This window comes from Bradyrhizobium sp. USDA 4541, assembly GCF_024171085.1.
Classification (GTDB): Bacteria; Pseudomonadota; Alphaproteobacteria; order Rhizobiales; family Xanthobacteraceae; genus Bradyrhizobium; species Bradyrhizobium australafricanum.
Genome location: NZ_JALJZF010000001.1, coordinates 3,624,183 through 4,540,620, shown reverse-complemented (window position 1 = coordinate 4,540,620; position 916,438 = coordinate 3,624,183). Strand labels below are relative to the sequence as shown.

818 protein-coding genes, 3 tRNA genes, 2 other RNA genes, 58 pseudogenes, 1 riboswitch and 1 other annotated feature (2 of these 883 only partly in view) are annotated in these 916,438 nt (G+C 63.1%); of the genes and pseudogenes, 345 read left to right on the top strand and 536 right to left on the bottom strand.

Annotated features, from left to right (window positions below):
• Positions 1-909, bottom strand: partial view of a calcium-binding protein gene (locus J2R80_RS21365; RefSeq protein WP_141343215.1) — the 5' portion only. It extends 705 nt beyond the left edge of the window; 909 of the gene's 1,614 nt are visible here — the first part of the coding sequence; the start codon lies at positions 907-909; the stop codon falls past the left edge of the window.
• A gap of 280 nt (positions 910-1,189) precedes the next feature.
• Between J2R80_RS21365 and J2R80_RS21360 the strand changes: the two genes are divergently transcribed.
• The 3 genes and pseudogenes from J2R80_RS21360 to J2R80_RS21350 all read left to right on the top strand — a co-directional run.
• Positions 1,190-2,767 carry a winged helix-turn-helix domain-containing protein gene (locus J2R80_RS21360; protein WP_141343216.1) on the top strand — a complete coding sequence of 526 codons (1,578 nt, stop codon included), beginning with the start codon at positions 1,190-1,192 and terminating at the stop codon, positions 2,765-2,767.
• A 205-nt stretch (positions 2,768-2,972) separates the two neighbouring features.
• Positions 2,973-3,404: pseudogene (locus tag J2R80_RS21355) on the top strand (tyrosine-type recombinase/integrase); the annotation flags it as partial.
• 164 nt (positions 3,405-3,568) lie between these two features.
• Positions 3,569-4,603: pseudogene (locus J2R80_RS21350) on the top strand (IS91 family transposase); the annotation flags it as partial.
• A gap of 521 nt (positions 4,604-5,124) precedes the next feature.
• Here the strand turns inward: J2R80_RS21350 and J2R80_RS21345 are convergent.
• Together J2R80_RS21345 and J2R80_RS21340 are read right to left on the bottom strand one after the other, a co-directional pair.
• Positions 5,125-5,583, bottom strand: coding sequence for a hypothetical protein (locus J2R80_RS21345; protein ID WP_076825986.1), 459 nt, complete (start codon positions 5,581-5,583; stop codon positions 5,125-5,127).
• A gap of 301 nt (positions 5,584-5,884) precedes the next feature.
• Positions 5,885-6,400 carry a DUF3124 domain-containing protein gene (locus J2R80_RS21340; RefSeq protein WP_141343433.1) on the bottom strand — a complete coding sequence of 172 codons (516 nt, stop codon included), beginning with the start codon at positions 6,398-6,400 and terminating at the stop codon, positions 5,885-5,887.
• A 165-nt stretch (positions 6,401-6,565) separates the two neighbouring features.
• Here J2R80_RS21340 and J2R80_RS21335 point away from each other — a divergent pair, with 165 nt between their 5' ends.
• Positions 6,566-8,281, top strand: a complete 1,716-nt coding sequence (locus tag J2R80_RS21335) for a SulP family inorganic anion transporter (RefSeq protein ID WP_141343434.1) — start codon at positions 6,566-6,568, stop codon at positions 8,279-8,281.
• 196 nt (positions 8,282-8,477) lie between these two features.
• On the opposite strand, the pseudogene J2R80_RS21330 reads toward J2R80_RS21335, so the two are convergent.
• The 6 genes and pseudogenes from J2R80_RS21330 to J2R80_RS21305 all read right to left on the bottom strand — a co-directional run bounded on the left by J2R80_RS21330 (position 8,478) and on the right by J2R80_RS21305 (position 12,215).
• Positions 8,478-8,919 (bottom strand): annotated as a pseudogene (locus tag J2R80_RS21330) (hypothetical protein).
• 20 nt (positions 8,920-8,939) lie between these two features.
• Positions 8,940-9,071 (bottom strand): annotated as a pseudogene (locus J2R80_RS21325) (transposase); the annotation flags it as partial.
• A 159-nt stretch (positions 9,072-9,230) separates the two neighbouring features.
• On the bottom strand, positions 9,231-9,752 hold the full coding sequence (locus J2R80_RS21320; RefSeq protein WP_141342280.1) for a hypothetical protein: 522 nt from the start codon (positions 9,750-9,752) through the stop codon (positions 9,231-9,233).
• A gap of 207 nt (positions 9,753-9,959) precedes the next feature.
• Positions 9,960-10,703, bottom strand: a complete 744-nt coding sequence (aqpZ, locus tag J2R80_RS21315) for an aquaporin Z (RefSeq protein WP_141342279.1) — start codon at positions 10,701-10,703, stop codon at positions 9,960-9,962.
• Between the two features lie 579 nt (positions 10,704-11,282).
• The gene (locus J2R80_RS21310) at positions 11,283-11,735 is read right to left on the bottom strand and encodes a hypothetical protein (protein WP_253589755.1); all 453 of its coding nucleotides are present in this window, start codon (positions 11,733-11,735) and stop codon (positions 11,283-11,285) included.
• Between the two features lie 276 nt (positions 11,736-12,011).
• Positions 12,012-12,215 carry a LuxR C-terminal-related transcriptional regulator gene (locus J2R80_RS21305; RefSeq protein ID WP_141342277.1) on the bottom strand — a complete coding sequence of 68 codons (204 nt, stop codon included), beginning with the start codon at positions 12,213-12,215 and terminating at the stop codon, positions 12,012-12,014.
• A 361-nt stretch (positions 12,216-12,576) separates the two neighbouring features.
• On the opposite strand from J2R80_RS21305, the gene J2R80_RS21300 reads away from it, so the two are divergent.
• Both J2R80_RS21300 and J2R80_RS21295 read left to right on the top strand, forming a co-directional pair.
• Positions 12,577-12,762 carry a hypothetical protein gene (locus J2R80_RS21300; protein ID WP_141342276.1) on the top strand — a complete coding sequence of 62 codons (186 nt, stop codon included), beginning with the start codon at positions 12,577-12,579 and terminating at the stop codon, positions 12,760-12,762.
• 44 nt (positions 12,763-12,806) lie between these two features.
• Complete coding sequence (locus J2R80_RS21295; protein WP_246786702.1) at positions 12,807-13,307, top strand: hypothetical protein; 501 nt, start codon at positions 12,807-12,809, stop codon at positions 13,305-13,307.
• Positions 13,308-13,433: 126 nt separating this feature from the next.
• Here the strand turns inward: J2R80_RS21295 and J2R80_RS21290 are convergent, their stop codons facing one another.
• On the bottom strand, positions 13,434-14,186 hold the full coding sequence (locus tag J2R80_RS21290; protein ID WP_141342275.1) for an outer membrane protein: 753 nt from the start codon (positions 14,184-14,186) through the stop codon (positions 13,434-13,436).
• Positions 14,187-14,723: 537 nt separating this feature from the next.
• On the opposite strand from J2R80_RS21290, the gene J2R80_RS21285 reads away from it, so the two are divergent.
• Together J2R80_RS21285 and J2R80_RS21280 are read left to right on the top strand one after the other, a co-directional pair.
• The gene (locus tag J2R80_RS21285) at positions 14,724-14,975 is read left to right on the top strand and encodes a hypothetical protein (protein WP_141342274.1); all 252 of its coding nucleotides are present in this window, start codon (positions 14,724-14,726) and stop codon (positions 14,973-14,975) included.
• Positions 14,976-15,109: 134 nt separating this feature from the next.
• Positions 15,110-15,802 (top strand): potassium channel family protein, encoded by a 693-nt coding sequence (locus J2R80_RS21280; RefSeq protein ID WP_141342273.1) that lies wholly within the window; start codon positions 15,110-15,112, stop codon positions 15,800-15,802.
• 425 nt (positions 15,803-16,227) lie between these two features.
• Here J2R80_RS21280 and J2R80_RS21275 read toward each other — a convergent pair.
• A pseudogene (locus J2R80_RS21275) lies at positions 16,228-16,656 on the bottom strand (transposase); the annotation flags it as partial.
• Here J2R80_RS21275 and J2R80_RS43490 point away from each other — a divergent pair.
• Together J2R80_RS43490 and J2R80_RS21265 are read left to right on the top strand one after the other, a co-directional pair.
• Positions 16,636-16,719, top strand: a pseudogene (locus tag J2R80_RS43490) (hypothetical protein); the annotation flags it as partial. The pseudogenes J2R80_RS21275 and J2R80_RS43490 sit on opposite strands and share 21 nt — an antisense overlap.
• 30 nt (positions 16,720-16,749) lie before the next feature.
• Entirely contained in the window at positions 16,750-17,256 is a 507-nt protein-coding gene (locus J2R80_RS21265; protein ID WP_253590608.1) for a GntR family transcriptional regulator, read from the top strand.
• Positions 17,257-17,438: 182 nt separating this feature from the next.
• Here the strand turns inward: J2R80_RS21265 and J2R80_RS21260 are convergent, their stop codons facing one another.
• From J2R80_RS21260 to J2R80_RS21250, 3 genes are all read right to left on the bottom strand, one after another.
• Positions 17,439-17,753 (bottom strand): hypothetical protein, encoded by a 315-nt coding sequence (locus tag J2R80_RS21260; RefSeq protein ID WP_141342271.1) that lies wholly within the window; start codon positions 17,751-17,753, stop codon positions 17,439-17,441.
• Positions 17,754-17,947: 194 nt separating this feature from the next.
• Positions 17,948-18,385 carry a hypothetical protein gene (locus tag J2R80_RS21255; RefSeq protein WP_253639337.1) on the bottom strand — a complete coding sequence of 146 codons (438 nt, stop codon included), beginning with the start codon at positions 18,383-18,385 and terminating at the stop codon, positions 17,948-17,950.
• 296 nt (positions 18,386-18,681) lie between these two features.
• A complete protein-coding gene (locus J2R80_RS21250; RefSeq protein ID WP_141342269.1) occupies positions 18,682-18,891 on the bottom strand; it encodes a helix-turn-helix domain-containing protein in 210 nt (69 codons plus the stop codon).
• A 169-nt stretch (positions 18,892-19,060) separates the two neighbouring features.
• Here J2R80_RS21250 and J2R80_RS21245 point away from each other — a divergent pair.
• Positions 19,061-19,338, top strand: a pseudogene (locus J2R80_RS21245) (DNA -binding domain-containing protein).
• 806 nt (positions 19,339-20,144) lie between these two features.
• Here J2R80_RS21245 and J2R80_RS21240 read toward each other — a convergent pair.
• The 3 genes from J2R80_RS21240 to J2R80_RS21230 form a co-directional block, all read right to left on the bottom strand.
• Positions 20,145-20,321, bottom strand: coding sequence for a hypothetical protein (locus J2R80_RS21240; protein ID WP_194295329.1), 177 nt, complete (start codon positions 20,319-20,321; stop codon positions 20,145-20,147).
• A 141-nt stretch (positions 20,322-20,462) separates the two neighbouring features.
• Positions 20,463-21,335: an alpha/beta fold hydrolase gene (locus tag J2R80_RS21235; RefSeq protein WP_141342267.1), complete on the bottom strand. Its 873-nt coding sequence runs from the start codon at positions 21,333-21,335 to the stop codon at positions 20,463-20,465.
• Between the two features lie 40 nt (positions 21,336-21,375).
• A complete protein-coding gene (locus J2R80_RS21230; protein ID WP_253589753.1) occupies positions 21,376-23,862 on the bottom strand; it encodes an alpha/beta hydrolase in 2,487 nt (828 codons plus the stop codon).
• A 128-nt stretch (positions 23,863-23,990) separates the two neighbouring features.
• On the opposite strand from J2R80_RS21230, the gene J2R80_RS21225 reads away from it, so the two are divergent.
• The 5 genes from J2R80_RS21225 (at position 23,991) to J2R80_RS21205 (ending at position 27,404) form a co-directional block, all read left to right on the top strand.
• Positions 23,991-24,917, top strand: a complete 927-nt coding sequence (locus J2R80_RS21225; protein WP_253639336.1) for an alpha/beta fold hydrolase — start codon at positions 23,991-23,993, stop codon at positions 24,915-24,917.
• Positions 24,914-25,519, top strand: a complete 606-nt coding sequence (locus J2R80_RS21220) for a hypothetical protein (protein ID WP_076825997.1) — start codon at positions 24,914-24,916, stop codon at positions 25,517-25,519. Before J2R80_RS21225 ends, J2R80_RS21220 begins: the two co-directional genes overlap by 4 nt.
• A 92-nt stretch (positions 25,520-25,611) precedes the next feature.
• On the top strand, positions 25,612-26,259 hold the full coding sequence (locus J2R80_RS21215) for a CoA transferase subunit A (protein WP_076825998.1): 648 nt from the start codon (positions 25,612-25,614) through the stop codon (positions 26,257-26,259).
• Between the two features lie 3 nt (positions 26,260-26,262).
• Positions 26,263-26,913: a 3-oxoacid CoA-transferase subunit B gene (locus J2R80_RS21210; protein WP_076826000.1), complete on the top strand. Its 651-nt coding sequence runs from the start codon at positions 26,263-26,265 to the stop codon at positions 26,911-26,913.
• Positions 26,914-26,945: 32 nt separating this feature from the next.
• Positions 26,946-27,404 carry a MaoC family dehydratase gene (locus tag J2R80_RS21205; RefSeq protein WP_057016850.1) on the top strand — a complete coding sequence of 153 codons (459 nt, stop codon included), beginning with the start codon at positions 26,946-26,948 and terminating at the stop codon, positions 27,402-27,404.
• Positions 27,405-27,421: 17 nt separating this feature from the next.
• Here the strand turns inward: J2R80_RS21205 and fabI are convergent, their stop codons facing one another.
• The 4 genes from fabI to J2R80_RS21185 are packed head-to-tail and all read right to left on the bottom strand — an operon-like array spanning position 27,422 to position 32,632.
• Entirely contained in the window at positions 27,422-28,213 is a 792-nt protein-coding gene (gene fabI / locus J2R80_RS21200; protein WP_076826002.1) for an enoyl-ACP reductase FabI, read from the bottom strand.
• A complete protein-coding gene (locus J2R80_RS21195; protein ID WP_076826004.1) occupies positions 28,210-29,424 on the bottom strand; it encodes an acetate/propionate family kinase in 1,215 nt (404 codons plus the stop codon). The genes fabI and J2R80_RS21195 overlap by 4 nt, the downstream gene beginning before the upstream one ends.
• Before the next feature lie 5 nt (positions 29,425-29,429).
• Positions 29,430-30,395 (bottom strand): phosphate acetyltransferase, encoded by a 966-nt coding sequence (locus J2R80_RS21190; protein WP_253641002.1) that lies wholly within the window; start codon positions 30,393-30,395, stop codon positions 29,430-29,432.
• 26 nt (positions 30,396-30,421) lie between these two features.
• The gene (locus J2R80_RS21185; RefSeq protein ID WP_141342265.1) at positions 30,422-32,632 is read right to left on the bottom strand and encodes a DUF3141 domain-containing protein; all 2,211 of its coding nucleotides are present in this window, start codon (positions 32,630-32,632) and stop codon (positions 30,422-30,424) included.
• 116 nt (positions 32,633-32,748) lie between these two features.
• On the opposite strand from J2R80_RS21185, the gene J2R80_RS21180 reads away from it, so the two are divergent.
• Positions 32,749-33,267 carry a GNAT family N-acetyltransferase gene (locus J2R80_RS21180; protein WP_076826007.1) on the top strand — a complete coding sequence of 173 codons (519 nt, stop codon included), beginning with the start codon at positions 32,749-32,751 and terminating at the stop codon, positions 33,265-33,267.
• A gap of 937 nt (positions 33,268-34,204) precedes the next feature.
• Here the strand turns inward: J2R80_RS21180 and J2R80_RS21175 are convergent.
• The 4 genes and pseudogenes from J2R80_RS21175 to J2R80_RS21165 form a co-directional block, all read right to left on the bottom strand.
• Positions 34,205-35,792: pseudogene (locus J2R80_RS21175) on the bottom strand (DUF3300 domain-containing protein).
• Positions 35,793-35,942: 150 nt separating this feature from the next.
• Positions 35,943-36,071 carry a hypothetical protein gene (locus J2R80_RS43285; protein ID WP_256527858.1) on the bottom strand — a complete coding sequence of 43 codons (129 nt, stop codon included), beginning with the start codon at positions 36,069-36,071 and terminating at the stop codon, positions 35,943-35,945.
• Positions 36,072-36,290: 219 nt separating this feature from the next.
• On the bottom strand, positions 36,291-37,097 hold the full coding sequence (locus J2R80_RS21170) for a cyclic nucleotide-binding domain-containing protein (protein WP_309143766.1): 807 nt from the start codon (positions 37,095-37,097) through the stop codon (positions 36,291-36,293).
• A gap of 69 nt (positions 37,098-37,166) precedes the next feature.
• On the bottom strand, positions 37,167-37,415 hold the full coding sequence (locus tag J2R80_RS21165) for a hypothetical protein (RefSeq protein ID WP_141342263.1): 249 nt from the start codon (positions 37,413-37,415) through the stop codon (positions 37,167-37,169).
• Between the two features lie 243 nt (positions 37,416-37,658).
• On the opposite strand from J2R80_RS21165, the gene J2R80_RS43745 reads away from it, so the two are divergent.
• Both J2R80_RS43745 and J2R80_RS21160 read left to right on the top strand, forming a co-directional pair.
• Positions 37,659-38,090 (top strand): zincin-like metallopeptidase domain-containing protein, encoded by a 432-nt coding sequence (locus tag J2R80_RS43745; protein WP_375162656.1) that lies wholly within the window; start codon positions 37,659-37,661, stop codon positions 38,088-38,090.
• 198 nt (positions 38,091-38,288) lie between these two features.
• Positions 38,289-38,555, top strand: coding sequence for a DUF3892 domain-containing protein (locus J2R80_RS21160; protein ID WP_141342262.1), 267 nt, complete (start codon positions 38,289-38,291; stop codon positions 38,553-38,555).
• Positions 38,556-39,483: 928 nt separating this feature from the next.
• Here J2R80_RS21160 and J2R80_RS21155 read toward each other — a convergent pair.
• Entirely contained in the window at positions 39,484-39,729 is a 246-nt protein-coding gene (locus J2R80_RS21155) for a hypothetical protein (RefSeq protein ID WP_141342260.1), read from the bottom strand.
• Positions 39,730-39,933: 204 nt separating this feature from the next.
• Between J2R80_RS21155 and J2R80_RS21150 the strand changes: the two genes are divergently transcribed.
• Together J2R80_RS21150 and J2R80_RS21145 are read left to right on the top strand one after the other, a co-directional pair.
• Positions 39,934-40,311, top strand: coding sequence for a hypothetical protein (locus J2R80_RS21150; RefSeq protein WP_253589749.1), 378 nt, complete (start codon positions 39,934-39,936; stop codon positions 40,309-40,311).
• A 98-nt stretch (positions 40,312-40,409) separates the two neighbouring features.
• Entirely contained in the window at positions 40,410-40,667 is a 258-nt protein-coding gene (locus J2R80_RS21145; protein WP_141342258.1) for a hypothetical protein, read from the top strand.
• 820 nt (positions 40,668-41,487) lie between these two features.
• Here the strand turns inward: J2R80_RS21145 and J2R80_RS21140 are convergent.
• The 3 genes from J2R80_RS21140 to J2R80_RS21130 form a co-directional block, all read right to left on the bottom strand.
• Complete coding sequence (locus tag J2R80_RS21140; protein ID WP_253589748.1) at positions 41,488-41,691, bottom strand: cold-shock protein; 204 nt, start codon at positions 41,689-41,691, stop codon at positions 41,488-41,490.
• A 342-nt stretch (positions 41,692-42,033) separates the two neighbouring features.
• Positions 42,034-42,279 carry a hypothetical protein gene (locus tag J2R80_RS21135; protein ID WP_141342256.1) on the bottom strand — a complete coding sequence of 82 codons (246 nt, stop codon included), beginning with the start codon at positions 42,277-42,279 and terminating at the stop codon, positions 42,034-42,036.
• Positions 42,280-42,841: 562 nt separating this feature from the next.
• Positions 42,842-43,273, bottom strand: a complete 432-nt coding sequence (locus tag J2R80_RS21130; protein ID WP_141342255.1) for a hypothetical protein — start codon at positions 43,271-43,273, stop codon at positions 42,842-42,844.
• Between the two features lie 226 nt (positions 43,274-43,499).
• Here J2R80_RS21130 and J2R80_RS21125 point away from each other — a divergent pair.
• Positions 43,500-43,719 (top strand): annotated as a pseudogene (locus J2R80_RS21125) (hypothetical protein); the annotation flags it as partial.
• Here the strand turns inward: J2R80_RS21125 and J2R80_RS21120 are convergent.
• Positions 43,683-43,820, bottom strand: a complete 138-nt coding sequence (locus tag J2R80_RS21120; RefSeq protein WP_246786700.1) for a hypothetical protein — start codon at positions 43,818-43,820, stop codon at positions 43,683-43,685. The pseudogene J2R80_RS21125 and the gene J2R80_RS21120 sit on opposite strands and share 37 nt — an antisense overlap.
• 287 nt (positions 43,821-44,107) lie before the next feature.
• Here J2R80_RS21120 and istA (J2R80_RS21115) point away from each other — a divergent pair, with 287 nt between their 5' ends.
• Positions 44,108-45,415, top strand: a complete 1,308-nt coding sequence (gene istA, locus J2R80_RS21115; RefSeq protein ID WP_253638727.1) for an IS21 family transposase — start codon at positions 44,108-44,110, stop codon at positions 45,413-45,415.
• Positions 45,415-46,274 (top strand): annotated as a pseudogene (gene istB / locus J2R80_RS21110) (IS21-like element helper ATPase IstB). The gene istA (J2R80_RS21115) and the pseudogene istB (J2R80_RS21110) overlap by 1 nt, the downstream one beginning before the upstream one ends.
• Here istB (J2R80_RS21110) and J2R80_RS21105 read toward each other — a convergent pair.
• The 3 genes from J2R80_RS21105 to J2R80_RS21095 form a co-directional block, all read right to left on the bottom strand.
• Complete coding sequence (locus J2R80_RS21105) at positions 46,259-46,450, bottom strand: hypothetical protein (protein WP_253639334.1); 192 nt, start codon at positions 46,448-46,450, stop codon at positions 46,259-46,261. The pseudogene istB (J2R80_RS21110) and the gene J2R80_RS21105 sit on opposite strands and share 16 nt — an antisense overlap.
• A gap of 45 nt (positions 46,451-46,495) precedes the next feature.
• Positions 46,496-47,038, bottom strand: a complete 543-nt coding sequence (locus tag J2R80_RS21100) for a relaxase/mobilization nuclease domain-containing protein (RefSeq protein ID WP_253589747.1) — start codon at positions 47,036-47,038, stop codon at positions 46,496-46,498.
• Between the two features lie 399 nt (positions 47,039-47,437).
• Positions 47,438-50,659 (bottom strand): adenylate/guanylate cyclase domain-containing protein, encoded by a 3,222-nt coding sequence (locus J2R80_RS21095; protein ID WP_253625962.1) that lies wholly within the window; start codon positions 50,657-50,659, stop codon positions 47,438-47,440.
• A 679-nt stretch (positions 50,660-51,338) separates the two neighbouring features.
• Between J2R80_RS21095 and J2R80_RS21090 the strand changes: the two genes are divergently transcribed.
• Positions 51,339-52,214 carry a tyrosine-type recombinase/integrase gene (locus tag J2R80_RS21090; protein ID WP_253589745.1) on the top strand — a complete coding sequence of 292 codons (876 nt, stop codon included), beginning with the start codon at positions 51,339-51,341 and terminating at the stop codon, positions 52,212-52,214.
• A 717-nt stretch (positions 52,215-52,931) separates the two neighbouring features.
• Here the strand turns inward: J2R80_RS21090 and J2R80_RS21085 are convergent.
• Positions 52,932-53,138 carry a hypothetical protein gene (locus J2R80_RS21085; RefSeq protein ID WP_141342846.1) on the bottom strand — a complete coding sequence of 69 codons (207 nt, stop codon included), beginning with the start codon at positions 53,136-53,138 and terminating at the stop codon, positions 52,932-52,934.
• 436 nt (positions 53,139-53,574) lie between these two features.
• Positions 53,575-53,778, bottom strand: coding sequence for a hypothetical protein (locus J2R80_RS21080; RefSeq protein ID WP_076834276.1), 204 nt, complete (start codon positions 53,776-53,778; stop codon positions 53,575-53,577).
• Between the two features lie 840 nt (positions 53,779-54,618).
• Between J2R80_RS21080 and J2R80_RS21075 the strand changes: the two genes are divergently transcribed.
• Positions 54,619-55,713, top strand: a complete 1,095-nt coding sequence (locus J2R80_RS21075) for an amidohydrolase family protein (protein WP_253639333.1) — start codon at positions 54,619-54,621, stop codon at positions 55,711-55,713.
• Between the two features lie 61 nt (positions 55,714-55,774).
• Here J2R80_RS21075 and J2R80_RS21070 read toward each other — a convergent pair whose 3' ends face one another.
• Entirely contained in the window at positions 55,775-56,044 is a 270-nt protein-coding gene (locus tag J2R80_RS21070; protein ID WP_253639332.1) for a hypothetical protein, read from the bottom strand.
• Between the two features lie 132 nt (positions 56,045-56,176).
• Positions 56,177-56,848: a Crp/Fnr family transcriptional regulator gene (locus J2R80_RS21065; protein ID WP_233442927.1), complete on the bottom strand. Its 672-nt coding sequence runs from the start codon at positions 56,846-56,848 to the stop codon at positions 56,177-56,179.
• Here J2R80_RS21065 and J2R80_RS21060 point away from each other — a divergent pair.
• A complete protein-coding gene (locus tag J2R80_RS21060) occupies positions 56,838-56,990 on the top strand; it encodes a hypothetical protein (RefSeq protein WP_233442928.1) in 153 nt (50 codons plus the stop codon). The genes J2R80_RS21065 and J2R80_RS21060 overlap by 11 nt on opposite strands.
• A gap of 215 nt (positions 56,991-57,205) precedes the next feature.
• Here the strand turns inward: J2R80_RS21060 and J2R80_RS21055 are convergent, their stop codons facing one another.
• The 5 genes from J2R80_RS21055 to J2R80_RS21035 are packed head-to-tail and all read right to left on the bottom strand — an operon-like array spanning position 57,206 to position 61,758.
• Entirely contained in the window at positions 57,206-58,042 is an 837-nt protein-coding gene (locus J2R80_RS21055; RefSeq protein WP_253639331.1) for a phosphodiesterase, read from the bottom strand.
• 3 nt (positions 58,043-58,045) lie between these two features.
• Complete coding sequence (locus tag J2R80_RS21050) at positions 58,046-59,110, bottom strand: ABC transporter ATP-binding protein (RefSeq protein WP_253589743.1); 1,065 nt, start codon at positions 59,108-59,110, stop codon at positions 58,046-58,048.
• Positions 59,107-59,892, bottom strand: coding sequence for an ABC transporter permease (locus tag J2R80_RS21045; protein ID WP_028336858.1), 786 nt, complete (start codon positions 59,890-59,892; stop codon positions 59,107-59,109). Before J2R80_RS21045 ends, J2R80_RS21050 begins: the two co-directional genes overlap by 4 nt.
• A 4-nt stretch (positions 59,893-59,896) precedes the next feature.
• Positions 59,897-60,712, bottom strand: a complete 816-nt coding sequence (locus tag J2R80_RS21040) for an ABC transporter permease (RefSeq protein WP_076834043.1) — start codon at positions 60,710-60,712, stop codon at positions 59,897-59,899.
• A gap of 38 nt (positions 60,713-60,750) precedes the next feature.
• Positions 60,751-61,758: an ABC transporter substrate-binding protein gene (locus J2R80_RS21035; protein WP_253589742.1), complete on the bottom strand. Its 1,008-nt coding sequence runs from the start codon at positions 61,756-61,758 to the stop codon at positions 60,751-60,753.
• A gap of 192 nt (positions 61,759-61,950) precedes the next feature.
• Between J2R80_RS21035 and J2R80_RS21030 the strand changes: the two genes are divergently transcribed.
• Together J2R80_RS21030 and J2R80_RS21025 are read left to right on the top strand one after the other, a co-directional pair.
• The gene (locus J2R80_RS21030; protein ID WP_253589741.1) at positions 61,951-62,433 is read left to right on the top strand and encodes an alcohol dehydrogenase catalytic domain-containing protein; all 483 of its coding nucleotides are present in this window, start codon (positions 61,951-61,953) and stop codon (positions 62,431-62,433) included.
• Positions 62,430-63,083, top strand: coding sequence for a zinc-binding dehydrogenase (locus tag J2R80_RS21025; RefSeq protein ID WP_253639330.1), 654 nt, complete (start codon positions 62,430-62,432; stop codon positions 63,081-63,083). Before J2R80_RS21030 ends, J2R80_RS21025 begins: the two co-directional genes overlap by 4 nt.
• Before the next feature lie 36 nt (positions 63,084-63,119).
• Here the strand turns inward: J2R80_RS21025 and J2R80_RS21020 are convergent, their stop codons facing one another.
• From J2R80_RS21020 to J2R80_RS20985, 8 genes are all read right to left on the bottom strand, one after another.
• Positions 63,120-63,824 (bottom strand): ABC transporter ATP-binding protein, encoded by a 705-nt coding sequence (locus J2R80_RS21020; RefSeq protein WP_253589739.1) that lies wholly within the window; start codon positions 63,822-63,824, stop codon positions 63,120-63,122.
• Between the two features lie 3 nt (positions 63,825-63,827).
• On the bottom strand, positions 63,828-64,598 hold the full coding sequence (locus J2R80_RS21015; RefSeq protein ID WP_092082954.1) for an ABC transporter ATP-binding protein: 771 nt from the start codon (positions 64,596-64,598) through the stop codon (positions 63,828-63,830).
• Positions 64,595-65,581, bottom strand: coding sequence for a branched-chain amino acid ABC transporter permease (locus tag J2R80_RS21010; protein WP_076834050.1), 987 nt, complete (start codon positions 65,579-65,581; stop codon positions 64,595-64,597). Before J2R80_RS21010 ends, J2R80_RS21015 begins: the two co-directional genes overlap by 4 nt.
• Before the next feature lie 9 nt (positions 65,582-65,590).
• A complete protein-coding gene (locus J2R80_RS21005; RefSeq protein WP_076834052.1) occupies positions 65,591-66,475 on the bottom strand; it encodes a branched-chain amino acid ABC transporter permease in 885 nt (294 codons plus the stop codon).
• 53 nt (positions 66,476-66,528) lie between these two features.
• Positions 66,529-67,782 carry an ABC transporter substrate-binding protein gene (locus J2R80_RS21000; RefSeq protein WP_076834054.1) on the bottom strand — a complete coding sequence of 418 codons (1,254 nt, stop codon included), beginning with the start codon at positions 67,780-67,782 and terminating at the stop codon, positions 66,529-66,531.
• 68 nt (positions 67,783-67,850) lie between these two features.
• Entirely contained in the window at positions 67,851-70,241 is a 2,391-nt protein-coding gene (locus J2R80_RS20995; RefSeq protein ID WP_253639329.1) for a xanthine dehydrogenase family protein molybdopterin-binding subunit, read from the bottom strand.
• Positions 70,238-70,723 (bottom strand): (2Fe-2S)-binding protein, encoded by a 486-nt coding sequence (locus J2R80_RS20990; protein WP_253589738.1) that lies wholly within the window; start codon positions 70,721-70,723, stop codon positions 70,238-70,240. Before J2R80_RS20990 ends, J2R80_RS20995 begins: the two co-directional genes overlap by 4 nt.
• The gene (locus tag J2R80_RS20985) at positions 70,720-71,601 is read right to left on the bottom strand and encodes a xanthine dehydrogenase family protein subunit M (protein WP_253641001.1); all 882 of its coding nucleotides are present in this window, start codon (positions 71,599-71,601) and stop codon (positions 70,720-70,722) included. The genes J2R80_RS20990 and J2R80_RS20985 overlap by 4 nt, the downstream gene beginning before the upstream one ends.
• Positions 71,602-71,770: 169 nt before the next feature.
• Between J2R80_RS20985 and J2R80_RS20980 the strand changes: the two genes are divergently transcribed.
• Positions 71,771-72,868, top strand: a complete 1,098-nt coding sequence (locus J2R80_RS20980) for an LLM class flavin-dependent oxidoreductase (protein WP_253589736.1) — start codon at positions 71,771-71,773, stop codon at positions 72,866-72,868.
• Positions 72,869-72,880: 12 nt separating this feature from the next.
• Positions 72,881-73,756, top strand: coding sequence for a polysaccharide deacetylase family protein (locus J2R80_RS20975; RefSeq protein WP_253589735.1), 876 nt, complete (start codon positions 72,881-72,883; stop codon positions 73,754-73,756).
• 6 nt (positions 73,757-73,762) lie between these two features.
• Here J2R80_RS20975 and J2R80_RS20970 read toward each other — a convergent pair whose 3' ends face one another.
• The 5 genes and pseudogenes from J2R80_RS20970 to ltrA (J2R80_RS20950) form a co-directional block, all read right to left on the bottom strand.
• Entirely contained in the window at positions 73,763-74,449 is a 687-nt protein-coding gene (locus J2R80_RS20970) for a TetR/AcrR family transcriptional regulator (RefSeq protein ID WP_253589734.1), read from the bottom strand.
• Positions 74,446-75,000, bottom strand: a complete 555-nt coding sequence (locus J2R80_RS20965; protein ID WP_076834073.1) for a flavin reductase family protein — start codon at positions 74,998-75,000, stop codon at positions 74,446-74,448. Before J2R80_RS20965 ends, J2R80_RS20970 begins: the two co-directional genes overlap by 4 nt.
• 10 nt (positions 75,001-75,010) lie before the next feature.
• A complete protein-coding gene (locus J2R80_RS20960; protein WP_375162655.1) occupies positions 75,011-76,186 on the bottom strand; it encodes an acyl-CoA dehydrogenase family protein in 1,176 nt (391 codons plus the stop codon).
• Between the two features lie 397 nt (positions 76,187-76,583).
• Positions 76,584-76,679 (bottom strand): annotated as a pseudogene (locus J2R80_RS20955) (GNAT family N-acetyltransferase); the annotation flags it as partial.
• A gap of 578 nt (positions 76,680-77,257) precedes the next feature.
• Complete coding sequence (ltrA, locus tag J2R80_RS20950; RefSeq protein ID WP_253639328.1) at positions 77,258-78,634, bottom strand: group II intron reverse transcriptase/maturase; 1,377 nt, start codon at positions 78,632-78,634, stop codon at positions 77,258-77,260.
• Positions 78,635-79,399: 765 nt separating this feature from the next.
• Here ltrA (J2R80_RS20950) and J2R80_RS20945 point away from each other — a divergent pair.
• Complete coding sequence (locus J2R80_RS20945; RefSeq protein ID WP_253626143.1) at positions 79,400-79,585, top strand: hypothetical protein; 186 nt, start codon at positions 79,400-79,402, stop codon at positions 79,583-79,585.
• A gap of 100 nt (positions 79,586-79,685) precedes the next feature.
• Here the strand turns inward: J2R80_RS20945 and J2R80_RS20940 are convergent, their stop codons facing one another.
• On the bottom strand, positions 79,686-79,988 hold the full coding sequence (locus J2R80_RS20940; protein ID WP_057020638.1) for a hypothetical protein: 303 nt from the start codon (positions 79,986-79,988) through the stop codon (positions 79,686-79,688).
• Positions 79,989-80,201: 213 nt separating this feature from the next.
• Here J2R80_RS20940 and J2R80_RS20935 point away from each other — a divergent pair, with 213 nt between their 5' ends.
• Positions 80,202-80,462, top strand: a complete 261-nt coding sequence (locus J2R80_RS20935; protein ID WP_076834079.1) for a hypothetical protein — start codon at positions 80,202-80,204, stop codon at positions 80,460-80,462.
• A gap of 29 nt (positions 80,463-80,491) precedes the next feature.
• Here the strand turns inward: J2R80_RS20935 and J2R80_RS20930 are convergent, their stop codons facing one another.
• Positions 80,492-80,845 carry a phasin gene (locus J2R80_RS20930; protein WP_016847366.1) on the bottom strand — a complete coding sequence of 118 codons (354 nt, stop codon included), beginning with the start codon at positions 80,843-80,845 and terminating at the stop codon, positions 80,492-80,494.
• 217 nt (positions 80,846-81,062) lie between these two features.
• Here J2R80_RS20930 and J2R80_RS20925 point away from each other — a divergent pair, with 217 nt between their 5' ends.
• On the top strand, positions 81,063-81,248 hold the full coding sequence (locus tag J2R80_RS20925; protein ID WP_018272817.1) for a hypothetical protein: 186 nt from the start codon (positions 81,063-81,065) through the stop codon (positions 81,246-81,248).
• 13 nt (positions 81,249-81,261) lie between these two features.
• Here the strand turns inward: J2R80_RS20925 and J2R80_RS20920 are convergent, their stop codons facing one another.
• The 3 genes from J2R80_RS20920 to J2R80_RS20910 all read right to left on the bottom strand — a co-directional run bounded on the left by J2R80_RS20920 (position 81,262) and on the right by J2R80_RS20910 (position 83,927).
• The gene (locus J2R80_RS20920; RefSeq protein WP_253589731.1) at positions 81,262-81,465 is read right to left on the bottom strand and encodes a hypothetical protein; all 204 of its coding nucleotides are present in this window, start codon (positions 81,463-81,465) and stop codon (positions 81,262-81,264) included.
• Positions 81,466-81,608: 143 nt separating this feature from the next.
• Positions 81,609-82,742: an alpha-hydroxy acid oxidase gene (locus tag J2R80_RS20915; RefSeq protein WP_168856027.1), complete on the bottom strand. Its 1,134-nt coding sequence runs from the start codon at positions 82,740-82,742 to the stop codon at positions 81,609-81,611.
• Between the two features lie 165 nt (positions 82,743-82,907).
• The gene (locus J2R80_RS20910) at positions 82,908-83,927 is read right to left on the bottom strand and encodes a GlxA family transcriptional regulator (protein WP_253639327.1); all 1,020 of its coding nucleotides are present in this window, start codon (positions 83,925-83,927) and stop codon (positions 82,908-82,910) included.
• A 42-nt stretch (positions 83,928-83,969) separates the two neighbouring features.
• Here J2R80_RS20910 and J2R80_RS20905 point away from each other — a divergent pair, with 42 nt between their 5' ends.
• From J2R80_RS20905 to J2R80_RS20890, 4 genes are read left to right on the top strand one after another with little or no spacing between them, the layout of a single operon-like run.
• A complete protein-coding gene (locus J2R80_RS20905; RefSeq protein ID WP_253639326.1) occupies positions 83,970-84,704 on the top strand; it encodes a hypothetical protein in 735 nt (244 codons plus the stop codon).
• Positions 84,704-85,996 carry an MFS transporter gene (locus tag J2R80_RS20900; RefSeq protein WP_168856029.1) on the top strand — a complete coding sequence of 431 codons (1,293 nt, stop codon included), beginning with the start codon at positions 84,704-84,706 and terminating at the stop codon, positions 85,994-85,996. The genes J2R80_RS20905 and J2R80_RS20900 overlap by 1 nt, the downstream gene beginning before the upstream one ends.
• 40 nt (positions 85,997-86,036) lie before the next feature.
• Entirely contained in the window at positions 86,037-86,777 is a 741-nt protein-coding gene (locus tag J2R80_RS20895; RefSeq protein WP_225645894.1) for a YqcI/YcgG family protein, read from the top strand.
• Positions 86,774-87,094: a cupin domain-containing protein gene (locus J2R80_RS20890; protein WP_141339794.1), complete on the top strand. Its 321-nt coding sequence runs from the start codon at positions 86,774-86,776 to the stop codon at positions 87,092-87,094. Before J2R80_RS20895 ends, J2R80_RS20890 begins: the two co-directional genes overlap by 4 nt.
• Before the next feature lie 25 nt (positions 87,095-87,119).
• On the opposite strand, the gene J2R80_RS20885 is transcribed toward J2R80_RS20890, so the two are convergent.
• A complete protein-coding gene (locus J2R80_RS20885) occupies positions 87,120-87,302 on the bottom strand; it encodes a hypothetical protein (protein WP_016847357.1) in 183 nt (60 codons plus the stop codon).
• 25 nt (positions 87,303-87,327) lie between these two features.
• On the opposite strand from J2R80_RS20885, the gene J2R80_RS20880 reads away from it, so the two are divergent.
• Entirely contained in the window at positions 87,328-87,513 is a 186-nt protein-coding gene (locus J2R80_RS20880; protein ID WP_016847356.1) for a hypothetical protein, read from the top strand.
• A gap of 247 nt (positions 87,514-87,760) precedes the next feature.
• Here J2R80_RS20880 and J2R80_RS20875 read toward each other — a convergent pair whose 3' ends face one another.
• From J2R80_RS20875 to J2R80_RS20860, 4 genes and pseudogenes are all read right to left on the bottom strand, one after another.
• Positions 87,761-89,023: a CaiB/BaiF CoA-transferase family protein gene (locus J2R80_RS20875; RefSeq protein ID WP_253641000.1), complete on the bottom strand. Its 1,263-nt coding sequence runs from the start codon at positions 89,021-89,023 to the stop codon at positions 87,761-87,763.
• A 293-nt stretch (positions 89,024-89,316) separates the two neighbouring features.
• Positions 89,317-89,739 (bottom strand): GFA family protein, encoded by a 423-nt coding sequence (locus tag J2R80_RS20870; protein WP_026193083.1) that lies wholly within the window; start codon positions 89,737-89,739, stop codon positions 89,317-89,319.
• Positions 89,740-90,093: 354 nt separating this feature from the next.
• Positions 90,094-90,654 (bottom strand): annotated as a pseudogene (locus tag J2R80_RS20865) (hypothetical protein).
• A 381-nt stretch (positions 90,655-91,035) separates the two neighbouring features.
• On the bottom strand, positions 91,036-91,272 hold the full coding sequence (locus J2R80_RS20860) for a GcrA family cell cycle regulator (protein WP_092082973.1): 237 nt from the start codon (positions 91,270-91,272) through the stop codon (positions 91,036-91,038).
• A gap of 128 nt (positions 91,273-91,400) precedes the next feature.
• On the opposite strand from J2R80_RS20860, the gene J2R80_RS20855 reads away from it, so the two are divergent.
• The 3 genes from J2R80_RS20855 (at position 91,401) to J2R80_RS20845 (ending at position 93,792) form a co-directional block, all read left to right on the top strand.
• On the top strand, positions 91,401-92,039 hold the full coding sequence (locus J2R80_RS20855) for an XRE family transcriptional regulator (RefSeq protein ID WP_057020536.1): 639 nt from the start codon (positions 91,401-91,403) through the stop codon (positions 92,037-92,039).
• 161 nt (positions 92,040-92,200) lie between these two features.
• Positions 92,201-92,476: a hypothetical protein gene (locus J2R80_RS20850; protein ID WP_168856034.1), complete on the top strand. Its 276-nt coding sequence runs from the start codon at positions 92,201-92,203 to the stop codon at positions 92,474-92,476.
• A gap of 164 nt (positions 92,477-92,640) precedes the next feature.
• Positions 92,641-93,792 (top strand): OpgC domain-containing protein, encoded by a 1,152-nt coding sequence (locus J2R80_RS20845; protein WP_253639325.1) that lies wholly within the window; start codon positions 92,641-92,643, stop codon positions 93,790-93,792.
• A gap of 86 nt (positions 93,793-93,878) precedes the next feature.
• On the opposite strand, the gene J2R80_RS20840 is transcribed toward J2R80_RS20845, so the two are convergent.
• The 10 genes from J2R80_RS20840 to J2R80_RS20795 form a co-directional block, all read right to left on the bottom strand.
• Complete coding sequence (locus J2R80_RS20840; RefSeq protein WP_253639324.1) at positions 93,879-94,733, bottom strand: CoA ester lyase; 855 nt, start codon at positions 94,731-94,733, stop codon at positions 93,879-93,881.
• Positions 94,734-94,736: 3 nt separating this feature from the next.
• Positions 94,737-95,192, bottom strand: a complete 456-nt coding sequence (locus J2R80_RS20835; protein WP_016847346.1) for a MaoC family dehydratase — start codon at positions 95,190-95,192, stop codon at positions 94,737-94,739.
• Positions 95,192-95,968, bottom strand: coding sequence for an enoyl-CoA hydratase/isomerase family protein (locus tag J2R80_RS20830; protein ID WP_076834108.1), 777 nt, complete (start codon positions 95,966-95,968; stop codon positions 95,192-95,194). Before J2R80_RS20830 ends, J2R80_RS20835 begins: the two co-directional genes overlap by 1 nt.
• 16 nt (positions 95,969-95,984) lie before the next feature.
• A complete protein-coding gene (locus J2R80_RS20825) occupies positions 95,985-97,184 on the bottom strand; it encodes a CaiB/BaiF CoA-transferase family protein (RefSeq protein ID WP_253639323.1) in 1,200 nt (399 codons plus the stop codon).
• 110 nt (positions 97,185-97,294) lie between these two features.
• Entirely contained in the window at positions 97,295-98,011 is a 717-nt protein-coding gene (locus tag J2R80_RS20820; protein ID WP_075968245.1) for an ABC transporter ATP-binding protein, read from the bottom strand.
• A complete protein-coding gene (locus J2R80_RS20815) occupies positions 98,008-98,766 on the bottom strand; it encodes an ABC transporter ATP-binding protein (RefSeq protein ID WP_253639322.1) in 759 nt (252 codons plus the stop codon). Before J2R80_RS20815 ends, J2R80_RS20820 begins: the two co-directional genes overlap by 4 nt.
• Positions 98,767-98,768: 2 nt before the next feature.
• On the bottom strand, positions 98,769-99,548 hold the full coding sequence (locus J2R80_RS20810) for an SDR family NAD(P)-dependent oxidoreductase (RefSeq protein WP_076834115.1): 780 nt from the start codon (positions 99,546-99,548) through the stop codon (positions 98,769-98,771).
• Positions 99,545-100,573: a branched-chain amino acid ABC transporter permease gene (locus J2R80_RS20805; RefSeq protein WP_038383496.1), complete on the bottom strand. Its 1,029-nt coding sequence runs from the start codon at positions 100,571-100,573 to the stop codon at positions 99,545-99,547. The genes J2R80_RS20810 and J2R80_RS20805 overlap by 4 nt, the downstream gene beginning before the upstream one ends.
• Positions 100,570-101,472, bottom strand: a complete 903-nt coding sequence (locus tag J2R80_RS20800) for a branched-chain amino acid ABC transporter permease (protein WP_253639321.1) — start codon at positions 101,470-101,472, stop codon at positions 100,570-100,572. The genes J2R80_RS20805 and J2R80_RS20800 overlap by 4 nt, the downstream gene beginning before the upstream one ends.
• A 98-nt stretch (positions 101,473-101,570) precedes the next feature.
• Entirely contained in the window at positions 101,571-102,830 is a 1,260-nt protein-coding gene (locus J2R80_RS20795; RefSeq protein ID WP_038383532.1) for an ABC transporter substrate-binding protein, read from the bottom strand.
• Positions 102,831-103,001: 171 nt separating this feature from the next.
• Here J2R80_RS20795 and J2R80_RS20790 point away from each other — a divergent pair, with 171 nt between their 5' ends.
• From J2R80_RS20790 to J2R80_RS20770, 5 genes are all read left to right on the top strand, one after another.
• Complete coding sequence (locus J2R80_RS20790; RefSeq protein WP_253639320.1) at positions 103,002-104,498, top strand: AMP-binding protein; 1,497 nt, start codon at positions 103,002-103,004, stop codon at positions 104,496-104,498.
• On the top strand, positions 104,495-105,139 hold the full coding sequence (locus tag J2R80_RS20785) for a TetR/AcrR family transcriptional regulator (RefSeq protein WP_253639319.1): 645 nt from the start codon (positions 104,495-104,497) through the stop codon (positions 105,137-105,139). Before J2R80_RS20790 ends, J2R80_RS20785 begins: the two co-directional genes overlap by 4 nt.
• On the top strand, positions 105,136-105,909 hold the full coding sequence (locus J2R80_RS20780) for an SDR family NAD(P)-dependent oxidoreductase (protein ID WP_253639318.1): 774 nt from the start codon (positions 105,136-105,138) through the stop codon (positions 105,907-105,909). Before J2R80_RS20785 ends, J2R80_RS20780 begins: the two co-directional genes overlap by 4 nt.
• Positions 105,910-105,918: 9 nt before the next feature.
• Positions 105,919-107,841, top strand: coding sequence for an NAD(P)/FAD-dependent oxidoreductase (locus tag J2R80_RS20775; protein WP_253639317.1), 1,923 nt, complete (start codon positions 105,919-105,921; stop codon positions 107,839-107,841).
• Between the two features lie 506 nt (positions 107,842-108,347).
• Positions 108,348-108,977: a 2-hydroxychromene-2-carboxylate isomerase gene (locus J2R80_RS20770; protein ID WP_253640999.1), complete on the top strand. Its 630-nt coding sequence runs from the start codon at positions 108,348-108,350 to the stop codon at positions 108,975-108,977.
• A gap of 39 nt (positions 108,978-109,016) precedes the next feature.
• On the opposite strand, the gene J2R80_RS20765 is transcribed toward J2R80_RS20770, so the two are convergent.
• Together J2R80_RS20765 and J2R80_RS20760 are read right to left on the bottom strand one after the other, a co-directional pair.
• Positions 109,017-110,027 (bottom strand): glutathione S-transferase N-terminal domain-containing protein, encoded by a 1,011-nt coding sequence (locus J2R80_RS20765; RefSeq protein WP_253639316.1) that lies wholly within the window; start codon positions 110,025-110,027, stop codon positions 109,017-109,019.
• Entirely contained in the window at positions 110,024-111,520 is a 1,497-nt protein-coding gene (locus J2R80_RS20760; protein WP_253639315.1) for a M81 family metallopeptidase, read from the bottom strand. Before J2R80_RS20760 ends, J2R80_RS20765 begins: the two co-directional genes overlap by 4 nt.
• Before the next feature lie 186 nt (positions 111,521-111,706).
• On the opposite strand from J2R80_RS20760, the gene J2R80_RS20755 reads away from it, so the two are divergent.
• Together J2R80_RS20755 and J2R80_RS20750 are read left to right on the top strand one after the other, a co-directional pair.
• Positions 111,707-112,501: a class II aldolase/adducin family protein gene (locus tag J2R80_RS20755; RefSeq protein WP_141339807.1), complete on the top strand. Its 795-nt coding sequence runs from the start codon at positions 111,707-111,709 to the stop codon at positions 112,499-112,501.
• Between the two features lie 960 nt (positions 112,502-113,461).
• Positions 113,462-113,866, top strand: a complete 405-nt coding sequence (locus tag J2R80_RS20750) for a response regulator (RefSeq protein ID WP_076834133.1) — start codon at positions 113,462-113,464, stop codon at positions 113,864-113,866.
• A 74-nt stretch (positions 113,867-113,940) separates the two neighbouring features.
• Here J2R80_RS20750 and J2R80_RS20745 read toward each other — a convergent pair whose 3' ends face one another.
• A complete protein-coding gene (locus J2R80_RS20745) occupies positions 113,941-114,141 on the bottom strand; it encodes a hypothetical protein (protein ID WP_016847327.1) in 201 nt (66 codons plus the stop codon).
• Positions 114,142-114,293: 152 nt separating this feature from the next.
• On the opposite strand from J2R80_RS20745, the gene J2R80_RS20740 reads away from it, so the two are divergent.
• Together J2R80_RS20740 and J2R80_RS20735 are read left to right on the top strand one after the other, a co-directional pair.
• On the top strand, positions 114,294-114,488 hold the full coding sequence (locus J2R80_RS20740) for a hypothetical protein (protein WP_016847326.1): 195 nt from the start codon (positions 114,294-114,296) through the stop codon (positions 114,486-114,488).
• Between the two features lie 423 nt (positions 114,489-114,911).
• Positions 114,912-115,214 (top strand): DoxX family protein, encoded by a 303-nt coding sequence (locus tag J2R80_RS20735; protein WP_253639314.1) that lies wholly within the window; start codon positions 114,912-114,914, stop codon positions 115,212-115,214.
• 880 nt (positions 115,215-116,094) lie between these two features.
• Here the strand turns inward: J2R80_RS20735 and J2R80_RS20730 are convergent.
• From J2R80_RS20730 to J2R80_RS20720, 3 genes are all read right to left on the bottom strand, one after another.
• On the bottom strand, positions 116,095-116,277 hold the full coding sequence (locus J2R80_RS20730; RefSeq protein ID WP_018272863.1) for a hypothetical protein: 183 nt from the start codon (positions 116,275-116,277) through the stop codon (positions 116,095-116,097).
• Positions 116,278-116,771: 494 nt separating this feature from the next.
• The gene (locus J2R80_RS20725) at positions 116,772-118,178 is read right to left on the bottom strand and encodes an adenylate/guanylate cyclase domain-containing protein (RefSeq protein WP_253639313.1); all 1,407 of its coding nucleotides are present in this window, start codon (positions 118,176-118,178) and stop codon (positions 116,772-116,774) included.
• Positions 118,179-118,571: 393 nt separating this feature from the next.
• The gene (locus J2R80_RS20720) at positions 118,572-119,099 is read right to left on the bottom strand and encodes an invasion associated locus B family protein (RefSeq protein ID WP_159109496.1); all 528 of its coding nucleotides are present in this window, start codon (positions 119,097-119,099) and stop codon (positions 118,572-118,574) included.
• A gap of 216 nt (positions 119,100-119,315) precedes the next feature.
• On the opposite strand from J2R80_RS20720, the gene J2R80_RS43280 reads away from it, so the two are divergent.
• The 3 genes from J2R80_RS43280 to J2R80_RS20710 all read left to right on the top strand — a co-directional run bounded on the left by J2R80_RS43280 (position 119,316) and on the right by J2R80_RS20710 (position 121,092).
• Entirely contained in the window at positions 119,316-119,444 is a 129-nt protein-coding gene (locus J2R80_RS43280) for a hypothetical protein (protein ID WP_256521342.1), read from the top strand.
• 64 nt (positions 119,445-119,508) lie between these two features.
• On the top strand, positions 119,509-119,973 hold the full coding sequence (locus J2R80_RS20715) for a GNAT family N-acetyltransferase (protein ID WP_253639312.1): 465 nt from the start codon (positions 119,509-119,511) through the stop codon (positions 119,971-119,973).
• 84 nt (positions 119,974-120,057) lie between these two features.
• A complete protein-coding gene (locus J2R80_RS20710; protein ID WP_253639311.1) occupies positions 120,058-121,092 on the top strand; it encodes an AI-2E family transporter in 1,035 nt (344 codons plus the stop codon).
• On the opposite strand, the gene J2R80_RS20705 is transcribed toward J2R80_RS20710, so the two are convergent.
• The 7 genes from J2R80_RS20705 to xoxF5 form a co-directional block, all read right to left on the bottom strand.
• Complete coding sequence (locus J2R80_RS20705) at positions 121,089-122,834, bottom strand: metallophosphoesterase (protein ID WP_253639310.1); 1,746 nt, start codon at positions 122,832-122,834, stop codon at positions 121,089-121,091. The two genes, J2R80_RS20710 and J2R80_RS20705, sit on opposite strands and share 4 nt — an antisense overlap.
• A 39-nt stretch (positions 122,835-122,873) precedes the next feature.
• Entirely contained in the window at positions 122,874-124,013 is a 1,140-nt protein-coding gene (locus J2R80_RS20700) for an epoxide hydrolase family protein (RefSeq protein WP_253589715.1), read from the bottom strand.
• Positions 124,014-124,324: 311 nt separating this feature from the next.
• Positions 124,325-125,278, bottom strand: coding sequence for a hypothetical protein (locus J2R80_RS20695; RefSeq protein WP_253639309.1), 954 nt, complete (start codon positions 125,276-125,278; stop codon positions 124,325-124,327).
• A 137-nt stretch (positions 125,279-125,415) separates the two neighbouring features.
• Positions 125,416-125,979 (bottom strand): S-(hydroxymethyl)glutathione synthase, encoded by a 564-nt coding sequence (gene gfa, locus J2R80_RS20690; protein WP_016847312.1) that lies wholly within the window; start codon positions 125,977-125,979, stop codon positions 125,416-125,418.
• A 33-nt stretch (positions 125,980-126,012) separates the two neighbouring features.
• On the bottom strand, positions 126,013-127,122 hold the full coding sequence (locus tag J2R80_RS20685) for an S-(hydroxymethyl)glutathione dehydrogenase/class III alcohol dehydrogenase (protein WP_024580243.1): 1,110 nt from the start codon (positions 127,120-127,122) through the stop codon (positions 126,013-126,015).
• Positions 127,123-127,172: 50 nt separating this feature from the next.
• Entirely contained in the window at positions 127,173-127,655 is a 483-nt protein-coding gene (locus tag J2R80_RS20680; RefSeq protein ID WP_076834145.1) for a c-type cytochrome, methanol metabolism-related, read from the bottom strand.
• Positions 127,656-127,778: 123 nt separating this feature from the next.
• Positions 127,779-129,584: a lanthanide-dependent methanol dehydrogenase XoxF5 gene (gene xoxF5, locus J2R80_RS20675; RefSeq protein WP_253639308.1), complete on the bottom strand. Its 1,806-nt coding sequence runs from the start codon at positions 129,582-129,584 to the stop codon at positions 127,779-127,781.
• Positions 129,585-130,004: 420 nt separating this feature from the next.
• Here xoxF5 and J2R80_RS20670 point away from each other — a divergent pair, with 420 nt between their 5' ends.
• Positions 130,005-130,979 (top strand): helix-turn-helix domain-containing protein, encoded by a 975-nt coding sequence (locus J2R80_RS20670; protein ID WP_016847804.1) that lies wholly within the window; start codon positions 130,005-130,007, stop codon positions 130,977-130,979.
• Positions 130,980-131,009: 30 nt separating this feature from the next.
• A complete protein-coding gene (locus tag J2R80_RS20665) occupies positions 131,010-131,444 on the top strand; it encodes a YkvA family protein (protein ID WP_253639307.1) in 435 nt (144 codons plus the stop codon).
• Here J2R80_RS20665 and J2R80_RS20660 read toward each other — a convergent pair.
• Positions 131,441-132,805: a histidine kinase gene (locus J2R80_RS20660; protein ID WP_253639306.1), complete on the bottom strand. Its 1,365-nt coding sequence runs from the start codon at positions 132,803-132,805 to the stop codon at positions 131,441-131,443. The two genes, J2R80_RS20665 and J2R80_RS20660, sit on opposite strands and share 4 nt — an antisense overlap.
• Positions 132,806-132,986: 181 nt before the next feature.
• On the opposite strand from J2R80_RS20660, the gene J2R80_RS20655 reads away from it, so the two are divergent.
• Entirely contained in the window at positions 132,987-133,607 is a 621-nt protein-coding gene (locus tag J2R80_RS20655; RefSeq protein ID WP_016847801.1) for a response regulator transcription factor, read from the top strand.
• A gap of 30 nt (positions 133,608-133,637) precedes the next feature.
• Entirely contained in the window at positions 133,638-134,477 is an 840-nt protein-coding gene (gene fghA, locus J2R80_RS20650; RefSeq protein ID WP_253639305.1) for an S-formylglutathione hydrolase, read from the top strand.
• Positions 134,478-134,666: 189 nt separating this feature from the next.
• Here fghA and J2R80_RS20645 read toward each other — a convergent pair whose 3' ends face one another.
• Positions 134,667-135,185: a DUF3280 domain-containing protein gene (locus tag J2R80_RS20645; protein WP_253625932.1), complete on the bottom strand. Its 519-nt coding sequence runs from the start codon at positions 135,183-135,185 to the stop codon at positions 134,667-134,669.
• Positions 135,186-135,331: 146 nt separating this feature from the next.
• Here J2R80_RS20645 and J2R80_RS20640 point away from each other — a divergent pair, with 146 nt between their 5' ends.
• From J2R80_RS20640 to J2R80_RS20615, 6 genes are all read left to right on the top strand, one after another.
• Positions 135,332-136,513, top strand: coding sequence for an ABC transporter substrate-binding protein (locus J2R80_RS20640; RefSeq protein ID WP_253625931.1), 1,182 nt, complete (start codon positions 135,332-135,334; stop codon positions 136,511-136,513).
• Between the two features lie 5 nt (positions 136,514-136,518).
• Positions 136,519-137,496: a YVTN family beta-propeller repeat protein gene (locus J2R80_RS20635; protein ID WP_253639304.1), complete on the top strand. Its 978-nt coding sequence runs from the start codon at positions 136,519-136,521 to the stop codon at positions 137,494-137,496.
• Entirely contained in the window at positions 137,493-138,314 is an 822-nt protein-coding gene (locus J2R80_RS20630; RefSeq protein WP_253589710.1) for an ABC transporter ATP-binding protein, read from the top strand. Before J2R80_RS20635 ends, J2R80_RS20630 begins: the two co-directional genes overlap by 4 nt.
• Complete coding sequence (locus tag J2R80_RS20625; protein WP_028336929.1) at positions 138,311-139,159, top strand: ABC transporter permease; 849 nt, start codon at positions 138,311-138,313, stop codon at positions 139,157-139,159. Before J2R80_RS20630 ends, J2R80_RS20625 begins: the two co-directional genes overlap by 4 nt.
• Complete coding sequence (locus tag J2R80_RS20620) at positions 139,156-139,773, top strand: hypothetical protein (protein WP_253589709.1); 618 nt, start codon at positions 139,156-139,158, stop codon at positions 139,771-139,773. The genes J2R80_RS20625 and J2R80_RS20620 overlap by 4 nt, the downstream gene beginning before the upstream one ends.
• Positions 139,774-139,915: 142 nt before the next feature.
• A complete protein-coding gene (locus J2R80_RS20615) occupies positions 139,916-140,212 on the top strand; it encodes a copper-binding protein (protein ID WP_016847793.1) in 297 nt (98 codons plus the stop codon).
• A 27-nt stretch (positions 140,213-140,239) separates the two neighbouring features.
• Here the strand turns inward: J2R80_RS20615 and J2R80_RS20610 are convergent, their stop codons facing one another.
• Both J2R80_RS20610 and J2R80_RS20605 read right to left on the bottom strand, forming a co-directional pair.
• The gene (locus J2R80_RS20610) at positions 140,240-140,794 is read right to left on the bottom strand and encodes a PQQ-dependent catabolism-associated CXXCW motif protein (protein WP_253589708.1); all 555 of its coding nucleotides are present in this window, start codon (positions 140,792-140,794) and stop codon (positions 140,240-140,242) included.
• The gene (locus tag J2R80_RS20605) at positions 140,791-141,672 is read right to left on the bottom strand and encodes a substrate-binding domain-containing protein (RefSeq protein WP_076834162.1); all 882 of its coding nucleotides are present in this window, start codon (positions 141,670-141,672) and stop codon (positions 140,791-140,793) included. The genes J2R80_RS20610 and J2R80_RS20605 overlap by 4 nt, the downstream gene beginning before the upstream one ends.
• A gap of 203 nt (positions 141,673-141,875) precedes the next feature.
• On the opposite strand from J2R80_RS20605, the gene J2R80_RS20600 reads away from it, so the two are divergent.
• Positions 141,876-142,766, top strand: coding sequence for a quinoprotein relay system zinc metallohydrolase 2 (locus tag J2R80_RS20600; RefSeq protein ID WP_375162654.1), 891 nt, complete (start codon positions 141,876-141,878; stop codon positions 142,764-142,766).
• A 43-nt stretch (positions 142,767-142,809) separates the two neighbouring features.
• Complete coding sequence (locus J2R80_RS20595; RefSeq protein WP_253639302.1) at positions 142,810-143,634, top strand: quinoprotein dehydrogenase-associated SoxYZ-like carrier; 825 nt, start codon at positions 142,810-142,812, stop codon at positions 143,632-143,634.
• A gap of 121 nt (positions 143,635-143,755) precedes the next feature.
• Here the strand turns inward: J2R80_RS20595 and J2R80_RS20590 are convergent, their stop codons facing one another.
• On the bottom strand, positions 143,756-144,097 hold the full coding sequence (locus J2R80_RS20590) for a hypothetical protein (RefSeq protein ID WP_371852187.1): 342 nt from the start codon (positions 144,095-144,097) through the stop codon (positions 143,756-143,758).
• Between the two features lie 149 nt (positions 144,098-144,246).
• On the opposite strand from J2R80_RS20590, the gene J2R80_RS20585 reads away from it, so the two are divergent.
• Genes J2R80_RS20585 through J2R80_RS20570 form a run of 4 tightly spaced genes read left to right on the top strand, consistent with a single transcriptional unit; the run spans position 144,247 to position 147,013 of the window.
• Entirely contained in the window at positions 144,247-145,179 is a 933-nt protein-coding gene (locus tag J2R80_RS20585) for an ABC transporter substrate-binding protein (protein ID WP_168856108.1), read from the top strand.
• Positions 145,180-145,181: 2 nt separating this feature from the next.
• Positions 145,182-145,919: an ABC transporter permease gene (locus J2R80_RS20580; protein WP_057020570.1), complete on the top strand. Its 738-nt coding sequence runs from the start codon at positions 145,182-145,184 to the stop codon at positions 145,917-145,919.
• A complete protein-coding gene (locus tag J2R80_RS20575; protein WP_076834171.1) occupies positions 145,909-146,619 on the top strand; it encodes an ABC transporter ATP-binding protein in 711 nt (236 codons plus the stop codon). Before J2R80_RS20580 ends, J2R80_RS20575 begins: the two co-directional genes overlap by 11 nt.
• 40 nt (positions 146,620-146,659) lie before the next feature.
• Positions 146,660-147,013 carry a hypothetical protein gene (locus J2R80_RS20570; protein ID WP_076834173.1) on the top strand — a complete coding sequence of 118 codons (354 nt, stop codon included), beginning with the start codon at positions 146,660-146,662 and terminating at the stop codon, positions 147,011-147,013.
• Positions 147,014-147,018: 5 nt separating this feature from the next.
• Here J2R80_RS20570 and J2R80_RS20565 read toward each other — a convergent pair whose 3' ends face one another.
• From J2R80_RS20565 to J2R80_RS20550, 4 genes are all read right to left on the bottom strand, one after another.
• A complete protein-coding gene (locus tag J2R80_RS20565; RefSeq protein ID WP_168856069.1) occupies positions 147,019-147,255 on the bottom strand; it encodes a hypothetical protein in 237 nt (78 codons plus the stop codon).
• Positions 147,256-147,372: 117 nt separating this feature from the next.
• Entirely contained in the window at positions 147,373-148,257 is an 885-nt protein-coding gene (locus J2R80_RS20560) for a hypothetical protein (protein ID WP_375162599.1), read from the bottom strand.
• A 223-nt stretch (positions 148,258-148,480) separates the two neighbouring features.
• Positions 148,481-148,561 (bottom strand): pyrroloquinoline quinone precursor peptide PqqA, encoded by an 81-nt coding sequence (gene pqqA / locus J2R80_RS20555; RefSeq protein ID WP_009031067.1) that lies wholly within the window; start codon positions 148,559-148,561, stop codon positions 148,481-148,483.
• Positions 148,562-148,896: 335 nt separating this feature from the next.
• A complete protein-coding gene (locus tag J2R80_RS20550) occupies positions 148,897-149,295 on the bottom strand; it encodes a calcium-binding protein (protein WP_253589705.1) in 399 nt (132 codons plus the stop codon).
• Positions 149,296-149,488: 193 nt separating this feature from the next.
• Here J2R80_RS20550 and J2R80_RS20545 point away from each other — a divergent pair, with 193 nt between their 5' ends.
• From J2R80_RS20545 to J2R80_RS20530, 4 genes are all read left to right on the top strand, one after another.
• Positions 149,489-149,734, top strand: coding sequence for a hypothetical protein (locus J2R80_RS20545; protein WP_246786780.1), 246 nt, complete (start codon positions 149,489-149,491; stop codon positions 149,732-149,734).
• Positions 149,735-149,958: 224 nt separating this feature from the next.
• Positions 149,959-151,623, top strand: a complete 1,665-nt coding sequence (locus tag J2R80_RS20540; RefSeq protein WP_253589704.1) for a methanol/ethanol family PQQ-dependent dehydrogenase — start codon at positions 149,959-149,961, stop codon at positions 151,621-151,623.
• 79 nt (positions 151,624-151,702) lie between these two features.
• Positions 151,703-151,990, top strand: coding sequence for a cytochrome c (locus tag J2R80_RS20535; RefSeq protein WP_229188856.1), 288 nt, complete (start codon positions 151,703-151,705; stop codon positions 151,988-151,990).
• The gene (locus J2R80_RS20530; protein WP_253589703.1) at positions 151,987-152,943 is read left to right on the top strand and encodes an ABC transporter substrate-binding protein; all 957 of its coding nucleotides are present in this window, start codon (positions 151,987-151,989) and stop codon (positions 152,941-152,943) included. The genes J2R80_RS20535 and J2R80_RS20530 overlap by 4 nt, the downstream gene beginning before the upstream one ends.
• A 12-nt stretch (positions 152,944-152,955) precedes the next feature.
• Here J2R80_RS20530 and J2R80_RS20525 read toward each other — a convergent pair whose 3' ends face one another.
• From J2R80_RS20525 to J2R80_RS20475, 11 genes are all read right to left on the bottom strand, one after another.
• Positions 152,956-153,864, bottom strand: coding sequence for a flagellin (locus tag J2R80_RS20525; RefSeq protein ID WP_253589702.1), 909 nt, complete (start codon positions 153,862-153,864; stop codon positions 152,956-152,958).
• A gap of 16 nt (positions 153,865-153,880) precedes the next feature.
• Positions 153,881-155,656: a flagellar hook-associated protein FlgK gene (flgK, locus tag J2R80_RS20520; RefSeq protein WP_253589701.1), complete on the bottom strand. Its 1,776-nt coding sequence runs from the start codon at positions 155,654-155,656 to the stop codon at positions 153,881-153,883.
• 27 nt (positions 155,657-155,683) lie between these two features.
• Positions 155,684-156,139: a hypothetical protein gene (locus tag J2R80_RS20515; RefSeq protein ID WP_038379117.1), complete on the bottom strand. Its 456-nt coding sequence runs from the start codon at positions 156,137-156,139 to the stop codon at positions 155,684-155,686.
• 19 nt (positions 156,140-156,158) lie between these two features.
• A complete protein-coding gene (locus J2R80_RS20510) occupies positions 156,159-156,413 on the bottom strand; it encodes a hypothetical protein (RefSeq protein ID WP_253589700.1) in 255 nt (84 codons plus the stop codon).
• Entirely contained in the window at positions 156,410-157,699 is a 1,290-nt protein-coding gene (gene flgE, locus J2R80_RS20505; RefSeq protein WP_076834185.1) for a flagellar hook protein FlgE, read from the bottom strand. The genes J2R80_RS20510 and flgE overlap by 4 nt, the downstream gene beginning before the upstream one ends.
• A gap of 19 nt (positions 157,700-157,718) precedes the next feature.
• On the bottom strand, positions 157,719-158,378 hold the full coding sequence (locus tag J2R80_RS20500) for a flagellar hook assembly protein FlgD (protein WP_076834188.1): 660 nt from the start codon (positions 158,376-158,378) through the stop codon (positions 157,719-157,721).
• Positions 158,379-158,615: 237 nt separating this feature from the next.
• Positions 158,616-159,122, bottom strand: coding sequence for a hypothetical protein (locus J2R80_RS43480; RefSeq protein ID WP_076834190.1), 507 nt, complete (start codon positions 159,120-159,122; stop codon positions 158,616-158,618).
• A 103-nt stretch (positions 159,123-159,225) separates the two neighbouring features.
• Positions 159,226-159,669 (bottom strand): flagellar export chaperone FliS, encoded by a 444-nt coding sequence (gene fliS / locus J2R80_RS20490; protein ID WP_016844632.1) that lies wholly within the window; start codon positions 159,667-159,669, stop codon positions 159,226-159,228.
• Entirely contained in the window at positions 159,669-161,366 is a 1,698-nt protein-coding gene (gene fliD / locus J2R80_RS20485) for a flagellar filament capping protein FliD (protein WP_253639301.1), read from the bottom strand. The genes fliS and fliD overlap by 1 nt, the downstream gene beginning before the upstream one ends.
• A gap of 63 nt (positions 161,367-161,429) precedes the next feature.
• Positions 161,430-162,254: a flagellin gene (locus tag J2R80_RS20480; protein ID WP_028336954.1), complete on the bottom strand. Its 825-nt coding sequence runs from the start codon at positions 162,252-162,254 to the stop codon at positions 161,430-161,432.
• A gap of 140 nt (positions 162,255-162,394) precedes the next feature.
• Positions 162,395-163,096, bottom strand: a complete 702-nt coding sequence (locus tag J2R80_RS20475; protein WP_076834197.1) for an RNA polymerase sigma factor — start codon at positions 163,094-163,096, stop codon at positions 162,395-162,397.
• Positions 163,097-163,763: 667 nt separating this feature from the next.
• Between J2R80_RS20475 and J2R80_RS20470 the strand changes: the two genes are divergently transcribed.
• The 3 genes from J2R80_RS20470 to J2R80_RS20460 are packed head-to-tail and all read left to right on the top strand — an operon-like array spanning position 163,764 to position 168,304.
• Positions 163,764-166,112, top strand: coding sequence for a hypothetical protein (locus J2R80_RS20470; protein WP_309143765.1), 2,349 nt, complete (start codon positions 163,764-163,766; stop codon positions 166,110-166,112).
• A gap of 58 nt (positions 166,113-166,170) precedes the next feature.
• The gene (locus tag J2R80_RS20465; RefSeq protein WP_253639299.1) at positions 166,171-167,529 is read left to right on the top strand and encodes a hypothetical protein; all 1,359 of its coding nucleotides are present in this window, start codon (positions 166,171-166,173) and stop codon (positions 167,527-167,529) included.
• A 40-nt stretch (positions 167,530-167,569) separates the two neighbouring features.
• Positions 167,570-168,304 (top strand): formyltransferase family protein, encoded by a 735-nt coding sequence (locus tag J2R80_RS20460; protein ID WP_253639298.1) that lies wholly within the window; start codon positions 167,570-167,572, stop codon positions 168,302-168,304.
• 9 nt (positions 168,305-168,313) lie between these two features.
• Here the strand turns inward: J2R80_RS20460 and J2R80_RS20455 are convergent, their stop codons facing one another.
• The 3 genes from J2R80_RS20455 to J2R80_RS20445 all read right to left on the bottom strand — a co-directional run bounded on the left by J2R80_RS20455 (position 168,314) and on the right by J2R80_RS20445 (position 173,809).
• Positions 168,314-168,535 carry a hypothetical protein gene (locus tag J2R80_RS20455; protein WP_168856081.1) on the bottom strand — a complete coding sequence of 74 codons (222 nt, stop codon included), beginning with the start codon at positions 168,533-168,535 and terminating at the stop codon, positions 168,314-168,316.
• A gap of 364 nt (positions 168,536-168,899) precedes the next feature.
• Entirely contained in the window at positions 168,900-170,354 is a 1,455-nt protein-coding gene (locus J2R80_RS20450; RefSeq protein ID WP_253639297.1) for a short-chain fatty acid transporter, read from the bottom strand.
• Between the two features lie 53 nt (positions 170,355-170,407).
• Positions 170,408-173,809 carry a molybdopterin-dependent oxidoreductase gene (locus J2R80_RS20445; protein ID WP_253639296.1) on the bottom strand — a complete coding sequence of 1,134 codons (3,402 nt, stop codon included), beginning with the start codon at positions 173,807-173,809 and terminating at the stop codon, positions 170,408-170,410.
• Positions 173,810-173,952: 143 nt separating this feature from the next.
• On the opposite strand from J2R80_RS20445, the gene J2R80_RS20440 reads away from it, so the two are divergent.
• On the top strand, positions 173,953-174,630 hold the full coding sequence (locus tag J2R80_RS20440) for a GntR family transcriptional regulator (protein ID WP_076834210.1): 678 nt from the start codon (positions 173,953-173,955) through the stop codon (positions 174,628-174,630).
• A 37-nt stretch (positions 174,631-174,667) separates the two neighbouring features.
• On the opposite strand, the gene J2R80_RS20435 is transcribed toward J2R80_RS20440, so the two are convergent.
• From J2R80_RS20435 to J2R80_RS20400, 8 genes and pseudogenes are all read right to left on the bottom strand, one after another.
• Positions 174,668-175,828 carry an acyl-CoA dehydrogenase family protein gene (locus J2R80_RS20435; protein ID WP_253639295.1) on the bottom strand — a complete coding sequence of 387 codons (1,161 nt, stop codon included), beginning with the start codon at positions 175,826-175,828 and terminating at the stop codon, positions 174,668-174,670.
• A gap of 121 nt (positions 175,829-175,949) precedes the next feature.
• Positions 175,950-176,717: a crotonase/enoyl-CoA hydratase family protein gene (locus tag J2R80_RS20430; RefSeq protein WP_057020591.1), complete on the bottom strand. Its 768-nt coding sequence runs from the start codon at positions 176,715-176,717 to the stop codon at positions 175,950-175,952.
• A gap of 20 nt (positions 176,718-176,737) precedes the next feature.
• Positions 176,738-177,520: an SDR family NAD(P)-dependent oxidoreductase gene (locus tag J2R80_RS20425; RefSeq protein WP_028336964.1), complete on the bottom strand. Its 783-nt coding sequence runs from the start codon at positions 177,518-177,520 to the stop codon at positions 176,738-176,740.
• An 18-nt stretch (positions 177,521-177,538) separates the two neighbouring features.
• Positions 177,539-178,789: an acetyl-CoA C-acetyltransferase gene (locus J2R80_RS20420; RefSeq protein ID WP_253639294.1), complete on the bottom strand. Its 1,251-nt coding sequence runs from the start codon at positions 178,787-178,789 to the stop codon at positions 177,539-177,541.
• 215 nt (positions 178,790-179,004) lie between these two features.
• Positions 179,005-179,268 (bottom strand): annotated as a pseudogene (locus tag J2R80_RS20415) (helix-turn-helix domain-containing protein); the annotation flags it as partial.
• Positions 179,269-179,278: 10 nt separating this feature from the next.
• Entirely contained in the window at positions 179,279-179,686 is a 408-nt protein-coding gene (locus J2R80_RS20410; RefSeq protein ID WP_253639293.1) for a hypothetical protein, read from the bottom strand.
• 803 nt (positions 179,687-180,489) lie between these two features.
• Positions 180,490-181,701: a CaiB/BaiF CoA-transferase family protein gene (locus J2R80_RS20405; protein ID WP_253639292.1), complete on the bottom strand. Its 1,212-nt coding sequence runs from the start codon at positions 181,699-181,701 to the stop codon at positions 180,490-180,492.
• Positions 181,702-181,703: 2 nt separating this feature from the next.
• The gene (locus J2R80_RS20400; protein ID WP_092083035.1) at positions 181,704-182,471 is read right to left on the bottom strand and encodes an enoyl-CoA hydratase/isomerase family protein; all 768 of its coding nucleotides are present in this window, start codon (positions 182,469-182,471) and stop codon (positions 181,704-181,706) included.
• 249 nt (positions 182,472-182,720) lie between these two features.
• Here J2R80_RS20400 and J2R80_RS20395 point away from each other — a divergent pair, with 249 nt between their 5' ends.
• Entirely contained in the window at positions 182,721-183,797 is a 1,077-nt protein-coding gene (locus J2R80_RS20395) for an AraC family transcriptional regulator (protein ID WP_253639291.1), read from the top strand.
• Here J2R80_RS20395 and J2R80_RS20390 read toward each other — a convergent pair.
• Both J2R80_RS20390 and J2R80_RS20385 read right to left on the bottom strand, forming a co-directional pair.
• The gene (locus J2R80_RS20390; protein ID WP_158074242.1) at positions 183,760-183,912 is read right to left on the bottom strand and encodes a hypothetical protein; all 153 of its coding nucleotides are present in this window, start codon (positions 183,910-183,912) and stop codon (positions 183,760-183,762) included. The genes J2R80_RS20395 and J2R80_RS20390 overlap by 38 nt on opposite strands.
• A gap of 15 nt (positions 183,913-183,927) precedes the next feature.
• Complete coding sequence (locus tag J2R80_RS20385) at positions 183,928-184,125, bottom strand: hypothetical protein (RefSeq protein WP_253639290.1); 198 nt, start codon at positions 184,123-184,125, stop codon at positions 183,928-183,930.
• A 92-nt stretch (positions 184,126-184,217) separates the two neighbouring features.
• On the opposite strand from J2R80_RS20385, the gene J2R80_RS20380 reads away from it, so the two are divergent.
• Positions 184,218-184,981 (top strand): IS5 family transposase gene (locus tag J2R80_RS20380; protein ID WP_141343516.1). Its coding sequence is split into 2 segments (ribosomal slippage): positions 184,218-184,553 and positions 184,556-184,981, totalling 762 coding nucleotides; the frame shifts between segments, so codons are not numbered across the junction.
• Here J2R80_RS20380 and fahA read toward each other — a convergent pair.
• From fahA to J2R80_RS20365, 3 genes are read right to left on the bottom strand one after another with little or no spacing between them, the layout of a single operon-like run.
• Positions 184,967-186,133: a fumarylacetoacetase gene (gene fahA, locus J2R80_RS20375; protein WP_253639289.1), complete on the bottom strand. Its 1,167-nt coding sequence runs from the start codon at positions 186,131-186,133 to the stop codon at positions 184,967-184,969. The two genes, J2R80_RS20380 and fahA, sit on opposite strands and share 15 nt — an antisense overlap.
• Before the next feature lie 37 nt (positions 186,134-186,170).
• Positions 186,171-187,865: a cation/acetate symporter ActP gene (gene actP, locus J2R80_RS20370; protein WP_256527854.1), complete on the bottom strand. Its 1,695-nt coding sequence runs from the start codon at positions 187,863-187,865 to the stop codon at positions 186,171-186,173.
• Positions 187,862-188,179: a DUF485 domain-containing protein gene (locus J2R80_RS20365; RefSeq protein ID WP_083715219.1), complete on the bottom strand. Its 318-nt coding sequence runs from the start codon at positions 188,177-188,179 to the stop codon at positions 187,862-187,864. The genes actP and J2R80_RS20365 overlap by 4 nt, the downstream gene beginning before the upstream one ends.
• A 627-nt stretch (positions 188,180-188,806) precedes the next feature.
• Here J2R80_RS20365 and J2R80_RS20360 point away from each other — a divergent pair.
• Together J2R80_RS20360 and J2R80_RS20355 are read left to right on the top strand one after the other, a co-directional pair.
• Positions 188,807-189,004, top strand: a complete 198-nt coding sequence (locus tag J2R80_RS20360) for a hypothetical protein (RefSeq protein WP_076834229.1) — start codon at positions 188,807-188,809, stop codon at positions 189,002-189,004.
• 267 nt (positions 189,005-189,271) lie between these two features.
• Entirely contained in the window at positions 189,272-189,436 is a 165-nt protein-coding gene (locus J2R80_RS20355) for a hypothetical protein (RefSeq protein WP_158074243.1), read from the top strand.
• Positions 189,437-189,736: 300 nt separating this feature from the next.
• On the opposite strand, the gene J2R80_RS20350 is transcribed toward J2R80_RS20355, so the two are convergent.
• Genes J2R80_RS20350 through J2R80_RS20325 form a run of 6 tightly spaced genes read right to left on the bottom strand, consistent with a single transcriptional unit; the run spans position 189,737 to position 197,157 of the window.
• Complete coding sequence (locus J2R80_RS20350; RefSeq protein ID WP_253589684.1) at positions 189,737-190,963, bottom strand: Zn-dependent hydrolase; 1,227 nt, start codon at positions 190,961-190,963, stop codon at positions 189,737-189,739.
• Positions 190,960-191,790 (bottom strand): type 1 glutamine amidotransferase, encoded by an 831-nt coding sequence (locus tag J2R80_RS20345; RefSeq protein ID WP_141339851.1) that lies wholly within the window; start codon positions 191,788-191,790, stop codon positions 190,960-190,962. The genes J2R80_RS20350 and J2R80_RS20345 overlap by 4 nt, the downstream gene beginning before the upstream one ends.
• A gap of 3 nt (positions 191,791-191,793) precedes the next feature.
• Entirely contained in the window at positions 191,794-192,966 is a 1,173-nt protein-coding gene (locus J2R80_RS20340; RefSeq protein ID WP_057020603.1) for an iron-containing alcohol dehydrogenase, read from the bottom strand.
• 9 nt (positions 192,967-192,975) lie between these two features.
• Positions 192,976-194,361: an aldehyde dehydrogenase family protein gene (locus tag J2R80_RS20335; RefSeq protein ID WP_253639288.1), complete on the bottom strand. Its 1,386-nt coding sequence runs from the start codon at positions 194,359-194,361 to the stop codon at positions 192,976-192,978.
• A 34-nt stretch (positions 194,362-194,395) separates the two neighbouring features.
• Positions 194,396-195,763: a glutamine synthetase family protein gene (locus J2R80_RS20330; RefSeq protein WP_253639287.1), complete on the bottom strand. Its 1,368-nt coding sequence runs from the start codon at positions 195,761-195,763 to the stop codon at positions 194,396-194,398.
• A gap of 50 nt (positions 195,764-195,813) precedes the next feature.
• On the bottom strand, positions 195,814-197,157 hold the full coding sequence (locus J2R80_RS20325) for an aspartate aminotransferase family protein (protein WP_253589682.1): 1,344 nt from the start codon (positions 197,155-197,157) through the stop codon (positions 195,814-195,816).
• A 352-nt stretch (positions 197,158-197,509) separates the two neighbouring features.
• Between J2R80_RS20325 and J2R80_RS20320 the strand changes: the two genes are divergently transcribed.
• From J2R80_RS20320 to J2R80_RS20310, 3 genes are all read left to right on the top strand, one after another.
• Positions 197,510-198,331 (top strand): DeoR/GlpR family DNA-binding transcription regulator, encoded by an 822-nt coding sequence (locus J2R80_RS20320; RefSeq protein ID WP_253589681.1) that lies wholly within the window; start codon positions 197,510-197,512, stop codon positions 198,329-198,331.
• Between the two features lie 13 nt (positions 198,332-198,344).
• Positions 198,345-199,370, top strand: a complete 1,026-nt coding sequence (locus J2R80_RS20315; protein ID WP_253639286.1) for a helix-turn-helix domain-containing protein — start codon at positions 198,345-198,347, stop codon at positions 199,368-199,370.
• Positions 199,371-199,437: 67 nt separating this feature from the next.
• Positions 199,438-200,229, top strand: a complete 792-nt coding sequence (locus tag J2R80_RS20310) for an inositol monophosphatase family protein (RefSeq protein WP_168856097.1) — start codon at positions 199,438-199,440, stop codon at positions 200,227-200,229.
• 26 nt (positions 200,230-200,255) lie between these two features.
• Here the strand turns inward: J2R80_RS20310 and J2R80_RS20305 are convergent, their stop codons facing one another.
• Positions 200,256-201,212, bottom strand: a complete 957-nt coding sequence (locus tag J2R80_RS20305) for a choline/ethanolamine kinase family protein (protein ID WP_168856098.1) — start codon at positions 201,210-201,212, stop codon at positions 200,256-200,258.
• Entirely contained in the window at positions 201,209-202,165 is a 957-nt protein-coding gene (locus J2R80_RS20300; protein WP_253639285.1) for a phosphotransferase family protein, read from the bottom strand. The genes J2R80_RS20305 and J2R80_RS20300 overlap by 4 nt, the downstream gene beginning before the upstream one ends.
• A gap of 201 nt (positions 202,166-202,366) precedes the next feature.
• Here J2R80_RS20300 and J2R80_RS20295 point away from each other — a divergent pair, with 201 nt between their 5' ends.
• A complete protein-coding gene (locus J2R80_RS20295) occupies positions 202,367-203,773 on the top strand; it encodes an amidase (protein ID WP_253639284.1) in 1,407 nt (468 codons plus the stop codon).
• Positions 203,774-203,777: 4 nt separating this feature from the next.
• On the opposite strand, the gene J2R80_RS20290 is transcribed toward J2R80_RS20295, so the two are convergent.
• The 4 genes from J2R80_RS20290 to J2R80_RS20275 all read right to left on the bottom strand — a co-directional run bounded on the left by J2R80_RS20290 (position 203,778) and on the right by J2R80_RS20275 (position 209,164).
• Positions 203,778-205,598, bottom strand: a complete 1,821-nt coding sequence (locus tag J2R80_RS20290; RefSeq protein WP_253639283.1) for an ABC transporter ATP-binding protein — start codon at positions 205,596-205,598, stop codon at positions 203,778-203,780.
• A gap of 1 nt (position 205,599) precedes the next feature.
• The gene (locus tag J2R80_RS20285) at positions 205,600-206,517 is read right to left on the bottom strand and encodes an ABC transporter permease (protein ID WP_057020612.1); all 918 of its coding nucleotides are present in this window, start codon (positions 206,515-206,517) and stop codon (positions 205,600-205,602) included.
• A gap of 2 nt (positions 206,518-206,519) precedes the next feature.
• A complete protein-coding gene (locus J2R80_RS20280) occupies positions 206,520-207,500 on the bottom strand; it encodes an ABC transporter permease (protein WP_092083050.1) in 981 nt (326 codons plus the stop codon).
• 101 nt (positions 207,501-207,601) lie between these two features.
• On the bottom strand, positions 207,602-209,164 hold the full coding sequence (locus J2R80_RS20275; protein WP_057020614.1) for an ABC transporter substrate-binding protein: 1,563 nt from the start codon (positions 209,162-209,164) through the stop codon (positions 207,602-207,604).
• A gap of 341 nt (positions 209,165-209,505) precedes the next feature.
• Here J2R80_RS20275 and J2R80_RS20270 point away from each other — a divergent pair, with 341 nt between their 5' ends.
• The 3 genes from J2R80_RS20270 to J2R80_RS20260 all read left to right on the top strand — a co-directional run bounded on the left by J2R80_RS20270 (position 209,506) and on the right by J2R80_RS20260 (position 213,630).
• Positions 209,506-210,315: an HAD-IIA family hydrolase gene (locus J2R80_RS20270; protein WP_253589679.1), complete on the top strand. Its 810-nt coding sequence runs from the start codon at positions 209,506-209,508 to the stop codon at positions 210,313-210,315.
• On the top strand, positions 210,315-211,295 hold the full coding sequence (locus tag J2R80_RS20265; RefSeq protein ID WP_253639282.1) for a phosphotransferase enzyme family protein: 981 nt from the start codon (positions 210,315-210,317) through the stop codon (positions 211,293-211,295). The genes J2R80_RS20270 and J2R80_RS20265 overlap by 1 nt, the downstream gene beginning before the upstream one ends.
• 175 nt (positions 211,296-211,470) lie before the next feature.
• A complete protein-coding gene (locus J2R80_RS20260) occupies positions 211,471-213,630 on the top strand; it encodes a N,N-dimethylformamidase beta subunit family domain-containing protein (RefSeq protein WP_253589678.1) in 2,160 nt (719 codons plus the stop codon).
• Positions 213,631-213,815: 185 nt separating this feature from the next.
• Here J2R80_RS20260 and J2R80_RS20255 read toward each other — a convergent pair whose 3' ends face one another.
• The gene (locus J2R80_RS20255) at positions 213,816-214,919 is read right to left on the bottom strand and encodes an MFS transporter (protein WP_076834249.1); all 1,104 of its coding nucleotides are present in this window, start codon (positions 214,917-214,919) and stop codon (positions 213,816-213,818) included.
• Between the two features lie 169 nt (positions 214,920-215,088).
• On the opposite strand from J2R80_RS20255, the gene J2R80_RS20250 reads away from it, so the two are divergent.
• Both J2R80_RS20250 and J2R80_RS20245 read left to right on the top strand, forming a co-directional pair.
• A complete protein-coding gene (locus tag J2R80_RS20250; protein WP_076834251.1) occupies positions 215,089-215,982 on the top strand; it encodes a LysR substrate-binding domain-containing protein in 894 nt (297 codons plus the stop codon).
• Positions 215,983-217,041: 1,059 nt separating this feature from the next.
• Positions 217,042-218,352: a patatin-like phospholipase family protein gene (locus J2R80_RS20245; RefSeq protein WP_244558998.1), complete on the top strand. Its 1,311-nt coding sequence runs from the start codon at positions 217,042-217,044 to the stop codon at positions 218,350-218,352.
• A 69-nt stretch (positions 218,353-218,421) separates the two neighbouring features.
• Here the strand turns inward: J2R80_RS20245 and J2R80_RS20240 are convergent, their stop codons facing one another.
• The 4 genes from J2R80_RS20240 to nagA all read right to left on the bottom strand — a co-directional run bounded on the left by J2R80_RS20240 (position 218,422) and on the right by nagA (position 224,074).
• Complete coding sequence (locus J2R80_RS20240) at positions 218,422-221,781, bottom strand: adenylate/guanylate cyclase domain-containing protein (RefSeq protein ID WP_253639281.1); 3,360 nt, start codon at positions 221,779-221,781, stop codon at positions 218,422-218,424.
• 228 nt (positions 221,782-222,009) lie between these two features.
• Positions 222,010-222,435, bottom strand: coding sequence for a DUF4440 domain-containing protein (locus tag J2R80_RS20235; RefSeq protein ID WP_253639280.1), 426 nt, complete (start codon positions 222,433-222,435; stop codon positions 222,010-222,012).
• A gap of 301 nt (positions 222,436-222,736) precedes the next feature.
• On the bottom strand, positions 222,737-222,898 hold the full coding sequence (locus tag J2R80_RS20230) for a hypothetical protein (protein WP_158074244.1): 162 nt from the start codon (positions 222,896-222,898) through the stop codon (positions 222,737-222,739).
• Positions 222,899-224,074 carry an N-acetylglucosamine-6-phosphate deacetylase gene (gene nagA / locus J2R80_RS20225; RefSeq protein WP_076834254.1) on the bottom strand — a complete coding sequence of 392 codons (1,176 nt, stop codon included), beginning with the start codon at positions 224,072-224,074 and terminating at the stop codon, positions 222,899-222,901.
• 119 nt (positions 224,075-224,193) lie between these two features.
• Between nagA and J2R80_RS20220 the strand changes: the two genes are divergently transcribed.
• From J2R80_RS20220 to J2R80_RS20205, 4 genes are all read left to right on the top strand, one after another.
• Positions 224,194-225,120, top strand: a complete 927-nt coding sequence (locus tag J2R80_RS20220; protein ID WP_253639279.1) for a BadF/BadG/BcrA/BcrD ATPase family protein — start codon at positions 224,194-224,196, stop codon at positions 225,118-225,120.
• A 31-nt stretch (positions 225,121-225,151) separates the two neighbouring features.
• Positions 225,152-226,108 carry an N-acetylmuramic acid 6-phosphate etherase gene (locus J2R80_RS20215; RefSeq protein ID WP_253639278.1) on the top strand — a complete coding sequence of 319 codons (957 nt, stop codon included), beginning with the start codon at positions 225,152-225,154 and terminating at the stop codon, positions 226,106-226,108.
• Positions 226,109-226,119: 11 nt separating this feature from the next.
• Entirely contained in the window at positions 226,120-227,118 is a 999-nt protein-coding gene (locus tag J2R80_RS20210; RefSeq protein ID WP_253589671.1) for an SIS domain-containing protein, read from the top strand.
• 72 nt (positions 227,119-227,190) lie between these two features.
• Positions 227,191-227,358: a hypothetical protein gene (locus tag J2R80_RS20205; protein ID WP_156436544.1), complete on the top strand. Its 168-nt coding sequence runs from the start codon at positions 227,191-227,193 to the stop codon at positions 227,356-227,358.
• A gap of 20 nt (positions 227,359-227,378) precedes the next feature.
• On the opposite strand, the pseudogene tenA reads toward J2R80_RS20205, so the two are convergent.
• From tenA to J2R80_RS20175, 6 genes and pseudogenes are all read right to left on the bottom strand, one after another.
• Positions 227,379-228,057 (bottom strand): annotated as a pseudogene (tenA, locus tag J2R80_RS20200) (thiaminase II).
• 723 nt (positions 228,058-228,780) lie between these two features.
• Entirely contained in the window at positions 228,781-229,563 is a 783-nt protein-coding gene (locus tag J2R80_RS20195) for a C13 family peptidase (protein WP_244559000.1), read from the bottom strand.
• Between the two features lie 140 nt (positions 229,564-229,703).
• Positions 229,704-230,471, bottom strand: coding sequence for a DeoR/GlpR family DNA-binding transcription regulator (locus tag J2R80_RS20190; protein ID WP_076834264.1), 768 nt, complete (start codon positions 230,469-230,471; stop codon positions 229,704-229,706).
• A 151-nt stretch (positions 230,472-230,622) separates the two neighbouring features.
• Positions 230,623-231,621 (bottom strand): 4-hydroxythreonine-4-phosphate dehydrogenase PdxA, encoded by a 999-nt coding sequence (pdxA, locus tag J2R80_RS20185; protein WP_057020626.1) that lies wholly within the window; start codon positions 231,619-231,621, stop codon positions 230,623-230,625.
• A complete protein-coding gene (locus J2R80_RS20180) occupies positions 231,618-232,925 on the bottom strand; it encodes a four-carbon acid sugar kinase family protein (RefSeq protein WP_083715223.1) in 1,308 nt (435 codons plus the stop codon). The genes pdxA and J2R80_RS20180 overlap by 4 nt, the downstream gene beginning before the upstream one ends.
• Positions 232,926-232,954: 29 nt before the next feature.
• A complete protein-coding gene (locus J2R80_RS20175; protein ID WP_253589670.1) occupies positions 232,955-233,995 on the bottom strand; it encodes a 2-keto-3-deoxygluconate permease in 1,041 nt (346 codons plus the stop codon).
• Between the two features lie 618 nt (positions 233,996-234,613).
• Between J2R80_RS20175 and J2R80_RS20170 the strand changes: the two genes are divergently transcribed.
• From J2R80_RS20170 to J2R80_RS20150, 5 genes are all read left to right on the top strand, one after another.
• On the top strand, positions 234,614-235,144 hold the full coding sequence (locus tag J2R80_RS20170) for a hypothetical protein (RefSeq protein WP_253589669.1): 531 nt from the start codon (positions 234,614-234,616) through the stop codon (positions 235,142-235,144).
• A gap of 1,359 nt (positions 235,145-236,503) precedes the next feature.
• A complete protein-coding gene (locus J2R80_RS20165; RefSeq protein ID WP_253639277.1) occupies positions 236,504-238,093 on the top strand; it encodes an ISL3 family transposase in 1,590 nt (529 codons plus the stop codon).
• Between the two features lie 84 nt (positions 238,094-238,177).
• The gene (locus J2R80_RS20160; protein WP_253639276.1) at positions 238,178-238,612 is read left to right on the top strand and encodes a hypothetical protein; all 435 of its coding nucleotides are present in this window, start codon (positions 238,178-238,180) and stop codon (positions 238,610-238,612) included.
• Positions 238,612-239,064 carry a hypothetical protein gene (locus tag J2R80_RS20155; protein WP_253639275.1) on the top strand — a complete coding sequence of 151 codons (453 nt, stop codon included), beginning with the start codon at positions 238,612-238,614 and terminating at the stop codon, positions 239,062-239,064. Before J2R80_RS20160 ends, J2R80_RS20155 begins: the two co-directional genes overlap by 1 nt.
• The gene (locus J2R80_RS20150; protein ID WP_253639274.1) at positions 239,061-240,092 is read left to right on the top strand and encodes a CBASS cGAMP-activated phospholipase; all 1,032 of its coding nucleotides are present in this window, start codon (positions 239,061-239,063) and stop codon (positions 240,090-240,092) included. Before J2R80_RS20155 ends, J2R80_RS20150 begins: the two co-directional genes overlap by 4 nt.
• 50 nt (positions 240,093-240,142) lie before the next feature.
• Here the strand turns inward: J2R80_RS20150 and J2R80_RS20145 are convergent.
• Positions 240,143-240,448 (bottom strand): annotated as a pseudogene (locus J2R80_RS20145) (IS21 family transposase); the annotation flags it as partial.
• On the opposite strand from J2R80_RS20145, the gene J2R80_RS20140 reads away from it, so the two are divergent.
• Positions 240,339-240,959, top strand: a complete 621-nt coding sequence (locus tag J2R80_RS20140) for a hypothetical protein (protein ID WP_253641118.1) — start codon at positions 240,339-240,341, stop codon at positions 240,957-240,959. The pseudogene J2R80_RS20145 and the gene J2R80_RS20140 sit on opposite strands and share 110 nt — an antisense overlap.
• On the top strand, positions 240,956-241,513 hold the full coding sequence (locus J2R80_RS20135; protein ID WP_253639273.1) for a hypothetical protein: 558 nt from the start codon (positions 240,956-240,958) through the stop codon (positions 241,511-241,513). The genes J2R80_RS20140 and J2R80_RS20135 overlap by 4 nt, the downstream gene beginning before the upstream one ends.
• Before the next feature lie 575 nt (positions 241,514-242,088).
• On the opposite strand, the gene J2R80_RS20130 is transcribed toward J2R80_RS20135, so the two are convergent.
• From J2R80_RS20130 to J2R80_RS20115, 4 genes are all read right to left on the bottom strand, one after another.
• Positions 242,089-242,358 carry a hypothetical protein gene (locus J2R80_RS20130; protein WP_253639272.1) on the bottom strand — a complete coding sequence of 90 codons (270 nt, stop codon included), beginning with the start codon at positions 242,356-242,358 and terminating at the stop codon, positions 242,089-242,091.
• Between the two features lie 10 nt (positions 242,359-242,368).
• Entirely contained in the window at positions 242,369-242,707 is a 339-nt protein-coding gene (locus tag J2R80_RS20125; RefSeq protein ID WP_253639271.1) for a DUF3768 domain-containing protein, read from the bottom strand.
• A 300-nt stretch (positions 242,708-243,007) separates the two neighbouring features.
• Positions 243,008-243,889 (bottom strand): serine hydrolase, encoded by an 882-nt coding sequence (locus tag J2R80_RS20120; protein ID WP_253639270.1) that lies wholly within the window; start codon positions 243,887-243,889, stop codon positions 243,008-243,010.
• A 70-nt stretch (positions 243,890-243,959) separates the two neighbouring features.
• Positions 243,960-244,946 carry a protein NO VEIN domain-containing protein gene (locus J2R80_RS20115; RefSeq protein WP_253639269.1) on the bottom strand — a complete coding sequence of 329 codons (987 nt, stop codon included), beginning with the start codon at positions 244,944-244,946 and terminating at the stop codon, positions 243,960-243,962.
• Positions 244,947-245,260: 314 nt separating this feature from the next.
• Here J2R80_RS20115 and J2R80_RS20110 point away from each other — a divergent pair, with 314 nt between their 5' ends.
• From J2R80_RS20110 to J2R80_RS20100, 3 genes are all read left to right on the top strand, one after another.
• Complete coding sequence (locus tag J2R80_RS20110; protein ID WP_253639268.1) at positions 245,261-245,728, top strand: DUF6650 family protein; 468 nt, start codon at positions 245,261-245,263, stop codon at positions 245,726-245,728.
• Positions 245,729-245,768: 40 nt separating this feature from the next.
• Entirely contained in the window at positions 245,769-246,533 is a 765-nt protein-coding gene (locus J2R80_RS20105) for a hypothetical protein (protein WP_253639267.1), read from the top strand.
• 216 nt (positions 246,534-246,749) lie between these two features.
• The gene (locus tag J2R80_RS20100; protein ID WP_253639266.1) at positions 246,750-247,355 is read left to right on the top strand and encodes a hypothetical protein; all 606 of its coding nucleotides are present in this window, start codon (positions 246,750-246,752) and stop codon (positions 247,353-247,355) included.
• 454 nt (positions 247,356-247,809) lie between these two features.
• Here J2R80_RS20100 and J2R80_RS20095 read toward each other — a convergent pair whose 3' ends face one another.
• Positions 247,810-248,166, bottom strand: coding sequence for a hypothetical protein (locus J2R80_RS20095; RefSeq protein WP_253639265.1), 357 nt, complete (start codon positions 248,164-248,166; stop codon positions 247,810-247,812).
• A 192-nt stretch (positions 248,167-248,358) separates the two neighbouring features.
• Entirely contained in the window at positions 248,359-248,631 is a 273-nt protein-coding gene (locus J2R80_RS20090) for a hypothetical protein (RefSeq protein WP_253639264.1), read from the bottom strand.
• A gap of 429 nt (positions 248,632-249,060) precedes the next feature.
• Between J2R80_RS20090 and J2R80_RS20085 the strand changes: the two genes are divergently transcribed.
• The 4 genes from J2R80_RS20085 (at position 249,061) to J2R80_RS20070 (ending at position 259,728) form a co-directional block, all read left to right on the top strand.
• Positions 249,061-251,916 carry a hypothetical protein gene (locus J2R80_RS20085; protein ID WP_253639263.1) on the top strand — a complete coding sequence of 952 codons (2,856 nt, stop codon included), beginning with the start codon at positions 249,061-249,063 and terminating at the stop codon, positions 251,914-251,916.
• Positions 251,917-251,935: 19 nt separating this feature from the next.
• The gene (locus J2R80_RS20080; protein WP_253639262.1) at positions 251,936-256,321 is read left to right on the top strand and encodes a hypothetical protein; all 4,386 of its coding nucleotides are present in this window, start codon (positions 251,936-251,938) and stop codon (positions 256,319-256,321) included.
• A gap of 66 nt (positions 256,322-256,387) precedes the next feature.
• A complete protein-coding gene (locus J2R80_RS20075; protein ID WP_253639261.1) occupies positions 256,388-259,207 on the top strand; it encodes a VCBS repeat-containing protein in 2,820 nt (939 codons plus the stop codon).
• A gap of 86 nt (positions 259,208-259,293) precedes the next feature.
• A complete protein-coding gene (locus J2R80_RS20070; RefSeq protein WP_253639260.1) occupies positions 259,294-259,728 on the top strand; it encodes a hypothetical protein in 435 nt (144 codons plus the stop codon).
• A gap of 378 nt (positions 259,729-260,106) precedes the next feature.
• Here the strand turns inward: J2R80_RS20070 and J2R80_RS20065 are convergent, their stop codons facing one another.
• Entirely contained in the window at positions 260,107-260,475 is a 369-nt protein-coding gene (locus tag J2R80_RS20065) for a hypothetical protein (RefSeq protein ID WP_253639259.1), read from the bottom strand.
• 781 nt (positions 260,476-261,256) lie between these two features.
• Between J2R80_RS20065 and qatD the strand changes: the two genes are divergently transcribed.
• The 4 genes from qatD to J2R80_RS20045 all read left to right on the top strand — a co-directional run bounded on the left by qatD (position 261,257) and on the right by J2R80_RS20045 (position 266,587).
• Entirely contained in the window at positions 261,257-262,030 is a 774-nt protein-coding gene (qatD, locus tag J2R80_RS20060) for a Qat anti-phage system TatD family nuclease QatD (RefSeq protein ID WP_253639258.1), read from the top strand.
• A gap of 315 nt (positions 262,031-262,345) precedes the next feature.
• The gene (locus J2R80_RS20055; RefSeq protein WP_253639257.1) at positions 262,346-262,744 is read left to right on the top strand and encodes a hypothetical protein; all 399 of its coding nucleotides are present in this window, start codon (positions 262,346-262,348) and stop codon (positions 262,742-262,744) included.
• Between the two features lie 1,171 nt (positions 262,745-263,915).
• Positions 263,916-264,878 (top strand): DUF3616 domain-containing protein, encoded by a 963-nt coding sequence (locus J2R80_RS20050; RefSeq protein ID WP_253639256.1) that lies wholly within the window; start codon positions 263,916-263,918, stop codon positions 264,876-264,878.
• 116 nt (positions 264,879-264,994) lie between these two features.
• Positions 264,995-266,587, top strand: coding sequence for a phospholipase D-like domain-containing protein (locus tag J2R80_RS20045; RefSeq protein ID WP_253639255.1), 1,593 nt, complete (start codon positions 264,995-264,997; stop codon positions 266,585-266,587).
• Here the strand turns inward: J2R80_RS20045 and J2R80_RS20040 are convergent.
• Complete coding sequence (locus tag J2R80_RS20040) at positions 266,563-266,982, bottom strand: hypothetical protein (protein ID WP_253639254.1); 420 nt, start codon at positions 266,980-266,982, stop codon at positions 266,563-266,565. The two genes, J2R80_RS20045 and J2R80_RS20040, sit on opposite strands and share 25 nt — an antisense overlap.
• On the opposite strand from J2R80_RS20040, the gene J2R80_RS43740 reads away from it, so the two are divergent.
• From J2R80_RS43740 to J2R80_RS20030, 3 genes are read left to right on the top strand one after another with little or no spacing between them, the layout of a single operon-like run.
• Positions 266,878-267,351, top strand: a complete 474-nt coding sequence (locus J2R80_RS43740) for a hypothetical protein (protein WP_375162653.1) — start codon at positions 266,878-266,880, stop codon at positions 267,349-267,351. The two genes, J2R80_RS20040 and J2R80_RS43740, sit on opposite strands and share 105 nt — an antisense overlap.
• A 50-nt stretch (positions 267,352-267,401) precedes the next feature.
• Complete coding sequence (locus J2R80_RS43735) at positions 267,402-267,773, top strand: hypothetical protein (RefSeq protein ID WP_375162598.1); 372 nt, start codon at positions 267,402-267,404, stop codon at positions 267,771-267,773.
• A 30-nt stretch (positions 267,774-267,803) separates the two neighbouring features.
• Entirely contained in the window at positions 267,804-268,676 is an 873-nt protein-coding gene (locus J2R80_RS20030) for a S1/P1 nuclease (RefSeq protein WP_253639252.1), read from the top strand.
• A 65-nt stretch (positions 268,677-268,741) separates the two neighbouring features.
• Here J2R80_RS20030 and J2R80_RS20025 read toward each other — a convergent pair whose 3' ends face one another.
• The 3 genes from J2R80_RS20025 to J2R80_RS20015 form a co-directional block, all read right to left on the bottom strand.
• Positions 268,742-269,725: a hypothetical protein gene (locus J2R80_RS20025; RefSeq protein WP_253639251.1), complete on the bottom strand. Its 984-nt coding sequence runs from the start codon at positions 269,723-269,725 to the stop codon at positions 268,742-268,744.
• A 391-nt stretch (positions 269,726-270,116) separates the two neighbouring features.
• A complete protein-coding gene (locus tag J2R80_RS20020) occupies positions 270,117-270,278 on the bottom strand; it encodes a hypothetical protein (protein ID WP_253639250.1) in 162 nt (53 codons plus the stop codon).
• 578 nt (positions 270,279-270,856) lie between these two features.
• Positions 270,857-271,213: a hypothetical protein gene (locus J2R80_RS20015; RefSeq protein ID WP_253639249.1), complete on the bottom strand. Its 357-nt coding sequence runs from the start codon at positions 271,211-271,213 to the stop codon at positions 270,857-270,859.
• 345 nt (positions 271,214-271,558) lie between these two features.
• Here J2R80_RS20015 and J2R80_RS20010 point away from each other — a divergent pair, with 345 nt between their 5' ends.
• Positions 271,559-273,238, top strand: coding sequence for a DUF262 domain-containing protein (locus J2R80_RS20010; protein WP_253639248.1), 1,680 nt, complete (start codon positions 271,559-271,561; stop codon positions 273,236-273,238).
• A 430-nt stretch (positions 273,239-273,668) separates the two neighbouring features.
• Here the strand turns inward: J2R80_RS20010 and J2R80_RS20005 are convergent.
• The 8 genes and pseudogenes from J2R80_RS20005 to J2R80_RS19970 all read right to left on the bottom strand — a co-directional run.
• Positions 273,669-273,783: pseudogene (locus J2R80_RS20005) on the bottom strand (IS3 family transposase); the annotation flags it as partial.
• Positions 273,753-274,151: an NAD(P)/FAD-dependent oxidoreductase gene (locus tag J2R80_RS20000; protein WP_253641117.1), complete on the bottom strand. Its 399-nt coding sequence runs from the start codon at positions 274,149-274,151 to the stop codon at positions 273,753-273,755. The gene J2R80_RS20000 and the pseudogene J2R80_RS20005, both read right to left, overlap by 31 nt.
• Before the next feature lie 35 nt (positions 274,152-274,186).
• Positions 274,187-274,351 carry a hypothetical protein gene (locus J2R80_RS19995; protein WP_253639247.1) on the bottom strand — a complete coding sequence of 55 codons (165 nt, stop codon included), beginning with the start codon at positions 274,349-274,351 and terminating at the stop codon, positions 274,187-274,189.
• A 291-nt stretch (positions 274,352-274,642) separates the two neighbouring features.
• Positions 274,643-276,199, bottom strand: a complete 1,557-nt coding sequence (locus J2R80_RS19990; protein ID WP_253639246.1) for an aspartate aminotransferase family protein — start codon at positions 276,197-276,199, stop codon at positions 274,643-274,645.
• 2 nt (positions 276,200-276,201) lie between these two features.
• Positions 276,202-276,402: a hypothetical protein gene (locus J2R80_RS19985; RefSeq protein WP_253639245.1), complete on the bottom strand. Its 201-nt coding sequence runs from the start codon at positions 276,400-276,402 to the stop codon at positions 276,202-276,204.
• A pseudogene (locus J2R80_RS19980) lies at positions 276,399-277,363 on the bottom strand (formylglycine-generating enzyme family protein). The gene J2R80_RS19985 and the pseudogene J2R80_RS19980 overlap by 4 nt, the downstream one beginning before the upstream one ends.
• Positions 277,364-278,267: 904 nt before the next feature.
• Positions 278,268-279,357, bottom strand: a pseudogene (locus J2R80_RS19975) (IS630 family transposase).
• 253 nt (positions 279,358-279,610) lie between these two features.
• Entirely contained in the window at positions 279,611-279,823 is a 213-nt protein-coding gene (locus J2R80_RS19970) for a hypothetical protein (RefSeq protein WP_253639244.1), read from the bottom strand.
• A gap of 86 nt (positions 279,824-279,909) precedes the next feature.
• Here J2R80_RS19970 and J2R80_RS19965 point away from each other — a divergent pair, with 86 nt between their 5' ends.
• Positions 279,910-280,131, top strand: a complete 222-nt coding sequence (locus tag J2R80_RS19965; protein ID WP_253639243.1) for a hypothetical protein — start codon at positions 279,910-279,912, stop codon at positions 280,129-280,131.
• 2 nt (positions 280,132-280,133) lie between these two features.
• Here the strand turns inward: J2R80_RS19965 and J2R80_RS19960 are convergent, their stop codons facing one another.
• Positions 280,134-280,379: a DNA -binding domain-containing protein gene (locus J2R80_RS19960; protein WP_253639242.1), complete on the bottom strand. Its 246-nt coding sequence runs from the start codon at positions 280,377-280,379 to the stop codon at positions 280,134-280,136.
• A gap of 229 nt (positions 280,380-280,608) precedes the next feature.
• Here J2R80_RS19960 and J2R80_RS19955 point away from each other — a divergent pair, with 229 nt between their 5' ends.
• Complete coding sequence (locus J2R80_RS19955; protein ID WP_253639241.1) at positions 280,609-280,911, top strand: helix-turn-helix domain-containing protein; 303 nt, start codon at positions 280,609-280,611, stop codon at positions 280,909-280,911.
• Between the two features lie 289 nt (positions 280,912-281,200).
• Here J2R80_RS19955 and J2R80_RS19950 read toward each other — a convergent pair.
• Positions 281,201-281,802, bottom strand: a pseudogene (locus J2R80_RS19950) (LLM class flavin-dependent oxidoreductase).
• A gap of 308 nt (positions 281,803-282,110) precedes the next feature.
• Between J2R80_RS19950 and J2R80_RS19945 the strand changes: the two are divergent.
• From J2R80_RS19945 to J2R80_RS19935, 3 genes are all read left to right on the top strand, one after another.
• Entirely contained in the window at positions 282,111-282,317 is a 207-nt protein-coding gene (locus tag J2R80_RS19945) for a cold-shock protein (protein WP_253639240.1), read from the top strand.
• Between the two features lie 35 nt (positions 282,318-282,352).
• Positions 282,353-282,664, top strand: coding sequence for a hypothetical protein (locus J2R80_RS19940; protein WP_253639239.1), 312 nt, complete (start codon positions 282,353-282,355; stop codon positions 282,662-282,664).
• 797 nt (positions 282,665-283,461) lie between these two features.
• Complete coding sequence (locus J2R80_RS19935; RefSeq protein WP_253639238.1) at positions 283,462-283,857, top strand: helix-turn-helix domain-containing protein; 396 nt, start codon at positions 283,462-283,464, stop codon at positions 283,855-283,857.
• A gap of 720 nt (positions 283,858-284,577) precedes the next feature.
• On the opposite strand, the gene J2R80_RS19930 is transcribed toward J2R80_RS19935, so the two are convergent.
• The 3 genes and pseudogenes from J2R80_RS19930 to J2R80_RS19920 all read right to left on the bottom strand — a co-directional run bounded on the left by J2R80_RS19930 (position 284,578) and on the right by J2R80_RS19920 (position 287,573).
• A complete protein-coding gene (locus J2R80_RS19930; protein WP_253640997.1) occupies positions 284,578-285,420 on the bottom strand; it encodes an ABC transporter ATP-binding protein in 843 nt (280 codons plus the stop codon).
• A complete protein-coding gene (locus J2R80_RS19925; protein ID WP_253639237.1) occupies positions 285,420-286,148 on the bottom strand; it encodes an ABC transporter permease in 729 nt (242 codons plus the stop codon). The genes J2R80_RS19930 and J2R80_RS19925 overlap by 1 nt, the downstream gene beginning before the upstream one ends.
• Positions 286,149-286,151: 3 nt before the next feature.
• Positions 286,152-287,573 (bottom strand): annotated as a pseudogene (locus J2R80_RS19920) (ABC transporter substrate-binding protein).
• A gap of 470 nt (positions 287,574-288,043) precedes the next feature.
• On the opposite strand from J2R80_RS19920, the gene J2R80_RS19915 reads away from it, so the two are divergent.
• Entirely contained in the window at positions 288,044-288,736 is a 693-nt protein-coding gene (locus tag J2R80_RS19915) for a Crp/Fnr family transcriptional regulator (RefSeq protein ID WP_253639236.1), read from the top strand.
• Here J2R80_RS19915 and J2R80_RS19910 read toward each other — a convergent pair whose 3' ends face one another.
• From J2R80_RS19910 to J2R80_RS19895, 4 genes are read right to left on the bottom strand one after another with little or no spacing between them, the layout of a single operon-like run.
• Complete coding sequence (locus J2R80_RS19910; RefSeq protein WP_253639235.1) at positions 288,737-289,699, bottom strand: HEAT repeat domain-containing protein; 963 nt, start codon at positions 289,697-289,699, stop codon at positions 288,737-288,739. It abuts the gene before it with no gap.
• Position 289,700: 1 nt separating this feature from the next.
• Entirely contained in the window at positions 289,701-289,934 is a 234-nt protein-coding gene (locus tag J2R80_RS19905) for a ferredoxin family protein (RefSeq protein ID WP_027584110.1), read from the bottom strand.
• 17 nt (positions 289,935-289,951) lie between these two features.
• Positions 289,952-291,688, bottom strand: coding sequence for a fumarate reductase/succinate dehydrogenase flavoprotein subunit (locus J2R80_RS19900; protein ID WP_253639234.1), 1,737 nt, complete (start codon positions 291,686-291,688; stop codon positions 289,952-289,954).
• Between the two features lie 9 nt (positions 291,689-291,697).
• Positions 291,698-291,991, bottom strand: a complete 294-nt coding sequence (locus J2R80_RS19895) for a gamma-butyrobetaine hydroxylase-like domain-containing protein (RefSeq protein ID WP_253639233.1) — start codon at positions 291,989-291,991, stop codon at positions 291,698-291,700.
• 198 nt (positions 291,992-292,189) lie between these two features.
• On the opposite strand from J2R80_RS19895, the pseudogene J2R80_RS19890 reads away from it, so the two are divergent.
• A pseudogene (locus J2R80_RS19890) lies at positions 292,190-293,355 on the top strand (IS21 family transposase); the annotation flags it as partial.
• A 1,442-nt stretch (positions 293,356-294,797) separates the two neighbouring features.
• Here J2R80_RS19890 and J2R80_RS19885 read toward each other — a convergent pair.
• The 9 genes from J2R80_RS19885 to J2R80_RS43470 form a co-directional block, all read right to left on the bottom strand.
• Positions 294,798-295,841 carry a hypothetical protein gene (locus tag J2R80_RS19885; RefSeq protein ID WP_253639232.1) on the bottom strand — a complete coding sequence of 348 codons (1,044 nt, stop codon included), beginning with the start codon at positions 295,839-295,841 and terminating at the stop codon, positions 294,798-294,800.
• 79 nt (positions 295,842-295,920) lie between these two features.
• Positions 295,921-297,891 carry a glycosyltransferase gene (locus tag J2R80_RS19880; RefSeq protein ID WP_253639231.1) on the bottom strand — a complete coding sequence of 657 codons (1,971 nt, stop codon included), beginning with the start codon at positions 297,889-297,891 and terminating at the stop codon, positions 295,921-295,923.
• Positions 297,891-299,096, bottom strand: a complete 1,206-nt coding sequence (locus J2R80_RS19875) for an HlyD family secretion protein (RefSeq protein WP_253639230.1) — start codon at positions 299,094-299,096, stop codon at positions 297,891-297,893. The genes J2R80_RS19880 and J2R80_RS19875 overlap by 1 nt, the downstream gene beginning before the upstream one ends.
• A 1,261-nt stretch (positions 299,097-300,357) precedes the next feature.
• Positions 300,358-301,656 carry a bifunctional diguanylate cyclase/phosphodiesterase gene (locus J2R80_RS19870; protein ID WP_253639229.1) on the bottom strand — a complete coding sequence of 433 codons (1,299 nt, stop codon included), beginning with the start codon at positions 301,654-301,656 and terminating at the stop codon, positions 300,358-300,360.
• Between the two features lie 972 nt (positions 301,657-302,628).
• A complete protein-coding gene (locus tag J2R80_RS43405; RefSeq protein WP_305884547.1) occupies positions 302,629-304,032 on the bottom strand; it encodes a GGDEF domain-containing protein in 1,404 nt (467 codons plus the stop codon).
• 285 nt (positions 304,033-304,317) lie between these two features.
• On the bottom strand, positions 304,318-304,641 hold the full coding sequence (locus J2R80_RS19860) for a hypothetical protein (protein WP_253639228.1): 324 nt from the start codon (positions 304,639-304,641) through the stop codon (positions 304,318-304,320).
• 1,535 nt (positions 304,642-306,176) lie between these two features.
• Complete coding sequence (locus J2R80_RS19855; RefSeq protein ID WP_253639227.1) at positions 306,177-306,800, bottom strand: hypothetical protein; 624 nt, start codon at positions 306,798-306,800, stop codon at positions 306,177-306,179.
• A 1,323-nt stretch (positions 306,801-308,123) separates the two neighbouring features.
• A complete protein-coding gene (locus tag J2R80_RS43475) occupies positions 308,124-308,804 on the bottom strand; it encodes an HD domain-containing phosphohydrolase (protein ID WP_309143764.1) in 681 nt (226 codons plus the stop codon).
• Between the two features lie 192 nt (positions 308,805-308,996).
• Complete coding sequence (locus J2R80_RS43470) at positions 308,997-309,182, bottom strand: hypothetical protein (RefSeq protein WP_309143763.1); 186 nt, start codon at positions 309,180-309,182, stop codon at positions 308,997-308,999.
• Positions 309,183-309,671: 489 nt separating this feature from the next.
• Between J2R80_RS43470 and J2R80_RS19845 the strand changes: the two genes are divergently transcribed.
• Positions 309,672-309,950, top strand: coding sequence for a helix-turn-helix domain-containing protein (locus J2R80_RS19845; protein ID WP_253640995.1), 279 nt, complete (start codon positions 309,672-309,674; stop codon positions 309,948-309,950).
• Between the two features lie 727 nt (positions 309,951-310,677).
• On the opposite strand, the gene J2R80_RS19840 is transcribed toward J2R80_RS19845, so the two are convergent.
• Positions 310,678-311,571, bottom strand: a complete 894-nt coding sequence (locus J2R80_RS19840; RefSeq protein ID WP_253639226.1) for an ArdC family protein — start codon at positions 311,569-311,571, stop codon at positions 310,678-310,680.
• A gap of 1,000 nt (positions 311,572-312,571) precedes the next feature.
• On the opposite strand from J2R80_RS19840, the gene J2R80_RS19835 reads away from it, so the two are divergent.
• A complete protein-coding gene (locus J2R80_RS19835; protein ID WP_253639225.1) occupies positions 312,572-312,823 on the top strand; it encodes a hypothetical protein in 252 nt (83 codons plus the stop codon).
• 299 nt (positions 312,824-313,122) lie between these two features.
• Positions 313,123-313,407 carry a DNA -binding domain-containing protein gene (locus tag J2R80_RS19830; RefSeq protein ID WP_253639224.1) on the top strand — a complete coding sequence of 95 codons (285 nt, stop codon included), beginning with the start codon at positions 313,123-313,125 and terminating at the stop codon, positions 313,405-313,407.
• Between the two features lie 263 nt (positions 313,408-313,670).
• Here the strand turns inward: J2R80_RS19830 and J2R80_RS19825 are convergent, their stop codons facing one another.
• Positions 313,671-313,862, bottom strand: coding sequence for an integrase core domain-containing protein (locus J2R80_RS19825; RefSeq protein WP_375162597.1), 192 nt, complete (start codon positions 313,860-313,862; stop codon positions 313,671-313,673).
• Positions 313,863-314,118: 256 nt separating this feature from the next.
• Here J2R80_RS19825 and J2R80_RS19820 point away from each other — a divergent pair, with 256 nt between their 5' ends.
• Positions 314,119-315,357, top strand: a complete 1,239-nt coding sequence (locus J2R80_RS19820; RefSeq protein WP_253639223.1) for an IS4 family transposase — start codon at positions 314,119-314,121, stop codon at positions 315,355-315,357.
• Positions 315,358-315,365: 8 nt separating this feature from the next.
• On the opposite strand, the gene J2R80_RS19815 is transcribed toward J2R80_RS19820, so the two are convergent.
• Together J2R80_RS19815 and J2R80_RS19810 are read right to left on the bottom strand one after the other, a co-directional pair.
• Complete coding sequence (locus J2R80_RS19815; RefSeq protein WP_253639222.1) at positions 315,366-316,634, bottom strand: IS256 family transposase; 1,269 nt, start codon at positions 316,632-316,634, stop codon at positions 315,366-315,368.
• 74 nt (positions 316,635-316,708) lie between these two features.
• Complete coding sequence (locus J2R80_RS19810) at positions 316,709-317,032, bottom strand: transposase family protein (RefSeq protein ID WP_253640994.1); 324 nt, start codon at positions 317,030-317,032, stop codon at positions 316,709-316,711.
• Positions 317,033-317,694: 662 nt separating this feature from the next.
• Between J2R80_RS19810 and J2R80_RS19805 the strand changes: the two are divergent.
• Positions 317,695-317,859, top strand: a pseudogene (locus tag J2R80_RS19805) (transposase domain-containing protein); the annotation flags it as partial.
• Here the strand turns inward: J2R80_RS19805 and J2R80_RS19800 are convergent.
• Together J2R80_RS19800 and J2R80_RS19795 are read right to left on the bottom strand one after the other, a co-directional pair.
• Entirely contained in the window at positions 317,840-318,409 is a 570-nt protein-coding gene (locus J2R80_RS19800; RefSeq protein WP_253641116.1) for a hypothetical protein, read from the bottom strand. The pseudogene J2R80_RS19805 and the gene J2R80_RS19800 overlap by 20 nt on opposite strands.
• A 171-nt stretch (positions 318,410-318,580) precedes the next feature.
• On the bottom strand, positions 318,581-319,864 hold the full coding sequence (locus J2R80_RS19795) for a PHB depolymerase family esterase (protein WP_253639221.1): 1,284 nt from the start codon (positions 319,862-319,864) through the stop codon (positions 318,581-318,583).
• 337 nt (positions 319,865-320,201) lie between these two features.
• Here J2R80_RS19795 and J2R80_RS43730 point away from each other — a divergent pair, with 337 nt between their 5' ends.
• Both J2R80_RS43730 and J2R80_RS43725 read left to right on the top strand, forming a co-directional pair.
• Positions 320,202-320,474, top strand: coding sequence for a transposase family protein (locus J2R80_RS43730; RefSeq protein WP_375162596.1), 273 nt, complete (start codon positions 320,202-320,204; stop codon positions 320,472-320,474).
• Entirely contained in the window at positions 320,443-321,135 is a 693-nt protein-coding gene (locus J2R80_RS43725) for a transposase (protein ID WP_375162595.1), read from the top strand. Before J2R80_RS43730 ends, J2R80_RS43725 begins: the two co-directional genes overlap by 32 nt.
• 171 nt (positions 321,136-321,306) lie before the next feature.
• On the opposite strand, the pseudogene J2R80_RS19780 reads toward J2R80_RS43725, so the two are convergent.
• A pseudogene (locus J2R80_RS19780) lies at positions 321,307-322,008 on the bottom strand (IS6 family transposase).
• Positions 322,009-322,319: 311 nt separating this feature from the next.
• Positions 322,320-323,357 carry a zinc-dependent alcohol dehydrogenase family protein gene (locus J2R80_RS19775; RefSeq protein ID WP_253639220.1) on the bottom strand — a complete coding sequence of 346 codons (1,038 nt, stop codon included), beginning with the start codon at positions 323,355-323,357 and terminating at the stop codon, positions 322,320-322,322.
• A gap of 14 nt (positions 323,358-323,371) precedes the next feature.
• Between J2R80_RS19775 and J2R80_RS19770 the strand changes: the two genes are divergently transcribed.
• Positions 323,372-323,641, top strand: coding sequence for a hypothetical protein (locus J2R80_RS19770; RefSeq protein WP_253641115.1), 270 nt, complete (start codon positions 323,372-323,374; stop codon positions 323,639-323,641).
• Here the strand turns inward: J2R80_RS19770 and J2R80_RS19765 are convergent.
• Positions 323,638-324,474 carry a hypothetical protein gene (locus J2R80_RS19765; RefSeq protein ID WP_253639219.1) on the bottom strand — a complete coding sequence of 279 codons (837 nt, stop codon included), beginning with the start codon at positions 324,472-324,474 and terminating at the stop codon, positions 323,638-323,640. The two genes, J2R80_RS19770 and J2R80_RS19765, sit on opposite strands and share 4 nt — an antisense overlap.
• Positions 324,475-325,705: 1,231 nt before the next feature.
• On the opposite strand from J2R80_RS19765, the pseudogene J2R80_RS19755 reads away from it, so the two are divergent.
• The 9 genes and pseudogenes from J2R80_RS19755 to J2R80_RS43720 form a co-directional block, all read left to right on the top strand.
• Positions 325,706-326,074: pseudogene (locus J2R80_RS19755) on the top strand (SMC-Scp complex subunit ScpB); the annotation flags it as partial.
• Between the two features lie 439 nt (positions 326,075-326,513).
• On the top strand, positions 326,514-326,696 hold the full coding sequence (locus tag J2R80_RS19750) for a hypothetical protein (RefSeq protein WP_253639218.1): 183 nt from the start codon (positions 326,514-326,516) through the stop codon (positions 326,694-326,696).
• A complete protein-coding gene (locus J2R80_RS19745) occupies positions 326,693-327,511 on the top strand; it encodes a glycosyltransferase (protein ID WP_253639217.1) in 819 nt (272 codons plus the stop codon). The genes J2R80_RS19750 and J2R80_RS19745 overlap by 4 nt, the downstream gene beginning before the upstream one ends.
• Before the next feature lie 133 nt (positions 327,512-327,644).
• A complete protein-coding gene (locus J2R80_RS19740) occupies positions 327,645-328,043 on the top strand; it encodes a hypothetical protein (RefSeq protein ID WP_253639216.1) in 399 nt (132 codons plus the stop codon).
• 64 nt (positions 328,044-328,107) lie between these two features.
• A pseudogene (locus J2R80_RS19735) lies at positions 328,108-328,359 on the top strand (transposase); the annotation flags it as partial.
• 279 nt (positions 328,360-328,638) lie between these two features.
• On the top strand, positions 328,639-328,956 hold the full coding sequence (locus tag J2R80_RS19730; RefSeq protein WP_253639215.1) for a hypothetical protein: 318 nt from the start codon (positions 328,639-328,641) through the stop codon (positions 328,954-328,956).
• 425 nt (positions 328,957-329,381) lie between these two features.
• Entirely contained in the window at positions 329,382-330,050 is a 669-nt protein-coding gene (locus tag J2R80_RS19725; RefSeq protein WP_253639214.1) for a ParA family protein, read from the top strand.
• Positions 330,051-330,261: 211 nt separating this feature from the next.
• Entirely contained in the window at positions 330,262-331,047 is a 786-nt protein-coding gene (locus tag J2R80_RS19720; RefSeq protein ID WP_253639213.1) for a hypothetical protein, read from the top strand.
• Between the two features lie 152 nt (positions 331,048-331,199).
• Complete coding sequence (locus J2R80_RS43720) at positions 331,200-331,601, top strand: helix-turn-helix domain-containing protein (protein WP_375162594.1); 402 nt, start codon at positions 331,200-331,202, stop codon at positions 331,599-331,601.
• A 332-nt stretch (positions 331,602-331,933) separates the two neighbouring features.
• Here J2R80_RS43720 and J2R80_RS19715 read toward each other — a convergent pair.
• Both J2R80_RS19715 and J2R80_RS19710 read right to left on the bottom strand, forming a co-directional pair.
• A pseudogene (locus J2R80_RS19715) lies at positions 331,934-333,055 on the bottom strand (IS66 family transposase); the annotation flags it as partial.
• Positions 333,056-333,534: 479 nt separating this feature from the next.
• Positions 333,535-333,664: pseudogene (locus J2R80_RS19710) on the bottom strand (IS481 family transposase); the annotation flags it as partial.
• A gap of 873 nt (positions 333,665-334,537) precedes the next feature.
• On the opposite strand from J2R80_RS19710, the gene J2R80_RS19705 reads away from it, so the two are divergent.
• Positions 334,538-336,211, top strand: a complete 1,674-nt coding sequence (locus J2R80_RS19705; RefSeq protein WP_253639212.1) for an outer membrane beta-barrel protein — start codon at positions 334,538-334,540, stop codon at positions 336,209-336,211.
• A gap of 1,046 nt (positions 336,212-337,257) precedes the next feature.
• On the opposite strand, the pseudogene J2R80_RS19700 reads toward J2R80_RS19705, so the two are convergent.
• Positions 337,258-338,260, bottom strand: a pseudogene (locus J2R80_RS19700) (IS91 family transposase); the annotation flags it as partial.
• A 170-nt stretch (positions 338,261-338,430) separates the two neighbouring features.
• Here J2R80_RS19700 and J2R80_RS19695 point away from each other — a divergent pair.
• Genes J2R80_RS19695 through J2R80_RS19675 form a run of 5 tightly spaced genes read left to right on the top strand, consistent with a single transcriptional unit; the run spans position 338,431 to position 341,623 of the window.
• A complete protein-coding gene (locus tag J2R80_RS19695) occupies positions 338,431-339,663 on the top strand; it encodes a tyrosine-type recombinase/integrase (protein WP_253639211.1) in 1,233 nt (410 codons plus the stop codon).
• The gene (locus J2R80_RS19690; RefSeq protein ID WP_253639210.1) at positions 339,663-340,049 is read left to right on the top strand and encodes a hypothetical protein; all 387 of its coding nucleotides are present in this window, start codon (positions 339,663-339,665) and stop codon (positions 340,047-340,049) included. The genes J2R80_RS19695 and J2R80_RS19690 overlap by 1 nt, the downstream gene beginning before the upstream one ends.
• Positions 340,046-340,228, top strand: a complete 183-nt coding sequence (locus tag J2R80_RS19685) for a tyrosine-type recombinase/integrase (protein ID WP_375162593.1) — start codon at positions 340,046-340,048, stop codon at positions 340,226-340,228. Before J2R80_RS19690 ends, J2R80_RS19685 begins: the two co-directional genes overlap by 4 nt.
• A gap of 10 nt (positions 340,229-340,238) precedes the next feature.
• Positions 340,239-340,556, top strand: a complete 318-nt coding sequence (locus J2R80_RS19680; RefSeq protein WP_309143809.1) for a tyrosine-type recombinase/integrase — start codon at positions 340,239-340,241, stop codon at positions 340,554-340,556.
• Positions 340,553-341,623 (top strand): tyrosine-type recombinase/integrase, encoded by a 1,071-nt coding sequence (locus J2R80_RS19675; protein WP_253639208.1) that lies wholly within the window; start codon positions 340,553-340,555, stop codon positions 341,621-341,623. Before J2R80_RS19680 ends, J2R80_RS19675 begins: the two co-directional genes overlap by 4 nt.
• Before the next feature lies 1 nt (position 341,624).
• Here J2R80_RS19675 and J2R80_RS19670 read toward each other — a convergent pair.
• Positions 341,625-341,822: pseudogene (locus J2R80_RS19670) on the bottom strand (transposase zinc-binding domain-containing protein); the annotation flags it as partial.
• A gap of 8 nt (positions 341,823-341,830) precedes the next feature.
• Positions 341,831-342,705: pseudogene (locus J2R80_RS19665) on the bottom strand (tyrosine-type recombinase/integrase).
• Positions 342,706-343,197: 492 nt separating this feature from the next.
• Here J2R80_RS19665 and J2R80_RS19660 point away from each other — a divergent pair.
• Together J2R80_RS19660 and J2R80_RS19655 are read left to right on the top strand one after the other, a co-directional pair.
• Positions 343,198-343,274: transfer RNA gene (locus J2R80_RS19660), tRNA-His, on the top strand.
• Between the two features lie 1,369 nt (positions 343,275-344,643).
• On the top strand, positions 344,644-344,904 hold the full coding sequence (locus tag J2R80_RS19655; protein WP_253639207.1) for a hypothetical protein: 261 nt from the start codon (positions 344,644-344,646) through the stop codon (positions 344,902-344,904).
• A gap of 316 nt (positions 344,905-345,220) precedes the next feature.
• On the opposite strand, the gene J2R80_RS19650 is transcribed toward J2R80_RS19655, so the two are convergent.
• A complete protein-coding gene (locus J2R80_RS19650) occupies positions 345,221-345,400 on the bottom strand; it encodes a hypothetical protein (RefSeq protein ID WP_253639206.1) in 180 nt (59 codons plus the stop codon).
• 353 nt (positions 345,401-345,753) lie between these two features.
• Between J2R80_RS19650 and J2R80_RS19645 the strand changes: the two are divergent.
• Positions 345,754-345,933 (top strand): annotated as a pseudogene (locus tag J2R80_RS19645) (IS481 family transposase); the annotation flags it as partial.
• A gap of 266 nt (positions 345,934-346,199) precedes the next feature.
• On the opposite strand, the pseudogene J2R80_RS19640 reads toward J2R80_RS19645, so the two are convergent.
• Both J2R80_RS19640 and J2R80_RS19635 read right to left on the bottom strand, forming a co-directional pair.
• Positions 346,200-346,595, bottom strand: a pseudogene (locus tag J2R80_RS19640) (reverse transcriptase domain-containing protein); the annotation flags it as partial.
• 518 nt (positions 346,596-347,113) lie between these two features.
• Positions 347,114-347,379: pseudogene (locus tag J2R80_RS19635) on the bottom strand (transposase); the annotation flags it as partial.
• Positions 347,380-347,697: 318 nt separating this feature from the next.
• Here J2R80_RS19635 and J2R80_RS19630 point away from each other — a divergent pair.
• The 6 genes from J2R80_RS19630 to J2R80_RS19605 all read left to right on the top strand — a co-directional run bounded on the left by J2R80_RS19630 (position 347,698) and on the right by J2R80_RS19605 (position 352,431).
• A complete protein-coding gene (locus tag J2R80_RS19630; protein WP_253639205.1) occupies positions 347,698-348,216 on the top strand; it encodes a pilus assembly protein N-terminal domain-containing protein in 519 nt (172 codons plus the stop codon).
• A gap of 287 nt (positions 348,217-348,503) precedes the next feature.
• A complete protein-coding gene (locus tag J2R80_RS19625) occupies positions 348,504-348,854 on the top strand; it encodes a transposase (RefSeq protein WP_253606702.1) in 351 nt (116 codons plus the stop codon).
• Positions 348,851-349,195 carry an IS66 family insertion sequence element accessory protein TnpB gene (gene tnpB / locus J2R80_RS19620; RefSeq protein ID WP_027583889.1) on the top strand — a complete coding sequence of 115 codons (345 nt, stop codon included), beginning with the start codon at positions 348,851-348,853 and terminating at the stop codon, positions 349,193-349,195. The genes J2R80_RS19625 and tnpB (J2R80_RS19620) overlap by 4 nt, the downstream gene beginning before the upstream one ends.
• A 74-nt stretch (positions 349,196-349,269) precedes the next feature.
• On the top strand, positions 349,270-350,862 hold the full coding sequence (locus J2R80_RS19615; protein WP_253604517.1) for an IS66 family transposase: 1,593 nt from the start codon (positions 349,270-349,272) through the stop codon (positions 350,860-350,862).
• 246 nt (positions 350,863-351,108) lie between these two features.
• Positions 351,109-351,648, top strand: coding sequence for a YfbU family protein (locus tag J2R80_RS19610; protein ID WP_253639204.1), 540 nt, complete (start codon positions 351,109-351,111; stop codon positions 351,646-351,648).
• A gap of 612 nt (positions 351,649-352,260) precedes the next feature.
• On the top strand, positions 352,261-352,431 hold the full coding sequence (locus J2R80_RS19605) for a hypothetical protein (protein ID WP_253639203.1): 171 nt from the start codon (positions 352,261-352,263) through the stop codon (positions 352,429-352,431).
• 113 nt (positions 352,432-352,544) lie between these two features.
• On the opposite strand, the gene J2R80_RS19600 is transcribed toward J2R80_RS19605, so the two are convergent.
• The 6 genes and pseudogenes from J2R80_RS19600 to istA (J2R80_RS19575) form a co-directional block, all read right to left on the bottom strand.
• A complete protein-coding gene (locus J2R80_RS19600) occupies positions 352,545-353,090 on the bottom strand; it encodes a hypothetical protein (RefSeq protein WP_253639202.1) in 546 nt (181 codons plus the stop codon).
• A gap of 289 nt (positions 353,091-353,379) precedes the next feature.
• Positions 353,380-353,640, bottom strand: coding sequence for a hypothetical protein (locus tag J2R80_RS19595; protein ID WP_253639201.1), 261 nt, complete (start codon positions 353,638-353,640; stop codon positions 353,380-353,382).
• 351 nt (positions 353,641-353,991) lie between these two features.
• A pseudogene (locus J2R80_RS19590) lies at positions 353,992-354,588 on the bottom strand (integrase core domain-containing protein); the annotation flags it as partial.
• 70 nt (positions 354,589-354,658) lie between these two features.
• Complete coding sequence (locus tag J2R80_RS19585; protein WP_375162652.1) at positions 354,659-355,297, bottom strand: hypothetical protein; 639 nt, start codon at positions 355,295-355,297, stop codon at positions 354,659-354,661.
• A 437-nt stretch (positions 355,298-355,734) separates the two neighbouring features.
• A pseudogene (locus tag J2R80_RS19580) lies at positions 355,735-355,863 on the bottom strand (IS630 family transposase); the annotation flags it as partial.
• Positions 355,864-356,278: 415 nt separating this feature from the next.
• Positions 356,279-356,848 (bottom strand): annotated as a pseudogene (gene istA / locus J2R80_RS19575) (IS21 family transposase); the annotation flags it as partial.
• Positions 356,849-356,981: 133 nt separating this feature from the next.
• On the opposite strand from istA (J2R80_RS19575), the pseudogene J2R80_RS19570 reads away from it, so the two are divergent.
• Positions 356,982-358,584 (top strand): annotated as a pseudogene (locus J2R80_RS19570) (ISL3 family transposase).
• Here the strand turns inward: J2R80_RS19570 and J2R80_RS19565 are convergent.
• Both J2R80_RS19565 and J2R80_RS19560 read right to left on the bottom strand, forming a co-directional pair.
• Positions 358,577-359,047 (bottom strand): annotated as a pseudogene (locus J2R80_RS19565) (transposase); the annotation flags it as partial. The pseudogenes J2R80_RS19570 and J2R80_RS19565 overlap by 8 nt on opposite strands.
• An 82-nt stretch (positions 359,048-359,129) precedes the next feature.
• A complete protein-coding gene (locus J2R80_RS19560; protein WP_253639199.1) occupies positions 359,130-360,398 on the bottom strand; it encodes an IS256 family transposase in 1,269 nt (422 codons plus the stop codon).
• A 149-nt stretch (positions 360,399-360,547) separates the two neighbouring features.
• On the opposite strand from J2R80_RS19560, the gene J2R80_RS19555 reads away from it, so the two are divergent.
• Positions 360,548-360,982 (top strand): pyridoxamine 5'-phosphate oxidase family protein, encoded by a 435-nt coding sequence (locus tag J2R80_RS19555; protein WP_253639198.1) that lies wholly within the window; start codon positions 360,548-360,550, stop codon positions 360,980-360,982.
• 734 nt (positions 360,983-361,716) lie between these two features.
• Here the strand turns inward: J2R80_RS19555 and J2R80_RS19550 are convergent.
• The 5 genes from J2R80_RS19550 to J2R80_RS19530 form a co-directional block, all read right to left on the bottom strand.
• Positions 361,717-362,763 (bottom strand): ATP-grasp domain-containing protein, encoded by a 1,047-nt coding sequence (locus J2R80_RS19550; RefSeq protein WP_253639197.1) that lies wholly within the window; start codon positions 362,761-362,763, stop codon positions 361,717-361,719.
• Positions 362,754-363,629 (bottom strand): 7TM domain-containing protein, encoded by an 876-nt coding sequence (locus tag J2R80_RS19545; RefSeq protein WP_253639196.1) that lies wholly within the window; start codon positions 363,627-363,629, stop codon positions 362,754-362,756. The genes J2R80_RS19550 and J2R80_RS19545 overlap by 10 nt, the downstream gene beginning before the upstream one ends.
• Complete coding sequence (locus J2R80_RS19540) at positions 363,626-365,233, bottom strand: gamma-glutamyltransferase family protein (RefSeq protein WP_253639195.1); 1,608 nt, start codon at positions 365,231-365,233, stop codon at positions 363,626-363,628. The genes J2R80_RS19545 and J2R80_RS19540 overlap by 4 nt, the downstream gene beginning before the upstream one ends.
• A 16-nt stretch (positions 365,234-365,249) precedes the next feature.
• Positions 365,250-366,302, bottom strand: a complete 1,053-nt coding sequence (locus tag J2R80_RS19535; protein ID WP_375162651.1) for a KamA family radical SAM protein — start codon at positions 366,300-366,302, stop codon at positions 365,250-365,252.
• Between the two features lie 288 nt (positions 366,303-366,590).
• Complete coding sequence (locus J2R80_RS19530; RefSeq protein WP_253639193.1) at positions 366,591-367,166, bottom strand: AMP-binding protein; 576 nt, start codon at positions 367,164-367,166, stop codon at positions 366,591-366,593.
• A 401-nt stretch (positions 367,167-367,567) separates the two neighbouring features.
• On the opposite strand from J2R80_RS19530, the pseudogene J2R80_RS19525 reads away from it, so the two are divergent.
• A pseudogene (locus tag J2R80_RS19525) lies at positions 367,568-368,620 on the top strand (IS3 family transposase).
• Positions 367,851-367,967 (top strand) — a sequence feature (AL1L pseudoknot). (Overlaps the previous pseudogene by 117 nt.)
• A gap of 1 nt (position 368,621) precedes the next feature.
• Here the strand turns inward: J2R80_RS19525 and J2R80_RS19520 are convergent.
• Positions 368,622-368,906: a DUF2169 domain-containing protein gene (locus J2R80_RS19520; RefSeq protein ID WP_253639192.1), complete on the bottom strand. Its 285-nt coding sequence runs from the start codon at positions 368,904-368,906 to the stop codon at positions 368,622-368,624.
• Positions 368,907-369,579: 673 nt separating this feature from the next.
• The gene (locus J2R80_RS19515; RefSeq protein ID WP_253639191.1) at positions 369,580-370,695 is read right to left on the bottom strand and encodes a reverse transcriptase domain-containing protein; all 1,116 of its coding nucleotides are present in this window, start codon (positions 370,693-370,695) and stop codon (positions 369,580-369,582) included.
• Positions 370,696-371,503: 808 nt separating this feature from the next.
• On the opposite strand from J2R80_RS19515, the gene J2R80_RS19510 reads away from it, so the two are divergent.
• The 3 genes and pseudogenes from J2R80_RS19510 to J2R80_RS19500 form a co-directional block, all read left to right on the top strand.
• Complete coding sequence (locus J2R80_RS19510) at positions 371,504-371,905, top strand: transposase (RefSeq protein WP_253639190.1); 402 nt, start codon at positions 371,504-371,506, stop codon at positions 371,903-371,905.
• On the top strand, positions 371,902-372,249 hold the full coding sequence (gene tnpB / locus J2R80_RS19505) for an IS66 family insertion sequence element accessory protein TnpB (RefSeq protein WP_092084175.1): 348 nt from the start codon (positions 371,902-371,904) through the stop codon (positions 372,247-372,249). The genes J2R80_RS19510 and tnpB (J2R80_RS19505) overlap by 4 nt, the downstream gene beginning before the upstream one ends.
• Positions 372,250-372,281: 32 nt before the next feature.
• Positions 372,282-372,908 (top strand): annotated as a pseudogene (locus J2R80_RS19500) (IS66 family transposase zinc-finger binding domain-containing protein); the annotation flags it as partial.
• Between the two features lie 136 nt (positions 372,909-373,044).
• Here the strand turns inward: J2R80_RS19500 and J2R80_RS43715 are convergent.
• Genes J2R80_RS43715 through J2R80_RS19490 form a run of 3 tightly spaced genes read right to left on the bottom strand, consistent with a single transcriptional unit; the run spans position 373,045 to position 374,239 of the window.
• A complete protein-coding gene (locus tag J2R80_RS43715) occupies positions 373,045-373,242 on the bottom strand; it encodes a hypothetical protein (RefSeq protein WP_375162592.1) in 198 nt (65 codons plus the stop codon).
• Positions 373,197-373,904, bottom strand: coding sequence for a reverse transcriptase domain-containing protein (locus J2R80_RS19495; protein ID WP_309143808.1), 708 nt, complete (start codon positions 373,902-373,904; stop codon positions 373,197-373,199). Before J2R80_RS19495 ends, J2R80_RS43715 begins: the two co-directional genes overlap by 46 nt.
• A complete protein-coding gene (locus J2R80_RS19490; protein WP_253639188.1) occupies positions 373,880-374,239 on the bottom strand; it encodes a hypothetical protein in 360 nt (119 codons plus the stop codon). The genes J2R80_RS19495 and J2R80_RS19490 overlap by 25 nt, the downstream gene beginning before the upstream one ends.
• Positions 374,240-374,857: 618 nt before the next feature.
• Between J2R80_RS19490 and J2R80_RS19485 the strand changes: the two are divergent.
• Positions 374,858-375,863: pseudogene (locus J2R80_RS19485) on the top strand (IS66 family transposase); the annotation flags it as partial.
• Between the two features lie 472 nt (positions 375,864-376,335).
• Here the strand turns inward: J2R80_RS19485 and J2R80_RS19480 are convergent.
• The 3 genes and pseudogenes from J2R80_RS19480 to J2R80_RS19470 all read right to left on the bottom strand — a co-directional run.
• A pseudogene (locus J2R80_RS19480) lies at positions 376,336-376,572 on the bottom strand (ISNCY family transposase); the annotation flags it as partial.
• Between the two features lie 15 nt (positions 376,573-376,587).
• Positions 376,588-376,848, bottom strand: a pseudogene (locus tag J2R80_RS19475) (AMP-binding protein); the annotation flags it as partial.
• A complete protein-coding gene (locus tag J2R80_RS19470) occupies positions 376,845-377,105 on the bottom strand; it encodes a hypothetical protein (RefSeq protein WP_253639187.1) in 261 nt (86 codons plus the stop codon). The gene J2R80_RS19470 and the pseudogene J2R80_RS19475, both read right to left, overlap by 4 nt.
• On the opposite strand from J2R80_RS19470, the pseudogene J2R80_RS19465 reads away from it, so the two are divergent.
• Positions 377,098-377,537 (top strand): annotated as a pseudogene (locus J2R80_RS19465) (transposase); the annotation flags it as partial. The gene J2R80_RS19470 and the pseudogene J2R80_RS19465 overlap by 8 nt on opposite strands.
• 75 nt (positions 377,538-377,612) lie before the next feature.
• On the opposite strand, the gene ltrA (J2R80_RS19460) reads toward J2R80_RS19465, so the two are convergent.
• Entirely contained in the window at positions 377,613-378,866 is a 1,254-nt protein-coding gene (ltrA, locus tag J2R80_RS19460; protein WP_253639186.1) for a group II intron reverse transcriptase/maturase, read from the bottom strand.
• A 562-nt stretch (positions 378,867-379,428) separates the two neighbouring features.
• Between ltrA (J2R80_RS19460) and J2R80_RS19455 the strand changes: the two are divergent.
• Both J2R80_RS19455 and J2R80_RS19450 read left to right on the top strand, forming a co-directional pair.
• Positions 379,429-380,345, top strand: a pseudogene (locus J2R80_RS19455) (IS5 family transposase); the annotation flags it as partial.
• Between the two features lie 287 nt (positions 380,346-380,632).
• Positions 380,633-381,196, top strand: a complete 564-nt coding sequence (locus J2R80_RS19450; protein WP_253639185.1) for a DUF2326 domain-containing protein — start codon at positions 380,633-380,635, stop codon at positions 381,194-381,196.
• A 219-nt stretch (positions 381,197-381,415) separates the two neighbouring features.
• On the opposite strand, the gene J2R80_RS19445 is transcribed toward J2R80_RS19450, so the two are convergent.
• From J2R80_RS19445 to J2R80_RS19425, 5 genes are all read right to left on the bottom strand, one after another.
• A complete protein-coding gene (locus J2R80_RS19445) occupies positions 381,416-383,161 on the bottom strand; it encodes an oleate hydratase (RefSeq protein ID WP_253639184.1) in 1,746 nt (581 codons plus the stop codon).
• Between the two features lie 43 nt (positions 383,162-383,204).
• On the bottom strand, positions 383,205-383,966 hold the full coding sequence (locus J2R80_RS19440) for a glucose 1-dehydrogenase (protein WP_253639183.1): 762 nt from the start codon (positions 383,964-383,966) through the stop codon (positions 383,205-383,207).
• A 26-nt stretch (positions 383,967-383,992) separates the two neighbouring features.
• Positions 383,993-385,612, bottom strand: coding sequence for an oleate hydratase (locus J2R80_RS19435; protein ID WP_253639182.1), 1,620 nt, complete (start codon positions 385,610-385,612; stop codon positions 383,993-383,995).
• A gap of 987 nt (positions 385,613-386,599) precedes the next feature.
• Positions 386,600-387,370 carry a hypothetical protein gene (locus J2R80_RS19430; protein WP_253639181.1) on the bottom strand — a complete coding sequence of 257 codons (771 nt, stop codon included), beginning with the start codon at positions 387,368-387,370 and terminating at the stop codon, positions 386,600-386,602.
• Positions 387,333-388,172 carry a nodulate formation efficiency C protein gene (locus tag J2R80_RS19425; protein WP_253639180.1) on the bottom strand — a complete coding sequence of 280 codons (840 nt, stop codon included), beginning with the start codon at positions 388,170-388,172 and terminating at the stop codon, positions 387,333-387,335. The genes J2R80_RS19430 and J2R80_RS19425 overlap by 38 nt, the downstream gene beginning before the upstream one ends.
• A gap of 1,115 nt (positions 388,173-389,287) precedes the next feature.
• Between J2R80_RS19425 and J2R80_RS19420 the strand changes: the two genes are divergently transcribed.
• Together J2R80_RS19420 and J2R80_RS19415 are read left to right on the top strand one after the other, a co-directional pair.
• Positions 389,288-389,551 (top strand): hypothetical protein, encoded by a 264-nt coding sequence (locus J2R80_RS19420; RefSeq protein ID WP_253639179.1) that lies wholly within the window; start codon positions 389,288-389,290, stop codon positions 389,549-389,551.
• Positions 389,552-390,171: 620 nt separating this feature from the next.
• A complete protein-coding gene (locus tag J2R80_RS19415) occupies positions 390,172-390,432 on the top strand; it encodes a hypothetical protein (protein WP_253639178.1) in 261 nt (86 codons plus the stop codon).
• Positions 390,433-390,991: 559 nt separating this feature from the next.
• Here J2R80_RS19415 and J2R80_RS19410 read toward each other — a convergent pair.
• The 5 genes from J2R80_RS19410 to J2R80_RS19390 form a co-directional block, all read right to left on the bottom strand.
• On the bottom strand, positions 390,992-391,339 hold the full coding sequence (locus tag J2R80_RS19410; RefSeq protein WP_253639177.1) for a hypothetical protein: 348 nt from the start codon (positions 391,337-391,339) through the stop codon (positions 390,992-390,994).
• Positions 391,340-391,489: a hypothetical protein gene (locus tag J2R80_RS19405; RefSeq protein WP_253639176.1), complete on the bottom strand. Its 150-nt coding sequence runs from the start codon at positions 391,487-391,489 to the stop codon at positions 391,340-391,342.
• Positions 391,490-392,247: 758 nt separating this feature from the next.
• Positions 392,248-393,801: a hypothetical protein gene (locus J2R80_RS19400; protein WP_253639175.1), complete on the bottom strand. Its 1,554-nt coding sequence runs from the start codon at positions 393,799-393,801 to the stop codon at positions 392,248-392,250.
• Positions 393,802-393,805: 4 nt separating this feature from the next.
• Complete coding sequence (locus tag J2R80_RS19395; RefSeq protein ID WP_253639174.1) at positions 393,806-395,608, bottom strand: hypothetical protein; 1,803 nt, start codon at positions 395,606-395,608, stop codon at positions 393,806-393,808.
• A 371-nt stretch (positions 395,609-395,979) separates the two neighbouring features.
• On the bottom strand, positions 395,980-396,408 hold the full coding sequence (locus tag J2R80_RS19390; protein ID WP_253639173.1) for a hypothetical protein: 429 nt from the start codon (positions 396,406-396,408) through the stop codon (positions 395,980-395,982).
• 1,269 nt (positions 396,409-397,677) lie between these two features.
• Between J2R80_RS19390 and J2R80_RS19385 the strand changes: the two genes are divergently transcribed.
• From J2R80_RS19385 to J2R80_RS19375, 3 genes and pseudogenes are all read left to right on the top strand, one after another.
• A complete protein-coding gene (locus tag J2R80_RS19385; RefSeq protein ID WP_253639172.1) occupies positions 397,678-397,875 on the top strand; it encodes a hypothetical protein in 198 nt (65 codons plus the stop codon).
• 568 nt (positions 397,876-398,443) lie between these two features.
• A complete protein-coding gene (locus J2R80_RS19380; RefSeq protein ID WP_253639171.1) occupies positions 398,444-398,902 on the top strand; it encodes a GNAT family N-acetyltransferase in 459 nt (152 codons plus the stop codon).
• A gap of 1,242 nt (positions 398,903-400,144) precedes the next feature.
• Positions 400,145-400,619: pseudogene (locus tag J2R80_RS19375) on the top strand (transposase); the annotation flags it as partial.
• A gap of 16 nt (positions 400,620-400,635) precedes the next feature.
• Here J2R80_RS19375 and J2R80_RS19370 read toward each other — a convergent pair.
• The 6 genes and pseudogenes from J2R80_RS19370 to J2R80_RS19345 all read right to left on the bottom strand — a co-directional run bounded on the left by J2R80_RS19370 (position 400,636) and on the right by J2R80_RS19345 (position 407,213).
• Positions 400,636-401,817 (bottom strand): IS4 family transposase, encoded by a 1,182-nt coding sequence (locus J2R80_RS19370; RefSeq protein WP_253639170.1) that lies wholly within the window; start codon positions 401,815-401,817, stop codon positions 400,636-400,638.
• Positions 401,709-402,068: a transposase DNA-binding-containing protein gene (locus tag J2R80_RS19365; protein ID WP_253639169.1), complete on the bottom strand. Its 360-nt coding sequence runs from the start codon at positions 402,066-402,068 to the stop codon at positions 401,709-401,711. The genes J2R80_RS19370 and J2R80_RS19365 overlap by 109 nt, the downstream gene beginning before the upstream one ends.
• Before the next feature lie 438 nt (positions 402,069-402,506).
• Positions 402,507-403,361, bottom strand: coding sequence for an IS21-like element helper ATPase IstB (gene istB / locus J2R80_RS19360; RefSeq protein WP_225649584.1), 855 nt, complete (start codon positions 403,359-403,361; stop codon positions 402,507-402,509).
• Positions 403,361-404,671 (bottom strand): annotated as a pseudogene (istA, locus tag J2R80_RS19355) (IS21 family transposase). Before istA (J2R80_RS19355) ends, istB (J2R80_RS19360) begins: the two are co-directional and overlap by 1 nt.
• A 140-nt stretch (positions 404,672-404,811) precedes the next feature.
• Positions 404,812-405,198 carry a hypothetical protein gene (locus tag J2R80_RS19350; protein ID WP_253639168.1) on the bottom strand — a complete coding sequence of 129 codons (387 nt, stop codon included), beginning with the start codon at positions 405,196-405,198 and terminating at the stop codon, positions 404,812-404,814.
• Between the two features lie 581 nt (positions 405,199-405,779).
• The gene (locus tag J2R80_RS19345) at positions 405,780-407,213 is read right to left on the bottom strand and encodes an IS701 family transposase (protein ID WP_253639167.1); all 1,434 of its coding nucleotides are present in this window, start codon (positions 407,211-407,213) and stop codon (positions 405,780-405,782) included.
• A 426-nt stretch (positions 407,214-407,639) separates the two neighbouring features.
• Between J2R80_RS19345 and J2R80_RS19340 the strand changes: the two are divergent.
• Positions 407,640-408,070: pseudogene (locus J2R80_RS19340) on the top strand (transposase); the annotation flags it as partial.
• A 177-nt stretch (positions 408,071-408,247) separates the two neighbouring features.
• Here J2R80_RS19340 and J2R80_RS19335 read toward each other — a convergent pair.
• Complete coding sequence (locus J2R80_RS19335; RefSeq protein ID WP_253639166.1) at positions 408,248-409,207, bottom strand: LysR family transcriptional regulator; 960 nt, start codon at positions 409,205-409,207, stop codon at positions 408,248-408,250.
• A gap of 1,690 nt (positions 409,208-410,897) precedes the next feature.
• Between J2R80_RS19335 and J2R80_RS43710 the strand changes: the two genes are divergently transcribed.
• On the top strand, positions 410,898-411,113 hold the full coding sequence (locus J2R80_RS43710) for an ATP-binding cassette domain-containing protein (RefSeq protein WP_375162591.1): 216 nt from the start codon (positions 410,898-410,900) through the stop codon (positions 411,111-411,113).
• 218 nt (positions 411,114-411,331) lie between these two features.
• Positions 411,332-411,433: a hypothetical protein gene (locus J2R80_RS43705; protein WP_375162590.1), complete on the top strand. Its 102-nt coding sequence runs from the start codon at positions 411,332-411,334 to the stop codon at positions 411,431-411,433.
• A gap of 980 nt (positions 411,434-412,413) precedes the next feature.
• Here J2R80_RS43705 and J2R80_RS19325 read toward each other — a convergent pair.
• Positions 412,414-412,860 carry a hypothetical protein gene (locus J2R80_RS19325; protein WP_253639165.1) on the bottom strand — a complete coding sequence of 149 codons (447 nt, stop codon included), beginning with the start codon at positions 412,858-412,860 and terminating at the stop codon, positions 412,414-412,416.
• Positions 412,861-412,957: 97 nt separating this feature from the next.
• Positions 412,958-414,292 carry a recombinase family protein gene (locus J2R80_RS19320; RefSeq protein ID WP_253639164.1) on the bottom strand — a complete coding sequence of 445 codons (1,335 nt, stop codon included), beginning with the start codon at positions 414,290-414,292 and terminating at the stop codon, positions 412,958-412,960.
• Positions 414,293-414,715: 423 nt separating this feature from the next.
• Between J2R80_RS19320 and J2R80_RS19315 the strand changes: the two genes are divergently transcribed.
• Complete coding sequence (locus J2R80_RS19315) at positions 414,716-414,934, top strand: hypothetical protein (RefSeq protein WP_253639163.1); 219 nt, start codon at positions 414,716-414,718, stop codon at positions 414,932-414,934.
• 44 nt (positions 414,935-414,978) lie between these two features.
• Here J2R80_RS19315 and J2R80_RS43700 read toward each other — a convergent pair whose 3' ends face one another.
• The 15 genes and pseudogenes from J2R80_RS43700 to J2R80_RS19245 form a co-directional block, all read right to left on the bottom strand.
• Complete coding sequence (locus tag J2R80_RS43700; RefSeq protein ID WP_375162589.1) at positions 414,979-415,212, bottom strand: hypothetical protein; 234 nt, start codon at positions 415,210-415,212, stop codon at positions 414,979-414,981.
• Positions 415,213-415,251: 39 nt separating this feature from the next.
• Positions 415,252-415,892: pseudogene (locus tag J2R80_RS43695) on the bottom strand (type II toxin-antitoxin system HipA family toxin).
• Between the two features lie 642 nt (positions 415,893-416,534).
• Positions 416,535-416,792, bottom strand: a complete 258-nt coding sequence (locus tag J2R80_RS19305; RefSeq protein ID WP_253639162.1) for a DUF2274 domain-containing protein — start codon at positions 416,790-416,792, stop codon at positions 416,535-416,537.
• Positions 416,789-417,997 carry a TrbI/VirB10 family protein gene (locus J2R80_RS19300; protein WP_253639161.1) on the bottom strand — a complete coding sequence of 403 codons (1,209 nt, stop codon included), beginning with the start codon at positions 417,995-417,997 and terminating at the stop codon, positions 416,789-416,791. The genes J2R80_RS19305 and J2R80_RS19300 overlap by 4 nt, the downstream gene beginning before the upstream one ends.
• Entirely contained in the window at positions 417,988-419,067 is a 1,080-nt protein-coding gene (trbG, locus tag J2R80_RS19295; RefSeq protein WP_253640989.1) for a P-type conjugative transfer protein TrbG, read from the bottom strand. Before trbG ends, J2R80_RS19300 begins: the two co-directional genes overlap by 10 nt.
• Complete coding sequence (gene trbF, locus J2R80_RS19290) at positions 419,064-419,753, bottom strand: conjugal transfer protein TrbF (RefSeq protein ID WP_253639160.1); 690 nt, start codon at positions 419,751-419,753, stop codon at positions 419,064-419,066. Before trbF ends, trbG begins: the two co-directional genes overlap by 4 nt.
• A gap of 3 nt (positions 419,754-419,756) precedes the next feature.
• Positions 419,757-421,118, bottom strand: coding sequence for a P-type conjugative transfer protein TrbL (gene trbL, locus J2R80_RS19285; protein WP_253639159.1), 1,362 nt, complete (start codon positions 421,116-421,118; stop codon positions 419,757-419,759).
• Complete coding sequence (trbK-alt, locus tag J2R80_RS19280; RefSeq protein WP_253639158.1) at positions 421,115-421,435, bottom strand: putative entry exclusion protein TrbK-alt; 321 nt, start codon at positions 421,433-421,435, stop codon at positions 421,115-421,117. The genes trbL and trbK-alt overlap by 4 nt, the downstream gene beginning before the upstream one ends.
• Positions 421,436-421,446: 11 nt before the next feature.
• Complete coding sequence (gene trbJ, locus J2R80_RS19275) at positions 421,447-422,202, bottom strand: P-type conjugative transfer protein TrbJ (RefSeq protein ID WP_253639157.1); 756 nt, start codon at positions 422,200-422,202, stop codon at positions 421,447-421,449.
• On the bottom strand, positions 422,199-424,637 hold the full coding sequence (trbE, locus tag J2R80_RS19270) for a conjugal transfer protein TrbE (protein WP_253639156.1): 2,439 nt from the start codon (positions 424,635-424,637) through the stop codon (positions 422,199-422,201). The genes trbJ and trbE overlap by 4 nt, the downstream gene beginning before the upstream one ends.
• A gap of 7 nt (positions 424,638-424,644) precedes the next feature.
• Entirely contained in the window at positions 424,645-424,920 is a 276-nt protein-coding gene (locus tag J2R80_RS19265; protein WP_253639155.1) for a VirB3 family type IV secretion system protein, read from the bottom strand.
• Positions 424,920-425,258: a TrbC/VirB2 family protein gene (locus J2R80_RS19260; RefSeq protein ID WP_253639154.1), complete on the bottom strand. Its 339-nt coding sequence runs from the start codon at positions 425,256-425,258 to the stop codon at positions 424,920-424,922. Before J2R80_RS19260 ends, J2R80_RS19265 begins: the two co-directional genes overlap by 1 nt.
• Positions 425,255-426,205 carry a P-type conjugative transfer ATPase TrbB gene (trbB, locus tag J2R80_RS19255; RefSeq protein ID WP_253639153.1) on the bottom strand — a complete coding sequence of 317 codons (951 nt, stop codon included), beginning with the start codon at positions 426,203-426,205 and terminating at the stop codon, positions 425,255-425,257. The genes J2R80_RS19260 and trbB overlap by 4 nt, the downstream gene beginning before the upstream one ends.
• A gap of 423 nt (positions 426,206-426,628) precedes the next feature.
• Positions 426,629-427,216: a ribonucleotide-diphosphate reductase subunit beta gene (locus J2R80_RS19250; protein ID WP_253639152.1), complete on the bottom strand. Its 588-nt coding sequence runs from the start codon at positions 427,214-427,216 to the stop codon at positions 426,629-426,631.
• The gene (locus tag J2R80_RS19245) at positions 427,213-427,755 is read right to left on the bottom strand and encodes a ribonucleotide-diphosphate reductase subunit beta (RefSeq protein ID WP_253639151.1); all 543 of its coding nucleotides are present in this window, start codon (positions 427,753-427,755) and stop codon (positions 427,213-427,215) included. Before J2R80_RS19245 ends, J2R80_RS19250 begins: the two co-directional genes overlap by 4 nt.
• Positions 427,756-427,795: 40 nt before the next feature.
• On the opposite strand from J2R80_RS19245, the pseudogene J2R80_RS19240 reads away from it, so the two are divergent.
• Positions 427,796-428,067, top strand: a pseudogene (locus J2R80_RS19240) (IS6 family transposase); the annotation flags it as partial.
• A 198-nt stretch (positions 428,068-428,265) separates the two neighbouring features.
• Here J2R80_RS19240 and J2R80_RS19235 read toward each other — a convergent pair.
• The 15 genes from J2R80_RS19235 to J2R80_RS19165 all read right to left on the bottom strand — a co-directional run bounded on the left by J2R80_RS19235 (position 428,266) and on the right by J2R80_RS19165 (position 440,512).
• Positions 428,266-429,219 (bottom strand): class I SAM-dependent methyltransferase, encoded by a 954-nt coding sequence (locus tag J2R80_RS19235; protein ID WP_253639150.1) that lies wholly within the window; start codon positions 429,217-429,219, stop codon positions 428,266-428,268.
• 769 nt (positions 429,220-429,988) lie between these two features.
• Positions 429,989-430,420: a CopG family transcriptional regulator gene (locus J2R80_RS19230; RefSeq protein ID WP_253639149.1), complete on the bottom strand. Its 432-nt coding sequence runs from the start codon at positions 430,418-430,420 to the stop codon at positions 429,989-429,991.
• 7 nt (positions 430,421-430,427) lie between these two features.
• Positions 430,428-432,410 carry a conjugal transfer protein TraG gene (locus J2R80_RS19225; RefSeq protein ID WP_253639148.1) on the bottom strand — a complete coding sequence of 661 codons (1,983 nt, stop codon included), beginning with the start codon at positions 432,408-432,410 and terminating at the stop codon, positions 430,428-430,430.
• Positions 432,411-432,451: 41 nt separating this feature from the next.
• Complete coding sequence (locus J2R80_RS19220; protein WP_253640988.1) at positions 432,452-434,191, bottom strand: VirD2 family relaxase/mobilization nuclease; 1,740 nt, start codon at positions 434,189-434,191, stop codon at positions 432,452-432,454.
• 354 nt (positions 434,192-434,545) lie between these two features.
• Positions 434,546-435,454 carry a lytic transglycosylase domain-containing protein gene (locus J2R80_RS19215; protein ID WP_253639147.1) on the bottom strand — a complete coding sequence of 303 codons (909 nt, stop codon included), beginning with the start codon at positions 435,452-435,454 and terminating at the stop codon, positions 434,546-434,548.
• A gap of 4 nt (positions 435,455-435,458) precedes the next feature.
• Positions 435,459-435,794 (bottom strand): DUF736 domain-containing protein, encoded by a 336-nt coding sequence (locus J2R80_RS19210; protein WP_253639146.1) that lies wholly within the window; start codon positions 435,792-435,794, stop codon positions 435,459-435,461.
• A gap of 34 nt (positions 435,795-435,828) precedes the next feature.
• Positions 435,829-436,374 carry a S26 family signal peptidase gene (locus J2R80_RS19205; protein ID WP_253639145.1) on the bottom strand — a complete coding sequence of 182 codons (546 nt, stop codon included), beginning with the start codon at positions 436,372-436,374 and terminating at the stop codon, positions 435,829-435,831.
• Positions 436,371-436,889, bottom strand: coding sequence for a DUF2840 domain-containing protein (locus J2R80_RS19200; RefSeq protein ID WP_253639144.1), 519 nt, complete (start codon positions 436,887-436,889; stop codon positions 436,371-436,373). The genes J2R80_RS19205 and J2R80_RS19200 overlap by 4 nt, the downstream gene beginning before the upstream one ends.
• Positions 436,876-437,139 carry a hypothetical protein gene (locus J2R80_RS19195; protein ID WP_253639143.1) on the bottom strand — a complete coding sequence of 88 codons (264 nt, stop codon included), beginning with the start codon at positions 437,137-437,139 and terminating at the stop codon, positions 436,876-436,878. Before J2R80_RS19195 ends, J2R80_RS19200 begins: the two co-directional genes overlap by 14 nt.
• Complete coding sequence (parA, locus tag J2R80_RS19190; RefSeq protein ID WP_253639142.1) at positions 437,136-437,774, bottom strand: ParA family partition ATPase; 639 nt, start codon at positions 437,772-437,774, stop codon at positions 437,136-437,138. The genes J2R80_RS19195 and parA overlap by 4 nt, the downstream gene beginning before the upstream one ends.
• Positions 437,771-438,856, bottom strand: coding sequence for a replication initiator protein A (locus J2R80_RS19185; RefSeq protein ID WP_253639141.1), 1,086 nt, complete (start codon positions 438,854-438,856; stop codon positions 437,771-437,773). The genes parA and J2R80_RS19185 overlap by 4 nt, the downstream gene beginning before the upstream one ends.
• Before the next feature lie 13 nt (positions 438,857-438,869).
• Positions 438,870-439,121 (bottom strand): AlpA family transcriptional regulator, encoded by a 252-nt coding sequence (locus tag J2R80_RS19180; protein WP_253639140.1) that lies wholly within the window; start codon positions 439,119-439,121, stop codon positions 438,870-438,872.
• Positions 439,122-439,327: 206 nt separating this feature from the next.
• Positions 439,328-439,843, bottom strand: coding sequence for a DUF2285 domain-containing protein (locus J2R80_RS19175; protein ID WP_253639139.1), 516 nt, complete (start codon positions 439,841-439,843; stop codon positions 439,328-439,330).
• Positions 439,844-439,904: 61 nt separating this feature from the next.
• Positions 439,905-440,114, bottom strand: a complete 210-nt coding sequence (locus tag J2R80_RS19170; protein WP_253639138.1) for a transcriptional regulator domain-containing protein — start codon at positions 440,112-440,114, stop codon at positions 439,905-439,907.
• A gap of 134 nt (positions 440,115-440,248) precedes the next feature.
• Positions 440,249-440,512, bottom strand: coding sequence for a DUF2285 domain-containing protein (locus tag J2R80_RS19165; protein ID WP_253639137.1), 264 nt, complete (start codon positions 440,510-440,512; stop codon positions 440,249-440,251).
• Between the two features lie 217 nt (positions 440,513-440,729).
• On the opposite strand from J2R80_RS19165, the gene J2R80_RS19160 reads away from it, so the two are divergent.
• A complete protein-coding gene (locus tag J2R80_RS19160) occupies positions 440,730-440,963 on the top strand; it encodes a helix-turn-helix domain-containing protein (RefSeq protein ID WP_253639136.1) in 234 nt (77 codons plus the stop codon).
• Between the two features lie 155 nt (positions 440,964-441,118).
• Entirely contained in the window at positions 441,119-441,532 is a 414-nt protein-coding gene (locus J2R80_RS19155) for a hypothetical protein (protein ID WP_253639135.1), read from the top strand.
• Between the two features lie 114 nt (positions 441,533-441,646).
• Here the strand turns inward: J2R80_RS19155 and J2R80_RS19150 are convergent, their stop codons facing one another.
• The 10 genes and pseudogenes from J2R80_RS19150 to J2R80_RS19105 form a co-directional block, all read right to left on the bottom strand.
• On the bottom strand, positions 441,647-441,970 hold the full coding sequence (locus J2R80_RS19150) for a DUF736 domain-containing protein (RefSeq protein ID WP_253639134.1): 324 nt from the start codon (positions 441,968-441,970) through the stop codon (positions 441,647-441,649).
• Between the two features lie 606 nt (positions 441,971-442,576).
• Entirely contained in the window at positions 442,577-443,002 is a 426-nt protein-coding gene (locus J2R80_RS19145) for a hypothetical protein (protein WP_253639133.1), read from the bottom strand.
• Positions 443,003-444,017: 1,015 nt separating this feature from the next.
• Entirely contained in the window at positions 444,018-444,947 is a 930-nt protein-coding gene (locus J2R80_RS19140; protein WP_253639132.1) for a DUF2493 domain-containing protein, read from the bottom strand.
• Between the two features lie 331 nt (positions 444,948-445,278).
• Entirely contained in the window at positions 445,279-445,623 is a 345-nt protein-coding gene (locus tag J2R80_RS19135) for a toprim domain-containing protein (RefSeq protein ID WP_256528018.1), read from the bottom strand.
• 722 nt (positions 445,624-446,345) lie between these two features.
• Positions 446,346-450,678, bottom strand: a pseudogene (locus tag J2R80_RS19130) (strawberry notch-like NTP hydrolase domain-containing protein).
• Between the two features lie 270 nt (positions 450,679-450,948).
• Positions 450,949-451,362, bottom strand: coding sequence for a hypothetical protein (locus J2R80_RS19125; RefSeq protein ID WP_253639131.1), 414 nt, complete (start codon positions 451,360-451,362; stop codon positions 450,949-450,951).
• Between the two features lie 100 nt (positions 451,363-451,462).
• Positions 451,463-453,604: a ParB/RepB/Spo0J family partition protein gene (locus J2R80_RS19120; RefSeq protein ID WP_253639130.1), complete on the bottom strand. Its 2,142-nt coding sequence runs from the start codon at positions 453,602-453,604 to the stop codon at positions 451,463-451,465.
• A 170-nt stretch (positions 453,605-453,774) separates the two neighbouring features.
• Positions 453,775-454,152: pseudogene (locus tag J2R80_RS19115) on the bottom strand (DUF932 domain-containing protein); the annotation flags it as partial.
• A 74-nt stretch (positions 454,153-454,226) separates the two neighbouring features.
• Positions 454,227-456,083 carry a reverse transcriptase domain-containing protein gene (locus tag J2R80_RS19110; RefSeq protein WP_253638496.1) on the bottom strand — a complete coding sequence of 619 codons (1,857 nt, stop codon included), beginning with the start codon at positions 456,081-456,083 and terminating at the stop codon, positions 454,227-454,229.
• A gap of 610 nt (positions 456,084-456,693) precedes the next feature.
• Positions 456,694-457,512: pseudogene (locus J2R80_RS19105) on the bottom strand (DUF932 domain-containing protein); the annotation flags it as partial.
• Between the two features lie 575 nt (positions 457,513-458,087).
• Here J2R80_RS19105 and J2R80_RS19100 point away from each other — a divergent pair.
• The 3 genes from J2R80_RS19100 to J2R80_RS19090 all read left to right on the top strand — a co-directional run bounded on the left by J2R80_RS19100 (position 458,088) and on the right by J2R80_RS19090 (position 460,563).
• Positions 458,088-458,363 carry a hypothetical protein gene (locus J2R80_RS19100; RefSeq protein ID WP_253639129.1) on the top strand — a complete coding sequence of 92 codons (276 nt, stop codon included), beginning with the start codon at positions 458,088-458,090 and terminating at the stop codon, positions 458,361-458,363.
• A gap of 330 nt (positions 458,364-458,693) precedes the next feature.
• Positions 458,694-458,978, top strand: a complete 285-nt coding sequence (locus tag J2R80_RS19095) for a hypothetical protein (protein ID WP_253639128.1) — start codon at positions 458,694-458,696, stop codon at positions 458,976-458,978.
• Between the two features lie 58 nt (positions 458,979-459,036).
• Complete coding sequence (locus J2R80_RS19090; RefSeq protein WP_253639127.1) at positions 459,037-460,563, top strand: hypothetical protein; 1,527 nt, start codon at positions 459,037-459,039, stop codon at positions 460,561-460,563.
• Positions 460,564-460,894: 331 nt separating this feature from the next.
• On the opposite strand, the gene J2R80_RS19085 is transcribed toward J2R80_RS19090, so the two are convergent.
• The 6 genes from J2R80_RS19085 to J2R80_RS19060 all read right to left on the bottom strand — a co-directional run bounded on the left by J2R80_RS19085 (position 460,895) and on the right by J2R80_RS19060 (position 466,463).
• Positions 460,895-460,970, bottom strand: a tRNA-Lys gene (locus J2R80_RS19085).
• Positions 460,971-461,134: 164 nt separating this feature from the next.
• Positions 461,135-461,725 carry a Spy/CpxP family protein refolding chaperone gene (locus tag J2R80_RS19080; protein ID WP_028332421.1) on the bottom strand — a complete coding sequence of 197 codons (591 nt, stop codon included), beginning with the start codon at positions 461,723-461,725 and terminating at the stop codon, positions 461,135-461,137.
• A gap of 162 nt (positions 461,726-461,887) precedes the next feature.
• Positions 461,888-463,171 (bottom strand): TRAP transporter large permease, encoded by a 1,284-nt coding sequence (locus tag J2R80_RS19075; RefSeq protein WP_092090549.1) that lies wholly within the window; start codon positions 463,169-463,171, stop codon positions 461,888-461,890.
• Positions 463,171-463,743 (bottom strand): TRAP transporter small permease, encoded by a 573-nt coding sequence (locus J2R80_RS19070; RefSeq protein ID WP_057020631.1) that lies wholly within the window; start codon positions 463,741-463,743, stop codon positions 463,171-463,173. Before J2R80_RS19070 ends, J2R80_RS19075 begins: the two co-directional genes overlap by 1 nt.
• A 320-nt stretch (positions 463,744-464,063) precedes the next feature.
• On the bottom strand, positions 464,064-465,068 hold the full coding sequence (locus J2R80_RS19065; protein ID WP_028342401.1) for a TRAP transporter substrate-binding protein: 1,005 nt from the start codon (positions 465,066-465,068) through the stop codon (positions 464,064-464,066).
• Positions 465,069-466,109: 1,041 nt separating this feature from the next.
• A complete protein-coding gene (locus J2R80_RS19060) occupies positions 466,110-466,463 on the bottom strand; it encodes a DUF2200 domain-containing protein (RefSeq protein WP_057020632.1) in 354 nt (117 codons plus the stop codon).
• A 311-nt stretch (positions 466,464-466,774) separates the two neighbouring features.
• Between J2R80_RS19060 and J2R80_RS19055 the strand changes: the two genes are divergently transcribed.
• Entirely contained in the window at positions 466,775-467,728 is a 954-nt protein-coding gene (locus J2R80_RS19055) for an MBL fold metallo-hydrolase (RefSeq protein ID WP_253639126.1), read from the top strand.
• Between the two features lie 692 nt (positions 467,729-468,420).
• Here the strand turns inward: J2R80_RS19055 and dapD are convergent.
• From dapD to glp, 4 genes are all read right to left on the bottom strand, one after another.
• Positions 468,421-469,392 (bottom strand): 2,3,4,5-tetrahydropyridine-2,6-dicarboxylate N-succinyltransferase, encoded by a 972-nt coding sequence (gene dapD / locus J2R80_RS19050; protein WP_253589664.1) that lies wholly within the window; start codon positions 469,390-469,392, stop codon positions 468,421-468,423.
• A 232-nt stretch (positions 469,393-469,624) separates the two neighbouring features.
• Entirely contained in the window at positions 469,625-472,411 is a 2,787-nt protein-coding gene (gene fdhF, locus J2R80_RS19045; protein ID WP_375162588.1) for a formate dehydrogenase subunit alpha, read from the bottom strand.
• A 36-nt stretch (positions 472,412-472,447) separates the two neighbouring features.
• The gene (locus J2R80_RS19040; RefSeq protein ID WP_253639125.1) at positions 472,448-474,160 is read right to left on the bottom strand and encodes an NADH-ubiquinone oxidoreductase-F iron-sulfur binding region domain-containing protein; all 1,713 of its coding nucleotides are present in this window, start codon (positions 474,158-474,160) and stop codon (positions 472,448-472,450) included.
• Positions 474,161-474,366: 206 nt separating this feature from the next.
• Positions 474,367-475,620, bottom strand: a complete 1,254-nt coding sequence (gene glp / locus J2R80_RS19035) for a gephyrin-like molybdotransferase Glp (protein WP_253589663.1) — start codon at positions 475,618-475,620, stop codon at positions 474,367-474,369.
• A 184-nt stretch (positions 475,621-475,804) separates the two neighbouring features.
• Here glp and J2R80_RS19030 point away from each other — a divergent pair, with 184 nt between their 5' ends.
• Positions 475,805-476,689 carry a formate dehydrogenase accessory sulfurtransferase FdhD gene (locus tag J2R80_RS19030; protein ID WP_082653657.1) on the top strand — a complete coding sequence of 295 codons (885 nt, stop codon included), beginning with the start codon at positions 475,805-475,807 and terminating at the stop codon, positions 476,687-476,689.
• Positions 476,682-477,314, top strand: a complete 633-nt coding sequence (mobA, locus tag J2R80_RS19025) for a molybdenum cofactor guanylyltransferase MobA (protein WP_253589662.1) — start codon at positions 476,682-476,684, stop codon at positions 477,312-477,314. The genes J2R80_RS19030 and mobA overlap by 8 nt, the downstream gene beginning before the upstream one ends.
• Before the next feature lie 115 nt (positions 477,315-477,429).
• On the opposite strand, the gene J2R80_RS19020 is transcribed toward mobA, so the two are convergent.
• The 13 genes from J2R80_RS19020 to J2R80_RS18960 all read right to left on the bottom strand — a co-directional run bounded on the left by J2R80_RS19020 (position 477,430) and on the right by J2R80_RS18960 (position 491,826).
• Positions 477,430-478,068, bottom strand: a complete 639-nt coding sequence (locus J2R80_RS19020) for an HD domain-containing protein (protein ID WP_253589661.1) — start codon at positions 478,066-478,068, stop codon at positions 477,430-477,432.
• A gap of 188 nt (positions 478,069-478,256) precedes the next feature.
• Positions 478,257-479,249, bottom strand: coding sequence for a LysR substrate-binding domain-containing protein (locus tag J2R80_RS19015; RefSeq protein WP_092090324.1), 993 nt, complete (start codon positions 479,247-479,249; stop codon positions 478,257-478,259).
• A gap of 962 nt (positions 479,250-480,211) precedes the next feature.
• Positions 480,212-481,771: a 2-isopropylmalate synthase gene (locus tag J2R80_RS19010; RefSeq protein ID WP_038383406.1), complete on the bottom strand. Its 1,560-nt coding sequence runs from the start codon at positions 481,769-481,771 to the stop codon at positions 480,212-480,214.
• 409 nt (positions 481,772-482,180) lie between these two features.
• Positions 482,181-483,194, bottom strand: coding sequence for a phosphatase PAP2 family protein (locus tag J2R80_RS19005; protein WP_253639124.1), 1,014 nt, complete (start codon positions 483,192-483,194; stop codon positions 482,181-482,183).
• 92 nt (positions 483,195-483,286) lie between these two features.
• The gene (locus J2R80_RS19000; RefSeq protein ID WP_057015076.1) at positions 483,287-484,228 is read right to left on the bottom strand and encodes a polyphosphate kinase 2 family protein; all 942 of its coding nucleotides are present in this window, start codon (positions 484,226-484,228) and stop codon (positions 483,287-483,289) included.
• Positions 484,194-485,204: a branched-chain amino acid ABC transporter permease gene (locus tag J2R80_RS18995; protein ID WP_229190073.1), complete on the bottom strand. Its 1,011-nt coding sequence runs from the start codon at positions 485,202-485,204 to the stop codon at positions 484,194-484,196. Before J2R80_RS18995 ends, J2R80_RS19000 begins: the two co-directional genes overlap by 35 nt.
• On the bottom strand, positions 485,201-486,082 hold the full coding sequence (locus J2R80_RS18990; RefSeq protein WP_057015074.1) for a branched-chain amino acid ABC transporter permease: 882 nt from the start codon (positions 486,080-486,082) through the stop codon (positions 485,201-485,203). The genes J2R80_RS18995 and J2R80_RS18990 overlap by 4 nt, the downstream gene beginning before the upstream one ends.
• Before the next feature lie 232 nt (positions 486,083-486,314).
• A complete protein-coding gene (locus J2R80_RS18985) occupies positions 486,315-487,019 on the bottom strand; it encodes an ABC transporter ATP-binding protein (protein WP_092090331.1) in 705 nt (234 codons plus the stop codon).
• A 4-nt stretch (positions 487,020-487,023) separates the two neighbouring features.
• Positions 487,024-487,797, bottom strand: a complete 774-nt coding sequence (locus J2R80_RS18980) for an ABC transporter ATP-binding protein (RefSeq protein ID WP_229190070.1) — start codon at positions 487,795-487,797, stop codon at positions 487,024-487,026.
• Between the two features lie 22 nt (positions 487,798-487,819).
• Positions 487,820-489,130, bottom strand: coding sequence for an ABC transporter substrate-binding protein (locus J2R80_RS18975; protein WP_253639123.1), 1,311 nt, complete (start codon positions 489,128-489,130; stop codon positions 487,820-487,822).
• Between the two features lie 176 nt (positions 489,131-489,306).
• Entirely contained in the window at positions 489,307-490,071 is a 765-nt protein-coding gene (locus J2R80_RS18970) for a substrate-binding domain-containing protein (RefSeq protein ID WP_253639122.1), read from the bottom strand.
• Between the two features lie 15 nt (positions 490,072-490,086).
• Entirely contained in the window at positions 490,087-490,788 is a 702-nt protein-coding gene (locus J2R80_RS18965; RefSeq protein ID WP_253639121.1) for an NUDIX hydrolase, read from the bottom strand.
• Positions 490,789-490,800: 12 nt separating this feature from the next.
• Entirely contained in the window at positions 490,801-491,826 is a 1,026-nt protein-coding gene (locus J2R80_RS18960; RefSeq protein WP_253639120.1) for an ABC transporter substrate-binding protein, read from the bottom strand.
• A gap of 190 nt (positions 491,827-492,016) precedes the next feature.
• Between J2R80_RS18960 and J2R80_RS18955 the strand changes: the two genes are divergently transcribed.
• On the top strand, positions 492,017-492,466 hold the full coding sequence (locus tag J2R80_RS18955) for a cupin domain-containing protein (protein WP_253639119.1): 450 nt from the start codon (positions 492,017-492,019) through the stop codon (positions 492,464-492,466).
• Between the two features lie 220 nt (positions 492,467-492,686).
• The gene (locus J2R80_RS18950; protein WP_253639118.1) at positions 492,687-494,012 is read left to right on the top strand and encodes a 4Fe-4S binding protein; all 1,326 of its coding nucleotides are present in this window, start codon (positions 492,687-492,689) and stop codon (positions 494,010-494,012) included.
• 72 nt (positions 494,013-494,084) lie between these two features.
• On the opposite strand, the gene J2R80_RS18945 is transcribed toward J2R80_RS18950, so the two are convergent.
• Positions 494,085-494,969 (bottom strand): SDR family oxidoreductase, encoded by an 885-nt coding sequence (locus J2R80_RS18945; RefSeq protein WP_253639117.1) that lies wholly within the window; start codon positions 494,967-494,969, stop codon positions 494,085-494,087.
• Positions 494,970-495,061: 92 nt separating this feature from the next.
• Between J2R80_RS18945 and J2R80_RS18940 the strand changes: the two genes are divergently transcribed.
• Positions 495,062-495,895: a helix-turn-helix transcriptional regulator gene (locus J2R80_RS18940; protein ID WP_253639116.1), complete on the top strand. Its 834-nt coding sequence runs from the start codon at positions 495,062-495,064 to the stop codon at positions 495,893-495,895.
• Here J2R80_RS18940 and J2R80_RS18935 read toward each other — a convergent pair.
• From J2R80_RS18935 to J2R80_RS18925, 3 genes are read right to left on the bottom strand one after another with little or no spacing between them, the layout of a single operon-like run.
• Positions 495,892-496,677: an ABC transporter permease gene (locus J2R80_RS18935; protein ID WP_253639115.1), complete on the bottom strand. Its 786-nt coding sequence runs from the start codon at positions 496,675-496,677 to the stop codon at positions 495,892-495,894. The genes J2R80_RS18940 and J2R80_RS18935 overlap by 4 nt on opposite strands.
• A complete protein-coding gene (locus tag J2R80_RS18930) occupies positions 496,677-497,492 on the bottom strand; it encodes an ABC transporter ATP-binding protein (protein WP_057015064.1) in 816 nt (271 codons plus the stop codon). The genes J2R80_RS18935 and J2R80_RS18930 overlap by 1 nt, the downstream gene beginning before the upstream one ends.
• A 34-nt stretch (positions 497,493-497,526) precedes the next feature.
• Positions 497,527-497,694: a hypothetical protein gene (locus tag J2R80_RS18925; protein WP_168857129.1), complete on the bottom strand. Its 168-nt coding sequence runs from the start codon at positions 497,692-497,694 to the stop codon at positions 497,527-497,529.
• Here J2R80_RS18925 and J2R80_RS18920 point away from each other — a divergent pair.
• Positions 497,693-498,616, top strand: coding sequence for a ketopantoate reductase family protein (locus J2R80_RS18920; protein WP_253639114.1), 924 nt, complete (start codon positions 497,693-497,695; stop codon positions 498,614-498,616). The genes J2R80_RS18925 and J2R80_RS18920 overlap by 2 nt on opposite strands.
• On the opposite strand, the gene J2R80_RS18915 is transcribed toward J2R80_RS18920, so the two are convergent.
• Positions 498,592-499,389 carry an IclR family transcriptional regulator gene (locus J2R80_RS18915; RefSeq protein WP_253639113.1) on the bottom strand — a complete coding sequence of 266 codons (798 nt, stop codon included), beginning with the start codon at positions 499,387-499,389 and terminating at the stop codon, positions 498,592-498,594. The genes J2R80_RS18920 and J2R80_RS18915 overlap by 25 nt on opposite strands.
• A 130-nt stretch (positions 499,390-499,519) precedes the next feature.
• On the opposite strand from J2R80_RS18915, the gene J2R80_RS18910 reads away from it, so the two are divergent.
• The 7 genes from J2R80_RS18910 to J2R80_RS18880 are packed head-to-tail and all read left to right on the top strand — an operon-like array spanning position 499,520 to position 505,438.
• The gene (locus J2R80_RS18910) at positions 499,520-500,755 is read left to right on the top strand and encodes an ABC transporter substrate-binding protein (RefSeq protein WP_375162650.1); all 1,236 of its coding nucleotides are present in this window, start codon (positions 499,520-499,522) and stop codon (positions 500,753-500,755) included.
• A gap of 56 nt (positions 500,756-500,811) precedes the next feature.
• Positions 500,812-502,161, top strand: a complete 1,350-nt coding sequence (locus J2R80_RS18905) for an aromatic ring-hydroxylating dioxygenase subunit alpha (RefSeq protein WP_253589652.1) — start codon at positions 500,812-500,814, stop codon at positions 502,159-502,161.
• Positions 502,158-502,964, top strand: a complete 807-nt coding sequence (locus J2R80_RS18900; RefSeq protein ID WP_076824289.1) for an SDR family NAD(P)-dependent oxidoreductase — start codon at positions 502,158-502,160, stop codon at positions 502,962-502,964. The genes J2R80_RS18905 and J2R80_RS18900 overlap by 4 nt, the downstream gene beginning before the upstream one ends.
• A gap of 32 nt (positions 502,965-502,996) precedes the next feature.
• Positions 502,997-503,590 carry a 3-phenylpropionate/cinnamic acid dioxygenase subunit beta gene (locus J2R80_RS18895; RefSeq protein ID WP_156436025.1) on the top strand — a complete coding sequence of 198 codons (594 nt, stop codon included), beginning with the start codon at positions 502,997-502,999 and terminating at the stop codon, positions 503,588-503,590.
• A 39-nt stretch (positions 503,591-503,629) separates the two neighbouring features.
• Positions 503,630-503,812: a hypothetical protein gene (locus J2R80_RS18890; RefSeq protein ID WP_035632139.1), complete on the top strand. Its 183-nt coding sequence runs from the start codon at positions 503,630-503,632 to the stop codon at positions 503,810-503,812.
• 23 nt (positions 503,813-503,835) lie between these two features.
• Positions 503,836-504,231, top strand: coding sequence for a hypothetical protein (locus tag J2R80_RS18885; RefSeq protein ID WP_253639112.1), 396 nt, complete (start codon positions 503,836-503,838; stop codon positions 504,229-504,231).
• Positions 504,232-504,241: 10 nt separating this feature from the next.
• On the top strand, positions 504,242-505,438 hold the full coding sequence (locus J2R80_RS18880) for an FAD-dependent monooxygenase (RefSeq protein WP_253639111.1): 1,197 nt from the start codon (positions 504,242-504,244) through the stop codon (positions 505,436-505,438).
• 24 nt (positions 505,439-505,462) lie between these two features.
• On the opposite strand, the gene J2R80_RS18875 is transcribed toward J2R80_RS18880, so the two are convergent.
• The 4 genes from J2R80_RS18875 to J2R80_RS18860 all read right to left on the bottom strand — a co-directional run bounded on the left by J2R80_RS18875 (position 505,463) and on the right by J2R80_RS18860 (position 507,821).
• The gene (locus J2R80_RS18875; protein WP_016844297.1) at positions 505,463-505,735 is read right to left on the bottom strand and encodes a DUF3551 domain-containing protein; all 273 of its coding nucleotides are present in this window, start codon (positions 505,733-505,735) and stop codon (positions 505,463-505,465) included.
• 115 nt (positions 505,736-505,850) lie between these two features.
• Positions 505,851-506,123: a DUF3551 domain-containing protein gene (locus J2R80_RS18870; RefSeq protein WP_057015057.1), complete on the bottom strand. Its 273-nt coding sequence runs from the start codon at positions 506,121-506,123 to the stop codon at positions 505,851-505,853.
• A 39-nt stretch (positions 506,124-506,162) separates the two neighbouring features.
• On the bottom strand, positions 506,163-506,834 hold the full coding sequence (locus J2R80_RS18865) for a hypothetical protein (protein ID WP_229190056.1): 672 nt from the start codon (positions 506,832-506,834) through the stop codon (positions 506,163-506,165).
• Between the two features lie 150 nt (positions 506,835-506,984).
• Positions 506,985-507,821, bottom strand: a complete 837-nt coding sequence (locus J2R80_RS18860; protein WP_026193124.1) for a hypothetical protein — start codon at positions 507,819-507,821, stop codon at positions 506,985-506,987.
• 230 nt (positions 507,822-508,051) lie between these two features.
• On the opposite strand from J2R80_RS18860, the gene J2R80_RS18855 reads away from it, so the two are divergent.
• The 3 genes from J2R80_RS18855 to J2R80_RS18845 all read left to right on the top strand — a co-directional run bounded on the left by J2R80_RS18855 (position 508,052) and on the right by J2R80_RS18845 (position 510,759).
• The gene (locus J2R80_RS18855) at positions 508,052-508,267 is read left to right on the top strand and encodes a hypothetical protein (RefSeq protein ID WP_016844293.1); all 216 of its coding nucleotides are present in this window, start codon (positions 508,052-508,054) and stop codon (positions 508,265-508,267) included.
• 147 nt (positions 508,268-508,414) lie between these two features.
• Complete coding sequence (locus J2R80_RS18850) at positions 508,415-509,203, top strand: ATP-binding cassette domain-containing protein (protein WP_076824282.1); 789 nt, start codon at positions 508,415-508,417, stop codon at positions 509,201-509,203.
• Positions 509,200-510,759: a glycine betaine ABC transporter substrate-binding protein gene (locus J2R80_RS18845; RefSeq protein WP_253639110.1), complete on the top strand. Its 1,560-nt coding sequence runs from the start codon at positions 509,200-509,202 to the stop codon at positions 510,757-510,759. Before J2R80_RS18850 ends, J2R80_RS18845 begins: the two co-directional genes overlap by 4 nt.
• Positions 510,760-510,858: 99 nt before the next feature.
• Here J2R80_RS18845 and J2R80_RS18840 read toward each other — a convergent pair whose 3' ends face one another.
• Complete coding sequence (locus J2R80_RS18840; RefSeq protein WP_057015052.1) at positions 510,859-512,571, bottom strand: sulfatase-like hydrolase/transferase; 1,713 nt, start codon at positions 512,569-512,571, stop codon at positions 510,859-510,861.
• A 171-nt stretch (positions 512,572-512,742) separates the two neighbouring features.
• Positions 512,743-513,450, bottom strand: a complete 708-nt coding sequence (locus J2R80_RS18835) for a TetR/AcrR family transcriptional regulator (RefSeq protein WP_057015051.1) — start codon at positions 513,448-513,450, stop codon at positions 512,743-512,745.
• Positions 513,451-513,558: 108 nt separating this feature from the next.
• On the opposite strand from J2R80_RS18835, the gene J2R80_RS18830 reads away from it, so the two are divergent.
• Positions 513,559-514,179: a hypothetical protein gene (locus J2R80_RS18830; RefSeq protein WP_253639109.1), complete on the top strand. Its 621-nt coding sequence runs from the start codon at positions 513,559-513,561 to the stop codon at positions 514,177-514,179.
• Positions 514,180-514,191: 12 nt separating this feature from the next.
• Here the strand turns inward: J2R80_RS18830 and J2R80_RS18825 are convergent, their stop codons facing one another.
• Both J2R80_RS18825 and J2R80_RS18820 read right to left on the bottom strand, forming a co-directional pair.
• Complete coding sequence (locus tag J2R80_RS18825) at positions 514,192-514,425, bottom strand: hypothetical protein (protein ID WP_076824274.1); 234 nt, start codon at positions 514,423-514,425, stop codon at positions 514,192-514,194.
• Positions 514,426-514,453: 28 nt separating this feature from the next.
• Positions 514,454-514,819 carry a lysozyme inhibitor LprI family protein gene (locus tag J2R80_RS18820; protein ID WP_253639108.1) on the bottom strand — a complete coding sequence of 122 codons (366 nt, stop codon included), beginning with the start codon at positions 514,817-514,819 and terminating at the stop codon, positions 514,454-514,456.
• Between the two features lie 156 nt (positions 514,820-514,975).
• On the opposite strand from J2R80_RS18820, the gene J2R80_RS18815 reads away from it, so the two are divergent.
• Both J2R80_RS18815 and J2R80_RS18810 read left to right on the top strand, forming a co-directional pair.
• A complete protein-coding gene (locus J2R80_RS18815; RefSeq protein ID WP_253639107.1) occupies positions 514,976-516,010 on the top strand; it encodes an adenylate/guanylate cyclase domain-containing protein in 1,035 nt (344 codons plus the stop codon).
• A gap of 193 nt (positions 516,011-516,203) precedes the next feature.
• Positions 516,204-517,310 (top strand): DUF2336 domain-containing protein, encoded by a 1,107-nt coding sequence (locus J2R80_RS18810; RefSeq protein WP_253639106.1) that lies wholly within the window; start codon positions 516,204-516,206, stop codon positions 517,308-517,310.
• A gap of 154 nt (positions 517,311-517,464) precedes the next feature.
• Here the strand turns inward: J2R80_RS18810 and ilvC are convergent, their stop codons facing one another.
• The 9 genes from ilvC to miaA form a co-directional block, all read right to left on the bottom strand.
• Positions 517,465-518,484, bottom strand: a complete 1,020-nt coding sequence (ilvC, locus tag J2R80_RS18805; protein WP_253639105.1) for a ketol-acid reductoisomerase — start codon at positions 518,482-518,484, stop codon at positions 517,465-517,467.
• A 150-nt stretch (positions 518,485-518,634) separates the two neighbouring features.
• Positions 518,635-519,243, bottom strand: coding sequence for a LysE family translocator (locus J2R80_RS18800; RefSeq protein WP_057015047.1), 609 nt, complete (start codon positions 519,241-519,243; stop codon positions 518,635-518,637).
• A gap of 7 nt (positions 519,244-519,250) precedes the next feature.
• A complete protein-coding gene (locus J2R80_RS18795; protein ID WP_253639104.1) occupies positions 519,251-520,126 on the bottom strand; it encodes an EamA family transporter in 876 nt (291 codons plus the stop codon).
• 35 nt (positions 520,127-520,161) lie between these two features.
• Positions 520,162-520,857, bottom strand: a complete 696-nt coding sequence (locus tag J2R80_RS18790) for a class I SAM-dependent methyltransferase (protein WP_028332477.1) — start codon at positions 520,855-520,857, stop codon at positions 520,162-520,164.
• A gap of 3 nt (positions 520,858-520,860) precedes the next feature.
• Positions 520,861-521,403 carry an acetolactate synthase small subunit gene (gene ilvN / locus J2R80_RS18785; protein WP_016841057.1) on the bottom strand — a complete coding sequence of 181 codons (543 nt, stop codon included), beginning with the start codon at positions 521,401-521,403 and terminating at the stop codon, positions 520,861-520,863.
• Positions 521,404-521,424: 21 nt separating this feature from the next.
• Positions 521,425-522,411 carry a threonine dehydratase gene (locus J2R80_RS18780; protein ID WP_253639103.1) on the bottom strand — a complete coding sequence of 329 codons (987 nt, stop codon included), beginning with the start codon at positions 522,409-522,411 and terminating at the stop codon, positions 521,425-521,427.
• A 188-nt stretch (positions 522,412-522,599) separates the two neighbouring features.
• Positions 522,600-523,763: an IS4 family transposase gene (locus tag J2R80_RS18775; protein ID WP_057015126.1), complete on the bottom strand. Its 1,164-nt coding sequence runs from the start codon at positions 523,761-523,763 to the stop codon at positions 522,600-522,602.
• A gap of 146 nt (positions 523,764-523,909) precedes the next feature.
• On the bottom strand, positions 523,910-525,685 hold the full coding sequence (locus J2R80_RS18770; protein WP_168857166.1) for an acetolactate synthase 3 large subunit: 1,776 nt from the start codon (positions 525,683-525,685) through the stop codon (positions 523,910-523,912).
• 442 nt (positions 525,686-526,127) lie between these two features.
• Positions 526,128-527,057, bottom strand: coding sequence for a tRNA (adenosine(37)-N6)-dimethylallyltransferase MiaA (miaA, locus tag J2R80_RS18765; RefSeq protein WP_253640985.1), 930 nt, complete (start codon positions 527,055-527,057; stop codon positions 526,128-526,130).
• Between miaA and serB the strand changes: the two genes are divergently transcribed.
• Positions 527,056-527,961, top strand: coding sequence for a phosphoserine phosphatase SerB (gene serB, locus J2R80_RS18760; RefSeq protein ID WP_253639102.1), 906 nt, complete (start codon positions 527,056-527,058; stop codon positions 527,959-527,961). The two genes, miaA and serB, sit on opposite strands and share 2 nt — an antisense overlap.
• A 97-nt stretch (positions 527,962-528,058) precedes the next feature.
• Here the strand turns inward: serB and J2R80_RS18755 are convergent, their stop codons facing one another.
• The 12 genes from J2R80_RS18755 to J2R80_RS18700 form a co-directional block, all read right to left on the bottom strand.
• Positions 528,059-529,555 carry a Do family serine endopeptidase gene (locus tag J2R80_RS18755; RefSeq protein ID WP_253589639.1) on the bottom strand — a complete coding sequence of 499 codons (1,497 nt, stop codon included), beginning with the start codon at positions 529,553-529,555 and terminating at the stop codon, positions 528,059-528,061.
• 267 nt (positions 529,556-529,822) lie between these two features.
• Positions 529,823-530,023, bottom strand: coding sequence for a DUF2065 domain-containing protein (locus J2R80_RS18750; protein ID WP_028332483.1), 201 nt, complete (start codon positions 530,021-530,023; stop codon positions 529,823-529,825).
• Between the two features lie 94 nt (positions 530,024-530,117).
• Positions 530,118-531,017 (bottom strand): protease modulator HflC, encoded by a 900-nt coding sequence (hflC, locus tag J2R80_RS18745; RefSeq protein WP_253639101.1) that lies wholly within the window; start codon positions 531,015-531,017, stop codon positions 530,118-530,120.
• The gene (hflK, locus tag J2R80_RS18740; protein ID WP_028342342.1) at positions 531,014-532,153 is read right to left on the bottom strand and encodes an FtsH protease activity modulator HflK; all 1,140 of its coding nucleotides are present in this window, start codon (positions 532,151-532,153) and stop codon (positions 531,014-531,016) included. Before hflK ends, hflC begins: the two co-directional genes overlap by 4 nt.
• Positions 532,154-532,297: 144 nt before the next feature.
• A complete protein-coding gene (locus J2R80_RS18735) occupies positions 532,298-532,810 on the bottom strand; it encodes a dihydrofolate reductase (protein WP_168857170.1) in 513 nt (170 codons plus the stop codon).
• Positions 532,810-533,295 carry a GNAT family N-acetyltransferase gene (locus tag J2R80_RS18730; RefSeq protein ID WP_253639100.1) on the bottom strand — a complete coding sequence of 162 codons (486 nt, stop codon included), beginning with the start codon at positions 533,293-533,295 and terminating at the stop codon, positions 532,810-532,812. The genes J2R80_RS18735 and J2R80_RS18730 overlap by 1 nt, the downstream gene beginning before the upstream one ends.
• 20 nt (positions 533,296-533,315) lie before the next feature.
• A complete protein-coding gene (locus tag J2R80_RS18725) occupies positions 533,316-534,110 on the bottom strand; it encodes a thymidylate synthase (RefSeq protein ID WP_028332488.1) in 795 nt (264 codons plus the stop codon).
• Positions 534,111-534,284: 174 nt separating this feature from the next.
• The gene (locus tag J2R80_RS18720; protein ID WP_253639099.1) at positions 534,285-535,265 is read right to left on the bottom strand and encodes a tripartite tricarboxylate transporter substrate binding protein BugD; all 981 of its coding nucleotides are present in this window, start codon (positions 535,263-535,265) and stop codon (positions 534,285-534,287) included.
• 132 nt (positions 535,266-535,397) lie between these two features.
• A complete protein-coding gene (locus J2R80_RS18715; RefSeq protein ID WP_018272999.1) occupies positions 535,398-536,912 on the bottom strand; it encodes a tripartite tricarboxylate transporter permease in 1,515 nt (504 codons plus the stop codon).
• 7 nt (positions 536,913-536,919) lie between these two features.
• On the bottom strand, positions 536,920-537,420 hold the full coding sequence (locus J2R80_RS18710; RefSeq protein WP_057015038.1) for a tripartite tricarboxylate transporter TctB family protein: 501 nt from the start codon (positions 537,418-537,420) through the stop codon (positions 536,920-536,922).
• 93 nt (positions 537,421-537,513) lie between these two features.
• A complete protein-coding gene (locus J2R80_RS18705) occupies positions 537,514-538,047 on the bottom strand; it encodes a chromate transporter (protein WP_253639098.1) in 534 nt (177 codons plus the stop codon).
• The gene (locus J2R80_RS18700) at positions 538,044-538,655 is read right to left on the bottom strand and encodes a chromate transporter (protein WP_057015036.1); all 612 of its coding nucleotides are present in this window, start codon (positions 538,653-538,655) and stop codon (positions 538,044-538,046) included. The genes J2R80_RS18705 and J2R80_RS18700 overlap by 4 nt, the downstream gene beginning before the upstream one ends.
• A gap of 88 nt (positions 538,656-538,743) precedes the next feature.
• On the opposite strand from J2R80_RS18700, the gene ssrA reads away from it, so the two are divergent.
• From ssrA to J2R80_RS18670, 6 genes are all read left to right on the top strand, one after another.
• Positions 538,744-539,100: a transfer-messenger RNA gene (gene ssrA / locus J2R80_RS18695) on the top strand.
• A 148-nt stretch (positions 539,101-539,248) separates the two neighbouring features.
• Positions 539,249-539,770, top strand: coding sequence for an SspB family protein (locus tag J2R80_RS18690; RefSeq protein ID WP_057015035.1), 522 nt, complete (start codon positions 539,249-539,251; stop codon positions 539,768-539,770).
• Between the two features lie 167 nt (positions 539,771-539,937).
• On the top strand, positions 539,938-541,356 hold the full coding sequence (gene fumC / locus J2R80_RS18685; RefSeq protein WP_194295303.1) for a class II fumarate hydratase: 1,419 nt from the start codon (positions 539,938-539,940) through the stop codon (positions 541,354-541,356).
• Between the two features lie 274 nt (positions 541,357-541,630).
• Positions 541,631-541,819, top strand: coding sequence for a DUF4169 family protein (locus J2R80_RS18680; protein WP_016841076.1), 189 nt, complete (start codon positions 541,631-541,633; stop codon positions 541,817-541,819).
• A complete protein-coding gene (locus J2R80_RS18675) occupies positions 541,816-542,091 on the top strand; it encodes a ribbon-helix-helix domain-containing protein (RefSeq protein WP_024580116.1) in 276 nt (91 codons plus the stop codon). Before J2R80_RS18680 ends, J2R80_RS18675 begins: the two co-directional genes overlap by 4 nt.
• 56 nt (positions 542,092-542,147) lie before the next feature.
• Positions 542,148-542,501 (top strand): VOC family protein, encoded by a 354-nt coding sequence (locus J2R80_RS18670; protein ID WP_076824248.1) that lies wholly within the window; start codon positions 542,148-542,150, stop codon positions 542,499-542,501.
• A 64-nt stretch (positions 542,502-542,565) separates the two neighbouring features.
• Here J2R80_RS18670 and J2R80_RS18665 read toward each other — a convergent pair whose 3' ends face one another.
• Together J2R80_RS18665 and J2R80_RS18660 are read right to left on the bottom strand one after the other, a co-directional pair.
• Positions 542,566-546,273 (bottom strand): AsmA-like C-terminal region-containing protein, encoded by a 3,708-nt coding sequence (locus tag J2R80_RS18665; RefSeq protein WP_253639097.1) that lies wholly within the window; start codon positions 546,271-546,273, stop codon positions 542,566-542,568.
• A gap of 200 nt (positions 546,274-546,473) precedes the next feature.
• Positions 546,474-547,706 (bottom strand): cytochrome P450, encoded by a 1,233-nt coding sequence (locus J2R80_RS18660; protein WP_225643645.1) that lies wholly within the window; start codon positions 547,704-547,706, stop codon positions 546,474-546,476.
• A 157-nt stretch (positions 547,707-547,863) separates the two neighbouring features.
• Between J2R80_RS18660 and J2R80_RS18655 the strand changes: the two genes are divergently transcribed.
• Positions 547,864-548,475, top strand: a complete 612-nt coding sequence (locus J2R80_RS18655; RefSeq protein WP_168857176.1) for a TetR/AcrR family transcriptional regulator — start codon at positions 547,864-547,866, stop codon at positions 548,473-548,475.
• Positions 548,476-548,479: 4 nt separating this feature from the next.
• On the opposite strand, the gene J2R80_RS18650 is transcribed toward J2R80_RS18655, so the two are convergent.
• From J2R80_RS18650 to J2R80_RS18600, 11 genes are all read right to left on the bottom strand, one after another.
• Complete coding sequence (locus tag J2R80_RS18650; RefSeq protein WP_253639096.1) at positions 548,480-549,772, bottom strand: MFS transporter; 1,293 nt, start codon at positions 549,770-549,772, stop codon at positions 548,480-548,482.
• 170 nt (positions 549,773-549,942) lie between these two features.
• Entirely contained in the window at positions 549,943-550,581 is a 639-nt protein-coding gene (locus J2R80_RS18645; RefSeq protein WP_076824193.1) for a hypothetical protein, read from the bottom strand.
• The gene (locus tag J2R80_RS18640) at positions 550,541-551,182 is read right to left on the bottom strand and encodes a hypothetical protein (RefSeq protein ID WP_253639095.1); all 642 of its coding nucleotides are present in this window, start codon (positions 551,180-551,182) and stop codon (positions 550,541-550,543) included. The genes J2R80_RS18645 and J2R80_RS18640 overlap by 41 nt, the downstream gene beginning before the upstream one ends.
• Before the next feature lie 41 nt (positions 551,183-551,223).
• A complete protein-coding gene (locus tag J2R80_RS18635) occupies positions 551,224-554,463 on the bottom strand; it encodes an adenylate/guanylate cyclase domain-containing protein (protein WP_253639094.1) in 3,240 nt (1,079 codons plus the stop codon).
• Positions 554,464-554,687: 224 nt separating this feature from the next.
• Positions 554,688-555,434 (bottom strand): ABC transporter ATP-binding protein, encoded by a 747-nt coding sequence (locus J2R80_RS18630; RefSeq protein WP_253639093.1) that lies wholly within the window; start codon positions 555,432-555,434, stop codon positions 554,688-554,690.
• Positions 555,415-557,214, bottom strand: coding sequence for an ATP-binding cassette domain-containing protein (locus tag J2R80_RS18625; RefSeq protein ID WP_253639092.1), 1,800 nt, complete (start codon positions 557,212-557,214; stop codon positions 555,415-555,417). The genes J2R80_RS18630 and J2R80_RS18625 overlap by 20 nt, the downstream gene beginning before the upstream one ends.
• Entirely contained in the window at positions 557,214-558,071 is an 858-nt protein-coding gene (locus J2R80_RS18620) for a branched-chain amino acid ABC transporter permease (protein ID WP_038383339.1), read from the bottom strand. The genes J2R80_RS18625 and J2R80_RS18620 overlap by 1 nt, the downstream gene beginning before the upstream one ends.
• Positions 558,072-558,090: 19 nt before the next feature.
• A complete protein-coding gene (locus J2R80_RS18615) occupies positions 558,091-559,287 on the bottom strand; it encodes an ABC transporter substrate-binding protein (protein WP_225164325.1) in 1,197 nt (398 codons plus the stop codon).
• A gap of 161 nt (positions 559,288-559,448) precedes the next feature.
• Positions 559,449-560,432, bottom strand: coding sequence for an NAD(P)-dependent oxidoreductase (locus J2R80_RS18610; protein WP_253639091.1), 984 nt, complete (start codon positions 560,430-560,432; stop codon positions 559,449-559,451).
• Between the two features lie 12 nt (positions 560,433-560,444).
• Complete coding sequence (locus tag J2R80_RS18605; RefSeq protein WP_253639090.1) at positions 560,445-562,301, bottom strand: TRAP transporter large permease subunit; 1,857 nt, start codon at positions 562,299-562,301, stop codon at positions 560,445-560,447.
• 9 nt (positions 562,302-562,310) lie between these two features.
• Positions 562,311-563,342 carry a TRAP transporter substrate-binding protein gene (locus tag J2R80_RS18600; protein WP_057015024.1) on the bottom strand — a complete coding sequence of 344 codons (1,032 nt, stop codon included), beginning with the start codon at positions 563,340-563,342 and terminating at the stop codon, positions 562,311-562,313.
• A 159-nt stretch (positions 563,343-563,501) separates the two neighbouring features.
• Between J2R80_RS18600 and J2R80_RS18595 the strand changes: the two genes are divergently transcribed.
• The 3 genes from J2R80_RS18595 (at position 563,502) to J2R80_RS18585 (ending at position 567,199) form a co-directional block, all read left to right on the top strand.
• Positions 563,502-564,242, top strand: a complete 741-nt coding sequence (locus tag J2R80_RS18595; RefSeq protein WP_253639089.1) for a FadR/GntR family transcriptional regulator — start codon at positions 563,502-563,504, stop codon at positions 564,240-564,242.
• Between the two features lie 445 nt (positions 564,243-564,687).
• Positions 564,688-565,419 carry a cytochrome c biogenesis CcdA family protein gene (locus tag J2R80_RS18590; RefSeq protein ID WP_016846251.1) on the top strand — a complete coding sequence of 244 codons (732 nt, stop codon included), beginning with the start codon at positions 564,688-564,690 and terminating at the stop codon, positions 565,417-565,419.
• A gap of 91 nt (positions 565,420-565,510) precedes the next feature.
• A complete protein-coding gene (locus J2R80_RS18585; protein WP_253639088.1) occupies positions 565,511-567,199 on the top strand; it encodes a SulP family inorganic anion transporter in 1,689 nt (562 codons plus the stop codon).
• 298 nt (positions 567,200-567,497) lie between these two features.
• Here the strand turns inward: J2R80_RS18585 and J2R80_RS18580 are convergent, their stop codons facing one another.
• The 3 genes from J2R80_RS18580 to J2R80_RS18570 form a co-directional block, all read right to left on the bottom strand.
• On the bottom strand, positions 567,498-567,890 hold the full coding sequence (locus J2R80_RS18580; protein WP_057015020.1) for a hypothetical protein: 393 nt from the start codon (positions 567,888-567,890) through the stop codon (positions 567,498-567,500).
• Positions 567,891-568,126: 236 nt separating this feature from the next.
• Positions 568,127-569,506, bottom strand: a complete 1,380-nt coding sequence (locus J2R80_RS18575) for a Spy/CpxP family protein refolding chaperone (protein WP_253639087.1) — start codon at positions 569,504-569,506, stop codon at positions 568,127-568,129.
• Between the two features lie 124 nt (positions 569,507-569,630).
• Positions 569,631-571,055, bottom strand: coding sequence for an FAD-binding oxidoreductase (locus J2R80_RS18570; protein ID WP_253639086.1), 1,425 nt, complete (start codon positions 571,053-571,055; stop codon positions 569,631-569,633).
• Positions 571,056-571,215: 160 nt separating this feature from the next.
• Here J2R80_RS18570 and J2R80_RS18565 point away from each other — a divergent pair, with 160 nt between their 5' ends.
• Entirely contained in the window at positions 571,216-571,704 is a 489-nt protein-coding gene (locus J2R80_RS18565; protein WP_028332516.1) for a thioesterase family protein, read from the top strand.
• 42 nt (positions 571,705-571,746) lie between these two features.
• Here the strand turns inward: J2R80_RS18565 and J2R80_RS18560 are convergent, their stop codons facing one another.
• Entirely contained in the window at positions 571,747-571,920 is a 174-nt protein-coding gene (locus tag J2R80_RS18560; RefSeq protein ID WP_016846258.1) for a DUF1328 domain-containing protein, read from the bottom strand.
• 292 nt (positions 571,921-572,212) lie between these two features.
• Here J2R80_RS18560 and J2R80_RS18555 point away from each other — a divergent pair, with 292 nt between their 5' ends.
• From J2R80_RS18555 to J2R80_RS18535, 5 genes are all read left to right on the top strand, one after another.
• Positions 572,213-574,804 carry an ATP-dependent helicase gene (locus J2R80_RS18555; protein WP_253639085.1) on the top strand — a complete coding sequence of 864 codons (2,592 nt, stop codon included), beginning with the start codon at positions 572,213-572,215 and terminating at the stop codon, positions 574,802-574,804.
• Between the two features lie 90 nt (positions 574,805-574,894).
• On the top strand, positions 574,895-575,308 hold the full coding sequence (locus J2R80_RS18550) for a hypothetical protein (RefSeq protein ID WP_057015016.1): 414 nt from the start codon (positions 574,895-574,897) through the stop codon (positions 575,306-575,308).
• Positions 575,305-575,997: an OmpA family protein gene (locus tag J2R80_RS18545; RefSeq protein WP_076824165.1), complete on the top strand. Its 693-nt coding sequence runs from the start codon at positions 575,305-575,307 to the stop codon at positions 575,995-575,997. The genes J2R80_RS18550 and J2R80_RS18545 overlap by 4 nt, the downstream gene beginning before the upstream one ends.
• A 447-nt stretch (positions 575,998-576,444) precedes the next feature.
• Entirely contained in the window at positions 576,445-577,368 is a 924-nt protein-coding gene (locus tag J2R80_RS18540) for an ABC transporter ATP-binding protein (protein ID WP_092088660.1), read from the top strand.
• Positions 577,365-578,126, top strand: a complete 762-nt coding sequence (locus J2R80_RS18535) for an ABC transporter permease (RefSeq protein WP_028342160.1) — start codon at positions 577,365-577,367, stop codon at positions 578,124-578,126. The genes J2R80_RS18540 and J2R80_RS18535 overlap by 4 nt, the downstream gene beginning before the upstream one ends.
• 211 nt (positions 578,127-578,337) lie before the next feature.
• Here J2R80_RS18535 and J2R80_RS18530 read toward each other — a convergent pair whose 3' ends face one another.
• Positions 578,338-578,667, bottom strand: coding sequence for a hypothetical protein (locus J2R80_RS18530; protein WP_018273009.1), 330 nt, complete (start codon positions 578,665-578,667; stop codon positions 578,338-578,340).
• Between the two features lie 300 nt (positions 578,668-578,967).
• Here J2R80_RS18530 and J2R80_RS18525 point away from each other — a divergent pair, with 300 nt between their 5' ends.
• On the top strand, positions 578,968-579,765 hold the full coding sequence (locus J2R80_RS18525) for a L,D-transpeptidase (protein WP_253639084.1): 798 nt from the start codon (positions 578,968-578,970) through the stop codon (positions 579,763-579,765).
• A gap of 317 nt (positions 579,766-580,082) precedes the next feature.
• Positions 580,083-580,931 (top strand): alpha/beta hydrolase, encoded by an 849-nt coding sequence (locus tag J2R80_RS18520; RefSeq protein WP_253639083.1) that lies wholly within the window; start codon positions 580,083-580,085, stop codon positions 580,929-580,931.
• Between the two features lie 92 nt (positions 580,932-581,023).
• On the opposite strand, the gene J2R80_RS18515 is transcribed toward J2R80_RS18520, so the two are convergent.
• Positions 581,024-581,581: a DUF308 domain-containing protein gene (locus tag J2R80_RS18515; RefSeq protein WP_253639082.1), complete on the bottom strand. Its 558-nt coding sequence runs from the start codon at positions 581,579-581,581 to the stop codon at positions 581,024-581,026.
• Positions 581,582-581,714: 133 nt separating this feature from the next.
• On the opposite strand from J2R80_RS18515, the gene J2R80_RS18510 reads away from it, so the two are divergent.
• Positions 581,715-582,302 carry a TetR family transcriptional regulator gene (locus J2R80_RS18510; protein ID WP_253639081.1) on the top strand — a complete coding sequence of 196 codons (588 nt, stop codon included), beginning with the start codon at positions 581,715-581,717 and terminating at the stop codon, positions 582,300-582,302.
• A gap of 46 nt (positions 582,303-582,348) precedes the next feature.
• On the opposite strand, the gene J2R80_RS18505 is transcribed toward J2R80_RS18510, so the two are convergent.
• Positions 582,349-584,613 (bottom strand): spermidine synthase, encoded by a 2,265-nt coding sequence (locus tag J2R80_RS18505; RefSeq protein ID WP_253639080.1) that lies wholly within the window; start codon positions 584,611-584,613, stop codon positions 582,349-582,351.
• Between the two features lie 179 nt (positions 584,614-584,792).
• Between J2R80_RS18505 and J2R80_RS18500 the strand changes: the two genes are divergently transcribed.
• A complete protein-coding gene (locus J2R80_RS18500) occupies positions 584,793-586,394 on the top strand; it encodes an NAD(P)/FAD-dependent oxidoreductase (RefSeq protein WP_253639079.1) in 1,602 nt (533 codons plus the stop codon).
• Between the two features lie 262 nt (positions 586,395-586,656).
• Here J2R80_RS18500 and J2R80_RS18495 read toward each other — a convergent pair whose 3' ends face one another.
• Entirely contained in the window at positions 586,657-586,821 is a 165-nt protein-coding gene (locus tag J2R80_RS18495; protein ID WP_016841571.1) for a Flp family type IVb pilin, read from the bottom strand.
• A 170-nt stretch (positions 586,822-586,991) separates the two neighbouring features.
• Between J2R80_RS18495 and J2R80_RS18490 the strand changes: the two genes are divergently transcribed.
• The gene (locus tag J2R80_RS18490; protein ID WP_253639078.1) at positions 586,992-587,876 is read left to right on the top strand and encodes a 50S ribosomal protein L11 methyltransferase; all 885 of its coding nucleotides are present in this window, start codon (positions 586,992-586,994) and stop codon (positions 587,874-587,876) included.
• Positions 587,873-588,379, top strand: coding sequence for a hypothetical protein (locus J2R80_RS18485; protein WP_253639077.1), 507 nt, complete (start codon positions 587,873-587,875; stop codon positions 588,377-588,379). The genes J2R80_RS18490 and J2R80_RS18485 overlap by 4 nt, the downstream gene beginning before the upstream one ends.
• A gap of 18 nt (positions 588,380-588,397) precedes the next feature.
• Here the strand turns inward: J2R80_RS18485 and J2R80_RS18480 are convergent, their stop codons facing one another.
• Positions 588,398-588,583: a hypothetical protein gene (locus J2R80_RS18480; protein WP_253639076.1), complete on the bottom strand. Its 186-nt coding sequence runs from the start codon at positions 588,581-588,583 to the stop codon at positions 588,398-588,400.
• Positions 588,584-588,773: 190 nt separating this feature from the next.
• Here J2R80_RS18480 and J2R80_RS18475 point away from each other — a divergent pair, with 190 nt between their 5' ends.
• A complete protein-coding gene (locus tag J2R80_RS18475; protein WP_253639075.1) occupies positions 588,774-590,603 on the top strand; it encodes an aminopeptidase P family protein in 1,830 nt (609 codons plus the stop codon).
• A gap of 298 nt (positions 590,604-590,901) precedes the next feature.
• Entirely contained in the window at positions 590,902-592,179 is a 1,278-nt protein-coding gene (locus J2R80_RS18470; RefSeq protein WP_253639074.1) for a multidrug effflux MFS transporter, read from the top strand.
• Positions 592,180-592,268: 89 nt separating this feature from the next.
• Here the strand turns inward: J2R80_RS18470 and ligA are convergent, their stop codons facing one another.
• Positions 592,269-594,419, bottom strand: a complete 2,151-nt coding sequence (ligA, locus tag J2R80_RS18465; RefSeq protein WP_057015005.1) for an NAD-dependent DNA ligase LigA — start codon at positions 594,417-594,419, stop codon at positions 592,269-592,271.
• Between the two features lie 124 nt (positions 594,420-594,543).
• On the opposite strand from ligA, the pseudogene J2R80_RS18460 reads away from it, so the two are divergent.
• Positions 594,544-594,830: pseudogene (locus J2R80_RS18460) on the top strand (GIY-YIG nuclease family protein).
• Positions 594,831-594,925: 95 nt separating this feature from the next.
• On the opposite strand, the gene recN reads toward J2R80_RS18460, so the two are convergent.
• The 19 genes and pseudogenes from recN to rsmH form a co-directional block, all read right to left on the bottom strand.
• Positions 594,926-596,599, bottom strand: a complete 1,674-nt coding sequence (gene recN / locus J2R80_RS18455; protein WP_076824138.1) for a DNA repair protein RecN — start codon at positions 596,597-596,599, stop codon at positions 594,926-594,928.
• Positions 596,600-596,612: 13 nt separating this feature from the next.
• Positions 596,613-597,521: an outer membrane protein assembly factor BamD gene (locus J2R80_RS18450; RefSeq protein ID WP_028332540.1), complete on the bottom strand. Its 909-nt coding sequence runs from the start codon at positions 597,519-597,521 to the stop codon at positions 596,613-596,615.
• A 258-nt stretch (positions 597,522-597,779) separates the two neighbouring features.
• A complete protein-coding gene (gene lpxC, locus J2R80_RS18445) occupies positions 597,780-598,742 on the bottom strand; it encodes a UDP-3-O-acyl-N-acetylglucosamine deacetylase (protein ID WP_168858441.1) in 963 nt (320 codons plus the stop codon).
• A gap of 349 nt (positions 598,743-599,091) precedes the next feature.
• On the bottom strand, positions 599,092-600,882 hold the full coding sequence (gene ftsZ, locus J2R80_RS18440; RefSeq protein WP_253639073.1) for a cell division protein FtsZ: 1,791 nt from the start codon (positions 600,880-600,882) through the stop codon (positions 599,092-599,094).
• Positions 600,883-600,971: 89 nt separating this feature from the next.
• Positions 600,972-602,288, bottom strand: a complete 1,317-nt coding sequence (ftsA, locus tag J2R80_RS18435; protein WP_253639072.1) for a cell division protein FtsA — start codon at positions 602,286-602,288, stop codon at positions 600,972-600,974.
• Positions 602,285-603,295 (bottom strand): cell division protein FtsQ/DivIB, encoded by a 1,011-nt coding sequence (locus tag J2R80_RS18430; RefSeq protein WP_168858443.1) that lies wholly within the window; start codon positions 603,293-603,295, stop codon positions 602,285-602,287. The genes ftsA and J2R80_RS18430 overlap by 4 nt, the downstream gene beginning before the upstream one ends.
• Positions 603,235-603,529 (bottom strand): annotated as a pseudogene (locus J2R80_RS18425) (D-alanine--D-alanine ligase); the annotation flags it as partial. The pseudogene J2R80_RS18425 and the gene J2R80_RS18430, both read right to left, overlap by 61 nt.
• Positions 603,530-603,627: 98 nt before the next feature.
• Complete coding sequence (locus tag J2R80_RS18420; protein ID WP_057015000.1) at positions 603,628-604,614, bottom strand: D-alanine--D-alanine ligase; 987 nt, start codon at positions 604,612-604,614, stop codon at positions 603,628-603,630.
• 107 nt (positions 604,615-604,721) lie between these two features.
• The gene (gene murB / locus J2R80_RS18415; RefSeq protein WP_076824233.1) at positions 604,722-605,642 is read right to left on the bottom strand and encodes a UDP-N-acetylmuramate dehydrogenase; all 921 of its coding nucleotides are present in this window, start codon (positions 605,640-605,642) and stop codon (positions 604,722-604,724) included.
• A 2-nt stretch (positions 605,643-605,644) separates the two neighbouring features.
• Complete coding sequence (murC, locus tag J2R80_RS18410; protein WP_076824133.1) at positions 605,645-607,048, bottom strand: UDP-N-acetylmuramate--L-alanine ligase; 1,404 nt, start codon at positions 607,046-607,048, stop codon at positions 605,645-605,647.
• A 120-nt stretch (positions 607,049-607,168) separates the two neighbouring features.
• Complete coding sequence (gene murG, locus J2R80_RS18405; protein ID WP_253639071.1) at positions 607,169-608,269, bottom strand: undecaprenyldiphospho-muramoylpentapeptide beta-N-acetylglucosaminyltransferase; 1,101 nt, start codon at positions 608,267-608,269, stop codon at positions 607,169-607,171.
• A 35-nt stretch (positions 608,270-608,304) separates the two neighbouring features.
• Positions 608,305-609,456: a putative lipid II flippase FtsW gene (gene ftsW, locus J2R80_RS18400; protein WP_028342184.1), complete on the bottom strand. Its 1,152-nt coding sequence runs from the start codon at positions 609,454-609,456 to the stop codon at positions 608,305-608,307.
• A gap of 248 nt (positions 609,457-609,704) precedes the next feature.
• Entirely contained in the window at positions 609,705-611,105 is a 1,401-nt protein-coding gene (gene murD, locus J2R80_RS18395; RefSeq protein WP_253639070.1) for a UDP-N-acetylmuramoyl-L-alanine--D-glutamate ligase, read from the bottom strand.
• 109 nt (positions 611,106-611,214) lie between these two features.
• Complete coding sequence (gene mraY / locus J2R80_RS18390; RefSeq protein ID WP_016846578.1) at positions 611,215-612,321, bottom strand: phospho-N-acetylmuramoyl-pentapeptide-transferase; 1,107 nt, start codon at positions 612,319-612,321, stop codon at positions 611,215-611,217.
• Between the two features lie 10 nt (positions 612,322-612,331).
• A complete protein-coding gene (locus J2R80_RS18385) occupies positions 612,332-613,765 on the bottom strand; it encodes a UDP-N-acetylmuramoylalanyl-D-glutamyl-2,6-diaminopimelate--D-alanyl-D-alanine ligase (RefSeq protein ID WP_253639069.1) in 1,434 nt (477 codons plus the stop codon).
• Positions 613,762-615,219: a UDP-N-acetylmuramoyl-L-alanyl-D-glutamate--2,6-diaminopimelate ligase gene (locus J2R80_RS18380; RefSeq protein ID WP_253639068.1), complete on the bottom strand. Its 1,458-nt coding sequence runs from the start codon at positions 615,217-615,219 to the stop codon at positions 613,762-613,764. Before J2R80_RS18380 ends, J2R80_RS18385 begins: the two co-directional genes overlap by 4 nt.
• Positions 615,220-615,268: 49 nt before the next feature.
• Positions 615,269-617,026: a penicillin-binding protein 2 gene (locus J2R80_RS18375; RefSeq protein WP_050385389.1), complete on the bottom strand. Its 1,758-nt coding sequence runs from the start codon at positions 617,024-617,026 to the stop codon at positions 615,269-615,271.
• 11 nt (positions 617,027-617,037) lie between these two features.
• Positions 617,038-617,487, bottom strand: coding sequence for a hypothetical protein (locus J2R80_RS18370; protein ID WP_035632058.1), 450 nt, complete (start codon positions 617,485-617,487; stop codon positions 617,038-617,040).
• 2 nt (positions 617,488-617,489) lie between these two features.
• Complete coding sequence (gene rsmH, locus J2R80_RS18365; RefSeq protein WP_168859068.1) at positions 617,490-618,485, bottom strand: 16S rRNA (cytosine(1402)-N(4))-methyltransferase RsmH; 996 nt, start codon at positions 618,483-618,485, stop codon at positions 617,490-617,492.
• Positions 618,486-619,065: 580 nt separating this feature from the next.
• On the opposite strand from rsmH, the gene J2R80_RS18360 reads away from it, so the two are divergent.
• Together J2R80_RS18360 and J2R80_RS18355 are read left to right on the top strand one after the other, a co-directional pair.
• On the top strand, positions 619,066-619,932 hold the full coding sequence (locus J2R80_RS18360; protein ID WP_076824121.1) for an N-acetylmuramoyl-L-alanine amidase: 867 nt from the start codon (positions 619,066-619,068) through the stop codon (positions 619,930-619,932).
• Positions 619,933-620,052: 120 nt separating this feature from the next.
• Entirely contained in the window at positions 620,053-620,280 is a 228-nt protein-coding gene (locus tag J2R80_RS18355) for a hypothetical protein (protein WP_016840052.1), read from the top strand.
• Positions 620,281-620,360: 80 nt separating this feature from the next.
• On the opposite strand, the gene J2R80_RS18350 is transcribed toward J2R80_RS18355, so the two are convergent.
• The gene (locus tag J2R80_RS18350; RefSeq protein ID WP_168859069.1) at positions 620,361-621,596 is read right to left on the bottom strand and encodes an RNA polymerase sigma factor; all 1,236 of its coding nucleotides are present in this window, start codon (positions 621,594-621,596) and stop codon (positions 620,361-620,363) included.
• Between the two features lie 94 nt (positions 621,597-621,690).
• Complete coding sequence (locus tag J2R80_RS18345; RefSeq protein ID WP_168859070.1) at positions 621,691-622,044, bottom strand: YciI family protein; 354 nt, start codon at positions 622,042-622,044, stop codon at positions 621,691-621,693.
• A gap of 228 nt (positions 622,045-622,272) precedes the next feature.
• On the opposite strand from J2R80_RS18345, the gene J2R80_RS18340 reads away from it, so the two are divergent.
• A complete protein-coding gene (locus J2R80_RS18340; protein WP_168859071.1) occupies positions 622,273-622,428 on the top strand; it encodes a hypothetical protein in 156 nt (51 codons plus the stop codon).
• Between the two features lie 7 nt (positions 622,429-622,435).
• Positions 622,436-622,636, top strand: coding sequence for a hypothetical protein (locus J2R80_RS18335; protein ID WP_057014987.1), 201 nt, complete (start codon positions 622,436-622,438; stop codon positions 622,634-622,636).
• 236 nt (positions 622,637-622,872) lie between these two features.
• Here J2R80_RS18335 and J2R80_RS18330 read toward each other — a convergent pair whose 3' ends face one another.
• A complete protein-coding gene (locus J2R80_RS18330) occupies positions 622,873-623,307 on the bottom strand; it encodes a PAS domain S-box protein (protein ID WP_168859072.1) in 435 nt (144 codons plus the stop codon).
• A gap of 105 nt (positions 623,308-623,412) precedes the next feature.
• Positions 623,413-624,312 carry a LysR family transcriptional regulator gene (locus J2R80_RS18325; protein WP_253639067.1) on the bottom strand — a complete coding sequence of 300 codons (900 nt, stop codon included), beginning with the start codon at positions 624,310-624,312 and terminating at the stop codon, positions 623,413-623,415.
• A 145-nt stretch (positions 624,313-624,457) separates the two neighbouring features.
• Here J2R80_RS18325 and rnpB point away from each other — a divergent pair.
• Positions 624,458-624,872: RNase P RNA component class A (gene rnpB, locus J2R80_RS18320), an RNA gene on the top strand.
• 168 nt (positions 624,873-625,040) lie between these two features.
• Here the strand turns inward: rnpB and J2R80_RS18315 are convergent.
• Complete coding sequence (locus tag J2R80_RS18315) at positions 625,041-626,492, bottom strand: GntP family permease (protein ID WP_057014985.1); 1,452 nt, start codon at positions 626,490-626,492, stop codon at positions 625,041-625,043.
• Between the two features lie 4 nt (positions 626,493-626,496).
• Entirely contained in the window at positions 626,497-627,516 is a 1,020-nt protein-coding gene (locus J2R80_RS18310; protein WP_057014984.1) for a patatin-like phospholipase family protein, read from the bottom strand.
• Between the two features lie 223 nt (positions 627,517-627,739).
• Between J2R80_RS18310 and J2R80_RS18305 the strand changes: the two genes are divergently transcribed.
• From J2R80_RS18305 to J2R80_RS43690, 3 genes are all read left to right on the top strand, one after another.
• Positions 627,740-627,919 carry a hypothetical protein gene (locus J2R80_RS18305; protein WP_057014983.1) on the top strand — a complete coding sequence of 60 codons (180 nt, stop codon included), beginning with the start codon at positions 627,740-627,742 and terminating at the stop codon, positions 627,917-627,919.
• A gap of 158 nt (positions 627,920-628,077) precedes the next feature.
• Positions 628,078-628,605 carry a hypothetical protein gene (locus J2R80_RS18300; RefSeq protein WP_253639066.1) on the top strand — a complete coding sequence of 176 codons (528 nt, stop codon included), beginning with the start codon at positions 628,078-628,080 and terminating at the stop codon, positions 628,603-628,605.
• A gap of 323 nt (positions 628,606-628,928) precedes the next feature.
• Positions 628,929-629,150, top strand: coding sequence for a DUF2721 domain-containing protein (locus J2R80_RS43690; protein ID WP_168859075.1), 222 nt, complete (start codon positions 628,929-628,931; stop codon positions 629,148-629,150).
• Here J2R80_RS43690 and J2R80_RS18295 read toward each other — a convergent pair.
• Positions 629,131-629,859 carry an alpha/beta fold hydrolase gene (locus J2R80_RS18295; RefSeq protein ID WP_168859076.1) on the bottom strand — a complete coding sequence of 243 codons (729 nt, stop codon included), beginning with the start codon at positions 629,857-629,859 and terminating at the stop codon, positions 629,131-629,133. The two genes, J2R80_RS43690 and J2R80_RS18295, sit on opposite strands and share 20 nt — an antisense overlap.
• Positions 629,860-630,066: 207 nt before the next feature.
• Here J2R80_RS18295 and J2R80_RS18290 point away from each other — a divergent pair, with 207 nt between their 5' ends.
• A complete protein-coding gene (locus J2R80_RS18290; protein WP_168859077.1) occupies positions 630,067-630,810 on the top strand; it encodes a sulfite exporter TauE/SafE family protein in 744 nt (247 codons plus the stop codon).
• Positions 630,811-630,874: 64 nt separating this feature from the next.
• Here the strand turns inward: J2R80_RS18290 and J2R80_RS18285 are convergent, their stop codons facing one another.
• From J2R80_RS18285 to J2R80_RS18275, 3 genes are all read right to left on the bottom strand, one after another.
• A complete protein-coding gene (locus J2R80_RS18285; protein ID WP_168859078.1) occupies positions 630,875-632,674 on the bottom strand; it encodes an ABC transporter ATP-binding protein in 1,800 nt (599 codons plus the stop codon).
• A 502-nt stretch (positions 632,675-633,176) separates the two neighbouring features.
• Positions 633,177-634,766, bottom strand: coding sequence for a DHA2 family efflux MFS transporter permease subunit (locus tag J2R80_RS18280; RefSeq protein ID WP_168859079.1), 1,590 nt, complete (start codon positions 634,764-634,766; stop codon positions 633,177-633,179).
• A gap of 47 nt (positions 634,767-634,813) precedes the next feature.
• Positions 634,814-636,049 carry an HlyD family secretion protein gene (locus tag J2R80_RS18275; protein ID WP_375162649.1) on the bottom strand — a complete coding sequence of 412 codons (1,236 nt, stop codon included), beginning with the start codon at positions 636,047-636,049 and terminating at the stop codon, positions 634,814-634,816.
• A 239-nt stretch (positions 636,050-636,288) separates the two neighbouring features.
• Between J2R80_RS18275 and J2R80_RS18270 the strand changes: the two genes are divergently transcribed.
• Positions 636,289-636,930 (top strand): TetR/AcrR family transcriptional regulator, encoded by a 642-nt coding sequence (locus J2R80_RS18270; protein ID WP_168859081.1) that lies wholly within the window; start codon positions 636,289-636,291, stop codon positions 636,928-636,930.
• Between the two features lie 267 nt (positions 636,931-637,197).
• Positions 637,198-638,040 carry a GNAT family N-acetyltransferase gene (locus J2R80_RS18265; protein WP_253639065.1) on the top strand — a complete coding sequence of 281 codons (843 nt, stop codon included), beginning with the start codon at positions 637,198-637,200 and terminating at the stop codon, positions 638,038-638,040.
• Between the two features lie 182 nt (positions 638,041-638,222).
• Here J2R80_RS18265 and J2R80_RS18260 read toward each other — a convergent pair whose 3' ends face one another.
• A complete protein-coding gene (locus J2R80_RS18260) occupies positions 638,223-640,895 on the bottom strand; it encodes an alpha/beta hydrolase fold domain-containing protein (protein ID WP_168857525.1) in 2,673 nt (890 codons plus the stop codon).
• Positions 640,896-641,306: 411 nt separating this feature from the next.
• Complete coding sequence (locus J2R80_RS18255) at positions 641,307-642,011, bottom strand: SDR family oxidoreductase (protein ID WP_057014974.1); 705 nt, start codon at positions 642,009-642,011, stop codon at positions 641,307-641,309.
• Positions 642,012-642,151: 140 nt separating this feature from the next.
• Between J2R80_RS18255 and J2R80_RS18250 the strand changes: the two genes are divergently transcribed.
• The gene (locus tag J2R80_RS18250; protein WP_057014973.1) at positions 642,152-642,970 is read left to right on the top strand and encodes an extracellular solute-binding protein; all 819 of its coding nucleotides are present in this window, start codon (positions 642,152-642,154) and stop codon (positions 642,968-642,970) included.
• Here J2R80_RS18250 and J2R80_RS18245 read toward each other — a convergent pair.
• The 4 genes from J2R80_RS18245 to J2R80_RS18230 form a co-directional block, all read right to left on the bottom strand.
• The gene (locus tag J2R80_RS18245; RefSeq protein ID WP_016845814.1) at positions 642,944-643,642 is read right to left on the bottom strand and encodes an ABC transporter permease; all 699 of its coding nucleotides are present in this window, start codon (positions 643,640-643,642) and stop codon (positions 642,944-642,946) included. The genes J2R80_RS18250 and J2R80_RS18245 overlap by 27 nt on opposite strands.
• Positions 643,643-643,701: 59 nt before the next feature.
• Entirely contained in the window at positions 643,702-644,085 is a 384-nt protein-coding gene (locus J2R80_RS18240; protein WP_050425581.1) for a response regulator, read from the bottom strand.
• A gap of 113 nt (positions 644,086-644,198) precedes the next feature.
• Positions 644,199-645,434 carry an extensin family protein gene (locus J2R80_RS18235; RefSeq protein ID WP_168857524.1) on the bottom strand — a complete coding sequence of 412 codons (1,236 nt, stop codon included), beginning with the start codon at positions 645,432-645,434 and terminating at the stop codon, positions 644,199-644,201.
• 124 nt (positions 645,435-645,558) lie between these two features.
• Positions 645,559-646,047 carry an autotransporter outer membrane beta-barrel domain-containing protein gene (locus J2R80_RS18230; protein WP_229192769.1) on the bottom strand — a complete coding sequence of 163 codons (489 nt, stop codon included), beginning with the start codon at positions 646,045-646,047 and terminating at the stop codon, positions 645,559-645,561.
• 59 nt (positions 646,048-646,106) lie between these two features.
• Here J2R80_RS18230 and J2R80_RS18225 point away from each other — a divergent pair, with 59 nt between their 5' ends.
• From J2R80_RS18225 to J2R80_RS18210, 4 genes are all read left to right on the top strand, one after another.
• Positions 646,107-646,919, top strand: a complete 813-nt coding sequence (locus J2R80_RS18225) for a hypothetical protein (protein ID WP_168857522.1) — start codon at positions 646,107-646,109, stop codon at positions 646,917-646,919.
• Positions 646,920-647,654: 735 nt separating this feature from the next.
• Entirely contained in the window at positions 647,655-648,269 is a 615-nt protein-coding gene (locus tag J2R80_RS18220; protein ID WP_253639064.1) for an inner membrane-spanning protein YciB, read from the top strand.
• 141 nt (positions 648,270-648,410) lie between these two features.
• The gene (locus J2R80_RS18215) at positions 648,411-648,737 is read left to right on the top strand and encodes a hypothetical protein (RefSeq protein WP_063790043.1); all 327 of its coding nucleotides are present in this window, start codon (positions 648,411-648,413) and stop codon (positions 648,735-648,737) included.
• A 154-nt stretch (positions 648,738-648,891) separates the two neighbouring features.
• Positions 648,892-650,478 (top strand): FecR domain-containing protein, encoded by a 1,587-nt coding sequence (locus tag J2R80_RS18210; RefSeq protein WP_168857520.1) that lies wholly within the window; start codon positions 648,892-648,894, stop codon positions 650,476-650,478.
• Between the two features lie 91 nt (positions 650,479-650,569).
• Here the strand turns inward: J2R80_RS18210 and J2R80_RS18205 are convergent, their stop codons facing one another.
• The 3 genes from J2R80_RS18205 to J2R80_RS18195 all read right to left on the bottom strand — a co-directional run bounded on the left by J2R80_RS18205 (position 650,570) and on the right by J2R80_RS18195 (position 652,308).
• Positions 650,570-651,397 carry a class I SAM-dependent methyltransferase gene (locus J2R80_RS18205; RefSeq protein ID WP_233475622.1) on the bottom strand — a complete coding sequence of 276 codons (828 nt, stop codon included), beginning with the start codon at positions 651,395-651,397 and terminating at the stop codon, positions 650,570-650,572.
• Between the two features lie 119 nt (positions 651,398-651,516).
• Positions 651,517-651,924, bottom strand: a complete 408-nt coding sequence (locus J2R80_RS18200; protein WP_168857518.1) for a hypothetical protein — start codon at positions 651,922-651,924, stop codon at positions 651,517-651,519.
• Positions 651,925-652,002: 78 nt separating this feature from the next.
• Positions 652,003-652,308, bottom strand: a complete 306-nt coding sequence (locus J2R80_RS18195; protein WP_057014965.1) for a nickel-binding protein — start codon at positions 652,306-652,308, stop codon at positions 652,003-652,005.
• Positions 652,309-652,472: 164 nt separating this feature from the next.
• Here J2R80_RS18195 and J2R80_RS18190 point away from each other — a divergent pair, with 164 nt between their 5' ends.
• The gene (locus J2R80_RS18190) at positions 652,473-654,278 is read left to right on the top strand and encodes a winged helix-turn-helix domain-containing protein (protein ID WP_253639063.1); all 1,806 of its coding nucleotides are present in this window, start codon (positions 652,473-652,475) and stop codon (positions 654,276-654,278) included.
• On the opposite strand, the gene J2R80_RS18185 is transcribed toward J2R80_RS18190, so the two are convergent.
• Entirely contained in the window at positions 654,279-655,079 is an 801-nt protein-coding gene (locus J2R80_RS18185) for an NUDIX hydrolase (RefSeq protein ID WP_253639062.1), read from the bottom strand.
• Positions 655,080-655,200: 121 nt separating this feature from the next.
• A complete protein-coding gene (asd, locus tag J2R80_RS18180) occupies positions 655,201-656,067 on the bottom strand; it encodes an archaetidylserine decarboxylase (RefSeq protein WP_057014963.1) in 867 nt (288 codons plus the stop codon).
• Between the two features lie 34 nt (positions 656,068-656,101).
• On the opposite strand from asd, the gene J2R80_RS18175 reads away from it, so the two are divergent.
• Complete coding sequence (locus J2R80_RS18175) at positions 656,102-657,766, top strand: aminotransferase class III-fold pyridoxal phosphate-dependent enzyme (protein ID WP_253639061.1); 1,665 nt, start codon at positions 656,102-656,104, stop codon at positions 657,764-657,766.
• 399 nt (positions 657,767-658,165) lie between these two features.
• Here the strand turns inward: J2R80_RS18175 and J2R80_RS18170 are convergent, their stop codons facing one another.
• From J2R80_RS18170 to J2R80_RS18160, 3 genes are all read right to left on the bottom strand, one after another.
• Positions 658,166-658,783, bottom strand: coding sequence for a hypothetical protein (locus tag J2R80_RS18170; RefSeq protein WP_253639060.1), 618 nt, complete (start codon positions 658,781-658,783; stop codon positions 658,166-658,168).
• A gap of 242 nt (positions 658,784-659,025) precedes the next feature.
• Positions 659,026-659,715: a methyltransferase domain-containing protein gene (locus J2R80_RS18165; protein WP_057014960.1), complete on the bottom strand. Its 690-nt coding sequence runs from the start codon at positions 659,713-659,715 to the stop codon at positions 659,026-659,028.
• Positions 659,716-659,748: 33 nt separating this feature from the next.
• Positions 659,749-660,804 carry a glycosyltransferase family 1 protein gene (locus J2R80_RS18160; protein WP_168857513.1) on the bottom strand — a complete coding sequence of 352 codons (1,056 nt, stop codon included), beginning with the start codon at positions 660,802-660,804 and terminating at the stop codon, positions 659,749-659,751.
• 138 nt (positions 660,805-660,942) lie between these two features.
• Here J2R80_RS18160 and J2R80_RS18155 point away from each other — a divergent pair, with 138 nt between their 5' ends.
• Positions 660,943-662,325 (top strand): TAXI family TRAP transporter solute-binding subunit, encoded by a 1,383-nt coding sequence (locus J2R80_RS18155; RefSeq protein WP_253639059.1) that lies wholly within the window; start codon positions 660,943-660,945, stop codon positions 662,323-662,325.
• Positions 662,326-662,442: 117 nt separating this feature from the next.
• Positions 662,443-663,225, top strand: coding sequence for a sulfite exporter TauE/SafE family protein (locus tag J2R80_RS18150; RefSeq protein WP_076824231.1), 783 nt, complete (start codon positions 662,443-662,445; stop codon positions 663,223-663,225).
• Between the two features lie 23 nt (positions 663,226-663,248).
• Here the strand turns inward: J2R80_RS18150 and J2R80_RS18145 are convergent, their stop codons facing one another.
• Entirely contained in the window at positions 663,249-664,469 is a 1,221-nt protein-coding gene (locus J2R80_RS18145; protein WP_253589609.1) for an acyltransferase, read from the bottom strand.
• A gap of 253 nt (positions 664,470-664,722) precedes the next feature.
• On the opposite strand from J2R80_RS18145, the gene J2R80_RS18140 reads away from it, so the two are divergent.
• The 3 genes from J2R80_RS18140 (at position 664,723) to J2R80_RS18130 (ending at position 668,660) form a co-directional block, all read left to right on the top strand.
• On the top strand, positions 664,723-665,412 hold the full coding sequence (locus J2R80_RS18140) for a L,D-transpeptidase (protein ID WP_253639058.1): 690 nt from the start codon (positions 664,723-664,725) through the stop codon (positions 665,410-665,412).
• Between the two features lie 190 nt (positions 665,413-665,602).
• Complete coding sequence (locus J2R80_RS18135; RefSeq protein WP_253639057.1) at positions 665,603-667,171, top strand: DUF4403 family protein; 1,569 nt, start codon at positions 665,603-665,605, stop codon at positions 667,169-667,171.
• Positions 667,172-667,445: 274 nt separating this feature from the next.
• Positions 667,446-668,660 (top strand): ABC transporter substrate-binding protein, encoded by a 1,215-nt coding sequence (locus tag J2R80_RS18130; RefSeq protein WP_253639056.1) that lies wholly within the window; start codon positions 667,446-667,448, stop codon positions 668,658-668,660.
• A gap of 119 nt (positions 668,661-668,779) precedes the next feature.
• Here the strand turns inward: J2R80_RS18130 and J2R80_RS18125 are convergent, their stop codons facing one another.
• From J2R80_RS18125 to J2R80_RS18115, 3 genes are all read right to left on the bottom strand, one after another.
• On the bottom strand, positions 668,780-671,848 hold the full coding sequence (locus tag J2R80_RS18125; RefSeq protein ID WP_253639055.1) for a glycoside hydrolase family 38 C-terminal domain-containing protein: 3,069 nt from the start codon (positions 671,846-671,848) through the stop codon (positions 668,780-668,782).
• A gap of 181 nt (positions 671,849-672,029) precedes the next feature.
• Positions 672,030-672,557 carry a PRC-barrel domain-containing protein gene (locus tag J2R80_RS18120; RefSeq protein WP_253639054.1) on the bottom strand — a complete coding sequence of 176 codons (528 nt, stop codon included), beginning with the start codon at positions 672,555-672,557 and terminating at the stop codon, positions 672,030-672,032.
• 337 nt (positions 672,558-672,894) lie between these two features.
• A complete protein-coding gene (locus J2R80_RS18115; protein WP_028344225.1) occupies positions 672,895-673,272 on the bottom strand; it encodes a PRC-barrel domain-containing protein in 378 nt (125 codons plus the stop codon).
• A 274-nt stretch (positions 673,273-673,546) separates the two neighbouring features.
• On the opposite strand from J2R80_RS18115, the gene J2R80_RS18110 reads away from it, so the two are divergent.
• Positions 673,547-674,284, top strand: coding sequence for a response regulator (locus J2R80_RS18110; protein ID WP_018273044.1), 738 nt, complete (start codon positions 673,547-673,549; stop codon positions 674,282-674,284).
• 2 nt (positions 674,285-674,286) lie between these two features.
• A complete protein-coding gene (locus tag J2R80_RS18105; RefSeq protein ID WP_253639053.1) occupies positions 674,287-675,642 on the top strand; it encodes an ATP-binding protein in 1,356 nt (451 codons plus the stop codon).
• Positions 675,643-675,671: 29 nt separating this feature from the next.
• Here the strand turns inward: J2R80_RS18105 and J2R80_RS18100 are convergent, their stop codons facing one another.
• The gene (locus J2R80_RS18100) at positions 675,672-675,869 is read right to left on the bottom strand and encodes a hypothetical protein (protein ID WP_028332600.1); all 198 of its coding nucleotides are present in this window, start codon (positions 675,867-675,869) and stop codon (positions 675,672-675,674) included.
• A 372-nt stretch (positions 675,870-676,241) separates the two neighbouring features.
• Between J2R80_RS18100 and J2R80_RS18095 the strand changes: the two genes are divergently transcribed.
• From J2R80_RS18095 to J2R80_RS18065, 7 genes are all read left to right on the top strand, one after another.
• Positions 676,242-676,766, top strand: a complete 525-nt coding sequence (locus tag J2R80_RS18095) for a lytic transglycosylase domain-containing protein (protein ID WP_253639052.1) — start codon at positions 676,242-676,244, stop codon at positions 676,764-676,766.
• A 108-nt stretch (positions 676,767-676,874) separates the two neighbouring features.
• A riboswitch (TPP riboswitch) is annotated at positions 676,875-677,016 on the top strand.
• On the top strand, positions 677,004-678,017 hold the full coding sequence (locus tag J2R80_RS18090) for an FAD-dependent oxidoreductase (RefSeq protein WP_253639051.1): 1,014 nt from the start codon (positions 677,004-677,006) through the stop codon (positions 678,015-678,017). It overlaps the preceding riboswitch by 13 nt.
• Positions 678,008-678,205: a sulfur carrier protein ThiS gene (gene thiS / locus J2R80_RS18085; protein WP_076824056.1), complete on the top strand. Its 198-nt coding sequence runs from the start codon at positions 678,008-678,010 to the stop codon at positions 678,203-678,205. The genes J2R80_RS18090 and thiS overlap by 10 nt, the downstream gene beginning before the upstream one ends.
• A gap of 194 nt (positions 678,206-678,399) precedes the next feature.
• Entirely contained in the window at positions 678,400-679,182 is a 783-nt protein-coding gene (locus tag J2R80_RS18080; protein ID WP_076824053.1) for a thiazole synthase, read from the top strand.
• Entirely contained in the window at positions 679,169-679,777 is a 609-nt protein-coding gene (locus J2R80_RS18075; RefSeq protein ID WP_253639050.1) for a thiamine phosphate synthase, read from the top strand. Before J2R80_RS18080 ends, J2R80_RS18075 begins: the two co-directional genes overlap by 14 nt.
• A gap of 133 nt (positions 679,778-679,910) precedes the next feature.
• Positions 679,911-681,776: a phosphomethylpyrimidine synthase ThiC gene (gene thiC, locus J2R80_RS18070; protein ID WP_253639049.1), complete on the top strand. Its 1,866-nt coding sequence runs from the start codon at positions 679,911-679,913 to the stop codon at positions 681,774-681,776.
• Between the two features lie 322 nt (positions 681,777-682,098).
• The gene (locus J2R80_RS18065) at positions 682,099-682,494 is read left to right on the top strand and encodes a hypothetical protein (RefSeq protein WP_253639048.1); all 396 of its coding nucleotides are present in this window, start codon (positions 682,099-682,101) and stop codon (positions 682,492-682,494) included.
• Between the two features lie 112 nt (positions 682,495-682,606).
• Here J2R80_RS18065 and J2R80_RS18060 read toward each other — a convergent pair whose 3' ends face one another.
• A complete protein-coding gene (locus tag J2R80_RS18060) occupies positions 682,607-684,274 on the bottom strand; it encodes an NAD(P)/FAD-dependent oxidoreductase (protein WP_253639047.1) in 1,668 nt (555 codons plus the stop codon).
• Positions 684,275-684,427: 153 nt separating this feature from the next.
• Here J2R80_RS18060 and J2R80_RS18055 point away from each other — a divergent pair, with 153 nt between their 5' ends.
• Both J2R80_RS18055 and J2R80_RS18050 read left to right on the top strand, forming a co-directional pair.
• Complete coding sequence (locus J2R80_RS18055; RefSeq protein ID WP_168857501.1) at positions 684,428-684,823, top strand: hypothetical protein; 396 nt, start codon at positions 684,428-684,430, stop codon at positions 684,821-684,823.
• A 475-nt stretch (positions 684,824-685,298) separates the two neighbouring features.
• The gene (locus tag J2R80_RS18050) at positions 685,299-685,814 is read left to right on the top strand and encodes a mismatch-specific DNA-glycosylase (protein WP_253639046.1); all 516 of its coding nucleotides are present in this window, start codon (positions 685,299-685,301) and stop codon (positions 685,812-685,814) included.
• Positions 685,815-685,961: 147 nt separating this feature from the next.
• Here the strand turns inward: J2R80_RS18050 and J2R80_RS18045 are convergent, their stop codons facing one another.
• Positions 685,962-686,396, bottom strand: coding sequence for a hypothetical protein (locus tag J2R80_RS18045; protein ID WP_028332611.1), 435 nt, complete (start codon positions 686,394-686,396; stop codon positions 685,962-685,964).
• 207 nt (positions 686,397-686,603) lie between these two features.
• On the opposite strand from J2R80_RS18045, the gene J2R80_RS18040 reads away from it, so the two are divergent.
• The 3 genes from J2R80_RS18040 (at position 686,604) to J2R80_RS18030 (ending at position 688,000) form a co-directional block, all read left to right on the top strand.
• Positions 686,604-687,053: a YeeE/YedE family protein gene (locus tag J2R80_RS18040; protein ID WP_057014944.1), complete on the top strand. Its 450-nt coding sequence runs from the start codon at positions 686,604-686,606 to the stop codon at positions 687,051-687,053.
• A 67-nt stretch (positions 687,054-687,120) separates the two neighbouring features.
• Positions 687,121-687,600: a DUF6691 family protein gene (locus J2R80_RS18035; RefSeq protein WP_253639045.1), complete on the top strand. Its 480-nt coding sequence runs from the start codon at positions 687,121-687,123 to the stop codon at positions 687,598-687,600.
• Positions 687,601-687,604: 4 nt separating this feature from the next.
• On the top strand, positions 687,605-688,000 hold the full coding sequence (locus J2R80_RS18030) for a RidA family protein (protein WP_076824036.1): 396 nt from the start codon (positions 687,605-687,607) through the stop codon (positions 687,998-688,000).
• Between the two features lie 169 nt (positions 688,001-688,169).
• Here J2R80_RS18030 and J2R80_RS18025 read toward each other — a convergent pair whose 3' ends face one another.
• Positions 688,170-688,931: an SOS response-associated peptidase gene (locus J2R80_RS18025; protein ID WP_253639044.1), complete on the bottom strand. Its 762-nt coding sequence runs from the start codon at positions 688,929-688,931 to the stop codon at positions 688,170-688,172.
• A gap of 62 nt (positions 688,932-688,993) precedes the next feature.
• Between J2R80_RS18025 and J2R80_RS18020 the strand changes: the two genes are divergently transcribed.
• The 5 genes from J2R80_RS18020 (at position 688,994) to J2R80_RS18000 (ending at position 691,486) form a co-directional block, all read left to right on the top strand.
• The gene (locus J2R80_RS18020) at positions 688,994-689,494 is read left to right on the top strand and encodes a hypothetical protein (RefSeq protein WP_057014940.1); all 501 of its coding nucleotides are present in this window, start codon (positions 688,994-688,996) and stop codon (positions 689,492-689,494) included.
• Between the two features lie 42 nt (positions 689,495-689,536).
• Positions 689,537-689,956: an NUDIX hydrolase gene (locus J2R80_RS18015; RefSeq protein WP_057014939.1), complete on the top strand. Its 420-nt coding sequence runs from the start codon at positions 689,537-689,539 to the stop codon at positions 689,954-689,956.
• Positions 689,957-690,040: 84 nt separating this feature from the next.
• The gene (locus J2R80_RS18010; protein WP_076824032.1) at positions 690,041-690,418 is read left to right on the top strand and encodes a TIGR02301 family protein; all 378 of its coding nucleotides are present in this window, start codon (positions 690,041-690,043) and stop codon (positions 690,416-690,418) included.
• Entirely contained in the window at positions 690,408-691,064 is a 657-nt protein-coding gene (locus J2R80_RS18005) for an HAD family hydrolase (protein WP_057014937.1), read from the top strand. The genes J2R80_RS18010 and J2R80_RS18005 overlap by 11 nt, the downstream gene beginning before the upstream one ends.
• Before the next feature lie 155 nt (positions 691,065-691,219).
• The gene (locus J2R80_RS18000; RefSeq protein WP_028332620.1) at positions 691,220-691,486 is read left to right on the top strand and encodes a hypothetical protein; all 267 of its coding nucleotides are present in this window, start codon (positions 691,220-691,222) and stop codon (positions 691,484-691,486) included.
• A 65-nt stretch (positions 691,487-691,551) separates the two neighbouring features.
• Here the strand turns inward: J2R80_RS18000 and J2R80_RS17995 are convergent, their stop codons facing one another.
• Complete coding sequence (locus J2R80_RS17995) at positions 691,552-692,886, bottom strand: dihydroorotase (protein ID WP_253639043.1); 1,335 nt, start codon at positions 692,884-692,886, stop codon at positions 691,552-691,554.
• Between the two features lie 127 nt (positions 692,887-693,013).
• Between J2R80_RS17995 and J2R80_RS17990 the strand changes: the two genes are divergently transcribed.
• The 5 genes from J2R80_RS17990 (at position 693,014) to J2R80_RS17970 (ending at position 698,563) form a co-directional block, all read left to right on the top strand.
• On the top strand, positions 693,014-693,892 hold the full coding sequence (locus J2R80_RS17990; protein ID WP_076824024.1) for a folate-binding protein YgfZ: 879 nt from the start codon (positions 693,014-693,016) through the stop codon (positions 693,890-693,892).
• Complete coding sequence (locus J2R80_RS17985) at positions 693,889-694,515, top strand: DNA-3-methyladenine glycosylase I (protein ID WP_057014934.1); 627 nt, start codon at positions 693,889-693,891, stop codon at positions 694,513-694,515. Before J2R80_RS17990 ends, J2R80_RS17985 begins: the two co-directional genes overlap by 4 nt.
• Complete coding sequence (locus J2R80_RS17980; RefSeq protein ID WP_253639042.1) at positions 694,512-695,123, top strand: HD family hydrolase; 612 nt, start codon at positions 694,512-694,514, stop codon at positions 695,121-695,123. The genes J2R80_RS17985 and J2R80_RS17980 overlap by 4 nt, the downstream gene beginning before the upstream one ends.
• Positions 695,124-695,242: 119 nt before the next feature.
• Positions 695,243-695,749: a tyrosine phosphatase family protein gene (locus tag J2R80_RS17975; RefSeq protein ID WP_038383011.1), complete on the top strand. Its 507-nt coding sequence runs from the start codon at positions 695,243-695,245 to the stop codon at positions 695,747-695,749.
• A 108-nt stretch (positions 695,750-695,857) separates the two neighbouring features.
• On the top strand, positions 695,858-698,563 hold the full coding sequence (locus J2R80_RS17970) for a DUF2339 domain-containing protein (RefSeq protein WP_253639041.1): 2,706 nt from the start codon (positions 695,858-695,860) through the stop codon (positions 698,561-698,563).
• Between the two features lie 24 nt (positions 698,564-698,587).
• Here J2R80_RS17970 and J2R80_RS17965 read toward each other — a convergent pair whose 3' ends face one another.
• From J2R80_RS17965 to J2R80_RS17930, 8 genes are all read right to left on the bottom strand, one after another.
• A complete protein-coding gene (locus tag J2R80_RS17965) occupies positions 698,588-698,821 on the bottom strand; it encodes a DUF6894 family protein (protein ID WP_016844381.1) in 234 nt (77 codons plus the stop codon).
• 139 nt (positions 698,822-698,960) lie between these two features.
• The gene (locus tag J2R80_RS17960) at positions 698,961-699,539 is read right to left on the bottom strand and encodes a hypothetical protein (protein ID WP_253589605.1); all 579 of its coding nucleotides are present in this window, start codon (positions 699,537-699,539) and stop codon (positions 698,961-698,963) included.
• A 186-nt stretch (positions 699,540-699,725) separates the two neighbouring features.
• Positions 699,726-700,712, bottom strand: a complete 987-nt coding sequence (locus J2R80_RS17955; protein ID WP_253639040.1) for an MDR family oxidoreductase — start codon at positions 700,710-700,712, stop codon at positions 699,726-699,728.
• A 47-nt stretch (positions 700,713-700,759) separates the two neighbouring features.
• Positions 700,760-702,004: an MFS transporter gene (locus J2R80_RS17950; protein ID WP_253639039.1), complete on the bottom strand. Its 1,245-nt coding sequence runs from the start codon at positions 702,002-702,004 to the stop codon at positions 700,760-700,762.
• A 190-nt stretch (positions 702,005-702,194) separates the two neighbouring features.
• Entirely contained in the window at positions 702,195-703,673 is a 1,479-nt protein-coding gene (locus J2R80_RS17945) for a cell wall hydrolase (protein ID WP_253639038.1), read from the bottom strand.
• A 123-nt stretch (positions 703,674-703,796) separates the two neighbouring features.
• The gene (locus J2R80_RS17940; protein ID WP_253639037.1) at positions 703,797-704,009 is read right to left on the bottom strand and encodes a hypothetical protein; all 213 of its coding nucleotides are present in this window, start codon (positions 704,007-704,009) and stop codon (positions 703,797-703,799) included.
• Between the two features lie 788 nt (positions 704,010-704,797).
• Complete coding sequence (gene ppdK / locus J2R80_RS17935; RefSeq protein ID WP_253639036.1) at positions 704,798-707,719, bottom strand: pyruvate, phosphate dikinase; 2,922 nt, start codon at positions 707,717-707,719, stop codon at positions 704,798-704,800.
• 91 nt (positions 707,720-707,810) lie between these two features.
• Positions 707,811-707,966, bottom strand: a complete 156-nt coding sequence (locus J2R80_RS17930) for a DUF3096 domain-containing protein (RefSeq protein ID WP_016844375.1) — start codon at positions 707,964-707,966, stop codon at positions 707,811-707,813.
• A gap of 234 nt (positions 707,967-708,200) precedes the next feature.
• Between J2R80_RS17930 and J2R80_RS17925 the strand changes: the two genes are divergently transcribed.
• Positions 708,201-708,560, top strand: a complete 360-nt coding sequence (locus tag J2R80_RS17925; RefSeq protein ID WP_076824009.1) for a DUF1236 domain-containing protein — start codon at positions 708,201-708,203, stop codon at positions 708,558-708,560.
• 135 nt (positions 708,561-708,695) lie between these two features.
• Here J2R80_RS17925 and J2R80_RS17920 read toward each other — a convergent pair.
• From J2R80_RS17920 to J2R80_RS17880, 9 genes and pseudogenes are all read right to left on the bottom strand, one after another.
• A pseudogene (locus J2R80_RS17920) lies at positions 708,696-709,795 on the bottom strand (hypothetical protein).
• A 138-nt stretch (positions 709,796-709,933) separates the two neighbouring features.
• Positions 709,934-710,305, bottom strand: a complete 372-nt coding sequence (locus tag J2R80_RS17915) for a GFA family protein (protein ID WP_082653649.1) — start codon at positions 710,303-710,305, stop codon at positions 709,934-709,936.
• The gene (locus tag J2R80_RS17910) at positions 710,305-710,901 is read right to left on the bottom strand and encodes a bifunctional 2-polyprenyl-6-hydroxyphenol methylase/3-demethylubiquinol 3-O-methyltransferase UbiG (RefSeq protein ID WP_253639035.1); all 597 of its coding nucleotides are present in this window, start codon (positions 710,899-710,901) and stop codon (positions 710,305-710,307) included. The genes J2R80_RS17915 and J2R80_RS17910 overlap by 1 nt, the downstream gene beginning before the upstream one ends.
• Positions 710,902-710,904: 3 nt before the next feature.
• On the bottom strand, positions 710,905-713,001 hold the full coding sequence (glyS, locus tag J2R80_RS17905) for a glycine--tRNA ligase subunit beta (RefSeq protein ID WP_057014923.1): 2,097 nt from the start codon (positions 712,999-713,001) through the stop codon (positions 710,905-710,907).
• Positions 713,001-713,936, bottom strand: a complete 936-nt coding sequence (locus tag J2R80_RS17900; protein ID WP_057014922.1) for a glycine--tRNA ligase subunit alpha — start codon at positions 713,934-713,936, stop codon at positions 713,001-713,003. The genes glyS and J2R80_RS17900 overlap by 1 nt, the downstream gene beginning before the upstream one ends.
• 244 nt (positions 713,937-714,180) lie before the next feature.
• Complete coding sequence (locus tag J2R80_RS17895) at positions 714,181-714,372, bottom strand: hypothetical protein (RefSeq protein ID WP_026193154.1); 192 nt, start codon at positions 714,370-714,372, stop codon at positions 714,181-714,183.
• A 116-nt stretch (positions 714,373-714,488) separates the two neighbouring features.
• Positions 714,489-715,400: a S49 family peptidase gene (locus J2R80_RS17890; RefSeq protein ID WP_057014921.1), complete on the bottom strand. Its 912-nt coding sequence runs from the start codon at positions 715,398-715,400 to the stop codon at positions 714,489-714,491.
• A gap of 296 nt (positions 715,401-715,696) precedes the next feature.
• Positions 715,697-716,500, bottom strand: coding sequence for a tRNA1(Val) (adenine(37)-N6)-methyltransferase (locus tag J2R80_RS17885; RefSeq protein WP_253640984.1), 804 nt, complete (start codon positions 716,498-716,500; stop codon positions 715,697-715,699).
• 16 nt (positions 716,501-716,516) lie between these two features.
• Positions 716,517-716,744 (bottom strand): DUF2007 domain-containing protein, encoded by a 228-nt coding sequence (locus J2R80_RS17880; RefSeq protein WP_026193157.1) that lies wholly within the window; start codon positions 716,742-716,744, stop codon positions 716,517-716,519.
• 135 nt (positions 716,745-716,879) lie between these two features.
• On the opposite strand from J2R80_RS17880, the gene J2R80_RS17875 reads away from it, so the two are divergent.
• Positions 716,880-717,890 carry a polyprenyl synthetase family protein gene (locus J2R80_RS17875; RefSeq protein ID WP_253639034.1) on the top strand — a complete coding sequence of 337 codons (1,011 nt, stop codon included), beginning with the start codon at positions 716,880-716,882 and terminating at the stop codon, positions 717,888-717,890.
• A 55-nt stretch (positions 717,891-717,945) separates the two neighbouring features.
• On the opposite strand, the gene J2R80_RS17870 is transcribed toward J2R80_RS17875, so the two are convergent.
• Positions 717,946-719,190 carry an IS4 family transposase gene (locus tag J2R80_RS17870; RefSeq protein ID WP_244558664.1) on the bottom strand — a complete coding sequence of 415 codons (1,245 nt, stop codon included), beginning with the start codon at positions 719,188-719,190 and terminating at the stop codon, positions 717,946-717,948.
• A 367-nt stretch (positions 719,191-719,557) separates the two neighbouring features.
• Positions 719,558-720,397 carry an AraC family transcriptional regulator gene (locus J2R80_RS17865; protein WP_253639033.1) on the bottom strand — a complete coding sequence of 280 codons (840 nt, stop codon included), beginning with the start codon at positions 720,395-720,397 and terminating at the stop codon, positions 719,558-719,560.
• Positions 720,398-720,635: 238 nt separating this feature from the next.
• Here J2R80_RS17865 and J2R80_RS17860 point away from each other — a divergent pair, with 238 nt between their 5' ends.
• Both J2R80_RS17860 and J2R80_RS17855 read left to right on the top strand, forming a co-directional pair.
• The gene (locus J2R80_RS17860; RefSeq protein ID WP_229193007.1) at positions 720,636-721,877 is read left to right on the top strand and encodes an ABC transporter substrate-binding protein; all 1,242 of its coding nucleotides are present in this window, start codon (positions 720,636-720,638) and stop codon (positions 721,875-721,877) included.
• Between the two features lie 223 nt (positions 721,878-722,100).
• The gene (locus tag J2R80_RS17855; protein WP_057014917.1) at positions 722,101-723,204 is read left to right on the top strand and encodes a mandelate racemase/muconate lactonizing enzyme family protein; all 1,104 of its coding nucleotides are present in this window, start codon (positions 722,101-722,103) and stop codon (positions 723,202-723,204) included.
• A 177-nt stretch (positions 723,205-723,381) separates the two neighbouring features.
• On the opposite strand, the gene J2R80_RS17850 is transcribed toward J2R80_RS17855, so the two are convergent.
• Complete coding sequence (locus J2R80_RS17850) at positions 723,382-723,753, bottom strand: hypothetical protein (RefSeq protein WP_057014916.1); 372 nt, start codon at positions 723,751-723,753, stop codon at positions 723,382-723,384.
• Between the two features lie 194 nt (positions 723,754-723,947).
• Between J2R80_RS17850 and J2R80_RS17845 the strand changes: the two genes are divergently transcribed.
• Complete coding sequence (locus J2R80_RS17845; protein WP_057014915.1) at positions 723,948-724,172, top strand: hypothetical protein; 225 nt, start codon at positions 723,948-723,950, stop codon at positions 724,170-724,172.
• Between the two features lie 90 nt (positions 724,173-724,262).
• Here the strand turns inward: J2R80_RS17845 and J2R80_RS17840 are convergent, their stop codons facing one another.
• From J2R80_RS17840 to J2R80_RS17830, 3 genes are all read right to left on the bottom strand, one after another.
• On the bottom strand, positions 724,263-724,400 hold the full coding sequence (locus J2R80_RS17840; protein WP_168857487.1) for a hypothetical protein: 138 nt from the start codon (positions 724,398-724,400) through the stop codon (positions 724,263-724,265).
• A 31-nt stretch (positions 724,401-724,431) separates the two neighbouring features.
• Complete coding sequence (locus J2R80_RS17835) at positions 724,432-724,866, bottom strand: cupin domain-containing protein (protein WP_057014914.1); 435 nt, start codon at positions 724,864-724,866, stop codon at positions 724,432-724,434.
• Between the two features lie 320 nt (positions 724,867-725,186).
• Positions 725,187-725,843, bottom strand: coding sequence for a glutathione S-transferase family protein (locus J2R80_RS17830; RefSeq protein WP_168857485.1), 657 nt, complete (start codon positions 725,841-725,843; stop codon positions 725,187-725,189).
• A gap of 171 nt (positions 725,844-726,014) precedes the next feature.
• Here J2R80_RS17830 and J2R80_RS17825 point away from each other — a divergent pair, with 171 nt between their 5' ends.
• Together J2R80_RS17825 and J2R80_RS17820 are read left to right on the top strand one after the other, a co-directional pair.
• Positions 726,015-727,235, top strand: coding sequence for a polyhydroxyalkanoate depolymerase (locus J2R80_RS17825; RefSeq protein WP_253640983.1), 1,221 nt, complete (start codon positions 726,015-726,017; stop codon positions 727,233-727,235).
• Positions 727,236-727,429: 194 nt separating this feature from the next.
• On the top strand, positions 727,430-728,224 hold the full coding sequence (locus J2R80_RS17820) for an extracellular solute-binding protein (protein ID WP_253639032.1): 795 nt from the start codon (positions 727,430-727,432) through the stop codon (positions 728,222-728,224).
• A gap of 166 nt (positions 728,225-728,390) precedes the next feature.
• On the opposite strand, the gene J2R80_RS17815 is transcribed toward J2R80_RS17820, so the two are convergent.
• From J2R80_RS17815 to J2R80_RS17790, 6 genes are all read right to left on the bottom strand, one after another.
• Positions 728,391-730,127, bottom strand: coding sequence for a bifunctional protein-serine/threonine kinase/phosphatase (locus J2R80_RS17815; RefSeq protein WP_253640982.1), 1,737 nt, complete (start codon positions 730,125-730,127; stop codon positions 728,391-728,393).
• A gap of 60 nt (positions 730,128-730,187) precedes the next feature.
• Positions 730,188-731,006 carry a formate/nitrite transporter family protein gene (locus J2R80_RS17810; RefSeq protein ID WP_137480433.1) on the bottom strand — a complete coding sequence of 273 codons (819 nt, stop codon included), beginning with the start codon at positions 731,004-731,006 and terminating at the stop codon, positions 730,188-730,190.
• Between the two features lie 428 nt (positions 731,007-731,434).
• Positions 731,435-732,181 (bottom strand): transporter substrate-binding domain-containing protein, encoded by a 747-nt coding sequence (locus J2R80_RS17805; RefSeq protein WP_253639031.1) that lies wholly within the window; start codon positions 732,179-732,181, stop codon positions 731,435-731,437.
• 157 nt (positions 732,182-732,338) lie between these two features.
• Positions 732,339-732,764: a DUF4399 domain-containing protein gene (locus J2R80_RS17800; protein ID WP_057014908.1), complete on the bottom strand. Its 426-nt coding sequence runs from the start codon at positions 732,762-732,764 to the stop codon at positions 732,339-732,341.
• 37 nt (positions 732,765-732,801) lie between these two features.
• Positions 732,802-734,346, bottom strand: a complete 1,545-nt coding sequence (locus J2R80_RS17795) for an SUMF1/EgtB/PvdO family nonheme iron enzyme (protein ID WP_253639030.1) — start codon at positions 734,344-734,346, stop codon at positions 732,802-732,804.
• Positions 734,347-734,545: 199 nt separating this feature from the next.
• A complete protein-coding gene (locus J2R80_RS17790; RefSeq protein ID WP_253639029.1) occupies positions 734,546-735,736 on the bottom strand; it encodes an MFS transporter in 1,191 nt (396 codons plus the stop codon).
• 74 nt (positions 735,737-735,810) lie between these two features.
• Here J2R80_RS17790 and J2R80_RS17785 point away from each other — a divergent pair.
• Positions 735,811-736,622 (top strand): annotated as a pseudogene (locus tag J2R80_RS17785) (helix-turn-helix domain-containing protein).
• 158 nt (positions 736,623-736,780) lie between these two features.
• The gene (locus tag J2R80_RS17780) at positions 736,781-738,133 is read left to right on the top strand and encodes a malonyl-CoA decarboxylase (protein ID WP_253639028.1); all 1,353 of its coding nucleotides are present in this window, start codon (positions 736,781-736,783) and stop codon (positions 738,131-738,133) included.
• 143 nt (positions 738,134-738,276) lie between these two features.
• Here the strand turns inward: J2R80_RS17780 and J2R80_RS17775 are convergent, their stop codons facing one another.
• The 9 genes from J2R80_RS17775 to J2R80_RS17735 all read right to left on the bottom strand — a co-directional run bounded on the left by J2R80_RS17775 (position 738,277) and on the right by J2R80_RS17735 (position 748,058).
• Positions 738,277-740,640 carry a TonB-dependent siderophore receptor gene (locus J2R80_RS17775; RefSeq protein ID WP_253639027.1) on the bottom strand — a complete coding sequence of 788 codons (2,364 nt, stop codon included), beginning with the start codon at positions 740,638-740,640 and terminating at the stop codon, positions 738,277-738,279.
• A 300-nt stretch (positions 740,641-740,940) separates the two neighbouring features.
• On the bottom strand, positions 740,941-742,002 hold the full coding sequence (locus tag J2R80_RS17770; RefSeq protein ID WP_253639026.1) for a hypothetical protein: 1,062 nt from the start codon (positions 742,000-742,002) through the stop codon (positions 740,941-740,943).
• Positions 742,003-742,186: 184 nt separating this feature from the next.
• Entirely contained in the window at positions 742,187-743,356 is a 1,170-nt protein-coding gene (locus J2R80_RS17765; RefSeq protein ID WP_253589603.1) for a mandelate racemase/muconate lactonizing enzyme family protein, read from the bottom strand.
• Positions 743,357-743,491: 135 nt separating this feature from the next.
• Positions 743,492-743,752: a DUF3297 family protein gene (locus tag J2R80_RS17760; protein ID WP_253589602.1), complete on the bottom strand. Its 261-nt coding sequence runs from the start codon at positions 743,750-743,752 to the stop codon at positions 743,492-743,494.
• Complete coding sequence (locus tag J2R80_RS17755) at positions 743,749-744,225, bottom strand: glutathione peroxidase (RefSeq protein WP_168856944.1); 477 nt, start codon at positions 744,223-744,225, stop codon at positions 743,749-743,751. Before J2R80_RS17755 ends, J2R80_RS17760 begins: the two co-directional genes overlap by 4 nt.
• Before the next feature lies 1 nt (position 744,226).
• Positions 744,227-745,618 carry an amidase family protein gene (locus J2R80_RS17750; RefSeq protein ID WP_168856943.1) on the bottom strand — a complete coding sequence of 464 codons (1,392 nt, stop codon included), beginning with the start codon at positions 745,616-745,618 and terminating at the stop codon, positions 744,227-744,229.
• A gap of 71 nt (positions 745,619-745,689) precedes the next feature.
• The gene (locus J2R80_RS17745) at positions 745,690-746,256 is read right to left on the bottom strand and encodes a c-type cytochrome (protein ID WP_253639025.1); all 567 of its coding nucleotides are present in this window, start codon (positions 746,254-746,256) and stop codon (positions 745,690-745,692) included.
• A 111-nt stretch (positions 746,257-746,367) separates the two neighbouring features.
• Positions 746,368-747,639 (bottom strand): sorbosone dehydrogenase family protein, encoded by a 1,272-nt coding sequence (locus J2R80_RS17740; protein WP_253625783.1) that lies wholly within the window; start codon positions 747,637-747,639, stop codon positions 746,368-746,370.
• A 161-nt stretch (positions 747,640-747,800) separates the two neighbouring features.
• Complete coding sequence (locus tag J2R80_RS17735) at positions 747,801-748,058, bottom strand: DUF6894 family protein (RefSeq protein ID WP_028332662.1); 258 nt, start codon at positions 748,056-748,058, stop codon at positions 747,801-747,803.
• A 319-nt stretch (positions 748,059-748,377) separates the two neighbouring features.
• Here J2R80_RS17735 and pqqA (J2R80_RS17730) point away from each other — a divergent pair, with 319 nt between their 5' ends.
• The 6 genes from pqqA (J2R80_RS17730) to pip all read left to right on the top strand — a co-directional run bounded on the left by pqqA (J2R80_RS17730) (position 748,378) and on the right by pip (position 752,901).
• The gene (gene pqqA / locus J2R80_RS17730) at positions 748,378-748,458 is read left to right on the top strand and encodes a pyrroloquinoline quinone precursor peptide PqqA (RefSeq protein WP_035635412.1); all 81 of its coding nucleotides are present in this window, start codon (positions 748,378-748,380) and stop codon (positions 748,456-748,458) included.
• Positions 748,459-748,618: 160 nt separating this feature from the next.
• Positions 748,619-749,548 carry a pyrroloquinoline quinone biosynthesis protein PqqB gene (gene pqqB / locus J2R80_RS17725; RefSeq protein WP_253639024.1) on the top strand — a complete coding sequence of 310 codons (930 nt, stop codon included), beginning with the start codon at positions 748,619-748,621 and terminating at the stop codon, positions 749,546-749,548.
• Between the two features lie 20 nt (positions 749,549-749,568).
• Positions 749,569-750,324, top strand: a complete 756-nt coding sequence (gene pqqC / locus J2R80_RS17720; protein WP_253640981.1) for a pyrroloquinoline-quinone synthase PqqC — start codon at positions 749,569-749,571, stop codon at positions 750,322-750,324.
• A 66-nt stretch (positions 750,325-750,390) separates the two neighbouring features.
• Positions 750,391-750,699: a pyrroloquinoline quinone biosynthesis peptide chaperone PqqD gene (gene pqqD / locus J2R80_RS17715; protein WP_057014898.1), complete on the top strand. Its 309-nt coding sequence runs from the start codon at positions 750,391-750,393 to the stop codon at positions 750,697-750,699.
• Positions 750,696-751,940 carry a pyrroloquinoline quinone biosynthesis protein PqqE gene (pqqE, locus tag J2R80_RS17710; protein ID WP_253639023.1) on the top strand — a complete coding sequence of 415 codons (1,245 nt, stop codon included), beginning with the start codon at positions 750,696-750,698 and terminating at the stop codon, positions 751,938-751,940. Before pqqD ends, pqqE begins: the two co-directional genes overlap by 4 nt.
• Positions 751,930-752,901: a prolyl aminopeptidase gene (pip, locus tag J2R80_RS17705; protein WP_076823966.1), complete on the top strand. Its 972-nt coding sequence runs from the start codon at positions 751,930-751,932 to the stop codon at positions 752,899-752,901. Before pqqE ends, pip begins: the two co-directional genes overlap by 11 nt.
• Before the next feature lie 66 nt (positions 752,902-752,967).
• Here the strand turns inward: pip and J2R80_RS17700 are convergent, their stop codons facing one another.
• On the bottom strand, positions 752,968-755,349 hold the full coding sequence (locus J2R80_RS17700) for a caspase family protein (RefSeq protein ID WP_253639022.1): 2,382 nt from the start codon (positions 755,347-755,349) through the stop codon (positions 752,968-752,970).
• Positions 755,350-755,533: 184 nt separating this feature from the next.
• Between J2R80_RS17700 and J2R80_RS17695 the strand changes: the two genes are divergently transcribed.
• From J2R80_RS17695 to J2R80_RS17680, 4 genes are all read left to right on the top strand, one after another.
• Positions 755,534-756,205 (top strand): DUF4286 family protein, encoded by a 672-nt coding sequence (locus J2R80_RS17695; RefSeq protein ID WP_253639021.1) that lies wholly within the window; start codon positions 755,534-755,536, stop codon positions 756,203-756,205.
• Between the two features lie 289 nt (positions 756,206-756,494).
• Positions 756,495-758,294: an FAD-dependent oxidoreductase gene (locus tag J2R80_RS17690; protein ID WP_076823960.1), complete on the top strand. Its 1,800-nt coding sequence runs from the start codon at positions 756,495-756,497 to the stop codon at positions 758,292-758,294.
• Complete coding sequence (locus J2R80_RS17685; protein ID WP_018273082.1) at positions 758,264-760,111, top strand: 2-oxoacid:acceptor oxidoreductase subunit alpha; 1,848 nt, start codon at positions 758,264-758,266, stop codon at positions 760,109-760,111. Before J2R80_RS17690 ends, J2R80_RS17685 begins: the two co-directional genes overlap by 31 nt.
• The gene (locus J2R80_RS17680) at positions 760,108-761,163 is read left to right on the top strand and encodes a 2-oxoacid:ferredoxin oxidoreductase subunit beta (protein WP_057014892.1); all 1,056 of its coding nucleotides are present in this window, start codon (positions 760,108-760,110) and stop codon (positions 761,161-761,163) included. The genes J2R80_RS17685 and J2R80_RS17680 overlap by 4 nt, the downstream gene beginning before the upstream one ends.
• An 82-nt stretch (positions 761,164-761,245) precedes the next feature.
• Here J2R80_RS17680 and J2R80_RS17675 read toward each other — a convergent pair whose 3' ends face one another.
• The 4 genes from J2R80_RS17675 to J2R80_RS17660 all read right to left on the bottom strand — a co-directional run bounded on the left by J2R80_RS17675 (position 761,246) and on the right by J2R80_RS17660 (position 767,564).
• Positions 761,246-762,442, bottom strand: a complete 1,197-nt coding sequence (locus J2R80_RS17675) for an ABC transporter substrate-binding protein (RefSeq protein ID WP_309143762.1) — start codon at positions 762,440-762,442, stop codon at positions 761,246-761,248.
• A 252-nt stretch (positions 762,443-762,694) separates the two neighbouring features.
• A complete protein-coding gene (locus J2R80_RS17670) occupies positions 762,695-764,239 on the bottom strand; it encodes a SpoVR family protein (RefSeq protein ID WP_057014891.1) in 1,545 nt (514 codons plus the stop codon).
• 4 nt (positions 764,240-764,243) lie between these two features.
• Entirely contained in the window at positions 764,244-765,512 is a 1,269-nt protein-coding gene (locus tag J2R80_RS17665; protein ID WP_076823957.1) for a YeaH/YhbH family protein, read from the bottom strand.
• Positions 765,513-765,620: 108 nt separating this feature from the next.
• A complete protein-coding gene (locus J2R80_RS17660; RefSeq protein WP_038382967.1) occupies positions 765,621-767,564 on the bottom strand; it encodes a PrkA family serine protein kinase in 1,944 nt (647 codons plus the stop codon).
• A gap of 497 nt (positions 767,565-768,061) precedes the next feature.
• Here J2R80_RS17660 and J2R80_RS17655 point away from each other — a divergent pair, with 497 nt between their 5' ends.
• The 8 genes from J2R80_RS17655 (at position 768,062) to J2R80_RS17620 (ending at position 776,832) form a co-directional block, all read left to right on the top strand.
• Positions 768,062-768,679, top strand: a complete 618-nt coding sequence (locus tag J2R80_RS17655; RefSeq protein ID WP_253639019.1) for a hypothetical protein — start codon at positions 768,062-768,064, stop codon at positions 768,677-768,679.
• Between the two features lie 52 nt (positions 768,680-768,731).
• On the top strand, positions 768,732-769,178 hold the full coding sequence (locus tag J2R80_RS17650) for a DsrE family protein (RefSeq protein WP_253639018.1): 447 nt from the start codon (positions 768,732-768,734) through the stop codon (positions 769,176-769,178).
• A gap of 217 nt (positions 769,179-769,395) precedes the next feature.
• Positions 769,396-772,242 carry a bifunctional transaldolase/phosoglucose isomerase gene (locus J2R80_RS17645; protein ID WP_253639017.1) on the top strand — a complete coding sequence of 949 codons (2,847 nt, stop codon included), beginning with the start codon at positions 769,396-769,398 and terminating at the stop codon, positions 772,240-772,242.
• A 12-nt stretch (positions 772,243-772,254) separates the two neighbouring features.
• Positions 772,255-773,238, top strand: coding sequence for a phosphogluconate dehydrogenase (NAD(+)-dependent, decarboxylating) (gnd, locus tag J2R80_RS17640; protein WP_168856930.1), 984 nt, complete (start codon positions 772,255-772,257; stop codon positions 773,236-773,238).
• A 29-nt stretch (positions 773,239-773,267) separates the two neighbouring features.
• Positions 773,268-774,761 carry a glucose-6-phosphate dehydrogenase gene (gene zwf, locus J2R80_RS17635; RefSeq protein ID WP_253639016.1) on the top strand — a complete coding sequence of 498 codons (1,494 nt, stop codon included), beginning with the start codon at positions 773,268-773,270 and terminating at the stop codon, positions 774,759-774,761.
• Position 774,762: 1 nt separating this feature from the next.
• Positions 774,763-775,515, top strand: a complete 753-nt coding sequence (gene pgl / locus J2R80_RS17630) for a 6-phosphogluconolactonase (protein ID WP_253639015.1) — start codon at positions 774,763-774,765, stop codon at positions 775,513-775,515.
• Between the two features lie 28 nt (positions 775,516-775,543).
• Positions 775,544-776,032 (top strand): gluconokinase, encoded by a 489-nt coding sequence (locus tag J2R80_RS17625; protein WP_057014886.1) that lies wholly within the window; start codon positions 775,544-775,546, stop codon positions 776,030-776,032.
• Complete coding sequence (locus tag J2R80_RS17620; protein WP_092085690.1) at positions 776,029-776,832, top strand: HAD family hydrolase; 804 nt, start codon at positions 776,029-776,031, stop codon at positions 776,830-776,832. The genes J2R80_RS17625 and J2R80_RS17620 overlap by 4 nt, the downstream gene beginning before the upstream one ends.
• A 361-nt stretch (positions 776,833-777,193) precedes the next feature.
• On the opposite strand, the gene J2R80_RS17615 is transcribed toward J2R80_RS17620, so the two are convergent.
• Complete coding sequence (locus J2R80_RS17615; RefSeq protein WP_076823940.1) at positions 777,194-779,002, bottom strand: glycoside hydrolase family 15 protein; 1,809 nt, start codon at positions 779,000-779,002, stop codon at positions 777,194-777,196.
• A gap of 15 nt (positions 779,003-779,017) precedes the next feature.
• Positions 779,018-780,967 carry a 4-alpha-glucanotransferase gene (gene malQ / locus J2R80_RS17610; protein WP_229189655.1) on the bottom strand — a complete coding sequence of 650 codons (1,950 nt, stop codon included), beginning with the start codon at positions 780,965-780,967 and terminating at the stop codon, positions 779,018-779,020.
• A 203-nt stretch (positions 780,968-781,170) separates the two neighbouring features.
• On the opposite strand from malQ, the gene J2R80_RS17605 reads away from it, so the two are divergent.
• The 6 genes from J2R80_RS17605 to treY are packed head-to-tail and all read left to right on the top strand — an operon-like array spanning position 781,171 to position 795,189.
• Positions 781,171-783,120 (top strand): maltotransferase domain-containing protein, encoded by a 1,950-nt coding sequence (locus J2R80_RS17605; RefSeq protein WP_253639014.1) that lies wholly within the window; start codon positions 781,171-781,173, stop codon positions 783,118-783,120.
• Between the two features lie 10 nt (positions 783,121-783,130).
• Entirely contained in the window at positions 783,131-786,436 is a 3,306-nt protein-coding gene (gene treS, locus J2R80_RS17600; RefSeq protein WP_076823934.1) for a maltose alpha-D-glucosyltransferase, read from the top strand.
• Positions 786,433-788,580 (top strand): 1,4-alpha-glucan branching protein GlgB, encoded by a 2,148-nt coding sequence (glgB, locus tag J2R80_RS17595; RefSeq protein WP_253639013.1) that lies wholly within the window; start codon positions 786,433-786,435, stop codon positions 788,578-788,580. Before treS ends, glgB begins: the two co-directional genes overlap by 4 nt.
• Before the next feature lie 3 nt (positions 788,581-788,583).
• Positions 788,584-790,656, top strand: a complete 2,073-nt coding sequence (gene glgX, locus J2R80_RS17590; RefSeq protein WP_253639012.1) for a glycogen debranching protein GlgX — start codon at positions 788,584-788,586, stop codon at positions 790,654-790,656.
• A complete protein-coding gene (treZ, locus tag J2R80_RS17585) occupies positions 790,653-792,404 on the top strand; it encodes a malto-oligosyltrehalose trehalohydrolase (protein WP_253639011.1) in 1,752 nt (583 codons plus the stop codon). The genes glgX and treZ overlap by 4 nt, the downstream gene beginning before the upstream one ends.
• Before the next feature lie 4 nt (positions 792,405-792,408).
• A complete protein-coding gene (gene treY / locus J2R80_RS17580) occupies positions 792,409-795,189 on the top strand; it encodes a malto-oligosyltrehalose synthase (protein ID WP_253639010.1) in 2,781 nt (926 codons plus the stop codon).
• Between the two features lie 9 nt (positions 795,190-795,198).
• Here the strand turns inward: treY and J2R80_RS17575 are convergent, their stop codons facing one another.
• Positions 795,199-795,507 (bottom strand): polyhydroxyalkanoic acid system family protein, encoded by a 309-nt coding sequence (locus J2R80_RS17575; protein ID WP_253639009.1) that lies wholly within the window; start codon positions 795,505-795,507, stop codon positions 795,199-795,201.
• Positions 795,508-795,675: 168 nt separating this feature from the next.
• On the opposite strand from J2R80_RS17575, the gene J2R80_RS17570 reads away from it, so the two are divergent.
• Complete coding sequence (locus J2R80_RS17570; protein ID WP_076823921.1) at positions 795,676-795,840, top strand: DUF3309 family protein; 165 nt, start codon at positions 795,676-795,678, stop codon at positions 795,838-795,840.
• A gap of 79 nt (positions 795,841-795,919) precedes the next feature.
• On the opposite strand, the gene ligD is transcribed toward J2R80_RS17570, so the two are convergent.
• Positions 795,920-798,562 (bottom strand): DNA ligase D, encoded by a 2,643-nt coding sequence (gene ligD / locus J2R80_RS17565; protein WP_253639008.1) that lies wholly within the window; start codon positions 798,560-798,562, stop codon positions 795,920-795,922.
• A 116-nt stretch (positions 798,563-798,678) separates the two neighbouring features.
• Between ligD and J2R80_RS17560 the strand changes: the two genes are divergently transcribed.
• Positions 798,679-799,566: a Ku protein gene (locus J2R80_RS17560; RefSeq protein WP_253639007.1), complete on the top strand. Its 888-nt coding sequence runs from the start codon at positions 798,679-798,681 to the stop codon at positions 799,564-799,566.
• Between the two features lie 112 nt (positions 799,567-799,678).
• On the opposite strand, the gene J2R80_RS17555 is transcribed toward J2R80_RS17560, so the two are convergent.
• The 7 genes from J2R80_RS17555 to J2R80_RS17525 all read right to left on the bottom strand — a co-directional run bounded on the left by J2R80_RS17555 (position 799,679) and on the right by J2R80_RS17525 (position 808,273).
• Positions 799,679-799,921, bottom strand: coding sequence for a DUF6496 domain-containing protein (locus tag J2R80_RS17555; RefSeq protein ID WP_225161094.1), 243 nt, complete (start codon positions 799,919-799,921; stop codon positions 799,679-799,681).
• A 148-nt stretch (positions 799,922-800,069) separates the two neighbouring features.
• The gene (locus J2R80_RS17550; RefSeq protein ID WP_057014875.1) at positions 800,070-800,759 is read right to left on the bottom strand and encodes a response regulator; all 690 of its coding nucleotides are present in this window, start codon (positions 800,757-800,759) and stop codon (positions 800,070-800,072) included.
• On the bottom strand, positions 800,756-803,467 hold the full coding sequence (locus J2R80_RS17545; protein WP_253639006.1) for a sensor histidine kinase KdpD: 2,712 nt from the start codon (positions 803,465-803,467) through the stop codon (positions 800,756-800,758). The genes J2R80_RS17550 and J2R80_RS17545 overlap by 4 nt, the downstream gene beginning before the upstream one ends.
• Positions 803,468-803,506: 39 nt before the next feature.
• A complete protein-coding gene (locus tag J2R80_RS17540; RefSeq protein ID WP_057014873.1) occupies positions 803,507-804,112 on the bottom strand; it encodes a K(+)-transporting ATPase subunit C in 606 nt (201 codons plus the stop codon).
• Positions 804,113-804,225: 113 nt separating this feature from the next.
• On the bottom strand, positions 804,226-806,337 hold the full coding sequence (gene kdpB / locus J2R80_RS17535; RefSeq protein ID WP_253639005.1) for a potassium-transporting ATPase subunit KdpB: 2,112 nt from the start codon (positions 806,335-806,337) through the stop codon (positions 804,226-804,228).
• A gap of 23 nt (positions 806,338-806,360) precedes the next feature.
• Entirely contained in the window at positions 806,361-808,064 is a 1,704-nt protein-coding gene (gene kdpA, locus J2R80_RS17530; protein ID WP_157345482.1) for a potassium-transporting ATPase subunit KdpA, read from the bottom strand.
• Positions 808,065-808,183: 119 nt separating this feature from the next.
• Positions 808,184-808,273 (bottom strand): K(+)-transporting ATPase subunit F, encoded by a 90-nt coding sequence (locus tag J2R80_RS17525; protein WP_016846764.1) that lies wholly within the window; start codon positions 808,271-808,273, stop codon positions 808,184-808,186.
• 491 nt (positions 808,274-808,764) lie between these two features.
• On the opposite strand from J2R80_RS17525, the gene J2R80_RS17520 reads away from it, so the two are divergent.
• The 6 genes from J2R80_RS17520 (at position 808,765) to J2R80_RS17495 (ending at position 813,180) form a co-directional block, all read left to right on the top strand.
• Positions 808,765-809,229 carry a hypothetical protein gene (locus tag J2R80_RS17520; protein ID WP_229189644.1) on the top strand — a complete coding sequence of 155 codons (465 nt, stop codon included), beginning with the start codon at positions 808,765-808,767 and terminating at the stop codon, positions 809,227-809,229.
• Positions 809,230-809,242: 13 nt separating this feature from the next.
• Complete coding sequence (locus J2R80_RS17515; RefSeq protein ID WP_028332704.1) at positions 809,243-809,518, top strand: hypothetical protein; 276 nt, start codon at positions 809,243-809,245, stop codon at positions 809,516-809,518.
• 174 nt (positions 809,519-809,692) lie between these two features.
• Positions 809,693-809,947 carry a hypothetical protein gene (locus J2R80_RS17510; RefSeq protein ID WP_057015086.1) on the top strand — a complete coding sequence of 85 codons (255 nt, stop codon included), beginning with the start codon at positions 809,693-809,695 and terminating at the stop codon, positions 809,945-809,947.
• Between the two features lie 21 nt (positions 809,948-809,968).
• Complete coding sequence (dapA, locus tag J2R80_RS17505; RefSeq protein WP_253639004.1) at positions 809,969-810,898, top strand: 4-hydroxy-tetrahydrodipicolinate synthase; 930 nt, start codon at positions 809,969-809,971, stop codon at positions 810,896-810,898.
• Positions 810,899-811,012: 114 nt separating this feature from the next.
• Positions 811,013-812,422: a nodulation protein NfeD gene (locus tag J2R80_RS17500; protein ID WP_253639003.1), complete on the top strand. Its 1,410-nt coding sequence runs from the start codon at positions 811,013-811,015 to the stop codon at positions 812,420-812,422.
• Complete coding sequence (locus J2R80_RS17495) at positions 812,419-813,180, top strand: slipin family protein (RefSeq protein ID WP_253639002.1); 762 nt, start codon at positions 812,419-812,421, stop codon at positions 813,178-813,180. The genes J2R80_RS17500 and J2R80_RS17495 overlap by 4 nt, the downstream gene beginning before the upstream one ends.
• Positions 813,181-813,398: 218 nt before the next feature.
• Here J2R80_RS17495 and J2R80_RS17490 read toward each other — a convergent pair whose 3' ends face one another.
• Both J2R80_RS17490 and J2R80_RS17485 read right to left on the bottom strand, forming a co-directional pair.
• Entirely contained in the window at positions 813,399-813,563 is a 165-nt protein-coding gene (locus J2R80_RS17490; RefSeq protein WP_253639001.1) for a hypothetical protein, read from the bottom strand.
• Position 813,564: 1 nt separating this feature from the next.
• Positions 813,565-813,840, bottom strand: a complete 276-nt coding sequence (locus J2R80_RS17485; RefSeq protein WP_253639000.1) for a hypothetical protein — start codon at positions 813,838-813,840, stop codon at positions 813,565-813,567.
• 263 nt (positions 813,841-814,103) lie between these two features.
• Here J2R80_RS17485 and J2R80_RS17480 point away from each other — a divergent pair, with 263 nt between their 5' ends.
• Both J2R80_RS17480 and lon read left to right on the top strand, forming a co-directional pair.
• A complete protein-coding gene (locus J2R80_RS17480; protein WP_028332710.1) occupies positions 814,104-814,511 on the top strand; it encodes an Hsp20/alpha crystallin family protein in 408 nt (135 codons plus the stop codon).
• Positions 814,512-814,522: 11 nt separating this feature from the next.
• Complete coding sequence (lon, locus tag J2R80_RS17475) at positions 814,523-816,901, top strand: endopeptidase La (RefSeq protein ID WP_253638999.1); 2,379 nt, start codon at positions 814,523-814,525, stop codon at positions 816,899-816,901.
• Between the two features lie 81 nt (positions 816,902-816,982).
• Here the strand turns inward: lon and J2R80_RS17470 are convergent, their stop codons facing one another.
• From J2R80_RS17470 to J2R80_RS17450, 5 genes are all read right to left on the bottom strand, one after another.
• Positions 816,983-817,231, bottom strand: a complete 249-nt coding sequence (locus J2R80_RS17470) for a hypothetical protein (protein WP_028342462.1) — start codon at positions 817,229-817,231, stop codon at positions 816,983-816,985.
• A gap of 151 nt (positions 817,232-817,382) precedes the next feature.
• On the bottom strand, positions 817,383-819,038 hold the full coding sequence (locus tag J2R80_RS17465; RefSeq protein ID WP_253638998.1) for an OFA family MFS transporter: 1,656 nt from the start codon (positions 819,036-819,038) through the stop codon (positions 817,383-817,385).
• Between the two features lie 325 nt (positions 819,039-819,363).
• A complete protein-coding gene (locus J2R80_RS17460; RefSeq protein WP_057014863.1) occupies positions 819,364-819,633 on the bottom strand; it encodes a sulfurtransferase TusA family protein in 270 nt (89 codons plus the stop codon).
• Positions 819,634-819,687: 54 nt separating this feature from the next.
• Positions 819,688-820,215: a molybdopterin-guanine dinucleotide biosynthesis protein B gene (gene mobB, locus J2R80_RS17455; RefSeq protein ID WP_028332715.1), complete on the bottom strand. Its 528-nt coding sequence runs from the start codon at positions 820,213-820,215 to the stop codon at positions 819,688-819,690.
• A 177-nt stretch (positions 820,216-820,392) separates the two neighbouring features.
• Entirely contained in the window at positions 820,393-820,695 is a 303-nt protein-coding gene (locus tag J2R80_RS17450; protein ID WP_253638997.1) for a hypothetical protein, read from the bottom strand.
• 473 nt (positions 820,696-821,168) lie between these two features.
• On the opposite strand from J2R80_RS17450, the gene J2R80_RS17445 reads away from it, so the two are divergent.
• Both J2R80_RS17445 and J2R80_RS17440 read left to right on the top strand, forming a co-directional pair.
• Positions 821,169-821,480, top strand: coding sequence for a hypothetical protein (locus J2R80_RS17445; protein WP_016847487.1), 312 nt, complete (start codon positions 821,169-821,171; stop codon positions 821,478-821,480).
• Positions 821,481-821,665: 185 nt separating this feature from the next.
• On the top strand, positions 821,666-824,227 hold the full coding sequence (locus J2R80_RS17440; protein ID WP_253638996.1) for a fused MFS/spermidine synthase: 2,562 nt from the start codon (positions 821,666-821,668) through the stop codon (positions 824,225-824,227).
• A 436-nt stretch (positions 824,228-824,663) separates the two neighbouring features.
• Here J2R80_RS17440 and J2R80_RS17435 read toward each other — a convergent pair whose 3' ends face one another.
• Complete coding sequence (locus J2R80_RS17435; protein WP_253638995.1) at positions 824,664-826,613, bottom strand: molybdopterin biosynthesis protein; 1,950 nt, start codon at positions 826,611-826,613, stop codon at positions 824,664-824,666.
• A gap of 9 nt (positions 826,614-826,622) precedes the next feature.
• Complete coding sequence (locus tag J2R80_RS17430; protein ID WP_253625757.1) at positions 826,623-827,744, bottom strand: molybdopterin-binding protein; 1,122 nt, start codon at positions 827,742-827,744, stop codon at positions 826,623-826,625.
• A 185-nt stretch (positions 827,745-827,929) separates the two neighbouring features.
• Between J2R80_RS17430 and J2R80_RS17425 the strand changes: the two genes are divergently transcribed.
• On the top strand, positions 827,930-829,141 hold the full coding sequence (locus J2R80_RS17425) for an ABC transporter substrate-binding protein (protein WP_375162587.1): 1,212 nt from the start codon (positions 827,930-827,932) through the stop codon (positions 829,139-829,141).
• 126 nt (positions 829,142-829,267) lie between these two features.
• Here the strand turns inward: J2R80_RS17425 and J2R80_RS17420 are convergent, their stop codons facing one another.
• Positions 829,268-830,236 carry a TAXI family TRAP transporter solute-binding subunit gene (locus J2R80_RS17420; RefSeq protein WP_057014857.1) on the bottom strand — a complete coding sequence of 323 codons (969 nt, stop codon included), beginning with the start codon at positions 830,234-830,236 and terminating at the stop codon, positions 829,268-829,270.
• Between the two features lie 119 nt (positions 830,237-830,355).
• On the opposite strand from J2R80_RS17420, the gene J2R80_RS17415 reads away from it, so the two are divergent.
• The 5 genes from J2R80_RS17415 to J2R80_RS17395 all read left to right on the top strand — a co-directional run bounded on the left by J2R80_RS17415 (position 830,356) and on the right by J2R80_RS17395 (position 835,683).
• The gene (locus J2R80_RS17415) at positions 830,356-831,324 is read left to right on the top strand and encodes a tripartite tricarboxylate transporter substrate binding protein (RefSeq protein ID WP_057015085.1); all 969 of its coding nucleotides are present in this window, start codon (positions 830,356-830,358) and stop codon (positions 831,322-831,324) included.
• Positions 831,325-831,517: 193 nt separating this feature from the next.
• Positions 831,518-831,593 (top strand) — tRNA-Ile (locus J2R80_RS17410).
• 301 nt (positions 831,594-831,894) lie between these two features.
• Entirely contained in the window at positions 831,895-834,771 is a 2,877-nt protein-coding gene (locus J2R80_RS17405; RefSeq protein WP_253638994.1) for a TM0106 family RecB-like putative nuclease, read from the top strand.
• Between the two features lie 125 nt (positions 834,772-834,896).
• A complete protein-coding gene (locus tag J2R80_RS17400; RefSeq protein ID WP_309143761.1) occupies positions 834,897-835,331 on the top strand; it encodes a DNA-binding protein in 435 nt (144 codons plus the stop codon).
• Positions 835,321-835,683 (top strand): hypothetical protein, encoded by a 363-nt coding sequence (locus J2R80_RS17395; RefSeq protein WP_253638992.1) that lies wholly within the window; start codon positions 835,321-835,323, stop codon positions 835,681-835,683. The genes J2R80_RS17400 and J2R80_RS17395 overlap by 11 nt, the downstream gene beginning before the upstream one ends.
• Positions 835,684-836,108: 425 nt before the next feature.
• On the opposite strand, the gene J2R80_RS17390 is transcribed toward J2R80_RS17395, so the two are convergent.
• Entirely contained in the window at positions 836,109-836,906 is a 798-nt protein-coding gene (locus J2R80_RS17390) for a helix-turn-helix transcriptional regulator (RefSeq protein WP_253638991.1), read from the bottom strand.
• 160 nt (positions 836,907-837,066) lie between these two features.
• Between J2R80_RS17390 and J2R80_RS17385 the strand changes: the two genes are divergently transcribed.
• Both J2R80_RS17385 and J2R80_RS17380 read left to right on the top strand, forming a co-directional pair.
• On the top strand, positions 837,067-837,258 hold the full coding sequence (locus tag J2R80_RS17385; protein WP_092085983.1) for a hypothetical protein: 192 nt from the start codon (positions 837,067-837,069) through the stop codon (positions 837,256-837,258).
• Between the two features lie 246 nt (positions 837,259-837,504).
• Positions 837,505-837,675 carry a hypothetical protein gene (locus J2R80_RS17380; protein ID WP_229190519.1) on the top strand — a complete coding sequence of 57 codons (171 nt, stop codon included), beginning with the start codon at positions 837,505-837,507 and terminating at the stop codon, positions 837,673-837,675.
• A 115-nt stretch (positions 837,676-837,790) separates the two neighbouring features.
• On the opposite strand, the gene J2R80_RS17375 is transcribed toward J2R80_RS17380, so the two are convergent.
• The 20 genes from J2R80_RS17375 to J2R80_RS17280 all read right to left on the bottom strand — a co-directional run bounded on the left by J2R80_RS17375 (position 837,791) and on the right by J2R80_RS17280 (position 856,278).
• Positions 837,791-837,976 carry a hypothetical protein gene (locus tag J2R80_RS17375; protein ID WP_210262651.1) on the bottom strand — a complete coding sequence of 62 codons (186 nt, stop codon included), beginning with the start codon at positions 837,974-837,976 and terminating at the stop codon, positions 837,791-837,793.
• A 334-nt stretch (positions 837,977-838,310) separates the two neighbouring features.
• On the bottom strand, positions 838,311-839,294 hold the full coding sequence (gene dhaK / locus J2R80_RS17370) for a dihydroxyacetone kinase subunit DhaK (protein WP_253638990.1): 984 nt from the start codon (positions 839,292-839,294) through the stop codon (positions 838,311-838,313).
• Positions 839,295-839,331: 37 nt separating this feature from the next.
• Positions 839,332-839,754, bottom strand: coding sequence for a hypothetical protein (locus J2R80_RS17365; RefSeq protein WP_253638989.1), 423 nt, complete (start codon positions 839,752-839,754; stop codon positions 839,332-839,334).
• Positions 839,747-841,363 (bottom strand): phosphoenolpyruvate--protein phosphotransferase, encoded by a 1,617-nt coding sequence (ptsP, locus tag J2R80_RS17360; RefSeq protein WP_253640979.1) that lies wholly within the window; start codon positions 841,361-841,363, stop codon positions 839,747-839,749. The genes J2R80_RS17365 and ptsP overlap by 8 nt, the downstream gene beginning before the upstream one ends.
• A 1-nt stretch (position 841,364) precedes the next feature.
• Entirely contained in the window at positions 841,365-841,667 is a 303-nt protein-coding gene (locus J2R80_RS17355; protein ID WP_253638988.1) for an HPr family phosphocarrier protein, read from the bottom strand.
• A 31-nt stretch (positions 841,668-841,698) separates the two neighbouring features.
• On the bottom strand, positions 841,699-842,091 hold the full coding sequence (gene dhaM, locus J2R80_RS17350) for a dihydroxyacetone kinase phosphoryl donor subunit DhaM (RefSeq protein WP_028163196.1): 393 nt from the start codon (positions 842,089-842,091) through the stop codon (positions 841,699-841,701).
• Positions 842,088-842,711 (bottom strand): dihydroxyacetone kinase subunit DhaL, encoded by a 624-nt coding sequence (dhaL, locus tag J2R80_RS17345; RefSeq protein WP_057021013.1) that lies wholly within the window; start codon positions 842,709-842,711, stop codon positions 842,088-842,090. Before dhaL ends, dhaM begins: the two co-directional genes overlap by 4 nt.
• 21 nt (positions 842,712-842,732) lie before the next feature.
• Positions 842,733-843,758 carry an ABC transporter ATP-binding protein gene (locus tag J2R80_RS17340; protein WP_229190523.1) on the bottom strand — a complete coding sequence of 342 codons (1,026 nt, stop codon included), beginning with the start codon at positions 843,756-843,758 and terminating at the stop codon, positions 842,733-842,735.
• Positions 843,751-844,848 (bottom strand): ABC transporter ATP-binding protein, encoded by a 1,098-nt coding sequence (locus tag J2R80_RS17335; RefSeq protein WP_253638987.1) that lies wholly within the window; start codon positions 844,846-844,848, stop codon positions 843,751-843,753. Before J2R80_RS17335 ends, J2R80_RS17340 begins: the two co-directional genes overlap by 8 nt.
• 4 nt (positions 844,849-844,852) lie before the next feature.
• Entirely contained in the window at positions 844,853-845,071 is a 219-nt protein-coding gene (locus tag J2R80_RS17330) for a hypothetical protein (RefSeq protein ID WP_057021016.1), read from the bottom strand.
• Entirely contained in the window at positions 845,068-846,045 is a 978-nt protein-coding gene (locus J2R80_RS17325) for a carbohydrate ABC transporter permease (RefSeq protein ID WP_253625754.1), read from the bottom strand. Before J2R80_RS17325 ends, J2R80_RS17330 begins: the two co-directional genes overlap by 4 nt.
• Positions 846,042-847,016: a carbohydrate ABC transporter permease gene (locus tag J2R80_RS17320; protein ID WP_141339626.1), complete on the bottom strand. Its 975-nt coding sequence runs from the start codon at positions 847,014-847,016 to the stop codon at positions 846,042-846,044. Before J2R80_RS17320 ends, J2R80_RS17325 begins: the two co-directional genes overlap by 4 nt.
• 66 nt (positions 847,017-847,082) lie before the next feature.
• Positions 847,083-848,441, bottom strand: a complete 1,359-nt coding sequence (locus J2R80_RS17315) for an ABC transporter substrate-binding protein (protein ID WP_253638986.1) — start codon at positions 848,439-848,441, stop codon at positions 847,083-847,085.
• A gap of 675 nt (positions 848,442-849,116) precedes the next feature.
• Positions 849,117-850,154, bottom strand: coding sequence for a tagatose 1,6-diphosphate aldolase (locus J2R80_RS17310; protein WP_076823861.1), 1,038 nt, complete (start codon positions 850,152-850,154; stop codon positions 849,117-849,119).
• A complete protein-coding gene (locus tag J2R80_RS17305) occupies positions 850,151-851,038 on the bottom strand; it encodes a sugar kinase (RefSeq protein ID WP_253638985.1) in 888 nt (295 codons plus the stop codon). Before J2R80_RS17305 ends, J2R80_RS17310 begins: the two co-directional genes overlap by 4 nt.
• 68 nt (positions 851,039-851,106) lie before the next feature.
• On the bottom strand, positions 851,107-852,180 hold the full coding sequence (locus tag J2R80_RS17300; protein WP_253638984.1) for an ABC transporter ATP-binding protein: 1,074 nt from the start codon (positions 852,178-852,180) through the stop codon (positions 851,107-851,109).
• 6 nt (positions 852,181-852,186) lie between these two features.
• A complete protein-coding gene (locus J2R80_RS17295; RefSeq protein ID WP_253638983.1) occupies positions 852,187-853,191 on the bottom strand; it encodes a zinc-binding dehydrogenase in 1,005 nt (334 codons plus the stop codon).
• Between the two features lie 7 nt (positions 853,192-853,198).
• Positions 853,199-854,026 (bottom strand): carbohydrate ABC transporter permease, encoded by an 828-nt coding sequence (locus tag J2R80_RS17290; RefSeq protein WP_028335651.1) that lies wholly within the window; start codon positions 854,024-854,026, stop codon positions 853,199-853,201.
• Positions 854,027-854,030: 4 nt separating this feature from the next.
• A complete protein-coding gene (locus J2R80_RS17285) occupies positions 854,031-854,918 on the bottom strand; it encodes a carbohydrate ABC transporter permease (RefSeq protein WP_253625748.1) in 888 nt (295 codons plus the stop codon).
• A 58-nt stretch (positions 854,919-854,976) separates the two neighbouring features.
• Positions 854,977-856,278: an ABC transporter substrate-binding protein gene (locus J2R80_RS17280; protein WP_253638982.1), complete on the bottom strand. Its 1,302-nt coding sequence runs from the start codon at positions 856,276-856,278 to the stop codon at positions 854,977-854,979.
• Positions 856,279-856,459: 181 nt separating this feature from the next.
• Here J2R80_RS17280 and J2R80_RS17275 point away from each other — a divergent pair, with 181 nt between their 5' ends.
• From J2R80_RS17275 to J2R80_RS17260, 4 genes are read left to right on the top strand one after another with little or no spacing between them, the layout of a single operon-like run.
• Positions 856,460-857,494, top strand: a complete 1,035-nt coding sequence (locus J2R80_RS17275; RefSeq protein ID WP_057021071.1) for a LacI family DNA-binding transcriptional regulator — start codon at positions 856,460-856,462, stop codon at positions 857,492-857,494.
• A gap of 15 nt (positions 857,495-857,509) precedes the next feature.
• Positions 857,510-858,244, top strand: a complete 735-nt coding sequence (locus tag J2R80_RS17270) for an SDR family NAD(P)-dependent oxidoreductase (protein WP_057021024.1) — start codon at positions 857,510-857,512, stop codon at positions 858,242-858,244.
• Positions 858,241-858,501 carry an SUMF1/EgtB/PvdO family nonheme iron enzyme gene (locus J2R80_RS17265; protein ID WP_057021025.1) on the top strand — a complete coding sequence of 87 codons (261 nt, stop codon included), beginning with the start codon at positions 858,241-858,243 and terminating at the stop codon, positions 858,499-858,501. The genes J2R80_RS17270 and J2R80_RS17265 overlap by 4 nt, the downstream gene beginning before the upstream one ends.
• Before the next feature lies 1 nt (position 858,502).
• Positions 858,503-860,293 (top strand): chloride channel protein, encoded by a 1,791-nt coding sequence (locus J2R80_RS17260; RefSeq protein ID WP_092086040.1) that lies wholly within the window; start codon positions 858,503-858,505, stop codon positions 860,291-860,293.
• Positions 860,294-860,303: 10 nt separating this feature from the next.
• Here the strand turns inward: J2R80_RS17260 and J2R80_RS17255 are convergent, their stop codons facing one another.
• The 3 genes from J2R80_RS17255 to J2R80_RS17245 are packed head-to-tail and all read right to left on the bottom strand — an operon-like array spanning position 860,304 to position 863,777.
• Complete coding sequence (locus J2R80_RS17255; protein ID WP_028335658.1) at positions 860,304-861,026, bottom strand: GntR family transcriptional regulator; 723 nt, start codon at positions 861,024-861,026, stop codon at positions 860,304-860,306.
• Positions 861,027-861,054: 28 nt separating this feature from the next.
• On the bottom strand, positions 861,055-862,650 hold the full coding sequence (locus J2R80_RS17250; RefSeq protein WP_253638981.1) for a GMC family oxidoreductase: 1,596 nt from the start codon (positions 862,648-862,650) through the stop codon (positions 861,055-861,057).
• A complete protein-coding gene (locus J2R80_RS17245) occupies positions 862,650-863,777 on the bottom strand; it encodes a mandelate racemase/muconate lactonizing enzyme family protein (protein WP_253638980.1) in 1,128 nt (375 codons plus the stop codon). The genes J2R80_RS17250 and J2R80_RS17245 overlap by 1 nt, the downstream gene beginning before the upstream one ends.
• Positions 863,778-863,899: 122 nt before the next feature.
• Here J2R80_RS17245 and J2R80_RS17240 point away from each other — a divergent pair, with 122 nt between their 5' ends.
• From J2R80_RS17240 to J2R80_RS17230, 3 genes are read left to right on the top strand one after another with little or no spacing between them, the layout of a single operon-like run.
• Positions 863,900-864,655, top strand: coding sequence for an ABC transporter permease (locus tag J2R80_RS17240; protein WP_225163506.1), 756 nt, complete (start codon positions 863,900-863,902; stop codon positions 864,653-864,655).
• The gene (locus J2R80_RS17235) at positions 864,652-865,461 is read left to right on the top strand and encodes an ABC transporter ATP-binding protein (RefSeq protein ID WP_253638979.1); all 810 of its coding nucleotides are present in this window, start codon (positions 864,652-864,654) and stop codon (positions 865,459-865,461) included. Before J2R80_RS17240 ends, J2R80_RS17235 begins: the two co-directional genes overlap by 4 nt.
• Before the next feature lie 21 nt (positions 865,462-865,482).
• Complete coding sequence (locus tag J2R80_RS17230; protein ID WP_057021030.1) at positions 865,483-866,478, top strand: ABC transporter substrate-binding protein; 996 nt, start codon at positions 865,483-865,485, stop codon at positions 866,476-866,478.
• Positions 866,479-866,501: 23 nt separating this feature from the next.
• Here the strand turns inward: J2R80_RS17230 and J2R80_RS17225 are convergent, their stop codons facing one another.
• The 10 genes from J2R80_RS17225 to J2R80_RS17180 form a co-directional block, all read right to left on the bottom strand.
• Positions 866,502-868,010 (bottom strand): glycerol-3-phosphate dehydrogenase, encoded by a 1,509-nt coding sequence (locus tag J2R80_RS17225; protein WP_253638978.1) that lies wholly within the window; start codon positions 868,008-868,010, stop codon positions 866,502-866,504.
• On the bottom strand, positions 868,007-868,735 hold the full coding sequence (locus J2R80_RS17220) for a class II aldolase/adducin family protein (RefSeq protein ID WP_253638977.1): 729 nt from the start codon (positions 868,733-868,735) through the stop codon (positions 868,007-868,009). The genes J2R80_RS17225 and J2R80_RS17220 overlap by 4 nt, the downstream gene beginning before the upstream one ends.
• Before the next feature lie 17 nt (positions 868,736-868,752).
• Positions 868,753-869,793 carry a 2-hydroxyacid dehydrogenase gene (locus J2R80_RS17215; RefSeq protein WP_253638976.1) on the bottom strand — a complete coding sequence of 347 codons (1,041 nt, stop codon included), beginning with the start codon at positions 869,791-869,793 and terminating at the stop codon, positions 868,753-868,755.
• On the bottom strand, positions 869,786-871,366 hold the full coding sequence (locus J2R80_RS17210) for an FGGY-family carbohydrate kinase (protein WP_253638975.1): 1,581 nt from the start codon (positions 871,364-871,366) through the stop codon (positions 869,786-869,788). Before J2R80_RS17210 ends, J2R80_RS17215 begins: the two co-directional genes overlap by 8 nt.
• 2 nt (positions 871,367-871,368) lie before the next feature.
• A complete protein-coding gene (locus J2R80_RS17205) occupies positions 871,369-872,484 on the bottom strand; it encodes an ABC transporter ATP-binding protein (protein ID WP_253638974.1) in 1,116 nt (371 codons plus the stop codon).
• Between the two features lie 12 nt (positions 872,485-872,496).
• Positions 872,497-873,600 carry an ABC transporter ATP-binding protein gene (locus tag J2R80_RS17200; RefSeq protein WP_253638973.1) on the bottom strand — a complete coding sequence of 368 codons (1,104 nt, stop codon included), beginning with the start codon at positions 873,598-873,600 and terminating at the stop codon, positions 872,497-872,499.
• Positions 873,601-873,604: 4 nt separating this feature from the next.
• Positions 873,605-874,462 (bottom strand): carbohydrate ABC transporter permease, encoded by an 858-nt coding sequence (locus J2R80_RS17195; RefSeq protein ID WP_253638972.1) that lies wholly within the window; start codon positions 874,460-874,462, stop codon positions 873,605-873,607.
• Positions 874,463-874,476: 14 nt separating this feature from the next.
• A complete protein-coding gene (locus J2R80_RS17190) occupies positions 874,477-875,406 on the bottom strand; it encodes a carbohydrate ABC transporter permease (RefSeq protein WP_210262648.1) in 930 nt (309 codons plus the stop codon).
• Between the two features lie 117 nt (positions 875,407-875,523).
• Positions 875,524-876,963 carry an extracellular solute-binding protein gene (locus J2R80_RS17185; protein WP_028335671.1) on the bottom strand — a complete coding sequence of 480 codons (1,440 nt, stop codon included), beginning with the start codon at positions 876,961-876,963 and terminating at the stop codon, positions 875,524-875,526.
• Between the two features lie 29 nt (positions 876,964-876,992).
• Complete coding sequence (locus tag J2R80_RS17180; protein WP_076823802.1) at positions 876,993-878,009, bottom strand: sugar-binding transcriptional regulator; 1,017 nt, start codon at positions 878,007-878,009, stop codon at positions 876,993-876,995.
• Between the two features lie 134 nt (positions 878,010-878,143).
• Here J2R80_RS17180 and J2R80_RS17175 point away from each other — a divergent pair, with 134 nt between their 5' ends.
• The 3 genes from J2R80_RS17175 to J2R80_RS17165 are packed head-to-tail and all read left to right on the top strand — an operon-like array spanning position 878,144 to position 881,330.
• On the top strand, positions 878,144-879,424 hold the full coding sequence (locus tag J2R80_RS17175) for an FGGY-family carbohydrate kinase (RefSeq protein ID WP_253638971.1): 1,281 nt from the start codon (positions 878,144-878,146) through the stop codon (positions 879,422-879,424).
• Positions 879,421-880,290, top strand: coding sequence for a TIGR01459 family HAD-type hydrolase (locus J2R80_RS17170; RefSeq protein WP_253638970.1), 870 nt, complete (start codon positions 879,421-879,423; stop codon positions 880,288-880,290). Before J2R80_RS17175 ends, J2R80_RS17170 begins: the two co-directional genes overlap by 4 nt.
• An 11-nt stretch (positions 880,291-880,301) precedes the next feature.
• On the top strand, positions 880,302-881,330 hold the full coding sequence (locus tag J2R80_RS17165; RefSeq protein ID WP_253638969.1) for a class II aldolase/adducin family protein: 1,029 nt from the start codon (positions 880,302-880,304) through the stop codon (positions 881,328-881,330).
• A gap of 21 nt (positions 881,331-881,351) precedes the next feature.
• On the opposite strand, the pseudogene ilvA reads toward J2R80_RS17165, so the two are convergent.
• The 5 genes and pseudogenes from ilvA to J2R80_RS17140 form a co-directional block, all read right to left on the bottom strand.
• Positions 881,352-882,883: pseudogene (gene ilvA, locus J2R80_RS17160) on the bottom strand (threonine ammonia-lyase, biosynthetic).
• Positions 882,884-883,188: 305 nt separating this feature from the next.
• The gene (locus tag J2R80_RS17155; RefSeq protein ID WP_253638968.1) at positions 883,189-884,379 is read right to left on the bottom strand and encodes a Xaa-Pro peptidase family protein; all 1,191 of its coding nucleotides are present in this window, start codon (positions 884,377-884,379) and stop codon (positions 883,189-883,191) included.
• Positions 884,380-884,397: 18 nt separating this feature from the next.
• Positions 884,398-885,816, bottom strand: coding sequence for an MFS transporter (locus J2R80_RS17150; RefSeq protein WP_253638967.1), 1,419 nt, complete (start codon positions 885,814-885,816; stop codon positions 884,398-884,400).
• A gap of 18 nt (positions 885,817-885,834) precedes the next feature.
• On the bottom strand, positions 885,835-886,626 hold the full coding sequence (locus J2R80_RS17145; RefSeq protein ID WP_253638966.1) for an alpha/beta fold hydrolase: 792 nt from the start codon (positions 886,624-886,626) through the stop codon (positions 885,835-885,837).
• A gap of 11 nt (positions 886,627-886,637) precedes the next feature.
• Positions 886,638-888,257: an FAD-dependent monooxygenase gene (locus tag J2R80_RS17140; protein WP_253638965.1), complete on the bottom strand. Its 1,620-nt coding sequence runs from the start codon at positions 888,255-888,257 to the stop codon at positions 886,638-886,640.
• Positions 888,258-888,366: 109 nt separating this feature from the next.
• Here J2R80_RS17140 and J2R80_RS17135 point away from each other — a divergent pair, with 109 nt between their 5' ends.
• From J2R80_RS17135 to J2R80_RS17105, 7 genes are all read left to right on the top strand, one after another.
• Complete coding sequence (locus tag J2R80_RS17135) at positions 888,367-889,263, top strand: LysR family transcriptional regulator (protein WP_253638964.1); 897 nt, start codon at positions 888,367-888,369, stop codon at positions 889,261-889,263.
• Between the two features lie 245 nt (positions 889,264-889,508).
• Complete coding sequence (locus J2R80_RS17130; RefSeq protein ID WP_253638963.1) at positions 889,509-890,882, top strand: SRPBCC family protein; 1,374 nt, start codon at positions 889,509-889,511, stop codon at positions 890,880-890,882.
• Positions 890,882-891,397: an aromatic-ring-hydroxylating dioxygenase subunit beta gene (locus J2R80_RS17125; protein WP_253638962.1), complete on the top strand. Its 516-nt coding sequence runs from the start codon at positions 890,882-890,884 to the stop codon at positions 891,395-891,397. The genes J2R80_RS17130 and J2R80_RS17125 overlap by 1 nt, the downstream gene beginning before the upstream one ends.
• Positions 891,398-891,404: 7 nt before the next feature.
• Entirely contained in the window at positions 891,405-891,731 is a 327-nt protein-coding gene (locus J2R80_RS17120) for a non-heme iron oxygenase ferredoxin subunit (RefSeq protein ID WP_253638961.1), read from the top strand.
• A 37-nt stretch (positions 891,732-891,768) separates the two neighbouring features.
• Entirely contained in the window at positions 891,769-893,082 is a 1,314-nt protein-coding gene (locus J2R80_RS17115; protein ID WP_057021050.1) for an MFS transporter, read from the top strand.
• A 77-nt stretch (positions 893,083-893,159) separates the two neighbouring features.
• On the top strand, positions 893,160-893,672 hold the full coding sequence (locus tag J2R80_RS17110; RefSeq protein WP_076823768.1) for a MarR family winged helix-turn-helix transcriptional regulator: 513 nt from the start codon (positions 893,160-893,162) through the stop codon (positions 893,670-893,672).
• 94 nt (positions 893,673-893,766) lie between these two features.
• Entirely contained in the window at positions 893,767-894,048 is a 282-nt protein-coding gene (locus tag J2R80_RS17105) for a hypothetical protein (RefSeq protein ID WP_057021052.1), read from the top strand.
• A 128-nt stretch (positions 894,049-894,176) separates the two neighbouring features.
• Here J2R80_RS17105 and J2R80_RS17100 read toward each other — a convergent pair whose 3' ends face one another.
• The 18 genes from J2R80_RS17100 to J2R80_RS17015 all read right to left on the bottom strand — a co-directional run bounded on the left by J2R80_RS17100 (position 894,177) and on the right by J2R80_RS17015 (position 915,736).
• The gene (locus J2R80_RS17100; RefSeq protein ID WP_253638960.1) at positions 894,177-896,279 is read right to left on the bottom strand and encodes an adenylate/guanylate cyclase domain-containing protein; all 2,103 of its coding nucleotides are present in this window, start codon (positions 896,277-896,279) and stop codon (positions 894,177-894,179) included.
• A 21-nt stretch (positions 896,280-896,300) separates the two neighbouring features.
• Entirely contained in the window at positions 896,301-897,326 is a 1,026-nt protein-coding gene (locus J2R80_RS17095) for a transporter (RefSeq protein ID WP_375162586.1), read from the bottom strand.
• Positions 897,327-897,375: 49 nt separating this feature from the next.
• On the bottom strand, positions 897,376-898,395 hold the full coding sequence (locus tag J2R80_RS17090) for a DUF1254 domain-containing protein (protein WP_253638959.1): 1,020 nt from the start codon (positions 898,393-898,395) through the stop codon (positions 897,376-897,378).
• Positions 898,392-899,855, bottom strand: a complete 1,464-nt coding sequence (locus tag J2R80_RS17085; protein ID WP_253638958.1) for a DUF1254 domain-containing protein — start codon at positions 899,853-899,855, stop codon at positions 898,392-898,394. The genes J2R80_RS17090 and J2R80_RS17085 overlap by 4 nt, the downstream gene beginning before the upstream one ends.
• Positions 899,856-899,896: 41 nt before the next feature.
• The gene (locus J2R80_RS17080) at positions 899,897-901,330 is read right to left on the bottom strand and encodes a DUF1254 domain-containing protein (protein WP_253638957.1); all 1,434 of its coding nucleotides are present in this window, start codon (positions 901,328-901,330) and stop codon (positions 899,897-899,899) included.
• 15 nt (positions 901,331-901,345) lie between these two features.
• Positions 901,346-902,287 (bottom strand): HlyD family secretion protein, encoded by a 942-nt coding sequence (locus J2R80_RS17075; RefSeq protein ID WP_253638956.1) that lies wholly within the window; start codon positions 902,285-902,287, stop codon positions 901,346-901,348.
• Positions 902,287-902,529: a DUF3302 domain-containing protein gene (locus tag J2R80_RS17070; protein WP_057021056.1), complete on the bottom strand. Its 243-nt coding sequence runs from the start codon at positions 902,527-902,529 to the stop codon at positions 902,287-902,289. The genes J2R80_RS17075 and J2R80_RS17070 overlap by 1 nt, the downstream gene beginning before the upstream one ends.
• The gene (locus J2R80_RS17065; protein ID WP_253638955.1) at positions 902,526-903,584 is read right to left on the bottom strand and encodes an HAD family phosphatase; all 1,059 of its coding nucleotides are present in this window, start codon (positions 903,582-903,584) and stop codon (positions 902,526-902,528) included. The genes J2R80_RS17070 and J2R80_RS17065 overlap by 4 nt, the downstream gene beginning before the upstream one ends.
• Complete coding sequence (locus J2R80_RS17060) at positions 903,581-904,975, bottom strand: BatD family protein (protein WP_253638954.1); 1,395 nt, start codon at positions 904,973-904,975, stop codon at positions 903,581-903,583. The genes J2R80_RS17065 and J2R80_RS17060 overlap by 4 nt, the downstream gene beginning before the upstream one ends.
• Positions 904,972-906,492, bottom strand: a complete 1,521-nt coding sequence (locus J2R80_RS17055; RefSeq protein ID WP_253638953.1) for a VWA domain-containing protein — start codon at positions 906,490-906,492, stop codon at positions 904,972-904,974. Before J2R80_RS17055 ends, J2R80_RS17060 begins: the two co-directional genes overlap by 4 nt.
• Positions 906,485-907,483, bottom strand: coding sequence for a VWA domain-containing protein (locus tag J2R80_RS17050; protein ID WP_253638952.1), 999 nt, complete (start codon positions 907,481-907,483; stop codon positions 906,485-906,487). Before J2R80_RS17050 ends, J2R80_RS17055 begins: the two co-directional genes overlap by 8 nt.
• The gene (locus J2R80_RS17045) at positions 907,476-907,967 is read right to left on the bottom strand and encodes a DUF4381 domain-containing protein (protein ID WP_253638951.1); all 492 of its coding nucleotides are present in this window, start codon (positions 907,965-907,967) and stop codon (positions 907,476-907,478) included. Before J2R80_RS17045 ends, J2R80_RS17050 begins: the two co-directional genes overlap by 8 nt.
• Positions 907,960-908,946: a DUF58 domain-containing protein gene (locus tag J2R80_RS17040; protein ID WP_253638950.1), complete on the bottom strand. Its 987-nt coding sequence runs from the start codon at positions 908,944-908,946 to the stop codon at positions 907,960-907,962. The genes J2R80_RS17045 and J2R80_RS17040 overlap by 8 nt, the downstream gene beginning before the upstream one ends.
• Positions 908,947-908,954: 8 nt before the next feature.
• Entirely contained in the window at positions 908,955-909,989 is a 1,035-nt protein-coding gene (locus J2R80_RS17035) for a MoxR family ATPase (RefSeq protein ID WP_245311888.1), read from the bottom strand.
• A 4-nt stretch (positions 909,990-909,993) separates the two neighbouring features.
• Complete coding sequence (locus J2R80_RS17030; protein ID WP_253638949.1) at positions 909,994-912,528, bottom strand: fused MFS/spermidine synthase; 2,535 nt, start codon at positions 912,526-912,528, stop codon at positions 909,994-909,996.
• A gap of 68 nt (positions 912,529-912,596) precedes the next feature.
• Entirely contained in the window at positions 912,597-914,240 is a 1,644-nt protein-coding gene (locus tag J2R80_RS17025; RefSeq protein ID WP_141339640.1) for an arylsulfatase, read from the bottom strand.
• Between the two features lie 2 nt (positions 914,241-914,242).
• On the bottom strand, positions 914,243-915,262 hold the full coding sequence (locus J2R80_RS17020) for a formylglycine-generating enzyme family protein (protein WP_253638948.1): 1,020 nt from the start codon (positions 915,260-915,262) through the stop codon (positions 914,243-914,245).
• Between the two features lie 21 nt (positions 915,263-915,283).
• Complete coding sequence (locus J2R80_RS17015; RefSeq protein WP_253638947.1) at positions 915,284-915,736, bottom strand: hypothetical protein; 453 nt, start codon at positions 915,734-915,736, stop codon at positions 915,284-915,286.
• A 546-nt stretch (positions 915,737-916,282) separates the two neighbouring features.
• Here J2R80_RS17015 and J2R80_RS17010 point away from each other — a divergent pair.
• Positions 916,283-916,438 carry the 5' portion of a helix-turn-helix domain-containing protein gene (locus J2R80_RS17010; protein ID WP_253638946.1) on the top strand. 798 nt of this gene lie beyond the right edge of the window, so only the first 156 of its 954 coding nucleotides appear in the window; it begins with the start codon at positions 916,283-916,285; its stop codon lies beyond the right edge, outside the window.

Below are 916,438 nucleotides of genomic sequence, written 5' to 3'. Positions count from 1 at the left end.
GGTCACATTGGCGCCGTTGAACACCAGGGTGTCGTTGCCGTCACCGCCGTCGACTTTGTCGCTGCCGTCACCCGGATTCCAGACGAAGGTGTCGTCGCCCGCGCCGCCGAACAGCTGATCGTTGCCGCGGCCGCCGATGATGGTGTCGTTGCCGTCACCGCCGAGCAGCGTGTCGTTGCCGTCGCCACCGGTGATGGAGTCGTTGCCCGCACCGCCGTCTACGGTTAGCTTGATCAAGCTGGAAAGGCCGTTTCCGGCGGTGAAGACGTCGTCGCCGCCATTCATGTCGAGCACGATGTTCTCGGTGGTGCCGATATCGAGCGAGAACGGCGCCGGGCTGATGCGATCGAATCGTACGCGGGAGCCGTTGGCGGTGAGGGTGAAGCTTTCGGCGCCGTTGCCGCCGTTGACCTGGGCGGTGTCGATGCCGTCGCCACCTTCCATCAGGTCGGTGCCATCGCCCGGATTCCAAACCATGAGATCGTTGCCGGCGCCGCCGAACATCTGGTCGTCGCCCGCGCCGCCAACCAGCGTGTCGCTGCCTCCGCCGCCGAACAGCAGGTCGTTGCCGCCCTTGCCGATCAGGGTGTCGTCGCCCGCGCCGCCGAACAGCCGATCGTTGCCGGAGCCGCCGGTGATGACGTCGTTGCCGGCGCCGCCGAACAGCTGAGCTGCCGGGAGTGCACCGTTGGCCTCGTCCAGCGCGATTGTGTCGTTGCCGCCCGTGCCGAACACCTGGATCAAGGAGGTGTTAGCGACCGTCGAGGTGCCCCCCGTGACCGGGACCGCGCCGCCATTCACGAGGATCGTTCCGGCCGCGGAGCGACTCACGGTGATCGAGTTGTTGAGATTGTCGTCGAACACCGACAGCAGGCCGGTGGTCGGAGAAAAGCCAGCTTTGATAGCCATGGTCGTCATCCTTCCAGAGGTTTCATGCCCCTTGACCGATACTTAGCCGCGAAGAGGATGACAGGCTTGAAGCCGGTCTTGAGAACGCCGTGATTTGCCTGAAGAAGCCCTGCTGATTTCCTGATTGTGCTATTGTGATCGGGCCGTGATCGGGCCGTGATCGCCTGAGCCCCCAGCCGGACGCGGCAAACGCCGCGGCGCACCAAAGACGGTTGCAACCACGGTCGATGCGGTCCAAATCGCGACAGGCCGTTGCGGCAGTCCGGTCCAGGATACGAGCATGCAGTTTCATTTCGCCGATTACGTGCTTGATACCAGCGCCCGCGAGCTGCGGCTCAGGTCTGAACTGATTGCAGTCGAGCCCCAGGTCTACGACCTTCTGCTCTACCTGATCGAGAATCGCGATCGCGTCGTCACCAAGGACGATCTAGTCGCTTCGGTGTGGGGCGGCCGCGTCACCTCGGATGCGACGCTGACCAGCCGCGTCTATGCCGTGCGCAAGGCGGTCGGCGACAGCGGCCAGCAGCAGAAGCTGATCCGCACCATTTCGCGCAAGGGTCTGCGCTTCGTCGGCGAAGTGCGCACGCCGCCGATGGACGACGAGCTCGGAGAGCTTTGCGCGGAGCCGGACTTGAACAAATCCAGCGAGCGAATTGCGGCATTACCTCTGCCTGACCGTCCCGCCATCGCCGTGCTGCCTTTTACCAACATGAGCGACGATCCGGACCAGGATTATTTCTCCGACGGCATCAGCGAGGACCTCATTACCGCGCTCTCGAAGCTGCGCTGGTTCTTCGTGATCGCGCGCAACTCGTCGTTCGCTTACAAGGGCAAGTCGGTCAACATCAAAGAGGTCGGGGAGACGCTCGGCGTCGGTTATGTCATCGAAGGCAGCGTGCGCAAGGAAGGCGATCGCGTGCGCATCACCGCGCAGCTCAACGACGTCGCCACCGGAAGCCACCTGTGGGCGGAACGTTACGATCGCAGCCTCGCCGATGTGTTTGCCGTGCAGGACGAGATCACCGAGGCGATCGTTGCGTCGATCGAGCCGCAGCTCTATGCGGCGGAGCATTTTCACTCCAAACGCAAGACCCCGGACAGCATGGACGCCTGGGGTCTGGTGATGCGGGCGATGTCGCATTTCTGGCGGATCACGCCAGCCGACTATGTCAAAGCCCAGGAGCTGCTGGAGAAGGCTATTGCGATCGATCCGTACTACGGACAAGCGCTTGCCGTTCTGTCCGCCAGCCACACCTTTTGCGCCTACAATGGCTGGAGCGAGATGGCGACGTCGGTGCCGATTGCGGAACGCGCGGCGCTGGCGGCAGTCCGCGCCGACAGCGAGGATCCCTGGGCGCATCATGCGCTGGGTTGCGTTCATGTGCTGCTGCGACGTTTCGACGAAGCGCTTGGCGAGTTTGAGCTGGCGCTGAAGCTCAATCCAAGCTTTGCGCTGGCACTTAGCGTGTACGGCCTGGCGCTGACGTTCAGCGGCCACTGGGAGGAAGCCGGCGTCGCCACCACGAAGGCGTTGCGCCTCAGCCCGCGCGATCCATTTGCGGCGATCTACAACGGCATCGCCGCCCATGCCCAGTTGGTCGGACGAAATTACGAGGAGGCGATGCGCCTGGCCGGAGCCAGCATTCGGCTTCGCACCGATCATGTCTCCGGCTACCGCATGCTGACTGCGGCGGCTGCGATGGCCGGACGAGGCGAAATCGCCACGGCTGCATTGCAGGAACTGCTCCGCAGACAGCCCGATTTCTCCCTAGCCTGGATCGGGAAGAACTTGCCGTTCAAATACGAGGCCGACCGCGAGCACTATCTGGAAGCCTTCCGCCGGGCCGGCTTGAGTTAGCTTGTGCTCTTCCTGGGCTCAAAGTACCACAAATCAGGATGACCGGCAAAACCCCTCCCCGCCAGCCGCAATTTCGCAGATGGGTCAGAGGACTAAACCGCTCGCGCGGTAGGACGCCGCGGCTGGCGGCACGGCCAAGACGATAGCGCAACGGGGCGTCCTGTCTTGAGATCGAGGGGTTCTCACTCAAGACAGGAGCATCGCCATGACCGACGAGGCAATGAGCCCGTTGCGCCGGCGCATGATCGAAGACATGACGATCCGCAAGTTGGCCCCGAAGACCCAACATGACTACGTGCAAAGGGTCAAGAACTTCGCCGCATTTCTCGGGCGATCACCGGATACGGCGACCTTCGAGGACGTGCGCCGCTATCAGCTACATCTGACGGCAAGCGGCGTTGGCGCGCCGACCATCAACCAGACCGTCTCGACGCTGCGGTTCTTCTTTCGGGTCACACTCAAGCGCCACGAGATCGTCGAGCATACCCATGTCATTCACGAGCCGCGCAAGCTGCCGGTGGTACTGAGCGTGGAGGAAGTGGCACGGCTGCTCGATGCCGCACCGGGGCTCAAATACAAGGCGGCGCTGAGCGCGGCCTACGGTGCCGGGCTGCGTGCCAACGAGGTCGTCTCGCTCAAGGTCTCCGATATCGACAGCAAGCGGATGATCATCCGCGCGAGCAGGGCAAGGGCGGCAAGGACCGCAATGTCATGCTGTCGCCCAGCCTGCTCGCGCTGCTACGGGCCTGGTGGAAGATGGCTCGGCCGCAAGGCTGGCTGTTCCCTGGCCGTGACCCGGACTGCGCCTACACGACGATCGCCTACAACTCCTGCCGCAACCGGCATTGCCCGAAGTGCCAAGGCGCCGCCGCAAAGGAGTGGCTCGCCGATCGCGAGGCCGAGCTGTTGCCCGTGCCGTACTACCACCTGGTGTTCACACTCCCAGGAGCGATCGCCGACATCGCCTGCCAGAACAAGGCCGTCCTCTACGACCTGCTGTTCAAGGTCTCGGCCGAGACCATGCTGACGATCGCCGCCGATCCGAAGCATCTGGGGGCCAGGATCGGCATCACCTCCGTGCTGCACACCTGGGGCTCGGCGCTGACCCATCACCCCCACGTGCACATGATCGTGCCGGGCGGCGGCATCTCGCCCGATGGTCAGCGCTGGGTGTCCTGCCGGCCCGGATTCTTCCTCCCCGTGCGCGTGCTCTCCCGCCTGTTCCGGCGATTGTTCCTTCAGAAGCTCGTCGCCGCCCATCAAGCCGGCCGCCTGAGCTTCTTTGGCGACAACAGCCAGCTCGCTGATACCCCATGCTTCGCAGCCTTCCTGGCGCCGCTGCGCAAAACCGAGTGGGTCGTCTATGCAAAGCGTCCGTTCGGTGGACCGGAGGCGGTGCTGGCCTATTTGTCGCGCTACACCCACCGGGTTGCCATCGCCAACAGCCGCTTGATCGCTTGCGACCAGCAGCGCGTCACCTTCAAATGGAAGGACTACCGCATCGAGGGCCGCGATCGATACAGGCAGATGACGCTCGCCACAGACGAGTTCATCCGCCGCTTCCTCATCCACGTGCTGCCCAAGGGCCTTCACCGCATCCGCCATTACGGCCTGTTCGCCAAAGGCGCTTGCGCCGACAACATCGCACGCGTCCGCGAGCTGCTCACCGGTGCAAAGCCTGAAGCCAATCCCACCGCGGCTGCCGTCGATGCCAACAAGCCGGCTTGCCCATGCTGCGGCGGTCGCATGATCATCATCGAGGTCTTCGAGCGCGGTTGTACGCCACGGCATCGGCCGACAGCTCCAACGAACCGCATCAGGATCGACACCTCATGACCACGTCGCTGTCCTGCAAATCTATTCGTAGTGCTCGCTGCCTCTCGGCCAGCCACGGCAGAGCGCGCTCAGATATCCACCGCCCGCCACAACGCGCTCGACAATTTGTCGAGCTCGACACCACCCGCCGCGCATTCGCCAGCCGATTCACCCTCGAACACCTCGTTGCATCGGCTCGATTCAAATCAGCCAATTCGCCCGCGGCAGTCAAATCCCCATAGCGCCTGCGGCACCGCCTACGTTTCCCTTAAGCGCGGTTTCCTCCCTTGGAGGCTTTCGGACGCCGGCCGCCGAATGTGCCGCGCCGTCAGTCATGCGGCCGGCATCCGAAACCCTTCACAAAAGCGCCGTTCGGAAGCTCGGCACCCGCTTCCGGTCTACCCCGACAAGCTGACAATTCAGGGGGCGCCCGGAACTTCGCATTCGGGTCACTTCCGGCCTCATGCGCCACAGCAAACTGCCCGACTACTCGATCATCTCGTCGACGTGGGCGGGACCGTATTGGAGCCGACCGAGAAGGTTCAGCGCCCAACCGATCCTAACGCATCGAGGTAACACGGTTGGTACATCGCCTGCAGTTGCTTGCCGCGCAGGAAGATCATCTGCGGCGTTAACCCGCCGCGCGCGGCGATCCACCGCCGCACCGATGTTGGATACATCGAATACAGCATCATAGTTGCTTCGCGATTGGTGAAGGTGCGGCCGTTGATGCCGAAATCATAGGCGGCATGGAAACCAAGCGCCGCACGCGAGGTCACGCAGATTTTGTCGTGAGGGACTGCGCCGAGGACGATGGTGCAGGCCGAGGCACAGAGACCATCAATGATCACGGATTGTCCGGATGAGCGCAGGCGTTGAAATTTGGTGATGTAGCCTCCGATTTGACCACCCCGATCATCAGCAATGCGGACTGCCGCGTGACTTGCCCCGACACCCGCAAGCAGGAGCGCTGCCGCAAGCAGACACCTTACGAACTTCATTATCCCTACCCTGGTTCGAGCAAGCCGATTTGATCGTTTTGCGTGATGCGCGAAACAGCAAAACCGTCCTTCTAGTTCGTGGCTTTATCTAGGCAGAACTGATCCAAGAAGCGCCCCGCCTCGGGATCAGCAATGGCGCGGTCCGGTTCCATTCGCGCTGCTTGTCCGGCGCACTCCGCGTCGTAGACAGCGCCGTGCAAGCTGAATTCCGCTTTACCCCGATAAGCGGGCATCTCGCAGTCCGCCCCCACTTCGCATTAGGACCGATAGGCGACATGCCGGGCACCGATCCAAGTCCCTCTCAGGGACGGCTCACCTTTCGACCGACTGAAACGAAACTGTGGCCCTGAGTGCCCGGGCCTCCGATCATGATCGCTTCCAAATAAGGCTCATCAATTGCTTCCGGCGACGACCAATCGATTACGAAATTTGCGCCCAAGCCACCGCGAATGTCTTGTTGTGGGATCACAATTTGGATTGCGCCGTAGGGCTTTAGCGCGATCGCCCGTGGCAGATATCTGTCGATCACCTGACCATCAACATTGAAATAGTCGATCCGCTCGATGACAAGCGTTCCCGTTTCCGACGTATTTTGAACCGAAAGCGTCACGGACAGGTCGAGCCTGGAGGATCCGTCCCGGACCAATAGGCTTGAATGCGCTGGGACGTAAATTCTTCCTCGAAGTGTTGAAGGCTCGCGCGGCAAATCAACAAGTGAGCCCGCAAATTTCGATAGAGGAGCTGGGAGATCAGGTTGTGCTCGCGCTCCAGACACCGCTAGGAGCAACAGCGCTAGGAAGATTGCTGGCTTTCTCATCTGTTAATCCATCGCCGTGGTACAGATCCCGGTCGGGTCCGAGTGATTGGAACGTGGGCACCTTGGGATGGGCGACATTGACCCAAATCAACGTTGCGGGACATTCACCTGCGCAGCTTGACTTGTGTGGCTTGCGCCCCGGCGCACCTCTACCCGTGACCCGGCATGATGGATCGTCTAACGCGTATTGCGCCCGGATTGATCAAACTCTTGTCCTACAGATTTGCCGAAGACTTTCGGCATGATCTGTTGGCAGGAGTCTCCGTTGCCGCAGTGGCCTTGCCGGTCGCGATCGCCTACGCGCAGCTGGCGGGCTTCAATCCAGTCGTGGGGCTTTATTCGAGCATTCTGCCGCTAGTCGCGTACGCCATCTTCGGCACTTCACGGCAAATGATCGTGAATCCCGATGCAGCGGGGTGCGCTATGGTCGCTGCCGCTGTAGCTCCGCTGGCGGGCGGAAATTCCGAATTATACTGGTCGCTGGCGGTCGCAGTTACGTTTCTGGCCGGCATATTCTGCATTGCAGCGAGTTTTTTTCGGCTCGGAGCGCTGGCGGAATTTCTCTCCAAGCCAATCCTTGTCGGACTCTTGAATGGAGTCGCAATTTCGATTTGCCTCGGGCAAGTCGGCAAGCTTCTCGGCTTTTCCATCGAGTCCAAACGGATCATTCCGCAGCTGTTCGAAATCTTCACCAAGCTGCCTCAGACGCAGGTTCCGACGCTGATCGTGGGAGCGGCAAGCCTGGCAATATTGCTTGGGCTGGCGCGCTGGGCGCCGCGACTTCCGACTGCTCCACTCATATTGATCGCTGCCGGCGCGGCGGTCGCCCTGTTCGGGCTGGACCGATATGGAGTTGCAATTCTAGGGCCGGTCCCCGGCGGTGCGCCGCCGTTGCGATTGCCCAGATTTCCTCAAGACGACATACCATCCCTACTTGGCAGCGCGGCGGGGTTGGCTCTCGTGCTGTTTTCGAGCGGCATGTTGACAGCGCGCAGCTTTGCATCGAAGGGTGGGTACAACGTCGACGCAGATCGTGAATTGGCAGCTTTTGGTGCTGCGAATCTCGCCTCTGCCTTATCTCAAGGGTTCGCCGTAACCGGCGCTGACTCGCGCACGGCGGTAGCCGCTGCAGCCGGCGGCCGCACCCAGGTGACTGGCCTAGTGGCTGCGGTGACGATCACTGCAGTGTTGCTGTTTTTGACCGGCCCCTTACGATATGTGCCGATTGCGGCCTTGGGCGCACTGCTTGTTTTCGCTTCAATTTCGCTATTCGACACACGAACGCTACGCGAAATCTGGAGCATCGATCGTACCGAGGTCGGCTTGGCCGTGATCACTACGCTGGGAGTGGTCGCGCTGGGGGCCATCAACGGAATCCTCATCGCGGTGGGGTTGGCCCTGGTCCGCTTCGTCAAGTTGACCGCACGGCCCAGAGACGAAGTCCTGGGAACAGTCGACGGGCTTCCCGGCCTGCATTCGATCGACCGACATCCGGACGCCAGGACGTTTCCGGGTCTCGTGCTCTACCGCTTCGATGGCCCGCTTACCTTCTTCAATTCCGATTACTTCAAGACGAGAGCGCTTGCGGCAGCCGAGGCCGCAGGCCCGGAACTTCGATGGTTTGTGATTGATGCAATTCCAGTCAGCCAGATCGACATAAACGGTCTGTATGCGCTTCGCGATTTGCGGGAAAGGCTGGAAGCGCGCGGAGCGTCCCTGATACTAGCCGGGCGCAAGGCCGAGTTTCTCGACTGGTTTCGGGAAGCCGGTCTCTACCGGCCGGAACATGAAACATGGATCTTCCCCACGCTACGCCAGGCCCTGAAGGGCTATCGGCAGGCGGAGCAACGCGTCGCACCGCTTAAGCAGGACGATCTGTGAACTTCCGATCTGGGTCAAAAGCGCCGTTCGGAAGCTCGGCCACCCGCTTCCGGTCTACCCGACGAGCTGACAATTCAGGGGGCGCCCGGACTTCGCATTCGGGTCACTTCCGGCCTCATGCGCCGCGGCAAACTGCCCGACTACTCGATCATCTCGTCGGCGTGGGCGGGACCGTATTGGAGCCGACCGAGAAGGTTCAGCGCCCAACCGATCCTAACGCATCGAGGTAACACGGTTGGTACATCGCCTGCAGTTGCTTGCCGCGCAGGAAGATCATCTGCGGCGTTAACCCGCCGCGCGCGGCGATCCACCGCTGCACCGATGTTGGATACATCGAATACAGCATCATAGTTGCTTCGCGATTGATGAAGGTGCGGCCGTTGGTGCCGAAATCATAGGCGGCATGGAAACCAAGCGCCGCACGCGAGGTCACGCAGATTTTGTCGTGAGGGACTGGCGCCGAGGACGATGGTGCAGGCCGAGGCACAGAGACCATCAATGATCACGGATTGTCCGGATGAGCGCAGGCGTTGAAATTTGGTGATGTAGCCTCCGATTTGACCGCCCCGATCATCGGCAATGCGGACTGCCGCGTGACTTGCCCCGACACCCGCAAGCAGGAGCGCTGCCGCAAGCAGTCACCTTACGAACTTCATTATCCTACCCTGGTTCGAGCAAGCCGGATGCCATTAAGGACACGACGGTCATTCACCCGCGGTACGCCGCGCGGCTTGTTCGGCAGCATTGGCTTGATGGCGGCCCATTCTTCGTCACTGAGTTTGTAGCGCATAACACCCTCTCGATCACCGGCTTGAACCACGGCTCGGGGGGAAGGCTCAACTTCGCTCGTCAAAAGGAAGTTCGGACGCTATCCGCCCAAAAGCAGACGTCTTATGCTCGCTTGGAGCTTTGGCGCTCATGACCCATAGCGGGGGTAGTCGATTTTCGTTCACGGGCTTGTCAAGGCGACCGTCTTTCTGGGGCTACGGACAGGCGCCACTTGGCGAGCGCTGGAAGAGCAGTTCCTCAGCTTCGCCAGTCCGTCGGTCACCGTCCGACCTAATTGTTCGATCGCTTGGTCAGTGAGGATCGACTTCGCGCTTCCGAGCCGATCGACGCTGACATTCAAGTCGGTCAGCGCGTCCCTCAGCTGCCCCATCTCGTGTTGAAGCGCTGGGTGTTCTCCTGCCTTGATCTCCCGAAGGGTATTGCCAAGCGTGCGGACTTCCGCCGTCAGGTTTCGCAGATTCGCCAGTACGTCTTTCGCTGGCAGATCGACCTTCGACAGTGCGGCTTCGGTCATTGTTGCGACGACGTTTTCAGCGAATTGGTTGATGCGCGCAATCGCGACTAGCGCAACAATCGCAGCGACAATCACCAGGATTGCCGTCGCATTGATCAGCGCCAGCAGCAACTGCGCAGGGAGCCTCCACAACCGCGCGGAAATGCCATTGCCCTCGGGCTCGGCCATGGTTGCCTCCGGTTATGTCTGATGCCGGGCTCTTCCTTAATCGCTCGGTCCGGCGGTGGCCGCGACCACACAGACGCGCTCCCTGCGTAAAAAGGTTACACCTGTGTCTCGGTCCTCTCGAGCCCTCCCGGCGAGATGACTGCCGTGAACGAGAGTCCGCCCGGGCGCGCTTTCTCGCACCGTTTAACACCACAAACACCTGCTGCTTCATTCCGCGGGTGCCGTCGGGGCAATGCCGGTGATCTCTGCGGAAGGCTGCTCGCTCAGTCGGCGATATGCAAAACCGCCGAGTGCACCACCCACCAGCGGCGCCACCCAGAACAGCCAGAGCTGCGCCAGCGCCCATCCGCCCACAAACAAGGCCGGCCCGGTGCTGCGGGCCGGGTTCACCGACGTATTCGTGATGGGAATACCGATGAGGTGGATCAGCGTGAGCCCGAGTCCGATCGCAATAGGAGCGAAGCCGACCGGTGCCTTTCCGTGCGTCGAGCCCATGATGATGAACAGGAACATCATGGTCAGCACCACCTCAGCAAGAAGGCAGGAGAACAGGCCGTAGTGACCTGGTGAGTGCGGTCCATACCCATTGGCCGCGAAGCCCTTAGCGAGGTCGAAGTCCGGGCTACCACTGGCAATTACATACAAAACAGCTGCCGCAATGATGGCGCCAACAAGCTGGGACAGGACATACGGGCCAATGTCATGCGCCGGAAAGCGGCCGCCCGCCCATAACCCGACGGTCACGGCGGGATTCAGATGGCATCCGGAAATATGACCGATGGCATAGGCCATTGTCAGCACTGTTAGTCCGAAGGCGAGCGACACACCCAAAAGGCCGATGCCGACCTCAGGGAAATGCGCCGCAATCACCGCGCTGCCACAGCCACCAAACGTCAACCAGAACGTCCCGGTCGCCTCCGCTGCACACTTCTGAATTGTTCCGCTGTTCATCGACTCCTCCCAGAGTTATCGCCCCGCCGCGGCCGAGTGTCACCGAAAAGGTGCGACCGACGCCGCCCCATTCGTAAAACAGCGAAATCACGCAGCGCCAGCCGCGAGATGATCCAGCTTGTTAGCGTGCTGCGCTGGCTCCTCGATCAGAGCTTACTTTGACCCAGTGCTCGCAGCCCCGGTCGTCGTGTCTGAGCCTCCACCCCGCCGTGTCTCACGTCGCTCGTGACGACCTGTACGCCGGGTTTCCCGCCGTTCATGGCGGCCGCTGCGCCGTTCCTGACGGCGTTCCATCCCAGCAGTCTGGGCCTCGGCATCAGAGATCATAATGACCGGAAGCATTGTTCCCGCGCCAAACGCGGCCGCGACCAAGGTGAGAACCTTTCGGCGGGAGACGCTATTTTCGCTCATGATACGAACCTCCTGCACCGCAAGAAAGTTGACAAGATTGGAGGACTGCGCGCTTTCGCCCTTGATTTAAGTCAAACGATTGCGCGTCCACCACATCGGTTGTTCTTGAGGTTGGTCAAGGTTTCGCGCGATGACGCAGCCGTCATTCATCGCCATCATGTAGCTGGGTCACCAGACATAGCTGTCAAACCACCCATATCGCGGCCGCCGCTCCGCAAAGAATGCGTAATTCGGCGGTGCGTGTCTCCTTGCATGTGCGTACTTTTGGGACGGCTTGGCTGCTTTCGATTTGGGAACTGACAACTTTGGCCGCTCGATACCGGATGGCCGCATCTGGGCGAAGGCCGCTCGATTTCCCGGCGACGCCTCGGCAATCTCGACTGGGACTGGGGCTTGGGCTGGATCAGGATCATCCTGCGCGACGTGCTCGGGAACGATGATCGGCCGGCTCGTATCGTACACGACGAGGTCGGGCAGCTTCTCCATCGAATGGATGCGAATGGCCGGGCGAACGGAGTTGGATCGCTCTGCCACCGGCGAATTCGGCAGATAGGCACCCAAGAGAAAGAGGAGCGCGAGCAGCGCTCCGCCGACATGCAGGAAATATCGCGCCAGTGGCATGGATCGCTCCATTGGCCATTGTGCACATTGCCAGGCTTCATGATCCGAGGGGGCCACCTGAAGCGTGGCTCATGGCACCGCGTCAAGCGGCGATGGGCCGCAAGATCGCTCCGAGATGCGCATGGTCGGTACCAATTTCATATTCGATAACTTCAGCACCGTTGACATGGATCAAGTGTTCTCATGATCGAAGCGAACCCACGGGTGGAGTTCGAACGTAAGGATGCCGAAGCGGGACGTCACTCGCCGTCGATGCGTCCAAGTGAAGTCGATAATCTAAGGTTTGGGCCAGCGCGCATGCTGGCTCGCCCACGATGCAAGGTCAGCTTCCGATTGAATTTGTAACTTCTCGATCAACCGTTTGCGCTGGCCACAGACTTGCAGCGGAGTACCGCCGATCTGCACGGCGATTTCACGGTCGGTCTTGTGCTGGGCCATTCTTCGCAAAAGCAGCTCTTCGCGGGGCGTCAGAATTAACATCGTCGCTTCCCTGCTCCATCCCCCAACAACTTTATGGAATCCTTCTGCTGACCGAAACTGGCAAATCGGTCAGAACCGTTGTCTCGATGACATGCAGTTGTGCCAATCGGCACGGCGGTTGCAAATTTGCTGGCAGGATTACTGCCGCGGGTGCATACTTCTCGCAAGGGAAGTTGTCATGCGTATGCCGGGGGCCAACATTGGGTACCGGTTGCACGGGACTTCCGGCATCAGTCCGGTCGCCCCCAAGCGCGGTCTTGTACCTTCAGCCAGCACACAAGCACAGGTTCGCGGCCGCTCACCGCGCGCGTCCGGCACGAAGCACAGCAGACAGCCCGTATCTCCTGAGCGGGTGCTTGACGTGCTCAACAAACCCGCGGCGGCATTCGGAATTCCGCGGAAGTATCCGGTTGAACTCCGGTTGAAGGCAGCCCAGCGCTGGTTTCTCGCGGCACTCGACCGCGAAGCCTTCTTTAGGGCGGTCGCGGTGGGCGGCGGGTTTCTTTCAGCCGCGCTCACGGCGTACGTCGTATTAGCGGATCGCTGATTTTGGAGTGGAGCCAATGGAGTAACTAACGCTGGAGATTCGACATGACGCAGAGACTTGTCAGAAATACTGCAATTGCGCTCTCGACGTTCGCTTGTGCGACACTGCTCTCCATCACCTGGTCTGAGCAAGGTGGCATTTCGGCGTCAGTCGAAAGTGCCCAGGCGCGCGTGGGCCGACCGCTGACACCCATGAGCGTTGCGGGAGTTGCCCGTCGTCACACGCGGCGCGCCGTGTACGGATATGGGTACGGGCATCGGCACTATGGTTATGGCGCGGGAATCGCCGCGACCGCAGCAGTCGCCACGGCCGCCGCTGCCGCGCCGGCCTATTCCGGATGGGGCACAGGCGATTGGGGCAATGCCTATGCCGCCCAGACTGATCCTCACTTCGGCCAACCTTACTACCCGGCACGGGCCTATCATGGGATCAGCCCGTACTACGGCTATGCCGGATGGACGGAATACAAGGCAGCTAATGGCATCGGCTGCGAACCCGGTACGATGACGAAGATGGCTGACGGCCACATGTACGTCTGCCAGTGACGTCGGCACAACGGCACGGCAAGAGGGCGGCTCCCTGAGCCGCCCTCTTGATCTTCTGATCATCGAATTGACAAAAAAGCCCCGGACGACGCCGGGGCTTCGAGTTTGCTGAAGACCACCAGTTGGTCAGTAACGCGCCGTAACCGGCGCCGCGTATCCACCAAAGCGGTAGTTGATGCGCACCGTGACCATGTCCACGTCTTGGCTGATACGGTCGTTGAGTACGGCCGCAAGGCGCGGATCGGCCACGGAGAAGGAGTTATTGGCGTGTCCCATCCACAGATGGTCGTATTCAACACCGACCGACCAGTTCGGTGCGAAGCCATACTCCCAGCCGACACCCAGTGCGCCGCCCCAGCGCGTGTTATCCACCGAGACCAGGCCGATCCCGGTGGTGTTGTCGAATATCGTGAGGCGATTGCTCGTCACGGCCGCGCCGCCCTTCACGTAGAGCAGTGACGCGTTCCATGCCCAACCGAGTTGGGCCGTGAAGAGGCCGATGCCGTCAGTTTTAACCGTGGTTGAAAGCGTCGGATTGAACAGGCTGACGCGCGTGTTGCTGAGGTCGGCCCAATCACCCTGCGCTTCCAATCCGAACACAAACTGATTGGATTGCCAGCGATAGCCAATTTGCCCACCGGCGAGGCCGCCCGAACGATCACGGCAACCGCTTGCGACTGTTCCTGCGAGCGTGACGAAATCCACACAATTGTGGCTTTCACCCCAGCCGCCATTGGCACCAATGTAAAAACCGCTCCAGTTGTAGATCACGGGAAGCGGGGCCGGTGGCGGCGCCTTGACAGCCATATCGGCTGCCGACGCGGAAGTTGCCATGCCGAGCGCAATCAAACCTGCAGTACCCATCAACAGTTTCTTCATCGCATTGTCCCCTTCCGGCGTCGTTGCAATGACTGCCCGGACGACGGCCGCTAACTATGTTGCAAAGGTTGTGCTTGCATTCCCATTCCACCTGTCAGCCTAATCGATTTGGAGCCGACGACGTGTGCCAGGACTGCAACAGTTGCGGCTTTTCAGCAATCATATGCACGCTACTGTGCAGACTTTTGTGCCACACGACGGCTGGGGAAGCTTGTATCGGCGTCGAGTTGATCCCGAGAGCAGATCAATCCGTGCGGCTAACAAAGTCGCGAACCGCATCGCCAAGATCGAGCAAATGATCTCTAGGCGGGTGCCTTGACGTGAAGCCCTTGCTCAAAGTCGTGCAAACGGTGTGCGATCGCACGCCATGCGTCGAATGTCGCGCGAGCGGACAGAATTGGATGAAGTTCAGTCCGTGGAGCGCAATCAGGCAACGACATTGATCTACGTCAACGTCACTCATCCTTTGCCACTCACGATAACCTTTGGCCGCACCTGAAGCGGCCCATTCCCTTTCGGTTCGCGAGGAGGAGCGCCATGCATCTTTCGACCAAACCAATGACAGTTGCGGGAATTGCAGCCAGCCTCATGCTGGGATTTGGAAGTCTCACTCTCAGTTCAGCACCGGCCAAAGCCGTCATTTACTGCCAGTACGTCGGTTATCCGCATGGTTGCGTGGCGAGGGCCGGCGTCGTGCTCGCGCCGCGTCCAGTGGCGCGAGCTGCGGTCCGCCACAACGCCGGCGGCAATCTAAATGGCGGCGTCAATCGCGTTGGGGTGCGGCGGTAAAGCACTCGTTTGCAGGTCACGACCTTGGCGGCAGACGGCAGCCGGGTTCGTGACCGCGCGCGAGACGCGCATATTTGCGTACACCGCGTGAAGTGACAGAGGGCGTTACACGTCTCACGCCATTAGAGCATAGAATGGTCGCCGGCCCCAAAAGCGAGATGAGCCGACTACGGGAAACATATACCGACCGGCTGCTGACGCTGCTGGCCCTACTGCTCGCGTTCGAGATGTTTGTGGTTGCGCCGCTTCACGCCGTGGGCATCTTTGCCTTTCAAGGTCTGGCGATTGTTGCGTTGCTGGGTATCATAGCCAGCATGATCGTCATTTCCGACCATCCAGCGGCGCTCGCCATTATGTCGGTCTGCTTCGCCGCCAATGTCGCGGTCTTTCTGGTACGTCTGTTTTATCCCCCATGGCCCTATAACGTATTGTCTTTGGCTGCTGCATGGCTCGTCATCGCGGTCACGCTCGGCGCGGTTGTCGCACAAGCCGTATTCAGAGGCGGCCCCGTCACCTATCATCGAATCGTTGGCGCGATCCTGCTGTATCTCCTTATCGCGCTCGCTTTTGGGACGCTGTTCATATTCGCCGGGTTCACGCTTCCGGATGCGTTCAAGGAAATCAAGTTCGAAGACAATCCAGCTCTTGCCAGTTCGGCCTTCTATTTGAGTTTGGTCACTCTAACGTCGACGGGATACGGCGATATTGTTCCGGTGCATCCGATAGCGCGAAGCCTGTGCAACATCGAAAGCATAATTGGTCAGCTCTATCCAGCTACGCTATTGGCGAGGCTTGTCACCCTCGAATTGAGCCGTAGCGGGCATTAGGGTCGGTCCGGCCGATTTGCACGAAAGTCGTTCGAACCTGTGAGAGGCATTGCCCTTCCGTCTCTACTATTGGCCCGACTCGGATCTGCAGCGATGTCCGCTTTCGCACCGCTGTGGGCCACAGCAGACATCAAACGTGCGCTCGATTCAACGAGTACACGTCCTTCTGTAATGGGCCCGATGATGTCAAGCCTCCCGAATGAACGTCACGCCGCCGAGCTCATGCTTCTGTCCGTGGTCAACGCCTGGCCGCCACATCATGCTGTCAGAGGGCGCGGTGAGCCTATCTAGATGCGCGTGGTTCGTCGTCAGATGACGACCACTGGGCGTGTAACGGCTTCACCGGATCCACCGTCCCGGCGACGGGACTTCGGGCACCGGACTTCAGTTCAGCCCGGTTGCGTTCCTGATCTCCTCCACGTCTTCTATGCTGCGATCGGCCTCGCTTCGGTCCATCGGTAAGTTGTGCCGTCGACCCAGATCCGATGCAGGATCACTGCAAGCTTGCGTGCCAGGGCGACTTTTGCACGCTTCGAACCTCGCCGCTTGGCGACGTCCATCCCCCAACGCTTGAGTTTTGAGAACCGCGTTATGCGCGATAGCAGAACGTTGGCGGCTTCATACAGCACTGTGCGCACTGTTTCGTCGCCGGCCAGCGTAATTCCGCCCGTGACGTCCTTTTCTCCCGATTGGTATTTCTTTGGCGTGAGCCCGAACAGCGCGCCTGCCGCCTTCGATTTCCCGAGGCGATGAGGGTCATCAATCGCCGATTTGTAGGTAATGGCCACCAGGGGACCAACACCTGGCACGGTCATCAGCCGACGACAGACGGCATCGTCACGCACCGTTGCCAGCACAGCCTTCCCGAGCGCGACCTGTGCGAACGGCTCCAGATCGCGCGCACACCGCTGCGCGAGGCTCTCAAGGTGCTCGCCGCCGAGGGTCTCGTGCAACTGCTGCCCAATCGCGGCTCGCGTGCGGCAAAGCTGACCGACAAGGACATGCGTGACCTCTTTGAGGTCTGCCAGGGCCTCGAGGCGCTCGCCGGTGAACTCGCCTGCGAGCGCATCACGGACGGCGAGATCGAACAGATTGCCGCCGCGCAAGCGGCGATGGCGCAGCATTATCGCGGCGGCGATTTGATCGAGTACTACCGCTGCAATCGCGCCATCCACGAAGCGATCGTCACCGCCGCCGGCAATCCTGTGCTGGCCGGACTCTATGCTTCTGTCACGGCCCGCATTCGCCGCGCCCGCTACGTCACGCCGATGACGCCGCAGCGCTGGGCGCTCGCCGTCATGGAGCACGAAGCGATCCTCAATGCCTTGCAGCGGCGCGACGGCACAGGCCTCTCCCACATCCTGCGCGCCCATCTCCGCCACAAGCGCGAAGAGGTTTTGCAGGCCGGATTTGCCGAAACGGACAGTGGCGACCTCACATGGCGCAGCGCGTGAGAATTTGCGTCGGCCGTCGAAAGGACAATCGAATGATTAGAGCGCGCGTCAGCGGCAGGCTCTGGTCTAGCCGTCACCTTAACACATTACCAACGGGCGCTTTGCTCGAGGTCGAAACGGAGACGGGCACCAGGTTGATCGCATTCGATCCGCTCGGCTGCGCGGACGGGAAAGCGTGCTGGTCACGCAAGGTTCGGTAGCAGCGGGATGATATAGTCGTTGGCGCATCGTGCGGCGCGATCGACGATCTCGGCATAGAGACTTGCTCTCATAGCCTTGATCTCTTGTTCCTGGCGCCTTTTGTCGTGAAACGTAACCGCGCCGAAGCTAACGGCACTGCCAACGATCGTGCCGACTAAGCCAATCAATGCCGCGCTGAGATTTCCGCCGATGGACAGGCTCATCATCAGTGAGCCAGCCGCTACTACTCCCGCAAGGCCGGACAACGCGATCAATAGCACTAGGTGTTGCCGGTACGGGTTCGGTACTGTCGGCATCGCCTCCTCCGACGTTAGTCGTTGATCGCGGTGCCCGACGCCAACCGCGCATCAGTCGGCTGTGCGTGGCTCGGAGCAACGTAACCGATCACACCTGACCATCTGACATTAATCAAACCGTCAGCGGTCTGGACGCGTAAAAAGTCGTCGCCAGAATGAATGAAGTTGGTCGTAACTTCTGTATCGGTATGAATTTATCGACCCCAGCTGCCGTTTTCTGTAATGCGCTTAATAGCAACGGTGCTCGCTGCCCATACGCTCGGGTCCGGATGCTCGATATGCTTGATGTTCTCGATGCCGAAGACCTGCCCCGTAGCGCGAAGAGACATTACCAACTCTTCCGCGTATTTGATCGTCGGGAGGGCTTGCTTCCTGCTGCTCTCGGACAGGGCGGCCTCAAGAACTCCGAGCACGGCACCGGCTCCAACGGCCCATGCTGGCGATCCAATGAAACCCAAGCCGGTGGATACGCCGCCCATTTTTTGCGCGGCTTGCGCGCGCAAGCCCGCGATCTTTGCGAGTTGTTCGGCTGGATAGAGTTCGATGGCACGCACCTTCAGCGTTTGCCCTGACGAAAGCAGGAGCAGAGCGTGTTCTAAGGACGGCGACGGCGGAGAGGAAATGGATGACATGGAAATCGCGAAATCGGAGGAGAATAGAACAACTGTCGAAAATGCTAAAAACCTAGCCGCAACCGATGGTAGTGTACAAGCGGCGTGAGGCTGATTTCCCATTCACCCGGAAGGTTACGGGGTTGGATTGCAGGGGTCCGCCCTTTGCCGGTGCAGCGGAAATGAAGTCCTCTTCCCGGTTAGCCACCCCCAGCAAAACGCTAGGCGGCCAATGGCGCCAATTGCAGGAATATGGGACGAGCAGCACAATGCCGTTCAAGGAAGTACTGCTTGTTTTGAAAGAGGCTTTGGGAGCTTCAATCCGACAGTAGTCTAGACAGCGGTATCGCAAGAACGTCTGCGATGCGCGCCATCACCAATAAACTCGGGTTACGCTTGCCGCGTTCAATTCCGCCCACGTAAGTCAGATCGATCTCGGATTCAAAGGCCAGTTCTTCCTGAGTCATTCCTCGCTGTTTGCGAAATTTGCGAACGTTCCTGCCAACAATTGCGCGCCAATCCTGCATTGTAGGATCGGGCATTGCCGGGTATATAGTCTCTAGGGAATATAGTCCATATTTTGCGTTTTTCGTATGAGCTCCGTTGCCTGCGTCGAGTGCCGTCTTAAGCGACTCGCCAAGCTTCTGTGCTCGTGACGAACATCTCTGAATGGATGCGCATTCAACGAGGATCCCAATGCGAAAACCGCCGATCGATCCCACTATCGCTGACGTCGCTCCGGTCGACGCAACGCTCACGGTCTACGATGAGCAGATCTGCACACCTATCTTCGTTTACTCGATGCTGATGCGGGCGGCACTGATTGGCGCGAAATCACACAGACCTTGCTGCGCATCGACCCCGGCCAAGAGCCAGACCGTGCACGCAAAGCATTTGAGAGCCATTTGGCCCGTGCCAAATGGATGTCTGAGTGTGGATACCGGCAGCTGCTGCGCGGCGGAAACTCCAATTAGGGAATCGGGTGACCTAAACGCTCCGAGGAGCGAAGGCTCCGTCGCGAGGGGTGCTCAGCTCGCACCGAGCCTTACCTGCCTGGCCGGCCGATGCCGGGCCGGCGATATCCGGTCAAGGCCGCCAAAGCGGGGACGCGAAGCGCCAGCCTTGAGGGGATGGCGCCGGTCCGACCCACTCGCACCCGGCAGGCAACGCCATCGCGATGTCACAAACCAAGTCCGCGTTTCCGTCCAAATGTCGCTCGATACCGCACCCCGCACGAGCGTCGGGTCACTTTGCCGAGCTCCCAAGGCGCATCCCGATCGCCTGGCGGGGCCACGTCGCGATGACGTGGCTGTATTCTGGGTCTATGGTGCGCTCGGAGGGCGTTCGCATTTGCCGCGATTTCAGTGCTTTGCCGGAAGCGGCGACGTCGCAGGGAGCATTTCCGGCGTTTGGGTGCCTTTTAGGCCGAAATCGCAGGGCTGGCTGCTGGAGAATACAACCTGGCCCAATTGCCCGGAGCCCGTAGTTCTACGGGTGGGATGGACGCGGCCTTGAATTAACCAAGGGAAATCTTTCGGGGTGGGTTTTCAAACCGACCCACCACCGCACCCGCCCGCTCAACGCGCCGTAGGCCAAATGGCCGAGCAGCGGATTTCTACTGCGGGTTGCAGGTTCGAACCTTGCCGGATCGTCAGTTCACTCGCCCGAGCGCAGCGGGTCTGTCAACCGCGTTGAGCATCGCTGACTCGTTTCCGGCCAAAAGCTCAGGAGCCGGCGACGTCACGGGGGTTCGTTCGGGCTACCACAACAACGAGTTCCCCTAGTCGCGGGTGCGTTTGAGCCGATCCAGGCGCAGCCTCTGCGCTCTCATGCGCCTTATTTCTTCGTCGAGCGCGCTCATTTTCTCGTCATGACGTTCGTTCTTCGACTTCGGCTCATCGCTATTTCGCAATTTCTTTAGCGCCTTTTCGACCGAGAGTTTTGGGGTGTCAGCCATTGATCCTCCGAAGCGATCCCTTCGATTCAAATTGGAGCTAGCAACAGTCAGTTGAGGTTCGAAGCGAGCAGGCCTTCTTCTGCGGCATGCCGCTTCTAATCGCCCGTCGACCGAACCAAGGATTTCGGATCTTCACGAGTTTCACCATCGCTGGTCGTTCAGGCCACCAAACCAGGCGCCAAAATAGCCGGCATAGAGTGGCGGCATTTCCAGGTTCATTGAGTGGCCGACGCCCGGGACGACGACCAACCGGCAGTTCGGCATCGCCGCCGCCATGGTCCGGAGGTCGGCGGGCGCGATCCAGCCGTCACCTTCGCCCCAGACGACGAGATGTGGATGCCGGATTTCGGGCATCCGCCGCTCGAGCTCGCGGCTTTCCCGCTCGCGTGTCAGATTGACGGGCGTGCCGATCCATATTCCCTCGGAGACGCCAAACGTCTGCTCCAGGATACGCTCGAACAGGGCTGGGATCGCGCCCAACCCCTCTCGGAACACCGGCACCGCATTCGGCGCCATGCTGTCCGGAAGGAACAAGGAAGAAGCAGCCGTCGCCATCATAGCGCGCGTCACCTCGCGGCTCGCCATCATCGCGCGGAACAGCCCGATCTGCTCCGCGTTGAACGCGAGCCCGAGTGGCGTCACGGGATCGAGCGCGAATACCCGGCCAAACCGCTCCGGCCGCATCAGCAACATGCGCGCCGCGATGATGCCGCCGGTGGAATGCGTCGCGAGATGACAGAATGGGATCTGCAGAGCATCCAGCGCCGCCAGCATGTCGAGCGCATGTTGCTGCATCGAGTAGTTGGTATAGCCCGGCGTCGCGGCCGGGCGATCGCTGTCGCCACAACCGCGCCAGTCGATTCCGATGACCCGAAGGCCGCTCGGGAACAAGGGGGCGGCGAGCTCGATCCAGTCCTTGCTGGCGAGATTGCCGTGGATGAAGACGACCGTGGTTTCGCCTTCGCCCCACTCCCGCCAGCCAAGGTCGACCTCTCCGGCACGCACTTTGGGCATTGCTACAGTTTGATCCTCTCGTTGCAACTCAGCCTGCTGGTCACTTATTCAATCCGGCTGTCGGATTCGGTCCGTCCGGCGTCGGCGCAACAGCCATCGCCGACACCACGCCGTTGATAATTCTGTCCGTCTCGAGCGGCGAACTGGTGTCGAGATTGCCGGTCATCACGAAATCGGTCACGTCAGCCGGAAATTCCACCGGATTGTCGGTGTGGATGAAATGACCGGTGTCAGGATAGATTTTCAGGATCGGCCGGTTGTTCGCGCGCGTCATCCGCGTCATGAACGGGGTGATGATGTCGCGACCGAGGTCCTTCAACCCATTAAAGGGCGTTCCGGGAATGAACGGCTCCTTGTCGCCGAAGGCCAGGAAAATGGGCACCTTGATGTCGGTCAGCCGCCGATACAGGTTCTTCGGATCATCCTGCTGCAACTCCGATACCATACCGTAGATGTCGAGAATGTACACGTTGGCCCATTGCTCGAGCTCCTTCGGGTTGCCCTTGATGAGGCCGATACGCTGCTCGGTATGCAACCGCGCATACTCGCTGTCGTTCATGAAGTAGCCACTCTTGCTGCGCCCGACCACGCCGGTAGCGGGATCGCGCTTCTTGAAATAGAAGAAGTCGCGAATGTTCTGCTCCGGCCGCGCGATTTCGTTGGCTAATACCTGGGTCGGCCCCCAGACATCCTTCCACTTGTCGAAGTTACCCGCGAGCGAGGCGTCGAACAGCTTAGCCGTCTTGCCCGGTGCAATCGTTACCTCGCGCGGATATTCCTCGAGGCCCGCGGGCGCCTCGAGAATGAGGCTCTTCACCGCGTCCGGATATGTCAGCGCGTAGCCGAGGATCAATTGGCCGCCCAGGGAATGGCCAAGGTAGGCCGCTTGCTTGACCTTGAGCTGGTTGACGATCACGTCATAGACCACTTCACGCATGTCCTGCATGGTCCGCGCTGGGCTCTTGTCGAGATTGCCCGGGCCCGACATGCCGTAGTGCGGCAGGTCCGGCGCGATCACGCGCAACCCACTGCGCAGGGCGTACTGCATGATATTGCCGTAGTGGCCGGCGAACGCTCCCTTGCCGTGGATGATGACGAGGACCTTCGGATCCTTCTCGCTGCCGTAGTATTCATCCATGTAGCCGATCTGCCAGATCGTTCCTTTGGCGTCCTTAGCATTCGCGTATTTCACCGGATAGGGATAGGTGACGTAGTCCTTCCAGAAGGATTTCTTCGGATCAATGTCGGACGCCACGCCCGGCGTGCGGAAGTTCTTGTCGACGAACTGCTGCGCCTTGTCGAGGCTGGCGACGTCATCCATGAACGCCACGAATTTCGGGTCGTTCTTGTGGCCATTGATGATCGAGAACACGCCGTAATGCGCGACCGGGCTCTCTTCGGCGATCAGGTCGGCGCCCGGGATGTTTTCGACCGCTTTCTCGGCAAGCTTGAAGTTGAGCCACAGGTCGTTCTTGATGTGCATGACCAGAGTGCGCGACTGGATGCGACCGAGGTCATTGTTGATGTTGTGAAGCTCGCCCACGCGGTTGCGCCATACGAGGTCAACAGCGTCATAGAGCTTGGAACGATTGATCACGTTGAGCCCGGCCTTCTCGTTCGGCGGATCCCAATAGAAAATTTCCGGCTGCACCGCGGTGAACGCCTGCGTAGTCCGGTATGAAAGATCGTAACCGGTCAGACCCAATACCGACCAGCCGAACGCCATGCCCATCAGCGGGTGCTTCTCCTTGGGCAGGTTGTAGTAGTCGCCCTTGGTCTGCTGCCAGACCGGATCCGACTCGATCGCCGCCGTCATCAATTGGAATGTCCAGTTGCCGACGGGATCTCCGGCGTCCGATTGTGTCGTGCCGCCGATCGGCATCAGCGCACTGACATATTCCGGATGCATGACGCCCCAGACATAGGTCTGCGTGCCACCCATCGAGACGCCGGCCGCGAGCGCGACCCTGGCGATCTTCAAATGATCGCGAAGCATCCGGTAATTCGCCTGCACCATGTCGTAGTAGGTGTACTGCGGAAACTTGATCCCGAGGCCATCCGATGGCTTGCTTGCGCCCCAGGTCCCGAGCGGATCGACCATCACGACATAATAGCGGTCGGTGTCGATCGGACGGCCGGGTCCGATGATCGGAACGCCACCCGACAGCGCGGCGCCCTTGACCCACTGCTCATACATGTCGGTGGAGTCGCCCGAGTAATATGAATTGATGACAACGGCATTGGTGATCTCGCCTGCGGCGTTGCGCCGCGGCTTACCGACCGCGATGTAGGCAGTGCGCAGCTTACCGCCACCGAGCGATTCAAGGGTCACGCCACCCTCGCCGCCATTTTCCCACTTGGACGGATTGGCCAGGTCATACTTGCCGCCGAGCTTGAAGTCGGCAATCTCGTAATATTGCTTCAGGCCATCATGCTGGACTTGCGACGAGCGGCGCGTGAACGGTTGGGCAGCCGCAACGGATGCGCTTACGGCAAGCAATAGCAGGCCAATGAAAAGACGCCTCATGGAATGCCTCCCTGACCGATTTTGGGAAGGTTCCGTCGGGACCGCGCGGCCGACGTTGACCTAGGTCAAGGGTGCGGCTGGGCGCGCACCACAATTTGACACCCGAAAGCATTGAGCAAGTGAAGCGAATGCCGTTTCTCTCGCATGGCTCGCACCGCATCCGTTATGAACTAGACGGTGCCACGAACGCGCCGGCCTATGTGCTCGTCAACGGGCTTACTCAATATTCGGAGCTCTGGGCGGCCTATCGGCACACGCTGGTTGGCAAAGGATTTCGTGTCGCCACTTTCGATCTGCTCGGTCAGGGCGCCTCGGCCAAACCAGAACTGTTTATCAGCCAGGATGATCAGGTTAAGGCGCTTCGGCTCCTGATTGATGAACTCGGTGATGGCCCGATATTCCTCAGCGGCATCAGTTTCGGCGCACTGATCGCGCTGCGCTACGCGATCTTGCACAGCAACAGGCTGTCGGGCCTGGTGCCTATGAGTGCCTTCGCAGAAATGTCGCCGCAACTTCTGCTGCTTGGCAATGCGCTGCGCACCGGGCTGATCTTGGGCGGAACCAGCTATTTGCAGGATTTGTTGCTTCCGATGAATCTCTCGGACTCCTGGCTCAAGCCTCTGCTCGGCAATCTCGACGCGGTGAAGCGACAGGGCTGGCTAATCAATGACGTTTATGCGGTGCAAAACTTGATGGAATCCTTCCTCGACTTCCAGCCGCTGACACCACAACTGGCGTCGATCAGGACGCCAACGATGATCCTCAACGGAGAATTTGACTTCCTCACGCCGCGTTCGCTTCACGAAACCCTGCGCACTCACATTGCCGACAGCTCACTAGTCATCATCCCCAACGCTTACCACGCCTTCACCCTCGAGAAGGCCGCACTGACGGCCGACCTGCTCGCACGCTTCGCCGAAGACGTCCTAGCGGGGCGCTGGCAGGGTAAGCAGACGGTATGGATCGCACCCGACGACGCCGGTGGCGAGATGATGCCCTTCCCGGCCGGCTTCGACCACCTGCGTGCGATTCCGGTGCCAAGGGCTACGTCATGAACCAGTTCCTTGGCCCGCTCGATTCCTCCGGTCGCGTACCGCCGCTACAGCAAACTCGGGTGGCATCATTCCTGGTCTCGGTGCATGGCGCGCTTGCACGACAGTTGGCCCTCGCCTTGCCGGGCCAGTTCAAGGCCGGCTGGCAAACCGAATTGAACACACAGTTGCATCGCGAGACGGAGATCGTTTCCCTTCTCCTGCGCGCCACCTCGTGGACGCCTGATGTCATGGCCTTCTACAACACGCTGATATGGGAACTGGCTTGGGCGCCCAACCCGGTTTCCAGAGTTGCCGATCGCCGGCTTGCCACGACAATCGACATTGCGGCCCTCGGGCATGCCGCGCACGGCGCCATCCGGCCCGCCGCCCTGTTGCCGGTCGAGGCGTCGGCAGATGATCCTTTTGTCGTGGCGTTGCGCCGGATCGAATTTGAAAGCAGCCGGCTGATCCAGGCCCAGATCCATTTTCTGAAAGGTGACGATCTCAAGCCCGTCCGCGACGCCGTCAGCGCGGCCGTGAACGATCGGCATCGACAGGTGCGCAAATTGTGGGCGGAGATGCTGGATAGCATTGGGATTAGCCACCGCGCCGACGGCGAATGACGCGGGCCTTGACCCAGATCAACGTAGCCGCTTCGCCAAACGACAGTGTTCACCGGGATATCCCGCCTCGGATCAATTGCCGGAGCCCAATCATGAAGGCCGTATCCGCCGAAGAAGCTGTTGCGATGATTCCGAACAACGCGCGCATCATGGTCGGCGGCTTCATGGGCGTGGGCACGCCGGAGCGCCTGCTGGATGAACTGGTCCGACAGAAGAAATCGGGCCTGTCACTCATCAGCAATGATGCGGCCACTCCCGGCAAGGGTGTCGGCAAGCTGTTCGACGGCACCCAGGTGTCGAGCATGATAGGAACTCATATCGGGCTGAATCCGAAAGCCCAGCAACAGATGCTGGGCAAGCAGATCACGGTCGACCTTATTCCGCAGGGCACCTTTGTCGAGCGGATCCGCGCCGGCGGATGCGGTCTTGGCGGCGTCCTGACGCCCACCGGCGTCGGCACGCTTGTCGAGGAAGGCAAGCAGAAGATCGAAGTCGACGGCAAACCATATCTACTGGAGACCGCGCTGCGCGCCGATTTCGCGCTCGTCCACGCCTTCCTGGCCGACTACGCCGGCAACCTGTCCTATGCCCTCACCGCGCGAAATTTCAATCCAGTGATGGCGATGGCGGCCGACACGGTGATCGTGACCGCCGAACATATTGTTCCGGTCGGCGTGATTGCTCCGGATCACGTAATCACGCCGGGACCGCTGGTCGACTATCTCGTTGCGAACGGGTGAGCCATGGATGCACAGACCATCATTGCGCGTCGCGTAGCGAAAGAACTGCGGCCGGGTAACCTCGTCAATCTCGGCATCGGAATTCCGACCCTGGTTGCGAACTACGTTCCTGCAGGGCTCAACGTGTACTTCCAGTCCGAGAACGGCCTGATCGGCACGGGCCCAATTCCCGAGCAGGGCATGGCTCATCCGCTGCTGACCGATGCCGGCGGCAAGCCGATCAGCGCCTTGCCGGGCGCGGCGACCTTCGATAGCGCCATGTCGTTCGGCCTGATCCGTGGCGGTCATGTCGACATCACGGTGCTCGGCGGCCTGCAGGTCGACGCCACGGGGCATCTGGCTAACTGGATGATCCCGGGCAAAATGGTGCCGGGCATGGGCGGAGCCATGGACCTCGTCAGCGGTGCCAAGCGGGTCATCGTCGCCATGCAACATGCGGCAAAAGGAAAGTCGAAGATCGTGGCCAGATGTAACCTGCCGCTGACGTCAGCGCGACCTGTCGACCTTGTCGTGACAGATATGGCGGTCATCGCCTTCCCCGGCGGCAAGGCGACCCTGCTGGAAACGGCGCCGGGCCTGACGGTCGCCGAGGTACTGGCGGTGACGGAGGCGGAACTCGCAATTCCCGATGCCGTTCCCGAAATGGCATTCTGACGAAAGCGAGCCAGAACAGAGCGAGAAGGACTATGCGGATATTCAACGGATTTGGCGAACTCAAGTCGGCGGTCGGCACCGAGGTCGGCATCAGCGAATGGATTGAGATCACCCAGGAACGCATCAACAAATTCGCCGACGCGACCTGCGACGAGCAGTGGATTCACGTCGATCAGGAACGCGCGAAGGCCGAAATGCCCGGAGGTAAGACCATCGCCCACGGCCTCTTGTCGCTGAGCCTGACGCCGATGTTCATCCGCTCGGTGATGGGCCTGAAGGGGTTGAAGAACACGCTCAACTATGGCGCGGACCGGATCCGCTACCTGGCACCGGTGCCCGCCGGATCAAAGTTGCGCGGTCGCGTCGGCATCGCGGAAGCCGAAGACGTGCCGCCGAATGGGCTGAGAGTGCACTACCGCGTTGTGATCGAGATGGAGGGCGGTGCCCGCCCTGCCTGCGTAGCGGAGGTCATCGGCCTGCACTACAGCTGACCCCGAGCTTACGTGCGTCAATCGATGATATGGTAGCCTCCATCGACGTAGAGCACGTCTCCCGTGATCAGCTTTGCGCCGTCGAGGGCGAGGAACGCCGTGGCCTTGCCGACGTCGTCGATGCTGACGAGGCTGCGCGTCGGTGCCTGCGACTGCGCCTTGTCCATCAGCTCATCGAATTCGGGAATGCCGGATGCTGCGCGCGTGGCAAGTGGTCCTGGCGAGATGGCGTGGACCCGAATGCCTTTCGGCCCAAGCTCGGCCGCGATGTAGCGCACGGCTGCCTCAAGCGCCGCCTTCGCGACGCCCATCACATTGTAGTTCTTCACCACCATCTGGCTGCCGTAATAGGTCATGGTGAACATCGTACCGCCGTTCTTCATCAGCGGTTCGGCGAGATGGGCCATGCGCATGAACGACCAACAGGACACGTCCATGGTCTTCTGGAAGCCGGCGCGATCCACATCGACCACACGGCCATGCAAGGCGTCCTTCGGTGAGAACGCGATCGAGTGAAGCAGGAAGTCGAGCTGACCCCACTCCTTCTGGATCCGCTCGAACACTTTCTCGGTCTCGCCCTCGACCATCACGTCAAGCGGCATGAAGATCGGCGATTCCAGCGCCTTGGCCAGCGGTTCGACGTGCTTCTTGGCCTTTTCGTTCAGGTAGGTGACGGCGAGTTCGGCGCCGAGCGCCCGAAACGCCTTGGCACAGCCCCAGGCGATCGATTGGTCATTGGCGATGCCGACGATCAATCCCTTCTTGCCCTTCAGCGCGACACTGGTCTCAGGATAAACCGGGATGGTCATGACACTCTCTCGCGTTTAGGATTGGGCGATGGCTGGTTCATGAGCAGCGTCAGCGTATGCTGCGCGATCATCAGTTCCTCATCGGTCGGCACGACGAATACGGGGATTCGGCTTTCGGGTCCGGAGATCCTGGTCGCGTGCCGCGCATTCTCGGCGGGATCCAGCGCGATCCCAAGCCAGGACAGCCTCTCGGCAATGCGAGCACGGATCGAAACGGAGTTCTCACCGATCCCCGCGGTGAAGACGAAGCCGTCGAGTCCCTCCAGCGCGGCTGCCAGCATGCCGGCGTTAAGGCCAACACGGTAGACGAAATAATCGATCGCAAATGCAGCTTGCGGGTCTCCGCTTGTCTCGAGCTCGCGCATGTCGTTGCTGACGCCGGACAGTCCCTTTAAGCCGCAGTCGCGGTAGAGAAAATCCTGCACCTTGGAGGCCGACATTCCCTTCTCGGTGAGCAGGTGCAGGACGACACCGGGATCGATCTGGCCGGGCCGCGTTCCCATCGCGAGGCCGTCGAGCGCCGTAAATCCCATCGTGCTCTCGACGCTCCGGCCTGCCCGCATCGCACACATCGAGGCGCCACTGCCGAGATGGGCCACGATCACACGTCCAACCGCGACCTCCGGCGCCACCTGCGGCAGCCGCTTGGCCACATATTCGTATGACAGGCCATGGAAGCCGTAGCGCCTGACGCCTTCGGCGTACAGCTGGTGCGGAATGGCATAATGATCCGCCAGCGGGTCATGATCACGGTGGAACGCCGTATCGAAGCAGGCCACCTGCGGCAGGGCCGGAAAATTGGTCAGCAGGGATTTGATGGGCGCCAGATTGTGCGGCTGATGCAGCGGCGCCAGCTGCGCGTAGCGTTCCAGCCGCGACACGACCACAGGATCGATCAGCACCGGGTGCGCGTAATCCGGGCCGCCGTGAACAACCCGATGGCCTACGGCCACAGGGTTGATGTTGAGTTCCTCCCTCAGCCAGGCTCCCGCGACGGACATGGCGGCAGGAACGTCGGCAACCGCTTCGATCGGATAGGCGCGGTCGGCCAGCGGTTCGCCACTTGAGCCGCTGGCGCGCATTCGCGGCCGGCTGCCGATGCCGTCCATCTGGCCCTTCAGCTGCCGCCGCAGCCGGCCCTCGCCTTCCACCGCGAAGACCTGGAATTTCACGCTTGAGGAGCCGGCATTGACGACGAGGATCGTATCCATGGCAGTCACGCGGCGGCGATCGGAGCACGGCGACGCCGGGCATCCGCGTAAAGGCATGCAACCGCGGCTGACGCCATCCGTGACCGCGCCGAATCGGCACGCGACGTCAGCACCACCGGCACCCGCGCGCCGAGCACGATGCCGGCGCCATCGGCCTTGGCAAAATAGGCCAGATTCTTCGCCAGCATGTTGCCGGACTCGAGGTCGGGCACGACCAAGATTTGCGCCCGGCCGGCGACCTCCGACCTGATCCCCTTGATCCGCGCCGCTTCCAGGTCGATCGCATTGTCAAAGGCCAGCGGACCATCGAGCAGCGCGCCGGTGATCTGTTTGCGGTCCGCCATTTTGCAGAGCGCGGCCGCTTCGATGGTCGATGGAATCTTTGACGTGACGGTCTCGACCGCCGACAGGATCGCCACCCGCGGTGTCGTGCCGAAACCGGCCTCATTGTAGAGATCGACGGCATTCTGGATGATATCGCGCTTGGCGTCGAGGTCCGGGAAGATGTTGATGGCGGCATCGGTGACGAACACCGTTTCGGCGTAGGCCGGCACGTCCATCACGAACACGTGGCTGATGCGCCGGTCGGTGCGCAGCCCACCGACCTTTGCCGTCACGCTGCGCATCAGTTCATCGGTGTGGAGGCTGCCCTTCATCAGGACTTCGCCTCGCCCCTCATGAATCAACTCGACGCCCCTGGCCGCGGCAGCAGCCTCAGTTGGCGGCGTATCAACGATCTCATAGCCCGCAATATCAATATTGTGCTTTGTCGCGGTATCCCGGATTCGCGCGGCCGGACCGATCAGAACCGCCTTGATGATTCCAGCCTCGGCGGAGTCGATCGCCCCTCGCAGCGAGCTTTCATCGCAGGGATGCACCACGATGGTGGAGACCGAGGGAACGCCCTTCGCGGCGACGATGAGGCGATCATATTTCGATCCCGGCTGGGCTTCGTTCGGTCCGGCTGCCATGACACCCATCGCTCCGCTCTGAATTGCTATGATGCCCGGGCTTTCGGATCGAAAGGGACGGTGTTGTCGTAACCGTCGAGCCCGAACAGCCCGGCGACCTGCTTCAATCGCCTGGCCACTTCACCGGATATCTCTGCGCTTGCCGACAACACGTCCTGAATGGCGGCAAACGCCCTGCGGCGCTCGTCCATGCTGTCCGGCAATAGCCTTGGAATGGCCGCAAGTGCGGCCTCCCGATCAAGCAGCAGCATGAAGAACTGCTCGCGGACCAACATCTTGAACTCCGCGAGCGTCACGCGCGCGGCCTCATCGGCCTGGCGAAGCCGCCGCAGCGCTTCGAGGCTGCGCTCGTCCACCATGCCCCGGGCCGATCCGACGTAAAGCAAGGCCCGAATGCCGGCCTCTCGCATACCACCGGAGCCGATCCTGGAAGTCAGCTCCGCTACGCGAGCTTGCAAGAGCTCGCGGTGCTTTGGATCCATGTCGCGGCGTTGGGAGGGTGTCGACTGCGGATCGACCCCGACCGCGGCCTGCAGCGCCGGCGAGCCGTAAACGGCAAGGAACATCGCCTCGCTTAGTGCCTCCTGCGAGTCACGCCACTGATCGAGCGAACTGACGATCTGCTGCGATACCCGCTCCTGGAACGCCAGGAACGGATTGTCCTTGGCGACGGGTTTGCGGTCGTCGCGCGCTTTCTCCGCGGCGCTCTCCACCATCTTCATCCAGGGGTTCTCGCTGCTGAACGCCTCGTATTGCAGGCGGAGCGGATGCCAGTTGCGCATCATCTCCGCCATCTGTGGCGTCACCATCGATTTGACCCAGGGCTGCACGTATTTCTGATAGGCGGCGAGATTCATTTCCGAGACACGCTTGGCAGTCTCGAAACGCCGCTCATCCTCCGGCGAGTTCCCGCCCATCGCCCGGATGTCGTCGAGTGTGCGGGCCTCGCAGCGCATCACCCACTGCCCGACCGCAAGCTCATCATTGAGCGTGTCGGATCCCCTCGCCTCGAACGTCGCTTCGTAAAGGCCGGGCGGCAGCACGTCGATCAGGTCGATGTTGCTTGAGAACTCCGCGTGCTCCTTCTTGGCCACGCCACCGGAAACGAAGATGCCGAGATGGCCGACCGTCTCATGCACGGTATAGACGATGGTCTGCCCATGTGCCCTGATCTCGTCGACATCAGCATAAAGGTCCAGAATCCAGTGCAGCGCCTGTTGCGGAGGCGTGATGTTGTCCCCTTTCGAGCAGAACACCACGATCGGCGAACGAATCTTGCGCAGATCGACCGTGGTCCCGTCGGACATCTTGACCCGGCCGGCACCCAGGTTGTTGCCGATGAAGAGTTCATCGACGATGAACTGGATCTCCTCGGCATTGAGGTTGACGTGCCCGCCCCACCAGCGCTCGAATTCGAGATAGCGGTCGGCCTCGGTGTCGACCTTGGAGTAGACGTTGTACTGCTTGGTCCAGAGCGTGTTCGACGGATTCTGATTCTCGAAGTTCTGCACCAGCCAGGCACCGTCAAACTTGCCGGCGCCGAGGTCGCTGGAAAGCGCGGTCAGCCAGCTTCCGCCGAGCAGTCCGCCGGAGTAGCGCATCGGGTATTTGCCGTGTACGCCAGCCCAATAAGCGAGCGGCGCGCCCGCCACGATCACCGGACCGAACAGTTCCGGCCGTAACGAGGCGAGGATCATGATCGCCCAGCCGGCCTGGCAGTTCCCGATCACACATGGTTTCCCATCAGCCTCGGGATGCCGCTCGATGACCTTTTCGATGAAGATTGCTTCAGCGTGGGCAATGCGCTCGATGGTCTGGCCCGGCATTGGCTCGGGCAGGAAGCCGATGAAATAGCAGGGATGCCCCGCCTTCATTGCGACGCCGATCTCACTATCGGCTTTGAAGCCGCCGATCCCCGGTCCATGGCCCGCACGCGGGTCGACGACAACGAATGGCCGCCGCTTGAGGTCGATTTCCACACCCTTGGGCGGGATGATGCGCACCAACGCATAGTTGACCGGCTGCTCGAGCGTGCGACCGTCCAGGATGAGCTCGGCTGCATAGCTCAGGACGTGGGGCGCCGTCTGGGCAACATGCTCGCGATACTGATCGCCGCGCTGCCGCAGTATGTCCAGCAGCAGTACGCTACGCTGCCCGGCATCCACCATATATTCCACGGCCTTGGCGACGACCCCTGACATCGGGCCGCCCGGGAGTTGCAGATTGTCCAGCGACATCGTTTCGGTCCTTCCGCCGACAGTCCGATTGAAAGCGTCACGCGCACCGGATCGTTGATTTAGGTCAAGCCACGAGCCCCAGCCGTACGTCTTTCTTGCGCCGGGAGGATAGGCTGATGCCCGTGCCTGAGAATTATGCAGCGAGCGAACGCCTGCGCGATGGCCGGAGCGTCGAGATCCGCATGTTACGAGCGGACGACCAGGACGACATGTTGGCCGCCGTTGGCCGCACGAGTAGCCAGTCGCTGCAACGTCGCTTCTTCGGCCCCAAGCGAAGCTTCTCAAAGAAGGAGGTCGATTTCTTCATGAACATCGATTTCGCCAATCACGTCGCCTTGATCGCGCTTGCCGACGAGGACGAACACGAGGTGATCATCGGCGGCGGTCGCTACGTCGTCATGGATCCCGGAATGGCCGAGATCGCCTTCGTGACCATCGACGACTATCAGGGACAGGGCGTCGGCACCTTGCTCATGCACCACCTCCTCATCCTGGCGCGCACGGCTGGGCTCGAGCAGCTCGTCGCCGAAGTCCTGCCAGAGAACACGGCGATGCGAAGGGTTTTCGCCAAATTTGGCTTTCAAGTCCGACGCGGAAGGGATCCCCAGGTCATTTGTTTGGCGCTACCGCTGTAAGCGCGAGGCTCTTCGCCGAGGGTTGTAAGCCGACGATGCCGCCCGCAAACTGCTCAGTGACCCCGAAGGAACTTGCCATGAGGAAAGCGCCTACAGACGATCGAGCCAAGAGCAGCCCCCCGATCGTCCGCCGCACCGAAACACGCGACACATTGGAAACAAATGCCATTCAACCGAGCATCGAGATCTGGGACTGTGCGACCTTCAACTTGACTGACTGGCTCCGCGAGAACGGCACTTGGCAACCCCTTCTCAAGAAGCCGCGAGTCTAGCCCTTGCGTGCCATCAGTTCTTGTCATTCCGTGCCGGACATTTGGACGCGAATGCATCCGGGTTTCCTGCACGAATAAGGCCGCCAACTGAGGCGGCCGTGCTGTTTAACTCAAAAAGTTGGGCGCGCGTGCTGGGGCGTCTACCGGCCCGGGCGGCGGCGCATGTGCGCCAAGTGCCTTACGGCAAGAACATCGCGATGCCGATGATGACGAGCGGGCTTAGTCCAAAGAGTACAATACAAAAGCTTCTAAGGAGATCACTGCCCATGACCGCAACTCCTGCGTTGCGGTTGGGACTCTACACATCCGATCGAACGCGGTTGCATAGTGCAATCACCGCCACCTCAATTGGAGAAACAAACTTGTCTGGATCAAACGCGCATGCGCGAAATGAGCGCGAATTGCAACGCAGGAATTTATACACCCACAACACTGAATAGGCTTCTCGATATCTCTAATGAGAGCATCGGCCTAGGCTTGGTTGCCACAGGGCTAAAACCCAAACTAGGTCGCTCCAAAAAATCAAAGCGGACCACTGTGGATGGAAACAGGCCAGCACGTTCAAAGCTGGGGTTGCCGGTTGGTTCGGCGATCCAGCCCCGATCCGCTGGCTAGTTTAGGGCCAGCGAATCCGCGCTTGGAGCAGCCGACCGTGGGCGCGGTCTTCAGCGCGGCAGCGCGCCAGTGTTCGGCAGCACGCCTCCGGACGCGGCCCAACCACCATACGACCGAAACTTGAGGCCGAGCCGGGAATAGTAGACACGCAGATATCCGTCGCGGCCGCGTGTGACCGCGTCGGGTCTCACCGCCTCCACTTCCTGAGCGATCACTCCGACATAGGTTTTGTCGCTGCCGTTGTATGCGAAGCGGTAGTAACCGAGACCGTTGTCGAGCCGACCGAGCAGCACCACGTCGTGCTTGAGATTGATGTCCGATCGCCGCCCGCCGCCACGGCCGCCACCACCCCTGAACCCGCCGCCACCGCGAAACCCAGCCCCACGAAATCCCCCGCCTCCGCGACCACCGCCGCCTCGGAATGCTGCAGCTCGATGTCCAGCGCCAGCGAACCGCGCACCGCCGCCGCGGCCCGCCGCTGGCCTGAAATGGGCAGCTCTGGAAACTCCACGGTGCGCCACACGACCACCAGATCTTGCGTTCCTGGCAGCCGTCGAGCGGTTACGCGCTTGGCGGTTGCCGGCCGTCCTGCCCGCGCCTGCCTGCCTGTTTGTTGCTCGGCCGCGGTCGGAGCGTTGAGCGCGGTCGGCGCGCTGGGCCCGGTCTCCGACGTTCGGACGATCGGCGCCTGCCCGCACTCTCTGCCGATCGCCACCGGGCCTCTGATTGTCGCTGCCGAACCTCTGTTGCAGGCTCGAATTGTTGTAGCGTGCACCCTGTCGATGCCTTACGTCGTGTTGCCAGTGCTCGACGCGAGCGCCGCGATTGATGTCGATTAGCTCCACCAACCCAGTTGACCCGGCTGCCGCCCCACCATCCGCCGCCGCCCCAGTAGCCACCGGTGGCCCACCGCCCCAGTGCGTAGGCTGTGCCGAAGGCAACGCCGGCTGCGATGATGCCGGCACCGATGTAGTCGGGATAGCCCCAATAATAGGGATAAGCGGGATAGTCGGAGTAAGGCCAATCGCCGAAAACCACCTGCGGTTCGTAATAAGGAACGTAGATGCTGTCAGCCACGGCGGGCTCAATGTAGATGAACTGCCGGTTCTGCTCTGCTTTTACCGTCACTGTCTGCTCTTTCGTGGTGACCAGCTTCTTCCGGTCGTAGGCTTTTGAACGCAACCGCTGCACGGCATCCATCACGTCCTGTTGCTGAGCCAAAAACGCTTCGCCGAGCTTTTGCGTCCATTCGAGCCGCTCGTTCATCATCTGAAGTACGGACGGTGTCGCAATCAGCGCCTTGACGCTCGCGTCCCAATCCTGCTTCTCCGCCGCGGCCTTGAGGGCATCTCCCTTGAGGTTCTTGTTCTGCTTCATCCAGCGATCCGCGTGCACCACTTCCAGCGGATAGGTCGATGCCATCAGCACATTCGACATTAGCGTATCGGGATACAATGCAATGGGCGCTACCAGCGCCTCGAGCTCAGCCGGCTTTAGCGCCGGCTGCTCGGGAACCGGCGCGGGTGCATTGCTCGGCGTTTGCGGCCCCTGGTCGTTTGTCTGTGCTCGCGCAGGAAGGCCGACATGCAATAATCCGAGGAAGGCGCATATCCAGCATATTGTTCTGATGATCCGCATGTCGCGCGTCCCTCCTCATAACAACGGCGAACCAGCAACAGCATCCAGTGTCCCTGTCACGCGTTCTTGACTTAGATTAACGTGGCTGCCTGCCGCGCGTATTCCCGAAGGGAACGGAGCGACGATCCGTTCCTCCACCCGCCTAGCGGCTCAGTTCATCCGCTCATAAGCGTCGGCAAGAAAATGGTCGAAGCTCTCGATCCGAATGAGACCGAGGCGCGGATACTCCATGTCCGTGACGATGTAGAGCGCGACCGTCAGGGTTCCTGCAAATATCACCATATGTATCCAACTGCGCCCCGCGTTCGCCGCCATGCCGAAACCAGCGAGCAGTGAGCAACCGAGACCAAGCCCGAACTAAGGCGGCGCACGCTCGGTCCCGGGCCTCGCTGACGTCCGGTTCTCGCCTTTTCGCGCGCCCTGGTACGCTGCACTAACCCGTCGGGGAACCGTCTGTTGGATACCCGCCTCCATTGAGTTTATCGAGCCGGACCGCCGTCAGTTCGCGGAGCCCGTCTGCACCGCGATCCTGTTCTGCGCAATGATGGCTTCGGCCCGCGCGAGATTTTCCAGTAGGCGCTGGCTGGTCAAGACAAGGAAGTAATAGCCGAACTGCGGGTTCTGGAAGTAGATCTCGAGCAGCTTTTCATAGGTGATGGTTAGAACGTGGCCGTCCTCGATACATTCGATCGTCGCGGTCCGGCGGTTGTCAGGCGTGAGGAAGCCGAGTTCGCCCATCAGGCGGCCCGGCGGAACATCGACGTTGATTTCGACGACCCGGAATCTGCCGGTAACTGTCAGCAGCATTTCGTTGGCTGCGTCACCTTTCTCCATCAAGATATCACCCTTGCGATACTTGCGCTGGGTCATGAACGGCTTGAGCCACTCCATCGACATGTCGCCCTGTGTTGCAGCGCGCGCCTTCTTCACGAGAGCGAGCATTTGACGAAGGCGGTAGGCGTTGATGGGAACCATCAGGAGATAAAGAAGAAATGTCGTGACGGCTCCAGTGAGCGCACCGAAGATGGCGAAGAATACGCAACCGATCATGTTAGCGACCCGGAGCGGCACCATGGTCTGCGTCAGCAGGGTGGCGACAAAGAAGATCGCGCCGACCAGGGCGAACATGTTTGCCAGGGTGATGTTGTGCAGAACGATTTCCAGCAGCCGGCTGAAGATGGCGTCCCAGGTCACGTTGTTGGGATCGAGCCCCATCTGAACCAGAATCTTTGCGAACCTGAGGTTATCGGTTGCTGCATCTAGAATGCGGTCCAGCATGCTGGACACGTCTGCGCTAAGCATCATTTGGTTTCGCCAATGTGTGAGCCAATACCGGCAGCGGCTATTCCGGATGAAACCATTGCGCTCGTCAACTCAAACGAAGGACTCGGCGCGAGCGAGATAGAGTACAAATAGGAATCCGGCGACCGTCGGCAGCACCACCAGCAAGCCTCCTGCCAGCGCCACCCGAATTATCGCATGCGTCACCAGCGCGAGGACGGTGCGACCCACCAGCGCTTGGGCAAAGACCGCTTCCAGCGCATCGGTGCCGCCAATGAAGCCTTTGCCGATCGCCGCGGCTACAATGCTGGCGAGGACGGAAAAGCGCTTTGCGCGCCTCACGAACGGCTTCTCAAAGAATCTGGATCACCACGCAGCAGTCGTGAGCCTGTACGTGGCTCACTACAATCTGTGGCCGGTGCATGAGGCGGTGCGCACCACGCCAGCAGTGGCGCTTGGCGTTCGCCAAGCTCCCGAGGTGTATCGCGATCGTCCGGCGTGGAGTTCATCACCGACGTTGTATCGTGGGTTTATGGTGCGCTCGCAGGGCGTTCGCATCTGCTGCGATTTCAACGGCTTGTGCCGATGACGAGGATCGAAAGGGTTCTTCCAGCGAGTGGCATTCCGGTGCACTACGAGGCGACAGACCAAACCGGCCTATTACCCCGCACGAGGCAAAGTCATGATGCCGGCCTATTCCGCATTCGATTCGGACGACGACTTTGTCTCGACGTTGGCCACGAACCGATCCACGCCACTGGGCACCAGTTACGATTGAACCACAAGTTCAACGCGAAGGTGTTCAGCAATGCCAAGGCGGCCGAGGAATGCGTCGCCGAACTCGGTAGTGCGTTCATAGCGGCTCACTTCGGTTACAGCTATATCGAAGCCCAGTCCCCAGCTTGCAGCAAGGCTGGCTCGAAGTCCTCAAGGGCGACAACCGGGCTATCTTCAGCCTTGCGTCCTACGCCTCCCAGGCGGCCGACTGGCTGCTGCAGAAGGCCATGGGGTGGATGAGACCACGCCAGCGGTCGAGCAGCCAAAGGTTGAAGATGCAATAAGTGAGCACTCCGATTTTAAACGCCGCTGCTGCGGCACACATTAGAATGGGGGAAACGACGCACCACTCGTTTTGATACCAATGTCCTATTTCCATCTCCCTCTAGTTGTGGCTCCAAATTGAGCTTTCGAAGAAGAGCTAATTGGGAGGGGAAATTGCCAGACGTACAGGTGACCTGCATCAATAAGCAGCCACGAAACGATCCGCACGAGGGCATCACGCATCTCGGAGGCATCAACTGGAAGTGGCCGCGATCACAAGTCATCCAATCAATTGAAAGCGGGGCCAACACATTCTTCACGATGGTCGGCGGCAAGCGAGCCGACGTGGGAGTCGTAAATGGACCGAACGGCAAATATGTTCGGACCCATGCTGACGGCTACTACAACGACAATCTCTTAGCCCTGCCGGAGTGTCGATGAACTTGTCCTGACCGGGTTGCCTACATCGCGCAATGTGCTACACGGCGCTCCTCTCAATAAGGAGCGCCACGTGGCCAAAAATAGAAAAGCAATTCGCCGCAAGTGGACAACGGACGAGGTTCGCGACCTTAAGGCGTTAGCGAAGCAAAAGTTGGGCGCAGCGAAAATCGCAAAAAGGCTAAAGCGCACGAAGAGCGCTACGATCGCTAAGGCGTTTATCCTAGGCGTGTCGCTGGAGACGCGAGGTTAATTCCCACCACGGCAAACCAAACGGTGCTAGAATTTGCCTGCCCACGTGAGTCGGGGACATCTAAGATGACTTCAATTATCGAATGGGGACCGCTCCAGAGAGCGACGAATGCCCTCCACCAGCCCGTGATCTGCCGGAACTTCGATGTCAGGTCGCGAGATGGCTATGTCAGCGGACAAATCGTTGTCGACGACACATCCGATCCTGCCGCAATGTCGGAATGCGAGAGCCGGCTAGCCTTGCTGCTGAGAGACGCCGTCACCGATCTTGGCCGGTAAGTCAGTCCAGCAAGTCGTCATCATCCTCGGCTGACAGCGAGCGCCGCCACACTGGTAGCTTTCGTCGTGAGTGGCGCTGATGCCAGCCGAGGAAAAGTAAACCCGATTGGCAACCACCAAGCTGCACCACCCATAACGTCACGCCGTCCGGCGCATGTGACACAATTCGCCGAGTGCGGCAGTTGTGTTCTTCGTCACGCGCTTCGTCTACACGCGCAGCAGCCGCCACCTTACATTCATGGCCGCCTATCCAGCATTTGTCGCGATTGACAAGTAAAACCCGATTGTCGTGACAGACAATATGGCGAACGTAGACCACCCGTCTCACCGTCTTCGCTGCACAGGCTGCGTGTTTCGGCAATTTCCGGACACCGATTTCGGTAATTCGCGGACGGCGATTTCAGTAATTCCGGGCCAGGGATTCCGCTAAATCGCGGACAGTTGCGCGAGGTTGGTTTTCGGGAGCGCCGTTCAGGCACGCGAAGATTCGGAACCACATCCAGGTGGTTTCAGATTCAGACAGGAAGCCGGTTACCAACTCCTCGGCGAAGCGCTGCACCGCCAGCGCGTCCTCGCGATACTCTGGCAGCTGGCAGGTAATCTGACTTGCCTGTCGGCGACGCCAATCCTGCGGTTGCTCGCTCATCCCATTGCTCTCTGCTGCCAGTCTTGGCTGCTAGCTTGTTCGTACAGGTATTCATGGTCGGCTATTCCGGGCTCGGCGGGACACACTGATGAGCGTGGCCAGGGAGCTCTCCCGACGTCGGCGGTTGGACCAGGTAGTTCAGCAACCAAAACGAACGTGAGGTGTTTTAGAATCGGGCGACTTTCTAAAAGCTGGGAGAGTCCGATGTTTAGGAAAATCCTAATCTCACTGATCGCAGTTATCGCCGTGGCGTTTGCACCGACTGCTGCCTCTGCGCGTGGAGGCTTCGGCGGCGGCGGTTTTCATGGTGGTTTTCATGGCGGATTTGGTGGCGGCGGCTGGCGCGGCGGTGGTTGGCGCGGAGGCGGGTTTGGAGCGGCCGCTGTTGGACTTGGGATAGGTCTGGGCTTGGCGGGTGCCTACGCTGCCTACGGTTACCCCTACGGATACGGCTACCCGTATGGGTATGGCTACGACTACGGGTATGGCTACGGTTATCCGTATGGCTACGGCTACCCGTACAGCGCCAGTTATGGCTATTGCCTCGCAACAGCCAGCCAGCAGGAGTATACTTGCTATTAATAGCGAGCCAGCGGCTCATCCTGCTTGAATGTTGAGACAATCGCGACCTGCCGATTGGGGAGCCGCGGGTGCTTTGCCCGGCAAATGTGGAGGGTAAAATGGCCCTGCACTTCAGCCAGGTCTGGACTGGCGATTTGGAGATGTGGATCGCAAGCAGCGACGACTACTCATTCGTTATCAGCAACGAGAGCCGGAGTCGACCCGGGTTGCATGGAGAGCCGGGCTTTGTTGCGTCATATCGCCCCGACTTTCTGAATATGCCCGCAGCTCAAGTGTCCGGGTCGCCCTTCGGCACGTTCGCTGAAGCCGAGCGGGCCTGCAATGCGTTCTTGGGTCGCCTCATTATCGAAGGATGATAGCCGCGCCGTTACCGGCTCCAGAGAATTCGGCTACCAACTAATCGTCAGTCAGAGAAGGTCTGCCGTGCTGAGAGCAATCTTCATTACGACTTGTCTAGTTGCAGCGTCGCCATCGGTTGCCCAGCAGGTGCGGGTGATCACCGGGGACTTTGAGCATGTATACGGACCTGGTGGTGAGGTCCTCGACGATGCCGAGATGCGTGCACGAAACCAGCGGGCTTCTGAAAAGATTCAGATTGAAAAACAGCTCGCGATTGAGAGGCGACAAATCGAGGCCGAGCGACTCAGGCGTCGGTCAGACCAAGAGGCTGCTCTCGCCTACGATGCAACTGCTCCGACGTGGGACTCAACATACGGCGGCTGGTTTTTCGTTAATCGCCATCGGGGCCACCTGAGGATAGGCGTCTCGCCGAGGATGGGCCCGAGGATGGGCGGCTCGCGAACGGCGCCGTAACCAAGCTGACCTCCCCGGCGCTCCGAGGCCAATCGCCGGCTGGTCGAGATCGGGCTGAAGGCGAAATCCAGTGAACGCACGCCGCCGAACGGCAAGTTCGAAAGGGCTGCTTTCGCGCGTCTATGCTGTAACGATCGTCAGATCGTTTGGCACTCGGCGGCTGGGGGTTCGCTCATAGAACGCCAAACATCGCCGAGCATAGAGGACTTCCACCTCCAAGCTGTCGTTCATACTCGGCACACATGAGAATGGCCCCGACGCCGGCGCGTCGGGGCCGCATTTCAATCTCCCGCAGTCGGGGTTGGGCAACTGAAACCACGGAAGCATTGAATTGAACCCGGGCGCTGCCACTTGTTCCCGGTGTCAGCCCACCCGCAGATTTTCGGCTGACGTCTTGCCGCGGTTTTCCCGCTCTTCGTAACTGACCTTTGCACCCTCGTTGAGGCTGCTCAGTCCCGCCTTCTCAACGGCCGAAATATGCACAAAGACATCCTTGCCACCGTTGTCAGGCTGGATGAAACCGTAGCCCTTCGTCGGGTTGAACCACTTCACAGTACCAATCGCCACTAGACAAATCTCCTTTGAGGAATGGCGGCAGCCTAGTTCGACAGCGCGGCATCCCGCAAGGCCCAATACGGGACCGTTGGCAACAGTATAAGTACGGTAACGTTTCGGAGGAGCGGGTGCGCCGCCCCGCTTGTCAGCTCCTCGATTTTCTTGGGACCGCTAGGCTTCGGAGCGACCTACCGCGCAACCACTGCGCAGCATTGACCTGCGTCATACGGGCGTGACGAGAGTGCTGTTACCGTTGCTGGCATTGCTGACCAGCTGAAATTCCGCGGCCGGGACAAAACATTTCGAGCCCAGCGGCGTAGTTTCTCGGGAGATTAGTTGGGCGCTGCAGGCCACTCATTCGAGCGGTAGGGAAAGTGTCGGCAGCGGCTTATTGCCCTGCTCGCAACCTGTTCGCCCCTTGGGCGGTAGACTCGGCGTTGAGGCATCCGCGGCAGTCTCGCCCATGAAGTGGGTCAAATTAACGTCCGATGACCACTCCACATAACCAACGACCGCAAAAGCAACCGCCGCCACGATGACAATACTGACCACCGAAGCGGCGGCTGTTGCCGACCAGCTTTGGCTTTTGAAAAACGGCATCACGATTCTCCGACACCGAGCTGCCACCCGGCGCTTGCGTTAGATCAGCTCGCGATTATCGAGTGTGAACGGCCTCACATTTCACGCGCACTTGATCCTGAGGCAGCGCTTTACTGAGGCGGCGGCTTCGTCGAGCCTGTCATTCCCCTGTGGCATTGGTCGTGCAGCACACTTGAGGCTGGCGATTTCAGTGTCCCAGTTCAGGAAGAAAACGCCGCCGGGCGTGTATTCGTGAGACCGGCGGCGTCTTTTCCTGGGACCTTTATACTGGTCCTAAGTTGACTGCCGCACGGGCGATCGTCTGCCTCAGTTGGTAGTGCCAGCCATCCGGGCCAATGGTGTCGGTGTCGGGCCACTCGTCGCCCTCATCTTCCATCTCGTTCGCGTACCGGAGCACGGCGGCGATGCCGGCAACGGTCGTGGGAATCGTTGACGCCAGTTCCCACGCGGCGGCTCGGGCCGCGTGACAACAAGCCTAATTGTTGTCTTGGGCGTCATTGCCAGCGACAAGCACAACTTGGCAGAGGCTGATCGGCGCCGCGCGTGCCTCTGACCGAACCGCCTATCTTTTGGTGCGTCTTTGCGGAGAAGGAGCCGCTGGGGTTGCCTGCGCTGGGCTTTCAGCCCTTGCAGATTCCAGCGAGTTAACTCGCGCGCTTAGCGCACCGAGCTGGTCGGATATTAGCTTCTGCTCGCCCTGCTGAGCGGAAGTTTTCTGCTGAGCGTCACCGATCTGAGCAGCCTGCCTTTTTTGGCCGGCTTCAATCCCCTGCACCGCCTGTTGGAGAGACGCTAAAGTCTGCTTCATCTCCGCAAGGGCCGGATCCGGTGGAGGTGCGACGGCCGCGCGCTCTTGCGAGGCTGCAAACTTTGTCGCGTTGCTGTAGCTCATCCAAAGCGCACCGCAAGCGACGATAACGGCGAGAACAGCTATGAGCAGCGGAAACGACGATCGCGCCTGTGCATCGCCGGGCGTTGACGAATCGGCGGTCATGAGAAGTTCCCCGATTTGGACAGATGGAAGAACTATCCAATCTCCGGTTTGTTCCGGAGTCACTTGGTTCTGGCAATGACGGCAACCCCGTAGCCTCGCCGCATCACTGCCGACATCATGACGCGTCCACTTCTCCACAGCCACGACACGCTATAGCCGTGCCCTGTTCCGCGCCTCAACTCATTGATAATTTGCGTGGCCACCCTCGGCCTGCTCTCTAGTCAGGATGGGCTCGAAATCTCGGGAGTACATGTTCGGAGCAACGGTCAGGCACCTAGCCGAGCGCGCCAAGGAAGCCCGGCTCGAGGCCGACACCGTCGCCTGCCGCGTGGAATGCCCGCATGCTCGCCTTCCAGGGGCCGGCCCAGCCATCCCCTGCCCTCGGTGATGCGCTCAACGCCGGCTACCGCTACCTTGAGGTCAAATGCCTTGGCTGCGGGACGAATACGTCATCGAAAATGACGACACCGACTGACTGACCGTACTTGGCCGAAAACTTGGCCGATGCCTCACCGGGGCGCCCGACCGGCCGGGCGATAATTGTCACGCCTGGCGCGTCGCACGGGACGACACAGCATTTACTGCTGGACTGTCCAAACGGATCCAGCGAGGCGCGATGCCGCCGCGGCTAACGCTCCGGCGCGCCCCGGCCCGGCTCGGGCTGTTCCGTTTCCTTTTCCTTGGCCAGCCGCTTTTCGTGGCCGAGATAGACCCTGTCGCGCAACGTCAGCGGCCGGTCATTCGGCATCGCCTCAAGTGTCGCGCGCCATGGAAAACTGCCCCCTCGGCGTCATGAGGAATTGCCCCCTCCTCGGATAGCTGAGGAGAGAGCGAATGAACGAGGAACGAATCACTAGAGGCTCGCCGTGGAGTGATCCACGGGGGCAGGTGATGAAGACGCCGGATGACGTGGCGGAGATGTTGCGCCTAAGGGCGTGCGGGTGGGGTCTGAAGCGGATTGGGCGCCAGCTGGGCTGCAGCCATCACACGGTGAAGGACTACGTGGCGGCGGGCGGGGTGAAGCCGTTCAAGTCGCCTGAGCGGCCGAAGCTGCTCGACGGCCTTGAGGGTTGGCTGCACGAGAGGTTCATTCGCCATCGCGGTAATGCTGACGTGGTTCGCCAAGATCTGTTGGCCGAGAAAGGCGTGGAGGTAAGCCGGCGAACGCTGCAACGCGCCGTGCAGCCCTATCGCCAGGCGCTGAAGGCGGAGGCGCTGGCGACGACGAGGTTCGAGACGCCTCCTGGCCGACAGCTGCAGATCGACTTCGGGGAGCGTCTGGTCGAGATCGGCAGGGTGAAGGTCAAAGCATTCGTGTTCGTGGCAACGCTCGGGCATTCGCGACGGCTGCATTTGCGTGCGTTCCGGGCGGAGAAGCAAGAGCACTGGTTCGCCGGGCTCGAGAGCGCATTTACGACCTTCGGCGGCGTGCCGGAGGAAGTGCTGATGGACAATCCACGCGCGCTCGTCGTGCGTCACGACGCGGTGAGCCGGTCGGTTCAGTTCAACGACAAACTCATCGCGTTTGCGAAGCATTGGGGCTTCCGTCCACGCGCCTGCGCGCCATATCGGGCACGCACGAAGGGCAAGACGGAGAATGGCGTCGGCTACGTGAAGAAGAACGCGATCGCGGGGCATTCCTTCGTAAGTTGGGAGGCATTCGAGGCGCATCTCGCCAAGTGGGAGCGTGAGGTGGCGAACGTGCGTATCCACGGCACGACCGGCGAGGCGCCGATGGTTCGCTTCGTACGCGACGAGGCACACCGGTTAAAACCGCTCGGCGGGCAGCCCTCGTTCGGATCATTGCGCGAACTAACCCGGGTCGTCGGCAACGATTGCGCCATCGAGATCGACACGAACAGTTACTCAGTGCCGTGGCGCCTAATTGGCGAGCGCGTGGCGGTAACGGTCGCGGCCGGCGAGGTGCGGATCCGCCATGGATTGCACCAGGTAGCGGTCCACAAGCAATCGGAGGGGCGCCGGCTGCGGATCGCCGATCCCGCCCATCTCGATGGTGTTGCCGGGCGCAATGGCGCGGTCCGCCGGCCTGAGATTGCGGCGGCGGTGCCGGGGTCGTCTCCACCGCCTTCGTTGTTGCGTCCTCTTGCCGAATATGAAGCCGTGATCGGGGGAAGCTTCTGATGACGCGCGCAAAGAAGGCAACCGAAGTACCGACTGATCCCCTTGATGCCATGCTGGCGCGATTGCAGCTCTCCGGCATCCGCGATCAGCTCGATAGCTTGCTCGACGAGGCGGCGCGCGCAAACTTGTCGGCGCGTGAGACGCTGATCCTGCTGTGCGAACGTGAGATCGCGCGCAAGGATCATCGCCGCATCGACATGGCGCTGAAGCTTGCACACTTCCCGGCCGTGAAGGAGCTTGCGGGCTTCGACTTCGAGGCGCAGCCGTCGATCGATCCGAAGCAGATCCGCGACCTGGCCGCGTCACGTTGGATCGCCAACGGAGAGAACGTGCTGCTGCTCGGCCCGCCGGGCGTCGGTAAGACGCACTTGTCGATCGCGCTCGGGCGAGAGGCAATCCTGGCCGGGTATACGGTGCAGTTCACCACGGCGACGACGCTGGTCGCTGGCCTTGCCAAGGCGCATGGCGATCGGCGCCTGGACGAGAACTACTCGCGCTGTCGAAGCCAAAGCTACTGATCGTCGACGAGCTCGGCTATCTGCCGCTGGAGCCCGACGCGGCCCATCTGTTCTTCCAACTGGTCAGCCGGCGCTACGAAACTGGTGCCATGCTGATCACGTCGAACCGCAGCGTTGCCGAATGGGGCACCGTGTTCGCCGATCCGGTGGTCGCCACCGCGATCCTCGACCGGCTCCTGCACCACAGCTACGTGTTGACTATCCGCGGCGACAGCTACCGGCTCCGCGCCAAACGGAAGAGCGGCCTCATCAAGCCGCCGCCCGCCGGTGACGGCCCTCCGGTCGGCTCCGCCTCCCTCCGTCCCGTCACCGACGGAAGCAACCTTCAACCAAGATCATAACCCGATGGTGGGGGCAGTTCTTCATGACGCAAAGGGGGCAGTTCCGGATGGCGTTTGACATCAAGAAACCGCGTGACGTTTTCCGACAGCGCCCGGTCGCGCGCATCAGGACTGTTGGCCAGCGCCCGCGCCACCGTCGCATAGGCGGTCCGCACCCCCTGATGCTTCGCGCGCATCTTCTGCTCCCAGGGGTGCTCGTCCCGCCCTGGATTCTGTTTCCGTTAGTCATAATCCTGTCTGAGCTCGCGGATCATGTCGTGCCGCACCCGAGCCTCCCCGCGCTGCTCCATGCGTGGCATTGCCGTCGCATAGTCGCGCATCCCGACCCCGCGCGCGTAGCGCGGTGTGGCCTCGGCATCGATCCCGCGGTGCCGCAGGCATGCCGCAAACTTCTCCCGGTACTCGTGCAGCTGTGACTTTCGCGGGTTGAATGTCTTCCCTTCCCGGTCTCGGCCGCGCACCGTGACATGGGCATGCGGATGCGCCGTGTCGTCGTGGAAGCACACCACGATATCGACCCGCGGCCGCAATTCCTTGTCGACAAAATCGGTCACCGCATCCCTGAACTTTTCCCGGTCACTTCCCTTCGGTAGCGACAGCACCATGTTGACCGACATCGGCGCCTTTCGCAGGCTCTTGTTCTGCGCCGTCACCTCCGCGCTATCGGCCCAGTCCGCGTGCAGCTCTCCGACCGCTTCCTTCCCTTTCATCGGCCCGTAATCGGATTGCATCTCCACCTTGCCATTGCGGGTGATGTAATCCAAATGTGCCCTCAGATGTCCGGCATCCTTGGTCCGCCCCGACACCTTCACAACCACCTCGGGCGCCTAGCGAACCAGCCGCTCCAGCCGCGTCTTCGAGGCCGGCGATACCCCGAGGCGTGGCCCGCCGCTGCCGCCCGACCCGGCGCGATGAGGACTTGGTCGATGCATCGGTAGCAAAGCGGCTCCTCCAGGCCATCATCGACAATCTGCCGGAGCCAGTTCCCGGGGGGAGGCCGGTTCACACGATCGGCATTCCGGCGGCACGATCCGGTTGCGGGGATTGCCGCAATTTGTCTGGGCGCGGGGCGGCGCCTATACGTTCCTGCCGAGCCTTTCGGCGATCCGCTTTTTGGGATCGCAGATGATGTGAGTCGACCACAGGCCGGGGGTCATTCGGCACTAGTTCAACACTCTCACCAGGTCATCAGCCTCGCGCAGATCGCGGGACGTTTCCGCGGATGCAAATTTCGCCCGGATCGATATCAGCAGGTCTCGTGCTTCGGCGCGTCCGGATGCGCTCTCGCCGGCGCTGACCAAGCGCGCGATGCTGATCGCCGTGCGCAATTCCCAACCGACCGCCCCGAGCTTCCTGGCAGAGGCAAGCGAGCGTTTGAACAAGCGCATGGCAGCCCGGTCGTCTCGCGATGGTTCCCGACACAGCAGCGAGCCGTGAATCCGATAAATCTCGGGAGCCGCCCAGCGCTCGCCGGTTTTCTTCATCAGGGACTCAGCCGAAGCAGCGAAACTTCGAGCCCTTTCCATCTGCCCGATCCGTCCGAATTCTGTGGCGAGCAGAATTCGATAGAGTGGCATCTGAATGCACCGGTTCTCGGCGGGTAGTCTGCCGAGCAAGCCGCATAATTGTTCGAGCACTTCCGGCGCGGGGCCTCGTGCCGCCAACGCAGCGGTGGCCCACAATGGGCCGATGACCCGGTACATCGGATAGCCATACTCGTCAGCGACCTTCAGACCGCGCTTGACGCTGGCGAGGTTGGCCGCGAGATCGCCCTCATACCAGTGGTCGGCGACGCCAAGAATGGAGGCAAAAGCTTGCATGAACGGATGTCCGATCTCGTTCGCGAGCTGGCGCGCCGTCACACAGCACTCTCTGGCCCGCCCCGGGCGGCCCAACAACCATTCGATGTGTCCGGAATAGACAAGCGATACGATCAATGGATCATGCTGATAGATCTGGACCAGCTTGCCGTGCTCACGCGGATCGTAGCGAGCGCTGACCAGAGCCGCGAGCTCACTTGCCTGCTCCAAACGACCAAGAAAGAAATTGGCGATTACGGCAGCGGTGTAGGCCATGAGGGCAGCCTCGTCGTCGCGCCACTCTTCTGCCCGCCGGACGAAATCGTGCGCGTTTTCGAGGCCTTTGGTGAGCTCGCAGTTGACCAGCTTGGCTATGGTACTTCCCCACAGCACCGTCGCCTTCTCGCGAATGGTGCCATGGCTCGCGCAAAGCTTGAGTGCACGACTGTAGGGGCCATAGACGTTGGGATCGGACCACCCGGCATTGGCTGTGTACGCCATCGCCAAATTGGATTGCAGCGCGATTTCAGCCTCGAAGCGCCGCGGTGACGCCGGCATCTTGGGTATCAGCGAGAGACCTTCGCGAAGATGAGCCACGGCTTCCTTGGTGGCAGAGCTGCGGAGCGCGGATTTGCCCGCCTGAAGCCAGGCCTCGATCGCTTCCGGAATGTTGCCTGCGCGTGCATAATGATAGCCTAACACCGCCGGCTGGCTGCTTTCTCCAATGGCGGCTTCCTGCAGCAGCCACGATGCGACGCGCGCATGGAGCTCACGCCTTTCCTCCTTGAGCAATGAGGAGTAGGCGACTTCCTGTATCATCGCGTGCTTGAACGTGAAGACCTTACCTTGAGACTCTTCGCTACGATACACAATCCCGGCTGTCTCGAGCGCCCGCAACGCGAGTTTCAGCGTTTGGCCCTTGCCTGGAAGCACGCTGAAAATGCCATCATAGTTGAAGCGCCTTCCGAAAACAGAGGCGATCTGGGCGACGCGCTTGGCAGGACCGAGACGATCAAGGCGCTCCATCAGTGAATCGTGAATGCTTGCCGGCACCAGGGTCTCCGGCAACTTCCCGCTCGGCGCAGGGCTCTCGGCCGGCCGCGGGATCGCGCCGGCATCGACGATGGCGCGTGTGAACTCCTCGACAAAGAGTGGCACGCCGTCGGTTCTTTCCACGATCTGGCTGGCAATCCTGCGCGGCACCAGATCGCTGCCCGCCACGGCCACGACCATCTGCTCGCATTCATGCACTGCCAGCTTTTGCAGAGCAATCCGCCGAATTTCCGGCCCTGTCAGCCAGTCGGCCCTGTAATCATCGCGATGCGTGATCAGGACCATGATCCGCTCGCCGGGACAGCGTGCGATCACGCGCACCAGCAGTTCGATGGTGGTTGGGTCCATCCACTGGACGTCCTCGACGATTCCGAGGATCGGCTGCTTGCGCGAGGCTGCGAGAAGAGCATCGACGAACATCTGCAAGGCACGCTCGCGCTCCGCGGGAGATCCGAGATCCGCGGGTTCGTATCCCGGGCATGCGGGTATTGATAGGACTGCTCCGTAGTAACGAAGCGCCTGCTCGACATCAGTGACGGCTCTTGCCAAAAGCGAGCGCAATTTTGCCAATGCGAGTTGAGCGTCGTCGGTGTCCTGGATGCCGGTCGCACGTGTGAGCCGCTCGATTTCCGGGGCAAGCGGTGTGTTGACGTGGAATGGTGAGCATTGCAGCGATAGAACATCACGCGGAGACGCATCAAGGGAACTGCGAAACTGGCGGATCAAACGTGACTTGCCGATGCCGGGTTCACCGGAAATCACACCGACCTGTCCCGAGCCGGCGAGGCTCTTCTGCCACATCTCGGCAAGCAACGTACTTTCGCCGGTTCGGGCTATCATCGGGGCGAGAGGCGACCTCCGCGCTCGGTCGAACCTGCTCTCGCTGGACGCAAGCGCCTCTGCGCGCCAGGCTTCGACAGGCTCCTCGACGCCCTTGAGTGGTCGTCTGCCAAGCGGCACGTAGCTGAACGTTCCGCGAGTCAGCTCGTAAGTGCTTGAGCCAACCACGACGCCGTTCTCGCTGGCGAGCCCCTGCAGACGGGCAGCGACATGTGCCGAACTACCGAACACTTCCCGCCGATCGGGCGGCTCGCCGGGCACGCTGCCGACGACGACGACCCCGGTATTGACCCCGACGCGCACGCCGAGGCGGACAAAACTGCCATCCGACAGCAGAAAGTTGTGATCCTTGATCGCCGCGGCGACCGCCAGCGAAGCGCGGACCGCGCGCTCAGGGTCATTTTCGTGGGCTTGCGGGACGCCAAAATACGCCAGCAATCCGTCGCCAATCATTCTGGCGATATGACCGCCGTAGCGGCGAATCTGCTCGTCGCAGATATCGCGGTAAGTTCTGATAACCGCGAAGAACTCCTCGGGATCGATCCGCTCGCTCAGGGGTGTCGAGCCGACGATGTCGATAAATACCACGGTGAGCTGCCGGCGTTCGGCATGCAGAGCTTCATTCTCGACATTCGGCGGCGCCTGCGTCCGCTGAAGTCCGCCCGAACGATCGGGCTTCGGCTGGCTGCTCATGACCCACCGTGTTCAGTTTCCGCCGTGCCGGGAGGCAAGGTCGACGGCAAGCCGCGTCAGGTTGACGCTGCCGAGCGGCCTGTGCTCGGGCAAACAGTTCCATGGATTGAACACCATGTTCCCGCGGCCGTACAGCGCATTCTGCGTCAAACCCTGCCCTGGAGCGGCAGGTGTCTCAGGCGCACTAGCCACTCTAGAGGACGGGGCCACCACCGCGAAGCGCCCTCGACGTCATCCGACGTGGCGGCGTGCTGTACCCGTATGGAGAAATCGAACACGACGTCATCGCCCCCTTGATGCGTACGCGAGTCCAGAACCCTCACAAGCGCTTTCTGGAGAAAGCTTTTCGATGGGCCAACACGCAAACGTCCACCATCTGGTGTCCTCAATTTGACCACCGGAAGGACCGACCAAATAGCGCGCGACCTTGCGTTCGCCGATCTTCGGCTTCGGGTCACGAACGTCGCCCTCTGCAATAGACGGTGGCTTGTCGATTTCCGCTATACCCCGTTGGCGACCGAAGTCGTGTGGCGGCGCAATATGTCGCGAAGGCACAAAGGACTAAACCGCTCGCGATAGGACGCCGCGGCTGGCGGCACGGCCAAGACGATAGCGCAACGGGGCGTCCTGTCTTGAGATCGAGGGGTTCGACAACCTCACTCAAGACAGGAGCATCGCCATGACCGACGAGGCAATGAGCCCGTTGCGCCGGCGCATGATCGAAGACATGACGATCCGCAAGTTGGCCCCGAAGACCCAACATGACTACGTGCAAAGGGTCAAGAACTTCGCCGCATTTCTCGGGCGATCACCGGATACGGCGACCTTCGAGGACGTGCGCCGCTATCAGCTACATCTGACGGCAAGCGGCGTTGGCGCGCCGACCATCAACCAGACCGTCTCGACGCTGCGGTTCTTCTTTCGGGTCACACTCAAGCGCCACGAGATCGTCGAGCATACCCATGTCATTCACGAGCCGCGCAAGCTGCCGGTGGTACTGAGCGTGGAGGAAGTGGCACGGCTGCTCGATGCCGCACCGGGGCTCAAATACAAGGCGGCGCTGAGCGCGGCCTACGGTGCCGGGCTGCGTGCCAACGAGGTCGTCTCGCTCAAGGTCTCCGATATCGACAGCAAGCGGATGATCATCCGCGTCGAGCAGGGCAAGGGCGGCAAGGACCGCAATGTCATGCTGTCGCCCAGCCTGCTCGCGCTGCTACGGGCCTGGTGGAAGATGGCTCGGCCGCAAGGCTGGCTGTTCCCTGGCCGTGACCCGGCCCAGCCAATGACCACACGCCAGCTCAACCGTGCCTGCCACGCCGCCGCCCAGATGGCGGAGATCAACAAGCGCGTCTCGCTGCACACCTTGCGGCACAGCTTCGCCACCCACCTGCTTGAGCAGAACATCGACATCCGCGTCATCCAGGTGCTGCTCGGCCACGCCAAGCTCGACACCACCGCGCTCTATACCCGCGTCGCCACCAAGACGATCAGCGAGGTCATGAGCCCGCTGGAGCATGTCGGCGAAACTCGTTCCGCCTACTATGCCCTCTGCTGACTTCTGCACTGCGGTCAGATCGCCTTACGACGACCTCAGTCTCGTTGCCGAGACGCAGCGCAGATCTCCCGAGGTAAGATCGACCGCCTTCGCCGCACGCCCGCCGGATTTACCACCCCGGCCCTTGATGACCGTGGACTTCGCGATCACGTGCTCGCTCGTCCGGCCGGGTAGGCCTCGTTATCCGGTTTTTGTCCATCGGGCCGCGGCTTTGCTCCACGCTTCCTTCAGACCCCACCTCGCGATGACGCCCTTGCGCTTCGCTAATCCTTCACCGTCATCAGGCTGGATAGAGGACTTCCACCTCCAAGCTGCCGGTCATGCTCGGCACACACAGAATAGCGCCCCGTAGGGCGCCTCGTACCTCACGTATTGAGGGCCACTCAGTACACCGATGCAGTCAGCATTGGCATGACGCCGAATGATGCCTGCCACACCCAATAGACGGGCCTGCATTTCACTTTCAAACTTCTGATGATGTGCGTCTAAACAAGCCCCCGCTCCACCGCCATGCGCCGCGCACCAACTTCAAGGTAGAGCCGCGCCGCACTGATCGACGTATCGCGGTCTGGCCCGTCCAATAACCGACAGAAGTGCGCTCTGCGCCATTCTTTAATGCGACGCAGCCGGCGCCGCATATGCGCCGGTCGTTCGGCGGCGATGTCTTAAGGTGGGCCGTCATTCCCTGCTCCCAGAGCGGCACACCATATCTCGGGATCAACGATTCAGCTTGCCGTATTTTTCTGCAACGGCATACATCGCTTCGTAGTTTTCGCGTCGCAACTCGCCAGAGTAAGCAAAGCCATTTCTTGTCGCAATGTTCTGCAGCGTCCGATAGTAGCTAGGCAAGTTCGTGTTGACCGCCTCCACGATGCGAGGGACGAGAGTCATATCCCTAGATTGTCGGTCAACCTGATCGGCCAACTGCCGGGTCGGGTGGCAGTCTTGATCGAATTAGTCTCCGCCGGGTCGCTCGCCAAAATGGGAACTTCCGGGGACACGGCGGGAGACTTTCGGCCGTCTGGGCTCGGAAGCAGTAAACGCCGAGATGACGGAGACCGACGCGATCCGTAGAAGTCAGCCATTTTGGGCCTATTCTCATGCATTTTCAGGCGCTTGCCTGATAGCGGGAGGAATCGAACCTCCGAATGGCGGAATCAAAAATCCGCTGCGGTCAACGCCGTTCGTCAAACGATAAGAAGTCGCACGGCGAACGTACCGTCGTCTTCAAGACGGCACCGGTCTATTTGCGTCGGTAACACCACCATTGACTTGCAGGCGCCTCCGATTGGATTCCCGCCCTCGGACCTCAGGGGAAATTTGATAGCCACCTTAGTCTAGTGACGTCTTCTGAAGATAATCAGTTTTTGGTCTGATTCTGACTCTGAAGAATATGCATTTCTGCTCGCGCCAAGTGCCGACGAAGTGCGGCAATTGCCTGAAGGCTCACCTCGAAGGCGACGGGGCCCATCTCCTTAGTCTCCAGTCGAATGGCAGCATGTCCGTCGGAACGCAACATCGTCTCCGAACCAGTCACATTCAGGATCACCAGGTTTCGGTCCATTTTCCCTCCCATCGAACCCGTCTCCTCACGAGGACGTTTCCTCGTTGCCTAGACGAGGCAGTGCTACCGTCGGCTTGGCTTCGGCGTAAGCAGACCCTATTCCGCCTCGCTTCATTCAACTTAGCATGAAATCGCCGTTCCGTTCCGCCAACAGACTACGCGGCTCCGCCGCACACCGCTGGATCGCGTCGGCTCTTGAGAAAATCCCGCTATTGGTCGTTAACAGGAAATTCGTCTCAATTGACCAAGCATCTACGTTGACAGCTAGTAAATGCGGTGAAAGCAAGATTAGTGGATCATGAACGAGCGGATGGCGACCGACGGCGGTCTGTCGCGGTTTCAGTCCGACGGGGAACAGACGATTTTGGGGGTAGCGCCAGAAAACCTTTGATGTCCCACATCAGCGCGAAATCGCGAGAGGGCTGAGTGGCCTTTGGTCCAGAAGGCGAGATTGCTGGCGGCGCCAATCCGCTCGAAAAGCGCTCGCGAAAGTGGCGATAGTGATCAATGCCGTCACTTGCATGCTGAACGGTGCGGTGCGGTCGTGATATTGGCATTTGTCGTGTTCGCGACCTGATCAAAGTCGATCGAGGGTGACGTATTGCCGATCTGACTGAATGCTATCCATTACACGGCGACTTGCCCGCAAACAGCGCAATGGCACGCGCAGGCGTATTGCAGACGAAGTGCCGAAATGGCGCGACATCATCGCAAAGGCGGGGATCAAGCCGGTCTGAGCAGATCAACATTGCGCGACACGCACAGCGTGTGATCTTGCGAGCACTAGCCAGCATCCCTACGCTCCCCGTCCATAACAAAACAACTAGGGAGGCGATCGTCATGACTACAAGGCGGGATTTCCTGAAAGCGGGAGCAAATGCGGCGGCAGGCGTCGTGTTCTGCGGCTGCGGGCTCGTCCACAACGCAAATGCGCAGCAACCGCGCCAGCAGTTGCCGGTCACGGTCAACGGCAAACGTGTCAAGACGATCGACATTCACGCGCATTGCCATTTCCGCGAGGCGGGCGCGCTGCTCGGCGCGGACGCCGGAAAATATCAATTGCCGCCGGTCAACGGCGCCAGCGAGGCCTTCATCGAAATCGACAAGCGACTGGCTGCAATGGACGCGCAGGCCATCGACATGGAGGTGCTTTCGATCAATCCGTTCTGGTACGACCGCGACCGCGATCTGGCCGGAAAGATCGTGAAAATCCAGAATGAAAAGCTCGCCGAACTCTGTGCCTCGAAGCCCGACCGGTTCGCGGCGTTCGCCTCGCTGACGCTGCAGGCACCGGACCTTGCGGTGCAGGAGCTGGAAACGGCGGTGAAAAAGCAGGGGCTGAAGGGCGCTGCGATCGGCGGTGTCGTCGACGGCGCCGAATTCTCAAATCCGAAGTTTCATCCGGTATGGGCCAAGGCCGAGGAACTCGGCGTTCCCTTGTTCATCCATCCGCAGGGCGTGCCCGAGCTCAACAAGCGGCTCTCCGGCAATGGGTGGCTTGGCAACACGATCGGCAATCCGCTCGAGACCACGATCGCACTCTCCCATTTGATCTTCGAGGGCACGCTCGATCGCTTCCCGGGGCTGAAAATCATCGCCGCACATGGCGGCGGTTATCTCGGCTCGTACGCCGACCGCTCGGACCATGCCTGTCTGGTTGGACCCAAGGGATGCAATCCGGAGATCAAGCTCCAGAAGGCGCCGGCAGAGTATCTCAAACAGATTTATTTCGACTCTCTGATCTTCACGCCGGAGGCGATCAGGCACCTCGCCGCCCAGGTCGGCGCCGGCCAGATCGTGCTGGGAAGCGACTATCCCTATCCATGGCAACTGGCACCGGTCGACCACATCTTCGCCTCGTCGTCGCTGAGCGACGATGACAAGGCCAATATTCTCGGGCGGACCGCAGCAAAGCTGCTTGGAGTAGCCGCGTGAGGACGGCTTGCTGTTGGACAAGCGCCTGTCGTCGCGCCTTGCGCGACGACGGCATCAACGATCAGTAGGCCTTCACCGTCCGGATCTCGCTGCCCGGCCGCACCGTTGGTGCCACCTGCGCGATATTGGGTATCGGATCAGTGTAGACGGCGTCGGTTCCGACGAACTCCGCTTGCACCGCGTCCGATATCCATCTGACCGCCGCCGGGCGACTGACCAGCATCCCGATCAGCGCAACGATGACGAGCAACGGCAGCGCGACAAGCTTGATGCTGAAGCTCTGGTAATTGTGCTGTGGGTTCTGCCGCCGCTTGTCGAAAGAGCTCTGCATGGATTCCTCCATATTGTGCTCCCCTGATGCGTCACTTACCGCAGCGCACGCAAGGCCGATGTGAATGGCTTCACAGGCCTTGTTCAGCTCACCGTTTCGTGAAATGCGCGACCGACCGGGCAGCCGGCGCGACTACTCGCCGTCGTTCGCCCCGGCGTCGACCAGCTCCTGGAGGGTCTCGCGCTTCAACACGACGATCGCGCCATGCTCGAGCCTGACCCAACCGCGTATTGCCCACGCCCGGAGCTGCTTGTTGATGCTCTCGCGCGTCATCCCGACCATCTCGCTGATCTCCTGCTGGGTGATCGAGATGGTGCGTCCCTGCGGCTTGTGCTTGTCGCTCAGTCGCAGCAGCGCGCTGGCCAGACGGCCGGGCAGGTTCTGCAGGATGACCTGCTCGACCTGATCGCTGGTCCGGCGCAGTCTTTCGCAAAGCAGCTCGATGAACTTCATCGCAAGCGTCGGCTGGCTGCGCACGAACGGAATGAACTCGCGCCGGTCAATGACGAACAGCTCGCAATTGGTGTTGGCGGTGGCATCGGCCGTCCGCGACAAGCCGTCGAGCAGCGCGATCTCGCCGAAGATCTCTCCGGCCTCGATCAGGTTCAAAATCGCGTTGCGACCATCCGGCGACGAGATGCTGATCTTGACCGTGCCCGAGATCACCGCAATCAGGCTGGTGCCCGGATCGCCCTTGGAAAAGATCGTCGTGCCCCGCTTCAGCGTGGTGTGCTTGGCGTAGCGGCAGAGCTGATCGAATGCTTCGGGCTCGAGATCGGCGAAATAGGGATGCTTGCGCAACACCGACAGCTTGTTGTTCGAAAACAACGGCGCGCCGGAAGTTCGTTCTATGGGCGGCGCTCCGGTCATCGTGATCCAGACTGATTGTGTTGCGTTCAATCGGCCCGCCAGCACAGCGGACGCCGACAAAGCCATCGATCAATGAAAGCAGACAGAAGTATAGCCCCCCCGGGGGCCCACAGCAACAAAGGGACCGAGCCGGCGCATTGGGAGGCATCCAAGGTACAATTTGGAATAAATCTGCGTCGATGCAACGCTCAATTGCAGGCGACGGGCTGCCCTTGATCTGACATGCCCGACCGATCCGCGACAATCTCGCCTGGCAAGATCCCGTCGGTGCGAGGGGTCAACGCGGCCAGCTCACAGCAGCTTGCCGTCCGGCCCAAAGAACGGATGCGGCCCGTCAAACTGACCGATCGGGACCTGGTGCGTGACCAACTGTCCAAAATCCGGACCGGGAAACCACGTGTGCAAATGAAATGCCGGCGGTTCCACCTTGAACGACGGTTCGCGGAGCTGTCCGAGGTCCAGGTCAACCGCATGGTTCGGCGCGGGGCACAATGTCGCGGGAATCCCGGCGAAGGAGGTCAGCATGGCACGATGGACGTGCCCGCAGCCGATCAAACGCACCCGCGGATGGCGCCTGACGATTGCTGCCAGTTCTGCGGCATTGAAAAGGTCCTGGCGGTCCATGTGCCAGATGCCGCCCTTGAACGGCGGGTGATGCAGGAAAAGCAGCGCGGGCCGGTCTGCTGCCGCCAGTGTCGCGTCCAGCCATTGCAGCGTCGACGGCTCGAGCATGCCATGAGGCTTCCCGGCAACGCTTGAGTCAAGCAGCAGCAGATCGAGGCCATTCACCTCGATCTCCTGGTCGAGCGGGCCTGTCGCGTGAACATAGGGTGCGGCAGGAAACGCGGCGCGCATCCACGCACGCGAATCGTGATTGCCGGGAATTCCGGCAAACGGAACGCGCAACGGCGCGAGCAGTCGTTTGAGATGGTCGTATTCCTCGACCGACGGCGTATCGACAAGGTCGCCCGAGATGACGACGAAATCGGGCGCCGGCTCGAATCCATTGATCGCCACCACGCAGCGTTCAAGCGCCTTCGCGGTATCGACCCGGCCATAGGCCAACGCTCCCGGCGGCTTGATGTGGAGGTCGGAAATCTGGGCGATGAGGACCGGTTTCGACGGCATCGATCAATCTCGTGGTTCGGAAGGGAGCAGACGGACAGCGTCGGGCGCGATCGAAAGCCCGACACGATCGCCGATCCTGGCTTGAATCGTGTTGGGAGCGTCGACATTGAGCGGCTTGCTCGATGCATCACTCACGACGAGCCGCTGCCGGTCGCCGATGAAGCTGACGGAATCGACGAGTCCCGAGAGCAAACCCGCGCCCGCCTCCGTCACGCGAATGGTTTCGGGGCGGATCATGACGGTCGCGTTCGCGCTCGTCGCTGCACCCTCGATCGGCAGTCGCCCGCCGGGCAGGATCAATGCCCCGTTCTCGACCGGAGCCTCTACAATGTTCGCCGCTCCGATGAACTCCGCCACAAACCGGTCCTTCGGCGCGAAGTAGACCTCGCGGGGCGTACCGATCTGGGCGATTGCGCCTTTCCGCATCACGACAATCCGGTCGCCCAATTCCATGGCTTCGGACTGATCGTGGGTGACATAGATCGTCGTGATCCCAAGCGCTCGCAACAGCCGGTTGAGCTCGCTGCGCAGCCGGTCCCGCAACGCGGCGTCGAGCGCGGTCAAGGGCTCGTCGAGCAGCAAGATGCCGGGCCGGATCGCGACGGCGCGCGCCAGGGCGACGCGCTGACGCTGGCCGCCCGAAAGCTGGTCGATGCGGCGATTCTCCAATCCCGTGATGTTCGTCAGAGCAACCAGCTCGGCGACGCGTGCGGCACGCTCGCCCCTGGCAACACCGCGGATCTTCAGCCCGTAGGCGATATTGTCCGCCACCGTCATGTTGGGGAACAGGGCGTAGGACTGGAACACCATCCCGACATTGCGCCGCTCGATCGGGACCGAGGTCATGTCCTTGCCGTCGAACAGGACCTTGCCGCCGACATCTGGCAGCTCGAGGCCCGCGATGATGCGCAGCATCGTGGTCTTGCCGCAGCCGGACGGCCCAAGCAGCACCAGCGTCTCGCCACGCGCAATGTCGAGGGTCGCGGGATCGAGCGCGCGCGTGCCGTCGGCAAAGGTCTTGCCGCACGCCTCAATCCGCACCGCTGCGCCATGCCCGGCCGTGCTCATCGCTTGTGATCCCTGTCGGCCAATAGCTGCATTGCGACCAGCAGCGGAATGATCATCACGAAGAAGATCAACGTATAGGCCGACGCCACTTCAAGCCGCATCGAGGCGTAGCTGTCGGCGAGCCCGATCGGCAGTGTCTTCGTCAACGGCGTATGCAGCATCCAGGTCAGGTTGAATTCGCCGAGCGACAGCGTGACCACCATTAGCGCGCCGGCGAGAATTCCGGGTAGCGCGTTCGGCACGATGACGTCGCGGAAGCGTCGCCATGGCGATGCCCCGAGCGAGGCCGCCCCCTCATCCAGCGTCTTGATGTCCACGGTCGCGAACACCGCCATCACCGACCGCACCATGAACGGCATGGTGAAGATCACGTGTCCAACCAGGATGAATAGCCAGGAACGGCGAAAGTCGCCGAAGCTGCCATAGGCGAGCAGCAGTGCGAGCGCTATCGCAAGCCCGGGGATCGCCAAAGGCAACGTGATGATCTCCTCGACGATGCGCGCAAGCCGGCCTCCCCGCGCATGCAGCGCATAGGCTGCGGGAACGCCGGCAAGCAGTGTGACGGCAAGGGTCGCGAATGCGATCACGAAAGAGAGCAGGATGGTGCCGGCATAGAGCTCCCAGACCTGCGCGACCCATTGCAGGGTCACGCCGGACTGGATGCCCCGGAAGTAGTTCACGGTGACGCCGGCGGAGATCGAAAGCCCCGCAGGCACCACCAGGAATGCCGCCACGAGCAGCGTGAAGATGAACTGGCCGGTGAAGATCAAGCGATCGCGCATGCGTTCACCCGGCCGCCGCGACCGCGCTGCCGCTGAACGAGCGGGCGAGCGCGAGGATGAGCCAGGTGATCAGGCCAAGTCCCACCGACAGCGCGGCCGAGGTCGCGAAATTGGCGGCCAGCGTGAACTCGGTATAGATCAGCATCGGCAGCACATCGATATTCGTCGCCAGCGTAAACGCAGTCCCGAAGGCGCCCATCGCGGTTGCAAATGCGATCGCGCCGGACGCAACGAAGGCCGGCGCCAGCGCCGGCAGCACGACGTCACGCTGGACCGCCCAGGGGCTGGCGCCGAGCGAACGCGCGGCTTCTTCCAGACCGACATCGAGCTTCTGCACGGCCGCCATGATGGTCAGGATCACGCGCGGGATCGAGAAGTAGAGATAGCCGAGGAACAGCCCGTAGATCGAATAGGCGAAGACGAACTTCTCGCCGAAGATCCGGTTCGACAGATCGCCGATCAGCCCCTGCCGCCCCGCCAGCAGGATGATCATGAAGCCGACCACCACGCCGGGAAACGCCAGCGGAAAGGTCAGCATCGCGATCAGCACGGCCCGGCCTGGAAAGCGGTGCCGCTGCAGAAACATTCCGGCGATCGTCGCCACGATCAGCGTGACGACGGTCGTTGCCGCCGCCAGGAGCACGGTATTGATCAGCGTCGCGCGATAACGAGATTCGGTCAGGATGGCGAGATATCCGGCGAGCCCATGCGGCCCTTCGGCGCCTGCGACAACCAGCCGTGCCATCGGCAGCAGGAAGAATGCCGTGGTCACGACCGCGAGCGGCAGCAGGCAGAGCCAAACGAAGGATTTTTGCGACATCGGAAGAATGGTGCCCCGGCGAAGGGCACCATATTGCCTCAGCGAACCTCGGCGAGATAGCGGTCGACGAAGGCTTTTTGCACGTTTTCCATCTCGCCCCAGTCGACGCTCTTGGCGCGGGCATAGTCGCTGTCGGGGAGGAATTTCCCCTTCACGGAAGCCGGCAGCTCGATCGGGCGGGCCGGACGCAGATAGGCATTGGTCCAGATCGCCTGCCCCTTGTCGGACAAGAGATAGTCCATCACCTTCTTGGCCTTCTCCTTGTCGGGCGCGTTCTTCACGAGACCAACGACATAGGGAAACACCACCGATCCCTCGCAGGGAATCACAAACTCGAAGTTGGCCTTCTCCGAATATTTCGCGCGATAGGCATTGAAGTCGTAGTCGAACAGGATCGGCATCTCACCGGAGACGACGCGGGCATACGACGTCTGCTTGGGTACGATCGGATCGTTCTTGCGCAGCTCCTTGAAGAAGCTGATCGCCGGATCGAAGTTGCCTGGCGAGCCGCCGAGCGCCAGATTGACGGCGACCGCGCCGACATAGCCGACCGCCGCCGACGACGGATCGAGATAGCCGACCATCCCCTTGTAGTCGGGCTTCAGGAGATCCTTCCAGCAGGCCGGCACCGGCTTGCCGCCAAGCGCATCCTTGTTCACGAACAGGCCGAGCGTGCCGGAGTGGATCGTGGTCCAGTAGCCATCCGCGTCCTTGAGGCCGGCCGGGACCTGATCCCAATGCGCCGGCTTGTAGGGCTCGAGCGCGTCCTGCGCCTTGGCCTTCATGCCGAAAGTCACGCCGAAATAGCCGATATCGCCGACCGGATTGCTCTTCTCGGCCAGGATCTGAGCCAGCGCCTGGCCGGAATTCTTGTTGTCGTGCGGGATATCGTAGTTGAGATCCGCCTTGATCGCCTTCAGCATCGAGGCCCAATCCGCCCATTCCGGCGGACAATTGTAGCAGATCACGTCCGCCGCCCTGGCGGATTGCCACGGCGCGATCAGCATCAGCGCCAGCAACGCAAGGACAAGGCGGACGGTCTTCATGGGAGGCTCCGGTCTGGGAGAGGATGCAAAGAGGATTTCAACATCAACCGGGCGACCAAGTATAGGCCGCGTATGAATGTTTTGCGACGCGCTTGCTGCCGTGCAGCAAATGCAACGGCTCCGATGCCGACCATCGGGTGCTCGCGGCAGCCACTGGTTTCGCGCTAGGCTGACGGCCGAAAGAGGAAGCCCATGTACCAGCCGCCCGGCGTCAACACATCGCCTGATCTGCCCGTTCCCGGCCTGATGCAGGCCTGGGTCCTGGGTGACCCCGGCCAGCTCCTGCTTTGCGAAAAGCCGACGCCGGTCCCCGCGCGTGCCGAGGTGCTGGTGCGCATCGATGCGGTTGCGATCTGCGCCACCGATCTCGAAATCATCCATGCCGGGTCGCCGGCAAGCATTGAGGGCGGCCTGCCCTTCAACAAGAACTTCACGCCGGGCCACGAATACATGGGCACGGTCGCCGCACTCGGACCGGACGTTGACGAATTCAGGATCGGCGAGCGGGTCAGCGTCGAGATCCATGCCGGCTGCGGTCAATGCAAACGCTGCCGCCAGGGCATGTACACATCCTGTCTCAACTATGGAAAGCCGGAGGCTTTACGACCGACGGCGGATTCGCGGAGTACGCAGTCAACCACATCAATACGCTGGCGCGCGTACCGGATAGCATGAGCGATGCGGAGGCGACGCTCGTGGTGACCGCAGGCACGTCGATGTACGGCTTGACGGAATTGGGAGGATTGGTGGCCGGCGAGAGCGTCGTGGTGATCGGCCCGGGGCCGATCGGACTTCTCGCAGTTGCCGTGGCCAAGGCGCTTGGCGCAAGCCCGGTGATTCTGACAGGCACGCGCAACAAGCGGCTGGCGATCGGCGGGGAATTGGGGGCCGACCGCGTCATCAACATCAACGACGAAGACGCCGTTGAGGTCGTGAAGCAACTAACAGGGGGAATCGGCGCGGACTATGTCGTCGAATGTGCCGGCACCGAAGCGACTCTCAACCAGGCCATTCACATGACCAATCGTGGCGGCAAGATTTGTCTGGCCGCCTTCCCACACGAGGCTGCGACGCTGGACATCGCGCATCTCGTGCGAAACAACATCTACGCTTACGGGATCCGCGGCGAGGGCCGCAGCGCCACTCGCCGCGCCATGGAATTGATGGCAGCGAAGCGGTTCGACGCGACAAGGATCCACACGCATACGTTTCCGCTGGAAGACCTGCCGACGGCGCTCAGATATGCACGGGATCGCGTGGATGACGCGATCAAGGTCGTCGTCACCACCCGCAAGGTCGACGCGATCGCGCGCGCTGCGGAGTAAGGTCCGTTCGCGCCGGCGGGAGACCGGAAAGCCCGCTCACACCGAACAATATCGCTCCTTGATCTCGTCGTCGGCCAGCAGGGCCTGCGCCGAGGCCTGGTGCACCACTGCCCCCTGATCAAGGACGTAGGCACGATCGGCGATGCCAAGCGCGAGCTCGACATTCTGCTCAACCAGCAGCACCGTCGTTCCCTGTGCCTTCATGTTGCGGAATAGCTCGAACATCTCGTCGACCAGGACCGGCATGATGCCCTCCGAAGGCTCATCCAGCATGATCAGGTCGGGCTTTGCGATCATCGCCCGCGCGATCGCCAGCATCTGCTGCTCGCCGCCGGACATCGTGACCGCCTCCTGGTCCATGCGCTCGGCCAGCCGTGGGAATATCATCGCGATCTCGTCGATCAGCTCGGCTTCCCGCTTCTTCGCCGGCGACGCTACCAGCCCGAGCCGCAAATTTTCCCGGACCGACAATCCCTGCACAATCCGCCGCTCTTCGGGAACATAGGCAAGTCCCAGCGCGAAGCGCACATGCGCCGGCCGGCTCAGCAGCTCCTTGCCCTTGAAGGTGACCGAGCCGCGCGTTCGTCCCATCAACCCCATGATCGATTTCAGCGTCGTCGTCTTGCCGGCTCCATTGCGACCGATAAGGCAGACGATCTCGCCTTTGGTCACCTCGAGAGTGATGTCCTGCAGCGCGTGACTTGCGCCGTACCAGGCATTGAGCTTGCTGATCTGCAGCATTCGTCAATGCTCCCGCTGGCCGAGATAGACGCGCTTCACCGCCTCGTTCTGCCGGACTTCCTGCGGCGTTCCTTCGGCGAGAAGTTCTCCGTGATGCAGCACGAGGATGCGATCGCTGATCCCGAGCACAAGCTTCATCTTGTGCTCGACGAGGATAACCGTACGCTCCTTTGCGAGCTTAACGATCAGATCCATCATGGTCCGGGTCTCCTCCGGACTCATGCCGGCCGTCGGCTCGTCCAGCAACAGCAACCGGGGTTGGCTGGCAAGCGCCATGCCGATTTCCAGCGCCCGCTGCTCGCCATGGGCCAGCGTCTTGGCGGCACGTTCGCGAGATTCCCACAATCCGACCAGGGCAAGCAGCTCGTCTGCCCGCTCGACCAGCTCGGTCAGGCGTGCGCGGGGACGCCAGATATCGTATCTCGACACCAGCGCCTGCAGACCGACGCGGATGTTTTCACGCGTCGTGAGCTGCGGAAACACGCTGGTGATCTGAAAGGACTTTGCGATCCCCATATGCGCAAAACGATGCTGCGGCAGGCCGGTGACATCCTTCCCCTCGAATTCAACGCTGCCTTTGGTGGGCGCAAACGCGCCGCACAGCAAATTGAAATAGGTGCTCTTACCGGCCCCGTTCGGACCAATAATGGAGGTGATCGCCCCTCTGGAAAACTCCGCCGAGATATTGTTCAGCGCAACAAACTTCCCGAACGTCTTGCCGACGCCCCTGGTACGCAGAATGATTTCCTCGGTTTGGCGTTCCGCGGCGCTCATCGCCTGCCTCGCGCGATCAGTGTGCCCCAGATGCCGGCGGGGAAGAACAACACGCAGGCAATGAAGATGGCGCCAACGATCAGTTGCCAATGAACCGTCCACACGGAGACCACGTTCTCCAGGACCAGGAAGACGGCGGCACCGATCATCGGCCCGAAGAATGTCCCCATACCGCCCAGGAGAGCAATCATCACGACCAGGCCCGAGGTCTCGTAGTGCAGGATCTCGATCGGAACGATCGACAGATGCAGCGCCTGCAAGGCTCCCGCGAGACCGCAGAAGCCGCCAGACAAAACGAAGGTCAGCAATCGGGTCTTGGTGACGTCATAGCCTGACGCGCGGGCGCGCATCTCATTCTCCCGCACGGCCTCAATGACGGCGCCAAATGGCGAGGCGAGAATGCGCGACATCACGAAAAACGCGGCAATCACAAAAGCCGCGATGACATAGTAACGGATCATCGGATTGATGAAGTCGAGCCGCAGGCCGAACAGATCGATGGTGCGGACATTGATGCCGCGGAGGCCGTTTTCGCCACCGGTCAGGTCAACCGCCTGATAGAACAGGTAGTAGACACATTGCGACAGCGCCATCGTTACCATCGCGAAGTAGATGCCGCGGGTCCTGATCGCGAGCACGCCAATCAACGATGCCATCAACAGGCCGCCGGCGATCCCGGCCGCGATGGCCGCATACCATGGCCAGCCAAAATGCACGATGGCGATGCCACAGAGGTAGGCACCGGTTCCGAACAGCGCCGCGTGACCAAACGACAGCAGACCGAGATAACCAAACACGAGGTTGAAGCCGACGGCATACAATCCATAGATCAGGATGTTCACCGCGAGAGCCGTAAACGGCATCAACAACGGGAAAATCAGGATCACCGCGGCCACGATGCTGGCGCGATGCCGCGTTGCGAATTCGTACCAACTGCCCGTTGTGGCACGAGACTGTTTGACGGATTCGGTGGCTCCGGTCATCCCTGGCTCTCAGCTCATCAATCCGGCGCGGCCGAAGAAGCCTTGGGGACGAACGATCAGGACGATCGCCATCAGGGCAAAGATCGAAACCTTGGCCATCTCGGGCGCAAACAGCGACGTCATGCTGACCACCACACCGACGAGGAGGCCCGCCAGTACGGCGCCACCGATCGAACCCATGCCTCCTACGACCGTAACCACGAAAGCCTCGGCGAGAATCGTGCCGCCCATCTCGGGAATGACGCCTTGAAGCGGGGCAGCCAGCAGCCCGGCAAAGCCCGCAATCGCGGTGCCTATCCCGAACACGATCAACCAGACCCTGGAAACGTCGACCCCGAGGACGCGGACGATTTGCGGATCGCGCGCGCCGGCGCGGATAATGAGTCCGAAGCTGGTCTTCTCCAGAAACAGCCAGAGCGCTAATAGGACAACGGCCGTCGCGCCGATCACGAACAGGCGGTAAAGTGGAAAATATCCGACACCGATGTCGACAGCCCCCTGCAGAAGCTCAGGCGTGTCGAAGGGATAACCGGTCTTGCCGAAGGCAATGCGCACGCATTCGACCATGACGTAGCTCAGCCCGAAGGTCAGCAGCAGCGGATAATCGATGCCGCGGCCGTAAAGCGGCCGGATCAGCACGCGCTCGACGGCAAGGCCGAACAGCCCGATCAGAAGCGGTACCGCCAGCAAGCAGAGCCAGAAATTGCCGCCGATCGAAATCAGGTACAGCCCGACATAGGCGCCGACCATGTAGAACGCGCCATGGGCGAAGTTGACGACGGTCAACATCCCGAAGATCAGCGAGAGGCCGATCGCAAACAGCACGTAGATCGCGCCGAGCGCCAGCCCAGCGAATAGTTGCAGTGCAATCAGATCAAAGCTCAGGCCCGCCATTTGTCCCCCCCCTCAGCACGCGCACCGCTCCGCGGTGCGCGCCGGCGCATGGCTCAGCTCTTGTGGCCAAGCGTGTCGCAGGTACGCAGGTTCTTCTCGTTAGGCTCTTCGGTCGATAGAACCTCGAACACATCTGACTCGTTCTTCATGTCCTTGGACTTCGACTTGATCACGAGCACCGATTGCACCGATTGGTGATCGCATTTGCGATAGTATTGCGGCCCCTTGTAGTAGTCGTACTTCAGAGCCTCCAGTGCCGCGACGACCTTGTCGGTCTCCACGCTGCCCGCGCCCCTGACCGCCTCGAGCACCGTCCGAACACCGCCATAGCCTAGCGCACCGTAGTCGGTAGGCAACTTGCCGTCATACATCTTGCGGAACGCGTCGTTGAACGCCTTGGTCGAGGCGAACTTGTCCTCGATGCCCCAGAAGAACGAGCAGCCCCCGACGACGCCTTCGAATGCCTGGGGGCCCGCCGCAACGCGACTGGCATGCGACAGCAGCGGCGCGATGATCTGGATCGATTTCTTGATGCCGAAGTCGGTCGCCTGCTTCAGCGCGATCTGCTGATCGCGGCCGAAATTGCTGATGCATAGAATATCGGGCTTGAGCGCCTGGAGACGCGGCAGCAGGGTCGAGAAATCCGTCGTTCCAAGCGGATGACGGATGTCACCGAGGTTCTCGATGTTGAACTGCTTGCCGACCTCGAGAAAGCCGCGAACCATCTCGTGACCATAAGCATAGTCCGCCGTGAGAAACGCCACCTTCTTGCCGAATTTGGTGAAGGCGTAGCGCCCGACCGCCCCTGACGTCATGTGCGGGTTCAGCGCTTCGTGGAACGTGTATTTGCTGAAATCTGCCGCTTCGTTGATGGCGTCGGACTGGCTGATCGAATTGAAGATGACGCCGCGTTCCTTGGTGACGTTGTTGATCGCGAGCTGAACCGCCGCGGACAGACTGCCGACGACGAAATTCACCTTCTCCTTCTCGACCAATTCCAGGGTCCGCGTCGCCGCCTCACCAGGATTCAGCTTGTCGTCACGCACGACGAGCTCGGCCTTGCGGCCGTTGAGACCGCCGGCATCATTGAACTGGGTGACAGCAAGCTGACCCGCCCGCACCTGGTCCTGGGCCTCGGCACCGTATGGACCGGTCAAAGGAACCGGGAAGCCGATCTTGATGGGCGCTTCCTGGGCCTGAAGCAGATTGATGCGAAAAGGCGAGACGGCGAGAACGGCGCCGGCGCTTGCCGTCGTCAGCAGACGACGCCGTGATATCGATCCAGCTTTGGTGACCTTCTTCGTCATGACTATTCCTCCCCAAGAACTGTCTGCGTTTTTGCTTATGGTATTATCGTTGCCCGGAACGTCTCCACTCAGATCCGTCCCAGGGCGGTCAGGATAACCTGAGGCGTGAGCGGAATCTCGGTAATTGTTGCGCCAAGCGGCCGGAGCGCGTCATTGACCGCGTTGGCAACCGCTGCTGCCGCGCCGGCCGTCCCCGCCTCTCCAGCCCCTTTGGCTCCCAGTTCCGATTCCTGCGTCGGAGACACCACGTGGCCGACCTCGATGTCGGGCATCTCGCCGGACATCGGGACCAGATAGTCCGCCATATTGGCATTGGTCAGCTGACCGCGTTCGTCGTAGATGCACTTCTCGAACAGCGCCGCGCCGAGCCCCTGCACGACCCCGCCCCGGATCTGCTCGTCGACCAGTCGCGGGTTGATGATGGTGCCGCAGTCCTCGACAACCCAATGCTTCAGCAGCTTGACGAACCCGCTCTCGGTATCGACCTCGAGCCATGAGGCCTGAACGCCGTTGGTGAACGCAAAGGGATATTGGCGCGGAACGAAATGCCGGGTCGCCATCAATTCGGGCTGGATGCCGGGCGGCAGGGTGTCCGGTCGAAAATAGACGATCCGCGCAAGCTCGTGCAGTTCGATGCGCGGCGCGCCGTCGGCGGCGTTGACGATACCGTTGTCGACGATATCGAGCTCGGCCGGCGTCGATTGCAGGATGGCCGCGGCGACGTCTAGGATATTCTCTCGCAGGCCCTTGGCTGCCTGCAATGCAGCTTCGCCGCCGATGCCGGCACCGCGCGAGGCCCAGGTGCCACCGCCATAGGGCGTGTGGTCGGTGTCGCCCAGGATGACGCGAACGCGTTCCATCGAAACGCCAAGCACGCTGCCGACGATCTGGGCCGTCAGCGATTCCGACCCTTGCCCCTGTTCGGTGATGCTGGTCTGGCAGATCACCGACCCTTGCGCGTCGAGCCGGACCGCAACGCCATCCTGCGATGAAATTTTCGCGCCGCCCACGCCGTAAAAGGCAGCGCTGGGATTGGTCACCTCGATGAAGCTCGCGATTCCGATGCCTCGATGGACGTTTCTGGCGCGCAAGGCCGCTTGCTCAGCGCGCAACGCGTCGTAATCCATCATCTGAAGCAGCTTGGTCAACGAGGCGTGATGCGAGAGTTGCTCGAACTTCATGCCCGAGGGTGATGCACACGGATAGGCATCGTCGGCGATCAGATTGCGCCGCCGGATTTCGACGGGGTCCATGCCGATCCTCGCGGCCGCCAGATCGACCAGGCCTTCGGTGACCGAACAGGCGATCGGGTGTCCGACCGCCCGGTACTGGCACATTACGTTCTTGTTCTGGAAAACGACGCGCGCCCGCGCCCGATAGTTCGCCGTGACATAGGGCCCACCGACCAGATTGACCACCTGATTGGCCTCGATGGCGCTGGTGCGCGGATACATCGAGTACGGGCCGATCCCCGTCAGGTCGTCGATCTCGAAGGCCGTAATCATACCGTCCGGCCTGACCCCGATCCGTCCCCTGCATCGATGATCGCGGGCGTGGATGTCCGTGTTGAAACTCTCGACGCGGTCCGCCACGAACTTGACTGGCCGACGCAGCAGCTTGGACAGCGCGTAGGTCGCCATTTCGTCGGCGTAGATATGGACCTTGATGCCGAACGAGCCGCCGACATCCTTGCAGACCACCCGGACCTGCGCTTCCCTTAACCCAAGATGCAGCGCCGCAATGTTCTGCACCATATGGGGCGCCTGCGTGCCCTGATAGATCGTGAGCCGTGCCTCGGCCGCATTCCAATCGGCAACGACGGCCCGCGGCTCAAGTGTCACGCCGGTGTGGCGCCCGAATACGAAGTCGGCCTCGACGAGTTCGGACCCCGACAATGCATGATCGACGTCGCCGGCGTCGAGCGTCCGCTCAAAGGCAAGATTGTCGCCGAGCGCAGCATGAATGACGGGAGCTGCCGGATCGAGCGCAGCACGCATGTCCGTGACCGCCTCGAGCTCCTCGTAGTCGACTGAAATCTGCTCCATGGCATCTTCAGCTGCAGCACGGCTGGTCGCCACAATCGCTGCAACGGCCTCGCCCTGCCAGCACACGCGGTCGACCGCGATCGCGTGTTGTGGCGCTGACTTCAGTCCCTTCAGGTGCGAGAGCACCCCGACCCACGGCGTGATGACCGCTTCAAGTTCACGACCCGTGACGATGGAAACGACACCGGGCATACGCCTTGCCGCCTCGGCGTCGATCGCTGCGATTTTGGCGTGGGCATGTGGCGACCGTAGAAAAACCACATGCGCCATCCGCGGCAATTCGAGATCACTGACATATTGGCCCCGCCCCTGCAGCAACCTGTCGAGGTTCGGCCGCGGTACGGTCTTGCCGATGTAGGAATTCGGGCGATCAAGCACCGAAAGCGTGACTGCTGGCGCCCGCGTCACCGTCATGCGCCCCGCTCCGCGCGCGTCCTGGCTGTCGCCTCCACCGCATCCACGATGGCCTGATAGCCTGTGCAGCGGCAATAGTTGCCGGAAAGATGCTCGCGGATCGCTCGACGATCAGGCACGGACACATGCTTCAGCAGGTCCTGCGCCGTGATCAGCATCCCAGGCGTGCAATAGCCACATTGCAATGCATTGCGTTCGCGAAATGCCGCCTGAAGATCGGCTATCTCACCGCTATCAGACAGCCCCTCGATTGTCTCGACTGACGCGCCCTGCGCCTGGACCGTCAGCATCAGACAGGAGCGAACGATCTCGCCATCGAGCCGGACCGTGCAGGCGCCGCAAACGCCGTGCTCACACCCAACGTGGGTTCCGGTCAGCTTGAGATTTTCCCGGAGGAAATCAGCAAGATTGAGCCGCGGCAAGACGAAGGCGTCGATGGGTTCGCCGTTGACCTGAAGCGAGACCGGTACCGGAGCGTTCACTTGCCGACTCCCGTTTCCAGTTCTGGCCGTGCCAGTAATGCTGCCACGCAGCGCCGGAGCAAGACCGTCGCGAGGTGTCGACGCATGGCCGCGGTCGCCTGCTGGTCCTCCTGTGGATCGAGTTCATCGGCCAGTGCGGCCGTCGCCTCTGCGAGCAAGGCGGGAGTTACCCTTGCATCGATCAGTTTGCCGGCGGACGCTGCGAGCATTGGCCGGTCGCCAACCGCAAAGAAGCCGAGCCGAAGAGCTGAAAACCTGCCGGCCGCAACGACAGCATGGGCGGCGAGCCCAACGACAGCGTAGTCGCCATGCCGCCGGGCATACTCCTGAAAGAAAAATGTCGAGCCTTGGCCTGCGACCGGCACCTCGACCGCGACAAGCAACTCGTCCGGCAGTAGCGCGGTCTCGTAGATTCCCCTGAAAAACTCCGTCGCAGCAATCCGGCGTTCGCCGGCCGAGCCCCGAACAACGATCGTGGCGTCAAGCGCCACAACACAGGCCGGCAGCTCCGACGCAGGATCGGCGTGAGCGAGGCTGCCGCCGATCGTTCCGCGATTGCGAATTGCGGGATGGGCAACGTGGGCAACGGCATCGCGCAACAGCCGCGCGTGCAGTGCAACCTCCGGCGATCTGAGCAGATCGACGTGCCGGGTCAGCGCGCCAATGACCAGCACGTCTCCCCTCACGGTGATGCCGCGCAACTCGGCGAGGCAGCCGATATCGACCAGAATGTCCGGAGACAGGAGCCGCAGGTTCATCGCCGGCATCAGGCTCTGACCACCCGACAGAACCTTCGCCTTGTCGCCGTGCATGGCGAGCAACTCCAGCGCGTTCACGACGCTGGTCGCGCGGGCGTAGGCGAAAGCCGCAGCTTTCATGTGGGCATGGCCTCCCGGGCCCAATTTTGGTTTGCCCGATTAGAGGGCCGCCCTCTTCAAAGGTCAAGCTTGTTTATCGAGTGATTATTTGTGCGGCAGGACTTGTCTTCGCCTCGGGAAGGCCGCAGGTTCCTTGCCAACTAAAGTTCAAATCGCGGGGAGGCGGATCATGAAGCTCGGTTTTTTTACGATGCCGATCCATCCTCTCGACAAGGATTGGCGGCAATCGCTCCGGGAGGATCGCGAGGCCTTTCTGCTCGCGGACGAGCTCGGGTTCACCGAGGCGTATGTCGGCGAACACGTCACCGACAAGGCCGAGAACATCACCTCCAGCATCGCCTTCATTGCCTGGCTCGCAGCCGCAACCAAACAGATCAAGCTCGGAACCGGTACGATCAACATGCCAAACACGCATCCGGCAGCCATCGCAGCGTCCGTCGCCATGCTCGATCACATGCTTGATGGCCGTTTCATCCTTGGAATCAGCCCCGGTGGATTGCTGTCCGACGCGGAGGTTTTCGGCAATCTCGATGCCGACCGCAATGCCATGTTCCTTGAGGCCATCAACCAGGTTCTTGATATCTGGGCTGGTAAACCGCCCTATGATCTGCAGGGCAAATATTGGAACGTCTCGGTCAAACGGACTCTGATCGAGGACATCGGCCAGGGAATCGTCGCTCGCCCCTTGCAGGTCCCTCACCCGCCAATCGTGGTGACCGCGGTTGCGCCATTCTCAAAGGGCGTCACGGAGGCGGCGGCGCGCGGCTGGGATCCGATCTCGGCCAACTTCCTGATGCCGGCCTGGGTGAAGAGTCACTGGCCGAAATATGTCGAGGGTTGTGACCGCGTGAACCGGGTAGCCGAGCCTGCCAATTGGCGTGTCGCCAAGAGCGTGTTCGTGGCAAAGGATGCAGCAACCGCGAAGGCCTATGCCACGTCATCAGACAGTCCGTACGTGTACTATTATCACCAGTTGTTCACGAAGCTGAAGCGCAGTGGCCGGCTTGAGTTGTTCAAGACGCGACGGGATCAAGCCGACGCCGAGGTCACACTGGAATCGATCTGCGACAAATTGATCATCTACGGCACGCCCGAAAGCGTGGCTGACCAGTTGCTGGCGTTCCAGGAAGAGATTGGCACCTTCGGAACCCTGCTTTACGCCGGCAAGGACTGGAAAGATCGCGAGCTTGGCCGTCAATCGATGATCCTGATGGCCGAGAAGGTCCTGCCGCGGATCAATGCCACCGCTGCCGGATCATCGACGTGAAGGAGGTTCGACATGGCCTTTACTGATCGCATTGCGTACCAGGCGCAGGTCGACCGACCGAAACTGACATTACCTGACGGCAAGAAGCTTGCCGTGTGGGTTATCCTCAATGTCGAGGAATGGCGCATCGACAATGCGATGCCACGCACCGTGCTGAGCCCCCCGATGGGCCAGCCCCTGCTGCCCGACGTGCCGAACTGGTCGTGGCATGAATACGGCATGCGCGCCGGCTTCTGGCGGCAGTTCAAAGCTTTGACCGATCGAAAGATACCGGTGACGCTGGCTGCGAACGCCAATGTTTGCAACAGCTATCCGCGTGTGGCGTCGGCGGCGCGCGAGGCGGGCTTCGAGTTCATGGGACATGGGTTTGTTCAGGGCCCGATGCACAAGGTCGAAAATCAGGCGGACGCAATCAAGCGCGCTGTCGACACGATTGCTGGATTTACCGGCAAGCCGCCGCGATCATGGGAAAGCCCGGGCCTGACCGAAACAGAAGAAACGCTCGATCTCCTGCGCCTCAATGGGATCGAATACGTGGCCGATTGGGTGATTGACGATCTCCCCCAGGACATCGCCACGCCGCACGGCACCGTGACGACGATTCCCTATTCGGTCGAGACCAACGACATTGTCATTCACGCGCTGCAACACCTTCCGTCGGAACAGTTCCTGACGCGCTGCACTGACCAGTTCGATCGGCTGTACCTCGAGGGCGCAGAGAATGCGCGGATCATGGCCATCTCGGTGCATCCCTACATCACGGGCGTGCCGCACCGTATCAAGTACCTGGAGGCCCTGCTCGACTACGTCATCAGCCATGACGGCGTCGCCCTCATGACGGCAAGCGAGATCGGGGATTGGTATCGGGGTCAGATGGCGACAATGTAGCGCGGGTCAGCCGACGACCTTGACCGGCGCCCGTCGACGATCGGTCGCGCTCTCGGCCATCCTCTCAAATCCCGCGAGGAAGATATCCAGCGCATCACTGATCATCTGCGCCTTGTCCTCGAGGACAGGCGCTTCGTAGATGTACTTGCGTACGCCATAATAGAAGATGCCGCCGTGAAATACCCAGGCCAGCTCGAGTTCTGCGGCGCTGGGCCTGCCTTGCGTCGCGAGGCCGGCGTCGTGGCGGCATTCCCGGAGAATGCGCGTCAGGATCTTGTCCTTGACCATGCCTACATACCAGCGATTGATATCGAGGCCCTTCAGGCCGGAGTAGAGATAGATCCGGAGCCATCTTCGATTGAAGATCGCGTCGGTATAGATTTCGTAAAATTCCTGAAGCCGCACGCGGAGCGGACGTGACCGATCCGAGAGCACCTTCTCCCAGCCGATTTCAAGCGGTTCGAGATATACCTTGCGGTAGACCTCCTTGATGAGATCGTCCTTGCTCGGAAAGTAGCGGTAAAGCAGCGGCTGCGTTACGCCGAGCTTGTGAGCAAGGGCGCGCGTGCCGCCGCCAAATCCCTCCTCCGCAAATAGCTCGGTTGCCTTGGTAACGAATTCACTGCGACGATCGACGGCTGATAGTCGCCTCTGCTTGGCACGAACGCGCTTGACGGGCGTCTTTCGATTCATGATGTCTTGTCACCACCCTCAGCCAAAAACCCGCCAAAACCTCCGCGCGCGAACACCAGCGGATTGTTCCGGTTATAGGCGTAGGCTTCCACCGCGCCCAGGAAAATGACGTGATCCCCGCCATAGTAGCGGTTGGCGGCACGGCACTGGAAATTCGCGACCACATCGGCAAGCACGGGAGCATTCCCGAGGCCCGGCGTCCAGCTCACACCCGCGAACTTGTCACCCGACGATCTGGCAAACTGCACCGCCAGCGCCTGTTGCGACGCGTCTAGAACGTTGACCGTAAAATGGCTGGCATTCTGGAAGATCGGCAGTCCCTGCGAAAACATGCCCAGGCTCCACAACACAAGTGGCGGATTGAGCGACACCGATGCAAAGGAATTACAAGTAATTCCATAGGGCCGACCTTCAGCCGCCATCGCGGTGACTATCGTCACACCTGTTGCGAACGTACCGAGCGCATTGCGGAAATCACGGGGATCGATCGCCGAACTATCGCTTGCGAGCTCACTGGCGGGATCCAGCGGATGTTTGGGCGAGTCGGACATCCGGCTTACCTCAAAGCGTCAGGTTTTCAGACGGCAGCCCCAGAGCCACCCGCCCGTAATTGGTGCCCGCCGCGTCAAAATTGAACGCGAGATGCGAATTCACCGCGTGCGCGTCGCGGAATTGGCGCTGCAACGCTCCCGAGGTAAACAGGCTGCGTGCGCCGCCCGCCGCAAATAGAAGAGACACCGCCTCGGTGCACAAATTGACCGCGAACGCACCGTCGCGCCGAAGCTTCGTCTTCGCTGCAATGCCCGGAATATCGCCACGCCGGACCTGCGCAAGTGCCTCAACGCAGTTCGTGCGCATGATTAGCCGCGCGGCATCGATCTTCGCCGACGCCTCGGCGATCTTGATCTGTGTGCTTTGCAGGTCCCCGATCTTGGCCCGGTTATATGTCGAAGCGCGGTGTCGCGCGATCTCGACATAGTCATCAAGGCAAGCCTGCGCATTTCCCAAACCAACCCCGGACAACACATAGGGAAACAACGAAAAGACTGGAAGCATGTAGAGCGCATTCGGATTGACGATACTGCCCGGCGTCGCACCTCCCGCAAGATCGCTGACGGCAACGGTCATATGCTCGGGAACGAATGCGTCGGTGACCCGCACGTCGTTCGATCCCGTTCCGCGCAAGCCAGCCGCATTCCAGGTGTCGTCGATACTGTAGTCCCGCCTGTTCAACAGGAATAGCCGATACTCGACACCGTCGGCCTCATCATCCGAGGCGACCACGCTCGCGAGCATGTTCCATCCGCAGGATTCCACCCCGGACGAAAACGGCCAATGACCATTCAGAACATATCCGCCGCTTGCCTTCCTCGCACGACCTGCCGGGAAGACAAAGGAAGACGCGATCAGCGCATCCGGATCCTCTCCCCACACCGCGCTCTGCGCTTCGGGCGCGAACATAGCCAGCATCCAGTGGTGACTTGCAAGGTTGGCAAAATTCCAGGAGACCGAGGCGTCTCCCTGCCCGAGCGCATCGGCGCAGTCGACCAGGGCAACATAGTCGAGCTCGCTGCCTCCGACGCGCTTGGGCTGCAGGATCCGGAAAAGGCCGCTGTCAAGCAAATCCCGCTCGGTCTCCGGCGGCAATCTGCGCAGCTCTTCGGTCCGCGATGCCCGTTCGCGCAATGCCGGAACAAGCGCTTTGGCTCGTGCGACCATGACCGAATAACGATCCATATCCGGGCCTGGCTGTACCTTCGTGTCGAGCCCGCGGCCAACCTCAACCATGGTCTCTTCCTTCGTTCGATCTCCAAGACATTTGCGCGCGCGATCGAGCCGTCAACTCAGTTTATCGATCGATCACCAGAGATCAAGGCGCGCAAGCCTGCATTCCGCGAATTCAGCGCTCAGGATCCACGACTGCCGCAGGGCGCCCATTTGAGGAAACGCTTCCAGCGATGCTTCGTTCGCACTGCAGAGGCCCATTCTAGCATCCCCACGCCCAAAATTCGATGCCGGCTACGACCGCGGCTTGTTACCCATGGCCAGAAACGCAAAAAACCCCGATCGCCGAAGCCACCGGCGCTCAACGTCATCGAATTGTTCGCGACAACCCGAACCCACGTCGCAGGATCTAGACGAGTTCCTTCCTCCAATACAGCGTGTGCTGCCATGCCCAGGGCGAGACAGGTTCGAACAGCCGATATCCTCGCCGGATAAAATCATTGGCCAAGAAGATGTACTCGCTCGGAGCCGTGTCGCAATCCGGATCAGGATCAGGCAACACCGCACGAAAATGCGACCGTGGGAACGTCCGTCTGCTCGCGTTTGGGATGCGGGCGCTCTGAATGAACTGGATGATCTCGGCGCTCATGCAAGCTCCCACAACGCGATGGCAACCAGATCCCGCGAGCGCGAGCGATATCAGATAGGCGGTCATGCAAACCTCGTTGATCGGCCGTCAGCGCGCGATGCGGCCATGGCATGAATGTGCGGCAGATCGCGCAGTGGGCGGCGATCTTTGGGGCGCGAACCTTCGCCCTGACGAGTGGGGCCGCGGGCGGCGCCGGCTTTCGCCGCGCCGCAGGACCGGCGCGTTCGCGCGCACCAGCCAATTCGTTCTCTTTTCAAGGGGTCCGGACGGCGGCGCGTTTGCGACACTCAGGCGACGGGCTGGGAGGATGTGGCGTCGTGACGGTGCGGTCACCGTCCGATTGGTGAAACGGCAATCGGGATAGGGGGAAGCCTCGCGGCTTCTCCCCTCCCACACCACCGGACATACGGGTCCGTATCCGGCGGTTCGGTGGATTATGCGGGCTGCTGTGCCGCGACGGAAGCCAAGCCGAGTGCCCTGAAGAACGCGATTGGCATGGCGATGGTGAGCGCGGGGCTGTTCGCGAGCCGCCAAGGGCCATGCGGGCTGCCGGCGGTTTGTGCCGCCAGATCCCGGCCGACGCCGCAGCGTCGCAGCTCGGCAAAGCGAGTGTCACCGCGCTTCCATTGTTTCCAGGCGATGGCGCGCAACCGCCGCCTGAGCCATTCGTCAAGTGTGCGCAACACCGACGGGGTTTGGCAGATGCCGAAGTAGCCGCGCCATCCGATCAGATAGCGCGATAGTTCCTTGGCAATCTGCGCGAGGCTTCGGCCGCAGGTGCGTCGTGTCAGTCCTCGGACCTTCGCCTTGAAGCGGGCAAGTGCCTGCGGCGCGATGCGCCGACGCGGTTCTTTCCCACCGATAAAGCTGAAGCCCAAGAACTTGCGAACGCTCGGTTTGGCGACCGCGCTCTTGGCTTTGTTGACCTTGAGCTTGAGGCGCTTTTCGAGGAACCGTTCGATGCCCGCCAGCACCCGCTCGCCCGCCTCCCGACTGCGCACATAGATGTTGCAGTCATCGGCGTAGCGCACGAAGCGATGGCCGCGTCTTTCCAGTTCCCTGTCCAGCACATCCAGCATCAGGTTCGACAATAGCGGCGAGAGCGGACCGCCCTGCGGCGTACCCTCTTCCGTCGGACTGACCAGCCCTCTCTCCAGCACACCCGCATTCAGGAATCCGCGGATCAGCTTCAGGAGGCGCTTGTCAGTCACCCGCTTGGCAACGAGCCTCATCAGGATGTCGTGGTTGACCCGGTCGAAGAACTTCTCCAGGTGGATGTCCACCACGAAGCTGTGGCCGGCCGCAATATACGTCTGCGCCCGTTCCACCGCCTGATGCGCCGAGCGCCCCGGCCGGAAGCCGAAGCTGGTCTCGGAGAACGTCCCGTCCCAATCCGCCTGCAGCACCTGCATCACCGCCTGCTGGATCAAGCGGTCGAGCACCGTCGGGATGCCGAGCGGCCGCAGGCCGCCCGACGTCTTCGGTATCTCCACCCGCCGCACCGGCTGCGGCTTGTAGGTGCCCTCAAGCAACTGGGCTCGGATCGCTAGCCAGTGCTCCTTCAGGTGGGCCGGCAACTCATCGACGGTCATCCCATCGACGCCCGCCGCGCCCTTGTTGCGCGTCACTTGCGCCAACGCCGTCTTCAGGTTCTCACGCTCGATTACCGCTTCCATCGACGGCCCTGCGGCCGCCGGGCGTTCGAGGGCGGTGGCCGCCGCGCGCGCTTCGGACTCTTGGGCGGCGGCGTTCGGGGCTTCACCCTTCGCTCCGGTGCCCAAGTTCAGCTCGACCTGATTCTTCTGCCGCATGGCTCGCGCGAGATCACCGTTCTACTGGCCACTTCCACCGTTTGGGCCTTCGACGGCACGCCACCGCCTACTATGCCCGCTGCTGACTTCTGCGCTGCGGTCAAGTCGCCTTACGACGACCTCAGTCCCGTTACCGGGACACAGCACAGACCTCCCGAGGTAAGACCGACCGCCTTCACCGCACGCTCGCCGGATTTACCACCCCGACCCTTGATGACTATGGACTTCGCGATCACATGCTCGCTCGTCCGGCCGGGTAGGCCTCGTTATCCGGTAATTGTCCATCGAGCCGCGGCTTTGCTCCACGCTGTCTTCAGACCCCACCTCGCGATGACGCCCTTGCGCTTCGCTAATCCTTCGCCGTCATCAGGCTGGATAGAGGACTTCCACCTCCAAGCCGTCGTTCATACTCGGCACACAAGGAAAAGCCCGCCGCGGATTGCTCCGCGCGGGCTAACAATTTCTGATTTTCGGATTATGACCCTGAGTTGCCCGACGTGTCAAACCTATTTCGGGCTGAATGCGACCGGTAAAATGCGATGCGTCGGCTTCGATGGTGAGAAACCGCCTTGAGCGAAAGTTTGGGCATTGATCCGGAATCGCAGCGCAGGCCGGTGCCAAGCGCCTATGCTTGCTGCGATGATGTCAGTGTGCCCGACGCGTCAAGCGGACAGCTCACAATATTTGGATCGACATCAATACAGCTTTTGGCTCGCGTCGGTCGAACTGATCCGCGCCGCATTTGATTGCAAGGAGGAAGCGTCGATGTATTTCGTTGCTGCCGTGCTCGCGGTCCTGTCCGGCCTGTTCTACGCCGCGGGCCATCATCAGATCGGCTCTCTCGGCGTCACCATGTGCAAGTATGGCGGCATGTTCTGCGACAGCCCGGTGCTGGTTCTCGTTGGTGCAGGATTTGCAGCAGCGTGGGGCATGCTGGTCAGCATTCGCTGATCATCCCGCGACATTCCGACGATGATTTTGTGCCGCTGATTTGCCCGACGTGTCAATTCCCGCGCCCTGCGTCGGGATGTGATCCCACGAACGCCCGCAGCTATTGCGGCGTGCTCGGGTTTGCCGGATGAGCGGGCTTTGGGCCGGGTGGATCAGGCTCGATCGGTGCCTTGGGCTCGGTCGGTATGACCTTTGCGCCAGCGGCTCGCGCCGCCTCGCCGGTCGTTGAGTAGTTAGCCGAAGCGGCCGGCTGCACGTTCGGCTTGTTCCACGGGCCGTGATCCACGATCAGCATGCCGAGCACGCCGAGGATCGCAACCACGGCCGCCACCAACAGCGGTGTGCCACCATGCCGATTTCGATGCTTGACCGAACCGCCATCTGCAATGCCATGCGCCTGCATTGTCATCATCGTCTCCTCCACGGAAACAAGCCGCGACCCGCGCGTAAGTTTCCGGTTCCCCGATGTGAAAGCGAGACATGTCGGTGGAACCAATCCACCGCTGCGGAATTTCTCCGATATGTGGCCGCCATCGCCGTGCAAAACGTGCGGATAGCAAAGGCGTTGGTCACCTGACGTCGGTCACCTGGCCTTCAATAAATCGCGGCACGGCACATGAGCTCCGAAACACCCGAGTTCCCGCTTCAACCCACACTCGGTGAACGAGCGATCGACACCGCGACGGACGTCTCGCGTACGATCACGGAGGTGTCGGATGGACTCCGAGCCGCCGCCGATCGCCTCAGCGATGCCATCGCGACCTCGCGCCGACCGGGCGGCGCCCTGGCCATCGTGAGTGCGGTCACGCGCGAAGCGCCGCTCGCAAGCCTGTTCGTCGCGTTTCTGCTCGGCGTCGCCGTCGCGCGCCGGCGCTAAAGCGTCGATGGGGCCGCGAACGCCGTGTCCTAGAACTTGCCCTTCGTCGCGTCCTTGGTCGCCGACATCACGCTACCGCTGATCTGGCGCATGTGTTCGCCGGCATTGGTGAACTGGCTGCGCAGGAATTCCGACTGGATCCGCATCGCCTCCTGCAGATCCGTTGCGTGCACGAGCTTGCGCGCATGCTCGAACGCCGCCTTCATGTTCTGCTCGGTGAACGACAGCGCCTGTTTGGAGATCTCGGTACCGGCGCCCGGCATCGACGTCATCGACTTGCTCGCGGCATCAAAGAACAGGCTGAAGGCCTGTTCGGCCTGGTCGATGGTCTTTTCCGCGAGATCGCGCAACTCGGCGGGAACTTCAAGCTTAGGCTCAATCATGATCGCGCCCCCTGAAATAAGCGTCCGGTGAGGTTAGCATAGATTGTGACGGCGTCAGCGCCGGATCGCGAGCAATGAAGACCCACCCGCTCCGGCCAATTGAGGAAAAATTACCTAGCCGCGACCGACAGCCGATTCCAATTATGTCAGCACTGTGGCATAGTGATTCGGCTTCTTCGTCGGTCGCGTTCGCGTCTCTGGGGAATAAGGGGATCCGATGCTGCGCGCCGTTCGTCCGACACCGACCTGCACCCGGTTCAAGACCAGCATAGAGATGCCGTGCATGAAGTGCGGCACGCAAATGCGGCTTGCCTTGATCGAGCCGCGCGACCAAGTCTACGACGTGCTGACCTATCAGTGCACGCCTTGCAATTCCGGTGAAAGCTTCCTGAATGCGCGCTAGGCTGCGCGCATGTTCAATCGCTCAGCACGGCGGCTCCCGCCTCCGTCAGCCCGGGCTCGTCGTCATGCAGTTCGACGAGACCGAGCTCAGCGAGGATGTGCAGATCCTCGTCGCTGACCGGTGACAATTTGAGCCTGCCGGCCTGAATATCCCGCAAGGTCCAGCGCAAGCCGATCGCGCGCTCGAGTGAAAATTCCGCGAATGGATTATCTGCCATCCGCCTCGACTAGTGCGGCATTTGGATCAGACTTTGTCTTGCCGCGGCGGCTTCATGGACACCACAGATTGATCGCGGCTGGCGCGATCGAGGCGCACAAATGCCTCGACCGCGCCAACGCTTCATGCATTGCCCGCAGCGGCTCAGTAGCGGTAGGGATCGATATCGAGAAGCGGGAATGCGCTGAACACGCTCGGCAGATTGGTCGGCATCGCCGGATGCAGGTAGGATTTGTCCAGTTCGGCAAAGCTGGTGACGCCGAGCAGACCGAGGCAGCGGATCACCTCGTCCTCCAGCAGTTCAAGCATCCGGACAATGCCGGCCTCACCGGCCGCGGCGAGCGCCCAGCACTGCAACCGGCCGATGCCGACAAGATCAGCGCCCGAAATGATAGCCTTCACAATATCGGTGCCGCGGCAGAACGAGCCGTCGACCATGATCTTGGCACGGCCCGCGACCGCCTGAACGATCTCGGGCAGGACATGCATGGACCCACGGCCATGGTCGAGCTGTCGGCCGCCATGATTTGAGACGTAAATCCAGTCGACCCCGTGGTCGAGGGCGATCTTGGCGTCTTCGGCGGTGGCGATCCCCTTGAGGATAAGTGGAATCTTGAACTTGTCCTTGATCAGCTTCACCGTCCGCCATTCCAGCCCCTTCTGGAAATCGCCGCCGGTGGCGCGGATGCGGCTCTCGCGGACATAGCGCTTGGCTATATCGCGCTCGCGCCGGCTGTAATGGGCAGTGTCCACCGTGAGGCAGAACGCGGCATAACCGTTGTCGATGCTGCGGCTGACCACATCCTCGACAAAGGCATCGTCGCCACGCACATAGAGCTGGAAGATGCGAAGCGCATCCGGTGCCGCCCTGGCGGTGTCCTCCAGCCCGGGCTCGGAAACCGAACTCAGCATGTGCGCCGCGCCGAACGTTCCCGCTCCACGCGCGACGGCCGCGCCCGCATCCGGATCGAAGATCTCGAGCGCGCCGACCGGGGCGATCATCACGGGAAGCCGGAGCTTGCGTCCGAATACCGCGGTAGAAGGATCGACGTTGATGACGTTGCGCAGGACGCGCGGCCGGAACGCGATCTCGTCGAGCGCCATTCTGTTGCGGCGCATCGTGGTCTCGGTCTCCGAGGCGCCGACGATGTAGTCCCAGGCGTTCTGATTCAGCTTGGCGCGGGCCTTTCGCGCGAATTCGTGCAGGTTCTGGAATTCCTCGCCGCTGGCGCCGAGTTCGACATTGCGCGCCTGTCGAATGGGGGTCCCGTCATTCATGGTGTTTCTTCTCCCGATTTGGCCGGCACATTAGCCGCAGACAAACCGGAAAAGCTACCACCTTGCGCCACGAATCCGGCCAGCGAAGGCCAGCTATTCGCTCGTGAGATAGATCGGTTCTCGACGCGACGCGGTTCGTATCCAGACGACCTCGCCCGAGGCGAGCTAGCTGCCCGAAAACCGGTTTCGGTACTCGGTCGGCGATACGCCGAGGTGGCGCAGGAAGGCCCGCCGCATTCGCTCGTCATCGCCAAATCCCGCGCGCTTGGCGACCTCGACCACGCCGCCGATCTGGCGGCTTTCGAGCAGCAAGCGCGCCGTCTCCACCCGCAGCGCCTCGACGCCGCTTGCGGGTGTCATGCCGGTGCGGCTGACATAGGTCCGGGCAAAGGTGCGTGGCGACATCCCCGCCTTTTCCGCGAGAGTCTCGACCTTGAGGTCGCTCGTGATGTTCTCGATGATCCAGGCGTGCAGCGCGCTGAAGCGTCCCTCGACGTCCGATGCCTGGGCGGCAAGGACGGTCGAGAACTGGCTCTGACCGCCCGGCCGCTTCAGAAACACCACAAGTCTGCGCGCGACATCGAGCGCGATGGTGTGGCCGAAATCCTCCTCGATCATGGCGAGCGCCAGATCGATGCCGGCGCTAACCCCGGCCGATGACCAGACCCGTCCGTCCTTGACGAAGATCGCGTTGGGCTCAACCCGGATATTGGGAAAGCCATCCTGCAGACGAGGACAATAACGCCAGTGCGTTGCCGCCCGCTTGCCGTCCAAAATCCCGGTCCAGGCCAACGCAAATGCGCCAAGGCAAACCGACGCGATACGGCGCGCCTTGGGCAGCGCCTCCGCGATCCAGTTCATCAACTTCGCGTCGTTGCGAATCTTCCAGATGCCGGGCCCGCCGGGGATCACCAGCGTGTCGACCTCGCCGGGCGCAATACTGTCAATCGGCGCCGTGTCGATCATCATGCCGACATCGGTCGGGACCAACCCGCCGGAGGTCGACAGGTAGGACAGCGAGTAGTCCGGTCCCGGCAGCTCGATTGCTTCCAGTTCTGCAAACACCTGCGCCGGTCCCGAGATGTCGAGCAAGGTCACACCCGGAAAGGCAACGATCGCGATCCGCCGCGTCGCTTTCTTGTCGCGCGGCTCAGGCCGGGGCGCTTTGGCAGTTTTCGAGGGCATATTGTCCTTTAAGCCATTCGAGGCTGCCCTGTATAGCTCGCAATGGAATTCTGGAGTTCTGCCATGTCGCGAAATCTGGGCAGCGGATACGAGGCGATCAAATCGCCTTGGACGGATTACGCGATCTACAGTCTACCCGATGCCTCCCGGGTCGAAGCCTGCGACCGTCAGCCGCTGATGGACGCCATGAACGGCATCATTGCCGTCAACTGGCAGGCCACCGAGCCGCACTGGACAACAACCTCCTCGCCCTTCGACAAGAAGTATAGCCTGATCCTTGTCTACGATCGGTCTGGCCTCATTGCCTTCTCGGTCTACCGCATCCTGCAGATGTCGGCCGGACTCGGAATCTATCGCAGCGGCACGGAAGTGCTCCCGGCGCACCAGGGCCGCGGCTTCTACGGCTTCTTCACAGCGGAAGTCCTGAAATGCTCCGGCGCCGCCGCGAGAGCCGAGGGCAACGTGCTCTACGGCTGGCGAACCCGCAACCCGATCGTCTGGGCAGCGAACGCTAAGATTTGCGAAAAAGTGACTCCATCTTTGCTCGACGATACGCAGGATCTCGCCCTGCAGGCGGCCTGTATCGAGATGTGCACCTCGCTCTATCCGGGCAAGCCGCTCGAACTGCCCGACATGATCATGCGTGGCGCTTACGGCCACATTAAGCACCATCGGCAGGCCTATCATGGCACCGCGTCGCTGGTCGATGCCGCGATGTCGCGGAAGATTCCGAATTCAGCGGATGCCCTTTTCTCGGTGGGTTACGCGAGGGTGTGATGTCGATGCTCGGACAACAAGCTGTTTATGCCCCGACGTCGCGCTTCACCGATCGCGCCTATCTCGCGTGGACGGCGGTGGCCATCGCCTACGCCATCGCCTTCCTGCAGCGCGTATCGCCGCAGTCGGTCAGCCTCAGCTTCATGCACGACTTCAACACCGACGCGGCCGGCGTTGCGATGCTCGCCTCAAGCTACTTCTGGGGCTACACCTTGATGCAGATTCCGGCAGGCCTTCTGGTCGACCGTTACGGCGTCAAGCGCGTCGTTCTCGTCAGCATGATCGCCTCCTCGCTCGGCAGCGCCGCGTTCGCGCTAGCACCGAACCTGCTCGACGTTTTTGTTGCGCGCCTGATCGTCGCCTGCGGCGATGCGCTGGTCTTCACCGCACTCCTGAAGCTCGTGGCACAGAGCTTCGCGGATGAGCGGTTCGGCATGATGTCGGGCATCTCGCAGGTCTCGGGCTATGTCGGGGGCGTGATCGCGACCACGCCGCTCGCAGCCGCGGTCTCAGGGTTCGGCTGGCGGGCCTGCTTCCTGTTCATCGCCTGCATTGGCCTCGCCAACCTGGCTTTCGCCAAGCTCGCGCTCAAGCCCGATCCGGCCTCGCACAGCAACAAGACGCTGAAGGGCGTGGTGATCGCCGCGCGGCAATCGCTGGCCCATGTCGCGAACTGGGGTTGCGCAATGACGTTTGCGTCGCATTTCGCGGTGGTGACGACGCTGTCGGGCGTCTGGGGCATTCCGATGGTCGCGCACTTCTTCCATATCTCCCCGACAGCCGCCGGCACGCCCCTGCTCGCCTTCATGATCGGCAATGCGCTCGGCTCGATCTTCCTGGGTCACGCCGCCGATCGCGCCGCGGCGGCGCTCGATCGCGCGCTGATCGGCATTTGCGTGCTGCGCATGCTGCTGATCGCGATGTTGCTGCCGCCGATCGCCCAGACATTTGGACTCGCCTACGTCACCGTCGCGTTCACTGCCTTGGGGCTCGTCGCCGGGGGCACCGTCCCGCTGGTACTGAAATGCGTCAAGAAGCTCTACACCGCCGATCTGATCGGTGTGGGCGCATCCGTGAACACCACAGCCGCCGGAATTTTCGCCGGCATCTCGCAGCCCATCATCGGCTTCGCGATGCTCGCCGCCAGCAACGCCTCGGGGACCGACGCCGTACACAACACGGCCGCGATCGGCGACGGCGGCTACAGCGCCTTGATTGTCATTCTGCTTCTTATGTCGCTGCCGGGCATTGCCGGGCCGCTCTTGATGAGAAGCAAGTTGATAGCTCGTTAGTGTCGTTATGAGTGTAGGGGGTGTTATGGAGCGCTTGTTCTTGAGAAAAGGCGAAGTCGCGGCAAACTTTCCGGTCAGCAGCTGGCAGAGCGTGATGTTCTCCGAGTTTGAAGCGCAGATGAGCAGCGAGGCAAGGCCGTTCCCTTGCGTGTTCGGCGTGACCGGACATCGCCAGGATCAGCTCCGCTACCTTTTCCTCGATCCGTATGATGTGGCGGTGCTGGGCGAGCAACTCGGGCAGTATGTCTCGCAGGCGCGCTCGTTCGGTCCCAACACTTCGTTGATCGTGTTCACGCGGCCCCGCCCGGTACAGACACTCGATGCCTATTATCGCAAGATGTGGCTGACGCTCGACCAGCTCGCGCGGCTGGACAAGAACCCGTGGCCATCAGAGATTCCGGAACAGATCGACCATCCGATGTGGGAGTTCTCGTTTGCGGGCGAGCCGATCTTCGTGGTCTGCACGACGCCCGCGCATGTGATGCGGCAGAGCCGCCGGTCCAGCGCCTTCATGCTCACGTTCCAGCCGCGCTGGGTGTTCGACAAGATCCTCGGGACGGAGAAGGCCGCGAACGCTGCGTTCGCGGCGGTGCGAAAGCGCCTGATCCCGTACGACAGCGCAAGCCCCTCTCCGCTTCTTGGCCGCTACGGCGCAACCGACGGCCGCGAGTATCTGCAGTACTTCCTGCACGACGACAACCATGCGAGCTCGGGCTGCCCCTTCGCCAAGCTCGCGCAGAACAAGGCTCAACCGATCGCGAACAAGGAGCAGGCAGCATGACCCAGATCATCGCAGGCACGAAGACTGAATTTGCCATCGCCCCGGAGATCCTGGACCTGCTCCCGGCCCAGGGCTCGGTCGAGCTGCAGCATGATGCGGCCGGCAAGGTGCATCAGTTCCATACCCATCCGGTCGACGAGATCCTGATGATCATCAGCGGCCGGCTGAACTTCATCTGGGATGGCGGCGAGCGGGTGGTCGGCGCCGGCGATACCATCCTGCTGCCAGCCGGCACCCGGCATCAATCCGAAGCGCTCGAGGGCGGCGCAATCTACGTGATCGCGACGCAAGCGCCCGCCAAGCCAATGAACAGCTGACGCACAGGAAAGATTTGCGAGCACCTCAGGACAGTGAGGGATCGCGCGGCGGCTCAACCGCCAAACGTTCGACGAGCTCGATGACCTCGGAACGCTGGTCGGGCGCAAGTCGAAGGAAAGCCTTCAACAGTCGCAGGCTTTCCAGTGTTTCGCTCGATGGAGCTCCGAGCTTCTTCTGCAGCTCCGCAACGTATGTGGGATTTTTCATCTCGCACCTTAAGTGAGGATTACGAATGGCATACCCAGGTAAACGTGAAGGCTTGGCCCAGAAGGTCGACACCGCAGCACAAGAGGCCGAACGCCTCGGCCTGACCACGGCAACCCTCATCCTCCGGATGGCACGCCTCGAGATTGATCGGGCGGAACCCGAGGAAGTTGAAAGTATGCCAAGGAACAACTTGCGCAGCAAGCCGAACTGAGTTCCCGAAACGGACCAGCTTCAAGGCCGCCGGCGACGCGCCGGGCCTGCGACGCCTGAAAGACATCTCGCCAGGCGAGAGGCTTTCCTCTCGCCTGCTGTCAGGTTGTTTTGCGAATAGTTGATCTTTTGTGCAGGCTGAGCACGCTGGAGCGTTTTCAAGCGAAGCGGATACCGGTTCGCGTCAAGGAAGCGCGTCAAACTGGAATCTAGAGCCCCGTTCCGATTCCATCGGAACGGAAAAGGCTCTAGCCGGTGTTGCCTGCCTTGCCGAACGCGCCGGCCTCAGCCAGCGCGGCGATGCGCCGGTCGTCGTAGCCAAGCGTCTTGCTCAACACGTCCTTGGTATGCTGACCGAGCAGCGGAGCCGCAACAGGATCAACGGTCGGCGTCAGGCTCATATTGACCGGAGACTCGATGTTCGGAACCGAGCCGGCGGTTGGATGCGCAATCCTGCTCAGGCGATGCCGGTCGCGCACCTCGGGCGCGTTGAACCCCTCCTCGACCGTCCGCAGATAGCCAACCGGAATGTTCGCCTTCTTCATCTTCGCCATCCAGTTCTCGAGCGTGTCGCCCGCAAACACGCTGGCAATGATCGCGCGCAGCTTCTCCTTGTTGGCCGTGCGCGCCTTGCGGTGAGCAAACTCGGGATCGGTGACGAGATCCGGGCGTTCCAGCACGTCGGTGACAAGCCGGCGATACAGCCGGTCATTGGCGCAGGCCATGTAGAGCGGACCATCGGAGGCCCGGTAGACGCCGACGGTCGGCGAACCGTTCGGAGAGTTGCCGAAACGGCCGGGATTGTTGCCATTGATGAGATAGGCCATGCCGTAGAAGCCGGTCATTGACACCGCGGTGTCGATCAAGGCGACCTCGACCTGCTGACCGCGACCGAGCCGATCGCGCGCAATCAGCGCCAGCAAAATGGCGTTGCAGGCCGACATGCCCGTCGCCATGTCGACGATCGGCGGCCCGGTGCGCACCGGCTCGCCATCCGGAAAGCCGTTGAGCGACATGAAGCCGCTTTCGGCCTGCGTGATCGGGTCGAAGCCCGGGCGCAGCGCGAAATCGCCTTTGCGGCCATAGGCGGAGATCGAGCAATAAATCAGCCGCGGGTTGGTCGGCGCCACCGACGCATAATCGAGACCGAATTTCTTCATCACGCCGCCGGAGAAATTCTCGACCACGACGTCGGCCTTGGCAATCAACGCGCGCGCGACATCGAGCGCGGCCGGATTGTTGAAATCGAGCGCAATGCCGCGCTTGTTGCGGTTGAGGCTCAGATACGCCGCGCTCTCCCCGCCGATTTCGGCGTGCTCATAGGCGCGCGTGTCATCACCGCCGTCCGGATTCTCGATCTTGATGACTTCGGCCCCGAAGTCGGCCAGCGTTTGCGTGCAGGCCGGGCCGGCCACGACGCGGGTGAAGTCGACGACCAGCAGGCCGTCGAGCGCCGTCGGAACTCCCTCCCCGCGCGGCGTGCGCCCCGGCAATTCTGGTCTGGTCATGATCTGACGCTTCCTCTGTTATTTTGTCAGGCGAAATACGACGGTCCCTGCCAAGACCGGCACTGCTCGCCTTTTAGCGGAAGCTCGTCAGCAAAACCAAACCCGGATTTTGCAGGGCGGGACCTTCGTCCGACATGGCTGTCGATGGCCAAAGACGACCCGGCGGCCGCCGACATGGTCGGGCGCCTCGCACGCGAAGCAAGCCTGCCGGATACCGATTTGTGGGGGCGGAGCCCATACGCAAGCGGGTGGCGGCACGCCGCCGCCACCCGCTTTCGTGATGGGGAGCCTTCGAGCTATTCGGCGATCATTTCGCCGGAGCCGCCGAACTCAGCCGGAAAATCCTTCAACTTCGGCAGGCCGTCGCGTATCTGCAGCACTGCCTCGGAATAGTTGACGTGAACCCCTGGGCTGAATTTCAGCGTCGGGATCGTTGCGGTGAACACGTCGACGAGCCCGAGCGTCGGGTGGTTGGTCATCAGGTGACCGCCGCACTTTGTGCAATATTTGCGCTGGCTCATCGCGGTCTTCTCGAACGTCGCGATGTGGTCGGCGCCCTTGGTGACCTCGACCGCCTCGGGCTTCCAGAGGCTGAACGCATTCACCGGACCACCGGACCAGGAGCGGCATGAACGGCAGTGGCAATAGCCCATTGCCTCAGGCTCTCCGCTGACCTTGAGTTCGACGGCGCCACAAAAGCAGTTTCCAGTGTGATTCATCGGTCGGTTCTCCCTTGGGTTATTTTGATTGGGCTCAGCGTCGGCATCGATCCACGTTGCTCGTGGTGTTCGTGATGCAGAGAAGATGTAGACAGTGCGTAGCCGCGGCGAACTCCCTTGCGTGGACGTACCAGACCCTTCTCGCGCGAGAGGCTCGAATGCAGTCCGGTCGTCGACGCGACCGAAGTTACATGAGAGTCCGCGCCGCTGTCGACCATCTTCACAGCCTTGGCCGGGCCAATCCCGACCGCACACAAGGAAGGAGTTCAGTGTGAGGCAAGGCACAGTCATGCGATGAGGGCTACCGTGCCGGATTCCTGCGCGGCAAACCGGCACGTCAGCAATCACGTCAGATCAGCGTTGATGGTCCTTCACCGGAACCCTGCTTGCCGTCGCAAGCCCGTACATCAGCGCCAGCCGATCCAAGCATTGAGACGCCGCGCAAAATAGTCCTGCCAGCGCTGCGTACACAGTCGGCGCCGCTGTCCAACCTGCTCCATGGTCATGCCGAGAACCAGGACATCGTGCAGTGGCGCCGAACCGTCGGCGCCGAGTTCATGCTCGGCGCGATTGAGGCGCAGCGTCGTCTGGCGCCGCCCCTCGGTGATCGGCTTGCGTCGCAGGCCGCGATCGACGAATTCGCGCGTCGTATCCACCGCGCTCGGCCTTTTGCCAGTCGTTTTGGAACGCCCGGCCACTCCGATATTGCGTATCGTCGATCAGGCGGTGCGCGTGCAACCGGCCGAGCGGATCGTTGCGGATCGAGCGAAAAGCAACGATCTTCTCGCCTGGCTCGAGCGCAAGGGGATCGTCGACGTCGACGGTCGCCACCTCGGCATTAAACGGCAGATCCTGGGCACATCGATCGTGCGCTCCGGCGGGATCGTACGGCTTCCGGCGCTTGGCTCGCGGCATTGGTAACCTCCAAAATGTCTGATGATGGGCGCGCGGAGGCTTCCGCGCGATCGCAGTTGCGGACCAATGTCCGTCGGTCAGGTGATGAATTGCCTCAACCGGCCCCGATGGGCTTGAAGCTAGTCGGCGCTCAATACCGGCCTCGTGGCCTCAGGATCGCGACTCGTGTGAAAATGCGGCGTGCAGTAGCTCAAGCCCGACCGGCACGGATGACCGCAGAAGGTAATGGTCTCGCCGTCGCTATCCCGCCATAGGGATAGCGGCAGTCTCCGGGCTTGAGGTCGAGCAGCGAAAGATGCCGCGGCACGACCGCCGCGCAACGAAGCTGCGGCATCTCCACCGTTTCAGTGAAGATCTTTGGCTCGCGAAGCAGATCCGGCGTCAGTTCGGCGCGCCCTTCACGCAGCCGCCTGATCCTTCGGAGCCCGGCAGGGACGGCTCGGGCCTTTCGAGGCCCGCCAACCCCATGCGCTGCGCTCGGCTGAGCGCCGCGTTGCGCGTATAGGCCGTATTGAAGGTAGCGTTGATCGTGTCAGCGATTTTCGAATAGGACAAGCCGCGGGCGCGGAGATCCTGCAGGGCTGCCGAATGCTCCGGCAGCCGGTTCATCATTTCCATTCCAAATTCCCATTTCTGTCATTCCGCCGGCGCCTCGCATACCTTCCGATATTCCGAAGAAAATAGTCAAGCTTGTTTCTGATAATCGTAACGGATATAGTCTCTCCGGGTTTGGGAAAGGATGAAACATGCTGGACGCGGCGCTGATCGAACGAGCACTGGAAAAGACTGGGAAGAGCAAAGGCGGGCTTGCCCGCGCGATGGGGGTTCGGGCCGGGGCGGTCTCCGAAATCCTGTCGGGAATAAGGTTGATCAAGGCATCCGAGATTGCCCCGATCATGGAGTATTTGGAGCTGAATTCGGTGCCGATCGTGGGCCGGGTCGGCGCCGGCGCCTCGATCCAGCCGGAGCTTGAACAGGTCCCGCCGGAGGGTCTCGGCGAAATCGAGCTTCCATTCCCGATGACGGAGGAGACCGTCGCTTTCGAGGTCTCAGGCGATTCGATGCTGCCGAAATACGAGAACGGCGACGTCATCGTGGTGTATCGCGAGCAGCGCTATCCGCTGTCGAGCTTCTACGGAGAGGAAGCTGCGGTCCGGCTGAAGAGCGGCGAGCGGTATCTGAAGACGATCGAACGCGGCAGTTCGTCCGGCACCGTCAACCTCAAGAGCTTTAATGCCAAGCCGATCAACGGCGTAAAGCTCGAATGGATCGGCGAAATCTGCGTCACCCTGCCTCGCGGCCAGATCGAAAGGCTGCGCGGCAAGTCGGTGGCGAAGGGTCGCAAATCTGCCCGGACGCAGGGCGGGCGATCGTCCGAGAAGTAACCGCGCTGCTTCAGGGACCGGCCGGACCGATTCGGACGCCTTCGGGACGAATCGGTCCGGCCATGCATGCCTGAATTTCGGTTTTCGACAATTCACCTTGACATACTTCCGATTATCGGAAATAATGCGCAGTAACAGTCAGAACATCGAACGATCAGGCAATGCAGTATTTCGTCGTGATGATCGACTATGGCCGCCGTGGCCGCGAGGCGATCGTCGATCCCAAAATGACACGACGCGACGTCGTCTCACGAATCGCCTCGGGCGAATATACGAACATCAGCTTCATTCACGAGATTGCCGAGCGTTCGGTCGAGGATGTCACGGACGACCTGCTGGCCGAGGCCGCCCTGCCGGAGCTCCCCGTGACCGGCGCGAACCTGCAAGCCAATACGCTGGATCACACCCGCGACCTGCGCAAACACGAACCGGTCTGACACCGCTCACGGGTTGATTGCGAAAACGTGATCTTTCTTGAGCGGGCCACTTGGCCGGAACCCGAAACGGACTAGATAGGGTTCACGCAAAGTCTATTCGGACCAGGCGCGGGTTCCCTCTAGACTAGCGATTCGTTTCTCGGGCCGGCAAATTTCAGCTTCAGATGACTTCGACAACAAACGCCGAGATCGCGAAAGCCGATGGCGATCTCAGGATCGCGCTGCTGCTTGGCATCGCAAACTGGTTTCTGTTTCTGGACCATATTCCGCACAACGTCGTCGGCGCGCTGACCATGCGCAACTTCGGCTTCAGCGGCGCAACCGACCTTTTTGTATTCGTCGGCGGCTACGCCGTGACGCTCATCTACGCCAGGATGACGCTGGAACGCGGATTCCTGGTGGCCGCAACCCGCATCTTCAAGCGCGTATGGCAGCTCTATGCCGCCTATATCGTTCTGTTCGTGATCTATGTCGAGTTGATCAGCTATGTGGCCACCCGGACCGCGGCGCCCGAGATCATCAGCGAGTTCAACATCACCGGCTTCATCGATCACCCGATCCGGACGTTGATCTACGGCCTGTTCCTGCAGGCCAAGCCGCTCAATCTCGACGTGCTGCAACTCACCATTGCCTTGATGGCGTTCCAGCCCGTCATCGTGTTCGGGCTGTTGTACGTGCCGAACGCGACGGTCGTCGCGTCCGTGACCCTCTACGCGGCCGGCCGGCTGCTCAACTGGAACCTGTCGTCATATCCGTATGGCGACTGGTACCTCAATCCGTTCTGCTGGCAATTGCTGTTCGTGATGGGCGGCTGGCTCGCGCTGATCGGCGCGCGATATGCGCCCGCGATCCGCGCGATGCAGGCGGCTCCCGCGCTGCGCGCCATGGCGTTGCTGTATCTGCTGTTCGCCCTGACAATTGTCTCGATCAGCGATATCCCGGCACTCGCGCAAATGATGCCGAGTGGGCTGAGCGATGTGCTGCTGCCAAACGACCGGGAGGAGATCGCGCCTCATCGCATCCTGCACTTCCTGGTCCTGACATTCCTGTTCAGCTGGCTGGTGCCGCGCGATTGGGAAAACCTGCGATCTCCCGCCTTGCAGCCGATCATCAAGTGCGGCGAGGAATGGCTGGCCGTGTTCTGTGCAGGCGTCTTCCTCTCATTCGCTGCGCACCTGATCTTGATTACGGGCCCATACTCACTGGCAAGGCAGGTCGCGGTCAGCATCGCCGGTATCGCGGCGATGACGGCCGTCGCCTACTACGTCTCGTGGTCGAAGCAGCAGGACGGCAAGTCGGCCGTCGCTCATTCCTGATTCCTGCGGTTTAGTCGATCGCCAGCGACCGTCGCAGCCGCGCCTCGCTATCGCGCAACATCGCGGTGTCTGGCCCGCCTCCCCGACTATTTCCTGCGCGACGCCAGGATCTTCTCGGCGGCGCGCAGATGCGGCTTGTCCAGCATCTTGCCGTCCATCTTGGCGACTCCCGATGGATTATTGGCGAACGCGGCGATCACCCGCTCCGACCATGCGATTTCCTCATCTGTCGGCATGAAGGCCGCATTGACGACGTCGACATGCTTGGGGTGGATCACGGCCTTGGCGAGGAAGCCATCCTGGCGCGCGGCGACCGCCTCGGCCTTCAAAGCATCGAGATCGTTGATGTCGGTCGCGATGGTGTCGATCGCGACGACGCCGGCGGCGGCCGCGCCGATCAGGCAGAGATCGCGCGCCAGGATGAAGGGCGAGTGATAGCGGCCATCACTGCGGTTGCGCGTTGCCCCGAGCGAGGCCGCGAGATCCTCCGCGCCCCACATCATGCCCCACAGCCGCGGGCTCATGTTCTCGAAATCGAGGATTTTCAGCACCGCCCGCGCCGTCTCGGTCGCGACCGTCACGATCCGGGTGGTGCCCTGCGCGATGTCAGAGGCGGCCTCGAATGCGTCGAGATAGAGCGCGAGCCGGTTGACGTCGGCGGCACCGGCGCATTTCGGCAGCACGATGCCATCGGGTTTACCGGGCATCACGGCGGCAAGATCGCCGAGCGTCAGATCGGTGTCGAGCGCGTTGACGCGGACATAAAGCTTCTGCTCCGGATTGCGGGCATCGAGCATCTGGCGCGTGATGCCCCGCGCAACCACCTTCTGGTCCGGCGCGATGGAATCCTCGAGGTCGAGAATCAGCGCGTCGGCCGCGGTCTTCTTCGCGCTTTCATACTTCCGAGTGCTATCACCGGGAACGAACAGGAACGATCGCATCGCTTACGCCTTCGGCTTGCAGTGCATCAGGCCGGTGCGGCGGCAGCTCGCCACCACCTCGCCGCGCTGGTTGGTCATGGTGTGCTCGAACTCGACAATGCCCTGGGTCGGCCGCGACTTGCTGGCGCGCTTGCCGATGATCCTGGTGTGCGCCTTCAGCGTGTCGCCGTGAAACACCGGCTTCGGGAACTTGACGTCGGTCATGCCGAGATTGCCGACGGTCGTTCCCAGCGTCGTATCGTACACGCTCATGCCGATCATGATGCCGAGCGTATAGAGGCTGTTGAACAGCCGCTGGCCGAACTCGGTCTTCTCGGAGAAATGCGCGTCGATATGCAACGGCTGCGGGTTCATGGTCAGGAGGCTGAACATGGTGTTGTCCATCTCGGTCACGGTTCGGCTGAATTCGTGATGGAATTCCTGTCCGATCTCGAACTCCTCGAAATACAATCCAGCCATTACCGTCCCTTGTAGTTGGGCGTCCGCTTCTCGACGAACGCATTGAGCCCTTCCTGGCAATCTTCCGTCGATGCGACCACAACGAAGCTTTCCGCCGTGTTTTCCACCGAGCGGCGGAAATCGGCATCGACCGCGCGCATGAAGGCGTCGCGGCCGATCTTCATCACGATCGGCGATTTCGCCGCCAGCTTGCGTGCGATCTCGCGAGCCCGCGCGAGCGCGGTGCCCTTCGGCACCACCTCGCTGAGCAGCCCCATGCGAAAGGCGGTCGCGGCATCGAAGGGCTCGCCAAGGAACAGCGGGCCGAATGCCTGGTGCTTTCCGACCAGCCGCGGCAACTGCACGAAATGGATCGCCGGGATCAGGCCGACATCGATCTCGGGATAGCCGAAGGTCGAGCCGTCGCCCGCGACGATCATGTCGCAGGAGATCGCGATCGTCATGCCCCCGGCGCGCACCGCGCCATCGATCGCCGCAATGGTCGGCTTGCCCATGCGATACTGCGTATCGTTCAACGCAAAGTATAGCCGCTCGAGAAATGTCTTGGTCTCGATCGCGGGCTTGCCCCTGACGATGTCGAGATCGAGGCCGGCGCAAAACACCTTGTGAGCGCTGCTGATGATGACGGCACGCACCGCGTCGTCGTCGCGCGCTTTCGCCAGCGCCGCCAGCAGCGCATCGATCAGGGGAATGCTGAGTGCGTTGACCGGCGCGCGATCCAGCACGATCTCCGCAATCTGGTCGGTGACCGAGTAACGAACGAGGTCAGTGCTCATGATGTATTGCCTCCCGTTAGCTCTTGGTCTGCCGCACGGCGCCCGAGAGCAGCAGGCCATCGATCTCGGCGGAACCGAAGCCGGCCTCCGTCAGCACGGCGCGGCTATCCTGCCCGACGTCAGGCGCGGGGCAAAGGTGATCCTCGGACAGGCTCGCGATCCCCGGCGTGCGTGGCGTGTAGACCGCGCCGACGCCGGGTGTGTCCTGGCGCACCGATGCCCTGGTCGCCTCGACATGGACGTTGCGCAGCCATTCGCCGGGATCGAGGATCCGCTCGGCGATGATATCGGCCGCATGCAGCCGGGTCAGCCAGGCGTCCGTCGCCTGGGTCAGGAACACCTCGCGCAATTGCGGGATCAGCGCGTCGGCCGCATCGGCGCGCCGGGCGAAGTCGGCAAAACGCGGGTCGGCGGCGAGATCCTCACGGCCGATCGCACCGCACAGCCGCTTGTATTGCGGCTCGTTCACCAGGGTGACCATCATCCAGCCGTCCCGGGTCTGGTAGGTGCCGGCCGGAACGTTCAGCGCGCGCGGCGCGCCGCCCTCGAGGATGAACTCCGCCACCTTGTGGCCGAGCAGCGCCGACGTCGACTGGCAGAGATTGACGTCGATCCAGCGGCCGGTGCCGACGGTCGCACGCGCGAACAGCGTCGTGGCGATGGCCTGGAACGCATAGACGCCGGTGACGACGTCGGAAATCGTGGTGCCGACCCGATGCGGCACGCCATCGGCGCCGAGATTGACCGAGACCAGCCCCGAGAACGCCTGCGCCACCGAATCCGAGCCGGGCCGCTTGGCGTACGGGCCGCTCTGCCCGAAGCCGCTGACCGACAGATAGACCAGGGCGGGATTGTCGCGCGACAGGCCCTCGTAGCCGAGCCCGAGCCGCTCCGCGACACCGGGACGAAATCCTTCGATGAGCACGTCGGCCTCGCGCGACAGCCGCTGCGCGATCGCGATCCCGTCCTTGTGCTTCATGTCGAGGCACAGGCTGCGCTTGCCGCGGTTGTAGACCGCCGACAGTGTTGTGTGATTGCCGTAGGTCGTGCCGAGATAGCGCGACCAGTCGCCCTCCGACGGTTCGACCTTGATGACGTCGGCGCCGTAGACCCCAAGCAGCATCGCGCAATAGGGCGAGGCAATCCCCTGCCCGAAATCGAGTACCTTCAGCCCGCGATACGGCGCTTCATGCGTCGGCGTCAGCTTGCCCGCCATTTGTCCTCCCATCGCTGTCGAAGTGCCCTGTCCTTTGGGCATGATCCCGGCGCAAACGCTGCGCGCTTGTCGCGAGGGAAAACCGCTGCGCGCTTTTCGCGGATCATGCCCTACAGCGCCAGATAGCGCTGCCGGATGTTGTCGTTGGCCTTCAGCTCTTCGATCGAGGATGTGTAGACGATCTGTCCCTTATCGATAACCGTCGCGTGGCTCGCAAGGCCAAGGCAAAAATGCATGTTCTGCTCGGCGATCAATACTGTGGCACCGGTGCCGCGGAGCTGCCGCAGCAGTTCGCCGATGCGCTGCACGATGATCGGCGCCAGCCCCTCGCTCGGCTCATCCAGCAGCAGCAGCACGGGATTGCCCATCAGCGTGCGGGCGATCGCCAGCATCTGCTGCTCGCCGCCGGAGAGCCTTCCGGCGATCCGGTGCCGCAACGGCTCGAGCAGCGGGAACACGTCATAGACGCGGCGGATCGACCACTCGTCCTCGCCATCCGGCCCCTTCTTCTGGCCGATGACGAGATTGTCCTCGACCGTGTGCTCGGGAAAGATCTGGCGGTCTTCCGGCACGAAGCCGAGCCCGGCCCGCGCGATGTGATGCGGCCGCATTCCCGAGACCACCTGGCCGCGCAGGGTCACCCTGCCGCGGTGCGCCGGCGCCAGCCCCATGATGGCCTTCATGGTGGTCGACTTGCCGGCGCCGTTGCGGCCGAGCAGCGCCATGGTCTCGCCCTGCCGCACCGACAGGCCGACGCCGAACAGGATCTGGCTGGTGCCGTAATAGACGTCGAGGTCCTCGACCTGCACCACCGGCTGCGCGCTCATGCCACCGCTCCCGCGTGGTCGTCGCTGCCGAGATAGGCCTCGATCACGGCATCGTTCCTGCGGATCGCGTCCGGCGTCCCGGTCGCCAGGATCCGCCCGTAGCACAGCACGACGATTTGGGGCGCGATCTTGAACACGATGTCCATATCGTGCTCGATGAACACGACGGTGATCTTCTGCTTCTCCCAGAGCTCGCGCACCTTGTCGATCATGCGCCAGCGCTCCTCGGTACCCATGCCCGCGGTCGGCTCGTCAAGCAGCAGCACCTTGGGCTCGAGCACCAGCGCGAGCGCGATATCGAGCAGCTTCTGGTCGCCATGCGACAGCGTCGCCGCGGTCCGGTTGCGCTTCCCGGCGAGGCCGAGCAGCTCCATCGTATGCTCGGCGCGGTCGCGCGTCTCGGCCAGCGGAAACCGGCGATGCATCACGCCGGCGCGGCGCTGATCGGCACAGACTGCAGCGAGCATCGTCTCCTCCACCGTCAGCGACGGGAAGATGCTCGCGACCTGGAAGGCGCGGCCGATGCCATGGCGCACGATCTCCGGCGGGGCCTTGCCCGCCATGTCGACACCGTTGAGCAAGATCTGCCCGGCATCAGGCTGCAGCGCGCCCGTGATCAGGTTGAAGAATGTGCTCTTGCCGGCGCCGTTGGGGCCGATCACGGCAATGAGCGAACCGTCAGCGAAGTCGAGCGAGACGTTGTCGGTCGCCTTGACGCCGCCAAAGGATTTCGAGAGCCCGCGAATTTCCAGCATGACTAACCGCTCGCCTCCCGCAGACCGCCATAGGTGCTCCACGATGTGCCGGCAAGCCAGCCGCAATCGACCGGCACGTTGGCGCCGGTCATCGCGGAGGCCGCGTCGGAGGCCAGAAATGCGACGACGCGGCCGATCTCCGAGGGGTCGACGAGGCGGCGAAGTGCTGCATTGGCAGCCAGCGCCGAGACATCCCGCTCGCCGCGATCGATGGCATTCTTCAGCGCCGGCGTCAGCGTATAGCCGGGGGATACGGCATTGACGCGGATGCCGGACGGCCCCCATTCGGCCGCGAGGCATTCGGTGATGGCAATCACCGCCGCCTTGGCGGGCGCATAGGCATGCAACGGCATCGAGCGCATGCCGGCAATCGAGGCGATGTTGACGATGCTGCCGCGCTTGCGCGCGATCATCTGCCGCGCAAAGGCAACGCAGGCGACATAGGTGCCGCGCTGGTCGACACGCACGACGTCGTCCCAGGAGGTCATCGGCAGCTCGTGCGGCCGGGCCGGCACCTGGATGATGCCGGCGCTGTTGACCAGCACCGCGACCGGGCCGCAGTCGCGCTCGATCGCGGCCGCACAGGCCTCGATGCTGCGCTCGTCCGCCACGTCGGCCGCAAACGCCTTGCCACCAACTTCCGCCGCAACCGTCTGCGCCTTGGCGAGATCGCGGTCGAGAACGGCGACGAGATCGCCGGCTGCTGCGAGCTCACGCACGCACGCCGCGCCGATGCCGCTGGCGCCGCCGGTAACGACGCTGATCCGCGTCTGTGCACTCATGGCGCGCGCTCCCCGGCCTCTCCGCGACGCTGCGCGAACCATTCGACGACAAAGTCCATCAAGCCCTTTCGCAGGCCAATGGCAAAGAACAGGATCACGATGCCGAGCACGATGCCGTGATACTCGGTCAGGCGGGTAACGGTATCGTTGAGGATCAGCAGCAGCACCGTGCCGACCATCGGTCCGAGGAAGGTTGTCACGCCGCCGAGCATGTTGATGAAGATGCCCTCGCCCGAGATCGTCCAATAGGCGAACTCGGGATAGGCGCCGGAGACGAACAGCGCCATGATGATGCCGCCGGTCGCGGCGAACAGCGCGGCGAGCACAAAGATCGTCAGCTTGGCACGCCAGACATCGATGCCGATGAAGCTCGCCCGCGTGGCGTTGTCGCGGATCATGCGCAGCGTGTAGCCGAACGGCGATTGCGCGATCTGGCGCATGAGCAGCAGGCCGATCACCAGCAGGGCACAGCTCGTGATGTAGAGATGCAGATGATTCGACAGATCGATGCCGAGAAACGGCGGCCTCGGGATCCCGCCGCGCAGGCCCTGGTCGCCGCCGGTCAGCGATTGCCACGACAGGATGGTTGAGTGAATCAGCATCTGAAATGCCAGCGTGACGAAGGCGAAGTAGATTTCCTTCAACCGCACGCAGATCGCGCCGATGACGACGGCGACGACCAGGGTCATCGCCAGCGTGGCGACGAAGGCCACCGGGATCGGCACGCCGGTCTTCTGCATCATCAGCCCGAAACCATAGGCACCGAGGCCGAAGAACATGCCGTGGCCGAACGAGATCAAACCGGTATAGCCGACCAGAAGGTTGAGCGACGTCGCGAACAATCCATAGGCCGCACAGCGGATCACGAAGTCGAGCAGCTGCTTGCTGCCAAAGATGAACGGCAGCAGCGCGAGCAGGACAAAGGCCACGAGCGCGATCAGCACATCGCGGTAGCGCTGCGGCCTGGCGTCGATCCGGGCAACATCGAGGGGCTGCGTGCCCTGCCCGGCCTGCAATTCGGTCATGCGACCTCCTTGCCGAACAGCCCGGTCGGGCGCGAGACCAGCACAATCACCATAAACAGATACATCAGCCCCTCGGTGAACAGCGGGAAGCCGAGCGATCCGAAGGAGCGGATCAGGCCGATCAAAAGCGCGCCGATCAACGCGCCGAGGATCGAGCCCATGCCGCCGATCACGGTCACGATGAAGGACTCGATCAGTACCGAGAAGCCCATGCCCGGTGTCAGCGAGCGCACCGGCGCGGCAAGCGCTCCCGCCAGTCCCGCCAGCATGCCGCCAAGCGCAAATACGCCGCCATAGATCAGCCCGGTGTTGATCCCCAGCGCCGAGACCATTCCGGGATTATGCGCAGCCGCACGGATCACCTTGCCGATCCTGGAGCGCGCCAGCCCCAGGCCGAGAACAACGGCCGCGGCGAGCGCCACCCCGATCAAGAGCAGATAGTACGGCGGCACCACGCCGCCGGCGATGAACAGCGGCGGCACCTGGAATGCAGCCGGCATGCCCATCGACTTGAACTCAGGCCCCCAGATCATGCGGACAACATCGTCGAAGATCAGCACGAAGGCGTAGCAGACCAGGAGCTGCATCAAGACGTCGCGCCCGTAGACCCGGCTCATGAACACGCGCTCGAAGATCAGGCCGAGGATCGCGGTCCCGACGGCGCCGCTCAGCATCGCCAGCGCGAAGCTGCCGGTGAGCTGATAGGCCGTCATCGCGAAATAGGCGCCGAACATATAGAAGGCGCCGTGGCTGAAATTGACCACCTTGAGCACGCCGAAGATCAGCGTCAGCCCAACGGCGACAAGGAGCAGCAGCATGCCGATGATCAGGCCGCTGGTGGTTTGCGTTACCAGGCAGGCAGGGCTGGCGAGGCAACTGGCGAGCGCGTCGAGGTCCACGGAAACTCATCCATCACGGCGGGCCGCAACGTCGGCGCGCGACAAACATCAGATGCGCGGCGGAGGCAGCCGGCGGCAGCCTCCGCCGCACATGCGGATCAGGTGTAGCCCTTGCTCTTCTTCCACTCGGCTTCGAGCTCGAAGATGGTCTTCCAGTCTCCGGCCTTCACATCAGGCACGTAGGGCTCCTGCGGGATCGTGGTGCCCCAGCCGATGGCGTAGCCGACCAGCGTGTGATCGTCGGCGCGCATTGTGACGGTGCCGTCAGCGCCGAACGGGCACTTGATGGTGAGGCCGGTGAGCGCTTCCGCGACCTTCTTGCCGTCGGTCGAGTTCGCCTTCTTGACGGCCTCGTTGAGGAACATGACCGCCGTGGCGTTCTGCCACGACCAGTTGGTCGGATACTCGTTGTACTTGGCCTTGTAGGCATCGCCCCAGGCGGCATTTTCCGGCGTCGGCGGGAATGTCTTGATATAGCGATCGCCGGAGTGGATGCCCTTGGGCAGGTTCTTCACCACCGTGAGTGCGGTGTAGTCGGCCATGTTGACCGCGAACACCTCCATCTGGGTGAACATCGCGTAGATGTTGGCCTGGTCGATGTAGGAAGTGAGATCGCCGCCCCACAGGCAGGAATAGAGCGCCTGCGGCTTGGCCTGCAGGATCTTCGTCACCACCTCGGTGTAGTCGGGCTGGAACAGCTTTGGCCAGGACTCGCTGATGATCTCGACGTCGGGCGCGAACTTCTTCAGGTAGAGCACGAACTCGCCGGTGGTGTCGCGGCCATAGGCATAGTCGGGCGAACAGGTCGCCCATTTCTTCAGGCCCTTGGCCTTGGCGATCCCTGCCGCGTAGCTGGCGCCGACGATCGAGTCGTGAATGCCTTGCCGCACGCAGCGGAAGGCGTTCGGGATGTGCTGCTTGGGATCGGCGGTCAGCGACGACGCTTCCGAGCAGGTGTGGATGCAGAGCACCCCGAGATCCCGCGCCACTTCGTGAACCGCGAACGATCCCGAGGACGCTTCGCCGTCGAGCAGCATCTCGCAACCGTCGGTGTTGACGAGTTCGCGCGCGATGCGCGCGGCCTCCTGCGGCTGCCCCTTGGAGTCGCGGATCACCATCTCGATCTGCCGCCCGGCAAGGCCGCCGGCGGCATTGACCTTCTCGACCTCCAGCAGCACTGCGTTGCGCGAGGACGTTCCGAGTTGCGCGACGCGGCCCGACAGAATGGTCGGCATGCCGATCTTGATCGTCTTGGCCTGTGCGCGCGCCACCCATGGCGCGGCAAAGCTCACCGCACCGGCGCCCATCAGCGCAAGGGTCGAGCGCCGGGTGATGCCCGGTTTCCGGGTCCTCTTCATCATTCCCCTCCCTGTCGGGTTCGCGTTCCCAAAATCCCTGCCGGAGATCGTTTCGTCTCCATGGCCACGATGTTTTCAGAGCAAGGGGGGTGACGTCAAGCCAAAGATGAATTACGACTCATAATTCATCTAGGGAGAAAACGGCGCCGGAATCGGCCCCGCGGGCGGCAAATGATCAACCTTTCCAGCTTCATCGCATTTCATGCCCGGCGGACTCCGGACCGCTGTGCGCTGAAATATCGCGGCGAGGACGTCTCCTACGCCGACTTTGATCTGCGAATCCGGCAGGTCGGCGGCTGGCTCGCGGCGCGCGGGATCGCGCCCGGCGACGTCGTCGCCGTGCTGATGAAGAACAGCACGGCCTTTCTCGAGCTGGTGTTTGCGACCAGCCATATCGGCGCGGTGTTCCTGCCGATCAACTATCGCCTCTCGGCCGATGAGGTCGGCTACATCGTCGGCAATTCGGGCGCGCGCCTCTTGGTCGCCGACGAGGAGTTTGCCGCGATCGCCGCCGGCGGCGCGCCAGTCGTGCTGCTCGATGAGGTCGCGCAGTCCAGCGTCACCAACCTTGCGCCCGACATCGCGCCGGCGCCGATCCATGTGTGCGGGCCGCGCGATCTGATGCGGCTGATGTACACCTCGGGCACGACGGATCGTCCCAAGGGGGTGATGCTCAGTTACGAAAACATCTACTGGAAATCCGCCGACCAGACCCTGGTGCTCGGGCTCAACGCCGACACGCGGCTGCTCGTCGTCGGTCCGCTCTATCACGTCGGCGCGCTCGACCTGCCCGGCATCGCGGTGCTCTGGCATGGCGGCATGCTGTGCATTCACCGGACCTTCGAGCCTGAACCTGCGCTCGCCGCGATCGAGCGGGAGAAGCTGAACGCGGCGTGGTTCGCGCCGGTCATGACCACGGCCCTCCTCACCCATCCGAACCGCGAGCGCTACGACGTCTCCAGCCTGCAATGGGCGATCGGCGGCGGCGAGAAGACACCGGAAGTCCGCATCCGCGCCTTCTCTGACTATTTCAAGAACGCGCGCTACATCGATGCCTACGGCCTCACCGAAAGCTGCGGCGGCGATACCTTCATGGACGCGGGCCGCGAGATCGAGAAGATCGGCTCGACCGGCCGCGCCATCGCCCATGTCGAGATCGAGATCCGCGACGATGCCGGCAAGCGCCTGCCGGCCGGCCAGAACGGCGAGATCTGCCTGCGCGGCCCGAAGGTCACGCAGGGCTACTGGAAGGATCCCGGGAAGACCGCATCCGCGTTCTTCGGCGACTGGTTCCGTACCGGCGATGTCGGCTATCTCGACGACGACGGCTTCCTGTATCTGACCGATCGCAAGAAGGACATGATCATCTCCGGCGGCGAGAACATCGCCTCCTCCGAGGTCGAGCGCGTCATCTACGAAATGCCTGAAGTGCGCGAGGTCGCGGTGATCGGCCTGCCGGACCCGCGCTGGGGCGAGAAGCCGGTCGCGATCGTGGTGCTGGCCGACGACGCCAAGCTCGACCTGCCCGGTCTCACCGACCACTGCCGGACACGGCTCGCCGGTTTCAAAGTGCCGCGGCAGCTCGTCATCCGCGACAGCCTGCCGCGCAATCCATCCGGCAAGGTGCTCAAACGCGTGCTCCGTGCCGAACTCGAGGCCACCGCATGACGCAAGCGACATCCGCCAAAGTGACAAAACTCAACCGGATCGAGCGCAACGCCTGGACCAAGCAGAAGATCTTCGACGCCGCGACCAAGGTCGTCGGCAAATACGGCTATGCCGAAGCCTCGGTCGCGCGCATCACCGAGGCTGCCGGCGTCGCGCAGGGCACCTTCTACAATCATTTCGAGAACCGCCAGGAGCTGCTCGACCAGCTGCTGCCGAAGATCGGCCTCGACATGGTCCGCTTCATCCATGCGCGCACCGGCACCGCGAGCGAGGCCCGGCAGGAGGTCGAGCGCTTCGGCGCCTTCTTCGATTTCATTCGCGAGGTGCCGGAATTCCTGCGCATCCTCAACGAGGCCGAATTCTTCGCGCCGATCGGCTACCAGAAGCATTTTGACAACATCTCGAGCGCGTATGTGCGGATCCTGCAACGCGCGCGGGCTGCGGGCGCGACCAACGCCTTCAGCGACGAGGAATTCGAGGCCATCGTCCAGGTGCTGATGGGCGCGCGCGGTTATCTCAGCCGCCGCTATTCCTATTCCGAGCGCGGCGTCACCGCGGTGCCCGACTATGTGATCACGGCCTATCAAAAGCTGGTCACCCGCGGCCTGTTCACCACCAGCGACAAGGGAAGAAAGTCATGAGCGCTGAGGGCACCATCCTCGTTACCGGCGGCAGCCGCGGCATCGGCGCGGCGACCGCGACACTGCTCGCCGATCAGGGGCATCGCGTCGTCATCGTCGACATCGCGCCCGAGCCGCTGGTTGGAACAGCCGCCGTGCTGTGGCCGGCGCCGTTCGACGTCGCGAGCGAGAGCGCCGTTGTCGCAGGCATTGCCGATATCGAGACCGCGCATGGTCCGATCACCGGCCTCGTCAACGCCGCCGGCGTGTTCGGCAAGATGCACACGATCGAACGGGTGCGGATGGAGCAATGGGATCGCGAGGTCAATATCGACCTGCGCGGCACCTTCCTGGTCGCGCGCAGCGTCGGCATCGCCATGGCGAAGCGTCGGCATGGCGCGATCGTCAACGTCGCCTCGGTGGCCGGCATGACGTCGGGCCCGATCCACGCCTATACCGCGGCGAAGGCCGGCGTCATCCAGATCACGCAGACGCTCGCCGCCGAATGGGGCCGTTCCGGCGTCCGCGTCAACGCAGTGTCGCCCGGCTTCACCCGCACGGCAGCGCTCGAGGCCGGCATCGCATCGGGCGCCCTCAACAAGGACCTGCTGGCGCGGCCGACCGCGCTGAACCGGCTGGTCGAGCCGATCGAAGTCGCGCAGGCGATCGCATGGCTGCTCTCGCCGCAGAGCAGCGGCATCACCGGCATCAACCTGCCGGTCGATGCCGGCTACATCGCAGGCACCACCTGGGCCGCCTATGGCGGCCTGCCGGAAGCCGCACGCAGCTGAGGACAACGCATGAATATCGAGCTTCCGCGCAAACACCTCGATCTGTCCTCCGCCATCGCCGAGGGCGACATCCGCGTGCTGCTGATGGTGCTGGTGCACATGACCGGCGACGAGAAGTGGCTCGAGCCGCCCTACAAGCCGAAGCGCGACGTCCGTCTGATCCCGGATCCCGACGCCGGTGTGCCTCAGGAGATCCAGGACGAGATTCGCGCGGCGGTCCTGAACCTGTTCGCGAACGGCACCCCGAAGCCCGTCATCACCGATCCCGGCAATGAGCTGATGCTGCGGATGATGCGCGCGACGCTCGGCGACAATGTCGCGCCGGAATATGCGCCGCTGATGCGGGAGGAGATGGGCTTCATCCCACGCGACGCGCGCTGGCGCGAGCGCCCTTCTGGCGAGAAGCTGGCGCAGCAGCATGTGCTGATCGTCGGCGCCGGGGTCTGCGCGATCGCGCTTGGCGTCGCGCTCGGCCGGCTCGGCATCCCCTATACGATTGTCGAGAGGCAGGACGAGATCGGCGGCACCTGGTACGTCAACCGCTATCCCGGCTGCGGCGTCGATACGCCGAACCACTCCTATTCCTTCTCGTTCGGCGCCCGCAATCCGTGGACCCGCTATTTCGCGCAGCGCCAGGAGCTGCTCGATTATCTGCTCAAGGTCGTGCGCGAATACGACATCCGCAAGCATGTCCGCCTCAATACCGAGCTCGTCGCCTCGCGCTGGGACGAAGGCAAGCGACGCTGGATCTCGACGCTGAAGACTGCCCGCGGCGAAGAAACCTTTGAATCCACCGCGCTGGTCAGCGCGATCGGCCAGCTCAATGATCCCCTGCCTGCCCGCTTTGAGGGAGACGAGGCCTTCACAGGCCTGAAGGTCCATTCGGCGCTGTGGTCCGACGACATCAAGCTCGACGACAGGCATGTCGCCGTGATCGGCACCGGCGCAACCGGGATGCAGCTGGTGCCGTCGATCGCCGACCGCGTCGCCTCGGTCACCGTCTACCAGCGCACCGCGCAATGGGCGCGGCCGGTGAAGGGCTATTCCGATCCGATCACCGAAGGTGCGCAGTGGCTGCTCGCGCATCTGCCGTTCTATGTGCAGTGGTATCGCTTCAACATGTTCTGGCGTTACGGCGACGGATTGCTGCCGTTCCTGCGCAAGGATCCGGCCTGGCCGCATCCGGACCGCGCCGTCAACAAGGGCAACGACCGGCATCGCCAGGAGCTCGCCGACTTCATCCTGTCCGAGCTGAAGAATCGCCCCGACCTGATCGAGAAATGCATGCCGACCTATCCGCCCTACGGCAAGCGCATCCTGCTCGACAACAACTGGTTCAAGACGCTGACCAAACCGAATGTCGAGCTGGTCACCGACAAGATCGACCATTTCGCCGCAGACGGAATCGTCACCGCCGATGGCACGTCGCGGCAGCACGACGTCATCGTGATCTCGACCGGCTTCAAGGTCTCCGAGATGGCGGCGCGGCTCAACATCACCGGGCGTAACGGCAAGAACCTCAAGCAGGCGTGGCGCGACGACAATCCGACCGCCTATCTCGGCCTCACCGTGCCTGATTTTCCCAATCTCTTTCTGATGCTCGGCCCCAATTCGGGGCCCGCGCATGGCGGCAGCGTCATCTTCCAGTCGGAGTGCCAGAGCCGCTACATCTCCGCGTGCCTTGTCGAGATGATCGAGAATGACATCGCCGCGATCGACGTGCATCCCGACGCGCATGACGCATATATCCGCGACGTCGACGCCGAGCACGAGCAATTGATCTGGACGCATCCGGGCATGACGACCTACTACCGCAACAGCAGCGGCCGGGTGTTCTCGGCGATGCCGTGGCGGTTCGTCGACTACTGGAAGATGACGCACGATCCGGACTTCACCCAATATCGAAAGACCAAGTCGCGACAGGACTCCTGACCTGAATTCCCTCGCTCGTTAACTTGACAGATGGCTATAACTGCCGCAGCATTTCGCTGACTGCACCTGTTGGGGTGCTGGAGCGCTTGCTCCTCGCGTCGCAGGAATTGACGGACGATTATGGGATCGGCTGTCAGGCAGCTGAAACGGACAGATGTCCGTCGGCCCACCCTTGGAGAGGAGCATGACGCCACCGGCGCAAGCCAGCGACCTTGCTCAGCGGCAAGGTCCCGGTGCACGTTGAGGCAAACAGCAGCTGCTAGCCGCGTGCGCCACCGACAATCTGAACATATCCGCAGGACAGGAGCGCAAAGGCCACGCGCTTTTAGGTCCCGAAACACGACTGGTCGATACCAGACATCCTTCGCTAAAACGAAGTAGCAGGGCCCCGCGATGCTTGACTGCACCGGGGCCCGTTCGTTTGCCCGCGAGCTCCCCTTCGTCACGCCGCATTGCGCCCCCGCACAGGATCGGGAACAATTGTCGCGACGAGATGAGGAATGATGATGGAAAAGCCGCGGGTCCGAATCTACACCGACTACAAGTCTCCCTATGCCTATGTCGCCAACAAGCGGCTGTTCGAACTCGAGGAGAGATACGGCGTCGAGCTGGAATGGCTGCCCTATACGCTGCGCATTCCCGAATTCATGGGCACGGTCGAGGAGCGTACGCCGCACTTCTGGCGCAAGGTGCGCTACGCCTACATGGATGCGCGCCGGTTCGCCAACGCGCAGGGACTGACCATGAAGGGCCCGCGCCGGATCTACGACGCCTTCTACGCCAGCGCCGGGATGCTGTTCGCGCAGCGTCACGGGCTGTTCCGGCCTTATCACGATACGGTGTTCCGGAAGTTCTGGAACCACGAGCTGGAAATCGACGAGCTGCCCGAGATTGCCGGCGTGATCACCGCGGTCGGTGGCTCCGCCGACGCCTTCGAGGCCTATGTTCGCGGCCCTGCCCGCGCCGAACATGATCGCATCATCGACGAGGCCGAAGCCCTCGGCGTGTTCGGCGTGCCCAGCATGGTGTTCAACGGCGAGTTGTTCTGGGGCGGCGACCGCATCGACATGCTGATCGAGCGGATCAAGCAGCCGGAGACGATTGCGATCGCGCTTGGCAGCCGGCACCGGACGTAGGCGCCGACCGTTTCGAATCTGCCTATCGTCGCTGATCGATCAGCCTCCGTTCAGGATCGCCCAGCACCTGGTGCGTTCCAGCACCGGTTTCAACGCCGCGCGCTCGCCGGCATCGAGCGCGGCAAACTTCTCGCGCAGCTGCTGCAGGCATTTGACCTGATATTTGAACGGCGCCAGTGCATAGGGCAGTCCCCAGACCTTGATTTCGAGCCGCTCGAGGCCTTTCGCGAATGCATCCGCGTTGGCCGCAAGGAACGGCAGATAAAGTTCGCCGGCGATCCGCAGCAGCGCCTCCGCGAACCCGCCAAGCGCCTGCTCACGAGGATACCAGTCACCCTCGACACCTGATGCATCATCGAGCCGCCGCACCCAATGATCGGTGAACGGCGCGCGCTCGCGCATGATCCGCATCGGGGTCGGGTCGGTCGCCATCTCGCTGAGCTGGCCGAACCAGGCAAAATCCGCCAGCGACGGCCGGCTGCCGAACAGATAGCTCCTCATGCCGACATGCGGCTCGAACGCGGCAAGCGTACGCCGGTAGCTCTCCTCCAGCAGCGGCCTGTTCTCATCCGTCGCGCCGAGAATGACCATGCGCGAAATCTGCCGCTGCCGGAACTCTTCGATCTCCTCGCGGCTGCCGGCCTCGGCCTGCGATGTTGACCACTCCTCGCCGGCCCAGCGCGAGACATAGGCCTGGTCTTCCGGATCCCACCAACGATAGAGAAACAACGGCTTCACCGCCCATTCGTCGGCGAGGTCCTCGAGCAGATCGCTGATGAAAGCGATGGCCTTGTCTTCGGGGATCACCGACCGTCCCTGATGCCGCGCTTCCAGATCATAGGCCAGCGTCGTGGTCTCGCCGCGGTAGCTGCCGTCGGGATATTGCAGCACCGGGATCAGCATCGGCTTCAGATGCGCGGTTGCCTCGCGCAAAGCCTTGGTCATGATCACCCAGTCGTGCGGGATCCGGCGGTAGCGCATCAGCGCGCGCAGCTTGATCGCATAGGGCGACGCAGTCGAGCCGATCAGGCGATAGCGGTTCTCCGTCATGACGATTGCTCCAAAAACGCCGGATTGCCGTACGGATAGAACTGCGCGAGATCGACGTTCTTGTACGGCAGCTTGTCGAGACGCGTGGTACCGAGGAACGGCTCATCGGGTTCGACCAGGAGGATCGTCTTGGCAAATCCATTGTCGTCGAAGCCGCGCCGGAAATGGACCCGCGACTTGATCGCCATCACGTCAAAGGCGCCGATGTCGGGCACCAGCGCCTTCAGCGAGAACGGCTCCATGACCTGCACCAGATAGGTGGACAGGATCAGCACATTGTTGCGGCCGAAGCGCACGCAGACCCAGAACTGGCCGTAGCCCTCGCCCGCCGCCGAAACCGTGCCCTGGATCCGAACCGGATCGCCTGCCGACTCGTCGGCGCGGCCGCCGATCTCCATGTCGAAGGCGTCGCCGGCCTTGGCGCCGGCGGCCTTCAGGCTTGCGGTCGCCCCGGCGTCGGCGATGGTCGCGATCACGGTGTTGGCGAGGTCCTGCGCGATGATCTCACGCAGCAGCCAGGTCGCCGACCCCGACCGGTCGCTGTGATCGGCCAGCACCACCGGTGTGTTGCCAGCGGCGACGGCCTGCTTGGCCAGCGCGACGCCCTCGGCGATGCTGTGCAATTTGGTCGATTGCAGCAAGGCTTCGCGCAGCCGCCAGATCGTGCCGGCGAGATCGCGCGCGATTTGCTCGGCGAGCTTTGGATTGTCGTTGGTCAGAACCTGCACGGTCATGCCGACATCGGGAACGTCGGCGAACGGGAAGCCGAAGAAGATGTTGACATAGACGTCGACCTCGCGCGCCTCCCAGACCAGCGCGCGCTGCACGAGGTCCATCCAGGGCCGCGCCCCGGTCCATTGCAGCACCGTGGGCGAGATCACGGGAACCTTGATCGTCCTGTGCGCCGGCTTGTAATCGCCTCGGATCGCCCGCACCAGCATTCGCGCCGCGCGTTCGCCCTGCAGATGCGCGTCATAATGCGGGAAATATTTGACCGCGAATGCCATGTCCGCCTGCTCGAGGAACGCCTCATCCTCGTTGCCGTGAGGATCGAACGTCGCCGCAATGAAGGCGGAGCGGCCGACCACTTCGCGGACCTGCCGCGCCAGATCGGCTTCGGGACGCGGCACGCCGCGCACGGCCATCGCGCCATGCAAGCACAGATAGACGCCGTCGAACGGTCCCTCCTCCTTCAATCCGGCGATCATCTTGCCGGTGAAGGTGCGATAGGCTTCCTCGGTGATCCAGCCGGATCCGGTGTAAGTCTTCGGCCAGAGCGGGGATTCGATGCCGACCAGCTCGACCTCGGAGAACTCGCGCGCCACCTGCACGAAGCCGCCCATATAGTTCATGGGATCGAACTGCAGCAGCGCCTCGCCTTTGGCCGGCGAGCCCGGATAGATGAAGTCGTCGAGCGTGGTCTCGTTCGGCAGGAACGAGACGGTTTCGTGGGAGAAATGCAGGACGGCGATACGTATCTTGCGATCGCTCATTTTGGTGCGCCTCGGCTGTTTTTCGCATTGTGGCATTGAAGGCGCGGCGCGCCAATCCGCATTCGGTTTTTGCCCGCCAGACCTGCAAATAAGCAGGCGCAGCACAGCTTGACGCCGCGCGGATTCTGCTATGGTCGCCGCAACAATCGGGCCGCGGCCCCGCAGATATCTCAAGGAGAGAACGCCATGAATCCCCCCGTCAGCTCGCCCGCGATCAAGGTCGTGAAATCGGTTCGCGAGCAGGTGAGCGCCGAGGAGTGGCAGGCCCGCGTCGATCTTGCCGCCTGTTATCGGCTGACGGCGATGTACGGCATGACCGAGATGATCGCGAACCACATCTCCTGCCGCGTGCCCGGCACCACCGACCAGTTCCTGATCAACGCCTACGGCATGCTGTATGAGGAGATCGACGCCTCCAGCCTGATCAAGGTCGACGTCGAGGGCAACACGCTGCTCAACGCCACCGACTACGACGTCAACGTCGCCGGCTTCGTCATTCACAGCGCCATCCACATGGCCAAGCACGACATGGATTGCGTCGCGCACACCCATACCCCGGCCGGCATGGCGGTCTCGGCGATGGAATGCGGCCTGCTGCCGCTGGCGCAGACCTCGATGCGCTTCCTGCACATCGCCTATCACGACTTCGAGGGCATCGCCGACAATGTCGACGAGCGCGAACGCCTGGTCCGCGACCTCGGTGACAACGAGGCGATGATCCTGCGCAATCATGGTCTCCTGGTCGTCGGCCGTACCGTGCCCGCCGCCTTCAACGTGCTGTTTCGCCTCGAGCGCGCCTGCCAGACCCAGGTGATGGCGCTGTCCTGCAACACCAAGCTGATCTATCCGCCGCAAAATATCCTCGAAGACACCTATGAGCGGATGCTGCCGAAGCCCGGCCGCGCCGCCCGCAACGGCGAACTCGCCTGGCCCGCTCTGCTGCGCAAGCTCGACCGGACGGATCCATCGTATCGGGATTGAAAGCGAAAGCCGGCGCAGGCTTTCTCCATTCGTCGTCCCGGCGAAGGCCCGGCGAAGGCCGGGACCCATAACCACAGGGTAGCGTTGTTGAAAAACAGGCCGTGGCCCCAGCGTCGCGCAACAATTCGCATTCGTGGTAATGGGTCCGGCCTTCGCCGGGACAACGCTGAAATTGTTGCACGATCTGTGAGTCACACATCCGCATTCTCGCGACACATCTGCCCGAGCTTTGCTCTTCGTTCCGCCCTCCCTGTTGAAGAGAGCGTAGGGAAAGTTGGGAGCCGATCGCACCCATGGGCCCCGAGCAATGGGTAGAACTTGACGTTTCAAGCGGGTGAAGAAGCGCCGAGTGATCCAGCAGCCGCTGTCCGACCTGGCGGTCGAGATTGCCCGCGAGGCGCTCAGGGCATCGAACAAGCAATACGTCTTCGCCTGCCCGCTCGGCGATCAGCACGATCTACGCGGACGGCGGCGACCTTGGCCGGTGATCTTGGCTTTGATGATGCGTGGATCGCACGTTGCCTCGATCATTCCTCGAGCAAGAAGGCCGAGGTCGCCGTGCCCACCGTCACCGGCAAGGTCTACAATCATTCGACGCGAATGAAGGAGAATCGACGGCGTCGCGGCCGAGTTGCGACGGATCATTGGCAGCCTCGCAAAGCAACCTGAGACCAATCTACGTCTCGTCGCCTGAATTACGTGCGGAATACCAGACGGGCGTCTTGGGAGCCCGCACGTGTGGGACCCTTTCTTTGTAAAGCGGTGCGAAGCCATTTGGCTTACGCAAGGCCTCCGGCAGATGAGATGTCCATCTGGATCGACACGGGAGAACACCGCCGGCCCCTCGAATGATGAAACGCAAGAACCGAGGGGAGTGACTTTATGCGTCCCGAAGGGAACCATCTTCCTGCCAGGGCGTCAATTTGGAACTCGCTCAACGCTGCGGCGGGAGGTGGCCCCTTGGACACTATCGATATCTTAATCGTCGATGACGAGCATTTGGTCCACAGCTTCATTAGCGGTCCTCTTAGCGAGGCGGGCTTTGCGCCATTTGGCGTTTCGTCCGGCGATGAGGCGTTGAGTTTGTTGCGAGACAGTGGAGATAAGTACCGAGCCCTCGTCACCGATGTAAATCTCGGCGCGAATACGATGGATGGCTGGCAGCTTGCTCGCCGTGTCCGAGAAATGCATCCCGATTTTCCGATCGTTTACATGACCGGCGCCAGCGCCGAGCAATGGACTGCGAACGGCGTGCCCAACAGCATCCTTTTGACGAAGCCATTTGCGCCTGCCCAATTGGTGACTGCCGTCTCTCAACTGTTGAATGTTGGCACGTCTCCGCTCTGTCCAAAGGACTTGCCATAGCCGCGCCACCGGGTTTGCGACACAGATGGCGACATTCTAGGCTGCGTCATGTTTCGCCCGAGCCCATTTGCGGCTTAGTGCACCGTCTGCCGTCGATGCCGCGACACGTGCTCGATCAGTTCCGCGTTCAAACAATTTAGGATGCGCTCCAACTGCTCGTTGACCAGCAAGAGAGCCCTCAGAGCGCTGCGCACATCGCCGTCGCAGGCGGCAACGATCTCGTCTAGCTCCCGATCATATTCGTCCAGATAGTCGTTGGTCGTTGGGTGCGGCATACGAACAACATCCAAACAGAAAATACCGTCTCAGGATCGACGAGCACGCCGCTTGTCCTTGATATTCACAGGCGAGCGCCAAAGACCCGGTTGCATTTCGGCGAACGGCGATCTGCTCTGGACCCATACTTTCAACGGTTTTGGGAGATTACATGGTCGAGGTGTATTTCAATGTCAGACATGATCTGCTCGTCGTGAGAAAGGGTTTTCCGGTGCCGGCTGTCAGCGCTCAAGGTAAGTGGCGCAAGAGCAGAAGGAGGGTCGTCAGGGTCAGCGAGGAGATCAGACAGGCGGTCCAGAGCCACGGCTACTACATGCGTAAACTGCGCGATCTCAAGAAGAACTAGCACCGATCGGCACACAAAAGCCCGGCCGCCAATTAAGACGGCCGGGCGAAATGCAAATATGAACTCGATGAACACTGGGTATATGCTGCGGTGCGGGGCGAACTTCCATTCCGGATGAATACGGTGGCTCCGGTTTACCGGCATGTCGTCCGGGTTTTTACCGATAGACTGCATCGCGCGCAGCGCCTCCAATGGTTGCATTCTTTTATTAGTATTTGCGGTCGCGTCGTTCCGTCGGACGATCTCCTGCCAGTAGACCTTCGGACCATGCGCTTCCGCTTCATTGGGAGCATGCGATGATCGACCAAAGGACTGCGCCTTACGCTGCGTTCATTTTGCGGATTACGATTGCCGGGCTGTTCCTGGCGGCGCTCTACGGCAAGTTCATCTTGAAGCCGATCAGTCTTTGGTGGAACGGCCTATTTGAAAGCCGGATATCCAGAATGGGTGCTCACATACACGTTGAGCGCGGAATTCGCGGCGAGCATCCTATTGCTGCTCGGCGTCTATACCCGCTGGGTGAGCTTGTACACGCTGCCGATGATGCTCGGTGCCACGCACTTCTGGATGGTCCGTAAGAACTTCTGGTTCGTCGAAGGCGGATGGGAAATGCCCTTTGTCTGGGCGGTGATGCTACTCGCCCAAGCACTGCTCGGCGATGGCGCCTTCGCATTGAAGGTGCCGGCGCTGCCTTGGGAGCGACGATTGCAAAAGGTGCCTGCATGAACTTGAGCGACGTCATATGAGGATCGACGAGCCGAGGAGCGGCCCTAGCTCAGGTAGCTAGGGCCGCCGGTAAGCCCAAGGCGCAGTACACCCCTGCGTTCGTCCTCACTAGAGCGGAACCCCTAAGGTTGCATAGAGCCCGGGACTGCTAAATCCCAAAGGAGTGCCTCATCTGTCTCACCATCATCATGGTGGCGTCGGTGTATCGGCCGTGGGTGAGATACTGGTCTACCTGCGATGCACCTAGCAGCGCGAGGGCTGCAATCGCAAAACCTTTGATCATCGTGGGCCCCATAGGGAGACCGCCAACCGGGCTGGTCAGGTTGAGCATTCCGGAATGCGTTGTCGCTCGTCGCGACCTAACCGCAATGACCTAGACTGACACCAATTGGTAGAAAACCGTTAATCGGCAACGCCAGTCTGGGTTGCCGGCAGTGATATCGCGCGAGAGGCTTGATACTGCCGATCCCGTTAAGGTTTTCGGTGCGCGAGCGGGCCGGCTTTCAGGGCATTCGACGGGCGGCCTCTCTTTTCTACATGAACAGGGCAATAGCCACGATTGCGATGGGGCTTAGCCCGAGCGCCACGATGAGCTAGGGATCGCCGGTGCAATTTGTGCCACGGCAAAGCACCGTGGGGTGGTAAATAGCTGGTTCTCGGAGCATATTAGCCTTTATGAGACCGTGGCTAAAAATGGCGCTGATAGTTCTCGGCTTGTGCGCAGGCTGGATGGTCATCGGTTTATTGACCGTAGACGATGACGACGAATTCCACCAAGTCATCACGGCGTACAAAGCGCGCTAACTGGGACTGGCACTCGGTTCACCCACGGAGATCCCCGGACCGGCAGAACTACGACGCGAACACGGCAACCAAACTCCTATGTGCTCTGCGGTTTGGAAGCGTTGATCGTCCGTTCCACCTCATCAGCGAGCGCCCGATGATGGGCGGCTAGCTTGGCAAACAAGTCTTTCTTAGTCTCGTTGGTCGCGAGCTTGCTGATGAGTTCGCACTCCTCGGCCTCGACCCGAAGCTTCTCCAAGTGCGCCTTCATGTCCTTCATTTGAGGTTCCCCGATGCCGGGAACCATTTGAAGAGGGCGCTAGCGGACGTCAATACCCTGCGCTAATCGAGATATGAAACTCTGTTCACCCCGGAGAACATCGGCAGTCCAAACGGGTAAGAACAGATGGTGTCCAATGGAAATTGATGGGGCCAGAACATCTGATGGCACCTCGTCAAACGAGTTCGTGGCCTAATCGGCAACGGGACCTAAGCTAAGGTACTTTGAGCTGCCCTCGAAAGGCGGTACGCGGGACGCCGGGCCTTTCGCGTATTTGGCCCCGTCTTTTCGCGATTTTGCTGCGCCGGGTTATCGTTGCGACTTCCGTAGGATAGCGCGATGAGCGATTTGGAACTGGTATGGCGATCATGGCGGGCGCTTTCGCGGCTTGACCGGCGGCGATCTATCGAGATGCTTCGGTCGCATTGCGCCGAGGAGCGCGCAACGGTGCTGCGCCGGAATGGCAGCGCCGTCTATGGCGTCAAGGCGGCCTACTATTTGCTCGCGGCGAAAAGATCCCATTTCCCGGGCAGCCCCTTTAATTCGTATGAGCCTCGCTCGGAGAACTTCAGATCGGTGCCTGCTACGAGGTCGGTGACCACCCGCGAGACAAATACCTCATTGCTTCCCGACTGCGACATCACCCGCGCGGCTGCGTGGACGGCAATGCCACCGATGTCGTTGCCTCTGATTTCGACCTCGCCGCAATGAAGACCTGCGCGTACGGGCAGGCCAATACTCTTGCTCTCTTCACTGAGCGCCAAGGCGCATCGCACAGCCCGCCCCGGCCCGTCAAAGGTCGCCAGAACGCCATCGCCTGTGCTTTTCACCAAAGTGCCGCGATGCTTGCTGACAATCCGGCCGGAAAGATCGTCGTGATTGTCCAAGAGGTCGCGCCAACTGTGATCGCCGAGTTGCAAAGCGAGATTGGTCGATCCAACGATATCAGTAAAGAGAACGGTAGCGAGTATGCGCTCCAGATCAATTCCCTCGCTGGCGCGTTGTCCAGTGATGAATTCTTCGATGTCTCCGGTAACGCGCTCAATGTCTCCCGTCCAGAACGCGTGATCGCCCGACGGATATTCAATGTATTTCGCTCCCGGGATACCGGCGGCGAGCTGGCGGCCTAACGTTACAGGCACCTGCGCGTCGGTTGTTCGGTGCAGCACTAGGGTTGGCGTGCGGACGACTGGGAGGATGGGGTTGATGTCTATCCGTCGGTTCGAAAGTATGTAGGATTTCAGTGCGCCAGGACTGCTGCCCAACTTTTCGAATTTTGCGATGCGAGCGAGTATCTCCGGATTGCCAGCATCACTCGCGAAAACTCGCTTGAGGAAGTCCCCGTTTCCCCAACTCTTTACGACGTAAGCTAACCGTTCCTGAACCTCGGATGGCGTGAGGTTGGGCGGGAGCAGGTCTGATATCCGCGCCAGCCCTCCGAATAAGACCAAGTGGGAAACGCGCTCTGGGTAGGTCGTCGCGAATAGAACGCTCATCGACGCGCCTTCAGAGAAGCCAACTAGCGCAGCACGCTTGGAGTTGATTGCGTCCATGATCGTGCGGACATCGTCGATACGTTCCTCAAGAGACGGTACGTCGGCCAACCGATCTGATAGTCCTTGACCTCTCTTGTCGAACGTGACGACCCTTGAGAACTTCGCCAAGCGACGAAGAAAGCGCGTATAGCCCGGGAGTTCGTGCTGAAAATCGATGTGGGATATAATGCCCGGAACTAGGATAATGTCGGTGGGCCCGTCGCCCATGACTTGATAGGCGATGTTGAAGTCGCCGCTCTGCGCATACTGCGTCTCGGGCAACGCTACTTCCGTCATCGCGGCCCCCACCATTTGTTCGCGTTTCCAACTATCTTCCAGATCAGGCCGGACATCAACGGACGTCATCCACCGTAAATGCCCGGTATTTGTCCGTCACACGATGGGCCGAAGCTATGGTCTGGCACCTGAAGGTGAACGGTCTAAGGGCCTATTGGGACCCAGCTCAAGCGACTCTGTTTAAGCCATTGACAGACATGGCTTTATTCGTTCTTTGGATCATGAAAAAAAGGCTTGGCATCAGGACCACACGACTTCACCGTCCACGTCATGCGCACTCGTCAGTTGCGCAATCGGCGTCCACCGCATCTCGACCCACGTTCGTGACGACCGCGAAGCGCCCCTCAATCGGGTGAGACGGGCGGAATTGGATCAATGATTTGCCCGACGACGGAAGCGGGATTTGCCCGTCGGGGTGATCTGTCGCAGCCATCGTGCGGTGAGCGCGGAACGTCGTGCCGCTCAGCTTCCGAGCTGAATGGTGCGCTCCAGCGCCGCGGCGAAGCCGTTGAGGGGGACGTTAAAGACGACAGCCTGCCCGTTGCTGATGCTCTGTGCGGCAACGGTGAGCATTTTGGCCTTGCTGGTGGTGTCGGTCACGGCCGTGGGAAAGGATACCGGCAGCAAGCAGCCTTGCGCCGTGCAGGTGGAGAAGCGCGTCTGTTCGAGATCCTTGCCGTCAAGCTTGAGGACGGCCCCGGCGTCGAACTTCAGCCCGAACGGCATCAAGATGTTGCCTTCGGCCTTTCCGTCCCTGGGAATCAGTTCGATGGCGAAGATTTGCTGATTGGTTTCCTTGGCGAACTGTGTCTGCCCGAGGGTACACAGCTTGGCCCCGCCGTCGAGCTGGCATTTGACGATCCAGTCTCCGTAGGTCTCGCTGATCGCGGAAAGCGCCCTTGGGAAGCTGGACGGCGCGGACCACGCCGTCCATCGCGGACGTCCGGCTCCGTGTGTCGATCGGCATGGAGACGGTGCTCCCACTGGCATCCGACACATCGGGAGTTCGGGCGGCTTGCGCCGAACCGACGCCGACCATGACGACGAGAGCAACAATCGCCCGAAGACGCCTGTCTGCTGCGCTGACCGTCACCATTGCATTCACTCCGCCTCGTTACGTCCCGAAACCGACTTGCCTCTTCGTCGGCGTATTCGTGGGCATAATTCCCACGCGAGTGAGATAGGTCTACGTGGAGAGCCGCTGATATGCAAGAGCTGATCGCCGCCGGTGTGATTGTCGCGATTGTTGCGTTCTGCGGCGGGTATTTCTGGGCAATTGCACGTGAAGCCAGGACCGCGAACAAGGCCGCGAACAAGCAACAACGCAAATGCTAGTCCGGCGCCTCGACCTTGCTCCCGTGATTTGCCCGCGGGATGCGTTTTCAACTAAGCTCACCGGATGGACATGCTCGTCAAGCTCTACGCCCTGCCCGATTCCCGGCCCGCCTACGATCGATTGCTCAAGGCCGGAATTGTCATGCGCCGCGCGCTCGCGCCTGAAAAGCACAAGGTCGTGGCCTGGGTGCGGGAGACATTCAGCGAGGCGTGGGCCGGCGAAGCCGAGGTCGCGTTCAGCCGCCAACCCGTCTCCTGCTTCATCGCGATCCAGCAAAAGAAGATCCTCGGATTCGCCTGCCACGACGCAGCCTGTCGCAACTTCTTCGGTCCGACCGGGGTCGCGCCGAAGGCGCAGCAGGGCGGAATCGGCAAGGCGCTGCTGTTTGCATGCCTCGAGGACATGAAGCACCAGGGTTTCGGCTACGCCATCATCGGCGGCGTCGGGCCGGCGGAATTCTATGCGAAAGCTGTCGGCGCGGTGGCCATCGAAGGCTCCGCGCCGGGGATCTATCGAGGATTGCTGTAGCTGCGCCGCAAGTCCATTTCCGTCTTGTCGCGCTACGAGACAGACTGACAATGTCTGCGTTCACGGAGATCGGGTAACCCAAGGATGGCTGGCGGGTTGAAGATCACGACCGGCATCATCGCCGCGGTGCTGGTGATTGCGGCGGTGGCTCAGGCGCGCAGCGTGCTCGCCCCGCTTGCGGCCGCCCTGTTCATCATCGCGATCGTCTGGCCCGTTCAGCAACGGCTGCAGTCGTGGCTGCCGAAACTCCTCGCGCTCGCCATTACCGTCGTTGTTACGGTTGCCACCTGCATCGCGTTTGCCTCGCTGGCAGCATGGGGGTTCGGCCGCGTCGGGCGCTCCTTGATCGCGGATGCGGCGCGGTATCAGGCCTTCTACGATGCCGCAGTGATCTGGCTCGACGGCCATGGCGTCTCGTTCGCCGGCGTCTGGGCGGAGCATTTCAATGTCGGCTGGCTGCTGCGTACCACGCAATACGTCACGGGCCGCGTCAACACCACGTTGAGTTTCTGGCTCATCGCGCTGGTCTATGTCGTGCTGGGACTTCTCGAGGTCGACGACGCTGGTCGACGAATCCAGCGGTTGGAGAATCGCACAGCTGCCCGCGTCCTGCTCAAGGGCAGCAAAGCGACGGCCGCCAAGTTTCGCAAATATATGCTGGTGCGGACGCAGATGAGCGCGGTCACGGGTCTCTTGGTCGGCCTGTTCGCCGCCGTGACCGGGCTGCCATTCGCATTCGAATGGGGCGTGATCGCCTTTGTCCTCAACTACATTCCTTTCGTCGGTCCTTTCATCGCGACGCTGTTCCCCACGCTGCTGGCCATGACGCAGTTCGAGAGCTGGCCCGCGGTGTTTGGCGTGTTCGCCTGTCTCAACGTCATCCAGTTCGTGGTCGGCAGCTATATCGAACCGCGGGTGGCCGGTTCGACATTGTCGATCTCGCCGTTTCTGGTGCTGTTTGCGATCTTCTTCTGGAGCTCGCTTTGGGGCCTGTTTGGGACCTTCATCGGCGTGCCGATCACGCTCGCTATTCTGACCTTCTGTGCCGAGAGTCCGTCGGCCGCATGGATAGCCGATCTGTGTGGCGGATTGCACCATGACAAGCCGGAAGCGTCCTAGCTTGCGGCAATCTCAACCCGCTCGGGCTCGACGAGGCAGAGCTTCCGGTCCGGGCCGACCATCATTTTGTGGATATAGAAATAGCTGGCTGCATCGTCGGCCCCCATCACCGGCGACGGGGCCGAGACGATCCTCGACGCACCACATGTACCGATCCAGTCGATATGCCTGTGACCGTGCATCACCACCGAGCGATCGGAAAACCTTTGCAATTTGCGTACAAACCAGCTGCCGTTGATCAAGGCTGTCCCAATGCGCTCGGCAAATGTCTTCACCGGCATGGGATATTCCATCACGTGATGATGTAGCGCGATGGTCCAGCATGCCGTCGGAAAATGACGGATCGCAGCCTCCAACCGCCGCGTTTGCGCTTCCGAAACCAAACCGAGCGCGTTGGTGAAGGAGAAGTGGGTTTCGGCGTTGGAGTTGAGAATGGCGATCCCGAGGCCACCGTCCTGGTCCGGCGGCAGGATCATCGGGAATTGATCATCGAACAGGCCACGGAGCGCCGCTGCGCGGCGCACGCCTCCGTGCTGCGCAAATTGTGTTATCCGATCATGATAAGGGGCGAGCGCCTGGTTCAGCGTGGCCGACGGTTTGCCGGAACCGTCGATGACGCGCACGCGATCGCCCTGGACGGCCGCGATCGCCGACAGGGTACGCATCTGCCGTAGCCGCTTGCCTGGGCTGAACGGGAGGTCGAGGCGCGCAGGATTGGCACGATCCACGACGTTAACGTCATGATTGCCCGGAAGCATGATGATGCGTGCTGCAAGCTCGGAATGACCTGCCAACGCATCGAGAAATTCCGCCCATTCGCCGGGCCGGCCGGCGTCCGTCATATCGCCGCTGATCAGCACGTGGTCGAGCGGATCAATAGTGTGAATTTCGGCAAGGCGAGCCAACACGCGCTTGAAGTGCTCGTTTCCCCGCGGACCGGCGGTCCCGCTTTCGATGCGGAAGCCGTACCGCTCGCCGACCACGTGAAGATCGGACAGATGCGCAACGCGCCAGCAGCGGCCTCCGGACGGCGTCGCGTCGAATCCGGCCAGGTCGGCCGGTTGTTCCATACTGGCGTCGGCCACGCTCCAGGCCAGTGACGCGACCGCAAGATAGCAGGACACCAGCACCACGGCATTCGCGAACGTCGGCAACACCAGATGATGGATCAGAACAAGGTCATTGACGGTCGCAGTCCATTGCGAGGCAGGCCAGGCCAGGGCCGCGATCAATGCCGCCCCCGCGGAGAGCAGTATGCCGGCGCCGACCGAGCAACCGCGGCGCAGCCTCGTGCGAGAGGCAGGAGTTGCGCCGGTGCGCCAAAGCAGCTCCGCCAGATGGCCCAGCGCCTCGCGCGTGAAGGCATAACTCGGTTGGACCGCGAGCGCGTTCAGCGACCAGAAGCTTGTTTCCGCGATTTGAAGCAGCGGTCGTCCGCCGAGCCATCCCAAGGCCGCGATCACAATCAGCATCAGCACGGCGCCCACTTCGGACAGGGCAAGAGCGTGTTGCGAAAGGCTCGAAATCCAGGCGGATGCGACCAGTGGCGCAAGGCCGAGCAGTACGCCCGGAAGCAGAAGCGAGACCGTCCAGGCGAACAACAGTTTCGCCGGGCTTATCTCAACCAGAAGGCTACCCAAGATCGCGAACAACGAACGCTGTTCCGGGCTGGCGGCATTGTCCTCAAAGTCGCCGAGGCGGGGATCAAGCAGCACGCCGACGTTCTCCGTTGCACGGCGCATTCTGTCACAAACCGCTTCAGACCAACATACGCGTCAGGCTTAGCGCAGCTTCTCGAAGAACTCGCGCACCTCGCCGATGAACAGCTCGGGTTGCTCGAATGCCGAGAAATGTCCGCCTTTCGGCATCTCGCTCCAGTGCTGGATGTTGGTGAAGTTTGTCTCCATCCATTTGCGGACCGGCGTGACGATCTCCTTGGGGAACACGGCAACGCCGGTCGGCACGCTCACCTTGTGCGGGGTTCGCTTGCCCGGCCCAAAACTTTCCCAATAGAGCCGCGCCGATGACGCAGCCGTCGCGGTGACCCAGTACAGCATGACGTTGTCGAGCAGTTCGTCGCGGCTGAGGATGTTTTCCGGATGGCCGTCGCAATCGGTCCAGGCCCAGAATTTTTCCAGGATCCAGGCCGCCTGCCCGCTCGGGGAATCCGTCAGGCCATAGCCTAGCGTCTGCGGCCGGGTGGACTGCTGCTTGGAATAGCCGGAATCCCAGTCGGCATAATATTTGATGCCGTTGAGCGCCCTCGTCTCCTCCGGCGTCGGCTGCCCCTCGACATTGGGCCGGGTCGACATCGCAAGCGTGATGTGAATGCCGGCGCAATGCGCAGCATCCTGTCCGCCGATCGCGGTCGTCACCGCGGAGCCCCAGTCGCCGCCTTGCGCGAAATAGCTGGCGTAGCCGAGCCGCTGCATCAGGACGGCCCAGGCCGTCGCGATCCGGTCGACGCCCCAGCCCGTCGCTATAGGCTTGGCCGAGAAGCCGAAGCCCGGCAATGACGGGCACACCACGTGGAAGGCATCGGCGGCGCGGCCGCCATGCGCGGTCGGATCGGTCAGCGGCTCGATCACCTTGTGGAATTCGACCACCGATCCCGGCCAGCCATGGGTGATGATCAAGGGCCGCGCCTCCGGATGCTTCGAGCGGACATGGATGAAGTGGATGTCGAGCCCGTCGATTTCGGTGGTGAACTGGCTGAAGCGATTGAGCCGCGCCTCGCGCTGCCGCCAGTCATAGGTCTCGGCCCAATAGTGGCAGACGTCCTTGATCCATTGCAGCGGCGCGCCCTGGCTCCAGTCGTCGACCAGTTCGGCTTCCGGCCAGCGGATCCGGCGCAGCCGATTACGCAGATCCTCGAGGACATCGTCGCTGACGGCGATGCGGAACGGGCTGATGGCGGTCATGGCGTCTCCACGGGGATGCTGAACTTTCGGGGAAAGATAGGCTGGCGCGGGTCGCCGATCAAACCCCGCGCCGCAAACCTCGCCTGCACGAGCCCTGCACGACTAGCCGCGAAATCTGACGACAAGAACCACCATCGGCACCGCGATCTTGCTAAGACATCGGCCACAATAGATCGACATCATGCGCAGGCGATCGAAGCGCTGATGTCGCAGAGGACGGAGCTTGTTGTGGCAATCTATCTGATTAGCATCCATGACAGACAAGATGCCGTGCTGAAGTTGGGATTGCCGCTGGTCAATAGCTCGCCGAGCTATTTGCCGATCGCCACCTCGAGCAGCGCCTGGGCCTGCCTGGTGGCCGCGGCGAAGGCCGGCTGTTGCGGCGCGCGCTCGGTGAAGCAGCGCTTGAACGCATCCTCGCCCTGCTGGCGCAGGTCACCGAGCTTGTCATAGGCCTGCCTGGTGATCTGCTTGCGCTCGAGCCTTTCGGCCGCCGCATCGGCCTTCTTGTTGTAGTCGGTGCGGACCGCGGTGCAGGCCGGCACTTGCACCGCCGGCTCGATCTCGCCATAGGCGACATACATCTTGCCGCCGGCGAGCGCCGCCACGAACACCTCGTCGGCCTTGTCGGGGAACGAATCCTGGGTGCGGCCGGCCAGGAAGCCGTAAGCCACGGTGACGGACGCCGGCTTGGCGATCGGCAGGTCGTCGAAATTGACCACCGCGGCATCGGTCGAGATCGCCTGGGTGTAGAGGCCCTCGAACTTCAGGGCGGCATCGACCTGCTGCGGCACGTTCTTGCTGCCCTTGTCCCACCAGGTCTTGTGTTCGTGCAGCCAGCGCGTGAACAGAGGCTCGGTGGTGACAATGATATGGGCTTTCGGCTCGACGAAGCTGCCGTCGGCGCGTTTTTCTCCGATCTTCGCCCCGTCCCTGCCGGTGTCGGCATCGAAGCGCAGGCCGTCCAGCATGCCGAACCCCATATCGCCCTTGTATAGAGTCTCGAGGTTGAGCTGGGCCGGAGCAAAGCCCGGCCGGGCGGACTGGGACAGGATGGCCGTCAGCTGCCCCTTCAGCTCGTCGCGCGCGGCCACCTCGGCCTTGTCGACGGCCTCATTGATCTTGTTGTCGTTCGACAGCTTGGCGAATTTGGCGATCGCGGCGTCACGCGCGGCGATATAGCGGTCTTCCGGTGACGCGGCGCGGGCCGGCGAAAGCAGCAGGAACGGGGAAAGGACGAGGGCAAAGCGGAAAATAAAATGCATGCCCTGTGGTCGTCCGCAGGGCATGCAAGGTTCAAGGTCACGGGTACTACCAGCATATCCCTCGCCGGCAGACCCTCTGCCGGCGCAGGATCTCGTCAAGGCGAGCTGGTCAGGCCGCCTTTGTCACGGTGCCGTCGTTAGGCCGCCTTGGACTTCGCCACGTGGGTAGCGATCGCATCCATCAGCGGCGGCGACAAGCAGTCATAGGGCTCGAGCCCAAGCTCCTTGAGCCGCGACCTGATCCCGGCCATATCGGCCGGCTTGACGCCGGACTCGATCACCGACGACACGAAGGCGGCAAATCCGGGCGCAGCCGAGCCGGACTCCTGGAACAGCTCGGGATGGATGAAGTCGAGGCCATAGAACGGATGGCCCTTGTTCTCGATCCGGCCGTACATGTGGGTGCCGCATCCGGTGCAGGCATGGCGCTGGATCACCGCCGCGGCATCGACGATCTTCAGCTTGTCGCCGTTCTCCAACACGGTGACGTTCTCGCGCGGCACCACCGCGACCACCGAGAAGGTGGCGCCCGAAGGCTTCCAGCACTTGGTGCAGCCGCAGGCATGGTTGTGGGCGACGTCGCCCTTGATGCCGACCTTGACCGGCTTGTCCGCGCATTTGCAGACCAGCGTGCCGCCAGCAAAACTGCCGGAGCCTTGCTTGACGCCATTGTCGACCGACGGGTGGATATGAACAGTCATTGACCTATCCTCCTAGTGCTTGGTGTTTTGATTTCAGAATACGACGACCGAACGGATCGATTTTCCCTCGTGCATCAGGTCGAAGCCCTTGTTGATCTCGTCGAGTTTCAGCACGTGGGTGATCATCGGATCGATCTGGATCTTTCCGCCCATGTACCAGTCGACGATCTTCGGCACGTCGGTGCGGCCGCGCGCGCCGCCGAAGGCCGTGCCCTTCCAGACGCGTCCGGTGACGAGCTGGAACGGCCGGGTCGCGATCTCCTTGCCGGATTCCGCGACACCGATCACCACCGAGACGCCCCAGCCGCGATGGCAGGCTTCCAGCGCCTGCCGCATCACGTTGGTGTTGCCGGTGCAGTCGAAGGTGTAGTCGGCGCCGCCATCGGTCAGGCCCACCAGGTGCTGGACGATGTCGCCGCCCACCTTGGTCGGGTTGACGAAATGCGTCATGCCGAACTGCTTGCCCCAGGCCTCCTTGGAGTCATTGATGTCGACGCCGATGATCTTGTCGGCGCCGACCATCTTGGCGCCCTGGATCACGTTGAGGCCGATGCCGCCGAGGCCGAACACGACCACGTTGGAGCCCGGCGTCACCTTGGCGGTGTTGACGACCGCGCCGACACCGGTGGTGACGCCGCAGCCGATGTAGCAGCTCTTGTCGAACGGCGCGTCCTCGCGAATCTTGGCCACCGCGATCTCGGGCAGCACGGTGAAGTTCGAGAAGGTCGAGCAGCCCATATAGTGGAAGACCGTCTTGCCCTTGTAGCTGAAGCGCGAGGTGCCGTCGGGCATCACGCCCTTGCCCTGGGTGGCGCGGATCGCGGTGCAGAGATTGGTCTTCTGGCTCAGGCAGCTTTTGCACTGCCGGCATTCCGGCGTGTAGAGCGGGATCACATGATCGCCCGGCTTGACCGACGTCACGCCGGCGCCGACCTCGCGAACGATGCCCGCACCTTCGTGCCCGAGGATCGAGGGGAAGATGCCCTCGCTGTCGAAGCCGTCGAGCGTGTAGGCATCGGTGTGACAGATGCCCGTCGCCTTGATCTCGACCAGGACCTCGCCGGCCTTGGGACCCTCCAGATCGAGCTCGACGATCTCAAGCGGCTTCTTTGCTTCAAATGCGACTGCGGCGCGGGTCTTCATCTTGGTCTCCACAAAACGTCAAACAGGTTTCTCGTTCGCACCGGACGGGCTCACTTCTTGTCGTTGTGCCCCATGCAGGCGTCTTCCGCCTTTCCATAGGCTTCCGACTTGTCTTCGTGCTTGGCCGGCCGAACACGCCCAACCGCGTCATTGGCGCGGGCGCGCAGGTAGACATAGAGGTCGTCCATGTAGCAGGCAACGTTGGGGTTATCGCCGAACGCCGGCATCACGTTCTCCTGCGCCGTGGAAACGTTCTTGCGTCCGCTCGCGACCACGCCCATGAAATCCGCGTAGCTCATGGTCTTCAGCGAATTCGACAGCGCCGGAGCATAGGTCGATCCCATGCCGTCGGGGCCATGGCAGACATGGCACTCCGAATGATAGCGGCGATAGCCGGAGTAGGTGTACCAGTCCGTCGTGCCGTCGGCCGTAACCTTGAACGTCGGGTTTCCATCCTTGTCGAGATACTTGCCGTCCTCGGACTTGACGGCGGTCGGGTCGCCAGCGTCCTCGGCGGAGGCAACTCCACCCATTGCCACGACAAAGATCGCAGCACTCACAAACCAGATCTTACGCAAAAGCATATCCTCGCGTGCAGATTGAAGACGGACCGGCGCATGGAGATCGCTCCATGCGCCGGAACGAGGTCGCTCAGCTCACTGCTGCGGCAGCGAGAACACGGTGAGCGTTCCGCCGAGCGCAGTGTAGTTGCTCAGCGCGGCATAGCCGCCGACTGCGCCGAGACCGGCCGTCGGATCAGTCAGTCCGGCCGCGAGGCCGATGCCCGCCCAACCGCCAACACCCGACAGAATGGCGACGTACTGCTTGCCGGCATGTTCATAGGTGGTGACGTTGCCGATGATGCCGGACGGGGTCTTGAACTTGTAGAGCTCCTTGCCCGTCTTGGCGTCGACAGCCTTCAGGTAGCCTTCCAGCGTGCCGTAGAACACCACGCCGCCGGCGGTCGCGAGCGCACCCGACCAGACCGAGAACTGCTCCTTGTTCGACCACACGATCTTGCCGGTCTTGCCGTCCCAGGCGATGAAGTTGCCCATGTTGGTCTCACCGGGAGGCGGATACATCGACAGCGTCGCGCCGACATAGGGCTGACCTGCGGTGTAGCTCACCTTGAACGGCTCGTAGTCCATGCAGACGTGGTTGGTCGGCACGTAGAACAGCTGCGTGTCCGGCGAGTAGGCTGCCGGCTGCTCGTCCTTCGAGCCGAGCGCTGCCGGGCAGATGCCCTTCACGTTGACGTCCTCGCCCGCCTTGTCGGTCGACGCGGCATCAAGAACCTTCGGGCGACCATAGGTCGGCGAGTCCTTCTTCATGTCGACGCCGGAGGTCCAGTTCACCTTCGGATCGTACTTCTCGGCGACCAGCAGTTCGCCGGTGGCGCGATCGAGCGTGTAGCCGAGGCCGTTGCGATCGAAATGCGTCAGCAGCTTGCGCGCCTTGCCGTCGATCGTCTGATCCGAGAGGATCATCTCGTTGACGCCGTCATAGTCCCATTCGTCATGGGGCGTCATCTGGTAGACCCACTTGGCGACGCCGGTATCCGGGTTGCGCGCCCAGATCGTCATCGACCACTTGTTGTCGCCGGGACGCTGCTTCGGATTCCAGGTCGAGGGATTGCCCGACCCATAATAGACGAGGTTCAGTTCGGGATCGTAGGAGATCCAGCCCCAGGTCGCGCCGCCGCCGATCTTCCACTGATCGCCCTGCCAGGTCTTCAAGCTCGAATCCTTGCCGATCGGCTTGCCGAGCTCGGTGGTCTTGTCGTCGACCAGGAGCTGGTCATCCGGGCCTTCCGAGAAGCCGCGCCAGACCTGCTTGCCGGTCTTGATGTCGTAAGCGGTCACATGAGCCTGGACGCCGAACTCGCCGCCGGAGATGCCGAGCAGCACCTTGTCCTTGACCACCAGCGGCGCGGAGGTACCGGTCGAGCCCTTGCTGGGATCGCCGTTCTTCACCGTCCACTCCACCTTGCCGGTCTTGGCATCGAGCGCCACCAGTGTGGTGTCGGCCTGGTGCAGGAAGATCTTGCCGTCGCCATAGGCAACGCCGCGGTTGACCGTGTCGCAGCACATCACCGGAATGACGTTCGGATCCTGCTTCGGTTCGTACTTCCAGACGATCTTGTTGTCCTGCGAAAGGTCAAGAGCATAGACCTTGTTCGGGAACGGGGTGTGGACGTACATGATGTTGCCGATGATCAGCGGGCCACCCTCGTGGCCGCGCAGCACGCCGGTCGAAAACGTCCAGGCGACCTGCAACTTTCCGACGTTCGAGGCGTTGATCTGATTCAGCTTGGAGTAACGCTGATTGGCGTAGTCTCCGGCCGGCATCACCCAGTCCTTCGGGTTCTGCGACATCTTGTGGAGTTCGTCATTGGCGTTGGCCGCTCCGGCGGCAAATACCGCCATTGCCCCAAGACCGGTCGCGTAAAGCATCTTGCGCATCGTGGATTTCCTCCCAGGTTCAAGAGCTCAAGGGTTTCCGCCGAAACGGCCCCACTTCTTCCATTTTGGTGCCCCAGTCGTAGTCCTCTCGAAGCGCGCTGACTTGCCCAAAAGAGAAGAGCCGTTTGCTCAAAAGCGAAGCTTCGTCAGATTTTTGTCGCCCGGCCCTGAATTGGCTGGAAAGCTTGCTTCATGTTGCAGGGCATCAATCGCGGCCGGCGCGATCCGGATGCCAGATTGACGCGTGCTAAGGTTGCGCTTGACGCGCCCAGAACTAAGTCGGAGGATCACCCGACATTAACCGGGAAGAAATCCCGCCGCCTCCCTAAGCTATTCAGAATCAGGGAGAAGGCGCATCATTCCGGGCCAGACTTAAGCTCGGTGAGCAGTCACGTGGGGATCGAATCGGTGGCTGGAAAGATGTCCGATACAGTCCATTCTCTCAGCACGAACGGATTGACGCCCAAGCGGCAGATTCAGCGCTGGTCGGATGCGCTCACTGACCTTTGCGGCCAGTTCGACGTCGATGCGCTGGAAGGATCCTCGCTCGAAGCCCGGGTCAATTTCACGACGGTATCGCGCCTGAAGCTGTGTCAGATCGAGGCAAGCCAGCACCGGATCGCGCATACCATCTCGCGCATCAAGCTGAGCGAGCACCCCTATATCAAGATCGTGTTCCAGACCCACGGCGTCTCGCATTTCGAGCAAGACGGCCTGCACTTCGACATCATGCCGGGCGACTGCTTCGCCTACGACGTGTCGTGTCCGCACACCATCATCAGCCCGTCGCTGACGCGGCACGAGGTTGTCATCGTTCCAAAGGACCTGCTCAAGGAGCGCGGCTTCCAGCTCTCCAAGATGGCGCCGTGCAAGCTGTCGGCGCGCAACGGCACCGGCCGCATCGCCTATGATTTCGTCCATGCCGCCTTCGGCGAGGCACCGACGCTGACGCCGGTCAACGCCGTCGGCGTGGCTGATGCGCTGATCGACTTGCTGCTGTTGCCGCTGCGCGAGACCGGCGCCATGTTCGACCGCGGCAGCGCCGAGGCCACCTATGTGCGTGCCCAGGGCTTCATCCGCGAGCATCTGCGCGATCCGGATCTCTGCATCGACCGCATTTCCGCGGCGCTTGGTTGCTCGAAGCGCTATCTCCACATGCTGTTCAGCGATCGCGGCATGACGGTCAGCGACTACATCTGGAAGGCCCGGCTGCAGAACTGCCGGCAGGAGCTGGAGTCCCAGAACGGCAAGACCATCACCGACGTCGCGTTCTCCTGGGGCTTCTCGAGTTCGTCGCATTTCAGCCGCGTCTTCCGGAAGTATTTCGGCATCGCGCCCTCCTCCGTCCACAAGGGCCTGCACGGCGGTATGCCGGCGGATGTGGTACTCGAATAGCGGTTCCATCCGACGCGCAGGCGTTGCGCCATGCCGTCCGCCGACAGACTTTCTCCAACCAAGTTGTCCTCAATCAAGCTGTCCTCGATCAAGGTTTGGGCGCGCAACCTCAAGCGGGACAGCGTTGCGCTGTATCTCGCATCGCGTGATCCGCGCGTGCCCTGGTATGCCAAGGCCCTTGCCGTCGCCGTCGCGGCCTATGCACTGTCTCCCATCGATCTGATCCCGGATTTCATTCCGGTGATCGGCTATCTCGACGATCTGATCCTGCTGCCGCTCGGCATCTGGCTTGCGATCTCGCTCGTGCCGGACGAGGTGATGGCGGAATGCCGTGCCAAGGCCGGCGCCGTCTTGCAGCGTCCGACCAGCCGGCCGGGAATGATCGCGATCGTCGTGCTCTGGATCGCCGGCGCGGCGGCGCTGGCTTGGGCGGCTTTCAGATATTGGCGACAGCCAATCGTCTAGGACTGTGCGGCCTTTGGCACGAGCGCCTCGACCGTCACGCCATCATCGCTGGAATTGATGCTAAGCGTGCCGCCGAGCGCGAGGATTCGTTCCTGCATCCCGGTCAATCCGCGGCCAAGCCTGTGATCCCTCAGCAAGCCACGGCCATTGTCGCGAACCCGCACCAGCGCGCAGTCGCGGCTGCCGCGTAGGCCGGCCTGCCGGTCCACCGGTTCGATCGTGATATCGACCGCCGTCGCGCCGGCATGGCGGAATACGTTGGTGAGCGCTTCCTGGACGATGCGATAGATCGTCAGGTCGGCCATCTCGCCGGTATCGCCGAGCGCCGGCGAGATGCGGCTCTCGATCTCCACCTCCGGATGCGTTTCGCTCCATAGCCGCACCAGCGCGCCGAGCGCTTCCGCAAGCCCGAGTTCGGCCAGGCCGACCGGCCGCAATCGCTCCAGAATCCGGCGCGTGAACTGCTGGAGCGCGTTGACCTGCTCGAGGATGGCATTGCCGTGCTTGCGCAATGCCGCAGGGTCCGGCTTTTCGACTTCCGCCAGCCGGGTCAGCGCGCCGGCATGCGCGCGCAAGGCAAACAGATAGGGCCCGAACTCATCGTGCAATTCGCGCGCGATCTCCTTGCGCTCGGAATCCTGCAGCGAGACCGCGCGCTCGGCGAGCTGCCGCTTGCCCTCGACGGCATCGCCAAGGGTCGCCGCCAGATGGTTCAGTTTGGCACAGATGGCGGCCAATTCCGGCGATCCGCCGGGCTCGACGCGGGCATCGTAATCCCCGGCCTCGATGCCGGTCATGGCCTGCGACAGTGCCTCCAGTGGCGCCAGCGCGCGGCCGACCACCAGCATGGTGACCAGAAGCAGCGCCACTGCGATCGCGGAGCCGACCTCGATCTGGGTGACGATGCCGTCCCAGATCTCGGCGACTTCGTCGTCGGGATGCGAGGTGATGACCAGCGATTGCGGCTTGCCGTGCACCGAGATCGGCACCCGCACCGAGGTCTGCTCGGGATGAACCAGCGCGACGAACCACTGCGGCGGAGCGCGTTGATCGCCGGCGTCCTCGGGGCGATCAGGAGATTTTGCGGTCGCGCCATCCTGCCGCGTGATGCTGACGTGACGCATCCGGCTCAGGTCCTGGACGATCTGATCGAGCCGCGCATCGGGATCCGGCGCCTCGTCGAGACCGGCCACGATCGTCGCAACGAATTCACGCGCCAGGCGGATCACGCTCTGGTCCTCGGCCTGGACACGCGGCCCCGCTTCCAGCACGAGCCGCGCAATATTGATGCCGAGGCCAAGCGCCAGGATCAGCGCCAGCAGCAGGTTGATCCGCGCGCGCAAAGATAGCTTTTGCCACATGACGTTGCCCCCGACCGCGATCCCTCCTCCGAGAGGATCGTTGACAGCCAAATTTGCCCGGCTATCTAATCGCACCCTATCGCAATCCCGCACGAGGTGCACAACCGGTCGGAACCGACCTGTCCTTCGCGCAAACCGACGTGATGATGAGTGAATCGAAGCAGGTCGCCGGAACAACGCCATGCGCATTCTGATCGTTGATGATCATCCCATCGTTGCCTCCGGTTGCCGCACCGTGTTCGCCGACGATCCCGAGATCACGCTGCTGGAAGCGGCGGATGCCGAAAGCGGCGAACGGGCGTTCGTCGCGGAGAAGCCCGATCTCTGCGTGATCGACATCAACCTGCCGACGGTCTCCGGCTTCGAGCTGGCGCGCCGCATCCTGACGCATGATGCGTCTGCGCGCCTCATCATGTTCAGCATGAACGATGACCCGGTGTTCGCCGCCCGCGCCATCGACATCGGCGCCAAGGGTTACGTTTCGAAGACCGGCGATCCCAACGATCTGGTGGAAGCAGTGCGCGAGGTCGGCAATGGCGGCGTCTATCTGCCGCCAGCGATCGCGCGCAACGTGGCGTTTGCGCGGCCGGGCTTTGCGCAAAATCCGCTCTCCAAGCTCACTTCACGCGAGATGGAGATCCTGCGCCTGCTCAGCTCCGGCAAGAGCCTGTCGGAGATCGCCTGGCTGGTGCATTCATCATACAAGACGGTCGCAAACACGTCATCGATCATGCGCCAGAAGCTTGGCGTGCGCACTTCGGCAGAGCTGGTGCGGCTGGCGATCGAGAGCGGCGTCGCCTGACGCAGCGCTCCAACCAAGAGGAATACGACAATGCAGACGGTTTCCCAGAACAAGTCGCATGGCGGCACGCAAGGCGTCTATCGGCATCCAAGCCGCGAGACCAAGACCGACATGACCTTTTCGGTGTTCGTCCCTGAGCATGCGGCCGGCGCCAAGCTGCCCGTCGTCACCTACCTGTCGGGCCTGACTTGCACCCACGCCAACGTCACCGAGAAGGGCGAATTCCGCCAGGCATGCGCCGAGCTCGGCCTGATCTTCGTCGCGCCCGACACCAGCCCGCGCGGCGAAGGCGTCCCCGGCGATCCCGCCAACTCATACGATTTCGGGCTCGGCGCCGGCTTCTATGTCGATGCGACGGAGCAGCCGTTCGCGACCAATTACCGAATGTGGAGCTACATCACCGAGGAATTGCCGAAGCTGATCGCCGAGCAATTCCCGGTCGACACGACGCGGCAGTCGATCCTCGGTCATTCCATGGGCGGCCATGGCGCGCTGACGGTCGCGCTGCGCTACCCCGATCGTTATCGGGCGGCGAGCGCGTTCGCGCCGATCGTGGCGCCGTCGCAGGTGCCATGGGGCAACAAGGCGCTCGGCGGCTATCTCGGCAGCAACAAGCAAGCGTGGCGCAGGCACGACGCCGTCGCCCTGATCGAGGACGGTGCCCGCTTCTCCGATCTGCTGGTCGACTACGGCGATGCCGACGGCTTTCTCACCGAGCAGCTGCGGCCCGAACTCCTGAAGGCGGCATGCGAGAAGGCCAACATCCCCCTCACCCTGCGGCGTCAGCCGGGCTATGACCACAGTTACTATTTCATCTCGACCTTCATGGCCGATCATCTGCGCTGGCACGCCGCGCGGTTGAAGGCGTGAGCGTCACGCAGTCCGTTCATCCCATCATCCTGAGAAGGCCGCGAAGCGGCCAGTCTCGAAGGATTCACGGCCCGAATTTCTACGTGTGGCGATAGCCGGGCCGATTCATGCTTCGAGGCTCGCCCAGCGGCGCAATTGCGCCGCAAGGCTCGCACCTCAGGATAACGGAGGTCCATTCGTGAGCGCAGGCTACTGCGCCTTCGGCACGCCGTAGTTCGGCGCGAGCAGGCGGTTGCGCACGAGGTAGTCGGTGGCGCGCGACCAGGATTCGTCGGTGTTGCCGCGCATGTCGGCGCTCGCCGCTGCCAACAATTGCCCGCTGTGCACGTCGCGCAAATAGAGATTGATGTTGAGGATGAGGTTGGACACCTTCTGCACCACGCCCGTCATCACGAGATCAGCGCCCAACTCGCCGGCCAGCTTCACATCGCAGCCACCGCAGGCCTGAAGATTGCTGCCATGCGCCGCAGCATTGACCGGCGCGATGTCGAGCACGCGGAACTTGCCGGAGTCCGCGAGCTCCTTGCGCACCTGATCGCCGGCCCGGAGCAGCCGCGCCTGCTCATCACTGCGTGGCCCGCTCACTTCCCCCTGCAGGCTGGTGTCGATCATCTCGAGGTCGAACACCGCGAGCCTGGGCGGCTCGGCGCGCGCTGCCGCCGCAGACACCACCAGCAAAGAAACGGCGAAGGCAAACGCTGATCTCATGATTGTGAACCAATCGTAATTTGTAACGTCGCAACGACAAAAAGCGGGGTTGCAAGCTAGGCCAATTCCGGCATCTTGCAAGTCAACAGCATGGAGGCCGGATTTCCGAACGCCATGCCGAGTGAAAAAAGACTGCGGGAGGAGTTATGTTGCGATGGCTGATCGGCACGATCGCGCTCAGCATGGTGGCGACCGGCGCGCTGGCGGCTGATCCCGTCGAGGTTCATATCGGCTATCTCGGTCATGCCGGCGTCAAATCGACGCTCTCGCTGGTCGAGCAACCCGCCGACAATGACGGCATCGCCGGCGCGCGCCTTGCGATCGAGGACAACAACACGACCGGCAAATTCCTCAACCAGCGCTTCGTGCTCGACGAGGTCAAGGTCAAGGACAGCGACGATGTCGCCAAGGTCGCGACCGACCTCGCCGGACGCAACGACTATATCATCACCGACCTGCCGGCCGATGCCCTGCTCAAGGTCGCCGACGCGCTGCGCGACCGCGGCACCGTGCTGCTCAATGCCGGCGCGATCGACGATCGGCTGCGCGAGCAGGACTGCCGCGCCAACGTCATCCACATCGCACCCACCCGCTCGATGCTGGCGGACGCGCTTGGCCAATATCTGGTGTGGAAGCAGTGGAAACGCTGGCTGCTGGTGGTCGGCTCGCATGATCAGGACAAGCTTTACGCCGACGCGCTGCGCCGCGCCGCGACCCGCTTCGGCGCCAAGATCGTCCAGGAACGGACTTTCGAGGACACCGGCGGCGCGCGCCGCACCGACAGCGGCGTGACCTTGATCCAGCGCCAGATGCCGGTGTTCACGCAGCAGGCGCCGGCTTACGACGTGCTGGTCGCCGCCGACGAGAGCGAGGTGTTCGCGAACTATCTGCCGTACCGTACCTGGGACCCGCGGCCGGTGGCGGGCTCGGCGGGCCTCGTGCCGACCAGCTGGGACGCGGCGCATGACCAGTGGGGCGCGGTCCAGATCCAGAACCGCTTCGTCAAGCTGAACATGCGCCGCATGACCGCACTCGACATGCAGGCCTGGACCGCCGCGCGCATGATCGGGGAAGCCACATCGCGCACCAATTCGGGGGACCTCAAGAAGGTCATCGCCTTCCTCAAGGGCAAGGATTTCTCGATTGCCGCCTTCAAGGGTACGCGCTTGACCCTGCGAGACTGGAATCTGCAGCTTCGCCAGCCGATCCTGCTGGCCGATGGTCGTATGGTCGTTTCGGTCTCGCCGCAGGAAGGTTTCCTGCATCAGGTCTCCGAACTCGACACGCTCGGAGTTGACCGGCCTGAAACGAAGTGCAAGCTGCAGTGAGGGAGATGAAACGCATGTGGCGCCGCTGTCTGTTGACCGGGATGCTCGTTTGGCTTGCCGCGACACCGGCGTCCGCCTTCGTTGCCTACGTCTCCAACGAGAAGGGCAACACCGTCACGGTGATCGACACCAGCAGCTGGACGGTGACCAAAACCATCAAGGTCGGCCAGCGGCCGCGCGGCATCGAGTTCTCGCGCGACGGCAAGTTCGTGATGGTTGCGGTCGGCGACGACGACACGATCCAGGTGATCGATGCCAAGACCCAGGAGATCGTCGACACCCTGCCCTCCGGTCCCGACCCTGAATTGTTCACCCAGGATGCCGCCGGCAAGACCATGTATGTCGCCAACGAGAACGACAACACGGTCACCGTGATCGACCTCGAAAAGCGCGCCCGGATCGGCGACATCCAGGTCGGCGTCGAGCCTGAGGGCATGACGATCAGCCCGGACGGCAAGATCCTGATCAACACCTCCGAGACCACCAACATGGCGCACTTCATCGACACGTCGACGCGCCAGATCGTCGCCAATGTGCTGGTCGATTCGCGGCCGCGCTTCGCCCAGTTCAAGCGTGACGGCTCCGAATTGTGGGTCTCCTCCGAGATCGGCGGCACCGTGTCGATCATCGATCCGGTCAAGCGCGAGGTGACCGGCAAGATCACCTTCGAAATTCCGGGCCTGCGCAACGAGGCGATCCAGCCCGTCGGCATCGGCATGACCAAGGACGGCAAGACCGCATTCATTGCGCTCGGCCCCGCCAACCGCGTCGCTGTCGTCGACGGTGTGACCCACAAGGTCCTCAAATATCTGCTGGTCGGCCAGCGGGTCTGGCACATGGATTTCACCCCGGACGAAAAATATTTGCTGGTCACCAACGGCGTCTCCAACGACGTCTCGGTCATCGACGTTTCGGCCCAGAAGGTGATCAAGACCATTCAGGTCGGCGAACTGCCCTGGGGGATCACGATCGCGCAGCCATGACCTCAACCGACGCCCATATCGCGAACCAGCTCTCGCCGGATGCAGGCCCTGGAACAGTCGCGGCCGTGCAGGCGGCCCTGTCGATCGGCAATGTCAGCCACAGCTACGGTCTGCGCCGCGCTTTGATCGATGTCAGTTTCACGGTCCAGCCTGCGAGCTTCACCGCGCTGCTGGGTCTCAATGGCGCCGGCAAGAGCACGCTGTTCTCGCTGGTGACGCGGCTGTTCGGCATCCAGAACGGCCAGATCAAGATATTCGGCCACGACATCAGCCGGACGCCGGGTGAAGCGCTGCGGCTGATGGGCGTGGTGTTCCAGCCGCGCACGCTCGATCTCGACCTCTCGCTGACGCAGAACCTGCTGTATCACGCCGCGCTGCACGGCATCTCGCGGCGCGAGGCGCGGCTGCGCAGCGCCGAGGTGCTCGGCCGCATCGGGCTTGCCGACCGCGCCGCCAGCAAGGTGCGCGATCTCTCGGGCGGCCAGATGCGAAGGCTTGAGATCGCCCGCGCGCTGCTGCACCGGCCCCGGCTGCTGCTGCTCGACGAGGCCACGGTCGGGCTCGACGTCAAGGCGCGCGCCGACATTCTCGACCATGTCCGGCAGCTCGTCGCCGAGCAGGGCATCGGCGTGCTCTGGGCGACGCATCTGTTCGACGAGATCATGCCAAACGACGACCTCGTCGTGCTGCATCAGGGCCGAATGCTGGCGCACGGCCCGATGTCACGCGTGATCGCGGACGCAGGCGCCCAGGACGTCAACACCGCGTTCATGCGCCTGACCGGAACGGCAACACTCGCGGGGAGACCGCCGTCATGACCAGCACGACGGTTACGCCTGAGCGAAGCGGTTTCTCGCTGTCGGAATACATCGTCTGCCTGAACGGCATCGTGTGGCGCGAGGCGCTGCGCTTCCTGCATCAGCGCGAGCGCTTCGTGTCGGCGCTGGTCAGGCCGCTGGTCTGGCTGTTCATCTTCGCGGCCGGCTTCCGGCAGGTGCTCGGCATCTCGATCATCCCGCCCTACGAGACTTACATCCTCTACGAGGTCTATATCGCGCCCGGCCTGATGGCGATGATCCAGCTCTTCAACGGCATGCAGTCCTCGCTGTCGATGGTCTACGACCGCGAGATGGGCAACATGCGCACGCTGCTGGTCAGCCCGCTGCCGCGCGGCTATCTGTTGTTCTGCAAGCTGCTCGCCGGCACGGCGGTGTCGCTGCTCCAGGTCTATGCCTTCCTCGTCATCGCGTGGTTCTGGGACATCGCGCCGCCGACCATCGGCTACCTCACCGTGCTTCCGGCGCTGGTGCTGTCGGGCCTGATGCTCGGCGCACTGGGCATGCTGATCTCGGCCAGCATCAAGCAGCTGGAAAATTTCGCCGGCGTGATGAACTTTGTGATCTTCCCGATGTTCTTCGCATCGTCGGCCCTCTACCCGCTGTGGCGCGTGCAGGAAGGCAGCCCGATGCTGTATTATATTTGCCAGTGCAATCCGTTCACGCATGCGGTGGAGCTGATCCGGTTTGCGCTGTACGGCAAGATGAACTGGGTTTCGCTCGCGGTGGTCGGCGGCTGCACGGTCGTCTTCATGATCGGCGCGATCCTGGCTTACGATCCATCGCGCGGTCTGGTGCGCCGCGGACCCGGCGGAGGCGAGGCATGACAGGCTGGCGAACAGGACTGGGCGCGCTGCTCGCGATGGTTCTGTCGAACCAGGCCGCATCGGCTGCCGACCCGCGCTATCCGGACTGGCCCTGCCAACAGGCCAAGGTGCCCGAGATCTCGCTCGCCGCAGTCTGGGCCGGGCCGCCGCTCGGCGATGCCGAGACCAAATGGAAGGACGACCCGAAAGTCAGCGCGCTCGCGATCAAGCTCGCGGCGCGCCGCGTTCCGCTCGAAGAAGCGCAGAAGGAGATCACCGAATTCCTTTCAGCTGCCGCGGCCGACAAGGCGAATGCGGGAAAACTGCTGTTTGCCGGTCTGTTCGATACGCTGAACGGACAGCGCGCCTCGGTCATGAACGGGCTCGAGCGCGTGATGCGCAAGCAGCGCGAAGCCGCGGAGAAGATCCGCGACGACACGCTCAAGCTGCAGGCGCTGCAGGACGCGACACCGCCGGACAAGGCCAAGGTCGACGAGCTCGGCAATCAACTGGTCTGGGAGACCCGCATCTTCGAGGACCGCGGGCGCGTGGTGAAATTCGTCTGCGAGGTGCCGACCGCGATCGATCAGCGCCTGTTCGCGCTCGGCCGCACCATCCAGCAGGAGCTCGATTGAGGCCTGCGACCGAACGCCCCGGGATCGTCAACGCGCCGTTTTGACGGTCTTTTGGGTAACAGTCTGTTGGGCCACGCCGATCCGGAACAAACTGCACTGCCCGCTCGTTGTCTCCAACTATATCTGAACTTGGGAGACCTCCATGAAAGCAGCCAAGATCGTCATGACCAGCCTTGCCGCCGCGAGCCTGGTCACCACAGCGGCTTTGGCCCAGCAATCCATGTCGGGAATGGTCACCAAGATTGACCGACTGAGTGGAACCATCTCGATCCAGCAGACGCAAGGCGGCACGGTGGGCGCGTCCGGTGGCGCGATCCAGGAATACAAGGTGCCGAAGGGACAATCGCTGGAGGCCTTCCACGCCGGTGACAAGGTCTCGTTCACCACAACGGACAGCGACGGCGGCAAGACCATCAACAAGCTCGACAAGCAGAAGTAACGGCTCGCGTGGCGCGCGAGGCCGGGCTTACTGCTCTCCCTCGCGCGGCTCGGGCTCGGCATCCGCCAGCGGCAATTTGGCACGCTCCCATCCGTCAGTTCCCTCCGGATACCACGCCACGTTGCGGTAGCCGTAGGACAGCACGCGCTTGGCCGCGTTCCACGACATCCAGCAATTCTCCTGGCAGTAGATCACGAGCAATCTGGTCGCGTCGCCGCCTGAGGCGCGGACCAGCCCGCGTCGCAGGTAGTCCTCCGTGGGCGGGGCGAGCTTGCCGTAGCCGGTGTCAGGCAGCCAGATGCTGCCGGGAATGTTGAGGTGCGGCCGTTCGCGCCACACCGTGCCGGCGGGCAGATTTGGCTTCGGCGCGCGTGGTAGCACGTCGACGAAGGCGGCGGACTTGTCGCGCCAGATCGCTTCCGCTTCCGCGGTGGTGAGCACCCGTGCGCCGGCAAGCGTCACCGGCACCGGAGCGCGGTAGTCCTCGGTGCGATAGCCCTCCGGCTCTGCGGGTGGGTCTTGCGCGCGGACAGGCGAAGCGGCGACGAGCATCACCGCAAGCATGGCCGCGAGCCTGATCATGGTGATTTGGTCGCGGTCTCCGGCCCGATTGGACGGTCGTTCTCGTCGAGCAGCGGGACGCCGTAGTCGAGCAGGATCTTGTTGATCTCGGGCTGGTTCTCCTGGATCAGGCGATTGAGCTGGCGCTTCCAGTTCTGGTCGGACGCCCGCACGCCCATGCCGATGCGATAGATCAGCTTCGGTCCCGTGGTCTCCTTGACCAGCGGCGTGATGTGCAGCGGCGGGTTGGCCTTCTTGGCGTAGAAGCCCGCCATCGGTCCCCACAGGATGCCGGCGTCGATCTCACCCTTGGCGAGATCGTTCATCATCGCCTCGGCCGACGAATCGTAGCGCGTATCGATCATCAGCGGATAAGGCTTCGCATTGGTCATCAGACCGTTGATGGCCATGTTGGTCGCGGGCGGCGTTCCCGCCACGATGCCAATATGCTTGCCTTTCAGCCGCTGGTCCTCGAGCGTCGTGACCTCATCGAGCCCACTGCCCGGCTTGGCGACGATCGCATAGGCTGTGCGGTAATAGGGATTGGTGCCCTGCGCGAGGTCATCGCCTTGCGGAAAGCCCATGATCACGTCGCAGCGATGCGCACCGAGCGTCATCCGCACGAACCCGGTCGCCTGCGGAAAGAACATGTAGTCGAGCTTCTTTTGCAGCTTTCCGGCCAGCAGCTCGCCGATCTTGTTCTCAAACCCCTCGCCCTTGTCATTCGAGAACGGCAGGTTGCGGGGATCGGCACAGATGCGCAGCACGCGGGCATCGATGAGCTCGATGGAAAGTTCGCCCTGATCATTGACCTGCGCGCGCGCGATGTCGCGGCCGGCCAGACAGGCGATGAAGCCGACAAGCGCGAGCAGAACAGGACGGCATCCGACAATTCTCATTACGCGGTCTCCTCTTGATCGGATCGATCGCCGCCATCCAGCAATTGCCCGGCGCACCATGACGTGCAACAGGAATAATGATCGCGACCACGCCGCGCTGCTTGCTGCAGCGCAAACTGGAACGCGACGACATCGATCGCGCGTCGCGGAGTAACTGAGGCGGAAACATGGCTCATGGCGGTTCGGTGCTTGCGCTGCTCCTGATGCTTTGGGCGCCGACCATAGCGCGGGCGCAAGAGGCGGAATTGCCTGTAAGCGAAGTCGCTCCCGGAATATTCGTTCACACCGGGGTCACCGCATTGATGACGCGCGAGAACGAAGGCGCCATCGCCAATGTGGGATTCGTGATCGGCGACAGCGCCGTCGCCGTCATCGACACCGGCGGCAGCGTCCGCGAAGGACGACAGCTGCTCGCCGCGATCCGCAGCCGTACCGACAAACCGATCCGCTACGTGATCAACACCCACGCGCATCCGGATCACAGCTTCGGCAATGCGGCTTTCGTCGGCGACGGGACCAGCTTCGTCGGCCACAAGTCTTTGCCACGCGCGCTGGCCGCGCGCGGACAATTCTACCTCGACGGGTTTCGCCGGAGCATGGGCGATGAGCTGATCGACGAGGTGAAGATCATCCGCCCGACCGTGCTGGTCGCGGACACGCTGAAGCTCGACCTCGGCGGACGGGCTCTCACCCTGAAAGCGTGGCCGCCCGCCCATAGCGACAACGACCTCACGGTTCTCGACGAGCAAACCAGCACCCTGTTCGCCGGCGATATGGTGTTTCTCATCCATATTCCCGTGGTCGACGGCAGCCTCAAGGGCTGGCTGCGTGCGCTCGACGAGCTCGTGGCGATCACCGCCGAGCGCGTGGTTCCCGGTCACGGGCCCGTGAGCGCGTGGCCGGCCGCGCTTGCCGACGAGCGGCGTTATCTTGGGGTGCTGGCCGCGGACGTGCGCGCACTGGTCGCAAGCGGCAAACCGATCACGGCCGCGGCCGAGCACGCCGCAGCCGCCGAGCGGCCGCGCTGGCAATTGTTCGACGACTACAACGCCCGCAACGCAACTGCAGCATTCTCGGAAATTGAATGGGAGTAGCTGTTCGTCCTATAGTGAGGCGGCTGCATAGGATTTCGCGACCATGACCGGACAACGCGCCCGCCTGCTTTGCATCGCAAGCCTGCTCATGATCGCGCTGGGCACACCGGCTGCGCCCGCGGCGGAGGCCTATGATCCCTGGCCGGGTCTCGTCCAGGACATCTTCAGCAACCGTCCGATGAATGACGGCAATGACGTCATCGGCATCGAGATGCCGATGCGTGCGGAAGACGCCGCGATCGTGCCGGTAACGCTGCGCACCAAGCTGCAACCCAGCGACAGCCGCCGCGTCGTCGCGATCACGCTTGTGATCGACGAGAACCCGGCGCCGATGGCCGCGAAGTTCACGCTGGGGCCGGCTGCCAACGTCACCGAGATCTCGACCCGTGTCCGCGTCAACAACTACACCAATGTGCACGCCGTCGCGGAGCTCAGCGACGGCAAGCTCTATGTCAGCAAGGTCTATGTCAAGGCGTCCGGCGGCTGCTCAGCGCCCGCCGGCAAGAACGTCGAGGAAGCCAAGAACCGCCTCGGCCAGATGCGCTACCGGCAATTCACCAAGCCCGAACAGGGACCTGCGACCGGCACGCGGGAAGCCCAGATCATGATCGGGCATCCGAATAATTCAGGCCTGCAGATGGACCAGGTCACGCAGCTCTATATCCCGGCCTTCTTCGTCAACGAGCTGCACATCTGGCAGGACGACAGTCCGGTGCTGGCGATGGAGGGCGGAATCTCGATTTCCGAGGATCCCAATATCCGCTTCACCTACGTCTCGAATGGCGCCAAGCGCTTCCGTGCCGAAGCCAAGGACACCGAAGGGCATATCTTCGAGCACGAATGGAAGGTCGAGAATCCCGGCACCTGACGCCTCGCGTCACGACGGACGCAAAATGCAATGAGATCAGGTTGGATCGCTATCGCGCCTTAGCCCGATATTTAAGCATGATGTTTCCGGAAAACCGCTTCGCACTTTTCCGGATCATGCTCTAGAAGCACCTGACTTCGGCTTCGGCCTGGGCGCGCCTGAGGTCGTTGAGCGCGTTCGCGGCTTGCTCGGACGAGCGGAACTGGCCGCCCAGATTGCCCCGCACCTGCGCCATGCTCAGCACGGTCTCGGCGGTGACATAGCGATCATAGGGGATGATCGAGGCGACGACGTCGATCGAGCAGGAACATTGCTCGATCGACTGCCGGGATTCGCCATTGGCCTTCATGCAGCCGAACACATATTCCGCCCGCGCCGAGGTCGGATAGTCGTTGATCTCCTGGGCCCGCACGCTGACCGCCGTCCCGGCAAGCACCAGGATGGCGACAATCGGTCGTAGCATGCCAGCTCCTGCCATCGTCCTGCTTCCTCTTCTCTTTCCGCAAGCTATGCTATGGATGTTGATCAGAAAAGAAAACATTCGGGGAAGTGGCTCAAGAAACGATGATCATCTCTGTACGCACGGTGTTGGCTGCGGCAGTTCTGGCGGTCATGCAGTTCGGCACCTCGTGCTACGCGCAGACCATCCGCGTTGCAGCGCAGAAGACCGGAACGCTGGCCTGGGAACTGGCCGTCATTCGCTCCCATGGTCTCGACAAGAAGGCCAATCTGTCGATCGACGTCGTCGAGTTGGCCAGCCCCGAGGCCGGCAAGATCGCGCTGCGCGCCGGCACGGCCGACGTGATGGTATCGGACTGGCCCTGGGTGTCGCGCGAGCGGTCGCTCGGCGCCAAGCTGCAATTCTATCCCTATTCGAGCGCGCTCGGCGCCGTGATGGTCCCGGCCTCCTCGCCGGTCAAGACGCTCGCGGACCTCAAGGGGCGGAAGCTTGCTATTGCCGGCGGGGCGATCGACAAGAACTGGCTGTTGCTGCAAGCCGCATCGAAGCAGGACGGCGTCGACCTGAAGTCGCAGGCGACCATCGTCTACGGCGCGCCGCCGCTGCTCGCCGCCAAGACGCTCGGCGGCGAGATGGACGCGACGCTCAATTACTGGAATTTCTGCGCCGCGCTCGAAGCCAAGGGCTTTCGCCGGCTCGCCGGGATGGAAGAGATCCTGCAAAAGCTCGGCAGCAAGGGCCGCATCGCCATGATCGGCTACGTGTTCGACGAAGCCTGGGCCAATGCCAACAAGGATCTGGTGGCCCGCTTCATCGCGGTGACCCGCGCGGCGAAAGAGATTCTGGCGACCTCGGATGCCGAATGGGACGCGATCGCGCCGCTCACCGGCGCGCAGGATCCCGCAACCCTGCATGCCTATCGTGAGCGCTACCGCGAAGGCATCCCGCGCCGTCCGATCGCGGACGAAGAGGCCGATGCGCGCGTGCTCTACCGGGTGCTGGCGCAGCTCGGCGGCCGCGATCTGGTCGGCACGGCAACCGAGCTCGATCCCGGCACCTTCTACCAAGCGATCCCGGGAGACTAGCGGTGCTGCGTCTCCTCTCATTCACGCTGTTCATCGCGACCTGGTGGATCGCCTCGCTGCTGATCGGCGATGCGAAGCTGCCGGCGCCGCCGGCGGTGCTGTCGGTGCTCGTCGCCGAAGCCCGATCGGGCGCGCTGTTCGTCAATCTCGGCGCAACCCTGGCCCGGGTCGCGCTGGCCTTCACCCTTGCCATGGCGCTCGGCTCGGCGATCGGCTATTTGATGGGCCGCGTCTCGCTTGCCAATCGCCTTGGCGATCCCTGGCTGATCCTGCTGCTCAACCTGCCGGCGCTCGTCGTCATCGTGCTCGCTTACATCTGGGCCGGGCTGACCGAGGTCGCCGCGATCGCCGCCATCGCCATCAACAAGCTGCCGACCGCCGTCGTCACCCTGCGCGAAGGCGCCCGCGCGCTCGATCCTGCGCTCGACGAAATGGCGACGGCGTTTTCTTTTCCGCGCGGCCGCGCCTTCCGTCATGTGATCCTGCCGCAGCTTGCGCCCTACATCGCGGCCGCTGCGCGCTCCGGGCTCTCGCTGGTCTGGAAGATCGTGCTGGTCGCCGAATATCTCGGCCGGCCGAACGGCGTCGGCTTCGAGATCGGGGTTGCCTTCCAGCTGTTCGACATCCCCTTGCTGCTTGCCTATTCGCTGAGCTTTGCGGGTGTCGTGCTCATCATCGAAACCCTGCTGGTGCAGCCGTTTGAAACCAGGCTAACGCGGTGGCGGCTCCGTGCAGCTTGAAGTCAATATCACCGGCAAGAGTTTTGAGAGCGCGGCCGGGAAGCGGCACGACGTGCTCGACAACGTCACCTTCACGCTAAACGCTGGCGAGGTCGGCGTGCTGTTCGGCCCGTCAGGCTGCGGCAAGAGCACCTTGCTCCGGATCCTCGCCGGGCTCGACGCCAACTACCGGGGCCATGTCGCGCGGTCGCCGGGCATGCGCCTTGGCATGGTCTTCCAGGAGCCGCGGCTGTTGCCCTGGCGCACGGTCGAGGAAAATGTGCGGCTGGCCGCGCCGCATGTCGACGACAGCACGCTCTCTGCGCTGTTCGAGGTGCTCGAACTGGGCGCGCACCGCAACCATTTTCCCGCGGAGCTGTCGCTCGGCCTCGCCCGCCGCGTCGCGCTGGCCCGCGCCTTCGCCATCGAGCCCGATTTCCTGATCCTCGATGAGCCGCTGGCCTCGCTCGACAATGCGCTCGCGGGGCGGCTGCGCGACCAGGTCGCGACGCTGGTGGCGAGCCGGAAAATGATGACCTTGCTCGTCACCCACGATCTCGACGACGCCGTTCGCCTCGGCGATCGCCTGTTCTTCCTGTCATCGCGGCCGGCCCGAATCCTCCACGTCGAGACCATTGCCACACCACGCGCGACGCGCGGCGAACCCGAGATCGACGAAATCAAGCGGCAACTCTCACAGTTGGACCTTGCAAATATGTGAGACGCCGTCATCCTTGGACGAAGCATAAAGGAGAGGCTGGATGTCGCGCGCGTTGATCGCTGTTGGTGTTGCGTCGCTTGTGCTGCCGGCGACGGTGCTCGCCCAAAGCAAGGGCAAAGGCATTCGGCTGTGGAATCTGACCAGCGCCACGATTTCGAGCTTCGAGCTGTCGCCGGCAGGCAAGAACGAGTGGGGTCCGAACCAGACGCTCAACGACAAGGACAAGGAAGTCGACCATGACGAGCGCCTGCGGATCACCGGCGTCGAGCCCGGCCGCTACGACGCCAAGGTCGGCTACAGCGGCGCCAAACAGTGCTTCGTTCGCGACATCGAGATCAAGGCCGACGCCGTGTTTTCGGTATCCGACAAGGACTTGAAGGACTGCAACAAATAGGAAGGCTAACCCGCCGGCAGCTCGCCGCCCGTGCCGGCCCGATCGTTGCTGTGCGGATATTCGCAACGCCAGCGCACCGCGGTCCATTTCGGATGTTCGCCGACCCACCGCGCGATGTAAGGCGGCGCGGCCATGGCGCATTGCTGCAGCGAGCCGTTCCAGTTGAACACCAGATGCTGCTCCTCGCAGGTGGCGGGCGACAGCACGGCACATACCGTGACGATCAGATCAATCGGGTTCATGCGCGATCCCTAAGCGTGCTCATGCAATAGATAACACGGCGAAATACGTAATCAGCCACGTCCGGGTTTCACAGCCCCGTGAGAGGTTGGGGAACCCGGTCCGGGAGGCCTCACGCTCTAGAAGTTCAAACCGTACACCAGCCGCGCCTGATGGCGCTCGAAATTGACGAGGTCGAGGGCGGCATTGCTTCCGGCCCGCTGCCCCCAGGCCTGGACGCTCCATGTCGCGGTCAGGCGTGAACGTTCGGAGAGCTGGAAATAGGCGGTCGGTCCGATGAACAGCGCCTGCCCGGACAGTTCATCCAGGCCGATTCCCTCGTACTTCCTGAAATAGCGCGCTTCGCCGCCGATCAGGATATCCGGCTTCACCCTGGCCATGAGGCCGAATGCGGCACCGATGGTGGCATCCTGATCCGCAGCGCCGGTGCGCGGCGTGCGCGTCCATTCCGGCTCATAGCTTAGGTTGAGGGCCGCGATGACAAAATTCGGGATCACCTCGCGGTCGAACGCGACCGTGAGTTCGGTGCCATAACTACGGACGGCTGCGGCCGTCGTCTCGTCGACGCGATCGGCACGCGTCTCCAGCGCGACCGTCATGCCAAAGGGCGCCGTCTCGCGATTCAGAAAGCGATAGCGGAAATCGACCGAGACGCTCTGCCACGACAGCTGGCGCCGATCGTCAAGACCCGGAACGCGGTTGATGTCGTATGCGCCGAATGACGTTCCGAGCTCGACACGAAAATTCGGCGCGGGCACGAGCTCGAGCTCCATTTCCTGATTGAGCGTGCGATACCGGCCGCCGTCCTTGGCGAAGCGCCCTGTGGTCTGGCTCTGGAATTCGCGCTCACCGACATTGCCCACGTCGGAGCCGATCATGAAGCCGAAGATGTGCTCGGTATCAAAGTCCTCGGCATATGCGCCAGGCGGCAACGCCGCCGCGATGCCGGCAATCGCCGCGCACAGCATCCCCGCCCAACGCCCGGTCTTGAGTTTTGGATTCATCGTCCCCGCACCACCGCCTCAAGCCACACTGTAGGACAAAGCAGCTAGGCCCGCCAATCGCGCAGGTGGTGTCGGTCTCAAGGTCTTGTGGGAAGGGTATGAGAGAAGCTGTCCGAGCGGCCGCAGCGCCCGAGAAAGACACGTTCGACAAAAGACGCCTGCCCGGCTCGATGCAGCGCGCTGCACGAGCCGGGCAGGCTGTCTCGCGTTACTTGTCTTAAGATTACTTGCGCGCTGCGCAGGCGTACATGTTGATTTCCATGCCCACCGGCACTTCGACGATCTTCGGTGTTTTCCAGGCCATTTCCTTCTCCCAAGTCATAAGTTGGCGCAAGCCTCGCGCCGCGCGGCAAGCTAGGGCTGCCTTTTCCAGGGCGCAAGCCGGCCGGGTAAGGACCCGACTTCGCTGCTGGACATGCCGAAGCGGACGACGGCTCGCTGACATCTGCCCGGCATTGGGAACTCCGACACTGATCTGTCGGGCATTTTCCGGCTGCCGGGCGGCGACGCGTGGGTAAGGAGACCCGATTCATCCAGCCGCGTCTTGCCCAAGAGCGAAATCGCAACTTTTTTTGTTATGCGCGGAATTCTGCGTCAATATCCGGCAAATCCGCCCGGCAAAGTTCGCCGGCTGGCAACTTATTTGAGCAGGCGCAGCAGGGCCCGGCCGGCGCGCGAGTTCAACTCCTTCGCATCCAGCGTTCCGTCATTGTCGGGATCTGCGGCCTTGAAGCGCTGCTCGACGACCGCGAGATATTCGTCGAGCGTCAGGGTGCCGTCGTGATCGGGATCGGCAGCGGCCAGTTCTTTGGCGGTCAGCCGTCCGCGCAATTCGCGCGCGTCGAGCGTGCCGTCATGGTCGGGATCGAGCTTCGCGAACAGATTGGCGGCAGCCTTCTTGGCTTCGGCGAGATCGACCGTACCGTCATCGTCAGGATCGAGCATCTTCAGCGCGCCCTTGCGGCCGGATGCCGCCAGGGCGGGCGCCGACAGGACGGCCATGGCCAAAGTCAGAGCAAACGATCGACGCGAAATCATCATTCATCTCCCTTACGTGCCGCTCCGGCGACGGGGCGAAGTGCGCCACGAAAAGCGCACCATAACAGCCTTGGCGAACCTTCGACAGCTGGCGCAACCGGTGAGCCCTTGTCGGTTTTCGGGTGGAAAGAGACCTCCCGACTGGTCACCTGTGAAGCTCCGACGTATCGCACCAAGATGATCGAGGCGAGCCATGAGCGACATTTGGAGGAGCGCATTGGGCTGTCTGGTTGTGCTCGGTCTGCTTGCGCCCGTGTCCGCGCAGACCCGGCACCCTGCCCCATCGGCGGAGGCGGTCCAGCAGCGCGTTCTCACCGGCAAGGAACGGCTCGGCCGCAAATGGACCGACGAGCAGCGTATCGATAATTGCAATGTGCCGCCGGACAAGCGGGGCGCGAAACCGCGGCCGAGTGTCTGTCCCCCGACGCCGTCCAGCTGACCGTTCGCGCCGCGGCATCACGGCGGGCCGCGCTGGTGTAGCGTATTCCACGCGACGGCAAGCCACGAACGCATCTGCGAAAGACCTGACGCTTTCGATCAGTCTCTTGCGGTTAGCGGGCGCTCGTTCACGTTTTCGTATTGACCCGTTTTGGTTTCAGGCGGATGGTTCCGTCCGCAACGTCAGGAATAGGCGTGCGAAAAAAGGTTCATTGGGAGGATAGGATGAGACGCATTGCGCTGGCCGCAAGCCTCGTGATTCTTGCATCGTATGGTGCAAGCGCCCAGACCAACGAGCAGTTGGTCAAGGGGGCGACTGATACTTCGAACGTTCTCAATTACGGCATGGGCTACAATCTTCAGCGCTTCTCGACGCTGAACCAGATCAACAAGGACACGGTCAAGAATCTCGTTCCCGTTTGGAATTACAGTCTCGCCGACGATCGCAGCGAGCAATCGCAGCCGTTGATCTACCAGGGCACCATCTATCTCACCACGCACAACGCCACGATGGCGATTGACGCCAAATCCGGCAAGCAGGTGTGGAAGACCAAGGTCGAATATCCCGCCGAAACACCGCGCATCGTCTGCTGCGGCATCATCAACCGCGGCGCGGCGCTGTTCGATGGCAAGGTGTTCCGCACCACGCTCGACGCCAATGTGATCGCGCTCGATGCCAAGACCGGCAAGGAGCTGTGGCGCCAGAAGGCCGCGGATATCAAGGAAGGCTACTCGATGACGGTGGCCCCGCTGGTCGCCGACGGCGTCGTGATCACCGGCATCTCGGGCGCCGAGTTCGGCACCCGCGGCTTCATCGACGGCTGGGATCCCGCAACCGGCAAGCATCTATGGCGCACCCATACCATCCCGTCCCCGGACGAACCCGGTGGCGACACCTGGAAGGGCGACACCTGGAAGCTCGGCGGCGGATCGACCTGGATCACCGGCTCCTACGATGCCGAGCTGAACACGGTGTATTGGGGTATTGGCAACCCCGGACCGTTCAATTCGGCGGTACGTCCCGGCGACAACCTCTACACCTGCTCGGTGCTCGCGCTGGATCCGAAGACCGGCAAGATCAAGTGGCACTACCAGTTCTCGCCGAACAACCCGTTCGACTATGACTCGGTTGCCGAGATGGTGCTCGCCGACATGACCGTCGAGGGCAAGCCGACCAAGGTGCTGATGGACGCCAACCGCAACGGCTTCTTCTACGTGCTCGATCGCACCAATGGAAAGCTGCTCGCGGCCAATCCTTACGTGACGGTCAACTGGGCGAGCGGCATCGATCTGAAAACCGGCCGTCCGATCGAGACCGACATCTCCAAGGATGCGCGCGACGGCAAGAAAGTTCTCGTGCAACCGTCGATCCTTGGCGGCAAGAACTGGGAGCCGATGTCGTACAATCCGCAGACCGGCCTAGCCTACGCCAATACGCTCAATATCGGCGGCAACTACAAGGCCGAGCCCGCGACCTACAAGCAGGGCGAATGGTATCTCGGCATGGACCTCACCGATCCCTGGGCCTGGCCCAACGGACCGCGCGGCTATCTCAAGGCCATCGAGCCCATGACTGGAAAGAGCAAGTGGGAGGTGGCGAGCGACATCCCGCGCTTCTCGGGTGTGCTCTCGACCGCCGGCGGCGTCGTGTTCTCCGGCCAGCTGACCGGTGAATTCGATGCGTTCGACGCCGAGAACGGCAAGAGGCTGTGGAGCTTCCAGACCGGCTCCGGCATCGAAGGCCAGCCGGTGACCTGGCAGCAAGATGGCGTTCAGTATATCGCCGTCACCAGCGGCTACGGCGGAGTGTACTCGATCTTCTCCGGCGACGAGCGCCTTGCGAAAGTGCCGACGGGCGGGTCCCTCTGGGTCTTCGCCGTCAAGCAGTGAGCGCGGATCGCACGTGAAGACAGTATCGATCTGGACGGCGGCGGTGTTCACCGCCGCCGCGATGACGGGCATCGCGACTATGACGATGCCTGCCATCGCACAGCAAGCAAATGCCGACGGCGATCAGGCCACGATCGACAAGGGCAAAGTCACCTACGCCCAGAAGTGTTCGCACTGCCATGGTCCGAACATGGTCAATTCGGGCACGGTCACGCCGGACCTTCGTACCCATCCCGATGACAAGACACGGTTCGTCACCACGGTGAAGCAGGGCAAGAACGGCAAGATGCCGCCGTGGGGCGACATCCTGAGCGACGAGGAGATATCGGATCTCTGGGCCTTCGTCGCAAGCCGGAGAAAGCCATGAGGGCCTGGACCGCGGCACTAGCCGCCGCTCTCGGCTTCGCACTGATCTCGACGCTTGCCGGCGTGACCGCGGCACGCGCGGCCGACGAGCCGCTCCGAGTCTGTCTCGACGAGGACCTGCCGCCGTTTTCCGTGCATCATCGCGGCAAGCCCGCCTCGGGCTTCGACGTTGCGCTCGCGCAGGCAATAACCGGGCGGCTCGGCCGCAAGCTCGAGATCCAGTGGTTCGAAAGCAAGCTCGATGACACCGCAAGCCCGGCGCTCGAAGCCAATGCGCTGCTGTCGGACGGGCGCTGCTCGTTGGTCGGCGGCTACGCGCTTACCACGGACTCGCTGAAGGCGCCCGGCGTCACGACGGCCAAGCTGCCGGACTTCGACGGCGCCACCCGCGAGGATCGCCGCCGGCGGATCCCGATCGGCGTGCTGGCGCCGAGCCAGCCCTACATCTATTCGCCGATGACCGTCGTGCTCGGTCCCAAGGCCAAAGACAAGATCAAGGAGCGCAAGATCAAGGATATCGGCGATCTCGCCGGCCTTCGCCTGACGATCGAAAGCGGCACGCTGGGCGACGCCATCCTGATGACCTTCGACAAGGGAAAGCTGATCGACGACATCACGCACCTCGTTCCGGGGCGCAGCGACCTGCTCGGAGAGTTGGAACGCGGCGAATTCGACGCCACATTGCTCGACCTGCGCCGCTTCGACGCCTACCGCGCTGAACATCCCGACACCAGGATCACGGCCTCGGGCTACTATTATCCGATCGGCGCCAACCGCGGCTACGTTGCGCTCGAGACCGACAAGGCGCTGCTGGAATCGGTCAACAAGGTCCTTGCCGACCTGCAGGCCAAGGGCACCATCGCGGAGCTCGGCAAGGCTGCCGGCCTCACCTGGCTTCCGCCGCGCGAGCCGATCATCCTCGGCGATGTCTGGCTGAAGATCCTGAACCGGTGATGCCGGCGATAGCTATCGCAAATAGCTTGCCAGATTCATGCTCTGGATCTTGGAGATCGCCGAATAGGACGCCGTCAGCTGCGCCTGATAGGTCGAAAGCTGCGCCGTCACGGCCGCAACGTCGACGCTGGTGAGGTCCGTCGACAGCGTCTTCGCAAAATTCTGGTAATCGCTCTGGTTGGTGCTGGCGGTCTCGATCTGCGACGCCGCGGCCGACAGCTTTGCCTGCACGGTGGATGTGGCATCCAGCGCATTGCTCGCGAGGTCGAGCGCCTGCGTGATGTCGCTCGACGACAGCGTCGTGCTGTTGCCGACGTATTTCAACAACCGCATGACCTGCTCGAACGCCGGATTGTCGGCGGTGACGCCGTAGGAGATCGCCTGGCTGTCCGACACGCGCACGGACGCGATCTCGCTGTCGCCCCTGTAGTAGCTGGTGTCTGATGTCGTCAGCGATCCGGTGCCGGTATCGAAGCTCGACAGGTCCGCCGGCGCGGTGTCGGTGCGGGCGCCGCTGAAGACATATTCGCCGTCATACTGGGTGTTGAGCAGCCCCTGCATCTGCGCCATGGCCTGCTGCGCATAGTTGATCACCGATGCCGTCGCCGTGCTGCTGCCGGTGGTGGCCGCGCTGAGCTGGGTCCGCAGCTGCGTGATGATGTCGGTCATCGACCCGACCGCCGAATACATCACCTGCACCTTGTTATCGGCGAGTTGGCTGGCATCGATATAGGACTGCGCGCGCGTCACCGACACCTGCAAATTGATGACGCGCCCGGCGCCGGAACCGTAGCCGCCGAAATCCTCGGATTGCAGCCCGGAGGACTCCTGCACCTGCTCGTTGGCCATCACCGCCTGCACCCGCAACGCGTTTGATATCATCTGGTCCGACTGTGCAAAGGTGGCAACGCGCATCATCATGACGACGGCCTCGGGTTCAGCTGGCGCTCATCGCGGTCATCAGCGCCGAGAACATGGCATTGATGGCGGTAATGATCTGGGACGCTGCGGCGTATTTATTTTGCAACGCACTCAGATTTGCGGATTCCTCGTCAATGTTGACGCCAGACTGCGACGACAGCGAATTCGCATAGGTCGACTGCGCGGTTTGCTTGGCGGTGTAGGCCGCCGACGCCTGGGTCGCCTTGCCGGCGACGTTGGCGACGATGGCGGCCGCGTAGTCCGTGAAAGAGCCGGTGGTCGCGCCGAGGCCGCCGGCCATGCCGAAATCGGTCGACCCCGTCAGCGCGCTCGAGAGCGCGTTCACCACCGTCGCCGAGCCCGGTGACAGCACCGAGTTTCCGGCCGTCATCGTGGACGACGCATCGAGCGTCGCCGTCGGCAGCGCCGCCGTGCCGTTGAGGATGTCGCTGCGAACGGCGATGTCGAACGCGCCGGTCCCCGTGATCAGGTCGTTGAACCCGAAGTAATCCGAAAAGCCCTCGCCCGAACTGCCGACCGAGCTCGTCATCTCGTTGATCGCAACGCCGTTGCTGGATGTGGTCGTCGAGATCGACAAGTGTCCGTTAGCATCGACCGAAGCTGACAGCCCCGAGATGCCGTTGATCGCGGTGGCGAGATCACCGACCGTAGCGTAGGACGACAGATCGAGGTCCCGGTAGGACACCAGATTGCCGCTCTTGTCCGCAACGGCGATTCGCACCGTGCCGGTCGCCGAGAACGGCGTCGTGCTGCTCACAGTGGCAGTTCCGGTCAGGCTGGCCGGCGGCGGCACCGACGTGCCCTGGTTCGATACCGCGTTGACGGTCGCGGTCAGCTGCCGGGCCAGCTCGTCGAGCTGCGACTGCGCGGCCGGCAGCGTCTGGTCGCGCAGCGTGATCAGCGCGCTGACCTTGCCCGAGGAGATCTGCGAGGTGATGTCGACGCCATTGACGGTGATGCCGCTGAAACCGCTTGACGATCCCGCGCTGTACGTCGTCGACGCCGTGACGCTGGGCAGCGCCGTATAGCTCAGCGGATGCGCCGTGCTATCGACCAGCGCATGTCCCGATCCGGTATAGACCTGCAGATCGCCGGTCGACGTGGTGAAATAGCTCACATTCATCATCGACGCGAGATCCTGGAGCGCACTGTTGCGCTGGTCCTCCAGATCGGCCGTCGACTGCCCGGCTGCCGCCTGCTGCTTGATCTGCTTGTTGAGGTCGGAGATCTGCTGCAGGTCGGAATTGATATCGGTGACCGACGATGCGATGTCCTGGTCGGCATTGGAGCGCAGCGTCTGGATGCCGTTCGAGGTCTGCTGCAGCTGCGTCGTTATCGCCGCAAGCGCGCTGACGGCGTTCGATTGCAGCGACGCGCTGCTCGGCGTGCTCGCCAGCGACGACAACGCCGACTCGAATGCCGCGATCGTGTTGGCCAGCGAGGTGCCCGTTGTGGAGCTGTCCGAGCTCGATGTGCTGCCATAGAGCTGCTGGAGCTCGGTCAGAAAGCTGTTGGTGGTATCGGCGGCGCCGAGATCGGAATCGGCCCCGACCAGCGACTTCAAAAGCAGCTTGTCGACCGCGCTGCTGATCCCCGTGATCGTGACGCCGGTACCGACACCGGAAGTGACGCTGCTGCTCTGGTTGGCGGTCTTCGCGGTATAGCCCTTGGTGTCGGCATTGGAGATATTGGCCGAAGCTACGCTGATCTGCACCTGCGTGGCTGACAGCCCGCTGAATGCGATGCTTCGTGCGATATCGAGCGACGACACGACCAACTCCCTCCGGCGCCGGCCCGATCAGGCCCGCACGTTGGTGCCATAGGACATCGCCGGCGTGACGCGACGACCGCCGGCGCCATAAGGCGATACGTTGGCGATCTGCTCGCGGATCGCCTGCATGATCGCCTCGATCCTACGATTGCTGGCATCGATCGCAGCGCGTAGCCGCATCACATTCTCGTCCATCGCCATGCGCAGCTTCAGGATCCGGTCCATCAGCTGCTCGCGCAGCACGCGGTCCTGGACGTTGAGATTTGCCGTCTTGCCGACCGCTTCCGCCACACACTGCTCGAACAGGGTGGCAAGGCGATGCTTCTCGTCGACCTGCTTCAGCCGCGAGGCCGGCAAGCCCTTGGCGAGCTCGACATTCTCCTCGTTCACGATCGCGATCAGATTGTCGATCAGCGCGATCAACGACCTTGCGCGCTCGTCATTTCCCGCGGGATTGATCTTGATGTTGCGTTCCGGTGTCATGTCATCGCTCCCGTTCAAGCTAGTGTCCGCGACGCAGGGCGCGAACCGATTGTGCGCTGCGCCCGTACGCGGTGATTGCCGTTACCCGGACCGCGGCCCGGTTGAGTTCATGGTCGAGCCGCGCGCATTCGCGCATTAGCTGGTCCCGCAACGTTCCGACATCGTCGAGCAACGCACGAATCTGCGCGCGATCGTCCGGCCGGACCGCAGCGGCCTTCGCCTTCAGCCGCTGAAGCCTGACCAGCAAGCGGTCATTTTGCTTTTCGGTCATCATCGCGACACCGCCGAGATCAGCGTATCGAACATCTTGTCGACGGTGGTGATCACCTGCGAGGCCGCCGAATAGGCCTGCTGCGCCGAGATCATGTTGGAGAACTGGCCGCTGGTATCGGTAGTGCTCGACTCCAGCTCGCTGCCGTAGATCGTGCCGGCGCCGTTGGTGCCCGAGGTCTGCAGCGTGGCGTTGCCGGAAGCTGCCGTCGCGGAGTACATGCCGTCGCTGGCCGCGCTCAATCCGTTGGGGTCGCTGAAGGTCGCGACCGCAATCTTGTAGATCGCGATCGTCTGCCCGTTGGAGTAGGTGGCGTCGACCACGCCCCCCTTGCCGATCGAAATGCTGCTCAGCTTGCCATAGGGCAGACCGTCCGACGTGATGCTGGTGAGATCGACCGCTGGCGTGGTCTCACCCGATGAATACTGCGTCAGGCCGTCGGTCTTGCCGGCCGTACCGAGATTGAGCGTGATGGCCGTGCCATTGGCGGCAGAACTGTCGGCCGCCCCATCCTTCCAGCCGGTCACCGAGATGACGGGAGGGCTCGGGCTGGTCGAGGCGAGCGAGCCGTCGCTGTTGAAGGTGATATCCACCGTATCGGTGATCGCGTTGGCGCTGTCTGTCGTGGAGTCCGAGGCGAGCTTTGGCGTCTCGAAACTGGCCTGCCAGCTGTTGTCGGCGGTCTTTTTCCAATCGATCTGGATCGTGCTTGCCGTGCCAAGCGAATCGTAGACCGTCATCGAGCTGTTGAAGGTCGCACCGACCGCGGCATCGGCCGGCAGGTTCGCCGCGACGGTGGTCTTGGTGGTGGCGCTGCCGCTGGTGGACGCCACCTGCGTATTGATCGGTCCGAGGCTCGCGGCAGAGGCATTGCCGACGATGTTGCCGTCAGCGTCGGTGCGCCAGCCCTCGAGGTAATTGCCGTTGTTGACGAGGTAACCCAGATTGTCGGTGGTGAACGCGCCGTTGCGCGTATAGGAAGTGGTGCCGCCGGACGTCGCGTTGGTGGTGACGAAGAAGCCGCTGCCCTGGATCGCGACGTCGGTGGCGTTGGTGGTCGCGGACAGCAAGCCCTGCTGGGTGATGTTGGCGCGGCCGGACACCGTGACGCCGCCGGACGTGTATGAGGTGGCGCTGTTCGACGCGGTCACCAGATCCTGGAACATCGCCGACGTGGTCTTGTAACCCGTGGTGTCGGCGTTGGAAATGTTGTCGGAAATCATTGCCAGCGACTGGCTCTGCGCGTTGAGCGCGGAGATCGCCGAGGAAAGAGCACCAGTGAGACTCATGATAAAACTCCGGAGGCAATCAGGACGTGACGCCGATGATGTTGGCGGCGCTGACGGGAACGCCGTTCACGAGCAACGAGGGCGTCGAGCCGGAGGCATCGATGCCGGTCACCGTTCCCGTCATCGTGGTGTAGCTGAGCAGCGAGTTTCCGGCGGAGTCGGTCGCGGTCACCTGAATCGTGTATTGGCCGCCGTCCTTGAGCTGGGTCCCGTCGGCGGACTGGCCGTTCCAGGTGAAGGTGTTGGAGCCGGCGGTTCCGGTCCCCTTGCCGCTCCACACCGTGTTGCCCGAGGAGTCCTGGATCGTGATCGCGACGTTGGACGCAGCCGAGGTGAGCGAGTAGCCGAAGGTCGCCGAGCCGTTGCTCAGCTCCGCCGTGTTCGTCTTCGCCTCGACGGTGTGGCCGATATAGTTGACCGAGTTGAGCGTCACGAGGCTCGAGAACGAGCTCGCCAGCGACGTCATGCTGGCGTTGGTCGACTGCTGCTCGGTGAAGTTGGCGTAGGAGGTGAGCTGGTTGATGAAGTCGGTCGTGCTGGTGGCGTTCAGCGGATCCTGGTTTTGCAGCTCGCTGACGAGAAGGTTGAGGAAATCGGTCGAGCTCATCCCCATCGACGCGCTCGACGACGAGCTCGACGTGGTGGAGGTTGCAGCAGAGGTTGCCGAGGAGACGGTCATGACAAGGCTCTCTTCGCCGCGGAATGCGCGACGGAACGCGGTGGAACATTGGGGTCGTGATGTCGTTCGCAGATAAAACGGACGACGCGCCGATTTCAGGCGCGGATTCATCCACCCGGAATCACTTGAAGAATCGGCAGAACTTGCCGTGTCCGTTGCGGGTTCGCGGCTCGCAGGCGTGCGCAAGCATCTCGCCGCGAAGGCACGCGGACAGCTGCAAAGGCAATGCGGAGCGTTTTAGAGCGAAAGGCTGATCGGCAGATCCGGCTCGCCGAGCATCAATGCCGGCGGCGTCAATGCGGGCAACAGGCAGAGGGCCAGCAGCAGCGCAGGCAGCACCTTGCCTTGCTGTGCGGATTGGTCCGGTGCTTGTGCATCGTTCGGCTGATCGTCAGCCGAGGCCGGCCCCGACGCGGGCTTCTGGGGCAATTTCGCCGCCGCGGTCACGATGCGGTCGGCAAGACCCTTGGGTGCGCGAACCGGCGGCGCCGCGAGCGCGCGGCGTACCGCACTCGCCTCCTCGTAGAGCGTCCGCGCCTCGGCCGAAGATGCCAGGAGCTGGGCGGCGGCAAGACGTTGATCGTCGGGCCAGCGGGACAGATCCTCCCCCAGCCGGTCGATCAGGTCTTCGAATGTCGCAACATCCATCGCGCGCGCAGATCCAGCCTCGTCGCCAAGGCTGTCATAAAGCATTCGCGGGACGGCGGAAATCAATTTCCGCCGCTGCCGCATCAGGTCCAGCATGGTGCTTGCCGCACGGCTATTTTCCCCAACCAGGGCGCCCGCCCAGGCCCCTTGCTGCGCCCGCTAACCGCCCTCGCCGGGTGATTCGCGGCCCTCCCCGGGCTCAGCGGCCGGCGGCTGATTCGAGCGTCTTGTCGAGTGCCCTGGCCTTGGCGGCCTTGCCGGCGGTCGCCTCGACGAACTTCCAGGCGTCGCGCAGTTCCGCCAGGCTCGCGATGATGCGCCGGAAATTCTCCCTGGCCTGAGGCCGGCCATAGGAGCGCAGGCACGCCATGATCAGGGCGTTATAGGTGCGGTAGAGACGATCGGCCATCGCGCCGCCACGGGTGAAGTCGAGATTGTGGCTCAGCCCGCGCAGGATCGCGGTCGCCCGTGTCAGATAGATGTGCCCTTCCTCGAAGCGCTTCGCCTCGTGCGCTTCCAGCGCCTTCTGCAACAGCGTGATCGCGCCGTCGCACAGCATCACCACCGCCTTCAGCGGCGGAACCGCCACCGCGGCGGATCGATAGGCATTGTTGGCGTGGTAGGCGGTCGCGTTCTGGGTCATCAGTTACTCGATGCTGCGTCTAGGAGTGCTTTCAGGTAGCCCAGCGTATTGTTCGCGCTTTCGATGGCCGCCTGGTAATTGGCGTATTGAACCTGCAGCTGAGCCTTGAACGTCGCCGCATTGCTCTGAATGTCGCTGACCTGGGACTGCAGGTCGGTGTCGCGCGACTGCAAGTTGGTGATCATGGTCTGGAGTTGACCGCTGGTTCCGGAACTGGTGTGCGCGAGCTGGTAGAGCTGCGTCGCCAAACCGGACGACGATGTCACCGTGATCGACTGCGAGGTCGAGCCCGTATAGGTGAAGGCCATACCGGCGTAGATCGTTCCTGAATTGCCGATGATGGTGTTGCCGACCACCGAAAAGCCGGAGCTGTCGCCGCCGACCGAGGCTCCGGTCAGCGTACCGGTGGAGTCCACCGTGAGGTCGAGCGTGAAGGATTGCGGCGATGTGCCGGTATTGACCACACTGAGCTGGCTGGACGAAGTGGCGGTCTGCGCCGACAGCAGCTGGGTGACGCCGGCGAGATTTTGCGTCAGCACCGTCGACAGCGTTCCGGTATCGAGCTGGAGCTCGTTGTTCTCATTGAAGGACAGGCCGAGATCGGCCATCGTCATGCCGCCGACCGTCCCGCTGAGCACCTGCTGCAGCTGGGTCATGAGATCGCGCATCGTGCTGTCGCCGAACAGCACCGCGCTCGACGCGGCCGTGCCGTCGGAATTCTGCGCCGACTGCGCGATCACCTGGTCGCGAAATGCGTTGTAGTTGGTGACGAAGGTCTGCAGCGCTGACGTGATCTGGCTGGTGTCGGTCTCGATGCTGATGTTGAGGCTGGTGCCGCTCGGCGTCGGCTGCAGCAGGTCGAACGTGACGCCGGACAGGACGTCGGAAATGTCGTTGGTGTTACGCGTGAGCGCGATGCCGTCGAGGGTGAACTCCGCGGACTGCGACTTCTGCAGCACGTCGGTGAACGCCCCGGACGTGTCGGTGACGCCGAGCTCGTTCAGGATGTCATCGCCCGACGTCGACGAATAGGCGATGTCAGCGGCGTCCTGCGTCCCCGTCAGCACCATCTCGTAGGACCCGCTCGACACCTGGACGATGGAGGCCTGGACATTGGTGGTCGAGGTCTGGGCGTTGATGGTGTCGACGATATCCTGCATCGACATGCCGCTGGTGATCGAGATCGCCGTGCTGGTGCCGCCGGACAGGCCGAGCGAGAAAGTGCCGGACAGGCCCAGCGCCATCGAGCTGCTCGACTGCGAGGAGCCGATCACCTTCTGCGCGGTTGCGAGCTGGGTGATCTGGAGCGTGTGATCGCCGGTCGCCGAGCCGCTGTTGACGCTCATGTTGAGCGCCGACGAGGCGCTGACGTCACCGGTGGACGAGATCGTCGCCGCCCGGGTGGCGAACGCGTTGGTGGCAATCGAATTGATGATCGAGGTGCTGAGCGACGACAACCCGGTCGCCAGCGTCGACAGCTCGGTCTGCAGCGATTGATAGGCCGTGATCTTGGCCTGGTTCGCGGTGATCGTCGTGGTGATCGAGGTCGCCGCTGCGAGCTTGGCGTTGACCTCGGCCTCGATCAGGGCATCCCAATCGATGCTAGTCGAATTGGTCGTGCCGGTCGTTGTCACCGTGCTGGCGGAACTGGTCGACGTCGTGTTTGATGTGCTCGAGGTGGCGCTGCTAACCGTCATGTCGACACTTCCGCCGCGATAGGAACCGGGCCGGCATCATGCCGACCCGATCGATCTTTCGAATTAGCCGAGCAGCTTCAGCAGGTACTGCGGCATCTGGTTCGCCGCGGTTTCAGCGGAGACCGCGGCCTGGGTCTTCACCTCGGCCGAGGACAGCGTCGCCTGCTCGGAGGCGATATCGACGTCCTTGATCGCGGAGTTGGCCGATTGCAGGTTCTGGGTCTGGGTCGAGATCGAGTCGGCGCTGAAGTTGAAGCGGGATTCCTGAGCACCGATCTCGGCGCGTGCGGACGAAACCTTGTCGATCGCGGTGTCGAGAGCCGTCATCGCGCTGGTGGCGCTCGACAGGCTGGACACATCGAGCGACGTCACGGACAGCGACGAGGCCGTGAGGCTCGTCAGCGTGATCGTGATGGTGTCGGCCGAGGTCGAACCGACCAGCACCGAGACGCCCGAGGAGAACACGCTCGAACCGTCGAGCAAGCTCTGGCTGCTGTAGCGGGTTCCGCTGGCGATCGAGTCGATTTCGCCCTTGAGCTGCGTGAATTCCGAGTTGATGTAGGCGCGGCTGGAATCGGCCACGGTGCCCGAGGCGGACTCGGAAGCCAGCGACTTCATGCGGGCCAGGATGTCCGAGATGTTGGAGGCGCCGCCGTCGGCGGTCTGCAGGATCGAGGTCGCCTGCGCCGCGTTGGTGGCGGCCTGCTGCAGCGTCGTGATGTCGGAGGAGATGCGGGTCGAGATCGCAAGACCGGCCGCGTCGTCGGAAGCCGAGGTGATGCGCGAGCCGCTCGACAGCTTCGACAGCGCGCTGGTTTCCTGCTGCGAGTTGATGTTGAGGTAACGGACCGCGGAGTTCGCGGCGGTGTTGGTGGAGATTGCCGGCATGAGTAGCTCCTGTGCTGATGGGGCATGGCATGCCGCATCGTGAAAAAGAGAGGTGACGCGGATCCAGCCCCCGTCCGCCCGATCAAACGGGCCGGCCGCCGGTGGTCAGGCGCAAAATCTTCAGAAGCTGGAATTTATGGTTAGCAGTCGGTAAACGCGCCGCGCAGGTCGCGCTCGTGCCGCTTCAGCATCTCGCGCAGCTGCTGCCGTCCTCGCTTCAACAGCGACTCCACCGCGGCCACGGTCGTGTCCATGACCTCGGCGATCTCGCCATTGCTCATGTTCTCGTGATACGACAGGATCACTGCGACGCGCTGCTGCTCGGGCAGGCGCTGCATCGCGACCTCCAGCAGATTGCCGATCTCGTTGCGCTCGATCACGGCGGAGGCATCGAGCTGGGTGTCTGCGACCTCGGGCACGACATCGACATTCTCGGTGCGCGGCTTGCGGCGCAGATCGATGCAGCGGTTGCTGACGACGCGATAGAGCCAGGTCGAGAACTTTGCGCGGCCATGCTGCCAGCGGCCGCGATGCGTCCACACTTTCAGCATCGTGTCCTGCACGACGTCTTCGGCGTCGGCGGCGTTGCCGACGATGCGCAGCGCGATCGCGTAGGCGCGATCGACGTGGCGTTCGACCAGAGCACGAAATGCCGTCTCGTCGCCGGCGGCGAGACGGTCGAGCAAGTCCTTGTCTTCGTCGTGGATCTCGACGGTGTCGAGCGGGCCCGCATCGGCAACGGTGGGGACGTTGCTCCACGGAGCAGCCGCTTCGGCCGGTGCAACCGCGGCCGGCGTGGCCTCCACTTCGGCCGGTGCCCTCATATCAAGCGCGTAACTCATCCGCCGCTCTCCAACCAACGCCGCTGGCACACATTCCATGCGGCTTCTGAGCGTTGAACGGAGGGGTCCAGCAAACCAGGCGAATTTTTTTCGTTATTTTTCAAACGCTTAGCTGGATGTTTTTGCCGACCGCCCGGCAAAAGCTGCCGCTGCGCGCAGGCGCAGGGAAAAATGCGACGGAGTTCGGAGCAGTCGTTCAGCATCGCCTCGCATTTCCGCGGAAGAGATCGTCGCGTCGGAAAACGCTGTTGTCACACCAACTAACGCCACGCGAACCCATGCATGCGCCGAGCATGCGAGTGACTCACCGCCGTTGGTCGCCATCTTGCATTCGACGATTGCGACCAGGCAATTTTTTCCGAATCACTGTTTCGACGTTATCGGATTTTTTGAATCTGTCAGTCGCGAAGCGCGCGTTTTCGAATCCCGCATCAACTTTTTTGAACTGTCGCGCCTGATTTGTCTCACGCGCGCGTTCAACGCATGAGGACTGGCGGGAATTTTGCGCATGACAATCATGACGGTCGACGCGACGCGTCGAGCGCAGAATGTTTCTGCATGTTCATTCGATGTTTTCGATACATTTCTGTTGCGCGCCTGCACGACGCCGGATGGCGTATTTGAAAGGGTTTTTCAGCGTTCCTGCATTGCTGAAAATTTTCCGAACATGTCCGCCAGTTTCGTTCAGCATCGAATCCAGGCGGAGGCGCGAGCGCGCAAAGTATCGCAGGAGCAGCGCGGCTCAACTGAAGTGCGCATCGCCGACATCTACAAATACTTTCCGTTCAGGCTGTTCGGCCTGACCCGCGATGCGCTGCACGATCTTGCGCAGATCGAGTTCGACATCGAACTGCAGCTCTGCCGCGTCAATCCCGAAATGCTCGAGCAATATCTGGACATGAAGCGCGGCGGCTTTCGCGTCGGCTTCATTTCCGACACCTACTGGAGCACCGACCAGCTCGCGCAGCTGCTGCGTTCCTGCAGTCCCGGGCTGAGCTGGGATTTCCTTTATGCGTCCTGCGATCACGGCAGCAGCAAGAGCGAGGCGCTGTTTGAGGCCTATCTCGCCGAGCAAGGCATCGACGCGGCAAGCTCGTTCCATGTCGGCGACAACCACGCCGCGGATGTCAACGGCGCGCGCCGTCACGGCATCCGTCCGCGCTACTACCCGCAGGCCGGCGCGGCGCTGGCTTCCAAGTTTCAACGCGAGACATCGATCTTTGAATTGCTGTGCCCCGATCAGCCGTCGCGGCTCGACTGCGGCGCCCGCACGCTGCGGCGCGCGGTGACGGCGAAGAGCGCGGAGCATTCTCCCGCCTTCAACCTCGGCGTGACCGTGCTCGGCCCCGTGATGGCGGCGTTCGACGCATTCATTTCTGCGCGGCGCAGCACGCTTGCTCGCGAGGGCGCGCGCGTTGCGGTCGGATTCCTCGGCCGCGACGGCCTGCTGCCGCATCGCGTCTGGCAGGCAAACCACGGCGAGACCGGCGCCTATATCGAGATCAATCGTCGCGTCAGCCTGGTCGGGTCTGCCGATACGCTCGAACCACTCTGTGAGCTGCTGAGCCGGGTCGTCAAGATCGACGCGGCGACCTTTATCGACATCGTCAAGGTGCAGCCGTCCGCCGTGATGAAGTTCTTCGCGCAGTATCCCGACGGCATTGCCAGCGGCCGCGAACTCGCCAACGCCCTGCCCGATCTGATGGACCCGCGCGAGATCACCGATATCGCTGCCGGCGTCCGGACCCGTTTGCTTGCCTACCTTCGCGCGCATATCCGGGATTTCGACGGCTGCACCGATCTGATCCTGGTCGACCTCGGCTATTCCGCAAGCGTACAGAAATCGCTGCGGCGAATTTTCGATCGCGAGGGCATCCGCATCCGCCTGCACGGTGCCTATCTGCTGACGCTTGACGATGCCTTCGACGATTTAGCCGATGACGACACCGCGGAGGGCCTGATCTCGGATCGCGTCGTCACGCCGCACGTCAAGCGCATGCTGATCCGCAACGTCGCATTGCTGGAGCAGCTGTGCTGTTCTAGGGAAGGATCGGCGCGGGATTATCGCGACGGCGACGTGTTGCGCGAGGGCGATCAGCGCCCGGCCGCCCAGCTGGCGCTGGCGACCGAGGTGCAATCCGGGACGCTCTCCTATGTTTCGCGCGCCCGCGAGCTGGCACCACGCTACGGATTGCAGCCCGATGCCAACCCTGCGGTCGCGGCGCGCTGGACCGCCGCCGTGCTCGGCCGCCTCCTGCTGTTGCCGGACGACGATGAGCTCGCGCTGCTCGGCGGCATCAAGCATGACGTCAATCTCGGCACCCAGGCGCTGGCGCCATTGCTCGATGCCGACTTCGTCAATGATAGCATCATCGCCCGCGGCCTCATGACCGCCTGCACGGCTCCGGCGCCCCCGATGTGGCTGGCGGGCAGCTTTGCCGCCCTGTCGCCGTCGCATGCCTATCTCTACACGCTGTTCGGCGCCAATCGCCTGCCCGCTAGCGTGTTCGGCGAAGCGCTGTGCGGGACGCTGCAGGTCGGTCTGTTCGAGCGGAACGGCCAGGCGTCGCTGGAGGCGATCAGCGTCTATCACACCGGGCTCGGCGATCTTCGCCTGCGGATCCCGCTGTCGCGCCGGATGGCAATCGCGACTATCGTGCTGCCGCTGGCCAAGCTCACCCGCGACGGGATGCTCCACGGCATCACGGTCCAATATGGCGAGAGCGCCGCGAAAGCCGCCGAGGGTTCGAACGTGACAGCGATCGCCGAGGGACGGCTCATCGATGTCGGCCTCGAACGGCGCGGCCGTCACTTCCGCGCCACCAGTGACGACGGCATGCTGCTCATCCCCGTCGACGGCTTCGAAGACGACGTCGCCATCTACACGGTCGCGCTGACCGCCCTCGACCATGACCGCATCCTTGCGGTCGCGGACCGCGACGGCAACGGCGCCGCTTCGGCCAAACTGACCTGGCGCAGCGCCAGAGGCATGCCGACAACGAACAACGACAGCTGATTTGTCCGCCTGATCCGGCCGCCCCGCACGTAGAAGGTTAACGAGGGGTAGTGCGGGCATGATGTCTGTTGACACGGCGCAAGCGGACGGCTTGCTGACGAACTTCGACCACTTGCTGGCGGCGAACGGCATCCGGATGAGCGCGGCGCAGCGCCGGCGGCTCGCATGGTTGTCGGAGCGGCTCGGACCCGCGGTCGTCCATCAGGCCAGCTCAGTGCCGGCGAGGGACCATGGCGTCATCATCCTCGTCGAGCCGCCGAGCGGCCCCGCCGCCGAGATGCTTTACCGGTCGCTTCGCGCCGACTGCGCGGTCGTCGTCCCCTTCGGCGAGAATCCCGCCTTCGACTTCCTGAAATCCAAGTTGACCGACTTCGGAACCATCGGGCCGAGCTTCGATGGCCCGCATGAGATGTGGTGGGGCGGCCTCAATTGGCGCCCGATCGCGCCCGAGCAAGGCTCAAGGTCCGAGGCATCGCTGCGCGTGGTCTCCTGCTATCCCCGCGCTTGCGGCGACGACCATGCCCGCGCTCTCCGCGACAAGCTGGCCGAATTTCGGATCCCCTGCGATATCGCACCGATCGACACCGCAGACGGCGAGCACATGCGCGCAGCCGAGAAATCCGCCTTCTTGCTGCGGATGTGGGAGCAGCATCGCGAGCCGCTGCTGTTCATCGAGGCCGACGCGGTCCTCAGCGAGCCGCCAATGCTGCCGTCGTCCCTCGCATGCGACATCGCGCTTCACAAATGGAACCGGTGGGAAATGTCGGCGCGCACCCTCTATCTCGCCCGTTCGCCCGCCGCCGAAGCGGTGCTGCGCAACTGGCATCACATCGCGAGCGCCTATCCCGCGGTCTGGGAAGGCTATCTGCTCGACCAGGCCTGGAGCCTGACATCGTCACAGATGGCGCTCGACACCGTCTGGCTGCCGCGCTCATACCACGCTCCGGCCGAAGACGCCGGCACGCCCCGCCACACCACGGTCGTTCACGACCTGCCCACCGACAGCAGCGATCTTGGACCGGATGCCGAATTCGGCGTCGCGATGCGGGCCGCGCGGCGCGCCGGCCGCAGCGGCGGCCGTGACGCCATGATCGTGATCCGGTCGCAGGCGGCCTCGAATAATGCGATCACCGTCATCATGCGCGATATCGCGACCAGCGACGCGCGCGAAATGGCTGCCAGCATCGAGGCGGTCACCGGCGCGTTCGCGGCCGATTGCGGCGGGTTCGGCCGGCTCGAGCTCGCACTCTGCCCCTGGCAGGACGATATCCGCGCGGCGAAATCGGCCGCGAAAAGCGCAAACAACCGCATCATCGAGATCGCGCCGTGGCAGACGCTGCCGGCCGACCTGTTCCGCACCGTGGGCCAGTCCCGCGATGCCGGGAGCGTCGTCGTGATGGCCGGGCAGCGCGGCTGATGAACGCCGGAAAGACAGAGCAAGGGAAGGACATCGACACGTGAAGACAATCATCCTTCTTACCGGCGTCGCCAACCAGCAATTCGCGCTTACCGAGCTGTTGAAGGCACACAATCCGGCGCTGTCATTCCGCTGCGCGGTAACGGCCGACGAGCTCGCCGCGATCGAGCCGGAGGTCTTGCGCGAGGCCCGGCTGCTGGCCTTCACCACCAGCGTCATCGTGCCGGAGCACATTCTGGCGACGCTCGGCCATGGCGCCTACAATTTCCATCCCGGCCCGCCGCAATATCCCGGCTGGGCGCCGGCGCATTTCGCGCTCTATGACGGTGCCCGCACCTTCGGCGCGACGGCCCATGTGATGGCCGCGCGCGTCGATTCCGGCCCGATCGTCGGGGTCGAGACCTTCATCATTCCCGACAAGATCAGCGTGCGCGGGCTCGAACAGATCGCCTATGTGCGGCTTGCCCATCTGTTCTGGCGGATGTCGCGCGATCTCGCCTGCAATCCCATGCCGCTGGCGGAACTGGAGATCGCCTGGTGCGGAATCAAGAGCACGCGGCGGATGTACCGCGAGATGTGTGAGCTTCCCACCGGCATCAACCCCAGTGAGCTGGCGCGCCGGATCCGCGCCTTCCACGACGACTTTCGCGACATCCCGCTGACCTGCTCGCTGACCTGCTCGCTGCACGGCATCCGCTTCCAGCTGGAAACGACTACCACGCAGGCGCCCGGGGCGCCGCAGGTGGTCTCGCCGCCGCTCGCCGCGGCCTCCTGAGACACGGCCTCAACCGCGCGTCGCACGGCCCCGAACCTCGCGGCGCTGCTGCAAGTGCGCCCTCACAGCACGCTCCGCGGCGCGCGCGGAGCCGAAATAGCCGCCGTCGAGGACGTCAAAGGCGCGGTCGGAGGAGAAGAAGCAGAAGCCGCGGCTATCGCTGACGACGATGCCAGCGGTGCGATCCGATACTTCGATGACATAGGCTTGGGACATTTGGGTTTGGGACATGCGTGTTCGATCGCCGAATGACGGCGCTCCAGTCAGATTGTCGGATGCTTTGGATTTGTCGAAGCGATCAACAACAACAGACGCCGGTCGCCGCTGAGACGCAGCGATGCTGCATGCGGCTTCGCATGTCGCACATCAAGTTGCGGTGGTTATGTCTCATTGCGGGGGCCTTGGACGACACGGATATCGCGCATCAATATCCGGCCGAACCGCGCGGCGGTCAATGAAATGGCTGACCAAAGATAAGAGCCCGGCGCGACGCCTCATTCACGGCCAGCGGAAAAACAGCACAGTTTTGGTGGTGACGGTCGTGGAGCGCTGAATTGGCCGGACACCGTGCATCCCGGCGCCCGGCCAAGGTCGCTCAGGGCAGGATCGGCGGGTGATAGGTGAAGGTCGCCATCAGGATGGCCGCCAACAGCATCACGATCGGGAAATGGATGAAGAACTGCACCGAGGTGTAGCCGATCAGATCCTTCGACTTCAGGCCGAGGATGCCGAGCAGCGGCAGCATCCAGAACGGGTTGATGAAGTTCGGCAGCGTCTCGGCGATGTTGTAGACCATCACCGTCCAGCCGAGATGCGCGCCGATGTCGTTGGCCGCCTTCATGATGTAGGGCGCCTCGATGATCCACTTTCCGCCGGCCGACGGCACGAAGAAGCCGAGCAGCGCCGAATAGATTCCGACCAGGAACGAAAACACGGTGGAATTGCTGGAGGCACCGACGAACCAGTGCGCGATCGTGTCCGACAGCGTCGTGCCGCTGCTGTTCGGGACCTTGGTCAGGATCTGCGCAATGCCGGCGTAGAACGGAAACTGCAACAGCACGCCGGAGACACTCGGCATCGCCTTCGAGAACGACTCAATGAGGCTGCGCGGTCGCCAGTGCAGCACGATGCCGAGGATGAGAAAGACGAAATTATAGGTGTTGAGGCCCGACAGCGTGATCAACGGATTGCCCGACTGGAATGTCTGCCACAACCAGCCGGCGGCAAGCACGGCGATCAGGATCGTCAGCAGCGGGCTGAACTCGAGCCAGTCGCCCGGACGCGCCGGCTTCCTGGCCTCGATGCGATCATCGCCGAGCGCTACGCCGAGGTCTTCTGCCGTCCTGGCCTGATCGGGCGCCGGCGTCGTGAAATAGCAGATCGCCGCGGACACGACGGTCACCATCACGACGGTGATCATGTTCTGCCAGGTCAAGATGGTTTCGGAGAAACCGATCACGCCGGTGATCGGCAGGAGCGACGCCGGAATGCTGCCGGCATTGGCCTGCAGCTGCGCGGCCGAGGAGGTGATGCCGAGGGTGAAGCCGCAGCCGAGCCCGAGATAACCGGCGGCGCCGGCCGCCCGGTAGTCGAGCCTGATGTCGGTGCGCCGAGCGATCTCCCGCACCAGAAGACCCGAGAAGATCAGGCTCAGGCCCCAGTTCAGCAGCGACAGGAAGATGCTGAGCACGCCGACAAAGACCACGGCGCCGCGCCCGGTCTTCGGCACGCTGGCGAGCCGCGCCAGCACGGCCGCCACCGGCGGCGACATCGCCACGACATAGCCGCCGATCGCGACCAGCGCCATCTGCATCGTGAAGGGAATCAGGTTCCAGAACCCGTCACCAAACGCGCGGCTGACGGCGAGCGGCGAACCGCCATGCAGGATCGCGCCGATTGCGACCGCAATCACCGCGATCAGGACGAAGACGTAGGCATCCGGAAACCAGCGCTCCGCGAATGCCACCAGGGCTTGCGAAAATCGCGCGATGATGTTGTCCGCGACAGGTTTTCGTAAGCTCACGGTTTGATCGTGCGTTGCATTCGTCATCAATCTGATCCCCTTCCGGTAATTCGGTTACTGCCTTCAATCGGGTTTCGTCATCAAAGCGCGAGCGTAAGATCGGTCAGCGGCACGGCCTGGCAGGCAAGGCACTGTCCCTCACTGCCATCGACAGCGCCGAGATGGGTGAACTCGCCATCGACGACCTGAACCGCGCAGCTTTCGCATTGCCCGACACGGCAGCCGCTCGGCAGCGCGACGCCCGCCGCACCCGCCGCATCAAGCAGCGTCCCCTGCTCCGGCCGCCAAGAAAAACTCTGCTTGCTGCCCGCAAGCCGGACGGTGCGCGGCGCAAGATTGCTCGGTACCGACGGCGGCGACACGAAGCTTTCGGCGAAAATGTCGAAGCGCGGCACGCCAAGCGCCGTCACGGCCTCGATCTGTGCCGCAACGAATTCCGGCGAGCCGCAGATGTAGACCAGCGGCCGGCGCGGCAACAGCGGCTTGACCTGTCCGAGATCAACCCTCCCCTTGCGCAACGCATGCGAGTCGATCGGGTCCTGCGCGAACTGCGCGGAATAGAACGTCACACGCTTCAGCCCCGGAATACCGGCTTCCAGCTCCGCAAGCCGCTCGGCAAACGGATGCTCCCGACTGCTGCGGCAGCCGTGGAGCAGCAGGATTTCGCCAACGCGATCTCGTGGTGCGATCCGTTGCAGCGTTTCGAGATGGCTGATGAACGGCGTGATGCCGATACCGGCGGCGAGGAAGATCAGCGGCCGCTGCCCCTTCAATGGCGGCGTGAAGATGCCGCCCGGCGGCTCCAGCACGACCTCGTCTCCGACGGCAAGATGGTGCAGACGATCCGGCATGAAGAACGGCGCATCGCCACTCGGCGCCTCATTGAAGAAGCGCCCCTTCACCGCTATCGAGAGCACATCCGGCCGATCGCCCGATCCGGTCAGCGAATAGGCCCGTGCCTGCGTTGCGCCGGGCAGCGAGACCATCACGTGCTGGCCCGGCAGGAAGTCGGGCAGCGGACCATCGTCAAGCGGCAGCAGGTTGAGCGCGATGACATTAGCTGCCTCGGCGCGACGCGCGCCGACCCTGAACCGCCGCTGACCGCTCCACAGGCCGCGACTGGCAATTCCGTCGCGCCTGATATCGCAGACGATCGCGCGCAGCGGGACGGAGCCGCTGACCGGATCGCGCGCATCGTCATGCAGCACGGCGTTGATGTTGCGGGTGTGGATGCCTGCCATCGCGGAACGCTCGCGGCCGAGCGGCGGACAGTCTTCCCACCAGCCGAATTCGGCGACGACGACGCGATCGTCGAGCGCCGCATTGATGCGTACCTTCAGGCGCACGGCACCGCCATGCGTCTCCACCACGGCCCAGTCGCCTTCGGCAAGGCCACGCCGCTTGGCGAGCTGCGGATTGATCTCGACGGCCGGATCGGGCGACTTGCGCCGCAGCGAGGCGACGTGCCGATAGGAGGAGTGAACGAACCAGCCGCTCTTGGCGGTGGAAAGCACGAGCGGAAAGCGTGCATCCGCCGCTGCCGTGAGCGGGCTGCCGACCGGCTCGACATGGTCGGGCAAGGGATCATACCCGTGTCCCAGCATGAGCTCGGAATAAAGCTCGACGCGGCGCGTCGGCGTTGAGAATCCGGCAACCGTTCGGTCCTCGCGCGCCACGGCGTATTTTTCGTCGCGGAAGATCTGCGGGAAGCGGCGGCCTTCGGGATGCGCGCGCAGATCCTCGACACCGATGCCGAGCGGCGCCAGCTGGTAATTCCACCCGGCCTTGATGTCGCCGCCGAAGAACAAGTCGCCCATCCCGAGCTTGAGCGCGAGCGCGGCGGCGATCTCGTAATCGGCCTTCACCTCACCGACCGGCTCGACCATGCGCGGGCGAAATTGCACGGTCTCGACAGCTTCCTGCGTGATCTCGAATCCGATCTTGAGCGCATCGCGCTCCCATGGCGTGCTGGCGGGCAGCACGAAATCGGCGCTCTCCGCGGTCGGGTTCATGAACATGTCGATATGAACCTGGAATTCCAGCGCGTTCAGCGCGGCGCGGTTACGCTCGGAATGGCCCTGCGAGACGACGAAGTTGGTGCCGAAGGCGACCAGCGCGCGCACCCGGTAAGGCTCGCCGTCGAGCACCGCCCTGCTGAAATCGCGCGCCGTGATCCAGCCCTTGGCCGGCGGGCCGAGCGGCATCTCAGTAATGCCCAGCGCCTTAGCCTGCTGCTCCGGCGACAGGATGTTGTAGTCGTTGAGGGCACGGGTCGGCAGCGGCACCGGCCAGCGATTGCCGCCGGGCCGATCGCAAGCGCCGGTCAGCGCATACAACGTTGCAATCGTGCGCTCGATCGCGGTCGCGTTGGTGTGCTGGCCGACGCCGGTCCAGGAATGGTAGGCGAGCCGCGGCCGGCGAGCGAGCAGCGTGTTGAACGCGTCGACGTCCTCGACAGGAAGCCAGGTCAGCTCCGCGACGCGCGCCGGCGTGTATGGCGCGGCTCGCTCGACGAGCAGTTCGAACGCGGTAGCCGCCGCCATCAGCCGGCCGTCGCGTGTGCGGACCTGCAGCGCGCCACGCAGCTGGCCACAGCTCTCCGGCGCGTAGCGGGTGTCGCAAGGCACGGGCGCGCCCGACGCATCGAGACGAACGAAAGCCTCCGGCGCGCCATCCGGCCACAATGCGTCGGCGCGCAGGAAGCGTCCGGTCGCACGATCGACCAGCAGCGATCCATTGGTCCATGCGCCGACGAAATCCGCATCGAAGCCGCCGGTTGCGACGAGGTGACGGATCGCCCCCATCGCGAGCGCGCCATCGGCGCCCGGGCGAATGCGCAGCCACAGATCGGCCTGCTGCCCCGAGCCGTTCGGCTTGGGATCGATCACCACGACCTTGGCGCCGCGCCGCCGCGCATCGGCAATCCGCGTTGCCTGGGCAAGCCAGGTCCGCGCCGGATTGTGGCCCCACAGGATAATCGCATCGGCATTGTCGTAATCGGGAAAGCCGATGCCGCGGCCGAAGGTCAGCCCGTGCGCATAGTCCTTGTGCCAGCCGCAGATCTCGACCGCATAGATCAGATTGGGGCTGCCGAAGCCGCGGATGAAGCGCTCGACCCACTCGAAACTGTCGACCATCGGCGTGCCGCTCGGCGTAGTGACGCCGAACGCCACCGCTTCGGCGCCGCTCTCGGCGCGGATTGTACCGAGCCGGGCGGCGATCTCGGTCAACGCCTCGTCCCACGACACCTCGACCCAGCCCGGATCGGCAGCACCGCGCGGCTGGGTCCGCTTCAGCGGGACGGTCAGACGGCGCGGGCTGGCGACGATTTCGGGCGCCGCCCTGCCCTTGGCGCAAAGCGCGCCGCCTGTCGGGTGGTTATTCAATACCTCTACGCCGACAAGGCGCCCATCCTCGACCACGGTGACGGCACCGCAGCGCGAACGACAAAGCGTGCAATAGCCGGGTAGCCGCTGTTTCACCGCCGTCTCACTATCCGATCGCCCCTTGTGACGCATTCTTGTAATGCGTTACACATTTACGTCATACGCTACCGGCGGCGTCAAGGCTAAGTAATAATCAGCGACGAATCGGAGTTCCCAGCGAGAGGCGGCCACGACCACCGATGGACCAGAATTTACGAGAACAGGTGCTGCAGCGGGTGCGGGCCGAGATCATTTCCGGGCAGAGCCTTCCGGGCACGATGTATTCGGTGCCGAGTCTCGCGGCGAGCCTCGGCGTCTCCTCGACGCCGGTGCGCGAGGCGCTGCTCGAGCTCAGCCGCGGCGGTCTGGTCGAGCCGATGCGCAACCGCGGCTTCAAGGTGGTCGAGCCGACGCTGACCGAACTGCGCAATCTGTTCGACATGCGCGAAGTGCTCGAGCTGCACGCCGCCGTGCTGGTCGCCACCAATCCGCCGAAGGATCTAACAATCGTGCGCGGCTGGGCCGACCAGATCGCCAGGGCCGTCGAGACCGACGACGTCCAGCTCTATCTGGAAGCCGACCGCAACTATCATCGCGAGTTCATCGCCGCCGCCGGCAACGACCTGCTGACCGACACGGTGATGGGGCTGCGCGACAAGATGCGGCTCTACGGCATCAGCTCCCGCGCGGGCCACGAGCGGCAGCAAGCGTCAGTGCCCGAACATTACCGGTTGATCGAGCTCGCGCTCGCCGGCGAGACCGAGGCGCTGACCACCCTGCTGCGCACTCACATCCGCTCCTGGGAGCCGATCTTCGTCGATGCATTGCTGCGCTCGAAGGAGCATGCGCGCGAACCACTGCGGCAGGCCCGCGGCTGATGCGGAGCGGAGGCAGATAGCCGGTCGTGGTGACCGGCTAGTCCAGAATGCTCTTGTAGTGCTCCGAGAAGACATCGCGGCCGATGATCAGCCGCATCACTTCGGAGCTTCCAGCGAGGATTCGATTGACGCGCGCGTCGGTAAACATGCGACTGATCGGATATTCATCCATGTAACCTGCGCCGCCGTGCAACTGGACGCCAAGATCGAGCATCTTCCACTCGACCTCCGACGACATCATCTTAGCCTTGGCGCCCATATTGCTGGTCAGGCGTCCGGCATTGTGCTCGGCCACGCAGTGATCGACATAGAGCTGCACGAGATCGATTTCGGCATCCATCTCCGCCATGCGGAACTGGGTGTTCTGCTGTTCGGCGAGCGGCCGGCCGAACAATTTGCGGTCCATCACGTAAGCGCGCGTGATGTCGAACGCCTTGCGGCCATTGGCGATCGATCCGACCGCGGAGATCAGCCGCTCCTCGGCAAGGCCTTCCATGAGACAGTAGAAGCCCCTGCCGGGTTCTCCCAGCACGTTGGCCTTGGGCACCTTCACATTGTTGAAGAACAGTTCGGCAGTGTCCTGCGCCGGCATGCCCATCTTCTTGAGATTGCGGCCGCGCTCAAAACCTTCCATGCCGCGCTCGACGATCAGCAGCACCATGGCATGCTTCTTCTCGGCGCCCGCGAGCTTGGCCGCGACGATCACCACGTCGGAATTGATGCCGTTGGAAATATAGGTCTTCGAGCCATTGAGCAGGAAATGATCGCCCTTGTCTTCCGCGGTCGACCGCATGCCGGCGAGGTCTGAGCCCGCGCCGGGCTCGGTCATCGCGATCGCCAGGATGGTCTCGCCGCTGACGCATTTCGGCAGGAACCGGTCGCGCTGCTCCTCGGTGCCGAAGCGTTTGAAGTAAGAACCGACCAGTCGGCTGTGCAGCGTGTTGAACCAGCCCTTGCAGCCCGAGCGCGCGGTCTCCTCGATGATGATCTGCTCATAGCGGAAGTCCTCGTCGCCCATTCCGCCATATTTTTCCTCGGGCCAGATCATCAGGAAGCCGAGGTCGCCGGCCTTCTTGAACGCGCTGCGGTCGACGATGCCGGCTTCCCGCCACTCCTCCATGTGAGGCGTGATCTCGCTGGCGAGGAACTTGCGGTAGGAGTCGCGGAAAATGACCTGGTCTTCGGTAAAGCTGCGCATCAATCACCCAATAGCGCTCTCGTGGAAGCCCACCGACGTACGGCGAGGCATCGTAAAAAGTTTAGAGCGCCGGTTCTGCTGCAATCAAAACCGACGCCCCGTCATCGAAACAGGCGATGCCCTACTTGCCCTTCCAGTTCGGCGCGCGCTTTTCGGCAAAGGCAGCCGCGCCCTCGCGGGCATCCTCGGATACGAAGACAGGACCGACGATCTCCTGCTGCCTCTTCCACATCTCATCTTCCGGCCAGAGCCGGGATTCGACGATCACCTGCTTGGATGCCTTGACGGCGAGCGGGCCGTTGGCGCCGATCGCTGCCGCGAGCTCAAGCGCGGCGTCGAGCGCCGGGCCATCGGTCACGCGATTGATGATGCCGAGTTGATGGGCGCGCTCGGCGCCGAAGAACTCGCCCGTCAATGCGAACTCCATCGCCACACGGAACGGCATCTGGCGCGGCATGCGGATTAGCCCGCCGGCAGCGGCCGCAAGTCCGCGCTTCACCTCGGGGATCCCGAACTTCGCGTTGCGGTTGGCGACGATCATGTCGCACGACAGCGCGATCTCCATCCCGCCGGCGAGCGCGTAGCCGTCGACAGCCGCAATCAGCGGCTTCTTCGGCGGGGCCTCGGTGAGGCCGGCGAAGCCGCGGCCGGGGATCGACGGCCGCTCGCCTTTCAGGAACCCCTTGAGGTCCATGCCCGAGCAGAATGTGCCGCCGGCGCCGGTGATGATGCCGACGCTCAGGGAATCGTCGGCGTCGAGCCGGTCGATCGCCGCGGCCACGCCCTTGGAGAGGGCGAGGTTGGCCGCGTTCTTGGCTTCCGGCCGGTTCAGGGTGATGATCAGTATCGGTCCGCGGACTTCAGTGAGGACCGGAGTTTCTTCGGACATCGCTTTGGTCTCCTGATCGCTCAACGCGGAGCCATGCGGATGGCGCCGTCGAGACGGACATCTTCACCGTTGAAGTAGCCGTTGGTGATCATGGTCAGCGCCAGATGCGCATATTCCTCCGGCATGCCGAGACGCTTGGGGAACGGCACCGACGCGCTGAGCGCGGCCTTGACGTTTTCCGGTGCGCCCTGCAGCAGCGGGGTGTTGAAGATGCCCGGCAGGATGGTGTTGACGCGGATGCCTTCGGCCATCAGATCGCGCGCGATCGGCAGGGTCATGCCGACGACGCCGGCCTTCGAGGCTGAGTAAGCCGCCTGCCCCATCTGGCCGTCTTCGGCCGCGACCGAGGCTGTATTGACGACCGCACCACGCTCGCCGTGCTCCAGCGGAGCCAGCGACAGCATGCCCTGCGCCGACTTGGCGATGCAACGGAAGGTGCCGACGAGGTTGATCTGGATGATGCGGTTGAAGGCGTCGATCGGGAAGTGGGTGGGCTCGCCGGTCTTCTTGTCGCGGCCGGCGGTCTTCACCGCATTGCCGGTGCCGGCGCAGTTCACCAGGATGCGCTCCTGGCCATGCGCCGCGCGGGCCTTGGCAAAGCCCGCATCGACCTGCTCGTCCGAGGTGACATCGACCTTGCAGAACACACCGCCGATTTCCTTGGCGATTGCTTCACCCTTCTCTTCGTTGAAGTCGAAGATCGCGACTTTCACGCCTTGCGCAGCCAGCGCGCGCGAGGTGGCAGCACCAAGGCCGGAAGCCCCACCGGTGACGACGGCGGCGACCGATGAATCGAGTTTCATGGCAATATCCTTTCGCGATCACATGCGTTCGATGATGATGGCTGGTGCCATGCCGCCGGCGGCACACATGGTGACCAGGCCATAGCGTCCGCCGCTGCGCTCGAGCTCGTCGAGCGCCGTGCCGATCAGGATCGATCCGGTCGCGCCGATCGGATGGCCGAGCGCGATCGAGCCGCCATTGATGTTGACCTTCTCGCGGTCCAGCTCGAGGTCGCGGATGAACTTCTCGGCGACGACCGCGAAGGCCTCGTTGATCTCCCAGACGTCGATGTCGTTCTTGGTCAGGCCGGCCTTGGCGAGTACCTTCTTGGCCGCCGGAACCGGCGCGTTGAGCATCAGGGTCGGATCGTCACCCTGGTTGGCATAGGCCACGATGCGGCCGCGCGGCTTGAGGCCGTGCTTCTCGGCATATTCCTTCGACGTGATCAGCACCGCGGCGGCGCCGTCCACCACGCCCGAGCTGTTGCCGGCATGATGCACGCCCTTCCAGTCGAGGTTCGGGTAACGGCGCTGGATCTGCTTCTTGAACGTCGTGCCGTTACCGAGGTCGAAATCGGCAAGCTGCTCGAAGCTCGGCTTCAGCGAAGCCAGTCCTTCGGCCGTGGTTTCCGGGCGCGGGAATTCTTCGCGATTGAGCGCAACGCTGCCGTCGTCGTTGAGGACGGGGATCACCGACTTGGCGAAGCGGCCTTCATCGATGGCCCGCTTGGCGCGCTGCTGGCTCGTCAGCGCCAGGGCATCGCAGGCCTCGCGGCTGATCCCCTCGCGCGTCGCGATGGCGTCGCCGCACACGCCCTGGTGCGACTGCGGGTGAATCTCGTCGAGCGCCGGATTGCCCGAACCCATCATCCGCGCCGGCTGCCCGGCCTTGGAGCGCTCGGCTGCCAAGGTCTGTTGGTAGCTCATCATCTCGGTGCCGCCGGCGATGACGCAATCTTCCATCCCCGACATCACCGACGCTGCCGCGAGGTTCACCGACGTGATGCCGCCGCCGCAGAAACGATCCAGCGTCGTGCCGCTGGCGTTGATATCGTAGCCTGCCGCGAGCGCCGACATGCGTCCGAGATCGCCGCCCTGCTTGCCTTCCTGAGTCGATGTCGACCAGATGATGTCATCGACGGTCGACGTGTCGAGCTTGTTGCGCTCCTTGAGCGCGCCGAGCACCGTCGCGGCCAGATGCTGCGGATGCAGGTGCGACAGCGCCCCCTTGCCCGGCTTGCCGATGCCGCGCGGCGTGCGAACAGCGTCAATGATGTATGCTTCAGACATGCGTTTCCCTTTGCTTCGAATGTATCGTTAGTTGCGCTCGTGCCGGTGGTTCCAGCCGTTTCCGCGAGGCATCAACGGTGTGGCGTCACTGCAAGCGGCTCGGCAATCGAGTTGCGCTGATCTTCGAAGTACCCGAAGCGCGGCACTTGGCGGAGTTGCTGCTCGTCGGCGCAGGCAGGCTTGTCGCAACCCTGCGCAAACAACGGCGCGCCGGGCGCGGCGGCGTGGGGACCGAGAGCATATTTCTGCTCTTGCGGCAGATAGATCAGCTGGCCGATCTGGGTAAGCGTCAAGGTGAGACGCGAGACCGTCGATCGCGGAAGACCACAGCGGTCGGCGATTTCGCGATTTCCCAGGCGTATGCTTCGACCTTCGAAGCAACGCACGATGTCGAATGCGCGCGACACCACCTGGATCACGCGCCGGTTGTCCGTGCCGGCGGTCTCTTGCGCCATCAGTACCTCAGATCGACGTCCCATCGTTTACGCCTCACTCCTCATTTTCCATACGGGTGAACGAAGCCCACTCTGCTTCGGGCGGCAGACGCCGATCCGCGACATCACTGCCGGGGCGCGCATCGCTCGCGCGCCCGAACTGATGTGCGGGATTCGGCGGCAGTGATCGGCGGCGTGCACCGCGTGGGCGATTGCAGCGGTGCTGCACGGGTTTTTCCGGGATCGACGGTTTGACGCGATGGCCGGTCGCTCCGGCGTTCGGTCTGCCCGCGGTGATCACACTGACGTTGCGCTCGGCAAAGCGTGCGGCGGGCTCGGCAAGGTCATTCCCAGCCTGTTCGAGGCCGCTGCGCACGGAATGCACGAGCACCTTGTTTTCCAGCCAAGTGAGGCCGCGGCCGCGCGGGGCAAGCAGCTTCGGATGTCTCTGGCCGGCCAGCATCAGGCGGATTCTTTCCCTAGGGTTTTGGGCTTTAATTAATTGATTAATTAGTCAGGTGATTAAAGTGGGCGCTCTCCCCTGTCAACCGCCCTCGCTGCAGGGCGCCCCGCGCTCAGCCCGCACCTTCACCCCAACGCCTGTCAGCGCAGTGATCGCGGACCTGTCGTGATGAACTTCGTCAGATTCAGACCGCTGCCGAACGGCGATCGAAATTCCGCGCGCGATAGCGGACATGCCCCGACGATTTGCCGGCCGGTGCGAAACGCAGGCGCAAGCAATTGAGGGCGGAGATCAGGAAGCGGCGTGAGGAAGCAGGCGATAGCGGTTGCCGGAACAGACGCGACCGCTGGCCGGGATGACCGTTACGAGGGCGGACTTAAGCTATGAGAGCTTGGTGGGCGCACCAGGGCTCGCGTGCATTGAACCTCCAGTTTGATTTCCTCTTGTCGGAATGGGGCAAGGCAAATTTCGAGCGAGCCCGGACCAACAAACGATAAGGCGTCGGGAATTCGAGGCGCTGGTCCGCTGCATCGCTAAGCCCACTATTCTCGAAGCCCTCTTTTCTACCTACGGGCAGGCAAACTCGCGAGGTCGCCTCCTGATACCCCGTCAAAGGCCTCCTTTCGCCCGCAATTCCACTGCCAGAGGGTTGGAACCAGTTAGGTGCCGGCCTCGGGAGGCTCGCGTCGCGAAATGTCGGTTGCGGAAAGTGCCGAGAAGGTCGGAGCGGATCGCTCGATGTCGTCGGATTCCTCCTCCATCCAATTGAAGCAATCTTTTTGCCATGCCCGGACAAGCTCCGCCTATCGCCGGCTGAGCAGGATGTTGCGGTACTGCAGATCCTTGATCCTCTCGGGCGCAAAGTCGAGCTGGCCAAGGACGTCTTCATTGTGCTCGCCCTGATAGGCCGGCATGCCGGGCGACGGCAGTTCCGAGCGGCTGAAGATCCAGGGATTGCCCGGCATTCGGACCAATCCGCCGGCCCGGTCATCGACCTCGACCACGGCATTCCACTCCTTGGCCCAATCGGTCTCCACGAACTCGTTGACGGTGCGCACGCGCCCAACCGCGAGCCCGGCTTCACTGACTTGCACCTGCAACTGCTCGAGATTCTCGAACGTCGTAATCCAGGCGCGAATTTCGGCGAGCAACGGCGCGAGGTTCTGCCGGCGCAGGCTAGCGGTGGCGTAGCGGGCATCGGCCAGCAAATCGCTTCGCCGCATCATCGCGCAGTAGCGCGTGAACATCGGTGAATAGATCGGGCTGGCGGCGATCGTCAGGCGGGTGCCGTCGGACATCTCGAAGATGTGCGACTCATTGGCCGACAGCGCGATAGGCTCGCCGTCGGTGTCGATCCCCGACATCATCGCGCCGGCGCGCTCGTTGACCGACAGCATCGTCGCAGCCATCGACACGTCGACGTGCTGTCCCTCGCCGGTGCGGTTGCGATGCTGGAGCGCGGCGAGCACGGCGATCACGCCCTGCAGCCCGGTATAGACATCGGCATGGCTGCATGAATCGCCGCGTGGCTCCGACAATGCCGCACCGAAATGGTCCTGCACGATCGAGGTCAGGCCGGTCTCGGCCTGCACCGTAGGCGCAAAGGCCGGCCGGTTGCGCCAGGAGGTCGACTGCCCGTAGCCGCTCAGCGAGACATAGATGATGCCGGGGTTGAAGGCACGGACGTCGTCGTAGCTGAAGCCGAACCGCGCCAAGGTGCCGGGACGGAAATTCTCGACGATGACGTCGGCCCCCCTACACAGGCGGGTGACTATCTCGCGTCCCTCAACATAGTTCAGGTCGATGCTGAGATTCCGCTTGCCGGCGTTCTGCTGCACGAAATACAGACCCATACCACCGACGTAAGGCAGTCCGGCGCGGCCAATGTCGCCGGACGGCGGCTCGATCTTGGTGACCTCGGCGCCGAGGTCACGCAGCGCCTTGGTGCAATGCGGACCGGCCAGCACGCGAGTGAAATCGACCACCCGCAATCCCTGAAGAGGCGCAGCCGACATCGTCAGTCTCCCTCGAAGACAGCTGTTGCCGGGCCCGACGCGAAGAAGGCGTCGGCGCCGCGCTGGCGATCCCTGGCCTTCCAGATCATGTCGTTGATCTCGACCTGTCGCGCGTCGGCAGCGGCGACGCCGCCGCGCGCCTGCAGGTTCGCCTGCATCTTGATGCCCGCGATGACCTTGGTCGGGCCAGCGGCGAGCTGTCGGGCCATGGTCATCGATGAAGCGCCCAATTCGGCTTCCGGGACGACGAGGTTGATGATGCCCCAGCGTTCGAACGCCTCGGGAGTGTGACGGCGGCCGAGCATCGCGATCTCCTTGGCCCGCGCGATGCCGGCGCGTTGCGCGATGCGCTGCGTGCCGCCGAGCAGCGGCAGCAACCCGACCGCAACCTCGACCTGGCCGAGGAACGCGGTGTTCGCTGCGATAATCATGTCGCAGGTCAGCGCGAGCTCAAGCCCGCCGCCAAGCACGCCGCCATTGACGGCGGCAACCGTGGGAACCGGTACATCCTCGAGACTACGCCAGATTTTTTCGAGACCGGCCTGATCGGTGTGCAGCTTGGTGCCGATTCCCCAGGACGCCATCTCCGCGCCGGCGCAGAAGTGCCGCATCGAGCTACGCAGCAGGATAGCGCGGCAGCCGGCCGCAACCACCGCGTGGTAGGCGCCGACCACATCGTTGATGAGCTGGTCGTCGAGCAAATTGTGCGGCGGCTTCGCCAGCGTCACCACGCCAACCTTGCCGTCCATCTCGTGAAGTACTGTCGTCATCAGGTTCCCTCCGCTCGATACAAAAGCCGGCCGGCAGCGCTTTCGACGCAGCGTCACGGCGGTCAGACGTCTCCTAGCTGCGGGCCTGCCCGGCGCAGATCCCGCTGTTCTGATGATTTGAATGTCGTCCGTCATAACAAACGTGACAACGTCAAGCTCTGCCAATTATGATGTCGAAGATTGCCAAACGGCCGGAAGAGCCGTTCGTCGGCCTGTCAATCTGTGCCAGCCGGACGTGGAGGAAGTGCCATGAAGCCGATCAAGATCGTGATGCCGATCTCGAGCGACCCCGATGCGCCGACGCAGAGCCTGCTCGGACTCGGCGCGCTGGCCGCCGAGCTGGCGGCGCAGGGCGTGTCGGTTCGGGAGCTGTTTGCACGGACCGGTCTCGATGCCTCCCAGCTCGAGGATCCCCACGCTCGCATCTCGCACCGCCAGCGGCTGGCGATCTACCGCAACGCGATGCGGTTGGCGAAGCGCTCTGATATAGGGTTGCTCGCAGGCGCTCGGCAGCGCATCAGCGATTACGGCATTTACGGCTATGCGCTGGTGTCGAGCCGGACATTCGGCGAAGCGCTGATGTTCTCACTCGATCACATCACCATGGCCGGGCCGGCGGTCAGGCAGATCAGCTTCCGGATCGAGCACGGGACGACCGCGATCCTTCGCAGCCATGGGCTCGACCCGCTCGGCGAGCTGCTGCCGTTCGCCGCGGAATTCTGGCGCAGCTCGATGACCGCGGTGTTCAGCCGCATCCTCGAGTCGCCGTTCCCGAGCAAGAGGATGATCTTTCCGTTTGCCGCACCCGTGCACTGGCGCAACTACGAGCGGATGTTCAACTGCCCGATCGACTTCGGCGCCGATCGCATGGAATGGCATTTCGATGCCAAGGTGCTCGATCTGCGCTGCCCCAATGCAAACCCGATCACCGCGAAGATCTGCCAGCAGCTCTGTGACGTCGTCTTGACCGAGCATCCCGGCGAATCGGAGCTAGTAAGGCGGATCAGAGCCGCCTGCCTCAACAGCCCCAGCCGATTTGCGGGCGCGCCGGAGATCGCATCCAAGCTCGGGCTGTCGTTGCGAACGTTCCACCGCAGGCTGGCGGAGGACGGGCAGTCGTTCCAGTCGATCGTCGACGGGATGCGGCAGTCGATTGCGACAGAGTTGCTCGAGAACACCCATCTGGCCATCGATCAGGTCGCCGAGCGTGTCGGCTTTGCCGACGCTACCAGCTTCCGCAAGGCGTTCAAGAAGTGGACCAACCGCTCGCCGTCGGACTTCCGTCACCCTACAGCGCAGCGGCCAGCAGCGTCGCCAGACGCGTGACCAGCAGCAGCGATAACCCGACCGCCAATGTCAGGAGCTGTCCGAAGCGGAAGTCGTCTGGATCGAGCGCCGCGTTCTGGAGCTGTGCGTAGGTTAGCAGCGACTGACACTCCATATCACCCTCCCGCCATCAGGCATGGTTGTTTTCGGCAATCACGGCATCGGCGGGCCCGATCCTGCCGACGCATGAGCCGAAGCCGATGCCCGCAAAACCTTCCAGGCTGCAGCGGCCGCGGAAGGTGACCTCGTCGCCGTCCTCGAGGAAGCCGCGGCGCTCGCCGCTCGGAAGCACGGCCGGCCGTGATCCGGCGGCGGTGAACTCGAGCATGCTCGAAAGCTGCGCCGGGCTAGGTGGTGTGGACTCTAAGGATTCCCTTTTGAGAGCAAATCAGATTCAAGGCTTCTTTTTGGGAGGCGGCCTTGGGTGTGATGGAGCGTTTGGTGTTGAGCGACGCGGCCTGGGAGCGCATGGCGCCGCTGATCATAGGCCGGCCCGATCAGAAGGGCTCGACCGGGCGGGACAACCGGATGTTTGTGGAAGGTGTGCTTTGGATCGTGCGTACGGGCTCTCCTTGGCGTGATCTTCCGGAGGCTTTTGGAGATTGGAACAGCGTGTTCCGGCGGTTCAGTCGATGGAGCCGCAAGGGTGTCTGGTGCCGCATCTTCGAGGCGATGTCCGAGGATCCGGACTTCGAATATCTGATCGTCGATTCCACCATTGTCCGGGCGCATCAGCACGCCGCCGGGGCGAAAAAAGGGGGTCTGAAGATCAAGCGATCGGGCGCTCGCGCGGCGGCCTGAGCACGAAGATACATATGGCCGTACGCGGCTTGGGATGCCCCGTGCGGTTCACGCTCACCGCGGGCCAGAAGGGCGATGCACCACAAGCCGCTGCATTAATCGAGGGGCTGCCCGCCGAGGTCGTCATCGCCGATACGGCTTATGACGCCGATCGTTTGCGCCAAGACATCGCCGCCAAAAAGGCGCTCGCCGTCATCCCCAACAACCCCTCGCGAGCCCTCAAATATCCGCTCGACAAACATCTCTATGCCCAGCGCCATCTCGTGGAATGCTGCTTCAGCAAGCTCAAGCAGTTCCGACGCGTCGCAACCCGCTTCGAAAAGACCGCCCGGAATTACCGGGCCGTCGTCACTCTCGCTGCCATCGTCCTATGGCTGCGATAAGTGTCCACACCACCTAGGCCCCGAAATGGTGCCAGTGCCGATCAGGTCGCCCGGCAGCAGATTGCAGCCCTTGATGCTGTGATGCGCGATCATCTGCGCCGGGGTCCAGTATAGGTATTTGGCATTGGATGTGAGAATCGCCGCGGCGGGCTGGTTCGCGGCGCGCATCTGCGCGGTCGAGAGCAGGACCTCGAGGTGGACATCGAGTCCGCCGTGCGATTGATCGGCCGCGTCGAACAGATAGTCGAGTGGACGCGGATCGCCGTCCGGCCGCGCCAGCGCCGCGACGCGGAACGGCGCCAGCGCATCCGACGTGACGACCCACGGTGACACCGAGGTAGCAAAACTCTTGCTGAGGAACGGTCCGAGCGGAAACATCTCCCAGCGCTGGATGTCGCGCGCCGACCAGTCGTTCAGCAGCGAATAGCCGACGATCTGCTGCGATGCTTCGGCGATCGGGACGGGATTGCCGAGCCGGTTGCCGGCAGCGAGGTAGAAGCCCATCTCGAGCTCGAAATCCAGCCGTTCGCACGGGCCAAAGCCCGGCGCTGCGCCCGCCACCGTGGGCGGGCGTTGCCCGAGTGGCCGTCGCACCATCCCGCGCCCCACTTGCACCGACGAGGCACGGCCGTGATAGGCGATGGGCACCCATTTGTAGTTCGCGGGAAGCGGATTTTCCGGCGTCAGCAGCGCGCCCGCCGCCCGCGCATGATAGATGCCGGCGTAGAAGTCCGTGTAGTTCGAGATGCGTGTGGGCAGATGCAGCGTCGCATCCGCGATCGACGTCAGCAATTCGGAGGCGCGGCGCCTGGTGTCATTGGCCGCGCTGCCCTGCCCCAGCAGATCGGCGGCGCGGCGGCGCAGCTCCCGCATCGCCATAGGTCCGAGCGCGAACAGCGCATTGAGCGTGCCTTGCTGGAGCGCCTGGCGGATCGGCGCCGCGAGGTGCTCATCGGAACCGAGCGCTTGCTTCAGGTCGAAGACGAAATCTCCGATCGCGGTGCCGATCCGCGGCTGCGGATCGGCCGCGGTGCTGAAGATGCCAAGCGGCAGATTCTGGATCGGGAAGTCGGTCGCGCCGCCGTTAGCCGTCTCGACAAAACTCCGCCGGGCCGGGTCGTGGGTCTCGTCGAGTTGAACTGCGTTGGTCATGCTGCCTTCCAGGTTCCTCGATCCGTGCCGTCCATTGTCACGAGGCTGCGGCTGCGAGAGCCGGCCGCTCGCTGGCCAAAGCCGCTCCGATCTCGGATTGGATGAACTGCGCCGCAAACGCCTCGCGTTCGCGCGCAGCGCGCTCGCTGCGATCCGTTACCGAGAACAGCCAGACGAACAGGAAGGCGAGCGGCATCGAGACCAGAGCCGGATTGTCGTAGGGGAACAGCGCCGTCGGAAAGCCGAGGACGGCGACCCAGACCGTCTTGCTCAGCACGACCAGCACAACCGACGCGACGAGGCCCGCGAGACCGCCGGCGACGGCGCCGCGCGTCGTGGTGCCACGCCAGAACATCGCCATCGCCAGCACCGGAAAATTGCAGCTCGCGGCCACCGACAACGCAAGTCCGGCCATGAACGCCACGTTCTGGTTCTCGAAGGCGTAGGCCAGCAGAACCGCAACGACGCCGATGGCCACAGCCGAGACCTTCGAGACCAGCAGTTCGCGCGCTTCGGATGCCTTGCCGCCGGCCAGCACCTGGCCGTAGATGTCATGACTGACGGCGGAGGCGCCGGCGAGCGTCAGGCCGGCGACGACGGCAAGGATGGTCGCGAATGCCACCGCGGAGATGAATCCGAGCAGCAGCGGACCGCCCATCGCGTGGGCGAGATGGATCGACGCCATGTTCGGCCCGCCGACCAGATCGGCGATCTTGTTGAACTGCCCGGATGCCGCGACATTGAAATAGCTCGGATCCGTCATAAGGATCGCCGCGGCGGCAAAGCCCAGCACCGGAATGATCCAGCAGAAATACGCGACGCAGGCCGTCGCATAGAACACCGATTTGCGGGCCGCGGCGGCGTCCTTCACCGTGAAGAACCGCATAAGGATATGCGGCAGGCCGGCGGTGCCGAACACTAGCGCGAGGCCGAGCGAGATGGCGGACACCGGTTCGGCGAACAGTCCGCCGGGGACCAGAATAGCGGCTCCCTTGGGATGGACGTGGCTTGCGGCCTCCAGCAGCCGTCCGAGGCTGAACTCGAAATGCCACAGGGCAGCCAGCGCGAGCAGCGTTCCGCCGCACAGCAGCAGCACCGCCTTGGTGATCTGAACCCAAGTGGTCGCCTGCATGCCACCCACGATCACATAAAGGATCATCAGCACGCCGACGCCGAGCACGGCGAAGATGTAGTTGATGCCGAAAAGCAGCTGGATCACCTTGCCCGCGCCGATCAGCTGCGCGATCAGGTAGAACAGCACAACGACGAGACTTCCGGTCGCGGCGACGAGCCGGACCGGCGTCCGCTGCAGGCGAAACGCGGCGGCATCCGCGAAGGTGTAGCTGCCCAGATTGCGCATGCGCTCCGACATCAGGAACAGCACTATCGGCCATCCCGTGAGAAAGCCGAGCGCGTAAATGAAGCCGTCGAAGCCGTTGGCGTAGACCAGCGCGGATATGCCGAGAAATGCGGCCGCCGACAGGAAATCGCCAGCGGTCGCCAGACCGTTCTGCACCGGCGTGATCGCGTGTCCGGCGGTGTAGAAGCCCGCCTTCGATCCGGTGCTGCCGGCCGAGCGCCAGGTGATGACGAGCGTGACGGCGACGATAATCAGGAACATTCCGATCGCGATCCAGTCGGGCCCACGCGCCGCCGCGGCGGGCGCGCCCCGGGCCATCGCCGCGAATGGAAACACCACGCAAAGTGCGATCAGCAGCCATCTGGCGATCATCGGCCGAGCTCCCGATTGACTCTGCGCGCGAGTTCGTCGAAGCGCGTGTTCGAGCGCTGAACATAGAAGGCGGTGAAAGCGATGATCGCCGCAACCATGAGAAGGGCGAGCGCGAAGCCGAGCGGCATCGCGCTGCCGGCGAAACTCGCGCCGAGCGCGGCTTTTGCGGTCGAGATCAGCGCAATGAAGCCGAAGAACATGACCAGCGTCAGGATGGAGAGCCACCATCGCAACCTCGCGCGGCCTGAGACGAGCTCTCTGAACGCGCTATCGGCAAGGATTTTTCGCGTGCGCTCGGGCGACAGTTGTGGCATCCGATTCCTCCCTCAGAGACATTTTCCGACCGTCGCGTCCTTCCGCGTGCGTTGCGCCGCAGGGATTCGGGGCTCAGGACGTCTCTGTTCCGAGGCTCCGAGCATTAGAATCCGGACCACATCCGGCAAGGTGATATCCTGCCAAACTCCGGGTGATTTCATGCCATGCTGGGTGCGCCGCGATTGTCGCGCCATCGCCTGTCTCGACATCCCGGGACGATGCACAAGCCGGACAGTCGTAATTCGCCTGCCAGCCGACCTACGGGCTGTCGTCGATGCCTGGGCGGCAAAGCAGGACGATACTCCCGGCCGCTCTGAGGACGTCCGCCGGCTCATCGAGTTCGAGCTAACTGTATCGCCCACGGCGCTGCGCGCTGAACGGCACAGCCCCAGGGAGCGCGCCCGCGAATTGGCAGGCGACGCAATCCACAAGGTGACCGACAGTACAGCCAGCCAAGACGATCAGGCCAGCCGCAAGCGCAAGCTCATCAAAAGGCCGGAGCGGTTTCACAAGGGTACGCCGCGACAGAAATCTAAAATGATCACAGCCTCAAGATCATTGCCCCATAATAGGATCGAAAGCTTGCTTCGCGCGTTGAATGAGTCAGCCCAAATGGGAGGTCAACAATGATTAAAGAGCGAGACCGACGGGCGCCGACGGCTGCGGAACGCGAAGCAAACAAGGCATTCAAAACTGTCAGGCCGAAGGATGCTATGACGGATTACGCCAAAGCGCAAAAAGCGGTCCATGATAATCGAGAGCGCCTAAAGGCCGAACGGCTGGCGCGGGAGGCAGAAGCGGCCAACCGCACAAAAGCAGACTAAGCGTCCCATGTGGATGATCACGGAGGACCAAAGTTTGTGAGGGTGAAATGGCCCTGCACTTCCGCCGAGTCGATACTGAACTGGAGATTTGGATCGCAAGCAGCGACGACTATTCATTCGTCATCAGCAACGAGAGCCGGAGTGGACCTGGATTGCATGGAGAGCCGGGCTTTGTTGCATCATATCGCCCCGACTTTCTGAATATGCCAGCGGCTCACGTATCCGGGTCTCCCTTCAGTTCGTTCGCTGAAGCCGAGCGGGCCTGCAATGCGTTCCTGGGGCGCCTCATCATTAAGGGATGACTACCGTTATCCGCCCGCCGCGGCTATGGCTTCTTCTGCGGCATCGCCGTGGCCGGCCGTTGCGGTCTACGCCGGCAAAGCCAAAGAGCAGACCATCGCCGAATTCCTGCTCAACATCATCCCGAAATAATCCTTCGTGCCCGAAGCGTTTATCGGCTCGTTCAAAAGAAAGGCTTGCAGAGCAAATCGAAGTTTATCGATTGCGATACTGGTTCCGTAACTGGGCTCAATGCGCACGAGGTCCGTCATATGGGTCCAAACCGATCTCGGCGGTCCGCTTCGCCTTGGTCGGCTTTCCTCGCGAAGAAACGCGATCGTCGCTCATACGGTCTGGTTGCAGATTCGAGTCCCGCCGGACCCACCAGCAAATCAGTTACTTGTCGGGTGGTGTCCCTTCATCGCCCATTTAGGATCATCCACCCGAAATGCCTCACGCCTTCGCGGTAACCATTCTCCACAGCACCTCGGTCAGCACCGCGTAGCCCTTGTCGAGGGCCGCGGGCGCCGTGAACTCGCGCGGATTGTGGCTGAGCCCGCCCTCGCTCGGGACGAAGATCAGCGAGGACGGAACAGATTTCTGGATGGCCAGCGCGTCGTGGCCGGTGATGGTCTTGAACGTCATGGCCTTGAAACCGAGATCCGCGGCGACAGAAAGAACCAGTGCCACGCCGCCGGGATCAAGCACGGTCCCCGCTCGCCTCTCGTCGGCAGCGATCGAGATACCAACGCCGATCTCGCCCGACTCACGCGCGATTCGCTTCAGAAAGCGATCGCTGATCGCCGAGACCACGGCTTCGGCCTCATGCCGGATCTCGAACCAGACCCGAACACGGCCCGCCACGACATTCGGCGAGTTGGGATAAACGCTGATGCGCCCCGCGGAGGCATGGGCGCCCGCAGTCTCCCTCGCGACCTCCTGGTACAGCGCCTCGATAGCCCGGGCCGCTGCGCGCAGTGCGTCGCGGCGGAGCGCCATCGGCATCGGTCCGGTGTGCGAGTAGTCGCCTTCGAACATCACCGATATCTTGCGCGTCATCCACGCGCCGGACACTGCGGCAATGTCGCCAGCCGCCTGCTCCAGGCGATCGCCCTGCTCCACATGCAACTCGACATAGCGCACCGGATTGTGTTCGAGCGGCGTCGTCCCGCAATAGCCGATCGCGGACAGCGCCTCGCCCAGGGTGACGCCCTCTGCGTCGCTGCACGCATATGCATCCTTCAGGCTCAGGGCGCCGGCGAAAACCGAGCTGCCGGTCAGGCTGGGCTGGAAGCGGGCCCCCTCCTCATTGGTCCAGTTCACGACGGCGAGGTTGCGTCGCGCGGCGCCGGGATTGGCACGGCAACGCTCCCTGACGGCCTCGACCGCGAGGATTCCGGCGAGCACGCCGAAGACCCCGTCATATCGTCCTCCGGTCGGCTGGGAATCGAGGTGCGAGCCGGTCATGACGACGTCCGTGGACGCCGGCGCCAGCATCGCCACGCCAAATAGATTGCCGATCGCGTCGATCCTCGGAACAAGGCCGCGATCGGCGATCTCGTGCAAGAAGAGGTCCCTCGCCTGCTTGTCGCGCGCCGTTCCAGCCAGCCGACACACGCCACCGTCGTCGGTCGCACCGATCCTGGCAAAGCGCGCGATGAGGTCATGCAATGCGGTCATGTCTGCTCCAGCGATGCGATCCAGTTCCTCAGCTCGGTCTGCCGGCAATCATGGCTCAGAATGTCGCGGTGAAGTGCCAGTTTCCAGGCGAGATCGCCACGCCGTTCGTCCGCCTCGAGCGCCGAGAGGTCGGCGGCATAACGCGCGAGCGCGTCCAGATCGGCAAAGAAACCCTCGTCAACCAGGAGCTGTCCGTAGCGCCGGATGACGGCGACGACGTCGTGCAAGCGATATTCGGGATGATACTGCACGCCCCAGAATAGCCCGCGACCGAAACGGATCTCCGCCGCCTGAACCTCGCACATGGTATTCCAGGCGGTGACGGTTGCGGACTGCGGAAGGCGGGTGACAATATCGCTGTGGATGGCCGGCGCGTCGAACACCGCCGCACGGCCAGCATGCATGGGATGAGCGCGGCCTTCAGCCGTCAGCATGATCCTTCGCGCGAACCCGACCTCGCGCCCCGCCGGGTTGAGACCGACCTCGCCGCCCGCTGCGACCGTGGCGAGCTGCAAGCCCCAGCACGAGCCGAACATTGGCACTCCGCGAACGAAGATCTCGCGCACGAGGTCGATCTGCCGCAGCGCTTCGACCTCTCGCTGGTAGATATTGAGGGCCGACCCGGTGATCGCGATGCCGTGGTAAGCTTCGAGCGGTTGCGGCAGCGCGAAGCTCGCATCCGCCGGTGTCGCGATGTCGACGACGACGCGAGGTGCAAGCGACCGCAGGACCGCCGCATAGCTCTCCGCAGGCATTGCGCCCGCCGTCTCGGCGATCCGTCGCCGTCCGGCCAGCGTGTTGCCCTCGAGAACGAGCAGCCTCAGCACGGCTCAGCTTCCAAGATCGCCTCGAATGGCGGCCAGCGTCAGCTGCTTGAACTCCGGCTCGGTCAACGGCCGCGGATTGGCACCCGCAGTCGGATCCTTGACGGCATCGGCCGCGATCGTTCCGGCGTCGGTCTCCTTCACCCCGAGCTCGGCGAGCGTATGCGGCACGCCGAGCTTCTTGCGGAAGGCCAGCAGCCAGGACAGCACGGCATCGAAGTCTTGGCTCGGCAGGTTGAGCGCGCGGGCAATGTGCGGAATCTTGTCGGCGATCGCAGCCTTGTTGCAGACCAGGACATAAGGGAAGACCACACCATTGGTCAGCCCGTGATGGGTATCGTATCGGGCGCCGACCGGATGGGATATCGAGTGGATCGCGCCCAACCCCTTCTGGAACGCGGTGGCTCCCATCGAGGCCGCGGCGAACATGTAGGCGCGCGCTTCGAGGTCGCGACCGTTCTCGACCGCGCGCGACAGATAGTTATCGACGATCTTCATCCCCTCCAGTGCGATGCCGTCGGCAAGCGGGTGAAATGCCTTGACGCAGTAGGCCTCGAAGCAGTGCGACAGCGCATCCATGCCGGTTGCCATGGTGAGAAACGGCGAGAGACCGACCGCGAGCTCGGGATCCTCGATTGCGATCCTGGGCATCATCATGGGATGGAAGATGATCTTCTTCTCATGGGTATCCTCACGAGTGATCACACCGGCGCGGCCGACCTCGGACCCCGTGCCTGCCGTCGTCGGCACCGCAATGATCGGCGCGATGCCCTTGGTGTTGGCGCGCGTCCACCAATCGCCGACGTCCTCGAAATCCCAGACCGGGCGCGACTGCGCCACCATGAACGCCACGCATTTGCCGACGTCCAGCGCCGAACCTCCGCCCACCGCAATCACGCCGTCATGACCGCCGGCCTTGAAGGCTTCGACGCCGGCCGTCAGGTTGGTTTCGGTCGGATTGGTCTTCACGTCGGAAAACACGGCGAGCGGAATGCCCGCCTCGCGCACACGGTCGACGATGCTGGCGATGAGATCGGTCTTGGCAAGCCCGTGATCGGTGACCAGCAATGGCCTGGTGAGGCCGTTGGTCTGGCACGCCTCGGGAAGCTCGGCAATGCGGCCCGCGCCGGTAACGACGCGCGTCGGAAAATTCCAGGCGCCGGTGATCTGAACGTCCATGTGCTGCTCTCAATGCTCGATGCGAAGGTGGAATGATCTTGGGCGGGTCAACGCCTCGAAGCCGAGGCGCGACATGCCGACACCACGTCCGGTGTCCTTGAGGCCGGTCCACGCCAGGGCGGGATCGACATAATCGCAGCGGTTCATGAATACGGTGCCCGTTGCGATGCCGTCACCGATACGTTCGGCTGCGGCGGCGTCCTCGGTCCAGACCGATGCAGTCAGGCCATAGGGGCTGTCGTTCATTAGGCCAACCGCCTCCTGATCGGAGGAGACCTTCATGAGGCCGACCGCAGGCCCGAAGCTCTCCTCCATCATCACCTGCATGGAGTGATCGACGCCGACCAGGACCTGAGGCATCAGATAGGCCGTACCGATCTTGTCCGCCGGGAACCGGGCCGGATCGATCAGAGGCTGCGCGCCTTTTGCGACGGCCTCGCCGATGTGGGCGCGGACGGTATCGGCAAAGCGTGTCGCCGCCATCGGGCCGAGCGTCGTGTCCCGCGACAGCGGGTTGCCGAGCCGGTAGCGCGCGGTCAGGCCGGCAAAGGCGTCTACAAAGGAGTCATAGATCCGCTCATGCACGTAAATCCGCTCGATGCCGCAGCAGCATTGGCCGGAATTGTAGAAGGCGCCGTCCACGAGCTGCTCGACCGCGAAATCGAAATCGGCATCCGGCCGCACATAGGCCGGATCCTTGCCGCCGAGCTCTAGCCCGAGGCTGATGAATGTCCCGGCCGCCGCTCGCTCGACGGTCCGGCCGCCGGCGACCGAACCGGTGAAGTTCACATGGTCGACCGAGCGCGATGAGATCAGCTCACTGGTCATGACATGGTCGAGCGTGAGCGTCCTGAACACCCCCTTGGGCAGGCCGACCCGGTCCAGTGCCGCCTGGAAGCGCTCACCGACCAGCAGGGTCTGCGCGGCATGCTTCAAGATCACGGCGTTGCCGGCCAGCAGCGCCGGCACGATGGTGTTGGCCGCGGTGAGATAGGGATAGTTCCAGGGCGCGATCACCAGCACGATGCCGGCAGGAACGCGCTTGATCATGCGGCGGAATCCGGGCTGCCCGGTCGGCACGATCGGCGCCAGCGCTTCATCGCTGAGCTCGACCAGCACGCGGACGCGCTCCTCCAGGCTGCGCAGTTCGCCGCCATAGCGCACCGGCCGGCCCATCTGCATCGCGAGCTCCGGAACGACCTCGTCGTTCTGCGCCCGCATCTCGTGCAGGAAGGCGAGCATCATGGCCTTGCGCTCGGCGAGCGATATGCTCGACCATTCCTGCTGCGCTTTCCGTGCTTGCGCGAGAGCCGCGGCGACCTCGGCACCCGTTGCGACGGGCCGCCGGGCAACCTCGCTGCCGTCGACCGGCGAAATGCAGACGATATCGTTCACGTGATGTCACTCGTTTTGGAAGGGAGGATCCGTCTCAAATGATCTCGAAGTAGCGAGCGAGCTCCCAGTCGGTGATGGCCTTGCGGAACTCGCGCTCCTCCCACTGCCGCGTCATCGCGTAGTGATCGACGAAGACGTCGCCAAACAGGTTGCGCGCCGCCTGCGAGGCGACCAGCCGGTCGGCCGCCTCCGACAACGTGCGCGGAAACGCGCGCTCGGGCGGATGCCTGCGCTCATAGGCGTTGCCGATGATCGGCTCGTCCGGTTCGATCCTGTGCTCGATTCCCCAGAGGCCCGATCCGAGCGCGGCCGCGATCGCCAGATACGGATTGATGTCGGCGGCAGCGACGCGGTACTCGACGCGCTGGCTGGCCGGCTTGCCGGGAATGACGCGCAACGCGCAGGTCCGGTTCTCGATTCCCCAGGTCGCGTCGGTCGGTGCCCAGAAGCCGGGGATCAGGCGCGAGTAGCTGTTCACGGTCGAGGCCACCATCGCGAGCAGCTCCGGAAGCAGCGCCTGCTGGCCGCCGACGAACCAGCGCATGATGTCGGACATGTCGCCGGGCCTGCCGCCCTGGTGAAACACCGGATTGCCGTCCCGGTCGCGCAGCGACAGATGCAGATGCCCGGATTGTCCGGGATAGGCGTTCGACCATTTGGCCATGAAGGTGAGCATCTTGCCCTGACGCTCGGCCCAGACCTTGGAGAAGGTCTTGAACAGCACGGCGCGGTCGGCGGCCGCGAGCGCATCGGTGTATTGGATCGCGGCCTCCAGCACGCCGGGTCCGGTCTCGGTGTGCAGGCCTTCGACCGGCATGTCCATCTCGTTGCAGAGCTTGAGCAGCGAGCGATGAAATTCGGACTCGACGGAGGCGCGCAGCATAGAATAGCCGAACCAGCCCGGCGTGAGATTCTTCAAGCCGCGAAAGCCCTTCTCGCGCACGCTGTGCGGCGTCTCGTCGAACACGAAGAACTCGAACTCCGCGGCCACGGACGGCGAGAATCCCATGCCCTCGGCGCGGTCAATGACGCGCCGCAGCAGCCGGCGCGGACACACCCCCGCCGCGGCGCCCTCGAATTCACCGAGGAAGAACAGCATGTTCTCTTCCGTCGGCACATTGCGGCAGGTCGAAGGATCGATGCGCGCGGTCGCGTCGGGAAAGGCCGTATGCCAGCCGGTGAATGCACAATTGTCGTACATCTGGTCGTTGGAGTCCCAGCCGAACACGATGTCACAGAAGCTGAAGCCGGCCTCCAGCGCGCCGACGAACTTGTCGCGCGCGAGATATTTTCCGCGAATGACGCCGTCGAGATCGACGATGCCGAGCTTGACGTGGGAGAGGCCCCGCTCCTCGACAAGGGCCTTCGCCTCGGCGATAGTTCGTACGCTTCTTGCATCCATGATCTTCAAATCTTCGGCTTCTGTGGCATCGCGGGCTATCGGCGATCGCGTCACGACGCGGCCACCTCGCGCAACTCCTCGTCGCACGCGGTGATGAACATGTCGGCGTGGTCCTTGCCGAAGCACAGCGGCGGACGAATCTTGAGCGTGCTGCCGAACGGACCGGCAGCACCGATCAGGATGCCGCGCCGGCGCAGGCGATTGATCAGCAGGCTAGCGAGCTCCGGTGCGGGCTCCTTGCTGTCGCGGTCGCGCACCAGCTCGAGCCCGATGAACAGGCCGGCACCACGAACGTCTCCGATGGTCATGTGGCGATTGCCGATCTCGCGCAATCCATCCATCAGGTGACGGCTGACCTCGCGCGCATTCTGCATCAAGCCCTCGTCCTCGATGACGTCGAGCACGGCAAGGCCTGCGGCCGCGGCCACCGGGTTGCCGCCGAAGGTGTTGAAGTACTTCACTTCCGCGGCAAAGCGATCGAGCAGCGCGGCGCGCATGGCGACGCCTCCCATCGGAAAGCCGTTGCCCATGGGCTTGCCCATCGTGACGATGTCGGGGACGACGCCATGGCGCGCGAAGCCCCACATCGCCGCCCCGGTTCGTCCGAAGCCTGGCTGCACCTCGTCGGCGATGAACAGTCCCTGACGTTCGTGCACGAGCTTCACGGTGGGGGCCAGGAAGCCGGCAGGGTCGGCATGGATGCCATCGCTCGAAAAGATCGTGTCCACCAGCAGCGCAGCAAAGCCGAAGCCGCTTCGCTCGAGATCGGTGATCGCTGCGGCAACGCTGTCGGCAAAGCGCTGGCCGGGATCGCCGACCGGATTGCGATACATCTCGGGTGCGGGAACTGCCCGCACGTGGGGCGGCAGCGGCTGACCGGGACGCGAGGACGGCGAGACATCGGTCACTGCGGCGCTATTGCCGTGATAGGCGGTCTCCGTGACAATGAAGCCCATCCGCCCGGTTGTCACTTTCGCGACCCGTAGCGCAAGGTCATTCGCCTCGCTGCCGGTGCAAGTCAGGACCAGATGATCGATCCCGCGCGGAAACGTCGCCAGGAGACGCTCCGCATAGCCATCGACGACGTCGTTGAGATAGCGTGTGTGCGTGCTGAGCAGGCCGGCCTGACGGCTTATCGCCTCGACAACGCGCGGATGCGAATGCCCGACCGACGGCACGTTGTTGTAGAGATCGAGATAGCGCCGACCATCGACGTCGAACATATAGACGCCTTCGGCGCGCGCCATCCTGATCGGCTCCTGATAGAACAGCACCGAGGCTTTTCCGAACGAACGCAGGCGTCGTTGCACCGCCTCGCCGAGCGCTGGGTCGATTGACGACACCCGACTCTGATCGAAGGCGTTCAACGCCAGAATCCCTTTTTCCTGCTGCATCGCCTGCCTTTCCTTTGGCCCGCGGCCTGCGCGGACCAAAGCCGTCCCCTGCGGCGATCATTCCCCAGCCGTTCCACTGCGACCTTGGATCTATGTGCGAATCCCCACAACTGAAAAGCAGATTGCAGGCAAGAGACACCAGAACGTCAGACATGCGCTCCGCATTCCAAAGCCATACTTCATATGTTTCAGTGCCTTATGTGATCGCCATGATTCCTTTGCGAATTCCATAGGCAGCCACGGCGCCCAAAAAATGAGGAATATGCCACACAATTGATGTGGACTCACAACATCACTTGGGGAACGATCATGGCACCGACGCTGGAGAGGTTTGCAGCCGGAGAGACAGCGAATGACGAGTGACGCCCCTGCTGCGGCCGACAAGCGGCCACGAAAGGCCGACGGCGACCGCCTCTCGAAGCTCGCGCGCCACAAGCACATCATCTCGCAACTCACCGCCGCGCCGACGCTGCGGGCTTCCGAGCTCGCCGCCGTGCTCGGCGTCTCCGGCGAGACCATCCGGCGCGATCTGATGGAGCTTCAGGAGCAGAAGCTCATCAACCGCACCTATGGCGGGGCGTCCCGTCCCTTCGCGCTCGAGCCGGCGCTGACCGATCGCAAGGCGATCATGATCGCCGAGCGCGAGGCGATGGCCGCGGTGATCGCCGACCTGATCCTGCCGAACGAGGTGTTGATGCTTGGCGCGGGCGCGACCACGTTTCACATCGCGCGACGGCTGGCCTCACGCGCGCAAGACATCACCGTGATCACCCATGATTACGCCATTGCGGCCGCGCTAGCCGTCAATCCGTCGATCCGCGTGCTCTGCTGTCCCGGCCGCTATCACCCCACCGAAGGTTATGTGTTCGGCACGCAGACGATCGCGAACATCAACAGCTATGAGGCCAACCGCGCCATCGTGAGCGCGACCGGCATCAGCGCGCGCGGCGCGAATGATGCCGACGATGAGGCCGGTGCCATCTATGGCGCGATGGCCAAGCGCGCCGCAGAAGCCATCCTGGTAGCCGATCACGGCAAATTCGACCAGCGTGCGCTCACCGTCTTCGCACATTGGACCGATATCGATCGCCTGGTTACCGATCGGCAGCCAGAGGGAGCTCTGGCAACCGCTCTCCGTGAAGCCGGAACGGAGATCATCGTTGCGCAACCCTGAGAAAGGCCCAGCCATGGCACGCCTGACATCTGTTGCTTCCCGCGAGGAAAACACCGGCCTTCATGCTGGCAACGACAAGGGCCCCGGTCCCACGCAGGATTGGCGGACCCGGATCGGACGCCTCGATCTCGAACTCGTCGGGCCGGACCACGCCTTTGCCCGCAACTGGGAACGCGTTGCCTGCATCCACGATGCCGCCTATGTGCTGGTGTTTCCGCAGACTGGATGCGTCGCATTCAGCCAGGACAGCCGCATCGGGATCGCACGTCCCGGCGAATATGTCCTGCTCAGCGAGCTCGCCTTCTACGAATTGTCGTCTGACAAGACCGCGCGCTTCCTGATGTTGCGGATTCCGGCCGCCGAGCTGCGCGGCCGGCTCGTCTCGGTTGAAGATCACATCAGTCGCCGCTTCAAGCCAAACGAACAGATGACGCACCTGCTGGCGGGCATGATCCGCAGCGTGGCCGAACTGTTCGTCGCCTCGCCGCCGCCGAACCCCCAGGCGCTCGCGACCGAAATGATCAGCTTCGTCGCGCTGACCATCGGATCGGAGGATCGCGGCGCCGCAACCGATGTGCGCAACGCGCGCTATCACCTGCGCCGCCGGATCGTCGACTTCATCGAGAGCCATCTCGGTGACCAGTCGTTGTCGCCGAAGAAGATCGCGGCGTCGAGCCGCATCTCGCTCAGTTATTTGTACAGCCTGTTCAACGACAACGAAACCACGGTCAGCCAGTTCGTCCAGACCAAGCGGCTGCAGCGGGCGTATGAAATCCTAGTCGCCGATCCGAAGGGCCGGCGGACCGTCTCGGAGGTCGCCTACGAAGTCGGCTTCAAGAACGTGTCGCATTTCTCCCGCTGCTTCAGCCGGCACTTCAAGGTGGCGCCGCGCGACGTTCGCCAGGCGCCCGTGTCGGCGCCGCAGCCGGCCGCTGGCGTGCCGCAGCCGAGGAGCCCTGCCGCCCGAGTGGCGCGGCGCAACGGATTCGACTCCCCCTATTGGGAGATCGACAAGCAGTCGGTCCACGAGACCGCGTAACGCCCGATCCCAAGGCAAGGCGTCGTGCGTCCCGCGACGTCGGCGCGCCTCCCGCCCGGAGTGACCATTGGACGACATTCAAGACAGATTATCGGCAAGCGAGCTCGCTTCGTTCTTCAACGAGCTTGCCGACGTGGCCGGACGGATCGCCGTGACGCACTTCCGTTCCCGCGTCGATTTCGAGCGCAAGCCGGACCTGACGCCGGTCACGATCGCCGATCGTGCGATCGAAATGGAGCTACGGCAGCTGATCGGTTCGCGCTTCCCCGATCACGGCATCCTCGGCGAGGAGATGGGATCGACGGCCGGGGACCGCTACACATGGTATCTCGATCCGATCGACGGAACGAAGAGCTTTATCTCCGGCATGCCGCTGTTCGGCACGCTCGTCGCGCTCGCCGACGAGAGAGATGGATCGATCACCGCCGGCATGATCGATATGCCCGCGCTGGCCGAGCGGTGGTACGGCACCCGGCAAGGCACCACCTTCAACGGCAAGCTGGCAAGGGTGAGCCGCACCACGCGACTGGAAGACGCGCAGATCTACACGTCATCGCCGGACTTCTTCACGCCGAGCGACTGGGCCCGCTACGATGCGCTCAGCCAGAAGGCCATGTTCCGGCGATTTGGCGGCGACTGCTACCAATATGGCCTGCTCGCATCCGGCCACTGCGATCTCGTGGTCGAAACCTCCCTCAAGTCGTTCGACTTCATGCCGCTGATTCCGGTGGTCGAGGGCGCTGGCGGCATCGTCCGCGACTGGCAGGGGCGGCCGCTGTCGCCGGAATCCGATGGCCGGATCATCGCGGCCGCGAACGACAGCCTGCTCGAGCAGGCGCTCGCGATCCTCAATCAATAACTGCGCAAGCCCTCCTGTCGCGCGGCTCAGACGAGCCGCAACCAGCCATCCCAGCGGGGATCGTACATCACGTCGCGGGCACGCATGTATTTCCAGACGCCGTACTTCTGATAGTCGAAATCCCAGTCCTTGAGCTTCCTGTTCACGACCGCCCATGACGCCCATTTCAGGTCGGCGAGCGCCCGGTTGAGTATCACGCGCGCGACCATCTGCGGCCGCACCTCGCCCAGATATTGCTCGATCAGGGCCTCCGTCAGATGCTCGTCGAAGAACATCTCGGCGAACAGGACGCCGAGCTCATAGCTACGCTCGTTGTTGGAAGCGAACTCATAGTCGATCAGCTTCATCGGCCTTGGGGCGCCTGATTCCGCCGAGATCAGGAAATTGCCCGGCATCGGATCGTTGAAGCACGGCACGAGATCGAGACCCGACGCCAGGAACGCCGACTTGGCCTGATTGTAGCGATGCATCAGCCAGGGCATGTCCTGCGGGAAATGCGCGCCGAGCTCCCTGCCCTGCTCGATATGTTCCTCGATCATGTCGAAGATGGTCTTGGTCTGGCCGAGCTTCGGGCCGGCATGCAGGCGGCGGTAAAGGTCGAGAACGTCGGCCTGGATGGCGGCATCGCCGAAATCGGCATTGGTGCAGGCGCGATAGCCTTCGAGAAACTCGCTGATCTCGAGCCCGTCCGTGGCGTCGAAAAAGATCACCTCGGGCGCAACGCCCATGGCGTGGGCATTGCGCGCAGCCTCGTTGGCGGTCACGCGATCGATGAACATCTCCGAGCCCTCGCCGGGCACCTTGATGAAGTAGCGCCGTCCATCGCCGGATATCTCGACCAGCCAGTTCTGATTCATGAGGCCGCCGACCAGCGGGGTATAGGCCGCCCCCTTGCCGTGCCATTGCGGCACGCGGGCGATCGCTGCCTCGATATTGCGCTCGTGGACTGTCGCTCCCTCGCCGAGCTTCCTGCGGACAGTCATGCGATCCTCCGAAGCATCTCGCCAAAGCGCGGCTCCCGGACCATCATGCGGCAACGTACGAAGCGCCAGCTGGCGAACTTGTAAAACTCAAAGGTGTTGCGCGCCGACAGCGCGGCGAGCACGGCGCCGATCAGGCCCCAGCGCAGATCATCCGCCATGCCGTAGATGCGGGCGCGGCTGAATGCGCGCTCGTCGAATCCGCCGGCGTTGCGGCTGAAGGCGTCGCGCGCCTCCGGCTCCTGCGCGAAGGCTTCGACGAGGAAGCTGCCGAGGTCCTCCAGCGGGTCGGCCGTCGTGGCGCGATCCCAATCGATCAGGCGAACTTCGCCGGTGTCGCTGATCAGGATGTTCGAGACATTGCCATCGCCATGGATTGGCACCGGTTTGATGTCGAGTTTCCTCAAGGCATCGGCCGCAAAACGCAGCTCCTTGACCAGCCATTCCGCATCAGACGGCAGTTGCGCCTTCGCGGCCTTTGCCGCCTCGTAGAAATGCTCGATCTCGTCGAAGACTCCCATGCGCCGCGGCAGAGGCGCCCCTGCCTGGAACAGGCGCCGCGCCGCGATGACCGCGTCGACGATCTTCGGCTCCAGCATCCGCTCCAGCGTGCCGACCCGCCAGCCACGGTTGAGATCTTCCATGACCAGAAGTCCCGCGTCCGGATCCGCCGCAAGCACCTTGGGACCGATACCGAGATCGGATGCGCGCCGGGCCGCTTCGAACGCGCAGGCAACGTCGATGTAGAGCTTGGCATCCACATCCATGTTCTTGATGAAGATGCTCTCGCCGCTTCCGTTCCTGGTGGCGCGCCAGGGAGCGCCGTCGACCCCGCGCCAGCTTGGCGAGGCGAGGACCGGAATGGCGGGCTCGATCACGATATCGCCCGTCCCCCATCCCGGGAGCCCGGCAATGTAGTTCCGGACCGTGGCGATTTGCGTTCCAGATTGGCTCATGACGACTTCTGATCTCTCGCGGGTGTCGTTCGGCCCGCCTGTCGCGGGCCTCCCGGTTTGATGACAAATTCGATCAAGACAGATGCAAAAGGGATGCCTCGCACTCCACCAAATCATGCCCTTACGGCAGCGGCACTACCCCGACAGGGGCGACTTTCGCTATCCGGACACTGATCCAGAACGCCATTTGTCGAGGCCAATATGTCTGCTGCGGAACTGATCGGGATGAGCCTTGCGGGGCTGACGGAGGCCTACGCATCGCGCGCATTGTCGCCGGTGGAGGTGTTGCGAACCGTGCTCGGCCATGCCGAGGCGGTCAATCCCGCGATCAATGCGCTGTTCTGCTTCCGTCCGGAGCAAGCCATCGCAAGCGCGCAAGGCTCGGAAGCGCGATGGAAGGCGGGAACCGCGCTGGGTCCGCTCGACGGCGTCCCCATGACGGTCAAGGACAGCGTCGCCATGATCGGCTGGCCCTATTTTCACGGCATCGGCGCCAACCGTGCCCTGCCGCCGTCCAACTACGATTCGCCGCCGGCGATCGCGCTCCGCGAGGCCGGCGCGGTGATCTTTGCCAAGACCACGATGCCGGATTGCGGCCTGATGGCGTCGGGCATCAGCTCGCTGCACGGCGTTACCCGCAACCCCTGGGGGCTCGCCTGGAATACCGGCGGCTCGTCGGCCGGCGCAGGCGCCTCCGTCGCCGCTGGCGCCGGCTATGTTTCCGTCGGCACGGATATCGCAGGCTCGGTCCGCCTTCCGGCCGCCCATTGCGGACTGGCCGGACTGAAGCCGACCCATGGCCGTGTGCCGCATTTGCCGGCCGACACCATGCGCATGGCAGGCCCGATGGGTCGCAGCGTGGATGATATCGCGCGCCTGCTGACCGTGCTGACGCGGCAGGACGAGCGCGACACCTGGAGCCTGCCCGCCGATGGCGTGCGCTATCACGAGCATCTGAAGCGCGACGTGAAGGGACTGAAGATCGGCGTCCTCACCGACATGGGCTTCGGCATGAAGGCCGAAGCTACGGTTCGCAGCGCGGTCGATGCGGCCGGCAAGCTGCTCGCCGGCGCCGGCGCGATCGTCGAGCCGTTCACCTCTCCGCTCACCGACGACGCCTATGCGCCGATCGACCTGTTCCTCCAGGTGCGCGGCTATCTCGAATATGCAGCGCTGCCGCCGCATGGCGACACCGCACGCGACATCAATCCCTACGTTCGCGCATGGTGCCTTGGCGGGGCGAAACATTCGGGCGCCGACCTCTACCGGGCGCTGGGCCGGATCGCCAAGATGAAGGCGGCGCTGCTCGCGGCCTTCGAGGGCTGGGACTATGTCATCGCCCCGACGCTGCCGGTGGTGAATTTCCCGGCCGAGGAGCCCGGCGTGTCGCGTGAGACGCCGCTCGCGCACACGCTGTTCACCGCCATGTTCAACCAGACCTGCCAGCCCGCCTCCACCGTCTGCATGGCATTCGATTCCCGCCATCTACCGATCGGCGTCCAAGTGACCGGGCACCGCTTCGACGATCTCGGCGTGCTGCAGGTGACCAAGGCGCTGGAGGACATGCGCTCGTTCGCGATGGACTGGCCGTTCAAGCCACGGCCCTGAGCGCTCAGGCCGCGGCCTGCGCCGGGTCGCCGTCGAGAAGGTGGCAGGCGGCGAAGCGCCCCGGCGCGTGTTCGACCAGCTTCGGCGTCTCCAGCCGGCAGCGGCCGAACGCCTTCGGACAGCGCGAGGCAAAGCTGCATCCCGCCGGGATATCGATCGGGCTCGGCGGCTCGCCCTCCAGCAAGAAGTCCGCCGGGTTGAACGGCTTCTCCTCCAGCGTCGGGGCGGCCGAGAGCAATGCCTTGGTGTAGGGATGCTGGGGATCGAAGAACAGCTCGCGGTTGTCGGCGATCTCGACCATCTCACCGAGATACATCACGGCAATGCGCGTGCAGACCCTGCGCACCATTGCGAGATCATGGGAGATGAAGACATAGGTGAGGTCGTTCTTCTCCTGCAGCTTCGAGAACAGGTCGATCAGCCTTGACTGCTCGCGTTGATCCAGCGCGGACAAGGTTTCGTCGAGGATCAGCAGCTTGGGATCGAGGATCAGGGCACGCGCGATCGAGATGCGCTGGCGCTCGCCGGTGGAGAGCGTGTTCGGGAGCTGGTCATAGAGCTCGGCGGCAAGACCGACCTCGGCCATCGCTGCGATGACCCGGCTGCGCAGGTCCGCGCGGGCGACATTGCCGCGGATCAGCAGGCTCTCCTCGATCATGCGGCCGACGGTGGTGCGCGGCGGCAGCGCGTTGTACGGATCCTGCAGCAGCAGCTGGAATTCGCTGCGGGTGCGGATCAGCTCGCGCGGCGACAACGCCCCGAGCGACGTGCCGTTGAGGACGATGCTGCCGTTGTCGGGAACCTCCAGCCAGGCCAGCAGGCGCGTGAGGGTCGACTTGCCGCAGCCGGATTCCCCGACGATACCGAAATTCTCGCGCGGCATGATGTCGAGCGTTACGCCGCGCACCGCCTGCACGTTGCTGTAGGTATTGAACGTCCCCCGCTTGCGCGCGCGATAGGTCCGAACAACGTGCTCCACCTTCATCAGCGGCACTTCGTCTTGCGCCTTGCGGCGGGCCAGCGGGCCCTCGGTGGTCGCCCACATGCGCGGCACACTGGCAATGGCCTTGCGCGTGTAGTCGGTCTGTGGCGAGGCGAGCAGGCCGGCAAACGCTTGCTGCTCGACGAACCGGCCCTGATGAAGCACGGCCGTGCGGTCGCCGAACTGGCCGAGCGTGGGCAAGGAAGACGACAGATAGATTGTCGCCATCCTGTGGCGCAGGCACAGGTCGTGGAGCAGCGCCACGATCTGTGCCGCGATGGTGACATCGAGCGGCTGGGTAATGTTGTCGGCGATCAGGACGGCGGGCTCGGCGCAAATCGCGTCCACGATCATCGCGCGCTGCATCATGCCGCCGGAAAATTTTGCCGGGTAGTCCCAATAGCGCTCCTTCGGCGATGGAATCCGGACCTCGCCGAGGAGCTGCACGACCCGCTCGCGGCATTCGCGCGGATTCCATTCGGGCCTGACGCTGTGCAGCTTTTCCGCGATCTGGGTCCCGACCGGTATCGTCGGATCGAGCGAGCTTTGCGGCTTGGAGCCGATATAGGCGATGTCGCGGCCGATCCGCACCTCGCGCGCCCCGGCGCCGAGAATGTCGTGGCCGGCGAACGTGACCTGTCCGGAGCGATACGCCAGACTTTCCGGCAGCCAGTTCGCCAATGCGCGGCTGAGCACGGTTTTGCCGGCGCCGCTTTCGCCATAGATGCCGAAGATCTCCGAGGTGTTGAGGCGGAAGGAGATGTGATCGAGGATCGGCGCGGCGCCCGGTGCCGAAGCGCCGACCGTGAGGTCGTCAACCTCCAGAATGAGCGAGAGATCCATCTCAGAGACCCCCATAGATGCGGTTGCGCGCCTTCTCGAGCGCCGACCCCATCAGGTTGATCGAGGTAAGCGCGATAGCCAGGAACACGCCCGGCGTGGTCGCGATCCACCAGGCATTGATCAGGTATTTGCGGGAGTCGGCGATGATGCTGCCGAAGCTCGGCGTCGGCGGCTGGATGCCAAGCCCCAGGAAGCCGAGGATCGCTTCGAAGATCATCATGCGTGCGACGTCGAGCACGGCGACGAATGCGATCGGCGGCAGGATGTTCGGCGCGGCGAACAGAAACAGGATCCGCCAGTCCCCGGCGCCGAGCACGCGCAGGCCGCGGACATATTCCTTGCCGCGCTCGGTGACCGCGGCGCTGCGCGCCACGCGCGCGTAGAGCGGCCAGCCGGACAGCGCCAGCACGATTATGATGGTCGGCACCGTCGGCCGCGACACGCCGAGAATGGTGATCGCCAGGATGATCATCGGAATCGACAATTGGGCATCGGTGATCCGCATGATGACGGTGTCCCACCATTTGCCCTTGAAGCCGGCGAACAGGCCAAGGCCGCAGCCGATGACAAAGATGAGCAGGACCGTGACGACGCCGACCAGCAGCGAATAGCGCAGGCCGATCAGGCTGCGCATCAGCATGTCGCGGCCGAGCTGATCCGTACCCAGCGGATGATCCCAGGTCCATTTGTCGCCGAGAAAGACCGGCGACATGAACTTGTCCTTCACCACCATCTTGGTCGCACTGATCGAGGACACCTCGGGATAGATGGCCGAGGCCAGCACCAGCGCCATGAAGATGAAGAAACCGATCTTGAAGCTCGGCATGCGCCAGGCGGCGGCCATGATGCGGCGGTTGACGGAACGGATTGGGGCCGCCGGCAAGGCGGGCTCCTCGGCGATGATCGTGGTGGCCGTCATGCTCAGATCTCCACGCGGGGATCGACCAGATAGGCGACCAAATCCACGATGATATTGATGAAGACAAAGACGGCGCTGGTCGTGATGGCGATGCCCTGGATGACCGGAAAGTCGCGCCCGACGACAGAGACTACGGTCAGATTGCCGAGGCCAGGATAGTCGAAAATGTATTCAATTACGAGAACGCCGCCGATCAGCGTCGAAAGCTGGATCCCGAGCAGGTTGACTAGCGGCACTGCCGCGTTGCGCAGGGCGTGCGAATAGACGATGCGGCGGCGAGACAGGCCGCGCACCCGCGCCTCATCGATGAACGGCGCTTGCATGACCTCGCCGAGCGAGGTCGTCAGCGTGCGGATGATGAAGGGGGCGATCTCCACCGCGAGCACGAAGGCCGGCAGGATGACATAGGAAAACCCCTGGTAACCGAGCGCCGGCAGCAGCTTCAGCTTCACCGACAGAAACAGGATCAGAACGATCGCGAGCCAGAAATTCGGAATCGAGACGAACAGCGACTGCATTCCGAACGCCAACGCATTCTGCCAACGATGCTGGTGCAGCCCGCCCGCGATGCCGATCGGAAACGACAGCAGCAGCGCGAACACGAGCGCCATTCCGCCCAGTTGCAGCGTGAACGGCAAGCGTTCGAGGATGAGATCGATCACCGGCGCCATATCCGACTTGGTCGGGTCAACATACTGCCCGCCGGTCGCGATCATGCCGCTGCGCGGCCGCAAATAGGATTGCCCGAGATCGCCCTGTACCAGCCCGCGCATGTACCGACCATATTGCACGATGATGGGGTCGCGCAGCCCCATCTTGGTCGCGACCTTCTCGACCACATCGGCCGGCGCCATGCCGCCGACGATCAGGCGCACGGGATCGCCCGGCACCACGCGCAGCAGCGTGAAGATGATCAACGACGTGATGAAGACGATCAGGATGCCCTGCGCGATCCGCTTGACCAGGAATTCCAGGATCAACATCGAGAAGAGCTACCCTTGCAATTCATGAGGACCAGACCCGACCAATCCGGCCTGCGTTCGCGAACCGGCAGGCCGGGCGTACCCGGCCTGCCGAGCAATCATCATGCCAATGTTGCCTTGGTCATGTCCTGCATGCCGTTCGGATAGATGTACAGACCATCCAGCTTCTTGCTGTAGGCATGGATGAAGACCGAGGTGAACAATGCGAGCGCCGGGGCCTTCTTGGCGATGGTCGGCAGCGTCTCGGTCTGCAGGATCTTCTTGCGCTCCTCGATTGTCGTGGCGTTGCGCTCCTTGTCCAGCACCGCGTCGATGTCCTTGTCGACGATGCCGGTGATGCGCTTGGAGGAGGAGTGGAAGTGGGTGCGCAGCACGAGATCCGGCTCGGGCGAGCCGGTGCACCAGCCGCAGTCGATCATGTTGCCCTCACCGCCGCCGGGCTTGTCGTAAAGCAAATTACCCCACGCCGCGACTTCGAGCGTCTGCAGATTGACCTTAAACCCCTGCTCCTGGAGCATGCCGGTAATCAACTCGGCATATTCCTTCGTCTTCGGATAGAAACCGACCGACGTGTAATAGGTGAGCTCGGGCAGGCCCTGGCCTTTGGGGAAGCCGGCCTCCGCGAGCAGCTTCTGCGCCTTGTCCGGATCGAATTCAGGATAGTCGGCCACCTCGGCATAGCCGAACTTGACCGGCGAGATGTGCGCCTTGGAATAGATGCCGGAGACGCCGAGCACGTCGAGCACCTGCTTGCGGTCGATCGAGTAGCATGCGGCGAGGCGAATGCGCGGATCGTCGAACGGCTTCTTCGAGCAGCGGAAGAACAGGTATTTGTTCTCGACCGAAACCGCCTTGTGGATGCTGAAGCGGGCATCCTTCGAGATGGTCTCGACCTGCTCCTGCTCGAGCCGCTCGATGATGTCGGCCTCGCCGTTCAACAGCGACAGCGTGCGCGTCGTGGTGTCACCGACGAAGTGATACTCGACACCCGGGATCTTCGCTGCGCCGAGGAAGAAGTCGGGATTGGCGGCGAGAACGGTGGTATCGCCTTTCTGCTCGACATATTTGTAGGGGCCCGTGCCGTTCATGCGCGCCGAGAGCTGCGCCTTATTGGCAACGTCCTTGGCCGACATGATCGGCAGGAAGGACGACAGGTAGTAGTAGAGCGTCGCCGGATAGCCCTGCACCTTCGTGTTGATGTGGCAGGTGTAGTCGTCGACGACGTCGACGGTGACGAGACCGGGGTACCACTGCGCCGGACGATCGGGTTGGCAGCCATATTCATAGGTCGCCTTGACGTCGGCCGCTGTGAACGGGGTTCCGTCATGAAATTTGACGCCCTTCCTGAGTTTCACCTCCATCGTATAGGTGTCGATGGGCTTCATCGATTCAGCCAGCTCGAAGATCAGCTCGTCCGGCTTCTCCGGCCGCATCGGCGCCCGCGTCAGGTAGCCGAACACGAAGCCCTCGACGATGAGCTGGCCGAGATTGGTATGGGTGGTTGGGTCCCAGTTGCCGGTCAGCGCTTCCGCGCCGAGAAAGCGCAGTGTCTTGCCTTCGGCGGCAAAGGCGGAATTCACAAGAAAGTCGGGATTGACCCGCCCGAAGCCGAACGCCGCGGCCCCGGCCAATCCCCCTAACATCAAGTCTCTGCGGTTGATCATATGGTAATCCCTCGATGATTTCGGCAACGCTGAAACTGCTCTCGAGGCCGCAAGGCACTCAGCCGTTTCGATCGTCTTGCACAAATCGTGGCTTTCACGCCTGCAAAGCCTAGACCAAAGGCCGCAATCGCCCGATTCCTGCTGCTCCACGATTCCGTTGCTGACACTCCCGGGGCGCCGCAGTCGCGCACGGAGATGTTCCGCTCCCGGACGCATGGCGCACACCGGCAAGGCAAGGACGCCTTTCCAATGTGCAGCACACAAATCATGGATGCACAGAGCAGCAACGCCATGCAGGCAACCATATGATCACGCTCGCGGAACTGAACGGAATCCCAGCATTGGAACAGCGCATTGCTCCGGCCAACCATCCCATTCGCGGCGTCATCTCGGATCTCGACGGCGTCGCCTATCGCGGCGACACTCCGATCGACGACTCCGTCAAGGCGTTTCGCGGATGGAGCGAGCGGGGCCTGCCCTATGCGTTCGTCACCAACAATTCGACGAAATCCGCCGCGCAATTTGCCGCCAAGCTGAGCCGCATCGGCATTCCGGCCGAACCGTCACAGGTCTTCACGACGATTTCGGCGGTCACGTCCCTGCTCGAACGGCGCTGGCCGCGCACCACGCCCGTGTTTGCGATCGGCGAACGACCACTGCTCGAGGCGATCGAGGACATTGGCTATCACCTGACCGACGTCAAGCCCAAGATCGTCGTGCTCGGCTTCGATGCCACGCTCGACTACGCCAAGCTGCGCACCGCGGTCAGGGCCGCACTCGCCGGCGCAACCGTCATCGCCACCAATCCCGATGTCCTGACGCCGGTTCATGACGGCTACGATCCCTGCGTCGGCGTGATCACGGCCGCGGTTGCAGCGGCCGTTCCCAATACGAAGCCGATCGTGCTAGGCAAGCCGCAACCGTTCCTGATCGAACAGGCGCTGGCGCATCTCGGCACCGCCCGGCATGAGACCGTCATGGTCGGCGACCAGATCGGCACCGATATCGCAGCAGGAAAGGCCGCCGGCATGCGGTCGATCCTGCTCGCCAGCGACGTCCCTTTCAATGCGGTGGCGGACGTCGTTCCCGATCGCATCATCGCGAGCCTTCTTGACCTCGCGGAGCCCGAGACGGTCGGTTGGCGGCGATGATGACTCCCGGCCTCATCGAGAGCATGCAGGCCTCTCTTGCCGCGAGCCTGCCGCGCTGGGGACTATCATCGCAATCGACGCTCGCCTTTCTCAGCCATTCCGAGAACACCACCTTTCTCGCGCAAGATCCGGCCGCTCGGCAAAAACTCGTGTTGCGCGTGCAGCGGCCCGGCTATCACTCACCTGACGAGATTGCGTCCGAGCTCGCCTGGATCGACGCCGTGATCGCAGACAACGTGGTGCTCACGCCGCGCCCGGTCGCCGATCGGGAGGGACACCTGTTATGCCCCATTCCCCTGAGTGGTGCGACACGACACGTCGTTGCATTCGAATTCCTCAGCGGCAGGGAGCCGGACGCCTCGGACGATCTGGCCACCTGGTTCGGCAAGCTCGGCGCGACCAGCGCGCGGCTTCACGCGCACAGCCGCCGATGGACATTGCCATCAACGTTCCAGCGCAAGGTCTGGGATTTCGATGCCATGCTGGGCCGCCGGCCACTATGGGGTGACTGGCGCGCCGGTCTTGGCCTGCGCGACGATGGCCGCAGGCTGCTGCAGAGGGTCGCCGACGAACTTGAACGGCGCGTCGAGGCTTACGGACGGGGCGAGCAGCGGTTTGGCCTCGTTCACGCCGACCTCCGCCTCGCCAACCTGCTCGTCGAAGGCGACCGGCTCGGCGTCATCGACTTCGACGATTGCGGCTTCTCGTGGTTCTTCTATGACTTCGCCGCGGCCGTCAGCTTCATCGAGCACGAGCCGGTGATGGACCTGCTCCAGCGGTCGTGGCTTGCGGGATACCGGACCGTCGCACCGGTCTCGCGCGACGACGAGGCCATGCTGCCTGCGTTCGTGATGCTCAGGCGCATGCTGCTGACGGCCTGGCTCGCTTCGCATTCTGACACCGAAACCGCGCGACGCCTGGGTACGGGCTACACCGACGGAACGGTCGCGCTCGGCGACCGGTTCCTGCGCGGATCGTGACGCGGACTTTCGGGACCAGCCGCGGCGCGCCTGTCCGTTTCTCCAGTGTTGTTGCTCCCGGACTCCAGAATGCCGCAACAGATGTTTCCCCGCCGGCTTTGATCCGCGAATGATGGGCGCGCTCGGACATTGCGCGTCCGAAGCGGACTTAACCAGCGAGCGTGGGCGGCGTCAGATGGATATCCAGGCTTATTTCGAGGAGTGGTCCTGCGAGCCCGGCGATGTCGTCCGGCTCGCGATCAGCACGCCGCACGCCACCGTCCGCGCAAGCCTCGTGCGACTGGTCTCGGGTCCCGGGCGCGACGAAGCGATCGAGGGCAAGGTGGTCGATTTCTCGTCGGTGCTCGACCGCACCGTTTCCGGCGGCGTGCAATCCACGGTGGTCGGCTCGCACGCCGAATTTCCGCTTCCCTCACCGATCAACGATGCGGCGATCAGCGTCCATTGCTGGGCATGGCCGACCGTCCCCGAGCGGAGCGCGCCCCAGGCCATCTGGTCGATTGGCGACGTCGCGCTCGTCATCATCTCAGGCGGTCTTGCGCTTCGAATGGGCAGCGCAACGCTCGCAGTCTTGCCGGATGCGATCATCGCCAAACACTGGTATTCGATCCTGACTACCATCGGCGACGGCGAGGTCTGCATCGACCTCAGGCGTCTTGATGCCAAGGTTGGGGCACAACGCACGCTCCGCGCGGCAACCGGCGCGACGGCAAATGCGGCAACGCTCCTGCTCGCGGCGGCCGGCATCGGCCGGTCCGGGTCGCCGCTGGAGCCATATAATGGCAAGATCGACTCGCCAACGCTGTACCTCGCGAAGCCATCCGCCGAGATGATCGCCGCATGGCACGCGGGGAAGACTTCCACGCAGCCGGCATGGGCAGCATGGAAACTCGGCAGGGACTTCGCGTCGGAGACGATTGAGCCGGACGCTGGAGGCGAACAGGGGCACCTTGTCAACGGCGTCGAGCGCGGTGTGACCGGACGTAACTGGGACGGGCGAAGCGACTCCTTCGTCGAAGTTCCCGAGCAGTACTGTGCGCTGCAATTCCACGACGACGACATGGTGGATGCCGGCTGGAGGTATAATCTCGAATTCCGCCTGCCGGAGGACCTTCAAAGCGGAGTCTACGCAGTTCGGCTCGAGGCCGGCGGACGCCGCAATCATTTTCCGCTGTTTGTCAGACCGGTCCTGGGCACCTCGGCACCCGTGCTGTTCCTGGTGCCGACCAACACCTATCTGGCCTATGCGAACGACCACCTGGCTTCGCTCGATTTCTCATCGGTGATGCCTCATGACAAGGTGGTGCCCGAGGACGAACAGTACCTGTTCTCACATCCCGAGCCGGGCCGCTCCTGCTACGATACCCATGCCGACGGAACGCCGGTTCGCTATTCGGGCCGCAGACGGCCGCTGTTCAACGTCCGCCCTGGTTTTCCGAACTGGCTAACGGGCTCATACCGTCACTTTCCCGTCGACATGTACATCGTCGAATGGCTGGAGCACCTCGGCATCGAATATCATGTCGCAACCGACGAGGATTTCGAACGTGGCGGCCGCAACCTGGCCGACCGGTACGCGGCGATCGTCACGGGCTCGCACCCGGAATACTGGACACGAACCGGCCTCGATATCCTCGACGGATACCTGCATGACGGCGGACGGGTCATGTATCTTGGCGGCAACGGCTTCTACTGGGTAACGAGCCGGCTCGGTGCAAAGCCCTGGGTCATCGAGGTGCGCCGCGACAACAGCGGCACGCGCTGCTGGGATGCCCCCTATGGCGAACGGACCCATGTTGCGACGACTGAAGCCGGCGGCATCTGGCGCACGCGCGGCCGCGCCCCGAACAAGATGCTGGGCGTGGGCTTCGCATCGGAGGGATGGTCGAAGGGCTGCGGCTATCGGCGTCTGGAGGCGAGCTACAATTCGCCCGCCGCGAAATTGTTCGACGGCATCACTGAGGAAATCGTCGGCGATTACGGCTATGTGCTGGGTGGAGCGGTGGGAGACGAGGTCGACAGGTACGACGTTACGCTCGGAAGTCCCGAGCATGCCTATGTGCTCGGGACTTCGACCGGGCTTGGCAACGAGTATCAGCTCGTCATCGAGGATCTCACTCTTTCGCTCCCGGATCAGGGAGGCGCACAGCGGCCTGACGTGGTGAGATCGGACATGGTCCTGTTTCCGATCGATGGAGGCGGCTGGGTGTTTTCGGTCGGCTCCATCGCCTATGCCGGCGCCCTGGCCTGGGACGGCTGCGACAACGGTCTTTCGCGCCTGACGGCGAATATACTCAGGGCCTTCACCGGCAAGGAGCCGGTGCTCGGAGCATGAGACCGTCAGTGCGACTTCGCCCCCGAAACGAAAGGTCAACGACCCTCGTTCGGCCACGCATACGTTCTGGTCGCAGGATTGAGTGCAAGAAGATCAACATCTTACTGGATACTCGTTGTCCCCCAGCGCGGCGACCGCACAGATACGTGCTTCTTTTTCGTTCGCGCGCAAGTTCACAAAGGCGACTAGCATCGCATGGTGAAGCCGATCATCAGGCTCATGCCGCCCTGCAACAGGAAACCAAAGATCAGCACCCAGGCGGGGTCGGTCTGCTGCGAATACGCCAGCGCGAACACGCCACACCATAAGGCCGCAAACATGGTGCCGCGACGGCGTCCAATCCAGTCGGAGGTCAGCATGCCGACCAGCGGCCCGAGCGAACTGCCCAGCGCCATGACGGTCGCAAAGCTGAGCGACTTCGTGACACTCAGTCCCTGTTTGACGAAGAAGGTCGGCACCCAATAGGAGAAGCTGTAGGAACCGACCAGGCAGGTGATGCAAACCGCCATCGCGAGCAAGGTGCGGGTGACGACGCCGCGCGAGAACAGGATGGAGATCGGTACCCAGGCCGGCGCAGGCGCGGCCACTGATATCACCGGCGGGAGAGGCCCCGCCTTCGAGGCCTCAGCTTCGATATCCTGCATGATCTTTTCGGCTTCTTCATAACGGCCGCGCGCTTCGAGCCAGCGCGGCGACTCCGGAAGCTTGCGGCGCAGGAACCAGACCCATAATGCGCCGCAACCGCCGATCAGATACATCGGCCGCCATCCCAGTGCCGGAATGACGAATAGTCCGGTAAAATTCACAGCGAATGTCGATGCCATCGACACCACGCTGATCAGGCCAAGCGCCCATCCGCGCCGTTGCGGCGGCACAAACTCGCTGACCATGCCGTAACCGCAGACATATTCTGCGCCGATCCCTACTCCCATGAAGAAACGCATCGCCATCAGCCAGGTCATCGAGGGCGCGAGCATCGAGAGCAGGCACATGCTGCCGAAAATCAGAAGATTGAACTGATAGGCAAAACGCCGGCCGAACCGGTCACCGACCAACCCCGTCATCAGCGCGCCAATGGCGAGGCCGGCAAAGGTGATGGAAATGTAGTGGGCATTGGTCTCCATGTTCGACCAGCCCTCCTTAACGAGGGCGCCCAACACGCCGGCGGCCATCTGGTTGTCGAAACCGTCGAAGAACATCCCGAGGCCGATCAGGCTGAGAATCCGCCACTGGAATGCGCCCATCGGGAGCCGGTCAAGCCGGCCCGCGGCGTTAACGGGGGTGGTCATAGAAAGCGTTTCTCCCGCAAGTAGCGGCGTTCAGCGCCGCTTATGCGGGCAAAATAAGCGGGATGCTTTGGGCCGAGTATGCTAATTTACTCATCACGACGATGACTTATCTTCAGAGCAACACAGAGAATGCGGCGCGGACGCGATCAGCCCTCAGTGGGAGGCGCTGATGGCCCGAAAATTGCCCCCGCTGAATGCACTTCGCGTCTTCGAGGTCGCCTCCCGCTCCGAGAACTTCACCCACGCCGCCAAAATACTCAACGTCTCGCAGGGCGCCGTCAGCCGGCATACCGCCCAACTCGAAGCCTTCCTTGGCCTGCGCCTGTTCGTCCGTAATCAACGCGACGTCAAGCTGACGACGCAGGGCGAACAGTACGCGCAGGCCATTGCCGAAGCCTTTGATCGCATCGAACTCGCGACCCAGGTCAGCCGCCGGGACAAGCAGAATCGCGTGGTGCGGATATGGCTGTTTCCCACGGTGGCGATGAAATGGCTGGTCAAGCGGCTCGCGCGCTTCCATACCCTTTACCCAAGCATCAATGTGCAGGTCACGATCGCCAACGATCTCGTCGATGTGAGCGCTGGCGAGGTGGACTTCACCATTCAGACTCCCGCCATTCCAAAGCCCGGCGTGCGTTACGACACGCTGTTTCCGATCGAGCTGCTGCCGGTTTGTAGCCCCGCCGAATTCAACAAGCATCCACCCGTGCACGATTCACGAGAGCTGCTCGACCGTACGTTACGTCATTCAATGAAGCGCCCGCACGATTGGCGGATCTGGTTTGAGGCGGCGGACGTCACACCCGGGAGCTTTCGCGAAGGACTGTCGTTCGGCAATTCCTCGCTAGCCTATCAAGCGGCGATCGACGGGCTCGGCATCGCGGTGGCGCATCTGGAACTGGTCCAGGACGATCTCAAAGCGGGGCGACTATTGGTGATCCATCCGCTGGTGGTACGAACCGCCGAAAGTTACCACCTCGTCGGCCGCGAAACCGACGTTGGCAGGCCGGAGATTGCTGCATTCCGCGACTGGCTGCTGTCCGAAACCAGGACACAGAATTGACGTTTCTCGATCGGCAAGATCTTGTTCTGCTATTGTCAAATCAGCATCGCTGCGAGCTCGCCGACGGCGCTTGGATCGCCATTTGCCTTGGCGACGCACTTCAGGTGTCACGTTGCTCTAGTCTAGGCAGGGATTTCCTCTCGAAATCCCGGCTTATTTTGTTCGTCAGGCCTATACACGTATCGAGCTGGGCATCTGCCAGAAGCGAAGGCGGCTGATCCGCGAAGGTTAGGGGGGATCTCGCCACGCCTTGGCGCTGATGTTTTATTGCTTCTACATCAATGGCTAGGTGAATGATCCGGCCGGCCGAGGAATTCGGAGTCACCGGGAACAGTCTGGCCAACGTCTGCGACAGGCTGGACGTGCTTTATCTTCCGCGCGGCCCCTCGGCCAAAGAAGTAAGCCGGAAGCCGGTCGTCATACTGTCATACTTGAGCTTTCACCTCGACGGGACGGGATCGCAAACACGGCAGATAAGGGAGGTATCTCTTTTTCCCCTGGCGTCGAACCAACCGACCACTGCTTGCTACGCCGAACACGACCCGTCTGTCTGAAGAGATGGAGCTTGCCATGCGGCGCATTCGGCCTGCCCATCGTATAGAGTGGCCTATAAATCCGACGGCCTCATGTGACTGGTGACTACGTCCGCTTTGCTCCTATAGCGACCAGGTTCGTGCGGCAGCGCAATATGTCGCGATGGGCCAGAAGCGAAAGCCACAATTGGACAACATCTCCCCTACTAACGTCAGCGATAAATATCTTCCGTGAATTGGTTCACAAATGGGCGGGCCAGACCGCGATATGCTTGCTCGAGCTCTTGGCCGGCGTGCGCCCAGTGCGATCAGCAGGCTCGAGAAGGCGCCGAACCTCGACGTCCACCGTTCCGTCGCACGTATTGTGTTTCGCAACGCTGCGATCAATGAGTTGTCGAGTTGGATTCAACGGCATTCGGTGCGGCCGAAAGCCCGCGGACCCAGCGAACGACCAGTCTTTTACTTTTACGCGGTTCAGAAACTTGATCAGAGAATAAGCCATGCAAAAAATTTGATGGAGGAACCAATGGTGAAGAGGGCGATTACGCTCGGCGGTGGTGGTCCGGCGGCAGGGCTGCACATTGGAGTTCTGGAAGCTCTTGCCAACGCAGGTGTAACCTTTGACGTGTGGGCATTGTCCTGCATCGGCGCCTGGGTTGGGATCGTCTACAATCAGTTTGACAACGTTGACAATAAAGACAGGGCGAAACAGACCCATCAATTCTTCAAGAATGGCGTGTTTCGAGACGACGAAAGCTATAGGCGCTTTCCCATAAATACGGTGTTCGGCCCGGATTGGGAAAGCATCGGCAAGGCTCTGACCAACTTCGTCGCAGATCCCAATACCTATAAGGATTTGTGGGACCCAAACAGGGTCGCGAATGCCTTCAGGGACTCCATGTCGCTCTGGTTCGCTCAACAGCCCGACACGGACGGCGGGAAGAAGTTCACGAGCCCGGATGAGGGAGACGTAAACAGATGGGTTCTTAATCAGGTGCTGGCACCAAATCCTTTCGTTCGTTACCTAACGTCAATGATGTATCTGTCCCAAGTCACCGGCCTCTCCAGGATTAACTATCCACACAGCCAGTTTATGAAGAGCATAAATTTCGACGCGCTGGGAAGACCCGAAAAGCCATTCATATTCCACAACGCCTGGAATCTCGATGAGCATAAACTCGCGTTGTTTTCCAACCGCCCGATGCCCAAGAAGGTTGATGAGAACAAGAAGGTCGACGGGAAAGAGTACAAAGTGCCTATCAGCGCATCCAGCTTATGTGCGTGTTCAGCCCTTCCCTTCGTGGAAGAAACCGTAGAGATCGACGGAGTTACCTACTGCGAAGGAGCGCTGGTCGATACGGTCAACTTCGAGAGCTTGCTCCAGGAGCATCATAAGCCGGGCGATGAGCTGGACGAGATATGGGTGAGCAGGATCGTCGATTCAAAGCAAGTCCGCAAACCGGAAAACCTTCACGATGCCCTGGCCAATCTCTGCCAATTGTTCGCAGCGACCGTTGGCGAAGATGACGTCAAGCTCTTCAAATACCACGTGCGGTACGACAAGCCAAAATCCGAAGAGCATCCGTGGAAGGGCACGATCGTCGAGATTCATGTGCCGGGGCACATCAGTTTCAAATGGAACCACAGCAACCTGGACAGCGGGAGACAGTTGGGAAGGATCGCTGCTGAACAAGCAATCAAGGCATACTACGAACACGGAAAACGTCCGCCGCATGACGGGCCACATTTCATAAATGAGAATCCTGCGGAAAGCGATGAGGCGGGATGGCGAGAGGTTAAGGAGGCATATCACGAATGTCGAAGGCGGGCTGCGTAACGGCAAGGTAAAGCAGCCTTGAGGCCGACCTGCTGAGCCAAGCTCCAATATCCGCAAGTCGAGGCGCAATTACTGCAGTCGGTCGAGTAATGCCTTTGCCTGCTTCAGATCCTGCGTTTCAAGACCCTCGACGAACCAGCCGTAGATGGGCACGAGCTGGTCGAGCGCTTCGCTGGTTCTGCCCTGATCGATCCACAAGTTGGCGAGGTCTACTGCTACTCGAAGTTCAAGGGCCTTGGCGCGCTGACTTTTTGCAGTTGTCAATGCGTGATCGAGCAGTGATCGTGCATCGGTGCTGGCCTCCGGTGCATCGCGGACGAGCAATACGCGCGCCTTCAATCGATACAGCTCGGCCTCAAATATCCGTTCGCTATTGCGGCCGGTTGTAGCGAGACCCTGCTCAATCAGTTCGAGCGCGGCTTCGCTTTGATGGCTCGACAACAAAGCGGCACTCAGGAGCACATACAGTGCTGTGATGCCAAGCTGATAGCCCGCGCCGCGATATTCGTTCATCGCCGTACGGATTTCCTCGAGCGCGGCGGACGAAGGATCAAGGAAGGTGGCGCTTATCCCCCGGATGGCGCGAGCCAATCCTCGCCACTGCCGGAATCCGAGTTCTTCCGACAAGGCGAGACAACGATCGGCATAACGGTGTGCCTTTCGGAAGTCACCCCGAAGAGCGTGGAGAATGGATGCATAATAGCATCCATAGGCCTGCGAATGCGGATGACTGATGACGTCGGCACGCTGAAGGGCGGCATTTACACGCGCGAGTGCCGTATCAGCACGGCCCTGCAGCCAGAGCGCCCATGACATCAGAGCCAGGTCGGCCACACCCGCATCCTGGCCGGCAGCACGCGCCGCCAATCTGTCATGCTCGCTGCTCGCTTCGAACGCTTCGAAGGCCCGTTCGATCACCTCCTGGGCACCTACGAGATTTCCCATGAAAAGGCGTATCATCCCTTGCCCACGCATCGCGTTGAGCAACGTTGGTCGATCACCCCGACCCTCCGCAAGATCGAGCAACACCGAGATCATTTCCTCGGCGACCGGCAACTCGCCGCGAATGACGCTCGCGGTGGTCAACCAAAACATGATTTGTAGTCGCTCGGGGGGATCTCCGAGCCGCTGGCACAGCTCGCGCGCTCGCGCAAAGGTCGCCACCGCCTGGGGCGAGGCCGGCCCCTGGGTGGCAATGAGGCAGGGCCCGAGCGCGTACTGGAAATCAAGCTCCAGCCGGTCTTTAAGCGCACCGTCGGCCAAATGGGCCGAGACCTCAATGCCTTTGCGCAAGTGTGCGATCGCTTCGAGGTTGGCGGAGCGCATGGCCGCTTTCTTGCCTGCCTGGAGCCAATATTCTCCCGCCTTTTCGAACAATCCCGCCTCGGTAAGGTGGAGTGCGAGAGTCTCGGGTTGAGACTCCACAATTTCCGGGAATCGTTGCTCGAAAGCGTTGGCGACGGCGGCATGCAGCGCTGCGCGTCGGCTCTTCAGAAGTCCCGCTTCGGCAGCGTCCCGCACGAGCGCATGCTTGAAGGTGTAGACCGCCCGGGGTATCTCGCCTCGGCAGAATATCAACTCCGCCTGAACCAACTGGGCAAGCGCCTCCTCAAGCCGTTGCCTTGGCAGCTTGGCGACCACGCTCAGCAGTTCGTACGAGAACTCGCGCCCCACAACGGCGCCGATCTGAGCAACTTCCTTCACGGGGGCCAATCGGTCGAGCCTAGCCATCAGCGATGCGTTCAATGTCGTTGGAATCGCCAACGAGGGTAGCGGACCGCTGACCACGTAATGGTCGTCTCGCTCCTGCAGCAAGCCGGTTTCGAGCACCGCCTTGGTCAGTTCCTCGACGAACAGGGGCACGCCGTCGGTGCGAGCGAGGATTTGGTCCAAGACCTCCTCTGGGAGCGTCTTGCCTGCCGTGACGCGCTCGATCAAGGCCGCCCCGTTGCGCCGGTTCAGCCGTGTAAGCGAGACGGTCGTCACATGTGCATGACCAGGCCAGGGCGGCGTGAACTCTGGTCTCGCGGTGATGAGCAGCAGCACTCGGAGTCGTGGTACCTTTTCCAGTGTAATCGTGAGCAGCTCCATCGAAGTCGGGTCCGACCAATGGGCATCCTCAAAGATGATGAACACTGGCTGCCGCGCCGCCAACACTTCGAGCTGAGCCGAGAATGCCGCCAACGTCATCTCCTTGCGTTTCTGCGGACTGAGCTCGGGCAGCTGGTAGCGGTCACTGACCGGTAGCGACAGAAGGTTTGCTAGAGCCGGCACCACACGATCTGCGTCGGCGCCAGACCGCAACAGCAGAGCTTCAAGCTTGGCAAACTTCTCCGTCGGCGCTTCACCTCTTTCGAAACGGGCAGCACGTTCGAGATTGTCGATGAACGGATACAACGCACTGTTGGTATGGTGCGCCGAGCAGAAATGGCGGACCGTAATGTGTGGTTCCGCTTGGAGCCGTTCTTGAAGCGCCAGCGCGATGTGCGACTTACCGATACCTGGCTCTCCAGTTAGAACCACTACGCAACCTTCGCCCGAAGAGGCGTGCTGCCAGCGCCGCAACAGCAGCTCGATCTCCTCGTCTCGCCCGATCAAGGGCGTCAATCGAGTCCTGTGCTGAGCCTCAAAGCGGCTTTCGACTCCAGTCGTCCCGAGCACCTGCCAGGCAGGTATTGGCTCCGCCCATCCTTTCAGCGCGATCGAGCCAAGATCGCAGTATTCGAAATATCCTTCGGTGAGCTGGCGCGTACTCTCGGAGATCAGCACCGTACCGGGCTCGGCGAACTGCTGCAGACGAGCAGCCAGATTCGGTGTCTCACCGATCACCGCCTGCTCCTTGGCGGCGCCTTCGCCGATCAGATCGCCCACGACGACCATACCGGTAGCGATGCCAACGCGAACCTGCAGCTTGGTGCCGATATCTGTCTGAAGGTTGGCCACGGCATCGACCAGTGACAGCCCCGCACGTGTCGCCTGCTCGGCATCGTCCTCGTGCGCCAGGGGGTAGCCGAAATAGGCAAGCACGCCATCCCCCATGTAGCGCGCGATAACGCCCTCACTCCGGGCGATAACCTCAGCGATGCAGGCGTGATAGTCGCCGATTATCGAGCGCAAGTCCTCCGGGTCCAGCCGGGCCGAAAGTGCGGACGAGCCCACCAGATCGCAAAACATGACCGTGATTTGGCGCCGCTCGGCGCCGTCTCGCGGCGCTGGTTTGGCAGCCGCTTGGTCCGATGCAGCGACATCATCCTCAAGTGCCGCAATCGCGCGCAGCATCTTGCGCCGGTGCCCAAGCAGGACGCCGAGGTCCTTGAGGTCCTGCTCCGTGAGATCGCCGACGACCGAGAGGTCGATAGCGTTCTCTGCGAAACGATCGGCGTACTCTCCCAAACCGATCGATGCCAGCCACTCTGCAATACCTGTCATGGTATACCTATGGCCAATAGGGATAAGGGTAGCACATTGCAGAGACCTGCGAAGGCACATCTGCAAATGGAAGCACCGATCGCGAGACATCTCAGCCAGTTTAACACATTGGCTCCGGCGAAAGCTGGGCGCTGCCAAGCGATGCCATGGGGCCCCGATCGCGCGCGCCTTCGACCGTGCAATAGCCAACTCAACGTAAGCGCGAAGCACAGCTATGAACAGAGATGCCTAGTTGCCGTCGTTCCAGATGTCGGTGGTCAGCTTCCAATCATCGCCGACCTTCTCCCAAACCACGACATACTTTCCAGTCACATCCTTCGGTGTCGGTCCCTTGGTCTTGAGGGCGAACGTCCCAATCTCGCGCGCCGCGGTTGGACCAAGGGGCTTAACGTCAAGGGTTGCGAGCTTCGGATCGCCAACTTGTTCCGCCATGCTTTTCCACATTACCTCGATGGCTGATCGGCCGTGAACCATCGCGGTACCTGGCGGGAATGCGGTCGCATCCGTGCTGTAGAGTGACGCAACTCCCGAGAAGTCGCCCTTGTTGAACAATTCAATCCATTTCGCATTGATGGCCTCGATCTCGGCTTTTTGAGCTAACGCCGGGGCGGTAAACGAGATCACGAATGCAATCATCAAGGCTATGCTACGCATGATCATCTCCAAATATGTTCGATGCGAATGCAGGGCGGACGTTGACTTGACAAGAACCGGGTGCGTTGAATGAGGTATCCCAGACCGGGTTTGGCGCGCCAGCAATTCCGGGGAATTACCGTCAGCAACATTGACTAACCAGCGCAACGCGCGCCTTATGGTAGCAAGTGACTTCGCGCAATTTCTCACCAATTCTCAAGCCGGATGCTCGGCCCGTGTGAAGCCAATAGCGACGTCGCATCCCCGCTCTGGAATTATGGTGCGCTCGGAGGGCGTTCGCATTTGCTGCGATTGCAACAGCTTACTTGGAAGGATGAAGGGACAAGGCGCATTTTTCCCGGTCAGAGGTGCCTTTCCCACTGCCGTGCAGGTCGGCGAGACTGCGCGCAACCGCGCGAATCTTCGCCAGTGTTTCAAGGCAGGCACCACCGTATTTCTGCACGACGATGGGCTGGTTGCGCATCTAACCTCGCTCGGAAGCCTTGTTCGCCTCGCCCATCGAACCAACACCGCCTATCCATGTACCAATGACCTCAAAGTTCGGATTAAAGGCGACAAGATCCGCGCGGTATCCGGGCGCGATCCGTCCAAGCTCGGACCCAAGGCCTAGAAATGCCGCGGGCGTCCGGGAAGCCATGATAAGAGCATCGACAAGGGAGATTCCGATAAGCGCAACAGCGTTGCGCACCGCCTCGATCATGGTGAGGTGAGCGCCCGCGAGCGTGCCATCCCGGTCAGTCAGGCGATTGTCGTGCAACGTGATCTCCCTTCCCTGTAGCAGGAATTGCCGGTCGCTCGTGCCCGCCAATGGCATGGCATCGGTAACCAGCATCAATCGATCGCGTCCCTTGCAGCGCAAGGCAACACGCAAGCCGACGCGGTCAACGTGGATGCCGTCGCAGATGATCCCTGCAAACAACCGGTCATCTCCCAGCGCGGCGCCCACCAAGCCCGGCTCTCGGGCGTTCAACTGCGACATGGCATTGAACAGATGGGTCACCCCCGAGACACCGCGATCGACCGCCTGCCCGATTTCGGCTGCGGTGGCGTCGCTGTGGCCGGCCGCGATACGCAATCCGGCGCCGATCAATTCATCGATCATGGACGCGGGCACGCATTCCGGGGCCAAGGTCACCATGGAGCGACCGCGGTCCCCGAAGCTTTTGATGGCGGCGAGATCGCGCCGATCGGGCACGCGTATCTCGGCTTCCGGATGAATGCCCTTGCGAGATCTGTTGAGGGCCGGACCTTCCAGATGAAAGCCGAGCACGCCAGGAATTTCGAGGCACGCCTGAGCTGCTACAGCCAATCGTTCGATGACCTCGCTTCGATCGGTGATGAGGGTTGGCAAACAGCCCGTGGTGCCGGCCTTGCGGTGCGCCTCGACGATGCGGCGAACGCCGGCCTCCGTTGGCTGGTCGTTGAGAAGAACGCCGCCGCCTCCGTTCACCTGAACATCGACGAATCCGGGTGCAAGTATCGCATCTCGGGGAAGGTGGATCGAGGCGCGCGCTTCCTCGGTAATGCCTTCGATCCGCCCCTGCGATATTCTGACCAACCCCGGCCCGCGCATGTCGGCACCGTCAAAGATGTGCTGCGCAGCAATCGAGAAAACCACGGAAGACCCAGCTTGGCCCATAAGTGCTGATCCGAGAATGGCAATCACGGACTCGTGAGGCGAGTCCCGTGTTGTACAGGTCCCAATATGTACACAACGGGCTTCAGGGACCCGGAGCTAAATCCTTGCGTTAACTTCTCATGGAAACAAAAGGTACCACCTATCTCGGCATCGATGGGGGCGGAACCCGCTGCCGCGCCCGGATCGAGGACGAAAACGGCAGGGTACTCGGTGAAGCGAGCTCGGGGCCTGCCACGACCCGGATTGGCTTCGACAGGGCCTGGCGGTCCATCATGGAGGCCACCGAAGCGGCGGCCGCACAGTCCGAACTGACGCGCGAGGATTTCGCGCGGATGCACGCCGGAATTGGCCTCGCCGGCATTGGTCGCCGGGGCGCGGAAGCGGCGCTCAAAGAGATCCCGCATCCCTTTGCGTCCGTTATCTTCATCAGCGATGGCCTAGCTGCCTGTCTCGGCGCCCATAGCGGCGCGGACGGGGCCATCGTGGTGGCCGGCACGGGCTCGGTGGGTGTCGGCCTGATTGGCGGCAGCGAGATCCGCATCGCCGGTTACGGCTTCCCAGTCTCGGACGAAGGCAGCGGCGCCGACATTGGCCTGCAGGTCGTTCGACTGGCGCTGCGGGCCGCGGATCGCCGCGGCGAGCTGACACCATTGCTTGCAGAGGTGCTGGGCGCATTCGATCAAGATCCTTATCAGGCCGTGGCGTGGTCTGAAGAAGCCCGGGCCACCGACTACGCCGCGTTCGCGCCGACCGTGATGCGGCATGCCAATCAGGGCGATCCGGTCGGCCGCCGCATTGTCGAACGCGCGGCCGATGCCATTGGCGATCTGCTTGATCTGTTCCTGGCTAAAGGAATTGACCGGCTCGCGCTGGTGGGCGGGCTCGCGGATGCGATTACGCCCTGGCTAACCCCTGACCTGCGCGCCCGCCTGAGGCGTCCTGACGCCGACGCAGCGGCCGGCGCGCTGCTTGTGGCCCGAGGGCGGCTCGACCTGCGCAAGCTGGACCCGCCCAAGAGAGAAACTGACCATGAACAGGCTTCGTAGTTCCGCGTTTGATGGTGCTTGGATCACCGATATGGCCACCGAAGAAGTCGATCCCAGATTTACCGACCTTGATGCATGGTCGCTGACGTCAGCGATGGAAGCGATGTGGGAGGGCCAGCTTGCGGCGGTCGCCGCGATCGGCCATGCCCTTCCCGCGATCACCGCGGCAGCCGAAGCGGCCAAGACGGTGCTGGGCGACCGCGGACGCATTGTATATGTCGGCGCGGGCACGTCAGGCCGCGTGGCGGTCCAGGACGGCGCCGAGCTGACGCCGACCTTCGCTTGGCCCCGCGAGCGCGTTCGCTTCGTCGTTGCCGGCGGTGACAGCGCGTTCGTCACCAGCATCGAGGGCGCGGAGGACGATGTCGATGATGCAGTCACGCAGATCAGCGCCGCACGGCTCACGCCGCACGACGTGGTGATTGCGGTAGCCGCCAGCGGCACAACGCCGTTCACGGTCGCGGCGCTGCAGCAGGCAGGGTCTTTCGATGCAGTAACGATTGGTGTCGCCAACAATCCCGGCACCGCACTGCTGGCATTGGCAAAGTTTCCGATCCTGGTCGAGACCGGCCGAGAGCTGATCGCCGGCTCCACGCGGATGAAGGCGGGCACCGCGCAGAAGGTCGTGCTCAACCTGATCTCCTCGGGGATCATGCTGCGCCTTGGCCGGGTATATCGCGGCATGATGGTGAACATGCCGCCGACCAATGCCAAGCTGAAGCGGCGCGCCGAGGCCATGGTGGCGCAAATCGCGCGCTGTAATCCGTCGCACGCGGCACGCTCGCTCGAGCAGGCCGAGGGAGACATCAAGATTGCAGTCCTTCTGGCGCTCGGTGTCGACAGGGTTGATGCGAAGACCGTTCTGGAGAACTGTGACGGCAATCTTCGGCAAGTGTTTGTCGAGCTTGCCAAGAATCGTGACTCGCATGGTGACCGACTCCCAAAGGGAGCGGCGGGACGCGGCCGAGGCGGAGTGGTTGAGCCGTGACGATATCCGCGATGGCGAGCGAAATCGGGGAAAGCGCGGATGTTGTCGCTAACATTGTTCGCAGCCGACCCGCCCTGCGCGACATCGCACAGCGGATTGGGATTGACTCCGCCCCTTTGTGCGTCGTGTGTGGTCGGGGAAGCTCCGGGCATGCCGGGGTTTTCTTGAGATATCTTGTCGAGACGCGGCTTCGCCTTCCCGTTTCAGCAAGTGCTCCCTCGGTGATCACGGCATTTCGCACACCTTTGATGCTCCGCGATGCGCTGTTCATCGTAATCTCGCAATCGGGGCGCAGCCCGGATCTCGTCGCAGCGACCAGATCGGCACGAGCCTCGGGCGCACGCACGATTGCCATCGTCAATGCGACGTCGTCGCCGGTGGCTGACGAAGCGGAATTCGTCGTTCCGATCGAAGCCGGCCAAGAACACTCCGTAGCGGCCACGAAGACCGTGATCGGCTCGATGGCCGCCAGTGCCGGACTGGTTGCCGAGCTGGCGCAAGATCGTGCGCTGCGGTCAGCCCTCGACCGGCTGCCCGAGCGCCTGCACCGCGCGCTGGCGCTCGACTGGTCGGAGATTGCCGATGATCTCGTCGAGGCATCAGCCGTGTTTGTGGCGGCTCGGGGCCTGGGCCTGGGCTCGGCGAGGGAGATCGCGCTCAAGCTTTCGGAAATCATGCGCCTGCCCTCCATCGGACTGAGCGCCGCCGAGTTGCAGCATGGGCCACGTGCCGCGTTATCGTCGCGCACGCCAGTTGTCATGATGCGCCTCATGGATGAAACGGCGGCCACGGTGGACGCACTGGCAGAGGAATTGCGCGAGCAAAAGATCGCGCTGCATCTCTGCGGCGGACCGCATGGCTCGCTGCCTTGGTTGGTCGAGGATGACCCCGCCACCGACCCGATCACCATGCTCGTTCCGGCCTACCGGATGATCGAGCAGGCGGCATGCGCGCGCGGATTTGACCCGGATCGTCCCCCTCGCCTGAGCAAGGTTACCGAGACGTTTTGACTGATCGCTGGCTGGCGACCAAAGCGGGAGCGACATCATCAAAACGTAACAAACGCGAGCAGAAGCGACCGAATGCGCGGCAAAGGCGACGAAGCTGATCGCTATTCTGCCGCTCATAACGGTCTGGTTGCAGGTTCGAGTCCTGCCGGACCCACCAAAATCATCAAAGAGAGCCCAATTGAGACCAAATCTGCGGATAGCTTTGCCAACAAATTCGAACCGATGACCTTCAGGTTATAAGCATGACAGTTTCCGAAGCGCTATTCGACACGCTGGCCCGCGCGCCAGCCCATCTCCCAGAAGTCTGCCTCGAGACGAGTAGCTTCCTTGAAGATCGCAATCAGCTCTGCCTCGCGGGCCGGGGTGGCGTAGAGATCAGCGAGATGTTCCAAGTGTGCTCCCGCTTTCGCCGCGACCTCTTGGTATGGCGCACCAGCGTACTCGGCAATCCACACGCGATAGGGGTTCGTCGCAGCGTTCGCATCGGGTTGGGCAGCCAGCCGCTTCGCGATCTCCGCGTACCCGATCACGCATGGGGCCAGCGCCACCTTGAGTGCCAGCAGATCGCCGCGCATTCCAGCATCCAGCACGTAGCGAGTATAGGCTAGCATCTCGGCCGCCGGAGGGGTCTGTTCAAGGTCGCTTGGGGACAGACAGACCCCAACCGGCACAGAGTGTCACATGAAGGTTCATCTCGACATCAAGGATGGCCGAAAGACCGGCCGCTGCTTCACGCATGTCGGCAAGCTTGGGCGATTTGTAGACCGAGAGCGCGTAGGCGCGCGCGAACTCGGTGAGGAACAAGTAATCCTGAGCAAGATAATAACGAAATGCCGGTTCGGCGAGCGAGCCGTCTGCCAATCCGTTCGTGAAGGGATGCTCGGTGTAGGCGCGCCACTCAGCAGATGCCTCTGTCTTTAGACGCTCCCAGAAACTCACGTTATGTTTCGCCTGGCTTGTCATGAACCGCTTTTGATTCCTTCCCATAGCCTGCATTATGAGGCTGACCTTGGCCAGCCGCGGCGATCTGCCGGCGCGCTGCCGTATGGAGGTCGCTTGCCGTCGATCGCTGGGCTTGAGTGCGTTCTCACGTTATCACCTACAGAACGCAACGTCCTGGTCCAAGATTCGACTACTGACAATCCGTACCAGTTTCGCGCCAATAACAACTCGCACGAAGGGCGGCGAACGTGGTCGAATTCGACGAAAAGGCAGGAAACTTAACAGCGGCGACGATTGTCCCACCGCTCATAACGGTCTGGTTGCAGGTTCGAGTCCTGCCGGGCCCACCAATGAGATCAATAGACTTACTTCGTTCTCGTTGCCCGCAGCGCGACGACCGCACCAGAAACCGCACCAGATACGTGCTGTTTTCGTTCACACCAAAGTTCGCAACGGCGTCAGGCAAGCTCACCTGCTAAATGAGTGAACGTGACAGTGCCATCCACGATCCTCGCCTTCGGCCGACGGAGAGGCACCGACAGAAGCAGTCTCTCCCTTTGGCGGTGAAGTCGGCTATCTCCGGCAAAGCGGAAGTCAGCCATAACGCCAATCAAGTCCGCTAAGGGGCCCGTAGCAGACATGCGGCGCGATGCGGTGACCAGATCAACATGGACGAGGTTGACGGCACCCACCGGCGCCGGCCGCAAACGCGGCCGGTCCTCAAGGACGCGCAATGAGCAACGGCTGCACGTTTGCGCCGCCTGCCATCAGGGGATTCGACGGCTCGAAGCGAGCGCGCAGTTCTCGCTGCTGGACGAGCGAGCGTGCAACGACAAAGGCGTTCTTCAGGCTTCTGGCTTGCCGGAGTGCGATATTGAAAAAGGCGTTGCCGAAGTAGGTCCACTTGGCTTTGTCCCGACAGCCGAACGATGAATGGTCGGCATCGGCCGCGGTGATGACCAACGTATCGGGGTTCGCGAGACGAGGGATAAAGACCCCGGAATAACAGGCAGAGATGACCACCACCTTGTATCGCATGCCGGTCCGCGCCAACATGGCGGCGAGATGGGACGGCGTGAGCGTTTGCGTAAGCCGCCCGGCTTTGATTGCAAGCCCGTCGGGGGAGCCGTGCGAGGTGAGAATCAAGAACAGAACATCATTCTCGGCGTCCATCCCATTGGCCGCCGCCTGCAAGGACTTAGCCAGGCCTTCAATCGTTGCACCTCCGCCTTTCTTCGAATTGAATTGCACGTTGACTGGGCCGCTCCCGAAACGACCCGCTACGACCTGTGCTGCGCCGGTCGCCTCGCTTCTAAACACGCCCTGATCGCCGAAAAGGCCGAACGACACCACGCTCACCTTGCGAGCGTCCTCAACGGCGTGCACCGGCGAAGCCAACGGCGCGACGGTCAAAGCAAAAGCGACGAGCGGCGCGCCAAGCCGGCTGATCCAAGAGCCGATCCAAGTGCCGTTCCAAGAACCACTCCAAGACTTGCACGCCATGGCGAACCTCGTTTGGTGATCGCCACCTAGCATATGGCGATTCAAGTTGACGGCATTGCGCCCCGGTTCAGCGATTCCTTACCGCAACCCCGCCTCGGTCGATATTTTTCTCCGATCACGCGAAAAATTGCGATGCCGGCTCAGCGAACGCCGGCAACGATCACGCGCGCTCCCGCGTCGGCGAGACGCTTGCACTGCTCCTCAGATGCGCCGACATCAGTCACCAGAGTCCAGCGCGGCGGCAGCGGCGCCCAGGCCATCTGTTCGGCGCGGCCGAGCTTGCTGGCGTCGGCGAGAACGATGACTTCCTTCGACTGCTGCATCATCAGCGACTTCAGTGCGACCTGTTCGAGATCCGCTTCGCACAGGCCACGGCCATTCACCACGCCGTCGGCGCTCATGACGGCGCGGTCCGCGGTCATGCGCCGCAACGCCTCATTGGCGAGCGGCCCCATGGTGCTCATGCTGGTGGTGCGCAGCGCGCCGCCCAACACCACAAGCTCTATGCTCGGAGCCTTGGCGAAGAAGGGCAGCAGCGCAAGATTGTTGGTGATGATGCGCAGCCGCCGATGCTGCAGCAGTCGGCCGAAGGCTGCGACCGTCGAGCCGGCATCGAGAATCAGCGTGTCGCCATCCTCGATCAGATCGATCGCCGCGCGCGCGATCGCCTGCTTCTGTTTGCCCTGAACCGCGAGGCGCTGCTCGAGCGTTGTCTCGTTCGCGTGGGCGGTGAGAATGGCGCCGCCATAGGTGCGGCGCACGGCATTGTTCTTGGAAAGATGCTGCAAGTCGCGCCGCACGGTGGAAGCGGAAACGTCGAAGCGCCGCGCGAGATCGTCGACATCGATCTCTCCCGCGTTCAGTGCTTCCAACAGACGAGCGTGACGCTCCTTGCTGCGCATCGACATCGAACCTCAGCCCCCGGATTCATTGCCGTCAGCCGAGCTCGACCGTATCGGCTTCGCGGCACGGCCGATGCATACCACGATGTATCGACCGCGCAATGTCAGCGCTTAACGCGCATCTCGCTCCTCATCCTGAGGAGCCCGCGCAGCCCCCTCAAGCCGCCTTCTTCGGCGCGAGATCGACCGCCTGCCGCAGCGCTTCGATCAGGCTGCGCTCGTCGGCGATGCCCTTGCCGGCGATGTCGAAGGCGGTCCCGTGATCGACCGAGGTGCGGATCACCGGCAGACCAACAGTGATGTTCACACCGGCTTCCAGCCCCAGCACCTTGATGGGTCCATGGCCCTGATCGTGATACATCGCGACCACCATGTCGTAGTCGCCGCGGCCGGCCAGGAAGAACAGCGTGTCGGCAGGCAGGGGGCCGTGCACGTCCCAGCCCTTGCGCTGACAGGCTTCCACGGCCGGCGCGATCTTCGCGGCTTCCTCGCCGCGACCGAACAACCCGTTCTCGCCGGCATGCGGATTGATGGCGCAGACGCCGATCTTCGGATTGGCGACGCCGGCGCGCACCAGCACGTCATGCCCGCGTGCGATGACACGCTCGACGAGGCCGGGCTCGATCTTCTCGATCGCATCGAGCAGGCCGATATGCGTGGTCACGTGAATGACGCGGAGTTTCGGCGACACCAGCATCATCGATACTTCCGGCGTGCCGGTCAGATGCGCCAGGAGCTCGGTATGGCCGGGATATTTGTGGCCGGCCGCATGCAGCGCTTCCTTGGAAAGCGGCGCGGTGCAGATGCCCTGCGCGAGCCCTGCCTGCACCACCTGCACGGCTTTCTCGATGTAGCGATATGCCGCCTCACCTGCCGTCGCCGACACCTTGCCGAACGGCAGATCGTCCGGCACCAGCTTCAGGTCAACGCACTGCACGGCCTTCGACGCAAAATTCGCCTGCTTCGCGTCGCTCAACGCATCGACCTCAAGCGGCACGCCGACGATCTGACCGGCCTTGCGCAGACGGTTGGAGTCGCCGATCACCAGCGCATTGCAGATCGCCCGCACCTGCGGCTGCGCCAGCGCCTTCATGATCACCTCGGGCCCGATACCGGCCGGATCTCCCATGGTGATCGCAATGGTCGGACGAGTCATATGAAACTTCCTCTGGTTCGGACGGCGCGAAGCCGCTCGCTGATGCGGATGAGGCTGTTCTCGTCACCGAACGCGCCCGCTTTGGTGGCGATCGGAACAGACAATCGGCCAAGAGTAAGGCCGAGCGACACGCCCGGCTCGATTTCGTCGGCAAGACGGATACCGTTGACACCGAAGCGCGACAGCATCGCCGCGGCGGTTTCGCCGCCGGTCGCAGCGAAGGCGCCGATCGCGGGTGCGACGGCCTCAAGAGCGTCGGCGAGCCCCTTGGCGAGCTGCGGGCCGAGCGACATGTCGGGGTGATCATCCATCATGATCTCAACCAGTGTATCGCCGCCGCCGGCAAGTCGTTTCATCACGTCCGCGGCGAGCGCCGCCCGGCCGGCACCATCGTTGAGCAGCGTTTCCGGCGCGACCGGGAAATGCGCCACGGTGCCGGTCGCCTCCAGCTCTCGCGCGGCGGCGCGAGATGCGCCGGCGAGCGAGCCCACCACGATCAGGGTGCCGGATGCGCTCGTCGGAATGCGCAGCGGCTCGACGGCATGGCTGACTTCGAGGCCGGCCAGCGCATGCGCGAGGCCGGCGCTGCCGATGAAGAAGGTTGCGGGCGATGCATGCAGGCTCGCCTCCGCGATCAAACGCAGATCGTGTTCAGTCTCGGCGTCACAGGCCGCGACCACGTCGCCCTCCCAGGCGAGCCTCGCGAATGTGGCTTTGAGATCGCCACCGCGCACGGCAGCGAGCTTGACCTTCTCACCGCGAACGCCCGCGGTCGCGAGAACGTCGACAAGATCGGCATTCGGGTAGGTGTGGTCGCGGTGCCAGACCTCGGCCTCCTCGAGGGGGCGGCCTCTGACCAGGATACGCCCGTCGATGGTGGTCCGGCCGGTGGCCGGAAAGGCCGACGCGAACACGCCAAGGGCCGGACCCGACCGTGACTTGAGATGCGCAAGCGCGGCGGCAGTCTCCGCTGCAGGTTGCCCCCGCAGCGTCGAGTCAATCTTCTTGAAAAGAATACGTCCGTCTTCGCAAAGGCGCGCCAGCACATCGGCATGGCGGGCTGCAGCGGCCTCGGCCGAAAGGCCTCGACTCGCGGCATCGTAGGCCAGGACGGGCAGCTGGTAGCCCGACGCGTCGGTCACCTCACCCCACGTCACCGCAGCCGCACGCCCCCTTCTGCCGAAGGCGATCGCACAGTCCGCGGCACCGGTGAGATCGTCAGCGACGATCAGCCAGCTTTGGCTTGACGCGTTTTCTTGACGCGAACCGGTATCCACTTCGCTCGAAAACGCTTTAGGGGCCATCTTCAGCGACCTGCTTCAGTGACTTTGCCTCAGTGACTTGCCTCAGTGACAACCGAGCGCGCCGCGGGGGGCATCTTGCCGGCAGAAGCCACGTTGTTCTCTTCTGCAGGCTCCTCGACGTCGCGACCAACAACGCGGGCTGTCCAGGCGGTGACGATCGGCACGAGGATTGCGGTAACCACGACGCACGCCGCGACGAGGATAGTCGCCGGCCGCGCCGCGTCCGCATAGGCTGGATTCGCCGCGGCGACAATCGCCGGGACGGCCGCCGCATTACCGGCCGTTGAGGCCGCCGCAACACCCGCGACACCATTCCCGCCAGTGATGCGATCGGCGAGGAACAGCGGGATGCCGGTCACAACCACCACGGCCACTCCCATGCCGAGGCCGAGCAGGCCGGCCTGCCAAACCTTCGACAGATCGAGGCCGGCGCCGAGCGCGAAGGCGAAGAACGGGATCATCACAGGCACCGCGCGGCTCAGGAAGTCGCGCATCTCTCTGTCGAGATTGCCGATGATCATACCCACCACCAGAGGCAGGATAGCGCCCACGAGGGTCTGCCATGGAAATGCCGAGAGGCCGGCGACGCCCAAAGTGATCATGGTGAGGAAAGGACCGCTCTCCAGCGACATGACGGTATAGGCGCCGACGTCACGCGGACGTCCATATTGGCCCATCAACGCCATATAGAGACCGCCATTGGTGTCGTTCATGGCGGCGACGATCGCGAGCGTCGAGACACCCGCGAACATGCCAGCTGCGACCGGCGTCTCTCCCAAAATGCGGCCGAAGATCAGGCCGAGGACAACGGCCACGCCAACCTTCACGATCAGCAGGGTGCCGCCCTTCTTCACAATATAGGGGGTCGCGCGGAAGTCGATGCTCGCGCCCATGCAAACGTAGAACACGGCGAGAATTGTCAGCGCGCCAGAGAACAGTGCGCCGGTGAAGGAGCCAAAAAACTTCGGGGTATCGGGAAAGAAGGTGGCAATAAGCGCCCCGACCAACAGAGGAACCACCATCAACCCGCCCGGCACGCTCTCGATCGCCCGCTTAATTGGAACCTGCATTTCTGTTGTCCTCCCGCACCCCGCGCACTTCCGATCATTTTGCGCATTTTGCTATAAAAACGAGCAAACGCTGGCCGTATATGCTCATATCGCGCAGTATTCAAGACATATTGCGCATTTCGCGCAAAACATTCGCTCCGTCAGATGCGATTGATTTTGCTCGCGGGAGAATGCCAGGGAATTGGGTCATGAGAGGTTGGGCATGGTGCTCATCGCGCAGATGCTCGAAACGCTTACTTGGGGCAACACCCACCGAAGCCCCGACCGTCGCATGCTTCGGCCGCAAGGGTGCCCGGCCGGGCCCTCGCCTGCAGGCGGGACACCGCCTCGGCCAGCGGAACGTCGGCCTGTAAGTCGTCGCGCTCGCGCAAGCTTTCTTCGGGCGCTAGCACGAAACCTCCCAAGACCGCTCTGAGATTGCCTCGGTATTGCAGGCGAAAGCCGTTGCGCAACGGCCGATGGACCTACTTCTTCGAGCTTCCAACGTGAGCACGTGCGCAAGGGTGTCACGTCAAGGCGAAGGCACTCGGTGAGAACTGCAATGCGGCCGTTGAGCGCGCCGAGTACGTTCTTCTGCCGGCCTTCGACAGCTGGCGGTCTCACGGGCTGACGGAGTGGTTGCAGCGCGAGGAGCATGTCGTCGGAGCTTTTGAGATTTCGCACTACCGCCCCAAGGAGCGGCCCAATAGCGTGAAGATCGTGCATCCGAAGAACGGCGAGGAAGCCTGGTGGCCGCTTTTCGATGATCGGGGCGAATCACTTTTCCCCGAACTGGTGGCCGAGCTCAATGCCATCAAGCAGGTCACGGTTTCGGGTCTGGTCTTCAGGCGCGATCGCGCGCACCGCAAGTCGCGTACTCCGCCACCGTGGATAACTGAGCGCAAGGACCTCCGCTACCTGCGCAGCGTCGTGAAGGACATTGTCGCCGCGGCCGGCATTCGATCCGAGCTTTCATTCACCTCGTTCCGCCACGGCGGCTTCACCGAGGGTGCCGACAGCGACCTGACCGACGCGGAACTGCGCGCAGCCGGCCGCCACAGGTCTGCACGGCAATTGCCGATCTATGCAAAGCGGACCCGTAAACAGCTGATCTCGGGGACCCGGAAGCGCCGCGAGAAGCGAACAAAAGCAGCCGGTTTGTCGGAATAGACGCGGCCGTTTGTCGGAATGACAACTACGAGGGCTAACCTAAGCTATTGAAAAGCTTGGTGGGCGCACCAGGGCTCGAACCTGGGACCCGCTGATTAAGAGACAGCCCCGGGTTGAGAACAATCAATGACTTACTGGTCGCACCACTGGGCTTATCCGACCGAAAGTGGGAATTCGTCGCACGATCATAGTCATTGCACTGCCTGATATCTGAACACGCACTACCCTGACTTTACGGGGTCAGCTGCGACTACAAGGCCATCGATCGATAGGTTCAAATCGGGGAGGCGCAACACCCGATCCCTGCGGAATGGGGGCGCCAGCACGCAATCGCCGGCATCGGTGGTTGCGGGGGCTCGCAACCGCCGATTCTTGCAATTGATCGAATGCCAAGTTCCTAGACCCTATGTTCGCCCTCTGAGGTGACGGGCGGCCCGCCCCGCGGCAAGCTCCTATCGAGGGTTGCGCCGGATGGTCCGGCGCCGAGCCTCAAGCATGGGGAGCGGGCCTGATGAACGATAGCATTTTCGTGGGGTTGGATGTGCACAAGGCGACGGTTTCGGTTGCGGTCGCCGAAGCGATGCGCGGCGGGGAAGTTCGTAACTTGGGGATCATCCCCAATCGCGTCGATCAGATCGAAAAGCTATCGAGTGCGACGCGACGGAGCGAAAGCGGCCCCAGCCGGATAAGTCCCATAAGCCTTGGAGTGAAGCAAATGGGAGCGCGCAGTGCGGGAAATCCGCATGCTGCGTGCGACGTGGCGGGGGCTGGAAACGTGACACGGTCGAGAGGCCCGGGAAGATGTGCTGGAAGAACTCTTCGCCGGTGAGGAGCTGTCGAGTGGGCCGAGGGAGTTTCACCCTCAGCACCGGGTCACCGGAGGCGGTCGCCCGCCCCCGGTTCCCACAGAACGTAGCGTGCGGATTTCCCGCACCGACGCTCTTCGACAGTTGGTTCACAGCACTGCAAGCGCTTGCAGCTCCCGATAAGGGAGGCGCAGCTTAGGCTTCAGCAACGGTGTCCGTTCTTTGATTTGGTTGAAGGCGTCCCAAGTGAGGCGTCGGCCTGCCCAGCTGCGGCTGCGCAGCATTCCGCGCCAGTAACGCTCCACGGCCCGATAAACTTTTACGAGACTCCAGAGATTTCCGGCGACGCCGTAATAGGCATAGTGGCCGCGCAGGACGACGTTGATTTCACCGGCCTGGTCACTGATCTTGTAATGCCTGCGCGGCGGCGATCAGGGTGAGACTCCAGCGACAATCAAGGGTTCTTCTGTACATTTGGTGCAGAGTGCAGGATTCACGGACAGTGCGAATAAGGGCATAAGGTCGGAATCGCAGTCGACGCCCGTGATTCGCCTTGCTCCAAGCCTTCCGCTCGCTGGTTTCCCCCGAGCTTTCGATTGTGCAGATCCTTCCGCGGGCGGATGGGGTGGTGCTCGTGGCTCGGCCGAAGTCGGCGGTCTCGCTCTGTCCCTGTTGCGGCTGCCAGACGGGTCGCATCCACAGCCATTACGTGCGACGCTTAGCCGATCTGCCGTGGCAGGGTCGTGTTGTCGAAATCCGGCTTCACGCGCGACGGTTTCGATGCGCGAATCCGCAATGCCCGCGTCGGATATTCACCGAGCGGCTACCGGCAACAGTGCGGCCGAAAGCAAGACGCACAACCCGCCTCGGCGAGAGCCAACTGGCGATCGGCTTTGCGGTCGGCGGTGAGCCTGGCGCGCGCCTGTCGCGCAAACTGGCCATGCCGATCAGCGGCGACACCTTGCTCCGAATGATTCACTCGGCTCCCTTGCCGGATTTCGTTGCCCCGACCGTCGTTGGCATCGACGATTGGGCTTGGCGTCGTGGCCAGCGATATGGAACGATCATCTGCGATCTGGAGCGCAATTGCGTGCTTGATCTGCTTCCCGATCGTAACGCCGACAGTGTTGCGAGCTGGCTGAAGCGCTGGCCGGGAATCAAGGTCGTCGCGCGTGATCGTGCGGGACTTTATGCTGATGGCACACGCTGCGGCGCGCCCGACGCGGTGCAGGTGGCGGACCGCTGGCACCTGCTCAACAGTTTGGGTGAGGCCCTGCGCCACGCGGTCGGCCGCCATCGTCACAACGTAGCCGCCGCCGTGCAAATCCTGGCGTCCGCGCAACGAGCGAAGACCGGCAGTTCCACGCGGCCGCCCGGCCTTGCACAGTTGCGGGCGGATCGAAAGGCTGCGCGATGCGAACAATGGGATGAAATCTGTCGCCTACGCGATCAAGATTACCCTACATCCAGGATCGCCCAACTGCTCGGCGTCGACAGGCGCACCGTTCAGCGCTGGCTGGCCGCCGGCGGCGAGCCGGAGCACTCGCGTCCTCACAGACCTTCGCATCTTCTCGCGCCCTTTGAGGCATGGCTCGAAGCGCGGTGGGCCTCCGGCTGCCAGGTGGGCCAGCAGCTTTGGCGGGAGCTTCAGCAATATGGTTATACTGGAAGTCGGGTGACCGTTGCGCGATGGGCCGCTGACAGGCGTGCACATGCAGACTCGGGAGGAGCAGCACAACCGCACCCGACCTGGAAAGCTCCCACGCGCCGTCGCTGTGCTTGGTATCTAAGCCAAGATCTGGATCAAATCGATGCTGAAGCCAGGCTGTTCCTCGGTCACCTGTTTGCGCAAGCTCCGGAACTCGCAACGGCGGCGGATTTGGCGAAGCGGTTTGTGTCCCTTCTCAACGGTAGCGACGTCGCCGAGCTCGATGAATGGATCACGCAAGCAGGCAACAGCGAGCTGAAGAGCTTCGCCAACGGCATCGCGCGCGACATCGATGCGGTTCGAGCGGCGATAACGACCTCCTGGACAACCAGTCCAGTCGAAGGTCAGATTAGCAGGATCAAAGCCATCAAACGTCAAATGTATGGCCGGGCAAGCTACCCGCTATTGCGTCGACGCGTCCTTCTGGCTGCCTGAGAACGACCGAGCAACGTATCCAACCCCAATCGCTCAAGCTGCACCAAATGTGCGGAAGAACCCGATCAGGGTGAGAACCGCGCCATGCTCGTTCGTCTCGCAAGCTGGATCATCCGCGACATCGAGCAGGCCTCGCTTTATGGGCGGCTCCTGCACGTCGCCAATCCGGTCTGCGAGACCGATGTCTTCACCGACCGCTGGCCGGAATCCATCGCTCAGCAGGAAGAATTTGCCGAACATCTGCGCGAGCTCGTCAGTTCGCTCGACACGATGCGCAAGGGCGAGATGTTCCCCAATGCGATGATGGACGTCTTGCGCGGCAATTTCGGCGACCGCGTCGTGACCCGTGCCGCCGATCAGATCGCAACCGAGGTCGGTGGCGGGATCCAGCAATCGCGTCAGCTCTACACGCGGCGCGGCGGCGTGCTGCTGCCTACCACCGCTGCGGTCGTCACGCCGACCGTCAATCCGGCGGTCGCGGCGGCGCGACTTCACACCTTCTTTGGAGGCAAGATCTGATGATGGCGGCGATCCTTTCCATCGACGAGCAGGCCGCGGCGATGAAGGCGACCTGGCCGCAGTTCGCGGCGCGCCGTGTCGACCGCCGCGCCCAGTCCGCTCGATGGTTGGGAAGCGTGAGACCGCAATATGCGAGCTACTCGCTGGAGATCCGATACGAGCTCGGGTCGTTCCCCGAGGTGCGAGTGCTCTCACCGGAGTTGATCCGCCTGCCCGGAAACACCGAGGGTCAGTTGCCCCATGTCTATCCCCCGGCGGAGGATCCGACTCTTTGCCTGTTCGATCCTCGTGAGGGGGAATGGTCGCCCGCGATGACCATCGCCAGCACGACCGTCCCTTGGGCGCTGGACTGGCTCGCCTGCTACGAACTTTGGCTGATGACCGGGCGCTGGACCGGCGGCGGGCGGCACGCCGGACCAGGATCCGCAGAGGCAATGGAGACCACGCAATGAACTATGTTCCACCGCGCCGATCCGACGGCACGATCCAATATGCTCGCCTGAAGCAGCCGTGGCCGCAGGGCCGGCCGTTCCGCATCCTGTCTATCGATGGCGGCGGCATTCGCGGCGTCTTCCCTGCGGCCTTCCTCGCCGAACTCGAAAGCCGCTTCCTCGGCGGCGCGTCGATCGCCAATCATTTCGACATGATCGCCGGCACCTCGACGGGCGGCATCATCGCGCTCGCCCTTGCCCACGGGATGACTGCGCGAGAGGCGTTGAACATCTACCTCGAGCGCGGTGAGCGCATCTTTCCGCCGGCGGTTGGGCTCGGCAAGGTCTCAAGGGCGCTGCGCTGGCTGTTCAGACCGAAGCACAACCAACCCGCCCTCAATGAGGAGCTGCTGCGGATCTTCGGCGACAAGGTGCTCGACGACGCCATCACCCGGCTGGTGATCCCGAGCTTCGAGGGGCGCCACGGCGAGCCGTTCCTCTACAAAACGCCGCACCATCCGGACTACCAGAAGGACCGCCACAAGAAGTTCGCGCATGTGGCGCTCCACACGACGGCGGCCCCGTCCTATTACCCCGGTGTCGAGGACGACGGTTACGTCATGATCGATGGCGGCATCTGGGCCAACAATCCCGTCATGAACGCCCTGGTCGACGCCCTCGCCTGCTTCATTGCGCGCGAGGACGTGCGTATCCTAAGCCTGGGCACGGGTGAGTCCACCTTCACTGTCGATGAGCGAGCGCGCAACGGCGGCATCAAGGATTGGGCGTTCTTGCGCTCCTTCAATGCGGCCGCCCGCGCGCAGTCGCGCAATGCTCTCGGCCAAGCCTATCTGCTGGTTGGCAAGAACAACGTCACACGGATCGATGTACCGGAAAGCGACGCGCCGATCGCAATGGACGATGTGACCCGCTCAGTGCGGGAACTACCGCTGGTGGCGCGCAGTCTCGTCGAAGGCGCAGGCCACCATGTCGAGCGGGTGTTTTTCGACGGAGTGGTCGAGAAGTTCATCCGCTGCCCAATGGCATAGGTTCGCATCGGGCGATCTTCCCTACCGGATCGTCAGCAGCCGACAAGCGAGAACCGCGAATAACGATATCCGCCGGGTTCGCCCGCGATGTACTCGTCCCACAGGATCGACAGCGTCACATGCTTGCGCCGGAGTTCGCGGTGTACCGCCGCCCAGTCCGGCTCGGCCTTCCGGCGATGGCCCCGCCGGGTGCCGGGACCGGCTCCCGCGCTGGCGAACAGCCGGGCTTCCAGCGCAGCGTCGGTGATGTCGTCGGGCAATGGCCAGGTCAGCCCCGCTGCCTCGAACCGGTGGATCGTCAACCGCACCGTCGAAGGGGCTGTCCCCACCCGCCGCGCAATCTCGCGGGTCGGCATCCCGGCCGACTTCAATCTGATCACATCGCGCACATGGCGCATCGCAAACCTCTCCGTCGGCATCAAGGTCCCCCTTCGCAAAGCCGAAAGGCGGGACCGTATCGGAGCCAGAAGAGGCCTCGTCACCCCGGGCGACATCATCCCGGAATGGTGGGCGAGATCATTCCGGAATCGTGGGCGACATCGAGCGGAATCAGCACTCGAGCTGCTTCAGCAGGAAGATGAGGTATCAGATGGGGGCGAGAGTGCGCCCGTGCCGAGCATAGCGAGCACTCAGGTCACGCCCGAAAAGGTCGTGGACGCAGTGAACCGATACTTCGCCGAGTCGGAGCCGGGACATCGCGTCAACGTTTCAACGCTCGGCCATATCCTGGGGAAGGAATTCCCCGGCATTTCTGATAACTGGGTCGGTCAGCGCTCCCTCAGTCAACTGCTGAAGAAGGTTTGCAAGCTGAAGGTCGAGCAGATCGAGAACCGAACTTTGGGCCTGGAAAGAATAGACACCAAATGAAATTGAAGCTGACACTCGCCTTGCTACTTGTGTTCGTTCAGCCCGCGTTGGCACATCCCTACCTCTGCTCCTTCGACAACAGCTGCCGCAGCTACATCGGTAAGCGCCTTTGGGTTCTCATTCCGCCGGGCAACCCCAATGTGGTCGAGTTGACATTCACGCAAAATGACTGGACCACCTCCGCCACTCTCAAGCTCAAGACAGGCGCATCCTTTCTCGTGAAAGATCTAACCAAGGCCTCCGTCTTCCCCTCCGATGATTATTATGTTGAGCTGAGCGACGGAAGACGCGGGTGGATCGGTTCTGGCAGCCCCTTCCTTGTTGATTACGATCCAATTGCCCGAACTAAGCAAGCAGCCGAGGAATGCGCACGTCGAGGCCCGCCCAAAGTCGGAATGACATCAACTGAGCTGACCGAAACTTGCTGGCGCCGTCCGAAGAACGTTGTGAAGAGAACCACAACCTCTGGCGTTGAGGAACTCTACGTCTACGGCGCCGGACGCACGGTCAGATTGGTCGATGGCAAGGTTTCTGAGATCATCGAGACGCGGTAGCGCTGAAGAACGCGCGGGACAGCAGAAGAATCGTCAAGTGAATGCAAAGAGCGCCTACGGGCGCTCTTTGCATGAGAGGCTCGCACTCAGGCCTCCTCGACGTCAAAGCAATCGATGCCACCGCCCTTGCGCTTGAAGTGGTCGGGACCACTCTCGACCATCAGCTCCTCAGCCGATTCCTCGGCTTCTTCGGGCGAACTGGCCTCAACGAAAATCCTGTAGGTGTCCCAGGTGTTGACGGTGACGCGGTAGGTCTTTTTTGGGCGGTTGGCTTTCGGCCGCTGCTGTTGGTGCCGGCGTCTTGTCGTTCATATCATTGTCTCCCTCTGATTTTCGGCCACGCCCTTCGTGACCGTCGGGAAATTTCAAGGCCGCGCGGTATCTGAGCCGACGCGCAATGGTGGGTCCGGCCGCGGGCCCCGACACTTTTTGGGAAAGGGCCCCGAAAAGTTTGGGATACGGTTGGATGCCTTGCGCGTCGGCGCCGCCGGCCTATGACCGACATCCAGGTCGCGGGCGTGGGTCGATGAACGGGAGATCAGAGGTCACGACAGGTCATCGTGGCTTAACAGGCCTCACGGCCAGTCACCGCCCTCGTCGCCTGCATCGATTACGGCCGGCCATTCCTGACCCTCGTGAGCGGGATGGAAATTGACGCAGAGCCCGCCGAAGCCGCGTTCGTATTCGGCATGTGCGGAGATGATGCCGTAGTGATCGGCCACTACGCTGGCCGCCCGCGCCACGGCAGCCTCCATGCTGCCGATGAGTGCCCGCTGGACGTGTTCATCGAGCGTGGAGCCCACGATCGCATCGCAAAGATCTTTGACGTTGAGTATCTTGGTCATGGCGGGCCTCCTAGTACTCGTCGGCCCGCATGATCGTCATCACGCGGTGGGTGACGGTCGGATCAGCCGGGTCGGGCGATGCCGCAGTGCCGGACTGGTCGTAATAGTCAATCTTGAAGAAGTAGCGGGCGCCATCGAGCTCGATGCTGCCGAAGTCGTGTTCGCCGTGCGGGTCGTTGTCGCGCGTGAAGTTGTTGAACTTGCGCACCGCGTCGAGCAACTCGGCCAGGCGATCCGGTTCGAGGTTGGTCACACCAGGTGTGAGCAGGACGATGCCGCCAACTACCAGGTTGCGCCTGAAGCCGTCGTTAAAGCCGCGGATTCTGTCGGCATTGGTGTCGTTGAGCATTTGAGCTTCTCCCGTTGGTTATCGGCTGCGCCATCGCGGCCGGTCGGGAGAATTCGAGGGCAGCAGGCCTGAGCGACCAGTCAAGGAGGCTCCGCGTGCAACGCCGCGTGGATGCCTTGACGGGTTGCGCTGCTGACCTATTCACCCGACCTTACCGGCCGGATGGCGCCACCTTTCAAGGGAAGACTGCTAACGACCACACTGATGAAGCTAAAGCCGTGCGGGACACAATGTCAGCTCGCCCGTATGGCGGTCGAGTTCATGCGGCAACGCATTATGATCGCGGTGAGCCACAAGCGGTCAAAGAGTGGCGAGACGAACGACTTCATATTCGGTTAGACCTTCGTCCTGTCCTTCGGCGAACGCAGCTACCGTGCGAGGTTCGCCGAAATCTTTGAAGTGATAAACTGCGCTGACGCTATGGGGACCTGCTCCGGAATGGCCGAGGGTAGAGCCAGCCGATGCAAATCGGCCAATCATCAGGCCCAGGCCATAGCCGGTCGTCTCCCAAGGTCGATTCTGCAGAGGTCCGTCGAGTCCAACTGGGTCGATCATCTCCGCTAGAATTGCCTCCGGCAGAACGTCGCCCAATACCAACCTGTGCAGAAAGCGAACCGCCTCGTCTGCCGTTCCAACCAGCAGGCCATGGTACACCCAGCCCGGATCGTAACCGCCCTTGTTGCCCCATGCGGTACTAGCGAGATCCTCCGCCGTAGTGACGGCGCGCACCGATGTCAGGCCCAGCTCGTCAAAAAGGAGCTGGTTAAGAGCGCTTCCGATATCACGATCTGTCTTCTCTTCAATTTTTTGGCGAACGAACAAGTAGCCAACGTTCGAATATCGCCAACCTCGCCCCGGCTCGAATTCCAACCGGTCAGGCTGGACTTGTTCAAGTAGCTTACCGACATCCCATGGCCTTTCACCGCGCCGAACGGCCTCGCGGTACGACGGAAGGCTACCGTAGTCGGGCACGCCAGCCCGGTGCTGGAGCAAGTGACGCAGCGTGTAAGGTCGACCATCGAAAGGTTCGTCCAATACCAAGCGCCCTTGAGCAACGAGGCGCAGAGCTGCCGCAGCGAGTGCCGTTTTGGTGAAACTCCACCACGGAACGACTGATTGCTGCTCGCCGTCGGTCGGCCCCTCCATGGCGTCGATCCGGGCCGTAATAAAAGTCGTTTTCATTTGGATAGTTTAGCAGCGATCATGATTGAGCCGAAGCCGAATATCGCCTTGGGCTCACATTGAGAGGTCGTCAGTTGTCGAGTCGATAAACAAAGGTGATGGGCTTCAACCGCCCGTCGGCCGGTTTCCACGGATGCTGTAGCGCGATCGTTCCCCCCGAGGCCTTGCGTCCGTGCAAGGTGATACCGTGCAAAACAAACAGCACGCAGTGGTTCCTCGGATTTTTGGCGTGCCTGACTTCATTCGCAGTCAATACGATTTGTTCACCGGCAGTTGTCGTTCCCTTCACCTCTACATGCAGAACCCGGCTGCCCTTTCTGCATGCAAGATCGTAGCTTCGGTTCGTGGAGACATCCTCGACCTGGTAGTCTTTCCGTCGGAAATAGCGTTTGGCGACAGCCATCGAATGATCTTCAATGGCCTTTCGCTGCGCGGCGGTTCGCGCAAAACCCTGACCGCTAATGCGGGCCAAGGATTCCTCCGCTGCGGCCTCCACCTCATCTTCGATGATGGACTCGGGAGCGGTGAGCAGGTTCGGACCGTCGTAGTGGTCAATGTAGTCGACCGCATCTTTGATCCAGCGGCCCGCCTTCGGCGAGCCGTCGGTTTCAAGCACGTAGCAGACGTTGGATCTCCCGAACGCGCCTTTCACCTGCGATGGAATGGGGTATTTGCGCTTGCCTGGCGGCAGTAAAACGCAATTCCCCACAGCCGCTCGGCAGAGATAGCCATACCCTCTTGGCTTGCCTGGCGCAGGCCGGACCCGCTCACGCCAGACTTCGGCGTCCTTGTACCAGCCGACCACCTTGCATCCGCCCCCGGGTGCGGGCGCGACAAACACGACCAGGACCTGCCCGGTGCTGTTTTTACCTGCGACCTTCGGATCGATACGTTCCAGGTTGACGACTTCGCTCCTCATATTCGGCTGAAAGTAGCCGTAGAGACTGCCGGCTACGGCATGGAAGTTATAAGCTTCGTGGCCAATATCGTTCTTGTTGAAGCCACCTCCACCGATCGGCCGCTCGTCACTCTCGCGCGGGCCGCCGTAGGTAAGCATCCAGCCTATGCGCGCGAAGAGGACCCGCCGCTTTCCAATTCCGTCTGTCACGTAATCCCCCCGGTCGGTCCTTTTTGCGCGCATCAAATTCGAATGAAATGAATCTTTGAAAAATATGCTGGCAGCGCTACGCTAGCTTAATAGTGAATTTCTTCCCGTCAACCGATGGTTGCCGACCCGAACCAGGACCAAGACGGATATTTTCCCGAGATCGTTGGCGTGGCGGAGCCAAGGCTGAAGAGCATATGTGCGGGCAGACTTGTGGGGACGTGAAGATGAGAGCCAAGCGAGCCAAGGTCCAATCGCAGTCCCTGATGAGCCGCATTGCGGGCATCTCGGCGCTCGGCTTCGGGATGAGCTGGAAAGCACCCGAACCGGAGCGCATGGTTGTGCGTGACGTGATTACGGCCCTTGAAGACAAGCGGGCTCTGTACTCCCAGGCTGTTTGGGAAGAGCCAAGCCATGTTGTGCAATCCCTCCTCAAAATTCGGGACGAGCTGACCGGCGGGCTCAAGCGGGTCGGCGACAATTCGCCTGCCAAGGATGCCTTCCGCATCATGCGGGCGTCCTGCCGGGATTTCCTTACGCTTACAAGCGCGAAGGCGTATGAAAACGATCGCGGGATGATGCGCGGTGATCATATGTGGGAGCAGGAGCAGTTCTTTATCGAACTGGGTAAGCTTCGCGCAGTCTTCGGCCAGCAGCTTGCCCTGCTCGGCTACTTGTACGGCGTTGATATAGAGGAAAACCTGGCGGCCATTCTGCCGCCCGAGGGAACGTAGTGCCTGTTTGCTGGCACCGGCCAAATCCCGTAGGAGAGCCATGAGTATCGACCAAGACGATCGTGAGCCGATCACGCCCCCGGAGAAAAACCATCCGGACGACAAGGTGCGAAGCATCGTAGAAGCGGTGGCCAGCGAAGTTCCGCTTGGCGGCATGGTGGTCAAACTGGCTGGTGATCTGGTCCCGACCCGGGCGCAGAAAGCCCGTAACGAATGGGAGGGCGCAATCTCGGAACGGACTAACGAACATTCCGAGCGGCTGGACCGGCATGCGCAAATGCTAGCGCCGAGCACGAGACTGTCTGGCACGAGCGTAGACTTGGCCGTGGCTCTCGCCCGCGCCCCCGGCGACGGTATGGCCGGACGGGGCCTGACCCTTGACGATCTATGCAAACTGCTGCCTGAAGCCGCCCCAAAAGATGTCGAGAAAGCCGCTTTCGATCTGAATGCCCTTGGCTTGACCGATATTCAGCGGGCACTCGGTGGGCACTGGTGGCTACGGCTAAACCAAATGTTCTACGAGCAGGTCGACCATCAAGTCATGGACTGGGAATCGACGACGGAGCAGGATGCCAGGACGTTGGTCAACCTCCTCTTGGAAGACGAAGGGCGGGAACGAACATCTGTCCTCCACGCGGCCAGCGGCTGGGAAAAGCGACGGTTTAATCCGGCTTTCCAATTCCTTTTAAACATCATCCCGGATGAGCGCACGAGCCGGGAAATACAGCCGGACTATCCATCAAGCAGCATATTCCTATTGGACGAAGACAAGGCCCTGCTGCGCAGGTTTCTTGCAACGCGATAGGCATTGCCTGCCGCTATGAGTCAAGGCCGCGAAGCGCCGAAGGCTTGGCCTTGACGCGGCCGGAATGGTGCTGGTTTCTACTTGGATGTAGTAACAGCGGGTCATTTCGCAGATAGCCTTGAAACATCGCAGGCAATCTGCAGGATGCCTTGACTGAGCTGACGAGCGCCGCCGATCAGCTGCAATAGGCGAGTACACAGATCCTACGGAGGGGTGATGTCGACGAACCCTGCTTATACAACGTTCAGAATCAACATCGATAATTCGTGGACGACATTAGATTTCGCAGATCTCTTCGCAGGACTCGAATTTCTGCACATGGTCTATTCGCTACAGTCCACAACTGCAGCCGAAATTGATAGAATAAATCGTCTAGCGGCTCTGGAGGTTTGGTGGAAGGATCATAAGGTACTTAGGGAATTCCCAGCTCACTCAGCCTCAGATTTATTCCTTGCGGCGTTTCTCGATAGGAAGACGCCGTTTCAGGTTAGGCAAGTGTCGTTCGCAAGCCCCGGATTTGCTGACATAGCTGGGCTTGGCAGTATCGTAAAAGAAGTGAGGCTGTTTATTTCCGGTATAATCGACAAGTGGGTGGCTAGTGAAGATCGCAAGATTGCCCGAGACTCTGCGAGACAAGACGTGCTCGAAAAGCGCTTGAAGAATGCGGTAGTCGCTGTGGAACTGGCGGACAAGGCTGGTTTGAGCAAAGAAGCTCAGAGAATAATCGTCGAGGCCATTTTCGAGACAAGCCGCATGATTGAAGCAAAAGTAGCGCGAGGGAAAATTACATCAATCGAGCACCAAAGTGGGCCAGATGATTAGCGTTCCTCACAGCTGCTGGCTCCGCGCACACTGCCAGTGTGGCCGTGAGCTGTAGGAGGACCATCGGCTCCGAAACAGGCTTTGCCTGCTGGCACAGCCATGTTCAGAATGCTTCTGGTTTCATACCAACAACGTACGCTTAATTAGGCCGAGCAGCTCGATCTGCCTCGCCAAGTACAAGGGAGTAGCTGGTGCTGCGGCCGCCACCAGTATCCTTTTGCAGAATGCCGCGCTTGATCAAGTCGTTAATGTCGCGCGTTGCAGTCGGCTGCAACTGGCAGGAAGAGTTGGTTGTTCAGCGATACCGTGGATGGAGCCAAGGCCAGTGCCGTCGTCTACAGCCTGATGCTGACCTGCCGCGCCTCACGCGACGGAGCCTGCCGGTCCCAGTCACTGGGATGCTGATCGCTGGTCGGGCGAGAGTTCCGACCCATAGCGGCCCGGCAACCGAGCGTCATTCATTCACGACAAACGTGCAGAATGTGGAATCCGACAGGTTCACTGCGCCGGTGATCGTCAGCTTTGCCGTTACGGTGACATCTCCAGGTTGGTCATAGCTGGCAACGAGATTCAAGACGTGCTCGATGCGCTGGCTGCCACCCGCGCCAACCTGAATGAATGTCTGAGAGTCGGTGGTCGAATTACCCTGGCTATCAATCAGTTCGACCAGCGAACTGACCAGCGCCTCCGAATTGGTAGTATTCACCAGCGAGTAATCGACAGTGCCCCGCGAGGTCGTGATTGCACCGACAACCACATTGCCCGGGCAGCCTGCAGAAAGATTGAGACCTTCGACTGATACAGAACCCATATTGATCTCCGGCAACTGACAGAGTGCCTAAACGTCAACCCTTGACCAAGGGGAACTTCAGAATCCTTCTCGAGCATTCTCTGCAGGGCGTTCGTATTTTCCTTCATCATGCGAGAATTCGGGCCTCGGCATTCACGAATTTACTTAGTCCCGGCGGGGCACAGGGCTGTTGTTCCGACGTTTGACGTCGAATTATTCAAAGTTGGCCGACAAGTCGACGGTGGTGGCCGCCTCCACTTCAACCGACCGCTCCGCTGGCCTGTCCGGATCGCTGACACGCGCGACGCGCCACAAAATGTTGCCAGAGGAACCGCTAGTATTTTCCTGTACCGCGATCGCAAAAAGCTGATCTTCTGGCAGACGCAGTCCGTCGACGATGAACGGCTGTCCGGCAAGATTCAAATCCCGCACGCTCACGAAGAGATCGTCTAAATCCGCGTTATGCAATTGCACCACTATAGCCATGACCGTCTCCTAAGACCCAACAATGGTCCAACGCAGCAACTGTCGTACATTGCGAAAATTAAGGGGCGCAACCCACGGCCCAAGCTCAAGCGTAGTCGTTCTTTCCCGGACTGATTGTGAAGTAGCCGACATTGCTTTCGAAAATTATTGATTGAATGTTTTGAAGGGGGCTTTGACGCGAGGCGCAACGTTTGACTACGCAGCCAGGTGGCTGCATACGATTGTGAGGTTTTTCACAATACAACCTGTGAATGATGCGATACACTTGCTCTCCAATCGAGGACGCGCGAGGACCGCACCAGGAGTTTCTTTCAACGCATGTCGCTGCGACTGCGGCTTATAATTTTGGTTTTGGTTCGCCGCCAGATGCCGCAACCGGAGCAGCAACAGCAGAGCCGCCACCGATTGCACAGACGGAGCGGATGATTCATGTCTAGCCTCTTCGAGACAATCATCAGGGCAGAGGATTTCTTACACTGCCAATTCGAGTTCGTGAATCTAGCGCTTCTCACATCGAGTACGGGAGCGCAACGGCTGGAGCGCGCTGCGGCAGGGCCGGCATTCATCGTTATTCGATTGCCACCACAGAGTATTGCCGAACAAGTTGCACGGGATAGCCTAACCCCGAATTTTCCATATCCAGCCGGCCTTTCCGGACCGAGCCGCCTCGCCTGGCGCCTGCCTGACTCCTTTACTCACGTCGACTACCGCCTCGACGCACTGCTGGCGCAGCTTAACGACGCCGAACTTGAATCGGCCGATGCCGTCGCCGCAACCGTGATCGAGTTTCCAGACCGGTTGCTGCTGACCCCTCAGCCGTTCATACGCTCGGTGCACCGGTCGAAATCATTCACTTCGCCAAAGACCGGCGTTACCGAGCTTTGGCATACAACCCTGCAAGCCCCCTCGCCCGGCGATTCCATCCTGTTCAAGGCGGTTGCCAATTCCGCGGATACTGCAGCGGCTGCGCGCCCATTCACCAGCTCCCTGACAAAACTCAATCGCGATAACATCGTTGAGCTTTCCCGGCGAAACCCCGATCCACATGTCGTCGCGTCGTCTCTGCTCAGGCTCACATCACTCGGCACAACTGCGAAACTCAAGAGCAACTGGGTCGCGGTTCCAGATATCAGCCTAGCTGCATGGGAGCACAATGCGGAGCTCGGACGCGATTACTACGTCTACACGCTTGAACAAGGCTTTATATTCCCGTTCGGTCACCGGGCGACAATTGCTACCGTCGTGGAGCGCAAGTTTACCTCGCACTTCGGCATTGCGGTCGCAGAACTCGTCCAGACGCAAAAGATTCTAACGATTCTTGACATCGAGCGAGATTACGAAGCGCTGGGCGATCTTTATCCCGGAGCCGGGCGTGAAATGCCGTTCACCAGAGTTCGCATCGCCTCCGCGCCGCGAAACATCGACAGCAACGACGCTCCCATCCAGGTCGATCTCGTTTTGGTGGACCGCACCGGCAATCGCATCAACTGCAGTGCGACTGCATTGTTCGTGCCCGTAGGGCCGGCGGCTACCGCCGAAGAGCAAGTAAGCGAGGTCAAGCGGCGCTATACCGACCCGTCCGGCACTTCGCTCTCCGGCCAGCCTATCAGCCTGTCAGTCGTTTCATTGGACGGCCAGCGCATGGCGATGACGGCGAACCATGACGGCCTCGGCGACACCAGCTTCAACGTCGAGTCATTGACGTTTGGGGTCAATTTGCCGTCCGAGCTGCGCGGCAACATTGTTCCTGCGTTCCTGCCGTTCATGGCAAAAGCCGATGCCCGAATTCCCGCGCTTGAACAGATGGTCGGAACGACCGCAGCAGCGACACCTGCCGCGCAGCGGCGAGCCACCGAGGTCGAGTATCATCCGAATTATCTCGCCAATGGTTTCGACAGCCGGCACGTCTACGCGAAGCTCAAGCCGATTCCCGGAATCACCATTCCGCCTGAACGGGCCGGCGGCCTGGCGGCACCGACATTTCCAGCCATAGATGGCTTGTCGCGTCTCACCGGACCTGTGTCCAAGGTCGACGGCGGGATGCTGCGCGCCGATGAGCTCGTCAAGGACACAAAGCTCCTCGGCTTCATCAGTCTGGCTTCGATCATTGAAGGTGAGACTAACGTCGCGCCGTTCACCATTAGCGACGTACGCCAGATCTACGACAAGGTTGACAATAATCCCAACTTTTTCCTGCCGCGGCCCATCATGACGACGATCGCTGCCGCGGCAGGCGGCGACGAAACGCGCTTCGTCTGGAAACCCACGATCAAGGGAACGCTTCCAGCTCCCCTGAAACCGCTCGGCAATATGGAGCTCGTTCTCAAAGGCCGGATCAGCAAGTTTGCAAGCGGCAACTCGCCAGCATTCGAAGTCAACGGCGCGCTCAGAAATTTCGAACTCTCATTCAGCCTGTTGGGAAAAGACGTGCTGGCAGTGCAGTTCGATGCGCTGGAATTCATCTCGAAAGCTGCACGGAAAGTCGACCTGAAACTCGGCGTGCGCGGTATCGCTTTCCGAGGCGATCTGACGTTCGTCCAGAAACTGCAGACCGCGCTGCCGCTGGGCAATCTCACCAAGGGCGCGTCCGTCCAGACGCTCCCCGACGGCGTGGTGGTACGCTATGCAATCCCCCTTCCCGCGATTCCGCTCGGTCTGCTGAACATCCAGAATGTTGTCGTCTCGACATCGGTTTCGCTTAGCTTTGTCCCCGACAAACCGGCTGCCGTACGGTTCGCGCTTTCCGAGCGAAACGACCCCTTCCTGGTTTCCGTCTCGATCTTTGGTGGAACCCGCTTCTTCGCGCTCGAGGTTTCCACCGATGGCGGCGTCAGGATCGAGGCAGCATTGGAATTTGGCGGCGTCGCCGCACTCAATCTGATTGTCGTCAAGGGTGGCGTCTACCTGCTGGCCGGCATCTATCTGTCAATATCGAACGGCAACCTGCTGATCGAAGGGCATCTCCGTCTCGGCGGCTTTGTCGATGTACTCGGACTGATCAGTGTATCGATCGAGGTCTTCATCGCGCTGACCTACGTTAGCGAACGGAAGGTGCTCTTCGGCACGGGGCGACTGACGGTCGGCGTCAAGCTGCTGTTCTTCCACGAGAGTTTCAGCTTTGAAATCAAGAAGGAAATTCCGGCATTTGGCGAAGCACCGACAGAGACTATCGGTGGGCGAACAGAGTCCCTCGTGCTAGCGGCGCCGATCGTCATGGCGGCCCGCACCCAAGCGCCTGGAATGACTGCGGATCAGTTCGTGACGTATTGCAGCGCCTTTGCTTGAGCGCAGTGAGGATTCGGCCATGTCACAGCAGCAAATCATTTGGACCACGCTGCCCAACGGCCGCAAGCGCCTTCCAACCGGCGAGAACCTCAACTTGTCTGTGGTTGTCTCTCCGCGGCTGCGGCTGGATGGTGGGGCAACCGGTGTGCTGGGATCATTCCCGAATTTCGTCGACTGGCCCGCGCATCTGAGACAAAGCCTCGTCGGCTTCGACCTCATCGTCGACGACGACGAGACCCGCCCGTTCCCGACCAGGATCGTTTCCGCCGATCCCCCCGATTCTGATCTATGGCGAGCGTTGTTCTCGGAAGCGACGCCTGTCCGTTCGCAGAAGCTGGAAGGAATTCGAAAACCTATCGCGACCTATCCGACCGGCACCATCGCGCTTCAGTTGAGCACCAGCTACGGCAAAATGTGCGGGGAGGCTCCCTTCCGCCCTGCCGATAGAGCGACCTTCAAACGAAATTTCGCCGATCTTGTTCAGGCGGTCGAGCCCGATGGGCCGGAACGTGTGGGCGCGATCCGCGCAAGTTTGAACGCGGCAAGGGGCGCCGCCGCACTCGGCCAGGTACATCGCGAACTCGCCACGTCACTGCTAAAAATTGACAGCGATTTTACATTCGACGAGAAGCTCGCCCACGCGACCGAGATCGCTGGTGTGCTCGCGCGATCGGCGGCGCCGGGCGAAGTCGTTCCGCTGGTGCCGAATACCGGCCAGACCGAAGACGCATTTGCACAATTTGCCGCCTTTCATCGCCGTTCCAGCCGACGGGCGGAACAACAGGTTGCGCCCCCCGCTGGCGCCCGCAAAAATCCTGTCGAAGATATCGACTTCCACCGGATCTTGTCGGCGCTCGGCGACTATCCTTGGCTGCTGCGCCGTTTGGGGCTGGTCATCGATCTGCAGGTCGACGCAGCGGTCGTTCCCAAGTCGCCGATAGGGTCCTTGCGCCAGCTCAGGGTCCGACCGCGGTTTTCCTCACCTTCCGACGGCGCTGCCCACTACACCCCCGTCACCAAATACATTCTCGATGACGATGTCACCAGCCCGCTGCCGTTTCCGGTGTTTGTGGCCGCTCCGAGACGAGCCGCCGAGCCGCCGGATCCAACCTCGATACTCGAGATTGTAGGCGGTTTGCTGAACTTGCGCCTGCTTCGCCGGCCGCCACCGGCGGAGGACCTGCAGTTCGACATCATCACAGTCGACGTCGACGGCGCCATGAAAAAGATTGTCAACGCCATTGAAGCGATCGTCAGGGATGAACAGAATTCGAACGGTCTGATCAATTCAGCGTCCGAAGCAGCTCCGCCGGTCATTCGCACGAGCGGCTTCACTCTGATTCGGACCGGACAGGCCGATCAGTTGATGGCCGGCGTTGCGACGGCACTAGGCCATGAAGACGATCGAACGGCCGGCCGACGCGCCGTCCTATTTTCCGAAGATCTCGTCCGCGGATACCGAATCGATGTCCGCCGTTTTCCGCGCGGACAACAACCCATCCTTGCGGATCAGCCGTGGCTTTCATTGCACCAACGCAAGGGCACCTTCCGTTTCAAGCGCAATGGTCAGAATGACATCGTTAAGGAACACGACGATGAAGGTTTCGTGCAGCCGGTGCTGGCGCAGGATCCAAGGGCAAATTCGGGAGAGGCCAACCCTGTCTATATTCACGAGTCCTATGGCTGTTGGCAGGGTTGGGGTCTTTCGGTCCCGTTTCCGGCCGATCCAATGGCGCTGACGCCAGAGCAGCAGGATCCGATTGTCCCGCCTGCGGGCATCCTCAATCTAGACGTAACAATGACGCCCCCCCTTGGGACGCTCCCGTCGCTACGCTTCGGCCACCGCTATCAGATGCGCGTGCGAACCGTCGACTTGGCAGGCAACGGCCTCTCCGCCGACGACGCGACCAACAACGTCATGGTTCCGCTCGCGGCAAATCATCGACCGGAACTTCATCTTCCGCTCCGGCCGGAAGAAATGCCTTTCCGGCGGTTTGAGCCAATCACATCCCCGGTCCTGGTGCCCCGGGAAGAACTGCTGGAAGGTGAGTCGGGTGACATCCTGGTGATCCGCAGCGACGGACCGCCAACCACGACCGCGAGTTATGCCAGCGGCCTCCGCGACCAGAGATATAAAAGCTTCACCGAGCGACATGTCGTTCCGCCGAGATCGTCGCAAGGCATGGCCGAGCTTCACGGTCGGCTCGATGCTGCGTTCGGACCTGCAGCGAACCCGCAGAAGGTTTTCAACGTCTGTCGGCGAGGCCCCGGCTCGCTCAGCGATTCATTCGTCACGAATATTGACAGCGGCCTGCAAGAGGACCTCCCCGACATCGTCCGCACCGATCCCGTTACAGGGGCACAAACGCGTATCCTTCATGGGCTCGGCTCTTTCGACGTAAACACCTCGAGTGCCGCCTCCGCTGCCGGACTGCTGGGCCAACCAAAAAGCAAATACGTGGTCCACTACGAAGAGCAGTTGCGGCTGCCATATTTGCCAGATCCCCTGGCGCAGGGCGCCGCGCTGTTTGGCTTGCCTGGCATGATCGACAACAATGAGAGCTTGATCCTCGCAGAAGCCACGGGTCCGGGAAATCCGAGCCAGCTGCAATCAAAGACCGGTCAGGATCAGCTGCTGCCGCAGAGGGCAATCGACGAACTTGGTCTCATCACAAAGATCGGCTTCCCGGCGAACGGACAGTGGCCGGAACTTCGTTGCTTCCGCCTGCGGCTCGATGGCCTGGATCCAGGTGCTAGAGCGGCGCCGGAATGGTCGGAAGTGAATGGTGTGCGACTTTTAACCGTCCGCCTGGCACCGGCCGAGGTGAAAATGGTTTGGATCAGCACCTATCCCGCAGCGGAGGACGTGGAGCTGTTCGGGCTGCATTTCTGGTGGGACAGGCTCGGTGCCAGTGCGGCAAATCGCGAATTCATGAACATGGCACAGAATGGCGCGCTTGCCGCGCTGAGTCCGGCGCGCAAGATCACGCTGGTGCATGCCGTGCAGCGGCCTTTGATCGAACCGCAGAACGAGAACGAAAGCACTCCGTTCGCGGCGCGAAAGTTTCCCGGACAGACCGCAGCCAATATTGCCGGAAGCTTCAGAATTCATGGCCGCAGCACGGAGAAGCTCGATCTACTGGCTTCGTGGCACGAGCCGCTGCTGGACACTGAAGACACTCGCTCGATCCAGACCCACGTGCTCGAAATGCCGATCCATCTCGACCAGCCGCCTCCGAGCCTCGCCGGAGACCCGGTCCCGATCGGAAGCTACTTCAAGGGCACGGATCGCTTCGAATTCCACGCGCCGGATCGTGCGGAAGACGCGCGTTCGCGATCCTGGCTGGCACGGCATGAGTTCGGCGACACAAGACACCGCCGCATAACCTATCAGGTCGTCGCGACAACGCGCTTCAAGGAGTACTTTCCCGAAAGCATCACGAAGGACACCGCGAGCATTGTTCGCACGTCAACTTTCGAGGACGTCATCGTCCAAAATTCGGCGCGCCCACCCGGCCTCGAGATCACGAGCATCATTCCCGCCTTTAAACTGGAGCGAAACTTCCAGTTCACATCAAGTGCGCGGACCGGTGGATGGCTGCGGGTCTATCTCGGACGCTATTGGTTCGTCACGGGTGAGGGAGAGTCGCTGGCCATCATCGGTGAGCCCGTCGCAGGTGCAGATCCTGTACATGCGACGTCGTCTTCCGGTGCTTCCGATACAATCAGGCCAAAGGGCCCGCAACCGATAACCGCCACCACCGTCGACGGGACCAATGTCCAGGTCTTTCCTTTTCCGGTGCATCACGATCCCGTACTGGGTCTCTGGTACGCGGACCTCGCATTCGACGTGACCGGCAAGTACTTTCAGTTCATCGGACTGAAGCTCGCGCGGTTCCAGGAGCACTCGCTGCCGCGAATGCAACTATCGCCCGTGGTCGAAGCTGGCTTGTACCAGCTCCTCCCCGATCGCACCGTCTCGATTGCCCGCAGCATCGATGACCAGCTGAACAAGCGCCGGTTCGATATTGCCGTCTCCGGGACCAGTGCCCCGGCAGCCGCCCCCTCCAGTGGTTCGCACCTGACCTACAGCATAGAGATAAGCATCGAAGAGCGCGCCCTCGGCGGCCTGGACGATCCTCGTGACAAGGACCTTGGTTGGAAACGCAGCAGCACCGTCGTGCCCGTTCTCGAGACAAGTCCGGAGCCGGCGCTCTGGAAGGGTCACATCTTTCTTCCGGTGGTCGCGGACATGGAGCGGCGAATTGTGGTGAAGGAATTCGAACAATTCCCACGAAACGATGCGCCGCCAGGCCAAGCCTGGTCCAGTGAACCAACAGGCGGACCAAGCCGGAGGCTCGTCTATGCCGATATCATATCCGTGACGGACGATCCCGGAGAATGAAGTCAAGAGGGGGAGCGAGAGCACCTCTGAAGTGCGCAACAGTGCATCCGACCGGAGAATGTTTCCATGCTGGCATCTCGAATAACGCAGGCACTCATCGCGATCACTCTGCTAACCGGAACGTTTTCGACAGACGGCCGATCGCAAAATCTCTGCGCCAATCCCACCTTCCGCATTCCACCCGCCTCGCCATTCAGTCCGCCGCTGCCAAGACCGGGCGTTCAGATCGATGTGATGACGGCTCTCGAGGCTGGAACCTTTATCAAGGCTGGTTGCGGTTGCGACATCGCCCTTGGCCTGGCGGCCAAGAGCGGCGAAGGTTTTGTCGAACTTATGCGCAGCAACGAGGACGGAACGTTTACGCTCTTTCCGGGCGCGGTGCTTACCCTCGATGGCCCTCCCGTCGTTATGGCGAGCGGACGTTTTCGACAAGACGTTGCTTTCGACGGCATCGTCGCGGTCACAAGCAGGCCGGGCGAAAATGGCCGCGCGCAGGTGTTCGTTCCGGATGGAAACGGAAAATATGGTTTGCCGGACAGTGGACCGTCCGTCTTTGCGGTCGGGCCGGACCCGGTCGCTATCACAACCGGCGACTTCAACGGGGATGGCCGGCTTGATGTGGCCGTCGCCAACAGGGGCAACACTTCCCTCACGATATTGTTCGGCACCGGCACGGGCACCTTCGCGCCGGCAGCCGCATCTGTTGCAAACATCGGAGGCATTCCGGAATCCATCACGACCGGAAGATTCTCGGGCCCTTCCACTACCGACGACATCGCTATCGGCGTCACCGAGAATATCGGAGGGGCGCTCCGGGTCGGCGTTGCTATCGTGTCCAGGGACAGTGCAGGGACATTCGATCGCAAGCCCGTACTGCCCGTCGGACAGGTCGGCAGCAGAGGCTCCCGCATCGCGGCTGCCAATCTCTCCGGACTGCCGGAAGGCTCCGCTGGACGCCGCTTCCGTGACCTTGCAATCGCCTACCTGGATCACACGCCATCAGGGAATGCCATCGGCAGGGTCGCGGTGCTGATTGGTCAAGACAATGGAGGGCTTCGCAATACTCCTGCGCAAACCTTCGATCTCGGCGCCCAGCCCCGTTCGATCAGGATCGTGGATCTCGATGATGATGGCACGGTCGATTTGATCGTCTCCACTTATGGCGACCTTGCAAGCACGGCCGACGGCACTATTCGGTTTTTCCAGGGCCGCGCCGCACCGGCGCCCGATCCCGGCTTTCATGCCAATTTCGCCTGGTTCACAATTCCCGAAACCACCGGGATACGCCCCCGTGCGCTCGTAGCAGGCCGGTTCGGCCGGAGCAGGCCCAACGGGTCGCCCCCCATGGGTATTGCGGCAATCAATGCTCCAAACCTCGACAAGGTGTCGGTTTTTACCGGAAACGGTCTAGGTGCTTTTGTCCAGCCAACGCGCGTCGCGACGGACCTCGGGCCGGATGATCGGCTGTTCGTGTCCGGAGACTTCCATTCTACCGACGGCGACAACCCGCTGCTCGATATCGCTTTCGTCACCAAGGTGAATGATCGAAACGTGCTGGCTGTCTTGCCAAGCAATGGTGCGGGCGGCTTCGGGAGGACATTTGGAAGGCAAACTGTGCTGGCAGGAGACACCCCGGGGCTTATTACTGCCGCGCGGTTCACTCCTCAAGGACCTCTGTCAATCGCGATTGTCGATGAGACGGGCGGCCTTCAGCGACAGCCGCTGCTGAAGGTCTTCTTTGGCGAAGGTCAAGGAAGCTTCAGGCCGGGCTCCGAACTGAACCTGACCGGAATCGGTCGGCCCCGTGCGATCGCAACCGGTCGTTTCAGAGGCGCAGCAAAACCGATCGATATCGTCATCGCCAGCGATAATCCGAACGCTGCCAGTGGCCAGCTCACTTTTCTATTCAACGACGGCCTTGGCCGCTTTACGCAGGGAAATGTTCAACCGCTCGACTTCGCGCCAAGCTCAATAGTCGCATCGGACCGCCTCAGACCGGATCACAAGACCGATCTACTGGTCCGTGACGCCAATGCAAGTCGATTCCTCTATCTACTCAATATCGATGAGGCTGGCAATTTTCGGCCCGCGAACAATTCAAACGGCGGGTTCTCGGTCGGAGCCGGAAACGTCGACTCGCTGTTGGTCGGCGACATTGCCACTGCCGGCGCGTCCAACAAACTCGACGATATCGTCACATTCGATCGCGACATGACCTTGAAGGTTTTTGTCAACAATGGCGACGAGCTCTTTAGTTCGACGCCGGTAATAACCTCGCCTAGCAATCCGAGTTTTCAAGGCGCTCAGCCCGCCTACGTGCTCGCGGGCTTTGGCGCGGAACGGCCCGCGCTCGCAGCTCCGGTGATACGGGACGGAAAGATTGGAATCCTCCTCTTGCAAGGAGATGGCCAAGGTAGATTCTCGGTTCCAACCGGGGACATACCGCCGCAGCCATTTGGCGCAAGCTCTATCGCCACCGAATTTTCCTTCTCCTCGCAGCTCCTGTTCCGGAATCTCGAAATCCGAACCTTGCAGACAATGGCGGCGCCGTTGCGCAGCTCCCTGCACGGCAACAACAAGGCCGATCTCGCTTTCATCATGCAGGGAACGGAGCGATCCCTTGTTTCCGGAATATGTCCAACCGATCCAAAATCACCGCCTCCGCCATTGACGACGCCCGCCACGCCGGACCGGGAGGTATGTGAGCCGGTACGGCATACAGGATTCGACTGCACGGAGATCCTGCAGCGTTCCCCTTGTTTTTTGACCGAATGCCATACGGAACCCGGAAGGCCGGCGTCTACAATACCCGCACAGGCCTTCTGCCGTACTACCAATACGTTCGGGCCGGCACTGATGCTCTACGGCAACACTTGTCAGGATTGACCAAATACATATCGCGGCGTGCACAACGTCGCCTCGTCTGCAAGCCATCAAACAAATGCCTTAGGCAATGTAAGAGGACCTTCGAAATGACGAACAGAATGAAATCTCGATTTGTGATTGCTCCTATCATGGTCATTCTCGCCTCACTATTTTGTCTGGCGGCTAATGCTGAGTCGATCACCATTTTCCCGAGAGAGATCAAGGCGGGGACGTCGCCCACCCTCACAATCACTTCATCGCCCTCCTTTATCAATCTCGCCCAGCTGAACGCGTCGCAGCTCGAGGTCAATCCGGCAACCGATGTAACCGATATTCGCATCGTGAGCGCCGCAGCGGACCGCCTGACGCTGTCGTTCGATCTTGCGCGGACTGCAGTCGGCAACCGGACGCTCAACATCAAGCTTAGCGATGACGTAGTCGTAACCATCAAACTCGCTCTCGAGCGCGATCCACTCATTTGCAGCCCAGCTTGCGTTGCTCCGCGTATCTGCGAGAACGGCCGATGTCAACTTCCGCGATAGCTCAAGAAGCGCTGCGGAGAAGGGCCATCGCTGCGGCCCTACGGTCCGCATCAAGCGGCGTGCAAAATTAACGTAGCAAGCACTAAGTGAACATTTGTCGGAATCAAACTGCGCCGCTTGAATCAAACTTCTTGACGAGCTAACTCATTGAAAAACTTGGAGAGGGGAATCATCGTGTTGGCTTGGAGGTCAGACTCTTCGCTAGGTTTTTCGATGTTTTTTCCGACTGATCATTGCCAAACTTCCGTCGGCGAATCGCATGAAATCGCAACGTCGTGTTTGCTGGGCATGGGGCACATTGTGGCGTTTAGCTGTCGCGGGTGATCTGTCGAATGCCCGCTTTGCGAAGGATTGCGTCGCCAAATAGAGTTGTAGCTGTCAAACAGTTCGAGTCCATGTGCCGCTTAGAATCGCCGAAGGACACCCTCTTGTCGCTTCGACCCACCCATCGAAAAAGATAAAACCGTCAAGGCGGAGTTGAAGCGGATTTCGCGTGGTTACTCCTATTGTCGAGATCGAGTCACCGATGGTGACCTGAACGTCTTCCACGCGGTCGGGAATTTCATCTACGGAGGTTCTCGTGGATGTAATCGCCTGCGTGACGAGTTCACTAAACGATGCTTGAGGTTGGAAAGCATCGACATCAAAGCACTTAAAAAGATATGTTGCGACGTGCATGCCGCCGACGTTTAGCTTAAAGCCGATATTGATTTGCGGGTTACCCGTGCTGAAGAAATCCGGTTGCAAACCGTCTATGGCACTCTCCGAATGACCTTACTTCAGTTTTTGGATTCAATTTACAGTAGCATGGTTTTACGGTACAGTAGAATCTAAGAAGCACATGCCGTCGCCATGACGTTTGCGCCCTGTTAAGCGCTCCCAAAACTAGATCAGTTTGAACTGGAAATTTTTCAGTCTGGCCCGTGCCCGCGAGCGCATCCAGCCTCGGCGGAGTTACTAGCTCGAACAGCACGAGCAACAACGCAAGCGCGTATCGTGGCGTAAAAAATAGCACCCGCTTAGTTGCAGTGCTGCGGCCTGTTTCAAAAACCAGCTCTGGACAGTTGTTCGTCGCAGGTTTCTGCCTTGTCGAGCGAAATCATTCCACTCCCGAAACCTCGGCCAGCCGCTAACACCGCGGCACGTTCAGCCTGCTCACGCCGGTGTCGCAAGATTTCTTTGATGTCCCGGTGCACACGCTGCCTACTAACTGCTTTAAGAACTTGAACCCTCGCTCCAATCCATCATTGGACGGCCGCGAAGCCTGGGGCGTCGACGACACGCCCTATCGGATCGCTGACCTGCGCGCGCGAGTGCTCGACACAAAAAGGGCAGAAGGAGAGCATGTGCGATCCTTCCAACTTATGCTATCACGTCTCGCTCAGCACCCCGACCGAGCTCGGTTCGATATTCATCGTCCAGGCCCACTGGTTGATCATTCGGACCGGCTGAAGGACTATGAGGCCGTCTATGTCGCAGGGCTGCAAGAGGTCGGCCGATTGCTGCAGGGCGTACGGGCGCGACCCCAATGACAACTTCTCCGAACCGGCCTGCCCGTTGGGTGGACTTCCACTGCCATCTTGACCTCTACAAAGATCACGTGGCGCTGATCGCCGAATGTGATCATGAGCGTGTGGCAACGCTTGCGGTTACCACCACACCCAAGGCATGGCTTCGCAACCGCGAGCTGGCAGCGCGATCCGACCACGTGCGCGTGGCTCTTGGCCTCCATCCACAGCTTTTCGATGAACGCGAAAGCGAGCTGCCGCTCCTCGAGCACTATCTCCGGGACGCTCGTTACGTCGGCGAGATCGGCTTGGATGCGGGACCCCGCTTCTACCGGAGCTTTCCGGCCCAAGAACGCGTTTTCGTAAGGATCCTGCGAGCCTGTGCCGATCAGGGAGGCAAGGTGCTCACAGTGCATAGCGTGCGCGCGGTCGGAAAGGTCCTGGGCCATGTCGAGCGCGAGTTGCCGCCGGATCGGAGCCGTGTTGTGTTGCACTGGTTCACCGGAACGGCAGCAGAAGCGCGTCGGGCCGTCGCGTTGGGCTGCTATTTTTCCGTGAGCGGCGAAATGCTCCGGTCGCCGAAACACCGTCAGCTGGTCGCCGGTTTACCTGCAGATCGCCTGATCACCGAAACTGACGGTCCGTTTGTAGAGGTGGAGGGACGTCCCATGCGACCACGCGACGTGGCCCAAACCGTAGCTGAACTTGCCCTATTGCGAGGCGTCAGCATCGAGGCGATGAAAAGCGCGATTCTCAACAACCTGCGCAAGCTTCTGAACGAGGCGCGTTCGTGAGCGTCCAGGCTTCGAAGAACAACCTCGCCCGCGAGCTCTTTGTGCGGACCGCGGACGAGAACTATGTCACCGCGCCCGCTGGTGTGCCAACAACCGACTGAACACCGATTTCCTTTGGCTCGCGGTGCATGCGCTCGAAAAGTATCTAAAGGCGGTGTTGCTCGTGAACGGGCATGACACGAGGGGCTATGGCCACGATGTCGTTCGACTCTACCGGCATGTAAACGGCTTCGCCGGCGCGCTCTTGCCCGATCGACTTGCAAAACCGGCGAACTCGACATCTTCCTTTGGCGCGAAAGGTCCGCCGAAGAATTCATGGCGCATCTTCTGGACAACGGGAACGCGGACAATCGTTACGCCATCTATGGCTATGTTACGAGCACGCAGGACCTCCACATGCTCGACGCCATGGTGTTCGCGATCCGTCGGCTCGTCTGCGAGCTCGACGGCAGGGTATTTACGGGCGACGAACCTGATCTACCGACCCTCACACATCGCGAGATTCTCACCCTCCAGCCCGACTACTACGGTCGAATGGGTATGCCACTCGATAATCTGATCGACACGCGCGAAGATACGCCGTTGCGTCAGGCCGCACTCAACCTCAACCTACCCTTCGCACCTCGGGACATCGCACATCGGCCGATGCCGGAAGGAACTGCATCCAGCAATCCAGTCATCATCCGTCGGATACTCGATCCGTCTGGCAAGTGATGACCCAGTCTACGCCGCGGAAGGCATCGAAATAGCGCGCTGGTTTCTGGCCAATGTTCAGGTCCCGAGAGGAATACCGGGCAGTCCTGGTGTACGGGAGCAGATCTTGGAAGCAGTTGAGACGGCTCGCACACGACACCGTCTCCCGTAACGCGCTGTGGACTAAGATCTATTAGTTGGCCGAGCGGCGCTTTTCGACATTGGGACCGTACTCCGAAAGATCGGCGAATTGATCGAGGGACTCCCGTATCGCGCTCGATCAGCACCGTTAATTCATCGGTAGTAATAGGATAGCTGATCTCCCCACGGCGCTCCCTCAGAATGCCGGCAACGATGCTCTCGCACTCCCGCTCAAGCTCCTGCGGCTTGAAGTGCGGCGCTGGGAAAACCTGCCAATCTTGTCCGGACGTATCGCACCCTATCGCCGAGTCCTTCCTTTCGGCGGCCCGCCTCGGAAAGCAAGCATCGGGTCGGTCACTTCTTTTTTTGTGAGGTTTCGTACTCGAACCTCCTCAGGAAATCGCCCCCGCTAGATAGTAGAGCCAATCGCGATTGATACCGAGCACGTCAGCGAACTGCTGCACCATGCGATCATCCTCCTTCCGACGCAATGCCTATGTCTACGACGTTTGATCGGTGCCGCCTGTGCGGGGCGTTCGGCGCATGCGCCAAATCAGCGCGGCCGGCCATACGCCCGCAGCCCTTCCCTGCACCTACGTCACGAGTCGGCCGAAGCGAGGCCGATGGTCGAAGCCTCTCCGCGAACGACGCTATCCGTTTGCCTGCGTAAGAGCGGCAGAGCGATCGAACTTGACCGCGGCCTTTACACGTGTAGGATGAGCTCAATTAAAAATTGTACCAACTTCCGATTTTCTATTCATTGAACGGCTCCCGTTTCGGGAGGATGACGCATGTTTTCAACGGCCCGTGCAGCACAAAGTCCGAACCGGCGGGATCTTCGGCGCGAAGACGCAGCCAACGTTCACCGGATCGATCGCACCAAGCGAACATCCTCCCGCGATAATCCAAAAATGCTAACGAAGCCCGGCCCTCTCGTCCGAGCGCTCCAAGTTGGCCGTCGGTCCCAGAAACGCATTCGAAAGACCGCAACCGGCCACGGCACCCGTCGACATTACTGAAGTGAATTCGAGAGCTATCCGGGAGAGGTCACATGAGGAGTTCGCTAGTCGTCACGCTCGTCCTCGCTCTCACCGTGCTGGCGGAGCTGGCCGACGCCGAACCAGCGACCCTCTATCGCGGCATGTGCGATGCTTCCGCGGCTGTGGCACTCGACAAGGATCATTTCGTGGTGGCGGACGACGAACTGAACGTCATGCGTATCTATAAGCGGGACCAACCAGACTCCGTTGCTCAAGTCGATTTGTCGTCCTTCCTCGATACAGAACCCGACAAGGAGTCCGACCTCGAAGGGGCCGCAGCCATTGGAAACAGAATCTTCTGGATCTCGTCGCACGGGACCAACAAGGACGGAAAGGTTCAAGACCGTCGGCGAAGACTGTTCGCGTCCGAACTGGTGACGGCTACCGTCCCCACCGTGCGCGCCGTAGGCAAACCCTATTCGAAGCTCGTCGAGGACCTCGCAGCGGATCCACGATTTGCCAAATACGGGTTGGCGGAGGCCGCAACGAAGCCCCCCAAAACGAAAGGAGCGCTCAATATAGAGGGCTTGGCGGCCACGGCGGACGGCAGACTGCTGGTTGGATTCCGCAATCCTCTTCCCGGCGACAATGCTCTGGTGGTCTCGATCGACAATCCGGACGAAGTAATAACCGGCGCACCTACCAAGCTTGGCGAGCCCATCGAAATCAAACTCGGCGGTCGAGGCATACGCAGCTTCGAGCGTATTGGCACATCTTACCTCATCGTGGCCGGTCCTATCGACGGCAAGGGCAGCTTCGACCTTTACCGTTGGTCAGGCAAATCGGCGGACGACCCGGCGATTGTGCCAAACGTCGACCTGTCGGGCTTGAACCCCGAGGCATTGTTCGCGATCCCAAATACCGAGGAAGTGCAGATCCTCAGCGACGACGGCACCGTTGAAGTGGACGGGACCGAGTGCAAAGACGCACAACGCAAATCTCAGCAATTTCGCAGCCTGACCGTGAAGCCGTAGACGATCCGGCCAAGTCCAGCAGAATTTCAGCAAAGGAGTTCGGTAGCATGCGAGCGAACGGGCGCGCAGCCTCCCCCCACTCGATGCGGGCGAGGGCCATCGCGGGAATTCATGTCGTGACGATCGGCGTCAACATGGACAAGAGCGAGACCGAAGATTTGCTCGGCTTCGGCTTCCACCGAACCGACGTGACGGAAAACGAAGCGTATTGGCTCGAAGGCCAAAAACGCTTTAAGATCTTGGACCCAGGCCTCCCGCCCGGGAAAGGCGTGCCGACGAACAAGCATCCGATACAGTCCTTCCTCTGGGCGGATTTCACCGCCAAGGGCTCTCACGACTACGTCTACAAGGTGGTCGCGATCCGCGGCACTCCGGATGCACCGAAAGAAACCGAATTCGTCGAGCTTCAAGTGAAGACGGAAGCGCATGATGCAGCCGAGACCCACGACGTGTTCTTCAACCGCGGCGCCATCGCATCGCAGGCGTACGCGCAGCGGTTCGAAAACCGCGATCCCGATGAAGTCGGTCCCGAAGCATACCAATGGCTGTCGCGCGGCCTTCACGAGGCCCTCATCGAGTTCATAGGCAAGGCAAAAGATCCGAGCTTCGCGCTCAGAGCTGCCATCTACGAATTCCAATATCCTGACGTTCTCGACGCGTTTCACAACGCGGATGCGGCCGGCGCCGACGTCAAGATCATCTATGACGCAAAGAGCAATCCGAAGGGGCCGAGAAAGCGCAACGAAGAGGCAATCAAGGCCGAGCTGATTAAGTCACTGTGCATCCCCCGAACAGCCAACCCGAGCTACATAGCCCACAACAAATTCATCGTCCTGTTGAAGAACGGCGCGCCGATCGAGGTATGGACGGGATCAACCAACGTCACGACGAACGGCATATTCGGTCACCTCAACGCCGGTCACGTCGTCCGCGATACGGCTATTGCCTCGCAATACCTCGAGTATTGGACCGATCTTTCCGACGATCCGGAGGCTCGGGATATCAAGCCGAAGAACGTGGACAAGAGCCCGGCCCCCACGACAGTCGGCTCTGGAGCGACGGTCGCCGTTTTCAGTCCCAGATCGAATCTCAAGGCGCTCGACTGGTACGTCGACCTGATGGCCAAGGCTAGGCAGGCCGCCTTCCTCACGGGAGCATTCGGCGTTCCCGCGCCGTTCGTCGATCTGCTCATGACCGACACCGAGGTGGTGAGGTACATTCTTCTGGAGAAGCCGGGACAGGGAGCAGATGCCCCCGCTATCCTGAGTCAAATTCGAGCGGTGCGGTCGAATCAGATCGTCGTCGGTCCGCCGAAATGGTTCTCGCTAAATGCCTTCGACGACTGGCTCGAGGAGCGCAAGAATCCCTTCAGCGAAAACGTCGAGTACATCCATACGAAGTTCATGCTCGTGGATCCTCTCGGGGACGATCCATGGGTCGTTGCGGGCTCCGCGAACTTCAGTACGGCTTCCACCAATCAAAACGACGAAAACATGCTGGTGATCCGAGGAGACGGCCGTGTCGTCGACATCTACCTCGGCGAATTCATGAGAATATATAACCATCTGTCCTTCCGCTCTTGGGCGGCAGGCAAGAGCAAGGAAGAGCTCAACAAGATTTCTTTCCTGGACACGACAGGAGACTGGGTCGGGGACTTCTACAAGCCGGGCACCAGGCGGACCCTTCAGCGGGAATATTTCTGCGAATGAGCACCGAGTTTCCGAGGTCTTCCGGTCAGCAGTGAACGGTCACGACTTCCCCCAGCAGACGATTGGATTTCGACGAATGACAAAGATCGTACCGAGAGCACCTCTATACGGCCGATGATCTGCTGACCGGCTTTAATCCCTGGGACCAGATGGGCTACACCCTCACCAAGGACTTCTCGATCTTTCGGCAATACGTCGCGGATGGTGGCCCCGTTCCGTCGTCGATCGACATCCGAAGAGCCCAGGCCGAACATGACGCAGGCATCGCAGACGCGCTTCGGCAGCTCTTGATGAATCTGCAGCGACCATTGGTAGGTGTCATGGGTGGGCACAGCGTTTCCCGGACTTCGCCGGCGTATGCGGACATTGCCAAGTTGACCTACCGGCTTGCTCATGACGGCTTCCTGCTCGTCACCGGAGGTGGCCCCGGCGTGATGGAGGCTGCGCATCTGGGCGTCGCATTCTCTTCGTTCGAGAGCGAACGCCAGCTTCAGGAAGCCGTGAAGGCCCTGGCGGAAGCTGCCGAAGCTCCACGGCTGGACGGGATTTTCGAGGGTGACGGAACCATCAAGGAAGCCAAAGTGTCAGCCGTAGAATATGCACGCAAGTGGCTGAAGGTGGCGCTCGACGTGAGATCTTCAGCACCTCTACGCTTCCGATCAGCCTGGCTATCCCCACCTGGCTGTACGGAGCGGAGCCGACGATGCCTTTCGCAACCCACTACGCGAAGTACTTCCAAAACAGCCTCAGAGAGGATGCGTTGATCAACAACTCGCGCGCCGGAATCATCTACGGCCGCGGGGGTGGAGGCACCATGCGCGAAATCTTCCAGGATGTCGAACGCAACTACTACGCGCCGACAGTCGACCAGGTGACACCCATGATCTTCTTCGACCGCGAAGGATATTGGGCAAGAGACGCCGTCCTTGGCGACGAGAGCGCGACCACGGTCGGCTTGAAGGTCGATGTCGCGCTGCCGAAATTGTTGTCGCTCGGCTTGATGGGTACGATCAAGAACAAGAAGGCGGTCGAAGATTGTCTCGGAGCCAAGCTCAAGTTCACGGTGGATCACGACGAGATCGTCGACAGCCTAAAGGGACACGTCGATGCGTCCCGACGCAACCTGAACTTCGCATTGGCCGCCGAGCCGTTAAGTATCGCAACGCTGCGAATGAACCGGGCGTAGCGAATCGCTCTTAGAAATCGGAGATGACCCGTGCAATCACGCAAAGGCATGTTTTTCGTTTGCTCGGCGGCGTTTCTCGCCGGTACCTCACCTTGCCTTGCCTGGGGGCAACTTGGACATTCCGTGATCGCCGAGTTCGCGCAGCGCCACTTGAACCCGGCCACCCAAGCGAAGCTCAAGGAGCTCATCGGCGACACGTCCTTAGCTGCTCTTTCGAACTGGGCCGACGACTTCAAATTCACGGCCGAAGGCAAAGGCACCTATCGGTGGCACTTCGTTGACATTGATGTCGCGCGTTCGACTTATGACGCCGCCGTCGACTGCAAGGAATCGAACCATCAAGGAACGTGCATCGTCGAAGGGCTGCCGGCGGCGATTTCGATCCTGAAGGACGGAACGCTTCCGAAGGAAGACAGGGTGCGCGCCTTGAAGCTCGTTGTCCATTTGACGGCCGATCTGGAACAACCGCTGCACGCAAGCGAACGGAACGACGACCAGGGAGGCAACAAGTTGAACGTGGTCCTGCGTGCGAAGTGTTCCGACGGGAAAGCGTACACGCGCTCGTCGACGTTTCACAGCATGTGGGACGATTCTTTGATCGATCTGCAGGCCTATTCCTGGGGAAGCTACGTGGACGCTCTCGATGCAAATCCGCTACCGTCGGCGGAGGCCCCGCCGTACGACCAAGCTCGTATCGCAGCTTGGGCAAACGAAACGCATGCAGTTGGCATCAAAGCTTACGCGCTTCTCCCGCCCGGGACGCCCGACCACAACGACCCAGGTCATGCCGTCGAAATCGACGCCGGATATGCCGACGCGGTTAAAGGCGACCTGGATGACGCGATGACGAAGGGAGCGGCTCGCCTGAAGGCTATCCTGGACGACGTCTTGGGCGGGTCCTAGAAGTTTCGCCCCTTTTCGATCAACGAGGGCCACGACGACGTCGACCTCGCCCGATCCAACGCCCATCAACCACGAGGGCCGTCGATCGTAGCCTGACGTCGTCCGTAGCTGATCTGCAACTTGCCATCCGGCCTCACCGAAGCAGCAAAATCACCTTGGGATGGATTTCGGTTCGTGAGTTCGGCGACCACTTTCGATCCATCCCGAACTTCCACTTTGAACTCTAGCCGATTGGCAGGCCCAAGGGGATTGCCAGTATCCACGACCAAAGGTTCTCGGGCGGAAAGGGATCCAGCCAATGGTTTGAGGCCCGACGAATGCTCGACCAAAGACGATCCAGCCCCATTGATCGTAAACTCGATCCAGCCTCGTCCTCTGCAGTTGTTGATGCCAAAGGGCAACCGGTCATAGCCGCATCCCTGCAGATGACTATTGGCTATGATGCATCTGCTGTCGGACGGATCGACCTGGACATTGGTAACACGTGAACCGCAGTTGGCGCTGGTGATAGTTGCCGAAGCCGTTGCAAACTGCTGCAGCCTGGTCGTGCAGACCCGGTTCGTGTGATTTTCGTTTGCGTCGCACGATTCGTTGCCATAGCGGATGGGTGGGAAGGCCTCAGTGTCAGAGACGTTCTGGATCGTTTTTATTTCGAACTGTCCAGCGGCATCGAACCGCGCAAAGAGCGTAAGGCTGCTGAATCCGATCAGCAGAAACATGAACAGGAGGCAGAGTACACCGTAGGCGCAGATAATGCGAGACGCCTTCGACCGGCACTTGTCGAGCAAGAATGGAAGTACGATGATAAAGACGGCAACCAATACCGCGGACCACGGCCTCGCTTGGTTCGGGATCGCGAGTCCCATCACATCGGCAAACTTAAGAAGCCCTGCCGCAACGTTGACTGGAAGCTGGAGGACTTCCAACAACGCTTCGCCGATCGCATGGATAGCGTCCTTTAGCACCTGCCCCCCTGCCAAACCGGTACCCTTACGGGCCTCCTCTCGACGCCCGAAGCGGTACTGTAGCCTCTGCCGCCAATCAGACAAGCTCTGGTTCGGAGATCTCGATCGAGCGAGGCTCCTACGGTGCCGGACAACCGTTCGGGCGTTTGTCGACTCTATGCGCCCGCAGTGCCGCCTACCCGCAGACATCACGTCGGACGTGATGCAAAAGCGGAGCGAGGTGTGGTCCTGATTCAGTCGCTGAGGCGAGCCAACGATCTAGTGTCCGGGAGAGCCGCTCCAACCGGCTCCATCAGCCCAAGCTGGGGTGAGCCCGAAGTAGGTCCTGGAGGGACTGCCGATTGGCGACGGGATCATCGAGGTGCAGCGGCTCGTTCTCTGGCCGCTCTCCTTGGGCCAATCGTCGGACCAGCGCTCGCGTGCCGTCCACCGCAGCAATCATAGCTGTTCTGCTGGTGCGCCATGTTGGCGGGGTTTAGGCTGACCCCAGCCGCTTTGCGAGCTTTGCCGCGCGGCCGTGATTGTATCCGCGGATGGAGTCGTAGTGATAGGCGACCGGCCTTTGCCGATCGCTGCGATCAACGAACAGCAGCGACCAATGGTCGCCGCGTTGATCAGGATGATCGGCACTGTTCATTGGCAGAAACAGGAAGTCGGCTGTGTCGTCACCATTCCGATCAATAAGGCTGGAATCTGCGTCGGGCCTCGCTATCGATGGGCGTTAGGCGTAGATGATAATGGGCTAAAAGAGGATGCGCGAGCTGTGTGCAGAAGCCGAGATCCGGATGGTTCTCCTGCAGCCACTCTTCGAGGATGATGTGCTCGTCGCCAAGCCATTGCGTGTCTCCCAGCACCAGCCCGGCACTCGGGGCGAGGCGGTCGCATCTAAAACCCCCAACCGTCTATCGCGCGACAGCCCTTACTTGGGAGCTCCAAGAGTAAACGCGCCAACCGAGAAGTGCCTCGCCTTTCGCTACCTCGCGCTTTCTCCCACACTACCCGCTATGCTTTGCCGAGCCGCTGAGATTCGCCACGTGGCGGTGCCTTTTCTGCTATCTGGCAGGATCCATCCGCCCCGCGGGCCCTCCTCGACCGCATAACTTATCCTGACGCGGTTCTGTTGCGTCACAGGGCTACTCTCGTGTGGAGGCAGCATCCAATGCACGGCCTATAGGACGGGAAGTTGGGCTCGAAGCGCGTCGGGCGATGCCCTGCCTAATTCCGAGAGCGTTGCTCCAGCTGCGGATTTGCACGCTTTGCTTGCACCACAAGCAGAGAATCCGGGCCGACGTGCAGGTCAATTATGAAGTGATCTCCAGCCTGACCGGCCTCTATCGCCGCGCGACAGACGGTACGCAGAACGCGGCCCAGTTCGTCCGAATGCACATAACAATCCTGGAGGAGGGGAACGCGCAGTTCGCATTCAACGTTGCGATCTTCGCCCTTACGGATCAGTTGCCGGGTGGCGCCGGATTTCGCGACGTCGGCAAGCGCCTTGACGAGCTGTTGAGATGGCATTCCACCATCCGCCTCCTCGTCTCTCCAGATTGAGATCGTCTGCGCTTTAATCACAAAGGCACTCCTCGAGCTTGTCCAACTTGGCAGCCAATCTCGTCGCGTTCGGGTCGTAGCCGGCTTGGCGAGTTTGACATCTCAGCATCTCCGCCCCTGACGGTATTGACCTTGCGCCTGCCGTCAAGCGCGTTTGCAGCGTAGACGCTACAGTGTTGCGTAGCCGACTCTCCCTTTTACCCCGTGCAGTTTTACTTCGTTACTTTCCCCAAAACTGCATTATTGCGGCTCGTTCGGCCTCTCCGCGCGTATATTGCGATTTTCATTCACAACCGAAAATAGTATCCTTTCCCGGTATCCGGTGCGATGAGGCGGCAACCGGGAAAGGAATACCGAGGGGAACAGATGATTCGTCATACGATCGAAGCAAACGAGAAGCCGATACTTGACATCTTTTGCGACAAGTACCTTTTCAGCATCCCATCATACCAGCGCCCGTATGCCTGGACCACCGAGCAAGCCAGCGAACTCCTTGACGACATAACGACCGCTTCTGGCGAGACGGGGGATGTCGCTAACGCGAGCCCGTACTTTCTCGGCAGTATTGTCCTGATCAAGGATCCTCTGGCGCCCGAAGCCGACGTCGTGGACGGCCAGCAGCGCCTTACGACGATAACGATCCTCCTTTGCGTCCTTCGGGACCTGGCGGATGCAAAAATCGGGCAGGCAATTCATAACTACATTTGCCAAACCGGCGATCCGATCAAGGAAACTGCCGACGTCTTCCGCTTAAGCCCCAGAGAGCGCGATGCCGAGTTCTTCCGCTCGACGATCCAGACCGCTTCGCAAACCCAGAACCTGCCCGATCCCCGGCAGTTTTCGGACGCCCGCGCCCGCATGCTCGAAAACGCCGCATTTTTTCGCGAGAAGCTGAAGGATGTGTCGGACGAGCGGCGGCGGCGGCTCACGATGTACATCGCGCAGCGCTGCTATCTGGTGATTGTGGCCGCGTCTGACCAGGAATCCGCCTTCCGGATATTCTCAGTCCTGAATTCACGCGGGTTGGATCTGTCTCCCGCCGATATTCTCAAGGCCGAAATCATCGGCGCCCTACCCGTCGACAAACAAGACAATTTCACCAACATTTGGGAGGACATTGAGGACGAACTGGGCCGATCGCGATTTGCCGAGCTCTTCGGCCACATCCGGATGATTCATCGAAAGCAGAAGATGCAGGGCACTCTCATTGCCGAGTTTCGGGAGTTCGTCCCGACACGAAAGGATCCCGCCAATTTCATCAACAAGGAGCTATCACCATACGCCGACGCTTACGAAGAAATTACCGACAAGAGCTTCGCAAGCTTCAAGCACGCGGATGAAATCAACCGTCAGTTGGCGCACCTGTCCCGCCTTGATAACTTTGACTGGCAACCTCCCGCGATCGAGGTCATCGCGCGACGAAGGGAGAACCCTGAATTCATTCTCCGCTTCTTGTCGGACCTGGAGCGGCTCGCTTACGGCCTCTTCCTCATGAGGAGCGATCCCTCCGACCGCATACGACGTTACGGAAAACTGCTCGGATCAATTCAGGCCGGTGACGACCTCTTCGCGGCCGAGTCGTCTCTGCAGTTGAGCGGTGACGAAAAGAACTTTGTCCGAGCAGCTCTCGACGGCGACATCTACAGGGTTACGCGCATCCGACTGCCGCTTCTGCTCCGGCTTGACGAGTTGTTGTCAGGCGGAAGCGCCGTCTACAATCAGCCGATCGTTACCGTCGAGCATGTGCTTCCGCAGAGCCCCTCTGTCGGCAGCAAATGGCTGGAAGATTTCCCTGACGCTTCCGAACGTGAGCGCTGGGTTCACAAGCTCGCCAACCTGGTCCTTCTCACTCGCCGTAAGAACTCTCAGGCGAGTAACTTTGATTTCGTGGAGAAGAAGGAAAAGTATTTTGCGATGAAAGCGGGTGTTGCGAACTTCGCGATCACAAGCAACGTCCTGAAAGAAAAAGAGTGGACCGTCGCTACGCTGAAGAAACGCCAAGCGGAAATCCTTGCTGCCATCGCCCAGCTCTGGAGGCTTGAATGACTTTCCGCCGCACTCACACCAGCACCAATACTCCCGCTTACGACCGTACTTACATTCCCAAGTCTAGGTAAGTAGAGAGATTCAGGATACGAAAGTGCTGCGTGTCGAGCGACATTGCAGCGCAGCCGCGCTCCGTGCAAAAATTTCGAGCAGGCCGAGCGCGACCGGGACGCGGATGTCGATCTTTACCCAGGGCCTCGCGCTACTTCCACGCATCGCGTCGGTTCTCGAGCGGTGGTTGGCCTCGAGTCGTCTCAACTCCGATCCGAGCCGCTCAACAATTTCGAGAGCATCTCCCTAATGGGTTGCCCAGCCGCAAAGACATCGAGTGCACTGCAAATAGCCGTTGACCTTGCGCCTAAGTTTTATCCAGTCCTGAGTTCGCCCCTGCCATTGGATTTGCCCGGTTGGGCGGCGCTCGATCATCAGCCCGGTCCAGTTCGCGCGCCACACGGACGCCGGAGAGCGAGGTATCGGCCACCCAGGCACTCACGGGTACAATCATAGACGACGGTCAGGATGCGGAAGCGGCGTTCGTCGGTAAGCTAATCCCGACACAAAGTCGAGCGGTCGTTCGTAAGCGTAGCTGAACTGCCCTTCGTTTTGACCGGACACTGGCGTTAGCCGGAGGAGCTAGAAAGCCGCGCGAGATTGACATAAGTGTTCCGAAACGATCGATCTCGGCCGCGTATTCCGAGAGCGCCACATCTTCTCCGTCGAACCAGCGATCTGCCGCCTCGGCAGCGGCAAGGCCGAGATACAGCGCATTGAACAGGCCTTGCGCCGCGATCGGATCGAACGCAGGCGCGGCGTCGCCGGCGGTCAGCCAGTTTTCGCCAGCGGCGGTTTCGAGCCAGGCACCCTGCGCCGCGCAACAGCCGCGTTCGCCTTGATCCCAGCCGGCATCATGCAATAGGCCTCCAAGCATCGGCAATCGTCGCGCCCTTGCTAGCAGGCCCGGGAGAGTTCGACCGTCACGGGCAGCCGGCGAATCGGCGTCGGTATGGAATGGCGCGCCTGCTCCGGTAGCAGCGCAGCGTACCACCAGCCGTCAGCTTGGGCTTCGACCTGCACGCAGCCGGCCCGCAGCGCGACGTTTCGAGCACGATCCATGCACGGGCAAGCTTGTCGTCGACGTGATGAGCACCGGTGACAGTAGTGAACCGGCGCGCCCCTCGCCCGGCAACATCGATCAGGAGACGGCACTTGGCGCGATATGTCTTGTCCTGTCGTTCGAACGTCCACCCGCCAGCCTTCTGTCAGGCGCTGGACACGCGTCGCGTTATCCCGCGGCTATGTCGTCCGGGGTCGCAAACCGCTTGGGGATACCGAAGTTTCGAACTCCGCCGGCGTGCATGCTCATATCGGGCGTCGCCCCAATTTACCCGCTCGACAAGAAGACCGTCATGAGCCGTCACTGCCTGCTCCGACCAATAGCATTTCGTCCAGACGATCAGCGCCGGACCACAACTCTGCGCCGAGCTTGCCCGCGCTGGCTTCGATCGCGGCCAGCACTGGGATGACCCGCTCTTTCGCGCATTCGGGATGCAGCAGGGTCAGCTTCAGAGCTGCGAGACCCCGGTAAACTGTCTTCCCGATGACGGTGATTCGATCATTCCAGAGGCGGCCAGGAAGCTGCCGATTGACCTCGCTGATGAGCGCGTCCGGCAGGCTCTGCCCAGCTGGTCGCCACCGGAACAATACGACATTGGTTTCGGGCCGGACCAGCAATTCGAGCTCCGTCGATTTCTCAATCTCGTCCGCGGCAAATTGCGCTTGCTCAAGCATCAGGTCGAGCAGTTCGCCCACACGTTCCCTGCCGAGCGCCCGCAGCGACATGAACACCTTCAAGGCATCGAACCGGCGCGTCGTTTGCAACGACTTCCCGACCAGATTCGGTCCGAGACTATCGGCCTTATCGCTCGGGCTGAGGTAAGCAATCGACCGGTCGAGGATCGACAGCGTCGCACGCCTGCGAACCATGAAGACTCCGCAGCTGATGGACTGGAACAGCAGCTTGTGGAAGTCGATTGAGACGGAATCGGTGAGTTCGACACCGCGCAAAAGCGGCGCGTGATCGCTCAGCAGCAGCGCGCCGGCGGCGGCAGCATCCAGGTGGACCCACACGTTCGCGCCGTGGGCCACACGCGTGCATTCCTCGATTCGATCGATTGAGCCGCATTCGGTGGTGCCGGCCGTCAGCACCAGCGCGATCGGACGATGACCTCGACTGGTCTCGGACCGTATCGCTCGGTCGAGCCGGTCCGCGCTCAACTTGCCATCGCGCTCGGCCTCGATCGGCACGACCGCGGATTCGCCGAGACCCAGGATGTGGGCACTTCTGGCGACTGAGAAGTGCGCAAGCTCCGAGCACAGAATGCGCCACGCCCGTGCCTCGACCGGCAAGCCGGATATCCTCACAGTATTCTTTTCGTTCGCCTGGGCGTGATCTCGCGCCAGCATCAGCCCCATGAGATTAGCCTGCGTTCCTCCACTCGTGAACACGCCATCACCGGCCGCACCGAACCCCACGAGATTGCTCAGCCAGCGCACCACATGGCATTCCAACGCCGTTGCGGATGGGCCTTGGTCGAACGAATCCAGCGACTGATTGCTCGCGCTGATCAGAAACTCCGCAACCAACGACGGCAATATCGGCGCGGAATGCATATGCGCGACATAGTGAGGATGCGAGACTGAGACGAAGTGCGGCATGATCCGCTCGCGCACCTCCAGCATGACGGCATCGAGACCGCGGCCCGCGGCCGGGCACACTTCGAGCGACGCCAGCGGGTGCTGGAGCTGGTCAAACTTGATGCCGCTGGTCGGAGCAGATTGCTCGTCCCAACTTTCCATCACGTGATCTATGGCGCGCTGCATGGCGTAGACGAAAGCGGCGCGGGTGCTTTCATTGGTCGGCGGGAACAGACCCAAGTGATGCGCTTCACCGGTGCCGGGCACTGTCAGCTCCTTACTGAACGCTGGCCCATCGCAACAGGCGAGGAGGCATCGGTCATGTCGGCGGCTGTCGCGCCTTGACGCGGGCCCTGGAAAAGGTCGCACAGCATAAGAACAAGGGAGGAACGAACGGTCGCACGGAAACGGCTATTCTTGGGGTTGATCACCTGCTCCGTTTCGACGGTCTTGTCGTTGTCGCTGCTCATTCAACACTTCCTCTACTTTTCAGACGGCGTTTGCGGTGGTTGAGAAGGGACGGGCGACCGCACCACGCAGTGAAGCCGAGGTGACTGGTTGACGTATCGATCGGCTCAGGTTGCCGAGCCGCGGGGCGATAGCGCCGGCAGTAGTTCGGCGCACAGAGATGCGAGCCCCCTTCAGGAGCTTGCCCGGAATCCTGATAGCGGGCTGGCAGGGATCGTAGCTCGCCGCCTCGCGGCCGCCGCGCGGGTTCTGCGGGATGCAGCAGGGCTTCGCGGCGTCGGCCTCATGGCGGGCCGACCACCAGTCGGCGGTCCACTCCCAGACATTGCCGATCATGTCGCATACGCCGTATCCGTTCGCTGGGAATGCAGTCAACGGCGAGGTGCGATCGAAGCCGCCTTCGCAGAGATTCTGGATCGGAAAGCTGCCCTGCCAAATGTTAGCCATGTGCTTGCCGCCGGGCGACAGGGCATTGCCCCAGGCGTACTCCTCGGCTTCGAGCCCACCGCGTGCAGCGAATTCCCATTCGGCTTCAGTGGGGAGTTCCTTGCCTCCCCATTTGGCATAGGCGAGCGCGTTCGAATATGCGACGTGGACGACGGGATGATCGCCGAGCACATCGATGTTGCTGCGCGGACCGTAAGGACGGCGCCAGTTTGCGCCCCGCATAAAGGTCCACCATTGGCCCAAGTCCCGCAGGTTGTGCACCCGGTGCGGCGGCCCAAACACCAGCGAGCCGGCGTAAAGCATATGCGGCAGCGCACCGGGATAGTGTGCCGGAACCGGTGCTGTCTCGGCCACCGTGATGTGGCCGGTCTCCTTCACGAACGAGCGAAACTGCGCGTTGGTGACCGGGGTACGGTCAATCCAGAAGCCGTCGACCCTGACCCGGTGCGACGGGGCTTCCTCCCGATAATGATGATCGGAGCCCGTGCGGAACGTGCCGCCCGGAATCCAGACCATCCCGTCGGTCCGAATATCCCGCGGAGGCTCAGCGCGCCCGAGGTCGATCTGGAAGATGGCGGTCCACCCGCATACGCTTATCGGGGACAGTAATCCCAGAAGTCCTGCGTCTTGGACGGATCGGTATAGTACCAGCACATGCCCGGCGCCGGCGGCGCACCCGCCCATGTCGCCGCAGCCGCAGCTCCGACAAAGCCAATCGCCGCGCCGGCCACCACTGCTCTCCCAATCGGCCAGCCATACCAGCCTGGTCGCGCCCACGGGCCAGGCCGCGCGCGTTTTCTTGCCATTTTTCACCTGCCGCCCGGATCAATCTGTTCTCTCTATGACGCGCAAATTCTACGCGGATCACAAACACGCTGTTCACAGCGTTGAAAGTTAGCGGCGACGTGACAAGACGTCCGTCGGTATCGGCCGAGTAGGCGCCGTCCCTGCCTTATGTCACGCGCCGCTAACCTCACTGGCCAGCCACGGCCTCAACTTGCGATGGTAGCCATGCCTAAGGGAGGGAAGGTGCCCCAGGCACGTCGAGGGTGTGCATTGTTCGTGCCAGCGAATACTCGACAGTTAGCACCACTTTGTGCTCGCTTTGTCCGCATTCCGACATTTTCAGGTCTCAATCGTTGCATTCCGTCTTATCCAGTGATTTCGACGCGGGATCACCGACCAGACCGACGGCGGAGACGGCACTTCAAATCTCCCGGAAGAATGCAGGCAGCGACGTCGGCCGTCGGATGCTACGGCCCCTGAACGGCTGATCGCCAACAACTGTTTCCGAAAACTCGTGCCGGTGGAATCGGTCACGTTGAAGCCAACTTGGCGCGGGCTCACCGCCCTCCGCCGGAATCGGCAGTCTCTCAAAACGAACGCGCATCAAGCGCGTGCCCCTTGCAGCAAGTGCCGCTCAAGACCAGTGTTCTGTCCCGGAAATTCGTCGACAAAGTCGCGCGAGTTTCTGCAGGATGGAATCCGCGGTAGCGGTCCAAACGAAGGGACGTGAATTTGCATTGTGGGTGCGGATAAAGCGGTCGATTTTTGTGATGAGGTCGGTGGTGGAATCGAACGATCCTCGCCGAATGGCGCGTTGGGTGATGAGCGCGAAGAAGCGTTCGACCTGATTGAGCCAAGAGGCGTAGGTTGGCGTGAAGTGAATGTGCCAACGCGGCCGGCGGGCGAACCAGGCCCTGACCTTGGGATGCTTGTGGGTGGCGCAGTTGTCGACGACGAGATGGATGTCCAGTTGGTCCGGCACGTTACCTTCGATGTGACGCAGGAAGGTGAGGAACTCTTGGTGGCGATGGCGGGGTTTGCATTGAGCGATGATTTCGCCGTCGAGCACGTTGAGGGCGGCGAACAGGGTGGTCGTGCCATGACGCTGGTAGTCGTGGGTGACGCCCTCGATGTAGCCGAACCCCATAGGAAGCATGGGCTGGGTTCGTTCGAGAGCCTGAATTTGGCTCTTCTCGTCGACGCAAAGCACCACAGCTTTGTCAGGCAGATTGAGATAGAGCCCGACGACGTCACGCAACTTGTCGACAAAGAAGGGATCGGTCGAGAGTTTAAAACTGCGGGTACGGTGAGGTTGCAGACCGAAGAGTTGGAACAGGCGATGAACCGTGGTTTTGGCAATTCCCGTCTCTTGGGCGATGGCGCGCACGCTCCAATGGGTTGCGGCTTTGGGCTTGCGAGCGAGTGTCTTGGTGATCAGCTCGGCCACAGCCTCATCCTCAACCGTGCGGGGCCTGCCGGTACGCATCTCGTCGTAGGGACCCTCGATCGACTTGCGATGAAGCGATTGCGCCATTTGCCGATCGTATGTGTATACCAAGCCGCGTCGCCACGAGGGCGTTGCTCGGCTCACGTTCGCAGGCAAGCACGATCTTTGCTCGCAGCGTCGGCGCCGCAGGGAGCGACCGCGACCGTGTTATGGCCGTGAGCTGCGTGCGCTCGTCGCTGGAAATCGTCAGCAAGGCCTTCGGGCGTCGGGTGCGCATCGGGTATCTCCTTCGATCGGGACACCCTAAACACACGCAATTATTATGCTACGAACTAACGGGACAGAAACACTAGCAGCGCGCTTCAACTTAGGGATTTTCCCGATGGCCGAGGCGATCGGAGATTCACGACAAACTTTGTTCAGTCCGGCCTCGCAACCCAAATCACGAGCTACCGTGCAAGCACGCCGAACGTATGATTGAACGCGGCTGCCGCCTCGGACGTGCGAGCGGGCCAATCGCTTCGGTTTTGTCAAAGAGCCTTGCAACCTTTACCTGGCCTGCCTACCTGGTCGACGATCTTCGCGGACAAGGAGATCGTCGCGCGTGGCCGTGTTCCAAGCACAACTTCGGAGCGACGCACGCCGATCAGGAGGCGCGATGCCCCCTCTATACCGCTTTCGGCGCGCAGCGGCGCATGTGCGATGTCGCAATTCTCGAAGCTCTGCAGCAGCCGCGCCTTCACCAGCGCGCCGGATGCACGCAGCTCGCTATCCCTCGACGCAGCCGGAAATTGCGCTCATCTCGCAACTCACGGCGCAAGGAATAACGATGGCGAGGAAGTTTCAACAGACCCACGCGGTAAAGCAAGCGGTTCTGCCGCGCCTACGTCGCGTGCAGGCTTGGCGCCGAACACGACTGCAGCGCCTTCTCGCAGATCCTGATATCGCCGAGAATGATCCGGATCGGCCCAAGTCCACCAAGGCCGCGCGGCATTGCATGGCCGTCTCTATGCGCGCGGAAGCCGTCCTGCGCGGCCTGATCGAAGATTAAGTTCAGCCGCTCCGCAAGAGCTGCCGATAACCGTGTCTGCTCATCCACTTGGCGCGGGAGAGATGGCTCTCATAGGCGCGGCGGGCGCGCTCCGGCTCGCGTTTGGAATCGATGTGCAGCACGACCTCCGCGACTTCCCGCCAGTCGGCACCGTCCGCATCTGCATCCAACAGACGCATGTAGGTAACGGCGTGCTCGCGGTCATACGGGGTCAGGGTCGGATCGCTCGGGGCGGCGTCGAATGGCATAGCAGTTTCCCGGCTCAAGCTGGCAAGGATCGCTGGAGATTGTGGGCTTTTTATAGTGTTCCTACAGGTTCCCCATAGAGATTCTAACCTCTTATAAAGCACTTGCTCGATCGCGTTGCGAGCGTTCCTATGTCTCGATCATGCGGTGTGCTGGATGGATCGTGTGTCGACCCAAATAGTTGGATTATAGCCAGTGGTTTAAATATCCGGGCGCAGACATGATGGGCGCATGAAAGCTCGTGCTCTTGTGGCCCTGAATGTGCGTCGGATCCGCGTGGATCGCGGTATTTCGCAGCGGAAGCTGGCTTATGAGGCTGGGATTGACTGCTCCTACTTGGCGAGCCTCGAGCGGCAATCGAAAAGCCCGACAATTGATATCCTCGATCGCATCGCCGACGCGCTGGGTGTTCATCCATTCGAATTGGTTGTTCAGCATTCCAAACGCGCCAAAGCTCCAAATACGTTGCATGAAGGTCGTAAGCGCCCGCCTCTTAAACCACCGAGGAGAGTTAAACCGCCGAGGAAAGGATAGTTGATCGACACTTGGTCGCGCTCAGTTTCCGGCGAATGCCGCCTTACGCGGTGTGATGGAGAATGCCGAAGGTCTCTGGGCTGGAAGTTGTCTCAAAGGTTCCGCAGGCGTGCCTCGCTGACATGCTCGGCCGTATCGCTGCTCCTGCGGCTCTCGGCTAAGCGCCGTGTGCATGCGCTTTTGAGTTTGCCGCGCTTTGCCGTTTGGTTGGCTTATATGCAGATCATCCTTTTTTTACATCTTGCAGTCGTCTCAGGCAGGCTCGACGGTTCGGTTGGCTTTGGCCGGTTCAAGAGCGAAATTCTCTGCCGAACGCCGGCAACTCGTCGGTGAAGTTCAGGAAGGCACAGAGGATCATGTCGACGCCGATGCCCTCATAGGTGCGGATACGCTCTGCGATCAGCTCGGGCGGGCCAAACAGACAGGTCTTGAAACCGTCGTTGGGTTGGACCAGGTTGGCGTGGCTCGAATCCGCCCACATCCCGATCTTCTCGGCTGTCGATGCGCCGGCCTGCTTCACCTGGTCGGCGAAGGCCTGCACGATCTCGGGGTCGGCGCCGGCGATGATCGCTTCGAGCTGCTCGAGCGCTTCCCGCTCGGTCGGCCGCTGGATGACGAAGCCGTTGAGCCCGAACTTGACGGTGCGGCTTTCCGCCCTGGCGAGCGCGCGGACCTCGTCGATCTGCTGCTTGGCGCCCTCCACCGTGGCGCCATTGAGAAAATACCAATCGGAGTATTTCGCGGCCATCGGCGCGCGGCCTTGGAATTGCCCCCTTGGAAAATCTCCGGGTGTGGCTGCGAGATCGGTCTCGGTTTTAGCCAGGCGTCGTTGATGCTGTAGAAGTCCCCCTTGAAGGTGAAACGGTCTTGCGTCCAGAGACCTTTGAGCACCTGGATGAACTCCTCCGAGCGGCGATACGGACTTTCGGAATTCTTTCGCCAGCTGTCCGCGTCGCGATGAGTGCAGATTAGTACGAAACGTACGATGCCGAGGTACTCGCGATCCGCAAACGGCCAATGATCGATGCCTCAACTGCCGTAAGCTGATGCGAAGTGCACCCAAGCCGCTATGCTCGATCCTGTCGACGTCCTGCTCGGATCAGCTCCGACGACTGAAACGAAGAGCCTCCCAGCCACTCGTCTTGATGTCAGCCTCACATCTCGGCTAGATTGACTGGCTTCAAACTGGGGATACTGCAGTGGCGATGGGTACTGTGAAGTGGTTCAATCCGACCAAGGGATGTGGCTTTATCAAGCCAGACGATGGGGGACCGGACGTCTTCGTGCATATTAGTGCCGTTGAGAAAGCCGGCCATGACGACCTCGCGGACGGCGCCCGCATTAGCTATGAACCGAAGAGCGGCCGTTCGGGTAAGGTTTCCGCTGAAGATCTCCGAGTTGAATAGGCTCGTCGGTACGAACAGGAATAGGCCGAGCTGATTTGTCGCGTTTGGCCCTCGATCTTCCTGACATCAATCTGGCCCTCAGCGCATTCGCGGCACCGCTGAGGTCGTCTCTGCCGCAATGCCATTACATGGTCGCGACGACGGCCAAGGTTCTTACAAGAGGTGTCTGTACCGAACGGCTTTTCGGCAGCGAGCGGGACCTTCAATCGACTCAGCCGGTGTTGTTGATGGGTAACAGCCACCGGACCGGCAAAGAGGACGCCGCTTCCTTCTGCTTTTTTCATTTGATCGCATCGAAATCGGCATCCGCACCCAGCACAAAGCAATATCTGGCGTGGGTAGCATGAGCGCTGGCGGTCGCAAAGGTGGAGAGCCAGCATGCCAGGCGGCGACAATGAGGAGACTTCGATACGCGATGCCCTCTTGCCCTTCCTCATCGCGCGGCGAGTGGAGCGCGCCTTTTGGAATGTTCCACGCAAAATCCGTCGTTGCTTCGCGATCATGGCTTAACTGATCGCGAGTTCGTTAGTCCGAACCTTGCCCTGATTTGGCAGATCAAGGATGCGTTCATACCCGACCCTGTGCGCCGACGTACGCTCCGCCAACGATTATCGAGGGCGAAGCTTGATCGCTGGCGAGGACATCCGCCAGGAGCCCCTCACCGTTGGGCCGACCGAGCTGAACGCGACTCGTAACATGTCGGTGCCAGGGCAACCAAACTGTCAGCTTTTGTTGCGTTATCGGCGTCTGTGTCGACGAGCTGTTCTGCAGCCTGTTCTCTAAAGCCCAAGCGCTCACCGTAATGCACAGAACTAGCATACGTTGGAGACTCCCGTGGGGATACGGGACTGCGGCTGCGCCACATCAACATCAGTGACAATTAAACTCGCGATAGTTGCAGTATGGTCAATATTCTGCCAAATGTGGAGGGCGAAAGTGTCGCGAGGCATCCTTGGCGCGATCGACTTTAGGTAGTTGGCAGCTGCTTCCGGCGCGTAAATGCGTCTGGACTACCATCCCGTGATCTTCCTGGATTGCCGTGGTTTCTACGACCAACTGACGATCCAGACGGATTTAATGCGGTACACCATGGACGGCCCCTGACCTAGAAGGCCAGGGATCTCGATTTGAAGGATCCACCAGAATGAACAGATCAGCAGCAAAGAAGATGAAGCAGCGCAGTGCCGGCAAGCCGGACATTGAGTTGGGCAAGCGGATTCGCCTGCGCCGTGTCGAGCAGAAGATCTCGCAGGCCGAGCTCGGCGACAAACTCGGCGTCAGCTTCCAGCAGGTCCAGAAGTACGAAAAGGGCGTCAACCGCGTCGGCGCCGCCCGCCTTCAGCAGATCGCGAGCGCGCTGGATGTGCCGGTCACCTTCTTCTACGACGGCGACAACAAGGCTCGCGAAGTCGAGAGCCTGCTGTTCCTCGACAGCGCCTTCAGCCTGCGGCTCCTGCGCGCCTACAGCACGATCAAGGATCAGACCGTCCAGCGTCAGCTAGTGTCGCTGATGGAATCGATCGCCGGCAACGAGGACTGAGCTGCACTCAACGTCAGATCGCAGTGCGGTCATTATCTCGAGCGCACTGCGGATAGTCGCCCCCCGAGAATTCATGGCGGACTGATTGAGGGGATCTTCCCCGATGAAATCCAGGTATTTGAGGAAAAGGATCGACCAACACGTGCGTCCTCCGCGCTTCACCCAGCGGAAAGCGATACAAAAGGGCAGCAATGGTCTCACTCCTGGGTGCACCGAGAGTCGTAAAGGGCCAGTCCCATTTGGGATATTCGAGAGAGCGCTCGTCTCTCAAAAGTGCAGATCGAGATCTATCCAATCCGGCGGAGCGGCGCCTCCAGTATGAGGGCGAAATGCTGAGAACTGTCGATCGTGCCTGATGGCGGCCAGGGTGATAAGCGTCGCGCCAAACGACGATGGAGTCCGTATCCACTATCGCCGGCGCGACAAATGCCAGAATCCTCGACATGCAGGTGTTCGTCGATTGCACCGGCATCGTCGAGGATCCGTGCGCTACGCCGAGTCGGGCCGTGTGCGGCCTGTTCGACCGGGCCTATCGCACATCGACCCGCTCTGCATCGGCATCAAGACCGATCGCAACTGTGCGATCATCGGCCGCGATGGGTAGGTCTCACAGCGCCTCTTCGCAATAGGCCCGCTCAGGCGCACGGCTCTGGGAGATCATAGCGATTCCCGATATCCGCAAGTAATGCGCCGCCCTCGTCGCCCGGCTGGGCGTCTCACTCATCCCGACCTGATCCCAAGCGGGCTCAACCGGGCCAGCGGCTCCGGGCAATCCGGCGGTCTCAGAAGATCGAGGATCCAGCGCTTCAGACGCACAAAATCCGGCTCGGTGACAAGCTCTGCCCGGCGCGGCCGGCTGAACGGGAGGCGGATATCCTCGATGACCCGCCCCGGTCTGGCGCTCATGACAATGACGCGGTCCGCAAGAAACAGCGCTTCCTCAATATCGTGCGTCACGAAGATCGTCGTTGTTGGGATTCTCGTCCAGATGTCGAGCAGAACCTCCTGCATCATGCTGCGAGTCTGCGCATCCAGTGCACCGAATGGCTCGTCCATCAGTAGCACACGTGGCCGGTTGATCAGAACACGCGCGATCTCGACACGCTGCTGCATCCCACCGGAGAGTTGCGAAGGATAGAAGTGCTCGAAGCCTTCGAGGCCGACCAACCGCAGAATCTCGTCGGCGGCCCGATGCCGCTCGCTCCTGCCCAGGCCGCGCATCTTCGGACCGAACGCGACATTGTCGCGAACACGCTTCCACGGGAACAGCGTATGTTGCTGAAATACAATTCCGCGATCCGGACTCGGACCAAGAACTGTCTGGTCATCCACGGTCAAGCGCCCGCCCGTTACCGGCAGATGGCCTGCCAAAGCACCGAGCAAGGTGGATTTGCCGCAGCCGGATGGGCCGAGCACGCAAACCAGTTCACCCGGCCCGATTGCAAAATGGAGATCGCGGACCGCCTCAAAGGCGTCGGCACCGTCGCCGAGCGAGATCGAAACACGCTCGATGCCGATACGCCCAACAGATCTCGTAGAAGCATCAGATACCCGAATGTTCATCATGCGACCGCCGGCTGTCGCCACGGCATCAGATAATGTCCCAATGTCGTCAAGAGCCAGCTGCTGCCCATACCAAGCAGCCCGATCACGAGCATGCCGACGATGATATCGGCATAATTCTGCAGCGTGTAAGCCTCCCACGTGTAGTAGCCAATGCCGAATTGGCCGGAGATCATTTCGGCTGTGACCAGGCAGAACCACGATGTACCCATGCCGATCGCGAGCCCGGTCACGATGCTCGGCGCAGCACCCGGCAGTACGATCTCGCGCAGAATAGCGGTCGGTGTGCCGCCGAGACTGCGAGCGGAGGCAACCAGCCGCTGGTCAATATTCGCAACACCATGCACGGTGTTGAGAATGATAGGAAACAACGCGCCAATGAATGTGATGAAGATCATCGACATTTCCGACGACGGAAAGATCAGGATCGAGAGAGGTATCCAGGCCACCGCCGGGATCGGCCGCAACAGCTCGAGTGGCGGCAGCAACAGGTCGCTTGCGGCGCGCGAGCGGCCGATCGCAAAGCCGAAGCCAATTCCCAACAAGACCGCTGCACCATATCCAGCGAATACCCTCCACAGGCTGCTACCATTGCGGAATATCACGAAGCTTAGGCTCAGGTGCTGAGCCGAGGCGAGTTGCCACAGCATGATGCAAGCGACGATCGAGAGACCCCGAACCAGCCAGCGTGACCATGGCACTTGGCCAGCGGTGCGTGCGGCTGTCATTGCTCACCGGCTCGCGACGAGCGATTCCCGCGCGCCGGCATAGTCCACGACTACGCCACCATGCGCCTTCGACCACCGTTCCGCCCCATCCTTCAGCAGGAACGCACTGAGCTCTCCCTTTGGCGACCGCACAAACCACGCCTGATTTGCGAACAGTTTGATGCCGGTCTCGCGATCCTGGACATATATAACGCGAATCGCCTTGCCTTGCTTCTCCAGGGCTGCAAGAGCCGTCAAAGCGCCCTCCGGTGAACTGAAGTGCTGAACGAGCGGCTCGTCCTTGACCCAAATCTGAGCGACACGACTGAAATCCGTGATCCTGGCGCCGGTCGTCACATCTTGGGCCTTGAGACCAAGCTGGCCGTAGTCCTTCAGCTGCGCCTCGTAGTCTCCGCCGGCTTCCGCAACGGCCGCCCGGATGTATTTGTCGGTCACGAACTGATTGATATCGAGGTCGCTATCGGCACGCTTCAACAGCGTCAGCGTCTTGATCGAGGTCGCCACTGCCTGACGATATTCGGGTTTCCAAGTCACGTCACGTGTCTGCAGGCCAAGCGGTCCGTGGAACAGATAGACGACTTACGCCTCGATACCGGTCACCTTGGCGATCAGATCGCTGTATTTCTCCGGTTCGTTCGCAATCAAGCGATTCGCCTCGAGTGCGGCACGCAGATAGGCAACGACGATCTCCGGATACTTTTCCGCGTAATCTGCATCGACCAACGCCCCGTGAAACGTCGGCGCATTGGCCTGTGAACCATCAAAGATCTTGCGGGCAAATCCGCGCCAGGGGAACAGTTCGGCAAACGGCACGAAATCGGCGTGCGCCTCGATCTTGTTGGCCTGAAGCGCGGGACCCGCGACTTCAGGCGCCTGGGTGATGATGTGGACGTCCGTCTCTGGATTCCAGCCCTCCGCCTCGATTGCGCGCAACAACATGCCGTGTGACGTCGATGCGAAGGGCACGGAAATCGTCTTGCCCTTGAGATCCTTGATCGACTGAACCGGAGAGTTCGAGGGCACCACGATGCCGTTGCCGCTGCCCTTCGTGCTTCCGGACAGGACACTGATGAAGAGGCTGCGGCGGCCTGCCTTCTGGAACGCCACTCCGTTCAGCGAACCCGGAAAATCCGCCATCGCGCCAAAGTCCAGCTTACCGGCGACCATTTCGTTGGTCAGCGGGGCGCCGCTCGTGAAGTTCTTCCATTGGATGTCGTACGTCACATCCTTGTACTTGCCGTCATGCGGCAGGAATTTCTCCAGCAGCTTCAGCTCCCGAATCAACAGGCCGCCGGTCGCGCAATTGATGGTCGTGTCCTGGGTCCCAACCGCGACTCGGATCGTTTCGGCCTGCGCTACGCCGGTTAAGCCCAACACACTGGCAACAACCGCAGCCGCCACCTTTACAAGATCGAACGAACGCATTGGCCTGTCTCCAACGATAGATCGGCAGCGGCCAGCAGCCGCCGCATTATGCGGAACGAAACTATTGAGCCGGCGCGCCGATCACATAAGCAATTACTTGCATCGCGGTGGGGAGGTCAGTCGCCGGAAGGCGCGCGTTAGGACGCGGGGCGAGCGCTTCAAATGATTTTCTCACGCCAGCTGCATCCGCAGTTAATCCATTCCAGCGGAATGTCGTTCTCGCATCATCTTTGCTAAGTGCGTTGACGGGCATTCAAATAGGTGGACTTCGCGATCTCCTCACACTTAGCTAGGGGACGACAGCGCAGGATATCCGGGCCGCAATGACCACAATCAAGGAAGCTTCCGAAGGCTACTCACGCACTCCGATGGTGCAGACAGGCCTCTCCGTGGACGGCAGCTATCGAACAAGGAAGAGCCTTGCTGTCTCCAGCGGACCGCACGCAACGGCCAGCGACTCCGCATTTTTCATGAGCGAGAGCATCGACGGCCTCAACGTCGGCGCCCAGTTCCTGGATCGCTTGTCCACCGAACAGAAGGCCCAAGTCCTGGCCGCCGGTCGCACCGTTTTCACCGCGCAGGGCGAAATGGTGTTCAGCCAGGGCGAGCATCACAACGGCATCTTCATCATCAGGCGAGGACAGGTCCGCGTCTACTACACCGCACCATCCGGCCGGGAGATCACCCTCGCCTACTGGACGGCTGGCCACTTCATCGGAGGTCCCGAGATCTCCGGTGGCGGTCCCCACATGTGGTCCGGCGTCGCCATGGAGGACTGCGAGATCCTGGCCTTGTCGAGCCCCGCGCTTCAACGAATGCTGGCCGAGATGCCGACTTTCGCACTGGCGTTGATCGATGGGCTCATCGCCAAGGGCAAGTGCTATTCATCGATGGCGCAGATGCTCGGCACCCGCTCGGTGATTGAGCGGCTCGCTCAATATCTTTTGAATCTCGCCGAGCTGTATGGACTTGCCGACGGCGAGACAGTCCTCATCAACCGAAAGGTCACGCATGACCAGATCGCCGCGATGGTTGGCTCGACCCGTCAGTGGATCACCATGATGCTGAAGCGGTTCCAGACCAAGCGCATCATCGCGATCGAGGACGGCGTCATAAGGATCCGGCGACTCGATCTTCTCGAGAACATCCTGTTCAAGGATTAGTCATCCGCTGCCAATCTGTTCAAGTGCCCAGATCACGGTCTTTCGAACATCGGGGTCCGCATCGCCAGTATGCCGCGCCAGATAATCGCGCGAGCGGGGATCGGCGATATCGCCGAGCGCGGCGGCGGCATCCTTGCGCAGCGAAGGCAGCTCGTCGTCAAGGAAGGCAACGATGGCTTCGATCCCGTCCCGAACCCCTAGCCCGCCCAGGTTCTGCAGCGCTTTCTGACGAACTTGCCAATATGGGTCGGTAAGCGAGGCGACCAGCGCGCCAGCGGCTGACACCTGACCGATCCGCCCAATCGCTTCCGCCGCGGCGGCCCGGACCTGCCACTCCGGATCCGAGAGCGCGGTTGCCGCGGCCTGAGCCGCGATCTCGTTGCGAGCGAACGACAGCGCGTTGACGGCGGCGAGCCTGACATCAGCAGATTTGTCTCGCGTTGCGCCGATCAAGGACGGCAGCGTTTCAGTCTTCTTGAGATAGCCGATTACTCCCACGGCCTGCACGCGCACGCCGGGATTGTCGTCACCAAGCCCTGTGATCGCGGGACCCAGCGATGCATCGACCTGCAGTGCCTTCAGTGCCCGAAAAACCGCAGCACGCACAAAAGCGGCCGGGTGAGTGACGAACGCCAAGAGGACGCCACTCGTCTCTGGATCGCGGAGCTCGGCAAGGCTGTCAGCGGCCGCCTGCGCGACCTCCGCCACGGGGTCGGGCACCACGCCAATCAAAGCCTTGGCAACCTGAATGCCGTCAAACTCCCCAAGGGCCTGCGCGGCTTGCTGGCGGACCATCGGTTCAGCGTCGAGGATGGCACCCGCCAGCAACGGAACCGCCTCGCCACTCGACGTCTCCACGAGGTCAAGCACCGCTAATCGGCGCACCGATGGATCTTCACTCGCCAGCCGCTCAGCAATCTCCCCGAGATCCCCGAAGGTTTCGAATGGCTCGAACACGGTCATGTCAGCGTAACAGATAGGGAATGTTGACCGTCACGGCGCCGGTCGGGCAATCGGTCTCGCAGGGCATGCAGTACCAGCACTCGTCGTACTTCATGTAGGCCTTACCGGTGAGATCGCTGATCCGGAGCACATCCAGCGGGCAGACGTCAACGCAGACCGTGCATCCCTTGTCGGCAATGCATTTGGCCTCGTCAACGATAACTGGAACAGCGGTTGGCGTATGAGCAATTGGCATGCGACGTCCCCTTCTCTCTAGGCGTGCCGCCGGATGCGCTGGCGGTCATAGGCCGAGCGCTCGGATTCGTCGATTGGCACAATATAGGGCGCGACCGGCCGCTTCTCTGCGATCATCCGTCCGTCCCGCTTGCGCAGAATGCTGTGGCAGAACCAGTCGTCATCATTCTTCTCGGGATATTCAACGCGGTGATGATAGAGCCCCCAGCGGCTCTCAGTACGGAACAGCGACGCAGATGCCGCCATTTCGGCACAATCCAGGATCGACGCCGCCTCCAGTGAACGCATCAGCTCGTGCGCGTCACGCACCACCATCGCGCTCTCCAGATCCTCGCGGATTTCGGCGAAACGCGCCTGCCCCAGCTTCATCTTCGCGGTCACTTTCGGCGGCTGAAGATAGTCATTCACGAAGCGTCGCGTCTTGTATTCGAGCTGGTTTGGCGGGATGCCATCCTCCCGTCTTGTCGCGGCCAGCACGCGTTGCTGCTCGCGCACGACGTCGGCCGCATCATAGTCGGCGAGATCGATGTTTGCCACAACTTGCGCCGCGTGCTCGCCCGCGACCGCTCCGTTGGTGAAGGCGCCGAGCATGTAATTGTGCGGCACGCTTGCCATATCGCCGGCCGCATAGAGGCCCGGCACCGTGGTACGCGCAAATTCGTCGACATAGACCCCCGAGGCACTGTGCCCGGAGCAAAATCCGATCTCGGAAATGTGCATCTCGATCATACGTTCACAATAATTCGTGCCGCGGTTCTGGTGAAAACGCCCGCGCGTCGGCCGCTCGACCTGATGCAGGATCGCCTCGATCTTGCCGATCGTTTCGCTGTGGAGGTGATTGAGTTTCAAGAATACAGGTCCCTTGCCGGATTGCAGCTCGTTGTAGAACTCCTGCATCATCTGTCCCGACCAGTAGTCGCACTCGATGAAGCGGTTTCCTTCGCTGTTGGTGGTATAGGCTCCAAACGGACCGGCCACATAGGCGCAGGCGGGACCGTTGTAGTCCTTGATCAACGGATTGATCTGGTAGCATTCGAGGTTCGCGAGAGCAGCGCCGGCATGGTAGGCCATGGCGTAACCGTCGCCGGAATTGGTCGCGTTCTCGTATGTGCCCCAGAGATAGCCCGATTGCGGCAAGCCCAACCGGCCCGCGGCACCGGCGCACAGGATGACGGTCTTCGCACGCAACACCAGAAACTCGGCACTGCGGGTGTTGACGGCGATTGCACCGGCGATCTGTCCGTCGCGTCCGGTCAACAGCCGTGTCGCCATGTAGCGGTTCGAGATCAGCACCTTCTCGCGACGCAATTGGCGATAAAGCGCCTTCTTGACGGTATCGCCGTTCGGCATCGGCAGCACGTAAGAGCCGAGATGGTGAACCTTCTTGACGTCGAAATCGCCGTTCTCATTCTTCTGGAACTTGATGCCAAAGCCGTCGAGTTCCTGAATGATTTCAAAGCAGCGTGACGCATATTTGTACACCGGCGCCTGATCGCAGATGCCGTCATTGGCGATCGTAATCTCCTTGGTGTACTGCTCCGGCGTCGCGTAGCCTGGGACGACCGCGTTATTTAGCCCGTCCATGCCCATCGCGATCGCACCAGACCGCTTGACGTTGGCCTTCTCGAGCAGAACGACGAGCGCGCCCGGACTGTGACGCTTCGCCTTGTAGGCCGCCATCGGCCCAGCCGTACCCCCGCCGATCACCAGCACGTCGCAGACGACTTCGGTCAGGCCACTTTTGATCTCATCCATGTTGCGGCCTCAGGCAGACTGCTGTCCGGCGAGTTCGCGCAAATACGACCACGGATAGATCCCGCGGTCATACCCATCGGAGAAATGGAGCCGCAGGGCGTAGTTTCCGATTGGTTCGATCGCCGCGATGTGCAGATCGGTCGGGAGCGCCAGTTCAATGTCGTCGATCTGGCGACGGATTTCGCTAGCCGCGCGACTTGCCCGGCGCAGCGCCCCCGCATCGACCTGTCGGGTCCCGCAATCCGGCCAGGTCACCGCAAGTATGGTCGCGTCATTGCATAGCTCGATCTGGGTTGGTTGCACGTCCGGCTCTCCACTTTGCCGCGCTTCTAGGCCGGGCCAGCTCCCCCAGCACGCAATAAATTGCTTTCATGCCCGATCGGGATCAGATGGTCGCGGGCTGTCAGCTTCCCATCGTAAGGCCGGTCTCGCAAGCTGGACGCGGCGGCCCAGCAACCCCAGACGCAGAAACATGCCGCAGCAGCAGAGGACGCGAGGCTGGACGAGCTGCGCCGACGGCATCTGACCTGACCCCGAACATCCGCCGCACGCTGGAGCGGCGCATCAACGCCTGGCGGGCGCTCAACGGCCCCGAACAGGACGTGATCTTCCGCCAGCAGCACGAGCCCGGCCGCCTGGGTCTGTCCGACTTCACCGACGTGAGCGCGCTCGGTATTACCATCGCGGGTGAGCCGCTCGATCACCGGCTCAATCACTTCCGGTTGGCGTTCTCCGGCTTCGAGCATGCCCATGTCGTGCTCGGCGGCGAAAGCTTCGTCGCCCTGGCGGAGGGCTTGCAGAACGCACTGTGGGCGCCTGGCGGCGTGCCGCGGGAGCATCGCAGCAGCCTGTCGGCAGCGTTCCGCAATCTGGCCGCCGACGCACGGGAGGATCTGACGCAGCGCTACGCCGGGCTGATGGGCCACTATGGCATGGCGCCAACGCGCAACAATGCGGGCATCGCACATGAGAACGGCTCGATCGAGAGCGCGCACGGCCATCTCAAGCGGGCACTGGAAGATGCGCTGTTGCTGCGGGGGACGCGCGACTTCGCCAGTCTCGATGCGTACCGGGCTTTTGTCGACGAGATTGTCGGCCGGCGCAACGCCAACCTCGCCAAGCCGATCGCGCTCGAGAAGGAGGCATTGGCGCCGCTGCCAAAAGGCCGCACGACCGACTTCGAGGAGAAAGTGATCCCGGTGACGTCGTCAGGCGGCTTCATCCTGCGGCGCGTGTTCTACACCGTGCCTTCAAGATTGATCGGCCATCGCCTGCGTGTGCGCATCTTCGACGACCGGCTCGAATGCTTCCTTGGCGTCACACCGGTCGTGACGCTGCGGCGCGGTCGGCCTGTGTCCGAGAGCCAGGGCGGTCATGTCGTGGATTACCGGCATGTCATCCATGCCCTGCGGCGCAAGCCGATGGCGCTCCTCAATCTCGTTTATCGCGACCAACTCTTCCCGCGTGCAGCTTACAAACGTCTGTTCGAGACCTTGCGGGAGCATGGTGATGACCGGCGCGCCTGCAAGGTGACGGTCGAGCTTCTGGCGCTGGCTCACGAGCGCGCCTGCGAAGCAGACCTCGCCGAGGCGATCGCGATGGATCTGGACGCCGGACAGTTACCCGATCTTGCCGCGCTGCGCGACCGCTTCCGGCCCGAGGCGGCATTGCGAACCGCGCGACCTACCGATACGAAAAAAAGCGCGCGGGGATCGGGAGGATCCATCCGCGCTAAGTTGGATCGTCAAGCTTGGCTGTCTGGGGTTGCGTGAGGATAAAACAACCGAGCCGTAAGCCTCTCAGCAATTCGCGTGCCACACGGTCGCTGTGCAGGAGTCGATACAAACAGCGAGCAACCAAGGTACAGCGGCTAAGGCCAACGCGCCCCGAACGCATGCGGACGGCTGCTGGATCGCCCGCACGCCGTGGCGCCGCTAACAAGGTTTGGCCCTCACGAGGGTCATTTCGATAAGTGACCAAGCCATACCAGGCTCAGCAGCCTACGTGCCAGATCACTCGAGAAAGACGAGGGGGAGAAGCGGCGCGCTATCAGCGCACGCCAGCTAACCGCTTGTGGGGCTTCGGACATGCATGTCGTCAATTCGACGCGGTTGAACGGGATCGGACATGCCGGAAATGACGCCGATGTCGCGCACTAATCGGATCAATCTCGTCTTTGTGCATAACGATGAGCTCTCCGACCTCTAAGCCCAGAGTTTGCAACATCCCGGCGTCGAACGGGCAGTTGAGCATTGCGAGCAGCCGAAGTGACGAGGAAGAAGCGGCTCTGTGTTGTAGTGGAGCCGGCGGTCCTTGGACGACTTCGTCGCGTGGAGGAATGGCGTAGGTCACGGCTCCAACGGCTACTAGGGCAAAGGCCTCGGGCTCGTGAGCAAGCCACCCGTGCGGGTCTCTACCTTGAAGTCAGCACTCGCCGCATTGCCGCCGAGCGTGGCCTCATCGAGCTATGAATGCGCCTAGACTACGCATCCGTTGCAGCATACTTGATGACCGTAGTTCTTTTGGCAAGCATCGGGGCTCGCAGGTTTCAGGTGTCAAATCGACTCAGCTTTCGCCGCGCGATGAGCCGGGCCGCCACGGCGGCGATGGGGGCCACGATTACGATCATCACGAGCGTCGCTATCCATCCGGCCGAAGTAAGCGGATGTGACGCCGGATATCCCTTAGCGTTTGTTCTCCGCCCTTTGTCGGTACGGTCTCTATACCACCGATTGGAGGAGGCATACGATCCGGTGAAGGCCGCCTTGCTGGGTGAGGCGTGTTATTGAGAACTATCCTGATGGACATGGGTGGACACCCCATTATGGCTGGCAGAGCATAAATCAGCAGGATGGGTTGGACTATCATTAAGGTGGTGATCCACGCCCTATTGCGCTTGGGGTGTTGGCGGTGCTGGTGCCATGGGCCACGCTCGCTATCGTCGCAACGCCCCGCGCATTCCTATTTCATACTGGCACGGAGTGGCAAGCTTCGTCGCCCGATACCGATCGGAGTTCTGTTTCGTCTATGATACCGGTGGCTGCGATGAACCAGAAATCCCTTTTCGATACAAAACTTCGATTTATCTAAACAGTCTCTCGTCATTCAGCTAGTCGTCTCCATCCGGTGATTGGGTCCAATTGTGACCCGAGTGGCCCATCAGCTTCGACTGAATTCGAGCTAGAGCGTCACTGAGCCTCGCCGCTTCATTAAATCGTGTTTCCGGGTATGGCGGGCGCGCGGACGCGTCGTGCACGAGCGCTTCCGCTGTATTCGAGAGCCGGCCGATAGGCGTCCTCAGCCACTGCGCCGCACCTAAGAGCAGCGCCAGTGCGGCAGCGGCGCAAGCACCGAAACTAATCCAGAACGATCGTATCAAATCACGGGTGGACGCAAGCGCCTCGTCGGCACTCTGCCGAACCAGAAGAGACCAGCCAAAGCTTGGAAGGTTCGCGAAGCCGATCGTCGGAACGATCACCGTGAAGTAGTCCCTGCCGTTAGGCCAGCGTTCGCGTAGAGACGCAGTCGTGACGCGGCTAGCCGCAAGCGCGGAGCCGATGTTAAGCGGCTTGTTGATGAGATCCGGCGGACCAAATAGGATGGTTCGATCACCCGAAAGCAGCAGCACGTCAATGCCGGGTACCTGTAACGAGTCCATGCCTTCTGCGACCCATTTCCAGTCAAGATGAGCGCCGATGACTCCGGCAACGGAGCCGGCGTGGTGCAACGGCGCAGCCAGGTCGATAAACCGATATGGCTCACGAGCTGCGGGCAACTGGGTGGCCAATAATTGAGCAGCATGGACATCGATAGCCGTCGGCGAGATAAGGCCCCGCCTAAACCAGGGTCGCTGTGCAACGCTCACTCCTTCGAGCATGCCGTCTTTAGCCACAAGAATGGTCCCTTCAATATCCGCCACGCCGAGCCAGGCGTAGCGCGCATCAAGGCGGCTCAAGAAGTCTATTTGTTCCCGTGCATTTTTAAGATCCGTTAGGTCAATGAGCTGAGCGGACCGAGCTACATCCATCCAGACGCCATAGAGCCGGCGTGCCAGCAGCGCGGAGCTTAATTCGCCGCGAATCCTTAACGCGTCGAATTGCAGCTGCTCTCCCCGCTGCTGTAGCAAAGCCGTGTAGACCGTTGCGGTCACCATCGCAGGGACCAATATGAGCAAGGCGCCTCCACAGAACACCAAGGAAAGTAGGCTAGGTCTTTTAGGCATCTCGCGCTCCTCACCTCGTTAGAGCTCGCGCCAACTCCCGGATCATTTGCCAGATGTTTCCCCGATCGGCTCCTGGCATGACGGATTCGGTATGAAGCTTCTTGATAAGTTTCGCCCTTTGCGCGGGAGTTGGAGAGAACTTAAGTCGATAGCCGTCACGCGTTGTCGCAGCAACATGCGCGTCTACTCCGCCAATTCCAGGCAGGTTGAGCTTCCCTGCTGCTCCGGTGGATAGTCCGGACGGACCACTGATTCGCGCGCCTCCTCGGCCCAGATTAAGAAGCCATCCGCGGTGCTTCTCACCTTGGATCACCAGGGTGATCGGTTCTGGGATCTGGCGCTGAGGTCGATCGTATCGCGGTCGTTCGATGCACACCACGACCGCCACGAGCAACACCAGAATGTTGTAAACCGTCCAGAACATCACGACAGCCGTGCCGTCGCCGGCTGTCGCAGACGTATTGAAGATGAAATCGGAGTTCAGTGGCACGATCAGGCCGCCGATCGTCAGTCCGAGCAGGAGTAAAAATGGTCGCATCAAAGTCCATTGAACAACTACTTTGGTTCGGTCGCCGCCTTTGGCCGTCACCGAGAATTTATGCGATCCTCCGGTCAGCAACCCGAGAGCAGCCGCCTGGCTGATGGGCCAGGCCGCAATCAGCTGAGCCGTATCGTTGAGAAGCGGGACAAACAACCCCTTTGAAAGCCAGTTCAGGGACATCAGAACCATGAGGTAATACGGTACGTAATATTTGATGATGTCCACCAATGACGCGTTCACGATAGTGATGCCGAACCACCAGTACAAGAGAGGGAGAATCAGGCTGGCAAGCCGGAAGGGAAAGGTACTGATCCAGTAGAGCAAGGAATCAACGATGCCGATTCGATGCATCAGACCAAGGCTGCGCATGCCAAAGGGGCTATAGGAGTTGCGGACGATTTGCATCAAACCAAGGCACCACCGTCCACGCTGAGTGATATATTCTTTCAGCCCTTCGGGAGCCAAGCCTTCACTTAAGGGCTCGTTAAGATACACTGTTTGCCAGCCGTTTTCCGCGAGCTTAAGCGTGAGCAGGAAGTCCTCGGTTACGCTTTGCGTCGGAATCCAGCCAATCTGCTCGACGGCCTGGACCCGCATTACGGATGAGGTTCCGCAGCAGATGGCGATGCCCCAAGCATCCCGCGCCGGCTCAACGTTGTCAAAGAAATGACGTTGCTCATCCGGATATGCGGTGCTTATTCCCAGGTTGTGTTGGATCGGGTCGGGATTGAAGAAGTGCTGCGGGGTTTGCACGAGCGCCACGCTTGGCTCGTGAAACAACGCTAGCGTCCGCTCGATGAAGTCCGCATGGGGAACGAAATCGGCATCAAGTACAGCAACAAAGGCTGGCGGTGCGGGATCTCGAGCGCGCGCGCGAAGTGCATGGTTGATGTTCCCTGCCTTAGCGTGCTCTTTATTCGCGCGAGCGAGGTATCTGATTTCGTGCAGTTCGCAAAGCTGCCGCACCCAGTTTCTGGCACCGTCGTCGAGAACGATAATCCGAAGGCGTGGATAGCGGATTTCCGTCGCACCAACGATCGTGCGCTCGAGTACTTCCGAGGGCTCGTTGTACGTCGTGATGAAAACATCAACGTGCGGCGCTTCTCCCGGCAGCCACCATTCGGAGTACTGGTCTGCTTCGGCCGTCCGGTCTTTCACCCGCGACAATATAAAAAATGCGATGGTAGACGACAGCACGGTCAGAGCTTCGAGCACGGCGAATCCCCAACTGAACAACGCGTCAGCAGTCCAGTCGAGCGGCGCCAGCGTTTCGCTGAAGCGCCAAGTCGTATAACGCCAAGACAGTAAAGCAGCCGTCCCTAGGACGAGAGTGCGCCAATACCACTTCATCGGATTAAGCAACGGAAAGACAGTGAAGCAGAGGCCACCTATGAAAGCGGCGCCTGCGAAGGCAGCAGCGATTGGTGACAGCAGAAGCATCAGAATCCGTACCGCGTAAAAAACCGACGGAATTGAGCGATTGGGCCACTTGTGAAGATAACGCGTCCAGTACGCCCAATTGCGCAGGTGAGATCTGGCTCTGTTGCGAGGTCTGAAATAGTCACGGTGACATCAAAGCGCTGGAGATGTTGTGCACTCGGACCAACCGCAAGATTGGTGTAGAGTGAAGCTGCACCGGATCCCCCAAGGCGGGTTATGGTCCCATTGAAAATGCGATCATCTCCAAACAACCGAAATTGTACGGCCGTTCCCACCGAAAGACTATCGTATAGAGATTCGCTGACGCCCGCGGTGACGATAAGCGTATTGCAGTCGACGACCTTGACAAGATCCTGGCCGCGCCGCGCATATTGGCCATCGTCTATTAATATGTCCCAGACTAGACCAACGACGGTGGCATTAAGCGTAGCGAAGCTCAGACTATTGACACGAAGACGCTCGGCATCGATTTGCCGATCGAGCTGGACAATACGCGCTTTCACCTGTTCGTTGTCGACATTTAGTTCGGCCAGTCGCTGCTGGAGCTCTCTGATACGTTGAGCCGAGGAGGGAGCGTCGTTATACGACTCCCCGATGAAGACGCCGTCGCGAGCGGACGTGAGTTCCGTCTCTAGGTAATTTACTCGCTGCTGCGCACTCTCCAGTTCTTGTTGCGCGACGTCGTAAGTTGCGCGAGCGCGATCCAGATTCGCCGCCGTCTGTACACCACGCGTGCTCAGTTCGTTTGCTCGCTTGAATTCTGCGTCAGCTTGACGAAGGCGCGCGGCCGCAGCGTCTTGAGCTGCTTTGGTTTCAGCAATTCGGGCCTCGATCTGCCGAACCCTGCCACGCTGGTATTCAGTAGCTTGAGTATCGAAGCGAGACCTGGATGCCGACAAGGCCTCTCGCTGGCCAAGAAGACGGTTGAGCTCGATATGCTGGTTTGCGCGATCGCGATCGAGCTCGAGTAGCCTCGCGATATCAAAGCGTTGGTCGTTAATTTCTGCTATGAGCTCTCCGGGGCTAATGCGCGCACCGATGCTCTTTATCGCAAGCGTTACTTTTCCTTCGATTGGGGCGCGAACGATGTTGAGTCGAGCATTGAGCGTTGCGTCCGCCGATGTTCCAGCGAAGTGTTCACCGATGACAACGTACAATCCCACTGTTAACATGGCCAAGCCGACGATTGCACGTAGGAGCTTCATAAGGACATTCCAACTACGTCTATGATGGGAAGGTCGCACAGACGTATTGCCAACCCGGCGCAAACATAGACTGACCAGCTTGAGGTCGAAACGTTCTCCTCTAACCGACCCTCCGCTCCCAATCTGGATTGGCAAGCCAAGTGCCGCTCGGATGCGAGTGCCAGCGGCTCAGGCGTCATTGATCAGACTAACAGGCTGGTAAAGAATAGCTTCGTGATCTCAGCGACAGGGGGATCCTTCTCGTCAGAATTGACAACGGTGACGAATTCGTTCCTACAGTTCCAGCAGCGCCAAAGATACTGGACCTCCCGCGCACCGACGCGTTCATGCCACTCAAGGTGGACCAATGCGGAGCTACATTGAGGGCAGGCTTTGTGACGTGCAATTGAGACCGACTCCATGTGGTAGCTCGTATCATTGCAAGAAATGCCATAGCCGAAGACGCGGTGTTGCAGCCTCGGTCTCCGCGAGCGACTGCGGCCGATGCCCCTTTCCTTCAAACCTTGTGCCAATTGCGAGGGCTTGATCAGTAAAGTAAATTTTCTGAGTACGCGGACCAGACCGACAGCATGTCAGAAATCGGACAGTCTACGTCATGTCCTCCCGCGAGACCGCAAGTCAGATTAGGTTTCGCATTGGGAGCCTTGTCTACTAGTTCGTTTGGTGTTGAGTGATACGGCCTCGCGGGCGTCACTGATTATCGATGGCCCCGTCGGGAGGGTTCCGCCTGCGCACAACCGGGTGCAAATGGCAGTGTGTTTAGCGGGTGCGCGTACGACAGTGCTTGGCGCGGTCAGGAACCAGACTGGAACATTGAGCTCCGGCACTTCAATCGGAGGGGTATCCGGCGCGTTAGACGATGTCCGAACGACAGATGTCTGACTGTAGTCCTCCAACATTGCGCATCTGTACACCGCCGGGGCGAAGAGAGAGTGGTCGAAGATCAGGCTCGGCCGCTCGTGCGGCCTGAGGAAATAGGATCGCTCGCGGAGTCCCTGCGCGTTCACGCGAGTTGTTGAAAAAGGTGAGCCACCCGCCCAACGATCGGGCCGATCTGATTTCTTAAAAGCTGCCGCTCCAAGAGAATGCGCTTACCCGGAGCAACAATGCAATTTCGGATGCTGTATGCAATGTAGCGTCGAGAATCTAACGCCCCTTTCTGATTAAGCCCCCCGAGCACGTTCGAGGTGTTCTGGGGACAAGCGTGACTTCTTCGCAGCTTACTTGTGGCGGACGCTCCTCAAGAACTCAGCACGTCGACTCAGGCAAGCAGACTTCCTGCTCCATCATCAGTAACCGCTCTGCGGCCGGCCTCTCGATCAAGCAGCGCGGGAATACCCGCGGCTGGAACGGCACCACTGAATAGATAGCCTTGTCCTTCTGTACAACCATTAGCCGCCAGATAGACCAACGGGCCTTCGTCTTCGATCCCCTCGGCCGTCGTCGTCAAACCAAATCCTTTAGCAAGGTTAAGTATAGCACGAACGATCACCCGGCTGTCGGTACTATTGTCGAGATCCGACACAAAGCTGCGGTCGATCTTGATCTTGTCAAGACGAAACGAAAGCAGTTGGCTGAGCGTAGCATAACCTGTTCCGAAATCATCGAGCGCGACGCGGATGCCGGCTTGACGAAGTTCGTCGATCACGGCCTTCGCAACGCCGGTTTTCTCCACAAACGCGCTCTCGGTAATTTCAATCTCGAGGCGGCATGGACTGAAACCGGTTTGCGCAAGAGCTGCTAGAATGCGCTCTCGAAGCGCGCAATCCCGCAATTGAACAGGCGAAATGTTGAAGGCAAGCGAAAACGTCTTCGGCCACGCATTTGCGTCAAGACAGGCGCGGCGAAGAAGCTGATCTCCAAGTGCGTTGATGAGACCCGTTTCTTCTGCAATCGGAATAAACACGTCGGCCGGGATATTCCCAAACGTCCTGTTTTCCCAACGCGCCAAGGCCTCGAACCCGATAATGCGACTATTTGCGAGTGAAACCAGCGGCTGATAGTGCGGCTCGATGATGTCCGCCGCGACAGCGCTACGAAGCTCGCGCTCGATTTGAACGCGCCGCTCGAGATGCGCGTCCATGTCTGGCTCGAAAAAGCGAACACGCGATCTGCCTTCGCGTTGCGCGCGATAAAGCGCGCGTTCTGCGCTCCTGACCAATTCGTGGCGATTGATGCCGTCAAGCGGAGCGATCGCGATGCCAATTCCAACACCAAGCTCGGCTGCGCCAGTCTCAATCGCGAAAGTGTCGGCGGCGGACGCCACGATGCGGCGCGCCAGATTGGCGGGATCTTCGAGGGAGCTAATGTTTGGCAGGACGATCCCGAATTCATCGCCTCCAATCCTCGCTAGGACGCCGTCCTTGCGCAAGATGTCGGCAAGCCTCTTGGCAAATTCGCTGAGTGCCTTGTCCCCCGCTGCGAGGCCGTGCGCGTCCTTGATTCGCTTGAAGCCGTCGAGGCCAAGCATCAGAATGGCGACTTGATGCGTGTCGGTGGCGAGGCCAAGGCACAGATCAAGTTCCTCATCGAACAAGCGGCGGTTCGGCAAGCCGGTCAACGGATCGTGTCGCCCAAAATCGCAGGCTTCTCCTTCTGCAATGATTCGTGCTTCAGTTTCGCGGACGAGTTGTCGACAACGCCGAACACTAAAGATTGTTAGCGAGACACTGAGCAAGAACGCAACGAATATTGTGAATACGATGTCGTCGAGTGCAGACTCTAAGCCCAGCCCCAACCGGATCAAGCGAGGGACAAGCCCATAGAGGTGCGCTAAGACTGAAGCGAGAACGAGGCCACTGAAGAGAGCAATGAAATCCCTCGTGGCAGAACTACGCCAAACGAAGCGCAATAGGCGCGATCGTGATGTCGACAATCTCATCTTTGTCAAACCTGATGCACGGCCCAGTCAGGTTCTCGCCCGCAGCAAGAATCTTGACCGGACCAGATGTTGGGCGTCGAGTGCCGAGCTTCAATTACGTCATCGCGAGCTGTGATGCGATATCGGCGGCGCGAAGGCCTCCCGGCAAAGTCGTGCTCAAGGGACCAGGAAGCGCGCACGTTGTTAACGCGGCCGAAGTAACAAGTTACGTCCTCGATATGCCGCTTCGAGACCTTGAACACCTGGAGGAGAACGTATGGGCGAACACCAGTTCACGTGCGACAGCGATCAGTGCGACTGGGTTTCTGCCAGTAGTGCTTCGGAGCCGGACCTCCTTCCAATTGCCTGGCGAGCCGATCGATGACTGCGGGCGCGCACCCGGGACGCTGACCTTCGCAGCGTGAGGTGATCGGCAACTGAGCGGTCGACGAAGCGAAGGCGATCGAGCGCCGTTGAGAAGCAACGACATGGCAGCTCCCGGCAGCTAGTGGCCGCAACTTGTTGCGGCGCGAACTCACCTGCAAACATTTCAATTGCTAGACCATGACCGAATGCTTGTTAGTGGGGGCGTGGCTCTTTCTCGGAGAAATGACAGCGAGAACCGGCGTAGGGCCAAGGCGGATTGAGACGAAGTGTACGGTCCACGATAACCTAAGCGACTACAACACGGTTGCGACCTTCAAATTTTGCGCGATAGAGCCGCTGGTCGGCGACGTTCAAGAATTGGTCGAGCGTGTCGCCATCGCGCCCGAACTCCGACACTCCAACACTGATAGTGACGCCAACCGGCGGTTCGGCTCCGACGTCGAATGCAGTTCGCTCGATCGCGGACCGAACGCGCTCGGCGACCGCGCTAGCCGCATCGAGCGTCGCCCCCGGAAGCAACACCATGAATTCTTCGCCACCCACGCGCGCGATGGAGTCGTAAGGCCGAATCGCCTCCAGACACTTTCGTACAAATATGCGCAGGACTTCATCGCCGACGCTGTGGCCGCGCGAGTCATTGATATCCTTGAAATGGTCCAGATCGAGCGATAGCAGAGACAATGGGGCACCGGTCCGCTTGGCCCGCGCGATCTCGGCGCCGATATGCTCGATGAAGTGGCGCCGATTCCCGGCACCAGTCAGCGGATCGGTGGCGGCAAGCCGCTCCAACCTTTGATTGCTCAGCTGCACTTGCTGGAGCGCCTTTTGAGTATCGGCCATCGATTGAGCTAGGCGGGCCGTCATTTCTTCCTGGCTATAGATGGTCGCGAACGATTGCGTCGTTCGGAAAGCCCGGACAACTCCGTAGCTGAGCAAAAAGAACCCGCCAGCAAAGATCGCGTGGGCCAGCCACCACATATGATTCCATGGCGCCGCTAGAATGAATGCGAGCGACGATAGCGCGAACCACGCGACGGAAACGCCAAAAACAAGCATCAGAGGCGAGTGAATCCGTCGCATGAGCATGACCAAGACATTCAGCACACTGAATAGCAATGCGCCGCCCTCCATGGACAAGCGGACCGCTGGGTGCCCCGCATATGAAGAATAGGCGATCAGTGCGACACCGATGTCCGTAGCTAGGAACAGGCCAATCCACATCAACCATGCGCGCGCGTTCGAACGCTTCTCGAACTCGTCTGACGGCTGATTGTAGCTGAGCAGCCCGACCAAGAGCAAAATCGACATTGCTAGACGCGAAGTCGGCCCATAGAGCAGAAACAGCCAAATATTGTGGTGTGCCATCCCGGTGAAGGCACCGTGTAGCGAATAGATCAGCGCGAACGCCAGAAAACCGAGCGTCAACCAACGCAACAGAGGCTCGCCTGAAGACCGGTAGCAACGCCAAGTCACATATGTGACGAACAGCCCCTCGAGGGTTGCGACGGCGATGGCGAACTCGTGGAAGAGGTGATCCTCAAACTTCAGCGCGGGATCTTGCTGGAAATAAAGATAAGCGATGAACTGAGTGGGCAGCAGGGCGAAGCCGATGATGAGCAGGCTCGTATAGGCCTCTGTGACCAGCCGCAACGTTTTGGGCGGACCATGCACTGCGAGATTGGTACTCATATGCTATACCGTCATTCCAAGATGACTCCACGCGGTCCTTTCATGAACTCCGGGCTTTTTTTCAGATACCTTCCGCTCCTGCTGTGCAAGGTGAAGATATCACTGGTTCGTCTCCGCCGGGGGCCATCTAACAGCCCGACGCGAATGATCGCGGCTGACGAGCGCGGAGGGCATGAGCTTCACCTTTCGGTCCATCTGCGGCACCAGCAGGACGGCGGAGCGACAAACATCAGCTTGCCATCCACGAGCGGCAAATTTTCGTCGCGGCGCTGGCGCCGTGACGGGTCATGTGTTCGAACCCACAACGTTCAGTCCACCCGCTCCGCTAAAGGTAAGCGTATCGTGCGTGTTTAGTACTGTATCCCACTTGCTGCCTCGAGCCGTCACGATCTGGGACCCATTCGAAAACGCACCATCGGACGATGAGGAGATCACAAGCCCATTGAGAAAAGGATTCTGCGCATTACCGTACTCAATCGTCTGCTTCCCGCCCACCGGTAGCGCCGCTGGGACGATCGGCCCGGACTGGTTCGGCTCTGAGCCGACGCGCGTGATGAGCAACACCGTAAGTGTCAGCCCACTTTGATTGACGAGTTTCTTGTGTGCCATGTGGCCTCCGTTATCTGCCGGTGGTCCCGCGCCGAAACGCGGGACAGAGGTTCAGCTATATACAAAAGCGAATTGAGCTAGGACCTGCCAAATCTTGTAGGCGGCTAATAGTCAGAACCTGCTAGAGAAAATGCGGCGCAGCTTCGTTGTAAGCGCGCCCAATCGCGCAATGTTGCCGAAATCCGGCATCCCCGCTTAGTTGGCACTGGGCAAGCTGGCGCCCTGAAATGTTGGTATAAAAGTTCGGCACCGGCACCGGCAGCACATGAATTTTTGTGTTGATCGCCCCTGTCTGGTTGAAGAGGGCGAAGTCAGCAACCCGACATGATTATTCTTCCCTTCCATACTCGAGGAGGGCCTCCAATCGGTTCTTTGCGTGCTGCGAAGCTCTGCTGGCATGACTTTGATTATTCCTGATCAACGCGGCGCAGTTGCTGCTTATGATCTTACATGGAGTCGTCCGGAGTCATGCTTCCCGAACACTCTTTGCACGGACCGTTATCACGTACCACCGAGCGATATTCCAACGCTACATGCCCGAGAACGTCGTGTGCTCCGCTTCCTTCTTTTCCCGCCTGGATTCACCGACGCAGGCGGCTCCTCGCAGGGCCATTTGATCGGACAAGTGTTGCCGCCTTGGCTGCAGCGGTCGACTTCCTCAAGCAGACCGAAAGTTTGGGCCGCGGACGGTTCCCCGATTTGCGGGCGGACGCCCCAGCGAAACGCAAGCAAGATATAACTTCGGCCCATGCATGTGGTCGGGGGCTGACGTGTGTCCCGCCTCGTGATGCGACCTCGACACGTAGCGGGCCCTTACGGAATGCGTGGATTGGATCCAATTCGGAACGCGCGTTCGCTGGCACTCATCTACCTGGTGATTCTTCGAATACCAATTCCTGACCGATTGCCCACAACCCTCCGTTTGACCTCACCACATTCCCGACGTCTCTCGGCTTATGCCGCGAGTTTAAGCAGCGCCAGGCGCTGGAGCTTGGTATGCGCCACCGCGACCATTCATGGCCCAGGCGGTACGCGCCATGTTCGGCACGCTACAGAGCCCCTCGAACGCACCTCAGCCTCGTAGCGTGCTCGGAGCCGTCAGGGACAAGCCCTTGCGTGTGCGCAATGCGCGCGTCCTTGACCGCTCCTGCGTGCGCCGCCGTGGAGAAAGCGCGGGTCGGGCCGGCGGGGCTCATAGTGTGCACCCGGACGCTGACGCGGTGCGTCGCGCCCGGTAACCTTTTGCTGCAGCTCGGCGGTATCCAAGAGTTGACTATCGGTATCGGCCGCTCGCCGCCAAAGTCCGAGATGACTGAGCCGCCGCGGGTATAAACGGTTCTTCTTTTCGCTTTCTGAGACTCTGAGGACGTTATCGATGTCCAGGGTCATGGCTCCGCTAAGTGGCGCAAAGAAAGGGAATGAACACCACGAGAACCAATATGTGTTTGACATCGGCGTACTCTCGACCGCTTGATGGTGATGCTCGTACATCATCGCAACTCAATGCCCGGGAAGGAGATACCGGGCAATTCAGATCAAAGAGCGAGGAGTCTGGAGTTTAAGGACGAGTAGGTGCCTGGTGGGGCACTTATGTCCCTCTCTTCGCGGCAACCCGTCACAGGGGTTAGGGCGCGAAAGTCGCTGAATTTCCCTGTTTTTCGATGCACGTCGTTCCTAGCTTCGGTCCACCGATGGTGGCCAACTTGATAGTCCCCAAGCAGATTTATCGCGGCAGCATTGCTGAGATTCTGCACAAGGATGGGTGGGCTGAAATTATTGTCCGCAACATACCCGGTGGAGATCGTAGCTGTGCCGGCTTCGTTGACAACCTCTGCGCTTGTAGCAGTCGCGCCTGCAACGAGTCTGCCGTGGCCATTCGACCCGCGAAAGAGCGCAAATGGTTCGACCGTCCATGTACCATTGGCATTATACACTACGCTGAAGGACGAGTATCCTGGGGTCGCGTCGCAGACGGCGGCGGTGGCTGACGACGCGGTAAAGTTCATCACCGTGCCCGCCGTGTAGATGCCGGTCTGGACGTAAAAGATGCGAATGGGTTGGCAGTCCAGATTGTTGTTAGGCTGGGCTGTCACGAAGTTGGAGAATGTGACGCCACCAGTCAGCGTCCGTAGCGCCGATTCGGCATTGTAGTTTTCCAAGGTCGGGTTGTAGAGCGGCGTGATGATTCGGAAGATCCAGCCTGCGGACCAGCCTTTGATACCGGCGGCGACAGCCCGAGCGATGGAGTGACCGACATAGTCGTGGTGTTTCTCGCCGGCGTCCCGCCGGCTGCAGGGGTCACGGTGATCGGCTGCGTGGCTGCGAGTTGCCCCGACGGTTTTCCGACAGTCGGCGGTGTTACTTGTTGTTGGACGCCGGCGTAATCTTGCAGAACCAGAGAAAACGTTAGGATCGCTCCGGACGTCTCGTAGGGCAACAGCGCCTGCGCGTATAAGCTGTTGGTATAGACTTCAGGCCGCCCGTGTAGACCGCCGGCTGCTGGAAGAAGAAGAAGTTCTGAAGCGAGGGGCTGTCGTTCTGCACGTTGATTGTGATCGTGGTAGCCATGACGTTCCTCTCAATTCTGATGCGTTAAGTTTCTGCGGCCGGTCGTCGAGCACCTTGGCTCTGGGTTGGCCTATCTGAGCGTTGGTTCGCGATTGCGAGCTGGAATGACAGCACGACCCGGATCACTTCGCTCGTTCAGCAAGCGGTGTGCCATCGCAAGTGAAGCGAGGCCGTATTCGAACGGAAAAACAATAGGCTTAGCACGAAACTCATAAAGATCGTGCTCGCGTGGGTCGGACTTGCGACATTAAGGTACCGAACCAGACATGGCAGGTCCCGGACATGGCAGGTCGCGACCGAACTGAAGTTTGGGAGCTGCTTTGCAGAATGGCTACTTCGAACCGAAACGGCTAGCGACACGGGCCGACCACCGCGAAGATCGACGTCGCGGAGATCGGCATTCTCAACTGTATCTCCAGAATCGGTCGACCGATGCGACCAAGCACATTATCAACGGAGCCAGCAAACAAGTATCCTCGGGGCCAGGTGTGGGCCGTGCGCGGCGAACCTTATTATCTAGCGTTTTGAGCATTATCCCGGATTGACGCAGCCATTGAGGTCTGTCTGGCTCACCAGCCGCATGTCGTTGAAGAGCGGCGAGGTTTGTTGACGTTCGCCCACCGGATGACAACGCCAAAGCGACCCACACTGCTGACGACGCCAAGGTCCATATCAGGAGTGCCTTGCCAGCAAACGTAGTCACCTAGCTTCAATCGCCTGGCCTGATCTCCGGTCATAAACCGCCTCGCGGACATCGATCGTGCGAGAGCATCCGGCGTTGAGCCGGCACTCGCGCCCACCGCAAGTCGGCGAAATGTGCTTGGCATTCGTGATCGAATTCCGATTTCGTCCCCATCAGGATCCCGTATTCGAATCGCACTCGTTGCATCGCGAGTGTTGAGAGAAGTCGGGAGTCATCTGCTGAGCGCGACATGCCGGAACGCATCAACCAGCGGGCTCTCCAGTTTGCCCTTCATGCCGACCAGGACCTCGTAAGCGGTATCGCGAGACATGGTCGCCCGATACGGTCGGTGCTCGATCAACGCCGCAAAGATATCGGAAATCGTCAGGATGCGGACAATGTCGGGAATATTCTCCGCGGAGAGACGGTCCGGATAGCCGCTGCCGTCGAGATATTCATGGTGATGCCGTACCGCATCGAGGATTTCCTGCGAGACCTCGGCGGTTCCCAAGAGCATCTCGTACCCAGCCGCGGGATGGGTTTCGATCAGGGATCGCTCGCGGTCGTCGAGTTTGCCGGGCTTGTCGAGCACCGCAAGTGGTATCGTTGCTTTTCCGATATCGTGGAAGATCGCCGCGGCATGCAGGCGATCAATGTCTTGCCTGACCATGCCAAGATCTAAGCCGAAGTCCACTGCAATGCCCGTCATCAGAAGGCAGTGCTGATACGTACCTTCGTGGTGACGACGAACGACCGTCAGCCATTTCGCAAGACCGTGCTCGGTGACGTAGTCGGCTATCGCATTGCCGGCGCAACGTGTCTCCGCCACGTCGATCGTAAGGCCGCCCGCGGCAGCTCGAAACATCGCTGAAAGACAATCAGCTCCTTCAGAAGCAATCTTTTCGCCGCCCAAAAAGTACCTTGGTTGGATCGCCAGGCAGAGCATTTCGGGTGGAGAGCTTCTCAAGGAGTTGCTTCGGCTTGATTGGACTCACAAGTACGTGTGTTGCGCCAAGCGCATAGGCTTGGACCGTCGCGAGCCGTGTGGGTGGGTCAACAACAAAGACACGCTTGGGCGCGCGCAACATGATCGCCAGCATGCCCTTCAGGGTTTCAATGTTCCAATGTTCTCGACGACACGCAAATCGACGTTAACAACCACCGCTTCGTTGGCGGAGGGAACGGTAGCTCCGTTGCCGAGCAATTCGGCCGTAACGCCGTGTTCGTGGGCCAGGATACCGGAAATGGCGCCAAGCTTGGCACGGCTATCAGCGACAACGTGAACGGACATCGGAAAGGCTCTGTCGGTGTTCTTCCATCCAGAATCCGCACCTTCCTGCCGAGTCCGGTCGCGGCTGGCCCTCGCGCCTAGCGAGTTGCAGGGCGGATCTCTTCGACGTCAATTTCGAACGCTGGTTGGGAACGCAGTCGGTTGAGTTGCAATCAGATAGCCTGGTTGCGGCTCTTGCGACTAAGTACGGTGCGCATCAGCGATCAAGGAATTACCTTTACTTAAACAGTTATCGCAGCGGCTGGCGTGCTGCGCAGCAGTTGTCCTTGGCTGCTGATATTCCTAATCGACCTGAGGCATCTATCCAATACATACAAACGTTTAGATCAAGCGCACGGTCGAGCCGGGTTCGCCGCTGGTGGAGACATGCATGATCAGGCATCCATGTTCGATGTCGTCGACACTAAGTAGCAGGAATATGGACTGGGGTTTAAATGGTGGGCTATAGCCAGTGTTTTAACCGGCCGAGCGCATGGTAATGTTTTGACCATGAAACCTCGCGCGTTACTGGCCTGGAACGTCCGGCGGATCCGCCTAAAAAGGGGCCTTTCGCAAGAGGAGTTGGCTCGCGCGGCCGGGATCAACCGTTCCTACTTGGCGGGTCTCGAGCGGCAATTGAAGAACCCAACGATTGATGTCATCGATCGTATTGCCGCAACGCTCGCCGTTGAGCCGTCCGAGCTCTTTATCGAGCCCTCCGGCTGTGCCGACATTCTCAAGACCTCGCCCAGGCGGCCGAAGCCGCGTCTCCGTCATAAGAAGGAGTAGCGATGCACACGCCGCCAAATCGCAATGCAAGTGTTTGTCTTAAGTCGTTTCAGTAGCGCGGTTGAGGGGCATGTCCAATCGACTCACAAGAGGGTCGTCGCACTCGCGGTTATAGGAGGAAGGGGTCGCTCGTACGGCTCCTTTTTCTTCTCGTTATTTGAGACAGAGGCTGGATGCAAAGAAGACGTGCATCCGACGCCACCAAACGAGCGAGCCGCACGAGGATCATGGCATCGCTCCTCTTGTTGTGGTTGTTATGTTAGCGCCATGCCTCGCAGCAACTCCATACCATGGAGCGTCGAGTTCGCAGAGGTCTGGTGCCCGCTCAAGTAGGGCGCACTGCCTCAGACAAGTCAGAAACGCGCAGACGGCAAAGATGCAGGCTCAGGACTCTCGTTGGCCCGCGGGTGGATGCGGCATGCTCTGCGCGTCGTTTGCTGTCGTCATGGCTTCAACCATTTCGATTACCCGTCGTCGGTCGGCAGGATGCTGCAGCGACCGGATGCTTTCAAGAGACGGGCGCTTTGGGCCACCTCGTCAGCACGGCTTTTGTTCGGCAAAGGACCTCCTCGCTGCGACGCGCGCCGGTACCTTGATCCGGCCAAAGTAACAGGTGCAGCGCCGGGGTAAAGACAAGACCACTCGTCGAGACGAGGCTTCGTCGGCTTGGTGCGCTGCAACGTGGCGCGTTGCTTCGGTGATAGTGCGCGCCACGCGCTTTGAGCGCTCACGTCGACTGGGCAATTGGTGTCGCCAGATTGGCAAGGTAGGCATTGGCTTCGGACGCCTTTGAAGCGGCTGTGAAAATCGCCCGCTTATCGGCTTTAAGCACGGAGAGCCAGTGCGCCAGATACTGCGCGTGGTCCGCGCGTGGCTCAACCGTGACGTTAAGCTCGCTGCATAGGAATGCTGCGCCGAGTTCGGCGATCAGTTCCTCCAGCGCGTAGGCGTCGCTACCAAAGCGACCGGACAGGTCGCGATTGCAGCGGTGGGCAGGAGCCGTCCAGTGAACGAGTTCATGTAGCAGCGTCGAGTAGTATGCCTCACTTGCAGATGACGTCGCCGAACCGGTAAACATGGAGCGTTCGGGCATATGGATCTCGTCACGTGAGGGGAAAAAGCATGCGCGACGACCGCCGCTTCTCACGATTGCGCCAGTTGCGGCGACAAAGCCGTCGACGGAAGCAACGGATGGGAACGCACTTTGCGGCTTGTCTTCAGCGGTGCGGTCGCTATCGACCTGGTCGGCGTTGAATACCGGCGTTGCGCGGGCGACTAACCGCCGTTTGGGATCGTTTTGATCGGTATCGTCGGCTTCGATCTCAATCTGCCGGTAGAAAATGACGTAGGAAGCTTTCTGGCCTTTCCTGACAATGGCGCCCTTGGCGGCCCATTGTCGGTAGCTGCCCCAGAGATGTGAGCCGTAGCCGTGGACCTGCGCCTCGATCCACAATGCCAGAATGTTCACGCCGTTGTAGGGATTGCCGGACGCCACGTTGACGGGCCGGCGACTGCCGCTGCCGCGATGCCACGGCATTTGCCATTTGTCGGTCCCGGCCTCGATAGCGGCGACGATGCGGTCGGTGATGTGCTGATGAATATCGAAGCGATTGTTGCTCATGGTCTCTCCTGTTCTGGCGGCGCTCGGCCTTGCCGGTGACCGGAGAGACGCGGAGAGACAGGGGCCGAACCCGAAGGGCGCGCGAGCGAGGGCTTGCCCCTTGCGGCGCATGGCGCTCTGCGTCAGGTCAACACGGGCAAGGCCGGCCGCGATCGGGAGAGCGGGCATTCAGCTGGCGATATCGCGCGGCGACGTCCGTCTCGGCCGCGATCGACGAAATGCCGGACGTTTGAGGCGCTCGCTGGCTGGTTCGGAGGACCGAGCGTTAGCGCTGCGCTCATGACCTGAGCCGCCGATCGCGGGAATTCAAGGCATGAAGCTAAATGTCAGGAAGTGGGGGTGGCGAGGTTCATAGGAGATCACTTCAATCATGAGGGACATCTCCAATGAACATGTTCCGCAAGCGGGCGGCTTTCGCGTCGCCCAAAGACAACTTTCGCTGCGCCTATCGTTGGGTGCGTTTCTTTGGCACCCACGCGCGGCGTGCTGCGCTGGCTCGTGTCATCTCAGCGACTGCTGCCGAAAAGCTCGATCGCGCTGTCGGAGAAAAGATGTGGGCTGCTGCGTCGACGGCGAAGACCGCGCGGGATAATGCTGCGGCGGGGTTACGAACAGGGTACATCCTAGCTCTGCAACAGAACCGTCTTATGACGCGGAGGATGAGAAGATCTACCGGGAGACGAAGGACGAGCGGCCGAGAGCTCATCTTCTTCGCAACCAACTCAACAGGCTTCTTCATCCGCCGTCGCGACAAATCAATCCGCTGGCCTATTGGCGAGGTTCAGGGAGCCCGATAGGGCTCCCTGACGTACAGACCCCAATTTAAACCAGAGGCCAATCGCGGAAACGGGCTGCATAGAGCCAAACTCGCCTGCCGCCGAAGCGGAGCAAGAACATTTCGGTCCAGGCCTCCGGGGAAGTGGTTCTCGCGAACGACGCCGATAGCTAAACCGCCGTGCTGGCTGATACTGTCCTGTCGCGGTCAAGATCGGAGTTGAAGATGGACAGCGAAACATTCGCGCTACTGCTTGTGCAGAAGATTACCCTGGTGGGACTGATCAAATTCCTCGATCACAAGGGAATACTCGGCAAAGACCTCATCATCGAGTTTCTTGAAGGCGTAGCGGCCAATAGTGATGCCGCCACGGCCGAGTTGTCTCCCCTAGTCGCCGATAGCATCGAGGCTATGATTGCTTCGATTAGGGAGACCCAGCCAAGGAAGCCGATCGTGATCCCTGGCGGCAAGCAGTGAGCTTGGGCTCCGCCGGTCCCCAAGAGCTTACATGGAGCAACCGATGCTGCGCCTGGCCGGTCAGATCAGGGCCGCGAGGCGCAACGCGCGAAAGACTGCCAAATCAATGTATTGCGCTCGCGCATGCCGCGCTCATCCGCGATTCGTTGAAGCAAAGGTCCGTTTCGTACAAACACTGCGGTTTCCACGCGGAATAATCGATGCTCCCTTGTGCGCTACCTCTGCACCGATGACCGAGACATCAATCGGTCCAAATGCCGTGCAACATACGGCTGGTGCAACGGTCGAGGAAAAGCAAAATGGGCGAATTTCCGTCTGATCCAAAAGTCGCTGCTACGGCACCGGCAGAGGATATGCTGACGCCATATGACCATGACCATGCGATCACGTACCTACGCATGCTGGACGCTGACGCTGAAGGCGCTGACTGGCGAGAAGTCGTGGAAATCGTGCTGCGCATCGACCCCAAGCGCGAGCCTGATCGCGCCAGGCTTGCGTACGAAACGCACCTTGAAAGGGCGAAGTGGATGAGCAACCACGGTTATAAGCTACTGCTGAGGCACGGCTGGCCTGCGGCAAACTAAGCGATTGTATCCGTCCCGCCTCAAAGCGCTACGGTACCAGATTCTTAGGTTCGAGCGGCAGTTTCGTCTAGGCTTTCCGCAAGATCTGACGTCAGGCACAGCGAACTCGCTGCGGTGGCTAATTGGCGAGCTACGTGAGCTGGCGACGGCGCTGCTGATTACTCCGTATGTTATGACGATTCCGAGGATTGCCATGAGAGTGGGACGTCGGATTGCATTTTTCTGCGTACTGCAATCAGCGTCGGCAATTTAGATTTGGAGCCTCAAGAGGTTGTTCCCAGTGATCTGAGCCTGCTGATCGATGGCTTTGAACCGATACTGCCATGAGGACGATGCCAGTTGTAGCAGTGAAGCCATCGTGGCAGTTCCGCGGCTCTTTCTGTTGAGGTCTTGTAAGCCCCGCGCGTAGGCCCATTCTCGCAGGCTGGTTTGAATGAAGCGTTCGGCCTTACCATTGGTTTCGGGCGTATAGGGCTTAGTGCGGATGTGCTTGAGGCCGAAGCGCTTGCAGGCCTTCTGGAAGGCGAAGGATTTGTAGCGTAAGCGGCAAGCTGAGCTTTCAATTATCCACATTTGACGTCGGATTTGAGCGAGGCGCCGCGGGCGAAATCTTGAATCGGCAGAATCTGTTGTGATTCATTGTTGAGCACCTGATTCGGAAGTGGGGTGCTCGATGGGGTTGGAAGGAACGCGCGGAGACGTGCTCAGCGATTGACGACCGGCATCGAGACGTGGGTTGATCGAGAAGCTGCGGGATGCGAGTTTAAGGATGAGCGGCTTGGTCGCCGGTTCTGCAAATTGCTCGCACAAGTCGGGAGCGACATGGGTCAAAGCATCCCGTTGGTTTGTCAGGACTGGGCCAACACGAAGGCCGCCTATCGCTTCTTCTCCAACGAGCGGGTCAATGAGGCGGATATTCTTTGCGGTCATTTCGAGGCGACGCGCGGGCGCGTAGCGGCGACGGAGGGACCGATCCTCGTCCTCCATGACACGACGGAGTTCAGCTTCAAGCGCGAGAAGCAGGATCTGATCGGCTTTACGGGCAAGACGGCAGGACGGACACAGTGCGGCATCCTGATGCATTCTAGTCTCGCCGTGACGACCGAGGGGCTTCCGCTCGGACTGTCGGCAATCAAGTTCTGGACCCGCAAGAAGTTCAAGGGGACGACGGCGCTGAAGCGAAAGATCAATCCGACACGGGTGCCGATCGAGCAGAAGGAGAGCATCCGCTGGCTCGAGAATTTACGGCAATCGACCGACCTTCTCGCTGCTCCTGGACGATGCGTTCATATTGGTGATCGCGAGAGCGACATCTATGAGCTGTTTTGCCTGGCCGAGGAGGTCGGAACGCATTTCCTGGTGCGAACCTGTGTTGATCGGCTTGCCGGGGACGGCAATCATACAATTGCCGACGAAATGGACGAGGTGACGATCAAGGGTCTACATCGGATCAAGGTCAAGGACGACAAAGGCGATCCCGACGACGCCGTTCTTGAGATCAGGTACCGCAAGATACGCGTCCTGCCGCCGATCGGCAAACAGACGAAATATCCCGCACTCACTCTGACCGTAATCCACGCTCAGGAGCGGGGAAGGCCGAAGCGGCGAAAGAAGATCGAGTGGAAGCTCCTCACCGATCTCCCGGTCCGATCGCGCAAGGACGCCATCGAGAAGATCGAATGGTACGCGTTGAGGTGGAAGATCGAAGTCTTCCATAAGATCCTCAAATCTGGCTGCAAAGCAGAGGACTCAAAATTGCGAACCGCTGAGCGTCTGGTCAATCTGATCGCGGTCTTCTGCATTGTGAGTTGGCGCGTCTTCTGGATGACGATGCTCAATCGCTCCTCACCGAATGCCCTACCGCAAACCGCGCTGACAAATCCCGAAATCAGGCTTCTTGATCATTTTGTGAAAGACAGGGGTGGCGGAGTTATGCGGGATTTTGGGTGACGAGGTGATCAGGCGGCGTGGTTTGCCGGCATTTGGATGACCTCGATGCCGTCGTTGAATCTGACACCTGCGATCAGCTTCGGCAACTGATTTGTGCCTTTGAGCCGCCGCCAGGTCTTTGCTGCAGCGATGACCAGGTTGAACACCATCAGCGTGGCCGTGGTCGGCGACAACGAGCCCTTGGTGCGCACCGTCCTGTGCCGCACGGTGGCGAACACGCGCTCGATTGGGTTTGTCGTTCGCAAATGATCCCAATGCTCGGCAGGGAAGTCGTAGAACGTCAGCAGCTCGTCGCTATCCTTGGTAAGGCATTCAACCGCCCGACCGTACTTGGCGCGGTATTTCTCGGCGAAGACGTCGATCGCCGCCTCGGCGGACCCCCGGTTCGGCGCCCGGTGGACCTCGCGCAAATCCGTCTTCATGTTGGCCTGCACCGAGAGCGGGACCTTATCCAGAACATTCACGGTCTTGTGCACCCAGCAGCGCTGGTGCCGCGTGTCGGGACAGATCTCGTCGAGCGCCTTCCAGAAGCCGAGTGCGCCGTCACCGACAGCAATTTCCGGGGCGATCGGCAACCCGCGCCGTTTGACGTCGATCAGGAGTTCGCGCCAGCTTTGTGCGCTTTCCCGCACGCCAACCTGAAAGCCGATCAGTTCCTTCTTGCCTTCCGGCGTCGCGCCGATCAGCACCAGCATGCATTCGCTGTGATCTTCCATGCGGGCCTGCAGGAAGACGCCATCGGCCCACACATACACGTATCGTCGCGCCGACAAGTCGCGCCTCTGCCAGCGCTCGTACTCGCCCTGCCACTCGGCCGTCAGCCGGGAAATCACCGCGGGCGACAGGTTCGGCGCGTCCTTGCCCAGCAAGGCCGTCAGCGCCTCCTGGAAATCGCCGGTCGAGATGCCGCGCAGATAGAGCACCGGCAACAGCGCATCCAGACTTCTGGTCCGCCGTGCCCACAGCGGCAGGATCGCCGAGCTGAACCGGATCCGTTCGCCATCGCTGGACGTCCCGCGGTCGCGACTCTTCGCCCGCGCGACCTCGACCGAGCCGACCCCGGTCTGGATCCTCCGCGCCGGCCTGTAACCATGCCGCACCACACGGGCGCGCCCGTCGGCAAGCTTCAAGTCCTTCACGGTGGCAAGAAAGGTCTCGACTTCGACCTCGACCGCCTGCGCCAGAAGCTGCCGCGCACCAGCGCGCAGAATATCGGTCAGTGGATCGTCGATCTCATCGGGCTGACGAAGTGCAACAATATTGCTAGTCTCGTTCATGGCGTATCGCTCTCCTTGAGAGGTTCTGGCAGGCTCGACACCCGCCTCGATACGCCGCCTATCTCAGGCCGTCATCACCCAGTTTCCGTCATAGCTCGTTTGTGCGATAGGCGCGAGCCGGGCTCTCCGCCCACAGCAAAGCCGATCGCCAGTTGGCTCTCGCCGAGACGGATTGTTCGTCTCGCTCTCGGCCGTGCTGTCGTTGGTAGCCGCTCGGTAAATATTCGGCGCAGGCATCTGGGATTCGCGCACCGAAACCGTCGCGCCTGAAGACGGATTTCGACCACTTGACCCTGCCATGGCAGATCGGCCAACCGTCGCGTGTAATGGCTGTGGACCCGATGAGTTTGGTTACTGCAACAGGGACAGAGCGAGACCGCTGCCTTTGGTCGAGCCACGAGCACCACCCTGTCAGTTTGGGGAAGTATCTGGACAATTAAGAGCTCGGGCGAAATCAGCGAGCGGAATGCTTGGTGCAAGGCGAATCACGGCGTCGACTGCGATTCCAGCCTTATGACCTTATTCGCACCGTCCGTGAATCCCACACCCTGCACCAAATATGCGGAAGAACCCAATCAGGATGAGAGCGGAGTCTCACCCTGATCGCCGCCGCGCAATCCCCATCTCGCGACCATCGAGAACTGGTTCGACGTCGAGCCGCAGCTCACTGCACTGGCCCATCGCGGGCAGGCTTGCCACGATCGATCCTTCGATGTTCAGCGCCTGCTTCGGTCCCTCCGGCGGAAGGTGGCGGAGACAACCATCGTATCCATACCCGTGGATGAAATACGGCCCGAGGCTCGAGACCGGTCTGGGGCAGTTCGTAGACCTTCATCCCGGGTAACATTACTTCCTGAGGCAATACGGGGGTCCCAGTCCGGCTATAACGCATATTCGATGATCGTGTTTGTTTTTATGGCGCGCCAATCAGCCTAGCCTGAAGGAGATCGAGCTTAGCGCGCCCGTACATCTGCCGTTTGACCAGCTTGAGCTTGGTGATCTGAGCTTCCACTTGGCCATTGGACCATGGTTGCGTGATAGCCGCGTGCACCGCGCCCTCCTCTTCGCCGGCAGCGGACGGACCTGGGCAACCATCGCAACACTGCTGCAGACAGCAAAGATGAATAACGTCGATCCGTTCGCCTGGCTCAGCTTAACGCTTCAGCGCATCGCCAACGGCTGGCCGAGTAGCGAAATCGACGCGCTTATGCCATGGAACCACGCCGCCTGGCGGCATCAGCTTGCCGCTTACGGTGTAGGTAGGTGTGCAGGGTGTTCGTATTGTTGGCGATCGCTCGCGCCCAGGGGTCGCGCGAAACGACCAGTTTTGAGGGATTCTCAACCAACGACACGAAAGGAGATGCTGCCGTCTTGCCGCGCATATGCCATCCGGCCCGGCGCGCCCGATCCATGGGATATCGTCCAATGGAAGAATGATCTCGCGCCGTGTTACGGACATGAACGCGGTGCCGATGGACGCTGTCGTCGGGAGCTGCGGTCGGGGACGACCATCGTGCAGATTGCTGCTCGGCGAGTTCGATTTCGTTTCTGAGCGCATCCAGCGTGGCACCTGTTAGCGTTGCGGCAAGCTGAGCACGCGCACTGACAAATATCTGGCTGGATAGCGAACTGTTTCCGGGGCCACCTCGTTCAGCACAGACAAGGACGTGGCAGTGCCGGAGCACTAATCGGCCACCTGGGCCGAGAGAGAGGATGTTCGCCTCATCCATGATCCTCGCGCTCGGCAGATGAATGAAGCTGATGCAAAGATACATTGCTCCTTCGCCTACCTGCCTATCGGGCCTACCGGGCAGGACCCGGGATCGTTGCAAGGGGGAGGCCTCGATCGCGTAGTAGCGATCACTTCCTCGGAGGCGGGGCCCTCCGTTCCATTGAGCACGGCAGATACGCGCCAGCGGAAGGCTGTTTGCGGCGTCAGGCCGGAGTCAGCGAAGCTTGCGCCAGGCTACCTCGCCAACCGTCTGAAACGCACGATCGGCGCCTGCACGCTGGACCTTGTAAGTCGTTGCTCCCGATACCGGAAACCAGACAAGATCAACGCTGCTATCCGAAGCATCGTTCGCCGTGAGCCCTTGAGGTGCTGACACCGATTGATCGTTTTCACTGACGAGCGTCGCGTTCCCCCCGGTGAGCGCGTCTAGCATGGCCTTGATCGCCTTGATTTGCGGTCCGGACTTGGTGACATAGTCATCGGTGTGATTGACGTAGCTCCACCAGTCCCAGCAGGCATCCGGATTGGTCGGCCAATATGAGTGGGGCTTGGTTTGAGGATAGAGAATGATAAAACTGTTCGTATCCGCCCACGCATTGTAGCCGGCATAGTCGACAAACTTGGGCCCGATTTGATCGACATCCTGCTTGCATCCATGCAGCGCCACGTGAACGCGGCATGGAGCGCCCTGCTCGCAGTCCTGAGGTACAAAAGCATAGCCGTTATCGCCCAGGCTCAGCTCGTCGGGTGTATACGGCCTAGTATAGAGTGACTGATCGAAGCTCTTGAGTGTACCCGCGAGTTGCCCGCGATTGAGTGGGTTCAGGCGGCCATAGATGTGCTGCAGAATGATTCCGGCCTGATCGTAGCCGCATTGGTCGAGATACGGTTCCTTGTTGGCGCTGCAGTCGTTCAGTCCCGCGTCGTTCTGTTTCGTCACGACGAAAGAATGGCCCGCGCCAAGCACGGTCTGATAGAAGAGATTGCCGCGCTTGCCATCGCCCAAATAGTGGCGGTAGAACTCGGCAGCCGCATCGGGCGCGGCTTTATAGACGACCGCGTCGTTGTAGCCGTGAAAGAGGTAGATTTTCTGCCTGGCAAGATTGCTAAGTGGATCGATCTCGCCGGCTGACGCCTTCGCATCAGCTTGATTCGTGAAGTGCTTGATGTTCAGGTCCGACGCAGGCCCTTTCATGCATTGACCCGTCGCCCGCCAGATCGGCCCCCAATACCCGGTGATGACATCGTACCAGTAGTTCGCCTCCGCGCACCAATAGGGGCCGCCAGCGACCGCACCGACTCCCTTGATGATCGAAGACCAGGCTGTGCCGAACTGGATTGCCATGAAGGCGCCGGATGAAATGCCGGAGACCGAACTCTCGCCGATCGGCGCATTATAACTGCGCAATGCCGAAGGCTGGGCAGCGAGCGGCGATATTCCAACGGCCATAGCACAGATCAGGCCGACAACGTGTTGCCGCAACATGGTCACGTGCATGGAAGCCTCGCCAATCAACAGGCCAGTGATTGGACAACCGTAGGGCAATTGAACGGGACAAGCGACCCACCAAAAATGAGGGAAGTCCGCCAATCCGCTGGATAGTTGCCGAGCTCTCCACGTGACGATGAAACGAGGACGGCGCCCAGTCGCGTACCCGGTCGACGAGCCTCGTTTCGCGCCAGACGACGCTGTGAATCGGCGTGGGGTCCGGACGCCGATCGGCGTCCCAAGTGCTTGATTGACTTCGCGCGTGCGGGGCCAATGTTCGGGTCTGACTCAGATCTGATGATGTTCTCTGCCGAGCTTGCGGGTCTCCAATGGGGGACTCAGGACCATGCGAGCCGGCATTCGAATTTCGTCGCTTGTGCCGAGTGGGTTGGCTATCGAGAGCGTAAGTGATTCATCTGACTCGATTATTATAGCCGTCCGAGCGGAAAGCGGCGTGGCCGAATGCCCATTGTGCGGGGCTAGATCAAGCCGAATCCATAGCCGATACGACCGACAGGCTCCGGATTTGCCTTGTGCTGGCAAGGAAATACGCCTCCGCGTGATCACGCGGGAGGTTCGTTTGCGAGGTGCCTCATTGTCGGCGGCGGATTTTCGCTGAACGGTTCGGGGACGATGTTCTCCCGTCCCGCTCGCGCCGGACCGCACGGCTGGATTGCATCGTCCACCATCTGGGGCTGGTACTGGGCGGCAGACCTGCAGCGAGCTTTGCCAAAGGACTGATGCTGCCGGTCAGAAACGATACGTTGCTTCGGGTTGTGCGACGGCGGACGGCGCTTCGAACGGATCCGCTGACGGTTGTCGGCATTGATGATTGGGCTTTTCGACGCAATCGCCGCTACGGAACGATTGTCTGCGATCTCGAGCGACGACGGATTGTGACGTTGTTGCCAGATCGGGAGGTCGCGACCGTTCGAGCTTGGCTCGCTGAACATCCTGGGATCAAGGTCGTGTCACGCGATCGCGGTGGCGGTTATGGTGAGGCGGTTGCCAAGGCACTACCCGATGCGGTTCAGGTCGCCGATCGTTGGCACCTGATGGAGAACGCCAGCCGCGCGCCTTCCTCGACGCGGTGCGCAAGTCCATGCACGCAATCCGCAGCGCGATCGGTTCGCCAACAATCACCCCAGAGCTGCTCACCTCGGCAGAGAAGCTGCGGTACGAGAGCTATCTGCGGCGGGAGGATACAAATGCGGCGACGGATCGAAAACAATTTTGCCGCACGTTCGCGGCCGGGACAGAAAGGGAAGATCCAGACATGACCGGGCTGGCCGTTATAGAAAATGTGCGCCGCTACCGTGCAATAGCTTCGATATGCCGCCAGACCGCGGCATTTCGACCGGTACTGCGCTGCTCTCTGCTTACGCAGGCTGAGGAGTGGGAGCGCCGGGCGGTTGTAGAGCTCGAAAGACACTTCGAAAGGCATCGTCAACTTAATCGACCGCCGAGCTGAAGGAGGCGCGACTCAAAGGTTCGAGATTCGGCGATAGCGCTTGTCGTGGAGATCTCGCGCCAAGTCGCAAAGGCTCGCTCGCGCGAAGCGCGACGGAAGTCGGCCGTGACGGCTCCGGGATAGGGAAGTGGAAAAGGTTCGACCTGATTATGAACTGACAGAAACCGTTGAGCCTGATGGGACGTTTGAAACGCTTCATGATCCGCTCGCGTCAGCCGTGTCGGCCGATGAGAATTCTCGGGCCGATTGTTGAGAGCTTTGTGCTGGCTATGTTCGACGTGAAAGCCCATCTTCGCTCTCGCAGCGCCGTACGAACGCAGCTTGTCCGTGATCATCACGCGCGGCGGCGTGCCGGCGGATTTCAAGAGCTTCTTCATTGCGCAGTGCGCGAATCTCTTCGGCGCTGGATCAAGACGTCGAGAACGAAGCCATTCTGGTCGACAGCGCGCCGAAGCCAATGTTATTCGCCCGCGATCGAGATAATGACTTCGTCCAGATGCCATTTGTCACCGCGAGCGGGTGCGCGCTGGCGGATCCGATCGGAGAACGCCTTGCCGATTTCCGCCCCCACTGGCGCACGGTTTCATAGGTCACGCCAATGCCACGCGCCGCCAGCATTTCCTCGACCATGCGCAAGCTTAAGGGAAACTGGAAATACAACCAAACGGCATGCTGATCTCACTTCCGGTGGGAAGCGATGGCGGCGATAAGATAAAGAGGGTCCCGGGTGGTCGGCATGGCCCGTCGTCTACCCCTCGGCCGCTCTAATTCGTTAACTTGACGGTGCCGTCCTGACGCCTGGAGCAGCTGAAAGCTCAAGGTGCTGAGGCTTGTGCGCTGCTCGACCATCTCCTTTCGTAAATTGTTATCGCCTGTGCCGCGGCGACGATGCGCGCCCTTCGATTTCGTTCGTCGCAACTTCAGACGCTTTCGTCCTGGGCTATGTCGGACCTCTCTCTTCCGCCTGCCGACACCACCGCCTTCCTCGTTGCGTTATGTCTCGATGATCACCTTCAAGGCCCCGGTCTCTGCCGCACGCGAGAACATGTCGTAGGCGTCCATGATCTCGTCGAGCTTGAAGCGGTGTGTAATCAGCAGCTTCGGTTCGATGCGGTGGGAAACGACCGTCTTCAGCAGCATGGGCGTCGAGACGGTGTCCACCAGCCGCGTGGTGATCGATATGTTCTGGAACCAGAGCCGTTCCAGGTGCAGATCGACCTTGACGCCGTGTACGCCAGCGTTTGCCACGACGCCGCCCGGCGAGACGATGTCGGTGCAGAGTTTGAAAGTCGCCGGTACACCGACGGCCTCAACGGCGGCATCCACGCCCTCTCCCCCCGTCAGCGCGCGAACCTTCTCAACTGCTTTGCCGTCGGCGCTGTTGACCGTCTGTGTCGCGCCAAACTGGCGCGCAATGGCGAGGCGCTTGTCATTGACATCGATCACGATGATCTCGGCAGGCGAGTAGAATTGTGCGGTCAGCAGCGTAGCCAAGCCGACGGGGCCGGCACCGACGATGGCGACGGCGGAGCCGGGCGAGATCTTGCCGTTGAGCACGCCGCACTCGAATCCGGTGGGAAGGATGTCGCTGAGCATGACGAGAGCTTCCTCATCGACCCCATCAGGCAAATGGTGGAGGCTGGTGTCGGCATGCGGCGCCCGGACATATTCGGCCTGCGTGCCGTCGATCTTGTTGCCGAGGATCCACCCGCCGGTGCGACAGTGCGAATACATACCTCTCCGGCAGAAGTCGCATTTGCCGCAGGACGATATGCAGGAGATGAGGACGCGGTCACCCGCCTTGAAAGCGGTCACGCCACCGCCAACCTGGTCAACGACGCCCACGCCCTCATGGCCTAGGATTCGGCCGGGCTGACAGGTCGTTACATCGCCCTTGAGGATGTGGAGATCAGTGCCGCAGATCGTGGTTTTCACGATGCGCACGATGGCGTCTCCGGATTCCAGGATGGCCGGCTTCGGTCGCTGCGCGAGAGACGTTTTACCGGGACCTTCGAAGATAAGCGCTTTCATTTCGCATCTCCTCCTTGCGTATTCAGTCCGCCGGTTTTGCCTCGGGCAATTGCCACCGTCGCCCGGTAGAGCCGAACCGTGTAGTTCCGGACTTTGGTGATCGGCAGGCAGTTTTGGATCTTGCCGTCGTAGCCTCCAAACTGGCACCGCAACTGAGCCGTCCGAGCCAGCCGCGCACTGAGCTTGCGAACGCATCGGTGGTCATGCCGGCATACGGCACCGCCATCAATCTGCACCAGGCCCTTCTCGCCGCTGGCGGCAAGCGCCCCGCTGTCCTTCTCTAGAATCGCTTTGAACGGCTGCCGCGGAAGAGCGCGCGCTCGACCACGCTGATCTCGGCGTCGAGTACAGGATCGTGGGCAGCGAGCCGCAATGCCTCGATCGCATGCGTGGCGCGACCGGTTCGAACCGTTGCAGCCAGTCGCGCGCGAACACGTCGCGCTTGCCTCGACATGCAGGTCACCGCATCGAAATGCGTCACGTCGATTCTTTGCGCGCCGACGTCTGAAGCGACGATTGAGCGGGATAGAGCTTGAGCCCGTCTAGGACAGCAAATTTCGCCGGCGACAACAGCATCGTCGGAATGCCCTCGGTCCTCGATAGTGACGGTTCGCGTCACGGCATTCCCGGTCTCGAGCTGATCCGACGAGCGATTGATGGTCTGCGCGATCGACAGACTGCCTGCAGCGAGGAAGGGCTGCAGATCGGATGCCACATGCGGGATGAAGGTCTGAAATGCGATCCGCGGGAGCGTGAGCGTTGCCTCGCGTGTGGCCGGCGGATCGGCCGCACAAATGGCGACGATCGTCAGGCCAGAGATCGCATAGCTGCCCGGCTCCTGCGGATGGATCGCGAATTCGAACCGGACGCCGCCATAAGTGAGGCCGTCGCGCTCTTCGCTCTCATTGGAGCTGCGTAGCTGGCGCGTCAGGGCATTGCGCCGTTGGAAGTCTGGCAGCTTGGGCGGCGCCGTCATGTAGTTCGGCGCCAGCACCTCGATCCGCTGCGTGGCAGCCTGTCTCACCACGACGCACGGCGGATCGAGCGTCACCCGCAGGATCGGCTCGGGCGTGTGTTCCTGAGCGTGGGCCGCGCATGGCGCGAGCAAGCCAAGCATCGGGGCTGCGTTAGACTGCGGATACCTCATTGCTTCGCTCCCGCAGGCTGCGTCGCATCCTGGTGGGCAACTTTCAGCTTGAGAAATCAGCAGGCGTGGCCTGAGCCTGTCCAGGCTTCGGCGGCGCGGGGCGTGGTCAAGTCTGCCGGTGTAACCTGATCTTCTTGCCCCCTTCTGGGCTAGGTGGTTCCGACGGCCTGCCAAATAGTCAAGCCCCTCCATCGACGACAATTGCCGCAAACGATCAACTACCAATACTCGCAATTGACTGCCGATGGAGGCATGACCACCCTAGGTAATGATCGTCACTGAAAAACTGTGCTGACCCGGCTGCATCACATGCGTTGGGCATAGAGTCATCGTCGGCCGATGAGCACGAAAAGGATAGGGCTAAAACACACTTGGTATGTTTCCTTCAACCAGTCGAAGGGGCCAAATCGATACCCCATTCGAGAAACAGAACCTTTCCGAGTGAGGCTGACGCGAAGAGATTCGCGGACGAACTGCTGAACAGCCCATCCGCGAATTCGACTACCATACTGGCTGGCACGATAAACCCACATTCTCCAAGGCGCGGAATTGGATCGAGCAACATAGTACTTTGGATATGTGATCGCAACTGCCATAATTGACAACCGCGCACGAACACGGTGTGTTGGCGTCATTCAGTCGATACCCATCAGAAAATTGTATCGGGCACTTCAGATTTGTGTGGGACGCCGATCGTGAGACTGCCATCCACGACCATCTCTGAACCGGTAATGTAAGTGGACTCGTCGCTGAGTAGGAACACCACTGCCTGAACGGCGTCTGCTCGGCCGTTAACGACGGGACGAATGATTTCCAATGCCTCCAATCTTTGACGCCTCGAATACTTCGCACCGGCCGGAACCGAGCGTGGCGGAGGCGCGCGGATAGGCTTCGACTAGAGCTCGCCGGCGCCCGGAAACCCAAGGAATTAATTGCGCGGATCTGATCAGCAACACTTCCGCGATCGTCGCATCTACCGGAGAAGCGCGCCACGCTCGATATGCTCATAAAGCCGCCAGCTCCACTGGAGGAGCAAGCGTGTAGCCTCACTGCGCGCAGCTGAGGCTGAGTTAGCGGCTCGGCAGTCGCCATGACCGACTTTGCCAACCACCAGTACACGGAGGCATATTCTGTCGCGATATGGCGAATGGAGAATGGGGAATTCTGGATCGACGAAGGAGAGTGACGAACTGTGGATGCCTTGGGCCGCTCCTCAGCGAGCCATCTCGCCAACATCGCCTATTACCAGCCGATCAATCGCAGCGAATTGTCATCCTTCTTCGGCAAGGAGGTCAGCCGCGATACCATCGCCCGTCTGCGCGCACTCGAGTTCATCGCTGCCGGGCCGCGCAGCCCGCAGCTAGGGGCCCCCTACACCTACGTGACGACAAAAGCGTTCCTGTCGCACTTCGGCCTGCAGACGCTGCGCGATCTTCCGGACATGGAGATGCTCGAGGAGGCTGGCCTGCTCAGCAAGGACAAAATGCTGGCGGGAGAGTTTCCGGTGCTGGCGTCGGACGAGGCCGACCAACTCGAGGCGGACCGAGACGAAGACGACGATGTGACTTGAATCGCTGCCGAGGAGTCTCCGACAATGCACTGACCGACGAGCAGTCGCCTCGTTTTCTGTGATCTCCTTGCGCTTCATGCGCAGCAACTACGCGAGTCGGCGCTCCTTACATGCATTGACGAGATATTTTCCCGGTGGGTTTGCCCTTGGGGCCGCGCTCGGGGGGCGCCTGACTGGCTCGCTCCCTTTCTCGTCAGCAGCGAAAAAGGCTGGTCCTTGAGCAGCCAAAGCGGCCGTAAGCAGTCGTAGCAGCGCCGGCCAGCGCATCGCGCTGTTGGGCCGGACTCTGCCCGTCGGAGGGCGCGTTATCGTAATTGATTCTCATTGCAACAGCTTGTTCTTCGGACAAGTTCGGAAAGCTGACGAAACCCAGGGGAGTTCAGTAGTGTGTGGATCGACGCTGAACATTGACCCCGCACGCGCGAAGTCAATCAAGCACTTGGGACGCCGATCGGCGTCCGGACCCCACGCCGATTCACACCTTGCGATCAATCCGGATGCGCTGAACAAGGAACCCTATCGGGTCACGGTCTCGATGCCGGCGCTCGATACCACGGGCAAGGATTGCGCGGTCGGCCGCACCGGGCGCGTGGTGTTCAACGCGGACGTGGCAAAGTCATGATGGCGGCATTTGCGCCCGGGCTGGTCGCCTTCGGCGCCTGCCTTGCCATCCTGCCCCTGCTCCGCCGCGAGCAGACCCTGGCCCGCGTCATGATGACCGGCATGTCGTTCGTCCTGCTGGTCCACTATTTCGCGTGGCGGGTGACCCACACCCTGCCGCCTCCAGGCCTCACCGCCGACGCGCTGGTCGGCTATCCCTTCATGCTGGCCGAGGCGGCCTCGATGATCGCGGTGTGCCTGTCGCTACTGTTCCTCAGCCGCACGATCGACCGTTCGCCTGAGGTCAATGCGATCCTGCGCCGATCGAGGTTGCCCGCAAACGCGCCGCTCGTCGACGTCTTCATCTGCACCTACAACGAGGAGAAAGCGATCCTGGAGCGCACCATCATCGGCGCGACCGGGCTGAACTATCCGAACTACCGCGTCTGGGTGCTCGACGACGGGCGGCGGCTGTGGCTGTGCCGGCTCGCCCAGGAGCTCGGCTGCAACTATCTGGCCCGCCCGGACAACCGCCACGCCAAGGCCGGCAACATCAATCATGCGCTCCAGCACGTTTCCGGGCTGGCCGAGCGGCCGGAGTTCATCTCGATCCTCGACGCGGATTTCGTCCCGATGCCGGACTTCCTGACCCGGGCGATGAGCCTGATGCAGGACGGCAGCGTCGGCGTCGTGCAGACGCCGCAGCACTTCATCAACCCGGATCCGATCCAGACCAATCTCGCGGCGACCGATGTGTGGCCCGACGAGCAGCGCTTCTTCTTCGATATTAGCAGTGGCCGTGAGCGACCATCCAGCAATTTCGGAGCCATCGGATAGGCATGTCATCAACCCTGATTGCGCACGGTGGACCCCACCAATACTGGCAGCTAGAGCGGAGCTCCTTCGACGTTCATGCTAATGAGCCATCGTAAGCTTCGGGACTAGCGTCGCCCGGTCGGGAGGCTTGGCAATGGACCCCGTTCGAGCAATCCAGCGTCTCCGCACTTTCAACGCTGCATCGGAGACGGATGACGATATCGATGGCGCGAAGGCTGCGCTCGAAGAGATAAAGGGCATTGCCGATCTGGCCGACACCTTGATCGGTGTCAGGCTCGGGAGAGCGCTACCTGTCATCCGCTTAATCCATCACGATCCGGACGATAAAGATGCGCAGGTGACAGACATTAAATTTAGCCTCGAATATGGACCACATCACCATAGGTGGTGGGCCTACGTAACGATCTCTGACTTTGATGTAGTCCAGCAAGGCACTGAGCTTCGGAGAATTGGAGAATTCTCCGAAGGTCTGCGGCAAGGATTTGTGGGGCTATCGACGGGGCTCATGAAAAAGCCGCCCGGAACGGCCTGATCATCGCGCCGAGACAGTGTGTGGCATCAATTCGAAGTCGGAATCGCCAGCAAGTTTCGTTAGGAACGGCCGGATGCGTGACGAGCTCCTGAATGAGACGCTGTTCTTCGGTCTCGACGATGCCTGGGCCAAACTCGCGGCATGGGTCGCCGACTACAATGGCGAACGCCCCCATTCCTCGCTGCAATACCTCACGCCCGCGGCCTACGCCGCCTCTCTCATCGCAACGGGCGCTCGGCTGCGCAACCCCGACCAGCTCCGCCGATCGCCCGTTGCTTCCACCGCGCCGCAAGGCGTACAACTGATCTGCCCCTGAACTTTCATCCAGCGGCAGTTAGAGTCTCGGTGCATCAATCGCAAGCGGCTTAAACTCTACCCCCGATGAGCCAGAGCCTCCCTTCTCGAAACGCCTGATCAGTCTCAAATTTTCTGACGACGGACACCCAAGGTTCGGTGTGGAGGGAGAAGGTTCCCGGAATACCGTCCGGCACACCACCCGATTCACAGCCAGCGTGTCCACTGGCTGCGGAATTGCAGAGGCTCGATAGCTCGTGGGCGACGCTTCCCGAGGCGCAGCAGGATGCGTAGTTGGATAGTGACTGTCGCCATCGAGAAAGACGGCGACGACGATGAAGAGTACCGGCACGTAACTAACGCGGTTGCAGTCGCTGACCAGATCGAAGCCGTGCAGCTGACTATTGAAGACAACGGCGCCAATGCCGCAATGCTCAACTTCCCGCTTGAACCTGAAATGTTGCAAAGTCTCGGCTTGAGGCCAGGTGGGCTGATCGTCTTACACGATGGTGAGATTGATCCAATCACCTTGCGTCCTCGGCATCGGCCGCACGTCTCCATCGCGTTCAACGGTGTCGGATTGATGACGTGCCTGTCCGGAAGCTGCAACAGCACTTAGCTGGCGCGGTGTCTCTCACGACCTCCCGCTGAATCCGTCAAAATGGCAACAGCGGACTCACGATTCCGGTATGCCCGCCAAACGGATTCCGTCACAAACAGGCTTGCCCCTGACGAGAAAGGTCAGCTTATCACTCGATGCGCCGTCGCGAAAGCGGCAAACAGTAAGGGTCGGATTAAGCGAGAGTCCTGCCTTTGTAGCAGCGCTGGCCGGCATCTTTAAACGTTCCGGTTGGCCGTGGAATGTCCGCGTGGCCCAATGTTTGGACCGGCCGGCGTTGGGCGCCGTATAGCGCGCTACTATAGTTAGTGGCTGCGCTCCGATTTGATTGTGAGTTCCGCGCTCGCTATTGATGCGATTCGCGATAGGGAATGGTAGGCTCACCTCGTGTGTTTCATGTCGTTGTTGTCCGGGACGCGCAGGCGATGTATGTCCTTGCTCTAGTCACCCAAAAAGGAGGAAGCGGCAAGAGCACGCTGGCGGTCGGAATCGCAGTGGCCGCGATGGGAAACGGGGAGCGCGTCGGAATTGTCGACGCGGATCCACAAGGGACGATCTCAAAATGGACAGAGCGGCGCGGGCATCCCTTTCCGCGGGTCGTTCGGGTCGCCGATCCCGCCACAATAGAAGGGGCGCTCGTCAGTCTTGAATCTGAGGGGATCTGGCTTACAGTCATCGATACCGCCCCCACGTACAATGCAGTGGCTATGCGTGCCATCGCGAGTGCTGATCTTTGCCTGATGCCGGTGCGTCCAAGTCTGGCCGACATCGAAGCTGCGATACCTACGCTGATTGCCATTCGAAGGCTCAACCGCCGATTTGCTTTCGTGCTCAATCAGACGCCACCGCGGGGTTGCCGCTTGAGTGAAGCTGCAACGTCGCTCAATTCGCTCGGGGTGCTTGCGCTTCCCTGTATCGGACAGCGCAATGACCACCAGGATGCGCTTGGGGCAGGATTAGGCGTGACCGAGTTTTCCCAAGAGGGAAGAGCCTCGGAGGAAGTTCGCGAGCTATGGCGCTGGATCTTAAGGAAGCTTGTCGAGGGGGCATCAGATCATGAGCCGCACGCAAGAAACGAAAAAGCGACGTGGTAGGCGGACGCGCTGCGTGCGACGCTCGCTCGTGGAGCTTACCGCGGCGGCGAGCCGAGCCGTTGACGATGGCCTCTTTGTGTTGTCCGGCGGGGTTGCTGCTTCCAATCCGCGATCGGAGCTCACAGGCGCGAATACGTCTGATCAAACAATCCTTGCAAGGCAAGCGACGGCTCCGAGTCCCTTTGCGGCGCTTGAATCTCGGAATGCGGCAGTGCCGCGCAAGTACGAACTCCCAGATTCCGACACTGCCATCGAGAGAATGGTGGAGATTGCCAAGGACAATCAAGACAGAGCTTTTGAAAACATCAAAGCCGGACTGGATGTTGCGCTGGACCGTGCAAAGGACCTCGCCGAGACCCGGGTGGAAGGTGAAGCGGCGTCAAAAGTCGGTCCCATTCTTGAAAACGATTTCTTGACCGTTCTTAAAAAAGCCGCAACGGAGTGCCGCGCGGATGCGGTCGAATTGATTGTGCAGAAGGAACCACCAGCCGACAGCGCAGGGCAGCCGCAATCGCGATACATGCGGCGACTCACTGACGAGGCAGTCAGATTGCTGGACGATCTTCGGAGCGGCAAGCTGGAGAATGAGGCGCACTTCATCCTGAGCGAATGCTTCAGAGAAGCCGCCAGCGTGTTCTCTATGATCAATCAGCAGCTCAAGCGCGACGGCTATTCCGCGAGCATTGATCCATCAATCTTCATCTGGCTCGCCAATATCACCGAACCGGAGACGTGCGACACCGGGACCATGCGGCTTGAGATCGTACCCAACCACCGAGGTCGTCCGAGCACGTACACGCGTCAGGTCGCTCAATTCGTTTGGCACCTTGTCGAGGGGCAGGGCTGCGGACGACAAGCCGCATATCGGGGGGCGGTCACGAAGTTCACCGTGAGCGCGAGTTTCGCCGAGAAGGCCTATGCCTTTTGGGAGCCGATCTTCAAACGGGCGGGACCGCACGTGAAGATGCTGACCCGCATTTCAGATCCAGAAATGTAAAGCTAGACTAGCTAGTGTTCTGTCTCGTTAGTTCGTAGTGTAATAACTGCAAGTGTTTCGGGTGTCGCGATCGAAGGAGATACCCGATGCGCCCCGAATGCCCGAAAGCGAATGCTGACGATTTCCAGTGACGAACGCACGCACTCACGGCCATGACACGGTCGCGGTCGCTCCCTGCGGCACTGGCGCTGCCAGCAAAGATCGTGCTTGCCTGCGAACGTGAGCCGAGCAACGCCCTCGCGGCAACCCGGCCTGATGTCGTTCCACATAGGATCGGAAAATGGCGCAATCGCTTCATCGCAAATAGCATCGAGGGTCTCTACGACGAGATGCGTGCCGGCAGGCCCCGCACTATTGGGGATGAGGCTGTGGCCGTGATCACCAAGACGCACGCTCGCAGGCCTAAAGCCGCAACCCATTGGAGCGTGCGCGCCATGCCAAAGAGAGGGGAATTGCCAAAGGCACGGTTCATCGCCTGTTCCAACTCTTCGGTCTGCAACCTCAGCAGCGCACGCCGCGGCCGAGCCCGCGCGGAGGTCCGCGCTGGCGTTTGAATAGGCGTGCACCCTCAGAGTGGCTGCTTCTACATTGAACGGCAGTGGCCCGACTTGACAATAATACCGACGCGGTCGAGCTCGGCGTACGCTGAATTACGTCTTGATTTAACTCAACCTTGACTGGCCCGGGGTGGCGATTGCTCTCGACGAAGCACGCTCTCGCACTATGTGGTCAAGATCGCGCGGCTCGGAGGATATTTAGCCCGAGCCAACGATCCGCCTCCAGGAAATACCGTGATCTGGCGCGCACTATCGCGGCTGACCGACATCGAACTGGGAGCCGCGGTCGAGGCAAAAAATTATGGGTAATTGAAAGCAAGCTGAGGCCGTCAGGCGGCGTGGTTCCATGGCATAAGCGCGTCGAGTTTGCTGCTCGGCCAACCGTTGGCGATACGCTGAAGCGTTAAGGCGAGCCAGGCGAACGGATCGACGTTGTTCATTTTCGCCGTCTGCAGCAGCGTTGCGATGGTCGCCCAGGTTCGTCCGCCGCCGTCGCTGCCAGCGAAGAGGCTATTCTTTCTCGTGATTATTAGTGGCCTGATGGCGCGTTCGACGACGTTGGAGTCGAGCTCGATGCGACCATCGGTCAGGAAGCGTTCGAAGATGGCACGGCGCGAGACGGCATAGCGGATCGCCTCAGCCAGTTTTGATTTGCCGGAGATCCGCCGCAAGGTCTGCTGCCAGAGATCGAAGAGATCTGCGACGATCGCCGCGGAGGCTTGCCGGCGCGCGGCAACGCGAGCGTCGGGGCTTTGACCGCGCACGGTCTTCTCGACCTGCCAGAGCCTTGCCATCCGCTCGACCGTCGCCGTTGCCACTTCCGAGCTCCCTGCAACATGCAGCTCGTAGAACTTGCGTCTGCAGTGTGACCAGCAGCCAGCCAATGTGATGCCATCATTGCCGCGATCGGATCGCGCGAGCTTGTTATAGGCGGCATAGCCATCCACTTGCAGGATGCCGCGATAACCATTGAGATGGCGGACCGCGCATTCGCCGGAGCGGCTGTCTTCGAAGCGATAAGCCACCATCGGGGGACCGCTGCGGCCAAAGGTTCGGTCATCCCGGGCATAGGCCCATAAGTAGGCCGTCTTTGTCGATCCGGAGCCCGGAGCGAGCGTCGGCAAGGTGGTTTCGTCGGCAAAGACCCGTTCGGCCTTCTTGACCTCGCTGAAGATGTAGTCGGCCACGATCTCGAGCTCGAAGCCGAGCTTGCCCATCCATTGCGCCATCAGCTGGCGGTCGAGCTCGACATGATCGCGGGCGTAGATGGCCTCCTGCCGGTAGAGCGGCAGGCCGTCGGCATATTTGGCGACAGCGATCTGGGCCAGAAGCGCTTCCGTCGGAATGCCTCCTTCAATGATATGGGCCGGGGCCGGCGCCTGGATGACGCCGTCCGCGTTCTTGAAGGCATACCTGGGACGGCGCGTGACGATCACCCGGAACTTCGCCGGTGTCTCCGGTGTGGTCATAAGCCCAAACCGCGAGCTTGGGCAGGCCATCGGTCGTAGTAGGCTTTGTCACATAGAGCGAGGTGCTGTCGGAGATGTTATCCGGTGGCCGGTGATCTCGGCCAATGGTCACGACGCGGTCGTGCTCCCGTAAACTGAATTTCACGACCAATGTGAGCGCAGACAGTAAGAGTTTGGCCGGGCCGTCTTCCTCGGTGGTCTCGAAGATGTCGGCGATTGTCTCGGCCGTCCGCGCCAAAGCAGCGGCGGCGAGCCGCTCGAGTCCTTCATTTTCGTCTTGTTCCATGCGGCGACAATATAGACGTTGGCGAACGAAAAACACCCCGCGGATATGGAGGGAGCCGGTAAACTCAGACGCTGTAACCCGTCGCCTACGGCGCTGTGCAGGTTCGAATCCATCCCCGGGCACCAGTTTCTAGGATGTGCCGGCCTTTACCGAGGGGACTCGAAGGCTTCGCTCACTGCTTCCACTTCGCGACAGTCTTCTGGTTGATCCCGTAGCGCTTGGCGAGGCCTCTCAGGCTCTCTTGACTATTTTGTATTGCTCGACGGACAGTTCGTGGTGGCGCAGCCGTGTAGAACTTGTCCCATAGCGCATCCTTCGAATCGTGCGATAAGAATGCACCATAAAAGCTTGGGACTAAACACCTAAGGCTCAGCAGGTCTCGCTCAGCGATGTCGTCCGAAGGCAATCGGAAGCGTCATAACTCAGGTCCCCGACCACGGGTCACAAGAGTATCACATAAGGGCTGGAGCGAAGCCAGTTGATCTGCCGGTGAAGACCTCCGACCAAGTACGGGCTGGTGGTCAATCGAAAACCGCCAAGGCGCTCGGCCTCGATCCGCCGGCATCGGTGCTCGCCCGCCGAGTGATCGAATAGGGATTGCTTTGCTGCGATGCATGAGCCCGAGAATGGCCCGCGACTGACCTTAGCTCAGAGCCCGCAAGCTGCCGAGGGCTGCCTTTGACCCGCAGCCACCTTGGATGTCGCGCCGCTTCCGACAATCGAATGCGATTATCACCGGCTGATGTTTAAATCACCCAGAAGCTGCACAAGTAACCGCGCGCAGCCACGCGGAGCATAAACGCCGTGCATCAGGCACGGCCCGCACATTGGCGCGCCATAGAAAACCGTTCAAAAGGTGCTTCCTGCTGCGCAACGTCCTGTGGGACGCTAGCAGCGCCGGTTGTCGGCCTTGAGACTATGTAAGCAGCTTGACACTACACTGACACTACACACTATTCCGGAGTGCCGGCAGAACCCGCAATTCCATTCGGCACGCCGCTTGCTTCGTCACGGCATCATCACCAATCGCAGTGCGATGGTCTTCGGGGCGGACACGGCGTGCGTCGCGGTTAGCGCCTGGTCCGCCCCGACGGTTTGCTGCTGCGATAAGTTAAGGGCGATCGGTCGTGGACCGAGATAATGCAGGGACGTGTTGGATGCGAGCTGGAGTTCTTCTGTTGGGAGCCACGACAATTGCGCTCGTCGCGAGCGGTGTAGCTAATTCGGCAGACCTTGAGCCAGAAGTGAAACTGCCACCGGCGGTGTGGGACTGGTCCGGAGGCTATATTGGCGGGCACGTCGGCGGAGGCTACGGACAGACCTCCTTCAGCAATCCCTACGGTCCGTCCATCTATGGCGATGTCGTCGACACTCCAGTGTTTCTCGCCGGTGGCCAGATCGGCTACAATTGGCAGACGAACAACCGGGTGTTTGGTGTCGAACTCGAGGCCAGCGGTGCCGTCTCCGACGGCACCAATACCTGCCTCGCTGCGTCCGGCTTTGTCGTGAGCGCAAACTGCAAGGCAGGTCCCAACGTCTTTGCCACCGGGACCGGTCGCATCGGTTACGCGTTTGGCGTGCTGGGCCGCACGCTGGCCTATCTCAAGGGAGGCATCGCTTGGCAAAACAATCGGGGCGACGTCTTCAATAACTACGAGTTTGGCGATCGGCCACAGGAGAAAGCCCATTTCGACTATGGTCGCGTCGGTGCCACCATCGGGCTGGGCGTCGAGCAAGCGCTTACGCCTGCATGGTCGGTTAAAGCTGAGTATAACTATCTGCATTTCGGCGGACCGCGCGTCGCAACGCCTCCGACGGTGCAGGATCCGCCGTTCGCAATTCTTCCGGCGAACACAACCAACCTCTCCAGCAACTATCACATCGGAAAGATCGGCTTGAACTACCATTTTGGCGCCGACCCATGGACGGCGCAAGGGTCCGATGCGCGGCTGTACGCGAAAGCACCCGCCGGCGCGCCGATTGCTTACACGGCCGGTTGGTCAATCGAAGGCGGCTCTCGGCTCTGGCTCAGCCGAGGAAGATTCCAATGGGATCACAGTGCTGCTGATAAACCTACCGACCCAAGCATTCTCATATCGAGGCTCACCTATCACGGACTGGACGGACTTTCCGGGGAATTATTTGGCCGTCTTGACAGCCCCTGGGGAGTATTCCTGAAAAGCAATATTGGGATCGGACGCTTCAACACAGGAAACATCAACAATGAAGATTGGGGCATCGAACGCGGGTTGTCCTACATCAACAACGTATCAAGCCAGGCAAACGGAACATTCACGTACTACACGGCTGATGCCGGATACGATTTCCTGCACAGCGCCAACTACAAGATCGGCGCATTCATCGGCTGGACCTATTACGGCCAGAGCTCCGATTCGACGGGATGCGTCCAGATCGCCAACCCAATGTTTGCATGCTTGTCGCCCGGCGACGACAGGATAATTGGCAGCCAGAATACCCAGTGGAATGCACCTCGTCTCGGCCTGAGCGCCGAAACGATTCTGACCGAGCGCTGGCGCTTAAACACCGATGTCGCCTACCTGCCCTGGACCGATTTCAGCGGTCGTGACCACCATCTCTTGCGCCCGACGACCACCTTCAATGATCAACGCGGGAATGGTGGCGGGGGTGTACAGGTTGAAGGCGTGTTGTCCTACTTTATCACTTGCAATTTCAGCGTCGGCGTCGGTGGCCGCTATTGGGCAATGTGGACAAAAAAGGACAGCGAGTCCACGTGCAGCGGCTGCATTGGCGCGGGCACGATCACTGGGCCAGGGAAGTACAACATGGAGCGCTGGGGGACGTTCTTTCAGGGCAGCTACAAGTTCAATTGAAAAGCCGCACTGTAGCCAGCCTCCAGACTCTCTTCACGACCGCAACGATGGGCGCCCCGATGATGAGCCGAACGAGCAATTCTTGAATGAACACCTGCCGCTGGCTTCGTTCCTGTCGCGAGTGATCCAAAACGCACCTCGCCCTAACAACGGATCGATGTGAACTCAGAGCGAAAGGCTGCTTACGCAGACATCCGAAGGGTAGTGGGCACGATCAGCAGAGAACTCATAAGACTGAGTTATAGCAAAAGGTCGGAGCTTTTGAAGGGGAAAGCCGTCCGGATTGTTTGCGGTAGCGGGCGATGGGACATGACCGAGTTTGACGATGACGTTGGACCCGTTCGTTTGTCGACTGGGATGCTCGAATTGCCATTTCAATTACCTGACTGCCGCCTGCGCTGTTCTCTGTGGCCGTCTTAAGCATCTGGGCCTAAGCCCATCCCGCACACGGACGAGGAGCGAATATGAGTTCAGATGTAATCTGCTCTTTTTGTGGAAAGGGGTCGCCGGAGATTATGACGATGATCGTCGCGCCCTCAATGAATGTGCAAGGCCGAGAAATCACAGCTGCTATTTGTGATGAATGCATTCCGGTGTGCGTGCAAGTTATCGCGACCCGACACCCGGAATGGCTGGAACAGCATCGTCAGTTCGTCGCGAGCCTTGGGAGTTGAAGCACGCCTGCCGGGACATGAGGTCTCCTTGTGTGAAGGGTTTCGGATGCCGGCCGCATGACTGACGGCGCGGCACATTTGGCGGCCGGCGTCCGAAAGCCTCCAAGGGAGGAAACCGCGCTTAAGGGAAACGTAGGCGGTGCCGCAGGCGCTATGGGGATTTGACTGCCGCGGGCGAATTGGCTGATTTGAATCGAGCCGATGCAACGAGGTGTTCGAGGGTGAATCGGCTGGCGAATGCGCGGCGGGTGGTGTCGAGCTCTACAAATTGTCGAGCGCGTTATGGCGGGCGGTGGATATCTGAGCGCGCTCTGCCGTGGCTGGCCGAGAGGCAGCGAGTACTACGAATAGATTTGCAAGACAGCGACGTGGTCATGAGGTGTCGATCCTGATGCGGTTCGTTGGAGCTGTCGGCCGATGCCGTGGCGTACAACCGCGCTCGAAACCTCGATGATGATCATGCGACCGCCGCAGCATGGGCAAGCCGGCTTGTTGGCATCGACGGCAGCCGCGGTGGGATTGGCTTCAGGCTTTGCACCGGTGAGCAGCTCGCGGACGCATGCGATGTTGTCGGCGCAAGCGCCTTTGGCGAACAGGCCGTAATGGCGGATGCGGTGAAGGCCCTTGGGCAGCACGTGGATGAGGAAGCGGCGGATGAACTCGTCTGTGGCGAGCGTCATCTGCCTGTATCGATCGCGGCCCTCGATGCGGTAGTCCTTCCATTTGAAGGTGACGCGCTGCTGGTCGCAAGCGATCAAGCGGCTGTTGGCGATGGCAACCCGGTGGGTGTAGCGCGACAAATAGGCCAGCACCGCCTCCGGTCCACCGAACGGACGCTTTGCATAGACGACCCACTTGGTTTTGCGCAGCGGCGCCAGGAAGGCTGCGAAGCATGGGGTATCAGCGAGCTGGCTGTTGTCGCCAAAGAAGCTCAGGCGGCCGGCTTGATGGGCGGCGACGAGCTTCTGAAGGAACAATCGCCGGAACAGGCGGGAGAGCACGCGCACGGGGAGGAAGAATCCGGGCCGGCAGGACACCCAGCGCTGACCATCGGGCAAGATGCCGCTGCCCGGCACAATCATGTGCACGTGGGGGTGATGGGTCAGCGCCGAGCCCCAGGTGTGCAGCACGGAGGTGATGCCGATCCTGGCCCCCAGATGCGATCGGCGGCGATCGTCAGCATGGTCTCGGCCGAGACCTTGAACAGCAGGTCGTAGAGGACGGCCTTGTTCTGGTAGGCGATGTCGGCGATCGCTCCTGGGAGTGTGAACACCAGGTGGTAGTACGGCACGGGCAACAGCTCGGCCTCGCGATCGGCGAGCCACTCCTTTGCGGCGGCGCCTTGGCACTTCGGGCAATGCCGGTTGCGGCAGCTAATGGGCGTCACCCATTACCTGCCTTATGGGCAAAGCCGGTAATGGGGAGCTGCCAATCGCGATCACCGTATTTTCCTGTGTATTGCCGCTCTCGAGCTCTCCATTACAAGTCGCCCGTGCGGCCCCCGTTGGGTCGGCCACTGATGGCCGGTCACATACGGAGACGGACATGTTGGAGACGTACTTCTCGGCAGCGAAGATGCTGGGGCATCTGCGCAGTGGGCCGAGCGGGCCTTACCTTGACGGGTTTGCAGCGGTGCTGGAGCGGCAGGGCTATGACCCCGAGACAGCGGTACGCTATTTGCGAGCGGCGGCTCACATCGGCCATGTTATGGCCGAGCAAGGCGCGGGCCTGGCGGACGTTGATCTCGCCGCGTTCGGCGAGCACCTGCGCACTTGCCGGTGTCCACGCGCCAAAGGCGGCCGGCGCAACCACCACACCATCTACGGTGCCAGGCTCTTTCGTCGGCACCTCGTCGAGCTCGGCCTTTGCCGGTCCGCGGCCGTGGGGGCAGCACCCGCCGAGCCGCAGCTGGTCGCCGACTTCAAGACGTGGCTGCGCAAGCATCGCGGCGCATCCGATGCCACCGTCAGGCTCTACGCCCGCGACGCCGCGGGCCTGATGATGGAACTTCGATCTGACCCGGCCGGCTGGAGGCCGAACGATGTCCGCAGTTACTTCCTGCAGCGGGCGAGCAATAGCGGGAGTGGCACGATCGAGAAGATGACGACGAGCCTGCGGGCCTTCCTGCGGTATCTCGCAGTCGCAGGCCGTTGCCAGGCAGGTCTCGACGGCGCCGTTCCAGCCTACGCTCATTGGCAGCTTGCCGACATGCCCCGGTATCTGTCGACCGAGCAGGTCGACCGGCTGATCGCTGCCTGTGACGGCGACGTCGGTGGGCGCCGGCGTGATCGTGCGATCGTACTTTTGTTGGTGCGCCTCGGCCTGCGGGCCGGTGACGTGGCGCAACTGCGTCTCGCGGATATCGAGTGGCAAACGGGATCGCTGCGGGTCTGCGGCAAGTCGCGCTACGAGGTCCGGCTGCCGCTACCGCAAGACGTCGGGGATGCGATCGCCGCCTACCTCGAATGCCGGCCGTCTACCCGCCGGAACGATCTCTTGTTCCTGCGCACGATCGCGCCGTGCCGGCCATTCCGACGAGGCGACGGCATCTCGTCGGTGGTCAAGCGTATCATGAAGCGGGCCGACATCGTGGCGCCGCTCAAAGGGGCCCACGCTCTGCGGCACACCGCGGCGACCGAGATGCTGCGCCATGGCGTGCCGCTCGACAAGATCGGCCTCGTCCTTCGGCATCGCGGCATCGACACGACGGCCTATTACGCAAAGGCCGACGTCGCGCTGCTGAAGCAGGTTGCTCAGCCCTGGCCGGAGGCGCTCTGATGCTGGACGCCATCGAGACCTATCTCGCGCTCCGCCGCACCACGGGCTTCGCGATGTCGACCGCGGAGTACCTGCTGAAGAGCTTTGCCGCCTTCGCGGCCGAGCGCGGACAAACGTACGTCGAGACAAAAACAGCGATCGACTGGGCCGCGCTCGGACCATCCGTCGCGCAACGCGATGCACGGCTCAGAGCCGTCTGTCGCTTCGTACGCCATGTCCGGGTGGAGGACGTCGGGCACGAGCTGCCCCCGGCAAATCACTTCGGCGCCCGCAAGAAGCGTCGCACGCCGCACATCTACACGACAGACGAGTCAGTCGGCTGGTCGAAGCTGCGCTGCGGCTTCGGCCAACGCGCGGCTTGCGCCCGCACACGCAAGCGACCTTGATCGCGCTGCTCTCATCCACCGGGCTCAGGATCTCCGAAGCCCTGAAGCTGACGATCGCGGACGTGACCCGCGACGGTCTGCTGATCCGCGAGACCAAGTTCCGCAAGACGCGACTGGTGCCGCTGCACGACACGGCGGCCGCCGGCTTGCAGCGATCGCGGGCCCGGCTCAGACGATGATCCGGTCTTCATCGACAAGCGCGGTCGGCAGCTACGCTACATTGCCGTCAAGGAGACCTTCGACAGGCTGGTCGACAAGGCTGGCATCAGATCGACGTCGGCTCGCCGTCCTCGCCTGCACGATCTACGGCACACGTTTGCGGTGCGCGCGCTGCAAGGCAGCCCTACCGGCCGAGGCCGGTGCGGGGCGCACATGGCGGCACTCGCGACCTACATGGGTCACGTCAACATCTATGCGACCTACTGGTATCTCGAGGCCACGCCCGACCTCTTGCGCGACGTCGCCATGGCCGGCGAAGCGTTCATGTCCGAAGGGAGGTCAGCATGACGCCGATCGCTCCCCTCATCGAGACGTTCCTGCGCGACACCCTCGCTTGCCAGCGGGGCGCCAGCCGGCACACGAGGGACTCCTATGCCTCGAGCTTCCAGCTGCTGTTCGTGTTCGCCGCCGACCGGCTCAAGGTCAAACCTTCGGCGCTGACGCTCGAACAGATCGATGCCGGGCTCGTCAGCGCCTTCCTTGAGCATCTTGAGGACGAGCGCAAAAACGCGGCCGTGACGCGCAACGTTCGCCTGGCGGCGATCAAGTCGTTCTTCCGCTTCCTCGAGTATCGGCAGCCGGCGGCGCTCGAGCAGATCCGCCGTGTACTGGCGATCCCGTTCAAGAAAACTGACACGCGCCTGGTGCCCTACCTTCTGCGCGAAGAGCTCCAAGCCGTGCTCGACGCTCCCGATCCGGCGACACGCGATGGCATCCGCGATCGCGCAATGCTGCACGTGGCCGTCTGCGCAGGGCTGCGCGTCTCCGAACTGACGGGCCTCAAGGTCGATGACATCGACCCGCCTTCGATGAACATCCGCGTGCTCGGCAAGGGACGCCGGGAGCGGACGCTGCCGTTGTGGAAGCCGGCGGCCGCTGCACTGCGTGCCTGGCTGGCCATCCGCGGGCAGGTCGCGACACCCGAGGTGTTCGTCAACGCCCGTGGTGAGCCGCTGAGCCGATGGGGCTTTGCCTATCTGCTCAGGCAGCACGCCGCGACCGCGGCTCGCAAGCAGCCCGGTCTCGCCAAGAAACGCGTCTCGCCCCACGTGCTCGGGCACACCTGCGCGATGGTCGTTCTGCAAGCGACCGGGGACATCCGGAAGGTGTCGCTGTGGCTGGGTTACGCTACGCTGACGACCACCGAGGTCTACACGCGCGGCGATCCAACCGAGAAGCTCGATGCGATGGAGGCGATCGTGCCGCCCCCACCTGCGGCGCGGCGTCTTCCAGCCCACCGACCAGCTGATCGAACTCCTCAGGCGTACCTCATAATGGAGAGCGGGGTTGGCGGTGATTGGTGCAGGAGCGTGATCAAATTGCCGCCAGCTCCCCATTACCAGCTTTGCCCATAAGGCAGGAGTTGTAGGCGATCGTCGTGTAGGCGCAGTCCGCGCAGCGCGCGACATGGCCGCCGAGCGCCACCGTGCGGCAGCGCTCGATCGCCGACATCACCTTCAACTGGTCGAGGCTGACATGGCCGGCATGGGCTTTGCCCCATGCTACGCCATGGCTGCGGAAAATATCCGCAACCTCCAAGGCCGGGCGCGACACAAGCGCCGTCAGCCGGGCGGTCGGACCTCCTTGAGCTTCAGCGTGATATGCTCCAGCGGGCTCATGACCTCGCTGATCGTCTTGGTGGCGACGCGGGTATAGAGCGGGGTGGTGTCGAGCTTGGCGTGGCCGAGCAGCACCTGGATGACGCGGACGTCGATGTTCTGCTCAAGCAGGTGGGTGGCGAAGCTGTGCCGCAAGGTGTGCAGCGAGACGCGCTTGTTGATCTCCGCCATCTGGGCGGCGGCGTGGCAGGCACGGTTGAGCTGGCGTGTGGTCATTGGCTGGGCCGGGTCACGGCCAGGGAACAACCAGCCTTGCGGCCGAGCCATCTTCCACCAGGCCCGTAGCAGCGCGAGCAGGCTGGGCGACAGCATGACATTGCGGTCCTTGCCGCCCTTGCCCTGCTCGACGCGGATGATCATCCGCTTGCTGTCGATATCGGAGACCTTGAGCGAGACGACCTCGTTGGCACGCAGCCCGGCACCGTAGGCCGCGCTCAGCGCCGCCTTGTATTTGAGCCCCGGTGCGGCATCGAGCAGCCGTGCCACTTCCTCCACGCTCAGTACCACCGGCAGCTTGCGCGGCTCGTGAATGACATGGGTATGCTCGACGATCTCGTGGCGCTTGAGTGTGACCCGAAAGAAGAACCGCAGCGTCGAGACGGTCTGGTTGATGGTCGGCGCGCCAACGCCGCTTGCCGTCAGATGTAGCTGATAGCAGCGCACGTCCTCGAAGGTCGCCGTATCCGGTGATCGCCCGAGAAATGCGGCGAAGTTCTTGACCCTTTGCACGTAGTCATGTGGGTCTTCGGGGCCAACTTGCGGATCGTCATGTCTTCGATCATGCGCCGGCGCAACGGGCTCATTGCCTCGTCGGTCATGGGGATGCTCCTGTCTTGAGTGAGGTTGTCGAACCCCTCGATCTCAAGACAGGACGCCCCGTTGCGCTATCGTCTTGGCCGTGCCGCCAGCAGCGGCGTCCTACCGCGCGAGCGGTTTAGTCCTCTGGCCCATCTGCGACCTCGCGCAACATCCGTCGCTGTGCCGCTCTTCGATAACAAGCGGACATCGGCTGAGTCAGAACTGCCGCCTTTTCCTCTCGCAGTGTGCCTCTCCCCACTTCGCGTCAGCTTCGAACTTCTTGCACTTGGCAACAGGTCGGGTCCTTCCGGTGCCGTCTGGAGGCGGGCGAGATCAGCGCGTCATATTGACCCGGAGGCAACTCCGTTCTCAGCCGCTCCTCGAGGCGATATCCGCGAGTGGTCGAGACGCCAATCGAACGGCTCGCCGGCGCTGAGAACAGCCCGGAAAGACGGGCAGCCTTGTAGCGGTCGTAAGTTGATGCGGCTGGCTCGATTGCAGTTTCCATTTTCCCCTGCGGTAGCTTAGAGGCCCAAAGCGATCGGCTGTGGACCGGTGATCGCCAGTTCGAATCTGGCCCCCGGGACCAAATACGGGAGTATCGTCTAGTGGTAAGGCACCGGCTTCCAACACCGGTTAACGTGGGTTCGATTCCTACCGCTCCTGCCAATTGACAGTGAATTCGACGGCAGCCGTGATGGCGGCGCCGGTCGAGCCCTTGCGGCCGTTTTCTCGAGCCAAAACGGATGACCTCGAACGGGGACTTCAAAAACTGGCCTCGGACTGCCTCAAAAAGGAAGAACCGTTTACAGCATTCAAGACGTTCCGGAAGCGGGCGATTGCTCTTTTCGGAGACGCGGCGAGACCGCTATTGGACCGAACCTTTGCCCGGGCGCAGCGAAATGCACTTAAAGGCTCGGCGCGTTACCCAAGCCCGACACGTAAACCGAAAGGCTCGGGTTGACGGTCCGGGACGCGCGCCACGATGAGGGCTTAGATGACCCCGCGCTCAACGGCCACGCGACGCGCCCCAACTTCCCGAAAGTGGCGTGCGGCCCGAATTGCTCTCTCATCGTCTCGGGCAGGATCAGCGAGCAACCGCTGGAGACGCGTCCAGCGCCATTCCTCGATGCGTTTGAGCCGTGACAGCATCGCCGGCCGCCCTTCAACGCTGATCAGCATTTCCCTCGTCACCCGTCCGCCCTCGTGAGATTGCGATCCTAGCCCAACCTGCGGCGCGGAGGAAAGGAAAGAGGTTCCCGAAATGACTGGCGCGCGGCGGGACCTCGCTTTCAGCCGCGTACGGCGGCGTCATTAGCCGTACACGTCCGATCCCGTTCAACCGGGTCAGGTTGACGACATGCGCGTTCGGAAGCCGCACGAGTAGTTAGCTGGCGTGCTGTGATAGCGCGCAATTTGCTTCCCCTCCTCTTTCTGATCTTTTGGCACGCGGGTTGCTGAGCCATGCATGGCTTGGTCTCTTACTGACTGACCTCGTGAAGGCCAAGCCTCGCATCGCAACTCGCACGGTCGGCGGCGGCCCCCGCCGTCCGTGCGCTTTTTCTGACGGCGCGATGATCAGCCGAGCGCGTGGCATCATGATCGTCTGGCACGCGAGTTGCTCAGAGACGTACACGGGCTTGGCTACTTATGCATTCGCGCCCCCCCTGCGAGCCGTCAAGCCTGCTAGCGCGGGCAGTTCCGCCAAACACCCGCGCTTCTCTTCTGTCGTGCCGTGGGTCTGACGGCGAAGCACTGTGGAGATCATGGCATGACACGGGAAGAGGCTTTGAAGAACGCCATAGCGGCAGTCAAACAGTACTCTCGGGGAAAAATCACAAAGAGCGCCGTACTTGCCGCGATTGAGAAGCTTCAAGCCACTAGGCCGTCACTTAGGCCGCCGCCTCGAAAACGGAAGCTCTCTTTGATAGATCAGAACTGAGATGGCAGCAGGATGGATGGTTTCGGTCGGCGTCGTCAAATACGGCAAGGTTCGATATGTAACTTATGCCGTCGCTATGGCTGATCAGGCGGAAGCCGTGAAAGCCTCATTGGCTGCCAGCGCCGGTGACGCAACGATCGCGAATTCCGAACTCAGCGAAGCCGATTTGAAGGGCCTTGGGCTGAAGGCTGGCGAGCTTGTGCCCATATACGATGATCGCAACGATCCGCTGATGTCGCGCACGTGGCGACCTATCCGACCGCGCGGCACAAATTAGCGGGCAGCCGCCGGGATCAATGTCACTTGGTCGGAAAGAGCAGTGGCCCATATCAGAAGGTCCCATAAAGTCAGACCTCGCACGTAAGGTCCGCCGTATGGCTCGGCAGTGTCCCCCATAAGCTCGAAGCTTTGTGGGCCGGTTTGTCGGACCTTCTCTAGGCATCGGTGCCCGTTGCGCTCGAAAACTCTCATGGCAATCATGCTTCGCACCTCGATCGTTCGGATTGTCCACTCTATCAGTTCGGAGTGATTCGACCAAAAACGAGAGGCCGGCGCAGTGGCCGGCCCCGTCAAACTTCAATGACTTGATGTGCTCAGCGGAAGTACGTCGTGGTCACTTCGATATCCGATTCAAGGGGCTGACGGTTGTTCAAGTGAGGGTCCACAATCCGGCGCGCAACCAACTGCGTAACGATATCGCCGAGATCGCGAGCCGCCGTGAGAACCGTCCAGACCTCAGCAAGTAGCGCTTGGCGCTCTGGCGTGATGGACATGTCCCTGCCCTCCTCAAGCCGAAACGACACGGATAGGAGCCCCGGATATCGTCGCCTCGTATTCACCAATGAACCGGCCATCTATTGACGCTCCTATGTGCTTTTCGATGTACTGAACGAGGCGGGCGCGAACCGCCTCAATGAACTCAGCTGCTGTCACCCGAATGATCTCATTGCTCTGCATGGGGTGCCCTCAGCCCAGGTACGCAGCGATGTTTTGGAAGGCGTTGCCGAGCGTTCCGCCGACGCTGGAGACGATGGCAACGATCGCGAGAGCGATGCCGGCCGCGAGCATGTCTGGTCCCGGAGTGTGGGGGAATCAGCCAAACTGGTCCTTCATTCCGGGAGGACCTATGGGCCAGATACTCCATGGCAGCGCCACGACCACGCACGCGATCCGAGCGGCAATACAGCGATCGAAGGCTCCGCTCAAAGAGCTAGCCGCCCAGCACGGGCTCAACCAAAAGACGGTCGCCAAGTGGCGTAAGCGCACCTTTGTCCACGATGCGCCGATGGGGCCAAAGACCGTGCGCTAAGGCGCTCCCTGGCGCATTCGGCTGACCGATGAACTCAAGGCGCGCTTCAACGGCGAAACGGCCGACGACTTTCTGCCGATGCGCGAGGCGATGCGGGCGCTCGGGGTGTCGCGCCAAACCGTCTTGCAGCGAGTCAAGCGCGGCGAACTCGAAGCCGTGCACGTTGTACGCGGGAAGCAAAAAGGACTCCGCATCAAGGTCTTAGCCCCGCAATCCAGCCTTTTTGACCAACCTGCATGAACCAGGGGGTATTATGAAGCCACGTCCAAAAAGCTCTTGATGTCGAGATCTACGACCCAGTCGTGCTGCCAGCACCGCTTACGCACCTGCTCTATGGCCTGATGGGCCGACTTTCCGGGCCTGTAGCCGTAGGAGTCCGGATCAAATTCTCCATCCAACTCCGGCTCCAGACACCGTTTGACCACCATATGGGCGATACGGTCCGCGACCGTCGGTATGCCAAGAGGACGAACCCCACCGCCGGTCTTAGGAATCTCGACCCGCCGCACTGGTGGCGGGAAGTAACTTCCTGACGCCAACCGATTCCACAGCCGGTAGAGGTGGTTCTCAAGATCGCCGGCAAAGTCCTCTAGACTCTGGCCATCGACGCCCGCCGCCTTTCCCTTCTTCTTCACAAGCTTAGAAGCCTCCCACACCATCCGCTTGGTGATGGGCAATGGTTTGCCGAAGTTCACCGTGCTTCTCCCGGTATTCCCGGTTGGCTCAGTGACGCCGGCAAGGATAACGCAACCCCTTTGCTCCACGGCCATTACAGCCGCTTCGTCACTATTACGGGTTGCTCCGCCCCTGACGCATTGCGTCAGGTTCCCACGTTCCGTGTTGAAGCCTGTGACGAGATCATGCCGCCTATGCACCGGCTGCCGCGTGGGCCGTAAACAGGCTTCGCCCACACTCCTCCGAGCCCTACTACCCCACGCCCGTTTTGACAGCGTCTTGAACCCATTTCGATACGTCATCGGCGGTTCGCTTGCACTCATCTTCTTGTCACTTACCTGACGGTTTCATTCACCGCCTTTTTTCTCATCGCTCACCACCGCGCCTTTTGAACGCGGCAGCATGAGGTGGTTTGAAGCCCGCCCCTGCAGGCCGGCTCCGGGAGGCCAAACTCCCATCTTCAACACAGCATCACCGGCGTCGCCGCCGGTGTTCGTGGCACACGGTAATAGGGGTTCTCGATCCAGCGGGCGCACAGCACCTCATCCGAGAGATTGTGCATGTGCTTCAGAATGAACAGGCCGGCGAAAGCCGCGTCGGCAGGCCAGGCTGCCCCGGACCGGTTTGGCACACCGAACCAAAGCGGTTATCCAGAAACTTCCAGTCGATCAGCGTTGCCGCCGCACCAGCGGGTTGGCCCATGTCGATGATTTGATCGAGCGCAGGAAGCAACAGGTCTTTCTGGCGATCATCCCGCGGTTTGCTCATCGCCTTCCCCAATGCAGACGACGCACCGTCAGTCACGAATCGCTCGAAAGCAAAATCCCAAAACGCAAGAAAGCGCAGCCCAACACCCGGCTTTCCTGCAAAATCGAATACTTTATCGAGACAACTTCTGCCTATCTCTCGGGCCGATCTGCGTTCTTCACGGACGCCCCCTGAAGCCAATACCCCCTCCCGCGCCACCCGCGATCAACAGGGAGGTCTGGGGGATCGCCCCAAGGTCGGGAAACCACGGGAATACAACCGTCTTGCTCGATCACTGGTTGCGGCATACCCTCTCCACATTTCAGGGAGTGGCTTTCAATGAAACGATTTGCTTTGCTTTCAGTATTCATGCTGCTGTGCGAAGCCGCGCTTGCTCAGCCGCCAGTTGAGGTTACCTCCGACGACACGATAGAACTCGCGCCGGGGCAGACCAAGGTTGTATCGTTTGACCACTCTATCAGTGAAATCAAAGTAGCTGCCGGCGAAACAATCGCCAAAATCAGGCCGATGACCGACAGGACCTTTGTCATCGAGGGGGCGGGCTCTGGCGAAACGCTCGCAATAGCTTATGGAGCGGGCGGCAGGGAAATTCACCGTTTCAATATCAGTGTCGCCGGCCATTTAGTGAAGGTGTACGGGCAGAAGCCACCTATTACTGGCGTCGGCAAGCCTGGGCAGGAACACGATAGCTACCTCTGCACTGGCACACTGGTTGCGGGCGCGTCAATCCGGATCTCCCCTCAGGAGGCCCGTCTGCCGTCCTCTTCACCGATACCCATCAAGACAAGGACGGTAACTCCCGCAGCGTTACCAAGGAATATCGCTAAGCTTTGGTGATGTGCCTACACCCCACAAACCCCATACCGCGCGATGTTCGCGCCTTCGCCATCAACCACCCTTACGACCGTGCCGCTGGCGTGATCGTACTCGGGATCGCTTCCGATATCTCGAGCAACACGGGCACCGTATTGCTCCGCGAGATCTGCCGAGCCGAACATTTCACCGTAAGCGGCAAGGAGACCCCGTCTGGCGGAGGGGGTGAACGATCGGCTATCGGCTGCTAAGTTTGTGAGCCGATGTGAGCTTCTATGTCTGCGCCTAGTTCTGGAACTAGAACCTTCCATATGATCGAAGCGGTCGCCGACCGTCTTGAGGGAGCGCCGCGGCAGCTTCGCCGACGCTGGTCGGACGAGTTTAAGGCCCAAGTCGTGATGGAGGCGCTGGAGCCTGGCGCGAGCGTCTCGGCGATCGCCCGCCGGATCGGCATTCACCCGTCGCAGCTGTTCGCCTGGCGCCGTGACGCTCGGGCCGAGCGGCGGCGTTATCGCTCACGGCACTCGAGTTGCGAGGGTGTGGTGGCGCCTGTGGCAGGCGCGGTGATCGAGATTGCCATTGGCGAGGTGATCGTGCGCGCCGGCGTGGACGTCGACGAGGCGCAGTTGCAGCGGGTGATCCGGGCGGTCCGTTCGGCATGATCCCCTCCGGCGTGAAGGTGTTCCTGGCGAGCCATCCAGTCGACTTCCGCAAGGGTATCGATGGCCTTGTTGCGCTGGTGCGCGATGCCGGCTCAGATCCGTTCGACGGTGCGCTTTATGTGTTCCGCGCCAAAAGAGCCGACCGAATAAAGATCGTATGGTGGGATGGCTCCGGCGTGTGCCTCTATTTAAAACGGCTTGAGAAGGCGAGGTTCTGCTGGCCGCGGATCGGGCATCATCGGGTGCAGCTGAATGCTGCGCAGTTGATGGCACTGGTGGATGGGATGGACTGGAAGCGGGTCCGGACCGCGGCGGTCAAGCCGCCGGAGATTGTTGGGTAAAAGCACTGCGGCGAAGTGAATCAGCGGCCTGAAAGGGCAAGAGAACCGGGGCAAAATGTGCTCTGGTCGGGTCAATGACGCCGCCCGATCTCAGCCTCCCGAATGACGTAGAGACGCTGAAAGCCATGGTGCTTGCCATGGCCGAGAAAGCGGCCCGCGCCGATGCTCTGGAGAGCGAAGTCGCCGATCTCAAGGCCCGCAACGCCGATGCCGATGCGCGCATCGAGCGGCTGACGCAAATCCTGAAGGCCTTCGACCGCGCCCGGTTCGGCCGACGATCGGAGAAGCTCGGCTCGGCGAACGGCGACGATGAACAGCAGGCCCTCGTCTTCGAGGAGATCGAGACCGGCATCGCCGCGATCAAGGCCCAGGTCAGCAAGGGCCGTGCGCAGGCGGATGGCAAGCGTGCACCGCGTCGGCGCAAGGGCTTTGCGCCCCATCTGGAACGGATCGAAACCGTCATTGAGCCGGAAGAGCTGGCTGAGCATGCCGGCAAGCAGAAGGTGCTGATCGGCGAGGACGTGTCGGAGCGCCTGGATGTGGTGCCGGCGAAGTTCCGGGTGATCGTCACGCGCCGTCCCAGGTATGCCTTCAAGAACGCGGACGGCGTCATCCAGGCGCCGGCCCCGGCCCATATCATTGAAGGAGGCATTCCGACGGAAGCGCTTCTGGCCCAGATAGCCGTCGCCAAATATGCCGATGGCCTGCCGCTCTACCGGCAGGAGGCTATCTACGCCCGCGATCATGTCGAGCTCGACCGCCAGCTGATGGCGCAATGGATGGGCAAGCTCGGCTTCGAGCTCGAGATCGTGGCCGACTACATCTTCAGCGAGGTCAAGAAGGCCGAACGGGTCTTTGCCGACGAAACCACTTTGCCGACGCTCGCTCCGGGCTCCGGATCGACAAAGACGGCCTACTTATGGGCCTATGCCCGGGATGACCGAACCTTTGGCCGCAGCGGTCCCCCGATGGTGGCTTATCGCTTCGAAGACAGCCGCTCCGGCGAATGCGCGGTCCGCCATCTCAATGGTTATCGCGGCATCCTGCAAGTGGATGGCTATGCCGCCTATAACAAGCTCGCGCGATCCGATCGCGGCAATGATGGCATCACATTGGCTGGCTGCTGGTCACACTGCAGACGCAAGTTCTACGAGCTGCATGTTGCAGGGAGCTCGGAAGTGGCAACGGCGACGGTCGAGCGGATGGCAAGGCTCTGGCAGGTCGAGAAGACCGTGCGCGGTCAAAGCCCCGACGCTCGCGTTGCCGCGCGCCGGCAAGCCTCCGCGGCGATCGTCGCAGATCTCTTCGATCTCTGGCAGCAGACCTTGCGGCGGATCTCCGGCAAATCAAAACTGGCTGAGGCGATCCGCTATGCCGTCTCGCGCCGTGCCATCTTCGAACGCTTCCTGACCGATGGTCGCATCGAGCTCGACTCCAACGTCGTCGAACGCGCCATCAGGCCACTAACAATCACGAGAAAGAATAGCCTCTTCGCTGGCAGCGACGGCGGCGGACGAACCTGGGCGACCATCGCAACGCTGCTGCAGACGGCGAAAATGAACAACGTCGATCCGTTCGCCTGGCTCGCCTTAACACTTCAGCGTATCGCCAACGGCTGGCCGAGCAGCCAAATCGACGCGCTTATGCCATGGAACCACGCAGCCTGACGGCCTCAGCTTGCCGCTTACATTTCACCCTCCTCGTCTGGGTGTAGATGCCCGTTGTGAATGATCGGGAAATAATAGCGCCGCATAGCAATGGCCCTTGTCCGTTAGCGGCGATCATGCGCCTATCTCAGGTCAGGACGTACTGTCTAAAGTGACAGGGTGGTTGCAACCACCATTCTTGGGCGCTTTTGGCGCAAACAGGCTTCGGTAGTCTCCGCGATCATTCCGGCGCGGAGACCTGTTTCCATGAAGATGACCGATGGTGAAAAGCTAATCGCCCTAATGCTCGCGGATATCTCGAAACGCCTGCAAGGCAAACCTGAAGTTGATCCAGACTTTGTCGCGCACACAATCTATGCCGATCAACTATGGGGCTTCGATTGGCAATTCAGTGGCATCGCTTTTGAGCGATCAGAGAAGCCCAATCCAGTCGTCACGGAAACGGTTGAGATCCTGGAAATGTTCAGCTCGACCATGTACCAGTTTCAGCGGTTAGACCAATCAGAGCGAAAGCAGGTGCGTGACGATCTTGGGTACACCGCGCATGGGCTCGACATCTTCCCGGGCTTTGACAGCAATCATGACCCTCATTACGGAGTTGCGAATTACCTCGTCCAGGATCTGCATCGCTTCAAGGATGTTCCGGGCGCCTCGAACAACTCGCATACGCAGACATCCCTACCGCGATATCGGAAGATGCTGAAGGCTTATTTGCCGATGCGCACAAAGCTCAGCGCGGGCCGGTTTTCAAAAGAGGATATCATTGCCATCTTCAACGGGGGTTAAAGCGCGTGAGCGCACGTCGAAAGGTGCGCGCTGGAGATCGCGAGAACCGACCTTGGGCATTGTGCCACAGCGTCCCCACTACGTTGGGGTACCAGAGTCACACCGATAAAGCCACTTATCAGGTTCAGCAATTTGGATCGAAAATGATAGGCGAACTAGGTATCCTCAGTACGATTTTGGGATCAGCTCTCGCCTTGTACACACGTCGGCATAGATCAAATGTCTTAGAGGCATGCGCTGGCGCACTGCTAATTGTTGGCCTCATCTGCTTTGGTGCATCACTGCCCGAGCGACCGGCCCTTCCCCGGAAAGTTACGGAGTGAAGTTGCTCTCTTGACGATAGACAGCCGTTGATTGCGGCAGTAGTTTGATTGCTATTTTAGAATGTGAGAGTTTTCTTAGGGGCTGGGGGTGGCAACTGCCGTTTCCTCAAGCGTGTTTGTGCACCTCAAAGCCCGAACGAACTTTTGGTGCGTGATGCTGCTCTACATCTTTGCACACATCATGATCGAGTCTTGGTTTGGTTTCTGGCTCACCGCAGCCCGGCGCCTCAGCCGAGGAGCTTTTTAGCACGTGCCGAAGCTTCTTTTCTAGGTGCAATTGGAGGCCGTCTTGGCATTGGCTGCACAAAGGTTCATCGTTCGTCAGGGCACCGTCGGCTGGATGGTTTACGATCGAGAACGCAAGGGGCCGGCTCTTTTAAGGAACGGCACCTGGGCCGAGAAACTGTCGAAGGAAGAGGCTGAACGAATAAAGTTTGTGCTTGCGAACCACGCCTCCTGAGCGGCCGTTAACCGTCGCAGAGACGCATTCGGAGTACCGGACTCACCCGGATAGCGAAGACGTGCCCCCTACGCCATACCTGTGGGGCCAGGATTTTGCCATTCCTCCTGGGGCTAGAACCAACGCCGTCCGCGTATATTTTTAGCGGGCGGCGTTGGGCTGTTTTGTACTTTCCGCGAGCCTTGCGCCTCCTCCACCTCCAAGAGGCACACGTGCAGTGTCATCGGGCGCATGTTGCCGTCCAACAGGACGCGCACCCTTGTCCTAGTCGTGCCAAGACCAACGATGAGGCCGCGCCGTCGCTTCAATTTTGAACCAGCCCAGCGCGCTACTATCACGCGAGACCCGACGGTCATTGCATCATTGACACGCGAAAACTGGATCGGAGCAACAGGTCGGTCGGCAATTGGTAATCTCTCCGCTAGACGTGACCCGCCGCCCTCCCGCTCGAGATCATCAGTCACTCGCTTTGCGGACTTGAACCATTTCGGTGGCAGGCCCAGCAGGTAACCGCGCCGTCTGAGATCCTGACAAGTTTTGTTCAGGGCCTCCGCGATGACTTGCTCCGGAGTTTGCTTCCCGACCAAATGCCAGAAGAGCTCGTCCTGCTCGCGCGTCCATCCTTCGGAGTTTTCGCTCATCACCAGCAATCGGGTCATTGAAAAGCAGGTTTGCATAGAACGAAAGCGTCTATTGCCCCGTGTGACCGACGCCTGCGGCTGAACATAGAAATGCGTGCGGGCGCCTGTGATTGGCCGCCCGCACGCCGACAACCAGCTTAGCACTCACGAGGGTCATTCGATAAGCGACCAAGCCATGCATGGCTCAGCAATCCGCGTGCCAGAGAGAAAAGCTGTACACTATCAGAGCGTGCTAACTAACTGCTCGAGCGGCTTGCGGACATATATGTCGTTGACCCGACGCGGTTGAACGAGATCCGACGCCGAACTAATGGCGCTTGGGACGTGAGATGATTGGACCAACCTCTTCATCGCTTACAACTATAAACTCACCGGGCTTCACGCCCAACATTTGCAACTGCCCCTCTTCGATCGGGCAGTTGAGCATTGCGGCCTTGGCGCCACTGTCCTCTATAATCATTTTCACGGCTTCCGCCGGGTCTGCGATCGCGACCGCATAAGTTATGTGCCTGTACTCACCGTCGTCGCCCTCCTTGAAAAACGCGACTGTTACTATCCAACCATCCATCTTGCTGCGCTCCGGGAGGCGACACCTATGCACCTATGAGCTAACGAGCCTCTGCAATTCCGTAGCCATGTGACACACCAACCGAACGCGGCGGCGCCGCGCACTCAAAACTCCAGCATTGAACGAAGCGCGCCACTCCGGGAACGCGGCAAGCCACAGACTGGCACGCTGCGTTCCCCAACCTGACACAGCAAATCCAAGGCCGGCACCTATTCGTTTGAGTAGGCGCCGGCAAGGATGCGGATTCCGACGAAGTCGCCCGGGTGTACCGATATCCCGGCGGTTAGAGTCTCGGGCGTGTGCAGCGAGACCGAACTTTGGACCACCCAGAACTAGAGTTTTGCGTTTTGGTCACGTTGGCGGGCTGGTTGCGCCGACGTGGTTTTGCAGCAAAATCGGCGGTCGATTGCCGATCGCCCCGTGGGGCCGTTCTTCATTGTAGTATCTGCGCCAATCCTCCACTTTTTGCTGGGCGTCCGCAAGGGACAGGAACCAGTGGGCGTTGAGGCATTCGGCCCGGAAGCGGCCATTGAAGGCCACGATGAACGCGTTGTCGGTTGGCTTGCCGGGCCGCGAGAAGTCCAGCGTGACCCCGCGCTGGTAAGCCCACAGATCAAGATCGCGCGACACGAACTCGCTGCCTTGATCGACCCGGATCGTTGCCGGGAATCCCACTTCCTTGCAGGCCCTTTCCAGTATCGCCGCGACGTCGCTGCCGCGGAAGATGAACCGAGGCGCCAGCGCCGGCGAGAAGCGGGAGAAGGTATCGATCGTAAGCACGCGCAACTTGTGTCCCGTCGCCAGCTGGTCATGGACGAAGTCCATTGCCCAGGTCTCGTTCGATCGTGTCGCCGGCCTGCGGTCATCGCGCAGTTTGGCCTTGACCCGGCGCTTTGGCGTCTTGTTGCGCAATTGCAGGCCCAATTCGCGATAGATGCGGCGTGTTTTGAGAAGCCAGACCTCCCCACTCGGCCGGCCGCTTGGGTCGTCTCGTGGGCACCTGCTCAATGTGCGTCTCTCAGGTGAGATGCGGCGCCTTTCCGGCGTCGTCACCACCCCAACCAGCGTCCGCGATCGATGTGTCGATCAGCTCGCCGCGCAACAGCGCGAGCGGCGATTTGTAGTACAGCGCGACGTTGTGGAGGGGATCCGTCAGGACTTTGAAGACCCATACAATCGCGGTCTGGCCGTCACGGGTGACGAAGAGCTGGATCATCCGAAACAGGCCGCCGCCAATGCCGATGACGAGCCATACCGTGCCGACTTGCCAGATGAAGTCAAGCCTCCCCGCAGGCGGATCGAACATGCCAAACAGCGGAAAGACGTACAGTGCGACCGGCGCCAGGCCCCAGATTATCAAAAGCACAATCTTGCGCGCCTGGTTGTAGCCGACCTTGACCGCCTCCTTGTACTCGTTGCTGACTTTGTTCACGTCATCGTAGCCGTTCGGCTCGAAGAAGAAATGTCCAGTCTGCCGCGTCAGCATCGCAAGCCAGCCGAGGATGCCGGCCATTGCCGGGTCCTTGAACAAGAGCGCATAGCAACCGAGGAAGATGAAAGCGCTGATCAAATGCAGCGTCTGGTTAGTTCTGCTCCGATGATAGTAGCGGTAGTCATCCCACCGCAGGCTTCGCAGCATGTCTGACAAATGGCTCATGATCAACCCTCGGTCATTTGACGGCGTTGAAGCATAGGCCGAGTCCGTAACAGATGCATGAATGAATTATGATTTCGTATTGCAACTGAATGAGGTGGCAAGGTCGAGCGCCAGGCGCACGCGAAACGTTGTGGTCCGTTGGGGAGTTGGTGACGTGTGAGCGCTTTAAAGACCGAGCCTAATGCCTGCTTCTCATCGAGCTCGGCGATGTCGCTACCACTGAGAAGGGACACAAACCGCTTCGCCAGATCGGACACCGTGGCGAGTTGCGGTGCTTGCACAAACAGGTGGTCGAGCAACAGCCTGGCTAAGCATCGATCTGATCCCGATCCTGGCTCAAATACCAAGCACAGCGACGACGCGTGGGAGGTTTCCAGGTCAGGTGTGCTTGCGCTGCTTCTCCCCGTCCTCATGTGCACGCCTGTCTGCGGCCTACTCCCGGCCTTCGCCAATAGAACTATCCGCGCTCGCTTCAAATCGCTGAATGTCATCGGTGAGCGACAACACGCCTCAAGCACCTTACGATCTTGCCTCGAAAGGCGGACTTCTCTTAATTCGGGCATCATCCCGACTTTGAATCGCGCGCCACGTCAAGGATAGTGGGTACTAGAACGGCGGTTCGCCGATGGTTGAGGGAGAACGTTACCAGGCGACGGCAATGATCCGGTTTGGAAGGACCTGCGATCACGATCAGCTCGCGCGGGCCAATCGACAAATTCGAGTCACGAACCAGCGTCACCGGGACGGCCCGGCAACATCTGGTCGCATTCCGTGCTTCGACAAGATCGGTGACTTCGCTCGCCAGAGCATCTGGCGCGGGCTGCCTTTTCGGCCATGGCAAAAACCATGGCCTTCAGCTGCTCTACGTCATTCGGGAGGCTGAGATCGGGCGGCGTCATTGACCCGACAAGATCACATTTGCCCCGGTTCTCTTGCCCTTTCGGCTCACTGATTCACTTCGCCGCAGTGCTTTTACTGCGTGCCATTGAACAGGGCGAACGCCCGGTCGTGGGCGTCGAACACCATCTCCTGCGTCTCCCGCGGATAGGCCCGCACGAACAGCATGCGGCTGTGACAGAGCCGGACATGGGCGGCCTTCACCATCACCGTGGTGCCGCTCAGCAAGACCACCTCGTGGCTCCAGTCGAACTGGTAGGCTTCGCCTGGGGCAAAGCTCAGCGGGACATAAGCGGCCGCGGTCGATTGCCCGCGTTCTTTGCTCTACCGCCTGGCGTAACGCCGCACGGCATCGTAGCCGCCGTCATAGCCGCGGCCGCGCAGCTCTTCGAAGATCCGGATCAAGGTCAGTTGTTGTTCACGAGCCGATTTGGCCGCGTTCGCCGCCAGCAATCCGTCAAGCTCTACTGCCCATCGTCCCAGCTTTGGCCGCGGCTGCACCTGCCGCTCGTACTCGAAGGAGGTCTCTTCCGACCTCAGCACCTTCCGAACCGTGTTCCGCGACACCTTCAGGTCACGGGCGATCTCCTTGATCGTCTTGCCCTTGATGAAGTGCTCGCGCCGAATCCGCGCAATCGTCTCCACGACCAGCATCCCCATCCACCTGCTTCATTCCAAAGCAGGCAGCACAACAGACCTAACTGTAGGGGGTCAATTTTGGGCTCTGACTCACTTTTGATGCAGTTTGGGGGATGTCTGGCGCATTGATTGGGGGAGAATCAGCGCCATGCAGCAGGCACTCCAGCGCTCCAATCTGGTGCCGAGTGGGTTTGTTGTAGAGAGTGCGTACTTCGAAGGCGATAAGGCCGTTATTGCGGTCCGGGCGTCGGGCAGCTTTGGTCTGTGTCCATCGTGCGGAACGGTTTCCCGGCGTGTCCATAGCCGATATCGGCGACGTGTGACCGACCTGCCGCTCTCGGGGCGGATCGTCCAGCTCCTGGTAATTGCCCGCCGCTTCCGCTGCGACGCCGTCCTGTGCGGGCGTCAGATCTTCACGGAGCGCTTCGCCGAAGGGGTACTGGCTCCGTCGGCGCGGCGCACGGCGAGGATGGAGTCGATCGTTCATCACCTCGGCTTGGCGCTTGGTGGTCGACTGGCGGCAGGCTTCGCAAAAAGGCTGATGCTGCCGGTGAGCAAGGATACGTCTGCGCGTCGTCCGGCGCCGTAGCCGTCCGCCGGCTGATCCGCTTAGAGTTATCGGCATTGATGATTGGGCTTGGCGCCGCAATCACCGATACGCCAGCATCATCTGCAATCTGGAACGCCGCCGGGTCGTCACCCTGCTGCCGGATCGGGAGCCTGCGACCGCCCAAGCCTGGCTTGCTGCCCATCCTGCGATCTCGATCGTCGCCCGCGATCGTGGCGGTGGCTATGGCGAAGCGACAGCAAAGGCCTTGCCGCACGCGGTACAGGTCGCGGATCGTTGGCATCTGATGGAGAACGCCAGCCGAGCCTTCCTTGATGCCGTCCGCAAATCGATGCGACAGATACGCACCGTCATCGGTGCGACCACGATCGATCCCAAACTGCTCACAGCCGCCGAGCGCCTCCAGTATGAGGGCTATCTTCGCCGCGAGGAGACCAACGCGGCCATCCTGTCTCTTTCGAAGAATGGCTTACCCATCAAGCAGATCGTGCGTCAAACTGGCTACAGTAGGAAGCTGGTTCGGCACGTGATCCGCGGCGAGCGCAACGATGTTTTCCGGACCCGACAAAGCTCGTTGGACCTTCATTTGCCTTGGCTCGACGATCAGTGGGCGTCCGGCTGTCGAAACGGAGCTGAACTTTGGCGTCGCCTGAAAGCGCGAGGCTTCCGAGGCTCGCTTCGCGTCATCAGCGAGTGGGCGACCCGCAGACGACGAGCTGAAAAGGCCGACACGCAAAACCTTCAACGGACTCCGTCGGCCAGAACGATCGCTCGCCTCATGACAATCGGCCGGGACTTGCTGACGAAAGCGGAGACCGTCACGATCGCGGCGATCGAAGCTGGCGTACCAAGCTTGGTCGAGGCCCGCGACATCATCGCCGAATTCCACGTGATGATCCGGCGAAAGGTTGAGGAAGGGCTTACCGCATGGATCGAGCGCGCTCGCATCAGTCTCGTCGCCTCGTTCGCGAGCGGCGTCGTCAGGGACGAAGCGGCGGTTCGGGCGGCAATCACCTCGCCCTGGTCCAACGGACAGACTGAAGGTCAGATCACGCGCCTCAAGCTCGTCAGGCGTCAGATGTATGGCCGCGGGAAAATCGATCTGCTTCAGGCCAGACTAATCGCGCAGAATAATCGGAGCTGCACCAAAACTGCGACAGAGCCAATATTGCAGGCCGAATGACAGCCCAGGCTTCAATCAGCGTACCATCCACCGAGAAGTGATCGCTCGATAGCAGGCGCTTGACCTTTGGCTGCGCCAAAAGCGCGTTCAAGAACTTGGCCGCAATCTCGCCTTCGTGCAGCCGGTCACGGTTCTTCGAGAAGGTCGAATGGTCCCAAACCGTATCGTCCACCCCAAGCCCAACGAACCAGCGGAGCAGAAGATCGAACTCCATCCGTTCCATTGGATGCCGTTCCGAGCGAACCCCATAAAACGCCTGCAGGAGCATCGCCCGAAGCAACTTTTCCGGTGCGATCGAGGGGCGACCGAAGTCTGTATAGAACTTGCCGAACTCACCAGAAAGGTCGCGCAGCGTCGCATTCGCCAAGTCCCGGATTACCCGTAGCGGGTGGTCGACGCGAACCCGAGCCTCCAGGTCCACATAGCTGAAAAGCGAGCCGGACCGTTCGTCACTTCCTCGCATCGTGCCCCCCGGTGAAATCTCGGCCCTAGAGAATCACGATACGAAACACGAGCTATGGCTGATTTTGGGTGACGCGGCCTGATCAGGCGGCGTGGCTTTCAGTGTTCGGAATGACGTCGATTCCGTCGATGAACTTTACACCTGCGATGACTTTCGGCAACTGGTTCGTGCTCTTCAATCGCCGCCAGGTCTTCGACGCGGCGTCGATGAGCTTGAACACCATCAGCTTCGCGGTTTGTTGCGACAGCGATCCCTTGGTCCGCACCGTTCGGTGGCGCACCGTGGCGAAGACGCTCTCGATCGGGTTCGAGCTGCCTAGGTGGATCCAGTGCTCAGCGGGGAAGTCGAAGAAGGCGAGCAGCGCGTGGCGATCCTTGATCAGGCACTCCACCGCACGTTCGTATTTGACGTGGTTTTTCTCGACGAAGACGTCGATCGCGGTTTCAGCTTCGGCCCGGTGTGGGGCCAGATAGATGTTCCGCAGGTCGTTCTTCATGGGGCCCTGCACGGATTTGGCGACTTTGTCGAGTACGTTGCTCACTTTATGGCACCAGCATCGTTGGTGCCGCGTGCCGGGAAAGGCCTCGTCCAGTGCCTTCCAGAAGCCGAGGGCGCCGTCGCCGATGGCGAGTTGCGGGGCAATCCGTAACCCGCGTTGCCGCAGGTCGATCAGGAGTTCGCGCCAGCTTTGTGCGCTTTCCCGCACGCCAACCTGAAAGCCGATCAGTTCCTTCTTGCCTTCCGGCGTCGCGCCGATCAGCACCAGCATGCATTCGCTGTGATCTTCCATGCGGGCCTGCAGGAAGACGCCATCGGCCCACACATACACGTATCGTCGCGCCGACAAGTCGCGCCTCTGCCAGCGCTCGTACTCGCCCTGCCACTCGGCCGTCAGCCGGGAAATCACCGCGGGCGACAGGTTCGGCGCGTCCTTGCCCAGCAAGGCCGTCAGCGCCTCCTGGAAATCGCCGGTCGAGATGCCGCGCAGATAGAGCACCGGCAACAGCGCATCCAGACTTCTGGTCCGCCGTGCCCATAGCGGCAGGATCGCCGAGCTGAACCGGATCCGTTCGCCATCGCTGGACGTCCCGCGGTCGCGAATCTTCGCCCGCGCGACCTCGACCGGGCCGACCCCGGTCTGGATGCTCCGCGCCGGCCTGTAACCATGCCGCACCACACGGGCGCGCCCGTCGGCAAGCTTCAAGTCCTTCACGGTGGCAAGAAAGGTCTCGACTTCGACCTCGACCGCCTGCGCCAGAAGCTGCCGCGCACCAGCGCGCAGAATATCGGTCAGTGGATCGTCGATCTCATCGGGCTGACGAAGTGCAACAATATTGCTAGTCTCGTTCATGGCGTATCGCTCTCCTTGAGAGGTTCTGGCAGGCTCGACACCCGCCTCGATACGCCGCCTATCTCAGGCCGTCATCACCCAGTTTCCGTCATAGCTCGCCCACCTTCGCTATTGTGTTCAACACTGCGGGCGAGCGTGAAGGTGGACCCATGGACGATTTATCTAGGTGCAAGATACAGGCATTGCTCGATCAGCATCGCATCATGCGCTGCGGCTGGCCCCAAGTAACTACAGTGGGCTACGCCAACGACGGCTTTGCGATCTATTTCCTATGCGGGAAAGACAGTCAGAAATCAAACAATCTGACCCGAGACAACCGCGTGTCGCTCGCGATCGACGATGACACCCCGCAGGTGATGGAAATCACCGGGCTGTCAATTGCGGCGCGGGCCGAGGTTGTGGATGATCCCGCCGAGGGCGAAAAAGCGCTGCGCCTGCTATTCGAGAGGTATCCAGAACAGAACTCCATGCTGGGTCGGCTGCCGACGCCCTCAGATGTTCGCATTTTTCGGCTAACGCCAACTGTGATCTCACTGCTCGACTACTCCACGGGATTTGGCCATACTGTTCTCATTCCGTGCTGAACGTAGGGTTGATCGGCGCTGACGATTATGACGTGTATTCCAGGCGGACGGTTATAGTGTCGGATTAATCCATGTGTCCTCAGACTACTACATCGCGACCTTTGAAACGAATAAGCGACCAAGTCGCTGGTCGTGGGAAATTTGCCGCCATAGCAAGCCCATGGGAGTCAGGATCACGGCTGATGGATTTCGGTCAAGGATGGCAGCAGAGTATGCGGGTGAGCGAGCACTGGCGGATTTCCTGAATTTGCTCGCGAAAGAAGAATGGCGCGACCGCTCTAGGCCGCAGCCAAAGAACGGTAACAAGGCCTAGGTGGGCCGTTCCGAAAGTACGTGGAGCTAGCTCTACGCGTCCTAAGCAATCTTGGTCGCGAATGCCGAAAACGGCAGCGATTTGCCGGGGGGCTTTGATTGAAACGCTCCCCCGCTACCAATCGTACGAGTTTCCAGGCCAGCCTACGATCCTCTACGACATCGTACTTCGGATGGTTGCGGCTGGCGCGCTAGGCGCGAGCGTTCGCCGGACTGGTTAGATTGAGTGTGGGCAGGTTCTGGCCGCGCAAATCGGACGTCTGACTGAACCACCGCTTCGGCCGAGAGCCAGAACGAAACCTCTGTATTGCGTGACCTCAATATCAAAGCGAGGCGCAAAACAGGTCGGAGCGCTTGGTCGGCTTTGTCGAAGCCAGGAGACGTGGTCCAGTCAGTTGCCGGAACGACAGCCCAGCGGTCCACTATCCAACGGCAGAATAAATCCGGTCACGACTCGCCGCTTGTTCGGCCTCAGAGATGCCGATTCCGAAATAGCGCGTGTGGGCCACATCCAAGATGCGATTGACCAGGCCCGGGAAGCTGTATCCGGCGGTCTTCGCGGCCAGGATGTACGAGGCGCTCATGCCGAGTGCCGCCATGGAGTTGATCTCCAGGACAAAGGGCCGTCCCGAGTGATCAATCCGGATGTCGACGCGGGCGTAATCTCGGCATTGGCAGGCACGGAAGGTCGCAACCGAAATATCCCGCAGGAGCTTCGCGAGGCTGCTCCCAATTTGAGCCGGGCAAATCTTCTGTGGCTCCGCGGCTCCCATGTGCATCTTGTCTTCCCAGGTGATAAGGCGGGTTTCGCGCTCCCCAAAATCTTGCTCCACCAAAGGCAAGGTCTCAGGCTCCCCATTTCCGAGCAGTGCGACACAGATTTCCCGACCTTCAACGTATTCTTCCACGAGCGCATCCTGCGCATATTCCGTGACGATCTGTTCGACGGCCTCCCTCAATCGAACCGGTTCATATACGAGCTGCAATCCGAAACTCGTGGATTCGTGAACCGGCTTCACCACGACCGGAAATCTGAGGTCGCCGGTACTCTCGGTCCCGTGACGCATCACGCGAAAGTTCGGAGTCGGCACCCCGCGATCGCGGATCAGCCGTTTGGTGATGACCTTATCGAGCGCCAGACCGTGCCCGAGCGGGCTCGAGCCGGTGTAGGGAATGCCGGCCAATTCGAGCATGGCGGGAACGTGCGTGTAGCGGCACTCGCCCTGAATTCCATACGCCATGTTGAAGACGATGCCGGAGGGCCGGCCGTGGGGATCGGCCGGCATGAACCGCTCAAGAGTAGTAAGCAGTCCCTTGTCGCCTTCGCACAGCAACGTCTCGTGTCCGCCTTCTCGCAGTGCCGCCATCACATATTCGACCGTTCTGCGGCCGTATTTCTCCGGACAAAGCTGGCCGAACCGGTTGATCACGCCCGTATGATCATTGTTCCACACCACGGCTACCCGCATGACTGCTTCCTCCCTTGTGTTTGTCCGCTGTCAAGTCGTTCGGTTGGATCCGCTTGATGAAGGGGAAGCAGCTCCGCTGGACGAACCGCGCTCAACTGGCCGCGCCGCCAAGCGGCAAGCGGGTTTGCTCCCTCCAAGAGGCGGAAATCGAGATACTCGTTGATCAGCAAAATGCAGCCGGCCTGCACCAGCAGCAGTTCCGGGAAGCGCAGATAGATGCCCAGCGCACCCGGCAGGCTCATTACAGTTACGATGGTGAGGGCTGCCAATACCGTGGTAAACGTACGCCAGACCGCTTCGTAGACTCCGTCCTCGCCAAGCACTTTTGCGAAGCTCTCGCAGGTCAAACACAGCGCGATCACGGGGAAAAGCGCTATCTCGCGAAGCCAGGCAATATCCCACCAATTCCCCGCCAGCAAAGGCGCGTCCAGCAGCGCTGCCGCCACACTCAACAGCACGGCTATTCGCGCGTAACTGTGGTCCGTCTTGAGCAGTGGCAGCAAAGCCACGGTAACAAGGAGCACCAAGAGCAGGAATGCGAGGCCGATCGGGATGCCGATGATGTCGAAGCCTATCGCCGTCAAGATTGGCCGAAAGAGGCCCAGCACCTTGACGCCAAGCGTGAGGCGAAAGAGCACGACCACGACGGCGCCCAGGGAAACAAACAGCACGCTCTCCGCGGACTTGTAGAACTGGGCAGGCAACTCGGTAAGGGAGAAAAAACTCGAACAAATGGACGAGGTCGGCAGCATCGGAAGCTTGCTGAGCGCGATCCCGAGCGGCAGGGCAAAGAGCCCGACGAGCAACCAGTCTGTCTTGAGCGCGGCGGCCGCTTGCGCATCGTCGTTCTTGCATGTTCCGTTCAAGAGAGCACCTCCGCAAGGCCATCACGCCGGGGATCGGCCGCGCCTTTCACGCAGCCGTCGGCAGCAAATTGCAGCGCATTGACTGAGCCCATCGCAAAACTGTGCCGTGACTTGACGATCGGCATGCGGCCGCGCGCACGCAATTTTGCCAACAAAGACTCACTGGCCGCCGGTCGCTCGATCCAGACCTTGCGACCGACCAGCCCGTGGACGCGAGGCGCCGCCACGGCCTCGGCGATGTCCAAGCCTCGGTCGATCACGCCACTTACGACCTGAAGAATTGCCGAAACAATCCGGCGACTGCCGGCGGCGCCCAATGCGAGAAGGGGCAGGCCGGTTGAGCCCTGCAACACCAGAGTCGGGGCCATGTTCGAGCGCGGTCGACAACGTGGCCCGAGTCCATAGGGGTGAGACAGCCGGGGACACGTGCAGAGATAATTGTTGTATAAGAATCCCAGTTCACGATGCGCCACTTTGGCGCCGAAGAGCGACTGAATGGATTGCGTCAGCATCACGACGGTCCCGTCCCTATCGCAGACCGATAGGTGGGTAGTATCGCCCGGCTCTTCGGGGCTATCGAGCTGCGTGCCGGTTCGTGAATTCAGGACGGTGTCGGCGACCCGCCGCGCATACTTTTCGCCCAACCGCAAGTCGCGCAGATGCGGAGTGAGGTCATCTGGCGCCAAAGGGCTGAGCTCCCGCTCACGAAACACGGCAGATGAGGCGAGCGCGATCGCAGCGCGCCAATCATCATCGGAGGAGGCGACTCCTGGCGCTCGCGTCTGTGCGAGGACATTAAATGCCAGCAGGAGTTGCATCCCACCGCCAGGCGGCGGGGCACTGACAATCCGATGTCCTCCGTAAAGCGCCGAAACCGCGTCTGCCTGCGCGGGCGCACTGCAGCTTGCCAGATCTGCTTCAGTTATGAGACCTCCACAGGCGCGCATGTCAGCTGCGATCTGCCGGGCGATTTGGCCGCAATAGAAGTCTTCGATGCCGAGATCCGCAAGCCGGCGTAGTGTGGCGGCAAGCTTCGGTTGTCGAAAGGTGCGACCGATGTCTGGCGGCAGGCCCTCGTGCAGGAACAGCTCGCCGGCCGGGGACGCGCGCAGATAATCGGCTACCCACCGGGTGTGTCGCTGCTGCAGCGGCGTGATCGCATAGCCTTCTTCGGCGATGCGGATAGCTGACGCCATCACCCTTTCGCGGCTGAGCACACCGTATTTGCGATGTGTCCAGTCCAGCGTCACGGGAGTCGATGGAACCGTGCAGGAGCGGTACCCGCGCCGCTGCTCATTCACCTCGATCGTACCGAGCGAAGCGGCCGCGGGCGCCCGGGAATGTCCGTCGATAAATTGCGTTCGACCGTCCGCAAACCGGACGAGCAACACGGTTTGCCCGCCGAGACCCGACGCGCTCGGTTCGCAGACGCACAGCGTCCATGCCGCAGCCACCGCCGCGTCGATCGCATTGCCCCCGGCACGCAGGATTTCCGATCCCGCTTTGGTAGCGAGGGGGAAAGCCGTCACCACCGCCCCGTCGCGTTGCCGCATCGGAACGGCAGCATTTTCGAGTTCCACGCGCTCTGGGTTGATGATCAGCATCGCGGGCCTTTCAATCTCATGCTTCAGGCAGATCGTCCAACCAGCAGGCGCCTCCGACGTGCGGCCGGGAAAAGATCTTTCCGATTTTTGCGGGAGTCTTGTTCTGATGATATCGCATGTACACGCGGCCATCGGCTCCGAGGTCGAGGATCTCGATCTTCCCGGTGTAGTGGGACATAATGTATTTGAATGTCTTCTGGATGCCGCTGAGACGTTGGTTGATGCCGCGCGCGATCTCGATCCCGCGGCGCAATGAAACTTGAAAATGCGATGCGCCCTTCACCGGCCTGCCCTGAAAAAGATAATAGGGGCGGACACCCATTTCGTGACATTTGGCGAATGTCGCCGCCAGGACGTCGGGATCATCGTTGACTCTTGAGAGGAGCACGGATTGGTTGAGAAACTGCACGCCTAGCGCGCGCAGGGAGCGGATGTTGCGCTCTGCATCGACCGAGATTTCGCCGATGTGATCGAAATGTGCGACGATCACTGCGGTTTTGCCCGCGTCTTGGATCCGCTGGAATAGAACGGCCAGAGCCGGATCCTCGAAACGCCTGGGCGCAAAGGCGACCGTTTTTGTTCCGAAGCGGATCGAAGTCAGATGGGGGATTGGCAGCAGGTGATCGGCAATCTTGTCGAGCTTGCTGGTGCTGAGCACAAATGGATCACCTCCCGACAGCAGCACGTTCGTCATCTCTGGATGTGCGCCTATGTATTGCGCCACGCAGGCAAGATCGGGGGCGATTTCATCGGAATCCTTGCCGACGATGCGCTTGCGGAAGCAGTAGCGGCAATATGAAGCGCAACGGTCTGTTACCAGCAGCAACCCGGTCTGGGAATACTTGTGCTGGAGGCCGGGCACGACCGTGTTATCGTGCTCGCCGCTGGTATCAAGTCTGCCGCGACTGTCGAACTCCGCGAGCGAGGGCTCCACGATGTGCTTGAGCTGGTCGTAGTAGCCACTGGCCGAAATCTGCTCGCGATAGAAGTTCGTGACGTGGTAATGCGTGATGTCGTTGGCCTGCAGCTCATCCTCGGTAACGATGCGCGCGCCTTCGATGAAGTTCATGACGGCGGCGTACGGCCGCACGTCCGATCCTGTCGGTGATAATTGAGGCAGGCAAACGCCAGGCGCCGCCGAGGTTGTCAGCATGAATGCACTCCCTGTTAATTGTGTGATGAAGGCGCGTCCCCGGCTGACGCTGCATGCCGCCGGACGCATAAACGATGAAAACTCTCTCCGACGCACAGCCCTGCCAGAAGCTGCCACAACGAGATGTCGAAGCAGTGCGACGCCGTCTGCGCGATGCAATCCGTCCGAGTGAGGGCCAGGGCATTAATCTTTTCCACCAGATGATTATTTAGGGCCGCGCGGTCGATCATTGCGCGCCCTTAGGCTGGCCCGTCGAGCCAGACGTAAACAGAATGTACGCGAGTCCGTCCTCGTTCGATGATGGCACGACAGACGAAGTCTGGCCCTGTGTCGTAACGCCGCCTCCATCGGCATGAATTGCGTGGCGCCTTTGCCATTCGCCTGGAACAGGCCGAGCAAATCCAGCTGGTGTGGGCCAATAATCAGAGCGCAGCGGCTCTGCTCGATCATGAATGATGCACGCGAGGCCGGTAACGATGGATCGAGCGGCAAGTACGTCGATGCCGGCTTCAAAATTGCGACGACCGCCCGCCCAGTCGAGGTCCCGCTCACCCAATAGCCGACGACCTCGCCCTGAGCGCCATGCTCTCGCAACGTCCTTGCGAGGGCATCCGATCTTGATCGCAGCGCCTTGTAGGTGAGTTCGTCCGCGCCGACCCGCAACCCTCTCTGGATCCGATCTTGCAAGGCGATCGATCGCCATGATCGCGTCGATCGGCTGACATTCCCCAAACCGATTCTTGCCGGATCGAGTTTCCGTAGCCATACGCGTCCCGCCATTCATCACCTTGTGCGGCCCTTAGATTAGAAATTTGTTGGGAGTCCGAACTGCCCGCCGGCCCGACTCTCGGTGAACTGAACCTCACCAGCTCTCAGCATCAGACGTGCCAACTTGGCCAAAGGAGGGGTTAATGTGCTTTTGCGTCAGCCGGGCGCGGCGCCTGGCGTGTTCATTGTCTGACCCCGAACATAACCGTCTTCAACCGAACGCGGTCATGTTAGGTCATTGCCGATCAATCCTGACTAGATAGGGCTCCGGTATGAACGCCTCGTCATTTGCGCCCAAAGGTGAATATGGCGAGCCAGAATGCGCGAGTGAGCCTCCGCGCTATAACCACTCGACCATAGTACTGAACCGCCCCGGGTTTGCCGGAGGCTCCAACTCCTGAGAGGATGGAGCCATGACAAGCAAGACGACGAACAAGTTTTCGCCTGAGGTCCGCGACCGTGCGGTTCGGATGGTACTGGATCACGCCGGCGAGCACCCTTCACGCTGGGCGGCGGTGACCTCGATTGCGGCCAAGATCGGCTGCACGCCGCAGACGCTGCATGACTGGGTCAAGAGGGCCGAAGTCGACAGCGGGCAGCGGGCTGGCGTTCCAACTGAGATGGCCGAGAAGCTGAAGGCCCTGGAGCAGGAGAACCGTGAGCTTCGGCAGGCAACGAGATCCTGCGCAAGGCGAGCGCCTATTTTGCGATGGCGGAGCTCGACCGCCGGTCCAAGCCATGATCGCCTTCATCGACGATCACCGTGGGACGCATGGGGTCGAGCCGATCTGCAAGGTCTTGCCGATCGCCCCCTCGACCCACCACGCCCATGTGGCCAAGTGTCGCGAATGATGCGGGATATAGGCTTGCAAGGGGTGATCCGCGGCAGACCCGTCAAGACCACGATCAGCGACAAGGCCGCACCATGCTCGCTGGATCACGTCAACCGCCAGTTCAAGGCGCCACGACCGACCGAACGTGCTTTGGCTCTCCGACTTCACCTATGTCGCGACCTGGACCGGCTTTGTCTACGTCACCTTCGTCATCGACGCCTATGCCCGCAGGATAGTGGGCTGGCGGGCCTCGCGCACGGCGCATGCGGGCTTCGTGCTCGATGCGCTGGAGCAGGCACTGCATGATCGACGGCCGGTCCATCGCGGCGGGCTCGAGTCAATACGTATCCATTAAGTACACCGAGCGCTTGGCTGAAGCTGGCGTTGAGCCGTCTGTCGGCAGTGTCGGAGATTCCTATGACAATGCTCTCGCCGAAACCATCAACAGTCTCTACAAGGCCGAGGCGATCCATCGGCGTGGGCCACGGCGCAGCTTCGAAGCCGTCGAGTTCGCGACCTTGGAATGGGTGACACAACAACCGTAGGCTCCTGGAGCCCATCGGCAACATTCCGCCGGCCGAAGCCGAGCAACGCTACTACGCCATGCTGGAACAATCGGCCATGGCCGCATAACTTAAACCAATTGGCCTCCGGCAAACCCGGGGCGGTTCATCTGCCAATAGCGGTCGCCGGTCACCAGAAGGTGCTTCTGGATCGCTCCGAGCGCAAAGCCTAACACTATGCGCTCGGTTGGCCGTCCCTCAGGTGCTGCCGCGTGTCCGCCGATGAGCACTTCGGCTTGCGGCTTGGGCATGCCGACGTCGAGAGGGTTGCCGGGCGGAAGCTCCTTCGCGGCCATGACCCAAAGTTCCTGCTCGCCTTGCAAACGATCTGCGCGCGGGTTGGCGAGGTCGAACATCGCGAAGACCGAAATGATGAGGCTCGTAGGAGACGCTCGCGTTTGGTCAACAGACCCAGTGTGCGGGGCTTTACAAGAAGGGGCATGAAGCCTGCCAAGGCGTTAAGCCTGCCAAGACGTTTTCGTCCCTACCAATATCTCTCGAGCGTGACAGACTGTCGGTCCCACGATGCAAACGCTCTTCATGTCCCATACCAAATTTGGTAGGCAGCCGTTTAGCTCCGCGTTGCGTAAACGGTCGTTCCCGCGGTCGGCCTGTGGATGCGCGGGCACTCGCGAGGAATTCCGGCATGGATATAGGCAACTGCCTACCGCCCTTAAGCGAAGCTGGGCGCGGAGCACAACAGTTGCCCATGAGTTATTGGCATTTCGTGAAGAGTTCTGGCGACAGCGACTAGAGCAGTTCAAGATAGTTCATCTTCCGTTTTCGGTCGTTAGAAGGCAAGGCTCCGGCGACATATCAGTCGAGCGCTTGGCTCATGCCGCATGCGTTGGCGGAGCTATCTCCCAGTGATCGTGCAGAACATCTGTTAACCGCCTGGTTGATCTATCTCGCCCGCACTACTGGGGAGTCAGAGTTACAATTGGGGGTCGCGGTAGGGACACGGATTTCTCCGTGCCCCCCGCCCAGATCCGTACGTGCGGAACTACCGCATACGGCTCCTGCCTTGGGTCATGACGTATACCTTGGGTTGGGATGCGGATGACATGCGCGGACTTTCGGGATGTATCGCCCAATGAATCGTCGGAACCTTTCCCAGGTCATGCGAGAGCTCTGGCTGCGTCGACGAAGCGAGTGCAGCCAGGCCCGGCAGACCTCGGCGCGGAACATGCCGAGCCGCTTCAGGTTCCCCGGGATCGCGTGGTAGTTCAGGTATCCCTGCATCACGCGACGGAGCCAAACGCCGGTCTCACCGATAGGCGCATGGCGGCGTTTCATCAGGTCGTGTCTTATCGCACTCAGCGTCGCCCGCAAGCGAGAGGCGATGGTCACGCGCCGGATTGTGAAGTGCGGGTTTATCCGGGTCACCGCGCAGATGTGCGTGAACCCGAGGAAGTCGAACGTTTCCGGGCGGCGTTGCCCCCGGCGTGCGCGGCGCTCGGCCGCGTACCGTCCAAATTCCAATACGCGCGTCTTCTCCTCATTCAGCGACAGACCGAACTTCGCCATCCGCTCACGCAGTGCGTCGAGAAAGTGCAGGGCCTCGGACTTTGTTTCGAAGCCCATGACACTGTCGTCCGCATAGCGGACGACGATGACATCCCCTTTTGCCGACTTACTTCGCCACTGATGAGTCCAGAGGTCGAAGACGTAGTGCAAGTAAATGTTAGCAAGAAGCGGTGAGATCACTGCTCCTTGCGGAGTACCTACTCGTGCTACGGACTTCAATCCACCTTCGACAACGCCAGCGGTTAACCACTTGCGTATCAGTCGTAAGAGTCGGCGGTCTGCGATCCTGTGCTCGAGGAACTGCATCATCCACCCGTGATCGATCGTATCGAAGAACGAACGGATGTCAGCGTCGAGCACCCAGTTCACTCTTTTCTGATGAATGCCGATCCACAGTGCGTCCAGCGCTTGGTGCTGGCTCCGCCCCTCCCGGAATCCATAGGAAAAGCCGAGAAAGCCCACCTCGTAAATCGCATTCAAGACCGTCGTCACCGCGTGCTGGACGATTTTATCTTCCAGCGCTGCGATTCCGAGCGGTCTCAGTTTGCCATTTATCTTGGGATATACACTCGGCGAGACGGGAGTGCCCGATAGCGGCCTGACTGGACCGCGTCCCAAAGCACTTCGATTCGCTCGTCGAGTCCTTCCTCGTAGTCACGCCATGTCACTCCGTCGACGCCGGATGCAGCGGAGTGCTTCAGTCCCCTGAAGCTTTCCGTTAGCAGCTCGCGCGTCACATGGTGCATCAGCGCTGTGAACCGTGTCTTCCTATTCCGTCTTGCCAGTTCACGTACAACATCCAACCTCGTCGACGCGCTGGTCCGGCTCTGTGTCCGGGGCACGGGAGGATGTTTGCTATTGCCCTTGGCTGCCCGCCTTCCCTCCGGACCTTCCGCGAGCATCGGTGTGGACCCGTCGCTCTTGTTCAGATCGTTCATTGGTACTGTGCAGACATCCGACTTCTCGTCGACGGTGGTGCTGGGCTTACGGCATTCAGCCTTCCCCAGCCTGCCCGAAGATTGTTCCCCCTCGGGCGACGACGAGATCTCCCAGTTCCTGTGCGAAGGATTTCCCCGCATGCTCAGGGTCTCCGACCGCGTGGAGCCGTTGGGTGGCTTGCGATAGACGCCGTCCAACGTGTTGCCTTCCGCATTGCATAACTGCGTCGGCGCTCCAGACTTTCGATTTCGCGGCTCAATGGCTGGCCTGCGGTTTCCCCTGTCAACGCTTCGAAGTCGCCCTCACGGACGCCTCCGCATGACTCGGGGTCAGGGTGGGTCGCTACTCCTTTCCTGTATCGAACTTTCATCGACTATCCTTCGCCAGTTTCACTGGCGCACTACGCATCCGACGGGGGCCGTCTTGCGTGACGGGTGGCAATTCGCGAAGCCTGTGGCCTTAAGTCTAGCTTTAAGGTCATCAGGCGATGCGGGTCGAGGTTTTGGGCGGGTTGGAGCGGCGGCGGCGCTGGTCGCAGGACGACAAGGCACGGATTGTCGAGGAGACATTGGCACCGGGCGCGAAGGTGACTGAAGTTGCGCGTCGCAACGGAGTAGCGGCCAGCCTGGTGTTTACCTGGCGTCGACAAGCACGGACATCGGAACAAGTTGTACCATCTTTTACGCCGGTGCAGATCTCCGCCGTAGCGGCATCGGCTGAGGAAACTCCGAAGCTTTTGCCTACGGTTGATGGCCGAGTTCGCTCCGTGGCAGCCGCGCGTACCGGATTGATAGAGATCGATCTCGGCAACCGACGGTGCATCCGGGTGGATGCGCACGTCGATCCGGAGGCGTTGGCGCGGATCCTCGATGTGCTTGGACGCCGATGATTGCGATACCGGGGAATGTGCGAGTGTGGCTCGCGACAGGCTACACGGATATGCGCAGGGGCTTTCCGTCGCTGGCACTCCAAGTGCAGGAGGTGCTGCACAAAGACCCGCTCAGCGGTCATCTGTTCGTCTTCCGCGGTCGCCGCAGCGATCTTGTGAAGGCGATCTGGCACGATGGCCAGGGAGCCTGCCTGTTCACAAAAAGACTCGAGAGAGGAAAGTTCATCTGGCCATCGGTTACCGGAGAATCGGTAACGATCTCGCCGGCGCAGTTGAGCTATCTGCTGTCCGGGATCGATTGGCGTAACCCTCAAGAAACCCATCGGCCGACGCGGGTCGGATAGCCGCTTTTACGGTTTGAATCTGCTGCTTCTTCATGATATCGAAGCCGGACGATCTTCCATCGGACCTCGTCAGTGCCCTGGCGGCGCTGCAGGCCGAGCGTGAGGCACGGCTGCGAGCTGAGGCGGTGGCTGCCAACTGGCAGGCGCAAGCCGCGAATGCGCAGGCGCAACTGTCGGATACCGAGGCGCTGATCGCGCATCTCGAGTTGCGCATCGAGAAGCTGAAACGCGAACTGTACGGGCAACGCTCCGAACGCACGGCACGGCTGCTCGAGCAGCTGGAGCTGGAAGAGCTCGTCACCACAGCGAGCGAGGATGAGCTTGCCGCGCAGGCCGCAGCGGCGAAGACCCAGAACGTCCGCCCCTTCATGCGCAAGCGGCCGGTGCGCAAGCCGTGGCCGGACGACATCGAACGCGAGCGCGTCGTTATCGAGGCCCCGAAGAGCTGTGCCTGCTGCGGCGGATCGCGTTTAGCGAAGCTGGGCGAGGATGTAACCGAGACGCTGGAGGAGATCCCGCGGCGCTTCAAGCTGATCGAGACGGTACGGGAGAAGTTTACCTGCCGCGATTGCGGGAAGATTAGCCAGCCCCCCGCGCCGTTCCATGCCACGTCGCGTGGTTTCATCGGCCCACAATTGCTGGCGACGATCCTGTTCGACAGTAGGGTCGAGGACTGGCGCGCCGCTCGACCAAATTTTCGATCGCGCACGTTTGCAGCCCCCGCCACATCGCACGCAGCATGCGGTTTTCCCGCACTACGCGCTCCCATTTGCTTCGCACCAAGGCTTATTTGACCTATCGTGCTGGAGCGGCTTTCGCCTTGCCAGTACTCGCCCGGTAGCCATTGAACAGCTTCAAGGTGTCGTACAGCCACGATCTACTCCACTGCTTCCAGCCGAAGCCTTTTCGTTTCCGAGCCTTCGCCAGATGGCGTCTGACCTTGTTCTCTACCCACTTTCTGATGTAGGCGAAACATTCACCGGAATCGCCCATCGCGAAGTAGTTTGCCCACCCTCGGAGCTTGGATTGATCAGGCTTATCACCCGGCCAATCGGTTGCGACCGGTGGCGGCGAAACACTTCCTTGAGCCCCCGCAGAAGCGCCGTCCGCTTTTTGAGCTTGGGCGTGTAATACGGCCGCATCACTCCGCGCAGACTGCGGAGGTAGCGGAAGTCGAATCCCAGAAAGCCGAAGCTCTCGCCTCGTTCCAGGTCGACTATGCGGCTCTTCTCATCATTCACTTCAACCTGCAGTTTGGTGAACTCTTCCCGTAATCGCTTGTCTATGGCACCGAGCAGCCAGTCATGTCGCTTGTGGGCGTCGATCAAGACCACCAGATCGTCAGCGAATCGTGCATATTCGACGTTGGTGTACTTGCCGCGACGAGTTACCTCACGCGCTCGCTCCAGCATCTTATCCACCTCGTTGAGGTAGAGATTACTGAGCAAGGGTGAAATTACCCCGCCCTGTGGAACCCCCTTCTTGCCAGATGCTTTCAGCATCAGCCGCAGCAGATGCAGAATTTCCTTGTCGTCGATTCGCAGAGCCACCTTCTCTAGCATCCGATCGTGCCGGATGTTGTCGAAATAGGCGCGCAAATCAACGTCGAGAATCCGCGTCTTCCGCTCGGCTACCGCCTGGGCAACTCGCTTGATCGCTTCATGTGCCTACGCTTGGGCCGATATCCAAACGATCCCGGTTGGAAATCCGCCTCGAATACAGGTTCGAGTACGAGCTTGAGCGCGCCTTGCACCACTCTGTCGCGAATAGCCGGAATCGACAGAACGCGGACCTTGGAGCCCCCGTCCTTCGGTATTTCCCGCTTCCTTGATGGGAGTGGCTGATAGCTGCGCCCGATCAGTTCGTCCCGTAATTGTTCGAGTAGCGACTCCACGCCTCGCGCTTCGATGGCTTCGAACGTCACTCCGTCTATTCCCGGAGCGCCGTCGTTTTCTTTCGCCATCTCATACGCTGCGCGCAGCGTCTCCATCTTACACACGTGGACGTATAGACCCCAGAAACGCCAAGACGGTTCAGCCTTCGCCTTGACGTATAGCCTCCGCCTCAGGTCCTGCAAATCGATGGACGCCTTTGTCATCTCGTCCTTGCCTTCCTTACGTTGGAGACATCACAAATGGCAGGGTCCCTTCGCTCCACGGGTGTTACCCCGCTTCAGCGCTACTGCGGACCCGGCCGCCACCTTCTCATCTTCGGCCGATTTCCCGGGGGCGCCGGTTATACGGCCTACCTTCTTCCGGCGATTTCTCTCCGGAATGAGGAAGGCTTCTCCAGTTGCTTTGCATGTCCTTGTCACCGTGCTGTCGCTTTCACCCCGCCGAAATGATCCGTCGCATCAGTTAGCATTCGTCGGATCATGCTGCCTTCGCCCCTAAACTGCGGGCTCGGCTTTCGGTTCTGAGCATTTTCGAGGCCACAGCGCGTTCTCTTTTGATACGGCCCGGTGACTCGTGAGCTCCCCAAGGGAGTCTTTGTCGATAGGCTTCAGAAATTCGGTTTCTCTCCTTTCTGCTATCCACACTACGGGGAGCTAACTTTTTTCCCCGGCAGGACTAACTCCTGCTGAACATGCCAGCCTTCGCTGGACGCACAGTTCGGCATGCATATCCCGCTCAACCGCCAGAGTGCGCGCTTCAAGGCCGAGGGGATCGACCTGCCGTTGTCGACGCTGGCCGACCAGGTCGGCCACGGGACCTTCGCCGTCACGTCGCTCTTCCACTTGATCGAACGCCATGTGCTCGCGGCCGAGCGCCTTCATGGCGATGACACCACCATCCGCATCCTGGCGAAGGGCAAGTGCACGACCGGGCGGATCTGGACTTATGTGCGGGATGACCGGCCCTTCGCCGGGCCTGCGCCGCCGGCGGCGGTCTATTACGCCTCGAGCGACCGACGGGGCGAGCACCCCAGAAGCATCTGGCCGCCTTCGCGGGCATCCTGCAGTGCGACTGTTACAGCGGCTTCGAGCCGCTGTTCGACCCGCAGCGGAAAGAGCAGCCGATGACGCCGGCGTTTTGCTTTGCCCATGCGCGGCGGGGCTTCTTCGAGCTGGCTGACATCGAGAAAAATGCTCGGGAAGGCAAGAAGGGCAAGCCGGTCTCTCCGATCGCGCTGGAGGCGGTCAAGCGCCTCGATGCGTTGTTCGAGATCGAGCGCGCCATCAACGGCCGTGGCGCCGACGAGCGGCGCGCCGTGCGCCAGGAAAACAGCAAGCCGCTTCTCGAGGACATGCACGCTTGGCTGCTGCGTGAGCGCGAAACCCTCTCGCGCTCCTCCGAGGTCCTGAAGCCGATCAACTACATGCTCAGGCGCTGGGACGACTTCGCCCGCTTCCTCAACGATGGCAGGATCTGCTTGAGAGAGGCATCGCATTGGGAAGGCGCAACTGGACCTTCGCCGGCAGCCAGCGTGGCGCCGACCGCGCCGCCATCATGCTGACGGTGATCACGACCTGTCACCTCAACGACGTCGATCCCAAGGCCTGGCTTGCCGACGTCCTCGCCCGTATCGCCGATCTTCCCGCTTCGCGTCTGCACGAACTGCTGCCCTGGGAATGGAAACTCCTGCGCCAAGCCGCCGGTCAGCAGGCCGCCTGACCTTCACGCAACGCCATCAGAAGACCGCCTGAGTGACGCATGCGCGCGGGCGCGGCGGGCTCTATGCGTCGTATGCGTACCAATTGGGATGGTCCGCGCCGAACGGATCGCGAGCGGGCGGGAGCGCTGTGGAGGCCATTCTTGCGTCCGCCATGCAATGGTGATTGCTATAGATCTAAGTGATGACTTTGCGCAGGCGCGCAGAGCGGTGGCGGCCGAATGCGTTCAGCTGAGAGAGAACGATAGCTTCGCCTGGGATCTTATCACGCGCTGCCCCACGTTGCGGGATGCGGAGGCGCTGCGTACAGCGCGACAATCAGGATGAGGGCGCGTATTGCCTCACATATCGATGCTCCCGAGTGCGGTCGGTTGCCTCATTTATTTTGCTCCCGGCTTGGGTTGAGGAGGAGGCCGGGTGCGGAGATGGCCGGGGTTTCGGAGCGCCCGGCCTCCTCCGCTGGCACGTGGCACATCATTGGGGTGTTGTGACCTCATACCCCGGCGGCGTTTTCTCCGTAGGAACGAACAGTAACGCGTTCGCTTGCTCGCTGCGCCAGGATTTAAGCCGACGTTGAAGCGTTCGAAGAAGCTTGTTCGGATAGGCTCCAGGATATTCCACCTGCAACCGGGAGAGCAGTTCGCTGCCAGTCCGCCAGGGCTCGACCTCAAATCATTTTCGCAAATCTGGCGTTGCTCTGATGAGCGGGTCGCAATTCCATTGTGCTGCATCGAAGCTTGCTGGCGTCTTATGAAGGACGACTTCTCCTGCGCGCAAAACATGCTCGCTCTCAAGCCAAAAAAGCTGATTCACGATGGTCAGTTCTGCGATGCTGACCGCCTTCGGAGCGCCGGTTGTACCGGAAGTGTAGATCAAATGAGCCGGATCCGAATCCACTGGTTGCGGCCTTTGGAAGTCGTCAGCATCACTATCATTAATGTCATGCAAACTGTCGAGAATGACCAAGCCGATTCCACGTGGTATCATCTCTTGCGGTGGCGGGCGGCGGCCTGCTTGGCGGCCTCGTGATCGACGGCCTCGGAGTTGGCCGCTTGCCCTACGTGGTCGTCCGTGAAGAATGCAGATCGGCCTGAGAGATAGGCAGAAGTTGTCTCGATAAAGTATTCGATTTTGCAGGAAAGCCAGCTGTTGGGCTGCGCTTTCTTGCGTTTTGGGATTTTGCTTTCGAGCGATTCGTGATTCCCTGACGGCGGGTCGTCTGCATTGGGGAAGGCGATGAGCAAACCGCGGGATGATCGCCAGAAAGACCTGTTGCTTCCTGCGCTCGATCAAATCATCGACTGGGCCACCCGCTGGTGCGGCTGGCAACGCTGATCGACTGGAAGTTTCTGGATGACCGCTTTGGTTCGGTGTGCCAAACCGGTCCGGGGCAGCCTGGCCTGCCGACGCGGCTTGTCGCCGGCCTGTTCATTCTGAAGCACATGCACAATCTCTCGGATGAGGTGCTGTGCGCCCGCTGGATCGAGAACCCCTATTACCAATACTTCTGCGGCGAGTTGAGCTTCTGCCACCGGCTGCCGTTCGATCGATCGTCGATGACGCGCTGGCGCAAGCGGCTCGGTGAGGAGCAGCTCGTCGCGCTGATCCAGGAAAGTCTGTCAGTGGCGCATAAGACTGGCGCCATCGGTCCCAAGGACCTGGAGCGAGTGGCGGTCGGTCGAGTAGCCCCGGGGATTTGCACCCCGAGGCTCTCACGAAACCGGACGTGAACCTCTGGATTCATCCGGCTTCTATCTTCCAGCCGCAGGTCGAATGCCGACCCGCCACAAATAGAGTAGGTTCGGATCGCGCTGTGCAAGCCGTCCCAACCAATATACTGAGGCGACTTTCCGGCCTTTCAACCGCTTGTATTTCCGCCTCGTCCAACGGGCGAGCGCGTCGTTTACGTGACGAAGGACGTTGACACATTCCGTCCGGTAAAACCGTCCGTAATAGTTCAGCCATCCTTGCACGACAGGATCAATCAGCTTGGCGAGTTCTTCAAGACTCCAGTGGTTTCGCGTCGAACCCAGTCGCCATGAGCGAATGGTTTGTCGGATTCCTTTGGCAGCCTTGTTGCTGATTGCCGGGAGGAAGTTGAGGAACTTCGCGCCCTTTCGATCGCGAGCGCTGCGCGGCTGGAAGGTGTAGCCAAGGAAGTCGAACGAGATGTGTTCGCATTCCTTTCTCCGTTTATTATCCTTGCAGTAGACGATCCGGGTTTTCTCCGGATGGAGCTCCAGACCGCATTCCGCAAGACGTTTTCGGATCGCCTCCATCACGGTTCGAGCCTCGCTTTCAGTTCTGCAATGGACTATCACATCGTCAGCGTATCTTTCGAAACACAAACAAGGGACGGTCCGCTGCATCCAGCGATCGAATGCATAGTGCAGAACCAAATTTGCGAGCAGCGGTGAAACCACTGAACCCTGAGGGGTTCCGCGTGTTCTCTCCACTAGGATTCCGTCTTCTTTCTCCACGGGAGCTTGCAGCCACCGCTTTACGTAGAGACGAATCCAGCTCAGTTCCGTGTGGTGGGCGACGGCCTTTTCGATCAGGTGCCAAGGAATCGAGTCGAAGAACGACTTGATATCAAGGTCGATAACCCAGTCGAATTTCCAGCAACGCTTTCGCGCTGTCCCCACTGCGTCAAGCGCCGAACGGCCGGGCCGATAGCCGTAGGAGTCGGGATGGAATATTCGTTCCATCGTCGGCTCCATAACCATCTTTGCAACCGTCTGAGCCACGCGGTCAGCTATAGAGGGTATTCCTAACGGACGCTTCCCTCCATTAGCCTTGGGAATTTCCACGAGACGGACGGGAGGCGGAAAGTATGTCCCCGACGACATTCGATTCCAGATCTTGTAGAGGTTTCTCTTCAAGTCCTTTTCGAATTCCTCGATGGAGACCCCATCCACACCCGCTGACCCGCGGTTCGCTTTCACCTGTTTCCAAGCTTCCCAAACGAGATGTTTGGGGATCTGATACGACTTTGCCTCAGTCATCGGCTCCTCCCGTTTCCGGTTGGCCTGTGACTTTGGCTGGAAGATCGGGTCCCTTCGCTCCGCCCGTATTACCGGGCCTCATCACTATTACGAACCCGTCCGCCCCTGCGTCGCGCATTGGTACTCTGCCCTCGGCGGGTCCGCCGCCTTTGGGGTCTCCCTTGGCATCGCGACGCAGGTTCCCATGTTCCGCGCAAGAGCCTGCCACCGGGATCACGCCGCCTCTACACCGGTTGCCGCCCGGCCAATAGACAGGCTCTCGCCGCGCTTGATCCCAGGAGGTGGTATCGCCCCCGGTTTCGACAACACCTGAACTGTACTTTCGATGCATCATCGGCGGTTTACTTGCGTTCGTCTTCCCGTGGCTCACCTGACAGGCTGATTGCCCGCCTTTTCCAGCAACGCTCACCACCTCAGCCATTGAGCTAAAGCAGCTTGTGGCGGTTTGGACTCTGATCCTGCAATCCGAGTCCGAGGGGCCTGCCCTCATCTCTTGCGCAGCAAGTGCTCGGAAGATGGTCTACATACTCAACCTCCTTCTTCGCGCCGTCATGGCGCACATACCACGGTGCAGCCAAAGGCCGTTGCGCATCCGACCGACGCACGGCTGATGCATCGGGCCATCACCAAGCTCGTCGGGCTCGCCAAACGCAACCGTGTGCGGCTGCGCCAGAGCTATCTGCGCCTGGCGAAGCGCGCCGCCATCATGGTCGGCCGCTATACCCACGCTCACCAGTTCAAGCGCGCCCGGCGCCAACTCAAGTTCCTGCGGACGCGGCTTGGCCGGATTATCCGCGACATCCGCCGCAAGATTGATGGCGATGTGGTGCTGGAAGCTCGCTTCGGCCCGTTGCTCGGCTTAGCGCAGCAGGTGCGCAGCCAGGATCAGCACCAGCGCGGTCCAAAGGTTTATGCGTTGCACGCCCCGGAGGTCGAGTGCATCGGCAAGGGAAAAGCCCGCGCGCCTTACGAGTTCGGCTGCAAGGACAGTATCGCCACCCCCGTGACGTCTCCGAAGGGCGGCCAGTTCGTGCTTCACGCCAAGGCCCTGCACGGCAATCCCTTCGATGGGCACACGCTCGGCCCCGTGATCGCCGACATGGAGAAGCTCACCGGCGTGGAGGCTCGCCGTATCCACGTCGACAAAGGGTATCGCGGCCACAATCACCCGCATCGGTTCAGAGTCTGGATCTCGGGTCAGGTCGTAAGCGGCAAGGATTACGTCAGGTCCGCCGCGTCACAGCTTCCATCCGCCGCGAGATGAGGCGTCGCGCGGCTGTCGAGCCCGTCATCGGCCACGTCAAGGCCGAGCACCGCATGGACCGCAACTATCTCAAAGGCCGCGTTGGCGACCGCATCAATGCCGTCCTCGCCGCGGCCGGCCACAACTTCGGCCTGCTCCTGCGATGGCTCGCAGAACTCTTGCGTGTCATCATCCGGGCGCTCGCCGAAACTGTCCCGGCTCAAAACATCGCCTAAATCAGCGGTCGTCCACGTTCTTCACGGAGGACTCCTAATGCCGAGGCCATCAATTTGATGGATGGATGGCTCGACCTGGAGATTCTCAAGCCTTACGACTATCGCATGGCCATCACTTACTTTTTGTGGGCCCAGGGCGGACTTACAGCTCCAGAAATTCGAGATGGGCAAAGACCCCTATTGGAAGCCATTTGTGGCTAATCTCTTTGGATTTAACGAGTCCTCAGTTCAACGCAAGTACGAGCTCGACGATTCGATAACCTGGAAGAGCAGCGCAAGAAGTTGACGTGGTGGTCGCCACCGCACGGGAGGTCCGTGAGAGTGACGCGAACGTGGTCAAGTTGTCGATGAAATCAAGGCCATGGTCGCGAAACCAACAACCATCTACGAGAACTTCCGGCGTGTTTTTAACGGCTATTACGCGTGTTAAATCACGAAGGCATTTTCTATTTCTACGTCAACAAAGCGGCAACTTTGATTACACCATCGGCCTGGGCCTGCCCGGCCAAACCGGCAACACTTCCAGTCAGAAAGGGACGAGCTACAAAAAGCTGGTCTGCGCCCTCTTCGATTTGGCTCTGCTGAAGGTGTATGAGGACGTCGATTTCTTTCACTTTGTGTACCACGATGGCATCTTCGAGGCTTTGGACGACCGAAAGAAGCTAGCGCTGTTGGAGGTCGTGCGTGAGCAGACTGCGACGAAGAAAACGCAATACATAATGACACTGATAGCTTCAGATCTCCCGCGCATCGAGGAGAAGTCTCCCCCCACCTTCTCACCGGACGAAATCATACTCCGCCTTCACGACGACGGAGCCGATGGCCTCCTCCTCAAGATGGCGGAGTTCTAGCTTCGGAAGAGGTTCCGCCGCAGCGGGAGTGCCAGCATGAGCGGCTACCAGCGAGCACGTGCAAACAGTGAAGGAACTGTCTCGCGCAGCCTTGCGAATGGACGATTTCGCCCGAGATCGGCTCCTTGCAACTCACACGCCTAACACGTACAGTTAACAATGCAGCCTTCCGGTTGCACAGGATAGGAGCAAAGCGCCTCGCTCAGAGAACGATGATATTTATCGAGCCGCTGTGCCGGCTTTCGTGGTGTCGAAATGGTTCAGCATTAGCTCACCCAAAACCGCCGGGTTGAGGATTGGGACTTCCTTGCCGTCGCGCAGCCTGCCGATTGCCATAAGTAGCTTGCGTATGTCATAGGTCGAATTGAAGACCTCCGGCACACCACGTTCAACGTTCAGGAGCGTGTAGACGGCCTCCATCGCCGTGCGAACCGAATATTCGGTCGTGAAGATGCAATCGCGCTCCGCCGACTCGGCAAATTGGCCGATAAAAGCAAAGTTAGCAGCCCCTGTGGGCACAACGTTTGGCCGGTCCCCCGCCTGCCGCGGCATGAAGAAAGAGGTGACATACGGCATCATCACCGGCACTGTCCTGGCGGCCGTTGCGGCGAGTTCTGGTATGTCCTCGACCGGCGCGCCGAGGTGATACAGCCATTCCTGGGTGATTTCCTCGCCTGTGCAACCTTGCATCGGTTTGTTGACGTAGTCTCCGGGTTCGTCGACAAAAAGTGAGTAGACCCAAACGACGACCTGATCGCTGGGCTGGTGCTTGAAATGCGGCTGGCGGTTTACGGTCCAACTGAGGAGCCAGCTCGAATCCTTCGCCGTAACGATGCCTCCTGTGACGACCTTGCCGCTGAACGGATCGCGTTTGGCGATCTTGCGGATATATCCCGGAATGCGCGCGTCCAGAGTCGTGACAGTCGCCGATTCCCATTTGGTAGCGGGGATATTACCTCCGAAGACGTCCGGGCGGCCGAAGGCCGCGTCCTTGGCCGCTATGCGGCGCCACAGATCCCATGCAGGCGCCGGGCCTTCATCGAGTTTGGAGGGCGTGTGATGGTCTCCCTTGTCCGAGTTCTCGGTGAGTGATCCGATCGTCATGAATACAAGATCATCGGCGCCAAGGGAGACGCGGCCCGGGACACCTTCCTCCAACCAGTAAATGGTGGTGGCCTGCTTGCGTCCGGCCTTTAGGTCGAAATCGACATCAGTAACTTCGACGTCGTAGCGGAAGTTGACGCCCTCCTCGAGCAGCCATTTGCACAGCGGTAGAACCAGGGATTCATACTGATTGTACTTAGTAAACTTTAGCGCGCTGAAATCCGGCAGGCCGCCGATATGGTGGACGAACCGATGCAGATAGAGCTTCATCTCAAGTGCGGAATGCCATTCCTCGAAAGCGAACATTGTGCGCCAATAGAGCCAGAAATTGCTAATAAAGAAATCCGTTCCGAATACTTCGTCGATCCGCTTATTTTGCATCTCCTCACGGGAGGCCAGAAAGATAGAAATCATTTCCTTCTGCGCGGCTTCGTTCAACGTGAAGAGGCCATCGGTATGGGCATCCTGTCCCTGGTTCACCGTCACCCGCTGCAGTGAGTAGTTCGGATCATCCTTGTTCAACCAGTAGAATTCGTCGAGTACGCTGGCCCCCTCGATTTCCAGCGACGGGATCGATCGGTACAAATCCCATAGACACTCGAAATGATCTTCCATTTCACGGCCACCCCGGATCACGAAACCTCGCTTCAGGTCGTGGCTACCGTCGAGCGCTCCGCCGGGTATCTTCAGCCGCTCCAGTATAGTGATCCGATCGCCACGCATATGGCCATCACGGATCAGAAAAGCTGCGCCTGAAAGCGCGGCCAGACCCGAACCAACAAACCACGCCGTCTTGTTATCCACACCTTTGGGTTTGCGAGGGCGCGCGAATGCTTCGTAATTGCCGCTACAGTAATACATGGCGACATTCCATCCCACTGGATTAATCGACTAACGAGATGGTTCAGCAAAAGATGTTCTCGGGCGCCAGGCATTTACGCGGGACGCCGATCGTCAGACCGCCGTCGACGACGATCTCGGAACCGGTAACGTAACTCGACTCGTCGCTGAGCAGAAACAGGACAGCCTGCGACACCTCTTGCGGCTCGGCTGCTCGGCCAAGCGGTATGGGGAAAAGCGAGGAATCGAAGCTCTCGGTCATTGGGCTGGCGATGAGGCCGGGATGGATCGAGTTGACGCGTACGCATGAGGCTACGGCCTCCAACGCAGCGGACTTGGTTATGCCTCGCACGCCGAACTTGGAAGCAACATAGGCATGAAGCCCGGCACTGCCCCGCAACCCCTCAACCGACGAGATGTTAACGATCGAACCTCCGCCCGCACGCCTGATGGCTGGCAGAGCCGCCTGCATTCCCAGAAATACACCGGTGAGATTGACAGCCAGGGTCTCATTCCACCGATCGAGCGGAAACTGCTCGAGGGGCGCAATGTTGGCGATCCCCGCATTGTTGACTAGGCCATGCAGCAGGCCGAAGCCAAGCTCCGCGCTTGCAATTGCCTTGGCCCAGTCCTCTGGCCGGGTAACGTCTTGATGGACGTAGACGGCCGAACTGCCGAGTTCAGCGGCGAGAGCCTCTCCCTCGGTATGAAGAATATCAGTGATTACAACCTTGGCTCCCTCAGCCACCAGCAGGCGGGCATGAGCCGCCCCCATACCGCGAGCCGCGCCCGTTACAATGATGACTTTGTTATTCACACGTCCCATGACGGATCCTTGGTTGGTGCTGCGGATCAATGGCGATGCAACGTCTTCCAGGCGTCGAAGAGGACGCGGGAATCGTGCTGGCCCTTGTAGAAGGGCGAAACCGGACGTTGAATATCGAGCAAGCCGAACACCGCGGTCTGTGCCGCGCGCACTGAGTATTCGACCGTAAAAACAACGTCGTCGGGAATCTCGCAGAATTGACCGATAAAGGCCAGGTTGCTCGATCCCTTCGGGATGACCTTCGGTCGGTCGGTCTTCGCGCGCGGCATGAACTGCGCGGTGATGTAAGGCATCATTGCCATAACCACACGCGACGTTTTTAGAACGTGCGGGATGATCTCGTTGAATCGCAGGTGCGAAAGCAGTTCGACGAGGATTTCACGCCCCGTGCACTCCGACATCGGCTTATGCACGAAATTACCAGGGTTGTCGGGGAAGAGCCCGTAGCCCCACCACACCCAGACATTCTTCGGCTGTTCGTAATAGTGCGGTTGACGATTAAGGACGATAGTCAAGAGCCAATTGGAGTCCTTGATTGTCACCAGTCCGCCCTTACCCGCCTTACTGCCGGAGAAGGCCTCAAGCCAGTCGAAGAAGCACGCGTCGTCCGCCGTGACAGTGAACGACTCCCATTTGGAGCGATCGATTTTGGAGACGAAAACCGTAGGGTTACCGAAGTCTCGGCTTTTGCCGGCCAGTAGCTCCCACAGCTTCCACGAACCTCCGCTTCGCTCCGTCTTCAGCACTGGAACCGTATCCATCGAACCGTAGCTGGTATCGGATGTCATTGAACCGTTGGTCACAAACACCAGATCGCGTTCAGCCAGATCGATAGCGCGATCCTTGCCACCCTGCCGATAGTGCAACCGCGTCGCAATCTTCTGCGGGCCTTCGATCACAACCTCAATATCGATCACTTCCGCCGCCATCTCGAACTGTACGCCGCCGGCCTTCAACCATGCGACGATCGGGCGCACTATGGCGTCAAACTGATTGAACGGCGTCCGGTAGATCCCCGCCATGGTGTCGATTGTCGAGAACAAATGCAGGAACCGCAGACAGTAGCGCTTGAACTCGGTCGCGCTATGCCAAGGCTTAAACGCGAAGGTCGTGGACCAAATGAACCAGAAGTTGCTCTGGAAGAAATGATATCCGAACCAGTCCTGGATCGTCCGGGAGTTAAGCAACGACTCTGGTGCCCCGCAAAGCGAGATCAAGTCTAGTCGATCTCTCTCGCTGAACCCTAGATCGGAAACATCGACGATCTGACCGCCAGATACCAAGCGCGCCTTGTCGTTCCAGAAGAACTCCTGATGGAATTCCTTCAGTTCTTCCATTACCGATCTGGACGGATCAGCAATCGACGGAATGAGCGATAGCAAATCGTAGGTGCAATTGAACTTCTCCTCGAACATGCGTCCGCCGCGCATGACATATCCGTCCTTTGGGTTACCATGTGCGTCAAGGCTGCCGCCGAATTGTTCTAGCTGCTCGAACAAGACGATATGCTGACCTAATAGCCCGCCGTCCTTGAGGAGGTAGACCGCAGTTGCCAAAGAGGCAATTCCCGTTCCGACCAAATAGGCTCGGCGAGGAGCTGCCTCCGTCACTGGATCACGGCGGGAGACCGGGAAAGAAGAGCACATCAAGTTCTCCGGCACATAGCAGTTAGAGCATTCAGTAACCAGCCTGTGCAATCCGCGCGCCGATAGCGGCGCGTGCAAACAGTGATTGCAAAGCACGGCTCCTCAAGGTGTCCACCGCTACCGTTATCCGGATCTGGTAGATTTTAGCCGCAGTGCCGCAAGGGGCGCTGTAAATTAAGGACGATTTTCGAGCAGCGTCACGTCAGGTTTCCGACCACCGCCGTCATTGACCAGACAAGACAGAAGGCAACCGCACAGGACGCTTGGTATAGGTTAGAGCAACCGGTTCCGGTAACCGCACGTCACCGACTTTGATGACGACGCCCGTTGAAGTTCTCTGACCAGCACCCGATGAGGCTCGATATGAGACGCCCGCGCAATCCGACTACGGTGCGCCCCGTCTCATCACACAAATTGTGTCGCACTTGCGTCACCTCTGGCCGAGCAGTTGCGTCAAGAGATTACGCCGTCAACCGCCATTCCTATACTGGCATCAACCGCTTGCCGGCACGTCCGGCAGATTACGTTTTCTATCTCCCAAACGGCCTGCTTCGCGGCAAGATCAACGGGAGTATTCCATGACACGCAAAGGTAAACCGAAGAACCCCAGTCGCGAAGCCTTCATCGTGACGGGCGAAGGCGAAACTGCATTTTGGACAAAGGCCGGCGGTGTCTGGCCTCACGACGACGGGAAGGGGCTTTAACGTCAAGCCGATAGCACTGCCCGTCGGTGGCCGGCTCGGCTCGTCATTCCGTGAACGCAAGGATGTAAGTGCGTGATCGTCTTCCCTGGTCCGAATAGCTCTGCGCGATCGTAACCGGGGCAGCGAAGAGGCACGATGGCGCGTCAAACGAGGCCATTCCGGTGTGGAGCAATTTCCATGACCTCGCCCACGAGCTGACCGTAGTCTTGCGCGACAAGGTTCTTCAAATATTGACCGCTCTTGGGCCGATGTCGCTACCGCATTTCCGAACCCTCGACGCAGGCTAAAGCCTATGATTCGGCTTCGCCTGCGAGGCGCCCCAAACCCTGAGAGCCTGGGCAGTGAGCTTGGCGCTCGCCAGCTTTCTCCAGGACCGCCCCACTTCGATCCAATTGCTTTTCCGCGCGGGTAAGGTGGCCAATGTTTGTCGTGCAATCGGTGCGAGATGCGCGGCTTCGGAATCCGGATCGCGGTTCGCATCTTCTAGGATTTTGAAAGCTGCCTGCTCGGATCGTGCCCACCCTGCCTCTGTGAACCTGCTCTCGCCAAAATACTCGAGGCATGTGCGGAACGTCAAAGCACGGCCGATAACCGTATGGTTGGGGAGTGCGGGTTCGTTCAGCCACTTCCGAAAATAGTCACACCACTCTTCGCTGCTGAAGTCGAGGAGACCGCTTCCTTCAAAGATCAAAAGTGCCGCCATGCCGGCGATCTCGTATCGCACGTGTTCATCCTGCTTCTCGAACCAGTCGCGGATTGTCTGCAAGGGCGTCATAGGCCGCGTCACGACTGATGTCACCGTCGAGTCGGTGCGATTGAACGAAACAACGTTTTCCAGCGGAGGCATGCGCGGCCAAGGCTTCCCTTTCGCGTCCCATAACACCCACCGCTCTGCGATCGCTTTTGCCTCTTCGGGCGATCTCGTTCGCCAAAGCTCCTTAAGCGCCTTGTCGACGTAGTACGAAACATCCGCCTGCACGCCACACGTACGCGCGATTGCCGCGAGGCGCCCAGCGTCAAGGAGCCGCGCCGCGAAATTGTTCTCTGCGTTCATTTTCCGAGGCCTTTCGCGCCCTTTCCAGCGCGTCCCGTTCATTCCGCTCTATGTGATCGAACCAGGAGCCCGGGGGGAATGTCGCTATGCGCCGGGCAAAGAACGACTGCGGCTCCCAAGCTTGTCCCTCGCGCTTCTCGAAGATGATGACACCTTTTCGGGTGAAGTAATCGGGCCCCGGAATATTGCAGTTCACCAAAAGGAGAACGCGCCACAGATCGCCTTTGGCAATCCGCGTCTCATCCACCTTCGGTAAATAATCCACGCCAACAGGTTCTACGATTGTGCAACGGCCATGCCTGAGCAGATCGCCTAGCTTGCCTTGGGGGGTGGTCACGAAGTTGAAGTTGGCCGGATCATGCAGAAAGCGAAGGTTCACGTCCTTTATGCCGTCCGTGACTTCAGCGGCAATCAGCGAGAGAGCGAACGCGCGCCAGCCCAGTTCCAGCGGCTTCGCGTATGTCGAGGCGATCTCTGGCGTTCCCTCAGAAGAGAACCTCCAAGTTATGACGTACACTTCGTGTGATCGATTGTCGCGGTGCCTGGTCCACGAAAAGAAAACATATTCGCTTCGGTCGGCTCCTCGAGCGACGCCCCAGCTTCGAGGGACCAAGTGCGCTACTTTCGAGACCTTGGAGAGGATTTGTTCGACGGTCTCGCCGTTTTGCGCCCGCCAGGTTGATTTGACGTTATGCACGAGAGGGATCTCGTTGGCGCGAGCACTGCTGTTTGTGACGGCTAGGTCAGCGCACCAGATCAGCAGAAGGGCGAGACAGAACGAGCGCGCGCGTTTTCCAGCCATTTCTCACTTGTTCCAGCCATTTCTCACCTGCTGCCCGGATCTACCTGTTCTCTCTGGGCGGGCTCAATCCTAAGGGGACCGCGACTTCGCTGTCCTCAGCACTGAAAGTTAGCGACGACGCGCTCGTCGGCATCGGCCGAGCAGATGCCGCCCTGTCCTCATGTCACGCGCCGCTAACCTAGGTGGCCAACCACGGCCTCAAGTTGCGATGGTAGCCATGCCTGAGGGAGGGCCCGCAGGCACGCCCAAGGATCTGCATTCTTCGTGCCAGCCGATAGTCGGCGGTTCGTTGTGTTTTTGTGTTAGTTTTAGCGACTTTCCGACATGGTCAGGTCCCGATCCCTGCACTCAGGCCAGTCCACAGCCGCGTCTTATCGACGTTGCCATCTGGTTAACTATCGGACGCGAACCCTCGCTGCCAGCCCTCGCATGATGAAAAGCGCGCTTCGGTTACCGTCCGCGGCGTTGTTTGAGTTGGCGCCGTGGCGGCAAAGTCGACGCCAAATTCCGGCCGAGCCTTTTGGGTAGATGCGATTAAGGCTTCCAACGCGGCCGCCTGGCGCTTTAACGCAGCCACGCTGCGCTCCCGGAGCTTGAGTGCGACATCGGTCAGCTGGACGTGGCGGCTCTACGGCGGTAACGATACGGAGCCTCTCTTGGACGCAGGTCGGTATGGAGTAGATCTTCAGCCTCAAACAAGCGGATGACACGTTCCCGCGTTCGAACCTCTGCACGCGCATTCGCGAGAGACCTTGCCAGACTTTACGATCTCGACGGGGACCCATCATAGGACGCGCCGGTTCAGTGGCCGTCGTCTTCGTTCGATGATTTCGTTAGCTAGTGGTGCGCCAGCAAATGGATCGCTGACCCGTGCGACCGATACCTACGCAAGCTGGTAGGTGTGGGCCTTGTATTTCCGTGTCAGGTTGCGGAGCATAGATCGTTGGTTTGTGTTGGAATGCACGCTCCGTTTAGTGCTGGAGCTGTGTAGTGCGCGGCGACCTCCCGTACATAGCTTGCGTCATTTTGCTGGGACTGGCTTCGCTGGCCGTCCTTGCGGCCGCAACATTCATGCAATGAGGTGACCGAGGCGATCCTTTCCGGAGCGCAGCAATATGGATGGTTGGTTAGTAACAGTCGCCATCAAGGAAGACGACGAAGACGACGACGAGTACAGGCACATAACTTACGCGGTCGCAGTCGCAGACCAAAGGAAAGCCGTGAAGCTAGCCTTGAAAGATAGCGGCGCAAAGGCCGCAATGGTCAACTGCCCGCTCGAAAATGGGATGTTGCAAACTTTGGGCCTAGAGCCCGGAGAGCTCATCGTTGTGCATGATGACGAGATTGATCCGATCCCTGGGCGGCCTCGGCGCGACTAGGGGCACGTTCGATCTCGTTCAACCGCGTCGGATTGACGACATGCATGTCCGGAAGCTCCCACGAGCAGTAAGCTGGCGTGCTGTGATAGCGCGCAATTTGCTTCCCTCCTCTTTCTGATCTTCTGGCACGCGGGTTCCTGAGCCATGCATGGCTTGGCTCTCTGACTGACTGACCTCGTGAGGGCCAAGCCGCGCATCGCAACTCGCACGGTCGGCGGCCCCGCCGTCCGTGCGCTTTTCTGACGGCGCGATGATAAGCCGAGCGCGTGGCATCATGATCGTCTGGCACGCGAATTGCGAGGAGACGTACGGGCTTGGCTGCTCATGCATTCGCGCTGCACCTTGCGAGCCGTCAAGCCTGCGCGGGTGGACCTCCCTCCACCCGCGCTTCCTTCTCCGTCGCCCTTGAGGCCGCATTAACAGCGGCACGCCGTGGAGATCATGGCATGACCCGTGACGAGGCTTTGAAGAACGCTATAGCAGCGCTCAGAGGGTGGTCGGAGGGGAAGATCGGAACCGGCGCCGTACTCGCCGCGATTGCGGAGCTTATGGCGACTGGTCCGCCACCTAGAAAACAGAAGCTCTCTTCATAGGCTAGAACTGAGATGGCAGGAGGGTGGATGGTTTCGGTCGGCGTCGTCAAAGACGGCAAGCTTCGATATGTGACTTATGTCGTCGCTATGGCTGATCTGGCGGAAGCCGTGAAGGCCTCATTGGCTGCCAGCGCCGGTGATGCAACGATCGTGAATTCGGAACTCCGCGAAGCTGATTTGAAGGGCCTCGGGCTGAAGGCCGGCGAGCTTGTGGCCGTATACGATGATCGAAATGATCCGCTGATGTCGCGGACGTGGCGTCCTGTCCGACCGCGCGACACAAATTAGCGGGCGACCGCCGGGATCAATGTTACTTGCTCGGGAAATGTGGTCGCCCATTGCAGAAGGCCCCACAATGTCAGACATTTCACGTAAGGTCCGCCATACGGTTCGGCAGTGTGTCCCACGAGCTCAAGGGTTTTTGGGCCGATTTGTCGAACCTTCTCTAGGCATTGGTGCCCGTTGCGCTCGAAAACTCTCATGGCAATCATGCTTTACTCCTCGATCGTTCGGATCGTCTACTCTATCAGTTCGGAGTGATTCGACCAAAAGCGAGAGGCCGGCGCAGTGGCCGGCCCCGTCAAACTTCTATGGCATGATGTGCTCAGCGGAAGTACGTCGTGATCACTTCGATAGCCTGTCGAGCGGCACGCCCTAACCCGACCATGATCCCGCCAGTCTTAGCGAAATGCGCGGCGCGGTTCTTTCCCGTCACTTGCCGTCTTGTGCGTGACCGAGCCATCCGGTAGTCGCAACAGACTCTTGTTCAATTTGATGCCGGTCAGCACGAAGGCCACCGCGCGATAGATCGTTCCATCGCCGCACTGGCATCCATCGGCGAACGAAATCACTCACCCATGTGCGGGTAATTCTTCCTGATTATCCGCATGGCGATTGCCAGCGCGCGGCTCTCGCTATTGCGCGGGAGCGCCTCCGAGAGCGCCAGCCGGTTCAATTCGAGGAAGCCGTTCCATGACGTCTCGCGCACCAGCCCTTGAATATTGCTCTTGTCCATCGACGGGCCGAACGTCATCGCGCCTTCAAGGCGCCCGTTGAGGAAGACGCCAAGTGCGAGGAAAGCATTGTTGACCGTCTTGTGGCTGTAATGGAGCCGGCTGATCATCTCGTCTGACTGGCCTCGCCTCACCAAATTTGACGATAGCTCATGAGCGGCCGCAGTGGTCAAATGATCCACTCACCGTTCGCTCGAATGTTCGGATTCAAGGCGGCCGTTTCCGCGGTGCCAGTCATCTTCAAGTCGAACTACATCATCCAATTCCGGAGTGGAGACCTTCACAAGAGTGATGTCAGCCTTGGCTTCAATGCGATGGATCATGCCGGGCATGATGTGGACAATATCGACAACCCTAAGATCGATTGTCGTCAAACATCCAGTGCGTCGCTCGCGACCATAAAAAAGTCGAAGCGACTATAACGATGAGCGGCGACATGGTGACGGACCACCTCAATCATCACGGCGCAAGTGCGCTGAGCGCATCAGGCCATCGAAGACGGATGGAGTAGGCCATTGCGCGCGCCTTTCTTGATCGAAGTTTCGGGGTGCTCTGTTTGCCCGCACATATAGCCGCCATGCTGTGCAAGCCACATTGACGACGGATACCGCCGCGTCGGCGATGAGAATGGTATGGTTTCGAGCCGGGTTGATGCTCATGGGCGGCGCTCCTCAGCCGACGAGGAATCTTATACCCTAGGTTAAGGCTTTATGGTTCGATATTCTTAGGTAACGAAGGCTGACGGAAGCTGTACCGCTAGCCAGTTTTGCCGGAAGAGCACATCCCCGGAGCAGTGTCTTCGGGCCACAGGGGAAGACTGAAGGTTGGCGCACGATCCGAACTCAGGGCTTGACGCCGGGTCTAAGTGCCGTTGGGCGGTCGCTTTCGAACCGTGTACAACGAGCATTCCTAGCTATGGCGACACGCGCGAGTCCCGCGCGTCGGGTGACACATCGATAAACCGGCAGGCCGAAGTTGTCGAAGCCGTCTATCGTCGTGCCGGCGGCCCCATGCCTGCCTTCGGTGATTTCATCAGAGCTGCTCTGGCCTGCCTGGACGTGGCGCTGTGTGGGCTTGGACTGCTCTCAGCTCATCGGTTCGTTTCCACAGTAAATACGAAGGAATAATCGGACGCGTAGTCCGGATTATCAGTTGCACCCATTCGCACTTTGGGCGGCGCGACCAGCACGCGGCGCAGCCGGCGGCCGGCAACTTTAGCGATTATTTGCTGCGATGGGTTGCTTATCCTGGCGGATTGATGGCAATCCATGCATGACTTCTGGGTCTGTAAGTAGGTCTCAAGTGTGGTGTTGGCCACAATGTGACTGCCGCTCGACGGCGTGATGTCGCCGGTCGAGAGCGGTACACTGCTCTGCGGCGGTACTGGCTGCGGGCTGTTTGGCCATTGCACGTCGATCAGGCGGTAATAGTTGAACACCGAATCCGCCGGCAGGATTTTCCAAGCAAAATCAGTGACGGAATTCGCCTGCGAGTCCACTGGCGTGATACGGGTGATCTGCATCGGCGCCGAATAGGGAAAGCAGTCTAGCGTCGGCGGCTTGCCAATCGGACACGCGTCGCCCGGAGGAGTGTTGGGCTTGCAGCGATAATAGATGTCGGTCTGCGGATTGCAGTTCGCATTGAAAAAAGTATAGCCTGGAGGTGGTTTCTGGTTGGGATTGCGCGGCAAGGTTGGCGCGACCGGATTGCCGTTGTTGTCATCGGGATCATTGTCAATCTGCTCGAAGGTTGCCCAGACGAACTGGTTGGCCCCAGGCACCTTGTGAATGATGTGCAGGCCGACGAGGCCCATGGTCGCCTGAACAGGCTTTCCGCCAGGCAGGGTGTATTCAGCCAACGTCGTCTTGTAACGGTAGTTGAGCGAACCGTCCGAGGGCAGCGCGACCCAGGCGGCCTTGATCTCGATGGCGCCGACTCCTTGGCCATAGGTAGCGACCTTGCCCTTGCAATCGACGTCTGTGTTGCCTTGCGCATTTCCGGCTGGCAGATTGAAGCCTCCGCGTCCGCCCTGGCCCTGCTGCGAGGCGCAGGCGCGCTGGCCGGCGAATGTGGTGAGATCCGAATCGTCGAACACATTGGTGGTGATGTAGGCGTACTCGTCCTCGTTCAACAGGATCTCATAGAACGCCGGAACGCCGCGCTGGTCGGTGATCCATTTGCCATTGCCAGCCTGGCCGATGTTTTCGAGCACAGCGTCTCCGAGCTTCGACACATTGAACAGCATTTTCATTGACGGACGCTTGTCATGCCAAGCCGATTTGGCGCGCGCGTCCGATTGCGTGAACGCCTGGCTCGCCGAGAGGAAGCTTTCCCAGACCGTCGCCGAGGTATGGCCCGGCATGCCGAAACTCGCCCACGGGGTATTCGCATCGGGCGTCCCCGAAACCTTCGGGTCGGCCTTCCAGTTGAGGTAAATGAACTCCTGCCAGGCGAAGCAGTCTGCTGCGATCTGATTCTTCGAGGCGGCGCTGAAATAAGTTGGCAGTATCGGCTTTGGCTGCACCTGGGTCACGCCGATGGCACCGCAGGGATTGGTGTCAGTCGGTTGGGCCAGCGCCGGACCGCCGCGCGCGAATGCGAACAGAGCGGCGGCGAGGACGAGTGTCCGCGAACAGTAAGCCATGGCTCTAGCCCGTGATGTAGACCGCGGCCGGAAGAGCCAGTACGGTTTTGCTGGTGATCTGGGTGATCTGGATGCCGCGCAGGCCGCGGTTGGCGCCGCTCGGCACCGTTACGGTGACAGCAAGTACCGTATAATTGCCCGGATAGGAATTGCCCGGCACCGCGTAGAAGGTTGGCGTCGCGCTGTGAAGGATAACCGCAATGCTTGGATCCGGCCCCGAGCCGTCGGCAAGCTGTACCTGTACCGAGACCGGCTCGCTGGTCGGATTGCAGGTCAGCACGAGGTTCTGCGCCGAACCGTCAGCCGGCAGCCAGGGCGCGATGAAGGTGCTGTTGCTGGTGAGCGGCATCTTGGCGCCGGTCGGACACGGCTCATTGACTTCGCTCATTGCGTCCCACAAGCCTGCCCACACGCACTGCAGTGGCGCGCCGGGCGTCGGTGTCGTGCTGGAGCAATCGGCTAGCGGCGCAGCCCGGTCCGCCGACAGCGGCCGCGCGAACAAGCCGATCTTAAATTGGTTCGCAATTTGACCGGCCCATTGAATTGGCTGACCGTTAATCAGCATGTCGGCCAGCGTGAGATTCGGATTCATGGCGAGCCAATTCCCTGGAATCTGCACGGCCGCATGTAGCACCATGTTGCCTCGGAACGGTGCCCGACTGACCGGATCGACGACCTCGGCCGAGCCACGCAGAATCTGGTAGATGTCGATCGGTTTGGCGTCGCCGGGCACGTCGACGCCGACCTCGATGTTGGGCCCAAAGGCGAATCTCGACGAATCCGGCACCTGGATATAGAGCCCGACCGGATTGGCGAGGCAGGCGCGCAGTGGCACGCCAGCATATTGCCCGCCTACCACCTGATTGACGCTCTGGCCGATGGTTGGATCGCTGTGACGATATGCTTGGCCGTAGTTGCCGCAGCAGATCAGCGCCTGGGAATCGCTATTGCGGCTGGCCGGATCGCTTTGAAACTGGGGCGGCACGTATTGCACCGTTGCGGCGCCGGCGAGGCCGAGCTCGGTCTGCAAGGTATTTGGCGTACTGGTGAGATGCATAACCCCGCCATACGGATCGGCGCCGCCGCGCGTTGCAATCGGCCCCGAATTCCATTTGTTGAGCGGATTGTACGCGCGCTTGCCGGTGTCGGGATCAATCACGGGATTGCCACTCGAATCCATTAGCGTAAGCTCGTCGAGCGTGACCTTGATCTGGTTTACGACTGGCGCCCCGTGGTTAAGCGTCTGTTCATAGACCTCGCGCACCCGCTCCTGTGACACCTTCCACATCGTATTCCAGTACTCAGGGTTTTCGCAGGCAAAATCGACACGGACGAGATTGCCGTCCCCATCGCGCACCGTCGACCATTCGCAATATTCGTCGAGCCAGCCGCGCGGGCCGTATGGTCCGAACGTCTTCAGCGTTCCGCTCCAATCGGCCTGCGGACAGAGCGTCGCCGGAATGTTCTCGAACGTTTTCCGACCGGCATCGTAATAGCCGGTGTCGGCCAGTTCATAAACCTGGGTCTGGAGGAGATTGTATGGGTTCGGTGGACTGACTGGCGGCGTCTTGGAATAGTACTGGTCAAGTCGACCCGGAAACGCCACCCATTCGACCAACACTGCCTCCGTGCCCAAAGGGATATCAGTGTAGAGTGGATTGTAGAAGTAGTAGGCTGGGTCAGGAGTCGCCTGCTGGATCCAGCCGTTGACGTTGATGGTCCAACGATGGCTCAGGTCGGCATATTCGGGACTATTCGGCGGAAAGTCCTCGATGAAGGCAGGGAGTCCGAAGTTGGTGATCTCCATAACCTAATCTCCTCCGCGGTTCGCCGCGGTTTGTATCGCAATTCGCAGGTGATTGTGCTTGTCGCGTTTTGCGTCGCTCGTCCGCAGTTGTTTTGTATCGTGGCTCCGGACACTGAATATGCCCCAGCTTTCTAAACCGGGTGTCGATGACGAACCTCTCTGCCTTCTGTCGTTCGCGGGCCTGACTTAGACGGGCTCCGGCAGCACTGGACTCTAGGGTCCTTCGAGTCGAAAATACGTTTTGGCGTATCGCGGCAACTCCGGGGTCCGTAGTGTTCTACGGATCGTTGAGACGCTAGCTGCTGGCACTCATTTGGACCACTACCAAAACCGGGAGGCGTTCATTCGCCTCCGCCGCGAATGCCAAGAGTTCACAACAGTTGATCAGCAACTTGGTGCGGTTCGGCGCATTGAGCCGGAACGGAAGTGAACTCGCTTCTGTAGGAGGTACAGCGTGAATGTGGTTCGCCGACTTCTGGCGGTAAGGCGGCTCGCCATTGTGTATATTTGGCGACGGTGATCTGGGCCAGAAGCGCTTCTGCCGTCAAAGCTATTGAGTGCCGGAAACGAGAGACGCGCACGCCAGCTTCAGCGTCGCCGGCCGCCTCGCAGCTCTCCAGTTCGACGTCGTTCAAGCCTAACTCCGCCGTAGAAATCACCCGGCTCAGCAAACCAAGGGATATCAACAGCTGTCGGATTGCGCGCTTCTCCACCATATTGTGTATGTGAAAGGCTAGGACTAGGCCGCAATCAAATACCTGAACGTGACCGCTGATGATTTTCACCGAGAAGAAGGACAATGTGTCGCTCCTCATAGCCGATGCATATCTCCGACGTCCCGGGGCTCAATATCCAAGGCGATTTCGCGCCGTGGTGATATAAGTACGGTAACAAACCGCTGACCTGGCATTCACTGTCGTGGTCATATCCGTCCACTTGTTTTGCGCAGAGGGCAACACCAATCTCGTTGCACGTGCTTGTTACGCGTTCGTACACGCCGAGGACATCGCGGCGGCGATGGTAAGCGAACGCGACCGCAGCTGAGACGCCGCTCGGACATGCTGTTTCATGTCGCCTACCTAATGCGAGACGGACGAAGGGCGGAATGCGCCGAGTTCGCCTCCATGTCGTCACTAGCCGGCAACAATCGCCGAGGGTAAGGGGAGTCCAAATAAAAGACGCCGCTCCTCTTCATCCTAACTCACCACCGTGGGTTCTTTCTTTAGGCGTGCAAGGGTGGCGACCCGGGCCCTGATCGCCGACTCACTGCGCTTTAGCTCACTCGCGATCTCTTTCGCAGCTCGCCCGGCTTCCCACAGTTCGATTACCCGCTGGTCGTCCAGCTTAGACCATCGGGTAAATCGCTTGCCTGGCAAGTCCCACCTAGAAGCGTTCATTTATCTAGGCTCTCCCCAGCTAAATGCGTGTCCTATGGCTGCGCGACATCAGTGCTTCGCCTGACCAGCTCGCGAACTCTTATGCGACAAGGTCTCGTCTGAGGATGCTGCCCCGTTTGTTCAGTGCTCGGCGCAACGCATTGCCCTCACATGTCGTCATCCTGCCAGCAGACCGCTCGGACACACAATCCATTATGACCTCTTGAATCTGGACCAGCGTCATACTTTCGATCTGGGCAATGCGCTTCTTAACTTCGGGGCGCAAGTTGGCGGTCCTTTTAGACATCGTCAGATCCTAATGCCCGAAAGGCTAACGACGCTTGACGGTACAGCATCAACATTGGATCGGGCTCCTACCTGCTCTGGGGGGCGTCGCTCCCTGGCCACTCATCCTCTATTCATCCTCGGGCGGCCGAACTAAAGAAGTCGGTGAAAGAACTTGAAGAGGAGTGCGGCATGGTCAGCCGCGCGCTCGACGAAGTTGTTCGTGCTGGAAACAAACAGTCAATCCGCGAAGGTCGCCTGCGCGGCGAAGGCTGGAAAGAGCTGACGAAAGCTGACGTCCGCACGCGACGGCGTTTGCGTCCTGCGGGCGATATCGAGATAGTTCGGGGAGCAGCTGTGTTCCCACTCCTGCGAGCACCCTCTTAGATTACCGGTTCAGAGAGGGGCGTGGATCGCAGTCTCACGATCGGCGTCCCACAGAAATCTGAAGCGCTCGAGCGGCGAGAAGATCAGGTTACACCGGCACGCACCGCGTCGCCGATGCTGGACAGGTTCACCACGCCTGCTGATTTCCTCAAGCTGAAGGCTGCCATCCAAGATGCGACCCAGCCGGCGGAGCGAAGCAATGGTGTGTCCGCTATCTAACGTACAGGATGGTCCCATTGATCGTCCGGCATCAACCAATCGCCTGCCACCTTGGGCGTGGCGCGTCCGGGCAACCTTGTTGGGATTGTCAGGGCCACGTCGAACGGTAGCGAGTGGCCGGAATTGAGGCGGATCTCGATGAAGAACTGGAGACCTGAGAACCTTGATGCTTGACTAGGGACTGCTCCGGCGCAGCGCCTTTGAGCATCAAAACTTCGATTAGGTGGTGGAGAGTGGTTTGTCAAGGTTGTGCGAGGCTTGGCTCGGGATTACTAGCGAAAGATTCGCCGAATTTGAGCAGTTCTGCATCCCGGGTTCCCCTGGGAGCACTTAAGTTTTGGCCTAAGTCCGTTGCGTCTACCAACTTCGCCACGCCCGCATGCCAAGGGCTTCATAACCCGGTCTGTGCCTGTCGCCAAGGTGTTAGGGTTGGATCGCGGCCGTGGCACCTCAATGGACGTCGATCTGGACAGGCGTTGCAGGCTAATGGATTATTCGGCGCTTGGAATTTCAACGGAAGCTCATGTAAATGCCCTGGTGTGCGATGGAAACTCGGGATCTTCAGGGGGTGAACAGTGTCGCGGGTCGTGTTCACCTGAACTATCGCGAAGATGCGGAGGTTTTGGCTGAACGTCTGCGGCTCTATCCCGAGGGATGCTTCGTTCTCAAGGGCCGGCGTGCCGGAATCGTTGGCTACGTCGTCAGCCACCCGTGGCAATTTAGGCAGCCACCCGCGCTCAACGCCCTTTTGAAGCAACTGCCGGTACCTGGGTCAACCTACTATGTCCATGACATCGCCCTGTTGCCGGCGGCACGGGCCAATGGTGCGGCTTCCGACGCAGTGCGCCAACTCATTGCCCACGCAACGGAAGCCCGCTTTCCGAATGTCTCATTGGTAGCGGTGAATGATTCAGAACAATTCTGGGAGCGTCATGGTTTCCACACGTTCGAGGACGCCACTCTCAGCAAAACGCTCGCTACCTACGACAGTTATGCAAGGTATATGGTGCGTCGCAACGCACCGTGAAAGCCTGCCGAAACTGCTTCGCTTGTTGGCGCCGCAGCTCTGCTTTGGCTAACCTAGTTATCTGCACGCCCAGTTCTTGTGAGTGACGTGAGTTTCTGCGACTCGCAAAAGTCGTGCGAGCCGAGCGCCTCGGTCATGTCGCGCGCGCCTCTTTGCACCCTGCGTCGCTTCTAGCGCGACCTTCTTCCTCTTCATGTCGGGAAACACGTTTGAGGTTGATTGCCGCTGCGCTCAGCTGATTTTTTATGTGCGAAGTAATAGTATTTCTCGATCATCTCGACGCTGGTGCGGCAATTCTGTCGGCACCTTCCATCAGCCGCAAGCAGATGTACGTGTGCCGCGGACTGTAGGCCGCGCGGCGCTTCCCCGCGGTCGAACTTAAGCTCCTGCTTTTCAAGGATGCTATTAAGAGGAAATACTGGTTGTTCGGGAACAAGCGGTGGTCGGCTTGGCCTTGTTTCGCGTACGGAGCCGCAGGAAGGGCGCAACGGCATGCTAGGCATGCTCTTGCAGTAGTAGACGCCGCGCTTGCCGCGGACTTCAATTTCCACAATGCGCTCACCTGCTTCGCGATCGTTGACGATCGAAACATCGTGGTACTCTAGTCGCTTTGCTCATCAGGTCCCAAGCTGATATTCGCCGTGAAGATGATGAAGTCGCAACCCTTCTTCGCCCTGATAGCGATAACTCTCCTTCTTATGCGATCGATGCGGTATTCCGCGATCATGCCGAGGGTGATGGAGCAGTTTGTCGCCGAAGAATGTGTGAGATGAGATACTTGCGGCGTTGTTCGCGACCGGCGATATAGAGGGGCTGTGACGCCCCTCGGTCAGCACTGAAATTCGTGGAGAATTGTTCCGCGGCGTCTTCGAAGGCACCATTCCGCAGCGAATCGGTTCGCGTTCGAAATTCCTTCGAGTTTAGTGCTGGTCCGATGGCTGCGGTTCGCGACGCCCGCGGCGACCTGCCAGAACTGCTGTCGGCACTTCGCTTGTAGATGCAGCACTTGCCGCCCAAGAGATCGTAACGCTCGACGGTGCCGTCCGTCTCGACGTGCCCAGCTCCGTGAATCGAGAACTTTGGCCCAACCAAACCAATGATGCTAACCTCGTCCACGGACGTCCTCCTTGCCGTGGTTTGAACACCCACATTTTGGCACAATCGATGCCGTTCCGCTCCATCGGCTATGCCGCCTATAACAAGCTTGCGCGATCTGATCGCGGCAACGATGGCAACACATTGGTCGAGCGGATGACGAAGCTTCGGCAAGTCGAGAAGACCGTGCGCCGTCCAAGCCCCGACGCAAGCTTCGCCACGCGCCGACAAGCCTCCGCCGCGATCGTCGCAAATCTCTTCGATCTCTAGCAGCAGACCTTGCGGCGGATCTCCGGCAAATCAAAACTGGCCGAGGCGATCCGCTATGCCGTCTCACGCCGTGCCATCTTCGAACACTTGCTGGCCGACACTCGCATTTAGCTCGACTCCAATATTATCGAAAGGGCCATCAGGCCACAAACGAGTACGAGAAACAAATTGCCCCTTCGCTGGCCGCGACGACGGCGGGCAAACCTGGGCGGCTATCGCAACGCTGCTGCAGACGGCGAAGATGAACAACGTCAATCCGTTCGATTGGCACGCCGTAAAACGTCAGCGTATCGCTAACGGTTGGCCGAGCAGCGAAATCGACGCGCTTACGCCTTTGAATTACGCCAACTGATGGCCTCAGCTTGCTTTCAATTACCCATAATTTTTGCCTCGATCGCAGCTCCCAGTTCGATGTCGGTCAGGCGCGATAGTCCGCGCCAGATCACGGTATTTCCTGGAGGCGGATCGTTGGCTCGGGCTAAATATCCTCCGAGCCGCGCAATCTTGACGACATAGTGCGAGAGCGTGCTTCGTCGAGAGCAATCGCCACCCCTGTCTTTCACAAAATGATCAAGAAGCTTGATTTCAGGATCTGTCAGCGCGGTTTGCGGTAGGGTATTCGGCGAGGAGCGATTGAGCATCGTCATCCAGAAGACGCGCCAACTCACAATGCAGAAGACCGCGATCAGATTGACCAGACGCTCAGCAGTTCGCAATTTTGAGTCCTCTGCTTTGCAGCCCGATTTGAGGATCTTATGGAAGACTTCGATCTTCCACCTCAAGGCATACCATTCGGCCTTATTGATGGCGTCCTTGCGCGATTGGACCGGGAGATCGGTGAGGAGCTTCCACTCGATTTTCTTTCGCCGCTTCGGCCTTCCCCGCTCCTGAGCGTGGATCACGGTCAGAGTGAGTGCGGGATATTTCGTCTGTTTGCCGATCGGCGGCAGGACGCGTATCTTGCGGTACCTGATCTCAAGAACGGCGTCGTCGGGATCGCCTTTGTCGTCCTTGACCTTGATCCGATGTAGACCCTTGATCGTCACCTCGTCCATTTCGTCGGCAATTGTATGATTGCCGTCCCCGGCAAGCCGATCAACACAGGTTCGCACCAGGAAATGCGTTCCGACCTCCTCGGCCAGGCAAAACAGCTCATAGATGTCGCTCTCGCGATCACCAATATGAACGCATCGTCCAGGAGCAGCGAGAAGGTCGGTCGATTGCCGTAAATTCTCGAGCCAGCGGATGCTCTCCTTCTGCTCGATCGGCACCCGTGTCGGATTGATCTTTCGCTTCAGCGCCGTCGTCCCCTTGAACTTCTTGCGGGTCCAGAACTTGATTGCCGACAGTCCGAGCGGAAGCCCCTCGGTCGTCACGGCGAGACTCGAATGCATCAGGATGCCGCACTGTGTGCGTCCTGCCGTCTTGCCCGTAAAGCCGATCAGATCCGGCTTCTCGCGCTTGAAGCTGAATTCCGTCGTGTCATGGAGGACGAGATCGGTCCCTCCGTCGCCGCTACGCGCCCGCGCGTCGCCTCGAAATGACCGCAAAGAATATCCGCCTCATTGACCCGCTCGTTGGAGAAGAAGCGATAGGCGGCCTTTGTGTTGGCCCAGTCCTGACAAACCAACGGGATGCTTTGACCCATGTCGCTCCCGACTTGTGCGAGCAATTTGCAGAACCGGCGACCAAGCCGCTCATCCTTAAACTCGCATCCCGCAGCTTCTCGATCAACCCACGTCTCGATACCGGTCGTCAATCGCTGAGCACGCGTCTCCGCGCGTTCCTTCACCAACCCCATCGAGCACCCCACTTCCGAATCAGGTGCTCAACAATGAATCACAACAGATTCTGCCGATTCAAGATTTCGCCCGCGGCGCCTCGCTCAAATCCGACGTCAAATGTGGGTAATTGAAAGCTCAGCTTGCCGCTTACAAAAAACAACCACCCGCCAGCGACCTTCTCGCGGCTTCCGAGTTTTTTCGAGATGCGCCTGCAGCCGCGGTGCGGACTCTGCGCGCGCGCACCAATGCTTAGCCGGGCTTTGCTGCCTTTAACAACCGTATCCGTCTTCAGCAACCGGCGACAACGAGCTGACCACCGACGCTCGAAAATGCCGTTTTTTTTTTCTGAAGGCGCGTTGCCATCGGAACTGGCCGATCAGGCGATCTTGGGAAAGTGTCAAACGCCATCCGGAACTGCCCCTTTGCGTCATGAAGAACTGCCCCCACCCTCGGGTTCATGATGTTGGTTGAAGATTGGCTCCGCCGCTGACGGGACGGAGGGAGGCGGAGCCGACCGGAGGGCCGTCAGCGGCGGGCGGCTTGATGAGGCCGCTCTTTCGCTTGGCGCGGAGCCGGTAGCTGTCGCCGCGGATGGTCAGCACGTGGCTGTGATGCAAGAGCCGGTCGAGGATCGCGGTGGCGACCACCGGGTCGGCGAACACGGTGCCCCATTCGGCAACGCTGCGGTTCGACGTGATCAGCATGGCGCCGGTTTCGTAGCGGCGGCTGACCAGCTGGAAGAACAGATGCGCCGCATCGGGCTCCAGCGGCAGGTAGCCGAGCTCGTCGACAATCAGCAGCTTTGGCTTCGCCAGCGCGAGCAGTTTCTCGTCCAGGCGCCGCTCGCCATGCGCCTTGGCGAGGCCAGCGACCAGTGTCGTCGCCGTGGTGAACTGCACCGTGTAACCGGCCAGGATCGCTTCTCGCCCGAGTGCGATCGACAAGTGCGTCTTACCGACGCCCGGCGGGCCGAGCAGTAGCACGTTCTCGCCGTTGGCGATCCAACGTGACGCGGCCAAGTCGCGGATCTGCCTGGGATCGATCGAGGGCTGCGCCTCGAAGTCGAAGCCAGCAAGCTCCTTCACGGCTGGGAAGTGCGCGAGCTTCAGCGCCATGTCGATGCGGCGATGATCCTTGCGTGCGATCTCGCGCTCGCACAGCAGGATCAGCGTCTCACGTGCCGACAGGTTCGCGCGCGCTGCCTCGTCGAGCAGGCTATCGAGCTGATCGCGGATGCCGGAGAGCTGTAACCGCGCCAGCATAGCATCGAGGGGATCAGTCGGTACTTCGGTTGCCTTTGCGCGCGTCATCAGAAGCTTCCTCCGATCACGGCTTCATATTCAGTAAGCGGACGCAACAACGAGGGTGATGGAGACGACCCAGGCGCCGGCGTTGCCGCAATCTCTGATCGGCGGACCGCACCATTGCGCCCGACGACCCCGTCGAGGTGGGAGGGATCGACAATACGCAGCCGACGTCCCTTCGATTGCTCGTGGACCGCTACCTGATGCAGCCATGGCGGATCCGCACCTCGCCAGCTGCGACGGTCACCGCCACGCGCTCACCAATTAGCCGCCACGGCACCGAGTAGCTGTTCGTGTCGATCTCGATGGCGCAATCGTTGCCGACGATCCGGGTCAGTTCGCGCAATGATCCGAAGGAGAGCTGCCCGCCGAGCGGTTTTAACCGGTGTGCTTCGTCTCGCGCGAAGCGGACGATGGGCGCCTCGCCGGTTGTGCCGTGGATACGAACGTTTGCAATCTCGCGCTCCCATTTGGCGAGATGTGCCTCAAACGCCTCCCAACTCGCGAAGCAATGACCCGCGATCGCGTTCTTCTTCACGTAGCCGACGCCATTCTCGGTCTTGCCTTTCGTGCGTGCCCGATATGGTGCGCAGGCGCGAGGCCGGAAGCCCCAGTGCTTCGAGAAGGCAATCAGCCTGTCGTTGAACTGAACCGACCGGCTGCCGACGTCGTGGCGCACCACAAGTGCGCGTGGGTTGTCCATCAGCACTTCCTCCGGGACACCGCTGAAGGTGGTGAATGTGCTCTCGAGCCCAGCGAACCAGTGCTCCTGCTTCTCGGCCCGGAACGCACGCACATGTACCCGCCGCGAATGCCCGAGCGTCGCCACGAACACGAATGCCTTGATCTTCGCGCCGCCGATCTCGACCAGGCGCTCTCCGAAGTCGATCTGCAGCTGCCGGCCAGGGGGCGTCTCGAACCGCATCGTCGCCAGCGCCTCCGCCTTCAGCGCCTGACGATAGGGCTGTACCGCGCGTTGCAGCGTTCGCCGGCTGACTGTCACGCCTTTCTCGGCCAACAGGTCCTGGCGCACCACGTCCGCATTGCCGCGATGGCGAATGAACCTCTCGCGCAGCCAACCCTCAAGGCCGTCGAGCCGCTTCAGCCGCTCGGGCGACTTGAACGGCTTCACCCCGCCCGCCGCAATATAATCCTTCACCGTGTGATGGCTGCAGCCCAGCTGGCGCACAATGCGCTTCAGCCCCCCATCCGCACGCCCTCAGGCGCAACATCTCCGCCACGTCATCCGGCGTCTTCATCACCTGCCCCCGTGGATCACTCCACGACGAGCCTCTAGTGATTCGTTCCTGCTTCATTCGCTCTCTCCTCGGCTAATCCAAGGAGGGGGCAATTCCTCATGGCGCCGAGGGGGCAGTTTTCCATGGCGCGCGACAAAAGTCCTAGGCGACCGCCCCAATCTCGTCGTCACTCATATCACATCCATTGATTCAACTGCTCACCGCTGATGTTGTTGTATCTTGAGATTATCCAATAACTTCGAGCCTTCACTGAACGATCTGGACCAAGATCGCTCTGCCAAGTCCAGATAGCTTTTTAGCAACTCGGAGGGCGTTTTTACCTCGGCAACGACTCTTAGAAAATTGGCGTGATCGTGCAAAGAGGAAGCAGTCAACCTCAAACTGTCCTTCAAAGCCGCCGCGAAGAAGTTTGTCGTTGCTTCGATCGACTTCTGCCATTCTGGAAACACGAATGAAGCGCGCGTGGCTGTCGTCGACTCCTTAGTATGTTCGGCGGCGCCACTTGGCCCAGGAGCCGATGCTTGGGCCACTTGCGGCCCTTGTTGTACACGGCGTTTCTCGTCTTCAGCTACGTTCGATGCCATATTGCTTCTCCTCTCTGAACTGTAAAGTTGTGATTAACCTGCAGAAGATAGCACGACCTTCAATATCCGACACCTGCCACTTTTTGTAGCTTCGATCGCAAGGACCTGACTTGACTACGAAATACAACGTGAGCGGTGCTGGCCGCGAATTATTCAGTCTGCCAGATTCCGGTAAGTGCCCCGATGGCAATTCTGCGGCGATAGTAACGCGAGCCGAGGGGAAGCAGATCGCTGATCGCGAGTTGTGTCGGTCGCGAACGGCAGGCCGCCACAATGACGTATCGCGCTCAATCAGCGATTGGTTCGAGAGGCAGGAGCAGCAGGTTGATGCGAGATCGGTTGCATGGAGCGAGTTCAAGGGGAGCTCGATCTGGGCGGCCGAGACTGTGTGGTGGATTTTGCGAAAATTGAATACGCAAGGATAGCGCTCATGCGGTCATTGGTCATGCTTTGAGGTTCCGGGGCTATGTCGCGGAGAGTTGGGTTTCCAGATGGGGAAAACATCCGAAATGGCATGTCGCAAAGGCGTGTAGGGGCTGAGCAGCAACTCTCTGGGTAAAAGCAGGTGGATAGAACTAGTCTTACTGCGTCACAAACGATGATCTGTGTAGTGGTCGAACTTGATCGCACAACAAGGACATCTCGACAGCATTCGGACGAGCCCATGTTCGAGCCGCCGTCGCATCGTCGCGATCGAATTTGGAATGTGACGTTGGGTCCGCAGCGGCAGATCCGCGGGGTCTGTAATCTGCGGGAACGCGAGCGAGCGGGATCGGCCGGGCGCGCCGAGCGCCTGAGGGGGGAATCGTCTCCCGCTCGGAGATCAGGAATCCGTAGGCCGCAATGCACATCGTTGCGTGATGATGAAAGCCGCGCCAGCCGCGTCCCTCGAAGTGGCCGAGCCCGACCTCCTGCTTGAGGTCTTGATAGTCGCGTTCGATGCGCCAGCGCGATTTAGCCGTCTCAACGAGCGTCCGGAATGCCACATCTTCCGGCAATGTCGAGAGCCAGTATTTGGTAGGCTGGTCCTCGCCTCTCGGCCATTCGATCAGCAACCATTCCTGCGCTCGCCGGGTGGTTTGCCAATAATCACGATGCGCGGCACGAACCCGCACGCGGGCAAAGCGCGAGGTCAGCTTTTCGTTCATTCCTTGCCGCCATGTTATGGTGCGCCAAGCTTGGGCCGGCAAGCCGATCGCGAGCGCTTTGACGGCGGCTGGCTGATGCTGACCGTTGCGGCGCATCAGTTTTGGTGGACGGCCGCGGCCCGACCATGGCTTCGGCGGCAAGGGACCGGTGCCAGGCGCCCATACCGTCGTGCTCGACAGAAGACCCGCCACATAGGTCAATCCCAGCGCCGTGATCTCAGTGCGCAGGTCGCTGTTGCCATAGCCAGCGTCCATCAGCACGACACCGCGCGGAAGGCCGCTCGCACAGGCCCACCGCAACTGCTCCAGCGCGATCTCCGGCTTGGTCTGGAAGCCGACTTCGGCAGGAATGCCCACCTTGCGCCGCCGATCGCGGTCCTCAGCCCATTCCTTCGGAAGATAAAGGCGGTAAGCGACAGGCAGGCTGGCGTGGTGGTTGGCAATCGACAGCGACACCGCCACCTGGCAATTATCCTGCTTGCCGAGCTGCCCGCAATATTGCCGTGCAACTCCAACCGAATGTCGCCCCTGCTTAGGAAATCCGGTGTCATCGATGATCCAGGCTTCGATGGGGCCCTGGCGTTCAATCGCCGGCAGGACCATCTCGCGTACCTTGCCAAGCACCTTCTCATCCGACCAGGCGCCGCTGCCGACGAAATGCAGCAGCGATTGATGCTGGGCCGCCGTCCGCTCCGGAGCCGTCACCGCCGCCATCGGCTCCACGCTCTTGCGAGCGCCACAGGCCATCAGGCCGATGCAATAGTCGCGCAGCGGCGCCTTCCGATCAGCATGACCGATGACGTTGGCAAGCCCTTCCAAATATGCCTCAAATCGCTTCTCGCTCGTCTTCGTGCCACGCCCGCTCATGTCGGCCTCATCGGCTAATGGTCCATGCTGCAACCATCATTGATTCTGGCCGGCGGTTTTGTGACTCAGTCAGACTAGACTAGGAGTCTCGATAGACCTCGACTGTGAGACCTTACCCAGGCGATCTCAGAGAGAGGATCGCCTTGCAGTCGAAACGGCACTGTCAAATGCGGTGCCGGCAGGCTGATGCACTCGCTCAGAGATATGGAAGTGATGCGCGATGAGTCGCTGCAGTCGCCTACAACGCAGGCCATGAAGGTTGGACGAGAGAGGCCGCAGCGCCAGGGGAGACTCGACTGCCGCTTATTGAGGAGCAGCCGCAACGGGACGGTGTGAGGTGGTCGGTGATCCTCGATGACAGATCAATCCGGTCCACTTCAGTCTCGGGCTCGGGTCTTGTCCCCCAGTGATGATGTTGCTCGGTAGCGTAAAGCTGCGCGCAACGGCTACCGCGACCGGACCTGGGAGATCCTCGCCGGCGCGGTCGAGCTTCGTCTCCCCAAGCTGCGCAAGGGGTTCCCTATTTCCCCGGCTTTTTAGAGCCGCTCCGGATGGCCGAGAAGGCGCTCATCGCCGTGGTGCAGGAAGCCTATGTGCAAGGCGTCTCAAAACCCGCTCGGTGGACGAATTGTCCAGGTCATGAAGATTAGCAGGATCTCCAAGAGCCAGGTCTCGCGGCTGTGAGCGGAGATCGACGACAAGGTGAAGACATTCCTCGCTCGCCCGATCGAGAGCGACTGGCCCTATCTGTGGATCGACACCACCTACGTAAAGGTGCGCCAGAGGGGCGCAATCGCGTCGGTCGCGATAACGTCGCGGTCGGCGTCGACAGCGATTGCCGGCGCGAGATTCTCGGTGCTGGCGCGTGCACTTTATGCGTAAGGCGCTGGCCCACGCTGGCAAGAGCGGTCGCCTCTGCCTCCATCGCAACCGCCTTTGGCCAGGACGATGCGGAAGCGCACGGGAGGATCGAGCAGCTGATTTCGACCGATCCAGTGTGCATATGCGTTCGCGAAAATACGGCGAAACGCGCCTCAATTCGTCTCCAGATTAGCCGAGAGGTCGGGATAGCGCTCCCGAAGCAAATCGAGGAAGGAACGCAGCGATGGATTCGAATTGGCCTGGCGCCAATGTGCGTGGAAGTTCAGCCGCGTCGGCCCGTCGGCATCATGAACCTCGCGGAAGATGACACCCGGATAGGCTGCGCCCGTTGCGCTTTCCAATGCCAGCAAGATGCCCCAGCCTACGCTGACCAGGGTGAGAAGCCGGTCGAGCGACAGATCATGGCGTAGCAACGGGGAAGGATCGTAAGATTTCAATTTGCTGATGAGTAGCTTGTGAAATTCCGGTCCGGGGCCGCGTTGTGACGTCAGAATCGGTTCGCCCAATAGTTCGCCCCAGTGAACCACATCACGGCCTGTCAGCCGATGGCTCGCTGGCAGCGCGGCGACGATACGCTCGCTCCAGAGCAATAATGACCTTTCGTTCCCCCCCGCATTGGGGGTGGCTACGAAGGCGACGTCAATGGCTGAGTTGGTGAGGTCGGAAATTAGATGATCGCTCGCTCCATCTACGAGATGCGTTTCGACACCCGGAAAACGGTGCCGGTGCTCAAGGAGCGTGGCTCGTAAATTGCCAGCTGAGAGGGATGTGTGGATGCCGATGGTCAATCGACCGCTCTCGCCGCGCGAATGGCTCTTGAGGCGAGCCGCGATCCTTTCGGTATCATCCACTATGCGCCGAGCGGCATCGAGGAATTCGTACCCCTCGACGGTCGGACGGGTGCCGCCTTTTGTGCGCTCGAAAAGCGTGACACCTAACTTGTATTCGAGGTTTCTTAGGCGACGACTAAGGGTAGGCTGCTTGATTCGAAGCGTCTCTGCTGTTTGACGCAAGCTCCGGTGCTGAGACGCGGCGATTGCCCAGCGCAGTTCTCGGAATTCGATTGGTGTGGTTGAAGTACTATGGTGAGTGGCTGTGACCGAGTGCTTCATTGACTGGCTCATCGATTCAGCCCTTGGTTATCTTCGGCTCCGAGCGACCTCAGACTTTCGATTAAATTTCTCCTCCCAGCGATGAACCGATTACCGACCCGCTGGGAGTCGACGTTGTCTATGTGCGAGTGACGTCCGTCGATCGGCAGCGCACGTATTCACCAAAGCTCTCTTCATCAGATCTCGGTAGCTTCACAGCAATGTAGGAAAAAGCGTCAGCGAGAGGCGGATTGTCACACTCATATTGATCCACCGGAACGCCTAGTTCGCCTACCAGGTCTCCCCGATGCTTCTCACTTTGGCTTCAGCATCCTCTTGGTGCGAGGGCGTCGGGCACGTTATCGTCGGCGGTCGCTCTACAAGCTGTTGAGAGCACCGATCCTGCTGGCATCAGAGTTTCAAGATGCCTGGAAAGTTCATGCCGAGTTGCCTAACTGTTCCGCCCGGCTGCTCGCCCGCGGTCGCGTTGTCGTGGCTTCCTGCGCGTAGCCTGTTCCTCTCCAGCATGTGGTGACCGTATCGTGGGAATGTCGCATCGTACCGGAACCTGTCTGAAGCTCCCGCTCGACCTGTTAAGCTGCCAGCAGAGCGAAGGCGATTCTGCTGATCCTCTGGCAGCGTCTTCAAGTCTTGCAGCGGCAGTACGCGTCGAACCGTCCGCCCATATCGAGTAGCACTTTGCTGAATTCGGGTGAGAACCACGGAAGTTATTGCGCACTCGTCCCTCCTGCCGAACTACTTAGACTGACTAACTTTCTGGGCAATGACGAGTGAGATCAAGTCGCTTCTTCGAATTTCTAATCAGTTTCGATAACTTTATGCGATGTTAGGCGACTTAAGGAAGAGTGAACACTTTGTAACTGGCCATCGGCAATAGGCGCGACAGTGTTCGGTTGTCTCTGCGATGGGCCTAAGTCAAAAAATTGCGCGCGTTGAACGACGCCGGCCTGACGGAGCAGCAAGTGAAAGAAGCCGAGGGCTTCCGGATTCGCTGGGCGCAGAAGCTTAGCTGGCTCCGCCGCCCAGGCGCCTTCGGCATCTCGCCGCAGACCATACAGAGCCCTTGCTATCAAAATCCCCGACGCTCAGCCAAGCTGGGTCACACTGGATTACCGTAGCGAGCGCCGTAACCCCGGACACTTGGCCATGCCCGAACGTCACGTTTTGTGCGTACGGTATCTCCCAGAGCTGCGGGACCTTCTGCTCGAGCGCATTTGTCGGCAAGAGGTCGATCACGGTCACCGACACGGCTGCACAGCGATCAGTCGCCGAACAAGGCGTTGAGATATTCCCAGTCTGACCAGAAGCCGACGACGAGCAGATCCTTCCGTCGAAGGTTGGCAGCCATCCAAACGGTGCTACGTGCAATGCGGTCGAGATGGTCGGATCGTCAAGCTGCGAAAGTGCCCAGACGGTCGCGGTGGGAGCAGCCGTGGAATTTCAGCAAGGGTGCCTGATGGACGGAATCGACGGTGGCTTCGTCTCTGTCGAGCGAGCCCGGAAGTTTGCGCCGTAGTCCCAGGCACGATGAGCGTGTCGCAGTCGCTCGATATGCCGGCACGGCGGCAGGTGATGAGACAGTCCGCTATCGCGGGCATGCCCGGTATGTGCGGCAGCTGACTCCTGACACCGCTCGGGCAATGTCTGATGCCGTGGCGGAGTCCGGCGATGGCGCAAGATAAACGATCGGATGTCCGACATTCCAGCACAGCTGGTAAGCCGGAGTGAAGTCGGCGAGCTCTCCATCTCGCTTGGCGAGCGAGCGGAGAGCTTTGAGACTGTACGAGATTTTGACTTCACCGTCACACCAAGCGAGCTCGTCTGCATCCTCGGTCCGTCCGGCTGCGGTAAGGGGACCCTGCTCGGAGCTCTTGGGGAGATTTGCAGGCGACGCGAGGGCGGTTGACGTCGACGATCAGTCGATCCTGCGTCCAAGTGCGGATCGTGGAATAACGTTCCACCGCACACGCTGTTTCCATGGAAGCGGGTCCGCGACAATGTCGCGTTCAGCCGAAGATGCACAGCATCGGCAAGGCTGAGCGGCGTCAAGCCGCGGATCGAAATTCTAAGGCTGGTCGGTCTTGAGGATTCGAGCATTTCTACCCGTCACAGCTCTGGGGCGGCATGCAACAGCGGGTCGAGATCGCGTGGGTTCTCATCAATCAGCCGCGGGTTCTGTTGATGGACAAGCCGTTCACCGCGCTCGATGCCCAACACGCAGCCTGATGCAGGAGGTGCTACTCGACAATTGGACCAAGGTTCCGACGACGACCTCGTTCGTCGCTCACGAAGCGAGGAAGCCTGTTCCTTGCCGATCGGGTTATCAAAATGAGCGCAAGACCGGGACGGGTGATCGACGACATTCGCCTATCATTTGGGCGGCCGCGGCACAGTGAGCTTGTCACCGAGAGCGAGTTTGTGCGTCTGAGGCGACATGTGCTCGAACTTCTACGGCCCGGCGACGCCGCAGCGCTGCCACGCCTGAGCCCGTTCGGGATAGCCTACTAGCCAGTTCTCCCGCCGCAGGCTGCTTCGACGCATCGGTTGCTGCGCCACGCCCTCCCGTTCGTCCGATGGCTCAGCTGAGTAAGCCGATCTATACTGTTACCTCGGGGCGCCCACTCAGACCTATGCCAATTGACCATGAGTCACGTCGTGAAAAGCGCAATGCCGGTGTCGCCCGCGCCCATCGTCGCTAACTTGCTCACTGACAGGCAGCTCTGACGGTCAATAAAAATGGCTAACTCTTTTTTTGCGCCATTCTCAGATCGAGCGTGCTCTTACGATCAGCCACGGCAGACAAGCGGACGCAGCCCCTTTACACAGGCGTGTTTGATACATGCACGAGGGTGCAATCAAGTCGCGTGTCTCGAGTGGCAAGCGGTGATGAGACATGAATAAATTTGCCACCTACAGCCACCAAAAGAGATGGTTTTCAGTCGTGATCAACGTCATGCTAGACGCGTTGGCATGATCGCGTGGACCTGGCATTACCAATATGCCAGCCAGTTGCAGAAGCTGGCATTTATCCCACACGAGAGGAGGGTAATGACGTCGATTGTCCGTGAACTCCTCGCGAAAAGACAGCGGCTATTAGAGCGGCTCCAAGAGGCCCAATTGTGGCTCTGCGCTGCGCGACGGCCGAATCGGCCCACGTTGTTGGAGCGGCCAAAATCCAGGAGGCCGTCGCATATGACTACCGCCGGCTATCGGCGCCGCAAGCCAAATCGCGCAGGCTTACCCTTCAGGCGGACGAGACCGAGCAACCGATAGGCCTTCGAGAGCTTGCCAAAATGGTGAGCCACGGTTGCCGAGCAGGGCAATTGGGCATCGTCCTCGATCAATCGTGCGGAAATGGCGCCCTCGCGTTCCAGCAGGCGCTTGAGCCCCAGCAAAAGATCATCCGTGCGGTAGGCAAGTTTGGGGCGCTGGCCGGGATGGCGGCGCTGGCGCCTGATTGTTTTGCCTTCTCGCTTGCGCCGACAGGCACTGAGCATGATCTGCGAATGTGTCTCGAGCGGCAGCTTGGCCAAGGCCTTGGCGCGGGTGAATGAACCAAATCGCTTAACGAAATAATATGCGCCGGGGGTATCCTCGTCCCAGTCGAGAAGATTTTGCGTGACATATCCATGCTCGCCATGCAGGCGACGCAAGGCCAGCAGAAGCTCCGCGTCGCTCCAGCGGACACCAAGGATATATTCGTCGCCGCCGCCGTCTTTCCTGCGTTTCCATCCGTCGCGCTGTATCTCGCTATGGTTTGGTGCGGGCAGGCGCGCCTTGCGCAGTGCATTCGCGAGAGATCCGAAGCGATGGCGGATATGTCTGGGACTTGGCAGGTCGGTGCAGCGTTCGATAAGCCGGTTCGAGATCCGGCCCTTGGCGGCATGAAGCTGCTGTAGCCCCATGATGACAGCAGCCTCCGTCCCGTATCTTCCGTTGTTCCCCAAAAACATCCTGGTCGTGGGATCGTAGCCCGCAGCGGTGTAGGCAGCACAAAGCGAGCCAGTGGCGATCGACCGTGTCCGCAGACGGAGCACTCTTAGTGCTGTTGAGTAGCCGTTGGGATAGGTGCCCGTTTCTATCAAGCAGTCTCTTCAGTGAGGCGAGAATCTTCTCTTTGTCCCAAGGACGATTGCCGACAGCCAGACGCTCCTGCGCCTTGCGGAATTGTGCCGGCTGAACGATCGGTTCGAATGCCTGAAAACGCGTCCAAGCCGATTCCGGATTCTTTATCGCGCGGCCCTGCAATCTCTTGGTCGTGACATTGTATGTCATCCGTCCAACGCAGAGTTCGCTAGCGAGAATGTTGTGTATGGTCACCTCCGAAAGCACTTTGCCGCCATAGCCCTTGACGCCCGCTTTCGCCAGACGCCGGGCGATCCCATAAATGGACAACTTGTCACGTACGTACAGTCTGAATATGCGCCTGATGACCTCAAGTTCTTCGGCCGGACCTGGGACGACCACCACCTTGTCATGGCTGAGGGCCTTGTACTCGCCTCTCTTCAGGATCTGCCTCGGGTTTCGCTTGGTGTCCACAAGCAGCCGCCTGAAACCGTAAAGCAGCCCGCCGCCCTGGCGGAAGCCCAGTAGCGCTTGCTGCCGATGCGCTCGCGACAGTTTTGCCGAAAGCTCCCGGCTATATTCGCTCGCCATGACCAGCTTCAGGTGCTTGACGATGGTTGTGATGGGAGCGACATCCTCCCCGAATGGCTCGCCGCAGTAGACGACACGCACGCCAGCCTGTCGGCACAAAAACTCGTAGTGAGCGGCCTGGTCGGGGTTTTGGAACCGACCCCAGCGGCTGACATCAAGAACGAGGATGACATCAAAGGCGCGCGGCGTCGCAAGCGCGTCGCTGAGCAGCTGTTTCAGTGCGTCTCGGCCTTTTAGTGACAGGCCGCTCTTCCCCGCGTCGACGTAGGATGCGACCACGACATAGCCGTGCTGGTTGGCGTACTCGGAAATCGCGTTCTGCTGGTTTTCAGTCGAATAGATTTGATTCTCAGATGACATGCGTAAGTATTGCGCCGCGCGCATCTGGCCGTCGAAGGTCGGTGTGCTCATCACATGACCACGGAACATGTCCATCTCCAGATGTGACGCATTGTACCCTGCATCCTATCCGGTTCTGCCTAAAGTTGATTAATTGCTTGTCCTGGAATAAGTTGCTCCGAAATAAAGTCAGGTCCTCGCATTCTCTCCCGATACGGTGTGCACGGCTATTGGAAATGTCCCACATTGTGTCCGGTTTGGGGTAGGTGGGTCTTGCGCGTTGCGGGCCACAAACTATTAATAGTTGCGGCGTCGGTAAGGATGGTTGTCCTTTGCGACACCGACCAATGCATGTGCTGCAGAAACGTTATGAGCCGGGCGGCGCCGATGCCGGCTTGAATCGAAATCGCTTCGAATGAGGCAGTTGCGACGCTATTTCGTCTCCGATCGTGGATAGGCCACCCTGCCATTTTGATGCGTTCACTGTCGACAATCTGTCGGCGCCACCGTTCAATGACGTTCAAGTCCATTTTTTCTGAACGTGAGGTGTTCACCCGGCGCCTGCGCGTTGATATGAGACAGGCTGCGAAGAGCGCCGAGGCGATGGGTGGTGTGGCCGGCTACAGGGACCCTGACATGGCTCGCCTCAAGCGAGGCGGTCGCCGCATCGCCCTTGCAGATCGCGACGAGCGCTTGATGTCGGCTGCCTCGAGCTTTGTCTGCGGCCGGTAATCGGACCACTGTCGCTGGCGTGAAGCTGTGAAGGAACGTTCTCGTCATAGCGCCAGCGACCGTTTTAGATCGTTATGCTCGAAGGCGCTGGCCATGCGGTTGATTTCGGCCGAGCCGGCGCGGACCGCCTTAGCGACATCGCGCCAGGTTGCCGTCACGCTCGCGAGTTCTTTGATAATCGCGCGGGCCTGCGGCAGCGTGAGTGCGAAGAACTCCGATGCGGCCTCCAGCAGATCGAGCGAGCAGGTGCCCTCGTCCAGATCGATGTTCGTCGACAACACCCGGGCCTTGAGATCAGTTGGAACAGGATTGAGGTCCTATGCCGGCGAGAGAGACCATCCTGTCTTTCCCAGCCACAGGAAACCGTGGTTGCGGAGGTGATCGTCGACATTGGAGATCAGCACGTTGAAGACGACACGCCGATAAAGGGCATGGGCATCCGTTTTTCCTTGTGCGCCGTGTTGAGCAAGGGCATCAACGATCTCCGGATACGCGACAGCATGACCGGCTCGCCGCCGACGTCGATCAGTTCGTGCTGCGGAGTGGCGATACCTGCCTGGCCAGCGAGCCGCAGTGCGATCTCTTCCCAGGTCTCCATGCTATAGTCGTCGGTCTCCTTCGGGAATTTGGCGATGGAGAGGCGACCATGCTGGTCAATGACTGAGGCCTTCGGACGCCCGCCGCCGAGTGAAGAGCCGGGGGCAAAGATGAGTTGGAGTTCCTCATCTGTTTCTTCATCCCGGAGAATCCGCTCGGTGATTTGGAGCAACCGGCCGAGTTCGATCAGGGCAGGAACGCCGGCCCGGGTCGGCGCCTGGAAAACACCGTCGCCGACCCGGCGGAAACGGAGCGCGCCCAGCCGGCTCTCGTCGGCGACGCCTAGCAGGTAGTCGCTTTCCGCGAGGGTGCGGACGGCACGGCCCTCGTGTTCGGCGAGGCGGCGCTCGGCGCGCTGCATGAGACGGCGGCCCCAGGTGTCCGGCGCCGAGTCGCCAATGGAGCCAAAGATGGCTAGTCGGGCAGGAGGAGCGAATGCGCCGGGTGTCAGTGCAAGTGTGCAGGCGCGGCCTCGGTCGAATGTTCCCGCAGCACAACTTGCGTGATGACGATGTCGACGCGCGAAGCCGGCGACTCTGGCGCGTGATGAACGGGACGTGCCAAGGCCAGCGTTCATCGGTTGTCCAAAGTGCAGGCGCGAGCGCCTCGGTGCAGTTGTCAGAGTAACGCGTGTTCAGATATCAGGCCGTGCAACGACTGTAATCGTGCGACGAATGCTGGGGCGAACTGCGGCGCGAACCGCGATTGATGTCACAGCGTGGCCTCGAACCGGAACTTCTCAAGCTTCTCATTAGCAAATTAAGATCTTCCGATTCTTGCAGGCTGCTTCGCCATGACGTGGGCTCGACCGGCTTCTCCCCCTGGTGGGCATGGACTTCGGTATTCTCATCGCCCTGGAAAGTTCTGGCGCGACTTATCCCGGTGTCGCCTTCCGGGAGGTGCATGATGCCGAGGGGTCAACGCGACTGAGCTTCCGCGTCTATTGGCGGGAGTCCAACGGCAATCCATCAGCACGTCCGTTTCTCGACTGGATTCGCGCACGCTATCCAGAGCTTTCCGCCGACCCGAGCGGGAGTTGAGCAGCACTTCGCCGTGCTTTCGCAAAGGCGCGATCGGTCGCCATAAAACGCTCGATCATCGGTGCGATCAATTTGGCAGGCTCGGCCGGTGTCGTCGCACCTCCGCTGCGCGTCAGAATCTCGGCGTAGCTTTTGAGATCCCTGAAGACTGCCGCCGGCAGTTCGATCGTGAGCTTTACCGGCTTGTCGTCTTCAAGTGGCCCAAGCTTGAGCTTCGTCACGGTCTTCCTCCCTTGCCGTAGGGAACCAGTACCAAATCGCGCGTGACCATGACGCGGACCGGAAAACCTGGCCGGATGGTCAGCGTCGGCTGGATATTGAGCTGGCGCTGCACGATCTGCTGGCCTGTCTGGCTGATGCTGTTGGACGCACCGCCGCGGATCGCTTGAACAAGGTTGTTCTCATTCTGGCTCGTACCCGCCTCGGCGCCGACACTGAGCATGGTCGAGAGAACGGCGGCCTTGAACAGCATGCCCCAATGGTTGTCGACCTCGTCCTCGAGCCCAGCATAACCACCGGTGTCGGCACCGGGCTGGCGCTCCAAGACGATCGAGTTGCCATCCGGCATGATGATCCGGGTCCAGACCAGGAGGATTCTGCTTTGGCCGAACGCGACGGAGCTATCATACTGGCCGATTAGCTTCGCACCCTGGGGGATCAGAAGATATTTGCCGGACGGACTGTCGTAGACCGCCTCCGTGATCTGGGCGGTGACTTGGCCAGGCAGATCGGAGCGAATGCCGGTGATGAGCGCAGCGGGGATCACCGCACCCGCCTGCACAACATAAGGCGAGACCTTGGCCTCGAGCCGGTCCGGACTGACCGTGCGCTTGTCCGTCGACGCATTGAGGAAGGCCGATTTGCGGTCCTGCATGTTCTGGGCCGATCCAGCGTCGACGGGTGGTGTCGCGGCTGGCGGCGTTGCTGCTCCGGTCGCCGAATTCGGGATGGGTTGGCCGACGCTCTGCGGCTGCTGAACCGTCTGGGCGAAGAGCCGGCTGACGCGTGCCGCTTCGATCTCCTGGCTTCTCCGCTGCGCCTCCGGATCGGACGTCGTTCCGGGGACTATGGTGTTCGGTGCAGCCCCAGCATTAAGGATCGGCTTGCCCAGATCGCCGGGCAGCGGTGGTCCGAGCGGCGGCGCCTGCCGCGGCAGACCAGTATAATCCTTCGGCAAGGCGGCGAGGCCCTCGGCCGAAGGGCTATTCTGGGTGCTGAGCAACTCTTGGCCCGCTTGCTGCTTGTTGCGGGTTTGCAGGGCGTAGCCCAGCGCTCCGGCGACCGCGAGGGCCGACACCGCGCCGAGGCCGATGAGGATCTTGCGCGAGAGACGTGTGACTGTTGGCCGCTCACCTCGGAGCCGAAGATCCGGCTGCGCGGCGGGTTGGGTGTCGTTCTGACGTTCGTCTTCGCTACCTATCGCCATGAGCGCGGCCTTCCGTCGGTGCGGACGATGCGCACGCGCCGCTCGCTATCCTTGTCGCCAAGACGCAATTCGGCGGCTGCGAACAGGCGATCGACGATGTAGTAGTTGCGGTTGACGCGGTAGTTCACCAGCTCGGAGCCGCCGGCTGGTCCAATGACGAACAGCGGCGGCGTTTCGCCCTGGGCGATCCCGCTGGGGAATTCGATGTAGACCTTGTTGCCGTCGTCGAAGGCGCGCAGCGGTCGCCAGGCCGGGTCATCGCCCTCGATCGCGTAGCGGAAGTTGATCGAGGCGAGATCGACGCCGGCCGCCATTGGCGCTGCAATTTCAGCCGCCGCATTCTGCCGCCGAAGTGCAATGAGTTGATCCTCGGGATACTGCCAGGAGACCGAGGCCATGTAGGTCTTCTCCGTCGAGCGCAGCTCGAGGAGATAGGTCCGCCGGTCGGTGTTGATGACGAGATTGGTGACCAACTCCGACCGCGTCGGTTTGACGAGGATGTGGATCTTCTTGGTCGCGCCCGCGCCGCTCTCGGTATCGCCGATGATCCAGCGCACGGTGTCGCCGGCGGCGACCGGACCGGAACCTGTGAGTTGCTCGCCCTCCTGGAGGGCGACATCAGTGATCTGGCCGGGCGCTGTATAGACCTGGTAGAGGGCGCCGCCGGAGAACGGATAGACCTGTACCGCGTTGATGAAGCCGTTACGGACCGGCTGCACCCGTGCAGCGGCGTTGGCCTGTTTGACACGCATCTTCGGATCAGCGGCTTCCGGGACGCGTTTGCCGGCGGCGAGCGGTTTCAGCTGGCCTGGCAGCGGCAGCGGCTTAGGCAACTCCACGATTTTGACGGGCGGCGGCGGATCGGCGGTGAGTGTTGCCGGCTCCGCGGTGTCGTAGTTGATGTCGGGCGGGATGAAATTGTGTGCGCAGCCGCCGAGCGTCGAGACAGACATCAGCAAAGCCACAAGTACGGATTTATGGAGGCACGTACCGGCGTCTTTCCGGTTTTGGCGAACGATGAAGAGACGCAAAGCCGGACGGCCCGCGTTTGACGAGATCGGCGGGGTCATTGTCCCAGCTCCTTCGACCAGTTGATGGCGTTGACGTAGATGCCGAGCGGATTCTTGCGCAGCCGGTCGGCATCGGAGGGCGGCTGAATGGCGATGGTGAGGATCGCGGTCCAACGTGTGGTGCCGGCGAGCGCTCCGTCCTGATAGCGGTGCTCCACCCAGGCTACGCGAAAACTGTCCGGCGAGGCACGGATGACGCTGGAGACGTCGATTGCGACCTGCTGCTTGCCGAGACTGGCGAAGGGGTCATTGGCGCGGGCGTAGTCGTTCAGCGCCATCGCGCCCGCCGTGGTCGTAAAATCGTATGCCTTCAGCCAGTTCTGCCGCACGATGATTGGATCGGCTGGAAGCGAGCGCACCATCGCGACGAAGTGGGCGAGATACCAGGCGATCTGTGGATCGCTCGGCCTGTAGTCAGCCACGGCCGGCGCCACGGCCTGTGCCTCGCCGAGCTTGTCGACCTGCACTACCCAGGGAACGACGGTGCCGTGCGTGGATTGCCAGACGAGACCGCCGGCGAGGCCGCACGCGAGAATCAGCGAGCCGAAGGCCATCAGCCGCCAGTTCTTGGCCTGCACGCGGGCGGAGCCGATGCGATCGTCCCAAACTTGGGCCGCACGCTGATAGGGGGTTTCGGGTTCGGGCGTGCGGCCATAGCGGACCGACGATCGCCGAAAGACTGACATTGATTATTCTCCTTCCGAGAGGTCGACGGAGTGGCCGCCGCCATGGCTATCGCCGGATTTGAGGGCTTGCGCGGCCGTCTGCGCGCCGTGAACTACCGCCTGATTACGCTTGACGCGCTGGGCCCAGGCGGGCGGACCGCCCTCGCCCGCTGCTTGGGAGGCGGCTCCCCCGTTTGCGGCCTCACCGCGCTCAACCGTCCCCATGGTCCAGGAGCCGCCGGTATTCGCGACGCCTGACCGGGCGCCTGATGCGAAGCTTTCGGTCATTGACGCGGTTGCTTGCGCAGCGGCACGTCTGACGGGAGCTGCCGCCGCACTGGCAGCCGCGCGGCCGGCGCCGCCGAGACCTGACGCGACACCGCCAGCGCCGGATTGACCGGCCGATGCGAGGCTGTAAGCGGAGGACATTCCGCCCGCCATCGCCGCACCACCACGTGCGGCCGCGGCAGTACCGGAGGCGGCTGCCATCGCTCCGCTCCCGACGAGCCCAAGCGCCGCTCCCCCCGCCATCGCCGTGCCGGCGACGGCAAGGCCGGTGCCGACCACAGCACCCGCGCCAAGCTGCGGCCCTCCAGAGACAAGACCGGTTGCGATGCCGGGTCCGAAGATGCCGAGGCCGAGCATGGCGAGCGCTGCGAGCACGACAGAGAGCGCCTGCTCGATCGTCGGCTGGCCGCCCCCATAGGCTGTGGTGAACTGGGAGAAGAGCCCGGTGCCGATGCCGACGATGACAGCGAGCACCATCACCTTCACGCCGGAGGCGACGACATTGCCGAGCACCTTCTCCGCGAGAAAGGCGGTCTTGTTGAACAGCGCGAAGGGAATCAGGATGAAGCCGGCGAGCGTGGTCAGCTTGAACTCGATCAGCGTGACGAACAGCTGCACCGCCAGGATGAAGAAGGCGATCAGCACCAACAGCCAGGACACCATCAGCACCGCGATCTGGACAAAGTTCGCAAAGAAGCTAGTGAAACCCATCATCTGGCTTGCGGCGTCGAGCAGTGGCTGCCCGGCATCCAAGCCGACCTGCGCGAGCCGGCCGGGCCGCAGGAAGTCCGCCGTCGAGATGGACGAGCCGCCGGCCTTCAGTCCAAGGCCAGCGAAGCTATTGAAGATGACACCGGAGAGATTGTTGAAGTTAGTGATGATGAAGGCGAAGAACCCGATATAGAGCGTCTTCTTTACCAGCCGCTGGAGAATGTCTTCGTCTGCGCCCCACGCCCAGAACAGGCCGGCCAATGCGACGTCGATGACGATCAGCGTCGAGGCGAGATAGGTGACCTCGCCTTTGATCAGGCCGAATCCTGAATCGATATAGGTGGTGAAGGTATTGAGGAAGGTGTCGATGACGCCCACGTTGTTCATCGCTGATCTCCTTGCCTCACGTTCGTCGTCGAAGGTGTGGCCGGCGCGGCCTGCGGCAGAAGTGGCCGCGCCGGCCGGCCGAAGAAGCGCGCGCGGTTCTCCTCCCAGACCGCCTGGCAGTGCGGATCTTCGGCATCCTGGGGTCCAAGCGCGCGGCAACGGCGCAACTCGGCCGACAGATCATCAGGCGTGGAGACGGCGGGAGCGTCAGATATGGTCCGCGGCGCGGGACGCCGATGGATAAAGGACAGTGTGGCCATGAAGACGGCCATCAGAACGACCATCGCGACGGCGCGTAAGATATCCGAGCGCTCCATAGTCCCCGCCTTTAGTTGCCGCTGAACATAGTGACGTTCCCGGGCTGGTAGCCGCTGCGCGTCGCGAAGATCTTGTATTGCTGCTGCCCCTGCGACTCGGTCGCCGTCACGCGCGCCTGCTCCAGCGCGTCCGCCCGTCCCTTCGCGGCGAGAACCGCGACGAGGTCGGAAAGCTGCTGGGATTGCAGCGCAAGGAGCTGGTTGCCGGCCTGAGCTGCCTGCAGCGCGCCACTCGCGGACTGGCTGGCGGTGATCAGCGACGTCATCGCGCTGGAGTTGGTCGAGATATTGCCGACGACGCCGGCCTGCACCTTCAGCGAATCCTCGAAAGCGCCCACCGAATTCTGCCACCGGGTTTGGGCAGCAGCGAACAGCGTGGCGTTGGATCCCGTGACTGGCGCCGCGCCGTAATTGGTGGAATAGGCGGTCTGGATGCGCTGAACGTTGAATGCGACATTCTGCGCTTGGCTCAGCAGCGATTGGGTCTGAGCAATCGACGACTGAAGCTGGGCCAGCGTTGACATCGGCAGGTTCGCGAGGTTTTTCGACTGGTTCACCAGGCTCTGCGCCTGATTGGTCAGCATCTGGATCTGATTGTTGATCTGCTGCAGTTCGCGCGCCGCGGTCAGAACGTTCTGGCTGAAGTTGCTGGGGTCGTAGACGAACACCTGCGCAGACGCCCGCGTCGTCAAAAGCGGCGGGATCGACAGGATCAGCGACAAGACCCTCGCGACCATTAAGGTACGGCGCGTCTTGCTAACGATCATGATTGCACCTCCAGGTTTGTCAGGTCAGGGATGAGATCGGCGGCCCAAAGGAGCTCGTGATCGGCGAGCCAGGCCGACGTAAAATCCTCGCGGCCGTGCTCGGCCAGCAGCCGTTCGATTGCGGCATGGTCGGCCTTTGACGATGCCGCGCAGAAGGCAAGCGCGATCGGCCCGAGGCCGAGCTCGAACAGCCGGTTGCCGCGTCGCGATTGGCAGTAGTAGTCCCGCTTCGGCGTCGCTCGCGCGATGATCTCGATCTGGCGATCGTTCAGACCAAAGCGCCGGTAGATTTCTGTGAGCTGCGGCTCGATGGCGCGCTCATTCGGCAGGAAGATACGCGTCGGGCAGCTCTCGACGATCGCGGGCGCGATGTTGCTGCCGTCGATGTCGGAGAGCGATTGGGTGGCGAAAACGACGGACGCGTTCTTCTTCCGCAACGTCTTCAGCCACTCGCGAAGCTGCTGGGCGAAGGCCGGGTCGTCCAGGACGAGCCAGCCCTCATCGATGATGAGGAGTGTCGGCCGCCCGTCGAGCCGTCCCTCGATGCGATGGAAGAGGTAAGTAAGGACGGCGGGAGCCGCGCCGGCACCAATTAGGCCTTCGGTTTCGAAAGCCTGGACTGATGCGAGGCCGAGTTGCTCAACTTCGGCATCGAGCAACCTGCCGGAGGGGCCGCCGACGCAATAGGGTTGCAGCGCCTGCTTGAGCGCGGTCGATTGCAACAGGACGTTCAGGCCGGTGATCGTCCGTTCCTCGACCGGCGAGGATGCCAGTGACGTCAGGGCCGACCAGACATGCTCCTTCGCGGTAGGATCGATGGTGACGCCTTCCTTGGCGAGGATTGCGGCCACCCATTCGGCAGCCCAGGCGCGCTCCGCTGCGTCGCCGATCCGTGCAAGCGGCTGAAGCGAGACGGAATCATCGGCGCTGTTTGACAGGCTTCCGCCGAGGTCGTGCCAGTCGCCGCCCATAGAGAGCGCCGCGGTACGGATCGAACCGCCGAAATCAAAGGCAAAGATCTGGCTTTTGCGGTAGCGGCGGAACTGGATCGCCATCAGCGCCAGCAGCACGGATTTGCCGGCGCCGGTTGGGCCGACGATCAGGGTATGTCCGACGTCGCCGACATGCAGCGAGAAGCGGAACGGCGTCGAGCCCTCGGTCTTGCCGAAGAAAAGCGGGGCGGCACGAAAATGCTCGTCGCTCGCCGGCCCAGCCCAGACCGCCGAAAGCGGAATCATATGGGCCAGGTTCAATGTCGAGAGCGGCGGCTGGCGAACATTGGCGTAGGTGTGTCCGGGCAGCGAGCCAAGCCAGGCTTCGAGCGCATTCACCCCTTCCACCATGCAGGTGAAGTCGCGTCCCTGGATCACTTTCTCGACAAGGCGAAGTTTTTCGGCGGCGCGGCCGGGGTCCTCATCCCAGACGGTAACGGTCGCGGTGACGTAGGCCTGGCCGACATCATCGGTGCCGAGTTCCTGCAACGCGAGATTGGCGTCAGTGGCCTTGTTGGCGGCGTCGCTGTCGACCAGTGTCGAGGCCTCGTTCGTCATCACCTCCTTGACGATGGCGGCGATCGACTTTCGTTTGGCGAACCACTGCCGGCGGATCCTGGTCAGCAGCTTCACGGCCTCGGTCTTGTCGAGGAGGATCGCGCGTGTCGACCAGCGGTAGGGGAACGCAAGCCGATTCAGCTCGTCGAGGATTCCCGGATGGGTCGCCGTCGGAAAGCCGACCACGGTGAGGGTGCGAAGGTGGTGGTCGCCGAGACGCGGCTCCAAGCCGCCAGCAAGCGGCTCGTCCGCGAGCAGCGCGTCGAGATACATCGGCGTCTCCGGGACGCGGACGCGCTGTTGGCGGGTCGAGACGGTCGAGTGCAGGTAAGTGAGCGTGTCGCCGTCATCCAGCCATTCCACCTCGGGCATGAATCCTTCGACCAGTTGCAGGACGCGGTTGGTCCGATCGACGAAGCCGCGCAGCAGCTCGTAGGGATCAACGCCGCTCTGCACACGGCCCTCATAGAGCCAGCCTTCGATCCGCGAGGCGTCCTCGGCTGGCGGGAGCCAGACGAAGGTCAGGAAATAACGGCTCTCGAAATGCGCACCGGCCTCCTCGAAAGCATCCCGCCGCTCCAGATCAACCAGCGCCGATGCGGGGTCGGGAAAGGCGCTATAAGGATAAGTTTGCGCGGCACTGCGCTGGGCTTCGACGAAGATCGCCCAGCCTGAGCCGAGACGGCGCAATGCGTTGTTGAGGCGGGCCGTCACACCGACCAGCTCCGCGGGCGTCGCGCTGTCGAGATCCGGACCACGGAAGCGCGCCGTCCGCTGGAACGATCCGTCCTTGTTGAGGACCACACCGCGTTCGACCAAAGCGGCCCAGGGTAGAAAGTCTGGAAGGCTGGCGGGGCGATTGCGATACTCAGCGAGGTTCAGCATAGCGGCCTCATGTGGCGAGGTATGGCGGATAGCGGAGGTGACGGCGAACGACGTCCACGAACTCTGGGTCGCGCTTGGCTGCCCAGACGGCCGCGGTGTGGCCCACGGCCCAGATCAGCGCACCGGGGATCCAGAGACGAAGGCCGAGCGCGATGGCAGCCGCCAACGTGCCGTTGGCGATCGCCACGGAGCGCGGCGCGCCGCCCATCAGGATGGGCTCGGTGAGCGCGCGATGGACCGGCGCGAAAAAGCCCGGCACCTCTGGATCGGCAACCGCAGCCATCAGACCAGCGCCCCACCCGAGAAGCTGAAGAACGTCAGGAAGAAGCTCGAGGCGGCGAAGGCGATCGACAGGCCGAAGACGATCTGGATCAGCCGGCGGAAGCCGCCGGCGGTATCGCCGAACGCAAGCGTCAGGCCGGTCACGGTGATGATGATGACTGAGATGATCTTGGCGACCGGACCCTGCACCGACTCCAGGATCTGATTGAGCGGCGTCTCCCAGGGCATCGAGGAGCCGGAGGCGTAGGCCGCCGGCGCGAACGCAATGGACATCAGGGCAATCGTCGCGACGTCGGTGAAGCGGCGTCGAACACGATGGACCGAAGGAAACTGAATCATGATGGGTCTCCGGAAAGTGAGATTTCGCCGCCCGCCTCGGCGGATTTGACGCGGTAATCGCCGGTGGCGGGATCGAGGCCGACGACGAGAGCAAGTTCAGCAAGGCGGCGTTCGCTGCCGCGGCCGCGCAGCACCGCGACGACATCAATCGTCTCGGCGATCAGCGCCTTGGGCACGGTGAGGACGGCTTCCTGGATGAGCTGTTCGAGGCGGCGGAGCGCGCCCAGTGCGGTGCCGGCGTGAATCGTTCCGATCCCGCCGGGGTGGCCTGTGCCCCAGGCTTTGAGAAGCTCCAAAGCTTCGCTGCCCCGCACCTCACCGACCGGGATGCGGTCGGGGCGCAAACGCAGCGACGATCGAACCAGATCGGACAGCGACGCGACGCCGTCCTTAGTGCGCAACGCGACCAGATTCGGAGCACGGCACTGTAGCTCGCGCGTGTCCTCGATCAGCACTACCCGGTCGCTGGTGCCGGCGATTTCGGCGAGCAGTGCATTGGTGAGCGTGGTCTTGCCGGTCGAGGTGCCACCAGCGACCAGAATGTTCTTGCGCGAGGCGACAGCGGCCTTCAGCGCAGTCGCTTGACCGGAGGTCATCGTGCCGGCCGCGACGTAGTCCTCGAGCGTAAAGACCGCGACCGCTGGCTTGCGGATCGCAAAGGCCGGCGCCGCAACGACAGGCGGGAGAAGCCCCTCGAACCTCTCTCCCGTCTCGGGAAGCTCGGCCGAGACGCGCGGCCTCTCGGCATGGACCTCAGCGCCGACATGGTGCGCGACCAGGCGCACGATCCGCTCGCCATCGGCGGCGGACATCGTGCGTCCGCTATCCTCCAGCCCGCCCGACAGCCGGTCGATCCAGAGCCGGCCGTCGGGGTTGAGCATCACCTCAACAATCGAGGGATCCTCGAGGAACGTCGCTATCGCCGGGCCAAGCGCGGTGCGCAGCATGCGTGCGCCACGCGAGAACGCTTCCGAATGGATTGAAGTGCCCACCACGATCGTCCCCCGTCGAACACCAATCGCAGTAAGCGGTCGGCGACGGGGATGGATAGAAAAGGCAGGAAATGGGTTAGTTCAACAAGTATTCAGACGTCGTAGGGATCCAGCGTAGAGCAGAGAGAAAATACTTGCTGTATGGAATGTGATATCCTAACCGTGCAACTCGGCTGGGCCGCGAAAAAATCCAGCAGCTTTTCCCCGGCTAATCCGCTTGCTGAACGCGCTCATCCGCTCCGTGAGCGTAAAAACGTGCTTGGCGATATCCAGACCGATTATGATAACCTCTGACACGGACGCCTCCCCTTAAGTGGAGCTCAACACCTCCGCTTTGGCTGCGGGCGTCCACTCCATCATAATTTCGAGCGGCGTCGATTATGCCGCTTGGTGTCCGCTGTACCCCAGAGAGCAGCAACAGGGAGGACTTCCGCGAGCGTCCGAGATGCACACGAGCTGACGCACCAGCCGCGGCTCGGGTCGCCTATATACGGCCGAAAACCGCCCACACCCCATCTTCGCGTCCCAGCTGCCGCGGCTCGCCGCCTTGGAGTACTCCGTGGCACGCTGCTCGAAGAAATTGGCGTGCTCGACGCCATTGAGAATCTCGACAAGCCACGGCAGCGGATGCGCCTTGAGCTGGGTGAATCCGCCCTCCTTGGCCTCAAAGAAGCCGAAGACCGGGGCAATCCGGAGCTGGCTAAGTCGCCAGTCGGCCACATAGCGGACGTAGGCGTGGATCTGCTCAGGCAGCATGCCCTCGATCTTGCCGAGGCCGAAGGCGAGATCGACGAAGTTCTCCTCCAGCTTCACCATGGTCTTTGCAACGTCGACGATGTCATCGCGGACGGAGGGCGTCACCGCGCCGGTTTCACTGTGCCATTCGTGAAATAGCTTGATGATGCCCTCGCAGTGGAGACTGTCGTCGCGCACCGACCAGCTTACGATTTGTCCCATGCCATTCATCTCTTGTTATGACGCGGGAAGTTGAGCAGCATGGCGAAGCTCGCGAACAACGCCATGCCTTCGGTGAAGGCGCCGAACATCGCCAGGGTGCGGGCGACATCAGCCACGGTATGGACGCCGAGTTCGTGCATGTAGTCCGCCTTGGCGCGCATCTCCGCATAGCCGCGGAATGCCTCGAACTCAGTCTTTGGCATGCCGAGCGTCTTGAGCAGAAGCGCATAGGCGTCGATGTGGACCGTCTCCATGTTGGTGAAGGCGGCCATCATCATCTGGACGGTGAGTGGCTGGAAGATCGGGATGTAGCACTTGAGATAGTTGTCGCCGACCTCGATGTCCGACTGAGTGAAGAAACGGAAGATCTGGGTGAGCAGCGCGCGCTCGTTGGCAGTGACACGATCCGACGCCCAATCCTTGAGGTCGGAGCCGAGCGGAACCTCCTCGCCCATCCAATGGGTCTGCTGCTGGCGTTTCCAGAACTCGTAAGCCCAGCCATAGCGAACAACGTCAATGCCGGTCGGCAGGGTAATTTCGCTGCACAAATTGGAGGTCGAGACCTTAAGGCCGAGGTCGCGCTGGTGCAATCGGGCCGAGAATTCTCATCAGGCCGACGCGGCGACGCGAGCGGATCATGAAGCGTTTCAAATCGTCCCGCCAAGCTCAACGGTTTCTGTCGGTTCACGATCAGGCCGCGAAGCTTTTCAGCATCCTCTATCCAGGAGCCGTCGCTGCCGACTTCCGTCGTGCTTCGCGCGAGCGAGCCTTTGCGACTTGGCGCGAGATCTCCACGACAAGCGCTATCGCCGAATCTCCAACCTCTGAGAATCCCCTTCTTCGGCTCAGCGGTCGATTAAGTTGTCGATGCCCACCCTCGATCTCGACATACGGCATGGAAACAGATGGATTCGAAATCGGCAAAGCTGTCATGAGCACGGCTTCTCTCTAGCCTGCCGACCGGACGGAACGTAACCGTGCAGGGAGCGAGGGCGTGATCCACTTAGGTGCACAGCCCCCTGGATCACACCCACGGCTATCTTCGGAAAACGAACCTGTCACGGCTCCAGCGCGACCTGCAAGCCCTTGCTGCCCTCAACATGAACATAACGGGGCCCGATCGGCCGACCCCTGCCGCTGGCGACTGTGACAATGTCTTGTAGAGGCGTGGCGCGCGCATCCGCCTCAGGGCGGGACAAGATCAGATCGGCGTGAAACAGCCCTTCTGATTCAAGACCGGTAGCATCGACGCCAAGAGCCGCCAAGCTGGCCAAACAACTTTCAAACTCGTCAGCATCGCGGAAGCGACGCTGGATAAATGTCGCGCCCGCAAGACGTTCTGTCACAAGACCACGCCTCGCGAACGTCGCGGCCAAGGAATCAAATGGGAACATTCGTAGGACGAAGGAGATGATCCATAGACGCTGATCTGTCGCATCGAGAATTTTGCTGAACGTTTTCTCGGTAACGTAGCCGATGCAACCCGTCGACATGATAACATCCGTGGAGCGGATAATGCGCGCGCTGTCCGTCGATAGCGCCTCCTTTTCAAGGTCAGCGACAACGCCCTGCTCCAGGAGACCAACATCCGTTGCATAGCTGATCGCCGGTGCCGACATATCGAGGCCGATAAACCGCGCCGAACCGACATCAGGCCAAGCTGCATAAAAATTTCGATCGAGATGCACCAGTGTCTCAGAACTGATCGCCCTCATCTCGCGCCGGGCGTAGCGGTGACGCAAGCCCCCAAAGGTCAGCGGAAACCGATGCACCGCTGCGTTGATGCCGTATGAACAGCCAACATCAAGCACGACCGGCTTAAGGCCGGTTGCCGAAGCTTTCGCTGCCAGAATTTGGCGCACAACCGGCTCAGCTACGTCCGGGATCATATAATCCAAGTCTCCCAGGACAGAGAAATATGCCCTTGGATCATCCAAAGCATAAATATCATCGAAGATAGCTTTAGACCGATTGATACGCGAAAAATCCGTTCGCAACCCAATGTCTCCCATTTCGTTTTGCAAGTCACTCGACGGCTGTTGCCTTCAAGTACTCGATGCCTTATCGCAGAGATTGGCCGAGGCAGAAACCCCATCGCGCGCTTTTCAGCGCTCGCTTCGTGAAACAGAGGGCAACCTCTTTATTGCAGAGCACGAGAAGATGAAGTGCCTCCAAAAGCAGACACGAGATTCTTCGGCATTTAAGTTGTGGCGTTGAGGGCTTCTTGAATGTAGAATGGCAGCCATTGTAATGACCACAAATTGAGCGCGAACGACTGCTCCCGTCCCCGGGCGCGACACGCTTGCGAAGCCATCCAAGATGCGCGCGCGGGGTCGAAGGGACCCGGCGCGCGCCAGGCGCGGACTGCCTGCATGACGCCGCAAGAGTTGAGCGATAGCCTCTGGATTGGTGGACACGCAACCTTCAAATGTGGCAGCGCCGCTCCGGTTCAAAACGCAAATGCCGGTGTCTTCCATAGAGATTCCAAACCAACGTGCTGGTTCATGAAGTTGCTCCCTTTCGTCAATCTGCTGGGCTCGATCCTACCGAACTTCGTGTCTTCGAGGAGCCGTCAGCGGCAATTACGACATGTGAACACGCCTCTAGGCGATTGAGCGGAGTCTATCGAAAAGGATGCATCCGCATGCGTTGACGAGATCGGCTGCGCACTATCGGTTCTCGCGCTGGAACTGCTTGCGAGGCACGGTCTTGAATCGCCGCCGCGATTGGATTTTCGCCTACGCGGCTAGCGATTCATCGGCCTATTAGGCGAGCTGCCCCTCACGTCGGCTCGCGCTCCTGATTATCCTCCAGTATCTCCTGCCGCAGCTTTGGACCTTGACTGAGCCGCCGCCCGAGCGCCGCGACGAAATTATCCCACCGCGCGGCCGCCTGCGCCCTCGCCGCCTTTGCAGCCGGCTCGGGGAGTGGTGGTGTCGTCGTCAGCCAGAAGCGAACGAACAACGCCAGGGTCTCGACCGAGATCCCCATGTCGCGTTCGAGCCGCGCGATGCGGCGATCGACCTGATCAAGTCGCTTGGCAACGGCAGCCTCCCGCCGTTCGTCTGCGTCCGGTGACAGGAAGGACGCGATCGCGGCTTCGGCGATGAGCGACATCGACTGCTCGCGCCGGGCGGCATAGGCCGACAGCGTTTTCATGACGTCTGGATCGAGATAGACCGATATCTGGGCTTTCTTCTTCGGCGAGGTCATGCCTGCCTCATAATCCGAGATCGTCGCCGGGATCGAGTGATGCTTGGCGCGCGACGCCCTGCATCATGTCGTTCATGCGCCCGAGCCGCGGAGCGTCTTCATCGAGTTCGTCGGCAAAATCGGGCGCGAACTCGTTGTCGATCGGTTCCTTCCTCTCCACGGTGTCCCGATCCAGTTCCGGCTGCTGCCGGCGGTCAGCCGTCTTCGGATCCTCTACGTCGGCCTGGTCGTCCGTCGACGCCGGTGGTGCCTTGGGGCGAGGCGGCAGTGGCCGTGAACTCCAATCGTCCGGCCGGTTGTCGATGGGCTTGGTCAGCGTCGGCGGTGCCAGGATGCGCTCCTGGAAACGGCTGTCCTCGTAATAGCGCGCCTTCTTGGCGCGGATCGGATGCAGACCCGACATCATGACGATCTCGTCTGATGGGGGGAGCTGCATCATCTCGCCAGGCGTCAGCAGCGGCCGGGCGGTCTCGGATCGCGACACCATGAGGTGACCGAGCCAAGGGGCCAGCCGGCTGCCGGCATAGTTCTTCATTGCCTTCATCTCGGTCGCCATGCCCAATGCGTCGGACACCCGCTTCGCCGTCCTTTCGTCGTTGGTTGCGAAGCTGACCCGAACGTGACAGTTGTCGAGGATCGAGTTGTTTGGCCCGTAGGCCTTCTCGATCTGGTTCAGCGATTGCGCTATCAGGAAACTCTTGATGCCGTAGCCGGCCATGAAGGCGAGCGCCGACTCGAAGAAGTCGAGCCGGCCGAGCGCGGGGAATTCGTCGAGCATCAAGAGGAGCCGCCGCTGGCCGGCCTTCGCCTGGAGATCCTCGGTCAAGCGGCGGCCGACCTGGTTGAGGATCAACCGGATCAGCGGCTTGGTGCGATTGATGTCCGATGGCGGCACGACGAGGTACAAGGTGGTGGCCCGGTCTCCGCCGAGAATGTCGGTGATCCGCCAGTCGCAGCGTCGCGTCACCTCCGCCACCACGGGGTCTCTGTAGAGGCCCAGGAACGACATCGCGGTGCTCAGTACCCCGGATCGCTCGTTGCCGGACTTGTTCAGCAGTTCCCGCGCGGCGGAGGCGACGACAGGATGGACGCCGGTCTCGCCGAGATGTGCCGTCCGCATCATCGCGGCGAGCGTCGATTCGATCGGCCGCTTGGGATCGGACAGGAAAGCCGCGACGCCGGCGAGCGTCTTGTCCTCCTCGGCATAGAGGACATGGAGTATCGCGCCAACCAGGAGCGCGTGACTGGTCTTCTCCCAGTGGTTCCGCTTCTCGAGGCTGCCTTCGGGGTCGACAAGGATATCAGCGATATTCTGGACATCGCGCACCTCCCACTCGCCGTGCCGGACTTCCAGCAAGGGGTTGTAGGCTGACGACTTCGTGTTGGTCGGATCGAACAGAAGCACGCGGCCATGCCGGGCACGGAAGCCGGCCGTGAGCTGCCAGTTCTCGCCCTTGATGTCGTGGACGATCGCAGAGCCGGGCCAGGTCAGCAGCGACGGGATAACAAGGCCAACGCCCTTGCCGCTCCGGGTCGGCGCGAAGCACAGGACATGCTCCGGCCCATCATGGCGGAGATAGGCGCGCTCGAACCGGCCGAGAACCACGCCGTCGGACCCGAGCAGACCAGCCTGTTCGATCTCCTGTGCCTCCGCCCACCGCGCCGAGCCATAGGTCTCGGCATTCTTGGCCTCGCGGGCGCGCCAGACCGACATGCCGATCGCGACCGCCGCGGCGATGATGCCGCCGGAGGCCGCGATGTAGGCGCCCTCGATGAAGATATGTGGCGCATAGGCATCGTAGGCGTACCACCACCAGAAGAAGGCGGGCGGCAGGTAAAACGGAAAATGGAACAGTTCGAACCAAGGCCTCCCGAGTTGCGCTTGGAAGCCCAGTTGCCAGGCTGTCCATTCCGTCGCGGTCCAAAAGGTCAGCAGGACGATCGCCAACACAGTGACGACCTGGCCCCAGAGTATCTTGGTCGCGGACATGGCGGCCGTCCTTTCCTTAAACTCGGTGATGGGGAGATTGCTCACAGACCGATCCCCCGGTTGCGCCCAAAACCCCAATCGACGCCACCGTCATCGCGCATGACGCCGGAGACGTGGCGGCCGAGCTGCTTTTCGAGTGAGGGGGTCCAAGGCACAAGCTGGAAGCCGAGACCGTCGTCGATCATGGCGAAGCGGCCGGAGGCGAGCGCGAAGCGCTGCCGATAGGTCCCAGTGACATACTCGCCGGCGCCCGACGGGTTGAACGGCTGGGCCGTCTCGGCGGCGAGCTTCTGGCCGAGCGCCTCTAACTCTCGGCGGCGAAGTGTGCCGACGAGGTTCTTCGCGAACACCACTCCACGCGCTCGGCGCTCAGCGAGACCTTGCTCGACAAGCTGTTCCGCCCGGCGTTCCATGGCTTCACGGACCTCGCCGCCGAAGCCGGCTTGGCCAAGCGCCACCGGATCACGGGCGACCGCCTGCCGGTCGAGCCATGTCGCGCCACTTGCGGTCACCTGCGCTTCGATCGTGAGATCGGAGCGAACGGCCAACGCCACGCGACGCTTCCCTCGCGCGTCATCGAATTTGCGGAGCTCGACAATCGAACCTGGGGTGCTGTCGCCGGCGGCGTCGAGGTCGGGGAGCCTGATGTGGTGGGTACGGCCATCGACGCCGTCGACCACGGCGTAGGCGGTCGCCTTGAGTTCGTCATCGAGACCACGGTCGACGAGGCGTCCGATGACGGGGACGTCGAGGCTTTCGCCTGATAGCACGTAGCTCGCGGTCGCGCGCTCGATGCCGCGTTCGGTCAGGCTGCGGTGAATACGCTTGATGATGTCGCCGCGCTCGCCGAGTTCGCGCAACGTTGTCTCGGCGCCCTCGTCCATGACCCATTGGCCTGGCCCGAGTTGATGAGCAAGGCCAAGGCTCTCCAGGCGACGCAGCCGGCCGACTTTCAGCGCGTGGAACTGATCGGGCCGCTGCCCCGGATCGGGCGCAAGGTCGATCACGCCGTGGCAACCTGCGTCGCGAACAAGCTGGCGATCGAGCTGTGTCCAGCGCTCGGCTTCGACCTGGCTCTCGAGCGAACGGCGAATGTCGAGATCAGAGCGCGGTCCAAGTTCTTGTGTGACCAGGTCCTGCGCACGGGCGCGCATTCCTTCCTTGATGTAGTCGCGGGAGATGACCAGGTCTTGACCATTCTCTGCGATGCCGCGCACGAGGATGTGGATGTGCGGGTGCTGCGTATTCCAGTGATCGACGGCAACCCAGTCGAGCCTAGTGCCGAGGTCCACTTCCATTCGGCTGACGAGCTCGCGCGCGAAGTCCTTGAGGTCCGTTATATCGGCCGCGTCCTCCGGTGAGACGATGAACCGGAAATGGTGCCGGTCATTCTGGCAGCGCTCACCGAACGCCTTGGGATCGGCATCGTCGGTGTCGGGGCCGAACAACCGGGCCTTTTCCCCGTCCCGGGTGACGCCCTCGCGCCGGAGATAGCCGAGGTGCGCGGCGAGCGGCGCGGAGTGCGCCGTGTGACGGACGACGCGGGTCTTGACCGTCACCAGACGCGAGCGGCCGGTGAGCAGACGGTTCGCCCGTTCACTGGCGAGCCGGCCGCGGCCGAAACGCGAATGACGATGGCTGGTGAGATGGCCGGCTCGTGAAAGGACACCGCCAGCGCGCTGAGCGGCGGCAAGCGCCTGGGCGATGAAAGGCTTGGCCCGCTGGCTCCTTGAGGAGCGGATGCGGCCAGGCCGAGGCTGAAATTCCTTCTCCTCAGTCATCGCCTGCCTCGGCAATGTGCAAAAGATAGGGTTCTTGCAATGAGTTGATGGTACGGCGCACATTGCGCGCCGAAGCTGCACATTGCCGGATCGGCAGAAAAGAAGAGCAACAACAACCGACCGACCGAGCCGCACATTGCGGCCTTTTATCTGGCCTTCGTTCGGTCGTTGCCTGCTCGTCTCCCTCGCCTGCTCTTTCTCCCTCGCAGGAATGCGCTAAGACACGCCTGAGCACGAATTCGCAATGGATTGCGGTGGCGAGCCGCCATCGCACGCGGGATGTCCAGATCTCCGCAGCATAGGTGCTCGCAGGTGCGCACCGATCTGGGTACTGATGTTGACCATGACTCACAGTCATTGCGATCGTCCCGTTGTCGAGAGCGCGACGAACAGGCCGTCCGACTGCGGCGCAATCGCCGAGAGGTCGTGCACGGGAACGGCAGCCGGCCTGTCGTGCGCCGGTCGATCGACTGTCGCTCGCGCGGCAGAGGACGGTCCCTCAGCGTGGCCGAAAAAGAGCGGCGCCCGCGTCCAGGATGGACGAGAAGAGGCCGCGAGGAGAAGAGGTCCTGGCGCCCTCTCCGCATCGACAAAAGGGATGATGGCCGCGACATAGGCGACGGTCTCGGCGGGTAGTGGACGATGTCTATCGCGAAAATCCTCGTAGCGGCCGGGGCCTGCATTGTAGGCCGCAAGGAAGCCTGGCGAGCCGTAGCGGTCGTGCAGCTCGCGCAGGAAGGCTGCACCAGCGAGGATGTTGTCACGGGGATCGAAGGGATCGCGTCCGAGACCATAGCGAGCACGCATGTCCGCCCAGGTCTTGGGCATGAGTTGCATCAGACCCAGCGCGCCTTTGGGTGACACGGCGCGCCGCTCGCCATGGCTCTCGATGTGCATGACGGCGTGTATCCATGCTGCCGGAATGCCAAAGCGCTGCGCGGCTTCCGCGATGTGAGTGGCATAGTGGTCGCTCGCCGGCTGACCGCGCGCCGGCGCCTTTTCTGCTGACACCGCCGGCATTGACCCGCCAATCACCAGCAGGCCGGTAAGGAGGAGAACGGCAAAGCCCGCCGTGGCTCCGCCATCACGGCGAGGCGTCGTGCTGCCTACCAGCGGTGCGCGCGGACCGCCGGTTTGACCACCGCTGTGCGCGGCGGCCGGCCGACGCTTGCGCAAAACGGAGGGATGAGACGGCTTTGCCGCGAACAAAGCGATGGAGCTTTCATGCGCCTTGTCGGCGGCAACCGTGGTGGGACCCTGCATGCAATCAGTCCCGCTCGGCACGCTGGGGTTGACGATTCCAGGTCAGCGTCCAGGCCGATTTGTCGTCGCCCGACTGGAAGAGATTGGCGCGGATCGGGCGCGGCAGCGTGGGATCATCGATGATGAGCGAAACATAGTCGCCGGCCTTCTCGCCCGTCCGCTTCCAACCGGCGCCGATCTCCGGGCCGTCGGCATCGCCGAGGCGGATGCGGTAGTCCGGCGCGTTCTCGGCATCCGAGGATTCGGCTGGAGTGAGGATGAGAATCCGCTCGAAGAAGAGCGTTTGAATGCGCCCGGTGAAGCCGGACTTGTCGCGGGTGAACTGACCGATTTGCGCCATGGGAAACCTCCTGGTTAGCGGGTTGAGGAGCGGGTCAATGGGTGGCGGCGCGCCAGACGAAACGGCCGTCGGCGGCCTCATCGGTCCAAAGCGGAACCGCGCGCGCGACGATCGAACTGACGGGCAGTGAGCCGAAATACCGGCCGTCCAGGCTGTCCGGGACCGTCGGGTTCATGAGAAAGACCTCACCCGGCTGAAGGGTGGTGCAACCGCTCCAACGCGGCAGCGGACGGCCGAGATGGTCGCGATCGTGTGCGGCGCCGACATCGACGGCATCGACGGTAATCGCATCGCCGGACCGGCACACGGTTTGCCCGGGCAGCGCCATCACATGCTTCAGCAACGGCACGCCTTTCGGAAGAAACCCGCCATCGGCGAGATATTTCGTGATCGGCTCCGGGAGCCGCACCAGAACCAGTTCAAGGGCATGCAGCTCTCCGACCGGTTGTAGTGCATAGAGCCCCGTCGGGGTGCTTGCGGTGGCGTTCCAAACCAGGCGCGGCGCAGGCTGAAAGAACGTCAGGCCAGCGGTGGCAAGCGCAGCAATGTACGTCAGCAGGACGTAACCAGCGCGGGTCATGGCGTGACGCTCCGGCGCTTGAGCCAGGCCACATGCTGCTCGCGCGTGTAGGCGCGCGGCACGTGGTCGGCGGCGAGACGGTTGTGCAGATGCCGCCAGTAATCGGGCGCGGCATCGGCCGGATTGACGGCGAGCGCCTCGATGGCATCGATCGCCTGCAACACGCGCTCGACCTTCGGCCAGCTATCGACGCGCAGCAGTATCTCGCCGCCCGGTCGGACGAATGGCAGCGTCTGGTAGCGCTGGCCCGCCTCCACGGCGCGCACGATGTCCATGCGCGACACCACGGTACCGTAGTCGTTCGATGCCCAGCGGACGAAGCCGAAAATGCTTCCGGGCGCAAAACTTGAAACGCTGCGGCGGCGGTCGAGGATCTTCTCTTCGACCCGACGACCGAAGCGCAGCCAATGCTCGATTCGCTTCTCGATCCAGGTCAGCTCGACATGGGTGAGCGCAACGCTCCGCCGATGGGAGGGCGGCACGGCACGCGGCGGCAAGGCCTCATTGTCGTTCATGACGGCTCTCCGGTCTCAGTGGGAATTCTCGCGCCAGCAATTCGCGCAGCATGTCGGCGACGGTGACGCCGCGTTGGAACGCGGCGACCTTGATGCGGCCGCGCAGCGCCGGCGAGACGTCGATTGTCAGGCGCGCGGTCAATGCTGCTGTGTTATCTGTGCGACGCCGCGACGCATCGCTGGCCTTGATCCAGCCTTCGGCATCGCCAGGTCGCGACGCGAAGCCGCGCTTGGAGGAGCGCCCGCTCATGGCGCGAGCCTCGCGACTTCGGCGCCGAGCGCCGTTATCTCGCCGGATGCGGTGCTCTGCTCGGCAAACTCGAAGACAAGCCGACCCGACTGCGCGGCGTCTGCGAAGACGACACGCTGCCCGATCGTGGTGGCGAGCACTGGCGGATCGTGATCGGCGAGCGTCTCCGCTGTCGCGCGGGCGATGCCTGTGCGCGTATCGCAGCGATTGAGCACGAAGCGAGCGGCGAGCTTCGGATGGTAGATGCGAGCCTCGCGCAGCAAAGCCAGCATCTCCGCCGACGCCCAGCCGTCGAATGGCGACGGCTGCACAGGAATCAGCACCAGGTCAGCGGCCAGCAGCGCCGATCGTATCAATCGGGCGACGCGCGGCGGCCCGTCAATGACGACATGATCGGCAGTGCGCGCGATCTCAGGCGCCTCGCGATGGAGTGTATCCCGCGCAAGGCCAATGACGCCGAATAGCGGCGAGAGGTTCTCCCGCGCCCGCTGCTGCGACCAGTCCAATGCCGAGCCTTGGGGGTCGGCATCGAGCAGCGTTACACGCTTTCCGCGGAGCGCCCATTCGCCGGCGAGGTGCAGCGCGAGCGTCGTCTTGCCGACGCCGCCTTTCTGGTTGAGCAGTGCGACAATCATCGCTTGCCTCCCGCCTTGTGATCGAGAAGCGGCAGCGATCGTTGGCTTGGGGGCGCGGTTGACGACGGCTCGGCGCTCGCGTCGGCGTTATCCGCATGACGCACGGGCCCACTACAATAGTTAGATTCCAGGTTAGACTCTAAGTTAGATTCTAATGCATGCGTGCGAAGTCCCGATGGGGCTGCGTGCGGAGTCCCGACAAGGATTGCATGCGAAGTCCCGAGCTCGTCCACAGCGCCATCCACAGGGGCGGTGGACAACTTCGCCGGCAGAATGCGCAGCAGCTCACGGCGGCCCTCGCGTTCGACGTACAAGCTGTAGCCGGGGAGTGGTTGGCGTGCGGCGATAAGCCGCATCTGCCGCGCGAAATCGGAGGCTCGCACCAGGCTGCCGGACTTCTTGTGGAGGTGCGCGATCTCAAACAACCATCCTCGTGGCTGTCGTCCGGCATGCTTGCGCGCGACGCGGTAGAGCCAGCGCTCGATCCCGCCGGTCAGGCGGAAGTAGGCCGGATCGATTGCAAGGACGAGGGAGCGATCGATGACGCCGCGGTAGAACCAGTCGGGGAGGACAAATTCCATGCCTTCCACGCGACCGTCGCGCCTCGCGCATTCCTCCCATTCATTGATCCAGGAGAATTGGTGGCGCCGCCAATGCTCGCCCTGCCGGATGGTGGTGCGGATGACGGTCGCCTGCAGACGGGCCAGTGCCCCCTTCAAGAGCTTGTAATCCCGCGCCCCGGTCTGTCGGCCGACCGCGATCAGAAGCTGGTAGGGCGTGAAGCGCAGGAAGCGCGAGGTCTTCAGACCAAGGTTCTCGGCCTCGACAATCTGGCTCGCCGCCCAAATCAGCACGTCGGCGTCCCAAATGGTCGCCATACCGTGCTCAGGGACTGCATAGACTTCGACACGTACATCGCCGGCCTGGTAGAGGATCGGCCGGGTACGCCTCGCCTTGGCAAGCGAGAAGAACGGCCGCTCCATCAGGTCGCGCTGATCGCGCGGGCTGGCGTCACCAGTGGCGACAACGAACGGATCGAGCTTGCTTCGCTCGCTGGGCGTGATGAGGCGTCGCGTCAGCATGGCAAGCGTTGCCTTAGCGATGCGCGTGGCCGGCTGCGCGGGCCTCGACGTAGCGAGGATCCGAGGTCGAGCTGCAAGCAGCCTGATCTGCCCAGGCTTCTAGATCGCCAACGGCGTAGACAACGCGGCCTCCGAGCTTGCGGAACGTCGGGCCGTTGCCATGGCAGCGGTATTTCTCAAGCGTGCGCGGCGAGAGGCCAAGGAGGCGCGCCGCCTCAGGGGTGCGCACGTAGCGCGTGGTGAGCTGCGCGGTCCGGTCGAGCATGGGAGATCTCCGTCTTGCCTCGAAGCGCCGCGGCCAAGTCGCGGCATGTCGGGGCCAGAGTGGCGGAGAGTTCAGGCGTTGGGGGTGGACGAAAATTCTTGCAGATGCATGTCCCCCCACGGTCGCAGCCAGGCGAACCGGGGCGTGACCAGCGGAGCGCGGGGAAGCGTCATCACGGCGCATGCGTGGAGCGATCGAAGGGCCGGTCAGAGGCCGCGCAGGAGTTTCAGATAGCCGCGCTCGACCAGGGCGATCGAATCATGGATGAGGCGGTTCGCAGCACGGCGCGCATGCGAATCTTTCCACTCGACCGAACGACGCTGGGCGTGGTCGGAGGCGAGCACCTTCGCTGCGACGTCTCGGGGGCTGCCCCCAGATTCATGCACGTCGAAGGCGTGAAGGAGCTGAATCAATCGCCGCTTCTTAAAGGGCGTCAGCCGCAGAGCCGCTGGAAGAAGGCCCAGACCGTGGCCGCCAAGATGGCGCACGAAGTATAGCGCGACGTCGAGCCGCAGCTCGGCCATGCCGTCAAGCGGCAGAAGCACAGCAGGACGTCGTGCGGCCTGCTCGTCTTGCAAGCGGACATGAAGTTCACCCGATCCGTCCGCAATCACCAGTTCGCGACCGTCAACATCCGTCCGCTCGACGAGCGGCAGTCCGAAGGCATTGTGATCGATCGAATGGATAGTTTTGAAGCCCGACGGCGCAGGTTCCAGGATCACTGTTCCAGGTGATGCCTCGGGCAGCCATATGGTTGGTTCGGGCCCAACCGGAGAGGCTGGGTCATGGGCGAAATCGCAACCCCCAACGACGTGCGAGACTTGAACGGACGGTCTCGGGATCAACGCCGTCGCGCGCGATCTGCCGCTGTGTGCGGGCGAAATCGCGGCGATATTCAGCATTGCGGCGCAGGAACTCAAGCGCGAAGCCCGGACGCTCGAGCCGCTTCAGGCGCTCAATCGTCTCCGGCGAGCGCCAATACTGTGTGGGCATGGTGTGTCCTCCTGCTTCTTCTTGTTCTGTCCTCCCGAAGGAGGGACACACCACGATCGGGAAAGACGGCCCGGCAAACTAGACCCATAGGTTGCATCACCTACGGCCACAATTTGTGTGACGGGCGACCCCGGTTACTGCATTTGCGGATCCAACAGATGCCGGTATCCGGCTTTCGTCATCCATTGGGCGCGCGCGAGATGGCTCTCATGGACGATTTTGGCGCGCTCGGGTTCTCGGGCGGGATCGAGACGGAAGATCACCTGCACGACCTCACGCCAGTCGGCCCCCTCTTCTTCAGCCATCAATAATTGAACATAGATCGCGAGATGTTGCTCATCATAGGCGTTCACACGGTCGGTCTGTGGCGGCCGGTCCTGAAATGGCAATTCGTTCATTGCAATCGTCCCCTCAAAATCGAACTAACGTCAGACATCCACTTGCCGTGGAACTTGGCAAGCCGCGAAATGCCGCGTCGCGATGCGCAGACTGCATCACGGTGCTCCCCAGAGACGGCTAACAGGCCCCAGACAGAGCCTATGAATAATATTGCGTCGTACGAATCGGAACGATCGTTCCTGGAACGATCGTTCCGATGTGAGTTCCCTTATCGCCATGGATCTCAAGGAGGTCATGGCGGTCAATCTGCGTCGGATCCGTCATGTGAAGAAGATGTCGCAGGAAGAATTGGCCGATAGCGCCGGACTAAGCGTCCGCTACGTCGGCTCAATCGAACGCGCCGACGTGTCGGCCAGCGTGACGGTGCTGGGTCGGATCGCGAAGGCGCTGGGCGTCGAAGCAAGCGACCTGATTAAGCGGACGACGGTTCATTCCACTCGCGGTCGATGATAGGTACGTTTGTGCTAGGCTGCGGCACCGGCGCGTTGGAAATCACCTAAGCCTGGTAGAAGATCGGCTTTGGGCGTAAATCTGCTCTGGCCCGACGGTTGTTGCTCTGTTCGAAGGACCGAAGGGGTGATGGTTGGCAGAGCGGAGCCTGTGCTATGACGACGCTATACGAGCACTTGCCAGACGACATCCGCGAAGTGGTGGATGCCTACGTTGCGGAACTCAGGCCCCAACCTTGGCCAATTCGCTTCCGCGCACTAGTTGATCTGCTCCAAGAAAAGTTGGACACCAGCGCCGCGACGGAGCGCTGGCGTCTGATTCAAGAATGGACGGGCATAGTGACGGCGACGTTGGAGCATTTGCCGCCCCACAGTTCGGTCGTCGAATGCCTGGGGCTGATGAGCATAAGCTTCAACGATCAATGGCGCGCTCAGGCGCTCGGCCAGATCGACCGAGACCCTACAGTGATAGACCGACTCATCGCAATCTGTCCCGACTGGGATGACATCGTCGATAGCCTGGCGGAGGCCCATCAAGGACGGCCGATCAAACCGGTACGCGGGCGCTGACCGGCATCTGTTACGCCCTCTGCTGGCGGCCGGACGGCGAACGAGGTGCCTTCGCGATTCTCGAGCGGGGTGATGCCCCGCCCGGACCAGCCGGGCGAGGCATCGTGGGTCGGATCAGTCGCCGTTGCGGCGGCTGGGGCGGGACCAGATCAGGCTGAAGCCCTCACCATCCTCGTCGTCGAAGAGGTTGGCGAAGATCGGAGCGGTGAAGCTCGGATCGTCGAGCTTGAGGCTCAGATAGTCGCGGCCCTCGTTGGAGCGCTTGGACCAGCCGGCCCCGATCTCAACTCGGCCGACATAGACCCGGTGGCTCGGTGCGTTCTCGCCGGAGCGGTTGGCTTCGGGGACGATCCGGACGTTCCTGGCCTGGAGCGAGAGGGTCACGATTTCGCCGGTCAGTTCGTTGCCGGTCTTCTTGAAGGTGCCGATGGTCGCCATGGTAGTTCTCCTTGATCTCTGTTTTCCGAGCCCGCACCTTGCGGCCTCGATGGTGATCGACAGGCCGGAGGCGACCGACGGCGCACCCCGAAGGGGCCTGACAGCAAAGGAGCAACTTTCTTGGCTCGCGCGAGGAATGACGGCGCAGCCGGCAGGGGAAGAAAGTTGTGACGCCGCTGTTGCGCCTTAGGCGGTCGAGGCGTCAGCCGTCCTTCGGGCAGATCAATCCATCGAAGAGGTCGTTGGTGCGCTCGGCCTACAGAACTGACGTCAAGGAGAATGTGGCGAGTTCGACCGCACCGAGAGGCCGGCAACTGAGTTCGATGGTGACACGCGCCCTCTCCCTTCAGCAACGGACGGATTTGGCGTCGTGATTACACGTCGGCCGCGCGGCCCGTTCACATTTATTGTCGGCCGTATCCTTGAGATACGACCGCCTGGTCCATGCCTCCATGATCGCCGTGACGAAGCCGGAGCGCAAGCTCGACGATCGGAGCTTCAACGGCCAGCCCGCTCTTGTTCGAATTTCGACGATGGGGAGCGCGAGTACGCTGGAGGTCTTGTCCAGTCCCGCCGCAATTGATGTGACGCTATCAGTCACAGCAATCATAGCCCAACAGGTCCGGGTGCGGCCATTCCCGTGAAGCGCATGAATGCCGTGATGCTGACGGCAATGGCGCCGACGACGGCAAATAAAGTCTGCCAGATCGGTGAAGGCACCGCCATCAGGGCGATTCCGTGTGTGGCCCTGTAACCGGCGACGGTCGCGGGCGCAACGTAGAGGAGGATGATCAGGAGCCGAAGCCAAGCCCATGGCGCGAGAGCGAGCACAAGCTGGCCGACACCAAAGGTCGCACCGCCCGCCACGAGGCCCATTGCAATGCCGCCAAACATGCCGGCGCCGGTATGGAAGGCCCAGACGCCGATCGTCAAGCCAACGAAGAGGGGCAGTGCGAAAGCAGCAAGCATGAGCAGCAGCCAGCAGAAGAAACCGATGCCGAAGATGACGAGTAGCGGTCCTAGGATGATCATGGTGGTGGGCTCCGTGAGATAACGGTTTGACGGTCGCGCCTTCCACCACCACCACGGCGCGAGCGTGAGTATAGCCGCAAATAGGCGCTGTCAAAATGCCATTCGCATCGAACGGAGATGAGACGTTGGAAACTCAAATCCGAATTGCAAGTCCTTCGACCCGCATCGACAATCTGGACGCAGCCATGATCCACATTCCCGCGAAACCCTTCAGGTGCATTCGGCAACTCGGAGACCTAAGAGCGCGGCTTCAACTGCCCACCGCGGATCAGTTCGTGAGGAAAGGCAAATCGAAAGATTAGATGCACTCGCACAGGCCGCTAATTGCCCCGGATTTTGCCCGAAAGCTCTTGGCATGATCATCAAGTGACCGGCATCACGACCTCACTTGTGATGCGATCGCGGGTGCTGTCCTGGTTCGGACGCTCGCACGGGCAAATTAGGACAAGCAAAAAGCCTCACCAGATGTTTCCATCTGATGAGGCTTTCCAAGCAAGGGCATGCTTGGCGCCGTGCTGTGAACCGGCGCGCCGCAACCCTAACGCGGGCGGCTGACGCCGAGCTGACGGAGGGGACCATCTGTTTCTTGATGTGTCCGCGTGGCTACGAAAGCGTAAACCGCTCGCGAAAAGGACGCCCAACAACAACGTCGCCTGTTTGAAATACATGCGAGGTGCGGCGTTGGTCCAGCCCCGACAGGGGCGTGGCAAAATCCTAGCTCGTAAGAACCTGCACGAAGCGCGCCAAAAGTTCAGGTTTTCCGGTCCCCCTATGAATCCGGTACTCCAACAGGGAGCAAAGCGACCGGGTGAGGTACCCGACTTTGTTTGACCAATTCGCAAAGACGCCGCGAACTGAGGCGGCCTTATAGATCTGTTAATGCGCGGCGGTTCCTGACGTCGTCAAATTGTGCGGTATTGCCCGATGCCAATGAACGAACGCCGACGCCTTGCCAGAGAAGCTGGGGCAATCGTTGAGGAAACGAGGCGCAGGACAGAAGAACAAAAGGCGGCGCTCATGCGCCGCCAAACCTCCAGACCGGAATGCCGAGTTTCTTAGCTTTGTCGGCGAGGTTGTCCTGGATGCCGGTGCCGGGGAAGTGCATCACGCCGATGGGTAGCGTCTCCAGCATCGCATCGTTGCGCTTGAACGGCGCGGCCTTCGCATGCTTCGTCCAATCGGGCCTGAAGGCGATCTGCGGGACCTTGCGATTGTCGGCCCATTTGGCGGCGATCAGTTCGGCGCCCTTGGGCGATCCGCCGTGCAGCAGCACCATGTCCGCATGCTTGGCGTGCACCTGGTCAAGTTTGGCCCAGATCAACCGGTGGTCGTTGAAGTCGAGCCCGCCAATCAGCACGACCTTCGGGCCGGGCGGCACGAGCACCTGATTGTCGGCGCGCTTTTTCGCGGCCAGGAAATCGCGGCTGTCGATCATTGCGGAGGTCAGATGGCGGTGGTTGACCTTCGACCCGTTGCGCGGCCGCCAGGCGGAATGGGTGCGGCGTTCGAACTCGTCGGCGGCCTGGTCACGCATCAGCTCGCAAGCGTTGCGTCGCTCGATCAGCGTCTGCCCTTCCGCCGTCAGTCGCTCCAGCTCGACGGATTTGATCTCGCTGCCGTCCTGCTCCCGCTGCGACCTCTGCTGCGCCAGCTCGTTGTCGTCGAGTTCGCGCTCGATCCTGGCGATGGCACGATGGAAGACGTTCACCGTCGACCAGAGCAGGTCGTCGAGGTCGGGCTCGAGGCGGGTATCGGACAGCGCCACCACGAGGGCATCGAAGATGTCGGCGATGCTGCCGGCGAGGACTCGCGCTTCAGGAAGCCGCCGGGGATCGGGCTCATCGTGGAAGGGGCGATAGCCATAGAGCTGAAGTTCCTGGAGGACCTGGTCGGTCGGGGAAGAGCTGTGGTGCGGCTCGAAATCGTCGTCGTGGTCGGTGGTCATTGCGGTTTTCCCTCGTCGGATCGACCGTGCCCATCGCGGCCTTCATGGCGACGAAGGCGGCAGGCGGAACGGAATTGCACCCGCAGCGCAGCGGAGGGCCGGAGCCTGAGCGGAGGACCGAAGGGGGGCCGACTATTTTGCCTCGCGATGTAAAGGCGGCTCCGCCGTCGACGGAAAATAGTCGGCCCACGAGGTTGCCGGTCCGGGCCGCTTGCCGCCCGATCGCCCTCTTAAGAAGGCCGTGGGGGCGGTCCTCTCCGGCGCCGAGGGGAAGCATGACCGGCGGCCTCGCGGTAGCGAAGCAGCCGCATCGCCCCTCATCCCGTTTCGGCTATGCCGCCAGCTCCATAAAGCGCGCGACGTCCCGCGTCGCGATCTGCACGCGGCTCGCGGCCCGAAGGGCGTCAAATCCGAGCAGGCGAAGGTCCTCGTTGAAGTCGCCAAGCCGGGGCGAGATCACGATCGCCTCGATCCCGACCTCCGTCGTCCGATCGATCAAGGTCGCCATGGCGCCGTCACCGGCGGGATCGTCGTCACGAGCGATGTAGAGTCGGCGAAGCGTGTCCGGGAGAAGGATGGCCGAGAGATGCGCCGCCGAGAGGGCTGCGACCATCGGCATGGTGGGCAGAACGCGCCGAAGGGACAGCATCGTCTCGATGCCCTCGCCGGCCGCCATGACTTCACCAGCTACGCCAAATCGAACCGCGTGACCAAGCAGGTCGCCCATCGCCCGTTTCGGCGTGTCGAGCATCGCCTTGCCGAGCGTCCTCTCGCTGAAGCCATCGGGGTCAAGCCAGGTGCGATGCGCGCCAGTCAGGTGGCCGGAGAGATCGGTGACGGCGGCGATCATTGCCGGCCAGGTCTCGGTCGGGCTGTGGTCGTCGGGCCGGTAGTAGCAACGTGGGTGAAAGCGCAGACTTCCGGTTTCGTGCAAAGCCGTAATGCCGCGATTGCGGAGATACGCTTCTACTAGTGTGCCTGCGATCGACCGCGACATGCTGAAGAGCCGCTGCGCCGCCTCTGGCGATCCGGCGGGCGCGGGCGATTTTCTCGGCCGGTGGTGATTTGGCTCGGGCTCCGGTTCTGGACGCGGCAGACTCAGAAAGCGTCGCGCCTCATTGGCGACATCGCGAAAGTCCACGAAACCGCAACTCTCGCGGATCACGTCGAGGAGATCGCCATGTTCGGCCGAGGCGGCATCTCGCCAATGCCCGGCGGCGCCAGGACCGGAGTCCGGTCCGCTGAGCCGGACGAACATCGACCGACCGGACGTATTGCGGACGTCCCCCACCATCCAGTAGCGACCTTGGCGCCTTCCGTTGGACAGGTAATGGCGGCACACCGCCTCGGCGTCACGCGCGAGACGGCGGGCCAGTTCGGAGGCATTTCCGCGGGCCATCAGGCGGCCTTCCGCTCGTCGATGCGCGCGACCGGGTAGTGGTCGAGCACCTTTGCCAACACCGAGACACCAGTCCCATCTGATGGCACGAACATGCGCAGCTTCCACGAGATGATCTCGCTGAAGAGGCCGAAGGCGCGCAGCCGGTCGCGGCATCGCATCGGTGAAGCCGGTGAGCTCGATGCGATGGGCGCCCATCACGCGGACGCGACGAAGCTGCAGGTGCTCGGTGAGGTCGAGGACGGTGCGCCCCTCCATCAACGCCGAGAAAGCCTCCTGTGGCGTCAAGCTGCAGGTTTCGGTCGCGCAAGCGTTCGCGGCCCAGGCTGGCGAGACCCTGCGACCGATGATGCGCTCGCCCTCGTCGGTCTGGAGCCGATAGACCCGGGTCGAGTCGTTCGGAAGCCGCTTCCAGATCGGCAGCAGCAGGCCGGCGACGATGTGGAGCGTGCTCTCGGCGAATTCCGGGACATCGACGACTTCGCCGTTCCATGCTGCGGCGAATGTCTCGCGATCCGCAGGCTGCCAGTGGCTCTCGTCCATCATCTGCATCGAAGCATGATGGTGCTCCATGGGACGGATCAGCCGCACGCGACGTTCGATCTCGCCGTCGTCGAGCATAAAGCTCGGCGCAGGAAGCTGCACCGCGGCGCGGCCCGAGCGCTCGTTGACAAGTAGCACCGCGCGGGCATCGGCGAGATAATCGAGCGCTTGATCCAGCGTCATGGGGTGATTCCGCCGGCGTTCGATGATCGTGAGCAGCCGGGTTTCCGCGCCAGTCGCAGGGTGCGTGTAGATCGAGCGGCGGTCGGTGACGATGAAGCTCTCGGCCTGCAGTGTCTCGAGACCGATGTCGTACACGCCGCTGGCGATGGCCCCCTCGACCTTGGCGTTCAGTAACTGCTCGAAGGCCGTGAACAGCAGACCTTGCAGATCGATGGTCAGCGCCAACAGCCGGTTCAGGAACGTGGTGATCGGCGGCAGCTCGTCCTTGATGCCGTTCGCGTCCGTGAGCTTCAAGCCCGTGGCATCCTCGAACATCTCGAGCGAGCAGCCTTCCACCTTGCCGCGCACGAGCAGCAGATAGAGCTGACGCAGCGCATCGCGGGCATAATGGCTCTCAAGATTGTCCTCGGGCCGGAACAGACCCTGGCCGCCGGTCTGGCGTTGGCCGCGCGTGATGGCACCGAGCGTGTCGAGGCGGCGCGCGATCGTCGAGAGGAAGCGCTTCTCCGCCTTCACGTCGGTCGCAATGGGGCGGAACAGCGGCGGCTGCGCTTGGTTGGTGCGGTTCGTTCGACCGAGACCCTGGATCGCGGCATCGGCCTTCCAGCCCGGCTCGAGCAAATAATGAACGCGAAGCCGGCGATTCCGCACCGAGAGTTCGGCGTGGTAGCTGCGGCCCGTGCCGCCAGCCTCCGAGAAGACAAGCACGCGCTTTGCGTCGTCCATGAAGGCGGTGGTCTCGGCGAGATTGGCGGAAGCGGCCCGGTTCTCGACCGCAAGGCGGTCACCCCTGCGCACCACTCGCCGCGACCGTCCGGTCACTTCCGCCACGAAATCCGTGCCGAAACGCTGCACGATCTGGTCGAGTGCGCCGGGAACAGGCGGAAGCGACGCGAGGCGCTCGATCAGCTCATTGCGGCGGGCGACGGCTTCCCGACTCTCGACCGGCTGGCCGTCGCGGAAGACAGGTCGGGAGGAAAGATTGCCCTCGGTGTCGGTGAAGGGCTCATAGAGCTGCACCGGGAAGGAATGGGCGAGGTAATCCAGCACATACTCGCGCGGCGTGATGTCGACGCGCACGTCGTTCCATTCCTCGGGTGGGATCTCGGCGAGCCTTCGCTCCATCAGCGCCTCGCCGGTCGACACGATCTGAATCACCGCGGCATGGCCGTCGGCCAGGTCCCGCTCGATCGAGCGGACCAGGGTCGGCGTCTTCATGCTGGTGAGCAGATGGCCGAAGAAGCGCTGCTTGGCGGACTCGAAGGCCGAGCGCGCGGCGGACTTCGCCTGGCGATTGAGCGTGCCGGTGTCTCCGGTGATGTTGGCAGCCTGCATTGCCGCGTCGAGGTGATTGTGGATGACGCTGAAGGCGCCGGCGTAGGCGTCGTAGATGCGCCGCTGCTCGTCGGTGAGCTGGTGCTCGACGAGCTCGTATTCGACGCCGTCGTAGGAAAGTGAGCGCGCGGTGTAAAGGCCGAGCGAGCGAAGATCGCGGGAGAGCACCTCCATCGCCGCGACGCCGCCGTCCTCGATCGCCTCGACGAACTCGGCGCGGGTGGCGAACGGGAAGTCCTCGCCGCCCCAGAGCCCGAGGCGCTGCGCGTAGGCGAGATTGTGGACCGTGGTGGCGCCCGTCGCCGAGACATAGACGACGCGGGCATTGGGCAGCGCGTGCTGCAGGCGCAAGCCTGCACGGCCCTGCTGCGAGGGGGCAACATCGCCGCGCTCGCCCTTGCCGCCACCGGCATTCTGCATGGCATGGCTCTCGTCGAAAATGATGACGCCGTCGAAGTCGGAGCCCAACCATTGAACAATCTGGCGGACGCGCGAAAGCTTTTCGCCGCGCTCGTCGGACCGCAGCGTAGCGTAGGTTAAAAATAGGACGCCTTCGGCCAACCGGATCTCGCGCCCTTGAGGGAAACGCGAGAGCGGCGTGACCAAGAGACGCTCCATGCCGAGCGCCGACCAGTCACGCTGAGCGTCCTCGAGCAGCTTGTCGGACTTCGAGATCCAGACCGCCTTGCGCCGGCCCTGCAGCCAGTTGTCGAGAATGATGCCGGCAGACTGACGACCCTTGCCGGCCCCGGTGCCATCGCCGAGCATGAAGCCTCGACGGAAGCGGACGGCGTTCGGCGCATCGTCGCGGGCGGCCGTGACAAGGTCGAAGGCCTCGTCAACCGTCCAGGCCCCGGCGAGATAGTTACCATGGGCCTCGCCGGCATAGATGACCGTCTCGAGTTGTGCGTCGGACAGAATGCCGTCGCTGACGAGATTCGCCGGCAGGCGCGGCCGATGGCTTGGCTTCGGCGGCGCGACCGAGGCCATCGCGGCCGACTGCACCAGCTTGGTCGGGTGCGTCTGCGCGCCGGGGATTCGGATCGATTGGAGCCGGTATTCCTCGTAGATCGCATCGCTGAGATGCGTGCACTCGGGCGGCGTCCAATCGATCGTCTCATAGGCGAGGTCGATGGCTTCGGGATCGGCGACCGACGCGTTAACCGACGGTGCGACGGCCCGTGCGAGATAGCTGCGCACGGTCCGCGGCGCCGGTGACGCTGACATGGGAAGCGCGCCGGTTGATGCGACGCTCAGGCGAGGTGGAACGTGTTCGTCGATCCAACGGAGCAGTGTCGCGACGTCGGGCGCCATTCCTGGCGACTCCGGGAACGCGTTCGGGTCATCGGCCGGCGCCTTGTCGATGACGGTGAGGCGCGTCTCGATCCTGGTGCCGTGCTTGGCATAGACCGCGCCGGCGATCGCGGCGGTGAACACCACGCGGCCGCGTTCCTGCAATCGGGCGAAGGCGTCGCGCCAGGTTGGGGCTTCGGGTGAGAAGTTTGCGCCTGATATCGTGACCAGCCTGCCGCCATCGGCGAGACGCGCCAGAGCCGAGGCGACGTGACGGTACGCAGTGTCGGCCATGCGGCCGGAGACGTTCGCCATCGCCGAGAACGGTGGGTTCATCAGCACGACACTCGGCACGACGGCGGGATCGAGGTGATCATCGATTTGGGCCGCGTCGACGCGCGTGACGGAAATGGCCGGAAAGAGGGAAGAGAGCAGCATGGCCCGGGTCTCGGCCAGTTCGTTCAGCACGAGGGCGCGGCCGGCGATCTCGGCGAGGATGGCAAGCAGCCCGGTGCCTGCGGACGGCTCCAGCACGCGATCCGCCGGCGTAATGGCCGCCGCGGTCAACGCAGCCAGGCCGAGCGGGATCGGCGTCGAGAATTGCTGGAAAGCCTCGCTCTCGGCAGAGCGGCGCGTGTGGGTCGGCAGAAGCCCCGCGATCTTGTCCAAGGCGGAAAGTCGTGAAGCCGGAGAAGCCGCTTTGCGGAAAAGCGCTTTTCCGTATTTGCGCAGGAACAGCACGGTGGCCGCTTCACAGGCATCATAGCCCATCTTCCAATCCCACGCGCCGGTCGCATCGGAAGCGCCGAAGGCTGCTTCCATGGCGGCGCGTAGAATTGCGGCGTCGATGCGTCGACCACGCTCGAGATGCGGCAGGAGCTGCTCCGCAGCGGCGATGATGCCGCTGGCGCCCTCGGGAGCGCGATCAGGCGAGATCTGCGCGGCCTGATCGGCCGCGATCGGGGAAAGGTCATTCATGAAGTGAGCCTTAAGGAGAGCGGGAACGGGCAAGCCGGACGGCGCTCTCTCTCGGACCGCACCGGCTCAAACTCGTTCCGGCCGCCCTCTCCCTCTCTGCATCAAGGCCGTGCCCAACATGAGAAACGGCGCCCCACCGGCTGGCGGCGCGCCGCGCAGAGAGCGTTCGTCAGTGTCCAAACCGCCAAGATGGCCAGGCTCGGCCGTCGTCGCCGGCGACCGCTTCGGCGAGGTAGCTCGCATCGCCTTCGACGGTGACGATGTATTTCGTCATGACGCAGCTTCCTCGATCGGATCGTTTTCACCCGCGAGAATAGCCTCGGCCTTCGCGATGGCGGCGTCCGCCCGTCGGCGCCAAAGCTCGACATCCGCTGAGCCTTCTGTCGGGGCGTGGGCGAGTATCTTGAGCAGACCGAGCAGCAACTCGAAATGGTCGGCCCTGCGTTGGACCTGCTCGCCAAAACGTGAGGGGAACGCAAGGGCCCGGCCGACATAGGCAGCGTCGCGGCCTTCCCAGACGCCCGTGACAAACGTGGCGCCGGACTTTTCGACGTCCGACTTGTTGTCATCCCAGCCCTCGTCGGCAATCGCGAGATCGCAGGCTTGGTCGAGGGTTTCGGCGTCGTAAGTTCGCTGCCGATAGATCGGCAGGCGATAGGTCGTCTCGATGGTGAAGAGGGGCACGAGAGCCTCCATATTAATGCAAAATGCCCGGCGGAAGCCGGGCTTGGGGTGGATTGGCAGCGAAGACGCGGGACGGCCGAAGCCGCCCCGCGTGCTCGAGCTATTCGGCCGCGATCATGCGCGGCTCGTCCGCGTCATCCGCCGGAGTTTCCTTGTCATCGCCGGCGAGGAATTCCGGCAGCGCCTCGCTATCGCCCTCGGGCTCCGCGGCGTCGGCTGTCGCCGTCTGGTCGGCGCCGGCCATCCGCAGAGGCTCGGGCAGCCAGCCGGTCTCGGCCAGGAGTCGTTCGGCCTCCTTGGCCATCTCGCCCTTCTTCAGATGGTCGATGAGCTGGGCGGCGCGCTCGCCGGCACCCTCGCGCACCGCCTCAAGGATGCGGCGCTTCGGCACGCGGCCGAGATAGTTCTCGACGGTCGGGCGCCAACCGGACACCACCATATCGAGGTCGACGGCCCTCGCGATACGATCGGCCTCAGTGATCCGCTGCTCGATCATGTGCGGCGTAACGCCACCGCCATAGCGGTCGCCCTTCTCGTAGAGCGCGTTCACGCCGAACGAGGCGCAGTGCGCAAAGAGCGCCGCCTGCTCGTCGTCTGTAAGGCCGGTGAGCCAATCCCAAAGGTCGGCCTTGTCCTTCGGCAGGCGCTCCTCCCATGTCTTGTGGCGCGCGTCGATCGCTTTGGCGGCTGGCGTGTCGTTCAGCCCTTGCGCCTGAACCGGGAAACTGGCGCTGCGCAGCAAGACCTCCATCGCGGTCCCGTAGGAGGAATACCGGGAGAAGACATCGAGGCAGAACTTGTGCAGCACCGCCTGGAAGGCAACCGAAGGCATGATCGCCAACTTGTCGCGCAGCGCCAACGTCCGCTCCGCCGTGAGCTCGGTCAGCATGCGGTCCGGCAACGGCTTCACCCCATCATCATCCTCGTCCTCACGCTCCGCAACTTGCCCGCCGATGGTGATGACGGCGCGCTGGATAACCGGCGCTGATGGTTCGGCGCCGTCAAGAGCCGCGACAGCGGGTTCGGCATCGCTGTTCCCTGGCTCGGCCACGGGCAGTTCGTCCTCCGGACGGACGTAGCCGCGATCAACCAGGAGTGCGCCTTCGGCGTCGATGCCGACGAACACACCCGAGCGGGCGATGTCGGCCGGCTGATAGGTGATGGGTCGATCATCGAAGGCGGCGAGAGCCGTCTCTATTTCGCCAAGTCGCTGGTCAACCTCGTCGGGCAGCTCGTCCGCGCCGTCATGCTCGGCTTCGAGCCTGGCATATTCGGCCTTGAGCGCCTCGATGGTCGCCTGCTCTTCGGCCGAAAGATCGGCAGGCACGCCGTCCAGCTCGCGCAAGCCACGAGTATGGCCGTAGGGGAAGTCGATCCCGACCTCGATCCACTTCCAACCTTCGGCGGCGATTGTCTCGGCCTCCGCCTTCAACTTCTCAGCGACAAGACGGTCGAGCAGAGCAACGTCCTCAAGCCAGCCGCCGTCGTCGGACTGGAATAGATCGCGCAACACCATGCCACCGGCCGCCTCGTAGGCGTCGAGGCCGACAAACACGGCGCGCCGGTCGGAGGCGCGCACTGTCTTCTCAGTCAGCATGCGGCGGATCTGATAGGGCTCCTTCTGCCAGGAGCCGGAGATCGCCTGCCAGACCTGCTCCTGGCGTCCATGATCCGCGGTGACGGTGAACGCCATCAACTGGTCAAGAGACATGCCGTCCTCGGCATAGACGTCGAGCAGCGCGGGCGAGACCGAGGCGAGGCGCAGGCGCTGCTTCACCACATTCACCGAGGTAAAGAAGGCCGCGGCGATGTCCTCCTCGCTCTTGCCCTTCTCGCGCAGAGCCTGGAAGGCGCGGAATTGGTCGAGCGGGTGCAGCGGCGCGCGCTGGATATTCTCGGCCAGTGAGTCGTCCTCGGCGAGAACGGTGGTTCCAGGATCGCGCACGACGCAAGGCACCGGCGCGGTCTTGGCCAGGCGCTTCTGCTTCACCAGCAGCTGCAGCGCCCGGTAGCGGCGCCCGCCGGCCGGAATCTCGAACATGCCGGTCTCGGCGCCTTCGGCATCGAGGACCGGCCGGACATTGAGGCTTTGGAGCAAGGTACGCCGGGCGATGTCCTCGGCCAGTTCCTCGATGGAGATGCCGGCCTTCACGCGGCGGACGTTTGACTGGCTGAGCACCAGCTTGTTGAAGGGAATATCGCGCGAGGATGACAGGGTTATCTTCTGAACGGCAGTTGCCATAGGTAATACTCCACGACGGGCGACCCAAAGTCTCTCTCTGGTCTCCAACCCGTCACGAGGCGCAGCGCCGCCCTCTTCCTCTGAGGGCAGCGCCGCAAACCGACGATCAGGAAAACCGGAAAGGCACGAAGCCGCAGACACGCCGTTCCGCATCTCCGGCTTTCCGGGTATCAGGCTGCCTGATCGAGTAGCCTCTTCGCGCGCCCCTCCAGATCGAGCCGTGCGTCCTGATGGGTCTTGCCTCGCGCAACCGCTGTGATGCCTTGCACGAAATCGAACACGCTCTCGGGCTTGCGTCCTTCCTCGGATAGCACCGTTTCGATGATCTTCGCTGTCTCCGCCTTCGAGAAGCCGCGCTTGCGCAGGAACTCGCTGCGGTCGTCGTCGGTGCGGGCAACGATCATTTCTCGCGCCGTCCTGATGCCGTTGATGAAGGGCCTCGGTGAGGAATTGGCAAAGCTGGCGAGTGCCGGCGCCGCCTCGTGGGCAAAGCGTGAGGCGGCGTATTTGGAGTGGCGGATCGTGATCTCCTCGAAATCCTCGACGCCGTCGGGTAGGGGCGAGGGTTCCCGATGGGATGATCCTCTACCCCTCCCACGGAACCGGACGTGATAGTTTCCCATCATCCGGCTCCTACGTTTGCACAACGATCCAGTCTTTCCTGTAATCGTCCGGCATGGTGCGCGACATGGCAGTCGCGGCAGAGCACCACACGCTTGCGCGTCCGGGCCGCCTTGACGCGGGTCCAGAGCGTGGTCCCCGTCATGTCACTCATCTTGCGAACGTGATGCACCTCCAACGGCACGTCCACCGATCCGCACGCCCGACATACCCGTGCGCGAAGCCGGTCGACAATGTCGGTCCGGCCAGCAAAGTGGATATGCGTCTGTGCTTCACGATCAACGTGTGAGGATGCCGGTGTTGGCTCAACATCCTTCAGGCGGAACATCGGCATGAAGCGCCGCTTGTGGCGGCCGTCATACCACAGGCCGAGGCAATCCCCATTTCGGAGCCTCCCTGCCGTCACCTTGACCGAGGACTTATGCTTACGGGACAGGGTCTTCATAAAGCTCCACCACCAGAGATGGTGAAGCCGTCCGACCTGCTGTTTCCAGAGCGTGCCGAGCTTGTAATACTCGGCCAGTCCCCGCAACATCGCATTGTACCCGGTCAGGATAGCAACGTCAGAGTTGTTGATCACTTCGCATCGAGCCTCGCCACGGTTGGTATGGAGATTTCCGAGGCGATTTCTCTCTGCGAAGCGGGCGAGCTTTTCCATCGGCACATGAAGCTGCATGCGATCATCCGGCACTCGCATGGTGACGGCACGACCGCCCTTCACCATCCGCTTTGTCCGACCATCGCCGTAGGTCTTCAATGCGTAACCGAGGAATATTGCTCCCTCGTCAGCCTTCCTTATCCCGCTTTTCTCCGCAGACACTTCCAGTTTCAGGGTTTCGGCCAGATACGTTCTGACCTCGGCCATGACACGGCGAGCGTCCTCTTTGCTGCCGATAATGCCGATCACGAAGTCGTCGGCATACCGGCAGTAGCGAAGTCGGCGGTAGTTTGGATCGAACTGATCGACGGACGGTTTTTCGAGCCGTCGCCGCTCCCATTCCCTGATTTCCTCGATCAGCCGGGGAATTTCTTCCTCGTTGCCATTGGCACGCCGTCGATTGATCATTCTGCGCCGGATCTGGATCTGCTTTGAGGTTTCAAGGTAGGCGGCACTGCGTCGCCTTCCTTGCCCCCTGTCGAACCGTGCTTTCATCTCCGCCACGAACAGATCGAGTTCGTGGAGGTAGACGTTGGCGAGGATCGGCGAGATCACGCCACCTTGTGGGGCTCCGCTGAAAGTCCTGTGGAACTTCCAGTCTTCGAGATAGCCGGCCTTGAGCATCCGCCCGATCAACTGCAACAATCGATCATCATCGATACGTTTGCGCAGCAGACCAAGCAGTATGTCGTGATCGATGTTGTCGTAGTATCCGACGATATCGACCTCAACCAGCCATTTCATGCCATGCCATGTGCGCCTGATTTCGGTCAGGGCCGTGTGACATGACCGCCCCCGGCGGAAGCCGTGCGATTGTTCCGAGAAGACCGGCTCGTAGACATGTTCGAGCAGAATCTTCACGGCCGCCTGCACCAGCTTGTCGTCGGCAGTGGGAATGCCCAACGGGCGTTTCTTCCCGTTGGCCTTGGGGATGTATTGCCTGCGCGCCGGAGAGAAACGATACGATCCGTCCAGAACGGACGCCATTACCTCCTGCATCCTTTCAAGCGAGAAGCCATCGAGGGTGTTTTGGGGGTCGACGCCCGGTGTCAGTGCTCCTTTGTTGGGAGCGATCTGCTCATAAGCCCTTTCCCATATGGTTGGAGCCGAAAGCAGCCTGAACAGGCCGTTGATACGTTTTCCCTGACGAGACAGGTCGATGATTGAGTCCAGTCTCTTCTCTACGGTGTGCGGTTGCATCAGCAAACCTCCGTCATGAAGTTGAAAGACCCAGCAAACGCGCCGCCCTTCACCCGCGCAGTAGGGATTCCCCGTCCGGTTGCCCGGTCGGTTTCACCCGTGCTCGTCCATCCTTGGATGGCTGTCCCGGGCATTACCCCGGGCGTTTGGCTACTATGGCGGCTCCGTCGCCCTACGGGACATCGGAGAGATGCCCGCTTAGGCGATCCCGTGTTTACGCGATCAGTGAGAGACGACGTGGTTAGGTGGCCCGTTCGATCATTGGCCCCTCGACGAGGGGTGAGCCGTGTGACCAAGTTTAGGCGGGTCTTATGGGGTACCCCACCCTTCGCACGGCATGACGCGTCAACCATTGCTGCGTCATGACCCGAAAAAAGTCCCTGATCTGGGCTTCACGCAATCCAGCATTCACCATGCACGTCTTGCCCTGACGTCCCGATGGCCTACAATGGTTTCGACCCGGATGACGCCTTTTCCCGGCATGCTATTGTCCCCTGCCGGTTTCCCGGTCGCAGCCATTTCTGGCCAAGGTAAGTCGGGTGGGCATCAGGCAGTTCTTGGTTTCCTGAGAAGTCTCCTTCACTCAATTGATCGCGCCGACACGGCGCACCCAGAGATTCCGGTTCTGGCAGACGGCGCGGAGATAGAAGCTCGCCATGCCGAGCGTCTTGGCACCCACCTCGGAATTCCAGCAGTAGAAGCCGCGGAAATAAAGGTCGGGCGAGCCGTCGGCCAATCGGCCGGCCTCGATCGGGTTGAGGTCGTCGACCAGGAACAGGAAAACGTCGCGGTCGGAGGCGTAGAGGGTCGTCGTATCCTGACTGACGTCGACATGCGGATTATAGACACCGGTCGACCAGTCAAGTACGCCCGGGACCTTCCAACGCGTGTCGCCCGTGCCATTGCCGGCGATGCGCTGAACGGCCGCGACGAGTTCGTCGTCAAAGATGCGCCCGTATTCGGGACCCGTAACCGCGCGAAGCTCAACGCGACCGTCTTCGATCTCGAGCGTCTTCACCTGCTCGGCGGAATGGGAGGTCAAGCCGTACTGCAGATTGATGCCGGCCAGCGACGCTGGAAGCTGACGAAGGTAAGCCGCCGGCGCTCCGACCAGGCCGGCGAGTTGGCCGAAACTCCAGTGCGTCGGTGCAATCGGCGTGTCTGAACCGGGCAGTACCATAGCCAGGCGCTCGGCATCGTCGCGGCTGGCCTCAACCCGGATCGCAGCGCTCTCGACCGTTCGGGTGCGGCTTCGTTCGGTCCGTCCACGCACCGCGGCATAGAGGTCCGAAAGCGACAGATAGCGCTCGTCCGCTGGCCGCGAGAACCATTCCGACGATACCCGGCCGACGCGCTCGCCGCGGGTCACGTCCACCTTGTAGCCGCCGGCGCGGTCGCGGCCATTGATCAGAACTTCCACTTGGGTCATGGGTCATCTCCACGACAGGCGCCGGAGGCCTCTCCTCCGTTCTTCAACCCGTCATGGCGAAGCCCATCCGCCCTCTCACTCTGATGGGGGCGTTGCGGGGTTCTCCCCGCAGAAGGGGTCGGCCGAGACCTCAGGCTCGGGCGCAGGGGAAGGCTTTCCCCTCAAATCCGCAGAGCCGCAAATGCGCAAGACTGAGCGGCTCGCCATGGGCGATGACAAGGGTAGATTCTCGTCGCTTTGAGTTGCGTCGTGATACGGAAGGCGATCGCTGAAGTAGCCGTTGGGAAACCGTGCTGAGTTACGGGAGGGGATTGTTGATGGCGGCGAGCAGCTTTAGAAATATTTTCACGTCGAGCGCCTTGTTTCAACTGTTAGTGACAGCCGCGTCTACTTTGGGTCGCCCAATCAGTTCGGCTGATCCGCTCGGAAGGCGCGGTCGCTATCTAATGAAATGTACCGCCGCGCGATGCCCAATGAAATCGAAGCAACTGAGCAGGCGTTCTTTGAGCTGAAGGCTCTCAACTCACGCCGGTTCGGTAGGCGTCACCCGTCAACAGCAGCGCAGAAATGAAAGGATGAAACTGCAACACCAACTCCAGATCGGCCTCTTACCTCTTTGGCTCGGCGTAGGGATCGCAACGCCGGACTTGTACTCCATAGAAATGAGCTTCATTTCGAAGCAGGCCAAAGCGCTTGCGATGGTAGCTAACTCTTCCTCTACGGCGTCAAATAAATTGCAGCTCCAAAGGAGTGATCACGAAAATGTTCTTCGTGCGCTCGACTTTGCGCTTTCCCGATCGGCTACGCTTGGCATCTCGGATGCCGCGCACAACAGCGATACAACACGTTGATATCGCTCGACACTCTCTCTTGCATTGCGGCCGCAACTTGTCATCCTTGTCACGATGCAGAGCAATCCGCGGACAGGGCTTGAACCTGCGATCTTCAAATTATGTGACTGAAGGTCGAGACTCAACCGCACCAGTCGCACCAGAAACAGCGCGAACAAGCCATCACGAACGAGATCGAACCAAAACGAAAACGCAGTAAATCAACGAAAGTGATGGATATGCTGCCGCGCATAACGGTCTGGTTGCAGGATCGCATAGAGGCGGCGCGCGAATGCACAACGTCGTCGCGGACTTATCCATTTGCACGTACCGAACGGTCCAGATAGGATGATGGCGCCCTATTCTTCGACCGAGGTTGCAATTGCGATAGGCGTCTCACTGGACACCTTCTATCGCACGCGTCAAATCCGGCACGAGCGCGACGGCTTGCCAGCGCCGATCAGCCAACGTGGGCCGCTTAAATGGGAACGTACTGGCTTTGACGCCTGGCTGACTCGACACCATCCCATGCGACCGAAGACGATCGCTGGTGACGCATTCGCCGCACCGCCGGCAGCAAGCGATGAGGAACATCGCGAGCGGCTGAGAATGGCCTATGGGGATCATGGCGCTTGACATTCAAGGTCGTGCTAGATTCCAATGGTGCCCTCTCACTTCGGCACCGAGGCTTTCAATGGCCGATCCGAAATTTCCATACGTGAAGTGGCGTGACGGCCGTCCGCGCTCATCACATGGCGCTTACGCTAGGGCGCTCGGCTTTGTCGATACCGACCTGCGCCATCCTCCCCACGACGAAAAGGGCCGCCCGGTCGGCGCGTGGTTCAATCTCCAGGAGGCGTCCGATTTTTCTGACAGACGACGATCGGAAATCGATGCGGCACGCCGCGCTGGTAAGCTGCCGAAAAAGATTACGGTCCGCAAGCGCACCACGATCGAGGATCTTCTAGACGATTGGAGCAAATCGGCCGAGTTCAAGGCGCTTTCGGCCGCGTCGCAATCCTCATATCGCAAGTGCATCTCCGCCATCCTATACCGGCCGCAGACGCGCGAAGCCGCTGCGAAGATGCGTGCCGAGATCCGCGCCGCCAAGCTGCTAGGCGTAGCCGAACCCGCGCGCGAACTGGAGGCGATTGCGACCGCCACACCATCCTCAATCGGCAAACCGGAGCTTCGAGCGTTCTACAACTATGCGAAATCGGTCCGCGGCCATCATATGGCGCTATCGATGATAGCGACGCTATCAGCTGCACTTACATGGGGCCAGGAAAGCGTCCTATGGCGCCTTGGGCCCAACCCGCGAGAGGGAATGGAGTTCGATCATCCAGACGGCCGTATCGTGCTGGTCGCGATGCCGGAATTTTCCGCCTGGGTTGCTGCAGCGGATGCAATTGAACGCTCGTCGATCGGCGACAGTTTCTATCTCGCGCTGTTCACCGGACAACGCCAGACGGACCGCTTGATCATGCGCAACGAAAGCAACGTCGAGGGACGGCACGCGTTCAGACAGAGCAAGACTGGCGAACTCGTCGACATCAAGGAAGCACCACAACTCACTCTACGGCTAAATGCGTCGCGCGCGCGGGTAAAGGCACTCAAGCTGCGGCTGCGGCTTGAGACGGTACCGGTCGAGCTGGTCGTCAGCGAGGACAACGGCGAACCTTATGATGAGAGCACTTACCGGCATTGGGTGTCGACCGCGCGTGCCGTCGCCGTGTTCGGCTTCCTGGCGTGCGATACCGCGCGACAAGCGATCGTCCGCGCGGAGCGACTGACCACCGAGCTGATCAGGACCGTCGACAGGCTATTTGCGACTTTCCCGCTCGACGAAGAGAACAAGGCACGGCGAGCCCGCGCGGTCGATCAGCGCGCGCGTGCGTTGGCGCAATGGCTGGATGCGCAGACGGTGCGCGACAGCAATGGCAATGAAGCAGCATGGCGGCTGAAACCGTGCCAATCCCTCATGTTCGTCAATGGCGCCGGCGAACTGGACCAGAAACACGATCAAGATCTGCGCGATACTTGCGTCATGCTGCTCGATCGTGCCGGCTGCGATCTGCTGACCATCTGCGACATTACCGGGCACTCGTACCGAAGTGCACAAACCATCGTAAAGCATTACCGCGCCCGCAATGTAGATCGCGCCGACGCCGGTATCGACCGGCTCGAATTGCAGGTACGCAAGGAAGGGATGAAGGGCTAATCGCCGAAAACCCGACGGCTTGCAAGGGTGACGCTGTCGTGATGATGACGAACGCTACCTCCTTGGTTGGCCCTTTCGAGCCCCGCCAACGCCTGACCACACGGCAGCATACTCGGCTCGCGCGGCGTTCCGATTCGTCCTAGCGGCGAGGTGCGGACGATTGCCCGTCTACCTCGATAGTCACTTGCAGATCGGGTTCCATCGAAAACATTCAGAGAGCATTCGATTCGTCGCATGGCGTGCGACGTACGACCATAAAAAGCGTCGCACGAGACTCGTTTTGTTCTCGGCCGTCATCCCGCGAAGGTCCTGGAAAATAAGGATTTTCCTTTGGTGGGCGCACCAGGGCTCGAACCTGGGACCCGCTGATTAAGAGTCAGCTGCTCTACCAACTGAGCTATGCGCCCGGAACTTGTCCGGAAATGACCCTCGCAAGAGAGCGGTCGTTTAGCAAAGCGATTCCCCGATGTCCAGCAAGCTCAAGCAAGTTTTCCCGACTTTCTGACAACCGAAAGGCCGCCGGAATCCGGCGGCCTTTCATAGACTTGGCGAGGGTGCCGGCGGACAGCGCTCAGAGCCGGCCGGAGCGCTCCTGATCAGGGCCATCGTCGCGGTCGAAACGGTCGTGATCGAAGCCGCGGCCGCCGCGCTCCCAGCGGTCCATGCCGCGCTCTAGGCGGTGGCGGCGCCAGCCTTCGGCGCCGAAGCCGCGCCCTTCCATATGGGTCAGCATGCTCAGCCGCCGCTTCTGGTTGTCGTCGAGCGTCTTGTAGAGCGGGTCGGCGGCATCGGCGATCTTCGTCAGCGACGTCGCGGTCGCCGCCATGTTGCCGGCGCGCTCGCGCAGGCGGGCGACCGGATCATCCGGCTTCTGCGACTTGTCCGCATCGGTCTTCTCGGCGGCCATCCGCGCATTGGCACGATCGAGCCGCATCTTCGCGAAGTCGCGCACCGCGGCCTCAACCGGCGGCCACAGCTTCTCCTGATCGGCGTTGAGCTTCAGCCCGGCGTGGACGGCGGCGATCCGCGCGTCGAGGAAGGCGGCCCGATCCTCGGGGCTCATCCGCATATGGCCGTGGAACCAGGGACGATGCTGGGCATAGACCGCGGTCGAACCGGCAATCGTGAGCGCCGCGATGCCGGCGAGCAGAACTTTCTTCATACGAACCTCCTTTGAAGGTTGCTCGAAGATGATGCCGCCCGCCCGCGCCTTCAACTTACGGATTGGACAGAGAGAGCTCTGTTACCAAGATGTAATCCGCTTTCATTGCACCGCAGAAACATCCAAGGCGCGAGGTCGCGCTTTGGATGTCTGTTGTTTGCGCTAGATCATGCCGAGCAAGCGCGGCAGCCACAGCGAGATCTCCGGCACGTAGGTGATCAGGCCGAGGAACACCAGCATCGCGCACAGCCATGGCAACACCGAGATGGTGATCTCGCTGATGCCCATCTTGGCGATACTGCTCGCAATGTAGAGGTTGAGCCCGACCGGCGGGTGGCACAGCCCGACCTCGGTGTTGACGATCATCAGGATGCCGAGATGCACCGGGTGCACGCCGAGCTTGGTCGCCAGCGGAAACAGGATCGGCGCCATGATCAGGAGGATCGACGACGGATCCATCACGTTGCCGGCGAGCAGCAGGATGATGTTGACGACGAGCAGGAACATCCAGACCGAGAAGTTCTTGTCGATGATCCAGGCCGCCATCTCCTGCGGGATCTGCTCGTGCGTCATCAGGAACGAGAACAGCACCGCGTTGGTGATGATGTAGAGCAGCATCGAGCTCATGCTCGCCGCCTGCAGCAGCACCTTCGGCACCTCGGAGAGCTTCAGCTCCTTGTAGACGAATACGGTGATGAAGAAGGCGTAGGTCGCGGCGACCGCTGCGGCTTCGGTCGGCGTGAAGATGCCGCCATAGATGCCGCCGAGCACGATCACGATCAGCAGCAGGCCCCAGATGCTTTCGCGGAACGCCGTGAACTGCTGGCCGATGGTCGCGCGTGGCATCTTCGGATAGCCGTTGCGCTGTGCGACGAAGAAAGTCACCGCCGCCAGCATCAGCGCGAGCACGACGCCCGGCACGATGCCGGCCATGAACAGCGCGCCGATCGAGGTGTTGGTGGAGACGCCGTAGAGCACCAGGATGATCGAGGGCGGCACCAGGATGCCGAGCGCGCCCGAGGTCGAGATCACGCCGACGCCGAACCGCTTCGGATAGCCGTGATCGACCATCGCCGGCATCATGATCGAGCCGATAGCAACCACGGTGGCGACGCTCGAGCCCGAGATCGCCGCGAACATCGCGCAGGCCGCGACGCCGGCCAGCCCAAGGCCGCCGGGCAGATGTCCGACCAGCGAGGTGGTGAACGCGATCATGCGCCGCGCGACGCCGCCGCGGGTCAGGAAGGTGCCCGCCAGGATGAAGAACGGGATCGCCATGATGCCGAAATTGTCGAGACCCGAAAACAGCTTCAGGCCGACGCTCTCGATCGGCACCTCGGTCATGGTGAACAGGAAGGTGAGCACGGTAAGGCCGAGCGAAATCGAGATCGGCATGCCCGTCAGCATCAGGGCAAACAGCAGTCCGAAAATAAGTGCGGCGCTCATCACGCTTCTCCAAGCGCGACGGGCGCGGTCTTGCTGGTCTCGACGCCATCGACATGGGAGGCGTCATGGTGCGGCAGGTCGTCGGTCCACCAGTAATTCCAGCACACCTGCAGGAAGCGGAAGCACATCAGATAGGAGCCGAGCGGGATGCAGGCGTAGACGATCCAGCTCGGGATCTCGAGATCCGGCGAGACCTGGTCGGTATGCATCAATTCGAACACGAATTTGGCACCCATGGTGCCGACGATCCCTGTGAATAGCGCGCCGCCGAGCAGGCCGAAGGTGATGGTGCGCTTGCGCCAGAAATCGTTGAGGCGGTTGATCAGGACGTCGACGCCGACATGGACGCCGGCGCGCACGCCATAGGCGGCGCCGAACTTCGCCATCCAGATGAACATGTAGATGCAGAGTTCCTGCGACCAGGCGAGATTGATGCCGAACAGGTACGGATAGAGCACGGGAACGTCGACCAGAAAACGGTGCACGACCGTGACGAAGGTCAGCAGCGTCGCGGCCCCCATCAGGCTCGCGATGATGATTTCCTCGAGCCGGTCCAGAATTTTAAGCAGCATTGATCTCCCCTGTCATGGCCTGATGCCGCAACCGGCCACGGCACCCTGGCCGCGACCTCACGCGGCCGCGGCGTTCACTATGTTTGCGGTTCAAGTCCCGCGTGACTGTTGCCGTCGATCGGAGCTGCCTCCGATCTACCTCGCCCCGCGTGCGGGGAGAGGTCGAAATTCAAGCGCAGCTTGAATTTCCGGTGAGGGGGAGCTTCCGCGAGCACATCTGGAGCCGCGTTCGCGGAGAAGGCCCCTCACCCCAACCCTCTCCCTGCACGAACCGGGAGAGGGAGCTCGTCTGGCATCGCCTCAGCGGCGAAGCATCGCAGCTAGTTCATCGGGCTGCGGCCGGTTTCCTTGAGGAATTCGTCGATCAACGGCTGGCCGACGCGCGATGCCACGTCCTTGTAGACCGGCATCATCGCCTTGCGCATCGCCTCGTCCTGCTCCGGCGTCAACGCGACGATCTCGGTCTTGCCGGCCTTCTTGATCTCGGCGAGCGCGTCGTCGTTTTCCTTGGCCGACTGGCTGTTGCCGAACTCGGTGGCTTCCTTCATTGCCTTGGAGAGCTGCTCGCGGATATCGGCCGGCAGGCCGTCCCAGAACTTCTTGTTCACGACCACGACGTAGCCGATGTAGCCGTGATTGGTGACGGTGGCGTACTTCTGCACCTCATGCATTTTCTGGGTGTAGATGTTCGACCAGGTGTTCTCCTGGCCGTCGACCACGCCGGTCTGCAGCGCCTGGTAGACGTCGGAGAATGCCATCACCTGCGGGATCGCGCCGAGCGCGCGGAACTGGGCTTCCAGCACCTTCGACGACTGGATGCGGAACTTGAGCCCCTTGTAGTCGGCGGGCGCGACCAGCTTCTTGTTCGCGCTCATCTGCTTGAAGCCGTTGTCCCAATAGGCGAGACCGGTCATGCCCTTGGAATCCAGCTTCTTGAGCAGCTGGGCGCCGAGCGGCCCGTCGGTGACCTTCCGCAGCGACTTCAGGTCGGGCAGGATGTAGGGCAGATCGAAGACTTCGAATTCCTTGATGCCGATCGGGCCGAACTTCGAGTTCGACGGCGCCAGCATCTGCACCGCGCCGAGCTGCAGCGCCTCGAGCTCTTCCTTGTCCTTGTAAAGCGTCGAGTTCGGGTAGACCTCGACCTTCACCTTGCCGCCGGTGTACTTCTCGGCGAGTTCCTTGAACTTGTCGGCCGCCTTGCCCTTCGGCGTATCCGAGGCCACCACGTGGCTGAATTTGAGAACGATCGGCGACTGCGCCGCCGCAGGCCCGACAAAGGTCAAAGCCGCGATCGACGCCGCAGCCAATATGAGTTTACGCATGTTTCCTCCCGCGTAATTGCGGAGCGCGAATACCGGCCCCGAGACATCCGGTCGCACCATTACAGACAAGCAAAGACGATTGCCATTGCCCCTTTAGCAGGGGCCAATTGCACCATTGCTGCACTGCAAAATTCGATGCGGCGGTATCCCCTTCGGCTCTTGCGACCGTTCAATGACACCGCCCGCACGCTGTGCCCGGCCACGGCAATGAGGTCAATGCGAGGTTTGGCAATGGCGGGTTCGCCGGGCGCGAATGCTGCGCGTGTTTCTTGCCGGCTGTCGCCCTGCGAAAACAGAGATCCATACGCCGCGGCAAATCTTGCAGATGTGACTCTTCGTTGTCGTCCTGGCGAAAGCCAGGACCCATAACCACCGCATTTGATTGTGAACGAGGTCGTGGCCCCAGCATCGCGCAACAAGTCTCATTTGGGGTAATGGGTCCTGGCTTTCGCCAAGACGACACTGACGCCAGGACGACACTGAATGTGTTGGACCACGTGTGGCTCATGCTTCCGCAGTCTCGCGGCGCATTGCGTCCGAGCTTTGCATCTTGTTCCGCCCTCACCTCAAGCAGAGGGCGCAGGGAAAGCCGGGTGCCGATCGCACCCATGGGCCCCGAGCAATGGGTAGAAAGCTCGGGGGTAGGACCACAGGTGTAACCGGAAACAACCCGGCTTTCCCTGCGCGATGGGCTACGGCTTACTTCGTGCTCTCCCCGGCGAGACTGGGCTTGGTTGTCACCGTCTTCGCAACGCGCACTGCGCAATCGGAAAAGACACCTGCCGCTAGGGCGTCAGGACCACACGACTTCACCGTCCGCCTCATGCACGTTCGTCAACTGCGCAATCGGCGTCCACCGCATCTCGACCCACGTTCGTGACGACCGCGAAGCGCCCCTCGTGTCGGGTGAGACGGGCAGACCATACACTGAGCCACGCTTCGGATAAAGCGAAATATTTTTGCTGCGAAGGCTTGCGCCGTCGGGCAACTCAGTGGTAGCGGCCCTACCTCGCCGGCGAACGGAATCCGGTCGATCAGGCGTCATTCCCTCCGCAGGATTTTATCCATGGCCTTTCCACGCGCCAGCTCATCGATCAGTTTATCCAGGTAACGAATTTCCCGCATGGTCGGCTCTTTGATTTCCTCAACCCTGACACCGCACACCATGCCCTTGATCAAGGCCCGCGAAGGATTCATTTCAGGCGCCTTTGCGAAGAACGTTTCGAAGTCGGTTTGTTTTTCCAACTGAGCTTCCAGCTCCTTCGAACCGTAGCCGGTCAACCAGGAGATCACCTGATCAACCTCCGCTTTGGTGCGTCCCTTCTTCTCCGCTTTCGCGACATAGAGCGGGTAAACGCTTGCGAAGCTCGTTGTATAGATCCGATGCTTGGCCATGAATTGCTCCGAACGTTCGTATTCCGGGGTCTCGACGAGGAGATATTAGTCCTGAGTTGAACCGGCTTCGCCAATCCGAAGTGTCGCACGTGGCTAGGGGCATGGCGATGGCCTGCTGCCTCCCGTTTCGTCCCCAGCGCTCGCGTGCGGCGGCCCGCATGCGTTGGCAGCAATCGCTCTACAGCGACGGCAACCACTCTGGGGCGGCGCCCCACCCGATCCGTTAGATCACCACCATGTCCAATCCACGGGCGGAAACAATGCGGCCCGCCGGGATCGAACATCAGGATCGAACGCAGGAGTTTTCAACGATGAACCAGATGATCCGCAATACCCAGGAGACAAGCATGAACCTCGACAATGTCTCGCACGCTGGTCAGCCGGGGCCAAACGAGTTGGTGCCATCGCGCTACGCGCTGAAGATCGGCGAGATCGACGTGCTGGTCGTCAGCGACGGGGTGCTGCCGCTGCCGACCAAGATGCTGGCGCACAATGCCGAGCCGGCCGTCCGCGCGGCCTGGCTGGACGACATGTTCCTGCCGCCGGACGCGTTCGACTGGGCGCTGAACGTGGTCGTGGTGCGAAGCGGCGGGAAAACCATCCTCGTCGACGCCGGGCTGGGGTCGGACCCGGACCTGCACCTGCCGAAGGCCGGGCAGACGGTCAAGCGACTGGAGGCGGCCGGTATCGATCTTGGGTCCGTGACCGACGTGGTGCTGACCCACATGCACATGGACCACGTTGGCGGGCTGCTCGTCGAGGGCGTGAAGGAGCGGCTGCGTCCGGACCTGCGGATCCATGTGGCGGCTGCCGAGGTCAAGTTCTGGGAGGCGCCCGATTTCTCCCGCGTCTCGATGCCGCCGGGTTTCCCCGACGCGCTTCGTGCGACGGCCAAGCGGTTCAGGAAGGAATACCAGAGCCAGCTGCGGCTGTTCGACGAGGAGCACGAGGTGGCGCCCGGAGTGGTCGTCCGTCGCAGCGGCGGCCACACTCCCGGCCACAGCGTCGTTCGTCTGGCGTCCGGCGGCGACCGGCTGACATTCGCCGGTGACCTCGTATTCGCGGTCGGGTTCGAGCACCCCGAATGGCACAATGGCTTCGAGCACGATCCCGAAGAGGCGGCCCGCGCCCGGATCAGTCTGATGCGGGAACTGGCGGCGAACCGCGAGCTGCTGGTTGCCACGCATATGCCGTTCCCGTCCGTCGGACATGTCGCGGTCGAGGGTGACGCCTTCCGTTGGGTGCCGGTGTTCTGGGACTACTGAGACCTTGTCGAGTTAGAGCCGAACCGGGGCGCGTACTCATATCGATCATGGGTGCGGGCTCCGGCTTCCGCGCGGCCCTTCTGAGCAAAGGTCGGCTACGGGCCCCACAAGCTGTCATTCAAGCCGGTCGAGAGCGAATTAGCTTGCCTTGCTTTGAGTCCTTTTGCACTCTCAGGCAAAGGAGGCCGATGCATGAAGATAATGACCGTCGCGTGCGCTCTCGGAGCGGCCCTCGTGCTGTGCAACCTCGGGACGTCTGGTGCTGAAGCCCGGGCGCGGAAGGCACAAGTCGTTCATGAACCAAGGAGGGTCATTATCCCGACGCCCGTGATAAGGCCAACTCCGTGGGACTATTATATTGTTCCACGATATCAATATCGCCCTGAAGACGACCGGGTCGATCCATACGCCCCGCCCCTGGTGTCGTCGTGGCGCCTCTATGAGGCGTGGCGGTGGCCATACTGGTGGTGAACAGCGATCGCGCCAAACAGATCACATTCCGAGTGGTGATCGTCCCCTGACGGACGGGGACTAGTGTGCTGAATGCGAAGTTCGTGCGATTTCGCGGCAGCCACTTTCACGAACTTCGCATTCATAAAGCACACTAGAATCATAAGTCTGCTAGTGTCCTTATCAAATCCGAAGTTCGCTCCGAAGGTGCGGCAAATGATGCGAACTTCGGATTCGGGACACTAGCTGTGAAGTTGCGCGTTGAGGCCGTCCCAATTTGGCGTACGCTTGGTTGCCTCAAGAGCGCCGCTCTGGGAATTCCGACGAAAAAGCAGGCCCTTCTGGCCCGAGAGTTCTTTGGCTTTCAGGACTCGGCCATCTTCCAAAAGGATGCGCGCGCCTGCCGTGACATAACAGCCCGCTTCGACGATACAATCGTCACCCAATGAAATGCCGATACCGGCGTTGGCTCCGATCAGGCAGCGCTCACCGACTGTAATCCTCTCTTTCCCTCCTCCGGACAGAGTGCCCATGATCGACGCTCCGCCACCAACGTCGCTGCCGCTTCCCACAACCACGCCGGCGCTGATCCGGCCTTCGACCATGCAGGGACCGAGCGTACCCGCGTTAAAATTGCAAAAGCCTTCATGCATGACGGTTGTGCCCGGGGCCAAGTGGGCGCCGAGCCTTACGCGATCCGCATCAGCAATTCTCACGTCCGCTGGCGTCACATAATCGGTCATGCGCGGAAACTTATCCACGCCTGTCACCTCGAATGCGAGGGCACGCTTTCGTGCCTCCATTCGCGCGTCCGGTACACGGGAGCACTCACAGGGACCGAGGGTCGTCCAGGCAACGTTAGGTAAGAGACCGAAAACACCCTCGAGGTTCAGACAATTCGGCCGGACGAGCCGGTGGCTCAGCAGATGGAGTCGAAGATACGCGTCGTGCACGTCCGTCGGCGCAGATGCAAGGGAGCCAATTTCTGTACGGATTGGAACGATGTCGACATTGCGAATGTCGTCGTGTCGCGCATATCCGTCCGCCGACTCGCCCAACGATCTGCTGACCTCGTCCTTCGTGAGAGGGACCGTTGCCGTCTTGTCGGCCTCCGCGACCAGGCGCAGCTGAAGAAACCAGGAATCCAGCACGCGCCCATCAGCGGCAATCGTCGCAAATCCCTCGCCTCTCGCGCCCCTCAGCTCTATCGTCATCTGAATTTCTCACACTGCGATCCTGCACGTCATGCATACGCGAGTTCTCGTGGAAATGGCAACTTCCGGGCTCTCAAACAGGTCCGCTTTGGGGCAAAGGGCAACATGGGTCCACGCCGCAGCGACGTCCGGCTCTTACGCTCTGAGCGGACGTCGATCGACGGTGCTTGCGGTGCTGTGTCGGGCGAGCGAGTAGCCGGCGGGCGGCTTTCCGCGCTTCGTCCCCGGACCGCTATTCCGCCGCGGTCCGGATATCGATCTTCTCGGCGCGGACCGCGCAGAACTTGAACTCCGGAATCTTGCCGAACGGGTCGAGCGCCGGGTTGGTCAACAGGTTGGCCGCCGCTTCCGCGTAGCAGAACGGCATGAAGACCATGTTCTCGGGCACGTCGCGGTCGGCACGCACCTTGACCTCGACCGCGCCGCGGCGCGTCTCGAGACGGATGAAGTCGCCGGGCGCGAGTCCCTTCTTGTGCATGTCCTTCGGGGTCATGAACGCGACCGCTTCGGGCTCGATCTGGTCCAGCACCTGGGCACGGCGCGTCATCGAGCCGGTGTGCCAATGTTCGAGCACGCGGCCGGTCGACAGCACCATCGGGTACTCGTCGTCGGGCAGTTCGTCCGGCGGGATCACCTTGGCCGGCACGATCCTGCCGCGGCCGCTTTCGGTCGGGAAGCCGGTGGTGAAGATGATCTCGTTGCCGGGCTTGTCGGGATCGTCGACCGGATAGGTCACCGCGCCCTCGCGCACCAGGCGGTCCCAGCTGATGTTCTTCAGTGACGGCATCAACTCGGCCATCTCGGTGAAGACCTCGCCCGGCCCCGCATAGTTCCAGGGCAGTCCCATCCGCTTACCGATCTCCTGGATGATCCAGAGATCCTGCCTTGCATCGCCCGGCGGCTTGATCACCTCGCGCGCCAGCTGCACGCGGCGGTCGGTATTGGTGAAGGAGCCGGACTTTTCGGCGAACGCCGAGGCCGGCAGGATGACGTCGGCGTGGAACGCGGTCTCTGTGACGAACAGATCCTGCACGACGAGATGATCGAGCTTGGCCAGCGCCTCGCGCGCGTGCTGCAGGTCGGGATCGGACATCGCGGGATTCTCGCCCTCGACATACATGCCGTGGATTTCGCCGGCGTGGATCGCATTCATGATCTCGACCACGGTCAGGCCGCGCACCGGATCGAGCTCCTGCCCCCAGAGTTTCTCGAAGGCGCCGCGCATGTCGTCGCGGCCGACCGGCTGGTAGTCCGGAAGGAACATCGGGATCAGGCCGGCGTCGGAGGCGCCCTGCACGTTGTTCTGCCCGCGCAGCGGATGCAGCCCGGTGCCGGGGCGGCCGACCTGGCCGGTGATCAGCGCGAGCGCGATCAGGCAGCGCGCATTGTCGGTGCCGTGGACGTGCTGGCTGATGCCCATGCCCCAGAAGATGATCGACGATTTGGCGCGGGCATAGGCGCGCGCGACCTCGCGCAGCGTCTCCGCCGGAATGCCGCAAATCTGGGACATGCGCTCCGGCGTGAACTCATGGATCTTCGCCTTCAGCTCGTCATAGCCCTCGGTATAGCCGGCGATGTACTGCTCGTCGGTCAGGCCTTCCGTGATGATCGTGTGGATCATCGCGTTCAGCATCGCGACGTCGCTGCCCGGTTTGAATTGCAGGTGCTGCGTGGCGTGGCGCGACAGCGTCTGCCGGCGCGGGTCCATCACATAGAGCTTGGCGCCGCGCTTGGCGGCGTTCTTGATGTAGGTGGCGGCGACCGGATGGTTCACGGTCGGATTGGCGCCGATCACCCAGATCACCTCGGCGTCGGCCGCGGCCGCGAACGGCGCCGACACCGCGCCTGAGCTCAATCCCTCGAACAGCGCCGCCACCGACGAGGCGTGACACAGCCGCGTGCAGTGATCGACATTGTTGGAGCCGAAGCCGGTGCGCACCAGCTTCTGGAACAGATAGGCTTCCTCGTTCGAGCCCTTGGCCGAGCCGAAGCCGGCCAGCGCCTTGGCGCCCTTCTCGTCGCGGATCTTGCGCAGGCCCGCGGCGGCCAGATCGAGCGCCTCATCCCAGGATGCCTCGCGGAAATGGGTGTAAGGATTGGCCGGATCGACCTGGTCGTTGGCATCCTTCTTGACGCCGGGCAGCCGCACCAGCGGCTTGGTCAGGCGATTGGGGTGATGGATGTAGTCGAAGCCGAAGCGGCCCTTGACGCAGAGCCGGTTACGATTGGCGGGACCATCACGGCCTTCCGCGTAGATCACCTTCTCGTCCTTGACCTGATAGGTGACCTGGCATCCGACGCCGCAATACGGGCACAGCGAATCCACTTTCTTGTCCGGATAGGTGACGCGGGTCTGCTTGTCGTCGAGCATGACCGCCGGCATCAGCGCGCCGGTCGGACAGGCCTGCACGCACTCGCCGCAGGCGACGCAGGTCGATTCGCCCATCGGATCGTCGAAGTCGAACACGATCTTGGCATCGTGGTTGCGGTAGGCCATGCCGATCACGTCGTTGACCTGCACCTCGCGGCACGCCCGCACGCAGAGGCCGCACTGGATGCAGGCGTCGAGATTGACGCTCATCGCCGGATGACTGGTGTCGGCATGCCAGCGTTCAGTGGCGGGAAAGCGGCTTTCGGTCACGCCGGTCTTCTCGGCCCAGTGCCAGAATTTCGAGTCCGGATCGTGCGAGGTGTCGCGCGCCGGCTGGTCCGCCACCAGCAGCTCCATCACCATCTTCTGCGCCGCGACGGCGCGCTGGCTGGCCGACTTCACTTTCATGCCGACCGTCGGCGTCCGCTTGCAGGACGCCGCCAGCACGCGCTCGCCTTCGATTTCGACCATGCAGGCGCGGCAATTGCCGTCCGGCCTGTAGTCCGGAGCGGGCGAATAGCACAGATGCGGGATCTCGGTGCCCTGGCGCTTGGCGACCTGCCAGATCGTCTCGCCGGCGCGCGCCTCGACCTGCTGGCCGTCGAGCTCGAACTGAATCGTCAGGCCTGAGTTCTGATTGTTGCTCATTCAAATCCTCGTCGAAATTCGTCTGCTCGGCCACGCCTACTCGGCGGCTTGCTGCGGACGAAAGCCGTCCGGAAAATATTTGATCACGGAGGTCAGCGGATTGGAGGCCGCCTGACCGAGGCCACAGATGGACGCATCGCGCATCGCCTGGCTCAATTGGTCGAGCAGTTGCTTGTTCCAGACCGGCTGCTGCATCAACAGCGCCGCCTTCTCGGTTCCGGCGCGGCACGGCGTGCACTGCCCGCAGCTCTCGTCCTCGAAGAACTTCATCAGGTTCAGCGCGGCGTCCCTGACGTCATCGACCTGCGAGAGCACGACCACGGCGGCGGAGCCGATGAAGCAGCCATATTTCTCCAGCGTGCCGAAATCGAGCGGGATGTCGTCCATCGACGCCGGCAGGATGCCGCCGGATGCACCGCCCGGCAGATAGGCCTGCAAGGTATGGCCATCGGCCATGCCGCCGCAGAACTCGTCGATCAACTCGCGCAGCGTGATGCCGGCGGGAGCGAGCTTGACGCCAGGATCCTTGACGCGTCCCGACACCGAGAAGCTGCGCAGGCCGTGGCGTTCGTTGCGGCCGTGGCTCTTCCACCAATCGGCGCCCTTCTCGACGATGTCGCGCACCCACCACAACGTCTCGATGTTGTTGATCAGCGTCGGCAGGCCGAACAATCCAACCTGGAATGGATATGGCGGCTTGTGCCGCGGCAGGCCGCGCTTGCCCTCGATCGATTCCAGCAGCGAGGATTCCTCGCCGCAGATATAGGCACCGGCGCCGCGCCGCAGATGCAGCGTCGGACCACCCGGCGGAAGCTTCGCGATCTCGCGGGCGAGTATCTCGCGGCAGGCCGGGTACTCGTCGCGGATATAGACGTAGACTTCGGGCGCCTCGACCACGTGGGCGCCGATCAGCATGCCCTCGAGGAAGCGATGCGGATCGGTCTCGAGATAATAGCGGTCCTTGAACGTGCCGGGCTCGCCCTCGTCGCCGTTCACCGCCATCAAGCGCGGACCGGGTTCGCCGAGCACCGCGCGCCACTTGCGGCCGGTCGGAAAACCGGCGCCGCCGAGGCCGCGCAGCGACGCATCGTCGAGCGCCTTCAGCAGGTCTTCGCGCGGCAGCTCGCCCGAGCGCAGGCGCGCCAGCAGCCGGTATCCGCCGCCCGCCACATAGGCGTCGTAGTCGACATATGGCGGAAGGTGCACATGGGTGTCGCCGCTCTTCGCCGCCGCCAGCACATTGGTGACGGTCGCATGATCGACGAAGTTGTGGCCGACCTCGGCAGCGGGCGCGGTGTCGCAGCGGCCGACGCACGGTGCGCGCACGACGCGGATGCCGGGGCCGGCGCGGTTCTGCAGATCCTTCAACAGCTGTTCGCCGCCGAGCATCGCGCAGGTCAGCGAATCGCAGACACGTACGGTGAGCGGCGCGATGTCAGCCTCGCCTTCCTTCACGATGTCGAAATGCGCGTAGAAGGTGGCGGTCTCGAACACTTCGGCGAACGACAGCTTCATCTCGTCGGCGAGCGCGGCAAGATGCGCCGCCGAGATCTGATGGTATTTGTCCTGGATCAGATGCAAATACTCGATCAGGAGGTCGCGCCGCCTCGGACGATCGCCGAGCAGCGTCTCGATCTCATGGGCGGCCACGGGGTCGACCTGGCGTCCCTTGGGCGTGGCCTTCGCTCGCTTCCTGCCCTGTCCGGGATGCTCGAACGCACGAACCTTGTGAACGTCGTCTCGACTCATGAAGCCTCGCCTTGGGAACCACGCTTTGCGCGAATTGCACTGCTTCGACGAACTCTATTCTCTGGTATGCCAGAGGCAAGCAGTTTTAGAACGCCTCTAGCAGCGTCGGGTTGCCGCGTAGGCCATTGTTTATGTTTGCCTATCGGGCGATCTGATTTTGCTATCGCGACCCGTCGCGCTGCGCGGTCCCGACCGCGTTTCAGCTCTCACAGCAGGTCGGCGTAGCCGAGAAAGCCGACGGCATCGCCAGGTTCAACCCGCACCACCGACTCGCCGAGTTCGACCAGTCCATCGGTCTCGATCAGCGACGACAGCAGACCGGCTCCCTCGCGAGGAAACTTGTTCGCTTCCAGCGTACCGTCCGTCGCCCGTCGCAGCGAGACGCGGACATATTCGCGCCGCCCGCTCTTCTTCTTGTAGCTGAAGGCCGCCCGCACCGGCATCGACAGCAAGGGGGACGGCACAGCGCCCGATAGCGCCAGCACGGTCGGCCGCACGACATGAACGAAGGTGACGAAGCTCGCCACCGGATTGCCGGGCAGGCCGATCAGCGGGGTGCCGTCGATGATTCCCATCGCCACCGGGCGGCCGGGCTTGATCGCCATCCGCCACAGCACCAGCGAGCCGGCCTGTTCGATACCGGCCCTGACGTGGTCCTCTTCGCCGGTCGAGACCCCGCCGGTGGTCAGGATCAGGTCGTAGCGCCGCGCGACCTGCTTGAGCGCCGCGGCGAGCTCGGCCCGCTCGTCGCGCAGGATGCCGAGATCGCCGACCTCGCAACCGAGCCGCCGCAGCATCGCCATCAGCATGAAACGGTTGGAATCGAACAGTTGCGCTTCGGCGCGCGCGCTGCCGGGCGCGGCTAGTTCGTCGCCGGTCGAGAACACCCCGACGCGAAGCCGACGCACCACATCGAGCGTGGTGAGCCCAAAGGCCGCAGCGACCGCGATATCCTGCGGGCGCAGCCGCCGGCCCGCCGCCAGCGCGACGTGGCCGCGCGGAATGTCTTCGCCGCTGGGGCGCACATTGGCGCCGACCTTGAGGCCGGACGGCAGGATCACACGCCCGGAATCGTCGATCCGCACGTCTTCCTGCATGAACACGGTGTCGGTGCCATCGGGCATCGGCGCGCCGGTGAAGATCCGCACCGCTTGGCCCGCCTGCGCCGGCTGCGCCGACGCGCCCGCCTGCACCCGTCCGGCAACGGGAAACGCGCGCTCGCCGCTCGCCGGCAGGTCCGCGCCGGATACCGCGTAGCCGTCGACGGCGGAATTCTTGAACGGCGGCAGCGCAAGCGGCGCGACAATGTCGCCGGCCAGGATGCGTCCGTCCGCATCCACCAGGGCAACGGCTTCGGTCTCGCCGACAGGCTTGACCCGCGCGGCGATGATCGCGACGGCCTCATCGACCGACATCATCGGTCCGCCGAATGCGAAGCAGTCGTCCGAAAGCTGCGCCATGATCTCCCTCAGTCCTCGCCATCGACAAGATTTGTTCGACCCGGATCGCGAACTGCGGCGTTATCCTTAAAGCCGGACCGATCGATGGCAGTTCCCGCGACGCGGCGGAGAGTCGCCAGTCAGTCTCCGAACGTGCTTATATCCCTAGCTGCGTTGCCATGTGAACCCATCTGGACGTCAAGCAGTGCCCGAGAAAACCACCGCTCCCATCATTGTTCCTGATCCGGACGATCCGCGCCTGACGGAGCGCGTGGTCGGCGTCGATCAGACCGGCGCGCGGACCGAGATCAAGGTGCCGGTCGAGCGGCCGCTGACGCTGTACCTCAACGCGCAGGAGATCGTCACGATGATGACGATCAACGACTACCCCGAATACCTCGCGCTCGGCTACCTGCTGAACCAGAACATGCTCAAATACGACGACGTCGTCACCGAGGTCGAATATGACGACGATCTCGAGGTCGTCGTGGTGCGTACCGCGCACCACACCAATTTCGAGGCCAAGCTGAAGAAGCGCACCCAGACCTCGGGCTGCGCCCAGGGCACGGCGTTCGGCGACCTGCTCGAAGCCGTCGAGAAGGTCGCGCTGCCGAAGGCCGAACTGCGAACCTCCTGGCTCTACCGGATGACGCACACCATCAACACGATGCCCTCGCTCTATCTGGAAGCCGGCGCCATTCACGGCTGCGTGCTGTGCAAGGAGGCGACGCCGGTGTGCTACACCGAGGATGTCGGCCGGCATAATGCCGTCGACAAGATCGCGGGCTGGATCTACCGGCACAATGTCGATCCGGCCGACAAGATTCTCTACACCACCGGCCGGCTGACCTCGGAGATGGTGATCAAGACGGTGCGGATGGGGATCCCGATCCTGGTCTCGCGCTCCGGATTCACGGCGTGGGGCGTCGATCTGGCGCGGCAGGTCGGATTGACGCTGGTCGGTCGCGCCCGCGGCAAGCGCTTCATCGCGCTGTCCGGTGAGGAGCGGATCGTCTACGACCAGAACCTCGACTATGTCGAAGAGGAATCGATGCGTCACAAGCGCAAGGGCGAGACCGACAATGACTGACATTCCGGGGACTAGCATCCCGGGCGTGCTGCTCGCCGGCGGCCTCGCGCGCCGGATGGGCGGCGGCGACAAGCCGATGCGCAAGATCGCGGGCCGCACCATTCTGCAACGGGTGATCGACCGTCTCGCTCCGCAATGCAGTGGGCTGATCATCAACGCCAATGGCGACCCGGCGCGCTTCGCCGCGTTCGGCCTTCCGGTCGTCGCCGACGATGTCGCCGACTATCCCGGTCCGCTCGCCGGCATCCTGGTCGCGCTCGACTGGACCGCCGCCAACCGGCCGGATGCGCAATGGGTGCTGAGCGCCGCGGGCGACTGTCCGTTTCTGCCGCGCGACCTCGTCACGCGCCTGGAGCAAGCGCGCGCGGCCGTGAATGCCGAGCTCGCGGTCGCTTCATCCGGCGGGCAGACGCATCCCGTCATCGGTCTCTGGAGCGTCCGCTTGCGGAACGAGTTGCGCAAGGCGCTGGTCGTCGAGGACGTGCGCAAGATCGACCGCTGGACCGCGCGTTATCCGCTCGCAACGGTCGAGTGGCCGACCGAGCCGCTCGATCCGTTCTTCAATGCCAACACCGTCGAGGACATCGCGGAAGCCGACCGCCTCGCCGCGCTCGACGGCGGATAGAGCATCGGTTCTGATTGAATCAGAACCGAAGCTCTAGATTCTTGTTTTGACGCGTTTTCTTCACGCGAACCGGCGTCCACTTCGCTCGAAAACGCTCTAACGTCCGCCGCCCCACTCAGCTCGGCCACGGCGTGTTGCGGATCCGGGTGCAGGCGTTCGGCCTGTGAAATGTGGGATCGCGCTCCGCGACGAAGTCGAAATTGACAGTGCCGAACGTGGTCTGCGGCTTCTTCAGGGCCGAGCAGGTCTGAACCTCGATGAACTCGTTCTTGAAATCGCCGCGGGGCAACGCGGCAAGGACGCCGTCGCGCTGCTCGGCGGTGTAGTCATCGTATCCGACGCCGACGGCATCGACCAATACGCCCGCATTGGTGAGCGCGATCTCCGGCCGCATGTATTGCGGAATGCCGGGCGTGGTGTGCAAGGCGATCGCCTCCCACACCAGGTCCGCTTTGGGCTCGGCGATGCCGTGGCTCCTGAGAAATTTGCGCGCCGCATCGGCGCCGTCGACCTCAAACCGTTTGGTCTCGGTATGAAAATGTTCGACAAGGCCGAGATCATGAAACAGCGCGGCAACATAAAGCAGTTCAGCGTCGAACTTCAGACCTTGCCTGGCACCCTTGAGCGCGCCGAACACAAACACGCGGACCGAGTGATTGAACAACATCTCGGTCTCATATTGCCGCACCAACTCGGCGGCCTCCCGCGCGATCTTGCTGTCCGGGATTCGAATGCCGGAAATCGTGTCCGCCATCATCGCACTCCTGCCCTGTGTAGCGTCCCGGATGCATGCACTGGACGGCCAATGGCGTCACGATTCATGCGCGCCGGCACTCCGCTACAGTGAATCGTACCACTACCTAACCCGCGAAGCGGCAACCGGAAGGCCCCGGCTGCATGAAGATTCTGCAGGGAGATCGTGAGGCTGGTGCAATATCCGGCTCAGCGCACCTGCGCCACGCCTATCCGCGCCACGCTCCCCGCCTCCGCCGCCCGCAGATAGTCCAGCATCAGACGGCTGGTTGCTGACAGATGCGCGGTGTCGCGGACCACGATCTTCAGCTCGCGCCGTCCCCAATCGTCGCGCAGCGGGATCGCGCGAAGGCCCATGCCGGCGCCGACCACCTCGAAGGCGCGGTCGGGGATCAGCCCGAGCCCCATATTGGCCTGCACCATGCGGCAGACCGCATCGAAGCCGGGCACATTGATGCGCAGCCGCATCGCCTTGCCGGCTTGCGTCGCCGCATATTGCGAGCGCAGATAGATCGAGCTCGCGGTGTGCAAGCCGATATGGTCGAAATCGAGCGTCTCGGTGAACAGCAATGTCTCGCGGCCGGCCAGCCGATGGTCGGCGCGCATCACCACCACCAGATTGTCGTAGCGATAATGGAAGGCCTCGAGCGCGCGGCTGTCGGCCTCGGCCGAGCAGATGCCGATCTCGGCCGCGCCCTCCTCGATGCCGCGCACCACCTGCCCGCTCGGCCGCTCCTGCAGATCGACGCGGAGCAATTCATGCGCGGCGAAGAAGGCGGAGAGATCCTCGGGCAGGTATTGCACGATCGCCGAGAGATTGGCGAGCATGCGGACATGGCCGCGCACGCCTTGCGAATATTCCGACAGCTCGACCGCGATCTTCTCGACATTGAGCAGCGTCACCCGGGCGTGGTGCAGCAGCGCCTCGCCGGCCGGCGTCAGCGCCATGCCCTTGGCGAGCCGCTTGAACAGCGTAACGCCGAACGCCAGCTCGAAATCGTTCATCCGCTTCGACACCGCTGACGCCGCGATCCCCTCGCGCTGCGCGGCGCGGGTGAGGTTCTGTTCGTCGCAGACCGCGACGAACAGGCGAAGCGTTGTCAGGTCGACCCGGCGCGTCAGCGCGGTCTCCGCCGGCGTGGCGGCGCGCGGAAGGTCTGTCACGATGGAGGAGATCGGCATGGACGGCGTTCCCCGGGAAAGAACGCAGCGTAGCGCTGGAGATGGCGCGGAAGATTCCAAAGCAATGCGGGATGGAGCGGAATATTGGTAAATGATTCCAACGGTAACCGAAATGGTCTAATTTTATTCCAATCTGGCCAACTACCGCCGTCATTGCGAGGCGCGAAGCGACGAAGCAATCCATCTATTAGGAATCGGAGAAATGGATTGCTTCGCTACGCTCGCACTGACGGAGGACTCTCGCTCTAGATCTGCACGCCCAAATCGGGATAGGGGGGAGCCTCGCAGCCCCTCCCCTCCCACACCACCGTACATACGGGTCCGTATACGGCGGTTCGCTGGATTAAGCGGCAAGAGTTGTTCTGTTGCCGCCGTAGTTTGGGTGTCAGCAATCGTCGCGCCAGCTTCGACTCCTCTGATCAGCGTCAGTCAGGGTTTCACCCCTTCCCGCCGTTCCGAGGCCAGTTGCCCGGAATTCAGTCGCATGGCCGATGCGATATCGCTGCATCTACTCGTCACTTCCAGCGTTCAGGCCTTCGGCGAAACTCGTTCCGCCTACTATGCCCTCTGCTGACTTCTGCACTGCGGTCAGATCGCCTTACGACGACCTCAGTCTCGTTGCCGAGACGCAGCGCAGATCTCCCGAGGTAAGATCGACCGCCTTCGCCGCACGCCCGCCGGATTTACCACCCCGGCCCTTGATGACCGTGGACTTCGCGATCACGTGCTCGCTCGTCCGGCCGGGTAGGCCTCGTTATCCGGTTTTTGTCCATCGGGCCGCGGCTTTGCTCCACGCTTCCTTCAGACCCCACCTCGCGATGACGCCCTTGCGCTTCGCTAATCCTTCACCGTCATCAGGCTGGATAGAGGACTTCCACCTCCAAGCTGCCGGTCATGCTCGGCACACACGAAAAACGCGGCGCCAGGGCGCCGCGTTTCAACCTGTCGGTCGACCGCGCTCGTCAGCCCGCAGCCTTGGCCGGGACGTCGCGCTGGCGCTTCATCACGATCTTGTTCAGCGCGCCGAGATAGGCCTTTGCGGAGGCGACCAGCGTGTCCGGATCGGCGGCGCGGGCCGTCATCGAGCGACCTTCATGGGCCAGACGCACCGAGACCTCGGCCTGCGCGTCGGTGCCTTCGGTCACCGCGTGCACCTGATAGAGCTCCAGCTTGGCCTCGTGCGGCACCAGGCGCTTGATGCAGTTGAAGACGGCATCGACCGGGCCGTTGCCCTCGGCCTCCTCGATCTTGATCTGGCCGTCGACGTCGAGCTTCATGGTCGCGCGCTGCGGGCCATGGGTGCCGGCGATCACGGTCAGCGAGGTCAGCTTGATGCGGTCGTGGGCGGCCGCCATCTCCTGGTCGACCAGCGCCTCGATGTCCTCGTCGTAGATGTCCTTCTTGCGGTCGGCCAGCGCCTTCATCCGCGTAAAGGCATCCTCCAGCTGGTTGGCGCCGAGCTTGTAGCCCATCTCCTCCAGCTTGTGGATGAAGGCGTGACGGCCGGAATGCTTGCCGAGCACCAGCGAGGACTGCTTCAGGCCGACCATCTCGGGCCGCATGATCTCGTAGGTCGAGGCGTCCTTCAGCACGCCGTCCTGATGGATGCCGCTCTCATGCGCGAACGCATTACGGCCGACGATCGCCTTGTTGTACTGCACCGGGAACGAAGTGGCCGCGGACACCACCTTCGAGGCGCGGGTGAGCTGCGTGGTGTCGATCTTGTTCCAGAACGGAAACTTGTCGTTCCGCACATTGATCGCCATCACGATCTCTTCCAGCGCGGCATTGCCGGCGCGCTCGCCGATGCCGTTGACGGTGCACTCGACCTGCCGCGCGCCACCGACGACGCCGGCCAGCGAGTTCGCGACCGCCATGCCGAGGTCGTTGTGGCAATGCACCGAGAAGATCGCCTTGTCGGAGTTCGGCACGCGCTCGATCAGCGTGCGCATGAAGTGGGTGTATTCCTCCGGCACCGTGTAGCCGACGGTGTCGGGGATGTTCACCGTGGTGGCGCCGGCCTTGATCACCGCTTCGACGATCCGGCACAGATAGTCCATCTCGCTGCGGGTGCCGTCCTCGGCCGACCATTCGACGTCGTCGATCTGGTTGCGGGCGCGCGCGACCATCGCGACCGAGGTCTCGATGACCTCCTCGGGGGTCTTGTTCAACTTCACCCGCATATGCAGCGGCGAGGTCGCGATCACGGTGTGGACGCGGCCGCGGCGGGCGAACTTCACGGCTTCGGCGCAGCGGTCAATGTCGGCCGGATGGGCACGGGACAGGCCCGCGATGACCGAGTTCTTGGAGCGGCGGGCGATCTCGCTGACCGCCTGGAAATCGCCTTCCGAGGTGATCGGGAAGCCGGCCTCGATGACGTCGACGCCCATGTCGTCCAGGAGTTCGGCGACCTCGAGCTTCTCCTCGAAGGTCATGGTGGCGCCGGGGCACTGCTCGCCGTCGCGCAAGGTGGTGTCGAAAATGATGACGCGGTCCTTCTCGGACTTGTTCGCGGTGGCCATGTCAGAAATTCCTTTAAGCTTTGCGCCCGTCATGTTGCTCCTTGAGCAATTACTTGGGCGATATCAGGGTTCGGTGATCTCGTACAAACCCCTGAGTGCCCAGGCGCAAACGCCCAGCCGGCCCTCAGGGGCAGGTAAGAAGAAGGCCGCCAATAAGCAGGGTGGGCGCTGCGGCAGGGATCGCGGCGGTAGCCTGGGCCACCTCCCCTGAAATCCCATCAATTTGGCCGCGAATCAGCATTGCCAGACCCTGTTGAGCGCCAAAATCCTCGGCCAAAACCATTGACGGTTGGTTGCCGGAACGCGCTGTGCGCCGTCGTTCTAGACGATTATGGCAAGCTGCCGCAATGGGTAAAGATGGTCAGGTGGATTGACCTATCGTCATCGCATGGCTGGGGCGCGATCGCCCTCACCTGACTTCCGCCCGGGGCTCAGCTCGTTGCACCGCGGGTATCATCGCCCATGCTCCTCGCCGGACCACAGCCACGTGCCGCAGCATCCAGGTGTGAAGCCAACCAGCGAGGATCACGGACACGATCGTGATCACCAGACCGGCGATCAGGTCCGCGACGTAGTGACCGCCGACGATCGGCGTTGCCAGGATCATGCCCAGATTGACGAGCGTCATCGGGATGCGCAGCCAGCGGATGTTCCAGCTTGCCCAGATCAGGATCAGGGCTGCCGCGCAATGGAAGCTAGGAAACGCGATCAGTCCCTTGCCCTGGAAATTGCGCAGGCTTCTGAGGCTTCCTTCGCGAATCCGGATCAGCTCATCGATCCAGCCGTCGGACGACAGCGGCAAATTCCGGAACGAGGATATCTCGGTATCGCTGAGATGCAGATGGGTCCACGCCGTGGTGGCCGGAACCAGGGCAAAAATCCCAATCGTCAGCAGCAGTGATATGATCGCCGCCAGGATGAATTTCTCAAGCGTCTTGACATCCTTCTTGATGGCCAGCGCCAGGATCACAACGTTGGGCAGATAAAAAATCGAGTTATAGAATTCGCTCACGAAGCGGACCATCGTGTCCGAGCCCGCGAAGAACCCCGCATAAGCTCTCCAATCATATCCGATCAGCTGATCAGCACGCAGCAATTGGTCGTCGATCAGGGGACGGCCGACTGTCGCGGCGGCATAGGTCAACATCGTCGCGGCGATCGCAACCACCAGATTCTGCGACCAGCAGTTTATGAACAATTGGACGAATTGGATTCGCAGTCCCTTTGTCACGAGGTAGGCGCTGAGCAAGATCGCTGCCATCCCGCCATAGCCGGCCCAATTGACATCGACGTGCCGGAATCCGGACCAATGGAAGGCAGCAAAGCAACCAGCCAGGAACAGCAGGACAGGCGCCCATAGCACGCCCCTCAGTGCGTCATCGTTCGGGTTGTGACTGCCTGTCGCTAAATCTGTGGTTGCCATACCCCCATGTTGCGTCAATTCATTAAGATTGCCTTGCGAGCGGCCGGTACGCGCTGGGAATATCCGCATGCGACAAACATGGGACGCGGCGCCTACTTCTTTGCAGACGTCTTCTCGCCCGCCCCGCCCTTGCCTTCCGCCTCCAGCGCCGCGCGGACGCGCTTGAATTCGCTCAAGTCGGCCTTGTCGACTTCGGGGAATTTCAGGTCGAGCCCGTCGAGGGCGTTGACGATGGTCGAGCCGATCACGACGCGGGCGAACCATTTGTGGTCGGCCGGCACGATGTGCCAGGGCGCCTCTTTGGTTGCGGTGTGATGGATCATGTCCTGATAAGCGGCCTGATATTTGGCCCACAGCTTGCGCTCGGCGACGTCGGCCATCGAGAACTTCCAGTTCTTGGCCGGCTCCTCGAGCCGGTCGAGGAAACGCTGGCGCTGCTCCTCCTTGGAGACGTTGAGGAAGAATTTCAGGATCACGGTGCCGTTGCGCGACAGATAGCGCTCGATCGACGCAATGTCCTCGAAGCGTTCGCGCCAGATGTTCTTGGTCACCAGCTTCTTCGGGATCTTCTGCTTGTCGAGCACTTCCGGATGCACCCGCACCACCAGGCACTCCTCGTAATAGGAGCGGTTGAAGATGCCGATGCGGCCGCGCTCCGGCAGCGCGATCATGGCGCGCCACATGAAGTCGTGGTCGAGCTCCCTGGTCGAAGGCTGCTTGAAGGAGGAAACCTCGCAGCCCTGCGGATTGACGCCCTCGAACACGCTCTTGATCGCGGAATCCTTGCCGGCGGCATCCATGCCCTGGAAGATCAGCAGCAGCGACCAGCGGTCCTGGGCGTAGAGCTTCTCCTGGAAGTCGTTGAGCCGCTTGCGGTTGGCCTCGATGATCTTGCCGCCGGCGTCCTTGTCGATGCCGCCCTTCTCGGCGGTCGGATACGATTTGAGGTGAAATTCGCCCGACCCGTCGAAGCGGAACGGCGCGACGAAGGGCTTCAGTTCATCGGCGAGCGATGGGGACGGTTTGTTGCTCATGGCTTCTCGACGGCTTGCGCGGCGATTTGATCCGGTCGATCACGCTACCAAGAATGCCCTTGGGCAGGAAGATGATGAACAACACCAGCAGTACGCCATAGACCAGATTGTCCCAGCCGACCGCCTTGGTGCCGAAAGAGATGCGCAACACCTCGGCCAGCACGATGGTGATGACGGCGCCGACCGTCGGTCCCAGCGCGACATAGACGCCGCCCACGATCGCCGCGAACACCATCTGCAGGGAGACCGCGATGCCGCTCACCGTGTCGGGCGAGATGAACATCTGGTACTGGCAGTAGAGCGCGCCCGACAGCGCGGTCATCAGCGCGCTGATCAGGGTGATCTTGAGCTTCTCGGCGGTGACGTTGACGCCCGCGGCGGCGGCGGCATCCTCGTCTTCCGAGATCGCCTCCATGGCATGGCGGATCATGCTGCGATCGATCGCGCGCCAGATCACGAGGCCTGTGATCCAGACCGCGAGCGCGATCAGATACCAGGTGGTCTTCTCGTCGAATTGCAGCGCGAGCAGCCCCTTGCCGCTCGGGGCGCGCCGCGGGGTGTAGCCGAGCGAGCCGCCGGTATAGTCGCGGGTCGCGGTGATGACCTGCAGCACGATGCCCGACAGCGCCAGCGTCACCAGCACGAAATAATGCCCGGTGATGCGGAAGCGGAAGCAGGGATAGGCGACGACGAGCGCGAGCACGCCGGCGGTTGCCATGCTGAGGGGAATGCCGATCCAGGGCGACACGCCGAGATGGTTCCACAGCAGCGCGGTGACATAGGCACCGATGCCCATGAAGCCGCCATGGCCGAGCGAGACCAGGCCGAAGCGCCCCATGATCGACCACGAGGTGTAGGCGAACGACCAGATCAGGATCAGCACCAGCACGTGCAGATGATAGGGATCGCGATGCACGAAGGGCACCGCGACGAGCGCGATCAGCGCGATGATCCAGCCGGCGGCTTGCCTGTTCACGAGCGCCTCGCCAGGAGGCCCGCGGGCCGGATGAACATCATGACGATGAAGAAGGCAAAGGCCAGCACGTAACCCCATTCGAGATCGGAGAACAGGCCGCCGAGCGAGATGATCTCGGCGAACACGAAGGCGGCGATGAAGCCGCCGATGAAATTGCCGAGCCCGCCGAGCACGCAGATCAGGAAGGTGATCGGCCCGAACGACAGGCCGACGAACGGATGCACGTCATATTGCAGCACCAGGAGGCAGGCGGCGAGGCCGGCGAGCCCGCCGCCGATCGCCGAGGTGACGAGATAGATGCGCTTGGGATCGACGCCCATCAGCGGCATGATCTGGCGGTCCTGCGCGATGGCGCGGATCGCGGTGCCGGTGAAGGTGCGGGTCAGGAACAGATAGACGCCGATCATGCCGAGCAGCGCGGCAGCGAACGACAGCAATCGCGCGTAGCTGAAATTCATCTCGCCGAGCGCGAGCACCGGCAGGCGGATGCCGAGATTGCGGAAGTCGATGCCGAAGGCGACGGTGGCAAAGCTCTGCAGGATGAACAGCACGCCGCCGGTGGCGAGCAGCTGGTTGATCGGCGGCGCGGTCAGGAGCGGGGCGATCACGAAGAAATGCAGCGCGGCGCCGAGTAGCGCCACCAGCAGGATCACCAGCGGCGCGGCGGCCCAGTATGGCAGGCCGTAATACTGCACGAGATAGTACATGCCGTACATGCCGATCATGACGAGTTCGGCGTAGCAGATCCAGGTGACGTCGATGACGCCGAAGATCAGGTTGAGCCCGAGCGCAAGCAGCGCCAGCACGCCGCCGAGCAGGATGCCGTTGATGACGGCCTCCAGCAGGTAGATGTCGAAGATGTCGAGGAAGGATTGCATGGTGGCTCTGCCTTAGACCGAGGCGTCGTCATCTGGCCGAACTCGAACTAGCGCAACCGTCATCCTGAGGTGCGAGCGGAGCGAGCCTCGAAGGATGCACGGCCCGTCTGTGGCCGATTCATCCTTCGAGGCGCGCAAGAGCGCGCACCTCCCGAGCGAACGCAAACGCGTTCGTCCGGGGATGGCGGGGAAATATGTGAGTGCGCTTGCTCGATTCACGATCATTACCCCCTCACACCCCGAGATACGCCTGCTTGATGGTGTCGCTCGCCGCGAGCTCCGCCGCTGACCCGGCGGCGCGGATGCTGCCGGCTTCCAGCAGATAGGCGCGGTCGACCACGCGCAGCACCTGCTGCACGTTCTGCTCGACGATCAGGACCGTCAGCCCGCTTGAGCGGATGCGCTTGACGAGCTCGAACACCTGCTGCACCACGACCGGCGCGAGGCCGGCCGACGGCTCGTCGAGCAGCAGCAGTTTCGGGTTCGACATCAGCGCACGGCCGATCGCGCACATCTGCTGCTCGCCGCCCGACATCGTGCCGGCCATCTGGTGCTGGCGCTCCTTCATGCGCGGAAACAGCTCGAACACGAACTCCAGCCGCTCGGCGTAATGCGCGCGGGCACCGGGCATGTAGGCGCCCATCTTCAGGTTGTCGGCGACGGTGAGCCGGGGAAACAACCGGCGATTTTCCGGCACATGCGCGATCCCGAGGCTGACGATGCGATGCGGAGGTGTCGCGATGACGTTCACGCCTTCCATCGCGATCGTGCCCCTGATCGGGCGGATCAACCCTGAGATCACCCGCATCAGGGTGGTCTTGCCGGCGCCATTCGGGCCGATCACGCCGACCGCTTCGCCCGCCTTGACGTCGAGACTGACGTCGAACAGCGCCTGGAAGCTGCCATAGCCCGCGTCGATCGATTTCAATTCCAGCATGCGCTCACGCCCCGATCCGGCGCCGCGCCTGGGCTGCGGCCGCGGCTGCGAGGCTCGCATCCGCATCGGTGCCGAGATAGACCTCGATCACTCTTGCGTCGCCGGCGACATCGGCCGGCAGGCCCTCGGCGATCTTCTCGCCGTGATCGAGCACCATCACGCGATCGACCACGCGCATCAATACGCCCATGATGTGCTCGACCCAGATGATGGTGATGCCGAGCTCGTCGCGGATCCGGCGCAGCATGCCGGCGGCCTGGTCCATCTCGGCCTCGTCAAGGCCGCCAAGGCTCTCATCCGCGAGCAACAGCTTCGGGCCGGTGGCGAGCGCCTTGGCGAGCTCGAGCTTCTTCAACCCGGCGGCGCCCAGGCCCTCGACGCTGGCGTGACGATCGGTCGGCAGCCCGACCATCGCGAGCGCCCGCTCGGCCGCCTCCTCGGCCTTGCCGCGGCTGTGGCGGCCCTGGCCGTAGAAGCCGGCGAGCACGACGTTCTCGAAGATGCTGAGGCGATGGAACGGCCGCGGGATCTGGAAGGTTCGGCCGATGCCACGGTTGATGATCCGGTGCGGGGCGAGCCCCGCGATCTCGTGGCCGTCGAACAGGATCGAGCCGGAGGTCGGCGGCAAGGTGCCCGACAGCATGTTGAAGATCGTGCTCTTGCCGGAGCCGTTCGGGCCGATCAGGCCGAGGATCTCGCCCTGCTCGACGCGGAACGACACGTTGTTGACGGCACGAAAGCCGCCAAACCGCTTGACCAGGCCTTCGACGGCGAGCACGGCAGTTCCCTTCGCGAGCGAGCTATTTGTAGCTGTAGGTGGTGCCGGCCGGCAGCGGCAGCTCGGTCTCGCGCTGCATCTGGCTCTTCGGCCACACCACATAGGATTTGTCGTCGATATATTGCAGCACCACCGGGAACGAGCGCGCGTTCTGCCCGGCATACTGCTCTCCCTCGCCGTAGAACTTCACGCCGTAGCCGAGCATGGTGCCGCCCTCGGGTATGTCGGTGTCGAGCGCGGCCTTGCGCAGCGCATCCGGATCGACGCCGCCATACTTCTTGATCGCGCGCGGCAAGACGTCGTCGAGGAAGACATAGGCGTTGGCCGCGCCGATGCCGACATGGGCGGATCGGATCGGCACGCCGGGCTTCAGCCGGTCAAACTCCTCGCCGACCATCTTGATGACCGGCGGCAGCTTGGGATCCATGTTCTTCTGGTTGGCAAGCCAGATCGAGATCGGGTCGGTGTTGAAGAGATAGTTGGCGTCGGTGCCGAGCCCTTCCTTCAGCTTTTCGTAGACGCCGTAGCCCGCGCCATGGCCGACGATGGCGCCGAACTTCAATCCCTGCTCGCGGGCCTGGCGGAACAGCAGGGTAATGTCCGGATTGTAGCCGGTGTGGAAGATCACGTCGGGCTTGGCGCGCTTCAGCTTGGTCACCAGCGCCGACAGATCGGGCGCGGTCGCCGAATAACCCTCCTTGAGCACGATGTTGAAGCCGGCCTTCTTGGCGCCGGCCTCATTGCCCTTGGAGACGTCGACGCCATAGGCGCCGTCCTCATGGATGATGGCGACGCGGAGATCCTTCGGCTCCTTGCCGAACTTGGACATGGTGTATTGCGCGATGAAGTCGGTCGTCATCATGCCGTACTGGTTGCCGGCGGCCTGCGGACGGAACACGTATTTGTAGTTCTTGCCGTCGAACACGCCGGAGGAGATGCAGGTCGTGATCCACATGAACTTCTTCATCTGCTCGACCCGCGCCGACACCGGCACGCATTGCGCCGAGGAGAAGAAGCCCATCACCATGTCGACCTTTTCCTGCTCCAGCAGGCGGACGGCCTCGTTGATCGCGATGTCGGGTTTGCTCTGCGCGTCGGCATAGACGGCCTCGACCTTGTAACCCTCGACGCCGGTCTTGGCGTAATGGTCGAGCATGATCTTGACGCCGGTGTATTGCAGCTCGGAGCCGCCGCCGGCCAGCGGGCCGGTCAAATCGAAGATCACGCCGATCTTGATCTTCTTGTCCTGCGCATGCGCTGCATTGGCCACACCAAGCGCCGCAAGCGCGACAGATAGACCCGCAAGCCAGCGGGCAGCCCTCCTGACCGGCATGAATCCCTCCCCAGAGATTGTGCACTGCATTTTTTGTTGTCGTGCCGCCCTATCACAGGGGGAGCGGCCGATGATGTCAAGCGCGATGGCTACGTCCGCACCGCGCAGGCTTGCGCAAAGTTTCGGCGGAACGGTGCCGACGCACGGTGCTCGGGCGCGCGCGTGGCAGCGGCAATTTATCCGCGGGGCCGTTCCATGCCGGCCCGTTTGATGGCCGCGAGCAAGATATCGCTGTCCGAGACAAGAAAATCGATCAGGCGCTTGGCGGCTTCCGGCGCTTGCGCGTCGCTGACGATCGCGGCCGTGAAGGTCTGGACCAGCTGGAAATCTGGCGGCAACAAACCGACAACTTCGATGCCGCCCTCCTGAACCAGTTCGCTGGTCGGGCCGATCGAGAGATTTGCCTTGCCTGCTCTCAGCGCTTCGGCCGCTTCGGTTCCGCGCGCCTCGAGGGTGAGCCTGACCGTGTCCGGCAAGTTCAGCCTGGGGAAAACCTTGTCGCGGACGTACTGCCCGCTCGTGCTGCTCGGCGCCACCACCTGGCCGGCATCGATCAAGGCTTTCCTGAACGCGACATCATTGCCGATGTCCGGCTTGCGAGAGCCTGCTCGGACCGCCGCGGCCAAAGGTGCGGTCGCCAGTCCGACTTCCGATCCCACACGAATTCGGCCATCTTCGATCAGACTTCGAAGTCCCTCACGCGAAAGGATCACCACGTCCGCTTTGGTGCCGTTCGCGAGCTGGTGCCTGATCGTCTTCGGACCGGTGCCCTCCGACGCGCCAGATCCAGTCTCCACCCTGATGCCCGTGCTCCGCTCGAATTCAGGCAGCACGTCGCGGTAGACCGCGGCGAATCCACCCGAAATGATGACCTTGATCGTGTTGGGGCCATCGGCGATTGCCGGTGTCGACGCAGCGGCAGCGGTGCCTTGCTCGGTCATTGCGCATTCCGTTGCCTAGGCCGGCAGCTGCGTCTCGATGAATGCGGTGACGAAGCGCGGCATTGCGGGAGTGAGATCGGCGCGGCTGCGCACCAGATGGATGCCAGCAAGCTCGGGATTTGCCTGGCGCGCGAGATTGGCCTCGATCCGCGCCCGCAGCGCGTCACCGGGCATATCGACGCGCAGGATCCGCATCATCGCAAGCGCAGGCCCGGTGTAGATGCAGTGCCAGTCGGCGTCGCCGCGGCAATCCGACGGCAACAGTCCCGTCTCCTCCTCGAGTTCGCGCATCACGCTGCCGGCGATATCGACCGTGTCGCCCCTGATATCGTCGAGGTCGGGCGTCCCTGACGGAAAATAGATGCGTCCGGCATTCGCGGTCTGCTCGCCCATCACCCCGCACACGAAGGCACCGTCGCTGGCGAGCAGCGCGCCCATGCCGAAACCGTTGAATACCTCGCTGTCCGGAAAACCCCAGTCGCGCCAGGCGAGGAAGCTCGCGAAATCGGTCTCGAAATAGCTCGCGCTAAGCCGCTCGCCGGCGAAGACCGGATCGCGCCCGAGCAGCACGCGGCCGTTCCACAGGTTCGGGTTCAGCCGCTGCTGCTCGGCGAAATGCGCGTCAATCTCGACGCGCCGCTCGTCCGCAAACGGCCAGGGACGCCGCTGCAAGGCAAGGTCGAGCGCGGTGACACGACAAATGAGCGGAGACTGCATATCCGAACGTGTTTACTTCGCGTTTCCGGTCGTCTTCTTGACCTGGTCGACGAACTTGTTGGTGTAGGTCTTGGTGACGTCGATGCCGGCCTTCGCGACATCGGGTGACCCTTCGCTGAACACCGCGAGCACCGCCTCTGCGCCCTTGGGGTCCATCTTGCCGGTCTCGGAATACATCGGGATCGTGTTCTTCAGGGCCGCGAGATACTGCGCCTTGTCCTTGCCGACGAGCTCGTTGGGCATCTTGGCCATGATGTCTTCGGCGCTGTGCGAATGGATCCAGGCCAGCGTCGCCATGATCGCATTGGTCAGCGCCTGCACCTCCTTCTCGTGGCCGTTGACCCAGGCCGCGGTCGAATACAGCGCGCCGCCGGGATATTCGCCGCCGAACACCGCAAGCGTGTCGTGCTGGGTGCGGGTGTCGCTGAGGATCTTGAGGTCCTTGTAGCTGCCCTGCAGCACGGTGACGGCAGGATCGAGCATCACGGCGGCGTCGATCTGGCCCTGCTCCATCGCGGCCACCGCAGTGGCGCCGAGGCCGACGCCGATTACGGCGGTGCCCGTAGGATCGAGGCCGTTCTTCTTCAAGAGATATTTCAGGAAGAAATCGGTCGAGGAGCCCGGTGCGCTGACGCCGACCTTCTTGCCGGCGAGATCCTTGATCGAGTTGATCTCGCCGGTGTGCTTCGGCGACACCACCAGCACGAGGCCGGGATAGCGGTCATAGACCACGAAGGCCTGCAGCTCCTGCTTCTTGGCCGCAAGATTGACGCAGTGGTCGAAATAGCCGGAGACGACGTCGGCGCTGCCGCCGAGCACGGCCTTGAGCGCATCCGAGCCGCCCTTGAGGTCGACCAGTTCGACCGCGAGCCCGGCCTTGTCGTATTCGCCGAGTTGCTTGGCCAGCACGGTGGGCAGATAGCACAGGCAAGCGCCGCCCCCGACCGCGATGGTGATCTTGCTTTGCGCCGCGGCAAGGCCCGTGGACAGGGTCAGCGCCAGCAGCATTCCGGCAAGCTTGCCAAGCAGTTTGTTCATGACGTCCTCCGTTCGACTGGCCGGCAAGATAGAGGAGCCGGCAGGCCTTGAGAAGGCGACTTTCCGACAGCTGGTCAAGCCTGCGGGGGGGGGGGGGCGGCATAGCATCGCGGATACAAGAAAACGCAGAAGAAGCGCCAAAACCATAAGTACCAAGAATACTTCAAGGGAAACATCAAGGGAGGTCTTCATGAATCGTATTGCAACCGCGCTGTCGATCGCTACCGCCTTTGCCGCGAGCTGTGGCATCACCCATTTGCTGCGGCCGGCGCTCGCCGCCGAAAACATCACGGCGCGGGTCATCCACACCGGCGAGATGGAGGGCGACAAGCTCGGCGACGCCAACAAGGTCGGCTTCCGTTCCAAGATGTTCGTCTCCGCCGACGGCGCCACCGTCTCTATCCAGGACGGCAATGTGCCGAAGCACATGCATCCCAACACCAACGAGATGCAGTTCGTCCTCGAAGGCACCGGCACAGTCTGGCTCGGCGACAAGGAAGTGACGGTGAAGCCGGGCGACCTGATCGTGATCCCGAAGGGCACGCCGCATGGCGGCACCAAGCCGAACGGCCGCGCCATCAAGGCCATCGCGATCAAGACGCCGCCGCAGGCGCCGGATGATACCAAGCTGCTGGATTGATTACGGCCATCCTCAACGTCATTGCGAGCGAAGCGAAGGCAATCCATCTCTCCGGATAGGCGGACCCATGGATTGCTTCGTCGCTTCGTTCCTCGCAATGACGAAAGTCGCGCGCGCGCCAGCGCCGGTTCCATGACATGACACTTGACAGATAATTCACTTGCCTCAAGTTCGTTCGCTCCATAATATGACGATCGTCATTTAATAGAAAGCTAGACCCATGAGCCTGGACGATCACCCCACGGTCAGGGCTGTGCGCGCTCGCAGCAGCGAACCGGTCCGCGACGTCCCGGTTTCATCGGAACTGATCAAGGACATCGCGCGCAGATGCGGAGCCGATGATGTCGGCATCATCGAGTTCGAACGGGCCGCCATCGCGCCGCAGCGGGACTTCATTCGCAAGGTCTATGGCCGGACGCGCTCCCTGCTCGCGATCGTCTGCCACATGAACCGCGAGCCGGTGCGCTCGCCCTCGCGCTCGGTCGCCAACGAGGAATTCCACAGCACCTACGATCACGTCAACGAAACCGCGCGTGCCATCGTTCGCGCGCTCGACGAGCACGGCATCCCGGCCTGCAACTCGGTTGCCGCGTTCCCGATGGAGATGGACCTGCCCAGGATCATGATGGTCCAGCACAAGCCGATAGCGGTGGAAGCCGGTCTCGGCCGCATGGGAATCCATCGCAGCGTCATCCACCCGAAATTCGGCAGCTTCGTCCTGCTCGGCACCATCCTGCTCGGATGCGAGGTCGACGCGCATGACCACCCGATCGACTACAATCCCTGCCTGGAGTGCAAACTGTGCGTCGCGGCCTGCCCGGTCGGCGCCATCAAGCCGGACGGCGGCTTCGATTTCCTGTCCTGCCACACCCACAACTATCACGACTTTCTCGGCAACTTCTCGCAGTGGGTGGAGAAGGTCGCGGATGCAAAGGACGCAAGGGATTATCGCGCCCGCGTTCCCCGCACCGAGACGCTAAACATCTGGCAATCGCTGTCGTTCAAGCCTGGCTACAAGGCGGCCTATTGCATTTCGGCTTGCCCGGCCGGCGAAGACGTGATCGGCCCCTTCCTCCACGATCGCGACGCCCACTTCTCCGATGTGGTGCAGCCGCTGATCGACAAGGACGAGTTCGTCTACGTGATCCCGGATACCGACGCCGAGGACACGGTGACGCGGCGCTTTCCGCACAAAAAACTTCAGCCTGTCACGTCTGGCCGCCATACCGGCAGTCTGCAGGCCTATATCTTTTCGCTCTCGCTCGGATTCCAGCGCGGCAGGGCCCGAGGTCTGGATTTCGTGACGCATCTGCGCTTCACCGGCACGAGCGCGCTGGACATGACCGTTGCGATCAAGGGCAAGGATCTCCAGGTCGTGCCGGGACGGCATGTCGGAGAGGCGGCTCTGACCATCACCGCCGATACCCAGGCCTGGCTGCGCGTGCAGAACCGCGACCTCGAACTGGCCGACGCGATTGCCGCGAAGCTGGTGAGCTACAGCGACGAAGCATTGTTCGCCGCCTACATGCGGTGCTTCCCGCTCTGAGCCGCAGCGTAGGTGCGTAGGGTGGCTTACGCCTTCGGCTATCCCACCCTACGCATCCTACTGCGCTGCTTCTTACTGCGCGGAATCGATCAGCTGTTCGAGATCGGCAATCAACCCCGGCCCGGTCGGCTGCCATCCAAGCTTCCTGCGCGTCTGCTCGCTGGAAGCCGCCATGTCGTATGCCGCGAACGTGCCGAGCCAGCCAAAGAAGGCCTGCGCCTCTTGCGGGGCGATGGATTTGACCGGCAGCTTCAGCCGCCGTCCGATCGTTTCGGCAATATCGCGCATCGAGACCCCCTCTTCCGCGACGGCGTGATACCTTGCGTTCGGCTCAGCCTTTTCGATGGCCAGCCGGTAGAGACGCGCCACGTCGAGAACATGCGCCGCCGGCCAGCGATTTTGCCCATCGCCGAGATAGGCGCACGCGCCCTTTTCGCGGTACACCGCGATCAAGGGGGTGATGAGACCCTGCCTGACGGGATCGTGGACCTGGGGAAGACGCATGGCCGACGCGCGGACGCCCTTTAGCGACAGGGCCGTCTGTTCCGACACACGGGGAAATGAGAAATCCGGCGATATCGTTTGGTCCTCAGTCGCGATCTGGCCGGGCGCGGCCAATCCCGCCAAGCCCCCGGTCACGATCAGCGGCCTGTCCGATCCGGCCAGAACAGAACCCAGCGCTTCGATGGCGCGGCGGTCGATCTCGCAACTCTTCGCGAAATTAGACCAGTCGTGAACGAAGCCCAGGTGAATGACAGCATCCGAAGCGCTCGCCCCCTTGCGTAAGCTATCAAGGTCCTCGAGCGAGCCGCGAAGAACCTCCGCGCCAATGGCAGAGATCGCGTTCGCCCCCTCGTCCGAACGGGCCACACCAAGAACCTGATGTCCGGCGGCGATCAGGTCCTTGACGACGGGCGTGCCGATGAATCCGGTGGCACCAGTGACGAACACACGCATGAGGAAGTCTCCAGGTTTCGTTGGAGACAAATCTGGCCCTGCGCGCTATCCTGTTAAAGTAGTGACCTTATCATGGTATAATAGCTAACAGGATGAGCGAACCGCTCGCGCAAGAGAACCTGCTCGGCGCCTACCTGAAGGACCGCCGCAGCAGGCTCGATCCGGCCGTGTTCGGCTTTCCGCCGGAGCGGCGGCGCACGCCGGGCCTGCGCCGCGAAGAGGTGGCGCAGCGCGCCAACATCAGCGCGACCTGGTACACCTGGCTCGAACAGGGCCGCGGCGGCGCGCCCTCGGCCGATGTGCTCGACCGCATCGCGCGTGCGCTGATGCTGACCGATGTCGAGCGCGAGCATCTGTTCCTGCTCGGCCTCGGCCGCACGCCCGAGGTGCGCTACCAGAAGAGCGAAGGCGTCACCCCCCGGCTGCAGCGCGTGCTCGACGCGCTGGAGCCGCGCCCCGCCGTGATACGCACCGCAACCTGGGATATCGTCGCCTGGAACCGGGCCGCGACCGTCATGCTGACGGACTACGGATCGCTGCCGGCGCGCGAGCGCAACGTGCTGCGCTTCATGTTCCTCGATCCGCGCGTCCGCGCGGCACAACATGACTGGGCCAGCGTGGCGCGCTTCGTGGTCGGCGCCTTCAGGGTGGACGCTGCGCGCGCCGGCGCAGCTGCCGAGGTGCAACCCTTCGTCGACGAGTTGTGCCGGCTCAGCCCGGAATTCGCGGCGCTGTGGCGCGACAATGACGTGCGAGCCCATGGCGAGGGCGTCAAGCAGCTGCGGCACCCGATCCTGGGTCAGGTCAAGTTCGAATATTCGGCGTTCGCGGTCGATGGCCGGCCCGACCTCAGCATGATCGTCTACAATCCGATTGACCCGGAGGTGACGGAGAATATCCGCGGGTTGATCGAGGCAGTACCCTAATCATGCGTCACCGGCGTCGGCCGCCACAGCAGCAGCCGATTCTCGACCATCGTCACGCCCATGTCGATCAGGATGACGAAGGCGGACAGCACGAACATGCCCGCGAACACGCCGGCGACGTCGAAGACGCCCTCGGCCTGCTGGATCAGGTAGCCGAGGCCGGCGGCGGAGCCGAGATATTCGCCGACCACCGCGCCGACCACGGCAAAGCCGACCGAGGTGTGCAGCGAGGAGAACATCCAGGACAGCGCCGACGGCCAGTAGACGTGGCGCATCAGCTGCCGCTCGTTCATGCCGAGCATGCGGCCATTGTCGAGCACCGTGGTCGGCACTTCCTTGACGCCCTGGTAGACGTTGAAGAACACGATGAAGAACACCAAGGTCACGCCGAGCGCGACCTTGGACCAGACGCCGAGCCCGAACCACAGCGCGAAGATCGGCGCCAGCACCACGCGCGGCAGCGCGTTGACCATCTTCACATAGGGATCGAACACCGCGGCGACGCGCGGCTGCCGCGCGAACCAGAAGCCGACCAGAATGCCGCCGGCCGAGCCGATCACGAAGGCGAGGATGGATTCCCACAGCGTAATCGCGAGATGCTTCCAGATCACCCCGGTCGAGAACCATTTCACGATTTGGCTGAAGACGTCGAGCGGATTGGAGAAGAAGAACGGCGGCAACAGCACCTTGCCGAACACCGGCACGGTGGAGAAGACCTGCCACAGCGCCAGCGTGACGACGGCGACCAGAACCTGCAGGGACAACAGTGTGACGCGCGACATCAGGCAGCTCCCGCCTGCGTCGACTGGACATAACCCTTCATAACCTCGTCCTTCAGCACGCCCCAGATCTCGCGGTGCAGGGCATGGAAATCCTTCTCCATCCGGATCTCGGCGATGTCGCGCGGCCGCGGCAGCGTGATGCGCCAGTCGCCGATGATGCGCGCGGAAGGACCGGCCGACATGATCACGACGCGATCGGCCAGCGCGATCGCCTCCTCGAGATCGTGGGTGACGAACAGCACCGCCTTGCGGTCGGCGCTCCACAATTCCAAGAGCAGATTGCCCATGATCTGCCGGGTCTGGGCGTCCAGCGGACCGAACGGCTCGTCCATCAGCAGGATCTTCGGATCGCGGATCAGGACCTGCGCCAGCGCAACACGCTTGCGCTGGCCGCCCGACAGCATGTGCGGATAGCGATTGGCGAAGGCGCCGAGCCCGACCGAGGTCAGCCATTTCTGCGCGCGCGCGAGCGCCTCGGCGCGCGGCGTGCCTGATATCTCGAGCCCGATCGCGACATTGTCGATCGCGGTCTTCCAGGGGAACAGTGCATCGGCCTGGAACAGGTAGCCGGCATCACGGTTGAGGCCGCTCAGCGGCTTGTCGAAGATCCTTGCTGTTCCGGCCGCGGGCTTGAGCAGCCCAGCCGTGACGTTCAGCAGCGTCGACTTCCCGCATCCGGTCGGACCGACAATGGCGACGAACTCGCCATGATCAACCGAAAGATTGGCCCGTTCGACCGCGGTATAGACGCGTCCATCCGCCAACCGAAACGCCACCGTCGCACTGTCAAGCGCGACCGCCGTCGGCTCCGTCATCGCCACGCATCCCTCCCGAACTTTCCGAGATGGCTTAGCGGTTCGGGCAGGCAAGTTCAACGCAGGAAGATGGCGTAGCAAACAAGGCTGTGGTCACGCGATTTTCAGACAGGCCGGGGTTGCGCAATTGCGCAACCGGGTTGCGCATTGCGCCGACATCGTCGAGGCTGCAGCCCAAAGCGACGAACAAGGAGACAATCATGCGGATCGCAGTGGTGGGCGCCGGAGGCGTCGGGGGCGGCTTTGGTGCGGCGCTCGCGCATGCCGGCGCCGACGTCACCTTTATCGCGCGCGGCGCTCATTTGGCCGCCATGCGCAGCGAGGGGCTGAAGGTTCAGGGTGGCCGCGGCGAAACCCATCTGGTCCCGACCCAGGCGACCGACGATCCGGCAAGCGTCGGCCCGGTCGATATCGTGCTGTTCTGCGTCAAGCTGTGGGACGTCGAGAGCGCCGGCCAACACATCAGGCCGATGGTCGGCCCCGACACCGCGGTGATCCCGCTGCAGAACGGCATCGACGCGCCCGACAGGCTGGTCCCGATCCTGGGACGCAACGCGGTGATGGGCGGCGTGGCACAGATCTCGGCCTCGATCATCAAGCCTGGCGTCATCAACCAGGTCGGCACCTTCATGCGCATGATCTTCGGTGAGCTCGACGGCCGCATCACGCCGCGCGGCAAGGCGCTGCTCGATCTCTGCCTGAAGGCCGGCTTCGACGCGACCTTGAGCGAGCAGATCAACACCGAGCTCTGGATGAAGTTCGTCGGCCTCGCCACCAATGCCGGCATGACCGCGGTCACCAGGCTGCCGATCGGCAAGCTGCGCGACGATCCCGATTTGCGCCCGCTCTTCGTATCGGCTTGCGAGGAGATCATCGCCGTCGCGCACGCCAACGGCATCAGGCTGCCGCCGCATGCGCTGACGAAAGTGCTCGACTTCATCGGACACGCGCCGCCGGCGATGAAGGCCTCGATGGCGCTCGATCTCGAGCGTGGCAACCGGCTCGAACTGCCGTGGCTGAACGGCAAGGTGGTCGAGCTCGGCCGCAAGCTCGGCGTCCCGACGCCGACGCACGACATGCTCTATGCGGTGTTGAAGCCCTATGCGATGGGCGCGCCGTCCTGATAGCCCAGCAGAACCGAAATCTGCCGCCCGGCCTCGCGCACCAGCTTTGAATATTCCAATAGCTTCCGCTCGTCGATGCGCGCGCTCGGTCCGTAGAGGCCGACCGAACCGACCACCTCGCCGCGGTGATCGAAACACGGCGCGGAGACGGCGACCGCGCCGGCGAAGATCTCGCCATGGCTGGTCGCATAGCCGTTGCGCCGCGCAATGGTCAGCGCGTCCTCGAGCCGCGCACGGTCCGCGCTCTTTGCAATGCTGGCAAGAAGCGCGGCCTGCCGCTTCGGGTCCATGAAGGCCAGCATCGCCTTGCCGGTCGATCCCTGGATCAGGCTCAGACTGTGGCCGACGCCGCGGCTGATCGAGAGCACGTGACGGCTCTCGCATTCGAGGATGCAGATGCCGCGATCGTCCTGCTCGCGGAACAACGCTGCGGTCTCGCCGGTCGCCTCGCGCAGGCCTTCGACGACCGGGCGCGCGATCGCGACCACCTCGAGACCCTTCAGCCAGACATGGGCCAGCTTCATCACGCCGTGCGACAACCGGAAACGCTGCGGGTCGCCTTCGGCCTGGATCAGGTCGCGCTGCGCCAGCGTCTGCAGCAGGCGATAGAGCGTCGGCCGGCTCAGCCCGACCCGCTTCTGGATCTCGATCACGCTCATCGCCGGCTGATCCAGCCTGAAGCATTGCAGGATCGCGATCGCGCGGTCGACCGCCCGCACGCCTGACGCCCCCTGCTCGGCGTCCTGAACTTCCGCCTTCGGTTTCTTTGCCATCCGTCCACATCCGCAAAATCGGCAGGGGCGCGCTGCATCCAGCGCGCCTGACCAATCGGCCCGCCCGGATAGTATCGCAAATTATGAGAATAATGTCCACCAGATGGACATTCGAAAATCGACGGGAGGATTGGAATTGCTTGAGACAAACACCTCGCGCAGATGGGCCGCCGCCGCGATCGCCACGCTGATGCTCACAGCGCCGCTGGCGTACGCCGCACCCGACGGCTCAGGCATCTCGGACGGCGTAGTGCGGATTGCGGTGCTGGGTGACTACGGCAGCGGCCGCGATCTCGGCGGGCCGGGCTCGGTGACCGCCGCCAAGCTTGCCGCTGAGGATTTTCACAACAAGGTGCTGGGCAAGCCGATCGAGATCATCTCGGCGGATCACCAGAACAAGCCGGACGTCGCGGTCGGAATCGCGCGGCAATGGTTCGACGTCGAGCATGTCGACGCGGTGACCGATCTCGCCGTGAGCTCGGTCGGACTCGCCGTCGCCGGCCTTGCAACGCAGAGCAACCGCACCGCGCTGGTCTCGGGCGCCGCGACGTCCGATTTGACCGGCGACAAATGCTCGCCCGTCGTCACGCATTGGGCCGACGACACCTACGCACTGTCGGCCGGCCTGGTCGGCGAGCTGAGCCGCCGCGTCGGCAAGGAATGGTTCTTCGTCGCGGTCGATTACTCGTTCGGCACCGCGATGGTGAAGGACGCCTCGCGCGCGGTGACCGATACGGGCGGCAAGGTGCTCGGCGCGGTGCGCTATCCCTTCAACACCACCGACTTCTCATCCTTTTTGCTGGCCGCGCAGAGCTCCGGCGCCAAGGTGGTGGCGCTGGCCGGCACCGGCGCCGACACCGTCAACGCGGTGAAGCAGACCCACGAATTCGGCCTGCAACAGGGCGGGCAGACCATCGTCGGCATGCTGACCTTCATCTCCGACGTCCATTCGATCGGCCTGCGCGACGCGCAGGGCATGTACATCGCGTCCCAATACTACTGGGATGATGACGACGGCACCCGCGCCTTCGCCAAGCGCTTCATCGAGATCGAGAAGCGTGAACCGACCAAATTGCAGGCCGCGACCTACGCCGCCGTGCGCCACTATCTGAAGGCGATCGAGGCCGGCGGCAGCGACGAGGCGAAGGCGGTGAACGTCGAGATGCGCAAGCTGCCGGTCGATTTCTTCGGCCGCCCCGCGCACATCCGCAAGGACGGCCGCGTCGTCTACGACCTCTCGCTCTACCGCGTGAAGAAGCCGGATGAGAGCAAATATCCCTGGGACTACTACCAGAAGATCGCAGCCATCCCCGGCGACAAGGCCTTCCGCCCCGAGGGAACGGGCGGCTGCAAGCTCGACAAGTAGGACGCACCATTATCGCCGCGACGCGCGGTCGCGCATGCAAGATCAAGGAGGAGCCGATGCCGCTTCGCAACGATTTCGATCAGCTTGTTGACGTCAAGGGTGGCTTCATCAGCCGCGAGATCTTCGTGGATGCCGATATCTATCGGCAGGAGCTCGACAAGGTCTTCACCCGCGCCTGGCTGCTGGTCGGCCACGAAAGCCTGGTGCCCAATCCCGGCGACTTCTACACCTCGCGGATGGGCGAGGAATCCGTCATCCTCTGCCGCGACAAGAAGGGCGAGATCCACGTCTTTCTCAATTCGTGCCGGCACCGCGGCATGAAGGTGTGCCGCTACGAGCAGGGCAACACGTCGTTGTTCACCTGCCCCTATCACAGCTGGACCTACACCACCGACGGCAAGCTGCAGGGCGTTCCGCTGCACCGGACACTGTACGACGGGGTGCTCGACCGCGAGGCCAACTCGCTGGTCTCGGTGGCGAAGCTCTGCAACTACAAGGGCTCAATCTGGGCGACCTGGGACAAGGACGCGCCCGACTTCATCACCTATCTCGGCGATGCCAAGATCCATCTCGACCAGGCGCTCGACTGCCGCGACGGCCGCGAGGGCGGCTCCGAGGTGATCGGCGTCCACAAATGGGTATTCCCCGCCAACTGGAAATTCGCCGCCGAGAATTTCCTCGGCGACACCTATCACAACCCGAGCCATCGCTCGGTCGACCTGATCGGCATCGGGCCGAGCGCTGCCGCCGGCAAGAAGGGTCGCCGCGACGACGAGCTGGAGAAAGCACAGCACGTCTGGATCAGCTTTCCGGAAGGCCATGGCGTGCACAGCGCGATCCAGCCGGAGGCCAATGAATATATCGAGTCCTTCCTCGACAACCCGATCCTCGAAAAATACTTCCGACACTGTTTCGAGGAGCGCAAGCGGCGGCTCGGCGAAGGGGCGCGGCTGCTGCCGTTCGTCGGCACGATCTTCCCCAACACCTCCTATCACGGCCGTCAGCCGCGCGGACTTTGCGCCTGGCATCCGCACAGCCCGACCTCGACCGAAGGCTGGCGCTTCTTCCTGGTCGACAAGGACGCGCCGAACGAAGCCAAGGAATATCTGCGCCGCTACTACATGCGCTACTCCGGCCCCGCCGGCATGACCGAACAGGACGACATGGAGAACTGGCTCTATGCGACCGCGGCGAGCACCGGCACGGTGGCGCGGCGCTATCCCTTCAACTATCAGCAGTCGATGGGCGCCTACGTCACCGATCATCCGCTCGGCGGCGATGTCTCCACGCAAGTCACTGAGCAGATCGCACGCGGCTTCTATCGCCGCTGGACCACCTACATGCAGGGCGGCGACTGGCACGAACTGCTCGGATCACCCGCCGGCAACCGGCAGGCCGCAGAATGAGCGCGCCCGCAAAAACCGTCCTCGTCAGCGGGGGCACCTTCGGCATCGGCCGCGCGATCACGCTCGGCCTCGCGCGGCGCGGCCACGCGGTGGTCGCCTTCGGTCTCGAGGCGGCGCAGGTCTCGAGTACCGCGCAGAACGCCATTCCGGCCCTGCGTGACGAGCTTGATCGCGAAGGCCTCTCCGCCGAACTGATGGAAGCCGACGTATCGCGGGCCGGCGATGTCGCCAAGGTGGTCGCCCACACGATGGCGCGGTTCGGGCGCATCGACGGCGTCGTCAACAACGCCGCGATCGGCCCGCTCGGCACAGTGCTCGACACCGACGAGGCGCTGTTCGACCGGATCATCGCCGTCAATCTGAAAGGACCGTATCTGACTAGCCGCGCCGCGATCCCGCACATGATCGCGCAAGGCGGCGGCTCGATCGTCAACATCGGATCCGGCGCCGGCTGGGGCAAGCCGAACATGGCGGTCTACAGCGCGAGCAAGGGCGGCGTTGTCGCGCTGAGCGCAGCGATGGCCTACGACTTCTTCCACCAGCGCATTCGCGTCAACACCGTGATTCCCGGCGGCGGCGGCATCGTCAGCGGCATGAGCCTCGGTCGTGTCGGCGGCGATGCGGCTCGTTTCGGCAAGGGCGCGCCGGGCACCGCCGCGGGCCGCGTCGCCGCCGGTGACGACATCGCCAATGTGGTCGCCTTCCTGCTGTCGCCGGAAGCCGAAACGCTGTCCGGCACCGTGATCGATGTCGGCTGCTTCGCCCAGCAGGGCGGACCGATCCCGCCCAAGCCGGCGCTCTGACAACCCCTGCGATGCCTGATGAGGAGATAGCGATGACGACGACCGTTCAGGATCAGGACCAACAACAACACGCCGGCAACGCCGCGATCGAGCGATCGGCGGCCTACTACCGGCTGAAGGCCGATGTCGAGGATTTCTACTACCACGAGGCCGATTTACTCGACGACCGGCGCTTCCGCGACTGGCTCGAGCTACTCACCGACGACATCAGCTATTTCATGCCGATCCGCCGCAACGTGAAGTTCGGCCAGCAGGCCGCGCGCGAGAACACCAAACGCGGCGAAGGCATCAGCTGGTTCGACGAGGACAAATGGACATTGACCAAACGGGTCGAGCAGATCCTGACCGGGGTGCACTATGCTGAGGAGCCGCTGTCGCGGATCACGCATATGGTCAGCAATGCGCAGATCAAGGGCGCGCGGCCCGACATCGATGCAGCCCATGAGCTCGATGTCACCAGCCGCTTCCTCGTCTATCAGAACCGCGTCGAGTACGAGACCTACATCTTCGTCGGCCGTCGCAACGACGCGCTACGCCTGACCGACACTGGCTGGAAGATCGCGCGGCGCGAGATATTGCTTGAACAGAATATCCTGCTGGCCAAGAATCTCACGACGTTCTTTTGAGAGGGTCCAAGGATTGCAAGGGTAGCGATGATTGACGTGATGGCGATCAAGGTGGGGACGCGGCTGAAACTGGAGGCCGGCGTCGTCGCCGAAGTGGTGGAGAACATGGACGATGGCCAGTGGCTGCAGGTGCGCTATCTGGAGTGCCCTGCCCGGCCCGCCGACGTTGGCACGGTGGAGCTGTGCCACGCCCAGGACGTCATCAAGGTGCTCAGCGAGTAATCCCAGTCAACGGACCGACGATCATGCTGCGATTTGAATACATGCCGAGCGATTTTAATCCGCTGTTCCTGTTCCTCGGCGAATCTGCCGATCTCGCCGCCCTGGCAATGCTGCTGCGGCGCTTTGCCGAGGACCCGCAGACCATTGCCGTCGCGGAGCGGATTCCCGGCGCCGTCTCGCGCAACGCGCTGGTGCTGGCGCCTGCCGACGACGAATTCGGCATGCGCGATCTCGGCGGCCGCTTTGCCTGGAAACTGACCGATTGGCAGGCGGAGCGGATCGCCGAGCGCATCGAGCTGTTAACCCCTCAGGATAACAAGTCCGGCTCGGAGATCGTCGAGATCGGCAGCGACGGCGAGATCCCGGTCAAGCTGTCGCGCGGCGAATTCACCGACGACTTCCTGATCACGCGCAGATAGCGGAGTTCGCGTGAGTACACACCGCAGGCCAAAGGTCCTGATTGCCGGCGCCGGGATCGGCGGCCTTGTCGCCGGATTGTCGCTGCTGCAGCGTGGCATCGAGGTCGAGATCTTCGAGCAGGCGTCCGAGCTGCGCGAGCTCGGCGCCGGTGTCCAGCTCAGCGCCAACGGCACACGCGTCCTGATCGCGCTCGGGCTTGAGCAAGAGATGCAGGCGATCGCCTGCGAGCCCTCGGGCAAGGAGATCAGGCTGTTCAGCACCGGGCGGACCTGGAAACTGTTCGACCTCGGCGCCTCCTCGCGCGCGATCTATGGCGCGCCCTACTGGATGGTGCATCGCGGCGACTTTCACCGCGTGCTGGTCGACGCATTCACGGTTCGGGCGCCGGGGCGCCTGCATCTTGGCAGCCGCTGCACCGGATTTGACCAGGACGGCGACGGCATCTGGCTGGACTTTGCCAACGGCGAGCGTCGGCGCGGCGACGCCGTGGTCGGCGCCGATGGCGTGCACTCCGAAATTCGCCGGCAGATCGGCGGCGACACCAAACCGTTCTTCTCGGGCGTGGCCGCCTGGCGCGGCCTGGTGCCGATGGAACGGCTACCGGCGAGCCTGCAACGGGACGTCGGCACCAACTGGATCGGCCCGGGCGGCCACGTCATCACCTATCCGGTTCGCCGCGGCGAGCTGTTGAACTTCGTCGGTATTTTCGAGGGTGAGAGCTGGTCGGTCGAATCGTGGACCGAACGCGGCACGCGCGAGGCCTGCAGCAGAGCCTTTGCCGGATGGAATCCGCAGATCCACACCATTATCGCGAACCTCGATATTCCCTACAAATGGGCGCTGCTCGGCCGCGACCCACTCGACCGCTTCGTCGTCGGGCGCGCCTGCCTGCTCGGCGACGCCGCGCATCCAACACTGCCATTCCTGGCCCAGGGCGCCAACATGGCGATCGAGGACGGCATGGTGCCGCGCTGTCTTGAAGGCTTCCCGCCCGAGGAAGCGCTGCAGCGCTACCAGACCGCACGGCTGACGCGGACGAACGCGATCGTGGTGAAGTCGGCCGAGAATGCCAGGCGCTTCCATAATCCCGCGCTTGCCGACGCCGAAGGCGCCGACGCCTATGTCTCGCGCGAATGGCAGCCGGACCGGGTGCGCGAGCGCTATGATTGGCTGTTCACCTACGATGCCTTGCGTGTGCCGCTTTGACGGGACGAGTTTCGCGGGCCCGCCTCACTGAACGGGATGGCGTCCGCGGCGCACCGGACGTTCCGGCGGTGGTGGCGGAGGAGCGAAGAAGGGATTGACGATGCACATCGCAGAGAGACCCGATGCCGTCGCCTGACACTGCGGGATCGAGGTGTAGCTGCAATCGATGTGGTCTCCGGCCATCGGCCCGTTATAGAGATGCAAACAGACCGGATAGTTCGGATCATAGGCCTGTCCGGCGGCAGGTCGGGCCAGCGCGACCGCGAACGCAGCGATCGCGAAAAGTTTCAGGCGCATCGGATTCTCCTTATTGCTCGGACCGTTTCCTCACAACTGCCGGAGTTAGTCAACCGCACTGGGGACACGACGGCCATACAGTCTTGAGCGACGGCAGGCGGCAAGCCTGAGCGCGCTAGTTGGCGGACTGGCGTTGTCGCTGCCCCCGTTGCTTTGGCGGCTTTTTCGGACCTTTGTAGAACGGATTGACCGAACACGTCGCGGAGCGTCCCGAGGCCGTCGCCTGGCACTGCGGAAGCGACGTGTAGCTGCAATCGATATACTCGGGCGTCAGCCTGCCGCCATAGACTTCCAGGCACACTGGATAGTTCGGATCGTACATCTGTGCGGGGGCGGGCCCGGCGATGCAAACGCCGACGGCGGCGATGATGATGAGTTTCAAGCGCATCGAATTCTCCTCAAGCCTCGTCCGGAACGCAGGGCCCGGCTATCGTTGCTCGTCGGCCGGCTTGCCGTCGCCCTCACCGAGGCAGCGGATCATGAAGGCCGTCGTGTCCCGCGGCAGCACTTGCGCGGCGCGCGCCTTGAGACGGCATTCGAGCTGCGCGATCTGGCGCGCCCGCTGCCGTTCGGACGGCAGCGTCGATTGCCGCAACCGCCGCAACGTCATCGGCGAGCCGTCCGACTCGAAGCTCAGCTCGTATTTCTTGCCGTTCTGGTCGGTGGCGGCGCAGGTGATGGTGGACACCTGCCGCGTGATGAAGCTTCCGACCTGACGGCATGAGCCCGTCGACATCTCGACCAGCGGCACCGGCAGACCATCCACCCGCGGGCGGTCGCTCGACTTCAGCAACATGCGGTCGACCGCGAGCTCGAACAGATTGTCCTGGGTGCGCTCGGTGCTCTCGCCGGAGAACGAGATGATGTGGCTCTTGTCGGCGGGATCGTCGAGCACCACGGTGAATTCGGAACGGCCGCGCAGGGTGTGGAAATAGGCGACCGCCTTGCAGGTGTAGCTGCGGCCGGCGACGGTGACGTTGCGGCAAGTGCCGGACATCAACGCGTACAGATCGACGTCGTAGACCGGACCGGCGGCAACGGCCAGCGCCGGCCAGCAGAGAACGGCAGCCGCAATCAATTGAGCGAAACGGGAGATCATGCTGAAACGGTCGAAAACACGGTCGCTGGAGGGGTCCATGGCGCAAGGTCGCTGATTTCCATGGACTGTGCAACGACGAAGCAGGCCTAAATGTGGACACCACGCGAACGGCTGGGAACGCAGCACAATCCGTGCTGAAAGGCCGCGGCGTCAGATTTGCGGGCCGGACAGCGTCACCTCGCGCTCGGCGCGGAACACGTTGCTATAGAGGTTCGCGATCCACTGGCGGCCGCTTGCCGTCATGTTCAGGCAGTTGATGGCGCCCTGAATGTGCGGCGCAACCATGTTCCAGTAGAATTGCGGATAGCGGTCGACGATATCGGCCGGCGACTCATAGCCGAGCTGGCGGTTGATGCCGACCTCCTCGAACTCGTGATAGAGCGCGTTGGCCTTCCTGATATAGTTGGGATCGCCGAGCTGACCGATGAAATCGGCCGCCCGGACGATCGACGCCTCATCGTCATATTGCTGGCCTTCGGGCGCCGGAAACCGCGTACCCTCGATGTTGCGCGCGACGCGCTCGCGATCGAGTGGAAGGACGGCCTCGAGCCTGTCGAGCACATAAAGCTTCGAGCGGTCGACATGATACGGCATCAGGCCGGCATCCGACGAGCCACGCGGCAGCACCACCTTGTTGCCGGAGGCATCGATGACGTAGCCATCGGGTCCATCGCCTTTCAAAAGACCGCGCACATAGCCGATGTCGTGAGTCAGGCAGGCGATGATGGTGTGGGTGTAATCTTCGGCGGTGACGTGGGTGTGCAGCGCGCGGCCGCGGATGATGTCATGCCCGGCGAGCGTGACCAGCATCGTGTGCTCGACATTGTGGTAGAGCGCGTCGCTGTTGCCGATGCATTCCAGCGCGATGCGCGCGGCGGCCGGCAGGAGTTCGCCGAAGCGCGCCTGCGAAGCGCCGAAGGTGCGGCTGACATGCGTGGCGAGAAACTTCTCCAAAGCACCTGCCGCCAACTCAGGTAACGTCATCATCGATGCAGCCCCCGACCGCGCAACGTTCCTCGCTCGCCCCGATCTCACGCCGTAGTTGGGCAGCGACTATAGCGTATCTACGGGCGTGCGGCTACGCGCTGACGGGCGTGACGATTCGCTCCGGCCGTACTTTCCCGGTCTTGTCGGCTGCGACGCCAAGGCTGCTGATAGTGGCATGAACCCTGCATGATTCGGGTCAGACCGGGTTAACCCCACTGATAAAGGCCGTCATGCTCGTTACGCTCGTCGCCATCCTCTGCAATGCTCAACTCTGCATGGAAAAGGTCGTCACCACCAGTGACCAATCCGGCATCACCATGGGCGCCTGCGCAGTGAATGCGCAGATCGGCATCGCCGATTGGCTCGCCAAGGGGCCGTATCACGAATGGCACCTGCAGAGCTATAAATGCATCATGGGCAAGTACGTACCCAAGAACGAAGTGTGATGTGTGCTCACAGCCTCGGACGGGGCTGACCCGCTTCGACCGGAACAGCCTGCGAAACCACCGCGCAGGCGCCCGCGCCTCGAGTCAAAGTCCAATTTATGGGCTATCACTGTCGTTAACGACGGTGAGACATGAGGTCGCCCTGGAATGCCCGCAACGCCGCTGATTGCCTATGCGCATGTCGGCAAGAGTTTTGACAGTGGTCGCGTGGTGGCGGTCGACGACGTCTCGCTTGACGTGGCCGAGGGTGAATTCCTGGCGATCGTCGGCGGCTCGGGCTCCGGCAAGACGACGCTGCTGAGGCTCGCCAATCGCCTGATCGAAGCCGACCACGGCCGGATCGCGGTCGAGGGTGAGGATGTCAGCCGCATCGACCCGATCCTGCTGCGGCGCCGCATCGGCTATGTGTTCCAGAGCGGTGGGCTGTTTCCGCATCTGTCCGTCGCCGACAACATCGGCATCACGCCACATCTGCTCGGCTGGACGCAGGCGGAGATCTCGGCGCGGGTCGATGAACTGCTCGACCTTGTGCGGCTCGACAACTCACAATATCGCGAGCGTTTGCCGCACGAGCTCTCCGGCGGCCAGCGTCAACGCATAGGCGTCGCGCGTGCGCTGGCTGCGAAGCCGCGCATCGTGCTGATGGACGAGCCGTTCGGCGCGCTTGATCCCCTCACCCGCGACGCGCTCGGCGACGATTATCGAACGCTGCACCGCGAGCTCGGCCTGACCACGGTCATGATCACCCACGACATGACCGAGGCGTTGCTGCTGGCCGATCGTGTCGCGGTGATGCGCGGCGGCAGGCTGCTGGCCCAGGGCACGCCGGCGGAGCTCTCGGCCAGCACCGACGGCTATGTCGGCGAACTGATGCGCACGCCGCGGCGGCAGGCGGAACGCCTGGGCGCTTTGCTGCCGCGGGGCGACACGGCATGACTCTATCGGCCGATCCGCGCTGGAGCGAGGCGCTTTCCCATCTGCCCGACTATCTCGGCAATCATGTGCGGGTCAGCGTCGCCGCGCTGGCGCTCGGGCTCCTGATCAGCCTGCCGCTTGCGATCATCGCGCGTAACCGGCCGGTGCTGCGCACGACGTTGCTCGGGCTTGCCAGCATCGTGCAGACCGTGCCCGGTCTCGCGCTGCTCGCATTGTTCTATCCGCTGCTGCTGGCGCTCGCCGCGTTGACCGCAGCGTGGCTCGGCTTCAGCTTCTCCGCCTTCGGCTTCCTGCCCGCCGTGCTGGCGCTCGCGCTCTATTCGATGCTGCCGGTGTTGCGCAACACCATCACCGGCCTGTCCGGGGTCGATCCGGCGGTGCTGGAAGCCGCCCAGGGCGTCGGCATGACGCCGCGGCAATCGCTCACCATGGTCGAGCTGCCGCTGGCGCTGCCGGTGATGATGGCCGGGATCCGCACCGCGGCGGTATGGGTAATCGGCACCGCCACCTTGTCGACGCCGATCGGCCAGACCAGCCTCGGCAACTACATCTTCGCGGGATTGCAGACCCAGAACTGGGTGTTCGTGCTGTTCGGCTGTTTCGCTGCGGCCGTGCTCGCGCTTGTGGTTGACCAATTGCTGGCGCTGATCGAGAACGGCCTGCGGAATCGCAGCCGCATCCGGACGGCACTCGGCGGGCTCGGTATTGCCGCCTTGATCGCGGCGACGGTGGTGCCCGCGATCGCGCGCCCGCATGCGGGCATCGTGGTCGGCGCCAAGACTTTTACCGAGCAATATGTGCTGTCGGCGTTGATCGCGCAGCGGCTACAGGCGGCGGGCCTTCCGGCCACGACCCGCGCCGGCCTCGGCTCCAACGTGATCTTCGACGCGCTCGCGGCCGGCGATATCGATGTCTATGTCGACTATTCCGGAACGCTGTGGGCCAACCAGTTCCACCACACCGACATCAAGCCCCGCGCCGAGCTGTTGGGCGAATTGCAGACAACGCTGGCGAAGCAAGACATCACGCTGTTCGGCGAGCTCGGCTTCGAGAATGCCTATACGCTGGTGATGCCGAGGCAGCGCGCCGAAGAGCTCGGCATCCATTCGATCGCCGACCTCGCGTCACGCGCGGCGACGATGTCGATCGCCGGAGACTATGAATTCTTCTCGCGGCCGGAATGGACCGGCATCCAGAAGGCTTATGGGCTGACGTTCCGCGCCCAGCGTCAGATGCAGCCGGATTTCATGTATGCGGCGGTTGCCTCCGGCGAGGTCGACGTGATCGCGGGCTACACCAGCGACGGATTGATCGCGAAATACGATCTTGTCACGCTCGAGGACAACAGGCACGCCATCCCGCCCTATGACGCCATCGTCCTGCTGTCGCCAAAGCGGCGCGACGACGAGGCGCTCAAGGCGGCGCTGCGGCCGCTGCTCGGCAAGATCGATATCGCCGGGATGCGCGAGGCGAATTTGCGCGCGTCGGGCAACGACGCATCATCGTCGCCCGACGCCGTGGCGCGCTGGCTGTGGGGGAAGGTCGGCGGAAAATAGCCTCTCGCCTTCATTGCGAGCGAAGCGCAGCAATCCACCTCTCCGCATGCGAGGAAAGATTGATTGCTTCGTCGCTACGCTCCTCGCAATGACGACGTCTCACAATCCCTTGATGATCCCCGCGTCGATCAACAGGCGATTGAAGCGGCGTGCTTCTGCGCCGTCCTTGCAGGAATAGAATGCGCCGTTGCAGCGAAGCATGATCGCCTTCTGCTCCTCGAACGACGGGTCGAGCGGAATGCCCGCGGCTTCCTGAATCACCAGCGGCAGATAGGCGGCGTCGATCGTGTCCATCACCGCCGGGCTCTTCACGGGTTCGAAGTTGACGGCGTCGATCGCATAGTAGGTCGCGTAATAGCGCGGATCGTAATCCATCAGCTTCTTGCCGATGCCGGCCTCGTCGAGATCGGGATCGAGCAGCTGCGGCGAGAATTCCGGCTGATGATCGCCGTAACGCACGATCAGGAAAGGCTGCGCCGGAAACTTCTTCTTCAGCGCCGCGACGAAGCCGGCATAGTCGCCAGCGCTCATCGCCTGCCGGCGCAGATATTCGTCGACCGCGGGCGTATTGCCCGGCCGCTTCCACGACGGCAGCAACTCGGGACGGAATTTGGTTTCCCAGGGGAAATGATTGGCGGCGAGATAGACGAAGGCGAACAGCGGCGTGCCTGACGTCTTCTGCTCGGCCATCAGCTTCAGCGCCTTGTCGTAGAAGAAGCTGTCGGGCTCGACATCCTTCGCATGCAGGTCATGCGCGTCGTAGAAGCGCTGGATGCCGGTCGTGGTCTGGAAGTTGCGCGCGCTCATGAAGGCGCCGAATGCGGGATAGAGCGAGAGCGTGTCGTAGCCGCAGCGGCGCAGCGCCAACGGCAGGCCGCGCTCCACGCGCCCCGATGCGATGCGGGTGACGAAATAGGAGAACCGGCCGAACGAGCGCGAGGACAATCCCGCAAGCACGTTGTACTCGGTGAACCAGCTCGGCCCGCCATTGCTCTCGGCAAGGAATTTGCGCGCGACGCCGTCGTAGGACTTGAACTGGCTGCCATAGCCCGGCGGCACCTTGACGCCGGAGGCGGCGCGGATGTCGAAACTCGATTCATCATGGATCATGATGATGTTCGGCCGCCGCCCGGCGGGATGACAGGCATCGACCAGGGGCATCTTGAGCTGATCGCTCGCGGTCGGATCCGACTCCATAAAGCCGTAGGCGACGAAATCGGACACGGCCGTGACGCCGGAGCGCGCGAACTTCGAGAGGTAGCCGTCGTCGTAATAGCCGCGCCAGGCTTCATCCGGCCAGGCGAAGGCATAACCCGAGAGCGCCGCGGTGCAGGCGAGGCAGGCCGCCGCAGCCGGCAGCCGGCGAATGCGGAACGGATCGAGCCACCACAGCGCGTACATCAGGGGCAGCGTGACGAGGCCGGCGCCGATGATCGACCAGCGCAGGCTCGGGAAGATCGTCAGCAGGAACGCCGCGGTGTCGCGGTCGATCACCATCAGGTCGACGAAGTTCGCGGTCATCTGCACCACGTCGTGCTTGAAGCGCGACAGCAGCACCAAGACCACGACCAGTGTCAGCGACAGCGCGCCCGACAGCGCCGGCCGGCGCAGCAGCGCGATGAACAGGAAGTTCAGGATTCCCCAGGTGAGCAGGAAGCAAAGCCGCGAGCCGAAATCGGTCTCGGTGCGCAGCATCAGAATCAGCGCGCCGAAATGCGGTGCCGCGACCGCCATCAACCGCCAGATGCCAAGCGCGGCAAGACCGCCGGCCAGTGCGGCAACGGAGGAGTTCTGCTGAGGCGCGGGCGCCATGGGCGGGACGCAATACAACCCGGCGCAATGCCACCGCCTTGACTGGCAACGGCCAGGAGGCATGCGGCACAGCCGGTGTCTGGGCCGCGTCACAAAACCGTAATTGAATCGTCATGAACGCGCAATGAATTTGCCTGCCCAAGCCTGGACGCGGCAGGCAGTGCGCGTGCCTTAAACTTTGGCGGCCGGCGCGGCGTGGCTCGCGATACCCGCGATGAAGAGATCGACGATGTCGGCAGCCATCTGCTCGACCTCCGCATCGCCGACACCCCAGCGCGGCAAATGACCGTCGATGTGCATCCGCGCGAAGCCATAGACCAGCGCGCGGCCGGCGATCTGGACCTGCCTGAGGTCGCGCGTCCCGAGTTGGCCAGCTGAAAATGCCTCCGCCAGCGTGCGCTCGGTCAGGCCGATCAACTCGGCATTGTCGCCGGAGACGGCCGCAGAGCGGTCGTGGTCGAAGAAGCGGCGGCTGGAGATGATCTCGAAATGGGTCGGGTTCTTCATCGCCCAGCGCAGATAGGCGATCCCGAGATGGCGGAAGCGGCCGAGCGGATCACCTGACGGCGCCTCGGCCAACGCCGCCTCGATCTCGGCGCGAAAGCGGCGTTGCGCCTCCTCCGCCACCGCATTCATCAGCGCGTCCCGGCTCGGGAAATGCCGGAACGGCGCGCCCGGCGAGACCCCGGCGCGGCGCGCGGCCTCGCGGACGCTGACCGCCTCCGGCCCGCCCTCGCCGACCAGTTGCATGGCGGCATCGATCAGGACCCGGCGGAGATCGCCGTGGTGATACGGCCTGGCCGCCTGCGCCCGCGTCGCGACCGGACGCGGCTTGGCGGGCCGGCGGCCGGTGGGCGGGCTTTTGGCGGGGCGGCGCATGGCGATCCTCTAGCATCACCCGCTTGTGAATGTAAGCGATGATTACACGGATTGACCGCGCGCGGGCACGAAATGTAACTGGGTGATTACATAAACGGGAGGCGGGATATGGCGACGCATCGCAACTGGTTCGAGGGCTGGCGGCTGTTTGGCCTGCTCACGCTCACCCTGATCGGGCTTTCGATCTGGATCGCCGCCATGCGGCAGTTCGAGGTCGAGGGCGTGCGGATGGTGATCCGCTTCACGGCGCGGACCTCGCTCTTGTTCTTCTGCCTCGCCTTCTCGGCGGCGGCGCTGGCGCGGCTGTGGCCGAACGCCTGGACGCACTGGCAGCGCCGCAACCGCCGTTATTTGGGCGTCACCTTCGCGGCCTCGCACGCCATCCATGCGGTCGCGATCGCCGCCTTCGCGATGCTCGATCCGCCCGGCTTTGCGGCCGCGACCTCGATCGTCTCCTACGTCTTCGGCGGTATCGGCTATCTCGCCATCATCGCGCTGACCGCGACTTCGTTCGATCGCACGGCTGCACTGCTCGGCCCGCGCGCCTGGCGCAGGCTGCATCTGATCGGCGGCTATTATCTGCTGCTGCAGTTCATGGTCTCGTTCGGCAAGCGGATTCCCGAGATGCCGCTCTACGCGCTATTCCTCGTGCCGCTCGCTGCGGTGTTCGCGCTCAGGATGATCAGCATGGCCGGCCGGCCCGCGCCACGTCAGGCGCAGGCGAGCTAAGATCGGGCCACCTTACACCAGGTGAAACTTGCGGCCGAGCTGGCGATGAACCGATAGCACCGCGCGGTCGACGTCGCTGATCAGGCTGTCGCCGAGCACGACGTTCGGAATCTCCCAGTTGCGTCCGATCTGCGCATCTGGCAGCCCGGCGATCGCCGGCACGCGCGCGGTCTCACAGCCGGGCTGGGCGCGCAACGCCTCATCCGCAAGCCGGGTCAATTCGTCCTGGCTCTTTCCATCAGTCATGACCTCGGTCCTGACTCCGGAAGATGGCTCACTGATGGCCAAGATTCTCCAGTTCCTTAGCGCGGGCTTCGGTCATGCTGCGCATGCATTCGCCCGCATCGAGCCGGGCGATAGTGCCCTCGCCGAGGTCGTAATACAGGCAGTTGGCGTCACGATACTGGACCCATAGCCGCTGCGCGGTGCGCAGCTGTTCGCGCTGCTTGTCGTCGGCGGCATCCTTCAACGCCTTCTGGTAGGCGACGTTCATCCGCTTGTCCCACTGCGCGGTCTTGGCCTTGAGGCATTCGACCATCTGGTAGGTGCCGCCGTCGCAGGATGGCTCGCCAACGCTCTGATCGCCGGCGCGGGCAACCGGCGGGGTGAAGGCGATGAAGACGGCCGTCAGAACGGCCATGAGCCTGCACGCGCCTGTGGTGACAGCCGATGTCATGCCACTTTCCCTGTTCGATCGATCCTGTCGTCGCAGCATACATGAGTGCCGCCGCGATGCATCCCGTCCACCGCCGGTCGCGCCGCAGCTGGCCTTCCCGGTCCGCGCAGGATATTTCATATGCATGGAGGGACCATGCGGCGCGCCGTGACGCCTGTGATCGTCTTGGCGGTGTTCGGCCTGCTCGTCGGTGGGCTGTTTCGCTATGCGTTCGATGAGTCCGACGAGGCCTCCGTCTCGAATTATGTGCGCAGCGCCCTCGACGGCGCAGCCCTCACGGTGATCGTCTGGGCGACGCATCTCTATCTGGCCGCACGTGGTGGCTGGCTGCGACGGCAATCACTCATCGTCGAGCTGATCGGCCGCTCTGTGATCCTCGCCGTCACCGTTGCGGCCGCCGCGATCGTGCTGGAAATCGTGCTTTACGGGCATGGGCTCGAAGCCAAGTGGATGCGCGAAACCTTCCTGAAGATCATTGGCGTCGGCCTGCTGCTGTCGATCCCGATCACGACGATCTACGAGCTGGTCCGGATGATCGGCGGGCACACGCTGCTCAGCATCGTGCTCGGACGCTATCGGCAGCCGGTGCGCGAGGAGCGCGTGCTGCTGTTCCTCGACCTGGTCGGCTCGACGACGCTAGCGGAATCGATGGGCGAGCTGCGCGTGCAGGAATTGCTGACGCGCTTCTTCTTCGACATCGACGAGCCGATCGTGTCGCACGGCGGCGAAGTCCACGCCTATGTCGGCGACGAAGTGATCGTGACCTGGCCGGCCAATGCCGACGGGCGATGGCGGCGGTATCTCGATTGCGTGTTCGCGATCGAGGATCGCCTCGCCAAGCGGGCCGATCAATATCGCAAGGAGTTCGGCGTGGTGCCCGCGTTTAGGGCCGGGATGCATGCCGGTCCGGTCGTCATCGCGGAATGCGGGGACTCGCGGCGGCAGATCGCCTATTTCGGCGACACCGTGAACGTCACGGCGCGGCTGCAGGAGCATTGCAAGGAGGCCGGCCGTCCGCTGCTGGTATCGGGCGACTTGCTGCACCTGCTGCCGCCGGACCGGGATTTGGTCGTCGAGCCGCTCGGCTCGACGCAACTGCGCGGACGTGCCGCCTCGATCGACATCTTTTCCGTCGCGCGGCGCGTATCGTCCTAAACGATCTCTTAAAATGCACCGGCATCAGCTTCCGCTGAGCCGAAAGCGCGCATTGAATCGAGTCCGGTCGCAGCCTGTTAAGGATGCGACGCACACCGTATTTGCACCGGGTTCCACCTTAACGCAGGTGTAAGACCGCGCCCCGCATGGTGTGCAGACAGATGTCATTCAACAAAAACAAGGTTGCCCATCGATGGCGCAACAGGCGTCACAATCGATTATTGCCGAACTCGAGGATGCGGTCCGGGACGGGACATCGGCCAAGCGTGTGCAGACGCTGCGGCAGGTCACCGATCTGTTCCTGAACGACGGCGACCGCCTCAACGATGAACAGGTCAAGGTGTTCGACGACGTGCTCTGCCTCTTGGTCGCGCGCGTCGAGACCCGTGCGCGGGCCGAGCTCAGCAAGCGGCTCGCCCCGCTCGACTATGCGCCGTTCGAGGTGATTCAGCACCTCGCCTGGGACGACGACATCAGCGTCGCCGGCGACGTGCTGACCCACTCCGGCCGCCTTTCGAACGACGCCCTGCGCGAGATCGCGAGCAGCAAGGGCCAGGACCACCTGTTCGCGATCTCCGCGCGGGAAAACCTGCCGCCTTCCGTCACCGACGTGATCATCGACCGCGGCGAGGACAAGGTGATCCGGCGTCTCGCCAAGAACGCCGGCGCGCAGTTCTCCGACAACGGCTATTCCAGCATCGTCGCCCGCGCCGAAGGCGACGACGAGCTGGTCGAGATCCTCGGGCTGCGCATCGACATTCCGGCCAAGCTGCTGCGCGACCTGCTGCAGCGCGCCAAGGATACGGTGCGCGCCCGCCTGCTCTCGATCGCCTCGCCCCGGGCGCGCGAAGAGATCAGCCAGGTGCTGAACGACATCGCCCAGGAAGAGGCCGCGGCGCCGCGCCGCAACTACGGCATCGCCGAAGAGCTGGTCAAGCTGATGAAGCAGCTGAACGAACTTGACGATGCGGCCGTCTACAAATTCGCCGAAGAGGGCAAGCTCGACGAGGTCACGGTCGCGCTCGCCGTGCTCAACGACATGCCGATCGCGATGATCGAACGGCTGATGCTCGGCCTCCGCTCCGACCTGATCCTGATCCCGTGCCGCTCGGCACGGCTCAACTGGCCGACGGTCGAAAGCATCCTGCGCAAGCGGCCGCTGCCGCTGCCGCTCGACAATGCGACGCTCGAGATCGCGCAGCGCGATTACCGCCGGCTCTCGCTGGAAACCGCGCAGCGGACGGTGCGGTTCTGGCAGCTGCACAACAGGATCGAGAAGCAGCCGATGGCGGCCGGCTAGGCCTCCGCGCCTCTGCGACAAAGACAAAGGGTGGGCAACGCGCCCACCCTTTTTCATCACAGCGTCATTCCGGGCGCCTCGAAGAGGCGGACCCGGAATCTCGAGATTCCGGGCTCGGTCCTGCGGACCGCCCCGGAATGACAGGCCTCGCCTGTCAGTTCTTGCTCTTGTCGACGAGCGCGCCCTTCTTGATCCAGGGCATCATGTCGCGCAGCTTGGCACCGACTTCCTCGATCGGATGCGCGGCGAGCTTGGCGCGGGTGGCCTTGAACGAGGTCTGGTTGACCTTGTTCTCCAGCATCCAGTCGCGGGCGAACTTGCCGCCCTGGATGTCGGCCAGCACGCGCTTCATCTCCGCCTTGGTCTCGGCCGTGACGATGCGCGGACCGGTGACGTACTCGCCGTATTCGGCGGTGTTGGAGATCGAGTAGTTCATGTTGGCGATGCCGCCTTCATAGATCAGGTCGACGATCAGCTTCACTTCATGCAGGCACTCGAAATAGGCCATCTCGGGCGCGTAGCCGGCCTCGACCAGGGTTTCGTAGCCGCCCTTGATCAACTCGACCAGGCCGCCGCAGAGCACCACCTGCTCGCCGAACAGGTCGGTCTCGCACTCTTCCTTGAAGGTGGTCTCGATGATGCCGGCGCGGCCGCCGCCGATCGCCGAGGCATAGCTGAGCCCGAGGTCATGGGCGTTGCTCGACGAATCCTTGGCGATCGCGATCAGGCAGGGCACGCCGCCGCCACGCTGGTATTCCGAGCGCACGGTGTGGCCGGGGCCCTTCGGCGCGATCATCAGCACGTCGAGGTCGGCGCGCGGATCGAGCAGGTTGAAGTGCACGTTGAGGCCGTGGGCGAACACGAGCGCCGCGCCCTTCTTCATGTTGTCGTGCAGGTGCTCGCGATAGATGTCGCCCTGCAGCTCGTCCGGGGTCAGCATCATGACGAGGTCGGCCCACTTGGCGGCTTCGGCGACTTCCATCACCTTGAAGCCGGCGTTCTCGGCCTTCTTGGCCGAGGCCGAACCCTTGCGCAGCGCAATCGCCACTTCCTTGACGCCCGAATCCTTCAGGTTCAGCGCGTGGGCGTGGCCCTGGCTGCCGTAGCCGACGATGGCGACCTTCTTGCCCTTGATCAGGTTCAGGTCGGCATCGCGATCGTAGTAAACTCGCATCGTGGTTTCCTCGTTTGAAGGGGGCCAAAATCGGCCGATGAATCAGGCTTTCGGAAGGTCAGAACCGCCGGGCGCCCGCGAATTTCCGGCGTTGTCTAGAGCATTTTCCCCCTCAGGGGAAACCCTCATCTCGCATGGCGCGGTGCGGCATCATGCGTCCATGAAGACCGGGTAGAGCGAGGCCAGCAGCAGGATGGCCATCACCACATTGAAGGCGCGGATCGCCCGGGGCGAGGTCAGGATCGGCCGCAGGGCGGTCCCGAACAGCGCCCAGACGACGCAGGACACCGTGCCCAGGATCAGGCTCAGGCCGACCTGGATCGCGATGTTCCAGGGAAAGGCGGCAATTGCCGCATAGGCCGTGATGGTGCCGATCACCATCACCCAGCCCTTGGCATTGATCCACTGGAACATGGCGGCGCCCCAGAACGTCATCGGGCCGCGGCCGCCCCTGTCGTCCTTGTCCGCCGAGGGCGGCTCGGCCATGGCGATGACGGCGGCGAGATAGATCAGGTAGGCGACGCCGCCATATTTCAGGATCGTCTGCAGCACCGGATAGGCGATGAAGACGGTCCCCAGCCCGACGCCGACCGCGCCGACCATGAAGGCGAAGCCGACCGTGATGCCGGCGATGTGGGGCACTGTACGGCGGAAGCCGTAGGTCAGCCCCGACGACAGCAGCATGATGTTGTTGGGGCCCGGCGTGAAGAACATCACGACCGCGAACACGACAAAGGCGAACAGCAGCGAATTCGACATGGTGCCCTCACGCGACTTTCGGCAGAGCTTTTGGCCGCTTCGACAGCAGCATCACGGCGATGCCGGCGATCACGGTGACCATGCCGGCCAGCCGCAGCGGCCCGAATGTCTCGCCGAACACGATGCTCGACGCGGCGGAGCCGACGAACGGCACCAGCAGCGCGAACGGCACCACCTGCGCCGCCGGATAATCCCGCAGCAGCCGGCCCCACAGCCAGTAGGCGATGCTGGTCGAGATGCCGCCGAGGCAGAGCATGCAGACGAGCCCGGTCAGCGACATGTGGGTCAGCGCATGCCAGGTCGGCTGCGGGCCGTTCGTGATCAAGGTCAGCACCGCAAGCGGCACCGCGGCGAACAGGCAGAGCCAGGCGAACAGATCGAACATCGGCGCGCCGTTCGCCTGCCGCAGGAGAAGATTGCCGATCGCGAAGCTGATCGGGCAGATCATGATGATCGCAAACGCGGCGACGCTGAAGTCGTAGCCGACCGTCCCGCAGATCATCAGCAGGCCGAGCGCGGCGATCGCGATGCCGATTGCCTGGCTCCGTGTCGGGATTTCCCCGAAGGCCAGGGCGGCGAAGGCGATGGTGAAAAGCGCCTGGCTCTGCACGATCACGCTGGAAAGCCCGACCGGAACGCCATGCGCGATCGCAAAGGCCTGTGCGAGGAACTGGCCGAGGAACAGCGTTGAGCTGATCGCGATCAGAAGCGGCCAGGAAACGCCGGGCTTGCGCAGGAACAGGCACGGCAGCGCGGCGATGGCGAAGCGCAGCGTCGTCATCAGCTCCGGCGAGAACTCATCGAGCGCGATCCGGCTTGCGACGAACGCAAGCCCCCAGATCACCGCGACCATGACGGCGATGCCAACATCGGCCGGCTTCATTGTTGTTCTTCTTGTGCTTCCGTTTCGGTCGGGATCTAGATCTGTTCGTCGGGCTTCGGTTTACGCAGCAGATAGGTGCCGTGCAGCGGCGCGTGGTAATCAACGGAGACCAGCGTGAAACCGGTCTCGGTCAGCATGCGCTCCATCACCCAGCCGAAGGTCGAGTATTCGTCGCGCATATGGGTGATCACGCTTTCGCGCTCGAAGCCGTGATTCTTGATCGAGAAGTCGGCCCATCCTTCGACATCGCGATCGACACCGTCGGGCATGCCGACGAACACCATGTCGCGCAGGTAGAAGTTCGCGCCGGGCTTCAACGCGTTGAAGATTCGCGACAGCGCCACCGCCTTCCAGAAGTCCGGCAGATGGTGCAGCGTGAACTCGCTGACGATGAGGTCGTAGGAATTCGGTTGGTAGGCGAACGACAGCAGGCCGGCCGGCTGGGTCCGGATCTTCGCCTTGCGGTCGCGCGCATAGATTTCGGCAAGCCCGATCATCGCCGGCGAGATGTCGATGGCGTCGACCTCGGCGCCCATCAACGCCGCCTCGGTGGCCAGCACGCCGTTGCCGCAGCCGATATCGGCGATCCGCCAGCCCGGCTTGACGCCGAGCATGGTCAGCGCCTGGCGGGCACGGACATCGCTGTCCTCGCTGACGTCATAGATCGAGGCCACCGCGGTATCGAGACCGACCTGCCGCCGTTGCGTATAGTACCAGTCGCGCGCCAACATGACTCACATCCCTTCCGGCCCACGCGTGATCGCGGCCACCCCGGTTCGTGACACTTCGACCAGGCCAAGCGGACGCATCAGGTCGATGAACTGACTGATCTTGGACGAATTGCCCGTGATCTCGAACACGAAGCTCTCGGTCGTGGCGTCGATCACCCGGGCGCGGAACGCGTCCGCCAGCCGCAGCGCCTCGACGCGGTGATCGCCACCGCCCCGCACCTTGACCATCGCAAGCTCGCGCTCGATCGAGCTGCCGGTCAGCGTCATGTCGACGACGCGGTAGACCGGGATCATGCGGTCGAGCTGATGCTTGATCTGCTGGATCACCATCGGCGTGCCGGTGGTGACGATCGTGATCCGCGAGAGATGTTTCTGGCTCTCCGTCTCCGAGACGGTGAGACTCTCGATGTTGTAGCCGCGGCCGGAGAACAGGCCGATCACGCGCGCGAGCACGCCGGGCTCGTTCTGCACGAGCACGGACAAAGTATGCGTCTCGTTGGGATCGTGACGCTCTTCGAGGAAATAGGCGGATGCGGGCTGGTTCATGGTCGTCCCCTTACATTCTGTTCACGCCACCGCCCGCTCGGCGGCCGGCGCAGCATCCGTTCCGATCCAGGTCCGGAACAGATCGAAATCGATATTGCCGCCGCTCAGGATCAGGCCGACCCGCTTGCCGGCGAGCCTGTTCTTTTCCTGCAGCGCGGCCGCGAGCGCCGCAGCGCCCGCGCCCTCGGCGAGATTGTGGGTGTCGGTCCAGTAGGCGCGGATCGCCTGCCCGACCTCGTCGTCGCTGACCTGCACGATGCGGGAGGCACCCTTGCGGATCAGCGCGAACGCATCCGCGTCCGGAATCCGCGTCGCCATGCCGTCGGCAAGGGTGTTGCTGGACTCGGTGGTGACGATCTTTCCGGCCGCAAACGACAGCGCATAGGACGGCGCCTCGGTCGACTGCACGCCGACGATCTCGGTCTTCAGCCCAAGCAGGTCGCGCGCCATGATGCAGCCGCAGATGCCGGAGCCCTGCCCGATCGGCACATAGAGAATGTCGAGATCGGGCGCGGTACGGAACAGTTCGAGCGCGTAGGTCGCGACACCCAGCACGAGGTCCGGGTGGAACGACGGCACCATGTGCAGGCCGGCGAATTGGGCGCGGCGCTCGGCCTCTTCCCGCGCGGCCTGGAAGTCGTCGCCGTGCTCGACAAGCTCGGCCCCGAACGCGTGCATGGCGCGGTTCTTCTCGACCGAGTTGCCGCGCGGCACGTAGATCGTCGCCGACACGCCCTGACGCCCTGCCGCGAACGCCAGGCTCTGGCCGTGATTGCCGCGCGTCGCCGAGATGATGCCGGGAACGTCGGGCCGCTCGCGCTTCAGCCGTTCGAGATAGACCAGGCCGCCGCGCACCTTGAAGGCGCCGGTCGGCGTGTGGTTCTCATGCTTGACCACGACCTCGGTGCCGAGCCGCTCCGCCAGCAGCGGCCAGGCGTGCGCCGGCGTCGCCGGCACTGCGGTGCCGACGATCCGGTGCGCGCGCTCAAGCTCGTTGAGGTCAAACATGGGAGCCGCCCTCCATCCGTGCGCGCGATAAGTTCCGTCTCCCCGCTCTTTGCGGGGAGAGGGTTGGGGTGAGGGGCTGCTTCCAGAGCAATGGTGAGAGACGGATTCGCGGAGACTCCCCCTCAGCCGGATTGCGCTTGCGCGCAATCTGACCTCTCCCCGCAAGCGGCAGGGGTGTCCGGGGAAATTCAGGCATAGCGGAGCTCCATCTGGTCAGGTGAGATGGTTGATTTCCGACGGCTGGGGTTGATGGGCGGAGGTTTGTCGATGGCAGCGAGGGATCGACGCGTGAGCAGGAGCTGGCCGACGAGTTCGGCGAACCTGAGCGGGAGCATTTTGATGCAGTTGGTGTGAGCGGCGATGCGCAGCAGCAGGTAGGCAATCATCGCAGCGAGCACCTGAAGGCGGATCGCGTTGTCGTTGGCGCCGAGGAACTTGCGAATATCGAGATGCTGCTTGATCCAGCGGAACAGCAGCTCGATTTGCCATCGGCTCTTGTAGAGGGCGGCGATCTCGACGGCGCTACGGGCAAGGTCGTTGGTCAGGAGTGTGATCTTGCCGCCTTTCTCGCGTCTGATCTTGATGCGGCGGAGCGGGATTGGAAGGCGCGAATCGCCCTTGCTGGTGAGCTTCACCTCGTCATCGGCAAGGATTTCGAAGCCATCCCCGTTACGCTTGCGGATGGCGCGATGCCTGAGCGAGCGAAGACGGATGCTCGTCTTCGCCCGGGTAACGAAGAAAGCCTTGCTATCATTGATCTTCTGCCACCAGTCGAAACGGCAATAGCCCTTGTCAAACACATAGGTGGTGGCGGGCTGGATTGGGGTCTGTCGGCCGATCTCGATGTCATTGACGTTCGCGGCCGTCATCTCGACGCAGGTCGGGACATCGCTCCTTGGGTCGTAGACGACATGCAGCTTCATGCCGCGGATGCGGCCGTTCCACGTCGCCCAACTGCAGACCTTGCCGAGCGGGATCGGACTGGCGTCGATCAGACGCACCATCTCCATGCCTTCACTCCGCAGCTGGCGACGCGCCATCGCCGACAGCGCCGCAAAGGTTTGCGCGAAAATGCCGATCGGACGGCGGGCATTGGCATCGGACAACGTCGAGCGCGACAGCTTGCCGGTTCCCAAGTGATAGTGATGCTGCGAATTGGCGTTGAAGCCAGTCACCACCCCGCGCAGACTGCTGTTGCCGCTAAGCTGGGCATAGATCAGCGCCACCAGATGATCCCAGCTCCTGAACGACTTGTCGTAGGCATCCCCGTCCAGACGATCCACAACCGTCTGAAACTGCCGTCGATTGATCGGTTCAAGCAGCCTTCCAAAAATGCTACCGCGATATCGCATGCTCGGCCCTCTGTGTCTCGACAACCAGAAAAGACCGATTTGCCTCGGTCCTGCCGAGCATGCACCGCGACACAGTGAATCATTCCCCGGACACCCCTGCGCAAGCGGGGCGAGGTGAAAAGAGAGTGCTCCGCGTCGATCCATCATCACACCAGCGCCTTGCCACCGGAGAAGGCCTTCGCGGTGGCCTCATCGGTCGCCTCTTCCGGCAGCAGCATCTCGTTATGCGCCTTGCCGGACGGGATCATCGGGAAGCAATTCTCCAGCGCGGCGACGCGGCAATCGAACAGCACCGGGCGCTTGATCGAGATCATCTCCTTGATCGCGCCGTCGAGATCGGACGGCTTGGTCGCCTGCAGCCCGACGCAGCCATAGGCGTCGGCGAGCTTGACGAAGTCCGGCAGCGCCTCGGAGTAGGAATGCGACAGGCGGTTGCCGTGCAGCAGCTGCTGCCATTGCCGCACCATGCCCATGTACTGGTTGTTCAGGATGAATATCTTGATCGGCAGCTCGAACTGGACCGCCGTCGACATCTCCTGGATCGTCATCTGCACCGAGGCGTCGCCGGCGATGTCGATCACCAGGCTGTCCGGATGCGCCACCTGCACGCCGACCGCGGCCGGCAGGCCGTAGCCCATGGTGCCGAGACCGCCCGAGGTCATCCAGCGGTGCGGCTCCTCGAAGCCGAAGAACTGCGCGGCCCACATCTGGTGCTGACCGACCTCGGTCGTGATGTAGGTGTCCTTGCCGCGGGTCAGCTCGAACAGGCGCTGGATCGCGTATTGCGGCAGGATGATATCGTTGTTCTTGCGGTAGGACAGCGAGTTGCGCGCGCGCCATTGCGCGATCTGCTGCCACCACGACTTGATGTCCGGCTTCTTGGCTTCTGCCTTGAACACCTGCAGCAAATCGCCGAGCACGTTGCCGGCGTCGCCGATGATCGGCACGTCGACGCGGATGTTCTTGTTGATCGAGGACGGGTCGATGTCGATGTGGATCTTCTTCGAGCCCGGCGAGAACGCGTCGGTACGGCCGGTGATGCGGTCGTCGAAGCGCGCGCCGACGCACAGCATGACGTCGCAATCATGCATCGTCATGTTGGCTTCGTAGGTGCCGTGCATGCCCAGCATGCCGAGCCAGTTCGGGCCCGAAGCGGGATAGGCGCCCAGCCCCATCAGGGTCGAGGTGATTGGGAAGCCAGTCGCCTCCACCAACTGGCGCAGCAGTTTCGAGGCCTCAGGACCCGAATTGATCACGCCGCCGCCGGAATAGATCACGGGACGTTTGGCATTGGCGAGCATCGCCACCGCCTTGCGGATCTGGGTCGCGTCGCCCTTGACGCGCGGCGTGTAGGAGATGTGCACGTCCGACTTGCGCGGCGGATGATAGGTGCCGGTCGCGAACTGCACGTCCTTCGGCACGTCGACCACGACCGGGCCGGGCCGGCCGGTGGTGGCGACATAGAAGGCCTCGTGCAGCACCCTGGCGAGGTCGTTGACGTCGCGGACCAGCCAATTGTGCTTGGTGGCGGGCCGCGTGATGCCGACCGTGTCGCACTCCTGGAAGGCGTCGTTGCCGATCAGGTGGGTCGGCACCTGGCCGGTGATGCAGACCAGCGGGATCGAATCCATCAGCGCGTCGGTCAGCGGCGTCACCATGTTGGTGGCGCCGGGGCCCGACGTCACCAGCACCACGCCGGGCTTGCCGGTCGAGCGGGCATAGCCTTCGGCGGCATGGCCGGCGCCCTGCTCGTGACGGACCAGGATGTGCTCGACCTCGCTCTGCTGGAAGATCTCGTCGTAGATCGGAAGCACCGCACCGCCGGGATAGCCGAAGACATGCTGCACGCCGTGATCGATGAGCGCGCGCACGATCATCGCGGCGCCGGTCATCTGATTGGGATCGTGGCTCTTGTCGGTCATGGTTCGCTCCGGATGCGCTTGTTTTTGCGCGGCTTTTGTCAATTCTCGTCAGTTCGGCTTCGGGCAATAAAAAGGGGCCCTAGAGGCCCCATGCACACCGCCCGAATTTGGATGGCCGCTAGCCATCCCCGGCGGTGTGCCTGGGTACGACGGCGATAAGCAGTTTGGTAATAATGTTGCGCACGATACGACCCAGTCTTCCCAAAGGTTGCGCGAACATAGCGGCCAAAGCCTGAATGTCAAGGCAAGGCAAGCACTTTCGCGATTTCCGTACTCTACCGGGGTTCCGCTCGTTCGGCGAGTGTTTTTGCGCGGGCGAACGCGCATGGCTGACGGGCGTGCGGCACCGCCGGCCCGGTAGCCCGGATGGGAGCGCAGCGCAATCCGGGATAGCCTCCGCTCGGAGGGGCCGGTCCCCGGATTGCGCTGCGCTCCATCCGGGCTACGGGACTTGCTCTCGCAGCCATTTGCCCGCCGTATCCGGCTCGACCCATTCGAATTCCGGGAGCTGATGGCGAAACCAGGTGAACTGGCGCTTCGCATAATGGCGGGTGTCGGCCTGGCCGATCTCGGCCGCCTCCTCGCGGCTGATCTCTCCCCTCAGGTGCCGGATCAGCGCCGGCACCCCATGGGCCTTCATCGCCGGCAGCAGCGGATCTAGCCCACGCGCCGCCAGCGCCACGACCTCGTCGAGCGCGCCGGCATCGAGCATGACACCGAACCGGGCGTCGATCCGTGCATAGAGCCTCTCGCGCTCCGGCGCGAGAAACAGCGCATGAAAATCGCCCGGCGGCAGCAGTGGCGGCAGGCCCTCGCGATGCCAGTCCGGCAGCGGGCGGCCGGTGGCCTCGACCACCTCGAGCGCGCGCGCGATGCGGGTGCGGTCGCGCGGCTTCAGCCGCTCGGCCGACACCGGATCGCGCGCTGCAAGCTCGGCATGCAGCGCCTCGACGCCGTGCTGCTCGAGCCGTGCGCGCACGCCGTCGCGCACATCAGCCGGGATCGGCGGCACCGCCGACAAGCCGCGCGTCAGCGCCTTGAAATAGAGGCCCGAGCCGCCGATGAAGATCGGCAGCCGTCCCTGCTCACGCGCCTCGCCGAGCACCTTCGCCGCATCGGCCACCCAGGCGCCAGCGGAGAAATTCACGCCGGCGTCAACATGGCCATAGAGCCGGTGCGGAACCAGCGCCTCTTCGCCTGCAGTCGGCCGCGCGGTGATGATCCGGAGGTCACGATAGACCTGCATGGAGTCGGTGTTGATCACGACCCCGCCGGTCCGCTGCGCGAGTTCGAGCGCCAGCGCCGACTTGCCGCTGGCGGTCGGCCCTGCGATAAGCACTGCCTTGTTCAACAATCCCGAATGCGCCTGCATGTCCCTCGTTGCCACGCTGATCTGCAATCCTGCAAGCCCCGCGCTCGACTCCACCATCGTCGACGGTGCGCGGGCCGTGCTGCCCTCACCCGGCCCGGCGCAGTGGCTGTTCAACGAAGTCGCCGCCGACATTCCGTTCGAGAGCGAGGACAGCAGCAGGGACGGTATCAAGGCGATCGAGGAACGCGTTCGCCAGGCCCGCGGCGACCTGCCGATCGACATCGTCCTGCAGCCTCGGATCGCCCGGCGCAAGAAGCTTTTTCTGGCCGACATGGATTCCACCATGATCGGCCAGGAGTGCATCGACGAGCTCGCTGACTTCGCCGGGCTCAAGGCCCATGTCGCTGCGATCACCGAGCGTGCCATGCGCGGCGAGATCGAGTTCGAGTCCGCGCTGCGCGAGAGGGTGGCGCTGCTCAAGGGACTGCCGGTCAGCGTGGTCGACGAGGTGCTCGACAAGCGCATCACGCTGACGCCGGGCGGCCGCGAACTGGTCATGACCATGCGCGCGCACGGCGCCTATACCTGCCTGATCTCGGGCGGCTTCACCTTGTTCACCAAGGTGGTCGCGGCGAAGGTCGGCTTTCAGGAAAACCGCGCCAACCAGTTGCAGGTCGTGGACGGCAAGCTGACCGGTGAGGTGGTCGAGCCGATCCTCGGCCGCGCCACCAAGCTCGCCACCTTGATCGAGCTCACCGAGTCCTTCGATCTCGACGAGATCGACACCCTTGTGGTGGGCGACGGCGCCAACGATCTCGGCATGATCCAGGCTGCGGGCCTCGGCGTAGCCTATCACGCCAAGCCGGCGGTCGCGGCCGCGGCCGCGGTCCGGATCGACCACGGCGATCTCACCGCGCTGCTGTACGCGCAGGGCTACCGGCGGGATGAGTTCGTGGCGGGGTAGCAAACCGTCATTCCGGGGCGATGCGAAGCATCGAACCCGGAATCTCGAGATTCCGGGTTCGGTCCTGCGGACCGCCCCGGAATGACGTATGTGAATGTTACTGCACGCCGAGCGCGACGAAGCGCAGTTCGCCGTCGCCGTTCGAGACCAGCAACAGCACCGACTTCTTGCCGTCCTTCTTGAGTTGATCGACGCGCTTCTTGATGTCAGCGGCGCTCGACACCGCCTCCTGCGCCACCTCGACGATGACATCGCCCGCCGACAGCCGCTTCTCGGCGGCATCGGAATTGCCGTCGACGCCGGTGACGACGACGCCCTTCACGCTGTCCTTGATCTTGTACTTGGTGCGCAGGTCCTTGCTCAGCGCGGCGAGGTCGAGACCGAGCGCCTTCTGGGTCACCGGCTTCTCGGCGGTGTCGTCCTTCGACTTGGCGTTGACCTGCTGAACCTTCTCATTGTCCTCGAGCCGGCCGAGCGTGACCTTGCGGGTCTCCTCATTGCCCTTGCGGATGACGACGACGTCGACTTCCTTGCCGACCGCCGTGTCGGCAACGATGCGCGACAGATCCTTGGGGTCCTTGACGTCCTTGCCGTCGAACTTGACGACGACGTCGCCGGGTTCGATGCCCGCCGGCTTGGCCGGCCCCTTGTCGTCGACGCCGGCAACCAGCGCGCCGCGCGCCGGCTTGATGTTGAGGCTGTCGGCGATCTCGTCGGTGACCTGCTGGATGCGCACGCCGAGCCAGCCGCGGCGCAGCTCGCCGAATTTCTGCAGCTGGTCGACCACGCCGGCCACGGTCTTCGACGGCACGGCGAAGCCGAGGCCGATCGAACCGCCGGTCGGCGAGATGATCAGCGTGTTGACGCCAATCACCTCGCCATCGAGGTTGAACAGCGGACCGCCGGAATTGCCGCGGTTGATGGCGGCGTCGGTCTGGATGTAGCTGTCATACGGGCCCTGGCTGATGTCACGGTTCTTGGCCGAGACGATGCCCGCGGTCACCGTGCCGCCGAGGCTGAACGGGTTGCCGATCGCGACCACCCAGTCGCCGAGCCGGATCTTGTCGCTGTCGCCGAACTTGACCGCGGTGAGCGGCTTCGGCGGCTTGAATTTCAGGACCGCGAGGTCGGTCTTCTTGTCGACGCCGACCAGCTCGGCCTTGATCTTGGTGCCGTCGTTGAGAATGACGTTGATCTCGTCGGCGTCCGCGATGACGTGGTTGTTGGTGACGACGATGCCCGCGGTGTCGACGATGAAGCCTGAGCCGAGCGAGTTGGTCTTGCGCGGCTGGAACTCACCGCTCTTGTCGCCGCCCTTGCCGGGCGGTCCGCGGCGGTTCTTGAAGAAGTCGTCGAAGAATTCCTCGAACGGCGAGCCCGGCGGCAGCTGCGGCATCGTCCGGTCCTTGGCCTCGACGGTCTGCGACGTCGAGATGTTGACGACGGCGTCGATCACCTTCTCGGCGATGTCGGCGATGCCTTCAGGACCGCGTGCGAACGCCGGCACGGAGCTCAGCATGCTCGCAGCACCGATCGAGATCGCGGCTCCCATCATGCGGAGGCGACGGCTCAGGGCTGGTCTGGCAGCGGTCATGTCAGAGTTTCTCCAGGCAAACGGGTTCAAATGAGCTAGTTATAGAGTGCGCCCGAACAGGCATACGGCGCAAGCATCTCACCCGGGCATTTCGGCGAAATACCGGCGGCGAGAGGCTCACGATATGTTCAGTCTTGCCTGTCATTCCGGGGGCAGCCCGACAAGGCTGAACCCCGGGGACGCAATTGCGCACCTTGGGGAATCTCGAGGTTCCCCGATGCGCAATCGCGCATTGGCGGTCATGCTTCGCATGCTCCGGAGCGGCGACTATCTTCGCACCACCCAGATCAGGACAAGCCCGGCGACCGCCGAGCCGATACCGACGATGCGCAGGATGTTGTCGGGTGTCGCCAGCGCGCTCTTCATCGCCCGGCGCATCCAGGCGGGGCTTGCCGCGAACAGAATGCCTTCGAGCACGAACAGGATTCCCAACCCGATGAGGAAGTCGCCGAACGCTATGGACTTCATCGGATGGCAGCCTCCCGCTCGATGCTTGTTGTTTTTGGTCGGCGGCGAAGCGTCATCCGCATCGCCGCCAAGTCCTGAAGTTCAAGTCGTGACGTTACTGTTTCGGCGCGGCGGCCGCCTCAGGCAACTTGCCGCTTGCACCGCCGAAGTATCTGAAGAATTCCGAGTCCGGCCGCAACAGGAAACGCGTGTCGCTGGAACGCAGGCCGTTCTCATAGGCCGTCATCGAGCGATAGAATGCGAAGAAGTCCTTGTCCTTGCCATAGGCTTCGGCGAACAGGCGGTTGCGCTCGGCGTCACCCGCACCGCGGGTCTGGTCCGCGGCCGAGTTCGCCTCGGCGACGATCACGGTCGCTTCGCGGTCGGCCTTCGAGCGGATTTCCTGCGCCTTCTGGTCGCCCTGGGCACGGAACTCGGCCGCCTCGCGCTCACGTTCGGTCTTCATGCGGTTGTAGACGGCCTGGCTGTTCTGCTCCGGCAGGTCGGCACGACGGATGCGGACGTCGACGACCTCGATGCCGTATCCGTCCGCTTCCCTATCGAGCTGCTCGCGGATCCGCTGCATCAGCTTCTCGCGATCGTCACGCACCACGGTGATGAAGTTGACCTCGCCGAGCACGCGGCGCAGCGCTGCGTTCAGCAGCGTGGTCAGCTGCAGATTGGCGGCCTGGATCGAGCCGACGCTGGTGTAGTAGCGCAATGCATTCTTGATGCGATAGCGCGCGAAGGCGTCGACCACGAGCCGCTTCTGGTCGGAGGCGATCACCTCCTGCGACGGGTTTTCCAGATCGAGGATGCGCTTGTCGACGTTGATCACCGAATTCCACGGCGCCTTGAAGTGCAGGCCGGGCTCGGTGACGATGTCGACCGGCTCGCCGAACCGCAGGACGATGGTCTGCTCGGTCTGCTGCACGGCGAACACCGAGCTGTAGCCGACGGCGAGCACAATGAAGACGATGATCAGGGACACAATGCCGGTGACGGGAGACCTCATCGGGTGGCTCCCTGCTGCTGGCCGGTCGTGGCCGGTGCCGCCGGACGCCGCGGCGTCAGTTCGCCGAGCGGAAGGTAGGGCACGATGTTCTGGCCCGGGCCGCCGTCGTAAACCAGCTTCTCGGAGCCGCCGAGCACTTTTTCCATGGTCTCCAGATAGATGCGCTCGCGCGTCACGTCGGGTGCCTTCTTGTACTCTTCATAGACTTTCAGGAAGCGTGCGCTCTGGCCCTTGGCGTCGGCGACCGCCTGCTCCTTGTAGCCTTCGGCGGCCTGGAGGATCTGCGCGGAACGACCGCGCGCTTCCGGTACGATCCGGTTGGCGTAGGTCTGTGCCTCGTTCTGCTTGCGCTCGAGGTCGGCGCGCGCCGCCTGCACGTCGCGGAATGCGTCGATCACCTGCGCCGGCGGATCGACCTTCTGCATCTGCACCTGCGTGATCTGGATGCCCGCGTTGTAGGTATCGAGCGTCCTCTGCATCAGCTCCTGGACGCTCTGCTCGGTGACGTTGCGCGCCCCGGTCAGGATCGGCTGGATCTGCGAGCGGCCGATCACCTCACGCATCGCGCTTTCGGCAACCGCCTTCACGGTGCCTTCGGGATTCTGGATGTTGAACAGATAGGCGCCGGCTCCACCCGGCTTGATGCGCCACAGCACCGTGAAGTCGACGTCGACGATGTTCTCGTCGCCGGTCAGCATCAGGCTCTCTTCCGGCACGTCGCGCATGGTGCGGCCGCGGCGAGCGGGATCGTCGATCAGCGTCATGCCGATCGAGATCGTGTTGACGCGCAGCGCTTTCGGCAGCAGCACTGTCTCAATCGGATATGGCAGGTGGTAGCGCAGGCCCGGCTGCGCATCGCGGACATACTTGCCGAAGCGCAGCACGACGCCGAGCTCTTCGGACTGCACGCGGAAGATGCCGGTCGCGAACCAGATCGCCAGCGCGGCGACCAGCACCAGCGCGACGCCCATGCCGCTGAAATGCCCGCCGGGCAGCCACTGCTGCAGGCGGTCCTGGCCGCGCCGCAGCAGATCCTCAAGATCCGGCGGCCTTGGCCCGGCTGACTGCGGACCGGTGCCCCATGGCCCTTTCGGACCCGAGCCCCAGGGCCCCCCGCCTTGATTTTTCCACGGCATCAAACATCTCCTCGGCAAGTCCGGACGGGACGCCCGGCCTCGAATGTCCGGCCCGGTTATAGGGGACCGCTAGGGCCCTTACAACGCAAGCTTCCTGGCCGGACGAGCTATGCGCCGGGGCATAATTGTCAATGCAAACATTGGTTAACCCGGGCCGCGCCGACGATATGTCACATAGGAGAAGTCGGCACTGTCGTCCGGGCCTGCCGGATTTCGCACGCGCGCCACCTCGTCCCACAGCTGCGCATCGATTTTGTCGAACCGCGTGTCGCCGTCCGGCCGGGCATGGACCTCGGTGATCTCAAGGCGATCGGCGGTGCCCATCCATTGCGCGTAGATTTCCGCGCCACCGATGATTGCAATCTCAGTGGCGAAACGCCGCAGCGCGTCACCAAGCGCAATGGCGCGGGCGCTGTCAAACGACGTCGTGACGATGGCGCCGCGCGCGCGGTAGTTGGGATCGCGCGTTACCACGATGTTGGTGCGGCCCGGCAGCGGCCTGCGCAGGGATTCGAAGGTCTTGCGCCCCATCACGACGGGCTTGTTGAGCGTGATCGCTTTGAAACGCTGCTGGTCGGATTTCAGCCGCCACGGAATGGCGTTGTCGCTCCCGATCACGCCGTTCTCGGCGACCGCTACGACGAGCACGATCTCCATCAGAGCGTCCCTTCCGCGAGCGTCGACAGCGCCTCGCCGGAGACGCGGCAAATCGTCCATTCGTCCATCATCTCGGCGCCGAGCGACTTGTAGAATGCAATCGACGGCGCGTTCCAGTCGAGCACCGCCCATTGCAGGCGCGACCAGCCATTGGCGAGGCATTGCTTCGCCAGATGCCCGAGCAGCGCCTTGCCGATGCCCTTGCCGCGCAGCGCCGGACGCACGAAGAGGTCTTCGAGATAGATGCCGTGACGGCCGGCGAAGGTCGAGAAGTTGACGAACCAGACCGCGAAGCCGGCAGGCTCGCCGTTCCATTCCGCGATGTCGCAATAGAGCCGTGGGTTGGCGCCGAACAGCGCCTCGGCGATATCGGCCTCGCTGGCGTGAACCTCATGCAGAAGCTTTTCGTATTCGGCGAGTTCGCGGACCAGCGAGAACACCAGTCCGGCCTCATCGGGCCGCGCGCGGCGGATCGTCAGCGACATTCAATCCCTCGGACCGCAACTCATACCGCCACCTCGGCCTTGATGTGCGGATGCGGGTCGTAACCTTCGAGTTTGAAGTCCTCGTAGCGGAACGCGAAGATATCCTTTACGTCCGGATTGATCGCCATCGTCGGCAACGGCCGCGTCGGCCGCGTCAACTGGAGGCGCGCCTGCTCGAGATGGTTGGAGTAGAGGTGCGCGTCGCCGAGCGAGTGCACGAAATCGCCGGGCTTCAGCCCGGTCACCTGCGCGACCATCATGGTGAGTAGTGCATAGGAAGCGATGTTGAAGGGCACGCCCAGGAAGACGTCGCCCGAGCGCTGATAGAGCTGACAGGACAATTTGCCGTTCGCGACATAGAACTGGAACAGGCAATGGCACGGCGGCAGCGCCATCTTGTCGACCTCGGCCGGATTCCAGGCGCTGACGATCAGCCGCCGCGAATCCGGATTGCGCTTGATCATCTCGACCACGCCAGCGATCTGGTCGATGCTACGGCCATCCGGCGCGGGCCACGACCGCCATTGCGAGCCGTACACCGGACCGAGGTCGCCGTTGGCGTCGGCCCATTCGTCCCAGATCGTGACGCCGTTGTCGTTGAGATATTTGATGTTGGTGTCGCCGGCGAGGAACCAGAGCAGCTCGTGCACGATCGCCTTCAGCGGCAGCCGCTTGGTGGTCAGCATCGGGAAGCCGGCCGCGAGGTTGAAACGCATCTGATGACCGAAGATCGACAGCGTCCCGGTGCCGGTGCGGTCGTGCTTCTCGGCACCGTCGGCGAGGATGCGTTCGAGCAGGTCGTGATACTGGTTCATGGCGTCTGTTTCGGGCTTTCGAGAGAACGACCAATGTAGCGGCCAAGGCCGCCGGTCGGCACGCTGATTCGGCTGAACGTACCGATTATACCCTGAAAAGTGAGCACTCCGCGCCAAACGACAAGGGGCGGAACTCGTGTCCCGCCCCTGCCCTATCTGCCTGATTGTACTGGATTAAGTTGCCGGCTTGAGCACCGGCGTCCACTTCGCGATCTCGTTCTTGACGAGCGTCGCGAGCGCCTCCGGCGTACGGTTGGCGGGCGCCGGGATCACGCTGCCGAGGTCGAGCAGGCGCTTGCGGACGTTCTCATCGTCAAGCGCCTTGATGGCCGCGGCATTCAACGTGGCGATGATGGCGGGCGAAGTTCCCTTCGGCGCGAAAATCGCATTCCAGGCCTGGGCCTGGAACGCCGGCAAGCCGGCTTCCGTCGTGGTCGGCACATTGGGCAGCGACGGGTTGCGCTCGGGGGTGGCGACCGCATAGGCCTTGATGGTGCCGGCGTTGATCTGCGGCACCGCGTTGACGATCTGGTCGCACATGTAGTCGACCTGGCCGGCGACCAGCGCATTCATGGCCGGGCCGGTGCCGTTGAAGGGCACGCCGACCGGTTTGACGCCGAGGATCGAGTTCAGGAGCTCGCAGGAGGCGTGCGAGACCGAGCCGATGCCGGCATGCGCGGCGTTGACCTTCTCGGCATTGGCCTTCACGTAGGCGACGAATTCCTTGAGATCCTTCGGCGGGAAGTCCTTGCGGGCAAGGATCAGGATCGGCGTGCCGGCGAGCAGCGCGACGGGCTCGAAATCCTTTTCCGGGTGGTAGGCAAGCTTCGGATAGAGCGGCACGGAGGCGGCGTGCGTGCCCATATGCCCTGTAATCAACGTATAGCCGTCATTGGCGGCGCGTGCGGCGCGCGTCGTCGCGGTGGTGCCGCCGGCGCCGACCACGTTCTCGATCACGATGCTCTGTCCCAGCGTCTGCGCCATGTGCGCGGTCACGATGCGCGAGATGACATCGGTCGGGCCGCCGGCTGCGAACGGCACGATCATGGTGATGGTGCGGGTCGGATAGTTTTGCGCGGGCGCCGGCACGGTGAAAGCGCCGAGCGCTACAAATGCCGAAAGGCATGCGCCCGCAAGCGAGCGAATGGACATCATCTCAATTCCTCCCGGAACGTTTGACCAATAAAAATGCCGGCCAAATCGGCCGGCATTTTCATTTCACGGGACGACATCGAGTGTCGATTCGACTTCCGCCTGCGGCGCGCCGACGCAGGGCCGGCGGCTCGCTCAGCCCTCGGACTCCACGAACACTTCGTCGCGCTTGGCACGCAACGTCGGCAGCACGGCAAGCACCAGGAGACCCGCCGCGATCGCCAGCAGCACCGCCGACAGCGGCCGCGAGACGAACACGCTCCAGTCGCCGCGCGAGATCAACAGCGCGCGACGCAGGTTCTCCTCCATCAGCGGGCCCAGCACCATGCCGAGCAGCAGCGGCGCCGGCTCGAAATCGTGCTTGATCAGCCAATAGCCGACGAGGCCAAACACGCCGGCGAGCACGACGTCGACCGGCGCGTTGTTCACCGAATAGATGCCGATCGCGCAGAACACCACGATCGAAGGGAACATCAGCCGGTACGGCACGCGCAGCAGACGGACCCAAATGCCCACCAGCGGCAGGTTGATGATGATCAGCATCAGATTGCCGATCCACATCGAGGCGATCATGCCCCAGACCAGATCGGGCTGCTTCTGCATCACCTGCGGGCCCGGCACGATACCATGAATGGTCATCGCACCGACCATCAGCGCCATCACCGCGTTCGGCGGGATGCCGAGCGTGAGCAGCGGGATGAACGAAGTCTGCGCCGCGGCGTTGTTGGCGCTTTCCGGCGCCGCCACGCCCTCGATCGCGCCGCGGCCGAACCGCTTCGGATCCTTCGCCAGCTTCTTCTCCAGCGTATAGGCCGCGAACGAGGCGATCACGGCGCCGCCGCCCGGCAGGATGCCGAGGATCGAGCCAAGCACGGTGCCGCGCAGGATCGCCGGCGTTGAATCCGCGATGTCCTTCCTGGTCGGCATCAGGCCGGTGATCTTCTGCTGCACCAGGTTGCGGTTCATCTCGGCGCCGTGGTCGAGGTTGCGGATGATCTCCGCGAAGCCGAACACACCCATCGCCACGGTGGCAAAGCCGAGACCGTCGGCGAGTTCGGGGATGTTGAAGGCCATGCGCGAGGCGCCGGTCTCGATGTCGGAGCCGACCATCGACAGCAACAGGCCGAACACGATCATCGCGATCGCCTTCAGCACCGAGCCCTTGGCGAGCACGACCGCGAAGATCAGGCCGAGCACCATCAGCGAGAAATATTCAGCCGGACCGAACGCCAGCGCGAGCTTGGTCAGCGGCGCGCCGAGCACGGCGATCAGCACGGTCGCGACGCAGCCAGCGAAGAACGAGCCGATCGCGGCGATCGCCAGAGCCGGACCGGCGCGGCCCTGCTTGGCCATCTGGTGGCCGTCGAGCGCGGTGACGACGGAGGTCGCCTCGCCCGGAATATTGACCAGGATCGAGGTGGTCGAGCCGCCATATTGCGCGCCGTAATAGATGCCGGCGAGCATGATCAGCGCACCGACCGGCGGCAGGCCGAAGGTGATCGGCAGCAGCATGGCGACGGTGGCGATGGTGCCGATGCCCGGCAGCACGCCGACCAGCGTGCCGACCAGTGCGCCGATCAGGCACATCAGAAGGTTGATCGGCGAGAATGCGACCGCGAAACCGTGGGCGAGATTGGCAAACAGTTCCATCAGGCCCTCACTGGATCAGGAAACGCGGGAACATCGGCATCGGAAGTCCCAGCACATAGGGGAAAAGCAGCGCGCAGCCGAGGGTCAGACAGGCGCCGACAATGATGGCCTCGACCAATTTCGTCTCCTGCGAGCCCATCGCCGCGATCATGAAGGCGGCAAAGGCGGAGACCACAAGCCCGAGTGGCCGGATCGCCAATGCGAAGAACACGATTGCGGCGGATACGAACAACGGGCCGCGCCAGGAATAGGCCGCGATATGCGGGCCATTCTGCAGAACTCCCATCAGCGCGACACCACCGCCGAGCAACAGCAGCAGCACTGCGAACATGCGCGGCGCGGTTCCGGCGCCGAACGAAAATCCGTGCATGCCCTGCAAATCGCTCGAGGCCCACAAGGCAAACAGCGCAACCGCCATCATGGCGAGCCCGCCGACAAAATCCTGCGGACCGCGCACCCATTTCGGCAAGATCGATTTGACCGGCGCCTCGCTCGGCGTATCGCTCATGACTTCGCTTCCCCCGTCAGGGCTGTCCCGCCCGTTTTGATTGAATGGCTTGGTTTGTGGTGCGTTGACCGAGAGCCTTGCTAGCGATTTTCGTCAGATAACGCCAGCGAAACCCAAGAGGCCTCCGGCCAGCAACATCCACAAAGGGTTGATCCGCGTCGCAAAAGCAAGCGCGGCCGCGACAATGGTGATCAGGACCGCGATCCAACTTTGGTCTGAGGTCTGCGCCACGATCAGGCCGGAGGCCGCCATCAGACCGATCGACAGCGGAACCAGTGCCGCCTGGATCATCGCCGGCCAGCGCGCCTCGCGCGAGCGATCGAGGAAACGGCTCACACAATAGGCAAGCAGCGCGGTCGGTCCGCACATCGCCACCGTCGCGGCCAACGCCCCGGCGACGCCTGCGACAGAATAGCCTATCAAGGTCACGATCAGCACGTTCGGCCCCGGCGAGAGCTGCGAGATCGCGAATACGTCGGCGAACTGCTTGTCGGTCAGCCAGTGATGCACGTCGACGGCGGCACGGTGCATTTCGGGAATCGCCGAATTGGCGCCGCCGACCGCAAACAGCGACATCAGGCCGAAGGTCCAGACCAGCGCCGCGATCGGGTTGGACTCCGAGCTCATGCCCGCACCATGCGGCGCGCCAGGACCGTCGTCGCAATGCTGAGCGGGATCGCCACCAGCAGCACGATCTGGAGCGGCCAGCGGATCAGTCCGATCGCGACGAAAACAGCAGCCAGAATGACGAGGCCCGTGACATCGCGCCGCTTCAGGAGCGGCATCATCATCTTGAAGACGACGGCGAACAGCAGCCCGACCGCGGCGCAGGCGACGCCGGCGAGCGTCCGGCGCAGCACGTCGATGTCGCCGTAGCGGGCATAGAGCGCGGCAAGGATGGTCGCGATCACCATCGGCGGCCCGACCAGCCCGGCGAAGGCCGCGAGCCCGCCGGCTATGCCGCGAAAGCGCGAGCCGAATACGACCGACAGGTTGACGATGTTCGGACCTGGCAGGAAATGGCACAGCGCGAAGGTCTCGTTGAACTCCTCCGCGGTCATCCAGCGGTGCTGCTCGACGATCGCGCGCCGGGCCCAGACCAGAACCCCGCCAAAGCCGGCCAGCGACATCTTGGCAAAGGCCAGGAACAGCTCGAGCAGGCCGGGCTGGTGGGGCGGCGATGGTGCGGAGGCATCCGGTGCCGGGGCGGCAACCGGCGGAGAATCCGGGGGCATGGACGAAACCTAGAACGGCGCCGGGACAGCGCCAAGACCCTGGCCAACCCCAAATCGGCGGGTTTTTACAGCCGAAAGGGCCTGAATCGGCTCTGTTTTTCTAAGACTTTGCCGCTATATTGGGGGTGCCGGTTCGCCGGCTATGGAAATAAATGACCGTCGCAATAAACCATTCGGACCCGGGGGCGGTACCCGGCGCCTCCACCAAAATCCATCCGTCGCGGTGGCTTTCGGCGGGGGCGAAATAGGATCGACGAGGGCGTAAAGGGCGTGTTTTTTCTCGGTATGGTTCCGCCGACATCGGGCCAATGCAATAGTTGCCAACGACAACTTTGCTCCGGTTGCTCAGGCTGCGTAACGCAGTTTGAAAGACCATCTTAAAGTCCTAGCGGGTTAAGCTCCGCTAGGCGGGGTTCGGAGGCACCTGGCAACAGAAGCCTCCACTTTATCCCTTGTTTCCCAATCGGGCGTCCGCGCGCATTTCAGCGGCCAGCCCTGCTGATTTCCGGCGCCCGGCGGGGTAGCATGGCAAAAGGGCGAGTCGGACGGTCCGGCGCCGCCCCGGCGGGCATTTTCGAAGCGACAGGATCACCATGGCGACCGATCACATCCGATATGACGTGCTGGCGCGCGATGCGCTGCGCGGGGTGCTGCGCCGGGTGTTGTCCGACGCCGCCGAACATGGCCTGCCAGGTGAGCACCATTTCTACATCACCTTCCTGTCGCACGGCGACGGCGTGAAGCTGTCGCCCCGGCTGCTCGCGCAGTATCCGGAGGAGATGACCATCATCCTGCAGCACCAGTTCTGGGATCTGGTGGTGACCGAGGATCGCTTCGAGGTCGGCCTGTCGTTCGGCGGGATTCCCGAGCGGCTGACCGTGCCGTTCGCCGCGGTGACGCGCTTCCTCGATCCGTCCGCGCCGTTCGATTTGCGCTTCGATGTCTCGGACGCACTGTCCGAAGAAGCCCCTCCCGCCACCGCACCGGCCTCTCCCCTGCCCGCCCCTGCGGCCCACGCAGCGGCCGAGACCGAGAGCGCCGAGACCGAGCAGGAGCCCGCGAAGCCCAGCGAAGGCGCCGAGGTCGTGCGGCTGGACCGCTTCCGCAAGAAATAATCTAAGCGCAGATCACGCCTCGACCTTGTAGGATGCTTGCCGGGATCGGGATGACAAATCGTCATCGCGGCCTACCTTCTGCATGAACGTGCCCTTCACGCGGACGCTGTCGCGTTGCCGCGCCGGGCCACGTTTTGATGACGCAACGGCAAGCATCCACGGAAAGCATGATGGCTCGATCGACGATCCCCTCCAAGGCAAAGACCCGCAGCGAGACCGACAGCTTCGGTCCGATCGACGTTCCCGCCGACCGCTACTGGGGCGCGCAGACCGAACGCTCGCGACAGAATTTCAAGATCGGCCACGACCGCATGCCGATCGCGATCGTCCATGCACTCGGCATCGTGAAGCTTGCGGCCGCGGAGACCAATCGCGAGCTCGGCCAGCTCGATGCGCGCCGCGCCGGCGCCATCATCCGCGCAGCGAAGGAAGTGATCGAAGGCAAGCTCGACGACAATTTCCCGCTGGTGGTCTGGCAGACCGGCTCGGGCACGCAGAGCAACATGAACGTGAACGAGGTGATCGCCAACCGCGCCAACCAGATGCTCGGCGGCGAGCTTGGTACCAAGAAGCCGATCCATCCGAACGATCACGTCAACATGAGTCAGTCGTCGAACGACTCGTTTCCGACCGCGATGCATATCGCCGCAGCGAGTCGCATCGTCGCCGATCTGATTCCAGCACTCACCGAACTGCTTCGCGCGTTGCGCAAGAAGGAGAAGGCGTTTGCCAAGATCGTCAAGATCGGGCGCACCCACACCCAGGATGCGACGCCGCTGACGCTCGGCCAGGAATTCTCCGGCTACGCCGCGCAGGTCGAGAGCGGCATCGCGCGGCTGCGCGTCGCGGTGAAGGATCTGTTTCCGCTCGCGCAGGGCGGCACCGCCGTCGGCACCGGCCTCAACTCGAAGCCGCGATTTGCGAAAACCTTCGCGCGCCACGTCGCCAAGATCACCAAGCTGCCGTTCACCAGCGCGGCCAACAAGTTCGAGGCGCTGGCTTCCAACGACGCCTATGTGCTGGTGCACGGCGCGATCAACTCGGTGGCGACCGGCCTGTTCAAGATCGCCAACGATATCCGCTTGCTCGGCTCGGGCCCGCGCTCGGGCCTCGGCGAGTTGATCCTGCCCGAGAACGAGCCGGGCTCGTCGATCATGCCGGGCAAGGTCAATCCGACCCAGTGCGAAGCCATGACCATGGTCTGCTGCCAGGTGTTCGGCAATCAGACCACGATCACCGTCGCCGGCAGCCAGGGCCATTTCGAGTTGAACGTGTACAAGCCTGTGTTGGCATACTGTATGATAAATTCCATTCAGTTGCTGTCTGACGTTGTCCGCTCATTTACCGAGCATTGCGTTGTCGGAATACGCGCCGACGAAAAGCGCATCAACGAACTGATGCAGCGCTCGCTGATGCTGGTCACCGCACTCGCACCGAAGATCGGTTACGACAACGCAGCCAAGGTCGCCAAGTCGGCGCATGCGCGCGGAACGACGCTGAAGGAAGAGGCTTTGCGGCTCGGATTTGTTTCCGCGGATGAATTTGATCGCCTCGTGCAGCCGGACAAAATGACACACCCGGGCTAAAGCGAGGCGCGCATTGTCCGGATAATTACGGTCAGCGCGCGTGATATAATTATGGATCATAACGCCTAAAGACTAAGGCGCGTTACCTATGAGCTCTGCGCTGGCGCATGGTACAGACGTCTAGTTTTCGCAGAGCGAAACGGATTCTTTGATGCTATCAGAGCATCAAACGGGGATTCGGGATGGATATCGAGCCGGGCGCGTAGCGCAATTGCTCTTGCTTTCGTCACGATGCATCACCAATTCCGCTCTGGGGACGATGAGGACGACGAGCATGGGCGACGTGGTCAACTTGAAACGATTCAAGAAGCGCGGTGAGCGCGAACAAGCAGCGAAGCAGGCCGAAGCCAATCGTGCGCTATTCGGTCGCACCAAATCCGAACGAGCGCGTGACGAATTCCTCGGCGAGCGCAACGCGCGTGTGCTCGATCAGCACCGCATCGAAAATGGAGACGCATCATGAAGTCTCCCGTCGTCAAGCGCTCGATTGTCGTCGCCGGACACAAGACCAGCGTCAGCCTCGAAGAAGCCTTCTGGAATGGCATGAAGGAGATTTCCGGTCTGCGGAACATGACGCTGTCGGAGTTGGTCGGCGAGATCGACAACAACCGTCAGCAGGGCAATTTGTCCTCCGCGATCCGGCTGTTCGTGCTCGACTACTTCCGCTCGCGCGCCACGCCGGCGGTGCCCACGGATGTCAGGCCGCAACAGGTTGACACGCGTCAGCAGGCCTGACGGCCCTCTCCGACCGTCGCCACCAGTAGACGGTCGTTCCGCTGCGCGGGCTTAGCATGAAGGTCAATCGGATCGTCGCGAACGTTGCCGCACCGGACACAGCGGCAGCGAAGTCGTTTTATCGCGACGTGCTTGGCCTCGAGCCACTGATGGATTTCGGTTGGGTTGCGACTTATGGCTCATCCGAAACAATGCAGGCTCAAATCAGCTTCGCTTCCGAAGGTGGCTCCGGCACGCCGGTGCCTGATCTCTCCATTGAGGTTGACGATCTCGACGAGGCCCTGCGCCGAATGAAGGCAGCCTGCATCGCGATCGAATACGGACCGGCGGACGAGCCGTGGGGCGTGCGGCGCTTCTTCGTCCGCGATCCCTTCGGCAAGCTGATCAATATTCTCCAGCACCGATCATGAGCCAGCGCTTCGTTTGACGCGCTGTCTTGACGCGAACCGGTGCCCACTTCGCTTGAAAGCGCGTTTAGTTCTGCATCGCCGGCCGCTGCGGTGGATTGGCGACCTGCGGCGTCAGCGACAGCGGGGGCCGCAGCGGCTTTGGCCTGGCCGCGCCGGGCGCCGGCTTGACCTCGATCGGCGGCGGCAGCGGCGCCAGCTGCGGCTGGCTCGCAAGCGATGCGGGCGGCGCAATGGCGGGCGCGGTGGCGGCCGGCGGGACAGTCGGCGGCCGCGGCGCAACGATCTTCGGCTTCGCCGGCACGCGGCGCGGATCAGGACCAGGCCCCGGCAAGTTGGCGGAAGGCATGCCTGCCGAATTCGGGTTGGATGCATCCGGCGCCGGCTCGGCCGGATGCGGAAGCGCCGTTTGGGTCGGCGGCGGCGCCGGTTCGCCGCGCTCGATGGCGTCGAGCCGCTTGGTCTCCCGGTCGATCGCGCGCACCGCAAGCCACGACGACAGCGCCGCAATGTCGATGCTACGCGACAATCCGTCGGGCGTGCCCACGGCAAGCAACTGGATTTCCGGTCGGCTGTTGGCCGTGCCGACCTGCGTCGATGCCAGGGCGGCGCGGATGTCGGCCTGGTCGGCCGGAATGTCGTAGCCGCCGGATACGGTCGCATTGGCACCGTTCGCCGCGAGCGTGGTGGCGCCGACCCGGAGGCGGCCGTCGCGGATGTTGAAGGGGATTTGCGCCGAAGCAATCGACAGCGCGCCGCTCGCGAGCACCGGTTCGACGATCTGCCGCAGCCGCGTGTCGTCGGTCGCCTGCCCGGAATCGCTGGCGCGGATCGCAACCTCGAAGGCGCGCGGATCGAGGCCCGGAAGGCTCAGCCCCTCCAGCGTCACGGTGCCGCTGCCGGACAGCGCGCCGGTCAACGCCGAGGCACTGCGGCCCTGCGTCAACAGCGTCATCTGCATCGAGGCGCGTCCCTTGGGCATCGCGAGACTGCGGTAGTGCAAGGCTGAACTGTCGATGCCGGACAGCTGCACATTGGCGCTGAGCGCAAGTCCGTTGGCGCCCTGTCGCGCATCGATGGTGGCGGTCGCCTCGCCACCGCCGATCTTGCCCTTGATGCCGTCGAAGGTCAGCGATTGCCCGTCCGACCTGATGGTGCCGCTGACCGGCTGCAGCTCGGCGCCCCCCGGCAGCAGACCGTGCAGCGCTTCGAACGTGACCTTGCCGCGCCAGGCGCTTGTGAGGCCCTGGCCGAGCGGCTCCGTCGCATCGTGACCGGCCGCGCCGATCGCGGCCGCGAAAATCGGCGCCAGCGTGATCTGATCGAGACCGACTTCGCCGTCGACGCTTTTCTGATCGGCGAGCGTCAGCGCCAGATGACCGCGCAGCCGTGAACCGGCGATGATGCTGTCCAGATCGTCGAAGGTCAGCCTGTCGCCCGCGAGCGTGAGCTTCGACGACAGGCGGATGTTTGCAACCGGATCGGCTGGCTTCAGACTGAGCAGCGGACTGATGTCGGCGCTGCGGACGCGGAGGCTGATGCTCGATTTGCCCGCGTTGGCCCCGTCCTTGGTCCAAGGCTCCGCGGTCCCTTCGGCATCCGCGTCGAGCCCTGCGCCCCAGAGCCTTGCCTTCAGCCGCAACGGCGCGCCCCACGCGCCGATCGCCGTGCCCTCGAATTGCGTCGAACCGGCACCGGCTGCGACCGCATGGTCAAGCCCAAGCAGCGCCAGCAAAGCGTTGCCATCGCCGGCCGAGAATTTCGTCTCCGCTGCAACCTCGTTGCGGCGAAGTGCATCGAAATCCAGCGCACGGATCGCGGCCACCTGTGGCGTCACCGAAATCACCGTATTGCCCTTGAGCTGCGGCGTGTCGAGATCGAGCGTCGCGCGCGCGCTGACGCGGTCGGTAGCCTTGCCCTTGCCGAGGTCGAGCGCGAGCCTGGCGCGAACCGGGCCGGCATCCGCGCGGAGCACGCCAAGCCGCGCCGCCAGCGCCGGCGCGAACGGTTGAACCACAACGGTCAGCCGGCCAAGCGACGCGGCGGTCGCGTCGACCGCGAGCTTGCCGGTCGAATTGGCGCGGTCGAAATTGCCGCTGCCGTCCAGCGTGACATTGTCGGGCTGGCCGATCTTGACGCGCTCGAGCACGATGTTCTTCGGGCTATAGGCGATCTTCGCCAGCAGCGGCCGCAATTCCTGCCCGGAAGAGACCGCGCGCCCGACGTCGAGCGACAGCTGCGCCTCGTCGGGCCATTCGCCTTGCGGACCGGCCAGTGAGCGGATCAATGCCGCGGTCGCGTCGAGATCGAGCCGATCCGCCTTCAACTGCGCCTCGACCTTCGAGCCGCTGGTTGCCTCGCGGTACGTAACCGCGACGCGGCCCTCGAGCGTGCCGCTTTCGATCTCCGCCTTCATCGCATCGATCGAAAAGCCCGATGGTGACACCATGACGTCGCCACGCAAACGCAGCGGCCTCTGGCTGCGATAGGTGGCGTCGCCGCGCCCCTGCAGCCAGGTCATCAGCGCGTCGGGATCGGACGATTCGATGTTGAGCGCGGTCTTGAAGCTGTTCGCCGCTCCAGCTTGCGCGCTGGCACCGCTCATCGAGACCCGCGTGGATCCCGGCGCGCGAAATTCCAGCCGGCGCACCGTCCATGATTTCGCATCCGATCGCAGCTCCGCCGAGATGTCCTGCAATGGACGGCCGCCGAGCATGATCTGCTCGGATGCCAGCTCCACCTGCGCCGGTATCGGGCTTTGCGGAAGACCCGACAACACCGCGCGCATCGCCGGCAGCACGCGGACCGGCTCGACATTGCCATTGCTGCTATCCTTGGCGGCGAACTTGTCGCCGTCGAGCTGCCGCGCCGTAAGCGAGGCGCGCAGCAGCGGCGACGCACCGAAACGCAGATCGCCATTGCCGGCGAGCTTCAGCGCACGATCCTCGGCGCCATAGCTCACGTCGATCTGGTCGAGCCGCGCCGCCGAATAATCCGATTTCACCTTGGCCGCGATCCGCCATGGCGGCGCATCGCCGCCGCGCTGACCGGGCGCACCCGCCAGCGTCAGCGTGCCCTCGAACCGCGGCGCGCGGGCCTCGAATGTCAGGATGCCGTCGAGATCGGCCGACACCGGCCGCTGCCCGGGATCGATGCTGAAGTGCAGGCGAGTGCCGCTGCCATCGGCGCTCTGCCCCGAGGAGACCCGAAACGGGTAGCGGTTGCCGTCGAACATGAAATTGCCGTCACCCCGGATCGCGCCGGCAAGCGAGCGGACGTCGCCACTGAAGGCAATGTCGTTGAGCTCGAGCGTGCTGCGGCTCGCTGCATCATGCAGCGCGATGCGGCCGGTCAGGTTGAGCCGGTCGATCGCCAGCGAAGCGAGGTTGAAGCTCCCGCTCGACGGCGACCAGTCGATCCGCCCTTTCGGGTCCAGACCGAGATCGAGCGACACGCCGTTGATGGTGAGCTCGTTCGCGCGCCACTCGCCGCGCATCAGCGAGCTCAGGCTGAGTTCGACGTCGAGATTGGCAGCCCGAATCTTGCGGAGGTCGTTGGCGCCGCCGACGGTGACCGTCTTCAACCGCAGCGAGGGTGCCGGCAGCAGCCGCGCGTCGAGATTGCCGGCGACGCGAATCGGCACGCCGATGATCTTGGACGCCTCCGCCTCGAACTGCGGCCGGAACTGGTTCCAGTCAACGAAATATGGACCGACCAGCGCCGCGACCAGTGCAAGAATGAAGGCAATTGCCAGGCCGAGCAGCGTCGTCTGCACGGTGTCTCCCTTTGAGCCAGCTCCGGGGCAGCCTCCTCATGCTGAACCCTTTGCCAACCTCTGGCCGGAGCAACCCAAATATAGAGACAAGTACGGCGAAGTCACAGCCGGTTTACTGCTGGGACTCTGGACAGATGGTTGATTTCCCGTTCAAGCGTGCGTGTGCCGGCCCCGCCGCGGATCGCTGACCTGCGGGAACGTCACCAGCTCGCCGGCAGCCGCTTCAGCCCGCGCAGCACGAAGGTCGGCCGCCACTCCGGATTTTCCGCGTCATCGAGCCGCAGGTCGGGAATCCGGCGCAGCAGTGTCGAGATCGCGATCTCGGCCTCGATCCGCGCCAGCTGGGCGCCGAGGCAGAAATGGATGCCGCCGCCGAACGACAGCGGCTTGACGTTCGGCCGCCGGATGTCGAGCCTTTCGGGGTGATCGGGGTAGACAGCCTCGTCGTGATTGGCCGAGCCCAGGAGGCACAGCACGCTCTCGCCCTTCGGGATGCGCTTGCCACCGAGGTCGTCGATGTCCTCCAGCGCGACACGGCCGGTCAGCTGCACCGAGGAATCGTAACGCAGGAACTCCTCGATCGCATTGGTGATCAGGCCGGGATTGGCCTTCAGCAGCGCGAGTTGGTCCGGGTTGCGGAACAGCGCCAGCAGGCCGTTGCCGATCAGGTTCACGGTCGTCTCGTGGCCGGCGCCGAACAGCAGGATGATGTTGCCGGTCAGTTCCTCGTTGGTGAGCTTCTGGCCGTCCTCTTCGGCCTGCACCAGCTGGGTGGTGAGGTCGTCGCCGGGTTGCTTGCGGCGCAGCTCGAACAGCTGATGGAAATACATCGCCGCCATCGCATTGGCGGCGTTGCCCTGCTTGATTTCCTCGGGGGTCAGCGGCACCGGCTCGAGGATGCGGCCGCCATCGCGCGAACCGTTGTAGAAGGCCTCGCGGTGTTCCTCGGGGATGCCGAGCATGTCGCAGATGATGGTGACCGGCAGGCGGAACGCGAAATCCTCGATCAGGTCCATCTTGCCTTGCGGAATGATGCGATCCAGCGTCTCGTCGACGACGTGCTGGATGCGCGGCCGCATGTCCTCGACGCGCCGCGCGGTGAAGGCCTTGACGACAAGGCCGCGCAGGCGGGTGTGGTCGGGCGGATCTTGCTGCAGCATCCAGTGGCTCATGCTGCGGAAGACCGGCTCGTCCATGATCTTCGGACCGTAGCGGCGGATCGAGCGCTCGGCAAAATCCTTGCCGAACCGCTTGTCGCGCAGCACGAGGCTCGCCTCGGCGTGCCGGCTGGCGACGAAAGCGCCGTGCACATTGACATGCATCGGATCGAGGCGGCGCAGCCGCTCGTAATACGGATAGGGATTGCGAATGAATTCAGGCGCCAGTGGATTGAAAAGCGGCTCGCCGCTCGCCGGCTGAACTTGCTCGTTCATGGTGACCTCGTTCGCACGCTACGCCTGGGCCTTAAAGCCTGGCGTGCCCTGGTGTCATCCTCAAGACCGCATCATCACGGATGCGGCTGTTCTGGTTCTGTCGAATGCAACTCGATACACTCTTGTATCGAGTTGCATTCTGCCCTAAAATGCGCCGATGTCAAGGGTTCGAACCAGACCGACACGGGACGACACCTGCGAGAAGCTGTTCGAGGCGGCGGCGCGGGTGTTCGAGGAACAGGGCATCGGCGGCGCCAGCATCGAGGCGATCGCGGCCGCGGCGGGCTTCTCCCGCGGCGCCTTCTATTCGAACTTCAAGAGCAAGGACGAGCTGATCTTCGCGATGCTCGAGGATCACGTCGAGCAATCGATCCGGCGCAATCTCGACTTGCTCGCCCGGCACAGCAACCTGGCCGACTTCCTTGAGGCGCTGCGCACCATGGATCGCAGCCGGCAGGATCCGCTCGGCCGCTCCCCTCTCCTGCACATGGAGATGATCCTGTTCGTGGCGCGCGCCGAGAAGCGCCGGCCCGAGCTCGCCAAGCGTCTGCGCGCGCGGCGCAAGCTGATCGCCGACATTGTCACGACTGCGCAGAAGAACAGCGGCCGGAACGGCAGACTCGATCCGGATTGGACCGGAGCGATCGTGCTGGCGCTGGAAGATGGTTTCCGCCTGCACCGCCTGATCGATCCGGAAACCACCCCCGCCGACAGCTGCCTGCGCGCGATCACCGACCTGCAGCGCGCGATCGGCGTTTCGGCGGCCTGACGCGTCAGGCCGCGCTTGCGACCTTGTGCATCTGTCCGGCGACGGCGCGGACCTTGCGGGGCGAGGCCTGCCAGATCGCAAATGCCGACAGCAGGCTGACGGCGATCCCGAGCAGGAAGGCGCTGGTATAGCTGCCCGAGAGATCATAGAGCTGGCCGGTGATCCAGGGGCCCGCAGCGCCGCCGGCGAGCGCAGCCAGCATCACGGTGCCGAAGATGCTGCCGTAATGCTTGCCCTGGAAGATCTCCAGCACGACCGGGCCCATCACGGATGTCAGGCCGTAGCCGAGCGCGCCCTGGGTGAAGACCATGAGATAGATCAGCGTCATGTTGGGCCAGTATTTCAAGGCGGCGAGCGCGGCGAAGCAGATCACGAAGCCGAAGCAGGAGATCGCCCACACCCATTCGCGGCCGATGCGATCGGAGAGATGCCCGAGCCAGATCTGGCCGGGAATGCCGAGCAGGCTGACGACCCCAAGCGCCCAGACCCCGACATTAGAGCTGAAGCCGATGTCGAGCAGGAATTTGGTCTGATGCACCTGCACCGCGTACCAGATGTACAGGCCGCAGAAATAACCGATCGCGATCCACCAGAACCGCGCGGTGCGCAGCGCACGCGACAGCGTCCAGTCGGTGCCGGCCCACACGGGGTCGACTATATTCGATGCCGGCCTGGCTGACGTCGCCGTCGGCGCGGCATCGCCGTCGGGCTGCAGGCCGATGTCCTCCGGCCGCTTGTGCAGCAAGAGATTGATCGGCGCCAGCACGACCAGCACCACGATCCCCATTGCGGTGCAGGCGGTGCGCCAGCCGGTGTGCTCGATCATGTGCTGCACCCACGGCAGCAGCGTCACCGAGCCGATGCCGACGCCGGCGAAGGCGAGCCCGATCGCAAGTCCGCGGCGGCGGAGGAACCAGTTCGGCACGAACAACGATTGTCCGGAATAGCCGAGGCAGACGCTGCCAGCGCCGACCAGCACGCCGATCGTGAGATAGAGGTGCCAGGGCTGCGTGGTCAGCGGCGCCAGCAGCAGACCCGAACCCATCAAGAGCACGCCAAGCTCCATCACCGCGCGCGGACCGCCGCGGTCCATCAACCGGCCGATCAGCGGACTTGCGATCGCCGAGGCGACAAAGCCGAACGAGAAGGCGCCCGCCGTGATGCCGCGCTCCCAGCCGAATTCCGAGATGATCGGCGGATAGAACAGCGAGAACGCCGTACGCGCGTTGACGCCGATCGCCATGGTGACGAAGGTCACCGCGACGATGATCCAGCCGTAGAAAAAGGGAAGTCGCATCGGACGCAGCATTCCATCCGCAACGGAACAGGCTGGACCGGCGCCGTAGCGGACTTTGGGCAGCCGGCAGCAGGCGCTGCCACCAGCCAGATTTCAGGACGACCTGGAGACAGAAGGGCCGACGCATCCGTCGACCCTTGCCGCCACAATCAACCGCTATGATCGCGTCGTCAACGCTTGCGCGGACGCTTGGCCGCCTTTTTGGCTGCCTTCTTCTTGCTGACGGCTTTCTTCTTGCCGGCGCCCTTCCCGCCGCCTGATTTGGCGCGCCTGAACGTTGGCCTGCGGAGCGAAAGCTCGGGCCAGGCGATCGGCTGTTCACCGCTGTCCGGGTCGTTGTCGCCTGGCGGATCTTCGGCGCTGTCATCCATCGGCCCTTGCACGACCAGATGGACAAGATAGGCGGTACCGGCCCCATTCAGGTAGTTCGCGAGTGGCTCGTTGTTGCTCGGAAACAGATGCGGATGAGTCACCACGCTGTTTTCCTCGACCGAGAACTTCACCGCCTTGATCGCGGTTCGGGTCATCGCGTCGCCCAGGATCTTCTTAATCGCCTCTTGCGTCTCCTGAGGCAGCACATGATGGAGAAAGAAGAACCATTTCCGCTTGGCATCATCCTTCCCGTAATCCTTGCTCGGATAGGCACCGATGCGGAACGCCACGCGCCGTAACCTGTGGCTCGGATCAAACAGCTTTTCCTTCTTGTTGTGCTTGCGAAGAGTAGCCAGATCCTTGCCGCTGAAGAGCTCATTCAGCCTATCCACGATTTCAGCGTCGGGACCGCTGCCGACGGGAAGTAGCGCACCCATTTGTCGTCTCCCTTTGTGCAATTTGATTCAGTCGTAAAAACCTGGACAGATAGCACCGCGGAATTGGCGCCGCGGCTTCCGGTCGAACCAGTACATGTTTGCGCCTCGGCCAATGATCGGCCCAGCACACGCTTGGACCGCGCTTGCGAGCTCCCAGGCCGCAGGCGGCAAGCGCAGTCAATTGCTCGATGCTCGATACCGCGCGCTCAATCGAGAGCGTGCGCCCGGTCTGCTTGCGTAGCCGGGCTGCGCCCTTGGCGAGAATCCAGCGGTCCGCCGCGCACTCGCAACCGAGCTCGGAATTGGCGGCGAGCCGGCCGCCTTTCGATAGATGATGTCCGACCTCGTGAAGCAGAGCGAAAACCAGGCCATCCGCGTTCATCGCCGCGTGGTAAGCCAGTCCGCCATAGATCCGCACGACGCGGTCGTTGCCACGAATGAAGGCCTGAGCATTGACGGTTGCGCTGCCTTCGTCGAGCTCGAAAAGCAGATCGGAAAACGCACGCCTGAAATCGGCCAGGATGTCGCAAAGGAGCGCGTCCCTGCGCGTGCGGGCGATTCCTTTGCCGACCGGTTCACCCGTCATATTCGCGAACAACATGAGATCATCCGAATGGGATCAGAACAATTTTCGCTCGCAACTCAAATATTATTGGCTTCGTTCGAACTTCGACTAGCTTTGACCGTCTTTCCCGCGCCACCGACAAAGGGCGCGAAGATCATTGCGCCGGTCTCGTGAAGCAGCGCGGTCGCGCGATCCAGTTCCTTCGTGCCCTCCTCGGCCTCATCGCCGCGCCCGGAGCGCAACAGCAGATCGGCGCGAACCGATCGGGCAAGGCATTCCGGAATGCGCGCGTGCCGCTTAACCGCAACCGCAATCGCCTCGTCGACGGCGGACAACGCCGCCGCCGCATCTCCCTTCTGCCGATACGCGTTCGCCAGATCGGCGAGAATCCGTGCTTCGTTTTCGAGGCCGGCCTTGCGGGTTCGCGCGAAGTCGAGCGCGGCCGTCAGGTCCTCGATCGATGATGTGATCCGACCTGCCACCATATGGGACAGGCCGCGGCTGGCCTGAGCGTAGACGCGCAAATACGGATTGCCGCTCTTGACCGCGAGCGAGAAGGCGCGATCGGCGTGGTGCTGGGCCAGTCCGACGTCGCCTTCGGACCAGGCGAGGTCGACATAGGCGAGGCTCGGAATGACATAGTGAATGGCATCGACCTGGCTGCCATCCAGTTGCAGCACGCGATCGAGCAGCGGCCGGGCCTCGGACCCGCGCCCCAGCATCACGAGCGTCTGCCCGCGCATGGCGGTCAACCAGACCTCGACGTCGAATCCAAGCGTCTCCCGGTCCGACTTCACGATCTCCGAGGCGCGCGCGGCCGCCTCCATGTTCATCTGCAGCGCCTCCGACATCCGTCCCGAGAGCCGGAGAGCGTGGCAGAGAATGGCCTTCAGCGTGACCTGGACACTGGTGTCGGTGCCGGTGTCGGCAAGCGCCTTGGCTTCCAGCACCCGCTCGACATATTCGTCGGCCGAGCCGCCATTCGCCAAAATCCGGCCGTAGGCAGCGTGAATCAGCGTGTTGGCGCGCAGATCCCCCATCGCGAGCGCGAGGCCGCGGGCTTCCTCGAAATAGACCTGCGCATCGGCGGCGGAAATTCCCTCGCGCCAGCCGAAATTCACGATCTGGCCACAGGCCATCATCTTCAGATAGTCGGTCATTTGCGATGGGGGCTGGTGCGTCAGCAGTTCACGCACCTTCTTCCAGCTTCGCAAGGCCTGACTGGGATCGTTCGCGCCGACCCAAACCGCCGCACGCATGTGCTGCTGCGCCGCCTTCAAATGTTCGCCGGCATGCTCCCAGTGGTAGGCGAGAAGCGACGCCCGTTCCTCGGCGCGATCCTTGAACAGCTTCTCGATCGCCTGCGCGACGGCCGCGTGAAGCTCGCGGCGCCGTTCGTGCAACAGCGACAGATAAGCGACTTCCTGGATCAGCGGATGACGAAACGCGATCAGCCGCTGCTCGAAGGGAGGTACGTCGTAGAGCAATTCGGCGCGTCGCAAATGTCCCACGGCTTCCAGCAGCTCGGCCTTCGCCAGACCGGCAACGGCATCGAGTACCGACAACGAAATCTCGCGCCCGGCAACCGAAGCGACCTCGAGGGCTCTTTTGGCGTGTTCGTCGAGGCGATCGATGCGCGCCGCGACCACGGCCTGCACGGTCGTCGGAAGCGGAATTGTGTCGATGCCGCCCTTCAGCCGGTACGCGCCCTTCGCGCCCTCGAAGTCGCCGCGCTCGACGAGGGCGCTCATGAGCTCTTCCAGGAAGAACGGATTGCCGTGCGCGCGCTCGACGATGTTCCGGCTCAACAGCGCCAGCGACGGGTCGGTACCAAAATGATCGCGCAAGATCGATTGCGCCTCCGCGGGCCCAAGCGGAGCCATATTGATCTGCCGGTAATGCGACCGCTGCATCAGCGGCGCGCTCAATCCGGCCCTGAAATTGACCAGCAGCATCGTCGTGGTTCCGACCACGGCGTCGGCAAGGGCCTCGACGAACTCCTCGCTCGCCGGATCGATCCAGTGCAGATCGTCGATCAGGACGACCGTCACATTGTCACGAGGTGCGGCGCGTACCAGTTCGCCGACGAAATCGAGCAATTGGGCCTTGCGGGCCTTGGGATCCAGTTTCGGCGCGGGCTGGCGCGGGTCCGCCAGACCGAGGAATTCCAGCAGCACGGGTGCCAGATGATCGGAGACCGGCATTGCCGCCAAGCGGTCGAAGACACGGCGGCGCAAAACGTCCGGCGCTTCCTCCTTGATGCGAAGGCCGAAAATATCCCGAAGCAGCGCCAGCACCGGCTGAAACGGCGTTGCGCGGCCGTGCGCGAGCACACGCGCCTCGAAGACGCGGATGCCCTTGCTGCGACAACTCTCGGCAAATTCGAAGCAAAGGCGACTCTTTCCAATGCCGGCTTCGCCAACGACACCGATCACCCGGCCATCTCCCTTGCGGGTGTTCTCGAGTTCAGCTGTCAGCGCCGCAAACTCGTCGGCGCGGCCGGTCAAGGGACTCAACCGTCGTCCGGTCCGGAACACACCGCTCGACGGCGCATGCTGAAGGCCCCTCAGCCTGAGCACCTCGACGGGAGCCGCGAGCCCCCGAATGGCCTGCTCGCCAAGCGACTCCACCTCCACGAACTGCTTCGCGACAGCGTAGGTTTCCCTCGAGACCAGAATGGTGCCGGGCTCGGCAAGGTGCTCCAGTCGACTGGCGAGGTGCACGTTCGCGCCCGCGGCGTCATAGGTTTGATAGATGCCGTGCTCGATGGCCTGGAAGACGACCTCACCGGTGTGGACGCCGACGCGGATTTGCATATCGACGTCATGCAGCCGCTTGACGTCATCCTGCATCGCCAACGCCGCGAGACAGCCCCGAACGGCGTGATCCTCATGAGGCTGCGGGGCGCCGAACATCGCCATGACGCCGTCGCCCTGGGCCTTGTTGACGACGCCGCCGTAGCGGTGAACCGCCTCGTTCATCAGGTCGAGCACCGGCTGCAAGCGGCGCATGCCCAGCTCGGGATCTCCGAGGCTATCGATGATGCCCGTCGAGTTGCTGATATCAGCGAAAAGGATCGTGAGGCGCTTCCGCTCCCCACCCTTGGCATGCAGGCTCCTCAGCGCATGCTCGTGCGACGGCTGAACCCTGGTCGCGTCAATCGCCGTCGCCAACGCAGCGCCGCACTTTCCGCAAAAGCGGCTGCTTGATCCGTTCAGGTGGCCGCAAGCTTCACACGTAATTCCGAGAGAGGCCCCGCACCCTTCGCAATACTCATTGGTCGCCCTGTTCTGACAACCGCAACGCAAACATTGCATCGTAGGCCTCTTGAAGAGAGCTGCAGACGCAGGCAACCGCAACAAGTCTTAAAAACAACGCGACAAACATCCACAATCGGGCATCGCTGTGAAGCTTAGCAAAGCCGCCTGCACCTGTCGTGCCATTTTATGACGCACGTGCAGATTGCGCCACAACGGCAGTCGACGCCCCATCCGATCACAAGTTGCGTGGCCGTTGGCGTCGAGCACACAGGTTGCATTGGCTAGATCTGCAACGCGTGGCTCTCATGGCCGAAATAGGCGCGCTCGAGCCGATGCGCGAGGTCGCTCTCTCCAGTCGGCGCCTCCAGCGCGATCGCACCCTGCACCAGCGCGTAGACGCGATCGGCACAGGCGAGCGCCTTCTCCAAGAGCTGCTCAACCAGCAGCACGGAGGTACCCTGCTCGCGCAGCCGGCCGATGACGTTGAGGACGCGATCGACCAGCACCGGCGACAGTCCCGCGGACGGCTCGTCGAGCATCAACAACCGCGGCCGGCGAACCAGGCCCTGCGCCACCGTCAGCATCTGCTGCTGCCCGCCCGACAGCGCGCCGCCGCGTTCATGCCGCTTCTCGGCGATTTCGGGAAAGAACGCCAATGCCTCCTCGATGCGCACGGCGCGCTCGGCGCGCGGCAGGTCATAGCCGGCGAGCAGCAAATTGTCGGTCACCGAGATCTGCGTGAACACGCGATGTCCCTCGATCACATGCACGAGCCCGGCACGCGCGGCATCGCGCGGCGTGGCGTTGGTCATGTCGCGGTCGCCGAACCGGACCTGTCCGGCAGTGACGGGCAACAGTCCGGACATCGCGCGCAGCAGCGTGGTCTTGCCGGCACCGTTGGGCCCGAGCAGCGCCACGACCTCGCCGGTGGCAATCCTGATGTCGATACCGTGCAGCACACGGATCTTGCCGTAGCCGGACTGCAGCCCATTGACCGCGAGCAACGGTTCAGCCGCCGAGATAGGCACTGACGACCTCCTTGTGGATGCGGATCTCCGCCGGGGTTCCCGCCGCCAGCGTCCGGCCCAGATTGAGCACGGTGACCTGGTGGCAGATATCGAAGATCAGATCGGCATGGTGTTCGACCAGCAGCACACCGGTACCGCGGCCGCAGACCGCCTTGATCAGGCTGGCGAGCCGCTCGATCTCGTCATTGGAGAGACCCGCGGCGGGCTCATCGAGCAGCAGGAAGTCCGGATCGAGCATCAGCGCCCGCGCGATCTCGATGAAGCGCAATTCGCTGTGCTGCAGGCGATCGGCGCGTATGTCGGCGAGCGCCTCGAGGCCGACGACGCCGAGCAGCGCGTGCGCCTTTGCCGCGAGCAGACGCTCGTCGGCGCCGTTGCGCGGCAGTGCGAGCATCGCCTCGACGAAATTGGCCCGGCCCTCGATCGAGCCGCCGATCATGACGTTCTCCAGCACCGAGGCTTCGCCGATCACGCGCGGCGTCTGGAAGGTGCGTGCGATGCCGCACGCGGCGCGCTTGACCGGCTGGCCCGCGGCCAGGACTTCGCCGCCAAGCGTCATGGTGCCGGCTTTGGCGGCATAATAGCCCGAGATCACGTTGAGCGTCGTGGTCTTGCCGCTGCCGTTCGGTCCGATCAGCCCGTGGATCGCGCCGGGCGCAATATCGAGATCGAGACCATCGATCGCCTTCACATTGCCGAAGCTCAGCGCGATGCCGCGCAGCTGCAGCGTCTTGCCGCCGTCCCTGCGGCGCACGATGTCGGCGAGTGCAGCGGGACGCGGAACGATGGCGCGGTTGCTGGCGAGCGGCCGGCGGTTGCGGAAATCGAGCAGCGCCGCGATGCCACCGGGCATCACCAGCACGATCACGAGCAGCAGCACCGCGTAGAGGAAGGTCGACCACGCCGCGAGTGGCGCCGCGATCTCGGGCAGGATGGTCAGGATGATGGTGCCGAGCATGGGCCCGAGGATCGAGCCGCGGCCGCCGATCAGGATCGCGATGAAGAACAGCACCGAGAGATCGAAAGTGAACGCATCGGGCGTGATGTAGGTCTGCAGGGTCGCGAACAATCCGCCGGCGATCGCCGCCAGCGCGCCGGCGAACAGGAAGATCGCGATCAGCATTTTCGGCTTGGAGATGCCGCTGGCCTCAGCGGCGACCTCGGCGTCGCGCACCGCGATCAGCGCGCGGCCGAACCGGCTGCGCGCGACATTGGCGCTCATCCAGGTGGTCAGCGCGGCGAAGGCGATGCAGAGGGCGTAGAAGCCCCACGGCGTATTGAACGGCGGCGGGAATTCCGGACCTGCAATGCCAATGCCGCCGCCGGTCACGCTCTGCCAGGCCAGCGCGATCTGGGTCACGATGGTTGCAAAGCCAAGCGTCGACATGGCGAAGTAGAAGGTGCGCAGGCGCAGGGCCGGCAGGCCGACGACCACGCCGAAGATCGCGCCGATCAGGCCGGCGATCGGCAAGGCGACGAACACCGGAATCGCCGGCATCACGTTGCCGGCAACCAGCACGCTCGTCGTGTAGGCGCCGAGCGTCAGCAGGGCGACATAGCCGATCGCAAGGTGACCGGCGAAGCCGACCACCAGATTGAGGCCCGACACCAGCACCCAGTAGATCGCCATGCGGGTGCCGATCAGCACCCAGTAATCGTTGCTGACAAACGGCAGCAGCACCGCCGCCACCAGAATGCCGAGGAACGGCAGGACGTGCGGCAGCGCGGCGCGCCACACGCCGCTGTCGGCTCGGGGCGGAGTGGCCACGACCGACGTCATCACACCCTCCGCGCGGTCGATGCGCCGAACAGCCCTTGCGGCGCGGCGAGCAGTACCACGATGAACAGCGTGAACACCGCGACCGAGGAGAAGATGCCGCCGACCAGGAAGTTCGCCGCCTGCTGGAACAGGCCGAGCGCCAGCCCGCCGATGATCGCGCCTCTGTTATTGCCGAGCCCGCCCAGCGCCACCGGCACGAAGCCGTAGAAATTGAGCAGCGCTCCGTTGGCGAAGAAGGCGAGCAGCAACTGCCCGCCGGAAAATCCGGCGATGCCGCCGACCACGCCGGCAAGCGCATAGCTCGCGACCCGCAGATTGCGCTCCGGCAGGCCGAGCGCCCGCGCCGCAAAATTATCCTCGGCGATGGCAAGGAACGCGCGGCCGACCAGGGTGCGGCGGTAGAGATATTCAAGGCCGATGATGGTGACGGCGCAGGCGAGGACCGGCAGCCAGAATTTCTCGTCCCAAACGCCCTCGCCGAATCCCGCGATGCGCGGGAACGGCTGCGGCTCGGTGCCCCATTTGATCGCGGTGATTTGCTGGATCATCAGCGCGACCGCGAGGGTCGAGAGCACGTAGAGATGCTGGTCGAGGCTCTTGAGCACCGGCCGCACCGCGACGAATTCCGTGATGATTCCGATCACCGCGCAGCAGAGCAGCGTCAGCACGAAGCCGACGGCAATAGGCAGGCCGAGCTTCAGCGTGAACATCGAGCCAAACACGCCGCCCAGCATCGCCAGCTGGCCGGCGGTGAAGCTCATCACCCGCGAGGTCGAGAACATCGTGTTGTAGGTGACGCCGACGAGCGCGTAGATCGCGCCCGCCGCGAGACCGGATGCAAGGATCGAGGCCAGCATCGGCTGCGCCCTCGCCCTTCTATGTATACCCCGGCGCCAGCGCGAAGGTGCCGTCCTTGGCGGTAGAGGCTTCCGACATCACGATCTCTTCGGTCAGGTAGCCGTTGTGCTCGGTCGGCGAGAAGCGGTAATTGCCGAAATAGCCGGGATAGGTCGACAGCGTGTTCCAGTACTTGATGATGCCGGCGCTGTCTGTCGAGCCGCTTTCGGCGACCGCCTTGGCGATCAGCTCGATGCAATCGATGCCGCCCGCGACCCACCACAACAGCGTGTCGTTCAGCGCGATGTTGGCCTTGGTCAGGCGCGCGACCAGGTCCGCGCTCTTCGGCGGCAGCTTGCCGGCGCCGTCATAGCTGCAGCTCTTGTAGCCGATCGCGTAGACCTTCTTCCAGTTCTCCGGCTTGGCGACCAGGCTCGCAAGCTCGCCCGACGCCATCGAGGGATGACCGACAAAGGGCACGTCCCAGTTCATCGCGGCGCGGGTGTTGAACATGCGCGCCTCCATGCCGGTCGAGACGCTCCACACCACGATCGCTTCCGCGCCGGCATTCTTGGCGCGCAGCATGTCCGGCGTCATGTCGGGCTGCGTGGCGTCGATATTGGCCTGATAGGCCACCTCGGCGCCGTCCTTCTTGAACGCCGCGACGGAGGCGCCGACCGCGGTGACGCCATAGCCGGTGGTGTCGCCGATCACCGCGACCTTCTTCACCTTGAGGATCTTGAGACAGTAATTGCGCACGGCATCGTCCCATTGGTTGTTCGACGGCGCGATGCGGAACGCATTGGGGAACTTGACCGGGTCGATCAGGGTCTCGACGACGCAGGGATGCAGGTCCGGCATCTTGGCGCGCGCCATGATCGGCGTCGTCGCCAGCGCCTCGCCCGAGTTCAGCGGACCCCAGATCGCGTGCACCTTGGCCTGGCTAATCAGCTCCTGCGTCGCGTTCACCGCCTTGGTCGGATCGCCCTGGGTGTCGCGCATCACGAGCTCGATCTTGCGGCCCTTCACCCCGCCGGCGCCGTTGATGGCGTCGACCGCGAAGTTGACGCCGCGATTGAAGCCGACCGTCGGAGCCGAGCTCGGGCCGGTGATCGCCGCGAGACAGCCGATCTTGATCGGTTCCGACTGTGCGATGGCAGGCGCTGGGAAGGAAAATGATGCGGCGCCCAAAGCACCGGCGCTGCCCAACAAAACGTCACGGCGTGAAATAGCCATGTGATGCCTCCCTGTTTCCCTCTCGGCGCCCGTCGTTTGTTGCGGGACGTCCGTTCATTGGTTGTCCGCGCGCTCAAGGGCCGCGGTTATGCGGGCCAAGTCTGGGCCGGATGCGAAGCTCTTGTCCAGCCCCGCGGACGACATTGGGCTTCGCCAAACTTTCATGGCCGAGGCCGCCGTGTCCAGTAGCCGGCATTGACCGCACCGACGGGTATCTCGCCGGCGACGATCTTCGCGACCTGGCGTACCGTTTCCGACGATTGATGCTCGATCGCCTGCGGCGTCAGGCCGCCGACATGCGGCGTTGCGATCACATTGTGCAGCTTCGCAAGCTCGGGCGTCGGCATCTGGTCCGGCGCGCGGCCGACATCCATCGCGGCACCCGCAATGCGGCCATCGCGCAGCGCGGCCAACAGCGCCGCCTCGTCGACGAGGTTTCCGCGCGAAAGGTTGATGAAGAATGCGTGCTTCGGCATCCGCGCCAGCGCGGCCTGCCCGATCAGGTTCTCGGTCTGCGCGTTGGCGATCGCGAGACAGACAACGTAGTCGGCGCGCGCCAGCAGATCGTCGAGCGGCAGATGCGCGATCGCCGCATCGTCCGGCGTCACGAAGGGATCGGCGACCAGCACATTCATGCCGAGCACTTTTGCGATCCCGGCAAGATAGCGCCCGATGCTGCCATAGCCGATGATGCCGATCGTGCTTCCCGCCAGCTGGCGGCCCATGATGACCTCGGGCGCCCTGCCCGCGTGATAATCCGCGGTCGCCCGCGAGACGCCGCGCGACAGATCGACCATGAAGCCGAGCGCGAGCTCGGCGACCGACTGGACGAAGCCGGCGCTCGCCTGCGTCACCAGCACGCCGGCGGCGGAGGCCGCAGCCACATCGATATTGCGGATATCGACCGCGCAGCGTACGAACGCGCGCAGCTTCGGCAGCTGGGGAAAAATCGCTCCCGGCCCCTGCGTCATGCGGTCGGCGACGATGATGTCGACATCGGCCGCAGCCTTGACCAACGCCGCCGCATCGAGCGCCTCCTCGCCCTCGTGCAGCACGACGTCGGCGACCGCGCGCAGGCCGTTCAGGCTACGCTCGCCATAATAGTCGCGGCGCATCTGCGGGGTATGGGCAAGCAGCACCTTCACGATCCCACCCCCCTAGTAGCCGAGCGCATGCGGCAAGGCCGTGCTGATGGCGGGCACGAAGGCGATCACCAGCAGGCACAGCAACAGCAGGCCGAGATAACCCGCGATCGGCCTGATGGTCTGCTCGATCGGCACGTTGCCGATCAGGCAGGCGCCGTAGAGCCCAAGGCCGAGTGGCGGAGCAAAGAGCCCGAGCCCCATCGCGATCACAAGCACGACGCCGAAATGCAGCGGATCGATGCCGAGCTTGACGGCAACCGGCAGCAGCAGCGGGCCGAAAATGATCAGCGCCGCGGCGCCTTCGAGCACCGAGCCCATCACCACCAGCACCAGGATCGACAGCAGCATGAACAGCCAGACGCCGTGGCTGCCCGAGATCGCCAGCATGAGGTCGCCGACGGCATGCGGCACCTGCTGCAGCGTCAGGATGAAGGCCAGCGATTGCGCCGCGGCGACGATGAACAGCACCAGCCCCGAACGAACAGCCGCATGCACGAAGCAATGCGCCAGACTCCTCGCACCGAGCTCGCGGAACAGCAGGCTGCCGACGGCGATGGCGTAGACCGCGGCGAAGGCGGAAATCTCGGTCGCGGTGGCAAAGCCGCTCTTGAAGCCGAAGAAGATCATGAAGATCAGCCCGAACGAGGCGATCGCACCGGTCCAGAGCCCGGATACCGCGACGCGCGGCTCGGCTTCCACGTTCGCCGCGGGGCGCTTGCCGAAGATGATCGACACCGCGATCAGCGCCAGCGCCATCAGCGCGGCCGGCAACATGCCGGCGACGAACAGTCCGCCGATCGACAGGTTGGCGACGAAGCCGAGGATGATGAGGTTGATGCAGGGCGGAATCGTCTCCGCCATGACAGCGGAGGCGGCGAGCAGCGCCACCGCTCCGCCCGGGTTCTGCCGCGCGCGGCGCGCCGCCGGGATCAGCACCGAGCCGACCGCTGCAACGTCGGCCATCTTGGAGCCCGAGATGCCGGAGAACAGCACCATCGACATCACCATGACGACGTTGAGCCCGCCGCGCATCCGTCCGACCGCGCGCTGCAGCAGCTCGATCAGCCGGACCGACATGCCGTTGGCTTCCATCAGGTAGCCGACCAGGATGAAGAACGGGATCGCCAGCAGCACGAAATTGTCGATGCCGCGCGCCATCTGCTGGGCGAAGATCACGCCGGGCAGCGTGCCCTCGACCCAGATGAAGATCAGCGCCGCCAGCGCCAGCGCAAAGCCGATCGGCAGTCCGCCGAACAGCGTGAGGAAGAAGCCGATCAGCATCAACGTTTGCGATGACGGCAAGGACGATGGTGCGAATGCATCCCAGGCGAGATAGAGACCCACGATGACGGCAGTCGCGACGATGGCCACCGTCATGTCGCGCAACGGCCGGCCACAGAACGTCTCGAACGCGAAGATCGTCATGAACGCCGCGCCGACGCCCATCGGATAGAACGTCCATTCCAGCGGCAGGCCGGAGCCGGAGGTCTGACCGGTGGTCAGCCAGCCCATCTTGACGGCGTTGAACGCGACATAGCCGGCAATGATGGTGACAAGCAGCGCACCGACCGCGTCGACCACCCGCCGCACGCCCGGCGGCAGCATGTTGACGAAGAAGGCGACGCCGAGATTTTCGGCGCGGGCGAGCGCGCTTGCCGCGCCGAAAAAGCTCGACCCGACCATCAGGCCGCGGGCGACGTCGTCGGACCATTCGACCGGCGCGTTGAACAGGAAGCGGGCCAGCACCGCGACGCAGACCACCACGAGATCGGCGGCAAGCAGGAGCGCGGCGATCGCGTCGCTGACGGCGAGCAGCGGTGCCGTGATCCGATCGGCGCTGCTTCTCGCCTCGACTGCGGCGACTGACATGCGCCGACCTCAGGCCTGGGTGGCGCGGATCAGGTCGACGACGGCCTTGGCCTCGGGCCGCGCCTTGATGAAATTGTCGGTCTGCGGCAGCACGCGCTTGCGGAATGCCTCCTTGTCGCATTCGACGACGGTGACGCCCTTCTCCACCAACGCCGCCAGCGCCTCCTTCTCCACCGCAAGGCCGTGCGCGCGGGTGTCGGTCGCGGCCTTGTTCGCCGCGTCGAGAAAGCCTTCGCGCAGCTTGGAAGCCATGCGGTTGAAGCTGGTGTCGCTGAAATAGACCGCGAGCGGCGAGAAGATGTGCTGGGTCAGCGCATAGTGCTTCGCGGTCTCGTAGAACTTGCTCGCCAGGATGGTCGGCGGATCGTGCTCGAGCCCGTCGAGCACGCCGGCCTGCAGCGCCGTATAGATCTCGCCGAACGCCAGCGGCGTTGCGGCGGCGCCCATCAGCCGCAGGCACTCGGTGATGATCGGATTGGGCAAGGTGCGGATTTTCAGGCCGGCGAGATCCTCCGGCGTCTTCACCGGCTTCTTCGCCAGCACGCTGCGCGCGCCGAAATTATAGGCCCAGCCGATGATATGAATGCTGGCGCCCTTGAGCAGCGCAGCCTCGATCGGCTTCGCCGCGCCGGCGTCGAACGCCTTGGTCTGCTGCTGGAAGCTGGTGAAGAGGTAACCGAGGTCGAAGGTGCCGACCAGCGGCACGAGATTCGCCGAGATCGACGAGCCCGACACCATCAGGTCGATCACCCCTAGCTTCACCGAGTTGATGACGTCGATCTCCTGACCGAGCTGGTTGTCGGGGAAGAAGGTGACCTCGATCTGCTCACCGAGCCCGTTCGCCTTCAGACTCTTGACCAGATTGTCGTAGTAGACGCGGCCATTGGCGTATTTGGGATCGTTCGGAAGCGACGACGAGCATCGCATTTTCATCACCGCAGCCTCGGCGCGGCCGATGATGGCGGGCGCGGCGGCAAGCCACGCGGTCGCTGCGACCGACGACTGCAGCACAATGCGGCGGCTCACGCGGTTCGACGTCATGATGGTGCTCCTCCCGGGGACGGATCTTTATTGTGTTGGCCACCCGCCTGACGGCGTGAGCTTGGCAGCCGATTTGTCATAATGTATGACAAAACGGATACGGTTGTGCAAGGGCGCGGCTCGGCGGCGGCGCAGGCTGCAACCGCAGCGAGGCCCTCGATGTTCCAGACATCCAACGCGTTGCGTCGGAGCGTGCACAGCCAGGTCACCGACCGCGTCGGCAGCAGCATCGTGCGCGGCGAGATCGGCGTCGGCGAAACGCTGCCGCCGGAAATCCGGATCTGCGAGATGATGGACGTCAGCCGCACCGTGGTGCGCGAGGCGATCCGCACCTTGACCGGCAAGGGCCTGATCGAGTCGCGGCCCAAGAGCGGCACGCGGGTTCGGCCGCCCGAGCAGTGGAATCAGCTCGATCCCGACGTGCTGCGCTGGCACCTCGAGACCGCGGAGATCGACCGTTACCTCGCCAAGCTGTTCCAGCTGCGCGCCGCGGTCGAGCCGGCCGCGGCAGCGCTCGCGGCGACCCATGCCGAGGAGGTCGACGTCGCCCGCATCCGCGCCGGATGCGACGGCATGGACGCGGCGAAGACCAACGAGGAGTTCGTCGCCGCCGACATCGCGTTCCACCAGGCGATCTATTTCGCCACCCGCAACGAATTCTTCTGGCCGATCGCGCAGATGTTCGAGATCACGCTGCGCCAGAGTTTTACGATCGCAGCGCCGGGCTCGCACCGTCCGCGGGCGCTGCGCGAGCACCGCGCGGTGCTGGACGCAATCGCCGCCGGAGATGCGGAGACGGCGCGCACAGCCACGGTCGTGCTGCTGACGAATTCCGCCGACGACCTGGTGCGAATCCGTGGCCGGGAGTTCGACACGCCACGTCCAGCCAAGCGCCGATGATGTTGGTGACTGCGGTCGTGATGCGCTCACTGCTTCCACATGGTCGTCCTGGCGAAAGCAGGGACCCATACGCCGCGGTCGATGTTGTCGGTGGGACTCGTCGTTCCAGCGTCGCGCAACCATGTGCAGCGGTGGTTTTGGGTCCCGACCCCCGTGTGCAATTGCGCATTAGGCCGGGACGACAGCGAATGTGTGGTGCCGCTTGCAGGTCAAAAATCCGCATCAGTGATTGGCGCGGGAGCGAGGCACCGCCGGAAGGGTTCCCTCCCCCTTGCGAGAGCGGGAGCCGCGCGGCGTGCTCGCCTCACCGTCATTCCGCGCCTGCCACGAGAGTCGACCCGCACACGGGCCTGTGACCATAGTTGAAGGCTGCGACGACGAAACTTCTGGATTGTTGGCCGCATAGACGCCAAGACAGGAGCGCTATTCTGCGAAGGTTTCATTGATGCACGACGTCTCGATCCCGGCGGCCCTGATCGCCGGTCTGGTCAGCTTCCTCTCGCCCTGCGTGCTGCCGCTGGTGCCGCCCTATCTGATCTATTTGACCGGCGCGACCATCGAGCAGGTCAACCAGGACGGCGCCACCGCGGCTTCCAAGCGCGCGGTGATGACGGCGGCGCTGATGTTCGTGCTCGGCTTCTCCACCGTGTTCGTCGCGCTCGGCGCCAGCGCCTCCTTTGTCGGCGGGCTGGTGCGCGCCTGGTCCGCCGAGCTCTCGATCCTGGCGGGCATCGTCATCATCATCATGGGCCTGCACTTCCTCGGCGTGACCCGGATCGGCCTGCTGATGCGCGAGGGGCGGCTGACCGCGCCGAAGCCGGTCGGGCTGTGGGGCGCCTACGTCATGGGCCTGGCCTTCGCCTTCGGCTGGACGCCATGCATCGGGCCGATCCTCGCCGCGATCCTCTCGATCGCGGCCGCCGAGGCCACGGTGACGAAGGGCGCCGGCCTGCTCGCGGTCTATTCCGCCGGGCTCGGCATCCCGTTCCTGCTTGCGGCCTTCATGGTCAAGCAGTTCTCCTCGCTGTTCGCGCGGATGAAGCGCCATCTCGACACCGTCGAGCGGGTGATGGGCGTGCTGATGGTGGTCACCGGCATCGGCTTCCTGACCGGCGCAGTCTCGAGCGTCAGCGTCTGGCTGCTGGAAACCTTCCCGGCGCTGCAAAATATCGGCTAGGCCTTCACGCCGACGCAGGCTGCCGTCGGCTGGCTTTTGGCCGCGCGATGTCGGACTATCGGGGAATCGCCGCAATCCTCACGGGGCACCGATGGGCCAGGATCGTCAGACACGCGCCAGCTGGCCGGTCTTCCGTTCGCTCAGGTCGTTCCGGCCAAGCGACCTGCCGGGTGACCTGATCGCCGGGCTGACGCTCGCCGCGATTGCGATCCCGGAGCAGATGGCGACCGCGCGGCTCGGCGGCTTCTCGCCGCAGATCGGCTTCTTCGCCTTCATGGCCGGCTCGCTCGGCTTTGCGATGTTCGGTGCCAACCGCTTCCTGTCCTGCGGCGCCGACTCCACGATCACGCCGATCTTCGCCGGCGGCCTTGCGCTGATGGCGACCGCCGGCTCGCCGGACTATCAGGCGCTCGCGATGGCGCTGGCGCTGATGGTCGGCGCGATCATGATCGCCGGCAGCCTGTTCAAGCTCGGCTGGATCGCCAATTTACTGTCGACCCCGGTGACGGTCGGCTTCCTCGCCGGCATCTCGGTCCACATCCTGGTCTCGCAATTACCCGGCGTGCTCGGCGTGACCACGCCGGACGGGCCGACGCTCTACAAGCTCGGGGTGCTCACCGAGGAGATCGGTCAAACCAATTTCTACACGCTGGCGATCGGCCTCGGCGTACTGGCGCTGGTCGCCGGATCGGAGAAGATCAGCGCACGCATTCCGGGCGCGCTGATCGGCCTTGTCGTGGCCACCGTCGCCGTGATCGCTGGCCATCTCGAAAGCAAGGGCGTCAAGGTGGTCGGCACCGTGCCCGGGACGCTGCCGACGCCATCGTTTCCGGACATCGCGCCGGAGCGATGGATCAAACTGTTGTCACTGGCGATCCTGATCGCGGTTGTCGTCATGGTGCAGACCGCGGCGACGACGCGCTCGTTCCTGTCCGATCCGGACAAGCCGGCCGACGTCGATCGCGACTTCCTCGGCGCCGGTGCCGGCAGCCTGCTGTCCGGGCTGTTCGGCGCCTTTCCGGTCAACGCCAGCCCGCCGCGGACCGGCATCGTGTCGGAGACCGGCGGACGCACGCAGCTCTCGGGGCTGTTTGCCGCGGCCATCGTGCTCGCGCTGCTCGCCTTCGGCGCAACGCTGCTGCGGCACGTGCCCGACGCGGCACTCGGCGGCGTGCTGCTGTTCGTGGCGCTGCGCATCATCCGCGTGAAGCAGATCGTCGCGATCTTCCGCCAGTCGTTCTATGAATTCCTGCTGGTGGTGGCGACGGCGGCCGCGATCATCGTGCTGCCGATCGAGCAAGGCGTCGCCGTCGGCATCGCTTTGTCGCTGCTGCATGGCATCTGGACCACGACGCGCGGCCAGCTGGTGGAATTCGTCCACGTGCCCGGCACCACGATCTGGTGGCCGACGGGCCCGCACGTCACAGGCGAGCGCACGCCCGGCATTGCCGTCGTCGGCCTGCAGGCGCCGCTGTCGTTCCTCAACGCGGAAAGCTTCCACAGCGGCGTGCTCCAGGCCATCGGCGGGGCGACGCCCAAGCCGCGGCTGCTGGTGATCGAGGCCAGCGGCATGATCGAGATCGATTTCACGGCGGCGCAAGCGCTGCGCGACCTATTTCGCGAATGCCGCGATGAGGGCGTGACGGTGGCGGTGGCGCGGCTCGAATCCGAGCGCGCGCAGGACGCCTTCGGGCGCTTCGGTCTCTACGAGGTGTTGCCGCGGGACCACGTCTTCCGCAGCGTCGACGAAGCGGTCCGCACGCTCGGCGGACAGGCGTAGAGGTTGGTGAGATCAGTCCGTAACCCGCATGAGCGAAGCGATACCCGGGAAACCGTTCCCGCATATCGCTTAGCTCATGCGGGCTACGCACGATCCTCCGTCATTGCGAGCAAAGCGAAGCAGTCCATCGTGTGGCATATGCGGAAGCATGGATTGCTTCGTCGCTATCGCTCCTCGCAATGACGGAGCTACAAATTGCTGAGTAGCCCGGATGAAGCGAAGCGCAATCCGGGATTTCTCGCGCGTTGATGAACCGTCCCGGATTTCGCTTACGCTCCATCCGGGCTACCGGACGACTTCAGGCCTGCTCACCCTCGAGCGTCGGATGCTCCCTCAGGACCTCCGCCTTGATCGAGCCCGCGTGGATGGCGCGCAGCAACGCCCGCCCCGTCTTGATGTTGTTGGCCCTCATGCAGAGACCGACGATCTCGCGCACCGCGGAATCTCGCACCAGCTCGTCGGAGATCCTCATCGCGGTCTCCATCGCGACCTTGGCGGCACGCTCGTAGCGATCACGCTCGATCTGCTGCTTCTTCGCTGAGCGCTTGTCGGGCGAGCCGACCGCCTCGGCACAGCCGGCGGCATCGCGGCAGATCGCACGGATCCGCTGCGCAGCTTCGATGTCGCCGAGCGGGTGCGCGACGGGATCGTCCCAGATATCCTTGTGCTCGTCCTTGCTGAACCACCACATCGCCGCACCTTGAAAGCACGGCAAACATAGCTGGCCTTGGCGCAACCTGTGAACCGCAGAGTCGACTCGGTGCCGAGCAAGAGGTGCACACTATGGCCCGGCGGCCACACCCGCGGCCGATCCGCGCGCGAATTGATGTCGAACTCATGGAATAAAGCCCGTTTCGGTTCTGATTGCGTCAGGGCCGAGGCTGCGGGGATTTCGCTCGCCGCGTTTTCACGCGAACCGCCGAGGCTCTAAGCCGATCGTTTCGGCCCGATCGCCTCGAACTGCGCCTTTTGCTCATCGCTGAGCGTGGCGTAGAAATTTTCGAGCGCGGCGCGGACATCCTTGACCGCCTGCAGCATGACGTCGAGCCGCTTGGCGACGAAGGCAAGACGTGCGGGCGGGGTCATCGCCTCATTGGTCTGGCACGCGGCCTTCAGCTTCCGCGCGGCGTCGGCGCTGGCATCCTGCAGCGCCTGGAGCGCACCGCGCTGGGCGTCGCTGAGCTGCAGCCGCGCCTCGATCTCGCCGGTCGGCCATTCCTGCATCGCCGGCTGTGCGGCGCCGCAGCTCTGGGCGACCGTCGCGTTCGGATCGCGCGCCGCGGCTTCCTTGCGCTGGTTCTCGGCAAGCGCGTTGAGCCGCGCTTTCTGCTCGTCATCGAGCAGGCCGTAGAATTTCTCCAGCGGAGGCTTCACGATTCCGACCGCGGTGACCATTGCTTCGATCCGCTGCTGCATGGCGGCGAGGCGGTTCGGGGCCGTCAACACCACCTGCGCGGGACATGCCGCGCGAATCACCTGGGCCGCCGCGAGCGACGCGTTGCCGAGCTCGCCGAGCGCCACCGATTGCGCTTCGGTCGGCTGCACCGTATCCGCGATCTGATCCACCGGCAGGCCGGCGACCGAACGGCTGTCATTGCCGCACATCTGCTCGATGCGCCCACCGCCGCGGTAACGGCGGCCCGTCCGGCGCTCCGGCAGATAGGCCCTGAGATCGTCATACCCATAGGGCCCGAAGATGCCGGCATAGATGTCCGGATAGCCGTAGCCCCAGAATCCGATGTCGTCGCCCCAGATCGCGTAGTCGTAGATGTCGTTGTACGCGAACGGCCAGAACAGCGGGCCGACCCAGCCATAGCCGCCGCCGGGATGCTGCCACCAGCCGTTGGCCACCGCCCCGCCGTGCCAGCCGGCGAGCGCCGCAGCCGCGGCGATCTGCGCACGCGCCGCAGGGTTGCTCAACAGCCGGCCGTTGCGCAATGCGCCGTTGCGCGACAGCGAGCTGAACGCATTGCGCATATGGCCTGGTGCGATTGCGGCATTGCGCATCCGGCCGAAATTGCCACCCCCGCGCGATGCGAAGGCGCCATGGCCGGCGAAGCCTGACCGCGAGATCCCGTGCGAGCGGCCGAACCCGCCATGATGGCCGCCGCCGAAATGCATGTGGCCGAAGCCATGCCCGCCGCGTCCATGGCCACCACCGTGGCCATGGCCACCACCATGCCCATGGCCGCCACCATGTCCTCCGCCATGGCCGCCACCGTGCCCGCCGCCGCCTCGGGCGATCGCATCGCCCGACAGCGCCATCGCAAGCACCACGACCGCAATTCCGATTGCCCGTCCGATCACGGCGTTCCCTCCGCGCACCGCACATATCGCGGCAACACAAGAGAGACGCCGGGCGGGCAGAAAAGTTCCGCGCGTGACACGCGCCGCGCGCGGGCTCACGAACGCTGCGCGGCGTGACGACGCCTCAAGCGGCCGGGACGATCTTTCCGGGATTGAAGATGTTTTGCGGGTCGAGGGCCTGCTTCAGCGCCCGCATCGCGTCGAGCGCTTCCGGGCCGAGCTCGGCCTGCAAGTATTTCTGCTTGCCCTGGCCGATGCCGTGCTCGCCGGTGCAGGTGCCGTCCATGGCCTGGGCGCGCTCGACCAGGCGGTGCATGAACTCCTCGCCGCGCGCCATCTCGCCCTTGTCGTTGACGTCGCAGAGCAGCGAGCAGTGGAAGTTGCCGTCGCCGACATGGCCGACGATCGGCGACAGCAGGTTGAGCCGCTGCAGATCCTCCTCGGTCTCGGTGACGCAGTCGGCAAGCCGCGAGATCGGCACGCAGACGTCGGTCGCAACCACGCCGATGCTGTCGCCGGGGCGCAGCGCCTTCACCGACCAGTAGGCGTCGTGCCGGGCCTGCCACAGCTTGGTGCGGTCTTCCGGCTTGGTGGTCCAGGTGAAGTCGCCGCCGCCGCATTCGGCGGCGATGTCACGGAAATTCTTCGACTGCTCGGTAACCTCGACCTCGCTGCCGTGGAATTCCAGCAGCAGCAGCGGCGTCTCCGGCAGCGACAGCTTTGAGTAGCTGTTGCAGGCTTTCACCTGCGCGGCATTGAGCAGCTCGATCCGGGCGACCGGAATGCCGGTCTGGATCGCAAGGATCGTGGCCTGGCAGGCGCCACGCACCGTGTCGAACGAACAGGCCGCCGCCGCGATGGTGTCGGGAATGCCGCGCAGGCGGATGGTCAATTCGGAGATGATCCCGAGCGTGCCCTCGGCGCCGACGAACAGATGCGTCAGGTCGTAACCGGCCGACGACTTCTTGGCGCGCGTGCCTGTCGTGATGATCTCGCCGTCGCCGCGCACCACCTTCAGCGCCAGCACGTTCTCGCGCATGGTGCCATAGCGCACCGCGTTGGTGCCAGAGGCACGGGTCGAGGTCATGCCGCCGAGCGAGGCATCGGCGCCGGGATCGATCGGAAAGAACAGACCCTGGTCGCGCAGATGCTCGTTGAGCGCCTTCCGCGTCACGCCGGGCTGGATCACGCAGTCGAGGTCCTCGGCATGGACCTCGAGCACCTTGTTCATGTCGCGCAGATCGATGCAGATGCCGCCCGCGGGCGCGTTGACCTGACCCTCGAGCGAGGTTCCGGTACCGAAGGCGATGACCGGTACGCGATTGGCGGCGCAGATTCGCACCACGTCCTGGATGTCGGCGGTTTCCTGCGCCATCACGACGGCGTCCGGCGGCTGGGTCGGCAGCCATGTGGTGGTATGGGCGTGCTGCTCGCGCACCGCCTGCGACGTGACGAGCCGGTTGCCGAACCGCGCCGCCAGCGCGTCGATCGCGCGCTTCAGGGCCTGCGGATCAGGTCGCGTCACATTGCCCGAAATCGTTGTCGCCACGTCAAATTTCCTCCTACCTTTAGCCGACCGTGGCAAAGCTTGTATAAGGGGTCAAGAGAGCCTGACTTGAAAAAGTGGACGCCGGAGTCACAGAAAAGCTCATGCTCGAACGCCAACGAACCGGGGACGGATCATGACTTCAGCGACTGCCACCAGCGAGATGCCGCTTCCATCGGCCCCGTTCAGATCCTCGGTGATGCAGATCGAGCCGCAATGGATCGACTACAACGGTCATCTCAACATGGCCTACTACAACGTGATGTTCGACCGCGCCATCGACGAGATGTGGCTGCAGCTCGGCATCGGGCCGGACTACATGAAGGCGCGGCACTGCTCGACCTTCACCGCCGAGTGCCACGTCCGCTATCTCCGCGAGATTCATCTCGGCGATCCCGTGCAGGTCCAGGTCTACCTGCTCGGCGCCGACGAGAAGCGGCTGCACACGTTCGAGGAGCTGCGCCATGCCACCGAAGGCTGGCTCTCCGCGACCTCGGAAAATCTCACGCTGCACATCGACATGGAGGCGCGCAAGGTAGCGCCGTTTCCGCCCGATATCCGCGCCCGCGCGCAAGCGATCGTGGACAGCTATGTGGGCGTATCGCGTCCCGAGGGCATCGGCCGCAACGTGGCGATGCCCTCGGCGAAATAACTTGCCGTTTTCAAGCGAAGCGGCCGCCGGTTCGCGGCCTCGCTAGACCCTTGTGCGGCCGCGTACCAATCCGACCACCGCCGACACCAGAAACAGGATGACGGCGATGAAGAAGATCGCCTTGGCGATTTCGACGGAGGCGCCGGCGATGCCGCCAAAGCCCAAAATGCCCGCGATCAGGGCGATGACCAGGAACGTGACGACCCAGCTCAGCATGATCAAAACTCCGCTTCGTTTCCTTGCTGTTTCTCGGGCGCGGACCTTCGTCCGGCGCGCACCCGTTGAAACAATCCGGCCGGGAAACGCGGGTTCCTGAGCGTGAAACCGCGAAATTTTCGTTGATTTCCGGAACCAGCATTGATGGTGGGCTGCCGGCGAAAGCGTTCCTGTCGATCGCGATAAAACCTGTCAAAACGGCCGATCAGGCCCTATATGGCCTTCAATCCCTGTTAAGAAGGCTCCCCTTCACCATCCTGCGGTGTCATCGTGGGGCCGAGACGATTCGCCAATGACCGAGCCGAGCAAATTGCCCTATCACGGCGTTCCCGAGCACCAGCCGGCGGCTGGCGGCATCGCCGCGCGTGCGCGGGCGGCGGCCGGCCCGCAATATCTGAGCGGCCTCAATCCGGAGCAGCGCGAGGCGGTCGAGACGCTCGACGGCCCCGTGCTGGTGCTTGCCGGCGCCGGCACCGGCAAGACGCGCGTGCTGACCACGCGCATCGCGCATATCCTGAGCCAAGGCCGCGCGCGGCCGCACGAGATCCTGTCGGTGACCTTCACCAACAAGGCGGCGCGCGAGATGAAGCTGCGGCTCGGCCAGATGCTCGGCCAGGCGGTCGAGGGCATGCCGTGGCTCGGCACCTTCCACTCGATCGGCGGCCGCATCCTGCGCATCCATGCCGAGCTGGTGCAGCTCAAATCCAACTTCACGGTGCTCGACGTCGACGACCAGGTGCGGCTGCTGAAGCAATTGCTGCAGGCCGAGAACATCGACGACAAGCGCTGGCCAGCGCGGATGCTGGCCGGCCTGATCGACGGCTGGAAGAACCGCGGCCTGTCGCCGTCGCAGGTGCCGGCGGGCGAAGCGGCCTCGTTCGGCAACGGCAAGGGCGGCAAGATCTACGCGACCTATCAGGAGCGGCTGAAGATCCTCAACGCGGCCGATTTCGGCGACCTGCTGCTCGAGAACATCAGGCTGTTCCGCGAAAATCCAGACGTGCTGCGGCAGTACCAGAGCCGCTTCAAGTTCATCCTGGTCGACGAATATCAGGACACCAACGTCGCGCAGTATCTGTGGCTGCGCCTGCTGTCGCAGGCGCCGTCGCGGCCGGAGCGACGCCTTGCCGACGTCATTCCGGGAGCAACCAACGCGCCAGTCATTCCGGGGCGCCTCGAAGAGGCGAACCCGGAATCCCGAAGCAATGAGGACTCAACTCGAGATTCCGGGTTCGCACCTGGCGGTGCGCCCCGGAATGACGAGGAAAACGTCACCACGCAACAACCCCTCAAGAACATCTGCTGCGTCGGCGACGACGACCAGTCGATCTATGGCTGGCGCGGCGCCGAGGTCGACAACATCCTGCGCTTCGAGCACGATTTCCCCGGCGCCAAGGTCATCCGCCTCGAGCGCAATTACCGCTCCACCGGCCACATTCTGGCCGCGGCCTCGCATCTGATCGCGCATAATGAAGGCCGGCTCGGCAAGACGCTGCGCACCGAGGATGTCGACGGTGAGAAGGTCACCGTCACCGGCTCCTGGGATTCGGAAGAGGAAGCGCGCGCGATCGGCGAGGAGCTCGAGGAACTGCAGCGCTCGGGCGAGAACCTCAACGACGTCGCTATCCTGGTGCGCGCCTCGTTCCAGATGCGCGAGTTCGAAGACCGCTTCGTCACGCTCGGCCTGCCCTACCGCGTGATCGGCGGCCCCCGATTCTATGAGCGCGCCGAAATCCGCGATGCGCTGGCCTATTTGCGCACCATCAACTCGCCGGCCGACGATCTCGCCTTCGAGCGCATCGTCAACGTGCCCAAACGGGGGCTCGGCGACGCCACCGTGCAGCTGCTGCATGACCATGCCCGCAAGCGCCGCATTCCGCTGTTCGAGGCGGCGCGCGCCGTGGTCGAGACCGACGAGCTGAAGCCGAAGGCGCGCGGCTCCTTGCGCGATCTCGTCATGCAGTTCGACCGCTGGCGCGCCCAGCGCGAGGTCACCTCGCATACCGAGCTCGCCGAGATCGTGCTCGACGAGAGCGGCTACACCGAGATGTGGCAGAAGGACCGCTCGGCTGATGCCGCGGGCCGGCTGGAGAACCTCAAGGAGCTGGTGCGTTCGATGGAGGAATTCGAGAACCTGCAAGGGTTTCTCGAACATATCTCGCTGGTGATGGACCGCGACGGCGAGGCCGGCGACGAGGCGGTGTCGCTGATGACGCTGCATTCGGCCAAGGGCTTGGAATTCGACAACGTGTTCCTGCCGGGCTGGGAGGAAGGCCTGTTTCCGAGCCAGCGCACGCTGGACGAACAGGGCCGCGCCGGGCTCGAGGAGGAGCGCCGCCTCGCCCATGTCGGGCTGACCCGGGCGCGCCGCCGCGCCAAGATCTATTTCGCCACCAACCGCCGCATCCATGGCACCTGGTCGACCACGATCCCCTCGCGCTTCCTCGACGAGCTGCCGGCGCACAATGTCGAAATCACCGAATCCAAGGGCGGATCGGGCTGGGGCGGCAGCGGCGGCTATGGCGCCTCGCGCTTCGACAACCTCGAATCATTCGGCTCGAGCTATTCGACCCCGGGCTGGCAGCGCGCCCAGGCCAACCGCAACCGCGGCGGCGGGGGCCGTAGCGGCAGCGGCTTCGAGGAGCGGCAATCCTCCTTTTCCTCCGAAAGCTTCAATCGCACCAAGCGCGGCCCTGTCGTGATCGAGGGCGAGCTGGTGGCGAAGTCCACCGGCACAACGTCGGATTTTTCGCTGGACGACCGGGTATTTCACCAGAAATTCGGCTACGGCCATGTGGTGAAGATCGACGGCAACAAGCTGACCATCGCCTTCGAAAAGGCCGGCGAGAAGAAGGTGGTCGACAGCTTTGTGCAACGGGTGTGACATAGCGACCTTTCTTTGGCGACCTTCTTTGGCGGTCTTCTCTGTTGGTAGCCCTTGACCCCAGTTGATTTCATGGGTTGAGATGGATCCATGGTCCGGGGGAGGTTTTTCCTTTTTGTCATCGCGCTCACCGCGCCGTCGCTGGCGGTCGCGGAGACGATGAGCTTTGGCGATTCGGCAGCCCAGCTCGCCAAGGCCTGCGGCGCAGACATCACCGCGAACTGCCGCGGCGTCAATCTCGACTCCAACCGCCTCAAGGAATGCCTGTCGCGCAACCGCGACGTGATCTCGCCGCAGTGCAAGGAGAGCTACTTCTCCACCCTCGATGCGATCCAGAAGCGGATCGCGGCGCGCGTCACCGTTGCGAATGCCTGCACCCGCGAGATCGTCAAGGTCTGCGGCGGCTCGACCAAGGAGACCAGCAAGTCGGTGCCCTGCCTCGTCAGCGCCAAGGGCCTCAGCCGCAATTGCACCCAGGCGATCAATGACGCGGGGTATCAATGATGCGGCTGTCGAGGCGAGGCTTGCGCGATCCTGGCCTTTTGGCCCTGCTGGGCACGCTGGCTTTGCTGGCGATGTCGATTGCGCCAGCGCCGGCGCAGACCGCCATCACACGCGACGACGTCATCGCCAAACTCAATCATTTTGAGACAGATGCCGAGGTCGATGTCCCTGCGCTGCGCCAGCAGGTGGCCGAACGATCGAAGTCGCGATCGAAGAACGAGCCACCGCCCTCGAAGCGGCCGCCGATCGCTCCCGACCTGACCAAGCTGCCGACGTTTAACGTCGACATCGCGTTCGACGTCGACACGCCGATCGTGCTGCCGGAATCGTATCAGACGGTCGGGCGGATCGCCGATGCGCTGACGCACTCCTCGCTGCTGCCCTACACCTTCCTGATCGTCGGCCACATCGAATCGACCGGACGACGCGAGAACAATGTGCTGCTGAGCCAGCGGCGCGCCGACGCGATCCGCGACATCCTGGTCAACACCTTCAAGATCACCGCGAAGCGCCTGCAGTCGGTCGGGCTCGGCGAGGAGCAGTTGCTCGACCCGACCAAACCCAACGCGCCGGTCAACAACCAGGTGCAGATCATGCTGGTCGCGAAGGTCGCCGACAGCGCGCCGCCCGCGCACCCTGCCCCGACGGCCGCCGCCAAGAAGCCGGCGAAATCAGCCAAGAAGCACTGATTGGATTGAATATCGGGGCGTCGGAACTGCATCCCCTCCCGCCCGTATACGATGTCCCCGGGGCGAGCGGCGCCTCCACGATTTCGGAATAATAGAAGATTACCGCTGATTTGCCCGAAGGGTCAAGTTGCAATATGCGCCGCCGGCCGCCGGCTCCTTTGCATGGGGTTGTTTTCGACATTTTGGTAGTGCGCCCCTGAGGCGGCAGGCTATCAGCCTCGTTCGAGCCCGGCCTCGATACGTGGACACGTGAGTTGCAGAGGCCGCAAGCGCCGTATGCAATGGCCCTGCCCGCAAGCGGGAGCGGTGCACGCTGCAGAATAAATTTCTCCCTCGCCGACCGATTGCAGAACGGACCGTGCGTTCCTATCTGGGCTGAACCCGCATCACGCGCCTGCCCGGGCCCCAATCCGCGCGCGCCCCCTCCCTCACGCTCACCGACTCTCCATGTCGCCGATCATCTCCGTATCCAATCTTTCGAAAACCTATGGCTCCGGCTTCAAGGCGCTGAAGGGCATCAATCTCGATATCGTCAAAGGCGAGATCTTCGCGCTGCTCGGGCCGAACGGCGCCGGCAAGACCACGCTGATCAGCATCATCTGCGGCATCGCCAATCCGAGCGAGGGCCGCATCACGATCGGCGGGCACGACATCATCGCCGACTATCGCGCGGCGCGGTCGATGATCGGGCTGGTTCCGCAGGAACTGCACACCGACGCGTTCGAGTCGGTGTGGGCGACCGTCAGCTTCAGCCGCGGCCTGTTCGGCAAGCCGAAGAACCCCGCCCATATCGAGAAGGTGCTGCGCGACCTGTCGCTGTGGGACAAGAAGGACGACAAGATCATCACGCTGTCCGGGGGCATGAAGCGCCGCGTGATGATCGCCAAGGCGCTGTCGCACGAACCGCAGATCCTGTTCCTCGACGAGCCCACCGCCGGGGTCGACGTCGAATTGCGCAAGGGCATGTGGGAGGTGGTCCGCACGCTGCAGGCTTCCGGCGTCACCATCATCCTCACCACGCACTACATCGAGGAAGCCGAGGAGATGGCCGACCGCATCGGCGTCATCAACAAGGGCGAGATCATCCTGATCGAGGACAAGGCGACCTTGATGCAGAAGCTCGGCAAGAAGGAGCTGACGCTGCAATTGCAGAACAGGCTCGAGGCCATTCCCGATGTTCTGTCTGCCTACAATCTCGAATTGTCCGACGACGGCCGCACCGTGACCTACGACTACGATACCAAAGGCGACCGCACCGGCATCACCAGCCTGCTCAACGATCTCCGCAATGCCGGCATCCGCATCTCGGACCTCGATACCAAACAAAGCTCCCTCGAAGACATCTTCGTCAGCCTGGTGAGGGCGCCATGAACTACCGCGCAATCCGGGCCATCTACCTGTTCGAAATGGCGCGCACCTGGCGCACGCTGCTGCAGAGCATCGTCTCGCCGGTGGTGTCGACCTCGCTGTACTTTGTGGTGTTCGGCGCCGCGATCGGCTCGCGCATCACCGAGGTCGAGGGCGTCAGCTACGGCACCTTCATCGTGCCGGGGCTCGTGATGCTGTCGGTGCTGACCCAGAGCATCTCCAACGCCTCGTTCGGCATCTACTTCCCGAAATTCGTCGGCACGATCTACGAGATCCTGTCGGCGCCGATCTCCTATTTCGAGATCGTCATCGGCTACGTCGGCGCCGCCGCCACCAAGTCGATCATCCTCGGCCTGATCATCCTGGCGACGGCCGGGCTTTTCGTACCCTTGCATATCCAGCATCCGGTGTGGATGCTGACCTTCCTGGTGCTGACGGCGGTCACCTTCAGCCTGTTCGGCTTCATCATCGGCATCTGGGCCGACGGCTTCGAGAAGCTGCAGATGATCCCGATGCTGGTGGTGACACCGCTGACCTTCCTCGGCGGCAGCTTCTATTCGGTGAACATGCTGCCGTCGGGCTGGCGCACCATCACCCTGCTCAATCCCGTGGTCTATCTGATCTCCGGCTTCCGCTGGAGCTTCTACGAGATCGCCGATGTCAGCGTGCCGCTGAGTCTCGGCATGACCGTGGGCTTCCTGGTCGCCTGCATGGCCATCGTGGCGTGGATCTTCAGAACCGGCTACCGGCTGAAGAACTGATTTGCGAAAGCAAGTCATTCCGGGGCGCGCCTTAGCGCGAACCTCAGATGCGCAATTGCGCATCGGGGAATCTCGCGCCGTCACTTCGAAGATTCCGGGTTCATGCTTCGCATGCCCCCGGAATGACGCTCGCCCGTAGCAAGGATGGAGCCAACGGGGCGCGCGTTCGCGCGACCCGTTGGCTCCATCCGGGCTACAGGGTATTCAACGATCAATAGCAGTGGAAATGACCGTGGCGGTAATAGCCGCGGCAGCGGTGGCCACGGCGGTAACCGCGATCCGGGATGCCGAACACGCCCTTGACCGCGCCCATGGCGCCACCAACGCCGGCGCCGACGGCGCCGCCAACCACGCCGCCCACCGGGCCGGCGACCCGGTTGCCCTCATAGGCGCCCTCATGAGCGCCGCGGACGATGCCCTGGGCATGGCCTGCATGGGGGACTGCGACCAGCGTCAAAGCGAGGGCTGCGGCCGCAAGCAGGAGCCGCGCGGAGAGGCCGGCTGGGACGACGGCCGCGGTCTTCACCTTGGTGTTGTTCATCTGGATTCCTTGATGCGCGGCGCGAACGCGCCGCCGGGCGGGATTGTTAAACGCTCATGCGGCCAAATGGTTGCGTGTCGGAGACCAATCGGGCCGTGGTCGCGGCCTGCTCGCGAAAAAGTCAGCTCGCCGTGACAGGCAAGCCCGGCTTCGGCCTTGTTTGCGCCGCGCACGGGATTAACCATGGCGATTGATCACGGCCTTGGCCCGCCACTGGAACCAAGTTCGGATTCCGTGCATATTGATTGCCGGGGACGGAGAGCCGCGGCTTCGCGAGCAGGCCTGGAGGCCAAAGGTAAAATGCGTTCGTTCCTCATTGCGTTCACGTCCGTGATGCTCTTCACCGCCGGTGCCGCACAGGCCAAAGTCGATATCACCATCGACAAGGACAACCAGCAGATGACCGTCGCGGTCGACGGCGTCGCGCGCTATCACTGGCCGGTCTCGACCGGCATCCCGTCGCGCGAAACGCCGAACGGCAGCTTCCGCGCCTTCCGCATGGAAGAGGATCACTACTCCAAGGAATTCGACGACGCGCCGATGCCGCACTCGATTTTCTTCACCAAGATCGGGCACGCGATTCACGGCACCGACTCGGTGAGCCGCCTCGGCTCGCCGGCCTCGCATGGCTGCGTGCGGCTGTCGCGCGACAACGCAACCACGCTTTACTCCCTGGTCCAGAAGGAAGGCGTGCTCAACACCACCGTGACGCTGACCGGCTCGTCGCAGGTCGCGCTGGCGCGCAATCCGCGTGGACGCAACGGCACCGCCGTCGCCCGCCGCGCACCGCAGCAATATGACGAGCAGTACGGCACCGCCGCCGCCGGCGACCCGGTCGTGCTGACGCCGCAGCCGCGCGACTATCCGGCGCAGGTCCGCACCGACGACGGCTACATCTATCCAGCCGACGGCAGCTCGACCGATCGCCGCTATCCGGCACCGCCGTCAAGCCGCCGTGTCTACGACGCGCAGGCCTATGGCCAGCAGCAGCAGCAGTACTACGCCAATCAGGGCTACGCACCGGCGCCGCAGGGCTACTACCAGCCGCGCCCCGCCTATCAGCCGCGCGGCTTCTACGGCAACACCTATCAGGATTAGAGCGTTTTCGAGCGAAGTAGGCGCCGGTTCGCGTGAAGAAAACGCGTCAAAAGAAATCTGCCGCACGCTCTTGATCCGTGACGGCGCCGCAGGCAGGGCGCCGTCAGTTCACGCTCCCCTCACCCGCTTGTGACCTTCGCAAAGGGCGCCCGTCATCGTGCGCCGTGGCCCGTCGTCGCGTCGTCATCTGATTGTAAAACTAGCCCGATATTCGGCGGCACAAGCGCCCGCCTGGCCCCTGGAGGCCGATTCATGCGGCATGCCCGATGAAATCAGGGCGAGAAGCGCGGGTCACGTAGGCTAGATCAGAGGTCGACATGAAACGGGGCATCATTGTCCTTTGCCTGTGCATCGTGGCGATGGCCGCTTATTTCACGACGGACAGATGGGCCATCCGTCACACGACGCTGACGTTCCACGACGTTCTGCGCGACGACCGCGACGTCACGGTCGAGGTCGCGGTGCGCCGCGACCGGCAAATGCAGGCAATGGCCGAGATGATCGAGCTGCCGGTCGCGATCCTAAGCCACGGCAACACCGTCAAGAACACCGAGTACTCGTTCCTCACCAATTTGTTCGCGTCGCGCGGATACCTCGTGATCAGCATTCAGCATGATCTCGACACCGACGAGCCGATGGTCACCAAGGTCGGCGAGGAATATGTCGGCCGCCGCATGCAGTACAATCGCGGCGTCTTCAACATCATGTATGCGATCGACGAGCTCAAGAAGCTCTACCCGAACGCAAACTATCGCCAGCTGACGTTGATCGGCCATTCCAACGGCGGAGACATCTCGATGTTCTTCGCCAAGCAGCATCCCGACCTGGTGAAGAAGGTCGTCACGCTGGACAATCTGCGCGTCCCCTTCATCACCGACGGCAGGATAAAGATCCTCTCGTTCCGCTCCAGGGATCCGGTGTTCAAGGCCGATCCGGGCGTCGTGCCCGACGACGAGACCTGTGCGAGACTCGGCATCAAGGTGGTCAGAACCGAATTCCAGCACAACGATCTCAGCGACCGCGGCCCGGACAGCGCGAGATCGTCGATCCAGGCCGGCGTGGAGCAATTCCTCGACGAGGATGCCGGCCAGAGTACGCCGACGATGCCGCTGCTCGCTGCCTCGACGCCCGCCACCGCGAGTACAGCGCCGCCAGAGAACAAATAGTCGCGTCGCGCTGAAGGCGAGCTGGCGCTCTCCGTCGGACAGCTCTCCGTTCCGATTGAATCGGAACGGAGCTCCAGCTTCTTGCTTTGACTCTAGGCGCGCGCGTGGCGATAGCCGGTGGCAACGAGCCAGATTGCGGAAAGCAAGAAGTAGAACGCGCCGAAGCCCGCATAGGGAGCGACGTCGAGAATGGTCGGCGCAACGGTACCTACGGACTGGCTGATCATGTAGCCGCCGGCGAGTGCCGACTGTGCGCCACTCAGGATCATCGCCCATTGCGCGCCATAATGACGCCAGCGCCTGACGCCGGTGTACAATTGCAGCACGCCCGCGAGGATCGCCCAAACCCCGAACACGGCGAGGACGGCATAGCTGCTGTGGCGGAGCGCCACGATCACGGCGAGCGTCGTGATCGCGCTGACCACGACATTCAGGGCCTGGGATGGGTTGGCCTTCAGGCCGCCATTGACCCGGGCATCAGCCAGATTGGCGATGCCGTCCCACGCCGGGTAGATCACGAGCAGAACCGCGGCAGGGCCGGCTTGACCGCTGAACAGAACGGCGGTGGCGACCCAGGCGACCGAGAAGATGGCGCGCCCGAGATAATAGGATCGCAGCCAGGTGGATTGGGTCGAAAGGTTGCTTTGCATTAACAGGGCTCCTTGTTTATCTTCCTACTAGTAGGTAGATGCATTCCGAGTCAATCTGGCGCTCGGACGCCCTGTGCGGAGAGGAAGGCCTTGATTTACCTTTGTAATTTACCTACTGGAAGGTAGGCATGACGTGAACGTGATGACTTCGACTTCTGAAAAAATTCTCGACGTCGCGCAGCCCCTCATCGTCGCGGGGGGCTACAACGGCTTCAGCTATGCCGACATTTCCGACGCCATCGGTATCCGGAAGGCGAGCATCCACCATCACTTCCCGACCAAGGCCGAGCTGGTCTCGGCGCTGGTGGATCGCTACCGGCAGCAGACCGAGCTGGGCCTGAAGTCGCTTCGGGAGCAATCCGCAAGCCCGGCCGACCAGCTGCAGGCTTACGTGAACTTCTGGCAGGCGTGCATCGGCGATGCCTCGCTGCCGTTCTGCGTCTGCGCGATGCTTGCCGGCGAGATGCCGATGTTGCCGGACGAGATCGCATCGCGCGTCCGCGCCCATTTCCGTCATCTCGCAGGATGGCTGACATCGGTGCTGCAGGCCGGCGCGGAACAGCATCTGTTCCGGCTGGATCAGCGGCCGGACGAAGAGGCCCAGATGCTGATGGCGTCGGTTCATGGGGCAATGCTCTCGGCGAGGGCTTTCGACGATCCCGGAATGTTTGCCGCGATCGTCAAGCCCCAGTTCGCCAGACTGCTGGTAGCCGATCGCTAGAGAATTATCGCGCGGAAGCCGCCGCGATTGGCTCGGCTAGCAGGTCCTACTGCTCGCCGTCGCGCAGGCGCCGGTACACTGCACCCAGCACGTTCGAATAGTCGTCGGTCCAGACCCGCTGCTTCTCGTCGGCTTCGGTCTCGGTCCAGACATCCGACGATGCGAGCTTGCCGACGTCTTCCTCCTCGCGCGCGGAGACCACGACCGAGGTCGAGAAGATGTACTCGTTGTCGCGGCCGGAATCCTCGCTGTAGACCCAGCTCTTCATGTCGTTGGCGTCGGCAATGCCGACCACGACGCTGGCAAGTTCGAGGTGACGGTTGGAGACGTGCATCACGACGGCGCCCTGCGGCGCCAGCTTCTCCTTGTAGATCGCCATCGCCTCCTCGGTCGCGAGATGGATCGGGATCGCGTCCGACGAATAGGCGTCGACGATGATCAGATCGTAGGCGCCGTCCGGCTCCTTGGCGAAGGTCAGCCGCGCGTCGCCGATGACGGGCTTGAGGTTCGGCTCGCAGTTCTGGATGTAGGTGAAGTATTTCGGATCGCGCGCGGTATCGACCATCGATTGGTCGATCTCGAAGAAGCGCCAGTCCTCGCCGGGGGCCGACGCGCAGGTCAGCGTCCCCGAACCTAGCCCGATCACCGCCACCTTCAGCGGCGCGCCCTTACGCTCGCGGATCGCTGATATCGCCCGCCCGATGCCGCCGTCCTTGTGATAGTAGCTGATCGGTTCGGGCTTTCCGGCGACCGGCGTGCCGTCATCGTTCTTGAACTTCTCGGCGCCATGGATCGTGGTGCCGTGCATCAGCACGTGATACTGCCCGTTCAGCGTCACCACGATCTTGTGCACGCCGAAGAAGCTGCGCACGGTTTCGACGCGGCCGTCGTCGGATGGATAGGCGCGCAGCACCACCAACGCGACCACGACGGTGGCGAAGATCTTCCAGCGATTGGCGTTCAGCGCGAGCGCAAGCAGCGCCGAGAGCACGCCGACCGCGCCGATCACCCAGACCCGGTGCACATCGAACCAGTTGAAGATGTCGCCGGCCGAATGGCTCGGCGCGATCAGCGCCACCGCCAGCACCGCAAGGAACGGCCAGTACCAGGCGCTCCAGCGCGGCAGCCGCTCCGCGCCGCCGGGCGGACGGCATAGCGCCGCGAGCGCCAGCAGGATCGGATATTCGGCGACCCACGAGAAAGTAAAAGGCGCAATAAGCCCCGCGAACAGGCCGCCGACCATGCCGCCGAACGACAGCGCGACGTAGAAGCCGGTGAGATATTTCGCCGCCGGGCGGGTGCGCGCGAGCTCGCCATGACAGGCCATCGCGATGATGAAGAAACAGAGCTGATGGCCGCCGAGCGTGAGCAGCAGGTTCTGCTCGCCGCCGACCGCAAGCAGGATCACGACGCCGGCAATCGCCAGCGGCTGCGCCCGCAGCATCCATTTGTGCGGCAATAGCGGCCGCGACTGGAACACCAGCACCCAGGTCAAGAGATAGAGCGACAGCGGCAGCACCCACAGCAGGGGCGCGGCGGCGACGTCGGTCGAGATATGCGCCGTCACCGCGATCAGGAGACCGGACGGCACCGCGGCGAGGAAGATCCAGCGCGCCCGCAGCGCCCAGGACGGCGCCGGCGCATTGGCGTCATCGACCTGCATGTCAAGCGCGGCGGCATTGGCCGGCGACCGCAACAGCAGCACGCCGCAACTTGCGATCAGAATAATCAGCAGACCATAACCACCGGTCCAGATCAGATTCTGGATGCGCAACGTGAACATCGGCTCGAGCAGCACCGGATAGGACAATAGCGCGAGGAAGCTGCCGATGTTCGAGGATGCGTAGAGGAAATACGGATCGGGACCATTGGGATGTCCGGTGCGCACGAACCAGGCCTGCAGCAGCGGATTGTTGGCGGCGAGCGCGAAGAACGGCAGGCCGATCGAAACCGCGAACAGGCCGAGCAGCCAGACCGCATAGCCGGACGTCGGCGGCTCGCCCCAGCCGCTCCTGATCGCCAGCGGCAAGGTCAGCAACGCGACGACGAGCAGCACCAGATGCACCACGACCGGCACGATGCGGCCATTCAGCTTCATCAAGAGATGCGCATAGGCGTAGCCGCCGAGCAGCAGCGACTGGAAGAACACCATCGCCACCGACCACACCGCCGGCGAGCCGCCGAGTCGCGGCAGCACCATCTTGGTGAACAGCGGCTGCACCGAGAACAGCAACAGGGCACTGACGAAGATCGCGGCGGTGTAGACAACCAGCACCAGCCGGTTGCGCGAGGCGGTCGGCTCAGACGTCATGAAAGCTCCGGCATGGACCCGGCGGGCGCCGGAGGCGGACAGTCCGGTGGCACCCCACCAGAGGATTTCAGTTGAGCATACGGCACTATCACGGACAAGAAACGGCGGTCACGCGGACTTGACGACGCGGCGCTGCGGCGCCACAGCACATGCTCTAATCACTGCTTCTTGAAGCGGACATGAACGAAACAGACGTCGTCATCATCGGTGCGGGGCACAACGGCCTCACCTGCGCGGCCTATCTCGCGATGGCCGGGCTGCGCGTGAAGGTCGTGGAACGCCGCAAGGTGGTCGGCGGCGCTGCGGTCACCGAAGAATTTTGCCCGGGCTTCCGCAATTCGGTCGCCGCCTACACGGTGAGCCTGCTCAATCCGCAGATCGTGTCTGACCTGAAACTTGCCGATCACGGCCTCAGGATCGTCGAGCGGCGCGCGCAGAACTTCCTCCCCGCGCCCGACGGCAGCTATCTTTTGACCGGCGAAGGCCGGACCCGGGAGTCGGTCGAAAAGCTCAGCCACAAGGACGCGGCCGCAATCGGCGTGTTCTCAGGGGAACTCGAAGCCATCGCCGACGTGCTGCGGCAATTCGTGCTGCGCGCGCCGCCGAACCTCGTCGAGGGCTTTGGCATCAGCGCGATCAGCGAGGCCTTCAACGCGCTCGGCACCGCCAACATCCTGCGCCGGCTGTCGCTGGAACAGCAGCGCAATCTGCTCGACCTGTTCACGCGATCGGCCGGCGAGATGCTCGACGAGCGCTTCGAGAACGACCTCGTCAAGGCGCTGTTCGGCTTCGATGCCATCGTCGGCAATTATGCCAGCCCCTACGCGGCCGGCTCGGCCTATGTGATGCTGCACCATGCGTTCGGCCAGGTGAACGGCAAGAAGGGCGTCTGGGGCCACGCGATCGGCGGCATGGGTGCGATCACCCAGGCAATGGCGCGTGCCGCGCGCGGCCATGGCGTCGAGATCGAAACCGATGCTGCCGTCCGCGAGGTGATCGTCGAGAAGGAGCGCGCCGTCGGCGTCGTCCTCGACAATGACAAGACCGTGCGCGCCAAATACGTCGTCTCGAACGTCAATCCGAAGCTGCTGTACACACGCCTGGTACCGGAAGGCGCATTGGAGCCCGAGTTTCGCGCGCGCATCTCCCGATGGCGGAACGGGTCCGGCACGTTCAGGATGAATGTGGCGCTAAATGCCCTGCCCTCGTTCACCGCGCTGCCCGGCCTAGGGGATCACCTTACGGCGGGGATCATCATCGCTCCGAGCCTCGGCTACATGGATCGCGCCTGGCACGATGCGCGCGAATTCGGCTGGAGCCGCGCGCCGGTCGTCGAGGTGCTGATCCCCTCGACGCTCGACGACAGCCTGAGCCCGCCGGGCCAGCATGTCGCGAGCCTGTTCTGCCAGCACGTCGCGCCGCAACTACCCGACGGCAGATCGTGGGACGATTATCGCGAAGAGGTCGCCGATCTGATGATCGCAACCGTCGATCGCTACGTCCCCGGCTTCGCAGGCAGCGTGATCGGCCGCCAGGTCCTGTCGCCTCTCGACCTCGAGCGGCAATTCGGCCTGCTCGGCGGCGACATCTTTCACGGTGCGCTGACACTGAACCAGTTGTTCTCGGCGCGGCCGATGCTCGGCCATGCCGACTATCGCGGACCGCTGAAGGGTCTCTACCATTGCGGTTCCGGCGCCCATCCCGGCGGCGGCGTCACCGGCGCCCCCGGCCACAATGCCGCGCGGGCGATTTTGGCCGACCATCGCGCGCTGTTCTCGTAGACGACACACCGCGCCCGCGGGACAAGCTGTGGACAGGCGTGTTGAGAAGCTGTGGGTCTGCGGTGGGCAGCGGCCTTGTCTCAAGACGGGATAACCGGTGGACGCCGCTGTGGACCGGCTGTGCGATCGACGCTGACAATCCCGGGAGAACGCAGTTGATGTCTTGTCGACAAGCTGCGTGTGGCTCTGTGGACAATCGGTCAAAAAGAAAACACCGGGCGACATGTCGCCCGGTGCTTCCCTGAGAACGCCGTTCGAGAAATTACTTCAGCGAGCCGCTGATCGAGTTGAAGGTCCCGCTCAGTGCCGTGCCGACGCCATTCACCGCAGCGATGATCGCGATGGCGATACCGGTCGCGATCAGTCCGTATTCGATGGCGGTCGCGCCGGATTCATTCCGCAAAAACTTAACGATAAAAGCCTTCATTGCAGCCCTGCCCTTGGTTGTGATGCCTTGGAACGAAGGGTGTTCCCAGTTCCGCCACCGTAGTAGTACGGCAACATCTAAGGTTGTCTGAACCGGGAACCTCTCAATTCTCGCGATATTCGATTGAATCCGGCTTGAAATTTTAACAAAAACCGCGCTACCGGCCTCCGATGACCCCGTCCACACACCGCGCCAGCGTCACCCTTCCAGATGAATCGACCGCAAAGCGCGTGGTAGACGCGCTTTCCGAGCTGTTTTTCGAGGATCAGGCGGCGTTTGCGGCCTTCGAGCGGCCGGATGGCCGCTGGGACGTCACCGTCCATTTTGCCGAGCCGCCGGACCAAAATTTACTGCGCGAGCTGGTCGGCCAAGTGGTGCGGCAGGATGTCGCATCTACTTTAGTCTTGGATACCGTGGAGGCCAAGGACTGGGTCAAGGCCAGCCTGGAGGATCTTGTCCCGGTCGCGGCCGGCCGCTTTATCGTCCACGGCCAGCATGACCGGCACCGGATACCCCCCAACAAGCTCGGGATCGAGATCGAGGCGGCGCTGGCCTTCGGCACCGGCCATCACGGCACCACCCGCGGCTGCCTGCTGCTGCTCGACCACGTGCTGAAAGCGTATCAGCCCCGCCGCGTGCTGGATCTCGGCACCGGGACCGGCGTGCTGGCGATCGCCGCCGCCAAGGCGCTGCACGGCAAGGTGCTGGCAAGCGACATCGACCCGCCGTCGGTCAGGGTCGCCGAGGAGAATGCCCGGCTGAACGGCGCAGGCGATCTGGTGGACGTGATCCGCGCCACCGGCTTTGCCGCTCCGCGCTTTGCCGAGGACGGTCCGTTCGAGCTGGTGCTCGCCAACATCCTCGCCAATCCGCTGCGGCAGCTGGCCGGCCCGATGGCGCGCCACCTCGCCTCGTCGGCGCAGGTCATTCTCTCGGGCCTGCTGACGCACCAGGCGCCGGCGGTCATCGCCGCCTACCGTGCCCGCGGGCTGGTGCCGCTGCAGCATCTGAGGATCGAGGGCTGGAGCAGCCTGCTGCTGCGCTCCGTGAAGTGACCGCGACCGGCAGACAGTGCGGCGACTGCACGCTCTGCTGCAAGGTGATGGCGATCGAGGAACTGGCCAAGCCTGCCAACACGTGGTGCCCGCATTGCAAGCCGGGGCGCGGCTGCCGGACCTATCCGGGCCGGCCGGCGGAATGCCGCTCGTTCAGCTGCGTCTGGCTGGCGAACGAGCTGCTGGAGGAGCACTGGAAGCCTTCCAGGTCGAAGCTCGTCCTGACCACGTCGGAAGATGGTTTTGAGGTCAGATGCGATCCGGGCTTCCCCGACGCCTGGCGCAAAGAGCCGTTTTGCAACGAGCTCAGGGAATGGGCGATCTCCGGCGAGACGCTCGACATGACCGTCGTCGTGATCGCCGGCCAGCGCATGACGCTCGTGACGCCCGAGCGCGAATTCGATCTCGGCATCGTCGGCCCCGATGAGCGGATCGTGCGCGAGCTCGAGGACGGCAAGGTCGTCAATGTGACCGTGGCGAAGGCGTCCGACCTGGAACGGTAGCCGCGATCCGCGGGTTGTCTATTCGGGCGCTGGCGAATCGCTACGGTTAGTCTCGACCTTGTCCTGACCGGCCGCACGCTTGGCGCGCGCCTCGACAAGGCGGTCCAGCATCTGGACGATGATGCCGCGCTGCTTCTGTTCGACCGGCGCGATCGGGCCGCGGCGGACCGGCGGCGAGATCTTCTCAAACGTGAATGCAGGCATCGTGCATCTCCTCACCGTTGAGTTGAGACACTCCTGGACACTCCCCGTACGCTTGGCCGTTGACGTGCAGTGGACATCGTCCGGCCAATTCCACTATGCCATATTCAAGCATAAGTTATGCCAAAAATATGGTCATGCTTGACCGCGCTCGCGCGAAGGTCATGCTTCATCCGAAGAGAGTGCGACGGCGATGTTCGAAGCCCATTTCCAGACGTTCGAAGAGCCTGAAGGCGGCGTGGCGCTGACTGCCCGCTTGAGCGCGCTGCGCGAGGAGCTGGCGCGGCGCAAGCTGACCGGATTCGTGGTTCCGCGCGCAGACCAGCAGCAGAATGAATATGTCGCAGCCTCCGAGGAGCGGCTCGCCTGGCTGACCGGCTTCACTGGATCGGCCGGGCTCGCGATCGTGCTGAGCAAGGAGGCCGCCCTGTTCGTCGACGGCCGCTACACGCTGCAGGCCGGCAAGCAGGTCGACCGCAAGGCCTGGCAAGTCGAGCCGCTGGTCGATCCGCCGCCGGAGCACTGGCTGACCCGGCATCTGGCGGCCGGCGACCGCCTAGGATTTGACCCCTGGCTGCACACTTCTGCGGCAGCCGAACGACTGGCAGCGGCCTGCGCCAAGGCCGGCGCGGAACTGGTCGCCGTCGACAGCAATCCGCTCGATGCGATCTGGCACGAGCGGCCGGCACCGCCGCTCGGTCCGGTCACGATCCACGGCGCGCAGTTTTCCGGGGAGATCGAAGCCGAGAAGCTCAAGCGCATCCGCCTCGAGATCAACAAGCTCGGCGTCGACGCGCTGGTGCTGTCCGACAGCCACGCGGTCGCCTGGACCTTCAACATCCGCGGCGCCGACGTCTCGCATACGCCGCTGCCGCTGTCCTATGCGCTGGTACCGAAGGAAGGCCGGCCGCTGGTGTTCATCGATCAGCGCAAGCTGTCCAACTCGACACGCGACCATCTCGAGCAATCGGCCGATGTCGAGCAGCCCGCGGCGCTGGCGGCAAAACTCACCGAGCTCGCCAAGCGCGGCGCCTCGATCGCGCTCGACAGCGCGACCGCAGCCGACGCCCTGAGCCGCCTGATCGCGGGTGCCGGCGGCAAGCCGGTGCGCGGCAGCGATCCGGTCAGCCTCTTGAAGGCGGTCAAGAACGTCACCGAGATCGAGGGCACGCGCACGGCGCATCAGCGCGACGCGGTGGCGCTGGTGCGTTTCCTCGCCTGGATCGATCGCGAGGCGCCCTCCGGCAGCCTCACCGAGATCGACACCGTCGAGGCGCTGGAGACGTTCCGCCGCCAGACCGGCGCGCTGAAGGACGTCTCCTTCCCGACCATCGCCGGCACCGGGCCGAACGGCGCCATCGTGCACTACCGCGTGACGCGCAAAAGCAACCGCCGCATCGAGCCCGGCGATCTCCTGCTGATCGATTCCGGCGCACAATATGAGGACGGCACCACCGACGTCACCCGCACCATCGCGATCGGCAAGCCGACCGACGAGATGCGCGACCGCTTCACCCGCGTGCTGCGCGGCCATATCGCGATCGCCCGCGCGATCTTCCCCGACGGCACCACCGGCGCGCAGCTCGACACGCTGGCGCGGCAATATCTCTGGCAGGCCGGGATCGATTTCGAGCACGGCACCGGCCACGGCGTCGGCAGCTATCTCAGCGTCCATGAAGGGCCGGCGCGGATTTCCAAGCTCGGCACCACGCCGCTGAAGCGCGGCATGATCCTGTCCAACGAGCCCGGCTACTACAAGACCGACGCCTACGGCATAAGGATCGAGAACCTCGAGCTCGTGATCGGCACCGACATTGCCGGCGCCGAGAAGCCGATCAATGCATTCGAGACGCTGACGCTGGCGCCGATCGATCGCCGCCTGATCGAGGTCGGCATGCTGAGCCCGGACGAACTGGCCTGGCTCAACGACTACCACGCCCGCGTTGCGCATGCGGTGCGCCCGCATCTCGACGACAACGCGACGAAGCTGTGGCTGGATGAGGCGACGGCGGCGCTGAAGTAGCGGCGCGCCCAGCCATCCGCACACTCGACGTCGTCCCCACTCGGTGTCATCCCCCGCGAAAGCGGGGGATTCAGTACGCCGCGGCCTCTCAATTCAAATACGCCTGCCTCTGGAATACCGGGTCCCCCGCTTTCGCGGAGGACGACAGCGGAATTCGCAGCTGACGACAGAGCGTTTATTGCGCGAGACGAAACATCGTCACCGCGTCTCCTGAAATCGCATGGGCGTATGCCGAAACACCCGTATTCCGCGCGGACGGGCACGCTACAGTCTTTCCACAATGCTGGATCGGACCTGAATGCACGGCGTGATGGGCAAGCCGCCCGGCGCGGCCAAAGACAACATCGCGACATCGAAGGTCATGCTGCTGATGCTCGTCGTGATGACGGGCGTGGCGCCGATCTCGCTCTACATGCTGGTGCCGGCGCTGCCGGTGCTGGCGACCACCTTCGGCCGCGACATCTCTATCGCGCAGATGACCGTGTCGCTCTACATGGTCGGCATCGCGCTTTCACAGCTGATCATGGGGCCGCTGTCCGACAGGTTCGGCCGTCGGCCGGTGCTGCTCGCGGGCCTCGGCCTGATGGTCGTGGCCGGCGTCGGCTCGGTGTTCGCCGAGACCCTGCCGCAACTGATCGCGGCGCGCTTCTTCCAGGCGCTCGGCGGCGCCAGCGGCATGGTGATCAGCCGTGCCATCATCCGCGATCTCTATCCGCGCGAGCGGGTCGGCGCCATGATCAGCCTTGTCGTCGCCGCATTGATGATCGCGCAGATGGTGAGCCCGCTGACCGGCGGCCTGCTGGAGACCGCATTCGGCTGGCGCGCGATCCTCTATCTCATCACCGCGGCGTCGCTGATCACCACGATCTTCATCGCGTTGGCGCTGCCGGAAACCCGCCGCGACCGCGCCGAGAGCAGCAGCTTTCGCGGCGACCTCGGCAAGCTGATGACGAGCCGCGCCTTCGTCGGCTATCTATTGTGCCAGGTATTGGCGTCGCAGATCATCTTCGCCTTCGCCGGCGGCGGCCCTTACATCGTGGTGACCCAGATGGGCCGGACCAGCGCCGAGTATGGCGCGTGGTTCGCGATGACGGGGTTCGGCTACTTCGTCGGCAATCTCTTGTGCGTGCGCTTCGCGCCGCGGCACTCGCTGGAGAAATTGATCTGGTTCGGCCTCGCGCTGCAGGTCGGCGGCAGCCTGTTGAACCTGGTCTGGAGTTTTACCGGAGTAAACCAGGCCCCGCTCTGGCTGTTCGGCACCCAGATGATCGTGATGATCGCCAACGCCTTCGTGATGGCCAATTCCGCCGCCGGCGCCATCAGCATCCGGCCCGAAGCCGCCGGCACCGCCTCGGGCGCCATGGGGTTCCTGCAGCAGGGCATCGGCTCGCTGATCTCGCAATTCGGCGCCTATCTCGGCGGCCACTCCACCACGACGCTGCCGCTGACCGCGGCGATCTTCGCGATCTCGATCGCCTGCGCCTGCACCATGATCTTCGTCGTGCCGCGGCGGCAGGTGGTGGTGAGCGAGGAGCTGATCGCGCAGGCCGAGGAGGATGAGCAGGGGATGATGTGAGCAGTTCGTCATTCCGGGGCGATGCGCAGCATCGAACCCGGAATCTCGAGATTCCGGGTTCGCCTCTTCGAGGCGCCCCGGAATGACGGCTACTCCCCGATCAGCTTCAGCCACTCGTCCTCGGTCAGCACCTGGACGCCGTGCTTCTGCGCTTCGGCAAGCTTCGAGCCGGCGCCCGGCCCCGCGACGACGTAGTCGGTCTTCTTCGACACCGAACCGGCCGCCTTGGCGCCCAGCCGTTCGGCGGTCGCCTTGGCCTCGTCGCGCGTCATCTTTTCGAGCGATCCGGTGAACACCACGGTCTTGCCGGCGACCGCCGAATTGCTCTTCGGCTTCTCGGCGTCGATGATCTCGTCGAGCTCTCCGGTCAGCCGCTCGACGATGCCGCGATTGTGGCTCTCGCCGAAATAGTCGGCGATGCTCTTGATCACGGTGTCGCCGATCTGGTCGAGCGCATCCATCTCCGCCATCGCTTCCTCGTCGCCCTTGGCGACCTTGAGGCAGGCATCGTGGAACGCGTCCCAGGAGCCATAGCCGCGCGCCAGTGCCAGCGCGGTGGTCTCGCCGACATGGCGCATGCCGAGCGCGTAGATGAAGCGTTCCAGGCCAATCCTGCGCCGGCTGTCGATCGCGGCGAACAGATTGCGCACCGAGGTCTCGCCGTAGCCTTCGATGTCCTCGAGCTTCAGCTTCGCGTTGCGCTTTTGCAGCGTGAAGATATCAGCCGGCTCCTTGACCCATCCCTCGTCGAAGAAATATTGCAACTGCTTCACGCCGAGACCGTCGATGTCGAAGGCGCGGCGCGACACGAACAGAATGAGGTGTTCGACCTTCTGGAACGGACAGGCGAACTCGCCGGTACAGCGGGCGCGCGATCCCTCCTCGCCAGCCGCGGTCTCCTCGCGCACCACGTCGGTGTGCAGCGGACACGGGCATTTCTTCGGGAAGTGGAATTCCTTCGCGCTCTTCGGCCGCTTGTCGATCACGACGTCGACGACCTGCGGGATCACGTCGCCGGCGCGCTGGATCACCACGGTGTCGCCGATCCTGATGTCGCGTCCCTCGCGCAGCACCTCGCCCTTGTTGCCGATGCCCTTGATGTAGTCCTCATTGTGCAGCGTGACGTTCTGCACGATCACGCCGCCGACACCGACCGGCTCGAGCTTGCCGACCGGCGTGAATGAGCCAGTGCGCCCGACCTGGATCTCGATGTCGCGCAACACCGTCATGGCGCGCTCGGCCGGGAATTTGTGCGCGATCGCCCAGCGCGGCGTGCGCGACACGAAGCCGAGCCGCTCCTGCCAGTCGATGCGATCGACCTTGTAGACGACGCCGTCGATGTCGTAGTCGAGCTCGGCGCGCTGCTCCTCGATCTTGCGATGGAAGGCGATCAGCTCCTCGACCGAGTGGCACAGCTTGGTCAGCGGATTGGTCTTGAAGCCGCACCGCTCGAACCAGTGGATCATGCCGGTCTGGGTATCCTCCGGCAGCGCGCTCATCTCGCCCCAGGCATAGGCGAAGAAGCCGAGCGGCCGCGAGGCAGTGATTGTGGGATCCTTCTGCCGCAGCGAGCCGGCCGCCGAATTGCGCGGATTGGCGAAGATGGTGTCGCCGGCCGCCTTCTGCCGCTCGTTGAGCGCGAGGAACGCCTTCTTGGTCATATAGACCTCGCCGCGCACCTCGCAAATGTCGGGCACGTTGCGGCCCTTCAGCTTCTGCGGCACGTCCTCGAGCGTGCGGATGTTGGCGGTGACGTCCTCACCCTCGGCGCCGTCGCCGCGGGTTGCCGCGGTGACGAGTTCGCCGCCCTCGTAGCGCAGCGACATCGAGAGCCCGTCGATCTTCGGCTCGGCCGAGAAATCGATCTTGTCATCCGGCAGCTTGAGGAAGCGCGTGATGCGCCCGACGAAATCGACCACGTCGGCTTCCGCGAACGCGTTGTCGAGCGACAGCATCGGCAGCGAATGACGAACCTTCCGGAAGCGCCCCGACGGCGCGGCGCCGACCTTCTGCGACGGCGATTCCGCGGTGACGAATTCAGGGAAGCGCTTCTCGATCGCATTGTAGCGCTGCCGCAGCGCGTCGTATTCGGCGTCGCTGACGCTCGGCGCATCGTCCTGATAGTAGCGCTTGTCGTGACCTTCGAGCTCGAGCGCAAGGCGCATCAACTCGACCTTGGCCTGGGCCTTGGTGAGCTTGTCGACGTCGGAGAGTTCTTTCTTTTTTGCTGCTTTAGCCATGCGACGGGCGCGCTATAGTTTTTCGTCATTCCGGGGCGGTCCGTCAGGACCGAACCCGGAATCTCGAGATTCCGGGTTCGATGCTTCGCATCGCCCCGGAATGACTGTGTGGGAAATGGGGCTCATGTCGTACTACGCGTACATTCTAGCAAGTCGACGAGACGGAGCAATCTATGTTGGGATCACCAACGATCTCGTGCGGCGGGTCTACGAACATCGAATGAAGGCCGTCCCAGGCTTCACGTCCAAATACAACATCAGCAGCTGGTTTGGTTCGAAATCTACGACGACCCGATCTCCGCGATATCACGCGAGAAGGAGCTCAAGAAGTGGAAGCGAGCCTGGAAGACGCAATTGATCGAAGCGAGCAATCCGCAGTGGAATGACTTGTACGAGTCGATCTGTACCTGAGGTGGTCATTCCGGGGCATCGCGCAGCGATGAACCCGGAATCTCGAGATTCCGGGTTCGATGCTTCGCATCGCCCCGGAATGACGAGGGGAGAGATTACGCTGTCGCCGCCCGGAGCAGCCGTTCCGCGGCCGCCCTCGCCTCCGCGGTGATCTCGGCGCCGGCCAGCATGCGCGCGATCTCCTCGCGGCGGTGGTCGGCGGCGAGCGCGTTGACGCGGGTGGCGACCCGCTTGCCCTTGTCGAGCGCGTCCTTGGAGATCAGGAGATGCTGGCTGGCGCGGGCCGCGACCTGCGGCGCGTGCGTCACCGCCATCACCTGCACCTTGCCGGCAAGGCGCGCCAGCCGCGAGCCGATCGCATCGGCCACCGCGCCGCCGACGCCGGTGTCGATTTCGTCGAACACCAAGGTCGGCGCCGAGCCGCGATCGGCCAGCACGACCTTCAGCGCCAGCAGGAAGCGCGACAGTTCGCCGCCGGAGGCGACCTTCATCATCGGCCCCGGCTTGGTGCCCGGATTGGTCTGCACCCAGAACTCGACACGGTCGATGCCCTGCGGCCCCGGCGCGGCCGCGTTGCTGTCGACCTGGGTCATGAACTTCGCGCGCTCGAGCTTGAGCGGCGCAAGCTCGGCGTTGACGGCCTTGTTGAGCTTCTCGGCGGCCTTGGTGCGCGCCGCCGACAGTTTCGCGGCAGCTGCCGCATAGCGCTTGTCGGCTTCACCGGCGGCCGCTTCCAGCTTCTTCAGCTGGTCGGCGCCGGCATCGATCAGCGCGACGTCGCCGGCATATTGCGCCGCCAGCGCGGCCAGCAGATCGACCGGCGTCGAATATTTACGCGAGGCCGCGCGCAGCGCGAACAGCCGCTCCTCGATGCGCTCCAGCTCGGCCGGATCGAAATCGGTCGCCGCCAGCGCGGCGTTGAGATGCTGGTCGGCCTCTTCCAGCGCGTTGATCGCAATATCGATCGCCTTGACCGCGGGCTCTATCAGCGCAGGCGCATTGGCGGCGCGCCGCTCCAGCCGCCGTACCGCGGCCGACAGCGACGCCACCGGCGAATGCGAGCCGCCGATCGCCTCCTGCGCCTCGCGCAGGTCGGTTGCGATCTTCTCGCCCTGCATCATGGTGGTGCGGCGACCCGCGAGCTCGGTCTCCTCACCTTCCTTCGGCGCCAGCGTCTTCAATTCCTGCGAGGCATGGCGCAGATAGTCCGCCTCGCGCGCGGCGCGCTCCATGCCGGCGCGATGCTCGTCGAGATCGGCATTGGCGGTCCGCCTGATATCCCACAGCGCTTCCAGCGCCGCGACGTCCTTCTCGTGTCCGGCGAAGGCGTCGAGCAGCTGGCGATGGGTGGAGGCGTCGACCAGCGCGCGCTCGTCATGCTGACCGTGGATCTCGACCAGCGCGGCACCGACCGCCTTCAGGGTCTGCACACTGATCGCCTGATCGTTGATGAAGGCGCGGGTGCGGCCATCGGCGAGCTGCACGCGGCGCAGGATCATCTCACCGGTGTCGTCGAGGCCGTTCTCGGCCAGGATCCCGGCCGCCGGATGCCCCTTCGGGACGTCGAACATGGCGGTGACCTGCCCCTGTTCGGCGCCGTGGCGCACCAGTCCGGCATCGCCGCGGCCGCCGAGCGCCAGCGCAAAAGCATCGAGCAGGATGGATTTGCCTGCGCCGGTTTCGCCGGTCAGCACCGCGAGGCCACGGGAAAATTCGATATCGAGCCGTTCGATCAGGACGATGTCACGGATCGACAGACGCGCCAGCATGCGAGGACAATTCCTAGCCGAGACCTATCTTCTTGAAGGTCCTGCTGATCCAGGATCCCTGATTCTCGCTCGGCTCGAGACCGCCGGACTTTACTAGATTATATGCGTCCTTGTACCAGCGGCTGTCTGGAAAATTGTGGCCCAGCACCGCGGCCGCGGTCTGCGCCTCGCCGGCGATGCCGATCGCCATGTAGGCCTCGGTGAGGCGGTAGAGCGCCTCCTCGACGTGGCGCGTGGTCTGGTACTGCGTGACCACGGTCTTGAAGCGGTTGATCGCGGCGGTGAAGTCGCGCTTGCCCATGTAATAGCGCCCGACCGCCATTTCCTTGCCGGCGAGCTGGTCTCGCGCAGCCTGGATCTTGGACTTGGCCTGGGTGGCGTATTCCGAGGTCGGATATTTGCGGACCACCTCTTCGAGCGCCGCGATCGCCTTCTCGGTGCGGCTCTGGTCGCGCGAGATGTCCGGGATCTGGTCGAAATGCGATGCCGCGATCAGGTACTGGGCGTAGGACGCGTCCGGGCTGCCGGGATGCAGCGTGACGTAGCGGGTGGCAGAGCCGATGCAGCTGTCGTAGTCGCCCGCCTGGTAGAACGAATAGGCCGACATCAAGAGCGACTTGCGCGCCCAGTCGGAATAGGGATGCTGACGGTCGACTTCCTCGAACTTCTTCGAGGCGGCCTTCAGGTCCTTCTTCTCGTTCATCATGTACAAGCCCTCATTGTAGAGCTTGTCCGCGGGCTCATCGACGAACGTGTCGTCCTTGGCCATGAACTTGTCCCACAGCGCGCCGGTGCCGCAGCCGCTGAGCGGCATGGCCAGCACAATCAGGCCCGCCGCAAAACGCAGCGTGCGCGCGGCCTTGGTCAGGCCGGAGACGTCAGAAGAATTGCGTGATTCGAGCGCCATACGCATTGCCGACATGGATTTTAGAACCTGACGCCTTTGATGCGGTTAACGGCGACCCCACTCCACCCATGAACCGCGGTCATGGATGCAATATTTCCAGTGCCTTGACTGCCGTTACTCGCAACCGCAGGCCTGCTTAGCCGAAAAATGACCGTGGACCAACCGAATACGGAGCCATTCCGCCGGGAATAAGGCGACCCGGCGAAGCTCACAGCCTGCTGTGGTTATTACGGAAATTGGGCCCGACCGGCCAGGCGATCAGGACTTGGGCGATCAGGACACGTCCGGGCCATAGGCCGGGGCGACGAGGCCGCCCACGGTGCCTGCACCGGCTTCGACATGGCCACGGGCCGGCCGCCGAGCCGTCTCCGATTCGACCACCCGCCAGGCGCTACGGTCGGCGAGCAGCGCCTTCAGCACCGCGTTGTTGAGCTTGTGGCCGCCCCGTACCGAACGGTAGCTGCCGAGCAGCGGCAGGCCGGCCAGCGCCAGATCGCCGATCACGTCGAGCACCTTGTGGCGGGCGCATTCGTCGGCGTAGCGCAGGCCCTCGGCGTTGAGCAGACGGGCCTCGTCGAACACCACGGTATTGTCGAAGGACGCGCCGAGCGCGAAGCCTGCACCCCACAGCCGCGCCACGTCGCTCATGCAGCCGAACGTGCGGGCCCGCGCGACCTCGCGGCGGAAACCTTCCGGCGACAGATCGAAGGTGAAGGTCTGGCGACCAATCACCTGGTTGGTGAAATCGATCTCGACTTCGGTGCGGAACCCGCCGGCGAACGGACGCAGCTCGCCAACCGATTCGCCGATCTTGACCTGCACCGGCTTCAAAACCTGGATGAAGCGGCGGACGCCGGGCTGGGTCACAATGCCGGCCTGATCGATCGCCGCGACGAACGCCGCAGCGCTGCCGTCCATGATCGGAACTTCGGCGCCGTCGACTTCGATGGTGGCGTTGTCGACGCCCATGCCGCGCAGCGCCGCGAGCACGTGCTCGGCGGTGGAAACCAGCGGCCCTTCGCGGTCACCCAGCACCGTCGCGAACTCGGTCGCGATCACCGCATCGGCGGTGGCCACGACTTCACGGTCGGAACCGTCGAGACCGGTGCGGACAAAAATAAAACCCGCATCAACAGGTGCAGGTCCCATGGTGAGACTGACAGGAAGACCGGAATGAACGCCTACGCCAGTCACGGTGGCTTGCGACCGAAGCGTTGTTTGACGGCTGAACTTCATTCGATAATGCCCACTACCCGACTTCACTCAATTCAAGTGGCCAATTTCCCCAAGGCCGACTCGCTTGAGCTCCCCAAGTCACGGCAGACCATAGTCACGGCCCTAAACCGCGCCAACTCACGCTTCTTTACCGATTGTTACCCCATCTCCGCCGCATTCACGCCCAAGGTAAACCAAACTACGGCAGCGAAAGCGGTCCTCGGCGATGCGCCATCTGACCACCGAAAGAATAATTAATCATTTAAAATCAGTTGCTTGTTCATCCGGCGCGATCGCCTGCCCGCGACAAGGAAAAGGCCCCGGCGGTTCCCCGCCGAGGCCTTCTTCGTGGCCAAGATTGTAACAAACTTCAGTTTGCCTGCCGGCGCAGGAAGGCCGGGATATCAAGATGGTCGTCGCCCTGTGGCGCTGGGGCAACAGGTGCCTGGCGGCCATGAGCGTCCAGACCCTGCGGCGCAGGGCGCTTTGCATATTCGGATACCGGCGATTCGTTCGCCGAAATCTGCTGGGCGACGCTGCGGGCCGGCTTGCGCTCGGGCAGTGGCGGCATCGTCGGCATGGCCGGACCGGAGGAACGGGCCGCGATCGGCGGCTCGGTCTCCTCGTCGCGGCGGCCGAGGCCGACATTGGCCAACCGCTGCAGCAGCGACAGGCGGGTCTTCTGCGGGTGTTCCGGTTCGCCGTCACCGCTGGCCTGGCGGATTTCGGCCTGCGCCGGCATCGGCAGATCCTCGAACTTCGGCATCCGCGGAGCACGGACCGGCGACCGTTCCGCCGCCTGCGGGATGAAGGTCTCGGGCGGCATCGGCTCATGCTGCTCGGCCCGGGCGGCCTCGTGGTCCGGGAACAGCGAGGGCTTCTGGGCAATCGGCCGCACGGTGACGTCACCGTAGGAGGCCGGCTGCATCGGCGCCTGGGCGGCCGGTGCGCTGTCGGGAGCAACCGCGGCGGCGATCGCCGCAAGCGCGGCGCGCTCGACGGCCGGACGCTGCTGCGGAGCGGCGGGAGCTGCAATCGGGGCGACCGTCACGCCGGTCGCCGGTTCCAGCTTCTGGGCACGTTCGGCCATGCGCTGATTGTCGGCACGCAGGCGGGCGGTCAGATCGGCCAGCCGGCTCTCCGGCGAACCGCCCGACTGCTGCGCGGCGGGAGCCTGGGCGCGGGAGGCGATCGCCGCCTGCTCGATACCGGTTGCGACCACCGAGACGCGAATGACGCCGTCGAGCGATTCGTCGAAGGTGGCGCCGACGATGATGTTGGCGTCGGCGTCGACCTCCTCGCGGATGCGGGTGGCAGCTTCGTCGACCTCGAACAGGGTCAGGTCCTTGCCGCCCGTGATCGAGATCAAGAGGCCGCGGGCGCCCTTCATCGAGCTGTCGTCGATCAGCGGGTTGGCGATCGCGGCTTCCGCGGCGGTCAGCGCGCGCTTCTCGCCGGTGGCTTCGCCGGTGCCCATCATCGCCTTGCCCATTTCGCGCATCACGGCGCGGACGTCGGCGAAGTCTAGGTTGATCAGACCTTCCTTGACCATCAGGTCGGTGATGCAGGCGACGCCCGAGTACAGCACCTGGTCGGCCATCGCGAAGGCGTCGGCGAAGGTGGTCTTCTCGTTGGCGACCCGGAACAGGTTCTGGTTCGGAATGATCAGCAGCGTGTCGACCACCTTGTGCAGCTCGGCGATGCCGTGCTCGGCGGTGCGCATCCGGCGCTGACCTTCGAAGTGAAACGGCTTGGTCACCACGCCGACGGTGAGGATTCCCATCTCGCGCGCGGCCTTGGCGATCACGGGTGCAGCACCGGTGCCTGTGCCGCCGCCCATGCCGGCGGTGACGAACACCATGTTGGCGCCGGTGAGGTGATCGCGCAGCTCGTCCATCACCTCCTGCGCGGCCGCAGCGCCGACGTCGGGCTGCGAACCGGCGCCGAGGCCCTGGGTGACCTGGGTGCCCATCTGCACGATGCGCTGCGCCTTCGACATGGTCAGCGCCTGCGCGTCGGTGTTGGCGACGACGAAGTCGACGCCCTGCAACCCGGCGGTGATCATGTTGTTGACGGCATTACCACCCGCGCCGCCGACGCCGAAGACGGTGATCCGCGGTTTCAGCTCGCTGATGTCAGGGGGGGTCAGATTGAGTGCCATGGTTGCCTCTCTCGATTATGCGCGCGTTGGTTCGTCCCGGCCGCTGGCCGCCGGAGCTGGTGAAAATGCAGTGAGCCGGGGTGCGGTCATCAGAAGCCCTCGCGAAGCCATCGTCCGACCTTTCCGAAGTAACCGTCTGTCCCTGTCCTGAGCTGCCGCGTGCGCCGCGGTTCGACATGTTCAAGATGTGCGTATTGCGGATAGACCAGGAGGCCCGTCGGCACCGAGAATGAGGCGCCCTTCGCCTCGTTCGGCAGCCGGCCGAAGCCGAGCGGACGGCCGATGCGGACCTGACGGTTCAGGATGCGGGTGGCAAGCTCGACGGTGCCGGTGAGCTGCGAGGCGCCGCCGCTCAGCACGACGCGCGCCCTCGGCTCTGCCGCAAAGGGGGAATCCGCGAGCCGGTCACGGACCATTTCGAAAATCTCCTCGGCGCGATGCCGGACAATGTTCGCAATCGTGGCGCGGGACACGATTTGCGGTATCTCCCGATCATCGCCTGCAGTGGGAACGGACATCAGCTCGCGCGAGTCCGAACCGCCGGTCAGCACCGTGCCGTATAAAGTCTTGATTCGCTCGGCATCCGCAATGCACGCGCCGATGCCGCGCGCAAGGTCCATCGTGATGTGTTGTCCGCCCAGCGCAAATCCGGATGCGTGCACGAGACGTCCGCCGGAGTATGTCGCGATCGTGGTCGATCCCGCGCCCATCTCGACGACGGCAGCGCCGAGATCGGCCTCGTCGTCGGTCAGCACCGAGAGGCCCGCGACATAGGGGCTCGACGCCATGGCTTCGACGTTGAGATGGCAGCGCTCGACCACCAGCATCAGGTTCTTGGCGACCGTCGCATCCGACGTCACCACGTTCATGTCGACGCCGAACTGGCGCGCCACCATGCCTCTGGGATCGCGGATGCCCTTGACGCCGTCGAGCGCGTAGCCGACCGGCAGCGCGTGCAGCACGGTGCGGCCCGCGCCTGCGGCGTGGCGCATGCCGGCGGACGTGACGCGGCTGATATCGTCCGAGGTCACCGAGCCGCCGCGGATATCGGCCGCGGCCTCGACCAGCTGGCCGTGCTGCCGGCCGCCGGAGACCGACAGCAGGACGGATTCGACACGGACCTTGGCCATGCGCTCGGCCAACGCCACCGCGTGGCGCACCGCCTTCTCGCATTCGGCGAGATCGACCACGGAGCCGGCCTTGACGCCGCGCGACTGGATCTGGCTGTAGCCGATCAATTCGACCGCATGGGTGCGTCCGCGCAGCGCCTCGTTCGGCGGCGATGGCCTCAGCCGCGCGATCATGCAGGCGATCTTGCTGGAGCCGACATCGAGCGAAGCCACCATCGCGGTGCGCTTCTGCATCGGGCGGGTCTTCGGGGTCAGGTTGCGATCGAGGCCGGTCATGCGGAGTCACCGGCCTTCTTCTTGGACTTCTTGTCCTTGAACAGTTCGTCGCGCGCCTTGCCGGCGTCCTCCGACAATTGCACGATAAGCCGATCGGGCAGCCGCATGTCGACGGCGACAATGTCGCGCGAGAACAGCTTCTCGTCCTTGTCGAGCCTGGAGAGCGCAGCGAGCGCGTTGCCGACGTCGTTCTCTGGCAGGCGGACGTCGAGACCGTCCTTGAGGCGCAGGTTCCAGCGCCGCTCGCCGACGAAGATCGCCGCCTTGGTCACCGAACGGACCTGCGGATAACGGTCGAGCAGCGCCAGGAAGTCGTGGGCCCTGACGTCGGCGCCCTTGCCGACCACGAGCGGCAGATTGAGGAAGCGGCGCGAGACGTAGGGCTCGAGCACCGCGCCGTCGGAAGCGATCACCGACAGGCGGCCGTTCTGCTGCCACAGCGCGAAGGCGGTGCGCTCGACGATGTCGATCTGCAGCCGGCCCGGATAGAGCTTCAGGATCGTGGCATCCGCGATCCAGGGATTGGCCTTCAGCTTGGCGCGCACGGTGTCGGCGTCGAGGAACAGCAGCGAGGAGCGGCCGTTGACGCCGCCGATCGCGAGCACCTCGTCCTGGCTTAGCTGCTTGCGGCCGTTGATGCCGACGGTGGTGATGCGGAAGCCGGCGGTATTGGCAAGCGCGTTGCGGGCATCGCTGAGCGCGGTGGTGAATTCCTCGACATGACCACCCTTGACGATGCCAAGGCCCAGGCTGCCGAACAGGATCGCGAGCGTCGCGACCAGCCCGATGCGGCGCGGCAGATAGCGTTCGACCATCAGGATGTAGCGGTTCGGCGGCTCGCGATCGATGATGACTTGCGGCCGCTTGGCGGGACGCCGCCTGCGGGGTGCGAGATGGGCGCCGACATACTCGCGCAGCAGCACCGCCGCTCCGATAGCGGCTGCTCTCAGGTCAGCTTGAGGCCCCAGCGATCGTAGCGATCGGGTGAGGCGTCCTGCACCATCCATTGCACGAGCTCGTCACATGTTGCGCCCGCAAACCCCGCGGGTCCCGGCACAAATCACGTCTCGGCTAGACCGGTGGGATTAGAGTGGCCCCCTGTTCCCTGGTTGCGATCCTCGAAGCGGTAATCCGCGACAGCTCACGCCCCGGCAGCCAAGCGCTACATGCGCCGCCAGCGTTAACCTTCGGGCTTCCTGGTAAACAAAGGGTAAATGACTTCGGCCTGGAGCGTGTTTTGATCAACGCTGTGAGTACTTTGCCGCGAACTCGTTAGCATTTTAGCAACAGCGCCCGGGTTCCATCCGGCCGACCAGGGCGGGTTCCCCCCGGCCGGGCATTAACTTCGGACGCGGCGGCGGGCCAGCTCGATCTGGTCGGTGAGGAAGTCGGAAAAGGCGATACCCTGTGCTTTCAAGGCCTTAGGGTACAGTGATGCCGCGGTGAGCCCCGGCAGAGTGTTGGTCTCGAGATAGACCGGGCCATTGGCCGAGACGATGAAATCGCTGCGCGAGTAGCCGGTGCAGGACAGCGCGCGGTGCGCCCGCAGCGCATGGTCCATGATCGCGGCGCTGACCTCGGGCGCGAAGCGGCCAGGACAAATCTCCTGGGTCGACTTCAAAAGGTATTTGGCTGTGTAGTCGAAGGTTCCCTCCCCCGGCACGATCTCGATCGGCGGCAGCGCGAACACGGAGCCGTCGGACTGCTCGAGCACGCCGCAGGTCGCCTCCACGCCCGATACGAACGGCTCGATCAGATACTCTTCATGCTTCGCGGCATTGCGGACCGCGACGAGATCCTGCTTCGCGTTGACGAAGATCAGCCCGTAGCTCGATCCGTCCTTGGCCGGTTTTGCGATCAGCTTGCCGTGTTTCGCAAAGGCGTCATCGATCTGTTCGACATTGATGCCCTGCGGCGCGTTGAGGCCCGCGATCGCGGCGAAGCGCTTGGCCGACGGCTTGTCGAACGCCAGATGCGACGATGCCGAGCCGGAGCCGGTGAACGCGACGCCGCGCATCTCGCACATCGCCTGCAACTCGCCATTCTCGGCGCGGCCGCCGTGCAAACCGAACACCAGCACACGCTGCTCGGCGCTCGCCTTGTCGAGCGCCTGGTCGAGTGCGATGCCGCGACCGTCGGGTTTGAAGTCGACCTCGAACGGACGCGTGTGGCCGAGCAGTTTTTCCGACGTCACCGCGTGCACGGTGTCGTCGACGTCCCAGAACCAGAGATCCGCGTCGGGCAGCGCGCGGTGCAGCGCCTGCGTGCTCGCCACCGAGACCAGACGCTCCTTGTTGGTGCCGCCGAACAGAATGGTCACCTGCATCTTCTTTGCCTGTCTTCGCTGCTTCCGTCATTCCGGGATGGTCCGAAGCACCAGACCGGACTCTCGAGATTCCGGGTTCGATGCTGCGCATCGCCCCGGAATGACGACTACGATGAATTCCCGATCCGCTTGATTTCCCAGTGTAGCTCAATTCCGCTGCTTTGCTTGACCCGTTCACGCACCGTCTCGCCGAGCGTCTCGATGTCGTGCCCGGTAGCGTTGCCGGTGTTGATCAGGAAATTGCAGTGCATCTCTGACACCTGCGCGCCGCCTATTTTGAGGCCGCGACAGCCGGCGGCATCGATCAGCTTCCAGGCGCTGTTGCCGGGCGGATTCTTGAAGGTCGAGCCGCCGGTCTTCTCGCGGATCGGCTGCGCGGTCTCGCGATGGCTCTGCACCTCGTTCATGCGGGCGCGGATCGCCTCAGCATCGGTGATCGTGCCGCGGAAGCGCGCCGAGGTGAACACGATCGACGGATCGGCGCCGCTGTTGCGATAGACGAACTTCATGTCGGCATTGCCGAACGTATGCTTCGTTCCGTCGCGGCCGATGCCGGTGGCCTCGATCAGCACGTCCTTGGTCTCGCCGCCATTGGCGCCGGCATTCATGCGCAGCGCGCCGCCGACGGTGCCGGGAATGCCGAAGAAGAATTCCATGCCGCCGATGTCAGCCGCCGCAGCCGTCTCGGCGACGCGCTTGTCGAGCGCCGCAGCGCCGGCGATGACGACATCGCCGGCCGCGCTGGTCTCGCCGAACGCGCGCGGCGCGAGCCGGATCACGACGCCGGGCATGCCGCCATCGCGCACGATCAGATTGGAGCCGACGCCGACGACATAGACCGGCAATTCCTGCGGCAGGCGCTTCAGGAAATATGCGAGGTCATCTTCATCTGCCGGCGTGAACAACACCTGTGCCGGGCCGCCGACGCGAAACCAGGTCAACTCGGCCAGCGACTGGTTCGCCAGCAGCCGCCCGCGCAGCTCCGGCATCGCGGCTTTCAGGTCGGGCGTGATGTCGGGGAAGGTCACGATCACCCCAACGCCTTCAATTCGCCGGGCAGCGCGTAGGCCCATTGCGTGATGTTGCCGGCGCCGAGGCAGACGACGAGGTCGCCGGGCTTGGCAAGGCCGTGCACGATCTTCGCGAGCTCGCCCGCGTTCGGCAGCGGCACCACATTGCGATGGCCGTGGGCGCGCAGGCCGGCGGCGAAATGATCACGGTCGACGCCGGCGATCGGCGCCTCGCCGGCCGGATAGACCTCGGCGACCACGACCGCATCGGCGTCGTTGAAGCAGGTGCAGAATTCCTCGAACAGCGATTGCAGGCGGGTGTAGCGATGCGGCTGCACCACGGCGACGATCTTGCCGTTGACGGATTCCCGCGCCGCCTTCAGCACGGCTGCGATCTCGACGGGATGATGACCGTAATCGTCGATCACGGTGATGCCGTTGGTCTCGCCGGTCTTGGTGAAGCGCCGCTTGACGCCGCCGAAGCCGGCCATGGCCTGGCGGATGACGTCGTCGGACACGCCAAGCTCGTGCGCGACCGCGATCGCCGCCGTCGCATTCGATGCGTTGTGGCGCCCCGGCATCGGCAGCATGATATCGGCGATCTCATGGATCGCGCCGGATTTGCGATCGCGGATCGCGACCGAGAATTTCGAGCCGCCCCCCATCGGCGTCAGATCCTTGAGCTGCGCATCGGCCTGCGGGTTCTGGCCGTAGGTGATGATGCGGCGGTCTTCGATCTTGCCGACAAGAGTTTGCACCACGGGGTGATCGGTGCACATCACGGCAAAGCCGTAGAACGGGACGTTCTCGACGAAATTGCGGAACGCGTCCTGGATCGCCTCGAAGGTCTTGAAGTGATCGAGATGCTCGGGGTCGATATTGGTGACGATGACGACATCGGACGGCAGCTTCAGGAAGGTGCCGTCGCTCTCGTCGGCTTCGACCACCATCCAGTCGCCGGCACCGAGCCGCGCGTTGGAGCCATAGGCGTTGATGATGCCGCCATTGATCACGGTCGGATCGAGCCCACCGGCATCGAGCAGGGTCGCCACCATCGTCGTCGTGGTGGTCTTGCCATGGGTGCCGGCGATCGCGACGCAGCTCTTCAGCCGCATCAGCTCCGCCAGCATCTCGGCGCGCCGCACCACCGGAATGCGTCGCGCGCGCGCCGCCATCAGTTCAGGATTGTCGCGCTTGATCGCGGTCGAGACCACGACGACATCGGCGCCATCGACATTCTCGGCGGCGTGGCCGACCGAGACCTTGGCGCCCTTCTTGCGCAAGCGGTCGAGGTTGTAATTGTCCGAAGCATCGGAACCCTGCACGGTGTAGCCGAGATTGATCAGCACTTCGGCGATGCCGCTCATGCCGATGCCGCCGATCCCGACGAAGTGAATGGGTCCGATCTCGCGCGGCAGTCTCATGATGCTAACACCTTCATCGTCTCCGGACTCACCCCGGCAATTCTCCGACTTATGAAAGACTGATATGGCCGGGACAAGCCCGGCCATGGCGTCCCACGGCCGAAATTCCTCGAAAGCGGCCTAAATTCCGGCCACTTTCGCAACCAGATCGGCCAGCCGCTCGGCGGCATCGAGCCGGCCGACGCCGCGCGCGGCTTCCGCCATCGCGGTCAGTTTCGCGGGCTCGGCGGCGAAGGCCGAAATGTCAGCGGCCAGCCGCTCGGACGTGAAGTCGCTCTGCGCGATGCGCAGCGCGCCGCTCGCCTGCGACAGCACGCCGGCATTGGCAAACTGGTCCTGATCGATCGCGCCGGGCAGCGGCACCAGGATCGAGGGCCGGCCGATCGCGGCGAGTTCGGCCACCGTGCCGGCGCCGGAGCGCGAGATCACGAGTTGGCTCGAGGCGAGGCGCGCCGGCAGGTCGGCGAAGAACGGCGCGAGCTCGGCGTTGATCTCGAGCCGGTCGTAGACCGCGCGCACCCGATCCATGTCTTCTTCGCGCACCTGCTGGGTGATGATCAGGCGGCTCCACAGCGCGGGCGCGAGCTGCTCGATCGCCGGCGGCACGATATCGCTCATCACCCGCGCGCCCTGGCTGCCGCCGACGACGAGCAGGCGCAGCGGCCCGTTCGCCTCGGGCGGCGTGTATTTCACCGCAGCGGCCGCAAGGATCGCCGGCCGCATCGGTGTGCCGACCGTGGTGGCCTTGCCGGCCAGCGCGGGATCGCGATCGAGCACGCCGGGCAGCGAGGTCGCGATCGCGTTGACGCGGCCGGACAGGAAACGGTTGGCGCGGCCGAGCACCGCATTGGCGTCATGGATGATGCCGGGAACGCCGAGCAGCCGCGCCGCCATCAGCGGCGGCAAGGTCGGGTAGCCGCCGAAGCCGACCACGGCCGCGGGCTTCAGCCGCCGCACCAGATTGGCAGCGACCAGCGTGCCATAGCCGAGCATCAGCGCGGTCCGCGCCAGCGAGATCGGGTTGCGGCTGCGCACGGTTGCGCTCGGCACGAGGTCGATGCTCTCCCTGCCGAACAGGCCGGAATAGCGCAACGCGCGGCCGTCGGTGGCGAGCCGGACGCGCAGGCCACGCCTGATCAATTCCACGGCGAGCGCTTCGGCCGGGAACAAATGGCCGCCGGTGCCACCGGCCGCCAGCAGAATCAGGGGCGCATTGTCCATGGTTTCCAGATAACCGACACGACCGTCACAGTCACCTACGCGTAGGCGCGCTGAGCGCTGGCGCCTTCCATCGATTCGATCTCGGTGCGCGGCCGCTGCCGCGTCAGCGCCAGCATCATGCCGACGCCATAGGCGAGCGACACGAACGAGGAGCCGCCATACGAGATGAACGGCAGCGTCATGCCCTTGGCCGGGATCAATTGCAGATTGACCGCCATGTTGATCGTCGCCTGCACGCCGAACAGAATCGCAAGCCCCGAGGCTGCGAAGCGCGAGAACATGTCCTCGGTGGCATAGGCGCGGGTCAGCGTACGGATCACGATGAAACCGAACAGCGCGACCAGCATCAAACAGAGGATGATGCCGAACTCCTCCGCCGCGACCGCGAACACGAAGTCGGTGTGGCTGTCCGGCAGGCTGCGCTTGGCGATGCCCTCGCCCGGCCCCAGGCCGAACCAGCCGCCATTCCAGAACGCCTCCATCGCGGTGTCGACCTGGAAGGTGTCGCCGGAGGCGGGATTCATGAAGCGCTTGATGCGGCCGGCGACGTGCGGCACCAGGAGATAGGCGCCGAACAGGCCCGCGCCCGCCGCGCCGGCGAGCCCGAACACCCAGATCATCCGCATGCCCGCGATGAAGAACAGCGCGCCCCACACGGTGAGGATCAGCATGGTCTGACCGAAGTCGGGCTCCATCACCAGCAGCGTGACCAGCGTCAGCAACAGCACCAGCGCCATCGAGGTCGCCGGCATCTCCGGCCGCTTGGTCGATTCCGCAAACAGCCAGGCCGCGACGATGACGAAAGAGGGTTTTGCGGCTTCGGAGGCCTGGATGTTGACGCCGAGCAGCGTGATCCAGCGCCGCGAGCCCTTGACCTCGGGTCCGATCAGCAGCGTCAGCACGATCAGCGCGATCGAGACCGCGAACACGATCAGCGCGGTGCGCCGGATCTGCCGCGGCGTCATGAACGAGACGCCGATCAGCACCATCAGCGACGGCACCAGGAACATGACGTGGCGGTTGAAGAAGTGGAACGGATCGAGCCCGATCCGGGTCGCCACCGGCGGGCTCGCCGCCAGCGACAGGATGACGCCGGCCAGCATCAACGCGGCGATCGCCACAAGCAGCAGCTTGTCGACGGTCCACCACCAGTCCGAGAACGGGGTGCGTTGGTCACGGGCGAGCATGGGCGTCCCCAGATGGCAGAGATAACGTCCATTCGTGGCGCAGGATGGTTTCCAAGGGGTTAACGGGTCGGGTAACTTTTGAGGGAGGTGGTTGAGCCCTCATCCCGACGTCGTCCTGGCGAAAGCCAGGCCGACGATGAGGATGGTTCTCGCGCGATACGACGCACCGTCACTGCGTACTTCATCTCGGTGTCATCGCCCGGCACCGAACGGCAGATTACGCTGTGCCAATCCGCCCTACGTGATCGTCACACCACCGGCTCAACGCCGGGCAGCGCCTGCACGATGTCGCGGAAGGCGGCGCCGCGGATTTCGAAATTGCGGTACTGGTCGAACGAGGCGCAGGCCGGCGACAGCAGCACGACGGCTTCCGCGAGCCCCGACGCCTCGGCATCGCGCGCGGCGCTGGCGATCGCGACGTCGAGCGTGCCGGACATGTCGTGCGGGACGCGCTCGCCGAGCGTGCCGGAGAATTCGGCCGCCGCCTCGCCGATCAGATAGGCCTTGCGGATGCGCGGGAAATATTCGGTCAGGGTGGTGATGCCGCCGGCCTTCGGCTTGCCGCCGGCGATCCAGTAGATGTCGGCGAACGACGACAGCGCATGCGCGGCCGCATCCGCATTGGTGCCCTTGGAGTCGTTGACGAACAGCACGTTGCCGCGGCGGCCGACCTGCTCCATGCGATGCGCGAGACCCGGGAAGCTGCGCAGGCCGTTCTGCAGCACGTCGGTCGCGATCCCCATCGCCAGCGCGCAGGCCGAGGCGCAGGCGGCGTTCTGCGCATTGTGCAGGCCGCGCAGCGAGCCGATGCCGCCTAGCCGCGCGATCTCGCTGCGCGCCGCGCCCGAGGCACGCACGATGGTCTCGTGCTCGACATAGAGGCCGTCGGGCAGCGGGTTCTTCACCGAGATGCGCACCACGCGCTTGCCGGCGCGATCGAGCCGGTCGGCGATGTTGCGGCACCAGATGTCGTCGACGCCTGTTATCGCGGTGCCGCCGGCCTGCACGCCGGCGACCAGCCGCTCCTTGACCGCGGCGTAATGCTCGAGCGTGCCGTGGCGGTCGATGTGATCCTCGCTGATGTTGATCAGGATGCCGACCGACGGATCGAGCGACGGTGCGAGGTCGATCTGGTAGGACGACATCTCGATCACATGGACGCGGCCCATGCGCGGCGGCTCGAGCGACAGGATCGCGGTGCCGATATTGCCGCCCATCTGGGTGTCGTAGCCGGCGACATCAATCAGATGCGCGATCAGCGCCGTGGTGGTCGATTTGCCGTTGGTGCCTGTGATGGCGACGAACGGCGCGTTCGGCGCATGACGTCGCCGCTCGCGGCAGAACAGTTCGACATCGCCGATCACCTCGCACCCCGCCTCGCGCGCCTTCAGCACGCTCCAGTGCGGCGCCGGATGGGTCAGCGGCGCGCCGGGGGTCAGGATCAGCGCGGCGAAATTCGCCCATGACACGCTGCGCAGATCGGCGGTGGTGAAGCCGGCCTGCGCCGCCTTGACGACGTTGTCGGCATTGTCGTCGGCGGCGATCACCTCGGCGCCGCCGGCCTTCAGCGCCTGGCAGCTCGCGAGCCCGGAGCCGCCGAGCCCGAACACCGCGACCGTCTTGCCGGAGAAGGAGGTGACCGGGATCATGTCTATCTCCCTGTCATTCCGGAAACCGCGCAGCGGTTATCCGGAATCTCGAGATTCCGGGTTCTCGCTGCGCGAGCCCCGGAATGATAGTCAATGGGATGCGAAGCCATCAGCGCAGCTTCAGCGTCGACAGGCCGGCGAGCGCCAGCATCACCGAGATGATCCAGAATCGGATCACGATCTGCGGCTCGGTCCAGCCCTTCTGCTCGAAATGATGGTGCAGCGGCGCCATCCGGAACACGCGCTTGCCGGTGAGCTTGAACGAGGTGACCTGGACGATGACCGAGACCGCCTCCAGCACGAACAGGCCGCCGATCACGGCGAGCACGATCTCGTGCTTCACCGCAACCGCCGTCGCGCCGAGCATGCCGCCGAGCGCCAGCGAACCGGTGTCGCCCATGAAGATCGAGGCCGGCGGCGCGTTGAACCAGAGGAAGCCGAGGCCTGCGCCGAGCACCGCGCCGCACAGCACCGCCAGTTCGCCGGTGCCGGCGACGTAATTGATCTGCAGGTAATCCGAGAACACCGCGTTGCCGGTCAGGTACGAGATCATGCCGAAGCTTGCGGCGGCGATCATCACGGGCACGATGGCAAGACCGTCGAGACCGTCGGTGAGATTCACCGCATTGCCGGCGCCGACCATCACGAAGGCGCCGAAGATCACGAAGAACCAGCCGAAATTGATCACGAGGTCCTTGAAGAACGGAATCACGAGCGAGGTCGACGACACGTCGCGCCCGAGCCGGACCAGCGCATAGGTGGCGGCAAGCCCGATCGCGGCCTCGATCAGCAGCCGCAGCTTGCCGGCGAAGCCGCTGTGCGACTGCTTTGTGACCTTCAAATAATCGTCATAGAAGCCGACGAAGCCGAAGCCGAGCGTCACCGCCAGCACGATCCAGACATAGGGATTGAGCGGGTTGGCCCAGAGCAGCGTCGACACCACGAGCCCGGACAGGATCATCAACCCGCCCATGGTGGGCGTGCCCTTCTTGGAGATCAGATGCGACTGCGGACCATCGGTGCGGATCGGCTGGCCCTTGCCCTGCCGCAGCCGCAGATGATCGATGATCCAGGGCCCGAACAGGAACACGAACAATGCGCCGGTCACCATCGCGCCGCCGGTGCGGAAGGTGATGTAGCGGAACACGTTCAAAGCGCTGCGGAACGCCCCAAACCCCGGAACGGTGTTGGACAGTTCGATCAACCAGTAGAACATTCGAGGAGTCCTATACCGCTTCTTCGTGCGCGGCCTTGTCGGGGAAGCGTTTTTCCAGCGCGCTGACAATCAGCTTCATCTTCGATCCCAGCGAGCCCTTCACCATGATCACGTCACCGGCACGGACCGCGGCGACCGCCTGCGCTTCGAGCGCCGCCGAGCTCTCGGCATAGCCTCCCCGCTTGCCGGTGGAAAGGGCATCCCACAGATTCCGCATCAACGGACCACAACAATATACGAGGTCGATGCGGTTGGCGGTCACGGCCTCGTTGAGGCCGCGGTGCAGTTCGGGCCCGGTCGGCCCGAGTTCGAGCATGTCGCCGAGCACCGCGATGCGCCGGCCATGCGGCCCGGTCTGGGCCTGACCGAGCACGTTGAGCGCGGCGCCCATCGAAGCCGGGTTGGCGTTGTAGCTCTCGTCGATCAGCATCGCCTCGCCATGGCCGACCTCGAGGGTGCGGCGGAGGCCGCGGCCGGTCGGCGCCTCGAGCTGCGACAGCGACAGCGCCGCGCGCGCGATATCGGCGCCGAGTAGCGAGGCGCCGGCAAGCACCGCGAGCGAGTTCATCGCCATGTGCCGGCCGGGCATGCCGATCTTGTAGGTGATGTCGTGATCCAGAATATCCGCATGCACCGCCGAGCAGTTCGCGTGCAGCGACAGGTCGAGCAGCCGCGCCTCGGCACGCTTGTCGGCGCCGAACGAGACGATGCGCGAGATGCCGGCCTGCTTGGCCTGCTTTTGCAGCCGCGCGAATTGCCCGTTGTCGCGGTTGAGCACGACCGCGCCATCGGGCTCGAGCCCTGCGAAGATCTCCGCCTTGGCGTCGGCGATCGCCTCGATGCCGGCGAAGAATTCCAGATGCACCGGCTCGATCGTGGTGATGATTGCGACGTGCGGGCGCACCATCTTCACTAGCGGCGTGATCTCGCCGGCATGGTTCATGCCGATCTCGAACACCGCAAAGCGCGTGCTGGCCGGGCAGCGCGCCAGCGACAGCGGCACGCCCCAGTGATTGTTGAACGACGCCACCGACGCATGGGTCTCGCCCTGCGCCGACAGCACGCGGCGCAGCGCCTCTTTGGTCGAGGTCTTGCCGACCGAGCCGGTTACCGCGACGATCTGCGCGTTGAGCCGCGCGCGCGAGGCATGCGCGAGCTCGACGAGGCCGGCGAGCACGTCGTCGACCACCAGCAGCGGCGCATCAGCGGGAAACTTTGCCCGTTGCGCGGTCTCGACCACCGCGAGCCCGGCGCCGGCCTTCAGCGCCGCCTCGACGAAGGCATGGCCGTCATGGACGTCGCCCTTGATCGCGAAATACGCCTCGCCGGGCGCGATGCTGCGGCTGTCGATCGAGAGACCGCTGACGCCGTCCGGCAGCGCGCCTTGCGTGGCGGCGCGCATCGCCGTCGCCATCGCATCCGAGGTCCACAACATCGTGCTCATGCGCCCTCCGCAGCCAGTGCACTGGCGACCGCCTCATGATCGCTGAACGGCAGCGTCGTGTTGCCGACGATCTGCCCGACCTCGTGGCCCTTGCCGGCAACGACCAGCGCATCGCCCGGCGCGAGGCCGGCAATGCCGGCGCGGATCGCCGCGGCGCGGTCGCCGATCTCGCGCGCGCCCTTCGCCGTCGCCATGATCGCGGCGCGGATCGCCTCCGGCTTCTCGCTGCGCGGATTGTCGTCGGTGACGATGACCTGATCGGCATTCTCGGCCGCGATCGCGCCCATGATCGGACGCTTGCCGGCGTCGCGGTCGCCGCCGGCGCCGAAGATCACGACCAGCTTGCGCCTGGCATAGGGCCGCAGCGCCTGCAGCGCCTTGGCGAGTGCGTCGGGCTTGTGGGCGTAATCGACGAAGATCGGCGCGCCATTGTGCTCGCCGACGAATTCCAGCCGGCCCTTGGCGCCTTCGAGATGTTCGAGGCAGCCGAACACGTCGTCGGCGGCGCTGCCGGTGCCGATCGCAAGCCCGGCCGCGACCAGCGCGTTCTCGATCTGGAATTCGCCGACCAGCGGCAGCCGGATCGCGTGCTTGCGTCCGCGGTGCTCGATCAGGAGCTTCTGTGCAAAGCCTTCGATGACAGCATCGGTGAGCCCGATGCCATCGCCTGCATCGGCGTTGCGCCCGACCGCGATGATGCGCAGGCCGCGCGCGCGCGCCGCATCGATCACCTGCCCTGAGCAATCATGATCGGCCGAGACCACCGCGGTGCCGCCTGGCGCGACCAGATCGCGGAACAGCCGGAGTTTTGCATTGAGGTAATGCGCGACGTCGGGATGATAATCCATGTGGTCGCGCGACAGATTGGTGAAGCCGCCGGCTGCGATGCGCACGCCGTCGAGACGATACTGATCGAGGCCGTGCGAGGACGCCTCGAACGCCAGATGGGTGACGCCGTCGCTCGCGATCTCGTCGAGCTGGCGATGCAGCGCGATCGGATCCGGCGTGGTCAGCGAGCCGTAGACCGTGCGCTTGTCCGAGACGAGGCCAATGGTGCCGATGCTGGCGGAGGAATGACCGAGCCGCTGCCAGATCTGGCGCGTGAAGGCTGCGACCGAGGTCTTGCCGCTGGTGCCGGTCACCGCCGCGATCGTCGCCGGCTGGCGCGAAAAGAATTTGGCCGCGGCGAGCGCCAGCGCGCGGCGCGGATTCGGCGTGATGACGAAGGGAGCGCGGGCGTGACCTTGCGGCAGATGGTCGCTGGCGACCGCGACCGCGCCGGCGGCAATCGCCGCATCGACGAAGCGCGCGCCATCGGTCCTGCTGCCGGCCAGCGCGAAGAACAGATCGCCCGGCTTCACCGCGCGGCTGTCGACCGCAAGCCCTCCGACAATGAGCGAGGAGGCACTCGGATCGATCGTCGCATCATCGCTGAAGAGGTCGCGAAGTCTCATGATCTTCCAGTCTGGCCGGCGCCGTTCTGGCACCGCGTGAGTATACGCCTTACTGGGTTGTTCTGGATGCCGCAAGAATAAGGCGGTCGGACGGCGGCAGGTCGAATCGCGGTTCAACGCCCAAAAGCGGCGCAATTCGGGCGATCACATTGCCGCCGGTCGGCACCGCATTCCAGCCCGAGGTGATGAACCCGTAGGTTTCCTTCAGGGGCTGTGGCTCGTCGAGCATGATCAGAAGCTGGTATTTCGGATTGTCGGCGGGCAGGATCGCGGTGAAGGCGTTGAGCACGCGCTTCTTGGCGTAGCGGCCGTTGATCACCTTCTCCGCGGTGCCGGTCTTGCCGCCGATATAGTAGCCCTTGACGTCGGCCTTCTTCGCGGTGCCGATCTCGGCATTGAGCCGCATCAGATAGCGCATCTTGTCCGAGGTCTCAGGCTTGATGACGCGCTTGGCGAGCGCCATCGCCTCCTGCTCGGTGCGCTTCAGGAAGGTCGGCGGGATCAGGTAGCCGCCATTGACCAGCGCGTCGATGCCCATCACCGCCTGCAGCGGCGCCACCGCGATGCCGTGACCGAACGAGATGGTGACGGTGTTCAATTCGCCCCACTTCTTCGGCACGATCGGCGAGGCGCTCTCCGGCAATTCGGTGCGCAGCCTCTCGAGCTGGCCCATCTTGCGCAGGAACGCCTTGTGCGCGTCGACGCCCATCGCCAGCGCAATGCGCCCGGCGCCGATGTTGGAGGAATAGTAGAACACCTCCTTCATGTTGATCATGCGACCCATGTTGTGATCGTCATGGATCGCGAACTTGCCGTAATGCAGCGGGCCGCGCGCATCCCACATCGAGTTGAGGTCGAACCGGCCGCTATCCAGCGCCATCGCCAGCGTGAACGCCTTGAAGGTCGAGCCCATCTCGTAGACGCCGGTGGTCAGGCGGTTGATGCGATCGGGATCGTGCGCCTCCTTCGGATTGTTCGGATCGAAATCCGGCAGCGACACCATCGCCACGATCTCGCCGGTGCGGACGTTGGAGACGAGGCCGGAAGCGGCCTTGGCCTTGAACTTCTCTTTCGCCTTGAGCAGCTCGTCGCGCAGCGCGTGCTCGACGCGCAGGTCGACCGACAGCTCCACCGGCTTCTGCAGCCGGTCGGTGGCGAAGCCCGCGCGATGCAGATCGGCCAGACCGTTGCTGTCCAGCCACTTCTCCATGCCGGCGATGCCCTGGTTGTCGATGTTGACCAGGCCGATCAGGTGGGCGACCTCGTTGCCGGTCGGATAGACGCGCTTGTTCTCGCGCAGGAAGCCGACGCCGGGAAGGCCGAGGCGATGGATGTCGCTCTGCTGCTTCGGCGTGATCTCGCGCTTCAGCCAGACGAAGCCCTTGCGCGACGACAGGCGGTCGCGCACCTCGCTGGTGTCGAGATCGGGCAGGGCTCCGGTCAAAAGCTCGATCGCCTCGTCCTTGTCGATCAGGCGGCGCGGTTCGGCGAACAGGCTCGGCGCCTTGACGTCGGTGGCGAGGATTTCGCCGTTGCGGTCGGTGATGTCGGGCCGCGCGGTCGCGATGGCGTCTTGCGATGCGGTGCGGCGCGCACCATGGCTGTCGGCGCCGACGGCGAACAGCACCAGCCTCCCCGCCAGCACGCAATAGACCGCGGCGAAAGCGAGGATGGCAAGACCGACGCGCGCGCGCGCCTTCGCGGCGCGGTCGACATTGCTGCCATACAGCAGCGTGCGGATCAGCCGCTGGTTCCAGGGCTCGGCCGGTTTCACGGCCGGTGTGTTGGCGGGTGCCGGATCGGTCATGGCTGGTCCCGTCATTGCTGGTCTCCCCCGCCCTGCCCGGAGTCGTCGGGCGCAGGCTGGTCGGCGGCCGGCTGGTCGGTCGCCGCCTTGTCGATCGATCCGGTGGTGCTGTCGGGCGCCGCGGCGGCCTCGATGGTATCGATCATCGCGCCGATCGGATCGCGCGAACCGGGCCGCGTGAAGCTCGGCGGCCGTTCCGGCAGGTTCTTCAGGGAATCGTACTGGTTGGCGTTGACCGGCTTCAGCGGCAGATGGCGTTCGGCAAGGCCCTGCAGCCGGAGCGGCGCATCGAGCTTGGCCCATTCGGCGCGCAACGCGGCGATCGCATTGCGCTGCTCGCGGATCTCGGCATTGAGCTGCAGCACGCGTTCGACGCGCGCGGTTGATTCCATCTTGATGCGGTAGACATAGGACGCCGCGAAGATCAGCATGCCGATGACGAGGAGATGGAGAAGGCGCATCGTCACCCTCCCCGCTTCAGGTCGGACAGCCGCGGCCATGACGGCAGCTCGTCGTCGGCGTGCACCGGCGCCGCGGTGCGCTCGGCGGCACGCAGCTTGGCCGATCGCGCGCGCGGATTGGCGGCAAGCTCGGCCTCATCAGGCGTCACCGGACGCTTGGTCAGGATCTGAAAGCTCGGCGCCGCTTGCGCCACCTCGGGCAAATGCCGCGAGCCGGCGGAGACCTTGCCGCGCAGGCTGAGGAAATTCTTGACGATGCGGTCTTCCAGCGAATGGAACGAAACCACGACGAGCCGGCCGCCCGGCTTCAGCACGCGCTCGGCCGCTGCGAGCGCCTCGTGCAGTTCATCGAGTTCTTCATTGACGAAGATGCGCAGCGCCTGAAAGGCCCGCGTCGCCGGATGGATCTCGTTCGGCTTGGCGCGCACGACCTTCGCGACGATATCGGCAAGCGCGTCGGTCGTCGTGATCGGCGCGTCCTTGCGCGCGGCGACGATGGCGCGGGCGACGCCGCGCGAATGCCGCTCCTCGCCGAAGATATAGATGATGTCGGCGAGTTGTTTCTCGGAAGCGGTCGCGACCACGTCGGCCGCGGTCGGGCCGCTCTGGGCCATCCGCATGTCGAGCGGACCGCCGAGCCGGAATGAGAAGCCGCGTTCGGCCTGGTCGAGCTGCATCGAGGAGACGCCGACATCCATCACGACGCCGTCGACCTTATCCACCCCGCGCGACGCGCAGACCTCGGCGAGGTTGGAGAAGCGGTCCTCGACCAGCGTCAGCCGACCGCCCGCGCCGTCGACCAGATCGAAGCCGCCGGTTATCGCGGTGCGGTCGCGGTCGATGCCGATCACGCGGGTCTCGGCGACATCGAGGATCGCCCGGCTGTAGCCGCCGGCACCAAAGGTGGCGTCGACATAAATGCCGCCGGCGCGCGGAGCGAGATGCGCGACCGCCTCGCGGCCCAGCACCGAAATGTGACGCGGCGCACGCTCGCTCATGCGCCGCTCCCGGGCGGGGCCGCGTAACTGGCATGCAAGCTGAGTGCGCGCCGACTCATTGCGCCTCGAATCCTCGCGCCCAGAGCCTTCTTCGTTCCGATTGGATCGGAACGGGGCTCTGGATTCCTGTCTTGACGCGTTTTCTTCACGCGAACCGGTATCCACTTCGCTCGAAAACGCGTGAAAAAGCCGCTGCGTGACGCCAGCGCCAACTCCCGTTCTCGGCCGCAAATCCTGATATCCGACCGGAATTGGGAGGGTTTCCATGGGATTTCGCGCAAACAGCGGGGCTCAGCGTCCTTTGGCCGTCCCCCGAAACCGGTTCGGCACTTCACCTCTCAGTAACGGCACTTAACGTTAAGAAAACGTTGATGATCGGTTAGCGGAATCGCGCGGCTTTGATCCGCATTCGAGTGATACCCTCGCGACCCGCTCCGGGCACAATGGCGCAGCGCATCATGCGGATCGTGGAACCGGCAGGGGTCGATTGCGCGGCCCGCACGGTAAAGGAATAGTAAACGCCTATTTGTTTATCCATATGTCAAAATGCTTTCTCCTGGTTCGGGTTTGAGTGATTCGTATGGCTTCAAGTTCGTCTTCGTCCGGCAACGCTGATTCGAAGCGTCAGCGCGCCCTCCCTGTTCCAAAGGGGGTGGCGGACGCGAAGACGTTCACGCCGGATTCCTCGATCGCCTCCGACGTGATCCCGTCGGCGAACTTCGGCGATCGCGCCAATGGCCGGCAACCCGACATGATCGTGCTGCACTACACCGGCATGCCCGACGTCGAGGGTGCGATCACCCAGCTGTGCACGGCCGGCACCGAGGTCTCGGCGCACTACATCGTGCTCGAGGACGGCCGCATCGTGCAGTGCGTGCCGGAGAGCAAGCGCGCCTGGCACGCCGGCGTGTCCGCGTGGGCTGGCGATGACGACATCAACTCCTGCTCGATCGGCGTCGAGATCGTCAATCGCGGCCACGATTGGGGCTATCCGGATTTTCCGCTGCGCCAGATCGCGGCTGTCATCGCGCTGTGCCGCGGCATCATGCTTCGCCGCAAGGTGGTCCCGCATCGCGTGCTCGGCCATTCCGACGTGGCACCGGCGCGCAAGAAGGATCCCGGCGAGAAATTCCCGTGGCACTCGCTGGCCAATTCCGGCGTCGGGCACTGGGTGCAGCCGGCGCCGATCGTGCGCGGCGACGCGCTGCAGCTCGGTGCGATCAGCGACAGCGTCTCCAACATGCAGGCCGCGTTCCGGCGCTACGGCTACAACATCCCGACCAACGGCAAGTTCGACGGCCCGACCATGGAGGTCGTCACCGCCTTCCAGCGCCACTTCCGCCCGGAGCGCATCGACGGGATCGCCGACCGTTCCACCATGGCCACACTGCACGCGCTGCTCGAGAGCCTGCCGCCGGATGCGGCGACGGTGGTCGCGTCGAGCTAGGCTGGCCTCCGTCCGTCGTCGCGAGGAGCGGTGCATTTACCGGCCAAGTGTGCGTGCACGTTGGAACTTTTCGGCATGAGCGGTCTTTGTAGGTGGGGCGGTCCGAGTGGAGATTCGTCCATGTTCAAAGCACTGATCGCAGGAGCCGCCGCCGTCGGCCTCATTGTCGCTCCGGCAGCCGCTGGCGCTATGTCGACCCAAAGCAAGACCATGTCGTCGACCCATCACAAGACCCAGAAGGTCCATCACGCGCAGAAGAAGATGGCACCCGGCACCACGACCGGCATGTCGAAGGGGACGACGACCGGGCAATCGAGCACCGGCGCCAAGGCAAAGACAGGGTACTGAGCACGCTCAACGCCTCACGGCGCGCTGACCATCGTGGATGAATGGCGCGCCGTCACTGGCCACGCAAGAGATGGGGTGCGTCACCCCATCTCGGCGATGCGCCGCGCATAGAGCCGGCGCAGCGGTTCGAGTTGCGTGGCTGCCGTTGCGGCGAGATAGGCCTGCCGCGCTTCATCCTTGCGGCCGAGGCGGCGCAGCAGGTCGGCGCGCACCGCGGGCAGCTGGTCATATCCCTTCAAAGTGCCGCGCGCGTCCAGCGCGTCGATCAGGTCGAGCGCGCGCGCCGGACCATCGACCATCGACACCGCGGCGGCGTGATTGAGCTCGATCACCGGCGACGGGCTGATGCGCAGCAGCACCTCGTAAAGACCGGCGATCTGCGGCCAGTCGGTGTCCTTGTAACTCGGCGCCCGCGCGTGCAGCGCGGCGATCGCCGCCTGCACGGCGTAGGACTGCGGCCGGCCCGGCATCCGCAGCGCCTCCTCGACCAGTTCGAGGCCTTCGGCGATCTGCTGGAAATCCCACAGCGAACGGTCCTGCTCCTCGAGCAGCACGATATCGCCGCCGGCGGTCTGGCGGCCGGCGCGGCGCGCATCATGCAGCAGCATCAGCGCCAACAGCCCCTTGATCTCGCCGCGCGCCGGTATCAGCGCATCGATCAGCCGCGCCAGCCGGATCGCCTCGCGGGCAAGATCGGGCCGCATCAGATCCTCGCCGGCGGTCGCCGCATAACCTTCGGTGAAGACGAGGTAGATCACCGCGAGCACGCCGGTGAGGCGCGGCTCCAGCGCCTCACGCTCCGGCACCTCATAGGGAATGCCGGCGAGTTTTATCTTTTGCTTGGCGCGCAAGAGGCGCTGCGCCATGGCGTCCTCGCTCACCAGGAAGGCGCGCGCGACCTCGACCGTCGTCAGCCCGCACACCGTGCGCAAGGTCAGCGCGACCTGGACCTCCGCCCCAAACGACGGATGGCAGCAGGTGAAGATCAGCCGCAGCATGTCGTCGTCGAGCGTTGCATCGGCCGGCTCGGGCGAGGACTCTGCATCGAGCAGGATCTGATGCGTCAGTTCCTGCTGCTTGCCGTGAAACGTCGCCGCGCGGCGAACGCGGTCGATCGCCTTGTTGCGGCCGACATTGACCAGCCAGGCACGCGGATTGGAGGGGAATTCGCCGATCGGCCAGCGCTGCAGCGCCACGGCAAAAGCATCCTGAAGCGCATCTTCGGCCAGGTCGAAATCGCCGACGAGACGGATCAGCGTTGCGAGCGCCCGGCCCGCCTCGTCGCGAAACACTTTTTCGATCTGGCTGGGGGTCATGGTCTCACCGTCATTCCGGGGCGATGCGAAGCATCGAACCCGGAATCTCGAGGTTCCGGGTTCGCGCTTCGCACGCCCCGGAACGACGAAACCATCACTTGTCGTAGATCATCACCGGCCTGACTTCGATCGAGCCGGTCTTGGCGCCGGGAATCCGCGCCGCGAGGCCGAGCGCTGTGTCGAGATCCTTGGCATCGACCAGATAATAGCCGCCGAGTTGTTCGCGGGTTTCCGCAAACGGCCCGTCGGTTGTCAGCGTCTTGCCGTCGCGCACCCGAACGGTGGTCGCGGTCGACACCGGCTGCAGCCCGTCACCCGCCTTGAAGTGTCCGCTCTGGATGATGGACTGGGTGTAGACGCCATATTCCGCCGACAGGGCCTTGCGGTCGTCGGCACTCATGCGGCCATATTCCGCGTCGCTCCGGTAGATCAGCAACAGATATTGCATCTTGAGAACTCCTCTTGATCGGCTGGATCGCCGACACCCAGTCGAACGGGCGACACGCAGGACGACATCGTCAGGATAAATTATTTTGGCCGCCCGGCGTGAATGTCTCACCGGCCCGGCGGGCCGCGGAGCCAACTTATATCGGATAATCCGATAGTAATCGCGAATATTATTCGTTTGTTAAATTCATGGCAGCGCGTAGCCTTCGAATGGCCGGAGGACTTCGCCATGACACCACTGCCGCAGACCGCCACACGCCTTTCCCGGCTCCTGCTGTTGATGCTGTACCGAATCCTGCGCAGTCGGATCGTGGCGAAACCGCGCCACCACGCCGGTCAGGTCGCCTCGAACATCGCCGCGGGCGGCAATCCGCTCGGCGTGTGAGGAGGCAATGCAACGGGGCATCACGCGCCTGAAGGCGTTGCGTCAGCTGATCGCCGACGAAGGGCTGACCATCGCGATCCTTGCGGCGGTCGCCGCAGCGACGGTGATCGCATTTGGTTTCGGTGCGGAAGCCGACATCGTGGCCTCGATGCTGGTCATCGGCCTTGTGACCGCGCTGGCGGAGACCCGCCTGCGATCGGGAAAGTAGCTCCAGCGGCCGTGATCGGCTCCGGAGGGGATGACCGAGAACCTGACATTTGCTTGTAGCTTGATCCGCGTCACTGCGAGCCACCGGGTCGCGCGAACGCGCGCCCGATGACAGGCTCCGCGAAGCTATCCATCTGTCGCATGTGCGGAGCGATGGATTGCTTCGTCGCTTCAGCGCAAAATTGCTTCGCAATTTTGTCGCGAGCTCCTCGCAATGACGGCATGGCTTCCCAGCCTTTACGACGATGTCGCGGCCTGCTGCGCGGCGCGGCGCCGCAACTCCTTGAGCTCCTCGAAACGCTTGGTCACGTCGCGCATCACCGCGACGGTGCCGGCGACCTTGTGCGCCGCATCGTGCAGCATCTCGATGGTGAATTCGACGGAGATGCGCGTCCTGTGCCTGGTCAGCGCCGGCACCGACAGCAGATCGCCCTGACCGTAGCGGCTCGTCCCGGTCGCCATCGTGTGCCGGAAGCCGGCCCAGTGACGCGCGCGCAGATTCTCCGGAATGATCAAATCGAGCGATTGTCCGATCGCCTCCTCGGCGCTGAAGCCGAACATCCTGACCGCGCCGGGATTCCACAAGGTGATACGGCCTTCGACATCGGTCGCAACGATCGCGTCGGAGGCTCCCTTGAGCAACGCGTCTCCCACTTCTGCCGCAATATCCATCGTTTGACCTCCTGCTGATCCCGATCCTGCTGTGAACGCGGACGTTTGCGCTGACAAGCGAAGAAAGCCGATGGAATCGATCGGAGATGCCGATAGAAATCGCGGTCAGCGCCGCCGCCGCGCGGCAGGCCTGGCCCGCGGCAGGTCCGCGCTCGCATTAACCTGCGACGCGGCAAGCCGATGCATGGTCTCGACCGCGCGCGCCAGATGATCGTCCTGGCTGTCAGCCGGATAGGCGACATAGGCGGGCATCGCAAAGCCAGGTGCGCCGGCGACGGCGTGCAGCCGCCGCGCCTTCAGGAGCGGCTCCACGATACGACGCGCGAAGAAGCCAGAGCCGCCATTCTCCAAAAGATGCTGCAATCCGAGCCAGCCGATATTCACCGTCAGCGCGGGGCCGGCGAAATTCGGAAACAGCGTGGCGTGACGCGCGTAGAATTCGGGGCCCCAATCGACATAGACATAGCCCGGTCCCGGCTCCGGTGCGCTTTTCGGATCGGTCGACACCAGGATGAGCTGCTCCTCGAACAGCTGCTCGACCTTGAGGCCGGGGCGACTCTGCGGCGTGTACATCACGCAAATGTCGATGCGTCCCTCGACCAGCCCCTGCATCAGCTCGGGCTCGAGCGCGCTCTCGGCGCGGATCGAGATGTCGGGATGCGCCCGCGTCATCAGCGGCAGCCAGCGCAGCAGATACTCTTCCCAAAGTCCGATGCGGCCGCCGACCACCAGCGTCGCGGAAAATCCCTTGGGGATTCCGACATCATGGCGCGCCTGCTCGACGGTGCGGACCAGCACCGAGGCGTGGCGCTGAAACTGCCGGCCGGCCGGCGTCAACGTGGTGCCGGCCTTGTTGCGTACGAACAGCACGCAGCCGAGCTGCTGCTCGAGCGTGTGGATGCGGGTGCTGACGGTCGACTGGCTGACATGCAGCCGCTCCGCCGCGGTGATGAAGTTGCCGGCGCTCACCACCGTCAGGAACGTCCGGGCCAGTTCGGTATCCATGGCACCTCGAGCTTTGGATCGATCAAATCGATATCAAAGGCCTTTCCTCCGCGAATGTCAAAATCAAGGGCCAGCCGGGCGCCAGGCCAAGGTTAACCATCGCAATCGCTTGACGCGGGCGGCCAAAGCCCGCATGCGTAACCCGTCAGTCGGCCGGACGGCCGCTCCCGCAAGCGCCGAAAGGCCGCGGGGGAGGAAAGTCCGGGCTCCATCGACATGCGGTGCCGGATAACATCCGGCGGGGGCGACCCCAGGGAAAGTGCCACAGAGAACGAACCGCTCCCTCCTCGGAGGAAGTAAGGGTGAAAAGGTGCGGTAAGAGCGCACCGCGTTTCCGGCAACGGAGATGGCATGGCAAACCACACCGGGAGCAAAACCGAATAGGGACGGCAACGCGGTTAGTTCGCACACGCGCGATAACACCGCAGGGCGATGTCAGGCCCGCTGTCCGGGTAGGTTGCCCGAGGCAAGGTGCAAACCTTGTCCCAGAGGAATGGCCGTCGCGTACCATTCGCGAGAATGGTGCCCTACAGAACCCGGCTTACAGGCCGGCTGATATTCTAAAGCGTTTTCGAGCGAAGTGGATTTCCGGTTCGCGTGAAGAAAACGCGTCTTGAAGATGGACCATGAGGGGCTCGGCGCGACACGCCGGGCCCCTCGCCAGTTTCAGATCAACGTCGTTCCAGCTACGCGCGCCGGCGGGAAGTAGAGCCAACCATCGTCTTGCGTCAGAACGACCCGAATGCGGTGCCGATCGCAATCACCGCTGCGAGAGCAATGACAGAACTCACAATGCCGACCATGACAATGTCGAGATAGCTATCGCGATGCTTGAGCCCACAGATCGCAAGCAGGCTAACGACAGCGCCGTTGTGAGGTAGAATGTCCAGCGTTCCCGAACCGATCACCGCGACGCGATGCAACAGGCCGGGGTCAATACCCGCCTCCGCGGCAAGGTCCATATAGGTCCGTCCCAGCGCATCGAGCGCGATCGTCAAGCCGCCGGAAGCCGACCCCGTCAGCGCCGCAAGGATGTTCGTCGCGACCGCGAGCGACACCAATGGACCGCCTTCAATTCGCAACACCCAGTCCCGCACCACGCCGAAGGCGGGAAGCGAGGCGATAACGGCGCCGAATCCGACAAGGCTTGCGACGCTCAGCGCCGGCAGGACCGACGCGTTGGCACCGGCATCCATCGTTCGTCGCAGTGCGGGCAGCCGCGTCCAGTTGCAGAGGATGACCGTCACGATCGCTCCCGCCAACGCCACGACAACTGACCAGACACCGGCCACGGCAGCCAGTGATGTATTTCCCCACCGCTGTTCGGCCAGGAACGAGAAATCAAGCCGAGGCAGCACAACCAGCGACATCACCAGATTGACGGCGACGACGACGATCAGGGGAAGGATGGCGTTGAAAATCGGGACAGCGGCATCGCTGTGATATCCGTGGCGGAGCTCCGCCGGGTCGAATTCTCGCGCCGTCGTAGCCCGCTCGCGCAACAGCTCGTCGTCGGCTGCATCCGCCGGAACCGGCGGCTCGTCGCCATACCCCTCTTTTGCGCGATGCGCTGCCTTCTCCGCGCGAAGCAGCCACCACAGCCCGACGCTCAGCATGATGATCGAGGCGACAACGCCGAGGCCCGGTGCGGCAAAGGGGGTCGTGCCGAAGAAAGGCATCGGTATCGCATTCTGTATCGACGGCGTGCCCGGCAGCGCCGACATGGTGAAGGTCGAAGTCCCGAGAATGACCGCCGCCGGTACCAGACGACGTGGAATCCCCGCCGTGCGAAACAGCGACTGCGCCATCGGAACGATGACAAAGAAGGCGACGAACAGGCTGACGCCGCCATAGGTGACCAGTGCGCCTGCGAGCACGACCGCAAGGATGATCCGGCGTTCGCCCAGGCACCGGGAGATGAAGCCCGCGACCGCAGCGACCGCGCCGCTGTCATCCATGAGCTTTCCGAACACGGCGCCAAGCAGAAAAATAGGAAAGAACTGCGCGAGAAACTCCGACGCACTACCCATGAAGGTCTGCGTCCAGTTGGCAAGCAGCGGCTCGCCACCGAAGGCTGCGGCCACCAGCGCACAGAGCGGCGCGAGCAGCAGCACGCTCCAACCGCGGAAAGCGAGACAGACCAGCAGTCCAAGCCCGACGAGAATGCCGAGAAGACCCATCGTCTCAGCACTCCGCCAGCAGAATATCGAGATCTGCGGTCGAACGCTCACCGAGATCGGCGCCATGGGCGTCGAGGAATTCGCCGGCGGCTCGCCGCCCTTCCTCGTGCAGCTTGGCCACGAACGCCCATTCGGCATTGAGCTTGGATGACGAACCGAACGTCGCGAGCATGTCGCTCTTGATCCGGTGCGTCTTCATCTGCGCCCAGCGGGCGCCTTCCCCTGTACCGGGATCGGCGACCTGGCGAAGCAACGCGATCATCCGCAGCTCCTTTGCCAGCGGCGAGTTGAACGAGATCTCGTTAAGCCGGTTGAGAATGTCAGCGGCCGTGCGCGGCTGCTCCGGACGCTCGGTCGGGTTGATCTGGACGACGACGGTGTCGCGCGCGTCGGTCTCGCGGACGAGCGGTGTAATCGTGGGATTGCCCGCGTAGCCGCCGTCCCAATAGGGCTCGCCATCGATCTCGATCGCGCGAAACATCGTTGGTAAGCAAGCCGACGCGAGCAGGACTTCCGCGGTAATCTCCGCGTTGCGAAAAATCCGTCCGCGGCCCGTACGCACGCGCGTGGCGGTGATGAAGAGCTTGATCGGCGCGCGTGCAAGACGCTCGAAATCGATACTGTCGTTCAATATGTCGCGTAGCGGATTGAAGCCAAGCGGATTGAGGTCGTAGGGTGAAAGCATCCGCGACATCAAATCGGTGAAGAGATAGGCCGGGGAGCTGTCAAGCGACCAGCGTCCCATCAGGCGGTCGAGCGGCGACCGTTGCAACGGACTGAATGCGGCGGCGCGCGAGACGCTTCGCCAATATTTTTCAAGCGCTTCGCGTGCGCCGGCAGCGCCGCCCGCGGTCCAACCATCCGCCAGCACGGCTGCGTTCATCGCTCCGGCCGATGTCCCGGATATGCCCGCAATCTGAAACCAAGGTTCTTCGAGAAGCCGATCCAGGACACCCCACGTGAACGCACCGTGCGATCCCCCACCTTGAAGCGCCAGGTCTACGAGCACGGGGCTACGGTTCATGAATCCATGCTCACCAGCACGCGAGGCGCTCATTATGTCGCAGTTCAACCGAACATGCGAGACAAAGTTGCGGTCGCTGCCTAGTTCCGACGGCGAACTTCGAACGATATTATCTCAACTCGAAGCGAACCGATCGCTTCAGTGCCGCCACAGCCCACCTTTCTTAAAAGGCGACATGCATGGGGTGGCGGGCGTAGAGTGTGCCTCTCGCGGAGGATCGCAGATGGACCTTCAGAAGATCATGGCGAAGGCAAGAGACATCGCCAGCAGCACCGGCACAATCACGACCGAGCAACTGAACGGGATGTGCCCCAACAATATGGAGCCCGAAGATATCGCGGCTCTCTTTGCGGCTCTGCGCACTGAGGGGATTCGTCTCAAGGACGACGAAGCAGAAAAGTAGGAGCCACTGTGCTTTGACAATCGATCACTGCGATCGAAGCGCTGCCCGGGTTTGGATGGTAGCAGATTGGCCATCCGGCGGCATTGCAGCTATGATCCGCCAGAGCTGGACGTGTCCTTCTGCCCCGAGATTCAAGACGATCAAGAGGAGGAATAGGAATGTCGGTCGCCTGCAAGTTCGAACGCAGCATCCTCAGCCACGAAGAATATGAGGAAATCCGCCTGACGCATCATCCCGCCATCTACGGCGTCGAGGTGAGCGAGCTCGAGGCCATGCGACTCCGCTTGCGCAAGATGCGCGACAAGGAGCGAACGGTCGGCCGACAAAAGCAGCGAGAGAGCCGCGGAAAGGCCGAGGCTCGCGGCACGAGCTTTCCAGGAACCGCCAAGCATGCGTCAGAGCGAAAACAGGTCTTCGCGGCAGCGCTGAAACGGGTCAACACGGAGCTGAGGCGTCAGCACAATCTGGCAGCCCGGACCGCACATGTCGAAGCAGCGCGAAAGGCCCTCGCGCTGCACCGGGCCGCGAACTTCACGACGCGTCCCCCGGCAGGAGGCACCGCGGGCGAAGGCATGGCGTCGAAGCCAAGCGAACGCCGACGAAAGATCATTGCAGGCGCAAAGATCGGACGCGTATCGCAGGCGACAAAGGTCGCTCAAGCCGCCCGCGACGCGCGCGGTGCATGATCCCGGGCAAACAAGCGGCTGATTGATTCCGGCGCGGCATCGGCAGCCCGCGGCATACGCCAGCCGTCGCGGTTGCGCGCGGTCTGTCGCATGCTGAAGCGGACAGGGCGCGGCGTTTCAGCGGCATTGGTCAATGCAACCGCCAGTCGATCAGTGCCCGCCAGAACCTCAAACCCAATCCGGACGCTGATCTCCCGCATGAACCGCGTGACCGACCGGATACAAGCTCTTGATGCGGTCCCGGACGGCGATGATGCCAAAACAGGGCGTAAGAGAGACATGCCCCGGCTGAGGCGCCGCGCCGAGCTCCTCAATCGCCTATCATGTTCTCCACAATAAGCGCCATCCCGACGTGCCTGCTGGTGATCGTGGCATTCGTCAGTACCTATTTCCAGCTGCGGCACGAATATGGTGTCGCCATACTTTTTATCGTAGCGCTCGGATCTTTCACCGCAGCGCTGATAGATCTCGTCCGTGAACGAGGATTGCCGTGCACGAATACGATCTGGATCGCTAGAGATCGCCTCAGGAAACAATCTCCATGAGCATCGCCATCAGCGCCTCCGGCGCGGTGACGTTCGGCGAATGGCTGGCGTCGATCTCGAAATAGCGCCAGCCGGCTTCGTTCCTGATGCGCCGGGCGAACTGGCCGAACGTGTCGGCCTGCGTGGCGCGGGTGGCGTAGATGTAGCTGCGCGGCAGGCTGGTCTCGCCGTGCTTCAACCGCAATTTCTGCTCGAAGCATTTGATCGGCATGTCGACGCGCCGCGTGCTCAGCCATCCGACGTCGGCGGGCGACGTGTCCGGCGGCACCGGCATCGGCGGAATACGCCAGCCGTCGCCGTCGCTCGCGAACTCACGCATGGTCTCGATCGCCGATTCGTTGAGATCGAACAGCGACTGGCCGTCGCGCGGCACGAAGGCGTCGATATAGATCATCTGCGCGATGCGCTCGCGCACCCGGTCGGCGACGCCGGTCGCGACCATGCCGCCATAGGAGTGGCCGATCAGCACGATGTCGTGCAGGTCCTCGTAACTGATGACGCTGAGCACATCCTGGATATGCGCCTCGAGGTCGAGTCCTTGATGCGCAAGGTGCGCGCGCTCGCCAAGCCCGGTGTAGCTCGGCGTGACCAGCCGATGGCCGGCGGCCTGCATCAGGGGATGCATCTTCTTCCATGCCCAGCCTGCCGACCAGGCGCCGTGACAGACCAGAAAGGTTTTTTGCGAATTCGCAGGCGAGCCTGAAGTCATGGGATGCTTCCGTTCCGATTATCGTTGATGAGCCGTGATTTTGAATAGTACCTGCGAGACGCGTTGTGTAAACGTGGCGCCAAATACCACCGTCGTTCCGGGGCGATGCGCCAGCATCGAACCCGGAATCTCGAGATTCCCCGGTGCGCGATTGCGCACCTGCGGTCTGGTCCTTCGGACCATCCCGGAATGACGAAGGAGAAAAAAATGACCCCGGCAAGCTATGCGATCCTGTTCTTCGGCGCGCTTGCCGGCGGTTTCGTCTCCGGTCTTGCCGGTTTCGGCACCGCACTGATGGCGCTCGGCATCTGGCTCTATGTGCTGCCGCCGACACTCGCGGTGCCGCTGGTGCTGGTCTGCTCGGTCATCGCGCAGCTCTCGACCTTGCCGTCGATCTGGAAGAGCATCGATTTCCGTCTGGTCTGGCCGTTCGTCATCGCAGGCCTCGCGGGCGTGCCGATCGGCATCCTGCTGATCGCGCGGGCCGACCCCGAGGTCTTCAAGCTGACCATCGGCGTCTTCCTGCTGGTGTTTCCGACCGCGTTGTTCCTGCAACGCAAGCCGATGTCGATCGCCTTCGGCGGCAAATGGGCCGATGGCGCGATCGGATTTGCCGGCGGCATCCTCGGCGGCCTCGCCGGACTGTCCGGCCCGCTGCCGATCCTGTGGGCCAGCGTGCGCGGCTGGGGCAAGCAGCAGCGCCGCGGCGTGTTCCAGATCTTCAACTTCACGATCCTGGCGGCCGCGCTTTGCGCGCAGATCGCAAGCGGCCTGGTGAAAACAGAGCTGACCTGGCTGGTGGCGTGCGCGTTTCCGGGGACGCTGCTCGGCGCCTGGCTCGGTGCGCGGCTCTATCATGCGCTCAGCGACCGCAATTTCTCCGACGTCGTGCTGCTGCTGCTGTTCCTGTCCGGCGTCGCGCTGGTATGGAACGGGCTGGCGCCGAAATAGCGCGGGCGCTGCGTGAGCGTCGGTTCTGATCCAATCAGAACCGACGCTCCAGCCATGCGCCATCTCACTCCGCCGCGGCCTGACCGAACTCGGTCGCCTGACGCTCGAACAGGCCGCGATAGATGCCGCCTTGACGCGCGGCGAGCACCTCATGGGTGCCCTGCTCGACGATCTCGCCGCGGTCGAACACCAGGATGCGATCCATGCTGCGCACGGTCGACAGCCGGTGCGCGATCACGATCGAGGTGCGGCCCTTCATCAACCGTTCCATCGCCTGCTGGATCAGCGCCTCGGATTCCGAATCGAGGCTCGAGGTCGCCTCGTCCAGGATCAGGATCGGCGCATCGGCCAGGAAGGCGCGCGCCAGCGCCACGCGCTGCCGCTCGCCGCCCGACAGCTTGACGCCGCGCTCGCCCACCAGCGTGCCGTAACCCTTCGGCAGCCGCATGATGAAGTCGTGCGCATTGGCAAGCCGCGCCGCCTGCTCGATCGCCTCCATGCCGGCGCCCGGCCGGCCATAGGCGATGTTCTCCGCCAGCGTGCGGTGGAACAGGATTGGCTCCTGCTGCACGATCGCGATCTGGCTGCGCAGCGATTGCTGCGTCGCCCTGGCGATGTCCTGACCGTCGATCAGGATCCGGCCAGCGGAGACGTCGTAGAGCCGCTGCACCAGCTTGACGAAGGTCGTCTTGCCGGAGCCGGAGCGCCCGACCAGGCCGACCCGCTCGCCGGCGTCGATGTCGACCGACAGCCCGTCATAGAGCGGCCGGCGGTGGCCGCCATAGTGAAACGTGACGTCGTCGAACACGATGCGGCCGCCCTGGATGTCGATCGTCCCAGCATCATCCGCATCGACGATGCCGAGCGGCTCGCCATGGATCTGCACCAATTCCTCCATGTCGTTCACCGAACGCTGCAGGTTGTTGATGTGCATGCCGACATCGCGCAGATAGGCATGGATGATGTAGTAGCTGGTCAGCACATAGGTGACGTCGCCCGGCGTGGCGCGGCCCTGCGCCCACAGCAGGATCGCACCGCCGATCACCGAGGCGCGGAAGCACAGCAGCACCACGAGCTGCGCCGTCGAGGTGTGATTGTAGCGGAACCAGGTCCGCCGCACCCGTCGGCGCCAGCGGCTGATGACGCCGTCGAGCCGCACGTCCTCGCGCGTCTCCGCGCCGAACGACTTCACCACCGCGTTGCAGGTCAGGGCGTCGGCCAGCGTGCCGCCGACCTTGGTGTCCCACGCATTGGAAACGCGCGCGGCAGGCGCCACGTAGCGCACCTGGAACACCATGGTCATCGCGACATAGATCACCGAGCCGACCGCGATCACCGCGCCGAGCTGCGGCCAATGCACGCCGAGCAGGATCATCGAACCGACCAGCACCACGACCGACGGCAGCAGCGCCATCAGGATGGTGTCGTTCAGCAAATCGAGCGCCCACATGCCGCGCGTGATCTTGCGCACGGTGGAGCCGGCGAACGAATTGGCGTGCCAGTCGGTCGAGAAGCGCTGCACCCGCATGAAGGCCTGCTGCCCGACATCGGACATCGTCTTCAGCGTGAACGGCACGATGGTCTGGATGCCGACCAGCCGCAGCACCAGCGACAGCGCGCCGAGGCCGACGATGGCGCCGAACGCCAGCATCGCCGCATGGCGCGCGGCCGCATTGGTGGCGCCCGCGGTCAGCGCGTCGACCAGATGGCCGGAAAACACCGGCATGAACAGGTCGGCCGCGGTTGCGCCGAGGAATCCGGCCGTCACCGCGGAGGCACGCAGCGGCTGTTCCAGCCAATGGCGGAAGACAAAGGGAAGCACGATCCGGATTGCGGCCGGCCGCTTGGTCGTCAGAGAGGTCATGGCACATTCCGGCCACGCGTTTGCAGCGCGTGCCGGCTCCATCTGAGGCGACGTGCGGGCAGAATCCGACCGCGAGCGCCGCTGGAAATTGTCGATAGCGTGTTGGGAAGTTTTGCTGATCGGGGATCAGGCCCGGTCAGCGCCGGGAGCTAACGCCTAAACGCGTCCAGCACCGTCGAACGCGGGCGCGCGATCTGCGAAATAAACGACTTCATGCGCATCTCCCCGGTTCGAGTAAGGAAGCGCTGCTTATAAATGCATCACGCGCGATTGGCAAGGTAACATCGGCGTGAGTGCGTCAATGTGTCGGCGATATCAGCTATTCACGCGACCGGGCGCAGCCCGCGCGCCGATGCGATGCACTCAGCCCGGCGACAACGGCACACTTTCGTAGCCCGGATGAGCGAAGCGAAATCCGGGGCCGCGTCACGTTCAGTGATGAACTGCCGAGATCGGTCCCGCATATCGCTTCGCTCATGCGGGCTACGAAAACCGATGACACCTAATGCGCGTCGCCGCCGCTCGCGGTCATCGACGGCGGCTTGTTGACGAACAGCACCAGAAGGCTGAGCGCGACATAGAACAACGACAGCATGAAGAAGGCATCGCCATAGCCCATCACTGCTGCCTGACGGTGCACGATCTGCGAGAGCTGCTTCATCGCCATGATGGCGGAATCGCCCATGCCCTGCATGCGCTGAGTGAACATGTTGAGGGTCTCGACCGCGGTGGTGTTGCCCCAGGTCACGCGGTCATGCAGCCGCGAGATGTGCAGATCGGTGCGGTCGTTGAGCACCTCGTTGATGACGGCGAGACCTACCGCGCCGCCGAGGTTGCGCATCAGGTTGAACAGGCCGGAGGCGTTCTTGACGCGATCCTGCGGCAACGTCGCGAGCGCGATGTTGTTGGTCGGCACCATGGCGCACATCATGCCGATGCCGCGCAGGATCTGCGGCAGCAGCAGCTCGTAGAAATCATAGTCGCGGGTGATCCAGGTCATCTGCCAGGAGCCGAGCGCGAAGGTCACGAGGCCGAAGGCGATGATGTAGCGCAAATCGACCTTCTGCATCAGCCGCCCGACCACCGGCGCCATCAAGAACATGGTGACGCCGGAGACGAACATGGTCTCGCCGATCATCAGCGCGCTGTAGCCGCGAACCTCCGCGAGATAGCGCGGATAGACATAAGTCAGGCCATAGAGCCCGATGCCGATGCAGAACTGCAGCACGCAGCCGACCGCGAAGTTGCGGTTACTGAAGGCGTAGAGATCGACGATCGGCTCCTCCGCGGTCAAGACGCGCCAGAAGAACGCGACCGCCGAGACGAAGCCAATCGCGGCGCAGACCGCGACCGAGGTGTCCTGCAGCCACTCATATTGCGGCCCCTCCTCCAGCACATATTCAAGCGAGCCGAGGAAGCCGCCCATGAAGATCAGCCCCCACCAGTCGAAGCGCTCGAGCAGCGCGAAGTTCGGCTGGTCGAAATCGACCAGCGCCAGCACGCCTGCCGTGATGATGACGCCGGGCACGATGTTGATGAAGAACAGCCAGTGCCACGACATCAGGTCGGTGATGTAGCCGCCGACGGTCGGTCCAACGGTCGGCGCCAGCGTCGCGACGAGGCCGATGATCGGCGCCACGATGTGGAATTTGGTGCGCGGGAAGATCGTGTAGGCCGAGGCGAACACCGTCGGGATCATGCCGGCGCCGAGAAAACCCTGCAGCGCGCGCCACAGGATCATCTGCTCGATCGAGGAGGCGAAGCCGCACAGCAGGCTCGAGGCGGTGAAGCCGAACGCGGAGATCGCGAACAACAGCCGCGTGCCAAGCGCGCGCGACAGGAATCCGGACAACGGAATCGCGATCACTTCGGCGATCAGATAGGCGGTCTGCACCCACGACACTTCGGTCGAGGATGCCGACAGGCCGGCCTGGATCTCGGACAGCGAGGCCGAGACGATCTGGATGTCCAGGATCGACATGAACATGCCGAACACCATGATGATGAAGGCAACCAGCCGCTTCGGCTGGATGCGCTCGGACTCCGGGGCGCCGGTCATCATCGAGGGTGAAGCAGTGGTCGTATCAGCCATGGGCTCATCGGCTCCGAGCCTCGGACTCTGTCCGAAGCTTCAAGACATCACTGCGGATGGATCATCATCGGCGCGTCGAGATCAGTTTCGGCGTCGGCATCGGCCGCGCCTTCACGGGTGTCGACGGTGGTGTAGACCGACATGCCGGCGCGCAAGAGGCCCTGCCTGGCGACGCTGGCAGGCACGCGGATGCGGACCGGCAGGCGCTGCACGATCTTGGTGAAGTTGCCGGTGGCGTTGTCGGGCGGCAGCAGCGTGAACACCGAGCCCGCCGCCGGCGAAATGCTGTCGACGAGGCCGGTGAACTTGCGGAAGCCGTAGGCGTCGACCTTGATCGTCACCCGCTGCCCGGTGCGGATGCGCTTGAGCTGGGTCTCTTTATAGTTCGCGTCGATGTAGACGCCGTCGAGCGGCACCACGTTGCCGAGCCGCTGGCCCACATTGATATAGTCGCCGGTGTTGACCAGGCGGTTGGAGAAGGTGCCGTCGACCGGCGCACGGACATTGGTGAATTCGAGATCGCGCTCGGCCTTGGCGAGCTGGGTCTGCAATTCGGCGAGCTGGGCGCGGGCCTCGGCCTGCTGCGCCTTGGTCACCTCGACATTGTCCTTGGCCGCATCATAGGCCGCCTGCGCGGACCGCACGCTGGCCGCGCCCTGATCACGGCCGGCCTCCGAGACTTCGAAGGTGGCACGCGAGGCAAAACCCTTGGTGCTGAGCGCCTGCTGGCGGTCGAAATCGAGATCGGCGCGCTTCAGGCCGGCCTGCGCGGACACCAGCTGGGCCTGCGCCTGCTCGACCGAGCTCGCCGCCGCCGCAACCTGTCGGCCGATGCGCTCGATCGTCGCCTGCTGGGTCGCGATCCGGGTGCGCGCGGCGTCGACCGCGATGCGGTAGTCGCCGTCATCGATCCGGAAGATCACGTCGCCAGCGTGCACCAGCGCGTTGTCGCCGGGCAGGATCGCCGCGATATGGCCCGCGACGCGGGCGCCGAGCATGGAGTTGTTGGCGCGGACATAGGCATCGTCGGTCGAGACGTAGAAGCGCCCGACCATCAGGTAATAGGCGGCATAGCCCGCGGCAGCGAGCGCGAGCAGGCCGACCACGCCCATCATCACGAATTTGCGCTTGCCGGATTTCGGCGCCGGCGCCGCCGCGGGCGAAGCCGCGGGCTGCTCGGGCGCAGACGCGGGCGGCGCCTCCGCGGGACGCTTGGCTTCTTCAGCTCGGCCCTGCTCGCCGAAATCGGCGGATGCATCGCGCGCGATCGCGTCCTCGGCCATCTCAGGCTCGGAACGAACAATGCGTGCAGCCTGATCCCGTGCTGCGGCCATGGCCGAGGCTCCCCACAAAAATCTTGACGCGCGCGATGGCGGAATAAGGGCCGTGCGGCGCATCGTCACTCCCAAGATACCATTGACCGAACGGTTCGGTCAATCTATATTCCCGCCCGCTAGATTATAAAGCTTCGATTCTTCCCTTTCCTACTCTGGGTTGAGTTCTTTCCCGAGAAGCTAATTCAATGGTTGCAGCGCCCCGAACCTCCCTCCAGTCCGTCGGCGAGGAGGAATCGTCGAAACGCCGCCAGATCCTGGACGGCGCCCGCAAGGTATTCCTGGAGCTCGGCTTTGACGGCGCGAGCATGGGCGAGATCGCGCGCGCTGCCGGCGTCTCCAAGGGCACGCTCTACGTCTATTTCCCCGACAAGGCCGGGCTGTTCGCGTCAATCGTCGAGGAGGAAAAGCTCGAGCAGGGCAAGGTCGCCTTCAATTTCGATCCGGCGCGCGACGTCGACACCACCCTCCCCGAATTCGGCCGCGCCTATGTCGCGGTGCTGTGCCGGCCCGGCGGCGGCTCGGCGATCCGCACCGTGATGGCGATCGCCGAGCGGATGCCCGAGCTCGGCAGCCGGTTCTACACCCACGTCATCGCCCACACCGTCGACCGCTTCGCCGCCTATCTCGAGGCGCGCGCCGCGCTCGGCGAGCTCGTGATCGACGACTACCAGCTCGCGGCCTGGCAATTCATGCAGATGTGCCAGGCGACGCTGTTCCAGGCGTTCATCTTCCAGGCCAAGCCGTCGCCCTCGCCGGAGCGGATCGCAACCGTCGTCGACAGCGCGACGCGCGTGTTCTTCGCGGCGTACCGGCCGAAGGCCGGGTGAGATCGACGTCTTATCGCGGACCAGCGCGCTCTTCGTCCCGTCATGCTGAGGTGCTCGCGTAGCGAGCCTCGAAGCATGCGCGGCCCGGCTGGGGGCCGTCGTGCTTGAGACGGCCGCGGAGTTTATCATCGGGCCGCGCTTTGTGCGGACTCGTTGGCAGCCTCATCAACATGACGGACGTACGTTCTTTAGATCGTCACGGGGGGTATTGTTCTCCAGCCGTCGATGTGCACGATCAATAACTCCAGCACGACGAGGCGATCGACCATGAACGACCTCACCATCCGACAGATGCAGCCGGACGAGATCGCGCTCGCGGTGGACTGGGCCGCGGCGGAGGGATGGAATCCTGGTCTCGCAGATGCGCCCTGCTTTGCCGCCGAGGACCCGCAGGGCTTCTTCATCGGCGAGCTCGATGGCGAGCCGGCCGCGGTGATCTCCTGCGTCAATTACGGCGCGCAATTTGCCTTCCTCGGCTTCTACATCGTGCGTCCGGATCTGCGCGGCCGCGGCCATGGCCTGAAGATCTGGAATGCGGCCATCGCGCATGCGCGCCTGCGCGTGATCGGGCTCGATGGCGTGGTGGCGCAGCAGGCGAACTACCAGAAGTCCGGCTTCGCGCTCGCTTACGCCAATGTGCGCTACGGCGGCACTGTCGCCGCACCATCCGCGCCGAGCGACGGCACCTTCGCGCTGACCGATCTGCCGATGGCGCTGATCGAGGCCGATGACGCCACGGTGTTTCCCGCACCGCGGCCGGCATTCCTGCGCGCCTGGATCAACACGTCAGGACATGTCGGGCGCGCGCTGATGCGCGACGGCAGGCTGGCCGGCTGGGGCGTGATCCGCCCGTGCCGGACCGGCCGCAAGATCGGTCCGCTGGTTGCCGATGACCGTGCCGGCGCCGAGGCCGTTGTCGCGGCATTGCTCGCGAGCGCGGGCAGCGGCGAGGTCTTCCTCGATGTCCCCGCGGTCAACCGCGACGCCGTCGCGCTGGCGCAAGGCCTCGGGCTGTCGCCGGTGTTCGAGACCGCGCGGATGTATACCGGCGCGATCCCGCCACTCCGGATCGATCGCGTGTTCGGCGTCACGACGTTCGAGCTCGGTTAGAGCGAGGGATTTCGGAATATTAGAAATATATCCGTGAGTTGCCCGACGTGTCAAGTGGCTAGGTCGAACGCCTGCCACCGCCGGCTCCTTTGCATGGGGTTGTTTTCGATATTTTCGCAACGCGCCTCCCCCGCAAGTGCCCGCAAGCGGGAGAGGGAGCGCGGCTGCAATTCAAACCCGAGCTAGTTCGCCGCCGCGTTGACCTCCGGCGTAGCGACGTTGTCCTGCTCGACCTCCTCGGGCAGGCCGGCGAAGCGCCGCAGCGCCTTCGCCATCTTCACGCGGCCGGCAACGCCGGTGATGATGACGTCGACCATCACGAACGACGAGTGGAAGTGGCCCTGCGCCTTGAGCTGCTCGACCTTGACGCCGGCCTTGGCGAGCGCGTCGCCATAGGCGATGCCCTCGTCGCGCAACGGATCGAACTCGCTGGTCGCGATGAACGTCGGCGGCAGGCCTTCGAGCTTGCCGCGCAGCGGCGCGACGCGCGGGTCGGTGCGGTCGGCCGGCGAGCAGTACAGGTCCCAGAACCAGTACATCAGCCCGCGGGTCAGGAAATAGCCGGTCGCGTTGTCGACATAGGACGGCCGGTCGAATGTGGAATCGGTGACCGGACAGATCAGGAGCTGGCCCGCGATCTCGGGCCCGCCGCGATCGCGCGCGAGCTGGCACGTGACGGCCGCGATGTTGCCGCCGGCGCTCCAGCCCGCGACCAGCAGCGGCCCTGCCCTGCCGCCGAGCTCGGCGCTATGGGCCGCGATCCAGCGCGTCGCCGCAAAACCGTCCTCGGCCGCGGCCGGGAAGCGATGCTCGGGCGCATGGCGATAGCCGACACTGACGATGATCATGCCGGTGCGCCGGCACAGGTCGCGGCAGAACGGATCGTCCGACATCTCGTCGCCGAGCACCCAGCCGCCGCCGTGGAAATACACCACGATCGGATGCGGCCCCGGCGTCGCCGGCCGGTACAGCTTATACGGCAGCGGACCGTCCGCGCCCTGCAGCATGCCGCTGCCGACCTCGCCGACCGGGCGGCCAAAGGGACGCCCCTTGTTGAATTCGGTGAGGAAGTCGCGCGCGCCCTGCGCCCCCATCGTCTCGAGCGGCGGCAGGTTCATTTCGCCGAGCAGGTTCAGCACCAGCCGCACATCCGGCTGCAGGCGCACGATCTCGCCGTCATTGCATTGCTCGGCAACGCCGGGACCCGAGAGCTTGAAGCCGAGCATGCCGCGGCCGACCACCTCGTTGCAGATGCTGCGATACGGACCGACGCCGCCCGTATAAGGCATCACGCCTTGCGGCTTGCCGGGCACGTTGGCGCCCGTGTACCAGGTGTTGGCGAGCCGGTGCAGCGTCAGCGTCGCGCAATCGGCCATGTGCCGTTCCCAGCCGGCCTGCGCGGTCTCGGTCGCTTCCATCGTGGTGAAGCCGGCGTCGCGCAGCGCGGCGATCCGCTCCACCACCCAATCGACGTGCTGCTCGATCGAGACAGCCATGTTCGACAGCACCGACGGGCTGCCGGGACCGGTGATCATGAACAGATTGGGAAAGCCCGCGACGGTGACGCCGAGATAGGTCTGCGGTCCGTGCGCCCAGACATCCGACAGCGACTTGCCGCCGCGGCCGGAGATCGGATGCACCGCCATGATCGCCCCGGTCATCGCGTCGAAGCCGGTGGCGAACACGATGACGTCGACGTCGAACTTGCGTCCGTTGGTGAAGATGCCGCTGGTGGTGATCCCCTTGATCGGCTCCTGCCGCAGATTCACCAGCGTCACGTTGGGACGGTTGTAGGTCGCATAGTAGTTGGTATCGAGGCAGGGACGCTTGGCGCCGAACGGATGATCATGCGGGGCCAGCGCCGCCGCCGTCTCCGGATCCTTGACCACGGCGCCGATCTTCTCGCGGATCAGGTCGGCGACCAACCTGTTGCCGTCGACATCGACCGCCTGGTCGGCCCAGAGCTGGGTCAGGATATGGACGAGGTCGCCCGCCGCCCACGCCTTCTCGAACCGCTCGCGGCGCTCGGCGTCGCTCAATTGCCAGCTCACCACGGTCTGCTGCGGATAGGGCACGCCGGCCATCGACCAGCGCGCCTGGTCGCGATAGGCGGCGCGGTCGCTCTCGAAATAGGTCTTGCGATCCTCGGGCGCCGGGCCGTTGCCCGCGGGCAGCGCGAAGTTCGGGGTGCGCTGGAACACGGTGAGCTGCGCGGCCTGCTCGGCGATGATCGGTATGGACTGAATGCCCGACGATCCGGTGCCGATCACGGCGACGCGCTTGCCCTTGAGATCGACGCCCTGATGCGGCCAGCGGCCGGTGAAATAGATCTCGCCCTTGAAGTCCTTGACGCCGTCGATCTCCGGCGGCTTCGGCGACGACAGGCAGCCGGTCGCCATGATGTAGTAGCGGCACGAGACGTCGGCGCCGTTGTTGGTCGAGATCTGCCAGCGCGAGGTCGCATCATTCCAGGTCGCCTGCGTGACCTTGGTGCCGAACCTGATGTCGCGACGCAGATCGTAGCGGTCGGCGACGAAGCCGAGATAGCGCAGGATTTCCGGCTGGGTCGCGTATTTCTCCGACCAGGTCCAGGCCTGATCGAGCTCGGGATCGAAGGTGTAGCTGTAGTCGATGGTCTGGATGTCGCAGCGCGCGCCGGGATAACGATTCCAGTACCAGGTGCCGCCGACATCGGCGCCCTCTTCGAGCGCGATCGCCGAGAAGCCCGCCTTGCGCAACCGATGCAGCAGGTAAAGTCCGGCGAAGCCGGCGCCGACCACCGCAACGTCGACCTGCTGCGTGGTTCCGCTCTGCGTGGAGTCTGAAGCGCGTGCTGCAACTGCTGCGTCTGGCATGCCATTCCTCCGTATGTTTTGATTTGACGGAAGGCTAGCCCTGCGCCTTCAGTTTGTCATCACGACAAACGCAATCAGAGGTCGCCGCAATTGTGACGCCCGCGGCCTGGAGCGCGCCGCGCAGCGCGTAGACGCAACTGGTGACGGAAGTTGTGGCGACGCAACGGGTACGAACGGCGCCGCACACTTTGATGTCGTCCCGCGAAAGCCGGGACCCATACTCCGCGGCGGATGTTGTGGACGGGACTCGTCGTTCCATCGACGCGCAACGATGACCATCGGTGGTTATGGGTCCCGGCTTTCGCCGGGACGACACCGAATATTTGGTGCCGCTTGTGAATCACAAGCTCACTTGCTCCTCAGAGTCCGTCTATGAGTCAGGCCCTGGGGATGACGGGTTTAGCAGTTGCCTCAAATCGACCGCATCAATCCGCCGTCGACGCGGATGTTTTGGCCGGTGATGTAGCCCGCGCCGTCGGAGACGAGGAAGCTGATGGTTGCGGCGATCTCCTCCGCCTTGCCGTAGCGCTTCATCGGCACGCTGTCGCGGCGCTCGTCGGTTGCCGGGAGGCTGTCGATCCAGCCTGGCAGCACGTTGTTCATGCGCACATTGCTGGCGGCGTAGCTGTCGGTGAACAGTTTGGTGAACGCGGCGAGCCCGGCGCGGAACACCGCCGAGGTCGGAAACATCGCGCTCGGCTCGAACGCCCAGGCGGTGGAGATGTTGACGATCGCGCCCGACTTCTGCGCCTGCATGTGAGGCGCGACGAGACGCGTCGGGCGGATCACGTTCATCAGGTAGACGTCGAGACCGGTGTGCCACTGCTCGTCGGTCAGTTCGAGCACACCCGCGCGCGGGCCGTGGCCGGCGCTGTTGACCAGCGCATCGATGCGGCCCCAACGCTCCACCACGCCGTCGACGGCGCGTTTCAGATCATCGTTGGAACGGTTCGAGCCGGTGAAGCCGAGGCCGCCGAGCTCCTTTGCCAGCGCCTCGCCCTTGCCCGACGACGACAGGATCGCAACGCGGAAACCATCGGCCGCGAGGCGCCGCGCCGCCGCCGCTCCCATGCCGCTGCCGCCTGCGGTAACGAGCGCGACCTTCTCCAAAGCCATGACCTGATATCCCTTCTTATTGCTTCGTTCGAGGCGACCCTACCACCGCCGACCGCAGCGCGCGACATCGCGCCTGCTTTGCGTCACCGGACGAAATGCGGCATGGTGACCGACATCGTTCTCCGGTACGCAGTATTCACATGACATCCCTCCTTCGACACCTTGTCATCGCCGCCGTGATGCTGTTCGCCGGTCCCGCGCTCGCGCAGACCCGGTCCATCACCGTCGCCTCGACGACATCGACCGAACAGTCCGGCCTGTTCGGCTATCTGCTGCCGCGGTTCTCGGAGACCTCGGGCATTGCCGTGAAGGTGGTCGCGGTCGGCACCGGACAGGCGCTCGACATCGGACGGCGCGGCGATGCCGATGTCGTGTTCGTGCATGATCGCGTGGCCGAAGAGAAATTCCTGGCCGAGGGCTTTGCGACCAAACGATATGACGTGATGTACAACGATTTCGTCATCGTCGGCCCGAAGGCCGATCCGGCGCATATCGCCGGCGACAAGGATGTCGCGGATGCCCTGCGCAAGATCGCTGCGACCAGTTCGGCCTTCATCTCGCGCGGCGACCACTCCGGCACGCACGAGGCCGAGCTGCGGCTCTGGAAGGCGGCTGGCGTCGATCTCGGCTCAGCGAAGGGCCAGTGGTATCGCGAGATCGGCCAGGGCATGGGTCCGGCGCTCAACATGGCATCCGCGTCGAATGCCTATGTGCTGTCCGACCGCGGCACCTGGCTGTCGTTCAAGAACCGCGGCGAGCTCGCCGTGCTGACCGAAGGCGACCGGCGGCTGTTCAACCAGTACGGCGTGATGCTGGTCAATCCGGCGAAACATCCGACGGTGAAGGCCGCGGACGGCGAGGCCTTCATCGACTGGCTGGTCTCGCAGGCTGGGCAGTCAGCCATCGCCGGCTACAAGGTCGGTGGCGAGCAGCTATTTTTCCCCAACGCCGCGCACTAGCAGAAACGCGATCGTGCTGACGCTGACGCTCAGCGCAAGCAGGATGACGCCGAGCCCGAGACCGAGCGCCAGCTCGCCCTTGCTGGTCTCGAGCGCAATCGCGGTCGTCATCGTTCGCGTATAGCCGCTGATATTGCCGCCCACGATGATGATGGCGCCGACCTCCGCGATGGCGCGGCCGAACGCGGCGAGGAACGCGGTGAGCAGCGAGGCGCGGCCGAGCGAGAACACCAGCGCAAGGCTGCGCAGGCGGGACAGGCCGTCGGTGCGGATCAAATCGGCATATTCCGCCCACAGCAGCGCGACCGGACGATGCACCAGCGCAACCACGATCGGCGTCGCCAGGATGACCTGCGCCACCACCATCGCCGTCGGCGTGAACAGCAGTCCGGCGAAGCCCAGCGGTCCGGATCGCGACAGCAGCAGATAAAGCCCGAGGCCGACCACGACCGGCGGCAGGCCGAGACAGGCATTGGCGAGCACGATCACCACCTGCCGTCCGCGAAACCTCGATATCGCAAGCCAGCCGCCGATCGGCGCGCCGATCAGAAGCGCGAGCAGGCTCGCCAGCAGGCTGACGCGCAACGACAATGCGACGATCCCAAGCAGGACCGGATCGCGACCGGCTATCAGCGATGCCGCCGCCGTGATCGACTGTGCGAAATCATTCATGCCGGCACGTTTTGCCCGCACAACGTGCGCATCGTCAAATCGCAGGAACGATCAGTCGCTCAGGCCGGCGCGCCGTTCTTGAGCAGCTTGGCCACGGCCGCGACCAGTTCGTCGGGCGAGAACGGCTTGTTCAGCAGCACGCTGTCCGGCACGCCCCGGGTCGGCCACTCGTCGCCGCCGCCGCCGGTGATGTAGAGCACCGGGAATGACGGGTCGATCTCGCGGGCGCCGCGCGCCACGCGCCAGCCGTCGAGCCGGCCGAGCAGGCGGATGTCGGTGACCAGTGCTGAGTATTTGGTGCGGAACGCCTTCAGCAGCGTCAACGCTTCCTCGCCCGAGCCCGCGATCGCCGGCTCATAGCCGCCGTCCCTCAGGGCGTCCTCTACCATCATCTGAAGATCACGATCGTCTTCGATGACGAGAATGATCGGCGCGTCTTGCAAAGCTATCCCCCAGAAATCAGCCGGGTGCGCCCGGCTCCGAAGCATATGCAGCATAAAAGTGGCTACCGTTTGCACGGTGTCACCCAGTAAAAATACGGGTATCAGACGCGTCCCTATTCGTCGGCGAATTCGTCTTCTTCGTTGACCCCCGCCTTACCCCGCGGGGCCGGCTTTCTGCCGCCGAGCGATCCTGTGACATAAGGTTCGCGCGTTGCATAGGGGTTACGGCCGCCGGCACGCGCCGCGACCTCCTCGCCCGAGACGGCGGCGGGCTGGCAGATCAGACGCCGGCTGGCCCGGCGCATCAGATCCACATGGATGTGGTCGTAGTGATAGACGTTGGACCCCGGCGCCAGCACCGTGGTGAATTGCTGGCAGGCGGCGGCCTGGACATCGCGCAGAAAGCCCTGCTCCTCCGGCAGGCCCCTCCAGCCATCCTTCACGGTGATGCGGCGACCGTCAGCCAGCGTGAAGGCTGCGATGTCGAGCGCATTGCCGAAGGCGTGCTCGGAAATATGCGCGTGCGAATTGCCGTTCATGCCGCGGCAGGAATAGGCCGAAATCTGCTTGATCTCGACGACGCGCGCGCCGAACCAGCGCTGCGCCGCCGGCTGTACGGAATCGGCGAGCCAGCGCTCGAGCACCGAGACGATCGGGCACGCCAGCGTTGCCGCCGGCTTCACTGCGACCGGGCCGACCGTCACCACCGGATTGCCGCTCGAGGGACCGAGCCGCGGCGGCGGTGGCGCGCCGGGCGGCTGCTGGGAATACGGTGCCGGTGAATAGGGCGCGGCCGCGCTGTCGCGCTGCGGATTGGATGGCAGACCGGGATAATAAGGTCGCTCGCCCCTGGCATCGGGCGAGCCTTCCGGCGGCAAATCGATCTCGTCCTGCTGCGGCGGAACGCCGGGCGCCGACAGCGAGACCGGCCCATTCTGACGGCTGCCATAGCCCGGCTCGTTGCCATAGCTCGGCTGGCCGACGGCCTGATTGGAATACGGCGCCTGCGCGGGCGGCGGAGGCGGCTGGCGGTTGATCGGCCAGCGCGGCTGGTTGCCGACCGATGCCGGCGGGCGCAGGCTGTCGTCGGCAAATCCGTAAGCCGAACTGGCTTCACCGAGCGCGGCGACCTTGAGCGGGAACTCGGCGCCGCAGACGCCGGGACCGGAGATCGGATCGATGCGGACGAGGTCGGCGCTCTCCTTGACCGCGCCCGACTTCAGGCATGCGGCCTCGGCCTCGGCCCGCCACGGTTCGCGCTCGGCGGTCTGAAACAGACCGCGACCGCAACCAGCAAGCGACACAAGGACAAGGGAGCCGACGAGATACAAACGAACTCCACGCGTCATGGCGCGGAGGTTCTGCGAATTTGATTAAAGACTCTTCAACGCATTTCGATGCGTTGTTTTCAGCTGTCCTTAACCATGCAGCGGAACCCGGCAGGGCAACACGCGCCCTGCCGAGATGATGTCATCACCACGTGTAGCGAACGACACCCTTGCCGCCATAGGACGACGTGACGTCGGAGAACTCGCCTTCGAAGGTAAGCGCCGCCGACCAGCCGCTGGTCCAGTTCATCGCCGCGCTCGCGGTGGTGAGCACCGCATCGCTCGCCGGCGCCGCACCGTTGACCACGAAGGACGCGCCCGGCAGCGTCTGGAATGTCGCGGCAACGCTGCGATCGGTGTTGTAGTCGTGCGCCCAGGCAAGGCGGCCGCGCAGGCTGAGAATGCCATCCTGCAACGCGATCGAGCGATCGCTGCGGAGGCCGAGTTCGCTGCGCGTGGCGGTGACGGTCTTGGCGCCATAGGCCACCGCGAACGCGCTCGATCCCGACAGCACCTGCTCGGCATAGGACGGCAGATCGTAGGTCGTGAACTGTCCGGCGGCATAGGGCGTCAGCGCCAGCGACCACGGCGTTGTCGATCGTGAAGTTTTCGCCGGGACGGATCGCGTCCGCATTGGCCGCAGTGATCAGGCCGGTCGCGCGGTTTGTGATGTGAACGCTCGCGGCGGTCGAGATGAGATTGTCGAAGTCGATCGCCTGCCCGGTCGCCGATTTGATGGTGCCGGCATTGTCGACCGAGAACCTGGCCGCGGTCGTGCTGTTGCTGCCCGACGCGCCGTTGATCTGGATGGCATCGTCCGCCGACTGGATCGTCGCGCCCGCATTGTTGACGACCGACAGCGAGATCACGTTGTTGAGATTGGTGGTGGCGCGGATCGCGCGAGACCCTGCCGTATTGGTCGCGTCGATCATGCCGGAATTGGTGATCGTGGTGGTTCCGCCGCCGATCCGCATCACGTCGCTGCCTGATGACTTGATGATGCCGCCGCTCTGGTTGGTGATCGAGAACACGGTGGTGTTCGACGTCGCGTTGACGAAGTCGAAGACGCGGCCGTTGCCCGTCGACTGGATGGTGCCCGCATTGTCGACGGTGACCGACCCGCTGCTCAGGCCGCCATTGATCCGGAATGCATCATTGGACGCGGTGAAGAGCGCGCCGGAATTGTTGATCAGCGTGAGATTGCCGCTGATGGCGCTGCTCGAGGTGTCGATGCCGCGCGAGGTCGCCGAGATGGTGCCGTTGTTGGTGATGACGACGCCGGGCGACGACAGGCCGGTGATCCAGGTGATCGCGGTGCCCGTCACCGACAGGCTGCTGCCGGCGGCGACCGAGCCGGTATCATTGTTGGAGACGGTCTGCGCCGTCGTGCTGTTGGGAGGAGTGCTGAAGCTTGCGGCCAGTGCCGGACAGGAGAACCCCAACGAAGTCGCAGAAATAGCCAGCGCAAGCCGGCTTGCGCGGCTCAGAAACTCAGATTTCACGTAACGCCCCAAGTACTTATTACCGGGGTAGAGCCCCGGTCATTGCGGGCGGCAATCTGGGTATGGTTTGTGACAGGCGCACAACAAATGACGATGCTGCCTTGCGGCGCAACGACACAGGGGCGAGAGCAACCGACGGACATCCAAGCGGGTACTGCTATCGGCCCCTGGAACCGGCGCCGCCGCCGAATATATTTGCGACGCGTCAACGCCTTGATTCGGCGGCTATTTGAGCCGCGCATCGCAATGCGGTATTGCCGCGAATAGCGAGCCTGACAACAAGACTGCCTTTTTCGGCCTGGAACCCCTTGCTAGCTTTGACGTTAATGCGGGCAGCGTTGTGTGAACCGAGGGAGTTTCCCCAATGGATTTCGCGAGTCCTCTGCTGAGCAAGCTGAGCATTGTGGCCGCGTACATCGCGTTAGCCTTCGTCGGCGCCATTATTCTCGGCGTGTTCTAGGACATTCGACAGGCATGAGTTCAGCGCCCGGCGGCCGCCCCCGCCGGCGCTTTGCTGTTTTGCGTTCACTCCGCCACAACTACAGCTCGACGATCGCGATGAGGGGCTCGAATGCGATGCGCGTGCAGCGCTGCGCCGTGCAACGGTGAGGCGAGTTTTGCGAGTCGCCTTCAGGTAATGGCTTGTATCTGCCCGGCGGTCGCTTCATGTGGGTGCCCGGACCCGCTATAAGAGCCGCATTGTCGAAAATGAATTGAACCTGCGGGCGACCGGCGACCAATGAAGCATTTCCTCACCGCGGCCAGGCTGTTGGCCCTCGATCTCGCCTCGACGCTTGTCTTTCTTGTTCTGTTCCTGCTGACGCACAACACCGCGCTTGCGGTCGGCCTCGGCATCGCGTTCGGCGTCGTGCAGATCGGCGTCCAGATGGTGCGCGGCAAGCGGATCGACACCATGGAATGGCTCAGCCTGTTCCTGGTCGTCGCCGCCGGCTCCGCCACGCTGCTGACCCACGACCCGCGCTTCGTGCTGTTCAAGCCGAGCGTGATCTACGCCATCGTCGGCGTCGTGATGCTCAAACCCGGCTGGCTCAACCGCTACCTGCCCGAGATCGCACAGAAAGTCGTGCCCGATGTCGCCGTCAAGGTCGGCTATGCCTGGGCCGCCCTGATGTTCATCTCCGCCGCGGTGAACGCCATCGTCGCGCTGACCTGCGAGATCACGACATGGGCCGTCGTGATGCCGATCTTCGGCATCGTGAGCAAGATCGTGGTGTTCCTCGGCGGCTTTGCCGCGCTCCGCCTCGCCGCAAGGCGCCGCATCCGCGCCATGCCGGAGACGCAGCGCGAGGCCGTGCTCGCGCTCGAAGGGGCACCGGCGCCAGCTGCGCCGTAGCCCCCGACCGGGGTGTGGTCGACGAAACAAACGGCCCGCGCGACGAAACCATTTTGCCGTGACAACGAAGAATTGCCGAAACCAAGCCTGCCTAGTGATCGGTTCGACAACGCGCTGCTTCGGCGCGATCACAAGGGGGACATGATGGCTTTCACCGCTTCCGCGCTTCGTCACGGCAAACTGCTGGCGGCAACCGCGTTCACGCTCGGTCTGCTGACCTCGGCGTCCTATGCCTACACCGACGAGCAGCAGCAGATGTGCACCAGCGACGCCATGCGGCTGTGCAGCTCGGAAATTCCCGACGTCGATCGCGTCACCGCCTGCATGATCCGCCAGCGCGCGCTGCTCAGCGACGGCTGCAAGGCGGTGTTCCACTACGTGCCGCCGGCGGCTGCGCAACCCGCGAATTATGCGCCCGCGGCCAAGCCGGCGAAACCGCTCAATATCACTCCTCACAAGCGCGGCTAAGCAAAACCCCAACAGCGACCAAGCACCGCGCTTCCGGCAACGGAGCGCGGTGCTTGATCGTTTCGGTCCGCCATGACAACAAGGCACGACCGTTCATCCGGCATTCAGCCTGACGCGGCTCAATTGCCGTCCCCACTGCCTCCCCCGGGAATCGATGGCGATGCGCCGCAGCCTTCTCTTTGCGCTTCTGCTTGGCGCCGGCGTCACGATCGGTTGGCAATCAGCGGCCAATGCCGCGCCGGACTTGACGCGGCTTGCACAGGCGCAACCTGCACAGGCGCCCGCCCCGGCGCCGAGTGCGACGCCGCCTACGCCCGCTCCCGCAACACCCGCGCCTGCAACGCCGGCGCCGGCCGCGAGCGCGCAGCCCGCAGCGCCCGAGCCGATCGGCAACGTGGCGATACTGACAGGAACCGCGACCGTCACGCGCAACAGCACCGCGACGCCGCTGCAGATCCGCGACGACATCTTTGCCAATGACGAGGTCGCGACATCAGGGACCTCCTCGCTCGGCATCACCTTCAACGACGGCACCACCTTCAACCTGCGCGCCAATGCCAGGATCACGATCGACAATTACGTTTATGAGGACGGCGGCCAACAGAACAGCGCGCTGTTCAACGTCACCAAGGGAACGGCGGCCTTCGTCGCCGCCGCGGTCGCCAAAACCGGCGACATGAAGATCTCGACCCCGACCGCGACGCTCGGCATCCGCGGCACCACCGGTCTCGTCGAGGTGCCCGAAGGCGCCACCGCGACCAGCAGGAATGTCGGCATCAAGCTCTATCCCGACGCCGACGGACATGTCGGCCGCATCGAGGTCAACGACCGCAGCGGTGCCTCGCTCGGCGTGCTGACGCGCGGCGCCAGCGGCTTTGCGATTCGTCCGGGCACCGGCGGTGCCCGCTTCGCCGCGGTGCCGCTGACGATCTCGCCGCAACAGATCACGCGCGACCAGGGCTTTGTACGCCAGGTCCATAGCGCGCAGACGCTGGGCCGCCAGGTCGTGACCGAGCAGCGCGACTTCCGCCGCGCCAATCCCGATTTCCGCAGGGCCAATCCGGCCGCGCCCTATCCGAACCGCGGCCAGCCCGTGCAGCCGAACCCGCAGCGGCAGAACGGCCTGCCGGGCCAGAACCGCAACACGCCGCAGCAGCCGGGTCAGCAAAACCGTCCGGGCCAGATGCAGCAGCCCGGTCAGCCGAACCGTCCCGGCCAGCAACCGGGCACGCCTGGCCGGCAAGGTTCGCAGCAGCGGCCCGCCACGCAGCAGCAAGGCGGCGCACAGCATGCGCTGCCCGGCCAACCCGGCGGCGCGACGCTGCCGCACGCGCCCGGCGTCCAGACGCCAGCCGGACAACAGCCGGCGGGACAACAGCCAACGCGCCAAGCCCCCACGCAAGAGCCCGCGCGCCAAGGCGGCACGACGCAACCCGGCGGACAACAATCGCCGGCACGTCAAGGCGGTCTGCAGCCCGGCCGCACCCAGGCGCCGGGCGGCGTGCGCCAGCCAGGACCACCGGCGGCCCAGCCGGGTCAATCGGGCGCGCCGCGACAAGGCACAGCGCAGCCCGTGCCGCAGGCGCCCGGCCAGATCCGACCCGGCATCCAGCAAGCCGCACCGGGCGTACGTCCGGGCATACAACGGCCCGCGGTGCAGGCGCGGCCAGGCTTCCAGCAACGGCGCGCGCCGCCTCCGCCGCGCGGCGCGAAGCCTCCACCCAGGGACAAGCGCCAGTAACTGAGATCACAGCAATGTCGATCAAACGAGCGAATGGCGCCGGCGAGTTACGCCGGCGCCATGCACAGATCGACCAATGCCGAGCGGCAGGTCAGCCGCGCCTGGTGATCACGGCCTCCAGATATTCGCTCGGAATCACCAGCGTGCCGTCCCTGGCGATATTGAACTGGTCCATCAGGCTGAACATGTCGGCGGCGAGCAATTGCTGCTTGACCGGATCGATCGCCCCGAACGCCTTCAGCACGGGCCCGTAATAGGTGCGGAAGATCTCGAGGAAATGCTCGCGCGACCTGTAACGGAAATTGAAGTGCCTGCGCCTGGCATCGAGCGTCGCCTGCGGGCCGAACAAGGCGCCGAGATGCGCCTCGGTGCCCCACAGCGCGGGAGACTTCACGCCCGGCGCCGGCGGGACATACTTCCCGATGGTCTTGAACAGCTGGCCGATGAAACCTTCCGGCGTCCAGCTTGCGAGGCCGATCTTGCCGCCGATGCGGCAGACGCGGCGCAGTTCATTCGCCGCCTGCTGCTGGTCGGCGGTGAACATGACCCCGAAGGTCGACAGCACGACATCGAAGCTGGCATCGGCAAACGGCAGCTTCTCCGCGTCCGCTTCCTGGAACGTGATGGGCAGACGCTCCGCCGCCGCCCGCTCGCGGCCGCGCTCGAGCAACGCCGCGACGTAGTCGGTCGAGACCACGTCGGCAAAGCGCCGCGCCGCAGCCAGCGTCGCATTGCCGTTGCCGGCGGCGACGTCGAGCACCATCTGATTGCTGCGCAGGTCGACTGCCTCGCAGAGCATCTCGCCGACGATCTGGAGCGTGGTGCCGACGATCGCGTAGTCGCCCGAGCTCCAGGTGGCTTGCTGGCGCGCCTTGACGGCGGCGAGATCGACAGTCGGCATTTCGGTCTGAACGTTCATGTGCATCTCCTTTGAAAATGTGGTGCGGCTCGCGGCAAGGCCGCCGGCTTCGCCGAAAGTCCGCGGGTTGCGCCAAAAAACGGCGTCGAGCAGTGCAATGACTTCAAATGTGCTGCGCGCTATGTGCGGCGGTCGAGCAGGACCGGGATGGTCGATGCGGCAACTATGCTCCAGTCCGAGCGATGCCTGCAGCCGTGGCTGCCACGCTGCGTCGAGGCGGCCTGCTGCGCCGGAGCTGCACGATGCTCCAGAACGACAGGTTCCTCCGCTCGGGTGAACACGGGCGAGGACAAACCCGCGATCACCAGCCCGAGCAGCGCGCTTCGCCGGATCGGCCGTGAGCAGCGGTTCCCGGCGCCCTTCGACTGGCCGCCGGCCTCGCGCGGCATCAGGCGACTGGCCTGCCGCTCGCGATGGGCGAGCATGCCTGCGACCGATTGATTGACGATCCGGCGGATCCGCAAAAGCAGGAAGGAAAAATGCCTTCGTACCGGACTTGAAATGGATTCCATGAATGAAATCGACATAATTGTTTCCTTGATCGAAGTGTGATGGCGCTCCGGATCAGGTTTGGTCGGGATACGCCATGCGACGCCGCGCAGGCGTCATTCGGCTGCAATGGGTGGTTGGACCGGATCACCACGCACCACCACGGTTGCCGCGACCTTGTAGAATTCCTCGCCCGGCATGCCGACGCAGCGCGCATGCTCCCGGATCGAGTCACCGTCACGCGCCTCGTATATGCAGAATGTGCCGATGCGACCATCCGCCTCGTGCACCACATAGCTGCGGATCCAGCGGACACGGTCCGGCATCTGCTCGTCGCCGACCCTTGCGGACGTTGCGCCGGCGAGTTCCAGCTCGCTCATGTTCGCCCAGGCGCTCGGACGGCGAATGACATAGAGTTCCATCGAAATCTCCTCGGTTGCAATTATTGAAACGGCAGGCGCTCATGGCGAGCCATGATCAGCTATAGGCGCTGTCGATGCCGACTGTCCTTACCGCGGACTGATCATTGCCTGATCTTTGTCTGATCCTTGCCTGAACCTTTTCCGCCGAGCCCGCACTCATACACATGGCATTCTCATTTGGACTGTTCGAGCTTGATGAAGCTGGACGCGTGTTGCTGTGCGCGCGCCAAGAGGTCCCATTGCAGCCGCGTGTGTTCGATCTGCTGATTTATCTGGTTCGACACCGCGACCGGGTCATCCCCAAGGAAGAACTCCTCGAAGCCGTCTGGCCGGATGTGACGGTCACAGACAACTCGCTGCAGCGGGCGGTGAGTGCGTTGCGCGCCGCGCTGCGCAACGGCGGCATGGACGGCGCGATCCGAAATCTGCCGGGCAAAGGCTATCGCTTCTTCCTCGAGTCCGGGATCCGGCAGCCGGAACGCATCGACCCCAAGCAAGTCGATGGCACCGTCGGTGCAATCGGTCTCGCCCGACGCGCAGCGGCCGGACAATTGTGGCTGCAGGCAGCGACCCTGTTCGCGAGCGCGGATGAAAGCGGCCAGCTCAACGCTGAAGATCTGCACGATTGGGCGCTTGCCCTGCAGTGCCTCGGCAGGGCCACGGCAGCGATTCCGATTCTGGTTCGCGCGGTCAGCGCACGCAGCCAGGCCGGTGACGCGGCAGGCGCCACGGTCGACGCGATAGCACTCTCGGCTTTGCATTTCGAAAGCGGCCAGGCCGCGATCGGAAAGGGCTGGCTCGCGCGGGCGGAAGATTGGGCTTCAACGCTCGACGATCCTCCGACGACGGCCCTGGTGTTATGGATGAAGTCGAAACTGGCTGCTTTCGATGGCGAGCCGGAACAGGCACTCGCGTTGGCCGACGCTGCCTACACCGCCGTCAGATACAAGGATGCGATCAATATCGAAGCGCTGAGCCTGGCCTATCGCGGCTTCTATCGGCTGTGCCTCGGCGACACACACGGAGGACTGTCCGATCAGGACCATGCCGCCGCGGTTGCCCTGTCCAGCAACAATCTGGACCCGATCATGGGCGGCAACCTCTATTGCAACATCCTCTGGGCGGCCCGGATGTTCGGAGATTGGGCACGCGCCGACCAGTGGACGCGGAGCTACCAGAACTTTTGCTCGGGCAGCGGCATGGAATTGACGGGCTCGTGCCAGCTGCACCGCTCCGAGGTGCTCGGCATCCGAGGCTCGCTCGACGAAGCGCTGTCGCGCATTCAGGACGCGCTCGGACGCCTGACCAGCGATGCGCCCTGGTCTCTTGGCGATGCCAACCGGGTGCTGGGCGATATTCAGGCGGCGATCGGCAATGACGACGCAGCGCTCGAAGCCTATGACAGGGCTTACACGCTGGGCTGGTGTCCGGAGCCGGGCCGCGCCATGCTGCTGCTCGCAAGAGGGGAAGCGGAGGCCGCCTATGCAAGCCTCGAGCGGAGCCTGATCGGCAAGACCTGGTGGACGCTGCAGCGACGCGGAATCCTGCTCGCGCATCTGGCGCTGGTTGCCGCGCACACGCATCGGACCGTTCGAGCGAAGGCATTGATCTGCGAACTGTCGGGAAGTCCGGATCGCTGGCCGATGCCCTCGATCCGCGCACTCACCAACGAAGCACAGGCGATCCTCGCGCTTTCCCGGCAGGACCATGAAACAGCCATGCGGCATCTCCATCTCGCCCGCCAGCTGTGGTCCAGCATCGAGGGGCGGGTCCAGATCGTGCGGCTGCGGCTTCAGATCTCCAGCCTCCAGCTGGAGCATGGAGATGTTCGCGGCGCCATGGCCGAAGTTCATGCGGCACAGCTTCTGGCCCGTGACCTGGGCTCGCCCAAGCGTCTTGCCGAGTGTCTTGCCTTGCAGCGTGACATTGACGCCTGGCAGCCAACGGCACGACGTCAGATGTGCGGGTGATCACGCCGCGCGGCGCAGCCAGTCGCGCACGCGTTCGATCAGATTCTTGCGCGGCGTGGGCCGAGGTGCCGCGCCGGCCGGCACGACCTCGTGCACGAATGGCGGCGTTTGTTCAGGGATCACCGTCTCGGCGCCTCGCTCGGTCTCGGCAGTTGCATCGGGTGCGGCCACCGGAACGTCTTGCGGCGCCATGGCCGGCGGATCGGGCTCGCTTTGCGCGAGTGGCGGCTGATCGATGGCCGGCGTCTCCGCCGGCGCAGCCGCATCGGCAACATCAGGCGCGTCGGTGACCTCCTGCTCGTCGATGACCTGTGGCACTGCGGCTTCGCGAATCCGCCGGCGCTCTGCGGCCACGGCTCTCGCCCGCGCGCGCCGCTCGCGCTCGGTGAGCGCCGCGGCCTGCAACGCGATCGGTCCGACATTTTCCAGGAACGCGCGCTCGTAGCCGCGCGACAGACGCTCGAGTGCCGCATCGAGCGGCAGCCAGTCCACCTCGCGGATGTCGCTCATCAGCGCCCGCACCGGCTTGCCGCCGGCATCCATGCGCCAGTAATGCACCACCTTGGATCGGCCGCCTGAATCATAGACCAGCGTGCCGAGGAATTCGTGCACGTCGACGTCATGGCCGGTTTCCTCGAGCACCTCGCGCTCGGCAGCGGCGCGCGGCGTCTCGCCGTCGTCGAGCTTGCCTTTCGGCAACACCCATTCATTGCGCTTGCGCAGCCGCACCACGGCGAAGCGCTGCGGTGCGTCCCGCCGCAGCACAATGCCTCCCGCCGCCAGAACAGGCGTCCGCGCCATCTCGTGTCCATCAGGTTTGCGATTTAGGATCGTCGCACGACGATCCCGCTACTCTAAAGCATGATCGGAAAAAGTGGAAACCGGTTTTCATGCTCAAACGATGAGCGCTATGGAAACAAGGCTATAAAGGCTTCCGCAGCAGCGGCTCGCCGCATTTGATCCGCGTTCCCTCCGCGACGTTGTCAGGGAATTCGAAATTGCCGGGCGCCAGCACGATGATCGTCGAGCCGTGTTCGAACCAGCCGAGTTCATCGCCCTTCTTCACATGCGCGTTACAGGAAAAATCCACTAGGCCCCGCGACTGCGCGTTCAGCGTGATATCGAGGAAATGCAGGCGGAGGCTGGCGACAAGGATCGCCGCGACCGGAACCAGCGTCAGTGCCTCGCCGGTTGGCAGCTTGGCGCGCAGCACCGCGCGCTCGTTCTTGCAGAACAGCCGCTCGATCCGCTTCAGCGCGATCGGATTGACGTTCCAGACGTCGCCATGAATGAACGTCACCTTGTCGATGGCAAGATCATAGGGCGCGTGGAAACGGTGGTACATGCTCGAGGTCAGCCGCAGCGTGACGAAGCGGCCGTTCCGGTGCTGCTCCACGAGCGCCGGATCGCCGACCAGATCGAGCAGCGAATAGGGCGCGCCCTTGACCTGGAACAATTGCCCGTCCTCGATCCGCCCATGCGCGCCGATGATCGCATCCGACGGGCTCGCGATGATGGCAGGATCGGCAGCGGCCGGACGCAGGCCGGGCTTGAGCTCGCGGGTGAAGCAATCGTGCAGGCTCCTGAACTCGGTCTTCTTGGCCTCCGACAGATCGAGGTCGGAGAACAGCTTCCAGCAGGCGATCGAGGCGTCGCGCACCAGGGGGTTCTCGACCTTGGAGAACCAGCCCATGAAGCGGGTCAGCGCGGCCCGCGGAATCCGGTTGGTGAGCAGGAAATTGAGGTCTTCCTGCTGGGTGAATGCCGAGATCAGGCCCTTGACTGTCATGAATCTGTTAGGTGCTGAGGCTAGCGCTTCTGTCATGGAAACATCCCTTCCGATTCTCTCGCTGTCCGCCGCCGCGCTTGCCGGCGCCGCCGCAGCTTTCCCCAAAATTCAGGTCCGCATCGCGCTGTCGCGCGCCAAACACCGCTCGCTGACCGGACATTCCAAGATGTCCAAGATGGTCGCGCGCATGGTCCCGCACTACGAATTCGACATCGACGACTTCTTCCGCTCCGACGGCGCGCCGAAGGACGTCGCGATGCAGCGCCAGGACGGCTTCTTCCGCCTCGCCGGCCTCTACGGGGATCGCTACCCCAAGGGCCGCGCGTTGACCGCCGAGGTGACGAAGCGCATCTCCGACCTGCAGTTCACCGAAACCTACCGCGTGCCGTTCCAGTACAGCCGCCTGGTGCGCGAGCATCTCGGCACCTCGGCCTTCGTCGAGGCCTCCAGCGGCGTCACCGTCACCGACGTCGACGGCAATGTCTTCTACGACCTGACCGGCTCCTACGGCGTCAACATCTTCGGCAACGACTTCTACAAGGAGTGCATCGCCGAGGGTGAGAAGCGCGCCCACGCGCTCGGCCCCGTGCTGGGCCCCTATCACCCGGTCATTGCCGACAACGTCAAGCGGCTCTGCGAGCTGTCCGGCCTCGACGAGGTCTCGTTCCATATGTCCGGCACCGAGGCCGTGATGCAGGCGGTGCGGCTCGCCCGCTACCACACCAAGCGGAAGCGCCTCGTGCGCTTCGCCGGCGCGTATCACGGCTGGTGGGGCGACGTGCAGCCCGGCGTCGGCAACCCGGTGTCGCCGCACGAGACCTTCACGCTCGCCGACATGTCGGAGAAGACACTGCACGTGCTGCGGACGCGCAGCGACATCGCCTGTGTGCTGGTCAACCCGCTGCAGGCGCTGCATCCCAATTCCAACGCGCCCGGCGATTCCGCGCTGGTCGACTCCTCGCGTTCCTCCAAATACGACCGCGCCGCCTACACCGAATGGCTGAAGAAGCTGCGCGAGGTGTGCACCGAACGCGGCATCGTCCTGATCTTCGACGAGGTGTTCGTCGGCTTCCGCCTCGCCGCCGGCGGCGCCCAGGAATATTTCGGCGTCAAGGCCGACATGGCGACCTACGGCAAGAGCCTGGCCGGCGGGCTTCCGGTCGGCGTGGTGTGCGGCCGCAAGGATTTGATGCGGCGCTTCCGCGCCGACCGCCCGGCCGACATCTGCTTCGCCCGCGGTACCTTCAACTCGCATCCCTATGTGATGACGGCGATGGACGAGTTCCTGAGCCGGCTCGCCAGCCCGAACTTCCGCTCGATCTACAACGGGCTGGACGAGACCTGGAACGGCCGTGCCAAGGCGCTCAACGACCGCCTCGCCGCGCAAGGCTTGCCGGTTCGCGTCGGCAACATCTCGTCGATCTGGACCGTCTATTACACCGAGCCGTCCCGCTACAACTGGATGCTGCAATACTATCTGCGGGCCGAGGGCCTGGCGCTGAGCTGGGTCGGCACCGGCCGCCTGATCTTCACCCTGAACTACACCGACGCCGACTTCGCCGAGGTCAGCGACCGCTTCGTCGCCGCAGCCGAGAAGATGAAGCGCGACGGCTGGTGGTGGCACAAGGCCGGCCTCACCAACAAGAACATCAAGCGGCAGATCCTGAAGGAGATGGTCGCCGTGAGGTTCGGCCGCTGAGCACACCGTCATTCCGGGGCGATGCACAGCATCGAACCCGGAATCTCGAGATTCCGGGTTCGCTCGCTGGCGCGATCGCCCCGGAATGACGGCGTTTAGGTCGTCACCGTGAAGTTCAGGCGCTGAGGCAACGCGCGGCCCCCCTGCTCCCTCGCCCCGCCCTTGCGCGGAGAGGGCTGGGGTGAGGGGCTGCATCCATAAAATCGGAAATGGACGGACTCGTGGTGAGCCCCCCTCACCCGGATCGCTGGCGCGATCCGACCTCTCCCCGCAAGCGGGGCGAGGTGACGTGTACGCGCGGTCGAAGGCGCTCAAGTGATGATCCGCCGTAATCCTAAGACGTAGATGCCCGGGACAAGCCCGGGCATGACGTAGCTTGAAGACTCTGAGGGCAACCGATCAGGCGTGCTTGACGTGCTTCTCGAGACCCGGATCGATCAGTTCGCCCTTCATCAGGAACAGCGGCGCCCTGTGATAGAGCTTCAGGTCGTTGAACGGGTCGGTGACGATCTTGGTCATCCAGACGAGGCCGGTCTCGACGTCGCGGATGAAGAACAAATGGACGGTGCGGAACAAGAGGCCGCCGATGCCGACCACGAGCCAGATCTTGGCCACCTGGCGGGTGAAGTCGCCCATCGTGACCCAGGGCTTGAACAGGCCGAACAGCGTCGGATCGAAGTACAGCACCATCGGCGACAGCGCCCAGATCGCCATCAGCACGACCTTGCGCTGCAGATTGTAGCCGACCTTGATATCTTCCTTGTGCTCGTGGGTCGCCTGGTTGACGTGGTCGTAGCCCTTCGGCTCGAAGAAGAAGTGACCGGCCTGGCGCGAGGTCATCGAGACCAGCCAGCCGACCAGCGCCGACACGACCGGATCGAAGAACAGCATCACATAGGCGAACAGGAAGCTCAGCGCGCTGACGAAGTGCAGGCTCTGGTTGATCCGGCTGTGATGGTAGAAGCGATGGTCATCCCAACGCTGGGTACGCAGCTCTTGCAGGAAATTCTTGATCATTGGTTCCCCCAACATCTTTCGGAACAGGATTTACAGGGATTCGATGTATCGCGTGTGACATCATCATAATGACATATGACAATGCGGAGCGACGCCTTGACGCAACCGGAGCAGGGTCTCGCCTCATCCCGAGAAGATCTGCGGAGATCAGGCGAAGGAGATCGTAGCCTCCCGGCCTGGGGTGCGCTGTGCGCTACCTCACCCGGGAGGAGCGGCGGGCTGGGCCGCCTGGCCGGGCCGCCTCAGGCGGCTTTGGCGACATCCGCCTTGCGGAAGCGGACCAGCGAGAAGTGGCCGAGCGGCGGAATCAGGCGGCGCTCCGCGAGCTCCATGCCGCGCGCGCCCGCGAGCCATTTGGTGTAGCGCGACCAGGCGAATTCGGCGGTCCGGAACCCGAGCGGGCGCACCACCGGCTGCAGCTTCTGCTCGATGAAGCGGCGCACGCCGGCATCGGCGCTGACGCGGGTCAGGATGATCAGTTCGCCGCCCGGACGCACCACGCGGGCGAACTCGTCGAGCGCGGCTTCCGGGTTCGGCACCGCCGACAGCACGTACTGCGCCATCACCACGTCGAACGAATTGTCGGGGAATTCGAGCTTTTCGGCGTCCATCACCGCGAGGCCCTCGACATTCTTCAGGCCCCGCTCCGCGACCCGCTTCTTGGCCTTCTCCAGCATCGCTTCCGAGATGTCGGTGCCGAAGATGCGGACGTTCGGGCTATAGAGCGGCAGCGAGATGCCGGTGCCGACGCCGACCTCGAGCACCCGGCCGCCGATCTTGTTGGTGGCCTGGATCGCGGCCTGCCGGCCCTTGCTGAACACACCGCCAAACACGAGGTCGTAGATCGGCGCCCAGCGGTCATAGGCCTGCTCGACCGTCTCGCGGTCGAAGTCCATGGAACGGTCGGCACCCAGCTTGATGATTTCAGCCATAGATCGTCTCTCGTCTCTCGTTCGATTGAGGTGTTAATTCGGAACCGCACTGCGGCCGGCAACGCGGCGGGCAGGCCGCGGCGCACGGCTCGGCTGCAGCGTGGCCAGATTGCCGATGAACTGACGCGCACTGTTTTCCCAGGAACGCTCCAACGCAAAATTGCGGCAGTCGGCGCGCGACATCGTCAGCGCGCGCAGGCAGGCGCTGCGCAGATCGTTGTCGATCGCGCCGATCGGATGGTTGGCGATGACGTCCTTCGGGCCGGTGACCGGGAATGCCGCGACCGGCGTGCCGCAGGCCAGCGCTTCGAGCTGCACGACGCCGAAGGTGTCGGTCAGGCTCGGGAACACGAAGACGTCGGCGGCGGCGAGGTGCGAGGTCAAATCATGCCCCTTCTTCTCGCCGAGGAAAATCGCGTCGGGATATTTCTGTTCCAATGCCGCCCTTTGCGGGCCATCGCCGACCACGACCTTGGAGCCCGGCAGGTCCAGCGACAGGAAGGCGTCGAGGTTCTTCTCGACCGCGACGCGGCCCATGGTCATGAAGATCGGCCGCGGCAGATCGAGCACCGCCGGCTGGTCCGGATTGAAGATTCTGGTGTCGACGCCGCGGGTCCAGAAGCCGAGCCTGCGGAAGCCGCGCTCGGCGAGCTCGCTGCGCAGCGAGTCGGTCGCGACCATCGTCATCGACCCGGCGGCGTGGAAGTGGCGCAGCACCGCATAGCCGACGCTGTCGGGAATGCCGGTGCGAACCGAAACATATTCCGGGAAGCGCGTTGTATAGGATGTGGTGAAGGCGAGCTTGTTGCGCTGGCAATAGCCGCGCACCGCCCAGCCGATCGGCCCTTCGGTCGCGATGTGGATCGCCTCGGGCGCGGCCTCCTCGATCCGGCGCGCGATCTCGCGGCGGTTCGGCAGCGCCACGCGCAGGCCAGGATAGGTCGGCACGCCGACCGAGCGGAAACCGTCGGGAGTGAGGAATTCGATCTCGGCGCCGAGCCCGGCTGCGCTGCGCGCAAGCGACGTCAGCGTCCGGACCACGCCGTTGACTTGCGGATGCCAGGCATCGGTCGCAACGAGTATGCGCATTGCAGGAGATCCAAATCGTTAATCTTGATTCTGCTCGCACGACGTTCTGACATGGATGTTTCAAACGTATGACGTCATCGAAATGTTAGGTTGTTTTTCACGGCAAACGGCCGGTTTTTCGTGTAACGTGACAGCCAGATGTCAGAGCAGAGTGAAAATCCCGGCGCCAAGCGCCGCAGGCTCAGGCGGCGAAACTCGTCGCTGCTGATCCTTGCGGCCGGCATGCTTGTGTTCGGCCTCGCCGCCGGCGCGCTGTATTACGCGCTGCGTCCGGTGACGCTCGCGATCGCGGTCGGCCCGACCGGCAGCGAGGACGTCAAGCTGATCCAGGGCTTCGCCCAGGTCTTTACGCACGACGGCAGCTCGGTGCGGCTGAAGCCGGTCACGACGCAGGGCTCCGCCGAGAGCATCGCACTGTTCACGGCGAACAAGGTCGACCTCGCGGTGGTGCGCGGCGACCTCGATCTGCCCGCGAGCGCCGAGTCGGTTGCGATCCTGCGCAAGAATGTCGTCGTGCTGTGGGCGCCCTCGGGCGCCAAAGGCAAGCGGCGGTCCGCGAAGATCAAGAGCATCGACGATCTCGCCGGCCACAAGGTTGGCGTGGTCGGCAGCACCCAGGCCAACGTCACGCTGCTGCGCGTGATCCTGACCGAGTCCGGCGTCAACCCCGACAAGGTCGCGGTCAGCCAGTTCGCCGTCAACAAGATCGCCGACCTCGCGCGCGACCCCTCGCTCGATGCCTACATGACCGTCGGCCCGCTCGACAGCAAGATAACGACGGAAGCGATTACGGCGACGGCGGCGGCGCGCGGCGAGCCGGTCTTCCTCCCGGTCGATGTCTCGGAGGCAATCGCGCAGAAGCATCCGCGCTATGAGTCCGAGGAGATCGCCGGCAGCATTTTCTCCTCGTCGCCGGCGCGGCCCGAGGACAAGGTCGAGACCGTCAGCGTCAATCACCTCATCATCGCGCAGCATGCGCTGAGCGAGGCGACCGTCGGCGCGCTCGACCGGCAGCTGTTCACGCTGCGCCTCCAGGTCGCGCGCGATCTGCCGGCGGCGGCAAAGATCGAGAAGCCCGACACCGACAAGGACGCCGCGCTGCCGGCGCATCAGGGCGCGGCCGCCTATATCGACGGCACCGAGCGCACCTTCCTCGAAAAATACTCCGACTACATCTGGGGCGGCATCCTGCTGCTCTCCGGCCTCGGCTCGGCCGGCGCCTGGCTGCGCCACTACGTGAAGCGCGACGAGCGCGAGCACTACATCACCCATCGCGACAATCTGCTGACCCTGATCTCGCAGGTGCGCGGCGCCGAGACGCCGGAACAGCTCGCCGCCATGCAGGGCGACGCGGATGCCCTGTTGCGCGAGGCGCTCGACTGCTACGACGACGGCGCGATCGAGGAAGGCGATCTCTCGGTGATCGGGCTGACGCTCGAGCAATTCCATCACGCCGTCTCCGACCGCCGCGCCGTGATCAACGGCGACAAGCCGGGCCTGCCGCGGATGCGCGCCGGCTAGGCCGCGTGCACGCCGAATTGCACCGAGAGCAATGTGCACCGAGAGCAATGTTTGGATTGCGCATGCAGGCGCGCGTGGCCATGTTGAGTACATGACCACAACGCTTCGCACGACACCATGATCACGTCCATCGTCGCTGACCTGCCCGGACCTTTCGTGCTCGCGGTTGCCTTCGCCGGCGTCTTCCTGATCGCCTTCATGAAGGGCGCGTTCGGCGGCGGTTTTGCCATCGTCGGCATCCCGCTGCTGTCGCTGGCGATGGACCCGATCGCGGCGGGCGCGCTGCTGGCACCATTGTTCGTCGTCATGGACGTCACCGCGCTGCGGTTCTGGCGCCCGAGCACGTGGTCGCGCATCGACCTCGCGATGCTGCTGCCGGCGCTCGTCGTCGGCATCGGCCTCGGCTATTTCGTGCTGCGCGATCTCGACCGGCATGCCGTCGAGATCGTGATGGGCGTGGTGACGCTGGTGTTCGCCGCGCTGTGGCTTCTCGGCGGCGGCGAGATCAAGCCGCGTCCGCGCTCGACGTTCAAGGCGACGTTCGCCGGCCTGTCCTCCGGCGTCACCACGATGGTGGCCCATTCGGGCGGGCCGCCGCTTGCGATCTATCTGCTGCCGCTCGGCATGCCGAAGGCGCTCTACGCCGGCACCACCAGCCTGTTCTTCACGGTCGGCAACCTCTTGAAGGCCGGCCCGTGGCTCGTGCTCGCCACGCCGTCGCGCAGCCTGTGGATGCTGATGGCGCTTTGCGTGCCGGCGGTGCCGGTCGGCGTCTGGGCCGGATGGCGGCTGCACGAACGTCTCGACCAGCGCGCGCTGTACCGCGCCTGCTACGCCATTCTGGTCATCACCGCGGCCAAGCTGCTGTGGGACGGATCGGCCGGATATCTCAGCTCCTGAACGGCGAAGGTGCTGGCTCCTCGTCAGGAGGAGTGCCTGCTGCGGACGGCGCTCGCGGCAACGGCAAGAGGCGCAATGTCCTGGCGCGGCGCGGCCGCGTCGTCCGGCGCAAGGCGCTCGCGCGCCACGAAGGAGAAGCGGCTGCGCAGCTTCAGGATCGGCTTCTCGATCCAGTGCCAGGAGAACGCGGCGAACAGCGTGATCAGCAGCAGCGCAATCGCGAACTGAACGATCACGGGCGCGTGCGGCAGCCATACCCGCACCACCTGCTGCACCGGAAAGCCGTAGAGATAGATGCCGTAGGAATAGTCGCCGCGCGAAATCAGCGGCAGCCGCGGCAGCTTCGAAACGCCGAGATAGGCGGTGATATAGACCAGCGCCGGGGCGATCAGCAGATTGAGCACCGGCTGGCTCATCCAGTCCGCCGGACCGAGCAGCGCGGCGCCCGCGCAGAGCGCGCAGCACGCGGCGAGAAGCCATCCGTTGTAGGGAATGCGGTCACGATAGAGATAGATCGCGATGCCGAGCATGAACGCGACCGGCAGCTTCGCGCCGCGTCCGAGGAACGGCGCCGTGCTGAAGATCCTGTCATGCAGCGTGCCGGCGACCCCGGCGGGCAGTTGCGAGGGTTGCGCGCCATGCCCGGCGAGTACGAGCGCAAGGCCGATGCCGACCAGCACGAGCGCACCGAGCACGATGAGCGGCGGCTTGCGCAACAGGCCGAACAGGATGAACACCGTCATCAGCGCGTAGCAGCCATATTCGAACGGCACCGTCCACAGCGAGCTGTTGACCTCCGGCGCGGGATTTCCGCTGAACACGCCGGGCAGGACGTAGTTCACGAGGCCGATGATGTTGGTGAAGTATTTGTAGGTGCCGAAATTGGCGAAATAGTCCGACAGCGGCAGCGCGGTGAAGATCGGCCCGAGGATCAGTGCCGACAGCACGATCTCGACCGCAAGCGCCGGAATGATCCGCATGCCGCGATTGGTGAGAAATTCCTTTAGGGAGAGCCGCAGGCCGCTCGCCGCGATCAGAAAGCCGCTCAGCGCGAAAAACATCACGAGAATGGCGTAGTGCGGAAACCAGGCGATCCACGCCTGCTCGCCGTCGCCACTGCCGCTCGCGACATAGGGCGCGTGGGCGGCGACGACGGAAATCGCCAGTGCGATACGGAGAAAATCGAACCCGGGGCCGAAGCCCTTCTGCCGATCCAGCATGCTGCCGATCGTGTGCCCCAGCATCATTTCCACTCCATTCCGAAACAATGCGCTGGGACAGCAAGCACCGTGCCAGGAAGACTGTCTTGCGGCGGGACACCCCCTTCCCGGCAACCCGGCCTTAACCGTGCGACGAAACACGCACGAAACAATTCCCTAACGGCACGAAACCATTTTGGCGATTTCGTGCAAACGTCCTGAAACGCCTCACCTGTACTGCTTTGACCCAACGACGCGCCGGAACTGGCGCGCAGGGCGCAAACAACAGGGGTCGACAATGTTCAATTCCATCAAGCTGAACTCACGTCTCGCTGCCGCCGCCTTCGGTGCGCTGGCGATTGGCGCCGTCGCTTTTTCGAATTCCGCCGCGGCCGCTCCGCTGCCGATGTTCCCCTTCATCCTGACGCCGCCGACCGAGGCCGTGCAGCCGCCGGTGCAGTCGATGCCGCAGACGCAGGAGGAAGACCGTTCGGTTGAGTTGCCCGCCCGCCTGCGCCGCCAGGTCGTCGCCTATCCGACGCGCGAGGCGCCCGGCACCATCATCATCGACACCCCGCACACCTATCTCTATCTCGTGCTCGGCAACGGCCAGGCCATGCGCTACGGCATCGGTATCGGCCGCGACGGCTTCACCTGGTCGGGCACCCAGACCATCACCAAGAAGGCGGAGTGGCCGGATTGGACGCCCCCGCCGGAAATGATCGCCCGCCAACCCTATCTGCCGCGCCACATGGCCGGCGGCCCCGGCAACCCGCTCGGCGCCCGCGCCATGTATCTCGGCGGCACCATCTACCGCATCCACGGCACCAACGCGCCGGAGACGATCGGCACCCGCGTGTCCTCCGGTTGCCTGCGCCTGACCAATGCAGATGTCTCCGACCTCTATTCGCGGGTCAGCGTCGGCACCAAGGTGATCGTGCTGCCGATGACCGACCGCCGCGCCGATCTCGGCTCGGCCGTCCGCTAAGCCCCTCCCCTCCAAGGCGTCCTTAACAAAGGCGTCCTCGACCACGGCTCCGGCATTCTCATGCCGGGGCCGTTGTCGCGTTCATCAACCTTAACGCCTTCCGCCCCTGAAGCAGCTTGATCCCGCCACACTGGCGCCCTCGTCGGGGGGCCTGTACAAGCCGTCAAGTTGATTTTCATCCGGGGGAATGATGCGTCTACCGATGCATCCAAGGACGATAGCGCTCGGGACCGCGGTGGTGCTGGTCTCGTTCGTGATCAGCCTCAAGGCAATGGACTGGCTCGCGCCGAGCGTCACCGTGCAGAAGCCGAAGCTCGCAGAGCTGCCGCCGCTGCCGCAGGCGCCGCGTTCCTCGACGATCGTGGCGCAGGTCTCGGTCGCGCTGTCGGCGATCCGCGACGCCGCCGAACGCGGCGCGCCGAAGACGTTCGGCGGCAAGGCCGACAACCCGGTCCAGCAAATCCTGCAAAATGCCGACATCGGCTGGACCGCATCGCGCGGGCCGATCGCGGCCACCGGCGCGCAGGACGTGCTGACGCTGACCACCCCGATCAACGGCACGCTCAAGGTCACCGGCGCGTTGTCCGCCAAGGCAACCGGCGCGGTCAACGACGCGCTCGGCAGCCTGCTCGGCGGCAATGTCGCCAAGCAGATCGGCGCCGTGAACATCAAGAACATCAACGCCAACGCCGAGATCAAGGGCAACGTCACCCTCACCGCGCGGCCGAAGCTCGGCGCGTCCTGGCGGATCGAGCCGAACCTGCAGGCACAGGTCAATCTCGGCGACACCAGCCTGTCGACGGCCGGCGTCCGCATCAGCGTGCCGGCCCAGGTCAAGCCTGTCATCGACAAGGCGGTCGCCGACCAGATTTCCGTGGTCGAGGCCCGATTGCACAACGACCCGGTGTTCCAGAACAACGCCCGCACGCAATGGACCAAGGCCTGCCGCTCGATCCCGCTGCAAGGCACCGGCGGCACCACCTCGATGCCGCCGATGTGGCTCGAACTGCGACCGACCCGCGCGATCGCCGCGCAGCCGAAGGTCGATGCGTCCTCGCTGATCCTGACGATGGGGATCGAGGCCGAAACGCGGATCACGGAGGCGCAGACCACCCCGAACTGCCCGTTCCCCGAAAAACTCTCGATCGTGCCGCCGATGCCGAGCCAGGTCGCGATCGGCCTGCCGGTCGACCTGTCCTTCACCACGCTGAGCCAGCTGGTCGAGGCGCAGCTCAAGGGCAAGACCTTCCCCGAGGACGGCTCCGGTCCGGTCGACGTGACCGTCAAGAGCGCGAGCATCGCCGCCTCCGGCGGCCGGCTTCTGATCTCGCTCCTGGTGCACGCCAAGGAGAAGGCCAGCTGGTTCGGGCTGGGCGCCGAGGCGACCGTGCACATCTGGGGCCGGCCGCGGCTCGACCAGCCGTCGCAGACGCTGCGGCTGACCGACGTCGAGCTGGCGGTGGAATCCGAGGCCGCGTTCGGCCTGCTCGGCGCCGCCGCACGCGCGGCGATCCCGCACATGCAGCAGACCCTTAACGACCGGCTGGTGGTCGACCTGAAGCCATTCGCGACCAACGCGCAGCGCAAGGTCGCCGCCGCCATCGCCGACCTGCAGAAGAACGAGGAGGGCATCCGCGTCGACGCCGAGGTCAACAGCATCCGGCTGGCCGGGATCGACTTCGATTCCAAGACGTTGCGGGTGATCGTGGAAACCGACGGCACCATCAAGGCCGCCGTCACCGCGTTACCGGCGCTGTAGGACACTGCCCGAGCGGATTGCTCTCTTACCTCGCCCCGCTTGCGGGGAGAGGTCGGATTGCGAAGCAATCCGGGTGAGGGGGTACAGGTCTCACGACAATCGCCACCCGTGGATAAGGCCCCTCACCCCAACCCTCTCCCCGCGAAGAGCGGGGGAGAGGGGGAACACTTGCCGCGCGCATGCTCAAAAAGTCGTCTTTGCGACAGCTTGTCGCAGCGGCTAGAACGCCCCGGTGGAAGCAACCCTCAACGAAAAAGTCAGGGAGAAAAACACGATGAAAACACTCTTGGCCGCAGCGGCGGCCGGCCTCGCGCTCGCGGTCTCAGCGACCGCGGCGAACGCCCAGATCTCCGACGACGTCGTCAAGATCGGCGTGCTCACCGACATGTCGAGCCTCTATGCGGACGCCACCGGCAAGGGCTCGGTCGCCGCCGTCGAGATGGCGGTCGCCGATTACGGCGGCAAGGTGAAAGGCAAGCCGGTGCAGGTGATCGCAGCCGATCACCAGAACAAGCCCGACGTCGGCGTCAACATCGCACGCAACTGGTACGACAACGACAAGGTCGACGCGATCCTCGACGTGCCGACCTCGTCGGTCGCTTTGCCGATCTCGGCGCTGACGCGCGAAAAGAACAGAATCCACATCAATTCCGGCGGCGGCTCCTCCGATATCACCGGCACCGCCTGCTCGCCCAACACGGTGCACTGGACTTACGACACCTACGCGCTCTCGAACGTCGCCGGCAAGGCGATGGTCAAGCGCGGCGAGGACACCTGGTTCTTCGTCACCGCCGACTACGCCTTCGGCATGGCGCTGGAGCGCGATGCCGCCAATGTCGTCAAGGAGAGCGGCGGCAAGGTGCTGGGCGACGTGCGTCATCCGCTCAACTCGTCGGACTTCTCGTCCTTCCTGCTGCAGGCGCAGGCCTCCAAGGCCAAGGTCGTGGCGCTGGCGAATGCCGGCGGCGACACCACCAACGCGCTGAAGCAGGCTTCCGAGTTCGGCCTGACCCAGGGCGGCCAGAAGATGATCGCGCTGCTGCAGGAGATCACCGACACGCATTCGCTCGGCATCAAGGCGACCCAGGGCCTGATCGTCACCGACGCCTTCTACTGGGACATGAACGACGAGACCCGCGCCTTCTCGAAGCGCTTCAACGAGAAGGTCGGCCATATGCCGACCATGATCCAGGCCGGCCTCTATTCGGCGACCATGCATTACCTGAAGGCGATCGAGGCCATCGGCACCGACGAGGCGCCGCAGGTGATGGCCCAGATGCGCGCCACGCCGGTCAACGACTTCTTCGCCAAGAACGGCCATATCCGGATCGACGGCCGCATGGTGCACGACATGTATCTGTTCGAGGTCAAGAAGCCCGAGGAATCCAAGGGCGAGTGGGACCTCTACAAGCTGATCGCCACCGTGCCCGGCGACGAGGCGTTCCGCCCGCTCGACAAGGGCGGCTGTCCGCTGGTGAAGTCGAACTGACGGCCACGCCACACCGGATCGCATCCAGCGATGCGATCCGGTCTCTCCGCGCATCGCAGACGGAATTCCGCGGCTGCCATGCCGTACCCCGCAAGCCGGAGCGAAAGTCACTGCAGGCATTACGCCTGGAAGACCCGCAGCGTTGCGATCTGGAATGGACGCAGCGCCAGGCGGCATCCCCGATCCTCGGTCGGCAAGGCCTCGATGCGGTCTTCCAGGGTGTTGCTGATCCACACCGACGCGATGTCGACGCCGAAATCGAGCGCCGCGGCGGTGCGAATGCCGGCGCTCTCGTAAAGCCGCACCACCCAGCCGTCTCCATCCTCGGCGGGCTTGATCGTATCGACGATCACGTTGGCCGGAGACGCGGTCAGGAACGATCGTCGCAACAGCGCGCCAGGGCGCCCTTTGGTCCACAGCACCGGACGCTCGAACCGCAAGGCGCGCCCGACCGTGTCCGCGCTGCGCCAGTCGCCGTGGTGGGGATAGATCGCATAGCGCATCCGGTGCCGCCCGATATCGGCCTGCGGATCAGGCAATTCGGAGCCGCGCAGCAGCGTCAGCGCGAGCTGGTTGCCGAACGCCGAATAGCCGTGACGGCAGTCGCTGAACAGCGACACGCCGAAATCCGGCTCGGCGAGATCGGCCCAGCGATGCCCGGGCACCTCGTACTTGGCCGCATCGGCATCCGCGTTGGCATGGGTCGGCCGCTCGGTTGCGCCGAACATGGTTTCATAGGTTGCCCTCGATGCACGGCAGGCGATGGGGAACATGACCTTCAGCGCCGTCTTGCGCTCCTGCCAATCGACCGTGGTTTCGAATTCGAGATGATCGGCGCCGGCATCGAGGCGGATCACCTGCGCGAGCCGGCTCGCGCGTCCGAGCCCGCGCTCGAAACGGACTTCGCCGCGCAGTCCGCCATCCGACAGCACGGCGCAGCTCACATCTCCTGTCACCTCGCGCGCGGTCTCCAGCGCGAACGGATCGATATCCCATGCCTCGAAATCGAGCGGCCGGTCATCGAGCAGCAGCAGCCGGGCTGCCGGTGATGCGAAGGTCTCGCGGCCGGTCGCAACATGCAGCAGCGACCGAACGAGCCCGCTGCGATCAATGCGCGCTTCGAGCCGCGCGTTCGACAGCACGAAGCCGTCCAGATCGGCGGCGACCACAACGCGATCGTCGGTCGTCGTCGTTTCACCCGCCGCAAACGGCGCGGCGGCGATGTGACGAAGCTCGCCGTCGGGGTCGGACGCGACTTCGGCGCGCGCGCAGCCCAGCGTGTTGACGGGCGTCCAATTGCCGTCTTCGGGATCGCACAGTGTCGCCAGCACGGCTTGCGTGCGACGCCCGGCCTCCTCCGCCACGCCGGCGAGTTCGACCTCCGCACGTTCATAGACCTCGCGGATGCTGCTGCCGGGAATGATGTCGTGGAACTGGTTGACCAGCAACGTGCGCCATAGCGCTTCGATCTCCTGTGCGGATGGTGCCGGTTGCCGGCAGGCGGCCGCGACAGTGGTCACGAATTCGAGTGCCTGAAGGCCGGCCTCGCAAGCGCGGTTGAGGCGCTTGGTCTCGGCCTGCGTGGTGTAGGTGCCACGATGATATTCGAGATAGAGCTCGCCTTCGATCGTTGCCAGATCCGGCGCTGATATCGCCAGGCGGTCGAAGAACTCGTCGACGGAGCGAATCTGGATTCGCGGCAGCCCCTGCAAGTCCCTTGCGCGCAGCAACGTCTCGAGCATCGTCTCGTCGGCACCGCCGCCGCCGTCGCCATAGCCGAACAGATAGAGTGCGTCGGACGAACGGTCGGCGTCCTTGTAATTGGCGGCGTGATAGCGGAGCTCCGCGACCTGCGCCGATCCGTTGTAGGTGTCCGCCGGGGGGAAATGTGCCAGCACCGTGCTGCCGTCCAGTCCGCGCCAATGGAAGCTGTGATGCGGCGGTGAGGTGAACTTGTTCCACGACAGCTTCTGGGTCAGGAAGCGCGACATCCCCGCGGACTGCATCAGCTGCGGCAGCTGGGCGTCGTAGCCGAACACGTCGGGATTCCAGAACACGCTGGAGCGCGCGCCGAACGTTTGCTCGAAATAGCGCTGACCATAGAGGAACTGACGGCAGATCGACTCGCCCCACGGCAGATTGCAGTCCGGCTCGATCCAGCTGCCGCCGACCGGAATCCATTGGCCGGCGGCGGCCTTGGCGCGAATTCGGGCGAACAGGTCAGGGTCATTCTGCTCGATGACGGCATACTGATAGGCCTGCGAACAGGCGAACTTGAAATCGGGATAGCGCTCCATCAGCGCCACCGCCGTGGAGAAGCTGCGTTGCGCCTTGCGCCGGGTTTCCGCCAGCGGCCACAGCCATGCCGTGTCGAGATGGGCGTGGCCGATCGCCGACACCTCGTGGGCGATGCTGCCATTTCGTGCCGCGAGCAGGCCATCGAGGATCGCCCGCGCCGCCGGCCAGGTCGCGCGATCGTCGGGATCGGCGATGTTGCAGATGCGGTTGAGATCGTGCAGCAGGCGCCCCGCCCAGGTCCGATCCAGCGCCGGCTGCGCCGTCTCTCCGACAGCGCCGTATGACCTCGACTTTGTCGTGGGATCGCGGTCAACCTCGAGCTGGCGCAGCACCTCGTAGTCGAAATAGAATGCCGTGGCCTCGGAATCGAAGCAGCGCAGCTCGCAGGCGACCAGCGCGTAGGCCTGCGGATCGCTCCAGAACGCACCGAACAGGCCGTTGCAGGCCACCTCCACATGGAAGCTGATCGTCTCCCCGCCGCTCGCCGACTGAACGAGCGGCGCGGTGTGGCGGCCGGGATTGAGACCCTGCGAGGAACGTCCGTTGAGCCAAAGCAGCGCTTCCGAGCGGCTGTCCCAATACAGATCCACGCGCGAGCCGGCCCAGGCCTGCGGCACCTCGGCCACGACCTGCACCCAATAAGTCGCCCATAGCGGTCCCAGCGTCTCGCCCAACGGGACCGGCCGATAATCGAGCTTGAGCGCGTCCTCGAGGCTGATCCGCTCGGTGGGACCGGCAAGCGCGAGCGAAGTGACCGGCACACGGTCGGCATGAACCTTCTGTTGCAGCCGCTCCGCAAAGCCTTGCAACCGGCGCCGCGTGTATTGCGGGTAGCGGCCGCGAATCCGGGCTACCGCGGGATTGCCGCCATCGCGGTCCCTGTCATTCATCAGGTTCTTCAGCCATTTGACGAATGATCACGTGAGGGTTGATGATGATTGCAACGCGCTGTCCGAATTGGATCGCCTGACCTACTCCCTACACTCTTCCCAAATTTTATTCATCCGGCCAACAAAAAAGCGCGCCCGGCAGCAACCGGACGCGCTCTTCTCTTGCAGGTGACGCGATGCGTTAGTCAGTCGAATACTTGAATTCCGGCATCGCCTTCAGCTCATCCTTGCTCGCATTGAACACGGCATGATCCGGATACCAGGGATTCGGCTTCGACGTCGCCGCCGCAGGGGCCGCGCCCGTGGTGGTCGTCTTGCTGGTGCTGCCGGCGCCGGTGTTCGAGGCGCCGGTATAGGCGATCGGCTCGTTCACGAACTTCACCTTGTCGATCGGGACCGCGACCAAGTGCTCGCCGACGCCAAGGAAGCCGCCGACGCCGATCACGACCGCCTTGATTGTACCGCCCTTCTCCATCAGCAGATCATTGATCGAGCCGACGCTTTCATTGGCGTCGTTGTACACGCTAAGGCCGACGACCTTCGACGCGCGCCAGTTGCCCTTGAACGAATCCGGCGACGTGGCTGACGTGGCTGACGTCGACGCCGCAGGAGACATCTTGTCGCCCTTATCGGTTGGCGTCTGCGCAACGGCGACGGTTGCAAGCAGCGCGGTGCCGGCGAGGCCGGCGATGATGGATTTGACCAACATTGATGGCTCTCCTCTCGCAAAATCGATGCTGGGAAAACCCGTCATCTTCGCAACCGTTCCTAACGGACCTGCGCTCAAAAGCCGCTTAAATGCCGAGGAACGGGGGTGAGGACCTTTCAGCGCACGGAAACGCTGCGCCGCTTGACGAAAGGTATCGTGATCTCTCAAGTGAGCTTGCGGTTGAGCCTCACGACTGCGCCGGACGCGCAGTCCATGATGTGACGATGTTTGGCTCACTAAGTCGTCCCGGCGAACCGCGCTGCACAAACCGCGCGCTCGCCCCGGCGACCGCATCATCGATCGACGAGCGTCGTCATGCGCGCATGTTGCCGCGCGATCAGAAGCCGCCCCAATAGGGCGGCACGCCGTAGAAGCGATGCAGCTCGACTTCCTGCGAGCGATCGCCCCAATCGAAATCCTTGTCGGCACGGAACGACGGCGCGCGCTTCAGCTCCTCGTCCTCGATGTCGAGCTCATAGGCCTCGAACTTCGGGTTGTAGTGCAGCCGGCCCCAGGGCAGCGGGATCAAATTGGTTCCAATGCCCAGGAAGCCGCCGAAGCTCAACACCGCGTACGATACCTTGCCCGAGATCTTGTCGATCATCAGCCGCTCGATATGGCCGATCATATCGCCATTGGCCCGGCGCACCGCCGTCCCCTCGACCCGGTCGCTTGCAATGAGCTGATGCGGCCTGGTCTCGACCTCGACAGCCATCTCACCCTCCTTGACCCGAAAGAGAAATAACGCGTCGCCGGGGTAACGGGTTCCGCCCCCGGATATGACAGTCGCCCTTCCCCTTCTCCGGCCGCCATAACGACCAGGGGCCAGAGGGTTCTGCCCGCATTTCAGGGCATCAGGATTGATGACAGAACGATAACTTTTCTGCCTGCGGCCGACCTGTTAACCCGGATAGCCGGGCAAGATTTCAGACACATACTGAAACAAAATTCCTGAGCCGCTTTCCCCGAATCACGGACAAAAGATCGGTATGACCCAGGCTGCGCCCAATATCCTTGTCGTCGAGGACGACCGCGAGACGCGGTCCCTTATCGCAAAATATCTCCGTACCAATTCTTGTCATGTCACGACCGCCTCCGACGGCCGCGAGATGGCCAAGGCGATGACCGATCATCGGGTGGATCTCCTGGTGCTCGACGTCATGCTGCCCGGCGAGGACGGCCTCAGCCTGTGCCGCAAGGTGCGGGCGGAATCGCAGACGCCGATCATCATGCTGACCGCGCGCGGCGAGGACGTCGACCGCATCCTCGGCCTCGAGATGGGCGCCGACGATTACCTGGCAAAGCCGTTCAACCCGCGCGAGCTGCTGGCGCGGATCAACGCGGTGCTGCGCCGGCAGGCCGCCGCGCGCAACGCCAGCGCGATCGAGGGCGCGACCACGCTGACCTTCCTCGGCTGGCGTATCGACATCCGCCTGCGCGAGCTGCGCAACCCCGAAGGCGCGCGCGTCGCCATGACCAGCGCCGAGTTCGACCTGCTGCGCACCTTCTGCGAACGGCCCGGCCGCGTGCTGTCGCGCGACAGCCTGCTCGACCTGACCCAGGGCCGCAGCGCCGGCTCGTTCGAACGTTCGATCGACGTGCTGGTCAGCCGCATCCGCCGCAAGATCGAGCCCGATCCGCAGGAAGCCACCATGATCAAGACAGTGCGTTCCGGCGGCTATGTGTTCACGCCGAGGGTGGAGGCGGTTGCCGCCACGAACAATTGACCATGAAGCTGCTGCGCGTGCTGAGTCTGCGGGGGATCGGCGCCCAGATGGCGGCGCTGGTCGTCGTTTCGATCGTCGCGCTGCACTTGATCATCACCGCCACCTTCCTGATCCATCGCCCTGATCGGGTGGAGCCGTCGGACCGCTGGCACACCCAGCTCGCCGCCGCCGCGCAGCTGCTCGGGCATGCCCCGGCGTCGGAGCGGCCGCGGCTCCTGGCCGACGTCGCCCGTGCCTTCCCGCAACTTGCGATCGGCGACCTGCCTTCCGATGCCGGCGCGCTTACCGAAACCGACACGCCGAGCCTGCACGCGTTGCGCCGGCTCGGCGCCGGCTATCGCATCTTCCTGCTGCCGCGCGAGGCTGGCGGCACGCCGCATGACGGCGAAATTCGCCGCGTCGCGATCCGCCTGCCCGACGGCGCCATGTTCGCCGCCAACCTGACGCCGGATCAGCACATGCGGCCGTTCTGGGGTGGACCGTGGATGATGACGGTGCTGTTCGCCGTCATCAGCGTCACCCTGCTCGGCCTGTGGGCGGCATGGGCGCTGACCGCGCCGCTGTCGTCCTTCGTCAAGGCCGCCGAGACCTTCAGCCTGAACGGCGCCGCCGCGCCGCTGCCCGAGCGCGGTCCGGAGGAGATTCGTTCGCTGGCCCGGGCGCTGAACCGGATGCGCGAGCGCATCACCGCATTGATCGACGATCGTACCAAGATGCTGGCCGCGATCAGCCATGACCTGCGCACGCCGATCACGCGGATGCGGCTGCGCGCCGAATTCATCGAGGACGAGACCCACCGCCACCGCATGCTGCGCGACCTCGACCAGATGCGCTCGATGCTGGAATCGGTGCTGTCGTTCCTGCGCAACGACCGCAAGCTCGAGGAGATGACGCTGGTCGACATCGCGAGCACGCTGCACCTCGTCACCGATCAGTTCGCCGACATGGGACACAAGGTCAGTTACGCGGGCCCGCAGCACGCGATGGCGACCGCGCGGCCGGCCGACCTGCATCGCTGCATCACCAATCTGGTGGAGAATGCCGTGCGGTTCGGCGGCGAAGTTGCCGTCCGCCTCGACGTCAAGCCGGACCGCCTCGTCGTCGACATCGAGGATGACGGGCCCGGCATCTCGGATGCGCACAAGGCGAGCGTGCTGGAGCCGTTCGTGCGCGGCGACCAGGCGCGCAACATGGATGAGGCCGAAGGCTTCGGCCTTGGTCTGTCGATCGCCAATGCCATCGTGCTCGCGCATGCCGGCACGCTGTCGCTGCACGATCGCAAGCCGCACGGGCTCGTGGTCCGGATCGAATTGCCGGCGCGGCAACAGCAATTGCAGCGGCAGAAATCCGCGGCCTGATCAGGCGAAGCTGATGCGATGAGGAGACGTCAGGCGGCGAGCGGCGTAATGAGCTCCGCTTCCTCGTAGATCGCGATGGCCTCGAAGCGGTAATTGCAGGCGCGGCAATTCCACAAGAACGACGAGCGGCCTTCGCTGTGCTCCACCCAATCAGGGCGGGCGATCGGCTTACCGCATTGCGCGCAGGGATTTTCGCGAGGCATATAGCCGGTGTCCTGACGGACCATGGCGCATCTCCCGAATGTTGTTTCTTGCGTGCTTGGACAGAGCTGCTGACTGAACGATCGCGCACTCTGCCGTGGACGAAGTCTAGACCTTCATTGATTCGTTTGCACGACAAACTGCTGTGGATAGCGTGCGGCAAAATTAGTCAGAAAAATTAGAAGGAAATTGCAGGCCAAGACAATTTTTGGCTGAGACGATTGAAGCAAACAATTTGAAGCATCCGTCTTGCAATCGCGTCGTCCCTTCACCCCATGACCGGACAATCACGGATGCATTAACGTTCGCTGATGCGAAGGTTTTGCCACATTCCTGCCCGCTAGCCGTACCAATGAGACCGCAGAACCGACGCGCATCTGAAAGCCCGAGCGATTGAGATGAAGACCGTACAAGCCTTTGGCTGCCTTGCCGCAATCGCGGTGCTGGCGTCCTGCGCGAGCGCGCAGGCGCAATCGCGCGCGCAATATGAGGCGATGGTGGCGGCCGAGGCCCAGGCCAACCTCGTACCGGAAGAGCTGGTGCATCGCGTCATCGTGCGCGAGAGCAAGTACCATCCGCAGCTGATCGGACGCGGCGGCACCATCGGGCTGATGCAGATCAAGCTCGGCACTGCACGCGGCCTCGGCTACACCGGTACCGCCGAGGGTCTGCGCGATCCCCAGACCAACCTCAAATACGGCATCAAATACCTCGCCGGCGCCTATCGCGCCGCCGATGGCAATCACGATCGAGCCGTGCGTTATTTCGCGGGCGGGTATTACTACGTCGCAAAGCGCCAGCGCGGGGATCACCTGAAGGAAGCGAAGCATGGCGGCGCGGGTGCACCGCCGAAGGAATTCGCCAAGTCGGAGCAAATGACGGCCGATACCGCCGAGCCGAAGCCGGAACAGGCCGAAAAATAGCGCCGATCGTGTCCGCGCAGCCCCACGGCGCGTGCCGGCCATCCTCGACACCGCCTGTCAATGCGTCTGGCATACAAGTTGACACACGAGCCCATCCGCCTACATTAGGGGCGTTCCGAGGGGTGCTCCGAAGGAGGAGCTGAGATACCGCAAGCTTGGGCTAGCCAGTAGGCGAATAGTCCGGGACCGCGGTGACCCTTTGAACCTGATCCGGGTCATGCCGGCGAAGGGACAGGGATGTATCAGACGTCAAGACCGCGGGGGGTTTCCCCCGTCTCCATCATCGGCGCAGGCATAGCAGGCGCCTGGCATGCGCTCTTGCTCGCAGAGGCCGGACGTGCCGTCACCCTGCATGAGCGCAGTGACGCCGCGATGACGGAATCCACAAGCCACTGGGCCGGCGGGATGCTGGCGCCGTGGTGCGAGGCGGAGGCCTCCGAGCCGGTGATCTCCCGGCTCGGCATCCGCTCGCTCGCGCTGTGGCGGCAGCATGTTCCGGAAACCGCGTTCAACGGCTCGCTGGTGGTGGCGCATCCGCGCGACCGCGCCGATTTCGAGCGCTTTGCCCGCCTCACCACCGGCCATCGCCGGATCGACGCCGAGGGCGTTCGCGCGCTCGAGCCGTCGCTCGAGGGCCGTTTCCGTGACGCCCTGTTCTATCCCGACGAGGGCCATGTCGAGCCGCGCCGCGTGCTGCCGCGGCTGCATGCCGCGATCGGCAAGGCCGGCGGCGCCATCAAGTTCGGCAGCGACGCCGAGGCAGCCGATCTCGACGGCGTGGTGATCGACTGCCGCGGCCTTGCCGCGCGCGACCGCGAGCCGAGCTTGCGCGGCGTCAAGGGCGAGATGATCATCATCGAGACCTCCGAGGTCGAACTGGCGCGCCCGGTGCGGCTGATCCATCCGCGCTGGCCGCTTTATGTGATCCCGCGCGGCGACGGCCGCTTCATGCTGGGCGCGACCTCGATCGAGGCCGAGGACAACGGCGTCAGCGTGCGCTCGGCGCTGGAGCTGTTAGGGGCCGCCTATGTCGTGCATCCGGCATTCGCCGAGGCGCGCATCGTCGAATTCGGCGCCGGCCTGCGCCCTGCATTTCCCGACAATCTGCCGAAAATCAGGATCGAGCAGGAACGCATCACGGTGAACGGACTCTACCGTCATGGCTTCCTGCTCGCGCCGGCGCTGGCGGAGCTGACGCTCGCCTATCTCGCGCGCGGCGAAATCGACAATGAGGTGATGCAATGCGCGTGATCGTCAACGGCGAGCAGCGGGAGATCGTGGCCTCCAGTGTCGATGCGCTGCTGGCCGAGCTCGACTACGAGGGCACGCATTTCGCGATCGCGCTGAACTACGACGTGGTGCCGAAGAGCCGCTGGGCCGACACCGCGTTGAAAGCCGGCGACGAGATCGAGATCATCACGCCACGGCAGGGAGGGTGATGTGAGTTTGTTCGCACACTCCCTCCCCATGTCGTCCCGGCCGAGTGCGCGCTTGCGCACGGAGCCGGGACCCATAACCACGACCGGCTATTGGCGGAACGAACGACGCCCCGCGTGCCCTCTTGAAGGGCCGCGGCGTATGGGTCCCGGCCTTCGCCGGGACGACGGCGTGATTTGAGGAGACACCACGGATCATGGTCACCTTCTACGGCAAATCCTTCCCGTCCCGCCTGCTGATCGGCACGGCGCTGTATCCCTCGCCTGCGATCATGCAGAATGCGATCCGCGCCTCGGGCGCCAGCATCGTCACGGTGTCGCTGCGGCGCGAGGCGGCGGGTGGCAAGACCGGCGATGCGTTCTGGTCGCTGATCCGCGAGCTCGGCGTCACCGTGCTGCCGAACACCGCGGGCTGCCGCAGCGTGAAGGAGGCGGTGACCACCGCCAAGCTCGCGCGCGAATTGTTCGGCACGCCGTGGATCAAGCTCGAGGTGATCGCCGACAACGACACGCTGCAGCCCGACGTGGTCGGCCTGGTCGAGGCGGCCGGCATCCTGATCAAGGACGGTTTTGAAGTGTTCCCCTATTGCACCGAGGATTTCTCGGTCGCCTCGCGGCTGGTCGACGCCGGCTGCAAGGTGGTGATGCCGTGGGCAGCACCGATCGGCAGCGCCAAGGGCATCACCAACCGCGACGCGCTGAAGCTGTTGCGCGACCGCCTGCCCGGCATCACGCTGGTGGTCGACGCCGGCTTAGGGGCGCCTTCGCATGCCGCCGAGGCGCTCGAGCTCGGCTATGACGCCGTGCTGCTCAACACGGCGGTCGCCAAAGCCGCCGATCCCGTTGCGATGGCCAATGCCTTCCGCCTCGGCGTCGAGGCCGGCCGCACCGCTTACGAAGCCGGACTGATGGAAGCCCGCGACTTCGCCTCCCCCTCCACCCCTGTCGTTGGGACCCCGTTCTGGCATGCCGTATCCTGATCCCTTCTATCCCGTCGTCGACAGCATCAAATGGGTCGAGCGACTGACAAAACTCGGCGTCGGCACCATCCAGCTGCGCGCCAAGGAGCTCGACGATGCCGGGGCGCTGCAGATCGTCAGCGATGCGCTCGCAGTGACCAAGGGCACGCCGACCAAGCTCGTGGTCAACGACTATTGGCGCGCGGCGATCGTCGCCGGCGCCGAGCATCTGCATCTCGGGCAGGAAGACCTCGCCGAGGCCGACCTCGGCGAGATCCGCAAAGCGAACTTGACGCTCGGCATCTCCACCCATGACGACGCCGAGCTCGCCACCGCGCTTGCCGCCAAGCCCGACTATGTCGCGCTCGGCCCGATCTTCTTCACCACGCTCAAATCGATGCGGTTCGAGCCGCAGGGCATTCCGAAGATCACCGAGTGGAAGAAGCGGATCGGCTCGATCCCCCTTGTCGCGATCGGCGGCATCAAGTTCGAGCACGCCGCCAAGATCTTCGCCGCCGGCGCCGATTCGATCGCCGTCGTCAGTGACGTCACCCAGAACCCCGACCCCGACGCGCGGGTCAGACAATGGCTCGGCCTCAGCGCGGAGGCCGCGTGATGCACGTAACTCTCACCAGCGTCATTCCGGGGCACGCGAAGCGTGAACCCGGAATCTCGCGCCACCACCTCGAGATTCCGGATCGGTCCTAACGGACCGTCCGGAATGACGACAAGATTAAGGAGGATCCCTCATGAACATCCGCTCCAATCCCGACACCACCCGTCCCGCCGTCACCACCGGCGCGCTGCCCGCCTCGCGCAAGATCTTTGCGACGCCGGAGGCCGCGTCCGATCTGCGCGTGCCGCTGCGCGAGATCATGCTGTCGGAGGGCGCCGGCGAGCCGAACCTGCCGGTCTACGACACCTCGGGCCCTTACACCGACCCGAACGTGACGATCGACGTCAACGCCGGCCTGCCGCGCAATCGGCTCGCCTGGGTCAAGGAGCGCGGCGGCGTCGAGGAATATGAGGGTCGCACCATCAAGCCGGAGGACAACGGCAATGTCGGCGCCGCCCACGCCGCCAAGGCGTTCACCGCGCACCACAGGCCGCTGCGCGGCCTCGACGGCCACAAGATCACGCAGCTCGAATTCGCCCGCGCCGGCATCATCACCAAGGAGATGATCTACGTCGCCGAGCGCGAGAATCTCGGCCGCAAGCAACAGCTCGAGCGCGCCGAGGCCGCGCTTGCCGACGGCGAGAGCTTTGGCGCCTCCGTGCCGGCCTTCATCACCCCGGAATTCGTCCGCGACGAGATCGCGCGCGGCCGCGCCATCATTCCCTCCAACATCAACCATGCCGAGCTCGAGCCGATGATCATCGGCCGCAACTTCCTGACCAAGATCAACGCCAATATCGGCAACTCGGCGGTGACCTCGTCGGTCGAGGAAGAGGTCGACAAGATGGTGTGGGCGATCCGCTGGGGCGCCGACACCGTGATGGACCTCTCGACGGGGCGCAACATCCACACCACCCGCGAATGGATTTTGCGCAACTCGCCGGTGCCGATCGGCACCGTGCCGATCTACCAGGCGCTGGAGAAGTGCGACGGTGATCCGGTCAAGCTGACCTGGGAGCTCTACAAGGACACCCTGATCGAGCAGTGCGAACAGGGCGTCGACTATTTCACGATCCACGCCGGCGTGCGGCTGCCCTACATCCATCTCACCGCCAACCGCGTCACCGGCATCGTGTCGCGCGGCGGCTCGATCATGGCGAAGTGGTGCCTTGCGCATCACAAGGAGAGCTTCCTCTACACCCATTTCGACGAGATCTGCGACCTCATGCGCAAGTATGACGTCTCGTTCTCGCTCGGCGACGGTCTGCGCCCGGGCTCGATTGCGGACGCCAACGACCGCGCGCAGTTCGCCGAGCTCGAGACGCTCGGCGAACTGACGAAGATCGCGTGGGACAAGGGCTGCCAGGTCATGATCGAGGGCCCCGGCCACGTGCCGATGCACAAGATCAAGATCAACATGGACAAGCAGCTCAAGGAGTGCGGCGAGGCGCCGTTCTACACCCTCGGGCCGCTGACGACCGACATCGCGCCGGGCTACGACCACATCACCTCGGGCATTGGCGCTGCGATGATCGGCTGGTTCGGCTGCGCGATGCTCTGCTACGTCACGCCGAAGGAGCATCTGGGTCTCCCGGATCGCAACGACGTCAAGACCGGCGTCATCACCTACAAGATCGCGGCCCACGCCTCTGATCTGGCCAAGGGCCACCCCGCCGCGCAGCTGCGCGACGATGCGCTCAGCCGTGCCCGGTTCGACTTCCGCTGGGAGGACCAGTTCAACCTCGGCCTCGATCCGGACACCGCGAAGAACTTCCACGACGAGACCCTGCCGAAGGAAGCCCACAAGGTCGCGCATTTCTGCTCGATGTGCGGCCCGAAATTCTGCTCGATGAAGATCACCCAGGACGTCCGCGACTACGCCGCGACGCTCAACGACAAGGAACAGGGCATGGCGCAGATGAGCGCCAAGTTCAAGGAAATGGGAAGCGACGTGTATCTGGACGCGGAGAAGGTGAAGGAGAGCAACAGGGTGTTCTGACCCTCACCGCTCGTCATGCCCGGGCAACAGCGCGGAGCGCGTCTTCGCGCGAGACGCCCCGGGCATCCATCCAAAAACGAAAGGCCGGGTGAAAGCCCGGCCTTTTTGCGTCTGGATCATTCACTTATGATTTAGTGCGTGTGTTCGGCTTGTGGAGGGCCGGTCACGACAGCAACCGGCCCAGGTCCACACCAGGCGCTCCGCAGAACCCTTGACTTGGATCAACGAAAAATCCGCTATCTCATCGCTTGCTATGACGCTCGAAAGCGATGAAGGTCGGGTCAGGGATATTACCCCTGTGACCATTTGATTGGAGAGTTTCATGAGAACCTTCAGCGCTGTGCTATTCGTACTTCTCGTTGCGCAAGCGGCCTCGACACAGGCTGCGGATTTGAGCGGAGCCTGGACGATCGACGCCTCGGCTTGCAACCAGGTCTTCACCAAGGAGAATAACAAGCTCGCGTTCAAGAAAGATGCCGATCTCAACGCGGGAGGCTTGATCGTCCAGGGCAAGCAAATCACCGGCACATTTCAAAAATGCACCGTCAAATCGCTGCATGATGACGGGCAGAATGTTCGCGTGATTGCGGCGTGCTCGGACGGCGTCGCGGTTTCGGACGTGTCATTCGACATAACACTCTCCGGAGAGAACAAGATCATACTCAGCTCCAAGGCACCGGTGCCCATCGAGACGCCGTATGTTCGCTGCTCGATGTGACATTCGGCGGCGACGGCTTGAGCAAGTAGCCCGGATGAGCGAAGCGATATCCGGGGTTTACCTGTCCCGCATATCGCTGCGCTCATGCGGGCTACCGGACTATTCCTGAATCCTACGCCGTCGCCCCGACAGCTGCTTGCACACCGCCCCGCGCCCCCGCACCAAACGCAATCTCCTGATACCCTTTCTCCGCAACCCCGTTGATGATCCCCAAAAACTTCGGCGTGCCGCCGTTGTAGACGAAGTAGCGGACCGTCCCCTCCTCGTGGCCGGCGACGTTGGAGTTGTAGCCGGTGAACCACGACTTGGCTTTGCGCATCAGCATGATCTCGTACATCTTGACGACATGCGCGGTCCAGCGCTGCTGCGCTTCGAGCGTGGCGTCGGCGTGGGTCAGACCGCGGTCCCACATGTATTGCAGCAGGTTGGTGCACCAGTTGACGCCGTTCTCGATGCCGCGCGGGAAGTTGGTCGACGCGGAGGCGCTTTGCGGGCCGGTCGGCATCAACAGGTTCGGGAAGCCGTGGACGAGCATGCCGAGGAAGGTCGATGGCGCGTGCTTCCACTTGTCGGCGAGGCGCTCCCCGCCAATGCCGCGGATATCTATCAGGTCGTAGGCGCCGGTGATGGCGTCGAAGCCGGTGGCGTAGACGATGATGTCGAAATCGTAGTCGCGCGTCGTGGTGCGGAGGCCTTTTTCGGTGACGCGCACCAGCGGCGTTTCGGAGAGATCGACGAGCTGCACATTGTCGCGATTGTACGCCTCGAAATATCGGGTCTCCAGCGGCAGGCGCTGCACGCCGAAGCCGTGATCCCGCGGGATCAGCTTCTCGGCGACATCAGGATCGTTCACGCGCTGGCGGATGCGGCCCGCGATATATTCCGAGAGCTCCGCATTGGCGGCTTCGTCCATGAAGATCTCGCGGAAGTTCGCGAGCCAGATGCCGAAGCCGGGCTCGTCGTAGAGCTTGTCCCACAGCTTGAGCCGCTCCTCGCGGCTCACCTCGTAGAAGCCGCGCTTGTCGGGGCCATGGACAAAACTGCCCGGCGTCAACGCGCAGGCAGCAAAAATCTCGTCATAGCGGGCGCGGATCTCGGCCATCTCGTCAACGGAGATCGCAGAGTTGTTGAGCGGCGCGCTCCAGTTCGGCCGGCGCTGGAACACCGTGAGCTCGCCGACCTTGTCGGCGATCTCGCCGATCAGCTGGATGCCGGTGGCGCCGGTGCCGATCACCGCGACTTTCTTGCCGGCAAGATCGACCGGCTCGTGCGGCCAGTAATAGGTGTGGAACGAGCGGCCCTTGAAGTCATCGATGCCAGGCACGCGCGGCATGGTCGGCGCCGACAACAGCCCGATCGCGAGCACCACGAAGCGGCAGGTCAGTTCGCGGCCGTCACTGATCCTCAATTGCCAGAGGTCGCGCGTCTCGTCGAACTGCATGGTCTCGACCTTGCAATTGAACTGCATGTACTTGCGCAGGTCGAACTTGTCGGCGACGTAGTTGAGGTAACGCAGATTCTCGGGCTGGCCGGAGAAGCGCTCCTTCCAGTGCCACTCGTCGAGCAGCTCGCGCGAGAATGAGAAGCCGTAGGTGTAGCTCTCGGAATCGAAGCGGCAGCCCGGATAGCGGTTCCAGTACCAGGTGCCGCCGAGATCGGGCGCGGCTTCGAGCACGGTGGCGTCGATGCTGAGATCGGCCAGCCGCTTGATCTGGTAGATGCCCGCGACGCCGGCGCCGACCACGATCACCTCAAAGTGGGTTTTCGCCTCTCCTGTCATGTCCGCTCCCGAATTCTTCTTGATCTGTTTGAGCGGATTACAGACCCTTTTGCACCTGCAAGCAACCGCGCGATCGGGCACGACTTGCGTTGAGGCGCTGCGTGCACCACATCGATCACTGCAATTTCGCCAAGCGCAATCCGGGCAAGCGACATGACCGACAATCTCACCGGCGTCTGGGACGGCAGCTATGTTCAGCCGAGCGGCATGGTCACGTTCCTGGCGACGCTGATCGACGCCGGCGGCGCGCTCGGCGGCAGCGTGACCGAACCCTGCGTGATGCCGGGCTGTCCGATCAGCACGCACAATGCATCGCTTGCGGGCCAGCGCTCCGGCAGCGCTGTTACGTTCGTCAAACGTTACGAGCCGCCTGGCTACGGCTACGACACCGTGCACTATGAAGGCGCGGTCAATGCCGACGCGACCGAGATCGACGGCCGCTGGAGCATCCGCGGCACAAGGTTCTCGGGGACGTTCCTGATGGTGCGCGCAACCGGACCGTCGCAAGCGGTCACGACGGAAGAAGAGGTCAAGGAGCCGGTGCGCTAGCGCGTGACGGGACTAGCTTGAATGACGACAGCGACGGCACTGCCCCCCGCAAGCCGCAGGGCTATGCATATGGCTGGCGGCCACGACGACATGGAAACGTCGCTTACAGAAGCGCACGAATGCCATATGCCCCGGGAGGCGAGCGTGCGCCTGCGTGATTTCGGAATATTGGAAAATATTCGTGAGTTGCCCGACGTGTCAAGTAGCCTGGTCGAACGCCGGCCACCGCCGGCTACTTTGTACTTTGCATGGGGTTGTTTTCGATATTTTGGGAACGCGCCTCCCCTGCGAGTGCTGGCAATCGCATATGGGCTCGATAGCGCCACAAACTCGTCATGCCCGGCCTTGTGCCGGCCATGACGGCGCGGAAACACCGGATTGCCCTGCCCGCAATCGGGAGAGGTGAGGCGCAGTTCGCCGCTCGATTCCAGGTGAAGTCATGTGCCAACGCGTGATTACTTTATTCAGCCCCCAGATGCCCGCGAACAATTCCCACCGCCTCCCCGACCAGCTCCGCGCCAATCTGCGCCTGGTGTTCGTCGGCACCGCGGCCAGCACGCGGTCAGCCGCCGTCGGGCATTATTACGCGCATCCCGGCAACCGGTTCTGGCGTGCGCTGCATGAGGCCGGCATCACGCCGCGGCGCTATCGGCCGGACGAGTTCGCGGCGCTGCTCGCGCTCGGCATCGGCTTCACCGATCTCTCCAAGACCGGCGCCGGGATGGATCACGAAATCAGCAGGCAGTCGTTCGACGTCGTGGGCTTCCGGACGAAGATCGAGACCTATCGGCCGAACACCGTCGCCTTCACCAGCAGGAAGGCGGCGAGCCTGTTCTACAACAGGCCGACCAACGCGCTCGTGCTCGGCCGGCAGCCATCGGTGAATGGCTTTCCCGAAGTGTTCGTGCTGCCGTCGCCATCCGGCGCGGCCTCGGGTCATTGGACCTTACAGCCGTGGCGCGAACTCGCCGAGTGGATCACGGAATCGTAGGATCGTAGGATCGGTAGAGCCAACGGGTCCGCGCAAAGCGCGGCCGGATGATAAACTCCGCAAAACCCATCATCTCTCCCGACGCACCGAAGTCGATGGGTTTCGCTTCGCTCTACCCATCCTACGAGATCGCTACGAGACCGCTCCCTACTCCTTCAACGTGATCGCAAGCCCGCTGAGGTCGACATTGGCCATCAACCCGACCTGCTTGCCGCTCAATTCGAGCACCGCGCCGTTCTGGTTGGTCAAGAGGATGCCGCGCACGCCGGCGCCGAGCGCAACGCCCATGCCCGCCGCGGCATAGACGCCGTTGATATCCTGCGGACGGCGGATATTGCGCACCCGCCCCTGCAACGTGGTCTGCGAGCCGCCGAACACGAGCCCATAGTCCAGCCCGCCGGCCGTGAGCCCATAGGTCTGGCCGTGGAAGGTCATGACGCCCTTGCCGGCGGAGCCGCCGAACACCCAGCCGCCCTTGAAGATCACGAGCGTCACCGCGCCCTCGTCAGCCAGGGCAGCGGACGTTCCGGTGAGCATCGCCAGCGCGAGCAGCGCGGCGCGGGCGACGGATGGCAACTTCATGGGGGATTCTCCGGACGAAGTGAGAGCGAATCGCGGCAATCCAGCCGACCGGCGGCATCGCTGAAATGCCGCGAAACATGCGGGATTGCGCTTGTTCCTGATGGTGCGGAGTCTATCATCGCCTCTGCAGCCGCGCGACCACTGGCGCATGCGCGCCCACCGCTTTGCCGGATCGCTGAGGAGTTTGCGCAACAGGGATCTGCATCGATGCACGATTTCACCCCACTTTCCGGCCTAGCCGGCGGCGCGCTGATCGGGCTTGCCGCGGCGCTCTTGATGCTGCTGACCGGGCGAATCGCCGGGGTCACCGGCATCGTCGGCGGCGCGCTGCGGGCCGATACCGCCGACCGCGGCGCCGACCGTAGCGCCGATCGTTCCTGGCGCATCGCGTTCATCGCGGGACTGATCGGAGCGCCCCTGATTGCGGCGCTGTTCGGCGCGCCGCTGCCGCGGCCGGCGATGAATGCGAGCCTTGTGGTGGTCGCGATCGCGGGACTGCTGGTCGGATTCGGTACAAGGATGGGCAATGGCTGCACCTCGGGCCACGGCGTCTGCGGCTTCGCGCGGCTGTCCGGCCGCTCGATCGTGGCAACATGCATCTTCATGCTGACGGCGATCGCGACGGTCGCAATCGTCAGGCACGGGATCGGAGGCTAAGCATGATCCGGAAAAGTGCGAAGCGGTTTTCCGAAAGGATCATGCTCAAACAAGGAGCGGTTTAGCGATGCCGGTGCTTGCCAGTTTTGTCTGCGGCCTGATCTTCGGCGCGGGGCTTCTGATCTCCGGCATGACCGATCCGCAGAAGGTGCTCGGCTTCCTCGATCTGTTCGGCGCGTGGGACGCGACGCTCGCCTTCGTGATGGCGGGCGCGGTTGCGGTCGCAGCAACCGGCTTTGCGATCGCCCGGCGGCGCACGGCCCCCGCCTTCTCGGTGCGCTTCCTCTGGCCCGACCGGACCGACATCGATGCGCCGCTGGTTGCCGGCGCGGTGCTGTTCGGCATCGGCTGGGGCCTCGTCGGCATCTGCCCCGGGCCGGCACTGGTCAATATCGCCGGCCTCTCGCTACCGATCGTGGTCTTCGTTCTCGCGATGCTCGCAGGCATGATCGGCCAGAATCTCTTCGGCAGGAATCTTTGGCGCCGGCGTGCACCGGCGCCGCGCGCCATCGAAACTTCTCCCCTTCCATCTCACGCAGACGGGTGACCCAATGACTGAAAAGACCACAATCAAGCACTTCCCTCCTCCGCCCGGCGTCCAGGCGCCGCCACTCTCGTTCGGCGCCCGCGTCGGCGATTTGTTGTTCATCTCCGGCATTCCCGGCTTTGACGCCAATCGCGAGCTGCCCGACGGCTTCGAGGCGCAGTTCGCCAATGTCGTGACCAATATCAAGCGCGTGCTGAGCGAGGCGGGCGCGACGATGCGCGATCTCGTCAAGGTCAACGTGCTGCTGACGCGCGCGAGCGACGTCGCGACGATGAACGCGCTGTATGCTGGCGCGTTCGGCCCCGCCCCCTACCCCGCGCGCACCACCTGCGTGGTGGTGGCGCTGCCCAATCCAAAGATGCTGATCGAGATCGAAGGCGTGGCACACGTGAAGGGGTGATCTCTGGCTCTGTCATGCCGGAGCGCGCCACTTGGCGCGAGCCCTCAGGTGCGCAATTGCGCACCGGTTGAATCGAGGTCCATCTTCATCGTCGTCCTGGCGAAGGCCAGGACGACGATGTGGAGAGCTGACGCAAATCCGCGCTGCATCACGCCGGTTCAGTGAGCCCTCAAAACAGCGACCCCTGCCCGTCATCCTCCCGCACCGGCGCCTTGCGCGGCGCGGCCTTCTTCGGCTGCGGCGCGTCCTCCGCGGCGATTTCATCCGCGGTCATCGGCAGCAGCAATTGCGCATCGTCATTGGCGACCGCGTTGACGCGCATCGTGACCTGGTGCCAGGCGAACTCGCCGACCTCGGGGCCCTTCAGCATCGGCATCACGTCGTCGACATCGTTCGGCAGGCAGTCGAGCCAGCGCGCGAATTGCTCGGGCCTGATCGTGACCGGCACGCGGTGATGCAATTGCGCGAGGTCGGGACTGGCCGGCGCAGTGACGATCGCGACCGTATCCTGCTCCTCGCCGTTCGGCCCCATCCAGGTCTCGGCAAGCGCGGCGAAGGCGAGCGGATGGTCTTCGCGGCGATGGATGAAGAACGGCCGCTTGCGGCCGCCGGCATCCTGCCATTCGTAATAGCCGTCGGCGGGGATCAGCGCCCGGCGCCGCTTGATCGCGTTCTTGAAGGCCGGCTTCTCACGCACCGTCTCGGAGCGCGCGTTGATCAGGAGCGAGAAGGTCCTGGGGTCCTTGACCCACGACGGGATCAGGCCCCAGCGCATCAATTGAAAATGCCGGCCGCCATTCTGCAGCAGCACCACCGGGATCGGCTGGGTCGGCGCAACATTATACCGTGGCGGAAAATTCGGCTGCTCGATATAGCCGAACATCTCGCGCAAGGCCGCCGGCGGCGAGGTTATGACAAAGCGTCCGCACATTTGCCGTCCAGAGTGGTATCCGTTTATTCTGCCTTAACTTGGACCGTTAAAGACTGCGATCAATGACCTCAACGGCCGCCATAGCGGACTCTTCCCCGCGACCGACGTACCCCGATGAGGCGCGGGCGGCGCTGTTGCGCGCCGCCAACATCAATCCCCGCACCGGGCTTGCCACCGACTACCTCAATCACTTCAACGAAGCCATCATGCTGCTGGAGATGGTCCCAGACCTGCCGGAATGCGCCAGCGATTTCCTCGAATGGCAGCCGCTGTCCTATGCCGAGCATTTCACCGCGTCGAATTTCCGGGCACGCGATCTCGCGATCGAGGCCTATGAGACCGCGGACGCCGCAATCCGGGCCGAATTCGACCAGCTCACCGACAGCATGACGAAGATCCTGACCGAGGTCGGGGCGGCGATGCGGCAATTGCAGCAGGACAAGAGCCGGGTCGCGCTCGCCGAGCAGGCGATCGTCTGGGTCAAGCCGCTGGTGATGCAGACCGCCGGCATCATCAACGGCGCCGCAGAGGCCGATGTCGACAGCATCATGGCGGGCGCCTGAGATATCGGGCATGATGGTCTTCACAACCGGCTGCCAATCACCTTGACCTCTCCCGAACCTCCGATCCGCCCGCAGCTCGCCGTGTCAGGCGTGATTTTCCGCGACGACAAGGTGCTGCTGGTGCGCCGCGCCCGCTCGCCCGGTAAGGGCTTCTATTCGCTGCCCGGCGGCCGGGTCGAGTTCGGCGAATCGCTGCATACCGCCCTGCACCGGGAGATCGACGAGGAGACCGGCCTCAAGGTCGAGATCGTCGGCCTCGCCGGCTGGCGCGAGGTGCTGCCGACCGGCCCCGGCACCGGACACTATCTGATCATGACCTTCGCGGCGCGCTGGGCGTCCCGCGAGCCTCACCTGAACGACGAGCACGACGATTTCAAATGGCTGGCGCCGGAGGAGATCGGCGACCTCAAGGTCACCGGCGGCCTGCATGAGGTGATTGCGGCCGCCCGGCGGCTGGTTTGAGGCCCGTTTTAGCGGCTTTGGGGGGCTCGGCCGCCTTGCCTCGGGCGCATTGAGGGGGCATACCACGGCCATTCCGGAACCCCGATGATCAAAGCCTTTCTCGCCGTTGTGATCCTGTTGTCGGCATGCCTTGCGACGCCCGCCCGGGCGCAGGACGCGGCTGCGCCGTTCGACGGCGATTTGCAGCGGCTGGCCGAGATCCTCGGCGCCCTGCACTATCTGCGCGGCATCTGCGGCTCCAACGAGGGCGCCAAATGGCGCAACGAAATGCAGGCGCTGATCGATGCCGAGACCCCCTCCGGCGACCGCCGCGCCCGCATGATCGCGGGCTTCAACCGCGGCTATAACGGCTTCCAGCAGACCTACCGGACCTGCACGCCCGCGGCCACGGTAGCGATCCGCCGCTACATCGAGGAGGGCTCGAAAATCTCCCGCGACCTGACGGCCCGCTATGCCAACTGAACGGGCGATCTTCTTCGACCTCGACGGCACCCTGACCGACCCGAAGCCCGGCATCACCGGCTCGATCCAGTACGCGCTGGAAAAGCTCGGCCGGCCGGTTCCCTCGCAGGATGAACTGACCTGGTGCATCGGGCCGCCGCTCAGGGCGAGCTTTGCGATGCTGCTCGGCGGCGAGGAGCTCGCGGACCGCGCGGTCGCGCTCTACCGCGAAAGATTCGGCGATGTCGGGCTGTTCGAGAACGCGGTCTATCCCGACATCGCGGAGGTTCTGGCCGAGCTGCGCCGGGCACCGGGCCGGATGTTCGTCGCGACCTCGAAGCCGCATGTGTTCGCGACGCGGATCATCGCGCATTTCGGCCTCGGCGGCTATTTCGACCACGTTTTCGGCTCGGAGTTCGACGGAACCCGGGTCAACAAGGTCGACCTGCTCACCTATGCGCTGGCGCAGACCGGGGCCGATCCGGCCAAATCCCTGATGATCGGCGATCGCAGCCACGACGTGATCGGGGCGAATCGAAACGGCATCCGGGCGGTCGGCGTCACCTATGGCTACGGCACGCCCGAGGAGCTGACCGAGGCCGGCGCCAGCCATCTGTGCGCCACGCCGCGCGCGGTGCTGGACCATATCCACAGCTCATTCGGCTGATCGCGGCCCGGATATCCGGAATTCCCCTTTAAATGCCGGGGCCGCCGTTAACCTTTTCGAAAGATGTGGGCTAGGCGGTACCTGCATGCGTGATACATCTCGCGCGTCGCAGTGGTTCGCTCCTCGGACCGCGCGCTGTCAATTTGCAGAGTTTCATGCGCCATCCAGCGTCCTTCCCCCATCACCAAGACCCGCGACCCGACCACGAGCAGAAGCAGGCCGCGCTGGGCTACCTGAACGAGGCTTGGGCTGAAGCGCGTCACGACGGCGTCGATGGCGACTGCCTCGCGCAGGCGAGCCTGTTTGCGGCGCTCGCCGAGCTCGTCGGCACCTATGGCGAGGACGCGGTGGCGAAATTTGCCGAGGGCCTCGCCGCGCGCGTGCGCAACGGCGAGTTCTCGCTGGCATTGGCCCGACAGTAAAACGATAGCGTTTTCGAGCGAAGTGGGCCGCCGGTTCGCGTCAAGAAAACGCGTCAAACGCGAACCTACGGCTTCAGCGTCTCGAGGAACCGAACCGGCTCGCCGGTCGATGGCGTCGTGACTTCGCCCTGCCACATCACCTGCCGGCCGCGCACGAAGGTGCCGACCGGCCAGCCCTGCACCCGCACGCCGTCATAAGGCGTCCAGGCGGCGCGCGAGGCGATCCATTTGTTGGTGATGGTCTCGCTGCGCTTCAGGTCGACGATTGTGAAGTCGGCATCGTAACCGGCCGCGATGCGGCCCTTGCAGGCGATGTTGAACAGGCGCGCAGGCCCCGCGCTGGTGAGATCGACGAAGCGAGCCAGCGACAGCCGCCCGGCATTGACGTGATCGAGCATCAGCGGCACCAGCGTCTGCACGCCGGTCATGCCCGACGGCGAGGCCGGATAGGTCTTGGCCTTCTCCTCCAGCGTATGCGGCGCGTGATCCGAGCCGAGCACGTCGATGATGCCCTGCTCGATACCGTACCAGATGCCGGCGCGGTGATCGGCCGAGCGCACCGGCGGGTTCATCTGGGCCAGTGTGCCGAGCCGCTCGTAGCACTCCGGCGCGGCCATGGTGAGGTGGTGCGGCGTCGCCTCGCAGGAGGCGACATCCTTGTGGTCGCGCAGGTATAGAATCTCTTCCTTGGTCGAGATGTGCAGCACGTGGATGCGCTTGCCGGTCTCGCGCGCCAGATTGACCAGGCGCTCGGTCGCCATCAGCGCGGCGGTCTCGTCGCGCCACACCGGATGCGAGCGAGCATCGCCCTCGATCCGCAGCGGCTTGCGCTCGTTGAGGCGATACTCGTCCTCGGCGTGGAACGCGGCGCGGCGCCGGATCACCTGGAAGATCCGCCGCAGGCTCTCGTCGTCCTCGACCAGCAGCGCGCCGGTGGAGGAGCCGATGAACACCTTGACGCCGGCGCAGCCCGGGGCGCGCTCGAGCTCCGGCAGATCCTGCACGTTCTCGCGGGTGCCGCCGATGAAGAACGCGAAATCGCAATGCATGCGATGGCGGCCGCGCTTGATCTTGTCGGTGAAGGCCGCTTCGGTGACCGTCAGCGGATTGGTGTTCGGCATCTCGAACACGGCGGTGACCCCGCCCATCACCGCGCTGCGCGAGCCGGTCTCGAGGTCTTCCTTCTGGGTCAACCCGGGCTCGCGGAAATGCACCTGGGTGTCCATCACGCCGGGCAGGATGTGCAGGCCCTTGCAGTCGATCACCTCGCCGGCCGAGGCCTGACTGAGCGAGCCGATCGCGGCGATGCGGCCGCCCGCGATACCGATATCGCGCACGCCCTCGCCGTCCTGATTGACCACGGTGCCGGATTTTAGAATGGTGTCAAAATGCTGATTCATCGGTCCTCGACGCCCGCTTTCGGCTGTCGCGCGGGCCTTGTTCGGCGCACTCTAGCGCCTTAGCTTGGCAGGGGATATCGCGGCCTGCGCGTTTCCCAAGGAACTTGGAAAAGAGCCAATTTTGCGAATGAAAGCAGCGTTTCTTCCAGATCGGGGCGTGGTCAAGGTCTCTGGCGAGGACGCCCGCAACTTCCTCAACGGCCTCATCACCGCCGACATCGCCGAGTTGCGCGCGGGACAGGCCCGGTTTGGCGCGCTGCTGACGCCGCAAGGCAAGATCATCGTCGATTTCCTGATCACCGAGATACCCTCAGGTCATGGCGGCGGCTTCCTGATCGACGCGCCGCGCGCGCTCGCCAAGGGTCTTGCCGACAAGCTCGGCTTCTACAAGCTGCGCGCCAAGGTCGTGGTCGAGAACCTGTCCGATAGCCTCGGTGTGCTGGCAGCTTGGGATGGCGAGCCGGCGGCGACGCCGGATCTCGCGTTCGCCGATCCGCGCAACCCAGCGCTCGGCTGGCGCATCCTGATTCCGGAAGATTTGAAGCAGAAGCTCGCTGAGCTGATCGGTGCCGATCTCGTCGACTCCAGCGCCTACGAGGCGCATCGGATCGCCACCGGCGTGCCGCGCGGCGGGCTCGACTTCATGTATGGCGACGCCTTCCCGCACGAGACCAATATGGATCGCCTCAACGGCGTCGATTTCGACAAGGGCTGTTATGTCGGCCAGGAGGTGGTGTCGCGCATGCAGCACCGCGGCACGGCGCGCACCCGCACGGTGAAGATCGTCCTCGACGGCCCCGCGCCCGAAGCCGGCGCTACCATCCTGGCCGGCGACAAGCAGGTCGGCACCATCGGCTCGACCGCCGGCGAGAAGGGTCTCGCGCTGGTCCGCATCGACCGCGTCGCCGATGCGCTCGACGCCGGCCTGGCGCTGACCGCGGGCGGGCTGTCGCTTCACCTCGCCGAACCCGACGCCGTCCGCATCACACCCAAGCAGACCGCATGAGCCGTACCGCGCAACTGCACCCCGACGGCAAGACGCGTTGCCCCTGGCCGGGCGAGGATGCGTTCTACGTCGCCTATCACGACAATGAATGGGGCGTGCCGGAATATGACGACCGCGCGCTCTACGAAAAGCTGATCCTCGACGGCTTCCAGGCCGGTCTGTCCTGGATCACGATCCTGCGCAAGCGCGAGAACTTCCGCAAAGCCTTCGACGATTTCCAGCCCGAGAAGATCGCGCGCTACAACGCCAAGAAGGTGCACGCGCTGATGAACGACGCCGGCATCGTGCGCAATCGCGCCAAGATCGAAGGCGCGGTGGCGAGTGCGAAGGGCTATCTGGAGATCATGGAGAAAGGCCCCGGCTTCTCGAATTTCCTGTGGGACTTCGTCGACGGCAAGCCGAAGGTCAATCAATTCAAGACCACCGCGAGCGTGCCGGCCTCGACGCCGGTCTCGATCAAGGTCTCGAAGGAGCTCGGCGCGCGCGGCTTCAAGTTCGTCGGTCCCACCATCGTCTACGCCTTCATGCAGGCGACCGGCATGGTCAACGATCACCTCGTGACCTGCTTCTGCCACGAGAGCTGCAGCGGCAAGCTCCGCACACCGCGACTCAAGAAGAAATGACGGTGCGCAAATCGACGGAGACAACCCGCGCCTGGCAGCGGATGTTGTCGGGACGCCGGCTGGACCTGCTCGACCCGTCGCCGCTCGATATCGAAATCGTCGACATCGCGCATGGACTGGCGCGGGTCGCGCGCTGGAACGGCCAGACCAGCGGGGCGCACATCTTCTCGGTGGCTCAGCACACGCTGCTGGTCGAAGCCGTGATGCGCCAGCAGATGCCGCGCGTCGACATCCGCCATCGTCTCGCCGCGCTGCTGCACGACGCACCGGAATATGTCATCGGCGACATGATCTCACCGTTCAAGGCGGTGCTGTCAGGCGAATACAAGGCGGTGGAGAAGCGGCTGCTCGGCGCGATCCATATCCGCTTCGGCCTGCCCGCCGTGCTGGCGGACGAGATCACCCAGCAGATCAAGGCCGCCGATCGCGGCGCCGCGTATCTCGAGGCGACGCATCTGGCGGGATTTTCGCGAGCCGAGGCCAAGCGGCTGTTCGGCCGCGATCCGGAACTGCCCGAAGCGACCGAGCGCGACTATCTGACGCCATGGACCGCCGCGCGGGCCGAAAAGCAGTTCCTCGAGCGCTTCGAGGCATTGCACGCCTCGTAGGGCGGCAGCGAAAACGTGCCGCCGGTTGCGCCGCAAAACGACGAATCGGCATGGCACCCCCGCCTTTGCCCGTTCGGGAGCAGCCGTTATAATCCGGCACCCCCGATAGAAGGACTATCATGCTTCACGTCTGCTCGCTTGCCGCACTCTCCGACACGGTTCGCGCCACCGGCGCCAGCCATGTGCTGACCGTGATGGCCAATGTCGACCAGGTGCAGCGGCCGCCTTCCGTGCTGCCGGCCAACCACCTGAAAGTGTCGATGGACGACATCATCGAACAGATGGACGGATTCGTTGCGCCCAACGAGTCGCATATCGAGAAGGTGCTGAGCTTCGTGCGCGGCTGGGATCGCCAAGCACCGATGGTGGTGCATTGCTACGCCGGCATCAGCCGCTCGACCGCGAGCGCATTCGCCACGGTCTGCGCCCTCAACCCGCACCGCGACGAAATGTCCATCGCCCGGATGATCCGCGAGGCCTCGCCGATCGCGGCTCCCAACCGGCTGATCGTCAGCCTCGCCGACAAGGCGCTGGGGCGCGAGGGCCGGATGCTGCGCGCACTCGACGCGATGGGTCCCGGCAGCATGAGCGTCGAAGGCCGGCCTTTCCACATCGATCTGGACTAAGCGTGGCCGGTCACCCCGATCGCTTGAACTTCCGGTCCTCCTCACTGCACTACTAGGTTGCGACGGGCCGCTGGCTGGCCAAGTCCGGCGCGTCCCGCCGGAGGCCCAATGTTCGATTCGCCGTTCGACTTCCTGACGCTCGTCCTCGCCATCGTCGCGATCATTTTCGCGCGCAAGGCGCTGGGCCGGATCGACCTGCTGCAGCGCCGCCTGGATGCGATCGAGGCCGCGGGCGGCGCCGCCGCGCGGACGGCCATGCCGCCGCCGCTGACTCCGCTGCAGGAGTTCGAGCAGACGCCGCCGACGGCGCCTTCCGTCGCGCCGCCACCGCTCCCGGAGACGGCTCCCGGCGAACCGGCCGCGCAGACTGAGCCAGCCGCGGACGCGCCAGGTGCCGTACCGCCGCCCCTGCCGGAGCCGACAGCCCCGCCGCAGCCTGCACCCGGCTTCGAGGAGACGCTCGGCACGCGCTGGGTGGTGTGGATCGGCGGCCTGACGCTCGCGCTCGGCGGCTTCTTCATGGTGCGCTATTCGATCGAAGCCGGCTTGCTCGGCCCCGGCGTCCGCACGATGCTCGGCGGATTGTTTGCGCTGGCGCTGCTCGGCGCCGGTGAATGGACCAGGCGCCAGGAAAGCATCTCCAACATCGCGGCGCTGCCGATCGCCAACATCCCGGCGATCCTCACCGCCGCCGGCACCGCGGTGGCATTCGCTACCGTCTACGCCGCCTACGCGCTGTATGACTTCCTCGCCCCGGCGAGCGCCTTCATCCTGCTCGGTATGGTCGCGCTCGGCACGCTGGCGGCCGCGCTGCTGCACGGACCCGCGCTGGCCGGGCTCGGCATCGTCGGCGCCTTCGTCACGCCGCTCCTGGTGTCGTCAGACAAGCCCGACTTCTGGTCGCTCTACGTCTACCTCGCCATCGTCACGGCGGCGGCGTTCGGCCTCGCCCGGATCCGGCTGTGGCGCTGGCTCGCGGTCACGACGATCGCCTTCGCGCTGCTGTGGACCTTCCCTTGCCTGCAATGCGGGCCCGAGATGATCGCGCCGCACGTCTTCCATGTCATCGCGGGCTTCGTGCTGGCGGCGCTGCTCGTGGTCTGCGGCTTCATGTTCGGTCCCGACGGCGACGGCGAGGAGATCGAGCCGATTTCATCTAGCTCGCTCGCCGCCTATCTGTTTGGCGCGATGCTGATCGCGCTCAACAGCGCCCACGCCGACACCGCGATGATCGGCTTTGCGCTGCTGACAGCCGCGAGCCTGCTTGTCGCCTGGCGCGCGCCTGCTGCTACCCGTGCGATCGGCGCCGCGTCGATCTTCGTGTTCATTGTGTTCGGCGAATGGGCCGTCCGCCGCAACGTCGACATGCTGGTGCTGCCGGGCGGCGCGATCCCCGGCATCGGCCGGTCCGTGACCGATGGCTCGGTCTCGCTGCATCTCGTCACCGCCGCGCTGTTCGCGGCCGCCTTCGGCATCGCCGGCTTCCTCGCGCAATTCCGTTTTACCACCACGAAGGTCACGGTGACCTGGGCCGCGGCGGCGGTGTTCACGCCGGTCGCGCTGCTGGTCGCACTCTATGCACGCATCGCGCATCTCGACCGCTCGATCCCGTTCGCGGTCCTCGCCGTGCTGCTGGCGGCGGCCTACGCAGCCGCGACCGAGGCGCTGACCCGGCGCGACGAGCGGCCGGAGCTGTCGCCTTCGATTGCGTTGTCCGCCACCGGCGCCCTCGCCTCGCTGGCGCTGGCGCTGACCTTCGCGCTCGACAAGGGCTGGCTCACCATCGCGCTCGCGCTGGTGTCGATGGGCACGGCGTGGCTGTCGGTGCAGCGGCCGATCCCGTTCCTGCGCTGGCTTGCCGCGATCCTGGCCGGCATCGTCGTGCTGCGCATCGGCTATGAGCCGCGGATCGCGGGCGACGCCGTCGGCACCACGCCGATCTTCAACTGGCTGCTGTGGGGCTATGGCGTGCCGGCGCTGTCATTCTGGGCGGCAAGCCATTTCCTGCGTCGCAACGGCGACGACGTCCCGCCGCGCATCGTCGAATCCGCCGCGATCCTGTTCACGGTGCTGCTTGCCTTCATGGAGATCCGCCACGCGGTCAACAGCGGCGATGTCTATTATGCCAGCGCCGGGCTGACCGAGGTCGCGCTGCAGGTCGGCGCGACGCTTGCGATGGCGATCGGACTGGAGCGGCTGCGCCTGCGCAGCGGCAGCATCGTGCACAATGTCGGCGCGATCCTGCTGACCGCATCCGCCGGGCTTGCCAGCCTGTTCGGACTGCTGGCGCTGGAGAACCCGATGCTGTGGTGGCAGGACGTCGGCGGCAGCTTCATCAACCTGCTGCTGCTCGGCTACGCGCTGCCGGCGGTGCTGGCGCTGCTGCTGTCCTATGCGGTGGCGGGCCATCGTCCTGCCGGCTATGCCAACACGATCGCCGCCGGCGCCCTGGTCCTTGCGCTCGCTTACGTCACGTTCGAGATCCGCAGGCTCTACCACGGACCCGTGCTGACGCGCGGCGAGACCACGGGCGCGGAGCAATACACCTATTCGATCGCCTGGCTGATGTTCGGCGTCGCGCTGCTCGGCATCGGCATCGTCGTCAACTCGCAGCGGGCGCGGCTCGCGTCTGCTGCGGTGATCGGGCTGACGATCCTGAAGGCGTTCCTGATCGACATGTCGACGCTCACGGGTGTCTACCGGGCGCTGTCGTTCATGTGCCTTGGCATCGTGCTGGTCGCGATCGGCTGGCTGTATCAGCGGATCCTGTTTCGCAGGCGAACCGCTCAGCCGCTGGCGCAGGCTGAGGGTTAGGACTTGCCGTCCTGAAAGACAGCTTCAGTCGACGGACTCGGCGACCAGTCGAATCCTGAACACGGGTTTTCTGCCCTCGTCGAGCAGCTCCATGTGCCATTCGCTGTTCTGCTTCAGATTGCGCGAAATGCTGCCGAGGAAATTTCCGCAGACCTTGGTCATCTCGGCCCAGGCCACGTCGCGGCTTTCAAACTCCGTCGCGTGGTCGGATGCACCAGCGTAATCGCCATCACTAATTCGAAAAAAATATTGCGCCATATGACTACTCAAAATCAGAGTCCCCAATGTCCCGCCTCACGGCGAACGCCAGGTATTGAGTAGCGAGCAAGGCGTGGCGACCGCCATCCGTATGACTACGGCTTGGCGGCGCTATTCCCGCTAGCGCGCAGATGAAAGGTTAGTCGGTGGAGCGGCGCAATTCCGGCGCGCTCTCGACCTTGGCGGGCTCGGCCTTGACCGGCTCGAGCTTCGCGCTTCCGACGTGCGGCGTCTCAACGCGCGACACTTCGGTCTGCGAGGCATCCGCGGATCGGGTGCGCGGATGCAGCGAGCGCGGACGCGCCGCCGCGCGCGCCATCAGCATCTGCTGGCCGCCCTGGTGATGGAAATCGCAATAGGCAAAGCCCATGCCGGAGACCGAGCCGCGGAACGAGCGGTCGTCCTGCTTGTCGAGATTGAAGCACGGTTCGAACGGAATGCCCTTCAGCGACGCGCAAACGCTCTGACCGCGGATCTGCAGCGTGTTGCCGGGCAGGCGCAGGTGACGGATCGGCCCCGAGCCGGAGAACTGGACCGAGCCTGCCGCACCCAGATCGTCGAGGATGCGACCGGCGCCGCGGGTGCCATCGAAACAGGTGAACGCGAACACCTTGCCGGCGACGAACCTGCGGGCCTCATCGGCGTTCATCATGCCCGCGAATGCCGGCACGACCATTGCTCCGGCCGTGACGGCCCCCAACACCAAACGCGCAAGCATGAGCTACTCCACTTACGAGCGCGGGCACTCGCTCCTTGTTGCGCATGACCCCCGCACCAACGCTTTTCGACGTCTGCGCGAGGAAACCCGGCCCCCCGGGATCATGCTGCAAGTCTCTTTACCCGCTGCTTACCATACCAACAGTGGCAACATTGGAGCAGCTTGGTTGGTAAAGTCTGAACGTCCTCAGACTATTTTTACCACGATGCGGCCGCGGACCTGGCCACCGAGGATTTTCGCGCCAAAGCCCATGACTTCGTCCAGGGCGATTTCGTGAGTGATATCAGCCAGTTTTGCCTTATCCAGATCGCTGGCAAGGCGGCGCCAGGCGGTCCTCCGCAGCTCGATCGGACACATCACCGAATCGATACCGAGAAGGCACACGCCCCGCAAAATGAAGGGCGCGACCGACGACGGCAGATCCATACCGGCCGCCAGACCGCAGGCCGCGATGGCTCCGCCATACTTCGTCATCGACAGCAGGTTGGCGAGCGTGGTCGACCCGACGCTGTCGACGCCGCCGGCCCAGCGCTCCTTCGCCAGCGCCTTGGGCGCACCTGACAGTTCTGCGCGGTCGATCACCTCGGTGGCGCCGAGACCCTTGAGATAGTCGGTCTCCGACATCCGCCCGGTCGACGCGATGACGTGGTAGCCAAGCTTCGAGAGCACGGCGATCGCCACCGAGCCGACGCCGCCGGCGGCACCCGTGACCACCACAGGGCCGCTCTTCGGGGTGAGACCGTGTTTCTCCAGCGCCAGCACCGAGAGCATCGCCGTATAGCCGGCGGTACCGACCGCCATCGCATCGCGGGCCGAGATGCCGTCGGGCAGCCGCACCAGCCAGTCGCCCTTGACGCGGGCCCTTTCAGCGTAGGCGCCGAGATGGGTCTCGCCCATGCCCCAGCCGTTGCAGACGACCTTGTCGCCCGCCTTCCAGTCCGGATGGCTGGATTGCTCGACCGTGCCGGCGAAATCGATGCCGGCGATCATCGGGAACCGGCGCACCACCGGTGCCTTGCCAGTCAGTGCGAGGCCGTCCTTGTAGTTCAGTGTCGACCACTCGACGCGGACGGTGACGTCGCCGTCCATCAGCTCGGCTTCGTCGAATTGGGTGAGTGCGGCGGTGGTACCCTTGTCCGCCTTGTCGATCCTGATTGCCTTGAACGTTGCCACGATGTGCACTCCCCGTAATCTTGGTTTCGGGGAAATGGTTTACCCCATCAGGCAGGCTGCGCAACCGGGCGGGCGACGGGCTTTTCGACGATCGGCAGGTTGATCAGCGCGGACAGCACGCCAAACAGCACCGACAGCCACCAGATCGGAGTGTAGGAACCGTACTGCTCGAACACGATGCCGCCGAGCCAGACGCCGAGGAAGCCGCCGACCTGATGGCTGACGAAGGCGAAGCCGTACAGCGTCGCAAACCAGCGCGTGCCGAACATCAGCGCCACCAGCGCCGAGGTCGGCGGCACCGTGGAGAGCCAGGTCAGGCCGGAGATCGCGCCGAACGCAATCGCCGAGAAGGCCGTGATCGGGAACGAGATGAAGGCGACGATCGACAGCGCGCGGGTGAAGTAGATCACCGACAGGATGTAGCGCTTCGGGAAGACGTTCTGCAGCCAGCCGACGCTGAGCGAGCCCACGATGTTGAACAGGCCGATCGCCGCGATCACCCAGCCGCCGGTCGATGCCGGAATGCCGCGGTCGGCGAGATAGGCCGGCAGATGCACGGTGATGAAGGCGAGCTGGAAGCCGCAGGTGAAGAAGCCGAGCACCAGCAGCACGTAGGAGCGATGGCCGAACGCCTCCGCCAGCGCGGTCTTGAACGACTGCTGATCGGCCGGCGCGGCGTCATTCGTCTCCGCCGGCGGTGTCGAGAGTGCCAGCGACAACGGCAGGATCAGCAGCATCAGCGCGCCGAACACCAGCAGCGCGGTCTGCCAGCCGAAATTGTCGATCATCGCGACGCCGAACGGCGCGAACAGGAATTGGCCGAACGAGCCCGCGGCGGTGCCGGCGCCGAGCGCAATGCCGCGCTGCGCGGGCGGCAGCAGCTTGCTGAACGCCGACAGCACCAGGTTGAACGATGAGCCCGACAGGCCGAAGCCGATCAAGACGCCGGCGCCAAGGTTGAGCGAGAGCGGCGTCGCCGAGTAACGCATCAGGAGCAGGCCCGCGGCGTAAAGCAGTGCGCCGACGACCATCACACGCAGCAGCCCGAAACGGTCGGCAATCGCGCCGGCGATCGGCTGGCCGAGCCCCCACAACAGGTTCTGCAGCGCCAGCGCGAGGCCGAACACGTCGCGGCCCCAGGTGAATTCATGGCTCATCGGCTGCACGAAGAAGCCGAGGCTGGAGCGCGGCCCGAAGCTCAGCAGCGCAATCGCGCAGCCACAGACGATGATGACAAGTGGCGTGCGCCACGTGCCCGACGTCGGTCGAAGATCCCCGGTGGTAACGGCCATCTTGTCTTCCCCCGCAACTGCTGCGCGGGGAGCCGCCCCGCCGAACGTTACGGGGAGTTAATGCAGGTGCATGAAAACCCCAAGAGGGGCCGGAGAAAAATATTCGCCTGCAGGGCTGCTCTGCAGAATCGGAGAGGATGATGACCGTCATTCCGGGGCACGCCGGCCGCGGAACGGGAGGCAGAAGGCCCTATCGCCGGGCGCTGGCCTGCTCGGCCGAGCTCTGGGCGGCCTCGGCGAGCTGCGCCGAGATCTTGGCGGTCTCGGCCGGGTTGCCCCAGCTCGGCGCGTCGCTGCCGTCGCCCCAGGCGCGCGGGCGATAGAAGGTGTGGACGCCGAACTTGTACATCTTCTTCATCTCGCTGACCCAGGACGGCCGCACCCAGTAGGCGTGGTAGTGGGTCGAGCGGTCGACTTCCGGCAGCCACAATTCGCCGTCGAGCATCGCCTTCGCGATCTTCCTGGCGCGATCCCACATGTCGGGCTCGCGGACGACGTCGGCGACGTTGTCGCAGGCGAAGGTGAACTGACAGGCGTAATGGCGATTCTTGTTCTGGTAGACCACGCCGCACACCGTCTCCGGATATTTGCCGGAGAAGGCGCGATTCAGCACCACCTGGGCGACCGCGATCTGGCCACGCACCGCTTCACCGCGGGCTTCGAAATAGACCGCCTCGGCGAGGCACTTCTCCGACTTGGCGCGCGACTTCTCGTCGAACAGGCCGAGCCGCTCCGCCGGCGTCTTGGTGTGCTGGTCGTCGGCATTGACCTCGCCCTTCGGCGCGATGCTCTGGCCCATCTCGCCGGCCTTGACCGGACCGTCGGCATCGACCGGCAATGACGCCATCACCTTCATGTCGGGATCGGGCGTTGCTGCCGGCATCACGACAACCGGCGCCTCGCCGGGCTGCCAGCGCTCGAGGTTCTCCGGCGTGCCGAGCGACGAGCCGAAGAACAGACTGGCGGTCTGGAATGCGAACGGGTCACGCTCGCGCGCCGCATCGGCGGGCGCAGCTACCGGCTTCGCGGGCGCGGGCTTCAGATCGTCGAGCGGGCTGGCCTCGAGCGAGAGCGACACGTCGTTCTGCTGCGGTGACGGCTTGGCATATTGCGGCAAGGGCGGCGCGCGCAGCGCCTCCTGCAATTCAGGATCGAGCGGCGCGCCATCGGCCGGTGCGGTCGCGGTCTTCATGCCCTTGACCGACGAATTCGATGTCGCCGGATCCTCGTTCGCCGGCGCCGTATCTGCAGGCTCCGCCGGTTCGACCTGATCGGGCCGCCGGACGACGAGGCGATCGCCCTTCATGGTGCGATCGACCTTGGGAAAATCGGATGCCTGATAGCGCGGCGGCGGGGCCGTGATCGGATTGCGCGTCACCGTTCCGGTGATATCGAGGTTCGAACTGTCCAGTCTCGCGAGCAGGATTTGCGGCGCTTGCGGCGCGGACGTGCCGATCGGACGGCCGAAGCTGTAGGTCGCGACCTGGATGGAGCCGACGGCGGAGGCGAAGACGCGCTTCTGCCAGCGCTCGGCGACGCCGGGCTGCCGGGCCAGGAGCGAGGCAATATCCTGATATCCGATCTCGGTCGGCATCAGTGCGAAGATGCCAAGACCGAGACCGAAGAGCGCAAGACGTGCGCCCTTCGGCTGGTTACGCGACACAAACATCGTACGCTCACGCAACGCTTACTGAGTGCAATCGAACGCGGTACATCCGCGCAATTCGACCTTTCTCGTTGCTAAACCGTTTAGGTTGCCGCGGAGTTAATCGGCGTTGCTCGCGCGCTACACTCAAGTGATCGCGCATGTTTCGCACGTTGCATCGCGCGCCTTGGTAAACGCGCGGCGCATGAAAGTCGTAAACAACAGGTCAACGGAGATGGTGAACAAAGTGTTGCAGGCACGGCAGCCACCCGCCGTCATTGCGAGGAGCGACAGCGACGACTTGTCCGCCGAAGCCTTGGCGAAGGCGGAAGCAATCCATGGCTCGGCAAGTGGAAACATGGATTGCTTCGCGGAGCCTGTCATCGGGCGCGCATTCGCGCGACCCGTTAGCTCGCAATGACGCTATATTTTCAGGCTGCCTCAACAAATCGGGATAGGGGGGAGCCTCGCAGCCCCTCCCCTCCCACACCACCGTACATACGGGTCCGTATACGGCGGTTCGCTGGATTAAGCGGCAAGAGTTGTTCTGTTGCCGCCGTAGTTTGGGTGTCAGCAATCGTCGCGCCAGCTTCGACTCCTCTGATCAGCGTCAGTCAGGGTTTCACCCCTTCCCGCCGTTCCGAGGCCAGTTGCCCGGAATTCAGTCGCATGGCCGATGCGATATCGCTGCATCTACTCGTCACTTCCAGCGTTCAGGCCTTCGGCGAAACTCGTTCCGCCTACTATGCCCTCTGCTGACTTCTGCACTGCGGTCAGATCGCCTTACGACGACCTCAGTCTCGTTGCCGAGACGCAGCGCAGATCTCCCGAGGTAAGATCGACCGCCTTCGCCGCACGCCCGCCGGATTTACCACCCCGGCCCTTGATGACCGTGGACTTCGCGATCACGTGCTCGCTCGTCCGGCCGGGTAGGCCTCGTTATCCGGTTTTTGTCCATCGGGCCGCGGCTTTGCTCCACGCTTCCTTCAGACCCCACCTCGCGATGACGCCCTGGCGCTTCGCTAATCCTTCACCGTCATCAGGCTGGATAGAGGACTTCCACCTCCAAGCTGCCGGTCATGCTCGGCACACACAAAAATGGCCGGGACTTGGTCCCGGCCATCGCACTCTCTGAACTGTAAGATCGCTCACGCCTGGCTGGCGATCTCCTTGCCGAGCGCGGCCTGCGCCGCGGCGAGACGCGCGATCGGCACGCGATAGGGCGAGCACGAGACGTAATCGAGCCCGACCTCGTGGCAGAACGCGACCGACGCGGGATCGCCGCCGTGCTCGCCGCAGATGCCGACCTTGAGGTTCGGACGCGTCTTGCGGCCGCGGGTGACGCCGATCCTGACGAGCTCGCCGACGCCGTCGCGATCGACCGAGATGAACGGATCGATCTCGAGGATGCCCTTGGCGACATAGGTGCCGAGGAAGCTCGCGGCGTCGTCGCGGCTGATGCCGTAGGTGGTCTGCGTCAGGTCGTTGGTGCCGAAGGAGAAGAACTCCGCGGTCTCGGCCACCTCGCCCGCCATCAGGCAGGCGCGCGGCAGCTCGATCATGGTGCCGACCTGGTAGCTCAGCTTGACGCCGGTTTCCTTCATCACCGCGTTGGCTGTCGCATCGATCCGCGCCTTGACCAGATCGAACTCGGCCTTGGTCGCGATCAGCGGCACCATCACCTCGAGACCGACCGGCTTGCCGGTGCGCTTGCCGGCTTCGACGGCAGCCTCGAAGATCGCACGCGCCTGCATCTCGGCGATCTCCGGGTAGGCGATCGCAAGACGGCAGCCGCGGAAACCGAGCATCGGGTTGAACTCGGAGAGTTCGCGGGCGCGGTCGGCGAGCTTGCGCGGATCGGTGTTCATGGCGCGCGCCACTTCCTCGATCTCGGCCTGGGTGTGCGGCAGGAACTCGTGCAGCGGCGGATCGAGCAAGCGGATCGTGACGGGCAGGCCCTGCATGATCTCGAACAGCTCGACGAAGTCGGCGCGCTGCATCGGCAACAGCTTCGACAGCGCGGCGCGGCGCGACTGCTCGTCCTCGGAGAGGATCATCTCGCGCACGGTGCGGATGCGGGTCTCCTCGAAGAACATGTGCTCGGTGCGGCAGAGGCCGATGCCTTCGGCGCCGAACTTCACCGCGGTGCGCGCGTCATCGGGCGTGTCGCCGTTGACGCGAACGCCGAGCTTGCGGACCTCGTCGGCCCAGCCCATCAGCGTGCCGAACTCGCCGGACAGTTCCGGCTCGATCATCGGCATGCGGCCGGCCAGCACCTGGCCGACCGAGCCATCGATGGTGATGACGTCGCCGGTCTTGAAGGTGCGCGAGCCCACGCTCATGGTGCCGCGGCCGTAATCGACGCGGATGGTGCCGCAGCCGGAGACGCAGGGCTTGCCCATGCCGCGCGCAACCACCGCCGCGTGCGAGGTCATGCCGCCGCGGGTGGTGAGGATGCCTTCCGCGGCGTGCATGCCGTGGATGTCTTCCGGGCTGGTCTCGATACGGACCAGGATGACCTTGCGTCCGTCGGCCTGCAGCTTGGCCGCTTCGTCCGACGAGAACACGATCTCGCCCGAGGCAGCGCCAGGCGACGCCGGCAGGCCGGTCGCGATCACGTCGCGCTTGGCGGCCGGATCGATGGTCGGGTGCAGCAGCTGGTCGAGCGAGGCCGGATCGATCCGCGTCACCGCGTCCTTGCGCGAGATCAGGCCTTCATTGGCGAGCTCGACCGCGATGCGCAGCGCCGCCTTCGCGGTGCGCTTGCCGCCGCGGGTCTGCAGCATCCACAGCTTGCCCTGCTCGACCGTGAACTCCATGTCCTGCATGTCGCGGTAGTGCTTCTCGAGCAGCGTGTAGATCCGCGTCAGCTCCTTGAACGCGGCCGGCATCGCCGCTTCCATCGACAGCTTGTCGGAGCCGGATTCCTGGCGCGCCTCCTCGGTGATGTCCTGTGGCGTGCGGATGCCGGCGACGACGTCCTCGCCCTGCGCATTGATCAGGAACTCGCCGTAGAGCTTGCTCTCGCCGGTCGAGGGATTGCGGGTGAACGCGACGCCGGTGGCCGAGGTCTCGCCCATGTTGCCGAACACCATCGCCTGCACATTGACGGCGGTGCCCCAGGATTCCGGAATGTCGTGCAGCTTGCGATAGGTCACCGCGCGCGCGTTCATCCAGGATGAGAACACCGCGCCGATCGCGCCCCACAGCTGATCGTGCGGATCCTGCGGGAAGTCGTGGCCGGTCTCCTTGGCGACCGCCTCCTTGTACTTGCCGACCAGCTCGACCCAGTCGTCGCCGGTGAGGTCGGTGTCGAGCGAATAGCCCTGGCCGTCCTTGAAGGTGTCGAGGATGTCCTCGAAGTGATGATGCTCGAAGCCGAGCACCACGTCCGAATACATCGTGATGAAGCGGCGATAGCTGTCATAGGCGAAGCGGCGGTCGCCGGAGAGTTCGGCCAGCGCCTCGACGGTGCGGTCGTTGAGGCCGAGGTTGAGCACGGTGTCCATCATGCCCGGCATCGAGGCGCGCGCGCCCGAGCGGACCGAGACCAGCAGCGGGTTCTTGGCGTCGCCGAACGTCTTGCCGGTCAGCTTGCCGACATAGTCGAGCGCCTTCTCAACCTGTGCTTTCAATTCCTTCGGATACGTCTTGTCGTGCTCGTAGAAATAGGTGCAGACCGAGGTCGGAATGGTGAAGCCGGGAGGCACCGGCAGGCCGAGATTGGCCATTTCCGCGAGGTTGGCGCCCTTGCCGCCGAGCAGATTGCGCAAGGTCGCCTGGCCCTCGGCCTTGCCGTCGCCGAACGTATAGACCCACTTGCCGGCCTTGATCGCAGCCGGGGCCGCCTTCTTCGCAACGGCCTTCGCCGGCGCCTTGCCAGCGGGCTTTGCGGCCGGCTTTGCAGCCGATTTGGGAGCGGCTTTCGGCGCCGCCTTCGGGGCGCTCTTCTTCAGCGCCTTGCGCGCCGGGGCGGCCTTGCGGGCTGCGGCGGAGGGCTTTGATTTCGCTCCTGTTTTCTCGGCAGTTTTCGCAGCAGTTTTCTTGGACTTCGCGACGGCTTTGGCCATGTCAGACAACAATCCGGAAGGAGGGGTCGAAGATGCGCGCCTTACACCATTTTGAGGGGTTCCGCGCAAGCCGCGAAACCCCGCTTTCCCGCTAGAGGTGCAACCAGCGCAGCAGACCCATCCCCACGAGCCCGACGAAGATCAGATAGATCGCGACGATGTAGTTGAGGAGCCGCGGCATGATCAGGATTAGGACGCCTGCGATCAGAGCCACGATAGCAGGCAGATGCCCAGCGGTGATGGTCATTGAAGTTTTCTCCGGGGGTTTTTGGAGGAGCGAATCAAGCGGCAGTTTATCCGCTGAGGGAAGTTCCCACATCAAGACGCCCGTCCCGCCGACGAGTTCCCGCAACTCACGAAAATTGCTCCAAATTGCCGCGTATATGGCGGCGGCTTTCCGGAACATCACCGCAGCCGATGCATTGGCTCGCCGTGCGCATCGGCGAAGGCTGGCGCGCACCGAAAAAGAATGGAGCGAGCCATGCGAAACAGATTACTTGCCGTTGCAGCGGTTGCTGCCGCGATCACGGTGCCGGCTGTTGCCGCACAGGCCCAGACCGTTGGCATCGTCCGCGGTGGTCCGGCTGTCGCCGTCGATGATGACGGAGGCATCGCGGTCGAACAGCGTCCGGCATTCCGCGAATACATCGTGCGCGAGCGTGTACCGAACTACACGGTTCCGGATCGCGTCGTGGTCGGCACCGTGCTGCCTGACGCCGGCGTGACCTATTACGACGTGCCGCAGCGGTTCGGCGCGACGCCCTATCGTTACACCGTCGTGAACGGCGAGACCGTTCTGGTCGAGCCGCGTTCGCGACGGATCGTTCAGGTGGTCGACTAGATCAACGTCAGCACGATCGCCTGAACGACAGTCCGGGCGCCGCGCAAGCGGATGTGCGCGAGGATCGACCGGACCAGAAAGCCCCGTCCGGCCTCCCCTCCGGGCGGGGCTCTTCCGTTCTGATGCCGTGCCGGGTTACGACTTGAGGATCGAGAGTAGCGTCGAGGTCGACTTGTAGCTCTTGATCGCGGCGTCCTGGAAATCCTGCGTCCAGTTGGCAGCCTGGCGCTCCTCCGCGCTCATCGAGGAATATTGCTTGAGGATGCCGAGGCTGAACTGGCGCGGATCGCCGGCGGTCTGGCTCTGCTTCAGCGCGTCGAGCACGGCGAGACGCGTCCGCGTATTGAGTTCCTGCTTGGCCGCGAAGATCTCCTCGGTGGAGAACTTCTTGTCCTGGTTCAGCGAGATCGCCGAGAGCGAGCGGTTGTCGAGCGAGGAAAGGTCGGCGAGCTGTCCGGTCTTGCGGCGGGGATCGTAGACCAGCTCCTTGCCGCTTTTCGCCGCCTCGCTCTTCTGCCGATCGAGGAAGGCGCGCACGTCGCTGGCAATGCTGCTGAAGTCGCGCGTGGTGCTCTTTGTGGGAGGCGCCGTCCCCGCCAGCGAGGCCGCGATCGGATCGCCGGAAATTCCCGATGGTGCGTGTTCGGATCCTGCTGCGTCGCCTGATAGCCCTTCAGCACCGCGGCGCGCTGGCTGGCCCAGGTTGCGGTGGCCTTCTCCTCATCGCTCGCACCATCGAGATAATCGAGCGCGGTCTTGTAGCTGATGCTGTAGTCGCCGGTCAGGCGCGTGGTCGCCAGCGACGGCTCCAACGCCTTGTCGAAGCGCTGCTTCAGCTCGGTGGCCGCAACAGTCTGCTCGTCCGGGGTGAACTTGCCGCCATTGTTGGTCGAGATCGCAAACAGCGAGCGACGGTCCAGCGTCGAGAGATCGATGGTGGTCTTGCCGTCGACGATCGGCGCCTTGACGCCGGCGATTGTGTAGAGCCGGTCGAGCGTGATCCGCGCATCGCTGGTGACGGTGGCAAAATCCGGCAGCGGCGCCTTGGCGAGCTGCGCGCGGGCGGCGTCCGACAGCGTGAGGTTGGTTGCCGCGTTGGCCATCGAGCACGCCGACAGATCGCCGGCGGTGCCGTCGCCCGACAAGGTCGCCGCCAGTGACGGCGTCGCTGCTGCCCGCGCATAGGCCGAACCGTATTGGGCGTAGGGATTGGGCGTGGTGCCGATCGAGGTCATCGGGCGGTCCCTGCATTGGCGCGAGGGGCGATGTCTTAAGAAATCGTTGCTTTGTCAGGACCTTCGCAGGGCATGGTTAACAAATTGCAAATTGTGTCGAAATACTTCCAGCGCGACGCAAATCGCTACGGCGGTGGTCTATTTGTCGACGACCCAGGCGTGGCGGCGCTGCGTGAAGACCGATTGCGACGGTGCGGGAAAATCGGGGTCCGCGAAGGCGCCGACCGCAACGCCGATCAGGTCCGGCGCGCGACCGGGCTCCCAATAGACCGACGATCCGCAATTCGGGCAGAAATGAAACACCACGGCAGATCCACTGCCGCCGATGCGGCTGTATTCGCGCGCCTCGCCCTGCGGCTCGACGTCAGCGCGCGGAAAGAACGCCGCGACGCCATAGGTGCTGCCGGTTCGCTTCTGACACTCCAGGCAATGACACAGCGCTACTGTGGTGGGCTCGCCCTGGCAGGTGACGCGGAGCTGTCCGCAGGCGCATGTCGCGAGCCGCGCCATCATCGCGCGCCCTTGCTGGCGACCAGCCGGTGAATGACCTTGCCGGACGATGCGCTGACGACCTCCGCGTCGAGCAGCAACTCGGCCGCCGCCAGCTCGGCCCGCACCAGCGCGGTATCGAACGCCGCGTAAAGCCGGCCATGCGCATCGCGCGCATCGTCACCTCTGGTCACGCGCCAGCTCAGATAGAAGATGCCGCCGGGCTTCACGATATCGAACATGCGACGGACCGACGGCGCGATCAGCGCGTGATCGAGATGCATGATCACGGTCTCGCAGAGCACATTGTCGAAGCTGCCGGAGGCGGTGCCGGACAGGTCCGGCAGCTCGGCGCGGGCAAAGCGCAGCGCCGGATAGCGGGCGCAGGCTTCCGCGAGCAGGCCCCCGGAGGCGTCGAAGCCTTCGGCCGGAAAGCCGTTGGCATTGAGCCAAGCCACCTCGCGGCCGCTGCCGCAGCCGATATCGGCGGTCGCGCCGCCCCGGATGAAGAACCGCGTGACGATGTCGTGCAGATCGACCGGGGCCGGCTGTTCGTGCCAGTCCTGCGCAAACGCCGCCGCATCCTTGTCGTAAGCGGCGAGCGTTGCGCGGTCCATCGATCAGCCCTCGATCCTGGAGAAGTCCGCAACCGCGCGCGTCGCAGCGCGGATCTCGTTGAGCAGCTTGAGGCGGTTTTCGCGCACCTTCGGATCGTCGTCGTTGACCTTGACCTTGTCGAAGAACGCATCGACCGCCGGACGCAGCTTGGCCATCGCGCTCATCGCGCCGGCGAAGTCTTCCTTGGCGACGGCGGCGGAGGCCTCGGCCTTCACCTGGTCGATCGCCTTGGCCAGCGTCTTCTCTTCGTCGAGCGTGTAGAGCGCGGCGTCAGGCGCGCCGTCGAAGGTCCGCTTGTCCCTCTTCTCCTCGATCGCGAGAATGTTGCTGGCGCGTTTCGTGCCAGCGAGCAGGTTTTTGCCGTCGTCGCTGTCGAGGAATTTGCCGAGCGCCTCGACGCGCCGGACGACGAGCAGCAGATCGTCCTGGCCACCAAGCGAGAACACGGCATCGACGAGATCGTGGCGCGCGCCCTGATCGCGCAGCTGGACCTTCAGGCGGTCGGCAAAGAAGGCTAGCAGATCGTTCGGCAGCGTTTCGGCATCGGCCTTGAGCGACAATCCGAGCAACGCGGATTTGGCCGTCTTCAGGATCGGCAGGCGCAGCGTATTCTCGACGATCAGCCTGATCGCGCCGAGCGCTGCCCGGCGCAGCGCGAACGGGTCCTTCGAACCCGTCGGCTTCTCATCGATCGCCCAGAATCCGGCGAGCGTGTCCAGCTTGTCCGCCAGCGCGACCGCGACGCTGACCGGATCGGTCGGCACGCGATCGGTCGGCCCCTGCGGCTTCCAGTGGTCCTCGCTCGCGGCGGCGACGGACGCATCCTCGCCCTGCGCCAGCGCGTAGTACTTGCCCATCAGGCCCTGCAACTCCGGGAATTCGCCGACCACTTCGGTCAGCAAATCGGCCTTCGCGAGGCGCGCGGCGCGCCTGGTCTTCGCGACGTCGGCGCCGACCAGCGGCGCGATCTCGGCGGCGAGCCGCTCGATCCGCTTGATGCGCTCCGCCTGGGTGCCGAGCTTCTCGTGGAACACGATCTGCTCGAACTTCGGCAGCCGGTCTTCCAGCTTGGTCTTCAGATCGGTCTCGTAGAAGAATTTTGCGTCGGACAGCCGCGGACGGATCACGCGCTCATTGCCGGCGACGATGGTCTTGCCGCCGTCGGGCGCCTCGATATTGGCGGTCAGCACGAACTTGTTGGTCAGCTTGCCCGTCTTGGGATCCCTGACCACGAAGCACTTCTGGTTGTTGCGGATGGTGGCGCGGATCACTTCGTCGGGGATCGACAGGTATTGCTCCTCGAACGATCCCATCATCACGACCGGCCATTCGACGAGGCCCGAAACCTCGTCGACCAGTACCTGATCCTCGACCAGTTCGAGGCCCTGCGCGAACGCCAGTTCCTTGGCGTCCTCGAGGATGATGTCCTTGCGCGCCTGCGGATCGAGGATCACCTTCGCGGCCTTCAGCTTGGCCTCGTAATCCTCGAAGCGGCGCACGGAGATCGCACCCGGCGCCATGAAGCGATGGCCATAGGTGGTCTGCCCGGCCTCGATGCCGTCGACGGAGAACTTGACAATGTCGGGCTCCTCGGTCTCCAGACCGAAGGTCGCGGTGATGGCGTGCAGCGGGCGCACCCAGGTGAGCGAGCCTGATTTCGCCGAGCGCGCGCCCCAGCGCATCGATTTCGGCCAGGGGAAGGTCCGGATAATCACCGGCAGCATTTCCGCGATCACGTCGATCGCGGCACGGCCGGGCTTTTCGATCAGCGCAATGTAGAAGTCGCCCTTCGCATCTTTCTGGACCTTTGCTTCATCCAGCGACGTGAGACCGGTCGCTTTCAGAAAGCCCTGCACCGCCGCATCAGGGGCGCCGATCTTCGGGCCGCGACGTTCGGTCTTCAAATCGGGCTGGCGCGCGGGAATGCCGTGCACGGTGAGCGCAAGACGGCGCGGGGTCGCGAATGCCTTGGCGCCCTCATACACCAGGCCTTCGGCGACCAGCTTGTCGGTCACCATGCGGCGCAGATCGTCGGCCGCTTTCGCCTGCATGCGCGCGGGAATTTCTTCGGAGAACAGTTCGAGGAGAAGATCGGGCATCAGACCGCCCTGCCCGTTTCAGTGTGGATCCATGCCTCGCCGCAGGCCTTCGCCAGGTCGCGCACGCGGGCGATGTAGCTCTGCCGCTCCGTCACCGAGATGACCCCGCGGGCGTCGAGCAGGTTGAACACGTGGCTCGCCTTGATGCACTGGTCGTAGGCCGGCAAGGCCATCAGATGTTCCTTTTGATTCCCACCCTCACGCCAGCCGGCGGCGAGATATTTGCGGCAGGCCTCCTCGGCCATCCTGAACTGCTCGAACAGCATCGCGGTGTCGGCGTGCTCGAAATTGTGTCGCGAATATTCCTGCTCGGCCTGCAGGAAAACATCGCCATAGGTGACCTTCTCGGCGCCCTCGCGGCCGTTGAAGTTGAGGTCGTAGACGCGGTCGACGCCCTGCACATACATCGCGAGCCGCTCGAGTCCGTAAGTAAGCTCGCCCGCGACCGGCGCGCATTCGACGCCGGCGACCTGCTGGAAGTAGGTGAACTGCGACACCTCCATGCCGTCGCACCAGCATTCCCAGCCGAGGCCCCAGGCGCCGAGGGTCGGGCTTTCCCAGTCGTCCTCGACGAAGCGGATGTCATGGACGGCGGCGTCGATCCCGATCGCGGCTAGCGACTTCAGGTACAGGTCCTGAAGGTTCGGCGGCGACGGCTTCATGATCACCTGGAACTGGTAGTAGTGCTGGAGGCGGTTGGGGTTTTCGCCGTAGCGGCCGTCCTTGGGCCGCCGCGAGGGCTGCACATAGGCCGCGTTCCAGGGTTTTGGCCCCAGCGCACGCAGCGTGGTCGCGGGATGGAAGGTGCCGGCGCCCATTTCCATGTCGTAGGGCTGCAGGATGACGCACCCCTGCTCGGCCCAGAACCGCTGGAGGGCCAGGATGAAGCCCTGGAACGAACGTTCCGGGCGCATGTGGTCAGGCAGGGCGTCCATCGTTGGAATCGATCTCGCGAGGGGGTGTGAGGCGCGCGGGACCGTATCGGCGGCAGCCAATGGAATCAAGGCGATGGAGGATGTTTCTGCACCTCGTCCCGCTTGCGGGGAGAGGTCGAAATTCGCGCGCAGCGCGCATTTCGGGTGAGGGGACTCTCCGCGAACTTAGGTCTTTCGAATCTGCGGAAACAGCCCCTCACCCCGGCCCTCTCCCCGCAAGCGCGGGGCGAGGGAGATCCAAGCCCTAGCCCGGGCGATAGGCCCCGGTCACGGGGTCGCGGCGCAGGGTCTTGATTTCGCCCGCGCGGGTGGCCTCGGCCACGCGGGACAATCGCGCCTCTTCGAGTTCCTGGTTGATCCGGACGGCCGTCTTGTACGCCCAGCGGACCACGGCCAAGCTTCCCAAGACGCCTGCGAATGCAATCAGCGGCGGCATCGGTCGATCCTTGTCGTTCACGTCTGTCAGGCCCCCAATGACGGGCATTCTCGCGCAAGGCGGCCTGCGCCGCAATCGCGGTTTTGGGGCTAAATGGCGCGCTCACATCCCTGTGTTCACAGCCCGAATCTGGCCCAAATCGCCCGGGTTTCCAGCGCCGAGATCACCTCATCCGGCAGCGCGGCCAGTCCATCCAGCGCCGCCAGCGATCCCGCCCCCGGCGCCCGCCGGCCGAGCAGGCCGGACAGCAAGCCGCTGGCCGGCGCAATCACCGGGGTCAGCACCTTGTCGCCATAGCGGGCCCGCAAAGTGGAGCGGATGTCGCCGATGCCGTCGGCGAGCCCGAGACCGATCGCGGTATCGCCGGCCCAGTATTCACCGGTGAACAGCATGTCGTCGGCACCCTTGAGGCGGCTTCCGCGGCTCTGCTTCACCAGCGCGATGAAGATCGCATGGATCTCGCGCTGGATCGCCTTCAGCCGGGCAACGTCGTCCGGGTTCTCGGGAAGGAACGGATCGAGCATCGCCTTGTGGCTGCCCGCCGTATACAGTCGGCGCTCGACCCCGATCTTCTTGATCAGCCCCTCCAGGCCAAAGCTGCCGCCGACCACGCCGATCGAGCCGAGGATCGAGGACGGGTCGCAATAGATCTCGTCGCCCGCGCAGGCGATCATGTAGCCGCCGGAGGCCGCGACGTCCTCGACGAACACCAGCACCGGCAACTTCTTCTCGGCGGCGAGTTGCCGGATGCGCAGATAGATCTGCCGTGACTGCACCGGCGAGCCGCCCGGCGAATTGATCACCAGCGCCACCGCCTTGGCATTCCGCGTGCCAAAGGCGCGCTCCAGCATCTTGGCGACGCCGGAGAGTGTCATGCCGGGCCGCAACGGCGTCACCGCGCCGATCACGCCTGCCAGCCGCACCACCGGCACGACGGCCGCGCCGCGCCTGAAGCGCGCCGGCAACACTGCCTGCACGCGTTCGAGCAGTCCCGAACGTCCAGCGTGATCACTTATTTGTTCACTCATGCCGTTACCTCGAATTAACCACTTTTTATCACGCCACTGTCATTGGAATCCGTGGAACGCGTTTTGCATTTTGTCATTGGGGCTGCAATGCGCGGGCGGAGAGGGACTTATGAAAATCTATCTGCTGATTTTGCTGATCGGTACACTCCTGGCGGCGATCCACTTCACGTCCACGCCGGACCGCCAGTCGGAAACGGCTTCGCAGTGATTTAGTGCCTCTGACGACGTGGGCAGCATGCCTGCCCGCTAAAGCGCAATGCCATCGCGCCTTGGCTTCTTGTTCGAGCATGATCGTTTTAGCGCCGCGCCAGCGGCAATTCCCCCTTCCCAGCCAACACCTCCTGCACCCATTTATTGGGCACGCCTGACTCTTCATTGAGCAGCAGTGCGGCATGGAGCCGCGTCGGCGCCCGGCCGCCCTTGGTCGCCCGCACCAGGATTCGGATCGCCGGCGACGTCCCGTCGCCGTGAACCGGCAGGATCTCGAGGCTGCCAAAACCGCGGTCCAGCGCGGCCAGCACCTCGGCAATGCCGTCGGCCCGCCAGATCAGCGCAAGCTGCCCGTTCGACCTGAGAATTCGCCGCGCCGCGTGAACCCAGCCGGCCAGCGTGGTCGCGGTCGCGACGTGGGCGCGCTCGCGCACACCGTCCGGCGAGGCGCGGTGCCGCGACGGATCATTGAACGGCGGGTTCATCAGCACGACGTCGGCGCTATCCGGCCCGAGGCCGGCATCGTCGAAGGCCGCGGCACCGGCTTCGACATCAAGCACGATCACGTTCGCCATGATCGCGTTGGTGCCGGCATTATTCCACGCAAGCTCGGCCAGGGCCGGGTCGATTTCGACCAAGACGAGATCGATCCCCCTCACCCGCCGCGCCACCGCCAGTCCGGCCGCGCCGACGCCGGAGCCGAGATCGACGACGCGGTCGCCTGATCGAGCCGGCGTCGCCGCGGCGAGCAGGATCGCGTCATGGCCGGCGCGGTGGCCGCTGCGGGGTTGCCGCAGGCGCAATTGGCCACCGAGAAATCCGTCTTCGGTGATCCCGGCGGCCGCAGACTCGCTTTTTGACGCGTTTTCTTCACGCGAACCGGGGCCCATTTCGCTCGAAAACGCTCTAGTCATCGGCCCGCAATTCGTGGCCGAGGCCGGCATCGGTCAGGAGCTGGCGGGCCTCGTGGTTGTCGTCCTCATGCACAAGGATCCGCCGCGGCAAGACGCCGAGCGAGCCCTCGATGATGCTCATGTTCTGGTCCAGCACCAGATGATGGATGTTAGCGCTGTCGAGCAGCGCGCCGATGGCGGAGACCAGCACCATGTCATTGGTCCGTACCAATTCCCGCAAAATACGCTCTCCTGTCGCCCCGGCAGTGCGGCACTTGCGCCACATGTCAATAACTTGATGGCCTTGCCGCTGCACCGCTCAGTTTCTATTGTTATAGCTGAGCATAGTGCGTATTCGGCAAAATTGGAGACCAGCGTGGCGGTTATTGTACCCTTCGAAAGCCCGTCCAATGCTTCGATCGACGGGCTGGTGGGACTTCTCGCCGCCGACATGGAGCGCGTCAACGCGACGATCCTTTCGCGGACCGGCTCCGAGGTCACCATGATCCCCGAGGTCGCCAATCACCTGATCTCCTCCGGGGGCAAGCGGTTGCGCCCGATGCTGACCCTGGCAATGGCCCAGCTCGCGGACTATTCCGGCGACGGCCATATCAAGCTCGCCGCCGCGGTCGAGTTCATGCACACCGCGACCCTGCTGCATGACGACGTGGTCGACGAGAGCGAGCTGCGCCGCGGCAAATTGTCCGCGCGGATGCTGTGGGGCAACGAGGCCAGCGTGCTGGTCGGCGACTTCCTGCTCGGCCAGGCGTTCCGGATGATGGTCGAGGTCGGCTCGCTCCGCGCACTCGACATCCTCTCCGCCGCCGCCGCCACCATCGCCGAGGGCGAGGTGATGCAGCTTGCCGCCGCCAAGAACACCGCGACCACCGAGGACGAATATCTCGCCGTGATCCGCGGCAAGACCGCGGAGCTGTTCGCCGCCGCCTGCGAGGTCGGCCCCGTGATCGCCAACCGTCCGAAGGCCGAGCAGACCGCCTGCCGCTCGGTCGGCATGAATCTCGGCATCGCCTTCCAGCTCGTCGACGACGTGCTCGACTATGGCGGCAAATCCGCAAAACTGGGCAAGAATGTCGGCGACGATTTCCGCGAGGGCAAGATCACGCTCCCGGTGGTGCTCGCCTTCCGCCGCGGCAATGACACCGAACGCAAGTTCTGGATCCGCGCGCTGGAGCGCGGCGAGATCGGATCGGCCGACCTCGATTACGCGATCGGACTGATGACAAAGCACCGCGCCCTCGAAGACACCATCAGCCGCGCCCAGCACTACGGCGCGATGGCGGTCGACGCGCTGGCGCTGTTCCCGCCCTCGCCGATGAAGACGGCGCTGGAAGAGGTCGTCGCGTTCTGCCTGGCGCGCTCTCATTGATCTAGGCACTCGCGAACAACAAGACGGTGTCGTCCCTGCGAAAGCACTAGTGCATCTACACGTTTGTCGGGCCATTTGCGAGGATTTGGAAGCGGGCCATTCCGGTGTGGAAGGTGATTGGTCCAGGTGGACGGTGGGAGGCGTAGCCGGTCCATCCGCCGAGTTTTGCGATGATCCATGCCGCCCAAGCAAGAGTGTTGGGGCGATGGTGGTTTTTCTGAAGCTCGGTGCGACCTTTCATGGTTTTGTTGATGGCCCTGAGCGTCTCGATCTCTTCTGCGGTGAAGACAAATTCAGCCGGCAATTCTTCGCCACTGTTGCGGGCCTGAACGAGTTGAATGACGATACATGCCGCTCTGGTGGCGACCGCCACGAGCTTGATCAGGCCTTCGGCGCTCTCGATCTGACTATCCTCGATGCGCAAACCCTGGCTCTTCAGCGAGCGAAAGAGTTGCTCAATGATCCAGCGCTGGCGGTACCAGGAGACGATCTGCCAGGCGTCTTTAACGGTGGCGACCGGATGAGTGGTCAGGAGCAGCCAGCGAATGGGCTCCGCACCTCTCGGCGGATGCAACTCGACCACTTCTACGAAGCTGAGTTTGATGCCCTCCGCCAAGTCGGTGACGCCGGGCCTCTGCGGCCGCTTGAGCACGACGGTTCCGAAGCGCATCGAGAGATGGGCCTGCCGGCCGCGCCGATCCATTCGCTGCGGCAGATCGATCACCGCGTTGTCGCAGAAGCGGCTCCGCTCGACCGCCTGATAAAGTGTGTCGCCATCGACCAGCGCATGGTCGTGCATGGCACGCGACAGAAGATGGACATTCTCAGCTGGCGTCAGCGCCCAGTGAGCAAAGAAATCCCCCTCGCGGTCGTTGACGACGGTGATCATGCGGGCATCTGCCAGGACGTCGCGGCCTTGCTCGGCGGCCGTCACCCAGCGCGCCGACTCCTTGTCGGCCAAGGCGCGCCGCTCATGCGGGATTTTTACCTTGCCTTTGCGCGTCCAAACGTTGCCGCCAGTAAGGCCAAGACAGACCCCGCTGTCGGCATCCACCGCCATCATCGCATGCAACAGCACGCCGCGAGCATTGCCCTTGCCGACTTTGCCCAGCCCGCGCCGCCGTCCCGCCTGGGTCTGGAACTTGACCTCGCTCGTATCCTGGATCGCCAGCACATGACGCCCGCTGACCGCAGTCCGCGTCTGCGTGCTCCAGCCCTCAATCAATTTATCGATCGTGACTTGGGGGTTGTTCACAAACCGCCAGAACGCCATATTGGCAGCCCAATCGCCCCGGGCCATCTGGCGCAAGCAGACGCTGCGCGTGCAAAGCATAGCCCGGAGAAGCGTCGCCCCCTTTTGTCGAGACGAACGTCCCCGAACTCACCCAAAGACAAATCCGGCTGCATCGCTGGCGCTCCTTCGAATCAAAGCGCCAGTGAGAGAATCATACAACATGCTGCAGAGACGCCACTTCTTGCTGCACCGAGTCAATCTGTCGCGCCCCAAAACCGTGTAGACACGCTAGTGCGAAAGCAGGGACCCATACTCCGCGGCGAGAGTTGTAGGCGGGTCTCGTCATTCCAGCGTCACGCAAATAACAAGCATCGGTGGTCATGGGTCCCAGCTTTCGCGGGGGCGACACCAGGGTTTGCTGCACCGGCGCCCGCTACTCCTTCACCGGCACCCAGATCTCCAGCCCGCCATTGCCGGTACTCGCATCGAACTTCTCGTCGTAGCGCTCGAAGTTCGGCGCGTCCGCGACCTTCATGCCGGATTGCGGCAGCCAGCGATTCCAGATCGTGTTGACGGTGCGGCGGATGGTCGAGATGTGGTCGGCGTGGGTGAACACGACGTATTTCTGCTCGGGAATGCGGACGCGCGCGAACTCGCGCGGCAGGTCGGAGAAATCGGCGACCTCGACGCCGGCGATGTAATCGAAATTGCCGGCATCGTCGCCGTTGCAGCAGACGCCATAGGCGACGTTGCCGACCTGGCGGGGGATATGCGCGCATTGCTGGTGGAAGCCCTGCCACTGGTTCGGAATGCCGGCATCGCTGCCATTGCCGTGGTTGTAACGCTCGCCGATGCCGGCGACGAGGAACGCCTTCCCGGTGGCGATGCGCGGCGGATCGATGTGGTCGAGAGCTGTCGAGATCATGGTGATCGGCTCCTGGAGATTGTGTGTCGTCAGACACGTTGTCGCGCGCACCGTCTCGGGCGTGACGCCGAAATGGTCGCGAAACGCGCGGGTGAATGCTTCGTGGGAGCCGTAATCCGCATCCAGCGCGAGGCTGAGAATATCGGGCGCACCGGCCGCGAGTTGGCGCGCGGCTTCGCTGAGCCGCCGGGCCCGCACATAACGCATCACCGAGAACCCGGTCGCCTCCGCGAACGCCCGTACCAGATGGAAGCGCGAGACGCCGGCTACGGCGGCAATCTCGTCGAGCGTCAGCGGCGCGCCGAGATGGCTTTCGATATACCAGAGCGCCTTCTGGGCTGGATTCATGGATGACGGCTTTCCTGCAAAGCTCGGGCATCATGCACGGCGGCCGCGCGCGGCATTTGACAGTCCTTGCTGCCCGACGGCGAAACCGCGGTTCCGCTCCACGGAAATTTACCCGCAAAGCCGTCGCTGGCAACAATGTTGCAATCGTGCATACTCGCCAACGCATCGATCCGACGGCTCATCAAGCTGCCCGATAATCAAGACTGCAAGAGCCGCGGCCAGCATGTCAGGGAGGACAATGATGCACCACCAACGCTTGAGCTATGCCAACTGCGTCAAATCAGCGGCGCTTGCGGGGCTTTTGACGATCGCCGTCGCCAGCGCCGCCAACGCGCAGAAGAAATACGATCCGGGCGCAACCGACACCGAGATCAAGGTCGGCAACATCATGCCCTATTCCGGTCCGGCGTCCGCCTACGCCACGATCGGCAAGACCGAAGCCGCCTATTTCAACAAACTCAACAGCGAAGGCGGCATCAACGGCCGCAAGGTCAACTTCATCTCCTACGATGACGCCTACTCGCCGCCGAAGATGGTCGAGCAGGCCCGCAAGCTGGTCGAGAGCGACGAGGTGCTCCTGATTTTCAATCCGCTGGGCACGCCGGGCAATACCGCGATCCAGAAATACATGAACGCCAAGAAGGTGCCGCAGTTGTTCGTGTCCACCGGCGCGGCCAAGTGGAATGATCCGAAGAACTTCCCGTGGACCATGGGCTGGCAGCCGAGCTACCAGGTCGAAGCGCGCATCTATGCCAAGTACATTCTGCAGAACTATCCGGGCAAGACCATCGGCGTGCTCTATCAGAATGACGATTTCGGCAAGGACTATCTGATCGGCCTGCACGACGGGCTCGGCGACCAGGCCAAGAAGCTGATCGTCGTCGAATCCTCCTACGAGACTTCGTCACCGACGGTGGATTCGCAGATCGTGCAGATCAAGGGCGCCAACCCTGACATCTTCGTCAACATTGCAACGCCGAAATTCGCGGCGCAGGCGATCAAGAAAGCCGCCGAGCTCGACTGGCATCCGGTGCAGTTCCTGACCAACGTCTCCGGCTCGATCGGCGGCGTGATGAAGCCGGCCGGCTATGAAGCTAGCCAGGGCGTGCTGTCCACGGCGTATCTCAAGGACCCCAAGGATACCGAGTGGAAGAACGATCCGGCGATGACCGAGTGGCGCGCCTTCATGACCAAGTGGTATCCCGAAGGCGACCTCGACGACGCCGCCACCGTATTCGGCTATGGTGTCGCCAAGGGGCTCGAGCAGGTGCTGCGGCAATGCGGCGACAATCTCACCCGCGAGAACCTGATGAAGCAGGCGGCCAGCCTCAACTTCGAGATCGGCATCTATCTGCCCGGCACCAAGATCAAGACCGGGCCGGACGACTATGCGCCGATCGAGCAGCTGCAGATGATGCGCTTCAAGGGCGAGAGCTGGGAGCGGTTCGGCCCCATCATGAGCGGCGAGAAGAGCAGTTGAGGGCTTTCCTCCACAACTTTGCGGTTCGTGATGCCCGGCCGTGCGCCGGGCATCCACGTCTTCGACATGATTCACGAGCAAGACTTGTCGCAAGCAAGACTCGTTACGAGCAAGATTTGCGATGGCCGGAACCCAGACCAGCCGAAGCGACGCCGTTCTTCAGGCTCAAGTGTCCGGCCACCACGAATTCCAGGCACATCCTGCGATCGGAAGGACAACAACAATGAAAATCACCGACGTCCGCGCCCACCATATCCGCATTCCCTACGACGCCGGGCCCGCGAGCTTCCGCCAGGGAGCTTCCGCGATCTCGGCGCTCGACATGGTGCTGGTCGAGGTTTCGACCGATGCCGGCCTCACCGGCTGGGGCGATGCCTTCGCCTATGTCTGCCCGAAGACGAGCTGCACGGCGGTGGCCGAGATGATCGCGCCGCAGGCCCGCGGCCTCGAGGTGCCCGACGCCGCCAGCATCCCCGCCGCGATGGAGCAGATCCAGCGCAACCTCCATCTGTTCGGCCGCTACGGCATCACGATGTTTGCGATCTCGGCGCTCGACATCGCGCTGTGGGATCTCGCCGGCAAGGTAAAGGGCGTGCCGCTGCATCAACTGATCGGCGGCGCGAAGCGGAGCACGATCCCGGCCTATGCGAGCCTGATGCGAATCGGCAATCCGGCGCACATCGCCGCCGAATGCAAGAAGGCGATCAAGCTGGGCTATTCCGCGATCAAGCTGCACGAGACCACCGTGCCCGCGGTCGCCGCCGCGCGCGAGGCGATCGGCCCTGACGTGCCGCTGATGGTCGACATGAACTGCCCGCTGGACGGACCCGCGGCGATCCAGTTCGCGCGCGACTGCAAGCAGGCCGCGCCGCTGTTCCTGGAGGAGCCGGTCTGGCCGCCGGAGGATTTTGCGACGCTCGCCGAGGTGCGCAGAGAAGGCCGGCTCGATATCGCGGCCGGCGAGAACGCCTGCACCGTGCATCAATTCCGCCAGATGATGACCGCGGGCGCGGTCAGTCACGCGCAGCCCTCCGTGATCAAGGTCGGCGGCATCACCGAATTTCTGAGGGTGGCCGTCCTCGCCGACGAGTTCGGCGTCCAGGTGATTCCGCACTCGCCCTATTTCGGGCCGGGCTTCCTCGCCACGCTGCATCTGATGGCGATCCGCGACGCGGGGCTGATCGAGGTGTTCTTCATGAAGCGTCCGGCCTGCCTGTGGGGCGATCGCATCGACGTCGACGCCAACGGCCATGTCGCCGTGCCGCAGGGCCCCGGCCTCGGCTACGAGCCGGATCGCGACGTGATGGAGCAGTATCGGGTGGCGTGAGGAGCCCGGCTCGTTCCATCGTCATTGCGAGGAGCTCGCGACAAAATTGCAAAGCAATTTTGCGCTGAAGCGACGAATCAATCCATCGTTCCGCACGCGCGGTGGGATGGATTGCTTCGCGGAGCCTGTCATCCGGCGGCGCTTCGCGCCGACCGGGTGGCGCGCAATGACGATTTCCTACTTCGTCCCGTCCTTCGCGGCGGGCGCGGCGTCCTTCGCCGGCGGCGCGTCGGCCTTCTTCTTCAGGTCCTCGGTCAGCTTGACCTGCGCTGTTTGCAGATCGGTGACGAGCTTCTGCAAGTTCGCGACCGAACTCTGCAAGCTCACGATCTGCCGGTTGGCGGCATCGAGCTTCTGTTGATGATCCGATGTGAGCTTGTTGATCGTCTTCTGCAGGAAATCGACATTGCTCTGCAAACAGCTCGTGCGCCGCTCCATGGTTTTCTCGACGGTGCAGATCTCGATGCCGGGAACGTCCTGCGCATGCGCGGTTCCGGCGACGCCGAGTGCGAGCGGTGCCAGCAAGGCGAGAACAAAACGAGCGGTCATCGGCGTCTCCAGGCAAATGCGTCATTCACAGTTTTGTGCTCGCGACGCTGAAAGCGAGGCAGACATACCACACTGAAACCGCATTCAAGCGGTGTGCTTCACCCATTACGGGACTACTCGTGGGGACGGGGGCCTTCGGAACTTGTTTGGTTCGATCCCTTTTGGCTCGACCTTGGGCAGTGGAGACAGATCGCATGGCAACGCGCGAAAAACGGATGGCGCAATTCGATGGCAATGGCGAACCGGCGCCGGAACAGCGCGTGGAAGTACTTTGTGAGGATCATAGCGGAACGTATCAGCTGCCGTTCGCCTGCCGCTTCGTCAACGGCCAGTGGCGCAATGACAACACCGGCGGCGCGCTGGAAGCCAACGTCATCGCATGGCGGATGCCGCGCGAGAAGCAGGCAGGCGTGGCCTGAGGCCGGCATCGGTGCGCGCTGTTTCAAAACGCGACGCGCGCGCACCGTGTCTTAAGATTTGGAACGCGGGTGGAACGAACCGCGTCCGAATCACTGATCGAGCAACGTACTGCGTTGTTCACGGCTAGATGTGGCCATCAGCCCGAGGCTGCGCACCACATACAGAAGCATGACGATCGGCCGCAGCCAGCGGCCGATAACAAAGGTTAACTCTTCCGCAGACGACATCGCGATCCCTCCTCTCTGTCCGCCCGGGCGATCATTTCCACGGCGTGATCGGCGGCACCGCTTCGGTCGCCGGCGGCACATCCACGGTCTTGAAATCGGCTGGGCTGACGATCTCGAGGTATTCCATGTCCTTCGAGTAATCGAACAAATAGTGGGTGATGCCGGGACGCTGATGGATGACGTCGCCGGCCTCGACCAGCGTCTCCTTGTCCTCGTACATGAAGCGCGCCCAGCCCTTGGTCATGATGACGATCTGAAAATCGCACAGATGCTTGTGCCAGCCGGTGCCCTGCTCCGGCGGCATATCGGGATTGGCCTTGACCAGGTGGCAGATCACCTGCCCGCTGGTGGCATCGGCGATGCCGAGATCGCGATACAGGAAGAAGTCGCGCAGACCTCCGCCCTTGAACTCGGTGTCACCGGGTTTGACGTGGGAGAATTTGCTGACGACGGCGTGCTGGTTCATTTCAAGCCTCCACGGTTCTCGTGTTCGCGAGATCGCGGCGCGGCTCAGCGTCCAAATTTTCGGCAGCGTCGCATCGTCGCGGTCACAGCTCGGTCATTGCCATGCGAAATCCTTGCCAGCCGGGTTAGGCTGCGGCGAACCGTCTCGCCATGCGCTGATATCGCCGCAGAAGCATTTGGAGCGAGGCACGAATTTGCGCCTCAGTGGCTGTCGCGCGGGTCCGGCGCGCATGCCGGTGCCCGACGCCGGCGGCACGTCCATTGAGCAAGGCTTGCCTCGTGCTTGAGCCGCCGATGCAGGCAGGCCGGCACGGGCGCTGCCTAATATTCGACCTCGAGCTCCTCGACGTCGGCCGGCTCCGCCTTCGCGGCCTCGATCCATTCCTGCATCTCGGGCATCGTCATGATGGTGCTGGCATACACCGCAAGCGCAGGCTCGAGCTTGACGTCGTAGGTCATGAAGCGGGTCACGACCGGCGCATACATCGCGTCCGCCATGGTGCGGCGCTCGCCGAACAGGAATGGCCCACCCGATGCGCCGAGGCAGTCGCGCCAGATGGTGCAAACGCGATCGATGTCGGCCTGAGCCCGCGACCAGATCTTGAAGCCGGGGAAATGGCCCTTGAGATTGACCGGCAGCGAAGAGCGCAGCGTGGTAAAGCCGGAATGGATTTCGCCCGAGATCGAGCGGCAATGCGCGCGCTGGATCCGGTCTTCCGGCAACAGCCCTGCATGCGGCATGATCTCGTTGAGATACTCGCCGATCGCGAGCGTATCCCAGACCGTCGCGCCGTCGTGGCGCAGGCAGGGCACCAGGATCGAGGACGACAGCAGCAGCAGCTCGGCGCGGGCCGACGGGTCGTCGGGCGCGGTGACCACCTCCTCGAAGTCGAGCCCGGCGAATTTCGCCAGCAGCCAGCCGCGCAGCGACCAGGAGGAGTAATTCTTGCTGCTGATGGTGAGTGTCGCTTTCGCCATATCTGTCCCTCACGCCTGAACGCGTCCTCAGCTCCCGGATATCGCGCCGGTTCAGCCGCCGCGCACCCGGAGCCATCAGCTTTTGCAGCAAGCCACGTGCCAATTTGCCGGGCGGTCGGCCCGCCTCTGGCGTCGATATTGCATGGCAAGCCAGGCCACGGGTGGATGCGTATGATGTCAATGATGTACCAGGCCTATCAGAACCACATGGACCTCACGGCGCCATGGCGGACCGGGGCTGCAGCGGCGCTGAAATACCTCAATCTGGTGCCGCAGGGCGCCGCTGACCGGATGTATGGCCGGCTCGCCGCCGCGCTCGAGCTGATCTCGCGCTCCAGCCTGACCTACGCGCGGCCCCCTTATGGCATCGGCAGCGTGACCGTCGGCAACAGGGAATTGCAGGTGACCGAGGAGGTTGCCTATGCGACGCCGTTCGGCTCGCTGCTGCATTTCAGGAAGGTGGACGGCCCGGAGCAGCCGCGGCTGCTCTTGGTGGCGCCGATGTCCGGGCATTTCGCCACGCTGCTGCGCGGCACCGTGAAGACGCTGCTGCAGGACCACGACGTCTACATCACCGACTGGCACAATCCGCGCGACATCCCGCGCAACGAGGGCCGCTTCGGCCTCGAGGACTACACCGACCATCTGATCGACTTCCTCGGCCAGCTCGGCCCGCGCGCGCATATGGTGGCGATCTGCCAGCCCTCGGTGTCGGCGCTCGCCGCCGCGATCATGTCGGAAGACAATCATCCGGCGCGGCCGGCCTCGCTGACCCTGATGGCCGGGCCGATCGACACAAGGATCCAGCCGACCAAGGTGAACGAATTCGCCAAGAGCAAGCCGATCAAATGGTTCGAGGACAATCTGATCAACTACGTGCCGATGCAGTGCAAGGGCGCGTTGCGCCAGGTCTATCCCGGCTTCGTGCAGCTCACTGCGTTCGTGTCGATGAACCTGGAACGGCACATCAAGCAGCATATCGATCTGGCCCACCATCTCGCCAAGGGCGAGACCGCCAAGGCCGAGGTGATCAAGACCTTCTACGACGAATATTTCGCGGTCATGGACCTCCCGGCGGAGTTCTACATCGAGACGGTGCGCGATGTGTTTCAGGAGCATCTGCTGCCGCAGGGCATGCTGATGCATCGCGGCCGCCCGGTGAATCCGGCGGCGATCCGGCGCATGGGGTTGATGACGGTGGAAGGCGAGAAGGACGACATCTGCTCGATCGGCCAGACGCTCGCCGCGCAGGACCTCTGCACCGGAGTCCGCACCTATCGCAAGGTGCATCACATGCAGGCCGGCGTCGGCCATTACGGCGTGTTTTCCGGCAAGCGCTGGAACAACGAGATCTACCCGCTGCTGCGCGATTTCGTGCACGTGAATTCGTGACGGATCGGCAACGATCTTTCCCCGTCATTGCGAGCGAAGCGAAGCAATCCATCGTTCCACATGGGCGGAAAGGTGGATTGCTTCGTCGCTACGCTCCTCGCAGTGACGGGTGGCGGCTAGCCACGCATCGACTCGCGCTATAGTCTCCCGGCCACGACGACCCGCTTCCCAAGAATCGTCCGGGGAGAAACTCCATGCGATCGGCCACCGCCTTCCGTGCCCTCACGCTTGCCGTGATCGGCGCCCTCGCCTTCACCTCAGCCGTATCCGCCGCCGAAGTCCATGTCATGATCTCGGGCGGACTGACGGCGGCCTACAAGGCGCTGGTGCCGGAGTTCGAGCGCAAGACCGGGCACAAGGTGGTGACCGCCTTCGGGCCGTCGATGGGCACCACCACGAACGCCATTCCGGTGCGGCTGGAGCGCGGCGAGCCGGCCGACGTGCTGATCATGGTCGGCTATGCGCTCGGCGATCTCATCAAGCAGGGCAAAGTGCTGGCCGACAGCCGCGTCGATCTCGTGAAGTCGCCGATCGGCATCGCGGTGAAGGCCGGCGCGCCAAAACCGGACATCGGCTCGGCCGACACCGTCAAGCAGGCGCTGCTGGCGGCGAAGTCTGTCGCCTATTCCGACAGCGCCAGCGGCGTCTATGTCTCGACCGAGATGTTCGCAAAGCTCGGCATCGCCGATCAGATGAAGGACAAGGCGCGGATGATCCCGGCGACGCCGGTCGGCGAGATCGTGGCCAAAGGCGAGGCCGAGATCGGCCTGCAGCAGATCTCCGAGCTGAAGCCGGTCGCCGGCATCGACATCGCCGGTCCGCTGCCGGAGCCGTTGCAGAAGATCACGGTATTTTCCGCCGGGATCGCGACGGCTGCAAAGGAGCGTGAGGCCGGCAAGGCGCTGATCAGCTTCCTCGCCTCGCCGGACGCGCGCGACGCGCTGGTGAAGAGCGGCCTCGATCCGATTACGGCGGGTGGGACGCATTAGCGGCGTCCGACTCTCTCCCCGTTCTACTCCCTCCCCGTCATCCTGAGGAGCCCGCACTTGCGGGCGTCTCGAAGGATGCACGGCCCGGCTGGTGGCCGTCGACCCTTCGAGACGCGCGCAAGTGCGGGCTCCTCAGGGTGACGGGACTAGATGGCGACTAGATACACTACCGCCAATGATGCGCGCCGTAGGCGAGCAGCAGCACCACGACCAGCGCCAGCAGCAGCGTGGTCGACTTCCAGAACAGCACCGGGTTGCGCTCGATCAGCGGGGTCGATGACGTCGTCAGATATTTTGCGTTGGGATTGCGCAGGTCGAACAGGAACTCCGAAAAGCTCTCATAGCGCTTGAGCGGGTTGGCATGCACGGCGCGCTCCAGCGCGCCGTCGACCCAGCCCGGTATCTCGCGCCCGCGATGCGCGGCCGGACGGTAGACCAGCCGGTTGAAGTCGGATCGTGTCCGGGCCCGCGCGATCTGCGCGCCATAGGGCAAGCGTCCCGTCAGCATCTGGTAAGTGACGACGCCGAGCGAGAACAGGTCGGAGCGCGCGGTGCCGCCCTCACCGAGGAAATATTCCGGCGCGGTGTATTGCTGGGTGCCCAGAATGTCCTCGACGCCCGCCGGCGCCGCCTCGCCGACGCCCGCGATCCGCGTCGAGCCGAAATCGATGATCTTCACCGTGCCAGTCCTGTCGATCATGATGTTGTCGGGCCTGACGTCCTGGTGCAGCATCTCCTTGCGGTGGAAGGCGCGCAGCCCTTTTGCAATTTGCTCGGTGATGCCGCGTACCGTCTCCAGCGACGGCGCTGGATTGTCCGTGATCCACTGCGTCAGGGTCTGACCCTCGATATATTCCATCGTGACGTAAAGGAAATTGCGCTTGCGCTGCGGCAAAAACGGCTTCAGCACATGCGGGCTGTCGATCCGCCGGGCGACCCATTCTTCCATCATGAAACGCTTCAGATAGGCCGGATCGTCGCGCAGGTCGATCGAGGGGATCTTGATCGTGACCGTGGTGGCGCTGTCCTCGTCGACCGCGAGATAGATGTGACTGCGGTGCGATGCGTGGAGCTCGCGCACGATGCGATAGCCGTCGAACAGCATCCGTGCGTCGAGCAGCGGCGGCAGCGGCAGTTCGGTCGGCTGGCCGAACACCTCGCCGGCATCGCCGTCGGGCAATTCGTCGATCCGGACGATCTGCACGGTGAGATTGTCCGGGCTGCCGTTCTCATAGGCCTGCTCGACGATCGATTTCGCCGCAGCATCGAGAGACGCGGCACCGTCCTTGATCGTCTTCGCTAGCTGCCGCGCCGGGACATGCTCGTAGATGCCGTCGGTCACCAGCAGGAAGATGTCGCCGCGCTCCAGCGGGAGCGCCTGGTAGTCGATCTCGAGCTGCGGGTTCACGCCGAGCGCGCGGCCAAGATAGCTCTGCTGCGAGGAGATCACGACGCGGTGGTCGATGGTCAGTTGTTCGAGGCTGTTGCCGGCGACGCGGTAGATCCTGGCGTCGCCGACATGGAACAGGTGCGCCGTGGTCGACCGAATGACCAGGGCGCTCAGCGTGCAGACGTAACCCTTGTCCTTGTCGTAGGGATTCTGGCTGCGCCTTGTCTGCGCGTGCAGCCAGGAATTGGTCGCCTCCAGCACGCGCTGCGCCGAAGACTTTACCGACCAGGATTCCGAGGTGCAGTAGTAGTCGGTCAGGAAGCTCTTGACCGCGGATTCGGCGGCGATGCGGCCGACGCTGCTCGAGGAGATGCCGTCGGCGAGCACCACCGCGATGCCCTTCAGGCCGAGCAGCGGCTCGCCGGGGATCAAGGCGCCGTGGAAGTCCTGATTGGCGTCCTTGCGGCCCTGATCAGAGAATTGCCCGACCGATATTGTCAGCGCGCGCGGCATCGACCGTCCCAAAGCCAATGGGGACCTCCGTGACAGGAGAGCCCCATAAGTCGTCGAGGATCAAGCCGCGAGGCGCTGGCGCTTCGGCGCCGTCTTCACATGCGTGGTGTAGAGCGTGAGCCCGGTGAAGGCGAGGCCGCCGGCGAGATTGCCGAGCACGGTCGGGATCTCGTTCCAGATCAGGTAGTCCATGATCGAAAACTTCGCATGCAGCATCAGTCCCGACGGGAACAGGAACATGTTCACCACCGAATGCTCGAACACCATGTAGAAGAACACCAGGATCGGCATCCACATCGCGATCACCTTGCCGGGCACCGTGGTGGAGATCATCGCCCCGACGACGCCGGTCGAAACCATCCAGTTGCAGAGCATGCCGCGGATGAACAGCGTGGCCATGCCGGCCGCGCCATGCGCCGCATAGCCCAGCGTTCGCCCCTCGCCGATATTGCCGATGGTCATGCCGACCTTGTCGGGCTCCTGCGTGAAGCCGAACGTCGTCACGAACGCCATCATGAACGCCACCGTGAGCGCGCCTCCGAAATTGCCTATGAAGACGAGAGCCCAGTTGCGCAGCACGCCGCCAAGCGTGACGCCGGGACGCTTGTCGAGCAGCGCCAGCGGCGAAAGGACGAACACGCCGGTCAATAGATCGAAGCCCAGCAGATAGAGCATGACGAAACCGACCGGAAACAACAATGCTCCGACAAGCGGCTGACCCGTATTGACGTTGATCGTCACGGCGAACCAGGCCGCCAGCGCGAGGATCGCGCCGGCCATATAGGCGCGGATCACGGTGTCGCGGGTCGACATGAAGATCTTGGATTCGCCGGCATCCACCATCTTGGTGACGAATTCGGACGGAGCGAGATAGGCCATTCGTAAAATCCCCTTGCGCAATTCGGCCGCGCCGGTTGCCTGCCGGAAGCGACGCGAGTTGGTTGAAATGCTCGTTCGTCCGGGAGATGGGGGGTCAACGATTGCTCGTGACGCCCGGGCTGGGCGCCTTGATCCCCTCGCCTCGGCCAGCACTGGCCTTGGCAATCCGGAGGTCGGCAGTCGTCATTGACTGGTGCAATCAAAAGCAATGGATGTGCCAAGCGGCGACGCTGGCGATTGGCTTTAAATCCCCGTCAATACAATGAGTTAGGCTGGTGGCGCAGGAACCGCACGGCGCGATGGCGCGGAATTATGCAGCATGCCCAGATGTCGCCCAGAGGATGCGCGCCCCTCCATCACCGTCATCCCCGCGCAAAGGCTTCGCCTTTGCGCGGGGTAACGGGGAAAGAGTCGATACGCGCGCTACTTCACTTCGCCTCGGTGCGGACCGGCGCGCCCTTCAGCCCGTTGTTGTCGTAGGCCTTGCGCAGCGTGCCGTTGGCGATCGCCTCCGTCATGAACCTGGTGGCGAAGGCCGCGGCGAGCGGATGGTTGAGCGGCACCGCGACCGCGGTGACGGTCTGCTTGAAGGTCTCGTCCAGCACGCGCGTGCCCGGAATCTTCTTCGCCATCGCATTGAGCTGATCGCGCGACAATGCGAAGGCGTCGATCTCGCCACTCTTCAGCAGATTGAAGATCTCGTCATAGGTCTGATAGCCCGTGACCGTGGCGTGCTTGAGATGGGCGATCGCGCCGCGCATCGTGGTGGTGGCATTGACGGCGGCGACCTTGACGCCGTCCTGGTCGAGCGTGGCGAAATTCGTGATCGTCGAGCCGGGCTTGACGATATAGGTGGCGTCGGCAACCTCGTAGATCGGCCCGAACGTCATCTTGGTCTCGCGCTCGGGATCCTTGGGCAGGAAGGTGATGTCCCAGGTGTTCTTGGCCGCCGCGTCGGTGATCTGGCCCGAATTCTGGTGCACGACATATTCGACGGGGATGCCGAGTTGCGCCGCCATCTCGCGGCCGAGGTCGACGGGAACGCCCGCATAGCCGTTCTCGGTCTTGGTCGACCAGAACGCGCCGCCGGCCGGGCTGATCGCGATCGCGACCCGGAGCTTTCCGGTCGGCGCGATCTGATCCTTCAAGGCGTCGGCATCCGCTGATGTGGCCATGACAATCACTCCCAGAACGAAGCCAGCCAGACGCAGCAGTCGAGACGACATCGGACGTCCTCCACACCGAATCTTGCTGTCGGGCAGGCGCGCAACAAACCGCACGGCGCGGCCTTGTGCAAGCGCCGGTTCCCGCAAGGGAGCTATCCGTATCGGCCTATCTCACGCGGATGGTGATTTTTTCGGAGACGACCGGCGGGCTGAATGGATAGTGCTTGGCGTCGCCCAGCACCAACTGCAGGGTGTGCTTGCCGGGAGCCAGATCGAGCTGCGTCTCGGTCTGGCCCGCACCGAAGTGCAGATGAGACTTGTCCGACGGAATCGGCTCATTCGCATTCAACGGCTCATTCACGTCGATCAGAAGGTGGTGATGGCCGCTGTTCGGGTAGTCGTCGCCGGCATGGGTGACGCCCATGTTGCGCAGCCCAAAGCGGCACCAGAACGGGCTTTTGAGCTTGGCGCCGTCGCGCGGCCAGATGAAATACAGCTTGGTGTCCTTGCCGGCCGGCTTGTTCTGCGCGTCGGCCGGAGCCGCGAACAGCGTCAGTGCCGCGGCGAGCATGATCAAGCCTGCACTTTTCATAGCCCCTCCATGAAGCCTGGCGATCAGGGATGATCGCTCAGGGAGACAGCGCGACCCGGAAACCGTGGGTCGGATAACGGACATTGGTGTCGTAATTATCGCGATTGGCCGGACGCACATAGCGTGCGTCATTCTTCCACGAGCCGGAGCGGATGACATGGGAGGCGCAGTCGCCGCCGGACCAGACCGCACCGTCGGTCGGCGCGCCCTGGTAATTCCTGTGCCAGCAATCCTCGACCCATTGATCGACCCCGCCGCCCATGTCGTAGAGGCCGAACGGATTCGGCTTGTAGCTGCCGACCTTGACCGGCTGCTCGGCCGAACTGTCGCCGCCGCAATCCTTGCATCCGGCGTGGCCCGATTGCACTTGGTCGCCCCACCAGTACTTCGATTGCGTTCCGCCGCGCGCCGCATATTCCCACTCGGCCTCGCTCGGCAGCCGGTAGGCCTTCTTGGTGCGCTCGGCGAGCCACGTCACATATTGCTTCGCATCGCTCCAGCTCACATTGGTGACCGGAGCGTCGTCCTTGCCGCTGGCCGTGAAGCCACAGGCCTTGGCCGCCGCGCAGGCGTTCCATTCGCGGACCGTGACCGGATATTTGCCCATGGCAAAGGGCTTGACCGTCACCCGGCGGATCGGCCGCTCGGAAGGATCGTCATTGCTTCCCATCGAGAAGCTGCCGGCTTGAAGTGAGACCAGTTCGGGCTCCGGCAGCTCCGGGGTAGGGCTCGCCGAGGGCGCGGGCTGAGGCGACGCTTGCTGTGTCGGCGCCGCCGGGGTCGGACTTGCGGTTTGGGTCGGAGCCGGGCTTGGTGCCGGCGGCTGGACGGCAGGCGATGCCGTCGGTGCCGGAGGCGCCTGTGCCACGTCGGCCGGCTTGCCGCGCGGTTGTGCGAGCAGATACCACAGCACGCCGCCGGCGATGATCGCGACCGCCAATCCGAGCAGCGTGAGCAGGACGGACTCGCGGCGCCTGCGCGTCCGTTGGTACGCGGCTGCATCCGGCAGCACACGATAAACCCGGACCGGATCGGTGATGTTCTTGACCTTGCGGTCGCCGAGCGATTCGTATCCGCAGACCATCTTGTGCTTGATCTGCTCGTAGATGCCGCCGGAGATGAAGACGTCACCCGGCGCCGCGATCCCTTCCAGACGCGAGGCCACGTTGACGCCGTCGCCATAGATATCGTCGGGCTCGATGATGACGTCGCCGAGGTTGACGCCGATCCGGTACTCGATCCAGTGATCTCTCGCGATCGCCGCGTTGCGGCCGATCATGTTCTGCTGGATCACGATGCTGCAACGGACGGCCTCGACCGGACTGTCGAACATCGCGATAAAGCCGTCGCCGGTGGTCTTGACCAGCTTGCCGTGGTGCTCGGCAATCGTGGGCTCGATCAGGTCGCGCAGGGTCCGCTTGACGCGCGTATGCGTGCCTTCCTCATCGAGCTGCATCAACCGGCTGTAGCCGGCGATATCGCCCGCTACGATCGCCGCGAGGCGCCGCGGCATCGAATCGCCGGGAGGCTGGGTATTGTCGGGCTGTGACCGGCCTGACTTGAAGTCGCGAATTTCTCCCATAGCGCTCCGGCTGCTCCGCAAAGACGTGTTCAAGGCGCAACCGGCGCCTTCGTCCCCGAGGCCCGTTTCAACCTACCACACCTGCGGGTCGGAACAAAGTTCGCGAAGCGTGACCATGTCACGGTTATCCGCCGTCGGTCGAGGCCCGCCGGTCGGGCACGCCTCGTCGCAACGTTAAATGGGCGGCAAAACGCCTGCGTCAGCCAGCCTGCGCGGCCGGGGTGCGGATCTCGCGCGGCAGGATGATCGCGGCCGCAATCGCCAGCAGGCACAGCGCCGCGAACGCGCGCAGCATCATCGAGAAGCCGCCCTGGTCGTACAGCCAGGCGACCAGGCCGACGGAAGCGCCGGCCGCGGTGAAGCCGACGAAATAGCGCACCGCATAGGCGCGCGAGCGCCATTCCTCGGTGGTGTACTTGCCGACCATGGCATCGTTCACCGTGACCTGCCCGAACGCGCCCATCACGATGCCGATCGAGACCACGATCAGCGGCAGGTTGTTTAGGCTCGCCGCCAGATAAAGGAACGGCGCCAGCAGGAACGACAGCGGCAGCGCCACCGTCTTCAGCGAATATCTGTCGAGCAGCTTGCCGATGGTGTACTGCGTCATCGCGCCGAACACATAGACCCCGGCCGCGATCACGCCGAGCAGCGCCGGGCTCTTGGTCAGGTCGGCGAGCCGTTCGGCGAACAGCTTCGGCAGCGCCACCGTCACCGCGTTGAAGGTGGTGGAGATCGCGATCACCACGATCAGCAGCGACAGCACCACGCGCCACATGTCCTCCTTGGCGACCCGCACCTGCGCTGCCGCCTGCCTGGAGCCCTTGCGGTCCTCATGCACCACCGTCATCGCAAAGGCGATGCCGATCAGCACGGTGACCGTGCCGGGCACGATGAAGGCCCAGCGCCAGCCGAGATACTGGCCGATCACGCCGGTCACCAGCGCCGACGAGGCGACGCCGAGATTGCCCCAGACGCCGTTGATCCCCATCTGGGCGCCGAGCTTCTCGGCATAGGACACGATCATCGCGGTGCCGACCGGATGATAGATCGAGGCGAAGACGCCGATCGCCAGCAGTGCGGCGCCGAGCTGCAGCGGTGTCTGCACGAAGCCGACCGAGATCATCGACAGGCCGATGCCGACGAAGAAGATCACCATCATGTGGCGGCGGCTCCAGCGGTCGCCGAGCCAGCCCGTGACCAGCGAGCCGGCGCCGAAGGCGATGAAGCCCGGGGTCGCATAAGGCAGGAGTTCCGAATAGGCCATGCCGAGCGCCGGACCCATGATGATGACGGCGGCGGCGAAAATCAGCATCGCGTAGTGATCGATGAAATGGGCGGCGTTGGCGAAGGTGATCACCCGGCTGGGACTGTTGCTTGGACTGTTCATCGGCACGTCTCTCACGCGATTCTTCAATTGCTCGAAAATAGGTTATAGGTGCTTGTCCTGACGGGATGTCGCCAATGACTATCGCTGAGCCGCCAATAAGAGCCCTCCACCAGGACCGGCGCGTCACCGGGGACGGCGTGCATCTGGTGGCGCGCAGCTACTGCAAGGGCGTCCGGCTCGACCCGCACATGCACCGCGAGGCACAGCTGGTCTATGCCGCCAGCGGCACCATGCAGGTGACGACGCCGAAGGGGCGCTGGCTGGTGCCGCCGGACCGCGCGGTGTGGGCCCTGCCCTGCTCCCGCACGCGATCGACGTGCTTGCCGACATCGAGATGCGCACGCTGTATTTCGACCAGGCCTGGCTCGCGCGCGAAAAGCGCAGCGACAGCCTCGACCACGAATTCGTGGTGCGGGTGTCGCCGCTGGTGCACCAGGCGATCCTCGCGCTGTTCGACGCCTCATGCGGACGCGAGCGCACCGATCTGTTGATTCGCCTCGTGATGCTGGAGTTGCACCAGGCCGAGGATTCCGCGACCTTCATCCCGCTGCCGCAGGAGCCGCGCTGCCGCCGCGCCGCCGACCTCGTGCTGGCCGATCCGACGCAGGACCACGACATCGACGCGCTGGCGCGCACGGTCGGCACCTCGGCGCGGACGCTGTCGCGGCTGTTCTCGGCTGAGACGCAGCTCTCGTTCAAGAGCTGGTGCCAGCGCGCCCGCATCGCGGCCGCGATCGAGCGCCTGTCGAGCAGCGCGAATGTTTCGGTCAAGCAGGTCGCCTCCGACCTCGGCTATGCCAGCGTGCCGGCATTTTCCCACGCGTTCCGGCAGGTTACCGGCAAGACACCGACCGCGTTCGCGGAGAAAACGTGCGAGAAAACGTGAACCGGGTTTGTCACCGGGCGCAGCGACGACGAATTATACCGCTGTCGCGCTGCGACATATTTCCGTACGATCCATGCGCTTGATTGCTGTGCTCCCGACCTTAAATCCCGTGTAAGGTCCGGCTTCATTGGATACGACCTGCTGGATACGACCTGCTCATGGCCAATGCCTTCTTCTCCGATCTGCTCTCGACGATTTCCGAACGCGGCCGCGTCCTGCTCGGCCGCGCCAGCCCGGCCAACGACAAGCAGGATGCTTCCGAACTGCTGGAATTGTGCGAGGCGCTGTTATCCGGCCGCGGCGAAGCCTCCGGCACCGCGATGGCGCGCGAAGTGCTCGACCGCTACCACCACCTCGATGCCGCCGGGCGGCTGTCGTTCTTCCAGACGCTGGCCCGCGATTTCGGCCCCGATCACGCCAAACTGGCGCAGGCGATCGAAAGCTGGCGCGCCAAAGCCAATGGCGACGATGCCAGCGACCTGCATTTCGCCTCCGAGCCGCGCCGCCAGGAATTGATCCGCCGGCTCAATCGCGCGCCTGGCGGCACCGGCGAGCTGGTGTCGATTCGCTCGGATCTGCTTTCATTGATGAAGGGCAACAAGGACCTCGCCGCGCTCGATCGCGACGTGGTGCATCTGCTCTCGTCCTGGTTCAACAGGGGATTCCTCGTGCTGCGCAGGATAGACTGGTCGTCGCCGGCCAATATTCTGGAGAAGATCATCCGTTATGAGGCCGTGCACGAGATCCGCGATTGGGACGATCTGCGCCGCCGCATCGATCCGATCGATCGCCGCTGTTACGCGTTCTTTCATCCGGCGCTGGCCGACGAGCCGCTGATCTTCGTCGAGGTCGCGCTCACCGAAACCATCCCGGGCGCGATTGCGCCGCTGCTGGCGGAAGAGCGCGAGCCGGTCCCGGTCGAGCGCGCCCGCACCGCGGTGTTCTATTCGATCTCCAACACCCAGCGCGGCCTTGGCGGCATCTCCTTCGGCAGCTTCCTGATCAAGCAGGTGGTCGAGGAGCTGCGCCGCGAATTGCCGAAGCTCGACAACTTCGTGACGCTATCGCCGGTGCCGGGCTTCATGCAGTGGGTCAAGCAGGCCGACGACGTGCCGCTCACCGAGGAGGACCGCCAGCTGCTGGAAAGCCTCGGCAAGCCCGACTGGTTCGAGAACGCCGAGCTCGCGACCCAGCTGCGCGCCGTGCTGGAGCCGCTTGCCGCCTACTATTTCCTGAAGGCGCGCACCCCGAAGGGACGGCTGATCGATTCGGTCGCGCGCTTCCATCTCGGCAACGGCGCACGCTTGGAGCGGATCAACTGGCTCGGCGATCTCTCGCCCAAGGGCCTGCGCGAATCCGCCGGCATCATGGTCAACTACCTCTACCGCCTCGACGACATCGAGAAGAACCACGAAGCCTACGCCAACAATGGCGAGGTGATCGCCTCGAGCGCGGTGAAGAAGCTGTTGAAGGGCGAAGGCCGGCGGCTGCTGGACATGCGGTTGGGGTGACAGGCCAACCCCTCTCCACGTCATTGCGAGCACACCTCTCTACCGTTGTCATGGCCGGGGCTTGTCCCGGCCATCCACGTCTTTCTTGTAGACCGCGGCAAAGACGTGGATGCCCGGGACAAGCCCGGGCATGACGGTGAAAGCTAAAACCTCGCCCTTGCCATCAGCCTTACCGTCCGCCCCTGTCCCGGCGAGATGTTGTTGTTGCCGTCGGCGGACGCCCAATAGCCCTTGTCGAAGATGTTCTCGACGTTGAGCTGGGCGCTCCAGGTCTCGTCGATCTTGGCATAGATCGCCGCATCGAAGCGCACGAAGCCCGGCAGCCGCACCGTGTCGTCGGACGAGGCGAAGGAATCGCCGAAATAGATCACGCCGAGCGCGGCCGCCCACATCGGCGTGAACTGATACTTGTTCCACCAGGCAAACTGATTGTACGGCACCAGCTGGACGCGGTTGCCGGGTACGACGGTCGCCGAGGTCGCGCCGGTGATCTTCGCGTCGGTGTAGGCATAGGCCAGCGACGACTGCCACTGCTCGGTGACATAGCCGGTCAGGCTCGCCTCGACGCCTCGCGTGAGCGTGCTGCCGGAGGGAAAGAAGAAGCCGGGATTGTTACCGTCGGCGATCGGCTGGTTGGTGCGGTTCAGATTGTAGACCGCGGTCGAGAACAACAGCTTCGGGTTGATGTTCCACTTCATGCCGAGCTCGACATTCTCGAAGCGCTGCGGCTGCAGGATCAGGGTGCCGTCGTTCAGCGCGCTGAACTGGTCGCCCGAGGCCGGCAGGAAGGAGACGCTGTAGGCGGTATAGACCGACATCGAATCGATCGGCTTGATGATCAGGGCGCCCTGCGGCGACACCAGATTGTCGACGCGATTGCGATTGATGTTGGTGTTCATGTCGGTGGCCGACATGTCGTAGCGATCGAACCGGGCGCCGGCGATGATCTGCACGGCGCGCGAAATCTCGATGGTGTCCCTGAGATAGCCGGACTGAATGTTCAGCGCATAGCGGCTGTTCGAATCGGGCGTGGTGACTCCGTCGCTGTTGGTGCCGGTGAAGTGGTGAAGAAACGTCACCGGGCCGAAATAGGTCGGCGCGAACGGGTTCTGCACGATGGTGTTGGTGCCGTTCGGGAACACGCCGGTGTTGCGGATATCGACGCCGGTCTGCCGGCCGAACTCGGTGCCGAAGCCGACGGTGTGGAACAGCGGCCCGGTCCAGGCCTTGTAGGTGAAATCGGTCTGGTTGAAGACATTGTCGCGGTTCGTCGTGTGCTGATAGGCGCCGAGATTGACCGCGGTGTCGGCAGGATTGACCGCGCCGGCGAGCGGACCGCCCGTTGGATAGACGTTCTGATAGAATTTCTGGTAGTCGGCGGCGATGGTGCCGTTGCGCACCGTCAGCCCGTTCTCGAAATCGTGCTCGATGATGGCCATGCCGGTCTGCACCGTCGCCTGCGCAGTGTTCAGGCTTGGGCTGCCGAAGAAGGTCGAGAAGTCGCCGTTCGGCGCGAACGGCGTGGTCGGGTTGAAGCGGGTCGCGCCGCCCGGCAGACCCTGCGAGGGATTGCCGCGATCGGCGGTGCGCTCGTCGTGAAAGTACTCGTAGCTCAGTTTGATTTTGGTGTTGTCGTCGGGCTTCAGCGTCACCGTCGGATTGATGCCGTAGCGCTCCAGATGATTGAAATCGCGGAAGGCGTCGGCACCCTCGTAGAACACGTTGAGCCTTGCTGCGACGTTGTCGTTGATCGCCTGTCCGGCATCGAGGCTGACGCGGCGATCGCCCCACGAGCCGGTCTGCGCCGTCGCCTCGTAGACGCGGTTGCCGTCGGCTTCCTTGAGGGTGCGGTTGAGCAGGCCGCCGCCGGCGCCGCGGCCGAAGGTCAGCGCGCTCGGCCCCTTCAGCACCTCGATGCTCTGGGCGTTGTACATGTCGCGGAAATACTGCACGTCGTCACGAAAGCCGTTGACGAAGAAGTTGGCGCTGGAATCGACGCCGCGGATCACGAGTTCGTCGCGATTGCCCTCGCCCTGATGCACGGCAACGCCGGGGACATAGCGGGTGACGTCGGTGAGGCCCTGATAGTTCTGGTCGCGGATCTGCTCCCGCGTGATCACGTTGAGCGATTGCGGGATGTTGACGATGGCGGTGTTGGTCCTGGTCGCAACCGACGTGCTGTTGGCGAAATAGCCCGATGTGCCGGTGCGGGCGTCCTGCGATTCCGCGAACGGTTTTGCCGCCGCCGCGGGCGCGATCCGCCGTGCCGTCTGGGTGCGGCGGCCTCGTGCTGCGGCGGTGTTACGCGATGTCGATGGTGCGTTGCGGCGACGTTGCGTGGCCGGCGCGGTGACGGTCACCGGCGGCAGCGACGAGGCGCCGGCCTGCGACGGCGCCGATTGCGCCTGTGCGGCAGACGTTGCGAGCGGAACGCTCAGCGCGAGATAGCTCGCCGTGAGCAGCGCAAGCAAGACAGTGCGACGATGGGCTTGTGTTCTTGATGTCATGACGTCGTCCCCAAGCAACTCTCGCCTTCGCTGAAGGCGATGCGCCGTCCTCTAGAGAGGTGCGGCGCTGTGCGTCCAGACGACGGGCGCGAGAAAATTTTTGCGTGACTACGGAATAAAATCGCGACGAATGGACGCGGATATACCTCGCGGCGAGCGCAGGGTTGGAAAAGTCAAGGATGCGAATGGTTTCTGTCGGCTTCCGGATTTGCGCCCGGAAACGAAGAGCGGCGCTTGCGCGCCGCACTTCTTGTAGCAATTCCAGATTGTAGCGATTCTAAAACGATCAGGACGTCGCGGTCATGCGGTTGCGGACCGCGGCCGCAACCCCGCCGGCAGATGCGCATCGATCCAGCCAGTGATCGCACGCTCGTTGCGATGGTAGAGCAGGCCTGCGGCGATCACGGCAATGCCGATCAGCGACAGCGAGAACGGAAACCACAGCGAGTCCTTGAAGACGACGTCGGCGAGATGGCCGAGATAGAGGCAGATGCCGAACGCGCCGAACACCGCATAGGCGCGCCGCATCAAAATCACGGCGATCACGATCAGGCCGACATTGAGCAGGCAGTACACCGCCTTGCTCAATTCGGTTGAGCCTTCGGACGCGCTAATTCCGCCCCAGAACGCCATCAGGCCGAACAGATGCAGCCAGAACGCAAAGTCGCCGTTGCGGCTGCGATAGTCCACGATCCAGGCGACCGCGAGCACGGCAAGCCCGAACCAGATCGACACCCTGCGGCGCATCTCGAAATCGGCGTGAGCCATGCCGCTGAACCACGGCGCCAGGTCCATCGACATGAACCACAGCGCGACCGAGATGATCGCGACGATGAAAGCGAAGCGGTAGTAGCGCAGCGCGACGATGCCGGCGGCGACGGTCGCGATCTCCATGAAGATCCAGCTGCCCTTCACCCAGACGTAGAAGTCCTGCACGGTTCCCGGCTTGCCGAACTTGCCCCACCAGCCAAGCTCGTCCTGGATGCCGTAGACCGCGAGCGGCGCCATCGAGACCGCGATCGCGATCAGCAGGCCGCCGGGAACCCGCAGATTCTTGTCGTGCCAGAGGTGGTGACCCGCCACGCTGAACCCGACCGCATAGGCGATCGCGCAGGCCGTGAGCGCCCGGCCGCCCATCTGGGTGAAGGCCAGGGTCGAGAACAGGCCCATGGCACCGATCACGATGAGCGCGCCGGAGTACCAGAGCACATGCGCGGCATCGAATTTGGCGGCGGGACTTGCATCGCCCGCCGAACCCTGCCCGGCGCTGCTCGCCAGGAAAGCGAGCAACCGTTCCAGATCGGCCGGGCTGATCACCCCGGCATTTGCGGCGTCCCGGAGATCCTTGGCTGAATATGGCATGCGGCTATCCTCACGGCCGGTTTTTGCGCCTGCTCCCGATCATCCGGGACAAAGACGCCCTGTTCTCATGAGTATATCCGGAAATGAGCAATGTTCAATAATTTTTGAGCGTCGCTCACGAAATTTTGCGAGCAAGCTCGGGCCCACCCCGCGCCCCCGGCGGATTGGCAATCGCTGGCCGGACTTAGTCCGCCAGCGCCTTCATCTCCTTGTAGAGATCGGATTTGCCCTCGAAGCCGATGCCCGGAAGGTCGGGCATCACGATGTGGCCACCCTCGACGCGCACGCCGTCCGGGAAGCCGCCATAGGGCTGGAACAGGTCGGGGTAGCTCTCATTGCCGCCGAGGCCGAGGCCGGCCGCGATGTTCAGCGACATCTGGTGGCCGCCATGCGGGATGCAGCGGCTCGGCGACCAGCCGTGGGTCTTCAGCACCTCGAGCGTGCGCCGATACTCGCAGAGCCCGTAGGACAGCGCGCAATCGAATTGCAGCCAGTCGCGGTCCGGCCGCATGCCGCCGTAGCGGATCAGGTTCCGCGCATCCTGGTGGCTGAACAGGTTCTCGCCGGTCGCCATCGCCCCCGGATAGAACTCGGCCAGCGCGGCCTGCAGCGCGTAGTCGAGCGGGTCGCCGGCCTCCTCGTACCAGAACAGCGGATACTCGCGCAGCATCTTGGCGTAGGCGATCGCGGTCTCCAGATCGAAGCGGCCGTTGGCGTCGACCGCAAGCTGCGCCGCGCTGCCGATCTCCTTCAGCACCGCCTCGATGCGCTCGCGGTCCTCGCCAAGCGGCGCACCGCCGATCTTCATCTTCACGACGTTGTAGCCGCGGTCGAGATAGCCGCGCATCTCCTTGCGCAGCGCGCCGAGGTCCTTGCCAGGATAGTAATAGCCGCCGGCGGCGTAGACGAACACGCGCGGATTGGCGGTGCGGCCGTGGCGCTCGGCGAGCAGCCGGAACAGCGGCTTGCCCGCGATCTTCGCCACCGCGTCCCACACCGCCATGTCGATGGTGCCGACCGCGACCGAGCGCTCGCCATGGCCGCCCGGCTTCTCGTTCGACATCAGCGTCGACCAGACCTTGTCCGGATCGAGATTGCCGCCATCGGCATCGAGCAGCGATTTCGGATCGGCTTCCTTGAGGCGCGGCGCGAAGCGTTCGCGGATTAGACCGCCCTGCCCGTAGCGGCCGTTGGAATTGAAGCCGTAGCCGACCACCCGCTTGCCGTCGCGCACCACGTCAGTGACCACGGCCACCAGGCTCGAGGTCATCTTTGTGAAGTCGATATAGGCGTTGCGGATCGGCGAGGAGATCGGTTTTGTGATTTCGCGGACGTCGACGATGCGGACGGACATGGCGCTGCTTTCGCAATTTGTTAGGCACGTCATTCCGGGGCGATGCGAAGCATCGAACCCTCAGGTGCGCAGTTGCGCACCGAGAATCTCGAGATTCCGGGTCTGGTCCTTCGGACCATCCCGGAATGACGGTTGCTACGTCTTGTCCCGGAAATACGGCTCGACCGGCCCGTGCACCTTGATGGTCAGCGGATTGCCGTAACGGTCCTTGGCATTGCCGGCGGTGACGCGGACCCAGCCTTCGCTGATGCAGTACTCCTCGACATTGGTCTTCTCGGCGCCTTTGAAGCGGATGCCGACATCGCGGGCGAGAATATCCGCATTGTAGTACGGGCTGTTCGGATCGACCGAGAGGCGGTCGGGGAATTGGTCGTTGGTGTCGTTGTCGTCGCTCATAGCAGCGCCTCGATGTCCTTCCTCAATCCTTCGGGCCGGGCGGTCGGCGCATGCCGCGCCACGACCTTGCCGGCGCGATCGACCAGGAACTTGGTGAAGTTCCATTTGATCGCGGGCCCGAGCAGGCCCGACTTCTCACGTTTCAGGTGTTCGTACAATGGATGCGCACCTGAGCCATTGACGTCGATCTTGGCGAACATCGGAAACGTCACGGCGTAGTTGGTCTCGCAGAACGCGGCGATCTGCTTCGCATCGCCCGGCTCCTGCGCGCCGAACTGGTTGCAGGGAAAGCCGAGCACGGCAAAGCCGCGCGCCGAGAGGCCGGCGTGCAGCTCCTGCAGGCCCTTGTATTGCGGCGTGAACCCGCAGGCGCTCGCCGTGTTCACGATCAGCAGCACCTGGCCCTCGAACCGCTGCAGCGGCACGTCGTCGCCGGCGAGCGACTTGGCGGTGAAATCGTAAACCGTCGCCATCTCAACTGACCGGATCGATCGGCGACGACGGCGTGCCACCGGCCTCGACCGCCTCGCCGGCGGCAAGGCAGAGATCCTCGCGGTAGCGTCCGGCCACCAGTTGCACGCCGACCGGGATCTGTCCCACGAGACCGGTGGAGACCACGAGCCCGGGAAGCCCCATGAACGGGATCGCGATCTGCGGCAGCTGCGCGTGCCACACCCGCGCAAACGACGCCTCGTCCTTGCGGTCGAGATGGTCGGGGAACGGCAGCTCGCCGGACACCGGCATCAGCAGCACCGGATATTTGTCGAAGAAGGCGAACCATTCGCGCGTCAGCGTGGCGCGGCGGGTCAGCGCCTGCGACAGGTCGAACGGATACACCCGGGCGCGGACACCGCGCAGGCAGGCCAGTGCGCCGGGATCGCCCTCACGCTCGGCGAAGGCGAGCTGGGCCTCATAGCCGTCGCCGAGCCAGAGCCGGGTCTGGATCTCGGCCGCCTCGCGCAAGGACGGCGTGTTTGCAATTTCCTCGACGATCCAGCCGGCCTTCTGCAAGCGCTTGCCGGCATCGGCCACCGCGGCGACCACTTCCGGCACCGGATTAAGACCATCGGGATTGAGGCACATCGCAACGCGCTTCTCGCGCGGCGGTCCCTCGAGCGGCACCGGCGCATACCAGGGGTCGCGATAGTCCGGCGCCGACATCGCCGCGAGCGAGATGCGCAGATCGTTGATGGTGCGCGCCAGCGGGCCCGACACCGCGCTGATCTGCGGGCCGATCGGCCGCTCCGGCAAAGCCGAATTGAAGGCCGGGATACGGCCCATGCTTGGCCGCAGGCCGTGCACGCCGCAGGCATAGGCCGGATAGCGCACCGAGCCGGCGATATCGGTGCCGTGCGCGATGTGGCCGATGCCGGCCGCGACCGCCGAACCCGCGCCGCCGGACGAGCCGCCCGGGGTGATGCCGGGATCGCGCGGGTTCTTGGTGTCGCCGTGAATGAGGTTGGTGGTGAACCAGCGATAGGAGACCGCCGGACAATTGGTGCGGCCGAGCAGCACCGCGCCGGCCTTGCGCAGATTGGCGACCACCGGATTGTCGACCTTGGCGATGACGTCGCGCTGTGCCTTCAGCCCATTGGTGGTGGCGTAGCCCTCCTGGTCGACATTGACCTTGATGGTGACCGGCACGCCGGCGAGCGGCCCGACCGCCTCGCCGCGCGCAATGGCCGCATCGATCTTGGCCGCCTGCGCCAGCACGTCGTCCGGCCGGTGATCGACCACCGCGTTGAGCTTCGGGTTGACCGCGTCGAGCCGGGCGAGCCCCGCCTCCGCTGCCTCCTTCGCCGACACCTTCTTCGATCTGATGAGGCTGGCGAGCTCGGCCGCCGACAGACGCCAAATATCCTGCATGTGCAACTCCGTGTGACGCTGCGTTTTAGCGCCGCGCGGAGAACATGGCCAGCGGTCCGCCGCCTGATGTTTCAGCGGACATGCGCGATGTAATAGGCAAGGTCGCCGATCTGCTCCTTGGTGACCGTCTGCATCACGTCGGCCATGGTGGCGTCATAGCCGTGGCGGCTGTTGTCCTTGTATTCGGCCAGCGTCTTGGCGAGGTAGTCCTCGCGCTGGTTGGCGATGCGCGGCACGTTGTCCTTGCCGGAGAAATCGGTGTTGTGGCAGCTGTTGCAGCGGTTCTGCTGCGCCAGCGCCTGGCCGCGCGCCATCCGCGCCGGATCGCCGGCGTCAGCGGGCGGCGTGGGCTTCGGCAAGGTCGCGATGAAGTCCGAGAAGCTGCGCAAATCATCGTCGGTCAGCGGCTTCGCCATCTCGTTCATCGGGTCGAACACCCGCAGCTTCTCGCGGAACATGAAGAGCTGGATCAGCGCATAGGGCGCCGTCTGGCCGCCAAGCGACGGCGTGTTCTCGGTCTCCGACGTGCCATGCTCGCCATGGCAGGCAAAGCACGCCGCGGCGCGCTCCTGGATGGTCTCGGCATTTGCGGAAAGAGCGGATGCAACCAGGAGCACAGGGATCATGAACTTACGCATCGGCTGCTCCTGACTTTCAGTGTCATTCCGGGGCGCCCGAAGGGCGAACCCGGAATCTCTAGATTCCGGGTCTGGTGCTGTCGCACCAGCCCGGAATGACGTTGGTGGTTGTTACTGATTGGCGACCTTCGGCTTGCCGTAGCTGACGCGATAGACCGCGCCGTTCCAGTCGTCGGAGACCAGCAGCGAGCCGTCCTTCAGCAGCATCACGTCGACCGGGCGGCCGACATACTTGTTGTCTTCGAGGAAGCCGGTCAGGAACGGCTCCATCGACTTCACGGTGCCGTCCTTGTTCAGCCTGACGGCGACCACGTCACCACCCTGCTTCTGCGACTTGTTCCAGGAGCCGTGACGCGCGACGAAGATCACGTTCTTGTAGGTCTTCGGGAACATGCTGCCGGTGTAGAAGCGCATGCCGAGCGACGCGGTATGCGGGCCCATCAGGCCGACCGGCGCGGTGTAGTCCTTGCAGGTCTTGCCCCAGCCGAGCTCCTGGTCGATGATGTTGCCCTGGTAGCAGTACGGCGCGCCGAAATCCTCGCCCGCCTTGGTGATGCGGTTGAGCTCGTCTTCCGGCACCGTCTCCGACAGCCAATCGCGGCCGTTGTCGGTGAAGTACATCTGCTTGTTCTCGGGATTCCAGTCGAAGCCGACCGTGTTGCGCACGCCGAGCGCGTAGACCTCGGCGCCGGAGCCATCGAGATTCATGCGGCGGATCTGGCCGTGGTCGGCATCATGCAGCACGTTGTTGCCGGGCTGTCCGACCGGAACATAAAGCTTGTTGTCGGGACCGACGGCGATGAACTTCCAGCCATGCGCCTCGTCCTTCGGCAGCTTGTCGTAGACGACGGTGGGCTTCGGCGGGTTATCCAGATTGTCCTCGATCTTGTCGATCTTGGAGACCTTCGAGAGTTCGGCGATGTAGAGCGTGCCGTCCTTGAAGGCGACGCCGTTCGGACGATAGAGACCGGAGGCGATCACCTTGACCGAGCGCTTGCCGTCCTTGTTGACGATCGCATAGACCTTGTCGACGAGGCGGCTGCCGACGAACACCGTGCCCTTGTCGCCGAGCGCCAGCGAGCGCGCATTGGCCATGCCGGCCGCATAGACCTCGACATTGAAGCCGGCCGGCACCTTGAGCTTGGCGAGCGGCAGCTTGTCGGGCGCGGACGGCAGCGGCGGCGGCGCCACCGGCGCGAGCTTGGCGGCGGCTTCATTGTCGGGACGCCCGATCAAGGGCGAGCCAGGCGGCAGCGGCTGGGCGGCAGGGGCGGCACCTGCCGCCGGCGCGGCCGGCTGTTGCGCCGCAGCAGAGAGCGTGAACGCCCCGAGCATGACCCCCGCGAGCAGCAAGCTGCGCGGTGCGAACGAGTGTTTTTTCATGAAGATCTCCCCTGGGTGGAAGCCGTTGTTGATTGCGCCATTGACGTCGCCCGGCGCCGTTCGGCTTTCCGTTCATAGTCTTGCGAATTTGTCCGGACAATTGCAATCGGAAGCATGCCGGACATCGGCCAACGCATGGTTGTGGCCGCGCGGGGCCAGCGTCAGTGCCTTGTCATCGAGCGGTCCGGGCGATCGAGGATCGCCTCCGTGAATGGAAACTCCAGCACGACCTCGCCCTCGTCGTCGGTCACCTCGATCACGGCGCTGAGCAGCGCGCCGTCGGCGCCCTCGGTCTTGAGCAGTTCGCGAATCATCGCGCGCGCCATTTCCCACGCACGATCCGGGTCCCGCAGGATTTCGCCGTCGGGATCGGAGATCAGCTCGTCGCCGATACGGGTGTTGAAGAAATAGCGTGGCATCGGCTGAACTCGGCTCGGTTAGTCGCCTCCCGTCGCGGGGAAGCACAGGATCGTCACCGGGACCTTCGGAGGACCGCGGGCAACTGTTTACTTATTCCAACATTCACCGTGTGGCGAACAACAGGAAAAAGGTCTGATGCCACGGGCTTTTGACGGGAAACGCGCGCACAAATTTGTGAGTGGGTAAGATTTGCTTGCCGCAGTGCAGCATGCCCTTCGAGGCGGCACCTTACAGAAAATTTAACTGGCGAACTTTTCCAACCACAGTAGTTTACTCTGCAGGGCGGAAAGTTCGTCCGGTTGCAACAAGGAGAGCCAAATGGCCTGGAAAGCACCGAAGATCGTCGAAGTGTCGGTCGGCATGGAAATCAACATGTATATGTGCGCAACCCGCAAGTAAGCGGCAGCGCCACATACACGTTTAGCGTTTTAGCGCAGGTGGACATCCGGGCGTAACGCGCTCCCGACCAAGGGAGTGTGTTTCAAATCCGGGGTCCACCTCGTAACGTTTCTGGGTCTAACAAACTTCTCCAGGGCCAAGCTTCTCCAGGGGACGGATCATGCTTCGTGTCGTCGTCCTGGGTGCCGCGGCGGGTGGCGGCGTTCCGCAGTGGAACTGCGGCTGTGCCGTCTGCAGGACGGCGCGAAGCGACCATCCCGAGCTGCAGAGCACGCAAGCCTCGATCGCGGTCAGCGGCGATGGCGTGCACTGGTTCCTGGTCAATGCATCCCCGGATCTGCGCCAGCAGTTGATTGTCACGCCGCAGCTGCATCCGAAGCACGGCGCACTGCGCCACAGCCCGATCGCGGGCGTCATCCTCACCAATGGCGAGATCGACGCGGTCGCCGGGCTGCTGTCGATGCGCGAGGGTTCGCCGTTCACGATCTACGCGCATGAGCGGGTGCTGGCGATCCTGCGCGCGAACAGCATCTTCAATGTGCTCAGCGACAAGAACGTCGACCGCCGGCCGATCGCGGTCGACCAGGCCTTCGAACCGGCCCTGCCCGACGGATCGCCGTCCGGGCTCGAGGTGCTGCCGTTCGAGGTTCCCGGCAAGGGCGCGTGGTATCTCGAGGGCAAGGCGCATCCGGCGGGCGCCGACGGCGTCGGCGATACGCTCGGCCTGCGTATTGCGGACCGGCGCAGCGGCAAATATTTCTACTTCCTGGCCGCCTGCGCACGGGTGACTGACGACCTGAAATCGCGGCTCAAGGGCGCCCCGCTGGTGTTTTTCGACGGCACGGTGTGGCGCGACGACGAACTGATCGCGGCGGGCCTTGGCAACAAGACCGGCCAGGGCATGGGCCATATCGCGATGTCGGGCGATCAGGGTGCGATCGAAAGCCTCGCCGGGCTCGACATCGGACGAAAAGTGTTTTTGCATATCAACAACTCCAACCCGGCGCTGCTTGGGACCTCGGCCGAACGCAAGGCGGCCGAACAGGCGGGCTGGCAGATTCCCTCCGACGGAACGGAGATCGTGCTGTGAATGTCGTGCTGACCTCAGGAATGACCGCGCTCTCGATCGGCAGGGGCATCACGCTCGACACTGCCGAGGAGATGGAGGCGACGCTGCGCACGATCGGTGCCACGCGCTATCACAGCCTGCACCCGTTCCACCGCCTGCTGCACGGCGGCAAGCTCAACAAGGGCCAGGTCCAGGCCTGGGCGCTGAACCGCTATTACTACCAGAGCACGATCCCGCTGAAGGACGCGATGGTGATCTCGCGCTTCCGCGACCGCAACACAAGGATCGAATGGCGCCACCGCATCGAGGATCACGACGGCGATCTCGGCAATGAAGGCGGCATCGAGCGCTGGCTGAAGCTGACCGAAGGCCTCGGCCTCGACACGGCTTACGTGGAGTCCACCGAAGGCATCTTGCCGGCGACGCGCTTTGCCGTCGAAGCCTATGTGCATTTCTGCCGCGACCGCACCCCGCTGGAGGCGATCGCCTCCTCGCTCACCGAACTGTTCGCGCCGAACCTGCACGAGGAGCGCATCTCGGGGATGCTGAAGCACTACGACTTCGTCAACCCCGACATCATGAGCTATTTCAGCCGCCGCCTCACCCAGGCGCCGCGCGACGCCAGCTTCGCGCTTGATTATGTCAAGCAGCACGCCAAGACGCCGGCGGAGCGCGAAGCGGTCTGCAACGCGCTGATCTTCAAGACCAACGTGCTGTGGGTGCAGCTCGACGCGCTGTATCATGCGTATGTCGACGGCCAGATTCCGCCCGGCGCGTTCGTGCCGAAGACAGGTTAGAGCATGATCCGGAAAAGTGGGAGCCGGTTTTCCGAAAGATCATGCTCAGACAAAGAGACTTAGATCATGGCCAGCCGCAACATCAGCGTCAGCGAGACCAGCCGGCCGAAACTGCCGCGCCATACCAAGCTGAAATTCGACGAAACGCGGCAGGTCTGGGTGATCCTGGCGCCGGAGCGCGTGCTGGCGCCGGATGAGATCGCGGTCGAGGTGCTGCAGCTGTGTGACGGCATGCGCAGTGTCGCCGAGATGGTGGACCAGCTCGCCGAAAAATACGCCGCCCCACGCGAGGCGATCGCGACCGACGTGATCGCGATGCTGCAGGATCTGGCCGACAAGGGTTTTCTCACCGAAGCGCGCGAGAGCACAGCATGAGCGACACGCTCGCCGACACCAAGACGACAGCGCCGGGCCCGAGCGCAGCCCCAAGCGATGGGCTCGCCGTGCTGGAGAGCCGCCGCTCGGCGGCCGAGACCTACGGCATTCCCCTTGCGGTGCTGCTCGAGATCACCCACCGCTGCCCGCTGCAATGCCCCTACTGCTCGAACCCGGTCGAGCTCGACCGCGGCTCGACCGAGCTCACCACCGACGAATGGAAGAAGGTGCTGAGCGAGCTTGCCGAGCTCGGCGTGCTGCAGATCCATTTCTCCGGCGGCGAGCCGACCGCGCGCAAGGACATCATCGAGCTGGTGCAGCACGCGACCGATGTCGGGCTCTATTCCAACCTGATCACCTCGGCCGTGCTGCTGACCAGGGACAAGCTTTCGGCGCTGGCCGACGCCGGCCTCAGCCATGTGCAGATCAGTTTTCAGGGTAACGAGCCCAACGTCGCCGACCGCGTGGCAGGGCTGAAGGACGCGCACAGAAAGAAGCTCGAGGTCGCGAAATGGACGCGCGAGCTCGAATTGCCGCTCACGGTGAATGCGGTGATGCACCGGCAGAACCTGCATCAGCTGACCGACATCATCCAGATGGCGGTCGACCTCGACGCCGACCGGCTCGAGGTCGCCAACGTGCAGTATTACGGCTGGGCGCTGAAGAACCGTGCCGCGCTGATGCCGACGATCGAGCAGATCGAGGAGACCAGCCGCATCGTCGAGGAAGCCCAAATGCGCCTGAAGGGCACGCTTGCGATCGACTATGTGGTGCCGGATTACTACGCGCTGCGGCCGAAGAAATGCATGGGCGGCTGGGGCCGCCAGTTCTTCAACATCTCGCCGGCCGGCAAGGTGCTGCCGTGCCACGCCGCCGAAAGCATCACCGGGCTCGAATTCGAATCGGTGCGTTCGAACCATTCGATCGCCTGGATCTGGCAGAACTCGGAGGCCTTCAACCGCTATCGCGGCACCGGCTGGATGCCGGAGCCGTGCAAGTCTTGCGAATTCCGCGAGGTCGATTACGGCGGCTGCCGCTGCCAGGCCTTTGCGCTGACCGGCGATGCCGGCAACACCGACCCGGCCTGCGCGCTGTCGCCGCGACACGCGGAGATCTTCAAGCAGGCCGAGCAGGAATCCGCCGGCACGCAGAACCGTTTCCTGTATCGCAACTTCGCCGGCGGCACGTTGGAGACGGACCACCCCCGGAACGAATCCCAGGACAAGCGCAATGGCGCCTGACGCCGACGTCGGCAAGGCCGCGAGGCGTGCCGATCCCTTTGCGCCGCTGACGTCGGAATGGCTCGACGTCGGCGATGGCCACGATCTCCATGTCGAGAGCGTCGGGCGCGAGGGTGGCATTCCCGCGGTCTATCTGCATGGCGGCCCCGGTAGCGGCTGCCAGCCCGATCATCGCCGGCTGTTCGATCCCGAGCGCTTTCACGCCGTGCTGTTCGACCAGCGCGGCTGCGGCCGCAGCCGGCCGAAGGGCAGCCGCGACAACAACACGACGCAGCACCTGATCGCGGACATGGAGAAGATCCGCGAGCGCTTCGGCTTCGCGCGCTGGATGGTGGTCGGCGGCTCCTGGGGCGCGACGCTGGCGCTGGCCTATGCGCAGGCCCATCCCGAGCGGGTCAGCGGGCTCGCACTGCGCGCGACGTTTCTCGGCACAGCCGAGGAGCTGGACGACGTTTTCCTGCGCGCCCTGCCGCGCTTCTATCCCGCCCTCCACGAGGACTTCCTCAACTTCCTGCCCGAGAGCGAGCGCGCAGCACCGCTTGCGGCCTATTATCGCCGCATCCTCGATCCCGACGCCGCCGTGCATGCGCCGACCGCGCGCGCCTGGCACGACACCGAACGCGCGTTGTCGGAGCACACGCCGAAGCAGACGCGGCTCGATCTCAAGGCCTCAGGCGCCCTGCCCTCGACGCCGTTCATGGAGGCGCACTACTTCGCCAACGATTGCTTCATGCGGCCGCGTCAATTGATGGACGAGGCCGGCAAGCTCGCCGGCATTCCCGGCATCCTGGTGCAGGGCCGTTACGATCTGTTGTGCCCGCCCGCAACATCGCACGCGCTCGCCGCGCGCTGGCCGGGCAGCGAGGTTCGCATCATCGATGGCGCCGGCCACATCCTCTACGATCCCGGCATCCGCAACGCCGTGATGAAGGCGATCGCCGACCTCGCGGCCAAGCGCTAGACCGCCGCCGGAACGCACCCGACGTCAAGGAGCCGGTGAAGAACTCGACCGGCTCCCTTGCTTCCCTCAATGTTTGCACTTGCCGGGAGGACATGCCGGCGCTACCCGTGGCGCCGCGGCCGCGGGCCTTGGCGGCGCCGCCATCCGCGGTGGCGGCGCTGCATGTTGCACCTGCATCGCCGGCCGAGGCGGCGGCGCGGCGCGCGGAGCCGGTGCCGGCGCCGGACGCGGCGGCAAAGCCGCAGCACGAGGTGGCGGGGCAACCGGCCGCGGCGGGGGAGCCGCAGCCCGCACGGGCGGAACTGCGGCATGGACCGGCGGAGCTGCCGCATGCGCCGGCGCGGGCCGGGAGACCGGCGCCGGCGACACTGCGGCGCGCGCGGGTGCCGGGTGCGCCGCCGGCGTCGGCCGTGTCGACATCGCGCTGTTCGCCGGCGACGGCGCCGCCGAGGGCTTCACGTTTGCGGTCGGCGCGGTCGCCGCATGCGGAAGCGGTTGCGCACCTGGCTTGCCGGCGGCCGCGGGTGAGGCGGGCGCGTTTGTCGCCGGCGCGGCACCGGGCTTGGCCGGAGGAGCAGGCTGCGCATTGGCAGGCGCCATGGCAGTCGCCGGCTTGCCCGGCACCACCGCATTCGGCTTTGCGCCAGGTTGCGCGGCGCCGGGTTGTGCGGCTCCCGGCGGCACAGCGCCATGCTGCATGGCATTGGCCGGTGCGGTCGCCGACTGCGGCAGCGGCGGTCCATTTTTCGCGCCCGGCAGGGTATGCGCACCCGGCGTGCCCTGCGCGCCCATCGCATTCGGAGCGGCGGCAGCATTCGGAGTGGCAGCAGCGTTCGGCGCCGCGGCAGCGTTCGGTGCGGCGCGCGGAGCTCCCATCGCCGCGCCCTGCGCGGGCGTCGCGCCTTGCGGAGCGCCCGGCAGATTGGCGCGCTGCATCGCCGCGGCCGGCAGTCGCGGTGCCGCCGTCACCGGCGCGCCGCCCATCGCCGCCGTCACCCCGGCCGCATGGAGCTGCGCCGGCGTCGGGTTGGGATTGTTGATGACCGTGTTGATGACCGTGGTGTTGTGGATGTTGTTGAACACGATGTTGTTCTGCGGCGGCACGACATAGGCCGGTGCGGCGACATAGGCCGGCATCGCCACGAACATCGGCGTCGGCAGCACGTACAGGCCGATCGGCGGCGGCGGTGGCGGCAGCACGACGAAGTCCGGCGGCGGCGGCGGCAGGAAGAACACCGGCGGCGGCGGTGGCGGCGCGAAGGCGAACACCGGATCGCTGTAATACAGCACCGGGCGGTCGACATAGTCGATCTCGTCGGGCGGCGGCGGCGGCACGTCGTAGTCGAGCACCGTGAACTGCGCCGGCGGCTCCAGCGCGGCCGACAGATAGGCGAGCCGGCGCCGGCAGTCGTAGGCATGCGGCCCGCGCGGATAGCGCCGCAGATACGACCAATACGCATCAGTCGAGTCGGCGTTGTAGGTGCGCCGCCAGGTGATCGCCTCGCGCCGCGCCGCCACGATCGCGCGCACGCGCTTGGCCAGCGGATCGTTCGGATAGGCCTGCAGGTAATCCTCGTAGCCCTGCAGCGTGTCGCGCTCCAGCGCCGCGGCGTAGGCATCCTGCGCCGAGAAATCGCGGATCGGCTTGGTGCGCAGCCCGGCATCGACCTGCTGCGGCGGCGCGTCCGGCTTGCGCTCGAAGAACATGAAGGGCGCGTCGACCTTGTGCGCATCCCACGGGATCTCGGCGCCCTTGGTCATCTCGTTGACCCGCAGGCGGACGCGGTCGAACACCTCGGGCAGAGTCAGGCCGCCGGTGCGGATCATTTCCGCCAGTGCTTGCGCGTAAGGCCCGTAGGGCGGCGCACCGTCAGGAGCAACGGTGCCGGGCGCCGAGTTGAAGGCGATCAGCATCTTCGGATCGGGATCGACCAGCGCAAGACCGCCGGCCAGCGGCTGGCCTTCCTTGGCGAAGGGATTGCTGCGCGCCGCATCGAGCACGATCACGCCGGCCTTGATCGGCAGCGCCGAGAGTTGGTGGCTGTAGTCGGAGATGCGGATCGCCTCGACCGGCACGTCGGTGTCGCGGGCAATCTTGGCATCGACCGGCACGAAATAGTTCTCGCCGGTGAGCTGCACGCCGTAACCGGCGAGATAGACGAAGGCGACGGCATTGGGCCCCGCCTCCTGCACCTTCTGGATGAAATCGCGGAACGATTTGCGCAGCGTCTCGCCGTCGAGATCGCGTGCGCCGATCACGTCGAAGCCGGCGGCCTGCAAGGTCTGCGCGATCAGACCGGCGTCGTTCGCGGCGGTCTGCAACGCGCCGGCCTCATAGGCGCCGTTGCCGACGACAAGTGCGAGACGCTTTTCCTGATCCTGCGCATGCACGGGAAGCGAGGCGAGCGACACCAGACCGACGATCAATGCCCACAGAATGCGTGCCATGGTGGTCGTCCCTTTTCTTCTCGAGAGTTGGCGTAACGAATGAAATGCTACCTCTGTGAACCGGTGCTGAACAGCATTGCAGCAATTGTGGCAATCCTTGGTCTGTGGTGACGGGAACCGGCTTCCCTGGTTTGCGCGATCAGGCGATATTGCGCGGATAAAACAGGCAAAAGAGGAGCACTCGATGCCAATCGCCGGACAAGGCATGCTGCTGACTTCGATGGATATCGACAGCTTGCACGAAGCTGAATTCAATCGCTGGTACGACCGCGAGCATCTCGAGGAACGGGTCGCCATCGACGGCTTCCTGGAAGCCCGCCGCTACGTCGCCCATGACGGCAAGCCGAAATATCTCAGCCTCTACTCGACCGCGACCTTCGATGTGCTCGAGAGCCCGGCCTATCGCAAGGCGCTCGCCAACCAGACCGACTGGTCGAAGGCCAATATCGCGCGCTTTCAGAACATGATCCGCGGGGTCGCGCGCATCATGATCAGCCGCGGCGTCGGCAGGGGCGCAGCGCTCGGCATCATCCGCCTGCGCCCGCCCGCCGAAGGCGCGGACAAACTTCGCGCTGCATTGCGGGAGCAACTCGATCCAGCTTCGCGCGACGGCATCATCTCGATGCACCTTCTGGAGAACGACCCTGATCTGTCGAAACCGCTCACGCCGGATGCGGCGAAACCCGATCCCGGGGCCGGCGACTGGTTCGTGCTGATCGACGCCACCGACGTCGGCGCGATCCCCGCAGCGGCCGCAGGCATCACCGGCAATGCAGCCTTGAAGCCGCTCGTGGTCACCAGCGGCGTCTACAGGCTGTTGTGGGATATCGCGAAGAGCGACCTTCCGCGCGAGTAAGCCTGATCCGAAAGCGTGCGAAGCGCTTTCCCGAAAAACATCTTCTCAAGCAAACGTGGCGGTGCAGATCATGCTGCACCGCCACATAACGCAATCGAGATTAACGCTACACGCGCATCAGCCGCGCGAAAGCTGATGATCGGACAATTTAGCCTTTGCCTTCTCTGGAACGGCTCTAATAAGATAAGCCTATGATCCAATTCAAAAACCAGAACAACGCCACGTGAGCGTTCGTCGTCAACGATAAGGCCGCGCGGGTCTGGCATTTTCGCGCGGGTCAAAGGTAGGAATGAAACCGACTGATATCTCGGCGCCTGACTACTTCCACAAAGTAGTCGATTGCCAATGGGCCTGTCCCGCACACACACCCGTTCCCGAGTACATCCGGTTGATTGCTGAGGGGCGTTACAGCGACGCCTACATGATCAATTGGAAGTCCAACGTGTTCCCCGGCATTCTCGGGCGCACCTGCGACCGTCCATGCGAGCCAGCATGCCGCCGCGGCCGGGTCGAGGACAACCCGGTCGCGATCTGCCGCCTGAAGCGCGTCGCAGCCGACTTCAAGGACGACATCAAGCATCGGCTGCCGAAGCCCGGGCCGAAGAACGGGAAGCGCATCGCGCTGGTCGGCGGCGGCCCTGCCTCGCTCGCCGTGGCGCGCGATCTCGCGCCGCTCGGCTATCACTGCACCGTGTTCGACGGCGATCCCAAGGCCGGCGGCATGATGCGCAGCCAGATTCCGAAATTCCGCCTGCCCGACAGCGTGATCGACGAGGAGACCGACTACATCCTGAACCTCGGTGTCGAGTTCAGGGGTGGTCAGCGCGTCGACAGCCTGAAGCAGCTGCTCGCCGAGAACTATGACGCGATCTTTGTCGGCTCTGGCGCACCGCGCGGCCGCGAGCTCGACATCCCCGGCCGCAAGGAGGGCGCCGCCAACATCCATATCGGCATCGAGTGGCTGGCCAACGTGTCGTTCGGCCACGTCGACAAGATCGGCCGCCGCGTCATCGTGCTCGGCGGCGGCAACACGGCGATGGATTGCTGCCGCACCGCGCGCCGCCTCGGCGGCGAAAGCGTCAAGGTGATTGTCCGCTCCGGCTTCGAGGAAATGAAGGCTTCGCCGTGGGAGAAGGAAGACGCGCTTCACGAGGACATCCCGATCCTGAACTACATGGTGCCGGTGGCGTTCAAGCATGTGGCCGGCAAGCTGATCGGCGTCACCTTCCAGAAGGTGAAGGCGGAGTACGACGCCAAGGGCCGCCGCAATCTGGTGCCCTCGGGCGAGCCGGACGAGACCGTGCCCTGCGACGATGTGCTCGTTGCGGTCGGCCAGGAGAACGCGTTCCCCTGGATCGAAGCCGATTGCGGCATCGAATTCGACAAGTGGCACATGCCGAAGGTCGATCCCAAGACGTTCGTCTCGACCAATCCGAAGGTGTTCTTCGGCGGCGATGCGGCGTTCGGGCCGAAGAACATCATCTGGGCGGTCGCGCATGGCCACGACGCCGCGCTCTCCATCCACCGCATGCTGTCCGGCGAGGACATCAACGAGCGCCCGCTGCCCGAGGTGCACGTCTCCTCGCAGAAGATGGGCATCCACGAGTGGAGCTACGACAACGACATCTCCGCCGACAAGCGCTTCAAGGTGCCGCATCGCGACAAGGTGGTCGCGCTGAAGGACATCCGCGCCGAGGTCGAGCTCGGCTACGACCTCAAGCTCGCGCTCGGCGAGGCGCAGCGCTGCCTGAATTGCGACGTGCAGACGGTGTTTTCCGCGCCGCTCTGCATCGAATGCGACGCCTGCGTCGACATCTGTCCGATGGACTGCATCAGCTTCACCGAGAACGGTGAGGAGGATGATTTGCGGCAGCGGCTGAAAGCGCCCTCGCCGCATCACGACCAGGCGCTCTACGTCTCCGGCGACCTCAAGACCGGCCGCGTCATGGTGAAGGACGAAGACGTCTGCCTGCATTGCGGGCTGTGTGCCGAGCGCTGCCCGACCGGCGCCTGGGACATGCAGAAGTACCTCATCGATATGGTTCAAGCGGGATCAACATGTCAGTCCAAAGCCCGATCAGCAGCGTAAACGACTTCGTCGTCCGCTTCGCCAACGTCAACGGTTCGGGCTCAGCTTCCGCCAACGAACTGTTCGCGCGCTCGATTCTGCGCCACGGCGTGCCGGTCTCGCCACGCAACATCTTCCCGTCCAACATCCAGGGCTTGCCGACCTGGTATGAGGTGCGCGTCACCGAGGACGGCCATCTCGGCGCCCGCGGCGGCGTCGACTTGATGGTGGCGATGAACCCGCAGACCTGGGACAAGGACGTCGCCTCGATCGAGCCCGGCGGCTATCTGTTCTACGATTCGACCAAGCCGATGCCGTCGTCGAAATTCCGCGAGGACATCACCGTCATCGGCGTGCCGCTGACCGCGATCACCAACTCGACCTACACCGATCCCAGGCAGCGCCAGCTGTTCAAGAACATCATCTATCTCGGCGCGCTCTGCGCCCTGCTCGACCTCGATCCCAAGCTGGTCGAGCAGCTGATCGGCGAGCAGTACAAGGGCAAGGAGAAGCTGCTGTCCTCCAACGTCCATGCGCTGCATCTCGGCCGCGACTGGGCGCTGCAAAACCTGAAATGTCCGCTCGGGCTGCGGGTGAAGAAGTCCGACAAGGTCGGCGACCGCATCTTCGTCGAAGGCAACAGCGCGGCCGCGCTCGGCGCCGTCTATGGCGGCGCCACCGTGTGCGCGTGGTATCCGATCACACCGTCATCATCGGTGGCGGAAGCCTTCACCAGCCACTGCAAGAAGTACCGCCACGATCCCGAAACCGGCAAGGCGAAATACGCCATCGTGCAGGGCGAGGACGAACTCGCCTCGATCGGCATCGTGATCGGCGCCTCCTGGAACGGCGCACGGGCCTTCACCGCGACCTCGGGTCCCGGCATCTCGCTGATGACCGAGTTCATCGGCCTGTCCTATTTCGCCGAGATCCCGGCCGTGATCATGAACATCCAGCGCGCCGGCCCTTCGACGGGCATGCCGACCCGCACCCAGCAATGCGACGTGATCGCCTGCGCCTATGCCTCGCACGGAGATACCAAGCACGTGCTGCTGTTCCCGGAAGATCCGGCGGAGGCGTTCGAGTTCGCCGCGGCCGCCTTCGACCTCGCCGAGCGGCTGCAGACCACGATCTTCCTGATGCTCGATCTCGACATCGGCATGAACCACCGGCTGTGCCGCCCGCTGAAGTGGGACGACGCCAAGCAATACGACCGCGGCAAGGTGATGACGGCGGAGATGCTCGAGGAAGGCCGCGACTTCGGCCGCTATCTCGACGTCGACGGCGACGGCATCCCCTATCGCACCTATCCCGGCACGCATCCGACCAAGGGTTCCTACTTCACCCGCGGCACCTCGCGCGACCGCTACGCGCGCTATTCCGAGGAAGGCGCGGTCTATGCCGACAACATGCAACGCCTGGTGCGCAAGTTCGAGACCGCGCAGGACATGGTGCCGCGGCCGCTGCAGGCCAATGCGGCGAAGCCGACCAAATACGGCGTGATCTATTTCGGCTCGACCTCGCCCGCGATGGACGAGGCAATCGGGATCCTGGAGGCGCGCGGCCATCAGCTCGACCGCATGCGGATCCGCGCGTTCCCGTTCCACTCCAGCGTCGCGAGCTTCATCGCCGACCACGACTTCGTCTACGTGGTTGAACAGAACCGCGACGCGCAGCTTCGCCAGCTGATCGTCAACGAGAACGGCATCGACCCCGTCAGGCTGGTGCCGATCCTGCACTATGACGGCACACCGATCACCGCGCGCTTCATCGCAGGCGCCATCGGCGACCACCAGGATCATCTCAAGGTGACCCCTCTCCGCAAGGCCGTGACATGACCTACATTGCAAAGCCGAAGTTTCATCATCCGGGCCTGAAGAAGAACGAGCTGGGCTATACCCACCGCGACTATGAGGGGAAGATCTCGACGCTGTGCGCCGGCTGCGGTCACGATTCGATCACCGCCTCGATCATCGAGGCCTGCTACGAGCTCTCGATCGAGCCGCACCGGGTGGCGAAGATTTCCGGCATCGGCTGCTCGTCGAAGACGCCGGACTATTTCCTCGGCAATTCGCACGGCTTCAACTCGGTGCACGGCCGCATGCCGTCGGTCCTGACCGGCGCCAACCTCGCCAACCGCGACCTGATCTATCTCGGCGTCTCCGGCGACGGCGATTCCGCCTCGATCGGCTTCGGCCAGTTCGCGCATTCGATCCGGCGCGCCGTCAACATGACCTACATCGTCGAGAACAACGGCGTGTACGGCCTGACCAAGGGCCAGTTCTCGGCCACCGCCGACCGCGGCTCGAAGTCCAAGAAGGGTGTCGTCAATACCGACAACGCGATCGACCTGGTCGCGATCGCGCTGCAGCTCGGGGCCACATTCGTGGCGCGCTCTTTCTCCGGCGATAAGACCCAGCTGGTGCCGCTGATCGCGGCTGCGATCCGCCACCAGGGCGCGTCCTTCATCGACGTGATCAGCCCCTGCATCGCCTTCAACAACCACGCCGGCTCGACCAAGAGTTTTGACTATGTCCGCGAGCACAATGACGCGGTGAATCGCCTCGACGTGCTGGTCGGCCGCGATCCGATCAGCGTCGACTATGCGCCCGGCACCGTTCAGGTGGTCGAGCAGCATGACGGCTCCAGACTGGCGCTGCGCAAGCTCGACGCCGACTACGATCCGCATGATCGTCTGGGCGCGATGACCTTCCTGCAGAAGCACGCGGCCAAGGGCCAGATCGTCACTGGCCTGCTCTATGTCGATCCGGATGCCGAGGATCTGCACACCCATCTCGACACCGTCGAGACGCCGCTCAACACGCTCGACGAACAAGCGCTGTGCCCGGGTTCAGCCGTGCTGGACAAGATCAACGCCAGCCTGCGCTGAGCAGTGGCAGCACACTCCGTGTCGTCCCTGCTCCCGTGCGCAATTGCGCACTAGGCAGGGACGACAGCGGAGTTGGTGACGGCTACTTGTCGCTCAAGACGTCGCCGAACAGCGCCCAGGACTTGCCGTCGAACCGCGCCATCTGGATTTGCCGGATCGGCGTCACATTGTCGGGCTCGGTCTGCACCTTGATGCCGGGCAACAGCATCGGCAGCTCGAGCGCCTTCAGATTGGTCGCCTGCTTGATGATGTTGGCACGGCTGTAGTCGCCGTTGCAGTTCTTCAGCACCGCCGTCATGACCTGCGCCACCGTGTAGCCCTGCACGTTGAAGAGGTCGCCCGGGCTCGCATTCGGCTGGTACTTCTTCATCCAGTCCGCAAACTCCTTCTGCGCGGGATCGTCGGCCCAGCGCGGATCGGTCGGATCCTTCAGATAGAGCCCGGTCACGACGCCGATGACGTTCTCGAGACCGGCCGGTTCAAGCACCGCGGAGACCGAGTTCGAGACGGTCGGCAGGATGGTCAGCGGCTTCCAGCCCATGCTCGCCGCCTTGCGCAGCGCCTGGGCCGCGAATTTCGGCGTCGCCTCCGCGAAGAAGACGTCCGCGCCGGACTCGCGCATCGTCACCATCTGGGAATCGATGGTGGGATCGGTCGTGAGATACGTGGTCTCGGCGACGATCTGGCCGACATGCTCGCCGAGCCCGTCCTTGAAACCCCTCAGATAGTCCTTGCCGGCGTCCTCGTTGGGCGTGATGACGGCGATCTTCGCATCCGGCTTGGTCTTCAGGATGTATTTTGCGTAGAGCCGGCCTTCGAGCTCGTAGGTCGGATTGAAACCGACCGTCCACGGGAACTGTTTTGGATCGTTCCAGCGCGTCGCGCCGGAGGACACGAACAGCTGCGGCACGCGCTTGATGTTGAGGTACTTCTGCACCGAGATGTTCGGCGCGGTGCCGACCGCGCTGAAGATCGCGAGCACCTCGTCCTGCTCGACGAGCTTGCGGGTCTGCTCGACGGTCTTCGACGGTGAATAGGCGTCGTCGAGACTCTCGAAGTCGATCTTGCGGCCGTTGATGCCGCCCTGATCGTTGAGCATCTGGAAATATGCGGCTTCGGCACGCGCGATCGTGCCGTAGGCCGACGCCGGGCCGCTATAGGGCGCGGTGTTTCCTATTTTGATCGCGGTATCGGCTGCCACGGACGGCGAGATCAACGAGGCCGTGAGCGCGGTGATGGCGAGAAAGCCCGCCAGGCGGGAGCGAGTTGACAAGAGCATATCCTTTTCTTGGTTTTCTTGACGCGGCGCACATTATCCATCGCGTCCGCGCAGGCAATCACCAAGAACGTCTCGCGAGATTTCCGCATGCCGGCAATCGCGCTCGCGCATAGAACGCCATGCGCTTTCAAAGTCGGAATGTTGCCGGCATGTTCATGATGTGAGCCTTCGATAGACATGAAGGTTCACCGAGCAAGACTCGCATTCCGCGCGGCGGTGTGCGCCGCGCTCATGTCAGCGAGAGCGTGATCCTCACGCCGCGACCGCAGCCGCGCGCGGGCTGACGACGTATTCCTTCAACACCTTGTCGGTGCCGTCGATTTCGGTCAGCGCGACGTCGTAGGACCACAGATCGGCGAGGTGTTGCAGCACGCGCCGCGCGTCGGTCTCGTTGAGCTGCGCGCCCTTCACGGTGGTGTGACGCAGCATCAGGCGGCGATCGCCGTCGAGATCGACATCCACAACCTCGATATTGGCGTCGACGAAGCCGACGTCGTATTGCCGCGCCAGCTCGCGGCGGACCCGGCGGTAGCCGCGCTCGTCGTGGATCGCGTCGACCTTGATCCCCTGGCTTTCCGCGGGGTCGTCGTGCAAATGGAACATGCGGAAGCGCCGGATCAGCGCCGGGCTGAGGAACTGGTTGATGAAGCTCTCGTCGCGGTAGTTGCTCCAGATCTCGCGCAGCACGCCCTCGACGTCGCCCTTGCCGGCGATGTCGGGGAACCACTCGCGGTCCTCGTCCTCCGGATTTTTCACGATCCGCTCGATGTCCTGCATCATGGCGAAGCCGAGCGCATAGGGATTGAAACCGGAATAGCGGCGGTCGTCGAATTCGGGCTGGAACACCACATTGGTGTGCGACTGCAGGAATTCGAGGAAATTGCCGTCGGTGAGCCGGCCCTGCTGATGCAGCCGGCTCATGATGCGGTAATGGACGTAGGTCGCGGTGCCCTCGTTCATCACCTTGGTCTGGCCCTGCGGGTAGAAATACTGCGCGATGTGGCGGACGATGCGGATCAGCTCGCGCTGCCAGGGTGCAAGGCGCGGCGCGGTCTTCTCGAGGAAATAGAGGATGTTCTCCTGCGGCAAGCCGAGCAGCGCGCGGCGGCGCTCGGCCGTGAGCGTAGCCTTGCTCTTGGCCTTGGTGTTCGGCACCGTCCGCCACAAATCGTTGAACACGCTTTCCTCGTGCTGCCGGCGCTCGCCGGCCCGCTTCTCCTCGGCACGCAAATCGAGCGTCTTCTTCCCGGGATAGCGGTCGACGCCATGCGACATCAGCGCATGCGCGGCATCGAGCGTCCGCTCCACCGTCTCGCGGCCATGGCGGTCCTCGCAGACCGCGATGTAGCCTTTGGCGAATTCCAGATAGTCGAGAATGCCGTCGGCATCGGTCCACTGCTTGAACAGATAGTTGTTCTTGAAGAAGTGATTGTGCCCGAACGCCGCGTGCGCGATCACCAGCGTCTGCATCGTCGCCGTGTTCTCCTCCATGAGATAGGAGATGCACGGCGAGGAATTGATCACGATCTCATAGGCGAGGCCCATCAGGCCCTTGCGATAGGACGCTTCCTGGAACGCGAATTGCTTGCCGAATGACCAGTGCTTGTAGAACAGCGGCATCCCGACCGAGGAATAGGCGTCGAGCATCTGCTCGGCGGTGATCACCTCGATCTGGTTGGGATAGACGTCGAGCCCGAGCTCGGTGCGCGCGATTTTCTCGCAGGCGTCGTGGACCCGCTGCAAGGTCTGGAAATCCCAATCGGCGCCCTCGAACAGCCGTTCCCCGGAAGAACCCATCACGCTACACCCTTTCCTGCTTGCTGCGGCGCTTGAACAGGTCCTGGAACACCGGGAAGATCTCGCCGCGCTCGCTCACCTTGCGCATCGACAGCGGCGCGCCCTCGTTGCGCAGACGCTCATAGAGCGTCCAGAGCGAGGAGTCCGGCATGTCGAAAGTGTAGTTGGCGGCTTCGCCGACCTCGAGATAGGCGAAGAACTGGCAGACCGGCAGGATCTTGTCGGTCAGGAGGTGACCGGTCAGCGCGCTGTCCGAGGTCATGTTGTCGCCGTCCGAGGCCTGGGCGGCGTAGATGTTCCAGTCGGCCGGACGGAAGCGGGTGCGGACGATATCGTTCATCGCGACCAGCGCGCTCGACACCAGCGTGCCGCCGGAAGCCGGGCCATGGAAGAAGGTGTCCTCGTCGACCTCCTCGGCGCGGTCGGTGTGGCGGATGAACACGATCTCGACGTGCTTGTAGCGCCGCTTCAGGAACACGTAGAGCAGCATATAGAACCGCTTCGCCAGATCCTTCATGTGCTCGGACATCGAGCCCGATACGTCCATCAGGCAGAACATCACGGCCTGCGCCACCGGCTTCGGCACCGTCTCGAAGCGGCGGTAGCGGATGTCGATCGGATCGATGAACGGGATCCGTTTGGCCTTGGCCTTCAACGCTTCGAGCAGCGCCAGCAGCTCGCGGCGCCGCGCATCGTCATCGCATTCGGCAAGCTCCGCCTCGAGCGCCTCGATGTCGTCCTTGCGCGGCCGGCGCAGTGCCACGCGCCGCGCCAGCGCCCGGCTCACCGTGCGGCTGATCGAGATGTTGGCGGGCGAGCCCGACGTCGCATAGCCGGCGCGCTGGATGCCTTCGCTTTCGGTTTCCGCAAGTTTGCGTTTGGCAAGATCGGGCAGTTCGAGGTCGTCGAGGAAGAGATCGACGAATTCGTCGCGGCTGAGCACGAAGCGGAAGGCGTCCTCGCTGTCGCCTTCGCCTGCGCCGGAGCCCTTGGCGCCGCTTTGGTTCGGGCGCTGCAGCCAGTCGCCCTCGACGAACTTCTTGTTGCCGGGCAGCACCATGTCACGCGTGCCGCCCTCGCGCCGGAACCGCGGCTCATCCATGCCGTCCAGCGGGATTGTCACTTCGCCGCCTTCCAGGACATCCTTGATGTCCCGGTCCTGTGACGACTTCTTGACGGCCCCCTGCACCAGCGCCTTGGCGCGCCGCAGGAAGCGCTGGCGGTTCTCCAGGCTCTTGCTACCCGGATTCAACCGCCGATCGACGATATGCATGACCACGTTGCATCTGCCTCACCGGATGCGATCATGACAGTCGCATCGCATTTTATTGGACAGGACGAGACGAAACGGAAAGCCGGTGCCGGCTTTCCGGATCGCGTATTAGCCGGCCTGCTTCACCCGCATGTACCACTCGACGAGCCGGCGGACCTGGCGCTCGGTATAGCCGCGCTCCACCATCCGCTCGACGAACTCGCCGTGCTTCTTCTCGGTCTCGCCGTCCTTCTTGGAGCCGAACGAGATGACCGGAAGCAGATCCTCGACCTGCGAGAATATCCGCTTCTCGATCACGTCGCGAACCTTTTCGTAGGAGGTCCAGCTCGGGTTCTTGCCGCCATTGTGCGCCCGCGAGCGCAGCGAGAACTTGACGACCTCGTTGCGGAAGTCCTTCGGGTTGGCGATGCCGGCCGGCTTCTCGATCTTGGTCAGCTCCTGGTTCAGGAGCTCGCGGTTCATCAGCTGGCCGGTGTCGGGATCCTTGAAGTCCTGATCCTCGATCCAGGCGTCGGCGTAGTCGACATAGCGGTCGAACAGGTTCTGGCCGTAGTCGGCGTAGGATTCCAGATAGGCCTTCTGGATCTCGTTGCCGATGAACTCGGCATAACGCGGCGCGAGGTCGGCCTTGATGAATTCGAGATAGCGCTTCTCGGTCTCGTCAGGCAGCTGCTCGCGGCGGATCGCCTGCTCCAGCACATACATCAGGTGCACCGCATCGGCGCCGACTTCGGTGGTGTCATGGTTGAAGGTCGAGGCGAGCACCTTGAAGGCAAAGCGGGTGGAGACGCCGTCCATGCCCTCGTCGACGCCGGCCGCGTCCTTGTACTCCTGAACGCTGCGCGCCTTCGGATCGGATTCCTTGAGGCTCTCGCCGTCATAGACCCGCATCTTGCCAAACAGCGTCGAGTTCTCGTGCTTGCGCAGCCGCGACATCACCGAGAAGCGCGCCATCGTCTCCAGCGTCGCCGGAGCGCAAGGTGCTGCGGCAAGCTCGGAGCCCTGGATCAGCTTCTCGTAGATCTTCTGCTCCTCGGTGACCCGCAGGACGTACGGGACCTTGATGACGCAGATGCGGTCGATGAAGGCCTCGTTGTTCTTGTTGGTCTTGAAGCTCTGCCACTCCGCCTCGTTGGAGTGCGCGAGGATGATGCCGGTGAACGGAATCGCGCCGATGTTCTCGGTGCCGATGTAGTTACCCTCCTGCGTCGCGGTCAGCAGCGGGTGCAGCATCTTGATCGGTGCCTTGAACATTTCGACGAACTCGAGCACGCCCTGGTTGGCGCGGTTGAGGCCGCCGGAATAGCTGTAGGCGTCGGGATCGTTCTGGGCGTAGGTCTCGAGCTTGCGGATGTCGACCTTGCCGACCAGCGAGGAGATGTCCTGGTTGTTCTCGTCACCGGGCTCGGTCTTGGCAACCGCGATCTGGCGCAGCCTTGAAGGCTGGATGCGCGCGACGCGGAATTGCGAGATGTCGCCACCGAAGGCTTCGAGCCGCTTGTAGGCCCAGGGCGACATCAGCCCGCTCAGCCGGCGGCGCGGAATGCCGTACTTCTCCTCGATCATCGGGCCAAGCGTCTCGGGATCAAACAGCCCAAGCGGGCTCTCGAACACCGGCGACAGCTCGTCGCCCGCCTTCAGCACGTAGATCGGATGAATCTCCATCAGCGCCTTGATGCGCTCGGCGAGCGATGACTTGCCGCCGCCGACCGGCCCGAGCAGATAGAGGATCTGCTTGCGCTCTTCGAGGCCCTGCGCGGCGTGACGGAAGAAGCCGACGAGGCGCTCGATCGTATCCTCCATGCCGTAGAAGCCGGCGAAGGCCGGATACGACCTGATCGTACGGTTCAAAAAGATACGGCCAAGGCGTGGGTCCTTGGCCGTGTCGATCATCTGGGGCTCACCGATTGCCGCCAATAACCGCTCGGCCGCATTTGCATATCGCATCGGATCACTTCGACACGACTCCAAATACTCGGCCATCGACATGTCGGTCTGGCTTCGCGCTTCAAACGACCTTGCGAAGGCGTTGAACAAAGAATCGTTGTACATGATCCCTCTCTCCACGATATGTATCGCCGCACGACTGACACGAGTCGTAACAAGAGCGTCCTAGGATCGAATCAGCGTCGGCACGCTGGGTCCATTGGACACTCGACCGACTCAGTTCGGCAATGCACGGCGCGTGCAGCCTCTGCCTTATCAACAGGCAGGAAGCTTAATGGTTCATCAATATCCCCTTGTTTTTGGTGGCTGTAACCCCCTCGCCACATCCGTGGTTTACCGGGGCCAGGGCCTCCGAAGCGGACATCCGAGCGGGCAACTTCCCGTCCGGCGATGGACGTTGGGCTTCCCTGAAAAAGTGTGACCGTTCAGCCGTGGCGTCAAGATGCACGCGTCATAGACTCTCATGAACAAACGTTCAGCCGCGGTTGAACGTGCCTCCTTGTCGCCGCGACTAAGGCAACGAGCCCGCGCAGTTCCGCGCGGCACCATTGCCGCGCTTTAAAGATGACACCTTGGAGGCGCTGGCTATTCCCGAGCCGGTCATGAAGCAGGCGCTCCTTGTTGTCGCACTCGCAGCCGCCGCCTGGACCGGCGCGCCGTTAGCCGTTCAGGCGCAGGAAGGCGTCGACAAGGCCGCGGCGGCCGCCTTCCACAACAGGATGTTCGCGGGCCCGCCCGGCGCGAAAGCCTATGCCTGCTTCGTGCGGCGCTACGATGCAAATCATCTGGCGCAGCATCCGAAGCAGAAGGTCAGCGCGATGAAGCTGCTGGTGTCAGCGGAAGACGCTCCGGAGGACAAGGCCACCAACTATTCATTCCGGCTCGGCGTCGCGTACCGCCACCGCCCTGGCAATTTCGACTCCAGCGGCTACTGCAATCATGCCATCGCGGCCGAATCCGGCCACGAAATACGCTTCGAATGCGGCGTGGATTGCGAGGGCGGCGGTATCACCGTGGCGTTGTCCAGGGACAATAAATCCGCGATTGCGCGCCTTGGCCGCATCATGGTGTGGAATCGCAACAAGCCCGACGACGATGCGGGCGAAGCGCTGTTCGCCGGCGCCGACGACAAGATCTTTCGCGTCGATCGCGCGGACTTGGGCGAATGCGCCGAACTTGTGACCGACCGCAAGGAACTCGCTGCGCTCCGCCACAAATGATAGGTTTGCCCAAAGGGACAACTGGATCAACAATAATTGCGCGAGAGACGCCATGCGCCGACGCGGCATCCTCTGGGGCACGCTTTCAGCGATCGGCGCCGTCTTGGCAGCGTCCCGGGCCGGCGCCGCCACCGAAGCACCGCCGCAAAAGCTGAAGGTGGTCTATCACCTCGATGACCTCGACAAGGTCAATTTCGTGATCGGCAACATCCAGAACCATCTCGACGGCGTCGGCGGCCCCGGCAATGTGACGATTGCGCTGGTGGTGCACGGCCGGGCGCTGAAGGCGTTTCATGCAGCAGCCGCCAATCCCGAGCTGTCAAAACATGTCGCGCGGTTCGCCGAGGATGGGATCGAGTTCGCCGCCTGCGGCAACACCATGAAATCGCAGAACATCGGCCTCGCCGACTTGCTCCCCGGCTTCGTTGCCGCCGAGCGCGGCGGGGTGGTCCGCCTCGCCGAGCTGCAATCCCAGGGTTACCTCTACCTGCGCCCCTGACGCGCGGTCCTGCGCCGCAACGCGTCATAAAAATGTGCTGAGATGGAGGTCTGCTCGCACCTGCGTCCGGGCGGATCGAACTGTTGTGAATGGCGTTATCCCTTGGAAATGCTGATATTCCGCCCGGGGCTCCCGCCATGTTGACAATCCCCCTCCGCCCCCGAAAGCTGCCCGGGAACCCAAAAATCGACCCTCGATCGAACGAGAACAGGCACCCATGAACCCCGTCAAAGCACTCGAAAATCACCGCCAGGCCGTCTGGCTGGACTTCCTCGCCCGCGGCTTCGTCGCCGACGGCGACCTGAAGCGGCTGATCGAGACCGACGGCGTCAAAGGCGTGACGTCCAACCCCTCGATCTTCGAGAAGGCGATCGGCAGCTCGGACGAATATGACGGGGCGATCGGCAAGGCCCTCAAGAACGGCGACCGCTCGGTCGCCGACCTGTTCGAGCACCTCGCGGTCGAGGACATCCAGCACGCCGCCGACGTGCTGCGCCCGGTCTACGACCAGAGCCACGGCGGCGACGGCTTCGTCAGCCTCGAGGTGTCGCCCTATCTCGCGATGGACACCAAGGGCACGATCGCGGAAGCCGAACGGCTCTGGAAGGACGTCCACCGCAAGAACCTGATGGTCAAGGTGCCGGCGACGCCCGAGGGACTGCCGGCGATCGAGTACCTGATCGGCGAAGGCATCAGCATCAACATCACGCTGCTGTTCTCGCAGAAGGTCTATCGCCAGGTCGCCGAGGCCTATCTCAAGGGCCTGGAGAAATACGTCGGCAAGGGCGGCGATCCCTCCCATGTCGCGAGCGTCGCGAGCTTCTTCGTCAGCCGCATCGACACCGCCGTCGACAAGCAGCTCGACGAGAAGATCGCCAAGGCCAACGATCCGCACGAAAAGGAGCGGCTCGCGGCCTTGAAGGGCAAGGTCGCCATCGCCAATGCCAAGCTCGCCTATCAGGACTACAAGCACCTGTTCGCTGGCAACCGCTGGGACAAGCTGACGGCCAAGGGCGCCAAGCCGCAGCGGCTGTTGTGGGCTTCGACCGGCACCAAGAACAAGGAATATAGCGACGTGCTCTATGTCGAGGAGCTGATCGGCCCCGACACCGTCAACACCGTGCCGCCGGCAACGCTCGATGCCTTCCGCGACCACGGCAAGGTCCGCGACAGCCTCGAGGAGAATGTCGAGGACGCCCGCCACGTGCTGGAAGAGCTGGAGAAGTCCGGCATCTCGCTTGATGCGATTACCGAGGAACTGGTCAAGGACGGCGTCAAGCTGTTCGCCGACGCCGCCGACAAGCTCTACGGCGCGGTCGCCCACAAGCGCGCCACCTCGCTCGGCGGCGGCATCGACCGCCAGAAGCTCGCGCTCGGCGCCACCATCGAGAAGGCGGTCGAGAAGAGCACCGAGGAATGGCGCGCCTCCGCCCGGATCCGAAGGCTCTGGCACAAGGACAAATCGGTCTGGACCGGCGACGACGAGGACAAATGGCTGGGCTGGCTCACCAGCGCGGCCACCGCTGATGTCGCCGACTATGAGGACTTCGCCCGGCGCGTGAAGGGGCAGAACTTCACCGATGCCGTCGTGCTCGGCATGGGCGGGTCGAGCCTCGGGCCGGAGGTCCTGGCCCAGACCTTCCCGCACCGGTCCGGTTTCCCGCGGCTGCACGTGCTCGATTCCACCGATCCGGCGCAGGTGCGCGCGATGGAGGAGTATGTCGACATCGCAAGGACGCTGTTCATCGTCTCCTCCAAATCCGGCGGCACCACCGAGCCGAACGTGATGAAGGATTATTTCTTCGATCGGGTGGCGAAGGCGATCGGCAAGGACAAGGCCGGCCACCGCTTCATCGCGGTGACCGATCCGGGCTCATCGCTGCAGAAGGTCGCGATCAAGCAGGGCTTTGCCCGCATCTTCTACGGCGACCCCGCGATCGGCGGCCGCTATTCCGTGCTGTCGCCGTTCGGTCTGGTGCCGGCGGCCGCTGCCGGCATCGACGTCCGCAGCCTGCTCGGCCATACGCTCGCGATGGTGCGCTCTTGTGGTGCCGACGTGCCGCCGCAGGAGAACCCGGGCGTGCAGCTCGGGCTCGCGATGGGCATCGCGGGGCTCGAAGGCCGCGACAAGGTGACGATCTTCGCCTCGCCGGACGTTGCCGATTTCGGCGCCTGGGCCGAGCAGCTGATCGCGGAATCGACCGGCAAGGACGGCAAGGGCCTGATCCCGATCGAGGGCGAGACGATTGGCGACGCCGCGGTCTACGGCAACGACCGGTTCTTCATCGATCTGCGCACCGATGGCGAGAACGATGCCGCGCATGAGGCCAAGCTCGCGGCGCTCGAGGCCGCCGGCCATCCCGTGGTTCGGATCGTGATGAAGTCGATCGACCATATCGGCCAGGAGTTCTTCCGCTTCGAGATCGCGACCGCGGTCGCCGGCTCGATCCTCGGCATCAACCCGTTCAACCAGCCCGACGTCGAAGCCGCCAAGGTCAAGACCCGCGAACTGACGGCAGCGTTCGAGAAGACCGGGTCGCTGCCGGCCGAACAGCCGGTGGTGTCGGCGGACGGGGTCGATCTCTACACCGACGCGCAGAACGCCGAGGAGCTGCGCAAGGCCGGTGCGAACGGCGATCTCGACTCCTGGATCAAGGCGCACCTCGCGCGCTCCGGCCGCGGCGACTATGTCGCCCTGCTCGCCTATATCGAGCGCGATGGCGACACCATCGACGCCATGCAGGCGATGCGGCTGAAGGTGCGCGACGCAAGGCACCTTGCGACCTGCGCCGAGTTCGGTCCCCGCTTCCTGCATTCGACCGGGCAGGCCTACAAGGGCGGGCCCGACAGCGGTGTGTTCCTGCAGGTCACGACCGACGATACGGCGGACCTGCCGGTGCCCGGCCAGAAGGCGAGCTTCGGCGTGATCAAGGCGGCACAGGCGCGCGGCGATTTCGACGTGCTCACCGAGCGCGGCCGGCGGGCGCTGCGCGTGCATCTCAAGGGCGATCTCAGCTCCGGGCTCGCGGCGCTCGATGCCGCGATCTCGGCTGCACTGAACTGACGGAGGCGAGGGATGCAACTCGGCATGATCGGCCTCGGGCGGATGGGCGGCAACATCGTCCGCCGCCTGATGACCCAGGGCCACACCACCGTGGTCTACGACAAGGATCCGAAGGCCGTCGCGGCGCTCGTCGCCGACAATGCGATCGGGTCCTCATCGCTGGAGGATTTCGTCCTCAAGCTGGAGGCGCCGCGCACCGCCTGGGTGATGCTGCCGGCCGGCAAGATCACCGAAGCCACCATCGAGGCGCTGTCGAAGCTGATGCAGCCAGGCGACGTCATCATCGATGGCGGCAACACCTTCTGGCAGGATGACGTCCGCCGCGGCAAGGCGCTCAGGGAGCGCGGGCTGCATTACGTCGATGTCGGCACCAGCGGCGGCATCTGGGGCATCGAGCGCGGCTACTGCATGATGATCGGCGGCGACAAGAAAGTGGTCGACCGGCTCGACCCGATCTTCAAGACGCTGGCGCCCGGCATCGGCGACATTCCTCGCACCTCCGGCCGCGAGGGCCGCGATCCGCGCATCGAACAGGGCTACATTCACGCCGGCCCGATCGGCGCCGGGCATTTCGTCAAGATGATCCACAACGGCATCGAATACGGCCTGATGCAGGCCTATGCCGAAGGCTTCGACATCCTGAAGAACGCCAATATCGAGGCGCTGCCGGCCGAGCATCGCTTCGACCTCGACATCGCCGACATCGCCGAAGTCTGGCGGCGCGGCAGCGTGATCCCGTCCTGGCTGCTCGACCTCACGGCATCGGCGCTGGCGCAGAACCACACGCTCGACAATTATTCCGGCTTTGTCGAGGATTCCGGCGAAGGCCGCTGGACAGTCAATGCCGCGGTCGACGAGGCCGTGCCGGCCGAGGTGCTGACGGCCGCGCTCTACACGCGCTTCCGCTCGCGCAAGGACCACACCTTCGCGGAGAAGATCCTCTCGGCGATGCGCGCAGGTTTCGGCGGCCACAAGGAGCCGCCGAAAAAGGCATAAAAAGCTTGAAGCGAACCGCGGAAGGTCACGTGCAGAAGAAACCCGATCCTTGCTCCTTCATCATCTTCGGCGCCACCGGTGATCTGACGCACCGGTTGGTCATCCCGGCGCTCTACAATCTCGCTGCCGGCGACTTGCTGCCGGACAAATTCTGCGTCGTCGGCATCGCCCGCAAGGGCATGTCGAGCGACCAGATGAAGGACAGCCTGATGCAAGGGCTGCGCAAATTCGCGACCCGGCCGCTCGATGAGGCGGTCGTCACGCGGCTGTTCGAATGCGTCACCTCGATCGAGGCAGATCCGAGCGATCCGCCCTCCTTCGATGCCATGAACGAACGGCTCGACAAGCTCGAGACGGCGCGCGGCACCGGCGGCAACCGGCTGTTCTATCTCGCGACCCCGCCGCGAGCGTTCCTGCCGATCAGCCAGCAGCTCGGGCGCACCGGCATGCTGGAGGAGAACGGCGCCTGGCGGCGGCTGATCGTCGAAAAGCCGTTCGGCACCGATCTGGCGTCGGCCAAGGCACTGAATGCCGCGCTGCTGAAGCTGATGGACGAGCACCAGATCTACCGGATCGATCACTATCTCGGCAAGGAAACCGTCCAGAACATCCTGGTGCTGCGCTTCGCCAACGGCATGTTCGAGCCGATCTGGAATCGCAACCACATCGACCACATCCAGATCACCGTCGACGAGAAGCTCGGCGTCGGTCATCGCGGCAGCTTCTACGACGCCACCGGCGCGCTGCGCGACATGGTGCCGAACCATCTGTTCCAGCTGCTGTCGCTGGTGACGATGGAGCCGCCGGCGCGGTTCGACGCCCACGCGGTGCGCTCCGAAAAGGCCGAGGTGCTGAGCGCGATCCAGACCCAGAGCGAACAGGAGGCGCTGCACAATTCGGTGCGCGGCCAGTATCGCGCCGGCCGGATCGGCGACACCGAGATCGAGGACTTTCTCAAGACGCCCGACGTCAGGCCCGACAGCTCGACCGAGACCTATGCCGCGCTGAAGCTGACCATCGACAATTGGCGCTGGGCCGGCGTGCCGTTCTACCTGCGCACCGGCAAGGCGCTGACCACCAAGCGCACCGAGATCGCGATCAAGTTCAAGCAGGCGCCGTTCGCGATGTTCCGCGACACGTCGGTCGATCGCCTGTCGCAGAACTACCTCGTCATCTCCACTGAGCCGACCGAGGGCATCGAGCTGCAGTTCAACACCAAGGTACCCGGCCCGACCATCAACATCGACGGCGTCGAGATGAAGTTCCGCTACAAGGACTACTTCAAGGCCGAGCCGTCGACCGGCTACGAGACACTCATCTATGACTGCATGATCGGCGACAATCTGCTGTTCCAGCGCGCCGACAGCGTCGAGGCCGGATGGCAGGCGGTGCAGCCCTTCATCGACGCCTGGAAGAGCGCCGGCGGCCGTGGCCTGCAACCCTACAAGGCCGGCAGCGAAGGCCCGGAGGCCGCCAATGCGCTGCTGACGCGCGACGGCCGCAGCTGGCGAAAGCTGGGCTGACATGACCGCGACCGGCGAGCGCCAGATCATCACGGTCGCCGATCCGGCGGCACTGGCGCAGGCGGCCGCCGAGCGGGTGATCGCCAGGATCGAGAAGAACAGCGGCCGGATCGCGGTGTGCCTCACCGGCGGCTCCAGCCCGAAGGCGCTCTACCAGCTGCTGGCGACGCCGGACTATCGCCAAAGGATTCCGTGGGACCGCGTCGACTGGTTCATCGGCGACGAGCGCCTGGTGCCGCGCAAGGACAAGCTGCACAACATGAGCATGGCGCGCCAGGCCTTCCTCGACCGCTGTGCGCCGGCCGCGAATGTCCATCCGATCGCGACCGACACCGCCGATCTCAGGGATCCCGACGTCAGCGCGGCGCTGTACGAGAACGAGCTGATGGCGTTCTACGGCGCCGAGCAGCTCGATCCGAAGCGGCCGCTGTTCGACCTGGTACTGATGGGCATCGGCCCCGACGGCCATACCGCGTCGCTGTTTCCGGGTTATCCCGCGGTCGAGGAAACGCAGCGCTGGGTGGTCGGCGTGCCGAAGGCCAATGTCGAGCCGTTCGTGCCGCGCGTGTCGCTGACCCTGCCCGCCCTCGCCTCCTGCCGCGAGATGCTGTTCGAGGTGGCGGGCGAGAACAAGCGCGCGATCTTGACGCGCCTCTTCGCAGGCGAGAACCTGCCGGCAAACCGCGCGCGATCGCTGGGCGAGACCGTCTGGCTGATCGATCAGGCCGCGCTGCCGGAGGACTTTCGTGGGTGACGGACAAAACCCCTGCGCATTGGTCGTGATGGGCGTGTCGGGTTCGGGCAAGAGCACCATCGCCGACCGCCTGGCGATCAGGATCGGCTGGCGCTTCGAGGACGGCGACAGTTTTCATCCGCCAAGCAATGTCGCCAAAATGCATTCCGGCCAGCCGCTCACCGACGAGGATCGCTGGCCCTGGCTGCGCGCGATCGCCGACGAGATCGACCGCACCTGCGGCGTCCGCGAACGCGCCGTCATCGCCTGCTCCGCGCTGAAGCGCGCCTATCGCGACATCCTGGTGCATGGCCGCGACGATATCCGCATCGTCTTCCTCGACGGCTCGCAGGAGCTGATCGCCACGCGGCTCGGCGCGCGCAAGGGCCATTTCATGCCGCCGGGGCTGCTCGCCAGCCAGTTCAAGACGCTGGAGCCGCCGACCCCGGAGGAACGCCCGATCACGGTTGCGATCGACCGTCCGGTCGAAACCATCGTCGAAGACATCGTCACTCAACTGAAGCTGGACCGCACATGACCCGCATCGCCCTTGTTGTATCCGATGTCGACGGCACGCTGCTCACCAAGGACAAGACCTTGACCGACGGCGCCAGGGCGGCAGTGCGCAGGCTGCACGAGGCCGGCATCGGCTTCACCATCGTCTCCAGCCGGCCGACGATCGGGATGGGCTTTCTGGTTGCGCCGCTTGCGATCACACAGCCGATCGGCGCATTCAACGGCTCTTCGATCGTCGATCCGCAGCTCAAGCCCCTCGAGCAGCATTTGATCCCGGCCGCGGTCGCAAAACGCTGCATCGACATGCTGCGCGAGCGCGACGTCGACATCTGGCTGTTCACCAACGACCGCTGGCTGACGCGGAATCCTGACGGCGAGTACACCGCCCACGAGCAGCACACGATCAAGCATGATCCGACCATCGTCGGCGATTTCACGCCCTATCTCGATCAGGCCTGCAAGATCGTCGGCGCGAGCTCGGATGCGGCCCTGCTGCAACGCTGCGAGGCGGAGATGCAGCAGATGGTCGGCCGCGATGCCACCGCGGTCCGCTCGCAGACCTACTATCTCGACGTCACCCCGCCGGGCCACGACAAGGGCACCTTCGTCGAGGGCATCGCGAAGCGCCTTGGCGTGCCGCTGGAGAACGTCGCCACGATCGGCGACATGCAGAACGATCTGCCGATGTTCGCGCGAAGCGGCGTCTCCTTCGCGATGGGCAATGCCAGCGATGACGTGAAGGCGCGCGCCACCCATGTCACCGAATCCAACGAGCAGGACGGTTTCGCACGCGCGATGGACACGGTGTTGCAGCTTCGCTGAGGCGTGCGAACGATCGCCCCACCCGTGATCGAGCGCGGGGCGCAGCGTGATCGCCGTTACAGTCCGCCACGTCGCAATCGAGTCAAATCGATCATGTGATCGCGTCACGCTGATCACGCGGCCCTTTGTCACGGCGAGATCTGTCACCCGACCAATCCGCGGTTCCTGAGGCGGGCCGATCACACTCGCACGATTTCGGAATATTGGAAATATATTCCTGATTTGCCCGACGTGTCAAGTTGCCCGGTCGAGTGCCGGCAGCTGCCGGCTCCTTTGCATGGGGTTGTTTTCGATATTTTGGCAGCGCGGACCTGCGGCGGTGCCGCAAGCGGAAGATGGAGGGGGGCATCGCCGCGGTGGTTTAAGTCGAACGCTGCACCGCAGGCTTCTCGGCGTCGGCCCTGGCGGCGCTGAGATTGTGCGCGGTGTTGATCAACGCGATATGGGTCAGGGCCTGCGGGAAATTGCCGGTCTGCCGGCCGGCACCGGAATCGAACTCCTCCGCCAGCAATCCGAGATCGTTGGCGACCGCGACGACGCGGTCGAACATGGTTTGCGCCTTGTCGACATCTCCCGCCAGCACATGAGCGTCGGCAAGCCACAGGCTGCAGGCCAGGAACGCGCCCTCGATCGGCTGGACCTCATCGGACACCTCGCGCGGATCGTGCCGCAGCACGAAGCCGTCGCGCATCATGTGCCGTTCGACCGCGTCGATCGTGCCGCGGATGCGCGGATCGCCCGACGGCAGGAAGCCGACCGACGGCAGCAGCAGCAGGCTGGCGTCGAGCAACTTTGAGCCATAGCTCTCGACGAAACTGTTGAGGCCGGGATCGAAGCCGCGTTGGCAGACGTCGCGATGAATGGCCTCGCGCAGCACCCGCCATTTGACGAGCGGCCCCTTGAAGCCGAACCGCTCCGCGCTCTTGATGGCGCGGTCGAAGGCGACCCAGCACATCACCTTGGAGAACACGTAGTGTCTGGGGGTGCCACGGCGTTCCCAGATGCCGTGATCCGGCTGATCCCAGACATCGGCGAGATGGGTGACGACGGTGCATTCGAGCGACCAGTTCTCTTCGTCGAGCTTCAGCTTGGCCATGCGGGACTGATGGAAGGCGTCGATCAGCTCGCCATAGACGTCGAGCTGAAGTTGCGCATGCGCGGCGTTGCCGGCGCGTACCGGCTGCGCCCCTTCATAGCCGGACAGCCACCCTGCCTCCCATTCCAGGAGGCGTCGCTGGCCCAGGATGCCGTACATGATCTGCATGTTGGCCGGCGCGCCGGCTGCGGCCCGCAGCAGCCAGTTGTGCCAGGCTGCCGCTTCCTCGGTGTAGCCCGAGTTCATCAGGGCCAGCAGCGTAAAGGTGGCGTCGCGCAGCCAGCAGAACCGGTAGTCCCAATTGCGCGCGCCGCCGAGCTTTTCCGGCAACGACGTGGTGGGTGCCGCGACGATGCCGCCGGTCGGCCTGAAGGTCAGCGCCTTCAGCGTGATCAGCGAGCGCATCACGAGGGCGCGTTGATAGCTGCCGTCGTAGGTCGAACGGCTGCACCATTCCCGCCAGTATTCCTCGGTGTCCTTCAGCGCAGCCTCAGGGTCGATCGCCTCCGGCACCGGGTGATAGGACGGTCCATAGGTCAGGACGAACGGCACGGTATCGCCTTCGCCGACCTCGAAATCGGCGATCGTGGTCAGATCCTTGCCGCGGGTTTCCACCGGCGTGCGCAGCACGGTCATGTCCTGCCCGCTGATCGCCAGAAGCCCGTCACCATCCGGATTCTTCCGCACCCATGGGACATCGACCCCGAAGCCGAAGCGGATCACCAGCTCCATGCGCATCTTGACGCGGCCGCTGATGCCGCGAACGAGGCGGACCACATCGGAGGCGTTGCCGCGCGGCGGCATGAAGTCGATCAGCGCGACCGCGCCGCCTTCCACCTCGAACCGGGTCTCCAGGATCAGCGTATCGTCCCAGTAGCGCCGCGAGGTCTGCTTGATCTCGCCTGTGGGCGCCAGCAGCCAGCGACCGTTCCTCGACGTGCCAAGCAGCGCCGCGAAGCAGGGGTCGGAATCGAACGCCGGCCAACACAGCCAGTCGATCGAGCCGTCGCGGCCAACCAGCGCGGCGGTCTCGCAATCTCCGATCAGCCCATAGTCTTCGATACGAGAGGCCACGCGCCGCGCTCCGCGTTACCCGGTGTGCGAGCGCTCGCGGGTCGCGCGCTTGAGGGCGTCGACGTCGATCGCCGACGCGAGATGCTCGATCGAGACCGGGAGCCGCCGCTTCCAGTTCGGATGCTCGTAGACGGTGCCGGGGATGTTCGGCTGCTCGACAATGCCGAGCAGGTCCTCCATCGACACCGCCATCATCCGCGACCGCGTCCGTGCCAGGAAGCTCGCCACCGAATAGAAATCGTTCGCGTGGATGTCGTGCCGGCGCAGCACGTCGTCGAGCTGGCCGAGCGCGTGCCAGCGCCCCTCGTCGGTCTCGCCGGGATCGATCCCGAGCGCACGCTTGGTCCTGAGGTCGCTGAACGAGCGCCAGCCCGCATAGGTCGAGAGGTCGTGGGTGTTGAATGTCACCAGCGCATTCGGCAAATAGTAGTCGGCGTTGCGGAAGACGCCCTGGTCGTCGGTCTCGAACATCATCACGAGATAGGACCAGATGCCCCAGCCGTTCATCTGCTCGCGGAACCCGGGAGGTACGGTGCCGAGGTCCTCGCCGATCACGACGCAGCGGCTCGCCACGCTCTCCTGCGCGGTCGCCGCCAGCAGCGCCTCGAACGGCATCAGCACATAGGCGCCATTGGCCGGGCCGAAGCCGCGCGGTACCAGATAGAGCCGCTTCAACCCGAACGCGTGGTCGAGCCTGATCGCGCCGGCGTAGTGCATCGAGGCGCGCAGCATCTGCCTGAACGGCTCGAACGAGCGCTGTTCAAGGCCCGCGGCGTTGAAGCCGGCAAGCCCCCAGTCCTGGCCCGCCGTGTTGAGCGGGTCCGGCGGCGCGCCGACGCCGAGATGGCGCGAGATCGCGATCTGCTCATTCCAGGCGTCGAACCCGTCCGACTGCACGCCGACGGCGACGTCGAGATAAAGCCCGACCCGCATGCCGCGCTTGTGCGCCAGCGCCTGGCAGGCGCCGAGTTGACGGTCCGCGGTCCATTGCACGAATTCGACGAACTCGACCTCGGCGGCAGAGTCGCGTGAGCGGCGCAATTTGGCACAAGCTGCATCGCTCGGCTGCCGCCATTCGTCCGGCCATTCCCACCACGGCGTGTTGAATTTGTGCCGCATCACCTCGAAGCAGGCGAAGCGCGACAGCAGCGTGCCCTGCTCGTTGCGATAGGCCTCGAAATCCTGCCAGCGGCCGAGGCCCGGGTTGGCCTTGAAGGCTGCGAATGCCGCGCGCAGCGCCGGCCATTTCTGCGCCGCGACGCCGACATAGTCGACCATGTCGTGGCTGCGGAGCGGTGCCAGCGCGGCCTTGGTCTCGGCATCGACGCGGAATTCGGGAATCTGCTCGACGTCGATGTAAAGCGCATTGAGGAACAGCCGGCTGTTCGGCGAGTACGGGCTGCAATCGCCGGGCCGATCGTCGAACAGCGCATGCAGCGGATTGAGCCCGACGCCGTCGGCGCCGAGCCGGTGGGCGAATTCGAGCAGGTGCTGCAGGTCGGTGAAGTCACCGATGCCCCAGTTGCGCGCGGACCGCACGCCGTAGAGTTGCACCGCGATCACCCAGCAGCGGTCGAACTCGCCGCCGAAGGCGCCGTGCGGCGCCACCAGCAGCGGCAGCTCCTCGCTGCCAGATGCGTCCGATAGCTGCAACCGGTGCACCCCTTCGGGCAGACCTGACGGCCACGTCACACTGCGCTCACGCGCCTCGCCCTGCGCGAGCACCCCGGTGCCATTCGCAAGCTTCCATTGCACCGGAAGCCGGGCAGCTTCCGAGAGCTGCGTTTGCGCAGCCTGGCCGCCTCTGACCACCACGGGATCGGCGATGATCCGACGGGGCGCCTGCGGCGGCAGCGCATCGAGGATCACCGTGAGCGCCTCGGGGGTTGTCACACGGCGGTGACCGCTGCCATCGATATACTCGGTCTGGATTCCCAGGGTCTGGGCTTTGGCGTAAAGGTCCATTCGGCACGCTGCCTGCTCGCAACGGTAGGTGGATCGTTGCTAAATTGTACAGATACGGGAAAGGGATAGTTGATGTTCAACGCTCTACCCTATCCGGCGTTCCCACCGGGAACCATTGCCCGGCGAGCGGCTTTCTATATGGGTCTGGCGCGCCTCCTTCCCGGCGCCGGGACGTCATTTGCATTTTTAATGGCGGCATCACCGTGAACAAAACCCTCCGGCCTGTCGAGAGTGCCCATGGCACTTTTCATATCACCGATGTCTATCCGTCGGTTGATGGCGGCCGCTTTCCGGTCAAGCGCATTGTGGGCGAACCTGTCGAAGTGTGGGCCGACATCTACCGTGCCGGACATGACGTGATATCGGCGGCATTGGTGTGGCGGCGCGAGGGCGACAGCGAATGGCAGGTCGCGCCGATGACGGCGCACAGCGACGACCGCTGGGGCGGCGCTTTCGTGCCCGACCGGCCCGGCCGCTACGCGTTCGCGATCGAGGCCTGGACCGATGAATTCGCCAGCTGGCGGCATCGTTTCGAGCAGAAGCCGCGCAACGGCAGCGATCACACGCTGGACGCGCTCGAAGGCGCGGGCATGCTGACCCAGGCGCAGGCCGGCAGCCCGGCGGCGGCGGCCGTCATCATCAGGCAGTGCGAAATCTTTCTGCAGACCGGCGAACCAGGTGCGCTGCTCGCGCCCGAATTGCGGGAGGCGATGGCCGGCAGCCAGTTTCGCCGCGATCTGATGCGATCGCAGCTCTACCCGCTGACCGCGGACCGCCCGCAGGCGCGCAGCGGCGCATGGTACCAGATGTTTCCGCGCAGCCAGGGCAAGACACCGGGCATGCATGCAACCTTCAACGACTGCATCGCGCGGCTTCCCGACATCGCCGCGATGGGCTTTGACGTCGTCCTGCTCGCGCCGATCCACCCGATCGGCCGGCAGCACCGCAAGGGCCGCAACAATGCCGCGCTCGCACAGGCGGGCGATCCCGGCAGCCCCTATGCGATCGGCGCAGCCGAGGGCGGCCACGACGCTGTGCATCCGGAACTCGGCACGCTCGACGACTTCCGCGCCTTCGTGGCGGCAAGCCAGGCGCATGGCCTCGAGGTCGCGCTCGATTTCGCCGCGCAGTGCTCCCCCGATCATCCCTGGCTGAACGAACATCCAGAGTGGTTCAAGCGGCGCCCGGACGGATCGATGCGCACGGCCGAGCATCCCCCGCAGCGCTGGGACGATGTCATCAACCCGGATTTCGGGTCCGAGAATGCCGCTGCGCTGTGGCGCGCGCTGCGCGACGTCGTGCTGTTCTGGGTCGAACAGGGCGTCAGGATCTTCCGGGTCGACAATCCGCACACCAAGCCGCTGGCGTTCTGGGAGTGGCTGATCCGCGAGGTGCGGGACCGCGACGCGGACGTGCTGTTCCTTGCGGAAGCCTTCGCGCGCCCGAAACTGATGAAGGGCCTCGCCAAGCTCGGCTTCACACAGTCCTACAGCTATTTCACCTGGCGGACGCAGCGCTTCGAGCTCGAACAATATCTCGGCGAGTTGGCCTCCTATCCCGAGCGTGACTTCTTTCGGCCGAATTTCTTCGTCAACACACCGGACATCCTGCCCTTCCACCTGCAAAGCGGCGAATCCTGGATGTTCAAGTCGCGTCTCGCGCTGGCCGCGACGCTTTCAAGCAGCTATGGCATCTACAGCGGCTTCGAATTGCTCGAGCACACGCCGGTCCCCGGCCGCGAGGAATATCTCAACTCCGAGAAGTACGAGATCAGGGTTCGCAACTGGGAGCAGCCGGGGAACATCAAGCCCTATATCGCAGCTCTCAACCGGATCAGACGCGGCAATCCGGCCCTGCAACAATTCGCCAATTTGCGCTTTATCAGTGTCGATGACGGTGGCGTGATCGGCTTCATCAAGGAGGCCGTCGATCAGGGCAATGTGATCGCGGCCGCGATTGCATTATCAGCCGAGTTGCGTGAGGTCTGGCTGCCGCTCGGCGACGTCATGGTCGGCCGTGGCGATGCCCGCCGCCCCGTCTCGGCAGTGGAAGACCTTGTCACCGGAGAGCGCCACGCGCTCGAATGGGGAGGCATCCGTCTACGTATAGATCCTGCGCGCGATCCCGCGTTGCTGCTGCGCTGTGTCGCCTGAAGGAGCCGTCATGAACGTATTCTCCTCCGTCAATACCCAGGAGAAGGTCGCAACCGAGACTGCGGACCAGCTGTGGTACAAGGACGCGATCATTTACCAGCTGCATGTCAAGGCATTTGCCGACAGCAACAATGACGGCATCGGCGACTTCGCGGGGCTGACGGAGAAACTCGGCTATCTGCAGGAGCTCGGCGTCACCGCGCTGTGGCTGTTGCCGTTCTATCCCTCGCCCGGCCGCGACGACGGCTACGACATCGGCGACTACGGCGACATCAATCCCGATTTCGGGACGATGAAGGACTTCAAGCGCTTCATCCAGGAGGCCAAGAAGCGCGGCCTGCGCGTCATCACCGAGCTCGTCGTCAACCACACCTCGGACCAGCATGCGTGGTTCAAGCGCGCGCGCCGCAGCCCGCCGAATTCGAGCGCGCGCAGCTGGTACGTCTGGAGCGACACCGACCAGAAATACCTCGATACAAGGATCATCTTTACCGATACGGAGAAGTCGAACTGGACCTGGGATCCGGAGGCCGGCCAGTTCTACTGGCACCGCTTCTTCTCGCACCAGCCGGACCTGAATTTCGACAATCCGCGCGTGGTGCGCGCCATCGTGCAGGTGATGAAGCGCTGGCTCGACACCGGCGTCGACGGTTTCCGGCTCGACGCCATTCCCTATCTGTGCGAGCGCGACGGCACCAACAACGAGAACCTGCCGGAGACGCATGCCATCATCAAGCGGCTGCGCCAGGAGCTCGACGCCTATGCCAAGGGCAAGATCCTGCTGGCCGAAGCCAATCAATGGCCGGAGGACGTGCAGGAATATTTCGGCCATGGCGACGAATGCCACATGGCCTATCACTTCCCGCTGATGCCGCGCATCTACATGGCGATCGCCCAGGAAGACCGCTTTCCGATCACCGACATCCTGCGGCAGACGCCCGACATTCCCGCCGCTGCGCAGTGGGCGCTGTTCCTGCGCAATCACGACGAGCTGACGCTGGAAATGGTCACCGACGTCGAGCGCGACTATCTGTGGTCGACGTACGCCAACGATCCGCGCGCCCGCATCAATGTCGGCATCCGCCGCCGCCTTGCGCCGCTGATGGACAACGACCGGCGCAAGATCGAGCTGATGAACTCGCTGCTGCTGTCGTTCCCGGGCACGCCGATCATCTATTACGGCGACGAGATCGGCATGGGCGACAACATCTATCTCGGCGACCGCAACGGCGTGCGGACGCCAATGCAGTGGTCGCCGGACCGCAACGGCGGCTTCTCGCGCGCCGACCCGGCGCGGCTCTACGCGCCGATGATCATGGACCCGGTCTACGGCTATGAATCCGTCAATGTCGAGGCGCAGTCACGCAGCCTGTCGTCGCTGCTGTCGGCGACCAAACGGCTGATCGCGGTACGCAAGTCGACGCTTGCCTTCGGGCGCGGCACCATGACCTTCATCCGCCCGGAGAACCGCTCGGTGCTGGCCTATGTGCGCCAGTACCAGGGTGAGGCGATCCTGTGCATCGCCAATCTGTCGCGGTCGGCGCAGGCCACCGAGCTCGACCTCTCCGCCTTCAAGGACCGCATTCCGCTCGAGATGCTCGGCCGCACGCGCTTCCCGGCTATCGGCGAGCTGCCCTACATGATCACGCTCGCGCCGTACGGCTTCTACTGGTTCCAGCTGCAGGAGCGCGACAAGTCCGAGCCGGTGACGCCGCGCGCGGTACCGGAATTCGAGACGCTGGTGGTGCCGCTGAATTCGACCTGGATGTCACTGGCGCGCACCCGCGGCGTGTTCGAGCACGACGTGCTGCCCGGTCATCTCGCCCGCACGCGCTGGTATCCGGAACGATCGGCGAGCGCGATCCAGCCGGTGCTGGTCTCCGCGATCCCGTTCTGCGACATCGGCGACAACCGGCCGTGGCTCGCCTTCTTCGAGACCACGCAGCGCGGCACCACCAGCCGCTACGTGCTGCCGATGCAGATCGAGTGGGTGCGCTTCGACCGCGAGCGCTACAACCCGCGCGCCTTCGCCGCGATACGCCAGGGCGCGCGCGAGGGCACGCTGCTCGACGTTGCCACCGACCAGATCTTCACCGGCTTGTTCCTGCGCAACCTGCGGGAAAACCTCACGGTCGACGAAGGCGAGCAAGGCCTCAAGCTCGAGTTCCGGCCGACCAGCCGCTTCTCCGACCGGCCGGTGCGGCAGCCCGAGCGTATCCGGGTGTTCGAGAACGACCAGCCGCATTCGACCGCGCTGGTCGACAACGAATATGTCACCAAGATCTATCGCAAGCTCGAGGTCGGCATCAATCCGGAGATCGAGATGGGCCGCTTCCTCACCGAGGTGGTCAACTTTCCGAACACCCCTGCCTTGCTCGGCACCGCCGAGCTGATCGAGGGCGACAAGCGCAGCGCCATCGCCGTCCTGCATGCGATGGTCGTCAACCAGGGCGACCTCTGGACCATCGCAGGCGCACACCTCGACCGCCTGGTCGAACGGCAGCGCCTGCTGACGGTGAGCGAGCACCCCGTGGAGAACGGCGACCAGGCGACCTTTCTGCGCCACATGTCGCATAGCGGAAAGCGGCTGGCCGAGCTGCATCTGGCGCTCGCCAGCAACCGCGACCTGCCGGACTTCGCGCCCGAGCCGACCAAGCCCGACGACCTGCAGCGCTGGGCCGACGAGATCATGGCGCGGGCCGAGCGCGTGTTCGATACGCTGAAGCAGCGGCGCGGCTCGCTGAGGGAGGCCGACCGGCTGCTGGCCGATCAGTTGCAGGCCCAGCACGACACGCTGCCGGAGCGGCTCAAGGCGCTGCTGCCGCGCGAAACCGACGGGTTCAATATCCGCCATCACGGCGACCTGCATCTCGGTCAGTTGCTGGTGGTCAAGGACGACGTCTTCATCATCGATTTCGACGGCGGACCGGGCCGCACCATCGCCGAGCGGCGGCGCAAGGCGCCGCCGGCGCGCGACGTCGCCGGCCTGATCCGTTCGATCGACTATGCGGCGACCGCCGCGCTGGAACGCACGCTCAAGGTCTCCCCCGACGAGAGCGGCCGGCTGAGCCTCGCCTTGGCCGAATGGCGCGACCAGGCCGCGGATACCCTGCTGGCGGCCTATCGCGAGACGGTGGCCGGCCAGCGGCTGTGGCCCGCCGACGCCAAGACGGCCGACCGCCTGCTCAGTTTTTTCCTGCTTGAGAAAGCCTTCTATGAGATCGAGTATGAGCTGGCCAACCGGCCGGATTGGCTGCGGGTGCCGCTCACCGGCCTGCTGAGGATCCTGGCGCAACAGCCGCATGAGGTTGCATGAGCAAACTGCCCGCCGAGGCCTATGCCATCATCGAGGGCCGCCACTCCGACCCCTTCCACTATCTCGGGCTTCACCCAGAGGGGGACCGCAACGTCGTGCGCGCCTTCCTGCCCGATGCCAGCAATGTCGAGGCGATCGGCGAGCATGGCGAGACCGCACAGCTGGCGCGAATCCATGACGCCGGCCTGTTCGCAGGCCCCCTGCCGAACGGCTCGACGCGCTACCAGCTCCGCGCCCGTTTCGGCGACAACGTCGTCGAGCTGGAGGATGCCTACCGCTTTCCGCCGATCCTGAGCGATTTCGATCTCTATCTGCTCGGCGAAGGCACCCATCAGCGCGTCTACGATACGCTCGGCGCGCATCCGATGACGCTCGACGGCGTCGACGGCATCGGCTTCGTGGTGCTGGCGCCGAATGCGCGGCGGGTCAGCGTGGTCGGCGACTTCAATTTCTGGGACGGACGGCGGCATCCGATGCGCGTGCGCGGCCCGGGCTACTGGGAACTGTTCATCCCGCGTGCAAGGATCGGCGACCACTACAAGTTCGAGATCATCGGGCGCAACGGCCAGCATTTGCCGCTGAAGTCCGATCCCCTAGCGTTCGCCGCCGAGGTGCGCCCGAAGACCGCCTCGATCGTGATCGACGAACGCAAGATCCCGCATCCGCGCCCGGCGCCGGATCGCGTCAACGCGCTGAACTCGCCGATGTCGATCTACGAGGTCCATCTCGGGTCGTGGCGGCGCAAGGGCCGCAACGAGTGGCTGACCTATCGCGAGATGGCGGAGCAGCTGCCGGCCTATGCCAGCGACATGGGCTTTACCCATGTCGAATTCCTGCCGATATCAGAGCATCCGTTCGACGGCTCCTGGGGCTACCAGCCGACCGGCATGTTCGCACCGACCAGCCGCTTCGGCTCGCCGGACGATTTCGCCGCGCTGATCGACGCCTGCCACGGCGCAGGGCTCGCCGTGCTGCTCGACTGGGTGCCCGGGCATTTCCCCGACGATCCGCACGGGCTCGGCAATTTCGACGGCACCGCGCTCTACGAGCACGCCAATCCGCTGCAGGGCCGTCACCTCGATTGGGGTACGCTGATCTACAATTACGGGCGCACCGAGATCACCAACTTCCTGGTGTCGAACGCGCTGTTCTGGCTTGATCGCTACGGCATCGACGGGCTGCGCGTCGATGCCGTCGCCTCCATGCTCTATCTCGACTACAGCCGTCCCGCCGGTGGCTGGATTCCGAACAAATATGGCGGCCGGGAGAACATCGAGGCGATCGACTTCCTGCGCCGCTTCAACACCGAATTGTTCGCGCATTTTCCGCAGGCGACGACGGCGGCGGAAGAATCCACCGCATGGCCGCAGGTGTCGCGTCCCGTCGAGTATGGCGGGCTCGGCTTCGGCTACAAGTGGAACATGGGCTGGATGCACGACACGCTGAAATATATCGGCAAGGATCCCATCCACCGCAAATACCATCACGGCGACATCCTGTTCGGCCTGCACTACGCCTTCTCGGAGAATTTCATCCTGCCGCTGTCCCACGACGAGGTGGTGCACGGCAAGCGCTCGATCCTCGGCCGCATGCCCGGCGACGACTGGCAGCGCTTTGCCAATCTGCGCGCCTATTACAGCTTCATGTTCGGCCACCCCGGCAAGAAGCTGATGTTCATGGGCTGCGAGTTCGGCCAGGAACGCGAGTGGAATCACGACTACTCGATCGATTGGCATCTGCTGCAACAACCGAAGCACAGCGGCATCCAGAACCTGGTCCGCGACCTCAACCGGCTCTATCGCGCGCTGCCGGCGCTGCACGAGCTCGACTGCGACCAGGCCGGCTTCGAATGGGTCATCACCGACGATGCCAACAACAACGTGTTCGCCTGGATCCGCAAGGGCAACGCCGAGCGCGCACGCTGCCTCGTGATCGCGAACTTCTCACCCAACGTCTACCGCGACTATCGTGTCCGGGTGCCGTTCGCGGGCAAGTGGCACGAGGTGTTCAACTCGGATTCCGCGCATTACGGCGGCACCAATGTCGGCAATGTCGGCGAGGTGCTAGCATCGGAGGACGCCACGCCCGAACTGAGCCTGACCATTCCGCCGCTGGCTGCGATCTTCCTCGTACCGGAAAGCTGATTGATGCGACTGACCGGGGGTACGTCCGCACGGCTCGGTGCAAGCTGGGACGGCAGAGGCACCAATTTTGCGCTGTTCTCGGCGAATGCGGAGAAGGTGGAGCTGTGCCTGTTCGACGGCCAGGGCCGCCGCGAGCTCGAGCGGATCGAGATGCCCGAGCGCACCGAAGACGTCTGGCACTGCTATCTCAACGACGTCTCGCCGGGCCAGCTCTACGGCTATCGCGTCTACGGGCCCTACGCGCCGGAGCGCGGCCATCGCTTCAACGCCAACAAGCTGCTGCTCGACCCCTACGCCAAGCGGCTCGCCGGCCGGCTGGTATGGAGCGATGCGCATTTCGCCTACCGCACCGGCAGCGCGCGCGAGGACCTTTCGTTCGACCGGCGCGACAATGCCCGCGGCATGCCGAAGGCGGTCGTGGTCGACGAGACCTTCAACTGGGGCCGCCGCGAGATCCGGCCGCATATCCCCTGGGAAGACACCATCATCTACGAGGCCCACGTCAAGGGCCTGACGCAGAAGCGCGAGGACGTGCCGCCGAACCTGCGCGGCACCTATGGCGGCCTGTCGTCACCGGCGATGATCGCCCACCTCAAGCGGCTCGGCGTCACCACCATCGAGCTGTTGCCGATCCACGGCCTGATCGACGACCGTATCCTGGTCGAGAAGAAGCTGGCGAACTACTGGGGCTACAACACCATCGCCTTCTTCGCGCCGGAGGCGCGCTACGCCCAGGACAATGCGCTCGATTCCTTCCGCACCACGGTGGCGCGGCTGCACGATGCCGGCATCGAGGTGCTGCTCGACGTGGTCTACAACCACACCGCCGAGGGCAACCATATGGGCCCGACGCTGTGCTTCCGCGGCATTGACAATGCCTCCTATTACTGGCTGAACCGCGAGAACCCGCGCTTCTACGACGACTTCACCGGCTGCGGCAGCTCGGTCAACCTCACCCATCCGCGCGTGCTGCAGATGGTGATGGATTCGCTGCGCTACTGGGTCGAGGTCTGCCATGTCGACGGCTTCCGCTTCGATCTCGCCACCACCCTGGCGCGCGGGCCGAACGGGTTCGATCGCAACCACCCCTTCCTCACCGCGATCCGCCAGGACCCGGTGCTGGCGACCGCCAAGATGGTCGCCGAGCCCTGGGACCTCGGTCTCGGCGGCTACCAGGTCGGCGCGTTTCCATCGCAATGGTCGGAATGGAATGACCGCTATCGCAGCGCGATGCGGCGCTACTGGAGCGGCGAAGGCAGCCTGATCGGCGACATCTCGGGCCGCATGACCGCATCCTCGGATTTGTTTCACCACGACAACCGCGCGACCCGCGCCAGCGTCAACCACATCACGGTGCATGACGGTTTCACGCTCGCCGATCTCTTCAGCTACAACGAGAAGCACAACGAGGCCAACGGCGAGGACAATCGCGACGGCTCCAACGACAATCACAGCAACAATTGCGGCCATGAGGGCCCGACCGACGATCCCGCCATCATCGCGCTGCGCCGCCAGCTCAGGAAGAATGCGCTGGCCTGCCTGCTGCTCGCACAGGGCACGCCGCTGATCCTCGCCGGCGACGAGGTCGCGAACACGCAAGGTGGCAACAACAACGCCTATTGCCAGGACAACGAGACCGGCTGGATCGGCTGGGAGAACCTCGGCACGGACGACGACGCCATCGATTTCATCGGCCACCTCACTGCGCTGCGCCAGCGCTTCGGCCAGATCCGCTGCCAGCGCTGGCTCGACGGCCGCCGCACCGACGGCAGCTACGGCGTGCTCTGGCTGACGCCCGCGGCCGAAGAGATGAAGGAATCCGACTGGAAATTCCCCGAGAGCCGATTCCTCGCCTATGTGCTGGGGCCGATGGAACCAGGACAGGCGCCGATCTTTATCGTGCTCAACGCCGCACCGCAGGAGATCGTGTTCAGGATGCCGAGGATGGCGGAATACAGGAGCTGGCGGCAGGTCTTGAACACGACCAAGGCCGAGCAAACGGCTGAGCAATTCGCATCCGGCGCCGATACCAGGGCACCGCCGCGCTCGGTGCTGGCATTTGCAGGCTCCACATGAACAGACAACATTTCGGCGCCGAGCTGACATCTGACGGCTCGCGCTTCCGGCTCTGGGCGCCGGCTGCCAAGCGCGTCGACCTCCTGCTCGACAAACCGCATCGGCTCACGCGTGATGCCGCCGGCTGGTACCTCGCCGAGATTCCGGGCGCGCGCGCCGGCACGCGCTATAAATTCCGCGTCGATGACGAGGTCGATGTGCCGGATCCCGCCTCCGCATTCCAGCCGGACGACGTGTTCGGCCCGAGCGAGGTGATCGACCACGCCGCCTTCAAGTGGCGCGCGACGGACTGGCGCGGCCGCCCCTGGCATGAGGCCGTCGTCCTCGAGGCCCATGTCGGCACCTTCACCCGAGAGGGCACCTATCGCGCCATGATCGACAAGCTCGATCATCTCGTGGCGACCGGCATCACCGCGCTCGAGCTGATGCCGCTGGCGGATTTCGCCGGGAAGCGCAACTGGGGCTATGACGGCGTGCTGTGGTACGCGCCCGACAGCGCCTACGGCCGGCCCGAGGACCTGAAGACACTGATCGACGAAGCGCATCTGCGCGGGCTGATGGTGATGCTCGACGTGGTCTATAACCATTTCGGCCCCGAGGGGAATTATCTCGGCCGCTATGCGCCGTCCTTCTTCAGTGACGCGCACACGCCGTGGGGCAGCGCGATCGACTATCGCGTGCCCGAGGTGCGCGCGTTTGCGATCGGCAGCGTGGTGAGCTGGCTGCGCGACTATCGCTTCGACGGGCTGCGGTTCGATGCGGTCAACACCATCGTCGAAGCCGGCGAAGTCTCCGTGCTCCATGACTTCAGCGATGCCGCCGGCAAGCTCGCCACCGAGACCGGCCGCTATATCAACCTCGTGCTCGAAAACGGCGACAACATTGCAAGCCTGCTCGATGCCGCCGAGGATCCGCCGCACGGCAAATTCCGCGGCCAATGGAACGACGACTATCATCACGCCTGGCACGTGCTGCTGACCGGTGAGACGCAGGGCTATTATGGCGACTACCGGGCGCCGAAGCAGGACCTCGCACGCGCGCTGTCATCCGGCTACATCTACCAGGGCGAAGTCTCGGAGTTCTGGGGCGGCAAGGCCCGCGGCGAGCCGAGCGTCATGCTGTCGCCGACCTGCTTCATCAACTTCCTGCAGAACCACGACCAGATCGGCAACCGGCCGCTCGGCGATCGTCTCGTCAGCATTGCCCGGCCGGAGGCGGTCGCGGCGGCGCTGGCGGTGACGCTGATCGCGCCGACCACGCCGATGCTGTTCATGGGCGAGGAATGGGGCGCGACGACGCCCTTCCCGTTCTTCTGCGATTTCAAGGGCGAGCTCGCCAATGCCGTCCGCGCCGGACGACGCAAGGAGTTCGCCTGGGCCTATGCCAAATATGGCGACGACATTCCCGACCCGCTCGCCGACGAAACGGTGCGGTCGGCCGTGCTCGACTGGGCGGCGCTCGGCCATGATCCGGCGCGCGCGCGGCTTGCGCTGGTGCGCGACCTGCTCGCCGTTCGCCGGCAGGAGATCATGCCCCGGCTCAAAGGGTGCCGTTTCGGCGATGCCATCGTGGCTGGCGACCTGTTGACGGCGCATTGGCAGATGGGCGACGGCAGCACGCTGCGGCTGACAGCCAATTTGTCCGCTCGCGACATCCCCGATGGACCGGAGCCGAAGGGAACTGCGATCTGGGGCGGCGCGTTGTCGAGCGACCTCCCCGGCTGGGCGGTGCGCTGGCACATCGGATAGCACAATGCCTCCGGCGATCCCGATCGCGACCTACCGTCTGCAACTCACTGCCGATTTCGACTTCGATGCCGCCGCTGGCGTGGCGCCGTATCTCAAGGCGCTCGGCATCAGCCATGTCTATGCGTCGCCCTTCATGAAGGCGCGCAAGGGCTCGACCCACGGCTATGACGTCGTCGACCACACCAAATTCAACCCGGAGCTCGGGGGCGAAGAGGGCTTTGCGCGGCTGAGCGACGCATTGAAGCGCCATGATCTCGGCCTGATCCTGGATTTCGTGCCGAACCATGTCGGCGTTCACTTCGCCGACAATCCGTGGTGGCTCGATGTGCTGGAATGGGGACCGGCGTCGCCGCACGCGGTCTCCTTCGACATCGACTGGGACCAGCTGCCCTATCGCGCGCGCGGCGGCGTGCTGTTGCCGATCCTCGGCTCGTCCTATGGCCAGGCGCTGGAGCGCGGCGACATCGAGCTGCGCTATGACGCGAACGAGGGCAGCTTCTCGGCCTGGTATTTCGAGCACCGCCTGCCGATCGCGCCGGAGCGCTATGGCGAGGTGCTGCGCACCATCGTCCGCGAGGCCGCGGCCGAAGACAGCCCGACCGGACGCGCGATGCTCGAGCTCGCCGCGCAATACCGGGCGCTGCGTCGCCCCAACCGCGTCGAAGCGCCGGCGCTGAAGGCGGCGATCAAGGCGATCGAGGGCGGCGCCGACGTCATCGCACGCGGCCTCGATGCCTATCGCGCTGGCGAGGACCGCCCGACCCAGACGCTGGCCCTGCATCATTTGCTGGAACGCCAGCACTACAAGCTCGGCCACTGGCGGCTGGCGTCCAGCGACATCAACTATCGCCGCTTCTTCGACGTCAACACGCTGGCCGGCCTCAGGGTCGAGGACGCCGCGACCTTCGAGGCGAGCCACAGCCTCGTGAAGCGGCTGATCGCCGAAGACCGGCTGCAGGGCCTGCGGCTCGACCATATCGACGGCCTGCGCGATCCCGCGCAGTACTTCCAGCGGCTGCGCCGCCTGATCCGCTCCGCGCAGGGCGCGAAGGCCAGGCCGTTCTACATGGTGATCGAGAAGATCCTCGGCGAGGACGAGAAGCTGCCGAAATTCAGCGGCGTTCACGGCACCACCGGCTATGAATGGATGAACACGATCAGCCAGGCACTGGTCGACGGTCGCGGCCTCGATCCACTGAACGAGATCTGGCGCCAGATCAGCAACCAGTCGCCGAACCTGACGCCAGTGTTGCGCGAGGCCAAGCAACGCGTGCTGGAGACACTGCTCACCAGCGAATTCACCGTGCTGGCGCGGCTGCTCGCGCGCATTGCCAGCGGACACTACTCGACCCGCGACTTCTCCGGCGACAGTCTGCGGCAGGCGCTCGAGCTCTATGTGCTGCACTTTCCGGTCTATCGCACCTATCTGACCGCTTCCGGCCCCGCCGCGCATGACCGCACGCTGATCAGCGAGACCATCGAGCGCGCTCGCGCTGACTGGTTCGCCGCCGACGAGGGTATCTTCGATTTCCTGCGCGATGCCTTGACCATGGACCTTTTGCAGCCCGGCCGGCCGCCGCATGGCGCGCCGCGGGTGCGACGCTTCGCGCTGAAGGTGCAGCAATTCACTGGGCCGATGATGGCGAAGTCGCTGGAGGATACCGCCTTCTATCGCTATCACCGGCTGCTGGCGCTCAACGAGGTTGGCGGCGATCCGGCGGCGGGTGCGATCGCAGCGGAGGCCTTTCACGCCATGATGCAGGCCCGCGCCCGCGAATGGCCGCACGGCATGACGGCGACCGCGACCCACGACACCAAGCGCGGCGAGGACGCCCGCGCCCGCATCATGGCGCTTGCGGAAATCCCCGGCGAATGGACCAGCGCGGTGGCGCGCTGGAAGGTGCTGAATGCGCCGCATCTGGTGCTCGACGGCGAGATGCGCGCGCCATCGGCGACGTTCGAATACATGCTGTATCAGGCCCTGCTCGGCACCTGGGATCCCGATGATGCGTCGCTCGCCGCCCGCATCCAGGCCTACGCGCTGAAGGCGGCGCGCGAGGGCAAGCAGGAAACCAGCTGGCTCAATCCGCACCAGCCTTACGAGGCCGGCGTGAAAGCCTTCATCGAGCGAATCCTCGATCGCAAGACCTCGCCGGAATTCCTCGATGCGCTGGGGACGCTGGCGCAACGGACCGCGTTGATCGGCGCGCTGAATTCGCTCAGCCAGATCACGCTGAAGGCAACCATGCCGGGCGTGCCGGATTTCTACCAGGGCACCGAAAGCTGGGATCTTTCGCTGGTCGATCCGGACAACCGCCGCCCGGTCGACTTTGCCAAACGGACAGGAATGCTCGCCGCACTGGAGACGCCGGATTGGGATGCGCTGGCGCAAGACTGGCGCGACGGCCGCCTCAAATTCGCATGGACGCGGCATCTGCTCCGGCTCCGCAACGAGATGGCCGATGTGTTCACCAGCGGCGACTACGTGCCGCTCGCCGTCAGCGGCCCGCACCGCGATCACGTCATTGCCTTCGCGCGGCGCCATGGCCGCGAGGCGGCGATCGTTGCGGTGGCAAGATCGTTCGCCCCGTTCACGCAGGGCGGCCGCAGCTGGCCGCGCCCCGAAGCTTTTGAGGGTGAAATCGACGCGGCTGGATATGCGCTCAGGGATGGCGCAACCCGGATTCAGCTCCCGGAGCTGTTCGGCAATCTGCCGTTCGCCGTGCTCAAGACAAAGGTCGCGGGGACGAAACGCACCGCAAGGCCGGCCCGCTCGCACGCCTGACGTCCTGCGTCAGCGCTTGGTCAGCAGCAATTTCCCGCGCTTCTGGATCGCCACCTGCGCGACCTCGGCGAACCGTTGCAGCAGCCACGGCAGCGTCACCTCGACGCGCACATGGGCATCCTCGACATCGACATGCCCGGCCGCGACCTGCCCCAGCGCCCGGACACGAAAGCTCATCCGGTTGTCGTCCCAGCGCTCCTCCTCGACGCTTATGACCGGCAGGTTCGCCGTCGCGCGCGACAGGCCCGTTTTCAAGCGGCGCATCGCCTCGTCGCGGCCGAGGCTATGGGGTATCGAAACGATCAGCGGCGCCGACATTGCGATGCACTCCTCCGTGGGTTTGGTTGATGTAGTTCTGTTCCAAGGCAAACGGAAGAACCACACAGGTTTATCACAGCGCCAACTCCGGAACCTTCACAGTTACGGGTTGTTTTCCTTCCCGAAGGGCAGAAACGAGACGGGCCCGCGGGGCTGAGGAGACGCTAGATGTCAATTGGAACGATCATTCTCATCATCCTGGTCATTGCGCTGCTTGGCGGCTTCAGCGGCATCGGCGGCGGACCGTTTTACGGTACCGGCTATTACGGCGGCGGCGGGCTCGGCCTGGTCGTCGTGATTCTGCTGATCCTGCTCCTGATGGGACGACTGTAGCCCTTGGTAGCGTTGCGTCCTGCCGATATCGACGACCAGCATCACCCGCGAAAGCGGGTGGTGCTTCGTTGGACGGCGCTTATTTGGCCGCGAGCTTCTTCATCGCCGACTTGATCGACGACGCCGCATCCTCGTAGCCATCCCAGGCCTTCGTCTTCGCGAGCAAGGCCGGCACGGTGCGCAGCGTGAATTTCTTCGGATCGAGGTCACCGCGCAGCTGCGGCCAGGTCAGCGGCATCGACACTGTCGCCCCCGGACGCGCCCGCGGCGACAACACCGCGACCGCCGTCGACATCCTGTCGTTGCGCAAATAGTCGAGGAAGATCTTTCCCGTGCGCTTGGCCTTGGACATGTTGATCAGATAGCGCTCGGGATCGTCCTGCGCCATCCACTGGCAGACCGCCTGCGCGAACGCCTTGGCCTCCTTCCACGTCACCTTGTCCCTGCTGCCTGCGAGCAGCGGTGTGACGACGTGCAGACCTTTGCCGCCGGTGGTCTTGCAGAAGCTTTCGAGGCCGACCGCGGTCAGCCGTTGCCGCATGTCCTTGGCGGCGTCGATCACGTCGGTGAATGCAACATCGGGCGCGGGATCGAGATCGAACACCAGCCGGCCCGGCGTGTCATAGGCATCGGGCGCGCAATTCCAGGGATGCAGCTCGAGACCGCCGAGCTGCGCGACTGCTGCCAGGCCCTCGATCTGGTCGATCTGCAAATAGGGTTTACGGTCGCCCGAGACCTTCGCAAGCTTGAGCAGTTTTGATGTGCCGGCCATCGCATGACGCTGGAAGAAGGTCTCGCCCTTGATGCCGTCGGGCGCACGCACGATCGAGCACGGCCGGCCCTTGAGATAGGAGATCATCCATTCGCCGACCGCCTCGAAATAGTTCGCGAGGTCGAGCTTGGTCACCGGCTCGCCATCGCCCGCATCGGGCCACAGCGCCTTGTCCGGGTGCGAGATGACGACACCCATCACCTCGCTGGACGCCTTCCCGGTGCCCTTCTTCGCCACGCCCTTGGCCATCGGCTTCACCACTTTGGTTACAACCGGCCGCTCGGCCTCGACCTCGTGCGCCGGCTTGTCCTGGCGCAGGCCCTTGAAGGCGGCCTGGCGGATATTGCCGGCGTCGGTCCAGCCGGCGAACTCGATCTCGGCGACCAGCTCCGGCTTGAGCCAGTGCACGTCGCGGGTCTTCTTCGGCGCGTCCTTGCCGCCGAACGGGTTCTTGTCCGCCTCCGCCGCCTTCAGTGCCGGCATGATGCGGCGGACCGTGTCCTGGCCGAAGCCGGTGCCGACGATGCCGACAAACGCCAGATGATCGCCGCGATAGACGCCCGCCATCAGCGAGCGAAATTTGCCATTGGTGGTCTTCCAGCCGCCGAGCACCACCTCATGGCCGGCGCGGATTTTTGCCTTGGTCCAGTCGTCGGAGCGACTGGAACGGTAGGCGCCGTCGAGCCGTTTGGAGACGATGCCTTCGAGGCCGAGCTTGCGCGCGGATTCCAGCACCGCCTCGCCGCGCTGCTCGAAATGTTCGACATAGCGGATCAGAGGGTTCTTGCCCTTGCGCGCCGCGAGCAATTGCTTCAGCCGCGCCTTGCGCTCGGCGAGCGGCAGCGGGCGCAGGTCCTCGGTGCCGGCGAACAGCAGGTCGAACGCGTAGAAGATCAGCCGATCCGTCTTGCCGTCGGAGAGCGCGGCCTGCAGCGTCGAAAAATGCGGCGTGCCGTTCTTGTCGAGCGCGACGATCTCGCCATCGATCAGCGCGTCGGGCAGCTTCTCCGCCTCCTTCACGATCGCGCCGAACTTGGCGGTCCAGTCGAGCCCCTTGCGCGTCTTCAGCACGGCCTCGCCGTCTTCGACGCGGAGCTGCACGCGGTAACCGTCGAACTTGATCTCGTGGCACCAGCCCGTGCCATTGGGTGGAGACTCCACCGCGGCGCAGAGCTGCGGCGCGACGAAATCGGGCATCTCCGATACCTGCTTCGGTTTCGCCTGCCGCGTCACTTTCAGCCGCTCCTTGGGCGCCGGCGCCTTGGTCCTGGCGCGCGCGTCCGCAGCCATGCCGTGGTTGGACTGCCAGACCGCGTCCGCCTTGGCCTTGCCGTTGCCCTTGGCCAGCATGAACGGCTTCGGCGCCCGGCCCTTGCCGGCCGCGATCTGCGCCATCGAGCGTCCGGAGGCGACCGAACGGTCTTTGTCGAGGATCTCCTCGCCGTTGCCGTCAACGGCATATTCGTCGCGGTGCTTGATCAGGAGCCAGTTGGTGCGCTTGCCGCCAAAGCGGTCGCCCTTCATCCGCACTAGCACCCAGCTGCCGTGCAGCTTGTCGCCCTCAAGCGTGAACTTCAGGTCGCCCTTCTTGAAGCCGCGCTCGGGATCGTCCGATTCCCAAGTGCCGCGATCCCACAGCTGCACCGTGCCGCCGCCGTACTGGCCTTCGGGAATGGTGCCTTCGAAATCGCCATAGTCGAGCGGATGATCCTCGACCTCCACCGCCAGCCGCTTGTCATGCGGATCGAGCGAGGGCCCGCGCGTCACCGCCCAGGACTTGAAGACGCCATCGAATTCGAGCCGCAGATCGTAATGCAACCGCGTCGCGTCGTGCTTCTGGATGACGAAGCGCCGCTGCTTGCTGGGTGCGACCTTGACGTCGCCCGACGGCTCGTTGGTCTTCTCGAAGTCGCGCTTCTTGCGATAGGTGGACAGGTTTCTCAGCGACACAACAAACCTCGGCAAACCCTCGGCGCAAACGACGGCCGCCGCCTCCGTGCGGCCATCAGGAACCAAAACCCACGGTATCCGTTCAAGTTCCAAACTCAAGCTGTTTGGAGGCGATCATGGCCGCTCCCCGCGCCTACTGGAAAGGCACGCTCAAGCTCTCGCTGGTGTCATGCCCGGTGGCGCTCTACCCGGCCTCGACCGCGGTCGAGAAGACCCGCTTCCACATGATCAACCGGGAGACCGGCAACCGGCTGAAGCAGCAGATGGTCGATACCGAGACCGGCGACGTTGTCGAGGGCGATCAGAAGGGCCGCGGCTACGAGGTCAGCAAGGGCAAATATGTCGAGATCGAGAAGGACGAGCTCGAAGCGGTGCAGATCGAGAGCAACCATACCATCGACATCGACAGCTTCGTGCCCGAGGGCGAGATCGACAAGCGCTATCTCGACCACCCCTACTACATCAGGCCCGACGGCAAGGCCGGCGTCGACGCGTTCGCGGTGATCCGCGACGCCATGAAGGATCAGGACCGCGTCGCGCTGGCGCGGATCGTGCTGACCAACCGCGAGCATGTGATCGCGATCGAGCCGCTCGACAAGGGCATGCTCGGCACCACCTTGCGTTACCCCTACGAGCTGCGCGACGCCGACGATTATTTCGACGACATCAGGAGCCCGAAGGTCACGAAGGACATGATCGAGCTCGCCGGCCATATCCTCGACAGCAAGGCCGCGCATTTCGATCCGTCGAAATTCAAGGATGAGTACGAGACCGCGCTGAAGGCCCTGGTCCGCCGCAAGGCGGCCGGCAAGCCGATCAAGGCCGCCGAGCGCGAGGAGAAGCCAAGCAACGTCGTGAGCCTGATGGACGCGCTGCAGCAGAGCCTGAAACGCGGCAAGAGCGGCGCAAGGCGCTCGCGCTCCACCGCGCGCCGCCCGACCCCGCATCGCCGCGCCGCCAAGAAGGCGCACCGGTCAAGCGCGCGGCGACGCAAGGCGGGATGAGATCTCTCGTCCTTGCGAGCGCAGCGAAGCAATCCATCTCTCCACATACGCGGAGGGATGGATTGCTTCGTCGCTACGCTCCTCGCAATGACGGATGGATGCAACTCGTCCGCTACTTCTTCTTCGAGCTCTTCCGCTTCTTGGCAGTCTTGCGCTTCTTCGCCGTCTTCTTCTTTGACGACTTCTTCGGCACTTTCCTGCCCTTGGCGCGTGCCTCGGACAAGCCGATCGCGATCGCCTGCTTGCGGCTCTTCACCTTCTTCTTGGAGCGGCCGCTGCGCAGCGTGCCGGCCTTGCGTTTCTTCATCGCGCGCTCTACATCGCCCGATGCCTTCCGCGAATATTTCCTTGCCATGGCTTGTCTCCCGCTAACGGAAAACAAGCCTCGATGGCAGCGAAAGTTCCGTTTGGTGTCGTCGGGCGACGGCACCAACGTAGCCCGCATGAGCGCAGCGACATGCGGGAGATGCCCCGGATATCGCTTCGCTCATCCGGGCTACATGTTAGTCCGCCGCGCGCAGCCGATAGCCGATGCCGGTCTCGGTCAGCACGAATTGCGGACGCTCCGGGTCGGCCTCGATCTTCTGGCGGAGCTGGCGCACATAGACGCGCAGATATTGCGCGTCGGTCAGTTCGTCCCACAATTCCTTCAAGAGGAAGCGGTGGGTCAACACCTTGCCGGCATGCTGAACCAGCACGCGCAACAGGTCATATTCCTTCGGCGACAGCTTGATCTCTTTGTCGCCGACCTTGACGATCCGGCGCACCAGATCGACCGAAAGATCGCCGGAGCGAAACACCGGCCGCTCGCCCTGCACCTGCAACTGGTGCCGCAGCGCCGCGCGCAGCCGCGCCAGCAATTCGTCCATGCCGAACGGCTTGGTCAGGTAGTCGTCGGCGCCGAGATCGAGCGCCTGCACCTTGCCGGCCTCGTCGCCGCGGCTCGACAGCACCACGATCGGCACGCTCTCGTTGCGGCCGCGGATCATGCGCAAGAGGTCATGGCCCTGAATGTCGGGCAATCCGAGGTCGAGGATGATCAGCGCCGGTCCCTCACCCAGCATCTCCAGCGCCAGCTTGCCGTTGGATGCCTCGAGGATGTCATAGCCCTGCGTGCTCAGCCCCATCCGCAGCAACTTGCGGATCGGCGGCTCGTCGTCGATGACCAGGACCTTGATCGGCGTCGCGTTCATGCAGCAGTGTCCAGCGCGTTGGTGTCGGCAGGGATCGGCAGGCGGATGGTGATGACGGCGCCGCTGCGGTCGGCGCGGTTGGCCGCCGCGATCGTGCCGCGCATCGCCTCGACGAAGCCGCGCGAAATCGCAAGCCCGAGGCCGGTACCGGGACGGACATGGTCGCCCTTCTCGGCGCGATAGAATTTGTCGAACACGCTTTCGAGCTCGGCCGCGGGAATCCCGTTGCCTTCATCGAGGATCTGCAGCGCGATGGTGTCGCGATCGCGGGCGCCGCGGATCGAGATCGTGGTGTCCGACGGGGCGTATTTGGCAGCGTTGTCGAGCAGGTTGAACAGCACCTGCTCGAACAGCACGGCGTCGAGCTCCAGCATCGGCAGATCGGCCGCGAGCTCCAGCGACACCCGGTGATGCACCAGGATCTTGCTCGCCCGCCGCAGCGCGCTGCCGACGATCTCGCCGACATCATGGCGCGCCGTGTTCGGCACGATCGCGCCGGATTCCAGCTTGGTCATGTCGAGCAGATTGGCGATGAACCGATTCAGCTGCTCGGACTCGTCGATCACGGTGGCGAGCAGATCGTGCTTCTGCGCATCGCTCAGGTTGGCGCCGAGGTCGCGCAGCGCCGAGGCCGAGCCGAGCACCGAGGCCAGCGGCGTCTTGAGATCGTGCGAGATCGAGGTCAGGAGCGCGCCGCGCAGCCGGTCGGATTCCACCGTGCGCTTGACGCGGTCCATGTCCTCGACCAGCAGCACGCGCTCGATCGCCAGCGCGCCCTGATCGACCAGCGCATCGAGCAGCCGGCGCTGGTCCGGCGTCAGCAAGGGCCCGGTGCGGTCGTCGTCGATGCCGATCACCCCGATCGGGCCGCGGCCGGTGCGCATCGGCAGGAACAGCCGTTTTCCCCCCGGCAGCGTGTCCGAGCCGCGGCCGGCCGGGCGGTCGTTGCCCCAGGCCCAGTTGGCGGCGGCAAGATCGGCCTGGTCGAGCTGATCCTCCGGCGGATAGCCGCTCTTGACGGTCAGCATGCCGTCCTCCGGCAGCAGCAGCACCACGCGCACCTTGAGCATCAGCGCGATCTGGTAGGCGGTCGCCCACAGCACGTCGTCCAGTGTCGCGGTGCCGGCAAGCTTGCGGCTGAAGGCGTAGAGCGATTCGGTGGTGCGGACGCGGCTGATCGCGGTGTCAGCCTGGGTGCGCACCCGCGCCGCGACGTTGGAGACCAGCAGCGCGATCAGCATGAAGAAGAAGAACGCCGCGACATTGGTCGGGTCAGTGATGGTGAAGGTATAGACCGGCGGCAGGAAGAAGAAATTGTAGCACAGCGAGGCCGCGACGCTCGCCAGCAGCGACGGCCCGAGGCCATAGCGCGCCGCGGCGCCGACCACGGCGGTGAGGAAGACCAGGTCGACATTCTCGATGCCGAAGAACGGCTGGATCAGCTTGGCCGCGCCGAGCCCGAGCGCCGCCAGCAGCAGCGCCATCAGATACGGCCGCGGATTGAACGGCTCCTGCCGCTGCGCGGTCTGCACCGCCGCCTTGCCGACCGGCAGCTCGTCGCCGGCGATCACGTTGACGCTGATATTGCCGGCGCGGCGCACCAGATCGTGCACCACGGACCCATGCGTCAGCTCGAACCAGCGCGAGCGCGTCGACTTGCCGATGATGATCTGGGTGACGTTGTTGGCCTGGGCGAAATTGATGACGTCGTCGGCGATACGGCGGCCGACGCCGGGCAGCGTCAGCGCCTCGCCGCCGAGCGATTCCGCGAGCCGCATGGTGTCGGCCAGCCGGTCGCGCTGCTCGTCGGAAAGTTGCAGGCTGCGCCGCGTCTCGATGCTGACCGCGGTCCATTGCGCATGCAGCCGGTCGGCGAGGCGCTTGGTGTAGCGCACGAGGCCGGCCGCGCGCGGATCCTCGCTCAGGCAGACCAGGATGCGCTCGCCGGCGGCCCAGGGTCCGGCAATCGCATTGGCCTGCATGTGGTTGAGCAGCTGCTCGTCGACCCGCTCGGCCGTGCGGCGCAGCGCCAGCTCGCGCAGCGCGGTGAGATTGCCGGGCGAGAAATAGTGTTCCAGCGCCCGCTCGGCCTGCTTGGGCACATAGACCTTGCCCTCCTTCAGCCGCTGGATCAGGTCGTCGGGCGTCAGGTCGATCAGCTCGATGGCATCGGCGCGATCGACCACCGAGTCGGGCACCGTCTCGCGCACCCGTACATGGGTGATCTGCGCGACGACGTCGTTGAGGCTCTCGATGTGCTGGATGTTGATCGCGGTATAGACGTCGATGCCGTGCGACAGCAGCTCCTCGACGTCGAGATAGCGCTTGGGATGCCGGCTGCCCGGCGCGTTGGTATGGGCGAGCTCGTCGACCAGCGCGAGCTGCGGCCGCCGCGCGATCAATGCATCGAGGTCCATCTCCTCTAGCGTCTGGTCGCGATAGGTCAGCCGCTTCCGCGGCAGCACCTCGAGACCCCTGAGCAGCGTCTCGGTCTCGACCCGACCGTGGGTTTCGACGACGCCGACCACGACGTCGACGCCCGCCTTCAGGCGGGCGTGGGCGCTCGAGAGCATCTCGTAGGTCTTGCCGACGCCGGGGGCGGCGCCGATGAAGATCTTCAGCCGTCCCGATCGATCGGTCTCCCGGCGCGCCGCCTCCAGCAGCGCATCCGGCGAGGGTCGTTTGTCAGGGTCGCGCTGATTGGCCATACCGCAATATAGTCATCCTGCGAGGGGCAGCCTACTCTCCTATTTTGGCTTTGCCGCGTCGAGCGCCAGGTTGAGCGCAAGAACGTTAACACGGGGCTCGCCGATCACGCCGGCGAAGCGGCCCTGCGTGTTCTGCGTCACCAGCTCACGCACTGCGTCCTCGGACATGCTGCGCGCTTTGGCGACCCGCGGCACCTGGAACAGCGCGGCGTCCGGCGAGATATCCGGATCGAGCCCGCTGCCCGACGTGGTCACAAGATCGACCGGCACGCTGGCGGACGGGTTCTCCGCCTTCAGCTTCTCGACATCCTCCTTGACCCGGTCGTTCAGCGCCTTGCTGGTCGGGCCGAGGTTGGAGCCGCCGGAATTGGCCGCATTGTAGGGCGCCGGCACTGTCTTCGTGGAGTCGTTCGGATCGGGCGCGACCGTCGCCGACGGCCGGCCATGGAAGTATTTATCTTCCTTGAACTCCTGCCCGATCAGGGCGGAGCCGATCACCTTGCCGTCCTGCTCGATCAGGCTGCCTTGCGCCTGGCGCGGGAAGATGACGCCGGCGATGCCGGTGATGGCGAGCGGATAGGCAAGGCCCGTGATCGCGGTCAGCAGGACCAGCACGAGGATGGCGGGGCGGATTTCTTTCAGCATGACTGGTCTCCTAAATCTCTTTCGTCATTGCGAGCGAAGCGAAGCAATCCATGGATCGGCATAACGGATGGATGGATTGCTTCGTCGCTTCGCTCCTCGCAATGACGTTGTGGTTAAGCCAGGCCCAAGGCGGCGACGACGAGGTCGATCGCCTTGATGCCGATGAACGGGATGACGATGCCGCCGAGACCGTAGATCATCAGGTTGCGGCCGAGCAGCGCGCCGGCACCCACCGCGCGATACTTGACGCCCTTCAGCGCCAAGGGAATCAGCGCGATGATGATCAGCGCATTGAAGATGATCGCCGACAGGATCGCGCTTTGCGGACTCGCCAGGTGCATCACGTTCAACACCTGAAGCTGCGGATAGAACGCGAGGAACATCGCCGGGATGATCGCAAAGTACTTCGCGACGTCGTTGGCGATCGAGAACGTGGTCAGCGCGCCGCGGGTCATCAGCAGCTGCTTGCCGATCTCGACCACCTCGATCAGCTTGGTCGGGTTGGAATCGAGGTCGACCATGTTGCCGGCCTCGCGGGCGGCCTGCGTGCCGGTGTTCATGGCGACGCCGACATCGGCCTGCGCCAGCGCCGGCGCGTCGTTGGTGCCGTCGCCGCACATCGCGACCAGCTTGCCCTTGGATTGCTCGTCGCGGATCAGCTTGAGCTTGTCCTCGGGGGTTGCCTGCGCCAGGAAGTCGTCGACGCCGGCCTCGGCCGCGATCGCGGCCGCGGTCATCGGGTTGTCGCCGGTGATCATCACGGTGCGGATGCCCATGCGGCGCAGTTCGGCAAAGCGCTCGCGGATACCGCCCTTGACGATGTCCTTCAGGTGCACGACGCCGAGCAGCTTGCCGTCCTTGGCGACGGCCAGCGGCGTGCCGCCGGCCTTTGCGATCTCGTCGGCGATCGACTGGATCTCGCGCGCTTCGGCGCTCATCGTCGCCGCGACCGCGCGGACGGTGTTGCCCGAGGCGACGGTGCGGGGCGAGCCGCCGTCGACATAGGCAAGGATCGCGTCCACCGCGCCCTTGCGGACCGACGACGTGCCGGCATCGATGCCGCTCATGCGGGTCTGCGCGGTGAACGGCACGAAGGTCGCGGCAAGCTCATGCATGTCGCGTCCGCGGATGCCGTATTTCTCCTTGGCGAGCACCACGATCGAGCGGCCTTCCGGCGTCTCGTCGGCCAGCGAGGCAAGCTGCGCTGCGTCGGCGAGGTCCTGCTCGGCGACGCCGCGGATCGGACGGAATGCGGTCGCCTGGCGGTTGCCGAGCGTGATGGTGCCGGTCTTGTCCAGCAGCAGCGTATCGACGTCGCCGGCAGCCTCCACCGCGCGGCCAGACATCGCCAGCACGTTGAAGCGCACCAGGCGGTCCATGCCGGCGATGCCGATCGCCGACAAAAGCGCGCCGATCGTGGTCGGGATCAGCGTCACGAACAGCGCCACCAGCACAACGACCGAAATCGAGCCGCCGGCATAGGCCGCATAGCTCGGGATCGTCACCGTCGCGAACACGAAGATGATGGTGAGGCCGGCCAGCAGGATGTTGAGCGCGATCTCGTTCGGCGTCTTCTGCCGCTCGGCGCCCTCCACCAGCTTGATCATGCGGTCGATGAAGGTCGAGCCCTGGGCTGCGGTGATGCGGACACGGATCCAGTCCGACAGCACCTGGGTGCCGCCGGTGACCGCGGAACGGTCGCCGCCGGACTCGCGGATCACGGGCGCGGATTCACCCGTGATCGCGGCTTCATTGACCGAGGCCACGCCTTCGATCACCTCGCCGTCGGACGGGATGTTGTCGCCGGCCTCGACCAGCACGACGTCGCCGACCTTCAGCGAGGTGCCGGGCACCATGCGATAGGTCCGGTCGGTGCCGGTGAGCAGCTTGGCCTGGCTCTCGGTACGGGTCTTTTTCAGCGATTCCGCCTGCGCCTTGCCGCGGCCTTCGGCAACGGCCTCGGCGAAGTTGGCGAACAGCACCGTGAACCAGAGCCAGAGGATAATCTGGAAGGTGAAGCCGAGATTGGCGCTGCCGGTGACGAGGTCGCGGACGAAGATCACCGTGGTCAACGCGGCCACGACCTCGACCACGAACATCACGGGGTTCTTCGCCATCACCCTAGGATCGAGCTTGACGAAGGCCGAGCGGATCGCCGGCACCAGGATCTTCGGGTCGAACATGGTCGACGCCGTCACCTGCTTTTGCAGTCTTGTGGTTTCCATGGTTGTCACTCCGGACAATTCGATCAGAACAGGGTGTTGGCGTTCATGGCGAGGTGCTCGACGATCGGCCCGAGCGCCAGCGCCGGGAAGAAGGTGAGACCGCCGATGATCAGGATCACGCCGATGACGAGGCCGACGAACAGCCCGCCGGTGGTCGGGAAGGTGCCCGCCGAGGCCGGGATCGACTTCTTCTCGACCAGCGAACCTGCAATGGCCATCGCCGGCACGATCATGAAGAAGCGGCCGACGAACATCGCGGAGGCGAGCGTCAGATTGTAGAACAGGGTGTTGCCGGTGAGGCCCGCGAAGGCCGAGCCGTTGTTGCCGGTCGCCGAGGTGAACGCGTACAGCACCTCGGTGAAGCCGTGCGGGCCGGAGTTCGCCATCGAGGCCACCGCCGACGGCAGTACCACGCCGACCGCGGTCCAGCCGAGATACATCAGCGGCAGCACCAGGATCGCGAGCATCGCCATCTTGACCTCGCGCGCCTCGATCTTCTTGCCGACATATTCCGGAGTGCGGCCGACCATCAGGCCGGCGACGAAGATCGCCAGCACGACGAACAGCAACATGCCGTAGAAGCCGGCGCCGACGCCGCCGATGATGACCTCGCCGAGCTGCATGTTGATCAGCGGGATCATGCCGCCGAGCGCGGTGAAGCTGTCATGCATGGCATTGACCGCGCCGCAGGAGGCGGCAGTCGTGACGACGGCGAACAGCGAGGACGCGACGATGCCGAAGCGGACCTCCTTGCCCTCCATGTTGCCGCCGGTGAGACCGAGCGCGTGCAGCGCCGAGGTGCCGTTGGCTTCCGCCCAGTAGGTGACGGTGACGCCGGCGACGAACAGGATGCCCATCACGGCGAAGATCGCCCAGCCCTGGCGCTCGTTGCCGACCATGCGGCCGAACACGTTGGTCATGGCGGCGCCGAGTGCGAAGATCGAGACCATCTGCACGAGGTTCGACAGCGCGGTCGGATTCTCGAAAGGATGCGCGGCGTTGGCGTTGAAGAAGCCGCCGCCATTGGTGCCGAGCATCTTGATCGCGACCTGCGAGGCCACGGGCCCGAGCGCGATGGTCTGCTTGCCGCCCTCCAGCGTGGTGGCGTCGACATAAGCGCCGAGCGTCTGCGGCATGCCCTGCCAGACCAGGAACAGCGCGTAGACGACGCAGATCGGCAGCAGCACGTAGAGCGTACAGCGCGTGACATCAACCCAGAAATTGCCGACGGTGCGCATCGACGAGCGGGTGAAGCCGCGGATCAGCGCCATCGCCAGCGCGATGCCGGTCGCCGCCGACAGGAAATTCTGGTGGGTGAGGCCGACCATCTGGACCAGATAGGACAGCGTGCTCTCGCCGCCGTAGTTCTGCCAGTTGGTGTTGGTGATGAAGGAGATCGCGGTGTTGAAGGAAAGGTCCTCGGCGACCGCCGACTGTCCGGCCGGGTTGAACGGCAGCACCGCCTGCAGCCGCATCAGGCCGTAGATGATGGCGAAGCCGCCGACATGGAACAGCAGCATGGCGACCGTATAGGTCAGCCAGTGCTGCTCGCGCCGCTCGTCGACGCCGCCGACCCAGTAGATGCCGCGCTCGACCGGGCGCAGCACGGGCGACAGGAAGGTGCGCTCGCCGTTGAACACGCGGGTCATGTACCAGCCGAGCGGTTTGACCAGCGCGGCAACGATCGCGCAGAACAGAATAATTTGAATCCAGCCGATGACGGTCATTGCGTCAAACCTTTCGAATGGGAGCGAAGCGCAGCATCGACGCGAACAAGCCGAGCAACAGCCCGGTCAGCATCGCGTCGGCTAACAGAATTGTGCAAAGCGCTGACATCGCGGGCCGCCTAGAAGCGTTCGGGCCGCAGCAATGCGTAAGTGAGGTAGAACAGCAGGCCGAGCGAGACGAGGCCGGCGAGCGAGTAATCGAAGATCATCGCCGCCTCCGTTACAGCCGTTCGCAGGCGTAGGCGTAGCCGATGCCGGCCGCGAAGAAGCCGATCGCAAGCGCCGCCATGAGAATGTCCATCATGTGAGACTCCTATGCGTCACAGGGCGCGGGCCATTGCATAGGCGTCCCGCGCCGGATGGCCGTGAGGTGCCATCCGGGACATAGGTTTTCGAGAGGTGGCGAGTAAGGACGTTATAGGAATCCTATAAGTGCCACGAGCTGCGCAGCCGTCGTCCCGGCGAAGGCCGGGACCCATAACCACAGGGCCGAGTTTTGTGATGGCTGGGCCCCAGCGCGACACGAAAACTGAAATCGGCGGTTGGGTCCCGGCCTTCGCCGGGACGACGTGTCTTTATGGAATCCCTATATCTCCGTCCCCCGCCTCATCTCGTTTTCAAATGGCACTCCGGCCATTTTGAGCGTGCGGCCAATGCCTTGAGCTTGGATTTCTTGGGCCGCGCAAGACGAGATGACGCCATGTCAGTGCTTTCCCAGAACACCTCCATCGATCTCGGCGAACGGCTGCGCGACGCCTATGCGGTGACAGCCGAATTCATGGCCGACATCATCAGCCAGACCTGCCGGCGCTTTCCCTCGGTCGGACAGAGCGGCAAGACCCGCCAGGTCGAGCGGCTGATCCAGTCGGGCGCCTGGACCGACGCCGCGATCGCGCTGCTCGATCTGGAACTGCCGCAATGGCAGATCCGCCGCCTGGTCTATGACGAGGGCGAGTGGCACTGTGCGTTGTCGCGCGAACGCGAGCTGCCGGACTGGCTCGACCAGTCGATCGAGACCCACCACACCGATCTTGCACTCGCGATCCTCAGCGCCTTCGTGGAGGCGCAGCGCATCTCGACGCCCGATAGCCGAACCAGCGTGCCGACCGTCCGTCGCGACACGCGCGCGCTGTACGAGCCGCTGTTCGTCGACAATATCGGCTGACGGCGGCGCGGCCGTGGACACCAAACAACTGCCGCGGCAGCTGCAGTCGGTCCAGGTCATGGTCCGCTTCGGCTTCCGGCTTGCCATCATGATCGGCTTTGCCGTGTTCGCCGGCGCCGGCTTCGGCAAGGGCCTCGTCACCCTGTTGTGGATGTCGGCCGTGATCTGCGCCTTCGCCGGGATCGCCAAGCGCGAAATGCCGTTTGCCGCAAACCTCAATCACTGGGACGAGATGACCGCCTATGTCGCGCTGTGCGCGCTCGGCACCGGCATCGTCCAGCGCCTCTAGACCATCCTCACAAATCCTATGCCGCTCCTATGAAGTCGCTGCTCGCACGCGCTCGATTTCATATCCCGCAAATCAGACATTGATCGCGTGACCGTGACTGAAGCGTTTTCGAGCGAGCCGGACACCGGTTCGCGCGAGGAAAACGCGTCAGAAACAAAAAGAAGGACCACCACCGTGAAACTCGTCGAACCTCCCTCGTGTAGCGCCGCGTCCACCGTCGTCTTCATCGGCCGCAACCATCGCGGCCAGTGGGTCGCCCAGCAACAGAACGGCCTCTATGGCGGCCTGTTCGTCAACCGCGCCCAGGCCGTCAAATACGCGCTGTTCGAAAACGGCCAGCATCCTGAAATGATCGTCGAGCTGTCGCGTGAGATCGAGCTCGATATGCGCGGCGAGACCGCGAGCTTTCCCGCAATCCGCGTGGCGTGAGCCACCCATGACTTGACAAACATGACCTGGCAAACGGCTGCGAAAGCCGACACGGCCGGATGGCTGTCGGGCTTCATCCCCGATCTTCCGACCCCCTTCAACCATCGGGGCGAGATCGACGCGGAGGCGTTCGGCCGGCTGTGCGAGCGCCAGATCGCGGCCGGCGTCACCGCGCTGGTGGTCGGCGAGACCGCAGGTGAAAGCGCGACGCTGCAGCCCGCGGAACGTGCGCAGCTGGTCCGGATCGCGGCCGGCGTCGCGCGCAAGCGGGTTCGCATCATCGCCGGCGCCGGATCGAACGCGACCGACCGCGCCGTCACATTCACCCGGGCCGCGGAAGCGGCCGGCGCCGACGCCGTCATGTCGGTCGTACCCTATTACAACAAGCCTATGCCACGGGGCACGGCGGCGCATTTCCACGCGGTCGCCGCGGCCACCACGCTGCCCGTCATCCTGCACGACATTCCGTCGCGCACGGTCAAGGGCCTTGCCGACGAGACGCTGCTCGAGCTCGCCGCATCGCCACGCTTCGTGGGATTGCGCGACGGCAGCGGTGACGTTGCCCGGCTGGCGCGCCTGCGCTCACGCCTGCCGGCGACATTCCGGATGCTGACCGGCGACGACGCCTCCTCGCTGGCCTGGCTCGCCGCCGGTGGCGATGGCTGCATCTCGGTCGTGACGAACGTCGCGCCCGATCTGTACGTGGCCGTTCACAGGCATTTCCGCGAGGGACGGTTGTATCAGGCGCGGGAGTTGCACCAGCGGCTGGTGCCGCTTGCGACCTTGCTGGAGCGCGAGCATCCCGCCGCATTGAAGTTCGCGCTGGCGCTTCTGGGATTCATGCCGCCGACGACGCGACTGCCGATCGTGCAATTGAACGGGTCGGCAGAGGCCGAGGTCTCGCAGGCGATGGCTGAGCTTGCCGACGAGTACCTCGCAGCCGCGCATTGAGATTTGCCGACCCGACATAACCCATCGCAATGCACAATGCGATCAGCACACGGTGCCCGTGACGCGGCGCCAACTTGAGGTTCCGAAACGGCGCCCCATATCCACGGCAAGGGAGTGCTTGCCGTGCACACCACCTTCAAGGCGGCCCTCGTTGTTGCGACCGTCCTGGTCGCTCTGGTTGTCTCCATCCGTCCCGGTCCGGCCGCGGACAACAGCCATCTTGCCCTGACCATTTCAATCGACGGGGCAATTGGGCCGGCAGCGGCCAGCTACGTCAAGGACGGCCTGGCCAAGGCCGCCGAGCGCCACGCCGAAATTGTTATCCTGCGTTTGAATACGCCGGGCGGCCTCAGCACCAGCATGCGTGAGATCATCGCCGACGTGCTGGCCTCGCCCGTTCCCGTGGTCGGCTACGTTGCGCCATCCGGCGCCCATGCCGCGAGCGCCGGGACCTATATCCTCTATGCGACCCATCTCGCGGCCATGGCGCCCGGCACCAATATCGGCGCCGCGACGCCGGTGCAGATCGGCGGCCCGATACCGGGGCTGCCGGGCAGCACCCCGGACAAGGGCGGCAAGGACCAGAAGGACGGCGGCCATCCGTCCGAAACCAAGGATGCCATGACGGCGAAGGTGACGAATGATGCCGTTGCCTTCATCCGCAGCCTCGCCGAATTGCGTGGCCGCAATGCCGACTGGGCCGAGAAGGCGGTCCGCGATGCCGCCACCCTCTCCGCCAACGCAGCGCTGCAGGCCAACGTCATCGATCTCACCGCGCGCGATCCGGCCGACCTGCTCAGGCAGGTCGATGGCCGGACCATCGAGCTTCCCGGCGGCAAGACGCAACGCCTGGCGACCACGGACACCGCGATCGAGGCCATCGATCCCACCTGGATCGCGCGCGCGCTTGCGGTCATCACCGACCCCAACATCGCATTCATTCTCCTGATGGTCGGCATCTACGGCCTGATCTTCGAGTTCATGTCGCCCGGTGCCGTGGCGCCCGGGGTTGTCGGGACGATCTGCCTGCTGCTCGGTCTGTACGCACTCAACATGCTGCCGATCAACTACGCGGGCTTCGCCCTGATGCTGGTCGGGATCGCGCTGCTCGCAATCGAAGCCTTCAACCCGACCGTCGTGATCGGCCTCGGAGGAATAGTCGCCTTCGTGCTTGGAGCAGCCATGCTGTTTCGGATCGAGGCGCCCGGTTACCGGCTGTCATGGCCGGTCATCGGCATCGTCGCCGCGATGTTCACGGGGCTCATTCTCGTCGTGCTCGGCGCGCTCCGCCGGGCGCGCAAGGGCCCGGTGCGGATCGGTGCGCAAGCCATGCGCGGGCTATCGGCCGAAGTGCTCGACTGGTCCGAGACCACGGGTCACGTCTTCACCAACGGCGAACGCTGGCAAGCGCGCAGCACCGAGACATTCGCGGCGGGAGACACGGTCGAGGTCGCCAACATCATCGATTTGACGCTGGTGGTACGGCGCGCGCCGGCCTCCCCCGGCGAAGGAGGTACAGCATGATGCTTGATTATTTCACCTATACGGCGATCGCGCTGCTGATCATCGTATTCCTGACCCAGGCCGTGCGCGTGCTGCGCGAATACGAGCGCGGCGTCATCTTCACGCTCGGCCGTTTCACCGGGGTGAAGGGCCCGGGGCTCATCATCCTGATTCCGGTGGTGCAGCAGCTGGTGAAGGTCGATCTCAGGGTGGTGGTGCAGGTGGTGCCGCCACAGGACGTGATTTCGCGCGACAACGTCTCGGTCAAGGTCAACGCCGTGCTCTACTTCCGCATCGTCGATCCCGAGCGCGCCATCATCAAGGTCAGCGACTACATGGCTGCGACCAGCCAGCTTGCGCAGACCACGCTGCGCTCGGTGCTCGGCAAGCACGAGCTCGACGAGATGCTGGCGGAGCGCGACAAGCTGAACGCCGATATCCAGGAGACCCTCGACAGGCAGACCGACGTCTGGGGCATCAAGGTCACCGGGGTCGAGATCAAGGATATCGATCTCAATGAGACGATGGTGCGGGCGATCGCCAAGCAGGCCGAGGCGGAGCGGCTGCGGCGCGCCAAGGTGATCAACGCGATGGGCGAGCAGCAGGCCGCCGAGAAGCTGGTCGAGGCCGGCCGGATCCTCGCCCAGGAGCCGCAAGCGATGCAGCTGCGCTACTTCGCGGCGCTGCACGACATTGCCGGCGAGCGCTCCTCGACCGTGGTGTTCCCGCTGCCGATGAACCTTCTCGATCACCTGGCGCCGCGGCGTGAAGCGACGTGAACTGGTTTGGGAGCAGAAACGACGGTCGCTCAAGGTCGGCGCGCTCGGGATCGTGGGACTCGTAGGCGCCGCGGCCTCTGCACGTCACTGCAAGCCAACGGGCCGCGCGAACGCGCGCCCGATGACAGGCTCCGCGAAGCAATCCATCGCGCCACATGCGGAGATATGGATTGCTTCGTCGCCATGCTCCTCGCAATGACGCGGATGGGTTCAGGGGCTTAACGCCCGCGATGCTTGGCCCGCCACGCAGGTCCCGGACCGCGCATGTAATGCGCCTCGGGCCGGTAGCCGTTGATCGGTTCCTCGCCGATCCAGGCGAGGAATGCGAGCAGCCCTTCTGCGGCGCGGCGCGGCAGGGCAGCGATGAACAAAACTGTGCGCATCTCAGTAGTCCCACTTCTCGCCGAGCACGACCGGCGCCCGTGGATATCTCTCGGCGTCGCCGCCGAGCATGCCGACGTTGAGGTTGGTCCGCGCCCAATCCTCGTGGCCGCGATGCAGCAGCAGCTCATTGCGGAGCCGATGAATCTTGGCGGCGGCGATCGCACGGTGAACAGTCCTGAAGACGAGGCCGATCCGCCGGAACGTCGGCCGCAGCATCAAGGGCATGGCGCCGGCCGAACCGTGCGGCCGGGCATCGTGGTAATGGAGCAAGGTCATGTGCCACCTTCCCGTTTGGCGGCGCGCGCGAGCGCGCCGCATCACGGCAAAAGATGCGGGGAAGGCCGTAGGAATTCGAGAGCAGCCGCAGCCCTGTCACATAGCCGCGGCATAAGCGTCCGGCCGCGGTCCGTGCACCGCCGTCATGCCGCAAATCGCGACATTTCGGACAATTTTACCCTCGATCAGCGGCGCGAGGGGCAGGTTTACGGTCGGCGGCAAGACCGGTAACCTTGCCTCCCAATGCGACGTGGAGAGTGCCCATGCGGCCCAAGGATCAGATCAACTGGATGCTGTCGGATGCGATCGAGGCGCTCGCCCGCGCCGAACGGCTGCACCAGAGCTTCCTCAATTTGCACCCGCGCGCGGGAAGCACCGAGCCGAGCTGGGAACCGCCGACCGACGTGATCGAGACCGAGGATGAAATCCTGATCCTGGTCGCGTTGCCGGGGGTCGATCCCGACGAGGTCGAGGCCGCGCTCGACGGCGGCACGCTGGTGATCTCCGGCCGCCGCACCCTGCCCCCTGAACTCCGCAACGCCCGTATCCTGCGCCTCGAACTGCCGCAGGGCCGGTTCGAGCGCCGCATCGCGCTGCCGACCGGCCGCTACACGATCAGCCGCTTTGCCGCGCATGGTTGCGTCGGCCTGCGGCTCGGAAAGTCGAGCTAAAGGATTTCGACATGGCTGCCTCAGACGTTTCAAGCCCAGCTTCAACTTCGACGCCGATCCCGAGCGACGCGCTGATCATCGTCCCGGTGCGCAACACCGTGCTGTTTCCGGATGTCATCATTCCGATCACGATCGCCCGGGCGACCTCGATTGCCGCGGCCCAGCAGGCGGTGCGCGAGCAGCGGCCGATCGGCATCCTGCTGCAGCGCGATCCCGAGACCAACGATCCCGGCCCCGACGGGCTTTACCGCGTCGGCACCACAGCCAACATCGTGCGCTACATCACCGGTGCGGACGACAGCCACCATCTGGTCTGCCAGGGCGTGCAGCGCATGCGCGTGCTCGACTATCTGCCGGGCACGCCGTTCCTCGCGGCCCGCGTGCTGCAAATTCCCGAGCCGACCACCACCTCGGCCGAGATCGAGGCGCGCTTCCTCAATCTGCAGCGCCAGGCGCTGGAGGCCGCGCAATTGCTGCCGCAAGTGCCGCAGGAGCTGATCGCAGCACTGCAGGGCACCACCTCGCCGGCAACCCTTGCCGACCTTGCGACGTCCTACATGGACATCAAGCCGTCGGAGAAACAGGACATCCTGGAAACCATCGATCTCGTGGCACGGATGGACAAGGTGTCGCGTCACCTCGCCGAACGTATCGAGGTGCTGCGGCTGAGCCAGGAGATCGGGCAGAAGACCAAGGCCGTGTTCGACGAGCGGCAGCGCGAGGCGATCCTGCGCGAGCAGATGGCGACGATCCAGCGCCAGCTCGGCGAAGGTGACGGCAAGGCCGCGGAAGTCGCCGAGCTGACCAAGGCGATCGTCGAGGCCAAGATGCCGCCGGAGGCCGAAAGCCAGGCGCAGAAGGAACTGCGCCGCTACGAGCGGATGCCGGAGGCAGCGGCCGAATCCGGCATGGTGCGCAGCTATCTCGACTGGCTGATCGATCTGCCCTGGAGCATTCCGGAGGAGAAGCCGATCGACATCGCGGAGGCGCGCAAGATCCTCGACCAGGACCATTATGGCCTCGAGAAGATCAAGAGCCGCATCATCGAATATCTCGCGGTGCGCAAGCTCGCGCCCGGCGGCAAGGCGCCGATCCTGTGCTTCCTCGGGCCGCCCGGCGTCGGCAAGACGTCACTCGGCCAATCGATCGCGCGCGCGATGGCGCGGCCGTTCGTCCGCGTCTCGCTCGGCGGCGTGCATGACGAGGCCGAGATCCGCGGCCATCGCCGCACCTATATCGGGGCGCTGCCCGGCAACATCATCCAGGCGATCAAGAAAGCCGGCGCGCGCAATTGCGTGATGATGCTGGACGAGATCGACAAGATGGGCCGCGGCGTCCAGGGCGATCCGTCGGCCGCGATGCTCGAAGTGCTCGACCCCGAGCAGAACAGCACCTTCCGCGACAATTATCTCGGCGTGCCGTTCGATCTCTCGCGCGTCGTCTTCATCGCCACCGCCAACATGCTCGACGGCGTCCCCGGCCCGCTGCTCGACCGCATGGAGCTGATCAGCCTTGCCGGCTACACCGAGGACGAGAAGCTCGAGATCGCCAAGCGCTATCTGGTCCGCCGCCAGCTCGAGGCCAACGGCATCAAGGCCGAGCAGGTCGAGATCGATCCGGATGCGCTGCGGCTGATCATCCGCAGCTACACCCGCGAGGCCGGCGTGCGCAACCTGGAGCGCGAGATCGGCAAGGTGCTGCGCAACGTCGCGGTGCAGATCGCCGAGGGCAGCACCAGCCACGTCACCATCGCGCCGAAGGACATCGTCTCGCTGCTCGGCCAGCCGAGGTTCGAGAACGAGATCGCGATGCGCACCAGCATTCCCGGCGTTGCCACCGGCCTCGCCTGGACCCCGGTCGGCGGCGACATCCTGTTCATCGAGGCGTCGCGCACGCCGGGCCGCGGCGCGTTGATCCTCACCGGCCAGCTCGGCGAGGTGATGCGCGAGAGCGTGCAGGCCGCGCTAACCCTGGTGAAGAGCCGGGCCTCGCAGCTCGGCATCGACCCCGGCGTGTTCGAGAAGAGCGACATCCACGTCCACGTTCCCGCCGGCGCGACGCCGAAGGACGGTCCGAGCGCGGGCGTTGCGATGTTCACCGCCCTCACCTCGCTCCTGACCGACCGCACGGTGCGTAGCGACACCGCGATGACCGGCGAGATCTCGCTGCGCGGCCTCGTGCTGCCGGTCGGCGGCATCAAGGAGAAGGTGGTCGCAGCCGCGGCCGCCGGCCTGACCCGGGTGATGCTGCCGGCGCGCAACAAGCGCGACTTCGACGACATCCCCGCCGGCGCCCGCGCCAAGCTGGAGTTCATCTGGCTCGAACGGGTCGACGAGGCGATCGCAGCCGCGCTGGAGGCCGCCAAGACGACGCCCGCCGCCGCGGAGTGACCGCGTCTCGAACGCAACAAGAGGGCGTGACAGCGATCGCCGTCACGCCCTCTTGCGTTGCAGATAGCGGAGCGGTGCCGCTCAGCTCTTGCCCATGCATTCTTCGATGTAGAACCAGCGGTCGTCGCCGGTCAGGCCCTTCGACTTCACCTCGGCGCGGCAAGCCTTCAGCTTTGGCTTGTTGGCCTTCCACTTCGCCTTCATGTCCTTCAGCTTCTGCATGGTCAGCTTGACCTTCGACGGCTTGGCCTCGGTGGTCTGGGCTGACGCGGTGTGCAGCGAGCCGGCGAGAAGCAAGGCGGCCACAAGACAGCTTGCGGTACGAAACATGACTGAAATGTCCCTTGATTATCTGTTGATTTGAACGGCGTAGAGCTTCTTGTTTGACGCGTCTTCTTCACGCGAACCGGCATCCACTTCGCTCGAAAACGCTTCAGGCCGCGCGGGATACCAGATGGCCCGCGCGCGGCCTGAACTGCGATCAGAGGATTTTGACCGCGCTGAGCAGCGTCATGTAGACGCCCCACGCCAGCGGAATGCCGACGAACAGCCAGAACAGCGCCGCCTTGGCGTCGAGCCCGCCGAACCCGATCCCGTAGGAACCATGCGGTCCGGCCGCCGCGGCGCTGGCGCTCGCATCCTGCAGTTTGGCAACCTCGGCGTCGCTCATATGCCATTTCGCATCGACCGGCTTGATCAGGTAGTTGCAGATCAGGCCCGCGATCAACATGGCGCACAGGATGTACATCGTGGTGTTGTAGAGCTGGTCGCGCGGCACGCCTGCGGCCAGCTGGAACTCACGGATGTAGTTCACCACGACAGGACCGATGATGCCGGCGGTCGACCATGCCGTCAGCAGACGGCCGTGGATGGCGCCGACGAACTGGGTGCCGAACATGTCGGCGAGATAGGCCGGCACGGTGGCGAAGCCGCCGCCATACATCGACAGGATGATGCCGAAGCCGAGCACGAACAACAGCTTCGATCCCATCGCGGCGAAGGTCGGCGCCAGCGCGTAGAGCGCGATGCCGAGGATGAAGAACGTGTAGTAGGTGTTCTTGCGGCCGATCTTGTCCGACAGCGACGCCCAGAAGAAGCGGCCGCCGATGTTGAACAGCGACAGCAATCCGGCAAAGCCGGCCGCGATCGCCGCGATCTGCGTCTTCTGTCCGGCATCGAGCTGGTTGAAGCCGACATTGGGCAGGCCGATCAGCTTGCCCGCGAAGATCTCCTGCAGCATCGGCGAGGCCATGCCGATCACGCCGATGCCCGCCGACACGTTCAGGCAGAGCACCCACCAGATTAGCCAGAATTGCGGCGTCTTGTGCGCGTTGTCGAGATGGACATGCTTGCTCGAGATCATCGCGTTGGCCTTCGTCGGCGGCGCCCAGCCCTCGGGCTGCCAGCCGGCCGGCGGAATGCGATAGCGGAACGCGCCGATCATCATGAACACGAAGTAGATCGCGCCCATGGCGAGGAAGGTCTCCCAGACGCCGACCGAGGTCGGGGTCTTGAAGTAGTTCATCAGCCTGTCGGCGAGCGGGGCGCCGATCATCGCGCCGCCGCCGAAGCCCATGATCGCCATGCCGGTCGCCATGCCGCGCCGGTCGGGGAACCATTTCACCAACGTCGACACCGGCGAGATGTAGCCGAGGCCGAGGCCGACGCCGCCGATCACGCCGGAGCCGAGCCACATCAGCCAGAGCTGGTGCGTGTAGACGCCGAGCGCGCCGATCACGAGACCGCCGGCCCAGCACAGCGCCGCGACGAAGCCGGCCTTGCGCGGACCGACCTTCTCGAGCCAGCCGCCCCAGATCGCGGCGGAGACGCCGAGCAGCACGAAGAACAGCGTGTACATCCACCCGAGGCTCGCGACCTTCCAGTCGCAGGTGGTGGTGAACAGCTCCTGCACCAGCGAGATGTCGGGGCACGCCTTCGGCGCGGTCAGGCCGATCGCGCGCGACAGCGGCAGCCAGAACACCGAGAAGCCGTAAGCCATGCCGATGCACAGATGGATGCAGAGCGCGGCCGGCGGCACCAGCCAGCGGTTGAAGCCGGCGGTCGCGATTGTATGTTCCTTGTCGAGGAAACCTGCGCCTGTCGCGGATACGCGTCCGGCGCTGCTCACTGTGGTCATTGACACCTCCCCTGCAGCCGCCATTACGACAGGCGCATCTGCATCTTCGATCCCGCCTCAGCCCATTGCGGCCAGCGTCAGCCGGCAGCTCCGCACATTTCCTCAATGCGTCGGGACCAACCACGCACATTCCGGAAATGCTAACCCCCAATACGACCGGATATGCCCGGCCGTGCAGCCCGTGATCTGGGCACGGGCCCAGTCGTTGTCCGTCGATGCGCCCACACTCGAGCACAACGCCATCACCACAACCCGGCGGACATTATCAATTCGCGCAGAATGGAAAATAGGTGTCGATAGGCAAAAGGTAGATATCAAGCTGCATCTAGCGCGTACGCGGCAACGCAGCATTCGAATTGCCTATCGCTCCATTGATCTTCTCGATCAAGAAAACGATCCGGGCGTCGCTTCGTTCGGTGATCTCGACCTTGTCGCCGGTCTCCTGGATGAGGGCCGGGATATCGATCACCGAAAGCGGATCGGTGCAGTGCACCTCGAGGAAATCTCCCGCCGTCACGCTCCGGAGGGCCTTGCGCGTCTTCAGCGCCGGCAGCGGGCATTTCAGGCCGGTGAGATCGAGCTTCGTCGTTGTCATGGTTCGACCATGGCGAAGCCGTCCTGCATCGTCAACGCCGCCTCCCCGTCCACGTCAGCCTTCGGCCGGAGCCGACGCGAGCACGTCGTCGACGGGAATCGCGGCGCGCAGCATCAATTCGGCAACGTCCTCGATGTCGTCGAGATGCGCGACCGGCAGCGTGGTTGCAACGGCGACATCGCTGGCAATCCCGACCACGCGCGGGTCGTCGGGAAACAGCAGCGGCTTGCCGTTGGCGGCGCGGTACACCTCGATCTTGTTGACCGGCTCGCGCTTGAAGCCTTCGACCACGACCAGATCGACCTGCGCCATCTTGGCGAGCAGCTCCGGCAGCCGCGGCTCATCGGCGCCGCGCAGCTCGTGCATCAGCGCCCAGCGCCGCGTCGAGGACACCAGCACCTCGGTCGCACCGGACTGCCGGTGCACCCAGGAGTCCTTGCCGGGCACGTCGACATCGAATTCATGGTGGGCGTGCTTGATCACGGAGACGCGCAGGCCGCGGCCCAGCAGGCAGGGGATCACCCGCGACAGCAGGGTGGTCTTGCCGGCACCGCTCCAGCCCGCGAGGCCAATCACTTTCATACGCGTCTCCGAAGACATGCCAATCGTTTAGGTATCCACGCCCGCGGTTCCGCCCGACATGGATGGCCGGGACCAGCCGTGACGGCGGAAAGCCGCGACTTGCGCCCAACGCTGCTTATATCAGCCTTGGAGCAATGTCATGCCAGGCTCGCCGGCAGATGAGGATGGGCTGGCGCGCTAGAGGACCGCCCTCGGAAACTCCTGCAGCAGCTGCCCCCACAGCACCGCGAACGCGATCAGGCCACAGACCCCAAGCGCCGCGGTGAATCTCGGCAATCGGCCGATGGCGACGAGCAGCCAGGCCGGCAGGAAGAACAGGCCGAACACTAGGCCGAGCGGAAAGACCGCCAGCCACTGGAAGCCGGTACCGTCGCCAGGCGGCACATGGGCGATGGCGTAGAAGGTGTAGAGCCAGAACAAGGTGCCGGCCGCCGCGACGAGCGCGGCGATCTTACGGAAGTTGGCGGTGTCGAATGCCATGATGGATTGGTCGCCGCAATCGGCGAACCCGTTCACGGGCCGCCGCGCAAGTCGGGCTCGGCGCGCTATCCCGCAGGGTCAGTCGTTTCGTTGACTGACAGGCCGCCCCGGCTTGGCCAGCCTTGCCGATCGGCTCTCTCTCGGGGGCTGGTCACGCATCCGCAGCCTCTTCCGCGGCCGCTGCGTATCGACTGCCAGCACTTCTTCCAGCGTTGTATTCCTAAAACGAAGCCTTCTTAACATCGCTCCGCTCCTCGAGCGGGTGGGAGCCCCATCGGTCGCTCAATCACCGACATCCACAACAGAGCCCATGTCGGTGACAAGAGATAACCAGCGACGGGACGGTTTGCTCCAATGCATGTTGCAGCCCCCGCTCACGTCACGCGCGATCCCGCTATCCAGCGGATTTACCTCGAAATTTCCGATACGCAGGGCGATCGGAACACGATAATGTGCAGCATGGAGGACTATGTATGCCTCGCTCGCCTTCGATTGTGCCGCATTCAATCGATCACGACACCTATCTGGTGCTGAACGATTTTGGCCGACTGGGCCGTGCCTGGAGCGAAACCGACGAAGAAGGCACTGACCGAAAAACGCTGATCCGCCGCCTGCTGGATGACCAGTACAGCCGTCCGGTCCGCATCGTGGCCTTCAATACCAACGAAGGATGGTCGCGCGACGTCACGACCGACATTGCCGACGAGCTTCGGCGCCGTTTCGTCGAATACGAAGAGGTCCCGCGCTCCGTGCTGGAGTTCGTGGAGACGGCCATGCGGCACTGAGCTGGATCGGCAACGCAAAAGGCCCGCTCGCAGTGCGATCGCTCGGCCTCGGCAAGCATCCGCCAAACGGCAATTTTCCGAGCAATCTCAACGCGATCCGGCTGCCTCGCAGCGCCGCTCCGCCATAAGGCAATATTAAGAGCATTTGCCGTACCTGTTCTCCCGTTCAACGGGAGACCGGTCCAGTGCGCAATCGTGGTAACGTTCGAGACGCCGTAAGCCTGAAAAACCGGATTCTGGTCACGGCGATCTTTCTGGCATCGGGCGCGGCATCGCTGATCCTGCAGGTTCTCTGGTTCAAGCAACTGCAATTCGTGCTGGGAAGCGCGACCGTCTCCGTCAGCGTCACGGTGGCAAGCTTCTTTTTCGGCCTCTCGCTGGGCAGCGCCCTGGGAGGCCGGATCGCCGACACCGTCAGCCGCCCCCTGAAAATCTACGGGTTGCTCGAACTTGCCCTCGCCCTCGTTTCTCTCGCGGTCACCGCATTCCTGTCGCATTGGCCGACATGGGTGGGCTGGCTGTCACCGATGCTCGACCTGGAGTCTCCCTTCCGGCTGCCTCTCATGGTCGCCGTGTCGCTCGCCATTCTGTCGCTGCCGACGATGTTGATGGGCGCGACCCTGCCCTTCCTGGTGAAATTTTTGACCCGCACACAAACCGACCTCGCCAATCGGATCGGTCTGCTCTACGGGTTCAATACCCTGGGCGCCGCCATCGGCACCCTGGCGGTCGGCTTTGTGCTGATGGGCCTCTGGGGCATCGCGGGATCAAGCCTGGTTGCGGCAGCGCTGTATGTCTGCGTCGGCGTCGTTGCCCTGTTCGTTGCGCGCGGCGCAAGCCCGCTCTTGCCGGTCGCGGCACAGGCGCCGGTGCAAACCGCCGCGATCGCGCGTGGCAGGACGTCGATCCTGATCTGGATTTTCGCGTGCTCCGGTTTTGTATCGATCGCCTATGAGGTCGTCTGGTTCCGATTCCTGACCAATGTCAGCACCTCGAGCGTCTACGCGTTCTCGGGCATGCTCGGCGTTTACCTGCTGGGGCTCGTGATCGGCGCCCTGATCTGCGCCAGGCTGCTCGCCCCCCGCAAGGATCAATTGCTGCGATACTTCGCCGTGACGCAGCTGCTGATCGCGGTTGCAGCCACGCTGACCGTCGGAATGCTCGGCAAGGCGCGGACCATGGGAGTAGCGCTGTCTCCCATCGTATCGGGCCTGCTTCCAGTCCCGGTGCAGGAGCTGTTGGGGGGTGACGTTTCATTCTTCCTGGTCTGCGCTGTTGCGCTGTTGCTGCCGACGATGCTGATCGGCATCAGCTTTCCCCTGGCCAGCGAGCTGACCGTGATGCAGATGAGCGCGCTGGGCCGCAGGATCGGCACGCTCTACGCCTTGAACACGATTGGCGGCGTCGTGGGCTCGCTGGCGGCGGGCTTTCTGCTGATCCCGTATCTGGGCAGCCAGGGCGCGCTCACCGCGCTGATTGTCGTGAACGTCCTGCTGTTCGTCGCGACCACCGTGTCGCAGCCGGATCTTCTGAGAGAAAGGAGCCTGTGGCGGCAGGGGACGATCGCCGCGAGCGTCATCGCCGTAGCACTGCTGCTCTTCACTCCGCACTATCTGGAGCGGGTCCTGACCGCGATCGAAGGCGCCAATGTGCTCGAGTTGCGGGAAACCCGGCAAGCGACCTTTGCGGTGGTCGAGTATCGCGAGAAGGCGGCTGGCACCTATCAGCAGTTGGTGGTGAATTCGAAGAGCTACGCCAACAACCGTCCCGAGGGCAGACGCTACATGGCCGCGATGGGGCATTATCCCGTTCTGCTGCACCAGGGCCCGGTTGAAACGGCTGTCGTCATTTGCATCGGGACCGGAACCACGGTGGGAGCGGTGAGCACCCATGAAGAATTGCAATCCATCGACGCGGTCGATCTGGCATCGACGGTGTTCGAATTTGCGCCCCACTTCGTGCCGATCAACAAGCAATTCTATCAAAATCCCAAAGTCCATCAGATCGTCGCGGACGGGCGCCACTTCCTGCTGGGGACCAAGGAGACATTTGACGTCATCACGCTCGAGCCGCCACCGCCCCATGATGCCGGCGTCATCAACCTCTACACGGAGGAATTCTATGCGCTGGCAAAGCAGAGGATGCGTCCCGGCGGCGTTCTCGCGCAATGGGTGCCGCTGGATTTCAACCGCGGCATCCTTCCGAAGATGATACTCAAGGCCATGATGGGCCAGTTCAAGCATGTCTCGCTGTGGCTGCCGTCCAGAATGGAAGGCGTGGCGATCGCCTCCGATGAACCGTTGAACATCGATCCGCACGAGCTCGCCATGCGCATGTCGAAGCCCGCGGTGGCTGAAGACCTGACGGCGAACGGCCTCGGCTCGCCCGAGGATTTCCTGGCGACATTCATCGCCGCCGATGAAAAACTCGCGGCCTTTGTCGGGGATGTGCCGACCCTCACGGATGATCGGCCGCGTCTCGAATATTACAACTGGTATCCGCTGGGTTCGGTCAGCGTGGACGAACTGAAGCGCCTCCGCGAGCCGGTGGAAGCCTATCTTGCCGACCGTTCCATCGACGAGGCCCGTCTCGACACCGCGCGCACGGTGGCCAATGCGATCCTGGACGAGCACAAGGCCACGGCCGACGGCGACAAGTCCGCCGCCCGGGCCGCGCTTCGCCTGGCCGTCAAACTGGACCCGGACAATTCCTACGTCGACTTCCTGGACCGCAAGCTGAGCGAGTGATCAGGGTGCCTTCGGCACACCGCATCAGGAAGTCCCCGAATGTCGCGAGAATGCGGATGTTTTGACTCACAGCTAGCGCAACAAGCTCAGTGTCGTCCCTGCGAAAGCACTAGGGCATTTACACATCTCTTCGAGGCTAGAAAACCGACTCATCATCAAGGGGTTAGCTACTAGGCGAGAGCCGAAATCGGCGGGCGCAACCCTAGTGCAGATGAGTAAGCTCTCTGCGGTTTTCGGCCAACTCTTTGAGAAGACTCCGGAAAGACTGCGGAGGATATGTATATACGCTAGTGCGAAAGCAGGGACCCATAACCACAAACGCAAATTGTTACGCGATGCTGGAACGGCGAGGCCCGCCTGTAACGCCCGCCGCGGCGTATGGGTTCCTGCTTTCGCAGGGACGACAGCTATGATGGTGCGGCAGAGCGCACACCGGCTACGCCGGCCTGAACCCCGCCTTCGTCAATGCAGCCCGGCCTTCATCCGACGCCAGCGCATCGAGAAAGGCCTGCACCGCGGGCCGGTGCTTGCGCGCCGTCACCAATGCGAAGTCATAATGCTCTTCGGCGAACGGTATGAAGCCGAGTCCCGACGCATCGGCGACGGGCGCGATGGTCATGCCCCAGTCGGCGCGGTGCTGCGCCACCGCGGCCGCAACCGCATTGTGCGAGCGGGGCTGATTCCAGTAACCGTCGGGCCGGCTGCCCGCCAGCAAGCGATCGATCAGGATGCGGGTGCCGGCACCCTGGTTGCGGTTGACCATGATGCAGGCGGGATCGGCGAGCGCGGCGCGCACCGCCTGCTCTGCGCTCAAGCCGGCAAAGCGCGTGTCGTCCTTGCGAAACACGATGCCCTGCATGCGCCGCCAGCCCGGCACCAGCTCGAGCCCGTCGGCCAGATACGGCGTGTTGTAGGTCTCGGTCTTGTCGTCGAACAAATGGATCGGGGCGAGATCGCATTCGCCGCGCTTGGCGGCAGCGAGCCCGCCGAGGCTGCCGACCGCGATCGAGCGCACCACGAGACCGGCATGCGCCAGCGGCGCGGTGACGAGATCGAGCCCGGTGCAATGGCTGCCGACGATGACGAGATCGGGCACCCGCACATGCGGCGTGAACAGCGTCACCTCGGCCTCGCTGCCGGCCGGCAACTGGTCGGCCAGCGCCTCGATCTTCAGGAAGCCGTCGGCCTGCGCAAACGACGTGATCGCGCCCGAACCCTTGCCGCCGGGATAGGCGATCAGGCCGTCGGCGCCCTCGACCAGCGACACCATCACGAACTCGGTACGCCCGAGCTCGGAGGCGATGCGCACCGGCACCTTCGCCGCCACCTTGGCATCCGATCGCGGCGGCAGCCCGGCCATCCGCCGCAGCACCGGCACGATCATGTCGTGGAAGGTGAACATCGCCGAGGTCGGAAAGCCCGGCAGGATGACCACCGGCTTGCCGTCGCACACCGCAAGGCACAGCGGCTTGCCTGGCTTCAGCGCCACGCCATGCGCGATGATGCCGGGCTTGCCGAGGCGAGCGATGATCCGGTGCGAGACGTCACCCGCGCCCTTGGAGGTGCCGCCTGACAGCACCAGCATGTCGCTGTCCGCCAGCGCCTTGCGCATCGCGGCCTCGAGCGTCGCCTCATTGTCGGCGATCGCGCCAAGGAACGACGCGTCACCGCCGTTCTCGGCAATCGCCGCGGTGACGATCGCACCATTGGTGTCGTAGATCGCGGCCGGCCGAAGCTTCTCACCCGGCTGCACCAGTTCGTCGCCGGTCGAGAGGATCGCGACGCGCGGACGGCGCGTCAGCGCAACCTCGGCGATGCCGCAGGCCGCGAGCATGCCGATCTCGCGCGACCCGATCATCGTTCCCGCGCGCAGCAGGGCCTCGCCGCGCGCGATGTCGGAGCCGGCATAGGACACGAACTGGCCGGGCGACGCCGCACGCCGGACCTCGATGGTGCCATGGCCGGCGGGCTGGGTGTGCTCGACCATCACGATGGCATCAGCGCCGCGCGGTACCGGACCGCCGGTCGCGATCGCGGTTGCAGTACCCGGGAGCACCGGCAGGGTGGGCGCGGTCCCGCACGAAATCGTCTCGTCGTTCAGCGCGAGTTGCACCGGCGCGGCCTCGCCGGCGCGTGCCAGATCGGCCGAGCGCACGGCAAAGCCGTCGACATTGGAGCGATCGAATGGCGGCACGTCGATCGGCGCCACCACGTCCTCCGCCAGCGCACGGCCGAGCGCATCGGCGAGCAGCCGTTTCTCGGACGGCAATTGGCGCGGGAACAGCGCCGCCTCGAAGCGCGCGAGCGCCGCCTCGCGCGACAGGATGGTCAGGAACTGGTCCTGCTCGACGGACGGGTTGGGTTTCGGCGTGAACGTGTTGCTCATCTCGGGAACTCACTCCCGCAACATATAGGCATCGACCACCGTGCCCGCACCAAAGCCCTCGGCATCGCCAGGCACGATCAGCAGGGCTTCGGCGCGCGCGACGGCATCGAGCGACAGGTCGCCGATGGCAAGTGCCGCCCAGGAATCCTGTTGAGTACCTTGCTCGCGTATCAGCAGCACGACCTCGGCAACGCCGACGCCGGAAGCGATCTTGCGTTCCAGCGGCAGCGCCAGCGTTTTGCGCGCGCGCCGGCCCGACAGGCGGTCGAGCAGGGGAAGCGCAATCGCCCACCAGGCCGCGAAAGCCTGATCCGGCGCGCCCGGCAAGGCGACGACCGGCGATGCATCGATCCGACCGACCGCTGCGGTGCGCCCAGGCTGCAGCGCGATCCCGTGCGCGATCAGTGCGCCACGCGTTGCCAGCGCATTCACTGTCGCATCGGTGTGACCAACGCCGGTGCCGCCGATCGTGATCATCAAATCGCAGCCGTCCGGTTCGAGTGCGTTTGCAATCGCCGTCACATCGGGTGCGGCCTCGATGCCGACGACCTCAGCGCCCGCGAGGCGCGCGGTGTCAGCGATCAGTTGTGCGGTCAGGCCGCCATTGGCGACGTTGACGATGCGAAGCCGCGGCCGTCGCACGCGCAACATCTGCAGTCCGGCCGCGCGCGCGAGCAGCAGGCCGCGCGGCAGCAGCGGCTCCCCTGCTGCGATCACGGTGCGCCCAACGGCGATGTCGCTGCCGGCACGCCTGACGCCCTGCCCCGGGATTGCTTCGGCGAGCACCTGCGCAAGCGGACCGGAGGTATCGACGGCATCGGCATCGACCACGCAGTCGGTGCCATCAGGCATCGCAGCGCCTGCCGCCACCCAGACCGGAGGTTCGGCCAGCGGCAAGGGCGCATAGGACGACGCGCCGACCAGGTCATTGGCGCGCATCGCCCACCCGTCGCTGACCGCGACATCGCGCGGCGGATAGGCGCGCAAGGCCGGCATCTCGGCCGCAATGCAGCGCAAGGCGTCGGCCGGCGGCAACGCGATCGGCTGGACCGGCCCGACGTCGCGCAGCACGGCAGCCAGTGCCGCAACGAGCGGGGTGAGCGAAGGCGGAAGGCGCTGGGCGGTGACCATGGCCCGCTATGGACTGAATCGGCCCCGAAAGAAACTGTCTCTCGCCGCACCGGGGCCGCGTCATTAGACCGATGGCGCGTTGACGCGGTCCCCAATATAGTTGCAAAAGAAACCAATATGACCGGGTCCCCGAAGGCCCGGCACAACCAATAATGGCCAATGCGCCAATTCAGGAGGGAGACAGAATGAAGGCCACCAGACTAGCCATGTTCGGGACGCTCGCAGCCACGCTGCTGGCCTCCCCGAGCGTATCGGCGCAGGTATCCGACGACATCGTCAAGATCGGCGTGCTGACCGACATGAACGGCCCCGCCTCGACGCCGACCGGCCAGGGCTCGGTCACCGCCGCGCAGATGGCCGTCGACGATTTCGGCGGCAAGGTGCTCGGCAAGCCAATCTCGGTGATCGTCGGCGATCACCAGCTCAAGCCGGATATCGGCGCGACCATCGCGCGGCGCTGGTATGACGTCGATCAGATCGACCTCATCGTCGACGTGCCGGTTTCGGCGGTCGGGCTCGCGGTGCAGAACATGGCCAACGAGAAGAAGAAGCTTTTCATCACGCATTCGACCGGCGCGACCGATTTCCACGGCAAGTTCTGCTCGCCCTACGCGATACAGTGGGTATTCGACACAAGGGCGCTCGCGGTCGGCACCGCGCAGGAGGTGGTGAAGCGCGGCGGCGACAGCTGGTTCTTCATCACCGACGATTATGCGTTCGGCCACTCGCTGGAGAAGGACGCCTCAGCGATCGTGACCAAGAACGGCGGCAAGGTGCTCGGCGCGGTGCGGCCGCCGTTTGCGACGCCCGATCTGTCGTCCTTCATCCTGCAGGCGCAGGCCTCGAAGGCCAAGATCATCGGCATTGCCGGCGGACCGCCCAACAACACCAACGAGATCAAGACCGCCGCCGAGTTCGGCGTCTTCGCCGGCGGGCAGCAGATGGCCGCGCTGCTGGCGCTGATCACCGACATCCACTCGATCGGGCTGTCGGCCGCGCAGGGCCTGCTGCTGACCACCTCGTTCTACTGGGACATGGACGACAAGACCCGCGAGTGGTCGAAGCGCTATTTCGCCAAGATGAACCGGATGCCGACGATGTGGCAGGCCGGCGTCTACTCCTCCGTGACCGCCTATCTGAACGCGATCAAGGATGCCGGCACCGACGATCCGCTCAAGGTCGCGGCCAAGATGCGCGAGAAGCCGGTCGAGGACTTCTTCGCCCGCAACGGCAAGCTGCGCGAGGACAATCTGATGGTGCACGATCTCTGGCTGGTGCAGGTCAAGACCCCGGCCGAGTCGAAATATCCGTGGGACTACTACAAGATCCTGGCCAAGATCTCCGGCGAGGACGCGTTCGGCCCGCCGGACCCGGCCTGCGCGATGGCGAAGAAATGACGACCGAAGGTCGTCATTCCGGGGCGATGCGTCAGCATCGAACCCGGAATCTCGAGATTCCGGGTTCGCGCTTCGCGCGCCCCGGAATGACCTCTGCATAGACGCGATAGCGCGTCCATGCAGAAGTCATTTCGCCGCCCCGATCTCGCGGAAATATCTGAGCACGCCGGGGTGGATCAGGTTGATATCAGGCGCGGCGGCGAGCGTGTTCGCCGCCGTGGTCTCGCACGCCTGGGCGAGCTTCGTGCAGAAGGTCGCTTCGATGCCGTGCAGCGTTTTCGCCAGCCGGTAGGCGACGTCGTCGGGCAAGGTCTCGCGCACCAGGATGTAGCTCCAGGAGCCGACCGAAGAGATTGCCGCGGTCTGCTTCGGATAGCTGCCGGCGGGGATCGTCAGCGGCTTGAGGAACGTGTGCTTGGCGCGGATGCGGGCGATCTCGTCCGCGGTCGGCGCGATGAAGCGCGCGCCGGTGGCGCTCTCGGCCATCTTGGTGAAGCCGGGCCAGCCGATGCCGGCGCCCCACAGTGCGGCGGCGCGGCCATCTTCAACCATCGCGGGCCCGTCGCCGGCGCGATCGAGATAGATCGACTTGAAGTCCTCGTCCTGCTTCAGCCCGATGCCGTCGAGGATGTAGCGCGACAGGATCGGCAGGCCGGAGCCCTTGGCGCCGAACGCGACGGGCTGGCCGACCAGGTCCTGGATAGTCTTGTAGGGACTGTCCGCGCGCACCACGAACATGCCCGGGCTCGAATACATCGCGGTGAGGATCTTCAGCTTCGTGGCCTTCGGCCGGCCGATGCCCATGAAGGCTTCATAGGACGGCTCGCCCGCCACGGTCGCGATATCGACGTTGCCGGCCTCGAGCAGCGGGATGTTCTCATTGGAGCCCTTGGTGTTGCGCGGCTCGATCGACAGCGTCGGGTCGGCCGCATTCATCACCTCGGCGAAGGCATTGCCATAGAGCGGAAAGCCGCCACCCGGCGTCGCCGTGGCGAAACTGATCGTGGTCTTGGAAATGGTCTTGCTCCCCTCTTGCGCCGCCGCCCCGTCCGCGAGCAGCAGCGCGCCGGCGCACATCATAACAGCGAATTTCATCCCGAGCCTCAAGCATTCCACACGAACCCGACTATCGTCGCACGGGCGACGTCGTAGGCAAAGCCAGCGTTTTGTGAAACCATGCCGGCAACAGTCACAAGAAAATGACGGGAGAGACGATGATCCAGTTCGCGCGTGTCGCCTTGCTTGGTTTGATTTGCTGCCTCGCCTCGATTGCCCCCTCATCCGCATCCGACTATCCGAACCGCCCGGTGCGCTGGGTGATCGGGTTTGCCGCCGGCGGTCCGGTCGACATCGTCGCCCGCATCATGAGCCAGTGGCTGTCGGATCATTTCGGCCAGCAATTCATCGTCGAGAATCGCACCGGATCGGGCGGCAACATCGCCGCCGCGGCCGCTATCAACTCGCCGGCTGACGGCTATACGCTGTTGTTCGTCGCGCCCAACAATGCGATCTCGACCTCGCTCTACAAGAAGCTGCCGTTCGACTTCCTGCGCGATACCACCCCGGTCGCGAGCATCATGCAGCTCACCAACATGCTGGTGGTCTCGAACGCGATGCCGGTGAAGACCGTCCAGGAGTTCATCGACTACTGCAAGGCCAATCCGGGCAAGATCTCCTATGCCTCTTCGGGCAACGGCACCTCGGTGCACATGTCGGCCGAGTTGTTCAAGGCGATGACCAAGTGCGACATGCTGCATGTGCCGTATCGGGGATCCGCGATCGCCTTCCCCGACATCATCTCCAACAAGGTGCAGCTGATCTTCGACAATCTGCCGTCGGCGCTGGAGCAGGCCCGCGGCGGCAACGTCCGCGCGCTCGGCGTCACCTCGCCGAAACGCTGGGCGAGCGTGCCCGACGTGCCGGCGATCGCCGAGACCGTGCCGGGATTCGAGGCGGTCGGCTTCTACGGCATCTCGGCGCCGAAGGGCACCCCGCCCGAGATCGTCGATGCGCTCAACAAGGCGGTCGGCGAAGCGCTGAAGGACCCCAAGCTCGTGGCGCGCCTCGCCGAGGTCGGCGGCATCCCGAAGCCGATGGCCCCGGCCGAATTCGGCAAGCTGGTGGCCGACGAGACCGAGAAATGGCGCAAAGTCGTCGAGTTTGCCGGCGTCTCGGTGGATTGAGGCGCCGGTCGCCAGGGAAACGGAGGGCCAGGCAGGATGGCTGCCGGCCGCTGTTCCAGCGATGCCGGCCGCAAGACGTGGCTGGCCCGGCGGCGTCGGCACAGGGGCGCGGGCGGCATTGCCGAAACCGCAGTCAGCCTGTAAACGGAGCCCGCACCGTTGCCGGCCGCGCCCCGCGGCCCGCAAGGCGGCGGGGCCTGTAGCTCAATGGTTAGAGCCGGCCGCTCATAACGGTCTGGTTGCAGGTTCGAGTCCTGCCGGGCCCACCAGTAATTCCAGCAACTTTATCCGGAGCCGTTTCGTCGCAGCTGGATCACCGCACCAGAAATGCTCTGGCTTCGTCGTTTATAGGTATGCTCAGTCGGTTGGCAAACTAATCCACACCGTTCGGCCCGACAACACGCCCTCCTCCTCAATCGTAAATTCGGCGGCTTCTTCGCACGAATAGGCGAACCCGTGCACTCCTTTCACCGACGGTCCTCGTCCATTTCGGAATCTGGGGTGTTTGATTTAGGCGATAATTGCGCGCAATAAGCGTCCCGGATTTGAAGATGGCAAGGGAGGTACGCAATGTCCTCCAAGATCACTGGCGAAGTCATCGATGCGCTGCAGCACTGCCGGTTGAAGGCATATTTTCAACTGCATGGTGAGCAAGGGACCCAATCGGGGTACGAGAAGCTCCTGATTGAACAGCGAGCCAACCTGGAGCCCAAGACAACGGAAAAGATCCGGCGCGAATACAGCCAAGCCGAGACATCGATTGACCTTAATCTGTCGGCAGAGAGTCTCGGCAAGAAAGCGTCACTTGTTCTTGGTGCTCGCTTGGAGGACGCTCGCTATGCCGTCCACTTCGATGCTCTTCGCAAGATCGATGGTCCCTCGGCACTCGGGGATTTCCGATATGAACCGGTGCTGTTTTGTGCGGCGCCTCGGGTTCGAGCTTTCGATCGCCAGCAACTCGCCACACGCGCGGTTCTTTTGGGCCGGCTGCAGGGCGCTCTTCCTAGTGGCGGAACCGTTTATCTCGGACACAACAGCGCGAGGACGAGCATTCGGTTCGGATCGACCCTGACGACGGCAGAAAATATCCTCCGAGATGTCGACCGCTTGCAGCGGGCCGAAGCCCCGCCGAAGCTATTGCTGAATGACCATTGCCGTATCTGCTCGTTTCGGGATCGTTGCCGTGACCAAGCCATCCGGGAGGACAATCTGAGCCTTCTGCGCGGCATCGGTGAAAAGGCGATCAAACGATACGCCCGCAAAGGCATTCTCACATTGACCCAGCTCGCACATACCTTTCGGCCTCGGCGACGCGGCAAACGCGCCGATACCCCGCTCACCCGGCGAGACCACGCGCTGCACGCGCTAGCCATTCGCGACCAAACAATCTACGTGCTGGGCGCCCCCACAATTCCGACGGCGCCAGTGCGCATCTACGTCGATATGGAGGGTGACCCTGAATATGGCTTCATTTACCTGATCGGACTCGTCATTTGCGAAGGTGAGCGCGTTGAGCGCTACTCGTTTTGGGCCGATGATGAGAAAGGGGAAGCCGAAATATTCGCTCGGTTTCTCGACATCGTTGCGCAGCATGAAGCACCGCACCTTTACTCCTACGGCAACTACGAGCGAACCGCTATCGTGCGCCTGCGACGTCAAGCCCGGCGTAAAAAGCCCATTGATGCTATTTTGGCCGCGCTAACGAATGTCCTCACTATCCTCTACCCGCATTTTTACTTTCCTACTTACTCGAACGGCCTTAAGGACGTAGCAGGCCACCTCGGCTGCCGCTGGACCGAGTCAGACGCGTCCGGGATCGAGAGCGTCGTTTGGCGCAAGAATTGGAGAAAGACGGGCGATGCTTCGTGGAAAGCCAGACTGATCCAATACAATCTCGAAGACTGCGAAGCGCTGCGCCGAGTCTGCGACTTTCTAACCGACGCACCGAATTGCAACACCCCCAATCCACCCGAGGTATCGCTACGCGTGGCAACTGTGGCGCAGCTTGACAAGTTAGCGCGCAGCGCCACTTGGTCGAAATTCCAGCATACCGACTTCGAATTCGTGAACAAGCGCGCCTATTTCGACTATCAACGACGCCACATATTTGTGCGATCGAAGTCTAGCCGGCGCAAGCGAGGTGGCAATGCAGGGCGTCGGCACTGGCAAAACCGCGACCTACGGGTTACGCACCGAGTGGAAATCACGGCTACCCGTTGCCCCTTCTGCAAGAGCAAACACATCTCACCTCTCGCCCCGAATCGGAGGCCGAAGAGTGTGCAAACGAGGCGCAAGCGCGCTTTTGATCTCATCATTACTCCCGGCGGAATCCGCCGAAAGGTGATAGAGTTCAGGACTCTTGCCTATCGGTGTGAATGTTGCGAACAATGTTTTGCGCCCGAGCGCTACGCGCGCCTGACGCGGCACTTTCATGGCTTCATGAGCTGGTTCGCGTACCAGCACATCACTCACAGGCTGGGAGTGAAGTCCCTTGCGGCATCGTTCTATGAGACTTTCGGCATCCGGGTGAACTTCTGGGAGTTCAGGGATTTCCGGCATCTTCTTGTACACAAATACCGCAAGACCTACCGCACGCTTCTCGCGCAACTGATTGCCGGGCCGGTGCTACATGTCGACGAAACTGAAGTGAAGTTGAAGAATGGCAAGGGATACGTCTGGGTTTTCGCCAATACCTCGGTCACGGCGTACATCTTTCGTCCCACACGTGAGGGAAACTTTCTGCGGCAAATGCTCAAGGACTTTAAGGGCATTCTGGTCTCTGATTTCTATTCGGCGTACGACGGGCTCCCTTGTTTGCATCAACGATGCCTTATCCACCTAATGCGCGACATGAACCGGGCAATTCTCGATAATCCATTTGATGAAGAGCTCCAATCCATAACGACGCCGTTCGGATCTCTCCTGCGAGCAATCGTAGTGACTATCGATGAATACGGTCTCAAGCGGCGCTATCTGCAGACGCACACCAAAGCCGTGAGCGCCTTTTTCAATGTGCTCGCAGCGCGGATCTATGAATCCGAAGCATCAAAAGGCTTACAAGAGCGCTTGCTCCGAAATCGCGAGCGCCTGTTCACGTTCTTGCACCATGACGGCGTATCGTGGAACAACAATCTGGCCGAAGATGCGATAAAGCGCGTTAGCAACTATAGGGAGGATGTCGGACGAAGCGTCAAAGAAGCCGGACTTATCGAGCATTTGGTCTTGCTGAGCCTTTATCAAACGTGTCGCGTGAGAGACATAAGCTTTCTGAAATTCCTCCTATCACAGGAACGCGATATGGATGCCTTCGTAGCGAGCAAGCGTCGTCGGCGACGTTTGCAGCGCATCGAGGTTTATCCAAAAGGCTATTTGCCTCCTTCGATCATTTCGCTTCGTCGAGGGAAAGCAAATCGAGCCGACGACACGGTGGCGGCGGAAAGCGAGTGAGGCTGGTCCGAAGTCCGCTGCACCGATGTCGCCACTCCCGTCGACAATAATGCCTTTCAGATATTGCAGTTAAATGACCGCGGGCCTATATTGAGGTTGGAGAGGACCTCACCATGACCACCCACGTGCTGCAATTCGTCGAACTCTCGAACCGCGACCGCAAGGCGGCCACGGCCTTGGGCAAGCTCGGCAAGGGCGATCAGGTCGAGGTCCGGGTCCGCCGCAAGTCGGGCGAGGATCAGGTCGTCAGGCTGCCGCCGGAAGCCGCGGCGCTCCTCGAGACTGCACTCGGTCATCTCCTCCAGGGTGAGCGCGTCGCCGTCCTCGCCGAGGATCAAGAACTCAGCCCGAACGACGCGGCAGATATCCTGGGCATCTCCCGACCGCTGGTCGTGCATCGCATGGACGTTGGCGATCTGCCCTTTCGATATGTCGGCAAGCACCGACGGACGAAGCTAAAGGACGTATTGACGCTGAAGACCAAGATGGACGCTAAGCGCAAGGCGCTGGAGGCGCTTGCCGAGGATGCCGAGGACCTCAGGCAGCGCCATGGCGTTTGAGCCCTCTGTCGCGGTCTTCGACGCCTGCATTCTCTATCCTTTCCAGCTCAGAAATATCGTTGTCCAAGCCGCCGTAGATCGGCTTGTGGAGGCGCGCTGGACAGACGCGATCCACGACGAGTGGATTCGAAACTTGACGGTCAATGCGCCCGCCATTCCGATCGATCGTTTGCGTGTCACCCGGCAGTTGATGGACGATGCGCTCCCGACGGCGACAATCGGTGGCTACGAGGAGCACACTCCGGAGGTAACCCTGATCCGAATGATCGTCACGTCGTTGCGGCGGCAATCGCCGCCAAAGGATCACTCATTGTCACTTGGAATTTGCGGCACTTTCCAGAAAACGAGCTGAAGAAATTTCAACCTTCGAAAGTTAACCCGGATGCTTTTCTCTGCGGCCTGTTCGATACGGTCCCGGACTTGGTGCTTGGTTCTCTCGCAAATGCTCGTCGGAATCTAAGCAAGACCCGCGTTTCAGCATCAGACTTCATTCGCATTCTAGAGGACCAAAAACTGATCCAACTTGCGAAACTGGTCGGAAAACGCATTCCGATCTGTAGTGCGAGGAGCGATCTTGACCTCTGTTAGCGCAACAGCAGCGCAAGTACCGCACCAGTTTCGCACCAGAAACGCCCTGGACGGAACGCAACGAACGCGATCGGAATTTAACAAAACCGCCGGAAAATCAACGAACCCGATCGATATTCCGCCGCTCATAACGGTCTGGTTGCAGGTTCGAGTCCTGCCGGGCCCACCAGCAAATCAACTGTAAGTTCGTTATCGCAGCTTGCCGAGCCACAGCGCGGTGAGCGCCGAGCGATTACGCACGCCGAACTTGGCGTAGATCGACTTGACGTGGAAATGCGTGGTGTTCGGACTTTGGTCAAGCCTCTGCGCGATCTGCTTTTCGGTGTGCCCGTCGAGCAGTGCGAGCAACACCCTGCGTTCAGCAGGTGTCAGGGGTGCATTGGCGATGAGCAGGCCGTGGCTGAGCAGTTGCTGACGGTGAAACCATCTCAACCCGCGCATCACGAAGCCCAGACGCTGGCCGTCCTGTGCCGAGAAGCGAGGGGCCTCCGCATCGCGAAATACGAACAGGCGAATCCTCACGTCGTCATTGAGCGCTATGCGCACGGAAATGCTGTCGGCGAAGCCGACGTCCAAATAGTGCCGCCGATAGTGCTCGCCCTCGAACCATTCCGCCGGCAGCGCTTCGAACAGCAGGCGGACGCGGAACGGCTCATCTCCCGACATGGAAAGGATCTGAGACAGGTCGACGTCGCGGGACCAGAGCGTATCGAACTGCTTCTGCACGGATGCTGCCACCGCCGGTATCGGGTCCAGCACCCGGACGAGGCGCGGACGCCAACCGAGCAAGGGATCGGCCCGCTTCGGCGACGGCAATCGCACAACCACACCCCATAGCACATTGCGTGCCGACAACATGGTACGCAGTGCGGCTAGCAGATGTGTCAGTGCGGCGTCGCCGTCGCCGACGGAAAACTCGGCCAGCCGATCCCAGAGTGCATAGACATCTTGATTCTGCGGATTGGTGGAATCCGTGGATAGATACATGTCCCCCCCCCGAAACGAGTGCGCAGATCACCGACCTTCGAGCATAGGAGACACCGGACCACCTTTCTAGGTAGTTCCCAGACGCATCAACTGGCGAGATATTCAGTGCGGGTGTTGGGAAGACTGGCCTTCTCACCGTCACGATATTCGGAGATTAACGATGCGCACAGCAACGGGCGCGCGCCGGCTTGACACGCCCGACGACGACCGGACGGAGCGGCGGTGGCGTCTCGGCTTTTTCATCGCCCTATTATGCGCCGTTTTGATTGCACTCGCGGCCTTCACGCAGGAGCAACCTGCTAAAGCGTTGATCCGCCCCACTGGCCCGCTGCCGGCGATCAACATTCCCTGATCGAGGCGCTGTTGGCGCACCATTTGCCTGGAGCCGAGATTTCATTTGCATTGGAAATTGTGGATCCAGACCGTTCACGATCGGGCATCTTTGCTCATGCTGATTTCGGTTTGCCTTGGGCCCTGCTTTGTCTGGGCATTCTGGAAGATCGAAGAAGCCCCCGTCGCCGAGAGCCGAATCGCGGGCTCGTGCGTGAAGCACGACGCTCGCTGACGCCCAGTCATTAACCAACTCCTGGAGATCATCATGCGCGCCGCTGCAGCTGCTGCGATTGCTAACGCTTTTGTCCGGGTATTCCCCGCATCGTCATTGCAGGCAAACGTCCTCAAGCAGACCGCGTTGTTCTGTGGAGCCGCCCTCTTGGTGTGGCTGCTTTCGATGACTTATGGGCTGGATCTTAGTGCCGGATTCTTCTAGCCGATCAGCATCTGATTTTACGCTTGCTTCGGTATCCAAGCCCGTTGAGCCACATGTGCAGGGCTCGTCGCGCTCTTCAGGGTCAAGTTCATAGAAGGACGCGGAAATGCGCTGCTCAGACGTTTTGCTTTGCGGCTCGAAATCCTGGGTTGAAGCCGCCGGCTATCTCGCATCTCTTCTCGTCTTCGCCACGTTTTGCATGAGGACGATGCTCCAGCTCAGGATCACGGCCATCTTGAGCAATGTCGCGTTCATCGCATACGCGTTCTTCGACGGCTTGTATCCAATCCTCATCCTTCACTCGGTTCTGCTGCCTCTTAACGCCGTCCGAACAGTCCAAATGCTCCGCGTCAGGCGAATTGTGGAGCAAGCATCCAAGAGCGAATTCACAACCGAACCGCTATGCCCGTTCATGGTTGCAGGTTCGAGTCCTGCCGGGCCCAGCAATAAATCAATGGCTTGGCACTCACGATCGCCGAAGCCCTTGTCTCCTCCACGCAAAAAAGATGCCGCGCCCGAAGGACACGGCAAGTTTCAGGGAGGGTGAACCGGCAGACTTCCGGTGCATGCCTGAGACCCCGGCCCATCGTCGATCGGGGCGCAATCTGAAAATCAGCGGCCGCCCACCACGGCAGTCACCATTTCAATGCGGCCGTACGCACGGGATGATCCCAGAGCCCGGTGGTCTCGCTGTCGAGCAGGCTTACGGTGAGCGAGCAACCCGCCATGTCCAGCGATGTGACATAGCTGCCGACCAGCGAACGGGCGATGCGCAGGCCCCGCTCCTCGAGCATCCGGCGCGTCGCGTTGTACATCAGATAGAGCTCGATCGTCGGCGTGCCGCCGAAGCCGTTGACGAGCAGCAGGGCCTCGGAGCCCGCGGGCGCCGCGAGATCGCCGGCGATCGCTGCCGTCATCTCCGATGCGATCGCATCGGCCTCCGCAAGCTTGACGCGGCGGCGGCCCGGCTCGCCGTGAATGCCGACCCCCATCTCCATCTCGTCTTCGGCAAGTGCAAAGGTCGGCGTGCCCGCAGCCGGGACGGTGCAGCTGGTCAGCGCAACGCCCATCGAGCGCGTCTGTGCGTTGATGCGCTCGCCGAGCGCCACGCAGGTCTTAAGATCGGCGCCCTTCTCGGCCGCGGCGCCGACGATCTTCTCGACGATCAGGGTGCCGGCGACGCCGCGCCGCCCGGCGCTGTAGGTCGACTTCTCGACCGCGACATCGTCATCGGTCACGATGGTGGCGATGCGACCCTCGGCGATCTCGGCTGCCATCTCGAAGTTCATGCGGTCGCCGGCATAGTTCTTGACGATGAACAGGACGCCGGCATCGCCCGCGACCGCCTGGGCGGCCTCGACGATCTGGTCCGGCGTCGGCGAAGTGAACACCTGGCCGGGACAGGCGGCATCCAGCATGCCGTAGCCAACGAAGCCGGCATGCAGCGGCTCGTGCCCGCTGCCGCCGCCCGAGACCAGCGCGACTTTCTTCGAGTTCAGCTCGCGGCGGCGGACGAATTTCCGCTCAGGGCCGAGCATGACGAGGTCGGCATGCGCGGCGGCAAAGCCGTCGAGGCTCTCTGCGAGCACGTTGTCGACCGCATTGATGAACTTCTTCATTGTGTTCTCCCCGCTTCGTCCGTTTGGCGTTTCTCGCCTATTTTTCCCGCATGATGGCAATCAGTCGCCGCGTAAACTCCTGGAGCAGCGTGTCAAGCTCGGCGTTGCGCTTGGCGCTGCCGAGGTCCGGCAGATGCAGCGTCAGCGTCCGCTCGTGCGAGCCTTCGCTCAACCGGCCGACGCGGCGCGGATGTGCGCGCGCATAGGCGCGAAGGAAGGCTGCCTTCGCCTGTGGCGGAAAGTGGCAGACATCGAAGATCGTGTTGAGATGCTGCACCGGGATCGGCACCGGATAGGCCGGGTTGCTGATCTGGCTGACGAAGCTGCGGTTCTTGCCCATGGCATGGGCCAGCCGAAGCCGCATGCCGGACGGGCGGCTCTCAAGGACTTCCTTGAAGATACGCTTGTAGACCGCAACCGCGCCCGCTTCGGGCGCTTCATCGGCCGCCGTGTCAGCCAACGCTGCCTCCGCTGCTCAGCCGGTCAATGGTGTGCTTGATCTGCGCCAGCGCCGATGCATTGACGGAGAGTTCGCGCAGGCCACAATTCAGCAGGGCCGGCAGGCAGCGCGGATCACCGGCCATGTCGCCGCAGAGGCTGACACTGATGCCGGCGCGGCGGCCGTGCTCCGCGGTCCGCGCGATCAGTTCGAGCACTGCGGGATGCAGAGGGTCCATCAAGGGGGCGAGAGCTCCGTTGGAACGATCGCAGGCCAGGACATATTGCGCGAGATCGTTCGAGCCGATCGAGAAGAAGGCGGCCTTGAAGCTAGATACCGCAAGGGCCGCCGCCGGGACTTCAACCATGATTCCCAGATCGGGAAGCATTGCGGCAATGCCGTCCGCCTGCAAGCGCTGCACGGCATCGGCGAATAGCTTCCGTCCCGCCTCGAGCTCGTCCGCCGAGGTGACCATCGGGAACATGACCTTGAGATTGCCGCGCACCGCGGCCCGCGCCAGCGCGCGGAGCTGGACCGCAAAGATCTCGGGCCGGGCCAGGCAAAGCCGCAAGCCGCGCACGCCGAGAAACGGATTGGCCTCGCCATCCAGCGTGAACCCGGGCACCGGCTTGTCGCCGCCCGCATCGAACGTGCGGATGGTGACGGGCCGCTGGCCAGCCCAGCGCAATATCGCGTCATAGGCCTGGAATTGGGTCTCCTCGTCCGGCACGCTCCGGCCGGCGAGCAGGAATTCAGTCCGCATCAGGCCGATGCCGTCGGCATATTGCGCGTCGGCATGCTCGAGATCCTCGACGCGCTGGATGTTGATGAAGAGCTTGATCCGCTCGCCGCGCCAGGAGGCTGTCGGCCGCCGCAGGATCGCTCGCGCGGATGCCCTGCTCTTGAGATGGTTGTCGCGCCGCTTCTCGAAAGTACGGACCTGTTCGGCATTGGGATCGAGCTCCAGCGTCGCGCCTTCGCCGTCGAGCAACGCCCTGGTGCCGATGTCTGGAATTGAACCGAGCTGCACCACCATCGGGATGCCGCGCGCGCGCGCCAGCATCGCGACATGGCTGGTCGGGCTGCCGCGCAACAGCGCCAGGCCGCCGCCGCCGGACCAGTCAATCTCGAGGAATCGCGATGGCGGCAGATCGTCGGCGCAGACCACGCCCCCGTTCGGGATCTTCAGCGGCTGCCCCTGGTCGCCACGCAGAATGTGGACCACGCGGTCGCGCAAATCCGCAAGATCCGACGAGCGGGCCTGCAGATACTCATCCGCCGCCGAATTATACTCCGCGATCTGTTCGTCGAGCGTCGAACGCCATGCGACGTCGGCCGGATGCCCCTCGCCGATCGACGCGAAGATCGCCTCGATCAGGTCCTCATCCTCCAGCAATGCGACCTGGAACTCGAGGATCTGCGCGGCTTCACCGCCGGCGCTGGCGGCAAGATCGGCGATCTGCCCGCTTGCGAGATCGATCGCCTTGCGCAAGGCGAGCGCCTCCTCGACCAACGTGCCGGCCGCACGCTCGCCGGCCGCGCCCGCATCGACACGGACAAACGGGCCGTGGGCAAAGCCGATCGAAGCGGTCCTGCCGCGGTAGGCCAGACCTGCAGCGCCGCCCTGCATGCTACGGTGCTCCATCCGGGAAATCGCTTGCGATCAGATCGACCAGCGCCGCGACCGCGGGCTCGGCATCGCTACCGGAGGCCTTGATCTCGATCGTGCTGCCATGTGCCGCGCGCATTGCCATGATCTTGGCCACGCTCTTGGCATTGATCCATTCAGGCGCGCCCGCGACCCGCACCGAGATCTGAGCCTGGAACTTCTTGGCGAGCTTGGTCAGCTTGACCGCGGGGCGCGCGTGCATGCCAACCGCATGCACCAACCGCACACTGCCGGTGAAGATCTGTTCGTCCGCTTTATCAAGCATGCTCATCATCCATCATCGCTTCCCCGCCGGCTCAGTCGGCAGAGAGTTCCTCGGCCACGGCCCTGACCTGGGCCAGCGAGCTGCCGCCCGCAGCTTCGGTCGCCGCCATGACGGCGCCCTCGACGATCGGGGCGTTGCAGACGACAACGAGATCACGCCGCGCCGGCTCCAGCATTTCGACCGCCATTTCGCTGTTCGTCTCGGCGCCGCCGAGGTCGACAAGCACAGCAACGCCTTTTGACGACCAGGCATCGTTGATGGCGTCGATGATCAGCGGCACGCTGGTGCCGAGACCACCATCGGGATTGCCGCCGCAGAAGGCGACCTTGACCTCGCTGCCGACCATCTGCCGCACCATGTCCGCGGTTCCCTTGGCGATATCCCGGGAATGCGAGACGATCACGATCCCTACGGTATCGGTCATTGCCGCGCCTCCAGGCCAGCGCACACAGCGTGCAGCAGAACGCAGCTCGATCGTGCCCCCGGATCGACATGACCGACGCTGCGCGCACCGAGGAACGACGCCCGGCCCTTGGTGGCTTGCATCGGCACTGTGCGCTCAACCGCTTCAGCCGCGGTGATGCGCACCCGCTCGATCAGATCGGGCTGGCCGGCGCCCGCTTTCAGTGTCTCCAGCACCGGAACGAGCACATCGAGCATCGTCTTCTCGCCGGCCTGCGAGCGGCCGCGCGCGCTCACCGCGTCCACTCCGCTACCGAACACGTCGGCGAGATCGTCGGGCAGGTGTTTGTCTTGCGACAGCGCCTCGCCCGCGGCGAGAAAGAAACTGCCATAAAGCGGGCCGGAGGCGCCGCCGACCGTCATGACAAGGGTCTTGCCAATCGCCTTGAATGCCTCGTTGAGCGGCTGCGCCGAGATGGCATCGAGCTTGCCGAGCACGGCTTCGAAGCCGCGCTTCATGTTGGTCCCGTGGTCGCCGTCGCCGATCGCCTGGTCCAGGCTCGTGAGCTCCGGCGCGCTGGCGATGACCTGCTCGGCGGCCGCCTTGAGCAGCGACTTGAATGTCTCCGGTTGCACAGACATCTATCTGAACCTCTCGCTCCCCTATTGGACCATCGCGCCGATGCGTTGCCCCGCCCGGTCGAAACACAGCGGACGCACCAGTTGCAATTCAACCTCCTGGCCGGCCCGCAGCGGTTGGTGCGGATCCGCCAGCGTCACCAGCGTTTCGCCCTTATAGTCGAGGTGAACGTGATTCTGCTCGCCGAGATGCTCGACGCGATGCACCCGACCGACCATCTGCCCGCCGTTGCGCGCGGCGATCTGAAGGTGCTCGGTGCGGATGCCGACCGTCTCCGTTTCCGGCGGTATCGCCACATCGGACAGCAGCCGTGCGGGCAGGAAATTGATCTGCGGCGTCCCGAGCCGCGACGCGACATAGCTGCTGGATGGATTTTCGTAGATCTCCCTCGGCGTGCCGAGCTGAAGCAGCCGGCCGTCCTTGATCACGCCGATCCTCGATGCCATCGTCATGGCTTCGACCTGATCGTGGGTCACATACAGGATGGTCGCGCCGAGCTCGAGCTGGATCCGCTTCAGCTCGAGGCGAAGCTCGGCGCGGAGCTTTGCATCCAGCGACGACAGCGGCTCGTCCATCAGATAGATCGAGGGATCGCGCACCAGCGCGCGGCCGATCGCGACCCGCTGCATCTCACCTCCCGACAGACGGGTGGCGCGATTATTCAGCTTGCTGGCGATATGCAGGAGCTCTGCGGTCTGCTCGACACGCTTGCGGATCTGTGGCTCCGGCACGCGCCGCGCAGGAGAGCGCAGCGGGAACGCGAGGTTGTCATAGACCGACAGATGCGGATACAGCGAATATTGCTGGAACACGAATGCGATGTCCCGTGAACCCGGCGGATCATGCGTCACATCGCGCCCGCCGATCATGACCGAACCGGCGTCGGGGCTCTCGAGCCCGGTGATCAGCCGCAGCGTCGTGGTCTTGCCGGCACCGCTCGGCCCGAGCAGGACGAGGAACTCACCGTCGTTCACGGTCAGCGAGAGGTCGCGCACTGCCTCCACCGCGCCGAAGCGCTTGCTGATGTTGCGTAAGCTGACGTCAACCATGGCGCCCCCCCTCCTCGCCGGCGGTCCTGATTGCAAGGCCGCTGCCGGCATCGAACAATGAGAGCCGACCGGAGTTGAATTCGAGGCCGACGGTCTCTCCGATCTGCACCGAGGCGCTCGACGGCAGCCGCGCCGCGACCCGTCCATAGGCCGTGTCGATCGTGACGATCTGCGTCGTGCCGAGATATTCCGCGCCGAACACCTCGCCGCGAACGGATCCGGCGTCGGTGAATCGAATATGTTCTGGACGAATCCCGAGGGCGAGCGCGGCGCTGGCGCGGTCCTCGCGAATCTCGGGCACCACGAGCCTGGTGTCGTGAAAATTGATCGCCCGGTCACCAGATCGCAGCCCGCCCTCGAAGCGCAGGAAGTTCATCGGCGGCGAGCCGATGAAGTCCGCGACGAACATGCTGGCGGGCCGGTCGTAGACCTCCTGCGGCGTGCCGATCTGTTCCACGCGCCCCTTGTTCATGATCGCAATCTGGTCGGCCATCGACATCGCTTCGAGCTGGTCGTGGGTGACATAGACCGTGGTCGCCTTGATGCGATCGTGCAAATCGCGCAGCTCGCCGCACATCAGATGACGAAACTCGGCGTCGAGCGCGCCCAGCGGCTCGTCCATCAGGAAGGCCTTCGGGCGCCGCACCATGGCTCGCCCGAGCGCGACACGCTGGCGGTCGCCGCCCGAGAGCTTTGATGTCTTGCTCGACAGCAGATGCTCGATCCGCAGCATCCGCGCGGTCTCCTGCACCCGCTCGCGAATCTCGTGCCGCGCCATGCCCTGGCACTTCAGCGGGAAGCCGATATTCTGCCCGACATTCATATGCGGATAGAGCGCGAACAGCTGGAACACGAACGCAATATCGCGGGCGGCGGCGCGGTGGAACGTGACGTCCTCCCCGTCGAGCAGGATCTTGCCCTCGGTCGGCAGCTCGAGGCCAGCAATCATGCGTAAGGTGGTGGTCTTGCCGCAGCCGGAAGGGCCGAGCAACGCGAAGAAAGTGCCGTCGTCGATGGTGAAGGTCGACCCTTCCACCGCGGTGAACTGATCGAACGACTTGCGAAGATTTTCGATGCGGATCTGAGCCATGGCCCTATTCCGGAAAGTGGCTGACGACGACGAAGCCTACCGTGCCGGCCAGAATCGTCACGAATGAATAGCTGTAGAGATCGATCGAGAAGGGCTGCACCAGCATGAAGATGCCGCCCCCGATCAGGGTCATCGCAACGGCCTCCCAGCGCCCGCGGCTGAAGAAGCGGTGCAATGTCCCCTTGGTTCCCTTGGCCTCCTTAACAACAGCTGAACCGCTCATTTGCGCACCGCTCCGAAGGTGATGCCGCGCAACAGATGCTTGCGGAGCAGCACGGTGAACATGACGATCGGGACGACGAACAGCGTGGTCGCGGCGGCAACCGCCGGCCAGTCCTGCCCGCCCTCACCGATGATGAAAGGGATGAAGGGCGGCATGGTCTGCGCCTCGCCGCTGGTCAGCAGAACCGCGAACGCGTATTCATTCCAGGAGAAGATCAGGCAGAAGATCGCGGTCGCCGCAATTCCGGTGACGGCCTGCGGCAGCACCACCTTGCGCAGCGCCTGCAGTCGCGTGTAGCCGTCGACGAGGGCCGCCTCCTCGTACTCGCGTGGGATCTCGTCGATGAACCCCTTGAGCAGCCAGACCGCGAGCGAGACGTTCACGGCGGTATAGAGCAGGATCATTCCGAGCCTGGTGTCGGTCAGGTTGAGCTGCCGGTACATCAGATAGATCGGGATCGCGACCGCGACCGGCGGCATCATCCGCGTCGACAGAATGAAGAACAAGAGATCGTCCGCCAGCGGAATGCGGAAGCGCGAGAAAGCGTAGGCCGCGAGCGTACCGAGGAAGACGGCGAGGAAAGTCGAACCGAACCCGATGATCAGCGAGTTGACGAAGCGCGGGACGACTTTGGACGGTCCGGCAATGACCATGTCATGCTTGCGGACCAGCTTGTCATACCAGGTCCCCGGGGGCGGCAACTTGGCGATGAAATCAGGTGTCTGGCGGGTGCGTACCGTGAACAGGTTGACATATCCTTCGAGTGTCGGCTCGAAGATCACCTTGGGCGGATAGGCGATCGCATCGCTTTGCGACTTGAAGGCGGTGGCAACGATCCAGACCAGCGGCAGGATCGTGATCAACGCATAGAGGATGACGAGAGCACCAGCGAATGCCTTGGTGCGCGGCGAGGCCTCGACGATCGAGTGTGCGCTGGATCTGGCCAGGACCGATTTGGCTACGGCAGCGGTCATCGTTGCTTCACCTTATTGAGCGCTTTGACGTAGATGTTGGCGGCCCCGAACACGGTCACGAACAGGATGATGGCGAGCGCGGAGGAATAGCCGGTGCGCCACTTCTCGAATGCCGCGCGCTTCAGTGTGATCGATACGAGCTCGGTGGTCGACCCCGGCCCTCCCGAGGTCAGCAGGTTGACCATGTCGAACATCTTGAAGTTCTCGATCGCGCGAAACAGCACCGCCAGCATCAGGAACGGCACCGTCATCGGCAGCGTGATCGACCAGAACTGCCGCCAGGCCGAGGCACGATCGACTTCGGCCGCCTCGTAGATGTAATCCGGGATCGAGCGCAGCCCGGCGAGACAGATCAGCATCACGTACGGCGCCCACATCCAGGTGTCGACGAGCACGATGGTCCATGGCGCGAGCGCGACTTGCCCTGTCATGCTGAAAGAGCTCGGCGGCACACCGGTGAACAAGCTGATCAGATAGTTGAACGGGCCGATCTGCGGCTGCAGCAGCAGCGTCCAGAAATTACCGACAACCGCCGGCGACAGCATCATCGGCAGCAGGATGATCGTGGTCCAGAAGCTGTGGCCGCGGAACTGACGGTTGATCAGAAGCGCGAGCCCAAAGCCGACCACGACCTGCAAGGCGACCGAGCAGATCACGAATTGCGCGGTGGTCTGGAGCCGGAACCAGACGTCCTCGTCGTTGAGTATGTCGCTGAAATTGTCAAGCCCGACAAACCGCAGCGGCAGATAGGACATGCTGAGGTTGAGGCTGGTGAAGGACAGCCGGATCATCCAGACCAGCGGAAAGATGTTGATCGCGAGCAGCAGCGCAATCGTCGGCGCGACGAACAGCCACGCGATGGTCCGGTCGGACAGACCATGGCCGCGGCGCACGGCGCGGGATTTGGCGGGCTCGCTCACGCCCGGGATCGTAGCATGGTCGGGTTGCAGGATCGTCGTCATCTTGTCCATCGGCTGGTTCGTCTTCCCCGAGGCTGACCTCGGGGAAGCCAGTTCAGTTGGGACGCGGCGTTCGGGCTATTGCGAGGCGACTTGCTTGCCCTGTTCCTTGAACACCTTGGTCCAGTCCTTGACCAGGAGATCGAGCGCCTGCTGCGCCGTGCCCTTGTCGGCGACGACGTAGTCGTGCACCCGCTTCTGCATATCAAGCAGCAGCTGGGCGTAGGACGGCTCGGCCCAGAAGTCCTTGACGATACCCATCGACTCCAGGAATTGCGGCGCGAACGCCGCGCTCTTCGGGAAGTCCGGCGCGTCGACCACCGCCTTGAGCGCCGAGTAGCCGCCGATCTGCCACCATTTCTGCTGCACGGCGGGCTGCGCGAACCACTTGATATAGGCGAGCGCGTCGTCCTTGCGGTCGGAGGTCGCAACCACCGAGATGCCTTGTCCGCCGAGCTGGGTGAAGTGCCCGTTCGGGCCAGCCGGATTGACGAAGAAGCCGATCTTGTCGCCGCCCACATTCGGATCCTTGTAGAGGCCGGGGAAGAAGGCGAACCAGTTCATCTGCATCGCCACCTGGCCCGACTTGAAGGCATCGAGCCCTTCCTGCATGTAGGCGTTGGTCATGCCCGGCGCGGTGCAGCACTTGTAGAGCTCCTTGTAGAATTCGAGCCCCTTGGCCGCCTCGGCGGAATTGACGATGCCCTGCATCTGGTACGGCTTCTTCGGATTGTCGTAGCTGAAGCCGTAATTGTAGAGGACGTTGGTCACGCCCATCGTGATGCCTTCGGAGCCGCGCTCGGTGAAGATGTAGGCGCCGTAGACCTTCTTGCCGTCGATCTCGCGGCCCTGGAAGAACTCCGCGACCTGCTTCAACTCGTCATAGGTTTTCGGCGGCGCCAGGTCACGACCGTACTTGGCCTTGAAAGCCGACTGAATGTCGGGCCGCGAGAACCAGTCCTTGCGATAGGTCCAGCCCACGGCGTCGGCCATCGCCGGCAGCGCCCAGTAGTTCGCCGAATTCTTCGGCCACTGCGAATAACCGACAACGGTCGCCGGGACAAAGTCATCCATCGAGATGTGCTCTTTGTCGAAGAAATCGTTGAGCTTGACGTACCACTTGTTCTCGGCGGCGCCGCCGATCCACTGGCTGTCGCCGATGATCAGGTCGCAGAGCTTGCCGTGGGAGTTGAGCTCGTTGAGGAAGCGATCCGCGTAGCTCGTCCAGGGGACAAACTCGTACTTCATCTCGATGCCGGATTGCTTGGTGAAATCCTTGCCGAGTTCGACCAGCGCGTTGGCCGGATCCCATGCCGCCCAGCACAGCGTGAGCTGCTTACCCTGGGCCGCGGCTTCGCCTCCGCCAAATATCCACAGCAGCGCCGCCCCGAGAACCGTGGTGGCCGCTGAGCTTCTCAGCCAATTGAATGTCCGCATATCCGTTTCCTCTCTCGTTGAAGCGTCCAACCCGCTCAGCGCGCCCTGCCGGAGCGACGCCAAGACCCTGAAACCGAGTTTGAGGAGCGATGAGTGAAGGACGAGACGGACCGCTGCCGGAGACGGCTCCGGCATGGCTTGGGCTCCTCCTGCACATCGGCGCTCGATGCGCGATGTTTAGTTTTTTGTATTACTAAACGTAGTACTAAATTTTTTGGCCCGTCAAGCCGGTTCTCGCGACCTTGGCGAAAATATTCCCGACGCTCGCACGCGCAAGCGTCGACGTTTGCAATGCAGCAAATTTCCCCATAATTGCAGCGAATGCGGCGAACAACGATTGCCGACCTGGTCCGGAGGACGCAATTCGGTCCGTCCCGATAACAGGGAAGCCGGAAGGTCAGCCGCAGCCAGCATGTTTAGTATACGACTTTACTGAACGTTCAACAAAGCGATTGGGCGCGCGAGCAGCCTCAGCTTCGGCCGAAATCCGCCATTGCCGCGAACCGCACCGGTTTCGCGCCAGAAAACGACCTCACCAAAGCGCGACGAACGCCATCGAACTCAAGCATGGTGCAGCTAGATCAATGAAGCTGATCTTGCTCCGCCGCTCACAACGGTCTGGTTGCACGTTCGAGTCCTGCCGGGCCCACCAAAACACGTGGAGCCGTCACCGTTTCAATAGGCGCGCGCGAAGTCACCCTCCTGCTTGATGTCAGTGAATACCGGAAAGCGCGCCTTCCACGGCGTACCCTTGGCCGTCGTCAGCTTGTTGAGCCGCTCAAGCACGCCGAGGCCGTCCTTGCGCAGGCTCGCCGAAACCGCCCCAAGGTCCGGGAAATTCTTCAGGACGGCATCGAGCCAGATGGTGCGACCGGCCAGGAAACCGCCCGCGCCCGCGGCATAGGCGAAGTCGAGGACGCGTTCGAATTTTTCCGGCGCGGCGCCGCCCGACAGCAGGACCCAGGGAATGCTCCGCTCGCGGCAGATATCGCCGATTGCATCGAATTCCTTCTGCGCGGCCTTGGCTTCGGCGCTGCCGTCACGGGCCGGCAGGCTGTTGGCCGCGAGGGGACTCTCAAGCTTCAGGAGATCGACGCCGTATTCGGGCTTGGCAAACTCGCGCACGCTATCGATGACGAGGCTCGGCAGCTTGCCGGGCGATTCCACATAATCGGCGGTGTGATTGGCGCTGCCAAGGAACGGATAGACCAGCAGTTCAAGAACATAGGGAACGTCGTGGCGGGCGCACTCCTCGCCAATCTCGCGCACGAAGCGCTTCTGATGCTCGTTGACCGCGGCGTCCGCATCCGGCCGATACCAGGCCAGCACCTTGACGGCGTCGCCGCCCATGGCGCGAATTTTCTCCACACTCCAGTTGGCGATCGCGCGCGACTTGCGACCGCCCGCGGTCTCCTCGACGCGATGCTCCTCCAGCGTCATGATCAGGCCGCAGCGCGGCGGCAACAGATCGATCGCTGCGGGCACGGCAAAATTCGGGTCGAACAACATCGAGCTGCAATGCGGTGCGAGGTTCTCCACGAGGAGCCGCTTGGCCGCCGTGACGTCGGAATATTCGACCTGATCCCGCGTGATTCCCTTCGCCTTCGCAATGGCATCGAACAGCGGCGGCCGCTGATCCAGCGCGACCATGCGAAAGTGGCCTTCCGCGTCAGCAAGGCGGCCCAGCCCGCGGTTCTTTCCAATCGTTCTCATGGCTTCGTCCTCATGAATGCAAGACAGTCGTTGATGGTGGGGATTCCGTTGCGGCCACCGGCGTGGCGACATTTCATCGCGGCCGTGGCTGCAGAAAACGCCATGGCGTTGCGCACATCGAGGCCGACGCCGATCGCAAGGGCATAGGCGCCATGGAAGACGTCGCCGGCGCCGGTGGTATCGACGACATCGACGGCATAGGCGGCGTGCCGGTGCAGCTGGCCATTCCCGTACCAACTGACGCCGCCCTCGCCGCGCGTGACCGCGATGACACTGCAGCCGAAGCGCGCCAGTGCTGCGAGAGATTCGTCTTTGGCAGATCCGGCGAAAGAAGCGAGCGCAGGCTCGGAGAAGATCGCGTGGTCGGTCAGGGGCAGCAGTCGCTCGAATACCTCGGCATCAGCCATGTCGCCGTCGAGCACCGTCGGAATGCCGCGCGCACGCGCCTCGCGAAACAGCGTCGCGGCGCCCTCCACCCAGCGCGGATCGGCCAGCACCGAGGATGCGCGAGCGACGGCTTCAAGCGGAAGCCAATCGGCCGCTTCCGGAAACAGACCACGGAAGTTCACGATCTGCCGCTCGCCCGAACTGTCGACAATGATCCCCGAGACCGATGAGCGGCCATCGGGAAACAGCCGGAAATTCTCGACGTCGACACCTTCGGCCGCAAAAGCCGACCGCATCTCGTGCCCGGCGGCATCGTCCCCTGCCCGCCCCCAGAACGCGACGGAGGCACCGAGCCGTGCGACCGCAACCGCGGCATTGGCGGCCATTCCGCCGCCAAGGGTACCGTAGTCGATGGCCTTTATCTTCTCGCTGTTGCCCGCAAAGAGCCGATCGACGCGCCAGACCTGATCGAGCGCGGATAGCCCAAGGCAGATCATCTGGACGCCCCTGGCTCCCGTCGCCACATCCGCGAGCGCCGAAAGAGCTGCTATGTTCGCCGACGCGCTCACCGCAAGACCTGCCCGTTCGCTGCATCGAACAAATGCGTCTTGCCCGGCTGCGGCCGCAAGCTGAGGCGATCGCCGGGCTTTGGTCGCAACGACGGATCGACCCTTGCGATCGCGGAGACGCCGGCGAGATCGAAATGGATCAGCGTATCCGAGCCGAGCGGCTCGACCAGCTTGACGTTGATGGCGATGCCGTCCGCCGCATCGGTCGTGACGGCAAAATGTTCAGGACGGATGCCGAGCACGGCATTTCCCGCCTGCTGCAGGCGGCTTGCGGCCTCACCGTCCAGCGGCACCCCCGTTGCGCCTTGCGAAAGGATCGCGCGCTCCTCACGCCATTCGACCGGGAAGAAGTTCATGGCGGGCGAGCCGATGAAGCCGGCGACGAACTGGTTGGCCGGCCGCTCGTAGACCGTCTCCGGCGTGTCGTATTGCTGGATCGTCCCGTTCTGGAGCACCACGATCCGGTCAGCCATCGTCATGGCCTCGATCTGGTCATGGGTCACGAAAACCATGGTGGTCTTGAGCTCCTGCGATAGCGCCTTGATCTCGGCCCGCACCTGTCCGCGCAGTTTTGCGTCGAGGTTGGACAACGGCTCGTCGAACAGGAACGCCTTGGGATTGCGCACGATCGCACGGCCCATGGCGACGCGCTGGCGCTGTCCGCCGGAGAGCTGCTTCGGCTTGCGATCGAGATAGGGCTCGATGTGCAGGAGTGCGGCGGCACGCTTCACGCGCGCATCGATCTCCGCCTTTGGCGTTCCCCGCAGCTCCAATGCGAACGACATATTGTCGTAGACGCGCATGTGCGGATAGAGCGCGTAGTCCTGGAACACCATCGCGATGTCGCGCTGTGCAGCTTGCACGCCGTTGACGCGCTTGTCGCCGATGTAGAGGTCACCCGACGTGATCGGCTCGAGACCCGCAATGATTCGCAGCAGGGTCGACTTGCCACAGCCGGACGGCCCCACGAAGACGACGAATTCATGGTCCGCGATCTCCAGATTGAGATTGGGGATCACAGTGAAACTGCCGTAGCGCTTGACGAGGTTGCGGATCGAGATCGAGGCCATGATCGCTTAATCCAGCGCCAGTACCGGCTTGATCAGCTCGCCCCTGGCAAAGCGGGCGAAATTCTCAGGCAGGGCCGACAGGCCGAACTCGCCGTCGACGAGGACGCGGTATTCGTCCTTGAACTTGCGCAGCAGCTCGATGTTCGGCTCGAAATCCGAGACCGGAAAGTAGAAGGTCCGGATCATGTAGAAGTCCTTGCGGCGGAACACCTTGCCCTCCTCGATGGTCCAGGGCGCGGCGTTCTCGCCGACCAGCACCAGCGCGCCGCGCGGCAGGACAAGCTCGATGCCGAGGTTGCGCGCCGCATGCGCGCCGGAGCATTCCATGATGAGAGCAAAGCGCCTCGAGGTGTCGCCCACGGGATGCGCCTTCGCGCCGAAGGATTGCGCGATCTTCAACCGCGTCGCATTGGGGTCGGCAACGTAGATGTCGTTGTAGCCGAGCGCACGGAGCGCCAGCACGACGCCGAGACCGACCGGCCCGGCGCCCATGACAAGGACAGATCCGGCCTCACCTGGCGGCACCACGCGGCTGACGAAGCGCACGGCGTGACCCGACGTGCCGATGGTGTCGAGCAGGAGCGGCGCAAGGCTGTCCTCGATGTCATCGGGCACCGGCAGCAGGCAATTTTCCGGCACCGGCACGTATTCGGCGTAGCCGCCCGGCCGGTTCCAGCCGATCAGGCTGGAGACCTCCAGGCACATCTGGGTATCGCCGCGCTTGCAGGCCGCGCAATGGTCGCAGTGGAGTGGAATATAGACGGCACAGCGGCGACCATGCAGCCGGTGACCGGGCTGCTCGACCACGCCAAAGATCTCATGGCCGGCGGTGAACTCTGCGCCTTTATGCCAGAGCTTGAAGTCCGAACCGCACAGCGCGGTGCGCGAAACGCGCACGAGCACTTCACCTGTGCCGGCGTCAGGCATTGCCACGCGCTCGATGGTGATGCGGTCGCCGCCGTGGAAGACCGCGGCCTGCATGATCGAATTCGGACGGGGTGATACGTTCATCAGATACCTAGCCTTTCACCGCGCCGAGCGTCAGTCCGGACACCAGCCAGCGCTGCACCAGGGCAGCCAGCACCAGCGGCGGCAACGCGATCAGCGTCGCCGCGGCCATGAGAGCGCCCCATTGCGTCGAGCCTTCGCCGATGAAATTGAAGGCCGCCGCGATCAGCGTCTTGGTGTCGCCGTTGGAGAGCACTAGCGCAAACAGGAAGTAGTTCCATGAGAAGACGAAGGCGAGGATCGCCGAGACGGCGACGCCGGACGCCACCAGCGGCAGCGCGATGCGCCAGAGGATGCGCGTGACGCTGCATCCGTCGACCTGCGCCGCCTCGAAGACGCTGCGCGGGATGCCGTCGAAGGATGGCAGCAGCACCCAGATCACGATCGGCAGTGTGATGACCGCGTGGCTCAGGATCAGCGCCGTGTAGGAGCCGATCATCCCGACCTGCCGGAACATGACGTACCACGGCAGCAGGAACAGCGTGCCCGGCGCCATGCGCGCCGCGAGCGTCAAAATCGCGGGCCATGAGATCCGTGTCCAGGAGACGGCGAAAGCGGCGGGGATGCCGAACAGTAAGCCGAGCGCCGTCGAGCCGACGGTGACGATGAGGCTGTTGAGCGCATAGCTGAGGAACGGCGTGGTCTTGGTCAGCTCGACATAATTGTCGAGCGTCGGCGTGAAGATCAGCGTCGGCGGATAGGCGGTGACCTCGAACGACGGCTTGAACGAGGACAACACCATCCAGACCGTCGGCGCCATGATGAGCACGCCGGCGAGCACGAGCTGCACGGTGTTGAGCCAGCGGATCCAGCGGTCGGTGTTGGCAGCATCCGTCATGACATCACCACGCCACGGCGCCGCGCAGGCGGTTGAAGGCGAGCACGGCGCCGAACACGATCGCCGTCAGCGTCAGCATCAGGGCGCTGGCGTAACCGATGTTGAAGAACTCGAAACCCACCCGGAAGCCGTAGATGTTGAGCGTGTTCGAAGCGTTGCCGGGGCCGCCCTGGGTGGTGATGTAGATGATGTCGAAGAAGCGCAGGAGATCGACGCTGCGCAGGATGGCCGCGGTGACGATGGTCGGCAGCAGCAGCGGCAGCGTGATGCGCTGGAAGGTCTTGAACGGCGATGCCCCGTCGATCTGCGCGGCCTCGTAGACACTCGGCGGCAGCGATTGCAGGCCGCCCAACACGATCAAGGCGACGTAAGGCGTCCACTGCCAGCTGTCGATCAGAGCGACGGTCGGGATAACCCAGGTCGGCGACGCCAGCCAGTCCGACGGCGGCAGGCCGAGCGACTGGAGGATGTAGTTGGCCGCGCCCAGCGAGGGATCAAGGATCACCAGCCACATCATGCCCGCCACCACCGGCGGCATCATGAATGGGGAGATGAACAGCGAGCGCACGATTCCCGGCAGGCGCCTGGCGTGAAACAACACCAGAGCCAGCCACACGCCAAAGACGAGCTGGAGCACCAACGATAGCACATAGAGCGCTATGGTGATCCAGAGTCCGTGCCAAAACTCGTAGTCGGAGATCAGCTTTGAGTAATTGGCGAGGCCCGCGAAGGACTGCTTGCCGGTCGAGGAGAATGTCTGGAAGCCGAGCCAGATCGTATAGACGACCGGAAACGCGATCATCGCGACCGTGAAGATCACGGCCGGCGCCGAGAGCGTCGCCATTTCCAGCTTCTGCCGGTCCTGCGTGAGTGTCGCAGCCGCGTCCGACATGCGTCCGTTTCCTTGAGAGTGAGGAGCCGGCAGGCATAAGCCTGCCAGTATCAGGCGGTTACTTCTGGGCGATCAGCGCATCGAGCGCCTTGTCGGCATCAGCACAGGCCTGGTCGATCGGCTTCTGCTTCAGGATCAGATCCTGCACGGCCTGGCCGATGAACTCGCGTGATTCCGGGTTGGCGATGATGGGATAGCCGACCTCGGAGGAGCCCTTCGTGGCCAGCACATCGAGCGCAGCCTGCCATTCCTTGCGGACGGGTTCCTCGTCGATCCATTTGCGGTACTCAGGATCCTTGGCAACCGACGGCCGCGGCGGGGCAATACCCTGGAGCGCCATTTTCTTCTGCACCTCGGGGCTGGTTGCCCACTGCACGAAGTACCAGGCCGCGTCCGGCTGCTTGCTGTGCGAAGACACCGCCATGCCCCAGCCGATCGTGGTCGGCACCTGGCCGGCCTCGCCTGCCGGGAACGGCAACAGGCCGGTGTCCTTCAGGCGCGCGCCGCCCTCCATCACCGTGCGCAACTCGTTCGAGGATTCGAATGCCATCGCGGCGCGGCCGCTGCGGTAGAGCGCCGAAATCTGCTGGAAGCTGTAGTTGACCACACCCGGCGGACCGAAGTCGCGCAGCAGCCGGCTATAGCTGTCGAGTGCTTCCTTGCCCTCGGCCGAGCAGAGGTTCGACTTGCCGCCTGCGATGTAGCTGCCTCCGATGTTGTGCAGCATGTTGCTGAAGGTGTAGGCGACCGCGGGCTTGAGGCCACGCGAGACAAAGGGCGTGACAGCGCTGTCGCAGGTCTTGATCTTCTCGGCCGCCGCCTCGACATCCTTGATGGTCTTCGGCGCCTCAATGCCGCACTTCTTGAAGATGTCGGTGCGGTAATAGAAGATCGGACCTTCGATGTTCATCGGCATGCTGGTCAGCTTGCCGCCGAAGGTCGCGGCCTTGAGCAGAGCCTGGCTCAACCCGGCCGGGTCGTATTCCTTGGCCACCTCGTTCTTGGCCATCGCAGTGAGATCGCCGTACCAGCCGGCGGCGGCGAACTGCTCGCCCTCGCGCGAAGGCAGCGTCATGAACACGTCGACCTCGTCGCTGTTCGCATTCATGACGGTGACCAGACGCTGGCGCATCTGCTGTTCCTGATAGCCGTCGACCTTCAGGGTCATGCCGGTCAGCTTCTCGAAATCGGCCTTGTAGGTCAGCAGCGCCTGCGCGACCGGATTGTTATTGGCGAGAAAGGTCACGGTCCTGCCCTTGAACTTCATCCAGTCGAAATCGGCCGCATGAGCCTGCGCGCTGACGGCGACAATCGCGAGAACGGGCAACGCGACGTGCGTCGCGAGCATCCTGACCTTCATCGAACTCTCCTCCCGGCTGGCCGCCTTAAGCTGGCGGGCCATTTTGAACGCGGCTTGAAAACGGTTACAATTTAGACCTCACATCGGTTGTGTCAAGCAATGGACAAACCGGATATTCTACGGCAAATTTACGAGATTACCGCTGCACGCGGCTTGCCCCATCGAATGTAACGTTACATTGATGCGATTGACCAACGCCAAATCCGTGAAACAGGGCATCCGCGCCGTCGCAGCCCGTGCCGGCGTCTCAACGGCCTCGGTGTCGCGCGCGCTCAACAATCCCGATGCGGTGAGCCCTTCCCTGCGGGCGCGCATCGAACAGGCCATCGACGCGCTCGGCTACATTCCGCATGCGCCGGCGCGCATCCTGTCGTCACGGCGCTCGCGCACGCTTGGCGCGATCGTTCCGACCATCGACAACACGATGTTCGCGCGCGGCATCGCCTCGCTGCAGCAGTATCTCTCCTCGGTCGGATACATGCTGTTTCTCACCACGAGCGGCTACGATCTCGACGTCGAATTGCAGCAAGCGCGCAATTTGATCAGCCGCGGCGTCGATGGACTTGTGCTGCGCGGTGATTGCCATCACGAGGGACTGCGCAAGTTGCTTGCGGACAACGCGGTTCCCTTCATCAATGTCGGCATCTACCAGCCTGATCGACCCCACCCGTGCGTCGGAACCAACAACGAAGCGGCCGCCCATCGCGCCGCTGCGCATGTCATCGAGCTTGGCCACCGCCGCATCGGGATCGTCTCGGCGCTCCAGCGCAACAACGACCGCGCCAGCGCTCGCGTCGCCGGCTTTCGCCGCGCGCTCACCGAGAACGGCCTGGAGCTTCCGCCGCAATGGCATGTCGAGGTGCCCTACACGCTGGATGACGCGCGCGAAGCGGCCCGCTATCTCCTCAACCTGAAGGATCGTCCGACCGCCGTCGTCTGCGGCAACGATGTGATCGCCTACGGCGTGTTGCTCGAGGCGGAGCGCGATGGATTTTCGGTGCCGCGTGACCTGTCGGTGGTCGGCTTCGACGATCTCGACTGGAGCCGCCACTTGCGGCCGAGCCTGACCACGATCCACGTACCGACCGGAGAAACCTGGCAGCGCGCCGGGGAATATCTGGTGCGCAGCCTCGCCGGCGAGCAGACCATCATGCATCGCGAGATCGACTTCTCCCTGGTGGTCCGTGAATCGACGGCTCCCCCTCTCAAATCCTGAAGCGAGACCCCTCCAATGCGCTCAAACTTCTCTCTTGCGTCCGACTTCCATGCCGTGGTGATCGGCGGCGCCGGCGACATTGGCGCCGCAATCAGCAATCAGTTTTGCGACCTCGGCGCGACAGTGACCGCAACGGCGGCCAACGAGACCGATCTGGCGCGCACTTTGCTGAAATCGCGCGCCGGCCTCACACTCGCGACGCTCGACGTCACGAACGACGACGCTGTCGCTTCTTTTGCCCGACAGCAAAAGCGCGTCGATGCGCTGGTCAACTGCGCGGGAATCCTCGCCCGCGACAAGGAATACGAGATCGAGACCTTCATGAAGGTGCTCGACGTCAATCTCACGGGCACTTTTCGAACCTGCATGGCGTTCCGCCCGCTTCTCACCGAGAGCAAGGGCTCGATCGTCAATCTTGCCTCGATGAACGCGACCTTGGCGCTGCCGCGAATCCCGGCTTATTGCGCCAGCAAGGGCGGTGTCGTGATGCTGACCAAGGCGCTCGCGTTGGCATGGGCCGAGCAAGGCATCCGGGTCAATGCGGTTGCGCCCGGCTATATCGAAACGGCGATCAATGCGGCCGGCCGCACCGATCGCGCGCACTATCAGCGCATCGCCGACCGCACCGCGTTCAAGCGCTGGGGTCAGCCGGAGGACATTGCGGGAGCCGTCGCATTCCTCTGCATGCCGGCATCACAATATGCGACCGGCACCGTCGTCGCGGTGGATGGCGGGTTTCTTGCCGGATGAGCCAGGAAACCAACGGATACGGCCTGCATAATGTCGCCGGAAATGTTTGGGAATGGTACGAGGACCGCCTCGCACCGTCGGGAGTCCCCTTGAATCGCGAGCCTGCACCGAACCGCTCGACGCGCGGTGAATCCTGCCTCGAGTCCCACGGCAGCCGCCACCGCTTCGCAGCGCGAAACCCGAACGCGCCGGTCGGCTCGTCGGGCACGACCGGCTTCCGTGTCGTGCGCACCGGGCAGCTGCGGGATTCGGCATAGGATGACGCTGGCGACAAATGCCGCGAAGCCGGCCCCTGCTCCCGGCACCCGTCTGTTGCCGCAGTTCTTGCGCAATTTCGTGCGCAATCGCGAGACCGGCCTCGTGCTGGTCGGCATTGTCGTCGGGTTGCTGAGCGGCGTCCTCGTTGCCGCGATCTCGGGCCTCAGCCAGGCTTCGCACGCGCTGCTGTTCGACATTCCCCTCGACGCACATCTGAGCGCCACCGGCGTGATTTCCTGGCAGCGCACGCTGCTGATCCCGGCAGTTGGCGGCCTGGTCCTGGCGCTGATCGGGCTGTACTTCGCGCGGCGCGTCAAGGGACAGCAGCTCGCTGACGCGATCGAAGCCAACGCGCTCTATGGCGGCCGGGTGTCGTTCCGCGGCAGCCTGCTGATCTCGATCCAGACTCTGCTGTCCAACGGGTTCGGCGGATCGGTCGGACTGGAAGCGGGATACACGCAAATCTGCTCGATGTTTGGCTCCCATGTCGGCCAGCGCCTCGCCGCCCGCCGCAACGACATGCGGCTGTTGGTGGCCTGCGGCGCGGCGGGGGCGATCAGCGCAGCCTTTTCGGCTCCACTGGCCGGCGCCTTCTATGCCTTCGAGGTCGTGCTGGGAGCCTACACCTCGGCCGCCCTCGTGCCCGTCATCGCCAGCGCCGTCACGGCCTGGCTGGTGGCGCGGGGGTTGACGCATCAGTCCTTTCTGATGGTGCCGGGCTTCCCATCGCCCGTGTCCGTCGAGATGATCGGACAGACCGTGCTGATCGGCATCATTTGCGCATTCGTCAGCATCCTCGTCATGCTCGCGGTCGCATTTTCCGAACGTTGCTTTCAGCGGGTCACGCTTTTCAGCGGCTTCGTGCGCCCGATCCTCGGCGGTCTGCTGCTCGGCGGCCTCGCCCTGCTGACGCCGACCGTGCTCGGCGCCGGCCACGGCGCAATGCAAATCCTGCTGGTCAGCAATCCGAGCTGGCTCCTGCTCACGACGACCATCGTGCTCAAGATCCTGGCATCGGCCGTCTCGCTCGGCTCCGGCTTTCGCGGCGGACTGTTCTTCGCCTCGCTGCTGCTCGGCGCGCTGATCGGCCAGCTCTACAGCGTCGTGCTGACCGGCCCCTTCCCCACGCTCGCGCTTCAGCCCGGCACGGCCGCCATCGCGGCTCTCGCCGCACTCGGAACCGGCGTACTGGGCGCACCGTTCAGCATGGTTTGTCTCGCGCTCGAAATCACTGGCGATTTCTCCGTGACCGTCGGGGCGGTGGTCGCATCATCGGTCTGCGCGCTCATCGTCCGCGAGTTGTTCGGCTACAGTTTTGCGACATGGCGCTTCCACCTGCGCGGCGAGGTGATCCGCGGTCCGCAGGACATCGGCTGGGTCCGTCAGATGAGCGCGGCCTCCCTGATGCGCGCCGACTTCGAGAATGCACTGACGACAATGCCGATCGGCGAGGCGCAGAAGCTGTTCTCGCCGGCCCAGGTCCGACAGGTCGTGCTGCGCGATCCGAACGGCAGCTATGCCGGCATCGTTGCGGCGGCGACGCTGCATTCCGTCACCAATCGGGACGACGATCCGCTCGGGTCGCTGGCCCAGCAGCAGGATGAGTACCTGCTTCCGACCACGTCGGTTCGCGAGATCCTGAAGGCCTTTGAACGGAGCGAAGCCGACGTCCTCGCGGTCATTGACCGTGCCGACCACCGCGTCACGATTGGTACCTTAAGCGAATCCCATGTGCTGCGCACCTATGGGGAAGAGCTCGAACGCCGGAACCAGGAGCTGTTTTCGCGGTGATGCTTGCGCGCTATGGCCTTAGATCCATATCGATCCGCACAAAATCGCCGCGATAGGTGACTTCACCGAGATAGATCACGGTGCGATCGCTCGCCGTGAAGACACGGCGGACTTCGGCGACCGGCGAATTCAAAGGCACGCGTAGCAGCCGCGCCGCCTCGATGTCCGCGGTTCCGATGGTCAATGTCTGGCGGGCGCTGGCGATCGCCGGATCCCTGAGATCGTTGAGGATCGGGATCACCGTCTCGTTGCGAAAGCGCTTGGGAGACCTGCGAAAGATCTTCTCATCGAGATAGATGGAAATGACGCAATAAGGCTGCTTCTGGCGCGAGTGCAGACGGCGCATGAAGACATATTTCTCGGCCGGCTTGCCGTCTTCTGGAAGCAACGGCGCATCGCTCCGGCTTTCCGAGATGTTGATGATCTCCGGCGAGGTGTCGCGGTACATGTCCGCGAGATCGGACAGTGTGGTCTCGACCTTGAGCCAGCGGTCCTGTCGTACAGTCCCGGTGACGAAGGTGCCGCGGCCTTGCTGCGCCTCAATGACACCGTCGCGGGCGAGCAACTCAACGGCCTGCCTGATGGTGACGCGCGAGACGCCGAACTCGGCCGCCAGATCCTCGTTGGCCGGCAGGCGAAAACCTTGACTCCAGACACCGCGCGCAATCCGCTGGCGAAAGATATCGGCAATCTGCGCGTATTTGGGGACGTGACTGTCGGAACTCAATTCCATCTCGCCCTCCGGAAATCAAGCGGCCCAATCACGGCATGACAAGGGCTGCACCGCGTTCCCCGATCATCAGGCTGGTCGCATTGGTGTTGGCCGAGGTGATCTGCGGCATCACCGAGGCGTCGATCACGCGCAGCCGCTCGACGCCGCGCACCCGCAGCTGCGGATCGAGGACTGCCCGCTCGTCGCTGCCCATGCGGCAGGTGCCCACGCAGTGAAACACCGTGCCGCCGGTGTTGCGCGCAAACTCCCACAGCCCGGCATCGTTACTTGCGGCCTCGCCCGGCACCATTTCGACGTCCCAGAGCGGGCGGAACGCCTTTTGCTGATAGATCTCGCGCAAGATCTTCAGGCCGGCAACAATGGTCTTGCGGTCGATCTCCTCGGCGAAATAATTGGGCGCGATCAGCGGCTGCTCGAACGGATCGGCCGAGCGGATCGCGAGCTGTCCGCGCGACCGGCCGTGGCATTGCCAGACCGAGGCCGTGAAGCCGGAATAGCTGTGGAGGGGTTCGCCGGGCTTGTCGACGGAGAGCGGCATCACGTTGAACTGCACGTCGGGACAGCCGCCGACCGCATATTCGGTACAGGCCGCTCCGCCCACCTGTCCCGCCCCCACCGTCAACGGCCCTCGCCCGGCCAGCATCCATTGCAACCCCATCTTCGCGAGTTCGACAGGATGGCGGACCTGGTCATTGAGCGAGATCCGCTCCTTCAGGCGCACGATCAGCCGCGCCTGGTAGTGGTCCTGCAGATTGGAGCCGACTTCGGGCGAGTCGGTGACGACGGCAATGCCGTGCTTGCGAAGCAGGTCGGCCGGACCGATCCCGGAAAGCTGGAGGATTTGCGGCGATTGCAGCGCGCCGCCCGACAGGATCACCTCGCGATCGGCTGTCGCGCGATGAACCTGCCCTTTGCTGATCCACTCGACGCCGGTCGCGAAGCGGCCGTTGAAAGTGACTTTGCTCACCTGCGCATGCGTGATGATGGTCAGGTTGCGCCGGTCGGCAATCGGTCGAAGAAAGGCGGATGCCGAGCTGGTCCGCCAATGCCGCCCGATGCCAAGCTGATAGGCACCGACGCCAAGCGTCGTCGCGCCGTTGAAGTCGGAATTGCGCGGCAGGCCGAACTGCACGCCCGCCTCCACCCAGGCCCTCGACGCCGGATTGTCGTTACGGAGATCGGAGACCTCGAACTCACCGAGACCGCCGTGATACTGGCTCTCGCCGCCGCGATAGCGCTCGTAGCGCCGGAAATAGGGCAGGACGTCGCGATAGTTCCAGCCGTCGGCGCCGAGACGTTCCCAGTCGTCAAAATCCTCGTGCTGGCCGCGGATGAAGATCAGGCCGTTGATCGACGACGATCCGCCGAGCACGCGGCCACGCGGCCAGACGATGGCGCGGCCGCCGCTTCCTTCCGACGGCTCGGTCTTGAACAGGCGCGAGAAGCGCTCGTCGTAGATGGTCCGGTAATACCCGACCGGCAGCTTGAGCCAGAAATTCCGGTCCGATCCGCCGGCTTCGAGCAACAACACGCGGGAGGCAGGATCGGCCGACAGTCTGTTCGCGACCACACAGCCGGCCGACCCCGCACCGACGATGATGTAATCGTAGCCAAGCCCCGACATCACGCGGTCCGGTATTGTTCGATCGAGGCAAGATCGGGCGCAATGCCGAGACCCGCCTCTTCGCCGAGCTCGATCATTCCATCGCTGACGTGAAGCACGGGGCCGCAGAATTGATCCCGCAGCGGGTTCTCATTGCTGTCGACCTCCAGCAGTCCCTCGCCGCCGACGCCCGCCAGCAGATGCGCCGACGCCAACAGGCCGATGCCGGCGCCGAGATAGTGCGGACAGAACATCTTGCCTGACGTCAGGATGTCGCGGGCGATGCCGGCGCAAGCCGAAAGCCCGCCCCACTTGGCGATGTCAGGCTGGACGACACCGAGAACCGGCTCGCTCAGCACCTCGGCAAAGCCGGCGTAGCTCGCGATGTTCTCACCGGCCGCGAGCGGAAAACGGATCGTCTCGTGCAGCTGCTTCCATTCCTGCCGCGGACGGTCCGCGCGGATCGGCTCCTCGAGCCAGGCAAGGCCGAACGGCTCGAGCTGCGGCGCACGCTCGAGCGCCTCCGCGATGGTCCAACCCTGGTTGACATCGGCCGCAAGCATGCCATTGCCGACGAGGTCGCGCAGCGCGGCGAGGTTGGCCCGGTCGTCTGCCGGATCGAAGCCGATCTTCAGCTTCAAGGCGCGATAGCCGCGGCCGAGCGCCGCTTCCGCCGCTCGCTCCGATCCGACCGGATTGATACCGCTGGCATAGACCTTGATCCGGCTCCGCGATCCGCCGAGCAATTTCCACAACGCAACGTTCCGGCGGCGCGCATGGAGATCCCAGACGGCGAGATCGATGCCGGCGATCGATTGCGCGAATGGGCCCGCTTCGCCGGATTGCAACGCGAGCACCGAAGTTCCCTGCGTCAGTCGCTCGAATGCGGCACCAGGTTTGCTTGCCCTCAATCCGACAAGCGCCGGTGCCAGGACCTCATTGACCAGCCGAACACGATGCTCGGCGCCCGGCGCCGGAAAGTTGCACCAGACCTCGCCCCAGCCCACGAAACCGTCCGTGTCCTCGACCCGAACGAACACGGCAGGCCGGTCCCCCATCCGCCCGAACGAGGTGATGACCGGTGTCGTCAGAGGATAGCGAAAGCCAAAGGCCTGGACGCTCCGGATGGTGAAAGGCGGCGATGTCATGCGCGGAAAAGCCTGCGGCGCCTACGACCAAAGCGGCGCTTGTATGGTCATCCTATTTATAATATGACTTGGGCAAACATCAACTGCAATCTGGGTGGACGCGTCGAATGGACGGAGCTGGCGTGAGACGCTTTGGTCTCGGGTTGATACCGTGGGTCGGTGCGATCCTGCTCTGGTATGCCGTGCGCTGGAGCGGCTTCGTCAACGCATCGCTGATCCCCGCCCCGCACCAGGTCGCCGCGAAGTTCGTCGAGCTTCTCACCAAGGAAGGCCTCCTGATCGACATCTTCGCCTCGACCAGGCGCGTCTTTTTCGGCGTCTCGCTTGGAATTCTGGTCGCGGTGCCGGTCGGCTTTCTGCTCGGATGGTATCGCCCGGCCCGCACCTTCGCCGACCCCATGATCAATTTCTTCCGCGCGCTGCCGCCGATCGCGCTGATCCCGCTCGTCATCGTCTATTTCGGCGTGGACGAGCTCGCAAAGCTCGTCATCCTGTTCTACGCCTCGTTCTTCTCCGGCGTGATCGTCATGTATGAGGGGGTCTCGCAGATCACGCCGCTCTATATCCGCGTGGCGCAGACGCTCGGCGCCAATCAGGCGGAAATCTTTCGCAAGGTGATCATTCCCCTCACCGTTCCGCACATCCTCACCGCGCTGCGGGTCGCGCTTGGCGTGGCCTGGGCGACGCTGGTGGCATCCGAACTGATCGCGGCCCAGCGTGGGCTTGGCGCCATGATCCAGAATGCATCGACCTACTTCCTGCTCGACGTCATCTATGTCGGCATCATCTGCATCGGCCTGATCGCGCTGATCATGGACATGATCCTGCGCAAGATCACGGCCCGGTTGCTGGTCTGGCAGGATCGGGCCATCGCATGACCACGCGTGCACAGTTCGACAAGGTTTCGCTTGCCTTCGCGACCCCGAAGGGACGCCTCAACGTCGTCGAGGATGTCAGCTACGATATCAACGATGGCGATTTCATCGCGGTGATCGGCCCTTCAGGCTGCGGCAAGACCACGATGATGAGCATGCTCGCGGGCTTCCAGAAGCCGACGACCGGAAGCGTGCTGTTCGACGGGCAGCCCGTCACGGGTCCCGGTCCCGAGCGCGGCGTCATCTTCCAGGAATATGGCGTCTTCCCGTGGCTGACGGTGAAACAGAACATCGCTTTCGGCCTGACGCTCCGGGCCAATCACGTCGCGGCGGGCGAGCGCGATTCGATCTGCGATCACTATCTCGGCCTGATGGGGCTGTCCGACTTCGCCAACTCCTATCCGAAGCATTTATCCGGCGGCATGCGACAGCGGCTCGCGATCGCGCGGGCTTACGCGGTCAAGCCGCAGTTCCTGCTGATGGACGAGCCGTTCGGTGCGCTCGACGCTCAGACCCGTTCCAACATGCAGAACCTGCTGCTCAAGGTGCTCCAGACCGAAGGCAAGACGGTCATGCTGATCACCCACTCCGTGGAGGAGGCGATCTATCTCGCGTCCCGTATCGTGGTGGTGACCGCGCGGCCGGCGCGGATCAGGCAGATCATCGAGGTGCCGTTCGCCTATCCGCGCGATGAATCGATCCAGGAACGGCCCGAATTCGGCGAGCTGCGAAGCTATATCAAGCATCTGGTGATGGACGAGTACCGCGCCCAGCAGGCGCAGATGCGTCCGGTCTCATTCTCGGAATAACAACACAGCGGAGGACGACCTATGGATCGGCGACAATTTCTGACCACGACGGCCGGGCTTGCCCTGGGGTCCTTCACCGCCGCAGCCCCTGCGATTGCTCAGGCAAAAACAAAAGTTCGGGTCGGCTATCTGCACACCGTTGCCGTCGACGGCCAGATCTGGACCGGCATGGACCGCGGTTCCTTCGAAAAGCAGGGACTGGATCTCGAGCTGCGGCAGTTCAATACCGGCCTCGAAATCTTCCAGGCGCTGATCGGCGGCAGCCTCGACGTGCTGGCGACGGGCGCCGTGCTCTCGAACTTCCCCGCCCGGGGCCAGGGCAAGGTCTTCCTCATCAACGACATCGAGGTCGCGACCGCACAGCTCTGGGTGCGCGGCGATCAGGGCATCAAGTCATTCGAGGATCTGAAGGGCAAGCGGATCGCAACTGCGACCGGCACCACCGCGCATGTGTTCCTGGACACCGCGCTGCGTGCGAACAAGGTCGATCCCAAAGCGGTCGAGCTCGTCAACCAGACCATGCCGGCCGCCGTAACCGCCTTCATTTCAGGCGCGGTGCCTGCCGTCGCGCTCTGGGTGCCTTTCAACGTGACGGTTCGCGACAAGGTGCCGGGCGCGGTCAAGCTCGCCGACGCCTCAGCCTATTATCCAAAGGCCGCGATCATCGGCGGCTGGGCCGCGGCCAACGACTATTACGAGCCCAACAAGGAAACGCTGGCGAAGCTGATCCGTGGCTGGGCCGATGCCAATGACTACATCATCGCGAACAGCACCGAAGCGATGGAAAAGCTGCAGAAGGGCCACTACAGCCAGACGCCGATGGCCGACATCGACGAATCGTTCAAGGCGCAGAAGATGTTCTCGTCACGGGACTGGAAGCGGATGTATTCCGACGGCACGGTCACCAACTGGCTGCAGCAATCGACCGACTTCTTCATGGCCAATGCCGGCATCAAGGACTTTACCCCGGCAAGCAAATATTTCGATCCGAGCCTGTATTTGAAAACGATTGCGTGACGCACCTGGACGCAAATCGCGTCCTAGAGGTAGCTCTCGAACGCGACCCGCTGCGCGGGCGTCAAGTGCAAGCCGTGCTTGGTGCGCCGGTCCAGGAAGTCGGCAGGCTGCCTTGCCCACTCATTCTCGCGGAGATACACCGCTTCGCATTCATAGAACTCGCCGCCGAAATGACGGCCCAGGTCTGCGGCGCTGCGGACCGGACCCAGCAGCTGGCGCGCGCGCGTCCCATAAAGACGCGCATAGTGATGGATGAGCGTTCGCGGCAAATCGGGATAGTCGCGTGCCAGCCGATTCGCGAATTCATCGAAACTGCCGCCGATGTCGCCGCCCGGCAGCGGCCGATCCGCGGTCCAGGCCGACGACAGCTTCGGAAACCACGGCGCGAGGCGCTGCAGCGCCTGCTCCGCCAACCGGCGGTAGGTCGTGATCTTGCCGCCGAAGATCGACAGCAGCGGCGGCACATCCTGCGCGCCGTGAACCTCGAACACATAGTCGCGCGTCACCGCCGACGGATTGTCGGCGTTGTCGTCGTAGAGCGGACGGACCCCGGAGAACGCGTGCACGATCTCGCCCGCCTGCGGCGGCGTTCGGAAATAGCGGCGCAAGACCTGCAACAGGTAATCGGTCTCGTCCTCTCCGATCGCGACGTCCTCGGCGCGGCCGTGATAGGGAATGTCTGTGGTGCCGATCAAGGCGAGATCGTCCTCATAGGGATTGACGAAGATCACCCGGCGATCGCTGTTCTGCAGCAGATAGGCCTGCGGCCCGCTCCAGAATTTCGGCACCACGATATGGCTGCCCTTGACCAGCCGTACGCTCTGGGCCGAGTTCAGGCCCGCCACGCCCTGGATGACATCCTGAACCCACGGCCCGGCGGCGTTGACCAGCGCGCGCGACCGCACGACCTGCGTTGTGCCGTCGTCGCCGTGCATTTCGAGCAGCCAGGTCTCGCCGTCGCGGCGCGCGCGCACCGCCCGCGTGCGCGGCAGGATGCAGGCGCCGTTCTGTGCGGCATCGATCAAATTGAGGATCACCAGCCTGCTGTCATCGACCCAGCAGTCCGAATATTCGAAGCCTAGCCGGAACTCCCGACGCAGCGGCGCGCCCTCCGGAGCGCACGACAGATCCAGGCTGCGGCTCGCCGGAAGTTGCTTGCGGCCACCGAGATGGTCGTAGATTAACAGGCCGGTGCGGACCAGCCACGCCGGCCGTTGCTCCGGCGAATGCGGCAGCACGAAGCGCATCGGCCAGATGATATGCGGCGCCGACGCGAGCAGCACCTCGCGCTCGATCAGCGCCTCGCGCACCAGGCGGAACTCGTAATATTCGAGATAGCGCAGTCCGCCATGGATCAGCTTGCCCGAGCGCGACGAGGTGCCCTCGGCGAAATCATTCTTCTCGCAGAGCAGCACCTTCAAGCCGCGGCCGGCGGCGTCGCGGGCGATGCCGGCACCGTTGATGCCGCCACCGATGATGGCGATATCGACCAGCCCGTGATCCGTACCTGCGACCGGCGCAGTGCCCGTCATCGCTTGCTGCTGCGCCTTTTCTCGGCGCGGCGCGGCGCCGCCTTTGCGGTCGCGCGGGCCTTGTTCGGCTTCGGCGCCTGCAGACCGTAAGTGGAGAACCCCTTCGCGGTGTCGGCAATCTCCTCGTCGGTCAGGATGACGCGCGAATCGAGCGCCAGCGAGAGGTAGTACTGACGCGCGATGGTCTCGAGCTCGACCGCGAGCCACATCGCCTTGTCGAGATTGGCGCCGAGCGCGATCATGCCGTGATTGGCGAGCAGGCAGCCGTTGCGGCCTTCGAGCGCGGCGATCGCATGATCGGACAATTCCTTGGTCCCGTAGCGCGCATAGCCGGCGCAGCGGATCTCGCTGCCGCCGAACGCCGCCATCATGTAATGGCAGGCCGGGATCGGCTTGCGCGCGATCGCGAGCACGGTCGCGTAGGTCGAGTGAGTATGGACGATGGCGCCGACATCGGGCCGGGCGCGCGTGATGTCGAGATGGAAGCGCCATTCGGTGGACGGCTGCAGCGGCCCCTCCCACGCACCATAGTCGCCCTCGAGCGGCATCGAGGCGATCATCTCCGGCTTCATCGAATCGTAGGGCGTCGCCGACGGCGTGATCAGCATCCGGTCCTTGTAGCGGGCGGAGATGTTGCCCGATGTCCCCTGGTTGAGACCCGACGCATTCATCCACCGGCACTTGGCGATGATCGCCTCGCGCAACTGTCGTTCCTCACGGGTCATACGAACTGCCTTTCTCTTCAGCACGGATTGCGTGGCGGCTCGCCGGCCAGGAAGCGACGAACCTCTTCGGCCGCCTGCCCAGCGGCCACGGTGACGGTACGCACGGAGGCGCCGGCGATGTGCGGCGTCAGCGTGACGTTGGGAAGTCGCAAGAGCGGCCAGTCCGCCGGAACCGGCTCGACCGCGAAGGTGTCGAGCATGGCGCCGCCGAGATGCCCCGATGCCAGCGCATCATGCAGCGCTTCGTAGTCGACCAGCGGACCGCGCGCGGTGTTGATCAGGAACGCGCCCGGCTTGATCCGCACCAGAGCCTCGCGCCCGATGAAACGGGTGGTCTCCGGCGTCACCCGGGCGTGCAGCGTGACGACGTCGGCGCGGCCGAGCAATTCGCCGAGCGCGACATGCTCGACGCCGTCATTGCGGTCCTGGGCGCTGAGCTGGACATAGGGATCGGCGACCAGGATCTTGCAGCCGAAGGCCTTCAGCAGCTTGACCACGCGGCTGCCGATCGCGCCGTAGCCGACAATGCCGACCGTCATCTCGCCGAGCTCGCGCCCGGTGCGGTCGGCGCGATAGAGGTCGCCGCGCCATTCCCCGCCTCGCAGCGCCTCGTGACCACTGCGGATCAGGCGTGTCTCGGCCAGAATGGCGCCGATCGTGAACTCCGCGACCGCACCCGCATTGCGGCCGGGCGTATTGACCACCAGCACGTTGTGGTCGCGCGCCGCCTGCATGTCGATGTTGACCGGGCCGCCGCGCGACACCGCGATGAACTTCAGCTTCGGCAACCGCTCCAGCATCGACCGCGAGATCGGCGCCAGATGGGTGACGAGCAGTTCGGCATCGCCGATGAAGCCGATGATCTCGTCGGGCTGCCCCATGAATTCCTTCAGACCGTCGAGCTTCGAGCCGGCGTAACCGTGCTCCATCGGCTCGTCCGGCCACGGCTGCTCCAGGGTGCGGATATCGACGCCATCGCCGCAGGCTGACCGGATGTGCTCGGCGAACACCGAGGGCAGCATGAAGCGGTCGCCGACAATGGCGATGGACTTAGACATGATCGCCTCCGGCGCGCAGCGCAGCGAGTTGCTTCCAGACCGGCCGCGACGCCAGCCTTGCCTCGAGATAGGTCGGGAAGATGCTGGCATAGCGCTTCGCCAGCGCAGCGTCCGGCGATTGCGGCGCACTGAGATGCGCCGCGACCCACTGCTCGGCGCAGGCGCGCATGTCGGGATAGGCATCGATCGCGACCGCCGCGATCATCGCAGCGCCCGCGGCGCCGGCCTCGGCGCGGCTGCAGATCCGGACGTCGCAATCCAGCGCGGCCCCGAGGATGGCGCCAAGCGCACGGCTCTTCGCCGCGCCGCCTGTGATCCTGACATCGCGCGGCAGCGACCCCATCGCCGTGTAACAATCCCGTGCGGCGAAGGCCAGGCCCTCCATCACGCCGCGCATCAGGTCGCCATAGCGGTGGCGCGACCGCAAGCCGAAGAATTGCGCGCTGGCCTCATGCGCGACGAACGGACCACGCTCGCCGGCATCGGAGATGAACGGGTGGAACAGCACCTCGCCGGGCCTCGCCCGCAGCACCTGATCGTCGAGCCGGCGGATCAGTTCGGCGCGCGTGCGCGTCACGCCTTCCGCCGCCAGCATGTCGCAGGCGAGATCGAGCATCCAGTCAATGTTCAGCGTCGCCGCCATGTTGGACTGCATTTGGGCATAATGACCGGGCACGGGGAACGGCATGGTATAGCCGGTTGCCTCCCGATTCAGTGTCACCGCGTCGGCGCTCGGTACCAGCCGCATATGCATGCCGGTCGACCCGATGATGGTGCAGCCGACATCGGGTGACGGATCGTAGAGCCCGGCGCCGAGCGCATTGCAGATCACGTCCACATAGCCGAGGCAGACCGGCACACCTTCCGGCAGGCCGATCTCGATGGCGGCGGCCGCGGTCAGCGGATGCGTCATGACCGCGCCGTCAACGACCGGCGGGAACAGGCGCGTCAGGTCGGCGATACCGATCAACCGCGCGGTCTCTGCGTCGAATGCTCGCTTGCGGAAATCGCCGCAGGAGAACGTGGCTTCCGACGGATCGGTTGCGCGTTCACCGGTGAGCAGGAAATAAAGCCAGTCCTTGCAGTGGAAGGCCGTGGTCGCGCTGGCGATCGTGTCGGGCATGTGGGCCTGCAGCCACGCCAGTTGCGGCCCTTGCTGGCAGGCATTGAGCCCGGAGCCGGTTCGACGGTAAAGGATCGCGTTGTGCTCGCCGCCGCGAATCGCCTCGACCAGCCGCCCGGCGCGCGAGTCGAGCCACAGCAGCGCCGGCGCGACCGGCCGGCCGTCGTCATCGATCAGCCAGGTGCCGTCGCCCTGCCCGGTCACCGCGACGGCCGCGATCCGCGCCGACAGGTCAGGCACGGACTTCGCCAGCGCACGAATGACCGCGACCGTATCGCTCCAGGTCTGCGCCATGTCCTGCTCGACATGGCCGCCGGCCAGGCTGCTGTACGCATTCGGCCGCGAGACATCTGCGAGTTGCTCGCCGGTCAGCGTGAACGCCACCGCCTTGATCAGGGAGGTGCCGGCGTCAATGCCGATGATAACGTCGCGGCTGGCCGAAGCGGTCATCGTCACGCTCCCTCCGCATGGCGAATGTAGGTTCCGTCGCTGCCAAAGATGTGCAGGTGACGCGGCTCCAGCGCAAACGAGATGATCTCTCCCGGCCGCGCGGCGACACGGCCCGGTATGACCGCGATCAGCATGCGGCCACCGCAATCGCCGGCGACATGCGATTGATCGCCGAGCCACTGGTTGGAGACGACCTTGACCCTGACGTCACCGGTCCCGACCACGATCTTCTGCGGACGAATGCCGATCCGCACCTGCGGCGTGGCCGCGAGCGTCTTCGCCGCCTCAACGTCGAGTCCGGCGCCGGCGATATCGAAACCCATGTCGGTTCCGACCGACAGACGGAAGCCACCATCGGACCGCGTCACCTCGGCGTCGAGCAGGTTCATCGGCGGCTCGCCGATGAAGCTTGCAACGAACAGATTGGCCGGTCGGCCCTTCAGCTCCTTCTCGCTGGCGAACTGCTGCAGCAGGCCGCCTTCCATGACAGCGATGCGGTCGGCCAGCGCACTCGCTTCGGTCTGGTCGTGGGTGACGAAGATCGCGGTCATGCCGCGCTCGGCAAGCAGGCTCTTGATCCGGCCGCGCAGCACCGCGCGCAGCTGCGGTTCGAGCTGCCCCATTGGCTCATCGAGCAGATAGAGATCGGCGTCGCGCACCAGCGCCCGCGCCAGCGACACGCGCTGCTGCTGGCCGCCTGAGATCGCGCGCGGATAGCTGTCGAGGATGTCCTCGATCTCGACCAGACGGGCGATCTCGCCGACGCGACGCGTCACCTCGGCTCGCGGCAACTGGGCAGATTTCAGCGCGAACGCGATGTTCTCGCGGACCGTGAGCGGCGGATAGAGCGAGTAGCCCTCGAACGCCATCGCGACCTTGCGCCGCGCCGGCGGCAGCTCGTGGATCCGCCGCCCGCCGAGCGCGATCGATCCGGCGGAGACGTCCTCGAAGCCTGCGATCATGCGCAATGTCGAGGTCTTGCCGCAGCCCGACGATCCCAGCAGTGCGACGATCTCGCCTTTTTCGACCGCCATGTCGAGCGCGCGCACCGCGTGCACCGGCTCCTTGCCGCGGCTGCGATAGACCTTGTCGATGCCCCGAAGCTCGAGCACGTCCATGACCATTCGCTCCTATGCCGCCTTGAGCCGGTGCGACGCCCCGATCCGCAGCCCGGTGGCGCGATCGAACAGCATCGCGGCGTCGGGCGCAAAGCGAACGAAAATAGCATCGTCAGCCGCGCCTTGCGGCGCATCCGGCGGTAGCGCCGCCAGCCACTCCGTGCCGTCGGCAAGACGGAGCAGCAGCACCGCCTTCTCGTGCATCGGCGTGATCGCGAGAATGCGCGCCGGGATGGCGTCGTCGGTGGATGCAGACGAGACCACGAGATCCTCAGGCCGGACGCCCAGCCAACATGCACCGGCAGGTGCTGCGCCATCGGCCGCGCCGAGCCGGATCCTGGCGCCGGCGATGTCAGCCGACAGCATGCCGTGCTCCGCTACTGGCGAGACTTCCGCGAGGTTGACGGTCGGATCGCCGAACAGGCGCGCGACCGCGACCGATGCGGGTTGGGCATAGATATCGGTCGGCGTCGCGACCTGCGCGAGCCGGCCGTCGATCAAGACCGCGATGCGGTCGGCGATCGCCATCGCCTCGCGATAGTCCTGGGTCACGTAGAGCACCGCGGCAGTGCCGCGACGCAGCAGGTTCGGCAGCTCGAGCCGCATCTCGTAGCGCAGCTTGGCGTCGACATTGCGCAGGGGATCATCCAGCAGCAGGACATCCGGATTGCCGATCAGCGCCCGTGCCAGCGCCGTGCGCTGCTTCTGTCCGTTCGACAATTCGCGCGGCGCGTGACCGAGCACGTGCTCGATCTTGAGCAGCCTGCTGATCGCGGCAACGCGACCGGCGACATCGCCGCCGCCGGCCCTGGCGCGCAGGCCGCTTGCGATATTGTCGCGGGCGGTCATGTGCGGGAACAAGGCAAAGTTCTGGAATGCCATGCCGATCCCGCGCCGCTCGGGCGGAGCACCGACGACCGAGCGGCCGCCGACCAGGATGTCGCCGTCGTCGGGCTCGAACATGCCCGCGATCATGCGCAGCAGCACGGTCTTGCCGCTGCCGGACGGTCCGAACACCGCCACGATCTCGCCTGGCTCGACCGCCAGCGACAATCCGTCGGCGGGCCGTGCTGCACCGAATGCTTTGCTCACCGAGTTGATCTCGAGACGCGCCATTGGATCAGCCTTTCACCGCGCCGAGCGAGAGACCCTCGACCAGGTAGCGCTGTGCATAGAGCGCGAGCAACAGGGTCGGCGTCACCGACAGCACGATCGCCGCCGCGATCTGGCCGTACTGAATACCTGACGCGGTGACGAAGGCGAGCGCGCCGACCGTCACCGGCTGCTTGTCGGCGGAGGCCAGGATCAGCGCGAAGACGAAATTGTTCCAGCAGAAGATGAACGACAGCAGCCCCGCCGCGGCGATCCCCGGCCCCGCCAGCGGCACCGCGATCCTGGTGAAGGCCTCCCGCCAGGAATGCCCGGCCAGTCGGTAGGCATGCTCGATATCAGGGCTGATATCCTCGAAATAGCCGCGCACGATCCACAGGATCAGCGGCAGCGCGATCAACTGATAGACCCAGACGATCCCGAAATAGGTGTCGTTCAGTCCGAGCTCCTGGTAGTACAGCGACAGCGGCAGCAGCACGAGCAGCGGCGGCGCAAAGCGGAACGACAGCAGCGTGAAGGCGATGCTCTCGCCGAGGCGGAATTTGAAGCGCGCAAAGGCGTAGGCCGCCGGCACGCCGAGCAGCAGCGCCAGCAGCACCGCCGCGCTCGACAGCACGACGCTGTTGAAGAGGTTGCGCATGAAGGAGATCTGCAGATTGCCGGCCGCGGTGCGCAGCTGGCCGGAGATCAGCGCCTCGTAATTGGCAAGCGTCGGCTCGAACAGGATCCGCGGCGGAATCCGCAGGATCTGCTCGTTGGTCTGGAACGACATCAGAAAGATCCAGACGATCGGAAACATGAAGAAGATCAGGATCAGCGTGAGCGCCACGCCGCGGAAGATGCGACCGGCAAGGTTGGAATGTTCCATCGCGCCCCTCCCCGTCACGCGTGGCCGTGCGCACGCGCGCGCAGCCGCAGCCAGTTCTTGATGAAGATGTTCGACAGGATGTTGGTGATGAGCCAGAGGATCATCAACAGCGCCGCCGATCTGCCGACATTGGTGTACTGGAAGAATTCCAGATAGGCCTGCACCTGGAACACCATCAGCCGGTCGCCCGGCCCGCCCTGCGTCATCGCATAGATGATGTCGAACTGCTGGATCGAATCGAGCAGCCGGAACAGCGACGCCGTGATGATGTAGGGCGCCAGCATCGGCAGCGTGATGCGGAAGAACACAAAGCTCGCCGGCACGCCGTCGAGTGCCGCGGCCTCGAACGGCTGCCGCGGCAGCGAGCGCAGCCCCGCCAGCAGCAGGATCATGATGAACGGCGTGTAGACCCAGACATCGACCAGCACGACCGTGAACAGCGCACTCGATGGATCGGAGGCCCATTTGAAATCGGTGACGCCGAACAGGCCGACCAGATAGGACAGGATGCCGAAGCTCGGATTGGTCATCAGCTTCCACATCAGCGCGGCGATCGCCGGCGCCGTCATCAGCGGCAGCAGCAGCATGATCGACACTGCATTGTGGAAGCGGGTCGGCCGGCGCAGCAGCAGCGCGATGCCAAGACCGAGCAGCAGCTCGAGCACGACCGTGACCACAGTATAGGTGATCGAGACGCGGAACGTATTCCAGAACGCCGGGTCGGACAGGAAGTCGATGTAGTTTCCGGCGCCGATGAAGCCGCGCAGATGAGGCAGGTTCAGCCGGTAGCGCTGCAGCGAGTAGACCGCCGCGGTCACGAACGGAACCAGGATCGCCACGCAGACGAGCAGCGCCGGCAGGCTGAGCAGATAGGGCAAGAGGCGCACGCGCGGCCTTGGTTTGGCCGGCGCTGCCTGCGCGTTCGTCTGGAGGAGTTGGACCATGCTCATGATGATAAGAGATCACGTTCGGCTGGCAAACGCCGCCGGCTCGGATGGGACAAGGGTCCGAGCCGGCGGATGGGTGCGGTGCGGGGGATCAGGCACCGCACAGTTGATCCGTCAGCCGAGACCGGCCTGCTTGAGCTGGCGGTTGATGCTGTCGGCGAGCTTGTCGAGCCCTTCGTCGACGCTGACCTCCTTGGCCACCATCTTCTGCAGCGAAGCGGCCCATTCCGTCGTCAGGTCGAAGAACAGCGGCTGCGCCGTGAAGTAGATCTTGGCGCCGGGCGACGACATGTCGTGCTGCTCGAGATAGCCGGGATAGGATTTCGCGATGCGGTCGCGGAATTCGCTGTCCTTCCACACCGATGCGCGCACCGGATTGACGAAGTCCATCTTGCGCGCGCCGAACAGATCGTGCTCGACGGATGCCGCCCACTGCATGAACAGCCAGGCCGCCTCCTTCTGCTTGGAGAAGCTCGACATCGCGAGCGACCAGATCCAGACGTTCGGGGTCGGCGCCTTGGCGGCCGGATTGGCCGCGAACGGCGCATAGCCAAGATGCCCCTTCTCCTTGTTGTCGCCGCCGTTCATGAAGTAGCCGAGGATGTCGGCGTCGAAGATCATGCCCGAGGCGCCGGCGCCGAGATCGGTGCCGACCTGGTACCAAGTGTAGGTCGACCAGTTTTTCGGGCCCGAGGTCTGGATCATCTTGACCCATTTGTCGTGGAAATCCTTCGAGGCCTTGGTGTTCATCGCGGCCTTCAGCTTGCCGCCCTCCATCACGAAATCCTTCTGGCCGAAGTTCGAATAGGCCGACAGGAAACCGGGATGGATGGTCGCCCAGGAGCGCGAGCCGCGCACGCCGACGCCGTAGGGACCGCCGGCGTCCTTGGTGATCTTGGCCGCGACCTCCAGCATCTCGTCGAGGTTCTTCGGCGGCTTGACGCCGACCTTGTCGAAGACGTTGCGGTTGTAGGTGATGTTGTTGAGCTCATAGCCCCAGGGGATGCACCACTGCTTGGCCTTGCCCGAGCCGAGCTCGGAGCCGGCGACGCCGTCCCACGCGGTCGAGGCGCGCAGGCCCGGAAGCACGTCGTCCCAGGCGAAGGCCGGATTGGTCTTGGCGGGGTCCTTGATGTAGGTGTTGAGGTCTTCGATCCAGCCCGCCGGACCATAGGTCCAGGTCATGTAGGCGCCGGTCATGAAGGCATCGTACTGGTCCGACTTCGACGACAGCGCCGCCGTCACCTTGTCGAAATAGACGTCCTCCGGGAAGATGTCGTAGGTGACGTTCATGCCGGTGAGCGTCTTGAACGCCTCGATGTCGCCGATCATCGCGTCGACATAGGGGTGCTTGTTGAGCAGCAGCTTGACGCTCTTGCCGCTCTGGGCCTTCCAGTTGAAGTCGGCGGCCATCGCCTTCGACATCGAGGAGGCGAAAGCGGCGTTGGCGGCGATCCCCGCGATGCCGAGCTTGGCGGCGCCGTCCAGGAGATCGCGGCGGCTGATGCGTTTGGCAGCGTAGGAGTCGAACAGATTCTTCTCGCGATCGAACATGTATTTCCTCTCCTTGTTGACGCTTTGTTTTATGTGTCCTTCCGGGTCTTGCTTCTTGTCTTGCCGGATGTGGTCTCCGGCTTGTCGGTGGCGAGCGCCTTTGCGGTCGCTTCGTCGATGATGAGGCCGTGCAGAACGCCGCTGCGCAGCACGCCGCGCAGCGCGGTCACCTTGGCCGGCCCGCCGGCGATGGCGACGATCCGGTGCTTCCTGAGGTCGGGCATGCTCATGGAGGTAGCGCGGGCCGACAGATCGGTGTCCAGCACCGTTCCGTCGGCGCTGAAGAAATGCCCGAGCAGGTCGGCGCAGGCGCCGACACGCTTCAGCTCGACGACCTCGTCGGGCTTGATCATGCCGCTCGACACCAGGAAGCCGTCACGGCTGACCTGGCCGATGCCGACGAACAGCAGCGAGGCCTTGCGCGCCAGCGCGAAAACGTCGGCGATGCCGAATTGCTGCATCAGCACGGCGCGATCGGCGACCGAATTGGCGAACACCGGCACCGGCAGCAGATAGGCTTCCGCGCCGGTGCGCTCGGCGAGCTTGTGAATCACGTCGAACGGATTGGCGGCAAATTTCCGCGTCAGCCCGCCGAGCAGTGACACGAACTGCGCGTCGCGCGCCGGCGTCTGCGGCATCTGCTCCACGACCGCCGCGAGCGTGCGGCCATGGCCGAAGCCGATCACCTTGTCCTGGCCGCGCTCCAGGATCTGGCGCAGGAAGCTCGCGCCTTCCAGCGCCAGCGCCTTCAGCGGCAGATCGCCCTCGCCGAGATCAGGCGCGACGCGGCAGAACGAGAGGCCGAAGCGCTGCGCGAGATCGTTCTCGAGCGCGACGCATTCGGCGACCGGCCCCTCGACGAACACGCGGATCATGCCCTCGCGGCTGGCGCGTGCGATCAGGCGATGCGCCTTGGTGCTCTGGATGTTGAGGCGGTCGGCGACCTCGGACTGGGTGAGCCCCGCCGCGAAATACAGCCACGCTGCGCGCGTCGCGAGCGACGCCTCGCCGTCGATCACCGGCAGCCTGTCGGGCGGGGGTGCCATATCAGGAAAAGTCCGCTTGCAAATTTCTTCACGTCCTGCAAAAAATTGCAGAGGCCGAACGGGGCGTCAATCCCCCAAACGTGCTGCAGCGCAACCAATGTCGTCGCGCGCGCACCAGAGAGCGATGAGGTCGCATGGGAGGTCTGTATCTCGGCATCGACGTCGGAACCGGCGGCGTGCGCGCTTGTGCAATCGATGCGCAGGCCGCCATCCGCGGCTTTGCGTCCGTCGCGCTGGCTGCACCGCGCGTCGACGGCAACGCCATCGACCAGACACCAGAGCTGTGGTGGCAAGCCGCGACGGCGGCCATCCGCAAGCTCGGCGAGACCGTCGCTCTCGGCGACGTCACGCGCATCGTCGTCGACGGCACGTCGGGCACGCTGTTGCTGGTCGACGCCGCCGGCCGCCCCTGCTCGCCGGGGCTGATGTACAATGATGCCCGCGCCACGCGTGAGGCGACGCGCGTCGCGGCGGTCGCCCCGCGCGAGAGCGGCGCGCATGGCGCGAGCAGCGCGCTCGCCAAGCTGCTCTATCTGCAGAATGACGGCTATGTCGGCGATGCGCGCCACGCCGTTCACCAGGCGGACTGGATCGCCGGCCGGCTCGCGAACCATCACGGCATCAGCGACGAGAACAACGCGCTGAAGCTCGGCTACGACCCGGTCGCGCGCGCCTGGCCATCCTGGCTCGAACAGCTCGGCGTGCGCGACGATCTGCTCCCCGAAGTGCTGGTGCCGGGCACGCCATTTTCCGAGATGGATCCGCAGATCGCGCGGTCGCTAGGACTGCCGCTCACGGCGCAGGTCTCCGCCGGCACCACCGATGGCGTTGCGGCCTTCATCGCGACGCGCGCCGACCAGCCGGGCGATGCCGTCACCTCGCTCGGCACCACGCTGGTGGTGAAGCAGCTTGCGACCCAGCCGATCTTCGCGGCCGACCAAGGCGTCTATTCGCACCGGCTCGGCGAGCGCTGGCTTGCCGGCGGCGCCTCGAACTCCGGCGGCGCCGCTTTGCTGGTGCATTTCACCGCCGCCGAGATGGAGCGGCTGACACCGCAGCTGACGCCGGACCAGCCGACCGGGCTCGACTACTATCCGCTGCCAAAACCCGGCGAACGCTTTCCGATCGCCGATCCAGCGTTGGCCGCGCGGGTCACGCCGCGTCCTGCGGAAGATTGCCGCTTCTTCCAGGGTCTGCTCGAGGGCATCGCCTCGGTGGAAGCCCTCGCCTACCGCCAGCTGGCGCGGCTCGGTGCGCCGCGCCTGCGCCGCGTCATCGCCATCGGCGGCGGCGCGAAGAACGACGCCTGGACCAGCATCCGGCACCGCGTTCTCGGCGTTCCCGTCTCGGTCGCCGAGCAGACCGAAGCAAGCTACGGCGCCGCGCTGCTCGCGCTGAACGGAGGCCTGCCATGAAGGCCGATGCGACCGCGATCGCCGGCCTTCACGCCATCGTCGACCGCTTCGATCATGTGCTGCTCGACCAGTGGGGCACGCTGCATGAGGGGCTGGCGGTGTTCCCCGCGGCGCTGGAGTGCGTGGCGCGGCTGCGCGAAGCCGGCAAGCGGATCCTGGTCCTGTCCAACTCCGGCAAGCGCGCCGGCAGCAACCAGCGGCGGCTCGCGACGCTCGGTCTGCCGCCCGACGCCTATGACGGCGTGTTGTCCTCGGGCGAGGTCACCTGGCGCGGCCTGCATGCGCGCGAGCAGGCGCCCTTTGCCGAGCTCGGACGCGCCTGCTTCCTGATCTCGCGCGACGGTGACCGCTCGATCGTCGACGACACCGACCTTGTGGTGGTCTCGAACATGCGCGAGGCCGATTTCATCCTGCTCGGCGGTCTCGACGATGATGCGGCCGAGCCCGAGCGATGGCGTGAGCCGCTGACAACCGCTGCCGCACGCCAACTGCCGATGCTGTGCGCCAATCCCGATCTGGTGATGTTCGGGGTCGCGGGCCTGATCCCCGCGCCGGGCGCGCTCGCCGCATTCTACCATTCGCTCGGCGGCACCGTGCTGTTCGTCGGCAAGCCGCATCCGCCGATGTTTGCCGCCGCGCTCGACCAATTGGGACGGCCGCCGCCGGACCGGATCCTCGTCATCGGCGACTCCCTCGATCACGATATCGCCGGCGGACGCACCGCCGGCATGCTGACCCTGCTGATCGGCTCCGGCGCCCACCGCGCGACGTTTGCGCAGGCGAGCGATCTGCCGCGGGCGATCCAGACCGTGGCCGGCACAGCGGCGCGGATGCCGCACTGGACGATGGACCATCTGACCTGGTGAGAACAGCCCCGATGCGACCGCCTCAAATGCTGGATGAACTGCGCCGAATGTCGGCACGCGTCGGCAGGAATATCCTGCTGGTGCAAGGCGCCGGCGGCAATTCGTCGGTCAAGGATGGCGACGTGCTGTGGGTGAAGGCGTCGGGTACCTGGCTCGCCGATGCCGAGGACAAGGAGATTTTCGTGCCGGTCGCCTTGTCGGCCGCGCGCGCGGCGCTGCTGCATGGCGACGAACGCGTGCCGCTGGCGCCGAACGCCGGGACGACGCTGCGCGCCTCGATCGAGACCTCGCTGCATGCCCTGATGCCGCACCGGATCGTGCTGCACGTCCATTCCGTCAACACCATCGCATGGGCGGTGCGCACCGACGCCCGCGACGAATTTGCCCGGCGCCTGGACGGACTGGCCTGGCGTTACCTCGACTATCGCCACCCGGGGCTGCCGCTCGCGCGCGCGGTTAGCGCGGCGATCGCCGATGATACGGTGGACGTCCTGATCCTCGGCAATCACGGCCTGGTGGTCGGTGCGGCTAGCTGCGACGCCGCCGAGGCTTTGGTCGCCGAGGTCGAGCAACGTCTCGCCCTCGAGCAGCGTAGCGCGCCGGCGGCAGATCATGACGCCCTCCGCACGATCTGCGTGGGCACCAACTATCGTCTGCCGCGGGATCCTCGCGGCCACGACATTGCCACCGACCGTTACAGCCGCGCGATCGCGACCAGCGGCTCGTTGTATCCTGATCACGTCGTCTTCCTCGGCCCGGGCCTGCCGGTCCTGGAACATCGCGAGAAGCTGAGCGCCATGATCGCGCAGACCACCGCGAACGGACTGCCGCCGCCGGTGGCGCTCCTCGTTCCCGACCTCGGCAGCCTTATCCGCGAGGATGCGAGCGACGGCGCGGAAGCCATGCTGAGCTGTCTCGCATTGGTCACCTGCCGCCTGCCCCTGACCGCACGGGTCAACTATCTGACCGCAGAGAACGAGCATGCGCTGCTGAATTGGGACGCCGAGCGCTATCGCCAGCAACTGACGGCCGATCGCTGATCGACAGAGACGTTCGTCGCTTCATCCCTTCTCGGCGGAAAGAAACAGGCGATAGGCCGGATTTTCGCTCTCGTTCCAGTAGGGATAGCCGAGCGCATCCAGCGCCTGAACGAACCGGGCGCGCTCGTGAGGCTTGACCTCGATCCCCGCCAGGATGCGTCCATAGTCGGCGCCGTGATTGCGATAGTGGAACAGCGGTCGGGCGCCAGGCTCTCGAGGAATTTCAGCAGCGCGCCCGGACGCTCCGGAAACTCGAAGCGGTAGATGACCTCGTCCTTGAGCAGCGGAGCGCGACCGCCCACCATGTAGCGCACATGGTCCTTGGCCATCTCGTTCTCGCTCAAATCGAGGATCGGATAGCCTTCGCGCCGAAGCAGCTCCATGACCTCCCGCTTCTCGGCCTCGCCGCGGCTCAGCGCGATGCCGACGAACAGTTGCGCCGGCGCGGTGGTCTCGGCAAAGCGGTAGTTGAATTCCGTGATCGCGCGCGAGCCGAGGATGCGGATGAAGTGCCGATAGCTGCCCGGCTTCTCCGGCACGGTCACGGCAAGCAGCGCCTCGCGATGTTCGCCGACCTCGGCGCGGTCGGCAATGGTACGCAGCCGGTCGAAATTCAGATTGGCTCCGCTGTTGACGGCAATCAGGCTTCCGTCGCTGAGCGCGCCGCGCTCGGCGTAGGCCTTGAGGCCGGCCAGCGCCAATGCGCCGGAGGGCTCGGCGACCGATCGCACGTCGTCGAAGATGTCCCTGATGGCGGCGCACATGGCGTCGGTGTCCACCGTGACGACTTCGTCGAGCAGGTCGCGGCAGAGCCGGAAGGTCTCGGTTCCAACCTTGCGAACGGCGACGCCGTCGGCGAACAGTCCGACCTGATCCAGCGCGACGACGTTGCCCTTGGCGAGCGCGGCCGCCATCGACGCGGCGTCCGCCGGCTCGACGCCGACGACCTTGATCGACGGGTTGAGGAATTTCACGAAGGCGGCCACGCCGGCCGCCAGTCCGCCTCCGCCGATCGGCACGAAGATCGCTTCGATCGGATCGGGATGCTGGCGCAGGATCTCCATCCCGACCGTTCCCTGGCCGGCGATCACATCGGGATCGTCGAACGGATGCACAAAGGTCAAGCCACGCGCAGCCTCGATATCCCTGGCCTTGGTTTGCGCGTCGTCGAACGTGTCGCCATGCAGGACAACGTCACCGCCCAAACGCCGGACGGCCTCGACCTTGATAGCGGGCGTCGTCCTCGGCATCACGATCGTCGCCGGAATGCCGAGCTTGCGCGCCGACAGCGCGACGCCCTGGGCATGATTGCCCGCCGACGCGCAGATCACGCCCAGCCTGCGCTGCGCGTCCGGCAGCCTGACGATCTTGTTGTAGGCACCGCGAAGCTTGAACGAGAAGATCGGCTGGAAGTCTTCCCGCTTCAGCAACACCGTGCGCGACAATCGTTCGGAGAGCCGCGGCATCGGGTCGAGCGGCGTCTCGACCGCCACGTCGTAGACCCGTGCGGTCAGGATGCTTTGGGCGTAGTCGTGGAGCGCGTTAGCGGTCATCGGGTCGCTTCTGTCGATGGGGAGGCAATCGATATCGGTTGCACCTTACCATCGTCGGCGCCGACCCGGCGAGCGGACGGCACGGAGCCGCCGCTGCATCCAGTTCGAAGCATCGCATGAGGGGAGGCTGGCGTGAAGCAAAGACCGCCGCTGCCAAAATATCGAAAACAACCCCATGCACAGTAGCCGGCGGCGGCCAGACTCGACCGAGCCACTTGACACGTCGGGCAACTCAGGGGTACATTTCTAGTATTCCGAATATTGCCAAACGCCTCCAGCCAAAATGCCGCCCTGCACTGATCGCTTCAGGCCATGGGACGGGCCGAATTCCACCCCCTGCCATGGTCGCCGGGCGCTTCCCAGCCCGATTCGGAGACGATCAGCGTGTCCTCGAGCTTGATGTAGCCGCGCGTTGGATGCAGCAGCGCGGTCTCGATCGAGATCACCATCCCGCGTTCGAGCGGCCGGTCGGCGTCAGACGGCGAATAAGGCACCGGACCTGTCGCGGTCAGGCGCGGCGCTTCGTGACTGACGAGCCCGATGCCGTGTGCGGTGAAGTCGAGCACGGCGCGATGCGGCGAGGCTTTGACGGCCGCCTCGCCCGCCGCGATGATGTCGCCACCCATGGCGCCCGGCCGGATCGCGCGCCGGGCCAACTGCTGGACGTCCTCGATTTCCTGCAGCAACTCGCGCAGCTCGCTGTCGGGTTCACCCAGGATGCCCATGCGGCTGAGATCGCCGATATAGCCCCGGTAGTTTCCGCCGGAATCGATCGAGATCACGTCGCCTTGCACGAGACGCTGGCTGGAAGGCGCGCGGTTATGGCTCTTGCCCGCGGCAATCAGGCAATATTCGAAGACCAGATCACGCTCCTGCTCCTCGCGGCGCAGATGGGCCACGACGTCGTTCTTGGTCATGCCCGGTGCACAGCACTTGAACGTGGCCATCATCGCGTCGACGACCCGTTCGGAAGCCTCTCTGATGCAGTCCAGTTCGGTCGGAGACTTTACGGCACGCAGACGTTCCAGCGAGAAATGGGCCTCGCGGAACTCGACGTCGCCAAGGCCGGCATACAGATGATCCCTGGCGTCGGCCGGCAGGAAGCCAGCCTCGATGCCGACGCGCCTGGCCGCGCCCGCGAGCTTCTTCACATGATCGATCGCGAGGCCGATCGCATCGATCGTTCCCCACGCCTCCGCCTTGACAACCGGCGTCCATATCCGTCCGAGCTCGTGCTCGAACTTTTCCATGCGGTTGCCGATGTAGGCGGAATTTTCCGGGTGTCCTTTCTGATAGACGAACACCGGCAGATAGCGGCTGGTGCCGATTGCCTCCATGACGTCGAAGAAGAAGAAGCGATATCCACCGAGCAGATACTGCACATTGTGACGCGAGGTGACGATCAGGACGTCGAGCCCCGCTTCATCCATCAGCCGATCGAGCTTTGCAGTATCGAACGGCGCCGCCGTTGCGATCGTGTCGAAAGCGTTGTCCATGGTATGACCTTTCGTCTTTCACTGTCCCACGGCCGGTTTTGCGGCCAGCGATTTCGGTGCGGCGCTCGCGCTCGCGTTTTCGCCAAACAGAACCACCGGGCGCCCGTGCGGCTCGACGCCGAGGAACGTAAAGGCAAGGCCGATCAGGAGGCCCGCGCCGGCAAGAAAGCAGAACGCCGGCGTCACCGCCGCGGCGGTCGCACTTGGATGCACGAGATTATCCGCGCCGGCGATCAATGCGAGACACAGGGGACCTACGATCTTGCCGATCCCATTCGAGAGCTGGGCAAGGCCGACTGCGCGTCCCGAGAGCTGAACCGGGAAGATTTCCGCCGGATAGGGTCCGATGTTCGAAAATCCGCCATCGAAGAACACGGCGCCGACGATCAGGAAGACCAGGAACAACGGTACCGAGCCGGCAAAGTCGTTGTGAAAATAGGCGGCGAGCGCCAGCGAAACCGCGGTGCCGTAGCCCATCAACTGACCACAGGGCTTGCGGCCGATCCGATGGGCGAGGAAGGCGAAGCCGGTCCGGCCGAGCACGCCGGCGAGGCTGACATAGATGAACATCTTTGCCGCATCCTGGGGCGCGACGCCGAGCAGAAGCGCCACGATCGTCGGCCCCCACAGGAACACGCCGTAATTCGCCGTGCTGGCGCCGAACCAGATCAGGACCGTCAGCCAGAAGCGCCGCTGCTCGGCAAAGAGATCGGCAAATGTCGCCGGGCTCGCCGGCGGCAGCGCAGGCAGCACGAAGGACTCGCCACCGACCCGGTAGAGTTTCCGGATGCTCGCCTGCGCCTCGCGCACGCGGCCCTTGCTGATGAGCCAGCGCGGCGATTCCGGCATGATGATCATGGTCAGAATTCCGAGGAGGATCGGCAGGAAGCCGACCGCCGCCAATCCGCGCCAGCCGACCAGCGGCAGCAGGAAGCTCGCCGTCACCGATGCCGACAGCACGCCAAAGGCGACCGGGACGACCACGAGACTCGTGACCAGCGTGCGATGGCGGGTCGGTGCGAATTCGACGATGGCAGGAACCGCCGCCGCCGCGCCGGCGGCAAGGCCGAAGCCGACGAAGAAGCGCAGGATCGCAAACGCAACCCAGCCGTCTTCCGGAATGAACGCGATCGCACCCGAGGTCAGGCCGCAGAGCAGAACGCCGGATATCGCCAGCGGCTTGCGCCCGAAACGATCCGCGAGGACGCCCGCGACGAACGCCCCCAGCATCGCCCCGATGCCGGCGCTCATCAACATGATCGAGGTCTGCCCAAACGTCAGGTGCCATTTCGGCGCCAGCACCGAGACCAGAAATCCGACCACAAAGAAATCGAAGAAATCGACCACGCCGGTGACGGCGAAGATGATGATCGATAGCCAATAGCGCGTCGTTACCGGCGCTTCGTCGAACGGCACTGCGCTCGTTTGCTCCGCCATGGTCTCCCCCTGTTGTTGTCAAGCCGCCTTCTTGTTTGAATTCAGAAATGCCGTCATCGCCTCCGCCACCCGCTCGGGGGCCTGGATCGACGCGACATGGCCGACGCCTGCGATGGTCCTGGTCTCGACGCGGGCAAGATCGCAGGCGAGCGCAAATGTTTCCGCATTCGGGATCAGCCGGTCATCACCGCCCGCCAGCAAGAGCGTCGGGCGATCAAAGCCGGTCAGATCGGCGGCGACAGGCTGCGCAAGCAAGGCGCCGCGGCGCGCCTTCTGGCCCTCGTCGCGGCTGGAGCCGCGGAAGATCTCGATCAGTTCGGGTCGCGCCCGCAGATAAGCCGGCGGGAAGAAGAACTCGGCAATCTTCGATGCGTTGGCGATGGTGTCCGCACGGTAAGAAGCGAGCTTGCGGAAGACATCCGCATTGACGTCGAGCGGGCTTCTGTTGACCTTCCAGGTGCTGCTCAGGATCAGGCGGTCGATGCGATCGGGATGACGGGCCGCCAGCACCTGCGCGATCTGCCCACCCAGCGAGGTTCCGAAGACATGGGCAAGATCGTAACCGAGCCCTCCGATCAAGGCCGCGGCGTCGTCGGCCAAATCGGCCAGCGAATAGGACGACGGAGGGTTTCGGGTGGCACCGGAGTCGCGCTGGTCATAGGCGATCACCGTGAAGTTCGCCGCAAGGACAGGCGCAAGGCCGTCGAACATCGCATGATCAGCCTCGCCGCCATGCAGCAGCACGATCGGCTCGCCGCGCCCGGTTTTCTCAAACGCCGTGACGATGCCGTTGGATTCGAACGATTGCATCGGTGTCCCCGCTAATGCAGCAGCGTTGAAAGCGCGCCGGCCAATTCCTTCGCCGGATCCGACGGCAGCCACGGCATCCGCCAGGCCACATGGCCATCGGGGCGCACCAGCACGGCGCCACGCATGCCGAGCTGGAATCCGTCCGCCGGATCGGTTGACGGCAACTGTTTCAGCGAGAGCGGCAAGGCGGTCTTCTCCGACACCTGCTTCCCCGCCTCCAGCCACTCGCTGCCGAGTGGCCCCGTGACGACGGTGAACTGCTTGTCGAACCAGTCGAGCGTCGATTTCTTGCGCGAAGGCTCGAGCCACATGTGCGGAAATCGCGCGCCGGGACGATCCGTCGGCGTGTAGTAGCGGGAGTTCAACGCTTTCGCGACGGTGCCATCGGGGATCACCGCGCCCTCCTCGTAATTGTGACCGAGGTTCTGCCCGATGCTGTGCAGGTGATTGTCCATGTCGTTGATCCAGAACCTGATCCGGTCCGGATCGCGCGATCGCACGGCGTCGTCGGTCAGCCCGAATCTCAGCCGATTGCCGTAGCTGAAATTGGCATTGGATTGCGCGATCGGACGTCGCTCGCTGGAATAGCTGTCGAGCAGCTTTTCGTCCGCAAAGCCCTTCAGCACGAAGGCCAGCTTCCACGCGAGGTTATGCGCGTCCTGAACGCCGGAGTTCAGGCCGAAGCCGCCGGTCGGCGGAAAGCGGTGTGCGCAGTCTCCGACCAGAAACACCCGGCCCTTTCGAAAGGTCTCGGCCACCTGCATGCTGACGCGCCAGATCGAGCGGTTCAAAAGCGTGACATCGAGATCGGGAACGCCGACATGGCCGCGCGCGATCTCGATGAACTCCTGGTCGGTCCACGGCCGCTCGCGATCGTCCTTGGTCAGGCCGATTTGCGTCACCGTCAGCCAGCGATCGCGGCCATTGGTGTTCAGGATGCCGGCGCGCGGCAGGTCGGGCTTGTCCGGGACGATGATGAAGCCTGCGGCCTCGCGCGCGATCGGCAGCCGCGACAGATCGGCACGCCAATACTCGTTCGACATCACCGCCAGCGTCGAGGGCCCGACCATCTCGATCCCGGCGCTGCGCCGGGTCTGGCTGCCTGCACCATCGGCGGCGATCAGGTAAGTCGCCGTCCAATGGGTCACCTCGCCGGTCTTTTCGCACCGTGTCGTGACGTTGACGCCGCTGTTGGTCTCCTCGAACGATTCGCAGGCCGTGTTGAACAGGACCGTGGCGTGTTTGGACTTCTCGACCACCCGCAGGATTTCCTCCTCGACGGCGTCCTGGGCGACCAGGCTCTTCCAGGCGGGGGTATGACCGACATTCGGTTCGGGACGGGTGCGGCCGAACTCGTGGCCCGCGATGCTGTCGAGGAACACGAACATGTCGGAATTGTCCTGCAGACCGCGGTCGCGGATCGCCTGCTCGATCCCCCACTGCCGGAAGATCTCCATGGTGCGGACCCAGCAGCCGCGCGACTTGGGATGATCCGTCGTCGTCGGGCTCTTCTCGACCACCACGCAGTCGATGCCGAAGCGATCGAGCAGCAGCGACATCGCAAGGCCGACCGGCCCGCCGCCGGCAATGAATACGGACGTCTGGCGTGCCTCATCGGTGGCGATGCCCATCCTCGTCTCTCCTCCGTTTGATCGTTGCGAGGAGACTGCGCCTTTTTTGGTATCTCACAAGAATATGTTTGATATGGTATCCATCTCGATTTGAGATGGAGCGCCCGTCATGGACCTGCGGCAGATCCGCTATTTCGTCGCCGTCGCCGAGCGTGGCGGCTTTGCCGCCGCAGCGAGCACGCTGAACGTCGCCCAGTCGGCACTCAGCCGCCACGTCAAGGAACTCGAGGAGGAATTGGGCGGCGCCCTGCTCGAACGCGGCGCGCGCGGTGTCTCGGTCACGGAATCCGGCAAGGTGCTGCTCGCGCGGGGGCGCTGGCTGCTCGGCACGATCGACGACATCAAGGCCGAGGTGCGCACGGAAAATCGGGAGCCGAGCGGTACGGTGCGGATCGGTGCGCCGCCGAGCCTCGGCGATATCCTCTACCCGCCGCTGGCCCAGGCCTTCGTCAAGCAATTTCCACGCGTGAGGCTCGAACTGAGCGAGGGCCTGACTGAGAACGCGTCCGAACGCCTGCTGCGCGGTGAACTCGATCTGGCGATCGTGACGACGCCATCCCCCAACGACCATCTCGACTATGAAACGCTGGTCGTCGAGCAGGTGTTCCTGATCGGGCCGTCGCGCGACCCGTTGCTGAAGCGCGGCCGGCTGACCCGCAAGGAGTTCGACGCCTTGCCGTCCGCGGTGGCCCCGCTCAGCCGCAACCCATTCCCGTCGACCATGCTCTGCGCGGTGCGGGTCGATAACAGCACACCGATGAAACGCATGGTGGCATCTGGCCTCGGCTACGCGCTGCTACCATTCTCCGGCATTCACCAGGAGGTGGCTGCCGGCGTGCTGTCGGCGGCGCTGTTGCCGTGGATGCGCGCCGAGCGCGTGCTGGCGCTGCCGCGCGGACGGCCCGTGAGCCGGGCCACGCGTGAAGCGATTGCCGCGCTGAAGAAGATCTGCCGCGCTTTGATCGACGCGGGAATTATTCTGACAGCGCCGGCGCGCAAGAGCTAAACCCGCCGCTCCACGCAAGCGGTCTGCCCAATTCCTCGCTGTAGCCCGACGCACGGGCCGTATCCGTTGCGTCCGGCTGCAGCTTCCGATCGACCAATCCGTCTTGACCATGGTTGTCATGACAACTATAGAGTCATTCCAAGATTGGCGATCAAGCCGGCTGTTCCCGCCGTGAAAAGACGCGAGCCGTGAGCGGCTCTGCGGGCGACTTTTCGCGGCCGGCGGTTAGTCGAAGGGAGGACGTTATGAACGCTGCTTCGCAGACCCACGCGGCAAGGCTGAGCGAGATTTCCCGGCTCATCGACGACCGCCCCGGCGACGGCATCTTTGAAGTCGATCGCCGGATCTTCACCGACCCGGACGTGTTCGACGCCGAGCTGCGATATGTCTTCGAGGCCACGTGGAATTTCATCGGCCTGGAATCCCAGGTCGCTCGGCCCAACGACTTCGTCACCACCCATATCGGCCGGCATCCAATCCTGGTGATGCGGAGCGCTGAGGGCAAAGTCGGCGCCTTCCTCAATACCTGCCGGCATCGCGGAACGATCGTCTGCCCGTTCAAGCAGGGCCGGCAGAAATTCCATGTCTGCCGCTATCACGGCTGGGCCTACGACTCGGGCGGGCGCAACATCTCCGTGACGGAGGAAGCGAGCGGGCAGTATCCGCCGTCCTTCTCGAACAGCAATCACGACCTTCTTCCGGTCGCGCGGCTGGGCTCGTATCGCGGATTCCTGTTCGCGAGCCTCTCGGCCGACGTTCCGCCGCTGGAAGAATTTCTCGGCGACACCCGCGCGTTCCTCGACCTCATCATCGATCAGAGCGACAGCGGTGAGGTCGAATTCGTGCCGGGCGCCAGCACCTACACGTTCGATGGAAACTGGAAGCTGCAGTTCGAGAACGGTCTCGACTACTATCACTTCGCGACCACGCACAGCTCCTACGTCGATATCCTGAAGAAGCGCAATGCAAGCGCCGGACCGGATGCCGGATTCACCGCGGAGCCGGAAGGCGAGCAGGAAGGGCAAGGCAGCTTCAGCTTCGATTACGGTCACGCCGTCAACTGGTCGATCAAGCGCACGCAGCTCTATGGCCGGCCGCTCGGCATAGATCCGGCGGGTCTCGACGCCGTGCGGCAGCGCGTCGGCAGCACCCGCGCCAAATGGATGCTGCGCCAGCGCAACCTCACGATTTTTCCGAACCTGCAGGTCATCGACATCCTGTCGGCGCAGGTGCGAACCTGGCGGCCGCTGGCACCCGACAAGACCGAGATGGTGTCGCATTGCCTTGCTCCGGTCGGAGAAAGTGCCGCGGCGCGCACGCTTCGCATTCGCAACTACGAAGACTTCTTCAATGCCTCCGGGCTAGCAAGCTCGGACGACAACGTCATGTACGAGTTCTGCCAGACCGGCTATGACGCGACGACCGCCGCGCCCACGCAAGGTTATCTGCGCGGCATCGCGGAGGTCGGCCACGGCGAGAGCGCGCACACGCGCGAGCTCGGCATCACCCCTTCAGAATGGTCGTTCGGCCCCACCAGCTTCGGCGGCGAGACGAATTTCCATCCCGGGTATCGCGAGTGGCGCAGGCTGCTGCAGCACGCTGCCGGGGAGACGGCGTGATGGCGGCCGACGCAATCAAGCAAACCGATGCCCGCGCGGTCGCAGCCGCGGTCATCTTTCGCGAGGCTCGCCTGCTCGACACCGGCGAATGGGCCGACTGGGTCGCGATGTACAGCGAGAACGCCGTCTATTGGGTGCCGGCCTGGCTCGACGAATACACCACCACCAATGATCCCGACACGCAGGTCTCGTTGCTCTACCACGATGCGCGGCGCGGACTGGAAGAGCGGATCGCGCGCATCGAGTCGCGCAAATCGATCACCGCGCTGCCGCTGCCGCGCACCGTGCACCAGATCTCGAACCTGGAAGCATCGGAAGCCGGCGCTGATCAGATCACCTGCCATTCGGTGTTCTCGGCCCACGTCTACGACCCGCGCACGGCCAAGGAGCATCTGCGGCACGGGCGCTATGAGCACACGCTGCGGCGTGACGGCGAGACCTGGAAGATCGCGCGCAAGGTCATCACGCTGGTCAACGACCGCGTCCCGACCGCGCTCGATTTCTACAGCATTTGAGAGGCACATGACGGACGATCAGGGAACCTGGCACGAAGCGGCCGCACTCAGCGCGCTGAACGAAGGCGAGCCGTACGGCATCGAAATCGGCCGCCACCACATCGCGCTCTATCGCGTCAGCAACGAGTACTACGCCACGAGCAACATCTGCACGCATGCGGAGGCGCTGCTGTCCGACGGCATTCTGGAGGGCTGCGAGATCGAATGCCCACTGCATATGGGCCGCTTCGACATCAGGACCGGCGAGGCGTTGACCAGCCCCGTCGAGATCGACATCCGGACCTATCCGGTACGTGTGACAGGCGACAGGCTCGAAGTTTGCCTGCCCGCATAAGACGACCATCAAAAATCAAGAATCGGGGGAAACAGGGATGACCGAAGTCGTGATGGACAAGGCGGCGATGACGACCGCCGATCCGCAGATCGAACGCACCACAATCCGCAAAGTCGCGCTGCGCCTGATGTGGTTCGTCATGGCGATGTACTTCCTCGCCATTCTCGACCGCGGAAACATCTCCTTTGCCGCGCTGCAGATGAACAAGGAGCTCGGGCTCAATGCCGAGAAGTTCGGCATCGCGGTCGGCATCATGTACTTCACCTATTCCATCTTCGAGATCCCGAGCAATCTCATCCTCAGCAAATACGGCGCGCGCGTCACGCTGACGCGGATCGCGATCCTGTGGGGCATCGCTACGATGCTGATGGCATTCACGCAGGGCCCGCTCAGCCTCTATGCATTCCGCGGCTTCCTCGGATTTGCCGAGTCCGGCCTGTTTCCCGGGGTGATGCTGCTGCTGAGCCTCTGGTTTCCGTTCAGCTACCGCGCCCGCTACAACGCGATGTTCAACTATGCGGTGCCGATCTCCTATATCTTCGCCTCGCTGATCTCCGGCGCGATCCTCGAGCTGAACGGGGTGTTCGGCATCTCGGGTTGGAAATGGCTGTTCATCCTCGAAGGCCTGCCGCCCGTCATTCTCGGGATCGTCGGCATCTTCTATCTGACCGACCGCCCGCAGCAGGCGAGCTGGCTGTCGACGGCGCAGCGCAACTGGCTGACCAGCGCGCTGGAGCGCGACGCCAAGGCGACCGGGGTGGTGCATGCCGAAGGCGTGCTCAGGACCATCACCAAGCCGATGGTGCTGCTGTTCGGCCTGTGCAATTTCGGCCTGTTCTGCGGCCTGGCATCGCTGTTTCCCTGGCTGCCGCAAATCATCAAGTCGTTCGGGCTGCCGAATTCACAGGTCGGTTTCGTGACCGCGATCCCGCCCGTCGCCGGCCTGATCGGCATGATCGCGTTGTCGCGGCACTCCGACCATGTCGGTGAGCGCTTCTATTATGCGGCCATGACCTTCGTGATCGCAGCGGCCGGCTTCGCGATGGCGGCCTTTTCAACATCGCCGGTTTGGATCATCATCGGATTCATGGTTGCCAATGTCGGTGTCTATGGTACGCAGGCCGTGTTCTGGACTATTCCCCAGTCCTACATGTCGCGGCAGAGCGCGCCGGGCGCGATCGGCCTGGTCAGCACCATCGGCAGCATCGGAGGCGCCACCATCCCGATCGTGATCGGACGCGCCAAGGACGCCTCGGGCAGTTTCACCACCGGATTCCTCGTGGTAACAGGCGTTCTCCTGGTCGCGGCGGCGTTGGTCCTGATCGCGCGCACTCAACTCGTGAAAGAATGAAGAGCCGGACTGGCGCAAACCGCAACAGAGCCCCTGACCCGCGCCGCGCCGCGCAAGGGAACACGGGCTCGGAGCTGGTGATCGATTTCGAACGTTACGTGCCCACGGTGCTGTCCAGCCTGGTCGCGAAGTTGCGCGCCAATGCCAATGCCTTCTTCCCGCAAGCCTACGGCGTATCGCTCGCGGAATGGCGGGTGCTGTCCTTTCTCAGGGAGCATGAACCGGCAAGCGCCTACGACATCTGGACCAATGCGCAACTGGACAAGGCCGTCGTCAGCCGCGAGACGGCCTCGCTGAAGAAAAAGGGCCTGATCGAGCTGACGCCGGTGCGAGGCAGCGCCCGGAACCGGACCGAGATCCGGCTGACATCGCAGGGCGTGGCGCTGCTCGACCGCAGTCTGGATGAAATCCTGCGCCGGCACAGCAACCTCACGGCCGGTCTCGACGCCAAGGCGCTGGAGAGCTTCTTCCGGGTCGTGGCGCATATCGAGCACCGCATCCCCCACATGGCCGACCAGACCTCGAACGCCGTGCCGGCCCATGCGCCGGTCAAACGCATTGCGAAGCGGAGGCCGCCGACCGGCGCCTAGCGACACTTGTCCGGTGAGGAACCCGCGTAATTTATGTTTCAGTAAGCAAGTTGTAGCTAGGATCGATCAGTGAGTTGCGTATGGGAGACTTCCAGTGATCGACTTTGACGAACTTCGTAGTATCGCCGCGGATGTTCGTATCTTTATCGACGCGTCGGAAGACAAGGGTGGCGCCTTGAAGGCCATCATCGAGGCCTACGACGTCGTTCTGGGGATTTTCCCGGCCGGCCAGGGAATGGATCTTCACGTGGTCAAGGGCAACGAGGTCCTCAATCATATCGCGCAGACCCAGGCCTCGTCGGGCTTTACCCACACCGCCATCGCATTCCAGACCCGTGAGCAGGCTGTTGCGCTTCAGCAACTGATGGCCGCCTAGCACCGGCGTTACGCGCCCCTGTTGCGGGGGCGGCCGAAACGATCGCATCGGCGATCGCGCAATCTCGATCGACGACCGAAGCGGCCCTGGAAGATCGAGGGTCGGATCTAATTTCCTCTCCCTGCATCTCAGGGCACCGGTAGATCAAGCAACGGTTGCTGAACCGCGTTGCGCAGCCGTTCGGCATGGTACTGCGCGACACAATCCCAGGGGTACTCGACCAGGAAATCGGCAATGCGCAGCGCCGCCGCGGCGGGCTCCGCGTACCGGATCGAACTGTAGACGGCTTCCCAGCGCGCGCAGAACGTCAGCTCCGAATCGCCGCGTTCGCCGCACAGCTCGTAGACCGTGATCGCGTCGGCAAAGCCCTTCGGCCGGATCTGGTCGACGCTGCGGAACGCGAATCTGTGTTCGGCACGCGCCTTCACGGCTGCACTCACCAGGACCTGCGTGCCGTAGTTCTTGTTGAGGCCTTCGAGACGCGAGGCCAGATTGATGGTGGCGCCGAGCGCGGTGTAGCTCATGCGGGCGGCGGAGCCGACATTGCCGACCACGGCATCGCCGAGATGCAGGCCGAACCGCGTGCCATAGGCCGGCCAGCCTTCGCTGCGGAAAGCCCGGTTGAGCTCGGCATTGCGGTGAACGCAGTCCAGCACGGCCTCGCAGGCATGAACGACGTGATCGGGATCCTCGTCCGGCGCGTTCCACAGTGCCATCACGGCGTCGCCGATGAACTTGTCGATGGTGCCATGGTGTTTCATGATCGCCTCCGACATCGCGGCGAAATAACGCGAGGTGAAGATCATGACTTGCGAGGGGTCCGCCTTCTCGGTCTTCGCGGTGAAGTCGGCGACGTCAGTGAAGAGAACCGTGACCTCGCGCCTGATACCGCCGAGCTGCAGCGAGGCTCCTGACTCCATCAGCTGACGGACGATCGGCTGCGGAATGAAGCTCGAGAAGTTGCGCACGACGGTGCGCATCGTAAACACCGAGCGGCCCAGTTCATCGATCTCGTCGATGGCCGATTGCATCCGCGGCCGGTCGGCGAGTTGAAAGCGCTGGATCTCGTCGGTCTGCCGCGCCAGCTCACGCAGCGACCGGGCGAGCAGCGAGCCGAGCCAGAACGCGAAAGGGAGCATCGCGATCACAAAGCCGAGCGCGATGGCGAACAGCGCGCGCCGCTCCGAGATGATCTTGGCGAAAAACTCGTCGAGCGGGGCGACCACCGCGAGGTGGATGTTGGCCGCACCGGCCGTCTCGATGCGGTGAAAGGCCGCGACAAGGGTCCGTCCGTCGGCGTCGGTGAAGAACTGCTGGGCGAGCCCGTCGGTGCGCCAGGCCTGGATCGCCGCGGACAGGCCGGGAAGCTTGAGGACGTCGATCCGGGGCAGTGCGTCGCTGCGTTCCGTCATCAGCTCGCGCATCTCGGGATGGCCGACGATGCGGTCGGCGTCGTTGAACAGGAAGGCCAGCCCGGATTTTCCGAGCTTTTGCCGGCTCAGCATCTCCTCGAGGCGATTGAGCAGCAGGTCGGCGGCCACCACCCCGCGGCGGCCCTCCCTGAGCGGCGTGCGCAGCGTGTAGCCGGGCTCCCCGGTCGCGTAGAACACATAAGGCCCGGTGAGCAGCGTCTTGCGATCCTTTAAGGCATCGACATACCAGGGACGCCGCCGCGGGTCGTAGCTATGCGGCCCCGCCACCTCGGCGACCTTGGTCAGGTTTTCGGACAGGAACAGCGTCACCGGCGCCGCGGCGGCCGCGCCGGAGCGGGCAATGACGACGACGCGGTAGACGGCGTCGGCGGCGACATTCAGCGCCGTGCGGAATTGCGGCTTGGCGCGATCGATGACGTCCATCTCAAGGAAGGAGCCGTCTTCGTACCCGACATAGAGGTTGAAGATCTGCGGATTGTTGCGCAGCATCGAGGCCAGCAGGGCGTAGAGCCTGACATTGTCGGCGACGTCGGCCTCCTGGATGGCCGGAATTCCTGCCAGGATCTCGAGGTTGTCGCGCACATTCTTGAACTGCGCGTCGATGCGATCGGCGCCGATTTGCCCCACCTTGTCGATGAAGGTGCTCGCGGCCATCTGCGTGATCGACGAGACCCGCCTGAAACTGAGATAGACCAACGTCAGTCCGACCACCAGCACCGCGGCGATGACCACCGTGATGATCGAGGTGCGGAAGCCGATACGAACCGGCCCGCGGCCGGTCTCGCGCGCATCACTCATCGAGCTCGTCGTTCGCCTCCGCTAATATTTGCGCACGATCGGCTTCGTCGGTGTAGTAGCCGGCGCGGCCGGCGAGAGCTGGAACGTCACCCACGCCGTCCACCCTTCCGGCCGGTTCTCTGCGGCGAAATCCTTGTAGCCACGAAGGTTCAGATAGCCCTGATAGCCGTCGGCCAGCGGAAAGATGAATCCGACCTGCGGGCCGATGCCGGCGACGCGTCCCTTGAAATCGCCGAGCGTCGCGCCGGCACCGCTGTCGCCGGTGAGTTGCTGGAAATAGTAGCCGGCGACACCGACATGCACATTCTTGGCGACGAACTTCGAAAGTCCCCAGTCGACGTGAAAGTCGATGCCGTTCTGGTACTGCAGATCCTTGTTCATTCCGTTGTAGGTGACGCCCGCCAGCACCGAGAACTCCTGGCCGGTTTCCGGATTGAGATAGGTATAGGCGCCGCCGACATCGATCGCAGTGAATCCGAAGCTGAGATTGGCGAGGCGGCTGCTGTCATAGGTCCCGCTCGGGATGTTGCCAAAGATGTAGAACATCTCGTTGTTGACACCCTGATTCCATTTCAGCGTGCCCTGGTAGAAGACATCGGAGACCGTGTTGCGGTTGTCGGTTGCGACGCCCGAGACCGTATTGCCCCGCGGCCCCGTCAGCGTCGCGTCGACACCGACGCCGACATTTCCCGGCGCGGTAAGGAAGGTTACGGCGGCCTGGCCTCCGAGCACCGACTGAGCCCAGGTGTAGGTAAATCCTTCCACGAGAACGTCGGCATGCGCGTTGAGACCGGCCACGACCGATCCGGGCACGCGGTTGCCGATGACGAAATTCTTGCCCGCGTTGGCGCTTTGGTCGAGGTGAATGTAGATCGTCTCATACGCCCAGCCGGGCATGGCCGGTGCGGCGGTCAGGCTTGCGAACGCGCCGGGCAGCCAGAAGCTGACCCCGCCGGAATCGGCCAACGCCGCGCGCGGCGCTGCCGACAGTGCGAGTGCGCCAGCTATGCCCAGTGCGGCGCACCTGTGATTCTTGACCATCCTCATCCTGATCTCCCCACTTCGTTCAGGCCATCCTAGCGGATTCGCACGCGCTTCAGTTGACCGCCTGCGCCTCCGGGAACTTCCATTTGCCGTTCAGGATTTCCGCACGCGGACGGTAGAGCCGGACCGTGTAATTCCAGCCCTTCATGGTCGGCAGGCAATTCGGGAGCTTGCCGTCGCAGCCGCCGAACTGGACCGCGATCGAGCCATCAGCGGACTTCTTTGCCGTGATGTTGTTCAGCGTGTAGGCGTCATAGGGATTCTTCTCGAAATATCCCTTGGCGTTGTAGACGCTGATCGACCAGAAGCCGTCGACCGGGACGTCGCGGACGGTCAGCTTGTAGACCGTCGTGCCATCATTCTTCGTAGGCGTGATGCTCAGATAGGTGGCGTCCTTGTCGGGATTGCCGCCCCAGCCGGCGGCCGTGCCGATCAGATGCCTGACAGGATCGACGTGCCCCTTGGGTCCGAAAGCATGCGCAAAGCCTCCGGTGTAATCATTGAGCGCAAGCAGCGCTTCGCGAATGGCTTTCTGGCTGGCGGGGTCCCAGTTCGGAAGTTCGAGCTTGCCGGTGCCTTTCTGGCTAACCTTGATGGCATCCTGCAGCGCGTGGACCTGTTCGAGATCCTTCGGATCGTTTGGATTGACGAGCGTCCGAATTCCGACCACCGCGTAGCGCGTGCCGACGTTGTCGCGCGTCAGCGTGCGCTTGCCGGCACCGTAATAGACCGCGGGCACATAATGATCCTCGCTGATCACCTGCAGTGCCATATAGCGCTTGCCAGGGTCCGGCATCGTGATCGTCACCGGCCCGGCGTCGAGGTCGAACACCCCTGATGTATAGAGCGTATCGCGGTTGAGCCGGATGATGGTCTGGTTGTCGATGCTGGCCGGCTCGCGGCGATGGTTGAGCTTTCCGAGGCCGACCCCCTTGGCGAGATTGCCCAGATAGAGATCGGACTCGGCACGGGCAAAATTGTCGACCGTAACAGGCACCGGCGATTGCGCGAGCGATGTGCTCTGGCCCGCGAGGCAAAGGACACCACCAAAGAGGAAATTCCGCAGCATCATTTCATGCTCCCGACCGTGGCAGCCTTCACCTCGGTGAAGTCGCCCGGCTTCCAGCTCTTGTCGAAGGCCGCTGCTTCCGGCCCATAGATACGAATATAGGCGAACCAACCCTTGCCGGGTTGTGTCTTGATCCAGTGCGCCTCGTGGCCTGTGGGCGCGTCAGGGCCGAAATAGAGCTGCGCCGGTGCGCTGCCCTTGATGTCCTTCAGTTCGAACATCGAGCGCAGCGCGCCGCGATCCTGATCGGTCTGCACCTGCGATCGCGTCGCCGTGTCATAAACCGTGACCGACCAGAACAGTTTGCCGGGCACCGGCTGCGGCATGCTCAGCGTGTAGTTCTTGCCGCCGTCGAGGAAGGCGCCGTTGTTGTCACGCACACTCATCCAGTAGAGCGAGCCAGCGCCCGCCGTGCGGCAGAACATCGCCGGTGAGGTGACGATCGCCTGCGCGAACCAGCGGTCGCGCGCCTCGAGATCCATGCCGGCCGGCGTCTCGAATTGCGCGCTGCCCGGCGTCAGGCCGACCCACTCCCATTTGCGATCCGGCCAGTTGATACGATCGGGCCGTGCGCTGTCGAAGGCCGACACCAGCATCTGGTCGCGCCCAGCCTTGGCCGCACGCGCGAGGATGTCGGTCATGCGCGCGTCGGGCGCGAACGGCTTGCCCTTCTCGATACCAAGTTCGGACAGCAGCCCATACATCGGCAGGAACGACGGAACGATCGGCTCCTCGTCGACAATCCGCTTGAGCACCTGCCAGAACTGACCGTTGTCCTCCCAACGCAGCGAGGAACTGTCCAGCTTCTCCTTGCTCGTATCGACGATCGCAAGATTGGCGTTGCTGCCGAGCGGATGGACCTTCAAGGCGCGCAACGCGTGCATCGCCTTATCGACGTCGCCGCCGACTGGCAGCGCCCGCACAGCGAGAAGGTTCTTATAGGTTTTCGAGCGGCCGACGTAGTAGCCCTCCGGGACCTTGCCCTTGTAGTCGGGAGGAAGCACGAGGTGCTTGCCGCCCTTGCCGGCATCGGGACCAGGCAGGCCGAGGTCCTGCACCCAGCTCTGGTTATGGTCGTTGACCAGGCCGATATAAGCGCCGGGCGGCAGCTCGATGACGTAGGGCCCCTTGGACAGATCGAGCGTAGCAGAACCATACGGGGTATCGGAGTTCAGCGTGAAGCCGACCTGGCGCGGCCCGGTCGCTGCGATTCCCATCTTCTCGCCGTCCTTGATGCCGACCTCACGGTTACCGTTGAAGATGCCTTCGACCGACACGGTCGGATACCAGAACCGATAGGCGGTGATCGCCCGCTGGAAGTCGGCGTCATCGCGTGCGCGCCTGGTCGTATCCGCCGTCGGATAGCCGCGCTCGAACGCGTAAGGCGCTTGGGTTTGCGCCGATGCCGGGATAACGCAAACGAGCCCCAAGGCGGCGGTGGCGAGCAAGAGACGGACCTTCATCACACAACTCCCTGTTGTATCAATAGCTGATTCCCGGCGCTTCATTTCGTTGAACCGCCTGTTGTGGTGGCGATCCGCTCGACGTCGGGCAGCTTCCACACCTTGTCGAAAAATTCCTTCTTCGGCGCGTAGAAGCGCGCCATCAGCTCGAACTTGCGCGCGGGGTCGGTCGGCAGCCAGTTCGTCTCCTGTCCGGCCGGAGCCGCCGGCCCGATATAGATGTCGACTGAGCCATCCGGGTTCTTCTTCAGGTCGGGGATTTGCGAGGACCGGCTGGCCCGAGCGACGTTCTTGATCAGGGCATGGGTCTCGCGATCGTAGGCGGTCACCGACCAGTATTGTGCGACCGGAACATTGGCCGGAACGTTGAGGCGATAGGTCTTGCTGCCGTCGAAGGCATCGCCCGCCTTGTCGCGGATCGAGATCGCATAGAACTGACCGGCGCCCAGGCGCTTGATGCCGATATAGGCGTAGCTGTAAGCGAGAGCGCGGCTGTCGGTCGGGTATGCGTTCAGATCGGCGAACCCGTCGGAGTAGGCCTTGACGACGTCCGGCGGCGCCGGGAAGGTCCAGCGGCTGGTCTCGGAAAAGAACGGCGGCAGGCCGGCGTCGTATTTCGCCGCCAGCCAGTCACCCGCCTCCTTCGCCGCCGAAGCAAGCACCATCTTCATCGCCTCGGACGGAGCGAACGGCTTTCCTTTCTCGATACCGATCGACCTCAGGCTATCGATCATCACCCGATCCCGGTCGATCCACGGCTCGTCCTGTACGATCCGGTTCAGATGCTCGAAGAAAGCCGCGTCGTAGCGAATGGTGGAATCGAAATCGGTGTCCTTCACGTCGCTGAACACGGTCGCCGGCGGGCTGGCCGCCTGCGCCAGGGAATAGACCTTCATGCGCTTGCCGTAGGCGATCGCGGCCTGGACGTCGGCGTCGCCGTGGCTCTTGAGGTTGGAGCGCAAAAGCATGTAGCCGCCGAACGTATCAGACTGCAGCACGATGTAGCCGTCGGGCTTTGGACCGTTATAGCCCGGTGGCAGAATCAGGAACTTGCCACCGGCACCCTTGTCGACGCCGAGCAGGCCGGCATCCTCGAGCGGCATCTGCCATACCGTGACGATATTGCCATTGAACGATCCGTTCGCATCGCCAGGCGGGAGATCGAGCACGATCGGACCATTCCTCGTGTCGAAGAACGTCATGAAGTACAGCGCGTCCGGATTCGGCGTCAGCGTCTGGTTGTGCCAATCAAGCGGACGCCCCCAATAGATCACCTGCCCCACCTTGCCCGGCGTCCTGGTCAGCATCTCCTGCCGCATCAGATCGGTGTTGACCGCGGGAATGCCCCAGATCACAGCCTCGACAGCGCGGCGTTCGATCAGGCGGCGATTCAGATCATCGCTGGACGGCGTTTGGGCATATGCCGATACGGTCGCCATCATCAGCGCAAGTCCTCCGGCGATCAATGGCTTCATGACAATCTCCATCACTCAAAACGGATTCACATAATTGACGATCGCGAGCTGCCGCAGGATCACGCGGCGCACGACGTGGGTCGGCTTCAGATGGTCGGTGTAGATCGCCGCCGTTCCGGTCGAGCCGGCCGGCAGACGGTTGGCGAACGCGGCATCATCGAGCTTGACGCGCACGACGAACGGCACCGCCTCGATCGCCTTCGGGAGGACGGCGGTGCCCGAGGTCGTGGCCTGACCGGTCGCGACCGCCTGCAGCACGCTTTCGACCTTCCCTGAGTAAATCTGCCCGGGCGCAAACTTGAAGGTGACCTCGACCTCCTGCCCGGGCGCAATGTAGCGCGCATCGATCTGATTGATCTCGACGCCGATGATTGTGTTCGAGGTGTCGATGAACGCCATCACCGGCGACAGCGGCAGGTTCGCGACCCGAGCGCCCTTGCGCAGCGCGAGGTTGGTGACGTAGCCGTCGGCCGGCGCGCGGACCACCGTCTTGTCGCTGTTCCACTGCGCGGCCTCGAGCTGGCCACTGAGCTGATCGACCTCGGACTGCCGCTGCTCGACGTCGAAGCCGCGCCCGGCGTCGCGTTCGTAAAGCGTCGTCATCTGCGCAAGCCGCGTCTTCGACAGTTTCAGCTGCGCCGTGATCGCCTTGACCTGCGCGTCATAGGGCGTCGGGTCGATCTTGAAGAGGACGTCGCCGGCCTTCAGCGGCACGTTGGCGACGACGGGCACCTCGGTCACCTCGCCCGCGACGTCAGGCACGATCGACACTGCGTTGCGCACGACCAGCGCCGAGCCCTGCGGCGCGCCCCAGCCCATCGGCACCAGCAGGCCGAACAGCAGCAACACCAGCACGATGAAGGGAGACGCCTTCCAGAACAGGTTGAAGCGCACGATCTTGAAATGCACCAAGAGGAACAGCAGCACAAGATAGACGTTGAAGATCGCGACACCCATCACGCATCTCCCGCCCGGCGCGGCGCCGGCACATCGACATAGGCCCAGATGAACGCGATCGGCCACAGCGCAAAGCCGCAGATCAAGGTGATCCAGCCGGCGACCATCACGGCCTGCGCATAGGGGTGGTTGCGCGATTTCGCGATGTGCCCGGGCAGCCAGCCGGCGATGCAGAACACGCCGATCGCGCTCGCGACTAGGATGACGAGCACGATCCAGGCGAAGATGTCGTAGCCGCTCATGGCTTCGCCTCCGTCGCGGCGCCGGCCGCGGTCAGGGGCGGAAAGACCTCCTTCCAGTCCTGCTTCATGTCGACCACGGTCCAGCCACCCGCGCTGGCGGCATCCAGCGCCTTGTCGAGCTTGCCGATCCTGGATTGCCGGTCGTAGGCATATTCACGAACCGCATCCGTGTGGTGCACGATGCCGGCGAAGCGCGCGCCCGACCCCGCCACGGTCCATTGCAACATTTGCAGGTCGCCATCCGAGTTGCCGAACGCAAAGATCGGGCGGCGGCCGATGAACCGGTTGATGCCGACCGGCTTGCCCGGGCCGTCATCGATGAACTCGACCTTGGCTTCTTTCATCAGCACGGGCTTGCCGTCGGCGCCGATCTGGAATTTCACCACGCCGGACGAGCCGACCACCTGCTCCGGCGGGATGCCGTAGACCCGCTCCATCCACGGCCGCATGAATTCGACGCCGCCGCCGGATACGACAAAGGTCTTGAAGCCGTTGGCCCTGAGATAGGCCAGTAGCTCCAGCATCGGCTGGTAGACCAGGCTGTCATACGGCCGGTTGAAGCGCGGATGCCTGGCGGTCGCGAGCCAATCGCGCACCAGAATTGCGAACGCATCGGTGGTCATGCCGGCATGCGTCGCCATCACGATCTGCAAGAGGCCCTTCTCGCCGCTCGCGGCCAGCGCCTTGGTGTCCTTCTCGATAAGCGCCTTGAAGGGTTGCCGCGTCTTCCAGTCCGGATGCTCCGGCGCCATTGCCTTGACGCGGTCGAACGCGAAGGCGAGCTGGAAGTAGAACGGCTGCTCGGTCCACAGCGTGCCGTCATTGTCGAACGTCGCGATCCGCTCGGCCGGCGGAACGAAGTCGCGCCCGCCCTGTGTCGTGACGCGCGCGACGAAATCGACGATCGCCGATTTCGCCGCGCCGTCTTTCCAGGACGGTAAGGGATCGACCTGGCTCAGCGCGCACGCCGGCGCCAGCGCGCTGAGCGGCAGGGCGATCAACGCGATCAGCAGCAATCTCTTCGAGACGGCAAAGGCACCAACATCGCGGCTCATCTCGCAGGCCTCCTCTGCCGGTTGAGCGACAGCACACGATCGTCAACCGGATTGAGTTGTCCCGGCGCCCTGTGCCTTGCGGCGCGCGCCGTCTCGTGTCGTATGCTGCGCCGGGCACCGCCGATGTGGCGCAGCAGCCGGTGCGGTGACCAGCGCGCCGCGCCGGCAGACGGCGCGAACAGCTCGCGCTCGACCGCGCCGATCTCGTCATCGAGCGCGGCATCATGGGCGACGGCCTTGAACGCCTCGACCGTATGCTGCGGCGCGACCGGCTCGAACCGCTGCAGCCAGTCGAGCAGCGCGAAGTAGACCGCCTTGGCATCGCCACGGCGCGCGGCGCGCCGCAGCTCGCTGAAGGCGAACGCTTCCGAGCGGAGATAGGCCTCGCGACGCCGGCGAAGACGCGCCGCGATCGCCCGCACCATCCGCGGCATCAGCCAGCCGAGCCCGGCAAGCGCCAGGAGCACGAGCGCGATCGACAGCCAGTGGTCGGCGACGACATCGCGCAGCGCGCCCCATGACCGGCGCGGGCCGGAGGTGCCGACGGAGGACGCAGCGCCGGCTGCGGGGTTCGCCTCCACGTGCAGCGTCACCGGGTCGAGATGTGCCACATCGATGCTTTGCGCGCCGGTGTTCCACCAACGCAGGTCGATCGGCGGCAGCACATAGTCGCCGGCCTTCTCGAGCATGTAGACGCCGCTGTCGGTGCGCGCCGAGGACAGCACATCGGTGCGCCCGTCGGTCTTGTCCTGGAGCGACGGCTGCGCAGGATAGAGCTTGAGCCCGTCGAACGTGGTGAACTTCACCGGCGGCAGCAGCATCGCGGGAATGCCTTCGGCCTTGACGGTGACGGTCCGCGTCACGGCGTCCCCGGTCTTGAGCTGATCCGACGAACGGTTGACGGTCTGCTCGATCGACAGATTGCGCGCGGCCAGGAACGGCTGCAGGGCGGAGGCCGCGTCCGGGATGAAGGCCTCAAATGCGATCGGCGGCAGCGCGAGCGTGGCCTCGCGCGTCGCCGGCGGCTCGGCGGCGTATTTGATGGTGATCGCCTGGCCGGCGATCGCGTAGCTGCCCGGCTCCTGCGGATGGATGGCGAATTCGAACCGGACGCCGGCATAGGTGAGGTCGTCCCGCTGCTCGTTTTCATTGATGCTCCGCAACTGACGGGTCACGGCATTGCGGACCTGGAAGTCGGGCAGCTCGGGTGGCGCCGTCATGTAGTTCGGCGCCAGCACGTCGATCCGCAGCGTGGCCGCCTGCCCCACCACGACGCGCGGCGGATCGATCGTCACCCGCAGGATCGGCTGCGGCGCGGTTTGCTGGGCGAGCGCCGCGCAGGGTATGAGCAGTCCGATCATCAGGGCTACGGCGGCGAGCGGGTGCCTCATGGCTTCGTCCCCGCCGGCCGCGTCGCGTCCTGGATCGCAAATTTCAGCTTGAGGAAGTCAGCCGGCGTGGTCTGGACCTGACGCATCCAGGCTTCGGCGGCGCCGGCCGTGGTGAGATCCGTCGGCTTCACCTCGATCCGCTTGCCGCCCTTCTGGGTCGGGTCGACCCGCATCTCGTCGGCCTTCTCGTCCGGCGGCGCGCTGTCGTCCTGCTCCTGCTTCTTCCGCTTCTCCTCTTTCGCCTTCAGCGCCGCCACCACGATGGCACGGTTGGTCTTCGCGGCGACATGGCCGGGCGCGATCTTCAGAACCTCGTCATAGGCGGCGATCGCCTTCTCATAGGCGTGGTTCTGCGCCTGGGCGTTAGCCAGCGCAAAGCGTCCCTCGAGCGTCTCGACATGCGCGAATTCCTGCGCAGCCGTCAGGAAGTCGAACGCACGATAGGCGGCGATGCCGCGCCACATCGGATCGGAGAAGCGCTTGGCCGCGGTCGCATAGTCACCGCGATCGAACGCGATGCGTCCTTGCTGATCCGGCGTCAGCCACAGATCGGCAAAACGGCGCGGCTCCTCCGCCCTCGCGGATGACACGTGCGACAGACAGACGAAGGCGACAACCCAGGCCACCGTGGTGCCGCGCCGGAACCAGAGCAGGCTGAGCAGTGCAATCGGCAGCAGCAGCCAAAAGCCCTCATCGCGCCATTGCGTACCGAACGCGTCACCCTGCGCGGCCTGATAGCGGGTTTCGATCCGGCGCTCGAGCGCCGCGATGTCGGCGTCGTCGATGCTGACCTGGACGACGTCCGAACCGAGCGCGAACCTTTCGCCCTTGTTCGGCGTGACGCTCAGCTTGACCAGGCCGTTCCGTCCGGCGGCCTGGCGAACCGCTCCCTCCTCGTCGCCACCGTCGTCGGCGACAAGCAGGATCGTGCCGGGAACGGTTTCGGTCGCGAGCGCTTCTGCGGCGAGCGCCACCGCCGCGACGGCGTTCTTCCCGGGCGACGGCATTAGGCCCGGGGCAAGCGCGGCGAGAAAGGGTTCGATGACGGCGCGATCGTCGGTCAGCGGCATCACCAGATGCGCGGTGCCCGCATAGGCGATCAGCCCCGTGCGCGCGCCGGCGCGCGCCGCAAGCAGATCCCTGATCTTCTGCTTGGCGCGTTCGAGCCGCGTCGGCGCGACGTCGCTCTGCTCCATCGTTGCATCGAGCGACAGCGCGATCATCAGCGGCGCCTTGTCCTCGACGAAGGGCGGCAGCTCACGCCGCCAGGTCGGGCCGGACAACGCGACGATGCCGAGCGACAGCGCGGCGGCGACCAGATAAAGCGGGCTGACGCCGCGTCCCGTCCCCGGTTGCACGATGAGATGGTTGAGCAGATGCGGCGCGATCACCCCGCCCCATTGCGCTAGCGGGCTCTGCCGCCACCGCACCCATGCGAAGACGGCAGCGACGGGAATCAGCGCGAGCAGCCACAGCGGCCGCAGCAGATGGAAGGGAATCGCGGCCGCGTCATGCATGGCCGGGTGCTCCCCTTCGTCCCAGCCCGCTTTCCAGCGAAAGGCCGAGCCACAGCAGCAGCGACAGCACCACGGCGGCGCCGAGCGGCCACTGGAACAGCGGCTGCTTCGGCCGCCATGACAGCGTATCGAGCTTGGCCGGCGCGAGACGGTCGATGTCCGCGTAGATCGCCTGCAACTGCGCACCGTCCTCGGCACGGTAGAAATGGCCGCCGGTCGTGGCGGCGACCGACCGCAGGACGCCGAGATCGACGCGGTTCTCGCCGGTCGCGGCCGGATCGCCGACGCCGATCGTGTCGATCACGAGGCCGTTCTGGTGCGCGATGTCGGCGGCATGCTCCGGAGGGACGCGGCTCGCCGTATCGTTGCCATCGGTGAGCAGGACGAGAAGCTTTTGTCGCGCCTTGCTTGTCTCGAAGGTCTTGATCGCAAGCCCGATGGTGTCGCCGATCGCAGTCTGCTGTCCGGCCATGCCGACCTCGGTCTGCGCCAACAGCGCGGTCGCGGTCTGCAGATCCTGCGTGAACGGTACTTGCACATAGGGCCTGGTGCCGAACAGCACCAGCGCGACGCGGTCGCCGTGCCGATGCGCGATGAAATCCGCGACCACGCGCTTGACGCTGTCGAGCCGCGTCAACGTCGCGCCATCGCTGCCGCGGAAGTCGCGCTGGTCCATCGAGCCGGAGATATCGATCGCGAGCATCAGATCGCGCGCCGAAACCTCGCGCGTGACGGGATCACCGACCCATTGCGGCCGCGCCAGCGCCGCGACGACGAGCGCCCAGATCAATGCGGCCGTCACCATCTGGATGCGCCGCCGCTGCAGCACGACGGCGCCGCGCTGCGGGGTCTGTCCGGTTGCCGCCGCAAGGCGGTCGAAGAACGGCACCATCACGGACGCCTGCCGCGCGCGATACGGCGGCAGCAGCCACCACACCAGGATCGGCAGCGGCAGGAGCGCGAGCATCCAGGGCCATGCGAACTCAAACATGGTGCCCCCTGATCCAGCGCCGCACCAGATCCTGCAGCGCCATTAGATCGGCGGCATCCGCCGTCGTCCGCCTGTACGGCGCGGTCGCGAGCTGCCGTCCCGCGCCTTGCGAGAATTCGTTCCCGCCATAGCTACGGTCGAGGAACGCAAGCCAGCCCGCGCCGGCAAGTGGCGCGACGGTTTCGCGCGGAAAGGCATCGAGCGCGGTCTGCCGCACCAGCAGCGCAAGACTCGCGGCCATTCCCTCCGGGACGCCGCCTTGTGTCTGCAGCAGCCGGTCAAGCTCCGCGAGCGCCGCGCGCCGATAGCGGTTGGCGCGGAAACGCCGCAGCAGGCGCCACGTCGCAACAACAACGCCTGCGGCAACCAGCACGATCACGATCCGCGACGCCCATGTCGCCGGAAGCAGGCTCACCGACGGGGGCAGCGGGATATCGATCAGGCCCGCGACGGGATCCACAATGACGGGTTGGGGATCAGCCAAGAGCCGCCTCCGCTCGGGCGTGACCGCCACCGCGTCCGTGCCGGGCCGGCAGCCCGCCCAGGAGACGCCGGATTTGCGGCGCCGTTTCCTCGGCTGTGCTCAGCGGCAGCACCGGAATGCCAAGCTCGCGCGTCCACGCGAATACGCCGCGCAGCCGCTCCTGCGACGCCTGCGCGATACTCTTGCGGACGCTCTCGCGGCCGACTTCGAGCTGAATCTGCAGCTCGCCATCGGTGACGGTCATCCGGCTCGAGGCAGGCAAATCGCTTTGCAAGGGATCGTGGACCAGCACCGCGACCACGTTGTTATGCCGGGCGATCGCCCCGATCATCCGGCGCGTCGCGGAATCGGCGCCATCGAAATCGCTGATCAGGATCACCGTGGCGTCGTGCATCGTCCGCCGCTCGGCATGCTCGAGCGCCCGGTTGAGCATACCTGACGCCGGGACGATGCCGCGGCCGACGCCGAGCGCCTGATTCTGCGCGACGATGGTGGACAATATCTGCAACACCGTCGCCCGACTGCGCCGCGCCGCCAGTTCGACGACATCGCTGTCATTGAACACGATCGCGCCGATCCGGTCGCCGACGCCGAGCACACGCCAGGCGCCGATCGCGGCGGTCTCGGCCGCGGTGACCGACTTCATGGCGCGCCGGCTGCCGAAGAACATCGACAGCCGCTGATCGACCACGAGCAGGGCCTGACGGTCGCGCTCCTCGTTGAAGACGCGCACATGCGGCTTCTGCAGCCGCGCCGTGACCTTCCAGTCGATCTCGCGGACATCGTCACCCGGGCGATAGTCCCTGATCTCCTCGAAGTTCAGCCCGCGGCCGCGCATGCGCGAGGCGAACCGGCCCGACAGCAGACTATGCACCGGCTGGCGCGGCAGGAACGAAACCCTGCGATCCCTGAATTCGAGCGCAATCAGGTCGTCGAGACTGACGTAGACACCGGACGTTCTGGCTGATGTCTCCGTCATCATGGCCCTCACGCTGCAGCGACAAGCTCGGTGATTTTGTCGATCACCTGGTCGGGGCTGATGCCCTGCGATACGGCCTCGTAGCTCAGGATCAGCCGGTGCCGCAGGCAGTCGTGGATGACGGCGCGGATGTGGTCGGGCGTGACGAAATCCTGCCCGTCGAGCCATGCGCGCGCCCGCGCGCAGCGGTCGATGGCAAGGCTGCCGCGCGGGCTGGCGCCGATCTGGATCCATTTACTCAGGGGTTCGCCGTAGCGGCCGGGAAACCGCGTCGCATAGATCAGGTCGACGATATATTTCTGTGCGAGGTCGGAGACGAAAATGCCATCGAGCTCGCCGCGCGCATCGAGGATCGCCTGCTGCGGCACCGGCGGCGGCTCGGCAGCTCCGGCTTCCGGTTTCCGCGCATTCTCGGCGCGATTGAGCTTGATGATCTCGCCTTCGGTCGCCTCGTCGGGATAGGTGATCACGACATGCATCAGGAAGCGGTCGAGCTGCGCCTCGGGAAGCGGATAGGTGCCCTCCTGCTCGATCGGATTCTCGGTGGCGAGCACCATGAACAGGTCTGGCATCTTGTAGGTCTTGCCGGCAACGGTGACCTGACGTTCTTCCATCGCTTCCAGCAGCGCCGACTGCACCTTGGCCGGCGCGCGGTTGATCTCGTCCGCGAGCACGAGGTTGGCGAAGATCGGCCCCTTCTGGAACTGGAACTGGCCGCCCTTCTCGGTCTGCAGGTAGATCTCCGCGCCGGTCACGTCCGACGGCAGCAGATCCGGCGTGAACTGCACGCGCGACAGGTCCGCGGCAAGATTCTTCGCCAGCGTCTTCACCGCCCGCGTCTTTGCTAGTCCCGGCAGGCTTTCGATCAGAAGGTTGCCGTTGGCCAGCAACCCGATCAGCATGCTCTCGACCAGATGATCCTGCCCGAGCACCGACTTGCCGATGCGCGCCTTGAGATCGAGCACGGCCTCGCGCGCCGCGGAGTCCTTGGCAGTTCGCCGCGCCGGGGCGGCCGCTAACTGTGTTGCGGCGTGATCTGACATTGCACTACGGCTCCTTGGACCCCGTAAACCACCTGTAATAGGGGTTCCGTCTCGCCGCTTGGCTGAGGCTCGCCATCTCGCGCGCGTAGGCCTGCCGGTTGCCCGCATAGGCGCTGAGGCCGGCACGATAGAACGCATCAAGATCTCGCCTTTCGCTCAGCAGAGAAGCGGTGAATTGCTCGTCCGCTCCCTTGAGCGGCGGTTCGCTACGGTACTGCCAGATGTGCGAAATCGTCCGGCTGAACTCGTCCGGACGAACCCATGTCGCGTATTCGATCCGCGGCCTGTCGTCCGTCACCGCCGGCGCGTCCGCCGCGTAGCGCACGAGCCCGTCGCGGTCGGTGATCCAGGTTGCGATCAGCGCCGCGACCGAGTTGACGCCGACCGCGGAAAGCGCCGCAGACGTCTCGGGCTGATTGAATCTCGCGCTGATGCGCTCCGCATCCAACTGAATCGGACGACGCGACCCGACAAGCAACATTTCATGCAGCTCCGATGTCCACAGAGACGCGTACGGAAACACATCGATGAAGCTGCGAACCAGTGCGCGCGTGTCCTCGTCGTTCTGCGTTGGCAGCGGCAACCACTGCGCGACAATCCCGTCGTCGTTCAGTCGCGACGAAGCCAGACGATAAAAATCGCGAGAATAGAGATTGACGACGCCCACCGCCGATGGCGGCGGCGGCTCCAGCGTGATCAGGTCGTAGGTCTGGCTCTCGCGCTGCAGGAGGCGACGGCCGTCGCCCAAGCGCTTCTCCAATCCCGGGTCGGACGCGGCGTTGAAGGTGCCGTCGAATATCGGAGCCGCACGAAGGACCGCCGGGAGCAGCTCACCCACCACCCTCCTGTCGAGAGCAGGGAATTGCGAGAGAGCGCCGGCCGTAATGCCCGTACCGTAGCCGATCACCAGGGCTGATTTCGGCTCGCCATTGTGAATGATGAGAGGCAGGAGCGCTTGCAGCCGCATGTAGCGCAGCGACGGCATGGCGTCGCCGGAATTGGATACGCCCTGGATATAGAGCCGGCGGAAGCGGCCGGTGTTGACCACCGCAACGGTCCCACCCGGGCTCTCTTCATAGAACATGATTTTTCCCGACCGCGCTGCCGGCAACAATTGGGCAAATCGGTCGGACGGCGTGGCGACCGCAGCGACGATGCAGGCTGCGCCGACCGCGTATGCCAGTCCAACACCGGTGCGGCTCGAGCGACCGCCCCAGCAGGCCAAGACACCCAGCAGGCCGGCACCGATTGCGAGCAATGCAAGGGTGTGGACAAGCCCGAGCCAGGGCAGAAGCACGAAGCCGGTGAGAAGCGCGCCGCCTACACCGCCCAGGGTATTGACCGCCACGACGGCGCCAACGTCCTGCCCGATGTGCGCATCCCGCACCACCAGACGCAGCGCCACCGGAAAGGCCGCCCCGAGCAGCAAGGTCGGCACGAATACGATGCAGAACGCTGCCACCGCGAAGCGGGCGCACATGCCGGCGAACTGGTTTTCGGTAAGGCGGAGCACGAACGCCTCGGTCGCCGTCTGCGCGACCACGAGCCAATGGCCCAGTGCCGCGATCTCGATCAAGGCCAGGAACCCGGCGCCCGCGATCAGAAGGCCAAAGACACTCCAGGAATCGCGGATCCGGTCGATCACGCGCGCAACGATCGCGGCACCCGCCGCGAGTCCCGCGAGGTACGTCGCAAGCACCACGGAAAACGCGAAACTGCGCGTACTCATGAACTGAACGATGGACTGGGACCAGATGACCTCATAGCCGAGGGCAATTGCGCCGGCGGCGGCGTAGAGGGCGACGGCCAATCCGACCCGACGCGGTTGATGCGCCGCCGCGCGGCCGGCAGGCTTGATCCTCGCCGACGCCAGGGGAATCCGGCCGAGCACCGTTGCCCCCGCCGCCGCGAGGACATTGAGGGTCGCCGCCGCGATCGAGGTCCCTTGCACCCCGAACAGCGGAATGAGGACAAACATCGGCAGCAGAGCGCCAAGAATCGCGCCGGCGGTGTTGGCGGCGTATAGCCGGCCACCGACGCGGCCGGCATCGCCGGAATTCTGCAGCACCGCGCGCACAAGGACCGGCAGCGTTCCACCCATCAGAAGCGGGGCGATGCCGACCAGAACGAACACCATGGCCCATGCGAGCAGGCCGCTCGCGCTCTCGATCGCCACGAAGACCGGCGCGATATTCGCCAGGATCAATGTGGTGGCGACGCCGGTTATGCCGATGCCGATCTCGATCGCGATGTAGAGTTTCGCCGGCTGGCTGGCGCGGTCAGCCCTTCCACCAAAGATCAGGCCGCCCAACGCCAGGCCGGTAAAGAAGGCGCTCACGGCGGTCGTGATGGCGTAGACATCAGCGCCGACCACGAGCGAGAGCTGCTTGATCCAGATCACCTGGTAGATCAGGCCGGCGGCACCCGAGACGAACGCCAGCGCCGCTGCGACGAGCCTCCGGCTTGCGCCGGCGTCCAGATTCTTTCGGTGTGCTCGGGTCGCGGTCGATGCAGACCCTATGCTCGATCGAGCATCCATCCGCCAGTCCCCTTGGATACAGTGCGAGACAGGCCGATACCACTGGCCTGTCTCGCAGGGCCTCGCGACTATTCGAGACCGCGCTTCTTGAACGATTCATCGACCTTCTTGTCGACGGCACGACGAATCTGGTCGATGCTGAAGCTCGCAATCCGCTGGCTTGGCGGATATTCAACAAGGGTCTGCAGGAACGCTGCCGCCTTGATTTGTGCCTGAGCGATCATGTACGCGTTCTCTACCCGCCATTGATCGTACATGCTACCCGATATCTCCGCGTGTTCGTACGGATCCATGCGCAGATTGAATATCTTTGGCACGCGCAAAGGCGTGAACGGGTGGGCCCAGACGTCGAACTGGCCGGGCTGATCCTGCCGTTCAAAGGTATGTTTCCAATCGCCGTTTCGCATCGCAACGAGATCACCGTCGTCGTTGAAGTAGTAGAACTCGTTGCGTGCGCTCTTGTCGGCCTTGCCCGTGATGTAGTCGAGCTGGTTGAACCCGTCGAGGTGATTGCGGAAGGTGGTCGAGCCGCCTTGCGGCTGCCAGCCGGTGAGCAGGCGATCCTTCACCCCGGGATCGCCGGCGGCGGCAAGGAGCGTCGGGAACCAGTCGAGACCTGACACGATTCCGTTGGCAACCTCGCCTGCCTTGACGTGGCCGGGCCAACGGATCATCGCTGGCACACGGAATGCGCCTTCCCAATTGGTGTCCTTCTCCGACCGGAAGGGCGTCGTCGCTGCATCCGGCCAGGTGAACGCGTTCGGGCCGTTGTCCGTGCTGAAGACGACGATCGTGTTGTCTGCGATCTTCAGGTCATCGAGCGTCTTGAGCAGCTTTCCGACGTTCATGTCCATCTCGACCATGCCGTCAGCGTATTCATTGCCCGGCATGCCGCTTTGCCCGCGCATCGAGGCACGAACGTGGGTAAAGATGTGCATGCGAGTGAAGTTCATCCAGGTAAAGAACGGCCTGTTGGCCTTTGCCTGTCGCGTGACGAAATCGATCGCAGCACCTGTAGTCTCGTCATCGACTGTCTCCATCCGCTTCCTGGTAAGCGGGCCGGTATCCTCGATCTTGCCGTCGGCGGAAGCTTTGAGGACGCCACGCGGCGAATAGGCTTTGACGAAAGCTGCGTCGTCCTTCGGCCAGTATGGCCGCTCGGGCTCTTCTTCGGCGTTAAGATGATAAAGATTGCCGAAAAACTCATCGAAGCCGTGATTGGTCGGCAGGTATTCATCACGATCGCCGAGATGGTTCTTGCCGAACTGACCTGTGGCGTAGCCGAGAGGCTTCAGGGCCTGCGCGATAGTTATGTCGCCCTTCTGCAAGCCGACCGGTGCTCCCGGAATACCGACTTTGCAGAGGCCGGTCCGCAGGCAGACCTGTCCGGTGATGAAGGTGGAGCGGCCGGCGGTGCAGCTATTCTCGGCATAATAGTCGGTGAAGATCATGCCTTCATTGGCAATGCGGTCAATGTTCGGTGTTTTGTAACCGACCAGCCCGCGGGTATAGGCGCTGATGTTGGACTGGCCGACATCGTCGCCGAAGATCACGAGAATGTTCGGCTTGGCCGCGTTCGGCTGCTGCGCTGACGCGGGAGACCCGGCAAATGGCGCCAGGCTTGTCGCGACCAACGCCGCCGCGAACAAGCCACGAAGCAGCCCTCCGCGACTACCGGACTGCCTGGCAACGATATTGCTCTCATCGCTCATTCTTACGCTCCTTGCTTGTCGAAAGGTTTTGGCGACGGTTGAGAATCGGGTCGGCGCACCACGCAGCGAAAGCCGACATGGCTGGTCGACGTATCGACCGGTTCGGCATGCCGTGCGGCGGGGCGATAGCGGCGGCAATAGTTCGGGGCACAGAGATGCGAGCCGCCCTTCAGCACCTTCCGCGGAATCTTGATCGCGGGCTGGGCGGGGTCGTAGCTCGCCTCCTCGCGACCGCCGCGCGGATTCTGCGGGATGCAGCAGGGCTTCGCGGCGTCGGCCTCATGACGGGCGGACCACCAGTCGGCGGTCCACTCCCAGACATTGCCGATCATGTCGTGGACGCCGTAGCCATTGGGCGGAAACGCGGTCACCGGCGAGGTCCGGTCGAAGCCGTCCTCGCAGAGGTTCTGAATCGGGAAATTGCCCTGCCAGGTATTGGCCATGTGCTTGCCGCCGGGCGTCAAGGCGTTGCCCCAGGCGAACTCCTCGGCCTCGAGCCCGCCGCGCGCCGCGAACTCCCACTCGGCTTCGGTCGGAAGCTCCTTGCCGGCCCATTTGGCGTAGGCGAGCGCATCGGCATAGGCGACGTGGACCACCGGATGGCTGCCGAGCACGTTGATGTTGCTGCGCGGGCCGTAGGGGCGGCGCCAGTTCGCGCCCTTCATCAAGGTCCACCATTGGCTCCAGTCGCGCAGGGTGGTGACGCGGCGCGGCGGCTGAAACACCAGCGAGCCGGCGTAGAGCATATGCGGCAGCGCACCCGGATATTGCGCAGGATCCGGCGGTCGCTCGGCGACCGTGATGTGCCCGGTCTCCCGCACGAATTCGCGGAATTGAGCGTTGGTCACCGGGGTGCGGTCGATCCAGAAGCCGTCGACCGAGGCGCGATGCGCCGGCGCCTCCTCGGGATAGTGATGGTCGGAGCCCATGCGGAACGTGCCGCCGGGAATCCAGACCATGTCGTCGGTCTGGACGGGGTCGTCACGCTCTCGTTCAGTGGAGGCGATCTCTACCCGGGACATGGCGATGCACCTCTTTGGGCATTACCGCGAGCAGTAGTCCCAGAAGCCCTGTGTTCGAGACGGGTCGGTGTAGTACCAGCACATGCCCGCTGCCGGTGCCGGTCCCGCCCAGGCGGCTGCGCTCGCCGCGCTGACGAACCCGATCGCTGCGCCGGCCGCGACCGCGCCCCCGACCGGCCAGCCGTACCAGCCGGGCCGCGCCCAACCTACCGGCCGCGGTCCGACCCAGCGCGTGCCGCCGCCGTGCCAGCCGGGGCGAACGCCCGGCCCCACCACCGTCCGGCTCCGGTAAGCTACCGCACCGCCGCGCGGTCCGACGGCAACGCCGCCCCGGCGCGCGACAGCGCGCACCTGCACAACGTTGCCGCTGCCTTCCTGCTGTGTGATGATCGGCAGTGAAGCGGAAGAGCCGATGCTGACCGCCGACGCGGGGCCTGCTTGCGCGACGATCGCGGCTGCTCCGAAGAGCGCCAAACGGAAAATCCTGTTGAAGATCGTAGCCTTACGATCTCGGTGACCGAACGTCGTGCATGATTGCGTCGTGCCTGAGTGCATTGTCGCGCCCTTCCATTTTTCTGTGCTGCACTTTTCGGCAGCGTTGATCCGTCAGGTCTTCTTCCCTTTCTCCTCCGTTGCCAATCCATGTGCACACTTGCATGCACAGTGCTCTTCATCGTGCCTCGTTCCACTGGACGTTGTCACGAGCGAATTCTGCTGTCAGTTCAAACGATAGCGAAACGCACTATACAAGTGATGTGCACTTTGTGCCAATCTCAACCCCGAGGCGTGCAGGCTTAACGAAAGATGCTCCAATTCGATCAATCCGATCCGGTCGGCCTTATTGCTTTCTCGGAAAAACAAGCGAAAATCCGCACGTTTGCAAATCCGCATCACGATCTCGCCATGCGAATCAAACCAATTTAGGCACATTGTCGCGGGGCACACTTTTTGTACCGACTTGCACCGACTTCAAGCATTTGGTTTTAGTAGATTAATCGCGCTGCAGTTGTGAACGTGGATATGGGCCAACACCTGACGGTTAGCACCGGCGAGCTTGACGGCTTCGAGGGTCTTTACGATGCCGTCAAAGGCTCGCATGTCGATGTCATGCAGCTTGAGCGCGGCAAGTTGCGCGGCACATTGTCTCACGTCGGGATCGGTGATTTTTCGCTCAGC

Excerpts from the sequence above, each read along its gene's own strand:
- J2R80_RS21205 (WP_057016850.1), top strand. The coding sequence starts at position 26,946 with ATGCGGATATTCAACGGATTTGGCGAACTCAAGTCGGCGGTCGGCACC.
- J2R80_RS20510 (WP_253589700.1), bottom strand. The coding sequence starts at position 156,413 with ATGATGACCGAAAAGCAAAATGACCGCTTGCTGGTCAGGCTTCAGCGG.
- J2R80_RS18950 (WP_253639118.1), top strand. The coding sequence starts at position 492,687 with ATGAGCCTGGACGATCACCCCACGGTCAGGGCTGTGCGCGCTCGCAGC.
- fahA (WP_253639289.1), bottom strand. The coding sequence starts at position 186,133 with ATGACCAACGCAGTTCAACTCGACGAGACCCACGACCCGGCCCGGCGG.
- J2R80_RS20995 (WP_253639329.1), bottom strand. The coding sequence starts at position 70,241 with ATGACGGTGACGCGGGCGCCAGCAGTCACGCTTTCGGTGCTTGATCGC.
- fliS (WP_016844632.1), bottom strand. The coding sequence starts at position 159,669 with ATGACCCAGAACGCGACCGCCTACCACGCCAACAATGCCTATCGATCC.
- J2R80_RS17125 (WP_253638962.1), top strand. The coding sequence starts at position 890,882 with ATGGCGGCCGACGCAATCAAGCAAACCGATGCCCGCGCGGTCGCAGCC.
- J2R80_RS17460 (WP_057014863.1), bottom strand. The coding sequence starts at position 819,633 with ATGACAACGACGAAGCTCGATCTCACCGGCCTGAAATGCCCGCTGCCG.
- J2R80_RS17915 (WP_082653649.1), bottom strand. The coding sequence starts at position 710,305 with ATGGCGCGGCTCGCGACATGCGCCTGCGGACAGCTCCGCGTCACCTGC.
- J2R80_RS20175 (WP_253589670.1), bottom strand. The coding sequence starts at position 233,995 with ATGCAGGTTCCAATTAAGCGGGCGATCGAGAGCGTGCCGGGCGGGTTG.
- pqqE (WP_253639023.1), top strand. The coding sequence starts at position 750,696 with ATGAGCGACACGCTCGCCGACACCAAGACGACAGCGCCGGGCCCGAGC.
- J2R80_RS18635 (WP_253639094.1), bottom strand. The coding sequence starts at position 554,463 with ATGCAATGTTTGCGTTGCGGTTGTCAGAACAGGGCGACCAATGAGTAT.
- J2R80_RS19405 (WP_253639176.1), bottom strand. The coding sequence starts at position 391,489 with ATGCCCGGCATGATCCATCGCATTGAAGCCAAGGCTGACATCACTCTT.
- glgB (WP_253639013.1), top strand. The coding sequence starts at position 786,433 with ATGAGCAAACTGCCCGCCGAGGCCTATGCCATCATCGAGGGCCGCCAC.
- J2R80_RS17860 (WP_229193007.1), top strand. The coding sequence starts at position 720,636 with ATGATGCACCACCAACGCTTGAGCTATGCCAACTGCGTCAAATCAGCG.
- J2R80_RS17570 (WP_076823921.1), top strand. The coding sequence starts at position 795,676 with ATGTCAATTGGAACGATCATTCTCATCATCCTGGTCATTGCGCTGCTT.
- J2R80_RS20245 (WP_244558998.1), top strand. The coding sequence starts at position 217,042 with ATGGTGAAGAGGGCGATTACGCTCGGCGGTGGTGGTCCGGCGGCAGGG.
- J2R80_RS18990 (WP_057015074.1), bottom strand. The coding sequence starts at position 486,082 with ATGCAATCCTTCCTCGACATCTTCGACATCTACCTGCTGGAGGCCGTC.
- J2R80_RS43705 (WP_375162590.1), top strand. The coding sequence starts at position 411,332 with ATGCAACAGCGGGTCGAGATCGCGTGGGTTCTCATCAATCAGCCGCGG.
- J2R80_RS18525 (WP_253639084.1), top strand. The coding sequence starts at position 578,968 with ATGCGTTCGTTCCTCATTGCGTTCACGTCCGTGATGCTCTTCACCGCC.
- J2R80_RS20125 (WP_253639271.1), bottom strand. The coding sequence starts at position 242,707 with ATGCTCAACGACACCAATGCCGACAGAATCCGCGGCTTTAACGACGGC.
- J2R80_RS17930 (WP_016844375.1), bottom strand. The coding sequence starts at position 707,966 with ATGACCATCACCGCTGGGCATCTGCCTGCTATCGTGGCTCTGATCGCA.
- J2R80_RS18975 (WP_253639123.1), bottom strand. The coding sequence starts at position 489,130 with ATGCCGGTCAGGAGGGCTGCCCGCTGGCTTGCGGGTCTATCTGTCGCG.
- J2R80_RS20500 (WP_076834188.1), bottom strand. The coding sequence starts at position 158,378 with ATGACCGTCTCCTCGGCAACCTCTGCTGCAACCTCCACCACGTCGAGC.
- J2R80_RS19985 (WP_253639245.1), bottom strand. The coding sequence starts at position 276,402 with ATGAGCAGCGACAACGACAAGACCGTCGAAACGGAGCAGGTGATCAAC.
- J2R80_RS17220 (WP_253638977.1), bottom strand. The coding sequence starts at position 868,735 with ATGACCCGTGAGGAACGACAGTTGCGCGAGGCGATCATCGCCAAGTGC.
- J2R80_RS20600 (WP_375162654.1), top strand. The coding sequence starts at position 141,876 with ATGCTTTGGGCGCCGACCATAGCGCGGGCGCAAGAGGCGGAATTGCCT.
- J2R80_RS17205 (WP_253638974.1), bottom strand. The coding sequence starts at position 872,484 with ATGGACGTGCTCGAGCTTCGGGGCATCGACAAGGTCTATCGCAGCCGC.
- J2R80_RS18530 (WP_018273009.1), bottom strand. The coding sequence starts at position 578,667 with ATGAACAACACCAAGGTGAAGACCGCGGCCGTCGTCCCAGCCGGCCTC.
- J2R80_RS18380 (WP_253639068.1), bottom strand. The coding sequence starts at position 615,219 with ATGAGACTTCGCGACCTCTTCAGCGATGATGCGACGATCGATCCGAGT.
- J2R80_RS17995 (WP_253639043.1), bottom strand. The coding sequence starts at position 692,886 with ATGAATCAGCATTTTGACACCATTCTAAAATCCGGCACCGTGGTCAAT.
- J2R80_RS19860 (WP_253639228.1), bottom strand. The coding sequence starts at position 304,641 with ATGGCACACAAGAAACTCGTCAATCAAAGTGGGCTGACACTTACGGTG.
- J2R80_RS17275 (WP_057021071.1), top strand. The coding sequence starts at position 856,460 with ATGCGATTGACCAACGCCAAATCCGTGAAACAGGGCATCCGCGCCGTC.
- J2R80_RS18590 (WP_016846251.1), top strand. The coding sequence starts at position 564,688 with ATGCACGACGTCTCGATCCCGGCGGCCCTGATCGCCGGTCTGGTCAGC.
- J2R80_RS20420 (WP_253639294.1), bottom strand. The coding sequence starts at position 178,789 with ATGTCTGAAGCATACATCATTGACGCTGTTCGCACGCCGCGCGGCATC.
- J2R80_RS20340 (WP_057020603.1), bottom strand. The coding sequence starts at position 192,966 with ATGGACGTTCAGATCACCGGCGCCTGGAATTTTCCGACGCGCGTCGTT.
- J2R80_RS19765 (WP_253639219.1), bottom strand. The coding sequence starts at position 324,474 with ATGCTTGGCTTGCTCGCGCCATGCGCGGCCCACGCTCAGGAACACACG.
- J2R80_RS43710 (WP_375162591.1), top strand. The coding sequence starts at position 410,898 with ATGTCCGACATTCCAGCACAGCTGGTAAGCCGGAGTGAAGTCGGCGAG.
- J2R80_RS43480 (WP_076834190.1), bottom strand. The coding sequence starts at position 159,122 with ATGCTGGACCTGATGCGGCAGCGGCGGAAATTGATTTCCGCCGTCCCG.
- dapD (WP_253589664.1), bottom strand. The coding sequence starts at position 469,392 with ATGACGATAGAGCTGAGGGGCGCGAGAGGCGAGGGATTTGCGACGATT.
- J2R80_RS17155 (WP_253638968.1), bottom strand. The coding sequence starts at position 884,379 with ATGGACAACGCTTTCGACACGATCGCAACGGCGGCGCCGTTCGATACT.
- J2R80_RS21145 (WP_141342258.1), top strand. The coding sequence starts at position 40,410 with ATGGCCCTGCACTTCAGCCAGGTCTGGACTGGCGATTTGGAGATGTGG.
- J2R80_RS20260 (WP_253589678.1), top strand. The coding sequence starts at position 211,471 with ATGGATATCCAGGCTTATTTCGAGGAGTGGTCCTGCGAGCCCGGCGAT.
- J2R80_RS18640 (WP_253639095.1), bottom strand. The coding sequence starts at position 551,182 with ATGTTGTTCGCGAATATGACGGGTGAACCGGTCGGCAAAGGAATCGCC.
- J2R80_RS20840 (WP_253639324.1), bottom strand. The coding sequence starts at position 94,733 with ATGCGATCGTTCCTGTTCGTTCCCGGTGATAGCACTCGGAAGTATGAA.
- J2R80_RS21150 (WP_253589749.1), top strand. The coding sequence starts at position 39,934 with ATGTTTAGGAAAATCCTAATCTCACTGATCGCAGTTATCGCCGTGGCG.
- trbF (WP_253639160.1), bottom strand. The coding sequence starts at position 419,753 with ATGTCAGTCTTTCGGCGATCGTCGGTCCGCTATGGCCGCACGCCCGAA.
- J2R80_RS19070 (WP_057020631.1), bottom strand. The coding sequence starts at position 463,743 with ATGCTGCTTAAAATTCTGGACCGGCTCGAGGAAATCATCATCGCGAGC.
- J2R80_RS20515 (WP_038379117.1), bottom strand. The coding sequence starts at position 156,139 with ATGACACCGGAACGCAACATCAAGATCAATCCCGCGGGAAATGACGAG.
- J2R80_RS18220 (WP_253639064.1), top strand. The coding sequence starts at position 647,655 with ATGAAGCATTTCCTCACCGCGGCCAGGCTGTTGGCCCTCGATCTCGCC.
- J2R80_RS21045 (WP_028336858.1), bottom strand. The coding sequence starts at position 59,892 with ATGCGCGATCGCTTGATCTTCACCGGCCAGTTCATCTTCACGCTGCTC.
- J2R80_RS20625 (WP_028336929.1), top strand. The coding sequence starts at position 138,311 with ATGACCAGCACGACGGTTACGCCTGAGCGAAGCGGTTTCTCGCTGTCG.
- J2R80_RS17305 (WP_253638985.1), bottom strand. The coding sequence starts at position 851,038 with ATGATCTGCCTTGGGCTATCCGCGCTCGATCAGGTCTGGCGCGTCGAT.
- J2R80_RS20845 (WP_253639325.1), top strand. The coding sequence starts at position 92,641 with ATGACTTCGACAACAAACGCCGAGATCGCGAAAGCCGATGGCGATCTC.
- J2R80_RS17185 (WP_028335671.1), bottom strand. The coding sequence starts at position 876,963 with ATGTTCGATCGCGAGAAGAATCTGTTCGACTCCTACGCTGCCAAACGC.
- J2R80_RS18160 (WP_168857513.1), bottom strand. The coding sequence starts at position 660,804 with ATGCGCATACTCGTTGCGACCGATGCCTGGCATCCGCAAGTCAACGGC.
- J2R80_RS21000 (WP_076834054.1), bottom strand. The coding sequence starts at position 67,782 with ATGACGAAGAAGGTCACCAAAGCTGGATCGATATCACGGCGTCGTCTG.
- J2R80_RS20655 (WP_016847801.1), top strand. The coding sequence starts at position 132,987 with ATGCGCATTCTGATCGTTGATGATCATCCCATCGTTGCCTCCGGTTGC.
- J2R80_RS17985 (WP_057014934.1), top strand. The coding sequence starts at position 693,889 with ATGAGCCGTACCGCGCAACTGCACCCCGACGGCAAGACGCGTTGCCCC.
- J2R80_RS20910 (WP_253639327.1), bottom strand. The coding sequence starts at position 83,927 with ATGCCCTCGAAAACTGCCAAAGCGCCCCGGCCTGAGCCGCGCGACAAG.
- J2R80_RS18135 (WP_253639057.1), top strand. The coding sequence starts at position 665,603 with ATGCGTCTACCGATGCATCCAAGGACGATAGCGCTCGGGACCGCGGTG.
- J2R80_RS18325 (WP_253639067.1), bottom strand. The coding sequence starts at position 624,312 with ATGGATACCGAACTGGCCCGGACGTTCCTGACGGTGGTGAGCGCCGGC.
- J2R80_RS19080 (WP_028332421.1), bottom strand. The coding sequence starts at position 461,725 with ATGAAGAAAGTTCTGCTCGCCGGCATCGCGGCGCTCACGATTGCCGGT.
- J2R80_RS19555 (WP_253639198.1), top strand. The coding sequence starts at position 360,548 with ATGGACGATTTATCTAGGTGCAAGATACAGGCATTGCTCGATCAGCAT.
- J2R80_RS17735 (WP_028332662.1), bottom strand. The coding sequence starts at position 748,058 with ATGCCACGCTATTTCTTCAACACCCGTATCGGCGACGAGCTGATCTCC.
- J2R80_RS21105 (WP_253639334.1), bottom strand. The coding sequence starts at position 46,450 with ATGCGCGCGAAGCATCAGGGGGTGCGGACCGCCTATGCGACGGTGGCG.
- J2R80_RS21185 (WP_141342265.1), bottom strand. The coding sequence starts at position 32,632 with ATGTCGCTGGACAATCTGCAACTCCCGGGCGGCCCGATGTCAGGGGTC.
- J2R80_RS18490 (WP_253639078.1), top strand. The coding sequence starts at position 586,992 with ATGACCCCGTCCACACACCGCGCCAGCGTCACCCTTCCAGATGAATCG.
- asd (WP_057014963.1), bottom strand. The coding sequence starts at position 656,067 with ATGACAGTCAAGGGCCTGATCTCGGCATTCACCCAGCAGGAAGACCTC.
- J2R80_RS19695 (WP_253639211.1), top strand. The coding sequence starts at position 338,431 with ATGTTGGAGACGTACTTCTCGGCAGCGAAGATGCTGGGGCATCTGCGC.
- J2R80_RS18615 (WP_225164325.1), bottom strand. The coding sequence starts at position 559,287 with ATGGCTATTTCACGCCGTGACGTTTTGTTGGGCAGCGCCGGTGCTTTG.
- J2R80_RS17090 (WP_253638959.1), bottom strand. The coding sequence starts at position 898,395 with ATGATGCTGCGGAATTTCCTCTTTGGTGGTGTCCTTTGCCTCGCGGGC.
- J2R80_RS18560 (WP_016846258.1), bottom strand. The coding sequence starts at position 571,920 with ATGCTGAGCTGGGTCGTCACGTTCCTGGTCATCGCCCTGATCGCGGGC.
- J2R80_RS43740 (WP_375162653.1), top strand. The coding sequence starts at position 266,878 with ATGAATCTGCAGCGACCATTGGTAGGTGTCATGGGTGGGCACAGCGTT.
- trbE (WP_253639156.1), bottom strand. The coding sequence starts at position 424,637 with ATGCTGAACCTCGCTGAGTATCGCAATCGCCCCGCCAGCCTTCCAGAC.
- J2R80_RS17815 (WP_253640982.1), bottom strand. The coding sequence starts at position 730,127 with ATGCCGCGCGCGCTGACAATATCGGTCGGGCAATTCTCTGATCAGGGC.
- J2R80_RS17260 (WP_092086040.1), top strand. The coding sequence starts at position 858,503 with ATGACGCTGGCGACAAATGCCGCGAAGCCGGCCCCTGCTCCCGGCACC.
- J2R80_RS17670 (WP_057014891.1), bottom strand. The coding sequence starts at position 764,239 with ATGGGTTCTTCCGGGGAACGGCTGTTCGAGGGCGCCGATTGGGATTTC.
- J2R80_RS19055 (WP_253639126.1), top strand. The coding sequence starts at position 466,775 with ATGAACCAGATGATCCGCAATACCCAGGAGACAAGCATGAACCTCGAC.
- J2R80_RS19690 (WP_253639210.1), top strand. The coding sequence starts at position 339,663 with ATGCTGGACGCCATCGAGACCTATCTCGCGCTCCGCCGCACCACGGGC.
- J2R80_RS17255 (WP_028335658.1), bottom strand. The coding sequence starts at position 861,026 with ATGGAATTGAGTTCCGACAGTCACGTCCCCAAATACGCGCAGATTGCC.
- J2R80_RS43280 (WP_256521342.1), top strand. The coding sequence starts at position 119,316 with ATGCAAGAGCTGATCGCCGCCGGTGTGATTGTCGCGATTGTTGCGTTC.
- J2R80_RS18420 (WP_057015000.1), bottom strand. The coding sequence starts at position 604,614 with ATGCAGGTGACCATTCTGTTCGGCGGCACCAACAAGGAGCGTCTGGTC.
- J2R80_RS18370 (WP_035632058.1), bottom strand. The coding sequence starts at position 617,487 with ATGCGCCTTCTCCATCTCCTCGTCATCGGCATGCTGATCTTCGCGGCG.
- J2R80_RS20055 (WP_253639257.1), top strand. The coding sequence starts at position 262,346 with ATGGCGCATCTTCTGGACAACGGGAACGCGGACAATCGTTACGCCATC.
- J2R80_RS18770 (WP_168857166.1), bottom strand. The coding sequence starts at position 525,685 with ATGACCGACAAGAGCCACGATCCCAATCAGATGACCGGCGCCGCGATG.
- J2R80_RS18705 (WP_253639098.1), bottom strand. The coding sequence starts at position 538,047 with ATGAGCTCGGAGTCCAACCCGATCGCGGCGCTGGTCTGGACCTTCGGC.
- J2R80_RS19110 (WP_253638496.1), bottom strand. The coding sequence starts at position 456,083 with ATGCAACCGCACACCGTAGAGAAGAGACTGGACTCAATCATCGACCTG.
- istA (WP_253638727.1), top strand. The coding sequence starts at position 44,108 with ATGAACGAGGAACGAATCACTAGAGGCTCGCCGTGGAGTGATCCACGG.
- J2R80_RS19535 (WP_375162651.1), bottom strand. The coding sequence starts at position 366,302 with ATGAACTTCATCGAAGGCGCGCGCATCGTTACCGAGGATGAGCTGCAG.
- J2R80_RS19800 (WP_253641116.1), bottom strand. The coding sequence starts at position 318,409 with ATGTATCTTTGCATCAGCTTCATTCATCTGCCGAGCGCGAGGATCATG.
- J2R80_RS17225 (WP_253638978.1), bottom strand. The coding sequence starts at position 868,010 with ATGACGGGCACTGCGCCGGTCGCAGGTACGGATCACGGGCTGGTCGAT.
- lon (WP_253638999.1), top strand. The coding sequence starts at position 814,523 with ATGGCTGCCTCAGACGTTTCAAGCCCAGCTTCAACTTCGACGCCGATC.
- J2R80_RS17165 (WP_253638969.1), top strand. The coding sequence starts at position 880,302 with ATGCGACCGCCTCAAATGCTGGATGAACTGCGCCGAATGTCGGCACGC.
- J2R80_RS20315 (WP_253639286.1), top strand. The coding sequence starts at position 198,345 with ATGGCACGCCTGACATCTGTTGCTTCCCGCGAGGAAAACACCGGCCTT.
- J2R80_RS18480 (WP_253639076.1), bottom strand. The coding sequence starts at position 588,583 with ATGCCTGCATTCACGTTTGAGAAGATCTCGCCGCCGGTCCGCCGCGGC.
- J2R80_RS20670 (WP_016847804.1), top strand. The coding sequence starts at position 130,005 with ATGTCCGATACAGTCCATTCTCTCAGCACGAACGGATTGACGCCCAAG.
- J2R80_RS19510 (WP_253639190.1), top strand. The coding sequence starts at position 371,504 with ATGCGGGTCGAGGTTTTGGGCGGGTTGGAGCGGCGGCGGCGCTGGTCG.
- J2R80_RS20565 (WP_168856069.1), bottom strand. The coding sequence starts at position 147,255 with ATGAACCCGATTGATCTGATCGTCACGGTATGTGCCGTGCTGTCGCCC.
- J2R80_RS43745 (WP_375162656.1), top strand. The coding sequence starts at position 37,659 with ATGACGAGGATCGAAAGGGTTCTTCCAGCGAGTGGCATTCCGGTGCAC.
- J2R80_RS18535 (WP_028342160.1), top strand. The coding sequence starts at position 577,365 with ATGAACTACCGCGCAATCCGGGCCATCTACCTGTTCGAAATGGCGCGC.
- J2R80_RS21225 (WP_253639336.1), top strand. The coding sequence starts at position 23,991 with ATGCCGTTTCTCTCGCATGGCTCGCACCGCATCCGTTATGAACTAGAC.
- J2R80_RS17900 (WP_057014922.1), bottom strand. The coding sequence starts at position 713,936 with ATGGACGCCCTGCCTGACCACATGCGCCCGGAACGTTCGTTCCAGGGC.
- J2R80_RS19845 (WP_253640995.1), top strand. The coding sequence starts at position 309,672 with ATGAAACCTCGCGCGTTACTGGCCTGGAACGTCCGGCGGATCCGCCTA.
- J2R80_RS18955 (WP_253639119.1), top strand. The coding sequence starts at position 492,017 with ATGAATCGTATTGCAACCGCGCTGTCGATCGCTACCGCCTTTGCCGCG.
- J2R80_RS20775 (WP_253639317.1), top strand. The coding sequence starts at position 105,919 with ATGAATATCGAGCTTCCGCGCAAACACCTCGATCTGTCCTCCGCCATC.
- J2R80_RS17265 (WP_057021025.1), top strand. The coding sequence starts at position 858,241 with ATGAGCCAGGAAACCAACGGATACGGCCTGCATAATGTCGCCGGAAAT.
- J2R80_RS18900 (WP_076824289.1), top strand. The coding sequence starts at position 502,158 with ATGAGCGCGCCCGCAAAAACCGTCCTCGTCAGCGGGGGCACCTTCGGC.
- J2R80_RS19560 (WP_253639199.1), bottom strand. The coding sequence starts at position 360,398 with ATGAACGAGACTAGCAATATTGTTGCACTTCGTCAGCCCGATGAGATC.
- J2R80_RS17840 (WP_168857487.1), bottom strand. The coding sequence starts at position 724,400 with ATGTCGTCTGCGGAAGAGTTAACCTTTGTTATCGGCCGCTGGCTGCGG.
- J2R80_RS18285 (WP_168859078.1), bottom strand. The coding sequence starts at position 632,674 with ATGACCTCTCTGACGACCAAGCGGCCGGCCGCAATCCGGATCGTGCTT.
- J2R80_RS19540 (WP_253639195.1), bottom strand. The coding sequence starts at position 365,233 with ATGCTGATCATCAACCCAGAGCGCGTGGAACTCGAAAATGCTGCCGTT.
- J2R80_RS20940 (WP_057020638.1), bottom strand. The coding sequence starts at position 79,988 with ATGCAGGCGCATGGCATTGCAGATGGCGGTTCGGTCAAGCATCGAAAT.
- J2R80_RS20885 (WP_016847357.1), bottom strand. The coding sequence starts at position 87,302 with ATGAAAAATCCCACATACGTTGCGGAGCTGCAGAAGAAGCTCGGAGCT.
- J2R80_RS17405 (WP_253638994.1), top strand. The coding sequence starts at position 831,895 with ATGTCCTCCAAGATCACTGGCGAAGTCATCGATGCGCTGCAGCACTGC.
- J2R80_RS20155 (WP_253639275.1), top strand. The coding sequence starts at position 238,612 with ATGATGGCGGCGATCCTTTCCATCGACGAGCAGGCCGCGGCGATGAAG.
- J2R80_RS19225 (WP_253639148.1), bottom strand. The coding sequence starts at position 432,410 with ATGTCCGCGACCAAGATACTCTGGGGCCAGGTCGTCACTGTGTTGGCG.
- J2R80_RS18840 (WP_057015052.1), bottom strand. The coding sequence starts at position 512,571 with ATGGCGCCCGCGCCTCAGCAGAACTCCTCCGTTGCCGCACTGGCCGGC.
- J2R80_RS17895 (WP_026193154.1), bottom strand. The coding sequence starts at position 714,372 with ATGCCGCCGCTGATTGCATTCGCAGGCGTCTTGGGAAGCTTGGCCGTG.
- J2R80_RS20360 (WP_076834229.1), top strand. The coding sequence starts at position 188,807 with ATGATTAAAGAGCGAGACCGACGGGCGCCGACGGCTGCGGAACGCGAA.
- J2R80_RS18870 (WP_057015057.1), bottom strand. The coding sequence starts at position 506,123 with ATGCGCTTGAAACTCATCATCATCGCCGCCGTCGGCGTTTGCATCGCC.
- J2R80_RS19120 (WP_253639130.1), bottom strand. The coding sequence starts at position 453,604 with ATGGCAACTGCCGTTCAGAAGATAACCCTGTCATCCTCGCGCGATATT.
- J2R80_RS20975 (WP_253589735.1), top strand. The coding sequence starts at position 72,881 with ATGGCCTTTACTGATCGCATTGCGTACCAGGCGCAGGTCGACCGACCG.
- J2R80_RS17295 (WP_253638983.1), bottom strand. The coding sequence starts at position 853,191 with ATGAACGTATCACCCCGTCCGAATTCGATCATGCAGGCCGCGGTCTTC.
- J2R80_RS17135 (WP_253638964.1), top strand. The coding sequence starts at position 888,367 with ATGGACCTGCGGCAGATCCGCTATTTCGTCGCCGTCGCCGAGCGTGGC.
- J2R80_RS18540 (WP_092088660.1), top strand. The coding sequence starts at position 576,445 with ATGTCGCCGATCATCTCCGTATCCAATCTTTCGAAAACCTATGGCTCC.
- J2R80_RS18645 (WP_076824193.1), bottom strand. The coding sequence starts at position 550,581 with ATGGGTGCGCTACTTCCCGTCGGCAGCGGTCCCGACGCTGAAATCGTG.
- ltrA (WP_253639186.1), bottom strand. The coding sequence starts at position 378,866 with ATGACTGAGGCAAAGTCGTATCAGATCCCCAAACATCTCGTTTGGGAA.
- J2R80_RS20215 (WP_253639278.1), top strand. The coding sequence starts at position 225,152 with ATGGCCACCGAAGAAGTCGATCCCAGATTTACCGACCTTGATGCATGG.
- J2R80_RS19530 (WP_253639193.1), bottom strand. The coding sequence starts at position 367,166 with ATGGCGGGACGCGTATGGCTACGGAAACTCGATCCGGCAAGAATCGGT.
- J2R80_RS18120 (WP_253639054.1), bottom strand. The coding sequence starts at position 672,557 with ATGTTGGTCAAATCCATCATCGCCGGCCTCGCCGGCACCGCGCTGCTT.
- J2R80_RS20860 (WP_092082973.1), bottom strand. The coding sequence starts at position 91,272 with ATGGAAATGATGAACCGGCTGCCGGAGCATTCGGCAGCCCTGCAGGAT.
- tnpB (WP_092084175.1), top strand. The coding sequence starts at position 371,902 with ATGATTGCGATACCGGGGAATGTGCGAGTGTGGCTCGCGACAGGCTAC.
- J2R80_RS20085 (WP_253639263.1), top strand. The coding sequence starts at position 249,061 with ATGTCTAGCCTCTTCGAGACAATCATCAGGGCAGAGGATTTCTTACAC.
- J2R80_RS18345 (WP_168859070.1), bottom strand. The coding sequence starts at position 622,044 with ATGCAATATCTGTTGCTGATCTACCGGAGCGACGCGGAATATGGCCGC.
- kdpB (WP_253639005.1), bottom strand. The coding sequence starts at position 806,337 with ATGGAAACCACAAGACTGCAAAAGCAGGTGACGGCGTCGACCATGTTC.
- J2R80_RS20525 (WP_253589702.1), bottom strand. The coding sequence starts at position 153,864 with ATGATGATGCGCGTTGCCACCTTTGCACAGTCGGACCAGATGATATCA.
- istB (WP_225649584.1), bottom strand. The coding sequence starts at position 403,361 with ATGACGCGCGCAAAGGCAACCGAAGTACCGACTGATCCCCTCGATGCT.
- J2R80_RS18215 (WP_063790043.1), top strand. The coding sequence starts at position 648,411 with ATGATGGCTTTCACCGCTTCCGCGCTTCGTCACGGCAAACTGCTGGCG.
- J2R80_RS18470 (WP_253639074.1), top strand. The coding sequence starts at position 590,902 with ATGCACGGCGTGATGGGCAAGCCGCCCGGCGCGGCCAAAGACAACATC.
- J2R80_RS18335 (WP_057014987.1), top strand. The coding sequence starts at position 622,436 with ATGCAACGGGGCATCACGCGCCTGAAGGCGTTGCGTCAGCTGATCGCC.
- J2R80_RS17545 (WP_253639006.1), bottom strand. The coding sequence starts at position 803,467 with ATGGCCAATCAGCGCGACCCTGACAAACGACCCTCGCCGGATGCGCTG.
- J2R80_RS17890 (WP_057014921.1), bottom strand. The coding sequence starts at position 715,400 with ATGAGTGAACAAATAAGTGATCACGCTGGACGTTCGGGACTGCTCGAA.
- J2R80_RS18800 (WP_057015047.1), bottom strand. The coding sequence starts at position 519,243 with ATGTCGAATTCGCTGCTGTTCGCCTTTGTCGTGTTCGCGGTCGTGATG.
- J2R80_RS18260 (WP_168857525.1), bottom strand. The coding sequence starts at position 640,895 with ATGCCAGACGCAGCAGTTGCAGCACGCGCTTCAGACTCCACGCAGAGC.
- J2R80_RS17415 (WP_057015085.1), top strand. The coding sequence starts at position 830,356 with ATGATCCAGTTCGCGCGTGTCGCCTTGCTTGGTTTGATTTGCTGCCTC.
- J2R80_RS18750 (WP_028332483.1), bottom strand. The coding sequence starts at position 530,023 with ATGAAGTCCATAGCGTTCGGCGACTTCCTCATCGGGTTGGGAATCCTG.
- J2R80_RS19430 (WP_253639181.1), bottom strand. The coding sequence starts at position 387,370 with ATGAACGCAGAGAACAATTTCGCGGCGCGGCTCCTTGACGCTGGGCGC.
- J2R80_RS20480 (WP_028336954.1), bottom strand. The coding sequence starts at position 162,254 with ATGCCGGCAATCTCCACCAACACCGCCGCGAACTCCGCGGTCCGTTAC.
- J2R80_RS17115 (WP_057021050.1), top strand. The coding sequence starts at position 891,769 with ATGACCGAAGTCGTGATGGACAAGGCGGCGATGACGACCGCCGATCCG.
- J2R80_RS20790 (WP_253639320.1), top strand. The coding sequence starts at position 103,002 with ATGATCAACCTTTCCAGCTTCATCGCATTTCATGCCCGGCGGACTCCG.
- fliD (WP_253639301.1), bottom strand. The coding sequence starts at position 161,366 with ATGACGGTTAGCAGCGCCACCTCGAGCACATCAAACACGACGTCGACC.
- J2R80_RS17200 (WP_253638973.1), bottom strand. The coding sequence starts at position 873,600 with ATGGCGCGTCTCGAGATCAACTCGGTGAGCAAAGCATTCGGTGCAGCA.
- J2R80_RS18915 (WP_253639113.1), bottom strand. The coding sequence starts at position 499,389 with ATGGCAAAGAAACCGAAGGCGGAAGTTCAGGACGCCGAGCAGGGGGCG.
- J2R80_RS18855 (WP_016844293.1), top strand. The coding sequence starts at position 508,052 with ATGCTCGTTACGCTCGTCGCCATCCTCTGCAATGCTCAACTCTGCATG.
- J2R80_RS20390 (WP_158074242.1), bottom strand. The coding sequence starts at position 183,912 with ATGGAGTGTCAGTCGCTGCTAACCTACGCACAGCTCCAGAACGCGGCG.
- J2R80_RS18545 (WP_076824165.1), top strand. The coding sequence starts at position 575,305 with ATGATGCGGCTGTCGAGGCGAGGCTTGCGCGATCCTGGCCTTTTGGCC.
- J2R80_RS18550 (WP_057015016.1), top strand. The coding sequence starts at position 574,895 with ATGGTCCGGGGGAGGTTTTTCCTTTTTGTCATCGCGCTCACCGCGCCG.
- J2R80_RS17150 (WP_253638967.1), bottom strand. The coding sequence starts at position 885,816 with ATGGCGGAGCAAACGAGCGCAGTGCCGTTCGACGAAGCGCCGGTAACG.
- J2R80_RS20855 (WP_057020536.1), top strand. The coding sequence starts at position 91,401 with ATGCTGGACGCGGCGCTGATCGAACGAGCACTGGAAAAGACTGGGAAG.
- J2R80_RS20285 (WP_057020612.1), bottom strand. The coding sequence starts at position 206,517 with ATGACGGCCACCACGATCATCGCCGAGGAGCCCGCCTTGCCGGCGGCC.
- J2R80_RS18920 (WP_253639114.1), top strand. The coding sequence starts at position 497,693 with ATGCGGATCGCAGTGGTGGGCGCCGGAGGCGTCGGGGGCGGCTTTGGT.
- J2R80_RS17520 (WP_229189644.1), top strand. The coding sequence starts at position 808,765 with ATGTCAGTGCTTTCCCAGAACACCTCCATCGATCTCGGCGAACGGCTG.
- J2R80_RS20740 (WP_016847326.1), top strand. The coding sequence starts at position 114,294 with ATGGTCGAGGTGTATTTCAATGTCAGACATGATCTGCTCGTCGTGAGA.
- J2R80_RS21345 (WP_076825986.1), bottom strand. The coding sequence starts at position 5,583 with ATGAAGTTCGTAAGGTGTCTGCTTGCGGCAGCGCTCCTGCTTGCGGGT.
- J2R80_RS18245 (WP_016845814.1), bottom strand. The coding sequence starts at position 643,642 with ATGAATGATTTCGCACAGTCGATCACGGCGGCGGCATCGCTGATAGCC.
- J2R80_RS17385 (WP_092085983.1), top strand. The coding sequence starts at position 837,067 with ATGCGCACAGCAACGGGCGCGCGCCGGCTTGACACGCCCGACGACGAC.
- J2R80_RS20020 (WP_253639250.1), bottom strand. The coding sequence starts at position 270,278 with ATGAACAGTGCCGATCATCCTGATCAACGCGGCGACCATTGGTCGCTG.
- J2R80_RS20960 (WP_375162655.1), bottom strand. The coding sequence starts at position 76,186 with ATGGATCGTTATTCGGTCATGGTCGCACGAGCCAAAGCGCTTGTTCCG.
- J2R80_RS20465 (WP_253639299.1), top strand. The coding sequence starts at position 166,171 with ATGATGTCTGTTGACACGGCGCAAGCGGACGGCTTGCTGACGAACTTC.
- J2R80_RS18045 (WP_028332611.1), bottom strand. The coding sequence starts at position 686,396 with ATGAAGTTGCCATCCGTCGCCCGCGCCGCGCTGCTCGCGCTGGCGATG.
- J2R80_RS19910 (WP_253639235.1), bottom strand. The coding sequence starts at position 289,699 with ATGACCGTGTTCGAGCCATTCGAAACCTTCGGGGATCTCGGGGAGATT.
- J2R80_RS19135 (WP_256528018.1), bottom strand. The coding sequence starts at position 445,623 with ATGGCGGCCGGCGAGGGCATCGAGACGATGCTGTCCCTTCGGCGCGTT.
- fghA (WP_253639305.1), top strand. The coding sequence starts at position 133,638 with ATGCAGACGGTTTCCCAGAACAAGTCGCATGGCGGCACGCAAGGCGTC.
- J2R80_RS18125 (WP_253639055.1), bottom strand. The coding sequence starts at position 671,848 with ATGAATGACAGGGACCGCGATGGCGGCAATCCCGCGGTAGCCCGGATT.
- J2R80_RS19250 (WP_253639152.1), bottom strand. The coding sequence starts at position 427,216 with ATGAATGGCATGGGACAAATCGTAAGCTGGTCGGTGCGCGACGACAGT.
- J2R80_RS19585 (WP_375162652.1), bottom strand. The coding sequence starts at position 355,297 with ATGAGCCATTTGTCAGACATGCTGCGAAGCCTGCGGTGGGATGACTAC.
- J2R80_RS17525 (WP_016846764.1), bottom strand. The coding sequence starts at position 808,273 with ATGATCTTCGATTACTCGCTCGCCGGCCTCGTCTCGCTCGGCCTGCTG.
- J2R80_RS19930 (WP_253640997.1), bottom strand. The coding sequence starts at position 285,420 with ATGAACATTCGGGTATCTGATGCTTCTACGAGATCTGTTGGGCGTATC.
- J2R80_RS18060 (WP_253639047.1), bottom strand. The coding sequence starts at position 684,274 with ATGACAGGAGAGGCGAAAACCCACTTTGAGGTGATCGTGGTCGGCGCC.
- J2R80_RS20870 (WP_026193083.1), bottom strand. The coding sequence starts at position 89,739 with ATGAATCACACTGGAAACTGCTTTTGTGGCGCCGTCGAACTCAAGGTC.
- J2R80_RS20965 (WP_076834073.1), bottom strand. The coding sequence starts at position 75,000 with ATGTCCGACTCGCCCAAACATCCGCTGGATCCCGCCAGTGAGCTCGCA.
- J2R80_RS19615 (WP_253604517.1), top strand. The coding sequence starts at position 349,270 with ATGACGCCGCCCGATCTCAGCCTCCCGAATGACGTAGAGACGCTGAAA.
- parA (WP_253639142.1), bottom strand. The coding sequence starts at position 437,774 with ATGATTGTCGCACTGCTCAACCAGAAAGGCGGCGTCGGCAAGACGACG.
- pip (WP_076823966.1), top strand. The coding sequence starts at position 751,930 with ATGGCGCCTGACGCCGACGTCGGCAAGGCCGCGAGGCGTGCCGATCCC.
- J2R80_RS18040 (WP_057014944.1), top strand. The coding sequence starts at position 686,604 with ATGCACGATTTCACCCCACTTTCCGGCCTAGCCGGCGGCGCGCTGATC.
- J2R80_RS17430 (WP_253625757.1), bottom strand. The coding sequence starts at position 827,744 with ATGGTCACCGCCCAGCGCCTTCCGCCTTCGCTCACCCCGCTCGTTGCG.
- J2R80_RS18190 (WP_253639063.1), top strand. The coding sequence starts at position 652,473 with ATGGCATTCTCATTTGGACTGTTCGAGCTTGATGAAGCTGGACGCGTG.
- J2R80_RS19885 (WP_253639232.1), bottom strand. The coding sequence starts at position 295,841 with ATGGTGACCGCAACGGTCTACACGGCTTTGCTACAGCAGCGGGGAGAG.
- J2R80_RS18585 (WP_253639088.1), top strand. The coding sequence starts at position 565,511 with ATGGGCCAGGATCGTCAGACACGCGCCAGCTGGCCGGTCTTCCGTTCG.
- J2R80_RS18835 (WP_057015051.1), bottom strand. The coding sequence starts at position 513,450 with ATGCGCCGCCCCGCCAAAAGCCCGCCCACCGGCCGCCGGCCCGCCAAG.
- J2R80_RS21090 (WP_253589745.1), top strand. The coding sequence starts at position 51,339 with ATGACCGACGAGGCAATGAGCCCGTTGCGCCGGCGCATGATCGAAGAC.
- J2R80_RS21015 (WP_092082954.1), bottom strand. The coding sequence starts at position 64,598 with ATGAGCGCCGCGGAACGCCAAACCGAGGAAATCATTCTGCGTACCAGG.
- J2R80_RS19265 (WP_253639155.1), bottom strand. The coding sequence starts at position 424,920 with ATGGCTGCGGTTGCCGATCCAGAGGTGCCGGGCTTTTTCGCGCCGGTC.
- treS (WP_076823934.1), top strand. The coding sequence starts at position 783,131 with ATGAACGTATTCTCCTCCGTCAATACCCAGGAGAAGGTCGCAACCGAG.
- J2R80_RS18430 (WP_168858443.1), bottom strand. The coding sequence starts at position 603,295 with ATGGATGGTGCAGGACGCCTCACCCGATCGCTACGATCGCTGGGGCCT.
- J2R80_RS21130 (WP_141342255.1), bottom strand. The coding sequence starts at position 43,273 with ATGACCGCCGATTCGTCAACGCCCGGCGATGCACAGGCGCGATCGTCG.
- J2R80_RS20320 (WP_253589681.1), top strand. The coding sequence starts at position 197,510 with ATGACGAGTGACGCCCCTGCTGCGGCCGACAAGCGGCCACGAAAGGCC.
- J2R80_RS18830 (WP_253639109.1), top strand. The coding sequence starts at position 513,559 with ATGGCGACGCATCGCAACTGGTTCGAGGGCTGGCGGCTGTTTGGCCTG.
- J2R80_RS20970 (WP_253589734.1), bottom strand. The coding sequence starts at position 74,449 with ATGAATCGAAAGACGCCCGTCAAGCGCGTTCGTGCCAAGCAGAGGCGA.
- J2R80_RS18895 (WP_156436025.1), top strand. The coding sequence starts at position 502,997 with ATGACGACGACCGTTCAGGATCAGGACCAACAACAACACGCCGGCAAC.
- J2R80_RS19365 (WP_253639169.1), bottom strand. The coding sequence starts at position 402,068 with ATGGGGTTGGTGAAGGAACGCGCGGAGACGCGTGCTCAGCGATTGACG.
- J2R80_RS21210 (WP_076826000.1), top strand. The coding sequence starts at position 26,263 with ATGGATGCACAGACCATCATTGCGCGTCGCGTAGCGAAAGAACTGCGG.
- J2R80_RS19630 (WP_253639205.1), top strand. The coding sequence starts at position 347,698 with ATGAAACGATTTGCTTTGCTTTCAGTATTCATGCTGCTGTGCGAAGCC.
- J2R80_RS19740 (WP_253639216.1), top strand. The coding sequence starts at position 327,645 with ATGGACCCCGTTCGAGCAATCCAGCGTCTCCGCACTTTCAACGCTGCA.
- fdhF (WP_375162588.1), bottom strand. The coding sequence starts at position 472,411 with ATGAGCAACAATCAGAACTCAGGCCTGACGATTCAGTTCGAGCTCGAC.
- J2R80_RS17980 (WP_253639042.1), top strand. The coding sequence starts at position 694,512 with ATGACGGTGCGCAAATCGACGGAGACAACCCGCGCCTGGCAGCGGATG.
- J2R80_RS17760 (WP_253589602.1), bottom strand. The coding sequence starts at position 743,752 with ATGAGCGACGACAACGACACCAACGACCAATTCCCCGACCGCCTCTCG.
- J2R80_RS18310 (WP_057014984.1), bottom strand. The coding sequence starts at position 627,516 with ATGAACCGTAGCCCCGTGCTCGTAGACCTGGCGCTTCAAGGTGGGGGA.
- J2R80_RS17850 (WP_057014916.1), bottom strand. The coding sequence starts at position 723,753 with ATGACCGCTCGTTTTGTTCTCGCCTTGCTGGCACCGCTCGCACTCGGC.
- J2R80_RS20725 (WP_253639313.1), bottom strand. The coding sequence starts at position 118,178 with ATGACGTCCGTTGATGTCCGGCCTGATCTGGAAGATAGTTGGAAACGC.
- J2R80_RS17355 (WP_253638988.1), bottom strand. The coding sequence starts at position 841,667 with ATGCTTGATAAAGCGGACGAACAGATCTTCACCGGCAGTGTGCGGTTG.
- J2R80_RS18165 (WP_057014960.1), bottom strand. The coding sequence starts at position 659,715 with ATGGCTGAAATCATCAAGCTGGGTGCCGACCGTTCCATGGACTTCGAC.
- J2R80_RS20785 (WP_253639319.1), top strand. The coding sequence starts at position 104,495 with ATGACGCAAGCGACATCCGCCAAAGTGACAAAACTCAACCGGATCGAG.
- ftsW (WP_028342184.1), bottom strand. The coding sequence starts at position 609,456 with ATGCTCGCCCGTGACCAACGCACCCCGTTCTCGGACTGGTGGTGGACC.
- mobA (WP_253589662.1), top strand. The coding sequence starts at position 476,682 with ATGACTGACATTCCGGGGACTAGCATCCCGGGCGTGCTGCTCGCCGGC.
- J2R80_RS18860 (WP_026193124.1), bottom strand. The coding sequence starts at position 507,821 with ATGATGACGTTACCTGAGTTGGCGGCAGGTGCTTTGGAGAAGTTTCTC.
- J2R80_RS19215 (WP_253639147.1), bottom strand. The coding sequence starts at position 435,454 with ATGCAGGGTCCCACCACGGTTGCCGCCGACAAGGCGCATGAAAGCTCC.
- J2R80_RS20290 (WP_253639283.1), bottom strand. The coding sequence starts at position 205,598 with ATGGATCTCTCGCTCATTCTGGAGGTTGACGACCTCACGGTCGGCGCT.
- J2R80_RS19065 (WP_028342401.1), bottom strand. The coding sequence starts at position 465,068 with ATGCGTAAACTCATATTGGCTGCGGCGTCGATCGCGGCTTTGACCTTT.
- J2R80_RS20835 (WP_016847346.1), bottom strand. The coding sequence starts at position 95,192 with ATGGCTGGATTGTATTTCGAGGAGTTCGAGATCGGACAGGAATTCCAT.
- J2R80_RS19905 (WP_027584110.1), bottom strand. The coding sequence starts at position 289,934 with ATGCCAATTGCTCATACGCCAACCGCTGTTCCAGTTATCGTTGACGAG.
- J2R80_RS19650 (WP_253639206.1), bottom strand. The coding sequence starts at position 345,400 with ATGTCCATCACGCCAGAGCGCCAAGCGCTACTTGCTGAGGTCTGGACG.
- J2R80_RS18960 (WP_253639120.1), bottom strand. The coding sequence starts at position 491,826 with ATGAACAAACTGCTTGGCAAGCTTGCCGGAATGCTGCTGGCGCTGACC.
- J2R80_RS17100 (WP_253638960.1), bottom strand. The coding sequence starts at position 896,279 with ATGAGTGATGCGCGCGAGACCGGCCGCGGGCCGGTTCGTATCGGCTTC.
- J2R80_RS20095 (WP_253639265.1), bottom strand. The coding sequence starts at position 248,166 with ATGGGTTCTGTATCAGTCGAAGGTCTCAATCTTTCTGCAGGCTGCCCG.
- J2R80_RS17420 (WP_057014857.1), bottom strand. The coding sequence starts at position 830,236 with ATGAAATTCGCTGTTATGATGTGCGCCGGCGCGCTGCTGCTCGCGGAC.
- J2R80_RS17910 (WP_253639035.1), bottom strand. The coding sequence starts at position 710,901 with ATGGACCGCGCAACGCTCGCCGCTTACGACAAGGATGCGGCGGCGTTT.
- J2R80_RS17335 (WP_253638987.1), bottom strand. The coding sequence starts at position 844,848 with ATGGCTCAGATCCGCATCGAAAATCTTCGCAAGTCGTTCGATCAGTTC.
- J2R80_RS18725 (WP_028332488.1), bottom strand. The coding sequence starts at position 534,110 with ATGAACCAGTATCACGACCTGCTCGAACGCATCCTCGCCGACGGTGCC.
- J2R80_RS17660 (WP_038382967.1), bottom strand. The coding sequence starts at position 767,564 with ATGTACAACGATTCTTTGTTCAACGCCTTCGCAAGGTCGTTTGAAGCG.
- ppdK (WP_253639036.1), bottom strand. The coding sequence starts at position 707,719 with ATGGCCAAAGCCGTCGCGAAGTCCAAGAAAACTGCTGCGAAAACTGCC.
- J2R80_RS17195 (WP_253638972.1), bottom strand. The coding sequence starts at position 874,462 with ATGGAACATTCCAACCTTGCCGGTCGCATCTTCCGCGGCGTGGCGCTC.
- J2R80_RS20705 (WP_253639310.1), bottom strand. The coding sequence starts at position 122,834 with ATGCGCCGTGCAACGGAGAACGTCGGCGTGCTGCTTGATCCCCGCCTC.
- J2R80_RS20680 (WP_076834145.1), bottom strand. The coding sequence starts at position 127,655 with ATGGGTGGAGTTGCCTCCGCCGAGGACGCTGGCGACCCGACCGCCGTC.
- J2R80_RS18360 (WP_076824121.1), top strand. The coding sequence starts at position 619,066 with ATGGCTTCAAGTTCGTCTTCGTCCGGCAACGCTGATTCGAAGCGTCAG.
- J2R80_RS20810 (WP_076834115.1), bottom strand. The coding sequence starts at position 99,548 with ATGAGTGCACAGACGCGGATCAGCGTCGTTACCGGCGGCGCCAGCGGC.
- J2R80_RS18970 (WP_253639122.1), bottom strand. The coding sequence starts at position 490,071 with ATGACCGAGCAAGGCACCGCTGCCGCTGCGTCGACACCGGCAATCGCC.
- J2R80_RS17035 (WP_245311888.1), bottom strand. The coding sequence starts at position 909,989 with ATGTCAGATCACGCCGCAACACAGTTAGCGGCCGCCCCGGCGCGGCGA.
- J2R80_RS20305 (WP_168856098.1), bottom strand. The coding sequence starts at position 201,212 with ATGACTGTCCGCAGGAAGCTCGGCGAGGGAGCGACAGTCCACGAGCGC.
- J2R80_RS20050 (WP_253639256.1), top strand. The coding sequence starts at position 263,916 with ATGAGGAGTTCGCTAGTCGTCACGCTCGTCCTCGCTCTCACCGTGCTG.
- J2R80_RS17575 (WP_253639009.1), bottom strand. The coding sequence starts at position 795,507 with ATGTCGGCGCCGCTGATCGTTTCGATACCCCATAGCCTCGGCCGCGAC.
- J2R80_RS17700 (WP_253639022.1), bottom strand. The coding sequence starts at position 755,349 with ATGGCACGCATTCTGTGGGCATTGATCGTCGGTCTGGTGTCGCTCGCC.
- J2R80_RS17235 (WP_253638979.1), top strand. The coding sequence starts at position 864,652 with ATGACCACGCGTGCACAGTTCGACAAGGTTTCGCTTGCCTTCGCGACC.
- J2R80_RS18670 (WP_076824248.1), top strand. The coding sequence starts at position 542,148 with ATGAAGGTCAATCGGATCGTCGCGAACGTTGCCGCACCGGACACAGCG.
- J2R80_RS20230 (WP_158074244.1), bottom strand. The coding sequence starts at position 222,898 with ATGCGCAACCAGCCCATCGTCGTGCAGAAATACGGTGGTGCCTGCCTT.
- J2R80_RS18650 (WP_253639096.1), bottom strand. The coding sequence starts at position 549,772 with ATGCGACTTCCCTTTTTCTACGGCTGGATCATCGTCGCGGTGACCTTC.
- J2R80_RS19830 (WP_253639224.1), top strand. The coding sequence starts at position 313,123 with ATGGGCGAATTTCCGTCTGATCCAAAAGTCGCTGCTACGGCACCGGCA.
- J2R80_RS17145 (WP_253638966.1), bottom strand. The coding sequence starts at position 886,626 with ATGCAATCGTTCGAATCCAACGGCATCGTCACGGCGTTTGAGAAAACC.
- J2R80_RS19915 (WP_253639236.1), top strand. The coding sequence starts at position 288,044 with ATGAGCGAGAGCATCGACGGCCTCAACGTCGGCGCCCAGTTCCTGGAT.
- J2R80_RS18985 (WP_092090331.1), bottom strand. The coding sequence starts at position 487,019 with ATGCTGGAATTGAAATCGATCGACGCGGGCTATGGCAGCTTCCAGGCG.
- J2R80_RS21335 (WP_141343434.1), top strand. The coding sequence starts at position 6,566 with ATGATGGATCGTCTAACGCGTATTGCGCCCGGATTGATCAAACTCTTG.
- J2R80_RS17990 (WP_076824024.1), top strand. The coding sequence starts at position 693,014 with ATGAAAGCAGCGTTTCTTCCAGATCGGGGCGTGGTCAAGGTCTCTGGC.
- J2R80_RS19060 (WP_057020632.1), bottom strand. The coding sequence starts at position 466,463 with ATGGCCAAGCATCGGATCTATACAACGAGCTTCGCAAGCGTTTACCCG.
- J2R80_RS17690 (WP_076823960.1), top strand. The coding sequence starts at position 756,495 with ATGAAACCGACTGATATCTCGGCGCCTGACTACTTCCACAAAGTAGTC.
- J2R80_RS18175 (WP_253639061.1), top strand. The coding sequence starts at position 656,102 with ATGGAAACATCCCTTCCGATTCTCTCGCTGTCCGCCGCCGCGCTTGCC.
- J2R80_RS18450 (WP_028332540.1), bottom strand. The coding sequence starts at position 597,521 with ATGTCGGCAATGCGTATGGCGCTCGAATCACGCAATTCTTCTGACGTC.
- J2R80_RS18280 (WP_168859079.1), bottom strand. The coding sequence starts at position 634,766 with ATGGCTGATACGACCACTGCTTCACCCTCGATGATGACCGGCGCCCCG.
- J2R80_RS20470 (WP_309143765.1), top strand. The coding sequence starts at position 163,764 with ATGTCCGCCAGTTTCGTTCAGCATCGAATCCAGGCGGAGGCGCGAGCG.
- J2R80_RS19420 (WP_253639179.1), top strand. The coding sequence starts at position 389,288 with ATGGATGGTTGGTTAGTAACAGTCGCCATCAAGGAAGACGACGAAGAC.
- J2R80_RS20700 (WP_253589715.1), bottom strand. The coding sequence starts at position 124,013 with ATGACCGCCATCAGCCCGTTCCGCATCGCCGTCAGCGACGATGTCCTC.
- murG (WP_253639071.1), bottom strand. The coding sequence starts at position 608,269 with ATGGACAATGCGCCCCTGATTCTGCTGGCGGCCGGTGGCACCGGCGGC.
- J2R80_RS20475 (WP_076834197.1), bottom strand. The coding sequence starts at position 163,096 with ATGAGTTACGCGCTTGATATGAGGGCACCGGCCGAAGTGGAGGCCACG.
- glp (WP_253589663.1), bottom strand. The coding sequence starts at position 475,620 with ATGGCGCAGCTTTCGGACGACTGCTTCGCATTCGGCGGACCGATGATG.
- J2R80_RS21220 (WP_076825997.1), top strand. The coding sequence starts at position 24,914 with ATGAACCAGTTCCTTGGCCCGCTCGATTCCTCCGGTCGCGTACCGCCG.
- J2R80_RS18655 (WP_168857176.1), top strand. The coding sequence starts at position 547,864 with ATGTCAAGGGTTCGAACCAGACCGACACGGGACGACACCTGCGAGAAG.
- J2R80_RS19725 (WP_253639214.1), top strand. The coding sequence starts at position 329,382 with ATGTATGTCCTTGCTCTAGTCACCCAAAAAGGAGGAAGCGGCAAGAGC.
- J2R80_RS43720 (WP_375162594.1), top strand. The coding sequence starts at position 331,200 with ATGACACGGTCGCGGTCGCTCCCTGCGGCACTGGCGCTGCCAGCAAAG.
- fumC (WP_194295303.1), top strand. The coding sequence starts at position 539,938 with ATGATGGCTCGATCGACGATCCCCTCCAAGGCAAAGACCCGCAGCGAG.
- J2R80_RS20300 (WP_253639285.1), bottom strand. The coding sequence starts at position 202,165 with ATGAGCCAATCTGGAACGCAAATCGCCACGGTCCGGAACTACATTGCC.
- glyS (WP_057014923.1), bottom strand. The coding sequence starts at position 713,001 with ATGCCCGATCTTCTCCTCGAACTGTTCTCCGAAGAAATTCCCGCGCGC.
- J2R80_RS17050 (WP_253638952.1), bottom strand. The coding sequence starts at position 907,483 with ATGTTTGAGTTCGCATGGCCCTGGATGCTCGCGCTCCTGCCGCTGCCG.
- recN (WP_076824138.1), bottom strand. The coding sequence starts at position 596,599 with ATGCTGGCGCGTCTGTCGATCCGTGACATCGTCCTGATCGAACGGCTC.
- J2R80_RS20905 (WP_253639326.1), top strand. The coding sequence starts at position 83,970 with ATGGAATTCTGGAGTTCTGCCATGTCGCGAAATCTGGGCAGCGGATAC.
- J2R80_RS20620 (WP_253589709.1), top strand. The coding sequence starts at position 139,156 with ATGACAGGCTGGCGAACAGGACTGGGCGCGCTGCTCGCGATGGTTCTG.
- pgl (WP_253639015.1), top strand. The coding sequence starts at position 774,763 with ATGACCGCGACCGGCGAGCGCCAGATCATCACGGTCGCCGATCCGGCG.
- J2R80_RS20440 (WP_076834210.1), top strand. The coding sequence starts at position 173,953 with ATGGACCAGAATTTACGAGAACAGGTGCTGCAGCGGGTGCGGGCCGAG.
- J2R80_RS17945 (WP_253639038.1), bottom strand. The coding sequence starts at position 703,673 with ATGTTTGTGTCGCGTAACCAGCCGAAGGGCGCACGTCTTGCGCTCTTC.
- J2R80_RS17745 (WP_253639025.1), bottom strand. The coding sequence starts at position 746,256 with ATGCGTAAGTTCATGATCCCTGTGCTCCTGGTTGCATCCGCTCTTTCC.
- J2R80_RS17655 (WP_253639019.1), top strand. The coding sequence starts at position 768,062 with ATGAAGCAGGCGCTCCTTGTTGTCGCACTCGCAGCCGCCGCCTGGACC.
- J2R80_RS21230 (WP_253589753.1), bottom strand. The coding sequence starts at position 23,862 with ATGAGGCGTCTTTTCATTGGCCTGCTATTGCTTGCCGTAAGCGCATCC.
- J2R80_RS20160 (WP_253639276.1), top strand. The coding sequence starts at position 238,178 with ATGCTCGTTCGTCTCGCAAGCTGGATCATCCGCGACATCGAGCAGGCC.
- J2R80_RS20825 (WP_253639323.1), bottom strand. The coding sequence starts at position 97,184 with ATGGCGGGCAAGCTGACGCCGACGCATGAAGCGCCGTATCGCGGGCTG.
- J2R80_RS21180 (WP_076826007.1), top strand. The coding sequence starts at position 32,749 with ATGCCCGTGCCTGAGAATTATGCAGCGAGCGAACGCCTGCGCGATGGC.
- J2R80_RS17925 (WP_076824009.1), top strand. The coding sequence starts at position 708,201 with ATGCGAAACAGATTACTTGCCGTTGCAGCGGTTGCTGCCGCGATCACG.
- J2R80_RS17620 (WP_092085690.1), top strand. The coding sequence starts at position 776,029 with ATGACCCGCATCGCCCTTGTTGTATCCGATGTCGACGGCACGCTGCTC.
- J2R80_RS18715 (WP_018272999.1), bottom strand. The coding sequence starts at position 536,912 with ATGGAACTGTTTGCCAATCTCGCCCACGGTTTCGCGGTCGCATTCTCG.
- J2R80_RS17215 (WP_253638976.1), bottom strand. The coding sequence starts at position 869,793 with ATGTCTAAGTCCATCGCCATTGTCGGCGACCGCTTCATGCTGCCCTCG.
- J2R80_RS43735 (WP_375162598.1), top strand. The coding sequence starts at position 267,402 with ATGCGCGAAATCTTCCAGGATGTCGAACGCAACTACTACGCGCCGACA.
- J2R80_RS20935 (WP_076834079.1), top strand. The coding sequence starts at position 80,202 with ATGAGCTCCGAAACACCCGAGTTCCCGCTTCAACCCACACTCGGTGAA.
- J2R80_RS21285 (WP_141342274.1), top strand. The coding sequence starts at position 14,724 with ATGCATCTTTCGACCAAACCAATGACAGTTGCGGGAATTGCAGCCAGC.
- serB (WP_253639102.1), top strand. The coding sequence starts at position 527,056 with ATGTCCCTCGTTGCCACGCTGATCTGCAATCCTGCAAGCCCCGCGCTC.
- J2R80_RS18115 (WP_028344225.1), bottom strand. The coding sequence starts at position 673,272 with ATGGCTGTCGAGGTCGAGACCAGGCCGCATCAGCTCATTGCAAGCGAC.
- J2R80_RS19425 (WP_253639180.1), bottom strand. The coding sequence starts at position 388,172 with ATGGCTGGAAAACGCGCGCGCTCGTTCTGTCTCGCCCTTCTGCTGATC.
- aqpZ (WP_141342279.1), bottom strand. The coding sequence starts at position 10,703 with ATGAACAGCGGAACAATTCAGAAGTGTGCAGCGGAGGCGACCGGGACG.
- J2R80_RS17485 (WP_253639000.1), bottom strand. The coding sequence starts at position 813,840 with ATGACCTTGCTCCATTACCACGATGCCCGGCCGCACGGTTCGGCCGGC.
- thiS (WP_076824056.1), top strand. The coding sequence starts at position 678,008 with ATGCGCGTGATCGTCAACGGCGAGCAGCGGGAGATCGTGGCCTCCAGT.
- J2R80_RS20115 (WP_253639269.1), bottom strand. The coding sequence starts at position 244,946 with ATGCTTACCTACGGCGGCCCGCGCGAGAGTGACGAGCGGCCGATCGGT.
- J2R80_RS19150 (WP_253639134.1), bottom strand. The coding sequence starts at position 441,970 with ATGGCGACCATCGGCACCTTCAAGAAGACCGGCAACGAACTGACCGGC.
- thiC (WP_253639049.1), top strand. The coding sequence starts at position 679,911 with ATGAACATCCGCTCCAATCCCGACACCACCCGTCCCGCCGTCACCACC.
- J2R80_RS17175 (WP_253638971.1), top strand. The coding sequence starts at position 878,144 with ATGGGAGGTCTGTATCTCGGCATCGACGTCGGAACCGGCGGCGTGCGC.
- J2R80_RS20985 (WP_253641001.1), bottom strand. The coding sequence starts at position 71,601 with ATGAAAGCTGCGGCTTTCGCCTACGCCCGCGCGACCAGCGTCGTGAAC.
- J2R80_RS18035 (WP_253639045.1), top strand. The coding sequence starts at position 687,121 with ATGCCGGTGCTTGCCAGTTTTGTCTGCGGCCTGATCTTCGGCGCGGGG.
- J2R80_RS17765 (WP_253589603.1), bottom strand. The coding sequence starts at position 743,356 with ATGTCCGTCCGCATCGTCGACGTCCGCGAAATCACAAAACCGATCTCC.
- J2R80_RS19835 (WP_253639225.1), top strand. The coding sequence starts at position 312,572 with ATGGACAGCGAAACATTCGCGCTACTGCTTGTGCAGAAGATTACCCTG.
- J2R80_RS19335 (WP_253639166.1), bottom strand. The coding sequence starts at position 409,207 with ATGAAGCACTCGGTCACAGCCACTCACCATAGTACTTCAACCACACCA.
- J2R80_RS17495 (WP_253639002.1), top strand. The coding sequence starts at position 812,419 with ATGATGCTTGATTATTTCACCTATACGGCGATCGCGCTGCTGATCATC.
- J2R80_RS21190 (WP_253641002.1), bottom strand. The coding sequence starts at position 30,395 with ATGGCAGCCGGACCGAACGAAGCCCAGCCGGGATCGAAATATGATCGC.
- J2R80_RS18825 (WP_076824274.1), bottom strand. The coding sequence starts at position 514,425 with ATGACTGATGGAAAGAGCCAGGACGAATTGACCCGGCTTGCGGATGAG.
- J2R80_RS19205 (WP_253639145.1), bottom strand. The coding sequence starts at position 436,374 with ATGACCCGCGCTGGTTACGTCCTGCTGACGTACATTGCTGCGCTTGCC.
- J2R80_RS18810 (WP_253639106.1), top strand. The coding sequence starts at position 516,204 with ATGGCGCAACAGGCGTCACAATCGATTATTGCCGAACTCGAGGATGCG.
- tnpB (WP_027583889.1), top strand. The coding sequence starts at position 348,851 with ATGATCCCCTCCGGCGTGAAGGTGTTCCTGGCGAGCCATCCAGTCGAC.
- J2R80_RS17470 (WP_028342462.1), bottom strand. The coding sequence starts at position 817,231 with ATGTTTCGTACCGCAAGCTGTCTTGTGGCCGCCTTGCTTCTCGCCGGC.
- hflK (WP_028342342.1), bottom strand. The coding sequence starts at position 532,153 with ATGCCGTGGAAAAATCAAGGCGGGGGGCCCTGGGGCTCGGGTCCGAAA.
- J2R80_RS18110 (WP_018273044.1), top strand. The coding sequence starts at position 673,547 with ATGACCCAGGCTGCGCCCAATATCCTTGTCGTCGAGGACGACCGCGAG.
- J2R80_RS21055 (WP_253639331.1), bottom strand. The coding sequence starts at position 58,042 with ATGCCGTCGAAACCGGTCCTCATCGCCCAGATTTCCGACCTCCACATC.
- J2R80_RS43405 (WP_305884547.1), bottom strand. The coding sequence starts at position 304,032 with ATGAGTACCAATCTCGCAGTGCATGGTCCGCCCAAAACGTTGCGGCTG.
- J2R80_RS17825 (WP_253640983.1), top strand. The coding sequence starts at position 726,015 with ATGATGTCAATGATGTACCAGGCCTATCAGAACCACATGGACCTCACG.
- J2R80_RS17060 (WP_253638954.1), bottom strand. The coding sequence starts at position 904,975 with ATGAGGCACCCGCTCGCCGCCGTAGCCCTGATGATCGGACTGCTCATA.
- J2R80_RS17065 (WP_253638955.1), bottom strand. The coding sequence starts at position 903,584 with ATGAGCCGCGATGTTGGTGCCTTTGCCGTCTCGAAGAGATTGCTGCTG.
- J2R80_RS18680 (WP_016841076.1), top strand. The coding sequence starts at position 541,631 with ATGGGCGACGTGGTCAACTTGAAACGATTCAAGAAGCGCGGTGAGCGC.
- J2R80_RS17835 (WP_057014914.1), bottom strand. The coding sequence starts at position 724,866 with ATGAACCAGCACGCCGTCGTCAGCAAATTCTCCCACGTCAAACCCGGT.
- xoxF5 (WP_253639308.1), bottom strand. The coding sequence starts at position 129,584 with ATGCGCAAGATGCTTTACGCGACCGGTCTTGGGGCAATGGCGGTATTT.
- J2R80_RS20820 (WP_075968245.1), bottom strand. The coding sequence starts at position 98,011 with ATGAGCGCGCAGCCGGTGGTGCAGGTCGAGGACCTCGACGTCTATTAC.
- J2R80_RS18755 (WP_253589639.1), bottom strand. The coding sequence starts at position 529,555 with ATGACCGCTGCCAGACCAGCCCTGAGCCGTCGCCTCCGCATGATGGGA.
- J2R80_RS20540 (WP_253589704.1), top strand. The coding sequence starts at position 149,959 with ATGAGACGCATTGCGCTGGCCGCAAGCCTCGTGATTCTTGCATCGTAT.
- J2R80_RS20080 (WP_253639262.1), top strand. The coding sequence starts at position 251,936 with ATGTCACAGCAGCAAATCATTTGGACCACGCTGCCCAACGGCCGCAAG.
- J2R80_RS19815 (WP_253639222.1), bottom strand. The coding sequence starts at position 316,634 with ATGAACGAGACTAGCAATATTGTTGCACTTCGTCAGCCCGATGAGATC.
- ilvC (WP_253639105.1), bottom strand. The coding sequence starts at position 518,484 with ATGCGAGTTTACTACGATCGCGATGCCGACCTGAACCTGATCAAGGGC.
- J2R80_RS19075 (WP_092090549.1), bottom strand. The coding sequence starts at position 463,171 with ATGAGCGCCGCACTTATTTTCGGACTGCTGTTTGCCCTGATGCTGACG.
- J2R80_RS18710 (WP_057015038.1), bottom strand. The coding sequence starts at position 537,420 with ATGAGCGATACGCCGAGCGAGGCGCCGGTCAAATCGATCTTGCCGAAA.
- J2R80_RS19200 (WP_253639144.1), bottom strand. The coding sequence starts at position 436,889 with ATGAACGACAATGAGGCCTTGCCGCCGCGTGCCGTGCCGCCCTCCCAT.
- J2R80_RS18515 (WP_253639082.1), bottom strand. The coding sequence starts at position 581,581 with ATGCAAAGCAACCTTTCGACCCAATCCACCTGGCTGCGATCCTATTAT.
- J2R80_RS19595 (WP_253639201.1), bottom strand. The coding sequence starts at position 353,640 with ATGGATGGTTGGATAGTAACAGTCGCGTTTTTCAAGGAGGGCGACGAC.
- J2R80_RS43470 (WP_309143763.1), bottom strand. The coding sequence starts at position 309,182 with ATGTCCGTTCACGTTGTCGCTGATAGCCGTGCCAAGCTTGGCGCCATT.
- J2R80_RS18930 (WP_057015064.1), bottom strand. The coding sequence starts at position 497,492 with ATGACGGAGCCGACGGCGGTCGCGCTTGACAGTGCGACGGTGGCGTTT.
- J2R80_RS18815 (WP_253639107.1), top strand. The coding sequence starts at position 514,976 with ATGCATGGAGGGACCATGCGGCGCGCCGTGACGCCTGTGATCGTCTTG.
- J2R80_RS18735 (WP_168857170.1), bottom strand. The coding sequence starts at position 532,810 with ATGGAGATCGTGCTCGTCGTAGCGGTCGCCGAGAACGGCGTGATCGGG.
- ftsA (WP_253639072.1), bottom strand. The coding sequence starts at position 602,288 with ATGACCGGCCTCGATCGCAACCTGACCCCGAAGACCCGCCCGATGCAG.
- J2R80_RS17330 (WP_057021016.1), bottom strand. The coding sequence starts at position 845,071 with ATGAGCGGTTCAGCTGTTGTTAAGGAGGCCAAGGGAACCAAGGGGACA.
- J2R80_RS17465 (WP_253638998.1), bottom strand. The coding sequence starts at position 819,038 with ATGACCACAGTGAGCAGCGCCGGACGCGTATCCGCGACAGGCGCAGGT.
- J2R80_RS17965 (WP_016844381.1), bottom strand. The coding sequence starts at position 698,821 with ATGGCGCAATATTTTTTTCGAATTAGTGATGGCGATTACGCTGGTGCA.
- J2R80_RS18690 (WP_057015035.1), top strand. The coding sequence starts at position 539,249 with ATGGCGACCGATCACATCCGATATGACGTGCTGGCGCGCGATGCGCTG.
- J2R80_RS19955 (WP_253639241.1), top strand. The coding sequence starts at position 280,609 with ATGAAAGCTCGTGCTCTTGTGGCCCTGAATGTGCGTCGGATCCGCGTG.
- J2R80_RS18565 (WP_028332516.1), top strand. The coding sequence starts at position 571,216 with ATGCCGCTTCCATCGGCCCCGTTCAGATCCTCGGTGATGCAGATCGAG.
- J2R80_RS20765 (WP_253639316.1), bottom strand. The coding sequence starts at position 110,027 with ATGACGGAGAACCGCTATCGCCTGATCGGCTCGACTGCGTCGCCCTAT.
- J2R80_RS17325 (WP_253625754.1), bottom strand. The coding sequence starts at position 846,045 with ATGACCGCTGCCGTAGCCAAATCGGTCCTGGCCAGATCCAGCGCACAC.
- J2R80_RS17315 (WP_253638986.1), bottom strand. The coding sequence starts at position 848,441 with ATGCGGACATTCAATTGGCTGAGAAGCTCAGCGGCCACCACGGTTCTC.
- J2R80_RS17025 (WP_141339640.1), bottom strand. The coding sequence starts at position 914,240 with ATGAGCGATGAGAGCAATATCGTTGCCAGGCAGTCCGGTAGTCGCGGA.
- J2R80_RS20755 (WP_141339807.1), top strand. The coding sequence starts at position 111,707 with ATGAATCCCCCCGTCAGCTCGCCCGCGATCAAGGTCGTGAAATCGGTT.
- J2R80_RS19100 (WP_253639129.1), top strand. The coding sequence starts at position 458,088 with ATGAAACTGCAACACCAACTCCAGATCGGCCTCTTACCTCTTTGGCTC.
- J2R80_RS18140 (WP_253639058.1), top strand. The coding sequence starts at position 664,723 with ATGTTCAATTCCATCAAGCTGAACTCACGTCTCGCTGCCGCCGCCTTC.
- mobB (WP_028332715.1), bottom strand. The coding sequence starts at position 820,215 with ATGAAAGTGATTGGCCTCGCGGGCTGGAGCGGTGCCGGCAAGACCACC.
- J2R80_RS19195 (WP_253639143.1), bottom strand. The coding sequence starts at position 437,139 with ATGAGCGGGCGCTCCTCCAAGCGCGGCTTCGCGTCGCGACCTGGCGAT.
- J2R80_RS19600 (WP_253639202.1), bottom strand. The coding sequence starts at position 353,090 with ATGACCCGATTGCTGGTGATGAGCGAAAACTCCGAAGGATGGACGCGC.
- J2R80_RS19415 (WP_253639178.1), top strand. The coding sequence starts at position 390,172 with ATGGTTTCGGTCGGCGTCGTCAAAGACGGCAAGCTTCGATATGTGACT.
- J2R80_RS20570 (WP_076834173.1), top strand. The coding sequence starts at position 146,660 with ATGTCGCGCGCGTTGATCGCTGTTGGTGTTGCGTCGCTTGTGCTGCCG.
- J2R80_RS20645 (WP_253625932.1), bottom strand. The coding sequence starts at position 135,185 with ATGAGATCAGCGTTTGCCTTCGCCGTTTCTTTGCTGGTGGTGTCTGCG.
- J2R80_RS17490 (WP_253639001.1), bottom strand. The coding sequence starts at position 813,563 with ATGCGCACAGTTTTGTTCATCGCTGCCCTGCCGCGCCGCGCCGCAGAA.
- murD (WP_253639070.1), bottom strand. The coding sequence starts at position 611,105 with ATGATCCCGGTCACCTCCTTCTCCGGCAAGACGGTCGCGGTGTTCGGG.
- J2R80_RS21320 (WP_141342280.1), bottom strand. The coding sequence starts at position 9,752 with ATGGCCGAGCCCGAGGGCAATGGCATTTCCGCGCGGTTGTGGAGGCTC.
- J2R80_RS19315 (WP_253639163.1), top strand. The coding sequence starts at position 414,716 with ATGACGTTCAAGTCCATTTTTTCTGAACGTGAGGTGTTCACCCGGCGC.
- J2R80_RS20770 (WP_253640999.1), top strand. The coding sequence starts at position 108,348 with ATGGAAAAGCCGCGGGTCCGAATCTACACCGACTACAAGTCTCCCTAT.
- kdpA (WP_157345482.1), bottom strand. The coding sequence starts at position 808,064 with ATGACCGTCATCGGCTGGATTCAAATTATTCTGTTCTGCGCGATCGTT.
- J2R80_RS21035 (WP_253589742.1), bottom strand. The coding sequence starts at position 61,758 with ATGAAGACCGTCCGCCTTGTCCTTGCGTTGCTGGCGCTGATGCTGATC.
- dhaK (WP_253638990.1), bottom strand. The coding sequence starts at position 839,294 with ATGAAGAAGTTCATCAATGCGGTCGACAACGTGCTCGCAGAGAGCCTC.
- J2R80_RS20920 (WP_253589731.1), bottom strand. The coding sequence starts at position 81,465 with ATGGCAGATAATCCATTCGCGGAATTTTCACTCGAGCGCGCGATCGGC.
- J2R80_RS18475 (WP_253639075.1), top strand. The coding sequence starts at position 588,774 with ATGTTCGAAGCCCATTTCCAGACGTTCGAAGAGCCTGAAGGCGGCGTG.
- trbL (WP_253639159.1), bottom strand. The coding sequence starts at position 421,118 with ATGAACAACGTGGGCGTCATCGACACCTTCCTCAATACCTTCACCACC.
- pqqB (WP_253639024.1), top strand. The coding sequence starts at position 748,619 with ATGCTTCGTGTCGTCGTCCTGGGTGCCGCGGCGGGTGGCGGCGTTCCG.
- J2R80_RS18945 (WP_253639117.1), bottom strand. The coding sequence starts at position 494,969 with ATGCGTGTGTTCGTCACTGGTGCCACCGGATTCATCGGCACGCCCGTC.
- J2R80_RS19550 (WP_253639197.1), bottom strand. The coding sequence starts at position 362,763 with ATGCGGGTAGCCGTGGTGTGGAACAATGATCATACGGGCGTGATCAAC.
- J2R80_RS20400 (WP_092083035.1), bottom strand. The coding sequence starts at position 182,471 with ATGACGACAGTACTTCACGAGATGGACGGCAAGGTTGGCGTGGTGACG.
- J2R80_RS18055 (WP_168857501.1), top strand. The coding sequence starts at position 684,428 with ATGACCGACAATCTCACCGGCGTCTGGGACGGCAGCTATGTTCAGCCG.
- J2R80_RS20410 (WP_253639293.1), bottom strand. The coding sequence starts at position 179,686 with ATGCTGGCCGGCCAGAGACATCCGAAGCTGCTTGCCCCGCGCGGCCGC.
- J2R80_RS19180 (WP_253639140.1), bottom strand. The coding sequence starts at position 439,121 with ATGCTCGACCGGACCGCGCAGCTCACCACGCGCTACGTGCGCACCCCT.
- J2R80_RS19155 (WP_253639135.1), top strand. The coding sequence starts at position 441,119 with ATGACGACGCTATACGAGCACTTGCCAGACGACATCCGCGAAGTGGTG.
- trbB (WP_253639153.1), bottom strand. The coding sequence starts at position 426,205 with ATGCTGCGCACCGCGCTTGGCCCGGCGATAGCGACGTTCCTCGAGGAT.
- J2R80_RS19625 (WP_253606702.1), top strand. The coding sequence starts at position 348,504 with ATGATCGAAGCGGTCGCCGACCGTCTTGAGGGAGCGCCGCGGCAGCTT.
- J2R80_RS19350 (WP_253639168.1), bottom strand. The coding sequence starts at position 405,198 with ATGGCATCGAACGTAGCTGAAGACGAGAAACGCCGTGTACAACAAGGG.
- J2R80_RS17445 (WP_016847487.1), top strand. The coding sequence starts at position 821,169 with ATGCCTCGCTCGCCTTCGATTGTGCCGCATTCAATCGATCACGACACC.
- J2R80_RS18935 (WP_253639115.1), bottom strand. The coding sequence starts at position 496,677 with ATGTCGCGCGTCACACTGTTGTCCCTGCAGGTTCTGGTCGCCGTCGTC.
- J2R80_RS18925 (WP_168857129.1), bottom strand. The coding sequence starts at position 497,694 with ATGATTGTCTCCTTGTTCGTCGCTTTGGGCTGCAGCCTCGACGATGTC.
- J2R80_RS17120 (WP_253638961.1), top strand. The coding sequence starts at position 891,405 with ATGACGGACGATCAGGGAACCTGGCACGAAGCGGCCGCACTCAGCGCG.
- J2R80_RS18230 (WP_229192769.1), bottom strand. The coding sequence starts at position 646,047 with ATGCGGACGCGATCCGTCCCGGCGAAAACTTCACGATCGACAACGCCG.
- J2R80_RS17285 (WP_253625748.1), bottom strand. The coding sequence starts at position 854,918 with ATGTCGGACGCGGCTGCGACACTCACGCAGGACCGGCAGAAGCTGGAA.
- J2R80_RS17055 (WP_253638953.1), bottom strand. The coding sequence starts at position 906,492 with ATGCATGACGCGGCCGCGATTCCCTTCCATCTGCTGCGGCCGCTGTGG.
- J2R80_RS21295 (WP_246786702.1), top strand. The coding sequence starts at position 12,807 with ATGACGCAGAGACTTGTCAGAAATACTGCAATTGCGCTCTCGACGTTC.
- J2R80_RS19210 (WP_253639146.1), bottom strand. The coding sequence starts at position 435,794 with ATGGCGCAAATCGGTCAGTTCACCCGCGACAAGTCCGGCTTCACCGGG.
- J2R80_RS18020 (WP_057014940.1), top strand. The coding sequence starts at position 688,994 with ATGACCTCAACGGCCGCCATAGCGGACTCTTCCCCGCGACCGACGTAC.
- J2R80_RS18235 (WP_168857524.1), bottom strand. The coding sequence starts at position 645,434 with ATGACGCGTGGAGTTCGTTTGTATCTCGTCGGCTCCCTTGTCCTTGTG.
- J2R80_RS17695 (WP_253639021.1), top strand. The coding sequence starts at position 755,534 with ATGCCAATCGCCGGACAAGGCATGCTGCTGACTTCGATGGATATCGAC.
- J2R80_RS19005 (WP_253639124.1), bottom strand. The coding sequence starts at position 483,194 with ATGGCAACCACAGATTTAGCGACAGGCAGTCACAACCCGAACGATGAC.
- J2R80_RS17095 (WP_375162586.1), bottom strand. The coding sequence starts at position 897,326 with ATGAGGATGGTCAAGAATCACAGGTGCGCCGCACTGGGCATAGCTGGC.
- J2R80_RS19020 (WP_253589661.1), bottom strand. The coding sequence starts at position 478,068 with ATGGCGGACACGATTTCCGGCATTCGAATCCCGGACAGCAAGATCGCG.
- J2R80_RS20660 (WP_253639306.1), bottom strand. The coding sequence starts at position 132,805 with ATGTGGCAAAAGCTATCTTTGCGCGCGCGGATCAACCTGCTGCTGGCG.
- J2R80_RS18520 (WP_253639083.1), top strand. The coding sequence starts at position 580,083 with ATGAAACGGGGCATCATTGTCCTTTGCCTGTGCATCGTGGCGATGGCC.
- pqqA (WP_009031067.1), bottom strand. The coding sequence starts at position 148,561 with ATGGCCTGGAAAACACCGAAGATCGTCGAAGTGCCGGTGGGCATGGAA.
- J2R80_RS21135 (WP_141342256.1), bottom strand. The coding sequence starts at position 42,279 with ATGCCGTTTTTCAAAAGCCAAAGCTGGTCGGCAACAGCCGCCGCTTCG.
- J2R80_RS19345 (WP_253639167.1), bottom strand. The coding sequence starts at position 407,213 with ATGAGCGGGCGTGGCACGAAGACGAGCGAGAAGCGATTTGAGGCATAT.
- glgX (WP_253639012.1), top strand. The coding sequence starts at position 788,584 with ATGCGACTGACCGGGGGTACGTCCGCACGGCTCGGTGCAAGCTGGGAC.
- J2R80_RS19490 (WP_253639188.1), bottom strand. The coding sequence starts at position 374,239 with ATGGAGACGCTGCGCGCAGCGTATGAGATGGCGAAAGAAAACGACGGC.
- J2R80_RS19090 (WP_253639127.1), top strand. The coding sequence starts at position 459,037 with ATGGCCGATCCGAAATTTCCATACGTGAAGTGGCGTGACGGCCGTCCG.
- J2R80_RS18075 (WP_253639050.1), top strand. The coding sequence starts at position 679,169 with ATGCCGTATCCTGATCCCTTCTATCCCGTCGTCGACAGCATCAAATGG.
- J2R80_RS19165 (WP_253639137.1), bottom strand. The coding sequence starts at position 440,512 with ATGAACGAATTGCCATTTCAGGACCGGCCGCCACAGACCGACCGTGTG.
- J2R80_RS19995 (WP_253639247.1), bottom strand. The coding sequence starts at position 274,351 with ATGGATCGTGCTCGAAACGTCGCGCTGCGGGCCGGCTGCGTGCAGGTC.
- J2R80_RS20805 (WP_038383496.1), bottom strand. The coding sequence starts at position 100,573 with ATGACCGAATTGCAGGCCGGGCAGGGCACGCAGCCCCTCGATGTTGCC.
- J2R80_RS17450 (WP_253638997.1), bottom strand. The coding sequence starts at position 820,695 with ATGGCATTCGACACCGCCAACTTCCGTAAGATCGCCGCGCTCGTCGCG.
- J2R80_RS18100 (WP_028332600.1), bottom strand. The coding sequence starts at position 675,869 with ATGGTCCGTCAGGACACCGGCTATATGCCTCGCGAAAATCCCTGCGCG.
- J2R80_RS18155 (WP_253639059.1), top strand. The coding sequence starts at position 660,943 with ATGTCAGAGCAGAGTGAAAATCCCGGCGCCAAGCGCCGCAGGCTCAGG.
- J2R80_RS21025 (WP_253639330.1), top strand. The coding sequence starts at position 62,430 with ATGAGCGATGCGGAGGCGACGCTCGTGGTGACCGCAGGCACGTCGATG.
- J2R80_RS18010 (WP_076824032.1), top strand. The coding sequence starts at position 690,041 with ATGATCAAAGCCTTTCTCGCCGTTGTGATCCTGTTGTCGGCATGCCTT.
- J2R80_RS17940 (WP_253639037.1), bottom strand. The coding sequence starts at position 704,009 with ATGTTTCCACTTGCCGAGCCATGGATTGCTTCCGCCTTCGCCAAGGCT.
- J2R80_RS18050 (WP_253639046.1), top strand. The coding sequence starts at position 685,299 with ATGCCCGCGAACAATTCCCACCGCCTCCCCGACCAGCTCCGCGCCAAT.
- J2R80_RS18355 (WP_016840052.1), top strand. The coding sequence starts at position 620,053 with ATGTTCAAAGCACTGATCGCAGGAGCCGCCGCCGTCGGCCTCATTGTC.
- J2R80_RS19395 (WP_253639174.1), bottom strand. The coding sequence starts at position 395,608 with ATGGAGATCACCAACTTCGGACTCCCTGCCTTCATCGAGGACTTTCCG.
- J2R80_RS17685 (WP_018273082.1), top strand. The coding sequence starts at position 758,264 with ATGTCAGTCCAAAGCCCGATCAGCAGCGTAAACGACTTCGTCGTCCGC.
- J2R80_RS18775 (WP_057015126.1), bottom strand. The coding sequence starts at position 523,763 with ATGCGATATCGCGGTAGCATTTTTGGAAGGCTGCTTGAACCGATCAAT.
- J2R80_RS20760 (WP_253639315.1), bottom strand. The coding sequence starts at position 111,520 with ATGAGCGATCGCAAGATACGTATCGCCGTCCTGCATTTCTCCCACGAA.
- J2R80_RS20040 (WP_253639254.1), bottom strand. The coding sequence starts at position 266,982 with ATGAGCAAGCCGGTAGGTCAACTTGGCAATGTCCGCATACGCCGGCGA.
- J2R80_RS17290 (WP_028335651.1), bottom strand. The coding sequence starts at position 854,026 with ATGACGGATGCTGCCAACACCGACCGCTGGATCCGCTGGCTCAACACC.
- J2R80_RS18620 (WP_038383339.1), bottom strand. The coding sequence starts at position 558,071 with ATGCTGGCCTCGATCCTTGCATCCGGTCTCGCGGCGGGCGCGATCTAC.
- J2R80_RS21030 (WP_253589741.1), top strand. The coding sequence starts at position 61,951 with ATGTACCAGCCGCCCGGCGTCAACACATCGCCTGATCTGCCCGTTCCC.
- J2R80_RS19300 (WP_253639161.1), bottom strand. The coding sequence starts at position 417,997 with ATGGCGATAGGTAGCGAAGACGAACGTCAGAACGACACCCAACCCGCC.
- J2R80_RS21050 (WP_253589743.1), bottom strand. The coding sequence starts at position 59,110 with ATGAGCACGGCCGGGCATGGCGCAGCGGTGCGGATTGAGGCGTGCGGC.
- J2R80_RS18720 (WP_253639099.1), bottom strand. The coding sequence starts at position 535,265 with ATGATGTCCATTCGCTCGCTTGCGGGCGCATGCCTTTCGGCATTTGTA.
- J2R80_RS18080 (WP_076824053.1), top strand. The coding sequence starts at position 678,400 with ATGGTCACCTTCTACGGCAAATCCTTCCCGTCCCGCCTGCTGATCGGC.
- J2R80_RS20075 (WP_253639261.1), top strand. The coding sequence starts at position 256,388 with ATGCTGGCATCTCGAATAACGCAGGCACTCATCGCGATCACTCTGCTA.
- J2R80_RS17320 (WP_141339626.1), bottom strand. The coding sequence starts at position 847,016 with ATGGACAAGATGACGACGATCCTGCAACCCGACCATGCTACGATCCCG.
- treY (WP_253639010.1), top strand. The coding sequence starts at position 792,409 with ATGCCTCCGGCGATCCCGATCGCGACCTACCGTCTGCAACTCACTGCC.
- treZ (WP_253639011.1), top strand. The coding sequence starts at position 790,653 with ATGAACAGACAACATTTCGGCGCCGAGCTGACATCTGACGGCTCGCGC.
- J2R80_RS21215 (WP_076825998.1), top strand. The coding sequence starts at position 25,612 with ATGAAGGCCGTATCCGCCGAAGAAGCTGTTGCGATGATTCCGAACAAC.
- J2R80_RS21020 (WP_253589739.1), bottom strand. The coding sequence starts at position 63,824 with ATGCTGCAGATCAGCAAGCTCAATGCCTGGTACGGCGCAAGTCACGCG.
- J2R80_RS18375 (WP_050385389.1), bottom strand. The coding sequence starts at position 617,026 with ATGACCGATCCGGCACCCGCCAACACACCGGCCGTGAAACCGGCCGAG.
- J2R80_RS43690 (WP_168859075.1), top strand. The coding sequence starts at position 628,929 with ATGTTCTCCACAATAAGCGCCATCCCGACGTGCCTGCTGGTGATCGTG.
- J2R80_RS17390 (WP_253638991.1), bottom strand. The coding sequence starts at position 836,906 with ATGTATCTATCCACGGATTCCACCAATCCGCAGAATCAAGATGTCTAT.
- ptsP (WP_253640979.1), bottom strand. The coding sequence starts at position 841,363 with ATGCAGGGCGGCGCTGCAGGTCTGGCCTACCGCGGCAGGACCGCTTCG.
- J2R80_RS20150 (WP_253639274.1), top strand. The coding sequence starts at position 239,061 with ATGAACTATGTTCCACCGCGCCGATCCGACGGCACGATCCAATATGCT.
- J2R80_RS21195 (WP_076826004.1), bottom strand. The coding sequence starts at position 29,424 with ATGGATACGATCCTCGTCGTCAATGCCGGCTCCTCAAGCGTGAAATTC.
- J2R80_RS18820 (WP_253639108.1), bottom strand. The coding sequence starts at position 514,819 with ATGGCCGTTCTGACGGCCGTCTTCATCGCCTTCACCCCGCCGGTTGCC.
- J2R80_RS20635 (WP_253639304.1), top strand. The coding sequence starts at position 136,519 with ATGAAACGCATGTGGCGCCGCTGTCTGTTGACCGGGATGCTCGTTTGG.
- J2R80_RS19965 (WP_253639243.1), top strand. The coding sequence starts at position 279,910 with ATGGCGAGGAAGTTTCAACAGACCCACGCGGTAAAGCAAGCGGTTCTG.
- J2R80_RS17885 (WP_253640984.1), bottom strand. The coding sequence starts at position 716,500 with ATGGGCCCCGGTTCGCGTGAAGAAAACGCGTCAAAAAGCGAGTCTGCG.
- J2R80_RS20720 (WP_159109496.1), bottom strand. The coding sequence starts at position 119,099 with ATGCCAGTGGGAGCACCGTCTCCATGCCGATCGACACACGGAGCCGGA.
- J2R80_RS18130 (WP_253639056.1), top strand. The coding sequence starts at position 667,446 with ATGAAAACACTCTTGGCCGCAGCGGCGGCCGGCCTCGCGCTCGCGGTC.
- J2R80_RS21170 (WP_309143766.1), bottom strand. The coding sequence starts at position 37,097 with ATGATGCTTAGCGCAGACGTGTCCAGCATGCTGGACCGCATTCTAGAT.
- J2R80_RS18875 (WP_016844297.1), bottom strand. The coding sequence starts at position 505,735 with ATGCGCCTGAAACTTTTCGCGATCGCTGCGTTCGCGGTCGCGCTGGCC.
- J2R80_RS20365 (WP_083715219.1), bottom strand. The coding sequence starts at position 188,179 with ATGCCACAACTGTCGCCCGAGCGCACGCGAAAAATCCTTGCCGATAGC.
- J2R80_RS18090 (WP_253639051.1), top strand. The coding sequence starts at position 677,004 with ATGTATCAGACGTCAAGACCGCGGGGGGTTTCCCCCGTCTCCATCATC.
- J2R80_RS17040 (WP_253638950.1), bottom strand. The coding sequence starts at position 908,946 with ATGACGGAGACATCAGCCAGAACGTCCGGTGTCTACGTCAGTCTCGAC.
- J2R80_RS18965 (WP_253639121.1), bottom strand. The coding sequence starts at position 490,788 with ATGCAGTCTCCGCTCATTTGTCGTGTCACCGCGCTCGACCTTGCCTTG.
- J2R80_RS21255 (WP_253639337.1), bottom strand. The coding sequence starts at position 18,385 with ATGTCATCCATTTCCTCTCCGCCGTCGCCGTCCTTAGAACACGCTCTG.
- J2R80_RS18170 (WP_253639060.1), bottom strand. The coding sequence starts at position 658,783 with ATGATCAAGAATTTCCTGCAAGAGCTGCGTACCCAGCGTTGGGATGAC.
- J2R80_RS17245 (WP_253638980.1), bottom strand. The coding sequence starts at position 863,777 with ATGACATCGCCGCCTTTCACCATCCGGAGCGTCCAGGCCTTTGGCTTT.
- J2R80_RS21360 (WP_141343216.1), top strand. The coding sequence starts at position 1,190 with ATGCAGTTTCATTTCGCCGATTACGTGCTTGATACCAGCGCCCGCGAG.
- J2R80_RS18275 (WP_375162649.1), bottom strand. The coding sequence starts at position 636,049 with ATGGCCGAGGACGCGATCGCGCGCGATGCATCCGCCGATTTCGGCGAG.
- J2R80_RS20355 (WP_158074243.1), top strand. The coding sequence starts at position 189,272 with ATGCGTTCCTGGGGCGCCTCATCATTAAGGGATGACTACCGTTATCCG.
- J2R80_RS21280 (WP_141342273.1), top strand. The coding sequence starts at position 15,110 with ATGGTCGCCGGCCCCAAAAGCGAGATGAGCCGACTACGGGAAACATAT.
- J2R80_RS20220 (WP_253639279.1), top strand. The coding sequence starts at position 224,194 with ATGGAAACAAAAGGTACCACCTATCTCGGCATCGATGGGGGCGGAACC.
- J2R80_RS17865 (WP_253639033.1), bottom strand. The coding sequence starts at position 720,397 with ATGAATCCAGCCCAGAAGGCGCTCTGGTATATCGAAAGCCATCTCGGC.
- J2R80_RS17740 (WP_253625783.1), bottom strand. The coding sequence starts at position 747,639 with ATGAAAAAACACTCGTTCGCACCGCGCAGCTTGCTGCTCGCGGGGGTC.
- J2R80_RS17645 (WP_253639017.1), top strand. The coding sequence starts at position 769,396 with ATGAACCCCGTCAAAGCACTCGAAAATCACCGCCAGGCCGTCTGGCTG.
- actP (WP_256527854.1), bottom strand. The coding sequence starts at position 187,865 with ATGATCGCCAGATGGCTGCTGATCGCACTTTGCGTGGTGTTTCCATTC.
- J2R80_RS20610 (WP_253589708.1), bottom strand. The coding sequence starts at position 140,794 with ATGATCAGGCTCGCGGCCATGCTTGCGGTGATGCTCGTCGCCGCTTCG.
- murC (WP_076824133.1), bottom strand. The coding sequence starts at position 607,048 with ATGAGACTGCCGCGCGAGATCGGACCCATTCACTTCGTCGGGATCGGC.
- J2R80_RS20135 (WP_253639273.1), top strand. The coding sequence starts at position 240,956 with ATGAAATTGAAGCTGACACTCGCCTTGCTACTTGTGTTCGTTCAGCCC.
- qatD (WP_253639258.1), top strand. The coding sequence starts at position 261,257 with ATGACAACTTCTCCGAACCGGCCTGCCCGTTGGGTGGACTTCCACTGC.
- mraY (WP_016846578.1), bottom strand. The coding sequence starts at position 612,321 with ATGTTCTACTGGTTGATCGAACTGTCCAACACCGTTCCGGGGTTTGGG.
- J2R80_RS17795 (WP_253639030.1), bottom strand. The coding sequence starts at position 734,346 with ATGGGAGAAATTCGCGACTTCAAGTCAGGCCGGTCACAGCCCGACAAT.
- dapA (WP_253639004.1), top strand. The coding sequence starts at position 809,969 with ATGACCTGGCAAACGGCTGCGAAAGCCGACACGGCCGGATGGCTGTCG.
- J2R80_RS18675 (WP_024580116.1), top strand. The coding sequence starts at position 541,816 with ATGAAGTCTCCCGTCGTCAAGCGCTCGATTGTCGTCGCCGGACACAAG.
- J2R80_RS20630 (WP_253589710.1), top strand. The coding sequence starts at position 137,493 with ATGACCTCAACCGACGCCCATATCGCGAACCAGCTCTCGCCGGATGCA.
- J2R80_RS20140 (WP_253641118.1), top strand. The coding sequence starts at position 240,339 with ATGTCGTCGGGCAATGGCCAGGTCAGCCCCGCTGCCTCGAACCGGTGG.
- J2R80_RS17950 (WP_253639039.1), bottom strand. The coding sequence starts at position 702,004 with ATGGCCGTTACCACCGGGGATCTTCGACCGACGTCGGGCACGTGGCGC.
- J2R80_RS19040 (WP_253639125.1), bottom strand. The coding sequence starts at position 474,160 with ATGAGTCGAGACGACGTTCACAAGGTTCGTGCGTTCGAGCATCCCGGA.
- J2R80_RS20640 (WP_253625931.1), top strand. The coding sequence starts at position 135,332 with ATGTTGCGATGGCTGATCGGCACGATCGCGCTCAGCATGGTGGCGACC.
- J2R80_RS19220 (WP_253640988.1), bottom strand. The coding sequence starts at position 434,191 with ATGACTGAGGAGAAGGAATTTCAGCCTCGGCCTGGCCGCATCCGCTCC.
- J2R80_RS19010 (WP_038383406.1), bottom strand. The coding sequence starts at position 481,771 with ATGGCCACCGCGAACAAGTCCGAGAAGGACCGCGTCATCATTTTCGAC.
- malQ (WP_229189655.1), bottom strand. The coding sequence starts at position 780,967 with ATGGACCTTTACGCCAAAGCCCAGACCCTGGGAATCCAGACCGAGTAT.
- J2R80_RS43715 (WP_375162592.1), bottom strand. The coding sequence starts at position 373,242 with ATGGGCGATTCCGGTGAATGTTTCGCCTACATCAGAAAGTGGGTAGAG.
- J2R80_RS20585 (WP_168856108.1), top strand. The coding sequence starts at position 144,247 with ATGCAGTTCGGCACCTCGTGCTACGCGCAGACCATCCGCGTTGCAGCG.
- J2R80_RS17870 (WP_244558664.1), bottom strand. The coding sequence starts at position 719,190 with ATGGCCCGGGGCGATTGGGCTGCCAATATGGCGTTCTGGCGGTTTGTG.
- J2R80_RS19925 (WP_253639237.1), bottom strand. The coding sequence starts at position 286,148 with ATGACAGCCGCACGCACCGCTGGCCAAGTGCCATGGTCACGCTGGCTG.
- J2R80_RS18270 (WP_168859081.1), top strand. The coding sequence starts at position 636,289 with ATGGTTGCAGCGCCCCGAACCTCCCTCCAGTCCGTCGGCGAGGAGGAA.
- J2R80_RS18595 (WP_253639089.1), top strand. The coding sequence starts at position 563,502 with ATGTTCCAGACATCCAACGCGTTGCGTCGGAGCGTGCACAGCCAGGTC.
- J2R80_RS19445 (WP_253639184.1), bottom strand. The coding sequence starts at position 383,161 with ATGTATTACTGTAGCGGCAATTACGAAGCATTCGCGCGCCCTCGCAAA.
- J2R80_RS21310 (WP_253589755.1), bottom strand. The coding sequence starts at position 11,735 with ATGCCACTGGCGCGATATTTCCTGCATGTCGGCGGAGCGCTGCTCGCG.
- J2R80_RS20980 (WP_253589736.1), top strand. The coding sequence starts at position 71,771 with ATGAAGCTCGGTTTTTTTACGATGCCGATCCATCCTCTCGACAAGGAT.
- J2R80_RS20890 (WP_141339794.1), top strand. The coding sequence starts at position 86,774 with ATGACCCAGATCATCGCAGGCACGAAGACTGAATTTGCCATCGCCCCG.
- J2R80_RS20665 (WP_253639307.1), top strand. The coding sequence starts at position 131,010 with ATGCCGTCCGCCGACAGACTTTCTCCAACCAAGTTGTCCTCAATCAAG.
- J2R80_RS21340 (WP_141343433.1), bottom strand. The coding sequence starts at position 6,400 with ATGAGAAAGCCAGCAATCTTCCTAGCGCTGTTGCTCCTAGCGGTGTCT.
- J2R80_RS18500 (WP_253639079.1), top strand. The coding sequence starts at position 584,793 with ATGAACGAAACAGACGTCGTCATCATCGGTGCGGGGCACAACGGCCTC.
- J2R80_RS17080 (WP_253638957.1), bottom strand. The coding sequence starts at position 901,330 with ATGAAGCCATTGATCGCCGGAGGACTTGCGCTGATGATGGCGACCGTA.
- J2R80_RS20550 (WP_253589705.1), bottom strand. The coding sequence starts at position 149,295 with ATGATTTCGCGTCGATCGTTTGCTCTGACTTTGGCCATGGCCGTCCTG.
- J2R80_RS20210 (WP_253589671.1), top strand. The coding sequence starts at position 226,120 with ATGGCGAGCGAAATCGGGGAAAGCGCGGATGTTGTCGCTAACATTGTT.
- J2R80_RS17675 (WP_309143762.1), bottom strand. The coding sequence starts at position 762,442 with ATGCTCTTGTCAACTCGCTCCCGCCTGGCGGGCTTTCTCGCCATCACC.
- J2R80_RS17280 (WP_253638982.1), bottom strand. The coding sequence starts at position 856,278 with ATGAAGGTCAGGATGCTCGCGACGCACGTCGCGTTGCCCGTTCTCGCG.
- dhaL (WP_057021013.1), bottom strand. The coding sequence starts at position 842,711 with ATGTCTGTGCAACCGGAGACATTCAAGTCGCTGCTCAAGGCGGCCGCC.
- J2R80_RS19840 (WP_253639226.1), bottom strand. The coding sequence starts at position 311,571 with ATGAGCAACAATCGCTTCGATATTCATCAGCACATCACCGACCGCATC.
- J2R80_RS19900 (WP_253639234.1), bottom strand. The coding sequence starts at position 291,688 with ATGGATGAGATCAAAAGTGGCCTGACCGAAGTCGTCTGCGACGTGCTG.
- J2R80_RS17395 (WP_253638992.1), top strand. The coding sequence starts at position 835,321 with ATGGCGTTTGAGCCCTCTGTCGCGGTCTTCGACGCCTGCATTCTCTAT.
- J2R80_RS20685 (WP_024580243.1), bottom strand. The coding sequence starts at position 127,122 with ATGAAGACCCGCGCCGCAGTCGCATTTGAAGCAAAGAAGCCGCTTGAG.
- J2R80_RS18700 (WP_057015036.1), bottom strand. The coding sequence starts at position 538,655 with ATGCCCCCGGATTCTCCGCCGGTTGCCGCCCCGGCACCGGATGCCTCC.
- J2R80_RS18300 (WP_253639066.1), top strand. The coding sequence starts at position 628,078 with ATGTCGGTCGCCTGCAAGTTCGAACGCAGCATCCTCAGCCACGAAGAA.
- J2R80_RS17625 (WP_057014886.1), top strand. The coding sequence starts at position 775,544 with ATGGGCGTGTCGGGTTCGGGCAAGAGCACCATCGCCGACCGCCTGGCG.
- J2R80_RS20280 (WP_092083050.1), bottom strand. The coding sequence starts at position 207,500 with ATGTTGATCCTGGAATTCCTGGTCAAGCGGATCGCGCAGGGCATCCTG.
- J2R80_RS17970 (WP_253639041.1), top strand. The coding sequence starts at position 695,858 with ATGTTCGATTCGCCGTTCGACTTCCTGACGCTCGTCCTCGCCATCGTC.
- nagA (WP_076834254.1), bottom strand. The coding sequence starts at position 224,074 with ATGGGCCAAGCTGGGTCTTCCGTGGTTTTCTCGATTGCTGCGCAGCAC.
- J2R80_RS18330 (WP_168859072.1), bottom strand. The coding sequence starts at position 623,307 with ATGGATATTGCGGCAGAAGTGGGAGACGCGTTGCTCAAGGGAGCCTCC.
- J2R80_RS17480 (WP_028332710.1), top strand. The coding sequence starts at position 814,104 with ATGCGGCCCAAGGATCAGATCAACTGGATGCTGTCGGATGCGATCGAG.
- J2R80_RS17855 (WP_057014917.1), top strand. The coding sequence starts at position 722,101 with ATGAAAATCACCGACGTCCGCGCCCACCATATCCGCATTCCCTACGAC.
- J2R80_RS19675 (WP_253639208.1), top strand. The coding sequence starts at position 340,553 with ATGACGCCGATCGCTCCCCTCATCGAGACGTTCCTGCGCGACACCCTC.
- flgE (WP_076834185.1), bottom strand. The coding sequence starts at position 157,699 with ATGAGTCTCACTGGTGCTCTTTCCTCGGCGATCTCCGCGCTCAACGCG.
- J2R80_RS19520 (WP_253639192.1), bottom strand. The coding sequence starts at position 368,906 with ATGTTCGACCTCGCCAACCCGCGCGCAGATCGTTTGCAAGGCGAGCAG.
- J2R80_RS18000 (WP_028332620.1), top strand. The coding sequence starts at position 691,220 with ATGCGCCATCCAGCGTCCTTCCCCCATCACCAAGACCCGCGACCCGAC.
- J2R80_RS20090 (WP_253639264.1), bottom strand. The coding sequence starts at position 248,631 with ATGGCTATAGTGGTGCAATTGCATAACGCGGATTTAGACGATCTCTTC.
- J2R80_RS20780 (WP_253639318.1), top strand. The coding sequence starts at position 105,136 with ATGAGCGCTGAGGGCACCATCCTCGTTACCGGCGGCAGCCGCGGCATC.
- J2R80_RS18315 (WP_057014985.1), bottom strand. The coding sequence starts at position 626,492 with ATGGGTCTTCTCGGCATTCTCGTCGGGCTTGGACTGCTGGTCTGTCTC.
- J2R80_RS17230 (WP_057021030.1), top strand. The coding sequence starts at position 865,483 with ATGGATCGGCGACAATTTCTGACCACGACGGCCGGGCTTGCCCTGGGG.
- J2R80_RS18265 (WP_253639065.1), top strand. The coding sequence starts at position 637,198 with ATGAACGACCTCACCATCCGACAGATGCAGCCGGACGAGATCGCGCTC.
- J2R80_RS20105 (WP_253639267.1), top strand. The coding sequence starts at position 245,769 with ATGAGTATCGACCAAGACGATCGTGAGCCGATCACGCCCCCGGAGAAA.
- J2R80_RS19655 (WP_253639207.1), top strand. The coding sequence starts at position 344,644 with ATGGTTTCGGTCGGCGTCGTCAAATACGGCAAGGTTCGATATGTAACT.
- J2R80_RS21010 (WP_076834050.1), bottom strand. The coding sequence starts at position 65,581 with ATGACCGGAGCCACCGAATCCGTCAAACAGTCTCGTGCCACAACGGGC.
- J2R80_RS20435 (WP_253639295.1), bottom strand. The coding sequence starts at position 175,828 with ATGCGCAGCTTTACCGAAGACCAGGTCATTTTCCGCGACTCCTACCGC.
- J2R80_RS18905 (WP_253589652.1), top strand. The coding sequence starts at position 500,812 with ATGCCGCTTCGCAACGATTTCGATCAGCTTGTTGACGTCAAGGGTGGC.
- J2R80_RS18225 (WP_168857522.1), top strand. The coding sequence starts at position 646,107 with ATGAGATTGTCGAAGTCGATCGCCTGCCCGGTCGCCGATTTGATGGTG.
- J2R80_RS18850 (WP_076824282.1), top strand. The coding sequence starts at position 508,415 with ATGCCCGCAACGCCGCTGATTGCCTATGCGCATGTCGGCAAGAGTTTT.
- gnd (WP_168856930.1), top strand. The coding sequence starts at position 772,255 with ATGCAACTCGGCATGATCGGCCTCGGGCGGATGGGCGGCAACATCGTC.
- J2R80_RS18105 (WP_253639053.1), top strand. The coding sequence starts at position 674,287 with ATGAAGCTGCTGCGCGTGCTGAGTCTGCGGGGGATCGGCGCCCAGATG.
- J2R80_RS20710 (WP_253639311.1), top strand. The coding sequence starts at position 120,058 with ATGGCTGGCGGGTTGAAGATCACGACCGGCATCATCGCCGCGGTGCTG.
- J2R80_RS20330 (WP_253639287.1), bottom strand. The coding sequence starts at position 195,763 with ATGGATGCAAGAAGCGTACGAACTATCGCCGAGGCGAAGGCCCTTGTC.
- J2R80_RS20695 (WP_253639309.1), bottom strand. The coding sequence starts at position 125,278 with ATGCATTTTATTTTCCGCTTTGCCCTCGTCCTTTCCCCGTTCCTGCTG.
- J2R80_RS20595 (WP_253639302.1), top strand. The coding sequence starts at position 142,810 with ATGACCGGACAACGCGCCCGCCTGCTTTGCATCGCAAGCCTGCTCATG.
- hflC (WP_253639101.1), bottom strand. The coding sequence starts at position 531,017 with ATGAGGTCTCCCGTCACCGGCATTGTGTCCCTGATCATCGTCTTCATT.
- J2R80_RS18290 (WP_168859077.1), top strand. The coding sequence starts at position 630,067 with ATGACCCCGGCAAGCTATGCGATCCTGTTCTTCGGCGCGCTTGCCGGC.
- J2R80_RS18940 (WP_253639116.1), top strand. The coding sequence starts at position 495,062 with ATGAGCGAACCGCTCGCGCAAGAGAACCTGCTCGGCGCCTACCTGAAG.
- J2R80_RS20265 (WP_253639282.1), top strand. The coding sequence starts at position 210,315 with ATGACTCCCGGCCTCATCGAGAGCATGCAGGCCTCTCTTGCCGCGAGC.
- J2R80_RS20240 (WP_253639281.1), bottom strand. The coding sequence starts at position 221,781 with ATGACAGGTATTGCAGAGTGGCTGGCATCGATCGGTTTGGGAGAGTAC.
- J2R80_RS20425 (WP_028336964.1), bottom strand. The coding sequence starts at position 177,520 with ATGAAACTCGATTCATCGGTCGCCGCCGTCGTCACCGGTGGGGCTTCC.
- J2R80_RS17020 (WP_253638948.1), bottom strand. The coding sequence starts at position 915,262 with ATGTCCCGGGTAGAGATCGCCTCCACTGAACGAGAGCGTGACGACCCC.
- J2R80_RS17845 (WP_057014915.1), top strand. The coding sequence starts at position 723,948 with ATGGCAACGCGCGAAAAACGGATGGCGCAATTCGATGGCAATGGCGAA.
- J2R80_RS17810 (WP_137480433.1), bottom strand. The coding sequence starts at position 731,006 with ATGGCCTATCTCGCTCCGTCCGAATTCGTCACCAAGATGGTGGATGCC.
- rsmH (WP_168859068.1), bottom strand. The coding sequence starts at position 618,485 with ATGAGCGAGCGTGCGCCGCGTCACATTTCGGTGCTGGGCCGCGAGGCG.
- J2R80_RS17210 (WP_253638975.1), bottom strand. The coding sequence starts at position 871,366 with ATGACCGCTTCGGCCAGCCGCGACGTTATCATCGGCATTGACGCCGGC.
- J2R80_RS20535 (WP_229188856.1), top strand. The coding sequence starts at position 151,703 with ATGACGATGCCTGCCATCGCACAGCAAGCAAATGCCGACGGCGATCAG.
- J2R80_RS20120 (WP_253639270.1), bottom strand. The coding sequence starts at position 243,889 with ATGAAAACGACTTTTATTACGGCCCGGATCGACGCCATGGAGGGGCCG.
- J2R80_RS21305 (WP_141342277.1), bottom strand. The coding sequence starts at position 12,215 with ATGTTAATTCTGACGCCCCGCGAAGAGCTGCTTTTGCGAAGAATGGCC.
- J2R80_RS21080 (WP_076834276.1), bottom strand. The coding sequence starts at position 53,778 with ATGGACCGAAACCTGGTGATCCTGAATGTGACTGGTTCGGAGACGATG.
- J2R80_RS20455 (WP_168856081.1), bottom strand. The coding sequence starts at position 168,535 with ATGTCCCAAACCCAAATGTCCCAAGCCTATGTCATCGAAGTATCGGAT.
- J2R80_RS18095 (WP_253639052.1), top strand. The coding sequence starts at position 676,242 with ATGAAGACCGTACAAGCCTTTGGCTGCCTTGCCGCAATCGCGGTGCTG.
- J2R80_RS20545 (WP_246786780.1), top strand. The coding sequence starts at position 149,489 with ATGAGCGACATTTGGAGGAGCGCATTGGGCTGTCTGGTTGTGCTCGGT.
- J2R80_RS20350 (WP_253589684.1), bottom strand. The coding sequence starts at position 190,963 with ATGACCGCATTGCATGACCTCATCGCGCGCTTTGCCAGGATCGGTGCG.
- J2R80_RS20295 (WP_253639284.1), top strand. The coding sequence starts at position 202,367 with ATGTCTGCTGCGGAACTGATCGGGATGAGCCTTGCGGGGCTGACGGAG.
- J2R80_RS18505 (WP_253639080.1), bottom strand. The coding sequence starts at position 584,613 with ATGACGTCTGAGCCGACCGCCTCGCGCAACCGGCTGGTGCTGGTTGTC.
- J2R80_RS17550 (WP_057014875.1), bottom strand. The coding sequence starts at position 800,759 with ATGAACGCGACGCCGATCAAGGTCCTGGTCATCGACGACGAGCCGCCG.
- J2R80_RS18205 (WP_233475622.1), bottom strand. The coding sequence starts at position 651,397 with ATGAACGTTCAGACCGAAATGCCGACTGTCGATCTCGCCGCCGTCAAG.
- J2R80_RS17170 (WP_253638970.1), top strand. The coding sequence starts at position 879,421 with ATGAAGGCCGATGCGACCGCGATCGCCGGCCTTCACGCCATCGTCGAC.
- J2R80_RS17075 (WP_253638956.1), bottom strand. The coding sequence starts at position 902,287 with ATGGGTGTCGCGATCTTCAACGTCTATCTTGTGCTGCTGTTCCTCTTG.
- J2R80_RS17540 (WP_057014873.1), bottom strand. The coding sequence starts at position 804,112 with ATGCTGAAAGAAATCCGCCCCGCCATCCTCGTGCTGGTCCTGCTGACC.
- J2R80_RS20325 (WP_253589682.1), bottom strand. The coding sequence starts at position 197,157 with ATGCAGCAGGAAAAAGGGATTCTGGCGTTGAACGCCTTCGATCAGAGT.
- J2R80_RS20450 (WP_253639297.1), bottom strand. The coding sequence starts at position 170,354 with ATGACGAATGCAACGCACGATCAAACCGTGAGCTTACGAAAACCTGTC.
- J2R80_RS20930 (WP_016847366.1), bottom strand. The coding sequence starts at position 80,845 with ATGATTGAGCCTAAGCTTGAAGTTCCCGCCGAGTTGCGCGATCTCGCG.
- J2R80_RS18890 (WP_035632139.1), top strand. The coding sequence starts at position 503,630 with ATGGCGATCAAGGTGGGGACGCGGCTGAAACTGGAGGCCGGCGTCGTC.
- J2R80_RS20395 (WP_253639291.1), top strand. The coding sequence starts at position 182,721 with ATGAAGCCGATCAAGATCGTGATGCCGATCTCGAGCGACCCCGATGCG.
- J2R80_RS18790 (WP_028332477.1), bottom strand. The coding sequence starts at position 520,857 with ATGTTGGCGCGCGACTGGTACTATACGCAACGGCGGCAGGTCGGTCTC.
- J2R80_RS21240 (WP_194295329.1), bottom strand. The coding sequence starts at position 20,321 with ATGGCTGACACCCCAAAACTCTCGGTCGAAAAGGCGCTAAAGAAATTG.
- J2R80_RS19185 (WP_253639141.1), bottom strand. The coding sequence starts at position 438,856 with ATGCTGACGCGACGCCTCATCACGCCCAGCGAGCGAAGCAAGCTCGAT.
- J2R80_RS19960 (WP_253639242.1), bottom strand. The coding sequence starts at position 280,379 with ATGCCATTCGACGCCGCCCCGAGCGATCCGACCCTGACCCCGTATGAC.
- J2R80_RS20530 (WP_253589703.1), top strand. The coding sequence starts at position 151,987 with ATGAGGGCCTGGACCGCGGCACTAGCCGCCGCTCTCGGCTTCGCACTG.
- J2R80_RS18660 (WP_225643645.1), bottom strand. The coding sequence starts at position 547,706 with ATGAACGAGCAAGTTCAGCCGGCGAGCGGCGAGCCGCTTTTCAATCCA.
- J2R80_RS20605 (WP_076834162.1), bottom strand. The coding sequence starts at position 141,672 with ATGAGAATTGTCGGATGCCGTCCTGTTCTGCTCGCGCTTGTCGGCTTC.
- J2R80_RS19095 (WP_253639128.1), top strand. The coding sequence starts at position 458,694 with ATGGCGCCCTATTCTTCGACCGAGGTTGCAATTGCGATAGGCGTCTCA.
- J2R80_RS20190 (WP_076834264.1), bottom strand. The coding sequence starts at position 230,471 with ATGTCGATGCGCAGCAAGGAGCGTCACGCTCGTCTGTTGGAAGCACTG.
- J2R80_RS20880 (WP_016847356.1), top strand. The coding sequence starts at position 87,328 with ATGGCATACCCAGGTAAACGTGAAGGCTTGGCCCAGAAGGTCGACACC.
- J2R80_RS21040 (WP_076834043.1), bottom strand. The coding sequence starts at position 60,712 with ATGTCGCAAAAATCCTTCGTTTGGCTCTGCCTGCTGCCGCTCGCGGTC.
- J2R80_RS20915 (WP_168856027.1), bottom strand. The coding sequence starts at position 82,742 with ATGAATGACGGGACCCCCATTCGACAGGCGCGCAATGTCGAACTCGGC.
- J2R80_RS19145 (WP_253639133.1), bottom strand. The coding sequence starts at position 443,002 with ATGATCATCCTAGGACCGCTACTCGTCATCTTCGGCATCGGTTTCTTC.
- J2R80_RS20010 (WP_253639248.1), top strand. The coding sequence starts at position 271,559 with ATGATTCGTCATACGATCGAAGCAAACGAGAAGCCGATACTTGACATC.
- J2R80_RS20275 (WP_057020614.1), bottom strand. The coding sequence starts at position 209,164 with ATGATCAACCGCAGAGACTTGATGTTAGGGGGATTGGCCGGGGCCGCG.
- J2R80_RS17140 (WP_253638965.1), bottom strand. The coding sequence starts at position 888,257 with ATGGGCATCGCCACCGATGAGGCACGCCAGACGTCCGTATTCATTGCC.
- J2R80_RS19795 (WP_253639221.1), bottom strand. The coding sequence starts at position 319,864 with ATGCACGTGACCATGTTGCGGCAACACGTTGTCGGCCTGATCTGTGCT.
- J2R80_RS18150 (WP_076824231.1), top strand. The coding sequence starts at position 662,443 with ATGATCACGTCCATCGTCGCTGACCTGCCCGGACCTTTCGTGCTCGCG.
- J2R80_RS18730 (WP_253639100.1), bottom strand. The coding sequence starts at position 533,295 with ATGTCGCTGACGATCCGCCGCGCGCGGCCCGATGAGGCCGGACTGGTG.
- J2R80_RS17650 (WP_253639018.1), top strand. The coding sequence starts at position 768,732 with ATGCGCCGACGCGGCATCCTCTGGGGCACGCTTTCAGCGATCGGCGCC.
- J2R80_RS20815 (WP_253639322.1), bottom strand. The coding sequence starts at position 98,766 with ATGCTGGAAATTCGCGGGCTCTCGAAATCCTTTGGCGGCGTCAAGGCG.
- J2R80_RS21290 (WP_141342275.1), bottom strand. The coding sequence starts at position 14,186 with ATGAAGAAACTGTTGATGGGTACTGCAGGTTTGATTGCGCTCGGCATG.
- J2R80_RS17770 (WP_253639026.1), bottom strand. The coding sequence starts at position 742,002 with ATGCCATATTCAGCCAAGGATCTCCGGGACGCCGCAAATGCCGGGGTG.
- J2R80_RS19435 (WP_253639182.1), bottom strand. The coding sequence starts at position 385,612 with ATGTGCTCTTCTTTCCCGGTCTCCCGCCGTGATCCAGTGACGGAGGCA.
- J2R80_RS17340 (WP_229190523.1), bottom strand. The coding sequence starts at position 843,758 with ATGGTTGACGTCAGCTTACGCAACATCAGCAAGCGCTTCGGCGCGGTG.
- J2R80_RS20590 (WP_371852187.1), bottom strand. The coding sequence starts at position 144,097 with ATGCTACGACCGATTGTCGCCATCCTGGTGCTTGCCGGGACGGCGGTC.
- J2R80_RS18495 (WP_016841571.1), bottom strand. The coding sequence starts at position 586,821 with ATGAAGGCTTTTATCGTTAAGTTTTTGCGGAATGAATCCGGCGCGACC.
- J2R80_RS19015 (WP_092090324.1), bottom strand. The coding sequence starts at position 479,249 with ATGCCGATCTCCTCCATCGTGACAGACCTTCCGCGCGCCGCCACGCCG.
- J2R80_RS19610 (WP_253639204.1), top strand. The coding sequence starts at position 351,109 with ATGAAGATGACCGATGGTGAAAAGCTAATCGCCCTAATGCTCGCGGAT.
- J2R80_RS21070 (WP_253639332.1), bottom strand. The coding sequence starts at position 56,044 with ATGCAGAGCTCTTTCGACAAGCGGCGGCAGAACCCACAGCACAATTAC.
- J2R80_RS20180 (WP_083715223.1), bottom strand. The coding sequence starts at position 232,925 with ATGGCCCCTAAAGCGTTTTCGAGCGAAGTGGATACCGGTTCGCGTCAA.
- trbG (WP_253640989.1), bottom strand. The coding sequence starts at position 419,067 with ATGACCCCGCCGATCTCGTCAAACGCGGGCCGTCCGGCTTTGCGTCTC.
- J2R80_RS17085 (WP_253638958.1), bottom strand. The coding sequence starts at position 899,855 with ATGAAGGTCCGTCTCTTGCTCGCCACCGCCGCCTTGGGGCTCGTTTGC.
- J2R80_RS21075 (WP_253639333.1), top strand. The coding sequence starts at position 54,619 with ATGACTACAAGGCGGGATTTCCTGAAAGCGGGAGCAAATGCGGCGGCA.
- J2R80_RS20110 (WP_253639268.1), top strand. The coding sequence starts at position 245,261 with ATGAGCCGCATTGCGGGCATCTCGGCGCTCGGCTTCGGGATGAGCTGG.
- J2R80_RS18030 (WP_076824036.1), top strand. The coding sequence starts at position 687,605 with ATGACTGAAAAGACCACAATCAAGCACTTCCCTCCTCCGCCCGGCGTC.
- fabI (WP_076826002.1), bottom strand. The coding sequence starts at position 28,213 with ATGACCATCCCGGTTTATCCTGAGACCAGTGTCGCGCTGAAGGGCAAG.
- J2R80_RS18780 (WP_253639103.1), bottom strand. The coding sequence starts at position 522,411 with ATGTTTGACCTCAACGAGCTTGAGCGCGCGCACCGGATCGTCGGCACC.
- J2R80_RS21005 (WP_076834052.1), bottom strand. The coding sequence starts at position 66,475 with ATGGCGGGCCTGAGCTTTGATCTGATTGCACTGCAACTATTCGCTGGG.
- J2R80_RS18555 (WP_253639085.1), top strand. The coding sequence starts at position 572,213 with ATGACCGAGCCGAGCAAATTGCCCTATCACGGCGTTCCCGAGCACCAG.
- J2R80_RS17960 (WP_253589605.1), bottom strand. The coding sequence starts at position 699,539 with ATGCTTGCGCGTTTGGTGTTGGGGGCCGTCACGGCCGGAGCAATGGTC.
- J2R80_RS43730 (WP_375162596.1), top strand. The coding sequence starts at position 320,202 with ATGCGAGCCGGCATTCGAATTTCGTCGCTTGTGCCGAGTGGGTTGGCT.
- J2R80_RS20745 (WP_016847327.1), bottom strand. The coding sequence starts at position 114,141 with ATGCCGCACCCAACGACCAACGACTATCTGGACGAATATGATCGGGAG.
- J2R80_RS21095 (WP_253625962.1), bottom strand. The coding sequence starts at position 50,659 with ATGAGCAGCCAGCCGAAGCCCGATCGTTCGGGCGGACTTCAGCGGACG.
- J2R80_RS18340 (WP_168859071.1), top strand. The coding sequence starts at position 622,273 with ATGACACCACTGCCGCAGACCGCCACACGCCTTTCCCGGCTCCTGCTG.
- miaA (WP_253640985.1), bottom strand. The coding sequence starts at position 527,057 with ATGCAGGCGCATTCGGGATTGTTGAACAAGGCAGTGCTTATCGCAGGG.
- J2R80_RS18200 (WP_168857518.1), bottom strand. The coding sequence starts at position 651,924 with ATGTCGATTTCATTCATGGAATCCATTTCAAGTCCGGTACGAAGGCAT.
- J2R80_RS18350 (WP_168859069.1), bottom strand. The coding sequence starts at position 621,596 with ATGACCCCCAGCCAGATCGAAAAAGTGTTTCGCGACGAGGCGGGCCGG.
- J2R80_RS17830 (WP_168857485.1), bottom strand. The coding sequence starts at position 725,843 with ATGGCGAAAGCGACACTCACCATCAGCAGCAAGAATTACTCCTCCTGG.
- J2R80_RS17750 (WP_168856943.1), bottom strand. The coding sequence starts at position 745,618 with ATGCAGGATATTTGGCGTCTGTCGGCGGCCGAGCTCGCCAGCCTCATC.
- J2R80_RS17130 (WP_253638963.1), top strand. The coding sequence starts at position 889,509 with ATGAACGCTGCTTCGCAGACCCACGCGGCAAGGCTGAGCGAGATTTCC.
- J2R80_RS17680 (WP_057014892.1), top strand. The coding sequence starts at position 760,108 with ATGACCTACATTGCAAAGCCGAAGTTTCATCATCCGGGCCTGAAGAAG.
- lpxC (WP_168858441.1), bottom strand. The coding sequence starts at position 598,742 with ATGAAGTTCAGCCGTCAAACAACGCTTCGGTCGCAAGCCACCGTGACT.
- J2R80_RS20100 (WP_253639266.1), top strand. The coding sequence starts at position 246,750 with ATGTCGACGAACCCTGCTTATACAACGTTCAGAATCAACATCGATAAT.
- pqqA (WP_035635412.1), top strand. The coding sequence starts at position 748,378 with ATGGCCTGGAAAGCACCGAAGATCGTCGAAGTGTCGGTCGGCATGGAA.
- J2R80_RS18305 (WP_057014983.1), top strand. The coding sequence starts at position 627,740 with ATGGACCTTCAGAAGATCATGGCGAAGGCAAGAGACATCGCCAGCAGC.
- J2R80_RS17820 (WP_253639032.1), top strand. The coding sequence starts at position 727,430 with ATGCGATCGGCCACCGCCTTCCGTGCCCTCACGCTTGCCGTGATCGGC.
- J2R80_RS19880 (WP_253639231.1), bottom strand. The coding sequence starts at position 297,891 with ATGCTTCTGCTGTCACCAATCGCTGCTGCCTTCGCAGGCGCCGCTTTC.
- J2R80_RS18185 (WP_253639062.1), bottom strand. The coding sequence starts at position 655,079 with ATGGCGCGGACGCCTGTTCTGGCGGCGGGAGGCATTGTGCTGCGGCGG.
- J2R80_RS17070 (WP_057021056.1), bottom strand. The coding sequence starts at position 902,529 with ATGAGCGGCTACGACATCTTCGCCTGGATCGTGCTCGTCATCCTAGTC.
- J2R80_RS20385 (WP_253639290.1), bottom strand. The coding sequence starts at position 184,125 with ATGCTCGAGTTCACCGCCGCCGGATCACGGCCGGCCGTGCTTCCGAGC.
- J2R80_RS20925 (WP_018272817.1), top strand. The coding sequence starts at position 81,063 with ATGCTGCGCGCCGTTCGTCCGACACCGACCTGCACCCGGTTCAAGACC.
- J2R80_RS19320 (WP_253639164.1), bottom strand. The coding sequence starts at position 414,292 with ATGTTCCGTGGTCATGTGATGAGCACACCGACCTTCGACGGCCAGATG.
- J2R80_RS18580 (WP_057015020.1), bottom strand. The coding sequence starts at position 567,890 with ATGTGGTGGTTCAGCAAGGACGAGCACAAGGATATCTGGGACGATCCC.
- J2R80_RS19775 (WP_253639220.1), bottom strand. The coding sequence starts at position 323,357 with ATGAAAGCGCTTATCTTCGAAGGTCCCGGTAAAACGTCTCTCGCGCAG.
- ilvN (WP_016841057.1), bottom strand. The coding sequence starts at position 521,403 with ATGAACCAGCCCGCATCCGCCTATTTCCTCGAAGAGCGTCACGATCCC.
- J2R80_RS19400 (WP_253639175.1), bottom strand. The coding sequence starts at position 393,801 with ATGGCTTACTGTTCGCGGACACTCGTCCTCGCCGCCGCTCTGTTCGCA.
- J2R80_RS17775 (WP_253639027.1), bottom strand. The coding sequence starts at position 740,640 with ATGACATCAAGAACACAAGCCCATCGTCGCACTGTCTTGCTTGCGCTG.
- J2R80_RS17180 (WP_076823802.1), bottom strand. The coding sequence starts at position 878,009 with ATGGCACCCCCGCCCGACAGGCTGCCGGTGATCGACGGCGAGGCGTCG.
- J2R80_RS17555 (WP_225161094.1), bottom strand. The coding sequence starts at position 799,921 with ATGGCAAGGAAATATTCGCGGAAGGCATCGGGCGATGTAGAGCGCGCG.
- J2R80_RS18885 (WP_253639112.1), top strand. The coding sequence starts at position 503,836 with ATGCTGCGATTTGAATACATGCCGAGCGATTTTAATCCGCTGTTCCTG.
- pqqD (WP_057014898.1), top strand. The coding sequence starts at position 750,391 with ATGGCCAGCCGCAACATCAGCGTCAGCGAGACCAGCCGGCCGAAACTG.
- pdxA (WP_057020626.1), bottom strand. The coding sequence starts at position 231,621 with ATGACTCGTCCGACCATTGCGATCACCATGGGAGATCCGGCCGGTATC.
- pqqC (WP_253640981.1), top strand. The coding sequence starts at position 749,569 with ATGACCGCGCTCTCGATCGGCAGGGGCATCACGCTCGACACTGCCGAG.
- J2R80_RS20130 (WP_253639272.1), bottom strand. The coding sequence starts at position 242,358 with ATGACCAAGATACTCAACGTCAAAGATCTTTGCGATGCGATCGTGGGC.
- J2R80_RS17300 (WP_253638984.1), bottom strand. The coding sequence starts at position 852,180 with ATGGCCTCGATCTCGATCCGCAACCTCGTCAAGCGCTACGGCAGTTTC.
- ligA (WP_057015005.1), bottom strand. The coding sequence starts at position 594,419 with ATGGCTAAAGCAGCAAAAAAGAAAGAACTCTCCGACGTCGACAAGCTC.
- J2R80_RS18065 (WP_253639048.1), top strand. The coding sequence starts at position 682,099 with ATGAGAACCTTCAGCGCTGTGCTATTCGTACTTCTCGTTGCGCAAGCG.
- J2R80_RS19825 (WP_375162597.1), bottom strand. The coding sequence starts at position 313,862 with ATGGTAAGGCCGAACGCTTCATTCAAACCAGCCTGCGAGAATGGGCCT.
- dhaM (WP_028163196.1), bottom strand. The coding sequence starts at position 842,091 with ATGACCGATACCGTAGGGATCGTGATCGTCTCGCATTCCCGGGATATC.
- J2R80_RS17030 (WP_253638949.1), bottom strand. The coding sequence starts at position 912,528 with ATGGATGCTCGATCGAGCATAGGGTCTGCATCGACCGCGACCCGAGCA.
- trbJ (WP_253639157.1), bottom strand. The coding sequence starts at position 422,202 with ATGATCGTTAGCAAGACGCGCCGTACCTTAATGGTCGCGAGGGTCTTG.
- J2R80_RS20070 (WP_253639260.1), top strand. The coding sequence starts at position 259,294 with ATGACGAACAGAATGAAATCTCGATTTGTGATTGCTCCTATCATGGTC.
- J2R80_RS20430 (WP_057020591.1), bottom strand. The coding sequence starts at position 176,717 with ATGTCCGAAGAAACTCCGGTCCTCACTGAAGTCCGCGGACCGATACTG.
- J2R80_RS19440 (WP_253639183.1), bottom strand. The coding sequence starts at position 383,966 with ATGGGACGTGTGAATAACAAAGTCATCATTGTAACGGGCGCGGCTCGC.
- J2R80_RS17250 (WP_253638981.1), bottom strand. The coding sequence starts at position 862,650 with ATGTCGGGGCTTGGCTACGATTACATCATCGTCGGTGCGGGGTCGGCC.
- J2R80_RS17665 (WP_076823957.1), bottom strand. The coding sequence starts at position 765,512 with ATGCATATCGTCGATCGGCGGTTGAATCCGGGTAGCAAGAGCCTGGAG.
- trbK-alt (WP_253639158.1), bottom strand. The coding sequence starts at position 421,435 with ATGGAGCGCTCGGATATCTTACGCGCCGTCGCGATGGTCGTTCTGATG.
- J2R80_RS19235 (WP_253639150.1), bottom strand. The coding sequence starts at position 429,219 with ATGGGAGACATTGGGTTGCGAACGGATTTTTCGCGTATCAATCGGTCT.
- J2R80_RS17190 (WP_210262648.1), bottom strand. The coding sequence starts at position 875,406 with ATGGTCCAACTCCTCCAGACGAACGCGCAGGCAGCGCCGGCCAAACCA.
- ftsZ (WP_253639073.1), bottom strand. The coding sequence starts at position 600,882 with ATGGCACTCAATCTGACCCCCCCTGACATCAGCGAGCTGAAACCGCGG.
- J2R80_RS17790 (WP_253639029.1), bottom strand. The coding sequence starts at position 735,736 with ATGAACAGTCCAAGCAACAGTCCCAGCCGGGTGATCACCTTCGCCAAC.
- J2R80_RS17380 (WP_229190519.1), top strand. The coding sequence starts at position 837,505 with ATGCGCGCCGCTGCAGCTGCTGCGATTGCTAACGCTTTTGTCCGGGTA.
- J2R80_RS19160 (WP_253639136.1), top strand. The coding sequence starts at position 440,730 with ATGGATCTCAAGGAGGTCATGGCGGTCAATCTGCGTCGGATCCGTCAT.
- J2R80_RS18025 (WP_253639044.1), bottom strand. The coding sequence starts at position 688,931 with ATGTGCGGACGCTTTGTCATAACCTCGCCGCCGGCGGCCTTGCGCGAG.
- J2R80_RS20250 (WP_076834251.1), top strand. The coding sequence starts at position 215,089 with ATGGCCCGAAAATTGCCCCCGCTGAATGCACTTCGCGTCTTCGAGGTC.
- J2R80_RS20850 (WP_168856034.1), top strand. The coding sequence starts at position 92,201 with ATGCAGTATTTCGTCGTGATGATCGACTATGGCCGCCGTGGCCGCGAG.
- J2R80_RS20795 (WP_038383532.1), bottom strand. The coding sequence starts at position 102,830 with ATGAAGAGGACCCGGAAACCGGGCATCACCCGGCGCTCGACCCTTGCG.
- J2R80_RS18195 (WP_057014965.1), bottom strand. The coding sequence starts at position 652,308 with ATGGAACTCTATGTCATTCGCCGTCCGAGCGCCTGGGCGAACATGAGC.
- J2R80_RS21155 (WP_141342260.1), bottom strand. The coding sequence starts at position 39,729 with ATGAGCGAGCAACCGCAGGATTGGCGTCGCCGACAGGCAAGTCAGATT.
- J2R80_RS18250 (WP_057014973.1), top strand. The coding sequence starts at position 642,152 with ATGACATCCCTCCTTCGACACCTTGTCATCGCCGCCGTGATGCTGTTC.
- J2R80_RS20715 (WP_253639312.1), top strand. The coding sequence starts at position 119,509 with ATGGACATGCTCGTCAAGCTCTACGCCCTGCCCGATTCCCGGCCCGCC.
- J2R80_RS17425 (WP_375162587.1), top strand. The coding sequence starts at position 827,930 with ATGAAGGCCACCAGACTAGCCATGTTCGGGACGCTCGCAGCCACGCTG.
- J2R80_RS18385 (WP_253639069.1), bottom strand. The coding sequence starts at position 613,765 with ATGAGCACGATGTTGTGGACCTCGGATGCGATGGCGACGGCGATGCGC.
- J2R80_RS18795 (WP_253639104.1), bottom strand. The coding sequence starts at position 520,126 with ATGAAGCCGGCCGATGTTGGCATCGCCGTCATGGTCGCGGTGATCTGG.
- J2R80_RS18145 (WP_253589609.1), bottom strand. The coding sequence starts at position 664,469 with ATGCTGGGGCACACGATCGGCAGCATGCTGGATCGGCAGAAGGGCTTC.
- J2R80_RS19140 (WP_253639132.1), bottom strand. The coding sequence starts at position 444,947 with ATGACCACCGACCACGACGACGATTTCGAGCCGCACCACAGCTCTTCC.
- J2R80_RS21260 (WP_141342271.1), bottom strand. The coding sequence starts at position 17,753 with ATGCCGACAGTACCGAACCCGTACCGGCAACACCTAGTGCTATTGATC.
- J2R80_RS17560 (WP_253639007.1), top strand. The coding sequence starts at position 798,679 with ATGGCCGCTCCCCGCGCCTACTGGAAAGGCACGCTCAAGCTCTCGCTG.
- J2R80_RS18605 (WP_253639090.1), bottom strand. The coding sequence starts at position 562,301 with ATGTCAGTCGCCGCAGTCGAGGCGAGAAGCAGCGCCGATCGGATCACG.
- J2R80_RS18005 (WP_057014937.1), top strand. The coding sequence starts at position 690,408 with ATGCCAACTGAACGGGCGATCTTCTTCGACCTCGACGGCACCCTGACC.
- J2R80_RS18210 (WP_168857520.1), top strand. The coding sequence starts at position 648,892 with ATGGCGATGCGCCGCAGCCTTCTCTTTGCGCTTCTGCTTGGCGCCGGC.
- J2R80_RS20830 (WP_076834108.1), bottom strand. The coding sequence starts at position 95,968 with ATGAGCACTGACCTCGTTCGTTACTCGGTCACCGACCAGATTGCGGAG.
- J2R80_RS18625 (WP_253639092.1), bottom strand. The coding sequence starts at position 557,214 with ATGACGTCGGTCGTGGCCACTCCGCCCCGAGCCGACAGCGGCGTGTGG.
- J2R80_RS21250 (WP_141342269.1), bottom strand. The coding sequence starts at position 18,891 with ATGCAGGATTGGCGCGCAATTGTTGGCAGGAACGTTCGCAAATTTCGC.
- J2R80_RS19260 (WP_253639154.1), bottom strand. The coding sequence starts at position 425,258 with ATGATTCAGTTTCCTTCGGTCCATCGTGTTCGACGCCGCTTCACCGAC.
- J2R80_RS21235 (WP_141342267.1), bottom strand. The coding sequence starts at position 21,335 with ATGCCCAAAGTGCGTGCCGGAGAGGTCGACCTTGGCTGGCGGGAGTGG.
- J2R80_RS20255 (WP_076834249.1), bottom strand. The coding sequence starts at position 214,919 with ATGACCACCCCCGTTAACGCCGCGGGCCGGCTTGACCGGCTCCCGATG.
- J2R80_RS20235 (WP_253639280.1), bottom strand. The coding sequence starts at position 222,435 with ATGCGTAGCATAGCCTTGATGATTGCATTCGTGATCTCGTTTACCGCC.
- J2R80_RS20205 (WP_156436544.1), top strand. The coding sequence starts at position 227,191 with ATGCGCGGCAAAGGCGACGAAGCTGATCGCTATTCTGCCGCTCATAAC.
- J2R80_RS17805 (WP_253639031.1), bottom strand. The coding sequence starts at position 732,181 with ATGGCCACATCAGCGGATGCCGACGCCTTGAAGGATCAGATCGCGCCG.
- J2R80_RS19875 (WP_253639230.1), bottom strand. The coding sequence starts at position 299,096 with ATGAAGCTCCTACGTGCAATCGTCGGCTTGGCCATGTTAACAGTGGGA.
- J2R80_RS18600 (WP_057015024.1), bottom strand. The coding sequence starts at position 563,342 with ATGACGTCGAACCGCGTGAGCCGCCGCATTGTGCTGCAGTCGTCGGTC.
- J2R80_RS17435 (WP_253638995.1), bottom strand. The coding sequence starts at position 826,613 with ATGAGCAACACGTTCACGCCGAAACCCAACCCGTCCGTCGAGCAGGAC.
- J2R80_RS19230 (WP_253639149.1), bottom strand. The coding sequence starts at position 430,420 with ATGACCTCGCCGAAGAAGAAAGCCCAGATATCGGTCTATCTCGATCCA.
- J2R80_RS19935 (WP_253639238.1), top strand. The coding sequence starts at position 283,462 with ATGAACAGATCAGCAGCAAAGAAGATGAAGCAGCGCAGTGCCGGCAAG.
- J2R80_RS20195 (WP_244559000.1), bottom strand. The coding sequence starts at position 229,563 with ATGGCGTGCAAGTCTTGGAGTGGTTCTTGGAACGGCACTTGGATCGGC.
- gfa (WP_016847312.1), bottom strand. The coding sequence starts at position 125,979 with ATGACTGTTCATATCCACCCGTCGGTCGACAATGGCGTCAAGCAAGGC.
- J2R80_RS19745 (WP_253639217.1), top strand. The coding sequence starts at position 326,693 with ATGATGGCGGCATTTGCGCCCGGGCTGGTCGCCTTCGGCGCCTGCCTT.
- J2R80_RS19000 (WP_057015076.1), bottom strand. The coding sequence starts at position 484,228 with ATGAGCAACAAACCGTCCCCATCGCTCGCCGATGAACTGAAGCCCTTC.
- J2R80_RS20730 (WP_018272863.1), bottom strand. The coding sequence starts at position 116,277 with ATGAAGGACATGAAGGCGCACTTGGAGAAGCTTCGGGTCGAGGCCGAG.
- J2R80_RS17800 (WP_057014908.1), bottom strand. The coding sequence starts at position 732,764 with ATGAAAAGTGCAGGCTTGATCATGCTCGCCGCGGCACTGACGCTGTTC.
- J2R80_RS18865 (WP_229190056.1), bottom strand. The coding sequence starts at position 506,834 with ATGATCTCCCGTTTCGCTCAATTGATTGCGGCTGCCGTTCTCTGCTGG.
- J2R80_RS17780 (WP_253639028.1), top strand. The coding sequence starts at position 736,781 with ATGGCCAATGCCTTCTTCTCCGATCTGCTCTCGACGATTTCCGAACGC.
- J2R80_RS18295 (WP_168859076.1), bottom strand. The coding sequence starts at position 629,859 with ATGACTTCAGGCTCGCCTGCGAATTCGCAAAAAACCTTTCTGGTCTGT.
- J2R80_RS20900 (WP_168856029.1), top strand. The coding sequence starts at position 84,704 with ATGTCGATGCTCGGACAACAAGCTGTTTATGCCCCGACGTCGCGCTTC.
- ltrA (WP_253639328.1), bottom strand. The coding sequence starts at position 78,634 with ATGCGGCAGAAGAATCAGGTCGAGCTGAACTTGGGCACCGGAGCGAAG.
- J2R80_RS20405 (WP_253639292.1), bottom strand. The coding sequence starts at position 181,701 with ATGTCGGCTGCGCCTCTTCAGGGATTGCGGGTGGTCGATTTCACTCGC.
- J2R80_RS17310 (WP_076823861.1), bottom strand. The coding sequence starts at position 850,154 with ATGAGAACGATTGGAAAGAACCGCGGGCTGGGCCGCCTTGCTGACGCG.
- J2R80_RS19170 (WP_253639138.1), bottom strand. The coding sequence starts at position 440,114 with ATGCCCACACAGTATTGGCGCTCGCCGGAGACGATTGAGCGCCTGAAG.
- J2R80_RS20945 (WP_253626143.1), top strand. The coding sequence starts at position 79,400 with ATGTATTTCGTTGCTGCCGTGCTCGCGGTCCTGTCCGGCCTGTTCTAC.
- J2R80_RS17270 (WP_057021024.1), top strand. The coding sequence starts at position 857,510 with ATGCGCTCAAACTTCTCTCTTGCGTCCGACTTCCATGCCGTGGTGATC.
- J2R80_RS18845 (WP_253639110.1), top strand. The coding sequence starts at position 509,200 with ATGACTCTATCGGCCGATCCGCGCTGGAGCGAGGCGCTTTCCCATCTG.
- J2R80_RS20560 (WP_375162599.1), bottom strand. The coding sequence starts at position 148,257 with ATGAATCCAAAACTCAAGACCGGGCGTTGGGCGGGGATGCTGTGCGCG.
- J2R80_RS18255 (WP_057014974.1), bottom strand. The coding sequence starts at position 642,011 with ATGGCTTTGGAGAAGGTCGCGCTCGTTACCGCAGGCGGCAGCGGCATG.
- J2R80_RS17755 (WP_168856944.1), bottom strand. The coding sequence starts at position 744,225 with ATGGCGACGGTTTACGATTTCACCGCCAAGTCGCTCGCCGGCGACGAC.
- J2R80_RS17975 (WP_038383011.1), top strand. The coding sequence starts at position 695,243 with ATGCTTCACGTCTGCTCGCTTGCCGCACTCTCCGACACGGTTCGCGCC.
- J2R80_RS20615 (WP_016847793.1), top strand. The coding sequence starts at position 139,916 with ATGAAAGCAGCCAAGATCGTCATGACCAGCCTTGCCGCCGCGAGCCTG.